Origin of the sequence: Pseudomonas sp. CFSAN084952, from assembly GCF_009648855.1 — a bacterium.
GTDB lineage: Bacteria > Pseudomonadota > Gammaproteobacteria > Pseudomonadales > Pseudomonadaceae > Aquipseudomonas > Aquipseudomonas paracarnis.
This window is the reverse complement of the sequence record NZ_CP045767.1, coordinates 4513576-5423233: the sequence shown is the minus strand read 5'-3', so window position 1 is coordinate 5423233 and position 909658 is coordinate 4513576. Positions and strand designations below refer to the sequence as shown.

Here is a 909658-nt window from a genome sequence, read left to right as displayed (position 1 = left end):
GCGTGATGCAGCCCATCGTGGTGCGCCCCATTGGCGGTGGCCGCTTTGAGATTATCGCCGGGGAGCGCCGCTGGCGTGCCAGCCAGCAGGCCGGCAAGGAGACTATCCCGGCGATGGTGCGCGACGTGCCGGATGAAACCGCGATCGCCATGGCGCTGATCGAGAATATTCAGCGTGAAGACCTCAACCCGATCGAAGAAGCGATTGCGTTGCAGCGTTTGCAGCAGGAATTCCAGCTCACCCAGCAACAAGTGGCCGAGGCAGTGGGCAAGTCCCGCGTCACCGTGTCCAACTTGTTGCGTTTGATCGCGCTGCCGGAAGTGATCAAGACCATGTTGTCCCACGGCGACCTGGAAATGGGCCATGCCCGTGCGTTGCTCGGTTTGCCGGAAAATCAACAGGTTGAAGGGGCGCGACACGTTGTCGCACGAGGCCTGACCGTACGTCAGACTGAAGCGCTGGTGCGCCAATGGCTCAGCGGCAAACCTGCACCGGTGGAAACCGCCAAACCTGATCCGGATATCGCGCGACTCGAGCAGCGCCTGGCCGAGCGCCTGGGCTCTGCGGTGCAAATTCGTCACGGCAAGAAGGGCAAAGGGCAATTGGTCATCGGATATAACTCCCTTGACGAGCTTCAAGGCGTCCTTGCCCACATCCGCTGAAACATTTGCTTATGTAGCGCGTGATCGGAAATCACTACCCGACAGTTGAATAGGGGCTGAACCGCCCCTATACTCTGCGCGCATTTTGTCGGCACAAATTATGCCAAGTTATTGATTTCCGGCAGCCGACCATTGAGGAGCAAGAGTGATGGAAACCCGCACGCCAAACACGTTGCCGTTCCATCGCTTGGCTGTTTTTCCGGTTCTACTGGCTCAATTTGTCATTTTGCTGATCGCCGCATTGGCGCTCTGGTATTGGCATGGAGTCGTAGCCGGGTATTCAGGACTCTGCGGAGGCCTGATAGCCTTGCTGCCCAATATGTATTTTGCTCACAGGGCCTTTCGGTTTTCCGGCGCCCGAGCAGCCCAGGCTATCGTCCGGTCTTTTTATGCCGGCGAAGCAGGGAAACTGATTTTGACGGCAGTGCTGTTTGCACTGACCTTTGCAGGTGTGAAGCCATTGGCGCCGCTGGCTGTATTCGGCGTCTTCGTGTTGACCCAACTGGTCAGCTGGTTCGCTCCCCTGCTAATGAAAACAAGACTTTCGAAACCTTAGGGCGTTTGAGGCAACCATGGCAGAAACAACCGCTTCGGGCTATATCCAGCACCACTTGCAGAACCTGACCTTCGGTCAGCTTCCTAATGGCGGCTGGGGCTTTGCCCACACCGCAGCAGAAGCCAAAGAAATGGGTTTCTGGGCTTTCCACCTGGATACTCTGGGTTGGTCGGTCGCATTGGGTCTGATCTTCGTCCTGATTTTCCGCATGGCGGCAAAGAAGGCGACTTCGGGTCAGCCAGGTGCTTTGCAGAACTTCGTTGAAGTATTGGTCGAATTCGTCGATGGCAGCGTGAAAGACAGCTTCCATGGCCGTAGCCCGGTGATTGCACCGCTGGCACTGACCATCTTCGTCTGGGTGTTCCTGATGAACGCCGTCGACCTGATCCCGGTGGACTGGATTCCTCAGTTGGCCATGGCGATCTCCGGCGATCCGCACATTCCATTCCGCGCCGTATCCACCACTGACCCGAACGCCACACTGGGCATGGCTCTGTCGGTATTCGCGCTGATCATTTTCTACAGCATCAAGGTCAAGGGCATCGGCGGCTTCATCGGCGAACTGACCCTGCACCCGTTCGGCAGCAAGAACATCTTCGTTCAAGCCCTGCTGATCCCGGTGAACTTCCTGCTGGAATTCGTCACCCTGGTCGCCAAGCCGATTTCCCTGGCTCTGCGACTGTTCGGCAACATGTATGCCGGCGAGCTGGTGTTCATTCTGATCGCTGTGATGTTCGGCAGCGGCCTGCTCTGGCTTAGCGGCCTGGGCGTAGTTCTGCAGTGGGCGTGGGCTGTGTTCCACATCCTGATCATTACCCTGCAGGCCTTCATCTTCATGATGCTGACCATCGTCTACCTGTCGATGGCGCACGAAGAGAACCATTAAGACCAGTCTCGACTAGTCTGATGTCCTTCCCGGTCAAACGGGAAGGTGGCCCAACAGGGCTATGAAACGATTTGTTTTACCGCTTTAAAATCTAAAAAACCTAAACCATACGACGTAAAAGTCGGGAGGAAAGATGGAAACTGTAGTTGGTCTAACCGCTATCGCTGTTGCACTGTTGATCGGCCTGGGCGCCCTGGGTACTGCCATTGGTTTCGGCCTGCTGGGCGGCAAATTCCTGGAAGGCGCAGCGCGTCAGCCAGAAATGGTCCCAATGCTGCAAGTTAAAATGTTCATCGTCGCCGGCCTGCTCGACGCCGTGACCATGATCGGCGTTGGTATCGCACTGTTCTTCACCTTCGCGAACCCCTTCGTTGGTCAACTCGCTGGCTAATCACTCGAATTTTCGAGTGATTGGGGTGATGGACAACGAATGAGCGAGGTGTTGGCGTGAACATTAATGCAACCCTGATTGGCCAATCCGTTGCGTTCTTCATTTTTGTAGTGTTTTGCATGAAGTTCGTGTGGCCTCCGGTCATCGCGGCTTTGCACGAACGTCAGAAGAAGATCGCGGATGGTTTGGACGCTGCCAGCCGTGCAGCTCGCGACCTGGAGTTGGCCCACGAGAAAGTGGGTCAGCAACTGCGCGAAGCTAAAGCACAGGCAGCCGAGATCATTGAGCAAGCCAAGAAACGCGGTAACCAGATCGTCGAAGAGGCTGTTGAAAAAGCCCGCGTCGAAGCTGACCGTGTGAAGGCTTCGGCTCATGCCGAGATCGAACAGGAACTGAACGGTGTCAAAGACGCGCTGCGTGCCCAACTGGGTGCTCTGGCCGTTGGCGGTGCTGAGAAGATCCTCGGTGCCACAATCGATCAAAACGCGCACGCGGAGCTGGTTAACAAACTGGCTGCTGAAATTTAAGCGAGGGCGATCATGGCAGAACTGACCACGTTGGCCCGACCTTACGCTAAGGCAGCCTTCGAGCACGCCCAGGCCCACCAGCAGCTGGCCTCTTGGTCAGCCATGCTCGGCCTGGCTGCAGCAGTGTCGCAAGACGACACCATGCAGCGCGTGCTCAAGGCCCCGCGCCTGACGAGCGCAGACAAGGCCGCCACTTTTATTGAAGTGTGCGGCGACAAGTTTGATGTGAAGGTGCAGAACTTCATCCACGTCATTGCCGAAAACGACCGTCTCCCGCTATTGCCGGAGATCGCCGCTCTGTTCGACCTGTACAAGGCCGAAGCAGAGAAATCGGTAGACGTTGAAGTGACCAGTGCTTTCGCATTGAACCAAGAACAGCAAGACAAACTCGCCAAGGTTCTCAGTGCACGACTCAATCGGGAAGTGCGCCTGCAAGCTTCGGAGGACGCATCGCTTATTGGTGGTGTTGTTATCCGTGCCGGCGACCTGGTTATCGATGGCTCGATTCGCGGCAAAATCGCGAAACTTGCCGAAGCATTGAAATCTTGAGTTTGAAGGGGCAGCAGAGCAATGCAGCAACTCAATCCTTCCGAAATAAGTGAAATTATCAAGGGCCGCATCGACAAGCTCGATGTGACCTCCCAAGCCCGTAACGAAGGCACTGTCGTCAGCGTATCTGACGGCATCGTGCGGATTCACGGTCTGGCCGACGTCATGTACGGCGAGATGATCGAGTTTCCGGGCGGCGTCTACGGTATGGCCCTCAACCTGGAGCAAGACTCCGTAGGTGCCGTTGTATTGGGCGCGTACACCAGTCTGGCTGAAGGCATGAGCGCCAAGTGCACAGGCCGCATCCTGGAAGTTCCGGTTGGTAAGGAACTGCTGGGTCGCGTAGTCGACGCACTGGGTAACCCTGTTGACGGTAAAGGTCCACTGGGCAACACCGAGACCGACGCGGTCGAGAAAGTTGCTCCAGGCGTGATCTGGCGTAAGTCGGTAGACCAGCCTGTACAGACTGGCTACAAGGCTGTCGATGCCATGATCCCGGTCGGCCGTGGCCAGCGTGAGCTGATCATCGGTGACCGTCAGATCGGTAAAACCGCTCTGGCCATCGACGCGATCATCAACCAGAAAGACAGCGGCATTTTCTGCGTCTACGTAGCCATCGGTCAGAAGCAATCGACCATCGCCAACGTAGTTCGCAAGCTGGAAGAAAACGGCGCCCTGGCCAACACGATCATCGTGGCTGCCAGTGCTTCGGAATCTCCTGCGCTGCAATTCCTGGCACCGTACTCCGGTTGCACCATGGGTGAATTCTTCCGCGACCGCGGTGAAGACGCGCTGATCGTTTATGACGATCTGTCCAAGCAAGCAGTGGCTTACCGCCAGATTTCCCTGCTGCTGCGCCGTCCACCAGGCCGTGAAGCCTACCCAGGCGACGTGTTCTATCTCCACTCCCGTCTGCTGGAGCGCGCATCCCGCGTTTCCGAAGAGTACGTAGAGAAGTTCACCAACGGCGCAGTGACCGGCAAAACCGGTTCCCTGACCGCACTGCCGATCATCGAAACCCAGGCTGGCGACGTTTCCGCGTTCGTTCCGACCAACGTGATTTCCATCACCGACGGTCAGATCTTCCTGGAATCGGCCATGTTCAACTCGGGCATCCGCCCTGCAGTGAACGCCGGTGTTTCGGTATCCCGTGTGGGTGGTGCCGCTCAGACCAAGATCATCAAGAAGCTCTCCGGTGGTATCCGTACCGCTCTGGCTCAGTACCGTGAACTGGCGGCATTCGCCCAGTTCGCTTCTGACCTGGACGAAGCGACCCGTAAGCAACTTGAGCATGGTCAGCGCGTTACCGAGCTGATGAAGCAGAAGCAATACGCCCCAATGTCGATCGCTGACATGGCGTTGTCGCTGTATGCCGCTGAGCGTGGGTTCCTGACCGACGTTGAAATCGCCAAGGTCGGCAGCTTTGAACAAGCGCTGATTGCTTACTTCAACCGCGATCACGCCGAATTGATGGCGAAGATCAACGTGAAGGGTGACTTCAATGACGATATCGACGCTGGCATGAAAGCCGGTATCGAGAAGTTCAAGGCCACCCAAACCTGGTAAGCCGCAGCGGGAGCCGCAAGGCTTCCGCTTGCTAACCTGATAGGTGTTACATGGCAGGCGCAAAAGAGATTCGCAGTAAGATTGCGAGCATCAAAAGCACGCAAAAAATTACCAGCGCCATGGAAAAAGTGGCGGTCAGCAAAATGCGCAAGGCACAAATGCGCATGGCTGCTAGCCGTCCTTATGCGGAGCGTATCCGCCAGGTAATTGGGCATCTGGCCAACGCCAACCCGGAATACCGCCACCCGTTCATGATCGAGCGCGCCGTCAAGCGTGCAGGTTATGTGGTAGTGAGCAGTGACCGTGGTTTGTGCGGTGGTCTGAATACCAACCTGTTCAAGGCCCTGGTCAAGGACATGGCGGTAAACCGCGAAAACGGCGTCGAGATCGATCTGTGTGTTGTTGGTAGCAAGGGTGCGGCCTTTTTCCGCAACTTCGGCGGTAACGTCGTTGCAGCTATCAGCCACCTGGGTGAAGAGCCGTCGATCAATGATTTGATCGGCAGTGTGAAGGTGATGCTGGATGCGTACCTGGAAGGCCGGATTGACCGCCTGTCCGTGGTATCCAACAAGTTCATCAACACCATGACCCAGCAGCCAACCGTGGAGCAATTGATTCCACTGGTGGCAACCCCGGATCAGGAACTCAAGCACCACTGGGACTACCTCTACGAACCAGACGCCAAAGAGCTGCTTGACGGCTTGATGGTGCGCTACGTGGAGTCGCAGGTGTACCAGGCGGTGGTCGAGAACAACGCAGCTGAACAAGCGGCGCGGATGATCGCGATGAAAAACGCTACCGATAACGCCGGTGATCTGATCAGCGATTTGCAGCTGATCTACAACAAGGCGCGTCAGGCTGCGATCACCCAAGAGATCTCGGAAATCGTCGGCGGCGCTGCCGCGGTTTAACGGTTCAAATATTCAGAGGATCCAGCTATGAGTAGCGGACGTATCGTTCAAATCATCGGCGCCGTTATCGACGTGGAATTTCCACGCGACAGCGTACCGAGCATCTACAACGCGCTGAAAGTACAAGGCGCGGAAACTACCCTGGAAGTTCAGCAGCAGCTGGGCGACGGCGTAGTTCGTACCATTGCGATGGGTTCCACCGAAGGCTTGAAGCGCGGTCTGGACGTTGTCGACACTGGCGCTGCCATCTCCGTACCGGTCGGTAAAGCGACCCTGGGCCGGATCATGGACGTACTGGGCAACCCGATCGACGAAGCTGGCCCGATTGCCACCGAAGAGCGCTGGGGCATTCACCGCGCAGCACCTTCGTTCGCAGAACAAGCGGGCGGCAACGACCTGCTGGAAACCGGCATCAAGGTTATCGACCTGGTTTGCCCGTTCGCCAAAGGCGGTAAAGTCGGTCTGTTCGGTGGTGCCGGTGTAGGCAAGACCGTAAACATGATGGAACTGATCCGTAACATCGCCATCGAGCACAGCGGTTATTCCGTGTTCGCAGGTGTGGGTGAGCGTACTCGTGAGGGTAACGACTTCTACCACGAGATGAAGGACTCCAACGTTCTGGACAAAGTGGCACTGGTTTACGGTCAGATGAACGAGCCGCCGGGAAACCGTCTGCGCGTAGCCCTGACTGGCCTGACCATGGCCGAGAAATTCCGTGACGAAGGTAACGACGTTCTGCTGTTCGTCGACAACATCTACCGTTACACCCTGGCCGGTACTGAAGTATCCGCACTGCTGGGCCGTATGCCTTCTGCAGTAGGTTACCAGCCGACCCTGGCTGAAGAGATGGGCGTTCTGCAAGAACGTATCACTTCGACCAAGGAAGGTTCGATCACTTCGATCCAAGCGGTATACGTACCTGCGGATGACTTGACCGACCCGTCGCCAGCTACCACCTTCGCCCACTTGGACGCCACCGTCGTTCTGTCCCGTGACATCGCTTCCCTGGGTATCTACCCAGCGGTCGATCCACTCGACTCGACTTCGCGCCAGCTGGACCCGAACGTGATCGGCCAGGAGCACTACGACACCGCTCGCGGCGTTCAGTACGTGCTGCAGCGTTACAAAGAACTGAAGGACATCATTGCGATCCTGGGTATGGACGAGCTGTCGGAAGCCGACAAGCAGTTGGTAAACCGTGCTCGTAAGATCCAGCGTTTCTTGTCGCAGCCGTTCTTCGTGGCTGAAGTCTTCACCGGTGCTTCGGGTAAATACGTTTCCCTGAAAGACACCATTGCTGGCTTCAAAGGCATCCTCAACGGTGACTACGACCACCTGCCAGAACAAGCGTTCTACATGGTCGGCGGCATCGAAGAAGCGATCGAGAAAGCCAAGAAACTGTAATCCTGGCGCCCGGAAACGGGCGCTCATCAGGTTGAGGCAATCAGATGGCTATGACAGTCCATTGCGATATCGTCAGCGCGGAAGGGGAAATTTTCTCCGGTCTGGTCGAGTTTGTAACAGCGCACGGCGACTTGGGTGATCTTGGTATCGCCATGGGTCACGCCCCGCTGATCACAAGCTTGAAGCCAGGTCCGATCACTCTGACCAAGCAAGGCGGGGAACGTGAGGTGTTTTACATCTCCGGTGGTTTCCTTGAGGTTCAGCCGAACATGGTCAAGGTACTTGCCGACACCGTGCAACGTGCTGGCGACCTGGATGAAGCCTCCGCTCAGGAAGCCGTCAAGGCTGCCGAGAAGGCGCTGAACGAAAAAGGCGCAGACTTCGACTACAGCGCTGCTGCAGTCCGTCTGGCCGAGGCCGCAGCCCAGCTGCGTACTCTCCAGCAGATCCGCAAGAAGTAAGCGGCCACGCCGTTTTGCTTGATGCGTGATTGATTAAAAAGGGTAGCCTCGGCTACCCTTTTTCTTTTTTGCAAAACACTTCTTTGGTCTGAACCCGGACCGCCCAGGATTGGTAGCCATTCATGTCTCTTGAAATCGTCATTCTCGCCGCAGGCCAGGGCACTCGTATGCGTTCGGCCCTGCCCAAGGTGCTGCACCCGGTCGCGGGCAATTCCATGCTGGGTCATGTTATCCACAGCGCCCGGCAACTGGACCCACAACGTATTCATGTGGTGATTGGCCACGGTGCCGATGTGGTCCGTGAGCGTCTGGCCGCGGACGACCTGAATTTCGTATTGCAAGACAAGCAACTGGGCACCGGCCACGCGACCGCGCAGGCTGTGCCTTTCATCACCGCGGACACGGTATTGATCCTCTACGGCGATGTACCGCTGATTGAAGTGGAAACCTTACAACGCCTGCTCAAGCACGTGGTGCCTGGCCAGATGGGCCTGCTCACCGTTGAGCTGGATGACCCTACGGGCTACGGCCGCATTGTGCGCAACGCCGACGGCAAGGTCGCCGCGATCGTCGAGCACAAAGATGCCAGCGAAGCCCAGCGCGCGATTACTGAAGGCAACACCGGCATTCTCGCGGTGCCTGCCAACAAGCTCGCCGATTGGATGAGCCGCCTGTCCAACAACAACGCCCAGGGCGAGTATTACCTCACCGACGTCATCGAGATGGCCGTCAGCGATGGCCTGCTGGTCGCCACCGAGCAGCCCCACCATCCGATGGAAGTGCAGGGCGCCAACGACCGCAAACAACTGGCAGAGCTGGAACGTCACTATCAACTGCGCGAAGGCCTGCGCCTGATGGCCCAGGGTGTGACCCTGCGAGACCCGGCGCGTTTCGATGTACGTGGCGAAGTCACGGTGGGCCGCGACATCCTGATCGATATCAATGTGATCCTCGAAGGCCGCGTGATCATTGAAGACGGTGTGGTGATCGGCCCGAACTGCGTGATCAAGGACAGCACCTTGCGCAAAGGCGTGGTGGTCAAGGCCAACAGCCATATCGACGGTGCGGTGATGGGCGAGGGCAGCGATGCCGGGCCGTTTGCGCGCTTGCGTCCGGGTAGCGAGCTGGGGGCCAAGGCCCATGTGGGGAACTTTGTCGAACTGAAAAACGCTCACCTGGGCGAAGGCGCCAAAGTCGGCCACCTGACTTACCTGGGCGATGCCGTCATCGGCGCCCGCACCAACATCGGCGCCGGCACCATCACCTGCAACTATGACGGTGCCAACAAGTACCAGACCACCATTGGTGAAGACGTGTTCATCGGCTCCAATAACTCGCTGGTTGCTCCGGTGACCATCGGCGATGGTTCCAACACCGCAGCGGGCTCGACCATCAACCAGGATGTGGATAAGTCCCAACTGGCGGTTGCCCGGGCTCGCCAACGCAACATCGACGGCTGGAAACGCCCGGTCAAAATCAAGAAGAGCTGAGTTATCCACAACTCCATACGTTGAGATTCACTCCTGTGGGAGCTGGCTTGCCTGCGATAGCGGTCTGACATTCATCATGATGTCGCCTGACACGCCGCTATCGCAGGCAAGCCAGCTCCCACAGTTGTTTAGTGGCATGTCCGAAAGCTCTACAAAAATGCCTTCCGCCTCTTGACGATCTTTCACCAATAGGTTTTGATTGCCTTCGTTATCTTTCGAAACGAAACTTATCACTACCATGTCGAAACGAAACACCCCCCAACGACGCCACAATATCCTGACCTTGCTCAACGAACAGGGCGAAGTCAGCGTGGACGAATTGGCCAAACATTTCGAAACTTCGGAAGTGACCATCCGCAAGGACCTTGCTGCCCTCGAAAGTAACGGCTTGCTCCTGCGTCGCTACGGCGGTGCAATCACTATGCCCCAAGAGCTGGTGGGTGACGCTGCCCAGCCCATCTCGGTCTACAAGCGCGCCATCGCCCGTGCGGCCGTGAAGCGTTTGCGTGAACATGCGCGCATCATCATCGACAGCGGCAGCACCACCGCCGCGATGATCCCCGAACTGGGCCATCAGCCGGGCCTGGTGGTGATGACCAACTCCCTGAACGTGGCCCGCGCCTTGAGCGAACTGGAACACGAACCGGTGCTGTTGATGACCGGGGGCACCTGGGACCCGCATTCGGATTCGTTCCAGGGCCAGGTCGCCGAGCAGGTCCTGCGTTCTTACGACTTTGACCAGCTGTTCATCGGTGCCGATGGCATCGATTTACAGCGCGGCACCACCACCTTCAACGAACTGCTGGGCTTGAGCCGCGTCATGGCCGAGGTCGCCCGTGAAGTGGTGGTGATGGTCGAATCCGACAAGATCGGCCGCAAGATTCCCAACCTGGAACTGCCCTGGAGCAGCGTCCATACCCTTATTACCGATGATCGCCTGCCGCTCGAGGCCCGCGACCAGATCCAAGCCCGCGGCATTACGCTGATATGCGCGGCAGTCATCTAGGAGAAGCACCATGTGTGGAATTGTTGGCGCAGTCGCCGAACGTAACGTTACTGCCATCCTGATCGAAGGCCTCAAGCGCCTCGAATACCGCGGCTACGATAGCGCCGGTGTGGCCGTCTTCACTAACGCCGGCAAGCTGGAGCGCATGCGCCGCCCGGGCAAGGTCAGCGAGTTGGACCAGGCCCTGGCCGGTGAGCCGCTGGTAGGTCGCTTAGGGATCGCCCACACCCGTTGGGCCACCCACGGTGCTCCGTGCGAGCGTAACGCTCACCCGCACTTCTCGGGCGACCTGGCGGTGGTGCACAACGGCATCATCGAAAACCATGAAGTGCTGCGTGAACAACTCAAGGGCCTGGGCTACGTCTTCACCTCGGACACTGACACCGAAGTGATCGCCCACCTGCTCAACCACAAGCTCAAGGACCACAGCGACCTGACCACCGCCCTCAAGGCCACGGTCAAAGAGCTGCACGGCGCCTACGGCCTGGCCGTGATCAGCGCGAGCCAGCCTGACCGCGTCGTGGCCGCCCGCAGCGGTAGCCCATTGGTAATTGGCCTGGGCCTGGGTGAGAACTTCCTTGCGTCCGACCAACTGGCCCTGCGCCAAGTGACCGACCGCTTCATGTACCTGGAAGAAGGCGACATTGCCGACATCCGCCGTGAAAGCGTGCAGATCTGGGACGTGAACGGTCAGTCCGTGGAACGTGAAGCCGTGCAATACCGCGACGGTGCCGAAGCCGCCGACAAGGGCGAGTTCCGCCACTTCATGCTCAAGGAAATCCACGAGCAGCCGTCCGTGGTACAGCGCACCCTGGAAGGTCGCCTGAGCCAGAACCAAGTGTTGGTGAATGCTTTCGGCCCGCAAGCCGCTGAACTGTTCGCCAAAGTGCGCAATGTGCAGATCGTCGCCTGCGGCACCAGCTACCACGCCGGTATGGTGGCGCGTTACTGGTTGGAAGAACTGGCCGGCATCCCATGCCAGGTCGAAGTCGCCAGCGAGTTCCGCTATCGCAAGGTGGTGGTGCAGCCCGACACCCTGTTCGTGACCATTTCCCAGTCCGGCGAAACCGCCGACACCCTGGCCGCCCTGCGCAACGCCAAGGAACTGGGCTTCCTCGGCAGCCTGGCGATCTGCAACGTCAGCATCAGCTCCCTGGTGCGTGAATCCGACCTGACCCTGCTGACCCAGGCCGGTCGTGAAATCGGTGTCGCCTCCACCAAGGCTTTCACCACCCAACTGGTGGGCCTGTTGCTGCTGACCCTGTCACTGGGCCAAGTACGCGGCACCCTCGCCGACGGTGTCGAAGCCACTCTGGTGGAAGAACTGCGCCGCCTGCCGACCCGCCTGGGCGAAGCCTTGGCCATGGACGGCACCGTGGAAAAAGTCGCCGAGCTGTTCGCCGACAAGAACCACACCCTGTTCCTCGGCCGTGGTGCGCAGTACCCGGTTGCGATGGAAGGCTCGCTGAAACTCAAGGAAATCTCGTACATCCACGCCGAAGCCTACCCGGCCGGCGAGCTGAAGCACGGCCCGTTGGCCCTGGTGGATGACGACATGCCAGTGGTCACCGTGGCGCCGAACAACGAACTGCTGGAGAAGCTCAAGTCCAACCTGCAGGAAGTACGCGCCCGTGGCGGCCAACTGATCGTCTTCGCTGACGAGAAGGCGGGAATGACCAATGGTGAAGGCACGCATGTAATCAACATGCCGCACATCCACGACACCCTGTCGCCGATCCTCTACACCATCCCGCTGCAGTTGCTGTCGTACTACGTCGCGGTGCTCAAGGGCACCGACGTTGACCAGCCGCGTAACCTGGCGAAGTCGGTGACGGTGGAGTAAGCCTTACTGGCGTACCCAAAAGGGGCTGTTTTCAACAGCCCCTTTTTTGTGTTTTGAATTCGCTCAATTCAAGGATGCGTATTGATGCAAAACCCTCCTGCTACCGTCCACGCACGTTTGCACAATCGCCGGTTCGTGGTCGCCAACAACGCCCAAGGGTTGTCCGGTACCGGCACCGTGTTTCATTACGAAGTCGAAGGCGGGGTGATTTCGAGCACTTACCAAGGTGGCCGAATTCGCCTGGGAACGCAGGTCGGGCGGGTGACCGGCCCAGATACTATCGAGCTGCTTTATCAGTGCGTCACCCTGGACGGGGAGCTGCTCGCAGGGTGGTCACGAGGCACGGTAGGTGTTGATCACGCCGGGCGCACTACCCTGAGTTTCGTTTGGGGCTGGCTATCGGGTGCGACCGGAGGCGGAGAGTCTAGCTATATCGAGATCACTGGCTAGAGGTATTGAAAGCACCATAAAACCTACAGGTAGGCGCATATCCCCTGTGGGAGCTGGCTTGCCTGCGAGGGCTGCGTGTCAGTCGCTGCATCTGTTACTGCACCACCGCCTTCGCAGGCAAGCCAGCTCCCACATTTGATCTCCATCGGGTTTGAGAAAGGGGTGGGTTAGGTCCACCAGTAGCGCACGAGATGAAAGAAGATCGGCGCCGCAAAGCACACCGAATCCAGCCGATCCAGCATCCCGCCGTGCCCTTCGATCATGTGGCCCCAGTCTTTCACCCCGCGGTCACGCTTGATCGCCGACATCACAATCCCTCCCGCAAACCCCAGCAGGTTGATCAGCAGCGCGATCAGGAATGATTGCCAGGGATTGAACGGTGTGGTCCACCACAGCGCTGCGCCGATCAGCGACGACAACAGGATCCCGCCGACAAAACCTTCCACGGTTTTCGACGGTGACAGGTTGGGCGCGATCTTGTGTTTGCCGAACAGCTTGCCGCACACGTACTGCAGCACGTCCGACAGTTGCACCACGATCACCAGATAGGCGATCAGCAGCAGGTTACGGCCTTCGTAACCCGGTATGTCCAATGTCAGCAGCGCCGGGACGAAAGACACGCAGAACACGGCGATCATCAACCCCCATTGCACCTTCGATGCCCGTTCCAGAAAGTGCGTACTGTCGCCGCCCAGGGAGGCGAGGATCGGCAGCAGCAGGAACACGTACACCGGGATGAAGATCGAGAACAGCCCATACCAGTCGGCGTAGATCAGCAGGTATTGCAGCGGCAGGGCCAGGTAAAACGCGGCCACCAGGGCCGGGTAGTCGCTGCGCCGGGTCGGGGTGAGGGTGAGAAATTCGCGCAGGGCGTAGAACGACACCGCGTAGAACAGCAGGATCACCGCGCCGGTGCCGAGCCAGAAGGCGATGCCGATGACCACCACCATCACCCACCAGGCGTTGATGCGGGCGTTGAGGTTGTCGATCACTGCATTCGGGCTGCCACGGGTGCGCAGCTTGAGGATCAGGCCGATCAGCGAGGCGATGACCAGGATCGCGCCGATGCCGCCAAATAACATCAGGGTTTGGCTATCCATCTCAGGAATGCTCCGGGGCAAGGGCGAGCAGGGCGTCGCGAGTGCGGGCGAGGAAGGCGGCTTTGTCTTCGCCTTCTTCCAATTGCAGGGGGGCACCGAAGCTGGTGGTGCATAACAACGGCAATGGCAATACGCGACCCTTGGGCATGACCCGGTTCAGGTTGGCTATCCACACAGGGACCAACTCGGCCTGTGGGTAACTCTTTGCCAAGTGGTACAAGCCGCTTTTGAACGGCAGCAAGCCATCCTCGAGATTGCGCGTGCCTTCGGGAAAGATGATCAACGAATCGCCGCCTTCCAGGGCCGCGAGCATGGGCATCAGTGGGTTATCCACAGGCTCTTTGCGCTCGCGGTCGATCAGCACGCCATTGAATACGCGGTTGATGATGTAGCGGCGCAACGCGCTCTTGTTCCAGTAATCGCTGCCGGCCACCGGGCGTGTGAACTTGCGCAGGTTCTGCGGCAGTGACGCCCACACCAGCACGAAGTCACCGTGGCTGCTGTGGTTGGCGAAATAGATGCGCTGCACCGGCACTGGCGCACACCCCAGCCACAGGCTGCGAGCGCCGGTGACGGTGCGGGCCATGGAGGTAATCAGCGTGGCGACCACGGGTTCGAACATGAGGATTCCTTATCCGGCAAAAGGCAGCCAAGGGCTGGCAAGGATGACGCCCAGGGTCAGCAGCGCTTGCGCGCCCAGTAGCCAGGCTTGTTTACGCAACAGTTTGAGAGCGCCGCGCCGGCGTTCGCTCCATGGCCGACCGGCTCGCTTGGGCAATTGCAGGCCAAGGGTTTGCAAGGCTTGGTCAAGGTCTGGCGTGCGGGTAACGTCGCGGGCCAGCAAGGCGAACAGATCGGCGTCAAAGGCCACCCGTAGCGCCCAGTATTTTTGCAGCAGGCCCAGCACGATCATCCACAGGGCCAGCAGCAGGCAGGTCGTCGAAATACTGGCCAACAACAGTTGGGCAAGGCCGAACAGTACGCCGAGCAACGTCAGGCCTGTGGATAACTGATCCAGGGAACGGCCACGACGTAGCAGGCTGGCGACTACCTGGAGTTCCATATCAGCGGGCATAATGCAAACCCTCCAACGCTTTACGGTGTGCGGGGTGCAGGACCACAGTGGCCCGTGCTGTACGAATAATAGCCAGTGCTTGGTCAACCGTTGCGGCGCGCCCGGTGGTCAGCAGCCAGGCGGCGACGGCAGTCGCGCTACGGGAATAACCGAGGGCGCAGCACACCAGCAAGGGGCCACTCATTCGCAGACGTTCAATGGCGTGCGCGGCCTTCAGGCATTCGTCGGCTGTCGGGGTGATCAGGTCCAGTACCGGCACGCAGGCATAAGCACGGCCCTGTGGATTAATCGGCAGTTCGGCACACAGATCGACAATGGCTTTGAACGGGCCTTGCTCAGAGGTTGTAGGAACACGCCCCAGCCAGACGTTATCCACAATCAGATCCGGCTGTGGATGTTTGCGTGTCCACAGCCGCGAATTGGTCCACGCCCCTGCCAAGTAAGGCGCATACAGCCAGCGAGCGGCAGGCGTCAGGCGGCCATTTGTACGTTTTTGAAAGCCCGGCGCGCCGATCACCAGGTAGTTGGCGCTGATCAAGCCGAGGGAAACCGCTGGCCACAGCAACCACAGCCAGCCGCCGCGAAGTAACAAACCCAGCGTCAGCAGTACTATCGCACCCAGCCCATAGCGAACAGCCAGGCGCCAGCGTTGGGTATCGCGCGTTAACCGGGCACTCAACAATGGGCTCGGGTGTTCCACCGGCCATAACCACACGCACAACCACCCCGCGAGGGCGCCTGTGGGTAAGTCGATAAAGTGATGTTGATAAGTAGTCAGCACCGAGATGCCGATCAGCGCAAACCAGCCATGCACCACCCAGCGCCAAATCCCCTGGGTGTGCCGCTGATACATGACCCACAGGATCACCAGCAGCGCGATATGCAGTGAAGGCGCCTGGTTGAACGGTTTGTCGAAACCGGCCAGCACGGCGAACAGCCAGCCGAACACACCGTCCAGTTCCGGTCGCTCGAAGGTGAAGCGCAATGGCCAGATCAGGAAGCAACTCACGGCAATCACCTGCGCACTCAGCAGGCGCAGTGCATGTTGTTTCAACTCATGCCGTGTATTGGGCAGCAGCAGGGAGAAGCCGTAGAGCAGGTCGATGGACCAGTAGGGCACGATGGTCCAGGCCCAGAACGGCATGTGTGTTTCCCAGCCGAACACCAGGGTGCCGACGTCGCTGCGCTGGCTGGTGACCCAGGTGGCAAAGCCATAGGTGCTGAAAAACAGCGGCGCCAACAGCAGCAGCCAGAGCACCGCAGGTTTCAATAAACCGGGCTCGCGCATGTTCAGATCTTCTGTGCCAGGGACACGGTGAAAATGCCCCACTCATCCACGCGCTGGGTGATCTTGCGAAAGCCCGCCGCTTCGACGAGTTGGTCCATTTCCGCCTGGCTGCGCCGGCGCATCACCCAGGCCTGGCCCTGACGGTGGCTGGTGAGCGCACGGGCAATCAGCTCCAACTGCGGGTGCCACGGCTGCCCGGTGTAGACCAGGTAACCACCTGGCTCCACGGCTTCGGCCAAGCCCGCCAGCGAGCCGCCGACCATGGCGTTATCGGCGAACAATTCGTACAGGCCGGATACCACGGCCAGCGTCGGCTTAGGGGCCAGGGCAGCCAGGTCAGCGCGGTCGAACGCATCGCCTTTGACGAACTGGGCGATGTCCCCCAGGCCCTTCTCGCGAATCAGCGCGCCACCGTCGCGCACGTTGATGTCGCTGTAGTCGCGCAGCAGGATCGATTCCGGCAGCGGCGATACGCCTTGCAAGGCTTCCAGGATGTAGCGGCCGTGGCCGGCGGCGATGTCGACAATGCGCACTTCGCGTTGGTCATCACGCAGCTTGGCCATGGCCAGGCGCAGCAGTTCCTCGACATTAAGCTTGCGCTGGCGAATACCGCGCCAGCCGATGGAATTGAGGTAGTTGGTATCGATCATCCGCCCCAGCCCGCCCTTGCCGGTAGGCTTATTGCGATACACGTAGTCCAGGGTGCTGCCGGAATCGAAGCCGGTGTCGAAGCCCAGCTTCACCCCATCCGACAGGTTCTTGCCCAGGCCCATGCTGGCGCGGGTCATGCGCCAGTACAGGTCGCGCAGTGAATTGCGTGGCAACGGCGCGGCGAGGGATTCGGATTCGGCGCACGTGGCGCCAAGTTTGTCTGCATCCAGTAAAGAAGCGCGGTCCAGCGGGTGGGCGAAGTTCTGCAAGATAAAGCGCTTGGCGCTGGTCACAGCCACGATGCGATCACGTTCGCCGAGGGTGTCGTGAAAAAAGCCGGGGAGGATATGCAGCTCTTTTTTAAGGCTGCCGAGGCGGTCGAAGAACTGCTGCTGGGGTTTACGGTGCACCACAAAGTCGGAGCCCGAAATAAGCAGTTGGGTGGGCACCTGGATCGCCTGGGCATCGGCTACAACCCGGTCGGCGGCTTCGTACAGGCCCAGCAGCACATTCACCGAGATGGCCTTGGTGATCAAGGGGTCGCTGTCGTAGGACGCCACCCGTTCCGGATCATGGCTGAGGAACTTGGCCTTGACGTAGCTGTTGACGAAAAAGTTGCCGCGAAACTTGCGCATCAGTGCCAGGCCCGGGCGGGCGAGGGGCACATACAGCTTGACCTTGAAGGCTGGCGAGGCGAGCACCAGGGCGCGGATTTTTGGCGCGTAATCATGAACCCAGGTGGCCGCAATCACCGCGCCGACGCTTTGGGCGATGACGGCGATGTCTTCCTCTTCGATGCTGTAGGTGGCATTGATGTGATCACAGAACGTCTGCACGTCGCGGGCGCTGGTGGCAAAGCTGGGGCTGTCGCCGCGCTCGCCTGGGGATTGGCCGTGGCCACGGGCGTCCCAGGCGAAGAAGTCGAATTCAGGCAGGCCCAGTTCATCCACCAGGTGGGCAATACGCCCCGAATGCTCATGGCCGCGATGGAACAACAGGATCGCCTTGCGCGGCCCGGCGCCTGCCGTGGCCGGCCAGTGCCGGTAGAAAAGCTCGACGCCATCATGGGTACTGAAGGTGTGCTCTTGCTGTTCGCGCATCGCAAAATCCTTATGCAGAAGGGAGAGATTGTTGTTCTTTGAGGCCCTGACGCACCCGGTTGACCAAGGTATAGGCGAGCAGGGCGGCCACCAGCCACATCACCGCCTCGACCCAACCGGCGCCGAGCCAGCCCAGCGCCACGCCAGTGGCCAACACACCGAGTACGAACGCCCGATCACTCTTGCCCATGGGCCCGTCATAACGGCGCGACGCGCCCACCATCGGCCCCAGCACCCCGGCGTATTCGCTGAATACCGCCAGCAGCGTCACCAGCAGCACCGGCGCCAGGCTCACATCGGGGATCAATGCAAAGGGCAGGATCAGCGCGCTATCGGCGATCACGTCGCACAATTCATTGAGGTAAGCACCGAGGCGCGACTGTTGGCCGAATTCCCGGGCCAGCATGCCATCGATGGCATTGAGCGCCATGCGCACAATCATCCACAGCGGGATCAGCGCAAACAGCCAGAGGTGTCGGGCAAAGCCCGCGATCAACAGCCCCACCAGCAGGGAAACAACCCCGGCCAGCACGGTGATCTGGTTGGCGGTGGTGCCGTTGTCATAAAGGCGCTGCACGAGAGGCCGCAGCAGGTTTTGAAAACGCGGTTTGAGTTGGTAGATGGAAATCATGGGGGTGGCGCTTCCTTGTCCGTGAACCCGCGAAAAACTGTTTTGGAGTGTGCCGACTAATCGCAGCCGACACCAGTGATGGCTCGTGTTTATAGGGGGTTAGTCACAATCAGAAGAACACCATCAGAACAAATGTGGGAGGGGGCTTGCCCCCGATTGCGGTGTACCAGTAACTAATCAGTCGTTGACACACTGCTATCGGGGGCAAGCCCCCTCCCACATGGGATTCAGGGTGAATTCAAAAGCGAACAAAAATTTCACGCTTCGTGTTATATCGTAACGAATTGTGTACAAGTGGGCGTTGAGCAGATGCAAGTGGATCTAGAGGCTGACGGGGCTTCGGTTGAAGGCCTCGCGCGTTTTCAGCAGGGGCTGTTCCACGCCCGTCGATTGCGCCAAGCCGGTATCGGCCTGACAACCCTGGCCCTCAGTGGTTGGATATTGGCGCTGTTCGTAGCGTTGTTTGCCCCGCTGTCGATCTGGCCGGTGGTATTGATCAACTGCGCGTCGGCCTTACTGCTGCTGGTGGCCGGTTTGCAGTCGGCCTGGTGGGTGGCCGATTGGCGTGCCCAGGTGCTGGAAGCGCCGAGCGGTGAAGCGGTCGAACAATCCATCGAGACCACACCCTGGCATAAGGGCCTGATCAACCGGTTCGGCAACGGCCTGTTGGCGCAGATTGGCGCGCCGGTGCTGTGGTTGGGCGGCTGGTCGCTGTTGGCGCTGGTCAGCATCCTGCAGTTCTGGAACCTGGGCTTGCCCGCTGCCGCCATCGGGCAGTCGGCAAGTATTGGCGCAGCGCTCGCTTTGGCCCTGGCGTTTGGCCTGTTGGTATTCGAACGCCGTTTGGCCCAGGAAACCGCTGCCCAATGGCCGGAAGCCTCACAGTTGGCGCAGTTGAGCCGGATGGCAATTATTTGCCTGGTGCTCAGCGCGATCTGCCTGCTGTTTGCCAATGCGGAGTCGGTCTGGCCGTTGCGCCTGGCCACTCTCATCGGGCTGTTGCCAGCGTTGGTAGCGTTGGAGTTCCTGCTCAGGGGCGTGCTGTCGCTGTTCAGCCCGCGTCAGCCGCGCCTTGAGCCGCGCTTGATGGCGCAGAGTTTCATTGCCGGCCTGCTGCGTTGGCCGCCTCAGCCCTTGCTGGCGTTGCAGCATGAGTTGCACAACCGCTTTGGCATCGACCTGCGCCAGATCTGGGCCTTTACCTACATGCGCCGGGCGTTTTTCCCGGTGTTGCTGGTGGTGCTGGCGGTAGGTTGGGCGCTGACCGGTCTGCATGAAGTGCCCCTGCAAGGCCGTGGGATTTACGAGCGTTTTGGTAAACCGGTCGAGGTGTTCGGCCCCGGCCTGCATGCCGGTTTGCCGTGGCCGTTGGGCCGCGTGCTGAACGTGGAAAACGGCGTGGTGCATGAGCTGGCGACCAGCGTCAGTGACGCCGCCACACCGCAGCTGGCCGCCGCCGAAGGCCCGGCGCCGTTGATCGCCAACCGCCTGTGGGACGCCAGCCATGTGAATGACAAATCCCAGGTCATTGCCAGCAGCAGTGGCGACAAGCAGGGCTTCCAGATCGTCAACATGGACGTGCGCTTTGTCTACCGTATCGGCCTCACCGATCAGGCCGCGCTTGCCGCCACCTACAACAGCGCGGATATCCCGACCCTGATCCGCAGCACCGCCAGCCGCATCCTGGTGCACGATTTTGCCTCGCGCACCCTGGATGAATTGCTCGGGGAAGAGCGCACCAGCCTCGCGGACGAGATTGGTCGTAGCGTGCAAGCCGACCTGCAAACCCTCGACAGCGGAGTGGAAATCCTCGCCACGGTGGTCGAGGCGATCCACCCGCCGGCCGGTGCCGCCAATGCTTATCACGGTGTGCAGGCCGCGCAGATCGGCGCCCAGGCGCTGATCGCCCGTGAACGCGGTGCAGCCAGCGAACAGACCAACCAGGCGCTGCTTCAAGCCAGTACCGCCCGCGATCAGGCCCAGGCCAGTGCCCGCGAAGTGAATGCCGGCGCCCAAGCAGCGAACCTGCGCTTTGCCGCCGAACAAAAGGCCTACGCCGCTGCGGGCCAAGCCTTCGTGCTGGAACAGTACCTGGGCCAACTGAGCCAGGGCCTGGCCCAGGCCAAGCTGCTTATTCTGGATCATCGTTTGGGTGCCGACAGTGCGCCGACGATCGATCTGCGTTCTTTTACCTTGCCCGCCGACCCGTCGGCGCCGCGCAAAGCCGTTCAATAAGGAGTCTGTCTGTTGAGCGTTCATTCCCACGATCATGATCACGGTCATCACCACCATCACGGCCACCACCATCACCATCACGGCGATGAGCAGGCGGCCGGGCCTTTTCCCTGGCGTCGCATGGCGTGGGCGGTGTTGCTGGTGCTGTTTGCCGTGGCAGCGGCAAGCCTGGTGCAAGTGCGTTCCGGTGAGGCCACGGTGATTACCCGCTTCGGCAACCCGGCGCGCGTGCTGCTGGAGCCGGGCCTGGGCTGGCGCTGGCCGGCACCGTTCGAAGCGGCGATCCCGGTGGACCTGCGTCTGCGCACCACCTCCAGCGGCCTGCAGGATGTGGGCACCCGCGATGGCTTGCGGATTATTGTGCAGGCCTATGTGGCGTGGCAGGTGCAGGGCGATGCCGACAACGTGCAGCGCTTTATGCGTGCGGTGCAGAACCAGCCGGATGAGGCGGCGCGGCAGATTCGTACCTTTGTCGGCTCGGCGCTAGAAACCACGGCGGCCAGTTTTGACCTGTCCAGCTTGATCAACACCGACGCCAGCCAAGTGCGCATCGCCGATTTTGAAGCGCAGTTGCGCCAGCAGATTGATCAACAATTGCTCACCACCTATGGTGTGCGCGTGGCGCAGGTCGGTATCGAGCGTTTGACGTTGCCATCGGTGACCCTCACCGCCACGGTTGACCGCATGCGCGCCGAGCGTGAAACCATCGCCACCGAACGCACCGCCGTGGGTAAGCGCGAAGCGGCGCAGATCCGCTCCGCTGCCGAGCGAGATGCGCGCATCATGCAGGCCGATGCCACCGTGAAAGCCGCCGATATCGAAGCGCAGTCGCGGGTTGAAGCCGCGCAGATTTATGGCCGCGCCTACGCTGGCAATCCGCAGCTGTACAACCTGCTGCGTTCGCTGGATACCTTGGGCACGGTGGTCACGCCGGGGACCAAGATCATCCTGCGCACCGACGCCGCGCCGTTCCGCGCCCTGGTGGATGGGCCGAAGGACCTGCAGCCATGAGCGAGCCTGAAAGCCCGGACAGCCCGTGGATCCAGGCCGGGCGCCTGACGTTCCTGGCACTGTACGCGGTCACCGTATTGGCGGCGTTGGCCTGGGCCTTTTCCAATGTGCGCCAGATCGACCCGCAGAATCGCGCCGTGGTCTTGCACTTCGGCGCCCTTGATCGCATTCAGAACGCCGGGTTGTTGCTGGCCTGGCCGCAACCTTTTGAGCAAGTCATCCTGCTGCCAGCGGCCGACCGGGTGATCGAACGCCGGGTGGAAAACCTGCTGCGTTCCGACGCGGCGTTGCAGGCCGATCGCGTGGCCAGTTTCGCCACGCCGTTAAGCGATGCCCTGGCCGGTTCCGGCTACCTGCTGACCGGTGATGCCGGGGTGGTGCAACTGGACGTGCGGGTGTTCTACAAGGTGACCGAGCCCTACGCCTTTGTGTTGCAGGGCGACCACGTGCTGCCTGCCCTGGACAGACTGGTGACACGCAGCGCCGTGGCCCTCACCGCTGCGCGGGATCTGGACACCATCCTGGTAGCCCGCCCGGAACTGATCGGCAGCGACAATGGCGCCGCCGAACGGCGTGAGCGGCTGCGCGGCGACCTGGTGCAAGGCATCAACAAACGCCTGGCGGAGTTGGCGGCCAGCGGCTTGGGGCTGGGTATCGAAGCCACCCGCGTCGATGTGCAGTCGAGCCTGCCTGGGCCTGCGGTGAATGCGTTCAACGCGGTACTGACCGCCAGCCAGCAAGCCGATAAAGCCGTGGCCAACGCCCGCACTGAAGCGGAAAAACTCACCCAGACCGCCAACCAGGAAGCTGATCGCCAGGTGCAAGTCGCCCATGCCCAGGCCAGTGAGCGCTTGGCCAATGCCCAGGCGCAGACCGCTACCGTTGCCAGCCTGGCCCAGGTCAAAGATCCCGGTTTGCTGTTGCGCCTGTACCGTGAACGCTTGCCGAAGATTCTCGGCCAGGCCGGTTCAGTGACCACCGTCGATCCCAAAGACGACTCCCGCTTGATCATCCAGGGAGCCGAACAATGAGCGCACCCATGCTGACCTCTGCCGAACAGCGCAGCGCTGCCCGGCAATTGACCTTGGCGATGCTCGCCCTGGGCTTGCTCGTGCTGGGCCTGGTGTGGCGCTGGCTCGCGCCCGACCAGAGCGGCGTCAGCCAGTTGCTGCTGGGCGTGGCATCCCTGCTGGTGGCGGTGCCGGTGATGCGTTCGGCCTGGTACAGCCTGCGCTTTCCGAGCCTGCACGGCATCACCGATCAATTGATCGCCCTGGCCATGCTCGGCGCCTGGGCCACCGGTGATCTGCTCACCGCCGCGTTGCTGCCGATCATCATGATCTTCGGCCATGTGCTGGAAGAGCGCAGCGTGATTGGCTCCCAGGAAGCGATCCATGCCCTGGGCAAACTCACCCGCAGCCATGCACGCCTGGTGCAGGCGGACGGCAGCATCACCGAAGTGGATAACGGCACCTTGAACACCGGCGATATCGTCGAAGTGCGTGCCGGTGACCGCGTGCCGGCCGATGGCGTGGTGTTGTCCGGCCAGGCGAGCCTGGACACGGCGCCGATCACCGGCGAGTCGGTGCCGTTGGAAGCCAGCGTGGGCGTGCAGGTGTTTGGTGGGGCGATCAACCTCGATGGCCTGCTGCGCCTTGAGGTCACGCGCACCGGTAACGAATCGACGTTGGGCAAAGTTATTGCGCTGATGCAGAACGCCGAGCGGTCCAAGCCACCGATCACCCGGCTGCTGGAGCGTTATGCCGGCAGCTACATGGTGCTTGTGTTGCTGCTGGCGGCCGTCACCTGGTTTGTCACCAATGACGCCCAGGCGATGCTCGCGGTACTCGTGGCTGCGTGCCCCTGTGCCTTGGTGCTGTCGGCACCGGCCACGGCGATTGCCGGGATTGCCGTGGCGGCGCGCCATGGCATCCTGATTCGCAGCTCGGCGTTCCTCGAAGAACTGGCCGACCTGACATCACTGGTGGTCGACAAGACCGGCACCCTGACCTTTGGCACCCTGCGCTTGCAGTCCATCGAGACTACCGCGCCGGATCGCCAAAAGCTGCTGAACCTGGCGGCCAGCCTTGGTTCGGCAAGCAGTCACCCGGTCAGCCGAGCGTTGGCGGGGTTGGCGAGCCAGGAGCAGATGCGGGTGCTTAGCGACATCCGCGAGCGTCAGGGCCTGGGCGTGGTCGCCCAGACCGAGCAGGGCGAAGCGGCGCTAGGGCGGCCGGAGTTATTTGAACAGTTGGGCATCGTCACCACCGCCGTGCCCGCCCATGATGGCCCGATTGCCGGGCTGGCGTTGAACGGCGAGTTCCTCGCCTGGCTGCTGTTGGCCGACAGCGTCAAACCCGAAGCGCGCCAGGCCCTGCAAGAGCTGCGTGACTTGGGCCTGGGCCGCCAACTGCTGCTGACCGGCGACCGCCAAAGCGTGGCCGACAGCCTGGCGCTGGACGTGGGCATCAGTGATGTCGAAGCCCAAGCGCTGCCGGAAGACAAGCTCAACCGCGTGCTGGGCGAAATCAGCAGTGGCTTCCGGCCAATGGTGGTGGGCGATGGCATCAACGACTCCCTGGCGCTCAAGGCCGGCGTGGTCGGCGTGGCCATGGGCGCGGGCGGTGCCGACATCGCCCTGGCCTCGGCGGACGTGGTGCTGATCGGCAGCGACTTGCGCCGCTTGGGCACCTGTGTGCGCTTGAGTCGCCAGTGCCGGCAGACGTTGCAGGTCAATGTGATCATTGGCTTGGGCTGGACACTGGCCATCGTGGTGTTCGCCGCATTTGGCTGGCTGGGGGCGGCGGGCGCGATGATCGCGGCGGTGCTGCATAACCTCAGCACCTTGTTGGTATTGGGGAACGCCGGGCGTTTACTGCGCTTCCAGGAGCCGCTGTTGAAGCTCGACGAATAATTTCAGAAATATTTGCACACGGCTGTAACGCCGACAGGGGGCCTCACTCTAGTGCTGTGTCGAGACTGAACAATCCGTTCAGATCGGCTCCACTACTGATCATGAGGAATACAACAATGAGCATTAAATCCGCTGCTGCTGGTGCCGCCCTCGCAATGGCCGCTGCTTCTCTGTTCGCGGGTGTGGCCACCCAGGTACAAGCGGCAGACGCCACCGTTCACTGCTACGGCGTGACCTCCTGCAAAGGTATGAACGACTGCAAAACCAAGGACCACGCGTGCAAGGGCCAGGGCGAGTGTAAAGGGATGGGCTTCAAGGCCATGACCAAATCGGCCTGCGACGCCGCTGGCGGTACAGTCGGCGAGTAACCGGCCAACGAATGCAACCGCGGCGGCTGCCTGCCACCGCTGCGGACACTTTGCCCTGGAGTGAGTCATGTCCGCGTCCCTTCCAAGTCTGGGTTACGGCCTGGGTTTACGCAGTGAGTACTACCACCAGATCCTTGAACAGTCGCCGGCCGTGGATTGGTTCGAAGTGATCTCCGAGAATTACCTGGTGCAGGGCGGCAAGGCCTTGTACTACCTGGATGCGATAGCCGAGCGTTACCCCTTGGTGATGCACGGTGTGTCGTTGTCCATCGGCGGGCCACATGCCCTCGATATGGATTACCTGAATCACATCAAACAGCTCGCAGAGCGCATTCAGCCGGCATGGATTTCCGATCACCTGTGCTGGAGCCGCGGCAGCGCGCACCAGTTACATGATTTGTTACCCCTGCCTTACACCGAAGAAAGCCTTTACCACGTGGCCGGCCGTGTACGTCAGGTGCAGGACGTGTTGCAGCGCCCGCTGGTACTGGAAAATGTCTCCAGCTACGTGCGTTCCAAGGCGGATGAATTCACCGAGTGGGAGTTCCTCAACGCCTTGGCCCACCTGAGCGGATGCCAGTTGCTGCTGGACGTCAACAATGTCTACGTCAGCGCACGTAACCATGGTTTTGATGCCTGGACCTTCATTCGCAACCTGCCACCCGAAAGCATTCGCCAGCTGCATTTGGCAGGGCATATGGACTATGGCGACTATGTGGTCGATACCCATGACCATCCAGTGTGCGACCCGGTGTGGGCGCTGTATCAGCAGACTCTCGAACATCTGGGCCCCGTGTCGACGTTACTGGAACGCGATGACCATTTTCCACCCTTCGAAGAATTACTCACCGAGTTGAACAAAGCCCGTGAGTTGGGTGCCAGCGCCTTGGCCCGGAGAGCGTTATGCGCCTGATCGACTGGCAGTTGGCGTTTGAACAGCATCTATTATCCGAAGCGCCCCCGGCCAACAGTGGCTTTGCCGCTACCTTGCTGGGAGGGCCGACGTTGGATGTGGACACCGGCCTGGCGATTTACCACAACGCCTACCTGTCGCGTCTGCAAGAGGTACTGCGCCATGATTTCGGTGCCATCTGGTATTGGCTGGGAGATGAGCAGTTTTGCTCGCTGACCGAGGCCTACATCCGCCGTTATCCCTCGGCCCATTACAGCGTGCGCTGGTTGGGCGAGCGCTTTGCGATGTTTATCGTTGAGCATTTCATGGCTGCGCAAAGTGCGCCTTTGGCTGAGTTGGCACGTCTGGAGTGGGCGTTCACCTTGGCGTTTGACGCCGCCGAAGGGGAGCCGCTAACCTTGAATGGCATGGCGCATCTGGCGCCTGAAGACTGGCCCACCTTACAGGTTGCGCTGGCGCCTTCGGTGCAGCAGTTGCTTTGCCGTTTCAACACGGTGGCGATCTGGCGAGCCAGCAAGGATGAGTCGGATTTCCCCGGCAGCCAGGCGCTGGAGCCGGCGCAGATCTGCCTGGTGTGGCGCAACCAGAACCGCTGCCACTACCGCAGCCTGGAAGCCGCTGAAGCCTGTGCGCTGTCGGGCATGGTGACCATGGGCTGGAATTTTTCAGAACTGTGTACTGAGCTGACGGTCACTTATTCAGAGGGGGCGTCGCTGCAAGCGGCCACTTGGCTGAAACAGTGGGTCCAGGAAGGTTTGCTCGAGCGCCGAGCGCCATAGAAGGGGAGCTATTCATTCGATAGCTTCCTACTTTGTTTGGCATGGTCTACCCTCACAGCAGACGTCTGAAACAAGGGGGGACTACTCATGCTCGCGCAACTTCCACCGGCCTTACAGAATCTTCAGCTACCGCTGCGTCTTCGACTCTGGGACGGCCATGAATTCAACTTGGGCCCTGAGCCCAGTGTCACCATCGTGGTCAAGGACCCCACGGTTGTATCCAGGCTGACCCATCCAACACTCGACTCACTGGGCGAAGCCTTCGTCGAGGGCAAGCTGGAGCTGGAAGGCTCCATCACCGAAGTGATCAGGGTATGTGACGAGTTGAGTCACGCTTTGGTCGATGACGACGAGGAGAGTCGTCCGGTGCGCTCGATTCACGATAAGGCCACCGACGCGGCGGCCATTTCCTACCATTACGACCTGTCCAACGAGTTCTACCAGCTATGGCTGGACCAGGACATGGCCTACTCCTGCGGTTATTTCGAAACCGGCAGCGAGTCGATCGATCAGGCCCAACAAGACAAATTCCGCCACCTGTGCCGCAAGTTGCGGCTGCAGCCGGGTGAGTATCTGCTCGATGTGGGCTGCGGCTGGGGCGGGCTGGCGCGTTATGCCGCACGTGAGTTCGGGGTCAAGGTGTTCGGCATCACCTTGAGCAAGGAACAACTGGCGCTGGCCAAGGAGCGGGTGAAAGCCGAAGGCCTGGAAGACCAGGTCGACCTGCAATTACTCGACTACCGCGACCTGCCCCAGGACGGTCGTTTCGACAAAGTCGTGAGCGTGGGCATGTTCGAACACGTCGGCCACGCCAACCTGGCGCAATACTGCCGGACCCTGTTCGGCGCAGTGCGTGAAGGCGGCCTGGTGATGAACCATGGCATCACCGCCAAGCACACCGATGGCCGCCCCGTAGGCCGTGGAGCCGGCGAGTTTATCGAGCGCTACGTGTTCCCTAATGGTGAACTGCCGCACCTGGCCATGATGACCGCCGAGATCAGCGAAGCAGGGCTGGAAGTGGTCGATGTCGAAAGCCTGCGTATGCATTACGCCCGCACATTGGACCATTGGAGCGAACGCCTGGAAGACAACCTGGAAGCAGCGGCGAAGATGGTGCCAGAGCAGGCGCTACGCATCTGGCGGCTGTACCTGGCCGGTTGCGCTTATGCATTTGCCCGTGGCTGGATCAACCTGCACCAGATACTGGCAGTGAAACCCCATGCTGATGGCGGGCATGAACTGCCGTGGACGCGGGAAGATCTCTACCGTTGACCACCAGGCACTGAAGCTCAAAACTGTGGGAGCTGGCTTGCCTGCGATAGCGTTGTATCAGGACCGGATGAGTCGACTGAAACACCGCTATCGCAGGCAAGCCAGCTCCCACATTGGTTTTGTATTGGCGGTTAGAGGATGGGTGAGATCAGGCGTGCAATGCGCATCCCCAGTTGTTGCAGGCGACGGGTCTCGCGGCTTTCTTCCTGGCTGACTTCATGGGCCAGGGCAAAGTCATCCAGCAACATTTGTTCAACCTGGCTGGCGAAGGCTTCATCCACCGTCAGCAGCATCACTTCAAAATTCAGCCGGAACGAACGGTTGTCCATGTTGGCGCTGCCAATGGCGCTGATTTCGCTGTCTACCAACACCACCTTCTGATGCAAAAAGCCCGGTGTGTAGCGAAACACTCGCACGCCTGCTCGCACCGCTTCGTTGGCGTACAGGCTGGATGCGGCATATACGATGCGGTGGTCGGGCCGTGACGGCAGCAGCAGGCGCACATCGACTCCGCGCAATACCGCCAGGCGCAGGGCGGCAAACACCGCCTCGTCGGGGATGAAATAGGGGCTGGTGATCCACACCCGCTTGGTCGCGGCATGGATGGCCTCGACGAAAAACAGCGAGCAGGTTTCATAAGGGTCCGCTGGCCCACTGGCAAGCAACTGGCAGAGCACGCCGTCTTCCGGGTAGGCGTCCGGCAGGATCAGCGGCGGCAGTTCCCGTGCGGCCCAGAACCAGTCCTCGGCAAACGACTCCTGCAGGCATGCCACCACTGGGCCTGCGACCTGCACATGGGTATCGCGCCATGGCGCCAGCGGCGGTTTTTTACCCAGGTATTCATCGCCTACGTTATGCCCGCCGACAAAACCGGTGATGCCGTCCACCACGACGATCTTGCGATGGTTACGGAAGTTGACCTGGAAGCGATTGAGCCAGCCACTGCGGGTGGCGAATGCCTTGACCTGCACGCCAGCGTCACGCAGCGCTTGCACATAACGATGGGGCAGGGCGTGACTGCCGATGCGGTCGTACAGCACATAAATGGCCACGCCCTGAGCGGCTTTTTCCCTCAACAGGGCCTGCAATTGACGGCCCAGTTCGTCATCGTGAATGATGAAAAACTGGAACAGCACGGCGGTCTTTGCGTTACGGATAGCCTCGAAGATCGCGCCGAACGTGGCATCGCCATTGATCAACAGGCGCACTTCGTTGTTGGCCAGGCACGGCATGCGGCCCAGCTTGGGCATGGCGCGCAAGGAGGCATAGGCGCTGGAATTGCGCGCCGCGAGCGCTTCCTCCACCCAGGGGCGCCAGTTCAATTCGGTAATGGCCGTGTGCATTTCCTGGTTGGCCTGGCGACGGGCCTGGATGTACGCGTCGAACGTGCTGCGGCCGAAAATCAGGTAGGGGATCAGCGTCAGGTAGGGCATGAACATCAGTGACAACGCCCAGGCGATCGAGCCTTGTGCGGTGCGCACGGTCAGTACTGCGTGGATCGCGGCGAGCGTTCCGAGAAAGTGCAGCGTGGCAATGACGTAGGCGAGCAGGTGCGGGCCAAAGAAATCCATGAACGACGTAACTCCAGGCAGTCCAGTGCGTAACAGACCATGAACGGCTGTGAATGTCGCTATTTTATTTGCCATGCAACACTGGCTGCTTTGCGACGTCTAACGCCCACAATTACCCAGGAGTTACCCGATGAATGCTCGTCTGCTTGGTTTGGCCATGGTTGTTGGTTTGTCGCTGCCTGTGGCGGCACAGGCGCAGATGCTGGCGCCGGGCTTGTGGGAATTGACCACCAGCAATATGAAAGTCGATAACCAGGACCTGCCGGACTTGTCGCTGATCCTCGGTCAACTCAAGCAACAGATGACCCCTGAACAGCGCGCCATGCTCGAAAAACAAGGCATTAACATGGCCGGTAAAGGCGTACAGGTGTGCCTGACCCCGGCCCAGGTGGCCTCCGATTCGATCCCCCTGACCGACCCTCAATCGGGCTGCAAACAGGAAGTCACCGACAAGAGCGGCAACCAGTGGAAGTTCCGCTTCAGTTGCCCGAAAGCCCAGGGCACTGGGGTGGCAACGTTTCAGAGCCAGAAAGAATTCACCACCAGCGTCAACGGTACCTTCAATGCCACCGGGATCCAGCAGAAGGGTAGCCTGGACAGCCACGCTCAGTGGCTGGGCAACGATTGCGGTTCGGTCAAACCCCGCGCTTAACGCCCGAACTGCAGGGGCAAGCCCTGGCAACTGTTGACCACCTGGCCGTTGTGCCAGGCCAGGTGGCCGCTGACCAGTGTGGTACTCACGCTGTGGCGAAAGCTGCGTTCTGCAAAGGGTGTCCAGCCGCAGCGGGCGAGAATAGGCTGGCTGTTGACCGGCTTGCCGGCAGGCTCCGGTTTGATCAGTACCAGGTCGGCCCAGTAGCCTTCGCGCACGTAGCCGCGATCAGCGATGGCAAACAGGTCGGCCACGCGGTGGCTGGTCTTGGCTACCAGAGTGGTCAAGGGCAAATGCCCGTCGGCCACCAACTCCAGTAACGCCGGCAGGGCATGCTGCACCAGAGGCAAGCCCGAGGGTGCTTGCCGATAGCCCAACTGTTTTTGCGCCCAGGTATGCGGCGCATGGTCGGTGCCAATCACATCCAGACGATCACTCAATAATGCCAGGCGCAGCGCGTCGCGGTCGGTGCGGGTCTTGATCGCCGGGTTGCATTTGATCTGGTGGCCGAGGTGGTGGTAATCGCGGTCATCGAACAGCAGGTGGTGCAGGCAGACCTCGGCGGTGATGTGCTTGTCGGCCAGGGGCTTGTCTTCGAACAACGCCAGTTCCCGCGCGGTGGTCAGGTGCAACACATGCAGGCGCGTGCCATGGCGTTTGGCCAATTCCACGGCAAACGATGACGAGCGATAACAGGCCTCGGCATCGCGGATCAGCGGGTGGGCGACTGCGGGAATATGCTCGCCGAAGCGTTCGCGCAGGCGTTGCTCGTTGGCCAGGATGCTGGGCGTGTGTTCGCAGTGAGCGAGCAGGATGGTCGGCACCTCGGCAAACAGGCGCTCCAGAACGCGTGGGTCGTCCACCAGCATATTGCCGGTGGATGCGCCCATGAACACTTTGACCCCAGCCACTTCACGAGGAGCGAGGGCCGCGACGGTGTCGAGGTTGTCGTTGCTCACGCCAAAATGAAAGCCGTAGTTGGCCACTGAATGCAGTGCGGCACGGCGCTTTTTATCGGCCAGGGCTTCCAGGTTCAAGGTGGCCGGGTGAGTGTTGGGCATGTCCATGAAGCTGGTGATACCACCGGCCACCGCCGCGCGGGATTCGCTGTAGAAGCTGCCTTTTTCCGGCGCACCGGGTTCGCGAAAGTGCACCTGGTCGTCGATCATGCCTGGCAGCAGCCACTGGCCGTTGGCATCGATTTCCACCGGTTCGTTATCGCCTTGAATGCTGGCGGCAATCTTCTCGATACGACCATTGGCGATCAGTACGTCGGCGTCGAATACCTGGCCCTCGTTGACCAGGCGGGCGTTGCGGATCAGCAGGCGGCTCATGGTTCAGAACTCGTTTTGCAGGGCTTTGTAGCCGCGCACCAGGTCGACGTTAGTGCGTGCCACGTCTTCGGAAAACTCCGAGGCGCTGACACTCACCGGTGGGAATTGCGACAAGTCGGTGTAGGGGCCGATACGCGTGGTGGAGGGCACGTAGAAAGCGGCGGGCAGGTCGCGGCCGTCGACCACCGAGTTGTGGCGCACCACGCACCCATCGCCGACGGCGCAATTGAACAGCACACTGTTGAAGCCAATAAACACGCGGTCGCCCACCGTGCAGGGGCCGTGGACGATGGAGCGGTGAGCGATGGAGGTGAATTCGCCGATGGTCACTGCTGCGCCGGATTTGGAGTGGATGACCACGCCGTCCTGGATGTTGGAGTTGGCGCCGATGGTGATCGGGTCCATGGCGCCGCTGGCATCCACTTCGTCGGCGCGGATCACGGCGTAAGGGCCGACGAACACGTTCTCACCGATGATGACTTTGCCGCAGATGATCGCGGTCTTGTCGACGTAGGCCGATTCGGCAATCACCGGCAGGTCGCCGGAAGGATTTTTGCGGATCATGGCTGGCTCAGTGCGGCGCACAGGGTGTTGAGGTTGTATTCGAACAGCCCGATAAAGGTGCTGGCCGGGCCTTCTGCAGCGAGAGCGTCGGAGTAAAGCGTGCCGCCGATCTGTGCGCCGCTTTCGTCAGCGATCTGCTTGAGCAGGCGTGAGTCCTTGATGTTTTCCATGAACACGGCTTTGACCTTGTCCTTGCGAATCTGAGTGATCAGCGCGGCAACTTCAGCGGCCGAAGGGTCACGTTCGGTGGACAAACCCTGGGGCGCGAGGAACTGGATGCCATAGGCTTGGCCCAGGTAACCGAAAGCGTCGTGGGAAGTGACGATGCGGCGGTTACCCGGTGGCAGGGCGCCGAACTTGGCCTTGGCCTCGTCCAGCAGGCTATGGATTTGCTTGAGGTAGGCCTGGCTGTTGCGCAGGTAGGCGGTCTTGTTGGCCGGGTCGGCGGCCACCAGGGCCTTGGTGATGTTGCTCACATAGATCTCGGCATTGGCTAGGTTGTGCCAGGCGTGCGGGTCGGGAATGGTTTCGCCATCCTCGTCCATGGTGTGGGAAATCACGCCTTTGCTGGCGGTGACCACCGTTGCTTTGGTTTCGGTGCTGGTAACCAGGCGGTCCAGCCACGGCTCGAAACCCAGGCCGTTCTTGATGATGACCTTGGCCTTGAGCAATGCCTTGGCGTCATCCGGCGTGGGTTCATAGGTATGGGCGTCGGCGTCCGGGCCGACCATGTTGCTGATCTGGATATGCTCGCCACCGATCTGGTGGGTGATGTCATTGAGAATACTGAAGCTGGTGACTACTTGGAGTTTGTCGGCGGCGTGAGCCATCGAAACCGGCAGCAGCAGACTGAACAGCACGAGTAGAGCGCGCATCGGAACACCTCATTGGGATGTGAGCAAAGGCGGGCGGCGCAACAAACCGTGCACCGGACCGAACACCACGGACAACAAATACCCAGCGCCCGCCACCAGCACGATGGCCGGGCCGCTGGGCAGTGAGTAGTAGAACGACAGCAGCAGACCCAACCACACCGACAGGCAGCCCAGCAGCGCCGATACCGCAATCAGCACCGGCAGGCGTCGGCTCCAGAAGCGTGAGGCGATGGCCGGCAACATCATCAAGCCAACCACCATCAGCGCACCGATGGCCTGGAAACCAATCACCAGGTTCAGCACCACCAGGGTCAGGAACACGCCATGGGCGAGGGGGCCGAGGCGGCTGACGGTTTGCAGGAACAGCGGGTCGAGGGTGTCCAGCAACAGCGGTCTGTAGATCAGCGCCATGGCGATCAGGCTGAAACCCGAGACCCAGAGCATGCCGGTCAGGGTGGTTTGATCCACGGCCAGGGCGGAGCCGAACAGCAGGTGCAGCAGGTCCAGGCGCTTGCCGGCAAGGCCCAGGATCAGCACCCCCGCGGCCAAAGAGATGGGGTAGATGGCGGCGAGGCTGGCGTCTTCGCGCAGCCCGGTGCGGCGGGTGATCCACGCGGCCAGGCCGGCCATGCTCAGGCCTGCACCCAGGCCACCGAGGGTCAGCGCGGGCAGGCTCAGGCCGGCGAACCAGAAACCCAGGGCGGCACCGGGCAGGATGCCGTGGGCCACCGCATCACCGATCAGGCTCATGCGCCGCAGGATCAGAAACACTCCTAGCGGCGCGGTGCTGCAAGCCAGTACCAAACCGCCGAGGAGTGCGCGGCGCATAAAGACGAACTCATGAAACGGCATCCATAAGTGGGCAGTGAAGTGCATTCAGGCCACCTGCATCTGCGGTTGCGGGCGGATCAGCTCTTTGCTGGGGCCGAATACGCAGCCGGTGTTTTTGATCTGCAGTACGTGCTGGGTGTGGTGACGCACGGAGGCCAGGTCATGGCAGACGATCACCAGGGTGCGGCCTTCGTTGTGCCAAGCGTGGATGTGTTTCCAGCACAGCGCCTGACCGTCCTCATCGAGGGCTGCGTGAGGTTCGTCGAGCAGCAGGACGGGTGCGTCGGCCAGGCTCATGCGTGCCAGCAGGGCGCGCTGCAATTCGCCTCCGGACAATGCCATCAACGGTCGGTGTTCCAAGCCAGTCAGGCACCAGTCTTCGAGTACCGCTTGCAGGCGTTGGCTGCGTTGTTGCGGGGTGTGTTGGATGCCCCAGAAACCGGCAGCGACCAGTTCTTGCAGGCTGATGGGGAACTGGCGGTCCAAGTGTTGCTGCTGGGGCAAGAAGGCCAGGCCGCCACGGCGTGGAACATCCACAATGACCTTTCCCGCCAGCGGTTTTTGCAGGCCGGCAATGACCTTGAGCAGGCTGCTTTTGCCTGTGCCATTGGCGCCGATGATGCCGGTGAGGCTGCCTTTTTCCAGGGTCAAATCCAGTGCCGGGGTGAGCGGTTGCCCGGGGGCACCCCAGCGCAAAGAGTTACAGGTGATCATGCAAAGTCTCTCGTCCAGCGGCTTTCAGCCACGGCATCGTGCGCGTGCAGGCTTTCGGCGTGGATCACTTTGAGGTGGAAGGCTTTGATGGCATCCGAGCGTTTCAAGGCGAGGTTCAGGCGGCGAGCGGCGTCTTCGCAGAACATCAGGTTCTGCCCGTTGGCCAGGGCGAAGGCTTGTTCGTCTGCGCGTTTCACCGCGGTTTGTACGGCGGTGCCGAGCGCGGCTTCGGCAGCGTTGATCAAGCCGACTATCGGCAGGTCAGTACCTTGCAACTGGACGTGCAACTGCGCGCTGCTGCGCTGGCTATGGGGTGTGGCGACGATGCCGTCGGCAGTGCCGAGCCAGGCCAGCACCGCTTCATGCTGTAACGGCGTATTGGCGAAATCATCCACAAATTGCTGCTGAATCAACTGCCTGGCGAGGGCGGCGGAGCAAGGGCAGGTTGAGGAATAAGTAACGTCAATTTTTAGTTCCACGTGGAACATCTGGTTTTCCAGGCGCGCTTCGATGCTCACGGGGTAGGTTTTCCAGCCGGCTAATGGGCTGACCAGGGCAGGGCGTTTAAGCAGCAGCTGGGTGTGGATGCGCAGGTAAGCGTTCTTAGATAAACCTTCATGTGTGTCGAGAAAACGCTGCAGTACATTACGCAGCAGTGCAGATGTCAGCGGCTGTTGATCGAGCATTTCCAGAGCCAGGTACAGGCGTGACATATGAATGCCACGGGCCGTGCCGTCGTCCAGGCTTACGCCCGCATCAGCGGTGGCGGTCAGGTGTTGACCGTCAATCAGGATTGGCAAGGCGATGCCGCGCATCCCCACCCAGTCGAGTGGCAAGGCTTGGCGTGAAGCCTGCGCGGCGATATCCGGCAGAGTCAGCGCATTCATAAGCAGGTCCATCGTTGGAAATAATTCGACATGTTATAGTATAACAATACGAGCCACGATGAATTTTCTGCACCTGCCTTTGTTCAGTCACGTCGAGTAGGGATGCTCCTTTATCTGCGGTATATGCCATGCACCGACGTCAGCTCCTCAACCTGCTGCTGGTCAGCCCCTTGTTTGCCTTGCCTTTGGGGGCTCACGCCACGCAGATTCGCAATGCACGCCTGTGGCGCTCAGACGACAAGCTGCGCCTGGTGTTCGACCTCAGCGGCCCGGTGCAATACAAGACCTTTTCCCTGACCTCACCCGACCGATTGATCATCGACTTGAGTGGCGCCGGGCTCAGCGGCGACTTTTCCCAATTGGCGTTGAAGAACAGTGGGATTACCTCGATCCGTTCCGGGCATTTCGGCCAGAGCGACACGCGCATCGTGCTGGACCTGGTCGAGCCCATGCAGCTCAACAGTTTCGTGTTGCCGCCGCAGGAGGGACAAGGCCATCGCCTGGTGCTGGACTTGACCAACGCGACCCGTGCGCCCCGTCAAATCGCCGCTGAGCCAGCACCCTTGGTGGCGCCGGTAGACAAGGCGCATCCCAAGCGCGACATCATCGTGGTGGTCGACCCCGGCCATGGCGGCAAAGACCCCGGCGCCATCGGCTCCAAGGGCCAGCGCGAAAAAGATGTGGTGCTGTCCATCGCCCAGTTACTGGCTAAACGCTTGAAACGCGAAAAGGGTTTTGACGTGAAACTGGTGCGCAACGACGACTTCTTCGTGCCGCTGCGCAAGCGCGTGGACATTGCCCGTCAGCACAAGGCCGATATGTTTATTTCGGTACATGCCGACGCCGCGCCACGGCTGACCGCGTCGGGCGCCTCGGTGTATGCGTTGTCTGAAGGCGGCGCCACCTCGGCCACAGCGCGTTTCATGGCCCAGCGCGAAAATGGCGCCGACTTGCTGGGCGCCACCACCTTGCTCAATCTGAAGGACAAGGACCCGATGCTGGCCGGAGTGATTCTCGACATGTCGATGAACGCGACCATCGCCTCCAGCTTGCAACTGGGCAGCTCGGTATTGGGCAGCCTGCAAAGCATCACCAGCCTGCATCAGAAACGGGTGGAGCAGGCGGGGTTCGCCGTGCTCAAGTCACCGGATGTCCCTTCGATCCTGGTGGAGACGGGATTCATTTCCAACCCTCGGGATGCCCAGCGGCTGGTGACGGCGCGCCATCAACAGGCGGTGGCGGATGGCCTTTTCGAAGGACTCAAGCGTTACTTCCAGAAGAACCCACCCATGAACAGCTACATGGCCTGGGTGCAGGCGCAGAAAAACAGCCAGGCCTAACAGCCGGTCATTCGGCTGCAGGTGAACTTGGCGCTGGCGCCCCCAGAGCTGGAAAACCGATTGATGGTGGTCCAGCCTACGCGCCGCGTGTAGCCAACCCACGCCTCGCCATCCGATGCCAACCCGGTAAAAAACGTCAGTTGCCCATAACGGCTGTTGGTCTGCGCCCAATAGCGTTTGCCGATCACTTCGAAACCGCGCAAGTAGGTGGTGCTGCCGACGGTTGCCACGCTATAGGCATTGCCCAACGGGTCTACACACGCCAGCAGGTTTGCGCTGCGTGTGCACTTGGCCAACAGGCTGGGTGCCTGGGCGCAGGCAGGCCCGGCGGCTGCCAATAGCAGGGCGCACAGCAGGTATCTCATCGGGTTTCTCAGCGTAAGAAGGTGACCCAGCATTGCGCCCTTCGTCGCGGCGAGCAAGAGGGATTGGCTTATTTGTATTGTTATACTATAACATAAAAGTACAGCCCGACCCGCGAACCCCTTCCCATGACCGAACACGATCTTTTGGCCCAACCAGCGGCCGACTACATGAATGAGGCCCAGCAGCGCTTCTTCCGCGAATTGTTGCTGGCTCAGCGTGATGACCTGCAAGCCCGTATCGATGCTGAGTTCCAGGCACTGCGCGAGCAGGAAACCAACAGCGACCTGGCGGATATCGGCAGTGCCGAAGAGCAACGCCAATGGCAATTGCGCCTGCTCGAGCGCGAAAAGAAGCTGTTGGACAAGATCGACGATGCCCTGGAATTGCTGGCCCGTGGCGAATACGGCTGGTGCCGTGAAACCGGCGAACCCATCGGCCTGCAACGCCTGCTGCTGCGCCCCACCGCCACCTTGTGTATCGAAGCCAAAGAACGTGAAGAGCTGCGCGAACGCCATAAACGGGCAGTTTGACCGGCCAACCTTGATGAGGAATACCTGATGCCCAATCGTCTCCCTGTGACCGTGTTGTCCGGCTTTCTCGGCGCCGGTAAAAGCACGTTGCTCAATTATGTCCTACGCAACCGCGACAACCTGCGGGTGGCGGTGATCGTCAACGACATGAGCGAAATCAACATCGACGGCAGCGAGGTACAGCGCGACGTCACGCTCAATCGTTCGGAAGAAAAACTGGTGGAGATGAGCAATGGCTGCATTTGCTGCACCTTGCGTGAAGACTTGCTTGAAGAGGTTGGAAAACTCGCCAAAGAAGGTCGTTTCGATTACCTGCTGATCGAATCCACCGGTATTTCCGAACCTTTGCCCGTGGCCGAAACCTTCACGTTTCGCGATGAAAACGAGCAAAGCCTGGCTGACATTGCACGCCTGGACACCATGGTCACTGTGGTCGACGGTATGAATTTCCTGCTCGACTACCAGGCTGCAGAAAGCCTGGCTTCACGGGGCGAAACCCTCGGTGAGGAGGATGAACGTTCCATCACCGACCTGTTGATCGAACAGATCGAATTCGCCGACGTCATCCTGATCAGCAAGATCGACCTGATCAGCAGCCGCGAGCGCGAAGAACTGATGGCCATCCTCGAGCGCCTCAACGCCCAGGCGGAAATCATCCCGATGGTCATGGGCGAAGTGCCGCTGAACAAGATCCTCAACACTGGCCGTTTCGACTTCGAACGCGCCGCCCAGGCCCCGGGCTGGTTGCAGGAATTGCGCGGTGAGCATGTGCCGGAAACCGAAGAATACGGCATAGCGTCCACGGCTTACCGTGCGCGCCGGCCTTTCCATCCACAGCGGTTTTTCGACTTTATCGACCGCCCCTGGGTCAACGGCAAGCTGTTGCGCTCCAAGGGTTTCTTCTGGTTGGCGAGCAAACATCAGGATGCGGGCAGTTGGTCCCAGGCGGGCGGGCTGATGCGTCATGGGTTTGCCGGGCGTTGGTGGCGGTTTGTGCCGAAAAGCCAGTGGCCTCAGGACGAAGAAAGCGTGGCGGCGATCATGACTAACTGGCAGTTGAGCACGGGTGACTGCCGTCAGGAACTGGTGTTTATCGGGCAAAACATCGATTTTGTCCAGATGCGTACCGAGTTGGACGCCTGCTTGCTCAACGATGAAGAAATGGCCCTGGGCGTCGAAGGTTGGCGCCAGTTGCCCGACCCGTTTGGCCCTTGGTATGAGCAGGTCGCCTGATGCTGGCCCCGGTCATTCCCCTGCGCCCCGTCATCCGCCAGACACATGGGGAAACGCCGCTGGCGCTGTCCGATATCCTCAATGACGGCGTCAACCTGGCCATCTGGCAGCGCCAACTGCCCCTGCATATCGCTGAGTTTGGCGCTTTGCTGGTGGCGCTCAATGAACCGTTGGCCGAGTCCTTGGTGGTCGAGTTGGTTAACGAAGACTGCGTGCCGAACTTGCAAGGTTTGGCGTCCAGTTGTCGCGATCTTGAAGGCTACGATGGGTTTATCGCCGATGTGTCGTGGCTGGTCAGTGCATTCGCCTGTCTGCTGGGCGCCAAGCGCATCGGCGTGCGTTTACGGCTGTTGGACAAGGCCATGTGCCCGCGCTTTCACGTCGATCACGTGCCGGTTCGGCTGATCACCACCTACGCCGGTATCGGTAGCCAATGGTTGCGTGAAGGCGTCATGGACCGGCGCACATTGGGCCAGGCGGATGCCGAGCCCACTGAGCGCATCGAGCAGATCCACTGCGGTGAAGTGGCGCTGCTCAAAGGCACCAAATGGCACGGCAATGAAGGGCACGGCCTGATCCATCGTTCGCCGGCGCTCAAGGCCGATGAGCGACGGTTGATCCTGACGCTGGATTGGCTGGCATAACCGCGTAGGATCAAACGCTCTACACGGCCTGAACCATGCCTCTTATGCTGCAGAACATTCCTACCCATGTGATTGCCGGGCCCTTGGGCGCCGGCAAGACCAGCCTGATCAAGCACCTGCTTGCCCAGCGCCCGGCCAACGAGCGCTGGGCGGTGCTGATCAACGAGTTCGGCCAGATCGGCCTGGATGCAGCCTTACTCACCCAAGACGATGACGGTATCGCCCTGGGCGAGGTGGCAGGCGGCTGTTTGTGTTGTGTGAACGGCGCACCGTTCCAGGTAGGGCTGGGCCGCTTGTTGCGTAAGGCTAAGCCGGACCGGCTGTTTATTGAACCCTCAGGCCTGGGCCATCCGGCGCAATTGCTCAAGCAACTGCGGCAGGCGCCATGGCAAGACGTGCTGGCCGTGCAGCCTTGCGTGCTGGTACTCGATGCCCAGGCATTGGCGGCGGGCAGGCCGTTGCCCCAGGCACAACAGGAGGCGTTGACCAGTGCCGGCCTGCTGGTGCTGAACAAGGACGAGACGCTGACTGCTACGCAACGTCAGGCGATCGAAGCGCAATTACCCGATTGCGCGCGCCATTGGACATGCCAGGCGCAATTGCCACTCGACCGGTTGCCCGGTTTGAAAGCACAGGCCCAAAGCGCTGTGGATAACTTTGCGGTGCCTGAAGCAGTGGGGCAAATGCCGGCGATCTGGAGCGACCCTGGGCTGCCGATCTGTTTGAGCCAGAGCCAGGAGGGCGGCTGGAGCATTGGCTGGCGCTGGCACCCAAGCCAGCGATTCGATGTCAGCCGTCTGCATCAGTGGCTATCGAGTATCGACTGGCGCCGTGCCAAATTGGTTATCCACAGCGTTGACGGCTGGGTGTCCGCCAACGCTGTGGATGACAGCCCACTGCACTGGCAACCCAGCGCTTGGCGGCGCGATTCACGTGTTGAGTTGATCTTCAGCGCACCACAGGACGTGGCCGCATTGCAAAGCGCCCTGGCAGCCTGCCGTTACTGATGTTTCTTGCTGGCGTGGTCCTGGCGCCACTGGCTCAATTCGATGATCTCGGCGCTGGGCAGCGGCTCCTTGGTTTCGAACGGGTAGGGCGCCAGTTCGATCTGCGCGCTGTGGGCGCCGAATTGGGTGATGACCCCGGCATGCCGGGTTTCGCCGGTCACCGTAAACTCGAAATTATAGATGCGCGCCAGGCGTCGGCGGCCATTGGCATCCTTGACGAAACCGATGCGTTTGAGCGCCACGGCACCGTCGAGCAGCTCGATATCGAGCTTGGCGCAATGCTGCTTGACCCGCGCCAACGCCCGTTCACGCAAGCCGTGGTTGTGCCAAACCCAGGCGGCGCCGGTGGCCAGCAGCATCAAGACGAAGATGTTTCCCAGGGTCAGCATTCCATGAACTCCAACAAAGTGAGCGCAGCTTAACTGTGTCGCCGGTCTGTCGTACAGGCTGCGTTTAGTCGCATACTGCTCGGCCAGAAATTCAACGGTTTTACGGAAATCTCCCGCATGAAACGTACACCTCACCTGCTTGCGATCCAGTCTCATGTGGTCTTCGGCCACGCCGGAAACAGCGCCGCCGTGTTCCCCATGCAGCGGGTCGGGGTGAATGTCTGGCCGCTCAACACGGTGCAGTTTTCCAACCACACACAGTATGGACAGTGGGCGGGCGAAGTGTTGGCGCCGCTGCAAATTCCTGCGCTGGTGGAGGGTATTGCCGCGATTGGCGAGCTGGGCAACTGTGATGCGGTGCTGTCCGGGTACCTGGGCAGTGCAGACCAGGGCCGTGCCATCCTCAGCGGTGTGGCACGCATCAAGGCGATCAACCCCAAGGCGCTGTACCTGTGCGACCCGGTGATGGGCCACCCGGAAAAGGGTTGCATCGTGCCGCAGGAGGTCAGCGATTTCCTCTTGGATGAGGCTGCCGCCATGGCGGACTTCCTGTGCCCCAACCAACTGGAGCTGGACAGTTTTGCCGGGCGCAAGCCGCAATCGCTGTTCGATTGCCTGGCGATGGCCAAGGCCTTGCTGGCGCGCGGGCCCAAGGCTGTGTTGGTCAAGCACCTGGATTACCCAGGCAAACTGCCAGAAGGGTTTGAAATGCTGTTGGTGACGGCCGACGGCAGTTGGCACTTGCGTCGGCCCCTGCTGGCGTTTCCGCGTCAGCCAGTGGGCGTGGGCGACCTGACGTCCGGGCTGTTCCTGGCGCGGGTACTGTTGGGGGATAGCCTGGTGGCCGCTTTTGAGTTCACCGCTGCGGCCGTGCATGAAGTGCTGCTGGAAACCCAGGCCTGCGCCAGTTATGAGCTGGAACTGGTGCGGGCCCAGGACCGTATTGCCCACCCTCGTGTGCGCTTCGAAGCCACACCGATCAGCCTGTAAGCACACAAAACCCAATGTGGGAGCGGGCTTGCCCGCGATGGCGGTATCTCAGTCAAAGCGATGTCGACTGAACCACTGCTATCGCGGGCAAGCCCGCTCCCACATTTTTTTGAGTTGATTCGCCGCTTGGAGTTTACGGCGCGTCGGCTTTGATTTCCCGGTAGCGCTTTTCCAGTTCCTGGCGAATCTGCCGACGTTGCTGAGCCTGCACAAAGCGGCGCTTGTCCTCGCTGTTCTGCGGCTGCAAGGGCGGTACGGCGGCAGGTTTGCGCTGGTCGTCCACGGCCACCATGGTGAAGAAGCAGCTGTTGGTATGGCGCACCGAGCGTTCGCGGATATTCTCGGTCACCACCTTGATGCCCACTTCCATCGACGTATTGCCGGTGTAGTTGACTGACGCCAGGAAGGTCACCAGCTCACCGACATGAATCGGCTCGCGAAAAATCACCTGGTCCACCGACAGCGTGACCACATAACGACCGGCATAACGGCTGGCGCAGGCGTAGGCCACTTCGTCGAGGTACTTGAGCAGCGTGCCGCCGTGCACATTGCCAGAGAAGTTGGCCATGTCAGGGGTCATCAGTACCGTCATCGACAGCTGGGCGTTTCCGGGTTCCATAGCACACTCACGGGTTGTAGGCATTGGTTGGGGGGAGGCACCTCTGCGGGTACTCAAAGTCTTTGCAGCGCCATCCCTAACGGGACGCCGTCAGGCGGCTTGCCGTCACGCGCGCAGCGATCTGTTTCCATATATTGCACCGGCTTTCCAGCAGAAGTCGCGGTGTTACCCTTCAAAAGCCCTTCTCAGGGCTTTTCTTACGATCAAGGCAGACTTTTCCGACCCTTCAAAGGCGCGGCCGGAAGTGGGAAAAGCGCCGGCGCCCTCAAGGAGCCCCTCGCCATGCACGCCATCAGCTTTATCCAGGACTTGGCCGTGATCATGCTGGTGGCAGGGGTGGTCACTATCCTGTTTCACCGCTTCAAGCAGCCGGTGGTGCTGGGCTACATCGTTGCCGGCTTCATTATCGGCCCCCACACCCCGCCGTTTGGCCTGATCCACGATGAAGACACGATCAAGACCCTGGCGGAGCTGGGGGTCATCTTCCTGATGTTCTGCCTGGGCCTGGAATTCAGCCTGCGCAAGCTATTCAAGGTAGGGGCCACAGCGTTTATCGCGGCGTTCCTGGAAATCGTGTTGATGATCTGGATCGGCTACGAGATCGGCCGCTGGTTCGACTGGAGCACTATGGACTCGCTGTTCCTCGGCGCGATCCTGGCAATCTCCTCGACCACCATTATCGTCAAGGCCCTCAACGACCTGAAGATGAAAGACCAGCGGTTCGCCCAGCTGATTTTCGGCGTGCTGATTGTGGAGGACATCCTGGGTATCGGCATCATTGCGTTGCTGTCGAGCATTGCGGTGAGTGGCACGGTCAGCTCCGGCGAGGTGTTCTCCACGGTCGGCAAGCTCTCGCTGTTCATGATTGTCGCCCTGGTGATTGGGATTTTGCTGGTGCCGCGCCTGCTGGCTTATGTGGCCAAGTTTGAAAGCAACGAGATGCTGCTGATCACTGTATTGGGGCTGTGCTTCGGTTTCTGCCTGTTGGTGGTGAAGTTGGAATACAGCATGGTGCTCGGAGCCTTTTTGATCGGCGCAATCATGGCTGAATCCCGCCAGTTGATTAAGATCGAGGGTCTGATCGAGCCCGTTCGCGACATGTTCAGCGCAATTTTCTTCGTGGCGATTGGCTTGATGATCGACCCGCAGATTCTGCTGCAATACGCCTGGCCCATTGCGGTGATCACCGTGGCCGTGGTGCTGGGCAAGATGCTGTCGTGCGGGCTGGGCGCGTTTATCGCCGGCAACGATGGTCGCACCTCGCTGCGGGTTGGTATGGGGCTGTCACAAATTGGCGAGTTTTCTTTCATCATCGCGGCGCTGGGGATGACCCTGCAGGTCACCAGCGACTTTCTGTATCCCGTGGCGGTGGCCGTTTCGGCGATCACCACACTGCTGACGCCCTACCTGATTCGCGGGGCCGACCCGCTATCATTGAAGATCGCCGCACTGATGCCCACGCGAATGAGCCGAGTGTTCGGCATGTATGGAGAATGGTTGCGCAGCATTCAGCCCCAGGGCGAGGGGGCGATGTTGGCCGCGATGATCCGCAAGATCATCCTGCAAGTCGGGGTAAACCTGGCATTGGTGATCGCAATCTTCTTTGCCGGCAGCTTTTTCGCAGGGCGCATCGGTGGGTATCTGGAAGGCTGGGTCAGCGATCAAAGCTGGCAGAAGGCGTTGATCTGGGGCGGGGCGCTGCTAGTGTCGTTGCCGTTTCTGATTGCGGCGTATCGCAAGCTCAAGGCGCTGTCGATGCTGCTGGCGGAGATGAGCGTGAAGCCAGAGATGGCCGGGCGTCATACCCAGCGTGTGCGAAGGGTGATTGCGGAGCTGATCCCCCTCTTGTCGCTGCTGGTGATCTTCCTGCTATTGGCAGCCTTGTCGGCCAGTATTCTGCCGACCAACAAGTTGCTGGTGTTGATTGCCGTGGTCACGGCGGCGGTGGCTGCAGTGCTCTGGCGCTGGTTTATCCGTGTGCATACGCGGATGCAGGTTGCGTTGCTGGAGACGCTGGACAACCACAAGGATACGGAACACTGACTGGCGTTGGCGGGGGCTGCTTTGCAGCCCAGCGGGAGCAAGCTCCCTCGCCACAAAAGCTATCAAGTATCAGCTTTCCAGCCAGACGTCCCGTGCCCAGTGCCACACCGATTCCCAGGTTTCTTCGGTGACCAATTCTTCTTCGGCGGACCACAACACCACGGTGCCGTCTTCTTCGACGCAGTAGTAGTCGTCGCCGTCCTGGCAGATCGGGATCAGGCTGCGATCAACACCGGCATCCCAGGCGTTGGCCGCGACGTCCGGCAGGTAAGTGTGGGACTGCGGGTCGGTGACGGTCACTGGCTCCAGGCTGCCATAGACTACGTCGCTGACGGTCAGCAAGAATTCACGGAAGACAAAGGGGATGTCGATAAACAGTTGTTCCTCGATTTCCACCAGCAGGTCTTCGTCAGGTAGCTCCAAAGGAACCGGGACCGGTTCGTTGGCTTCACGCAGTTGTTCGATGATTTCTTCCACGGCCGGGATCCTCTTGCTAGATGGCGCGGTTTATAGGGGCGTTTTATACAGTAGCTCGCTATAAGTGCAACCGTGAAATAGAAAACCCCGGACATGTCCGGGGTTTTTGTTACCGCTTGCTCAAACGCGCAGGTATTAGCCGTTCTGGCGGATACCGGCGACCAGCCATGGCTGGTCGTCGCCCTGGGCGCGTTCCATGTTCCAGCTTTCGCTGAACACTTCGCCCTGGTCGAAACGCGAGGACTTCGACACACCGCTGAAGGTCAGGGTGGCAATGGTCTTGTCGGCACGATCGTCCACGCCATCGAGCTGTACGCGCAGGTCGTCGATGTAGGTCGACTGGAAGGCGTCACCGATCTCGGCACGTTCGCGCTTGAGGAACTCCAGCAGTTGCGGGGTCACGAACTCGGAGATCTTGTCCATTTCGTTGGCGTCCCAATGCTGTTGCAGGGACTGGAAGTGGCTGCGGGCCGCTTCGACGAAACGCTCTTCGTTGAACCAGGCCGGTGCGTTGATCACCGGACGGGCGGCAGGGGCTGCCGAACCACCGAAGATCGAACCCATGGCAGGCTTCTGTTCGAACGCTTCACGCTGCATCGGCGCGCCGGCTGGAGCCAGGTGCTCCTGCTGCTTGCGGCGACGGGCGGCGATAAAGCGGAAGACCAAAAAGGCGATGACGCCCATGATCAGGATGTCGAAGATCTGCATGCCCTGGAAGCCGTCGCCCATGAACATGGACGCGAGCAGGCCACCGGCGGCGATGCCGGCCAGTGGGCCCAGCCAGCGCGAAGCACCGCCGGCCTTGGCAGCAGCGCCAGCGGCACCGGCTGCGCCTGCAGTAGCCGCAGCACCGCCCGCACCGGCGGATGGAGCCATTTGGCTGGTCTGGTGAGTCGGTGCCGCGCCCGAGCTTTTGCCGCCACCGAAGCGTTTGGCGTTGGCGTCGAGGCTCATCGTCAGGCCGATGCACAACGCCATGGCGATGCTAAGAAAACGTTTCATATAGGGAATTCCCATTTGTGGATTGCACGCGCGCCATGTTGCACAGGTGTCGTGGCAGTGGCTAGCGGCATAATGTTTCGGGCTTTTGCGTAAGACCAAATCCGAAGGGTCTGTAGGACTAATTACAGATATTGGCCCGCACGCCTCTAAAACAAGGGAGGGCCAATAATCTTCATGTTACGCAGTGTTTCATGATGGTGGGCTTATTGTGGCCAGCTCAGACCGCTTCGAGCTTGGCGTAACCCATCATCAGCCACTTGCTGCCCTCGGCGAAGTTCACCTGCACCCGGGCCTGGGCGCCGGCGCCTTCGAAGTTGAGGATCACGCCTTCGCCGAAGATCGCATGCTTGACCTGCTGGCCCAGGCTGAACGGGGTTTCCGGTATTTCGGAACCGGCAAACATGCTGCTGGAGTTCTGTTGCTGGCCACCGCCGAACGGGCGGCTGACGCTGTTGGACAAGCGCACTTCCTGGATCAGCCCCTTGGGCACCTCACGTACGAAGCGCGACACCTTATTGTAGGTTTCGCTACCGTACAGGCGTCGGGTCTCGGCGTAGGTCATCACCAGGTTCTGCATCGCCCGGGTAATGCCCACGTAGGCCAGGCGGCGTTCTTCTTCAAGGCGGCCGGGTTCTTCCAGGCTCATCTTGTGAGGGAACAGGCCTTCTTCCATGCCCACCAGGAACACGTAAGGGAATTCCAGGCCTTTGGCGCTGTGCAAGGTCATCAGCTGGATGCTGTCTTCATGCTCGTCGGCCTGGGTATCGCCGGCTTCCAGCGAGGCGTGGCCCAGGAAGGCGGCGAGCGGCGTCAGCTCTTCGTCGTCCTCGGTGTTTTCGAACGCACGAGCAGCGCTGACCAGTTCCTCAAGGTTTTCTACCCGGGCCTGGCCTTTCTCGCCCTTTTCCGCTTCGTGATAGGCGATCAGCCCGGACTGCTCGATCACGGTCTGAGTCATCAGGTGCAGTGGCATCTCTGCGCACTTGGCGGCCAGGTTCTCGATCAGCTCGACAAACACCCCCAACGCCCCGGCAGCACGGCCAGTCAGGCCTTTGTTGGCGATCAGCAAGCGCATGGCTTCCCACATCGACACATCGGCATGGCGCGCATGGTCGCGGATCGCTTCAACGGTTTTCTCGCCAATGCCACGCGCCGGGATATTGATCACCCGCTCCAGCGCCGCATCGTTACCACGGCCCTCAAGCAAACGCAGGTAGGCCATGGCGTTCTTGATTTCGGCACGTTCGAAGAAGCGCTGGCCGCCATAGATGCGGTAGGGGATGCGCTCGCGCAGCAACGCTTCTTCCAGCACCCGCGATTGGGCGTTGGAACGGTACAGAATCGCGATATCGCTACGGGCCAGGCCGGTTTTCAGTGCGCTTTCGATGGTTTCCACCACATAGCGCGCTTCATCGTGCTCATTGAACGCCGCGTACAGGTTGATCGCTTCGCCTTCCCCGCCGTCGGTCCACAACTCTTTGCCCAGGCGCCCGGTGTTGTTGGCGATCAAGGCGTTGGCCGCCTTGAGGATCCCGGCGGTGGAGCGGTAATTCTGCTCCAGGCGGATGGTCACCGCGTCCGGGAAGTCTTCGGAATACTGGTAGATGTTCTCGATTTTCGCGCCGCGCCAGCCGTAGATCGACTGGTCGTCATCGCCCACCACCATCAGGCTGTCGCCGCCCTTGGCCAGCAGGCGCAACCAGGCGTACTGCACGGCGTTGGTGTCCTGGAACTCGTCCACCAGGATATGGCGGAAGCGTTTCTGGTAATGGGCCAGCAAACCGGGGTTGTCGCGCCACAGGTCGAGGGCACGCAGCAGCAGTTCGGAGAAGTCGATGACGCCGGCGCGCACGCAGGCCGCTTCATAGGCCTCATAAATGCTGCGCATGGTGGCCAGGAACAGGTCGCCGCTGGCCTGGATATGTTGCGGGCGCAGGCCCTCGTCTTTCTGGCCGTTGATAAACCACTGCGCCTGACGCGCCGGCCAGCGTTGTTCGTCCAGGCCCAGTTCGCGGATCACACGCTTGACCAGGCGTTGCTGGTCGTCGCTGTCGAGAATCTGGAAGGTCTGGCTCAGCCCCGCTTCCTGCCAATGCGCCCGCAACAGGCGGTGTGCCAGGCCGTGGAAAGTGCCTACCCACATGCCGGCCGGGCTGATGCCCATCAACTGCTCGATGCGATGACGCATCTCGGCAGCGGCCTTGTTGGTGAAGGTCACCGACAGGATGGAATGCGGGGACGCGTTTTCGACCTGGATCAACCAGGCGATACGGTGCACCAGCACTCGGGTTTTACCGGAGCCAGCACCGGCCAGGACCAACTGACGGCCAACGGGGGCCGCTACGGCCTGGCGTTGGGCATCGTTGAGGGAGTTCAGCAAAAGAGAGAGATCATCGCGCATCGACGCATTCTATGGGCCTTGGGGGGCCTGGGCAAATCCCAATGCCGGATGGTCGATGCAAAACGCCTGCAGGCTAGCGACGCGGCGAACATTCTGACGGGGGTGATGACCGGTTGGTCATCGGCCGCAACCCGTGCCGTGTCTTGCTCAAGCGGTCTGGACCAAAGGTTTGCGGCCAATCGCAGCAGGTTTTTTATGACTTGTAGCAGTTTGGCCCAGGCGCTTGCTTGTGTATGCTCCGTCGACGTTTCGGGCTCACCATTATAAGAACACCGCCTATGACCCTTAGCACCGACCTGTTTGGCCCCTCGCCGGCCCCAGCACAGGTCATCCGTAAACACTATGCAACCCAAATCGCGGTTGAGCGCACGCGCCTGCTCTATCAGGGCTCGTTGCTGCCGACGCTGCTGATGCTGGTCAACGGCCTGGTCTGCGCCTGGTTGCTGTGGAACCCCAATCAATACCTGCTGGACAGCGTCTGGCTGCTCTGGCTGCTGGCCCTGGTGGCGATGCGCGTGATTCAAGTAGCGGCCTTTGACTCGGCCATGCCCAGCCGGCAGGCCCAGCCCGTGTGGCGCCGTATGTTCATGCTCGGCTCGGCGGTCAGTGGCCTGACCCTCTCGGCTGCGGCCATTGCCCTGGTGCCCACGGACAGTTTCATGCATCAAGCCTGGGTGTTTGGCCTGATCGGCGCCGCCACCTTGTCGGCCAGCGTTGCCTATGCCGTGAGCTTTTGGGCCTACCTGTCGTTTGCCTTGCCGTGCCTGGTGCCGGCCATCGTCTACCTGTTCTGGAATGGCACACCGCAGCAACAAGGCTGGGGCGTGCTCGGGCTGATCCTGCTGGCGTCCCTGAGCCTGGTGGCGTGGCAGGTCAACCGCCTGATCCAGCGCGGGTTGTTGCGCCGTTTCCAGAACCAGGCCCTGATCGAGCATTTACAGCAGGCGCAGCAACGCAGTGAGCAGTTGAACCAAGACCTGGTGCGCGAAGTCGAGCAGCGCCGCGAGGTGGAGCAGAACTTGCGTGAAGCCCAAGTCGGCTTGCAAGACCGTGTGGCGCAACGCAGCCAGCAATTGGATGCTGCCAGCCTCGCCTTGAGTAAAAGCGAAGCGCGCCTGGCCATGGCCCTGCAAGCCAGTGAACTGGGCCTGTGGGACTGGAACCTGCAAACCGACGAGGTCCACCACACGCAACTCAAGGAGTTGTTTGGCCTGGAGCCCGAATACGTCACGGCGATGCTCAGCCACCTCAAACCGCGCTTGCACCCCGACGATCTGCCACTGCTCAAGCACGCGCTGGTAGAGCACCTCAAGGGTCGCAGCGAGGACTATCAGGTGGAATACCGGATACGTCATGGCGATGGGCATTGGGTGTGGATCGAAGACCGCGGGCGCGCCGTGGAGCGCACGCCCAGTGGCCGCGTTATCCGTATGCTGGGCACGCGTCGCGATATCAGTGCCAGCAAGGCCGTAGAAGAGCAGCAACGCCTGGCTTCGACGGTGTTCGAGGCGGCCAGCGAAGGCATTGTGATCCTCGACCCGAACTACGCGCTGATCGCCGTGAACCAGGCGTTCAGCCGCGTCACCGGCTTTGACATCGACGACATGCTTGGCCGCAACGTCGTGGAACTGCCCTGCAGTCGCGATGCGCGGCGCCACTTCCCGCTGATCCGCCAGGCATTGCTCAGCCATGGCACCTGGCAGGGCGAATTGGTGGAGACGCGCAAGAACGGCGAACTGTACCCGCAGTGGCTACAACTGAACGTGGTGCGCGATGTGCGGGGAAACGTCAGTCATATCGTAGGCTTCTTCGCCGATCTGTCCGCCCGGCGCGAGTCGGAGGAGCGCATGCGCTACCTCACCCACTACGACGAGTTGACGGGCCTGGCCAACCGTTCGCTGTTTCGCGAACGGCTGCGCGAGGCTCACCAGCGCGTGCGCCAAGGCGGTCGCAGCCTTGCGCTGCTGCATATCAACCTCGACCGCTTCAAATTGCTTAATGACAGCCTGGGCCATGAAGTGGCCGACCAACTGCTGCAGAAAATGGCGCGACGCTTGATCAACGCGCTGCCGGAGGCCGACACCATTGCGCGCCTGTCCGGTGATGAATTCGCCGTGTTGTTTGACGCCTATGGCAACCTATCGAGCCTGGCGCGGGTGGCGACCCGGCTGCTGGCGAAATTGCGCGTGCCGGTGAATGTGGAGGGGCATGAACTGGTGGTCAGCGCCTCGATGGGCGTCAGCCTGTTGCCGGATAACGCACGGGAAATTTCTGCACTGGTCAGCCAGGCGAATATGGCGATGCAGCACGCCAAGCATTTGGGCGGGAATAATTTCCAGTTCTTCACCGACAGCCTGCAAGCCAGCACCCTGGAGCGTTTGCAGCTGGAAAACCACCTGCGCAAAGCCATCGACGAGCGTCAGCTCACGGTGTTTTACCAACCCAAGCTGTGCCTGGCGACGGGAAAGCTGAAGGCTGCCGAGGCGTTGGTCCGCTGGGAGCATCCGCAGTGGGGCATGGTGCCGCCGAGCGACTTTATCGGTTTGGCGGAAGAAACCGGCTTGATCGTGCCGTTGGGCGAGTTTGTGCTGCGCCAGGCCTGCTGGCAGGCCTGCGAATGGCAGCGTCAGGGGCTGGCGCCGATTCGCGTGTCGGTCAACTTGTCGGTGCATCAGCTGCGCCAGGGCAAGCTGGTCAGCCTGGTACGCCAAGTGCTGGAAGAAACCGCACTGGACCCGCAATACCTGGAGCTGGAACTGACCGAAAGCCAGTTGCTCGACAGCGTTGAACACATCATCGCCACCTTCCAGCAACTGCGTGACCTGGGGGTGAAGCTGGCCATCGACGACTTTGGCACCGGTTACTCATCCCTCAGCTACCTCAAACGCATCCCGGTGGACTACGTAAAGATCGACCAGGCCTTTATTCGCGGGCTTGGTCAGGGACGCGAAGATGCGGCGATCACCCGTGCGATCATCGCCATGGCTCACGGGTTGGCGCTCAAGGTAGTGGCCGAAGGCGTGGAGGATCAGCAGCAGCTGGATTTCCTGCGCGGCGAGCAGTGTGACGAGGTACAGGGTTACCTGATCAGCCCGCCCATGCGGGCCGAGGGGCTGGCAGATTTGTTACGTAAAAATGCAGATTTTTCTTAGCGCAGCGTAGGCCGCCTTTATGGCTACATAGCGCCTGCCCGCTGAATCAGGGGGGAGTAGGGCGATTTAGTGATGCATCACACGGGCAAAACGACAATTCTTGTAGTATAACTACAAGCTTGCTACATCCCTGGCGCCTGCCAATAACAAGAGTCCTGCCCTTTGAACCTGTTGCAACATATCGCCCAGTCGCGCCACCTGTTACGCAAATCGGAACTCAAGGTTGCCGATCATGTGCTGCTTGACCCTGCGGCCGTGATGCACAGTTCCATGGCCGACCTGGCCCACAGCGTGGGCATCAGTGAGCCGACCATCGTGCGCTTCTGTCGCGCCATTGGGTGCTCCGGGTTTCAGGATCTGAAACTCAAGCTGGCGCAAAGCCTGGCTGCTGGTGCGAGCTTCGGCCAGTTTGCAATCCATGAAGACGACTCCGTCGCCGACTACAGCCTGAAAATCTTTGACACCACCTTGCACACCTTGATGGAAGTGCGCGAGAAGCTCGACCCGGTGGAGCTGCAAAAGGCCGTGACCGCGATGTCCCAGGCCCAGCGCGTCGAGTTCTACGGCTTCGGTGCGTCCGGCGCGGTGGCGGCCGATGCCCAGCACAAGTTCTTCCGCCTGCTGCTGACCGCCGCGGCCTACAGCGACCCGCACATGCAGGCGATGTCGGCGGTGACCTTGAAGCCCACAGACGTGGCCATCTGCATTTCCCAATCAGGTCGTTCCAAAGACCTGCTGATCACCGCCAACCTGGTGCGTGAGAGCGGTGCGTCGTTGATCACCCTGTGCCCAAGCCAGACGCCATTGGCGGAGCTCTCCACGGTGAACCTGGCGATCGACGTGCATGAAGACACCGAAATCTACACGCCGCTGACCTCGCGCATTGCCCACCTGGTGGTCATCGACGTGTTGGCGATGGGCGTGGCCATGGCCCGTGGCCCGAGCCTGGTCAACCACCTCAAGAGCGTGAAGCGCAGTTTGCGCAGCCTTCGCCTCTCGCCAAAATCCGTCAAAGCCCTCGACGACTGAGGGTCTGTGGGAGCTGGCTTGCCTGCGATAGCGGTCTGCCAGTTACCCTCTTCATTGCCTGATACACCGCCATCGCAGGCAAGCCAGCTCCCACATGGATTTGCGCCAGCTTCGCAAGATTCATCATCCTGTAACCCCCGCGCCGCCAAACCGTCATCCCCCGCGCCCATCCTGTACTCCCCGTACTCGCATTGGGAGACTCCAAATGACCCGGCCCTACGAAGACAGCAACAGCACCGTCAAGACCCGTCGTCAGCAGGAAGACCAGCGCCGCATGGCGTTCCGTCGCGCCATCGAAGACCGTTGCGAGGAGCGCCAGTTGCTCCAGAGCATCAGTGACTACCCGGAACTGCATTGGCAGGCACCCGTGGCTGCCCAGCGAAACGCTCAGCCAACGCGCTGATCTGCACCCGTTCGCTGCGAATAAAGCCCAGGAACGCATGGGCCACCGGTGACAGGCGTTTAGCCTTGGCCTGCACCAGGCACCAACTGCGGTACAGCGGCAGTTCTTCCACCGGCAGCTCCTTGAGCCCGCCGGTGGCCAGCTCCAGGTTCAAGGCGTGGCGCGTCAGCAGGGCCACGCCCAACCCTGCCGCCACACACTCACGCTGCGCCTCCGCCGAGGCCACCTCTACCGTTTGGGTGAAGTGCACGCGTTTTTCCTTGAAGTATTCTTCGCAGGCCAGCCGCGTGCCAGAGCCCGGTTCGCGGATGAGCAGGGTATAAGGCTCCAGGTCTTGCAGGCGCAGCGGCCCTTGCAGGCTCAAGGGATGATCCGGCAATGCCACGGCCACAATCGGGTTGTTGAGAAACGGCAGGAACTCCAGGCCCATGTCCTGGGGCACCATGGACATGATCACCAGGTCATCACGGTTGTCCGAGAGCCGGCGGATTACCTGGGCACGGTTGACCACCGTGAGCTGCAATTGCACTTCCGGATGCTGGCGCTTGAAGGCGGCGAACAGGTGCGGCACGAAATACTTGGCGCTGGACTCCACCGCCAGTTTCAGTTGGCCTTGCAGTGAACCCTGCATGTCCGACAGCTGCATATCGAGGTTTTCCAGGCGCCCGAAAATATCGCGGCTGGCCCGTTGCAAGGCTTCGGCGGCCTCGGTCATGTAGAGTTTTTTGCCGACATAGTCGAACAGCGGCTGGCCGACCAGTTCTTCCAGCTGGCGAATTTGCAGGCTGACCGCCGGTTGGGTGAGTGACATTTCCTCGGCGGCACGGCTGTAGGAACGCAAATCACACACTTCATTGAAGATCTGCAATTGACGCAATGTCATACGCATCAATGACTTACGCATTTTATAAGCCCTTGGCTCTTCGGTCGTTCGGCCAACTATAAGTCTTTACTTATACACAACCCAATAATTATTGATTTTTGTTAATTCTCCTGTGCGCATAGTGTGTGTCTCGCGACTGTCATGAAACATTTGGTCACGCGCCGACCCGCCTCAAGCGGGTCGAAGAACGCAGCAATCGGCTCAAGGGAATTTCCAAGTGATAAAAAAGATCCTGATCGCCAACCGTGGTGAAATTGCCGTACGAATCGTGCGTGCCTGCGCCGAGATGGGCATTCGCTCGGTCGCGGTTTATTCGGACGCCGACCGCCACGCGTTGCACGTCAAGCGTGCCGACGAAGCCCACAGCATCGGTGCCGAGCCACTGGCCGGTTACCTGAACCCGCGCAAGCTGGTGAACCTGGCGGTGGAAACCGGCTGCGATGCGCTACACCCCGGCTACGGCTTCCTGTCGGAAAACGCCGAATTGGCAGATATCTGTGCCGAGCGCGGCATCAAGTTCATCGGCCCGTCGGCAGAAGTGATTCGCCGCATGGGCGACAAGACCGAAGCGCGCCGCAGCATGATCAAGGCCGGTGTGCCAGTCACGCCGGGCACCGAAGGCAACGTTGCCGACATCCATGAAGCCCTCACCGAAGGCGACCGTATCGGTTACCCGGTGATGCTCAAGGCCACCTCCGGTGGTGGCGGCCGTGGCATTCGTCGTTGCAACAGTCGCGAAGAACTCGAGCAAGCCTTCCCCCGCGTGATTTCCGAAGCCACCAAGGCCTTCGGTTCGGCGGAAGTGTTCCTGGAAAAATGCATCGTCAATCCCAAGCACATCGAGGCGCAGATCCTCGGTGACAGCTTTGGCAACGTGGTGCACCTGTTCGAGCGTGATTGCTCGATCCAGCGTCGCAACCAGAAGCTGATCGAAATTGCCCCCAGCCCACAGCTGACCCCCGAACAGCGCGCCTACATCGGCGACCTGTCGGTGCGCGCGGCCAAGGCTGTGGGCTACGAGAACGCCGGTACCGTGGAGTTCCTGCTCGCCGAGGGCGAGGTGTACTTCATGGAGATGAACACGCGGGTGCAGGTGGAACACACCATCACCGAAGAAATCACCGGCATCGATATCGTTCGCGAGCAAATCCGCATCGCCTCCGGCCTGCCGTTGTCGGTCAAGCAGGAAGACATCCAGCACCGGGGTTTCGCGTTGCAGTTTCGTATCAACGCCGAAGACCCGAAGAACAACTTCCTCCCAAGCTTCGGCAAGATCACCCGTTACTACGCCCCCGGCGGTCCCGGCGTGCGGACTGACACGGCGATCTACACCGGTTACACCATCCCGCCGTTCTACGACTCCATGTGCCTGAAACTGGTGGTGTGGGCGTTGACCTGGGAAGAAGCCATGGACCGCGGCCTGCGTGCCCTGGACGACATGCGCCTGCAAGGCGTGAAGACGACCGCCGCCTACTACCAGGAAATCTTGCGCAACCCGGAATTCCGTAGCGGCCAGTTCAATACAAGCTTTGTGGAAAGCCACCCTGAGCTGACCAACTACTCGATCAAGCGCAAACCCGAAGAGCTGGCCCTGGCCATCGCCGCCGCCATCGCCGCCCACGCAGGCCTGTGAGGAATATAACAATGAGCAAGAAGATCTTCGTAACCGACACCATCCTGCGCGACGCCCACCAATCGTTGCTGGCCACCCGCATGCGCACCGACGACATGCTGCCGATCTGCGACAAGCTCGACAAAGTCGGCTACTGGTCCCTGGAAGTCTGGGGCGGCGCAACCTTCGACGCCTGTGTGCGCTTCCTCAAGGAAGACCCGTGGGAGCGCCTGCGCCAACTGCGCGCCGCACTGCCCAACACGCGCCTGCAAATGCTGCTGCGCGGCCAGAACCTGCTGGGCTACCGCCATTACAGCGACGACGTGGTCAAGGCCTTCGTGGCCAAGGCGGCGGTCAACGGTATCGACGTGTTCCGCATTTTCGATGCGATGAACGATGTGCGTAACCTGCGCGTGGCCATTGAAGCGGTCAAGGCCGCTGGCAAACATGCACAAGGCACCATCGCCTACACCACCAGCCCAGTGCATACCGTGGAAGCGTTCGTGGCCCAGGCCAAGCAATTGGAAGCCATGGGCTGCGACTCCATCGCGATCAAGGACATGGCTGGCCTGCTCACGCCCTACGCCACTGGCGAACTCGTCAAGGCACTCAAAGCCGAACAGAACCTGCCGATCTTCATCCACTCCCACGACACCGCCGGCCTGGCCGCGATGTGCCAACTCAAGGCCATCGAAAACGGTGCCGACCATATCGACACGGCCATCTCCAGCTTTGCCTGGGGCACCAGCCATCCGGGCACCGAATCGATGGTAGCGGCCCTTAAAGGCAGCGAGTTCGACACCGGCCTCGACCTGGAACTGCTGCAAGAGATCGGCCTGTACTTCTACGCCGTGCGCAAGAAGTACCACCAGTTCGAGAGCGAATTCACCGCCGTCGACACCCGTGTGCAAGTCAACCAGGTGCCGGGCGGGATGATCTCCAACCTGGCCAACCAGCTCAAAGAGCAGGGCGCTCTTAACCGCATGAGTGAAGTGTTGGCCGAGATTCCACGAGTGCGTGAAGACCTTGGCTTCCCGCCGCTGGTAACGCCGACCTCGCAGATCGTCGGTACCCAGGCGTTCTTCAACGTGCTGGCCGGTGAGCGCTACAAGACCATCACCAACGAAGTGAAGCTCTATCTGCAAGGCGGTTACGGCAAGGCGCCTGGCACGGTGAACGAAAAACTGCGCCGCCAGGCCATCGGCAGCGAAGACGTGATCGACGTGCGCCCGGCGGATTTGCTCAAGCCGGAAATGACCAAGCTGCGCGGTGAAATCGGCGCATTGGCCAAGTCCGAAGAAGACGTGCTGACCTACGCCATGTTCCCGGACATCGGGCGCAAGTTCCTCGAAGAGCGCGACGCCGGCACCTTGGCTCCTGAAGTGCTGTTGCCGATCCCTGAAGCGGGCGGCGTGGCCCGTGCTGGCGGCGAAGGCGTACCGACCGAATTCGTTATCGACGTGCACGGCGAAAGCTACCGCGTGGATATCACCGGTGTCGGCGTGAAGGCCGAAGGCAAGCGTCACTTCTACCTGTCCATCGACGGCATGCCGGAAGAAGTGGTGTTCGAACCGCTCAACGAGTTTGTCAGCAGCGGCGGCAGCAAGCGCAAGCATGCCACCGAACCGGGCCATGTCAGCACGGCGATGCCGGGCAATATCGTCGATGTGCTGGTCAAGGTCGGCGACGTGGTCAAGGCCGGCCAGGCCGTGCTGATTACCGAAGCCATGAAGATGGAAACCGAAGTGCAGGCAGCGATTGCCGGCAAGGTGAGCGCTGTACATGTGGCCAAGGGCGACCGGGTGAATCCTGGCGAAATCCTGATTGAGATCGAAGGCTGATCACAGCCTTCGAGACTGACGTTTAATCCTCGGGGGGGGCAGGTGCTCCCCTTTTTTTTCGCCTGAAATTCAGGCGTTCCCGGGCTTAGAAGCTCATTTTCCACTGGCCCATCAGGCCTTGGTCGTGGCCATGGTTGCCGGCTTGGCTGGTATAGGTCAGGCCGACGCTGTGTTGGGTGGACAAGGCAAGGTCCAGGCCTGCTTGCAAGTCAAAGCTATCGCGGTCCAGGGCGGTGCCAGTGATGGTGTAACCGTCGATCAGGCCTGGCGCATAGCGCGAGGTTTGGCGGACCTGGCTATTGACGTCGCCATACAGGTGCTTCCAGCTCGTACTTAGGTGAGGCGTGAGGCTCATGTTGTTGTCGAAGCGATACAGCGTTGCCAGGCGCAGGCCAAAGGTGCTGTTCAAGTTTCGCTGGGTTTGTGGGCCGACGTTCAATGCGGTTACGCCGCCGCTCTCTTTGAAACGGTCGCGCTGATAGCGTTGGTAGCCGAGGCCGACGAAGGGTTCGACAGTGGAATCACCGCTGCCCAATTGATAGCCGAGTTCGGAGAACAGTGTCTGGCTGCTGGCGTTGTATTTGCTTTTGAGCGAGTCGTGGTAATTGAGCAGGCTGACGCTGCGTTTGTTCTGCCCGGCATGGTTGCTGTAGATCGCCCCCAGGCGCAGGGCGAAGGGGCCGTCCTGGCGCACGGCGTAGCCGCCCAAGTGCCAGCTGTCCAGGTTGGCGGCATAACGCGGGGCATCGAAGTGGCTGGAGGTCTTGGCGCCCATGACACCCACCCGCCAGGCATGGTCGAGCGCCCAGTCGGCGCCCAGCAACAGGCCTTGGGTATCGTGCTTCAAGCCGGCGCTGCCGTGTTGTGCGTCTAGGCTGCCGCCGTTGCCCAGGCCTTGCACCCAGAAGTGGCCGTCGTCGTCAGTAGGCAGTGTGCGCAGGGTGGCGAGCAATTGGCGGCTCAGGTGCTGGGTGGTGGCCTGGGTTGCGGTGGCCAGGTTGGCGTTTTGGCTGGCGGCCAGTTGCTCAAGGGCTGCGCCGATCCCTCCGGGTTGCTTGCTCAATTGCTCAAGTGATTTTTGCAGCTCCTTGAGGTCTTCCGAGTCCAACTCGCCGGAGGCCACCAGTTGAATCACTGCCGGCTCCAGCACCTTGGCGACCTGCAGGCCGTTGTGCGAAGTGGCCTGCTGGGTGAGGAATCCGTCGAAGGGCGGTGGAATGGGCGGCGCTTCGAACTTGGGTATAAACGCCCCGCTATAGTCGGTGGCGTCGTAGGGATGGTTCTCATAGGGCTTGTATTCGATATCGCCTCGCGCGTGGGCGGGCTGAAAACTCGCGGCCACTGCCAGGCCGATGACGATTGCGGTTCTTTGAAGTGTAAAGGGCATGAATTCCCAACCTCTGATGAATGAGGCCGGGAATTTAGGCGAGGTGCGGGGGGATAACTGTCAGGCTATCGACCACCGTTTTGCGGGAGTTGTCTCTAGTACGGTGCGATTAAAAACTCATCTGCCATTGGCCGGTCAGCGCATGGTTGCGGCTGTTGCTACCCACTTCGCCGGTATAGCCCAGGCCCAGGCGATGACGGACGGATAAGCCGACGTCCAGGCCCGCTTCGAGCAACAGGCTGTCCCGATCCAGCGCACTGCCTTGCACATTGAAGACGGTGCCACCGGCCAGGAAAGCCTGGCGTGTGGTGCTGTCGACATCGCCATAGGTGTGCTTCCAGCCAACGCTGGCACGAGGTGTGAGGCTGACGCCGTTGTCCAGCTGGCTCAGGTGCGCCAGGCGAAGGCCGAAGGTGCTGCTGAAGTTGTCCTGGGTCTGGCCCTCGACATGCAACGCAGCGGCGCCGCCTTTTTCGTTATAGCCGTCGCGTTGGTAGCGCTGGTAGCCGAGGTTGGCGAACGGTTCTGCGCTCAAGCGGCCACTACCCATGGCGTAGCCCAGTTCAGCGAAAGCCTGCTGGCTGTTGGCGTCATAGTCGCCCTTGGGGCGGTCGTTAAAACCGTTGAAGGCCACCGTGCGTTTACTGTCGCCCTGATGCCCGCTGTAGGCCGCACCCAGGCGCAAGGCCAGTGGGCCGCTCTGGCGCAGGGCATAGACGCCGGCGTGCCAGCTGTCGACGCTGCCGTCCACACCGGTGGTGTCCAGGTCGGTCTTGGAGTAACCGCCCAGCACACCCAGGCGCCAGTCACTATCCAGCGCCCAATCGGCGCCGAGCACTGTACCTTTGGTGCGTTGGGTCAAGCCGTTACTGCCGTGCTCGCCATCGAGCTTGCCGTAGCTGCCGATGCCTTGCAGCCACAGGCGGCCGCGCGCGTTCGGGTCATTGAGGTTGCGCACCTCGGCGGGCACGCCGGTGGCGGCCAGTACCGGCGTATCTTGGTCATTGAGCCCCACCAGCAGTCCCGCACCGCCACCCACCTGGTGCATGGCGGCGAGCATGCTGTGGCCCACTTGCGCACTGGCATTGAGGGTGGCGCTGGTGAGGTTGGCGGTGCTACTGCCCGCCAGTTGCTCGATGGCTGCCCCGGCTGTGGCGCTGGTGGTATTGAGCAGGGCGTTGTACAGCGGGTTGTTCGTGCCCAGGCCTGCCAGGCTGTTGGCGGCGCTGGCGCCATTGCCGGTGCTGGCGAATTGGTTGAAGGCGATGTCGTTACGGGTGTATGTAAGGCCGACCTGAGTGGCGCTGTAATCCAGGGTTGGGGTCAGGAAGGCGTAGTCGCTGGTGACCTTGCCAAACGTGCCATTGATGCTGCCGGCTTGCAGCACGCTGTAATGGCTTTGCCAGGGGTAGGTGCCTTCGCCGGGGTTGACCGCCAGGGTCGCGCCATTGAGGTAAGCGGTGCCGCCGACCTTGATCGGCGCGCTGCTGCCGTCGGCGTTGACGCCATAGGCCAGGATCGAGCCGCTGCCCATGCGCAAGTCGCGGTTGATGGTGGCGGTGCCCAACGCGGTGTTGGTCTGCAGGGTGCCGTTCACCACCAGGCTGCCCACCGAGCCGCCGCCGGCATACACACCGCCTGTGTCGACCGTCACGTTACCGGTAATCCCGCCTTGGTTGACCAGCTTGGCACCGGTGGAAATCTTGCCGCCGTCGCTGAAATCACCCTGGCCGGTCAACGTCCAGGTACCTTGCTTGACCTCCAGCCATTCAAGGTTGCGGCTGTCGCCAAAATTGCCCCCTGCGACGTCGTCCAGGGTCAGTCGGTCGTAACCGCTACCGCCGTCCACCGAGCCGATAAAGCGGCTGCCGTTGCGCAAGATCAGTTGGTCATCGCCGCCGCCCAAATCCAGGGCCAGGCCATTACTGCCGCTGATCGTGCCGCTATTGATAACCGTGTCGGCGTAGTTGCCGACGAACTTCACGCCAAAGCCATCCAAGCCTTGAATCGTGCCGTGGTTCTCCAGGGTGGTGGCCGCGAGCCCCGGCCCGTCGCTCCCGTCGTCCACCAGGATGGCATTGTTGGCACCACTGACCAACGCGCCTTTGGCGTTGTAGAGAGAGCCACCGCCCAGGGCGATCCCTTCGCTGCCGTTGGCAAAGCCGTTCTTGTCGACACCCCCGGCGCCGACACCCTGGATGACGCCGTAGTTTTCGATATGGGCGATCTTGTCGATGTCCACGCCGTCACCGTCGCCATCCGGTTGCAGCCCGGAGAACGCGCCGGTGATGGTGCCGTGGTTGATCACAGTGCCGTCGCCATCGGAACCAAAGCCCGAGCCGTTGCGGCCGATCACCGTGCCGTAGTTGGTCAGCGTGGCGCCCTCGTCCGTGGTGATGCCATGGCGGCCACCGGAAATCAGGCCATAGTTGGTCACCGTCACGCCGCTGGCGGAGTCGATGTCCACGCCATCGAACTTGTCATCGCGGGAGAAGGTGTTGCCGGTGGAGATCTCACCGTAGTTAGTGATAGAGGCGTTGGCGCCAGTCTTCATGCCGTCGCTGGCCTCCCCGCGAATCAAGCCACCGGCACGGTTGATGATCGTGGTGGTGACGTTGCTGCTGCGCAGCGCATCCAGGTCCAGCCCTTGGCCGGTGGCCGAGCGAAGGGTGCCGCTGTTGTCGATCAGCACGCTGCCGCTGACAACGTTACTGTTGATGCGCAACGCATCATTGGCACCTTGAATCACCCCACCGGCAAGGTTGTAAATGCTGTACCTGCGCTCCCCGCTGACGTTCCCCGAACTGTCGATACCCCGACCGCCACTGGAGACCAGCTTGCCCGCGTTAGTCACCACCACCCCCGCACCGCGGGTGCCGTCCTTGAGCGTCACCGCCACCCCGGAGGTTGTAATGCTGCCAGGCGCCGACGTGGTCAACGTATCACTGCCACCCAGGGTTTGCCCCTGTGTCGTAGGCGTGTCGATCTGCAGGGTCTTGGCTGCGGCTGCTTCAATGAAACCGCCGCTGGCCAACAGGGTGATGGCGAGCGCGAGGCGTTGTGGACACGGGGGCATGCTGGGCGACCTTGTTATGGCAAGCGAGTCGACTGGTATAGCGCAAGGTCGTTGCAGAAATGTGTCGCAGTGATGACGGTCAAGTCGTATGCATTAAATTGCATATCTCCAGGTCTTTCCCCTCCATATCTGCATTTTAATGCATATATAAAGACACTCTATGAGTGAAAAATGCACTATATTGCATGTATTGCTCTCATCACTGCTTAGCAGGTGCACTAAATTGCAGAAAGACACCGCTTACTCTTTGACGCTGCAAATTTTCACCGCCGGGCACTGGCATGATGCTATGCGGCTTGAATTTCCTGAACCGCAACGGGGTTTTGTCGGGCCCTGCAGGTTTCATTACCGCCAGGATTATCTGGCCGATCACCTCGAAGAGATCCAGCAGCCTTTTTGCTACGCGGCCAGTGCCCGGTTCCCGCTGGATTGGGACGTTACGGTGCTCAAGTCAGCCCCCGCTTTTTTGCACGATATCGCGCCAGCCGGCGCGGCCAAGCGCTTTTTGATGCAGCGTCTTGGTCGTGAGAAACCCCAGGCCATCGATGACGACTTGTTCTTGCTGGGGCGCAGTACGCCGGCGCCGATTGGCAACATGCGGATCAAGGAGTCCATCCAAGCCCTGGGCGGTGAAACCCCGATGGGGTTTGCACGACATGAGGTCGTCAGTCGCGATAGCCGTTTCCTGGAATATGCCTATGAACAAGGTGCTGCCATCGGCGGTGCTACCGGAGCAGGGGGCGAGGCACCGAAATTGTTGATGACCCAAGGCGTAGATGGCTTGCTGTATCCAGACGCGATCCTGAATGACGCTGACGTCGCTCAGCACTGGTTCATCAAGTTCGCGCGCAACCAGGCTACGCAGACTGATCAAGATATCCTGCGAAGTGAGTACCACTATTACCGGGCGCTTGAGTCTCTTGGCATCGAAACGGTCGCCACCCAAGGGCTGGCGCTGGAAGAGGCGACAAAACCCAGCCTGTGGATGCATCGTTTTGATCGCAGGCTGGGTGAGGGCGGTGTTGAACGGCTGGCCGTCGAGTCGATCTATTCCTTGGCCGGTGTGACCACCCCTGGCAGCTACATGGATCATCTGGAGGTGGTGAGGCTGTTGGTCGATCAATGGCGAGCAGTGGGACAAGAGGACCACGTCGCAGATCTGGTCGCAGAGTACCTGCGCCGGGATTTGCTGAATAAAGTGCTGGGTAATTCGGATAACCACGGCCGCAATACATCGATCATCCGCGAGCCCAAGGCGCTGCGCCTGGCCCCCATTTATGATTTGGCACCCATGGTAATGGACGCTGAAGCCGTCACTCGAACCACCAAATGGCCCAAACCCTTGGAAATCGCCGGGGATATCAATTGGCGAGCGGTATGCGAGGCTCTGGCCGACCTCGTCGACCCCGAGCAAAGCTTTGAACGCCTGCGACAAACAGCCGAGCACCTGCGTGCATTACCGGATCTTCTGGTGGCCAGTGGCGTGCCCGCTGTGACCTTGAATCACCCAAGCATCCCATTAGGGAAACTGGACCTGCGTCTCAGGCAGTGGGGGTTGAGATGACGATTAGCATGGATGCTCGTGCGTTGTTGATCGACAGCGTCGAACAAGGCTTGGCCGGTGGCTCGCTCGAGCTGGGCTCCGCCGTACGCCGCCTGCGCATCGAAGTGACCGGCCTGCACCAAAGCCAGTTCGCCAGAATGTGCAAAATTTCGGTGCGTACCCTGGTGCATATCGAACATGGCGATGGCAACCCAACCCTGAAATCGCTGAATGCCGTGTTTCGGCCCTTCGGTTTGCAGATGGGCGTGGTCAAGGTGCGGCGCAACAGGCCCTGACCGTCAACCGCGCCGCACGTAGCCCTTGCCGAAATGCCGCTCCATCCGCGCCTGGATCAATTCGAGCCCCAGGGACATCACCCAATAAATGATCGCCGCCGTCGTGAGCATCTCGATATAGCGGTAGCTCGAGCGGCCATAGGACTGTGCCAGAAACATCACTTCCCACACGCCCATCACCGAGATCAGCGACGAATCCTTGAGCATCGAGATGAACTGGTTGGTGGCCGGCGGGATGATGGTGCGCATGGCCTGGGGCAGGGTCACGTGCCAGAAGATCGCCCTGTCGCGCATGCCCAGGGCCAGCGCAGCCTCGCGTTGGCCGTGGGGCACGCCGAGGATGCCGGCCCGGAAAATCTCGCTCAGGTAGGCGCCGTAATTCAGTGACAACGCGATGATCCCGGCGACGATGGCGCCTGGCACCAGCCCCAATTGCGGCAGGCCCAGGTAGATCAACAGGATCTGGATCAGCAGCGGCGTGCCGCGAAAGAACGAGGCGTAGAAACTGGCGATGCCGAACGCCACGGCACTTTTGGACAGGCGCCCCAACGCGGTGATAAAGCCCAGCACCGACGACGCGACAATGGCGCACAGGCACAAAAACAGCGTCAGCGCCGCACCTTGCAGGAAGCCGTTGGGCGCAAGGTGCAGGCCGACCAGGTTGGGCAGCTTGTCGAGGATGATCGAGAACTTCAGGTCAAAGCTCAGGAAAAAACTCGCAAACAGGGCGAACAGCGCCGCCCAGGTCAGGTAAAGCCGTAGGCGAAAACTCATCGGCTTATATCGGCGCCGATCCATTTTTGCGACAGCGCGCTCAAGGTGCCGTCCTGCTTGAGCTGGGCGAAGACCTCACGCACTTTGCTGTCCCACTGCGGGTCGCCTTTCTCGATGGCCACCGAGTTGGGCTCCGAGTACAGCGGCGCACCGGCGAGCTTGAAACGCTTGTCCTGGGTCAGGCGCGGCTGCGCGGTGACCAGGTTGGTGAGGATCGCATCCAGGCGCACGCCAGCGCCCAGGCCCAGATCCTGGAACGCCACGTTGTCGGTGTCGTACGGGGCGATCTGCACCTCCTCGAACGGGTACTGCAACTGCGTGTCTTCGGCGCCTTCGATCACCAGGTTCTTGTTCAGGTAGCTTTCGTAGCTCGAGGCGCTGGTGAGGCCGACTTTTTTGCCGGTCAGGTCCCGGGCGTCGTGGATGCGGTCGTCCTTGGCATTGACCACGATCACGGCGGGCGAAGCGTAGTACTCCACCGGGAAGTCGAACACCTCGGCGCGTGCCTTGCTTGGGGTCATGGAACAGATGCAGATGTCGTAGCGCCCGCTCCAGCGGCCGGCGGCGATCACGTCCCAGGACGGAGTTTCCAGGCGCAACTTCACGCCCAGTTTTTGCGCCACGGCCTTGGCCACGTCCACGTCGAAACCGTCGAGCTGGTTCTGGTCATTGAGAAATGAAAACGGTGGATAGCTTTCCATCAGCACGCCGACCAGCTCTTTCTTCTGCTCGACACGATCCAGCGTGGCACCGCCAAAGGCTTGGGTTGAAGCAGCCAACATCGTCAGGCCCAGGGCCAACAGCGGTCTGAATTTCAAAATCGAACACCTGAATAAAAAAGAGGTTGTTATTAACCGAACGGTACGCATTAAATAGTTATAAGAACGACTCTCATAGTGAGTTATTTTCATAAGCATATGAGTAAAAAGCATATGGGCGCAGTAAGCACAGTAATTCTCGATGGTGGCATGGGCCGTGAACTGCAACGCCGTGGGGCGCCGTTCCGTCAGCCGGAATGGTCGGCACTGGCCTTGAGCGAAGCGCCGCAAGCGGTGGAGGCGGTGCACGCGGCCTACATCGACAGCGGCGCCAATGTGATCACCAGCAACAGTTACGCGGTGGTGCCGTTCCATATCGGCGAAGCGCGGTTCGCCCAAGAAGGGCAGGCGCTCGCCGCCCTGGCCGGTGAGTTGGCGCGACGGGCGGTGCAGGCCTCCGGTAAAGCCGTGCAGGTAGCCGGCTCACTGCCGCCACTATTTGGCTCTTATCGCCCAGATCTGTTCCAGGCCGAGCGCGTCAGTGAGTTGCTCACCCCCTTGGTGAACGGCCTGGCCCCGCATGTCGATCTGTGGCTGGCGGAAACCCAGAGCTCAATCGCTGAAGCACGGGCGATCCATGCCGGGCTGCCTAAGGATGGCAAGCCGTTCTGGCTGTCGTTTACCTTGAAAGACGAAGACACCGACGAGGTGCCGCGCCTGCGCTCCGGCGAACCGGTGGCGGACGCAGCCGAGGCGGCGGCGCAACTGGGGGTGCAGGTATTGCTGTTCAACTGCAGCCAGCCGGAAGTGATCGGCGCGGCGATTGACGCTGCCCGCCAGACCTTCGACCGTTTGGGTGTAGCGATTCAGATCGGCGCCTACGCCAACGCTTTCCCGCCGCAACCCAAGGAAGCCACGGCCAACGATGGCCTGGACCCGTTGCGCGATGACCTCGACCCACCCGGCTACTTGCAATGGGCGGCCGATTGGCAAGCGCGCGGCGCTAGCCATCTGGGTGGATGCTGCGGCATCGGACCGGAGCATATTGCGGTGCTGGCGCAGCGCCTGACCGACTGATTCACCGCTAGTCAAACCTGTGGGAGCTGGCTTGCCTGCGATGGCATCAACTGGTTTTGCCTGATACACCGAGGTGTCTGTATCGCAGGCAAGCCAGCTCCCACACATGTGAGTATTAACCCCGACACTCTGTGAGTGTCTTCAACTGGCCCGACCCACTCTGGTTCGCCTGCGACAACCACGCCTCAAACCCGGCACCGACCTTCGGCCATTCCGAATCCAGGATCGAATACCACGCCGTATCGCGGTTCTGCCCTTTGACCACCATGTGCTGGCGGAACACCCCTTCAAAACTGAACCCCAAGCGCTCGGCTGCGTACTTGGACCGCGCGTTGCCGTTGTTGCACTTCCACTCCAGCCGACGGTAGCCCTGCTCGAACGCATATTTGGCCAGCAGGTACACCGCTTCGGTGCTTTTCGGCGAGCGCTGCATCGGTGCGCCGAAGGTGACGTGGCCGATTTCGATACGGCCTTGCGCCGGGACGATGGACATCAGGCTGAGGATGCCCTTAACCTGGCCCGTTGCGCGGTCGATCACGCTGAAAAAGTACGGGTCGCTGTGGGCGGCGTGGTTGTTCAACCAGGCGTCGAAGGCACTGCGCTCGGTGAACGGGCCGTAGGGCAAGTAATCCCACAGCTTCGGGTCGGCCCCTGGGCCTTCAAGGGCTTGCCACAGTTGATCGGCATGGCGCGCCGGGTCGAGCTTTTCCAGGTGGATAAAACGCCCTTCAAGCAGTTGCGCAGTCGGCGCCGGGACGCCTTTCCAATCAGCGAGGGAAGTGATCATGCTGTGCTCCTTAAAGACCTTTGCGAAATTGGATGAAGCCTGGGCGTTCGGCGATGCGCTCGTAGAGTTGGATCGCGGTGGCGTTGGTCTCGTGGGTCAACCAGTGCACTTTGCAGCAGCCATCGGCCTTGGCGGTGGCGTAGACGAATTCGATCAGCTTGCGACCTACGCCCGTGCCACGTTGGGTCGGGTCCACCAGCAAATCCTGCAGGTAGCAGGAGTTCTCGATGCTCCAGTTGGAGCGATGGTAGATGAAGTTGACCATGCCCACCGCCTTGCCGTCCTGCCAGGCCAGTGCCGAATGGGTCGGCTCGCGGGGGTCGATCAGGCGTTGCCAGGTGCTTTGGCTGACGGCGTCCGGCAGTTCGGTGTTGTAGAACGCCAAGTAGGCCTGCCACAGCGGCAGCCAGGCGGCTTGGTCGGCGGCTGTAACCTGGCGAATGTCGATCAAGCTCATTCTGAAACTCCTTGGGGAATAAAGCGGGCGAGGGTCTGGTCACGTACATCGGCACTGGCGGCCAGGCCGTCACGCACACCGGCCATGTCGGCGGCGCTGCGGTTCTGGCTGAGCTTGCGTTTGCCCACCAGGCGCTTGATCGGCAGGGCAAAGCCGACGATGGCCTTGAGCATGCCGTCAATGTAGTCCGCCGGTGCGTCGCTGACACGCCAGGGTTGGGCGCGGCCGCTTTCATGGCGGTCGGTGAGGGCGGTGACCACCTTGAGCAAGCGCTCGGCGTCGCTGAATACCGCAGGCGTGCCATAGGCGTGCACGGCGATGTAGTTCCAGGTCGGGACCACTTTGCCGTGCTCGGCCTTGGCGGGGTAAAACGCCGGGCTGATATAGGCGTCGGCACCGGCGAAGATCACCAGCGCTTCACCGCCATTTTGCAGCTCGCGCCATTGCGGGTTGGCTTTGGCCAAGTGACCGTACAGCGTGCCATTGGGCCCTTCATCGGGGTTGAGCAGCAAGGGCAAGTGGCTGGCTTGCAGGCCGTTTTCACCCACGGTTACCAACTGCGCCAGACGGGTGTGCTGGATCAGTTGCTGGATTTCGGGCAAGTCATTGAGAGCAAAGGCGCGGGGTGTGTACATGGAGATTTTCCTTGGCGAATGCCTGCATCCTAGGCAGGCTATTGGTTCGTTGTAAGAGCCATCTAGCGCTATTTTTATAGGTCCAATATGCCGCCTGTTTCGCCACCGTTGTCCTTCAACCCCGCCGGTATCGAGCTGGACCGCCGCCAGGGCCTCACGCGCCAGCTGTATGAGGCCCTGCGCCAGCGGGTATTGGATGGGCGATTGGTCAGTGGCACGCGGCTGCCCGCTACCCGTGATCTGGCGGCGGCCTTGTCGATTTCCCGCAACAGCGTGGTGCGCGCCTACGATCAGCTGTACGCGGAGGGGTTTATCGAAAGCCGGGTCGGTGATGGCACCTATGTTGCCCAATTGCCGATGGCCGAAAAACTATCCACAAAAGTATCCACAGGGTTGTCAACAGGCTTATCCCCAGGCTTATCCACAAAATGGGCGAATTTGCCCGAGGATTTAGATGACGAAGTTATCCACAGCGCCGGTTTGGCACGGGTAAAAGACCATCATCTGCCTCAGCCGCCGTTGGGACCGCCCCGGGCATTTCGCGTGGGCGTACCCGCCTTCGATCTGTTCCCGTTTGAGGTATGGGCCAAGCTGAATGGGGCGTTCTGGCGCAAACCCGACCTGGAACAGCTGTGCTATGGCGACCCGGCCGGTGACGGTCGCCTGCGCGGTTTGATCGCCGCGTACCTGCGCAGCTCGCGCGGCATGCAATGCACGGCTGAACAAATTGTGATCACCAGCGGCGCACAGCAGGCCATTAGCCTTTGTGCACAGTTGCTGGTGGAGCCTGGGGATGGCGTGGCGGTGGAAAACCCTGGCTATCGCGCGGCCGGCCATGCATTCGCTTTGGCCGGCGGGCGACTGCATGGCGTGCCGGTCGACGGCGAGGGCATGGATTGCCAGGTGCTCAGTACCCTCAATGATTGCCGCGTGGCGTATGTCACGCCTTCCCATCAGTACCCGCTGGGCGTGGTGATGAGCCTGGCTCGGCGCCTGGAATTGCTGGCCTGGGCCGAACGTTCAGGCGGTTGGATCGTGGAAGACGATTACGACGGCGAGTACCGCTACAGCGGCGCGCCGCTGTCACCGTTGGCCGCGCTGGATCGCAGTGGCCGCGTGCTGTATGTGGGCACCTTCGGCAAGGTGGCGTTCCCGGCGTTGCGCCTGGGTTATCTGGTGTTGCCACCGGGCCTGGTGCAAGCCTTCACCCGGCGCCGCGCCGTGGACGTGCGTCACTCCGAAGTCAGCACCCAGGCGGTGATGGCCGAGTTCATGGCGGCGGGGCACTTCCAGCGCCACATTCGTCGGATGCGTCGCGCCGCGCTCAGCCGGCGCAATGCGTTGTTGGCCGGATGGCCCACCGGGTTGCCCGGGGTCGGCGCGTTGCCAAATGCCGCGGCGGGTTTGCACATCACGGTGCGGGTGGACAGCCTGGCCCGGGAGCAGGCGTTGCTCGCTCAGGCCCGTGCAGTGGATGTCGAGATCAATGGTTTGAGCAGCTATTGGCTGGCTGGCACACGCCCGCCACCGGACCAGCATGCTGGCCTGGTGATGGGGTTTGCCGCCGTGCCGGAGGCGGCCATTGCGCAGGCGCTGGCGCGTTTGCGTCAAGCGTGGAAGGCGTAGCCGATCAGTTCTTGAAGAACAGCGACTTGGCCAGTTGCTCACCGATACTGCGGCGGTGGATTTCTATGATGTCCCAGTCACTGGGCCCGGTACGTTGGTGGGCGCCGCCGAGCCGATGTTGTTCGCGGGTCTTGAGATGATCCTTGGTGAAATTCTCCAATGCAGCGTTCTTGGTTTCATAGTGAAAGTGCGCGTACCACAGCGCCGTGCCATTCTCGTTATCGCGAATCTCGTACTCGTCCAGAAAGTCCTTTCTGGGCCCCTTGAGGGCACGCCGAGTGATGACCTTGACGATGGTGATCAGCCCCTGGCTGTGCAGCCAGTTCACCCGTTCCGCGGTTGGGGGCTGGCGCTTGATCATGTCGATGTAGGTTTCTTTGCCCTGCCGATAGAAACGTTGTGCCGCGTCTTTGAGATGACGATTGGTCACAGCAGCGGAGGTATGTTCGCTTTCTGTGAGATTGCGCTGGGTCAGCGCTTCTTCGATGTTCTTTGACGCGTCTTCCAGCGTCTTCGCATAGTCATCGAACATATCTTGAATGTCTTGCGGAGCATGCCAGGGCTTTGTTGAGAAACCCTTGTATTTGCGAATTTCGGCGTGTTCGCCCTCCAATAGCGTTTGCCCAGCGTTGATGCTGGTGTCCAGGTCCACCGAAACAGGCACGGGTGGGTGCAGCGCAGTTTTGTGCCGTGTGACCCACACCCCTGGCGACTTTTCATGGAATGTGGCGATCACCTTGCCGGTCATGCCGGCCCTGACGTCTACCAGGGAACTGTCGGTTTCACGCGGTTCACCCATTACCAAGCCGTGATGGCGTGTTTTGATTACTTTGCGCCGCGGGCGGGGCTCGGTCTTCGAGCTGCCGGGCTTGGGCTCCAGGGCTTTCTTCGTTCGCAGCAATTGCGCCAGGTCGTGCACGGCCCTTTGGCTGAACTCGCCAATCTGTTGGCGGAAACTTTCCAGGCGGCTTTTGTGCAAGTGTTGTGGGTAATCGGCGTGAAGATCGAGCAGGCGCTGGTCGGCACTGGAAAATTGCTCTACCAGGCTGTTGAGTACATCGATGCGCTCATCCAGCGATGCGCCATTACCGCGTTCCACAATCTCATTGAAACTCTCGACGTTCAGTTCGGCGCTATCGACGATCTGGCCCATCCGCTCGCGCAGCGTGGCGGGGATCTGGCGTTGCTCTTCATCGATACACAAGTAGCGGCCCAGGATGATCTCCAGGGATTTGAGTTCAGTGAGGGTCAGCTGTGGCAACTCCCCGATGGTTTTACGAATGACGGCTGCACCCTCATCTCCCAATGCTCTGAGATCGTTGAAACGGTCGTTGATGAACTGCAGGCGCTTGATGATTGCCTGGTTCAGGGTGGACAGGTCTTGGGCGCTGCGAGCCTGGTTTTTATAGTCGATGTCCACCTCGGCGTCGAGGATTGGGGACGACGACTTCAGGGCCTCCCTATAACTCACCACTTGTTGCTCCAAAGCGATCTGAGTCAGTTGCAATTGCTGTTTCACGTAACCGCTCATAGTGCTCTGGTAGGTGGGCACCGTGTCGATGATGCTCAAGGACTTCAGTTGGCTGATCGCTTCGTCATACGCCGCCAGCCGGCTGTCGACTTTACCGATGAACGTTGTACGTCGCAGGTCCGTGGACGGGCCAGGGGCAGCGTCCAGCGCAGGCTTTGCCTCAAGCACGTCCAGCTGTTGGCGGGCGGCGACCGCGTCGAAGGCGTTGAGTTGAGTCATAAGTGCCGCAATGCGCGCCGGCTGATCGATCTTGACCGCACGCCGCCGGTTTCGAAGACCGCCGCCGCGTAGCCGCAAACGGACATCGACAAACCATTGCCCCGCGAGGTTGCCGATCAGCGGTGGGCCGGTACGCGAAGGTTCCTTCGGGTCGATGATGACGACGCTGTCGTTGTCATCCACCGTGACCTCGAACCAACGCTCGCTGACCGGTGCGTACCACTTATCTGCAAGCGGATAGAGATTGAGATGGTGACCGGGGTTTTTATTTTGTTCACCGAGTTTTTCGGGCTTGGCGACCTTGAAGCTGTCGAGCGTCTTGGCCAGTCCGAGGCGGCTGTGACTGAGGGCTCCGCGAGTGTGCACGGGGCCTTGATGCTTGGCTGAAAGTTGGCTGTCGGAAATAGTGGCCTGTTGGACTGAAGTAAATGTCTTCTCGGTAACGGACGGCCTGCCTACCGTTTCAATCGTCGTTTTCGTGGGTTCAGTGCCGACCCTGGGGGAAGCGGATCGCTTGGACGCTCGAGGGTGGCGCAGGGCGATGTGCAGCGTTAGGGCCATGCCGAGGTTGAGGAAGACATCCACCAACGCTGTCCAGGAGGCGGGCTGGTCACTCTTGTTCACGGCCTCCTCAGCGGCCTGCAGGTCGTCCATGATTTGCCAGACCCAAGCGGCGATGCCAAGGGTGCGGCCCAGGAAGGGCAGGGCGGCGTTGAAAATTTGCCAGCCGGCCTGTCGAAAGGTCGCCCAGCGTTTCTGTACGTTGGACACCGACTGGCGTGTCGCCAACTCGACCATGGCATTGGCGTTGGCCTTGAACAGCGTGGCAAAAATGTCATTGCCCATTTCTTCATCGCTCAACGTCACCGGGCCACTCATGTACAGCACGGTGAGCGGTTCGACCAGTGCGCGCACCACGGTCCAGGGCGAAGGAAGGGTGTCGGGGAAAACGTATTGGGCGTAGTTGAATCTTTGCGGTTCAGGTAGCCAGGCCAACACCGACTCGCGCAAGGAGCGCTCATGTTTGATGGCATAGAGCAGGTTTTGCCGCGACGCAAATTGCATCAGGGCCGGCTCCAGCAATGGCCGATAGAGTACGCAGGGACCGTTGCCGGAATGCTTCGGGCCAATCACGAACATATTGGTGACCACGTCTTGCTCAGGCCCGGGGCGCAGACTGGGCACGAAGGCCAGGCGGCGGATGACAATGGGGTGCCCGTCGACACGGCGCGCATGTTCATCGGGATGCATGACGGCGGCGACGTAGCGATAACCCAGCTCATCGAAGCCGCCCTGGCTGCGGATTTTCATCTGCAGGGCCAGCAACGGCAGTTGAATCTGCAGGTGGCGGATGTAGAGCTGTTGGCGGTGACTCGACTGGGTGGTGTCATCGAGCAGTTGCTGTTTGACCAGCGCGGGGTAGCGCTGACCGATGTCGATGTCCTCGATCACGTCTTTCAGGTAGCTGTAGGTCAGCCATGCGGGCACGTCACCGCCCCTACCGTTGTAGTGCACTGTCACGTTGCCGGTGGGCAGGCCGGTGAGGTTTTCCAAGGCCAGGTCGATCAGGCTGCGTCGTGTGGTGTCCACGGCTCCGGGGACGATAAACGTGCCCCACAGCACTGGGCTCTCGATAACGATTTCGATGTTATCCAGGTTCAGGCGCGCCCCCGCTTGGGGGGAGCGGATAAGGTTTTGCAGCTGTGTCCGGGCGTAGTCACGAATGGCTGGAATGCCGTCCTGAAACGTTTCGCCGTGATAATGGCTGTGCAGTTGGGCCAGGTTGATCATATAGCGGCCGTAGGCGGCGATATCGGAGTCCGTTGCCGAAGCCAGCCAGTCTGGAAGTTGTCGGTGAATATCGCGGATATTCGACAGCTGGTGATCGCTCATTTCTTCGATACTGGGCACGATGCGGGCAACCGTGGTCGCGGGCACCTTTGCTTCGGCCAGGTTACCCAGGCCGGATTCGCCATAACTGCCTATGGCGTAGATTTGCAACGAGATCAGATTGCAGGCCAGCGTATCGAAGAAGTTGCCGTCGGGTTCATACAAGCGCCATTGCAAGGTGGCGTCGCTGGCGGGCGCACTCATTCGCGCAGGCAGCGCGGCACCCAATTGTGCCAGTGACTCGAACGTTTCATACCCGCTCACCAACGAGTGCGTCAGGATCATCGGGCGATTGGCGTGCTCGCCCACCAATACGGTGATATCCAGGAAGCTGGCATGGGTGGACCGGCCGGCTTCAAGAATGTCCACGTCGACCAGGTACGCGTGGGTCTTGTAAGGGTCTTTCAGCGAGCGTCTGGCCAGGTCGGGTTCCTGGAAAAATGCACGTGCCATCGCGCTTTCGTGCTCACTCAGGCCTTGCTCTTCGGTGATGTTCCACACCTTCCTCAGTGTGCTGGATAAGGATTGCCAGCGCGGACCGGTGGTGCCATTGGACGCGTTCCAGAAGTCCAGTTGCTGTTCCTGGAATGCAGTGAACAGCAGGTCGGATAGCTCGTTGATCAGGCGTGCGATGGCATCGATTTTCACTGCCAGATGCACAGGAATCAGAGCGTACGGCTGCAAGGTGAGGAAATGTTGGCCGTCGATATAGGTCACTCTCTCGCTGGACAGTGCCTGGCGGGCCAGCACTGAGGTGAGCGATTCGACAGTGGCCGGCGCACGCACGACGTCGTTGCCGACCACCACCCATTGAGGGCTGACGACCATGGCCAGGTCGGGTTCGATATCCAGCGTGGGATATAGCGCCTTGATAGCTGAGCGCAATGCCGTTGCGGCCACTTCGCGGATAGTGGGGCCACTGGTTAACTGGGTCAGCAGTTCATAGGTGGTAGGTGGACGGTGATTGTTGACAGTGTCATTGGGCATGCGCAGCTCCTTTGCATTCAATGGCCCGTACGGGCTTTAAGGAACGCGCAAGGTAGCGAGCGACGTTACCGCAGGGGTGGTAGATACGTCGCGCTGCGGCTGGCTGCGGTCATGAGTCGAGGGCGCGAACGCCCCCGCCTCAGGGGGAGTCATTTCACCGTGAAAAACAACCGCCGGGCCTGGTCTAGATTGATGTCACTGAGATACACCGCGGTTTTCTGCTTCTCGCCAAGGCCGTTGAGGGTGTCGGACTCCGCGCCACGGGCGTGCTCCTGCGGGGTTTTCAGGCGCGCGCGCAGGAATGCCTTGGCGGGCACCCAGTCGGTTGAGTAATGAAAGTGGGCATACCACAGCACGCTATGGTCTTCGCGGTTGTGGATGGTGTACTCGTCCAGATAGTCCTTCTCCGGGCCTTTGAGCCGTCGCCGCGTGACGGTTTTCTTGATGACGACCTCTTGGTTTCTCAGCAGCCATTCCAGAGCATGCACGGTGGGTGGATGCTTTTTGAACAACAACGACTTGTAGCGTGAAGCCTCCTTGTAGAGGGCTTGGGCCGCCTCGTTGAGCTTTCTGTCCACAAGCGCAGCCGAGTCCTTGTGGCTCTCGGTTGCGTTGCCTTGGGTGAGGGCCTCTTTAATATTCGAAGACGCCTGTTCCAGCGCCAATGCGTGCTGGTGAAACAACGTTTCTATGCCGATGGCCGTGCGCTCCGGCTTGGCCGCTTGTTCGGCGGTCCGCTGCTTGAAAGTCTCCAGTGCGTCCAACAGGTCCTGTGCCTGTTTGATGCGGGTGGCAACGTCCACGACAACACTGGGTTGTGTTTCGGCGGGCGTTACGCGCTGTACCCAGACGCCTGCGGGCTTTTCGTGGAAGGTCGCCATGATGTCCTGAGTCAGTGGAGATCTGATATCTACCAGACCGGTTTCCTCGCCTGTTGCTGACAGGCGTGGGTCACCGACCAGCACACCGTTGTAACGCGTATAAATGACTTTTTTCCTGGCTTTAGGCGGGGTCGGCGGCGGAGTTGGCCGGTTTCTGATGGCGTCCCGGTCACTGTGCAGCAGCTCCAGGTGGCCAACGGTTTCGTTGTAGAAGCTGCGGATTTTTTCACGCAGGCGCGTAAGGGGGGTGGTCAGTGCAACGTTGGTAAATTCCGCTGGAAAGTCCTGCAGGCGTTCATCAAGGACATTGAACTGTTCGACCAGGCTGCCCACGGTTTCGATGCGTTCGTCCAGACGCGACTCGCTGCGTTCGAACAGGGTTTCACGCAAGGTCTGAATCGACAGATTGGCGCTGTCGACAATACGGTCGATGGCGTTCCAGGCATCCGGAGCCGTGGTCATGCTGTTTTCGTCCACGCACAGATTGCGCGCCAGGGTCACTTGCAGGAACCTGAGGTCGCGGGCCGTGTAAATCGGCAAGCTTTTGCGGTGTTGGCAGATAGCCTTGAAGCCGGATCGCCCCATCGTTCTAAGTTGAGCGAACCGCGACTCTGTGTAGTTCAGGCGTGCGATCATGTCCTGGCTCATCTCGGTCAAGGTTTGGGCGTCCTCGATATGACGCTCCTCGGGATGGCTGGCCTGGCGCTCAATCTGGTCCAGCACGGTTTTAAGCTTCGGTGTGAACGTGACTTGAGCTTCGCGTATACCGGTTTCCGTCAGGTCCAACTGGGCGCCGACGTAGCGCACGACTTGCTCTTGATAATTCGCAGTCGGGGCAAACACATTCAAGATCTTGAGTTGTTGCAGCGCCGTTTCGTAGTTATTTCGCTGGGCCTCGAGCTTTTGCAGGTAGATCTCACGGCGGGCATCGGCCGAAGTGCTGGCCTGGGGGTCCTCCATCTCAGCGCGGGCCGCCTGTATCTCCAATTGCGTGGCGCTCTTGTCTCGCTCAAATTCTGACAATCGCCGCTGGGCTTCCACTGCCTTGACGTCCGCTTCGGATTTGGACCTTTGCTGTTGTTTTTTCGGGCCGCCGCCGCGCAGACGCAGACGCGTGTCGATGAACCATTGGCCCTGGGCGTTGTGAATCAACGTCGGGCCTGTGCGCTCCGGTTGCTTGGGGTCGATGATGACCACTGTTTCATCGTCATCGGTGTTCACCTCAAACCAGCGCTCCCCCACGGGGGCGTAGTAGCGCTGTGCATGCCGGAATAGGTGCTGGTGCTGGCCTGCCGCGCTTTCAGCGGGGCCCAGGCCGTCGGGCTTATTGATTTTGAAGCTGTCGAGCAGGGTGGCAAGTTCGCCAGGGGCGCGCTTGATTGCGCCACTGATGTGCAAGTGAGGTGAATGTTTGGACGCCAACGCCTGGGTCAGGGACGGCTGTTGTTTGACGGTGACGTCCGTGGCGCTTGTCGGCTGCGGCAGGGTTGGCTGGGCCTTGCGTGGGTAGCCTGGACGGTGGCTGCGGCTGGCGACATGCAGGGTGATGGCCATGCCAAGGTTGAGCAGGACATCGGTGAGCGCCGACCACTCGGCTTGCTGCTCACCGTGCTCCTGGGCCTCGATAAAGTTTTGCAGTTGATCGACCACCTGCCAGATCCACACCGCCGTGCCCACGGTACGACCGAGAAAGGGCAGCACGGCGTTGAATATCAGCCAGCCGGCTTGCTTGAACGTGGCCCAACGGTTTTCGGCATTGGAAACCGATTGCCGATCCGACAGTTCGATCAAGGCATTGGCGTTGGCTTTGAACAGAGTGGAAAATCGGTCGCCGTTAAGCACTTGTTCACCTAGCGCCATGGGGCCGCTCATGGTCCATAGTTTGTCAGGCTCGATCAGGTAATCGGCCACCTGCCAAGGCGTAGGTAGTGCGCCGGGGAATACGTAATTGGCGTAGTCGTTACGCACCGCATCCGGTAGCCAGGCCAGTACCGACTCGCGCAGGGTGCTCGATTGCGAAATCCCATAGATCAGATTGGTCGGAGTCGGGAACTGCATCAGGGGCGGTGTGAACATCGGTCGATACAACAGGCATGGGCCGGCCGTCATGTCCTCGGGGCCGATCACGTACATGTTGGCAACGGTGTCCAATGTCGCTTCCGCGCGCCGCAGGGGCCGAAACGCCAATGGCCTGAGCACAATGGTTTGCCCGTCAACCTGGCGGTCAGTGGCCTCGTCTTGTAACACCGCCGCCACATAGCGGTAGCCTCGCTCGTCAATGCCTTCTTGCTGGCGAATCTTGGCTTGCAAGGCCTGCATAGGCAGTTGGATACGCAGGTGCTGGCTATAGAGGGTTTTACGGCGTAATGACTCCTGCGGGTCGTCCAGCAGTTTTTGTTTGATCAACGCGGGATAGGCACTGCCGATATCGGCATCGGTGACCAAGTCTACAAAATAGCCAGAGGTCATCCATCCAGGCAGGCTGAACCCCTTATCGATCTCGACAGATCGATTGCCGGTCGGCAGCGCAATCAGGTTTTGCAAGGCCAGTTCTACCACGCTCAAAGAGGTGGTTTCGAACTGACCCGGCACCACGAAGGTGCCCCAGATGACCGGGCTTTTCACCTTCAGGCGGATTTTATCCAAGGGAACGTTGGCGCTGGCAGGATGATCCTTGATCATTTGCGCCTTGATCACCTTCAACGCGTAAGCCTCGATGGAGGGAACGTCGTCGAGGTAAGAGCGGCCGGCGTTCTGGTTGTGCAGGGCGGCGAGGTCCTTCAAGTGCCGGGCAAAGAAGTTCTGGTCGGCGACGGACGCCTTCGTCAGCCAGTCGGGCAACTGGTTCTGATACCAGGCAAGCCCTGGGCCCTTTTCAGGGGCAAGCGGGGCGATGGCTGGCGGCGTGCCGAGGACGACATCGGCGTTATGGGTCTGGCGCAGGTCCGAGAAGTCGATTGCACCCACGGCCTCGACCAGCACGGACACCATTGCGCAGGCCTGATGATCAAAAAAGTCGCCATCAGGCTCGAACAGCCGCCAATGAATTTCCTGGTTCGAAGCAGAGGCTGGCAGGTGCAACGACAATGAATTGCCCAGGTGCTCCAGCGAAGGAAATTTTTCATAGCCCTTGAGCAGTGAATACATGAGGATCGAACGCTGCCCTTCATGTTCGCCGAGCAGTACCGCGATCACCACTTCATTCTGGTGCGTCACGTGGTCAGCGTCGACGCGGTCGATATCGATCAGGCAGGCCTTGAGGTTGTAAGGGTCTTTGCCCTTCCTGTCGGCTTTATCGGGGTGGGTGAACAGGGTGCGCGCCATGGCGCACTCGGTGGCGCTCCAGTCGTCTGCGGTCTCGACATTCCAGACTGCCCGCAACATGCTCGACAACTCGTGCCAATGGGGGCCGCTGCCGTTGGTTTGATTCCAGTAGGCGACCAACTGTTGCTGGAAGGCCCGCAGCATGACAGGAGCCAGCAGGTTGAGGGTTTTGGCGATTTCACAGATACGCACGGGCAAGTGAACCGTCGGCTCGACGATCGGTTGCTGGGTGAGAAAGTGTTCGCCCTCGATGTACAGGGTCGGCACTGACAGAACTGCCTGTTGAGCGAGGATGTCGCTGAGTGCCTGATATTCCGTGGGCCCCGCGACAATCTCGTCGTCAATCAGTCGCCAGGTCGGCGTGCCGACCATGGCGATGTCCGGGTTGATATCCAGCGTCGGGTACTGTTCCCGAAGTGACTGGCGCAACAGAGCCGATGCGGTCTCCCTGAATGAAGGGCCGACATAGAGTTGGGTGAACAGCGCTGAGCGCTCATCCAGCCGTTTGGCGTTCGTGTGGTTATTTGCAGCGGGTGAGGTCATAGAGTGGCTTCCCTGTCTGACCGGTTGATGGAGATAGCCCGAGGTATAGGTTCGGAATTTCCATGCTAGGGCTCGGCCAGACAGGTAGGCGGTGCTTACATAGGCCTGCTGTTAAATGCACGTACGCCAGTACAGCGCTTCACCTCCCGGACTTAATCTTGGTCCAGGCCCTTGTCCTGGCGCGTTCGGCTTTGCTGTCCAGGGGTTTGAGGGTGTAGAGCGTGGTCATGGCCGTGTCGGTCGGGTACAGGTTGGGGTTGTTGCGTATGGCCGGGTCGACCCGCTCGGTAGCGTCCTTGTTCGGGTTGGGATAACCGACAAAATCGCTGACCGGTGCGATGACGTCGGGTTGCAACAAATAGTTGATGAAGGTGTAGGCGTCGCCCGGATTTTTAGCGCCCTTGGGAATGGCGAGCATGTCGAACCAGATCGGCGCGCCTTCCTTGGGCAAGCGCATGTCCACGGTCACGCCATTCTTGGCTTCCTTGGCGCGGTTGGCGGCTTGGGAAAAACTGCCGGAGTAGCCCACCGCCACGCAGATATCGCCATTGGCGATGTCCGCCATGTATTTGGAAGAGTGAAAGTAGGTGATGTACGGGCGGATCTTCATCAACAGCGCTTCGGCCTTGTCGTAGTCCTTGGGGTTGCTGCTGTTGGGGTCTAGGCCCAGGTGCTGCAACGCCAGGGGCAGGATCTCCGAGGGCGAGTCCAGCAGCGCGACGCCGCATTGCTTGAGCTTGCTGATGTTCTCTTCTTTGAAGATCAGGTCCCAGCTGTCCACGGGGGCGTTGTCGCCCAGGGCCGCCTTGACCTTGGCTGGGTTGAAGCCGATCAGGATGGTGCCGTACATGTAGGGCACGGCGTATTGATTGCCGGGGTCGTTGGCCTCGATCAGCTTCATCAGCTTGGGATCGAGGTGGTTCCAGTTGGGCAGTTGGCTGCGGTCCAGGGGCTGGAACACGCCGGCTTCGATCTGTTTGGCCAGGAACACGTTGGAGGGTACCACCACGTCATAGCCGGAGTTGCCGGTGAGCAGTTTGGCTTCCAGGGCTTCGTTGGTGTCGAAGATGTCGTACACCAGCTTGATCGACGGGTGCTGGGCCTTGAAGTCTTCCAGCGCCTTGGGCGTGATGTAGTCGAACCAGTTGTAGACCTTCAGGGTTTTTTCTTCGGCCTGGGCTGCGCCGCTGACAACCACGGCGCACAGGGCGAGCGACTTGAGTATGTTCATTGGGCTGCTTCCTCGAAACCTTCCAGCACGTTGACGGCGTTGATGCCGATTTCCTCCACCGCGTAGCCGCCTTCCATCACGAACAGCGTGGGCTTGCCCAGACGGGCAATGCGCGCGCCCATGGCCAGGTAGTCCGGGCTGTCGAGCTTGAACTGCGAGATAGGGTCGTCCTTGAACGTGTCCACGCCCAGGGACACCACGATGATATCGGCGGCGTAGCGCTCGATCTCGGCGCAGGCCTGTTCCAGCGCCGCGCTCCAGGCCTGCCAGCCGGACCCGGCCGGCAACGGATAGTTGAAGTTGAAACCAACGCCGGCGCCCTCGCCATGCTCATCGGCGTAGCCAAGGAAGAACGGAAATTCTGCCTCCGGATGGCCGTGAATCGAGGTGAACAGCACGTCGCTGCGCGCATAAAAAATCGACTGCGTGCCGTTACCGTGGTGGTAGTCCACGTCGAGGATCGCGACCTTTTTGCAGCCTTGATCAAGGAATGCCTGGGCTGCGATGGCCGCGTTGTTGAGGTAGCAATAACCTCCCATCAAATCGCTGGCGGCGTGATGCCCCGGCGGGCGGCAAAGGGCGAAGGCACTGTGGGCGCCTTGGGCGATGGCGGCCTGCGCGGTAAGGGCCACTTGCGCCGCGCTGTAGGCCGCTTGCCAGGTGCCGGCGGTGATCGGCGCGCCACCATCGAAACTGTAATAGCCCAATTGGCCGTGCAGGCTGGTGGGAAGCACACGGCGCAACGTACGAGCGGGCCAGGTGTAGGGCAACAGGTCGCCGTCCTGGCCATACTCGGTCCAGCGTTGCCAGGCGCCTTTGAAGAAGTCGAGATAGTCGCGGCTGTGAATACGTTGCAGCGGCGCCAGGCCGAAGTCCTGAGGGGCCTGCACGGGGCCCAGTTCACGGTCCTTGACCCGTTGCAGCACGTGATCGGCACGCGAGGGCATTTCGAAGCAGGGCATCAGTTGCCCGTCCATCAGTTCACAGCGGCCATGGTGCAGGTGGTGATCGTCCGAGTAGATCGTCAGCATTTGTTGTTCTCCGCAGGCTGTATTCGTGAGTGCAGTCTTGCGGCGCACGCGCTTTATGAGAACGACAGGAGCGGCCAAAAGGAGATAAATATGGCCAAAGTGTGTGTCCGCAATTCGCCCCTTATTGGCGCGTCATGCTCGAAATTGGCTCGGCGTGACGCCGCTCCAGCGCACGAACGCATGCCTGAAGCTCGCCGTTTCGCTGAACCCCAGCGTCTCGGCAATCCGGTGGATTGGCCACAGGTCGTTAGCCAACAACTGTTTGGCGCGTTCGAAGCGCAGCTCATCGAGCAGTTCCTGATAGCTGCAACCCAGGTTGTGCAGGTGCCGGCGCAGGGTGCGCGCCGAACAGTTCATCTGCTGGGCCAGGCCATCGAGCCCAGGTGCGGCGTGCAATTGTGCAGCCAGCAACTGGCGGATTCGCCCCAGCCAGGCCTCGCGCCCGGTGAATTCGGTGTTCTGTTTGCGACAACGTTCGACCATGGCCTGGTGGGTGACCGCGTCGGCCAGGGGCAAAGGTTGGGCGAGCCAGCGTTTATCAAAGGCGAACGCGTTGGCTATAGCCTGAAACTGGAGCGGGCAGTCGAAGCTCTCGGCGTAGCGGGCCTGATAATCCGGCGCCTCGTGCTCGAACCGAGCGCCCAACAACGGCAGGGGATGGCCGAGCAGGTCGTCGCAAATGACCTTCAGTGATCCCAGGCACAGCTCGACATTGAAGGCAGTCAGTGCCGGGTTTTCGCGGTAGTCGCCGGCCGTGAACCAGATGCGTTCGCCGTCTTCGTCCAGGCTCAGTTCAAAGAGTGTTCCCAACAGCGCCGGATACCGCAGGGCCAGGCGCAAAGCGTCACCGAAAGTGGCACTGGTGAGCAGGGCATAGCCCAGTAGGCCGTACGAGGAAACATGCATACGCCGCCCAACGATCAAGCCGATATCACGCTGATGGGCCACGGCATTGGCGCACACTTGCATCTCCTGATGTGTGGCGATACGCGTGTCGGCGCGGCTCAAATCCGCCGCACAGATGCCGCTGCCGGCCAGCAATGCTTCATGGGGCAAGCCTTCGGCCTCGAAGGTACGCAGCACCAGGGACACGGCATTGAGGGTGGTGAGGTGGGAATGCAGCATGGGAACTTCCAGCCAGGGGATGGCTGGAAGTGGAGCAAGTTACATGCCGGTCAGCTCAGCTCGCCGCACAGGTCCAATTCCACCAGGCGGCGGATTTCTTCGCTGTCCAGCCCCGCGCCGATCAAGGCGTTGAGCTTGCCGAAGGCCGCTTCTCGGGTCATGCCGCCGCCGGACAGTACACCCACGCCGCGCAGGCGGCTGCCGGCTTCGTAGACATCCAGTTCCACGCCGCCTTCATGGCATTGGGTGATTGCAACCACTACCACCTCTTGATCCTGCGCACGTTGCAGGCTGGCGAGGAAGGCCGGATTGTCACTTGGCCCGGTGCCGCTGCCGAAGCATTCGAGTACCAATGCCTGGATGCCGCTGTCGATCAATGCATCCAGTTGCGCGGCAGCAATGCCCGGAACGAGCGGCAGGACGCCAACGTTGGCCGGGGCCTTGTCGTTGCGGTAGGCCAGCGCGGCGGGAAGCCTGTCTGCCAGGGCGACACCGCCGTTGCGCTGCAGTGCGGCAAACGGGTTGCGCCCAAAACTGCGAATCTTCGCGCAGCGAGTCGGCGCCATCAGCGCGCCGTGGAAGTACAGGTGCACACCCGGCTTCAGGCCTTCGCCCAAGGCCGTCAACGCACCGCTGACGTTTTCCCAGGCATCGCTGTCGGGCACACCGGCCGGCAGCATCGAACCGGTGAACACCACCGGCGCCGGGAGGCCCAGCAGCTGGAAGCTCATGGCCGCTGCGCTGTAGGCCAGGGTGTCGGTGCCGTGCAGGATCAGTACGGCATCGCAGCCGGCGTCTACCGCCTCGACCACGGCGCTGCGCAGGCGTTGCCAGTAGGCGGGGTTCATGTTGGCGCTGTCGATCAGTGGTGACATTTCCCGGAAGCGCCACGCGGGCAGGTCTGCGTCGGCAAACTGTTCTCGCATACGCACTTCAAAACCAGACGCGGGCGCCAGGCCATTGGCGCTGGCCTGCATGCCGATGGTGCCGCCGGTGTAGAGCACCATGACGTTGTTAGCTGATTGCATCGAAAATCTCCTGAACGAAAAACGCCGCCGGGCCCAGAGCATGCCCAAGGCCGGGCGGCGTGTCATCTAGCCGTGATTAACGTTGCGCTTGAGCGCTCAGTTCAGCTGCCGGAGCCGCCTCGGTTTTCACCGGGTTGGCTGGCCATGCCTTGCGGTCCAGGTCCAGGTCGGGGAACTGGCTGGAGTCGAACACCGGGGTCTTGATGCCCGCTGCGCGCTGGTTGTCGTAGTCATTGAGGATGCGCATGGCAATCTTGAACAGGAACGCCAGGGCAAACAGGTTGACGAACGCGAGCATGGTCATGGTGATGTCGGCGAAGGCGAACACGGTGCTCAGGTTCTCGATCGAGCCCCAGAAAATCAGCACCAGCACCAAGGCGCGATAGCCCATCAGCACCTTGCGGTTATTGCCGACCAGAAAGCGCAGGTTGCTCTCGCCCAGGTAGTAGTTGTACATGATCGAGGTGAACACGAACAACGCCAGGGCCACCGAGATGAACATGCGGCCCCAGTCACCCACCACCGCCGCCAGGGAGTTCTGGGTCAGGGCAATGCCGTCGCCTTCAAAGCCTGGGGTGTAGAAACCCGACAGCAGGATCAGCAACGCTGTACAGGTGCAGATCACGAAGGTGTCGAGGAACACGCTGAACGCTTGCACCACGCCTTGGGCGATAGGGTGTTCTACCGACGCCACTGCCGCCACGTTAGGCGCACTGCCCAAGCCTGCTTCGTTGGCGAACACGCCGCGTTTTACACCCATGATGATCGCGCTGCCCACCAGGCCACCGAAGGCTTGGTCGAGGCCGAACGCGCTCTTGACGATGGTCGCGAGCATGGCCGGTACGTGGTCGAATTGCAGCACGATCACGTACAGGGTCACGGCGATGTACACCAGAGTCTTGACCGGTACCAGCAGGTCGGCAATCGAGGCAATACGCTTGATCCCGCCAATGAACACCAGGCCCAGCAACACCGCCAGCGCCAGGCCGGTGTAGGTGGTGTCGAGGCCAAACGCGTTATTCAACGAGTGTGTTACAGCGTGGGCTTGCAGGCCATTGAAGGCAAAGCCGAAGGTCACCAGCAGCAGGAACGCCATGACCATCCCCAGCCAGCGTTTCTGCAGGCCGTGCTGGATGTAATACGCCGGGCCGCCACGGTAGGTGCCTTCAGCGTCGGTGCGCTTGTACAACTGGCCGAGGGAGCACTCGATAAAGCTCGAAGACATGCCCACCAGCGCGGTGACCCACATCCAGAACACGGCACCCGGGCCACCCAACGTCACGGCAATGCCGACTCCGGCGATGTTACCGGCACCCACTCGGCCGGCCAGGCTGAGCATCAGCGCCTGGAACGAGCTGAGTTGGCCGGCGCTGCTCTTGAGGCTGTCTTTAAACACCGAGAACATGTGGAAAAAGTGACGCAACTGCACGAAACGCGAGCGGATCGTGAAATAACCGCCGAGCCCGACTATGAGCACGATCAGTACTTTCCCTGAGAGGAAGTCGTTGATGACTTCGAGCATGGAGTGTTCCTCGCTGATTTTTCTAATGGCAAACGCAGGACGGTCCGACGCATCGCTCGGCACCAGGCAGTGCACGACGCTCGATCCCCATCCTTTTGCGGGTGTTGTTATTCATGCGCTTTCGCGTGGTTCCCGGGCCTCGTTACCGACAGCCGCAGACGCGAAGAGGGGCGGCACTATACCTAGGCGAGCGTGATCCGTCTGCACGGGGCGATTAAAGGTTTCAGCGCGGTCGCGCAAGGCGAGGAAGGTTTGCGGTGCGATATTAGATTTTTTATGGGCGTCATGGAGCAACCTCAAGGCAAAAAAAAGGGCCTGAAGAACGAGCCTTCAGGCCCTCAAAAGGTGAGAGGTGTCTAGTCCCTCAACCTGGTGAGCGGTGCAACAAACGCTTAGGCCTTCAGCGGGACCAAACGTGGGGCAATCATGTTTTCCGGGCGCAGGATGTCGTCGAGCATGGCGTCGTCGAGCAAGCCTTCTTCACGCACCAGTTCCAGCACGCCGCGCCCGCTTTCCAGAGCGATACGCGCAATGCGGGTGGCGTTTTCATAGCCGATGTACGGGTTCAGCGCGGTGACCAGGCCGATGGAATGCTCCACCAGTTCGCGGCAGCGCGCTTCGTTGGCGGTGATGCCGACGATGCAGTGCTCGCGCAGCATGTCCATGGCGCGTTGCAGCAGGCGGATCGAGTCGAAGATCTTGAAGGCGATCAGCGGCTCCATCACGTTCAACTGCAGTTGGCCGCCTTCGGCTGCCATGGTCAGGGCCAGGTCGTTACCGATGACCTGGAACGCTACCTGGTTGACCGCTTCCGGGATTACCGGGTTGACCTTGCCGGGCATGATCGAGCTGCCTGGCTGGCGAGCCGGCAGGTTGATCTCGTTGATGCCGGTGCGTGGGCCGCTGGACAGCAGGCGCAAGTCGTTGCAGATCTTCGACAGCTTCACGGCGGTACGCTTGAGCATGCCGGAGAACAGTACAAAGGCGCCCATGTCGGAGGTGGCTTCGATCAAGTCGGCCGCCGGTACCAGCGGCTGGCCGCTGATGGTGGCCAGGCGTTGTACGGCCAGGGCCTGGTAGCGTGGGTCGGCGTTGATGCCGGTACCGATGGCGGTGCCGCCCAGGTTCACTTCGGTCAGCAGCTCCGGTGCCAGGGTTTTCAGGCGGGCCAGGTCTTCACCCAAAGTAGTGGCGAAGGCGCGGAATTCCTGGCCGAGGGTCATCGGCACGGCGTCTTGCAACTGGGTGCGGCCCATTTTCAGCACATGGCTGAACTCGGCGCCTTTGGCGGCGAACGCCTGGATCAGGCTGTCGAGGCTGGCCAGCAGCGCGTCATGGCCCAACAGCAGACCCAGGCGGATCGCGGTCGGGTAGGCGTCGTTGGTCGACTGCGCCATGTTCACGTCGTTGTTGGGGTGCAGGTACTGGTATTCGCCTTTCTGGTGACCCATGGCCTCCAGCGCGATGTTGGCGATGACTTCGTTGGCATTCATGTTGGTTGAAGTGCCGGCGCCGCCTTGAATCATGTCCACCACGAACTCTTCGTGGAAATCGCCGCGGATCAGACGCGCACAGGCTTCGCTGATGGCAGCGTGCTTGGCTTCGCTGAGCTGGCCCAACTCGCGGTTGGCGTCAGCGGCCGCTTGCTTGACCATTGCCAGACCGACCACCAATTTCGGGTAATGCGAAATCGGAACGCCCGAGAGGCGGAAGTTATTCACCGCTCGCAGGGTCTGGATGCCGTAATACGCTTGAGCCGGTACTTCGAGTACGCCAAGCAGGTCTTTTTCGGTACGGAATGATGCAGCAGAGGACATGACGGAAATCATCTCAATATGGACCCGGAACTGGCCGGAACGCTGCGAATGCTAGGCTTGTAGAACTTTTTGGGCCAATGCTGTTAAACACTGGCCTATGCACAAACGGCATAATGTGGATGTGACCCGGTTATCTTGGCGGGCGTGTGTGCCAAAATGGTGCATTCCGTGGGAGGCAGTGATGAACCTTGAGAGCAAGTGGTTGGAAGACTTCAGCGCCCTGGCGGCGACGCGTAGTTTTTCCCAGGCGGCTGAGCGGCGCTTTGTCACCCAGCCGGCGTTCAGTCGGCGTATCCGCAGCCTGGAAGCCGCGTTGGGGCTGACGTTGGTCAACCGTTCACGCACGCCGGTGGAACTGACAGCGGCCGGGCAGTTGTTTCTGGTGACGGCGCGCACCGTGGTCGAACAGCTCGGTGAAGTACTGCGCCATTTGCATCACCTGGAAGGCGGGCAGGGCGAAGTCATGCAAGTGGCGGCCGCCCACTCCCTGGCCTTGGGGTTCTTCCCGCGCTGGATCGCGCAGTTGCGCAACGAGGGCTTGAATATCGCCACGCGGCTGGTGGCCACCAACGTCGGCGACGCCGTGCACGCCCTGCGCGAAGGCGGTTGCGACCTGATGCTGGCGTTCTACGACCCGGACGCGGCGATGCAAATGGACGCCGAGATTTTCCCGTCGCTGCACCTGGGCAACACCGAAATGCTCCCGGTGTGCGCCGCCGATGCCGAGGGCAAGCCGCTGTTCGACCTGGAGGGCGAGGGCAGCGTGCCGCTGCTGGCCTACAGCGCCGGCGCGTTCCTTGGCCGCTCGGTGAATTTGCTGCTGCGCCAGAGGGCTCTGCGCTTTACCACCATCTATGAAACCGCCATGGCCGACAGCCTCAAGAGCATGGCGCTCGAAGGCTTGGGAATCGCCTGGGTACCGCAGTTGAGCGTACGTGCAGAGTTGGCGCGCGGCGAACTGGTGGTGTGTGGCGGGCCGCAATGGCACGTGCCGCTGGAGATTCGTCTGTATCGCTGCGCGTTGGTGCGCAAGGCGAATGTGCGGTTGTTGTGGAGGAAGCTTGAAGGTGGGGCGGCGCAAAGCGCTTGAGCCCAGCGCAGAACACATGTGGGAGCTGGCTTGCCTGCGATAGCGGTGTGTCAGCCAACCTATTTTGCGCTGATCCACTGCTATCGCAGGCAAGCCAGCTCCCACAGGATTTCGTGGTGTTTTCGCTGACTCTTAAGTCAATAAAACCGCCACTTTGCGCCGCTAGACAGATGGTCATCCCAGGGGCTGTTTATCTGGATTATTACGGTATACTGCGCGGCCTTCGGCCGGTCCAACCGGCCTTAATTCGTACACCAAGCCACGCCGGTCTCCCGCGTGGCTTGTTGTTTTTTGACGCGCCTGCGGGCGCCCAGAGAGAAGAGGCACGACGATGAGTGCATTGGTTGGCGTGATCATGGGCTCCAAGTCCGATTGGTCCACCCTTAGCCACACCGCCGATATGCTGGAAAAACTCGGCATTCCGTACGAAGTGAAGGTGGTCTCCGCCCACCGCACCCCGGATTTGCTGTTCCAGTATGCCGATGAAGCAGAATCCCGTGGCATCGAGGTGATCATCGCCGGTGCCGGCGGCGCGGCGCACTTGCCTGGCATGTGCGCGGCCAAGACTCACCTGCCCGTGCTGGGTGTGCCGGTGCAGTCGTCGATGCTCTCGGGCGTGGATTCGCTGTTGTCCATCGTGCAGATGCCGGCTGGCATTCCGGTGGCAACCCTGGCGATCGGCAAGGCCGGCGCGATCAACGCAGCCTTGCTGTCCGCCAGCATCCTGGGCGCCAAGCACCCGCAGTTTCATGCGGTGCTGAAAAAATTCCGTGCTGAGCAGACAGACAGCGTGCTGGACAATCCAGACCCACGCATCGCCTGAGGTTGTTATTGATGAAAATCGGTGTAATCGGTGGCGGCCAACTGGGCCGCATGCTGGCTTTGGCGGGTACGCCGCTGGGGATGAACTTCGCTTTCCTGGACCCGGCGCCGGACGCCTGCGCTGCGGCCCTGGGTGAACACCTGCGCGCTGACTACAGCGACCCGGACCACCTGCGCCAACTGGCCGATGAAGTCGACCTGGTGACCTTCGAATTCGAAAGCGTCCCGGCCGAAACCGTGGCCTTCCTGTCGCAGTTCGTGCCGGTGTACCCGAGCGCCGAAGCCTTGCGCATCGCTCGCGACCGCTGGTTCGAAAAGAGCATGTTCAAGGACCTGGGCATTCCGACGCCGGCCTTCGCCGACATCCAGTCCCAGGCGGACCTGGACGCCGCGGTCGCCAGCATCGGCCTGCCGGCGGTGTTGAAAACCCGCACCCTGGGTTACGACGGCAAGGGTCAGAAAGTCCTGCGTACCGCGGCCGATGTGGTCGGCACTTTTGCCGAGCTGGGCAGCGTTGCCTGCCTGCTGGAAGGCTTCGTGCCGTTCACTGGCGAAGTCTCGCTGATTGCCGTACGCGCCCGTGATGGCGAAACCCGCTTTTACCCGTTGGTGCACAACACTCACGTCAACGGCATCCTGAAAGTGTCGGTAGCCAGCACTGACCACCCGCTCCAGGCCCTGGCCGAAGACTATTCCAGCCGTGTGCTCAAGCAGCTGGATTATGTCGGCGTGATGGCGTTCGAGTTCTTTGAAGTCGACGGTGGCCTCAAGGCCAATGAAATCGCCCCGCGCGTTCACAACTCCGGACACTGGACCACTGAAGGCGCCGAGTGCAGCCAGTTCGAAAACCACCTGCGGGCGGTGGCGGGCTTGCCGTTGGGCTCCACGGCCAAGGTCGGCGAGAGCGCCATGCTCAACTTCATCGGCTCTGTACCGCCGGTGGAGCGTGTGATGGCGATCGACGATTGCCACGTGCATCACTACGGCAAGGCCTTCAAGGCCGGGCGCAAGGTCGGCCACGCCAACCTGCGCTGCAAGGATCGTGCGACGTTGCAAGCGCAGATTCTCAAGGTTGAAGCGCTGATCGCCGAACAATAAGCCTGGCCACGGCGGGAACCATTGGGGTTCTGCGTCTCTCTGATTGCAGGATGCCAAAGCCTGACTAGGCTTTGGCATGACTTATACCAATCAGAGGGAAATGCCATGGGTATCATCGGAACCATCTTTATCGGCTTGATCGTCGGCCTTCTGGCGCGCTTCCTCAAGCCTGGCGACGACAGCATGGGCTGGATCATGACCATCCTGCTGGGTATCGCCGGTTCCCTGGCCGCGACCTACGGCGGTCAGGCCCTGGGGATCTACCAGGCAGGCCAGGGCGCAGGTTTCATCGGCGCGCTGGTGGGTGCCATCGTGTTGCTGGTGATCTACGGCCTGATCAAAAAGAAGTAATCAGCCGACAAAGTCCTCTGCGCTGCGCAGGCGCAGAGGGCTAGAATGCTCGGCACTTGTATTTGCCGAGCCTCTCCATGCGCCGTCTTCTGTTAATGCTTCTTCTGCTGGGCTCTGGCCTGGCGCACGCTGGCGAACTGCCGGAAACCGACTGGCTGGACCTGATGCCGCTGTCGGATCAGAAAGCTCTCGAAGCCATGCCCGAGATCGACCATAACTCTCCCGAAGCTCAAGGCACGTTCACCGAAAAGGGTGGCTTGAAGCAGAGCAAGGGCCTGCCTGCGGTGATGTATTCCACCAAGACCGTCGCAGCCATGAACGGCAAGAATATCCGCATTGGCGGCTATCCGGTGCCGCTTGAAACGGACGCCAAGGGCCGCAGCACATTGTTCTTCCTGGTGCCTTACCCGGGCGCCTGCATACACGTGCCGCCACCGCCGCCTAATCAACTGGTGCTGGTGCGCTATCCCAAGGGGCTGAAGCTGGATGATATCTACACGCCGCTGTGGGTCACGGGCACGTTGAAGGTGGAGAAGGTCAATAACGACTTGGCGGATGCCGCGTATGCGCTGGAGGCCGGGAAGGTTCGGGTGGTGCAGGAGTCTGATCTCTAAAGCCCAAAGCATAACCCCTGTGGGAGCTGGCTTGCCTGCGATAGCCGCGCCTCGGTGTTCCTGACACATCGAGTTGTCTGCATCGCAGGCAAGCCAGCTCCCACATTGGGTTGGGTTTACAAGGCCTGGGCCGTGATGCTCACGCCCAAGGTGTGGCTTTCCCCGGGCGCCAGGTTCACCACATCGTCCAGCACGTTGGCCGTCTCGATGCACAACATACCCTGCCAGCCGTCATCGGCCATATCGTCGAAAGCTTTGGCGCGTTCAGTCCAGGGGTTCCAGACCACGGTGGATTTCGAGCCTTCGCTGGTGAGCTGGATACGGCGCTGCCAATCGCTATCGACGATATTCAGCTGTGCCGGCGTATTCAGGTAAATGCGGTCTGTTTCGGCGCTGAAGTGCAGCAGCCCGGCTTGCTGTTTCTCGGCCCACCCGTCGGCGGTATCGATGTAAGCCACGCCATCCAGGCCCTCGACCTGCACCCTGCGCACATCGCTCACGGCGAAGTAGGTGTGCAATGCCTGGCTGAGGGTCACGATGTCGGCGCCGCGGTTGTGGCTGGTCAGGCGGATGTGCAGTTGGTCATCCAACAGCAGGCTCAGCGTCAGGTCTACCTGATGGGGCCAGCCTGGAAAGCCGCCAGCCGGCACCGGCAATACCAGGTCCACTCGCAGCGTCTGGCCGTCGAGTTCGGTGGTGGCCAATTCCCAGCGGGCGGTGCGCACAAAACCGTGGGCGCCGGCAGGCTGATTACTCTGGCGCATGGCTTTGACACTTTGCGGGTTGCGGTCGAACACCCCGAACCACGGCCAGCACACCGGTACGCCAGTACGAATGCCTTTGCCCTGCTTGAACACGGCCTCAGGGTTCGGCCAGATCAGCGGCTGTTCGCCCTCGCGCTGGTAACTGAAGATATGCGCACCCTGTTGGGCCACCATCAACTCGGCGCCGTTGTGGCGGATGCGCCAGCAGTCCAGCTCGTCGATTTTTACCGTCTCAACGTGGGGCGTAGGCATGACAAAGCTCTCTTAGTGGCAGGCAATGGGGCAATTGACCGTTAAAACCCGGCGAGGTTTAACGCGCCCGTGACGGTACCGAGCGCGTGCGGCCGCTGCCATCGATGGCGACGAACACAAATACGGCTTCGGTCACCTTGCGCCATTCGCTGGACAACGGATCGTCGCTCCACACTTCGACCATCATCTGGATCGAGCTGCGGCCGATTTCCAGGGCCTGGGTATAGAAGGAAAGCTGCGCGCCCACGGCTACCGGCACCAGGAACGCCATGCGATCAATGGCCACGGTGGCCACGCGCCCACCGGCGACCTTGCTGGCCATTGCCGTGCCGGCCAGGTCCATCTGCGCGACCAGCCAGCCGCCGAAGATATCGCCAAAACCGTTGGTTTCACGCGGAAGCGCGGTGATTTGCAGGGCGAGGTCGCCTTGCGGGATAGGATCTTCTTGTTCGAGTTCGATCATGCCGAGGGTGCCTCTGACCCGTGACGCTTCATGGGTATTTCAAGTGGATAGCCGTCTTCTCAGAAAAACGTTTCAGCACCAACATACACCGCTCGATGCGTTTCTCGTAAGGCGAACTAAAGGGAAACTCTGCCAAATCGGCTGGATGGTATCCAACAGCGTTTTGGCACAGCAGCCCCTCAAGACAGCGGGTCTGGCGCTTGCACCGGCGAGTATATCGAGACCCTGGCGCCACGACGACCTTCCGACGCTCATTTGGTCGGTAAATAGACGCTGTATTGGGGCTTTTGCGCGCAACTGTGCTCCTGGCGCTGTGCTTTTTCAGGCGATTTGCTATCTTGCCAAACCCGCCGCAAGTCACGGGCGTGCAGTCCTTTACGATGATTACTATAAGAGAAGCCTTGCCATGTCCTCCGTGCCTGCAAGCAGTGCGCAACCCTCGCGCCCGCTGACCCGCAACGACTACAAAACCCTGTCGCTGTCTGCCTTGGGCGGGGCGCTGGAGTTCTACGACTTCATCATCTTTGTGTTTTTCGCCACCGTGGTCGGGAAACTGTTCTTCCCCGTCGACATGCCCGAATGGCTGCGCATGATGCAGACCTTCGGCATCTTCGCCGCCGGCTACCTGGCCCGCCCCTTGGGCGGCATCATCATGGCGCACTTTGGTGACCTGCTGGGCCGCAAGAAAATGTTCACCCTGAGCATCTTCATGATGGCCGTGCCCACCCTGATCATGGGCTTGCTTCCGACCTACGCGCAGATCGGCCTGTGGGCGCCGGTCCTGTTGCTGCTGATGCGCATCATCCAGGGCGCGGCGATTGGCGGAGAAGTACCGGGCGCCTGGGTGTTTGTCTCCGAGCACGTGCCGCCGCGCCACATCGGCTACGCCTGCGGCACCCTGACCAGCGGCCTCACCGCCGGTATTCTGCTGGGCTCGTTGGTGGCTACCGCCATCAATAGCGCCTATACACCGGAACAGGTCTCTGATTACGCCTGGCGGATTCCTTTCCTGCTCGGCGGCGTATTCGGCCTGCTGTCGGTGTATCTGCGTCGTTGGTTGCATGAAACCCCGATCTTCGCCGAGATGCAGCAACGCAAGAGCCTGGCCGCTGAACTGCCCTTGCGCGCCGTATTGCGCGATCACCGTGGCGCCATTGTGCTGTCGATGCTGTTGACCTGGCTGCTGTCGGCCGGCGTGGTGGTAGTCATCCTGATGACCCCGACCGTGTTGCAAACTATCTATCACTTCAGCCCCACGGTGGCACTGCAGGCCAACAGCCTGGCCATCGTGACCTTGAGCCTGGGTTGCATCGCCGCAGGCGCGCTGGCCGACCGTTTTGGCGCCGGTCGCGTGCTGGTCACCGGTTGCGCACTGTTGCTGGCGACCTCCTGGACGCTGTATCACAGCCTGATGGCCCACCCGGACTGGCTGTTCCCGTTGTATGCCCTGACCGGCCTGTTTGTCGGCACCATCGGCGTGGTGCCCTACGTGATGGTCAAAGCCTTCCCGCCGGTGGTGCGCTTCAGCGGTCTGTCGTTCTCCTACAACGTTGCTTATGCCGTGTTCGGCGGGTTGACGCCCTTGGCGGTGTCGCTGCTGATGAAGGAGAGCCCGATGGGCCCGGCTTACTATGTGGCCGTCCTGTGTGTAATGGGGATGCTGGTGGGCGGGTATCTGTGGAAACGCGGTCGCTGAAGCCTGCACATTCAGATAGTGGCCTTTCATCTAATTGTCATATTTCAGACATAGAGTGTTCACACGGCCTGCCGATACTTGGCCCCGATCCAATTATCCCTATCTGCTAGGAGCAAGGCATGAAACTGAAACGTTTGATGGCGGCAATGACTTTTGTCGCTGCTGGCGTTGCGACCGCCAACGCGGTGGCCGCTGGTGTTGATCCGGCAATCCCGGCTTACGTCAAGACCACTGGTGTGTCGGGCAACCTGTCCAGCGTCGGTTCCGATACCCTGGCTAACCTGATGACCCTGTGGGCCGAGGGTTACAAAAAGGAATACCCGAACGTCAACATCCAGATTCAAGCTGCCGGCTCTGCCACTGCGCCACCTGCGTTGACTGAAGGCACCTCCAACCTGGGCCCGATGAGCCGCAAGATGAAGGACACCGAACTGGCTGCCTTCGAGCAGAAGTACGGCTACAAGCCAACGGCAATCCCGGTTGCGGTGGATGCTCTGGCGGTATTTGTGCACAAGGACAACCCGATCCAGCACCTGACCATGGAACAGGTCGATGCGATCTTCTCCTCGACGCGTCTGTGCGGCGCCAAAGCCGATGTGAAAACCTGGGGTGACCTGGGCGTGACCGGCGACCTGGCCAACAAGCCAGTGCAACTGTTCGGGCGTAACTCGGTATCCGGCACCTACGGCTACTTCAAGGAAGAAGCCCTGTGCAAAGGTGACTACAAGCCAAACGTGAACGAACAACCGGGCTCGGCTTCGGTCGTGCAGTCGATCAGCTCCTCGCTGAACGGCATCGGTTACTCGGGTATCGGCTACAAGACCGCCAGCGTGAAGACCGTGCCACTGGCCAAGAAAGGCAGCACTGACTACATCGAAGACTCCGAAGAGAACGCCCTGAACGGCAAGTATCCGCTGTCGCGTTTCCTCTACGTGTATGTCAACAAAGCCCCGAACAAGCCACTGGCACCGCTGGAAGCTGAGTTCGTGAAACTGGTGCTGTCCAAGCAGGGCCAGGAAGTGGTGGTCAAAGACGGCTACATCCCGCTGCCAGCCAAAGTCGCCGCCAAGGCCCTGGCTGACCTGGGTCTGAAAGAAGGCAACTAAGCCTGCGATACCTGATGTAGACGCATGCTTTTCTGTGGGAGCGGGCTTGCCCGCGATGCTGGCGACGCGGTTTAGCGTTGAAACCGTGTTGATGCCATCGCGGGCAAGCCTGCTCCCACATAAGCAGTCTGCATCCCTAATTTTTTATCCGCTGCCAGCCCTGCTTCGCGGCGGATTTGTTGCGTCACTGCACTGTCATCTTTCTGTCATACAGGATCGCTAGGGTGTGCGCATGAATGATCTGGCCAATTCCACCATGACGACGACTTCCCCTCCCAAGCGCATTGATTTCAATACGCCTGAGCTGCAACGCAAGCGCCGCATCCGCGCGCTCAAGGATCGCTTCACCCGTTGGTATGTGCTGGTCGGCGGCCTCGCCGTGCTGGCCGCCATTACCCTGATCTTCTTCTTCCTCGCCTATGTGGTTGCGCCATTGTTCCAGGGCGCCTCGTTGACCAAGGAAGACGCGTTGACGCCCGCTTGGATGCAGGACGCCGGCAAGCCGTTGATGATCTCCCTCGAAGAACAGAACCAGGTCGCCATGCGGGTTTCCGACAAGGGCCAGGCGCTGTTCTTTGCCGTGGACACCGGTGCCGAGCTCAAGCGTGTCGACCTGCCGATTCCGGCCGGTACCAGTGTTGCTTCCATTGGTGAAGATCAGCCGGGCAGCCCGCTGGTGATTCTCGGCTTGTCCAATGGCCAGTCTTTGGTGTTCCGCCACACCTATAAGGTGTCGTACCCCGACGGCAAGAAAACCATCACCCCAGCGATCGAGTACCCCTACGGCGAAACGCCGATCGTGCTGGATGACGCCGGTCGCCCGCTGGAGCACGTCGCGCTCAACGCCACCGACACCTCCCTGGTGGTGGCAGGTTCCGCCGGTTCGCACTTGAACGTGCTGACCCTGAGCCGCGAAGAAAACATGATGACCGGTGAGGTCACCAGCGAGCAGAAGCGTGTCGAGCTGCCGCAGATGACCGAGCCGGTGAAGGCGATCTTCATCGACCCACGCCAGCAGTGGCTGTACGTGATCAACGGCCGTGCCCTGGCCGACGTGTTCAGCCTGCGCGACAAGAGCCTCAACGGGCGCTACAAGCTGCTGGAAGACGCCGACACGGAAATCACCGCCAGCACCCAGTTGGTCGGCGGCATCTCGCTGATCCTGGGTAACTCCAAAGGCGGCCTGGCCCAGTGGTTCATGGCCCGTGACCCGGATGGCGAGCAACGCCTGAAGCAGATCCGCACCTTCCAGATGGGCACTGCACCCATCGTCGAAATCAGCGCTGAAGAGCGCCGCAAAGGCTTCACCGCCCTGGATGCTGCTGGCCAGTTCGGCGTGTTCCACAGCACCGCTCATCGCACCTTGCTGGTGGACCCGGTGGTCGACGGTCAGGGTCTGTTCGGCATGTCGCCACGGGCCAACCGTGTGATCGTCGAGGCGGGTGGCAAGCTGCAACCGTTGTTGCTCGACAACCCGCACCCGGAAGTGTCGTGGAGCGCGTTGTGGAGCAAGGTCTGGTACGAGAACTACGACGAGCCTAAATACGTCTGGCAATCCACGGCCGCCAACACCGATTTTGAACCCAAGATGAGCCTGGCCCCGCTGACCTTCGGCACCTTGAAGGCCGCGTTCTACGCCATGTTGCTGGCGGCGCCACTGGCGGTTGCTGCAGCGATCTACACCGCTTACTTCATGGCGCCGAGCCTGCGCCGCAAGGTCAAGCCGGTGATCGAACTGATGGAAGCCATGCCGACGGTGATCCTCGGATTCTTCGCCGGCCTGTTCCTGGCGCCGTATGTGGAAGGGCATCTGCCGGGCATTTTCAGCCTGTTGATGCTGTTGCCGATTGGCATCCTGGTCGCCGGCTTTGTCTTCAGCCGCTTGCCTGAGTCGATCCGCCTGCGCGTTCCCGATGGCTGGGAAAGCGCGATCCTGATTCCGGTGATCCTGTTCGTGGGTTGGCTCTCGCTGTACATGAGCCCGTACCTGGAAACCTGGTTTTTCGGCGGTGACATGCGCATGTGGATCTCCCACGATCTGGGCATTACCTACGACCAGCGCAACGCGTTGGTGGTCGGCCTGGCCATGGGTTTTGCCGTGATCCCGAACATCTACTCCATCGCCGAGGACGCCGTGTTCAGCGTGCCACGCGGCCTGACCCTGGGGTCCCTGGCACTGGGCGCCACGCCGTGGCAGACCATGACCCGCGTGGTCATCCTCACCGCCAGCCCGGGCATCTTCTCGGCGCTGATGATCGGCATGGGCCGCGCCGTGGGCGAGACCATGATCGTACTGATGGCCACCGGTAACACCCCGGTGATGGAGATGAACCTGTTCGAGGGCCTGCGCACCCTGGCGGCCAACGTTGCGGTGGAGATGCCCGAGTCGGAAGTGGGCGGCAGTCATTACCGCGTGCTGTTCCTCTCGGCGCTGGTGCTGCTGTTGTTCACCTTCATCATGAACACCCTCGCCGAGCTGATTCGTCAGCGTCTGCGCAAGAAATACTCGTCGCTTTAAGAAAGGTAGAAGTCTGTGAAACAGAACTCCCTGAATGGATGGTTCAAGAGCGGCGCCCCCGGCGTCTGGATCAGCGGTGGCGCGGTGTCCATCGCGGTCATCATGACCATTGGTTTGCTGGCTGTGATTGCGGTGCGGGGCCTGGGCCATTTCTGGCCGGCCGACCTGATCCAGGCCAACTACAACGTGCCAGGCCAGGCCAACCACATCGTCATCGGCGAAGTGGTCCAGAAAGAAGAAGTGCCGCGTGAGCGTCTGAAAAGCGCGGGCCTGCCAGTGCCGGACCAAGGCCCGGAATTCATGACCCGTGAGCTGATCAAGGTCGGCAACCGCGATTTGAACGGCAACGACTTCACCTGGATCGTCGGCGAATGGTTGAAGGACCAGACCAAACCGACCAACCTGATGGCCATTGAGCGCCGTGAATGGGGCAATTTCTACGGCACCCTGGTCAACGTCAAGCAGGACGGCAAGGTGATTGCCGAAGGCGAGGCCGCGTGGCCGGAGCTGCAAGCTCGCGTGGACCGCGTGAACAAGCTGGCCGCTCAGCTCAAGAGCCTGGAAAAAACCGATATTGGCGCGATCAACGCCGGGTTGGAGCGCATCCGCCTGCACGGTCGCAAACTGGAACTGGAAGGCAAGCTCGACGCTGCCGCCCAGGCCGACATGGACGCCGACCGCGCCGAGCTGAATGCGCGCTACCAGGACATCGAAGCGCGCCTGGCCGACCTGCATGCCCAATTCAACCGCGACGCCCTGACGGCGCGTGACGGCAACGGCAAGGAAGTGGAAATCGGCATCGGCAAAGTGGTGCACGCCTACCAGCCGAACGCCATGGGCACGATGACCAAGATCGGTTTCTACTTCAGCAAGGTCTGGGAATTCCTCAGCGATGACCCACGGGAAGCCAACACCGAAGGCGGGATCTTCCCGGCCATCTTCGGCACCGTGATGATGACCCTGATCATGGCAATGATCGTGACCCCGTTTGGCGTACTGGCCGCGGTGTACCTGCGTGAATACGCCAAGCAGAACACCTTGACGCGCATCATCCGCATCGCCGTGAACAACCTGGCCGGTGTACCGGCGATCGTCTACGGCGTGTTCGGCCTTGGCTTCTTCGTGTATGTATTGGGGGGCTCGGTCGATCGTCTGTTCTTCGCTGAAGCGCTGCCTGCGCCGACCTTCGGTACGCCGGGGCTGCTCTGGGCTTCGCTGACCCTGGCGCTGCTGGCGGTGCCGGTGGTGATCGTGGCCACCGAAGAGGGCCTGGCGCGGATCCCTCGAACCGTGCGTGAAGGCTCCTTGGCACTGGGCGCGACCAAGGCGGAAACGCTGTGGAAGATCGTGCTGCCGATGGCCAGCCCGGCCATGATGACCGGCATGATCCTCGCCGTGGCCCGCGCCGCCGGTGAAGTGGCGCCGCTGATGCTGGTGGGTGTGGTGAAACTGGCGCCGTCGCTGCCGCTGGACGGCAACTACCCGTACCTGCACCTGGATCAGAAGATCATGCACCTGGGCTTCCATATTTATGACGTCGGCTTCCAGAGCCCCAACGTCGAAGCGGCACGGCCTCTGGTGTACGCCACCGCCTTGCTGCTGGTGCTGGTGATCGCCACGCTCAACCTGTCGGCAGTGTGGATTCGTAACCACCTGCGCGAAAAATACAAAGCGCTGGACAGCTAATGCGATCCACTGTGGGAGCTGGCTTGCCTGCGATGCAGACGACGCGGTGTATCAGTAAGACCGCAGTGATGCCATCGCAGGCAAGCCAGCTCCCACAGACACAGAATTTGAGTAAGCCGCCCCGGCGGTTCAACGAATGAATTGGTAGCACAGGGAGCATCCCATGCAACACGAAACCCAATCCCACGGCATCAACATGTCTGCCCTGGGTCGCGACAAGCAGAGCCTGAGCCTGGCCCAGGAAACCGTGGCCATCGAAGTACCGGGCCTGAGTCTGTACTACGGTGACAAGCAGGCGCTGTTCGACGTCAGCATGAACATCCCAAAACAGCGTGTGACCGCCTTTATCGGCCCGTCGGGCTGCGGCAAGTCGACGTTGTTGCGTACCTTCAACCGCATGAATGACCTGGTGGACGGTTGCCGTGTGGAAGGCGCGATCAACCTCTACGGCACCAATATCTACCGCAAGGGCGAGGACGTGGCCGAGCTGCGTCGCCGCGTGGGCATGGTGTTCCAGAAGCCCAACCCGTTCCCCAAGACCATCTACGAAAACGTGGTCTACGGCCTGCGTATCCAGGGTATCAACAAGAAACGCATCCTCGATGAAGCCGTTGAGTGGGCGCTCAAGGGCGCGGCATTGTGGGACGAGGTCAAGGACCGCCTGCACGAATCGGCACTCGGCTTGTCCGGCGGCCAGCAGCAGCGTCTGGTGATCGCCCGTACCATCGCCGTAGAGCCGGAAGTGCTGCTGCTCGACGAACCGTGCTCGGCCCTCGACCCGATCTCCACCCTGAAAGTCGAAGAGCTGATCTACGAGCTCAAGTCCAAGTTCACCATCGTCATCGTGACCCACAACATGCAACAGGCGGCGCGGGTTTCCGACTACACCGCGTTTATGTACATGGGCAAGCTGGTGGAGTTCGGCGACACCGACACCCTGTTCACCAATCCGGCGAAGAAGCAGACCGAAGACTACATCACCGGTCGCTACGGCTAGGAAGCTGTGGTTCTGATTGCACTGACGCTGCGGTTTTCCGCACCTTACCGGACGCTCCAAGGACGCCAACATGATTAGCAAAGAAGGCCTTACCCACCACATCTCCGCGCAGTTCAATGCCGAGCTTGAGGAAGTGCGCAGCCACCTCCTGGCGATGGGCGGGCTGGTGGAGAAGCAAGTCAATGATGCGGTCACCGCGCTGATCGAGGCCGACTCGGGCCTGGCCCAGCAGGTGCGTGAGATTGACGAGCAGATCAACCAGATGGAACGCAATATCGACGAGGAGTGCCTGCGCATTCTTGCCCGCCGCCAGCCAGCGGCCTCGGACCTGCGTTTGATCATCAGCATTTCCAAGTCGGTGATCGACCTGGAACGCATCGGTGATGAAGCCACCAAGATTGCCCGCCGCGCCATCCAGCTGTGCGAAGAGGGTGAAGCACCCCGTGGCTACGTGGAAGTGCGCCATATCGGCGACCAGGTACGCAACATGGTGCGTGATGCCCTCGACGCCTTCGCCCGCTTTGACGCCGAACTGGCGTTGTCGGTGGCCCAGTACGACAAGATCATCGACCGCGAATACAAGACCGCGCTGCGCGAGTTGGCCACTTACATGATGGAAGACCCGCGCTCGATCTCGCGGGTCTTGAACATTATCTGGGTGCTGCGCTCCCTGGAGCGTATCGGCGACCACGCGCGCAATATCTCGGAATTGGTGATTTATCTGGTGCGCGGCACCGATGTGCGGCACATGGGCCTCAAGCGCATGAAAGCCGAAGTTGAAGGGACTGCTGATCTAATCCCTAATGTTTCGGGCGAATCTGACGATAAGTAAGGTTGCCCGAGAAATTAACGCCCGGCCTCTGGCCGGGCGTTTTCGTTTGTGGCATCTGAATTTTTTGCACAGCAGGCGCCATAAAGTCCTTCTGTGACCCGCGAGTTTTGGCAAAATGCCATCAGTCAGGCGTTTTGCAGACGTTTTTATAGGATGAAGGGTCGATGAGTAAAGTCAGTGTGTTGGTGGTGGATGACGCCTCGTTTATTCGCGACCTGGTGAAGAAGTGCCTGCGCAATTACTTCCCCGGAATCAAGATCGAAGATGCGGTGAACGGCAAAAAGGCGCAATCCATCCTGATGCGCGAAACCTTCGACCTGGTGCTGTGTGACTGGGAAATGCCGGAAATGTCCGGTATTGAGCTGTTGACCTGGTGCCGCGAGCAAGCGCACCTGAAGGCCATGCCGTTCGTGATGGTGACCAGCCGTGGCGACAAGGAAAACGTGGTGCAGGCCATCCAGGCCGGCGTTTCCGGCTACGTCAGCAAGCCGTTCACCAACGAGCAGTTGCTGAACAAGGTCAAGCAAGCCCTGCACAAGATCGGTCGCCTCGATGCGCTGATTGCCAGCGCGCCGACCAAGATGAACTCAGCCTTTGGCAACGACTCCCTGAGCGCCCTGACCGGCGGCAAACCCGAAGCGGTCAAGCCGGCCCCGGTGGCGGCGCCCAGCAAAGGTTTGCTCAATACACCGCCAGTCAAGGCCCCCGCCGCAGCGGCGCCGGCTGGCAGTCGCGGTCAGGGCCAGTTGCGCCTCGCAAGCGGCACCCAGCAATGCGTGATCAAGGCCCTGAGCATCAAGGAAGCGTTGCTGGTGGTAAAGCGTGGCGAGGTCCTGCCTCAGGTGCTGGAAAGCGCCGTGCTCGACCTTGAGCAGGGCGACAACGCCGAAGTCGCACGGCTCAACGGCTACCTGCACGCCATCGTCGCCTACGAGCCCAAGCCCGACAGCGACTGGTTGCAGCTGACCTTCCGCTTTATCGACCAGGATGCGCAGAAGCTGGACTACATTTCCCGCCTGATCGCCCGTGGCACGGCGCAGAAGCATTTCGTGCCGGGTGCGTGACCCTTCAAGGCGACGCTTAGTCCATGTGGGAGCGGGCTTGCCCGCGATAGCAATCTCTCAGTCAACGATGCGCTGGCTGACCCACCGCTATCGCGGGCAAGCCCGCTCCCACACACAGCACTGCGCTTGCAGTCAGTCCAGCAGCAAGACCTTGGCCAATACGATCTTCGGCCCTTTCATCTTCTTGATGATGATCCGCAAGCCTTCAACTTCCAGCACTTCTTCTTCTTCCGGCACGCGCTTGAGCGTGTCGTAGATCAGGCCGGCCAGGGTTTCGGCTTCGATGTGGTCCAGGTCGACGCCCAGCAGGCGTTCCACCTTGAACAACGGCGTGTCCCCACGCACCAGCAGTTTGCCGGGCTGGTAGGCGAGGATGCCGCGCTCGGCCTTGCGGTGTTCGTCCTGGATATCGCCCACCAGCACTTCCAGCACGTCTTCCATGGTCAGGTAACCGATAATCTTGCCGTCGGCCTCTTCCACCAGGGCGAAGTGCGCGCCGCCTTTGCGGAACTGCTCCAGCAGTTGCGACAACGGCATATGTCGCGATACGCGTTCCAATGGACGGGTCAATTCGGCCAGGTTGAACGATTCGGGGATATGGTCCAGGGCCGCCAGTTCCAGCAGCAAATCCTTGATGTGCAGCAAGCCGACGAACTCGTTGCGCACCGCGTCATACACTGGGTAGCGGCTGAATTTATGGCGACGGAACAGCGCGAGGATTTCCTTGAGCGGGGCGTTGAAGTCCAGGGTCACCAGGTCTTCCCGGGAGTTGGCCCAGTCCACTACTTCCAGCTCGCCCATTTCCACGGCGGAGGCCAGTACGCGCATGCCTTGGTCGCTGGGGTCCTGGCCGCGGCTGGAGTGCAGGATCAGCTTGAGTTCTTCGCGGCTGTAATGGTGCTCATGGTGGGGGCCAGGCTCGCCTTGGCCCGCGATACGCAGGATCGCGTTGGCACTGGCGTTGAGCAGGTAGATAGCCGGGTACATCGCCCAGTAGAACAGGTACAGCGGCACGGCCGTCCATAGCGACAGCAGCTCGGGTTTGCGAATCGCCCAGGATTTGGGCGCCAGTTCACCGACCACGATGTGCAGGTAGGAAATCACGAAGAAGGCGGCAAAGAACGACACGCCCTTGATCACTTCCGGCGACTGCACGCCGACCGCGCCCAGCATCGGCTCGAGGATGTGCGCAAAGGCCGGTTCACCGACCCAGCCCAGGCCCAGGGACGCCAGGGTGATACCCAGCTGGCAAGCCGACAGGTAGGCGTCGAGCTGGCTGTGCACAGTACGCAGGATCTGCCCGCGCCAGCCGTTCTTATGGGCGATGGCCTCGACGCGGGTGGCGCGCAGTTTGACCATGGCAAATTCCGCCGCAACGAAGAAACCGTTGAGCAGTACCAGGATCAGTGCAAAAAGAATCATGCCGAAATCGGCGAAGAGTGTAGCGAGGGTGATGCCAGGGGAAGGGTCCATGATGGGGTTTTGCAGGTTCCGTGTGTTCAATAAGGGTGACAGGTAGGCCTGAAAGGCAGGCGCAAGTCGGCCAATGTAGCGGCTGACGGGGCGCTTGCCTAGTGCCCGCTGCCGGGCGGGGCTGCAAAGTCGTGTCGCAGAACCCGTGTGGGAGCTGGCTTGCCTGCGATGGCGGTCTGCCTGCTACCGATAATTTGGCTGACCCGCCGCCATCGCAGGCAAGCCAGCTCCCACAGTGGGCCGTGCTCACTTCCACTTAATCATCGGCCTCGACCGCTCGCGAACGGTTTACCTGCGCCGGCGGAAAATGGCAGGTAAAGGTACTGCCATGCCCCAGCACGCTGCTGATTTCCAGGCGGGCCCGATGGCGCAGCAGCACATGCTTGACGATGGCCAGGCCCAGCCCGGTGCCGCCGGTATTGGAGTTACGGCTGGAATCGACACGGTAGAAGCGCTCGGTCAGGCGCGGCAGGTGCTTGGCGTCGATACCGATACCCGAGTCCTGCACACTCAGGTGTGCGCCATGCTCGTCGGCCCACCAGCGAATGCGGATATTGCCCTTGTCCTGGGTGTACTTCACCGCGTTGAACACCAGGTTGGAGAAGGCGCTGCGTAGTTCGCCTTCACTGCCCTTGAGCAATACGGTTGGGTCGGCCTCCAGCGTGATCTGCTGCCCGCGTTCGCCTGAGAGCGCCTGGGCATCGTTCTTGATCGTCTGCAACAGGCTCTGCACCGCCACGGGGTGGTTATCCGAGGGGTAGTCCGTGGCTTCAAGCTTGGCCAGCAACAGCAGGTCGTTGAGCAGGGTTTGCATGCGTGAGCCTTGTTGCTGCATCTGCTGCAGGGCGCGGCTCCAGCGCGGGTTGATCTCATCGACATTGTCCAGCAACGTCTCCAGGTAGCCGCAGATCACCGTCAAGGGCGTGCGCAACTCGTGGGAGACGTTGGCGACGAAGTCCTTGCGCATCTGTTCCAGCTGGTGGATACGGGTCACGTCACGTACCAGCATCAAGTGTTCGTTGTTGCCGTAGCGGGTCAGGTACAGCTGGATGCGCACGCGGTCGTTGGTGGGCGAGGGGATTTCCAGGGCTTCTTCGTAGTTGTCCTGCTCGAAGTACTCCTTGAAGCGCGGGTGGCGTACCAGGTTGGTTACCGGCTGGCCGCTGTCCTGAGGGGTCTTGAGGCCCAGCAGGGTCTCGGCGGCGCGGTTCCACCATTCGAGGTTGCCGTCGCTGTCGAGCATGATCACCGCGTCCTTGAGTGCGGCGGTGGACTCCTGCACCCGGTCGATCACCGCTTGCAGGCGCCCGCGTACCCGTTGGTCGCGGCGTTGCAGGTGGTAGATGCTGTCGAACACCTCGCCCCACAGGCCGTAGCCATCGGGCGGTGCTTCGTCGGGTTTGTGCTGGCGCAGCCATTCATGCAGGCGCAGCAATTGTTTGAGGGTCCAGCCCAGGTACAACGCGATGCCGGCGGCCAGGCTCCAGCCGTAATAGCCACTGATCAGCCCGACCAGCAGGCAGGCAGTGATCAACAGAAGCATGTGGCGGATCAGGGTGCCGTGCCAGTTCTGGTTCACTTAAACATGCGTCCTTGTCAGCTGTTAAGGGAGGAAGGGACTGGCTCAGCCTTTGGTAGAAAACCGATAGCCGGTGCCGCGCACGGTTTGTACCAGATTCTCGTACGCATCGCCCAAGGCTTTGCGCAGGCGGCGGATATGCACATCCACAGTGCGCTCTTCCACATAGACGTTGCCGCCCCATACCTGGTCGAGCAGTTGGCCACGGGTGTAGGCACGCTCCTGGTGGGTCATGAAGAACTGCAGCAGGCGGTATTCGGTCGGTCCCATCTCGGCAGGCTTGCCGTCGATGGTCACGCGGTGGCTGATCGGGTCCAGGATCAAGCCGTCGACTTCGATAGGCGCTTCGCCATCGGTCGGGCCGGCGCGGCGCAGCACGGCTTTGAGGCGCGCCACCAGTTCCCGTGGAGAGAACGGCTTGGTGATGTAGTCATCGGCGCCGACTTCCAGGCCCTGGATCTTGTTGTCCTCTTCGCCCTTGGCGGTGAGCATGATGATCGGGATATCCCCGGTCAGCTCGTCACGCTTGAGACGGCGGGCCAACTCGATGCCTGAGGTGCCGGGCAGCATCCAGTCGAGCAGGATCAGGTCCGGCTTGCGGTCGACGATAATGGCGTGGGCCTGCTGGGAGTTCTCCGCCTCCAGGCAGTCATAGCCGGCCATTTCCAACGCGACGGCGATCATTTCGCGAATGGGCGCTTCGTCGTCAACGATCAGAATGCTCCTGCCAACCATGCTCAATCCTCTTGTCATTTAACTGTCTTGCGCCGCATTAGATAACGGAATTATTGCAGTCGTGTGACAGTAATTTAGTCGCTTGGGCAATTAACGGCACTCTGGACTACCCTTTGGGTCCGAATCCTGACAACCACAAAGGAAGGTTCCGATGACTTACAGCACTGTTTCCTGGAAAGCCCTGCTGGTATCTGCGGTGTTGACGCTGCCAGGCCTGGCGTTTGCGGCAGAGCCGGCGATGACCCAAGACGGGATGTTAGTGGATCACAAGGGGATGACGCTCTATACCTTCGACAAGGACGCTGATGGCAAATCAGTGTGCAAGGACCAGTGCGCGACCAACTGGCCACCGCTGAAGGCAGAGTCCACTGACACCAAGACCGGCGATTGGACGGTGATCACCCGCGACGACCAGACCAGCCAGTGGGCCTACAAAGGCAAGCCTGTCTACACCTACAAGGACGACAAGAAAGCCGGTGACAAGACCGGTGATGGCAAGGGTAGCGTTTGGCACATCATCAAGCCTTAAGTCTGCGGCGCTGCTGAATCCATCGGAGGCAAGCCCCTCCCCATTTTTTGATCTGCGAATACAGTCAAAATGTGGGAGCTGGCTTGCCTGCGATGGCGTCCCAACAGCCACCACAGAATCCTCAGCGAACCGCGTAATCCACCACGATCCCGACAAAAATCGCCAACCCCGCCCAGTGATTATGCAAGAACGCCTTGAAGCACTTCATGCGGTCCCTGTCCCGTGTGTACCAGAACTCCCAGACAAAACAGCCCGCTGCCGCCAGCAACCCCAGGTGGAACCACCCGCCCAACTCGAACCGCGCGCCGGCCAGCAACAGGCATGCCAGCGCCAGGCCTTGCAGGGTGAGGATGATCACGCGGTCAGCGTCACCGAACAGAATGGCGGTGGATTTCACCCCGATCTTCAAGTCGTCATCGCGGTCGGTCATGGCGTAATAGGTGTCGTAGCCCACCGTCCACAACAGGTTGGCGATGTACAGCAGCCACGCGGTGGCAGGCAAATGGCCGGTCTCGGCGGTAAACGCCATCGGCATGCCCCAGGAAAACGCTGCGCCCAGCACCACTTGGGGGTAATAGGTGTAGCGCTTCATGAACGGGTAGCTCGCCGCCAGAGCCAGGCCGCCCAGGGAGAGCAGGATGGTGCTGGCGTTGGTCAGCAGCACCAGCAGGAAACTGATGCCCATCAGCACGGCAAAAAACACCAGCGCTTCTTTCGAACTGATCTTGCCGCTCACCAGCGGGCGTTGCTCGGTGCGTTTCACATGGCCATCGACCTTGCGGTCGGCCCAGTCGTTGATCACGCAGCCGCCGGCCCGGGTGAGCACCACGCCCAGCACGAAAATCACGATATTGATCAGCGACGGCGAACCCTTGCCGGCGATCCACAGGGCCCACAGCGTCGGCCACAGCAGCAGGTAGATGCCGATGGGCTTGTCCATGCGCGTCAACTGAATGAAATCCCAGGCCCTGGGGTTCAGGCGGTTCAAGGACTTGAGCAGACGTTGGTACATCAGCAGTTCTCCGGATGATCGTGCAACGCGCGCCAGAAACCTGGCAAAAAGACTTCCGCCACCAGCACGCTCAGCGCTCCGCGGTCGAAGCGCGAGCGGCGCGCCCACAGATTATCGGCCTGGTTCGCTGTCGGCAGCCAGGCACGAGGGTAGTGACACACTTCGATGGCCTGGCGGGTAAAGGCGCGGTCGCAGAACAGCAACTCGCCCAGCGAACGGCTGCCCAGCTCGTCCATGTGCAGGCCATCGCCCTGCAAAGCACTGCGGGCCGCCACGCTGCGGGCGAACACCCAAGGCAGGCCGTGCCCGCGCAAATACACCTCGCGTACCCAGCCGATACTGGCCGGCGGCAGGTCCAGGGCGGCGCATTCATCATCGCGCAACGGTTGCCAGCCTTCGAACAGCGGCGTCACGCTGAAAGCCTCGTTGGACAGCCACGTCAGCCGTCGCGTCAGCGAGCCTTCGTCAAATAGCCAGTTGAGGGTCAAGGGCGTGGGCAAGGGGCTCAGAAGGCTCTGGGTCAGCCATTGGCAAGCATCGGGAAGGGCGATTGAGTGCGGCACGGTGAGTCAGTATTGGCAGCAAAAGAGGCGGCGAGCTTACCATGGCACCCTGAACTTTTGCCGCGCCAAACCGGCCGTTTGCGTCGAACGTGCTTGCATCTGCCGGCCCCGATCAGTACAAAACGCCCTGAGCCGCGCGGCAACGCTGGATCCATCGACCGCCGGCCAACACGCCTGAACCTGAGGAAGCACGTAATGAAGAAGTGGCAATGTATCGTCTGTGGCCTTATTTACAACGAAGCGGACGGCTGGCCGGATGACGGTATTGCACCAGGCACTCTGTGGCAGGACGTCCCGGAAGACTGGCTGTGCCCGGACTGCGGCGTGGGTAAGTCGGACTTCGAAATGATCGAAATCGCGTAATCCCGAATTTAAGAAACGTACTACAAGGAGAAAGGAATGAACGCACCTGTCGTGATCATCGGCACAGGATTGGCCGGTTACAACGTCGCCCGGGAGTTTCGCAAGCTCGACAGCGAGACCCCATTGCTGCTGATCACTGCCGATGACGGACGCTCCTACTCCAAGCCCATGCTCTCCACCGGCTTTGGCAAGAACAAGGAAGCCGATGGCCTGAGCATGGCCGAACCCGGCGCCATGGCCGAGCAGCTCAAGGCCCAGGTGCGCACCCATACGCGTATCAGCGGCATCGACCCAGGCCACAAGCGTCTGTGGATCGGCGAGGAAGCGGTGACCTATCGCGACCTGGTCCTGGCCTGGGGCGCAGAAACCGTGCGCGTACCGGTCGAAGGCGATGCGGCTGATTTGATTTTCCCGATCAACGACCTGGAAGACTACGCACGCTTTCGTGCCGCTGCTGCTGGCAAACGGCGCGTGCTGCTGCTCGGCGCCGGCCTGATCGGCTGCGAATTTGCCAACGACCTGATCCTGGGCGGCTATGAAATCGACCTGGTCGCGCCCTGTGAGCAAGTCATGCCGACCCTGCTGCACCCGGCGGCGGCCGCCGCGGTGCAAGCCGGGCTCGAAGGCATCGGCGCGCGCTTTCACCTGGGCCCGGTGCTCAATCGCCTGCAACGCGCCGCTGATGGCCTTGAAGCGCACCTCTCGGACGGCGAAGTGATCCACTGTGACCTGGTGGTGTCCGCCATCGGCCTGCGCCCACGCGTAGACCTGGCCGCAGCCGCTGGCCTGCAAATCAACCGCGGAATCATGGTGGACCGTCACCTCAAGACCTCCCACGCTAATATCTACGCCTTGGGCGACTGCGCCGAGGTCGATGGCCTGAACCTGTTGTACGTGATGCCGCTGATGAGCTGCGCTCGCGCCCTGGCACAAACCTTGGCTGGCAATGCCACGGCGGTGAGCTATGGGCCGATGCCCATCACCGTGAAAACCCCGGTCTGCCCGCTGGTGGTATCACCTGCGCCACGAGGCACCGAAGGCGTCTGGAGCGTCGAAGGGCAGGGTGCCGACATCAAGGCCCTGTGCCGCGATGCCAGCGGCCGTCTGCTGGGTTATGCACTGACCGGCAGCGCTGTCATGGAAAAACTGGCGCTGAACAAAGAACTTCCGCCGTTACTGGCGTAAATACCACCCGTTCTGTCGCAAACATCACGTTCATACCCGTAGAAAGGCCGCCGCGAGACTGGCGCGGCGCCCGAGGGCGTGCCATCCTCACTCCCGTCTGCCGCAGAGTAGAGCCTGCGGCGCCTTGGCGCTGCTCCACCAGAGAGCAGCACGGACATAACAACAAAAAACCGTCAAAGAGGCTTCACATATGCGTAAACCAGATCTCGCAGCCGCCATCGCTGAAAAAGCCGATCTCACCAAAGAACAGGCCAACCGCGTCCTCAATGCCGTCCTCGAAGAAATCACCGGCGCCCTGCACCGCAAGGACAGCGTCACCCTGGTCGGCTTCGGCACTTTCCTGCAACGCCACCGCGGCGCCCGCACCGGCAAAAACCCGCAAACCGGTGAGCCAGTGAAAATCAAGGCGAGCAACACGGTAGCGTTCAAGCCGGGCAAGTCGCTCAAAGACAGCGTCAACCCGTAAGTTAAGCGGTACCGTCTCGAAGGGAGGCGGGGCGGTAAAGAAAATGGGCACGCCGACTGGGTCGGGTGCCCATTTTTATTGTGCGAGAGAAGCATTTTTGCCACCACAACAGACGTTGCCTCTTGCGTAGATATAAGTGAGTACAGTAGCCATTGATCGAATCGATGTTATAGAGTTTCTATATTGACTCAGTGTGGAACTACATCCAAACGACAGGACACATATAGCGCGAGACTGCAGGGAGCGCTCTCTAAACTCATTTAGAGGTGTATATATGAAAGTTCTTGATCTGCCTTTTGTTCCACCTGTCCAATTACCCCACGAGAAAAAAGTAGAAGCGAAGGCTCCGTCGGCGTCGGGTGCTGCCGGAGCAGCCACCGCTAACGTTGAGGGCGTTTCGAGTGGCGCGGACGAGCAGGTATTTAAATGCATAGCAGCGACCCCGGAGGAGATCGCTGCTAAAAAAAGGCAAATGGGTGCTGCGATTGCTAATAATTTGGGACCCGATCAATTAGACCTTCCTGCCCCCGAAGATCTTAAATTCAAACCTGGCGCTCCAGGCAAACCTCACACTCCAGGCAAACCTAGAACTGGCGGAACTAATGGTGGATCTTCCCCTGCCGTGTCCACACCTAAGCCAACTGTGAAGCCTAAGCCAACGGTAACGCCTAAGCCAACTGTGAAGCCTAAGCCAATCACACCTACTCCAACAAAACCAACGGCTGTGCCGAACACTCCGAGTGGTGTAGTGAGCACCGCGCAAAACATTGTGAGTCAGCCACAGAACTTGCCGCCGGCCCCTCCATCAGTAGCGGCCAGTGTGCGTAATGCTTTTATAACGGCCAGTGCAAACAACATAATCAGCAGCCCCTTCACTGTCGGCCAGCAATTCACGTCTAACTACTTCCAGAATAAATTTACAGCGCAAAGTCAGATGCCAGGAGCGCCAGTACAGAATGCAGATGGCACGATTGGAACCGTAGACCCTTCCGCGACGAAAGAGCAAAAAATGGAGGCTCGCCTCACCGGTGCTGAAATAAAAAATGAGGCAACGGCCAACCTGTTTATTTTTCTCAACTTAGGAGCAGAAGCAAATGCGGTGCAGCCGAGCGATCAAGCGCCTAAGGACACAGATGGGCGCCTGAAGAACCTTGAGGCGTCGATGGATGCAATCGAAGAGCAAATGCCGGAGCTCGCTAAACGTTTCAAACTTCTTTACGAACCGTACGAAGCGGCCGAATCATCAGTGGCGCCGACTGAAGAATCTCGTATGGACAATATTGAAAAACGTCAGGAACACATAAATGAAATGATCAATTTATTGAAGATTGTTCAGAATCAGAGATCGCAGAAAACACCAGGCGTGTAAGGGAGATATAGTGTTTATTTAACAAGTGGGGCAGGCAATGCGACGAGCGTTATTGGCTTAAATAACGTTGTCTCTTTTTATGGGCAAGAGCACCAATGAAGGTGACAGGTTTATCTGACTTTTGTGTCGACTTTGATCTGAGTGATCTGCCCATTTTTAGCGTCCTGTCATTAATTTTGGCTCCGATCATCAGAACTTTTAATTCAGGATTGCCCCTCTGTTTTTAAGTGCCCTGAAGAAACTCGATAAATTGTTTGGTGAATTCCGGCCCTTCGTACTCTTCAAGATTCTTGATATTGAAGAGTGCGCCTCGTTGCGTTGTGAGCTTTTGCAGACGGCGTTTCAATAACTTATTGATCGGGTTTTCTGGCTCAGAGATAATCAATGCGAGCGCTTTGCGGGCGCGAACAGACACGTCTTTGAAAAAAATGTGCTGGGGATCTGCAGGAGGAATGATCTGCTCAAGATCACAGTCTGTAAACGTTACCCAATCCAGTTTGCACAATTCAAAATCAACAAGAAGGGGGGTGTTGGGCGGTTCGGATATGAAACTTACCTCTTGTAATTTTCCCGAAAACTTGAGGTTTTTTATTTTGCTGGCATTGAACGAGTTGTCAATGATCTTGCACTGGGTAAATATGCAGTTGCTGAATTCGCAATCTTTCAAAGACGCTTCTCGAAAGTTGCACTTTATGAAAGTGCAGTTCTCGAATTTGCTGTTGCTGAAGCCTGAAGCCTGAAAGTCAACCGTCTTGAAGTGACAATGGGCTAATAAGGTCTTATTGAAAAATCTTGAACCGGAAAAATCACTTTTCTCAAAGCTGCAGCTTTCCAATATACACTGATCGAAAATCGGATCGGAGAGCTTCGCATCTTTTAATTTACAATCGATAACACGTTCTTTTTCAAAACGCGTTTTTTTAGGTAACACAAGCCCGTCTTGCTGTATGCCTGACAGTACGAATGATGGCATTTTGTCATTCACCATAATATTCCTTCATAACCATTGCCCCAGTCCCCATAACGCCGCTGATGCGTGCCTCTTTTCCAATCAGCCTTAGTCGTGAGGTCCCACCAGGTTTTAGTTTTAGTTTCATACACATCGGGAAGACGCTGCCCTGATTTCGATACCTCCAGGTGTCCCAATGATGGATCATTTTTTACTCTGGTTTTGAAGTTTGCATCAATTCTCTGCCCTACATACCTGCGATAGCGAGAACGTGCTTGTCCGAGATCGCCTCTATCATAGGCTCGTTTCACCGCTGCTCTTTGCCTCGGGGTCAATGACCTTTGGGGGTTACTGTAGACAGCCTTCTTCGCTGCATTGGCATGCGCTTGAAGCTTAGCAGTGGTTGAGCCGCACGGTGCCCATCCCAACGGATCGATCCATCCCGAGGGGTTAGGAGAATACTGATAAAGGTTAAAACCTCCTGCTAGCCCGACAGGGTCCGGCGTTGTAAAACGCCCCACGTCGGGATCATAAAACCGGAATGTATTAAAATGCAGCCCCGTCTCCCGATCCAGATACTGCCCTTGGAATCGTAGATTTTGCTCTTCAATGTAATGTGGCTCCCGCACCTCTTCCAAGGTATTGCCCCACACCTGATAAGTCGCACGCCAGGTAATTTGCCCATCGGCCTCGGTCAGTCGCTCCGGCAGTCCGTTAAGATCATTGTGGTAGTAGCGGGTTTTTTGCAGTGGGCCGATGCCGTCAATCCTGGCCAGGGGCACGTAGCTTTCACCTTCGTATAGATACAGACTGGTCTGGCTGTGTTTGAACTCCTGCAACAGACGTAAACCATCCCAGGTGAAGCTCGTCTGGCCCAACGGGCGGCCATTGTAATCATGTTCGGTTTTTTCGATCCGCCGCCCTAGGGGGTCATAGGTCATCCTGACCACGTGGCCGCTCTCATTTCGCACTTCAACCAGCCGGCTTTCCGCATCGTAGGCAAAGCGCTGCAAGCCACGAGCAGAGCTGCGTTTTTCGATCATTCTTCCTAAAGCATCATAGGCATACCGTATGTCTTGATAGACGAGCAGGCGATTATGTCGTATGAGACCACCTTGATTTGGGCGGTCCAGCAGATTGGCCGCAGCGTCATAGGCGTATGTTTCGGTCCGGCCAACTTGGTGGCTTAAAAGGATTCGGTCGGTGCTGTCGTAACCCAGATGTTCTTGATGATCATGTTGGTGGTTTATACGACGTCGCCCGATCAGGTTGTCACTGGGGTCGAAGCTATAGTCCGTCTCGACCAGGGGAGGCAACTGCCAAGGCTGGTCAATGCTGCGACGCTGTCGTGAGCGAACCCTGCCACTTCGGTCGTATGCGGTACTCGTTTTGAGTTGGCCCTGGGTACGCTGTACTTCGCGATGCAAGCGATCACGCTCAAAGTCGCTGATGACTTTTCCATCGATGTTCAACTGATGCAGGTGGCCGCTACCGTAGTACAGCCTGTTCAACCATCGACCGTCGGGCAAGCCGGTTTGAACCAGGTTTCCCAGCTCGTCGTAACGATGCTGCACAGACCCTGCCGAGCTTTGCTCCTCAAGCAGTTGCCCCAGCGCGTCATAGCTGAAACCGAGTAGCTGCTGGCGGCCATCAAGGGCGGTGAAGGTGACACCGACCAACTGGTCGTTCAGGTCGTGTTCATAGACCGTGGTGCCGTCCGCGGTGGTTTTACTGACCAGGCGGCCAACAGGATCGCGCTGAAACTGGTGCGACAACGGCGCTACCGGCTCGCCCTCTGTTCCCGGTAGATAGTCCACGGCAACAATATCGTCCAGTGAATCGTAGGTGTAGCAGCGTCGGCTTTGATCCAGATCCTGCTGCTGCACCATGCGGTCGGCTGCGTCCCACTCAAAGCGATAGCTCTCGCCATTCTCGTTGGTCAGCTTGCGGAGTCGTCCGTAGGCATCATGATCGAACATCACCGAACGGTTATGCGCATCCCGGCGTTGTTTGACCAAGCCACGAACGTCATAGTCATAGCGTGTGGTGCTGCCGGCAGGGTCAACGTGGGCAGTCAGATAACCATTTGCGCTGCGCTGGAACAGTTCGACGCGGCCATCTGGAAGCTGGCATTCCAGTAGTAGCCCCTGAGGACCGTACCGATAGCGCACCGATTCACCCTCGGCATTGGTCTGCACCACCAAATTGCCGAAGGCGTCGTACTGATAGCGAGTGGGATAACCCGAGCAGTCCACTTCTTCGACCAGTTGGCTCCATTCGTTCCAATGCAATGTTCTGGTTTTTTCGGTCGCATCGATGATGCGTACCGGCTGGCCGAAACCGTCATAGACATAGCGCGTACGGTTGCCCAGGGGGTTGATTTCCTCGATGCAGTTACCACGCTGGTCGTAGCGATAATGCCAGCTGTGGCCCGCAGTATCGGTTTCCACCTCGGGCAATGCCCAATGCGCCAGCCACTGCGTGCTGCTGGTTCTGGACAGTGGATCGATGACGGCGCTCAGGTTGCCGCACGCGTCATAGTTGAAACGCCACTGGCCGTTTTGCGGGTCAATCGCACCGAGCAGTTGGCGATCTTCGCTCCATTCAAACTGCCACGTATGGCCGAGGTTATCGATGTAGCGAGTGATCTGGAACTGCGGATTCCAATGCCGAGTGCTGACGCGCCTCAACCCGTCGGTGACGCGCGTAATGCCCGCATCCAAGTCGTAGTCGAAGGTGTATTCATCACCCGCATCTGTCCAGTGCCGACTGACGCGCCATTCCGAGCCGTCTGGGCCAGGTACTTGAGCCCATTGGTAGAAGCAGCGCATGCCACTCGGCAATCGGTGCACGGTCATGCGCCTGCCGCTGTCGTAGGCAAAGCTGCGAAGGGTCGTGCCCTGGGCGTCCAAGACTTCGGCAAGATCGCCGTTGCTGTCATAGCGATAGCTGACGAGCACGTCGCAGCGCCCATCGAAATGGTCTTGGCGCAGGTAACGGCGTTCGATATGGCTTACACGCCCAGGATGCTCTGCGGTGTAGCTTAGGTCGACGTGCATCAAGTCATGGGTGTCGCGCAGGCGGCACAGCCGTCCTTGGGCATCGTAATCAAGGAAGATCCGCCCTTCATTGCGATCACCTAGCAGTTGCAGACGCATTCGAGAGTGGTTCTGCGGGTCGAGTTCGAACAGCCGATACAGGCCGTCGGTACTCTCGATCAAGACCGCTGCGTCACCACTGCGCCTGACCGCAAGACCTTCGACTGGGTCGAATGCTCCGCCGGACGCAGGGATGTAACCGATCTCCAAGCGCCTTCCCTGTTCATCGATATAAAACAAGTTTTCGTCTTTATCGATCTCGACCGATACCTCATAGGCAACGCTCCAGCCCGCCCCAAAGAGACCGTCGGTCCGTGCGTCGAGGCTGCTGTAGAAACGCTGCCAATCGATGGGAAACAGCCCAGGAAGCACGAAATCCAGTTCATCCTCATCACCTAGAATCTTAGCGCCGGTCGCACTGTGCACGGGGTTGGGGGAGCCGTTCATGGCGCTCTTGAGCGCAGAGGTTATTTTGCTGGTGCCATAGGAGACTCCAGCCCCTACCACCACACTGCCGAACAGGCAGGGCAGTTTGCTCCAAAAGCACTTCACATTGCCGCGTAGCATCATCAAGGCAGTAATCGCCAGCCCCACCCCCGGCGTTTTCCCGCTACGAATCTCCTGCACCACAATGGTCTCACCACCAATGCGCACATCCGGCGAAATCAGGCCCTCAGCCGTCCCAATCTTGGCGTCACAGGTACTGCGATCACCGCTGCGTGCCGCAGGCTGCCCGTTGATGAACACCGAGCTGGAACCTTCGGCAATAAACTGCAGGGGCATGGGCGGATGCTTGTTGCACGCCACGGTGTCCAGCGGGCACGGCTCGGTGCCGGGGGCGGGCGAGGCGACGGTCGGGCGCCACATCTGCGAGAAAAACTCCCCGGCCATATCCAGGAAGCTCGGCGCTGCCGGCTCGCTGGGCGCGACCGGTACAGCCGTCATCTTGCCTGCGGCGCGGGCGGCCTTTTTGCCATTGATGAACACGTTGTGCGAACCGCTGGTGATGAAGGCATCGATCACCGGCGGGAACACCCAGTTGGCGGCGGACTCGCACCAACTGGATATCTTCAAGTCCGCCCCCGTGAGGCCAGCGGTAATACCGACGACCGCGCCCACCACCAACACCAGGGCTACACCGCCGGTGGCGATGGTTGCACCCGTCGCGAGGAACACCGCCCCGGCAACGGCCAGGCAGCCCACGGTGGTGAGCGCCGCATAGGCGGCCACTTCCAGCACGCCGCCGAGAATATCGGCCATCACCGAGGTGTGCAGCAGTGCGTCGCCTTCGCGGGCCGCCCAAAGATCCTCACTCATTGCTCAGACTCGACTCAGGGCGTGGCGAGGAAGTGGAGTGTGTTTTTCAGCGTTGCCCAGTGTGCCGCTTCGGCAGGGCCCAGGGGCTGGGTCTTGACGTAGCTCAGGGCAATCAGATTGCGGGTGCCAGGTATCTGCATCGCCAGCTGATACTGGTAAATGTTGTCGCTGCCTTTGTTGAAGTGGTTCTGCACTTCAAACGCATCGATGTCCTGCGCTGGGCCGACCTTGACCGCTTGTGCAGGGCTATAGCGCAGATCTTTGACCTGCTGCTCGAGTTTTTTCAGCTGGCCTTCAAAATTGCTTTGCAGGCTTTCGCCGTCCGCCAACGGGCTGCGGCTCACCACCAGGGTGGTGCCCAGCTTGGCGAACTTGAGGATATTGATGGAGGTGTCCTGTACCTCGGCGTCGGGAAGGGTGAATTGGGCTTCGTTGATCAGGTAGTTCATGGTGACAAAATCTCGTTATTGACCAGCACCGGGCTTACCGGGGAATTTTGACTCGACGGCGGACTTGATCGTGCTTTGCACGCCCTGGGCACCCGGCGAAGTGCCTTTGTCGCTGCCCAGGTTGATGTCCAGCTTGCCCTTCGTCTGGATCTTGCTGCTGCCGGTGGAAAACAGGTTGAACGAGCCACAGGTCAGGTTGATGTCGCCGCCAGCCTTGAGCTCAATCACGCTGTCGCCGCACACCAGGCGAAGACTCTCGCCGGCCTCGATGGTGTAACTCGTGGCGGCGCTGTCGGACTTGGCACCGCCCACGATCACCGTGTCGTTATTGCGCACAACCCGCAGGCGGTTACTGCCAATGGTCACCGTCTCGTTATGCCCAATACTCTTGTTGCGGTCATGCCCCACCGAGTGGCTTTCATCCACCTCCACCACGATGTCCTGGTTACGCTCGGCATGGATATACAACTGCTCCAAGCCCTTCTTGTCCTCCATGCGGATTTCATTGAAGTTGGCCGGCGTGCCGCCTTTGCTGGAGCGACTTTTCATGCCGCTCTGGGTGGCGTTCTCCGGCAAGTCGTAGGGCACCGTCTGCTCAGCGTTGTAGACCCGCCCGGTGATGATCGGTCGGTCGGGGTCGCCTTCGAGGAAGCTGACGATCACCTCTTGGCCGATGCGCGGAATCTGCATCGAGCCCCAGTTCTTGCCGGCCCAGGATTGCGACACACGAATCCAGCACGAGCTGTTCTCGTTGGATTGGTCGTGGCGGTCCCAGTAGAAATGCACCTTCACGCGGCCGTACTGGTCGGTCCAGATCTCCTCGCCCTTGGGGCCTACCACCAAGGCGGTCTGCGGGCCTTTGACGATGGGGCGGTGAGTATTGGCCAGCGGGCGGAAACTCTGTTGGGCGTCGATGCAGGTCAGGCTGCTTTCAAACTGCGCCGAGCCTGAACCGCCACCGCTTTCCAGGCTTTCTTGCACGATGAAGTAGCGGCAACCGACGATCAGGTACTCGCGGTTCTGGTCCTGGCGACTGAAACCGGTGAGGCTGAACAGATGGCCCGAGCCCAGCCCGCGCGCATTGCCGCTGAACTCAATCTGTTCATGCAGGGTTTGCAGGGCCTCGATGCGGGTGCGCGCATAGTGTTCGCCGTCGGCGCTTTGCACGTAGGTACCGGGGTAGTCGTACAGCGGGTAGTCGCCGGCGGTGTGCGGGCGCGGCATGGCCGAGCGCACGTCGATGCTCGCGCTGGGGCGCTGGAAGTCGTAGTCGTTGAGCTCCAGCGAGCCCGGCTGCACCTCCTGCGCCAGGTGCCAATTGTGCATATGGTCGCGCTCGCGCTGCTGCTCGTCCTTGGGGTAGTAGGGGATCGACGCGTAGCCGGGCACGCTGGTGTGGGCGCCATAGGCGTCGGCCAGCACCAGCACATGGCGGTCCTGTTCATGGCGGAAGAAGTAGTAGATGCCTTCCTGTTCCATCAGTCGGCTGACGAAATCGAAGCTGGTCTCGCGGTACTGCACGCAGTACTCCCACTCGCGATACGGCCGGCTGAGGGCGTCTTCAAAGTCGGAAAAACCCAGGTCACGGAACACCTGCTTGATGATCTGCGGGATGCTCAGGTTCTGGAAAATCCGGCAGTCGGAGGTCCGGCTGAGCAACCACAGCCAAGGGCGCAGGGTGACTTGGTAACTGGCGAACTGGCCTTTGTCGATGTTCTGGCTGCACCGGGCAACGATCCCGTGGAAATGCCGCTCGCCGCCGTCCGCCAGTTGCAGGCCGACGCTCATCGGTTTACCCAGCAATTGGTTCAGGTCGATGTTGGCGTCCAGGGACGTCAGTTGCAGCTCATAGTTGAACAGCCGGCCCAACTCTTCACCGCCGCCCATTTCGTTGAGCAGCAGCACATCCGGCCCGAGGGGGCTGTTGATCTTGGCCAGGCGTGAGGCTTGGTTGAATAGCATCGGTAGTCCCGTAAATACCGTCATCACTGACGGAACCGGATCAACTGTGGGAGCTGGCTTGCCTGCGATAGCGGTGGATCAGTCAACATCAATGCTGAATGTCAGACCGCTATCGCAGGCAAGCCAGCTCCCACACTGACCGTATTCCAACAATAGTTATTCGGTGTCGCTGAAGTCGTAGTGCAGTTCATTATCCCGACTACTGATCCGCACCCCCGCCAGTGCCTTGCCTTCCAACATGCGCGTGAGGAACTCGCGGCTCATGTCCGGCAGCAGGCTGTTGGTCAGGATGGTGTCGATCATGCGCCCGCCGCTTTCGGTCTCGGTGCAGCGCGAGACGATCAGGTCGACCACTGCGTCGTCATACTCGAACGCGACTTTGTGGGTGTTCTCCACACGCTTCTTGATGCGGTTCAGTTGCAGGCGCGTGATCGCTTTGAGCATCTCATCGCTCAGCGGGTAGTACGGGATGGTCACCAGGCGGCCGAGCAAGGCCGGCGGGAAAATCTCCAGCAGTGGCTGGCGCAGGGCCTTGGCGATTTCCTCGGGCTCGGGGATGTTCGCCGGGTCTTTGCACACCTGGGATATCAGCTCTGTCCCGGCATTGGTGGTCAGCAGGATCAAGGTGTTCTTGAAGTCGATCACCCGGCCCTCGCCGTCCTCCATCACGCCCTTGTCGAACACCTGGAAGAAGATCTCATGCACGTCCGGGTGAGCTTTCTCCACCTCATCGAGCAGCACCACGCTGTAGGGTTTGCGCCGTACCGCTTCGGTCAGCACACCGCCTTCGCCGTAGCCGATATAGCCCGGTGGCGCGCCCTTGAGGGTGGACACGGTGTGGGCTTCCTGGAACTCGCTCATGTTGATGGTGATGACGTTCTGCTCACCGCCATACATGGCTTCGGCCAGGGCCAGGGCGGTTTCGGTCTTGCCCACACCCGAGGTGCCGGCCAGCATGAACACGCCAATCGGCTTGCTCGGGTTGTCGAGGCCGGCGCGGGAGGTCTGGATGCGCTTGGCGATCATCTGCAGGGCATGGTCCTGGCCGATGATGCGTTTCTTCAAGTGTTGGTCGAGGTTGAGCACAGTCTCCAGCTCATTGCGCGCCATGCGGCCCACCGGGATGCCGGTCCAGTCGGCGACCACCGAGGCCACGGCCTGATAATCCACGGTCGGCAGGATCAACGGGGTTTCGCCTTGCAGGGCGGTGAGGCGCTGTTGCAGGTCGATCAGTTGCAGGCGCAACTCATCGCTGCCGCTGTCTACTACACCGGCCTTTTCGCGCAAGGTGGCACGGGTGGCGAGCAGCTCATCCACCAGGGCTTTCTCTTCGGCCCAACGGTTTTCCAGGGTCGCCAGGCGCTCGCGCTCGCTGCTCAACAAGGCTTCGCTGTTGCTTTGGCGCGTACCAATGGCAATGCCGATGGCCTGTTCGCGGGCGATGATTTGCAGCTCGGTTTCCAGGGCCTCGATACGGCGACGGCTGTCGTCCACTTCCGCGGGTACCGCGTGCAGGCTGATGGCGACGCGGGCGCAGGCGGTGTCGAGCAGGCTCACGGATTTGTCCGGCAACTGGCGCGCCGGAATGTAGCGGTGGGAGAGCTTCACTGAGGCTTCCAGAGCTTCGTCGAGGATCTGCACCTGATGGTGTTTTTCCATGGTGGAAGCCACGCCGCGCATCATCAGCAGGGCCTTGTCTTCCGACGGTTCGGCAACCTGCACCACTTGGAAGCGGCGGGTCAGGGCCGGGTCTTTCTCGATGTGCTTTTTGTACTCGGCCCAGGTGGTGGCAGCCACGGTACGCAAGGTGCCACGGGCCAGGGCAGGCTTGAGCAGGTTGGCTGCGTCACCGGTGCCGGCAGCGCCACCGGCACCCACCAGGGTATGGGCTTCGTCGATAAACAGGATGATCGGCTTGGGCGAGGCCTGCACGTCTTCGATGACCTGGCGCAGGCGCTGTTCGAACTCGCCTTTCATGCTGGCGCCGGCTTGCAGCAAGCCCACGTCGAGGCTGCGCAGCTCCACGTCTTTCAAGGCGGGCGGCACGTCACCGGCGACGATGCGCAGGGCGAAACCTTCGACCACGGCGGTCTTGCCCACCCCGGCTTCACCGGTGAGGATCGGGTTGTTCTGGCGCCGACGCATGAGGATGTCCACCAGTTGGCGAATCTCCTCGTCACGGCCCACGATGGGGTCGAGCTTGCCGCTGCGGGCCTGTTCGGTCAGGTCCACAGTGAAACGCTTGAGCGCTTCCTGCTTGCCCATCGCGCTGGGCGCCATGGCACCGCTGGCCTCGCCTGGCACACCGGCATTGAAACCGTCGCTGGCGCTCAAGGCATTTTCCGGCGAGTCACCGACGTATTCGTCAAAGCGCTCGCTCAAGGCCTCGGCCTTGATCTTGTCGAACTCGCCGGACAGGCCCAGCAGCGCATGGCGCAGGCTCGGTGTCTTCAAGATGCCCAGCACCAGATAACCGGTGCGAACCTGGCTTTCACCGAACATCAGGCTGCCATACACCCAGCCGCGTTCCACGGCTTCTTCCACATGGGAGGACAGGTCGGTGATCGACGTCGAGCCACGCGGCAGGCGATCCAGGGCTTCGGTGAGGTCGCGGGCCAGGCGCGCCGGCTCCACGTTGAACTGACGGATGATGCGGTGCAGGTCCGAGTCCTGCAGTTGCAGCAACTGGTGAAACCAGTGGGCCAGTTCCACATACGGATTGCCCCGTAATTTGCAGAACACGGTGGCGGCTTCGATGGCTTTGTAGGCCACGCTGTTGAGTTTGCCGAACAGTGCGGCGCGACTGATTTCACCCATGCTCTGGATTCCTTGAGGTGGTGGCGTGGTCGGCGTAATGCCGGGCCAGGATTAGGTCGTTGGCGTCATGCGCAGGTTGGCCGAGCCAGGTGTTGAAGCCCAGGCGGAACTGGCCGTTGAGTTGCAGCGCCGGTACTTCGGGTTGTTGCAAAACCAGGTTCAAGTCCCAGTCCAATTCATGGCCCAGGTACTCGGCCACCCACGCCACCAGCTCGTTGAACGGCTGTTGGCCGGGCAGCATGCCCATGTAGTTATCCAGCGTGAGCGGGCCCAGGCGGATGCGGAATTTGTGCTGGCGGTCCCATACGTGGCTGCCCAGGCAGAAGTCCACGCCCAACTGGTTGGCGCTGACCCCCACGCGGCTGCGTTCGGGCAGTTCCAGCCATTGGCCGACGTATTCCTCGATCTCTACCGGCAGGCCGAAGTACTCGCTGAGGATCGCTTTCAAGCCATCCGGGTAACGGGTTTGCGCCGACAGATGGCCGCTGTAATGCAGCTTCGCGGTATCGGGGATCAGCCCTTGATTGAGCAGGCTCGGCATCCCGCGGCCACTCAGGGCGGCGAGGCGGGCGGACCAGTAGTCATCGTCCGGGCGGTCATGGCTGACCGTTGGCCGCGCCTCGGCCCAGGCCCGATAGAACAGGGTCAGCAGGCGATGGTGGAATACATCCAGGAACTGCTTGCTGGTGCTGTCGGCGTTATTGCGTTGGCGCTCGCGTACGTACTCGGTGATGTGCAGCGGCAGCGGCCCGTTGGGGCCGCCGAGGCCGAAAAAGAACTGCTCCAACCGCGCCGGCTTGCCGTCGCCACCGGGGTCGACCGAGGCGAGGGTGGCGGGTGCGAAGGTGCAATCGGCCTGCTGCCCCAGGCGCAGCGGATCATCGGCCAGGCGCAGGGAATGGCCCAGGCGTGGCAGCTCGGGCGTTTCGCACTCGATGCGCCGCAATGCCTGGAAGAAGTCATATTCCCAGGGCTCCTGGTGCATCGCGTCCAGGGTTCTCACAGGGTCGGACGCCGTCCGGGCTTGGCTTTCCATCGCATGATCTCGCCGCGTTCGGTGGTACGGATCACCGTCTCGGTAAAGCTGTTGATCGACACGTAGCGTGCCAGGAAGCGCTCCAGCACTGCACCGAGCAGGAACACGCCGGTGCCGCGAAACGCGTTTTCGTCGAACTCCAAGGTGATTTCCAGGCCGCGGCCAAACACAATCGGGCCAGGCATCGGCAGGCGTCGGGTCACCGCCTTGCTGCTGACTTCGCGCAGGCCTTCGATCTGCAATTGCAGGGCGGCGTCATTGCTGTCGCCGTACAGGCGCAGCAGTTCGCGCAAGGCGCCGGCGCCCTGGCCCTGTTCGCTCAAGGAGAGGTAGTTGAGCGACAACTGGCTGATCAGGCGCCAGGCCTTGGCGTCATGTGCGTGGCTGGCACGTGGGCGGCTTGGCCCGGCGACGCATCGCACGGCCAGTACCGGCGCGCTGTCGGCCAGGGTGAAGTCGGTCTTGCCGTTGCCCACGCTCATGAACAGCGGCAGGTCCCGGTTGGTGCACAGCGCCGTCACGCCCAGTTGGCGCAGGTCATGGCGATACGGCGCCTGGCGGCTGTCCACCAGGCTGACGAAGGTTTCACTGCCCACATAAGTGGAGCGTGGGCCATTGCGGCGTTGGTCGCTGGACAGCACCCGTGGCTCGCGGCGCACGCTGTAATACGCCTGGTCGCGGCCATAGCGCGACGGATCGCGCACTGCGTAGAACGGCAAGAACGGCTGCTCCGGTCCGGTGCCATGGCCGGTAATGCCGCTCAAGGAGTGAATCTCGAAATCCATCGGCCGCGTACGGTCGGCGATCACATGGTGTTCATTGACCCGGTCGGACAAGTGGATGCGGTCCACGCGCTTGGGGAACAGGTTGATGGCGGGCGTGCAGAACGGCAAGAACTGCGCCGCGCCGACACTGCCTTCCAGGCTCGGTTCGTGGCGGTCGAACAACACGATCAGTTCCAGCTCCTGGCCGTCACACCGCTTGACCGCGCGTCTCAACTCGGCGAACTCAACGAACAGGAAGCGATGGGGCAGGGCGAAGTACTCCTGCAACAGGCGATAGCCCTGGAACGCCCGCGCCACCACCGGCATGGCCGCATCGGCATCATCGAACCCCCGCGAGCGCAACGCGCCCTGGGGCAGGCGCTCGACCCAATCGCCACCGGGCTGGCGCGCAAACACCGCGCAGGCATTGCCCAGCAGTTGTTCGTAGAGGCGAAACGGTTGTTCATCAGCGCCGCTCAGGTACAGCGGCAAGGTATCCAGGTCGAGGCTGTTGAACGGCAGCTCGGCACCGGTGCGCAGGGTCAGGCGCAGGCCGGCCTTGGCTTTCGGTTCGCTGGCGGCCAGGCGTCCGAGCACGGCGGCGGGGTTGCCGAAATATTCGGCGTTGCTGATCTGCAACGGCCACAGCGTCACCGGGTGCGCGGTGCGGTACTCGCAGCAGGTCTGGGTTTCACGGCCCAGGGCGGCACGCAGCACCGTGTCCCGGGGCAGCGGGAAACCGCCGGCCAGGGAGCCTTCATCGGGGTCGGTCTGCAATTGCACTACGGTCATCGACGGCGTCGGTGCCAAGTAGTGCGGGTAGGCGATTTCCAGCAAGTTGTGGGTGAAGGTCGGGTACTCGGCGTCGAGCTTGAGCTGCACGCGGGCCGTGAGATAGGCGAAGCCTTCAAGCAAACGTTCGACGTACGGGTCGGCGCAGTCCATGCCGGACAGGGTCAGCCGACTGGCGATCTTCGGGTATTCCTTGGCGAACTCGGCGGCGCTTTCGCGCACGTGGTGCAATTCCTGGTTGTACAGCTCCAGCAGGCGCGGGTTCATGGGCGTCTCCGCTGGTCGGCATTGAGCACGCGCACATGGCCGGACTCCAGGTCCACGTCGGTCTGCAACAGCAAACGTAACGGCACCGGCTGTGCCCACAGGTCGCCTTCAATCTCGAAACTCAGGGCGTTGTGATTCATCTCGCCATGGCCCATGCGCGCCTTGACCCGCAATGTGTGGCGCAAAATACGCGGCTCGAAAGTGGCGATGGCCTGGTAAATCAAGGCTTCCAGGGCTTTGATATCGACGCTCGACGCGCTGTTGCCCGCCAGTGCTGGCAGGCCGTAATTGACCACCGAAGTGCCGGCCGGGGTGTGCAGCGTGGCATCGGTATCGAGTAACGAGGTGGTGTTAAGCAACCACGCCAGGTCACGCAGCACCGAGGCCTTCAATTGGGTCAGGGACAGCACGCGTTTGTCGGCGCTTTCCTTGGGGTTGGTCGGGTCGTCGTCGGTCAACCGGTCCAGCAGGGACGGTTGCAGACGGTCGCGGGAAGCGATTTCAGTTACCACCAAAGCAGCTCCACGGACGGGTTGCGAGAGGGACACAATGGCCGTGGCACCGGGCCACGGCCACAAGGGCTATCAGCGTTTGGTGTTGGAGCGAATGTTCCAGCCAAACTTGATGGCGCCGCCGTCTTTGGTGCCGTCGGCTTTCTGCGGCTGGTAGTCGACCATCACTTGGGCGAAGTTCAGGGTGACGTTTTCGGTCAGGCGATCATCGCTGCCCGAACCGCCGGTGCTCAAGGAGGTGACCAGCACTTCTTCCAGGTTGATCACCATGTACTCGACCTGGCTCTCGCCACCGGCCTTGCGCACGGTCAGCTTGACCTTGTCGATGTGCTTGCCGCTGGCGCAGTGCATCATCAGGTTGGGCGAAGCCTTGTCGACGTACTTGGTCAGCGACAGGTCCTGGATATTCACCTTGCCCGCGCCACCGCCACCGCCGACGTGCATGTTGCCGGACTGGGACATGCCCCAGCTCCAGTTCAACACATCGATTTCGTCCTTGTGGGCCTTGTCCATGGACTCGCCCTTGATGTCGCCGATCTTGATGAAAATATCAACAGCCATGTTTTCTCCCTGTGTGGCCCATGCCACTTGATTGGGTGATCGTTCCCACGCTCTGCGTGGTAACGCATCCTGTGACGCTACGCGTCACCGGGACGCAGAGCGTCCCGGGCGGCATTCCCACGCGGAGCGTGGGAACGAGCTAGCTCAATCGTTACTTATGCGCTTTTTGCCGAAGGCAGTTTCGATACCAGGCGCAACGACACCGTCAGCCCTTCAAGCTGATAGTGCGGGCGCAGGTAGAACTTGGAGTTGTAATACCCCGGGTTGCCTTCGACTTCTTCCACGATCACTTCGGCCGCCGCCAACGGGTGCTGGGCCTTGGTGGTTTCGGTGGAGTGCGCCGGGTCGCCGTCGACGTAGTTGAGGATCCAGTCCTGCAACCAGCGCTGCATTTCGTCCTTCTCTTTGAAGGAGCCGACCTTGTCGCGCACGATGCATTTCAAGTAGTGGGCGAAACGGCAGGTGGCGAACAGGTACGGCAGGCGTGCGGCCAGGTTGGCGTTGGCGGTGGCGTCCGGGTCGTCGTATTCGGCAGGCTTTTGCAGCGACTGGGCGCCAATGAACGCGGCGAAGTCGGTATTTTTCTTGTGCAGCAGCGGCATGAAACCGTTCTTCGCCAGTTCCGCTTCACGGCGGTCACTGATGGCGATTTCGGTCGGGCACTTCATGTCCACGCCACCGTCATCGGTAGGGAACGTGTGGGCCGGCAGGTTTTCCACTTCACCACCAGACTCGATGCCGCGGATGCGCGAGCACCAGCCGTAGTGCTTGAACGAACGGTTGATGTTCACTGCCATGGCGTAGGCGGCGTTCGCCCAGGTGTACTTGGAGCTGTCGGCGCCGTCGGTGTTTTCTTCGAAGGCGAAGGCTTCTACCGGGTCGGTCTTGGCGCCGTACGGCAGGCGTGCCAGGAAGCGCGGCATGGTCAGGCCGATGTAGCGCGAATCTTCCGATTCACGCAGCGAGCGCCAGCCGGCGTATTCCGGGGTGGTGAAGATCTTGGTCAGGTCGCGTGGGTTCGACAGTTCCTGCCACGAACCCATGCCCATCACGGTCGGCGAGGCCGCAGCGATGAAAGGCGAGTGCATGGCGGCGCAGACTTTTGACAGCTCGCCCAGCAGTTCCACGTCGGGCGGCGACTGGTCGAAGTAGTAGTCACCCACCAGGCAGCCGTAAGGTTCGCCACCGAACTGGCCGTATTCTTCTTCGTACATCTTCTTGAAGATCGGGCTCTGGTCCCACGCGGTGCCCTTGAATTTCTTCAGGGTCTTGTGCAGGTCTGGCTTGGAGATGTTGAGCACGCGAATCTTCAGTTGCTCATCGCTCTCGGTGTTATTGACCAGGTAATGCAGGCCACGCCAGGCGCTTTCCAGTTGTTGGAAATCCTGGTGGTGGATGATCTGGTTGACCTGGGCGGTGAGCTTGGCGTCGATGGCGGCGATGATCGATTCGATCGACTTGATCGCGTCGTTGGACACCAGGTCGGTTTGCGCCAGGGCCTGTTCAGCCAGGGTGCGCACCGCGGTTTCAACGGCTTCGCGGGCACGCTCGGTCTTGGGTTTGAATTCTTGCAGCAGCAGGTTCGCGAACTCGCTGGCTTCTTCGGTGGTACCCAGGATCTGGCTGCCTTCGCGGGCGGTATTGTCCGTCATGATTACTGCTCCCCTGCAGGCTTGGGCGCGCTGGCAAGTGCCTGAAGCAATGCCGGGTCCTTGATCGCCTTCATGATGATTTCTTCAGCGCCAGTCTTGCCGTCCATGTAGGTCAGCAGGTTGGCCAATTGGGTGCGGGCTTCGAGCAGCTGATTCAGGGAGTCGACCTTGCGGGCCACGGCGGCCGGGCTGAAGTCGTCCATGCTTTCGAAGGTGATGTCCAGGCTCAGGTTGCCTTCGCCTGTCAGCTCATTGGGTACGTGGAACGCGACGCGTGGCTGCATGGCCTTGAGGCGTGAGTCGAAGTTGTCGACGTCCACCTCAAGGAACTTGCGGTCGGCCACGGGGGCCAGCGGCTCGGCAGGCTTGCCGGCGAGGTCGGCCATCACGCCCATCACGAAGGGCAGCTGGACCTTTTTCTCGGCGCCGTAAAGCTCGACGTCGTACTCGATCTGCACTCGAGGCGCACGGTTGCGCGCGATGAATTTCTGAGAACTTTGCTTCGCCACGTTGCTGCTCCTGGTCGCTTGAGCGACGGTGTTGTTACTGCACGGTCCGGCGGCTTACTCGCTTTCGGGGCCGCGCAGGTTTTCAAATTGGGACATGCCATCGGGAATCAGATTGCGCACGATGGCCGCAAAGTCGGCATGTACCAGATTCTTGGCTCGGTTCAACAGCACCGGCAGCGGGCTCGAAGGCTCGTGGCGGGTGTAGTACGCAAGGATCTTGTCGAGGCTGCGCAGCACATCGTCGCGGGTGGCGATGTCGCCAGAAGGGCGAGGAGCTGCGGGCGCGGCGGCGTTATCGACCGAGGGGGCATTGTCTTCACTGACGGCCTCGGGATCGCTGCTGCTGTCGGTGCCTGGCACCGCTTGGTTGAGTAGTTGCAGGGCCTGTTTGAGCGGCTGCTTCAAGGCGCTGAGGTCCACGCCCTGGGCGGAACCGACTTGGTCATTGACCTGTTGCTCAATGGCCTCGCACGCCGCACGCGCCGCGCTCAAGGCGTCACGGGTGGCTTGCAGTTGTTCGGGGTCGCTGTCCAGGAACGCGGCGTTGAGTTGCTGGTTGCCCAACTGCTCATCGGCAAAACTCTGCAGGCCGCTGGCGTTGAGCGCTGCGCGCAGGGTCACGGGCCCGAAGGTGCGCGAGCGCGTCAGGATGCTTTCGCGCAGCAGACGAATATTGGTCTCGCAGGTCAGGCCGGTAAGGGCGTTGATGCGCACGGTGGGGTCGTTGTCATCGTCGGCATCCAGGCGCGGGTGCAGATCGGCCCAGTATTGGCGCAGCAAGGCGTCGATCAGCGTGAGGACTTCGGCCAGCCCGGCCACACCCTGGAGGGCGAGGGTGCTTTGCAGCAGAAAGTGGGTGATGCGCAGGTCTTTGCTGCGCTGCAACAGGTCGAGGCTTTGCTGCTGGATGCTGCGCCACTCGGGCGGCTCAGCGGGCAGGATCGAGTCGCCCATGCTGCGTTCGGGTTGGCCCTTGGCATCACGTTCCAATTGCAGAAATTGCGCGTCATATTCCATGTCCTCGCCACAGGGCGACGTCGCGGAAACGGCGGTGAGCAGCAACGGCACATCCACTGAATTCGATCTCCTTATCGGCCCGCTGGGTGGCGGGCAACGCATGCATTAGTTGCGTAATGAACTTTGCATGTTTTCCTGGTCATATACTCAGCGTGCCACTACTGCGCCATCACTGATGTTCAAGAAGTTGTGCATTTTTGGTGTAGTACTTATGGCTTGTCAAGGTAAGCTATTCGCCCTCTGTGACAGATGTGCGGTGTTTAACAACCTGCGCGACTGGCGAGTCGAAAGGCGCGCCCAGAGCGGTTTTTTGTCATGGAAGCCAGTTAAGATCAGCGATCATGCTGGTAAAAGCAGATTTTGGCGGTCGTTTGTACGACAGGACGGGACTCTCCAGGGCGGTGCTGCCTCCTGGGTAGACTGCGCGCGATGTATCAGCAAGGAGGCAAGATGTCGCTGTGTTTGACTATCACTAGTTATCACAAGATCACACCTGGGCAATGCCCCGAAAAGTCCATGGATCAGGGCGTGATGGCTATTGGCCGCAGTTCTGACAATGACTGGGTATTGCCCGACCCTGAGCGTCTCGTCTCTTCGCAACATTGCGTTATTCAATACAAAGATGGCCGTTATTATTTGACCGATAACAGCACCAATGGTGTGGAGTTGGTCAAGGCGGGTATTCGTATGCGTCGGGGTAACAGCGAGCCGTTGCAAGATGGCGAGTTGATCCGCATCGGCGATTACGAAATCCAGGCGCGTATCGACTTCAACGTGCAGGCCATCGACAGCCAGCCATTTGCCGGCGACTCACCCAATAGCTTTGAAGCGCTGATGGGCGCCGTGGCGAGCCAACCTGCGCCCACGCCGATGATCGCGCCGCAGTTCCAGGGCGCCTCGGCCATGGAAACTTTGCCAGACCTGTTCGACTTCCTCAGCCCCACCGCCGTGCCGCCGCCCACCGTGGCGGACCATGTGCCGTCCGAGCAACACGATTTTCGCCCCCCGGCCCCAGTGGCCGTACCGGCGCCCGAAAAGCCATTGGTGCAAGGCTCGGTGATTCCCGAAGACTGGGACCTGTTCGGCGACGCGCCCGCGCCCGTGGTCAATGCTGCGCCCGCCCCAGACTCGATCATCCCGCCGCCACCTGTGGTCGAGCCTGTTGCGCTCCCCGTGGCCAATGCCGAGCCACAACCGGACCTCCTGCAAGCCTTTCTGCGCGGTGCGGGCCTGGACCAGTTGCGCCTGGACAAAGCCGACGCTTGCGCGCAGATGGAAAGCATCGGCCGCAGCTACCGGCTGATGGTCGAGGGCCTGATCGACGTACTGCGCGCCCGTGCCAGCCTCAAGGGCGAGTTTCGCATGCAGCAGACGATGATCCGCCCCGCCGAAAACAACCCGTTGAAATTCGCCCCGAATGCCGATGAAGCGTTACTGCTGTTGCTGCGTCATGGCAACCAGGCGTTTATGGCGCCGGACCTCGCCGTACGTGACAGTTTCGACGACCTGCGCGCCCACCAGTTGGCCGTGATGGCTGGCGTGGAAGCGGCGATCAAACACCTGCTCACGCGCTTTGAACCGGCGCAATTGGAGGAGCGCATGGGCAAACCCGGCGGCCTCTCGAGTCTGTTCAACGGTTCGCGCCAGGCCCAGTACTGGCAGCAGTTCACCGAGCTCTACAGCAACATTTCCCGCGAGGCCCAGGACGATTTCCAGGACCTGTTCGGTCGCGAATTCAGCCGGGCCTACGAAGAACACAGTGCACGACAGCGACGCTGAAAACGCCTCGCACCAATGGATAAAACGGATAGCTAAATACGTCATTGAGGACGCAGGATGATTCCCAGGTTTTTACTCGCAGCCGCCACCGCGCTGCTGCTGACGGCGTGTGCCAACGACACTGCCAAACCCCAGGCGGCTGCCGCGGCCGAAGCTGACACGGCCGCCGTTGAGCTGCATTTTCATGCGATTGCCGGGCTTAACCCCGGTGCCAACGGCCAGGCCGCGCCAGTGCGGGTGCGCATTTTCGAATTGAAAAACGCCGCGACCTTTTCACGCTCCGATTACTTCGCCCTGGCGGACCGTGCGCAATCGACCCTCGGCCTCGACCTGCTGGACCAGGACGAAGTGATGGTGCAGCCCGGCCAACAACTGAGCCTGCAGCGCGATCTCGACCCGTCCACGCGCCAGATCGGCTTGCTGGTGGGCTACCGCGAGTTGGACCGTGCGCAATGGCGCACGGTCATCAACGTGCCGCCGCGCCAATACAGCGAATACCAGATCAGCCTCGACGTGCATGCCGTGCGCGCCGACGTCGTGGCTTCCCCATCCAGCCCAGCCCAATAACAAGCAATCGGAGCCCCCATGTCCTGGAACAATCGCGTGGTCTGGTCGGAAGGCATGTTCATCGGAACGCAGCACTTCCAGCAGCATGACCGTTACCTGGAAAACCTGATCGATGCCCGCAGCCGTCCGTTGTCAGCGGGTGCCTGGGGGTTCTCCGAACTGCTGATCGACCAGGGCCTGCTGGCCCAGGGCAAGCTGGCGATTGTGTCGGCCCGCGGCCTGCTGCCCGATGGCACGCCGTTCAATATTCCCCAGGACGACCTGGCGCCGAGCCCGTTGAACATCGACGACAACCTGCGCGACGGCCTGGTGTACCTGGCCCTGCCGCTCAAGCGCGCCGGCGCCCGTGACACGGTGGACGAGGGTGAAGCCCTGGAAGCGGCGCGCTACGTGAGCCAGGTGCGTGAAGTGCGCGACGACAACGCCCCGTTCGAAAACCGTGCACCGGTGGCGGTGGGGTCGCGGGCATTGCGCCTGCTGACGGCGCAGGACGGCATCAGCGACTACGCCGCCATCGGCCTGGTACGCATCAAGGAAAAGCGTGCCGACCGTGCGTTGGTGCTCGATGACACTTACGTCCCGCCCGTGCTGGACGTGGCCGCAAGCAAGCCGCTGACGGCCTTTCGCAGCGAACTGCTGGGCCTGTTGCACCAGCGTGGCGAAGCCCTGGCCGGCCGCGTGGTGGCCTCGGGTGCCGGGGGTGCCTCTGAGATCGCCGACTTCATGCTGTTGCAACTGGTCAACCGCGCCCAGCCGCTGATCCAGCACTTCAGCCAGTTGAGCCCGTTGCACCCGGAGCGCTTCTTCAGCGAACTGGTCAGCCTGGCCGGTGAGTTTTCCACCTTCTCAACCTCCAGCCGTCGCCCCCAGGAATACCCGCAGTACCAGCACGACGACCTGGCCCTGAGCTTCATGCCGGTGATGGCGGCCCTGCGTGAAGCGCTGTCGATGCTCATCGACAGCAAGGCCACGCCGATCCCCATTGTGGAGAAAGCCTACGGCATCCATGTGGCGATGTTGGCCGACAAGACCCTGCTCGACAACGCCAGTTTCATCCTCGTGGTACGCGCCGATGTGCCCGGCGAAACCCTGCGTGCGCGTTTCGGCCAGCAGAGCAAGGTCGGCTCGGTGGAGCACATCCGCGACATGGTCAACCTGCAACTTCCGGGCATCGGCCTGCTGCCGTTGCCGGTGGCGCCACGCCAGTTGCCTTACCACGCTGGCAGCACCTACTACGAGCTGGACCGTGGCAGCGAGCACTGGCAGCAGCTGAATAATTCCGGCGGTTTCGCCTTCCATATCGCCGGGCAGTTCCCGGGCTTGAACCTGGCCTTCTGGGCGATCCGAGGATAATTGGCGATGCATCCCAATGATGATGACCGCACCCAGTTCATGCCGCGCCCGGGTGGCCGAGAACCTGCACCCGCGCGTGCCGAACCTGCGCCGCTGTCGATGCCGGCTGCGCCGATCCTCACCGGCAAGAGCCAGGGCCTCAACCCGCTGGAAAGTGCCGCCGGCCCATTGCTGGCGTTGTTGACGCGGTTGCGCAACACCATCGCCCATCCCGCGCCGGCCAGCCTGCGTGCGCAGTTGCTGGCGTACCTGCGCCAGTTCGAAGAACGCGCCGAAGCCGCCGGTGTGGCACGCAATGAAGTGCTGTTGGCCCGTTACGCGCTGTGCACTGCCTTGGATGAAGCGGTGCTGAGCACGCCGTGGGGCAGCACCAGTGACTGGGGTAAGCAGAGCCTGCTGATCACCGTGCACAACGAAGCCTGGGGTGGCGAAAAGGTTTTCCAGTTGCTTGACCACTGTCTGCAAAGCCCACGGGAACGCCTGTACCTGCTGGAGCTGTTGTACCTGTGCATGTGCCTGGGTTTTGAAGGGCGTTACCGCGTGATGACCGACGGGCGCAGCCAGTTGGAAGCCTTGCGTGAACGCACCGCCGCAGCGATACGCAGCGCCCGTGGCGAGCACGAGCGTGAGCTGTCGCCGCACTGGCGCGGTGTAACCGTGGCCCGTGATCGCCTGGCGCAATTCATGCCGCCATGGATTGCCGTGGCGATTGGCTTGGCGCTGCTGTTGGCGTTGCTGTTCGGCCTGCGCCTGAAGCTGGCCTCGGACGCCGAGCCGGTGTTCAAGAATATTCATGCCCTGGGCGAGATCCCGGTGCAGGCCATCGACCGTCCGGTGGCGCAGCCCAAAGTGATTGAGCGCCCGCGCCTGGCCGGGTTCCTGGCCGACGACATCAAGGCCGGCCGCGTGGCGGTGGAAGACAAGGTCGACCGCTCTGTCGTGACCATTCGTGGCGATGAGCTGTTCGCCTCGGCCAGCTCCAGCATCGTCGATGACTACCAGCCGCTGATGCTGCGCATCGCTGACGCCATTCGCAAGGTCAAGGGCCAGGTGCGTGTCACCGGGCACAGCGACAACCGCCCGATTGCCACGTTGCGTTTCCCGTCCAACTGGGCGTTGTCCGAAGCCCGGGCCAAGTCGGTGCTGGCGATTCTCGCGGCCAAGACCGGCCAGGCCGAACGCTTCAGCGCCGAAGGCCGCAGCGACACCGAGCCGTTGGCCACCAACAGTACTGCCGAAGGCCGTGCCCGCAATCGTCGGGTTGAAATCACCGTATTGGCGGAGGGCGTCGAGTGATGGCGTTTTTCAGTTTCATGATTCGCTGGGTGATCCCCGTGCTGGGCCTGATTGCCCTGAGCCTGATCATCTGGTTTGTTGGCCCGCTGCTGGACGTGCTGGTGCCCGAAGGGCGCCGTTGGGCGCTGATCGTGCTGGTGTTTGCGCTGTGGGTGGCCTACCGCGTGTTCCGCATCATCCAGGCCCGTCGCCAGGCCGCCGAAGTGATGCGCAGCCTGGCCGCAGAAACCCCGGTCGACCCCAACAGCGTTGCGACCGCCGAAGAGCTGTCCACGCTGCGCCAGCGCATGGACGAAGCCCTGGCACTGCTGAAAAAGGCCAAGCTGGGCGGCGATGAGCGCCGCAACCTCTACGAGTTGCCGTGGTATGTGATCATCGGCCCGCCGGGCTCGGGCAAGACGACCGCGCTGGTCAATTCCGGGCTGCATTTCCCACTGGCGGCGCAATTGGGCGCCGGTGCGGTGCGGGGCGTGGGGGGGACGCGCAACTGCGACTGGTGGTTTACCGACCAGGCCGTATTGCTCGACACCGCTGGCCGCTATACCACCCAGGACAGCAACTCCACGGTGGACAAAGCCGCCTGGCTGGGCTTTCTCGACTTGCTGAAAAAGCAGCGTGCGCGCCGGCCTATCGACGGTGCCTTTATCGCCATCAGCCTCTCGGATCTGCTGCTGGGCACCGACGCCGAGCGCGCAGCCCATGCTGCCGCGATTCGCCTGCGCATCCAGGAGCTGTATACGCAACTGGGCGTGCGTTTCCCCATCTACCTGATGCTCACCAAGCTCGACCTGGTGCCGGGCTTCATGGAGTTCTTCGACAACCTGAGCAAGGAAGAGCGCGCCCAGGTGTGGGGCATGACCTTTGCCCTGGACGACGGCAAAAACAGCGACAGCCCGCTGGCGCACCTGCAAAGCGAATTCGCCGGCCTGGAGCAGCGCCTCAACGAACGCCTGGTCGAGCGCTTGCAACAGGAACGCGACCCGGCACGACGCGACCTGATCTACGGCTTCCCGCAGCAGTTCGGCGCGTTGAAAGATTGCCTGCAAAGCTTCCTCGAAGGCGTGTTCAAACCCAACGCCTTTGAAGAGCGCGTGTTGCTGCGTGGCGTGTACTTCACCAGCGGCACCCAGGAAGGCAGCCCGATTGACCGCCTGATCGGTGCCATGGCCCAGAGCATGAACCTGGACCGCCAGCACCTGGCGCGCCAGAGCGGCACCGGGCGCAGTTACTTCATCGAAAAACTGTTCACCGCCGTGGCCTTTGCCGAGCGCGGCCTGGTGGGGGTGAACCCGAAAGTCGAGCGGCGCCGCAAGTGGATCGCCCGTGGCGTACTGGCGGCCACCGTCGCGCTGGTGGTGGTGGTCAGCGGCCTGTGGTGGGTGAGCTATCGCGCCAACCAGGCATATATCGCCCAGGTCGATCAGAAGGTCGCGCCCCTGGGCCAGACCGTACAGAACCTGAGCCCGGCACAGCGGGAAGTGCTCGCCGTGCTGCCGTTGCTCAATGCGGTGAAGAACCTGGCGGGGGATTCGCCGAGCTGGTCCGAAGGGCTGGGGCTGTACCAGGGCGATATGCTCGAAGCCGAGTCCGCCAGCGTGTACCGCAAACTGTTGATCGCCGTGTTCGCGCCACGCCTGGTGACGCGTATCGAAGAGCAACTGCACGGCGGCGGTAACTCGGACTTTCTCTACGAGGGCCTCAAGGCTTACCTGATGCTCGCCGACACCGAGCATTACGACCCGGACTTCATCAAGGCCTGGATCGCTCTGGACTGGGACCGCAACCTGCCCCGCGACCTGCCGGCCGACCAGCGTCAGGCCCTGGCCGGGCACTTGCAGGCGCTGTTCGAACGCCACCCGCCGAGCGCACGCTTGGACCCACGGCTAATCGACGATTTGCGTCGGCAGTTGCAGCAATTGCCGGTAGCCCAGCGCGTGTACGACCGCGTCAAGCGCCAGAAACTGCCCGAAGGTATCCCGGACTTTCGACTCAACGAAGCCGCCGGTCGCGATGCCGCGCTAGTGTTCAGCCGCAAGAGCGGCAAGCCGTTGGGTGAGCCGTTGAGTGGTTTCTTTACCGCCAAAGGCTATCGCCAGGCGTTCTTGCTCAGCAGCTTGAACCAGACCGGCACCCTGGCCGAAGAGCAATGGGTGCTGGGCCATGAACAGGCCGACCAGCAGAACGTGGTGAGCCTGGCCGCCGACGTGCGCCGCTTGTACTTCCAGGATTACCAGCGCCAGTGGGACGCGTTGCTCGCCGACATCGACTTTGTGCCGATCACCAGCGTGGCCCAGGCCGCCGATGTGCTGCGGGTGATTTCCGGTCCCACCTCGCCGCTGAAAAAGCTGCTGGTGGCGGTTGCCAGGGAAACCGACCTGCAAGCCGAAGAACGCCAACTGGCCGCCAAAGGCGTGCCGGTGGAAGGCGGCGTGGACAAGCTCAAGGAACGCCTCGGCAGTTTGCTGGGCGAGGCGCAACCGACGGCGAATGCACCGGCACCGGCGGATGATCCCGTGACCGCGCACTTTGCCGAACTCAACAGCATCGTCAGCAAAAACGAAGGTGAACCGGCGGCCATCGACGGCCTGCTGTCGGACATGAATGCACTGTATGTGCAGGTCAGTGCCATGGTCGGTGCCAGCGGCGATGCCTTGCTCGGTGAGGCCAAGAACCAGGCGGCGGCTGCGGCCACGCGGGTCAGCCTGAACGCCGAGCGTCAGCCGCCGCTGGTGCAGGGCATGGTCAAGTCGGTGGTCAATTCCACCACCAACAGCATGATGGGCGGGGTGCGTAACCAGCTGAACGCGGCCTGGGTCAGTGAGGTGGTCAACGTGTATCGCCAGTCGTTGGCCGGGCGTTACCCGATGTCGCCGGGCAGTGCGCGGGACGCCACCCTGGATGACTTCGGCCAGTTCTTCGGCGTGGGCGGGGTGATGGACAACTACTTCCGCAAATACCTGCAGCCCTATGTGGACACATCGGCACAGACCTGGCGCTGGCAACCTGGGGCGGCGCAGAAGCTGGGGATTGCTCCTGGCGTGCTGCAAACCTTCCAGCGTGCGGCGTCGATTCGGGACGCGTTCTTCCGCTCCGGTGGCACCCAACCCATCGTGCGTTTCGAACTCAAGCCGGTGTCGATGGACCCTACCATCACTCAGTTTCTGCTTGACCTGGACGGCCAGCAATTGAGCTACGACCACGGCCCGAGCCGGCCGGTGGCGATGCAATGGCCGAACCCGGGCAGCATTGGCGTGGTGCGTATTTCCATCATGCCCCCGTCGGCCAGTGGTCGCTCCGGCATCACTCTGGACGGCCCGTGGGCCTGGTTCCGTCTGCTGGAGCAATCAGACCTCACCGCAGGCAACTCGCCGGATCGTTTCAACCTGCGCCTGCGAGTCGATGGCGCGAGCATCGCCTACGAGTTGCGCGCCAACAGTGCCTTCAACCCGTTCAAGAGCCGCGTGCTCAGTGGCTTCAGCCTGCCGGAGCGGCTATGACGGCCCTGGGTTTCTACGGCAAGTTGGCCAGCCGCGGCGACTTTGTCAGCCGCGCCTTGCCGCAGAGCTTTATCGGCCCGTGGGACAGCTGGCTGGCTGCGGGTTTGCTCGCCAGCCAGAACAGCCTCGGCGCTGACTGGCTGAATGCGTACCTGGTCAGCCCGTTGTGGCGCTTTGTGCTGGCCCCGGGCGTGTGCGGGCCGGACGCGGCGGCGGGCGTGGTGATGCCGAGCATTGACCGGGTCGGGCGTTACTTTCCGCTGGCGGTGGTGACCTTGCTGGATCACGACACCAACCCGGCGTCGCTGGTGGGCGGTTCGGACGCCTGGTTCGAGCAGGCTGAAACCTTGTTGCTCAGCACCCTCGACAGCGGCGCGACCTTCGAAAGCTTCAACGCCGGGCTCGACGAGTTGGGTGTGCCGGCCAGCGAGCCGCGGGCGGTGGACAGCCGTTTCGCCGGCCTGCAAAGGGTGGCAGCCACCGTGCCGCACCAGCGTATGACCGCACTGGCCGAACAGGCGTGCGAGGGCGCAAGCCTGTGGTGGGGGCGAGGCTCGCAGCGTATCTCCCCCGGTTTATTACGGTGCCAGGGCCTGCCTGCCGCCAGCGATTTTGCGCAGTTTTTGCTCGGACAAGAAGGTGTGGTGTAGATGGGCGTGACGTACGAATCCGCGAGCAAAAGCCATGTGGGCATGGTTCGCCAAGTCAACGAAGATGCCTTTCTGGATCTGCCGGAAAACCGCCTGTGGGTGGTGGCCGATGGCATGGGCGGGCACGCGGCGGGCGACTATGTCAGCAGCTTGATCGTCGACAGCCTGCGCCATGTGCCGCTGGGCCGCTCTCTGGATGAATACTCGGCGGCGCTGCGCAATGACCTGCTGCGCATCAACGCGGCCGTGCGCGAAGAAACCGCCAACCGTGGCGTGACCATGATGGGCAGCACCGTGGTGGTGTTTGCCGCGCGCGGCTTGCGCGGGGTGTGCCTGTGGGCCGGCGACAGCCGCCTGTACCGCTTGCGCGACGGCGTGCTGGAAAGCATTTCCCGCGACCACAGCTACGTGCAAGACCTGCAAGACAGCGGCCTGCTCAGCGAAGCCGACGCCCGCACCCACCCGCGCTCCAATATCGTCACCCGCGCCATTGGCGTTGAGGCCCAGTTGGACGTCGCCTCGGTGGACCTGTTGATCGCTCCCGGCGACAGCTATTTGCTGTGCAGCGATGGCCTCAACAAAACCGTCGAAGACCACGAAATCCGCGAGGTGCTCAGCCATGACGCACCGGATGAAATCGTGCGCAGCCTGGTGCACTTGGGCCTAAATCGCGGCGCACCGGACAACATCACCACCCTCGTCGTGAAGGTCTCGTCATGAACATCGTCATCCCAGGTTATGACATCGAAGGCGAGATTGGCGAAGGCGCCATGGCCAGCGTGTACCTGGCGACCCAGCGCTCGTTGGAGCGCAAGGTGGCGTTGAAGGTGATGGCGGCGGCGCTGGCGGCCGACCCGAGTTTCTGCGAACGCTTCCTGCGCGAGGGCAAGACCCTGGCGCGCTTGTCGCACCCGCACACGGTGACCATCCATGACATCGGCAACGTCGGTGAGCTGTATTACATGGCCATGGAATACCTGCCCAACGGCACGCTCAAGGAGCGCATCGCTGCTGGGCTGACCCCGGAGCAGGGCGTGACGCTGATCCGCCAGATTGCCTCGGCCCTGGGCTATGCCCATGCCCAAGGGCTGGTGCACCGCGACGTCAAGCCGGCGAACATTCTGTTTCGCGCCGATGGCACGGCAGTGTTGTCGGACTTCGGGATTGCCAAGTCGCTGGACGATCGCACCCAGTTCACCCAGGCCGGGTTTGCCGTGGGCACGCCGAGCTACATGAGCCCGGAGCAGGCGCGGGGCCAGGAGATCGATGGCCGCGCCGACCTCTACGCGCTGGGCGTGGTGCTGTATGAAATCCTCGTCGGCAAGCTGCCTTATAACGGCACCGATGCGCTTTCCACGGCGCTGGCGCACCTGACCGAACCGTTGCCGGAATTGCCTGTGCACCATGGGCGCTATCAGGGCGTGCTGCGCAAGTTGTTGGCCAAGGACCCGGCGGAACGTTATCCGGATGCGGCAGCGTTGTTGTTGGCGCTGGATCAACTGCCGGCTGATGAATCGGATGCCACGCTGGTGCGGCCGCTGCCGATTCCATTGAGCTTTGATCTGGCGGGTATGACCCCTGTCACCATCGACATTCCGACGGATAAACCGCAGCCGCAGCCAATAGTGCGTCAGCCGGTGGTGACGCCGACGCAGCACAATGCCCCGTCCGAGCAGCGCCGTGGGCCGGTATTGGCTTTGGCCGCCGTGGCAGTCGCCGTCGCGTTGGCCATTGGTGGCGCCAGCTACTGGTGGTTGAGCGGCGGCGATGAACCGGCCAAGCCGCCAGCCGCCGTGGTGCCCAAGGTGACGCCGCCCGTGGCTGTCGCTGAAGTGGATGGCGGTCAGCGCCCGTTGCTGATGGCAGGCAAGAAAACCTTGTTCCAGCGTGTACTCAGCAAACCCGGCGCCCAGCTTTCAGCGGACGCCGGGAGTACGCCGGGTAAAGCGCTGCCGGCGTTTTCCGTGCTCTACGTGTACCAGCGCAAAGAGGTCGATGGCAGCCAGTGGGTACGCGTCGGCGCGGCCACTGATGGTCGCAGCGACGGTTGGCTGCCAGCCTCCCAGGTCAGCGACTGGAAACAAAGCCTGGTGCTCAAGTTCACCGAGCGCTCCGGCCGGGCTCCCGTGATGTTCCTGCGCCAGCCCGGTGAGGTGGAAAAACTGCTGGCCGACCCTGCCGCAGCGAAAAGCGCCTTGGCCAAGGCGCAGAACAACCGTGAAGACAACCAGCAAGTCCTGGCCCTGGAACCCACCGCCAGCGCGGTGCCGCAGAACCAGTTCTACCTGTTGCCGATCTTCGATTCCAAGGAGAGCTTCGACGACAACGGCCAGCCGGTGCAGTTGCTCAACGTGGCCTCCATCGACCCAGGCAGCCGCGCCGCTGCCAGACCCGCCAGCCCGACGCTCAGCGCCAATGCCGACGCGTTCCGCACGGCGGTGGTGCTGGTGGTGGACACCACCGTGTCGATGCAGCCCTACATCGACCAGATTCGCGACGTGGTGCACGAGCTGCAAACCCGCATTGCTGAGCGTGGCGAGTTGGACAGCGTCAGCTTCGGCATGGTCGGCTTTCGCAGCAGCATCCAGAAAACGCCGGGCCTTGAGTATGTCGCCAAGACCCTGATCAGCCTCGACCAAGGCCGCGACCCGCAGCGCTTTCTGGATATGGCGCGCCAGGTCAAAGCGTCGACGGTGTCCAGCCACTCGTTCAACGAAGATGCGTTTGCCGGGGTGATGCAGGCAGTGGACGGCATGGATTGGTCCGGCTACGGCGGGCGCATCATCCTGCTGGTCTCCGATGCCGGCGCGCTGCGCAAGAACGACCCGTTCGCCGCCACCCAGATGAACGAAGCGGAAGTGCGCCAGGCGGCGCTGGGCAAGCAGATCAAGATCTACGCGCTGCACCTGCGCACCGATGCCGGCAAGAAAACCCATGCCGGCGCCGAGAGCCAGTATCGCGTCCTCACCGCCGACGCCAACCCGCAGATCGGCGACCTGTACACGCCGGTGCCAGGGGGCGATGTGCGCAAGCTGGGTGAGCGCGTCGATGAGATCGGCACGGTGTTCGCCAACCTGGTGCATCAGGTGCGCAGCAACACGCCGCAGCCCGTGCCGTTGCTCAGTGCCGCGCCGAGCCTGGCGGACAAGTCCGCCGCCGTCGGCTATGCCATGCACATGGACTTTCTCGGGCGCAAGACCGCGAGCCAGGCACCGCAATTGGTCAGCGCCTGGACCGCTGATCGTGACCTGACCAACCCGGCGCTGCCAGCGTTCCAGGTGTGCGTGATGTTGACCAAGCTGCAACTCAACGACCTGCAACAATCGTTGAAGTTGATCGTGGATGCGGCGCGCAAGACCCAAAGCTCGCCCAAGGATTTCTTCCAGGAAATCGCCAGCGCCTCGGCCTATATGAGCCGCGACCCGCAGGCCCTGCGCAAGGGCGGCAACCTGGCTGACGGTGGCCTGCTCGGTGAATACCTGGAGGGCCTGCCGTACCGCAGCAAGTCGCTGAACATGACCCAGGACCTGTGGTTGTCATTGAGCGTGGCCGAGCAGGAAGACTTTATCGACGAGCTGGATTCGAAAATCCGTCTGTATGAAACCTTCCATAACGACGTGGCCAACTGGGTCCGTTTCGGCGACGCCGAACCGGGCGATGCGTTGTATCGCGTGCCGCTGTCGACGCTGCCGTAATGTTGAACCTGAGCGCGGTGCACAAGAGCCGGGGCGTCGGTAGCCAGCGCTACAGCCTGGTGATCCCTGCGTTGCAGCTGGGCGCGGGTGAACAACTGGCAATTGTCGGCCCCAGTGGTTGCGGCAAGAGCACCTTGCTCGACCTGCTGGCGCTGGTGTTGGCGCCGGATCAGGTGGGGCAGTTTGCATTCAACCAACACGACGTCGGCGCGCTGTGGCGTGCCGACCGGCAATCGGCGCTGGCCGCGTTACGCAGCCAGCACTTGGGCTATGTGCCGCAGACCGGGGGGTTGCTGGGGTTTCTGGACGTGCGCGGCAATATCGCGCTGTCGCGCCAACTGCTGGGCTTGCAGGACGACGGCCGCGTGGCGCGCCTGGCTGAGCAGTTGCAGATCAGCGATCAGTTGGCCAAGCGCCCGGCGGCGTTGTCGGTGGGCCAACGCCAGCGGGTCAGCTGTGCACGGGCCCTGGCCCATGGGCCGCAACTGGTGCTGGCTGATGAGCCGACGGCGTCCCTGGACCCGCTCAACGCCGAACGCGTGATGCAGGCGCTGCTGGCCCAGGCCCGCGAACACCGTACGGCCTGTGTGATCGCCACCCATGATGAACCGCTGGCCCGCGCCAGTGGCTTGCAGGTGCGGCGTATCAGTTGCCAGCGCGATCCAGACGGCGGTATCACCGCAACCCTCGGGGAGGCGTGCTGATGCGCATCGGCCTGGTTGCTTCGCTTGCGTGGCAGGACTACCGCAACGATGGGTGGTTGTCGGCCTGTGCGGTGTTGGCATTGGTGGCGGTTATCGCGCCATTGCTGGTGTTATTCGGGCTGAAATTTGGACTGGTTAGCAGTTTGACCGAACGCTTGGAGACCGACCCCGCCAGCCGTGAAATCATCCCATTGGGCGGTGGTCGATTCAGCGCGGCGTTTATCGCGCAACTGGGTGAGCGCAGCGAGGTGGCGTTTGCTGTGCCGCGCACACGGCAAATTGCCGCCACGGCGCAGGTGGGCACCCTGACCCTGGAAATGCTGCCGACTGCCGCAGGCGACCCGTTGTTGGCAGGCTTGCCGATGCCCCACGGCCTGGACCAGATCGTGCTCAGCCATACCGCCGCCGAAAAGCTCGCGGCAAGGCCCGGTGACTGGCTGGAAACCAGCTTTGCGCGGCAAGTGGCGGGGCGCGTCGAGGCCCAGCGCACGCGGTTGCAGGTGCTGGCGGTGTTGCCGCTGGAGGCCTTCGTTCGCGAGGGCCTGTTTGCCGATCTGGCGTTGTTGGAGGCAGCGGAAGATTATCGCGATGGCCGTGCGGTGCCGGCGTTGGGTTGGGCCGGTGAAGCGGCGAGCGTGAGCGAACAGCGTATCTACCCGGCGTTTCGCCTGTACGCGCGCAGCCTCAGTGATGTGGAACCGTTGCGGGTGTATTTCGCCGGGCAGAACCTGTTGGTTTCAACCCAGGCGCACACCATCGCTCAAGTGCAATCGTTGAGCCGCAACCTGTCGATTGTGTTCTGGATCATCGCCGGGTTGGCGCTGGCCGGGGCGTTTGCGGCTATTTTCGCGGGCACCCTGGCGGCGGTAGCGCGTAAGCACCGTGAACTCTCGGTGTTGCGCCTGCTGGGGTTTTCCACCGCCGCCTTGTTGCTGTTTGTGCTGCTGCAAGCGCTATACAGCGCGGGTTTTGCCGCTGTGCTCAGCGTTGGGCTGTATGGCCTGGCTGAGGCGGCGTTGAACAAGCTTTTTGTGCAGGTGCCGGGCGAGTACGCCAGCCACCTGTTGGCGCGCCATTATGGCCTGGCCCTGGTGGCGGTGCTCGGTGTCAGTGCCGTGGCGGCCGCCTGTGGTGGTTGGCGGGTGGCACGTATCCAGGCTTCTGAAGGAATCAGAGATGTATAAATTACTGGGCGCCTGCGTGGCGCTGAGCCTGGCCTCGCTGGCCTGGGCCGATGAGGCAAGTGACAAGCTCGACAACCCCAAGCCGTTGCCGGACGACGTGAGCCTGCCGCTGCCCTGCGAAGGTAACATGGTATTCCGCTACGCCTACATTCTGGCCCAGGGCACCCTGGATGACCGTGAAATCAACCTGGGCTACCCCTTTGCCGAAGGCGAGGCGGGTTATCAGCAGTCGTTTATTTCCGGCTACCGGCGCGACTTCATCAACGGCCAGTTCACCCTCAAGGACTTGCCCAAGGACTGGAGCAAGGTCATCGCGCCGCAGATGCCGAAGACCGACGCCAAGACCCCGCTCAAGCCCATGCTGTACTTTATCGGCAAATACGAAGTGACTGCTCGCCAGTACGCCCAGGTGATGGCCCAGGCGCAATCCCTGGCCAGCGGAGAACCGGCTCCCGCATGTGAGGCGCCCAGCGGCATGGCCGGGCGTTTGCCCAAGGTGAAACTGTCGCGCTTTGAAGCCGAGCGTTTCTCGGCGGTGTACAGCGCCTGGCTGATGAAATACCACCGCGAACTGCTGCCGGTAAGCGGGCGCGGTGCGTCGGCCGAAGACGGCGGCCTGGGTTTTGTGCGCCTGCCCACCGAAGTGGAGTGGGAGTACGCCGCACGCGGCGGCCAGGCGGTGAGCCGCCAGGACCTCGAAGGCCGTCTGTATCCACGGCGCGCCGAGGGCAGTGAAAGCGATGGTCCGCTGGCCGATTACGCGGTGTTCAACCAAGTGGCCGGCGGCACCGGCCAGGCGGCGCGGTTGATGCCCATCGGTACCAAGTTGCCCAACCCCATTGGCATGTTCGACGTGATCGGCAACGCCGCGGAAATGGTCCAGGAATCCTTCCAGCTGGTACACGCTGGCCGCCGCCAGGGCACCTACGGCGGCTTTGTGGTCAAGGGCGGCAACTACCTGGAAGGCGAGGGCACGTTGTTCACCGGCATGCGCCGCGAATACCCGTTGTTTGCCGCTGATGGCACCGAGCAAAGCAACGAGACCACCGGCTTTCGCGTGGCGATTGGCGCGTTGTCGGCGCCGCGCTCGCGCTACAAGGAATTGTTTGCCCAATGGCAGAAGGAAGGCCGCCTGGCCGCGCTGACCGATGCCATCGACGACGCCCAGGACCCGACCAAGCGCCTGGACAGCATCATCGCCGCCAGTGTCGATCCCAAGCTTCAAGCCGAGCTGGGCCTGGTCAACGAAGAGCTCAAGCGCAACGTGTCGCTGATCGCCCAGCAACGCGAAGAAGCCGCGGGCAATTTGATCCAGTCGGCGGCGTTGGTGGCCGAGACCATCAGCAACTACAACATCCGCCTGGCCAACCTGCACAAGAGTCGCCAGCAGGCGGTGGACAGCAAGGACGAGGCCAGCGCGCAGCTGTTTGACATGGCCATTACCAATGGACGCAGCGCGTTGGACGGCGCGGTGGCGATTTACATCGACAACCTGGCCACCGGCACGCGCTACACCGATGCGGTGATCCAGGCGCAGTTTCAACGGATCAAGGAAGAGTTGGATCGCAAGCCAGTGCTCGGCAAGAGCCTGGTGACGCGCGCGACACTGTTCGTTCGCCATGTCGGCAACTACCGCAAGCAACAGCGGGCCGACCCGGCAACGATCTTGAAGGAATTGCTCGCAGCGAGCGGTCAGCGGTCTTGATCGTTGGCTGTCTAGCGAGCTTGGAAGGGACTCAGGCGGCGGTGGGCCGTGCTGGGCAAGTCAAACTTAACAGAGATCACATCTATGCTTTTTTCCCGTAAGGCGGTTTCCAAGCGTCACCTGCTGCTGATCGCAGCTGGTTTCAGTACCGTGTTGACTGGTTGCGCTACGTCGCCTGCGTCCAAGGTGGCGTCGAGCACCAAGGTCGAGTACTACCCCAACTGCTACGAGCCGGTGCAGCACCTGCGCGCCACCGATTCGGACATGACCAAGTCGGTCGTCACCGGTGCCGCGATCGGCGCGGCCGGCGGTGCCCTGCTGGGCGCGCTGACCGGCGACAAGGACAGCCGTGGCCGCAATGCCGCGATCGGTGCCGCAGGCGGCGCCCTGGCTGGCGGTGCGGCGGGTTACTACACCGAGCGCCAGAAACAGATCACCGATGACAACCAGCGCATCGCGTCCTACTCCACCGACTTCAACAAAAGCGCCTCGGACATCGACCGCAGCACCGCCTATGCCAAGGCCTCGCAGCAGTGCTACCAGAGCGCATTCACCAAGCTGGTGGCTGATCGCAAGGCCAAGACCGTCAACGACACCGAAGGCCGCAAGCGCCTGGCGGAAATCGTCGCGGGTCTGAAGGAATCCAATGACCTGATCGTGACGGTCAACGGCAAGGCCAGCGAAGACCTGAACAACTACACCCAGGCGTACGAGAAAGACCTGCAACAGGTCGGCGTACAGCGCAGCGATGTGGTGACCGTGGCCACCGCCGATACCACGCCAGTGGTCGCTCCGGCCAAGGGCAAGAAAGCCGTCAAGCCAGCCAAGAAGCCGGTGCTGCCGACAGTGCCGAAAGAAGCGGTAACCACCGAACGTAGCATCCAGACCGTGCAGGCCAAGCAAGCTGAAAGCAAGCAGGTCGCCAGTGCGGGCAAGACCCAGATCGAAGCAACCTGCCGCAATCCAAACCTGGCCGATTGGGCGCCAGTGCCATGTCCTAACGTTTAAGTACTTGTTGCTATAAGCGTTAAACGCCAACCGATCTGCGCCTAAAGCGCGAGATCGGTGGCGTTCTTTTTGCAAATCGTTACACTGCTGCGGCCACTCCAATAAATACACCGAGGCCGTGTGCATGAAATTTCGTCTTCTCCTGTGGGTGCTGGGCCTGATGATGGGCAAAGCCAGCCGCACCAACCCCGCCTTCCAGCAGCAACTGGGTGACAAAGACCTGGCCTTCCAGCTGCAGACCCTCGACGGCAAGGTTGCCCGTCACTTCATCGTCAAAGACCAGCGCATCACCAGCCGCGCAGGTGTCCACCCGGCGCCGGCCTTCGCCATTGCCTTCAAGGATGCCGCCTACGGCTTCGCCACGATGCAGGCGAAGAACAAGCAACTGGCGTTCATGACGGGGATTCAGGACAAGTCGATCCAGATCAAGGGCAACCCGGCACTGGTGATCTGGTTCCAGGGGCTGACCAAGTATTTGAAGCCGAAGAAAAAGAAGTAGGCGGTCAGGTAGACCGAGTTGAATTCATCGCAGGCAAGCCAGCTCCCACAGTTGACCGTATTTCAACGTTGGAACGCGGTCACTGTGGGAGCTGGCTTGCCTGCGATAGTGGTGTAACAGGCGCCAGATTTACCCCTGGCTGAACTGCGAAGCCAATTCGCGCAACAGCACTTCGGCATCCAGCACTTTACCCACCACGTCCTCGGCCTTCTCGCGGCTCAAGCCCAGGCGCTCAAGCAGTGCGTCCGGAATGGATTCATCCGGCCCGGAGCCAATCCCCCGGCTGCGCAACAGGCGCACCGCCAGGCACACCAGGTTCGGATACTCGGCGTATTGCCCGTCGTACGTCGGGTCGTGCTGGAAGCGCAGGGCGGTGCACAATTCGTCCGGCATGTCCCAATAGCGCATCAGCCAGGCGCCGATCTGTTCGCGGCTGATGCCCAGCAAGTGTTGCTCGACGTAGCTGTGGCACAGGTGCGGGTTGACCTCCAGGTGCCGGCAGATCAGCGAGAAGTGGGGCGGAAACACGTGGGCCAGCAGCAGATAGCCGAAGTTGTGCAGCAAACCTGCCAGGTAGGTCAGGCCGGCTTCCGGGCGCTGGGCGCGGGGCATGGCACGGGTCAGGCCTTCAATCACGGCGGCGGTGTAGATCGACTGGTGCCAGTACGGCGTGGACAGGTGCGGGCGGTCCTTGGGCAGGCTCAGGGTTTTGCCCAGGGCCAGGCCCAGCGCCAGGTTGATCACAAGATCAAAGCCCAGCACGCGCACGATGGCGTCTTCGACTGAGCGGATCTTGCCCGGCGAAGCGTAGTAGGGCGACGCGGCCCAGCTTACGACCTGGGCGGCGAGGGCCGGGTCGGTTTCCACCACGCCGGTGATGTCGTCGATGGTGGCATTGGGATCGACGCGCAGCTTGATGATCTTCTGCGCGGTGTCGGCCAGCGGTGGAATCTCGATGGTCGCTTCCAGGCGCTGCTGAATACGACGCGCGGTGAAGGCTTGCATCGCCTGGGTGATTTCCTCACGGTCATCATTGGGGCGGTCGAGATTCGGGCGGATGTTGCTCAAGGGTTCCCCGAACTGCGCGGCGCTGGCCTTGGTGAGCAGGCTCTTGAAGGCGTCGCTGGGGATTTCCAGCAACAGCCCGGCTTCGCCCGAATGCACCAGCAGGCTCGGCTCATTGAGCAAGCGGCCTTCGTACAGGCATGGCGAACTGGTCAGGGGCGGCAAACCCGGCAGCAGGCTCAGGTCATGCTTGCCCAGCATGCGCTCGACACGCTCGGGGGCGACGGCCGTGAGGCGGCGACCGGTGAGTTCGGCGAGGCGGTTGAGGTCCAGCAACTGGCTTTGGGGGAACAGCACCATGAGCGCGCCAACCGCATCTTCAAGCAACACCGCCTGGACCTTTTGTGCAGGGTTCAGGCCAGGCTGTTCGATGACTTCCGTGTAGGGGATGGCGAGCTTTGCGAGCAGCGCCCGAATGACCGGCGGGGCGGTCAGTGGGGCTGTGGCGAGGGCAACTTCTGACATGGCCTGATCCAATTTCTTACATTCATTGGAGTATAACCAGCTTGATACGGGTGTTGGTCGGATAAGTGCGTCAGGCGTCACACTTGGCCGTATTGCTGGCCGTGCCGCAGCCAGCGGTTGAGCAAGGGGCTGACGTGATCGGGCCAACGTTCGAGCAATGCTTGCGCAGCATCGCGCACGGCGGGCAGCAGGTCGGCATCGCGCATCAGGTCGGCGACCTTGAATTGCAGCAGGCCGGTCTGGCGCGTGCCGAGCATTTCACCGGGGCCGCGCAGTTCGAGGTCTTTTTCGGCGATAACAAAACCGTCGTTGGTTTCGCGCATGATGCCCAGTCGCTGGCGACCGATCTGCGACAGTGGCGGGTGATAGAGCAGCACGCAGTGGCTGGCGGCACTGCCCCGGCCAACCCGCCCGCGTAGCTGGTGCAGCTGCGCCAGGCCCAGGCGTTCGGGGTTTTCGATGATCATCAGGCTGGCGTTGGGGACGTCCACGCCCACTTCAATCACGGTGGTAGCCACCAGCAATTGCAGGTTGCCGGCCTTGAACTCGGCCATTACCGCGGCTTTTTCCGCCGGTTTCATACGGCCATGGATCAACCCCACCTTGAGCTCACCCAAGGCACTGGTGAGGTCTTCATAAGTGGTTTCGGCGGCCTGGCAGGTCAGTTCTTCGGACTCCTCGATCAGGGTACACACCCAGTACGCCTGGCGGCCTTCGGCGCAGGCACCGCGCACGCGCTCGATCACTTCGACACGTCGGGTGTCGGTGACCAGCACGGTGTTGACCGGCGTACGCCCTGGCGGCAGTTCGTCGAGGATCGAGGTGTCGAGGTCGGCGTAGGCGCTCATGGCCAGGGTGCGTGGGATCGGCGTGGCGGTCATGATCAACTGGTGCGGGTTCATGCGCCCGCCCACGCCTTTCTGGCGCAGGGCCAGGCGCTGTTGCACGCCAAATCGGTGCTGTTCGTCGATGATCACTAGCGCAAGGTTCTTGAACTGTACTTCGTCCTGGAACAGCGCATGGGTGCCCACCACCATCGGTGCGCCGGCGGCGATCTGCTCCAGGGCGGCCACGCGGTTTTTGCCTTTGAGCTTGCCAGCCAGCCACGCCACCTCCAGGCCCAGCGGTTCGAGCCAGCGCTTGAAGGTGATGAAGTGTTGTTCGGCGAGGATTTCCGTCGGTGCCATCAGCGCCACTTGATAGCCAGCTTCCAGGGCTTGCAGGGCGGCGAGGGCAGCGACCACGGTCTTGCCGGCGCCTACGTCACCCTGGATCAACCGCAGCATCGGTTCTTGCTGGCTGAGGTCGTAGGCGATTTCATTGCCCACGCGCTGTTGCGCGCCGGTCGGCGCAAAGCCGAGGTTGGCCAGGTATTGCGCAGGCAGCCGCGTGGCCTTGGGCATCGCCGGGGCGCGCAGGGAACGCATGCTTTCGCGCAGGCGTTGCTGGGACAGCTGGTGCGTGAGCAGTTCTTCAAAGGCCAGGCGATGCTGGGCCCAGTGATGACCGAGGGCGAGTTCGTCCACATCGGCATCGGCGGGCGGGTGATGCAAATACCGGATCGCATCGGCCAGGGGCGCCAGCTGATAGTCGCGGGCCAGCTCCAGGGGCAGCCAATCGGGCAGGCTTTGCGGGCCGAGCATGGTCAGGGTCTGCATGCACAACTGGCGCAGGCGTTGCTGGGTCAGGCCCTCGGTCAGCGGGTAGATCGGCGTGAGCGTGGTGTCCACCGGCGGCGGCTCATCGCCGGTAATGGCGCGGTATTCCGGGTGGTAGATTTCCAGGCCCGATGCGCCTGGGCGTGCCTCGCCATAGCAGCGCACGCGGGTGCCACGCTTGAGCCCTTCCTTCTGCGCGTTGCTGAAGTGGTAGAAGCGCAAGCTCAAGCCGCCAGTGCCGTCCTGCAGGCGCACCACCAGGCTGCGGCGCTTGCCCATCACCACGTCGGCGCCACTGACGGTGCCTTCGATCACCGCGTCTTGCCCAGGGCGCAAATGGCCGATGGGCACCACGCGGGTGCGGTCCTGGTAGCGCAGGGGCAGGTGGAACAGCACGTCCTGAAGGTTCTCCAGGCCGACCTTGGCCAGCTTCTCGGCCATGGCCTCACCGACACCCTTGAGTGCCGTCACCGACACCTGCGACAGCTCAGTCATACCGTGGCTTAGCTCGCAACGGGCGGCTTGGCCACCGAACACAGACGGATCGAGTCCGCGAGGATCTCAATCGCTTTGGGGCGCGGGAAGCTGGCGCGCCAGGCAATCGCCACGGTACGGAAAGGCACCGGCGGCGTGAGTGGGCGAACTTCGATCACGCCCTGGGCGTAGTGATGGCTGTCTACCGCAGACAGCGGCAGGATCGAAATGCCCAGGCCGGAAGCGACCATATGGCGAATGGTTTCCAGGGAGCTGGATTCCACCGTGGTGTGCTTGGCGCCGTCGTTGCCCTTGGTCAGGGTCGGGCAGGCTTCCAGCACCTGGTCACGGAAGCAGTGGCCTTCACCGAGCAGCAGCAGGCTCTTGTCGTTGAGCAGGCCGGCGTCGATGGTGTCCTTCTTGGTCCACGGGTGAGAGGCTGGCATCAGCACATAGAACGGCTCGTCGTAGAGCGGCAGGGTCAGCACGTCCGCTTCGTTGAAGGGCAGGGCGATGATGATCGCGTCCAGCTCGCCGTTGCGCAGTTTGTCGCGCAGCACGTGGGTGAAGTTTTCTTCGATATACAGCGGCATCTGCGGCGCGACGCGATGCAGTTGCGGGATCAGGTGCGGGAACAGGTAGGGGCCGACCGTATAGATCGCGCCGACCTTGAGCGGCGCGGTCAGCTGGTTCTTGCCGGCCTGGGCCAATTCGCGAATGCTTTGCGCCTGTTCCAGGACCTTCTGCGCCTGGGCAACGATGCCTTCGCCCACCGGGGTGAGGCGAACGGCGCTCTTGCTGCGCTCGAAAATCAGCACACCGAGTTCGTCTTCAAGCTTTTTCACACCCACCGACAGCGTCGGCTGGCTGACGTGGCAACGCTCGGCTGCATGGCCGAAGTGCTGTTCTTGGGCGAGGGTCACGATGTAGCGTAATTCTGTGAGAGTCATAGCGGGCGTCCATGAGGTTGCGGGCCAAGCATACCGGCTGCAATCGATAGACGCACGTTATCAGAACTTTGCTGGGGATTGAGTGGGGAGTGTCGGAATTTTGCTGAGGTAATAAAGCGAATGTGGGAGGGCACCAGTCCCTCCCACAGTGCTCTGTCAGCGGCGACGCTTGTCGATGTTGTAGACGAACGGCGCGACCAGTTCGACGCTGCCGTTTTTCAACAGGTCTGCCGGTGGCTTGGGTAGCGGCTGAGCCTTGCGGATCATCTCAAGCGTTGCACGGTCCAGGTCGGCGTTGCCGGAGCGGCCTTCCAGTTCGTAGGACAGCACATTGCCTTCGCCATCGACCACGAAGCGCAAGCGGTTCATACCTTCCTTGCCACTGCGTTGGGCGCCGGGCGGGTACTTCTTGTACTTCTGCAGGTGCGCCAGCAACGTGCTTTGCCAGGATGCCTGGGCGGCCAGCTGCTGTGCCGACGGGCCCGGTGTAGGCTGGGCGGACTTCTGCGCAGGTGCGTTGCTCGGCGGCGTTTCGCTCGGTGGCTCCTCGGAAGGTTTCTCCTTGGGCGGCTCGGGCTTCTTCTCCACCGGCTTTGGCGGTTGTGGCTTAGGCTTGGGCTTGACCGGCTTGGGCACCTGGATCGTTGGCTTGGGCGCCTCGGCCAGCTTCGGCAGGGGCAGCTCTTCGACCGGTGGTGGCGGCGGCGCAACGACCTTGGGCGGTGCTGGAGGCGGCGGTGGCGCTGGCAGCGGCGCCAGGTCGATGACCATGGCGGCAGGTGGCAGCTGGATCGCCTGCGGCGCGGACCATTGGAGCGCGATGATGATCGCGACGGCATGCACGCCCAGCACGACGGCGAGGCTGGTGCCATAACGCGTCAGTTTGTGGCGCGTCGTGATCATTTCTTGGCTGCCGTCTCAAGTCCGACCAGGCCTACCTTGAGGTAGCCGGCTGCCCGCAGGGCATCCATCACGCTCATCAGGTCGCCATAGTCCACGCCTTTGTCGGCCTGGAAGAAGATCGTCGTGTCTTTCTTGCCTTGGGTCTTGGCATCCAGCACCGGCCCCAGGGTTTCAGCCTTGACCTCTTCTTCGCCCAGGAACAGGCGTTGGTCCGCCTTGACGCTGAGGAATATCGGTTTCTCTGGCCGCGGCGCCGGCTTGGCGCTGGACGCGGGCAGGTCCACTTTGATGTCCACGGTCGCCAGCGGTGCCGCCACCATGAAGATGATCAGCAGCACCAGCATCACGTCGATAAACGGCGTGACGTTGATTTCGTGGTTCTCGACGAGTTCGTCGTCGCCTTGATTCAAATGCAGGCCCATGGCCGATTACCCCACTTTCACCATGTGCGGTTGCGAGCTGCGCTCGGTAGGCAGGTGATCGAGGTCACGGCTGACCAGCAACAGGACTTCAGCCGATGCATCCGATACCTGAGCCTTGTAGCCGGCAATCGAACGGGCGAAGACGTTGTAGATCACCACCGCAGGAATCGCGGCAACCAGGCCCAGGGCGGTAGCCAGCAGGGCTTCGGCGATGCCGGGGGCAACGACGGCGAGGTTGGTGGTCTGGGTTTTGGCGATGCCGATGAAGCTGTTCATGATGCCCCACACGGTACCGAACAGGCCGACGAAGGGTGCGGTGGAACCGATGGTAGCGAGTACGCCGGTGCCGCTGCTCATGTTACGGCCGCAGGCGGCAACCAGGCGCTCCAGGCGGAAGCTGACGCGCTCCTTGATGCCTTCTTTTTCGCGAGTGTTGGCCGACAGGCGCATTTCTTCCAGTGCGTCGTGCACCAGCAGGTTAGCCAGGGTGCCCTTCTTGGTCGCGGTTTCGCTCGCTTCCTTGAGGGTGGTGGCTTTTTTCAGGTGGACGATTTCAGCGCGCAGACGACGCTTGGCGCCCAACAGCTCGAAGCCTTTGGCAATCCAGATGGTCCAGGTGATGATCGAGGCAATGGCCAGGCCGATCATTACGGCTTTCACCACCACGTCAGCATTCTGGTACATGCCCCATGGCGACAAGTCGTGGGCCATGCCCAGGGTGTTGTCTTCCTCAAGCACCACGCCGGTTTCGTCGGCAGGTGCGGCGGCGCCGGCGGCCTGGGCCGGGTCGGTGGCCACTGGCGCGACGGCAGGCGTTGCCGCAGTAGCGGCATTTTGCTCGGCAGCGGCCGGAGCGGCGGGGGCAGTGGCGTCAGCGAATGCGGCGGTCGGTGCCAGCAATACGCTGAACAGCATCGCAGCAATCGCACGCCAGGCGCGGGAGGGGCTGTGAAGCTTGGTTGGCGAAGCGGGGTTTGTATGACGTGTCATGCTGGCCGGACCTGAGAGAAAAAATGGGTGATCGTCCTTCCAGACCATTTCGGGTCGAGGACAAATGGGCGGTTATTATTGCAAGTAATTCTTGTTAACTAAAGTGGCACTGTTACTTTATTTCGCTTTTTACTGGCCGTTGATCCACTCGCGCGGCTAATCTGCGCCTTTGAGAATGGAGTTTTGTGATGTCTGTGCCTTCTGTTGTGATTGCCGGTTGCGGTGATGTGGGTAGTCGGCTGGCTAGCCAATTGCTGGCCTCGGAATGGGAGGTTCACGGCCTGCGCCGCGATATTTCGCGCCTGCCCGACGGGGTGATCGGCATCGCCGGCGACCTGTTCAAAAAGGACTGCCCTGACACCTGGCCCATCGGCGGGGTGGATTACCTGGTGTACTGCGCCGCTGCCACTGACCACGACGAAGCCGGCTATCGCGCCGCCTACGTGCAAGGGTTGCTGCATGTGCTGGAGTGGCTGGAAGACTACGGCCAGACGCCCAAGCATTTGCTGTTTGTCTCCAGCAGCAGTGTGTATGGGCAGCAAAACGGCGAGTGGGTCGACGAAACGTCCGAGACGCAAGCGAAGGGCTATTCCGGGCAGGTGATGCTGGAGGCTGAACAGGTGGCGCTCAACAGCGGTATTCCAGCGACCATCGTGCGACTGACCGGGATTTACGGCCCGGGTCGTGAATGGCTGCTCACTCAGGTTCGCCAAGGCTATCGCGTAGCGGTTGACCCGCCGTTGTATGGCAATCGTATCCACGCCGATGACGCCGCGGGCCTGCTCGCCTTTTTGCTGCGGCATGTGGAAAAGGGCGGTTCGCTGGACAAGGTCTACATCGGCGTTGACGATGCGCCGGCACCACTGGCCGAGGTGGTGGCCTGGTTGCGCGAGTATCTGGGTGTGACCGAGTGGGCTGAAGATGCAAGTGTGCGCCGTGCTGGCAGCAAACAATGCAGTAATGCGCGTATCAAGGCGCTTGGCTGGATGCCGACATACCCGACTTACCGGGAAGGCTATGCGGCGATTCTGAAAGGCTGAAGCGCGCAAAAAATGTGGGAGCTGGCTTGCCTGCGATAGCGGTATATCAATCACATCTTTGTTGGATGTAATACCGTCATCGCAGGCAAGCCAGCTCCCACATTTGGATTTGGGTGAGGCTTTTATTACTTTTCAAGCAACCATTGGCGAGGGCCTGGCGTAAACGAAGGCACTTCATCGGCCTGTGCGGTATTGATCGCCTGGAAGATCTCCAGTTGCTCACCCTTGCGCGCGAAGATCCAAGGGTTGCCCTGGCCGTTCAGTTGCAGCCAGATGCTGTCATAGCCGCCGCTCATGGAGGCGCAATCGCCTGCCAGGCAGAGTGAATAACGATCAACCCCCGGTAGGCCGGCGACCTTGCCGTCTGCCTGGAACTGCACCGTGGCGCCGCTGCCGGTGCCGTCGCTGATCTTCCAGTCGCCGCCCATATAGGCCGCGTACAGCGCGCGTTCGAAATTGGCGCCCAGTGGCGCGCCTTCTGGGGCCGGGTCTTTGGCGCGGGCAAACAGCTGCTCGGGCTCGTTGTCGTTGGCCACTTGCAGCAGTTGCTTGCCTTTGCGCTTGAGTTCAGTGGCAGAGCTGCCATAGAAATCCACGTTCCATGCGCCGGGCTCTTCACCCGACAACTTGCCTTCCGCCACTTCAAAACCGTTGTAGTAGCGGGCCTGCAAGGCCTTGGTGTTGACCTCCCACTCAAGGTTGGGGCCATAAGACTGCAGGGCTTCACGCAAAGGGCCGCCCTTGGCTGCCGCGTCGATGGCGGCCTGGTTGATCCAGGTACCGCTTACATCCAGGTCGGCGGGGTTACTGGCACAGCCACCGAGCAACAGGGCGAGCAACGAAGAGGCTACAAGCGCTTTGCGCATTACGAAATCCTTCTGAAACGAAGTCGGCGCAGCCTTTTGGGGCTGCGCCGGGTGTTTTACTCGATGACCAGAATGGCGTCCATCTCAACCTGTGCACCCTTTGGCAGGGCGGCCACGCCGATGGCGGCGCGGGCTGGGTAAGGTTGTTCGAAGTACTTGCCCATGATCTCGTTGACCTTGGCGAAGTGGCTGAGGTCGGTGAGGAAGATGTTCAGCTTGACGATGTCCTTGAACGAACCACCGGCAGCTTCAGCCACGGACTTGAGGTTTTCAAAGACCTGTACGGTCTGGGCTTCGAAGCCTTCAACCAGTTCCATGGTCTTTGGGTCCAGCGGGATCTGGCCGGACATGTAGACGGTGTTGCCCGCCTTGATCGCCTGGGAATAAGTGCCGATGGCGGCTGGAGCTTTATCGCTGGTGATAACTGTCTTGGTCATGAATGACTCCTTGTAATGGATCGGTTATGCACGCATGCGGGTGATGCGGATCACACCGGTCAAGGCGCGCAACTTTTTGATCACGCGGGCCAGGTGCACACGGTCGTGCACGCTGACCACCAGTTGGACCACGCTGATGCGACCATCGCGTTCGTCCATGCTGATTTTCTCGATATTGCCGTCGGCGGCGTTGACGCTGCTGGCCAGCAGGGCGATGAGGCCGCGCTGGTGTTCCAGCTCAACCCGCAGCTCGACGTTGAATTCGCCGGTGACATCCTTGGCCCACGAGAGCTGGATGCATTTTTCCGGGTTGTGGCGGATTTCGGTGATGTTGCGGCAGTTGTCCAGGTGCACCACCATGCCTTTGCCGGCGGACAAGTGGCCGACAATCGGGTCACCCGGGATCGGCGTGCAACATTTGGCGTAGCTGAGCACCAGGCCCTCGGTGCCGCGAATTGCCAGCGGGCCTTCAGGGCTCGGCAACTGTTCACCTTCGCCCAGCAGGCGGCGCGCAACCACGTAGGCCATGCGGTTGCCCAGGCCGATATCTTCCAACAGGTCTTCGATGGTTTCCTGGCGGTACTCATGGAGCATCGCTTGCACGCGCTCTTGCGGGATCTTGTCCAGGGCGCTGTCGAAGCCGTTGAGCACTTTGTTCAGCAGGCGTTCGCCCAGGCTGATGGATTCGGAGCGGCGCTGCAATTTCAGCGCGTGGCGAATATGCGTACGCGCCTTGCCGGTGACCACAAAGTTGAGCCAGGCCGGGTTGGGGCGAGCGCCCGGTGCGCTGACGATCTCCACCGTGGAACCGCTTTGCAGTGGTTCGGACAGCGGGGCCAGGCGCCGGTTGATGCGACAGGCGATGCAGCTGTTGCCGACATCGGTGTGCACTGCGTAGGCAAAATCGACCGCCGTGGAGCCTTTGGGCAGCTCCATGATCCGGCCTTTGGGCGTGAACACGTAGACCTCGTCCGGGAACAGGTCGATCTTCACGCTTTCGATAAATTCCAGGGAGTTGCCGGCACGTTGCTGCATTTCCAGCACGCCCTTGACCCATTGGCGCGCACGGGCATGGGTGCCTTTGGGCTGCTCGTCGCCGCTGGACTTGTACAGCCAGTGGGCGGCGATGCCGTTGTTGGCCATCTCTTCCATTTCGCGGGTGCGGATCTGGATCTCGATCGGCACGCCGTGCATGCCAAACAGGGTGGTATGCAGCGACTGGTAGCCGTTGGCCTTGGGAATTGCGATGTAGTCCTTGAAGCGGCCTGGCAGGGGTTTGTACAAATTATGTACAGCGCCCAGCACGCGGTAGCAGGTATCGACCTTGTCGACGATGATCCGGAACGCGTACACGTCCATGATCTCGTTGAAGGCCCGGCGCTTGCCGCGCATCTTCTTGTAGATGCCATAAATGTGCTTTTGCCGACCGCTGACCTCGCCCTCGATCTCGTCGATCGCCAGGCAATGGCTCAGGGACTCTTCGATCTTGTTGACGATTTCCTTGCGATTGCCCCGTGCGCGCTTGACCGCCTGGTAGATGCGCGCCGAACGCATGGGGTGCATGGCTTTAAAGCCGAGGTCTTCGAATTCGATACGAATGGCGTGCATGCCCAGCCGGTTGGCGATGGGCGCATAGATTTCCAGGGTTTCCTTGGCGATGCGTCGGCGCTTTTCGCCGGACAGCACTTCCAGCGTGCGCATGTTGTGCAGCCGGTCGGCCAGCTTGACCAGGATCACCCGAATGTCTCGGGCCATGGCCATGGCCATCTTCTGGAAGTTTTCCGCCTGGGCTTCGGCCTTGGTCTCGAAGTTCATCTGGGTCAGCTTGCTGACCCCATCGACCAGTTCGGCCACGGTTTCGCCAAATTGCGCACTGAGCGCTTCCTTGGCAATGCCGGTGTCTTCGATCACGTCATGCAGCATCGCGGCCATCAGGCTCTGATGGTCCATGTGCATGTCGGCAAGAATATTGGCCACCGCAAGAGGATGGGTGACATACGCCTCGCCACTACGTCGGCGTTGGCCGTCGTGGGCTTGTTCGGCGTAGAAATACGCTCGGCGAACCAGGTTGACCTGGTCTGCGCCGAGGTAGGCCGATAAGCGATCGGCGAGGGCGTCTATGCTCGGCAAAGTGTGAACTCCTGCCGATGGCTGTGACCCCGCGCCGTGCTACGTCGACCAGGCATAGGCTTAGACGTCCTCGTTGGACTCGCCTTCGAACGCTGCAAACAGCGGTTCGTCTTCAACGATTTCGGCGTTGGCGATGAACTCGTAGCTCATCAGGCCTTCAGCGATTTCACGCAGGGCTACAACGGTAGGCTTGTCGTTTTCCCACTGGACCAGGGGCTCTTTGCCGCCAGTGGCCAGTTGACGGGCACGCTTGGTAGAGAGCATGACCAGCTCAAAGCGGTTATCCACGTGTTCTAGGCAGTCTTCAACGGTTACGCGGGCCATGGTATTCCTCGGAGCGAATGCAAGATGCGCGCTGCCCGGTTGGGCGAGCGGACTGAGCAGTTTAAAAAATCACCAGCGTTTAGGGAAGCGCTGATTTTTGGCAGGCCTTCGCAAAACCGCTACAAGTGCCAATGTAAGGCCCTTGCAGCTGTTTTGGGAAGAGCCAATCAGCCGAGCAATTCGGCGAGTAATTTGCCGAAACGTTGCTGTTGGCGCTTTTGCTGCAGTTGGTTGGCGCGGAAAATCGCCTTCAAATCGTCCAATGCGTGGGTAAAGTCGTCATTGATGATCAGGTAGTCGTAGTCGACGTAGTGGCTCATTTCGCTGACGGCCTCACGCATGCGACCTTCGATGATCTCGTCGCTGTCCTGGCCACGGTTGGTCAGACGCTGGTGCAGGGCTTGGAGCGAGGGCGGCAGGATGAAGATGGAGCGCGCCTTGGGCATCAGCTGGCGCACTTGCTCGGCGCCCTGCCAGTCGATCTCCAGAATCAGGTCGTGGCCTTCGTCCAGGGTCTGTTGCAGGTGGCTCTGCGAGGTGCCGTAGAGGTTGCCGAACACTTCGGCGCGCTCCAGGAAGTCACCGTGTTCGATCATCTTGACGAACTCGGTACGCTCGACGAAGTGATAGTGCACGCCGTCCACTTCGCCCGGGCGCATGGCGCGGGTCGTGTGCGAGACCGAAATGCGGATCTGCTCGTCAGCGTCGGTCAAGGCCTTGACCAGGCTGCTCTTGCCCGCGCCCGAAGGGGCGGAAATGATGTAAAGGGTGCCGGTGCTGTGGGTCATGGAGGGTGCCTTACTCAATATTCTGTACTTGTTCGCGCATTTGCTCGATCAACACTTTGAGGTTGACCGCCGCCGTGGTGCTGCGCGGGTCGAACGCCTTGGAGCCCAGTGTATTGGCTTCGCGGTTGAGTTCCTGCATCAGGAAGTCCAGGCGCCGACCGGCGGCACCGCCCGACTTGAGTACGCGGCGCACTTCAAGGATATGGGTACTCAGGCGGTCGAGTTCTTCGGCCACGTCGCTCTTCTGTGCGAGCAGGACCATTTCCTGTTCCAGGCGCGTCGGGTCGAGGTCGGCCTTCATGTCGGTGAAGCGGTCGAGGACCTTCTGGCGCTGGGTGGCGAGCATCTGCGGTACCAGTTCACGCAGGGTCACTACGTCGGCTTCGATCGACGTCAGCCGCTCGCTGATCAGGCGCGCCAGTTCGGTGCCTTCGCGCTCACGGCCGGCCTTGAGTTCCTTCAGGCCCTGGTTGAACAGGGCGAGGGCTTCGGCATTCAGGGCCTGTGGGTCAGCCGCGTCGGCCACCAGCACGCCGGGCCAGGCCAATACTTCCAGAGGGTTCAATGCGGCCGGCTGCTTGATCAGGCCGGCGATGGTTTCGGCAGCGGCCACCAGTTGGGCGGCGCGGTCGCGGTCGACCTGCAGCGGCTTGCCGGTGGTTTCTTCGGTAAAGCGCAGGGTGCATTCCAGCTTGCCACGGGAAATGCCCTGGCGCAGCGCTTCACGCACGGCGCCTTCGAGGTCGCGGAACGACTCTGGCAGGCGCAGGTGCGGCTCCAGGTAACGGCTGTTGACCGAGCGCAGTTCCCAGCTGAGGGTGCCTTGGGTCCCGGCTTTTTCGACACGGGCGAAGGCGGTCATGCTGTGCACCATGGAGGTACCTCGCGTTGGATAAATAGAAATTGGCCAGGCCGACCTGTAGGAGCGAGCTTGCTCGCGAAGAACGCAAGGCGCCGCGCTGAATCAGGAAGCCCCCGTAATTGTTGGCGTTTTTCGCGAGCAAGCTCGCTCCTACAGTCTGGAGGCGCAGGATTGTAGCGCAGTGGGAGGTAGGCGCCCAAACCCGGGCATTGGTAACCGGATTTTTTAGAAGTGCCCCGAACCGGCTTGCGGCTCTATAATGCTCGGCAGTTTTTCGTCCTCAGTACAGGTATCCCCTATGAAACGTCCAAGTGGTCGCGCTGCCGATCAGCTCCGCTCGATCCGCATCACCCGCAACTACACCAAACACGCCGAGGGATCCGTACTGGTCGAGTTTGGCGATACCAAGGTCATCTGCACTGTCAGCGTCGAAAACGGCGTGCCGCGCTTCCTCAAGGGCCAGGGCCAGGGTTGGTTGACCGCTGAATACGGCATGCTGCCGCGCGCGACTGGCGAGCGTAACCAGCGTGAAGCCAGCCGTGGCAAGCAAGGCGGGCGTACCCTGGAAATCCAGCGCTTGATCGGCCGTTCCCTGCGTGCTGCCCTGGATATGTCCAAGCTGGGTGACGTGACTCTCTACGTCGACTGCGACGTGATCCAGGCAGATGGCGGCACCCGCACGGCGTCCATCACCGGCGCCATGGTGGCCCTGGTCGACGCACTGAAAGTGATCAAGAAGCGTGGCGGCCTGAAAGCGGGTGACCCGCTCAAGCAGATGATCGCTGCTGTGTCGGTTGGCATGTACCAGGGCGAGCCTGTGTTGGACCTGGACTACCTGGAAGACTCGGCCGCCGAGACCGACCTCAACGTGGTCATGACCAGCACCGGTGGTTTCATCGAAGTGCAGGGCACTGCCGAAGGCGCGCCATTCCAGCCGGCTGAGCTGAACGCCATGCTGGCCTTGGCCCAGAAAGGCATGACCGAAATCTTTGAATTGCAGAACGCCGCGCTGGCTGACTGAGCCGGCCCCAAGGAGAAGCGCCATGAATGACAGCCAGTTGCCGGTCCCGGCCCCGTCCAAGGAAGTACGCCAGTGGGCAATGTTGTGTCATTTTGCGGCATTCCTGGGGTTGGTATTCCCCTTCGGCAGCTTGCTGGGGCCGTTGATCCTGTGGCAATTCAAGAAGGACATGGACCCGCTCATCGATGACCAGGGCAAGGAGGCGCTGAATTTCCAGATCACCGTGGCGATCGCCTGGCTGGTGTGCCTCTTGTTGGGCTTCGTGGTTGTTGGCTTCTTGCTGATGACCGTGCTGGTGATCGGGGCGTTGATACTGACGATCATCGCCGGTATCAAGGCCAACAAAGGCATTGCCTATCGCTATCCGTGGACCTGGCGCCTGGTCAAGTAACCGAACGGCCACAAAAAAACCGACATCAGTGTCGGTTTTTTTGTGCCTGGAAAACGACCTCAGATGGTCAATGTCCAGTCGTAGTCCACGATCAGCGGCGCGTGCTGCGAGAAGCGCGGCTGGCGCGGCAGGCGTGCACTGCGTACGAACCGGCGCAGGCCTGGGGTCAGCAGCTGGTAGTCGAAACGCCAGCCCAGGTTGAGCATCTCAGCCTGTTCGTTATCTGGCCACCAGCTGTACTGGTCGCCTTCGCGGCTGACTTCGCGCAGGGCATCGACATAGCCCATGTTGCCGACAATCTCGTCCATCCAGGCGCGTTCCGGCGCCAGGAAGCCTGGGGATTGCTGGCTGTCGCGCCAGTTCTTGATATCCAGCTTCTGTTGCGCCACGTACAGCGAGCCACAATAAATGTACTCGCGACGTTTACGTCGCTGTTTATCCAAGTAACGGGCGAAATCGTCCATTAGCTTGAATTTCTGGTTCAAGTCTTCATCGCCGTTCTGCCCGGAAGGAAGCAGCAAGGTCGCGATGCTGACCTTGTCGAAATCGGCTTGCAGGTAACGCCCGTAGCGGTCGGCTGTCTCGAAGCCGAGGCCGCTGATGACCGCCTTGGGTTGCAACCGCGAGTACAAAGCCACGCCACCTTGGGTGGGCACTTCGGCATCGCAGGCATAAAGGAAGTAGCCATCCAGTTGGAAGGCTGGGTCGTCCAGTTCAAAGGCGGAGGCACGGGTGTCCTGCAGGCAGATGACGTCGGCATTCTGTGCTTGCAGCCAACTGAGCAAACCACGCTCGACTGCAGCCTGAATACCATTAACGTTCACACTGATGATCCGCATAAATGGCCCCAAAAATCGCGTGCGTGTATGATACACGCCGTCCACCCAATTAGCTAAATCCGTGGTATCTGAGGCTTTTTTCATGCAGGCGTATCAGCGCGATTTCATTCGTTTTGCCATCGATCGCGGCGTTTTACGCTTCGGTGAGTTCACCCTCAAGTCCGGGCGCACCAGCCCGTACTTCTTCAATGCGGGCCTGTTCAACTCAGGTTCGGCCCTGGCTCAGCTGGGCCGTTTCTATGCGGCAGCCATCGTTGAGAGCGGTATTTCCTTCGACGTACTCTTTGGCCCGGCCTACAAGGGTATTCCCCTGGCAGCGGCGACGGCGGTAGCGCTGGCGGAGCATCACGGGCAGGACTTGCCGTGGTGTTTCAACCGTAAGGAAGCCAAGGCCCATGGTGAAGGTGGCAGCCTGGTCGGCGCGCCATTGACCGGCGAGGTGCTGATCATCGATGACGTGATCACCGCGGGTACTGCTATCCGTGAAGTGATGCAGATCATCGCTTCCCAGGACGGCGCCAAGGCTGCCGGTGTACTGATCGCCTTGAACCGTCAGGAACGCGGCAACGGTGAGTTGTCGGCGATCCAGGAAGTGGAGCGTGACTTCGGCATTCCGGTGGTGAGCATCGTGTCGTTGAACCAGGTGTTGCAGTTCCTGGAAGATGACCCGCAGCTCAAGCAGCATTTGCCGGCGGTGCGTGCCTACCGCGAGCAGTTCGGCGTCTGACACTGAATCCTGTGGGAGCGGGCTTGCCCGCGATAGCGGTGTGTCAGGCGGTGCATTTTAGAATGTACTGCCGTCATCGCAGGCAAGCCAGCGCCCACATTTGAACTGTGTACAAACAAAAAGCCCCGCTCAATTCGATTGAGCGGGGCTTTTTGCTTTGCAGCGGTTAAGGACGCTTGCGGTTACTGATCAGCGTGCCCACACCAGTATCGGTGAAGATTTCCAGCAGGATTGCATTTGGCACGCGGCCATCCAGGATCAGCGAGCTGCCGACGCCGCCCTGCACCGCTTCCAGTGCGCAACGGATCTTCGGCAACATGCCGCCGTAGATGGTGCCGTCGGCGATCAGGTCGTCTACCTGCTGGGTAGTCAAGCCGGTCAGTACCTTGCCTTCCTTGTCCATCAAGCCGGCGATGTTGGTCAGCAGCATCAGCTTTTCAGCCTTCAGTGCTTCCGCCACCTTACCGGCTACCAGATCGGCGTTGATGTTATAGGACTCGCCATTAGCACCCACGCCGATCGGCGCAATTACCGGGATGAAGTCGCCCTTGACCAGCAGGTTGAGCAAATCGGTGTTGATGCCGATGACTTCGCCCACCTGGCCGATGTCGATGATTTCCGGCTGGGTCATCTCCGGCGTCTTGCGGGTCACGGTCAGTTTCTTGGCGCGGATCAGTTCCGCATCCTTGCCGGTCAGGCCGATGGCGCTGCCGCCGTGGCGGTTGATCAGGTTGACGATGTCTTTGTTGACCTGGCCGCCGAGGACCATTTCCACCACGTCCATGGTTTGCGCGTCAGTGACGCGCATGCCATCGATGAAGTGACTCTCGATGGACAACCGCTTGAGCAGGTCGCCGATTTGCGGGCCGCCGCCGTGGACGACCACGGGGTTGATCCCTACGGCCTTCATCAGCACGATGTCGCGCGCAAAGCCGGTTTTCAGCTCATCGCTTTCCATGGCATTGCCGCCGTACTTGATCACCAGCGTCTTGCCGACGTAGCGTCGAATATAAGGCAACGCTTCGGACAGGACCTTGGCGGTGTTGGCAGCGGCTTCGCGTTCGAGGGTCATTCAGGGCTCCGGGCAAAAAATCAGAACGGTAATTGGAGATCAGGGGCAACACGTTTCAACTGGGCGTGGAACACGTCCTTGATGCGCTGCAACTCAGCCTCGGTATCCGCCTCGAAACGCAGGACCAGCACCGGTGTGGTGTTGGACGCGCGAACCAGGCCCCAGCCTTTGGCGTAATCGACTCGCACACCATCAATGGTGGTCAGGTTGGCGCCTTCACCCCATTGCGCATCGTGCAATGCGTCAATGATGCTGAATTTGCTCTCCTCGGTCACATGGATATTGATTTCTGGCGTAGAAATATCATTCGGGAAGGTCTGAAACAGCTCTTCGGCCGTGGATTTCTCCTTGCTGAGGATCTCCAGCAGGCGAGCGGCGCTGTAAATACCATCATCAAACCCGAACCAGCGCTCCTTGAAGAACACGTGGCCGCTCATTTCACCGGCCAACAGCGCGCCGGTTTCCTTCATTTTCTTTTTGATCAACGAGTGACCGGTCTTCCACATTAGCGGGCGACCGCCGTACTCCTTGATCAATGGCGTCAGGCGACGCGTGCATTTCACGTCGAAGATGATCTCGGCGTTGGCATTGCGCGCAACCACGTCGCGGGCAAACAGCATCAACAGGCGGTCCGGGAACACGATCTCGCCGGTTTCGGTCACCACGCCCACACGGTCCCCGTCGCCATCGAAGGCCAGGCCGACGTCGGCGCCCACTTCCTTGACCTTGGCGATCAGGTCCACCAGGTTTTCCGGCTTGCCTGGGTCTGGGTGATGGTTGGGGAAGTTGCCGTCCACTTCGCAGAACAGTGGGATCACTTCGCAGTTCAGGGCTTCGAGCAATTGCGGGGCAATCACACCCGCTGCGCCGTTGCCGCAGTCCACCACGACTTTCAAGCGGCGGGCGAGCTTGACGTCACGGGTGATTTCATCGGAGTAGCGTTGCAGGATGTCAACCTTGGTGATGGTCCCTGTGCCGCGGGTCAGGTCGTTGGTCTTCAGGCGGGTGTGCAGGGCCTGGATCTGCTCATTGGCCAGGGTGTCGCCAGCGATGACGATCTTGAAGCCGTTGTAGTCCGACGGGTTGTGGCTGCCGGTAAGCATGACCCCGGATTTGCCCGCCAGTACGTTGGCGGCGTAGTACAGCGCGGGGGTTGGCACCAGACCGACGTCGCTGACGTGGCAGCCGCTGTCAGCCAGGCCCTGGATCAGTTGCTCGACCAGCTCCGGGCCAGACAAGCGGCCGTCACGGCCTACCGAAACGTTGGGTTCGCCTTGGGCCAGACTCTGGGAGCCGATGGCGCGGCCGATCCAGTAGGCGGTTTCGGCGGTCAGGGTCTTGGGGACCACACCACGGATGTCATAGGCGCGAAAAATGCTGTCGGGAAAGGTCGGGGCTACGCGGGCTGCGGTACTCATCGCGGGGGAAACTCCATCTGAAAGGGGGCAAGGCGGGCCTGATGTGGCTGGCCGGCAGGCTCAAACTGAAGGGTATGACGGCGTTTTCGGCAGAGAGTTCGTGGTGTAAAAATGCCATCGGCGCTTCGGCGCTAGCATTATTTTTACGTAGTCCTTTGATTTCATTAGAGAAATCTCGATGATTATTTCCGCGCATTCTTCATCCTGAAAAGCCGGGCGGTGGCGCGTGGCCGGACGATTGCATCCGGCCACGTTCAGCTTAGTCAGTGACTGCCGGAATGCCCAAAACCGCCTGCGCCGCGTTGGGTTTCATCGAATTCCTGCACCAATTCAAAATGCGCCTGCACCACCGGCACCAATACCAGTTGGGCGATGCGCTCGCCGACGGCGATGTTGAAAGCAGTCTGGCCACGGTTCCAGCACGACACCATCAACTCGCCCTGGTAGTCGGAGTCGATCAGGCCGACCAAGTTGCCGAGCACGATGCCATGTTTGTGACCCAGGCCGGAGCGCGGCAGGATCAGCGCCGCCAAGCCAGGATCGCCGACATAGATCGACAGGCCAGTGGGAATCAGGATGGTTTGGCCCGGCTCAAGGACGGTGTCCTCCTTGAGCATGGCGCGCAGGTCCAGGCCGGCGGAACCCGGCGTGGCGTAGGCCGGCAGAGGGAATTCGTTGCCGAGGCGTGGGTCGAGAATCTTGGCTTGCAAAGCGTGCATGGACATTAAACCTGGTTCAGCCGTTGGGCGATAAAAGAGATCAGTTGGCGGGCAATCTTGCCCTTGCTGGTCTGGGCGAAAAGGGTGGCGTGCAGTTCGCGGTCGATCACGCTGCACGCATTTTCCTCGCTGTTGAAGCCGATGCTCGGGTTGGCGACATCATTGGCAACGATCAGGTCGAGGTTTTTGTCTTTCAGTTTGCGTGCGGCGTAGTCCAGTAGGTGCTCGGTCTCGGCAGCGAAGCCGACGCTGAACGGACGGTCTGGACGGGTTGCGATGGTGGCCAGGATGTCCGGGTTACGCACCATTTGCAGGAGCAGGCCGTCGCCGCTCGTAGGGTCTTTCTTGAGCTTCTGCGGGGCCACGACCTCCGGGCGGTAATCCGCAACCGCTGCCGAGGCGATAAACAGGTCGCAGGGAATGGCGGCTTCGCAGGCCGCCAACATGTCCCGGGCGCTGACTACGTCGATCCGCGTGACGCGATCAGGGGTGGGCAGATGCACGGGACCTGTGATCAGTGTGACCCGTGCGCCTGCCTCGACCGCGGCTTCTGCCAACGCGAAGCCCATTTTTCCTGAGCTATGGTTGGTGATGTAGCGGACCGGGTCGATGTTTTCCTGGGTTGGGCCGGCGGTGATCAGCACGTGCTTGCCGGTCAGGGCCAGATGCTGGAAGCACTCGGCGGCGCACTGCGCCAGGTCCGTGGCTTCGAGCATGCGGCCCAGGCCGACGTCGCCGCAGGCCTGGCTGCCGGACGCCGGGCCGAACACCTTGAGGCCGCGGGTTTGCAGGAGTTGGGTATTGGCCTGGGTGGCCGGATCGCGCCACATGGCCTGGTTCATGGCCGGAGCGATAGCGACGGTGGCGTCGGTGGCCAATACCAGGGTGGTGAGCAGGTCATCGGCAATGCCCTGGGCCAGGCGGGCGATCAGGTCGGCAGTGGCCGGGGCTATCAGCACCAGGTCGGCCCATTTGGCCAGTTCGATATGGCCCATGGCGGCTTCTGCGGCCGGGTCCAGCAGGTCGAGGTGAACCGGGTGGCCGGACAGGGCTTGCATGGTCAGCGGGGTGATGAACTCACTGCCACCACGGGTCATGACCACGCGCACTTCGGCGCCCTGGTCCAGGAGCCTGCGAACCAACTCTGCGCTCTTGTAGGCGGCAATGCCGCCGCCGACGCCGAGAACGATGCGTTTCCGATACAGACGCTGCATTGGTTTGCCTTTCCAGTTCAGTGATGCCAGTTCAGTGACGCCTGCGATGACCCCTCCCCAGGTGAAATCGCCGGCAAAAAAGAGGGCCCTACGATAACACAGCGCCCGCCGGGCAACAGCGGAGCAGATACAGGGAGGTGGGATGAGTATTCGTGATTGGCCCGTGGCGGAGCGTCCGCGGGAGAAATTATTGGAAGGCGGCGCAGCGAGCCTGTCCGATGCCGAGCTGTTGGCGATTTTCCTGCGTACGGGGGTTGCCGGCCGAAGTGCGGTGGATCTGGCGCGCCATCTGTTGGCGCAATTCGGTGGCCTGCGCCCGTTACTGGAGGCCAGCCAGACGTTGTTCAGCCAGCATTTGGGGCTGGGGCCGGCGAAGTTCGCCCAACTGCAGGCGGTGCTGGAAATGTCCCGGCGCCACTTGGCTGAGCGCTTGCGGGCTGACTCGGTGCTGGAGAGCCCGTTGGCCGTGCGCGAATACCTCAAGGCGCTGCTGCGCCATGAGCCCCATGAGATATTCGGTTGCCTGTTTCTGGACTCCAAGCATCGGGTGCTGGGGTTCGAGGTCATTTCCCAGGGCACCATCGACGCTGCGATTGTCTATCCGCGACAAGTGGTCAAGCGCGCCTTGGCGTACAACGCGGCGGCGTTGATCCTGTGCCACAACCACCCGTCGGGGAGCGCGGAGCCCAGCGCGGCTGATCGAAAATTGACCAAGCTGCTGCAAAAGGCGCTGGACGTGGTGGATGTGCGGGTGCTGGACCATATCATCGTGGGCGATGGCGACCCGCTGTCGATGGCTGAATACGGTTGGCTGTAACGGTCCTGCCTCTGTAGGAGCGAGCAAGTTCGCTCCTACAGGTGGGAGTGTGCCTTAGGGCTTGAGGCTGACTTTCGAATAGTCCTGGCGCCCGAACGGGCTTACCTGGTACCCCTGGATGTTCTTGCGGGTCAAGGCAAACGCCGTCGGATGCGCCAGTGGCAGCCACAGCGCCTGTTGCTGGATCTGCGCCTGGGCCTGCTGATACAGCTTGCTGCGCACACCTTGCTCACTGGTGGTTTTGCCCGCGCTGATCAACTTATCCAGGGTGGGGTCGCAATAGCGGGCAAAGTTGGTGCCGGACTTCACCGCTGCGCAGGAGAACTGCGGCGTCAGGAAGTTATCCGGGTCGCCGTTGTCGCCGGCCCAGCCCATGAACAGCAAGTCGTGCTCGCCGGCCTTGGCGCGGCGGATCAACTCGCCCCATTCGATCACGCGAATCTCGGCCTGGATGCCAACCTTGGCCAGGTCGGCCTGCAACAGTTGGGCGCCGAGGTTCGGGTTGGGGTTCAGCAGGCTGCCCGTAGGGCGGGTCCATATTGTGGTCTTGAAGCCGTCCTTGAGCCCGGCGCGGCCCAGCAGCGCCTTGGCTTTGGCGAGGTCCTGCGGGTAGCCTGGCAACTCCTTGGCATAGCTCCAGGTGTTCGGCGGGTAGACACCGTTGGCTGCTTCGGCGGTGCCTTCGAACACGGCCTTGAGGTAGCTGCCCTTATCAAAGGCCAGGTTGATCGCCTGGCGCACTTCGGGCTTGTCCAGCGGTGGGTGCTGGCTGTTGATGGCGACGAACGCGGTCATGAAGGCGGCGGTTTTTTCCACCTTCAGCGCCGAGTCTTTTTCGGCCTCGCCCACATCCAGGGGCTTGGGTGACAGGGCGATCTGGCATTCATCGCGGTGCAGCTTCTGCAGGCGTACGTTGGCGTCCGGGGTGATGGCGAAAATCAGGTTATCCACCGCCGGTTTGCCGGCGAAGTAGTCCGGGTTGGCCTTGTAACGCACCACGGCATCTTTCTGGAAACGCACGAACACAAACGGGCCGGTGCCGATTGGCTGGCTGTTGAGCTTCTCGGGTGTGCCGGCCTTGAGCAATTTATCGGCATATTCAGCCGGATAGATCGAGGCAAAGCCCATGCTCAGTGCTGGTAAGAAGGTGGAATCGGCATGGTCGAGGGTGAAGCGCACGGTCAGTGGGTCAAGGGCGTCGATTTTCTTGACCAGTTTGGGCAATTGCAGGGATTGGGCGTGAGGAAAGCCGCTCTGGGCGATCTTGTGCCACGGGTTGGCCGGGTCGAGCATGCGCTCGAAGCTGAAGCGCACGTCTTCGGCGGTCAAGGTGCGGCTTGGGCTGAAATAACTGGTGCGATGGAATTTCACATCGGGGTGCAGTTTGAAGGTGTACGTCAGCCCATCGGGCGACACTTCCCAGCTGTCTGCAAGGCTCGGTACCAACTTGCCACTGGCCGCGTCGAATTCCACTAAACGGTTCATCAGCACGTCGGCCGAGGCGTTGGTGGTGGTCAGTGAGTTGTACTGCACCACATCGAAGCCTTCGGGGCTGGCCTCGGTGCATACGCTCAAGTTGGTGGCCGCAACGGCCATCGGCGCAATAAAGAGAGGGGCAAGCAATAGCGGTAGGGCAGCGAGGCGCATATTCGGTTTCCTGTGCAGATCGAAGGCCCATCTGCGAGTGCAGTCTGGAAAAAGCCTACCGTAGAGGTCTGATTGATAAATGACTAGCCCATTTTTGCCTGTGCTTTTGGCCAAAATGCTGTTTTGATGGCGCCTCAGCGTGTTTCGCCGTGCACTTCCCTGTGACCGCAGGCGTTGTAAATCATTCTGTGCGACGAGCGGTCGGCTGTTACAGCGGCCCCTCCTGGCAGCGGTTCAGGCACTTGTGGCCAAGATTTACGCTGCTAAAAGTACACAGGTTGTTGTTGCACTGGGGTCTTTCTGGTATAAAGCAGCGCTCTTTTCTAGGGGCCCGGTTCCTTCACTGTAGGTGTAGCCGGTAAGACCCTAAAGAAACGCGGCGCCTGGCGCCAAATGACTGAGAGATTAAGCGGCCAACCCATGCCGGGTTGGGCATGTGGTTTTAGAGGGCTGAGGCATGTCGAGAGTCTGTCAAGTTACCGGTAAGGGTCCGGTGACTGGGAATAACATTTCCCACGCAAATAACAAAACCCGTCGTCGTTTCCTGCCGAACCTGCAGCATCACCGCTTCTGGGTTGAAGAAGAGAAACGTTTCGTGCGTCTGCGCGTATCTGCTAAAGGCATGCGTATTATCGACAAGCGTGGCATCACTGTCGTGCTGGCCGAAATCCGCGCCGCTGGCAAGATCTAAGGAGCTCTATCATGCGTGAATTGATTCGAATGATCTCTAGCGCCGGTACTGGTCACTTCTACACTACCGACAAGAACAAGCGTACTACCCCGGACAAGCTCGAAAAGAAAATGTTCGACCCGCGCGTTCGCAAGCACGTGATCTACAAAGAAGGCAAAATCAAGTAATTGATTTTCCTCCTTGTGAAAAAAAGCCCGTATCTCACGATGCGGGCTTTTTTTTGCCTGATCGTTCCCACGCTCTGCGTGGGAATGCCGTCTCGGACGCTTAGCGTCCCGTTGTCGATCAATCAATGATCAGGCTTTCTCTTCAAACACCACGTAGATCTTGCGGCACGCTTCCAGCACTTCCCAGGTACCGCTGAAACCGGCAGGGATCACAAAGCGATCGCCGGCCCGCAGGGTCTTGGCATTCCCCTCGGCATCACGCAACACCGACACGCCTTGCACGATCTCGCAGTACTCATGCTCGGTGTAGTTGACCTTCCACTGGCCCACTTCACCTTCCCAGACGCCGGCGTTCATCTGGCCGCATGGGCTGTTGTAGTGGTTGTAGAGTGTCTGCTCGGGATCGCCCTTGAGGATTTTCTCGGCGGCAGGGCGGTAGCGTTCGGGGGCGGTGTTGGCTTGGCTGAAATCGACGATGTCCTGGATGCTCATGTGCATTTCCCGTCTGGCCTGCGGTTGGAGAGTCCAAAGTCTATGTTTATTAAAATGAACATCGCAAGGGCGTTTGCCGCCGTTATGTCAAATATATTGAAACATCCCCAGCCGCTGGTTTAGGGTGGCAGCTGCCTTGAGCCGAACAGCAGGCTGGTCGGGCAAGCATTCGTGATGGCGCCGGGATAAACCTCCCAGGCCCTTGTATTCAATAAGAGGAGGACACTCGCATGACCACCCTGACCCGTGCCGACTGGGAACAACGCGCCAAGGCTCTGAAGATCGAAGGCCGCGCCTATATCAATGGCGAATACACCGCCGCCGTTTCCGGTGACACCTTCGAATGCATCAGCCCGGTGGATGGGCGCTTGCTGGCCACTGTCGCCAGCTGTGATGCCAGCGATGCCCAGCGCGCCGTGGAAAATGCGCGTGCCACTTTCAATTCCGGCGTGTGGTCGCGCCTGGCACCGGCCAAGCGCAAGTCCGTCATGATCCGTTTCGCCGCGCTGCTCAAGGCTAACGCCGAAGAACTGGCGCTGCTTGAAACCCTGGATATGGGCAAGCCCATCAGCGATTCCCTGAACATCGACGTCCCCGGCGCGGCGCAAGCCCTGAGCTGGAGCGGCGAGGCGATCGACAAGATCTACGACGAAGTCGCCGCCACGCCCCACGATCAACTGGGCCTGGTGACCCGCGAGCCCGTCGGTGTTGTTGGCGCCATCGTGCCGTGGAACTTCCCGTTGATGATGGCGTGCTGGAAACTCGGCCCGGCGCTGTCCACCGGCAACTCTGTCATCCTGAAGCCGTCCGAAAAGTCCCCGCTCACCGCCATCCGCATCGCCGCGTTGGCCGTTGAGGCTGGTATTCCAAAAGGCGTGTTCAACGTGCTGCCTGGCTATGGCCACACCGTGGGTAACGCCCTGGCGGTGCACATGGACGTCGATACCCTGGTGTTCACGGGCTCCACCAAGATCGCCAAGCAACTGTTGATCCGCTCCGGCGAGTCGAACATGAAGCGTGTATGGCTGGAAGCCGGTGGCAAGAGCCCGAACATCGTGTTTGCCGACGCGCCGAACCTGCAAGCGGCGGCCGAATCCGCCGCCAGCGCCATTGCCTTCAACCAGGGCGAAGTCTGCACTGCCGGCTCGCGCCTGCTGGTCGAGCGTTCGATCAAAGACACCTTCCTGCCGCTGGTGATCGAGGCCCTCAAGGGCTGGAAACCCGGCAATCCACTGGACCCAGCCACCACTGTGGGTGCGTTGGTGGATACGCAGCAGATGAACACCGTGCTTTCGTACATTGAAGCCGGCCACGCCGACGGCGCCAAGCTGGTCGCGGGTGGCAAGCGCACCCTGGAAGAGTCCGGCGGCACCTACGTCGAGCCGACGATTTTCGACGGCGTGACCAATGCCATGAAGATCGCCCAGGAAGAGATCTTTGGCCCGGTCCTGTCGGTGATCACTTTCGACAGCGCCGAAGAAGCCATCGCCATCGCCAACGACACCCAATACGGCCTGGCTGCGGCGGTGTGGACGGCGGATATCTCCAAGGCACACCTGACGGCCAAGGCTCTGCGCGCCGGCAGCGTGTGGGTTAACCAGTACGACGGCGGCGACATGACCGCACCGTTCGGTGGTTTCAAGCAGTCGGGTAATGGCCGCGACAAGTCGCTGCATGCATTCGACAAGTACACCGAGCTGAAGGCGACCTGGATCAAGCTCTAAGCAACACTGCTGATCCCCTGTAGGAGCGAGCCTGTGTGGGAACTGGCTTGCCTGCGATAGCATCACTGAGGTGTGGCTGACACACCGAGGCGTCTGTATCGCAGGCAAGCCAGCTCCCACATAAGCTCGCTCCTACAGTTCGTTTTGCGAAGCAGAATTATCCACAGGAGCGTGGCAATGCGTTGGGCGACATATTTCGCCGTGCTGGCCTCGGTACTCAGCGTTGGCCTGGCCCTGGGTGTCAGCATGCCGTTGGTATCCCTGCGTCTTGAAGGTTGGGGTTATGGCAGTTTCGCCATTGGCGTGATGGCGGCGATGCCGGCATTCGGCGTCCTGCTGGGCGCCAAGGTCTCCAGCCGCATGGCGTCCTGGCTCGGCACTGCCAACCTGATGCGCCTGTGCCTGTGGGCCGGTGCGGTGTCCATCGGCTTGCTGGCGATCCTGCCCAGCTACCCGGTGTGGCTGGTGCTCAGGCTGATGATCGGGGTGATCCTGACCATCGTATTCATCCTTGGCGAAAGCTGGATCAACCAACTGGTGGTCGAGCAGTGGCGTGGCCGGCTGGTGGCGCTCTACGGCTGCAGCTATGCCTTGAGCCAGCTGTCGGGGCCGTTGCTGCTGGGCCTGATAGGCACCGATCATGACTATGGCTTCTGGGTCGGCGCAGGCCTTTTAGTGGTGGCGCCGTTACTGTTGCTAGGACGTACCGGGGCGCCGACAGCGGATTCGTTCAGCATGACGTTTGGCGACCTGTGGCGCTTTTGCCTTGGCCTGCCGGCGATTGCCTGGGCTGTGGCGTTGTTCGCTGCCTTCGAAGCGATGATTCTGACGTTGTTGCCGGTGTACTGCCTGCAACAGGGTTTTACCGCTGAGATCGCCTTGGCGATGGTCAGCACGGTGGTGGTGGGCGATGCGTTGCTGCAATTGCCCATTGGCGCGCTGGCCGACTACCTGCCGCGACGCACTCTGTTTCTGGCCTGTGCACTGCTGTTGCTGGCGTCGAGCCTGGCGGTGCCGTTATTGATGCACACCTTGCTGATCTGGCCGGTGTGGGTGCTGTTCGGCGCCAGTGCCGGCGGTTTGTTTACCTTGTCGCTGATTTTGATTGGCGAGCGCTACCGCGACGATGCGTTGGTGCGTGCCAACGCTCACGTGGCGCAGCTGTGGGGCATTGGCTGCCTGATCGGGCCGCTGGTGGCAGGAGCGGGCAGCCAGTGGATCAGCGGGCATGCGCTGCCGCTGTTGATGGCTGCCGGGGCGCTGGGGTTGGTGGTGCTGTTGCTGCGCCAGGGGGCTTTCGGCGCTACGCAGCCGGCCTGACCTTTAAACGCGGCCAATGTGGGAGCTGGCTTGCCTGCGATGACGGTTTGTCAGCCAGCTGATTTGTTGTCTGGCACACCGCTATCGCGGGCAAGCCCGGCTCCCACAGGTGATCCGCAGGGGTTTTAGAGCATGCGTTCCAGGCCAACACTGGTGGCGAACCAGGCGTTGAACCGCCGCCACCAACTGCCCGGTTCGCAAGTCAGAGTGTGCATCTGGCCGTTGTCTTCTGTCACCCACACCACTTGGCCGTCCTGCAGTTTGGCCTCATAGCTCAACGCTGGCGCCATACCTTCCAGCGCCAGGTTGCGCACGTGTTCGGCCAGTTCGGGGCTGTCCACCAGTACGCCGACTTCGGTGTTCCACAGCACTGAGCGCGGGTCGAAATTGAATGAGCCGATAAACGACTTTTCTCGATCGAAAATCATCGCCTTGCTGTGCAGGCTGGAGTCCGAGCCGCGCCAGCTGCCATGCCGAAACAGGTGCGGGCCGCTGCTTGCGCTGGGATCGCCCGGCTGCCGGCGCAGCTCATAGAGCTTCACCCCGTGCTCCAGCAGTGCCTTGCGATACGGCGCATAACCGCCGTGCACGGCCGGTACGTCGGTGGCTTCGAGGGCGTTGGTCAGCAGGCGCACCGAAACACCCGCATCGGCACGCCCTGTGAGGTAGACCAGCCCAGGTTGGCCCGGTACGAAGTAAGCCGAAATCATGATCAGCTCATGGCTGACCCCCGCCAGCTCTGGCGCCAGCTGGGTGGTCAGCAACAGTCGCGGGTCGGGGTCGGCCTTGGCCAGTACCTTGCTCGGTGCGTCCCACAGCGCCTGGTTCCAGGCCCAGATCAACTCGCGGCGCCAGATGTCCATGCGGGGCTGGGTCTGGTAAGTGCGCAGGCGGTTATACAGCGCGTGGTTCTGCTGACGGGACTGAGCCAGGGAGGCTTCAAGGCGCCCGCGGGCGACGGCGAGGTCGACCTTGGAGGGTTTGTTCGAGACGAAGTCATCGATAGGCTTGCTCAGGGCGCTGTTCCAGTACTGGTCGAAGCTGTGACCCAATTGCTCGGCTACCGGCCCGACGCTGAGCATGTCGATGTCGGTGAAATTCAGGTTGGGTTCGGCGTCGAAATACTCGTCGCCCAGGTTGCGCCCGCCAACGATGGCCACGCTGTTATCGGCCAGCCACAGCTTGTTATGCATGCGCCGGTGTTGCAGCGACAGGTTGAATACACGGCCCATGGCGCGTGTAACGCCGGTGCTGCGCCCCAGGTGCAGCGGGTTGAACAGGCGTATCTGCACCTTGGGATGGGCGGCGAGGGTGGCGATGATCTGGTCGAGGCCATCGCTGGTGGTGTCGTCCAGTAGAATGCGTACGCGCACCCCGCGGTCGGCGGCCTTGAGCAGTTCGTCCACAAGCATGCGTGTGCTGATGCCGTCGTGCACGATGTAGTACTGCAAGTCGAGGCTGGTCTGGGCGTTGCGGATCAACTCGGCGCGGGCCATGAAGGCTTCACTGCTGTTGGGCAGCAAACGAAAGCCCGAGCGCCCTTGGTAGGGGGCGGCCTGGGCCTGGATCGAGCGACCGAACGAGGAGTCCTTCGCCGGCAGGGCATCGCTGGGGATGCGCGGGGTGTCGACCGTGGCGCAGCCGCCCAGGGCCAGGGCGGCCAGCAGGCAAAACGGTAAAAGCCGTCGAATCATCAAGGAAACTGCTTCCAGGTCAGGGCGGTTGTGGCATATGACGGCAATTGCTCGGGAAAGGTCAGTCCGCCGTCTCTTCCAGCATCTTGCCAGCGGCAGCACCTACCTTGCGCACGGCCTCTTCAATCTGCGCTGTTGGCTTGGCAGCGTAGTTCATGCGCAAGCAGTTACGGTACTTGCCGGAAGCGGAGAAGATACTGCCTACCGCCACCTGTACGCCTTGTTCCACCAGCACGCGGTTGAGCTTCAAGGTGTCGAAGCCCTCCGGCAGCTCGATCCATAACATAAAGCTGCCCTGGGGCCGGCTGGCACGCGTACCAGCGGGAAAATAACGGCTGACCCAATCCAGCATCAAGTCGCGATTACGTTGGTATTGGGTGCGCATCCTGCGTAAATGCGGCTCGAAATGACCGCCTTTGAGGAATTCTGCAATGGCAATCTGCGGCTGTGTAGCCGTAGAACCGGTGCTGATGTATTTCATGTGCAGCACCCGTTCCAGATAGCGTCCCGGTGCGACCCAGCCAATGCGCAGACCGGGCGCCAGGGTTTTGGAGAACGAGCTGCACAGCAGCACACGCCCGTCTTCATCGAAGGATTTGATGGTGCGCGGGCGTGGGTAGCTGTAGGCCAGCTCGCCATACACATCGTCTTCGATAATCGCCACGTCAAAGCGCTGGGCCAGGGTCAGCAAGGCGCGTTTGCGCGCTTCCGGCATGATGTAGCCCAAGGGGTTGTTGCAGTTTGGGGTGAGCTGGATGACTTTGATCGGCCACTGCTCCAGCGCCAGCTCCAGGGCCTCCAGGCTGATGCCGGTGAGCGGGTCGGTGGGGATTTCCAGGGCTTTCATGCCCAGGCCCTTGAGGGTCTGCATGGCACCGTGGAAGCTGGGCGAATCCACCGCGACGATATCGCCGGGCTCACAAATGGCGTGAATGCTGGCGGAGAGGGCTTCGTGGCAACCGGTGGTGATCACGATGTCTTCGGCGCTCAGTTGGCAACCGGAGTCCAATGAAAGCCGGGCGATTTGCTCACGCAGTTCCATACAGCCGAGGATATTGTCGTAATACAGCCCCGGCAGGTCTTGGCGCCGGCTGACACGGGCGAGGCTACGCAGCAGCGGCTTCAAGGTGGGCGACAATACATCCGGCATGCCCCGACCCATCTGTATGACGTCTTTGCGCGGCACCGCACGAATCAGTTCCAGCACCAGGTCCCACTGGGAGATTTCCACTGGGCGTTGGGCCGGGCGGCCAATCTCGGGCAGTGCCGGCAGTTCACGGCCCACCGGAACAAAATAGCCCGACTTGGGCTTGGGCATCGCCAGGCCGTTGTCTTCGAGCAACCGATACGCCTGCTGCACGGTGCTCAGGCTCACCCCATGTTCCACACTCAAGGCCCGCACCGAGGGCAGTCGATCGCCCGGACGATAGAAGCCCTGCTCAATGCGGGTGCCGAGCAATTCGGCGAGGTTGACGTAAAGAGTCATGGTGGTCGCTCCCGAGGGACCAGTACAGATAGAGGGAAAATACAGGATTCAGCCACGCATAGGGAGTATCTGTATGGATCTAATAAAAGTTGGCTGAATCTGTAATGGTTCTGGCCGCCCGCGCATGCTGGTCACTCAAGGCAACAGGCCAATGAGGGGCAGTCAAATGAGCGGCATGAGCGATGTACGGCTGGCGTTACGCAGTCAGGAACTGGAAGCGGGGCAGGAGCAGGCGCTCACTGCCCCGGCGCCTGGCCGCTGGCATCTGTTCTGGCGCCGTCGCCATACGCGCAAGGCCCTGCTGGACCTGAGCCGCGAGCAGTTACGCGACATCGGGCTGACCGCCGAGCAGGCGCGCCGTGAGGGTTTGAAACCCTTCTGGCGCGATTGATCAGAGCAGTTCTTTGAGGCGGTGCCAGAGCATCCCCAGGGCCAGCAACGGCGAACGCAGGTGTTTGCCGCCGGGGAAGGTGATGTGTGGCACCTGAGCGAATAGATCGAAGCGCCCCTGTTGCTGGCCGCTGATGGCCTCGGCCAGCAGCTTGCCCGCCAGGTGCGTGGCGTTGAGGCCATGGCCGGCATAGGCCTGGGCGTAATACACGTTGGGTTGATCGGCCAGGCAGCCAATCTGCGGCAGGCGGTTGGCGCCGATGCCGATCATGCCGCCCCATTGGTAGTCGATTTTCACGTCTGCCAATTGGGGGAATACCTGCAGCATCTTCGGCCGCATGTAGGCGCCGATGTCCTTGGGGTCTCGACCGGAGTAGTGGCAGGCGCCGCCGAACAACAGGCGACGGTCGGCGGACAGGCGGAAGTAATCCACCGTCACGCGCTGGTCACACACGGCCATGTTCTGCGGTAACAGGCTGGTGGCTTGCGCCTCGCTCAAGGGCTCGGTGGCAATGATGTAGCTGCCGGCGGGCAACACCTTGCCGCTCAGTTGCGGGTTGAGCCCGTTCAGGTAGGCGTTGCAGGCCAGTACCAGGGTCTTGGCGCGCACAGTGCCTTGGGCGGTGTGCACCTTGACCTCAGGGCCATAGTCGATACGGGTCACTTGGGATTGCTCGTACAGCGCCACGCCCAACTGCTGGGCAACGGCAGCCTCACCCAGTGCCAGGTTCAGCGGGTGCAGATGGCCGGAACCCATATCGATCATGCCGCCTACATAGCGATCAGAGCCGATTACGGTGCCCATCTCGCTGGCTTGCAACAGGCGCACTTCGTGGCGGTAACCCAGGCTGCGCAGCTCTTCGGCATCCTCGGCCAGGCCCTGCAGGTCGCGGGGTTTATTGGCCAGGTCGCAGTAGCCCCAAGTCAGGTCACAGGGGATCTGGAAGCGCTCCACACGCTCGCGCACGATCTCCACGGCTTCCAGGCCCATCAGCTTCATCTGGCGCACGCCGTCGCTGCCGATCACCTGGGTGAACTGATCCAGCCCGTGGCCGACACCGCGAATCAACTGGCCGCCATTGCGCCCGCTGGCGCCCCAACCGATTTTGCGCGCCTCCAGCAACACCACGCGAAAGCCGCGCTCGGCCAATTCCAAGGCGGTGTTGAGCCCGGAGAACCCCCCGCCGATCACACAGACATCGGCGTTTACCTCACCGGTCAGCGTCGGGTAATCCGGTTGCGGCACGCTGCTGGCGGCGTAGTAGGAAGCGGTGTGCCGGGCGCTGGCGGTCATGGGGAACCTCCCTGTCTGGAAAATTTGACGCAGGATACAGTGGTCGCACGACGCTGTCTGCGCGGGGCGTTTTGCGTCAGAATCCACGTCTATTCGCCGTTCGGTATGGGTTTCGATGAGTTGCAACAGTCAGAAAATCAGCGCGCTGCGTCGCCAGATTCCTTCGTTCGAGTGCGTTCCCGGTTGCCACGACTGCTGTGGGCCGGTGACCACCTCGCCCGAGGAAATGTCGCGCCTGCCGCGCAAGACCGCTGCCGAGCAAGAGGCGGCGATGGACGAGCTGAACTGCGTGCACCTGGGGCCCAAGGGTTGCACGGTGTATGACGAGCGGCCGCTGATCTGTCGCCTGTTCGGCACCACCAAGACCTTGCCGTGCCCTAATGGCCGCCGGCCAGTGGAGCTGATTCATCCGCGGGTGGAGAAGCAGATTCATGAGTACATGGCGAGTACCCGGCAGGTGTTGGTCTAGCGGATGTACTCGGTTAAAACCAAGGGAGCAGGCACGCCAGCTCCCACATTTGACCGTGTTGTGTCAGTGGGTCAGTCAGGGATCGGCAGGTTCAGGCTTTCTTTCACCTCTTCCATCACGATATAGCTCTTGGATTCGCGTACATGGGGGAGTTTGAGCAGGATATCGCCCAGCAATTTGCGGTACGAAGCCATCTCCGAGATTCGCGCTTTCACCAGGTAGTCGAAATCACCCGACACTAGATGGCACTCCAGCACGTGAGGCAGTTTCAGCACGGCTCGGCGAAATTCTTCAAAGGTGTCACCCGACTTGTAATCCAGGCTGATCTCGACAAATACCAGCAAACTGCCCTTCAAATGCTGGGGATTGAGCCGTGCGTTGTAGCCCATGATGATCCCTTCGCGCTCCAGGCGCCGCACGCGCTCGGTGCAGGGCGTGGTGGACAGCCCGACCTTTTCCCCCAGCTCCGTGAACGAGATGCGCCCGTCGGTTTGCAGGATGCGCAGGATATTGCGGTCGATCTTGTCCAGCTCCCGTTTGGTCTGGGTGTTGGTACGCATAGGGGATACGCCTCTGTCAAAAGGGTTTTTGCCAAGAATTGTCGCCAAATATAGGCATTTATATAGTGAAATGCACTGTCGATTGTTTTTTACACTGCGCTCATCATTGCTCGAATAACACACGTCAGCGGCCAAGCCCGCGATGAGGATATAAAAATGCGCGTTCTGGTCTTGGGTAGCGGCGTCATTGGGGTGACCAGTGCCTATTATTTGGCGCGGGCCGGCTTTGATGTCGTGGTGGTTGATCGTCAGCCTGCCGCTGCCATGGAAACCAGTTTCGCCAACGCCGGCCAGGTCTCCCCTGGGTATGCTTCGCCCTGGGCCGCGCCGGGTGTGCCACTCAAGGCGATCAAGTGGCTGTTGCAACGCCACGCGCCGTTGGCAATCAAGGCCACTGCTGATATCGACCAATACCTGTGGATGGCGCAGATGCTGCGCAACTGCACGGCCAGCCGCTACGCGGTGAACAAGGAACGCATGGTGCGCCTGTCCGAGTACAGCCGCGACTGCCTCGACGAATTGCGCGCCGAGACCGGCATTGCCTACGAAGGGCGCAGCCTCGGGACTACCCAACTGTTCCGCACCCAGGCCCAACTCGATGGTGCCGCCAAGGACATCGCCGTGCTGAAAGAGTCCGGCGTGCCATTCGAATTGCTCGACCGCGCCGGCATTGCCCGGGTTGAACCGGCTCTGGGCAGCGTCACCGATATCCTCGCTGGTGCCTTGCGCCTGCCCAACGACCAGACGGGCGATTGCCAGATATTCACCACGCGCCTGGTCGACATGTGCAAACAATTGGGCGTGGAATTCCGCTTCGAACAAGACATCCAGCGCCTGGACTACGCAGGCGACCGCATCAATGGTGTGCTGATCGACGGCAAGCTGGAAACCGCCGACCGCTATGTACTGGCCCTCGGCAGTTACTCGCCCAAGTTACTCAAGCCATTGGGCATCAAGGCGCCCGTGTACCCGCTCAAGGGCTACTCGCTGACCGTGCCGATCACTAACCCGGCAATGGCGCCGACCTCGACCATTCTCGATGAAACCTACAAAGTCGCGATCACCCGTTTCGACAACCGTATTCGCGTCGGTGGCATGGCTGAAATAGCCGGTTTTGACCTGTCGCTGAACCCGCGGCGACGTGAAACCCTGGAGATGATCGTCAACGACCTTTATCCTCAGGGCGGCGATCTGGCCCAAGCCAGTTTCTGGACCGGCCTGCGCCCGACCACCCCAGACGGCACGCCGATTGTGGGTGCCACGCCGTTCAAGAACCTGTTCCTGAATACAGGCCACGGTACCCTCGGTTGGACCATGGCCTGTGGTTCGGGTCGCTTGCTGGCCGACCTGATGGCGAAGAAAACGCCGCAGATCAGCGCCGCAGGCCTCGATATTTCCCGTTATGGCAACCACCAGGAGTCCGCACAACATGTCAATCCAGCGCCAGCTCACCAATGAGCGCATGAGCCAGATCGTTGTCCACAGCGGTACCGTGTACCTGGCAGGGCAGGTAGGCGACGACATGAGCGCCGGGATTGAACAGCAAACCCGTGAAACCCTGGTCAATATCGAGCGCTTGCTGGACTTGGCCGGTACTGACAAGTCCAGGTTGCTGTCGGTGACGATCTACCTGAAAGACATCGACGCCGACTTCGCCGGCATGAACGCGGTGTGGGACAAGTGGCTGCCCAAAGGCGTCGCCCCGGCCCGCGCCACTGTGCAAGCCAAGCTGTGCGAACCCGAGATTCTGGTAGAGCTGTCAGTCGTGGCTGCGCTGCCTTAACAATGATCCCTCTCCCGGTGCCGGCGTTGTTGGTCTGCACCGGTTTTTTTATTGACTTTGCTGCCTAGAAGCCTGCCGACATGCGTCCAGCCCGTGCCCTGATCGATCTCCAAGCCCTGCGCCATAACTACCAATTGGCCCGAGAAGTCACCGGGGCCAAGGCCCTTGCCGTGATCAAGGCGGATGCCTACGGTCATGGCGCGGTGCCCGTGGCCCAGGCACTGGAGGCGCAAGCCGACGGGTTTGCCGTGGCGTGCATCGAGGAAGCGCTGGAACTGCGCGCCGCCGGCATTCGTGCGCCGGTGTTGCTGCTTGAAGGTTTTTTCGAAGCCGACGAGTTGCCGCTGATCATCGAGCAGGATTTGTGGTGCGTGGTGCATTCGTTGTGGCAGTTGGAAGCCATCGAGCAAGCTCGTTTGAGCAAGCCGCTGACAGTGTGGCTGAAGCTGGACTCGGGCATGCACCGTGTGGGCCTGCACCCCAAGGATTACCAGGAAGCGTATCAGCGCCTGCTGGCGAGTGGCAAAGTGGCGAAAATCGTGCTGATGAGTCATTTTGCCCGCGCCGATGAGCTCGATTGCGTCAGCAGCAACGAACAAGTAACGGTGTTTGAGGCGGCGCGCCAGGGGCTGGCGGCTGAGGTCAGCCTGCGCAACTCACCGTCTGTATTGGGCTGGCCGAGCGTGTCCAGCGACTGGGTGCGCCCCGGTATCATGCTTTACGGCGCAACGCCCTTTGGCGAAGACCAGGCCATTGCGGCGCGCTTGCAGCCGGTGATGACCCTGGAGTCCAAAGTGATCTGCGTACGCGAATTGCCGGCCGGTGAGCCGGTGGGCTATGGCGCCAGGTTCGTCACGTCCAAGCCGATGCGCATCGGCGTGGTTGCCATGGGCTATGCCGACGGTTACCCGCGCCATGCGCCTACCGGCACACCGGTGCTGGTCGCTGGCCAGCGCAGCCGGCTGCTGGGGCGCGTGTCCATGGACATGCTGTGTGTCGACCTCACCGACTTGCCCCAGGCGGGCCTTGGTTCCACCGTAGAGCTGTGGGGCAAGCACATCCTCGCCAGCGATGTGGCCGTGGCCGCCGAGACCATCCCTTATCAGATTTTCTGCAATCTGCGCCGAGTGCCAAGGCTCTATAGCGGCGCTTAGCCGCCGGCAACGAACCGAGCACGCCGGGATTTAGGCCCAAGTGTTGTAAATACTGAACGCTGTCGCCATGATAACGCTCAATTACAACAAAGCCTGAATCCTAGGAGGCTCCTGCATTGGACGTCGGCGAACGACTGCAATCCATCCGTAAACTCAAAGGTCTTTCCCAGCGTGAGCTCGCCAAGCGTGCGGGCGTCACCAACAGCACCATTTCGATGATCGAGAAAAACAGCGTCAGCCCCTCGATCAGCTCCCTGCGCAAGGTGCTGGGCGGTATCCCCATGTCCATGGTCGAGTTCTTTTCCGAAGAAGTCCTCCAGGAAATACCGACGCAGATCGTCTATAAAGCCAATGAGCTGATCGACATCTCTGACGGTGCCGTCACCATGAAACTGGTGGGCCGGGCGCGCCCAAGCCGGGCCATCGCATTTCTCAATGAAATCTACCCTCCGGGTGCCGACACGGGCGAAGAAATGCTCACTCATGAAGGCGAAGAAACCGGAATTCTGGTGGAAGGGCGCCTGGAATTGGTGGTCGGCCTTGAAACTTTTGTGCTCGAAGCGGGCGATAGCTACTACTTTGAAAGCACCAGGCCTCATCGTTTTCGCAATCCGTTCGACGTGCCGGCGCGACTAATCAGCGCAGCCACACCCGCGAACTTTTAAGAATAGAGGCGCCCTGCCAGCGTTGCAGAGGTTCCCGCAGCTGTACACCGTGAGGCCGAATCTCCCTTTATTTAATAGGGTTGTTTCGGCCAGGCGGGCTAACCGTTATACTTTCGCCGCCTGCGAAACCGTGGCCGCAGGCGTGAATAGCCACCATTGAGGGTGAACGCGTGAACCTAATTATGAAAATGCTGGCTGCACCAGCAACCGTACTGGCCCTATGGGCTGTCAGCGCTCAAGCTGCGACCAATGATGACATTGCCAAGCGCCTGGAGCCTGTGGGCCAGGTTTGCGTCCAGGGCCAGGAATGCAAGGGCATGGAAGTTGCCGTGGCAGCCGGCGGCGGCGGCGCGAAAACCCCCGATGATATCATCGCCAAGCACTGTAACGCGTGCCACGGCAGCGGCCTTTTGGGTGCGCCAAAGATTGGCGACACCGCCGCATGGAAAGAACGCGCCGACCATCAAGGTGGCCTCGATGGCATCCTGGCAAAGGCCATCACCGGTATCAACGCCATGCCGCCCAAAGGCACCTGCGCTGATTGCTCGGACGACGACCTCAAAGGTGCGATCAAGAAGATGTCCGGGCTGTAATCGGTCGATCTTCGTCAAAAATGCCGCTTACGAGCGGCTTTTTTGTGCCCGCGATTTGGTATTCAGGCTGTTCATTGCAGCAAAGACCCGGCAAGCTCGGTCCAACCCCTAATTCATGGAATGTTCGGGAGCAGTCGGATGGTGCAGTTGTGTTCAATCGAGCAAGCAGTTGACGACGTACTGGAGCGCCTGCCGGCGCATATCCACATGGGCATGCCGCTGGGGCTGGGCAAGCCCAACCTGTTCGTCAACGCGCTGTACCGGCGTATCGCAAAGTTGCCCGAACGGGCGCTGACGCTTTATACCGCGCTGAGCCTGGGTCGGCCTACGCAGGGTGATGGTCTTCAAAAGCGCTTTCTCGAACCCTTCATCGAACGGGTGTTTGGCGACTACCCCGAACTGGATTTCCTCGCGGACCTGCACAGGGGCAGCCTGCCGAAGAATATCCGTGTGCAGCAATTCTTCATGCAGCCCGGTAGCCTGCTCCACAGCGCCGCGGCGCAGCAGGATTACGTCAGCAGCAACTACAGCCATGCGGCCCGCGACATCAATGCCGCCGGCCTGAACCTGGTGGCGCAATTGGTTGCCAGTAGCAGCGAGCATCCCGACCGCCTGAGCCTGAGCTGCAACCCGGATATCACTCTCGACCTGCTGCCCATGATCGCCAAGCGCCGCGCGGCCGGGGAGACCATCCTGGTCGTCGGCCAGGTCCATAGCGATTTGCCCTACATGCCTGGCGATGCCGAGTTGGGCATGGATGAGTTCGACTACCTGCTGGATGAAAAAGACAGCACCACGTTGTTCTCCACCCCGAATATGCCGGTGGGCTTTCAGGATCATTTTATCGGCCTGCATGCCAGCACCCTGGTGCGTGATGGCGGTACGTTGCAGATTGGCATCGGCTCCATGGGCGATGCCCTGACGGCTGCCCTGCTGGCGCGCCAGGCCGACAACGAAGCCTATCGCCTGTTGCTCACCGACTTGGATGTGTACCAGTGGGCACCGTTGATCAGCCGCGAAGGCGGCGTTGAGCCGTTTGCCCGTGGCCTTTACGGTTGCAGCGAGATGTTCGTCAACGGCCTGCTGGTATTGGCCGATGCCGGGATCGTGCGGCGCAAGGTCTACCCGGATGTGGCGACCCAGATGCAGGCCAACGCGGGCACCCTGGACGACGCGGCGCAACCTGATGGCGTGTCGATTCATGGCGGTTTCTTCCTGGGACCGCGCAGTTTTTACCAGCGCCTGCAGGAAATGACCCATGCCAAGCGCCAGGCATTCAACATGACCCGCATCAGCTACATCAACGAGCTGTACGGGCAGGAAGAACTCAAGCGCCTGCAGCGCCTGGATGCTCGGTTTATCAACAGCGCCATCATGGTCACCTTGCTCGGTGCTGGCGTGGCTGATCAGTTGGAAGACGGTCGCGTGCTCAGTGGTGTGGGCGGGCAATACAATTTCGTGGCCCAGGGGCATGCGCTGGAAGGTGCACGCTCAATCCTGATTTTGCGCAGCTGGCGTGAGTCGGCGGGTGAGGTCAGTTCCAATATTGTCTGGGAGTACGGCCACTGCACCATTCCCCGGCACCTGCGGGATATCGTCATTACCGAATACGGTATTGCCGACTTGCGCGGTCAGACGGATGCCAAGGTGATCGAAGCGTTGCTGAACATCACTGACTCAAGGTTCCAGCACGACTTGATTGAGCAGGCGCAAAAGGCCGGCAAACTGCCCAAGGATTTCCAGTTGGATCCGCGTTTTGCCGACAACACGCCAGAGCGGCTTCAGGCGATTCAGGCCAGGCATCGTCGCCTGTTCCCGGAATACCCCCTGGGCAGCGACTTCACGAATGAAGAGCGGGATTTGTTACGAGCGCTGAACTGGCTCAAGAGCAAATTCAAGCTCACGGAAATTCTGGAGTTGGGCAAGGCGGCACTCGACGCGCCGGAGCCGGAGGCGTTTCCCGAGCATTTGCAGCGCATGCGCTTGGATAAGCCGGAGGGCATCAAGGAAGACCTGTATCAACGCTTGCTGCTGGCCGGACTGCAGGCCACCGCCCACTGACAGCGCAACGCAAAAGCTAATGTGGGAGCTGCTTGCCTGCGATGTGGGCCTGTCAGTCGACATCTCTGTCGACTGACACACCGCTATCGCAGGCAAGCCAGCTCCCACACAGTGATTACTCGATAAAGGTCACGACACCACCGGCCAGCGACTTCACCCGCGCCAGCGACTCAACCCGATAACCCTGTGCATCCAGTTCTGCACGCCCACCCTGGAACGACTTCTCGATCACGATGCCCAAACCGGCGACGGTCGCGCCGGCCTGCTTGATGATCGAGATCAGCGCCTGGGACGCCTTGCCGTTGGCCAAAAAGTCATCGATCACCAGCACGCGGTCGCTGCTGGTCAGGTGGCGCGGGGAGATCGCCACGGTGCTTTCGGTTTTCTTGGTGAAGGAATACACCGTGGCCGACAGCAGGTTTTCCGTGAGGGTCAACGACTGCTGCTTGCGGGCGAAGATCACCGGCACACCCAGGTTCAGCCCGGTCATGATCGCCGGGGCAATGCCCGACGCTTCGATGGTGACGATCTTGGTGATGCCCGAATCCTTGAACAGTGCGGCGAACTCGTCGCCGATCAGTTTCATCAGTGCCGGGTCGATCTGGTGGTTCAGAAAGGCGTCAACCTTGAGGACCTGATCGGAAAGCACGATGCCTTCTTCGCGAATTTTCTTGTGCAGTGCTTCCACGGAAAGCTTCCTCTAATGGCGCGTTGTGCGCCGAAAGTAGATTAAAAAGTAGTCGATTCTAGCGCTTTAACATCGCGCGTATGTCCGCCAAGGCGGTGTTGCCGCGAACGGCCTTCACCTCGGTGGGCGTGTCGTCATTGCCTTCCCAGGCCAGATCGTCCGGCGGCAGTTCATCCAGGAACCGGCTGGGGGCACAATCGATGATTTCACCGTATTGCTTGCGCTTGGCGGCAAAGGTGAAGGCCAGGGTCTGACGTGCTCGGGTAATGCCCACGTAGGCCAGGCGGCGTTCTTCCTCGATGGTGTCGGCTTCGATGCTGGAGCGGTGCGGGAGGATTTCCTCTTCCATGCCCATGATGAACACGTAGGGAAATTCCAGGCCCTTGGAGGCATGCAAGGTCATCATCTGCACGCCTTCGGCACCGTCTTCCTCTTCTTGCTGGCGCTCGAGCATGTCGCGCAACACCAGCTTGCCGATGGCGTCCTCGACGGTCATCTCGCCGTCTTCGTCTTTTTCCAGGGTGTTCTTCAGCGCTTCAATCAGGAACCAGACGTTGCCCATGCGGTAATCCGCGGCCTTGTCGCTGGAACTGTTGGTGCGCAGCCAGTTTTCATAGTCGATGTCCATGACCATGCTGCGCAAGGCGCTGATCGGGTCTTCGCCGGCGCACTGCTCGCGCACCTTGTCCATGAAACGCTTGAAGCGCGACAGGCGATCGGTGAAGCGCGTATCCAGGTGTTCGCCCAGGCCTATTTCGTCGGTGGCGGCATACATGGAAATCTTGCGTTCGGTGGCGTAGTTACCGAGCTTTTCCAGGGTGGTGGAGCCGATTTCCCGGCGTGGCACGTTGATCACGCGCAGGAAGGCGTTGTCGTCGTCCGGGTTCACGATCAGCCGGAAGTAGGCCATCAGGTCTTTGACTTCCTGGCGTCCGAAAAAGCTGTTGCCGCCCGACAGGCGATACGGCACCTGGTGATGCTGCAATTTCAGCTCGATCAGCTTGGCCTGGTAGTTGCCGCGATACAGGATCGCAAAGTCGCTGTAGGGCCGGTCGGTGCGCAAGTGCAGGCTGAGGATTTCCACGGCCACGCGCTCGGCTTCGGCGTCTTCGTTGCGGCAGCGGATCACACGGATCTCGTCGCCATGGCCCATCTCGCTCCACAGTTGTTTTTCAAACTCGTGGGGGTTGTTGGAGATCAGCACGTTGGCGCAGCGCAGGATGCGGCTGGTGGAGCGGTAGTTCTGCTCCAGCATCACCACTTTCAAGGAGGGGTAGTCTTCCTTGAGCAGCATCAGGTTTTCCGGGCGGGCGCCGCGCCAAGCGTAGATCGACTGGTCGTCGTCGCCCACTACGGTGAACTGGTTGCGCGTACCGATCAGCAACTTCACCAGCAGGTATTGGCTGGCGTTGGTGTCCTGATATTCGTCCACCAGCAGGTAGCGCACCTTGTTTTGCCACTTCTCCAGGATGTCCTTGTGCTCTTGGAACAGCTTGACCGGCAGCAGGATCAGGTCGTCGAAGTCCACCGCGTTGAACGCCTTGAGCGTACGCTGATAGTGGGTGTAGACGATGGCGGCGGTCTGCTCCTTGGGGTTGCGTGCGGCCTCCAGGGCTTCGGCGGGCAGGATCAGGTCGTTTTTCCACGAGCCGATCATGTTCTTGATTTCGTCTACGCCGTCGTCGCCCGCGTATTCCTTCTGCATGATGTCGGTCATCAGGGCCTTGACGTCGGTCTCGTCGAAGATCGAGAAGCCGGGCTTGTAGCCCAGTCGCACATGCTCCTTGCGGATGATGTTCAGGCCCAGGTTGTGGAAGGTGCACACGGTGAGGCCGCGGCCTTCGCCGCCTTTGAGCAGGGTGCCGACCCGCTCTTTCATTTCCCGTGCCGCCTTGTTGGTGAAGGTCATGGCGACGATGTACTGGGCGCGGATGCCGCAGTTCTGGATCAAGTGCGCGATCTTGCGCGTGATCACGCTGGTCTTGCCGGAGCCTGCACCGGCGAGCACCAATAGAGGGCCGCCGACGTAGTTCACGGCTTCTTGCTGCCGGGGATTGAGTCGGGACATACGGAATTTTAGGGGTCGTTGTTCAAAAGGGCGGGCATTTTAACAGGCTGGAAAGATTCTGCTGCCATAGAACGACGGTGTGACGTACCACTCGATCTAAATTTGCCGGTTTTGCTACTTTGCCGCAGGATGTGGAGGAATATCCGAGACGATTATTTACAGTCTGCGTATTTGATAACACCTATCATTTGTCATCCTTTGTCATTGTCAGGCCGCACGTCATAATGGCACCGCTAATGAAATTTTGCAGAGTCTAGGGAGTTAGCGTGTCTACGCCTGTCGAACCCTTGCGTTTGCTGCTGCTGGCCGATGAGCCTGAGTGGGCAGCGTTGTTGCGCGAGTGCCTGGCGCCGATGGGCGAAGGGGCTGTGCTGATCAGTGCGCCCAACTGGGACTCGGTAAGCCGCCTGTTCGATGACGACCAGGGTGCTGTGTTATTGACCACGCCCAGCCTGCAGCCAGGCCCTGGCCGGTGCAGCCTGCCGTGTGTATTGCTGCTGGAGCAGGAGCCACTGGTGTCGCCGCTGGGTGTCAGCGATTGGTTGGTGTTGGATGCATTGGACGCCGACACATTGCGCCGCTGCCTGCGCCATGTGCGCGAGCGCGGCGTGCTGGAGAATACCTTGCAGCGCCTGGCCGAGCAGGACCCGCTCACCGGTATTGCCAACCGTCAGGGCTTCCAGACCTTGCTCGCTGCACGCTTGGCGGACAATGACGGCCGTGGCCTGGCCCTCGGTCATCTGGACCTGGACAATTTTCGTCATGCCAACGATGCTCTCGGCCATCAGGCGGGCGACCGGTTGATCCTGCAAGTGGTGTCGCGGCTCAAGAGCCAGCTCGAAGCCGGGGACCAACTGGCGCGCCTGGGCAGCGATGAGTTTGCCTTGTTGATCGATACCCGCCGGGCACCTCAGCGCGCCGAGTGGATGGCTGAGCGCATCACCGAAGTGATGGCCGAGCCCTACTGGGTGGATGGTGAAAGCCTGTTGATCGGTTGCAGCCTGGGTATGGCCCATGCTCGAGCCCGCGCTGGCGCCGACCCTTTGATGTGGCACGCCCATATCGCCATGCAGCAGGCCAAAAGTACCCAGGGCTGCACCTTCCATATCTTCAATGAGCGCATCAACCGCAACGCCCGCAGCCTGGCCGACCTGGAAAGTGAACTGCGCCGGGCTTTGCGTCGCGATGAGTTGGAGCTGCATTACCAGCCGCGCCTGGACCTGGACGACGGTCATATCGTTGGCCTCGAAGCCCTGGTGCGCTGGCGTCACGGCGAGCGCGGCTTGTTGCCGCCCAGCGAGTTCGTGCCGCTGGCCGAACAGAGTGGCTTGATCGTGCCATTGGGCTACTGGGTCATCTCCCGAGCCCTGCGCGACATGCAAGACCTGCGTGAACGCGGCCTGCCGCCGCTGCACATGGCGGTCAACCTGTCGTTTCGCCAGTTCCAGGACAGTCAGTTGCTGTCTACCCTCAGCCGCCTGATTGCCGAGCGCGGCGTGGAAGCGCAATGGCTGGAGTTCGAATTGACCGAAACCGCCGTGATGCGCCGCAGCGACCTGGTCAAGCAGACCATGGACGCCCTTGGCCGGCTGGGTGTGCGGTTTTCCCTGGATGACTTCGGCACCGGTTTTTCGTCGTTTGTGCACCTCAACAGCCTGCCGATTGCCTTGTTGAAGATCGACAAGAGCTTTGTCGGCGGCATGGAAGAGCGCGAAGAAAACCGCAAGCTGGTGCACGCCATGATCAACCTGGCCCACAACCTCAACCTGGAAGTGGTCGCCGAAGGCGTGGAAACCCCTGAGCAACTTGAACTTTTGCGCTTGTTTGGGTGCGATCAGGTCCAGGGTTACCTGATCAGCAAGCCGTTGCCGTTGCCGGAGCTGGTGGAATATCTGCTGTTTGGTCAAAGCCAGCAGGCGCTGTTGGGCTAAGCCTTCAAAGTGGTTCAAATGTGGGAGCAGGCAAGCCAGCTCCCACATGGACCGCGTGCACTCGCTAGTCAGGCAGTGCCGCTTGGAAACCAACAGGAGCATCTGGCTCCTGCCGAATCATCCGCTTCATCTTCGCCTCAAACGCCCAGGTCAGGCTCACCGCCGCACACGCCAGGCCCAGTGCCAGGCCCCACCAGACGCCGGTGGGCCCCCAGCCCAGGGTGAACGCCATCAACCAGGCCGACGGTGCGCCAATCAGCCAATAACAACCCAGCCCCACCAGGAAGGTGGTCTTGGCGTCCTTCAAACCCCGGATACAACCCATGGCGATGGTCTGCACACCGTCGAATAATTCGAACCAGGCGGCGACGGCCAGCAGGCTCACCGCCAGGACGATGACGTCATGGAACGCCGGGTCGTCATGGTCGAGGAACAGCCCGATCAGTGGGTCGGAAAACAGCCACAGCACTGCTGCGAATCCCAACATCACCATGGCCCCGAATCCTATGCCGACTCGCCCGGCCAGGCGTGCCATCAGCAACTGCCCGGCGCCGTAATGCTGGCCGATGCGCATGGTCACCGCGTAGGACATCCCCGCCGGCACCATGAAGGCCACCGAGACAATCTGCAGGGCGATCTGGTGCGCCGCCAACTGCGTGCTGCCCATGGTGCCCATGCACAACGCCGCAAAGGCAAACAACCCGACCTCTACCGCATAGGTGCCGCCAATCGGCAGGCCCAGGCGCCACAGCTCGCGCAGGTAATGGGTATTCAGGCGCAGCAGGCCGGTGCCCAGCGGGTAAGCGGCGTAGGCCCGGTTGCTGCGGATGTACCACATCAATGCCAGCGCCATGCCGTTGGCGACGATGGCAGTCACCAGGCCGATGCCCATCAGGCCCAGTTTCGGCAGGCCGAACATGCCTTCGATCAAGGCATGGTTGAGCAGGTAGTTGACCACGGTGCCGCACAGGCTGATCACCATCACCGGAGTGGCCTTGCCGATGGCGCTGGTAAAGCCGCGCAGAGCCATGAAGCTCAGGTAGCCGGGCAGGGCAAAGGGCAGGATCGTCAGAAATTGCCCGGCTGCTTGCACGTTGGTTTCGGTCTGGCCAAACATCAGCAGTACCGGCTTCAAGTTCCATAACAGCAACGCCGCCGCCAGCGCCATCAACCACGCCAGCCACAGCCCGGCCTGGGTCAGGCGGGTGGCGCCGTCGATATCGCCCGCGCCATGGCGAATGGCGACCAGGGTGCCCACGGCTGCGATCACGCCGATGCAGAAGATCGCCACGAACGAATAGCTCGCCGCGCCCAGGCCGCCGCCTGCCAAGGCCTCGGGGCTCAGGCGCGCCATCATCAGGGTGTCGGTCAGCACCATCAGCATGTGCGCCAACTGTGAGGCAATCAACGGCCCCGACAGCCGCAGAATGGCCCAGAGTTCGGTACGTGCCGGATGTTGCATGATCATCACACTCGAATAATCAGGAAGGTGGGGAAGGGTTGATTCTCGGCGCATTCAGCGCATTGCACAAAAGGATAAAAGCGATCGTTGGCATGATTAAAACTCATGCTTGAGCGATTCTGGTAGGGTTTCCAGAATGCGCAGTCGGAGCTTTCAGAATGTCCCGTCGTCTTCCTCCTCTTTATGCCTTGCGGGCATTTGAAGCCGCCTCCCGGCACCACTCCTTTACCCGCGCGGCTGAGGAGTTGTCGATTACCCAAAGTGCGATCAGCCGGCATATCCGTACGCTCGAAGATTATTTCGCCTGCCGATTGTTCCAGCGCAGCGGTCGCACATTGCAGCTCACGGAAGCGGCGCGGTTGTTGCTGCCTGGCGTACGGGAAGGCTTCGCTGCCCTGGAGCGTGCTTGCCATACCTTGAATGCCGAAGATGACATCCTGCGTATGAAGGCGCCGTCCACCTTGACCATGCGCTGGCTGCTGGCGCGGTTGAGTCGCTTCCGCGCATTGCAGCCAGGCAATGAGGTACAGCTCACCAGTGCGTGGATGAGCATCGATGAAGTGGACTTTAACCAAGAGCCGTTCGACTGTGCAGTGTTGCTCAGCAACGGGCACTTTCCGGCGGACTGGGAGGCCAGTTATCTGTTTGCGGAAATGCTGATCCCGGTGGGAGCGCCGAATCTGTTGGACGACGGTCCCTGGGACGTGACGCGGCTGGCAACCGCCGAACTGCTGCACCCGACCCCGGACCGCCGCGACTGGCGTTACTGGCTGCAGCGCATGGGGTTGTCATCTCACGTTTCACTCAAGGGTGGGCAGGTGTTCGACACGCTCGAGCTGGGGATGATCGCTGCCGCCCGTGGCTATGGCGTCTCCATGGGTGACTTGCTGATGGTGGCCGAAGACGTGGCGCAGGGACGCTTGAGCCTGCCGTGGCCCACGGCGGTCGCCAGTGGGGAAAGCTACTACCTGGTGTGGCCGAAAACTCGCCCGGGCGGGGAGCGTTTGCGACGGCTGGCGGAATTTCTTCAGGGCGAAGTCAAGGCGATGGAATTGCCCCAGGTTGAACGCCTCGATTGAGTAGGGCCGGACCGGGTGTGCAATCGTTTGCGGGATACCCCTGTGATTCGCTCAAGTATTGCCAAATGCCGCCGAAGAAGGAGGTTGGAACCATCGTGCATCAACGTTTCCCACTAGATAATTTGCCGAGCAGCGCTATGAGATCAGGATGATCCTGGCCTCGGCCAGGAGCTGTCATGTCTCAACCTCGTGCCCGGATTGCCTCCCAGTTAGGCCTTGCACTCGCCGTGATTCTCGCTGTCGTCATCAGCGGCAGTACGGTCTTTGCCTTGCGTACCCTCGACTCCGCCAACCTCGCCACCCGCGAGGAACACCTGGCCAGCGAGGCGCGTCTGCTCGCCGACCAACTCAACACCTTCCACAGCACCTTGCGCGAAAGCACCCAGCGTTTGAGCGGGCTGTTTGAAAAGCGCTTCGGCGCCGGCTTGAGTGTACGTGCGGACCAGCCCGTGGCCGTGGCCGGCGTGCAGACGCCAAGCCTCTACCTGGGCAACGAGGTATTGAATAACAACTTCGAAGAGGTGGATGAGTTCAAGCAGATGTCCGGCGGCGTGGCCACGGTATTCGTGCGCAGCGGCGACGACTTTATCCGCGTCAGCACCTCCCTGACCAAGCAGGATGGCAATCGCGCCATTGGCACCGTGCTCGACCGTCAGGGCGCGGCCTACCAGCGCGTTGTGGGCGGCCAGACCTACATCGGCCGTGCCGTGTTGTTCGACCGCTCCTACATGACCCAATACAGCCCCGTGCGTGACAGCAGTGGCCAGGTCATCGCCGTGCTGTTCATCGGTTTCGATTACACCGATGCTCAGAACGCCCAGTTTGAAAACCTCAAGCGCTTCCGTATCGGTCAGACCGGCTCCCTCGCGCTGCTCGATGAGCAAAAGCACTGGCTGGTGCCGCCGGCTGGCGTGCAAGCGCCGGATCAGGCGATTGCCGTGATGCTCGACCTGGCGAAAAAGCCGGGCGCAGGCCGTTTCTGGAGCGACAAGAACGAAGATTTCTATAGCGTATCGGTGCCGTTCGAAGGCGGCCCTTGGGCGGTGGTAGCGAGCATGCCCAAGGCTGAGATTCGCGCAGTGACCTGGGAAGTCGGCATCCGCCTGGTGATCGGCAGTGTGTTGGCGATGTTGCTGGCAGTGGGCGCCACGGTGTGGCTGTTGCGCAGCAAGCTGGCGCCATTGAGCGAGCTGGTGCGCCAGGCCCAGGCGCTGGGCGCGGGCGATTTGAGTGCGCGCCTCAACGTTTCCAGCCATGACGAAATCGGCCAGTTGGCGCGCAGTTTCAACCAGATGGGTGAAGCGCTGTCGACCATGGTGTCGCATATCCGTACCGCGGCCGAACAGGTCAACAGCCGCGCACAGGCGTTGTCGGGCTTGTCCGGTGGAGCCTATGAAGGTATGGAGCAGCAGTCCGGTGAGATCACCAGCATGGCCGGCGCGGTGGAAGAGTTCAGTGCCACCTCGCTGAACATTGCCGACAACATGGGCAACACCGAGCGCCTGGCCCAAGAGAATGCCCAGCAAACTCGTATCGGCCGCACCTCGATGCAAGAAGCGTCATCGTCCCTGGAACATATCGCCACTGCGCTGAACAGCACCGCTGCAGTGATCAACACCCTGGGCCAGCGTTCCCAGGAAATCGGCGGGATCGTCGGCGTGATTACCGCCATCGCCGAACAGACCAACCTGCTGGCGCTCAACGCCGCCATCGAAGCCGCCCGCGCCGGTGAGCAAGGCCGTGGTTTTGCCGTGGTCGCCGACGAAGTGCGCAATTTGGCTTCGCGTACCCGCCAGGCCACCGATGAAATCTCCGGCATGATCCAGAGCATCCAGCAGGAAACTGGCAACGCCATCAGCACCATGGAACACGGCAATGCGCTGATGCAGGAAGGCTTGTCGCGCAACGCCGACGTGGCCTCGGCCCTGGCGCGTATCGACGAGCAAAGCCGCTCGGCCGGTCAGCAGTTCGCGGCGATCACCACCGCCACCCAGGAACAGAGCAGTACCGCGACCTTGCTCAGCAGCAACCTGCAGAGCATTGCGCTGGCCAACAGCGAGCAGCGTGAAGTGGTGTCCAACCTGGCGGTTACCGCCAAGGAGCTGGAGACCTTGGCGGCAGGTTTGCGACATGAGGTGGATCGGTTTCGCTGAAGCACCGCCAAACAAATTGTGGGAGGCTCAGCTGAGAGATGCTGGGCGGTATTGCAGGGCCTCCTTCAGATGATCACGGGTGATGGCGTCCATCTGGTCCAGGTCCGCCAAGGTGCGCGCCACCTTCAGCAGCCGATGGGCCGCCCGCAGTGACAGTGTCAGTCGCTCGCAGGCGGTCTCTAGCCAACCCTCGTCGACCTTTGGCAGCTTGCAGTGCTGGCGCAGCCCCGGCAGGTCCAGAAAAGCATTGGCACACCCCTGGCGTTGCTGTTGACGCTCGCGTGCTTCGGCTACCCGCACCGAGGCATCGGCCGTTGTATCGCCCGCCGGTTGAGTGGGGCTCAGCGCAGTGGCCTCCCGCGCGACGGTCAGGTGCAAATCAATCCGGTCCAGCAAAGGGCCGGATAGCTTGTTGCGATAACGCTGGATCTGCTCCGGCGTACACCGGCAACGCCCGCTGGGTTCGCCCATGTAGCCGCAGGGGCAGGGATTCATCGCCGCGACCAGTTGAAAGCGAGCCGGGAAGCTCACCCGGTCTCGGGCTCGGGAGATCACGATATGCCCCGACTCCAATGGTTCGCGCAGGACCTCCAGTACCTTGCGATCGAACTCTGGCAGCTCATCCAGGAATAACACCCCGTGATGGGCCAGGGTGATTTCCCCCGGTTGTGGCTTCGAGCCGCCCCCCACCAGCGCCGGCCCGGATGCCGAGTGGTGCGGCTGGCGAAACGGGCGGTTTGGCCAATGGCTCAGCGGTGCCAGGCTGACCACGGATTGGATCGCGGCCACTTCCAGTGCTTCCTGCTCGCTCAACGGCGGCAGCAAGCCCGGTAGCCGGCTGGCCAATAACGTCTTGCCGGTGCCCGGTGGCCCGCTGAAAAGCAGGTTATGCGCGCCCGCCGCCGCGATCAGCAATGCTCGCTTGGCCGCGAGTTGGCCCTGCACTTCACGCAGGTCTGGGTAAGGCTTGTTCACGTACAGCAAGCCGTCGGACCTGTAGGGCTCAATCGGCACATGCCCATTCAGGTGCGCCACCACTTGCAGCAAGTGATCCACCGCAATCACCTTCAACCCCGACGCCAGGCACGCCTCCTCGGCATTGGCGCGCGGCACTATCACGGTGCGCCCGGCCTTGCGCGCTGCCAGCGCGGCAGGCAGTACCCCTTTCACCGCGCGCACCTCGCCGGACAACGCCAACTCCCCAAGGCATTCCACGTCATCGAGCATCAAGGCCGGCACTTGCACACTGGCCGCCAGGATGCCGAGGGCAATCGCCAGATCAAAACGCCCGCCGTCCTTGGGCAGGTCGGCGGGCGCGAGGTTGAGCGTGATGCGCCGGGCCGGATATTGCAGCGCCGAGTTGAGGATGGCACTGCGCACGCGGTCCTTGCTTTCCTTCACTGCGGTTTCGGGCAAACCCACCAAGGTGAGAGACGGCAGGCCATTGGCCATATGCACTTCGACAGTGACGGCTGGGGCTTCCACACCGACCTGTGCGCGGCTGTGGACAATGGCGAGGGACATGCTCGTTCCTTGAATGGGAGGGCCGCTTCCTGCGGTTTTTTCAAGGGTAGACGAGGTGGGATGGAGCGGGGCGGGGGAGGTTTTACAGAACGTATCCGGGCGGCAACGCAAAACAAGTGTGGGAGCAGGCAAGCCAGCTCCCACAACAATTGCGTTCACTCAGCAGAAGGTGGCGTCAACCGGGCTTCAAGTTCAGCCACCTTCGCCTCCAGGCTCTCCAGCCGCGCACGTGTGCGGGCCAGCACCACCATCTGGCTGTCAAACTCTTCTCGGCTGACCAGGTCGAGCTTGCTGAAACCACTCTGTAGCAAAGCCTTGAACTGGCTTTCGATTTCATTGCGGGGCAGTGGGGTGTCGCCGCTGAACAGGCGAGAGGCGTGGCCGCTCAGGGCGTCTAGGAAGTCTTTGGGCGCGAGCATTGGACATATTCCGGAAAACAGTTGGCCGGCAGTGTATCACGCAGCGTCTATAGTCATTTCCAGGCCCCTTTGCGCACGGTTTTCGCGCATTGGGGCGGGCGGCCTCGCACTGTTTTGATGCGCATTGCGGCCGCGCAGGCGCCCCGTAGGTGGGCACAAGCGGGTAAAGGATTGATTTCGGTGGTTTTTACGGAGCTGGCAAGGTTTCTGCTTAGACGATCATGACCCATGCACTGATGCAGTCGCTGTGACGAATGCAGTGCGCCGACGGATCCGGGGTACAGGGCTCGTCACCAGTGGTTCGCTGGCGTCGCGACGGCAAATGCCGAGGCGACGATGCGTTACAAAGCCAGGCACTGCGCTTAGACTTGAGACGGGTTTGTTTTCCTGGGGCAAGTCCACCAAATTCGGGAGAGAGTTTTCATGAAGCTAGTCACTGCCATCATCAAGCCGTTCAAGTTGGACGATGTTCGCGAGTCACTGTCCGAGATCGGCGTGCAGGGCATTACCGTTACTGAGGTCAAGGGCTTCGGTCGGCAGAAGGGTCATACCGAGCTGTATCGCGGCGCGGAATACGTGGTCGATTTCCTGCCGAAGGTGAAGATCGATGTCGCCATTGACGACAAGGATCTTGACCGGGTTATCGAGGCGATAACCAAGGCGGCCAACACCGGCAAGATCGGTGACGGCAAGATCTTCGTGGTCAATCTGGAACAGGCTATTCGCATCCGTACCGGCGAAACCGATACCGACGCAATCTAAGCCGCCAAACCCCAACGCCCCAGGAGAAAACAATATGACTCTGCGTAAATTCGCAGGGCTCGGAGCCCTGCTGTCCATCGTAATGCCAAGCCTGGCCATGGCGGCAGATGAAGTGGCTGCTCCAGTCCTCAATTCCGGCGACACCGCCTGGATGCTTACCGCCACCGCGCTGGTGCTGTTCATGACCATCCCTGGCCTGGCGCTGTTCTACGGCGGCATGGTCCGCTCCAAAAACATTCTGTCGGTGATGATGCAGTGTTTCGCCATCACTGGCCTGATCAGCATCCTCTGGGTCGTCTACGGCTACAGCATCGCGTTCGATACCACCGGTATGGAACAAGGCGTGGTCAACTTCAATTCCTTCTTCGGCGGCATGGGCAAGGCGTTCCTGGCGGGTGTCACCCCGGCCAGCATCACCGGGCCGGCGGCGCTGTTTCCGGAAGCCGTGTTCATCACCTTCCAGATGACCTTTGCCATCATTACCCCGGCGCTGATCGTCGGTGCTTTCGCTGAGCGTATGAAGTTCTCCGCAATGCTGATCTTCATGGCTATCTGGTTCACCCTGGTCTACGCGCCGATTGCGCACATGGTCTGGAGCGGCAACGGCGGCCTGATGTGGGACTGGGGCGTGCTGGACTTCGCTGGCGGCACCGTTGTGCACATCAACGCGGGTGTGGCTGGCCTGGTGGCGTGCATCGTGCTCGGCAAGCGCAAAGGCTTCCCGACCACCCCGATGGCACCGCATAACCTGGGCTATACCCTGGTGGGCGCGGCCATGCTGTGGATCGGCTGGTTTGGCTTCAACGCCGGTTCCGCCGCGGCGGCCAACGGCACCGCGGGCATGGCGATGCTGGTAACTCAAATCGCTACAGCAGCCGCGGCCCTGGGCTGGATGTTTGCCGAGTGGATCACCCACGGCAAGCCCAGCGCACTGGGTATCGCCTCGGGCGTGGTCGCCGGCCTCGTCGCCGTGACGCCTGCGGCGGGCACCGTGGGCCCGATGGGCGCCCTGGTGATTGGCCTGGTCGCCGGTGTGGTGTGCTTCTTCTGTGCTACCAGCCTCAAGCGCAAGCTGGGTTATGACGACTCCCTGGACGCTTTCGGCGTGCACGGTATCGGCGGCATCGTCGGTGCGATCCTTACCGGTGTGTTCGCTGCCCCGGCGCTGGGCGGCTTCGGCACCGTGACCGACATCGCAGCCCAAGTCTGGATCCAGTGCAAAGGCGTGGGCTTCACCGTGATCTACACGGCGATCGTGACCTACGTCATCCTCAAGGTGCTCGACATGGTCATGGGCCTGCGTGTCACCGAGGAAGAAGAGGCGGTTGGCCTCGACCTGGCGCAACATAACGAGCGCGGCTACAACTTGTAACCAGGCGAAAAAAACATGCCCGGCTTGCCGGGCATTTTTTTGCCTGGCGTTTGTCTGTGGCTAAAGGCGCATGGGTTTTTTATCGACTTTGTGATGGGATCCACACAGCACTTTTAAGGGTGCAAATGTCTTACAGGCATGAAGGCGTATTCGGCACTTTGTTTTTTCCCAGAGCGCGCTAGAATGCGCGCCGATGGGCGGAGAACTGTATGTGGCAACAGACCCTGATTACCCTGCGGGCCAAGCCCCGGGGCTTTCACTTGGTAACGGACGAGTTGCTTGCCGGCTTGCCTGAATTGAAGGCGTGCCGTGTGGGCCTGTTGCATTTGTGGCTGCAGCACACCTCGGCCTCGTTGACCGTCAACGAGAATGCCGACCCGGCGGTTCGCCGTGACTTCGAGCGTTTTTTCAACCTGCTGGTGCCACAAGGTCGCGCAGGGTTTGAACATAACGACGAAGGTCCGGATGATCTGCCGGCGCACTTCAAGGCCAGTCTGCTGGGCTGCCAGCTGAGTTTGCCGGTCAAGGCCGGCCGCTTGGCGATAGGGACCTGGCAAGGTGTTTATCTGGGCGAGCACCGTGATCATGGCGGTGCTCGTAAAGTCCTCGCCACCTTGCACGGTGAAGGGGCATAAGCCACTGGTGATTCAGTGGATGTTGATTTTTTTCCGGCAACCTCGACAGAGGGTGAAGCTGGGCTATAACTAATCTGCTTTTCGCAAGTCATGAGGTAGAACATGAGCGACGATGATCTGGAACAAGACGACCTCGAAGTAGGTGATGAAGACGACACCGAAGACGGTCTTGAAGTTGCGGCCGAAGACGTTGCTGAGGACGTCGATGACAGTGTTGGCGATGACGCGGCTCCCAAAGCCAAAGGCAAAGCCAAGGCGGCTGTGTCGGTAGACGAGTTGCCGAGCGTTGAAGCCAAGAACAAAGAGCGCGATGCCCTGGCCCGTGCGATGGAAGAATTCCTCGCTAAAGGCGGCAAAGTGCAGGAAGTCGAGGCCAACGTGGTGGCTGATCCACCGAAGAAGCCGGATAACAAGTACGGAAGCCGACCTATCTGAGGTCTGCCTCCTGCTTGTAAGAAAAAGCCCGCCGTCGCTGCGGGCTTTTTCATGCCTGGAGCAATTTACCGGTTTGCTGCAATACCCTGTGGGAGCAGCCAAGCCAGCTCCCACATTGGGGCCAGTGTTAGCTCCAGCGACTCAGCAGTGGCGGTAACTCCGTCAGGCTGCGAATCTGCGCATCCGGGCGCTTGTCACCCTCCCAGGCCTTGCCCGTGGGGTTGAACCACACTGCCCGCAGTCCCGCCTGCTGCGCGCCGGCGATGTCATCCCCAGGATGATCGCCCACATGCACTGCCGCGCTGGCGTCCACACCGCCACGTTGCAGTGCTTCATGAAACAGCCGTGCGTCCGGCTTGGCGATGCCGATATCTTCAGCGCGCAGGGCAAAGTGAAAGTAGTCCGCCAGGCCCACACGCTGCACATCGGCATTGCCATTGGTGATCACGCCGAGCAGGAAGTGCTGGCGCAGCGCCTTGAGCATCGGCTCGGCTTCCGGAAACACGGTGAGTTGGTGGCGTGCGTGGATGAACGCTTCGAAGCAGACATCCGCCATCTCTGTGGCCTCAGGTTGGGGATAACCGGCCTCCTCGAACGCATGCATCAACACGCGGTGGCGCAGCAGGCTGATACGGTGTTTGAGTTCGGGATGACGCTGCAGCACCTGCTGGCGCAGGCTGGCAAAATGCTCAAGGGGCAGGTCGCCGACCTTGGACGCGTGGGTCGCCAGCCATTCACGCATCGACGCTTCGGCGCTGATGATGACAGGTACGTTGTCCCAGAGGGTGTCGTCCAGGTCGAAGGTGATCAGCTTGATACTCATGAGTCGCCGCCCTTGATGCGTTTGGCCCGTGGATGGGCGCTGTCGTACACCGTTGCCAGGTGCTGGAAGTCGAGGTGGGTGTAGATTTGCGTGGTCTTGATATCCGAGTGCCCGAGCAGCTCCTGCACGGCGCGCAGGTCCTGGGAGGATTCGAGCAGGTGGCTGGCAAAGGAATGACGCAACATGTGCGGGTGCAGATTCTGCCCCAGCTCGCGCTCGCCGGCAGCCTTGACCCGCAGTTGAATCGCCCGCGGCCCCAGGCGCCGGCCTTGCTGGCTGACAAACACGGCATCGTCTGTCGGGTTGGTCAGAAGGCGTAGCGGCAGCCATAGCTGCAAGGCTTCGCGGGCTTTCCTGCCCACGGGCAGTACGCGCGTCTTGCTGCCTTTGCCGAGCACTTGCACCAGGCCATCGGCGAGGTCCAACTGGTCGAGGTTCAGGCCCGTCAGCTCCGACAGGCGCAGGCCCGAGGAATAGAACAGCTCGAGGATTGCCTGGTCGCGATGGGCCAGGAAGTCATCCTCGACGGCACCGTCGAGCAATTGCAGGGCTCGGTCTGTGTCCAGGGTCTTGGGCAGGCGCCGTTCGCCTTTGGGCGGTGACAGGCCATTGGCCGGGTCGTGGTCGCACAGCCCTTCGCGATTGAGGTAGTGATAGAGGCCGCGCACCGCCGACAGCAGGCGAGACAGGCTGCGGGAGGATTGGCCCTGTTGGTGCAACCGGGCGATCAGGCTGCGCAGGGCCTGGATATCCAGGGCCTTCCAGCTGCTGACGTGCTGCTTTTCGCAATAGGCCAGGACCTTGTTCAAGTCCCGCCGATAAGCTTCCAGCGTGTGGGACGACACCTGGCGCTCATTGCGCAGGTGAGCGCAGTAAGCGTCCAGTTGCCGCTCCATGATCAGCGCACCGCGCGCAGGGTGGTGGTGTGGCGTGGCAGGACGCGGCCCAGCACTTCGGCGATATAGGTCAGGAACAACGTGCCCACCGAGCTTTTGTAGTGCGCCGGGTCGCGGCTGGCGATGGCCAGTACCCCGTGCAAGCCTTGATGGCTGAGGGCGATGACAGCCGTAGAGCCGATCTGCTTGCGCTGTTCGGCGCCAAACAGGAAGTCCAGCTCATGCTCGCGCAAGGTGCCGCTGACGGTCTTGCCTTCGGACAGCAGGCCGCCGATGGCCGTCTGCGCTTCGCCACCTGTGACCCAGCGGCCCACCGGCATCGGGTTGTCGCTGAACAGGATCAGGCTGACGAAGGGCACCTGGAAATCCTCACGCAGGCTGTCTTCCACGGCGATCACCGTTTCTTCCAGGCTGGTGGCATCCATCAGGGTCAGAATCAGGCGGCGGGTCTTGTCGAACAAGCGGTCGTTGTCGCGGGCCACGTCCATCAGATGCGAGAGCCGGTGGCGCATTTCAATATTACGCTCGCGCAGGATCTTCATCTGCCGCTCCACCAGCGATACGGTATCGCCGCGCTGGTGAGGGATGCGCAGGGCCGGCAGCAGTTCTTCGTGCTCGACGAAGAAGTCCGGGTTAGCCTCAAGGTACGCCGCGACAGCAGCGGCCTCCAGGCTTTCACTCGGGGTAGCGTGTGCGGGTACTTGAGGCTTATCGGTCATTAGCTTGGCTCACTCATAGACGGACCTGTCCTTCGTATACGCGCGAGGCCGGCCCGGTCATCATCACCGGGTGGCCAGGGCCTGCCCATTCGATGGACAAACGTCCGCCGGGCAGGTCGATCAACAGCGGCGAATCCATCCACCCCTGGCTGATCGCAGCCACGGCAGCGGCGCAAGCACCGGTGCCGCAAGCCTGGGTTTCGCCGACGCCGCGTTCCCATACGCGCAATTGCGCACGGTTGCGGTCGATCACCTGCAGGAAGCCCACATTGGCCCTTGCCGGAAAGCGCGGATGATGTTCGATCTTCGGCCCCAGTTCGTGCACGGGGGCGTTATTGATGTCGGTGACCCGCAGCACTGCATGAGGGTTGCCCATGGACACGGCGGCGATGTCGACGGTCTTGCCGTCTACATCCAGTGCATAACTGGTGGCCTGCTCGCTGGCCTGGAACGGAATATCCGCCGGCACCAGGCGTGGGGCGCCCATGTTGACGCTGATCTGGCCATCGTTGCGGATGTCCAGTTCGATCACGCCGCCTTTGGTTTCGACGCGAATCTGGCGTTTGGCAGTCAGGCGTTTGTCGAGCACAAAGCGCGCAAAGCAGCGCGCGCCGTTGCCGCACTGTTCCACTTCGGAACCGTCGGAGTTGAAGATCCGGTAGCGGAAATCCACCTCCGGGTTGCTCGGCGCCTCGACCAGCAGCAACTGGTCGAAACCGATGCCGGTGTGGCGATCACCCCACTGTTTGGCGTGCTTGGGCAGGATGTGCGCGTGCTGGCTGACCAGGTCGAGGACCATGAAATCATTACCCAGCCCGTGCATCTTGGTAAAACGCAGCAGCATGGCTTACTCCGGCAGCAGGCTTTCGCCAGCATACAACTCGGCTACCGTCTCGCGGCGACGCACTTCAAATGCTTGATCACCGTCCACCAGCACCTCGGCGGTACGCCCGCGGGTGTTGTAGTTGGAACTCATGACAAACCCGTAGGCACCGGCCGAATGCACGGCCAGCAGATCACCTTCCTCAAGCGCCAACTCACGATCCTTGGCGAGGAAGTCGCCGGTCTCGCAGATGGGCCCGACGATGTCATAGGCGCGGGCTTCGCTTGTGCGCGGCGTCACGGCGGTGACATCCATCCAGGCCTGGTACAGCGCCGGGCGGATCAGGTCGTTCATCGCCGCATCGACGATGGCGAAATCCTTGTGTTCGGTATGCTTGAGGTACTCGACCTGGGTCAGCAACACGCCAGCGTTGGCGACGATGTAGCGGCCCGGCTCGAACATCAGCGTCAGGTCGCGGCCTTCGATGCGTTCGCGCACGGCCTGGATATAGTCGGCAATCAGTGGCGGCTCTTCATCGCGATAACGCACGCCCACGCCACCACCGAGGTCGATGTGGTGCAGGTAGATGCCGCACTCGCCGAGGCGGTCGATCAAGGCCAGCAGGCGGTCGAGGGCATCCAGGAACGGTGGCAGGGTGGTCAGTTGCGAGCCGATATGGCAGTCGACGCCCAGCACTTCCAGGTTCGGCAGTTGGGCTGCGCGGATGTACACGTCCTCGGCGTCGGCGATGGCAATGCCGAACTTGTTCTCTTTGAGACCGGTGGAGATGTACGGGTGGGTGCCGGCGTCGACATCCGGGTTGACGCGCAGGGAGATCGGCGCGCGAACGCCCATTTCGGCGGCAACGACTTGCAGGCGCTCCAGTTCGTCGGTGGATTCGACGTTGAAGCAATGCACGCCGACTTCCAGGGCGCGGCGCATGTCTTCGCGGCTCTTGCCGACGCCGGAGAAGACGATTTTGTCCGCCTGGCCACCGGCGGCCAGTACGCGTTCCAGCTCGCCACGGGACACGATGTCAAAACCAGCGCCAAGACGCGCCAGGACATTGAGTACACCCAGGTTGGAGTTGGCCTTGACTGCGTAGCACACCAGGTGCGGCACGCCGTCGAGGGCGTCGGTGAACGAGCGGTATTGGGCTTCGATATGCGCACGCGAGTACACATAGGTCGGGGTGCCGAAGCGCTGGGCAATCGCGGACAAGGCCACGCCTTCCGCGAACAGCTCGCCGTCCCGGTAGTTAAAAGCGTCCATAAGTTTCCCTTAACTTAGTAGGTGTCGTGCTTATGGGCTTTTGACGGCTTTTGCGACGATTGCGCCTGTTCGTTTGGATCTTTGCTGTCATCCGGCAGGTACAACGGGCCTTTCTGGCCACAGGCACTAACGAGGCAAGCGACCGCGACGAGCGCAGCAAGGGAAGAGATCAGGCGCTTCATGGCGAAATCCTTGAATATGCATTAATTGCGCCCGAGTATACCGACCACCCGCCAGCTTGCCTATGCGCCGCAACACCCGTCCGGCGGGGGTTTGCCGAGACAGTAGGGAAGCAGGCTACGATGCCTGGGGATATTTCGTACCGTCATCCGTGATCAAATCAGTATCCTTTGCAATCGGCGAGGCTCGCCCGTATCGTGCGGCGCTTGAGCAAAACCAGACACTTTTGAGGTTGCCACAATGAGTTTGACCGAAGCCCGTTTTCACGACCTGGTGGATGCCACCCAGGAGAAGCTGGAAGATATTTTCGACGACAGCGACCTGGATGTGGATCTGGAAAACTCGGCCGGTGTGCTGACCGTCAAGTTCGAGACTGGCCCGCAATTGATCTTCAGTCGCCAGGAGCCTCTGCGTCAGCTGTGGCTGGCGGCGCGCTCCGGTGGCGTTCACTTCGACTACGATGAAGAAAGCGGCAAATGGCAGTGCGACAAGAGTGAAGAGTTGCTGGGTGAGATGCTCACCCGACTGGTCCAGGAATACACCGGCGTCGAGCTGGATTTCGACGAGGTCTGATGGTGAGTGAGCCTGCAACCGTACGCCCGCCCAAGCCGCTGTTTAGCAATGTCAGCCCGGCAGTGCCGTCACCTTGTATCAGTTTGTGTCGCCTGGACGAGCAGAAAGTCTGCCTGGGCTGCTTCCGCCACGTGGAAGACATCCGGGAATGGCGCTCTGCCGACGATGCGCGGCGCCGGGTGATCTGCGCCGAGGCTGAACAGCGCAAGGCGAGCGCCTGACGGCGTCTTGTTTATTTGTGTCGCTGTGGTAGTGTCCGGATACACCTCCATTCATCGAGGTCCGTGAGAACCCCGCCTTTTCCTGGCGGGGTTTTGCTTTTTTGTGCAGAAAAAAGGAGTCTGCCTGAATCATGACCACCGCACCGTCCATCATTCTTACCCGTCTTGACGTGCAGCGTCTGGAGCAACTGATCGACCGCTTGGGCGACGAGTTTCCCGGCGCCCGAGCGTTGCAAGCCGAACTCGACCGCGCCGAAGACGTGGTTGGTCACGATGAAGTGCCTGCGGGTGTCGTGACCATGAACTCCAGCGTGCATTGCCGTGAGCAAAGCAGCGGCAAGGACTATCACCTGACGCTGGTCTACCCCAAGCACGCGAACGCCGACGAAGGCAAGATTTCGATCATGGCACCCGTGGGCAGCGCATTGCTCGGCCTGCAAGTGGGCCAGCACATCGACTGGCCGGCGCCAGGCGGCAAGACCTTGAAGCTGGAATTGCTCAGCGTCGAAGGCCAGCCCAAAGATGGTGGCGCCTTCCCGCTCTAAACCTGATTCAAGGCCGCATTGAGTGACTGTTCCAGTTCGGCTTTATAGCGCAGGTACAGATTGCTTGGGCTTTGCACATCACCGAGCAGTCCCGACAGATCCAGATCAGTGATATAGCAGCGGTAACGCTCGGTTTCCCGACGTTGCCCGACGATCTCCCGGGCGACCACCGTAAACAGCTGGTCGCCAAATTCCAGTTCGGAAAACTCCCGCTGATTGCAGTACAGGGTGATCCCTACGTGGCCTGGCGTGCCTTTGCCGATAATGGCCTGCACGTCATAAAACGCCTTGTTGGCCGGGTCTTGCGGGGCCGGCCTTGGCTCAACGCCCCGCGCACGGCCGCTGCCCGATGGCAACAGTTGGTAATACAGGATCTGTATCTCGCCCGCGGGTTGCTGGGTGTCCAGGGACGATAGTGCTTCGCGGCGATACAGGATCGATTGCAAAAAGCGCTGCAACGGCGCCAACAGGCTTTGCTCATCATGAAATGGCAAGCGCTGTTGCCAGAGCGCGTTGAATTCGTCGAGCACGTAGACGTCGGCGAAGCCTTCATTGACGCGGTAGAACACCTGCACACACTCGGCTTGGCCCATGGGCAGCAGCAGCGCCAGGTCGTGGTCTTCCAAGGCCATGGCGTCCAGGTGCCACGGGCTATAGCTGACCAGCTCCTCGCTGAGGTAGGCGATCAGCGCGTCCTGGGTCGGCAGTGACACATGGGTGGCCTGGCCCGGTACCAGTTCCATGACGTGATAATGCTGCTGCACCTGGAGCAGGTAGCGATGATTGCCCTGGCCGAGCAGCAGATGCTGCGCGGTGTCGAATACCTCTTCCACCCGCTGGGCAATGAACTGTGCCCGGTTGTGGCAAAAACAACGCACTCGCAGGCGTGGCAGATGGTTCGAGGGCAGTTGGTTGAGGTAGTCGCGCAGGCAGTCGAGCAGGGCGTGGGGGCCGTCATAGCGGCTGACCATCACTTCGTTCCAGCTGTTGAGCGTGACCTGGTCCAGGGTCAGCACCAGATTGTCGCGCACGCCGGCATAGCTCAGGGAGTCGGTGCGCTCTGTGGTCATCAGGATATTCAGGTCGCGATGATGTTTGAGCGGGTCAACCCCAACGTTGATCAACAGCAGCACCTCTTCCGGCACTGCCGGGCGCAGCAAGCGGCTCTCATCGACACTGGACAGGGGCAGGGCGATGGTCTGTTGCAGGCTGCCCAATAGGTTGAACAGCTCGAACTCGGTCATGTCGCTGGTGCCGGGGTGCAGCGCCAGGCGGGTGCTGCTGTCGATCACGCCGTTGCGATGGCACCAGGTGAGCATTTCCAGCAGGTCGCGGCTGCGTTTGATCGGGGCGAAGTGTTCCCACTCCAGAGCGGTAAGGTTGCCGTTATACAGGCCCCAATGGTGCTGGCCCGGCTCCTTGCGGTTGGGCGACTGCACCAGGGTCAAAGTGTCTTCGGCCAGGTCCGGGGCGATGCCGGGGTTGATGAACTCGACCTTGCCGGCCTTGCGCTCGAACGCCGCATACAAGCGGCGGCCCAGTACATTGAGTTCGCGTTTATTGACCGCGCTGGCGGTGTGTTCGCTGCGGGTGAACTGGGTGAGGAAGCGGTAGCTGTAGTTCAACTCATTGACCAGAGCACGGCGCTCGGAGGCGACCTGGCGCACTTTCCATTGGCTGCGGCTGTCCAGCAGGGCCAGTTGGCGCGTGTCCCAGCCCCACTCATGCGCCAGGCGTTCCAGCAGCTGCCGTTGCCAACCGGCGGTGCGCTGGCCGGCGCTGAGCTTGCGGTTGACCTTCAGGTACAGGCTGCGGCGCACCAGTTCCAGGCGCTCCAGCTCGTTGCGGGCCTTGAGGTATTCCTCGATGCGGCGGTAGACCATGATGTACGGGTCCAGCTCATCCAGGTCTACCTGATGGCTGAACACCGCCTGTTTGAAGCGCAGGCTCAGGCATTGCACCTTCGGGTGTTCGCTGGCGTAGACCTCGGTCAGCAGCAGCTTGAGCACCGATTTATAGGGCGACTCGATGCCCTTGAACAGTTGCCACAGCCCGGCGCCAATAAACTCCCCCGGAGGAATATGAGCCAGATGGCCGAGGTCGAGGGTTTCATCGACGCGGATAAAACGCTTGGACACCAGGGCGTGAGTAAATTCGGCGTAGCGGTTTTCTTCGTAGACCGGCACCAGCCACCAGATGGGCGTGCGCCCGGCCAGCCAGATCGCGGTGCGATAGAACTCATCCAGCAGCAGGTAGTGCTGGGTGGTGCCGCAGTCGTCGGAACTCAGTGGAGTATCGCGATCACCCAACACAAAGCGCGTCGGGTCGATCAGGAAGAAATGCGCCTCGGCACCCATGCTCAAGGCCCAGGTTTCCAGCAGTTGGCACTTTTTGCGCAGCTCGGCCAGCTCGGTCTCGCTCAGGTCGGGAGCGTGGCATACCCACACGTCCATATCGCTTTGATCGGCCTGCGCCAGCGTGCCAAGGCTGCCCATCAGGAACAAACCGTGGATCGGCGTAGGCGGGTTGCCATGGCGCGGTTTATAGGAGAACGAGCGGGTCAGGCGTTGGGCATCGGCCAAGGCCTGGGCGTCCGGTTCGAAATTCGACAGGCCAGCCGGTGTGTTACTGGAGACATAGCCCGGCAACAGCGGATGATTGACGTGGAAAAACAGCGGCAACAAAGCCAGCACGCTTTGCTGGCGTGGCGTCAGCCCCTCGACGGCCCGGGCCATGCGGCCTTGATTGAGGGTCATGAAACGCGCGCGCAGTTGGGTCAGCACCTTACGGTCGATGCCTTCGTCCAGATCGGGGCGGATTTCATGGGTGCGGGTCATGTCGAACTCGGTGGCTCGCAGCCCGACGCGGGCGGCCATGCAGGAGTTTACAGACAGTAGCGTAGGAGTTTTAGAGGGAAGTGGCTTTTTGGCGTCAGAATTTCGTATGCCGCGCAGCAACACCCGCGGAATCCGCAGGCGGCGGACTCCATGGGCGGTATCAAGTATCAGGCGGCTTCTTTGGTGTTGGCAGTGGTCAGGATGGTCAGCAGGGTTTGGGCTTGCTCGGCAGCGTCCCGGCCAAGGCTCGTCAGGTAGCCCCCGTCCGGTTGGTCAATCAGCCCTTTGGCATGGAGGCGCTTGGCAGCGGCGATGGCAGTAGGGGCGGCAGTCTGATGGACTTTCAAGCCTTCCTTGGTGCTGTCCAAGGGGAAGAGTACAAGGATTTCCAGTTCGGCAACCAACTCAGGGGTATACGACATAAGGACTCCAGACTTTCTAAAATTTATTAGAGGCTAGCAGGCCATAAGGTGAACGCACTTTGCCGAACTGTCCAGCGTGTTGCTGCGTGCCGGGGTTATTCCTTTTCCGGCGGCAGCTCGGGCAGTGCCCGCAGTGCCGTTTCATACCACTCGGTATTGAAGGCGCGGTCATCTTCGAGCATGGCGTCGATCTCGAACGCCAGCACGTGAGCCATCAGATTCAGGATATCTTCGCGCTCGTAACCCACCAGGGTCAGTTTGTTGAACGTAGCCTTGGCCGCTGGCGGGTTATCGCTCTCGATCTGGTTCTCGATGGCTTCGATCAGCGTGGTCTCGGTGAATTCTTCTTCGTCGTTGTCGATATCGGTCGGCTCGCTCATGGCAGGCTCCTCAAGGAAAGGGCGTCAGTCTACCCCCATTCAGGTGGGTGATGCTGCTGGTCAGGGTGCCCTCGAGGATCTATAACTCTTGCAGCCAACCCCCACACCCGGCCTGGAGGCTTTGCGATGCTCAAGCTTTACGGATTTTCGGTCAGCAACTACTACAACATGGTCAAGCTGGCGCTATTGGAGAAAGGACTGCCCTTCGAAGAGGTGCCTTTTTATGCTGGGCAAACTCCCGAAGCCTTGGCGGTAAGCCCCCGCGGCAAAGTGCCGGTGCTGGGTGTGAAGCAGGGGTTCATCAACGAAACCAGCGTCATTCTCGAATACCTCGAACAGACCCAGGAAGGTCCGGCGCTGTTGCCCGCCGACCCGTTTGCGCGGGCTCAGGTGCTGGCGCTGTGCCGTGAGATCGAGCTGTACATCGAACTGCCTGCGCGGGCGTGTTTCGCCGAGGCTTTTTTCGGCATGGCGGTGCCGGAGGCGATCAAGGAGAAGTCCAGGGCCGAGCTGCTGCTTGGAGTAGGTACCTTAGGCCGGCACGGGAAGTTCGCGCCTTATGTGGCGGGGGAGAGCTTCACCCTTGCGGACCTGTATTTCATGTACAGCCTGAACCTGGCCTGCGGTGTGGGCGAGAAGCTGTTTGGGCTGGACCTGCTGGAGCCGTTGCCGAAGGCGAAAGCCTTGTTGGCGCGCCTGAATGGGATGCCCAATGCGCAGAAGGTAGAGGCGGACAGGCAGGCGGCGATGCCGGCATTCATGGCGATGATTGCGGCCAAGAAATAACCAATGTGGGAGGGGGCTTGCTCCCGAAGGCGGTGGGTCAGCTAAGATTTTCTTGTCTGATACACCGTCTTCGGGAGCAAGCCCCCTCCCACAATTTTAGCGGCTGGCGAGCAATTGCTGGCCGCGCGCGACCGCCGCCTTGACCTGTGCCGGCGCAGTGCCGCCCACATGATTACGGGCATTCACCGAGCCTTCCAGGGTCAGCACGGCAAACACATCCTGCTCGATCTGGTCGCTGAACTGGCGCAGTTCTTCCAGGCTCATTTCCGCCAAGTCCTTGCCGGTGTCCACACCGTACTTCACGGCGTGGCCGACAATTTCGTGGCAGTCACGGAACGGCAGGCCCCGGCGCACCAGGTAGTCCGCCAGGTCGGTCGCGGTAGAGAACCCGCGCAGGGCCGCTTCACGCATGATCGTATGCTTGGGCTTGATCGCCGGAATCATGTCGGCAAAGGCACGCAACGAGTCGCGCAGGGTATCGGCGGCGTCGAAGAGCGGTTCCTTGTCTTCCTGGTTGTCCTTGTTGTAGGCCAATGGTTGGCCTTTCATCAGGGTCAGCAGGCCCATCAGTGCACCAAATACACGGCCGCTCTTGCCACGCACCAACTCTGGCACGTCGGGGTTTTTCTTTTGCGGCATGATCGAGCTGCCGGTGCAGAAGCGGTCCGGCAGGTCTATGAACTGGAATTGCGCGCTGGTCCATAGCACCAGCTCTTCGGAGAAGCGCGACAGATGCATCATCGCGATGCTGGCGGCGGCGCAGAATTCGATGGCGAAGTCCCGGTCCGACACGCCGTCCAGGGAGTTGCCGCCCACGGCGTCAAAGCCCAGCAACTGTGCGGTGTACTCACGGTCAATCGGGTAAGTGGTGCCGGCCAGTGCAGCGCTGCCCAGCGGCATGCGGTTGGCACGCTTGCGGCAATCGACCAGGCGCTCGTAGTCGCGGCTGAGCATTTCGAACCAGGCCAGCAGGTGGTGGCCGAAGGTCACAGGCTGTGCGGTCTGCAGGTGAGTGAAGCCGGGCATGATGGTGTCCGATTCACGCTCGGCCTGCTCCAGCAAACCTTTTTGCAGGCGGGTGATTTCGCCCAGGATCAGGTCGATCTCATCGCGCAGCCACAGGCGGATATCGGTGGCGACCTGATCGTTACGGCTGCGACCGGTGTGCAATTTTTTGCCGGTCACGCCGATGCGATCGGTCAGGCGTGCCTCGATGTTCATGTGCACGTCTTCCAGGTCGACGCGCCAGTCGAACGTCCCTGCCTCGATCTCACCGCGGATGGTGGTCAGGCCGTCGATGATGCTGTCACGCTCGGCGTCGGTCAGCACGCCGACCTTGGCCAGCATCGTGGCGTGGGCGATGGAGCCCATGATGTCGTGGCGGTACAGGCGTTGATCGAAGGTGACGGAGGCGGTGAAGCGCGCGACGAAGGCGTCGACGGGTTCACTGAAGCGGCCGCCCCAGGACTGGTTGGTCTTGTCGGTGCTCATGGATTCGCTCGTGATCTGCTTAAAAGAGGCATGAAGGTGTGCCGGCGATCATAACAGGGTTGCCCGTGGAGGCGGTGCTGCGGGTGATCGGCAATTTTATTTGTGTAAGAGATGGCTAAGTGCCTTGCCGCCGACCGCATCCGGGACGAGACTGGGGGCAGGTACTTATTGAAACGATATTTGACGATTGAGCAATGTCGCCTCAGTGAGCGTCTACAGTTGGACTGATAGTGTGTGAATGCACCAAAGTCGGGTGATGCGGTCATAACCAGACTATCCATTAAACAGGGGGGTATTCGGATTGTTTATCAGTGAACCCTACGACGATGCCCGAAGGCAGCGGGTCTTGGGCGCTATTGAACAGGTCCGGGTAAATTTGGGTGCCATTCTCAGGGCACTTTTTGCCGCTCGCGCTAGTCTTAGCGTGGATCGCTGTGACGTCAGTCACCGCACCTGTCTACGCTATCCTTGTGCGAGACTCACGCAGGAATCCAGCGCAATATGAATGTCCTGATCGTTGATGACGAACCCCAAGCCCGCGAGCGACTGAGCCGTCTGGTCAGTGAACTCGAGGGTTATACAGTCCTTGAACCGAGCGCCACCAGCGGCGAAGAGGCGTTGACGCTGATCGACAGCCACAAGCCGGATGTAGTGCTGCTCGATATCCGCATGCCGGGCTTTGATGGCCTGCAGGTCGCCGCCCGCTTGAGCGAACGCGAATCGCCGCCCGCCGTGGTGTTGTGTGCGGCGCAGGATGAGTTTTCTGCACAAGCGCTGGAAGACAGCGGTGTCAGTTTTCTCGTCAAGCCGGCCACTGCCGAAGCCTTGCTCAAAGCCTTGAAAAAAGCCGAGCGTCCCAGCCGCGCCCAACTGGCTGCCTTGACGCAACCGGCTGCGCAAAGTGGTAACGGGCCACGCAGCCATATCAGCGCACGTACCCGCAAGGGCATCGAGCTGATCCCACTCGGCCAGGTGGTTTACTTTATTGCCGATCACAAATACGTGACCTTGCGCCACGAGACCGGTGAAGTGTTGCTTGATGAACCGCTCAAGGCGCTTGAAGACGAGTTTGGCGAGCGTTTCGTGCGCATTCATCGCAACGCGCTGGTCGCCCGTGAACGCATCGAGCGCCTGCAGCGCACGCCCCTGGGGCACTTTCAGCTATTCCTGAAGGGGCTCAATGGCGATGCGTTGATCGTCAGCCGACGCCATGTCGCTGGCGTGCGCAAGATGATGCAGCAGCTTTAGCCCAAGGGTTGCGGCGCGGTCTGCATTCCTTATCCCGGTGCGACGTGGCCAGGGAGGCCCCGCACTTGCTGATTCAAATCAAAGCGTATTTGCCTGAGCTGTTATTATCCGCCGTATCTATTCAGTACGGATTGATCCATGTCCTCTCGCGAAATCCGCATCGCCACCCGTAAAAGCGCCTTGGCCTTGTGGCAGGCCGAATACGTCAAAGCACGCCTTGAACAGGCCCATCCCGGCCTCAAGGTCTCCCTGGTGCCCATGGTCAGTCGCGGCGACAAGCTGCTGGACTCGCCATTGTCGAAAATCGGCGGCAAGGGCCTGTTCGTCAAGGAGTTGGAAACTGCGCTGCTGGACAACGAAGCCGACATCGCCGTGCATTCGATGAAAGACGTGCCCATGGACTTCCCTGAAGGCCTGGGCCTTTTTTGTATCTGCGAGCGCGAAGACCCGCGCGACGCCTTCGTTTCCAACACCTTCGCGTCCCTGGACGAATTGCCGCTGGGCAGTATCGTTGGCACCTCCAGCCTGCGTCGCCAGGCCCAGTTGCTGACGCGGCGTCCCGACCTGCAGATCCGCTTTTTGCGTGGCAACGTCAACACGCGCCTGGCCAAGCTCGACGCCGGCGAATACGACGCGATCATCCTCGCCGCTGCCGGCTTGATCCGCCTGGGCTTTGAAGACCGCATCACCTCGGCCATCAGCGTCGAAGACAGCCTGCCCGCTGGCGGGCAGGGCGCAGTCGGAATCGAATGCCGCACCGCCGACAGCGAAATTCATGCGCTGCTAAAACCTCTCGATCACGCAGACACCGAAGTGCGCGTCACCGCCGAGCGTGCCTTGAACAAACACCTCAACGGTGGCTGCCAGGTGCCCATCGCCTGCTATGCCGTACTCGAGGGTGAGAACCTGTGGCTGCGTGGCCTGGTTGGTGATCCGGACGGCGGTAACCTGCTGACCGCCGAGGTACGTGGGCCGCAACGTGATGCCACGGCCTTGGGGATTCAGGTCGCCGAAGCGTTGCTGGAAAAAGGCGCGGGTACCATTTTGCAAAAAGTCTATGGCGAGGCCGGCCCGCAGTGACCGACTGGCGAGTGCTGCTGACGCGGCCTGCCGAGGAGTCGACGGCCCTGGCGGCGTTATTAGCCCAGAGCGGTATTCACAGCAACTGCCTGCCTTTGCTGGAGACTGAAGCCTTGCCGGTGACCGCAGAGCAACACGCGGTGTTCGGCGCGCTGCCGCGCTATCGCGCCGTCATCGTGGTGAGCAAGCCGGCTGCGCGCCTGGCGTTGCTGCGGTTGGGGGGCAGTGTGCCGCCAATGCCCTGGTTCAGTGTCGGCGCGGCCACGGCCCAGATATTGGCCGATCATGGCCTCAACGTTCACTTTCCCGCCACGGGCGATGACAGCGAGGCCTTGCTTGAACTGCCCGCCTTGCGCGAGGCTATTGCAGCGCCGGGTGCCCGGGTGTTGATCCTGCGCGGCGAGGGCGGGCGTGAGTTGCTGGCAGAGCGTTTACGCGAGCAAGGTGCTAGTGTCGATTACCTGGAATTGTATCGGCGTTTTCTTCCGGTGTATGAGAAGGGCGCGTTGATGCAACGCATCCAGTTGGAACGCTTGAACGGCCTGGTGGTCAGCAGTGGGCAGGGTTTTTTACACCTGCACGCGTTAGCCGGCCCCGATTGGCCAGAGGTGGCACAGCTGCCGTTGTTCGTGCCCAGCCCGCGTGTATATGAAATGGCGCGGGCCGCGGGTGCAGAAAAAGTTGTGGATTGTCGCGGCGCGAGTGCCGCGGCTTTGTTAGTGGCGTTAGGGAGCTATCCCGTTCCCACTCTCTGATACGCAAAGGACGGATACGTGAGCGAAACAGCCTTGCCTAAAGATGAAGCTCAGCCCGCGCTTGATGCGCCGGTCGAGACACCGGTCAGCGCGCCACGCCGTGGCAATGGCCTGGCAGTCGTCGCCTTGCTGTTGGGCGCTGCGGGCGTAGCCGCCGGCGGCTGGGGGATCTGGCAGGTCCGTGCCCTGCAAGCCAGCAGCCAGCACCAACTGGGCCAGGTGCAGACCCTGGATGACCAGTCCCAGAGCCTCAAGCAAGGCCAGCAACAGCTGGCCGCCCGCCTGGCGCAGTTGCCGGGTGCGGATGAGCTGGAAGAGCGTCGCCGCCTGGTCACTCAGTTGCAGGGTGATCAGCAGCGTCTCAACCAGCGTCTGGAAACCGTGTTGGGTGCCAGCCGCAAGGACTGGCGCCTGGCAGAGGCCGAGCATCTGATCCGTCTGGCCAGCTTGCGTTTGTCCGCCTTGCAAGACATCAACAGCGCCCAGTCGCTGGTGCAGGGGGCCGACGAAATTCTTCGCGAGCAAAGCGACCCAGGGGCTTTCGCTGCACGGGAGCAATTGGCCAAGAGCCTGGCCGCGCTGCGCAGCACCGAGCAACCGGACCGTACCGGCCTGTACCTGCAATTGGCTGCCTTGCGTGACCAGGTGGTGCAACTGGCGGCGATTGCCCCGGAGTATCAGCTCACGGAGCCTGCTTCCCAGGGGCGTCCCACCAGCGATACGCAGAACCAGTTGAGCCAGTGGTGGGAGCAGATCTCCCGTTATTTCCGCATCGACTTCAACCCGGATGACAACATCCGTCCCTTGTTGGCAGGCCAAGGCCTGAACCAAGTGCGGCTGGCCTTGAGCCTGGCGCTGGAGCAAGCCCAATGGGCTGCGCTTAACGGCGAGGCGGCGGTGTACAGCCGCTCGTTGGGAGAAGCGCGCAGCGTATTGCAGGACAACTTCAACCAGGACAACCCGCAGAGCAAGGCGATGCTGGCGCGTATTGCCGAGCTTGAGCCCAAGGCGGTGTCGGTGGTCACGCCTGACCTGGCTGCGAGCCTGGCTGCTGTGCAGGCGTACCTTGAACGCCGTCATCAGTCTGCCGACGAAGCCAAGGCTTCGGCTGGCAAACCGGCGACCCAGGAGTAGAGCTGATGAAGCGTTTCTATGTGATCCTGGTGCTCGCGATTGCGCTCGCGCTGGCCCTGGGTGTGGGCATTTCGAAACACACCGGCTACGTGTTGATTACTTATCCTCACCTGCTGCATTACGAATCAAGCCTGTGGGCGACATTGGTGGCGGTGTTCGCCATTGGCCTGGCGATTTACCTGATCCGCGTGTTATGGAGCCTGGTCAGCACATCCGGTGGCGTGGTCAACCCCTGGTCACGACGCAACCGCAGCCGTCGTGTGCAGATCGCTATCGAGCAAGGCCAGATGGACCTCGCCGAGGGCCGCTGGGCCAGCGCCGAACGCCACCTGCACCGCGCCGCCGAAGCAGAGCGCCAACCCCTGCTGTATTACATCGGTGCCGCCCGTGCGGCCAATGAACAGGGCCGTTATGAGGAATCCGACGGCTTGCTGGAGCGTGCGTTGGAACGCCAGCCCCAGGCCGAACTGGCCATTGCACTGAGCCATGCGCAGTTGCAGATGGACCGTGGCGATACGGAAGGCGCACTGGTCACTCTTCAGGCGATGCATGAGCGTCATCCGCATAACGCGCAAGTACTGCGACAGTTGCAACGTCTGCATCAGCAGCGCGGCGATTGGTCGTCTGTGATTCGCCTGCTGCCTGAGCTGCGCAAGGACAAAGTCTTGCCCGCCAATGAGCTGGCCGAGCTGGAGCGTCGCGCCTGGGGCGAGAATCTGAGCCTGGCGGCCCAGCGTGAAGAGCAAGGCGAAGCCGGGTTGCAGTCCTTGGAACGCGCATGGGAGCAACTGACCGCTGCCCAGCGCCAACAGCCACAACTGGTTTTGGCGTATGCCGACCAACTGCGTCGATTGGGCGCGGATGCCAAGGCCGAAGAAGTGCTGCGTGGCGCCCTTAAACGCGGTTATGACAGTCACCTGATCCGGTTGTATGGCCTGCTGCGCGGCAGTGATCCTGCGCGGCAACTGAAGTTTGCCGAAGGCTGGCTCAAGGACCATCCAGGCGATGCCAGCCTGCTGCTGACGCTGGGTCGTCTGTGCCTGCAAAACAGTCTGTGGGGCAAGGCTCGGGATTATCTGGAAAGCAGCCTGCAAGTACAGCGCAATCCCGAAGCCTGCGCCGAATTGGCTCGCCTGCTGGCCCAATTGGGCGATACCGAGCGCAGCAACCAGCTGTTTCAGGAGGGCTTGGGGTTGCTCGACAATCGCCTGCTGTCCTCGCCGCTGCCAGTGCCTGCGCGAGTTTGAAGTAGGAAAGGGTGGATGGGTTGGCTAGGACCGATCTGACACCCAACCCTTCAAACCCTGCAACCCCTCGGCTTAACTGGCTTTGTTACTAATTCCTACTTGTCTTGGCTGATTTTCCTCGGGCCCGTGGCGGGATGTCCTTATGTTTTCGAGGAAAAGTCCGCTCTAGGGCGTATTGAAAGGGGTCGGGCCTTTCCTCTACCGTAGCGACCTATCTCTTGCAGTGCGGATAAACAATGTCTCTGGCCCCTTTACGCTCTTTGTTTTTCCTGGCGTTCATGGCGGGTGCGCTGACGTTGGGCGCGTCTTACTACCTTCAATACGGTGCGCTGCTACGACCTTGTTTTCTATGCCAGGTACAACGCCTGTTCCTCGCCTCTTTTGCCTTGATCAACCTGATTGCCGCGCTTCACAAACCTGGGCGTTCCGGCCTTTGTCTTTATGGGTTGGCGAGCATGGGCTGTGCGTTGCTGGGCGCCATCACCGCAGGCCGGCAAGTCCTGTTGCAGAACAGGCCGGCAAGCCAGGTGGGGGATTGCTGGCCCAGCCTGCAGGACATGCTTGAAAACCTGTCTGTCTGGCAGGCAATGCGCTCGGTGTTCAATGGCACGGTCGATTGCGTTGAAATCAACTGGACGCTGTTTGACTTGAGCCTGCCTGAGTGGAGCCTGCTGTTTTTTGTGGCGATGCTGATCCTGGGGTTCATGCAGGTGTCACGGCTGTTGTTCGGCAGGCATTTGCGCCTCGCAACACATTGAAAACGAGACTCAGGTTGTAGGAGCGGATTAAACACTTGTATGAACATTCTCTCCTGCGTACCTTGAAGCCATAGTCATGCGGGCATAATCTGGCCCGCACGCGTTATCCAAACCGCTTGTCAGACGCGGCCTTGTCCGTCTGCTGCTTCATCCTTGAAGTGTTGCGCAGGTACAGAGCTGCGGCGCCCCAATAGGGAAGAGAGATCATCATGTTGGAAAGTTGTCAGAATGCTCAGGAACGCTGGGGTGGGGTGCACAAGCTGATCGACAGCTGGTTGAAGGCACGTCACGAACTGGTTCGGGCCTTTGATGCTCTCGGCGCCAAGCCCGAAGCGTTGGGCGAGAATCGCAAGCCGTTGCAGGAGTTCTGTGAGGTGTTGGTGGACTACGTGTCTGCCGGCCATTTCGGCGTCTACGAGCAACTGACCAAGGAGGCCGAAGCCTTCGATGATCAGCGTGGCCTGGAGTTGGCTGAGACGCTTTATCCGCGCATCGATGTGATCACTGAAAAGCTGCTGGCGTTCACCGACCTGTGTGATGCCGGGAAATGTGTCGCGGAAAAATTCAAAGAGTTGGGGGCGCTGTTGCATGAGCGTTTCGAGCTGGAAGATTGCTTGATCGAAGTGCTGCACAACGCTCATAAGGAAGAACCCGCCACCCAGGCTTGAACCTGGTGGCGAGGTAAGAAAAACGGTGCGCATGTCGCACCGTTTTTTTTTATGGGTCAGTGGCGAGTGCCGAGTAGTTCGATCTCGAACACCAGCGGCGTATAGGGGGGGATCAACTCACCTGCGCCGTCTGCGCCATAGGCCTGGGCTGAAGGAATCACCAGACGCCATTTCGCACCCACCGGCATCTGCTGTAATGCACTGCTCCAACCGCTGATCACGCTGTTGAGGCGAAACCATTGCGGTTGCGTACTTTTGTCGAAGACAGTTCCATCAGGCAGTCGGCCCACGTATTTAACCTGCACTTCATCGCTGGCCAACGGCTTGTTGCCAGTGCCGGGTGTCAGCTCGGTGAGCAGGATCCCATCGGCCAACTGACGAACGCCGGCTGCGGCTTTTTCCCTTGAGAGAAATTGCTGCTCGGCAGCGAGTGCTTTTTCGCTTTGAGGTCGTTGGGCGTCGGCGGCGTTCTGCGTTTCGTGCTGCGCGAGGATCTGTTCGATGCGCGCGTTATCCAGCGCCAGTGGCTTGCCTTGGTAGGCTTGCTTGAGTCCGTCGAGCAGGGCCTGTATCTGCAGGTCGGGGACTTCCTGGCGCAACCGTTCGCCAAGGCTTGCGCCCAGGCTATAGGCAAGATCGTGCGGGGTTGCGGCGGTGGTGTTTGACGAGGGTTGCTCGCTTGCATCGGCCACGCAGATCGCCAAGCCGAACACTAGAAAAAGGTAACGCGACATGGGCATTCTCCCGGCGAAAGTGCGACGGATTATGCCAGTGCGAGTGCGTAAAAAGTGGCGCGGTTTTCCGTTATATCGATAAGAATTTTCGCACGCTGCAACGCAACGCAAAGGATACTGTCAACATGCCCTAGCGGCGGTAAGAGCAGAGGGCTAGTATGAGCCGCACCCACGTCAGCCAGGAGGTAAACCATGTCGGCCAAACAGAAGCCTGTAAATACCCCGTTGCACTTGCTCCAACAACTTTCGGGCAGCCTGCTCGAACATCTGGAAAGCGCGTGCTCCCAAGCCTTGGCTGATGCAGAAAAGCTGCTCGCCAAACTGGAAAAGCAACGCGGTAAAGCGCAAGAAAAGCTGCACAAATCCCGCACCAAACTGCAAGACGCCGCCACTGCCGGCAAGTCCAAGGCACAAGCCAAAGCCAAAGGCGCGGTCAAAGAACTTGAAGAGCTGCTGGATGCTCTCAAGGATCGCCAAGCCGAAACCCGCAGCTACATTTCCCAACTCAAAAAAGACGCTCAAGAAAGCCTGAAACTGGCCCAAGGTGTTGGCCGTGTGAAGGAAGCCGTAGCTAAAGCACTGGGTGCTCGTACGCCTGCAAAAGTAGCCGCCAAGCCAACTGCTAAAACTGCTGCTGCCAAACCAGCTGCCAAACCAGCTGCCAAGCCAGCCGCTAAAACCGCTGCTGCCAAACCAGTCGCGAAGCCAGCTGCTAAAACTGCTGTCGCCAAACCAGCTGCCAAGCCAGTCGCTAAAACCGCTGCTGCCAAACCAGCCGCGAAGCCAACTGCTAGAACTGCTGCTGCCAAACCAGCTGCCAAGCCAGTCGCTAAAACCGCTGCTGCCAAACCAGCCGCGAAGCCAGCTGCTAAAACTGCTGCTGCCAAACCAGCTGCCAAGCCAGTCGCTAAAACCGCTGCTGCCAAACCAGCCGCGAAGCCAGCTGCTAAAACTGCTGCTGCCAAACCAGCTGCCAAGCCAGTCGCTAAAACCGCTGCTGCCAAACCAGCCGCGAAGCCAGCTGCTAAAACTGCTGCTGCCAAACCAGCTGCCAAGCCAGTCGCTAAAACCGCTGCTGCCAAACCAGCCGCGAAGCCAGCTGCTAAAACTGCTGCTGCCAAACCAGCTGCCAAGCCAGTCGCTAAAACCGCTGCTGCCAAACCAGCCGCGAAGCCAGCCGCTAAAACCGCTGCTGTCAAACCGGCTGCCAAGCCAGCCGCTAAACCTGCGGCTGCTAAACCAGCCGTGAAGCCAGCCGCCAAGCCAGCGCCCGCAAAGCCAGCCGCTCCAGCAGCACCCACTGCCACCCCGGCAGCAGCCACCGCTCCAACTGCATCGGCCAGCAGCACCCCTGCACCGGTAGCGCCAAGCACCACCCCAACCAGCGCTTCCTAAGTGTTGGTGGCCATGACGCGCAATTGCAGCAGCGCGTCGTGGTCAAGGTTGGCGGCTTCGGTCGCCAGGCCTTCAAGCCAGTCTTGCTGATCCACCACCTCATTGATCGGCCATGTCTGCGCCAGCGCTTCCAAGCGCGCCAGCAACGTTCTTTCGGCCTCCAGCTCCAGTGTCTTGATCTGCTCGCGTAGCGATGCCAATTGCGCATCCTGCTGGGCCAAGGCTCGCCATTGCACGCGCACTTGTCGTAGCGGTTCGACTACCTGCACCCGCCACGGATGAGCCATCTGTTGCAGTGCCTGAACGCGTTCGGGCTTGTACGCCACACCTCGTTGCTCCAGCCAAGCACCACACAACAACAGGCACACGTCTGCCCCTTGCTCCTGCAAGCGCAGGCACGCGGCCTCCACGCCTGGGCGGGCATAGGTCGAAAGGGCAAAGCTCCACAGGTCAGCGCACATATTCACACCCAAGCCAGCGGCCAACGAAGCTGGTAGACTCCGCCGCCATTATGATCCGACTTCAAAGCCTAACATTACAGCGTGGCCCGCAACGTCTTCTTGAAGACGCCGAGCTGACCCTGCACGCCGGTCACAAAGCCGGCCTGATCGGTGCCAACGGCGCCGGCAAATCCACGTTGTTCGCCCTGTTGCTGGGGGAGCTGACCCCGGATTCCGGGGACTGCCTGCTGCCTGCCGACTGGCGCATTGCCCATATGCGCCAGGAGATCGACACCCTGGACCGTATCGCCATCGACTACGTGCTCGATGGCGACCTGCGCCTGCGCCAGGTGCAACACGACCTGGCTGAGGCCGAAAAAGCCCAGGACGGTGCCGCCCAGGCGCGCCTGCACTCGGAGCTGGACAGCGCCGACGGCTACACGGCCGACGCTCGCGCTCGCAAGATGCTCGCTGGCCTTGGGTTTACCAACGAACAGATGGACCGCCCGGTCGCCGATTTCTCCGGTGGCTGGCGCATGCGCCTGAACCTGGCTCAAGCGCTGATGTGCCCCTCTGACCTGCTGCTGCTCGACGAACCGACCAACCACTTGGACCTCGATGCGATCCTGTGGCTGGAAGATTTCCTCAAGAGTTACCAGGGCACCTTGCTGCTGATCTCCCACGACCGGGATTTCCTCGACGCCGTGGTCGATAACATCGCCCATGTCGAACAGAAGAAAATCACCCTTTACCGTGGCGGCTATACCGCGTTCGAACGCGCCCGCGCCGAACGCCTGGCCCAGCAGCAACAGGCCTTTGAAAAGCAACAGGCGCAACGTGCGCACATGGAAAGTTACATCGCAAGGTTCAAGGCCCAGGCTACCAAGGCCCGCCAGGCCCAGAGCCGGATCAAGGCCCTGGAACGCATGGAAGAGCTGTCGGCGGCCCACGTCGATTCGCCGTTCGACTTTGTCTTCCGTGAGTCGGTGAAGATCTCCAGCCCGCTGTTGGACCTCTCGGACGCTCGCCTTGGCTATGGCGACAAAACCATCCTGGAGAAGGTCAAGCTGCAGCTCACGCCGGGCGCACGCATCGGTTTGCTCGGCCCGAACGGCGCAGGCAAGTCGACACTGATCAAGAACCTTTCGGGTGAGCTTGAGCCGCTGGCCGGTCGCCTCACTCGTGGCGAGAACACGGTGGTGGGTTACTTCGCCCAGCATCAACTGGACTCGCTGGACGCCAAGGCAAGCCCGTTGTTGCACCTGCAACGCCTGGCGCCGACCGAGCGCGAGCAGACCCTGCGCGACTTCCTTGGCGGTTTCGACTTCCGTGGCGCGCGCATTGACGAACCTGTGCTGAATTTTTCCGGTGGCGAAAAAGCCCGACTGGCCCTGGCCCTGATCGCGTGGGATCGCCCGAACCTGTTGCTGCTCGACGAGCCGACCAACCACTTGGACCTGGAAATGCGCCTGGCGCTGACCATGGCCCTGCAGGAGTTCAGCGGTGCGGTATTGGTGGTGTCTCACGACCGTCACCTGCTCAAGAGCACCACCGACAACTTCCTGCTGGTGGCCGACGGTAAGGTCGAAGAGTTCGATGGCGACCTGGACGACTACGCGCGCTGGCTGACGGAGTACCGCCTGCGCAATGCGCCGGCCAGCAACACGCCGGTCAACCCGGACAAGACCGACAAGAAAGCCCAGCGCCAGGCCGCCGCCGCGCTGCGCCAGCAGTTGGCGCCGCACAAGCGTGAGGCCGACAAGCTGGAAGCCGAACTGGGCAAGGTGCATGAGCGCCTGGCCAAGATCGAAGCCAGCCTGGGCGACAGCGCCGTGTACGAGGCGGCGCGCAAGGACGAGCTGCGTGACCTGCTGGCCGAACAGGCCAAGCTCAAGGTGCGCGAGGGGCAGTTGGAGGAAACCTGGATGGAGGCCCTCGAATTGCTCGAAACCCTGCAAGCGGAGCTGGAGGCGCTGTCCTGATGGAGGCGTTGCAATTACCGGTACCGGTGCAATGGATCGAACCCATCTGGATCGGCGTGCAAATCCTGCTGATCCTGCTGGCTGGCTACCTGGCTCAGCGCTTCGTCGCAAAAGGCCTTACGCGCCTGGGTGAGCGCTACCCGTTCCCGCCGCAATTGCTGATGCCCCTACGGGGCGGCTTGCGCTGGCTGATCATGGGCAGTGCGCTGATCTTTGTGCTGGGCCGCCTGGGTGTGTCTGCCACGGTGTTGTGGACGGCCCTGTCAGGCTTTGTCGCAGTGGCGGCCGTGGCGTTCTTCGCCATGTGGTCGGTGCTGTCCAACCTGCTGTGCGCGATCCTGATCTTCACGGTCGGGCCGTTTCGCCTCGGTGATATCGTCGAGTTGGTGGACACCGTCGACAAACCGGGCGTGAAGGGCCGGGTCGTGGCGATCAACTTGCTCTACACCACGCTGATCGAAGTCGAGGAAGCCGGGACCAACAGCGCGATGGTGCAGGTGCCCAATAGTCTGTTCTTCCAGCGTTCGGTACGCCGTTGGCCCGGCTCTGGCACTAATATCCTGTAGGCGCGAGCAAGCTCGCTCCTACAGAAATCTATAGCCAGCCTTTGGTCGCTGGAGTTAGCTTAAGGCACAACCGCTAACTCCCTTACGAGGTGTGCAATGGCTCTCGATACATGGCTGGCCTTTTTCCTGGCCAGTTGGATCATCTCCCTTTCTCCTGGCGCCGGTGCCATCGCCTCGATGTCCAGCGGCCTGCAATACGGTTTTGTGCGTGGCTACTGGAACGCCATCGGTCTGCAACTGGGCCTGGCGATGCAGATTGCGGTGGTCGCCGGTGGTTTGGGTGCCATTCTGGCGGCCTCGTCTACTGCGTTCTATGCGATCAAATGGTTTGGCGTGGCCTACCTCGTGTATCTGGCCATCAAACAATGGCGTGCCCTGCCCATGGACATGACCGATGACGCCGCCGTGCGCCCGATCGGCAAACCGATGGCGATGATGTTCCGCGGCTTCCTGGTTAACGCCAGCAATCCCAAGGCGCTGGTGTTTATGCTGGCGGTGCTGCCGCAGTTCGTGAACCCGCAGGCGCCGTTGTTGATCCAGTACCTGATCCTCGGTGCCGCTATGATCAGCGTCGATATGATCGTAATGGCGGGCTACACAGGGTTGGCGTCGAAAGTCTTGCGCCTGTTGCGTACGCCCAAACAACAGAAACGCGTAAACCGCACCTTTGCTGGCTTGTTTGTCGGCGCTGCCGGTTTCCTGGCGAGCCTGCATCGCGCCACGGCCTGACCAAGCGACTGGCTCAAAAATGTGGGAGCGGGCTTGCTCGCGAATACGGTATCAGTCAAAGAAAATAGTGACTGAAGCACCGCGTTCGCGAGCAAGCCCGCTCCCACATTGGTTTTAGGGTGATATGAAATAACACCTTGAGTCGAATCCATTAAAGCTCAACAATAGTGTTACTTCGTATTTCCACTTGAGATTCATTCATGACCGCCCCTTTCCGCTTTCTCGCCTGGCTGCTGTTGCCGGCGTTGCTGTCGTGCAGCTTCAATCTGTTGGCCGCGACCGCCGAGGGCGCGCCGCAAGCCCTGCATTTGCTGGACTACATTGGCGCCGACTACCCACCCACGGTGGAGGCGGGCAAGGTGGTGGATGACTCGGAATACCGTGAACAAGTGGAATTTCTCGGGGTGTTGCAGGGGCTGGTGGCGGATTTGCCAGACAAACCCGAGCGCGCCGAGCTGATAAAGGGCGTTGATGAACTGCTGGCCGCGGTCACTGCCCACCAGGATGGCGCAAGCGTTGCCCGCCAGGCCCGCCAATTGGGTGCCAAGCTGGCCGTGGCGTATGAAGTCAGCCAGGCCCCGGCCATCACGCCGGACCCGACGCGCGGCGCGCCGCTCTACGCCCAGCATTGTTCGGTGTGCCACGGCACAGCAGGTGCCGGCGATGGCCCCGCAGGCATGGGCATGACGCCACCACCCGCTAACCTGCGCGATGCCACGCGCCTGGATCGCCTGAGCCTCTACGCGATCTACAACACCCTCGGCCTGGGCGTGGAGGGCACCGACATGCCGTCGTTCGCTGACCAATTGGACGACCGCCAGCGCTGGGACCTGGCAACCTATATCGCCGGCTTCACGGCCGACCCGGCCGCCGCCAAAGGCGAGCAGACATTCAACCTTGCCGACCTGGCCCGCCAGACCCCCAATGAAGTGCTCGCCGCTGACGGCCCTGGCGCTGCCGCGACATTCCGCGCTCAACGTGCCCAACCGCCGCAGGTTCAGCGTGGCCCCGCGCAGTTGCTCGACTACACCGCCGCCACCCTGGACAAGAGCCTCGCGGCCTTCCGCAACGGCGACCATGAGCAGGCTTACGATCTATCCGTCGCGGCCTATCTGGAAGGCTTCGAACTGGTGGAAAGCTCCCTGGATAACGTCGATGCCAATGTGCGCAAAGACACCGAGAAGGCCCTGATGGCCTATCGGCAATCGTTGCAGGACGGCTTGCCTATCGAGCAGGTGCAGCAGCGCTTGGACTTGGCCAAAGGCAAACTCACTGAATCGGCCGGTTTGCTGGGCGGCGATGGCCTGAGCTGGTCGTTGAGCTATATCTCCGGCTTGCTGATCCTGCTGCGCGAAGGCCTGGAAGCGATTCTGGTGCTGGCAGCGATCCTCGCCTTTCTGCGTAACACCGGCCAGCAATCGGCGGTGCGCAGCGTCAACGTCGGCTGGGGCCTGGCGCTGTTGGCAGGCTTGGGTACCTGGGCTTTGGCGGCCTATGTCATTGACGTCAGCGGTGCCCAGCGTGAGTTGCTTGAAGGCTGCACGGCGTTGTTCGCCAGTGTGATGGTGCTGTGGCTCGGCGTGTGGATGCACGACCGGCGTCACGCGGCAGCCTGGCAGGACTACATCAAGAGCAGCCTGGTGGGCGGCGGTGGGCGTTTCGGTTTTGCCGTGCTGGCGTTCTTCTCGGTGTACCGCGAACTGTTCGAAGTCATCCTGTTCTACGAAACCCTGTGGCTGCAAGCCGGCCCTGCCGGGCACAACGCGGTGCTGGCCGGTGGTGCCACGGCGTTGGTGCTGCTGGTGGGCCTGGCCTGGGTGATCCTGCGCGGTTCGGCGAAGTTGCCCCTGGCGCTGTTCTTCGGCATCAACGCCGCGCTGCTGTGTGCGCTGTCGGTGGTGTTTGCCGGGCACGGTGTGAAAGCCTTGCAGGAAGCAGGCATCTTCGGCACGCGGCCGGTGGCGTTCTTTGACTTCGACTGGCTGGGCATCCACGCCGATGCGTACTCGTTGGGGGCGCAGGCCGTGGCGATCCTGGCGATTGTGGTGTTGTATGGCCGTAGCCGCCTGACCGAAAAGCGCCGGGTGGCGGCGTAGCATGCGCGTGTGGATCGACGCCGACGCCTGCCCTCGGGCGGCCAAGGACCAAGTAGTGAAGTTCGCCCTCAAGCGCCAGTTTGAGGTAGTGCTGGTGGCAGGGCAAAGCCAGATCAAGCCTAGCTTTGCCTGTGTGAAGCTGATCGTGGTGCCCAGCGGGCCGGATGCCGCCGATGATTACCTGGTGGAGCACGCCGTGCCCGGCGAACTGGTGATTTGCAGCGACGTGCCCTTGGCCGACCGCTTGGTGAAGAAGGGCGTGACGGCCCTTGACCCGCGTGGCAAGGAATTCAGCCCAGCGAACATGAGCGAGCGGTTGGCGGTGCGTAACCTGTTTACCGACCTGCGCGAGCAAGGCCAGATGGGCGGCGGCCCACCGCCCCACAGCGAAAAGGACAAGCAGGCGTTTGCCAATTCGCTGGACCGAATCCTTACCCGCTTGATGAAACCACTGTAGGAGCGAGCAAGCTCGCTCCTACAGAAAGAGGGCGTCAGTCGTTCTCGTGAGTCAACTCCAACACCCGATCCACCAGCTTGTTGATGCCTGACGCCACCTCGCTGATGTTCTTGCCCAGCATGTAGGCCGGCGTACTCACCAGCTTGCGCGCCTGGTCTTCGACGATGTCCTCCACGGTGCATTCGAGGTGGGTGGCGCCCATCTTGTCCAGGGCTGCGGCGGTGCTGGCATCGTTGCCGATGGTGCAGGTCACGCCAGGGCCGTAGATCTTGGCGGCCAGGGCCGGCGAAATGCAGATCAACCCCACCGGCTTGCCCGCTTCGGCAAAGGCTTCAGCCAGTGCCAGCACCTGAGGGTTGATGCTGCAACCGGCGCCTTCCACGGCAAAGTTCGACAGGTTCTTGGCCGCACCAAACCCGCCCGGCACGATCAGCGCGTCAAAGTCTGCGGCGTTGGCTTGGCCTATATCCTTCACGGCGCCGCGGGCGATACGCGCGGATTCCACCAGCACGTTGCGCGACTCGGGCATTTCTTCGCCCGTGAGGTGGTTGATCACGTGCAACTGCGCAACGTCGGGTGCAAAGCATTCCACTTGAGCGCCGCGCTGGTCCAGGCGCAGCAGGGTGATCACGCTTTCATGGATCTCTGCGCCGTCGTACACGCCACAGCCGGAAAGGATCACTGCAATCTTTTTGCTCATGGGCATTTCTCCTGATTCATGGCGTTAAATGTCTACTAATTTGTAACCTGTTGCCAATGGGATCTCACGTCGCTGCACCTAATCTTGATGTAACAAAAATAGACCGGACTAGCCCATGGACTTCGTGCCTTACGCAGTACCGTTTTTTATCGCCCTGATTGTGGTGGAGTTGCTGGCCGACCGTTGGCGCGGCGCGCGCAACTACCGAGTGGCGGATGCCATCAACAGCCTCAGCACCGGTGTGCTGTCCACCACCACCGGCTTGCTCACCAAGGGTGTGGGCCTGCTGACCTACGCCTTCGCCCTCAAGCACCTGGCGTTGTTCGAGCTGCCGACCCAGAGCGCCTGGACCTGGGTATTCGCCTTTGTATTTTATGATTTCTGCTACTACTGGCTGCATCGCATGGGGCATGAACGCAACATCCTGTGGGCCGCGCATTCGGTGCATCACCAGAGCGAGGACTACAACCTCAGCACTGCCTTGCGCCAGACCAGCACCGGTTTCCTGCTGAGTTGGATCTTCTACTTGCCCCTGGCGGTGGTTGGTGTGCCGCTGGTGGTGTTTATCAGCGTAGCGTCGCTCAACCTGCTGTATCAATTCTGGGTCCATACACGCCATGTTCCCAAGCTCGGCTGGGTCGAATGGTTTTTCGTCACACCGTCCAATCATCGGGCCCACCATGCACAGAACGCTCTCTACATGGATCGCAACTACGGCGGGGTGTTCATTATTTGGGACCGGCTGTTCGGCACCTTCCAAGAGGAAGACGATAACGAACCGGTGATTTTCGGCGTAACCACACCCCTGGCCAGTTGGAATCCGCTGTGGGCCAACCTGCAGTTTTATGCGCAGCTCTGGAGCGACGCCAGGCGTACTGAGCGTTGGTGGGACAAGCTGCGCATCTGGTTCATGCGCACCGGTTGGCGGCCGGCGGACGTCAAGGCCAAGTACCCGATGGCCAAGCCGGACCTGAGCCAGTTCCGCAAATTCGAGGTGCCACTGGACATGCGCCAACAGGTCTACATCGCCTTGCAGTTTGCGGCTTATGTGGGGTTTGGCAGCTATCTGATGAATGTGGGTGAGGGCTCGCCCACCTCGGCGCTGGTCCTCGGTTGGGGCGCAATGGCACTGGGATTGTTTACCCTGGGGGTTGCGCTGGAGAATCGCCCATGGGCACTGAAGGCCGAGCTGGCGCGCCTGGTGCTGAATGTTCCCTTGGTATGGCTGGCGCCGCTGGCAGGGTTGTGGCCCGCCAGCAACCTGGGCTGGCTGGGCCTGGCGAGCTACAGCCTGCTCAGCCTCATCGGCCTCTACTGTTGCAGAAGCCGGCTTACTCGGTGGGTGTCTTAGGCGTTTCGATCGGGGCTGGCTCGTTAGCCAGCCGAGCCTTGGCCTCGGCACAGGCTTGGCGGGCGATGCGGGCATTCTTGAAGCGACGGCGCAGCCACAGGCCAAAGCCCAGCACCAGCAAGGCGCCCAGTACCCACAGCTCGTATTTCTTGACGCTGCCGAGCATCCCTTCCAGCACCGCGCCAAAGTGGTAGGCCGCCGCCCCCAGTGCCGCGGCCCAGATCGCCGCGCCAATACCGTTGAGGACCAGGTAGCGCAACGGTGGATAGCCGGACAGGCCAATCGCCACGGGCATCACCGTGCGCAAGCCGTAGACGAAGCGGAAACTCAATACCCAGATATCCGGATGCTTGCGGATATGTTCCAGCGCCTTGTCGCCCATCAATTGCCAGCGCGGCTTGCGCGCCAGCAACTTGCGGCCGTGCTTGCGCCCCATGTAGTACCAGAGCTGGTCGCCGGCGTAGCTGCCAAAAAAGGCAACGACCACCACCAGGTTGATATCCATGTAGCCACGGAACGCCAGGAAGCCTGCGAGTACAAGGATGGTCTCGCCTTCGAAGAACGTGCCGAGAAAGAGGGCAAAGTAGCCGAAGTCATGCAGAAATTGTTGAAGCATGGTCTAGGGTGCTGGCGAAATGAACGCGCAGCCTACGCCTTCACGAAGATTCATGAAAGTATCGAGATGTGTCACGAAGTGAACAATTCCTATGCAAATGACGAATGGGACTACAGGTCGCGTCGATAAGCACAACTGTCATTCATTCGTCATAATGGCCGCTTATAACTGCAACGCTCGCCCGTAAACACGGGCTCAGGAGTCTGTCGTGAGCTTTACCCCTGCCAATCGCCTGTTCCCTGCCACCCGTCTGCGTCGCAATCGTCGTGATGATTTTTCTCGTCGCCTGGTACGTGAAAATGTACTGACCACGAATGATCTGATCCTGCCGGTTTTCGTGCTCGACGGCGAAAATCGCCGGGAAGCGGTGGCGTCGATGCCGGGTGTGGAGCGTCTGACCATTGATTTGTTGCTTGAAGAAGCGGCGAATTGGGTCGAGTTGGGCATTCCGGCGCTGGCGCTGTTTCCGGTGACCCCGGCGGAACTCAAGTCCCTGGACGCCGCTGAAGCCTGGAACCCCGACGGGATTGCCCAGCGCGCCACCCGTGCCTTGCGCGAGCGCTTCCCGGAGCTTGGGGTGATCACTGACGTGGCCCTGGACCCGTTCACCACCCACGGCCAGGATGGCATTCTTGACGAAGACGGTTATGTGCAGAACGACATCACCGTCGATGCACTGGTCAAGCAGGCGTTATCACACGCGGCTGCGGGCGCCCAGGTGGTTGCACCGTCGGACATGATGGACGGGCGCATCCAGGCGATTCGCGAAGCCCTTGAGCTGGCCGGTCACGTCAATGTGCGGATCATGGCCTACTCGGCCAAATACGCCAGCGCCTACTACGGCCCATTCCGCGATGCGGTAGGCTCGGCGCTGAACCTGGGCAAGGCCAACAAGGCCTCGTATCAGATGGACCCGGCCAACAGCCAGGAAGCCCTGCACGAGGTGGCTGCCGACCTGGCCGAAGGCGCCGATATGGTGATGGTTAAGCCGGGGATGCCCTACCTTGACATTCTTTACCGGGTCAAAGAGGAATTCAAAGTGCCGACCTTTGTCTATCAGGTCAGCGGTGAATACGCCATGCACATGGCGGCCATCCAGAATGGTTGGTTGAGTGAAGGGGTGATCCTCGAATCCCTGACTGCCTTTAAACGTGCCGGCGCTGATGGCATTCTGACCTACTTCGCCGCCCGCGCCGCCCAATTGCTTAGAGAGCAACAATAGCCCTCACAGGAACACTCGATGAATACCGAAGGACTCTCAGAAGTTGCCGTAAAAGACGCTCACCCGGTGGTTGAACAAGTCGCCCAGACCCCGCCGGAGCTGGAGCCCGCACCGCCTGCGGTGGTGGCCGAAGCGCCTGCGCCGGCGCCGGTGGCCGTGGTCACCAACCTGGATGACAGCAGCCTGTACATCCACCGCGAGTTGTCACAACTGCAATTCAACATCCGCGTGCTTGAGCAGGCGCTGGATGAGTCCTACCCCTTGCTGGAGCGGCTGAAATTCCTGCTGATCTTCTCCAGTAACCTGGACGAGTTCTTCGAGATCCGTGTTGCCGGCCTCAAGAAGCAGATCACCTTTGCCCGTGAACAAGCCGGTGCCGATGGCCTGCAACCGCACCAGGCCCTGGCGCGTATCAGTGAGCTGGTGCACGGCCATGTAGACCGCCAGTATGCGATCCTCAACGACATCCTGCTGCCGGAGCTGGAAAAGCACCAAGTCCGCTTCATTCGTCGTCGTCACTGGACCGCCAAGATCAAGACCTGGGTGCGCCGTTACTTCCGGGACGAGATTTCGCCGATCATCACGCCTATCGGCCTCGACCCGACGCACCCGTTCCCCTTGCTGGTGAACAAGAGCCTCAACTTCATCGTCGAACTCGAAGGTATCGACGCTTTCGGCCGCGATTCGGGCCTGGCGATCATCCCGGCGCCGCGTCTGTTGCCTCGGATCATCAAGGTACCGGAAGAGGTAGGGGGCGCTGGCGACAACTATGTATTCCTGTCATCGATGATTCACGCGCACGCCGACGACCTGTTCCAGGGCATGAAGGTCAAGGGCTGCTACCAGTTCCGCCTGACCCGTAACGCCGACCTGGCGCTGGACTCCGAAGACGTTGAAGACCTGGCACGTGCCCTGCGCGGCGAACTGTTCTCACGGCGCTATGGCGATGCGGTGCGCCTGGAAGTGGCGGACACCTGCCCGAAACATCTGTCGGACTACCTGCTCAAGCAGTTCAACTTGGCAGAATCGGAGCTGTACCAGGTCAACGGCCCTGTGAACCTCACGCGCCTGTTCAGCATTACCGGCCTGGACAGCCACCCGGAGCTGCAATACAAGCCGTTCACGCCGCAGATCCCGAAACTTTTGCAAAACAGCGAGAACATCTTCAGCGTGGTGAGCAAGCAGGACATCCTGCTGCTGCACCCTTTCGAGTCGTTCACCCCGGTGGTCGACCTGCTGCGCCAGGCTGCCAAGGACCCGCACGTCCTGGCCGTGCGCCAGACCCTGTACCGCAGCGGCGCGAACTCGGAAATCGTCGATGCGCTGGTGGATGCGGCGCGTAATGGCAAAGAAGTCACTGCGGTGATCGAGTTGCGTGCGCGTTTCGACGAAGAGTCCAACCTGCAACTGGCCAGCCGTCTGCAAGCGGCCGGTGCGGTGGTGATCTACGGCGTGGTCGGCTTCAAGACCCACGCCAAGATGATGCTGATCCTGCGCCGTGAAGCCGGTGAGATCGTGCGCTACGCCCACTTGGGTACCGGTAACTATCACGCCGGCAACGCCAAGCTCTACACCGACTACAGCTTGCTGACGTCCGACGACGCGCTGTGCGAAGACGTCGGCAAGTTGTTCAGCCAGTTGATCGGCATGGGCAAGACCCTACGCATGAAGAAGCTGTTGCACGCGCCGTTCACGCTCAAGAAGGGCATGCTCGACATGATTGCCCGCGAGACCCAGTTTGCCCTCGATGGCAAGCCGGCGCACATCATCGCCAAGTTCAACTCGCTGACCGATCCGAAGATCATCCGTGCTCTGTACAAGGCCAGCCAGTCCGGTGTGCGCATCGACCTGGTGGTACGTGGCATGTGCTGCCTGCGCCCCGGCATTGTGGGCGTGTCGCATAACATCCATGTGCGCTCGATCATCGGCCGCTTCCTGGAGCACACCCGCGTGTTCTACTTCCTTAACGGCGGCGAAGAACAGATGTTCCTCTCCAGTGCCGACTGGATGGAGCGCAACCTCGACAAGCGCGTGGAGACCTGCTTCCCGGTGGAAGGCAAGAAGCTGATCATGCGGGTCAAGAAGGAGCTGGAAAGCTACCTCACCGACAACACCCACAGCTGGAGCCTGCAGTCGGATGGTCGCTACGTGCGTAACACCCCGACCGGCAACCAGAACCCGCGCAGCGCGCAGGCGACATTATTGGAGAAGTTGGGTAGCCCGATTCTGACGGTGAACTAGCCCAGGCATACGCAACTCCATGTGGGAGCGGGCTTGCTCGCGAATGCGGTGTGTCAGTCAATGCATCTGGTGACTGATCCACTGCATTCGCGGGCAAGCCCGCTCCCACATTTGTTTTGCAGTGGGCTTTAGCGCAGGTTCAGGCTGAACCCCACCCGTGTCAGCCATTCCGCTTCCTGGGCGAAGTCCGCCTGGGTCAGCTGATTTTCATCCAGCCAGCCTTTGGGGAACATCACTTCCAGGCTATCGCCATCGGCGTGCAGTTTGACCTGGGGCATTTCCTGGGTGCCGCGGATGTGGTGGAACAGGATCGCAAAGCGCAGCAGCGCGCACAGGCGGATCAGCTTGATGCCGTCTTTACCGAATTCGGCAAACTTGTCCTTGGGAATATTACGGCGATGGCCGCGTACCAGCAGCGCGAGCATCTGTTGGTCTTCCCGGGAGAAACCGGCCAGGTCCGAGTGTTCGATCAGGTAGGCGCCGTGCTTGTGATAATGGTAGTGGGCGATGTCCAGGCCGACTTCATGCACCTTGGCTGCCCAGCCGAGTAACTCGCGCCAGACGCCGTCTTCCAGGTCCCAGTCCTCGGCCACCTGGTCGAACGCGTGCAGGGCTTTGCGCTCCACGCGTGCGGCTTGTTCCAGGTCAACGTGATAACGCTCCATCAGCGAGCTGAGGGTGCGCTCGCGCACGTCTTCGTGGTGGTGCCGGCCCAGCAGGTCGTAGAGCACGCCTTCGCGCAGGGCGCCGTCACAGTGGTCCATGCGTTGCAGTTCGAGGGCGTCGAAGATGGCTTCGAGAATTGCCAGGCCCGCAGGGAAAATCGCACGGCGGTCGGGCTTGATGCCATCGAAGTCGATTTTCTCTGCATCCCCCAGCTTGAACAACTTGCGCTTGAGCCACGCCAAGCCCTCGGCGTTCACCTCGCCGGTGCCATGGCCACCGGCTTTCAAGGCCAGGCCGATGGCACGGATGGTGCCGGACGAGCCGATGGCTTCATCCCAGGTCAGTCGGTGCAAGGCGTGTTCGATGCTCATGATTTCCAGACGCGCTGCGGTGTAGGCCTGGGCATAGCGCGCCGGAGTGATCTTGCCATCCTTGAAATAACGCTGGGTGAAACTCACGCATCCCATCTGCAGGCTTTCACGCAGCAGCGGTTCGAAACGCTGGCCGATGATGAACTCGGTGCTACCGCCGCCAATGTCCGCCACCAGGCGTTTGCCGGGCGTATCGGCCAGTGTGTGTGACACGCCGAGGTAGATCAGGCGAGCCTCTTCACGGCCCGAGATGACCTCCACCGGATGCCCGAGGATTTCCTCGGCGCGATGGATGAACTCGTTGCGGTTGCGGGCCTCGCGCAAGGCATTGGTGCCAACGATACGCACTGCGCCTGGGGGCATGCCGTTGATCAGTTGCGCAAAACGCTTGAGGCAATCGAGGCCGCGCTGCATGGATTCTTCATTGAGCTTGCGCTCGTCGTCGATCCCGGCGGCCAGTTGCACTTTTTCGCCGAGCCGCTCAAGGATGCGGATCTCACCGTTCTGGGCCTTGGCCACGACCATATGAAAGCTGTTGGAGCCCAGGTCGATGGCGGCGATCAAGGACAGATTCTTGGCTTGGGATTGCGGCATGGTTTGAGGATCTCGGTCGATAACCTTGCCATCGTGCCACGATCGACCGCTGACGCCAACGCGTTGTGCTTCGGTAATTGGACCGATGCTGTCTGTAGGGAAATCTCTGGGAAGTGTAGGGCAGCTTCGCAAGCTTTAAACGAATAGGTAATCCGATACCGTGAGGCGTTTTAACTGTATGTCGTCGTAAGTTGTGTATGACATTGCTTACAGTGATCGGGGCTGTAGATCATGCGATTTCAGTCAGAGGACTACTTTGCTGATCGATTAAAACCGTTGCCTAATTTAATACGGCCCACAGCAAATACCGTGTTGTCTGATTTTTTTGCCAGGCACCAAGGCGCCAGACTGTCATTCGGCAATTCTGCCTGGGTGTTATTTATTTATAGTTTTGTGTTACGGAAGATAAAGCGTTGAGCGACGGAGTCGCTAAAACCAAAATAAAGAACGCCTGTTAATTCCTAATGACAGGACGAGCATGAAAAAAATTATTGGATTAACCGTCGGTATGGTGTGCCTGGCTGCAACCCTCAATGCCCAGGCAACCACCAGTGCGCAGTTGGTCGTCAGGGGCACCATTACACCTGCTGCCTGCAACCTCAGCCTGGCGGGCAGTGGCATCATCGACTACGGCACGATTCGCTCGGGCGAATTGTCCCAAACAGCGTTTAACCCGCGCGAAGAGAGGACCACTTCGCTGGTGATCAATTGCGGCACCACGCCTGCCAGGTTCGGGCTCACGTTTACCGACCTGCAAGCGGGCAGCAAGGTGACGGGCATCCTCGGCGCGGGCTTCACCGAAGCACAGAACTATGGTTTGGGTATGGTAGGCGCCCGGCGTACCGGTGGCTATTCGGTGACTCTCAAGGACCTCAGGTCCTCCGGCACAACGCTGTTTCCGATCATGCGCAGCGGCCTGGGGGCCTGGTACAACAGCGATGGCAAAGTGGCCCAGTCGCCGAGCCAGTACTCTTGGCGTAATGGCACGACGATTACCCCTGCCGCTATCAGCCAATTGACCGGTACGCTCGCGGTGAAAGCGGTAATCAACAAGGCTCGGGATCTGGATTTAAGCCGCGACATTTCCATTGATGGGCGCGCCACGCTTGTATTGAGTTACATCTAAATAACTGAAAGCAGCCGATCAAGAAACTAACCCTTTCTTATTGGCTGTTTTTCTATGGCTGCGCGATTGCCAATCGTCAATGGCATGAGTTGAGGGGAATACTGAGTGCGTGGTTTTTTAATAAGTTGTGTATGGCTGTGGCATCTTTTTTTTAGTGCTGTTGCCACCGCCGACGGTATGTTGCCGGAAACAACAGTGGTGGTGCTTTATGAAGAGGACGGCGAAGCCACCCTGAGTATCAAGAACACCGATGCGGGGCCCGCGCTGCTGCATTCCGTAGTTGAGAATGTGCCTGAAGACCTGGAGCCGCTACTGATTGTCACACCGCCAGTTACCCGTGTGGAGGCAGGCGACACCCAGCTGGTGCGTTTTATCAGCACCCTGAAACAGCCGCTCAAGACCCAGCGGCTCAAGCGCGTGTCGTTTGAGGGCATCCCCCAGGCGCGGGCTGCGGGTGGTGCGACCATTGGCATCACCCTGCGGCAGAATTTGCCGCTTATCCTGCACCCCCAAGGCCTGCCGCGACACCATACGCCGTGGGAATTGTTGACCTGGAAGCGCGTCGGGGACCGGCTCAGCGTCCACAACGACAGCGCCTATGTGGTGCGCCTGGCGCCAGATGTGCAGCTGCTGCCACAAGGCACACTGGCGACATTGCCGCGCACTTACATCTTGCCGGGTGAGGCATTGGTGGCGAAGGGCGAAGGTACTCTGGGCAATGTGGCTCAAGTAGAGATCCAGCCCGCCACGGTCTACGGGTTTTCGGTAGACAGCTACCGAGCGCCGGTCATCACCGATGAAGGTTGATCGGTTCATGAGGCTTCCTTCGAGGCGCGACATTGCCGGTACTGCCTGGCCCGGTCGATCCACGTTATCCATCGGCTTTGCGGCGCTCTGGAGTCTGCCTGGTATGGCGACCGCGCTGGAACTCGGGGAAGGGTTTGACCTGGCGGCCCTCACAACCCACGGCATAGACCCCAAGGTTGCCGATTACTTTCGCAGTGCGGCGCGCTTTCGCGAAGGTGTCCAGGTGGTGGGGTTGCGGGTCAATGGCAACCCGCTTGGGCGGGTGGATGCCCGGTTTGGTTCGCAGGGTGAGTTGTGTTTCACCCCAGGTTTACTTGAGAAGGCCGGGCTGGTTAAACCCGGCACAATCCTGCAGCCCGGCGCCAGGCCCGACCAGGCCTGCCATGACTTTCTCGGCACATTCCCGGCGACGATGGTGCGGCTGCGCCCCGGTAACGACGAAGTGGTACTGGTGGTGCCGACACAGGCCTTGCGCGAATCCCAGTGGGAAAGCGGGAATTTTTCCCACGGTGGCGCGGCAGCGTTGTTCAACTATGACGTGCTGGGTTACGACAGCCATTTGCGCAGTGGGCCCAGCCGGTTCGTGTCGGCTTATACAGAGGCGGGCTTCAACCTCGACGACTGGATTGTCCGCAGCCGTCAGTTCTATGTGTCTGACAACGGCCAGACCCGTACCGAACACTTGCACGCTTATGCCCAGCGGGATATCGCCGGGTTGCAGTCGACGTTCCAGGCAGGCCAGATCTCCAGCAATAACCCGTTGTTTGGCGGGATCCAACTGTCGGGCGTGCAGTTCTCCCCCGATGGGCAGGCCAGAACACCCGCAGGCGGCAATAACGCAGTGGCCGAGGGGTTGGCCCAAAGCCAATCGCGGGTTGAAATACGCCAGTCCGGTGTGTTGGTCCACAGTACGTTGGTGCCTGAAGGACCGTTCCGGCTGACGGGCTTGCCCCTGCTTAACACCACCAGCGACCTTGAGGTCAGTGTAATTGACGTGCGGGGTGCCAAGCGCAGTTTCGTGGTGCCGGCGGCATCGTTCGCGGGGGCTACCCCGGCGGCGCCTGGATACTATTTGTCGGTGGGCGAGTTGCGCAGAACGGCGGGTGAGGAAGGGCCTTCACCGGTGATCGCCATGGGCAGTGGTACCTGGGGGCTGGGGAGCCACTCGTCTGCGGGTTTTGGCTTGTTGAGTACCGATGACTATTGGGCGGCAGGGGGCACCCTGAGCAGCGTGTTTTTCCAGCGGGTTTCTGTCAACGCACGCCATAACCTGTCCCGGGACAGCCAGAAAGCCGTGTCCGGCTCACGCAGCAGCCTGTCACTGAGCAGCCCGGTCGGGGCCAATATCGACGTCAACCTCAGCGCCACTACCCAGACGCGTGGTTACCGTGAAGTCACTGAAGTGGGCCAGTCGCTCAGGGCCGATGATCTCGATTCCCACTTTAAAAACCAGTACACCGCGGGCGTGAGCTGGGCCGACCCCACGCTGGGCGTATTTTCTTTGAATTACACCCGCAGCGCTCAATTTGGCGGGCAAACCAGCGAGCATGTGTTTGCCTCATGGAACAAGTCGTTTGGCCATGCCGATGTGGCGCTGATCGCTGATTCACAGGTAGGTGGTTCACGGGCTGGCCGTGACGCCACCTATACAGGCAGCCGGCGTGATCGTGCCGTGGATAACGATGTGTCCCTGCGGTTGCAGGTCAGCGTGCCGCTGGGCGGCGATCGCCGTGTGAGCAGCTACACCAGCCGCCGTGGGGAGCAATTTACCGCGGGCACTGCACTGAGCGAGCGGGTCAACGAGTATGTGAACTACGAAGTGGGAGTTGAGCGTGACATGCGGGCCAGGGAGCAATCGTTGCGTGGGCAAGTGGACTTGTTGCCACGCTATACGCGAGTGGGCCTGGGCGTTAGCCGTGACCCGCTGGGCACCAGCTACACCGGCCAATGGCAGGGTGGTGCGGTGGCTCACGAAGGCGGGCTGACCTTTTCGCCCTACAGCGTGCAGGACACGTTCGGCATCGTCTCGGTCGGCGATATCGGCTCGGCGAAAGTCGAGACGCCACAAGGCCCGGTATGGACCGACTTCAGCGGCCAGGCGGTAATCGCCGGCTTGCCGGCCTACACCAACAGCCGCGTCCAGGTGCAGACCCCTTCCTTGCCCAAACGGGTGGACCTGAAAAACGGCACCCAGGTCCTTGCGGCAGGCCGAGGCTCGTTCAATAACGTGGATTTTGACGTGGTGAAAGTACGCCGGATGCTGGTAACCGCCAACGATCAGCACGGCCGACCATTGCCTCAGGGCGCCTCGGTCTTGGGCAAGGGCAATCGCTTCATCACCAGTGTGGTGGGCGAGGGCATGATTTTCCTCAACGACGTCTCCGAGTCGCAAAGCCTGAAAGTTTCATTGCCGGACTCTTCCACTTGCCTGTTGCACATCGACCCCGAGGCCAAGCCTGACAATGACAAATTCTATGAAGCGGTATCGGCGGTGTGCCAGGGTGGTTAAGCGTGCAAGCCTGCCCTTGGCCCTGTTATGCATGTTGCTGGCGGCACTTGATGCGCAAGCTGAAAACTGTCGGCTATCGCTGAGCCAGTCGCGCATCGACTATGGGCCGATATACCGGGATGCAGTGGTTGAAAATGCCGCTGTGGTGCTGGCTACCCGCACGTTCAGCATGACCGTGCTCTGCGCGGAGCCGGCGGCAATGGCCCTGCGTTTTGTCGCAGCGCCTGCCGATGGGCAAGGGTTTCGGTTTGGTCGTGAGGGGCGTTTGCGCTTGCGTCTCAAGCATGCCCAGGTCGACGGGCGAGCAGTCGGCTGGTCGTCTGCTCAAGCACCTGATGAGTCGGCCAGCGGCCAGTTGTTACCCGGCCAGGCCTTGATTGCGCGAGTCTCAGGTGTGCCGGTGACAGGGCGCAGGCTCACCGCCCAGGTCGATATCGACACCGAACTGCCCTTCGACGCGTTGATGGTACGCACGCAGGCCCACCTTGAAGGGCAGGGCCGTTTCGAACTGGTTAGCCCGGCTGTTCCACCGAGCCAATGAAGTTAGCCAGCTCGGCCGTTTTCGGGTTGGCGAACAGTACCTTCGGGTCACCGGTTTCATGTACCTTGCCCTGGTGCATGAACACGAGCTTGTCGCCGACCTCACGGGCAAAACGCATTTCGTGAGTCACCATGATCAGGGTCATGCCGTCCTGAGCCAGTTGGCGCACCACGCTCAGCACTTCATTGACCAGTTCGGGGTCCAGGGCTGAAGTGATCTCGTCGCACAGCAGCACCTTGGGCGACATGGCCAGGGCGCGGGCAATGGCGACGCGCTGTTGCTGGCCGCCGGACAGGCGATCGGGAAAGGCGTCGAATTTTTCGCCCAGCCCGACCCGGTCCAGCATCTGCCTGGCCAGTTGGGCGGCCTTGGCCTTGGGCACTTTCTGCACCACTTGCGGCGCCAGCATCACGTTCTCGCCCACGGTCAGGTGCGGGAACAGATTGAATTGCTGGAACACCATGCCGACCTTCTGCCGCAGGCTGCGCAGGTCGGCGCGGGCGGCGTCGAGGTATTCGCCATCGACTTCGATTACACCGTCGTTGATCGACTCCAGGCCATTGAGGGTGCGCAGCAAGGTGGACTTGCCCGAGCCGCTGCGGCCGATGATCGCGACCACCTGGCCTTCGTCCACCGTCAAGTCGATGCCCTTGAGTACGTGGTGATCGCCGTAATACTTATGCAGGGCAGAAATTCTAAGCAGAGGCATGCAGTCTCCTTTCCAGGTAGCGCGCACTGAGGGACAAGGGGTAACAGAGCAAAAAGTAACCGAGGGCCACCAGGCCGTAGACCATGAAGGGTTCAAAGGTGGCGTTGGCGAGCATGCCGCCCGTCTTGGTCAGTTCGGTGAAGCCGATGATCGAGGTCACGGCGGTGCCTTTGACCACCTGCACCGAAAAGCCCACCGTCGGCGCGACAGCAATGCGCAGCGCCTGGGGCAGGATCACATAGCGCAGTTGTTCAAGCGGGTTGAGGGCCAGGCTGGCCGAGGCTTCCCATTGGCCGTGGGCAATGGAATCGACGCAACCGCGCCATATTTCAGCCAGGTAGGCACTGGTAAACAGGGTCAAGGCAATTGCCGCTGCCAGCCAGGGCGATATGTCCACGCCAAGCAGGGCAACGCCGAAAAACACCAGGAACAGCTGCATCAGCAGTGGCGTGCCCTGGAACAGTTCGATATAGGTGCGGGCCATATTGCGTGGGAACGCTTTGCGGCTGATGCGCAGGGTCATCACCAATAAGCCGATCAGGCCGCCGCCCACAAACGCCACCAATGACAGCAACAGCGTCCATTGCAGGCCGGTCAGCAGGTTGCGCACAATGTCCCAGAACGAAAAATCACTCATCGGCTGTTCCTCATGACAAACCGTCGGCCGATCCAGTTGAGCAATTGGCGAATCATCAGCGCCATGCACAGGTACACCAGGGTGGTCAGGGCATAGGTTTCAAAGGCACGGAAATTACGCGACTGGATAAAGTTGGCGGCAAAGCTCAATTCTTCAGTCGCAATCTGCGAACACACCGCCGAACCGAGCATCACGATGATGATCTGGCTGCTCAGGGCGGGCCACACCTTGCCCAGGGCCGGCAGCAGCACCACATGGCGAAACGCTTCAAAGCGCGTCATTGCCAGTGCCGCGGCCGCCTCCAGTTGCCCCCGTGGGATGGCCTGGATGCCGGCACGGATGATCTCGGTGGAGTAGGCCCCCAGGTTGATCACCATCGCCAGCACGGCGGCTTGCCACTCGGTAATTTTCAACCCGAGGGATGGCAGGCCGAAGAAGATGAAGAATAGTTGCACCAGGAACGGCGTGTTGCGGATCAACTCGACATACACACCAAAGACCCACGCAAACGGTTGGATCTTCCACGCCCGTACCACGGCGCCGACAGTGCCCAGGGCCACGCCGAGGATGGCGCCAATGGCCGTCAGCTCAAGGGTGAACAGCGCGCCACGCAGGAGCAGGTCGGTATTGGCCAGCACCGGCACAAAGTCGAATTGATAGGCCATCTTTGAGCTCCGCGTCAGAGGTCGGCAGGCAGCGGTTCTTTGAGCCACTGCATCGCGTTTTTCCCAAGGCTGCCGTCAGCCTTGGCTGCCACCAGGATCTGGTTGACCTTTTCCAGCAGCGCCGGCTCGTTCTTGTTCACGCCTACGTACACCGGCGAATCCTTGAGTTTCACCTTCAGTGCCGGTACGCGCTTGGGGTTGCGTTCGCTGATGGCCACCATGACCACGTTGCCACTGGCGATCAGGTCGACCTGGCCGGCCAGGTAGGCGGCGATGGTGGAGTTGTTGTCTTCAAAACGCTTGATCGTGGCTTCCTTGGGCGCTACCGCGGTCAGCTCGATGTCTTCGATGGCGCCACGGGTCACGCTGATGGTCTTGCCCTTGAGGTCGTCGAGGCTGGCGATGGCGGCATCAGGCGGCCCAAACACGGCAAGGTAGAACGGCGCGTAGGCGTTGGAGAAGTCGATGACCTTTGCGCGCTCGGGGTTTTTGCCCAGGCTGGAAATAACCAGGTCGACTTTGCCAGTGGTGAGGAACGGTATGCGGTTGGTGCTGTTGACCGGTGTCAGTTCCAGCTTGACCTTGAGTTGGTCGGCCAGCAGCTTGGCGGTGTCGATGTCCAGGCCCCGGGGTTGCATGTCAGGGCCGACCGAACCAAACGGCGGGAAGTCCTGGGGGACGGCAACCTTCAGGGTGCCACGGGCGACGATGTCATCCAGACCACTCGCCTGGGCGGGTGCCTGGCTCAGCATCAGGCTGGCAAACAGGGCAGTGAGCAGGGCGCTGTAGCGCTTGGTCATGGCAACTCTCCGAAAAAGGCGAAGGAATTTTCTGAGTTTGCCCAGTGCACAGCCCATGCCAGCACCGTTCGGATCGTCTGCAAGGCTGATTTTTGTTGAGGTGCAGTGGTCTTACTGGTCTGAACAGTGGTCAGGTTTCCCGCACCCTTTTCGAGCGTTTGCAAAAAGCCGCGAGCGCCTTTGGGGCGTGGCTTGCAGCCAGCTATGAATAGTTTTACAACGGGTCACACACGCTATCGGGAACCCTGAGCTTTTTATGAATTCCATTGCCCAAGCCGTACCGGAAGCGGCCTTGCAGGCCATCCGCAAACTGATCAAGGAGCAAGGCTTTGGGCCGGGCGACGCGCTGCCATCCCAGCGCGACCTGGCCCTGCAATTGGGGGTGAGCCGGGCGTCGTTGCGTGAGGCGCTGTCGTCCCTCAGCGCTTTGGGCGTGGTCAACGTGCAGCCGGGCAAGGGCGTGTTCGTGCAGGACGTGCAAGAGGCACCGGGGTTCGCCTGGCCCTTCGCGGCGCAGGCCACGCCGCCGGATATCTTCCAGCTGCGCTACGCCTTGGAGGGGTTTGCGGCGGGGTTGGCAGCAGTGACACTGACCCTCGATGCACTGGACAGCCTGCAAGACAACGTCCAAGCCATGCGCAAAGTGCTCAAGGCGGGCGACTTCGAAGCGGCCGCCCGCCTGGACTTCGAATTTCATCAGCGTATTCTGCTGGCCAGCGGTAACCAGGCCATGGTGAGCATCCTCAGCGCCAGCGCCGAGGTGTTTCTGGAAAGTCAGAAGCTACCGTTCATCCGGCCGGAACGGGCCATGGAAACCTGGCAGGAACATCGCAGAATCCTGCGCGCCCTGGCCCGCCGCAACAGTACGGCGGCGCAGAAAACCATGCAGGAACATATACGTAATGCAGCGTTGCGCACGGGCATTGCGTTCATGACGCCCGCCACGCCGTGACAGAGTCATACCCACGCTCATTCAACCTCATAGCAAGACTCAATCAGACGCGGCTTCCTGAACAGGGGAAGGGCGGCTATGATGGGCAACGTTTTTTTTGCTTACAATCCGGAGACATCCATGAGCAGCGATCTTATCAAGCACGTCACCGACGCGACCTTTGAAGCCGAAGTCCTCAAGGCTGACGGCCCGGTGCTGGTTGACTACTGGGCTGAATGGTGCGGCCCTTGCAAAATGATCGCTCCGGTCCTGGACGACATTGCAACCACCTACGCAGGCAAGCTGACCATTGCCAAGCTGAACATCGACGAGAACCAGGACACCCCGGCCAAGCATGGCGTGCGTGGTATCCCGACCCTGATGCTGTTCAAGAACGGCAATGTCGAAGCGACTAAAGTGGGTGCTCTGTCGAAGTCCCAGTTGCAAGCTTTCCTCGACGCGAGCCTCTAAGCGTCGTCAAAAAAGCCCCGCAAATTGCGGGGCTTTTTCGTAAAACAGGGCTAGACGCTCCGAAATCCAGGTGGTACATTCGGCCCCGCAGTGGTTTCTCCACTGCCCCCTGCAAGCCGTCGCCGACGCATTCCTTTTCGATTAGTACGCGATCCTGTCGCCTTCTCTGCGGCGCGGCCTCATTAAGCCAAAAGCTTAATTTCCCCCCTCCATAAATGATTACGTCATTCCTATATGAATCTGACTGAACTCAAGCAAAAGCCGATTACCGACCTGCTCCAACTGGCCGAAGAAATGGGCATAGAAAATATGGCCCGTTCGCGCAAGCAGGACGTGATTTTCTCCCTGCTCAAGAAGCACGCGAAAAGCGGCGAGGAAATCTCCGGTGATGGCGTGCTGGAGATTCTCCAGGACGGCTTCGGCTTCCTCCGCTCTGCAGATGCGTCCTATCTCGCCGGCCCAGATGATATCTACGTCTCGCCGAGCCAGATCCGTCGCTTCAACTTGCGCACCGGTGACACCATCGTTGGCAAGATCCGTCCTCCGAAGGAAGGCGAGCGTTACTTCGCCCTGCTCAAGGTCGACACGATCAACTTCGATCGCCCCGAGAACGCGAAAAACAAGATTCTCTTCGAGAACCTGACGCCGCTGTTCCCGACCGTGCGCATGAAGATGGAAGCCGGTAACGGCTCCACCGAAGACTTGACCGGTCGTGTGATTGACCTCTGCGCTCCAATCGGCAAAGGCCAGCGTGGCCTGATCGTCGCACCGCCGAAAGCCGGTAAAACGATCATGCTGCAGAACATTGCAGCGAACATCGCACGTAACAACCCTGAAGTTCACCTGATCGTACTGTTGATCGATGAGCGTCCGGAAGAAGTGACCGAGATGCAGCGCACCGTGCGCGGCGAAGTGGTTGCCTCGACGTTCGATGAGCCGCCAACCCGCCACGTGCAGGTTGCCGAAATGGTGATCGAGAAGGCCAAGCGCCTGGTCGAACACAAGAAAGACGTGGTGATCCTGCTCGACTCCATCACCCGTCTGGCCCGCGCCTATAACACCGTGATCCCGAGCTCCGGCAAGGTGCTGACCGGTGGTGTCGATGCCCACGCCCTGGAAAAACCAAAGCGTTTCTTCGGCGCTGCGCGCAACATCGAAGAAGGCGGCTCGCTGACCATTATCGCCACCGCGCTGGTTGAAACCGGCTCGAAGATGGACGAAGTGATCTACGAAGAGTTCAAGGGTACCGGCAACATGGAACTGCCTTTGGACCGTCGCATCGCTGAAAAGCGTGTGTTCCCTGCGATCAACATCAACCGCTCCGGCACCCGCCGCGAAGAGCTGCTGACCGCAGACGACGAACTGCAGCGTATGTGGATCCTGCGCAAGCTGCTGCACCCGATGGACGAAGTCGCTGCCATCGAGTTTCTGATCGACAAGCTGAAAACCACCAAGACCAACGACGAGTTCTTCCTGTCGATGAAACGCAAGTAATACAGCGTTTCAGGTCCAAAAAAATGGCGCCCTTAATGGGGCGCCATTTTTTTTGCGTCGAGATTCTGCGATTTTTGTGGCATAAGTATCCGTTAAGTAACAAAAATTGACGCGTGACTTCGCTCATCCCTTTCGTCGCAGACTGACCACATTCTTATGACCACCCTTGCTTACCGCAGAGACATCGATGGCCTGCGTGCCATCGCTGTCCTTGCAGTCGTGTTGTTCCACTTTGGTGTCCCTGGCATTACTGGCGGTTTTGTTGGCGTTGACGTCTTCTTCGTCATCTCAGGTTTCCTGATCACGTCAATTATCTGGCGTGAGCGTCAAGCTGGACGCTTCAGCTTCATCGACTTCTGGGCTCGTAGAGCCCGGCGTATCTTGCCTGCGCTGTTTGTGATGATCGCCGCGACACTGGCAGTGGGTTGGTTTCTGTTGGCGCCCAAGGACTATGAAGAGTTAGGGCGGTCTGCGCACTATCAGGTGACCTTTACGTCGAACCTGTTGTTCTCGCGCCAGCATGGCTACTTTGATGCCTCATCCGACATCAAGCCCTTGCTGCATACCTGGTCGCTCGCAGTAGAAGAGCAGTTCTATATTTTCTTCCCATTGCTGTTGACCTTGCTTTCCAGCCGTTTGAAGCACTGGCGCCTGGCATTGTTCGCGGTGCTGCTGGCGTCGTTTGGCATGAGCGTCTGGGCGGTTCAGCATGAGCCACAGAAAGCTTTCTTCCTGTTGCATCTGCGGGCCTGGGAGCTACTGGCCGGTGCGATGCTGGCGGTGCAGCCCAAGCGTGAGTGGCGCGCGTCGCGGGCCTTGGCGCAAGGGATCAGCCTGGCTTCCCTGGCATTGATCCTCATCGCTGTGCTGGGCTACGACGCGAAAACGCCGTTCCCAGGCGCGACTGCGTTGTTGCCTGTGCTGGGTGTGGTCGGGTTGATCTGGGCCAACGGCCAGCAACAGACTTGGGTCGCTCGCCTGTTGGGCACGCGGATCATGGTGGGTATCGGGCTGATCTCTTATTCCTGGTACCTCTGGCACTGGCCGGTATTCGTGTACGCCAACTACGCCGCGGTGGATGGCTTGAGCGCGCTGGAACTGGGGGGGCTGATGCTGCTTTCGCTGGTGCTGGGCTATCTGTCCTGGCGCTTCGTGGAAACGCCGTTCCGGGAAAAACGTTTGCTGGCTTCGCGTAAGGCGATTCTGGCGTCAGCCATGGTCGGCATTCTGGGGCTGGGCTTCACTGGCCTTGCGATACGCGAAGCTGACGGCGTGCCTTCGCGCTTGTCCGAACAGGCGTTGCGTTTTGCCCAGGCCAAGAAGTGGAGCCCTGACCTGCTGGCGTGCATGGCCGACAAAGATACGCCCGATGAACGCTTGTTCTGCCATTTCGGCCCGAAAGACCAATCGGTTTCGGCGTTGGTATGGGGTGACAGTCACGCTACCGCGCTGATACCGGCACTCAAAGAGGGCGCTGATCGTCACGATATCAGCCTGGTCGAAGCCAGTTTTGCCGGCTGTATTCCCCTCGATGGCCTGGAAAATATTGCCCGCTGCGCGCATTTCAACCGGCGCGTCGAGAAGGCCATGGCCGAGCAGACGTTCAGCGATGTGGTGTTGGCCGCCCGCTGGAGCCTGTATGTGTATGGGCAAATGTCCGGTGACAAGGAGCATGCACTCAAAGATCCTGGCACCGGCCAGTATGTGCGTGCCGTCGCCGAACAACGCTTTGCCCAGGGCCTGCGCGAGCGCATTCGGGACTTGCGCGCTGCCGGCCACAAGGTCTGGTTGGTCAAGGAAGTGCCGCTGCAGGAAATCATCGTGCCTTACCGTCTCAGCCGCCTGGCCATGATGAACCGGCCCGTGGACGGTGAAGGGCTCGCCGTGGCCGAGCATGTGAAGCGCCAGGCCTTTATCACGCAATTGTTTGATGAATTGGCGGCTGCCGACAGCGGTGTCGCGGTGCTGGACCCCGCGCCATTACTGTGCGGCGCCGATGGGTTGTGCCGGGTCGAACTCAATGGCCGCGCGTTGTATACCGACGATAACCATCTTTCGGACGTCGGCGCGCGACACATCGAAGCCTTCCTGGAACCGTTGTTCAGTTCGTTGCAATCACGTGGATTGACGGCCAATTAAGCTGCCAGCCGCCCTCAGAGCAGGTAGGATGTACGCCTATTTTACGGGTGGCATGGTTAATGAAATTCAAGGATCTTCGGGATTTCGTGCAGCAACTTGAGCAGCGCGGAGAGTTGAAACGTATCCAGATGCCGATTTCTCCGGTGCTGGAAATGACTGAGATTTGCGACCGCACCTTGCGCAACAAGGGCCCGGCGCTGTTGTTCGAAAACCCGACCGGCTTTGATATCCCGGTGCTGGGCAACCTGTTCGGTACTCCCGAGCGCGTGGCCTTTGGCATGGGCGCCGAGTCTGTCAGCGAACTGCGCGAGATCGGCAAGCTGCTGGCCTTTCTCAAGGAGCCCGAGCCGCCCAAGGGCTTGAAGGACGCCTGGTCCAAACTGCCGATCTTCCGCAAGATCATCGCCATGGCCCCCAAGGTGGTCAAGGACGCGGTCTGCCAGGAAGTGGTCATTGAAGGCGATGATGTCGACCTGGCCATGCTCCCGGTGCAAACCTGCTGGCCCGGCGACGTCGGCCCGTTGATCACCTGGGGCCTGACTGTCACCAAGGGCCCGAACAAGGATCGCCAGAACCTCGGTATCTACCGTCAGCAAGTCATTGGCCGTAACAAAGTGATCATGCGCTGGCTCAGCCACCGTGGCGGCGCCCTCGACTTTCGTGAGTGGTGCGAGAAGCATCCCGGCAAGCCGTTCCCGGTGTCCGTGGCCCTGGGTGCCGACCCGGCGACCATTCTCGGTGCCGTCACTCCCGTACCTGACAGCCTCTCCGAGTACGCCTTCGCCGGCTTGTTGCGCGGTAATCGCACGGAGCTGGTGAAGTGCCGCGGTAACGACCTGCAAGTGCCGGCTACCGCCGAAATCATCCTTGAAGGCGTGATTCACCCAGGTGAAATGGCCGATGAAGGCCCGTACGGCGACCACACCGGTTACTACAACGAAGTCGACAGCTTCCCGGTGTTCACCGTCGAGCGCATCACCCATCGGGTCAAGCCGATCTACCACAGTACCTACACAGGCCGTCCGCCCGATGAGCCGGCCATCCTCGGTGTGGCGCTCAACGAAGTGTTCGTGCCGATCCTGCAAAAGCAATTCCCTGAGATCACCGACTTCTACCTGCCGCCCGAGGGCTGTTCGTATCGCATGGCCATCGTCACCATGAAGAAGTCGTATCCGGGGCATGCCAAGCGGGTAATGCTCGGTGTGTGGTCGTTTTTGCGACAGTTCATGTATACCAAGTTCGTTATCGTCACCGACGACGACATCAATGCCCGGGACTGGAACGACGTGATCTGGGCCATCACCACGCGCATGGATCCCAAGCGCGACACGGTGATGATCGACAACACGCCTATCGACTACCTCGACTTCGCGTCGCCGGTATCGGGCCTTGGCTCAAAGATGGGCCTGGATGCCACGCACAAATGGCCGGGCGAAACCACGCGTGAGTGGGGCCGGGTGATCGTCAAGGATGAAGCCGTCACGGCGCGGGTCGATGCGATCTGGAAAGAATTGGGAATAGATTGATGCGTGTAACCCTGCAACCTTCCGGTGCTGTGCTGGAACTGGCCCCTGGCGAGCGAATCCTCGAAGGTGCCCGTCGCCTGGGCTATGAGTGCCCTCAGGCCTGTCGCAATGGCGTGTGCCATGTCTGCGCGGCGTTGCTGGTGGAGGGCCGGGTACGCCAAGCCGGGGAAGTGCGCGATCATGGTGAGTTCTACACCTGCATCGCCGAGCCCCTGGAAGACTGCATTGTGTTGTGGGATGGCGTACTGGCGCCAGGAGAGTTGCCGTTGCGCAAATTGTCATGCCAATTGATCGAGTGCGTGGAAGTCGGCGGCGATGTCTGGCGTGTGCGCCTGCGCGCCCCGGCCGGTAAGGCGGTGCGTTACCACGCCGGGCAATACTTGATGCTCGAACGGGAGAACGGCGAAAAGTCGGCGTTTTCTCTGGCTTCTGCGCCCCATGCCGGGCGTGAGTTGGAGCTGCATGTGCTGGTGCGCGAAGACAGTGCGCGCAACCTGATCGAACAATTGCAGCGCAACCAGATGGCTCGTGTGGAACTGCCGTTCGGTGACACCCACCTGGCCGAGTTGCCGGACGGGCCGCTGGTGCTGATGGCCGCCGGTACCGGTATGGCGCAGATGCACAGCCTGATCGAGCACTGCCGCGCTTCGGGCTTCAAGCACCCGGTGCACCTGTATTGGGGCGTACGGCGCCCGGAAGATTTCTACCAGATCGAGCACTGGGATCAGTGGCTGCAATTGCCCAATCTGTTCCTGCACAAAGTGGTCAGCGACCTGTGTGGCTGGGAAGGGCGCTGCGGTTTGCTGCATGAGGTAGTGTGCGAAGACATTGCCGACCTCAATAGCGTGCACGTCTACGCCAGCGGTTCGCCGGCGATGATCTACGGCACCTTGGACGCACTGGTCAACGCCGGCATGGATGCGCACCGGATGCGCGCCGATGTCTTCGCCTATGCCCCACGGCCCTAAGACCTTGCGCTGCAAAATGTGGGAGCTGGCTTGCCTGCGATAGCGGTGGGTCAGCGCCTCATTTGCCGCCTGGCACACCGCTATCGCAGGCAAGCCAGCTCCCACCCAGGACCGTGCTGTGTCAGAAGCGCACGCCAGTCGTCACCATTGCTGCGTTGAACCCGAGCAGCACCAGCTCCGCCGCCACCGGCCCGTAATGCGTTCCCACCGATGGAATGATCACCGGCGCCACACCGAATCGGTTCAACGGGATCTTGTCGCGGTACTCGCCGCGATAGCCCTGGATCAGCCCGCCGGTCAACTTCGCATACACCGGATAGTCGGCCATGTCATAGCGCTTGCCCGCATAGGCGTAGTACGAGCGTTGGCGGAACGAGTTGCGAAAGGTCACCCCGCCATACACCAGGCCCGACGCCTCATTGCGCTCCAGGCCGATCAAGTCCTGCTTGTTGTTGTGTTGCGGGTCGGGTGCAAAGTGCCGGGTGTAGATGCTGGTCTGGGCGTACCAGAAGCCTTTGTCGTCAGTGACCGTTGGCGTTTCGCTAGCCAGTGCTGTGGTGGCCTGGGCAAGCAATAGCAGGCCAGGCAATCGGAATTTTTTCATGGGCGACCTCGGTAGTCGATTTGATGAGCGGCTAAGTGGGTCGTTATAGGCGCGTCAGTTTGACGGCTTGGCACCCGCCCAGGCTGAACCGGGGCTGAAAGTACCGGGATTAGCCGCGTGGATCCTGACGAATGGGCGAGTGTGCTTATGCTTTTTCTTATTCTTTTAAGGTATTTATTCTGGTTGATGAATATCTTTAAGCTATATCGCAACGGACTACCGACTTCATCGACCATAACCAGATACTGACCGCCACCGCCCGCCAGCCGGATCGATCGTACGAACTTCGCGCATTGCAGTTCTATTTTTGATTCAAAGGGGAGCGGTATGGGCAGCGACAGGAAACACGCGCTATACACGGCGATTTTGTCGGCAAATTTGCTGACCGTTGTGGGATTCAATCCAGTTCTGGCAGACGAAACATCTGCGGTTGATGCACCTAAACTCGACACCGTGATCGTCACCGGCACCCGCGCCCAAGAGCGCACCGCCAGTGCATCGCTGTCGCCAATCGACGTTATCTCCGGTGAAACCCTGCGCAGCACCGGCTCCGATGAGCTGGGTGCCGTATTAGCGCGCCTGATTCCGTCGATCAACTTCCCCCGACCAGGCCTGGTGGACGGCGCCGAACTCGTGCGTCCGGCGCAGTTGCGCGGCTTGTCGCCGGACCAGGTATTGGTACTGGTCAACGGCAAGCGTCGCCATACCAGTGCCTTCGTCAATCTGGGCGGTGCGGTTGGGCGCGGTTCGGCTCCGGCAGACTTGAATGCCATCCCGCTGTCGGCGGTGGACCATATCGAGGTGCTGCGCGACGGCGCTTCTGCCCGTTACGGCTCCGATGCGATCGCCGGGGTGATCAACGTGATCCTCAAGCACGCCGACCATGGCGGCTCGGTTTCCAGCAAGTTTGGCGAGTACAAAAAGGGTGACGGCATCCAGCGTAATGTCAGCGGTAATACGGGCCTGGCATTGGGCGACAATGGCTTTATCAACCTGTCTGCCGAAGGCGCCGACAACGATTACACCAACCGCGCCGGCAACGACTACCGCCCCGGCAGCATCGGCTCTACTACTTACGGCCAGCGTGTGTTCCGCCAAGGTGAGCCGGCCACCAATGAAGGCAAATTCCAGTTCAACTCGGAGTATGCCTTCAACGATGCCGCCGAGTTCTACACCTTCGGTGGCTACAGCAAGCGGCGCGGTGAAACGGCAGCCTTCTACCGGGCAAGCAACGCGTCCAACAACATCAAGGCGCTCAACCCCAACGGCTACCTGCCACTGATCAAAGGCAACCTGGAAGACACCTCGCTGGTAGTGGGCTTGCGCGGCCTGCTGGCCTACGACTGGCATTACGACTTGTCGGCCAACTACGGCAAGAACCAGTACGAATTGGGGACTGAAACCATCAACACCTCACTGGGCCTCGCGACGCCGCGTAAATTCAATAACGGCACACTGAGCAACGATCAGAAGCAAGTCAGCCTGGACCTGTCCCGTGAATTCGATGTGGGCTTTCTGCCGTATCCGGTCTCTGTGGCGTTCGGCGGTGAGTACCTGCATCAGGGCTATGAAATCGAGGCGGGCGAGCCCGCGTCCTATTACCAGACCGGCAGCTCCGGCCTGGGTGGTTTCCGCGATGCCGATGCCGGTACCAGCACGCGGCATAACTGGGCGCAGTATCTGGACCTGGAAACCAACTTCACCGAAAAGCTCAGCGCCTCGGCTGCCGTGCGCCATGAGGATTACAGTGACTTTGGTTCCAACGTCAGCGGCTCGCTGTCGGCCCGCTACGACTTCACCCCCCAGGTGGCCGTGCGCGGCAGCATCTCCAACGGTTTCCGTGCGCCGTCCCTGGCCCAGCAGAATTTTGCCTACACCTCATCGCAGTTGATCGGTAGCACCATCCAGGAAGCCGGCACTTTCCCGGCCAACAGTCAGGTCGCGCGCCTGCTGGGTGCCGAAGACCTCAAGGCCGAAAAGTCGCGCAACTACAGCCTCGGCCTGGTGCTCGAGCCGGCCGATGACCTGACCGTCACGCTCGATGTGTACCGCATCGACATCCGCGACCGCATCAGCCTGTCGTCCAACCTCAATCTCAACCCGGCCACGGTGGCCTACCTGCAAGCCAATGGCGTCGGCAATATCAACTACACCACGGCCCGTTACTTCACCAACGCCACGGACACCAGCACCGATGGCGTCGATCTGGTAGCCAACTATCGCTACCAGCTCGATAACGGCATTCGCTGGAACAGTACCGTGGGCTACAACTACAACCACACCAAAGTCACCGACGTGAAAGCCAACCCCGCGATTCTCGACAGCCTGGGGGCCAACCTGGTGCGGGTGGACCGCCGCGAGCGTATCGGTTTGCTGGGCGATACCACGCCCCAGCACAAGCTGAGCCTGGGCAATGACTTCACCTTCGGTAATTGGGCGCTGCACACTAACCTGGTGCGCTATGGTGAGTTCACCAGTTATCAGACGGACAAGGTCAACGATCAGACCTTCAAGGCCGCCTGGGTGCTGGACCTGTCAGCGGATTACAAGTTGAAGAACTGGACCTTCACCCTGGGTGGCGACAACGTCACCGATAAGTACCCGGAGAAGGTTAACGCCTTCGCCAGCAGCGGCGGCAACCTCGCCTACAGCACTTTTTCGCCGTACGGTTACAGCGGCGCGTTCTATTACGGTAAAGTCGCTTACAACTGGTAACACACAGGAGGCGCACCGCTTTTCGCCATGACCGCCATTGAAACCGATCTTCTGCAATTGGCTTACCCTCCGCGGCTCGATCTGGGGCCGCAACTCACTCACGAACAATTGATGAGCTCGATGCAAGCCACCATGGCTCGGCACAAGGGTGGGCCGGTGTGGCTGTTTGCGTATGGTTCGCTGATCTGGCGCCCTGAATGCTCGTCGACCGAGCGGGTGCGTGCACGGGTTCACGGTTATCACCGTGGCTTGTATTTGTGGTCACACGAGCATCGCGGTACGCCGGAGCTGCCGGGGCTGGTGTTTGGGTTGGATCGCGGTGGTTCCTGCAGCGGGTTTGCCTACCGCTTGCCGGAGGACCAGTTGGAGGCCTCGCTTTACGCCCTGTGGCAGCGTGAGATGCCTTACCCCTCGTACCGGCCGCACTGGCTCAGTTGCCGATTGGAAGATGGCAGCACCGTGCAGGCGTTGGGGTTTGTGTTGGAGCGGCATTTGCCCAGCTATGCCGGCAACTTGCCCGATATCGTGCTTAATCATGTACTGCAAAGCGCTTGCGGGCGTTACGGTACGACTCGCGATTATGTCGAGCAGACCGTGAACGCCCTGCGTAGCCACGCCATGCCAGATAAAAACCTGGAGGCGCGGCTCAAGCGTTGTGCCAAGGATTGCCTGGGCGGTTAACGCGCCGAGCTGACACTGTTGGTGTGCCACAGCGTAGGGATCAGGAACGCGATCGCCAGTACGCAGGCGCTGATCAGCAGTACAAAGCCGCCGTCCCAGCCGAAATGGTCAACCGTATAGCCCATGGCGGCACTTGCCGCTACCGAACCGCCCAGGTAACCGAACAAGCCGGTGAAGCCCGCTGCGGTACCGGCGGCCTTCTTCGGAGCCAGTTCCAGTGCCTGCAGGCCGATCAGCATCACCGGGCCGTAGATCAGGAAGCCGATGGAGAACAGCGCAATCATGTCGATCATCGGGTTGCCCGGCGGGTTGAGCCAGTAAACCAGGGTTGCCACTGTCACCAGGGCCATGAACACGATGCCGGTCAGGCCGCGGTTGCCACGGAAGATCTTGTCCGACATCCAGCCGCATAGCAGCGTACCCGGGATACCTGCCCACTCGTAGAAGAAGTACGCCCAGGACGACTTATCGACCGTGAAGTGCTTGGCTTCTTTCAAGTAGGTCGGCGCCCAGTCCAGTACGCCGTAACGCAACAGATAGACGAACACGTTGGCGAAGGCGATGTACCAGAGCATTTTGTTGCGCAGCACGTACTTGACGAAGATTTCCTTGGCGCTGAATTCGTCTTCGTGGCTGGCGTCGTAACCTTCCGGATAGTCGTTCTTGTACTGCTCGATAGGCGGCAGGCCCACCGATTGCGGGGTGTCGCGCATGGTGATGAAGGCAAACGCCGCCACCGCCAGGGCCACGGTGGCCGGCACGTAGAACGCCGCATGCCAGTCGTTGAACCACGCCATGCCGAGCAGGAACAGCGGGCCGATCAAGCCACCCCCGACGTTATGCGCCACGTTCCACACGGACACCACGCCGCCGCGTTCTTTCTGCGACCACCAGTGCACCATGGTCCGCCCACTTGGCGGCCAGCCCATGCCCTGGGCCCAGCCGTTGATGAACAGCAAAATGAACATCATGGTCACGCTGGAGGTTGCCCAAGGCGCGAAACCGAAAATGAACATCACCCCCGCCGAAACCAGCAGGCCGAAGGGCAGGAAGTAACGTGGGTTGGAGCGGTCGGACACCAGGCCCATCAGGAACTTGGACAAGCCGTAGGCAATCGCGATCGCCGACATCGCCAGGCCCAGTTCACCGCGGGTGTAACCCTCGTCGATCAGGTAGGGCATGGCCAGGGAGAAGTTTTTACGCAGCAGGTAGTAGCCGGCGTAACCAAAGAAAATACCCGCGAAGATCTGCCAGCGCAGCCGTCGGTAGGTACTGTCTATTTTTTCTTCAGGCAGGGGCGCCTGGTGTGCGGCAGGACGAAAGAAAGCAAACATTCAAGAGCTCCAAATTTCTTGTTTTGACTGCGGATGCGAATGTTACAGTTTCGTTACCGAAAATAGCATCGCCTCTTATCCGCAAACACAGGAAACGAGAGCAATTGCATGTTCTTTTACGAACATGTCGCCTATAGATAAGTGATGGTCGTGGTTAGGTCCTAAGACCGCGAAGTAACTACTGTGGGAGCTGGCTTGCCTGCGATGACGGTCTTTCAGCTTCATCTGTAGCAGCTGACCCACCGCTATCGCAGGCAAGCCAGCTCCCACATGGATTGCATTTCAGGTGTGTTATCGGGTTTGGACAACTATTTTACCCACTGCCTTGCGCTGTCCCAGATCATTGATCGCCTGGGCGGCCTGTTCCAGCGGATACACCTGCGACACCAACGGCTTGAGCTTGCCCTCGCCATACCAGGTGAACAGCTGCTGGAAATTCGCTGCATTGTCCTGCGGTTGGCGCTGGGCAAACGAACCCCAGAACACCCCGACCACCGCTGCGCCCTTGAGCAACGCCAGGTTCACCGGCAGTTCAGGAATACGCCCGCTGGCGAAACCCACCACCAACAGGCGCCCATTCCAGGCGATCGAACGAATGGCCTGGTCAAACAGGTCACCCCCCACCGGGTCGTAAATCACGTCAGCGCCATTGCCATCGGTCAGGCGCTTGACCTCATCCTTGAGGCTGGCTTCGCTGTAGTTGATCAGCTCATCGGCGCCGGCCGCCTTGGCCACTGCGAGCTTGTCGGCGCTGCTGGCGGCGGCAATCACCCGGGCGCCCATGGCCTTGCCGATCTCCACGGCGGCCAGGCCCACGCCGCCGGACGCGCCAAGCACCAGCAGGGTCTCGCCAGGTTGCAGGTTGGCGCGTTGTTTCAGCGCATGCATGGAGGTGCCGTAGGTCATGCTGAAGGCGGCGGCGGTGTTGAAATCCATGCTCGGCGGGATCGGCAGCACGTTATAGCCGGGCACCGCGACCTGCTCGGCAAAGCTGCCCCAGCCGGTCAGCGCCATCACACGGTCACCGACTTTCAGATGGCTGACTTTCTCACCCACTTCACTGACCACGCCTGCCGCTTCACCACCGGGTGAGAACGGAAAGGGCGGCTTGAACTGGTATTTGCCTTCGATGATCAGCGTGTCCGGGAAATTCACCCCGGCCGCGTGCACGTCCAACAGGATTTCGTTCTTCTTGATCGCGGGGCCGGCGATCTCTTCCAGCACCAGGGTTTCGGCGGGGCCGAAGGCTTTGCACAGCACAGCTTTCATCGGACTATTCCTTTTGGCGTCGTGGCCGATAAGTGTAGGAGGGTACGCCCGTGGGTCAACGAGCATGCCCGCGCCTGATAAGCCCCCATAAGCTTGTGCTCAGCCTTGCTAGCGTTATGCTACCCGGCAACCGAATTCGAGGAATGAACTGTGAAAGCGTGGATCCTGTTGATGCTGGCCCTGACCTTGCCGATGGCAGCCCAGGCCGAAGAGGCCAAAGAGGGCGAGGCGCCGAAGGTCAGCTATATCAGCCTGAGCCCGCCGTTCGTGGGCAATTACGGCCTGGATGGCACCGCCAAGCTCAAGGTCTACAAAGCCGACATTGCACTGCGCGTGACGGGTGATGAGGCGGCGAAGTTGGTCAAGGCCAACGACCCGTTGATTCGCAACCAACTGGTGGCGCTGTTTACCCAGCAGACCAACGAGACCATGAGCAGTGTGGAAGGCAAGGAAAAGCTGCGTCAGGAAGCGTTGAAGCAAACGCAGCAGGTGATGAATGATGAAACCGGCAAGCCAGTGGTAGAAGACCTGCTGTTCAACAACCTGATCATCCAGTAAGTCGCTGCGCGACTATCGCGGGCAAGCCCGCTCCCAGAGGGGTTCGCATTTCCAGTGTGGGAGCGGGCTTGCCCGCGAAGAGGCCCTGACAGGCACCGCAAGAAGCCAGTTTCAATTAAAGCAACTGGAGGACCGCTGCCCACTGCTCCGGTGTGACCGCCATGACCGAAAGCCGACTGCCCTTTTGCACCAGCGGCATTTCAGCCAGTGCAGTTTGCTGTTTTAGATAGCCGAGCCCCAGCACCTTGGAGAAGGTTTGCACATGTGCGACATCGATCGCGCTCCACGGGTTTTTCTCCGGGGTGGCCTTGGCGTCGAAATAGTGGCTTTCTGGTTCCAGCGCAGTGGGGTCCGGATAGGCGGCCCGGATGATTTTGCCGATGCCGGCAATCCCTGGCTCCGGGCAACTGGAGTGATAGAAAAAAAACTCGTCGCCCACGGCCATGGCGCGCAAAAAGTTGCGCGCCTGATAGTTGCGTACCCCGTCCCAGCGCGCTTCGCCGAGCTTTTCCAGGCCGTTGATGGAGAGTTCGTCGGGCTCGGATTTCATCAGCCAGTAGGCCATGGTTGGGCTCCTGAAAAAGGCATTGGGTAAGTTGTCGGGCAATTGCATGACAAACCGACAGTCGGTTGGCGTCAAGGTTTGCGTGTTGGTTCACGTTACCGCAGAATGCGCGCTTTTAAGCTTGACGCAGCTGCAACGGACTACTTTGGAACGTTGTTGTCATCGTGTACGAGGTGCCTGAAAGGGGGGCAATCGATGCAACGTAAGCCGGATTTACTATGGATTTTGGTTATTTTGTTTGGTCTGGGCGTCGTGACCACCGGTTATGCCCAGAGCCTGTGGTCGAACAAGACCGATGCACCGGTTGAACTGGCTCAGCAGCAGCCACAACCGTTCAAGCGTTAACTCAAGCATTCACCAAGGCGCCGCTGTTTCCAGCGGCGTTTGTGCGACATACCACTGCTTATCAGTCACCGTCCCCGCCAACGGCACATCCCAGCTTGCCTGCGCCAGGCGTTCGACTTTCTGGCATTCATGGGCCAGCCCCAGCAGCGTTGGCTTGCGCCAGCTCTGGCGGCGGGCAAGATAGGCCAGGCTGCGATCGTAGAACCCGCCGCCCATGCCCAGGCGCCCACCCACATCATCGAACCCCACCAACGGCAACAATACCAGGTCCAGCGCCCAGACTTGGCGCTGGTGATGGGCATTGACCCGTGGCTCAAGGATGCGAAAGCGGTTGGGCAACAACCTATCCCCAGGGCGTACGCGCTGGAACACCATCTTGGTGCGCGGCCAGGCGCTGAGCACCGGCAGGTAAGTGGCTTTGCCGCGACGCTGGGCCGCACGCAGCAGCAGGCGCGGATCGATTTCACCGTCCGTGGGCAGATATAAAGAGATATGTTTGGCCCGGCGAAACAGCGGGTGCTGTGCCAGTTGCCGGTACAGACCCTGAGCGGCCTGGCGCTGCTCGCTTGGCGTGAGCGCGCGGCGGGCCTTGCGCAACATGCGTCGAAGTTGCGGACGGGAAAGCGGCGCAGGTTCGGTCATGATTTTTCGGCTCATAAAACAATGCCAGTCCGGGGACTGGCATTGAGTTTGGGAATTCAGGCTCCCCGACAGAGCCGCTGTCGACTTAGCCCTTGAACCCGAAAGTTCAAGGTGGAAGAAGCAGTAGGCTTTAAGGCTTTCCGTCTAGCGGACATGCACACCAGCCCAACGTGCAACTTCCAGGGTAGTGCGAATCGGCTCAGGGACATCGCCGACTGGCAAACACGCCAGGGAGTGGGGCGAGTATACCTTAAACCTGCTCGGCAATCAGCCCTTGGGTGTGTCTGAATCGGTGGAAAGCACCAGATCCACGCGATCGAGCAGGTCACGCACCTGCTCGCGCGTCGAGCCGCTGGCCTGTACGTCAGGGCGCTCCTGCTTATGCAGCAGGTCATGGGTGATATTCAGCGCGGCCATCACGGCGATGCGGTCGGCGCCGATCACTTTGCCGCTGCTGCGGATTTCGCGCATCTTGCCGTCCAGGTAGCGGGCAGCGCTCACCAGGTTGCTGCGTTCTTCCTGGGGGCAGATGATCGAATATTCTTTGTCGAGGATCTGCACGGTAACGCTATTGCTTGAACTCATGAGTCTTGCTCCAGGGCCTTCAGGCGCGAAATCATCGATTCGACCTTACGCCGGGCGATTTCGTTTTTTTCAATGAGGTGAGCGCGTTCCTCGCGCCAGGTCTTTTCCTGAGCTAATAGGAGTCCGTTTTGACTCTTAAGTTGCTCGACCCGATCAATTAGCAGTTCGAGTCTGGCCATCAGCGCTTGCAGGTCGGTGTCTTCCATTGGGTTCCACTGGATTTGTCTGATGAATGGCAACTGCAGGATAAACGATCTGACGCCCTCGATAGTCTTGGTGCGTCTGCCGGTGCTAGGATACAGCGCTCCATTCTAGACATTGCGCCGTCTGGCGCCTAGCTCACCATGCCCATTCAGAACTCCCCGTACGATGCTTTTTCCAAACTGCTGAGCGCCAGCGGCCATCCATGCTCGCCTGCTGAACTGCACGGCGTGCTGTTGGGCCGCAGTTGCACCGGTGTCGGCTTTGATGCCGACAACTGGCTGGCCGATGTGGCCGAGCTGCTGGAAACCGAACCCACCGACAATGTGCGCAACGCATTGATCGGCCTGCAAGAAATGGTCAAGGGCGAACTGACCGGTGATGACGTCACCGTGGTCCTGCTGCTGCCCACCGACGACGCCCCGCTGGCCGATCGCGCTGCCGCGCTGGGCCAATGGTGCCAGGGTTTCCTCCACGGTTTCGGCGTGAATGCCGGCGGCCTGGAGCTGAGCACCGACGCCAAGGAAGTGCTGCAGGACCTGGCGGCCATCTCCCAGGTGCAAGATGCCCTGGAAGAATCCGAAGACGGCGAAGGCGACTACATGGAAGTCATGGAGTACCTGCGCGTCGCGCCGCTGCTGCTGTTCACCGAGACCCGCAAGTCCGCTGAGCCCGCTGCTCCCAAGCCGTCGTTGCACTGAGAAAGGACACCCATCTGCCCATGATCCATATCCCCAAAGCGGAATACACCCGGCGCCGCAAAGCGCTCATGGCGCAGATGGAACCCAACAGCATCGCGATCCTGCCGGCCGCCGCCGTGGCCATCCGCAACCGCGATGTCGAGCATGTTTACCGCCAGGACAGCGATTTTCAGTACCTGAGCGGTTTCCCCGAGCCCGAAGCGGTGATCGTGCTGATGCCCGGTCGCCAGCACGGCGAGTACGTGCTGTTCTGCCGCGAGCGCAATGCCGAGCGCGAATTGTGGGACGGCCTGCGTGCGGGCACCGAGGGCGCGATTCGCGACTTTGGCGCGGATGACGCCTTCCCCATTACCGATATCGACGACATCCTGCCCGGCCTGATCGAAGGTCGCGACCGCGTGTACTCGGCCATGGGCAGCAATGCCGAGTTCGACCGGCACGTGATGGAGTGGATCAACGTGATCCGTTCCAAAGCACACCTGGGCGCCCAGCCGCCGAACGAATTCGTTGCCCTGGATCATTTGCTCCACGATATGCGCCTGTATAAATCGGCGGCAGAAGTGAAGGTGATGCGCGAGGCGGCGCGAATTTCCTGTGCGGCCCATGTGCGGGCGATGCAGGCCAGTCGTGCCGGCCTGCATGAGTTCAGCCTGGAAGCCGAGCTGGATTACGAGTTTCGCAAAGGCGGCGCGAAGATGCCGGCCTATGGCTCCATCGTCGCTGCTGGGCGCAACAGCTGCATCCTGCATTACCAGCAGAATGACGCGGTGCTCAAGGACGGCGACCTGGTGCTGATCGACGCCGGGTGTGAGATCGATTGCTACGCCAGCGATATCACCCGTACCTGGCCGGTCAACGGCAAGTTTTCGCCCGAGCAAAAGGCGATCTACGAGATTGTGCTGGCCTCCCAGGAAGCCGCCTTCAAGCAGATCGCGCCGAACAAACATTGGAACCAGGCCCACGAGGCGACCGTGCAGGTCATCACCGCCGGCCTGGTGAAGCTGGGGTTGTTGCAAGGTGACGTTGACGAACTGATCGCCAGCGAAGCCTACCGCGCCTTCTACATGCACCGTGCCGGCCACTGGCTGGGCATGGATGTGCATGATGTGGGCGAGTACAAAGTGGGCGGTGAATGGCGCGTGCTGGAAGTGGGCATGGCCTTGACCGTGGAGCCGGGCATCTATATTTCCCCGGACAACCAGACAGTGGCAAAGAAATGGCGTGGCATTGGCGTGCGCATCGAGGACGACGTGGTAGTGACCAAGCAAGGCTGTGAAATCCTGACCGGCGGCGTGCCCAAGACCGTTGCCGAGATCGAAGCGTTGATGGCGGCTGCCCGATGAGCCGGGTCAACCTGGCGATTGTCGGCGGCGGCCTGGTGGGGGCCAGCCTGGCCCTGGCATTGCAAGCCGGGGCCAAGGCGCGGGGTTGGAAGATCGTGCTGATCGAACCCTTTGCACCGGGCGACAGCTACCAGCCGAGCTACGATGCGCGCTCTTCCGCGCTGTCGTTTGGCGCGCGCCAGATTTACCAGCGTCTGGGCCTGTGGCAGGCCATTTTCCGACGGGCGGAGCCGATCAAGCAGATCCATGTATCGGACCGTGGGCGCTTCTCCACCGCGCGTTTGTCCGCGATGGAGGAGGGCGTGCCAGCCCTGGGTTATGTGGTGGAAAACGCCTGGCTCGGCCAATGCCTGTGGCAAGGCTTGGACAAGGACGTAGTGAGCTGGCGTTGCCCGGCAGAAGTCACGCGCATGGAGCCTCTGCCCGATGGCTATCGCCTGACCCTCAACGATGAAACCGTGCTGGAATGCGACCTTGCGGTACTGGCCGATGGCGGCCGTTCCGGCTTGCGTGAGCAGCTGGGCATCGGCGTGAAAACCCGGCCCTACAACCAGAGCGCGCTGATCGCCAACATCACGCCGAGCGAAGCGCACAATGGCGAGGCGTTCGAGCGCTTTACCGATGAAGGCCCCATGGCCTTGCTGCCGCTGCCGGACAACCGTTGCGCGCTGGTCTGGACCCGCATCGGCATGGACGCCCAGCGCTTGGCCAGCCTCGACGAGCGTAGCTTCCTGAGCGAACTTCAGGGTGTGTTCGGGTATCGCCTGGGCACCCTCAAGCAAGTGGGCGCCCGCCACCTGTACCCGTTGACCCTGGTGGAAGCCGAAGAGCAAGTGCGTTCGCACCTGGTGGTCCTCGGCAATGCCGCCCACAGCCTGCACCCGATTGCCGGGCAGGGGTTCAACCTGTCCCTGCGCGATGCCAATGCCTTGGCCGAAGCCCTGTTGGCCGGGCCTGCTGTGCCGGGTGACCTGGCGACCTTGCAAGGCTATCGCGAGCGCCAGCGCCTGGACCAGCAACTCACCGTAGGCTTCTCCGACCAGGTCACGCGCCTGTTTGGCAGTGCCCAACCGTTGATGGCGCTGGGCCGCAATATGGGCTTGCTTGGCCTCGACCTGTTACCACCGGCCAAACGCTGGTTCGCCCGTCAGGCCATGGGCCTGGGTACGCGTTCCGATGCGTAAGTGGCTAACCCAACGCGTGGGCAAGGCGCGGCTGTTGCGCTGGTTCCTCACCCTGTACCCGCCGTACCTCGGCGCCGGGGTGCGGGTGCAGGCATTGAGTGCCGATTTCCGACATGCCAAGGTGCGCATGGGCCTGGGTTGGTACAACCGCAATTACGTCGGTACGCAATTTGGCGGCAGCCTGTATTCGATGGTCGATCCGTTCTACATGTTGCTGTTGATCGAGAACCTGGGCCGCGACTACATCGTGTGGGACAAGGCTGCGAGTATCGACTTCATCTCGCCGGGCAAAGGCCCGGTGTATGCCGAATTCTCCATCGACGACGCTTTGCTCGATCAGATCCGGCGCCAGACTGAAGGTGGCGAGAAATATCTGCCCCACCTCAAAGTCGAGATTCATGACGGCTCCGGCACTCTGGTGGCGCGGGTCGACAAAACCCTTTATGTGCGGCGCAAGCCGCCAGCGAGACAGGCTTGAATATGGACATGCGCGCAGATGTGCTGATTGTCGGGGCCGGAATGGTCGGAAGCGCCCTGGCGCTGGCGTTGCAGGGCAGTGGCTTGCAAGTACTGCTGCTCGACGGCAGCCCGTTGAGCGTCAAGCCATTTGACCCGGCTGCGGCGTTTGAACCGCGGGTGAGCGCGTTGTCGGCGGCCAGCCAGCGCATTCTTGAGCGCCTGGGCGTGTGGGACGGTATCGTAGAGCGGCGTGCAAGCCCCTATGGCGAAATGCAGGTATGGGACGGCAGCGGCACCGGGCAGATCCACTTCTCGGCGGCCAGTGTGCATGCCGAGGTGCTTGGGCATATCGTCGAGAACCGCGTGGTGCAGGATGCCTTGCTCGATCGCCTGCATGACTGCGACCTCGGCCTGCTGGCCAGTGCGCGCCTGGAACAGATGCGCCGCTCCGGCGATGACTGGTTACTGACCCTGGCCGACGGCCGCAAGCTGCGCGCGCCGCTGGTGGTGGCCGCCGACGGTGCCAACTCCGCCGTACGCCGCCTGACCGGTACACCTACCCGTGAATGGGATTACCTGCATAACGCCATCGTCACCAGCGTGCGCAGCAGTCAGCCGCACCAGCGCACCGCGTGGCAACGCTTCACCGACACCGGTCCGCTGGCGTTCCTGCCGCTGGTGCGTGATGGGCAGGAAGACTGGTGTTCGATAGTCTGGTCGACCACGCCCGCCGAATCCGAGCGCTTGATGGCGCTGGATGACGAAGGCTTCTGCCGTGAGCTGGAGCGTGCTTTCGAGGGGCGCCTGGGCACCGTGCTCAGTGCTGACCCGCGTGTGTGCGTACCGTTGCGCCAGCGCCATGCCAAACGCTATGTGGCCGAAGGCCTGGCACTGATCGGCGACGCCGCTCACGTCATCCACCCGTTGGCGGGGCAGGGCGTCAACCTGGGTTTGCTCGATGCAGCCGTGCTGGCCGAAGTGCTGTTGGCGGCGACCGAGCGCGGCGAGCGCCTGGCCGATGTGAAAGTGCTGAGCCGTTACGAGCGGCGCCGCATGCCCCACAACCTGGCGCTGATGGCGGCGATGGAAGGCTTTGAGCGCTTGTTCCAGGCCGATCAACTGCCGCTGCGCTGGTTGCGCAACGCGGGTTTGAAAATCGTCGACCAGATGCCCGAAGCCAAAGCCGTGTTTGTGCGCCAGGCACTCGGATTGACTGGCGATCTCCCCGAACTCGCCAAACCCTGAACTGACAATACAACCCTCTGTGGGAGCCGGGCTTGCCCGCGATGAGGCCGTCAGCTCCGGCGCATATTCTGGCTGTGCAACATCTGGTAACGCCTCCACCAAGCGTTACCAAATGTGAGTCCTTATCATTTGCCCTCCATTTGCAAATGAGAGACCGCACCCATGTTGGCACCCAAGCGCCTCCTGACTGCCCTGGCACTCACCCTGATCGGCAGCACCACCGTGCAGGCGGCCGACGAAGTCGTGGTCTACTCCTCGCGTATCGACGAACTGATCAAGCCTGTGTTCGACGCCTACACCAAAAAGACCGGCGTACAGGTCAAGTTCATCACCGACAAGGAAGCCCCGTTGATGCAGCGCATCAAGGCCGAGGGCGAGAACGCCACCGCCGACCTGCTGCTCACCGTTGACGCCGGCAACCTCTGGCAGGCAGAGCAGATGGGCATCCTGCAACCGTTCACCTCTCCTGTGATTGACAACAACATTCCTCTGCAATACCGCTCATCGGCCCACGCCTGGACCGGTTTGAGCCTGCGGGCGCGAACGATCGCCTATTCCACCGACCGGGTAAAACCGGGCGACCTGACCACCTACGAAGCCCTGGCCGACAAGCAGTGGGAAGGCCGCCTGTGCCTGCGCACGGCGAAAAAAGTTTACAACCAGTCGCTGACCGCCACGTTGATCGAGACCCATGGCGCGGCCAAGACCGAAGAAATCATCAAGGGTTGGGTGAATAACCTCTCCACCGACGTGTTCTCCGATGACATCGCCGTGCTGGAGGCCATCAACGCCGGGCAGTGCGAGGTGGGTATCGTCAACACCTATTACTACGGTCGCCTGCACAAGCAGAAGCCAGACCTGGCAGTGAAGTTGTTCTGGCCGAACCAGGGCGACCGCGGCGTGCATGTGAACCTCTCCGGCATCGGCCTGACCCAGCACGCACCACACCCGGAAGCGGCCAAGGCGCTGGTGGAGTGGATGACCACGCCTGAGGCGCAGAAGATCTTCGCCGACGTCAACCAGGAGTTCCCGGCCAACCCGGCGGTACCGCCATCGGCGGAAGTGGCGACCTGGGGCAAGTTCGTGGCCGATACCTTGCCAGTGGAAGTGGCAGGCAAGCGCCAGGCCGAAGCGATTCGCCTGATGGATCGCGCTGGCTGGAACTGAAGCTGCGCCGCTCGACTGTGGGAGCTGGCTTGCCCGCGATTGCATCACGTCGGTATCACTGATACACCGGGGTGCTTGTATCGCAGGCAAGCCAGCTCCCACATTGGTTAGTGGCCGCTTCAACATCTTTATTTTTCTGAGAGCTTTTCCTTGGCCCACCCCGCCCAACGTCGCTGGTACCTGCCGGTTTTCAGCGTCGCCGCCCTGGTGCTGTTGCCGCTGAGCGTGCTGCTGCTGTCCTGGCAAAGCATCGACCCGCAGATCTGGTCGCACCTCTGGGACACTCAGATGCCCCGCTTGCTGGGCAACACCTTGACCCTGGTGCTCGGTGTCGGCCTGGGCGTGACGCTGCTGGGCGTCAGCCTGGCCTGGCTGACCAGCCTGTGCGAGTTCCCCGGGCGGCGCTGGCTCGACTGGGCACTGATGTTGCCCTTTGCAATCCCTGCCTATGTGCTGGCCTTCGTGTTTGTGGGCCTGCTGGATTTCGCCGGCCCGGTGCAAACCCTGCTGCGCGAGTGGTTCGGCACCGGGTTGCGCTTGCCGCGGGTACGCTCTACCAGCGGCGTGGTCATCGTGTTGGTGCTGGTGTTCTATCCCTATGTCTACCTGCTGGCGCGCAGCGCGTTCCTGGCTCAGGGCAAAGGCTTGATGGAAGCGGCGCGGGTGCTGGGGCAATCGCCATGGCAAGCGTTCTGGCGTGTGGCATTGCCAATGGCGCGGCCAGCGATTGGTGCTGGTGTGGCCTTGGCGTTGATGGAGACACTCGCGGATTTTGGCGCGGTCTCGGTGTTCAATTTCGACACCTTCACCACCGCTATCTATAAAACCTGGTACGGCTTTTTCAGCCTGTCCAGTGCCGCGCAACTGGCGAGTCTGTTGCTGCTGGTAGTGATGTTGGTGCTGTATGGCGAGCGACGTGCGCGGGGGGCCAGTCGACCGAGCAATGAGCGCCCGCGGGGCAAGGCGTTGTACCACTTGCGCGGGTTCAAAGCCGTGGCGGCCAGCGTGTGGTGCAGCCTGGTCTTCGCCTGTGCGTTCGTGATTCCGATGCTGCAACTGGTGGCGTGGTTCTGGCAGCGTGGCCGCTTCGACCTGGATGAACGTTACACCGGGCTGATCGTGCATACCCTCTACCTGGGCGGTATCGCAGCCCTGATCACCGTCAGCGTCGCGCTGATACTGGCCTTTGCCAACCGTCTGGCGCCCACCCGGGCGATTCGCTCCGGTATCAACCTGGCCAATGTCGGCTATGCCTTGCCAGGCTCGGTGCTGGCGGTGTCGATCATGCTGGCGTTCAGCTATCTGGACCGCGAGCTGGTGGTGCCGCTCTCCGGCTGGCTGGGCGGGGCGGGCAAGCCTTTGCTGCTGGGCAGCCTGTCGGCACTGGTGCTGGCGTACCTGGTGCGGTTCCTGGCGGTGGCCTACGGGCCGCTGGAAAACAGCCTGGCGCGAATCCGACCGTCTTTGCCCGAAGCGGCACGCAGCCTTGGGGTGAGCGGCCCACGACTGTTTTGCAAAGTGTATCTGCCGTTATTGCTGCCGGGCACGTTGAGCGCAGCGCTGCTGGTGTTCGTGGATGTGCTCAAGGAAATGCCGGCCACCTTGCTGATGCGCCCGTTTGGCTGGGACACCCTGGCGGTCCGCATCTTTGAAATGACCAGTGAAGGCGAATGGGCACGGGCGTCTTTGCCGGCGCTGACCCTTGTGCTGGTCGGCTTGTTGCCGGTCATCGGGCTGATTCGTCGCTCGGCTCGGCAAATCGGTTAGGTGCCAGTCCTACGGCTTGAGGCTACAATGCGCGGCATTCGGTGCGCTCCGTCTTTCGGATCGACCTGCTGTATGTGGCTGCGGGCCTTGTAGTACAAGGTGTTCGGCGCGCGTGGCAGCTCTGCGCGCCTTCGCCAAGCCCGGAAGGAGAAACCCATGGGACAGCGTACGCCTCTGTATGACCTGCATCTCGCCCTCGGCGCGAAAATGGTCGATTTTGGCGGTTGGGATATGCCTTTGCATTACGGCTCGCAAGTTGAAGAACACCACCAGGTGCGACGCGACTGCGGGGTCTTCGATGTATCTCATATGACCGTGATCGATGTCACCGGCCCCCAGGCCAAGGAATGGCTCCAGTACCTGCTGGCTAATGATGTCGACCGACTGCACGGCTGTGGCCGTGCGTTATACAGCGCCATGCTCAACGAGCAGGGCGGGGTGGTGGACGACATGATCGTCTACCGCACCGAAACCGGTTACCGCCTGGTGGTCAACGCCGCCACGCGCGATCAGGACATGGCCTGGATGCAGGCGCAACTGGGCAGCTACTCAGTGCAACTGCATGAGCGCTCCGAGTTGGCCATGCTCGCCATCCAAGGCCCCCACGCCCGGCAGAAAATCGCCGAACTGGTGACCCAGTCCCGTGGCATCCTGATCCATCAGCTCAAACCGTTCGAAGGCCGGGCCGATGGCGACTGGTATATCGCCCGCACCGGCTATACCGGCGAAGACGGCCTCGAAATCGTGCTGCCGGCCGATCAGGCACCGGGCTTTTTCAACGACCTGGTGGGCGCTGGCATTTCCCCCATCGGCCTCGGTGCGCGCGATACCTTGCGCCTGGAGGCCGGCATGAACCTGTATGGCCAGGATATTCACCAGGCCGTCTCGCCGCTGGCGGCCAACATGGCCTGGAGCATCGCCTGGGAACCTGTCGAGCGTAACTTCATTGGCCGCGCTGCGCTGGAAGCAGAAAAAGCAGCCGGCGTGCAGTTCAAACTGGTCGGGCTCGTCCTTGAAGAGCGTGGTGTGCTGCGTGCTCACCAAGTGGTTCGTATCGCCAATGTTGGCGAAGGAGAGATCACCAGTGGTAGTTTCTCGCCTACGCTAAGCAAATCCATTGCGCTGGCGCGTGTGCCGACGGCGACTGCCGACCGGGCCGAAGTGGAAATCCGCGGCAAGTGGTATCCGGTTCGAGTGGTCAAGCCGACCTTCGTGCGTCATGGCAAAACCCTGATCTAACCAATTCCGGCAGGCCAATGGCCGCTGACATTTCATCTTGAGGACACAGACTATGAGCAATATCCCTGCCGACCTGCGTTTTGCCGAAAGTCACGAATGGGCCCGTCTGGAAGCTGACGGCACCGTGACCGTCGGGATCTCCGACCATGCACAGGAAGCTTTGGGTGATGTGGTGTTTGTTGAACTGACCGAAGTGGGCAAGGTGTTTGCCGCTCAAGACCAGGCGGGCGTGGTGGAGTCGGTCAAGGCCGCTTCGGATATCTACTCGCCGATTGCGGGCGAAGTGCTTGCCGTCAACGAAGAATTGGGTGGCAGTCCTGAGCTGTTGAACTCTGACCCGTACGGCGCCTGGATCTTCAAGCTCAAGCCAAGCGACAAGGCCGAGCTGGACAAACTGCTGGATGCCGCCGGCTACAAAGCCGTCATCGGCGAATAAACGCAACAGCTGCAACAGCACACCTCAATGTGGGAGCTGGCTCGCCTGCGATTGGATCACCTGGGTATCACCGATACACCGAGGTGCCAGCATCGCAGGCAAGCCAGCTCCCACAGTTGATTTGTTGTGATCAGTCTTTTTTCAGTACGGCTTTAACCGCCGCTACAGCCCGCTCCACATCCGCCTCCGTCATCGCCGTGAACATCGGCAACGACACGATCAAACGCCCAACACGTTCGGCCACCGGGAACATGCCTTCCTTGAAACCCTGTGCCCGATAGAGGCTCAGCAGGTGGATCGGCGGGTAGTGATAGCCGATACCCACGCCGTGGGCCTGCATCTGCTCCATGAACGTCGCACGGGCTGGCAGGCCATCCTGGCGCTCCGGCAATACCAGTTGGAACAGGTGCCAGTTGCTGTTTTCGAAGTCGGCCGGCGGCAGTTGCGCGCCGTATTGGGCTTCGAAATTGCTGCCGAAGCATTTGAAGTAGTGCCGTGCCAGGTTCTGACGATGGGCGGTGATTTTCTCGATGTGCGCAAATTGCCCCAGGCCGATGGCGGCGGCAATGTCGGTCATGTTGAACTTGCCACCCAGCACATCCACATCCAGGCCATCGAAGCCGCTGCGGGTGACGCCTTGCAGGCGGTACTTCTCTGCCAGACGGGCCTCCTCGGCATTGTTCAACACCAGGCAGCCGCCTTCGGACGACGTAATGTTCTTGTTCGCCTGGAAGCTGAAGGACACGAAGTCGCCAGTTGCGCCGATGCGTTCTCCATCCCAGCTGGACCCCAGGGCCTGGGCAGCATCTTCGACAATGCGCAGGTTGTACTTGTTGGCCAGCGCGTAGAGCATCGGCATATCCAGGGGCAAGCCGGCCAGGTACACCGGGATGATCGCCTTGGTGCGCGGAGTAATGGCGGCTTCCACCTGGGCCAGGTCGATATTGCGCGTCACCGGGTCGATGTCGGCGAAGACGGGAGTGGCGCCCACTTCGAGAATCACGTTGGCCGTGGCAACCCAGGAGATTGGCGTGGTGATGACTTCATCCCCAGGCCCGATCCCGGCGATGCGCAAGGCGATCTCCATGGTGCAGGTGCCCGAGTTGAAGGTGCGCACCGGACGTCCGCCAAAATAGTCTGACAACTGTGCTTCGAACGCCTGCACCTTTGGCCCGCTGGTGATCCAGCCGGAACGCAGAACATCGCCGACCGCCGCGATGGTGGCTTCATCAATGGTCGGTTTGGAAAACGGCAGGAAGGGCTGTTGGCTCATGACGAAGAAGGCATCCGTTTCAGGTAGGCAATGAAAAATAGACGTGTCAGTAGGGCATGGTTGCACGCTGAGACTGAATATAGCCTGTCATCCATGAACGATTCGTCATGCAGCAGGCAAAAAAATGCCGCTTGAAAAAGCGGCATTTTTTATGAGGGCAGTTGTTACTCGGTTACAGCATTCTTCGCCAGGATGGCGTTAGCCAGTTCCATGTCGGTGGCTTGGAGGCCAGGGTTGTCGGCGCGGACCTTCTGCATGGCCGCTTCCAGGTACGGGCCGCGAATGCCGCCGTCGCTGGCGACGAAGCTGCCTGCGTCGTCCTGGGCGGCGACCACCAGCTTGTGGTCCTTGAACGTCAGGTAAGTCGAGCCAGTGGTGGCGCCCGACGAGATGACATTACGCCAGAAGCTATCGGCCATGGCTGAGCCGACAGGTAGGGAAAGCACAGCGAGGGTTGCGACAGCATATTTGAGACGCATGATGGGTGACTCCGGTGGGTTATCTGTACGTTTTGATTGTAGTTAACCCGATCCAGTTCCATCACTGACTAAACAGTTTCAACCTTTAAAATCACCCCATCCTGCCCAACCACGCGGACTTGAGCGCCCACGGGGGCGTCTGCACCGGTGACCATCCACACGCCATCGCCGACTTTGACCTTGCCGCGGCCATCCACTATGGCTTGATGCACCACGAAAGTGCGCCCGACCAACTCTGAACCGCGCTCGTTCAACCCCGGTTGATCGCTGGCCTTGGCACTGCTGCGTTGGCGTTTCCACCAGTACACGGCGGTCAGTATCGACAACACCGCAAACAGCAGCAGTTGCCATTCCAGCCCCAGCGGCGGGAACAGGAACTTGATCACGCCCACGGCTGCGGCGGCGATGCCCATCCAGAGCAGGTAGCCTCCGGCACCGAACACCTCGAGAATCAACAGCACGGTGCCTAGGGCTAACCAGTCCCAAAACGACAAATGCAGCAAAAAGTCCCACATGGTGTTGGCCTCAGCCTTTCTGGTTGCCGAAGGTTGCCTTGACGATTTCGCCGATACCGCCCACGGCGCCAATCACCTGGCTGGCTTCCAGCGGCATCAGGATGACCTTGCTGTTGTTGGCCGAGGCGAGTTTGCCCAGGGCGTCGATGTATTTTTGCGCGACGAAGTAGTTCACCGCTTGCACGTTGCCCGACGCAATGGCTTCGGACACCACTTGTGTCGCCCGCGCTTCGGCTTCGGCCTGGCGCTCGCGGGCCTCGGATTCCAGGAACGCTGCCTGGCGGCTGCCTTCGGCTTCAAGGATTTGCGCCTGCTTTTTGCCTTCCGCTGTCAGGATCGCCGACGCCCGCAGGCCTTCGGCTTCGAGGATCTGTGCACGCTTGATCCGTTCGGCTTTCATTTGGCCGGACATGGCGGCCATCAGGTCGGCAGGCGGGCTGATATCCTTGATCTCGATACGAGTGATCTTGATGCCCCATGGCGCAGTGGCTTCATCCACGGTGCGCAGGAGTTTTTCGTTGATGCCGTCGCGCTGGCTCAGCATGGCGTCCAGTTCCATGGAGCCGAGTACGGTACGGATATTGGTCTGCAGCAGGTTGCGGATAGCATGTTCGAGGTTGTTGACCTCATAGGCGGCCTGGGCGGTGTTGACCACCTGGAAGAAGCACACGGCATCGATCTGCACGGTGGCATTGTCGGCGGTGATGACTTCTTGAGGCGGGATATCCAGCACGCTTTCCATCACGTTGATCTTGCGACCGATGCGGTCCATGACCGGGATGATGATATTCAGGCCGGGCTTGAGGGTGTTGGTGTAGCGGCCGAAACGCTCGACGGTCCATTGGTAGCCCTGGGGCACCACTTTGAACCCCATGAACAGGATGGCGATGGCCAAGCCCACGAAAAGAAGCAGTACGGTTCCGATCTGCATAGCGATTCCCTATCTGAAGGTGTCAGTGAATGACATTAGGCCGATTGTAACGGTCTGGTCACGGATAAGGACGGTTTCATGGCCCAACAAACAAAGGATTTGTTTCTGAATCCCCTGGCGTGACCCGCAACACCTCCGTCATCGTGGTCAGCCCGGCCTTCACTTTCTCGATGCCGGCCATGCGCAGGCTGCTCATGCCCTGCGCCAGTGCCCCACGGCGCAGGGCTTGTACGTCCGCGCCTGGAGTGACCAGCGCCTGGAGTGCCGAGTCCATGAGCATGATTTCATACAGTCCGGCCCGGCCTCGATAACCGCTGTCACGGCAGTGTGCACAGCCGACAGCTTCGTAGCCGCCATCGTCCTCCAGGCCCGCGGGGTGCTTGCAGTGGCTGCACAGAAGCCGCACCAGGCGCTGCGCCATCACACCTATGAGCGTGGCTTTGATCAAATAGTGAGCAATGCCCAGTTCCTGCAGACGGCTGATGGCACTGGGTGCATCGTTGGTGTGCAGGGTCGAGAGCACCAGGTGCCCGGTCAGCGCGGCCTGGATAGCCATCTCTGCGGTTTCCTGGTCGCGGATTTCGCCGATCATGATGATGTCCGGGTCTTGGCGCAGCAGGGCGCGGATGCCGCTGGCGAAGGTGAGGTCGATGTTGTGCTGGACCTGCATCTGGTTGAAGGCCGGCTCGACCATTTCAATCGGGTCTTCCACCGTGCACAGGTTGACCTCGCGGGTCGCCAGTTGCCTGAGGGTGGTGTAGAGGGTGCTGGTCTTGCCTGAGCCGGTCGGGCCTGTGACGAGGATGATGCCGTGGGTGCGTCGCGTCATGGCGTGCCAGCGTTGCTGGTCGGCGCTGGACAAACCCAACTGGTCGAAATCCTTGAGCAGCACCTGTGGGTCGAAAATTCGCATCACCAGTTTTTCGCCGAATGCCGTGGGGAGGGTGGAAAGCCGCAATTCCACTTCGACACCCGCAGGGTTCCTGGTCTTGACGCGGCCATCCTGGGGCTTGCGTTTTTCGGCCACGTTCATTCGCCCCAGGCTTTTCAGGCGGCTGACCACGGCCATGGTGACCTGCGGGGGAAATTGATAGACGTCATGCAGCAGCCCATCAATGCGAAAGCGCACCCGACCCTGGTCGCGGCAGGGCTCGATATGGATGTCGCTGGCTCGTTGGCCAAAGGCGTATTGCAGCAGCCAGTCGACGATGTTGACGATATGCGCGTCGTTGGCGTCCGGCTCCTTGTCGCTGGCGCCGAGGCTGAGCAAGTCGACATTGCCAGGCGCCGTCATTTTTTGATCCGCACCGCTGACGGACTTGGCCAAGCGGTAAAACTCGTTGATACAGCGCTGAATATCCTGAGGGTTGGCAACCACGCGCTTGATCGTGCGTTTGAGTACCTGGGACAGCCCGGCTTCCCAAGTGGTGATATGGGGTTGGGCACTGGCGACCGTCACGCTGTGGGCATCCACCGCGACTGCAAGAATGCCGTGGCGCTGAGCAAAGGCGTGGGACATCAAGGGCACCACGGCCGCCACATCAATCTTCAATGGGTCGATGCGCAGGTAAGGCTGGCCGACCTGCCGGGCCAGCCATTGAATCAAGGTCTCCAGACAAGGGCCCTGGGCTGCGATGCATTCCAAGGGATGCTGGCTGCCGGACGCTGGCGCTACCTTTTGCGCCGCCTGCGCCGTGATCAACCCTTGCTCGACCAGCGCCGGCAACAATTGCTGCAGTTCCAAGAGATGATCGTGAGCGGCGACGGGCATGCAGGTTTTCCTGGGGCGTGGGGGTAATCCCAGGCTAGCCAGCCGCTGAAGATCCTGCTGGCGCTTGTATTGCCGGTTTTTACTGCGCCATCGCCGGCAGCGCTTGAGGCCGCTCGGAATCAGCGGACCACAGTTCCAGGGTGCAGACGCTGATCAGGTTTTGAATCTTTTCACCGATCACCTGGGCGCGGTGCCAGCTCAGGCCGGTCATCACGATATCGATGCTCAGCAGGTCGGCTTCCCGGTTCATGCTGACCTGGGTGGGCGTGAGCAATTGCAGCGCGAAGTAGTTCAGCACCCGGCACAGCACGTCCGGTTCAGCCTCGGCGACGATGCGATAGTGCGCCTGGCAGTGGCTGCTATTGGCGGCCCACGCATCGACGCGGGTGGCGGGGTAGGCGGTTTCGACGGCATGCATGCTGACTCTCCAGTTTAGACTGGAGAAATTTTTACATTCGCCTGGGGAGATTTCTTATCTAAAATAAGCCTGTTTCGCGATAAATCGACCAGAACAATTCAAGATAAGCCTATTCATGGGTACTTTTATGCACAGTGAGTTGGACGCCTACGACCGCCGCATCCTGGCCTTGCTGCAAGAGGATGCCTCGCTCTCCAGTGCACAGATTGCCGAGCAGGTCGGCCTTTCGCAGTCGCCATGCTGGCGGCGTATTCAGCGGCTCAAGGAGGAGGGCGTGATCCGCGGCCAGGTCACCCTGCTGGACCGCAAGAAAATCGGGCTCAACACGCAGATTTTCGCCGAGGTCAAACTCAACGCCCACGGTCGCTCCAATTTCACTGAGTTCACCGAGGCGATTCGCGGTTTTCCGGAAGTGTTGGAGTGCTACGTGCTGATGGGGGCGGTGGATTTTCTGCTGCGTATCGTCACCTCGGATATCGAGGCGTACGAGCGGTTTTTCTTCGAGAAGTTGTCGATGGTGCCGGGGATCCAGGAGGTCAACTCGATTGTGGCGCTGTCGGAGATCAAGTCCACCACCAGCCTGCCAGTCTTGCGCTGACAGGGAGGGCCTCATCGCGGGCAGCCCGCTTCCACAGGAAATGTGGGAGCGGGCTTGCCCGCGATAGCGGTATTACAGGCGCAGAAGGGTCTTCCAGGCACGATTCTGATACACCGCAATCGCCTGATGCATACGCGCATCCAGGGATTCATCGGTAATCGGCTGGTTGGCCAGGTGCGCCAGCTTGTTCAGTTCGCCGTACAAACGGTCCAGCTCAGGAATGTCCACCACATGGCGCGCATGGTGCAGCCAGGCCTGGATGCGTTCGATACGCGGCAGTTGCTCGGCCAGATCTTCCGGCTGTTGCTGGTAGCGCTGCAGTTGCAGGGCGACGGCGTCGTCAGCCAACAGGCGTGGCAGCCAGTTGGTGATTTGCGCAGCGCCCTGGCGGTTGCCACGCACATTACGCTCGGCCGTCCAGGTGCGGGCCAGCAGCCAGCGCGAGAGGTTGAGTGAGAACAGGCCCCAGCGCACGTCTTGCAGCTCTTCGATGAACTGCTCGGGCGCGGCTTTGCGAATGTCTTCATCGTCGTCACCGGCCTGGACCAGCGGGCGCCAGTCTTCCAGCAACGCATCCAGGGCGCTGCGCAGTTCGCTGGTGGATTGGCGCGGCGCGGCCTGACCGAGGCTGCCGATCAGGGCGCGCAACTCGCCGAGGTTCTCGACCCAGTCCTGCAGCAGGCGCCAGTGGCCATTGAAGCGGTATTGCTCAGCCAGGCGCTGGCTGCTGCCCAGCAGGTGCCACAGGATTGCGGCGAAGGCGTCGTCCAATGGCATTTCGGCGTGGATCTGTGGCGCCGGCAGGCTCAGGGAGTAGCTGCTGGCGTCATACAGGCGATAGCCGCGTTCGGCCTTGCTGATGTCGCACGGCATCAGGGCCAGGGTTGCGGCCAGCTCGGCGGCCAGTTCCAGCAGGGCCGCCGGTTCGCCTTCGCGCAGTTCCAGTTCCAGCTCGCAGATTTCTTCTTTCTGCTTGCCGACCACCACATGGCCCAGGTCCAGGGCGGCTTCGATCACCACCTTGGCCTTGCCACGGCCCCAGGCGATCTCGGCGCGTTCACGCACGAAGTCGGTGGTGAAGATCGGCTTGAGGGTCTTTTTGTCCAGCTCGGCCAGTTGCTCGGGCCAGCACTCGCCATCGAGTTTCTTCACGTCGAGCTTGGCTTTGGGCAGGTCCCAGTTGTATTCGTTGCGTTCCGACAGGCCGGCGACGCTTTGGCCGCGGGTCTTGAGGGTCTGGATGATGTCGTCACCGTCCTTGCGCAGGCGCAGGGCAACCTTGGCCTGGGCCAGGTCACGCTCGGGGGTGTCGAAGTACTGGTTCATCAACTCACGGCGTTCCCAGCCACTTTTGTTGCGTTTTTTCAGTAACGGGTGCTCACGCAGCGCGGCGAGTGTTTCGCGGCTGACGCGTAGCTTGATTTCGGTTTCTTTCTGCATGGCCGGAAAATCCAGGATCGGGAGCGCAGCCGGGGAAAAGTGTGGCTGCCAAGGTCGTGCAGTGTACAGGACTGAGCCCGGCAACGTGCCGCAACGGTTTATTGTGTTGCGCAGATGCCTCTATAGTGAGGTTCATCCGGGAAGTTGGGAGACCGCGCATGCCGTTACCGTCCATGAAAGAGCAGTTCGCCGCCTTGATCGCCGCGCCGTCGGTGAGCTGCACCCAGGCGTCTCTCGACCAGAGCAATCGCCCGGTGATCGACCTGCTCGCCGCTTGGCTGGGCGACCTGGGCTTTGCCATCGATATCCAACCAGTCAGCCCCGGCAAGTTCAACCTGTTGGCCAGTTTCGGCAGCGGCCCCGGTGGCTTGGTGTTGGCGGGGCATAGCGATACCGTGCCGTATGACGCGGCGCTGTGGAAGACCGACCCGCTCAAGCTGACGGAAGTCGATGGTCGCTGGGTAGGGCTGGGCAGTTGTGACATGAAGGGGTTCTTCGCACTGGTTATCGACGCGGTGTTGCCGCTGCTGGACCAACCCTTCAAGCAACCGCTGTTGATCCTGGCCACCTGTGATGAGGAAAGCTCTATGTCCGGTGCCCGTGCGCTGGCCGAGGCGGGGCGCCCATTAGGTCGTGCAGCTGTGATCGGCGAGCCGACCGGGCTCAAGCCTATCCGCTTGCACAAAGGCGTGATGATGGAGCGCATCGACATCCTCGGGCGCAGCGGCCACTCGTCGGACCCCAGCCTGGGCCACAGTGCCCTGGAAGCCATGCATGACGCCATCGGCGAACTGCGCGGCCTGCGCCTGGCGTGGCAGCGCGAGTACCGTAACGCGCAATTCAGCGTGCCGCAGCCGACGATGAACTTCGGCTGCATTCACGGCGGCGACAACCCCAACCGCATCTGCGGCCAATGCTCCCTGGAGTTCGACCTGCGCCCCCTGCCGGGCATGGACCCCGAGGTGCTGCGCGCCGCGATTCGCCAGAAGCTCGAACCCGTGGCCGAGCGGCATAAGGTCAAGATCGATTATGCGCCGTTGTTCCCCGAAGTCCCCCCCTTTGAGCAGCCCGAAGACGCCGAGTTGGTGCGGGTGGCGGAACGTTTGACCGGTCATCGTGCCGAAGCAGTAGCGTTCGGCACCGAAGCGCCTTATCTTCAGCGCCTCGGTTGCGAAACCCTGGTGCTCGGGCCTGGCGACATTGCCTGCGCTCACCAGCCGGGCGAATACCTTGAAATGTCACGCTTGACGCCTACAGTGCGTCTATTGCGGGAACTGATCGAACACTACTGCCTGAAACCTGCATAAATTTGCCCTTGCCCATTCGTACATAAGGAGAGTGAGCGTGTCGCCAAGCCTGTTCCGACGATAACCATCAGCCGCTGTGCGCTTTCACGATTGATCCTTTATTTGGCTGCTTTTTATTACAGGCCCAGGTGTTATGCCCGAATACGTCAATTGGCTTCGTCACGCTTCGCCCTACATCAACGCCCACCGCGACTGCACCTTTGTGGTCATGCTGCCCGGCGATGGTGTGGACCACCCCAACTTCGGCAATATCGTCCACGACCTGGTGCTGCTTCACAGCCTGGGTGTGCGCCTGGTGCTGGTGCATGGCTCGCGCCCGCAAATCGAAACCCGCCTTCAAGCACGCGGCCTTACCCCGGCTTACCACGAAGGCTTGCGCATCACCGATGCTGCGACGCTGGAGTGTGTGATCGACGCGGTGGGCCATCTGCGTATTGCCATCGAGGCGCGCTTGTCCATGGACATGGCGTCCTCGCCGATGCAGGGCTCGCGCCTGCGCGTGGCCAGCGGCAACCTGGTCACCGCACGGCCAATCGGCGTGCTTGAAGGCGTGGACTACCACCACACCGGCGAAGTGCGCCGGGTCGACCGCAAGGGCATCAACCGCCTGTTGGATGAGCGCTCTATCGTGCTGCTGTCGCCGTTGGGGTATTCGCCCACCGGCGAGATCTTCAACCTGGCCTGCGAAGACGTCGCCACCCGCGCCGCCATCGATCTGGGCGCCGACAAATTGCTGCTGTTCGGCGCCGATCCCGGTCTGATCGATGAGAACGGCCGCCTGGTGCGTGAATTGCGCCCACAACAAGTACCCGCGCACCTGCAACGCCTGGGCAGCAACTATCAAGCCGAACTGCTCGATGCCGCTGCCGAAGCCTGCCGGGGTGGAGTAGGGCGCAGCCATATCGTCAGCTACGCCGAAGATGGCGCCTTGCTTACCGAACTGTTCACCCGCGATGGTGGCGGTACGCTGGTGGCCCAGGAACAATTCGAACTGGTGCGCGAAGCGGCGATTGAAGACGTCGGCGGCTTGCTGGACCTGATCAGCCCGCTGGAAGAGCAGGGCATTCTGGTGCGCCGTTCGCGGGAAGTGCTGGAGCGGGAGATCGAACAGTTCAGCGTGGTCGAGCGCGAAGGCATGATCATCGCCTGCGCGGCGCTGTATCAGATCGCGGATTCGGATGCGGGGGAGTTGGCGTGCCTGGCAGTGAACCCGGAGTACCGCCACGGCGCGCGAGGCGATGTGTTGCTCGAACGCATCCAGACCCGGGCACGCGCCCAGGGCTTGAAAACCCTCTTTGTACTCACCACCCGTACGGCCCACTGGTTCCGCGAACGCGGTTTTGTGCCGAGCAGCGTGGACCGCCTGCCGTCGGCGCGGGCGTCGCTGTACAACTATCAGCGCAACTCGAAGATTTTCGAGAAGGCCCTGTAAAAGAATACTGCTCTGTGTGGGAGCTGGCTTGCCTGCGATAGCGGCGCCTCGGTTTAACTGCAGGACCGAGTTGCTGGTATCGCGGGCAAGCCAGCTCCCACCAAAGACTGTATTTATTGTGGGATGAATTTGTCGGTCACATAGGCCGAATAATCCGGCAGCACCGTCTCTACCTTCCCCTGTTCCTTCAGGAACTTCGCCGTTTCCTCAATCGCCTTCGCCGTGCCGCCCTTGAGCAGCGCAGCGGTTTGCTGTGCCTGCGCATCCGGAAACGTCGTACCGGCCAACAGTTCCGGAATGTCGTCGGCATTTGAACCTGTCAATTTGGCGATTTTCTGCACTGGCTCGGAATCCACCGTCCAGCTGTCTTTGTGGGCGGCATAGTCGGCAAAGGCATCCAGGGTAACTTTGGCGAACTTGGCCACTACCTCAGGATGTTTTTGCGCAAAATCCTTGCGCGCCACCCACACCTCAAACGTCGGTGCGCCCCATTGGCCCACCTGCGCCGCGTCTGTCAGGGTTTTTCCGGTCTTGCGGATTTCGCCCAGGGCCGGTGACCACACAAAAGCCCCATCAATATCGCCACGCTTCCAGGCGGCGGCGATTTCGGCCGGTTGCAGGTTCACCACTTTGACTTGTTTGGTGTCCAGCCCCCAGTGTTTCAGCGCGCCGAGCAGGCTGTAATGGGAGGTGGAGACGAAGGGCGTGGCGATGGTTTTACCAATCAAGTCCTGGGGGTTGTCGATGCCACTGCCGTTGCGCACCACCAGGGCTTCAGAAGCGTTGATCTGTGCCGATACGATAAACGCCACAATCGGCAGGTTGCGCGAGGCCGCCGCCGCGAGCGGGCTGGAGCCGAGATTGCCGATTTGTACATCACCGGAAGCGATGGCCGTGACTACCTCTGGCCCGCTGTTGAAGCGGCGCCAGGCGATTTTTTCGCCGATGGCTTTTTCGTACAGGCCGTCGGCCTGGGGAACCTTGCTGGGATCGATGCCGGTCTGGTAGCCCACCGTCAGGTCGGCGGCGTTGACACCAAAAGAAAGTAATAGCGATACAAAAACTGTAACAAATTGACGGGAGGATGTGCGTTTGGCCATGATGGCGTCGCCTTTTTGATCGTGAGTGACGTATGCAACCGTACGGCAACACTAATCGATCTAAAAAAGCACCAGTAAATACCCTTTAGGAATTAGCTTATGGAGCGGCGCGTCTATCCTGACCGACCAGCTTCATGGAAAGTCTTATTCCTGGATCGTATGAAAAAGAATGAAATAATTCTTTTTGGGTGTATGAAAAACTCATTACCCTGCAGGGACCAAATCAACTGCGATTAGACGAAGGTAGTAGACACACAAGGTTACGATTGACTTGGTGGTCACTATCTGGCGCTAATCGCGCATCTGTGGATCGAGGGCGTCAGACCCGAGACCAAAGAAATACAAAAATTAGAAATGAGAGGAGCGGTACATGAAGAAGTCCACCTTGGCTGTGGCTGTAACGTTGGGCGCAATCGCCCAGCAAGCAGGCGCTGCCGGTTTCATCGAAGACAGCAAGGCCACACTGGGCCTGCGTAACTTCTACATCAACACCGATAACCGCGAAGGCACGGCCAACCCGAACAAGAAGATCCGCCTGACCATCACCTACCCGGCCAGTACCGGGCGTAACTTCCATGAAATCCTGCGGGTGATCGACTCGCTGCAACTGACCGACAACCACAAGGTGGCGACGCCGGCCAACTGGCAGGATGGGGATGAAGTGGTGATCGTGCCGTCACTCAAGGACGAGGAAGAGATCAAGAAACGCTTTCCCAAGGGCTATCGCGCGGTGAAGCCGTACCTGCGTCTTACCCCACAACCCAATCGTTAAGGCTGATATCGCCATCGCGGGCAAACCCGGCTCCCACAGTTGACCGCATTCCCCTGTGGGAGCCGGGCTTGCCCGCGATGGCGGCCTCATGAACAGCACAGGCTTCAAGTTGCAAACCGTCTCACACAGCAGGGGTTTTCAGGCCGTTTCGACGGCCTTTTTTTTCGCCTGGCGATTGGTTAAACGCTTATGTATTTATGGAATAAACAAATGAATAAATAAGATTTATAGATATATAAATCTGCTGATAAGGTCTATCCCATCTTGGCGCCATCGCCGCACAGCGAACCGCCGACACTTGCTCAAGGAATCTCCTGCATGCTGGTCGTAACACTTGGAGGCAGTCCCAGCCAGCGTTCCCGCTCTGGGGTCTTGCTGGATAAAACCCGTCAGTGGCTGCAACAGCAGGGCGTGGAAGTGGTGAGTTACCAGGTACGGGACTTCCCGGCTGAAGACTTGCTGCACGCACGCTTCGACAGCCCCAAGGTCATCGACCTGCTGCAACAAGTCGCCAACGCTGACGGGCTGGTGATCGCCACGCCGGTGTACAAGGCGTCGTTTTCCGGGGCGTTGAAAACCGTATTGGACCTGCTGCCGGAGCGTGCGCTGGCCCATAAGGTGGTGCTGCCGATGGCGACCGGCGGCAGCATCGCCCACATGCTGGCGGTGGACTACGCCCTGAAGCCGGTGCTGTCGGCCCTCAAGGCGCAGGAATTGCTCCACGGTATTTTTGCCGAAGACAGCCAGATCGCCTATGGCGAAGGCAGTGTTCAGGCGCAACTGGTGCCGGTACTTGAACAGCGTCTGCACGAAGCCCTGGAGCAGCTCTACAGCGCCATGGCGCGACGGCCAAAACCTTTGGACCCTGACGTATTGAATGAACGTTTGTTGAGTGCTCGCTGGAGCATCTGAGCCTCACCCCGAAAAGCTGGAAACCCTCACCTTACTCAGCCGACAACGGCCAAGCAGGTGCAGCCAAAACCCTAATCGCACAGTTGGAGAGAGCGCCATGCGCACTGTCATCTTGCGTCGTGGTCTGGTCGCACTCTTTGCTGCGGCTGTGTCCTTCGGCGCCATCGTTCAAGCCCAAGCCGCCGAGACCTTGCGGATCGGTTATCAGAAGTACGGCACCCTGGTGCTGCTCAAGGCCAAGGGCACCCTGGAAAAACGCCTGGCCGACCAAGGCGTGCAGGTGCAGTGGACCGAGTTCCCCGGTGGCCCGCAATTGCTCGAGGGCCTGAACGTCGGCTCCATCGACTTCGGCGTTACCGGCGAAACCCCACCGGTGTTTGCCCAGGCGGCTGGCGCCGATCTGCTCTACGTCGCCTACGAACCACCCGCGCCTACCAGCGAAGCGATCCTGGTGCCCAAGGACTCGCCGATCAAATCGGTGGCCGAGCTCAAGGGTAAAAAGGTCGTGCTCAACAAAGGCTCCAACGTGCACTACCTGCTGGTGCGTGCCCTGGAAGATGCCGGCCTCAACTACACCGACGTAAAGACCGTGTTCCTGCCCCCCGCCGATGCCCGTGCCGCATTCGAGCGTGGCAGCGTGGACGCCTGGGTAATCTGGGACCCGTACCAGGCCGCCGCCGAGAAGCAACTGCAAGCGCGCACCCTGCGAGACGGCACCGCAATTGCCGACAACCATCAGTTTTACCTGGCCACCAAATCCTACGCCGAACAGCACCCGCAAGTGATCAAGGCGTTGGTGGAAGAGGTGCGTGCGGTAGGCGAATGGTCCAAGGCCAACCCGCAGGAAGTGACTGAGCAGGTCGCCCCACTGCTCGGCCTGCCGGCAGATATCACCCTCACATCGGTGAAACGCCAGGGCTACGGCGCGCTGTTCCTGACCCCGGAAGTGGTCGCCGCCCAGCAGAAAATCGCAGACACCTTCTACCAACTCAAATTGATCCCCAAGCCCTTGAGCATCAAGGACGTGATCTGGACGCCACCCGCCGCGGTTGCCAAAGCGCCGTAATCCGACTTCATTCAGGAGACAACTCCATGAGCCTCAATATTTTCTGGTTCCTGCCCACCCACGGCGACGGTCATTACCTTGGCACCGCCGAAGGCGCCCGCGCTGTCGACCACGGTTACCTGCAACAAGTGGCCCAGGCTGCCGACCGCCTGGGTTTCGGCGGGGTGTTGATCCCTACGGGCCGCTCTTGCGAAGACTCGTGGTTGGTGGCCGCCTCGCTGATCCCCGTGACCCAGCGCTTGAAATTCCTGGTTGCCCTGCGCCCTGGGATCATCTCCCCGACCGTGGCCGCGCGTCAGGCCGCGACCCTGGATCGCCTGTCTGGTGGCCGTGCGCTGTTCAACCTGGTCACCGGTGGCGATCCGGAAGAACTGGCTGGCGACGGATTGTTCTTGAGCCATGAAGAGCGCTACCAGGCGTCGGTGGAATTCACCCGCATCTGGCGCCGTGTGCTGGAAGGCGAGACCGTGGACTACGACGGCGAGCACATCAGCGTCAAAGGCGCCAAATTGCTCTACCCACCGATCCAGCAGCCACGCCCGCCGCTGTATTTCGGCGGTTCCTCCGAGGCCGCCCAGGACTTGGCGGCCGAACAGGTGGAGATGGTGCTGACCTGGGGCGAGCCGCCGGCAGCCGTTGCGGAAAAGATCGCGCAGGTACGCGCCAAGGCTGCAAAACTGGGACGCACGGTGCGCTTTGGCATTCGCTTGCATGTGATCGTGCGCGAAACCAACGACGAAGCCTGGAAAGCCGCCGACAAACTGATCTCCCACCTGGACGACGAGACCATCGCCCGCGCCCAGGCGTCCTTGGCGCGCTTCGATTCGGTGGGCCAGCAACGCATGGCAGCCTTGCACGGCGGTAGCCGTGACAACCTGGAAGTCAGCCCCAACCTGTGGGCCGGCGTCGGCCTGGTACGTGGCGGCGCAGGGACGGCGCTGGTGGGCGATGGCCCCACGGTTGCGGCACGGGTCAAGGAGTACGCGGACCTGGGTATCGATACCTTTATCTTCTCCGGTTATCCACACCTGGAAGAGTCGTATCGGGTCGCCGAGCTGTTGTTCCCGCACCTGGATATCGAACGTCCCGAGCTGCCAAAAAGCGCCGGCTACGTCAGTCCGTTTGGCGAGATGGTGGCCAACGACATCCTTCCCAAAGCTGCGTCACAGAGCTGAGGCGCCGTTATGGACTTAGAAAAAATCAGCCATCGCGTGGCGCCCTGGGTGCTGCCGATCTTATTGCTGGCGGTGTGGCAGTTGTCGGTGTCGGCGGGTTGGTTGTCGACGCGCATTCTGCCAGCGCCGAGTGCAGTGATCGAAGCCGGGGTGAACCTGGTGGTCAGCGGCGAAATCTGGACGCACCTGGCCATCAGCGGCTGGCGCGCCGGCCTGGGCTTTGTGATCGGAGGCAGCATCGGTCTGGCCCTGGGCTTTATCACCGGCTTGTCGAAGTGGGGCGAGCGCTTGCTCGACAGCTCCGTGCAGATGATCCGCAACGTGCCGCACCTGGCGCTGATTCCGCTGGTGATCCTGTGGTTCGGCATTGATGAGACCGCGAAAATTTTCCTGGTGGCCCTGGGGACCTTGTTCCCGATCTACCTGAACACTTACCACGGCATCCGCAATGTCGACCCGGCATTGGTGGAGATGTCGCGCAGCTATGGCTTGTCCGGTTTCAGCCTGTTCTGGCAAGTGATTTTGCCGGGCGCGCTGCCGTCGATCCTGGTGGGGGTGCGCTTCGCCCTGGGCTTCATGTGGCTGACGCTGATCGTGGCGGAAACCATTTCGGCAAGTTCCGGCATCGGTTATCTGGCGATGAATGCCCGTGAATTCCTGCAAACCGACGTGGTGGTACTGGCCATCGTCATGTACGCCATCCTCGGCAAACTGGCCGACCTGGCAGCCCGTGGGCTGGAACGTGTGTGGCTGCGCTGGCACCCGGCGTATCAAGTCAAAGGAGGTGCAGCATGACGGCCCAACAACCTCCGCGTCTGTTGAAGGGTATCCCACTGGCGGTGCGCAAATTGCGCAAGGCCTTTGGTACCCGCGAAGTGCTCAAAGAGATCGACCTGCATATTCCTGCGGGGCAGTTCGTGGCCGTGGTCGGCCGCAGCGGTTGCGGCAAAAGTACCTTGCTGCGCCTGTTGGCAGGGCTGGACAAAGCCAGTGGCGGCGAGCTGCTGGCCGGCTCCGCGCCACTGCACGAAGCGATTGAAGATACACGGTTGATGTTCCAGGAAGCGCGTTTGCTGCCCTGGAAAAAGATCATCGATAACGTCGGCCTGGGCCTCAAGGGCGACTGGCGGCCCAAAGCGCTGGATGCGCTGGAAGCGGTTGGCCTGGCCGAGCGCGCCAATGAATGGCCGGCGGCGTTGTCCGGTGGCCAGAAACAGCGCGTGGCACTCGCCCGGGCGTTGATCCACCAGCCGCGCCTGTTGCTGCTCGATGAGCCGCTGGGCGCACTGGATGCCCTGACCCGCATCGAGATGCAGCAACTGATCGAAAACCTGTGGCGCAAGCACGGTTTCACGGTGTTGCTGGTGACCCACGACGTCAGCGAAGCCGTGGCGATTGCCGACCGCGTGATTCTGATTGAAAACGGCGAAATCGGCCTCGACCTGAACATCGACTTGCCACGCCCACGGGCCCGTGGCTCACACCGCTTGGCCGCGCTGGAAGCCGAAGTGCTCAACCGCGTGCTGTCGCTACCCGGTTCCCCACCGGAACCCGAACCTGTTTCACCGCTGCCGACGCAATTGCGTTGGGCTCAATAACTCACACAGGAAAAACACCATGACTATTAAAGCCATCAACGTGCGTAACCAGTTCAAAGGCACCATCAAGGAAATCGTGGTTGGCGACGTGCTGTCGGAAATTGACGTGCAGACCGCGTCCGGCATTGTCACCTCGGTGATCACCACCCGTTCGGTCAAGGAGTTGGAGCTGGTGATCGGCAGTGAAGTGATTGCCTTTGTGAAATCCACTGAGGTGTCGATTGCCAAGTTGTGATAACGCCACTGATCGTTCCCACGCTCTGCGTGGGAATGCCGCCTGGGGCGCTCCGCGTCCCGCTGTGCCAAAGGTGACGCAGAGCGCCACGGGATATATTCCCACGCAGAGCGTGGGAACGATCAGCGCTTGGGCAGATAGGCCGGCAAATAAAGCCCCACATACGCGTCAAACACCCGCATCCCTTCCTCCGCCATGCGCGGCGTAATCAGCCCATGCTGATGCACCGACCGCGCGTACACGCGGTCGCTCAACTCCAATGCCAGGGCAAACACGTCCACATCGCTCGGTAGCGTTGGCACTTCAAAGTGGCGATTGAACACCGCCAGCATCAAGTCGCCCAATTCCAGATCATGCTGGCGGTCGGCCTGGGTCACTTCGGCCAACCCGTGTTGAGCGAGGATCAACTGGCGCGCCGCGGCATCGTTGCTGTAGATGCTGAGCATGCGTTGTTCAACGATGTAGGACAGGTCGCGCCAATGCTTGAGCGATTCATGCTCGATGGGCGCCTGGATGGCGGCGCGAAAGGCTGCGTGAACGTCAGCGGTCAACGCCTCCAGCAACGCCGGCACACTGGCGAAAAAGTGGTACACCGATGACGGTGGTATCTGTGCTCGTTCGGCCACGCTGTAGATCGACAAACTGGCCACACCTCCGGCGGCCAGCAAGGTGCGGGCGGCTTCAAGGATCGCATCGATCCGGGCCTGGCTGCGGGCGCGGGGTTTGCGAGGGGCGGCGGGGCGGGTGGTCATGGATGTCTCCTACAAGGCAGCGGGCATTGTATGAGCAGGAAGGTGTGTTGTCTGCCAGGCCGCTATCGCAGCGATGCGGCGACCCGACAAGCCAGCTCCCACAATGGAACGCATTTGAAGGTTGGAACGCGATCAAATGTGGGAGCTGGCTTGCCTGCGATGAGGCGAACCCGGTTTCCAAAATAAACCCATAAAAAAACGCCACTGACCAAAATCAGCGGCGTTCTTTTATTGCAGCAACCGCTTACACGGTATGCAGGTACCAGTTGTACTCAAGGTCGGAGATGGAGTGTTCAAACTCCTCCAGCTCACTTTCCTTACAGGCGACGAAGATATCGATGTATTTAGGATCGATGTACTTGGCCATTACCTCGCTGTCGTCCAACTCACGCAGGGCATCGCGCAGGTTATTCGGCAGGCTCTGCTCGTTCTGCTCGTAGCTGTTGCCTTCCACCGGAGCGTTCGGCTCGATCTTGTTGGTCAGGCCGTGGTGCACGCCCGCCAATACCGAGGCCATCAGCAGGTAAGGGTTGGCATCGGCGCCAGCCACACGGTGTTCGATACGCACGGCATCGGACGAGCCAGTGGGTACGCGAATCGCCACGGTGCGGTTATCCAGGCCCCAGCACGGCGAGTTCGGCACGTAGAACTGTGCGCCGAAACGACGGTAGGAGTTGACGTTGGGGCACAGGAACGCCATCTGGGCGGGCAGGGTCTCCAGCACACCGCCGATCGCGTGACGCAATGCGGCGTTCTGCTCGGGATCCTCGCTGGCAAAGATGTTCTTGCCGTCCTTGTCCAGAATTGAGATGTGTACGTGCAAACCGTTGCCTGCCTGGCCTGGGTAAGGCTTGGCCATGAAGGTGGTGTCCATCTCATGGTCGTAGGCGATGTTCTTGATCAGGCGCTTGAGCAGTACCGCGTAATCACAGGCCTTGATCGGGTCGGCAACGTGGTGCAGGTTCACTTCGAACTGCGCCGGGGCACTTTCCTTGACGATGGCGTCCGCCGGGATGCCTTGCTCCTTGGCACCTTCCAGAATGTCCTGGAGGCAGTCGACGTATTCGTCGAGGTCGTCGATCAGGTAGACCTGTGTCGAGTGCGGGCGTTTGCCGGAGATCGGTGAGCGGGGCGGTTGTGGCCGGCCGTTCACGTTCTCCTGGTCGATCAGGTAGAACTCAAGCTCGAAGGCGGCGCAGATGGTCAGACCGAGGTCGTCAAACTTGGTAACAACTTGGCGGAGCACTTCGCGCGGATCGGCGAAGAAAGGTTCACCTTCAAGTTCGTGCATGGTCATCAGCAGTTGCGCGGTAGGGCGCTTTTGCCAGGGTTCATTGCACAGGGTGTCGGGGATTGGATAACAGATTCGGTCAGCATCACCGATGTCCAGGCCCAGGCCGGTGCTTTCCACCGTAGAGCCGTTGATATCCAGGGCAAATAAAGAGGCAGGCAGGTTAATGCCCTTCTCGTAAACCTTGTGGAGGCTGGTGCGTTCGATGCGCTTACCGCGCACCACACCATTCATATCCGCAATTAGAAGGTCTACGTACAGAACCTCAGGATGATCCTTAAGGAACGCGTTCGCTTCGTTAAGCTGAACGGCACGCGGGGGTACCGACATGATGCAACACCTTTGTTGTTAAAAATATCAATCATTGATCTTTTCTGGTTTCAGTCAACCCGAACGGCCTGCCGAAGTCAAGCGAGGCATTTTTTGCCCTAAAAAAGCGCCATGGAGCCTTTTTTGCGGGGTTTTGGGGCGGTTTTTTGGGTTTTAGGGGCTTGGGACCTGCAGGCTTGAGCGGGCCGTGTAGGATTTTTTACGGGGGTGTTGTGTAAAAAAATGAACAAGGCTAAGCTCGATTCAAACCCATAACAGCAATAATACCGGGGTGCTTCATGTTTCACCTGCCGCCAATCGGCGTCTGCGCCTGCTCCAGCCAGGCTTTGTCCGCAGCTCGTTCGCCCCGTGTGAATGCCCAGGCACCGGCCAATATTCTTGACGGCCCGGCCGATCTCCTTTTTGCCATCTCCGACGCCACTGAGCGACCCTCATCCGCCGTGCCGATCATAATTGCGCACAACTTTGGCCTGAGGAATGCAACCTGCGGGCAAATGGCAGGTAAGCTCCTACCCTGAATGAAAAAACGACGCGGATGCTGCGTCAACCAACGCCTGGCCTTTAATGGATGCCAGGAAACCCAGCCCAGAGGCATTTATGAGTAACAACCTCGACCAGCTCACCGATTGGTTGAAAGACCACAAGATCACAGAAGTCGAATGCATGATTGGCGACCTTACCGGCATTACCCGGGGCAAGATCTCGCCGACCAACAAGTTCATTGCCGAAAAAGGCATGCGCCTGCCCGAGAGCGTTCTGTTGCAGACCGTGACCGGCGATTATGTCGAAGACGACATCTATTACGAATTGCTCGACCCGGCCGACATCGACATGATCTGCCGCCCCGACCAGAACGCGGTATTCCTGGTGCCCTGGGCCATCGAACCGACCGCCCAGGTGATCCACGACACCTACGACAAGCAAGGCAACCCGATCGAGCTGTCGCCGCGCAACGTGCTCAAGAAAGTCCTCAAGCTCTACTCCGACCGCGGCTGGCAGCCCATCGTGGCGCCGGAGATGGAGTTCTACCTGACCAAGCGCTGCGAAGACCCGGACTTCCCGCTGCAACCGCCGATTGGCCGCTCCGGCCGCCCGGAAACCGGTCGCCAGTCCTTTTCTATAGAAGCAGCCAACGAATTCGACCCGCTGTTTGAAGACGTCTACGACTGGTGCGAACTGCAGGAGCTGGACCTCGACACCCTGATTCACGAGGACGGCACCGCGCAGATGGAAATCAACTTCCGTCACGGCGATGCCCTGTCCCTGGCCGACCAGATCCTGGTGTTCAAGCGCACCATGCGTGAAGCCGCGCTCAAGCACGACGTGGCCGCCACCTTCATGGCCAAGCCCATGACCGGCGAGCCCGGCAGCGCGATGCACCTGCACCAGAGCATCATCGACATTGCCACCGGCAAGAACGTCTTCTCCAATGAAGACGGGACCATGAGCCAGCTGTTCCTCAACCACATCGGCGGCCTGCAGAAGTTCATCCCTGAATTGCTGCCTTTATTCGCCCCCAACGTGAACTCGTTCCGCCGCTTCCTGCCCGATACCTCGGCGCCGGTGAACGTGGAATGGGGCGAAGAAAACCGCACCGTCGGCCTGCGCGTACCGGATGCCGGCCCGCAGAACCGCCGCGTGGAAAACCGCCTGCCGGGCGCCGACGCCAACCCGTACCTGGCGATTGCCGCCAGCCTGTTGTGCGGCTACATCGGCATGGTCGAAGGCCATAACCCGAGCGCGCCGGTGGTGGGCCGTGGTTATGAGCGGCGCAACCTGCGCCTGCCGTTGACCATCGAAGACGCTCTGGAACGCATGGAAAACAGCAAGACCATCGAGAAATACCTGGGGCAAAAATTCATCACGGGCTACGTCGCGGTCAAGCGGGCCGAGCATGAAAACTTCAAGCGCGTGATCAGTTCGTGGGAGCGGGAATTCCTGCTCTTCGCCGTCTGATGCGCCGGGCGCGCCTTTTAAATGGCGCGCCTTCACTGAAAAGTCTAGGAGATTGGTATGTCCAGCAACAACCCGCAAACCCGTGAATGGCAAGCCTTGAGCAATGATCACCACCTGGCGCCGTTCAGCGACTTCAAGCAATTGAAAGAGAAAGGCCCAAGGATCATCACCAAAGCCCACGGTGTTTACCTGTGGGACAGCGAAGGCAACAAGATCCTCGACGGCATGGCCGGCCTGTGGTGCGTGGCGATCGGTTACGGTCGCGATGAACTGGCCGATGCCGCCGCCAAGCAGATGAAAGAACTGCCGTACTACAACCTGTTCTTCCAGACCGCACACCCACCGGTATTGGAGTTGGCCAAGGTCATTTCCGATGTCGCGCCGGCCGGCATGAACCATGTGTTCTTCACCGGCTCTGGCTCCGAAGGCAACGACACCATGTTGCGCATGGTCCGCCACTACTGGGCGATCAAGGGCCAGCCCAACAAGAAAACCATCATTGCCCGCAAGAATGGCTACCACGGCTCTACCGTGGCCGGCGCCAGCCTGGGCGGCATGACCTATATGCACGAGCAGGGCGATTTGCCGATCCCGGGCATTACCCACATCGCGCAGCCCTACTGGTTTGGCGAAGGCGGCGACATGAGCCCCGAGGAATTCGGTGTGTGGGCCGCAAACCAGTTGGAAGAGAAAATCCTGGAGCTGGGCGTGGACAACGTCGGCGCCTTTATTGCCGAGCCGATCCAGGGCGCCGGTGGCGTGATCGTGCCGCCTGCCACGTACTGGCCGCGCATCAAGGAAATCCTCGCCAAGTACGACATCCTGTTTGTCGCCGACGAAGTAATCTGCGGCTTCGGCCGTACCGGTGAGTGGTTCGGTAGCGATTTCTACGACCTCAAGCCGCACATGATGACCATCGCCAAGGGCCTGACCTCGGGCTACGTGCCCATGGGCGGCCTGATCGTGCGTGACGAAGTGGTGGCGGTGCTCAACGAAGGGGGCGATTTCAACCACGGCTTTACCTACTCCGGCCACCCGGTGGCCGCGGCCGTGGCGCTGGAAAACATCCGCATCCTGCGCGATGAAAAAATCGTTAACCGTGTGCACGACGAAACGGCACCGTATTTGCAGAAACGTCTGAGGGAACTGGGCGATCATCCGCTGGTGGGTGAAGTACGCGGCGTCGGTATGCTCGGTGCGATCGAGCTGGTGCAGGACAAGGCGACGCGCAAGCGTCACGAAGGCAAAGGCGCCGGCATGATCTGCCGAACCTTCTGCTTTGAAAATGGCCTGATCATGCGCGCCGTGGGCGACACTATGATCATTTCGCCGCCACTGGTCATCAGCAAGGCTGAAATCGACGAGCTGGTCACCAAGGCCCGCCATTGCCTGGACCTGACTTTGGCTGCCTTGCAGGGCTAAGTGCTAGGCTCAGTGCGCGGTGCACTGGGCAGTTAAAAAGGCAGGGGCTTTGGTTGAAAGCCAGCCCCTGAACTTGCCAGACTGTCGCCCTGTTTTGTTGCCCTTCGGTTGGGCCGTAAAACATACAACGCTTGTGGCCCAAAAAAGAAAAAATTGGAGCATCACCAAATGAAGGCATTAGGTTTGAAGAACGCTGGCAAGACTCTCCTCGCCTTGTCCCTGATGGGCGCAATGGCGGGCGCGGCCCAGGCAGACAATAAAGTGCTGCACGTTTACAACTGGTCCGACTACATTGCACCGGACACCATCGCCAACTTTGAAAAAGAGTCGGGCATCAAAGTGGTGTACGACGTTTTTGACAGCAACGAAACCCTGGAAGCCAAGTTGCTGGCAGGCAAGTCCGGCTACGACATCGTCGTGCCGTCGAACAGCTTCCTCGCCAAGCAGATCAAGGCCGGTGTCTACCAGGAGCTGGACAAGTCCAAGCTGTCCAACTACGGCAACCTGAACAAATCCCTGCTCAAGGCTGTATCGGTCAGCGACCCGGACAACAAGCACGCCTTCCCGTACATGTGGGGCTCGATGGGCATCGGCTACAACCCGGAGAAGGTCAAGGCCGCACTGGGCGTGGACAAGATCGACTCGTGGGACGTACTGATGAAGCCGGAAAACATCGCCAAGCTGAAAAGCTGCGGCGTGAGCTTCCTCGATTCGCCAACCGAAATGCTGCCGGTAGCGCTTCATTACCTGGGCCTGCCGACCGACACGACGAAGAAGGCTGATCTGAAACAGGCCGAAGACCTGTTCATGAAAATCCGTCCTTCGATCGGCTACTTCCACTCATCCAAGTACATCTCCGACCTGGCCAACGGCAACATCTGCGTGGCTGTGGGCTACTCGGGTGACATCGAACAGGCCAAAACCCGTGCGGCTGAAGCCGGTGGCAAGGTCAAGATCGCCTATGACATTCCCAAGGAAGGTGCTGGCAGCTTCTTCGACATGGTCGCCATTCCCAAGGATGCCGAAAACGTCGAGGCTGCCTACGCATTCATGAACTACCTGCTCAAGCCAGACGTCATGGCCGCGATCACCAACAGTGTGCGTTTCCCGAACGGTAACGAGAAAGCCACTGCCCTGGTCGATAAAGACATCACCAGCGACCCGGGTATTTATCCGTCGGCCGAAGTGCAATCCAAGCTCTACGCCATTGCCGACATGCCAGCGGCAACTCAGCGTGAAATGACCCGTAGCTGGACAAAGATCAAGTCCGGTAAATAACGCCAGAAACCTGTAGGAGCGAGCTTGTGTGGGAGCGGGCTTGCTCGCGAATGCGGAGCGTCAGCCAGCATATGTATCAACTGATACGCCACTTTCGCGAGCAAGCCCGCTCCCACACAAAACAGCTCTCAGAAATTAAATGACAGAAAGTTTTGCCGGATCGGTTTATCGACGGTAAGTTGCGCGCCGGTTTTGTTGCCGGGCAACAACTTCAAGGCCCCAACTATTCAAGAGGACCTCCACTTGCCAATTTCTTTATTTCGCAAAGCCATGCTGGTGGGTGCAGGTATCACGCTGGCTGCCAGCGTACAGGCCGCACCGACGGTGCATATTTATAACTGGTCGGACTACATCGGCCCCGACACCCTGGCCAACTTCGAAAAGGCCAGTGGTATCAAGCCTGTGTATGACGTGTTTGACTCCAACGAAACCCTGGAAGGCAAGTTGCTCGCCGGGCGCACCGGCTACGACGTGGTGGTGCCGTCCAACCATTTCCTGGGCAAGCAGATCAAGGCCGGGGCATTCCAGAAGCTCGACAAGTCACTGCTGACAAACTACGCCAACCTCGACCCGGTGCTGCTCAAGCGCCTGGAAAAGAACGACCCGGGCAATCAGTATGCGGTGCCGTACCTGTGGGGCACCAATGGCATTGGCTACAACGTCGACAAGGTCAAGGAAGTGCTGGGGGTCGACAAGATCGACTCCTGGGCCGTGTTGTTCGAACCGGAAAACATGAAGAAATTGGCCACTTGCGGCGTGTCGTTCATGGACTCGGCCGATGAAATGCTGCCCGCAGTACTCAACTACATGGGCCTGGACCCCAACAGCACCAACCCGGCCGACTACAAGAAGGCCGAGGAAAAACTGCTGAAAGTGCGGCCCTACGTGACCTACTTCCATTCCTCCAAATACATTTCGGACCTGGCCAACGGCAACATCTGCGTGGCGGCCGGTTTCTCCGGCGATGTGTTCCAGGCCAAGGCCCGCGCGGCGGAGGCGGGCAAAGGCGTGAACATCGCCTACACGATTCCCAAAGAAGGCGGCAACCTGTGGTTCGACGTGCTGGCGATTCCCAAGGATGCCAGCAACGTCAAGGAAGCCCATGCCTTCATCAACTATTTGCTGCAGCCTGAGGTGATCGCTCAGGTCAGCGATCAAGTCGGTTACGCCAACCCTAACCCAGGGGCGGACAAACTGATGGAGCAATCGATACGCACCGACGCAGCGGTTTACCCACCGCAGGCGGTTCTCGAGCGGACATTCGTCAACTTTGAGCTACCCCCGAAAGTGCAGCGTTTAATGACCCGTAGCTGGACCAAGGTCAAGACGGGCAAGTAAGGCTAAAACTATCCAAGGCTGGCCCGCATTGGGCCGGCTGCACAGTTTTTTTTGGGAGTTTCGTAAATGGCAGTTGCCTCCGGCGCCTATAAGAAAGCCCTCGAGGGCGACCAGACACCGAAAAAGGTGTTGGTCAAAATCGACCGGGTCACGAAGAAGTTCGACGAGACGATTGCCGTGGACGATGTGTCCCTGGAAATCAAGAAAGGCGAGATCTTCGCCTTGCTCGGCGGTTCGGGTTCGGGCAAATCCACCTTGCTGCGCATGCTTGCAGGTTTCGAGCGCCCAACCGAAGGTCGCATCTACCTCGACGGTGTGGACATCACCGACATGCCGCCCTACGAGCGGCCGATCAACATGATGTTCCAGTCCTACGCCTTGTTCCCGCACATGACCGTGGCGCAGAACATCGCCTTCGGCTTGCAACAGGACAAGATCCCCAAGGCTGAAGTCGACGCACGCGTGGCCGAGATGCTCAAGCTGGTACAGATGAGCCAATATGCCAAGCGCAAGCCGCACCAACTGTCCGGCGGTCAACGCCAGCGCGTGGCACTGGCCCGCTCCCTGGCCAAGCGCCCGAAACTGCTGCTGCTCGATGAGCCGATGGGCGCCCTGGACAAGAAGCTGCGCTCGCAGATGCAACTGGAGTTGGTGGAAATCATCGAGCGCGTCGGCGTGACCTGCGTGATGGTGACCCACGACCAGGAAGAGGCCATGACCATGGCCGAACGCATCGCGATCATGCACCTGGGCTGGATCGCCCAGATCGGCAGCCCCATCGATATCTACGAAACGCCCACCAGCCGCCTGGTGTGCGAGTTCATTGGCAACGTCAACATTTTCGACACCCAAGTGGTGGACGACGCTGAAGGCCACGCGGTGCTCAAGTGCCCGGACCTGGACCGCGACATCTACGTGGGCTACGGCATCGCCACCTCGGTGGAAGACAAGTCGGTGACCTACGCGATTCGCCCGGAAAAGCTGCTGGTGACCACTGAAATGCCAACCTGCGAGCACAACTGGTCCAGCGGCAAGGTGCACGACATCGCCTACCTGGGCGGCCACTCGGTGTTCTACGTGGAGCTGCCGAGCGGCAAGCTGGTGCAGTCTTTCGTCGCCAACGCCGAACGCCGTGGCCAGCGCCCAACCTGGGGTGACCAGGTGTACGTGTGGTGGGAAGACGACAGCGGCGTGGTACTTCGCTCATGAACATGAAGAAATTCAAGCGGCGCTTGGATCGCATTGTGCCCAATGGCAAGCAGGTGGTCATCGGGATTCCTTTCCTCTGGCTGTTCCTGTTTTTCGCACTGCCGTTTTTCATCGTGCTGAAAATCAGCTTTGCCGAAGCCGATGTGGCGATCCCGCCCTATACCGAGATCTATACCTACGTTGAGCAAAAGCTGGAGGTGGTGCTGAACCTGGCCAACTACAGCTTGCTGGCGGGCGACGAGTTGTACATCGCCGCCTACCTGGGCTCGCTGAAGATGGCGTTTTTCAGCACGCTGCTGTGCCTGCTGATCGGCTACCCGATGGCCTACGCCATTGCCACCGCGCGCAAAGAGATGCAGACCGTGCTGGTGCTGCTGATCATGATGCCCACCTGGACCGCGATCCTGATCCGGGTGTATGCGTGGATGGGCATCCTCAGCAACAACGGCCTGCTCAATGGCTTCCTGATGTCCATGGGCTTGATCAACGAGCCGCTGCAGATCCTCAACACCAACATCGCGGTGTACATCGGCGTGGTCTATTCGTACCTGCCGTTCATGATCCTGCCCCTGTACGCCAACCTGGTGAAGCACGACCAGAGCCTGCTGGAAGCTGCTTCGGACCTCGGTTCGAGTACCTTCAACAGCTTCTGGAAAATCACCGTGCCGCTGTCCAAGAACGGCATCATCGCCGGTTGCATGCTGGTGTTTATCCCGGTGGTGGGCGAGTTCGTGATTCCTGAACTGCTCGGCGGCCCGGAAACCCTGATGATCGGTAAGGTGTTGTGGCAAGAGTTCTTCAACAACCGTGACTGGCCGGTGGCGTCTGCCCTGGCGGTGGTGATGCTGGCGATCCTGATCGTGCCGATCATCCTGTTCAACCGCAGCCAAGCCAAAGAGCTGGAGGGCAAGATATGAAGCGCTTTCGTTTCTCCAGCTTCATGCTGGTCGCAGGCCTGTTGTTCATCTACCTGCCAATGTTGATCCTGGTGATCTACTCGTTCAACGAATCCAAGCTGGTGACAGTGTGGGGCGGTTGGTCGATCAAGTGGTACGTGGGCCTGTTGGACAACACCCAGTTGATGGGCTCGGTGGCCCGCTCCCTGGAAATTGCCTGCTACACGGCGGTGGCGGCGGTGGCGTTGGGTACCCTGGCGGCCTTCGTGCTGACGCGCATCAGCCAGTTCAAGGGGCGCACGCTGTTCGGTGGCCTGGTGACGGCACCGTTGGTGATGCCCGAAGTGATCACCGGTCTGTCGCTGTTGCTGCTATTCGTGGCCATGGCGCAGATGATCGGCTGGCCCCAGGAACGTGGCATCGTCACCATCTGGATCGCCCACACCACCTTCTGTGCGGCGTATGTGGCGGTGGTGGTGTCGGCGCGCTTGCGTGAGCTGGACCTGTCGATCGAAGAGGCGGCGATGGACTTGGGCGCACGGCCGTGGAAGGTGTTCTTCCTGATCACCATCCCGATGATCGCGCCATCGCTGGCAGCGGGCGGCATGATGTCGTTCGCGCTATCGCTGGACGACCTGGTACTGGCCAGCTTCGTGTCGGGCCCTGGTTCCACCACCTTGCCGATGGAAGTGTTCTCGGCGGTGCGTCTGGGGGTTAAACCCGAGATCAACGCCGTGGCGAGCCTGATTCTGTTGGCGGTGTCGCTGGTGACCTTCCTGGTGTGGTTCTTCAGCCGTCGGGCCGAAGAGCATCGCAAGAAGGCTATTCAGCAAGCGATTGAAGAAGCCGCAGCGGATGGCTGGCAGCAGCCGGACAAGCGCCGGGCGCCAGCGCCGGTCTGACTGCCGGAGCAGGGTGAAAATGTGGGAGCTGGCTTGCCTGCGATGGCGGTGTATCAGTCACTTATAAGGTGCTGACTCACCGTCATCGCAGGCAAGCCAGCTCCCACAGTAGTTTTGCGGTGCTTATAACATCGGGTTTCAGTCAGCCCACGGCGACGTGCGGATCACCTGCACAAAATTCATCGGCGTGAACCCCGGCTCCTGGTCCATCAGCACGTCGGTCTTAACATTGCCAAACGTGGTCTGCGGGCGATGGCGCAAGCCGTCGGCGAACGCGCAGATGATGCACTCCTTGAACCCTTCACCCCGTGGATGTGCATGCACCACCGCTTCGCGCTGCGCGCTGCTGAACGCGGCGTAGTCCATGCCCAGCACATCCATCTCCACACCAGCGGTCACCAGCGCTACGGTGGGACGCAAGTGTTTCGGCACGCCCGGCGTGGTGTGCAGTGCGATGGACAACCACACTTGTTCGATATCGTCATCGCTCAACCCATAGGGCTTGAGAAATGCGGCGGCGGCGTTGGCGCCGTCCACTTCGAAGCGCTCGTCGTCACTGCGGTGGCCTTCCACCAGCCCCAGGTCATGGAACATCGCGCCGACGTAGAGCAATTCTGGGTCGTAGGCCAATTGCTTGCGCTCACCGCTCAAGGCGCCGAACAGGAAGACTCGGCGCGAATGGTGGTAGAGCAGGTCCGATTCGACGTCGCGGATGTATTCGGTGGTGGCCCTGGCCAAGGTGCTGTCAGGGATCTGGATACCGGCTATGGTGGTGCTCATGGTGGATCTCCTCTGGAAAGATTCCAGTCTGGTCCCATGACCCTGAAGCGGCTATCGCCACAGGGAGGCGATCCCGGCCAATGTGCCGCCACATCGTGCCAAGCATGTAGGCGATCCCCTGTGGGAGCTGGCTTGCCTGCGATAGCATCACCTCGGTGTACCTGAGGTACCGAGTCGTCTGCATCGCAGGCAAGCCAGCTCCCACAAGGGGGTCGCGTTTATCCAGTTGGAAAAAGGTGTTTGTGACCATGGGCAAAACCGTCGCCATCCTGATCTTCCCCGGTGTCCAGTCGCTGGACGTGACCGGGCCGATGGATGTGTTCTGCGAGGCCAACCGCTTCCTGGCGCCCGAGGATCACTATCGGCTGGAAGTACTCGGCTTTGGCCACGGCGCCATGGCGGCCTCCAACGGTTTGTCACTGCAGGCGCACAAGCACTACAGCGAAGCCCGGCAACCCTATGACCTGTTGCTGGTCGCCGGCGGCCCGCAGTTACCCTTCGAGGATTTCGGCTTCGAGTTTGACGCTTGGCTGCGCGCGGCCGCCGCGAAGGCGCAGCGCTTCGGCTCGATCTGCAATGGCGCCTTCATGCTGGCCCGCGCAGGTCTGCTGGACGGCAAGACCGTCACGACCCATTGGAACGATGCCGCCAGCCTGGCGCGCCTGTGCCCCTCGGCCCAGGTCGAAGCCGACCGTCTCTATGTGCAGGACGGCAAGCTCTACACCTCCGCCGGGGTCACGGCAGGTATCGACCTGTCGTTGTACTTGCTGGCCCAGGATCACGGCCCGGAAGTGGCCCTGAGCGTGGCCAAGCGCCTGGTGGTGTTCACCCAGCGCTCGGGCGGGCAATCGCAGTTCAGCCCGTTCCTCACGCCCCATGCCGAAACCACCTCGGCGGTGGCGCTGGTGCAGCTGTACGTGCTGGCCAACCTGACGGGAGACTTGACCATTGCCGACCTGGCCAAGGCGGCCAATATGAGTGCGCGCAATTTCTCCCGGGTGTTTGCCCGTGAAGCGCGGATTACGCCAGCGGAATTTGTCGAGAGGGCGCGCGTGGATGCAGCGCGGGTGATGCTTGAAAGCAGCCACGCACCGCTTAAGACCGTGGCCTATCAATGCGGCTTTCGCGACGCCCAGCACATGCGCAGTGTGTTCAACCGCCGGCTGGGCGTCACGCCGCAACAGTTCAGGCTTAACTTTGCAGCGCCGGTTTGAGCGTGCGTGATCGTTCCCACGCTCTGCCTGGTAACGCCTCTTGGGACGCTCTGCGTCCCGATTCTAAGGGCGGACGCGGAGCGTCCATGGCTGCATTCCCACGCGGAGCGTGGGAACGATCATCGGGCGGGCAGCAGTTTCAAGGTGCCGCGGGTATTGGCCGTCACTTCCTCCTCACTGAAATGCGCCTGCTCATACCTGCCCTCGATATAGCTCTGCGCCTGGTCGCCATAGTGCGTATCAAAGGGCACACCGCTTTGCCCCACCGGGTTGATGGTGAGGGCGTGGGCCGGGTCGGCGAAGTCGATCAGGCGTCGTGTCGACGGGCCGTAGGTTACCGGCCACGGTGCTGGGCCAATCGGAGAGGTCTGGTTGTTCGGAACCTCATGGCTGCCCGGTGCCGGGAACGGGCCGACGTTGAAGATTTTATCCAGCGGTTTTTGCAGGCCCAGCGGGTGGCCGTGGGTCAGGGTGTGCGCCTTGCCCCACTGCCACTGTGCCGGGTCATCGCCGAACGCAGCCTTGAGATGGGCCAGGCTGTTGTCCCAGGCGAGCTTGACGGTATCGGCCCGATTGCCGTTCCACCAGGGTGAGTCTGCCGACGCGGCCAGGCGTGGCAAGGCGGCGTCGATCACGCGGGTGCCGAGCAGGGTCTTGAACAAGGCATCGCCGAGTTTGGGGTGAAAGGTTGCGTCGCTGAGGTTGAAGAGCAACTGGTTGAACAGCGTGGCATTGGTGGAGTCCAGTGGGTAGTCACCCTTCCAGTTGGCAAGCTGTTCCACCAGTTTGAGTTGCGCCGGGTCCTTGACCACCTCGCGCAGCACCGGCAACAGCGGCGCCAGCAGGCGTGGGCCGTAGGCGGTGGTGGTGCCCAGTTGCAGGGCCTGGCTGTTGGTCACATCCCACTTCACGCTTGTGTCGCTCAACTGCGCGTTCAACTGCTGGCCGCGGTCAGCCAGGTTGTAATAGCCGGGAATCGGCATGCCGGTGGGCGATGCCGGCTGGGCATTGGCGGACACCACATAGCCGCGCGGCGGATTTTCTTCCTGGGGGTTGGCACTGAAGGGGTAGAAACCCAGCTTGTCGGCCTGGGTAGTACTGCCGTCGAGGATGAACGCAGGGTTAACGCCGGCCGGGCGGATCGGCAACTGCGCCGCTGCCCACCAACCGATATCGCCCTTGGCATTGGCCCACACGATGTTCAGGCCCGGTGCCGAGACCTTGGCGGCTGCGGCACGTGCCTTGGCCAGGGTGTCGGCACGGTTGAGCTGGTAGAAACCATCCAGGATCGGGTTTTCACTGTCGAGGAACGCCCACCACATGGCAATCGGTGTGCTGCCGGCGTTCTCACCGAGCACGTCGTTGATGATCGGGCCGTGGGGCGAGCGGCGCAGGGTGAGGGTCAACGGCGCCTGGCCCTTGACCTGGATCTGCTGCTCGCTGCTGCTCATGTCCACCCATTGGCCGTGATACCAGACCTGGTTGGGGTTGTCCGGGTTGACCTTCTCGGCGACCAGGTCGAGGTCGTCGTTCTGGAACATGGTCAGGCTCCAGCCGAAGTCCAGGTTGTGCCCCAGAAACGCCACCGGTACCAGCGCGTTGTGGTAACCGTACAACTCGAAGCCTGGCGCCGACAGCTGCGCTTCGTACCACACCGAAGGCACCGAGAAGCGGATATGAGGGTCACCCGCCAGCAATGGTTTGCCGCTTTGGGTATGGCTGCCGCTGACGGCCCAGGCATTGCTGCCTTCGAACTGCGGCAGGCCGTTGTCGGCCAGGGCCTGTTCGCCCAGGGCGGCGATGGCGCCAAGGGTCTGCCAATCGCTGGCGGCCAGGTTGAGAGCGCCCTTGGGTTGCCAGTCGAGATCGAAGACGTTCAAGTAGGCGCTGCCCAGTCGGTCGCGCACATAGGTCAGTACCGGCTCGGTGCGAAAGGCTGCGGCAAAGCTGTAGGCCATGTACCCGGCGACGCTGATGCTGTCTTCGGCGGTAAACGGGCGCTTGGCGATGCCCAGCATATCGAACTCCATGGGGCTGGCGTGGCTGTCCTGATACTGGTTGATCCCGTCCAGGTAGGCTTGCAGGGCCTTGGACGAGGCCGAGTCAGGGTCCATGTGCTCCACATAGCTCAAGGCACGCTCGCGAATGCGCAGGCTGCGAAACAGTTTGTCGGTCTCCAGCAGCTTGGGCCCCAGTACCTCGGCCAGTTCGCCACGGGCCAGGCGCCGCATGATCTCCATCTGGAACAACCGGTCCTGGGCATGCACATAGCCCAGGGCGCGGTACAGATCGGCCTCATTCTCGGCGCGGATATGCGGTACGCCACGGTCGTCGTAGCGCACCGTGACCGAACCTTGCAGGTGCGCCAGCGTCACCGTGCCCTGGCGCGTGGGTTGTTTGCTGTAGACGTACCAACCGGCGCCCAGGGCGACCAGCACAATCAGCACCGCAAAAACCTGCAGGACGCGCTTCATGAACATTCCTTACCAAAGTGGACGGGCTACAGATCCTTAGGCCACGAACAATAGCAGCCTACCGCGAGGGTGTGAGTGGCATTCACTTCGCGTCCGGTTCCAAGCGCCTTGAGGATCGGCTCGATAAAGCTGTTGCTGGCGTTGCACGTCAGGCCTTCGCTGTAGGGGCCGAAATACGCCAGCTTGCCGGTGCGATCCCAAATGCCCACGGCCGGGCTGGCGGGGATCTGGTCCGCGCCGGGCAGGGCATCGAGGACTTTCATGTGGCGCAGGTTCTCGGGCAACTGGCCGTGGCTGCCGGGTTTTTGCAGGGCATAGAACTCCACCCCTTGGGGCGCGTACTGCTCGATCAACTCGCCCAGGTGCTGCTGGTTACCGACATTGCACGGGCAGGCCGGGTCCCAGAAGTGCACCAGGCGAATCGGGCCCGGGCCACTGAGGACGGCGGGCAGTTGCAGCGCATCGCCGGAAAATACCGCTGTGTGTTCGCTGAAGGCACGCAGGTAGCGGCCTTGGAACCAGTCATAGGCCGCCCACAGCACCCCGGCGCAGATAACCAGGATCAGGCTGGCGAACAGGGCGTTACGGTAGGGCGGTCGCATTGGATGTATCCTCGCAGGTCGCGTAGCTTGCCATGCTTGTCCTGACAGATGAATATCGCAGCTCGATATTCATCTTCACCGCAAGTCTGGAAGCCTTTATGCCCGTCACCTTTGACCCTGATCATCTGCGCGAAAGCTTGCGCCCCCTGGTGGATGCGCAGCCGCTGTCAGCCGAGGCGAGGGTTTACCAGCGTTTCTACGGGCTCGACCTGGCCGCACGCCAGGTGCCGGCGGTGAGCCGCCTGGGGCGCTTGCAGGTGGATGGGTTCGAGGTGGTGGCCCAGGTCTGGTGGCCGCCAGCGCCGGTCGCGACCATGTTCCTGTTCCACGGTTTCTACGATCACATGGGGCTGTATCGCCATGTGGTGGATTGGGCCTTGGACCAGGGCTTCGTGGTGATCGCCTGCGACCTGCCGGGCCATGGCTTGTCCAGCGGCGTGCGCGCCAGCATCGATGACTTTGCGGTGTACCAGAGCGTGGTGCAGGCCTTGTTCGTCGAGGCCAAGGCGCTGCAATTGCCGCAACCCTGGCACCTGTTCGGGCAAAGCACCGGCGGCGCCATCGTGGTGGACCATCTGCTCCACCACGGCGCCCAGAGTCCGGCCCAGGGCAAGACTTTCCTGCTGTCGCCTTTGGTGCGGCCGCGTGCCTGGGGTTGGTCCCAGGTCAGCTATTACCTGCTGCGCCCGTTCGTCAAAGGCATCGCCCGGCGTTTCAGCGATAACTCCAACGACCCTGCGTTCAAGCCGTTCCTGGAAGCCGACCCGCTACAGCCTCGCCAGCTGCCTACCGCCTGGGTGGGGTCGCTGGCGCGCTGGATCAAACGCATCGAAGCCGCACCACGCAGCCCCCGGCGCCCGGTGATCGTGCAGGGTGAGGAAGATATGACGGTGGACTGGCAGCACAATTTGCAGGTGTTGCGAGGTAAGTTCGACCGGCCTGAGGTGTTGATGCTCAAGCGGGGTCGGCATCACTTGGCCAATGAAATTCCGCAGATTCGCGAAGCATATTTTAACTTCCTCACGGATCACCTGAAATAACGCGGTTCAAATGTGGGAGCTGGCTTGCCTGCGATAGCGTGTCACTGACAGATCGCAATCGCAGGCCAGCTCCCACAGGGTTTACTGCGTCAGGCTTGAGGTGCTTTGGCCGACAGCCAGCCCTGCGCGAATGGCCGCCAGGGCAGCCTGGTAATACGCCTTACCCTCCGGCGACTCGGCAAAGGTGGCGAACTCTTCCAGCTCAGGGTCGGACAAATCCCGATAGACATACAGCAAGGTATTGTTCAAATCCTTGTCGATCTGCTGCATCAACCGCTCGCGCTGGCCATTCAACATTCCTTGCGCCTGGCTACCGCCGAGCAGGCCGGGGATCATCTGGCTCAAGCTGTCGGCCGCCACGCCTGCAATCGCCAGGCTGACCTCGGCACCGGCCTCGCGGGCGGGCAGGGCCTGGGCCAGGTGGCCGATGATCAGGCTGCGGGTGGCATCGGCTTCGAGTTTGGGCAGACCCTGTGCGTTTTTCGCCAGTTGATCGCGGCGCGTGGCCAGCAACTCAGCGGCGACGATCTTGCGGCCCAGGGGCGACTGGAAAAACGCCAGGGCAGGTTTCGGGTCGGGCAAGTGCTTGCGCAGTTGCGCCTCGGCACGCTGGTCCATGGCCTGGGCGGCAAAGCGTTTATTGCTGTTGTCCACCAGCGCCTGGTACACCACCGGCGGCAGGCTATTGCGGTAGCGCTGCTGGGCGGCACTGAGGGCGTCATTGAAGTGCGCACGTTGTTCGGCCCAGCCGGCGACCTTGTACAACTGGTCATGGCCGTCTGCCCAGGCGGGCAAAACGCAGAACATCAACACAGAAAAAAACAAACGACGCATAAGGACTCCTGTCAGTCGGCCACTATTGTCCGTGTCGGGCGTAGGATTTGTCGAGAAGTCCTATCGGTCACCTGACTAAAGTGCATTCAGACGCTCAACGGCGCTGTCGGATTTTCAGGCGTATGGATACTATGCGCGCCATGCAAATACCCCTCGATCACCCGCTGCTGCAACGCATCGTCGACGACTTGGCCGAAAAAGGCTGGTCGCAGCAAAATGGCTTCCTGCCCCAGGCTCTGACCCTGGAGCTGGCGGCTGAGTGCCGTAAACGTGCGGCGCAGGGTGAGCTGGCGCCCGCAGCGGTAGGGCGTGGGCCGGCCCAGGAGATTCGCGAAGGCATTCGCGGTGACCATATCCAGTGGTTGGAGGAGGGGGACGCGCCTATCTGCGACACCTACATGGGCGTGATGGACGGCCTGCGCCTGGCGATGAATCGCAGCCTGTTCCTGGGCCTGGAAGATTTCGAAAGCCACTTCGCGATGTACCCGCCGGGCGCGTTTTACCTCAAGCATGTAGACCGTTTTCGCGACGATGACCGGCGCATGGTCTCGGCGGTGATCTACTTGAACGACGCCTGGCTGCCCGAGCATGGCGGCCAACTGCGCATGTACCTCAAGGGCAGTGTCGAATACGACGTGGTGCCCACCGGGGGCTGCCTGGTGGTATTCCTGTCGGGCGAAGTGCCTCACGAAGTCCTGCCCGCTACGCGCGAACGCCTGTCCTTGACGGGCTGGTTTCGCCGGCGGGGCAACGAGCCGTTTTAAACATGGAAAAGATTCTTGTCAGCCGCTGCCTGCTCGGGCACAAGGTGCGCTATGACGGCGGGGCCAGCGGCCCATTCGACCCACTGGCAGCGTGGCAAGCTGAAGGCCGCGTGGTTGCCATCTGCCCGGAAGTGGCGGGGGGCTTGCCCACACCGCGCCCGCCGGCCGAAATCCCAGGCGGGCAGGGGATCGACGTGTGGGAAGGCCGCGCCCAGGTGCTGACGGCCGAGGGCGAAGACTTCACCAGCGCCTTTCTCGACGGTGCCCGCCAAGCCTTGGCGCTGGTGCAACGCCATCACATCCGCATCGCCATTCTCAAGGCCAACAGCCCATCCTGCGGCAATCTGTTGACCTATGACGGCACCTTCAGCGGGGTGAAGGTCAGTGGCGAAGGCGTCACGGCGGCGCTGCTCAAGCGCCATGGTGTGCAGGTGTTCAGCGAGTTGGAGTTGCCACAGGCGGCAATTGCCCTCACGCAGCTTTAAGAAGTTTAAACAGATCAAGTGTGGGAGCTGGCTTGCCTGCGATAGCGGTGTATCAGCACCTTATGTGTAACTGACAGACCGCTATCGCAGGCAAGCCAGCTCCCACATTTTATTGCACCTTGAGCCATTTCTGCGCCAGCGCCTTCAACCGGCCATCGTCCTTAACCCGCTTCAACGCCCCGTTCAAACTGGTCTTGAACGCCGGGTTGCCCTTCTGGAACGGGATCGCCAATGCCGGCTTCTGGTGGTAAGGCTCACTGAAATCGAAACGATCCTCAAGCTCGGCAGTCATAGCCATATGGTTAATGGCCACGTCGTACTTGCCGGTTTCCACACCGGACAGCAGGTCCGCGTTATCGGTGGTAATAAACGAGGAGCGCACCTCCATCTCCTTGGCCAGCAGTTCACCCAGCTCCACTTCAAAGCCGGCGAGTTTGTCGCCCTCTTTGAAATTGTACGGCGGGGTGTTGGCTTCCAGGGCGATGCGCAGTTCACCGCGATCGTTGACGTCGTCAATCAGTTCGGCATGAGCCAAGGGGCTCAGAAGAGGAAGCAACAGCAACAGGCCAGGCGAAAAGCGCATGGTCACTCCTAAAGAATTCGTACAGGCGAGGCGCCGTTCAGCAACGTTTTGTTATGGTGTCGGGTGCCTTGGACCGCAATTTATCGCGAAGTTGTCATAACCCTACAGATTTCACCGAAAAACTGGAGAAGCGAATGAAAGCCCTTTTGTCCCGTGCAACGATTGCCAGCCTTTTGCTGGGTACCTCGATGTTGGCCAGTGCCGCAGACCTTCCTCGTACACCTGCGCCTGAAGGTGCCGAAGTGTTCATCGTCTCGCCGAAAGATGGCGCCACCGTTGATAAAACCTTCACCGTCAAATTCGGCGTCAAGAAGCTGGACCTGGAACCGATCGACAAACAAGTGCCTAACGCCGGGCACCACCACCTGTTGGTAGACCAGAAGGTGGAGTCGCTCAACGCCAATGAGGCGATCCCGGCCACGCCTACTTCGATTCACTTCGGCAAGGCGCAGACCGAAACCGAGCTGACCCTGACGCCAGGCAAGCACACCCTGCAACTGGTGGCCGGCGACAACGTGCATCGCCAGTTCGAACCCACAGTCGCCTCGAAAGTGATCACCATTAACGTCAAATAAGCGTTATTCGGGCAAAAAAATGGGAGACCCCTGCGGGTCTCCCATTTTTTATCCAGCGCTTGAAGCCTTAGAACAACACGCGGCTACGAATAGTGCCGTTGATGTGCTGCAGCTTCTCTTGCGCCAGGTCCGAGTACTCGGCGTCGACGTCGATCACCACGTAGCCGACCTTCTCGTTGGTCTGCAGGAACTGACCGGAGATGTTGATGCCGTTTTCCGCGAAGACCTTGTTGATCTCCATCATCACGCCAGGGATGTTCTGGTGGATGTGCAGCAGACGGTGCTTGCCCGGGTGAGCCGGCAGGGCCACTTCCGGGAAGTTGACCGACGATACCGAGGTACCGTTGTCGCTGTACTTGACCAGTTTTTCCGAGACTTCCAGGCCGATGTTGGCTTGGGCTTCAGCGGTGGAGCCGCCGATGTGCGGGGTCAGGATCACGTTGTCCAGGCCACGCAGCGGGCTTTCGAAGATGTCATCGTTGGAGCGCGGCTCCACCGGGAACACGTCGATGGCAGCGCCGATCAGGTGCTTGTCCTTGATCGCGTCGGCCAGGGCATCCAGCTCGACCACGGTGCCGCGAGCGGCGTTGATCAGGATCCCGCCTTTCTTGATCGCGCGGATTTCCTTCTCACCGATCATCCACTGGGTCTCGGCCGTTTCCGGAACGTGCAGGGTGACGATGTCGGACATGCCCAGCAGCTCGGTCAGGCTGGCCACTTGGGTGGCGTTGCCCAATGGCAGCTTGGTCAGGGTGTCGTAGAAGAACACCTGCATGCCCAGGCCTTCAGCCAACACCGACAGTTGCGTGCCGATCGAGCCGTAGCCGACGATACCCAGCTTCTTGCCGCGGATTTCGAAGGAGTTGGCCGCGCTCTTGATCCAGCCGCCACGGTGGCAGGAAGCGTTCTTCTCAGGGATACCGCGCAGCAGCAGGATGGCCTCGGCCAGCACCAGCTCCGCCACGGAACGGGTGTTGGAGTACGGTGCGTTGAACACCGCGATGCCGCGCTCGCGCGCTGCATTGAGGTCGACCTGGTTGGTGCCGATGCAGAAACAGCCGACAGCCACGAGTTTCTTGGCGTGGTCGAAGATCTCTTCGGTCAGCTGAGTGCGGGAGCGAATGCCGATAAAGTGCGCGTCGGCGATCTTTTCCTTGAGCTGGGCTTCCGGCAGAGAACTGGTGATGTACTCAATGCTGGTGTACCCGGCGGCTTTCAGAACGTCGACAGCCGATGGGTGGACGCCTTCCAGAAGAAGGAACTTGATCTTGCTCTTATCGAGAGAAGTCTTGCTCATCTGCGTAAACCTGTATCCCGGAGAAAATTGGCAGGGAGTCGAGCAGCGCAAGCTGACCCGGACGGCAGGAAAGCCGTCACCGCAGAAACGCCCTTTGGGTCTGTCCTGCGGGGGCGGTATGCTAGCATACGCACCCCGCTAAACACCTATTCCTGCGACGTGAAGCGTTCTCAGGATGACCATGAATTGTTCGAGAGTTCTGTCGATGACCCATCCTGCCCTGATTGATGAGCTAAAGACCCTGGTTGAGCCCGGCAAAGTGCTGACCGACGCCGACTCCCTGGAGGCTTACGGCAAGGATTGGACCAAGCACTTCGCTCCCGCACCTAGCGCCATCGTGTTCCCCAAGACCACCGAGCAGGTACAGGCCATCGTGCGGTGGGCCAATGAGCACAAGGTGGCGCTGGTGCCCTCGGGCGGGCGCACCGGTCTGTCGGCTGCTGCCGTTGCCGCCAATGGCGAAGTGGTGGTGTCGTTCGACTATATGAACCAGATCCTCGACGTGAACCTCACCGACCGCACCGCCGTGTGCCAGCCGGGTGTGGTGACCAAGCAACTGCAGAACGTCGCTGAAGAAAACGGCCTGTATTATCCGGTGGACTTCGCCTCGTCCGGTTCCAGCCAGATTGGCGGCAATATCGGCACCAATGCCGGCGGGATCAAAGTAATTCGCTACGGTATGACCCGCAACTGGGTGGCCGGCGTGAAGGTCGTCACCGGCAAAGGCGATGTGCTGGAGCTGAACCGCGACCTGATCAAAAACGCCACCGGCTACGACATGCGCCAGCTGTTTATCGGCGCCGAAGGCACCCTGGGCTTTGTGGTCGAAGCCACCATGCGCCTGGACCGTGCGCCAAAGAACCTCACGGCAATGGTGCTCGGCACGACTGATTTCGACTCGATCATGCCGGTGCTGCACGCCTTCCAGAGCAAACTGGACCTGACCGCCTTCGAATTCTTCTCGGACAAAGCCCTGGCCAAAGTCCTTGGTCGTGGCGACGTGCCGGCGCCGTTCGAAACCGAGTGCCCGTTCTACGCCCTGCTGGAATTCGAAGCCACCACCGAAGAAGTCGCCAACCACGCCCTGGAAACGTTCGAACATTGCGTGGAGCAGGGCTGGGTGCTGGATGGCGTGATGAGCCAGAGCGAAACCCAGCTGCACAACCTGTGGAAACTGCGCGAGTACATCTCCGAAACCATTTCCCACTGGACGCCGTACAAGAACGACATCTCGGTGACCGTGTCGAAAGTGCCAGCGTTCCTGAGCGAAATTGACGCGATCGTCGGTGAACACTACCCGGACTTCGAAATCGTCTGGTTCGGCCATATCGGTGACGGCAACCTGCACCTGAACATCCTCAAGCCGGAAAACCTGAGCAAGGATGAGTTTTTCGCCAAGTGCGCCACCGTTAACAAGTGGGTATTCGAGACCGTCGCCAAGTACAACGGCTCGATCTCCGCCGAACACGGCGTGGGCATGACCAAGCGCGATTACCTGACCTACAGCCGTTCACCGGTTGAAATCGAATACATGAAGGCCGTCAAAGCCGTGTTCGACCCTAACGGGATCATGAACCCCGGCAAGATCTTCGCTGTTTAACCGCACCTGAAGGAGTCGTTCCATGAGCTACCAGCACAAGTATGTCGACGGCACCAACATCCACTTCCCGGTGGGTAAAGTGGTGTGCATCGGGCGTAACTACGCCGAACACGCCAAGGAACTGGACAACCCGGTACCCACCGAGCCGCTGCTGTTCATCAAGCCGGGCAGCTGCGTGGTGCCGTTGGAAGGTGGCTTTGCCATTCCGACCGAGCGTGGTTCGGTGCACTACGAAGCGGAAATCGCCGTATTGATCGGCAAGCCTTTGTCCGCCAAGCCGAGCCGGGAAGAAGTGCTGGACGCCATCTCCGGCTTCGCTCCGGCCCTGGACCTGACCCTGCGCGACAAACAGGCCGAGCTCAAAGCCAAGGGCTTGCCGTGGGAAATCGCCAAGTCTTTCGATGGCGCGGCGGTGATTGCCCCCTTCGTGGTCAGCAGTACCTTTGCGGACGTGACCGATATCGGCATTCGCCTGAGCATCAACGGCGAATTGCGCCAGGACGGCAACAGCGCGCAGATGCTTAACCCGATTGTGCCGATGATTCAGTACATGGCGGGTTGCTTCTCCCTCCAAGCGGGCGACGTGATCCTGACCGGCACCCCGGCGGGCGTTGGCCCGTTGAATGTGGGGGATGAAGTGGTGTTGGAGCTGGCGGGTGTCAATCGCTTCGAAAGCGTTGTGCGCTAAATCACTGCCAAACTGCGATCAAACTGTGGGAGCGGGCTTGCCCGCGATGGCGGTGTGACAGTCACTGAATAGTTGACTGAACGCCCTTAATCGCGGGCAAGCCCGCTCCCACAGTTGTTTGTGTACATCTGCAGGATCCAGCGTTTTGCATTTTTTTCACACACTATCCGGATAATTCCCTGCTCTTGCGCGCGGGTCCTTGAATCCTGTGCTATCCCCTACAGCTGACTTTCCGGAAAAGCGCTCAATGGTCGTGCCTCTGCCCACTTCGAAAACCTCGCTTCGCTCTCGCTTGTCCATGCGCTGGTATTCCTGGGTATTTTTGGCTGGTGCCATTTTGTATGGCATCGCCTGGGCCATGCACTGGGATGATCGCGGCCTGCTGTGGGTGCTGGAGCGTTTCGAGAGTTCGGCCGAGCGCCGGGAAAGTGTGTGGCTGCCGGACTATCACGCGGTGATCGACGCCAAGTTGCTGCCCGGTATGGAGAAGGACGAGGCATCAGACCTGTCCTATAACCCGCAGACCAAAACCCTGTTTTCAGTGATGGGCAAGAATCCCTTCCTGGTCGAACTGAGCCTGCAAGGCGATGTGTTGCGCAAAATGCCGCTCAACGGTTGGAACAATCCGGAAGGCGTGGCAGTGATGGAAAACGGCTTGATGGCGGTGGTCGATGAACGCGATCACAGCCTGACCGTGGTCAAGGTCGACGCCGGCACTACGGCGCTGAACAAGGCCGATTTCCCCAGTTATGACCTGGGCCCGTCCAAAGATCAGAACAAAGCCTTTGAGGCCGTTACCTGGGACAAGCGCAACCAGCAGTTGGTGCTGGGCGAAGAACGTCCCCCGGCCCTGTTCACCTGGAAAAGCGATGGCAATACGCTGACCGGCGACAAGCAAAAACTGGCCAGCACCGAACTGGATGTGCGCAACCTGTCGGCCCTGTCCATCGACCCACGTACCGGACATTTGCTGGTGCTGTCGGCCGATTCCCACCTGCTGCTGGAACTGGATGAAACGGGCGAGCAAGTCAGCTTCATGACCTTGCTTGGCGGCTTCAATGGCCTGAAAGACACGATCCCCCGTGCCGAAGGCGTGACCATGGACGAGAGCGGCAACCTGTACATGGTCAGTGAGCCAAACCTGTTCTATCGCTTTGAAAAGCAGAAATAACTGACGAATTACGTCAGAGTTTTCTTTATAAACGGCATTCGCCAGGCAGTCCGGTGCGTTTAAGTTTAAATTCAGGTGACCTTGATATCTATTCGCCAGTTTTTTCTCTGAGCCCGCCCCGATGCGTCGACTTGCCCGCCCTAAACCTGCTGTTTTTATCCTGCTGTTGCTCGCCCTGGTCACTGCCGGGCTGGTGGCACAGCAGTTCCGTCTGTTCGAACGCGCCTGGTTCAACTGGCAGGTGTGGTACCAGCCTGCGGATGAGCGCGCCATTGGCCTGGCGGATTATCGCGTCACCCTCGAAGGCCAGGTGATCGAAGGGCTCGACGACGATGTCTCGGCCCTGACCTACGACCCCGTGCGCAAAAGCCTGTTTACTGTCACCAATAAAAACGCCGAACTGGTCGAGTTGTCGCTGGAGGGCAAGATCCTGCGGCGCATTCCGCTGGTGGGCTTTGGCGATGCCGAAGCGGTGGAATTTATCAGCGACAACATCTACGTCATCAGCGATGAGCGCCAGCAGCGCTTGATCAAAGTGCATGTGGACGATGATACCAAGTTCCTCGACGCCGCCGATGCGGAGCAAATGACCCTGGGCGTGCACGTCGGCGGCAACAAGGGCTTTGAAGGGTTGGCCTACGACTCGGTGGGCAAGCGCTTGTTCGTGGCCAAGGAACGCGACCCCATGCTGATCTACGAGGTGCACGGGTTTCCCCATTTCAAGCCGGAAAAAACCTATTCGGTACATGTGATCAACAACCCCAAGCGCGATGCCGGCCTGTTTGTGCGCGACCTGTCGAGCCTGCAATACGACGAGCGCAGTGGCCATCTGTTGGCGCTGTCGGATGAGTCGTTCCTGGTCTTGGAGCTGGATATTGATGGTCGCCCTCTAAGCAGTCTGTCGTTGCTTAAAGGGCGCCATGGCCTGAGCAAGCGCGTGCCCCAGGCCGAAGGGATCGCCATGGATGACGACGGCACGCTGTACATGGTCAGCGAGCCCAACCTGTTTTACGTGTTCAAGAAACCCTGATCAGAACATCCATTGCACACCCAGCGAATAACCGGTCTGGCTGCCTTCAGCATGCCCGAGGCGGCCATTGACCTCGGCAAACACGCCCAACTGTGGGGTGATCGCCAGTTGGCTGCCCAGTTGTGCGCGAGCGAAGCTCTTATCCACTGAGCCCAGCCTGGCGGTGCGGGCCTGGCCATCGGCGCGTGCGGTGAGTTGCAGGTCGTCCAGGCGGCCGTCGGCCAATTCCTTGACCCAGGCGATGTCGCCGTAGGGCATCAGGTTCAGGCCATAGGGCAGGGCAACAGCGCCGCGCACGCGCCAGCCGAGGCTGGCTTCCAGGGAGTCGAAAGACTGCTCTTCGTACTCCAGGGCCGTGCGCAGGTTCTGCTTTTCGTGGAACTTGTCGATGCGGTAATGGCTGTAGTCCAGGCCGGCGAACGGCCCGCTCTTGATCGCGCCAAAGTCAAAGTCATAGCCACCCAGCACCCGTGCGCCCAACGCCAGGGCATCGGTATCGCCCGTCAGTTGCTGGTTGAGCAGGATCGGCCCGCCATTGGCCTGGATGACCAGGTTGCGCTTGGAGTCGAAGCGCGTGTGGCCCACGCTCAGGTCACCGGCCAGCCAGCGTGGCCCGCCATCGTTGAGCAGTGCATAGACGGCTGCCTGCCAGGTGTCGCTGTCGAGCTTGCCGCGATGCTCCAGTTTGTCGCGCCCATTGAGGTAGCTGAGGCTGGCGCCGATATTCAGGCTTGAAGTCAGTTGGTAGTCGCCGAGGGCATGCAGGCCCACGCGCCGGGCTTCGGGGTTGGGGGCCGTGTCGAAGCCGCTGTCCGGGTTGTATTCGCCATCCACGCCGATCTCGCCATCGAAGCTGCCGACCCCGCGGCTGGCCGCTTGCAGGGTCAGCCAACGGCGATCATGCAGGCGCACCAGGGCCTGATGCTGGCGCTGCAGGTTGTCTTGCATATTGCGCGCAACGGCACCGCCAGAAGCGGTCGAGGCCATCAGGTCGGCGTTGGTCAGTTCCAGCACCAGGCGGCTGAGCAGGCGTGAATAGTCGCGCAGGCGCTGGTCGATGCGCGCCTGGCCGAATGCATCGGTCAGCACGGCTTTGTTGTCTTCGTTCGGGTCGTGCCAGGTCGAGCCGCCGGGGATTTTCGGGTTGTCGGTCTGGGTGTAGCCGTCCAGGTCGCCCAGTTCCCAGTTGGTGGCCTCTATATAAAGGATCGGGATATTCAGCGGTTCAAACGCTTCACCATCGCTGCAGCAGCCGGTGCCCTTCGGGTACTGCGGGTCCAGGCCGGGGTTGCTGAATAAGGGGATGTTCAATTCCCTGGCGATCTGGAAGGTGTGCTCGCGCAAGGAGGCCAAGGCCGGGTTGGCGGTGCTGTTCTGGCCGGCGTGGGCGTACATCATGTCGCCGGTGATCAGGCTGTCGAGGTTGATCATCGCGAGCATGTTGGCGCGCTGGCTGGTGTTGAGTGAGTCGACAAAGGCACGGGAGCCGCGCAGGCCTTCTTCTTCGGCGCCGAAGCCCACTACCTGCAGGCCATTTTCCAGTGACAGGCCGCTGAGGTTCTTCGCCACCTCGGTCAGCACGCTGGCGCCGGAACCGTTGTCATCCAGGCCTTGCAGGGTCGGGCGGCCGAAGTACGTATCGAAATGCGCGCCAATCACTACGTACTGGGGCTTGGTACCAGCGGCAGAGGCCACCACGTTTTGCGAAGCCCGGCTGCCGTTGTTCCAGGTGAAGTCCTGGCGGCTGATGCTATAGGCCGTGCCCATCTGGCTCTGCATCCAGTCGGCTGCCCCGGCAAAATTTGCCGTGCCGCGATATCGGCCAGGGTAGTCGTTGATCAGTTTTTCCAGGGTGGTGTTGGCGTGCTGGCCGTAATCGTAGGCCTGGGTAGGCGTGGACAGCAGGGCACCGGCAACGCTGATGGCGAGGGCTAGGGGCTTTATCACAAGGTCTTCCTTGAGGTGATGGGAATGTGCAAGCCCAGACCCTTTGCACAATGCGCGCCTCATTCCATGGGCGGCTGCGAATTGGCGCATTGTTAAACGCGTGGGTCGCGTGGCTGTAATTTGTAACGGATTGGATACCAGGCGGGGCAGGGGGTGCCGTGACAGAGCGCACGGTTTTGGCGAGGAGTGCTGCGAAAAGTAGCGTTTTTGTTACATCGCTCTAGAGTCGAGCGCAAACACATGTGGGAGCTGGCTTGCCTGCGATGGCATCGCCTCGGTATTCATTGATACACCGAGTCGTCTGCATCGCGGGCAAGCCCGGCTCCCACAGGGTCAGGCCTTGAGGGTTTTCACGCCTTCCGGGGTACCCAGCAGCAATACATCCGCCGGGCGCGCCGCGAACAGGCCGTTGGTGACCACACCCACAATGGCGTTGATCTGCGTCTCAAGCTCCACCGGGTTGGTGATCTGCATATTGAACACGTCGAGGATGATGTTGCCGTTGTCGGTCAACACACCTTCGCGGTACACCGGGTCGCCGCCCAGTTTCACCAGCTCGCGGGCCACATGGCTGCGGGCCATGGGGATGACTTCCACCGGCAGTGGGAACGTGCCCAGCACGGGTACCAGTTTGCTCGCGTCGGCGATGCAAATGAAGGTCTTGGCCACGGCCGCGACAATCTTCTCGCGGGTCAGGGCCGCGCCGCCGCCTTTGATCAGGTTCAGGTGCTCGTCGCTTTCATCGGCGCCGTCGACGTAGAACTCCAGGTCGCTCACGGTGTTGAGCTCGTACACCGGAATGCCATGGCCCTTGAGACGGGCGGCGGTGGCTTCGGAACTGGCCACGGCGCCGTCGAACGCGCCCTTGTGCTGGGCCAGTGCGTCGATGAAGCAGTTGGCGGTGGAACCGGTGCCGACACCGACGATGCTCTTGTCGTCGAGCTTAGGAAGGATTAAATCGACAGCGGCCTGGGCCACTGCCTGTTTGAGTTGATCCTGGGTCATGCGGGCTCCGGAACGGGCGGGGAATTAACGAGGGCGGCGAGTATAACCCAACAAAACCTCGGGATTCGTGTGGTCGCCCGGCCAAACGCTGGGTTAGACTCCTTGGCCCTGCCCAACCCGTGAAGTAGATGCCTGCCGATGCTTGAACACTACGTCAAAAAAATCCTCACCTCGCGTGTTTACGACATCGCCGTGGAAACCCCCTTGCAGACTGCCCGCCAGCTCTCCGAGCGGCTGGGTAACAAGATTTGGCTCAAGCGCGAAGACTTGCAGCCGGTGTTCTCGTTCAAGATTCGCGGCGCCTACAACAAGCTGACCCAGCTCAGTGCCGAAGAACGTGCACGCGGCGTCGTCACCGCGTCGGCCGGCAACCATGCCCAGGGCCTGGCCCTGGCGGCCAAGGTGCTGGGGGTCAAGGCCACCATCGTGATGCCCAAGACCACCCCGGAGATCAAGGTCGAAGGCGTGCGCTCCCGTGGCGGCAAAGTGGTGCTGCACGGTGATTCCTTCCCGGAAGCCCTGGCCTACTCGCTCAAGCTGGTCGACGAAAAAGGCTACGTGTACATCCACCCCTACGATGATCCGCACACCATTGCCGGGCAGGGCACCGTGGCGATGGAAATCCTGCGCCAGCACCCCGGGCCTCTGGACGCGATTTTCGTACCGGTGGGCGGCGGCGGTCTGATCGCCGGGATTGCGGCGTACGTGAAATACCTGCGCCCGGAGATCAAGATCATCGGCGTGGAGCCGGACGATTCCAACTGCCTGCAAGCCGCCATGGCGGCGGGCGAGCGCGTGGTATTGCCGACCGTCGGCCTCTTTGCCGACGGCGTGGCAGTGGCGCAGATCGGCCAGCACACCTTCGACATCTGCAAGGACTATGTGGATGAAGTGATCACCGTCAGCACCGATGAAATCTGTGCGGCGATCAAGGACATCTACGACGACACTCGCTCCATCACCGAGCCGGCCGGCGCGCTGGGCGTGGCCGGGATCAAAAAATACGTCGAGACCCGCGGTGTCAGCGGCCAGACCTTTGTCGCCATCGACTCGGGCGCCAACGTCAACTTCGACCGTTTGCGCCATGTGGCCGAGCGCGCCGAACTGGGTGAAGGCCGTGAGGCTATCATCGCCGTGACCATCCCCGAGCGGCCGGGCAGCTTCAAGGCCTTCTGCGAAGCGGTGGGCAAGCGCCAGATCACCGAATTCAATTACCGCTACCACTCCGGCAGCGAAGCGCACATTTTCGTCGGCGTGCAGACCCACCCGGAGAACGACCCGCGCAGCGCGTTGGTGGCCAGCCTGACCAGCCAGGGTTTCCCGGTGCTGGACCTCACCGAGAACGAACTGGCCAAGTTGCACATTCGCCATATGGTCGGTGGGCATGCGGCCAAAGTCAGCGACGAGTTGGTGTTTCGCTTCGAATTCCCGGAGCGGCCGGGGGCGTTGTTCAACTTCCTCAACAAACTCGGCGGGCGCTGGAATATCTCGATGTTCCACTACCGCAACCACGGCGCGGCTGACGGCCGAGTGGTGGCGGGCTTGCAAGTGCCGGCGGACGAGCGCCATCTGGTGCCTGCCGCGCTGGCGCAAATCGGTTACCCGTACTGGGATGAAAGCGAAAACCCGGCTTACCAGCTGTTCCTCGGTTGAGCGACTACGCTGACTGAGCGGCCTATAAGGAATAGAGACCATGGAAACGCTGACCACCCTCAAGGTGATCCACATCACCGCCACCGTATTGCTGCTGCTCAGCGGCCTGGGCCTGGCGGTATTGGCGTGGCGTAAACGCAGCGCCGGCCCGGCCGCGACCGTGCAGCGCCCCTGGGCATTTGTATGGCTGCTGATGGGGATTTGCCTGGTGAGCATGCCCTTCACCGGCTGGTGGCTGGTGCACCTGCTCGGCTGGCCATTGGGGCAAACCTGGATCTTGGGCTCCAGCATCCTCTACACCGTGGCGGCGCTGGCCTGGTTCTGGCTGGTGGCGCGGCTCAATCGGCTGCGCAAGGGCGAGGGCGGGAGCCTGAATTTCACCCTGGTGCTGGCGGTGGTCAGCCTGGTGGGGTTTGTGGCGATTGCAGGGCTGATGGGCGCCAAGCCGGTTTAAAGCGTTAGACCGCGTCGCGTTCATCGCAGGCAAGCCAGCTCCCACAGGGGAATGCATTCCAAATGTGGGAGCTGGCTTGCCTGCGATAGCGTCATCAGCTGCGCAGCGTAATCACCGGCCAACCACGCTTTTCAGCCTCGGCGCGCAAATTCTGATCCGGATCCACTGCCACCGGGTGCGTCACCTGCTCTAGCAACGGCAAATCATTCATCGAATCGCTGTAGAAGTAGCTGTCTTCCAGGCTATGCCCGGTTTCTTCCAACCAGCGGTTCAAACGCGTCACCTTGCCCTCGCGAAAGCACGGCACATCGGTACTGCGCCCGGTATAGCGGCCATCCACCATTTCGCACTCGGTGGCGATCAGGGTCTCGACGCCCAGGCGTTCGGCAATCGGCGCGGTGACGAAGCGGTTGGTGGCGGTGATGATCACCAGCTTGTCACCGGCGGCGCGGTGCCTGGCCAGCAGTTCAACGGCCTTGGGGAGCATGATGGGCTCGATGCAGTCGCGCATGTAGTCGTTGTGCCACGCGTCCAGCTGGGCCATCTCGGTGCGGCCGAGGATTTCCAGGCAGAAGTTCAAGTAGGCGGCGTTATCCAGCCGCCCGGCCAGGTAGTCCTGGTAGAACTCGTCGTTGCGGGCCTTGTAGGCTACCGCGTCGAGAATCCCGCGTTCACACAGGTAATCGCCCCAGGCGTGATCGCTGTCACCGCCCAGAAGGGTATTGTCCAAGTCGAATAAAGCCAGGCGCATTGCAGTTACTCGCTGAAAAGTCTGTAAAAAGGCGTCCAGAATACGGTCTTTTCACAAGAGTGCACATAAGGTAAGAAGCCTCGTTGCCGCTGGAACAACCTTTGTGGAACAATGCGGCGACATGCGTTTGCGAGGTTGTTGCCGTGATCGACCCCGATGGTTTCCGTCCTAATGTCGGCATTATTCTGACGAATGATGCCGGACAGGTGCTATGGGCTCGCCGAATCAACCAAGATGCCTGGCAGTTTCCTCAAGGTGGAATCAACCCCGACGAAACCCCTGAAGACGCCTTGTACCGTGAGTTGAACGAAGAAGTCGGCCTTGAGCGCGAAGATGTACAAATTCTGGCCTGTACCCGTGGCTGGTTGCGCTATCGTTTGCCGCAACGCCTGGTGCGTACCCACAGCCAACCGCTGTGCATCGGCCAGAAGCAGAAATGGTTTCTTTTGCGCCTGATCTCCAACGAGCAGCGGGTGCGGATGGATTTGACCGGTAAACCGGAGTTCGATGGCTGGCGCTGGGTCAGCTATTGGTATCCGTTGGGCCAGGTGGTGACATTCAAGCGCGAGGTTTATCGTCGCGCTCTCAAAGAGCTTGCCCCGCGCCTTTTAGCGCGCGACTGACGACGGAGTTCGACCCCGAGCCATGCTCAATACGCTGCGCAAGATCGTCCAGGAAGTTAACTCCGCCAAGGATCTCAAGGCGGCGTTGGGGATTATTGTGTTGCGCGTCAAGGAAGCCATGGGCAGCCAGGTCTGCTCGGTTTACCTGCTGGACCCCGAGACCAACCGTTTTGTGCTGATGGCCACGGAGGGCTTGAACAAGCGCTCCATCGGCAAGGTCAGCATGGCGCCCAATGAAGGTCTGGTGGGCCTGGTGGGGACGCGTGAAGAACCCCTGAACCTCGAGAACGCGGCCGATCACCCGCGTTATCGCTACTTTGCCGAAACCGGCGAAGAGCGCTACGCCTCGTTCCTTGGTGCGCCGATCATTCACCACCGCCGCGTTGTCGGCGTGTTGGTTATCCAGCAAAAAGAGCGTCGCCAGTTCGACGAAGGCGAAGAGGCCTTCCTGGTGACCATGAGCGCGCAACTGGCCGGGGTTATCGCCCACGCCGAAGCGACCGGCTCGATTCGCGGCCTGGGGCGCCAGGGCAAGGGTATCCAGGAAGCCAAGTTCGTCGGCGTACCGGGTTCGCCAGGCGCTGCGGTGGGTACCGCGGTGGTCATGCTGCCGCCAGCCGACCTCGATGTGGTGCCGGACAAGACCGTCAGTGACATCGACGCCGAAATCAAACTGTTCAAGACCGCCCTCGAAGGCGTGCGCGCCGACATGCGCAACCTGTCGACCAAGCTGGCCACCCAGCTGCGCCCCGAAGAGCGTGCGCTGTTCGACGTGTACCAGATGATGCTCGACGACGCGTCCCTGGGTAACGAAGTCAAGACCGTGATCAAGACCGGCCAGTGGGCCCAGGGCGCGTTACGCCAGGTGGTCACCGATCACGTCAACCGTTTCGAAATGATGGACGACGCCTACCTGCGCGAGCGCGCATCGGATGTGCGCGACCTGGGGCGACGTCTGTTGGCGTACCTGCAGGAAGACCGCAGCACCAACATGGTCTTCCCCGATAACACCATCCTGGTCAGTGAAGAGTTGACCGCCACCCAGCTTGGCGAAGTGCCTGAAGGCAAGCTGGTGGGCTTGGTTTCGGTATTGGGTTCGGGTAACTCCCACGTGGCGATCCTGGCCCGGGCCATGGGTATCCCGACGGTGATGGGCCTGGTGGACCTGCCGTACTCCAAGGTCGATGGCATCGACATGATCGTCGATGGGCATCGTGGCGAGGTGTTCACCAACCCCAGCGACGTGCTGCGCAAGCAATACGCCGAGGTGGTGGAAGAAGAGAAGCAACTGGCCCAGGGCCTGGATTCGTTGCGCGAGCTGCCGTGTGTGACCCCCGATGGCCACCGGGTACCGCTGCTGGTCAACACTGGCCTGCTGGCGGATGTAGCCCGTGCGCAACAGCGCGGCGCCGAAGGGGTGGGTCTGTACCGCACCGAAGTGCCGTTCATGATCAACCAGCGTTTCCCGAGCGAGAAGGAGCAGCTGGCGATTTATCGCGAGCAATTGCAAGCCTTCCACCCGTTACCGGTGACGATGCGCAGCCTGGATATTGGCGGCGATAAGTCACTGTCCTATTTCCCTATCAAGGAAGACAACCCCTTCCTTGGCTGGCGCGGTATTCGCGTTACCCTCGACCATCCCGAAATCTTCCTCGTCCAGACCCGCGCCATGCTCAAGGCCAGCGAGGGCTTGAACAACCTGCGCATCCTGCTGCCGATGATCTCCGGCACTCATGAACTGGAAGAAGCCCTGCACCTGATCCACCGTGCCTGGGGCGAAGTGCGCGACGAAGGCGCCGATGTGCCGATGCCGCCGATTGGCGTGATGATCGAAATCCCTGCGGCGGTGTACCAGGCCAAGGAACTGGCGCGGCAGGTGGACTTCCTGTCGGTAGGCTCCAACGACCTGACCCAGTACCTGCTGGCCGTGGACCGTAACAACCCACGGGTGGCCGACCTCTACGACTACCTGCACCCGGCGGTGCTGCAAGCGCTGCAACACGTGGTGCGCGACGCCCATGCCGAAGGCAAGCCGGTGAGTATCTGCGGCGAAATGGCCGGCGACCCGGCGGCGGCGGTGCTGTTGATGGCGATGGGCTTTGACAGCCTGTCGATGAACGCCACCAACTTGCCGAAAGTGAAGTGGATGCTGCGCCAGGTGGAATTGAGCAGGGCCAAGGATTTGCTCGCCGAGTTGATGACCATCGACAACCCGCAAGTTATCCACAGCTCGCTGCAATTGGCGCTGAAAAACCTGGGGTTGACCCGGATGATCAACCCGGCCTCGGCCAAAACCCTGTAGGAGCGAGCTTCTAGCAGATCGTTCCCGCACTCTGCGTGGGAAGGCAGCCCTGGACGCTCCGCGTCGGCTTTTAGAGCGTGACGCAGAGCGTCACAAGAGGCGTTCCCACGCAGAGCGTGGGAACGATCAAAGACCGAGGCGCCTTCATCGCAGGCAAGCCAGCTCCCACCTGTGGAATGCATTCCCCTGTGGGAGCTGGCTTGCCTGCGATAGCGGTGGTCCAAGCAGCGCTAAAACATCAGGTCCACCTCACCCAGCCGCCCCCCGTGCGGGCCAAAGCTGCGCTCCAGCATCCGCCGCGTCCCATCAGCATTCACGATCAGCGCTGTGCTCGCCCGTGTCCCATAACTGGGGCTGGCGATAAACACGCTCGACAGCAGGCTTTCGGTCGCCAGGCCTATGCCGGTGTCCGGCAGCTCAGCAAACGGCGCGGTCTGCGGGTCGCTGAGAATCCCCAGCAGTGCCTCAGGCTCGGGGTTCTCCAGCACGGCGCTGAACGCTGCTTTGGCCTTCACTAGCTTCGGCCAGGGCGTATCCAGCCCGGCATTGGCTAATCCATACACGTCAGCCTTCAGCAACGTCGGCTCGGTGTCATTGGCGTTGTAGTGCCACAGCTCATCCCGCGTGCCCACCAGCAGGTTGAACCCGGCATATTCAATCGAGCGGCCGTTCACATCGGCCAAATAATCGTCGATCGGCAGCGAACCGCTGAGAAACCGCGCAACCAGTTCGCCGCGAGACTTGCGTGCCGGTGGCTGGTGCGGGTCGCGGATGTTGGTCAAGGCGGCAAAGCGCCCATCCGCGTTCACCCCCAGCCAGGTGCCCCCGGCCTCCTGATCGCGACCGGCATAGACCTGGGGCGCATCCGCCCACTGGGCCAGCGGCAGGCTGGGGCGGGCGTAGAACTCATCGCGGTTGGCCGCGACGATCAGTGGCTGGGCATGGCCCGGTCGCCAGGCGAAAACAATCAGGCACATCGGGTGACCCCTTTTGTGTTTTTGCCACTCTACCCACAGACGCGCCGGTGTTCCATCGTCTCGAAGTTGGGCCGTGCACCTCTGATCCGTTAACATGCCGGGCTATTTGGCGTGTATGTGAACTTCTTAATTTGATCTCGCCGCTGTAACGCAGGCTTAATCGCACATCGGCATGGTCCGGTGCGTCATGACTAAATGTTTTAACGAGGAGTCGCAATGCTGCCTTACCCGCAGATCGACCCGGTGGCCCTGGCCATCGGTCCGCTGAAAATCCATTGGTACGGGTTGATGTACCTGATCGGCATCGGCGGCGCCTGGCTGTTGGCTTCCCGGCGCCTGAACCGTTTCGACCCGACCTGGACCAAGGAGAAGCTCTCCGACATGGTGTTCTGGATGTCGATGGGGGTGATCGTCGGCGGGCGCCTGGGGTATGTGCTGTTCTACGACCTGTCTGCGTATCTCGCCAACCCGACCCTGATCTTCGAAGTGTGGAAGGGCGGCATGGCGTTCCACGGCGGGTTTATCGGCGTGATGATCGCCGCCTGGTGGTTTGGCCGGCGCAATGGCAAGTCGTTCTTCCAGCTGATGGACTTCGTCGCCCCCTTCGTGCCGATCGGCCTGGGTGCTGGGCGCATTGGTAACTTTATCAACGCCGAGCTGTGGGGCAAGCCGACCGACGTGCCGTGGGCGATGGTGTTCCCGCCGTTCAGCGACCCGGCGCAACTGCCGCGCCACCCGTCGCAGCTGTACCAGTTCGCATTGGAAGGTGTGGCGCTGTTCCTTATTCTCTATATCTTCTCGCGCAAGCCACGCCCAACCATGGCCGTGTCGGGCATGTTCGCGCTGTTCTACGGGATTTTCCGCTTTATCGTCGAATTCGTACGGGTACCGGATGCGCAGTTGGGCTACCTGGCATGGGGCTGGCTGACCATGGGTCAGGTGCTTAGCTTGCCAATGATCCTGGCGGGCCTGGGCATGCTGTGGTGGGCGTACAATCGCCCGCAGCCGCTGAAGAACGCCGCGCTTTAAATTCGAATGCCAAGACCAGGAGGTCTTGGCTTCAACGATACGGGTAAAAACATGAAGCAATATCTCGAACTGCTGCAGGACGTCGTGACCAATGGCCTGACCAAGGGCGACCGCACGGGCACCGGCACCAAGGCTGTGTTTGCGCGTCAGTATCGGCATAACCTGGCCGACGGCTTCCCGCTGCTGACCACCAAGAAGCTGCACTTCAAAAGCATCGCCAACGAACTGATCTGGATGTTGAGCGGCAACACCAACATCAAGTGGCTCAACGAAAATGGCGTGAAGATCTGGGATGAGTGGGCCACCGAAGACGGCGACCTGGGCCCGGTCTACGGCGAGCAGTGGACCGCCTGGCCGACCAAGGACGGCGGCACGATCAACCAGATCGACTACATGGTGCACACGCTCAAGACCAACCCCAACAGCCGCCGCATCCTGTTCCACGGCTGGAACGTCGAATACCTGCCGGACGAAACCCAGAGCCCGCAGGAAAACGCGCGTAACGGCAAGCAAGCCCTGCCGCCGTGCCATTTGCTGTACCAGGCGTTCGTGCATGACGGCCATCTGTCGATGCAGCTGTATATCCGCAGCTCCGACGTATTCCTGGGGCTGCCGTACAACACTGCCGCGCTGGCGTTGCTGACCCACATGCTGGCCCAGCAGTGCGACCTGATCCCCCACGAGATCATCGTCACCACGGGCGACACCCACGCCTACAGCAACCACTTGGAACAGATCCAGACCCAGTTGGCGCGTACGCCGAAAAAACTGCCGGAACTGGTGATCAAGCGTAAGCCTGCGTCGATCTACGACTACAAGTTCGAAGATTTTGAGATTGTGGGCTACGACGCCGACCCAAGCATCAAGGCCGACGTAGCTATCTAAAGCCTTACTCGGTGAAAAACTGTGGGAGCTGGCTTGCCTGCGATAGCGCAGTGTCAGGCGACATCAATGTCGCGGGCCCGCCGCTATCGCAGGCAAGCCAGCTCCCACAGGGGTTTGGTGTTCGCTTGAGTTAATGGCCGTGGCTTCTGCCCACATGCGAAGGCTCGGCCTCGCTGGCCGCAATCCCGCCGCTGACTTCCAACTGCTGCAAGATCCCGCACTGGTTCCCACCGCCGCAACGTTGGCGCAGGTCCAGCAGTTGTTCCTGCAAGGCCAACAACCCGTCGATCCGCGCTTTCACATGGTGGATATGCTCGTCGATCAAGGCATTCACGCTTTCGCATTGGTCCTGGGGGCTGTCGCGCAGACCCAGCAGGCTGCGGATTTCTTCGAGGGTCATGTCCAGGCTGCGGCAGTTGCGAATAAAGGTCAGCCGCTCGGTGTGCGCCTGGGTGTACACGCGGTAGTTGCCGTCGGTGCGTGCCGGGGGCGGCAGCAGGTTTTCCTTCTCGTAATAACGGATGGTTTCCACCGGGCAATCGGTGAGTTTGGCCAGTTCGCCGATCTTCATCGCAGCAATCTCCAAATGGGCGCTTGACCCTATAGTGGCTACAGGGTCTTTACTTGGCAACAGGCACCTTTACGGACGCGACCTGATGAGCCACTCCATTCATACCCCGCACAAGCACGACCACAAGCACGACCACAAGCATGATCACGATCACGATCACGGTCATGACCACGGCCATGATCACAAACATGACCATGGGCCCGCCAAACTCACGCCTGTGGATAACCACGGCCATTCCGGCTCCTGCTGTTCCGGCGCTGCCGGGCCTGCCATCGTGACCCTGAGCGAGGCGCCCACCGCCGGCTCGCGCCTGAGCACCTTCCGTATCGAGGCCATGGACTGCCCTACCGAGCAGACGCTGATCCAGAACAAGCTGGGCAAGCTCGCTGGCGTGCAGCAACTGGAATTCAACCTGATCAACCGCATCCTCGGCGTCACCCATGACCTGCCGAACACCGCGCCGATCATTGAGGCAATCAAGTCCATCGGCATGCAGGCCGACCCTATCGAAGAAGGCAGCCCTGCCGCCGCGCCGCCCGCCAAGAAACATTGGTGGCCGCTGGCGGTGTCGGGCGTGGGTGCCCTGGGGGCCGAGGTGCTGCACTTCACTGGTGTGGCGCCCACCTGGGTAATCGCGCTGGTGGCGTTGGTGTCGATTCTCAGCGGCGGCCTTACCACCTACAAGAAGGGCTGGATTGCCCTGAAGAACTTCAACCTCAATATCAATGCCTTGATGAGCATCGCGGTGACGGGCGCGATCCTGATTGGCCAGTGGCCCGAAGCGGCGATGGTGATGTTCCTGTTCACCGTGGCCGAGTTGATCGAGGCCAAGTCCCTGGACCGTGCGCGCAACGCCATCAGCGGCCTGATGCAGATGACTCCGGAACAGGCCACGGTGCGCCAGGCTGACGGTTCCTGGCTGGAACAGGAGGTAAAAAGCATTGATCTTGGGGCGATTGTGCGGGTAAAGCCTGGCGAGCGCATCGGGCTCGACGGGGAAGTCACGGCCGGCCAGTCCACCATCGACCAGGCACCGATCACCGGGGAAAGCCTGCCGATAGAAAAAACCGTGGGCGATAAAGTGTTTGCCGGCACCATCAACCAGGCCGGCGCCCTGGAGTACAAGGTCACCGCCGCGGCCAACAACTCCACGCTGGCGCGGATCATTCACGCCGTGGAACAGGCCCAAGGGGCACGGGCGCCAACCCAGCGCTTTGTTGACAGTTTCTCCAAGGTCTACACCCCGGCTGTCTTCCTGTTTGCCCTCGGTGTGGCGGTGATTCCGCCGCTGTTCATGGCGGGCGTGTGGTTTGACTGGATCTACCGCGCCCTCGTGCTGCTGGTGGTGGCCTGCCCTTGTGCCTTGGTAATCTCCACCCCGGTGACCATTGTCAGCGGCCTGGCGGCAGCGGCGCGCAAAGGCATCCTGATCAAGGGCGGCGTGTACCTGGAGGGCGGCTACAAGCTCGACTACCTGGCCCTCGACAAGACCGGCACCATCACCCACGGCAAACCGGTGCAAACCGACTACCTGCCGCTGTTCCCGAACATCGAAGACAGCGCGCCGGCCCTGGCGGCCAGCTTGGCATCGCGCTCCGATCACCCGGTGTCCCTGGCGATTGCCAACGCAGCTGTGGATAAAAACCTGTCGACTCACGCTGTGGATAACTTCGAAGCCCTGGCCGGGCGCGGTGTGCGGGGTGATATCAACGGCCAGACCTATCACCTGGGTAACCACCGCCTGGTGGAAGACCTGGGCTTGTGCTCAGAGGCGTTGGAAGAGAAACTCTTCGCCCTGGAAAAACAAGGCAAGTCCGTGGTGTTGCTGTTGGACAAGTCTGGCCCGCTGGCGCTGTTTGCCGTGGCCGACACGGTCAAGGAGAGCAGCCGCGAAGCTATTCAGCAGTTGCACGACTTGGGCATCAAGACCCTGATGCTCACCGGCGACAACACCCACACTGCCAAGGCCATTGCGGCCCAGGTGGGTATCGACCAGGCCCAGGGCGACCTGTTGCCCACCGACAAACTGCAAGCCATCGAAACCCTCTACGGCCAGGGCCGTCGGGTGGGCATGGTCGGTGACGGTATCAACGACGCCCCGGCCCTGGCCCGTGCCGAGATCGGCTTCGCCATGGCGGCGGCGGGCACCGACACCGCTATCGAGACCGCCGACGTGGCGCTGATGGACGATGATTTGCGCAAGATTCCGGCTTTCATTCGGTTGTCGCGGCAAACGTCGAGTATCCTCAAGCAGAACATCGCCCTGGCGCTGGTGATCAAGGCGATCTTCCTGGCCGTCACGTTCATGGGCATGGCGACCATGTGGATGGCGGTCTTCGCCGACATGGGCGTGAGCCTGCTGGTGGTGTTCAATGGCCTGCGCCTGGTGCGCAAATAGCGGATGAGAGGGTGGTGTGCTGAGTGCTGAGTTAAAGGCGTTTTTCATGGTCGCCCGCCTGGGCAGCATTACCCAGGCGGCGAAGAAACTCGGCTTGAGCCAGCCCACGGTGACCACCCAGATTCGCAACCTCGAAGGCCACTACGGCGTCGAGTTGTTCTACCGTGGCGGCCGCCGCCTCACCGTCAGCGACGAGGGCGCGCGGCTGTTGCCGATGGTCAAGGCGCTGTTGCAGCAGGAAGCGGATATCGAGTTTTTCCTGCGCAACAACGGCCAGGTCCAGGGTGCGCTGAGAATTGCAGCAACGGCGCCGTATTACATCCTCGATCTGGTCAAAGCCTTTCGCGAGCGCCTGCCCCAGGTGGACGTGTCGGTGGAAATCGGCAATTCCCAACAGGTGCTTGAGGCGTTGGACGATTACCGCGTCGATGTCGCGGCCTCATCGCAATTGCTGGAAGATGCCCGTCTGATCCGCCGCGTGCTGGGCACGGACCCGCTGGTGCTGGCGGTGCACCGCAATCACCCGTTGGCCAAGCTCGATCACGTACCGTTGAGCGCGCTTATCGGGCACACGTTGCTGATGCGTGAAGCGGGCTCCACCACCCGCCGGCTGACGGAAGAGATGTTGAAGAACGCCGGCGTGGGGTACGGGCCGTTGCTGGAGATTGGCAGCCGTGAGTCGATTCGCGAGGCGGTGCTGCGCAACATCGGCATCAGCATCATCGCCCGCCAGGAAGTGCCCCATGACCCGCAGTTGCGCGTGCTGACCATCGAGAATGCACCGCAGATTCCGGAGTATCTGTATTGCCTCAAGGAGCGCAAAGGTGCGCGCCTGCCGGCGGCTTTCCTTGGCCTGGCCCAGGAAATGTCACCCCTCTGATCGTTCCCACGCTCCGCGTGGGAACGCCGCCCAGGACGCTCCGCGTCCGTGACGCGGAGCGTCACTAGAGACATTCCCACGCAGAGCGTGGGAACGATCATGAGTCCTACACAAATCCACCAATACCACTATCACCCCGTTTTGCCTTCCTGCCACACCAGCTACGCATTCCCTCCCTAGCATGGCCTTCATCCGTTCGATGAGGTGCCACCATGCACACAGCCCTGACCCAACCCGGCGCACCGATGAAAGTGCGCGCAATCCAGAAACGCTTTGGCGCCTTCACCGCGCTGGACAACGTCTCCCTGGACGTCGCCGCCGGCGAGCTGGTGTGCCTGCTGGGCCCGTCCGGCTGTGGCAAGACCACGCTGCTGCGCTGCATCGCCGGCCTGGAGCGCCAGGACAGCGGTGAGCTTTACCTGGGCGAGCGGGACGTGTCCCTGCTGCCACCCCAGGCGCGGGACTACGGCATCCTGTTCCAGTCCTATGCGTTGTTTCCCAACCTCAGCGTTGAAGCGAACATCGGCTACGGCCTTACGGGCAGCGGCCGCGATGAAGTGCGCAAGCGGGTCGCGCAGATGCTTGAGCTGGTGGGCCTGGTGGGCAGCGAAAAGAAGTACCCCGGCCAACTCTCCGGCGGCCAGCAACAGCGCGTCGCCCTGGCCCGCGCACTGGCGCCGGCGCCGTCGTTATTGCTGTTGGATGAGCCGATGTCGGCCCTCGATGCCCGCGTGCGCGAGCACCTGTGCACCGAACTGCGCCAACTGCAGCGGCGCCTGGGCATCACCACCTTGATGGTGACCCACAACCAGGACGAAGCCATGTTGATGGCCGACCGCATTGCCGTGATGAACAACGGTAAGGTCGAGCAGTACGCCACGCCCCAGGAAATCTACGACCGCCCGGCCACGCCGTTCGTGGCGGAGTTTGTCGGCCAGGGCAACTGGTTGCCGTTCAGCCGTAACAGCGCCAGCCATGCCCAGGTGGGTGGGTTGAACATGCGCCTGGCTGAGGACGCGGGTGTCGCCCAATCGGGCCGCTTGTTCTGCCGCCCGGAAGCGATCTGCGTCAACCCACCGGTGCATGAAGAAAACCTGTTCCCGGCCAAGGTTCGCGAGATCACCTTCCTCGGCAACCGCTGCCGCATGAGCTTTGAGCTGGAGCAGTTGCCAGGCCATCCGTTGCTGGCTGAACTGGCGCCGGAAGCCATGCCGCGCCTGGGTGCACAGGATATCTGGGTGGCGTTGCCGCCGCGCAGCCTGCAGGTGTTTGCCTGAGATGGGGGCGGTGATGACATTGCCGGTACCGCGCCAGGTGTCCCGCGCCGAGTGGGGCGACCGCCTCTTCGTGGTCGGCGGCAAGTGGCTCTGGCTGGGCCTGTTAGTGGTGGCGGTGCTGTTGCCGCTGTTGGCGATCTTCTGGCGCGGCTTCAGCAGCGAAGCCGGGCAGGGCGGTGGCCTGGTAGCCGCTCGCGAACTGCTGAGCAGCGCCAACTTCCACTGGTTGCTGGGCAATAGCCTGAAAGTTTCCCTCAGCGTGGCGGCCATCGTCGTGCCGCTGGCCTACTTGTTTGCCTATGCCCTGCAACGCACGCTGATCCCCGGCAAGTCCATCTGGCGTGGCCTGTCCTTGCTGCCATTGATGGCGCCGTCGATGCTGCCGGGCATTGCCCTGGTCTATTTGTTCGGCAACCAGGGCCTCCTGCGCGGCTTGTTCTCGGAGAATATCTATGGGTTCTGGGGCATTGTGCTCGGTGAGGTGATTTACACCTTTCCCCATGCCTTGATGATTTTGCTGTCGGCGTTGTCCCTGGCGGATGCGCGTTTGTTCGACGCCGCTTCGAGCATGGGCGCCAGCCCGGCCCGGGCGTTTCGCAGCATTACCTGGCCGGCCACGCGCCAGGCGGTGTTCGCCGCGTTTTGCCTGGTGTTCACCCTGACCATCACCGACTTCGGGGTACCGGTGGTGGTGGGCGGTGATTACCAGGTGCTGGCGCTGGAGGCCTACAAGGCGGTGGTGGGCCAGCAACAGTTCGGACGCGGCGCGTTGATCGGCATGGTGTTGCTGCTGCCGGCGCTGTTCAGCTTTGGCGTGGATGCCTGGTTGCGTCGTCGGCATGGCGACGCGATGAGCGGCCGCGCCCAGGTGTTCCAGCCGGCGCCATCGCGGCTGCGCGACGGGTGCTACCTGGCCATCGTGCTGCTGATCTGCGCGGCGTTGCTGCTGGTGTTCGGCATGGCGGTGTATTCCTCGCTAGTGAAATTCTGGCCGTACAACCTGTCGCTGTCGCTCAAGCACTACCAGTTTGAAGACACCGCCGGAGGCGGCTGGCTGGCCTATCGCAACAGCCTGACCATGGCGCTGTGCACCGCGTTGATCGGCAGCGTGCTGATTTTCACCGGCGCCTACCTGATGGAAAAGACCAAGGGCCAGAAGAACCTCAACCTGGCGCTGCGCATGCTCAGCTTCGTGCCGATGGCCGTGCCGGGCCTGGTCCTGGGGCTGGGCTACGTGTTCTTCTTCAACCTCAACGGCAACCCGCTGCATGTGTTGTACGGCAGCATGGCGTTGCTGGTGGTGTGCACCATTGCGCACTACCTGACCACCGCGCAGATGACTGCGACCACCGCCTTGCGCCAGTTGGACGCCGAGTTCGAAGCTGCCGCGTTGTCCCTCAAGGCACCGTTGTACCGCCATTATCTGCGCGTCACGGTGCCGATCTGTCTGCCGGCGCTGCTGGACATCCTGCGCTACCTGTTTGTCTCGGCGATGACCACCGTGTCCGCCGCGATTTTCCTCTACAGCCCCGACACCATCCTCGCCGCCGTCGCCGTGCTGAACATGGACGACGCCGGCAATGTGGGCGGTGCGGCGGCCATGTCGACCCTGATCTTGTTCACTTCGGCCAGCGTCTCGCTGCTGCTGGCGTGGGCTTCACGTGGCGCGCTGCGCCGCTCCCAAGCCTGGCGCCAGCGCGCACCTGGCCAATAAACATCCCTGAAGGAGGTGCTCCATGTTCAAGCCCCTGGCGCTGGTCGCTGCAGTCCTCACGGCATTCAGTCTGAATGCCTTCGCCAAGACCGAGTTGACCGTGTACACGGCCCTTGAAGCCGAACAATTGAAGACCTACAAAAAAGCTTTCGAACAGGCCAACCCCGACGTCGAGATCAAGTGGGTGCGCGACTCCACCGGCATCATCACCGCCAAACTGCTGGCCGAGAAAGACCGCCCCCAGGCTGACGTAGTGTGGGGCCTGGCCGCCTCCAGCCTGGCGATCCTTGATCAGCAAGGCATGCTCGACAACTACGCGCCCAAGGACCTGGACAAGATCGGCAAGCATTACCGCGACGCCGCCAACCCTCCGGCCTGGGTGGGCATGGACGTGTGGGCCGCCACCCTCTGCTTCAACACCGTCGAAGCCGAGAAGCAGGGCCTCACCAAACCGGTGAGCTGGCAGGACCTGACCAAGCCCGAATACAAGGGCAAGATCGTGATGCCTAACCCGGCGTCTTCAGGCACCGGCTTCCTGGATGTCAGCGCCTGGCTCCAGACCTTCGGCGAGAAGCAAGGCTGGCAGTACATGGACGACTTGCACCAGAACATCGGCCAGTACGTTCACTCCGGCTCCAAGCCGTGCAAGCTGGCGGCGTCCGGTGAGTTTCCGATTGGTATTTCCTTCGAATACCCGGCGGTTCAGCTCAAGCGCCAGGGCGCGCCGCTGGACATCATCCTGCCCAAGGAAGGCCTGGGCTGGGACATCGAAGCCACCGCCGTGATCAAAGGCACGGCCCATGCCGAGGCGGCGAAAAAACTCGCTGACTTCTCCGCCAGCACCGCGGCGATGGATCTGTACAAGGACAACTTCGCCGTGCTCGCGCAACCGGGAATCGCCAAGCCACAGACCGAATTGCCGGCCGACTATGAGCAACGGTTGATCAAGAACGACTTTGTCTGGGCTTCCAAGAACCGTGACAGCATCTTGGCCGAATGGCGTAAGCGTTATGACGGCAAGTCGGAAAAACAGTAACCGATCGTTCCCACGCTCCGCGTGGTAACGCCGCTCTGGACGCTCCGCGTCCGCTTTTAAAGGTCGTGACGCGGAGCGTCACCGGATGAATTCCCACGCGGAGCGCGGGAACCAGAGGACAGTATGAGTAGTGATCTGTTAGTCGTCGGCGCCGGCATCCTCGGTCTCTCCCACGCCTATGCCGCCGCCAGGCGCGGCCTCAAGGTCAAGGTGTTCGAGCGAAGCGCCACGCCATTGGGCGCCTCAGTGCGCAACTTCGGCCAGGCGCTGGTCACCGGTCAACCACCAGGGCCAATGCTCGACCTGGCGCGGGAAAGCCGCGAAATATGGGGCCAGTGGGCGCAAGCGGCGGGCCTGGCGCTCAAACGCAATGGCTCGTACCTGTTCGCCCGCACCGAAGCCGAAGAGCATCTGCTCGAAGCCTTCTGCGCCGGGCGCGCGCGGGAGCACGGCTACAACGTCGAGCTGCTGCAGGGCGCTGTCATGAACGACCTGTACGCCGGCCAGTTCCGCCATCACCGCGCCGCACTGCATGGCAAGGACGACCAGCAACTGTATTCCCGCGAGGCCATCCCGGCGCTGATCCATTACCTGAGCCAGGCGCTTAACGTGGAATTTCACTTCTCTACCCTGGTGCGCGAGGTTGAACCGGGCCAGTTGCACAGCACGGCAGGCCGCTTTCGCGGCGAGCAGATCATTGTTTGCTCCGGCCACGACTATCAAACCCTGCTGGCCGACGCCATCGCCGCGCTCAACCCGCAAACCTGTCGCCTGCAAATGCTGCGCGCCCGGCCAGTGCTCAACCTGAACCTGCAACATGCCTTGCTCACCGGCTTGAGCTGCGTGCACTACGGCGCCTTTGCCGACCTGCCGGAAGCGGCCGCCGTGCAGGCGCAGATCTTGCGCGAAACGCCGTACCTGCACGAGCACGGCATTCACCTGTTGATCAGCCCTACGCCCCATGGCGAGTTGATCATCGGTGACTCCCACCATTACGACAGCGATCCGTCGCCCTTCAACGCCGAGCAGGTGGATGACTGGCTGATCGAACTGGCGCAACAGACCCTGGGTTGCAAGGTCCAAGTGGTGGAGCGCTGGCAGGGCGTCTACGGTTCGCGCGGGCCTGGGCCGTTTTCGTTTGTGCAGGCGGCACCTGGCGTCAGCGCTGCCTTGATGCACACCGGCGTAGGGATGAGCGTGGGGCCGGCGATGGCCGAGCGTAATATCAGCACACTGTGGGGCGCGACGCGATGAGCCCGGAACAGGCGATTGCCCAAGTGTTTGGCTTGTACGAGCAACATGGCACGGCTGACTACATCGGCGAGCCGGTGTCGCAAATCGAGCACATGTCCCAGGCCGCGCAATTGGCCATGGCCGAAGGTTTTGACGACGAGGTGGTGCTGGCGGCGTTTTTCCACGACATCGGCCATCTCTGCGGCCAGGGCGGCGCGAACATGGGCGGTTATGGCGTGGTCAGCCACGAGCGGCTGGGCGCCGATTACCTGCGCCGAGCAGGCTTCAGCGAACGCCTGGCCAGGCTGGTGGAATACCACGTCCAAGCCAAGCGTTACCTGACCTTCAGCCAACCGGACTATTTCGCCCGCTTGAGCGAAGCCAGCCGTCGCACTCTGGCTTACCAAGGCGGCGTCATGAGCGCAGAAGAGGCTCGGACCTTTGAGCAAGACCCGTTGTATGCCGTGAGCTTGCGTATGCGCCACTGGGACGAGCAGGCCAAGCAAATGCAGGTGCCGGTGCTGGACCTTGAGGTGCTTAAGGCCAAGGCCCGGCAGGTGCTGATGACTGCTTAGGTCTCGTCGAGGCGCATGGCAAGGGCTTCGACCTGTTCTTGACGCTCGGCCTGGCTTAGTTTGGCGTGGGGATTGAGGGACGACCATTGCGGATAGGCGCGGGCCTTGTTCAAGGCGTCGGGCAGTTTGCCCTCGCGCCAGGTTTTGTCCTGGGGTGTGTCGACCTTGATGCTGTGCATTGCCGCATGGCCGCGCAGGTTCAGGGCCTTGAGCAACTGGCGCTGGCGCAGGGCGAGCAGGCGCAGCACGCTGTCATCGACGGTGAGTTCGCGTTGACCCTTGATCTTGCCCATCAGGCGGCTGCCGTAGCTGCGCGCGGTTTGCAGCGCACCGCCGGCAATCGCGCCCGCCAGGGCAGCAGCGCCCAGCGTCAGGCCGCCGACCAGGAGGTCCACGCCCGCACCGGCGGCTGCGCCGGCGGCGATCCCCCCACCCACCCGCACGCCCAGTTGCTTGAGGGTTTCGGGGTTGAACAGGTCGTCGCCCCAGCGCCCATCCAGTAGCGGCAGGTCGCTGGCCGCCGCGTCCTGTGGGCGAAAGCCGTACAGCTTGAGCAGGGCATCAACACACTTTTGTTCCCGTTGGCGCACCGCTTTGCGCAGATCGCCGATGGCTTGCTGCTCATCTTCGGTGAGGACACTGCGACGGCAGGCCGCGCAGTCGATCAACAGTTCGGCGATCAAGCGGGCGGCGCTTTGCTGGCGGGCCTGGCGCTGGGCTTCTTGATCGAGGATCAGGCGTTCCAACTGCGGCCGTGAGTTTTCCAGCAGCAGGGCCAGGCTTTCATACAGCCGGCGTTCGCCGTCTTCGGGCGGTGCCACGCTGTCGAAACGCACCAGCGCATGCAGGCCGAGGCGGGCCAGGGCTTCGCGCCAGTCCGGTTCACGGTGGTCGCTGCTGCTGACAAAGTTGAGCACCGGCAACAACGGCTTGCCGCAACTGGCCAGCACTTGCAGTTCGTCGCGGTACTTGGCCAGCACCGGCTCGCGAGCGTCGATCACGTACAGGCCGGCATCGGAGGCCAGCAACTGGCGCAGCACCTTGGCTTCCTGTTCGAAACGCTGGCGCGCCTCGCTGCCTTCCAGGAAACGCGCCAGCCGCGCAGGGCCATCCAGGCGTTCGCCGGGGCGGTCGAGGCGCTCCAGGTAATCGAGCAGGGCGATGGCGTCTTCCAGGCCGGGAGTGTCGTACAGCTCCAGCAAAGCTTCGCCATCTACCGATAGGCGTGCACCTTCCACGTGCCGCGTGGTGCTGGGGCGATGGGACACTTCGCCAAAGCCGACATCGCGGGTGAGGGTGCGCAACAATGAGGTTTTGCCCACGTTGGTATGGCCGACCACGGCGAGTTTCAGCGGTTTAGTCATGACCTGTCTCCAGCCAAGTGAGCGGCGCGCAATCGGCAAACGACACTTCAAGCTGTCGCAACGCGGCATGCCAGTCGCCCAGGCGCTCGGCGTCCAGCGCCTGGCCCGGTGGTGCCTGCAGCAGCCATACGCGGGTGTCGGTGGCGCTGCGTGCCAGCTCGGCGATCAGCGCCAGGCTGCCACGGTCGGGCGAGCGGCGCGGGTCACAGGCGATGGCCAGGCGCGCGGGTGGGAAACGGCTGAGTTGCTCCAGCAGTTTGTGGCGTGATTCGCGGCTGTCGAGGATGCCGGCGTTCTTGACGTTGGCAGGCAGTTTAGGGGGCCAAGGGTGTTGGTCGTCGAGTTCGATGGCGACCAGCAAGGCGCCATCACTCTGCAGCTCACTTGCGCCGCCGCTGATCGGGTGCAGGTGTTCGGGCGCCACATCGTTGACCCCCAGGCGCTCGCTGCTGGGCATCAGGCGTTCGCGCAGTTGGGCGTAGCCGGGCAGGTTGAGGTCCAGGCGCAACGCTGCGCGCCCGCGTTTCCATCGCCACAGGCACAGCAAGGCAAGGATCAACCGCGGCAGCAGGCCGTAGACCAGCAACACGCCCACCAGCCAGGCCGCCCAGGCCTGGCGGGCGCTTTCGATATTCAGCGCGGAGTCGCCGCTGGCGCGGATCATCTCCACGGTGGGCACATTGAAACCGAGCAGCGCCGGGAGTGTGCCAAGGGCCTGGGTCACGGCGACAAAGGTATCGGCGCCGAGAATGGTGGTTTCCCACACAAACCCGTAGCGGCGGGTGGCGAGCAGGGTCAGCAGGATCACCAGGGCGCTGAGCAAGGCCAGCAACCACAAGCTGTTGACCAGCACACCCACCGCCCAGCGATTGAGTTTTTGCCGTTGCAGCAACAGCAACAATGCTGGGGCCAGTTGCGCGGCCTTGGCGTCACGCGCCAGTTTCTCGCTGAGCCACAACCACAGCCGGCCAAGGCTGGCGCTGTGTTCACCGGCAAACAGCAGGCCCAGGGCCCAACTGATCAGCAAGATCAGGTTCAGGCCGAGCAGGCTGCCCAAGGCCCAGAACACATTCACCGGGGCCAGGCCATTGCCCAGCGCGGCGAACGCCAAACCGGCGCCACTGATGACGGCGACCACCGCCAGTAACACCAGGGCCAGGCGTGCGCCTTGCAGCCAGCGGCTGAGCGCGGCGGCCAAACCATCGCGCTCGGCCAGGTGCAGCGCACGCTGCTGGATGCGCGAGGGCAGGTCGCCCCCGGCGGTGCGGGCCAGGCGGTTGGCTTCCAGGTCTTCCAGGGGGCCGGCGTGTTCTTCGCGCAGGCGCACGGTTTCTGTCAGCCAAAGTCTGTGCAGCGGGTTCAGTGCAGTCACGCGCCGTCCTGTCGAGTTGATGAGGTTGGAGCATAACCGCTGGCTCGCCGCTCTGGTATTCTCGTCGCCATGAAAAAAACACTCCCTTTAAGCCTGATCGCAGCCCTCGGTGAAAACCGTGTGATCGGCGTCGACAACAGCATGCCCTGGCATTTGCCGGGGGATTTCAAATATTTCAAGGCCACCACGCTCGGCAAGCCGATCATCATGGGGCGCAAGACCTGGGACTCCCTGGGCCGACCGCTGCCGGGGCGCTTGAACCTGGTGGTCAGCCGTCAGACCGATCTTGTGCTGGAAGGTGCGCAAGTGTTTCCGTCACTGGACGCAGCGGTAGAGCGGGCTGAGGAGTGGGCCAAGGCGCAAGGCGTGGACGAGCTGATGCTGATCGGCGGCGCGCAGTTGTATGCGCAGGGGCTGGAACAGGCCGATCGCTTGTACCTGACCCGCGTGGCGCTGAGCCCGGAAGGGGATGCGTGGTTTCCAGAGTTTGATATGAACCAGTGGAAGCTGGTGTCGAATGTCGAGAATCCGGCTGAAGGTGATAAGCCGGCCTACAACTTCGAAGTGTGGGAAAAAGCCTAAAAGCATCGCAGGCAAGCCAGCGCCCACAGTTTGATGTGTGAATACATTCAAATGTGGGAGCTGGCTTGCCTGCTATAGCGGTCTATCAGACCTGCGCTAACTCGGCATGCTCATCGGCATCCAGCAAGGCCTTATCCGTCTGCCCCATGATCTGGCTGGTAATCGCCCCCGCCGTCATCGAACCATTGACGTTCAACGCCGTGCGGCCCATGTCGATCAGCGGTTCCACGGAAATCAACAGCGCCACCAGTGACACCGGCAAGCCCATGGCGGGCAGCACGATCAGCGCGGCAAAGGTCGCACCGCCGCCTACGCCGGCAACGCCCGCCGAACTCAAGGTCACAATCGCCACCAGGGTTGCGATCCACAGCGGGTCCAGCGGGTTGATGCCCACGGTCGGCGCGACCATCACCGCCAACATCGCAGGGTAAAGACCGGCGCAGCCGTTCTGGCCGATGGTCGCGCCAAACGAGGCGGCGAAACCGGCGATGGATTGCGGAATGCCCAGGCGACGGGTCTGCGCTTCAATGCTCAGCGGGATGCTTGCAGCGCTGGAGCGGCTGGTAAAGGCAAAGGTCAGTACCGGCCACACCTTGCGGAAGAAGCGCAGCGGGTTGATCCCGGCCAGGGACAGCAGCAGGCCGTGCACCACGAACATCAGGCCCAGGGCCAGGTACGACACCACCACGAAACTGCCCAGCTTGATGATGTCTTGCAGGTTGGAACCGGCGACCACTTTGGTCATCAGCGCCAGCACGCCGTAGGGGGTCAGCTTCATCACCAGGCGCACCAGGCGCATCACCCAGGCTTGCAGGGTGTCGATGGCGTTAAGGACTTTCTGGCCTTTTTCCACGTCGTCCTTGAGCAGTTGCAGCGCGGCAACTCCAAGGAATGCGGCGAAAATCACCACGCTGATGATCGACGTCGGCTTGGCCCGGGCCAGGTCGGCGAACGGGTTGGCCGGCACGAACGACAGCAGCAACTGCGGGATATTCAGGTCGGCAACCTTGCCAGCGTAATCACTCTGGATCACTTGCAGGCGCGCCATTTCCTGGGTGCCGGCCACCAGGCCTTCGGCGGTGAGGCCGAACAGGTTGGTCAGGCCGATGCCGATCAGCGCCGCGATGGCCGTGGTGAACAGCAGCGTGCCGATGGTCAGGAAGCTGATCTTGCCCAGGGACGAGGCGTTGTGCAGGCGCGCCACGGCACTGAGGATCGAGGCGAACACCAGCGGGATCACGATCATTTGCAGCAGCTGCACATAGCCGTTGCCGACCAGGTCAAACCAGCCGATGGAGGCTTTGAGCACCGGGTTGCCGTCGCCATAGATCGTGTGCAACGCCGCGCCGAACAGCACGCCCAGCACCAGGGCGAACAGCACCTTCTTGGCCAGGCTCCAGTTAGTACGGCGAGTTTGTGCCAGGCCCAGCAACAGGGCCACGAACACCAATAAATTGAGAATCAGGGGCAGATTCATTGAAGCTCCGTTGAGAAGGCAGCCAATCGCGTGAGCCTGCGATTGCGAACCGGGAAGCCTAACAGCTTGAAATATATTGATTTAATACCAATATGGAATGGCGACTGTCGTTTTTGGAATAAGCGTTTGACGCCCAGGCGTATGCCCTTGGCGCAATCGCGACGTCAGCGGTCGCGCTCGGGCGATAACTGTCATACGGATTTGTTAGCGTCGATGTCTTTCACTTGAGGGAGACAACGCCTATGAAGCTCGCGCCGAAACTATTGGTATCCGCCGCCTTTTGCCTCGGGCTCGCCAGCCAGGCGTTTGCCGCCACCGAGTTGAAACACTGGCCGGCACCTGCCGCCAAACAACTCAACGAAATGATCGCCGCCAATGCCAACAAGGGTAACTACGCGGTGTTCGACATGGACAACACCAGCTACCGCTATGACCTTGAAGAGTCGCTGCTGCCGTTCATGGAAAACAAGGGCCTGATCACCCGCGAAACCATGGACCCTTCGCTCAAGCTTATCCCCTTCAAAGACACCGCCGACCATAAGGAAAGTCTGTTCAGCTACTACTATCGCCTGTGCGAAGTCGACGACATGGTCTGCTACCCGTGGGTTGCGCAGATTTTTTCCGGCTTCACCCTCAAGGAACTCAAAGTGCAGGTCGACGAACTGATGGCCTCCGGCAAGCCCGTGCCGGTCAGCTATTTCGAAGGCGACGTGGTGAAAAAATCCGAGGTACAGCCGCCGAAAGTCTTCACCGGCCAGGCCGAGCTGTACAACAAACTGATGGAAAACGGCATCGAGGTCTATGTGATGACCGCCGCGTCCGAGGAACTGGTGCGCATGGTCGCGGCTGATCCGAAGTACGGCTACAACGTCAAACCCGAGAACGTCATCGGCGTGACCACGATGCTCAAGGACCGCAAGACCGGCGAGCTGACCACCGCACGCAAACAGATCACTGCCGGCAAGTATGACGAGAATAGCAACCTCGGCCTGGAACTGACTCCCTACCTGTGGACCCCGGCGACCTGGATGGCCGGTAAGCACGCGGCGATCCTCACCTACATCGACGAATGGAAAAAACCAGTGATTGTCGGCGGTGACACACCGACCAGCGATGGCTACATGCTGTTCCACGATGTGGACGTGGCCAAGGGCGGCATCCACCTGTGGATCAACCGCAAAGACAAGTACATGACCCAACTCAACGGCATGATCGCCAAGCACGCGGCGGCGCAAGCCAAGGAAGGGCTGCCGGTGACGGCGGACAAGAACTGGGTGATCGTGAAACCGGAGGAGATTCAGTAAAGAGCCTTAAGTCGAAGTGCAGTCACTGTGGGAGCTGGCTTGCCTGCGATGCAGACACCTCGGTACTTCATGTACTCCGAGGTGATGCAATCGCAGGCAAGCCAGCTCCCGCATTTGATCTCCAATGTCTTGGGGTTTTTCTGCAGACAAAAAAAGCCCCGCACCTGGCGGGGCTTTTTTATGCGCGGGGCTTACAGGCCGTCGAGCATGGCTTTGTTGCGCACCGCACCCTTGTCGGCGCTGGTGGCCAACAACGCGTAGGCCTTCAACGCGGTGGTGACTTTGCGCGGGCGCTTCTCCACCGGCTTCCAGCCTTTCTTGTCCTGCTCAACCCGGCGTGCTGCCAGTTCTTCATCGCTGATCAACAGGTTGATCGAGCGGTTCGGAATGTCGATCAGCACCTTGTCGCCATCCTGCACCAGGCCAATCGCGCCACCGGCAGCGGCTTCCGGGGAAGCGTGGCCGATGGACAGGCCCGACGTGCCGCCGGAGAAACGGCCGTCGGTCAGCAGGGCGCAGGCTTTGCCCAGGCCTTTGGATTTCAGATAGGACGTGGGGTAAAGCATCTCCTGCATACCCGGGCCGCCTTTAGGGCCTTCGTAGCGGATGATCACGATGTCGCCTTCCTTGACTTCGTCCGCGAGGATGCCGCGTACCGAGCTGTCCTGGCTTTCGTAGATCTTGGCGCGGCCTTCGAAAACGTGGATGGATTCATCCACACCTGCCGTTTTCACCACACAGCCGTCGAGGGCGATGTTGCCGTACAGCACGGCCAGGCCGCCTTCTTGCGAGTAGGCGTGCTCGACACTTCGGATGCAGCCGTTTTCACGGTCGTCGTCCAGGGTGTCCCAGCGGGTCGACTGGCTGAACGCGGTCTGGGTGGGGATACCGGCCGGGCCGGCCTTGAAGAAGGTGTGCACGGCTTCGTCGTCAGTCTGGGTGATGTCCCATTTGGCGATGCCTTCGGCGATGGACTTGCTGTGCACGGTTGGCAGGTCGGTGTGCAGCAGGCCGCCACGGGCCAGGGAGCCGAGGATCGAGAAGATCCCGCCGGCGCGGTGCACGTCTTCCATGTGGTACTTCTGGATGTTCGGCGCGACCTTGCACAGCTGTGGCACGTGACGGGACAGGCGGTCGATGTCGCGCAGGTCAAAGTCGATCTCGGCTTCCTGGGCGGCAGCCAGCAAATGCAGAATGGTGTTGGTGGAACCGCCCATGGCGATGTCCAGGGTCATGGCGTTTTCGAACGCCTTGAAGTTGGCGATATTGCGCGGCAACACCGACTCATCGTTCTCGCCGTAGTAGCGCTTGCACAGCTCGACGATGGTACGGCCGGCCTGCAGGAACAACTGCTCGCGGTCGCTGTGAGTGGCCAATGTGGAACCGTTGCCCGGCAAGGCGAGGCCCAGGGCTTCCACCAGGCAGTTCATCGAGTTGGCGGTGAACATGCCGGAGCACGAACCGCAGGTCGGGCAGGCGCTGCGCTCGTATTCGGCGACCTTCTCGTCAGAAGCGCTGGAATCGGCGGCGATTACCATGGCGTCGACGAGGTCGAGGCCGTGGGAGGCGAGTTTGGTCTTGCCGGCTTCCATCGGCCCGCCGGAGACGAAGATCACCGGGATGTTCAGGCGCAAGGCAGCCATCAACATGCCGGGGGTGATCTTGTCGCAGTTGGAGATGCACACAATGGCGTCGGCGCAGTGGGCGTTGACCATGTACTCCACGGAGTCAGCGATGATCTCGCGGCTCGGCAGGGAATACAGCATGCCGTCATGGCCCATGGCGATGCCGTCGTCCACGGCGATGGTGTTGAATTCTTTAGCCACGCCACCGGCGCGTTCGATCTCGCGGGCGACCAGTTGGCCCAGGTCCTTGAGATGGACATGGCCCGGCACGAACTGGGTGAACGAGTTGGCAATCGCGATGATCGGCTTCTTGAAGTCGTCATCTTTCATCCCCGTGGCACGCCACAGTGCGCGCGCGCCGGCCATGTTGCGGCCGTGGGTGGATGTTTTCGAGCGGTAATCAGGCATTGGAGCACTCCGGGCGGCTAATCAAGTACTAAAGGGGAGTGAGCTTCTAATTGACGACTGGAACACTCAGAAAATGGCCGTGTGTCCGGAAGTTGCCACTCGCGTCGCGGGATCGCCGCGTGCTTGGGCCTCGAGCTCATAAACCCGCCGGGGATGACTGGCGATGAATAGGGCCGATTCTACACCGCTGGCGGCTGGAGGGAATGGGCGCAACCTTGAAGTTAGCCGCTACAGGACGTGCGGGTGCCGCCGTGCCCATGAGTTCAACGCAAGGGCGGCAAGGCTCAGGATCAGAAAACACAAGCCAAGCGCAGTACTCAACTGGTGGGTAAAGGTGCTGATAAACGCACTGATACAGCCGCCAGCAATGAACAGCACTGCCGCAACGGCGGAAGCTGCGGCTCCCGCATTGTCTGGAAACAGGCTCATGGCCTTGGAGTTGGAAATGGGCCGGGTGATGGTGGTGCCCGCCGTGCAGAGCAGCATGGGCACCAACACTGTCGGGGTTGATAAGCCGAACAGGTAGGCCAACAGCAGCATGACCACGCCAGAGATAGCGATCAGAACCAACCCGACTGCCATCTGGGTAGCCGCCGCCAGCCGTTTGTGCAGGACGCCGGCACAGAGGCCTCCCACTACGTAGGCGGCGCCGTAGAGAAGCAAGGTCAATGAGTACTCATGGGGTGACAGCTTTAACTGGTCCATGAAAATGAGCGGTGACACAACGATGAATGAGAAATGACAGGCGAAGGTGATCGCGGAGATCGTGGCGTAGCTGGCGAAATGTCTGTTGGCGAAAACCTTGGCGTAGGCCCTGAAAATACCCCGCTCGCTTGGCGCGGTTGGAGGGAAGCCGCCATGCAGTAATCGGTGAGCCATAATCCACGTTGCAGCACAGAGGGCGATAAACGCGTAGAAGCTGGCTTTCCATCCCCAGTGCAATTGCAGCCATGCGCCCAGCACTGGGGAAATCGAGATGAAAATGCCTCCGGCCATGGCCATTGCTATGCGCAACCGCTCCTGTTCCCTGCCGAAAAAAAGGTCCTGCACCAGCGCTTGGGACAGTATGAAACCACCGCAGCCTATGGCCTGAATGACTCGAAAGAACAGGAATTGGGGCGTGTTTCTGGCGGCCAGACACCCGACTGCACCCAGGATGGCTACTACCATACTGGCCAGGAGTAGCTTCTTGCGACCGATTCTGTCGGACAGCGGGCCGATCAGCAGCATTGAGCAGGAAAATCCAATGGCGAACAGGCTGACGGATCGAGCGATATGGGTGGTCGAGGTATGGAAGTGTTCAGCCAGGGCGGGAAAGGAGGGCAGTACGACGTCAAGGGGGAAGACGCCCAGCAAAGTCATGGTCATCAGCCAGAAAACCAAGAGCGGTTTTTCAGCCTGTGTAATTGCCTTCGACATGCGCGAGCCTCGGTTCCATGAGAGGGGCGAGGATCGAGTCTGCGCTACGGAAAGTCAAAGCCTGGGGCAGTACGACATTTCCTAAAAGCCTGTAGGAACCCGCAAGTCCCTACAGGGGAACAGCATCAGCTATTGGGTAGCAACCGGCAGGTAATGCTCTTGATGTAGCGCGTCTCGACAATCGCCGGGTGCACCGGGTGGTCCGGGCCTTGGCCGCCGCGTTCGAGCATCTGGATGTTGCGGTCCAGATGGCGGGCGCTGGTGAGCAGGATGTTTTGCAGGTCGTCTTCCGGCAGGTGCATGGAGCACGAGGCGCTGACGAGGATGCCGTCTTTGCTGAGCAGGCGCATGGCTTGCTCGTTGAGGCGGCGGTAGGCGCCTTCGCCGTTTTTCATGTCTTTTTTGCGCTTGATGAAGGCCGGTGGGTCGGCGACGATCACGTCGAAGCGCTCTTCGCTGGCTTTCAGTTCTTTCAACGCCTCAAAGACGTCGCCTTCGATGCAGGTCATCTTCTCGGCAAAGCCGTTCAGCGCGGCGTTGCGCTCTACGCCGTCGAGGGCGAAGGCCGAAGCGTCGACGCAGAACACTTCACTGGCGCCAAAGGCTGCAGCTTGCACGCCCCAGCCGCCGATGTAGCTGTACAGGTCCAGTACACGCTTGCCCTTGGCATACGGGGCCAGGCGGGCGCGGTTCATGCGGTGGTCGTAGAACCAGCCGGTTTTCTGGCCCTGGATCACCGGGGCTTCGAACTTGACGCCGTTCTCTTCCAGCGCCACCCACTCCGGCACCAGGCCGAATACGGTTTCGACGTAGCGGTTGAGGCCTTCGGCGTCGCGCGCGGCGGAGTCGTTCTTGAACAGGATGCCGCTGGGCTTGAGCACTTGGGTCAGCGCGGCGATCACATCTTCTTTATGCGCTTCCATGGTCGCCGAGGCGATCTGTACCACCAGGATGTCGCCGAAACGGTCGACCACCAGGCCCGGCAGCAGGTCGGAATCACCGTAGACCAGGCGGTAGAACGGCTTGTCGAACAGGCGGTCACGCAGGGACAGCGCGACGTTGAGGCGGTGCACCAGCAGCGACTTGTCCAGCGGCAACTTGATGTCGCGCGACAGCAGGCGGGCGCAGATCAGGTTGTTCGGGCTCATGGCCACGATGCCCAGGGTCTTGCCGCCGGCCGCTTCCAGGATAGCCTGGTCGCCTGCCTGGAAGCCGTGGAGTGGGGTGGCGGCCACGTCGATTTCGTTGCTGTAGACCCACAGGTGGCCGTTGCGCAAACGACGATCGGCGTTGGCTTTGAGACGCAGGCTTGGCAGGGACATGACGTCGCTCCGGAAAAAAGAGCGGGAGTATACCCTTTGCGCACTCTTTCATGTGGGAGCTGGCTTGCCTGCGATGCGGGCGGCGCGGTGTATCAGACGTACGGTGGTGATGCTATCGCAGGCAAGCCAGCTCCCACATTCGATCGGGTTTCACTTGGGTTTTTGGGTGTCGGCCACATCGGCATAAGGGGTAGAATTCGCGCCTAGCCCAGAGTGTGTACTTATGTCCCAAGAGCTTTCCCCCGAGCAGATCCAACAGGCCCTGCAAGGCATCAGCGTGCCGCCTCAACCGCAAATCATGGTGGATTTGCAGATGGAGCAGTACATGCCCGATCCGGACCTGGAAGTGATTGCGCGGCTGATCTCCCAGGACCCGGGCTTGTCCGGTGCACTGCTCAAGATCGTCAATTCGCCGTATTACGGCCTGAGCAACAAAATCGCTTCGATCCAGCGTGCGGTGAACCTGCTGGGCAGCCGTTCGATCATCAATTTGATCAACGCGCAGTCGATCAAGGGTGAGATGTGCGACGACACCATCGTCACCCTCAACCGCTTCTGGGACACCGCCCAGGATGTGGCCATGACCTGCCTCACCCTGGCCAAGCGCACCGGTTCCCAGGCCGTGGACGAAGCCTATGCCTTGGGCCTGTTCCATGATTGTGGCGTGCCGCTGATGCTCAAGCGCTTCCCCAATTACATGGCGGTGCTGGAAGATGCATACGCCAATGCCGCCCCGGATTGCCGCGTGGTCGACACCGAAAACAAAGCGTTCCACACCAACCATGCGGTAGTCGGCTACTACACCGCCAAGTCCTGGCGCCTGCCGGAGCATGTCACCGACGCCATCGCCAATCACCATAACGCCCTGGCGATTTTCAGCGATGAGACGTCGCGCAACCCACAGCTCAAGAACCTGCTGGCCATTTTGAAGATGGCCGAGCATATCTGTTCGTCCTATCGCGTACTGGGCAATCAGCCAGTGGATCATGAGTGGAACGCCATCGGCCATCTGGTGCTGGATTACGTGGGCCTGTCGGACTACGACTTCGAGAGCCTGAAGTTGTCGATCCGCGAACTGGGCGCGCACTGACCCGTCATTCAAGAGGTACATATGCCCGAGTTACCAGAAGTCGAAACCACCCGACGCGGCATTGCCCCGCATCTGGAAGGCCAGCGCGTCAGCCGCGTGGTGGTGCGTGAGCGGCGCCTGCGCTGGCCGATTCCGGAAGACCTGGATGTGCGCCTGTCAGGGCAGCGCATCGTGCTGGTGGAGCGCCGGGCCAAATACCTGTTGATCAATGCCGAAGTGGGCACCTTGATCAGCCACCTGGGCATGTCGGGCAACTTGCGCCTGGTGGAAGTCGGCATGCCCGCGGCCAAGCATGAGCACGTGGATATCGAGCTGGAATCGGGCATGGCCCTGCGCTACACCGACCCGCGGCGCTTCGGTGCGATGCTCTGGAGCCACGACCCGCACAACCATGAGCTGCTGATGCGGCTGGGGCCGGAGCCGTTGACCGACCTGTTTGATGGCGAGCGCTTGTTCCAGCTGTCTCGCGGTAAGTCCATGGCGGTGAAGCCGTTCATCATGGACAACGCGGTGGTGGTGGGCGTGGGCAATATCTATGCGACCGAGGCGCTGTTTGCAGCTGGGATTGACCCACGCCGCGCCGCCGGGGGTATTTCACGCGGGCGTTATCTGAAGCTGGCGATTGAAATCAAGCGGGTGCTGGCTGCTGCCATCGAGCGGGGCGGCACCACGTTGCGGGACTTTATCGGCGGCGATGGGCAGCCGGGGTATTTCCAGCAGGAACTGTTCGTGTATGGCCGGGGCGGCGAGGCATGCAAGGTCTGCGGCACTGAGCTGCGCAATGTGGTGCTGGGGCAGCGGGCGAGTGTGTTTTGCCCCAGGTGTCAGAGCTGATTGCTGGGTGAAGGCTGATATTGCTATCGCAGGCAAGCCAGCTCCCACATTTGAATGTATTCATATATCCAAGTGTGGGAGCTGGCTTGCCTGCGATGAGGCCCTTACGGGCAATGAAGAGGCTTAGGCCTTACCGGTAATCTTGCGGTACTTCTCCATCAACTGCTCTTCCGTCTCAGGGTGTGCCTCGTCCAGCGGAATGCAATCCACCGGGCATACCTGCTGGCACTGCGGTTCGTCGTAGTGACCGACGCACTGGGTGCACAGGTTAGGGTCGATCACGTAGATCTCTTCGCCCTGGGAAATGGCGGCGTTCGGGCACTCGGGTTCGCAGACGTCGCAGTTGATGCAATCGTCGGTGATGATCAGGGACATGGAAACTCCTGCCAGGGCACTCTGCCAAGGCATCTGAAAACTAATGCGCGCAATTGTGCCGCATTGGCGCCCGCAGTGCGAGCAGGCACCGACCGAGCAGCCTTACTTCTTGAAGCGCAGCGTCAGCGCATCGGCCACCGCTGGATGCACGAACTTGGTGATATCTCCGCCCAAAGCGGCGATTTCACGAACCAACGTCGAGGAAATGAACGAATAACGCTCCGACGGCGTCAGGAACAGGCTTTCCACGTCCGGCGCCAATTGGCGGTTCATGTTGGCCAGCTGGAATTCGTATTCGAAGTCCGACACCGCACGCAGGCCACGCAGGAACACATTGGCGTTCTGCTCCTTGGCGAAATGCGCCAGCAATGTCGAAAAGCCCACTACTTCCACATTCGGCAGGTGCTTGGTGACCTCTTGCGCCAGCTCCACACGTTGTTCCAGGGGAAACAGCGGGTTTTTCTTGGGGCTGGCCGCGACCGCGATGATCACATGGTCGAACAGGCGAGAGGCGCGTTCGACCAGATCGCCATGGCCTTTGGTAATCGGGTCGAAGGTACCTGGGTACAACACTCGGTTCATCGCGTCGTCCTGGCGGAGTCCGTTGGGGAACCGGATGGTATCGCAGCATTACCGGTGGGCCAAGTCGACTTATGTAGATAGATACCGTGAATACCCTGTCTTTTCATGCCGTTTTCAGACGTTCGGCCAATGCGCTCGCCAGTTGCGCGGTCAGTCCGTACACCGACAATTGCGGGTTGGCGCCAATGCTGGTGGGGAACAGCGAGCCATCGTGGATCGACAGGTTGCGCAACTGATGATGGCGACCCAGGCTGTCGGCAACGGCATTTTTTGGGTCTTCACCCATGGCGCAACCGCCCATCACGTGGGCGCTGCCCAGGGTGGTGCGATGCAGTTCCAGGTTCAGACCGTCGATCACGCTGCGGGCTTCGGCCAAGTTGTTCACAAAGCGCGCGTCGTGATGCAGGGGCTTGACCGATTTGGCCCCCGCCGCGAACTGAATCTCGGCCATGCTGTGGAAGGCCCGGCGCAGGCCGTCCCAGGCGTAGGGCGAGACCTGATAGTCGAGCACTGGGGTGCCGTCACCGCGTAACTCCACCGTGCCGCCTGGGCTGTCGGGGTGAAAGCCGTCGCGCAGCAGGGCGAGCATGGCGTGTGTGTGGGGTAATTGGTTCATGTCCAGGGCGTTCTGGTTGCCATAGCCACCAAACAGGGTGCTCGCCAGGCCTGGATGCAGGGGCGGTGCTTCCAGTTTGTAGGACATTTTTCCGGTAGTGCCGTCCTGCCATTGGAAATGGTCGGAGTAGATGGATTGCGGCGCACCGTAGAAGGGGTTGATCACCTCGTCGAACAGCCCGGCGGAGAAGTTGACCAGGTGCAGGAAGGTGCGCTTGCCCAGCCGCGAGTGTGGGTCGGGCGCGTCGGAGCGCATCAGCAGGGCCGGGCTGTTGATGCCGCCGCCCGCCAGCACATAGTGCTTGGCTTTCACGCTGATCTTGCGCCCGGTGGGCGCTACGCAGCGTTCGTCCATGGCCACGCATTCGAGGCTGCTGATGGTGTCGCCGCTGTATTTCAGCCGTTCGGCGCGGGCCAGGTAAAGCAGTTCGCCACCTTTTTCCAGAGTGGACGGGATGGTGGTCACCAGCATTGACTGCTTGGCGTTGACCGGGCAGCCCATGCCGCAATACCCCAGGTTGAAGCAACCGCGCACATTGCGCGGGATCACATGCCAGCTGTAGCCGAGCTTTTCGCAGCCTTTGCGGATCACATCGTTGTTGGCATTCGGCGGCAGCGCCCACGGCGCGATGCCCAGGCGCTGCTCCATTTTTTCGAACCAGGGCGCCATTTCGGCGCTGCTGTGGCCTTTGACCGCATATTCGCTGGCCCAATGCGCGAGGGTAGCGTCAGGGGTGCGAAAGCTGGAGGTCCAGTTGATCAAGGTGGTACCGCCCACAGCCCGGCCCTGCAGGATGGTGATAGCGCCGTCCTTACTCATCCGCCCGATGCCTTCCTGGTAAAGGCTGGCGTAGGCTTCGTCTTCCAGCAGTTTGAAATCACTACTGGTCTTGAGCGGGCCTTCTTCGATCAGCAACACTTTGTAGCCGGCGGCGCTGAGGATTTCAGCCGTGGTACCGCCCCCGGCGCCGCTGCCGATGATGGCGACATCCGCTTCCAGGGTCAGGTCGTTATCCAGGGCGGCGCCATTGTGGGTTTTCCAGCCACGGGCCAGGCCGTCGCGGAACAGATCGGGTACGGGCATAGGTGTGCTCTCTTATTCTTGTAGGAAGATGCAATCTTGGGGGATGGCCCAGGCTAGATCTTGGGCGGGCCGGGGTAGCCGCAATGGGCCCAGGACTCGGGCCGGAAGTACCAGGCCATGATCACTAGCTTGAGCAACGAGCCCTGGCCCATGCGCAAAAGGTTCAGGTAACTGTTTTCCCAGCGGTGCAGGAAATTGCGGATCTGTTCGCTGCTGGCGTTTTCCCAACTGCCCCAGATACCGGTCAGCGGGCCGCGGGTAATGCCCATGCCCAGTACGTCGAATAATTGCTGGGTGAGCTTGAACATCTCGGGGGACAAGTGCTGCAGGCTGTAATCGAGCTTTTTCAGGGTGCCCTCAATACCGGCAAGCACTTGTTCGGCACTGGCCGCGCCTTCCAGCAGCACCGGGATTACCGCCCGCAAGAATGGCAAGTCGCTGGTGCGCAACATCGCAAAGCCGCTGGCCGGCGTACTGCTGGAGCAACCGCTGAGGCTGGCGCCCAACCCGGCGGTGGCGAGGAAGGCGCTGGCACACAGGCCGATTTTCAAGACGCCGCGCCGTGACAGCGCGGGTGAATCAGTCAGGCTGGGGTTCATTGTTTTTATAGTCCCGAAGGTGGCGGTTATCAGCGGATAAACAGCTTCTGGATCAGCTTCTGGATCGACTTGCCATAAGGCGGGTAGATCAACTTCGCTGCGTTCAGGCGCTGTTTGACCAGCACACCCTTGGCCTTGCTGAACGTCAGGAAACCTTCGTGACCGTGGTAATGGCCCATGCCTGACGGGCCGATGCCACCGAACGGCATATCGTCCTGAGCGACGTGCAGCAAGGTATCGTTCAGGCACACGCCACCGGAGTGGGTTTCGTGGAGCACCCGCGCTTGTTCGCCTTTGTTGTAGCCGAAGTAATACAAGGCCAGTGGGCGAGGTCGCTGGTTGATGTAGGCAAAGGCTTGGTCAAGGCCGCGATACGGCACGATGGGCAGGAGCGGGCCGAAGATTTCGTCCTGCATCACGGTCATGTCGTCGCTGACATTCAACAGCAGGCTGTGGACCATTCGCCGCGCCTGGCCCTGCTCGTACAGCGGGATCAAGGTGGCGCCTTTGTCGGTGGCGTCCTTGGCGTAGGCATTGAGCCGGGCCAGTTGGCGTTCGTTGATGATGGCGGTGTAGTCCGGGTTGTCGACCAGCGTCGGATAAAACCCGCGCACGGCTTTGGAATAGGCCTCGACAAAGCCTTCCACGCGATCTTCGGGTACTAGCACATAATCTGGCGCCACGCAGGTTTGCCCGGCGTTCAAGGTTTTGCCGAAGGCGATGCGTTCGGCGGCGTCCTTGAGTGGCACATCGGCCGAGACAATGGCTGGCGATTTGCCGCCTAGCTCCAGAGTCACCGGCGTGAGGTTTTCGGCCGCCGCACGCATCACGTGCTTGCCTATGCTGGTAGCGCCGGTGAACAGCAGGTGATCGAAGCGCAACTTGGAAAACGCCATGCCCACGTCAGCTTCGCCCAGCACGACGCACACCAGGTCCTCGGGGAAGATCTTGGCCAGCAACGCCTTGAGCAGCTCACCGGTGGCCGGCGTGGACTCGCTGAGCTTGAGCATCACTCGGTTACCGGCCGCCAATGCCCCAACCAGCGGGCCGATGGCCAGGTAAAGCGGGTAGTTCCACGGCACGATGACGCCGACGACGCCCAGTGGCTGGTAAATGACTTTGGCTGAGGCGGGCTGGAAGGCAATGCCTACAGCGCGGCGGGAAGGTTTCATCCAGCCCTTGAGGTGTTTGCTCGCGTAGTGAATGCCATGCAGGCTAGGCATCAATTCGGCAAACAGGGTTTCGTCGGCGCTGCGATGGCTGAAATCCTGGCTGATCGCATAGATCAGCGCCTGGCGTTCGTCGCTCAGCAGATCCCGCAAAGCCTTGAGCCATTGCTGGCGCTGCCCGGCCGGCGGCATCGGGTTGGCGACGAAGGCGCGGCGTTGGGCGTTGAACAGGTTCTGGAGCTGATCCAGCGCCTGGGAATCTTGCAGGTAGGCAACGTTGGCAGACATGGCGCGGCACCGATTGTTATTGGTCTGCCTGGATTTTTAGAGTCATTGCTCTAAATTGTCAAATAACATTGCAGTAACATCCAGATTTATCCTGGCCGGGTTAGGCCGTAAGATGCCCCATCCCGTGTATAGAAGCTGATCCCCTATGGCACCACGAGTAAAGACCAGCGAGCGCATTGTGCAAACCAGCCTGGAGCTTTTTAACCAGCAGGGCGAGCGCAGTGTCAGTACCAACCACATTGCCGCCCACATGGAAATTTCCCCGGGCAACTTGTACTACCACTTCCCTAACAAGCAGGCGATCATCGCCGTGCTGTTCCGCGAATATGAAGCGCTGGTAGACAGTTTCCTGCGCCCACCACAGGGACGCACGATGGTGGTGGAGGATAAACGCTTTTATCTGCAAGCCGTATTGGCCGGCATGTGGCGTTATCGCTTCCTGCACCGCGACCTCGAACACCTGCTGGAGAGCGACCCGGAACTGGCGACTGGCTACCGGCGGTTTTCCCAGCGTTGCCTGATCCAGGGCGGCGCGATCTACCAAGGCTTTGTCGATGCCGGCATTCTCAATATGGACCCGGTGCAAACCGAAGCCCTGACCCTGAATGCGTGGATCATCCTTACCTCGTGGGTGCGTTTTTTGTGTACCACCAATGAAAAATCCACCCACCTGAGCGCCGAGGCGATCAAGCGCGGGGTGTACCAGGTGCTGGTGCTGGAGGCGGGGTTCGTTACGCCACAGGCTAAAGAGGCGGTGGATGCCTTGTTCAAAGAGTTTTACGTGCCGTTGAATCAGGCACTGGAAGAAGTGAAGTAAGACCTTTCCCCTTTGTATGCACAGGAGTCAGTCATGCCGCTTGCCCAACTGATCAGCCCCCCGCAATTGGCCGAGCGCCAACAGTCGAGCGGGTGGGTGATCCTGGATTGCCGCTTTGCCCTGGAAGACCCGGACTACGGCTTGTGCAGTTACGCCGAAGGGCATATCGAGGGCGCGCAATACGCCGACCTTGAGCGCCACCTGAGCGGCCCGGTGACCAAGGGCGTGACCGGTCGTCATCCTTTGCCGGCGGCGGACACGTTCGCCAGGCAACTGCGGGCCTGGGGCATCAGTGCCGACACCGATGTGGTGCTGTATGACGACGGCCCCGGTGCCTACGCCGCCCGTGCCTGGTGGCTGCTGGCCTGGCTGGGCAAGCGTGATGGCGTGTTTATTCTGGATGGTGGCCTCAAGGCCTGGCATGCCGCCGGTTTCCCCTTGAGCCTGGACGCGCCTGTGGTTGCGCCAGGTATCTTCGACGGTACGCCGGATAATCGTCTGTTGCTGGATGCCGAACACCTGCAAAAACGCCTGGGCCAACCTGGCCTGACCTTGATCGACGCCCGCGCCCAGCCGCGCTTTCGTGGCGAAGTGGAGCCCATCGATCCGATTGCCGGGCATATCCCTGGTGCGCAATGTGCGGCGTTCAGTGAAAACCTGGGCAGTGATGGTCGTTTCTTGCCGGCTGATCAGCTCAAGCAACGCTTTGCCGCGCAGTTGCAAGGGCGCCCGGCTCAGGAGCTGGTGGCGTATTGCGGGTCTGGGGTGACGGCGTGCCATAACCTGTTTGCGTTGAGCCTGGCGGGGTACCCGTTGGGCAAGTTGTATGCGGGGTCGTGGAGTGAGTGGATTACCGATCCAGCCCGGGAAATTGCGCAGGGCGATTAAACGATAGGTGTGAGCACTTCATCAAAGTGTGGGAGCTGGCTTGCCTGCGATAGCAGAGTGTCAGCCACCTCAACGTTGGCTGGCCCACCGCTATCGCAGGCAAGCCAGCTCCCACACTATTGACCGTATTGGGTCTGGAGCCATTGCGGGATCCGGCGCTCCAAATAGTAACCAGGACGCTTCAGCGAACCCTCCACAAACCCCACATGCCCGCCCTTGGCCAGCAACTCGAACTCGGTGCAGGCCGACAGCTCACTGGCGTCAGGCAAGCTGTGCGCAAACACAAACGGATCATCAGCCGCCTGGATAATCAGCGTCGGCGTGCGGATACCGCCCAGGTAATAGCGACTGGAGGCGCGGCGATAGTAATCCTCGGCACTCAAGAAACCATGCAGCGGCGCGGTTACCCGCCCGTCGAAGTCCCAGAATGTGCGCATCTTTTCCAGGGAACCAAGGGCCTCCAGGGTTTTGAGCCCATCCTCACGACCGTCCTGCAGGAACTGGCGTTGCTTGACGCGGATGTACGCCAGCATCTCGCGCATGAAGTGCTTCTGATACACCCGCGAGAACCCCAGGCCGATGCGATCGGCGCATTGATCCAGGCGAAACGGCACCGATACCGCCGCCGCGCCCTGCAGACCCGAGGCCTTGCCGGTTTCCCCCAGATGCTTGAGCAACACATTGCCACCCAGGGAATAACCCACCGCATACAAGGGCGCCAACGGCCGCTTGGCGCGCAGATGAGCAATCGCCGCCGCCAGGTCTTCGCTGGCGCCGGAGTGATAACTGCGAGCCAGCAGGTTGGGCTCGCCCGAGCAGCCGCGCCAGTTCAACGCGGCACTGGCCCAGCCTTGGGCCGCGAGGACTTTTTGCAGGCCGGCCACATAGGGTGAATTGGACGAACCGGTCAGCCCATGCAGCACCAGCACCAAGGGCGCTTGCACGTCATGGGGGCCATGCCAGTCGAGATCGAGGAAGTCGCCATCCTCCAGCCACAGGCGCTCACGCTGACGCTCGATGTGGGTGGTCGGCCGCCACAGCGGCCCCCACAGTGTCTGCAAGTGGGGGTTGCCGAGGCCGAAGGCGGGTTTGAATAAATCGGAAGAGGGGGTCATGAAACTCTCGGTAGCCAGTGAGCTCGCCGTGGCAAGCTCCCCAGCCACAGGTTAAGCGGCGTTTTCGACCAAACGATGCCACAACGCGTAATACACCCGCCCGGACTTCTGCTCCCGGTGCAGGCGCCAGCCACTTGGCAGGCCGAGCGTGGAGGGCGCGGTCTCGCTCTCAGTGTAGATCCAGGCATCCGGTGCCAGCCACTGGCGTTCTTCCAGCAGAGTGCAGACGGCCGGTAGCAGGTTCTGGTTGAACGGTGGGTCGAGGAACACTACATCGTATTCAGTCGCCGCCTGGGTTTCCAGGTAGCGCAGCGCGTCGGCCGTCTGCACCTGGCCGGTGGTGCAACGCAGCGTGCCCAGGTGCTCCTTGAGGCTGGACACCGCCACATTGCTGGCGTCCAGCGCCTGGCCCTGGGCCGCGCCACGGGACAGCGCCTCCAGGAACAGCGCGCCGCTGCCGGCGAACGGGTCCAGCACTTTGGCCCCGCCTATGTACGGCGCGAGCCAGTTGAACAGGGTTTCACGCACGCGATCAGGCGTCGGGCGCAGGCCCACAACGTCGGGGAAGCTCAGCTTGCGGCTGCCCCATTCACCGCCAATGATGCGCAGTTGGCCCACACCGTTATGCACGTTGTGGACAGGTTTTTTCGGGCGAGATGAACTGGCCATTAATGCTCCGGAACCCCGAGCGGCTGCTCGGCAGGTTTATCAGTGGGGGGCGGTAGTGGCTTTTGCGCAATCGTCGGGCCGGCGGTCACGATGACCATCTTGTCGGCGCTCAAGTGTTTGTTCATTGCAGCCTTGACCTGATCGACGGTCAGGGCCTGGGATTGTTTCATGAAATCTTCCAGATAGCTCAGCGGCAGGTTGTAGAAACCCATGGCACCCAACTGCCCGACGATATCGGCGTTGCTGGCGGTGGACAGCGGGAAGCTGCCGGCCAGCTCGCGCTTGGCGTCATCCAGTTCCTTTTGCGTCGGGCCGGTCTTGAGGTAGTCAGCCAATACGTCCTCCACCAGGCGCAAGGTGCCACCGCTCATTTCGGCGCGGGTCTGCAGGTTGATCATGAACGGGCCGCGCACCTGCATCGGTGAGAAACCGGAATACACGCCGTAGGTCAGGCCGCGCTTTTCACGCACTTCGCTCATCAAGCGAGTGCCGAAGCCACCGCCGCCGAGGATCTGGTTACCCAGGGACAAGGCTGCGTAATCCGGGTCGGCACGGTCGATGCCCAACTGCGCAAACAGCAGGTGGGTTTGCTTGGACGGGAACTCGATACGGCTCAGGCCGGCTTTTGGCTCGGTCGGCTGGGCGATCTTGGCCATCGCCGGCCCCTTGGGCAGCGAGGCGGAGACCTTGGCCGTCATGGCTTCGGCTTCGGCGCGGGTCAGGTCGCCCACTACTGCAATTACCGCGTTACCCGCCGCATAGGCCTTGGCGTGGAACGCCTGCAACTGCGCCAGGGTAATCTTCGGCACGCTCTTGGGGGTGCCTTCGCTCGGGTGCGCGTAAGGGTGGTCGCCGTACAGGCGCTTGAACAGCTCGATGCTCGCCAGTTTGCCGGGGTTCTGCTTCTGGTACTCGAAACCGGCCAGGATCTGGTTCTTGATGCGTGCCAGCGAGTCTGCCGGGAATGTCGGCTGGCCGATCACCTGGTTGAACAGTGACAGGGCGGCGTCGCGCTTGGCGCTGTCGCTCAGGCTGCGCAGGGTCACCAGCGCCATGTCGCGGTAGGCGCCGTTGCCAAAGTCGGCCCCCAGGCCTTCGAACCCGCTGGCGATCTGGCTGACATCCTTGCCCGGCACGCCTTCGTTGAGCATGGCGTTGGTCATCAGTGCCAGGCCTGGCACGTCGCCATCCTGGCTGCTGCCGGCGGCGAACAGCAGGCGCATGTCGAACATCGGCAGTTCATGGGCTTCGACGAACAGCACCTTGGCGCCTTCGGTGGTGGTCCAGGTTTGTACGTCGAGCTTGCGGTTGGTCGGTGCCTTGCCATCCAGTTCCGCCAGGGATTGCAGGGTGCTGGCCGTTTGAGCCTTGTCCAGGGCCTGGCTGGCGACCGACTCGCTGGGGCGCAAGAAGTAAACGGCGCTGGCCGCCATCAGGGTGACGGCGATCAGGCCGGGCAGGATCAGGCGGCTGTTTTTGCGATCACTCATGAGCGGTCTCCTCAGGCAAAACATGGGCGACGCTCAGACGTTCGCGGGTGAAATAAGTGCGTGCGGCCTTCTGGATGTCTTCCGGGGTCACGCTTTGCAGGTCGGCAAGCTCGGTGTCCATGAGTTTCCAGGACAGGCCGACCGTTTCCAGGGAGCCGATGGCCGTGGCCTGGCTGGTGATGGAATCACGCTGGTACACCAGGCCGGCAATCACCTGGGCACGGATGCGCTCCAGTTCTTCGGCGGTCGGCGGCTTGGCCTTCAACTCATCGAGCAGGCGCCACAGGCCGGCTTCGGCCTGGGCCACGGTTTTCTTCTTCTGCTGGTTCGGCGTGGCCGAGAGGGTAAACAGGCTGTCGCCACGGGTGTAGGCGTCGTAGTTGGTGGAAGCCGCGGACACCAGTTCCTCACCGCGTTCCAGTTGCTCGGAGATCCGTGCACTGTAGCCGCCGTCCAGCAGGGCCGAGATCAGGCGCAGGGCCTGCACCGAACGTTTGTCTTCAGCGGTGGCCAGGCCGGGCACGTTGAAGCCCAGGATCACACTCGGAAGTTGGGTCTGCACGTGCAGGGTCAGCAGGCGCTCGCCGGGCTCGGCCAGTTCCATCGGGATTTTTGCCGGCGGCACGTCACGCTTGGGGATCGGGCCGAAGTAACGTTGGGCGAGGTTTTTCACCTCGTCCGGGGTCACGTCGCCGACCACCACCAGAGTGGCGTTGTTCGGCACGTACCAGGATTGGTACCAGTGGCGCAGTTCCTCGACCTTCATGCGGTCCAGGTCGGCCATCCAGCCAATGGTCGGCGTGTGGTAGCCACTGGCCGGGAACGCCATGGCCTTGAAGCGCTCGAACGCCTTGGACATGGGGTTATCGTCGGTGCGCAGGCGGCGTTCTTCTTTGATTACCTCGATTTCACGGCTGAACTCGTCGGCCGGCAGGCGCAGGCTGGCCATGCGGTCGGCTTCCAGCTCAAAGGCTACGCCCAGGCGGTCACGGGCCAATACCTGGTAATACGCGGTGTAGTCGTCGCTGGTGAACGCATTTTCTTCGGCGCCCAGGTCGCGCAGGATCAGCGAGGCTTCGCCGGGGCCGACCTTGGCGCTGCCCTTGAACATCATGTGTTCCAGGGCGTGGGACAAACCGGTCTGGCCCGGGGTTTCGTAGCTTGAGCCAACCTTGTACCAGACCTGGGAAACCACCACCGGCGCGCGATGATCTTCGCGCACGACCACTTTAAGGCCGTTATCGAGGGTGAATTCATGGGTGGGTTGTGGATCGGCAGCCAAAGCTGAGAGAGGCAGACAAACTGTGCTGAACAGCAGGCCTGCGGCGCGGCGGGCTAGAGCATTCATTCGTTTTTAAACCTGTTGGGCTGCCCGCTTGGTCTTAGCGTCGGCGGGCGAGGAGGTGCTAGGATACTGGTCCGACTTAAGGACGGCCACTGCGGCTGTCTTGTGAAGGCCCTATTTAGGCCTTACAAAATGTTGCGCATGAACGAGCTGGCTAAAAAACAGTCTGTTACGCATCGAATTTTATTTACCGGCGCACCCTGTGGCGCGTCGCTACCTTGAGATAGCCGTCTCCATGTTTGGTTCCAACGACGACAAGAAGACCCCAGCTGCGGCTGGCGAGAAGAAAGGCCTGTTCGGATGGCTGCGCAAAAAGCCGCAGGAACCCGTCGTCGAACAGCCGCAGGTTCACGCTGAACCGACCCCTGAACCCGTAATAGAAGCCGAACCGGTTGCCGAGACGCCAGTTCCGGTGGTGTTACCGATGGCTGAGCCGGTGTTGCAGCCGGTCGTCGAGGCCGAGCCGGAACCTGAGCCTGAGCCTGAGCACAAGCCCTGGTTAGAGCTGCCCGTGGCCGAAGAACCCGTGGCATTGGTTGAGGATGTTCAGGCCGAGCACGTCGTGCCGCCGATTCCTGCAGTGGTTGAGCCGGCGCCGGTAGAGGTTGTGGCTGAAATACCGCCCGTCGTTGAAGTGTCCGCACCGGTTGTCGCTGCACCTGCCGCTATCGAGCCAGAGCCTGTCGTCGCCACCACCGAAACCAGCAAAACCGGATTCTTTGCACGCCTCAAGCAGGGCCTGAGCAAGACCAGCGCCAGTATTGGCGAAGGCATGGCCAGCCTGTTCCTGGGCAAGAAAGTCATTGATGACGAGTTGCTCGAAGACATCGAGACCCGCCTGCTCACCGCCGACGTGGGCGTCGAAGCCACCGCCGTGATCATCCAGAGCCTGACGCAGAAGGTCGCGCGCAAGCAGTTGACCGACGCCGATGCGCTGTACAAATCCCTGCAGGCTGAGCTGGCCGCCATGCTCAAACCGGTTGAAGCGCCGCTGGTGATCACGCCGAAAAAGCCGTTCGTCATCCTCGTTGTAGGGGTTAATGGCGCTGGCAAGACCACCACCATCGGCAAGCTGGCCAAGAAGCTGCAAGGTGAAGGCAAGAAAGTCATGCTCGCCGCCGGTGACACCTTCCGTGCCGCCGCCGTCGAGCAGTTGCAGGTGTGGGGCGAGCGCAACAAGATCCCGGTGATCGCCCAGCACACCGGCGCCGACTCGGCTTCGGTGATCTTCGATGCCGTGCAGGCCGCCAAGGCCCGTAACATTGACGTGCTGATCGCCGACACCGCCGGTCGCCTGCACACCAAAGACAACTTGATGGAAGAGCTGAAGAAAGTGCGCCGCGTGATCGGCAAGCTCGACGCCGATGCACCCCATGAAGTCCTGCTGGTGCTCGACGCCGGTACTGGCCAGAACGCCATCAGCCAGGCCAAGCAATTCAACCAGACGGTGCAGCTGACCGGCCTGGCATTGACTAAGCTCGACGGCACGGCCAAGGGCGGTGTGATTTTCGCCCTGGCCAAACAGTTCGGGTTGCCGATTCGTTATATCGGCGTCGGTGAAGGCATCGACGACCTGCGCACCTTTGAAGCCGAACCCTTTGTACAGGCACTGTTTGCCGAGCGGGAGCGTTCATGATTCGATTCGAACAGGTCGGTAAACGCTATGCCAACGGGCATGTGGGCTTGCATGAGCTGAGCTTTCGAGTGCGTCGCGGCGAATTCTTGTTTGTCACCGGCCATTCGGGCGCAGGCAAAAGTACGCTGTTGCGCCTGCTGCTGGCCATGGAACGCCCGACTACCGGCAAGTTGCTGCTGGCGGGCCAGGACCTGGCCACTATCAGCAATGCGCAAATTCCATTCCTGCGCCGCCAGATCGGCGTGGTGTTCCAGAACCACCAGTTGCTGTTCGACCGTACGGTGTTCAACAACGTGGCCCTGCCGTTGCAGATCCTCGGGCTGTCCAAGGCCGAGATCGTCAAACGCGTGGACTCGGCCCTGGAACGCGTGGCCTTGTCGGACAAGACCGACCTCTTCCCCGGCGACCTGTCCACCGGCCAGCAACAGCGTGTCGGTATCGCCCGCGCCATCGTCCATCGCCCGGCTTTGCTGCTGGCGGACGAGCCCACCGGTAACCTCGACCCGCGCCTGGCGGCCGAGATTATGGGGGTGTTCGAAGACATCAACCGCCTGGGCACCAGCGTCTTGATCGCCAGCCACGACCTGGCCCTGATTGCCCGCATGCGCCATCGCATGCTCACCCTGCAACGCGGCCGCCTGATCGGCGATGGGGAGGCTGGCGTATGAGTGCTACACGCAGCCCTAAAGTATCCGAACGGGTGGCTCCGAAGCCGGCCGACCCGCAACCGAAAAAGAAAAAACACGACGAAGACGACGGCCCGGACTTCGGCACCCTGGTGCACGCCTGGATCGAAAGCCACCGCGCCAGCCTGCTGGACAGCCTGCGTCGCCTGGGCAAGCAGCCGATCGGCAGCTTTTTCACCTGCCTGGTCATGGCCGTGGCCTTGAGCCTGCCGATGGGCTTGTCGCTGTTGCTTAATAACGTGGAGCGCCTGGGCGGTTCCTGGCAGCGGGCGGCGCAGATTTCGCTGTACCTGAACCTGGACACCAGCAGCAAGGAGGGCGAAGCGCTGCGTGACGACATCAAGAACATCCCGGGGGTAGCCGAGGCCGAGTACATCAGCCGCGACCAGGCTCTCGAAGAGTTCCAGCAGCAATCGGGCCTGGGCGAGGCGCTCAAGGAGCTGCCGCAGAACCCGCTGCCGGGCGTGGTGCTGGTAACGCCGAACGAGGTCGACAAGCCGGCGCTGGAAGCCCTGCGACAAAAACTCGCAGGGATGCCGAAGGTGCAACAGGCCCAACTTGATCTAGTCTGGGTAGAGCGCCTGGCCGCGATCCTCAAGCTGGGCGACCGCTTTGTGTTCGGCCTGACGGTGTTATTAGTGTCTGCATTACTTTTGGTGATAGGTAATACCATTCGTCTTCATATTGAAAACCGTCGCACCGAGATAGAAGTGATTAAACTGGTGGGCGGCACAGACAGCTATGTGCGTCGGCCTTTCCTGTACATGGGCGCGCTGTATGGCCTGGGTGCGGGGGTCTTGTCCTGGGGCGTACTGGCGTTTGGCCTGGATTGGTTGAACGACGCGGTTGTCGGCCTGGCGGGGCTCTACGGCAGTGATTTCGCGTTGGCCGGTGTGCCGGTAGCCGATGGTCTGAGTCTCTTGCTTGGCGCGGTGTTGTTGGGGTATATCGGTGCGTGGATTGCGGTGGCACGGCATTTACGTGAGCTGGCGCCGAAGTAGTTAATGCCAGATTAATGTGGTTTCGTTTGTATTGACCGTATCAGCGGTTTAGGGAACTTGTCCTACGGTTCCCAGGTCAATTTTCGCAGTGCTGAACTGCACGAGTTATGTGAGTCGGAGGTTTTTTCGTATGACCACTTCTTTGCAACCTGCTTATGCCTTGGTCCCGGGTGCGAACCTGGAAGCCTATGTGCACACGGTCAACAGCATTCCATTGCTGACGCCCGAGCAGGAGCGTGAACTGGCCGAGAGTCTCTACTATGAGCAGGATTTGGGGGCGGCTCGGCAGATGGTGCTCGCCCACCTGCGTTTTGTCGTACATATCGCCCGTAGCTATAGCGGTTACGGTCTGGCCCAGGCCGACCTGATTCAGGAAGGCAACGTAGGCCTGATGAAGGCTGTGAAGCGCTTCAACCCTGAAATGGGCGTGCGCCTGGTGTCGTTTGCCGTGCACTGGATCAAGGCGGAAATCCACGAGTTCATCCTGCGCAACTGGCGCATCGTGAAAGTGGCCACCACCAAGGCCCAGCGCAAGCTGTTCTTCAACCTGCGCAGCCAGAAAAAACGCCTGGCGTGGCTGAACAACGAAGAAGTCCACCGCGTGGCCGAAAGCCTCGGTGTGGAGCCCCGTGAAGTGCGCGAGATGGAAAGCCGCCTGACCGGCCATGACATGGCCTTCGACCCAGCCGCCGAAGCGGATGACGACAGCGCCTTCCAATCGCCGGCCAACTATCTGGAAGACCACCGGTACGATCCGGCGCGTCAACTGGAGGACGCCGACTGGAGCGACAACTCCAACCACAACCTGCACGAAGCGCTGGAAGTGCTGGACGACCGCAGCCGTGACATTCTCTACCAGCGTTGGCTGGCAGAAGAAAAAGCCACGCTGCACGACCTGGCGCAGAAGTACAACGTGTCGGCAGAGCGGATTCGTCAGCTTGAGAAAAGCGCGATGAACAAGCTGAAGTTGTCGATCGCCGCTTAAAACGCAGCGAACAAAAAATGCCCCGGTCGAAAGATCGGGGCATTTTTGTATGTGTTCGAAAAGTCTCAAGTACAACTCGGTTTAATGTGGGAGCTGGCTTGCCTGCGATGAGGCCGTGTCAGATGAAGCATGGGTTACTGACCCACCGCTATCGCAGGCAAGCCAGCTCCCACAGGTCTCGTATTGTGTCAGTCGGACCAGGGTGCCTTTCGAGAGTTGTTCAGCTCCACCAGGTAACCCTCCCCACCCAACTGGCTCATCTGCTGGCGAATCCACGCCGCTCGCCGTGCCACATAGGCGGTCGGATGACTGGCACTCCACACCCGTGGATTGGGCAACACCGCCGCCAGGTAACTGGCCTGCTGCCGCGAAAGCCCCTTGGCACTTACGCCAAAATGGTGCCGCGCCGCCGCCTCTGCGCCAAACACACCTTCATCCCATTCCACGCTGTTGAGGTACACCTCAAGAATCCGCTGCTTGGGCCATAACACTTCGATCAAACCGGTAAACCACGCCTCCAGGCCTTTGCGCAAATAGCTGCGCCCGGCCCACAGGAACAGGTTTTTCGACACCTGTTGGCTCAAGGTGCTGGCACCGCGAATCGAGCCGCCGCGTTCGTTGTGCAGAATCGCCGCCTGGATCGCGCCGAAATCAAAACCCCAATGTTGCGGGAAGCGCTGGTCTTCACCGGCCATCACCGCCACTTTAAGGTCGTCGGAGATTTCATCCCACGGCACCCAGCTGCGTTGCAGGTCGATAGGCTCACCGTCAACCCAGGACTCGACCTTGCGCTCCACCATCAGCGCAGTGAACGGTGGCGGCACCACACGAAACAGCAGCACCAGCAACACACTGCCGATGGCAAACCATTTCACGACGTTGAGAAAGCGTTTGAAGAGGACACGCAGCATAGAGATGGCTTGGCCGAACCCGTTGAGCGGGCCATTATACAGACCCTGCCCGATGAGTCTGACTGGAGTTCCCCATGCTGCGTAGCTTTCTGATGCTGGCTGCCTTTTTCGGCTTTACCGGCGTTGCGCTGGGCGCTTTCGCCGCCCACGGCCTGAAAAACCGCCTGAGCGCCGACTACCTGGCGATCTTCCATACCGGCGTGACCTACCAGTTGGTGCATGCCCTGGCACTGTTCGGCGTGGCCTTGCTGGCGGCGCATATTCCGGGCCGGTTGGTCACCTGGGCGGGTATTTCGTTTACCGTCGGTATCCTGCTGTTCTCGGGCAGCCTGTATGTGCTGACGATGACCGGCATCAGTAAACTGGGGATCATCACGCCGTTTGGCGGGCTGGCGTTCCTGCTCGGCTGGTTCTTCCTGGGCCTGGCGGCGTGGCGTTTGCAGCTTTGACCGCTTGACGCTTGGAGCTGACCTTCAGGTTCCAATCGCGCTAGAATGCGGGCCCCTAAAAACGATGGCGGCCCGTGGCATGCGCATTCAGTTGAACGGCGAACCCTTTGAACTGCCCGACGGCGAAACCGTTGCGGCCCTGCTGACCCGTCTGGACCTGACCGGGCGTCGCGTCGCAGTGGAGCTCAACCTGGATATCGTCCCGCGTAGCCAGCACGCCGAGACTGTGCTCACCGAAGGTGACCAGATCGAAGTGGTCCACGCCATCGGCGGCGGCTAGCCCGCCACGGCCGCAACGCATTCTGCAGAACCTCATCCAACCAGAGGATTTCCCATGAGCATCGTTCGTAGCGACAAGCCTTTCGTCCTGGCCGGTCGTACCTACCAGTCCCGTCTGCTGGTCGGCACCGGCAAGTACCGCGACATGGAAGAAACCCGCCTGGCCATCGAAGCCTCGGGTGCCGAGATCGTCACCTTCGCCGTACGCCGCACCAACCTCGGCCAGATCGAGGGCGAGCCGAACTTGCTCGAAGTGCTGTCGCCGGAGCGCTACACCTTTTTGCCAAACACTGCTGGCTGCTACGACGCCATCGAAGCCGTGCGCACCTGCCGCCTGGCCCGTGAGCTGCTCGACGGCCACAACCTGGTGAAGCTGGAAGTGCTGGCCGACCAGAAAACCCTGTTCCCCAATGTGATCGAAACCCTCAAGGCCGCCGAGACCTTGGTCAAGGAAGGCTTCGACGTGATGGTCTACACCAGCGATGACCCGATCATCGCCCGTCAGTTGGCAGAAATCGGCTGCATCGCGGTGATGCCGCTGGCTGGTCTGATCGGTTCCGGCCTGGGCATCTGCAATCCGTATAACCTGCAGATCATCCTCGAAGAAGCCAAGATCCCGGTATTGGTGGATGCGGGTGTGGGCACTGCCTCCGATGCGACCATCGCCATGGAACTGGGCTGCGACGCGGTGCTGATGAACTCGGCCATTGCCCATGCCCAGCAACCAATCATGATGGCCCAAGCCATGAACCACGCCATCGTCGCGGGCCGCCTGGCCTACCTCGCCGGGCGCATGCCGAAAAAACTCTATGCCAGCGCCTCTTCGCCGCTGGATGGTCTGATCAAGTAAGAGCTATTGATGACTGAATCAAACGAAACGCCGAACACCGTGGAAGAGGGCGACGAGTCCAAGCACCGCCGCATCAAGAGTTTTGTGATGCGCGCCGGCCGCATGACCGAAGGCCAGCAAAAGGGCCTGGAACAGGGCACGCCGCTGTTCGTACTGCCCCTGGCCGATGCGCCGGTGGACTATGACCAAGTGTTCGGCCGTTCGGCCCCGCGCTCCCTGGAAATCGGTTTCGGCATGGGCCATTCCCTGCTGGAAATGGCCGCAGCCGCGCCGGAGCAGGATTTCATCGGTGTGGAAGTGCACCGCCCAGGCGTCGGCGCACTGCTCAACGGTGTGCTGACCCAAGGCCTGAAAAACCTGCGGGTCTACGACTGCGACGCGATTGAAGTGCTCAACCGCTGCATCGCCGACAACAGCCTCGACCGCCTGATGCTGTTCTTCCCCGACCCATGGCACAAGGCTCGTCACCACAAGCGCCGTATCGTCCAGGCGTCTTTCGCAGAGCTGGTGCGCAGCAAGCTGAAAGTGGGCGGCATCCTGCACATGGCCACCGACTGGGAACCGTACGCGGAATACATGCTGGAAGTGATGAACGTCGCACCTGGCTACCGCAACCTGGCCGAAGACGGCAAATGCGTGCCACGCCCGGCCGAGCGGCCGATCACCAAGTTCGAACGCCGTGGCGAGCGGTTGGGGCATGGGGTGTGGGATTTGAAGTTCGAGAAGCTGGCTTAAACAGTCATCCGCTTGAAACGCAATCAAATGTGGGAGCTGGCTTGCCTGCGATAACATCACCTCGGTATCACTGATACACCTAGGTGTCTGTATCGCAGGCAAGCCAGCTCCCACATGTGTTTTGTAGTGCCTGCTGGGTCAGCGGCGGTCTGCTACCACGCCAATCAACACCAGCACCACGATCAACACCGGCGCCAGGCTGTAGTTATTGAACTGGCTCAATCCCCGCACAATCCACGGCGTAGCGTAGATCAACGCCGCACCACTGCCGATCAGGCACAGCAGGGCCATCAAGGGTACGCGTAAGGCGCCGGCGATGCTGCCCAGGCGTGCTTCGACCCAGCCCTTGATGTCGGCGCCGAACAGCACCAGCAAACAGCCCACAAGGGCCAACGAGATTTCCGACAGGTTGCTACGGCTCCAGCGGGATACGGTGGCGAGCAGGTCGAGTACCAGATCCATTCGATTTCCTTAAGAGCTATCAGCTCAAAAACTTCTGCAACAGGTCATTGAGAAAGAGTTGCCCGCGGTCGGTGGCCGCCAGGCGTGACGGTTCGACCTGCATTAATCCACTTTGTTCTGCGTCGCGGCGGCCTTCATCGAGGCTTGCCAGGTCAAGGCCGGTGCGCTCGGCGTAGAGCTTGGCATCAACCCCTTCGGTGAGGCGCAGCGCGTTCATCAGGAACTCGAACGGCAGTTCATCGTTGGTCAGTTCTTTCGCGCCGGCCTGGAAGCTTTTGGCCGGGTTGAGGTAGTCCTTCGGTGCACGGGTTTTCCAGGTGCGGATGATGCGCCCGTCCGGGTGGCTGAGCTTGCCGTGGGCGCCGGCGCCTATGCCGATAAAGTCGCCAAAGCTCCAGTAATTGAGGTTATGCCGCGCCGGCCGCCCCGGTTGGGCGTAGGCCGAGACTTCATATTGTGCGTAACCGTGTTCGGCGAGCAGTGCCTGGCCGGCTTCCTGGATATCCCACAGCGTGTCGTCTTCCGGCAGCGCGGGTGGCTGGTTCCAGAACACGGTATTGGGTTCCAGGGTCAGTTGGTACCAGGACAGGTGCGTGGGCTTGAGTGCAATGGCCTGGCGCAGGTCGCCCAAGGCGTCCTCCAGGGACTGGTTGGGCAAGCCGTGCATCAAATCCAGGTTGAAATTATCGAACCCAGCCTGACGCGCCATACCGGCTGCGCGCACGGCTTCATCGCCATTGTGGATGCGGCCCAGAGCTTCAAGCTTCTCTTGCTGGAAGCTCTGGATGCCGATGGACAGGCGATTGATCCCCAGCTTGCGGTACGCCACGAACTTCTCTTGTTCGAACGTCCCGGGGTTGGCTTCCAGGGTGATCTCGATATCGTCGGTAAACGGGATACGCGTTTGAACGCCCTTGAGCAGGCGGCCCAGTGCAGCAGCGCTGAACAGGCTGGGCGTGCCGCCGCCAAAGAAGATCGAACTCAGTTTACGGCCATACACGGCGTGCAGGTCTTGGTCCAGGTCGGCCAGCAGGGCGTCCACGTACTCTTCTTCCGGCAGCACTTTGCTGGCGGTGTGGGAGTTGAAGTCGCAATACGGGCATTTGCGCACGCACCACGGGATATGGATGTACAGCGCCAGGGGCGGCAGATGGGGCAGGGCCGCCCGTGGTGTTTGCGCGCCACCGTGGATCAGCGGCTGCGCAGAGGTGTTCTGGGTCATTTCAAGCCCAGGCGCTGGCGCAGCAACGCCATGGCGCGGGCGCGGTGGCTGATCTGGTTCTTGTCGGCCGGGCTCAGTTCGGCGCTGGAGACATTGCGCTCCGGCACCCAGAACAGCGGGTCATAGCCAAACCCATGCTCACCGCTGGCGGCTTGCAGGATGCGCCCTTGCCACAGGCCTTCACACAGAATCGGCAACGGGTCATCGGCATGCCGCACCAGGGCCAGCACGCAGACGAACTGCGCACCACGCTCGGCCTCCGGCACGTCCTTGAGGGCGTCGAGCAGCTTGGCGTTGTTGGCTGCGTCGCCCTTGCCGTCGGCGTAACGGGCGGAGTAGATGCCAGGGGCGCCGCCGAGGAAGTCCACGGCCAGGCCCGAATCATCCGCTAGGGCCGGCAGGCCAGAGATACGCGCAGCATTGCGGGCCTTGAGGATGGCATTCTCGACGAACGACAGGCCGGTCTCTTCCGGTTCGACCTGGCTGAACTCGCCAATCGAACGCAGGTGCACAGACTCACCGAGCATGGCTTGCAGTTCTTTGAGTTTGCCGGCGTTGTGGCTGGCGAGTACGAGTTGGGTAAGGTTCATCATTCGGCCGGGAACAGTTCTTGGTTGAATTGGAAACCGTGGGCCTTGCCGCCGGTTTCAACGTTGATGGTAAACGTCTTGTATTCCCGCTGGGTCACCGAGTAGGGCGCGAGGTAGCTGATGCCGCTTTTCTCTTCGATCTGCTTGAACGTCAGGATCTCGCTCTTGCCGCCCAAATCCTTGACCGTGCCAGTGACTTGCGCGGCCACCGGGCTTACGCCCTTGATCACGGTCACGTTGATCAACCCCTTCTCCTTGCTGCGCACCACACCGACTTTTTGGGCGGTCTCAGCGGGCAGGAAGCTTGAAGTGAAGGTGTTGTAATGAACGGTGATATCGCCGAAGTCTTTTTTGCGATTAGCGTCGATAGCGTCGGCGGCCATGGCGCTGGCGCCCAGGCATGCGGTCAATAGAAAAATAGCCAAACGACTCATGAACGTCCCTCTTGAAGATGATTAGACGGCAACTTTGTGGTCGGTCAGGCCAGGGCTGCTGACCCGGTAGATACCAATTTCGCCCAACAGGTTGGGCCATAGCTTACTCGCCCAGCCGTGGCGGTGCTGTTGATCGACGGCAAGGCGGTTGATCACCTTGGCTTCACGCTCGCCACACAGGGCTTCGAAGTCTTCGAAGGTGCAGAAGTGGATGTTCGGCGTGTTGTACCAGGTGTACGGCAGGAAGTCGGAGACCGGCATGCGCCCCTTGGTGGCCAGGTACCAGCGGCAGCGCCAGTGGCCAAAGTTGGGAAAGGTGATGATGCATTGGCGGCCCACGCGCAGCATTTCGTCGAGGATGCGGTCCGGGTAGTGCACCGCTTGCAGGGCTTGGGTCATCACCACGATATCGAAGCTGTTGCTGGCAAAGTTGCCCAGGCCCTTGTCCAGGTCCTGCTCGATCACGTTGATGCCCTTGGCCACGCACTGGGCGATGTTATCCGGGTCGTTTTCCAGGCCGTAGCCGGTGACTTGCTTGTGGTCACGCAGCCAGCTCAGCAATTCGCCATCGCCGCAGCCCAGGTCGAGCACGCGGCTGCCGGCGGGGATCCAGTCTTGGATGATTTCCAGGTCGGCTCTCATGGCGTTCTCACAGTGCGATTCGGTTCATGTAGTTGCTAAAGGCCTGCAGGTAACGCGGGATCGGAATCAGGAAGGCGTCGTGGCCTTGCGGTGCATCGATCTCCAGGTAGCAGACGTCTTTCTTGGCGGCCATCAGGGCATCCACCAGCTCACGGGAGCGTGCCGGCGAAAAGCGCCAGTCGGTGGTGAACGACATCACGCAGAACTGGGCCGTGGCGTGCTCGAAGGTTTTTGCCAGGTCGTCATCGTGGTTGGCGGCCGGGTCGAAGTAGTCCAGAGCCTTGGTCATCAGTAGGTAGGTGTTGGCGTCAAAGCGCCCCGAGAATTCCTCGCCCTGATAACGCAGGTAGCTTTCCACCTGGAACTCGACGCTGTGGAAGTCGTAGTTGAGCTTCTCGCTCTTTAGGCCACGGCCGAATTTCTCGCCCATGGAATCGTCGGACAGGTAAGTGATGTGGCCGACCATCCGCGCCAGCATCAAGCCGCGCTTGGGGATCACGCCCGCTTCCTGGAACGAACCGCCGTGGAACTCGGGGTCGGTGAGGATCGCCTGGCGCGCCACTTCGTTGAAGGCGATGTTCTGCGCCGACAACTTGGGCGCCGAGGCGATGGCCAGGCAATGACGCACGCGGTCTGGGTAAGTGATGGTCCATTGCAGGGCCTGCATGCCGCCCAGGCTGCCACCAATCACGGCGGCCCACTGGCTGATGCCCAGCAGGTCGGCGAGGCGTGCCTGGCTGTGCACCCAGTCCTCTACCGTCAGCACTGGGAAGTCGGCGCCGAACGGTTTGCCGGTTTCCGGGTTGAGGCTGCTGGGGCCGGTGGAGCCGTTGCAGCCGCCGAGGTTGTTCAGGCTGACCACAAAGAACTTATTGGTGTCGATGGGCTTGCCGGGGCCGATGCAACTGTCCCACCAGCCGGGCTTGCGGTCGTCAACGCTATGGAAGCCGGCGGCGTGATGATGGCCGGATAAGGCATGGCAGATCAGCACGGCATTGCTCGCCGTGGCGTTCAGTTGGCCATAGGTTTCGTAGATCAGGTCGTAGGCTGGCAACGAACGGCCGCAGGCCAGGGCCAGGGGTTCGCTGAAATGCGCCACTTGTGGCACGACCAGTCCAACAGAATCGGGGGGGAAGGCAGCTGGCATCGACCCTGCTCTCGTTTAAATGAGGCGTAAGTCTAAAGAGCGGGGACCCTAGCGGCAAGCAATGGTCGGGGGTTAGCGTGATCGTTCCCACGCTCTGCGTGGGAATGCCTCTTGGGACGCTCTGCGTCCTGCCCTGGTGACGCGGAGCGTCACGGGCTGCATTCCCACGCAGAGCGTGGGAATGATCAGCACAAGCCATGCTATCGCAGACAAGCCAGCTCCCACACAAGCCAACTCCCATAGGGGCTACGGCATTCAGATCAGGCCAAACAACTCTTTTGGCATGTAAGCAAAGTAGGCCAGGCGCGGAATCACCCAGCTTTGCAGCAACTGAATCACGATAAACGCGAAGATCGGCGAGATATCCAGGCCACCCAGGTTCGGAATCAGGCGACGGAAGGGTGCCAGCACGGGCTCGGTGATCTGAGCCACCAATTCGGCACCTGGGCTACGGCTGCCCGGTGCGACCCAGGAGAGGATCACGCTGATGATCATCGACCAGAAAATGATCTTCAGGAACAGCGAGAAAATCCCGATCAGGCCCCATGGCAACAGCAGGACGGTGAAGGCCTGGTAGCCATTGAGCATCAGGATCACCACGAACAGCAGGATTTGCAGCAGCAACGCCAGCACCAGCGACGACATGTCCAGGCCGAACAGGCTCGGGATCACTCGGCGCAGCGGCTTGAGCAGTGGTTGGGTGGCCTTCACCACGAACTGGCACAGCGGGTTGTAGAAGTTTGCACGCACCAGTTGCAGGATAAAGCGCATCAGCACGATCAGCAGGTACAAGCTGCCCAGGGTCTGGATGATGAAAATGGCAGCGTCATTGATTCCGAGCATGTTTGATTACCTTGGTAAGGGACGACTATTTGCCCAGTTGCTCAGCCATCTCGGCTGAACGATGTGCGGCGGCACCCAGTGCTGTTTCCACCAGGGCTTCAAAGCCCCCGGCCTGGAACGACTCGATAGCCGCTTGTGTGGTGCCACCGGGCGAGGTGACGCGACGGCGCAGTTCGGCGGCATCCACCTCGCTGCCGACCGCCATTTTCGCGGCGCCCAGGGCGGTTTGCTCCGCCAGTTGCTCGGCCACGTCGTGGGGCAGGCCCAGCTTGACACCGGCGGCGGTCATGGCCTCGATCAGCAGGAAGAAGTAGGCCGGGCCACTACCGGAAACGGCGGTAACCGCATCCAGTTGCTGTTCCTGCTCCAGCCACACGGCGATGCCCACCGCAGACAGCAGTTCCTGGGCCTGGTCACGTTGCTGCGCGGTGACTTCGCCGGTGGCATACAAACCGCTGACGCCCTGGCGCAGCAGCGCCGGGGTGTTGGGCATGCAGCGCACGATGGGCTGGGCGCCGAGCCAGTTGGTCATGCTGGCGCAGGTGATGCCAGCGGCAATCGACACCACCAATTGGTGAGGTTGCAGACTCGGGCGCAGGCTCTCGCACACAGCCTTCATGGCCTGGGGCTTGACCGCCAGCACGATCACATCGACGCCGTGGATGGCCTCGGCATTATCAGCGAAGGTCTGGATGCCGTGTTCGGCGCTGACGCGCTCGCGGGTCTCGGCGCCCGGGTCGCTGGCGCGGATCTGCTCGGCGTCCAGGCCCTTGGCCCGCAGGCCACCGATCAGGCTGGCCGCCATGTTACCGGCGCCGATAAAGGCAATACGCGTGTTGCTCATGACAGGTCCTTATTTTCGAGGGATGTCAGCCATTTCACGGCTGGCCGTAGTCGCGGGCGCCAAACAGCGCGGTACCGATCCGCACCCAGGTGGCGCCTTGGGCAATGGCCGACTCAAGGTCGTGGCTCATGCCCATGGAAAGTGTGTCCAGCGCCAGGTTCAAGCTGGCTTGCAGGTCGCGCACCGTGGCAAACGCCGCATCCTGCTCTGCCCGATCTTCAGTCGGCTCGGGAATCGCCATCAAGCCCCGCAGCTTCAAGCGCGGCAGGGCGCTGATCGCCGTGGCCAGGGCCGGCAGGTCGGCGGGTGTGCAGCCGGACTTGCTGGCTTCGCCACTGACATTGACCTGAATGCAGATATTGAGCGGCGGCAGGTCGGCCGGGCGTTGTTCGGACAGGCGTTGTGCGATTTTCAGGCGGTCCACGGAATGCACCCAAGCGAAGTGCTCGGCGATAGCGCGAGTCTTGTTCGATTGAATGGGGCCGATGAAGTGCCAACTCAAGGGCAGGTCGGTTAAATCCGCCTGTTTGCCCAGGGCTTCCTGCAGGTAGTTTTCGCCAAAGTCGCGCAGCCCGGCGGCATAGGCTTCGCGCACTGCCTGCGCGGGTTTGGTCTTGCTCACGGCCAGCAGGTGGATGCTGCTTGCGTCACGTTGCACGGCGTCGGCTGCGGCGCGGATGCGCTGGCTAACCAGGCCGATGTTGTCTGCTATCGTCGACATTCAAGATGCGCCCGTGGATATGGAGTCCGCGGCATTCTACTGGAAATGGAAAGCCCTATGGATATCACGCAATTGCTGACGGCCAGCGTAAGCCGAGGCGCCTCAGACCTGCATCTGTCAGCTGGCCTGGCACCGATGCTGCGCATTGATGGCGAGGTTTGGCCGCTGGATGGGCCAGCGCTGAACGCTACCCAAGTGGTCGACTTATTGAGCCCGTTGCTGAATAAACATCAACAAAAGGATTTCGAAACATCTCTTGAAACGGATTTTGCCTTCGAATTGCCAGGCGTCGCCCGGTTCCGGGCGAACGTGTTCCGCCAGGATCGCGGCGTGGGTGCAGTGTTCCGGGCTATTGCGACTGAGGTCCAGAGCCTGGAGGCGCTGGGATTGGGCGAGGTGTTCCAGCGTATCGCCCGCCTTCCTCGCGGCCTGGTGCTCGTGACCGGGCCCACCGGCTCGGGCAAGTCCACGACCCTGGCGGCGATGATCGACGACCTCAACCGGCATCGACGCCAGCATATCCTCACGCTGGAAGACCCCATCGAGTTTATCCACAGGCCGAAACTGGCGCTGGTCAACCAGCGCCAGGTGCATCGTGACACCCACAGTTTCTCGGTGGCCCTGCGTTCAGCCCTGCGAGAAGACCCGGATGTGATCCTGGTGGGTGAATTGCGCGATCTGGAAACCATCCGCCTTGCGCTGACGGCGGCAGAGACCGGGCACCTGGTGTTCGGCACTCTGCACACCTCGTCGGCGGCAAAGACGATAGACCGGCTGGTGGACGTCTTCCCGGCCGGGGAAAAGGCCATGGTCCGCTCGATGCTGTCGGAGTCGTTGCAGGCGGTGGTCTCTCAGGTGTTGGTGAAGAAGGTGGGCGGTGGGCGTGTGGCCGCCCATGAAATCATGCTGGGTACGCCGGCGATTCGTAACTTGATCCGTGAGGACAAGGTGGCGCAGATGGTTTCGGCAATTCAGACCGGTGGGGCGTTGGGGATGAAGACCCTGGATATGAGTTTGAAGGCGTTGGTGGGCGCGGGCCTGGTCAGTCGGGAAGAGGCGCGGGAGAAGGCGAGGGTGCCGGCAGATATCTAAAACGCACAGATACACAATGTGGGAGCTGGCTTGCCTGCGATAGCGGACTGTCAGGCACTCTGTCTGCCAACTGACACACCGTCATCGCAGGCAAGCCAGCTCCCACATTTGATTGCATTTCAAAGGGGGAGCTTCAGTGGTGCCTGGCTTAGCGCTGCACGATCCGCAGGTTGCTGTTCTGCTCTTTAGGCAGTACCCGCTTGGCAATCACGTAGTTCTTGTCCCAGAACGGCTTTTTCAGCGTGTCGATGCTCACCGACTTGCCACGGCGCGGTGCGTGAATAAAGCGGTCATTGCCCAGGTAGATGGCAACGTGGTTCACCTGGCGGCTCTTCAACTTGAAGAACAACAGATCGCCCGGCTTCAGGTCTTTGCGGTCAACCTTCAACCCATGGCCGGCCGCCATGGCGTTGGAGGTGCGTGGCAGGTCCACCGCTTTTACATCGTTAAATGCATATTTCACCAGCCCGCTGCAGTCGAACCCTTTACTTGGGCTGCTGCCGCCCCAACGATAAGGTGTACCGAGCACGTTGACGGCACGGCTCAAGACGTTGCTGCTTTGCTTGGTGTTCACGGCCAGCTGGGTGGAAAGCACTTTGCCGTGGGCCTTGCTCAGTTGAGTCGGGCGGCTGACGGTCGGCTTTGCCGCTTTGGCAGTGCTGGGCGTGCTATGGACTTTAGGGGTGAAACCGTTAACGTTCGGAAGTCGTTGCTCACGATTGGTGGCGTGGGCGGCCAGTGGCATTAATAGGCAAATGGTTAGCCATGTCTTGAAAAATGGTCGCATTAGGCGTGGCTCTTATGGGTTTGCGCGCAACTTTATAACAGCTTTTTGTGCTGTTCTCAGGCCGTTTGTCGACTGAACCTTGGGGTCAAATTCAGGAAAAACGCGACGATTCGCCGCAATTGTCCTACACAAGGCAGGCGGTACAAGGCTTTGAGGGCAGGAAGATACCATTTACCGTACGTCGGGCGCCCGTAAAAAAGTCACAAAGAAAATGAAAAAATTTATCTATCGACGCAAAAGAGGTCCTTCATGAACACCTATCAACAGGTTGGTCAGCAGCACGACACCCACAGTAAGGCGATTGGTTACCTACTGTGGATTTTCGGTTTTACCGGGGCTCATCGCTTCTATTACGGCAAGCCGGTGACCGGTACGATCTGGTTTTTCACCTTCGGCTTGCTGGGTATTGGCTGGCTGATCGACTTGTTCCTGATCCCGGCCATGGACCGTGAAGCCGACCTGCGTTTTACCGCTGGGCCCATTGAATACAACGTGGCCTGGATTCTGTTGGCGTTCCTGGGGGTGTTTGGTGTGCACCGTATGTATCAGGGCAAATGGATCACCGGCCTGATCTACCTGCTGACCGGCGGTTTGTTCCTGATCGGGGTGCTCTATGACTTCTGGACGCTGAACACGCAGATCTCGATCCGCAATGCCGAGCGCAACAGCGGGCGCTGAGCACTGATCGTTCCCACGCAGAGCGTGGGAACGAGCTTGCGCGTCAAGCCTGGTAGCTGATCCGCCCATCCATCAAGGTGTACCGCACCGTCGCTGGCAGGCTGTGGCCGATGAACGGGCAGTTTTCGCCCTTGGACAACCAACGCTCACCAGCCACCGTCGAGCTTGCCAGGTCGAACAGCACCAGGTCCGCCGGTGAACCCACCGCCAACTGGCCCGCTGGCAAGCGCAGGGCCTCGGCCGGGCCGGCGCTCAGGCGCGACAGTAGTGTCGGCAAGTCCAGCAAGCCGTCTTCTACAAGCGTCATCGCCAGTGGCAACAACAACTCCACGCTGCTGATGCCCGGCTCGGTCGCGCCAAACGGTGCCAGCTTGGCGTCTCGCTCGTGAGGTTGGTGATGGCTGGAAATCGCCGACACCACACCCGACTTCACCGCCGCACGCAAACCGTCACGGTCTGCCTTCGTGCGCAGCGGGGGCTGTACGTGGTAAAGGCTGGAGAAGTCGATCAGCGCCTCATCCGTCAGGATCAGCTGGTACAGGGCGACATCCGCAGTTACCCGCAAGCCACGGGCCTGGGCCTGGGCGATCAGAGCCACGCCCCGGGCGCTGGTCAACTGGCTGAAATGCGCACGCACGCCGCTTTGTTCCACCAGCAACAGGTCACGGGCGAGGGCCACGGTTTCTGCGGTTTCCGGAATGCCCGGCAGGCCGAGGAAGCTCGCCACTGCGCCTTCATGGGCCAGGCCGCCTTCGGCCAGGTCGCGGTCTTGGGAATGGAAGATCACCGTCAAGTCGAACGTGGCCGCGTATTCCAGGGCGCGGCACAAGGTGCGCGTGCTGCGAAAGCTTTCCAGGCCATTGCCGAAGGCCACGCAACCGGCGTCACGCAGGGCGATCAATTCGGCGAGTTGTTCGCCATCCAGGCCCTTGCTCAAGGCGCCAATGGGAAACACTTTGCAATTGCCGGCTTCGCGGGCGCGGTCGAGGATCAGCTCGGTCACAGCAGAAGTGTCCAGTACCGGCTTGGTATTGGGCGGGCAACACAGGCTGGTCACGCCACCGGCTGCCGCGGCCTGGGTTTCGCTGGCGATGTTGCCTTTGCGACTGTAGCCCGGTTCACGCAGGGCGACATTCAAGTCCACCAGCCCAGGTGCGGCCACCAGGCCCTTGGCGTCAATGCTCTGGCCGGCGTTGAAGCCGGCGGGGGCGGCGCCGATGGCGACGATCTTGCCGGCGTCCAGGTGTAGATCGGTAACTTGGTCCAGGCCGCTGGCCGGGTCGATGACTCGGGCGCCGAGAATGCTGAGCTTCACTGGGCCTGCTCCTGCTCGAATTGACGTTGCGCGGTTTGTCCGCTCATGGCCATGGACAGCACGGCCATGCGCACGGCGATGCCGTAGGTCACTTGGTTGAGAATCACCGATTGTGGGCCGTCGGCCACCGCCGACTCAATTTCCACGCCGCGGTTGATTGGCCCCGGGTGCATCACGATGGCATCCGGCTTGGCCTTGGCCAGGCGTGCGGTGGTCAGGCCGAACAGGCGGTAGAACTCACCTTCGCTGGGCAACAAGCCCCCGGCCATGCGCTCGCGTTGCAGGCGCAGCATGATCACCACGTCCACATCCTTGAGGCCTTCGGCCATGTCGGTGTAGACCTTCACGCCATACTGTTCGATGCCGATGGGCAATAGGGTCTTGGGCGCGATCACGCGGATATCCGGGCAACCCAGGGCCTTGAGAGCCAGCATGTTCGAACGTGCCACCCGCGAATGCAGGATGTCGCCGACGATGGCTACCGAGAGGTTTTCAAAGCTGCCCTTGTGCCGACGAATGGTGAGCATGTCGAGCATGCCCTGGGTCGGGTGCGCGTGACGGCCGTCGCCGCCATTGATGATCGCCACGTTCGGGCACACATGCTCGGCGATGAAATGCGCAGCGCCGGAGTCGCCGTGGCGTACCACGAACATGTCGGCGGCCATGGCTTCCAGGTTGCGCAAGGTATCGAGCAGGGTTTCGCCCTTGCTCGCCGACGAGGTGGACACGTTCAGCGTGATCACATCGGCCGACAGCCGCTGGGCCGCCAGTTCAAAGGTGGTGCGGGTGCGGGTGGAGTTTTCGAAGAACACGTTGCAGATGGTTTTGCCGCGCAACAGCGGGACTTTCTTCACTGCCCGGCCACCGACTTCCAGGAACGAGTCGGCGGTGTCGAGGATTTCGGTGAGCAGTTCGCGGGGCAAACCGTCGAGGGACAAGAAGTGTTGCAACTGGCCCTGAGCATTGAGCTGCAGCGGGCGCTTGGCATCTAGAGGCGTCATCGCGGGGACTCTTTACAAGGCGGTTTAAAGGGCAAGGTCTTGCAGTTCGAGTTCGAGCGGCGTAGGACCGGACAATTTTACCCGCTGCTGGGGTGCAAGCGACAGGGTTGCACCCACGACGTCCGGGCTGATCGGCAGTTCGCCAGCATCCAGGTCCAGCAGGCACACCAGGGTCACGCTGGCAGGGCGGCCATAGTCGAACAATTCGTTCATGGCGGCGCGGATGGTGCGGCCGCTCATCAGCACGTCGTCGATCAATACCAGGTGCTGGCCTTCGATCTCGAAGGGCAGGGCCGATGGGCGCACTTGTGGATGCAGGCCGTTCTGGCTGAAGTCGTCGCGGTAGAAGGACACGTCCAGGGTGCCCAGAGGCGAATCGCTGCCCAGTGCTTCCAGCAATGCCTGGGCTACCCACACGCCACCGGTGCGTATGCCGATAAAACGCGGTTCGCTGATGGCACGGTGTTCCAGGTGCGCCTTGAGGCGTATCGCCATCTGGCTGATCAGTTCGGCAGGGTTCGGCAAGCTCATGGTGGCTCCTTATCAAGTGTGTAGGAGCGAGCTTGCTCGCGAAAAACTCATGGGCACCGCGTTCATCCAGTCTTCTCGCGGTATCGTTAACGTTCTTCGCGGGCAAGCCCGCTCCCACAGGATCGCGGCGGGTCAGGATTCAAATAAAGCGGTGTTTTCATCCAGCCAGCCCTGCAACAGCAAGGCCGCGGCGATGGCGTCTACCGGGTTGTCGCGGTAACTGCCCTTTTGCCCGCCACGGTCGCGGCGCTCCCCCTTGGCTTCGAAGGTGGTGAGGCGTTCGTCGTGGGTATAGAAGGGCAGGTTGTAGCGGCCATTGAGGCGGCGCGCGAACTTCTCGGCGCGCAGGCACATGTCACTGGGGGTGCCATCCATGTTCAGGGGCAGGCCGACCACCACTGCGTCAGGCTTCCACTCTTTAATCAGGGCTTCGACCTGGTTCCAGTCCGGCACGCCGTTCTGGGCCTTGAGGGTGCACAGTTCGCGGGCCTGGCCGGTGATGACCTGGCCAACCGCTACGCCGATCTGTTTGGTGCCGTAGTCAAAACCGAGGATCAGACGCAAGGCCATCAGGCGTGCCCCGCCTGGCTGGTCAGCAGGCTGAGGTTGACCCGCAGCTTGGCTGCTGCCGCTTCCAGGCGCAATTCGCTGGCGGTGTTGAACAAAATATCAGCGTCGAACGGGCAGGTCAGCCAGGCATTGCTGGCCAGTTCGGCCTCCAGTTGCCCGGCTTCCCAACCGGCGTAGCCCAGGGTGATCACACTCTGCTCGGGGCCGATGCCGTCGGCGATGGCGAACAGCACATCCTGGGATGTGGACAGTGACACCCCATCAAGGTCTACCGTGGCCTGGAACGTCGGCCCGGTGGGGTGCAGTACAAAACCGCGATCGGTCTGCACCGGCCCGCCGAAGTAGATCGGTACGCCCTGGCAGCGCGCTGGCGGGTCGATTTCCGGGCGCAGTTGCTCAAGGATATCGGCCAGGTTCAGCTCCTGCGGGCGGTTGACCACCAACCCCATGGCACCATTGGCCGTGTGCTCGACGATGTAGGTCAAGGTCTGCGCAAAGTTCGGGTCGGCCATATGGGGCATGGCGATCAGGAATTGGTGCTTGAGGTAAGTCGGGCTGACGTTTTTCATGTCCGCTAGTGTGGCGTTGGAGGGACGAACTGACAAGTGCGGGCGCGAGCCTGGTCGCTGATCGTTCCCATGCTTTGCGTCGGAATGCATCCCGGGGCGCTCCGCGTCCCAAGAGCAGACGCAGAGCGTCCATGGCGGCATTCCCACGCGGAGCGTGGGAACGATCTGTGCGATCAGTTGCTGGACAACCGGTCGCCCTTGGCGAACCGCCAGGTGCGGATGATTTCCAGGCGGTCCACGTCGTTCAAGTCGCCGCTGAACGGCGCAAAGGGCGCGGCCAGGCGCACGATGCGTTGCGCGGCCTGGTCCAGCAGCGGCTGGCCGGAGGACTCCAGCACCTGCACTTCATACAGCGAGCCGTCACGGTTGATCGACACCAGCAAGCGCAAGTTGCCATAAATCTGCTGGCGCCGTGCCTCGTCCGGGTAGTTGAGGTTGCCGATGCGTTCGACCTTCTTGCGCCACTCGTCCTTATACCAGGCGCCTTTGTCGCGCATGGTCGAGGCCGCGTTCAGGCGGTAGATGCGCGGGCGCTTGGCATACAGCTGTTGTTCATGGGCCAGTTCGGCTTCGAGGCTGGAAATTTCGTCGGACAGCGTCGAACTGTCGAACGTCGGCGCAGGTTTCACTGGCTCGGGCTTGGGTTCGGTCTTGGCCTTTTCGCGCTGGGTCGGGGCTTTTTGCGGCTTGGGCGCGACGGTGGCTACCGCAGCCTTGGGCGTGGCCTGCTTGACCTCGGGCTTTGGCGCCGGCGGTGGGGTGACCTTCTTGACCTGGTTGTCGTGGAAGGGCGCCACTTCGGTGGTCTTGGGCACGGCTTTCTTGTCGAGGGTGCCGCTGCCTTGCTGGTTTTCCTGGGCGAGAAAGTCAGCCTTTTCGGGCTTCTTTTCGCTCTTGAACGTAGCAAGTGTGATTTCCAGGGTCTTGGTGATCTGCTTGGGTTCCACCAGGGTGAACCCCACGCCCAGGAGCAGGGCGAGGTGAATCAGCGCAGCGAGAAACAGGGTAAAACCGAGACGATCAGCCGGGCGCACGCCGCTATGGGTGAATTCGGGGGGCAGATCGGACGGGAGTGTCATGACAAGAAAACCAACATCGCGCGTTTCACAGGTGGCGCATGATAACGCAATGTTGGTATGTGTCCGGCTGTTCTATGTCACTTGGCTTTTAGCTTGCGCTCAATGGCGGCCATCAGCATTTCGCCGATGTTCGTACCAAATGCATTGTCGATCTCGCGAATACAGGTCGGGCTGGTGACGTTGATTTCAGTGAGGTTCTCACCAATTACGTCCAGTCCGACAAACAGCAGGCCTTTTTCCCGCAGGGTCGGACCGACTTGAGCGGCGATCCAGCGGTCCTTGTCCGACAACGGCCGCGCTTCACCGCGACCACCGGCGGCCAGGTTGCCACGGGTCTCGCCGGCTGCCGGGATGCGCGCCAGGCAGTAATCCACCGGCTCGCCGTCGATCATCAGGATGCGCTTGTCACCGTCCTTGATCGCCGGCAGGTAGGCCTGGCCCATGATCTGCTGGGTGCCCAGGGCGGTCAGGGTTTCGAGGATCACCGACAGGTTCGGGTCGCCGGCGCGGTGACGGAAGATCGAGGTGCCGCCCATGCCGTCCAGCGGCTTGAGGATCACGTCGCCATGCTTGGCGGCGAATTCACGCAGTACATCGGCGCGGCGGCTGACCACGGTCGGTGGTGTGCACTGCGGGAACAGGGTGGCGAACAGCTTTTCATTGCAGTCACGCAGGCTTTGCGGCTTGTTGACGATCAACACGCCGGCCCGTTCGGCTTGCTCCAGCAGGTAGGTGGAGTACACAAATTCCATGTCGAACGGCGGATCCTTGCGCATCAGGATCACGTCGAGGTCGCTAAGGGGGCTGTCGATTTCGTCAGAAAGCTCGAACCACTTCTCGGGGTTGGCGAACACCTGCAGCGGGCGCATGCGTGCGCGGGCCTCGCCTTCACCCTGGTAAAGGTCGCGCTGCTCCATATAGAACAAGGTCCAGCCGCGGGCCTGGGCGGCCAGGAGCATGGCCAGCGAACTGTCCTTTTTATAGGAAATGCTGGCGATAGGGTCCATGACAATGCCGACGCGAACGCTCATGGGGGATTTCCTCTAGCAAATTGGGGCGCATAAAAGTGGCGTCAGAGTGGCGCTGCGGCTGTTGTGGGTCAAGGAAAAACCACTGGGTGGGTGCCTCGATAGATTGCGCTTGGAGACTGTGCTAAAAAGGCTGGCACGGCGCAGCAGCCCTTGAATTCCAAGGCTTGCGGCGTTCATCCTGTGCAACATCAGGCAGTACACACCGAAAACCGATTCGCTGTGGCGATGGTAGAGCAGATATGGAACAGCATTCCAACGCCTTGAAGGTGATGGTGATCGACGATTCGAAAACGATCCGCCGCACCGCCGAGACGCTGTTGAAGAACATGGGGTGCGAGGTCATCACGGCGATCGACGGTTTCGACGCCCTGGCTCGTATTGTCGATCATCACCCGCACATTATCTTTGTCGACATCATGATGCCGCGCCTGGATGGCTACCAGACCTGCGCCCTGGTGAAGAACAACCCGGCGTTCAAGTCGATCCCGGTGATCATGCTGTCCTCCAAGGACGGCCTGTTCGACAAGGCCAAGGGGCGCATCGTGGGTGTCGATCAATTTTTGACCAAGCCTTTCAGCAAGGAAGAACTGCTGGGGGCGATCAAGGCCTATGTGCCTGGGTTCGCCGCAGTAGAACAAGCACACTGACGCCGCCTCACGAGGGCCGGCGCCGACCAATGTAGCGGGGAAAACCATGGCACGTGTTCTGATCGTCGACGATTCGCCGACTGAAATGTACAAACTCACCGGCATGCTGGAAAAGCATGGCCACCAGGTGCTCAAGGCCGAAAACGGCGCGGACGGCGTGGCCCTGGCCCGCCAGGAAAAGCCCGACGCGGTGCTGATGGATATCGTGATGCCCGGCCTCAACGGCTTCCAGGCCACGCGCCAGTTGTCCAAGGAGCCAGAAACCAACGGTATCCCGATTATCATCATCACCACCAAGGACCAGGAAACCGACAAGATCTGGGGCGCACGCCAGGGCGCCAAGGATTACCTGACCAAGCCTGTGGATGAAGAGACCCTGATTGCCACCCTGAACAAGGTGCTGGCCGGCTAAGGCTTGCGATCATGACCGAGTCGCAAACCGCCTTTGAGCTGTTGCTGGACATCGACCGCCGCTGCCGCTTGCTGGCCGCGGACCTGCCGTCCCAGGAAACGCGCCTGCAACGCTGGAGCGGCATCGCTTTCCGCGTAGGGCCAAACGCCTACGTGGCGCCCATGGGCGAAGTCGCCGAGGTGTTGCATGAGCCGCGCTGCACCTTGATGCCGGGGGTCAAACCCTGGGTCAAGGGCGTGGCCAACCTGCGCGGGCGCTTGCTGCCGGTGATGGACCTGGGCGGTTTCCTGGGCCTTGAGTTGTCCAGGGCGCGCAAGCAACGGCGGGTGCTGGTGGTGGAGTTCAACGACCTGTTTGTCGGGCTGCTGGTAGACGAGGTGGTAGGCATGCAGCATTTCCCATTGGACGCCTGGGTGGCGAGCACCGCCTCGAGCGCCCCGTTTATCCAGGGCCAGTTCGACGGCGAGCCGCAATGGCAAGTCTTCAGCCCCTTCGCCCTGGCCCAGGCCCCTGGCTTCATGGATGTTGCCGCATGAGTACCGCTACCGCGCCCAAACCCCAGGCCGCTTCGCGCAGCCGTTCGCAGATCATCGTGCTGTTTATCGCCTTGATCGTGTTCATCATGTTGCTGTTCGCCAACTTCGCGTACCTCAACACCCAGTCCACCTACGATAAACAGTACATCGGCCACGCCGGTGAGCTGCGCGTGCTGTCCCAGCGCATTGCCAAGAACGCCACCGAGGCCGCTGCCGGGAAAGCGGCGGCGTTCAAGCTGCTGGGCGATGCGCGCAACGATTTTGCCCAGCGCTGGGGTTACCTGAAAAAAGGTGACCCGCAAACTGGCTTGCCGGCGGCGCCCAGTGCGGTGCGCGCCGAAATGCGGGCGGTGCAGACCGACTGGGAGGCGCTGCTCAAAAACACCGACGCCATCCTGGCCAGCGAGCAGACCGTATTGTCGTTGCACCAGGTGGCGGCGACCCTGGCCGAAACCGTGCCGCAACTGCAGATCGAGTCGGAAAAGGTCGTGGATATCCTGCTGCAACGCGGCGCCCCGGCCAGCCAAGTTGCCTTGGCCCAACGCCAGTCGCTGCTGGCCGAACGTATCCTGGGGGCGGTCAACACGGTGCTGGCGGGGGATGAAACCGCCGTGCAGGCCGCCGATGCCTTTGGCCGCGATGCCAACCGTTTTGGCGTGGTGCTCAATGGCATGCTCAACGGCAACCCGGGCCTGCGTATCACCCAGGTCGAAGACCCGGACGCCCGTGCGCGGCTGGCGGACATCGCCGAGCTGTTCGAATTTGTCTCCGGCTCCGTGGATGAAATTCTCGAGACCTCGCCACAGTTGTTCCAGGTGCGCGCCTCGGCGAGCAATATTTTCAACCTGTCGCAAACCTTGCTCGATGAAGCCTCGCACCTGGCCACGGGTTTTGAAAACCTCGCCAGCGGGCGCAGCTTCGACACCATCGGTGGTTACGTGCTGGGCTTGCTGGCGCTGGCCTCGATCATCCTGATCGGCCTGGTCATGGTGCGCGAGACCAACCGCCAACTGCATGAAACCGCGCAGAAGAACGAGCGCAACCAGAACGCGATCATGCGCCTGCTGGATGAAATCGAAGACCTGGCCGACGGCGACCTTACCGTCACCGCCTCGGTCACCGAAGACTTCACTGGCACCATCGCAGACTCCATCAACTATTCCGTGGACCAACTGCGCGACCTGGTCGCCACCATCAACCTCACTGCCGGGCAGGTCGCCGGTGCGGTGCAGGACACCCAGGCCACCGCCATGCACCTGGCCCAGGCATCGGAGCATCAGGCCCAGCAGATTGCCGAAGCGTCCACGGCGATCAACCAGATGGCGCAGTCCATTGACCAGGTATCGGCCAACGCGGCCGAATCCTCGGCGGTAGCTGAACGTTCGGTAGAGATCGCCAACAAAGGCAACGAGGTGGTGCACAACACCATCCACGGCATGGACAACATTCGCGAGCAGATCCAGGACACGGCCAAGCGCATCAAGCGTTTGGGCGAGTCGTCCCAGGAAATTGGCGACATCATCAGCCTGATCGACGATATCGCCGACCAGACCAATATCCTCGCCCTCAATGCCGCGATCCAGGCCAGCATGGCCGGTGACGCCGGGCGCGGTTTTGCGGTGGTGGCCGATGAAGTGCAACGGTTGGCCGAACGCTCCTCGGCGGCCACCCGGCAGATCGAAACCCTGGTGCGCACCATCCAGGCCGACACCAACGAAGCGGTGATCTCCATGGAACAGACCACCACGGAAGTGGTGCGCGGCGCGCGCCTGGCCCAGGACGCCGGGGTGGCGCTGGAAGAGATCGAAGGCGTGTCCAAAACCCTGGCGGCGCTGATCCAGAGTATTTCCAACGCGGCGCAGCAACAGACCTCATCGGCGGGGCAGATTTCCCTGACCATGAACGTGATCCAGCAGATCACCACCCAGACGTCGTCGGGTTCCACCGCCACCGCCGAAAGCATTGGTAACCTGGCGAAGATGGCCAGCCAGTTGCGCAGGTCAGTATCGGGTTTCACCTTGCCGCCGCCCAAGCAGGTCGATGATTGAAATACGACCTGAAGAACACCACAGTCCAACTGTGGGAGCTGGCTTGCCTGCGATAGCGGTCTGTCAGATACAGATATAGTGCTGACCCACCGCTATCGCAGGCAAGCCAGCTCCCACATCGGATCTCCATTGTTTGTGAGATACCAGCAACTCATGAATTCTAAGCGGAGCAGTTATGGTTGATCGGCACGACTACGTGGCCCTCGAATGGGTCAAGGGCGATATTGCCGAAACCCTGAAACAGGCCCGGTCGGCGCTGGACGCGTACGTTGAAACCCTTGACGACGACGCCCTCAACCAATGCCTGGCCGGTATCCACCAGGTGCATGGCGCGCTGCAAATGGTCGAGTTCTACGGCGCGGCGCTGCTGGCCGAAGAGATCGAAGAACTGGCCCTTGCGCTCCAGGCCGGGCACGTCGGCCAGCGCGATGAAAGTATCCGCCTGCTGCAACAAGCCCTCGGCCAATTGCCGCTGTACCTCGACCGCGTGCACAGTGCCCGCCGCGACCTGCCACTGGTGGTGCTGCCGCTGCTCAACGACCTGCGCAGCGCCCGTGGTGAAAGCCTGCTATCGGAAACCAGCCTGTTCAGCCCGCAACTGCTGTCGATCGAGCCGTTGCCTGAGCAAGCCCTGGCCCAACGGGCCACGCCGGATCTGCATGAGCAGTTGCGCCAGTGGCGCCACCTGCTGCAACAAGCCCTCGCCGGGTTGCTGCGTGAAGACCACGGCCCCAGCAACCTGGAAGACATGGCGCGGGTGTTCGCACGCCTTGAAGCGCTGTGCCAGGGTGCGCCGCTGCTGCCGTTGTGGCAGGTCACCTCGGCGCTGGTCGAAGGCATGCTCACCGGCGTGGTCGCCAACAGCCCGGCGCTGCGCAGCCTGCTCAAGGCCAGCGACAAGCAACTCAAGCGCTTGCTGGTTCAAGGCATCAATGGCATCAACCAGCCGGCGCCGGACGACTTGCTCAAGAGCCTGCTGTTCTACGTCGCCAAAGTCACCCGGCCGACGCCGCGCATGCAAAGCCTGAAGGAACGCTACGGCTTGGACGAAGCCTTGCCCGACAGCGCCGTGGTCGACGCTGAACGTGCACGGCTGGCCGGGCCGGATCGCAATGCCATGGGCTCGGTGCTCGGCGCGTTGTGTGAGGAGCTGGTGCGGGTCAAGGAGCGCCTGGATCTGTTCGTGCGCAGTGATCGCCAGCACACCCAGGACCTCGACCCCTTGCTGGCGCCGCTGCGGCAGATCGCCGATACCCTTGCGGTACTGGGTTTCGGCCAGCCGCGCAAAGTGATCATCGACCAACTCGCTGTGGTGTTGAGCCTGGTCCAGGGGCAGCGCGAACCCAATGACGCGGTGTTGATGGATGTGGCCGGTGCGTTGCTGTATGTCGAAGCGACGTTGGCCGGGATGATCAGCACTGTCGAACCGCAAAGCCGTGAAGACAGCCGCTTGCCCACCACCGACCTGACCCAGATCCATCAGTTGGTGATTCGTGAGTCGTGCCAGTGCCTGCGCCAAGCCAAGGAACTGGTGATCGACTGCATTGAGGCTGATTGGGATCGTCAGCGCCTGGAGTCCTTGCCCGAGCTGCTGAGCCAGGTACGTGGTGCCCTGGCGATGATTCCCTTGCCGCGTGCGGCGAGCCTGATGCGCGGTTGCACCGACTACGTCGATGAGCAGTTGATGGTCAATGAAGCCGCCCCTTCGGCGACACAACTGGCGCATTTTGCCGAGGTGGTCAGTAGCCTGGAGTACTACCTCGAACGCATGCTTCAAGACCCTGACGCGGCAGGGGAAAAAGTGCTGGAGTTGGCCACCCAGGGCTTGAATGCATTGGGCTACCTGCCGGTGGAAAAACCCTGGCGCCAGGCCCTGGTCGCGCCCGAGGGGGCACTGTCCTCCGAGGCCGTATCAAACCAATCCCAATTCGATGCCTTGGCCAGCCCTGCATCACGTCTCAACCCTCCGGCCTTGCAGCGTCCAGGCAGCCTGTTGCCGCCGCCGGCCGGCGAGGAACCGATTGACGATGAATTGCGCGAAGTCTTCCTTGAAGAAACCGATGAAGTCCTCGACGTGCTGCATCGCTACCTGCCCGACAGCGCGGACAAAGCCGCCCAGGGCGAAATGCGCCGGGCTTTCCATACTCTCAAGGGCAGCGGCCGCATGGTGCGCGCCCTGGTGCTGGCCGAGCTGGCCTGGGCCGTGGAGAACCTGCTCAATCGCGTGCTGGAACGCAGCTTAGTCCTTGGCCCTGAGGTGCAGCAGGTGTTGGATGAGACCGTGGCCCTGCTGCCGGAGCTGATCGCCGATTTTGCCAGCGACGATCAACGCCAGCGCGATGAAGCCGACGCCTTGGCCGCCCGTGCCCATGCCCTGGCCAGTGGCGCTGCAACGTCGACCACCGAGCCCCATGACCCAATGCTGCTGGAGATCTTCCGCAACGAAGCCCAGGGCCATCTGGACAGCCTCGGCCACTTCCTGCAACAGGCCGCCGAGCAGGTGCCGCTGCAGGTCAGCGATGAACTGCAACGCGCCTTGCACACCCTCAAGGGCAGCGCCTACATGGCCGGCGTGTTGCCCATCGCCGAGCTGGCGCGCCCGCTGGATCACCTCACCCGTGAGTACAAGGCCCACCGCCTGCCGCTGGACAAGGACGAAGTGGCGTTGTTGCTTGAGGCACAGGGGCTGTTCCAGCGCGGGGTGCGTGACCTGGACAACAATCCCCTGGCACCGATCCACGGTGCGGCCAGCGTGATCAGCCGCACCCAACACCTGCTGGAGCATCAACTTGCCGCCTTGCTCGACGCGCCCACGACCGGCCTGCGCGTCAAGCGTGACCCGCACTTGATCACCAACTTCCTGGCCCAGGGCATGGACATCCTGCTCGACGCCGAAAGCCTGCTGCGCCGCTGGCAGCATCACCCCGGCGACCGTCAGGAGCTCACGGCATTGCTGGACGAGCTGACTACGTTGGGCGAGGGCGCTCACCTTGCCGACCTGCACCCTATCGACGCGTTGTGCGAGGCCTTGCTCGACCTGTATGGCGCGGTAGAAGAAAGCAGCCTGGCGGTCAGCGCCCGGTTCTTCCACGAGGCCGAACAGGCCCACGACGCGCTGATCAACATGCTCGACCAGTTGGCCGCCGGCCAGGAAGTCAGCCCCGCGCCCGCACGGCTGCAGGCGTTGCGCGAGTTGCTGGACGAAGCCTTGGACCCGTCCGCCACGGGCCTGATCAAAAGCGACGGCAGCCGCGCCCTGAGTATCTCCGAGTTGGGCGCGGCTACTGCGCAGTTGGATCACGCCACCGCGATGGACGACGAGATTGTCGAGATCTTTCTTGAAGAGGCCGTAGACATCCTCGACAGCGCCGGGCAGTCGCTCAAGCGCTGGTTGCTGGAACCCGAAAACGCCGCGCCCTTGTCCTCGTTGCAGCGGGACCTGCACACCCTCAAGGGCGGCGCACGCATGGCCGAAATCGACCCGGTGGGCGACTTGGCCCATGAGCTCGAATGCGTTTATGAGGGGCTGGTGGATCGCCGCTACAGTTATTCCGTGGAGCTGTCCCAGGCACTGATGGCCAGCCACGAACGCTTGGCCCAACAGTTGGACGAACTGCAACAGCAGCAACCCTTGAGTGACGGCGTCGAGCTGGTCGAAAGGTTGCGGGAGTTGCGCCAGGCCAGCAGCCCGGCAGCGCCGGCTGCGGTGGCAGCCGCCTCGGGTGCCGACCCGGAATTGCTGGATATCTTCCTCGAAGAAGCCACCGATATCCTCGACAGCTCAGGCAGCGCGTTAGTGCGCTGGCAGGGCGAGCCGGGCAATCGCCAAGAAGTGGAAACCCTGCTGCGGGACCTGCACACCCTCAAGGGCGGTGCGCGTATGGTCGAGATCGGGCCAATCGGCGATCTGGCCCATGAGCTGGAATTTCTTTACGAAGGGCTGTCCGCCGGTTTGCTCGCGCCGACCCCTGAGTTGTTCGCACTGCTGCAAGGCTGCCATGACCGCCTGGCGCAGATGATCGACGCCGTGGCCGAGGGTCTGCCGGTGGGTTCGGTGGATAAACTCATCGAGCGCATCAAGAGCCTGGTGCACCCCAGTGATGAGCCGGTCACACCGGTGGCGCTGCCGGCTGGCAAGGCCGAAGTGGTCGCCGATCCGGCTGCCGACATGGTGAAAATCTCTGCCGACTTGCTCGATGACCTGGTCAACCTCGCCGGCGAAACCTCGATCTTCCGTGGGCGGATCGAGCAGCAAGTCAAGGATGCGCGCATTGCCTTGAGTGAGATGGAAACCACCATCGAGCGCATGCGCGACCAGCTGCGCCGGCTCGACAGCGAAACCCAGGGCCGCCTCCTGAGCCGCCAGCAAGCCGAGGCCGAACGCCTGGGCTACGAAGAATTCGATCCGCTGGAAATGGACCGCCATTCGCAGCTGCAACAGCTGGCCCGTGCGCTGTCCGAATCTGCCTCCGACCTGCTCGACCTCAAGGACACCCTTGAGCGCCGCAACCAGGATGCCCACAACCTGCTGCAGCAACAGGCGCGTATCAACACCGAGTTGCAGGAAGGCCTGATGCGCACGCGCATGGTGCCTTTCGAGCGCATGTTGCCACGCCTCAAGCGCATCGTGCGGCAAGTGGCGGGCGAGTTGGGCAAGGACGTGGAGTTTATCGTCGGCAATGCCGAAGGCGAGATGGACCGCAATGTGCTGGAGCGCATGGCGGCACCCTTGGAGCATATGCTGCGCAACGCCGTCGACCACGGCCTGGAGTCGCGCGAAGTGCGGCTGGCGGCGGGCAAACCGGAGAAGGGCCGCATCACCCTGGACCTGACCCACGAAGGCGGCGACATCGTCTTCGACATGCGCGACGACGGCGCCGGCGTGCCCCTCGAAGCGGTGCGACGCAAGGCGATCAAGCGCGGCCTGCTCGCGCCCCATCAAGAGATCAGCGACCGTGACGTGTTGCAGTTCATCCTGCAGCCGGGCTTTTCCACCGCCGAAAAAATCACCCAGATTTCCGGGCGCGGCGTGGGCATGGACGTGGTGCATGAAGAAGTGCGCCAGCTCGGCGGCTCCATGGTGATCGACTCGACGCCGGGCATGGGCGTGCATTTTCGCATTCGCCTGCCGTTTACCGTGTCGGTCAATCGTGCGCTGATGGTGCACTGCGCGGACGACCAATACGCGATCCCCCTCAACACCATCGAAGGCCTGGTGCGCGTGCTGCCCCACGAGTTGGCGGGGCACTACCAGCAAGACCCGGCGCACTATGAATATGGCGGCCAGCGCTACGAGTTGTTCTACCTCGGCGACCTGCTGCACACCGCCAGCCGCCCGAAACTGCTGGGCCAGTACCAGCCTGTGCCGGTGCTGCTGGTGCATTGCAATGAACGCCGCGTGGCGGTGCACGTGGATGCCATGGCCGGTACCCGCGAGATCGTGGTCAAGGGCTTGGGGCCGCAATTCTCCGGGGTGCAGGGCGTGACCGGCGCGACCATCCTGGGCGACGGCCATGTGGTGCTGATCATCGACCTGCTGGCGCACATCCGCGCTCGGCAACCGGCCTTGCCGGCCCAGGCAGTGGATGCGCCGCTGGTCCTCAACGACCCACTGAAAAAACGCCCGCTGCTGGTGCTGGTGGTGGACGACTCGGTCACCGTGCGCAAAGTCACCAGCCGCCTGCTGGAGCGCAACGGCATGAACGTGCTCACCGCCAAGGACGGTATCGACGCCCTCGCCATCCTGGAAGAACACACCCCGGACCTGATGCTGCTCGACATCGAAATGCCGCGCATGGACGGCTTCGAAGTGGCCATTCAGATACGCAACGACCCACGCCTGATGCGCTTGCCGATCATCATGATCACCTCACGCACCGGCCAGAAACACCGCGACCGCGCCATGGCCATTGGCGTCAACGACTACCTCGGCAAGCCGTACCAAGAGTCGGTGCTGCTGGAGAGCATCGCCTATTGGAGCAAGTCCCATGCTTGAACACCGCACCAGCCAACTCACCGGCCTGCTACTGCCCCTGGCCGACCGCCACCTGGTGTTGCCCAACGTTGCCGTCGCCGAACTGATCGACTTTCAGCGCGGCGAACCGGCCAGTGACGCGCCGCCGTGGTACCTGCGGCAGGTCACGTGGCGTGATCGACAGATTCCGCTGATCAGCTTTGAAGCGGCCTGCGGCGAAGCCAGCATGACGGGCGAACGCTCGCGCATCGTGGTGTTGAATGCACTGGGCGGGCGGCCGACCTTGAAGTTCATTGCTCTGGTGATCCAGGGTATTCCCCGCTCGTACAAGCTCGACAGCGAATTGAGCTACGTGGACGTCCCCCTGTGCCCGCTGGAACTGGCGGCGGTGCAAGTGGGCGAGCAGGTGGCGAAGGTGCCGGACTTGATGGGGCTTGAAGCGCTGCTGGTAGAGTCCGGCCTGGCCTGATCCTGAGTCCTATGAAGATCCACTGTGGGAGCTGGCTTGCCTGCGAAAGCGGTGTTTCAGTCACTGCATTAAACACTGACCCACCGCCATCGCAGGCAAGCCAGCTCCCACACTGAGCTGCGCTCATCTCCAGGTCTCAATCAATCCGCGCAAACCGTTCAATCACTGGCTGCTCCCGATGCTCGGCCTGCCATAAGTCGTAGGCACTTTGCATCGACAACCATAACTGGGCAGTACTCACGCCGGCCCGTTCCAACCGAACGGCAAGGTCCGGGCTGACCGGGGCGTGGCCATGCAGGATCCTTGAAAAAGTCTCACGGGCGAAACCAAGGCGTCGCGCCATCTCGGTAATGGTGATACCCAAGGCTGGGATAACGTCCTCAAGTAAAATTTCACCTGGGTGAGGTGGGTTGTGCATCGGCATGTTGGTGCGTCCTTCGACTATGGGCATTCAACCGCGAAGGCTAGAAGGACCAGTTCCAAGCAACAACCCCAAAACGCTGTATGAAACTTCCTGCATGCCCTTCGACATAAAAGGCTTCGGATTTTTCCTGCAAGATTTTGGGCCGTGCATGAACTAGTGGTGAGAGGTCCGCACGCCTAGTCTTCGTCCCGTCATCGCAAAAAACGCTGACACGGACGTGCAGGTCCGGTTACATGTCGGCGCACCAACGCCCATAGCCATTCAACGGGCGTTTTTTATGCCTGCTGTACTCGTTATGGCGGCTGTGCGTGGGAGATTCTTCGGAGTCTGCCGGGGTCCGATATGCCCGGTCTTGCACACCTGCGTACAGCTGCCACCTTCATTCGCGTGCAAGCGGAGAGAGGGCAGCCGCCATCACATATCGGAGTTGTAAATCATGGTCAAACCTACGCCCAATCCACCCCTTTTCACCGTAAACCCCCACCCAGACAACGAAACCCTGCTGGTCAATGCCAGCGAAACCCTGTCCTCGCTCAATGCGCTCACCTGCGATCTGGCCTTCGACCTGGACACTTCCCAGCGCGCCATCATGCTGGGGATCCAGCAAATGGCCGAGTTGGGGCAGTTGCTGATCGATAGCGCATTGGAGCAAGTCAGCCCGTCCCCAGCTTCTTGAAACGGCCCCAATCAGGGACCGCTATCTAACCAACACCACCGACCCATGTGGGAGCTGGCTTGCCTGCGATAGCGGCCTGTCAGTCAACATCCCAGTAGCTGACCTACAGCTATCGCAGGCAAGCCAGCTCCCACAGTTTGATCTTCGTTACTCCAGGCGTAACGGTTCGTCCTCCAGCTTGATTGATGCCTTTGCGCTTCACTCCTAAGGTTAGCCCCACGACAGCAACCCCCCGTGGAGCGACCATGACAACAACCATCACCCCCGACTCGCGCTGGACGCGGCGGCGCGACGAGAAGCAGCGGCGGCTCGGGCTAGTCAAACAGTATGCAGACGGGGCGGTGTTGCCCAGTGACAAGATCGTCGAGGCCCTTGAAGCCCTGATCCTCCCCGGCGACCGCGTGGTGCTGGAGGGCAACAACCAGAAGCAGGCCGATTTTCTCTCGCGCTCCCTGGCCAAGGCCGACCCGGCCAAGCTCCACGATTTGCACATGATCATGCCCAGTGTCGGGCGTTCCGAGCACTTGGACCTGTTTGAAAAGGGCATCGCTCGCAAGCTCGATTTCTCCTTCGCCGGCACCCAATCCCTGCGCATCAGCCAGTTGCTGGAAGACGGCCTGCTGGAAATCGGCGCGATCCACACCTACATCGAACTTTACGCCCGGCTGGTGGTGGACCTGATCCCCAACGTGGTGCTTTCTGCCGGCTTCATGGCTGACCGCGCCGGCAATATCTACACCGGCGCCAGCACCGAAGACACCCCGGCGCTGATCGAACCCGCTGCCTTCAGCGATGGCATCGTCATCGTGCAGGTCAACCAGTTGGTGGACGACGTTACCGACTTGCCTCGCGTCGACATTCCCGCCAGTTGGGTGGATTTCGTGGTGGTGGCCGACAAGCCGTTCTACATCGAGCCGCTGTTCACCCGCGACCCGCGCCATATCAAGCCGGTGCATGTGTTGATGGCGATGATGGCGATCCGTGGCATCTACGAAAAACACAATGTGCAGTCGCTCAACCATGGCATCGGCTTCAACACTGCTGCCATCGAATTGATCCTGCCCACCTACGGCGAATCCCTGGGTCTGAAAGGCAAGATCTGTCGCAACTGGACACTCAACCCGCACCCCACATTGATCCCGGCGATTGAAAGCGGTTGGGTGGAGAGTGTGCATTGCTTCGGCACCGAACTGGGCATGGAAAACTACATTGCCGCACGCCCGGATGTGTTCTTCACCGGCCGCGATGGCTCCATGCGCTCCAACCGCATGTTCTGCCAACTCGCCGGCCAATACGCCGTGGACCTGTTTATCGGCGCCACCCTGCAAGTCGATGGCGACGGGCATTCCAGCACCGTGACCCGTGGCCGCCTCGCCGGTTTCGGTGGCGCGCCGAACATGGGCCACGACCCACGGGGCCGCCGTCATGGCACACCGGCCTGGCTGGATATGCGCCACGACGATGCGCCTGAGGCCTTGCTTGAACGCGGCAAAAAACTCGTGGTGCAAATGGTCGAGACCTTCCAGGAAGGCGGCAAACCGACCTTTGTCGACACCTTGGACGCAGTGGAAGTGGCCCGCAAAAGCGGCATGCCCCTGGCGCCCATCATGATCTACGGCGACGACGTCACCCACTTGCTCACCGAAGAAGGCATCGCCTACCTGTACAAGGCGCGCTCCCTGGAAGAACGCCAGGCAATGATCGCCGCCGTCGCCGGGGTGACCGCCATCGGTATGCGCCACAACCCCAAGGACACTGCGCGTATGCGCCGCGAAGGCTTGATTGCCTTGCCCGAAGACTTGGGTATTCGCCGCACCGACGCCACCCGCGAGTTGTTGGCCGCCAAGAGCGTGGCCGACCTGGTGGACTGGTCTGGTGGCCTCTACAACCCGCCCGCCAAATTCAGGAGCTGGTAAATGCGCGCGCTCAAACAGCATGAACTGAGCCTGGCCGATCGCCTGGCGGATATGGCCGTGGATGCGCTGATCGACGAAGCGGATTTGTCGCCCAAACCCGCTCTGGTGGACCGGCGCGGCAACGGCGCCCACAGCGATTTGCACCTGGGGCTGATGCACGCCTCGGCGCTGTCGCTGTGGCCGATGTTCAAGGAAATGGCCGAGGCCGCGCTCGACATCGGCGAAGTCGGCCTGCCCCTGCGCGAGGCGCTCGGGCGTATTGGCCGGGAAGGCGAGCAGGCCATGCTCGCCACCACCCAGGGCGTGAACACCCATCGCGGTGCGATCTGGGCGCTGGGGTTGCTCACCGCTGCGGTGGCCTTGGAACCGCGTGCCATAACCCTGACCGCCGCCAAGCTGGCCCTGCTCAACGACCGCTTCGCCCCGCAGCCCATGAGCCATGGGGCCCAGGTTGCGCAGCGCTACGGCGCACGCGGTGCCCGTGAAGAAGCCCAGCTCGGCTTCCCTTCGGTGATTCAACGCGGCCTGCCGCAACTGCACAAGAGCCGCCGCGAAAACGCCGGTGAGCAGAACGCCCGCCTGGATGCTTTGCTGGCGATCATGACGGACCTGGCAGACACCTGCGTGCTTTACCGCGCCGGTACCGAAGGCCTGGCCACCATGCAACAGGGCGCCCAAGCCGTGCTCGACGCCGGTGGCAGTGCAACCCTGGCCGGACGCCGCCAACTGCATGAGCTGGACCTGCAACTGCTGGCCTTGAATGCCTCCCCCGGCGGCGCCGCCGACCTGTTGGCCGCCTGCCTGTTTATCGACCGCCTCGACGGAGCGTTGTGATGGAAACCTTATCCTTTGAATTCCCCGCCGGGCAGCCCCCCAAAGGCCGTGCGCTGGTGGGTTGCGTCGGCTCGGGCGACCTGGAAGTGCTGCTGGAGCCGGGCACGCCCGGCACCTTGACCATCCAGGTGCAAACCTCGGTCAATGGCGCGCAGCAACGCTGGCAGCACCTGTTCGAACGCATCTTCCAGGAGCAGACGCCGCCGGCCCTGAACATTGATATCCACGACTTCGGTGCCACGCCCGGTGTGGTGCGCTTGCGCCTGGAGCAAGGTTTCGAGGAGATCGGCCATGACTGACCTACTCGCTAAACACAGCTTTGTGGAACTCGGTGCCCGCCAGCGCGCCAAGGCGCTGTTGGATGCAGGCACCTTCCGCGAGTTGATCGACCCGTTCCAGCGGGTCATGTCGCCGTGGCTCAGCCGCCAAGGCGTGGTGTCCCAGGCCGATGACGGTGTGGTGATCGCCAAGGGCAGCATCGGCGCCAAGCCTGTAGTGATTGCCGCGATCGAAGGCAATTTCCAGGGCGGCAGCCTGGGTGAAGTTGGCGGCGCAAAAATCGCGGGCGCCTTGGAGCTGGCCGCCGAAGACAACCGCAACGGCATCCCCACCTGCGCCGTGTTGCTGTTGGAAACCGGTGGGGTGCGCTTGCAGGAAGCCAACCTGGGCCTGGCCGCCATTGCCGACATTCACGCGGCGATTGTCGACCTGCGCCAGTATCAGCCAGTGATCGGCGTGGTGGCCGGCAGTGTCGGTTGCTTTGGGGGCATGTCCATTGCGGCTGGCTTGTGCAGCTACCTGGTGGTCACTCGCGAAGCACGCCTGGGCTTGAATGGCCCCCAGGTGATTGAGCAGGAGGCTGGCCTGGAGGAATACGACTCCCGTGACCGCCCCTTTATCTGGAGCCTTACCGGTGGCGAGCAACGCTTCAACAGCGGCTTGGCCGACCGTTATGTGGCGGACGATGTGGCGCAGATCCAGCAGACCGTCAGCACACTGTTGCAGCAAGGTATACCCGCACAACCGCGCAGCCGGCGCGCTGATTTTTACCTGGCGCGCCTGGCCGAACTGGACGCGAGCGCGCAAATCGAGCCGGCGACTGTTCGCGCGCTGTATGAGGGAGAACGCTCATGAGGGGCTTGCAGTGGTTCAACGCGTTGAGCGCCAACGCAACGCCGGTGGAAGGTTTGCCGGGCTCATTGAAAGTGGCGGATGGAGTATTGGGTGAACAGGCGGTGCGCTATATCGCCGTGGTTCCCGACCCGCACAACCGCTTCCCCCGCGCCCGCAATGGCGAAGTCGGCCTGCTGGAAGGCTGGGGCTTGGCCAAGGCGGTGGACGAAGCCATCGCCCGGGGTGACAAGCGTCCTATCATCGCTATCGTCGACGTACCCAGCCAAGCCTATGGCCGTCGCGAAGAGGCCCTGGGCATTCATCAGGCCCTGGCCGCCGCGGCTGACAGCTACGCACGCGCTCGGCTTGCCGGCCACCCGGTGATCGCCCTGCTGGTGGGCAAGGCCATGTCGGGCGCGTTCCTCGCCCACGGCTACCAGGCCAATCGCCTGATTGCCCTGCGCGACCCCGGCGTGATGGTGCATGCCATGGGCAAAGCCTCGGCCGCCCGGGTGACCTTGCGCAGCGTCGAAGAATTGGAAACCCTGGCCGCCAGCGTGCCGCCGATGGCCTATGACATCGACAGCTATGCCAGCCTGGGATTGCTGTGGGAGACGTTGTCAGTCACCCAGATTGAACAACCCACGGCGGATGACGTGGCGCGGGTCAGCGATTGCCTGGTGCAGGCAGTCAAGGATATCGGCAGTACCGACTTGAGTTCACGCCTCGGCGCGACCAACCGGGCTGCCTCCAGCCACGTGCGCCAGCTGTTGCGGGAGCAATGGTGAACGCCCACGACTTGCTCTGGGGCATGACCCTGGCGCATCTGCCTGCCGATGCCCCGGTCTGGGTGCGGGAGGCGATCCGTGCCGGGCATCCGGTGGTGGTGCGGCGTGCCATCGCCGAGCCGGACCATGTGGCGGTCGGTGTGCGTGGGCGTTTGCGTGAGCAGCGTTTTGCCGCCCGGATGCCCGTGGCGGCGGTGCATCGGCGGGTGGTACCGCAAGCCTTGCGCGAGGTGCTCTCACCACGGGATTTACCGGCGCTGCGGGCCCTCGATCAACTGCGGCCGGTGCTGGCGCAGCAAGACTGGGGCGTCAGCGGCAGTGCCGGGTTTGAATTGGCCAGTGGCATTGAAGCGCTGCATGCCAACAGTGACCTGGATTTGATTCTGTGCACGCCCAATCCTTTAGGTCGTAGCGAGGCGCAAGCGTTGTTGGCGATCCTGGACACCGCGCCCTGCGCCGTCGACCTGCAACTGCAAACCCCGTTCGGCGCCGTCGCCTTGCGCGAATGGGCCGGGCCCTCACGCCGTGTACTGCTCAAGACCGTCAGCGGTGCGCACCTTGTGCTCGACCCTTGGCAGACCGTGGCATGAGCAGCCTTCTGGTGTTTCCGGGGCAGGGCGCCCAACGCAGCGGCATGCTCCAGGGGCTGCCGGCCGACATTCTGCAAGAGGCCAGTGATGCCCTGGGTGAAGAAGTTCGTCTGCTCGACTCGGCGCAGGCGCTGGAATCGACGCGGGCTGTGCAACTGTGCCTGTTGATCGCCGGCGTGGCCCATGCCCGGCAATTGGCGTGCACGCCGGATTACGTGGCGGGCCTGTCCATCGGCGCCTACCCGGCTGCGGTGATCGCCGGCTCCCTGGGTTTTGCTGATGCGATAAAACTGGTCAGCCTGCGGGGCGGACTGATGCAGCAGGCTTATCCACAGGGCTATGGCATGACGGCGCTGATCGGCCCTGATCTCTCCAGTGTCGAAGCGCTGCTGGCGGATATCCACAACGCGCAAACGCCGGTGTACCTGGCCAATATCAATGCCGATAACCAGACCGTCATCGCCGGCAGCAACGAGGGGATGAAGCGGGTTGCCGAGCGCATCAAAGGCAACGGCATCGCCAAGCGCCTGGCGGTCAGCGTGCCGTCTCACTGCCCGTTGCTGGAGCAACCCGCCCAGGCACTGTTCCAAGCCTTCGTCCCACTCAAGGCGCCGCGCATCACTTACCTGAGCAGCACCCGCGCGCGACCTATCCACAACCCCGAACAACTGCGTGACGACCTGGCCTTCAATATGTGCCGCGTTGTCGATTGGCGCGGCACGGTGCAGAGCGCCTACGAGCGCGGTGTGCGACTGCAAATCGAACTGCCTCCGGGCGCGGTGCTCACCGGTCTGTCACGCCGTGTTTTTGAACAAGGCACGGTGATCGCCTGCGAAGGCGCCCGCCTGGACACCTTGCAGGCCCTGCTGCAAGAGGAGGAGCGCCGCCACCGATAACGCAGTACCCGAGGCTTTCGAAGCACAAAAACAACAATTTCGAACGAGCACTTTGAGGACAACAACCATGATTATCTACGGTGTGGCTTTTTTGGCGTTCTGCACGTTGGCAGGGCTGTTGGTGGGTGAACTGCTGGGCAAGCTGTTGGGTATCCCGGCCAACGTCGGCGGGGTGGGTATTGCCATGCTGCTGTTGATCGGCCTGGGCAGCTACCTGAGCAAACGCGGCCTGTTTACCGGCAAGTCAGAGCAAGGCGTGAGTTTCTGGGCGGCGGTGTATATCCCGATTGTGGTGGCGATGGCTGCCCAGCAAAACGTGTATGGCGCCATCAGCGGTGGGCCTATGGCGATTCTGGCCGGGACCCTCGCCGTGGTGCTCGGCTTTGCCCTGGTGCCCGTGCTGGTGCGTATCGGTAACCGCGAGCCGGTTGCTCCTGTTCCCACCAAAGACGCCGGGTGATCGCCATGTACGAATCGATGATGAAAGTGATCACCGGCTACGGCTTGATCAGTGGTTTCGCCGTGATCGGCCTGACCATGTGGGTGTCTTATTGGATCTCCGATACCTTCACCAAGGGGCGCCTGCATGGTTCGGCCATTGCCATTCTGCTGGGGTTGGCGCTGTCGTATGTGGGCGGTGCGTTTACCGGTGGTTCCAAGGGTGTGGTGGATATTCCGCTGTTGTCGGGCATCGGCCTGCTCGGTGGTGCGATGTTGCGGGACTTTGCCATTGTCGCCACGGCGTTTGGTGTGAGTGTCGATGAGCTCAAACGCGCCGGCTACGTGGGTGTACTGGCGCTGTTTGTCGGCGTGGGCTCGTCGTTCGTTGCCGGGGTCGGGGTGGCGATGGCGTTCGGGTACACCGATGCGGTGAGCCTCACCACCATCGGTGCCGGGGCCGTGACCTATATCGTCGGCCCGGTGACCGGTGCGGCGATTGGGGCCAGCTCCGAGGTGATGGCGCTGTCCATTGCCGCGGGGTTGATCAAGGCCATTCTGGTGATGGTGATGACGCCGTTCGTAGCGCCGCTGATCGGGCTGAACAACCCACGCAGTGCGGTGATCTTCGGTGGCTTGATGGGCACCTCCAGCGGTGTGGCGGGCGGCCTGGCGGCGACTGATCCGAAGCTGGTGCCTTATGGGTGTTTGACGGCGGCGTTCTATACGGCGCTGGGGTGTTTGTTGGGGCCGTCGTTGTTGTTTTTGCTGATGCGTGGGTTGGTGGGCTGACGGGGGATGATTGTTCCCACGCTCCGCGTGGGAACGCCTCTTGTGACGCTCTGCGTCACGGTCAAAAAGCGGACGCGGAGCGTCCTAAGCTGCGCTCCCACGCAGAGCGTGGGAGCAATCGTCCTCAGCTTTGGCGATTGGCATACATCCGACACTCCGCCAATAACGCCAGCAGGTTCGGATCGCGCTCCTTGGCTTTCAAAAACACCACACCGATCTGCTGCTGCAACCGATACCTGGGTTGCAGCGGTATCAGCTTCACGCGGTTCTCATACACCGCTGCAATTCGCCCCGGCAGCAGTGCATAACCCACCCCCGAGCTGACCATGCTCAGCAAGGTGAAGATATCGTTCACCTGCATCGCAACCTTCGGCTCGAACCCGGCCTGATGGAACACCCGGTTGCCGTCCTGATGCGTGGCGAAGCCCTGCGTGAGGGTGATGAAGGTGGCATCGCGCACGTCGGCCAGGTCGATTTCCTGATCTCGGTCCAGGGGCGAATCGGCCGGGGTGGCGAGGAAGATGTCATCGCTGAACAGCGCGATTTGCTCGCAGTCGGGGTCGTGGGCGTGTTCGTCGAGGGAGATGAGGATCGCGTCCACCTCCATGTTCTTGAGCTTGTAGAGCAGGTCGAAGTTGGAGCCCAGGATCAGGTCGATATTGAGTTCGCTGCGCCTGATTTTCAGACCCATGATCAACTGCGGCACGGTCTTGACCGTCAGCGAATACAGCGAGCCGAGCTTGAAGCGTTCGGCCGAGAACCCGGCGGCTTCGCGGGTCAGGCGCACGCTGTCGACCACATCAGCCACCAGTTTTTGCGCACGCTCTTCGAGCACGTAGGCGCTTTCCAGCGGGGTGAGGTTGCGCCCCTCGTGTTTGAACAGCGGGCAGCGCAGGGCACTTTCCAGGGAGTGAATGGCGCGGTGCACGCTGACATTGCTGGTTTGCAACTCGGCGGCCGCGCGGGCCAGGTTGCCGGTGCGCATGAACGCCAGGAAAATCTCCAGCTTCTTGAGAGTGAATTCTTCGTCGATCAGCATGGCCTTGGGCTCTTGTTCGATTGCGCTCGATTGTGCCTGCAAACGCGGCCCTCGTCGCTGGAACGTCACACGCCGCTTGCACTCTGATACGCAAGGCTGGAGGCTTGCCGACAGTCGTCAACGGTGAGGGGAGGTCAACGATAGATGTATCACGGGGAACGGTTCAACGCCTGGAGCCATTTGCTCGGTGCAGTCGCGGCGTGTATTGGCGCCGTATGGATGTTGGTAGTGGCAAGCCTGGACGGCAGTCCCTGGAAAATCGTCAGCGTGGCGATTTACGGTTTTACCCTGATGGTGCTGTACAGCGCGTCGACGGTGTACCACAGCGTGCGGGGGCGGCGAAAAGAGATCATGCAGAAGGTCGATCACTTCTCGATCTACCTGTTGATCGCCGGCAGCTACACACCGTTCTGCCTGGTAAGCCTGCGCGGGCTGTGGGGCTGGACGCTGTTCGGGATCGTGTGGGGGCTGGCGGTGATTGGCATCCTGCAAGAGATCAAGCCGCGCTCGGAGGCGCGGATTCTGTCCATCGTGATCTACGCGGTAATGGGCTGGATCGTGCTGGTGGCGGTCAAGCCGCTGATCGCGGCGCTGGGCACGGCAGGGTTTATCTGGTTGGCCGCGGGTGGGGTGTTGTACACCGTGGGCATCATCTTTTTTGCCTTGGAAGATCGCCTGCGTCATTCCCATGGCATCTGGCATTTGTTTGTGATTGGCGGCAGCCTCCTGCATTTTGTGGCGATCATGCTTTACGTGCTGTGAATGCTGGTGGCTGCTCTTTAAAGGCGCTCGAGCAACTCACGGGCACGATTGCCGAAAATCTGCAGCAGCTTGGCCAGCATATGCGGCGGTGGCTCATCGCCGCGGGTCAGGGCGTAGAGGGTGATCGGCAGGGGGGGCGTGAGGGTGCGGATACAGGTGTTTGCCGTCGATGCGCCGAGGGCGGTAAAGGGGTCGATCACCGTCAAGCCGGCACCGGACTCCACCATCGCCCGGGCCAGGGAATAGGTTTGCACCGAGATGGTCACCCGTGGCGGTGGATCAACGTTCTCCAGGTAGCTGTCCAGCTTGGTCGCCAGCGGATCGGCACTGGAGAGCCCGATCAATGGCGCGCCCGCCAGTTCGCTCAGTGGCAATGGCCGGTTGATTTCAGCCGCCGACCAATAGCCCTTGGACGCCAATGCAACCAGCACGCCATTGGCCAACACCTGTGTGGTCAACCCGGGATGGCCGGAAAAGTTGAGGGTCAGCGCCAGGTCGATTTCGCGCATTAACAGCTTCTGGACCAGCTCACGGCTATGGTCGCTGGACAGCTCGCAAGCCATGTCGGGGTATTCGCGCTTCCATTCCAGAATCGCTGGAGGCAGCAGCGACAGGGCCAGCGCGGGTATCGCACCAATGCGTACGCTTTGCCCTGGGGCGCGGCGCAGGCTCTTGGCCAGGCGCCGTACACCTTGCAAGCTCTCGGTGACTTTCTCGACTTCGCGTTCCAGCGCCAGGGCTTCCGGCGTGGGTTGCAATTTGCCGCGTACACGCAGAAACAGCGCAAAGCCCAGCTGCAATTCGGCGTGCTGCAACACTTTGGTCACCGCCGGTTGCGAGACGTGCAGCAACTGCGCGGCGGCACTGATCGAGCCAGTCTGGCGAATGGCCTGGAAGATTTCGATATGACGCAAGCGCATGGCAGGTCCATAACCTTTGTTTATAGGTGACCCATCTTTATTCATTGTCGGTGGCCTGTCACCTGCGCCTACGCTTGGCCTTCAGTTAATCAACGGTCGGGGGCTGGGATGGCGAGGCAGGTTTGCATCATCGGTGGTGGGGTCATCGGCCTGGCCAGTGCTTACGCACTGGTGCGGGCAGGCCACGAGGTCACGGTGATAGACGCCCGTGACACCCTGGGGAGCGAAACCAGTTTCGCCAACGGTGGGCAGCTGTCCTATCGCTATGTTGCACCGCTGGCCGACGCGGGCGTGCCGCTGCAGGCGATGGGGTGGCTGTTGCGTGGGGACTCTCCGCTCAAGCTGCGCCCTCGCCTCGACCCCCGGCAATGGCGCTGGATGGCTGCATTCGTCGGCGCATGCCGGGGCTCGGTGAACAAGCGCAACGCTGCCCACTTGCTGCGGCTGGCGAGCCTGAGCCAAGGCACCTTGCAGCAATGGCGTGTCGACGATCGGCTGGACGGCTTCGACTGGCGGTGCAACGGCAAGCTGGTGACCTTCCGTAATGCCGGGACCTTTGAGCGTGCGCGCGCCAACGTCACAGACATCCTGCAGCAGCAGGTACTGTCGATGGCCGACTGCCAGCGCCTGGAACCTTCCTTGGCGGCGCGGGATTTTGTCGGAGGCATCTATACGCCCAGTGAAGAAGTTGCGGACTGTCATGCCTTTTGCCAACGCCTGGCCGCCAGGTTGGAAGCGTCCGGGCGTTGCACATTTTTGCTGGGGCGCAAGGTTACCGGGGTTCGTCACGCCGACGGTGCGGTGCAGGCCATCGAGTTGGGCCATGAAGTGATGCCGGTCGATCAACTGGTATTGGCTGCCGGGCATCGCAGTGCCGAGCTGGCATTGCCGCGCTTGTCGCTGGCGCTGTATCCGCTCAAGGGCTACAGCCTGAGCGTGCCGATCGGCGAGCAGCACAAAGCACCGAACGTAAGCATCACCGACTACGACCGCAAGATCGTCTATGCACGCATAGGTGAGCAACTGCGGATCGCGGCCATGGTGGATATTGTCGGCTTTGATGCGCGTCTTGAGCCCAAGCGCCTGGCGTTGATAAAGCGTCAGGCGCTGGAAACGTTTCCTTTGGCCGGTGACTACGCCCAGGCGGTCGAATGGGCCGGTATGCGCCCGGCAACACCGACGGGCGTGCCATTGATCGGTGCCAGCGCCTACCGCAACCTGTGGCTGAACCTGGGGCATGGCGCACTGGGCTTCACCCTGGCCTGCGGCAGCGGCCAACTGCTGGCCGAGCTGATCGACCAGCGCCCCCCTTCCATTGATATGCAGGGCCTGACGCCCCGCGCCGCTTGAGGATGCAGCCATGACCATTACCCGAATCAATAGCAACGAACGACTCAGCGGCGCCGTGACGTTCAAGGACCTGGTGTTCCTTTCGGGCCAGGTACCGGGCGACGGCCTGGATGTGGCTACTCAGACCCGGCAAGTGCTGGCCAGGATCGACGCGCTGTTGGCCGAGGCGGGCAGCGATAAGGATCACTTACTCAACGCCACGATTTACCTGAAGGACATCGGTGCCGGTTTTGCACCGATGAATGATGTCTGGTCCGCATGGCTCTCGCCAGGCATGGCGCCCACGCGCACTACCTTGCAAGCAGAGCTGGCGCGGCCGAGTGTGCTGGTGGAAATCAGCGTGATTGCAGTACGTAAATAACCTCAAAGACCAACGGAGAATAACAATGAAAAAGATCCTGTTGACCGGCTGCACCCTGGGCTTTTTGTGGGGCGCGCAGGCGCATGCAACCGAAGCGCCGCTGGCGGGCACTTTGAGCAAGATCGCCAGCGCCAAGTCCATCACCCTGGGTTACCGCGATGCGTCGGTGCCGTTTTCCTACGTGGGGGATAGCAGTGGTAAACCGATGGGCTACTCGGTGGACCTGGCAAACAAGATTGTCGAGCGTATCCAGCAGAAAACCTCAGTGGGCGACCTCAAGGTGAAATACAACCTGGTGACGTCCCAAACCCGCATCCCTCTGGTGCAGAACGGCACTGTCGATCTGGAATGCGGCTCAACCGGCGTGACGGCTGAACGGCAGAAGCAAGTGGCGTTCTCCTACGGGTTTATCTACGTAAAAGGCCAGTTGCTGACGGCCAAGGACAGCGGGATCAAAGGCTTTGCCGACCTAGCGGGCAAAAATGTGGTGACCACTGCCGGCACCACCAATGAGCGCTTCCTCAAAAGTTATAACGCTGAACACAAAGCCAATATGTTCGTGATCAGCGCCAAGGACCATGGCGAAGCGTTCAAGATGCTCGAGACTGGCCGGGCCGTAGCGTTCTATATGGACGACGCGTTGCTCTACGGCGAGCGTGCCAAGGCCAAGGACCCGCATCACTGGGTGGTGGTCGGCGAGGAGCAGTCGCGGGAGATCTACAGCTGCATGGTGCGCAAGGATGACCCGCAGTTTCTCGCGGTGGTCAACGAAACCCTGGGCGAGCTGTACCGCTCGGGAGAGATCAACGGGATTTACCAGCGCTGGTTCGAGCAGCCGATTCCGCCCAAGGGCTTGAACCTGGAGTTCCCGATGACCAGCGAGTTGAAAGCGATCATCGCCAAGCCGGTGAGTGACCCAGTGGAGTAAGCCTTGGGTAACCCGATAAAACTGTAGGAGCTGGCTTGCCTGCGATAGCGGTCTGTCAGTTGTAAGTTAACTGCCTGAAACACCGCTATCGCAGGCAAGCCAGCTCCCACAGTTGATTGGGTTTACAGGGGGAGGTTAGAAGTCGCCCCAGAGTTGTTGGGCGACGGAGAGTGCGACGACGGGGGCGGTCTCGGTACGCAACACCCGCGGGCCGAGGCGAGCGGCGTGGTAGCCGGCGTCTTGGGCGGTCGCGACTTCATTATCGGTGAGCCCCCCTTCGGGACCGATCAAGAACGCCAGGCTCGATGGCTTGGCGTGGCTGATCATCGGCTCTGCCACCGGGTGCAGCACCAGCTTCAAGTCCGCCTCGGTTTGCTTGAGCCAGTCTGCCAGCAAGAGCGGAGGGTGAATCACCGGCACCGTTGAGCGCCCACATTGCTCGCACGCGCTGATTGCCACCTGGCGCCAGTGCAGCAAGCGCTTGTCGGCGCGTTCGTCCTTGAGGCGTACCTCGCAGCGGTCGCTGAAGATCGTTGTGATCGCGTTGACGCCCAATTCAGTGGCCTTCTGGATCGCCCAGTCCATGCGCTCGCCCCGGGACAGGCCCTGGCCGAGGTGAATATGCAGGGGCGATTCGGCTTGGCCGGCAAAGCTATCGGTGAGTTGCACGGTGACGCGTTTTTTACCGACTTCCAGCAAGGTGCCACTAAACTCCTGGCCAGAGCCGTCGAACAGTTGCACGGCATCGCCTTCACCCATGCGCAACACACGGCTGATGTAATGCGCCTGGGCTTCGGGCAGTTCGTGATCGCCGAGGCTCAGCGGGGTGTCGGTGAAAAAGCGGGACAGTCTCATTTCTGTTCTCTGAAGAAGTTTATGTAGGCGCAGCGGCGCGCCTGGAATGCCTTCGCGAGCAAGCTCGCTCCTACAAGGATTTAGGCAATCAACCCGGATCACGGAAGCCTGGATGGAAATCTTTCGGCACCGCCACACTGACCTTGCTGTTGGTGGCGATATCGATCCCCTCGCTGGCCACCTCGGCCAGAAAGTCGATCTGCTCGGGGGTAATTACATAAGGCGGCAGGAAATACACCACGCTGCCCAACGGCCGCAGCAGCGCACCGCGCTCCAGCGCGTGCTCGAAGACCTTCAGGCCACGGCGCTCCTGCCACGGGTAGGCGGCCTTGGTGGCTTTGTCCTGCACCATCTCGATGGCCAGCACCATGCCGGTCTGGCGCACTTCCGACACGTGAGGATGGTCCACCAGGTGCGCGGTGGCGGTGGCCATACGCTGGGCCAGGGCCTTGTTGTTCTCGATGACGTTGTCTTCTTCAAAGATATCCAGCGTTGCCAACGCCGCCGCACAGGCCAGCGGGTTGCCGGTGTAGCTGTGGGAGTGCAGGAAGGCGCGCAGTGTGGGGTAGTCATCGTAGAACGCGCTGTAGACGTCTTCCGTGGTAACCACCGCGGCCAGCGGCAGGTAACCGCCGGTAAGGGCCTTGGACAAGCACAGGAAGTCCGGGCGGATGCCGGCTTGTTCACAGGCAAACATACTGCCGGTGCGGCCGAAGCCCACGGCGATTTCGTCGTGGATCAGGTGCACGCCGTAGCGGTCGCAGGCTTCGCGCAGCAGCTTGAGGTACACCGGGTGGTACATGCGCATGCCACCGGCGCCCTGGATCAGCGGTTCGACAATGACGGCGGCAACGGTGTCGTGATGTTCGGCCAGGGTCTGTTCCATCGCCAGGAACATGGTGCGCGAGTGTTCTTCCCAGCTCATGCCTTCGGGGCGCAGGTAGCAGTCCGGGCTCGGCACCTTGATAGTGTCGAGCAGCAGCGCCTTGTAGGTCTCGGTAAACAACGGCACGTCGCCCACCGACATCGCGGCGATGGTTTCGCCGTGGTAGCTGTTGGTGAGGGTGACGAAGCGCTTTTTGTTCGGCTGGCCGCGGTTGAGCCAGTAGTGGAAGCTCATCTTCAGCGCCACTTCGATGCAGGACGAACCGTTATCGGCGTAGAAGCAGCGGGTCAGCCCTTCGGGCGTCATCGCGACCAGGCGTTCGGACAGCTCGATCACCGGTTGATGGCTGAAACCGGCGAGGATCACGTGCTCCAGCTGATCGACCTGATCCTTGATACGCTGGTTGATCCGTGGGTTGGCGTGGCCGAATACGTTGACCCACCAGGAACTGACGGCATCGAGGTAGCGCTTGCCTTCGAAGTCTTCCAGCCATACGCCTTCACCGCGCTTGATGGGCACCAGCGGCAGTTGCTGGTGGTCTTTCATCTGGGTGCAGGGATGCCACAGCACCGCGAGGTCGCGTTGCATCCACTGGTTGTTCAAGCCCATCGGTGATCTCCTCGAAGCGGTCCTGCGGCGGGCACAGGCGAAACAATCGCGCAAGCCTATGCAATGGTGGCTCGGGTCACAAGCCATTGTGGGGAAATTCGGAGTAAATGCAGGACGGTCTGTCACGTTTCCCAGGGATAGTCTTAATCCCTTGTTAATTTATGATGCCTAGCCTCTTTATCGTATTTCTCGATATTTCAAAGCAAAATTTTCCGCTTTAATTCGATAGGTAAAGCGCTAGTCTTGGGCACAGTTCTTACGGGATTAAGTACATGCAGCTACGTAATTCGCCGGCCCGCTATGGTTGGGTCAGCATGGTTCTGCACTGGGGCGTAGCCCTGGTGGTGTTCGGTTTATTTGCCCTGGGCTTGTGGATGGTCGGTCTCGATTACTACAGCGCCTGGCGCAAAGATGCGCCCGACTTGCACAAGAGCATTGGCATCACGCTGTTCGCCATTATGCTGGTGCGGATCGTCTGGCGCCTGGTCAGCCCGCCGCCCCCACCGCTGGCCACCTATAGCCGCATGACGCGGATCGGCGCCGCGTTTGGGCACGCGTTCCTTTATGTCGGGCTGTTTGCCGTGATGATTGCCGGTTACCTGATTTCCACCGCAGACGGTGTCGGTATCCCGGTGTTTGGCCTGTTTGAAATTCCTGCCGTGGTTTCCGGTCTACCGGATCAGGCAGATACCGCGGGTTGGGTGCACCTGTACCTGGCCTGGGTGTTGGTGGTCTTCGCCGGCTTGCACGGCGTGGCGGCACTGAAACACCATTTTATCGATCGTGATGCGACCCTTGCGCGAATGCTGGGACGCAAAGCCTGATGTTCAACCTCGACTCACAAGGAATAGAAAGCATGTTGAAAAAAACACTCGCTGCGCTGGCAATCGGTTCTGCCCTGCTGTCCGCAGGTTCGGCGATGGCCGCTGACTACGTAATCGACAAGGAAGGCCAGCACGCCTTCGTCGACTTCAAAATCAGCCACCTGGGCTACAGCTACATCACCGGTACCTTCAAGGACCTGGATGGCAAGTTCAGCTTTGACGCCGCCAAGCCCGAAGACGCCAAGATTGAAGTCAACGTGCGTACTGCCAGCGTGTTCTCCAACCACGCCGAGCGCGACAAGCACGTTAACAGCAAGGACTTCCTGGAGTCGGGCAAATTCCCTGATGCCAAGTTCGTTTCCACCAGCGTCAAGCCAACTGGCAAAAATGCTGATGGCAAGCTGACTGCTGATGTGACCGGGGACCTGACCTTCCACGGCGTGACCAAGCCGATCCTGGTCAAAGCCACGTTCCTGGGCGAAGGCAAGGATCCATGGGGCGGCTACCGTGCCGGCTTCGAAGGCACCACCAACATCAGCCGCAAGGAATTCAACAAGGACGGCATGGACGTAGGTCCACAGTCTGACAACGTGCAGTTGTACATCACGTTTGAAGGTGTGAAAGCGAAGTAATGCTTCGTATGTAGGAGCGAGCTTGCTCGCGAAGGCCGCAAGGACACCGCGTTAAACCAGGATGCCCGCGTTATCGTTGACGACCTTCGCGAGCTAGCTCCTACAGGCAAAAAAAAACCCGTATCTCACGATACGGGTTTTTTTTATGCTTCGCGGTTGCGAGTCAGCAGCGCTGGTTTCTCACCACGAGGGCGGCCTGGCAGTTGATCCAACTGCTCAGGTGTCGGGAAGCGATCCGCTTTCGACTCCTTGTGGATGATCTTCGGCGCCGGGCCACCCCGTGGGTTTTGTACTGCAGGCTCGGACGAGCGAGGCTGATCGTCACGGGCAGGGCGGCGGTTGTTGCTGCGTGAATCTTCGCGACGGGCCTGGCCGTCACGCGGTGCGCCATTACGCGGGCCGCTGCGCTTGGCAGGCGGGGTGCCAGTGGTGCCGCCGCTGCTGTTGCGCGGGGCGTTCTGGCGACCGCCCTGTGGCTGGCCGCTACGTGGAGCGCCTGCGCCCTGGGCAGGAGCCCCTGGACGACGGCCACGGCCCTGGGCCGGTTTGGCCTGGGGCACGTAGTCGACGCGGTTACCGAAGTTATCGATATCGTCGTCAAGGAACTCGTCCGGGGCGCGGTCGGCCGCGGCGCGTGGTGGCTGGCTCGGCTGGCGCTGTTCGCGGGCCGGGGTGCCTTCACGGGGCTTCTGCTCACGAGCCGGGCGTTCGCCACGGCTGCTGCTCGCGGTTTTTTCCTTGCCCTTGTCCTTGCCTTTGTCGCGACGACCACCGCCACCACCGCCGCCGTTCGGGCCATCGCCCTTCGGACCACGTGGGTTGCGAGGGTTGCGCACGTCTGGACGCTCGCGCGCTTCTGGCTTCTCGGCCTCCACGGCGCTGGCATCAAAGCCCATCAGGTCGCCATCGGCGATTTTCTGCTTGGTCATGCGTTCGATGCTTTTCAGCAGCTTTTCTTCATCCGGCGCGACCAACGAAATGGCCTCGCCCGAACGACCGGCACGGCCGGTACGGCCGATACGGTGCACATAGTCTTCATCGACGTTTGGCAGCTCGAAGTTGACCACGTGTGGCAACTGGTCGATATCCAGGCCGCGTGCGGCGATATCGGTGGCCACCAGGATACGCACGCTGCCGGCCTTGAAGTCGGCCAGGGCTTTGGTGCGTGCGTTCTGGCTCTTGTTGCCGTGGATGGCGACGGCGGTGAGGCCGTGCTTGTCCAGGTACTCGGCCAGGCGGTTGGCGCCGTGCTTGGTACGGGTGAACACCAGCACCTGTTCCCACGCGCCGTGGGTGATCAGGTGCGCCAGCAGCGAGCGCTTGTGGCTGGCGGCCAGGCGGAACACGCGTTGCTCGATACGCTCGACCGTGGTGTTCGGCGGCGTGACTTCGATGCGTTCCGGGTTATGCAGCAGCTTGCCGGCCAGGGCGGTGATGTCCTGGGAGAACGTTGCCGAGAACAGCAGGTTCTGCCGTTTGGCCGGTAGGCGGGCGAGGACTTTTTTCACGTCATGGACAAAGCCCATGTCGAGCATGCGGTCGGCTTCGTCCAGCACGAGGATTTCCACGTGGGACAAATCGACGCTGCCTTGGCCGCACAGGTCGAGCAAGCGACCCGGGCAGGCTACGAGCACGTCGACACCACGGGACATGGCCTGAACCTGTGGGTTCATGCCGACGCCGCCGAAGATGCAGGCGCTGACGAACTTCAAGTCGCGGGCATACAGCTTGAAGCTGTCGTGCACTTGGGCTGCGAGTTCGCGGGTTGGGGTCAGGACCAGTACGCGCGGTTGGCGCGGGCCGTGACGTTGGGATTTGTCCGGGTGACCGTTGGGAAACAACCGCTCCAGGATCGGGAGGGCGAAACCGCCGGTTTTACCAGTACCTGTCTGAGCCGCAACCATCAGGTCGCGACCTTGCAACACGGCGGGAATGGCCCGCTGTTGCACCGGAGTAGGCTCGGTATAGCCCGCTGCCTCGATGGCGCGGACTAAAGCCTCGGAGAGACCGAGGGAAGCAAAGGACATGAGTAATCCTGTTTTAGTTAGGGCTTGGCCCAAAGGGATAATCTTGCCGGGCGTGAATGGCGCTTAGGGGAGCGCAACCCCGTCCGGTCCTGCTGTGTCTGGCGGGCACTCCATCGGCTCGCGCGGGCTGCAAAGCTGCGCAGTAGCTGGGTTGGGTGCCGTTTTCAAGACCCGAGCGGCCGGGCGTAAGCCTGGCGGAAAGGCCGCAGTATAACAGAGCAATCACCGCGCGCTGCTTTCCTGCTGCTCAACGGCGTGTTCGGGGGCTGGTATGGGGGCTGTTTGCTCGTGCATCCGCCCATATTTGGCGCTCAATGTGGCATAGGCGGGCTCTTGCTTGAAGCGCTTGAGCTCGGCGGCAAAGCGTTGCACCAGCAGGTCCATGCCTGCGCCACGGCGTACCGCAAGAAATTGCTGCTGGCGGCTGACCACCACCGATGCCTGGCTGACTTTACCTTCCAGGCCCAGGGCCTTGAGCACGTGGTGCCCCACGCGCCGGTCAGTCACCACCATATCGACGCGCCCCAGCATGAGTTTGCCAAAGTTGGCTTCATGGCTGGGGGCGGGTTCGCGCTGGAAGGTGTTGGCCTCACTGAACGCGTCGCCATAAAGGTAACCAGGTGAAACGCCAACCGTCAGGCCGCGCAGGTCGTCGAGCGTGGCGGCGGGGTGAGGGCGTTCGTTGGCATAGAACAAAACGAATTCGACTTCCGACAACGGCTCGCTGGGATAGAGCAGCAACGCGTCGCGCTCCTGGCTGTGAAAGATATCCAGCGCGCCGTCGGCGTGGCCCTGGTCGAGCATCGCCAGGCAGCGCTTCCAGGGCAGGAACTGCCATTGCACCTCCACCCCCAGGCGCTGGAACACGATCACTGTGGTTTCATAATCCAGGCCGGCCATGGTGCCGTTGTCTTCGTAGACATAGGGCGCCCAGGGTTCGGTGACAATGCGCAGTTTCTCGCCATGAGCGGCTAGGCTCAGGCAAGAAAAAAACACAGCGGTCAACAGCTTGAAGAGGACGGGCATAGCCTGAGGTTACGACGCTCCCCGAAGAAAGAGAAGCTCTGGCACGCGCATTGGCGGGCGGTCTTACTTCGCGGGAGCGTTCAGCAGGTGTTCGTGGATCGCGGCGCGGCGCTCGCCCAGAATCAGGCGCACCAGTGGGTTGGCAAACCAGTGTTCCAACTGGTGTGCATCAAGCGGGCGCTTCTGGCGTTCTTCCTGGTTTTGTCGGGCCTTGTCCCACCAGACCGGACCGCAGGCCTGGTCGAACTCGTTTTCGTGTTCGTAGCAGCCGTAAAGGATTTCGCGGATGAATTGTTGCTGGTGCTTGGGCAGCAGCAGGGTGATCAGCTTGTACATCAAGCGTTGCAAACGCGGCGGGCGCGGCAGGTGCGAGGAGACCTGACGCGTATCGGCCAGGGCCTGCGCACTGGTGGGGGCGCTCGCGTGCTTGGCGATCCACGCCTTGACCTTGGCCCGGAACAGCTGTTTGCGGCTCCAGTAATGGTGGATCAGGTCCGGGCACTCGCGCACCTTTACGGTACGGTAGGCGGCGATCGACAGGCAGAACTCTTCCAGGGTGTAGGCGCCTTGGGCATGGGGGAACAGTTCATCCATCAACTCGATGGAGCGGTCGAGGATGTGCGCATCCTGTTGGGTCAGGCCCATGACGCCGGAGTTGAGGGTCATCATGTCATCGTCGGCCACGCCCATGTCCAGCAGGCGCTGACGCAGGGCGGTGTAGAGGATGCTTTCGTGGTTGTCGCCGTACTTGGTGTAAAAGGCGTTGCACAGCAGGGTGCCGGGCTCTACGCGTTCGAACAGGGCCATGGGCGAATGATGGAAGAAGGTGTCAGTGTCGATCAGCAGCGCCACGGGGGATTCTTGCAGGACTTGGCGCAGCACCACGTGCTTGGTGCGAAAGTGATAACCGTGGGGCTCGCTCCAGCGTTTGCGGGTGGCTTCGTCCAGTGGGCGCACGCGCACCGGCAGCAAGCGATAGGGCTCGGGGTTGTCGCTGAATACCTGGATGTCGATGTTCGCATCCGGTGTGTCCTGCAGGAACGCCAGTGCGCTGGCGATGCTGAATACCGCTTCCTGATGGTAGGTGTCGGCGCCGAAGACCAGGTAAACCAGTTGCGGGCGGGACGTCGGGGGCACTGTATTCATGGACTGCGGGGTTCCGTGGGTAACGTAAAACGACAAAGGCCCTCGTCAGAACGAGGGCCTTGGTACAACCGGTCAAGCGTTAACGTGGCAGCTTGAGGTTGTTCCAGATGGCAAGGCTGGGTTCAGCCTGGTTCAGGGTATAGAAATGCAACCCTGGCGCACCACCTTGCAACAATTGCTCACACATCTCGGTGATAACCTGCTCGCCGAACGCCTGGATGCTTTTGACGTCATCGCCATAGGCTTCCAGTTGCTTGCGCACCCAGCGTGGGATCTCGGCGCCGCAGGCGTCGGAGAAGCGCGCCAACTTGCTGTAATTGGTGATCGGCATGATGCCCGGCACGATTGGGATGTTCACGCCCATCGCCCGTACTCGCTCGACAAAGTAGAAGTAGCTGTCGGCGTTGAAGAAATACTGGGTGATTGCGCTGTCGGCACCGGCATTGGCCTTGCGCACGAAATTCTGCAAATCGTCTTCGAAATTGCGCGCCTGGGGGTGCATCTCCGGGTAAGCGGCTACTTCGACATGGAAGTGATCGCCACTTTCTTCGCGGATGAAGCTCACCAGGTCGTTGGCGTAGCGCAGCTCACCGCTGGCCATGCCCATACCCGATGGCAGGTCGCCACGCAGGGCAACGATGCGCTTGATGCCGGCGGCTTTGTATTGGGTCAGCAGGCTACGCAGGTCGGCCTTGCTGTCGCCCACGCAGGACAGATGCGGAGCGGCGGGAACTTTGACTTCACTTTCCAGCTGCAACACGGTGTTGATCGTGCGATCACGGGTCGAACCGCCAGCGCCGTAGGTGCAGGAGAAGAAGTCAGGGTTGAAGCTGGCCAACTGCTTGGCAGTGGCCATCAGTTTTTCATGTCCAGCATCGGTCTTGGTCGGGAAGAACTCGAAGCTGTAGCGACGGTCTTGGGACATGGTAATACCCTTGGAAACTCGAAAGCCTGGAAGGCATACGCAATCGATGCGGGTGCCTGGCTTTCTGTGGGAGCTGGCTTGCCTGCGATAGCATCAGCTCGGTGTTACTGGAACACCGAGGCGTCTGCATCGCGGGCAAGCCCGGCTCCCACAGAAGAGCCGGCGCCAGCAAGGCCGATCAGTAGCGGTAAGCGTGCGGCTTGAACGGACCTTCAACCGTCACGCCGATGTAGTCGGCCTGGGTCTTGGTCAGTTGAGTCACGACGCCGCCGAAGCCGCGGACCATTTCCAGGGCCACTTCTTCGTCGAGTTTCTTGGGCAGTACTTCCACGGTCAGGCGCTCGGCTTTCTGGGCGGGCGACAGGTCGGCGTACTTCTGTTCGAACAGGAAGATCTGCGCCAGCACCTGGTTGGCGAACGAGCCATCCATGATGCGGCTTGGGTGACCAGTGGCGTTGCCCAGGTTCACCAGGCGGCCTTCGGCCAGCAGGATCAGGTAGTCGTCGTTCTGTGGGTCGAAATCACCAGCGCCGGTACGGTGAACCTTGTGTACCTGCGGCTTCACTTCTTCCCATGCCCAGTTCTTACGCATGAAAGCTGTGTCGATTTCATTGTCGAAGTGGCCGATGTTGCAGACAACGGCGCGCTTCTTCAGGGCCTTGAGCATGTTCGCATCGCACACATTCACGTTACCGGTGGTGGTGACGATCAGGTCGATCTTGCCCAGCAGGGCTGCGTCGATGCAGGCGGAGGTGCCGTCGTTCTGGCCGTTGATGAACGGCGAAACCACTTCGAAACCGTCCATGCAGGCTTGCATGGCGCAGATCGGGTCAACTTCGGAGACCTTGACGATCATGCCTTCCTGACGCAGGGACTGGGACGAACCCTTGCCCACGTCACCGTAGCCGATCACCAGGGCTTGCTTGCCCGACAGCAGGTGGTCGGTGCCGCGCTTGATCGCATCGTTCAGGCTGTGACGGCAGCCGTACTTGTTGTCGTTCTTGCTCTTGGTCACCGAGTCGTTGACGTTGATGGCCGGGATTTTCAGCTCGCCCTTGGCCAGCATGTCCAGCAGGCGGTGTACGCCGGTGGTGGTCTCTTCGGTCACGCCGTGGACACGGTCGAGGATCTGCGGGTATTTCTTGTGCAGCAACTCGGTGAGGTCGCCGCCGTCGTCCAGGATCATGTTGGCATCCCAAGGCGCGCCATCTTTGAGGATGGTTTGCTCCAGGCACCACTCGTACTCTTCTTCAGTCTCGCCTTTCCAGGCGAATACCGGGATACCGGCAGCAGCGATAGCGGCAGCGGCCTGGTCCTGAGTCGAGAAGATGTTGCACGACGACCAACGCACTTCGGCACCCAGGGCAACCAGGGTTTCGATCAGCACGGCAGTCTGGATGGTCATGTGGATGCAGCCGAGAATCTTGGCGCCCTTGAGCGGCTGCTCAGCGGCGTACTTGCGACGCAGGCCCATCAGGGCCGGCATTTCGGATTCGGCGATAAAGGTTTCGCGACGGCCCCAGGCAGCGAGGGACATATCGGCGACTTTGTAGTCATTGAAATCAGCAGGCGTCATTACAGCGCTCATAGAGAGCCTCCATTCGTAGTGTGCGAATGGGCGCCGTTGTGCGTTTAGTATCAGGCCAAGGCAACCAGGCCGGACAACGCCCCATCCGAGCCTGACAGGTTTAACCTGCTGCAGCGCCCCTCGGACAGGTGGCGGGAGAACGGTATCAATCGAAGATGACCGTTTTGAAACGGAGGCGATTATAGCCGTGTATGTGGCACTTCCCAAGCCTTTCTGTCGGTGGCAATGAAGATCGCGCATGGGGTTGATAGGCAATGGCTCATAGAGCTTGGGCCTGGGCTCTGCCATTATGTTGCCCATCATTTCGCAAGACGCTTTGGAGTGACCATGAACTTCCACACCCGCAAATGGGTAAAACCCGAAGACCTCAACCCCAACGGCACTCTGTTCGGCGGTAGCTTGCTGCGCTGGATCGACGAAGAAGCGGCCATCTACGCGATTGTCCAGCTCGGCAACCAGCGCGTGGTCACCAAGTACATCTCGGAAATCAACTTTGTCAGCGCTTCACGCCAGGGCGACATCATCGAACTGGGCATCACTGCCACCGAGTTCGGCCGCACCTCCATCACCCTGACCTGTGAAGTGCGCAACAAGATCACGCGCAAAAGCATCCTGACCGTGGAAAAAATGGTCTTCGTCAACCTGGGCGAAGACGGTTTGCCGGCGCCCCACGGCCGTACCGAAATCAAGTACGTGAAGGACCAGTTCAAGGACGACAGTCTTCCCGAGTAACAACCCCGCGGCCTGATTTGCTTTACCAAATCATTCCGCGTGGATCTATCTGAGGCTCTCTCATCACTCAGGCCTACATCCTGTAGAGAGAGCCTTGTGTATGAAAGTCTCCAGTTCTGTTGTAGAGAATCACCCCCCATCGCCGCAAATAAGCGACCAGGGCGCCAAGGTGCCCTTGGTCAAAGGTGTGGGCGAGCGCAACCTGAGTATTTATCGTCACAGCGATGGGCGTGTGGAGGTGGTGGTGTCACCGCCGCCGCCCGCTCACCTGGTGCTCAGTGGTGGTGGCGCCAAGGGCATCGCCTTTCCAGGCATGGTGCAAGCGCTTGAAGAGGCCGACAAACTCAAAGGCGTAAAAGTGGTTTCCGGCTCATCTGCCGGTGCGATTTGCGCAGCACTGCTCGCCAGCGGCATGGATGCCAAGGCCTTTACGCAACTGTCGAATAACCTAGACCTGCCCCGCTTGCTCAACAGCAAAGACCCTGTCACGGCTTGGTTGCAGGAAGCCAGTTCCGAGCTCGGCAAGCTCGTCAGAAGTCTGCCCGGGCCGGTTGGAAATATCTCTCAACTGCTGCTGACGTTGCTGCCGCGCCTACAAACCGAGGGGCAGCCGCTGGAGGACTTGATCCGCAACGAATCGCGTCAATCGATTCTCGCCCATATCGCCGGTATGCCCCCAGCCAACCGCCCCCCGGAAGTTGCAGCAATTGCCGAACGGCTCAGCGCTGGTGGTGGGGCGACTTTTCGCGACTTGGAAGTGTTGAGCCGGCATATTCCGGCGATCAAGCAACTGAACATCACCGGCACGGGCATGTTCGATGGCCGCCCGCAGTTGGTGGTGTTCAATGCCAACCTGACACCGGATATGGATATCGGCCGCGCCGCGCTTATTTCGGGCGCCCTGCCTGGGCTGTTCAAGAGCCCCACCGAGCAGGGTCACGGGTTCCAGGCGGCGTCGCAGGTCACGGCGTTTCAGGACGGCGGGTTGCTGCTCAATACCCCTGCGCCAGGTGTCATCGAGCGCTCGTTCCCGGAAAGCCCCCTGGGCAAGGACGAAGCGCTGATCGTCAAGTTCGAGTCTGACAAGGCATCAACGCCGCCCAGGAGCGGTGGTTTTTTCAGCTTTCTGGCCGACACGTTCACCGGCACGCCACACACCGCCGCTGAAAGCTACCAGAATGACCGGCTCCAGGCGTTCTCGGAACAAACGGTCACGTTGCCGCTGAACTCGGACAAAGGCGACTTTCGCGGCCTGCTCGGTGGTACCGTCAACTTCACCATGACCCCCGAGCAGAAACAGCATTTGCAGGCCCAGGCTCGCCAGACGGTGTCAGGGCATCTGCAACAGCGTGAGCTGGAGCGTGAGCGCCATGAGTTCCCCTCGCTGAACGATGCCGTGATGGCGATGGATGATCAAATGCTCGCCAGCGTGCAAGTTGACCTGCAAAACGATGCGGCCGGCGCCGAGGCGTTGCGCTTTCGCAAAGACGCGCAGCAAGCGTTACAGGCGTTGGACACTGCGATTGCCGAGGCGAATCAAACCAGCACGTCGCTGGTGATCACGCCGAAATTAGCCTCGGCGCTGCGCAATCTGGATGCGCTCGCCCGTAGACCCGAGGATATCGAGTGGCTGGGCAAGCGCCTGAATGCGCCAGGCCAGCGTAATTTCCAGCAACTGCTGCAGGTGGGCACCAAGCAGGCGTCGAACAATGGCTCAGGCCTGTCCAAAGTGTTGACCAGCGCCGTCGCGGAAATGCAAAAACGCGATATCGGCGTGAAGGCAGAGAATTTTATCCGCGAAGTCACTTACCCCTCGCTATACCGTCCTGGCCAACCGGCTGCCAACGTTGAGTTATTGCAACGTGCGGTGCGGGATTTGGGCGAGGCGACGACGCCAGCGGAGTTCAACCGTGTGCTTGATGGCATCGTCAAACATTACCGAGCGCGCAATAAACCCTGGAGTAAACCCTTCAGCTCTACCACCGTGGAGCAGGCCAAGGCCTGGCGTATTCCGGTTTAGTTGCGGTGCCACTGAACAGCCATCGTCGCGGCGTGTCGTAGCTACAGGCACCCCTTGGACTCAGGTACATCATGGCCACTCAAGCAGACGGCAAGACCCCCAACCTGTCGCAGGAAGAGCAGCAAAACGTTGACGAGAACCAGCCGCTTCGCGCGGCTGTATTACACGAAATTATCCGCACCCAGGGCGATCAGGAGCTAGAGCGCAGTGTGGCAGCGTTGTGGTGGTCGGCGCTGGCCGCTGGCCTGACCATGGGCTTGTCGCTAATGGGCATGGGCCTGCTCAATTCACGCCTGCCGGACGGTGATGAATTCAAGGTCATTGCCAGCTTTGGCTATTGCGCAGGCTTTCTCGCGGTGATTCTTGCTCGTCAGCAGTTGTTTACCGAAAACACCCTGACCGCCGTGCTGCCGGTGATGAGCAAACCGACTCTGGCCAACGCCGGGCGCTTGTTACGGCTGTGGACGGTGGTGCTGGTGGGCAACCTGTGCGGCACCTTGCTGGTGGCCTACGTGATGCTGCACCTACCGATCTTCGATACCAAGACCGACCTGGCCTTCCTCGAGATCGGGCGCAAGGTCATGGAGAACGACCCCGCGCAGATGTTCGCCAAGGGCATCGTCTCCGGTTGGATGATCGCCACCATGGTCTGGATGATTCCGTCGATGGAGAGTGCCAAGCTGTGGATTATCATCCTGATCACCTACTTCATGGCACTGGGCGACTTCACCCATATCGTCGTCGGTTCAGCGGAAGTGTCCTACCTGGTGTTTGCCGGCGAGTTGCCGTGGAAGGATTTCTGGCTGGTCTTCGCCGGGCCGACCCTGGCCGGCAACATCATCGGGGGTAGCTTCATCTTTGCGTTGATCAGCCATGCGCAGGTTCGCAGCGAGGCGTCCATGCCTGCTGTTGCTCAATCTCACACACAGGCGAAGCCCCGTCAGGATAAGGGCAAAGTCTGACAGTACCCTGGCTGACGCGTCAGGCCTTGAAGGGCACGCTGGGAGGTTCGCAGGCCAGCGTGCTGTCGGGTGCCTTGAGCTGACCTTCCCAGCGAGCAATTACCAGCGGGGCCAATGCGTTGCCCAGTACATTCAGGGCTGTGACGGGCATATCCATCAGCCGATAGATGCCCGCGATGATTGCCACACCCTCCACGGGAAGCCCGGCCGCGGTCAACGTCGCGGTCAGGATGATAAACATGAAGCCTGGCACGCCCGCCGCGCCCTTTGATGTCAGCACCATGATCAAGACCAGCATGCCTTGATCCGCCAGGCTCAAGTCGATGCCATACGCTTGGGCGATGAACAGCGTGCCGAGTGCGGCAAACAGCGATGCACCATCCAGATTGAACGAGTACCCCAGTGGGATCACCATGCTGGTAATGGGCCGTGGCGCGCCATAGCGCTCCATCTTCTCGATCAGTTGAGGCATGACCGTCGCCGAGGCGGCACTGCTGAAGGCCAGCAGCAGTTCACTGCGTATTTCCCGCACCAGGTGAAAAAAGCCGACGCCGGCCAAGCGTGCCACTGCACCCAATACACACAGGGCAAATAAGAGCACCGCGACATAGGTCGTGCCGATCAGTTTGGCCAGCGGCAACAACGCACTGAGGCCAAAGCTGGCGACGGTGACCGCGATCAGGCCGAAAATACCTATAGGCGAGTAATGCATGACCAGATGGGTGACTTTGAACATGGTGTCGGAGACGCCTTGCATCACATTGATCAAGGGCGCTTTGCGCTCCTCGGGCAACAACGATAAGGCACAACCGAACAGGATCGCGAAGAACAGCACCGACAGCAGTTTGCCCTGTGACATGGCCAGGACGATGTTATCCGGCACGATCGCCAGCAGTACCTGGCCCAGGTTCTGTGGGGTGCCACTGGAGGCCAGTCCCGTCGCCGGTGCCTGCAGCGTGCTGCCGAATTCGGCGCCCGAGCCGGGCTGCACCACATTGCCAACCAACAGCCCGAAGACGATGGCAATGCTGGTGATGGTGAAGAAGTACACGAAGGTCTTCAGGCCGACGCGACCCAGGGCAGACGGGTTGCCCATGCCGGCGATGCCGACGGTCATGCAGGCAAATACCAGGGGAACGACGATCATCTTCATCAGCTTGATAAACAGGTCGCCAGCCGGTTGCAGCAGATTGTCGATGAACCAGGTTTTTTGCTCGGGGAATTGATTGAGCAGGAGGCCGACGATTATCCCGGCAGCCAGGCCGATCATGATGCGAGTGATAAGACTGGTGGGTTTTCTAGTGGTCATGGGGGTGTCCCTTATTGTTGTGATTGTCAGGGATTTACTGGGCGAACAACCCTTCGAAGTGCTTGAACCCTTTCACTTCGATGGGGTTGCCGCTGGGGTCGAGAAAAAACATCGTGCGCTGCTCGCCAGGTTCGCCGGCAAAGCGGGTCACGGGTGGAATCTCGAAGCGCGTGCCCAGGCGGGTGAGGCGCTCGGCAAGCGTCAGCCACTCATCAAGTGGTAACACCACGCCCAGGTGTGGCATCAGTACCTGGTGCTCACCGACCAGGCCGGTGCGTGTGGTTGGGAAGGGCGTACCGAGGTGCAGTGAAAGTTGATTGCCGAAAAAGTCGAAGTCGATCCAGGTCTCGCTGCACCGGCCCTCGGTGCAACCCAAAACATCTCGATAAAAAATGCGCGCCTCGTCTAAGTCATAAACATGGTATGCAGCGTGAAAGGGTCTGTTCATGGCTGGTTCTCCAGATGGGGAACTGTCAGGTTAAACAGGCGATGCCGCCAGGGTAAAACGGGTTTGCCTTGGTCTGAGCGAAAGGAAAACTTATGGATGTTCGATTCCTGAGGAGCCTGGTCGCTGTCATTGAAACCGGGTCGATAGCCGCCGCTGCGCGCCGTGAAAATCGTAGTGCCGCGGCGATCAGCCTGCGGGTCAAGGCGCTTGAGCGCACGCTGGGTTGTACGCTGCTCACGCGCACGGCACATGCCGCTTGGCCTTCGGATCAATGCTTGCTGCTCTTGCCCAGAATCCAGGCAGTTATTGAACAGGCGCGCCAGCTGCAGGAGCATCTGAGCCAGGACGAGTTATCGGGGGAAATTAAAATCGGGGCCATTTCCACGGCGCTGACCGGCGTCTTGCCGGGGGTGATCGAGCGTCTGACAATGTCAGCACCCAAGCTGAGGCTGAAGATCACACCCGGCGACTCCAGAAGCCTTTATGAGAAGTTACTCAACCAGGAGTTGGATGCGGCGATACTGGTACGGCCGCCGTTTCAACCGCCCAAAGCCTTGTCGATGGCCTTGCTGCGTGCCGAACCCTTGATTCTGGTTGCGCCCGCCCAGTGGGGTGCGCAGGCGCTGGCTGCCTTGTTACGTGAACGCCCATTCATCCGCTATGACGCACGCTCCTGGGGCGGTCAGATTGCCCAGCGCTTTCTGGATGAACAGTCCTTCGACCCAGAGGTGCTATGTGAGCTGGATGCGCTGGAAACTATCCTGATGCTGGTCGCCCAAGGGATGGGGGTTTCGCTGGTGCCGCAGTGGGCGGGCATGCCCTCCAACGGCATCAGTGTGTTATCGGCCGGCAACCCGCAGTGCTATGCGCGCGAGCTGGTAGTCATGTACGGCTCGACACCGCGCCGTCCACTGGCGATGCGGCACCTACTTGAAGTGTTGCGCGGCGCGGTTACTGCGGCCCAGTAACGCGGCTGACAACGCGACCGATCGTCAACCCCTGCAACAGGATCGAAGACAGCACCACGATATAGGTGATGCTCAGCAACAAGTCACGTTCAGGGCCCAGGGGCAGGGCCAGGGCCAATGCCACCGAGACGCCGCCGCGCAGGCCGCCCCAGGTGAGGATGCGGATAGTGCCGCGTGGTACCGAGCGCCAACGGCGCAGCAACAGGATCGCCGGGGCCACGGTCAGCAGGCGCGAGAGCAGGATCGCCACCGCCAGCAGGCTGGCCGCGAACACGTGCAGCCAGTTGAATGGCAATAGCAGCAGCTCCATGCCGATCAGTGCAAACAGCAGCGCGTTGAGCATGTCATCGAGCAATTCCCAGAAACCGTCCAGGTAGCGACGCGTCATGTCGTTCATCGCCAGCTTGCGTCCCAGGTTACCGATGATCAGCCCCGCGACCACCATGGCAATCGGTGCGGACACATGCAGCTCCGAAGCCATGGCCGAGCCGCCGATCACCAGGGCGAGGGTCAGCATGACTTCGATCTGGTGCTGTTCGATGCTCTTGATCATCAGGTACACGAGGTAGCCGATCAGCCCGCCAAACAGCACGCCGCCAATGGCTTCGTGGGCAAACAGCATGGCCGTGGCGCCCACGGTGGGTGTTTCACCCAACTGCGCGATGCCCAGCAGCACGGTAAACACCACCACGGCGGTGCCGTCATTGAACAGCGACTCGCCGACGATGGTGGTTTTCAGCGGTTTGGAGGCATTGGCGGTCCGCAGCACGCCGAGCACCGCAATGGGGTCGGTGGGGGAAATCAGCGCGCCGAACAGCAAGCAGTAAAGGAAGCTCACGTGCCAGCCAAACAGGGCGAAGATGTAGTACGCCAGACTGCCGATCACCACGGTGGCGATCAACACGCCAAAGGTTGCCAGCAGGCCGATGGGCCAGCGGTAGCTGCGCAAGTCGTTCAAGTTGACGTGCAAGGCGCCGGCGAACAGCAGGAACGACAGCATCCAGTTCATCAGCAAATCGCCGAAGTCGATCTGGCCGATCAGCTGTTGGACGCGTTCCTCTAAGCCTGGGTAGCCGAGCACGCTCAGGCCTTGCAGGATCAGCGAGAACAGCAGTGCGGTGACCATCACGCCGATGGTGGGCGGCAGGCCGATAAAACGGAAGTTCACATAAGTGAGCAGGGTGGTGAGGCAGATGAAAGCGGCGACAAGTTCAAGCATCCGGGGTCCTTGGAGCAGGGAAATATAGGCGCACGGGGTGCGTCGAATCGGGGTTTAGTATAAACAGGTGCTGTTACATGACGTATCAATTAAGGAGGTTCTGGTGGTAGCGACAGCCCTGGTGCTGGTAGCGGCGCTGTTGCATGCGACGTGGAACACCTTGATCAAGTTCAGTGGCGAGCGCCTTTTAGTCATCGCTTGCATGGACAGTGTGGCGCTGCTGTTCGTGGTATTGGCGGTGGGGTTCGTGTCTTTGCCGCCGCTGGAACTCTGGCCGTGGCTCGTTGCCTCGGCGCTGTTTGAATTGCTCTATCGCTATTTGTTGATCCAGGCCTATCGGGTGGGTGACTTGGGCCTGGTATATCCGTTGATGCGCGGTTTGTCGCCGCTGGTGGTGCTGGTGCTGACCCTGGTGTTTGCCGGCGAAGTGCTGAGTAACCAGCAAATCCTGGGGATTCTGCTGATCCCGTTCGGTATGGTGTGCCTGTTGTGGCAGGGCGGCGGCGGTGACCGGTTGCCCTGGTCGATGCTACCCGTGGTGTTGCTGATCGGCCTGTGCATTGGCTGTTACACCTTTTTGGACGGGCAGGCGTTGCGGCGCTGGTCGCACCCGCTGGATTACCTGGTGTGGTTGACGCTGATCAGCGCCTGGCCGTTTCCGCTGCTGGCGCTGGTGCGCAAGCGTGCAGCCTTCAGCCTGTTCTGGCGCACCCAGTGGCGGTTGGGGTTGAGCGTGGGGTTATGCGTGTTGTTGAGCTACGCTTTGGTACTTTGGGCCATGCAGTTGGGCTCGATTGCCGAAGCCGCCGCGCTGCGCGAAGTCAGTGTGATTCTGGTGGTGCTGTTCGGTATGCGTTACTTGAAAGAACCTTTTGGCCGTCCACGGCTCATAGCCTGTGGGTTGGTGTTGATTGGCATGTTGGTGATGAAACTCTAACCGTCGGATAAAACTAAAAGGAATCGGTGATGACAGTCGCTTTATGGTGTGTATTGATCGCAATCTTTCTGCCGTACATCTGCACCGGTGTGGCCAAGTTCAGTACAGGCAAGTTCGGGCCACGGGATAACCACGACCCGCGTGCCTTCCTCGAGAGCCTGGAAGGCGTCGCCAAGCGTGCTCATAGCGCGCAACTCAACAGTTTCGAAGTGACCCCGGCGTTTGCCGCCGCCGTCATCATTGCGCACCTGGCCGGCAACGCCGAACTGGTGACGATCAACGTGCTGGCAGTGCTGTTTATCACCAGCCGCCTGCTGTACATCATTTGCTACCTGGCGGACTGGGCGATCTTGCGTTCGCTGGTGTGGGCCGTGGGTATGGCGTTGATTGCGAGTTTCTTCTTCGTCTCGATCTGAGGGATGACGCCGTCGCTATGCGGGAGGGAGCAAGCCCTGCTGTTGATCAATTAAATGTGGGAGCTGGCTTGCCTGCGAAAGCGGTCGTGCCGTAACAGATGCAGTGACTGACACGCCGCCTTCGCGGGCAAGCCCGCTCCCACAGGGGATTTGCGATAACTGGCTGGGATCAGGGCAAGCCCCCACCCACATTGACTATCAGAGGTTGTCAGGTGCCGGCAGGCGCATCCGGCACCTGTGGCAACGCCACGCCTTTGGGCCACAGCATCCAGATCTGCCCTTGCTGTTTCATGTTCCCCGCCAACTCGCCTGCGGCATTGCCTGTGCCCCAGAACAGATCTGCGCGCACTTCTCCGGTGATTGCGCCGCCGGTGTCCTGCGCGGCGACCGGGCGTGCCAGTGGCGTGCCGTCCGGCTTGGTGGTCGACAACCACAACAGGCTGCCCAGCGGAATCACCTTGCGATCCACCGCCACGCTGTAGCCGGCGGTCAATGGCACGTTCAGCGAACCGCGCGGGCCTTCGTTACTGTCGGGGCGGGCGCTGAAGAATACGTAGCTGGGGTTGCTCGCCAACAGTTCTGGAATGCGCTGCGGGTGGGCCTTGGCCCAGGCGCTGATGGCGGCCATGGTCACGTCTTCTTTTTTCAGTTCGCCTTGTTCCACCAGCCAACGGCCTATGGGGCGGTACGGGTAGCCGTTCTGGTCGCCGTAACCCACACGCAGTTGGCGCCCACCGGCCAGTTGAATACGCCCCGAGCCCTGGATCTGCAGAAATTGCAGGTCCATCGGGTCGGTCAGCCAGGCGATCGGCTTGGCGGTGGAGCCTTGGCTGTTGAGGGTGCTGGCGTCGTCATACGGCTTGAGCACACGACCTTCCAGGCGCCCGCGCAGACGCTTGCCCTTGAGTTCCGGGTAGATGCTGTCGAGGTTGACGATGATCAGGTCGTCCGGCACGCCGTATACCGGCACGTGGGCGGTGGCGGTCTTGGTCAGGCTGCCGGGGTAGACCGGCTCGTAATAACCTGTGATCAAGCCGTTTGGCGTGTTGTCCGCCGAACGCAGGCCGAAGACATCCAGGTGTTCCTTGAGAAAGCCACGAACCGCCACGGCATCGCCCGGAACGCTGGTCGCTGCCGCGCAGGTCGGGCCCCAGATCGGGTCGGCCTTGAGGCGCTGGCAGGCGCTGCGCCAGGATTCGAAGCCGGCGAGCAAGTCGCTGTCGGAAACGCTCGGCAAGGCTTCCCACGGTGCGCTCACGTAGGTGGCAACGGCGTGAGGTTTGGTGGGTTCCTGGGCAGCTTCTTTGCCGGCGTCTTTACCGGCATCGCAGCCGGCCAGTAGCGCGAACATTGGCAGAGCCCACGCCAGGCGCCGGCCCCAGGGTTTGAAGGTGACATTCATGCAAGCAATTCCTGAAACGATTGCCCGTGCTTCACTGCATTCGGGCAACCCTTATTATTAATAGGGCTATTGGTCTTTGCGGGCGGTGCGAGGATACTGGCCGCCGTTTCCCGTGACCTTGAAGCCATGATGATGTTAAAAAAATTGACCGTTGTATTGCTGGCCTGCCTGGTAGTGTCTGCCTGTGGCGGTGTTGATCCCAATTCCCCCCTGGGCCAGCGCAAGGCGATCTTCAAGCAGATGCTCAAGACTGGTGAAGACCTGGGCGGGATGCTGCGCGGGCGTATCCCATTTGACGGCGCCAAGTTCGCCGAGGGTGCGGTCAAACTGGATGCGTTGTCCCATGAGCCGTGGAAGCATTTCCCGAGCGTGCGCGAAGAAGACCACACCAGTGCCAAAGATGATGTGTGGCAAAAACAGGCGCAGTTCCAACAATTGGCCCGCGATCTTGAGGCGGCCACCGGTGAATTGGTGATCGCCAGCCAAGTGCAGCCCTACAAGGCCAGCAGCCTGCAACCTGCGGTGCAAAAAGTTGAAGATGCCTGCAGCGCCTGCCATAAACAGTTCCGCGATCATTGACCGGTTTTACTGATCAAGTTCTTCCACCGCGTCTTGCAGCTCTTTGCGCGAGTCGGCCAGCTTCTCCTTACGTTTGTTGATCTTGTCCGGGTCGCCTTTTTTCATAGCCTTGTCGAGGTCGGCCTGACGGCGGCTGACTTCGTGCTTGGCGTCGAGCACCTTGTTTTCACGTTCTTTCTTCAAGCCGGCATCGGTGCAGTGGGTAGTGACTTCGTCCAAGGCTTTTTCCAGACCGGCCTGCTGGGCGCGGTTACCGTGGGCCTTGGCCTGTTCGATCTGGCTGCTGATGGCCTGGCGCTTGGCGGCGCAGCCGGTGAGGGGTTGTACGTCTTCGGCGGCCAACAGTGGCGTGGCCATGAAGCTTGCGACGGTCAGCAAGGCAAAGGGGGCGAGAAATTTCATATAAAGCTCCAAGTTCGCAATCAGGTGGCCGGGGGTGTTCAAAACCCATCTATCCCGGCTACGCGTAATGTTTCAGCCAAGGCTTGTACCTGCGGGTCGCGAAAAAAAGCGCTGAGTTGCGCCGCGCGTCCCGGGCCAATGCCGTCTGAGGCCAGCCAGGCTTGGGGGTCTTTGGCGACCAGCGTCTGCCAGTTACCTTCCAGGTTGTTGCGCGCCGCTGGCGGTATGCCCAAGGCGCGGAGCCATTGTAAAAAAGGGCGTTGCCGGGCGCTTTGAATACTGTCGAGCACCCGCGCACGGGTCCGCTCGCCTAAGCCCTCAATGGTAGCAAGCTCGGCCGCATCCAGGGTCAACCAATCGAGAAAGCCTGCGATTAGACCGGCCTGAATCAATACGTTCCAGGTTTCACGGCCCATATGGGGTAAGGCCAGGCCGTGTTTGCCGCTCAGCCAGGTGAGGCGGGCGAGCAACTGATCTTCGCAGCCGGGGTCCAGTTGCCAGCAGCTCAAAGCGTGGAAGTCTTGAGGGTCGGGTACCTGCAGGTCCACGCGCGTCTCGTTGCGCAGGATCACCTCGTCCAGTCGCGGTATCACCTGGCCCGCCAGGCTGATCGACACATGATCGCCGGGGCGGATATCCAGGGCTTGCCAGCGTTTCAGGGAGCTGGCACTGACCCGGCTGATCTGCCGATCATCCAGCCGCACGGGTTCCAGTTCGAGGATTGGAGTAATGCGCCCGGTGCGCCCCACCCTGAACTGGACATTGCGTACCAGGGCCAGGGCCTTGATGGCAGGGTACTTCCAGGCAACCGACCAATACGGCGCACTGGCTTGCCAGCGCTCGGCGGGCGCTCGCGCAGCCTGGTGCAGCACCACGCCATCGCTGGCGAAAGGCAATGCCGCGTTGTACCAGTGCGTGCGCCAATGCGCAGCTTCGCTAATGGAAGCGACGGGTTGGCTGTACTGCTGGCTGTCGCTAAACCCCCAGCGCGCCAGGGTGGCCAGGCGTTCGGTGAAGTCCTTCGGGCCGTCGGGCCATGCCCAGACGAACAGGCCGATCCCTGCCGCCTCGGCGTCGCTCAACTGGCGACGGTTCATCAGGCCAGCCACTTTACTGCGTGCATTGAGCCCGCCCTTGAGCGCTTGCACATGGTGATTGAGGCGCCAATAGAGTTCGCCTTGCAGCACCACGTCAACGGCGTCGGGCAACTGTTGGACAATGCCGGGGATCTTGGCGGCGGAGGCTGACCAGTCGTGCCCCAGCAGGCCGTCGCCCCGACTGATGAGCTGGTGCAAGCGGCCTTGGCGATACACCAGGGTCACCGCGACGCCATCGACCTTGGGTTGGACCCATACATCCCGGCGTGTGCTAAGCCAGTCACTGACGGCAGGCTCGCCCGGCAGCTTTTGCAGGCCGGTGTGCGCGACCGGGTGACGTAGGGTGCCGCGCGCACTGGCTAGCGGGTTATCAGCCTTGGGGGGCTGCTGGCGGGCGCATTCTTGCCAATGCGCGAGGCGCTTGCGGGCCTGGTCGTAAAGTTCATCGCTGATCAGGGATTGGCCCTGCCGATGGTAGCTGTCGTCCCACTGCTGGATTTGCCTGGACAGGGTTTCCAACTGCAAGTGAACGTTATCCGGACAGGCTTCGGCCCAGGCCCAGGCTGGCAGGGCGCTTATGAGAGCAGCCAGTAATACGTGCATCATGAGCATCCTTGCTCGAAAAGGGCGCCCAGCCTAAGTGATCCACGCGCCCACAAAAAAGCCCCGACCGAGCGGGGCTTTTTACCGGGTATTTCTGTTTACTTGAACAGGCCGCCCAAGGCCTTCACAGCGTCGTTGTTTTCAGCCTTGGCCTGCTGTTTTTGCTGCTTGGCGTCGACTTTTGCCTGGCTGTCGGCGAGTTTGTTGCAAGCTTTGTTGACCTGCTCCAGCGCAGCCTCATATGCCCGCACTTTCAACAGATCGTTCTTGGCATTGGCCGCGTCGATCTTGGCTTGCAGGTCTTTGGGTTGCTGCTGGCAGTCGCCGGCGTTGCCGCCACCGAGCTGGGCACTCAGGGCGCCGCTCAGCGCGTTCAGGTCAGCGGCCTGGGCCGACAGGGTGAACAGGCTGAGCAGAAGGGCGGCAGGGGCGAGCGTGGAAATGCGCATGAAAACCTCAATGTTCGATTGCCTGCGCGCTTATCCATCCCGGGCGGGCGCAGTGCAATATCCAAATAAGGTGAAGGGCCCGAGAGGGCGCGGATTCTAGTGGGCCATCATTTTGCCTGCAAGCCTTGGATCCAAAAAAGCCCGAAGAGGCCCTGCAGGCAACAAAAAGCCCCGCCAGGCAGACCTGGCGGGGCTCTATTTACCGCGAACGATTACAGGCCGGCGGCGGTACGCAGGTCGTTGGCGCGGTCGGTTTTTTCCCAGGTGAAGGTACTGAAGGTGTCATCACCCACAGTCTTCTGCGCCGGGGTGCGGCCGAAGTGGCCGTAGGCTGCGGTTTCCTGGTACATCGGGTGCAGCAGGTCGAGCATGGTGGTGATCGCGTAAGGGCGCAGGTCGAAGATCTCACGCACCAGCTTGACGATCTTGTCATCGCTGATCTTGCCGGTGCCGAAGGTGTTCAGCGAGATCGACGTAGGCTGGGCGACGCCAATGGCGTAGGAAACCTGGATTTCGCAGCGCTCGGCCAGGCCGGCAGCCACGATGTTCTTGGCCACATAACGACCGGCGTAAGCCGCAGAACGGTCAACCTTGGACGGGTCCTTGCCGGAGAACGCGCCACCGCCGTGACGGGCCATGCCGCCGTAGCTGTCGACGATGATCTTGCGGCCGGTCAGGCCGCAGTCGCCCACGGGGCCACCGATGATGAACTGGCCGGTCGGGTTGATGTGGAACTGGGTGTCCTTGGTCAGCAGTTCGGCAGGCAACACGTGCTTGACGATCAGCTCCATCACGCCTTCACGCAGGTCGGCGTAGGACACGTCCGGGTTGTGCTGGGTCGACAGTACGACGGCGTCGATGCCCACGACTTTGCCGCCTTCGTAGCGGCAGGTCACCTGGGACTTGGCGTCAGGGCGCAGCCATGGCAGTACGCCGGATTTACGCGCCTCGGCCTGGCGTTGTACCAGCTGGTGCGAGAAGGTGATCGGCGCGGGCATCAGTACGTCGGTTTCGTTGCTGGCGTAGCCGAACATCAGGCCCTGGTCGCCGGCGCCCTGGTCTTCAGGCTTGGCCCGGTCAACGCCCTGGTTGATGTCCGGGGACTGCTTGCCGATGATGTTCATCACACCGCAGGTTGCGCCGTCAAAGCCGACGTCGGAGCTGTTGTAGCCAATGTCGGTGATCACGTCACGCACGATCTGCTCCAGGTCGACCCAGGCAGTGGTGGTAACTTCGCCGGCGATGATCGCCACGCCCGTTTTCACCAGCGTCTCGCACGCCACACGGGCGAACTTGTCTTCAGCGATGATAGCGTCCAGCACCGCATCAGAAATCTGGTCGGCGATTTTGTCCGGATGCCCTTCAGACACGGACTCGGAGGTGAAAAGGGAGTATTCGCTCATCTCGATGTTTTCCTGATATTTACCGATGGTGAGTGTCGCCAGCCGGTCGCTGAAAATGGCGGACCTGAATCTGGAAACCATTACGTAAACCTACATAGAGGCTTTCCCCGGGAACGAGTCCCGCAGCGGTGGCCCAACGGGCCAGATCGTCCTGTTCAAAACCCAGCCAGAGATCACCGCAGGCCTCCTTGGCCCAATTCTGGTTGTGGCTGCATAAATCCGTAACCAGCAGGCTACCGCCGGGGTGCAGCAACCCGGCCATTTGCTTGAGAGCTTCTGCCGGGGCGGCGAAATGGTGCAAGACCATGTTCAGCACCACGCAATCGGCTCGCAGGCCGGTGTCACTCAGGGCGTCGGCCAACTGCAGGCGCACATTGCCCAAGGCTTCGCGCTCACAGAGTTGGCGCGCCAGTTCAAGCATCGCCGGGCTGTTATCCAGCGCGGTCACCTGCTCGAAGCGGCGCGCCAGTTCGGGCAGGAAACCGCCGTCGCCAGGGCCGACTTCCAAGGCCGTGGCCTCTTCACTGAAGCTCAGCTTGTCCAGCAGCGCCAGTACGCTTTCGCGGTACTGGGCCAAGCCGGCGATCAGATCCTGCTGGGCGCGAAACTTGTCGGCCACCCGTGAGAAAAAATCCTGGCTGGCGGCGGCGCGTTGTCCGTGCACCTGGCCGATGCGCGATTGCACATCGCCGGGCAGGCACAAGTTATCCACTTCGTCGAGCAGGGCAGCGTGCAATTTGCCGCCAAGCAGTTCGGTATGGGGCAGGGCACGCCGGTAGAAAATCGCATTGCCTTCGCGACGGGTAGCCACCAGGTCGGCCTGGGCCAGCACCTTCAAATGGTGGCTCATGCCGGACTGGCCGATGGCGAAGATCTGCGCCAGCTCCAGTACCCCGAAAGAATCGTTGGCCAGTGCACGCAGTACGTTCAAGCGCAACGGATCGCCAGCGGCCTTGCACAAGGCAGCCAGTTCATCGCCGTCATCAGGACGCAGGGAGGGCACGGGTAGGTTCATAAGGCCAGCAGTCTAGTGACGGGTGTAGATCCCCGCAAGGCCAATATCAAAAAGTTTTGATATTGATCGATAAGTGGCGGTTATAAGCCGTCGCTATAACCTTTAGACGAACCGGTTAAAGGTTTCTGCAAGGGATTGGTGCCCAAAGCACAGGAAAAACGCCCACAAGTAACTATCTGTCATTGCCCGCAGGCGGTGGCTGAGGGAAAATGCCGGTCCTTTTTTCCGTTTCTTTATAAGCAAACTCCAGGAGATCAGCGATGCCCAGCCGTCGTGAGCGTGCCAACGCCATTCGTGCCCTCAGCATGGATGCCGTGCAAAAAGCCAACAGCGGCCATCCCGGTGCCCCGATGGGCATGGCGGATATCGCCGAGGTACTTTGGCGTGACTACCTGAAACACAACCCGAGCAACCCGTCGTTCGCCGACCGTGACCGCTTTGTGCTGTCCAACGGCCACGGCTCGATGCTGATTTATTCGCTGCTGCACCTGACCGGCTACGACGTCACCATTGACGACCTCAAGAGCTTCCGTCAGCTGCACAGCCGTACCCCGGGCCACCCGGAGTTCGGCTACACCCCAGGCGTGGAAACCACCACCGGTCCCCTGGGCCAAGGCCTGGCCAATGCGGTTGGTTTCGCCCTGGCGGAAAAAGTCCTGGGCGCGCAGTTCAACCGCCCTGGCCACGACATCGTTGACCACCACACCTACGTATTCCTGGGTGATGGCTGCATGATGGAAGGCATTTCCCACGAAGTCGCCTCCCTGGCCGGCACCCTGGGCCTGGGCAAGCTGATCGCCTTCTACGATGACAACGGCATCTCCATCGACGGCGAAGTCGAAGGCTGGTTCACTGACGACACGCCTAAGCGTTTCGAAGCCTACAACTGGCAGGTGATCCGCAATGTCGACGGCCACGATCCGGAAGAGATCAAGACCGCCATCGACACCGCTCGCAAGAGCGCGCAGCCAACCCTGATCTGCTGCAAGACCACCATCGGTTTCGGCTCGCCGAACAAACAGGGTAAAGAAGACTGCCACGGCGCCCCACTGGGTGACGCGGAAATCGCCCTGACCCGCGAAGCACTGAAGTGGAACCACGGCCCGTTCGAAATCCCGGCCGATATCTACGCCGAATGGGATGCCAAGGAAAAAGGCCTGGCGGCTGAATCCGAGTGGGACCAGCGTTTCGCTGCGTACTCCGCCGAATTCCCGGAATTGGCCAACGAGCTGGTACGCCGCCTGGCCGGTGACCTGCCTGCCGACTTCTCGGAAAAGGCCTCGGCCTACATCGCTGAAGTCGCGGCCAAGGGCGAGACCATCGCCAGCCGTAAAGCCAGCCAGAACACCCTGAACGCCTTTGGCCCGTTGCTGCCTGAGTTCCTCGGCGGTTCGGCTGACCTGGCCGGTTCCAACTTGACCCTGTGGAAGGGGTGCAAAGGTGTCTCTGCCGAAGACGCCAGCGGCAACTACATGTACTACGGCGTGCGCGAGTTCGGCATGAGCGCCATCATGAACGGCGTGTCCCTGCACGGTGGCCTGGTGCCTTACGGCGCGACCTTCCTGATGTTCATGGAATACGCACGTAACGCCGTACGTATGGCGGCGCTGATGAAGAAGCGCGTGATCCACGTCTACACCCACGACTCCATCGGCCTGGGCGAAGACGGCCCGACGCACCAGCCGGTCGAGCAACTGACCAGCCTGCGTACCACGCCGAACCTCGATTGCTGGCGCCCAGCCGACGCGGTGGAATCCGCTGTGGCCTGGAAGCACGCCATCGAGCGCAAGGACGGCCCTTCGGCGCTGATCTTCTCGCGTCAGAACCTGCAACACCAGGTGCGTACCGACGCGCAGATCGCCGACATCAGCCGTGGCGGTTATGTGCTCAAGGACTGCATCGGCGAGCCGGAGCTGATCCTGATCTCCACCGGTTCCGAAGTGGGCCTGACCGTTCAGGCGTACGACAAGCTGACCGAGCAAGGCCGCAACGTGCGCGTTGTGTCCATGCCCTGCACCAGCGTGTTCGAAGCCCAGGACGCCGGTTACAAGCAATCGGTATTGCCGTTGCAGGTCAGTGCGCGTATCGCCATCGAAGCGGCTCACGCTGACTACTGGTACAAATACGTGGGCCTGGAAGGCCGCGTGATCGGCATGACCACCTACGGTGAGTCGGCACCGGCGCCAGCCTTGTTCGAAGAGTTCGGTTTCACCCTGGAAAACATCCTGGGTCAGGCTGAAGAGTTGCTGGAAGACTAAGTCAGTCTGCGTTGTCTGTACTGGCGCCATCGCGGGCAAGCCCGCTCCCACATTTGGATCGCGGTCCACTGTGGGAGCGGGCTTGCCCGCGATGGCGCCAGTACATTCATCACTGAACTAACCTTGATCGAGAACCCCATGCCCCAACCGCGTCCCTACAAAGTTGCACTCAACGGCTACGGCCGCATTGGTCGTTGCGTCTTGCGTGCTCTGTTCGAGCGAGGGGCGGCGGCCGGGTTTGAAATTGTCGCGATCAATGATCTGGCCGACATGGCCAGCATCGAATACCTGACACGCTTTGACTCCACCCACGGCCGTTTCCCTGGCGAAGTGCGGGTTGAAGGCGATTGTCTGCATATCAATGGCAACTGCGTGCAAGTGTTGCGCAGTGCCACCCCCGAAGGCATCGACTGGAAAGCACTGGGCGTCGACCTGGTGCTGGAATGCTCCGGTGTTTATCACACCCGTGCCGATGGCCAGCGTTTTCTCGACGCCGGCGCACCGCGTGTGCTGTTTTCCCAGCCGATGGCCAGCGAGGCGGATGTCGACGCCACCATCGTCTACGGCATCAACCAGGACTGCCTGACCGGCGATGAGCTGCTGGTGTCCAACGCGTCGTGTACCACCAACTGCAGCGTGCCGTTGCTGCGCCTGCTGGATCAGGCGATCGGCCTGGATTACGTGTCGATCACCACGATTCACTCGGCGATGAACGACCAGCCGGTCATCGACGCCTATCACCACGAAGACCTGCGGCGCACGCGTTCGGCGTTCCAGTCAGTGATTCCGGTGTCCACCGGCCTGGCGCGTGGCATCGAGCGACTGCTGCCGGAACTTGCCGGGCGAATCCAGGCCAAAGCCGTACGGGTGCCGACGGTGAATGTGTCTTGCCTGGATATCACCATGCAAACCGTCAGTGACACTGACGCGGCCGAAGTCAACCGGATCCTGCGCGACGCCGCCACCAGCGGCCCGCTCAAAGGTCTGTTGGCCTACACCGAGCTGCCCCACGCCAGTTGCGATTTCAACCATGACCCGCATTCGGCGATTGTCGATGCCAGCCAGACCCGCGTTTCCGGCCCCAGGCTTGTGAACATTCTGGCCTGGTTCGACAACGAATGGGGCTTTGCCAACCGCATGCTGGATGTTGCCGAACACTATCTGCACATCGCTTCTAAACAACCTCAACAGTAATTCAGGAACTGCGACCCATGACCGTGTTGAAGATGACCGACCTCGATCTGCAAGGTAAGCGCGTACTGATCCGCGAAGACCTCAACGTCCCCGTCAAGGACGGTGTTGTCACCAGCGATGCGCGAATCCTGGCCTCGCTGCCGACCATCAAGCTGGCCCTGGAAAAAGGCGCGGCCGTGATGGTCTGCTCCCACCTGGGTCGCCCGACCGAAGGTGAGTTCTCTGCCGAAAACAGCCTCAAGCCGGTCGCCGAGTACCTGAGCAAGGCCCTGGGCCGTGACGTGCCATTGGTCGCAGACTACCTGGGCGGCGTGGACGTGAAAGCCGGCGATATCGTGCTGTTCGAAAACGTGCGCTTCAACAAGGGCGAGAAAAAGAACAGCGACGAACTGGCCCAGCAATACGCCGCCCTGTGCGACGTGTTTGTGATGGACGCGTTCGGCACCGCCCACCGCGCCGAAGGTTCGACCCACGGCGTGGCCAAGTTCGCCAAGGTCGCCGCGGCGGGCCCGTTGTTGGCTGCCGAGCTGGATGCGCTGGGCAAGGCCCTGGGCGCTCCGGCCCAACCGATGGCGGCCATTGTTGCCGGCTCCAAGGTATCCACCAAGCTGGACGTGCTCAACAGCCTGAGCCAGATCTGCAACCAACTGATCGTCGGCGGCGGCATTGCCAACACCTTCCTGGCTGCTGCCGGCCACCCGGTGGGCAAGTCCCTGTACGAGCCAGACCTGCTCGACACCGCCCGCGCCATCGCCGCCAAGGTCAGCGTGCCGTTGCCGGTGGACGTGGTGGTTGCCAAGGAATTCGCGGAAAGCGCCGCGGCGACCGTCAAGCTTATCGCTGACGTGGCCGACGACGACATGATCCTGGACATCGGCCCGCAAACGGCAGCCAACTTCGCCGAGCTGCTCAAGGCATCCCAGACTATCCTGTGGAATGGCCCGGTGGGCGTATTCGAGTTCGACCAATTCGGCAACGGCACCAAAGTGCTGGCTAAAGCGATCGCTGAAAGCTCGGCGTTCTCCATCGCTGGCGGTGGCGATACTCTGGCGGCAATCGATAAATATGGTGTGGCTGATCAGATCTCCTACATTTCTACCGGTGGTGGCGCTTTCCTCGAGTTCGTCGAGGGCAAGGTGTTGCCAGCCGTGGAAGTGCTGGAAACCCGAGCCAAAGGTTAAGGCTCGCGTGATCAGGAAAAGGAGCGTTCCCATGATCAAGTCGTTGGCACTGGTGATCGCAGCGGGCCTGTTGGCCGGCTGCGGCAGCACACCCAGCGCGGCGCCCGAGGCGGATAATGCCAAGGCACCGTTGAGAAAAAGCTGTTACCAGGCTGACTGGCAAGCCGAGACCATGCCGGTGATCAACAAGCGCATCGGCAACGAACGGCTGGAGAAATACGACTCCGCGCCCAACGGTCAGGAACAGGGTTGCCCATGACGGGTCTGATCCACTAACCGACAGCAACGGCGGCCCATAGGCCTCCCTGCGAGGATTGGCAATGAAAGGCGTTTTCGCCCTGGCAGCTCTGGCCCTGTTGGCCGGCTGCAGCAGCATGAACCTGTTCAACAAGGCAGAGCCAGCCGACAAATGGACCACCTGGACCTGCGACAGCAAGGCCGAGGTCAACTGGCGCTTTGCCAACCAGGCCCGTTCCGAAGTGGATGTACGCCTCGGCGGTTCGGACCAGGTTTATCGGCTCAAGCAAGAGGTAGCCGCCTCCGGCGTGCTGTATAGCGACGGCCAGTTGGCGTTTCACACCAAAGGTGAGGAAGGCCTGGTGTACTGGGTGGCGACGGATGATTTGATTGGGCGCGGCTGCAAAGCCAACTGAACCCAACAGCAATAACGATTCAGCAGCACAAGGCTCAACCCCTTGATCTGCAATAACTTGAATAGCAGCCGCCGCTACGGCAGGCTTGCACGATTAACGACCCTCGACCGGGAGAGACAACACAATGGCACTTATCAGCATGCGTCAAATGCTGGACCACGCAGCCGAGTTCGGCTACGGCGTCCCAGCCTTTAACGTCAACAACCTTGAGCAGATGCGCGCCATCATGGAAGCCGCTGACAAGACCGACTCCCCAGTGATCGTCCAGGCTTCGGCCGGTGCGCGCAAATACGCTGGCGCCCCGTTCCTGCGTCACCTGATCCTCGCTGCCATCGAAGAATTCCCGCACATCCCGGTGTGCATGCACCAGGACCACGGTACCAGCCCTGACGTGTGCCAGCGCTCGATCCAACTGGGCTTCAGCTCGGTGATGATGGACGGCTCCCTCGGTGAAGACGGCAAAACCCCAACCGACTACGAGTACAACGTACGCGTCACCCAACAAACCGTGGCCATGGCCCACGCCTGCGGCGTTTCGGTTGAAGGCGAGCTGGGCTGCCTGGGTTCGCTTGAAACCGGCATGGCCGGCGAAGAAGACGGCATCGGCGCCGAAGGCGTGCTGGATCACAGCCAGATGCTGACCGACCCGGAAGAAGCGGCCGACTTCGTCAAGAAGACCCAGGTCGACGCCCTCGCCATCGCCATCGGCACCAGCCACGGCGCCTACAAGTTCACCAAGCCGCCTACCGGCGACGTGCTGGCCATCGACCGCATCAAGGAAATCCACAAGCGCATCCCCAACACCCACCTGGTGATGCACGGTTCTTCCTCGGTACCGCAAGAGTGGCTGGCGATCATCAACCAGTATGGCGGCGACATCAAAGAAACCTACGGCGTACCGGTTGAAGAAATCGTTGAAGGCATCAAGTACGGCGTGCGCAAGGTCAACATCGACACCGACCTGCGCCTGGCCTCCACCGGTGCGATGCGTCGCCTGATGGCCACCAACCCGAGCGAGTTCGACCCGCGTAAATTCTTCGGCGCCACTGTGACGGCGATGCGTGATGTGTGTATTGCACGTTATGAAGCGTTTGGTACGGCGGGTAATGCTTCGAAGATCAAGCCGATCTCACTGGAAGCGATGTACCAGCGGTATTTGAAAGGTGAGTTGAACGCTAAGGTGAACTGAGCCTCAAGTGTTAATAAAAAGCCCGCAGCGATGCGGGCTTTTTTATGGACACCATTTAATCAACTTGCAGATGAAGCGCCGAAACCACGGTGTTCAATGACCCGAAACACATCACTCACGTCCTGCACCAGAATGCGGGCGGTATTGGCCATATTGTTCAGGTCGCGCTCGGCAAAGTCCGGCAGGCTGGAGCAGGCCATCAGGTTCAGGTGTTCCAGAGCGGCGTTGAGACGTTCGCGCAGGCAGGCGTGGAGTTCGAGCAGTGGGGCTTCACTGTCGATCAGCAGCACGGGGTAGTCGGTGGCGGTTTCTGTGCAGGGGCTAAAGCGGCGGGGTGGAAGCTGTTGGGTCATGGCAAATATTCCTCGTATCTGAAAAGGACTACCGCCATTCGCTGCGAAACGAAGTGGGTGGTAGCTGTGTGCAGGTTCGCAGACCGAGGATACGAGGAACCCGGCAGACCCGAAGGTCTCCCACACACAGCCACCATTAAACAGACGACGGGCGCCGAAGCGCTCATCGTTGTATTCATGATGCTTGGTTACACACGTATCGTTAGGGCTGCGAAACCCTATCGCCGATCAATGCCAGCGACGGGGCGAACTATAAGCGGCGATGTGGCTGGCCGCAACGGTGCTGTAGGACTCACACCGGACCTTGAAGCCGATGCACGGTCAATGTGGGAGCCGGGCTTGCCCGCGATGGCGGTGTGTCAGGCGCCTAGGATAGTGGCTGATGTGCCGCCATCGCGGGCAAGCCCGGCTCCCACAGGGGGCGGCGGTGTGTTTAAAACTTTGGATTTATCTGGGAAAAATCCGGTGTCTCACGGGACGATTCACTCATGATCAATATCCAACTTCGCAAACGTCACCCGCGCGCCCTCATTGGTGTCGCCCGAATTGTCCTGCACGTACACCCCCGCCTTGAAGTACAACGGCTTGTCACCCCAGGCCGCGCCTATGCGTTCATTCCACTCACTGTCGGCGGCATACACGCTCAGCAGCCCGGCTTTGTTGAGGTTGATCACGTAGGTGAAGCTCTTCTGCAGTGGCACATTGGAGGCGACGATGATCACCTGGCTTTCGGCTTCGTCCGGGCGCATGCGCACTTTGGCGACGATGTTGCCGGTCTGGGTTTTCTCCTTGAATTGGTACTCCAGCTTGATCAACGGTTTCTGGCTGTCGTAGGCGTGGATCTGGCCGATCACGATCTTGCCGGAGGAGGGCACCTGGTTGACGGTGAGGGTGGCGCGCAGGAAGTTGTCGGCTTCGGGGTAGGTCCAGTTACGCAGGCGGCCGTCGGCGTAGGTTTCACGCAATTCGCTGCGTGGGTAGATGGCGTTTTCGGTGCGCGAGCCCGTCACAGGCGTCCAGAACTGCACATCGCTGCCTTCGGCCTGGAAGTATTGATCGTTGAAGCCGCTCATCAGCCTTGGCGTTTCAATGGTCGTGGGTGGGGAGCCGACCGGGATGCTCAGGTTCCAGGTGGAAAGGTCGATCATGGTGTTGGCCTTTTTACAGAGGGTGTAGGCATTGGCCCAAAGGGCCTTCCAGGTTCTTTATAGGCGGTGCGGGTGAGATTGTTAAACAATTGCTGGCAATTTATTGGCGTCAGAGGAATGCCAAAAAGCCATGTTGCCCGTGAACCGCGGGCTACAGGGCCTTACCGTTAGTCGGCTTCCTAGTCTTTGGCACAATGAGGGCACCCACGTCACTTCTGCTTTTTTGGCCGCGCGGCTAGAGTGAGCCCTCAGTGTTTATCCGGCCTTGGTAGCAAAAGTGACCGGTGCAGCTCCCTAAGGAAGAGACGTAGCATGGATGGCGCTCCGCAACACGACGATGCAATTTCGGTTCTGTTGGTGGTCGATGACTACCCGGAAAACCTCGTCAGCATGCGTGCGCTGTTGCAGCGTGACGACTGGCGGGTGATCACTGCTGCGTCTGGCCTGGAAGCCTTGGAGTTACTGCTGGCCCATGACGTCGACTTGGTGCTGCTGGACGTGCGCATGCCGGGCATGGACGGCTTTGAGGTCGCGCGCCTGATGCGGGGCAGCCAGCGCACGCGCATGACGCCGATTATCTTTCTGACCGCCACCGCCCATTCGCCCGACGCGGTGCTTGAAGGCTACGCCAGTGGGGCGATCGACTATCTGTTCAAGCCCTTTGACCCGCACATCCTCAAGCCCAAGGTGCAGGCGTTGCTCGAGCACCAGCGCAATCGCCGTGCCTTGCAGCGCCTGAGCCATGACCTGGAGTTGGCCCGCGCTTTTAATGCCTCCGTGCTGGATAACGCCGCCGAGGGCATTTTAGTGGTGAGCGAAAACAGTGTGATCGAGTACGCCAACCCGGCCATTTCCCGGCTGTTGAATGCGACGATGGCTGAGTTGCAGGGCGAGAGTTTCCTCAGTTTCCTGCAAAAGCCCCATGTGCCAGCCTGGTTGGGCTTCCCCATGTACGAGGCGTATCGCCGGGGCGAGACGTGGCGCCAACACGACGCCATTTTGCGTACCGGTCGGGGCCAGCAGGTGCCGGTAGCGTTGTCCTGCGCGCCCTTGCCTGTGGAGCAGAAGGCGATGGTGGTGACGGTGCTGGACATGTCCGAAGTACGGCATCTGCACCAGCAACTGGAGTTCCAGGCCGTGACCGACCCGTTGACCGGGCTGCTGAACCGGCGCGGTTTCCATCAGGCGATGGAGAATACGTTGCTGCGCAGCGAACGGAGCGAGCAGGCGCTGGTATTGCTGTACCTGGACCTGGATGGCTTCAAGCGGGTCAACGATACGTTGGGCCATGACGCCGGGGATCGCGTGCTGCGTTGGGTTTCGGAGCAAATGCAGGCGTGCCTGCGTTCCTACGACATTCTGGGGCGCATGGGCGGGGATGAGTTCACCGCGTTGCTGGAGCTGGAGTTTCCCGAACAGGCGGCGAAGATCGCGGAAAAGCTCATCGAGCGGGTTTCTGTGTGCCAGCAGGTCGATGGGCTGGAGGTGATGCTTGGGGTCAGTATCGGCATCGCGACCTTCCCGGATTGCGGCTCGGACTTGAGCGGCCTGCTGCGGGCGGCGGATATTGCCATGTACGAAGCCAAGCGCGCCGGCCGTCAGCAGTATCGTTACTACGACCAGGAAATGAACGGCCGCGCCCGCTCGCGGTTGATGCTGGAAGACAGTGTGCGTACCGCCATTGCCAACAAGGACTTCACCTTGGTGTACCAGCCTCAGGTTTGCCTGGAAGACGGGCGTTTGCGCGGCGTCGAAGCGCTGTTGCGTTGGCAGCATCCCAGCGTCGGCGATGTGCCGCCGGGCCTGTTCTTGCCGCTGCTGGAAGAGGCGCGGTTGATCAACCAGTTGAGTGCCTGGATCTACCAGCAAGTCGCTGCCCAGCGCCAGGCCTGGCAAGCCACCTTCGACCCCGAACTGGTGTTGAGCGTGAGCCTGAGCAGCAGCCAGTTCAACATGCCCAACCTGGCCAACCAACTGCAGCAGATGCTGGAACGGCATGGGTTAGAGGGGCGGCAACTGGAGGTGGAAATCGGCGAGGACTGCTTGATGAGTAATCTTGCCGAGTCTACCAAGCAACTCCAGTTACTACGCCGGATCGGGGTGCGGATTGCCCTGGACGACTTTGGCTGCGGCCAGTGCTCCCTGGCCCATTTGCGCGACCTGGCATTCGATACCCTCAAGCTTGACCCTCAATTAGTGGCGCGCCTGCCTGGCTCGGCGCGGGATGCGGCGATGGCGCGCAGCATCATCCAACTGTGTGAGCATTTTGGTGTGCTGGTGATCGCCGAAGGCGTGGAGACCCTTGAGCAAACACAGTGGCTAAAGGCCAATGGCTGCGCGTATATCCAGGGGCCGTGGGCGGCGCTGCCGTTGATGGCTGAGGACGTTGCGGGCTGGTCGTACCCTCGCGCGCTTTGAATTCGCTACACTGGCGCCCGTCCCAATTGCGTTGCAGAGCCCATGACCGCGTTGAAATACCTCCAGGCCTATCCCGCTGCGCTCCAGGAGCAAGTGCGCCAACTGATCGCCAAGGACCAGTTGGGGGCTTACCTGGAACAGCGCTACCCCGAACGCCATGGGGTGCAGAGCGACAAGGCCCTGTACGCCTATGCCCTGGCCTTGAAGCAGGAGCACCTGCGTAACGCGCCGTCTATCGACAAGGTGCTGTTCGACAACCGCCTGGACCTGACCCATCGTGCCTTGGGTTTGCACACCACGATTTCCCGGGTGCAGGGCGGTAATCTCAAATCCAAGAAAGAGATTCGCATCGCGTCGCTGTTCAAGGAGGCGGCCCCGGAGTTTCTGCGCATGATCGTGGTACACGAGTTGGCTCACTTCAAGGAGTCGGACCACAACAAGGCGTTCTATAAACTCTGTCAATACATGATGCCGGGCTACCATCAGGTGGAATTTGACCTGCGTGTGTACCTCACCTGGCGCGATTTGCAGGGCAAGCCCTAACCCCAAGGCGACTGACCATGGATGTGAGCAAGACCAAAAGCAGCTTCTACCGCCGCCTGTACGTGGCGTACTTGATCGACAGCCAACTGGCCAGCAGCGTCCCGGCGCTGACCGAGGCCACCGGCATGCCTCGGCGTACCGCCCAGGACACCATTGCGGCGTTGGCCGACCTGGATATTGTGTGTGAGTTCGAGCAGGAGGACGGTGCGCGTCACCATGCCGGGCGCTATCGGATTCAGGACTGGGGGGCGATTGATCGGGGGTGGATCGAGGCTAATCTGGCGTCGATCAAGCAGGTGTTGGGCTATCCCTGAAGGTCGGCTTTGGCAGGACTGACGCTATCGCGGGCAAGCCCGGCTCCCACAGTTGAATGCGTTCCAATGTGGGAGCTGGCTTGCCTGCGATGGCGCGCTCAGAGGCGCCGCATACCAATATGTGGAATATCATCTTCCAGGTATTCCTCACCCGCCACCACAAACCCATACCGCCCGTAATACCCCTGCAAGTGCGCCTGGGCCGAGAGAAAAATCGGCGTTTGCGGCCAGATATCCTCAATACGCTCAAGCGCCTCTTCCAGCATTTGATGCCCCAGCCCGGTGCCCCGTGCCGCTGGCGAAACGATGACGCGGCCAATCACCACATCGCCGCCCTGGGTCTCCGGGTCCAGCAGCCGCAGGTAAGCCACCAGCTCGTTATCATTCCAGGCCATCAGGTGGTGGGTGTCCCCCGCCAGGTCCTGCCCGTCGATGTCCTGATACGCGCATTTCTGCTCGACGACGAATACCTCGCTGCGCAAGCGCAGGACGGCATACAGCTGGTCCTTGCCCAAGTCGTCGTGATGTTTGCAAACCCAATCAACCGTCATGATGTGTGCTCTTATAAAGACGTGCCTGGATAGTAAGCGTGACGGGCGCCGCTGTCTAAAATTGACAAATGTGTGAATGGCGTCAATTTGCCATCATTCAGTGCGTGCGCCGTTGGCTTCTTTGTGTAATCTGCAATGCAAGCTTATTGATGAGCTACTGTTATCAGGCCACCGCCTGCCCGCCAAGGACTTTGAGCATGCCGCGATTGACTCGTGCCGTTGCTTTGATCGCAGTGCTGCTACTGGCCCAACCAGTGCTGGCACAGCGTCTGCGTCTGGTGGCGGATGGCTGGCCGCCATTCACCGATGCCACCTTGATCAATGGCGGCTTGGCCACGGATATCGTCAGCACGGCCCTGGCCCGTGCGGGGTACGCGAGTGATTTTGAACAGGTGCCTTGGGCTCGTGCGCTCAAGGGCGTGGGCGATGGGCGCTACGATGTGCTGATCAACGCCTGGTACGACGAGGCCCGCACGCAGTTTGGCCAATTTTCTGCTGAGTACCTGCTTAACCGTGTGCGCTTTCTCAAGCGCAGCGACGATGACATCGTTTATCAGAACCTGGCCCGACTGCACGACGAGACCATCGCCGTGGTACGCGGTTACGCTTACTCGGCTGCGTTCGATCAAGACACCCAGCTACAGAAAGTACCGGTGCACAACTTCGCCATGGCGGTGCGCATGCTCGCGGCGCGGCGTGTGCGGTTGACGCTGGAAGACGAATACGTAGCGCGCTATTACCTGGCTCGGGAGTCGCCGCGGGTGCGCAATGCCGTGGCGTTTGTGGGCAAGCCGTTGAGCGAGAACAGCCTGCATATTCTGGTCAGTTTGAAGAACCCCGAGCATGCGCAAATCGTTGCCAGCTTTGATCGGGAGATTGCCAGGATGAAGGCTGATGGCAGTTATGCGCGCTTGATGAAGGCGCATGGGATGTAGCGTGCTTGCGGGCCTCATCGCGGGCCAGCCCGGCTCCCACATTTTGCCCGCCTTCTTATATTGGAACTCGGTCAAATGTGGGAGCTGGCTTGCCTGCGATAGCGGTCTAAGCCGCGCCGGTCTCCTTGATCAGATGCGCCGCCAACGTACGCAACGGCCCCAACTGCCGGCAAATCAACGCCAACTGCGTCTGCACCAACCGCTGCGCCTCATCGATCTCATCGGGCATTTGCTCCAGCTCGGCCGCCAACCCTTCCTCGGCATCACTCTGGATCGCAATCGGCTGTTTATTGGCCAGGCCGGTGGCGATCTCATCGATGCTCGTCGCCAGGCTGTTGCCCGCGCCTTCGATCAAGTGCTCGCGTACGTCGGTCGGTAGCTGAGTATCGCGGTGTGCACCCAATCCGGATAAGTAGCTGAGCAAGGTGTGAGACAGCACCAGGAAGCGGAAGCCCACGTCGGCTTCCTTACGGAAGTGCCCCGGCTCCATCAGCATATTCGCCAGGGTGGTGGACAACGCGGCATCGGCGTTGTGGGCGTTGCGGCGGGCCAGGCGGTAAGCCAAGTCGTCACTCTTGCCGGCGGCGTATTGCTGCATGATCTGGCGCAGGTAGATGCTGTTGCAGGTCAGGGTATTGGCCAGCACTTTGTTCAAGCGTCGGCCTTGCCAGTCCGGCAGGAACAGGAACACCGCCAGGCCCGCGATCAGGCTGCCGAGCAAGGTATCGAACAGGCGCGGCAGGAACAGCCCGTAGCCATCGCCCACCTGGTTGAAGCAGAACAGCACCATCAGGGTGATCGCCGCCGTCGCCAGTGTGTAGCGGGTGGTGCGGTTGATAAAGAACACCAGGCCCGCGGCGATAGCGAACATCGACTGCACCACCGGGTTGGGGAACAGATCAAACAGCGCCCAGGCCACGGTGAGGCCGATGGCGGTGCCGATAATCCGCTGGCCGAGTTTGCGCCGGGTGGCGCCGTAGCTCGGTTGGCACACGAACAGGGTGGTGAGGATGATCCAGTAACCCTGAGACGCGTGAATGGCGTGTAGGGTGGCGTAGCCGACGGTCAACGCCAGGGACAGGCGCAGGGCGTGGCGAAACAGCAGCGAGGTGGGCGTCAGTTGGGTGCGCAGGCGCGTCCACATTTCCTTGAGGTTGCGCGGGGCGCGGTCCAGCAGGTTACTGTCGGTGGCGTCCGCCAGGGCATCGGGGTTGCTGGCGTCGCCCAGCAGGCGGTCGAGGGTGGACAGGTTGGCCGCCAAGGCTCGAAGTGAACGCAGCAGGCCACGCCAGGCTGGGTTGCTCTGGATGCGCAGGTGCTCCAGGGACGCGTTGAGGTCGCCCAGGGCTTGGGCAAAGCTGTCGTCATAGATGAACGGTTGGCGCAGTTGGATCGACTCAGCCAGGGTCTGGCAGGCCTTGCCTTGCTGGCGCAGCAAGCGCTGGCAGCGAAACAGCACATCGCTATGGAAGAAGGCTTCAGTGAGGGCGTTGTAGGGGTAGTGGGAGGAACTGGCGCGCTCGTGGATGTCCTGGGCCAGGAAGTACAGTTTCAGGTAGCGGCTGACCTTCGAGCCCGGCCGGCCATTGCCGACGCGGTGCAGGATGATTTCCTTTGCGGCATTCAGTGCAGCCACTACTCGGCCATTTTGCTGGGCCAATTCCAGGCGTCGCGCTTCCACATCCAGCTGCCGGATCGGTTCGAACAACGATGACTTGAGCTTGAGGTAACGCCCCAGCTCGCGGAACAACCGCGCCAGGCTCTGCTGCACCGGCTGGTTGGAAAACAGCGCCTGCCACAGCACGGACAGCACGCCGTACCAGGCGGCACCGGCGACCAGCAGCAGCGGCTCATGCCAGAAATCCGTGACGGCGCCGCCGCGCTGGTCCACGCCGATCATGGTGTAGACCGACAGAATCAAGGTGGCCGAGGCAATCGCGCCATAGCGTTCGCCCAGTGCGCCGAGCATGGTCAGGCCGAAACTGGCCACGGCCAGGGCGACGGCAAATATCCAGGGGTAGGGGAACAGCAGTTCTACCGACAGCGCGGCGATGCTGAAACACACCAGTGTCACCGCCAGCGCATTGAGACGGCCTTGCCAGCTGTCATCGGTCTCGGCCAGGGCGCTGGCGATAATCCCCAGGAACAGCGGGATCAGCAGCGTCATTTCATCCTGGTACCAACACAATGCCATGCTGCCGGTGAGGGCGATGAACACCCGTACGCTGTAGCTGAATTTATCCAGCGCCCACAGGCGCCGCATGGACTGCTTGAACGAGGTCGATGACATGAAGTCTGGAGTCTTCCGGGACGTTGTCGCTAAATTGAGCCAGTAATGACGCCACGGCAAGCGTGGCGATCACATCGGACAGCAAAATTTTCAGGATCACTGCAAAACCAATGTGGGAGCTGGCTTGCCTGCGATAACGATGTGGGATTCACTGCCGCTATCGCAGGCAAGCCAGCTCCCACAGGGGGATTGCATCTCAAGGTGCACATCAGGCGTATTGCGCGGCCGCGTAACCCGAGGCCCAGGCCCACTGGAAATTGAACCCGCCCAGGTGGCCGGTCACATCCAGCACTTCGCCGATAAAGTACAGGCCGGGGCTTTTCAGCGATTCCATGGTCTTGGACGACACTTCCCGCGTATCCACCCCGCCCAATGTCACCTCGGCAGTGCGATAACCCTCGGTGCCGGCCGGTACCAGTTGCCAGCTCCCCAGCTTTTGCGCGATATCGGCCATTTCAGCGTGGGTGTACTGCTTCATCGGCTTGGATTCGAACCAGCTTTGGGCCAGCAGGTTGGCCATCTTCTTGGTGAAGATCTCGCCCAGCAGGGTTTTCAACTCACTGTTGGGGTGTTCGGCCTGTTGCTGTTGCAGCCAGGCATGGGCGTCGTGGTCGGGCAGCAGGTTGATTTCCACCGTGTCGCCGGGGTGCCAATACGAGGAAATCTGCAAGATCGCCGGCCCGCTCAGGCCGCGATGGGTGAACAGGATGTTCTCGCGAAAACTCTGGCCGTTGCAGCTCACCAGGCAGTCGACCGAGGTGCCGGACAACTCGCCGCACAACTCCTTGAGCTGGTCGGTGATGGTGAACGGCACGAGCCCGGCGCGGGTCGGCAGCAGTTCATGGCCGAATTGCCTGGCCACTTGGTAACCGAAACCGGTGGCGCCCAGCGTCGGGATCGACAAACCGCCCGTGGCGATCACCAGGGATTCACAGCGCAGTTCACCCAGGGTGGTTTGCAGTTGATAGCCGCTTTCGAGCTTGGCGATTGCCTCGATGGAGGTGTCCAGGTGCAGGCTCACGCCGGTCTGGATGCACTCGTCGAGCAGCATGCCGAGGATGTCGCTGGACTTGTTGTCGCAGAACAGCTGGCCGAGTTTCTTCTCGTGGTACGGCACGCCGTGCTTGGCCACCAGCCCGATAAAATCCCACTGTGTATAACGGGCCAGGGCCGATTTGCAGAAGTGCGCGTTGTGCGAGAGGAAGTTGGCCGGCTCGGTGTACATGTTGGTGAAGTTGCAGCGGCCGCCACCGGACATCAGGATTTTCTTGCCGGCCTTGTTGGCGTGGTCGATCAACATCACCTTGCGCCCACGCCCGGCGGCGGTCAGCGCGCACATCAAGCCTGCGGCGCCGGCGCCAATGATCACAACTTCGGTCGAGCGCACAGCCATGTCCTCACAAAACTATTGATTTGAAATGCCATCAACCCTGTGGGAGCTGGCTTGCCTGCGATAGCGGTAGTGGATTCACCGTCGCTATCGCAGGCAAGCCAGCTCCCACATTCATTCGGTTCCTGTAATGGGAACTCGGTGTTATTACAAAATGCGCACGCGCAGCGAACGGCCTTTGATCTTGCCGTCATTCAAACGCTGCAACGCCTGCTTGGCGATGCCGCGTTCCACGGCCACGAAGGCCTGGAAATCAAAGATAGCGATCTTGCCGACCTGGGCACCCGGAATGCCGGCTTCACCGGTCAATGCGCCGAGGATGTCGCCTGGGCGAACCTTGTCCTTACGCCCGGCAGCGATGCACAGGGTGCTCATCTGCGGCAACAGCGGGCCACCGCTTTGCGGCTTGAGGTTGTCCAGTTGGTCCCAGTTCAGCGGCGACTTCTGCAGTTGCTCAATGGCCTGGGCGCGGTGGGCTTCGGACGGCGCCACCAGGCTGATGGCGATGCCGGTCTCACCGGCACGGCCGGTACGGCCTACACGGTGGATGTGAATTTCCGAGTCGCGGGCCAGTTCGACGTTGATCACCATGTCCAGGGCGTCGATGTCCAGGCCTCGAGCGGCGACGTCGGTGGCCACCAGCACCGAGGTGCTGCGGTTGGCAAACATCGCCAGTACCTGATCACGGTCGCGCTGTTCCAGGTCACCATGCAGGCCAACAGCAGAAATGCCCTTGGACGTCAGGTGGTCGACGGTTTCCTGCACTTGCTGCTTGGTAAAGCAGAACGCCACGCAGGAGGCCGGGCGGAAGTGCGCCAGCACCTTGGTCACGGCGTCCATGCGCTCTTCCGGGGAGATCTCGTAGAAGCGTTGTTCGATCTGGTCGTCGGAGTGGAACGCTTCGGCTTTCACTTGCTGAGGCGCACGCATGAACTTGGAGGCCAGTTGCTTGATGCTCACCGGGTAGGTGGCCGAGAACAGCAGGGTCTGGCGGCGCGGTGGGGTCTTGCTGATGATGTCTTCGATGGCGTCGTAGAAGCCCATGTCGAGCATGCGGTCGGCTTCGTCGAGAATCAGGGTGTTCAAGCCGTCCAGCACCAGAGAACCTTTACGCAGGTGCTGCTGGATGCGTCCCGGGGTGCCGACGATAACGTGGGCGCCATGCTCCAGGGAGGCGATCTGCGGGCCGAGGGACACGCCGCCGCACAGGGTCAGTACCTTGATGTTGTCTTCGGCACGGGCCAGGCGGCGGATTTCCTTGGCGACCTGGTCGGCCAGCTCACGGGTCGGGCACATCACCAGCGCCTGGCAACCGAAGTAGCGCGGGTTGATCGGGTTCAGCAGGCCGATGCCGAATGCGGCAGTCTTGCCGCTGCCGGTCTTGGCCTGGGCAATGAGGTCCAGCCCTTTGAGGATCACCGGCAAGCTTTGCGCCTGGATCTGCGTCATCTCGACGTAACCCAGCGAGTCGAGGTTAGCCAGCATGGCGGCGGACAGGGGCAAAGTATTAAAAGCGGTGGCGATGGTAGTCACGGGACTGGCTCTGCAAAACAAAATGTCGCGCAGTGTACCAGTCTCGTGGGATTTTCCTCGCAAGTTCTCGACGAGACGCCCGTTAGTGCTCGATATCGTGCTCGCGGCTGACCACCCGTTTGCCGTCTTTAGGCGACAGTTGCAGGAAGATCGCCGCCGCCAGCATCGCCATGATGCCCACGGTGAGGAAGGTCAGCTGGAACGCGCCGAGGACACTTTCCACACCGTCATTGCCGGCCTCGGCAGTAAACCCGCCAAGCAACGCGCCGGCACAGGCCACGCCGAGGCTGAGGGACAGCTGCGCCACCACCGACAGCAAGCTGTTGCCGCTGCTGGCCTGGGCGTCGTCGAGGTCGATCAGGGTGACGGTGTTCATCGCGGTAAATTGCAGGGAGTTGATGGCCCCCAGTACCGCCAGCATGGCCAACAGCAGCGGGTAGGGCGTTTGTTCGCTGACCAGGCCCATGCTCGCCAGCATCAGGCCCAGGGCCAGGGTGTTGCCGGTCAGGACGATGCGGTAGCCGAGGCGCTCGATAAGCGGGCGCGCGATGGATTTGGCGAACATTGCCGCCGCCGCCAGCGGCAGCATGCTCATGCCGGCTTCTGACGGCGAATAGCCCAGCGCCACTTGTAACAGCAGCGGCACCAGGAACGGCAGTGCGCCGCTGCCCAGGCGCGCAAACAGGTTGCCGAGGATCCCCACGGCAAAGGTGCGCGTCTTGAACAGCACCGGCGAGAACAGCGGGTTGTCGATGTGCCCGGCGCGCAGCCAGTACGCCGCCAGGCAGGCAAGCCCGCCGAACAACAGCAACATCACCCGCAGGTGCGGCAGGTGCAGTTCGCCCAGGCCCTCCATGGCGATGGTGATCAGTACCATCGCCGCGCCGAACAGCAGAAAGCCCAGGCCGTCGAAGCGCGTGCGCTCGCTGCCGCGCAGGTCGGGGATGAATTTCCACACGGCATAGCAGCCGATCATGCCCACCGGCAGGTTGATCAGGAAGATCCAGTGCCAGGTCAGGTATTGCACCATCCAGCCGCCCATCGTCGGGCCAAGCAAGGGGCCGAGCAGGCCGGGAATGGTGATGAAGCCCATGATCCGCACCAGCTCGGAGCGCGGATAAGCCCGCAGCACCACCAGCCGCCCGACCGGCAGCATCAGCGCGCCGCCCAGGCCCTGGACCACCCGTGCCCCCACCAGCATGCTCAAGCTACTGGACAGCGCACACAGCAACGACCCGATGCTGAACAGCATGATCGCGCCAAAGAAAATCTTCTTGGTGCCAAAGCGGTCGGCGATCCAGCCCGAGGCGGGAATCAGCAAGGCCACGGTGAGCATGTAGGCGATCACCACCCCTTGCATGCGCAGCGGGTTTTCCGCGAGGTCCTGGGCCATCGCCGGCAGCGCGGTGTTGAGAATCGTCCCGTCCAGCGACTGCATGAAGAAGGCAATCGCTACCACCCAGGGGAGCCAGCGGGCGGTCTTGGCATCGAGAGGGGCACGATTCGGCATGGGATCCCTTTTTATTAGCAGGCTATGTGTTGGTGATTATGCGCCATCCGTCGCCCCTTTTCCCACTGGCGGTTCGTCTATAGCTGACAAGCTCGCATGCTCGCCCACCAGGAAGTCCAGCAAGGCCCGATGCACTGCCAGCGCGGCTTCGCGGGACTCCAGGTCCAGCAGATGGCCGGTGTGTTCGGCCACCGCAAAGCTGCTGCGGCCTACATAGTGTTTGAACAGCTGGGCCTCGTCGGCCGGGGTGTATTCGTCCAGCGCGCCGTTGAGAAAGTGCACCGGTGTTTCAATCTGCTTGAGCGCCGGCAAGTAGTTGCCATCGCCCAAGCCCAGCACCTGATGAATATGAAAGCGCGCCTGGCGGTACTCGGTGGTGGCCATGGTCGACAGGTGCCGATGGTTATTGCGTTTGAGGCGCGGCGACAGGTATTTGCCCACCGTTTCGTTGAGCAGATGGCCGACCGCCGACTTGTCATCGGCCTCGATCAGCACACGCACACGCTCGACATACTCCAGCATCGCCTGGTTGAGGTTGGGCGCCAGGGCCATCACCACCGAGCTTTCGATGGAGGGCGGGTTATGCGCCAGGGTCAACAGCGTGGAGATGCCGCCCCAGGAGGCCGAGACTAGATGGTTGACCTCAAAGCGATCCACCAAGGCACGCAGGATTTGCACCTCGTCGTCCTTGGTGACCAGGTCGAGTTCGGTGTTGTGCTCGCGTGACAAGCCAGAGAAGGGCAAGTCGAACAGCAGCACATTGAAGTGCTCGGCCAGGCATTTGCTGGTGCGGGCAAAGGAGCGTGTGGTGGACAACGCGCCATTGACCATCAGTACGGTTTTTCTATGCGGGTCGTTACCCAGTTGCTCCACGTGAACGTTGTATTGCTTGAACAGTTTTTCTATGACGAAACTTCCATGGTTCATCTCAAGACTCCAGCTTGCCCAGTCCAGGCAAGGTCATGCATCACGTGCAGGCACGTGGGCGGGTGGCAAGATTTATAAGGTCAGGGTCAAACGCTTGATCAAGGCTCCCGGCAATAGATTGGAGGCAGTATTACGCTGGCTGTAGGTACTGGGCGACAGCAGCAGTTCTCGATCAGTGGTCAACGCTTCAAGCTGTGAGCCAAGCAGGCTGTAAACACTGTCATCAAAGCGCATGGTGCTGACCGGTGCCTTGATTTCGCCATTCTCCACCCAGAAGGTCGCAAAGCGCGTCATGCCGGTCAGGCGCGCTGCCGGCAGGTCGGAGTAGTTCAGGTACCAGAGGTTGCTGATATACAGCCCTGTGCCCAACTGCTTGAGAATATCGGCCTGGGCCAGGTTGCCTGCGGCCATTTGCAAGGCGCTGGGCGACTCGTCGCTGCTGGCGCCGTTGGTGCTCAAGCCGTATTCGGCGGCGCTGCGAGAGTTGATCAACTGGCCCTCGGCCTTGCCTGCGTTGATCAGGGTGACATCCTTGCGCGGGTAGCCTTCAGTGGAAAACGCCTGGCTCAGGGAGCCGCTGATCTGCTCATCCACCGTCACCAGCGGGCTCAGTGACTGATCACCCGCGTACAGGCGTTGCAACGAACTGCCTTTGCTCGCGATGGCCTGGGCCGAAAAACCACCCCAGGTGATGATGCTGATGATTTCTTCCAGCGCTGCCGGCGCCAGGTAGGCGCGGTATTGGCCGGGTGCCAGGGTGTGGAGCGGGCGACCGAGAAACGCCAGTTGCTCACGGGCCTGTTGGAAACGGGCGGCGAATTCGGCGCTGTTCCAGGTGTGCCCGGCGTAGCTGGCTTTTACCGCTTCGCCATTGGCGTGGAACAGGCTGAAGTCGAAATTGAAGCTGTTAGCCCGGTGCCAGCCGAACGCCCCCGATGAGCTGGCGAAACCGCGGCTGATCGGGCCGGCGGCGTAGAAGCCAACCAGGTCCACGCCATCGGCGGCCCGGCTGATATCGTCCAGCACTTGTGCCAGTTCCGGCAGCGGGCGCAGCTGTTCGTTATGGTTGTGCCAGGCGTCGGGGTTCAGCAGCAGGTACGGGTCAGGCGGCAACAGCGGCAAGGTTTCGCGCAGTTGTTGCAGGCCGTCGGCCAGGCGCTGGCGATCCAGCTGCGCCTCGCCGGACAGGGTGATACCCAGGTCGGCGTGGCGCCCATCGTTGATCAGCTTGAGGTTCAGGCTGGCCTGCTGTACCTGGCCGGCCTGGCGTACCTGCGCGTGGTTGAAGCGCACGAACTCGGACGCCTCATCCGCGTAGCCGAGGTGAAAGTGTTCTTGATCGGTGACCGCCTGCTTGAGCCAGTCCACCAGTGCCTTGAAATGGTTCATCAGGCATCCCCCCCAAATACATCCACATTGCTGAATACACAGGCCGGCGACGCATGGCCGACACGGATCACCTGGTTGGGTTCGCCCTTGCCGCAGTTCGGCGTGCCCAAGACCTTGAAGGTGCTGGCGTCGCCCACCGCGCTGAGCTTGCGCCAGAACTGCGCAGAAATCGCCCGGTAGTTGGGGTTCTTCACCACGCCCTTGAGCTCGCCGTTTTCGATCAGCTGGCCCCACTCGCAGCCGAACTGGAACTTGTTGCGCGCATCGTCGATGGACCACGAACGGTTGGTCGACATCAGGATGCCGCTCTCAATGCCGCCCACCAATTGCGCGAGGCTTTTATCCCCAGGCTCGATATTCAGGTTGGCCATGCGGTCGATGGGTGCACGGTTCCAGCCGCAAGCGCGGCTGTTGGCGACGCCTGGCAGGTTGGCGCGAAATTGCGATAAGGCCCCGCCCAAGGGCTTGAGCAGCAGGCCTTCGCGAATCAGAAATTGCTTGCTGGCAGGCGTGCCGTCGTCGTCATGAGCGTAGCTGGCAAGCTGTTCGGGGATGTCCGGGTCGAAGGTGACGTTGAGCAGCGGCGAGCCATATTGCAGGTGGCCGAAATCGCTGGCTTTCACAAAACTGGTGCCGGCGTAATTGCGCTCGTCACCGAGGATGCGATCCAGCTCCAGCGGATGGCCGATGGACTCGTGGATCTGCAGGATCATCTGGTCGGGCATCAGCAGCAGGTCACGCGGGCCGTGGGGCGTATTCGGTGCGAGCAGCAATTGCACGGCTTCGTCGGCCACCTTGCGGGCGGCGCCCACCAGGCCAAAACGCTGGATCACCCCGGCACTGCCTTGCTGGCCGAAGTTGGTACCGCCTAGGGTACGGGTCTGGCTGTCGTTGCCGTCGAAGGCGGTCACACTCAGGCCCGGAAAGACAAAGCGCTGGGCCTGACGCAATTGGGCGCCGGCGCTGTTGAGATAGATCTGTTCAACCCGCGTGGTTCCCAGGCTGACTTCCCAGCTCACCAGGCGCTCATCCTTGGGCACGGCGGCGGACTCATCGCCGAGCAATTGGTAGCAGTCGCTCAGGGACGGGAAGGGCTGGTCGAGGTCGGGCGACAGGTAGTCGGCGACGTCGCTGGACACCGGTTGCTGGTGCAGGTCGAGCAGGGCGTGGGGCTTGATAAGCCTGGCTTGTTGTTCAGCGCGCTCAAGGGCGGCCTGCAGACCGGCAAGGGAAATATCGTTGGTCGCGGCGTAGGCTTCCACGCCGTTGAGACGCACGGTGAGCATGGCGCCTTCATCATGGCCCAGGTGAGGCGGCTCGGCGACGTTCTTGCGTACCGACAGGTACTGGCCGGATTCGCGCACGTAGCGCAGGGAGAAAAATTCGGCGGTGGTGCGCAGGGCACCGAAGTGTTTCTTGAGCGTGGCGTGGTGTTCGAACATGGGGCCTTCCTTGTGGGCGGCTCGGCGCGGGCAGGCGAACAGAGTAGGCCTGGGCGAGGAGCTGATCAAGGAAAGTGTCGGCGGGTAATTTTGCGGTGTCTGGTCGGGCCTCATCGCGGGCAAGCCCGGCTCCCACAGTTGACCGAGTTGTTCAGGCGAACTCGGTCAACTGTGGGAGCTGGCTTGCCTGCGATGCAGGCGCCGCGGTGCTGGAGTTACTGCGCCAACGGCCCCACTTCACGCAACGGCTTGCCACGCACCGGCGCATCGCCTGCCACGTAGTAATCCGCAGTGCTGCGCGGCAGCGGCTTGCGGCCACGGATCTTGTCGGCGATTTTCTCGGCGATCATGATCGTCGGCGCGTTCAGGTTGCCGGTGGTGATGATCGGCATGATCGAGGCATCGACCACCCGCAAGCCCTGCATACCATGTACGCGGCCTTCGCCATCGACTACGGCCATCTCGTCGGTGCCCATCTTGCACGAGCAGGACGGGTGGAACGCGGTCTCGGCGTGCTCGCGGATGAACTTGTCCAACTGCTCATCGGTTTGCACTTCGATACCCGGGCTGATTTCGCGGCCACGGTACGGGTCCAGTGCCGGCTGCTGCATGATTTCACGGGTCAGGCGGATGCCGTCGCGGAACTCCTGCCAGTCCTGCTCGGTGGCCATGTAGTTGAAGAGGATGCTCGGGTAGTCCCGTGGGTTCTTCGACTTCAGCTGGATACGGCCACGGCTTGGCGAACGCATGGAGCCCATGTGCGCCTGGAAACCGTGCTCTTTCACACCGTTGCTGCCGTTGTAGTTAATCGCCACCGGCAGGAAGTGGTACTGGATGTTCGGCCACTCGAACTCTTCGCGGGTACGAATGAAACCGCCCGCTTCGAACTGGTTGCTGGCGCCGATGCCGGTGCCGTTGAACAGCCATTCGGCACCAATTGCCGGCTGGTTGTACCAGAGCAGCGACGGGTACAGCGACACTGGCTGGGTGCACGCGTATTGCAGGTACAGCTCAAGGTGGTCCTGCAGGTTTTCACCCACGCCCGGCAGGTCGTGGACCACCGGGATATCGAGGCTTTCCAGCAGTTTGGCCGGGCCGACACCGGAGCGTTGCAGCAGTTGCGGCGAAGCGATTGCGCCGCTGCACACCAGCACTTCTTTGCGCGCACGGGCTTCAACACGCTCTTCGGCGGCGCCGATCAGGTAACGCACACCGACCGCACGCTTGCCTTCGAACAACACTTTGTCGGTGAGGGCATGGGTGACGATGGTCAGGGTCGAACGCTTTTTAGCCGTGTCCAGGTAACCGCGTGCGGTGCTGGCGCGACGGCCGTTCGGCGTAACGGTACGGTCCATCGGGCCGAAGCCTTCTTGCTGGTAGCCGTTCAAATCTTCGGTACGTGGGTAACCGGCCTGTACGCCGGCTTCAACCATGGCGTGGAACAGCGGGTTGTTGCCCGCTTTCGGCGTGGTCACGCTGACCGGGCCGTCACCACCGTGCCAATCGTTGGGGCCGATGTCGCGGGTTTCGGCTTTGCGGAAATACGGCAGGCAGTCCAGGTAGGTCCAGTCTTCCAGGCCCGGCAGCTTCGACCAGTTGTCGTAGTCCATGGCGTTGCCGCGGATGTAGCACATGCCGTTGATCAGGGAAGAGCCACCCAGGCCCTTGCCGCGCCCGCATTCCATCCGGCGGCCGTCCATGTGTGGCTCTGGATCGGTTTCGTAGGCCCAGTTGTAGCGGCGGCCTTGCAGCGGGAAGGCCAGGGCGGCTGGCATCTGGGTGCGGAAGTCGAGGCGGTAGTCGGGGCCACCGGCTTCCAGCAGCAAAACGGTGACGCCTTCGTCTTCGGTCAGACGGGTCGCCAGGGTGTTACCGGCAGAGCCGGCACCCACAATGATGTAATCGTATTCTTGGGACATGAATGTACCCTCTTTGAAGTGTGGTCAGGTCTGGCGAGTGCTTAGCACTCGATCGCAGGCAAACCAGCTCCCACATTTGATCGGGTTCACACAGAACAAATGTGGGAGCCGGGCTTGCCCGCGATGGCCTCACGGGCAATACAAGGCTCGGGTGTTAGAACACCGAGGCGTAATCGCCCAATTCAACCTGTACCGATTTGATGCGGGTGAAGTTGTTCAGCGAGCTGATGCCGTTCTCACGGCCCACGCCCGACTGCTTGTAGCCGCCAACCGGCATCTTCGCGTCGGACTCGCCCCAGGCGTTGATCCAGCAGATACCGGCTTCCAGTTGATGAATCACGCGGTGGGCGCGGTTCAGGTCCTTGGTGACCAGGCCAGCGGCCAGGCCGAAGTCGGTGTCGTTGGCGCGGCGGATCACTTCTTCTTCGGTTTCGTAGGTGAGGATGCTCATCACCGGGCCGAAGATTTCTTCACGCACGATCACCATGTCATCGGTGCAGTCGGTGAACACGGTCGGAGCCACGAAGGCGCCTTTGGCGAAGTCACCCTCGGTCAGGCGGTCGCCGCCGCACAGCAGACGGGCGCCTTGCTCTTTGCCTTTGGCGATGTAGCCCAGCACGCTTTCCATGTGGGCGAAGCTGACCAGCGGGCCGAAGTTGGTGTTTTCGTCTTCCGGGTTGCCGATGCGAATACGCGCCACACGCTCAACGATCTTGGCTTCGAACGCGGCTTGCAGGTGCTTGGGCACGAACACGCGGGTGCCGTTGGTGCAGACCTGACCGGAGCTGTAGAAGTTGGCCATCATGGCGGTGTCGGCGGCGCGGTCGAGGTCGGCATCGTCGAAAATGATCAGCGGGGACTTGCCGCCCAGCTCCATGGTCACGTCCTTGAGCGAGGAACTCGACGCGCTGGCCATGACTTTCTTGCCGGTGTCGGTGCCGCCGGTGAAGGAGACTTTTTCGATGCGTGGGTGCTCGGTCAGCCAGGTGCCGACTTCACGGCCGCTGCCGGTCAGTACGTTGAACACGCCCGCTGGAACGCCAGCCTCGGTGTAGATCTCGGCCAGTTTCAGAGTGGTCAGCGAGGTGACTTCGCTTGGCTTGAAGATCATCGCGTTACCGGCGGCCAGGGCCGGTGCGGATTTCCACAGGGCGATCTGGATCGGGTAGTTCCACGCGCCAATACCGGCAACCACGCCCAGTGGCTCGCGGCGGGTGTAGACAAACGAGGTATCGCGCAGTGGGATCTGCTCACCTTCGATGGCAGGTACCAGGCCGGCGTAGTATTCCAGCACGTCAGCGCCAGTGACGATGTCGACGTACTTGGTTTCGGAGAAGGCTTTACCGGTGTCCAGGGTTTCCAGGGCAGCCAGTTCATCGTTGCGCTCGCGCAGGATGTCCACGGCACGACGCAGGATGCGCGAACGCTCCATGGCGGTCATGGCGGCCCAGATTTTCTGGCCTTTTTCAGCGCTGACCACGGCACGTTCAACGTCATCTTTGGTGGCGCGTTGCACTTGGGCGAGAACTTCACCGTTAGCCGGGTTGATGGCTTCGAAGGTGGCATCGCTGCCAGCGTCGCTGTAGCCGCCGTCAATGTAGAGTTTTTGCAGGTCGAAACGGGCCATAAAGTCCTCGCAAGTGCATAAGTGGTTGGCGTTACCCGCCGAACAGTGGGCCATGGGGGTGTGGCAACACTGAGCGGCGGACGTTCAGGGGTTGAGCGGTTATGTGTGCTCTAACTCACCTGCTTGGCCAATTGGAAATCCATGTATTCGTAAGCGATCCGTTGCGCCTGCTCCGTGTCGAAAGCGTCTCCCGACAGGGCGCCGCGCAACCACAAACCGTCGATCAGGGCCGCCAGGCCTCGGGCTGCTTTGCGTGCGTGCGGCAGCGGCAGCACTCGGCGGAACTGGCAGCACAGGTTGGAATACAGACGTTGATCGTTGATCCGCTGCAACCTGTGCAATGACGGGTGGTGCATGCTGGTGGCCCAGAAGGCCAGCCAGGTTTTCATTGCCGGGCCATTGACCTGGCTGGCGTCGAAGTTGCCTTCGATGATCACCTGAAGGTGCGCCCGTGGGCTGTCATCCTTCAAGGCACGCCTGCGTTCTTGCACGTTCTCGATCAGCGCATTCATCAGGTAGCGCATCGTCGCTGCGATCAGGCCGTTCTTGTCCTGAAAGTAGTGGCTGATGATGCCGTTCGAGACGCCGGCCAGACGGGCGATCAGCGCAATGCTGGCATCTCCCATCCCGACCCGATCGATGGCCGTCAACGTGGCTTCGATCAACTGCTGGCGGCGTATGGGTTGCATACCGACCTTGGGCATGTAGCACCTCTCCTTAGGCCTGCCGATGGGCGATCCACGTCCGTCGGCTTGAGGGCCAGTCTATTTTGTTTTGATTGAACGTTCAATCAACAAAGAATAAGATCTGCGACAAATGGTCGCTGCCTACAGATGTTTCCTACCTGCGAGCTGCAACCTTCGACACCTGCAAAAACCCTTGAAACAGGCCACTTCAGAGCCTGATCACCGCTTAGGCGGGCTCAAGAATTTTGGGGTGTCTTTATAACACCCGTCCGTCGACTGCCGAAAAATCGATGTCCCGGGATAACCGTTGCCTTGTGTTTCTCTCTCGCACTGCCTGGAGCATCTGCGCCATGAGTTCTGCCTCTCTTATAAAGACCCCACCGGAAAAGGTCCGGGTCAACGGTTGGGTGTTCTACACCTCCACCGCGCTGATTTTGTTGTTGACCGCCATTCTGATCGTCGCCCCGCAGGAGGCCGGGCGCCTGCTCGGTGTCGCACAGGCCTGGCTGTCGAAAAGCTTTGGCTGGTACTACATGGTGGTCATCGCCGCCTACCTGGTGTTTGTGGTCGGCCTGGCGTTTTCGTCCTATGGGAAACTTAAGCTGGGTGCGAAGGACGATACCCCAGACTTCAGCTATGGCGCCTGGGCCGGCATGTTGTTCTCGTCCGGTATCGGCATCTCGCTGTTGTATTTCGGTGCGTCCGAGCCGTTGGACCACTACTTCAACCCGCCCGAAGGCGCTGCCGCCAGCAATGGCGCGGCACGCCAGGCGCTGCAACTGACCTTCCTGCACTGGGGCCTGCACGGCTGGGCGATCTATGCGCTGGTCGGCCTGGCCGTGGCGTACTTTGCGTACCGTCACAACCAACCGCTGGCACTGCGTTCGGCGCTGTACCCGCTGGTGGGCGAGCGTTGGGTGAAGGGCGCGGCCGGCCACGCGGTAGACGGTTTCGGCATGTTCGTGACCCTGCTGGGCCTGGTGACCAACCTGGGGATCGGCTCGATGCAGGTGTCGTCGGGGCTGGAAAACCTGTTCGGCATGGAGCACAGCAATACCAACCTGCTGATCGTGATCATCGTGATGAGCACCGTGGCGACCATTGCCGCCGTGTCGGGTGTGGAAAACGGTATTCGCCGCCTGTCCAACCTCAACATCGTGCTGTTCAGCGGTTTGCTGATCTTCGTGCTGTTGTTCGGCCCTACCTTGCACCTGCTCAATGGCCTGGTGCAGAACACCGGTGATTACCTCAACGGTATCGTGCTGAAAACCTTCGACCTGTATGTGTACGAAGGCGACGGTGCCAAGACCGAACGCTGGATGGGTCTGTGGACTCTGTTCTACTGGGCCTGGTGGATTTCCTGGGCGCCATTTGTGGGCATGTTCATCGCGCGTATTTCCCGTGGTCGTACCGTGCGCGAACTGGTGGCTGGCGTATTGCTGATCCCGCTGGGCTTTACCCTGGCGTGGCTGTCGATCTTCGGCAACTCGGCCCTGGACCTGGTGTTGAACCATGGGGCGGTGGAGTTGGGCAAGACGGCGCTGGAACAACCGTCCATGGCCATCTACCAACTGCTTGAGCATTACCCGGCGTCGAAAGTGGTGATCGGCGTGTCGATCTTCGTGGGCTTTGTGCTGTTCCTGACCCCGGCGGATTCCGGCGCGGTGATGATGGCCAACCTGTCCTGCAAGGGCGGCAACGTGGATGAAGATGCGCCGCACTGGTTGCGTATCTTCTGGTCGGCGGTGATCACCCTGGTGACCATCGGTCTGCTGTTTGCCGGTAACTTCGAAGCCATGCAAACCATGGTGGTGCTGGCGGGGCTGCCGTTCTCGGTGGTGCTGGTGTTCTTTATGTTCGGTTTGCACAAGGCCATGCGCCAGGACGTGGCCATCGAACAGGAGCAGGCGCAATTGGCTGAACGCGGGCGTCGTGGTTTCAGCGAGCGCTTGAGCGCCCTGGACCTGCAACCGAGCCAGGCCACCGTGCAGCGCTTTATGGACAAGCACGTAACGCCGGCGTTGGAAGAGGCCGCGAGTGCGTTGCGTGATCAGGGCCTGGAAGTGCAGACCCTGCTGGGCAAATCCAAACGCTGCATCGGCGTGCGGATCGAGATGGACGAGGGTAACCCGTTTGTCTACGAAGTGAGCCTGGATGGCTACTCGGCGGCGCCGGCTGACCTGCCTGAAGAAGAGCGCACCCGTTACTACCGTGCCGAGGTGTACCTGCACAACGGGCCGCAGGAGTATGACCTGATGGGCTTCACCCAGGAACAGATCACCCGGGATGTGCTCGATCAGTTTGAAAGCCATCGGCAGCTCCTTGGCCGGGTCTATAGCTGATAGTTGAGCTGGCGGCGCCCTTACTGGCGCCGCTGTTGCAAGCATTGAATGCGGTCGAATGGGGGAGCTGGCTTGCCTGCGATAGCAAGGGTGAATCCAGCATAGCTATCGCAGGCAAGCCAGCTCCCACATTGACCGCATTCCTTCAGTTGGGGCCTTAGCCCAAGTTCTTGCCTAAGAGGGCATGGTAGAGCTCACTGTCCCCCAGTATCCCCACCACCTTGTTGTTGTCGTGCAGCACCAGCTTGTTGCCTGTCTGGTAGCGAATCTGCAGTGCATCGCGCATACCGATGTTCGAGTCCACCAGCGTCGGTACGCGGCCCAAGCCTTCCACGGCCTGCCCTGGCGCCCAGTTTTGCAGGTTCATCGCCACGCCATTCTGGCGTGCGCCCTGGATGGTGTTGCCTTCGGCCAGGTCCAGCCAGGAGTCGCCACCCGGATCAAGACACACCGAACCGTTCACGCGCTTGCAGTTGTCCAGCGTGCGCATCAGGCTACGTCCGCACAGCACGTTCAGCGGGTTGGTATGCGCAACGAAGGTGCGCACATAGTCGTCTGCCGGGTTCAGTACGATTTCTTCCGGCACGCTGTACTGGATGATCTTGCCGTCTTTCATGATCGCGATACGGCTGCCCAGTTTCAGCGCTTCATCCAGGTCGTGGCTGACGAACACGATGGTCTTGCTCAACTTGCGTTGCAGTTCCAGCAGTTCATCTTGCAAGCCTTGGCGGATCAGCGGGTCGAGGGCCGAGAAGGGTTCGTCCATCAGCAGGATATCGGCGTCCATCGCCAGGGCGCGGGCCAGGCCGACGCGCTGCTGCATGCCGCCGGACAACTCGTCGGGCTTCTTGTTGCGCCATTGGCTCAGGCCCACCAGTTCGAGTTTCTCGTCCACCAGCGTGCGCCGTTCTTTCTCCGGTCGGCCCTGCATTTCCAGGCCGAAGCTGATGTTCTCGCGCACCGTCAACCAAGGCATCAGGGCGAACTTCTGGAACACCATGGCGATGCGTTTGGTGCGCATCATTTTCAGCTCGGCGGGGGTGCAGGAGGCGATGTCGATCTGACGCCCTTCATGCTCCACAAACAGCTGGCCACGGCTGACGGTATTGAGGCCGTTGATGCAGCGCAGCAAACTGGATTTGCCTGAGCCCGAGAGGCCCATCAGCACACAGATCTCGCCTTTCTCGATATCCAGGCTGGCGTTCTCGACGCCGACGATCTGCCCGGTCTTCTTCAGAATTTCGTTACGGCTCATGCCCTGGTCCAGCAGCTTGAGCGCTTCGCGTGGGTCTTTGGAAAAGATCACGTCGACTTTGTCGAATCGGATAATGCTCATGCATCACCCCCTACTTTAGCGTCGGGTTGTTTGCAGATACGGTCGAGCATGATGGCGAGCAACACAATGGCCAGGCCCGCTTCAAAGCCCAGGGCAATATCGGCGGTGTTGAGTGCGTTGACCACCGGCTTGCCGAGGCCGTCGGCGCCTACCAGGGCCGCGATCACCACCATCGACAACGACAGCATGATGCATTGGGTAATGCCGGCGGCGATGCTCGGCATGGCGTGGGGCAGTTCAATGCGCGAGAGCAACTGGCGGCGCGAGCAGCCAAAGGCCTTGCCGGCGTCCATCAATTCTTGCGGGACGTCGCGGATACCCAGGTAGGTCAGGCGGATCGGCGCGGCAATCGCGAACACCACCGTGGAAATCAACCCAGGCACCACACCCAGCCCGAAGAGGGTCAGGGTAGGGATGAGGTAGACGAAGGTCGGCACGGTCTGCATCAGATCGAGTACCGGCCGCATCATGGTGTAGAACATTGGTTTATGCGCGGCAACAATGCCCAGCGGCACACCGATGACCACGCAGACCAGGGTGGCGAACAGCACCTGTGCGAGGGTTTCCATGGTTTCCTGCCAGTACCCCAGGTTGAGGATCAGCAGGAAGGAGGCGATGACAAAAACAGTCAGTCCCCATTTACGTTGAATAAAGTGAGCCAGCAGCGCAATCAGACCGATCAATGCCAGTGGATTGAACCAGGTCAGCGCAAACGTCACGCCGTGGATCATCGTTTCCAGTGTCGATGCGATTGCGTCGAAGTAGTTGGCACCGTGTTGGGTCAACCAGTCGACGAAGGCAGCGATGTACTGGCCTAGTGGGATTTTCTGTTCAGTCAGCATGGTAGTGAATGTCCACATGCGAAGGGGAAAACATCCCAGGCCAGCGCACCGGCCTGGGGTCAGCGGGTGCTATTTGGCGAGGTAAGCTTTAACGGCATCGAGCCCTGGTTTGCCATCAACGGTGGTGACACCGGCGAGCCAGGTGTCGAGCACTTGCGGGTTCTTCTGCAACCAGGCCTTGGCGGCAGCGTCGGCCTTCATCTTGTCGTCCAGGACGTTCCCCATCAGGGTGCTTTCCATGTCGAGGGTGAACACCAGGTTTTTCAGCAACTGGCCGACGTTGCTGCATTCCTGGGTGTAGCCTTTGCGGGTGTTGGTGTAGATGGTGGCCTGGCCGTAATTGGGGCCGAACGAGTCGTCACCACCGGTCAAGTACTTCATCTTGAAGCGGGTGTTCATCGGGTGCGGTTCCCAGCCGAGGAACACGATGGCCTGGTTGCGCTTGGAAGCGCGTTCAACCTGGGAGAGCATGCCGGCTTCGCTGGATTCGACCACCTTGAAGCCGGCGGTTTTCAGGCCGAAGGCATCTTTGTCGATCAGTGTCTGGATGGTGCGGTTGCCATCGTTGCCCGGCTCGATGCCGTAGATCTTGCCGCCCAGCTCATCCTTGAATTTGGCGATGTCGGCGAAGTCTTTCAGGCCCTTCTCATACAGCGCCTCTGGGACCGCCAGGGTGTACTTGGCGTTCTCCAGGTTGGCGCGCACGGTTTCCACGGTGCCGGCATCACGGTACTGCTTGATGTCGTTTTCCATGGTCGGCATCCAGTTGCCGAGGAAAATGTCCATGTTCTTGCCGTCGGCCAGGGACTTGTAAGTCACAGGTACCGAAATCATCGTGGTGCGCGGCTTGTAGCCCAGGCCCTTGAGGATCTCGCTGGTGGTCGCGGTGGTGACGGTGATGTCGGTCCAGCCGACATCGGAGAAGTTGACGGTCTTGCACTGTTCCGGTTCTGCGGCGTATGCCACGACTGGCAGACTCAGCATGGCGGCCAACAACAACGAGGGTGAACCTTTCATGTGGGTAGACTCCTGTGTCTTTTCTGGCGGCATTCGCCGCGCTTTATAAGTGTTGCGGTTGGAGCGTGCGACAACAGCTCTGGCGCGGTGCCTTGCAAACGAGTCGAGACTGATCATGTACCAGTGAAAATCTGACGCCTACAGGGGGCGTCGTATCCAGTACAGGGAGGGTCGCATCCAGTACCGATGACGTCGCTTACAGGTTTTTCCTAAGGTAAAACTGCTGTTTTTACCCGTCTGCACCGCAAAAAACGGCCAAAACTGGCGTTCGCACGCGAGCGCCGCTGGTGAGCATGAGTGCGTCGGTGTGAGACGCCGTGATGACGAATAAAAGCTTGATGATGCCGCCATCTGGGCGATCTGAGCGTAGCACCTCGTTCAAGCCCGGCCCGTGCTTATCGAGGAGTTTCACGTTAATGGCTATCAGCGTTTTCGACCTGTTCAAGATCGGCATCGGGCCTTCGAGTTCGCACACCGTGGGGCCCATGCGCGCCGCGGCGTTGTTCGTTCAAGGGTTGCGTGAGCGTGGGTGGCTGGAACAGGTGCAGCGTGTCGAAGTGCAACTGTACGGCTCGCTGTCGGCCACCGGCATCGGCCACGGCAGCGACACCGCCACCATCATGGGCCTGATGGGCGAATGGCCAGACGCAATCGACCCCACGCAAATCGGCGCCCGCATTCACACCCTGCGCGAAACCGACACGCTGCTGCTGGACGGGCGTTTGCCGGTGCCCTTTGTGTGGGCGCGGGACATGCGCTTGCTCGACGAAAACCTGCCGTTCCATCCCAACGCCATGACCCTGGTGGTGTTTGGCGAAAACGGCGAGCTGCACCGCGACACCTATTACTCGGTGGGTGGCGGTTTCGTGGTGGATGAAGCCCAGGCCCAAAGCGGTGTGGCGGACATGGACCGTACCGAGCTGCCCTATGATTTTTCCAGTGCCGTGGAGCTGTTGCAGCTGTGCAAGACCCACAACCTGCGCGTTGCCGAACTGATGCTGGCGAATGAAAAAACCTGGCGCAGCGAAGAAGAAATCCGCAGCGGCCTGATGAAACTCTGGCGCGCCATGCAAGATTGCGTGGAGCAGGGCCTCAAGCACGAAGGTATCCTGCCCGGCGGCTTGAACGTGCGCCGTCGCGCTGCCAAGTTACACCGCAGCTTGCAGGAGCTGAACAAGCCCAATGTGATCGGCTCGACCTTGAGCGCCATGGAATGGGTCAACCTGTTCGCCCTGGCGGTCAACGAAGAAAACGCCGCCGGTGGGCGCATGGTCACGGCGCCCACCAACGGCGCGGCGGGAATCATCCCGGCGGTGCTGCACTACTTTATGAAGTTCAGCGAAGAAGTCACCGAAGCCAACGTGGTCGACTACCTGCTGGGCGCGGCGGCGGTGGGCATCCTGTGTAAAAAGAACGCCTCGATTTCCGGTGCCGAAGTCGGTTGCCAGGGCGAGGTCGGTTCCGCGTGCGCCATGGCAGCAGCCGGGTTGGCTGAAATCCTCGGCGCCACGCCGGAGCAACTGTGCAACGCCGCCGAAATCGGCCTGGAACATAACCTCGGCCTGACCTGCGACCCGGTGGGCGGCCTGGTGCAAGTGCCGTGTATCGAGCGCAATGCAATTGCGGCGGTGAAGGCGATCAATGCGGCGCAAATGGCGTTGCGGGGCGATGGCCAGCACTTCATCTCGTTGGACCGGGTGATCCGCACCATGCGTGATACCGGGGCCGATATGCATGACAAGTACAAAGAGACATCACGAGGTGGGTTGGCGGTGAGTGCGGTTGAATGTTGAGTCAGTGACATGATCGTTCCCACGCTCCGCGTGGGAATGCAGCCCCGGACGCTCCGCCCATGGGTGACGCAGAGCGTCACAGGATGCATGCCCACGCAGAGCGTGGGAACGAGCCGTAGTGCTGACACAATTGCTCACAAAGTGAACACCCTCAGCCAAAATCGCCACCTTTTAGCGCGTCGCAAATAGATAAGTAGCTTCCGAACGAATTCCTCCACGATCACACGCCTGATGTGCTTTGGGTGACAGACTTCTCCTACGCCCGCAAAGCGCCTTCCCACAAGTGCTACCGATCTGCTCACACCCCTTGAACCTCGCCCGTTATGCGTCATATCCCGCACTTCACGCGTGGGCTCATATAGACGCATAAACAGGTCGTTTTCAGGAGTTCTTGAATAGCCATTCAATTTTAGGCATGGCATTTGCTCTATCAATTTCAAAGCCTCGCCTTTCCAGGGCGAGTGCAATAACAAGAGCCTCGCCTGAGGCCACCACCCGCTTTGTGTGATGTGAGGAGATACCGCGATGACGTCGACCAACTCCGGGGCCCAACCCCAGAACCGTGCGCCTCAATCCATCGGCTTTTTGCTGCTGGACAATTTCACGCTGATTTCCCTGGCGTCAGCCGTGGAGCCACTGCGCATGGCCAACCAGCTGTCCGGCCGCGAGCTGTATCGCTGGACAACCCTGAGTGTCGACGGCAACCAGGTGTGGGCCAGTGATGGCCTGCAAATCACACCCGATGCCTCCATGCACAAAGCCCCCGTCCTGGACACGGTCATCGTGTGCGGCGGCGTCGGTATCCAGCGCACCGTCACCCGTGAACATGTGTCGTGGCTGCAAAGCCAGGCACGCCAGTCTCGTCGCCTTGGCGCGGTGTGCACCGGCAGCTGGGCCCTGGCCTGCGCCGGCTTGCTCGATGGCTTTGATTGCAGCGTGCACTGGGAATGCCTGGCGTCGATGCAGGAAGCCTTCCCGCGGGTGGCCATGAGCACGCGTCTGTTCACCCTCGATCGCAACCGCTTCACCAGCTCCGGTGGCACCGCGCCCCTGGACATGATGTTGCACCTGATCAGCCGCGACCACGGCCGTGAATTGTCGGCCGCCATCTCCGAGATGTTCGTGTACGAACGCATCCGCAACGAACAGGATCACCAGCGTGTGCCGCTCAAGCACATGCTTGGCACCAACCAGCCGAAGCTGCAGGAAATCGTCGCGCTGATGGAAGCCAACCTCGAAGAGCCGATCGACCTGGACGAACTGGCGGTGTATGTCGCCGTGTCGCGCCGGCAGTTGGAGCGGCTGTTCCAGAAATACCTGCACTGCTCGCCGTCGCGTTATTACCTCAAGCTGCGCCTGATTCGTGCACGGCAGCTGCTCAAGCAGACCCCCATGTCGATCATCGAAGTCGCGTCGGTGTGCGGGTTTGTGTCCACGCCGCACTTTTCCAAGTGCTACCGCGAATACTTCGGCATTCCGCCACGGGATGAACGCGTAGGCTCCAACACCACCCAGCAAGTGGCGATGATGCCGATTCCGCCGGCACTGGTGTTGTCACCGTTGTCGGGGCCGATGTCGGCGTTGAGCCAGGCGCGCAATGAGTCGACCTTTGCCAGTGTAAGGCTCTAAACCGAGCCGTCTGCATCGCAGGCAAGCCAGCTCCCACCTTGGAATGCGTTCCCCTGTGGGAGCTGGCTTGCCTGCGATGGCGGAGTTTCAGGCGCCAGAGTTCTGTTTGAACTGCATCAGCGCCGGCAGCAACTGTTTGTCGATCGCCTGCCTCACCGCCGGCAAAATCGTCGCGCTGCCGCTGTACATCTGTTCCACCATGCCCTTGAGCGCCTTGGCCCGCGCTTCGCTCAACCCGCGCACCGCACATTCGCAGGCCTGCTCGGCGGTAGCGCCGCTGGACACGTCAAAACCCAGGGAGCGCAGTTGGCTCAGCAGGTCATCCTGGTCAATCAAATCCGCGTGCATCATGACGGTCATCCTGGTGTAGGGAGCGGGAATGACTTGGATTCTGGTAGGCCCCAGGACTGGCGGCAAGGGCAGAATCCACCGATGGCTCGGATGGCTATGAACAGGTCGTTTTCGAGGTGCTTGACCCGGCCCGTAACGGGCACACTGAACCCAGGCACGCAGCTTGAAGGTTTGGTCACCCTCGAAATGCACGGCTCACACAAAGCACTCTGCCCCGATCCCGTCACGGCTGGATCGGGGCTTTTTTTTGCGCGGGCAGCCCGATCACCCGGCCGAGTAGGGCTGGCCGGGGTAGATCGGCGTGTGCCTGGCTGAGAGCGATGAGTTTTTCCAGGGTCGCGCCGGCAAACGGCGCCGACTGCGGCCCGGCCAGATCGACATGCAGCAGCATCTGTTCGTTACCCGCCAACTCGCGCTCTTCGCCCACAAGGTGCAGGCTGTGATAGAGGTGCAGGCGCTTGGCGTCGTGGGCGATCAGTTGGGTATGCACCTCAACCTCGGCGCCGAGCTTTACCTCATGCAGATAGTTCAGGTGCAACTCTAGGGTGAACAGCGAGTGGCCGCTGGCTTCGCGGTTTTCGCTGTCCAGCCCCAGGGTGTCCATCAGCGCATCGGTGGCGTAGCTGAAGATCAGCAGGTAGAACGCGTCACGCAGATGGCCGTTGTAGTCAACCCAGTCGGGCAGGATTTTGGTGGTGTAGGTGGTCAGTGCGGGCATGGCATGAATCCAATTTGGTATGCGGTCAAATGTGGGAGCTGGCTTGCCTGCGATAGCAAGGGTGAGGCCACCGCCATCGCAGGCAAGCCAGCTCCCACAGGGTTATTCGGCGAAGCTCATGCCGTGCTTGGCCTTGGTTGTTTTTACGGCTTCCAGCACCGCCAGCAGGCAGTCATCACGATAGCGCTCCAGCGCCGAGATGCTGCGGTTACCCAACTGCTCAGCGGTGCCATCGACCACATCATCAATCAGCTTTTCAGTCAATTCAGGCGCCGGTAGATAAGTCCACGGCAACTGCAACGCCGGGCCGAACTGGGCCATGAAGTGGCGCATGCCAGCATCGCCGCCCGCCAGCGTGTAAGTGAGGAAGGTGCCCATGAACGACCAGCGCAACCCGGCACCAAAACGAATGGCATCGTCGATTTCGCCGGTGGTCGCCACCCCGTCATTGACCAGGTGCAGCGCCTCTCGCCACAGCGCTTCCAGCAGGCGGTCAGCAATAAACCCAGGCACTTCCTTGCGTACATGCAGCGGGCGCATGCCGAGGGATTCATACACGCTGATTGCTGCCTGGATCGCCTCTGGCGCGGTGTTTTTACCGCCCACTACCTCTACCAACGGCAACAGGTAGACCGGGTTAAAGGGGTGTCCGACTACGCAGCGTTCCGGGTGGGTAGAGCCCTCATAGAACTCGCTGGGCAACAGCCCGGAGGTGCTCGAACCAATCAAGGCATTCGGCTTGGCCGCGGCGCTGATCTGGCTGTGCAATTGCAGCTTCAACTCCAGGCGTTCGGGAGCGCTTTCCTGGATGAAGTCGGCGTCTTTTACGCAGTCTTCGATGGTAGCGACAAAGCGCAGGCGGTCCTGGGAGGCGCCGGGCGCCAGGCCCTGTTGTTCAAGGGCGCCCCAGGCGTTGGCGACGCGTTTACGCAAGGCCGCCTCGGCACCGGGGGCGGGGTCCCAGGCCACTACATCCAGGCCATGGGCAAGAGCACGGGATACCCAGCCGCTGCCGATGACACCGCTGCCCAACGCAGCAAAGGTTTTGATTTCGGTGATAAAGCGCATGGCGACATTCCTGAAAAGTTTGGTAATTCCTTGTGGGAGCCGGGCTTGCTCCCACAGGGTTGTGTGGTGTCTGTGTTAGCCGCGTGGGGTCAGGCCCATCTTGATGCGGCCTTCGGCTGGGGTCAGGACCCGTGCGCCCAACCGGCTGAGAATTTCACTGGCGCGTTCCACCAGTTGGCCATTGGTGGCGAGCACGCCCTTGTCCAGCCACAGGTTATCCTCCAGGCCCACCCGTACGTTGCCCCCCAACAGCACGGCTTGCGCGGCCATTGGCATTTGCATGCGACCAATCCCGAACCCTGCCCACACCGCGTCGGCGGGCAGGTTGTCGACCATGGCTTTCATGGTGGTGGTGTCGGCCGGTGCGCCCCAGGGAATGCCCAGGCACAGTTGGAACAGCGGGTTATCCAGCAGTCCTTCCTTGATCATCTGCTTGGCGAACCACAGGTGGCCGGTATCGAAAATTTCCAGCTCAGCCTTTACGCCCAATTCCTGGATACGTCTGGCGCCAGCCCGCAGTTGCGCCGGGGTGGACACGTAAATGGTGTCGCCATCGCCGAAGTTCAGCGTGCCGCAGTCCAGCGTGCAGATTTCCGGCAGCAGTTCTGCAACATGGGCCAGGCGGGTCAGCGGGCCCACCAGGTCGGTATTGGGCCCGAACTCCATGGGATTCTCGCCGCCACCGATCTCCAGGTCGCCACCCATGCCGGCGGTGAGGTTGACGATGATGTCGATGTCGGCCTCGCGGATGCGCTCCATCACTTCGCGGTACAGCGCGACGTCGCGACTGAACTTGCCGGTCTCGGGGTCGCGTACGTGGCAATGCACGACCGTGGCGCCGGCCTTGGCGGCCTCCACGGCAGCGGCGGCGATTTGTTTGGGTGTGACCGGCACGTGGGGGCTTCTGGCGGTCGTGTCGCCAGCACCGGTGAGTGCGCAGGTGATGATGACGTCGTGGTTCATGATGCGGTTCCTTACAGGCGGGTGATTTCAAGGCGCAGGGCGCCGTGTCGCGGCCTGGAGCGGCTGCGACACGGTGGTCCAAATAGGGTTATTTGCGGGTCAGTTGCAGGTTGGCAGCAGCCGGCTTGCCGTCGAAGGTGGTCACACCCTCCAGCCAGCGCGCCTGGTCTTGTGGGTGATCCTTGAGCCACTGCTTGGCGGACTCGATGGCGTCCTTGTGATCCAGCAGCGGTTGCATCATGCGGCTCTCGTCGGCGGCGGTGAACGTCAGGTTGGTCAGCAACTTATGCACGTTGGGGCACTGCTCGGCGTAGGCCGGCGCGGTCACGGTCCATACGGTGGCCATGCCTTCGTTCGGGCCCAGGGCATCTTCGCTGCCGGTGAGGTAAGTCATCGCCACATTCACGTTCATCGGGTGCGGCGCCCAACCAAAGAACACCACGGCTTCCTTGCGGCGCACGGCACGGTCCACGGCCGCCAACATGCCGGCTTCGCTGGACTCCACCAACTGGAACTTGCCCAGGCCGAACTGGTTCTTGGCGATCATCGCCTTGATCTGCGTATTGGCGCCCGAGCCCGGCTCGATGCCATAAATCTTGCCGCCCAGCTCTTTCTCGAACTTGGCGATGTCGGCAAAGGTTTTCAGGCCCTTGTCCGCCAGGTAGGTGGGTACTGCCAGGGTGGCGCGGGCGTCTTGCAGGCTGGGTTTTTCGAGGACCTTGACTTGCTTGGCGTCGACGAACGGTGTGATGGTCTGGGTCATCAGCGGGTTCCAGTAGCCAAGGAACAGATCCAGGCGCTGATCACGTATACCGGCAAAGATGATTTGCTGGGACGCGCTGGTTTGTTTGGTTTTGTAGCCCAGGCCGTCGAGCAGTACTTGAGCCATGGCGCTGGTGGCGATGACGTCAGTCCAGTTCACCACGCCCATGCGCACGTTCTGGCAAGAAGCGGCGTCCGCCGCCATGACGGTGTTACTCAAGATGGCGCTGGCGCTGAGTGCGAGTGCGCAGCGGCTGATCAGTCGGTTCATGGGTGGAGCCCTCGGCAGGTCGTTATTGTGGGTGCCGGCGTCTTTGTGCGCCGTGGGATCACGTTACGCAGCTTGGCGCCCCGCAAAGCGCACGGCGGCGACCCGCTCTTGCACTGCAGCGACCTGTGCTCTTGAATGGCCGGTTGAACTGGCGTATCACAGTGACCACGCTGCCCGTCCGACGAGAGCGCCACCATGTTCCAGGATGTCTATTTCTTGCTGATGCCGGGTTTCTCGGCCCTCGGTTTTATCTCCGCGCTGGAACCGTTGCGCGTGGCCAATCGCTTTCGCGGCGAGCTGTACCGCTGGCACATCTTGAGTGCCGATGGCGGCGCGGTACTGGCGAGCAACGGCATGTCGGTCAACGCCGATGCCGCGCTGGAACCGTTGAAAAAAGGCGCGACTTTACTGGTGGTGGCTGGCTTCGAACCCCTGCAGTTCGCCACGCCCGCCCTGGAGCATTGGCTGCGCCGCCTCGACCATGAGAGTGTGACTCTTGGTGCCATCGACACCGGCGCCTGCGTGTTGGCCGAAGCGGGCCTGCTTGACGGCCACCGCCTGACCTTGCACTGGGAAGCCATCGACGCCTTCAAGGAAGCCTATCCGCACCTGAGCGTGACCCAGGAACTGTTCGAAATCGACCGGCGCCGCATCACCTGCGCCGGCGGGACCGCGTCCATCGACTTGATGCTCGATCTCATCGCCCAGGCCCACGGCCCGGAGCTGGCGATCCAGGTTTCCGAGCAATTCGTACTTGGCCGCATCCGCCCCCGCAAGGACCACCAGCGCATGCAGATCGCCACGCGCTACGGCATCAATAACAAGAAACTGGTGCAGGTGATCGGCGAAATGGAACAGCACACCGAACCGCCCCTGAGCACCTTGGCCCTGGCCGAAACGATCAAGGTCACCCGACGCCAACTGGAGCGGCTGTTTCGCCTGCACCTGAATGACACCCCCAGTAATTTCTACCTGGGCCTGCGCCTGGAAAAAGCCCGAAAACTGCTGCGCCAGAGCGACATGAGCGTGCTGGAAGTGAGTATTGCGTGCGGGTTTGAGTCACCGTCGTATTTCACCAGGAGCTATCGTGCAAGGTTTGCCAAATGCCCGCGGGAGGATCGGCGACGGGAGGTGGTTTGACGGACAATTATAGTCAATTATACTCTTGGCTATAATTTATAGTCATTTCCATAATTGAGTATAAAACCATGTCCAAGCACAGCGGCTTTGTGTTTCGCCGCCCCACCCTGGCAAGCAGTATTGCCGATGGCCTGGTGGGGGCCGGTATTCAGGATTTCACCTCCGGCCTGTTTCTCGCGGCGCCCCGACGCACGGGCAAAAGCACTTTTCTGCGCGAAGACCTGATTCCGGAATGTCAGCTGCGGGGCTGGCTGGCGGTGTATGTCGACCTGTGGGCCGACAAGGAAAAAGACCCCGCCGAGCTGATTGCGAGTGCCATTGCGGGGGCATTGGTGCCGTTTGAAAAGGGCATTCGCAAACTGGCAAAGAACATTGGCATCGAGAAACTAAGCTTTCTGCGTACGCTTTCCTGGGACTTTACCAAGCCACAATTGCCTGTCGGTGCGACGCTGACCCAAGCGTTGGAATTGCTCCACAGGGCTGCAGAAAAACCCGTTGTACTGGTGATTGACGAAGCACAGCACGCAATAACCACCGAGTCAGGTATCAATGCGATGTTCGCGTTGAAGGCTGCCCGGGATCAGCTCAACCAAGGCCGTGACGAGGAGGGCAGCGGTTTGCGCCTGGTGTTTACCGGATCCAATCGCGACAAACTCGCCCATTTGGTACTGGGTAAAAGCCAGCCATTCTTCGGTTCCAGCATCACGCCGTTTCCGCTGCTGGGCAAAGCGTTCACCCAGGCCTACACCGTGCACCTCAACGCGCACCTGGCCCAGAACAACCAATTCAACGCGGCTGATATTGATGAGGCGTTTGAGCGGGTAGGTCGGCGTCCCGAGATGTTGCGCACGATCATCGGTGAAGTCGCATTGGAGTTGGGCGAGGCGAGCAATCTTGGCCAACTGCTGCACAGTCGCGCAGAACTGCTGCGCGCGGGTGTATGGACCGAGTTCGAAAGCGCCTGGAACGCCCTGACCATCCCGCAGCGCGCCGTGCTGGAGGTGATGGTGGAGCGTTCTCAAAACAACGAACCCTTCGCGCCATTCACCGATAGCACCCTCACGGCGGTCAGCAAGGCGCTGGAAAAGATGGGTAGCGACGTGGTACCGGGTACCCAGACCATCCAGGCCTGCATCGATGCCCTGCGCGACAAGGAACTGGTGTGGAAGTCGAGCCGAGGCGGCTATGCCCTGGAGGACAACACCTTCGGTGATTGGCTGCAACACAAGAGCCTTACACCGCGCTAAAAGGCCGGCTTCTAAAGAGAGCGGAGGTGGTTTATTTCTTTACCAGGGCCGAGCATGCCGCCTTGTAGGCTTCATGCTGGTACTTGTTAAGCGTCGCTGGCAGATCAAAGGTGTGCTTTTTGTTCTGCGCATTGATGGTCTGCGGCGACAACAGCGTCACTTCCACCCCCTCCAGCAGTTGAAGCACCCCTTCAATCTTGAACGTCGTTGGGCCACCGGCGAATTCACCTTTTTTGCTGCGCTTCTTGATGGCGATGCGAGTGATGGCGTTGTCCTGCACAAACGCTTTCACCTGAGCGGCGAAGGCTTTGACGTTGGCCGCTTCATCGTCATCGTCGAGGGCGATTTTCTTGGTCGCCAGGGCGACGTGGGTCAGCGCCTGGTTGTCCAGGGCGGCGAGGGCGATGATGGCTTCGCTGCCTTTGATTTCGATGCCGCAAATAATCATGGCGTTGCCTTGAGCAGGAAAAGAGGGCACGGATGGTAACAGGCTCGGTTCGTTCGAGAGGAGCTGACCATCCGTCGGAGATAGTGCTGATACTGTCAGATCTGACAGTAGATCTTGATGGGTTCCCCAACTAGATTCGCAGCAGGGGCCGGCACGCGGTCCCATGTTTTTGCGACGAGGGGGGCGGGCAATGAATATTCGCAAGGAAATTCGAAAACTGAGCGGGCCTGAACGGCTAGCGTTTACCAATACGCTGTTGGCCCTTAAGGGTAATGGCGGATACGACAAGTATGTGCATTGGCATCACGCAGTGATGGTACCTACCGTTCACCCTGATGAACCCCAAGATCCCGACTATCGTAATGGCGCCCACTTGGGGCCGGCTTTTTTACCCTGGCATCGTGAAATGTTGTTGCAGTTGGAAGCCGACCTTCAGGCCATCACGCCCGGTATCACGCTGCCTTACTGGGATTGGACATTGGACGCGGCAGACCCGACGAATTCGCCGGTGTGGGAGCAAAGCCTGCTGGGGGTGACGGTGACGCTGCCGATGAATTCAGGGTACAGGATGGACCCTTCGCGTACCGATACGGCAATTGGCCGGTGCCTGCCTATCCGGAAGATGGGCTGCCGGGGGCGGGGTTGAAGCGCCAGTTCTCACGTTTGGTCAACTCGCTGCCGACGGCCGCGGACTTGCAGATGGCAATGAATGAAGAGCTGTATGACGAGCCGAACTACACGTCGAGTCCGTTCAATAGAGGCTTTAGAAACCGACTCGAAGGCTGGATCACTCAGAAGGGCGATCCGCAAGTCACCACCCCTGGTTCTCAATTGCACAACCGCGTCCATTTATGGATTGGCGGCAACATGCTGGCGATGACCTCGCCCGAAGATCCAGTATTTTTTCTGCATCATTGTTTCATCGACAAAATCTGGGCCGACTGGCAGGCGCAAATGATGCTGGATAAGCCCGCACTGGCGCCTCATTACTGCCCGATGCAGGATGGCCCCACCGGGCATAATTACGATGATGTGATCAAGCCCTGGACTCGTCGTATCCGTGAGGTGATGGATATCACCGCGCTGGGGTATGCCTACGAGCCAGCCTCACCCTTGACCAAAAGGCCGTTCAAGTCACCTTTCATGGCTTGAGCGTGGCGCAGCCCTTTGCGCGGCCTGGTCGCGTGAAGGGTGTTTACTCCTGCCCAATCGACTCCAAAAACTCCGACCGCTCATCACTCATCCGCGCCAGGCAGTCGTTGTGCGCAATCGCATAGGCCTTGGTGCCGGTCACTGCCGGGAAGGTGTCCACCGCACAATCGGCATCCCGCAGTTTTTCCCACTTTTGCTGCGCGTCCTTCAGACGGGCGGTAATGTCCGCCAGTTTGGTCTTGTCGCTGCCGTAGGTCGAACCCATGCGCTCCAGCAACCCCTGATAGTTATCCTTGAGCAATTGCTCGGCGGTGGTTTTGTTATAGGTGGCGCATTCTAGGGTTTGCTGGTCGTTCTCGATGCCGTCGCACGGCGTGCTGTCGGTGTCTTCGGCCGCGTGGGCGGTGGTTGCGATGAGTGCCAAAGCCAGGAAAATCGATTTCATTGCGCCGTCTCATATCACGTGATGCGCAATTCTGGCTCAAGCGTAAGACAAAGAACAGCCGACCGTGGGGCCTGTCTTCGCAGGCTTTGTCGCGGATTGACGCTTTCGGCAATTCCCCTGTCGTTTTTGCACCCGGCTCCGTCGGTCCCTGGGCATATGCTGGCCCCAAAGCGCCGGCAGACGATTCGGCGCATGAATCGCCAATAAGGGGACGCCTGATGAGCCCAGCCGAGTTGCACGCCGACAGCATCGTTATCGACGGTCTGATTATTGCCAAGTGGAACCGCGACCTGTTCGAAGACATGCGCAAAGGTGGCCTCACCGCCGCCAACTGCACGGTGTCGGTGTGGGAAGGCTTCCAGGCCACGATCAATAACATTGTCGCCAGCCAGACCCTGATCCGTGAGAACAGCGACCTGGTGATCCCGGTGAAAACCACCGCCGACATCCGTCGCGCCAAGGAGCAGGGCAAGACCGGCATCATCTTCGGCTTCCAGAATGCCCATGCCTTTGAGGACCAGCTCGGCTATGTCGAGATCTTCAAGCAGCTCGGCGTGGGGGTGGTGCAGATGTGCTACAACACCCAGAACCTGGTGGGCACCGGCTGCTACGAGCGTGATGGCGGCCTGTCGGGTTTCGGTCGCGAGATCGTCGCCGAGATGAACCGCGTCGGCATCATGTGCGACCTGTCACACGTGGGCTCCAAGACCAGCGAAGAGGTCATCCTCGAATCGAAAAAGCCGGTGTGCTACTCCCACTGCCTACCGTCCGGGCTTAAAGAGCACCCGCGCAACAAGTCTGATGAAGAGCTGAAGTTCATCGCCGACCACGGTGGGTTTGTCGGCGTGACCATGTTTGCGCCGTTCCTGGCCAAGGGCATCGACTCGACCATCGACGACTACGCCGAAGCCATCGAATACACCATGAACATCGTCGGCGAAGACGCGATCGGCATCGGCACCGACTTCACCCAGGGCCATGGCCAGGATTTCTTCGAAATGCTCACCCATGACAAGGGTTACGCCCGCCGCCTGACCAGCTTCGGCAAGATCATCAATCCGCTTGGCATCCGCACCGTGGGTGAGTTCCCCAACCTCACCGAGACCCTGCTCAAGCGCGGCCACAGCGAGCGCGTGGTGCGCAAGATCATGGGCGAGAACTGGGTCAACGTGCTCAAGGACGTCTGGGGCGAATAAGCCACTGCTCGCTTAATCCTTCACCCGCCGCCATCCGCGTGGCGGGCATCAAAACGAATTTTCTGGAGTTAAGTTTCCATGGCCAAGATCGCCCCGCAATTGCCAATTGAAGTCGACAGCGAAACCGGTGTCTGGACCTCCGACGCCCTGCCGATGCTGTATGTGCCGCGTCATTTCTTCGTGAACAACCACATGGGTATCGAAGAAGTACTGGGCGCTGATGCCTACGCCGAGATCCTCTACAAGGCCGGCTACAAATCCGCCTGGCACTGGTGTGAAAAAGAAGCTGAATGCCACGGCCTGGAAGGCGTCGCGGTGTTCGAGCACTACATGAAGCGCCTGTCGCAACGCGGCTGGGGCCTGTTCAAGATCCAGGACATCGACCTGGATAAAGGCACCGCTAGCGTCAAGCTGGAACACTCGGCGTTCGTCTACGTGTACGGCAAGGTCGGCCGCAAGGTGGACTACATGTTCACCGGCTGGTTTGCCGGCGCCATGGACCAGATCCTTCAAGCGCGTGGCAGCAAGATTCGCACTGTCGCCGAACAAGTCTACGGAGGCTCCGAAGAGGGCCACGATGATGGTTTGTTCACCGTCAAACCGTTGTAAGCCGAGGACCGTGCCATGGCTTTCGAAGCAATGTTCCAGCCGATCCAGATCGGCAAACTGACCATCCGCAACCGGGTGCTCAGCACTGCGCATGCCGAGGTGTATGCCACCGACGGCGGCATGACCACCGACCGCTATGTGAAGTACTACGAAGAGAAAGCCAAGGGCGGTATTGGCCTGGCGATCTGCGGTGGCTCCTCCGTGGTGGCCATCGACAGCCCGCAGGAATGGTGGGCGTCGGTGAACCTGTCCACCGACCGCATCATCCCGCACTTCCAGAATCTGGCCGATGCCATGCACAAGCATGGCGCCAAGATCATGATCCAGATTACCCACATGGGCCGGCGTTCGCGTTGGGACGGCTTCAACTGGCCGACCCTGATGTCGCCGTCCGGCGTGCGTGAGCCGGTGCACCGTGCCACCTGCAAGACCATCGAGCCGGAAGAAATCTGGCGTGTGATTGGCAACTACGCCCAGGCTGCGCGTCGGGCCAAGGCCGGTGGCCTGGACGGGGTGGAGTTGTCGGCTGTGCACCAGCACATGATCGACCAGTTCTGGAGCCCGCGGGTCAACAAGCGTACCGACGAATGGGGCGGCAGCTTCGAGGGCCGCATGAAGTTCGGCCTGGAAGTGTTGAAGGCCGTGCGTGCCGAAGTGGGGGATGACTTCTGCGTGGGCATGCGCCTGTGCGGTGACGAGTTCCACCCGGACGGCTTGTCCCACGAGGACATGAAGCAAATCGCCAAGTACTACGATGACACCGGCATGCTCGATTTCATCGGCGTGGTGGGCTCGGGTTGCGATACCCACAACACCCTGGCCAACGTCATCCCGAACATGAGCTACCCGCCGGAACCGTTCCTGCACCTGGCGGCCGGCATCAAGGAAGTGGTCAAGGTTCCGGTGCTGCACGCGCAGAACATCAAGGACCCGAACCAGGCCACGCGTATTCTGGAGGGCGGCTATGTGGACATGGTCGGCATGACCCGTGCGCACATCGCCGACCCGCACCTGATCGCCAAGATCAAGATGGGCCAGATCGACCAGATCAAGCAGTGCGTGGGCGCCAACTACTGCATCGACCGCCAGTACCAGGGCCTGGATGTGCTGTGCATCCAGAACGCTGCGACCTCCCGTGAATACATGGGCGTGCCGCACATCATCGAGAAGTCCACCGGGCCCAAGCGCAAGGTGGTTGTGGTGGGGGCCGGCCCGGCCGGGATGGAAGCCGCGCGCGTGGCGGCTGAACGTGGCCACGACGTGACGCTGTTCGAGAAAAAGGAGTTTATCGGCGGGCAAATCACCACGGCATCGAAAGCGCCGCAACGTGACCAGATCGCCGGTATCACTCGTTGGTATCAACTGGAGCTGGCGCGTTTGAAAGTCGACCTGCGCCTGGGTGTTGCAGCCGATGCCGAGACCATCCTGGACGTGCGTCCGGACGTGGTGGTGCTGGCGGTGGGCGGGCACCCGTTCATCGAGCAGAACGAACACTGGGGCGCCGCCGAAGGCTTGGTAGTGAGCAGTTGGGACGTGCTCGACGGCAAGGTGCTGCCTGGCAAGAACGTGCTGGTGTACGACACCATCTGTGAATTCACCGGGATGTCGGTGGCCGACTTCCTGGCCGACAAAGGCAGCCAGGTGGAGATCGTCACCGACGACATCAAGCCAGGCGTGGCAATCGGCGGTACGTCGTTCCCCACGTACTACCGCAGCATGTACCCCAAGGAAGTGATCATGACCGGCGACATGATGCTGGAAAAGGTCTACCGCGAGGGCGACAAGCTGGTGGCCGTGCTGGAAAACGAATACACCGGCGCCAAAGAGGAGCGGGTGGTGGACCAGGTGGTGGTGGAGAACGGCGTGCGTCCGGACGAGGCCATTTACTACGGGCTCAAGGAAGGTTCGCGCAACAAGGGCCAGATCGACGTTGAAGCGCTGTTTGCGATCAAGCCGCAGCCATGCCTGAGCGAGGCGGGCGAGGGGTACTTGCTGTTCCGCATTGGTGACTGTGTGGCCCAGCGCAACACCCACGCCGCCATCTATGACGCCCTGCGCTTGTGCAAGGATTTCTGACGCACCTGATCGTTCCCACGCTCTGCGTGGGAATGCCGCCCTGGACGCTCCGCGTCTGCTTTTAAGGTCGTGACGCAGAGCGTCACAGGATGCATGCCCACGCAGAGCGTGGGAACGATCTTAGTGGGAGCTTCACCATGCTGAATACCCTTCTTCCCATCCTGCTTTTTGCCGCCCTGGGCCTCGCCGTCCTCGGCGCCTTGCGCCGGGTGAACATGTGGCGCCGTGGCCGCTCGTCCAAAGTCGACCTGCTGGGCGGCCTTTTGGCCATGCCCAAGCGCTACATGGTCGACCTGCACCACGTGGTCGCCCGTGACAAATACATCGCCAACACCCACGTAGCCACGGCGCTCGGCTTTGTGCTGTCGGCGCTGCTGGCGATCCTGGTGCACGGCTTCGGCCTGCAGAGCCGCATTCTTGGCTATGCGCTGCTGCTGGCATCGACATTGATGTTTGTCGGCGCGATCTTCATGTACCTGCGCCGCCGCAATCCGCCTGCCCGCTTGTCCAAAGGCCCGTGGATGCGCCTGCCGAAAAGCCTGATGGCGTTCTCGGTGAGCTTCTTCCTGGTGACCTTGCCGGTGGCCGGGATTCTGCCCGCCGATTTCGGCGGCTGGCTGCTCGCGGCTTTGCTGAGCGTGGGCGTGCTGTGGGGCGTGTCCGAAATGTTCTTCGGCATGACTTGGGGCGGGCCGATGAAACACGCCTTCGCCGGTGCCCTGCATCTGGCCTGGCACCGTCGCGCCGAGCGCTTTGGCGGTGGCCGCTCCACCGGTCTGAAGCCGCTGGACCTCAGTGATAAAACCGCGCCGCTGGGCGTAGAAAAACCCAAGGACTTCACCTGGAACCAACTGCTCGGCTTCGACGCCTGCGTGCAGTGCGGCAAGTGCGAAGCAGCATGCCCGGCGTTTGCCGCCGGCCAGCCACTGAACCCGAAAAAGCTGATCCAGGACATGGTGGTCGGCTTGGCCGGTGGCACCGATGCCAAGTTCGCCGGCAGCCCGTACCCCGGCAAACCGGTGGGCGAACACGGCGGCAACCCGCACCAGCCGATCGTCAACGGCCTGGTGGACGCCGAGACCCTGTGGTCGTGCACCACCTGTCGCGCTTGCGTGGAAGAGTGCCCGATGATGATCGAGCACGTAGACGCCATCGTCGACATGCGTCGCCACCTCACCCTGGAGAAAGGCGCCACGCCGAACAAGGGCGCCGAAGTCCTGGAAAACCTGATCGCTACCGACAACCCCGGCGGTTTCGCACCCGGTGGTCGTCTGAACTGGGCGGCAGACCTGAACTTGCCGTTGCTCAGCGACAAAGGCAGTTGCGATGTGCTGTTCTGGGTCGGCGATGGCGCCTTCGATATGCGTAACCAACGTACCCTGCGCGCCTTCGTCAAAGTGCTCAAGGCCGCCAAGGTCGACTTCGCCGTGCTTGGCCTGGAAGAACGCGACAGCGGTGACGTGGCGCGGCGCCTCGGCGATGAGGCGACATTCCAGCTGCTGGCCACGCGCAATATTCAGACCCTGGCCAAGTACAGCTTCAAGCGCATCGTCACCTGCGACCCGCATAGTTTCCATGTGCTGAAAAACGAATACGGTGCCTTCAACGGCAACTACCGGGTGCAGCACCACAGCACCTTCATGGCCGAGCTGATTGGCGAGGGCGCGCTGAACCTGGGCCAGCACAAAGGCAACAGCGTGACCTACCACGACCCCTGCTACCTGGGCCGCTACAACGGTGAATACGAGGCGCCGCGCCAAGTGCTGCGGGCGTTGGGTATCGAGGTCAAGGAAATGCAACGCTCGGGCTTCCGTTCACGCTGTTGCGGTGGCGGTGGCGGCGCGCCGATCACAGATATCCCCGGCAAGCAACGTATCCCCGATATGCGCATGGACGACATCCGCGAGACCGGTGCCGAACTGGTGGCCGTGGGTTGCCCGCAATGCACCGCGATGCTTGAAGGCGTGGTCGAACCGCGCCCGTTGATCAAAGACATCGCCGAACTGGTAGCCGACGCGTTGCTTGAAGACGCCGCGCCGGCCAAAGTCCCCCTCAAGCGTGAACCTGCGGAGGTGCACTGATGAGCGATATTATCCGCCGCGACCCCCGGGCCGAATGGATCGCCCGTAACCGCCTGCACCCGTTGCACGCGGCGATGCAGCCGGTGCAACACAGCTGGATGGGGCCCAACGGTATCATTCGCAAAAACGTGCATGGTGTCGGTTTTATCGGGCCCAACGGCATCAAGCGCATCGACCGCAGCGGTGCCCAGCAGGGCGGCGCGGCCAAGCGCAGCGCGGCAGTGCAAGTGCAATTGCCGCTGCATCAGGTGCCGACCCCGGCGTTCTATATCAACGTGGTGCCGGACATGGTTGGTGGCCGTCTGAGCAGCCACGACCGTGACCTGCTTGGCCTGGCGCGCCAGTTGGCTGGCAGTGACGGCGCGGTATTGGCGGTGGTATTCGGTGAACACAAGGAAAGCGCCTTTGCCACGGCCGGCGTCGACCGTCTGCTGGTGCTGGAGGGGCATGAGTTCGAGGGTTATGCACCGGAGCAACGGGTGCAGGGCCTGCGCGCTGTGGATAACCAATTCAGCCCGCGCCACTGGTTGCTGCCAGATAGCCGCAGCGGTGGTGGCGAACTGGGGCGACGCTTTGCCGCCAGCCTCAAGGAACGCCCGGCGACGCGGGTGTGGCAGATCAAGGGCGAGGAGTGCATCGGCCGTGCCGGTGCCGGCCAGGAAGACCTGGCGCGACCGTTGCCCCGTCTGATCCTCGCCGCCGCCGAATGTGCCGATCCGGTCAGCGAAACCCGCCACGAAGTCTTGCCCGTGGAGTTATCCACAGGCCTGGCGCGCAGTTTGCCGCGTATCGAAGATCTCGGCGCGGTGGCGGTCGACCCGGCAGCGATTCCGATGGCCGAGGCAGAGTTCATTTTCTCCGGTGGCAACGGCGTAAAGGACTGGGCGCTATTCCACCAGACCGCCGCGGCCCTGGGCGCCACCGAAGGCGCCTCGCGGGTGGCAGTGGACGATGGCTTCATGGCGCGCGATCGCCAGGTCGGCGCCAGCGGCACCTGGGTCACTGCGCGGGTGTACGTGGCCGTCGGGATTTCCGGGGCGATCCAGCACCTGCAAGGCATCGGTGCCTGCGACAAGGTGGTGGCGATCAACCTCGACCCAGGGTGCGACATGATCAAGCGTGCCGACCTGTCGGTGATCGGCGAAAGCGCCGCGATACTGCACGCCTTGATCGCGGCGGTCGAGACCTACCGCAACGGCGCCAAGCGCGATGCAGCCTGAGGATATGACCATGACCAACACTGTATTCAGCCTGGTGTCCATCGGCGCTCACCCCACCTCCGGGCGTCCACGCCGTGCCGAGCAGGACGCGCGCGCGGTAGAGTTGGGGCTGCAACTGGCTGGGGATAAGTTGCAGGTGCTGCACGCGGGTGATGTCAGCGAGCCGACCCTGCGCAGCTACCTGGGCATGGGCCTGCCGCAACTGCAGGTACTCGAACAGCCGGCGGGCGCCGATGCGTTGCCGGTGCTCAGCGAGTATCTGCGCGACGCGGGCGCCCAAGTGGTACTGACCGGAAGCCAGGCAGAAACCGGCGAAGGTTCGGGGATGCTGCCGTTCCTGTTGGCCGAACAACTGGGCTGGCCGCTGATTGTGGGGCTGGCGCAGGTGGAGTCCATCGACGCCGGCGTAGCCCTGGTGCTGCAGGCGCTGCCTCGCGGCCAGCGGCGGCGCTTGAAGGTGCGCCTGCCGTTTCTTGCCACTGTGGATAACGCCGCGCCCAAGCCACGCCAAAGCGCCTACGGCCCGGCGCAACGGGGTGAACTGGCCGCCCATGACGTTGAGATTGAACACGACGAGTTATTCACAGGCGCACTGTTGCAACCGGCCAAGCCACGGCCAAAGCGCCTCAAGGTGATCAAGGCCAAGAGTGGTGCCGACCGTATGAAGGCCGCAACGGCCAAGGCCAGTGGCGGCGGTGGGCAGGTGCTCAAGGGCGTGAGCGCTGAAGAGGGCGCGCAAGCGATTCTCAAGCTTCTGGTAGAAGAGGGCGTCGTACGCTGAACCCTGACCACCACCAAACCTTGTGGGAGCTGGCTTGCCTGCGATATCGGTGGGTCAGCAACCCATGCATCCGTTGACGTATTGCAATCGCGGGCAAGCCCGCTTCCACATTTTCCTGCTTTATCTTGGGCTTACCCACAATGCCTGTTGATCCGCCTGTGGATAACCTGTTCGCGGGTGTCCACAAGCCCGGCATATCAAGCTCTGCAGCCCTCTGTACGAAAAACAACCAACCTAACTTGCGGTTTTTGCTCGGGTTTTCATCAGCTTGAGGCCTCGACTTGCCCCCAAAGTCTGTTGGCGCTTTTGTGGATAAGATGTTCGCTATCCGCTACAGGCCATATAAAACGTGGCTTTCACGAGGCTGGTTGAAAATTGATCAAATCCTAAATTTTTGCCTTTTAAACTGCTTGATATCCCCGATTTATGAGGGTTTCAAAGGCTTTTCCACAACCCGGACAAAGTTGCCCCCAAAGTCTGTTGGTGCATCTGTGGATAAGGTGTTCGCTTACCGCTGCAAGCCACGCCAAACAAGGCTCTTGGAGGTTTGATCAATAAATGATCAGCTTGAGCTGAAACCCGGAAGTTTGAATAAGTCACGGATTTTCTTGATTTAATTTTCGTCCACGACGCAATTGCCCACAATTGCTGTGGGTGGCTTTGTGGATAAGTTGTTGGGTAAAGGCTGGAGGGCAGGGTGGTAAAGGGCTGTATCAGAGCTGATCGAATTTTGAACAGCTAATCTGTCCAAATGTAAGAGCTGGCTTGCCTGCGATAGCGGTCTATCAGCCAATACAGACTTTGACAGACACCATGCCATCGCGGGCAAGCCCACTCCCAAACAAGCGTTATTCGTGAGCAGCTACGCCTTTGAGATAAGGCGCCGGCGCCGCACCCAGGTTGCTCAGCATGCGCTCGCTGTACCAATCCACAAAATTAACCACGCCAAATTCATAGGTCTTGGAGTACGGGCCGGGTTGGTAAGCGGTGGAGTTGATCCCGCGCTGGTTCTCTTCGGCCAGGCGGCGGTCCTGGTCGTTGGTGGCGTCCCACACTTGGCGCATGCGTTCCACGTCGTAGTCCACGCCTTCCACGGCGTCCTTGTGCACGATCCACTTGGTGGTAACCATGGTTTCCTGGGCGCTGATGGGCCACACGGTGAACACAATGATGTGGTCGCCCATGCAGTGGTTCCAGGAGTGCGGCAGGTGCAGGATGCGCATCGAGCCCAGGTCCGGGTTCTTGATGCGGCCCATGAGCTTGGCACAACCTTGTTTGCCATCCAGGGTCATCGACACGGTGCCCTTGAGTAGCGGCATGCGCACAATCCGGTTACGCAGGCCGAAGCTGGCGTGGGCGTAAGGGATCTTCTCGGCATCCCAGGCGGCGGCGGAGGCGGCTACGTGGTCCTTGAACGCCTGGTCGGCACGTGGGTCGGTAACGTCGTCCCATTCCAGCAGGGTTTTCAGCAGTTCCGGGTGCGAGGCGTTGCAGTGGTAGCACTCGCGGTTGTTTTCCAGCACCAGCTTCCAGTTGGCTTTTTCGAACAAGGTGGTCTGGATCGCCACCTTGGTGTTCTCCATGTCGTAGGGCTCCATGTAATGGCTGAGCGTCGACAGGAAGTCATCGATGGCCGGCGGGTTTTTGGCCAGGCTGATAAAGATATAGCCGCCAGCGGTCTTCACGTTCACCGGCTTCAAACCGTACTGCTTCATGTCGAAATCGGCGCCCATCTCGGTGCCGGCGAACAGCAGGCGGCCGTCCAGCTCGTAGGTCCACTGGTGGTAGTGGCAAACCAGCTTGGCGACCTTGCCCTTTTCGCTGGTGCACAAGCGCGAACCACGGTGGCGGCACACGTTGTGAAACGCATGCACCACGCCATCGGCACCCCGGATCACGATGATTGGGTTCTTGCCCACTTGCAGGGTCAGGTAGTTGCCCTTGGTAGGAATTTCGCAGGTCATGCCGGCGATCAACCACTCTTTCTGGAAGATCTCCTGCATGTCGATATCGAACAGCCGCTCATCAGAGTAGAACGGCTGCGGCAGCGAAAAAGTGCGCTCGCGCTCTTGCAGCATTTGCGCGGTGGCCTTGCGTGCGGGTTCCAGCGGATCGCCCAAGCTTAAGGTTGCGGTGACGTCCATCGTGTGTGTCCTCATGGCCATTCTGTGTGGCCGGCGAATAGTGGCTACGGTTGGTGCTGTGCAAGGCGTAAAGAACGCGTCTTTGTTGGGAGCGAGTGTGGGCCCGGCGTAACGTCGAACCTTATCCATGGGCGACATGGCCCAATCTGATCCCGACGCGCAAGCCCCTGTCTTTGGGGGCTGGTCGCCGTAAGTATGTGAATGTCGCAGATAGGTAAATGGGTGGTTCTCGCGTTACGCAGAATCGCCACCATAAGGCCGACGTCGGCGGTGGAGAACAACATGTCCAATAATTTCCTGAATCCGGTAACCACCCAGACCTGGGCCAATGGTCGGCACATCGTCCGCTGCGTCAAAGTCATCCAGGAAACCTGGGATGTGCGCACCTTCTGTTTTATGGCCGATCAGCCGATCCTGTTCTTTTTCAAGCCGGGGCAATTCGTCACCCTGGAGCTGGAAATCGAAGGCCAGCCGATCATGCGTTCGTACACCATTTCCAGCTCACCGTCGGTGCCTTACAGCTTCTCGGTGACCATCAAGCGCGTACCGGGCGGCCGGGTTTCCAATTGGCTGCACGACACTTTGCACGAAGGCCAGGAGTTGGCGGTGCACGGCCCGGTCGGGCTGTTCAATGCCATCGACTTCCCAAGCCCGAAAGTGCTGTACCTCAGCGGCGGCGTTGGGATCACGCCGGTCATGTCCATGGCGCGCTGGTTTTACGACACCAACGCGAACGTCGACATGACGTTTATCCACAGCGCCCGCTCGCCCAAGGACATCATCTATCACCGCGAGCTGGAGCACATGGCGTCGCGGATCGACAACTTCAGCCTGCACCTGATTTGCGAAAAACACGGCCTGGGCGAACCCTGGGCCGGGTATCGCGGCTATCTGAACCACAAGATGCTGGAGCTGATGGTGCCGGACTTCCTGGAGCGCGAAGTGTTCTGCTGCGGCCCTACGCCGTACATGAACGCGGTGAAGCGTTTGCTGGAAGTTGCCGGTTTCGACATGACCCGTTATCACGAGGAATCGTTTGGCGCGACGCCGCCCGAAGCCCGTGCCGATGCGGTGGAGCAGGCCGAGCAAGCGGCGGATGCGCCGGAGATCGATCTGGCAGACCTGCATCAAGTGGAATTTATCGCGTCCGGCAAAAGCATTCGCGTGGCACCGGGGGAAACGGTGCATGCCGCAGCGGCCAAGCTCGGCCTGCTGATCCCCAAGGCCTGCGGCATGGGCATCTGCGGTACGTGCAAGGTGATGAAACTGGGCGGCGAAGTGGAGATGGAGCACAACGGCGGGATTACCGAAGAAGACGAGGCTGAAGGCTACATCCTGTCGTGCTGCAGTGTGCCGAAGGGTGATGTACGCATCGAATTCTGATCTGCTCGTTCCCAACGCTCTGCGTGGTAACGCCGCCCAGGACGCTCCGCGTCCGGCCGCATTGAGGGTGTGACGCGGAGCGTCACGGGCTGCATTCCCACGCGGAGCGCGGGAACGATCTTCCCGGCAGCAGGCACATGCTCGTTCCCACGCTCTGCGTGGTAACGCCGTCCGGACGCTCCGCGTCCGGCCGCATTGAGGGTGTGACGCGGAGCGTCAAGGGCTGCATTCCCACGCGGAGCGCGGGAACGATCTTCCCGGCAGCAGGCACATGCTCGTTCCCACGCTCTGCGTGGTAACGCCACCTGGGACGCTCCGCGTCCCGCCGCAGTTGAGGGGTGACGCGGAGCGTCACGGGCTGCATTCCCACGCGGAGCGCGGGAACGATCTTCCCGGCAGCAGGCACATGCTCGTTCCCACGCTCTGCGTGGTAACGCCACCTGGGACGCTCCGCGTCCCGCCGCAGTTGAGGGGTGACGCGGAGCGTCACGGGCTGCATTCCCACGCGGAGCGCGGGAGCGATCTTTCCGGCAGCAGGCACATGCTCGTTCCCACGCTCTGCGTGGTAACGCCGGCCAGGACGCTCCGCGTCCGGCCGCATTGAGGGTGTGACGCGGAGCGTCACGGGCTGCATTCCCACGCGGAGCGCGGGAACGATCTTTCCGGCAGCAGGCACATGCTCGTTCCCACGCTCTGCGTGGTAACGCCACCTGGGACGCTCCGCGTCCCGTCGTAAGGGAAGGGGCGCGCGGATCTTCAGAGCCAAGGTTGGATGTCGATCAGGCCTGGCATACCTGCATAGTTGCGCGCGCTGGAGTAACGCCAGTGTTCAGCCAGGTCCACATAGCCCCGCTTTATGGGGTTGTGATGGATGTAATCAAGCTTCTGGCGCATGACTGCCTCGCTGTAAACCAACTCCGCATGTGAACCTTCCTGCCACAGTTGATAAACACGATCTGTCTTATGTGCACGCTTGCAGAAACGCAGGCGCTGCAATACCCGCTCCGCGCCTTTGCTTTGCAGGTCGTCAATGATGGTTCGGGCGGTGAAGGATTTGAATTGGCTGACGCACTTTCCCAGATCTGGCGCTTGAGCAATAAAGTGCAAGTGATTTTCCAGGATGACGTAACCAAACAAGTTTAAAGCGTGGTTGCTTTGTTGATATCGCCAGCAATCCAGAAGATGGTCCACCAGGTAGTTGCAGGTGAAGAGGGGGAGCCATTCCATGACAGTGCAGGTGAGGAAGTGGGGTTTTTCGGGTTCGGTGATGACATAGCGGCTTCTGCCCACGTGTTCATCCTTGATTTCGGGTGGACGCGGAGCGTCCGAGGAGGCATTCCCACGCGGAGCGCGGGAACGATCATGATTCAGCGTCGCGTCGCAGGCCATGAATCTGCGACGCGGCGCTTAGGCGTTAACAGTTATTGGGCATAGATATGAACAACGAAGTGCTGGCCTGAGTTTGTCAATTCGTAGGCTTTGTCGTAGATGGTCAACGTCCTTGAGGGCTCCTGAATGGTGTCCCCGATCTTGGCGTGTTTCCTGAACTCGTCCCAGTCTATGACCGTGGTGCTAGTGCCGCCGCCGCTTTGCAGTGTGTTGCCATTACTTTGATATTCCATGATAAAACTCTCCATTGATGTGCCTTTGCGGCCGATTATTCGGCTGGCGATGAAACCCGAAAGGCGGCAGTTATCGCTGCGTTTTCCTTGCGGGTAACAAGAGGCTAGACAATGAAAGCGAGCTACGTAGCGGTCGGAAATATCAAAAAACAGTCTCGGCAATCGGCCAGTACCAACTGGCCGAATTCGTACGTTAAGCGTTCATTACTTCCCGAATATCGGCAGCCAATTCCCTCACACGCTCTTCCTCGGTATCCCACGCACACATGAAGCGCGCACCGCCTTTGCCGATGAAGGTGTAGAAGCGCCAGCCCTTGGCGGTCAGCGCTGCAATCGCGGGTTCCGAGAGTTGCAGGAACACGCCGTTGGCCTGTACCGGGAACATCAATTCCACGCCGGGAATATCCGACACCAGGCTGCTGAGCAATTGCGCGCAATGGTTGGCGTGGCGTGCATGCTTGAGCCACGCGTCATTTTCCAGCAGGCCCACCCATGGCGCAGAAAGGAAGCGCATTTTCGACGCCAACTGACCGGCCTGTTTGCAGCGGTAGTCAAAGTCTTCAGCCAGTTTGTGATTGAAGAACAGGATGGCTTCACCTACCGCCATGCCGTTTTTGGTACCACCAAAGCACAGCACGTCGACGCCGGCTTTCCAGGTCAGGTCGGCCGGTGAGCAGCCCAGGAATGCACAGGCATTGGCGAAGCGTGCGCCGTCCATGTGCAGGTTCAGTCCCAGTTCCTTGCAGGTGGCGCTGATGGCGCGGATTTCTTCCGGGGTGTACACGCTGCCGACTTCGGTGGCCTGGGTCAGGGTCACGACGCGCGGCTTGGGATAATGGATATCCTGGCGCTTGAGGGCGATTTCGCGGATCGACTCCGGGGTCAGCTTGCCGTTCTCGGTACGGGCAACCAGCAGTTTGGAGCCGTTGGAGAAAAACTCCGGCGCGCCGCATTCGTCGGTTTCGACGTGGGCGGTTTCCGAGCAAATCACGCTATGGTAGCTCTGGCACAACGAGGACAGCGCCAGGGAGTTGGCAGCCGTACCGTTGAAGGCGAAGAACACCTCGCAGTCGGTCTCGAACAGATTGCGGAAACCGTCGGCGGCGCGGTGGGTCCATTCATCATCGCCGTAGGCGCGTTGATGGCCCTGGTTGGCTTGTTCCATGGCGGCCCAGGCTTCCGGGCAGATGCCGGAATAGTTGTCGCTGGCAAATTGTTGGCTCTTGTCGGTCATGGCCCGTTCCTGTGGTCGATGTTGGTGCGCACTTTACCCAAGATTGCCGGGGGCACGCACGCACTGTAAATGCAAAGTCGTTGGGGAATTATGCACGGTACTCACACCTTGCCTGTCGGACCTGTCCGAGATGGCGCTTTGGATCTGCTCAAGTGGCTGGCGCTGTTGAGTATGGTGCTCGATCATCTGCGCTATGTGGGGCTGAGCCTGGATGGGCTATACGTGCCGGGGCGTCTGGCGTTTCCATGGTTTTGCCTGGCGATTGCGGCCAATGTGCATCGTGTCCGTTACGTCCCAGTGACCGGCCATTGGCGCTACCTGGGTTGGTTGCTGTTGTTCAGCGTGATCAGCGAAGTGCCGTATCGGCTATTTATCGAGGACGCCGATACGTTGAATGTGCTGCCGACTTTGGTGTTAGGTTTGCTGGTTGCCCGAGGTTGGCAGCAAAAGGCGCTTTTTGATCGAGGATTAGCGCTGTTAGCGCTCAGTATCGCGGGGGCGTTTGCGACACATTTGATGTTCGGTTTTTTCGGTGTGTTGCTGCCTGTGGCGATGTTGCTGGTGTTCAGTCGCCCTTGGTATTTCAGTGTGCTTCCAGGCTTGGTTTGTGTTGCCGCCAACCAATGGCAGATTTTGCTGAATAGCGGCACACCGGTGGCGCTGTTGGGGTTGGCAACATGCCTGATTGCGCCATGGGTGGGTTTGGTCTTGTTGCGACATGCCAAAAATGTCTCGCCACCAGCGATGCGGCGTTGGGCCTATGCCTTATATCCACTGCATTTCTTGCTGCTGCTACTCATCCGCCAGATCATCGCCTAACCCCTGTGGGAGCTGGCTTGCCTGCGATGCACACACCTTGGTCTGCCAGTTGCACCGCAGCGATGCCATCGCAGGCAAGCCAGCTCGCACACAAGCGTTTGCACATTCTTCAGTCCATGTCGTAAACGCACCTTTGCGTGGCGTGCGCAGGCATTTGGCCCGCACGCGCCAGCCCTACCATCGCATCAAAGGGCCCTGCGAGGGCCTCAACAATACGAAAGGCTGGGAGAGACGCGATGTTCAGCAAACAAGACCAGATCCAGGGATATGACGACGCACTGCTGGCGGCGATGAATGCCGAGGAGCAGCGCCAGGAAGATCATATCGAGCTGATCGCGTCGGAGAACTACACCAGCAAGCGCGTGATGGAAGCTCAAGGCAGTGGCCTTACCAACAAATACGCCGAAGGCTACCCGGGCAAGCGCTACTACGGCGGCTGCGAACATGTGGACAAGGTCGAAGCCCTGGCCATCGAACGCGCCAAGCAGCTGTTCGGCGCCGATTACGCCAACGTGCAACCGCACTCCGGTTCCTCCGCCAACAGCGCCGTGTACCTGGCGCTGATCAATGCCGGCGACACCATCCTGGGCATGAGCCTGGCCCACGGCGGTCACCTGACCCACGGCGCCAAAGTGTCGTCCTCGGGCAAGCTGTACAACGCGGTGCAATACGGCATCAATACCGACACGGGCCTGATCGACTACGACGAAGTCGAGCGCCTGGCGGTCGAACACAAGCCGAAGATGGTCGTGGCAGGGTTCTCGGCCTACTCCAAGACCCTGGATTTCCCACGCTTCCGTCAGATCGCCGACAAGGTTGGCGCGCTGCTGTTCGTCGACATGGCCCACGTCGCCGGCCTGGTTGCCGCTGGCCTGTACCCGAACCCGCTGCCTTACGCCGACGTGGTCACCACCACCACCCACAAAACCCTGCGCGGTCCACGGGGCGGCCTGATCCTGGCCAAGGCCAACGAAGAAATCGAAAAGAAACTCAACGCTGCGGTATTCCCCGGCGCCCAGGGCGGCCCGCTGATGCACGTGATCGCCGGCAAGGCCGTGTGCTTCAAGGAAGCGCTCGAGCCCGGCTTCAAGGCGTACCAGCAGCAAGTGATCGATAACGCTCAGGCCATGGCCGAAGTGTTCATCAAGCGTGGCTACGATGTGGTCTCCGGCGGCACCGACAACCACCTGTTCCTGGTCAGCCTGATCCGCCAAGGCCTCACCGGCAAAGAGGCGGATGCCGCTCTGGGTCGCGCCCACATCACCGTCAACAAAAATGCGGTGCCCAATGACCCGCAGTCGCCGTTCGTGACCTCGGGCCTGCGCATCGGCACCCCGGCGGTGACCACCCGTGGCTTCAAAGTGCCGCAATGCATCGAGCTGGCCGGCTGGATCTGCGACATCCTCGACAACCTCGGCGACGCCGATGTCGAGGCCAACGTGGCCAAGCACGTGTCTGCCCTGTGCGCTGATTTCCCGGTTTATCGCTGAGCGCGGTTTTGGAGTAATGACTATGCAACGCTACTCAGGCTTCGGCCTCTTCAAGCACTCCCTCAGCCATCACGAAAACTGGCAGAAGATGTGGCGCACGCCGACCCCTAAAAAGGTCTACGACGTGGTCATCGTCGGCGGCGGCGGGCATGGTCTGGCGACCGCTTACTACCTGGCCAAGGAACACGGCATCACCAACGTGGCGGTGGTCGAGAAAGGCTGGCTGGGCGGCGGTAACACCGCGCGCAACACCACCATCGTGCGTTCCAACTACCTGTGGGACGAGTCGGCGCACCTGTACGAACACGCCATGAAACTCTGGGAAGGTTTGTCCCAGGACCTGAACTACAACGTGATGTTCTCCCAGCGTGGCGTGTACAACCTGTGCCACACCCTGCAGGACATCCGTGATTCCGAGCGCCGCGTAAGTGCCAACCGCCTCAACGGTGTGGACGGCGAGCTGCTGAATGCCCAGCAAGTGGCCGACGAGATTCCGTACCTGGATTGCTCGAAGAACACCCGCTACCCGGTGCTCGGCGCCACCGTGCAACGTCGCGGCGGCGTGGCCCGTCACGATGCCGTGGCCTGGGGCTTTGCCCGTGCTGCCGATGCCTTGGGCGTGGACCTGATCCAGCAGACCGAAGTGATCGGGTTCCGCAAGGAAAACGGCGTGTGCATCGGCGTGGAAACCAACAAGGGCTTTATCGGCGCCAAGCGTGTCGGTGTGGTGACTGCCGGTAATTCCGGGCACATGGCTTCGCTGGCGGGCTTCCGCCTGCCGATCGAATCCCACCCGCTGCAAGCCCTGGTGTCGGAGCCGATCAAGCCGATTATCGACAGCGTGATCATGTCCAACGCCGTGCACGGTTACATCAGCCAATCCGACAAGGGCGACCTGGTGATCGGCGCCGGTATCGACGGCTACAACGGTTACGGCCAGCGCGGTTCGTACCCGGTGATCGAGCACACCATCCAGGCCATCGTCGAGATGTTCCCGGTGCTGTCACGGGTGCGCATGAACCGCCAGTGGGGCGGCATCGTCGACACCACGCCGGATGCCTGCCCGATCATCTCCAAAACCCCGGTACCGAACATGTTCTTCAACTGCGGTTGGGGTACGGGCGGCTTCAAGGCCACCCCAGGCTCAGGCAACGTGTTTGCCGCCAGCCTGGCCAAGGGTGAAATGCACCCACTGGCCGCACCTTTTTCCATCGACCGTTTCCACAACGGTGCGTTGATCGACGAACACGGCGCTGCGGCCGTCGCCCACTAACAGGAGAAATTCCCTATGTTGCATATCTTCTGTCCTCACTGTGGCGAACTGCGCTCCGAAGAGGAATTCCACGCGTCCGGCCAAGCGCATATCCCGCGCCCGCTGGACCCGAATGCCTGCACCGACGAGCAGTGGGGCGACTACATGTTCTTCCGCGATAACCCGCGTGGGCTGCACCACGAACTGTGGATCCATGCCGCCGGTTGCCGCCAGTATTTCAACGCCACCCGCGACACTGTGACCTACGAAATTCTTGAAACCTACAAGATCGGTGAGAAGCCTCAGTTCACCGCCAAGGCCTCTGGAGAGAAGGTATGAGCCAGATCAATCGCCTGTCCAACGGTGGCCGCATCGACCGTAATAAAGTCCTGACGTTTACGTTCAACGGTCAGAGCTACAAGGGCTTTGAAGGCGACACCCTGGCCGCAGCCCTGCTGGCCAACGGTGTCGACATCATTGGCCGCAGCTTCAAATATTCGCGCCCACGGGGCATCTTTGCCGCGGGCGCCGAAGAGCCGAACGCGGTGCTGCAGATCGGCGCCACCGAAGCCACGCAGATCCCCAACGTGCGCGCCACCCAACAGGCGCTGTACCAGGGCTTGGTTGCTACCAGCACCAACGGCTGGCCGAGCGTGAACAACGACATGATGGGGATTCTCGGCAAGGTCGGCGGCAAGCTGATGCCGCCGGGTTTCTACTACAAAACCTTCATGTACCCGCAATCGTTCTGGATGACCTACGAGAAGTACATCCGCAAGGCGGCGGGCCTTGGTCGCTCGCCTACCGAGAACGACCCGGACACCTACGACAACTTCAACCGTCATTGCGACGTGCTGGTCGTGGGCGCAGGCCCTGCGGGCCTTGCGGCTGCGCTGGCCGCTGCGCGCAGCGGTGCTCGGGTGATCATCGCCGACGAGCAGGAAGAGTTCGGTGGTTCGCTGCTCGATTCCCGCGAAAGCCTCGACGGCAAGCCCGCCACTGAATGGGTTGCCGGCGTCATTGCCGAATTGAAAGCCCTGCCGGACGTGGTGCTGCTGCCCCGCGCCACCGTCAACGGTTACCACGACCATAACTTCCTGACCATTCACGAGCGTCTCACCGACCATCTCGGTGACCGTGCGCCGATTGGCGTGGTGCGTCAGCGTATTCACCGCGTACGCGCCAAGCGTGTGGTGCTGGCCACCGGTGCGTGCGAGCGTCCGCTGGTGTACGGCAACAACGATGTGCCGGGCAATATGCTCGCGGGTGCGGTGTCTACCTACGTGCGTCGCTACGGCGTGGCACCGGGTAAAAAGCTGCTGCTGTCGACCAACAACGATCATGCCTACCGCGTTGCGCTGGATTGGTTCGATGCGGGCCTCACCGTTGTCGCGGTGGCCGATGCGCGCCACAACCCACGCGGGGCTCTGGTTGAAGAAGCTCGCGCCAAAGGCATTCGCATCCTCACCGGCAGCGCCGTGATCGAGGCCCGTGGTAGTAAGCACGTGACCGGTGCCCGTGTGGCAGCCATCGACGTCAAGGCGCACAAAGTCACCAGCCCCGGCGAGTGGCTGGACTGCGACCTGGTCGCCAGCTCCGGCGGTTACAGCCCGGTGGTGCACCTGGCCTCGCACCTGGGCGGCAAGCCGACCTGGCGTGAAGATATTCTCGGGTTTGTACCCGGTGAAGCACCGCAAAAACGCGTGTGCGTGGGCGGCATCAACGGTGTCTACGGCCTTGGCGATTCCCTCGCCGATGGCTTTGAAGGCGGCGTGCGTGCGGCCAGCGAAGCCGGTTTTGCCCCGGTTGAAGGTACGCTGCCAAAAGCCTTGAGCCGTCTTGAAGAACCCACCCTGGCGCTGTTCCAGGTGCCCCACGAAAAAGCTACCGCACGGGCGCCAAAGCAATTTGTCGACCTGCAAAACGACGTGACCGCCGCCGCCATCGAACTGGCCACCCGCGAAGGTTTCGAGTCGGTGGAACACGTCAAACGCTACACCGCGCTGGGCTTCGGCACCGACCAGGGCAAGCTGGGTAACGTCAACGGCCTGGCCATCGCGGCCCGTTCGTTGAACGTGACTATCCCGCAGATGGGCACCACCATGTTCCGTCCCAACTACACGCCGGTGACGTTCGGCGCCGTAGCGGGCCGTCACTGTGGGCATATCTTCGAGCCGGTACGCTACACCGCCCTGCAGGCCTGGCACGTGAAGAACGGCGCCGAGTTTGAGGACGTCGGCCAGTGGAAACGCCCATGGTATTTCCCACGCAACGGTGAAGACCTGCACGCCGCGGTGAAGCGCGAATGCCTGGCGGTGCGTGACAGCGTCGGCCTGCTGGACGCGTCCACCCTCGGCAAGATTGACATTCAGGGCCCGGATGCCCGCGAGTTCCTCAACCGTATCTACACCAACGCCTGGACCAAGCTCGACGTGGGCAAGGCGCGCTACGGCCTGATGTGCAAGGAAGACGGCATGGTCTTCGACGACGGCGTCACTGCCTGTCTGGCCGACAACCACTTCCTGATGACCACCACCACCGGCGGCGCCGCCCGCGTGCTGCAGTGGCTGGAAATCTACCAGCAGACCGAATGGCCGGACCTCAAGGTGTACTTCACCTCGGTCACCGACCATTGGGCAACCATGACCCTGTCGGGCCCCAACAGCCGCAAGCTGCTCAGTGAAGTCACCGACATCGACCTGGACAAGGACGGCTTCCCGTTCATGACCTGGAAGGAAGGCCTGGTGGGTGGCGTGCCGGCACGGGTGTTCCGTATCTCGTTTACCGGTGAGTTGTCGTATGAGGTCAACGTGCAGGCCGACTACGCCATGGGCGTGCTGGAAAAAATCGTCGAGGCCGGCAAACAGTACAACCTGACCCCGTACGGCACCGAGACCATGCACGTACTGCGCGCCGAGAAGGGCTTCATCATCGTCGGGCAAGACACCGACGGCTCGATGACCCCGGACGACCTGAACATGGGCTGGTGCGTTGGCCGGACCAAGCCGTTCTCGTGGATCGGCTGGCGCGGGATGAACCGTGAAGACTGCGTGCGTGAAGAGCGCAAGCAGTTGGTGGGGCTCAAGCCGATCGACCCGAACGTGTGGCTGCCGGAAGGCGCGCAGTTGGTGTTCGATCCGAAGCAGACGATTCCGATGAAGATGGTGGGTCACGTTACCTCAAGTTATGCGCATAACTCCCTGGGCTATTCGTTTGCCATGGGTGTGGTGAAGGGCGGCTTGAAGCGCATCGGTGAGCGAGTGTTCTCGCCGCAAGCGGATGGCAGCGTGATCGAAGCCGAGATTGTGTCTTCGGTGTTCTTTGACCCCAAAGGTGATCGGCAGAACGTCTGACACCTGATCGTTCCCACGCTCTGCGTGGGAATGCATTCCGGGGCGCTCTGCGCCCCAAGGGCGGACGCAGAGCGTCCATGGCGGCATTCCCACGCAGAGCGTGGGAACGATCAACAGAATTCAGAACAGGTGCTTTATGACAGCAGCCAATGTTTACCAACAACGCCCCACCACCGGCGCCAAGGCCGAGTCGTCGCTGCACCATGCCGACCTCGCCAGCCTGGTCGGCAAGGGCCGCAAGAATGCCGGCGTGACCGTGCGTGAAAAGAAACTCCTCGGCCACCTGACTATCCGTGGCGATGGCCACGACGCCGCCTTCGCCGCTGGCGTACACAAGGCCGTCGGCATTGAACTGCCCGGCCCGTTGAGTGTGGTCTTCAAAGGTGAAACCAGCCTTCAGTGGCTCGGCCCGGACGAGTGGCTGTTGATCGTGCCGAGCGGTGAAGAATTCGCCGCCGAACAGAACCTGCGTGCCGCCCTGGGCGACCTGCATATTCAGATCGTCAACGTCAGCGGCGGCCAGCAGATTCTTGAACTGAGCGGCCCTAACGTGCGCGATGTGCTGATGAAGTCCACCAGCTACGACGTACACCCCAACAACTTTCCGGTTGGCAAAGCCGTGGGTACGGTGTTCGCCAAGTCGCAACTGGTGATCCGTCATACGGCTGAAGACACCTGGGAACTGCTGATCCGCCGCAGCTTCTCGGATTACTGGTGGTTGTGGTTGCAGGATGCCTCGGCTGAGTTCGGCCTGAGCGTTGTCGCATGATGATCATTCCCACGCTCCGCGTGGGAATGCATACCGGGACGCCCCGCGTCCCAAAAGCGGACGCAGAGCGTCCATGGCGGCATTCCCACGCAAAGCGTGGGAACGATCAGCCTGAGGAGTGACCCATGAGCCGCGCACCCGATACATGGATTTTGACCGCCGACTGCCCCAGCGTGCTCGGCACGGTGGACGCGGTCACCCGCTACCTGTTCGAGCAGGGCTGCTACGTCACCGAGCACCATTCGTTCGATGACCGCCTTTCTGGCCGGTTTTTCATTCGTGTGGAGTTCCGCCAGCCCGACGGTTTCGACGAGCAAGCCTTTCGCGCAGGTCTGGCGACCCGTGGTGAAGCGTTTGGCATGATCTTCGAACTGACGGCGCCGAACTACCGGCCCAAAGTGGTGATCATGGTCTCCAAGGCCGATCACTGCCTGAACGACCTGCTGTACCGCCAGCGCATCGGCCAATTGTCGATGGACGTGGTCGCGGTGGTGTCCAACCACCCTGATCTCAAACCGTTGGCCGACTGGCATCAGATTCCCTACTACCATTTCCCACTGGACCCCAACGATAAACCGTCCCAGGAACGTCAGGTGTGGCAGGTGATTGAAGACACCGGCGCCGAATTGGTCATCCTTGCGCGCTACATGCAAGTGCTGTCACCAGAGCTGTGCCGCAAGCTGGACGGCAAGGCCATCAACATTCACCACTCGTTGCTGCCGGGCTTCAAGGGCGCCAAGCCCTATCACCAGGCGTACAACAAGGGCGTGAAATTGGTGGGCGCAACGGCGCATTACATCAACAACGATCTGGATGAAGGGCCGATCATCGCCCAAGGCGTGGAGGTGGTAGATCACAGCCACTATCCCGAAGATTTGATTGCCAAGGGGCGGGATATCGAAGGGCTCACATTGGCGCGGGCGGTGGGGTATCACATCGAGCGGCGGGTGTTCCTGAATGCCAATCGCACCGTCGTTCTCTAGATCGCTGTCGCAGGCAAGCCAGCTCCCACATTCCTGGATGTGTGAACCCGATCCACGGTGGGAGCTGGCTTGCCTGCGATGAGGCCCTTACAAGCAACACAAGAAACAGCATCTGTACCCGAGCACTTAACGCGCTGCCCCAAGGGCAACGCAGTTCCATAAAAACAACAGCGAGGTGAAAGCATGTCTGGTAATCGTGGTGTCGTGTATCTCGGCAACGGCAAGGTCGAAGTACAGAAAATCGACTATCCCAAAATGCAGGACCCGCGCGGCAGGAAGATTGAGCACGGCGTCATCCTGCGCGTGGTCTCCACCAACATCTGCGGCTCCGACCAACACATGGTGCGCGGCCGCACCACGGCCCAGACCGGCCTGGTGCTGGGGCATGAAATCACCGGTGAAGTGATCGAGAAGGGCAGCGACGTAGAGAACCTGAAAATCGGTGACTTGGTCTCCGTGCCGTTCAACGTTGCTTGCGGGCGCTGCCGCTCGTGCAAGGAACAACACACCGGCGTGTGCCTGACCGTCAACCCGGCCCGTGCCGGTGGTGCCTATGGCTACGTCGACATGGGCGACTGGACCGGTGGCCAGGCCGAGTACGTGCTGGTGCCGTACGCCGACTTCAACCTGCTGAAACTGCCGGATCGCGACAAGGCCATGGAGAAAATCCGTGACCTGACCTGCCTCTCCGACATCCTGCCCACCGGCTACCACGGCGCTGTTACTGCCGGCGTCGGCCCAGGCAGCACTGTCTATATCGCCGGTGCCGGCCCGGTGGGTCTGGCGGCTGCCGCCTCCGCTCGCTTGCTGGGTGCAGCGGTGGTGATCATCGGCGACGTCAACTCGATCCGTCTGGCCCACGCCAAGGCCCAGGGTTTTGAAGTGGTCGACCTGTCCACTGACACCCCGCTGCACGAACAGATCGCCGCGTTGCTCGGCGAGCCGGAGGTGGACTGCGCCGTAGACTGCGTGGGCTTTGAAGCACGCGGCCACGGCCACGACGGCGTCAAGGCCGAAGCCCCGGCCACGGTGCTCAACTCGCTGATGGGCGTGGTGCGCGTGGCGGGCAAGATCGGTATCCCAGGTCTGTACGTGACTGAAGATCCAGGTGCGGTCGATGCCGCCGCGAAAATGGGCAGCCTGAGCATCCGCTTTGGTCTGGGCTGGGCCAAATCCCACAGCTTCCATACCGGGCAGACGCCCGTGATGAAGTACAATCGTCAACTGATGCAGGCGATCATGTGGGACCGTATCAACATCGCCGAAATCGTCGGTGTGCAGGTGATCAGCCTGGATGATGCGCCACGCGGGTATGGCGAGTTCGATGCGGGTGTGCCGAAGAAGTTTGTGATTGATCCGCACAAGTTGTTCAGCGCTGCATAAGCATTGGCCAAATGAAAAGGGCGACCCATGGGTCGCCCTTATTCGTTGCCTGGAGCCAATTTTCAACGCACTGATGAGCCAATGTGGGAGCGGACTTGCCCGCGATAGCGGCTAATCAGTCGACATCTATGTCGCTGACCCACCGCAATCGCGGGCAAGCCCGCTCCCACAGTTTGAAACGAGTGTGCGGCCCGATCAGCGAGTGGCCAATGCACCCTGGTAGACGGTCGGGCCTGTTGGCTGCTTGCTCACCGAACCACCCTTGGTTTCCGAGCTCACCATCAATTCCACCGGCTTGCTGATGGTTTCCTGTTGGCGTGGGTTCAGGCCGATGATGCCTTTGCCATCCTCCGGCAACAGTCCAAGGGACACCGGTGTGCCGTCTTTGGGAATCGCCCAGAGTTCAAGGCTCTGGTCCGGTGCTGGTGCCGTGGAGGCAATCGGTTCTACTTCCAGGTAGTCCTTGTGGGCCATGATCTGTGCGGCCGGCTGTTGGGTCGTGGTCACCAATGTCGCCGCGGATTTGACGCTGTCCTGGGTGTAGAGCGCGCCGCCGATACCGGCAACCACCACCACGCAGGCGCCGATGAACAGGCGAGGGCGGCTCCAGAACGCAGGCTTGTGCTCAATCACTGGGGGTTGGATCGCAGTCATAAGTCTCTTCTCGACAAATTCTATAGTCAGTTCATGGACCCGCTTATCCTCGATGGGTTCCTGAGGGGCTCCGGAACAACCGACGGGTTACCCAGTCCAACGCCTGCTTTTACCCCTATACCCAGAGGTTGTTTCGATGAAGATTTCACGCGGTTTTGCCCTGTCCTGCCTGTTGACCGTGGCCGCTGGCCCGGTGTTCGCAGCAGGTTTCAGCCTTGGCGATGCAGCCAACGCCATTTCCGGCATGCAGGGTGGCAACAACAAGGCTGCCGCCGCCGCGCCCACCTCGGAGACGGCCGACCTGCTGACGGCCTTGACCTCGCAACTGAACATCACCCCCGAGCAAGCGGTGGGCGGCACGGGCGCCATGCTGGGCCTGGCCAAGAACAAACTCAGCGGCAACGACTTCTCGCAGTTGAGCAGCACTGTGCCGGGTCTCGACAAGTTGTCAGGTAATAACGCATTGGGCAGCCTCGGTGCCCTGAGCGGGATGCTCGGCCAAACCGGCGGCAGCAAGACCAGCGGCTTGGACGGCCTATTGGGCAATGTGAAAAGCACCAATGACTTGAACACCGCCTTCAGCGCCTTGGGCATGGACAGCGGCATGATCGGCCAGTTTGCCCCGGTAATCCTGAAATACCTCGGCGGCGAGGGCGCCAGCAGCTCCGTATTGGGCAAATTGGCTCAAGCCTGGGGAACCGGTAGCTAGTTACCTGCGCAAAGGTCGTTTTTATAACGAGCAAGACTGAAATGTCATACCGGTAAATATCACAAGGTTGTAGGGAACCGTAAGAAGCAAGACACCACAATAAAGGTACCTTCCAAGGTCTCGTTTACGACGATCTTGGAAGGTTTCATTAATGACCTATGAGTGGTGGCGTTTTGAATATCAACGGGACACAAACTCCAGACATCAAAAACTATTTCAGTCCGCCTCCTCTTTCACGCAGTGGCGCTGATGATCAAGCGTTGCGCTCGCGCCTGGAAGAGATGGGGATTCACTCTGACAGCTACACAGCATCGGCGAGTCGCTTCAAAAAAAATGACGAAGATCTGTCGCCTGGGCTTCGTTCTATTGTGCTGGGTGGAATTGATAATGCTTGGTCAGCGACAGCTCTGTTCAACGGCCTTGCCCGAAAGCACGCTTTCCGCTGTCTATAGTCAGGTTTCGTAGCATCTTGCGGGGCCAAGCGGTCATCGTTGCTCCCCACTGTTTTCCAGCAGTTCGTGAATTCGACGGTCCTTTTCCCTCCAGAGCTGGTTGACCCAGTTCTGGAGGGTCTGGCGAAACGCCGGATCGTTCTCGTAATCCCCTTGCCACAACGCCGGGTCCAGCTCGCGGGTGCGGATATCCACGATCACCTTCGGCACCGCGCCGCTGATCAGGTCCCAGAACCCTGGAATCTTTTGTTGTGGGTAGGCCACGGTCACGTCGAGTACCGCGTCCAGCTGTTCACCCATTGCTGCCAGCACAAACGCTACGCCGCCTGCCTTGGGCTTGAGTAGTCGAGTAAAGGGTGAACTTTGCTGCGCACGCTTGGCCTCGCTGAACCGCGTGCCTTCCAGGTAATTGACCACCGTCACCGGCTGACGCTTGAACAGCTCGCAGGCCTCTTTGGTGATTTTCAGATCCTGCCCCGCCAGCTCCGGGTGCTTGGCCAGGAATGCCTTGGTGTAGCGCTTCATGAACGGGTAATCCAGCGCCCACCAGGCCAGGCCGAGGAAGGGCACCCAGATCAGTTCTTTTTTCAGGAAGAACTTGAAGAACGGCGTGCGCCGGTTCAATGCCTGGATCAGCGCGGGAATATCGACCCAGGATTGGTGGTTGCTGATCACCAGGTAAGAGGTATCGCCGCGCAGGTCTTCGCCACCGCGAATATCCCATTGGGTGGGGATGCACGCGGCGAAGATCAGCTTGTCGATCTCGGCCCAGGTTTCGGCGATCCACATCACCGCCCATGAGGCATAGTCACGCGAGCGCCCTGGCGCCACCAGCTTGAGCAGGGCGAAGACCATCAAGGGGCCGATCAGGATCAGCGTGTTGACTAACAGCAGCAGTGTAACCAGACAGCCGGTGAGCAGGCGGCGCATAAGCAACTCTTGGAATTCTGTGGGCGGGCCATGATAAGCAAGGTGAGTCTAGAGGCCAAATCGCAAAATGCCGCACGAATGTTTCACACTGTGCGCGATATGCTCGCTCAGCCAACTAAGTGCCGTGTTTGCGGTCTAGACTCCGCCCACTTCTTTCGAGGAAATCCTGCCGTGAAATTACTCCTTGCTGCGTTCGCTCTGGTTGCCGTCCCTGTCATGGCGGCCGAGCCCACGCTCTACGGTCGCTACGAATACATCCAGTTGCCGGAGATCGGCCAGACGTTCAAGGCCAAGATGGACACCGGCGCGCTGACCGCCTCGCTGTCGGCGCGCGACATCGAAACCTTTCAGCGCGACGGCGATGACTGGGTGCGCTTCCGCCTCGGCGGTGAAGACGCGGGTAACAAGGTCTATGAGCACAAGGTGTCGCGCATCAGCAAGATCAAGAGCCGCGCCGACGAAGACGATGACAAGGACGAAGCCAGCGTGGCCAAGCGCCCGGTGATCGATCTGGAGATGTGCCTGGGCGACGTCAAGCGCACCGTCGAGGTCAACCTCACCGACCGCAGCAGCTTCAACTACCCGCTGCTGATCGGCGCCAAGGCCCTGCGTGAATTTGGCGCTGCGGTAAACCCGGCACGTCGCTACACTGCCGACAAACCGGACTGCTGATCGAACCCATGCCGCACATCCTGATTGTCGAAGACGAAGCGGCGATAGCCGACACGCTGATCTTTGCCCTGCAAGGCGAGGGCTTCACCACCACCTGGCTGACGCTCGGCCAGGCGGCGCTGGAGCATCAGCGCCAGACCCCGGCTGACCTGATCATTCTCGACATCGGCCTGCCGGACATCACCGGCTTTGAAACCTGCAAGCAATTGCGCCGCTTCAGTGAAGTGCCGGTGATGTTCCTCAGTGCGCGGGATGCGGAGATCGACCGGGTGGTGGGGTTGGAGATCGGTGCCGACGATTATGTGGTCAAGCCTTTCAGCCCGCGGGAAGTGGCGGCGCGGGTCAGGGCGATACTCAAGCGGGTCGGCCCGGGTGTGGCGCCAACCCTGTTCCAAGTGGATCTGGAACGCATGCAGATTCTCTATCGTGGCCAACCCTTGAGCCTCACGCGTCATGAGTTCCGCCTGCTGCAAAGTCTGCTGGACCAACCCGAGCGCGTGTTCAGCCGCGAACAACTGCTGGATGCGGTGGGCGTACCCTTTGATGCCGGTTATGAGCGCAATATCGATAGCCATATCAAGAGCCTGCGCAGCAAGCTCAGGAGTGTGGCGGCGGATGCCGAGCCGATCCAGACCCATCGCGGCCTCGGCTACAGCTACAGCCCGAGCCACAGCTGATGCGCCTTGGGCTGCGGATTTTCCTGGTGTATGCGCTGTTTATCGGCCTGACCGGCTACTTCGTGCTCAACACCGTGATGAAGGAAATCCGCCCCGGCGTGCGCCAATCCACCGAAGAAACATTGGTGGACACCGCCAACCTGCTGGCTGAAATCCTGCGTGCAGACGTTAAAAACGGCACCCTCGGCCAGAGCCATTGGCCCGAATTGCTCAAGGCTTATGGCAGTCGCCAGCCGGGAGCGACGATCTGGGGCCTGCCGAAAAACCAGGTCAACCATCGCATCTACGTGACCGACGCCAAGGGCAGGGTATTGCTCGACTCCAGCGGTGAAGCGGTGGGCCAGGACTATTCGAAATGGAACGACGTGTACCTGACCCTGCGTGGCGAATACGGTGCGCGCTCCACCCGCAGCGATGCAGACGACCCCACCTCATCGGTGATGCACGTGGGGGCGCCGATTCGCGATAACGGCCAGATCATCGGCGTGGTCACGGTGGCCAAGCCCAACAGCTCGTTGCAACCCTACGTGGATCGCACCGAGCGGCGCCTGCTGTGGTACGGCGCCGGGCTGGTCACCCTCGGGCTGCTGCTGGGCGCGCTATTGTCGTGGTGGCTGACGGCGGCCCTCAGACGCCTTACCGCCTATGCCGAAGCCGTGAGCGAGGGCCGCCGCGCCGAGTTGCCGCATTATCGCGGCGGCGAGCTCAAGCAGTTATCCAGCGCCGTGGAACACATGCGCACGCAGCTGGAAGGCAAGGCTTACGTAGAGCGCTACGTGCATACGCTGACCCATGAATTGAAGAGCCCGCTGGCGGCGATTCGGGGTGCGGCGGAGCTGTTGCAGGGCGACATGAGCCGTGAGCAGCAGCAGCGGTTTGTCGGCAATATCGACAGCGAAAGTGCGCGCCTGCAACAGCTGATCGAGCGCCTGTTGAACCTGGCCCAGGTGGAACAGCGCCAAGGTCTGGAAGAGCAGTCGAGCATTTCTTTGGCAGCCCTGGTTGAGGATGTGTTGAAGGCTCAATGTGCGCGGGTCGAAGGCGCCGGCTTGCACGTCGAGCAGGCCATCGCCGCCGATGTGCGGGTATTTGGCGAACCTTTCCTGCTGCGCCAGGCCCTGGGCAACCTGCTCGACAACGCTCTGGATTTCACCCCACCCGGCGGCACGCTGAGGTTCAGCGCGCTGGTGCGGCATCACGAGGTGCAGGTCAGCCTGTTCAACCAGGCGCAGGCGATTCCCGACTACGCCTTGCCGCGCCTGAGCGAGCGTTTCTACTCGCTGCCGCGCCCGGCCAGCGGGCGCAAAAGTACGGGCCTGGGGCTCAACTTTGTCGAGGAGGTGATGAAGCTGCACGGCGGTACGTTGCAGATCGGCAACGTACCGGGCGGCGTGCAAGCGGTACTGCATCTCCACACAGTCTCCACATTGCCCACATAAATTCCCCATACCGACTGGGCAGACTCTCCCCATCAAAACAGGGAGAGACCCATGAACCGCAACCTGCTTTTCAAATTGGGCGCGATTGCGCTGCTGATCCTGCTGTTGCTGATTCCATTGTTGATGATCAACGGCATCATCAGCGACCGTCAGCAACTGCGCGACGGCGTACTGATGGACATTGCCCGCAGCTCAAGCTTTGCCCAGCGCCTCACCGGGCCGGTGATGGTGGTGCCGTTTCGCAAGACGGTGCGCGAGTGGAAGCTCAATGAGAAGCTCAACAAGCGCTACGAAGAAACCCGTGAAGAACGCGGCCGTCTGTATTTCCTGCCGGACCGTTTTGAGCTCGACGGCAAAGTGCAAACCGAACTGCGTGCGCGGGGCATTTACCAGGCGCGGCTGTTCCATGCCGACAACCGTATCAGCGGGCGTTTCGAGTTGCCGGCGCAGTTGGGGATCACCGAAGACTTTGCCGACTACCGCTTTGAGCCGGCGTTTCTGGCGGTGGGGATCAGCGATATTCGTGGTATTGAAAACGCGTTGAAGCTGGAACTGGGCGATCAGCGCCTGGAGTTCTCGCCGGGTTCGCAAGTGGACTGGCTGGGTGAGGGCGTGCATGTGACGTTGCCTGCGCAAGACGGCAAGAAAGCGGCCGTGCTGGACTTCGCCTTCGACCTGCGCCTGCAAGGCACCGAACAACTGCAAGTGGTGCCCGTGGGCAAGACCAGCCAGGTATCACTGGCGTCCAACTGGCCGCACCCGAGTTTTATCGGCAACTTCCTGCCGGCTCAGCGTGAAGTTACCGACCAAGGCTTCAGCGCCAACTGGCAGACGTCCTTCTTCTCCACCAACCTGGAACAAGCCCTGCAGAACTGCCTGGACGGGCAAGGCTGTGAGGACTTCAGCAACCGCAGCTTTGGTGTGAACTTCATCGACCCGGTAGACCAGTACCTCAAGAGCGACCGGGCGATCAAATACGCGCTGTTGTTTATCGCGCTGACCTTCGCTGGTTTCTTTCTGTTCGAAGTGCTCAAGAGTCTGGCGGTGCACCCGATTCAGTACGCCTTGGTGGGCGTGGCGCTGGCGTTCTTCTATCTGTTGCTGTTGTCGTTGTCCGAGCATCTGGGCTTTGCCCTGGCCTATCTGATATCGGCCAGCGCCTGTGTGGTGTTGATCGGCTTCTACGTGTGCCATGTGCTGCGCAGCGTCGCCCACGGCCTGGGGTTTTCGGCAGGGTTGGCGGCGTTGTATGGCTTGCTGTACGGCTTGCTCAGTGCCGAGGATTACGCACTGTTGATGGGCTCGCTGCTGCTGTTTGGCCTGCTGGGTACGGTGATGGTGCTGACGCGCAAACTGGATTGGTATGGGGTGGGCAAGCGTAAGGTGGGGGAAGTGCAATGATCGGGCTGCGCGAAGATCAGCGGATGAAAGCGAGGATGGTCAACTTCCTCAATCACACCGCCTCTCACTGTAGGAGCGAGCTTGTGGTGGCGAGCAAGCTTGCTTGCGCTGGGGTGCGAAGCGCCCCTGATAAAGCCGGCTCCAGCTGCGCTGTCGAGCGGGAGCAAGCTCCCTCGCCACAACAAGCTCGCTCCTACAGGGGGCTGGTCAAACCGGGGGTTGGGTCTGCTGAATCGAAGCCCGCTGGCTGACTTCGGCGTACCAGGCGGCGAGCTTGGGAGTGTCCGAGCGCCACTGAATATCCGGGTGGCGAAAGTCGATATAGCCCAGGGCACAGGCCACGCTGATGGCGGCGACGTCGAAGTGGCTGGCCAGTTCGGCAATGGCGTCCCGCTCCAGCTCGGCGAGGGCGCGGCGGATCTTGTTGCGCTGTTCATCCAGCCAGGGAGCCCAGTGTTTTTCTGGCGGGCGCATGGCGGTCTCGTAACGTAGCAGCACGGCGGCATCCATGATGCCGTCAGCCATCGAGGCCAGGGTCAGGCGCCGCCAGCGGGCCGAGCCGTCGCGGGGGATCAGCGGGTTGCCGACATGCTGGTGGTCGAGGTAATCGAGAATCACCCGGCTGTCGTGCAATACCGAGCCGTCGGCCAGGCGCAGGGCCGGGATCTTGCCCACGGGGTTGCCTTGCAGCACTTCGGCATCCGGGTTGACCGGAGTGGGCAGGCACGCGTGCAGGGCCACACGATCCTGCTGGCCGGTCTCGATCAGCAGCACGCGCACTTTACGCACGAAGGGCGAAGCGGGGTTGTGGAACAAGGTCATGCTGGGGGCGGACATGGGCATTCCTCGAGGTGAAGTGTGGCTAGCCTAGAGGGTTGTGCGGTGCCTGGCGAGGGGCTGCGTTGTTTTTGCGGGCCTCATCGCAGGCAAGCCAGCTCCCACATTGGACTGTGTTCACAGGTCAAAATGTGGGAGCTGGCCTGCCTGCGATAGCGACCTCAGGCGCGCCGCTTAACCAACCCCCATACCCCCATCATTGCCGGTATCCCGAGCCCGATCCAACTCAACGAATCCCACCACCCATCGCCCAGCAACGCCGCAAACAACCCGGCAGCACTGAGCAGGCCGATCCCCAGCGGTATGGCAAAGACCTTCCAGACATTCGACTGCCGCGGCTTCATACCTTGGCCGCCTTGCGCCGTACGATCCATAAGTAAATGCCGCTCACCAGCACGATGATGGTCAACACATCCAGCACCGCCCACAGGACCTTCATTGGCATGCCGCCGTAATCACCGAAATGCAGGGGTTGGGACATGCCCATGGCGTCCATGTACCAAGGCCGTTCGGCGATGGCGGTGACGGCCAGGGTGCTGGCGTCGATCAGCACCGGGGTCAGCAAATGGGAGGTCAGGTGGGTGCTGCCCTTCATGAACACGGCGTAGTGATGTTCGCTGGAAAAACGCGTGCCGGGGAAGGCGATAAAGTCTGGCTCCATACCCGGAGCGGCCTTGGCGGCAATGCTCAACAACTCGGTGGCGGGCGCGCGTTGGGTCAGCGGCGGGGCGTTCTTGTAAGGTTCGATCATGGCGCTGAGGCTGTCCTGGCGCCAGGCGGCGATGATCAGGTCGGCGCAGGCGCTGATCACGCCGGTTACCCCCACCACCAACGCCCAGGTCAAAGTGACCACGCCGATCAGGTTGTGCAGGTCGAGCCAGCGCAGGCGAGTGGACTTGTCCTGGCGCACGGTGGCGAACTTCAAGCGGCGCATGAACGGCAGGTACAACACCGTGCCCGAGATAATCGCCAGCACAAACAGAAGGCCCATGAACGCCAGCAACAACTTGCCCGGCAACCCGGCAAACATATCCACATGCAGGCGCAGCAGGAACAGGGTCAGCCCGCCATTGGCTGCGGGGGTTTCCACTGCTTGGCCAGTGCGGGCGTCGAGCATGAAGGTGTGCGACGAATTCGGCTCGGTACCGGCTGTGGCGGCCATGATCGCGATCACACCGTTCTTGTCGTCTTCGTCCCAGGCAAGGTACTGCATGGCGTCGCCGGGGCGATGGGCCTGGGCTTTAGCCACAAGCTGCTCAAGGTTGAGCCGGGGCGTATCGGCGGGCATCTGCGCCAGTTCGGGCTCATTGCCCAGCAGGTGGTCGATCTCGTGGTGAAACACCAACGGCAGGCCGGTGAGGGCGAGCAGCAGCAGGAATACGGTGCAGATCAGGCTGGTCCAGGTGTGGATGAAGGACCAGCGGCGGATGGTTTTGCTTTTCATTGTCGAGCCTTCAGATGCACCAAAGCCGCCCTTTGGGCGGCCTGGTGGTTAACTCAGCTGATTACCACTGGTAGGTGGCGCTGGCGACGACGCTGCGTTGGTCGCCGAAGTAGCAATAGGAGCCATCACAGGTGGAAATGTAGTCCTTGTTGAACAGGTTGGTCGCGTTCACTTTCACCGACGCGCCCTTGAGGCTGTTGTCCAGGCGGCCGAGGTCATAGTGCAGCGCGCCGTCGAAGACGGTGTAGGCGTTGGCCTTGCCGGCCCAGGTATTGGCCTGGTCGCCGTAGGTGTTGCCGGTGTAGCGGGCGCCGAAGCCGATACCGAAACCGTCGAGCGCGCCGGTGTGCCAGGTGTAGTCGGTCCACAAGGACGCTTGTTGGTTAGGCATCAGTTGCAGGCGGTTGCCTTTGAACTCGCCTTTTTGCACTTCGGATTTGGCCAACGTGTAGGCAGCGATCACTTTGAGGTTTTCGGTCACGTCAGATACGGCTTCCAGCTCCAGGCCTTTGACTTTCACTACGCCGGTCTGGTCGGTGACAGAAACACCACCGGACTGGAAGCTGCTGACCAGAACGTTCTTCTGGGTCAGGTCATACAGCGCGGCACTGAGTAGCGTGTTCGAACCCGGCGGTTGGTACTTGATCCCCAATTCCCACTGCTTGCCTTCGGTGGGCTTATAGGATTCTGTAGGAGAGGCGCTGGCGTTGCTCGCCGGCTGGAAAGATTCGGCGTAGGAGATATACGGTACGAAGCCCGAGTCGAACACATAGCTCAGTGCCGCGTTACCGCTGAAATTCTTGCTGCGGTCAGTATTGGTCGCGTCGTTTTTGTTGAGGTACGTAGTGCCTTGGTGCACCCAGTCTTCACGGCCACCCAGGGTCAAGCGCCAGTTATCAAGAGCCATCTGGTCTTGGACGTAGAGGCCGGTCTGGACGGTTTTCTGATTGTAGTCGTAGAAAGCGCCGGAGCGTGCGGGGCGTTCAACTGGCGTGGTGTTGACCGGGTTGAAGATGTTGACTCGTCCGGCCTGCCCGTAAATCGACAGGTACGAGGTATCGGTACGCTGGTGGTCAAGCCCGAGTAGAAGGGTGTGGGTGACGTCGCCGGTGGAGAAGTCGGCCTGAAAGTTGTTATCTACCGCCAATTGTCCGATGTTCTCGTCCACGTTGGTCGAAGAACGGTCCATATTGCCTTCGGCGTCGACCGGTGCCCAGGCAAAGGCGCCCACGGTCAATTGTTGGAACGACAATTCTGATTTGGTGTAACGCAGATTCTGTTTGAACTGCCAGGTATCGTTGAAGCGGTGCTCGAATGCGTAGCCGAGTGCGTAATAGGTACGGTCGTAGAACTCGTAGTCCGGATCGCCCAGGTTTTTATGATGCGAAACGTCACCCAGTGGCGACTTGATCTTGGTGCCGACTATCGGCAGGAACTGGCTGGTCGCCCCGGTATCGTCGCGGGTGAACTGCGACAGCAAGGTCAACTTGGTATCGGTGTCGATATTCCAGGTCAAGCTCGGTGCGATGTTGTACCGCTTGTTGTCGATGTGATCGACCTGGGTACCGGCATCGCGCACCACGCCGCCAACGCTGTAGAGAAACTGGCCCTCATCATCGATCTTGCCAGTGCTTTCGAAATTGATCTGGCGGTGGTTGTCACTGCCGTATTGCACCTGGATAGCACTGCTCTGTTCGGCGCTGGGACGGCGGCTGACCATGTCCAGCAAGCCACCAGGTGGAGTTTGACCATAAACCGATGAAGCCGGACCGCGCAGCAGGGCGAGGCGGTCGAGGTTCCAGGTTTCGGCTTTTGGGTTGGCGTACACGCCACGGGGCAGTGGCAGGCCATCGAGGAATTGCGTCGGCTCGAAGCCGCGTACGCGCATCCAGTCGTAACGGGTGTCGCTGCCGTAGCTGGCAGACACAATACCGGGCATGTATTTGACCGCATCGTCGAGGTTCTGCACGTTACGGTCCTGCATTTGCTCGCGGGTGGCTACCGAGATCGAGCGTGGTGCCTCGACCAGCGCAGTATCGGTTTTGGTGCCGGCGGCGGTGCGCTTTGCAACATATCCCTCCACCGGCCCCCAAGCGCTTTCATAGCTGCCTTGGCCGGTGATGTTGGTGGTCGGCAAGGCAACGACGCCCTCCGGGACCGGCATCAGGGTGTAAGTGCCCGCACTGCTCTGCTCCAACTGCAACCCCGTCCCCCGCAAGGCTTCCCGCAACGCGCCCTGCGCATCGAACTGGCCTTTGACCGGTGCCGAGGTCTTGCCGGCGGCGAGTGCGGGGTTGAGGGTCAGCGCCAGGCCGGCCTGGCTGGCGATCTGGTTCAGGGTGGTGGCCAGGGGCGCAGCGGGCAGGTTATAGGCGCGCACGCTGGAGGCTTGTTCGGCGGCGATCAGCGGGGTGCTGGCGAGCGGGGCGCTGAGGGCGATCGCCATGGCTAACAGGCTGGGGCGCAACAAGGTGTCTAGCGTGCGGGACATAAGGGCGGCTCCTGAATGGAAATATTTCTCAATTGCCTAGGTGCCGAGCGAGAATCGAAAAGTGATAGGGGTGAGTGAAAATATTTTTCGCAGGTGTGCTTGAGGGCCTCATCGCAGGCAAGCCAGCTCCCACAGTTGAAGGTGTTCGCAATTCGAAATGTGGGAGCTGGCTTGCCTGCGATAGCAATCGCCCAGGCGCTGCAGGACCTAAGGCTTACCCTTGACGGTCACCCACCACGTCGTGTGCTGCTCGATCTGCACCGGCAAAGTCGGCAACAGCGCATTCAATGCCAACGTGGTGTCATGCAGCGGGAAACTGCCGGTGATGCGCAGGTCGGCCACGTTGTTATCCACCCCCAGGTAGCCGGTGCGATAGCGCGCCAACTCCTCGATCACATCCCCCAGCCGAGCGTTGTCCACTACCAGCATGCCGCGCGTCCAGGCATCGGTGGCCGGGGTGACGGCCAGCAACGGGCCAAGGCCGTCGCTGCGCATCAGCACCTGCTGGCCCGCCTTGAACACCTGTTCGTGGTGCAACGCCTCGGGCTGGGCGGCCACGGCTGACTGCAGCACACTCAGGCGCGTAGCGTCGTCTTCGCGCTTGACGATAAACCGAGTACCCAGCGCCCGCAGGCTGCCGTCGCGGGTTTGCACGTAGAAAGGGCGTGAATCGTCGTGGCCGGTTTCGACGAGAATTTCGCCTGCCTGCAACACGATCAAGCGGCGTGTTTCGTCGAAGCGCACATCAATGGCGCTGTGGGTGTTGAGGTTGATCCGCGTGCCATCCGCCAGCTTCAGCGTGCGCTGTTCACCGGTGGCCGTGCGCTGGTCGGCCAGCCAATAGTGAATAGGTACGTAACGCTCACCGGCAAACAGCGCTAGGCCGCACACCAGCACGATACTGGCCAGGCCCCGGCCCAGTTTGCGCACGCGCTGGCGAATGCCGTGGCGCGACTGCAGCAGCGCCGCCCGAGCCGGGCCCGAGGCCACGCTGAAACGCTGGTCGAGCATGCCCAACTGGCGCCAGGCGCGAGCGTGTTCCTCATCACTGGCCAGCCACTTGCTGAACTCTTCCTGTTCCACCGCGCTGCCGTCGCCCGAGTCGAGGGACAGCTGCCAGGCAATCGCGGCATCCAGCACGCGCGACGACACCGGTTTGGAGCCGATCGCGGTCACGACGGCTCGCCATACAGTGCGATGTAGCACTGGCGAATGCCCTGGGCCAGGTATTGGCGCACGCGGGGCACCGACACGCCCAGGCGCTGGGCGATTTCGGCATGGCCCAGGCCGTCGAGGCGGTTATAGAGGAACGCGGCGCGGGCCTTGCTCGACAGTTTGCCGAGCAGGCGGTCGATGGCCTTGAGGTCTTCGAGGATCAGTTGCTGGGCTTCCGGCGAAGGCTGTTCGCTTTCCGGGATCAGCATCAATTCGGTGAGGTAGGCCTGTTCCAGGGCCGCACGTCGGAAATAGTCGAACAGCAAACCCTTGGCGATGGCCACCAGGAACGCCCGCGGTTCGCGGGGCTCGCGCAACTCGTCACGACCCAGCAGGCGCATGAAGGTGTCCTGGCTCAGGTCTTCGGCGCGGCTTGGGCACCCCACGTTACGTCGCAGCCACGCCAACAGCCAGCCACGGTGGTCGCGATACAACGCACCAACAAGCTCACTGCGTGGGGTCTGGACCGACGACAAGGCATCACCGAATAAACAAGAGGTTTAAACTAACGAGAATTATTCGCGATTGTCGCAGAGGCGTGGGGTGGGCGCAATTGGCGTCTGTCGGGTGATCGTTCCCACGCTCGGCGTGGGAATGCATCCCGCGATGCTCCGCGTCGGGCGCGAAGCGTTAAAGGGAAGGGGACTGTTTGCGCCGTTTCCATTGGGCCAAACGCTCTTGCAGCGTCTGGGGCGTGTCTATCTGTTGCTGCCGCGCACGGCTGAACAGGATCAGCATCAGCTCTGCCGTCGCCAGTGCATCGGCGCTGGCATGGTGGCGTTCGCCAGCCTGTAGCCTGAAGTGGTTGAGCCAATCATCCAGCCCGGCCTCGCGGATATGCGCCTCAGGGCACAACAGCGGAGCCAGGTCTGCCACATCCAGGAATGGATGGGCCAGGCGATACCCCAGGCTGTCCTTGAGCGCCCGGCACAGCATGTGTTGATCAAACGGCGCATGAAAAGCCAGCAGAGGGCTGTCGCCCACGAACGCCATGAAATCCAGCAACGCCTCGGCCGGGTCGCTGCCGGCGGCAATTGCACTGGGCCCCAACCCGTGGATCAGCACACTGGGGCTGAGCTTGGTGTCGGTGCGCTGCAGGGTACGTTCGAACAGTTGGGAAAAATCCACCGCACCGTCTTCGATGACCACGGCGCCGATGGACAGCACCTGGTCGCGGTGAAGGTTCAGGCCGCTGGTTTCCAGGTCCACCACTACCCAGCGCTGGCTGCGCAATGGGCCGTTGCCCAGTTCGGCGGGCTTGGGTAAATGCTCCAGGCGCTGCTGTTGCGCAGCGTTGAGCCCGGGCTTTTTCGCGCGCAGCCAGCCAAACAAACTCATAGCTGATACCGCAAGCTCAGGCTGCTTTGCAGGCGTTGGGCCTGGCGCAGGGACTCACGCAGGATGCGCCGGTCCAGGTGGTTGAGGCTGTCGGGGTCGACGCGGTTGGAATAGGGCAGGTTCTCGCGGGTCTGCAATTGGTGCTGCTGCATGCGGGTCTGCTGGATAAAGTGGTAGGCCTCTTCATAGGCGGCGCCATCCAGGGGTTCGATCACGGCCTTGTCCACCAACTGGCGCAGGCGTTCCAGGGTGTTGTTGGCGTGGATGCCATTGGCCAGGGCCAAAAGGCGCGCGCCATCTACAAAAGGCGTAAGGCCCTGCACCTTGAGGTCGAGGGTGGCCTTTTCGCCATTTTTGCGGGTCAGCACGAACTCGCGAAAACGCCCTACCGGCGGGCGTCGCAATAGTGCATTTTCGGCCAGCATCCGTTGGAACAAGCGGTTATCCGCCACCTGATCGAGAATGCCCTGGCGCAGTTGCTCGCAACCGCGCTCTTCGCCCCACACCACGCGCAAGTCAAAATAGATGCTTGAGCCCAGCAGGTTTTCCGGCGTCGCCTCACGAATGAACGCGCCGAAGCGCCGCGCCCACTCCACGCGGGACAAGCACAGCTCGGGGTTGCCGGCCATGATATTGCCCTTGCACAGGCTGAAGCCGCACAGCGCCAGGCTTTGGTTGATGTGCTGCGCCAGCGGTAGCAAGCGCTCACGCCTTTCGGCGGCTTCGACGGCGTCCTTGGCCTCGAACAGGATGCCGTTGTCCTGGTCGGTGTACAGCGTTTGTTCGCGGCGGCCTTCACTGCCAAAACACAGCCAACTGAAGGGCACGCCGGGGTCGCCTTTTTCCGCGAGGGTCAGCTCGATCACCCGGCACACGGTGTGGTCGTTGAGCAGCGTAATGATGTGGGTGATCTGGGTGGATGAGGCGCCATGGGCGAGCATGCGCTCCACCAACTGGCCGATTTCACCGCGAATCGCCACCAGGTTTTCCACCCGGGGCGCGTTGCGGATGGTGCGGGCCAGGTGCACCAGGTCCACACGCTGCAAGGAAAACAAGTCACGCTCGGAGACCACGCCACACAGGCGCTGGTCTTGCACCAGGCACACATGGGCGATATGCCGCTCGGTCATGGCGATGGCTGCGTCGAAAGCGCTGTGCTCCGGGCTCAAGTAAAACGGCGCCTGGGTCATGTGCCCGGCAATGCTCTGGCTGAAGTCGCTGGTGCCATCGGCGACCACCTGGCGCAGATCGCGCAGGGTGAAGATGCCCAGGGGCGCTTTGTGTTCGTTGACGATCACAATGCTGCCGACTTGCTGTTCGTGCATCAAGGTCACCGCTTCGCGCAACGCTGTGTGCGGGCTGCAGGTGACCGGGTGGCGCATGGCCAATTCACCCAGGCGGGTATTCAAGGAATATTGGGTGCCGAGGGTTTCCACGGCTTTTTGCTGTACCTGCTGGTTGACCTGGTCGAGCAGGCTGCTGACCCCGCGCAAGGCGAAATCACGAAACGGGCTGGACAGGGCGAACAGCTTGATAAAGGCCGGTTTGTTCAATTGCAGGCAAAAGGTGTCTTCAGCGGCTTTGTGTTCTGTACGGGTCGCGCGCTCACCCAGCAAGGCGGCGAGGGGGAAGCATTCGCCGGTGGCGATTTCAAAGGTGGTGTCTGCCGAGTCTGGCCGCTCACCCACGACCCGCCCCTGCTTGACGATATAAAAGTGCTCGACCGGGCCGCCCGACGGTTTGAGGATGCTGTCGCCGGGGCCGTAGAAACGCAGTTGGCACTGTTCCACCAGGAAGGCCAGGTGCGCCTGTTCCATCTGGTTGAACGGCGGGAAGCGTTGCAGGAATTGCAGGGTGCCGTGGATGTTCTGCAACACCGCGGTTTTACCCGCCTGTGCGAATGCATCAGCTTTACTCATAACAGTGACCGCAGTGTTTTTGTCGTTATCGTGCTGCATGGTCGACTCCTGCGCAGTGGGTGCCCATTGGACGTAAGTCTAGGTCGAGGAATACCGCGCAAAACTAGGGAAAAACCTTACATGACAATCGTCCAAAACCCGTAGAAAGCCCACTAGGCAAACTTTCCGACGAAGTGCACATTGTTCGCCCTTCCGCAGATGTCTGACGAGTGTGCTGGGAGATTGATGAGAACTGCTGAGAAACGTATGTCCGACCACGATATTTTGAGTGATGCCGAGCGCGAGGCGCTGAGCGCCGTGATGCTGGAGCCCGATTTACCCCCCCAACGCGTTTTGATCGTGGACGACGACAAGGACGCGCGTGAATTGCTGGCGGAAATCCTTGGGCTCGATGGTATTCGCTGCATGACTGCCGAAAGTGGCGAGGCTGCGTGGGATTTGTTGAAGACGAGCAGTTCCATCGGTTTGCTGATCACCGACCTGCGCATGGCGCCCAGCAATGGCCTGGAATTGATCCGCCAGGTGCGTGAGTCCACCCGTGCGGCGTTGCCGATCATCATCATGTCTGGAGACGCGGAAGCGCCGGATGTGATTGATGCGATGCATTTGAGCGTGGTGGATTTCTTGCTCAAGCCGATTGATAGCGTGAAGTTGGCGAAGTTGGTAAAGCGGGAGTTGGGGATGGTGCCCTGAGTGTGGGGTGACTGGCCTGGCCTCTTCGCGGGTAAGCCCGGCTCCCACATTTGAAATGCATCCCCCTGTGGGGGCTGGCTTGCCTGCGATTCAGGCAACGCGGTCTAACTGACACACCTGATAAAAAAGCCCCGATCTTTCGATCAGGGCTTTTTTCCATTACAGGCCGTTCTTGGCCTTGAACTCCCGACGCCTGCGATGCAACACCGGCTCGGTATAGCCATTGGGCTGCTTGGTCCCTTCAATCACCAACTCCACCGCTGCCTGGAACGCGATGTTGCTGTCGAAGTCCGGAGCCAGTGGGCGGTACAACGCATCCCCGGCATTCTGGCGGTCCACCACCGGCGCCATGCGCTTGAGGCTGTCCATCACTTGAGCTTCGTTGACGATGCCGTGGCGCAGCCAGTTGGCGATGTGCTGGCTGGAAATGCGCAGGGTGGCGCGGTCTTCCATCAGGCCGACATCGTTGATGTCCGGCACCTTGGAGCAGCCCACACCCTGGTCGATCCAACGCACCACATAGCCGAGGATGCCCTGGGCGTTGTTGTCCAGTTCGTTGCGGATCTCTTCTTCGGACCAATCGGTGTTGCTGGCCAGAGGAATGGTGAGGATATCGTCCACCGAAGCGCGCTCGCGCTTGGCCAGTTCGGCCTGGCGGGCAAACACATCAACCTTGTGGTAGTGCAACGCATGCAGGGCCGCAGCGGTCGGCGACGGTACCCAGGCGGTGTTGGCACCGGCCAACGGATGGGCGATTTTCTGCTCAAGCATCAAAGCCATCAGGTCGGGCATGGCCCACATGCCTTTACCGATCTGTGCACGCCCTTGCAGGCCGGTGCTCAGGCCGATATCGACGTTCCAGTTCTCATAGGCGCCGATCCATTTTTCCGCCTTCATGGCCGCCTTGCGCACCATCGCGCCGGCTTCCATGGAGGTGTGGATTTCATCACCAGTGCGGTCGAGGAAACCGGTGTTGATAAACACCACGCGCTCGCTGGCCGCCTTGATGCAGGCCTTGAGGTTGACCGTGGTGCGGCGCTCCTCATCCATGATCCCGACCTTGAGGGTATTGCGCGCCAGGTTCAGCACCTCTTCGATGCGACCGAACAGTTCGTTGGTGAACGCGGCTTCTTCCGGGCCGTGCATCTTCGGTTTCACGATGTACACAGAACCGGTACGGCTGTTCTTGCGGGTGTTGTTGCCGTTGAGGCTGTGGATCGCCGCCAGGCTGGTGATCAGGCCGTCGAGGATGCCTTCGGGTACTTCGTTGCCATCTTTATCGAGGATCGCGTCGATGGTCATCAAGTGGCCAACGTTGCGCACGAACAACAGCGAACGGCCGTGCAGGGTCACGTCGCTGCCATCCACGCCGGTGTAGACGCGGTCAGGGTTCATGGTGCGGGTGAAGGTCTGGCCGCCCTTGGCCACTTCTTCGGCCAGGTCGCCCTTCATCAGGCCGAGCCAGTTGCGGTAGATCACCACTTTGTCATCGGCGTCGACGGCGGCCACAGAGTCTTCGCAGTCCATGATGGTGGTCAGCGCGGCTTCCATCAGCACGTCTTTGACGCCTGCGGCGTCGGTTTGGCCGACTGGGGTGCTGGCGTCGATCTGGATTTCGAAGTGCAGGCCATTGTGCTTGAGCAGGATCGCAATCGGCTCGGCCGCAGGGCCCTGGAAACCGATCAACTGGGCATCGTCACGCAGGCCGCTGTTGCTGCCGCCTTTGAGGCTGACGATCAGCTTGCCGTCGACGATTTTGTAGCCGGTGGAATCGACATGGCTGCCGGCGCTGAGCGGTGCGGCCTCGTCGAGGAAAGCGCGGGCGAAGGCAATGACCTTGTCGCCACGCACTTTGTTATAGCCCTTGCCCTTCTCGGCGCCGTTGGCTTCGCTGATGGCGTCGGTGCCATAGAGCGCGTCGTACAGCGAGCCCCAGCGCGCATTCGAGGCATTGAGGGCGAAGCGGGCGTTCATCACCGGCACGACCAGCTGTGGGCCGGCCATGCGTGCGATCTCATCATCGACGTTTTGGGTCGAGGCCTCAAAGTCTGCGGCTTCTGGCAACAGGTAGCCGATGTCTTGCAGGAAGGCTTTGTAGGCCACCGGGTCATGGGCCTGGCCGGCGTGGGTCTGGTGCCAGGTATCGATCCGCGCCTGGAAGTCGTCGCGTTTGGCGAGTAGGGCTTTGTTCTTCGGGGCCAGGTCATGGATGACCTTGTCGGCACCGGCCCAGAACTGGTCGGCAGTGATGCCGGTACCGGGAATGGCTTCGTTGTTCACGAAGTCGAACAGGACTTTGGCGACCTGCAGGCCACCGACTTGAACGTGTTCAGTCATTGCTTGCCTCACTCTGCGGAGCTTATGCGCTTTATCAGATTTTCATTATGTAGTGCACGGTTGGGCATACTACATGATGACTTGCGGTTGTGAAAATTAGACTAAATACGTCGTTTAGCGACCCACTTTGGTCGTACGGTCACAGCGGAGAACCAGATGTTCTCAAAAAACTATTGGATTGTTCCAGATAAATATAAAAATGGTACACGATTTGTCTGGGGGAGCTGGTTTGCCTGCTATGGACGTTAACGATCACGCGTCCCTTCTGGATAAACGCGGCATGTCTATAATCGAGGATCAACCAACCGAGGGACTGCGCCATGGACCATCTTGTACTCACTATTATCGCCGCCGACAAACCCGGCCTGGTTGAACGCATCGCGCAGAACATTGCCAGTCATGGTGGTAACTGGCTGGAAAGCCGCATGGCGCACATGGCCGGGCAGTTTGCCGGGATCCTGCGGGTGAGCGTGCCGAGCGAGCAGCGCCAGGCATTGGTGGGGGCATTGGAGGATTTATCCACCCATGGCATTCGCGTGTTGGTGGGTGAGGGCAGCAGCGGCCAGGCATCGGCGTCCAAGCCGATCCTGATGACCCTGGTGGGCAATGACCGCTCGGGCATCGTGCGTGAGATCACCGCGCTGCTGAGCCAGCAGGGCGTCAACCTGGAACGCCTGAGCACCGATGTGCGCCCGGCGCCCATGAGCGGTGATCCGCTGTTCAACGCCGAGGCGTTGTTGCAAGTGCCGGCCACGCTATCGCTGGAAACCCTGCAAGAGGCTTTGGAAACCTTGGCCGATGACTTGATGGTGGAGTTGCGTCAGGAGGAATAACGATCCACAAGGTTATGCAGGGAAATCTTGCATGGGCCTGTGGATAACCTGTAGAGACCCGACGCCAGGCCATGCCCGCCGGCCTTCTGCGCAAGTTGAGCAAAAAACGAGCAGTTTCAAGGGCTTGTGCACAAATGGCGGGGATCAGGCTGTGGATAACCTTTGGGTCGAACGCTGCAAGCCACGAAAGCCGTGGCTTGCAGAGGTTTGTACGTTATTTGATCAGCGTTTACGCACGGTCAGCCAGGCATCCAGGCTGTACACCACCAACCCGGCCCAGATAAAGGCGAAGGCGACCAAGGTGCTCGGCGCCAGGTGTTCACCGAACAACAGCACGGCTTCGAGCAACACCAGCGTCGGCGCCACATACTGCAAAAAGCCCAGGGCGGTGTAGGGCAAGTGCCGTGCAGCGGCGTTGAAGCACACCAGGGGAATCAGCGTCACCGGGCCTGCGGCCACCAGCCACCAGGCCTCGGAGGTGCTCCAGAACGCCAGTTGCGCGCTGTGGGCGGTCGGGTTGAACAGCAACCAGGCGACGGCAATGGGTACCAGCATCCAGGTTTCCACCACCAGGCCTGGCAGCGCCTTGACCGGCGCCTGCTTGCGGATCAAACCGTAGAAGCCGAACGTCAGCGCCAGCGCCAGCGACACCCACGGCAGGCTACCGACTTGCCACACCTGCTGCGCCACACCTATCGCTGCCAACCCCACCGCTACCCATTGCAAACGGCGCAAGCGCTCGCCGAGGATCAGCATGCCCAGCAGCACATTCACCAGCGGGTTGATGTAGTAACCCAGGCTCGCTTCAAGCATGCGCCCGGTGTTCACCGACCACACATAGGTCAGCCAGTTAGCGGCGATCAACGAACCGCTGAGGGCCAGGATCGCCAGGCGCTTGGGGTTGTCGCGCAGTTCGCGAAACCAGCCGGGATGTTTCCACACCATCAGCAACAGCCCACCGAACAGGGCCGACCACAACACGCGGTGCACGATGATCTCGGCGGCGGGCACGCTGGCGATGGCTTTGAAGTAGAGCGGGAACAGACCCCAGATGACATAGGCGCTCAGGCCCAGGATATACCCCTTGCGGGGGTTGGCGGCTTGCATTGCAGAATCCTTGCTCAGGCAGCTAACAAAGCGCAATTGTAAGGATATTTGTCAGACAACGCTCGTTCCCACGCTCTGCGTGGTAACGCCGCCTTGGACGCTCTGCGTCTGCTCTTAAATCGTGACGCGGAGCGTCACAGGATGCGCGCCCACGCAGAGCGTGGGGGCGAGCATGGACAGCCAGCTCCCACAGGAGGCAGGGCCAGGTCAGAAGAGCTTCAGCGGTTCTTCATTGAGCGCCGACAGTTGCTCGCGCAACGCCAGCACCTGGTCACCCCAATACCGTTCGCTGCCAAACCACGGAAAGCTATGGGGAAACGCCGGGTCGTCCCAGCGTCGTGCGAGCCAGGCACTGTAGTGCATCAGGCGCAGGGCGCGCAGCGGCTCGATCAGCGCCAGTTCGCGTGGGTCGAAGTCGTGGAATTCCTGGTAGCCATCCATCAGCTCCGAGAGCTGGCCGAGGCATTCCTGGCGGTCGCCAGCCAGCATCATCCACAGGTCTTGCACCGCCGGGCCCATGCGGCAGTCATCCAGGTCGACGATATGGAACATCTCGTCGCGGCACATCATGTTGCCGGGGTGGCAGTCACCGTGCATACGGATGTTCTTGTGCGGTGTGGCCTTGTAAACCTCTTCCACACGCTTGAGCAAGTCGCGGGCCACGGACTCGTAGGCCGGCAACAGGCTTTTGGGAATGAAGTTGCCTTCAAGCAAGGTGGTGAGGGAGTCGTGACCGAAATTCTTCACCCCCAGGGCTTCGCGGTGTTCGAACGGGCGGGTGGAGCCCACCGCGTGCAAACGCCCCAGCAGTTGCCCGAGCCGGTAAAGCTGATCGAGGTTGCCTGGCTCCGGCGCGCGGCCGCCACGGCGGGGGAACAGGGTGAAGCGGAAACCTGCATGTTCGAACAGGCTCTCGCCGTTGTGGACCAAGGGGGCGACCACCGGTACATCGCACTCGGCCAGTTCGAAGGTGAAGCGGTGTTCTTCCAGGATCGCCTCGTTGGTCCAGCGCTGGGGGCGATAGAACTTGGCGATCAGCGGTTCGGCGTCTTCGATGCCCACTTGGTACACGCGGTTTTCGTAGCTGTTGAGCGCCAGAACCCGCGCGTCGCTGAGGAAACCGATGCTTTCGACGGCGTCGAGCACCAGGTCTGGGGTGAGTGTTTCAAACGGGTGGGCCATGCGAACTCCTGCGCGCAGCAGGGCGCCGCGTCCGGCCGGGTATGGTAACAGCATAGATAGCCGGTGGCTGTGCGGACGCCTTCGCAGGCAAGCCAGCTCCCACACTGGCATGTATTTACACATCGAAATGTGGGTGCTGGCTTGCCTGCGATAGCGGTCTATCAGGCGCCTACGATCCCGCCATCATCCCGCCGAATCGCCATCACCGAAGACCGGGGTTTGCCATTGGGCAGGTGTTCCGGCCAGGTCGAACCACCGGTTTCCCCTGGGTGCTGAATGCCCACGAACAAGGTTTTCTGGTCCGGCGAAAAGCTGATCCCCGTCACTTCACACGCCACCGGCCCCACCATGAAGCGACGGATTTCACCCGTGCTCGGGTCGGCGCACAGCATCTGGTTATTGCCCATGCCCGCAAAGTCGCCGGCGTTGCTGTAGTCGCCATCGGTCAGGATCCACAGGCGCCCGGCTTTGTCGAAGCCCAGGCCGTCGGGGCTGTTGAACATGTTTTGCGGGTTGATGTTGGACGAGCCGCCCTTGGGGTTACCGGCATGCACGCCGGGGTTGCCGGCCACCACGAACAGGTCCCAGGTGAAGTCCGTGGCACCGTGGTTATCGGCGTCGGCTTTCCAGCGCAGGATCTGGCCGTAGACGTTTTTCTCCCGTGGGTTGGGGCCGCCCGCCGGCTGGCCCTCTTCGCCGCGCTTGGCGTTGTTGGTCAGGGTGCAATAGACCTGGCCATCGGTAGGGCTGACCACGATCCATTCCGGGCGGTCCATGCGTGTGGCTTTCACCACGCTGGCGGCCAGGCGCGCATGAATCAGCACCTCGGCCTGGTTAGCGAAACCGCTGCTGGCGTCAATGCCGTTTTTGCCATGGGTGAGTTCGACCCACTGGCCTTTGCCCTTGGGATGGTCGGCGTTGCCGTCGCCCGCGTCGAAGATCGCCACGTACAAGGTGCCGTGGTCGAGCAGGTCTTTGTTGGCCTTCGGGTTGTTGTGGTTGATCTGATCGCGGCTGATGAACTTGTAGATGAATTCACCGCGTTCATCGTCGCCCATGTACACCACGGCGCGGCCGTCACGGGTTTCGGCGAGGGCCGCGTTCTCGTGCTTGAAGCGGCCCAAGGCCGTGCGTTTTACCGGGGTGGATTGCGGATCGAACGGGTCGATTTCCACCACCCAACCATGGCGATTGAGTTCGTTGGGGTTCTTGGCCATATCAAAGCGCGGGTCGTGCTGATGCCAGTTGATGTCCTTGCTGGCGGCCACCACGCCGTAGCGCTTCTGCCCTGCGTCGAAGGTTTGCTGCGGGTTGCTGCTGCCGAAGCAGTCGGTGAAGTTTTCTTCGCAGGTCAGGTAGGTGCCCCACGGCGTCTTGCCGTTGGCGCAGTTCTGGAACGTGCCGAGGACTTTTTTGCCGCTCTTGTCGGCGGTGGTTTTCAGCCAGTCATGGCCGGCGGCAGGGCCACTCAAACGGATCGGCGAATTGCCGTGGATGCGCCGGTTGTAGCGTGAATCCTGGACGAATTGCCAGGTGTCGCCCTTGCGGCGTACTTCGATCACCGACACGCCTTCGCTGGCCAGGGCCTTGCGCACGTCTTCGGCCGATTGTGGCGCGCCGCCGTGGGCGTAGAGGTAGCGATAGTTGGTGTATTCGTTGTTGATCGCCATCAGCGCGCGGTTGTCGTCACCGGGGAATGGAAACAGGCTCATGCCGTCGTTGTTGTCGCCGAACTGTTGTTCCTGAGCCTTGGCGGTGCCATGGCCGGACGGGTCGAAAGCCGGGGCGTTCTTGTGCAGGGGCTGGCCCCAACTGATCAACACCGAAGCACTGTAGCCCGGTGGCAGGGTGATGGTGTCGCTGGTGGCGGCGGCGATGCTGGTGAACCCCAGCAACGGGCTGGCGGTAGCGGCATTCACGGCCAGGGCGCTGCGGCTCAGCAGGTTGCCGCCGAGGAACATCGCGGCGCCGCACAGGGCGCCTGCGCCGATAAAGCGACGGCGGGTCAGGCCCACCATCTGTTCAAGGTCGGTGGCTTGGTTTTCTTCTAATAGGCTCATCACAGGCTCCTTAAGGTTTTTGCAGACACCTTAAGCAGCGCTTGTGACCGAATTGTTGCAGCTTGAAGACGCGCGCTCGTTACACCGGGGTGCCAAGCAATACATGGCTGGGTGCAAACTGCACGCGGATCGGCTGGCCTTGCGCTGCATCAATGGCCTTGAGCGCGACGGGCGGCGCCAGCGCGCACAACACTTGGCCGTTGGGCAGGGCAATACGCACCTCGCTGGGGCCGTCTTCGGCGGCGAGAATGGTCTCGATCACCCCGCTCAGGCAATTGTGTCCAAGTGTTTCAGCTTGCCCGTCCACCAGTAATTCAAGCCACCCGGCCTTGATCAGGGCCACTACTTCCACGCCGGTCTGCAGTTCCAGGCGCAGGGTGCTGTCGTGGGTGATCTGTGCGTCGAGGTGCAGGCCGCCGGCCAATTGCAGGCGGATCATGTCGTTGTGGCCATGGCTCTCTATGGTACTGACCTGGCCGTGCAATTGGTTGCGCGCGCTGGTGCGCAGCATCAAGCGGCCCAGCAGGTTGAAGTCGCTGGCCGCTTCGTCCGAGCCAAGGATCTCGGCCTGAAGCAGTTGCAGGCGCTGATAAAGGCGCAGGACCCGTTCCCCTTCCTGCGTCAGTTTGGCGCCGCCACCGCCCTTGCCACCGACGCTGCGTTGCACCAGCGGTTTTTGCGCCAGGTTGTTCAGCTCATCAATGGCGTCCCAGGCGGCCTTGTAACTCAACCCGGCACTCTTGGCCGCACGGGTGATGGAGCCCTGCTCGGCGATATGCCCCAGCAAGGCAATACGCTGGGGGCGGCGGATGATGTGTTGGCTGAGAGGGCTGGGCACAGACATGGCAGATACGCTTGGGTGAGATGCGCCGACGTTGCCGCGCTGGCGCAGGGGAGTCAAGTCAGCTGCCGGGTTTGGGCGTACGGGCCAGGCAATACACGTCCACCTGGCGCGCGCCGGCGTTTATCAACAAGCGCGCCAGGCTGTGGGCGGTGGCGCCGGTGGTGAGGACGTCGTCTACCAGCGCCAGATGTTGCCCGGCAACCTGAATGCCGGGGGCCAGTGCGAAGGCGTTGAGCAGGTTGCGTTTGCGGGTCTTGGCATCGAGGTCTTGCTGCGCCACGGTTTCATGGGGGCGTAATAGCGCGTATTCATCAAAGGGAATGTCAAGGGCGTGACTGAGCCAGCGGGCCAGCATCAACGCTTGATTGAAGCCGCGTTCGCGCAGGCGTTTACGCGCCATGGGCACGGGCAGCAGGCAGTCGGGGCGCTCCAGTTCGGCGTTATCGAAGCGATGCTGCAAATGCTGCCCCAGCAGGCGCGCCAACAGATGCCCCAGCGGCCAACGCGCCTGATGCTTGAAGCGGCTGATCAGGGTGTCCACTGGAAAGCTATAGGTCCATGGCGCGATCACTTGGTGAAAGGCCGGAGGCTGTTTTTGGCACTGGCCGCAGATCAACCCATCCATGGGCAAGGGCAGTGCGCAGCGCTCGCATTGTTCCATCAGCCATGGCAATTCTGTTTCGCAGGCGTTGCACACGTCCTCGGCCGAGTCGGTGCACTCATCGCAAATCAAACAGGTCTGTATGCTTTTTAACCAGATGTAAGCTTGGTGTTTGTGCTCAGGTTGACAGTGCATGAATCTTCCTTAAATATGCCGAGCATCCGTGTCGTGCCTGTGGATATTGCCGTTCCCACAGCGCTTGCCAAAGCATAATCAAGGAATCGCCCATGAGCGCCAGCACCTCTGCCACCCTGCGTCACGATTGGTCTTTAGCTGAAGTCAAAGCCCTGTTCGTGCAGCCCTTCAACGACCTGTTGTTCCAGGCGCAGACCGTGCACCGCGCGCATTTCGACGCCAACCGCGTGCAGGTCTCGACCCTGCTGTCGATCAAGACCGGCGCCTGCCCGGAAGATTGCAAATATTGTCCGCAGTCGGGCCACTACAACACTGGCCTGGAAAAAGAGAAGTTGATGGAGGTGCAGAAGGTCCTCGAGGAGGCCGCTCGTGCCAAGGCCATCGGTTCGACGCGTTTCTGCATGGGTGCGGCATGGAAACATCCGTCGGCCAAAGACATGCCCTACGTGCTGGAAATGGTCAAAGGCGTGAAGGCCATGGGCCTGGAAACCTGCATGACCCTCGGTCGCCTCGACCAGGACCAGACCGAAGCCCTGGCCCAGGCCGGCCTGGACTACTACAACCACAACCTCGACACCTCGCCGGAGTTCTACGGCTCGATCATCACCACCCGCACCTACAGCGAGCGCCTGCAAACCCTGGCCTATGTGCGTGATTCGGGGATGAAGATCTGCTCGGGCGGTATCCTCGGCATGGGCGAGTCCCTCGACGACCGTGCCAACTTGCTGATCCAACTGGCCAACCTGCCGGAGCATCCGGAGTCGGTGCCGATCAACATGCTGGTGAAGGTAGCGGGCACGCCGTTGGAAAACGCCGATGACATCGACCCCTTCGATTTCATCCGTATGCTGGCGGTGGCGCGCATCCTGATGCCGCAGTCCCACGTGCGCCTGTCGGCCGGCCGCGAAGCCATGAACGAGCAGATGCAGGCCCTGGCGTTTTTTGCCGGCGCCAACTCGATCTTCTACGGCGACAAACTGCTGACCACCGCTAACCCCCAGGCTGACAAGGACATGCAACTCTTCGCACGCCTGGGCATCCTGCCCGAAGCCCGTGAAGAGCATGCCGATGAAGTGCACCAGGCGGCGATCGAGCAGGCGTTGGTGGAGCAAAAGAGCAGCGAGCAGTTCTACAACGCTGTGGTGTAACCACCTTTGGAATGCATTCCAGCTCCTCCAGTGGATTGAGTTGAACCTGTTAAATCGAGGCCAGCATGTCTTTCGATCTCGCCGCGCGCCTCGCTGTTCGCCGTGCCGACCATCTTTACCGCCAGCGCCCCTTGCTGCAGAGCCCCCAAGGCCCGCATGTGGTGGTGGACGGGCAACCGTTGTTGGCCTTCTGCAATAACGATTACCTGGGCCTTGCCAATCACCCGCAAGTGATCGAAGCCTGGCGCGCCGGTGCGTCCCGCTGGGGCGTGGGCGGTGGCGCTTCGCATTTGGTGGTGGGCCACGCCACCCCGCACCATGAGCTGGAAGAAGCTCTGGCTGACTTGACCGGTCGCCCGCGTGCCTTGCTGTTCACCACCGGCTACATGGCCAACCTTGGCGCGGTCACGGCGCTGGTGGGGCAGGGCGATACGGTATTGGAAGACCGGCTTAACCACGCGTCCTTGCTGGATGCTGGTTTGCTGTCCGGTGCGCGTTTCAACCGCTACCTGCATAACGACGCAGGCAGCCTGGCCAAGCGCCTGGAGAAAGCCACCGGCAATACCTTGGTGGTCACCGACGGTGTGTTCAGCATGGATGGCGACCTCGCCGACCTGCCCGCGCTGGCCCGTGAAACCCGGGCCAAAGGTGCCTGGCTGATGGTGGATGACGCCCATGGCTTCGGCCCGCTGGGCGCCAATGGCGGCGGTATCGTCGAGCATTTCGGCTTGAGCCAGGACGACGTGCCCGTGCTGGTTGGCACCTTGGGCAAAGCGTTCGGCACCGCCGGGGCCTTCGTGGCCGGCAGTGAGGACTTGATCGAGAGCCTGATCCAATTCGCCCGCCCGTATATCTACACCACCAGCCAACCACCGGCACTGGCCTGCGCCACCCTCAAAAGCCTGGAACTGCTGCGCAGCGAACATTGGCGACGCGAGCACCTCAACGCGTTGATCCGCCAGTTCCGTCATGGCGCCGAGCAGATCGGCCTGGGCTTGATGGACAGCTTTACGCCGATCCAACCGATCCTGATTGGCGACAGCGCCCGGGCACTGCGCCTGTCGCAGATGCTGCGCGAGCGTGGCTTGATGGTGACAGCCATTCGCCCACCGACCGTGCCCGCCGGCAGTGCCCGTCTACGGGTGACATTGACGGCGGCCCACAGCGAGGCGCAGGTGCAGCTATTGTTAGATGGGTTGCAAGCGTGTTTTCGCTTGTTAGACGCCTCGGAGCCCGGCCATGCGTAATCGACTGATATTGCTACCGGGCTGGGGCCTGGGTGTGTCCCCGCTGGAGCCGTTGGCCGCTGCGCTGCACGGCCTGAACGAGCATTTGCAGGTACAGATCGAACCCTTGCCGGCGCTGCAAGCCAGCGAACTCGGTGAATGGCTCGATGAACTCGATGCGACGCTGCCGGACAATGCCTGGCTCGGGGGCTGGTCGCTGGGCGGCATGCTCGCGTCCGAGTTGGCGGCGCGCCGTGGCGAGCGGTGCTGCGGCTTGCTGACCCTGGCGAGCAACCCGTGTTTCGTCGCCCATGACGGCTGGCCCCATGGGATGCCTGCTGAAACCTTCGATGCATTTCTGGCCGGCTGCCACGCCGACTCCCAGGTCACGCTCAAGCGTTTTGGCCTGTTGTGCGCCAAGGGTGCTGAAGACCCGCGCGGCTTGTCGCGGTTGTTGGTCAGCGGTGCGCCGAATACCTCCCCCAGCGTCTTGATGCCCGGCCTGGAGATGCTGGCCCAACTGGATACGCGGGCGGCCTTGCAGGCTTTTCGCGGGCCGCAGTTGCACCTGTTTGCCGGCCTGGACGGGTTGGTGCCTGCCGAAGCCGCCAGTGATCTGCTGGCCTTGCTCCCCGATGTAGAAATCGGCCTGATTGAACAGGCCGGTCACGCGTTTCTTCTGGAAGACCCTCACGGAGTAGCCGGGGCTATCCAGGCTTTTTTGCATGAGTGTGTCGATGACTGACCTATCCCACCCGCCCTTGCCTGGGGGCTTGCCGGACAAGCGCCAGGTCGCAGCCTCGTTCTCCCGTGCGGCGGCCAGTTACGACAGCGTGGCCGAGTTGCAGCGTGCGGTCGGGCATGAACTGCTCAGCCGCTTGCCGCACGGCCTGGTGCCCCGGCGTTGGCTGGACATGGGCTGTGGCACGGGTTACTTCAGCCGCGTATTGGGCAAGCGTTTGCCCGGCAGCCAAGGTGTGGCGTTGGACATTGCCGAGGGCATGCTCAACCACGCGCGTCCGCTGGGCGGCGCCGCGCACTTTATAGCCGGTGATGCAGAACGCTTGCCGCTTGCAGCTGACAGCGTTGAGCTGCTCTTCTCCAGCCTCGCGGTACAGTGGTGTGCCCATTTTGATGCGGTGCTCAGCGAAGCCCGGCGCGTGCTGCGACCAGGTGGCGTGCTGGCCTTTGCCAGCCTGTGCGTAGGCACCCTGGATGAGTTGCGCGAGAGTTGGCGGGCGGCGGATGGCCTGGTCCACGTCAATCGCTTCCGCACCTTCGAGGCTTATCAGCAACTGTGTGCGGCCAGTGGTTTGCGCGTGATCAGCCTGGAGCGAAAGCCCCATGTGTTGCATTACCCGGATGTGCGCAGCCTGACCCATGAACTCAAGGCACTGGGCGCCCATAACCTCAACCCAGGCCGCCCGGGAGGGTTGACGGGCCGTGCGCGGATTGTCGCGCTGGTAGAGGCCTACGAGCAGTTCCGCCAGGCCCAGGGCCTGCCCGCCACGTACCAGGTGGTGTATGCCGTACTGGAGAAACCGTTATGAGCGCCGCTTACTTCATCACCGGTACAGACACCGATGTTGGCAAGACCACCATCGCCGCCGGCCTGTTGCATGCGGCCAGGCTTTGCGGCAAAAGCACGGCCGCCGGAAAGCCGGTGGCGTCGGGCTGCCAACTGACGGCCCAGGGTCTGCGCAATGCCGATGCGTTGGCGTTGCTAGCCGAGTGTTCCGTGCCGCTCAGTTATGCCGAGGTCAACCCGGTGGCCTTCGAGCCAGCTATCGCGCCGCATCTGGCAGCGCGCGAGGCGGGCGTCGGGCTCACGGTGCAATCGCTGCTCAAGCCGATGCAGCAGATCCTGGCACGGGGCGCGGACTTCACCTTGATCGAAGGGGCAGGCGGTTGGCGCGTGCCCTTGGCCGACCAGGCCAACCTGTCGGACCTGGCCATGGCGCTCAAGCTGCCGGTGATCTTGGTGGTAGGCGTGCGCCTTGGGTGCATCAGCCACGCGTTGCTCACCGCCGAAGCCATCGCACGGGATGGCTTGCCGCTGGCGGGCTGGGTGGCAAATATCATCGACCCCAAGACCTCTCGTCTGGAAGAAAACCTCGCCACCCTGGCTGAGCGCCTGCCCGCGCCTTGCCTGGGGCGAGTGCCTAAACTCAAGCATGCCGGGGCTGCCGCGGTGGCCGAGTACTTGGAGCTGGACCTGCTTGACTGATTTTGGCTATCGCTAAGGCAATATGCCATTAGTGTTTTTGACGGGCCTTTTGCCAGGATGTCTGGTTCAATCGGGCTTCACGATTCTCTAAAGGCAGGCTTACGCCATGGACATCTCTGGAAGCAGCGCGTTTTATTCGGGCCTGAGCACTATTCAGACCGGGCAGAACCGCGTCGACCAGGCGGCCGGCAAGATTGCCAGCGCCGCGACCACCCAGCCTTCGGCCGCGCAAAGCGACCGTCTGCAAGCCAATGACCGCGCCCAAGCGTCCAACTCGGCGAGCAACATGGTGGAAATGGCCCAGGGTAAGTTTCAAGTCGAGCTGGGGGCGAAAGTCGCCAAGGCTTCGGACGAAATGCTCGGTACCTTGATCGATACCTACGCTTAACTTCTCTATCGCTTGCCCGCTCCTCTCTGTGGGAGCTGGCTTGCCTGCGAGAGCATCAACGCGTACTGCCTGATACACCCTGGCGTCTGCATCGCAGGCAAGCCAGCTCCCACAGTCGTTCCGCGACATTCTGCTTTCTTTAAATCATGAGGCATCCCGCCGCAGGCCTTGTCGTGCCTGGCTGACCTGCGTCAAGACAAACGGCATCTGGCCGACGCTTGACAACCCTGGGTGGTAAACGTATGTTTCAAACACCTGTTTGACCGCCATAACAAATCCACGCGGTTGTTCATCCCAGTTACATCAGCAGAGGTTTATCGCTATGCCTGACTACAAGGCCCCCTTGCGTGATATTCGCTTCGTTCGTGACGAACTGCTCGGTTATGAAGCGCACTATCAGAGCCTGCCGGCTTGCCAGGACGCTACCCCGGACATGGTCGACGCCATCCTCGAAGAAGGCGCCAAGTTCTGTGAGCAAGTACTGGCACCGTTGAACCGCGTGGGCGACATCGAAGGGTGTACCTGGAGTGAGTCAGGCGTTAAGACCCCTGCGGGTTTCAAAGAGGCCTACAAACAATTCGTCGAAGGCGGCTGGCCAAGCCTGGCCCACGACGTGGAGCACGGTGGCCAAGGCCTGCCGGAATCCCTGGGCCTGGCTGTGAGTGAAATGGTCGGCGAGGCCAACTGGTCGTGGGGCATGTACCCTGGCCTGTCCCATGGCGCGATGAATACCATTTCCGAGCACGGCACTCCCGAGCAGCAAGACGCTTACCTGACCAAGCTGGTGTCGGGCGAATGGACCGGCACCATGTGCCTGACCGAGCCACACTGCGGCACCGACCTGGGCATGCTGCGCACCAAGGCCGAGCCTCAGGCTGACGGTTCCTACAAAGTCTCCGGTACCAAGATCTTCATCTCGGCCGGTGAACACGACATGGCCGACAACATCGTCCACATCGTACTGGCCCGCCTGCCGGATGCACCGGCTGGCACCAAAGGCATCTCGCTGTTTATCGTGCCCAAGTTCCTGCCCAACGCCGATGGCTCGGTGGGCGAGCGCAACGCGGTCACCTGTGGCTCCCTGGAACACAAGATGGGCATCCACGGCAACGCCACCTGCGTGATGAACTTCGACGCGGCCACCGGTTTCCTGATCGGCCCGGCGAACAAAGGCCTGAACTGCATGTTCACCTTTATGAACACCGCTCGGCTGGGCACCGCGCTGCAAGGCCTGGCTCACGCCGAGATCGGCTTCCAGGGCGGCTTGAAATATGCGCGTGATCGCCTGCAAATGCGCTCCCTGACCGGCCCGAAAGCGCCAGATAAAGCCGCTGACCCGATCATCGTGCACCCTGACGTACGCCGCATGCTGCTGACCATGAAGGCCTTCGCCGAAGGTAACCGTGCGATGGTGTACTTCACTGCCAAGCAAGTGGACATCGTCAAGTACGGTACCGACGACGAAGCCAAGAAACAGGCGGATGCCCTGCTGGCCTTCATGACTCCGATCGCCAAGGCGTTCATGACCGAAGTCGGTTTTGAATCGGCCAACCATGGCGTGCAGATCTACGGTGGCCACGGCTTTATCGCTGAGTGGGGCATGGAGCAGAACGTTCGCGACAGCCGCATTTCGATGCTGTACGAGGGCACCACCGGTATCCAGGCGCTGGACTTGCTCGGCCGTAAAGTGCTGATGACCCAAGGCGAAGCGCTCAAGGGTTTCACCAAGATCGTGCACAAGTTCTGCCAGGCCAACGAAGGTAACGACGCGGTTAAAGAATTCGTTGCACCGCTGGCGGCACTGAATAAAGAGTGGGGCGAGTTGACCATGAAGGTCGGCATGGCCGCGATGAAAGACCGTGAAGAAGTCGGTGCTGCTTCGGTGGACTACCTGATGTACTCCGGCTACGCGTGCCTGGCGTACTTCTGGGCCGACATGGCACGCCTGGCCGCCGAGAAACTGGCCGCTGGCACCAGCGAAGAGGCGTTCTACACCGCCAAGTTGCAGACTGCGCGCTTCTACTTCCAGCGCATCCTGCCGCGTACCCGCACCCACGTGGCAACCATGCTGTCGGGCGCCAACAACCTGATGGACATGAAAGAAGAAGACTTCGGCCTGGCTTACTAAGCCTTACCGGGTTCTTCTGAAAACCGCCGCCTCCTTCGGGACGCGGCGGTTTTTTTGTACGTGTGTAGGCGCGAGTCTAAAAAACCACAGCAATGCACTCAGGGATTTCGATGAGCTGCCGTTACAGTGATGGCAATGTGATACATGCCCGGTCGGTTGTGCTTAACTGACCGCCTAGAAACACAGTGCCATTATTTGTTTGCGGGTCGGAGCTTTACCCTTGTCACGCGTGTCCGCTGTACGTTTCAGCCATTTCCTACCGTCGCTGCTGCTGTTGCTGGCCGGGCTCTCGGCTGCGTACGTCAAGGACCTCAGCGTCTTCTTCACCTCGCTGTTTAACGTGCTGCCCACCCTGGTTCTGCTGCTCGGTGGCGCTTACTGCGCGGTGTATCGACGCCAACGTGAACTGTTCCTGATGGTCACGGTGTACGTCGCCTATTTCCTGCTGGACACCCAGACCGACTTCTACCGGGACAATGGTCGCGTGCGTGAAGACGCTGCGGTGGTGTTCCACCTGTGTTGCCTGCTGTTGCCCTTGCTGTTCAGCATTTATGCGCTGTGGCAGGAAAAAACCCATCTGTTTCGTGACTTCGTCGCCCGCTGCGCGGTGCTGCTGGCGGTGGGCAGTGTGGCTCTGGCCCTGGAACAAAGCTTCCCCCAAGCCTTGCTGGGCTGGCTAGCGGAGATTCGCTGGCCGATGCTGCATGGCGCCTGGATGAGCCTGATCCAACTCTCGTACCCAATGTTCCTGATCGGCTTTCTCACCCTGGCCGCTCAATACTGGTACCAGCCGCGCCCGCTGCACGCCGCACAACTGGTGGGGCTGCTGGGCATGTTCTGGATGTTGCCGCAAACTTTCATCCTGCCGTTCACCCTCAACATCATGTGCAGCCAAGTGATGCTGATGATCGCTGCGGGCGTGGCGCACGAGGCGTATCAAATGGCGTTCCGTGATGAACTCACCGGCTTGCCGGGGCGCCGTGCCCTCAACGAGCGCATGCAGCGGCTAGGTCGCAACTATGTGCTGGCGATGAGCGACGTCGATCACTTCAAGCGTTTCAATGACACCCACGGCCACGACGTGGGCGACCAGGTGCTGCGCCTGGTGGCGAGCAAGTTGTCCAAGGTCAATGGAGGCGGGCGGGCCTACCGTTACGGCGGTGAAGAGTTTGCCGTGGTGTTTGCCGGCAAGACCCTGGATGAGTGCATGCCGCACCTGGAGGAGATCCGCGAGATCATCGCCAGCTACGACATCAAGTTGCGCAACCCGGACCGCCCCCAGGACGATCATCAAGGCCGCCAGCGCCGTGCGGGCAGCGGCGCGTCCAGCGTGTCGGTGACGGTAAGCATCGGCGTGGCCGAGCGCCAGGCCGAGCAACGCAGCCCCGACGAGGTACTCAAATCCGCCGACCAGGCGCTTTACACCGCCAAGGGCGCGGGGCGTAACTGTGTGGTCGCAGCCGGGCAAACCCGCCGTGGCGCGGTGCGCATGGAGAGCGCTGCCGGTTGAGTAATGGCGCTGTATTCAGCAGCGCTACAGTGATTGTCCACGGCCATGGCCGGCAGTAGGTTAACCCTATCTGCTGCCGGAGACATTGCCATGCCTGAGTACAAAGCTCCCCTGCGCGACATGCGCTTTCTGATCGACAACGTGTTCGATTTCCACGGCCACTACGCGGCCCTGGGCGCCACGGATGCCAGCCCGGACATGGTCAGTGCGATCCTCGAAGAAGGCGCCAAATTCTGCGAAAACGTACTCGCGCCGCTCAATCGCAGCGGCGATGAAGAGGGCTGCCATTTCGATAATGGCGTGGTGACCACGCCCAAAGGCTTCAAGCAAGCCTTTGCCCAGTATGTGGAAGGCGGCTGGCACGGCGTGGCGGCAGACCCAGCCTACGGTGGCCAGGGCCTGCCCCATTCCCTGGGCCTGGTGCTGAGCGAGATGATCGGTTCCAGCAACACCTCCTGGGGCATGTACCCTGGCCTGACCCACGGTGCCATGTCCGCCATCCACGCCCACGGCACCGACGAACAGAAAGCCACTTACCTGAGCAAACTCACCGCCGGCGAATGGACCGGTACCATGTGCCTGACCGAAGCCCACTGCGGCACCGACCTGGGCTTGATCAAGACCCGCGCCGTACCGCAGGCAGACGGCAGTTACGCGGTCACCGGCAGCAAGATCTTCATCTCGGCCGGCGAGCACGACATGAGCGCCAATATCATCCACCTGGTGCTGGCCAAACTGCCGGATGCGCCGGCGGGCACCAAGGGCATTTCGTTGTTTATCGTGCCCAAGTTCCATGCCGACTCCGGCGAGCGCAATGCGGTGCACTGCGGCTCCATCGAACACAAGATGGGCATCAAGGCCTCGGCCACCTGCGTGTTGAACTTCGATGGCGCCAAAGGCTATTTGATTGGCGAGGCGAACAAGGGCCTCAACTGCATGTTCACCATGATGAACCACGCACGCCTGGGCACCGGCATGCAGGGCCTGTGCAACGGCGAGGCGAGCTTCCAGGGCGCGATCAAATATGCCAACGACCGCCTGCAAATGCGTTCGCTCACCGGCGCCAAGGCTCCGGAGAAAGCTGCCGACCCGATCATCGTGCACGCCGATGTACGCCGCATGCTGCTGACCATGAAAGCATTCAACGAGGGCAACCGCGCGTTGACCTATTTCACCGCGCAACTGCTCGATACCGCGCACCTGGGCCGCGACGCTGGCCAACGCCAGGAAGCCGAGGACCTGTTAGCCTTCCTCACGCCGATCTGTAAAGCCTTCATGACCGAAACCGGCCTGGAGGTGACCAACCACGGCATGCAGGTATTCGGTGGCCATGGCTATATTCGAGAGTGGGGCATGGAGCAACTGGCCCGTGACGCACGGATTGCGCCGATCTATGAAGGCACCAACGGCATCCAGGCCCTCGACCTGCTTGGGCGCAAGGTCCTGGGCAGCCAGGGCAAGTTGCTGCGTGGGTTTACCAAGATTGTGCATAAGTTCTGCGCGGTCAATGCCGAGCATGCGCAACTCAAGGCCCATGTGGCGCAACTCAATGAACTGAACCAGCAATGGGGCGAACTGACCCTGAAGGTCGGCACGGCAGCGATGAAAAACCCTGACGAAGTGGGCGCGGCGGCCATGGATTACCTGATGTACAGCGGTTACATCATCCTCGCCTACCTGTGGTTGCGTATGGCGATCGCGGCGCACGGCCACGACGACCAAGAGTTTGCCCAGGCGAAGCTTGCGACCTGCGACTTTTATTTCAAGCGCTTGTTGCCGCGTACGGCCATGCACCGTGCTGCGGTAGAGGCAGGGAGCGAATGCCTGATGAAATTACCAGCGCAGGCCTTCGCACTGTAGAGGTCACTGATTGCTCGGGGCAAAATGTGGGAGCGGGCTTGCCCGCGAATGCGCTGATCCAGTCAAAGATGTACCGACTCTGGCACGCCGCATTCGCGACCAAGGCCGCTCCCACAATGAGTTTATGTGACTTATAAATACTTAGAGGTCACGAACTGACCCTATGTGTCTGAAAAGTTGTTCGGGTACACTCGACGTCTGTAAAACCGATCCTATCGAATTACTTTTCACGTTCTCACGAGGTTTGCCATGGCTGATTACAAAGCGCCGTTGCGTGATATGCGCTTCGTCCTCAACGAAGTGTTTGAGGTCGCTGATACTTGGGCCCAGTTACCGGCATTGGCAGACAGCGTTGACGCCGAAACCGTCGAGGCGATTTTGGAAGAGGCGGGCAAGGTCACCGCCAAATCCATTGCCCCGCTCAGCCGCGGCGGCGATGAGCAAGGCTGCTACTGGGCGGACGGCGCCGTGACGACTCCCGACGGTTTTCCCCAGGCCTACAGCACCTACGCCGAAGGCGGCTGGGTAGGCGTGGGCGGCGACCCGACCTACGGCGGCATGGGCATGCCCAAGGCGGTGTCGGCGCAGGTTGAAGAGATGATCAACTCGTCGAGCCTGGCTTTCGGCCTGTACCCGATGTTGACCTCCGGTGCCTGTGTATCGATCAACACCCACGCCAGTGAAGAACTCAAGGCCACCTACCTGCCGAAGATGTATTCCGGTGAGTGGGCCGGTTCCATGTGCCTGACGGAAGCCCATGCCGGTACCGACCTGGGGATGATCCGCACCAAGGCCGAGCCTCAGGCGGACGGCTCCTACAAGGTCAGCGGCACCAAGATCTTCATCACCGGTGGCGAGCACGACCTCACCGAAAATATCATCCACCTGGTGCTGGCCAAACTGCCGGACGCACCGGCCGGGCCCAAGGGCATCTCGCTGTTTCTGGTGCCGAAGTTCCTGGTAAATGCCGATGGCAGCCTGGGCGCGCGTAACCCGGTAAATTGCGGCTCCATTGAACACAAGATGGGCATCCAGGCCTCCGCTACCTGTGTGATGAACTTCGACGAAGCCGTGGGTTACCTGGTCGGTGAGCCCAACCGTGGCTTGGCGGCGATGTTCACCATGATGAACTATGAGCGCCTGGGCGTCGGTATCCAGGGCTTGGCTTCTGGTGAGCGGTCCTATCAGAACGCGATTGAATATGCCCGCGACCGTCTGCAGAGCCGTTCCCCGCTAGGCGCGCAGGCCAAGGACAAGCCGGCAGACCCGATCATCGTGCATCCGGATGTCCGTCGCATGTTGCTGACCATGAAGGCGGCGAACGAAGGCGGCCGGGCGTTCTCCACTTACGTGGCGACGCAGTTGGACATCGCCAAGTTCAGCGACGACGCGCAGGCGCGCGAGCGTGCCGATAACCTGGTAGCGTTGCTGACCCCAGTTGCCAAGGCGTTCCTCACCGACCTGGGCCTGGAAACCACCGTACTCGGCCAGCAGGTGTTTGGTGGCCACGGTTACATCCGCGAGTGGGGCCAGGAGCAATTGGTGCGTGACGTGCGCATCACTCAGATCTACGAAGGCACCAACGGCATTCAGGCCCTGGATCTGATGGGCCGCAAGATCGTTGGCAGCGGCGGTGCGTTCTATACCTTGTTCGCTGATGAGATCCGCCAGTTCATCGCCGCATCGGGCCCTGAGTTGGCCGAATTCACCAAACCGCTAAGTGCGGCAGTGGATAACCTGGATGAGTTGACGGCCTGGGTGCTGGACCGCGCCAAGAGCAATGCCAATGAAATCGGTGCGGCCTCGGTGGAATACCTGCATGCGTTCGGCTACATGGCCTATGCCTATATGTGGGCGCGCATGGCCAAGGCGGCGTGGGGCAAAGAAGGCGAAGAGGATTTCTACGCCAGCAAACTGGGAACTGCGCGTTTCTACTTTGCCCGACTGTTGCCGCGTATCCACTCGTTGAGTGCATCGGTAAAAGCCGGCAGCGAATCACTGTTCCTGATGGATGAAGCCCTGTTTTAAGGGCGAGGAGGGCGTGTAAGCATTCTCTTACATGACGTGCTGCTAATCGTCCTCTATCGCCACATTGGATCCACGGCTAATCTACTTCACATGGACGTCGCGCAGGAAGCGCAAAGCAACAACACGGACACGTAGGATTCTGCCAGGACGGCGGAGTGAAATGGATGTCAGGGAAACAGTCTGCAAAGCCCCGCTTCGGCGGGGTTTTCTTTTGCCCGCGAAAAAGTCAGGCGGTTGCCGATGGGGCATTCATCACGTCTTCCAGCAGGGTGCGCAGCAACGCCACCGTCGCCTGCTGGCGTTGCACATCGCGGCATACCAATCCTACTTTCAGCGGTACCCTGGGCTCGCTCAAGGGTTTCCACAGCAGCGCCTTGCTGTTGTGTTCATCCTGGGACCGCCCAGGCAGCACGGTCGCCAAACGGGTGTGAGGCAGGCTGTCGAGAATGCCCACCATGGTATTGAGTTCCGCCTGCACTTGCGGACGCCGCCCGAGGTTGGACAGTTGGCCTTGCCAGATCTGCCGAACCTGAAACTCTTCCCCCAGCAGCAACATCGGTAATTCGGCGGCTTGTTTGAGCGAGACTTTCTTGAACTCGCGCAACGGATGATCTTCGGGTATCACCACCTTCAGCTCGTCTTCATACAGCAACACGCCGTGCAGGCCCGGCTGACGGGGTGGCAGATAGCTGATGCCGATATCGAGTGAGCCATTGAGCAACCGCCGCTCAATCTCAAGCCCGGTCAGCTCGTAGATCTGCACCACCAGATGGGGCTGGGCCTTGCGCACGCGCTCAAGCATCTGCGGTACCAGGCTGGTGTGCACGGTTTGCAGCACGCCGATGGCCAGGGTGCGCATGGCCTGGCCCTTGAAGTTGCGCAGTGCCTCCACGGCTTGCTGCATCCCATCAATGAGCGGCAACGCGTGGTTGTATAAAGTGTGCGCCGCCAGCGTTGGCAGCAGACGCTTGCTGCTACGTTCGAACAGACTTACATCAAGGTTCTGTTCCAATTGGCGAACCTGTTGCGACAACGCTGGCTGGGAGATCGACAGACGCTCCGCGGCACGGCCTACATGGCCTTCCTCATACACCGCGACGAAATAACGCAGTTGCTTGAAATCCATAAGGTTTGCTTATCGAAAAAGCTGGAAAATCGAAATGGCCGCTGGCCCCCGAGGCGCCTAGTCTAGCGCCTATTCGCAGGGCTTACAGGGCCGGATCGGACAATGAACAGCGTTTTTGTTGATAGCGTTTACATAGGCAACGCAAAAAATCTGAAGGCCTTATTGGCAGGCGGCATCGACCAAGGTCAGGTTGCCAACGGAGGTGAAGTGTGAACTTGTTCCGTCGCTTCGCGCCGAGTCTGGATGACCTGCTTGTGCATGCCCCGCGTGCAGAGGTTTCCAGCCAGTGCCTGATGCCCACTGTGGCGCGCCCGCCCCAGGTGTTTGTGCAGGGGCAGGGCTCCTGGCTTTCGGACGCTGACGACCGCGCCTATCTGGATTTCAGTCAAGGCGGCGGCGCCAACAGCCTGGGCCACAGTCCTCAGGCCGTGCGCGACGCCATTGCCGAACAGATGCATACCGTGATCAACCCTGGCCTGGGTTTGCACAACCGCGCGCAACTGGACCTCGTCGACCGTCTGTGCCACCACACCGGCAGTGATCAGGCCTATTTGCTCAACACGGGTGCCGAAGCCTGTGAAGCGGCCATCAAGTTGGCACGCAAGTGGGGCCAGCTGCATCGTGGCGGCGCTTACCACATCCTCACGGTAAGCAATGGCTGCCACGGCCGGAGCCTTGGGGCGATGTCGGCGTCGGCCATGGCCTGCGAAAACCGGTTCGAACCGCAGCTGCCAGGTTTCAGCCAGGTGCCGTTTAACGATCTGCCGGCCCTGCATGCAGCGGTCGATGCGCAGACCGTCGCCATCATGCTGGAGCCGATACAAAGCGGCGGCGGTGTCGTCCCTGCGACAGAACATTACCTCAAAGGCGTCGAACGCCTGTGTCGTGAGCTCGGGATCCTGCTGATCTTCGACGAAGTGCAAACCGGTATCGGCCGCTGCGGCAGCCTGCTCGCCGAACAGCAATACGGCGTGCGCGCCGACATCATTGCCCTGGGCAAAGGCTTGGGCGGCGGTGTGCCCTTGGCGGCGCTGGTGGCGCGTGGTAATGCCTGTTGCTTCGAACCGGGCGAGCTGGACGGTACACATCACGGCAATGCACTGATGGCATCTGCGGGTATCGCCGTACTCGACGCTCTATTGGAGAACGGCTTTCTCGAGCACCTACGTGAATCTGGCTTGTACCTGGCAGAAGGCCTTGCCCGGCTTGCCTACCGTTACGACCATGGGCCCTTGCGCGGCAACGGGCTGCTTTGGGGCCTGACACTGTCGGACGATTGCGCCGCAGCAGTGGTCAAGGCCGCGCTGCACGAAGGCCTGATTCTCACCTCCTCACAACCTGACTGCCTGCGCTTTACCCCTGCGCTGAATATCAGCAAAACCCACATCGACGAAATGCTGCTGCGGCTTGCCCGCGCCTTTTCTCGGGTGCGCACCGCTCAAGTGCAATGCCGCAAGGGCATCGCCGTTTGACCCCAGTTTCCTGAACCGTCTCGCGGCATACGCGGCGCCTCCAGCCTGATTCTTTTGGCTGGGGGCGTTTTTTTTGTCTGGGTAATTTCTGGTGTGAAAACGTTGATTGAGCCTCCCTGGGAACAGTGGTTTCTTAGCGGACGTCGGCAAGGACCGCCGATGGGGCACAGCGTGCTCGACTTTTAATCTATACCACTGGGTGGTATGTTTTTGTGAAGGGACCTCCATGAAGCTCAGGTTGTTTAAAACACGGCGATTTGCCGAGGCGGCCAACAAAGCCTGGATCTGCGATTCGGAGTTGAGGGAGGCGTTTGGCGAAATGCTGAGGGGGCAGGCAGATAATCTGGGCGGTGGTGTCTGGAAAAAACGCCTCAACCAAAATCGACATCGTTCAATCATATTGGCCAAGGGTAGGCACTATTGGGTTTATCAGTTGCTGTTCGCCAAGAAGGATCAAGGCAACATTACGTAGAGCGAACTTGTTTGGTTTCGATCACTGGCCAAAACTTATGAAAGGTTAAACGAAGCACAGATTCAGCAAATGCTGGATCTCAAGGAGTTTGTGGAGATACATCATGACCAAGAAGTATAAAAGCGAGGCGTTTGAGTCCATTCACCAGTCAGCCAAGGCACTTCATGCTGTCGGCGCCATCAGCAAAACCACTCTGCGAGAATATGATGAGGCGTGCTTATCCATGCCAGACCAAATACCTGCCGAACAGATCAAGCAACTACGTGAAAGCAGCCATGTCAGCCAACCTGTGTTCGCCCGCTACCTGAACACCAGCGCGTCCACCGTCAAAAAATGGGAGTCGGGAGAGAAACGGCCTAGCGGCATGGCGCTCAAATTATTGAGCATCGTGCAAAAGCATGGCCTGCAGATTCTGGCCTGAGATGGCCCAATGCCAGAATCCACTGAACCCTCACGAACCGCCAAGGTCGATTAGCTACACGGCTCACACGAGCCGATTTTCTGGAGCTGACCCATGGACATCATTCGTATCATCATCGCCATTCTGCTGCCGCCATTGGGTGTGTTCCTACAAGTAGGTTTCGGCGGTGCCTTCTGGCTGAATATCCTGCTGACCCTGTGCGGTTACTTCCCGGGCATCATCCACGCGGTGTACATCATCGCCAAGCGTTGAGGCGCTCAGCCTTTTGCAATGAGCCTTGAGTTGCGCTCATTGCGAAAGGCCAGTTGCTCGATGGTCTGGGTGGCCTGTTCGGCTTCTTCCCGCGCCTGAAGGATGATGCCGTGCTGCTCGGATTTGCTGCATACCGGGTCGGCGTTGCTGGCGTCACCGGTGAGCATGAAGGCCTGGCAACGGCAGCCGCCGAAATCCTTTTCTTTTTCGTCGCATGATCGGCACGGCTCGGGCATCCAGTCGTAGCCACGAAAGCGATTGAAGCCAAACGAGTCGTACCAGATGTGCTGCATGCTGTGGTCGCGCACATTGGGAAACTGCACGGGCATTTGCCTTGCGCCGTGACAAGGCAGGGCGGTGCCGTCGGGTGTGACTGTCAGGAAGATGCTGCCCCAGCCGTTCATGCACGCTTTGGGGCGCTCCTCGTAATAATCCGGTGTCACGAAGATCAGCTTGCACGGGTGGCCTTCGGCTTCCAGCTTGGCGCGGTACTCATTGGTGATGCGTTCGGCGCGCACCAACTGCTCGCGTGTGGGCAGCAAACCCACGCGATTGAGCTGTGCCCAGCCGTAGAACTGGCAAGTGGCGAGCTCGACGAAATCTGCTTCCAGCGCAATGCACAGCTCGATGATGCGGTCGATCTTGTCGATATTGTGCCGATGGGTGACGAAGTTCAGCACCATCGGGTAGCCGTGGGCTTTCACGGCTCGGGCCATTTCCAGTTTTTGCGCGAAGGCTTTTTTGGAGCCGGCCAGCAGGTTGTTCACCTGTTCGTCACTGGCCTGGAAGCTGATCTGGATATGGTCCAGGCCGGCTTTCTTGAAGTCGCTGATTTTTTGTTCGGTGAGGCCGATGCCAGAGGTGATCAGGTTGGTGTAGAAACCCAGCTTGCGAGCCTCGCCGATCAGTTCGGCCAAGTCCTGGCGCACCAGCGGCTCACCGCCGGAAAACCCCAGCTGCGCAGCACCCATTTCACGGGCTTCGCGAAATACCTTGATCCATTGTTCGGTGCTCAACTCCTTGCCCTGCTCGGCGAAATCCAGCGGGTTGGAGCAATACGGGCACTGCAACGGGCAGCGATAGGTCAGCTCGGCCAGCAGCCACAGCGGTAGGCCGATGGCTGGCTTTTCAGGCAAGGGTGATCCAGTGCTCAGCACGGGCGACCTCCATGAATTGCTCGATGTCGTCACCCAGCTCCGGTACGCCGGGGAACTGCTTGTCCAGCTCGGCAATGATGGCCGCCACGTCGCGCTCGCCGTCGATCAGGCCGCCGATCAATGCGGCGCTGTCGTTGAGCTTGATCATGCCTTCGGGGTAGAGCAACACGTGGCCTTTCTGTGCAGGCTCGTACTGGTAGCGATAGCCCTGGCGCCAGGTCGGTTTTTTGCTGCGATCAAAGCTCATAGGGTAATCCCTTTATGCCATACCCGCTGTTCGGTCACGCTGTGATACGGCGGGCGTTTGAGTTCGTAGGCCATGCTCATGGCGTCCAGCATGCTCCAGAGGATGTCCAGTTTGAACTGGAGAATGTCCAGCATGCGCTCCTGCCCCTCGCGGGTGGTGTAGTGCTGCAGGGTGATCGCCAAGCCGTGTTCCACATCGCGCCGGGCCTGGCCCAGGCGGGTGCGGAAGTACTCGTAACCGGCCGGGTCGATCCACGGGTAGTGCTGCGGCCAACTGTCGAGGCGCGACTGGTGGATTTGCGGCGCGAACAGCTCGGTCAGCGAGCTGCTGGCGGCTTCCTGCCAGCTGGCGCGGCGGGCGAAGTTGACATAGGCGTCCACGGCGAAGCGTACGCCGGGCAGCACCAACTCTTGGGAACGCAGTTGGTCGGGGTCCAGGCCCACAGCCTGGCCCAGGCGCAGCCAGGCTTCGATACCGCCGTCTTCACCGGGCGCGCCGTCGTGGTCGAGCAGGCGCTGGATCCATTCGCGACGGATTTCACGGTCTGGGCAGTTGGCCAGGATCGCCGCGTCTTTCAGCGGGATATTCACTTGATAGTAGAAGCGATTGGCGACCCAGCCCTGGATCTGCTCACGGCTGGCGCGGCCTTCGTACATCGCCACATGGTAGGGGTGATGGATATGGTAGAAGGCGCCCTTGGCGCGCAGGGCGGCTTCGAACTCAGCCTTGCTCAACGGTGTGTCGGTCATTTCGATCGCTCCTACAATTCAATGCTCATGCCGTCGTAAGCCACTTCGACATTGCGCCGCACCAGCTCCGCTCGCTCGGGGGAGTCTTCATCGAGGATCGGGTTGGTGTTGTTGATGTGGATAAGCACTTTGCGCTGTTTGGGCAGTTGCTCGAGCACTTCAAGCATGCCGCCGGGGCCGTTCTGTGCCAGGTGGCCCATCTCACGCCCGGTGCGGGTGCCGACGCCACGGCGCTGCATTTCATCGTCGTCCCACATCGTGCCGTCCACCAGCAGGCAGTCACTGCCGGCCATGATGTCCAGCAGCGGTGCGTCGACCTTGCCCAGGCCCGGGGCGTAGAACAATTTGCCGCCGGTGCGCAGGTCTTCGACGATCAGGCCAATGTTGTCACCGGGGTGCGGGTCGAAACGGTGCGGCGAATAGGGCGGTGCGGCGCTGCGCAACGGCAGCGGGGTGAAGCGCAGGTTGGGGCAGGCCGGGATGGTGAAGCTGGCGTCCAACTCGATGCGGTTCCAGGCCAGGCCACCGTTCCAGTGGGTCAGCATGGTGAACAACGGGAAACCGGTGCTCAGGTCTTCGTGGACCATGTCGGTGCACCACACCTGGTGCGGGCAGCCTTCGCGCAGGCTCAGCAGGCCAGTGGTGTGGTCGATCTGGCTGTCCATCAGGATGATTGCGCTGATGCCGGTATCGCGCAAGGCGCGGCCCGGTTGCATGGGCGCAAAGCCCTGGAGTTGCGCGCGGATATCCGGCGAGGCATTGCAGAGCACCCAATTCACGCCATCGTCGGAGATCGCGATGGACGACTGGGTACGCGCGTGGGCCCGCAGGCTGCCATCGCGAAAACCTGCGCAGTTCACGCAGTTGCAGTTCCACTGAGGGAAGCCACCGCCGGCGGCGGAACCTAGAATCTGGACAAACATGATCGCTCCATCAAGCACAGCTCAAAACAAAAACGCCCCGGGCGAACCGAGGCGTTGTATCACTCAGCCAATCAACGGCTGGCGAAGTACATGGTGACTTCGAAACCAATACGCAGATCAGTGTAAGCAGGTTTGGACCAGGTCATATTCTTACTCCTATCAAGGGATGGGACGTTCACTACCAAGTAATACATATAGTCCACCTCCTGTTGGAGATGTTCAGATATTGCTGCGCAATGTTACGCAATTTTATTCAAGTTAGCGCTGTCTCGGTGGAGAAAGCCTGTTGCAGGGTTGGCAATGATCACGGCGCTGCTTGCCAGTCGTCGCTGATACGCGGCCCGTTGGCCACGCATTGCCAGCCGCCTGCGGCGTCATTGAGTTGTTGCGCGGCGCGCTGCACATCCTCGCGTGTGCACGCTTGGATCAACTGTTGAAGCTGATCCAGATAACCCGACGAATGACCTGCCAGGTGCGCATGCCACAGCAAGTCGGCAGCTTCGTTGATGGGCAGCGTCTGGGCCGCGAACTGCTGTGCGAGGGCCTGGTTACCCAAGTCGGGGCTGCGTTCGATCAACGACGGCAGTTGCCCCAGGAAGGCCTGCAACTGTTGGACGATGCCGTCCAGGGAGGCGCTCGGCGATTGCACCCCAAACAGCAGGCCGGTTTGGCCGTTGATCTGTCGGATGCCGCTGAACACGGCGTAGCCGATTTGCAGTTCGACTCTCAAACGCTGGTAGAACGGCCCCTGGAGCACGTGCCCGAGCAACCGCCAGTGGGCTTCATCGGCGAGGGATTGAGTCGGCGTTGGGCAAAATAGCAGTAGCGCTGCTTCGCTGGATTCGGTGCTGACTGCGTGCCAGCGCTTTCGTCCGTCAAGGGACTGAGGTGTAGAAGGCACGCTTGCCGGTTGCCCAGGCAGCCGGACCGCTGCGGCTTTGATCGCGGCTTCACAGGCGGGTGGCAGGCCTGCGCCCAGCGCCTGCCAGCGCGCGGTAGCCCATGATGCTGTCGTCTCCTGAGGCTGGGGCTGAACACCCGCGCAGCAAGCGGGCAACGCCTTGAGCAGTTCCCGGATGGCGATCATCGGCACGGGAGCGGTCGGTGGCAAAGGTTCATCTGAGTCACTCAGACACCGCGCCAACGCTTCGAGCACCGCCGGCATGGGCTCGTGGAGGCCGTGCATCTTCACCTGCCAATCCGTGGCGCAGGTTTCGCAAGACAACTCGACGCCGGCCTGGCGTGCCTGCTCGCGCAATGGCCGCAACAGACTTTCCAGCCCGCTGGGTACCGCCGAGTCAAACCGCCAGTGCAGGTACAGCGCGCCTTCGCCAGTGTCATCCGCCAACGCCTGGCTGAAGGTCAACGCTGACAGCTCCCGTCGGCCCCGTGAGCGATCCTGGGCAAAGGTGCGCAAGCCACGGTGGGCGCTGGTTTGGCCACGAATCAGGCCAGCGCGTTCTTCCTTGGCGGGCGCACGAAGCAAGGGGTTATTGGGCGGCAGTTGCCAAGGGTGCCGGGAGGCGGGCAGGTGCAGTGAATCGAGTATGGCCTTGAGGGCTACGACGCCTTGTTCCGACAGGTCTTGGGCATCGTTGCGCGCCAACGCCAGGGCGCCTTGGACCTGTTGCTGGCGAGCATTGAGCAAGGCGAACTCTTCGCGTAACGCTGTCCAGTCGCTGTGTGCGAAGAAACCCAGCCAGTCGTGCAGCAACTCTTCAATCTGCGTAGCCGGTTCGCGTTCGCTGGCGAGGGTGAAGTCTATATCCAGCACGGCTTGATCCGCGAATTGGTACAGCACGGACGCCTGCAGCGCGGTGGCCAGTCGTCGCGCTTGCAGTTCAGCGAGCAACCCGCCGGGGGCCGAGGCGTTGAGCCAGGTGCAGAGAAACGCCAGCGCTTCCCGTGGCGCGTTACACGTAATGACCTGATGCAGGTGTTGGCCGGCGACGTGCTGATAACGGCGCGCCGGGCCATGCATCAAGGCCGGTGGAGCGGCCTGCGGGTGCAATGGGCCGGGCGTCAGTTGGTCACTGAACTGCTGGGCCAAGGCCTGCAGGTCGGCCAGCGATTGTGGACCGGCGAGGCTCAGGGTCATCTGCCCGCTTTGATAAAAGCGTGCGTGGAACCCTCGCAAGGCGTGCTGAAACTCGTCGCTTTCCACCGGCAGGCTGTCGTGGTTGCCGGCATGAAAACCTCGTAGAGGATGATCCGCCGCCAAGCCTTGCAGCAGCGCCACTTGCTGTTGGGCCTTGGCATCCTGGGACCAGGCGATGAACTCCGCCTCCAGCACTTCGCGTTCACGTTGTTGATCGTCGAGGGCCAGGCGCGGGTGAGCCAGCATATCCGCCAAACGCGCCAGCCCGTCTGCAAAAGCCGGCACCGGCAGTTCAAAGAAGAACTCGGTGGTGCGCTCACGGGTGCTGGCGTTGACCTGCCCACCGTGGCGCTGCACGTAGGCCATCAGCCCTTCGCCGACTGGGAAACGTTCGGTACCGAGAAACAACAAGTGCTCAAGAAAATGCGCCAGGCCAGGCCAGGCCAATGGCACGTCATGGCTGCCGGCAGCCACGTGTAAAACGGCGGCGCAGCGCTTCAAGCGTGGCGCATGGCGCAGGCAAACCCGCAGGCCATTAGCGAGAGTCAGGTGAAGGGGATGAGGGTGAACCGGCGCAGGCATGGGCACTTCCGAGGCGTGGGAAGTGCCTATGCTAGCAAACCCAATGGGTCAGGGCTTGTGCAGTGCGCCGTAGAGTTCGGCGCGACGGTCTTGCAGGTAGTGGTTGGCGGCGCGGGCGTCGACAATAGATTGGCGATCCAGGGTGCCGACGATCAAGGCTTCATCCAGGCCGGCCTGGGCAATTCGCTGGCCGTCCGGCGCGGCAATGCTGCTTTGCCCGCAGTAGTGAATCTCGCCTTCGTGCCCGCAATAGTTGGCATAGGCCACGAAGCATTGGTTTTCAAAGGCTCGCGCCCGCACGGTGACGTCGGCAACGAAGTCGAACGGCACCATATTAGCGGTGGGCACCAGAATCAGTTCGGCACCGGCGAGGGCCAGGCGCCGGGTGTTTTCCGGAAACTCCAGGTCGTAGCAAATCAGCATGCCCACCTTCCACCCGTTCAATTCCACCACCGGGAAATCATCGGGGCCGGCGCTGAACATTGAGTGGTCAAGATCGCCAAACAAGTGGGTCTTGCGGTAGTTGCACAGGCGCTTGCCCTGGGCGTCGATCAACTGCACGGCGTTGTAGACCTGGCCGTCTTCGGCCCGCTCCGGGTAGCCATACAGGATCGCCAGCCCGGCACTTTGCGCCAGTTCGGCAATCGCCTGCGCCGATGGCCCATCCTGTGCCTCTGCCAGTGCGCCAACGGCTTCGGCGCCAATGTTATAGCCGCTGAGAAACATCTCTGGCAGCACCAGCACATCGGCGCCGTGTGCCTCATGGGCCAGTTGATGCAGGCGCTGCAGGTTAGCGGCCACATTCAGCGGCAGCGGCGGGCATTGGTACAGGGCGACACGCATGCTCAACTCCTTATTCTGCCAGGGCGATTGGCCCTATTTCATCGAACACGTCGCCTGGGCCTGGGTTCTCCGGGTGGGTGCTGCCACCGAAGTGATTCATGATGCCCCATACCGCGTTGAGCGAGGTTTGTACCGCGCCTTCGACCCAGGCGGGCGTCCACGATACATCATCACCCGCGATGAAGATCCCGCGTTGTTCGGCGGGCATATCCTTCTGCATGAAGTGCGCATACATCCGCTGGTTATAGCGATAGTGACCGGGCAAGGCGCCTTTGAAGGCCCCGAGGAAATGCGGATCGGCCTCCCAGGACACGGTGATCGGGTCGCCGATGATGCGCGCCTTGATATCAACGTTGGGGTAGATCTTCTTCAGCGCATCGAGGGCCAGTTTCACCCGCTTGTCGATAGGCTGGGGCAGCATCTTCAGTGCGTCGCTCATCCACGAGTAGGACAGGCAGATCACCCCCGGCTTGTCGTCACCGTTATCGAACAGGTAGGTGCCCCGGGTCAGGCGGTCGGTGAGGGTCATGCTCATCAGGTCGCGGCCGGTTTGCGGGTCTTTGTCTTTCCAGAATGGGCGATCAACCATCACGAAGGTTTTCGATGACTGCATGTAGCGAGTGCGATCCAGGGCCATCCACATTTTTTGTGAGAACAGGGTTTCGTCGCATTCGATCTGTGTGGTCAGCAGCCAACTTTGGCAGGTGGTCAGCACCGCCGCGTATTCGCGCGTGTCGCCATAGTTGTCGGTAACAGCAAAGCGGCCATCGGCGGCGTGGGCAATGCGCTTCACGCCGGCCCGTGGTGCGCCTCTATGCAACGAGCTCAGGCTGGTGCCGGCCGGCCAATGGGCGCAGCGCTCTGGCACATGGCGCCAGATGCCCATGGGCACTTGTGCCACGCCACCGACGATCAGGTGTTGATGATCATCGCAGTTGGTCATTACCACACGGAAGATTTCCAGCATGGAGTTGGGAAAGTCAGAGTCCCAACCGCCGGTGCCGAAACCGACCTGGCCAAACACCTCGCGGTGGTGGAAGGACAATTTGGCGAAGGCTTTGGAGGTGGCGACGAAGTCGTAGAAGGTACGGTCATCCCACAGCGGCACGAGCTTGTTCCACAGTTCCTTGAGCCGTGGCACGTCGCGGTCGCGGATTGCCTGCTGGATATCGCCGAACTGCGAACCGGCCTCCAGGGCGTCGGCCCAGGCATCGGCGACTTCCTGGAACAGTGCCGGTAAATCGGAGAGTTTTTGCGCATAGTGAGTCTGGCCTTCCAGATCGATCACGGTGCTGCCGGACGCCGGTGTCAGCGGGTTGGGAAAGGGCTTGGTCTCCAGTCCAAGTTTGTCCACGTAATGGTAGAACGCCGTGGACGATACCGGGAACCGCATGCCGCCCAACTCGGCGATGATGCCTTCGGCGCCTTCAAAGGCCTGCGAGCGCAAGCGGCCACCCATCTTCGAGGCTTCATACACAACGGGCTTGAGCCCGAGTTTCATCAGCTCGTAGGCCGCAACCAGGCCCGCGATCCCGGCGCCGACGATCGCCACTTCGGCGCCATGATTGGCCGCAGGAATACTGCCCAGCCCGGCGGGGTGTTCGATCCAGTCATCAAAGGCAAACGGGAAGTCCGGGCCGAAAATGGTGATGGGTTTCTTACCGTCGCCCGGGTGGCGATTGGGCTTGCTGAGGGTGCTGGACGGAATGCTCATGGCTGACCTTACTGACGGCTCGGCGGGAGGAGGGCCCGTTGAGTATAGGAAAAGATGGCAGCCAGTTTAGGGAGCGTTGCGCTCGTTAATAAGACGCAATGTGTCGTCGGATTGTACTGGTTTTAGTCAATATGACGAAGGTAGTGATCAGATTGGTTGTCCGCGATCCAATTTGTTACTGAGGATGATCGAGGTGGTGGTTTTTTCCACGCCGTCGACACTGCCGATCTGGTCCAGCAATTGGTCCAGTTGCTCTGGCGAATCGGTGCGCAGCCAAGCCACGTAATCGAACTCTCCACTTACCGCGCACAACTGCTGCACTTGCGCCATGGCGCTCAGCCTGCGCAACACCTCTTTGCCCGAACGGGGTTGCACGGTAATGCCCACATAAGCATGCAACCCCCCATCCGCAACGCGCTGGCCCAGGCGCACGCCGTAACCGGTGATGACCTGGGTTTTCTCCAGGCGGGCCAGACGCGACGTGACGGTGGTGCGCGCGATGCCCAACTGCCTGGCGAGCATGGCCACGCTTTCACGGGCGTTGAGCTGCAGGGCGGCGATCAGTTGGCGGTCGATTTCGTCTAGGGCGGGCAAGGGGGGGGGCTCCAGTGCGGGGGCAATGAGCAAGCATGGTACAGGCTTGGCCTGGCTGAAAGAACCGTGATGCCAGATACGCAAAAGCCGCGCAATGCGCGGCTTTTTTTGTGTGGTGGGCCCAGTAGGACTCGAACCTACGACCAAGGGATTATGAGTCCCCTGCTCTAACCAACTGAGCTATAGGCCCTCAGTAGGTCGCGGATTATAGCGATGGTTTGTTCACTGTGCCATCCGAAAAATCCTTGTGCCGTGTACGAAGGAAGCTGGCGGCAAAAAGCTCCGGCGGGAGGGGCAGGCTGACGATGTAGCCTTGCATCTGTTCACACCCCTCGCTTGCGAGGAATGCTTGTTGCGCCGGAGTCTCCACGCCTTCGGCGATGATGGTGAATTGCATGCTGTGGCCGAGGGCGATGATGGCGCGCACGATGGCTGCATCGTGAGGGTCGTCGGGCAAGCCGCGCACGAAGGATTGGTCGATTTTGAGGAAGTCCAGGGGCAGGCGTTTGAGGTAGCTGAGGGACGAGTAGCCGGTGCCGAAATCATCGATCGCCAATTGGACGCCCAGGCGCTTGAGTTGGTGCAACACCGCGAGCGCTTCTTCGGCTTGGCTCATGATGAAGTTTTCGGTGATTTCCAGTTGCAGGCAGCCGGGTTCGAGGCGGTAATCGTGCAGCAGTTGTTCGATGCGTGATAGCAGGTTGGGGTGACGCAGTTGCGCGCCTGCGAGGTTGACGGACAGGGGGCCGAAATCCTCGAAAGCCGCTTGCCAGGCGTGCAGTTGCCGGCAGGCCTGTTCCAGTACCCAGTCGCCGATTTGCAGGATCATGCCGTTCTCTTCGGCCAAGGCGATAAAGTGTTCGGGCGGGACGTCGCCCAGAGTCGGGTGGTGCCAGCGGATCAAGGCTTCGGCGCCGATCAGTTGTTGGGTGACCAGGTTGCGCTTGGGTTGGTAATACAGGCTCAATTCTTCACGTTCGATGGCGCGGCGCAGTTCGTGCTCCAGCGCTACGCGTTCATTGGCTTGGGCAGTCAGGTCGCGGGTATAGCGCTCGACCCGGTTACGCCCCTTGGCCTTGGAGCGATACATTGCGGCGTCGGCATTTTTGACCAGGGTGGCGACGTCGGTACCGTCTTGCGGATACAGGCTGGTGCCGATACTGGCGCTGATAAAGAACTCATGCTCGCCGGCTTGGAATGGCGGGGTAAAACAGTCGAGCAGTTTGTTCGCCAAGTGCTGGGCGTCGCTGGCCTGTTGCAAGCCGGGCAACAGGATGATGAATTCGTCGCCGCCCAAGCGAGCAACGGTGTCCACGTCCCGCAACTGCTCCTTGAGGCGTACGGCGATGTCTTTGAGCAGCAGGTCGCCGACCGGGTGGCCGAGGCTGTCGTTGATGTGTTTGAAGCGATCAAGGTCGAGAAACAACACCGCGCCCTGTTTACCACTTTCTTGCTGGCCGTTGAGGGCGGCCTGCAGCCGGTTTTCAAACAGGGTGCGGTTGGGCAGGCCGGTCAATGGGTCGTGGTGGGCCTGATAATCCAGGCGTGCCTGGGCCAGCTTGAGGCTGGAGATGTCGGCGAACACGGCAACGAAGTGGGTGACCAATTGCTCGCGGTTACGCACGGCGCTGATGGTCAGCCAGCTCGGATACACCTCGCCGTTCTTTCGGCGGTTGGAGATCTCTCCTTGCCAATGACCGTGGGCCGTCAACTGGTGCCACATCGCCGCATAGAACGCGCTGTCATGCAGGCCGGAGGCGAGCAGGCGCGGGGTATGGCCAAGGGCTTCAACCTCGCTGTAGCCGGTTATCTCAGTGAAGGCGCGGTTGACGGCGCTGATGTTCTGCCGTGTGTCGGTGATCAAGACGCCTTCGGCGGTGCTTTCGAACACCGTGGCGGCCTGCTGCAGTTTTTCCTGCATCAACTGGCGTTCGGTGATGTCCCGGGCGATGGTCAGCATGCAATCTTCGTCGCCAATCGGCAGTGGGCGGCTGGACACTTCGCACAGGCGAATCTGGCCGTCGGCACGACGGATATGACAGATGAAATCGCGCACAAAGCCGTCGCGCTGCATCAACTCCAGCATGTGCTTGCGTTCGTTGAGGTCGACCCAGATGCCTAGGTCCAGGGTTGATTGGTCAAGTGAGGAGGCGCTGGTGAAACCGGTCAGGTGGCTGAAACCTTCGTTCACTTCAATCAGCAGGCCATCCCTTTGGCGACTCAGTAGTAAACCGTCAGGGGAAGCATGGAATGCCTTGGCGAATTTCTCTTCGGAGGTTTGCAGCTGCTGTTGGGTTTCCTTGAGCTCGGTGATATCGCGCACCACCACCACCAGGGCTTCAGTGGTATCGAGTTGGAACGGCTCAGCTGAGATCAGCCCGGTAAATGCCTGACCATTGCTGCGCAGAAAGGACATTTCCAGGTTACGGATACTGGTGGTCTGTACCCGCTGCAGCAAATCCGGACCGACGCCCTGAATGCCCCATATATTCAGATCTGAGGCGGTTTTGCCTACCACCTCGTCGGCGCGTAGCCCAATCTGGTCCTCGAATGCCTTGTTGACCTCCAGCAGGCAGCCATCAGACAACTGGGCAATCACCAGGATGTCTGGGCACTGCTGAAACACCGAGGCAAATTTCTGCTCGGACAGTTGCAGGGCTTCCTCGGTGCGCTTGGCTTCGCTGATGTCGATCATCAGGCCGCGCAGCACTGGCTCGTGGCCGTGTTCGATCAGGCTGACAATGTCACGTACCCACAGGCAGCGGCCATCAGCGGTGATGACCCGGTAATCAATGCTGTGATCACGGTTAGCGCGAGTTTCCCGATAGCAATAGGCCTCGGCGCGGGTCAGGTCGGCGGGGTGGATGATGTTGCGCCAGAAGCCTGGAATCAGCCAATGGGCGCGGGGATAACCGAGCAGGTCTTCGGCATGGGGCGACACGTAGCTGTAGGTGAAATCGCTGATGCTTGCTTCCCAGGCGATGGCGGACAAGCTCTCCACCAAGCCGCGATAGTGGTACTCGCTGCTTCGCAGTTCTTGTTCAAGGGCGACCCGGCGAGAAATTTCCGAACTGAGCCGGCGATTGATCCGAATAACGATGGCCAGCACCGTACTCAATAGCAGCACCGCTGGCAGGCCGTACGTGAGCAAGTCAGCCCAGAAGGTGCGGTGATCGGCGAAGCTGCCGACCCAATGTTGCTGGATTGCATCCGTTTCGGCTGAGCTGAGGTCGGCGAGGACTTTGTCCAGGATGCCCACCAGGATTTTTTCATTCCGCGGGACACCCATCGCCAGTTGGTAGCGGTAGGGCGTTTCGCCGCTGACGTATAAACCGTCGAGCTTGAGTTGGCGCAGGCTCCAGACGCTGGAGGCGAGGTCGCCGACCACGGCATCCACTTCATCGGTGGCCAGGGCTTGCAGCGTCGAACTGACGTTGGGCAGGGCGACCAGATTCAGGTCCGGATGGTGGGTGCGGAGCAATTCATGGGGCGCGTAGTTTTCCACCACGGCAATTTTAAGCCCGTACAGATCCTTGAGGCTGCGTGGTTTCGCGCCGCCTTCATGGGCCAGGATGACGATGGGAAAGTCGAGATAGGGGCGTGTGAACGCCAGGAAGTTTTGGCGTTCGGGGGTGGACATGATGCCAGGCAGCAGGTCGAGCTGATTATTGCGGGCTTGTTCAAGCACCGCGGTCCAGTTAACCGGTTCGATCAGTTTGATACGCACACCCAGGCGGTCCTGGAGCAGGCGTACGTAATCGGCTGCCAAGCCCTGATATCGGCCATTTTCATCGCGATATTCAAAAGGTGGCCAAGACGCATCCACGCCTAGGCGCAGCTCCTGATGGTCCGCCAACCAGCTACGCTCATCATCCGTAAGAGTCAACGCGCCAGCCGTTGCGGTCCAGGTCAGCAGCGACAGCAGTATCACGGTCGGCAATCTGGGCATAACGGTCTCGTTATGGCACGGGGAATGTCTCGAGTGTAGACGGGCATTGCGAGGGCGGGGTGGTGCGGGGCAGTTAATCTGTGCAAAGCAATCGGTAGAAAGCAAAACCCCCGGCCTGGGCCGGGGGTTCTGGTATTACTCGTCGAGGAAGGAGCGCAGATGCTCGCTTCGCGTCGGGTGGCGCAACTTGCGCAGCGCCTTGGCTTCGATCTGACGGATCCGCTCACGGGTCACGTCAAACTGCTTACCGACTTCCTCAAGGGTGTGGTCGGTATTCATGTCGATGCCGAAACGCATGCGCAGTACCTTGGCTTCACGGGCAGTGAGGCCGGACAGTACGTCGCGAGTCGCTTCTTTCAAGCTCTCAACAGTGGCGACATCGATTGGCGACTGCATGGTCGAGTCTTCGATGAAGTCACCCAGATGGGAGTCTTCGTCATCACCAATCGGCGTTTCCATGGAGATCGGCTCTTTAGCGATCTTCAATACCTTGCGGATTTTATCCTCAGGCATTTCCATGCGTTCGCCCAGCTCTTCCGGGGTCGGTTCGCGACCCATTTCCTGCAACATCTGCCGGGAAATGCGGTTGAGCTTGTTGATGGTCTCGATCATGTGCACCGGAATACGGATGGTGCGGGCCTGGTCGGCGATCGAGCGAGTGATCGCCTGACGGATCCACCAGGTGGCATAAGTCGAGAACTTGTAGCCGCGACGGTATTCGAACTTGTCCACCGCCTTCATCAAGCCGATGTTGCCTTCCTGGATCAGATCAAGGAATTGCAGGCCACGGTTGGTGTACTTCTTGGCGATGGAGATCACCAGACGCAAGTTCGCTTCAACCATCTCTTTCTTCGCGCGGCGGGCCTTGGCCTCACCGATCGACATACGACGGTTGATGTCTTTGATTTCTGCAATGGTCAGGCCGGTTTCGGTCTCAAGCGCGGTCAGCTTCTGCTGGCAACGGATGATATCGGGCTGCAGGCGACCGATGGCTTCGGCGTATTTCGCCTTGCCCTTGGCCAGTGCGTCGCTCCAGCTTTCGTCAACTTCGTTGCCCGGGAACTGGCGCAGGAAATCGGTACGCGGCATGCGCGCATCACGCACACAGAGCTGCATGATCGCACGCTCTTGTGCACGCAGACGCTCAAGGGCGCTGCGAACACGCTCAACCAGGCCTTCGAATTGCTTGGGCACCAGCTTGATCGGCATGAACAGCTCAGCCAGGGCCACCAGCTCGGCAATCGCCTGCTTGTTGCCACGACCGTGCTTCTTCAGGGCCTTGCGGGTGATTTCCATTTGATCGGAAACCGCACCGAAGCGCTGGGCAGCGATGACCGGGTCTGGACCGCTTTCGGCTTCTTCTTCGTCGTCGCTGCTTTCAGCTTCGTCGTCGTCGGAGTCGTCGTCCGCTTTTGCGGCTTTCGCATCAACAGGCGGCGGTACTTCGGCGGCAGGCGGCGCAATGCCGTCGTCCGGGTCGATATAACCGCTCAGGACGTCAGACAGGCGGCCACCTTCGGTGGTGACGCGAGTGTACTCGGAGAGAATGTGGTCAACCGTGCCAGGGAAGTGCGCAATGGCGCCCATCACTTCACGGATGCCCTCTTCGATACGCTTGGCGATTTCGATCTCGCCTTCGCGTGTCAGCAGCTCGACGGTACCCATTTCGCGCATATACATGCGCACCGGGTCTGTCGTGCGACCGATATCGGTCTCCACCGCAGCCAACGCGGCGGCAGCTTCTTCAGCGGCGGCTTCGTCGGTATCGGCGTCGGCCAGCATAAGGGAATCCTTATCTGGCGCAGTTTCGAATACGTTGATCCCCATGTCGTTAATCATGCGGATGATGTCTTCCACCTGCTCAGGATCTGAAATATCCTCAGGCAGGTGGTCGTTGACCTCCGCGTAAGTCAGGTAACCCTGCTCACGACCAAGAAGTATCAACTCTTTGATACGAGACTGCTGTTGCGCTTTTCCGGACATAACACCCTATCCACTGAAGGTCTTGGCGGGCAAAAAACAAGCCGAGGATTATACCCGAGCTATGACCTCACACGCCAGCTGAGGTCGGGTTTGATGCGTAAACATTCTGTTTTAAGAGGTCGCGCATCTGTTTTGCTATCTGAATTTGCTCTTCAGCCGATAATCCCGGCTGCCTTGCTCTCTTGATAAGTTCGTCGAGGGTCTGAGTGTGTTGACCCGCGGATAACCTATTAATGGTGTCTAAAAACTGTTGTTCAAGGTTGTCGCCGTCAATTAGCCACTCCTTTTCCGCCAGTGCCCGCAATAAACGGCCCTGTTCCGTGCCATGCCAGCGAGCCATCAACTGGATTGAGTTTAGCTTAGGGTTTTTCTGCACGGCTTCGATCAGTGCAATAAGCACCTGAGCATAGGTATTGCTCTCGTTGGCAAAGTGGTCGGCACTTTCAACCTTGCCGGCCAATTGCGGGTGGTGAATCAGTGTGCGCAGTGCAATCAGTGTGGGGGCTTCCACCGCTACGGGCGTGCGTGGCGCGTAGGCTTCATCGCGATCATCGCGATCACCGCGCTTGCCGTTTTTGCTCCACGGCTTTTTATCCCACTTCTTGCCACCTGCGCCGGGCTTCTTTGGCGTCCACTCCTGCTGGGGCGCGAAGGCCTCCTGAGGTTGGTGAAAGTCAGCGTAGTCCGGCATGGCGTCGTAATCCATGCCGGGGTCGTAGGCTGGCGGCGCCTCTTGCGGGGCGCTGTGCACCAGCTGGCTGACGGCTTCACCGCTCAAACCGGTGATCTCCAGCAGGCGCTGGCGCATCAGTGTGCGCAAATTGGCGCCGGGGACTTTGTCGATCAGCGGCGCCGCAAGGGTTGCCATATGGGCCTTGCCCTCCAGGGAGCGCGGGTCGGCTTCTTCGGTCAGTTGCTGGAAAAAATAATCCGCCAGCGGCTGTGCATGTTGATTGATGCGTGCACGGAACGCATCGGTACCTTCCGAGCGCACCAGCGTGTCCGGGTCTTCGCCTTCGGGCAGGAACAGGAAGCGTGCGCGACGCCCATCCTGCAGGCTCGACAGCGTGGCTTCGAGCGCGCGCCAGGCGGCGTTGCGGCCAGCCTGGTCGCCGTCGAAGCAAAACAGCACGCTGGGCACGACACGGAACAGGCGCTTCAGATGTTCTTCGCTGGTGGCGGTGCCGAGGGTCGCGACCGCGTTGCGCAGGCCTTGTTGGGCCAGGGCGATCACGTCCATATAACCCTCAACCACGATGATTTCGTCGAGGTTGCGGTTGTTCTTGCGCGCTTCGAACAGGCCGTAGAGTTCCTGGCCTTTGTGAAACACCGGGGTCTCCGGGGAGTTCAGGTACTTGGGTTTGTCATCACCAAGCACGCGGCCGCCAAAGGCGATGATGCGGCCACGGCTGTCGCGGATCGGGAACATCACGCGGTCGCGGAAGCGGTCATAGCGCTTGCCGGTCTCGGCGTTTTCCACCAGCAGGCCGGCGTCGATCATGGCCTTTTGCTGGAGGGTGTCGTTGCTAAGGTGTTTATACAGATTGTCCCAGCCCGGCGGAGCGAAGCCGAGACCGAAGTCCCGAGCGATTTCGCCGGTGAGGCCACGGCCTTTGAGGTAGTCGACAGCGGCCTTGCGCTGCGGATGGCTCTTGAGTGCCTGGCGGTAAAAATCGGCGGCAGCGGTAAGCAGCGGGTACAGCGGCGAATCGGTGGGTTGCCGGGGTTTGTGCGGGCGGCCACTTTCTTCGCGGGGCACTTCCATTCCTGCGGCTTTAGCCAAGTCCTCGACAGCCTGGGGGAAGTCCAGGTTGTCGTGGTCCATCAGGAAACCCAGGGCATTCCCGCCCGCCCCGCAACCGAAGCAGTAATAGAACTGCTTGTCGGGGCTGACGCTGAAGGATGGGGTTTTTTCTTTATGGAACGGGCAGCAGGCGGTGTAGTTTTTGCCGGCTTTTTTCAGCTGTACGCGTGAGCTGACAACATCGACGATGTCGGTGCGGTTCAGAAGGTCGTCAATAAAGCTCTGGGGAATCAGCCCGGCCATGGCGTTCTCGTCATCACTGCGTGTAAATGAGGACCCGTGAGGTGTTCAAGCGCACGTATAGGGGGCTCGATCATCATCGTCTGCATGGGTCATCAGGAAGTGTATCTGCCGAATATTCACTGAGGGTAGTTTCTGATCAGTCTTCGGCATGGAAATGTTGCCCGGGCGTCCGGTCTTGGCCAATGGCAGCCTCGGAAACGCATCGATGGGCACAGCCGACACGGTTGATCGTCTGTTTGAAGAATAGGTGTGCTCGTCAGTAGCCTTGTTAGGCTCGTCAGAAGAGACGTGCACCGCTGGCAAAAGAGCCAGCCCTGACGTGTGAAGCAGTGTCTCGGTCGCGTGTGCGGCGTCGACGGTGAAGCATCAAGCGATATCCGCAAATGCCAACAGCCCGGCTGAGGGCCGGGCTTGGCAGAAGCTTGCTACGAACGTCTGTGTATTAGTACAGACGAACGGCGCGGCGCTGTTCGCGCTGAACTTTCTTAGCGTGACGCTTAACAGCGGCTGCTGCTTTGCGCTTACGCTCAGAAGTTGGCTTCTCATAAAATTCGCGGCTACGAACTTCAGCCAGAACACCGGCTTTTTCGCAGGAGCGCTTGAAACGACGCAGAGCTACGTCGAAGGGTTCGTTCTCTTTTACTTTGACGGCTGGCATCCAGAGCTACCTTCTTTCATTACCGGGAATCAACGTTCTCGTCGCAAAAAATTCGCGGCTGAGGTCGTCGGTTTTTAAGGGTTGCGGATGTTAACCCCTCATTGCCCGGAATGCAAAGCCTCTGATCGAAAACCGCTAGTCGGGAGGGGGAGTGGCGACTATTATGCGCGCCTTCGAATTCAGCCTCTACAAGGCGCAAACCCATGCTAGTACTGGGACTTGAAACCTCCTGCGACGAAACCGGAGTCGCACTATACGACAGTGAACGCGGGCTTTTGGCCGATGCACTGTTCAGTCAGATCGACCTGCATCGCGCCTATGGCGGCGTGGTGCCGGAGCTTGCCAGCCGCGATCACGTCAAGCGCATGCTGCCATTGATCCGCCAGGTGCTGGATGAGGCCGGTTGTGTGGCAACCGAGATCGATGCCATTGCCTATACGGCAGGGCCCGGATTGGTCGGAGCCCTGCTGGTTGGGGCCTCTTGCGCCCAGGCGCTGGCCTTTGCCTGGGGTATTCCTGCTCTTGGTGTGCACCATATGGAAGGCCACTTATTGGCGCCCATGCTGGAAAAAACACCGCCGGAGTTCCCGTTCGTCGCTTTGTTGGTTTCGGGCGGGCATACGCAGCTGGTTCAGGTGGATGGGATCGGTCAATACACACTGTTGGGCGAGTCGCTGGACGATGCCGCCGGTGAAGCGTTCGACAAAACCGCGAAGATGATGGGGCTTAATTATCCGGGGGGGCCGGAAATCGCCCGTCTTGCCGAGAACGGCGTTGCCGGTCGCTACACCTTCCCGCGGCCGATGTGTGATCGTCCTGGCTTGATGTTCAGTTTCAGCGGTTTGAAAACCTCTGCCTTGAACACCTGGCAGCAGAGCGTCAGCGCCGGGGACGACGGCCAGCAAGCCCGTTGCGACATCGCGCTGGCGTTCCAGCAGGCTGTGGTGGAGACTTTGACCATCAAGTGCAAGCGCGCCCTGAAACAGGCGGGCATGAAGCGGCTGGTGATCGCAGGCGGCGTCAGCGCCAACAAGGCGTTGCGCAGTTCCCTGGAAAAAATGCTCGGCGACATGAATGGCAACGTGTTTTACGCACGCCCTGAGTTCTGCACTGACAACGGCGCGATGATTGCCTACGCCGGTTGCCAGCGCTTGCAGGCCGGGCAGCACGAAAGCCTGGCGATCAGCGTGCAGGCGCGCTGGCCGATGGAGCAATTGCCGCCGTTGTAAGGTTCAAGGGCACCGGGTCCAGGCGGGGTATTTAAAAATGCCGTTCGCGCCCGGCAAACAGGTCGCGTAGATTGCCGCGGTGGCGCCAGACGATCAGCAGTGTCAGCACGCTCATCGGTAGCAGCGCTTCTGGTTCCTGCCAGGCCAGCAGCGGCAGGGTCAGCGGCGTGGCAATCAGCGCGGCCAGCGAGCTGGTGCGGGTCAGGTAGAACGTCAGCAGCCAGGCGAGCATGGCCAGTAACGCCGCAGGGGGGTAAATGCCCAGCAGCATGCCGGCCGCCGTGGCGACGCCCTTGCCGCCGCGAAAGCGGAAGTACAACGGGAACAGGTGGCCCAGGACGGCACACAGGCCCACCCAGGCTTGCTGTTGCAAGCTAAGGCCGACGAGGCTGGCGATGAGCACGGGCAGCAGGCCCTTGCAGACGTCGCCCAGCAAGGTCAGGACGGCGAGTTTCTTGCCGGCCAGGCGCAACATATTGGTGGCGCCGGCATTGCCTGAGCCACTCATTCGCGGATCGGGATTTCCCGTCAAGCGGCTGAGCAAAATGGCGAAGGACAGCGAGCCGAGCAGGTAGGCGAAAATCGCCAGTGACCAAAACATGCTAACTATTCCGGGCGAGGACGCCCTGATTCTAACGGGGCATCGCGCCCTTGTCGTGCTGCGGAGAAAAGTGCTTGGACAGAGTGTTTATCGAAGGCCTGGAAGTCGACACCGTGATCGGGGCTTACGACTGGGAGCGCGGAATCCGGCAATGCCTGCGCCTGGACCTGAGCTTCGCCTGGGATAATCGCCCAGCTGCGGCAGGTGACGACCTGACCCTGGCACTGGATTACGCCAGGGTGTCTGCGCGTATCCAGGCCTTTGCCGAGCATTCCCAGTACCAACTGGTGGAAACCTTTGCCGAGCGTCTGGCCGAAGTGCTGATGAGTGAGTTCCAGATTCCCTGGCTGCACCTCAAGTTGACCAAGCCCGGCGCGGTACCGGCTGCCAAGGGCGTGGGCGTGGAGATCGAGCGCGGATGTCGTTGACTCAGGTTTACCTCGGGCTTGGCAGCAATATCGACCGCGAGGCTCGTCTATGCGCCGGCTTGGATGCGTTGGCGGGCTTCTTGACGGATATGCGCTGTTCGGCGGTGTTCGAAAGCCAGCCGGTGGGGATCAAAAGTGGGCCGTTTTTCAATCTGGTGGTGTCGGCTTATACCGACCTGCCGTTGATGGAACTCGATCGCCGGTTGAAATCCATCGAGGCCGACAACGGCCGCTACGCGCCCGACCGCAAAGGCCTGCCGCTGGATATCGATGTGTTGTTGTATGGCGATTGGGTGGGCAATTTCGATGGCTTGATCTTGCCGCGAGCCGAAATTCTGAAAAACGCCTTTGTGTTGTGGCCGCTGTCGATGATGGCGCCGGAGCGTCTGCACCCGGAGGCGGGCAAGACAATGGCCGAGTTGTGGCGAGACGCGCAAATTGATCAGGTATTGGCGCCTGTGGCGTTCGAGTGGCAGGGTCAGCCACTCACGCCACAAGCTCTTTTGTAGGAGCCGAGCGTGCTCGCGAAAAACCTGAGGGCGCTGCGTCATCGTTGAGGTTCTTCGCGAGCAAGCTCGCTCCTACAAGGGCTTTTGCTGTTCTTTGTAGGCTTTAAGCGCCTTGAGCCGTTCGCGCTTGAGCGCCTCGCCCAGTTCGGGGCCTTTGAAACCCTTTTCTAGCAGCGGCGCGACCGGCACTTCGCGTGCCACCTTTGCCGCTCCGCGCAAATAATCGGCCTGTGGATAACTGCGTTGCTCAAAACCCTCGCGGCCACGAGCGTCCATTTCGCAGGCCGCCACGAACTCTTCAAAGCGTTGCGGCCGACGGTACACGTCGAAGCTTTGCAGCAACTCCAGCAATGTCGAGGCCTTGAGTTCAAGCGCGCGATGCCCGTGAGTATGATATTGCCCCACCAGCAAGGCCAACTCCTGGCAATCCCTCGGCACCTTGAAACGCTCGTTCACCGCTTTGATCAGCTTCAAGCCGCGATGTTCGTGGGCAATGTGCTGCGGCAATTTATCCACAGGCGTCAGGCCTTTGCCCAGGTCGTGCAGCAGGCAGGCCCAGCGCACGCTCAGCGGTTGCTTGTGCAGGGCTGCTTGCTGCAGCACGCTCAAGGTATGCACGCCGGTGTCTATTTCCGGGTGGTGAGCTGCGGGCTGCGGCACGCCGAACAGCGCATCCACCTCCGGCATCAAGGTTTTCAGTGCGTCGCAGTCACGCAGTACTTGGATAAATACCTGGGGTTGATCTTCCATCAGCGCCCGTGAGATTTCCTTCCAACTGCGCTCGGGGGTAAGGGCCTCCAACTCGCCGGACTCACTGAGTTGGCGCATTAATTCGAGGGTCTCAGGGGCGACTGTGAAGCCGAGAGGCGCATAGCGCGCGGCGAAACGCGCAACGCGTAGTACGCGGAGGGGATCTTCGGCGAACGCGGGAGAAACATGCCGTAAAAGACGCGCTTCAAGATCGCGTTGTCCCTGATAAGGATCAGTCAGGTTACCCTCGTCATCCTCCGCCATGGCATTGATGGTCAGGTCACGCCGGATCAGGTCTTCTTCCAGCGTAACGTCGGGGCTCGCATGGAATATAAAGCCACCGTAACCCCGGCCATTCTTGCGTTCGGTGCGAGCGAGGGCGTATTCGTCACCGTTTTTCGGATCGAGAAACACCGGAAAATCGGCGCCCACCGGTTTATAACCCTTGGCGAGCATCTCTTCAGCCGTCGCGCCAACGACGACGCGGTCTATATCGGTGACCTCGATGCCCAGAAGGCGATCACGCACGGCGCCGCCGACTTTGTAGATTTTCATGAAAAAGCCTCCATTAGCGGCACAGGATAACGCCTGAGCCTGGCCAATGGAGGCTTTGCTGTTTCAGAGATGCACGACGGCCATGTCCAGGCGGCCATAGTCGTTGTCGTTATGATCGCTGCGCGGTGGTACATGGTGGGTCTTCATCACTTGGTCGCCCTGCAGGGTTTCCAAATGAATATCAAAACCCCAGAGCCGATGCAGGTGCTTGAGCACTTCCTCAGTGGATTCGCCCAAGGGTTTGCGGTCGTGTTGCTGGTGACGCAGGGTCAGCGAACGGTCGCCACGCACATCAATGCTGTAGATCTGAACGTTAGGCTCGCGGTTACCCAGGTTGTATTGCGCGGCCAGGGTTTCGCGAATGATGCGGTAGCCGGGTTCGTCGTGGATGGCAGGCACCACCAGGTCATCCTTGAGGTCGTCGTCCAGGATGCTGAACAACTTGAGGTCGCGGATCACCTGAGGCGACAGGTACTGCAGGATAAAACTCTCATCCTTGAAGCTGCTCATGGCGAACTTGATGGTCGATAGCCAGTCGCTGCCGGCGATTTCCGGGAACCAGCGGCGGTCTTCCTCCGTGGGGTGCTCGCACATGCGGCGGATATCGCGGTACATGGCAAAACCCAGTGCATAGGGGTTGATGCCGTTGTAGTACGGGCTGTCGAAGCCTGGCTGGAAGACCACGCTCGTATGGGACGTGAGGAACTCCATCATGAAGCCGTCAGTGACCAGGCCTTCGTCGTACAGGTCGTTCATCAGGGTGTAATGCCAGAAGGTTGCCCAGCCTTCGTTCATTACTTGGGTTTGGCGCTGGGGATAAAAATATTGCGCGATCTTGCGCACGATACGCACGATTTCGCGCTGCCAGGGCTCCAGCAGCGGTGCGTGCTTTTCGAGGAAATACAGGATGTTTTCCTGCGGTTCGGCGGGGAAGCGGGCATTGTCCTTGTCGCTGTTCTTGTCGGCGCGCTTGGGGATGGTGCGCCACAGGTCGTTGATCTGTTTCTGCAGGTGCTCCTCGCGCTCCTTCTGGCGCAGGCGTTCCTCTTCGGCGGAAATAGGATAGGGACGCTTATAGCGATCGACCCCATAATTCATCAGCGCGTGGCAGGAGTCCAACAGGTCTTCCACCGCATCGATACCGTGGCGCTCCTCGCACTGCATGATGTATTGCTTGGCGAACACCAGGTAATCAATGATCGAACTGGCATCGGTCCAGGTGCGAAACAGGTAGTTGCCCTTGAAGAAACTGTTATGCCCATAGCAGGCATGGGCCACTACCAGCGCCTGCATGCAGATGGTGTTTTCTTCCATCAGGTACGCGATGCACGGGTCGGAGTTGATCACGATCTCGTAGGCCAGGCCCATCTGGCCGCGTGTGTAGGACTTCTCGGTACTGAGAAAGTGTTTCCCGTAGGACCAATGGTGATAGCCCAGGGGCATGCCCACCGAGGCATAGGCATCCATCATCTGTTCAGCGGTGATGACTTCTATCTGATTGGGATAGGTGTCCAAGGCATAACCCGCCGCGATACGGCTGATTTCCCGGTCATAGGCCTGGATCAGTTCGAAGGTCCACTCGGAACCGGTGGAAATGGGTTGGCGCTTGTTCTCTTTTTTGGCGGTCATGTCACTAACCTGCGCTGGAAGAGTTCACGGAAGACCGGGTAGATATCGCCGGCCGAGACCAGTTGCTGCTGGGCGAACGTGTCGGCAAAGGCTTCGCCGATGCGCTCGTATTCGAACCACAGGGCCTGGTGCTCACGGGGGGTAATTTCGACGTAAGTGTAGTACTGCACGAACGGCATGATCTGGTTGATCAAAATGTCCCGGCAGATCGGCGAGTCGTCGTTCCAGTTGTCGCCGTCAGAGGCTTGGGCGGCGTAGATGTTCCACTCGTTGGCGGGGTAGCGCTCGGCCATGATCTCCTGCATCAGCTTCAGTGCGCTGGAAACAATGGTGCCGCCAGTTTCCCGCGAGTAGAAAAACTCCTCTTCGTCCACCTCTCGCGCGCTGGTGTGATGGCGGATGAACACTACGTCAATCTTGTCGTAGTTCCGTTTCAGGAACAGGTACAGCAGGATGAAGAAGCGCTTGGCGATGTCCTTGGTGGCCTGGGTCATGGAGCCGGAAACGTCCATCAGGCAGAACATCACCGCCTTGGAGCTGGGGTTGGGTTGCTTGACCAGCAGGTTGTATTTCAAGTCAAAGGTATCGAGGAACGGCACGCGGTGGATGCGCGCGCTGAGTTTTTCGATTTCCGCCTCGATTTCCTGGATATCGCCGAAGTTATCCGGTTCTTCGCGCTTCAAGCGTGCCAACTCTTCCTTGGCCTGCTTGAGTTTGGCGCGGCTGCTGCCGGAGAGGGCGATACGCCGTGCGTGGGCTGAACGCAGGGTGCGGATGATGTTGATGCGCGACGGGTTGCCCTCGTTGCTGATCCCTGCACGTACGGTCTTGAAGGTATCGGTGCCGGTCAGGTTGCGTTTGACTAGGTTGGGCAGTTCGAGGTCTTCGAACATGAATTCGAGGAATTCTTCCTGAGTGATCTGGAATACGAATTCATCCATGCCTTCGCCAGAGTTGCCGGCTTTGCCCGGGCCTTTGCCGCCGCCACCGCCTTGTGGGCGCTGGATATGTTCGCCAGTGGTGAATTCCTTGTTACCCGGGTGCACCACGGTCTGTTTGCCGCCGCGGCCATGGTGAAGTACCGGTTCGTCGATGTCCCGTCCGGGAATGCTGATTTGTTCGCCATGCTCCATGTCGGTGATGGAACGGCGGCTGACGGCCTCTTCTACCGCCTTTTTGATGTGGTCACGGTAACGCCGCAGGAAACGCTGGCGGTTTACCGTGCTCTTGTTCTTGCCATTGAGGCGTCGGTCGATCACATAGCTCATGGGGAGCCCTCCGGGCAGCTTCACGTTACAAGCTTCAAGCCGCGGGCTGGAAGCTTAGAGACAAGCGGTCAACTGCCAGGCCGGATGCCTGGCAGTGCGCGCTTGCCGCTGCCTTACTGCGATTTGCGAACCCGCAGGTACCACTCGGAGAGCAGTCGTACCTGTTTGTCGGTGTAGCCTCGCTCGACCATGCGTGTGACGAAGTCGTTGTGTTTTTGCTGATCCTCCTTGCTGGCCTTGGCGTTGAAGCTGATGACGGGCAGCAGGTCCTCGGTGTTGGAGAACATTTTCTTCTCGATGACCACCCGCAGCTTCTCGTAGCTGAGCCAAGTGGGGTTCTTGCCGTTGTTGTTGGCACGGGCGCGCAGTACGAAATTGACGATTTCGTTGCGGAAGTCCTTCGGATTGCTGATGCCGGCGGGTTTCTCGATTTTTTCCAATTCTTCGTTGAGGGCCACGCGATTGAGGATTTCGCCGGTTTCCGGGTCGCGGTATTCCTGATCCTGGATCCAGAAATCGGCGTACAGGACGTAGCGGTCGAAAATGTTCTGGCCGTATTCGCTGTAGGACTCCAGGTAAGCGGTCTGGATTTCCTTGCCGATGAACTCGATGTAGCGCGGCGCCAGGTATTCCTTGAGGAAGCGCAGGTAGCGCTCACGAGTTTCGGCCTGGAATTGCTCCTGTTCAATCTGTTGTTCCAGCACATAGAGCAAGTGCACCGGGTTGGCGGCAATCTCGTGGGGATCGAAGTTGAAGACCTTGGACAAGATCTTGAACGCAAAGCGCGTCGACAGACCGTTCATGCCCTCGTCCACACCGGCTGTATCACGGTATTCCTGGATCGACTTAGCCTTGGGATCGGTGTCCTTGAGGTTTTCGCCGTCGTAGACGCGCATCTTCGAATAGATATTGGAGTTCTCCGGCTCCTTGAGGCGCGACAGTACGGTGAACTGGGCAAGCATTTTCAGGGTGTCGGGGGCGCAATGGGCCTTGGCCAGGGAGCTGTTGAACAGCAGTTTGTCGTAAATCTTGATTTCGTCACTGACCCGCAGGCAGTACGGCACCTTGACGATATAGATCCGGTCGATGAAGGCTTCGTTGTTCTTGTTATTGCGGAAGGTATGCCATTCCGATTCGTTGGAGTGAGCCAGCAGGATCCCGGTAAATGGAATCGCCCCCAGGCCTTCGGTACTGTTGTAGTTACCTTCCTGGGTAGCGGTGAGCAGTGGGTGCAGCACCTTGATCGGTGCCTTGAACATCTCCACGAACTCCATCAGGCCCTGGTTGGCCCGGCACAATGCGCCCGAATAGCTGTAGGCATCGGCATCGTTCTGCGGAAACTCTTCCAGTTTTCGGATATCGACCTTGCCCACCAGTGCCGAAATGTCCTGATTGTTTTCATCGCCGGGTTCGGTCTTGGCCACGCCGATCTGGTTGAGGATCGACGGGTAGAGTTTCACCACCCGGAACTGGCTGATGTCACCGCCGAACTCGGCCAGGCGCTTGGTGGCCCAGGGCGACATGATGGTGTTGAGGTAGCGCCGCGGGATACCGAAGTCTTCCTCGAGGATCGCGCCATCTTCCGTGGCGTTGAACAGGCCCAAGGGGGACTCGAAGACGGGCGAGCCCTTGATCGCATAGAAGGGCACCTTCTCGATCAATTGCTTGAGCTTTTCCGCCAGGGACGATTTGCCGCCGCCGACCGGGCCGAGCAAATAGAGGATCTGCTTCTTCTCTTCCAGGCCTTGGGCGGCATGGCGGAAGTAGGAAACGATCTGGTCGATGCATTCTTCCATCCCATGGAAGTCTTCAAAGGCCGGATAGCGGCGGATCACCTTGTTGGAAAATATCCGCGACAGGCGCGAATTATTGGCGGTTTCCACCAGTTCTGGCTCGCCAATCGCCAATAGCAAGCGTTCGGCGGCAGAAGCGTAGGTGCTGCGGTCCTGTTTGCACAGCTCGAGATACTCCTGAAGCGTGAGTTCTTCCTGCTGTGTGGACGCGAAGCGTTGTTGGAAGTGGCTAAAGATACTCATGACGTCGTCACCTCGCTCGATACGTGGAGCCGACGCCGGATCAATCAGTCGATGCTGGCAGTCATTGACGCACGCCAATGGCTGTTTTCCCCCCAGAACACCCTGAAACGCTACCGATGACCCGTACGCCGGTGTACCGGCTCTCCCCTGATTCGGATGGCCTGCGCTTAAGGATAGTTCGGAATCCGGGAGGTCAAGGCGCGATGCGCAATTAGTTTAGCCGCGCCGTTCGTCAGAAACGGCGCAAGCCCAAGCGTCACGCGGGGTAGCGGGGTGTGAAAAAAATTATTGCGAATCGCCCGAAGAAATTTCCGCGGGATAGGTCGTACGCCACAGCTCAAACCCGCCGTCCAGGCTGTAGACGTCAGAGAAACCCTGGCTGATCAGATACGCGGCTGCACTCTGGCTGGAATTGCCGTGGTAGCAGGCGACGATCAGCGGTGCATCGAGGTCGGCGGCGCGGATGAAGTCGGCGATGTTGACGTTGTCCAAGTGCTGGGCGCCGGTGATGTGAGCGGCGGCATAAGTAGGCTGGTCGCGGATGTCGACGACTACGGCACCTTGCTCGCGCAGGGTCTGTGCTTCTTGGGGAGGGATACGTTTGAATTCGGTCATGGCGGGCTCCTATTGCTTGGCGGTGGCCGGCAGGGTAATGGAAAGGGGCGATTCGCACTGGCAGTCGAGGCGCTTGCCCGTGTCGATGTTCATCAGGGTCATGGCACCGCCCCACACGCAACCGGTGTCGAGGGCGAACACGCCGGGTTCATCGCACTTGCCTTCCAGCGCGGCCCAGTGGCCAAAGATGATCTTTGTGTCTCGGGTCTTGCGTTCCTTGTAGGCGAACCAGGGCTTGTAGCCGGGCAGGGCGGTGTCGGCGCCTTCCTTGCTCTTGAGGTCCAGTTTGCCTTCGGCCGTGCAGAAGCGCATCCGCGTGAAGTAGTTGGTGATGACTCGCAGGCGGGCCACGCCGGTGAGGTCGTTGTCCCACTTCACTGGGTCGTTGCCGTACATGCCGTCGAGGTAAGCGGTGTACAGGTTGTCATCAGCCAATGCACTTTCAACTTCGGCGGCGCACTTGAGGGCTTTTTTCAGCGTCCACTGCGGCGGGATACCGGCATGCACCAAGGCCATGTTGCGATCCTCGTCGTAGTGCATGAGTTTTTGCCGGCGCAGCCAGTCGAGCAGTTGAGCGCGGTCTGGGGCTTCGAGAATTTCCCGCAGGGTGTCGCCTTTTTTGAGGCGCTCGATATTGTTGCCGGCCGCAAGCAGATGCAGGTCATGGTTGCCCAGCACGCATACCAAGGAATCACGCAGGCTATAGAGGTAGCGCAGGGTTTCCAGGGACTGTGGGCCCCGGTTAACCAAGTCTCCCACCAACCACAAGCGATCATTTGCCGGGTCGAAGGCTACGCGCTCCAGCAGGCGCTTGAGAGGGTCCAGGCAACCTTGCAGGTCGCCGACCGCGTACGTCGCCATCAGTGCAGGGCTCCTGGCACAGCCAGGCGGAAGGGCTTGATGATTGCATCGAACAGTTGGCCGTCGGTGGCCTTCATTTGATACGAGCCTTGCATGGTGCCGACCTTGGAGGTCATTACCGTGCCGCTGCTATAAGTGTGGCTGGCGCCGCTGTCGATCAACGGTTGCTGGCCGACAACGCCTGCCCCGCGCACTTCCTCGACCTGGCCGTCGCCATCGGTGATGACCCAGTGGCGCGACAGCAGCTTGGCCGGCACCAGCCCGTTGTTCTTCACTGTAATGGTGTAGGCAAAGGCGAAGCGGTTATGTTCGGGTTGCGACTGGTCCGCCAGGAAGCGGGTGACGACGCTGACGTCTATCTGATAGCGAGGATCGGACATGCAAGAGGCCTTAAAAGCGAAGGACAGCAGATGCGGGTCAGTCTAGGCCAAGAGGTGGGCACTAGGCCAGACATGCTGTCTGGGCTCTTGAACTTGATGAAACGACTCTATCAACGTAACGCGGTTAAACCTGTGGGAGCGGGCTTGCTCGCGAATGCGGTGCGTCAGTCAACTGATCTATAACTGATCCACCGCATTCGCGAGCAAGCCCGCTCCCACATTGGAGGGTGTTGAACCCTATTGCGCTGTTGGCGCTGGCTGGATGGCAAGCTGGTCAGCCAGGCGCACGAACGCGGCCAGGTCCAGTTGCTCGGGGCGCAGGCCGCCGTCGACGCCGGCGGCTTCGATTTCAGCATTGCTCAGCAGGGCTTTGAGTGTGTTACGCAAGGTCTTGCGGCGTTGGTTGAACGCTTCGCGTACCACACGTTCCAGCAGTTTGTGATCCTTGGCCGGGTGCGGCAGTACGGCATGCGGCACCAGGCGCACGATGGCTGAATCGACCTTCGGTGGCGGGTTGAACGCGCCCGGGCCGACGTTGAACAGGTGCTCTACGCGGCAGTGATACTGGACCATGATCGACAAGCGGCCCCAGTCACCACCGCCAGGGCCTGCGGCCAGGCGCTCCACCACTTCCTTTTGCAGCATGAAGTGCATGTCGCGGATGATCCCGGCGTTGTTCAGCAGGTGAAAAATCAGCGGCGTGGAGATGTTGTACGGCAGGTTACCCACCACCCGCAGGCTGTTGGGCGCAGCGCCAAGGCTGTTGAAGTCGAACTTCAGCGCGTCGCCCTGGTGCAGGTTGAAGTTGGTTTTGCCGGCGAACTGCTGGTTGAGGATCGGGATCAGGTCCTTGTCCAGTTCCACGACGTCCAGTTGCCCGCCGCTGGCCAGCAGGCCCTGGGTCAGCGCGCCCTGGCCTGGGCCGATTTCCAGCAGGCGGTCTTCTGGCTTGGCATGGATGGAGCGCAGGATGCGATCGATTACGCCAGCGTCATGCAGGAAGTTCTGCCCGAAGCGCTTGCGCGCCCGGTGTTGGTAATGCTCAGTCATATACGGGTCTCGGCCATCTGATAGGCGGTTTCCAGGGCCACGTGCAGGCTGCCGGTATCGATCTTGCCGCTGCCTGCGAGGTCCAGGGCGGTGCCATGGTCGACGGAAGTGCGGATGATCGGCAGGCCCAGTGTCACGTTGACTGCGGCGCCGAAGCCTTTGTATTTCAGCACGGGCAGCCCCTGGTCGTGGTACATCGCCAGCACTGCGTCGCAGTGCTCCAGATATTTGGGGGTGAACAGAGTGTCTGCAGGCAATGGGCCGCGTAGGTCCATGCCTTCTTGGCGCAGGCGCTCTAATGTCGGTTCAATGATGTCGATTTCTTCATGGCCCAAGTGGCCGCCTTCACCGGCGTGGGGGTTAAGCCCACAGACCAGGATACGCGGCTGGGCAATGCCGAATTTGTGTTGCAGGTCGCTGTGCAGGATGCGCGTGACACGCTCCACACGCTCGGCAGTGATGGCATCGGCGATTTCACGCAGCGGCAAGTGGGTGGTCACCAGCGCCACACGCAGGCCGCGGGTGGCGAGCATCATCACCACTTGAGCGGTATGGGTCAGTTCCGCGAGGAATTCGGTATGGCCGGAAAAGGCGATACCGGATTCGTTGATCACACCTTTGTGCACCGGTGCGGTAATCATGCCGGCGAAGTCGCCGTCGATGCAGCCTTGGCCCGCACGGGTCAACGTCTCCAGCACAAATGCCGCGTTGGCCGTATTCAACTGCCCTGCAACCACTTTGGCTTGCAGCGGGGTGTCCCACACATACAGGCTGCCGGCGGGGGCCGGCAGGTCGGGCCAGTTGCCCGGCGCCACGTCCAGCAGGTTGACGGCCACACCCAGTTGCGCGGCCCGCTCAAGGAGCAGGTCGCGGCTGGTAATGGCAATCAGGGGGTGTGGCTGGGGTTGCGAGGCGAGCAGCAGGCACAGGTCTGGACCAATGCCGGCTGGCTCGCCGGGTGTCACCGCGAAACGCTGGGGTTTCACTGGGGTGCCTGGTCGGTGCCTGTTTGCTCGGCGCCTGGCAGCTTGTTCTCTACATACGCTTCGTCACGGATCTGACGCAGCCAGGTTTGCAGCTCTTCGTCGTATTTGCGGTTACGCAGTACGCTCAGGGCTTGCTGCTCGCGGGCCTGGGTGGTGTTGTCCGTGGCGCGACGGCCAAGCACTTCCAGCACATGCCAGCCGTACTGAGTCTTGAACGGCTTGGACAATACGCCTTGCGGTGTCTCGGCCATAACCTGCTGGAACTCAGGCACCAGAGCTTTCGGGTCGATCCAGTTCAGGTCGCCGCCGTTAAGGGCAGAACCTGGGTCTTCCGAGAAGCTTTTAGCCAGGGTGGCGAAGTCTTCACCGCTTTCAATGCGGTCGTAGATCTTCTGGGCCAGTTCCTTGGTTTGTGCCTCAGTGCGGATTTCGCTCGGTTTGACCAGGATGTGACGAACATGGACTTCGTCTTTCAGCGAAGTCTCGCCACCGCGACGTTCCAGCAGCTTCAGGATGATGAAGCCACCCGGGGTGCGGGCTGGCTGGGTAATGCCACCGACTTCCATGGCGCTCAATTCGCGATCAAACGGAGGTGGCAATTGAGCGGCTTTACGCCAGCCCATGTCACCGCCTTCGAGGGCGTTGTCGCTGCCGGACTGAGCAATGGCCATCTGGGCAAAATCTGCACCCGCTTTCAGGCGCTCATAGATCGCCTGGGTTTTAGCGGCGGCGGCATTAAGCTGCTCAGAGTTGGCTCCGTCCGGGGTTGGGATCAGGATATTGGCCAAGTGCAACTCTTCGGAGAGCTGCATCTTGCCCAGGTCCGAGGCCAGGAAGTTCTTCACTTCCTGCTCGGACACCTGAACCCGCTCGGCCACACGGCGCTGGCGCACACGGCTGATGATCATTTCGCGCTTGATCTGGTCACGGGCGTCCTCGTAGGACAAACCATCGCGAGCCAGGGCGGCGCGGAACTGATCAATGCTCATGTTGTTACGCTGGGCGATGGTGCCAACGGCCTGGTTCAATTCTTCGTCTGAAATACGGATGCCAGAACGGTCGCCAATCTGCAATTGCAGGTTCTCGACGATCAGACGCTCCAGCACCTGGGGTTCCAGGACGCTGCTCGGTGGCACACCACCGCCACGCTTGGCGATGGTTTGCTGAACTTCCTTGACCCGTTGGTCCAGCTGGCTCTGCATGATCACGTCGTTGTCGACGATGGCCGCTACTTTATCCAGCTGTTGAACTGCGGCGTGTGCCGAAACAGTACCCAGGAACAGCGCGCCCAGCACTAGCGGGCGCAAACACTCAGAAAGCTTTGTCTTCACGTTCACGATAACCTTCAATGCCTTTGTCGAGGAAGCTCTCTACCTTGGCGCCGGTCAGGCCGCCGAGTCCTTTAAGGACGATCTGGAAGAAGAGCCCGTGGTCACCCTTTTCGTTCTGAGGGGCGATCTGCGTGTATTCGTCGTTGGAAACCCAGTAACGGTTGATGACGCGCAGTTTCCAGCAGCAGTTGTCGTACTCGAAACCACCAAAGGCTTCCAGGGTACGGTTGCGAGCATAGTCATACTGCCAGCGCGTGATCAGGTTCCACTGGGGAATGATCGGCCACATCATCGAGAAGTCGTGTTGTTGGATTTTGTAGTAATCCTTCACGAAGCCAGGCTTGCCTTCTTCGCCGAAGTCACCACCGAATTGCCATTTGCCGGTCAGCTGGTTGTAGACGATCTGATCGTTGCGATAGCGATAGCCGAGGTTGACCACCTTGTTCGGGTTATCTTCCGGCTGGTAGTGGAACATGGCGCTGCCCGAACGAGGGGTGTGGCTTTCAGTGTCCCAGTTATAGTCGGCCGTGGCACGCCAGTCACGGTTGAAGCGGAACTCATACTCAAGAGCTACCGGGGATACATCACTCTGGGCGTCGGCGCGGTCTGCTGCCAATACGCCCGGCAGTTGAACTTCACGATCTTTGAAGTACAAGGCCTGGCCGATGGCAACACGCTGGCGTTCGAAGCCGTTTTCTTCAATCCAGCGGCTGGTTAAGCCCAGGGACAGTTTGTTTTCATCGCCTATCCGGTCATTACCAACGAAGCGGTTGTCACGGAAGAGCGATGCGTAGCTGAACGAGTATTCACCGGAGTCGAAAACCGGGATATCGCTCTGGTCTTTATTGGGAACATAAAGGTAGAACGCGCGCGGTTCGAGGGTCTGACGATAGTCTTTGCCGAACCAGTTGGTATTGCGATCGAAGAACAGACCACTGTCGATGCTGGCAATTGGCACTGCACGATCTTGCGAGCTTTTGAATACACCGCCGGCGTATGGAGCTGCACCAGGCACCGTGGCAGCTAGCTGCCCGTCGACAATGTCTTTCTTGCCTTTACTGTCCAGGTCAAGGTCATACTTGGTGTAGACGTATTTGAGCCTTGGCGTAATAAAGCCGTAGCTTGACGTCATCGGGTACTCGATCGCAGGCGCTATGTTCAAGCGCGTACCGTTTGCGCGGGTCAGGCCGTTGACGTAGTTATCCAGGCGTCGCTCACCAATGGAACCATCGGGATTGAAGGGCCCGCCATCTTCGTTAACCACATTGCCGCTTCTGAGGTTGCGGTCAAATCTTACGGCTTCTGTCTCATAGGAAAGATTGACGCCCCCCGGATGGTACGGCAGCAAGCCATTAAAGGTGATTTGCGGGAGTCGATCATACGGCGTGATTTGTGAAATCGTGGCCAATTGCATCGCCTGGACATTCAGGCGAGCCTGATAAGAATCCCCGCGATAGGTCAAAGCACCTTGTTGGTTCAGGAAGTCCTGGCTCTGAACGCCTTCCTGATAGGACTTCAAATCCTGGAAATAGAACGGATCACTGATCTTGGTGTAATCAACCAAGGTCGTCAGACGCGAATCCAACCCACCCTTATGCTGCCAATTGAGCATATAGCGGGTTTTTTCGTAATCAGTCTGCTTCTTGCGCTCGTCATTATCGTCGTTGAGGTACGCCCCACCAAACTGCCCTTCACTCGACTTGGTCAGATAGCGGAACTCGCCCTCCATCAACATGCCGCGCTTGGTCATGTACTGCGGGTACAACGTGGCATCGTAGTTCGGCGCCAGGTTGAAGTAGTACGGTGTTACCAGCGTAAAGCCAGTTTCCCCACCGGTGCTGAAGCTCGGCGGCAGGAAGCCGGATTGGCGACGGTCGTCGATCGGGAAGTAGATGTACGGGGTGTACAGGATCGGGATGTTCTTGACCCGCAACGTCGCGTTGGTCGCCGTACCGAAACCGGTGGCCGGGTTCAACGTGATGTTGTTGCCCTTGAGCTGCCAGGCGTTGCTGTCCGGCTCGCAGGTGGTGTACGTACCGTCCTTGAGACGGATGATCGCATTCTCTGCACGCTTGGCGTACAGCGCGTTACCGCGGATACGTGACTTGTGCATCACGTATTCGGCGTTATCGATCTGGGCGGCGCCGGTGTCGAGCTGGACTTGAGCGTGGTCACCCACGATCAGGGCGCCGTTGTCGCGCAGGCGCACCTTGCCATTCAGTTCGCCACGGTTCTCCGCCTGGTACAGGCTGGCTTCGTCCGATTCCAGCTGCATGCTGCCCTGGCGCATGACCACGTCACCGGCCAGGGTAGCGACCTGCTGCTCCTGCTCGTAACGAGAAGCCTTGGCGCCGATGAAGGTCGGCGCATCGCTCTTGTTCGTCTTGTCGTTCATGCCAGGACGAGTCGGCTCGATGTACGCGCCGCCGCAGTAAGGGCCGGTTTCGGCCAACTGTGCTGCGGTCAGCTTGTCGCGAGGTACCCAGTCCAGGTGGCTGTAGTCGGCGCTGCGCGAGCGCAGGCCACGGCCCTTGGCTTCGGTGACCAGCATGGTCTTGGGCTCGGCGTCGACGCTGCCGCCAGCTTTGCCTTGCGGCGTGCTGTTGGCCGAGCTGACGGCAGCACCGTCATGCACCGGGCGCGGTGGCAATGGGGCGGCGGCCGTCTTCGGCGCACAATCCCAGGCACCCGAAGCAGAGACTGAGCAGTCATACTGTTCCGCGGCGACCACGAATGAGGTGGCGAAAGGTTGCAAGGCCAGCAGACTGCCGGTTACCAGCAACGGAAATTTTCTACGAAACGCGGGGGATTTCAATGCCATCTTATTAGTCCGGGCTTCCTGCGTGCCATCTGCCCGCGGTTTGGGCCGCACGCCTCTCGATGGTCTGAAAAAGATGCGTGATAATAAAGCATGCCCCGCTTGACGGCTAGCGCCGTCGGAGACCCTTGTAATGCCCGAGCACGATCTACGTTTACAACAGCTGGAAGTCTGGCTGGATGAGCAGTTGCCGATTCTTTTCAACGCTCAGGACTGGGGCCCCGTGCCCCCGGCCACATTGACCGCGGCCAGCAGCGACGCGAGTTTCAGGCGTTACTTCCGATGGGAGGGCGGTGCCCATACGTTCGTCGTCATGGACGCGCCACCCCCCCAGGAAAACTGCAAACCTTTCGTCGATATTGCGCATTTGCTCGCGAAATCGGGAATAAATGTGCCAAAAATTTATGCAGAAGATTTGCCCCGTGGCTTTCTTTTGCTCAATGACCTAGGCACAAAGACCTATCTGGACGTGATTGACGGTGAAAATGCCGACCAATTATTTGCCGATGCCATCGACGCGCTGCTGGCTTTCCAGCAATTGCCGATGGATGCACCGTTGCCCAGCTATGACGTGGCTTTATTGCGTCGCGAGCTGGAGCTGTTCCCGGAATGGTATGTGCGCCGTCACTTGGGCATCGACCTCGACCCTGAGCAACAAGCCCTCTGGCAACGTGCCAGCCAGCAGTTGATCGACAGCGCCCTGGCCCAGCCCAAGGTGCTGGTGCACCGCGACTACATGCCGCGCAACCTGATGATCAGTGAGCCAAGCCCTGGCGTGCTGGATTTCCAGGACGCGGTCTACGGCCCGGTGACCTATGACATCACCTGCCTGTTCAAGGACGCCTTCCTCAGTTGGCCCCAGGCCCGCGTGCGCGAATGGCAGCGTGGCTATTGGCAGCGTGCCGGACAGTTGGGGATTCCAGTACAGGACGACTTTGAGGAGTTCCTGCGTGCCAGCGACCTGATGGGCGTGCAGCGTCACCTCAAGGTTATCGGCATCTTTTCGCGTATCTGCCACCGCGACGGCAAACCACGCTACCTGGCCGACGTGCCGCGTTTCTTTGCTTATATAGAAGCGGTGCTGGCCGACCGACCCGAGTTGAGTGACCTGGGCGAGTTACTCGCCAGCCTGCGCGAACCTGCCGAGGCCAGCGTATGAAGGCGATGATCCTGGCGGCGGGCAAGGGCGAGCGCATGCGTCCGCTCACCCTGCATACGCCCAAGCCGCTGGTGCAAGCCGGCGGCAAGCGGCTGATCGAGTATCACCTTGAAGCCTTGGCGAAGGCCGGCTTTACCGAGATCGTGATCAACCACGCCTGGCTCGGCGAGCAGATCGAAAGCTACCTGGGCGACGGTGCCCAGTTCGGTCTGCGCATCCGCTACTCCCCGGAGGGTGAACCGCTGGAAACGGGGGGCGGGATATTCCAGGCGTTGCCGCTGCTGGGCGACGAACCGTTTCTGGTGGTCAATGGCGATATATGGACCGACTACGATTTCATCCACCTCAAGCAGCCGATCCGGGGCCTGGCGCACTTGGTGATGGTCGACAACCCAGCACACCACCCGTCGGGCGGGGATTTCTACCTGGATCACGGTGTGCTTCATGATGCCGCGCCCGGTGCCGATAACCTGACCTTCAGTGGCATTTCAGTGCTCGACCCTAAATTGTTCGCGGGTTGCAGCGCCGGTGCCTTCAAGCTGGCCCCGCTGTTGCGCGAGGCCATGGCCAAAGGTTTGGTAACGGGGGAGCACATGGCAGGACGCTGGGTGGATGTAGGGACGCTGGAGCGATTGGCGCAGGTCGAAACCTTGCTGACAGCGGGGCAGTAGGATGTTGTGGCCAGGGACGCTGATCGGCGCCGGGGCTGGCTTTGCCATTGCCAGTATCCCGGGGGCTCTGTTGGGGGCATTGCTGGGGCAGGCGCTGGATCGCCGTCTGCAACTGCACAGTTGGGCGCAGTTGCGTGAACGCCTGGGTGGGCGCCCGGCTTTGCGCAACGATGAACTGCTGTTTGTGCTGCTGGGACGCCTGGCCAAGAGTAATGGCCGGGTTGTCGATGGGCATATCCAGCAAGCGCGCCAGGAGATGCGCGCACTGGACATGAGTGAGCCGGCCCAGCGCCGCGCGATCAGCGCCTTCAACCGTGGCAAGTCCGGCAGCGACCGGGTTCGCCGTTACCTGCGGGTGCTCAAGACGCAGCCCCATGCGGCGGAAGGCGTGCTGCGCGCCTGTTGGCGCATGGCGTGGGCGGACGGTCGAGCGGATGCTGCCGAGCGCGACCTGATCGACCAGTGGGGCAAGTGGTTGGGCTGGACGCCACAGCAGCTTCAGGCATTGGCGACCGATTACGCGCCGGAGCGCAAGCCATTGGCCAATCGTGGCGGTGCCTATCAGGAGGCGTTGCGTATCCTGGGGGTGACGGCAACCACTGAGCCTTCGGTGATCAAGCGCGCCTACCGCCGCCTGCTCAGCCGTCACCATCCGGACAAGATCGCCGGCACGGGTGCCAGCCCCGCGCAAGTGCGGGAGGCGACCGAACGAACCCGAGAGTTGCATAACGCCTATGCGCTGATTCGCGAGCGGCGGGATTTTCGTTGAGATTATCGCCACTCAACGCCATGTGGGAGGGGGCTTGCCCCTGCCACATCGTTGTGCGACATGGTCGACTATGTGATCAGTCTGCGCTGCCCTTCGGGCTCAGCCACCCGCGAACCCTGCGGTACAACTGCTCTTGCTCCGCCGCGCTATTGCCGGGTAACGCCGTGAGCGACACCTGCTTATAGCTGTCATTCTTCGAGCGCTTGGCCGCCTGGAGTCGCTCCAGGGCGTTCTTGCGATCCTGGGCGCCCTCTTGATAGAACACGTCCGCCGTGGGTACCTTCAAGGCCGGCGCCAGTTGCTGCAGGTCCGGTTGGCGAGCCGCAGGCGTCTTGCCGGCCACCATCACCAACCTCTGCACCTGGGAGGGTTGTTTCTCGCTGAGGTAGCGTGCCGCCCACCAGGCCCCGGTGCCATGGCCGAGCAACACCACACTGCGGGCGCTTTGGGTCTGGGCGAAGGCGACGGCGGCGTCGATACGGTCGAAGATGCGCTTGGCGTCGGTCTTGTCCTGCTCATCCGCCCCCGGCACCACAGCCGGGTCAGTGCCTTCGGCCTCGGCACTGGCGGCCTGTTCGACCGGCTTGGCAGCGGTGCTGCCTTCCTTGCTGCTGGTATCGACCGCCGCTTTCGGCGGTTCGATGAGCCGTGGCGGCAGGGTGTCCACACTGACGTCAGGCAATGACAGGCTGAGGGTGCCCCAGGCGGCGTCCGGTAACTTGCGCCGCAGAGGCGCGATGGCCTGCGGCCAGTCCGCGTTCTCCCCGGCACCTGGTATGAGAATCACCACACCCTCGGCTTCGGCGCTGTTGGCGGGTTTCCATAGCGCCAGGAACGAATCGCTACCAGCTTGCAATTGCTGTTGCTCCTGCTGCGGCACCTGCCGTTCGAGCGCACTGGCTTCTTGCTGGCTACGCTCGGGCAAGGCCTGGCGTTCAGCCGGTTTTTCGACGGCAGGCGAGGGTGCATCCTCGGCCTGAACAGGCAAGACGCTGGTAAACAGCAGTGACAGGCACAATGCTGGCAGTGCCGAACGGTGAAGAAAAAGCATCGTTGATTCCCGGCCAGAAGTGATTCCAGCAGCCTAATGGGTTGGTCGGTATTTGTCAGGGGTATGAGGCGCGGTTCTCGCTATCGACAGGCTATCGGCGGTTTGTTAGCTGTCTTGATGGTCGCCGCGCGGCCATTCAACCAATGAATGGCAGACAACACGCCAGGGGCAGCTATTCTTGTGCCAGCCCATCATTCATAAGAGGCCGCGCACATGAGTACTTCCTCATTCAAGATCGCCCACAAACTGCTGACCGGTGCAGGTGCCATCGAACAACTGGCTGCCGAACTCACGCGCCTGGATGTGGATAACCCACTGATCGTCACTGACGCCGCGCTGGTCCAGTCCGGTACCGTGGCGCTGGCCTTGGAGCATCTGGGTGATCGAGCCTACGAAATCTTCGACCGCGTGCTGCCCGATCCGGAAATTGCCATCGTCGAAGACTGCATGCGTGCGTACCGCGAAGGGGGGCATGACGGCCTGATCGGTGTGGGCGGCGGCAGTGCCATCGACATCGCCAAGAGCGTGGCGGCCTATGCCGGTTATCACGGCGCGCTGGCGGACTTGTTTGGCGTCGATCAGGTGCCGCGCAAAGGCCCGCCGTTGATCGCCATCCCCACCACGGCCGGTACCGGCTCGGAGGTGACCAATGTGGCGATACTGTCCGACAAGGCTGCACAGCTGAAAAAAGGCATCGTCAGCGATTACTTGCTGCCGGATGTCGCGCTGATCAGCCCGCAAATGACCTTGACCTGCCCGCGAGGTGTCACGGCCGCCAGTGGCGTGGACGCCTTGGTGCATGCCATCGAGTCCTACCTGTCGCTGCATGCCTCGCCGATTACCGACGCCCTGGCCATCGGTGCGATCAGATTGATTGCCAGCGCGTTGCCCAAGGCTTACGCCAACCCGGCCAACCTGCAGGCCCGTGACGACATGGCCACCGCCAGCCTGATGGCCGGCATGGCCTTTGGCAACGCGGGCGTCGGTGCCGTGCATGCGCTGGCGTACCCGTTGGGTGGGCGCTTCAATATTGCCCATGGCGTCAGTAATGCGCTGTTGCTGCCGTATGTCATGCACTGGAACAAATTGGCCTGCGTCGAGCGTATGCAGGACATTGCCCAGGCCATGGGCGTCAATATCGCCGGGCTGAGTGTGAATGACGCTGCCGACCAGGCTGTAGAGGCGATGACGCGGTTATGTGCGGCAGTGGAGATCCCGTCCGGCCTGCGCAGTTTCGGCGTGCCCGAGGACGCCATCCCGGCCATGGCCAGCGAAGCTGCAGGCATTGAACGCTTGATGCGTAACAACCCGCGCAAGCTCAGCGCCGCCGATATCGAAAAAATCTACCGGGCAGCTTACTAACCGTTGAGATAGGTCACGGTGCGCGCAGCAAAGCATGAGGTATACAATGCGCGCCATCGTGATTTAGCTCAAAAAAGGTGCGTCATGCAGCCCTTCGTCATTGCTCCATCGATTCTCTCTGCCGACTTCGCCCGCCTGGGTGAGGAAGTGGACAAGGTGTTGGCCGCCGGTGCCGACTTCGTGCACTTCGATGTCATGGACAACCACTACGTACCCAACCTGACCATCGGCCCGATGGTGTGCGCCGCGTTGCGCAAGTACGGCATCACCGCGCCGATTGATGCGCACCTGATGGTCAGTCCGGTAGACCGTATCGTCGGTGACTTCATCGAGGCGGGTGCGACTTACATCACCTTCCACCCGGAAGCTACATTGCACGTTGACCGCACCTTGCAACTGATCCGCGAAGGCGGCTGCAAGGCGGGCCTGGTATTCAACCCGGCCACTCCGCTGAGCGTGCTTGAGTACGTGATGGACAAGGTCGACATGGTCTTGCTGATGAGCGTCAACCCAGGCTTCGGCGGGCAGAAGTTCATCCCTGGCACCTTGAACAAGCTGCGTGAGGCCCGTGCGCTGATCGATGCATCGGGGCGTGACATTCGCCTGGAGATTGACGGCGGCGTTAACGTCAACAATATCCGTGAGATCGCCGCAGCGGGTGCCGATACCTTCGTGGCCGGCTCGGCGATTTTCAATGCCCCGGACTACCAGGCCGTCATTGACAAGATGCGTGCCGAACTGGCGCTGGCGCGTCCATGAGCGGTTTTGAGCAGTTGTTCCCCGGCAAATTGCCACGGCTGGTGATGTTCGATCTGGACGGTACCTTGATCGACTCGGTGCCCGACCTGGCGGCCGCGGTGGACCAGATGCTGCTCAAGCTGGGGCGCAAACCGGCAGGCATCGAGTCAGTGCGCAAGTGGGTCGGCAATGGCGCGCCGATGTTGGTGCGCCGGGCCCTGGCCAACGACATCGATGCCACGGGTGTGGATGAGGTAGAGGCAGAGCATGCCTTGGAACTGTTCAATGCCGCTTATGAAAGCAGCCACGAACTGACCGTGGTTTACCCCGGTGTTCGCGACACCCTCAAGTGGTTGAGCAAGCAGGGCGTGGAAATGGCCCTGATCACCAACAAGCCGGAGCGCTTCGTTGCGCCGTTGTTGGACCAGATGAAAATCGGGCGCTATTTCCGCTGGATTATCGGCGGCGATACTTTGCCGCAGAAAAAACCAGACCCTGCGGCCCTGTTTTTCGTAATGAAAATGGCCAATATTCCGGCGTCTCAGTCGCTGTTTGTCGGCGATTCGCGCAGTGATGTGTTGGCGGCTAAAGCGGCGGGCGTGCAGTGCGTGGCCTTGAGTTATGGTTACAACCATGGCCGGCCGATTGCGGAGGAGTCCCCCGCTCTGGTCATTGATGACCTGCGACTGCTAATCCCCGGTTGCTTGGGCGCGGGCGCTGAGATAACGTTGCCCGACATTGATTCGTCCCCTTCTGGAAATTCCATCGTGGTGGTCACTCGCAAACTCTGGATGAAAGTCATCAAGGCCTTGGCCCGCTGGCGTTGGCGCGCCTGACTGATCCAGGCCGCGTGTGCGGCACGTTTGCCTACCTGACTTGACCCTCACACCACGAGGCACCTCATGACCCGCGAAGAATTCCTGCGTTTGGCCGCTGCCGGCTACAACCGTATCCCCATGGCTTGCGAAACCCTGGCCGACTTCGATACGCCGCTGTCGATCTACCTGAAGCTGGCCGATGAGCCCAACTCTTACCTGCTTGAGTCGGTACAAGGCGGCGAGAAGTGGGGCCGTTACTCGATCATTGGCCTGCCATGCCGCACGGTGCTGCGGGTGCACGACCATCATGTGAGCATCACCCATGACGGCGTGGAGATCGAAAGCCATGACGTAGAAGACCCGCTGGCCTTTGTCGAAACCTTCAAGGCGCGCTACAACGTGCCGACCATTGCTGGCCTGCCGCGCTTCAATGGCGGCCTGGTGGGGTACTTCGGCTATGACTGCGTGCGCTATGTGGAAAAACGCCTGGGCAAATGCCCGAACCCGGACCCGCTGGGGGTGCCGGACATTTTGCTGATGGTGTCCGACGCGGTGGTGGTGTTCGACAACCTCGCCGGCAAGATGCATGCGATTGTCCTCGCCGACCCCGCCCAGGCTGATGCCTTCGAACAAGGCCAGGCCAACCTGGAAGCGTTGCTGGAAAAACTTCGCCAGCCGATCACCCCGCGTCGCGGCCTGGACCTCAGCCGCCCCCCGGCGGCCGACCCGGTGTTCCGCTCCAGCTTTACCCAGGATGACTACGAGCGCGCCGTCGATACCATCAAGGAATACATCCTTGCCGGTGACTGCATGCAAGTGGTGCCGTCGCAACGCATGTCCATCGACTTCAAGGCGGCGCCGATTGACCTATACCGCGCACTGCGTTGCTTCAACCCGACGCCGTATATGTACTTCTTCAACTTCGGCGACTTCCACGTCGTGGGCAGTTCGCCGGAAGTGCTGGTGCGGGTTGAAGACAACCTGATCACCGTGCGCCCGATTGCCGGCACGCGCCCCCGTGGGGCGACCGAAGAAGCCGACGTGGCGCTGGAAGAAGACCTGCTCAGCGACGAAAAGGAAATTGCCGAACACCTGATGCTGATCGACCTGGGGCGCAACGACACCGGGCGTGTCTCGGAAATCGGCTCGGTGAAACTGACCGAGAAGATGGTTATCGAGCGGTATTCCAATGTGATGCATATCGTGTCCAACGTCACCGGCGAGCTGAAGGCCGGGCTGACGGCGATGGACGCCCTGCGAGCGATTTTGCCGGCGGGCACATTGTCGGGGGCGCCGAAGATCCGTGCGATGGAAATTATCGACGAACTGGAGCCGGTCAAGCGCGGTGTCTATGGCGGCGCCGTCGGGTATTTCGCCTGGAACGGCAATATGGATACCGCCATTGCGATCCGCACGGCGGTGATCAAGAACGGCGAGCTGCATGTGCAAGCTGGTGGCGGGATTGTGGCAGACTCGGTGCCGGCCCTTGAATGGGAAGAAACCCTCAACAAGCGTCGGGCGATGTTCCGTGCCGTGGCATTGGCAGAGCAAACTCCACAAGACTAAAGCTGGAATAAAAAATGTGGGAGCGGGCTTGCTCGCGACGACGGTGTGTCACTTGAGATATTCAGTGACTGATCCACCGCCATCGCAGGCAAGCCAGCTCCCACATTTATTTTGCGCAGTATTTAGAAATCCAGACTGAGTCCGACATTGATGCCTTGCTGGGTCAAGTTGTCATCCTTTCTCACGTTATACGCCGCCCGCAACGCCAGGTCCTGAGTCAGCTTGTGGCTGACACCCAGGCTCAAGCGGTCAGAATTACTGCGAGGCGTATACCCGTCGAGCTTGAAGTCGATCCCCTGCACGCTGTTGAGCGAAATGTTCACCTTCTGGGTGTCATTTTCAAACTCATGCTCGTGGGCCACTTCGCCAAAAACCTGGGTTTGCGGCGTGATGCGGTAGCTGCCTTGCAGGCCGACGCCCAGGCGTTTGGAGTCGCGTTGTTGATCGTCAAAGGTCAGGGCGGTGGAGCGGCTGCTTTTCTCCGAGTAACCATTGACTTCAACCCGCGCGTAATCGGCGCTGATGAACGGCGAGAGGTGCCAGTCGCTGCCCGGCGCGGCGATGTCATACCCCACGCGGCCGCTCAGGGCCCAGAGCCAGCCATCGGTGTCACCTTTCTCCGAGCCTTCGCTGATACCCAGGGCAAACTTGCGTTTGAGGCTGTCGAAGTCCAGCTTGCCGCCGGTCAATGCGGCATCGGCCCACCAGTGGTTCTGCTGATACTGAGCGAATGCCGTGCCCATATAGCTGTTGAGCTTGTAGTCTGAATCATTGGCGCCGGCTTCGAGTGTCTGCCGATACAGGCCGGCGGCAACGCCCACGCGCCAGTTTTCATCGAGCCGATAGCTGCCACCGATATTCAGGTTATAGCCGCTGCCGTCGCCACTGGCCGAGCTGCTCTGATCATCGAAATCCAGGCGTTGGCCGCCGCCGGCCACTATGGCGCGCCATTGGCCGACGGCTTGCCAGCTGCCGTTGTCTGCTTGCCATTGGTTACGCAACTCGTCCTGGTGGGCGCGCAATGTGCCTTGGGCCATTTCCGGCAGCAAGGTCAGTTCCCACGGCGCGGCGAGTAGCGAATAGGCGTAGTCGGCAATCAAGCGTTGCCCGGCCACAGTAGGGTGGACCGAGTCGTTGTAGATCAGCTTGGTTGGGTCCGGGTTGGTGCCGCCGATGCCATAGGTTGGGTTGGCGGTGCAACTGTTACCGCTGAAGCAGGTGCCCGTCAGGTTCTGCTCGGTGGCTAGGCCGAAGCGCGCTGGATCGGCGAAGGCCTCGTTCAACAGCAGCGGGATGTTCAGCGGGATAACCTGCGCATCCACTTGTGACAGACGCTGTACCAGGGACTGGTTGAAAATAGTGCTCAGGGCCGAAGTCGCTGCTTGCTGTGGGGTGCCGTTGATGGCCGGCGTCAGGCCCAGGTCGGGTAGCATCCACACCATAATGTAACGCGCGCCGGCTTGTTGCAGGGCCTGGGCGCTGTCCGCCAGCCTGCCGCCGGCGGCGACCGCTTGAGCGGGGCTGAGTACCCGGCCTTGCAGGAAGTCATTGCCGCCACCGGAAAGGAAGTAAAGTGCGTTCGGGTCGGCTCTCCCACCATTAGCCGGCAGATAGCCCTGCCGACTGCGCAACACAGTGCCGCCCCCGGGGTTGCCTGGGGGAATCGCAGCATTGGAGACTGAGGTAATGGACTCGAGGATATTGTCGGTACGGTAGCCACCCACTGCCCAGTTGTTGCCGTCTGGCAAACCCTGGGCTGCGCGAACCGGTGAGGTGGAAGCATTCAGGTCGTTGGGAGCGACGCCCAGTTTCGTGCCCAGCAGGGTCGATGAGACCAGGCCGTATTCACCCTGGAAGGTCGGCCCGGTTCGGTTGGTAAAGCGCAATGTGGCGCCGGCCGAACCGTCGGGAAACTGGCCTGCATCCGCCAGGCTGTCGCCGAAAACCACCATGGTTGAATAAGGTGACGGGGCTGCGAACGCCTGGGCGCAGGCCAATGACAGGAGGCAGCCGGCAAGGGGCGCGAAAAACGCTGGTCTGAGCATGCAAGATTCCATTGGGTTGTTTTTATGTCGGAAGTGAAACACTAGCAAAATTTCTGGCATTTTCTGTAGGGAAATCCGGAATCCACCTACGTTGCGTCCCCGTATTTGCGGCTCCATATTGCACCGCTGGCGAGCCTACGTTACTGTGCCTGAACGTATGAATGAGACCCTCCCCGTGTTGATCATCAGCAAACTCTTGATGCGAGTAGTCAAGGCACACGCCCGTTGGCGTTGGCGCGCCTGACATTTTTCTCTGCCGGCCTGGCCGGACCTGTACCGATTTGCCTTCTTCACCCGTTGTCTGACGCCCCTTGCCAACTCACCCTGGCAACCGGAACGTGCGTCTGGCAGCGGGTCACACGCTTGGAAGGCGGTCATTTGAAATCAGTGAATTCAAGAGGTTTGAACCCACATGTTGCTGATGATTGATAACTACGACTCCTTTACCTACAACGTTGTGCAGTACCTGGGCGAACTGGGTGCCGAGGTCAAGGTGGTGCGCAACGATGAACTTACCGTTGCTGAAATCGCTGCGCTGAACCCCGAGCGCATCGTGGTTTCGCCTGGCCCGTGCACGCCGACCGAGGCGGGCATCTCTCTGGAAGCTATCCAGTATTTCGCCGGCAAGCTGCCGATCCTGGGCGTCTGCCTGGGCCATCAGTCCATCGGCCAGGCGTTTGGCGGTGATGTGGTGCGCGCGCGCGAGGTCATGCACGGCAAGACCAGCCCGGTGTTCCATCGGGATTTGGGTGTATTCCATGGCTTGAACCTGCCGGTGACCGTGACCCGTTACCACTCTCTGGTGGTCAAGCGTGAAACCTTGCCCGAATGCCTGGAACTGACCGCCTGGACCCAATTGGAAGACGGCTCGGTCGACGAGATCATGGGCCTGCGCCACAAGACACTGAACGTCGAAGGGGTGCAATTTCACCCTGAATCAATCCTGACCGAGCAGGGCTACGAGCTGTTCGCCAACTTTCTCAAGCAGAGCGGCGGCACGCGCTAAGGACTTTTCATGGATATCAAGACTGCCCTGAGCCGTATCGTCGGCCATCTGGACCTGAGCACCGCGGAAATGAGCGATGTGATGCGCGAGATCATGACCGGTCAATGCACCGATGCTCAGATCGGCGCTTTTATGATGGCGATGCGCATGAAGAGCGAAAGCATCGACGAAATCGTCGGTGCGGTGTCGGTGATGCGTGAGCTGGCGGATAAGGTCGAACTCAAGACCCTCGACGGCGTCGTCGATGTAGTGGGCACCGGCGGTGACGGTGCGAATATTTTCAACGTGTCGACCGCCTCATCCTTCGTGGTGGCCGCCGCTGGTTGCACCGTCGCCAAGCACGGGAACCGCGCGGTGTCTGGCAAGAGCGGCAGTGCCGACTTGCTGGAAGCGGCCGGTATTTACCTGAACCTCACGCCGGTGCAAGTAGCGCGCTGCATTGACAGCGTTGGTATCGGCTTCATGTTTGCCCAGTCCCATCACGGCGCGATGAAGCACGCTGCCGGCCCGCGCAAGGACCTTGGCCTGCGTACCCTGTTCAACATGCTCGGCCCGCTTACGAATCCGGCCGGTGTGAAGCATCAGGTGGTGGGCGTGTTCAGCCAGGCGCTGTGCCGGCCGCTGGCCGAAGTATTACAACGCTTGGGCAGCAAGCATGTGCTGGTGGTGCACTCCAAGGATGGCCTCGACGAATTCAGCCTGGCGGCGCCGACCTTCGTGGCGGAGCTGAAGAACGACGAGGTCACCGAATATTGGGTCGAGCCCGAAGACCTGGGTATGAAAAGCCAGAGCTTGCACGGCCTGGCGGTGGAAAGCCCGGCCGCTTCACTGGAGCTGATTCGTGACGCCTTGGGGCGTCGCAAGACCGAAAACGGTCAGAAAGCTGCGGAAATGATTGTGCTCAATGCTGGCGCAGCCCTTTACGCCGCCGACCATGCCTATAGTCTCAAGGAAGGTGTCGCCTTGGCCCACGATGCGCTGCACACCGGCCTGGCTCGTGAGAAGCTCGAAGAGCTGGGAGCATTCACCGCCGTATTCAAGATGGAGAATGAAGGATGAGTGTGCCAACTGTTCTGGAAAAGATCCTGGCCCGTAAGGCTGAAGAAGTGGCCGAGCGCCGCGCCCGCGTGGGCCTGGCCGAGTTGGAAGCCCAGGCGAAAAGCGCCGAGGCACCACGCGGCTTTGCCAATGCCTTGATCGCCCAGGCCAAGCTCAAGCAGCCGGCCGTGATCGCCGAGGTTAAGAAAGCCTCGCCGAGCAAGGGGGTGATTCGCGAGAACTTTGTACCCGCCGAGATCGCCGCCAGTTATGAGAAGGGTGGGGCGACTTGCCTGTCCGTACTGACGGATATCGACTACTTCCAAGGTTCAGACCTGTTTCTGCAACAGGCGCGCGCCGCGTGCAAGTTGCCGGTGATCCGCAAGGATTTCATGGTGGACCCGTACCAGATCGTTGAAGCCCGAGCCTTGGGTGCCGACTGCGTGTTGCTGATTGTCTCCGCATTGGATGACGTGAAGATGGCCGAGCTGGCGGCCGTGGCCAAAAGCGTCGGCCTGGACGTGCTGGTCGAAGTACACGACGGCGACGAGCTGGAGCGCGCATTGAAGACCCTCGATACTCCGCTGGTGGGCGTCAACAACCGTAACCTGCATACCTTCGACGTCAGCCTCGAAACCACCCTCGACCTGCTGCCGCGTATCCCGCGCGATCGTCTGGTGATTACCGAGAGTGGCATCGTCAACCGCGCCGATGTGGAACTGATGGAAATCAGTGGCGTGTACTCGTTCCTGGTGGGCGAGACGTTTATGCGCGCAGAGAACCCGGGGGCGGAGCTGCAGCGCTTGTTCTTCCCGGAGCGCGGTACGACGATCAGCGGTTCGACACTAGACTGATTTGAAATACGCTCGGAACTGTAGGAGCTGGCTTGCCTGCGATAGCGGCGGGTCAGCCAACCTCTGTGTAGCTGACACACCGCTATCGCAGGCAAGCCAGCTCCCACATTGGTTTTGTGTTTATTCAGGTAGGTAGGTGTTCGATGCTCCAGCCCGTGATCATGACTGTCGAAGCAGGCCTTGCCGCCGAGCAAGACCTATTGGCAGCCGTTTGCGCGGGTGAGCAGGCATTCGGATTGCTGTTCTGGCAGCCCAGTGACCAAGCACTGGTCATGCCGCGCCGTTTGAGCCGGCTGCCGGCATTCGCGATGGCGAGCCAGGTTTCGGCCGATGCGGGTTGGCCGGTATTGCTGCGTGAAACCGGTGGTGAGCCGGTGCCGCAGTCCGGCGCCACGGTCAATATCGCCCTGGTCTATGCCCCACCGCGCAGTGAAAGCGACCAGGGGCGCATCGAAACCGGCTATCAGCGCTTGTGCCAACCGATTTGTGATCTGTTGATCGAGTTGGGTGGCGATGCGTCCGTCGGCGAAATTGACGGTGCCTTTTGCGACGGCCGTTACAACGTCAACCTCAATGGCCGCAAAATGGTGGGCACTGCCCAGCGTTGGCGACAAAGCGGTGGCCGCCCGGTCGGGTTGGTGCACGGGGCGATGTTGCTGGAGAATGATCGTGAGCAATTGATTGCGGCGGTCAACCGCTTCAATCAAGCCTGCGGTTTGGAGCAGCGGGTTCGCGCCGATAGCCATATCGCACTGCACGAAGCGTTTACGGCGCCGGATGCGATCCGTCGGCTCGACACGTTGTACCGTCAGATGCTGGCTGGCTTCCTGCCGGTTTAACGGGTACCGAACACCACCATCGTCTTGCCTTTGACGTGCACCAAGTTGCGTTCTTCCAAGTCCTTAAGCACGCGGCCGACCATTTCTCGTGAACACCCGACAATACGTCCGATCTCCTGGCGCGTGACTTTGATCTGCATGCCGTCGGGATGGGTCATGGCATCGGGTTGCTTGCATAGGTCCAACAGGCAGCGAGCGACGCGGCCGGTGACATCAAAGAACGCCAGGTCGCCGACTTTGCGGGTGGTGTCGCGCAGGCGCTGGGCGATCTGACCGCTCAGGGCGTACAAGATGTCCGGATCATGCTGGGCCAATTCGCGAAATTTTGCATAGCTGATTTCGGCCACTTCGCACTCAACTTTGGCTCGTACCCAAGCACTGCGTTCCTGCTCTTTGCCTGCTTGTTCAAACAAACCCAGCTCCCCGAAGAAGTCTCCGGCGTTGAGATAGGCAATGATCATCTCACGGCCATCCTCATCCTCGATCAGGATGGTGACTGAGCCCTTGATGATGAAAAACAGGGTTTCTGAGCGCTCGCCGGCGCAGATGATGTTGTGCTTGGCCGGATGACGTCGGCGCTGGCAATGCAGCAACAGCTTGTCGAGGTTCTTGATCTTGGGTGTGGGAGTAAGAGCAACCATGGTTGTATCCCGAAAAGACTGCGCGGTGTAGTTGGCGTTGTTTTTATCCAGCGGCATCTCATTGATATACGCTGTACAAGTCATGGCAATGCGCCATTCATTTGGCGCCAGCTTACCAGACACCTTCTGTCGCGATTAGCCAATTTAGCGGCAAACGCTGTCATTTATCGAATTTATGCAGAGCGCTGTTGTTTCAAGGCCCTGTGCTAAGCTGGCGACCCTTTTTTAGCAGTGGAGTCTGGGCGATGAAGGCACGCATCCAATGGGCGGGCGAAGCCATGTTCCTCGGTGAGTCGGGCAGCGGCCATGTGGTGGTCATGGACGGTCCGCCGGAAGCCGGCGGTCGTAACCTGGGTGTACGCCCCATGGAAATGTTGCTGCTGGGTGTGGGCGGTTGCAGCAATTTTGACGTGGTCAGCATCTTGAAGAAGTCCCGCCAGGCCGTAGAAAGCTGCGAAGCCTTCCTGGAAGCTGAACGCGCCACTGAAGACCCCAAGGTTTTTACCAAGATCCATATGCATTTCGTGGTCAAGGGCCGGGCGCTGAAAGAAGCCCAGGTCAAGCGTGCCATCGAGCTGTCGGCAGAGAAGTACTGCTCAGCATCGATCATGCTGGGGGCTGCGGGCGTGGTCATTACCCACGACTACGAAATCATCGAGCTGGGTTGATTGCAGCAGGCAAAAGAAAGGGCGCTTCGGGCGCCCTTTTTTCGGTTCAGATTCGATAAGTGCTTTTGGTCATGACCTTGGCCAACAGGCTCATGCCGAACCGTACCGGGGCTGGAAAGCGGAAGCCGCCCGCGTCCAGCGCGCTTTCTGCATGGTGCTCTTCGTCAATGCGCATCTGCTCAAGAATGGCCCGTGACTTTTCGTCTTCGGCCGGCAGTTGCTCCAGGTGTTCATCCAGGTGCTTGCACACCTGATGTTCTGTCGCGGCCACAAACCCCAGGCTGACTTTGTCACTGATCAGCCCGGCAGCCGCGCCGATACCAAACGACAAGCCATAAAACAGTGGGTTGAGCACGCTGGGATGGCTGCCCAACTGGCGGATGCGTTGTTCGCACCAGGCCAGGTGGTCGATCTCTTCCTCGGCCGCATGCTCCATCGCCACGCGCACTTGCGGCAACTTGGCGGTCAGCGCCTGGCCCTGGTACAGCGCCTGGGCACAGACTTCACCGGTATGGTTGATGCGCATCAGGCCTGCGACGTGACGGGTGTCGGTCTCGCTCAACTGTACATCCGGCTGCACGATGGCGGGCGATGGGCGGTAGGGCTGGCCACTGAACGGCAGCAGGGTGCGCATGGCCATGTCGGCTTGCAGCAACAGACGGTCAATCGGCGAGTAGTGACGTTGGGTAGTCATGCTGACCTCCGGGAAGAATCTCGGCGGCCAGTTTACCGCAAGAGAGCGTCCAGCGTTTGTGCTGAGTCAATTTGCCCTTGTGCACTCAGCCCGGTGGCCAGTTCATCTGGCGCTGACCCAGCACGTGCATATGGATGTGGTAAACGGTTTGCCCGCCGTCTTCATTGCAATTCATCACCACACGAAAGCCTTTTTCGCAGCCTTGTTCCACGGCCAGGCGTTGGGCGGTGAACAGGATATGGCCGGCCAGCGCCTTATCGTCCTCGGTCAGGTCGTTGAGGGTACGAATGGGTTTTTTCGGGATAACCAGGAAGTGCACTGGTGCCTGGGGGGCGATATCGTGAAAAGCCAGGACTTGGTCATCTTCATAGATGATCTTCGCCGGTATTTCCCTGTTGATGATCTTGGTGAACAGAGTATCCACAGCTGTATCTCCATCGTGAAAAGTGAGGTAAGTGTACGTAGGCCGTCAGCGCGGGCAATAGGCCTTGTTGATGGCACCGGCAATTTTGCGGGTCAGCCAGCGGGGGCTCAGGCGTGGGCTGAACGTCAGCCAACGATTGCGGCGCCCGGGAATGATGATGGCCTTGTTCTTTTCCAGCGCCCGCACGGTGTAGAGCGCGACTTCTTCCGGGCTCATCAGTTGCTGGCTGCGGTCGAGTTTCGCCGTATCCATCTGCGCGGTGCCGAAGAATGCGGTGCGCGTAGGGCCAGGGCACAGCACTGAAACCTTGATGCCGCAGGTCTTCAATTCCTCGCGCAACCCTTCGGAGAAGTGCAGCACGTAGGCTTTGCTGGCGTAGTAGCTGCTCATCCACGGCCCAGGCTGGAAGGCCGCGACCGAAGCCACATTGAGGATTTGCCCGCCGCCATGCAGGGCCATGGCATTGCCCAGTGCGTGGCACATGCGGGTCAAGGCCAGGATGTTGACTTCGATGAGGTCCTGCTCGGTCATCCAGTCCTGGGCCAGGAACGGCCCGCTGGTGCCGATGCCGGCGCAGTTGACCAACAGGTCGATCTGTCGCTCACCCTCTTCGAGCTCCAGCAAAAAGCCGGACAAGCGCAGCGGCTCGCCCAAATCACAGGCGCGAAACAGTACCTCGACGCCGAAGCGTTGGGTCAATTCCAATGCAATGCTTTCCAACTGATCACGCTGGCGGGCCACCAGAATCAAGCTACGGCCACGCCGTGCCAAGGCTTCGGCCAATGCCAGGCCGATGCCACTGGAGGCGCCGGTGATCAGAGCGTAACGGGTCATGCCTTTCTCCATCGCAACGCCGCCGGCCCATGACAGTGCGTCACAGGCGGCGGGCGTTTCTTCACTGTTCTGGAGAGTCTACAGGTTCGGCTGCATCGTCAGCACTTTGCGCTGCGGCTTCGTCAACGATAGCGCTTTGATCGGCGTCTGCATCGGAGGTGATGGAGCTGCTTTCGTAGCTGCTGTCCATGTTGGCTTCAAGCTGGTCCAGGTAGCCGTTCATGCCCAGGGTGACGACGATGATGAGCATCAAGGGAATGAACGCCAGCCACAGCGAGGCCAGGATTTTCACCGCAGTGGAGTTGCGTGGTGGTGGCGCGCCGTATTGGTTGGCGCCCGTGTTGCCTGGCAATACCAGCAACAGCAGCGGGAAAACACTGTTAACCAGCGGAACCAGGTTGAGCAGGTACAGCCAGCCAGACCAGCCCAGGTCATGCAGGCGCTGCACGCCGATTTGCACGCTCACCACTACCAGTGCCACAAACAGCGCGAAACCCAGCAGTGAGCCAATAATGATGGCGATGGTTGGCGAGGCTGTCGCCACCGCGAAGCCCACCGTACTGATGATGCCCGCTGCCACCAACATCGCGACGGTCAGTGCCAGCGTCCAGGCCAGGTAGCGCAGGCGCCCGATGCGCCCGTGGATGGTGAAGACCTTGAGGGTTGCGAACTCCGGCAGGTCGTCGCCAACGGCAGCGCGTGGGGGAGCATAAGGTGAGGCGGCGGCGCGGTCAGCGGTTGACGAGCTTGTTTCGTGGGTTTCTGCCAGGCTGAATGCCACAGGTTGTTCGGCCTCGATGCGAGCGTCGACCCCGGCGTTGTGCAGTGCCGTGAGGTAAGTTTGCGCGTCGGGGTGGGACAGGTCGCGCTTGAGCGCGACGGGGCGGCCGGTGAAGAGCTTTTCGATCGCTTCAACATCGCTTTTGAATAACTCGGCGAGGTTCAGCTTGGCGGTGGTGCTTTCGACACCTGGGCGCAAGGCTCCGTCAAACACAATCTTGAAACGGCTGTCGCTCATGCGGGCATCCTTGTCACTTAATCAGGGAGAGTATGCAGGCCTGTCCAATCGGCAGGCCTGCCAGTGGGTCAGCGTGGCCAGCGCAGTTGCGCGGCGTGCTCGCGTGCTTTGCGGTATTCGGCATCCAGGCGGGCAACGAGGTCATCCACACTGGGTACATCATTGATCTCACCGACGCCTTGGCCAGCAGACCATACAGTTTTCCACGCTTTGGCCTCATCGCTCAATGGCTTGAGCTTGGAACCGAAGTTGACTTCACCTTTGCCTTGAAGCGCAGCGAGGTCAAACCCGGCATTTTCCAGGCTCTGGCGCATGAAGCTGGCAGGTACGCCGGAGACCGCTGGAGTGTGCACGATGTCGGCGGCGCGCGATGTGAGCAGCATCTCCTTATACGCATCCGGTGCCTGGCTTTCGGTGGTGCCGATAAAGCGCGTGCCGAAATATGCCAGGTCTGCCCCCAGCACCTGGGCGGCGAGGATTTCGTGCCCATGGTTAAGGCAGCCCGCCAGCAGTAGGGTTTTGTCGAAGAACTGGCGAATTTCGGCAATCAGTGAAAAGGGGCTCCAGGTGCCAGCGTGGCCACCCGCACCAGCGGCGACGGCAATGAGGCCATCAACACCCGCTTCAGCGGCTTTCTCGGCATGGCGCCGGGTAGTGACGTCATGAAATACCAGGCCGCCGTAGCTATGAACCGCGTCCACCAACTCCTTTACCGCACCGAGACTGGTGATGACGATGGGCACCTTGTGCTCGACGCAGATCGCCAGGTCTGCCTCCAGGCGCGGGTTGCTGTTGTGCACGATCAGGTTCACGGCATAGGGCGCAGGGTTGTCCAACTGAGCCAGGCCCGCTTCGATTTCTTCCAGCCAGGCCTTGAAGCCACTGCTTTCGCGTTGGTTGAGCGCCGGGAAACTCCCAACTACCCCGTTGCGACAGCAGGCCAGGACCAGTTGCGGATTAGAGATCAGAAACATCGGCGCGGCCACCACGGGCAGGCGCAGACGTTGTTCCAGCAGAGCGGGCAGCGACATTGGAGGTTCCCCGAGTAATTGACGTTAGAACGGTTTGACCACGACCAAAATTACGATAGCCAGCAATATCAGAACCGGGACTTCATTGAACCAGCGATAAAAGACATGGCTGCGGGTGTTTTCGCCACGGGCGAAGCGCTTTACCTGTGCGCCGCACATGTGATGGTAGCCAATCAGCAGGACGACCAGGGTCAACTTGGCGTGGATCCAGGCGCCCGACTGGAAAATGCCGGGGTTGAGGGCCAGCATCCAGATGCCGAAGACCAGTGTGGCAACCATCGCAGGGCCCATGATGCCCCGGTACAACTTGCGCTCCATGATGCTGAAGCGTTCCTTGCTGACGGTGTCTTCGCTTTGGGCGTGGTAGACGAACAGGCGCGGCAGGTAGAACAGCCCGGCAAACCAGCAAACGATGCTGACGATATGGAAGGCTTTGACCCATAGATAGAGCATTTTAGTTATTCCCAGGTTCACGGTAGCGAAGATAGTAGTGGCTCATGCGCCCGTACGTCACGTTGACGGTTGTCGCAGGACGATACGGCCCCTATTATCGACGGCTTTCCAGTGGGTTCGTTGAGGGCAGGTTTATGGTCAAGGTCGGTATCGTCGGCGGCACGGGTTACACCGGTGTCGAATTGCTGCGTCTGTTGGCTCAGCATCCGCAAGCTGAGGTGGTGGTCATCACTTCCCGATCCGAAGCCGGGCTGGCCGTGGCCGATATGTACCCGAACCTGCGAGGCCACTATGACGGTCTGGCGTTCAGTGTGCCGGACACCAAGACTCTGGGTGCCTGCGACGTGGTGTTCTTCGCCACGCCTCACGGTGTCGCCCATGCTCTGGCCGGTGAGTTGCTGGCGGCCGGTACCAAGGTTATCGACTTGTCGGCAGACTTCCGCCTGCAAGATGCCGACGAGTGGGCCAAGTGGTACGGCCAGCCCCATGGTGCGCCGCAGCTGTTGGAAGAGGCGGTTTACGGCCTGCCGGAAGTCAATCGCGAGCAGATCAAGCAAGCACGCCTGATTGCGGTGCCGGGTTGCTATCCGACGGCGACGCAATTGGGCTTCCTGCCATTGCTGGAAGCTGGCCTGGCGGATGCGTCGCGGCTGATCGCCGACTGTAAGTCGGGCGTCAGTGGTGCGGGCCGTGGCGCAGCGGTCGGTTCTCTATACTCCGAAACGTCGGAAAGCATGAAAGCCTATGCGGTAAAAGGTCATCGTCACTTGCCGGAAATTCGCCAGGGCCTGCGCCGCGCTGCCGGCCAGGATGTGGGTCTGACCTTCGTGCCGCACCTGACGCCGATGATCCGCGGGATTCACTCCACGCTGTATGCGACTGTCACTGATCGCTCGGTAGACCTGCAGGCGTTGTTTGAAAAACGTTATGCCAATGAGCCGTTCGTCGATGTGATGCCGGCCGGCAGCCATCCGGAAACGCGCAGCGTGCGTGGTGCCAATGTGTGCCGTATTGCGGTGCATCGTCCGCAGGATGGCGACCTGGTGGTGGTGTTGTCGGTGATCGACAATTTGGTCAAGGGCGCTTCGGGCCAGGCGGTGCAGAACATGAATATCCTGTTCGGCCTGGACGAGAAGTTGGGCCTGTCCCACGCGGGGATGTTGCCTTAGCGCGGGATCACCGTTGCGCAAAAGGCCCTTTGATCGGGCCTTTTGCATTTTTAATGGTCGCTGGGCGGATTGATATACCGTAACAATAGTTGACCGCTTTTCTAGGAGAAGCGGATAATACCCGCCATTACGCATATGGCGGCGCTACGCCGGGAGATTATCAGCATGAGCGTTGAGTCCTTCACCCCCACGTCTTTGCAATTCACCCACGGTGCTGCGCACAAGGTGAAGAGCCTGGTCGATGAAGAGGGTAATGATCGCTTGAAGCTGCGCGTATTCGTTACGGGCGGCGGTTGTTCAGGGTTTCAGTACGGTTTTACCTTCGATGAAGATGTGGCCGATGACGACACTATCGTTGAGCGCGAGGGTGTAAGCCTGGTCGTGGATCCGATGAGCTTCCAATACCTGGCAGGTGCCGAGGTGGATTATCAGGAAGGTCTGGAAGGCTCGCGTTTCGTGATCAAGAACCCTAATGCCACCACGACATGTGGTTGCGGGTCTTCGTTCTCGATCTGATCGGTAGCAGATACAAAAACGCCGCTTGGCTTTTACGGGCCAAGCGGCGTTTTGCTGTCTGGGATTCAGGCGGGGTAGATCGCGCCAAGCACTCGAAGCCCACGTGCGCCAGTGACGCTGGGACGATTGGCGGCAATGCCTTCAAGGCAGCAATGGGCCAGCCAGGCGAAGGCCATTGCCTCTACCCAGTCAGGGTCTACGCCATAGGCCGCTGTAGTGCTGACATGGGTGGAAGGCAGCAACGTTCTCAGCCTGCCCATCAGTGCCCCGTTATGGGCGCCGCCGCCGCAGATCAGCAAGGTTGTTGTGTCAGTCTGGGCGCTTTGCAGGGACTCGACGATGGTCAGGGCCGTCAGCTCCAGCAGGGTGGCCTGTACGTCTTGGGGTTCAAAGGTGGGCAAACGGCCAAGGTGCTGCTGCAGCCAGGCCAGGTTGAACACCTCTCGGCCCGTGCTTTTCGGGCCTTTGGTCATGAAGAACGGATCGCTGAGCAGCGTATTGAGCAGCTGGGGCTGGACCTTGCCGCTGGCCGCCCATTGCCCGTCCCGATCAAAGTGTTCTCCGCGCTGCAGGTGAATCCAGGCATCGAGCAGCACGTTCCCCGGGCCGCAGTCGAAACCGGCGACAGGCTTGCCCGTCTCGATCAGGCTGAGGTTGCTGAACCCGCCGACATTCAATACCGCGCGATTGCCCGTCTGCTCGCCGAACAAGGCTTCATGAAAGGCTGGAACCAAAGGAGCGCCTTGGCCGCCGGCAGCGACATCGCGGCTGCGGAAGTCGCTGACGACAGTGATGCCTGTCAGTTCGGTGAGTAGGGCAGGGTTGCCGATCTGAACGGTGAAGCCTCGGGCGGGTTCATGGCGAATCGTCTGGCCATGACTACCAATCGCCCGAATGTCCTGAGGCTTGAGGTTTTGTTGCTCCAGCAAGGCGATGATCCCTTGTGCAGCGAGCGTCACCCATTGCTGCTGGGCAATTGCCGAACGGGCGATTTCATCCGGGCCGCTGGCGCATAGGCTCAGCAGTTCTGTGCGCAAGGCGTCGGGCATTGGGATATAGCGAGTGGCGATCAGATTGATCGCCGCGCCTTGTTCGATAAGGGCGATATCCAGGCCGTCGAGGCTGGTCCCGGACATCACACCGATATAGAGCGGCATACCTTAACGCTTCGCCGAAGCCAGCAAGGTGGAGCGCTCTTGATCCATCCGTGCCATCAGCGGCTGGCTCTGCTGCATGAAGCGCGCGCGTTCGGCCTTGGCAATCGGGTCAGCCATTGGGAGCTTCTGGCCCAGTGGGTCGACGTGTACGCCGTTGACCTGGAACTCATAGTGCAAGTGCGGGCCGGTGGAGAGGCCGGTGGTACCGATGTAACCGATCACTTGGCCCTGTTTCACGTTGCCGCCAGTCTTGACGCCCTTGGCAAAACCTTGCATGTGGCCGTACAGCGTGCGGTACGTGTTGCCGTGCTGGATGATCACCGTATTGCCGTAACCACCACGACGCCCCGCCAACAAGACCTTGCCGTCGCCTGCCGCTTTGATTGGCGTGCCACGCGGCGCGGCATAGTCGACACCCTTGTGCGCGCGAATTTTGTTCAGAATTGGATGCTTGCGGCCCATGGAGAAACGCGAGCTAATACGGGCAAAGTCAACGGGGGTACGGATGAAGGCCTTGCGCATGCTGTTGCCATCAGCTGTGTAGTAGCTGCTGTTGCCCTGTTTGTTGGTGTAGCGCACGGCGGTGTAGGTTTTGCCACGGTTGGTGAAGCGTGCAGACAGAATGTTGCCAGTGCCGACCACTTTTCCGTTGGCTACTTTCTGCTCGTAGATCACGTCGAATTCGTCGCCTTGACGGATGTCCTGAGCGAAGTCGATGTCGTAGCCAAATACGCTGGCCATGTCCATGGTCATGCTATGCGAGAGGCCCGCACGCGCGGCCGATTGCGACAGGGAGCTGTTGATCACGCCGTGTACGTAGGCGGAACGCATGACGGGTTTGGTGGTGATTCGGTTGAATGCGAAGCCTTTGGCGCCTTTGCTCAGGCTGATACTTTCCAGGTCACTGATGCTGGTGTGCAGGTTGTTCAACTGGCCGTCTGGCGTCAGCTCAAATTCAAGCTTCTGGCCACGTTTGAGCTGAGTGAATTGCTTGGCTTGCTTATCGCTGGCGAGCACTTCATTTACAGCGGCGGCAGGCAACCCAACCTTTTCGAACAGGGTAGATAGTGTATCGCCTTTGCCCACGATGACTTCGCGATGCTGGGGATTCTTGGCTGCGGCTGCTGCAGGTGCTTCCTGGGCGGCTTGCTGGGTGTCTTCGGGAGTGCTTTCGATCTGTGCGAAAGGTGACTCAGTTGCAGTGTTTGTGGCTTGTTGAGCGTCGGAAGCGTCTTGATCTTGTGTCAGTTGTTCAACTGGGCTTTCCAGATCGAGGCTCAGGGATGTTCGTTTGGCTTCAACGTCACTGGAAGGGAATACCAACAGTGCCAGGCTGAGAAGGGCGGCGATACCACTTGCGGCGAGCAGGTGGGTCTTCGGGTAAAGCGGCGGCGCTTTAGACGGTTCAGTGGTCATAAGTAATTTTGACTTTGAAGATGAAATGGAAAAGATGAATGACATGATGAAGATGAAATAACTGTATAAAATATAACCAAATCATCTGTGGCGCAAGCTCGCGAACGCTGGGCTTGCTGAACGGTGTCCGTGCGCAGGGCAAAACTTGTAATTAGTCCCTGATCTTGTATGGTTGGTTCCCTTTTGAATCTGAGCCTTGCGGGTCTGTTATGAAGTCGGTTGAAGAGCAGCTAGCGCTGATAAAACGTGGTGCGGAAGAACTGTTGGTCGAGGCCGAGCTGATCGAAAAGCTCAAGCGTGGCCAACCCCTGCGTATCAAGGCTGGCTTTGATCCGACCGCGCCGGATCTGCACCTGGGTCATACCGTGCTTATTAATAAGCTGCGTCAGTTCCAGGAGTTGGGCCATCAGGTCATCTTCCTTATAGGTGACTTCACCGGGATGATCGGTGATCCAAGCGGCAAGAGCGCTACGCGCCCGCCGCTGACTCGCGAACAGGTGCTCGATAATGCCGAGACCTATAAGACCCAGGTATTCAAGATTCTTGACCCGGCCAAGACCGAGGTGGCGTTCAACTCCACCTGGATGGACAAAATGGGGCCGGCAGATTTCATTCGCCTGACGTCCCAGTACACTGTGGCGCGCATGCTCGAGCGCGATGACTTCGACAAGCGCTACTCGACCAATCAGCCAATCGCCATTCATGAGTTCCTTTACCCGCTGGTTCAAGGGTACGACTCGGTGGCGCTGCGTGCGGATGTCGAGCTGGGTGGCACCGATCAGAAGTTCAACCTGCTGATGGGGCGTGAATTGCAGCGCGCCTATGGTCAGGAGGCTCAGTGCATTCTGACCATGCCATTGCTGGAGGGCTTGGATGGCGTCAAGAAGATGTCCAAGTCCCTGGGTAACTATGTCGGTATCCAGGAAGCGCCGGGTGTGATGTACGGCAAGCTAGTATCTATTCCGGATGCGCTGATGTGGCGCTACTTCGAGCTGTTGAGCTTCCGCTCGATGGACGAGATCAATGGGCTGCGTGCGGATGTCGAGGCGGGCGCTAATCCTCGCGATGTGAAGATTAAGCTGGCTGAAGAAATCGTTGCGCGTTTCCATGGTGAGGAGGCTGCGGCCAGCGCTCACCGTGCGGCAGGTAATCGCATGAAAGATGGCGAGCTGCCTGACGATCTGCCCGAGATTGAGCTGACTGCTGCCGAGGCGATGCCGATTGCCGCTGTGCTTAATAAAGCTGGCCTAGTGAAGAATTCAGCGGTCGCGCGTGATCTTTTGGGGTCCGGCGGTGTGCGTATAGATGGTGAGGTGGTTGATCGCACCTTTATATACGAGCTGGGCGCCACTCACGTTTGCCAGGCGGGCAAGAAGGCATTTGCGCGAATTACGCTCAAATCCGAATAAGTCTGAAATAGGTGTTGACGGCGAATTATATCTGTCTATAATTCGCCCCACTTCCGGCGCAGTCGAAACGGAAAACTCCTTGGTAAACAATGAGTTACGCAGTTCTCGACAGCAAGTTGCTTCAGTTCATCGAAGCCAAAAGGAAGTTGAAAAAGAGGTGTTGACAGCAGCGTGTAACGCTGTAGAATTCGCCTCCCGCTTACGAGAGATCGCAAGCGCAAGTGGTTGAAGTTGTTGAAGAAATCTTCGAAAACTTCTGAAAATAACCACTTGACAGCAAGTGAGGCTGCTGTAGAATGCGCGCCTCGGTTGAGGCGAAAGATCTTAACCAACCGCTCTTTAACAACTGAATCAAGCAATTCGTGTGGGTGCTTGTGGAGTCAGACTGATAGTCAACAAGATTATCAGCATCACAAGTTACTCCGCGAGAAATCAAAGATGTAACCAACGATTGCTGAGCCAAGTTTAGGGTTTCTTAAAAACCCAAAGATGTTTGAACTGAAGAGTTTGATCATGGCTCAGATTGAACGCTGGCGGCAGGCCTAACACATGCAAGTCGAGCGGTAGAGAGAAGCTTGCTTCTCTTGAGAGCGGCGGACGGGTGAGTAATGCCTAGGAATCTGCCTGGTAGTGGGGGATAACGTTCGGAAACGGACGCTAATACCGCATACGTCCTACGGGAGAAAGCAGGGGACCTTCGGGCCTTGCGCTATCAGATGAGCCTAGGTCGGATTAGCTAGTTGGTGAGGTAATGGCTCACCAAGGCGACGATCCGTAACTGGTCTGAGAGGATGATCAGTCACACTGGAACTGAGACACGGTCCAGACTCCTACGGGAGGCAGCAGTGGGGAATATTGGACAATGGGCGAAAGCCTGATCCAGCCATGCCGCGTGTGTGAAGAAGGTCTTCGGATTGTAAAGCACTTTAAGTTGGGAGGAAGGGTTGTAGATTAATACTCTGCAATTTTGACGTTACCGACAGAATAAGCACCGGCTAACTCTGTGCCAGCAGCCGCGGTAATACAGAGGGTGCAAGCGTTAATCGGAATTACTGGGCGTAAAGCGCGCGTAGGTGGTTTGTTAAGTTGGATGTGAAATCCCCGGGCTCAACCTGGGAACTGCATTCAAAACTGACTGACTAGAGTATGGTAGAGGGTGGTGGAATTTCCTGTGTAGCGGTGAAATGCGTAGATATAGGAAGGAACACCAGTGGCGAAGGCGACCACCTGGACTAATACTGACACTGAGGTGCGAAAGCGTGGGGAGCAAACAGGATTAGATACCCTGGTAGTCCACGCCGTAAACGATGTCAACTAGCCGTTGGAAGCCTTGAGCTTTTAGTGGCGCAGCTAACGCATTAAGTTGACCGCCTGGGGAGTACGGCCGCAAGGTTAAAACTCAAATGAATTGACGGGGGCCCGCACAAGCGGTGGAGCATGTGGTTTAATTCGAAGCAACGCGAAGAACCTTACCAGGCCTTGACATCCAATGAACTTTCTAGAGATAGATTGGTGCCTTCGGGAACATTGAGACAGGTGCTGCATGGCTGTCGTCAGCTCGTGTCGTGAGATGTTGGGTTAAGTCCCGTAACGAGCGCAACCCTTGTCCTTAGTTACCAGCACGTTATGGTGGGCACTCTAAGGAGACTGCCGGTGACAAACCGGAGGAAGGTGGGGATGACGTCAAGTCATCATGGCCCTTACGGCCTGGGCTACACACGTGCTACAATGGTCGGTACAGAGGGTTGCCAAGCCGCGAGGTGGAGCTAATCCCATAAAACCGATCGTAGTCCGGATCGCAGTCTGCAACTCGACTGCGTGAAGTCGGAATCGCTAGTAATCGCGAATCAGAATGTCGCGGTGAATACGTTCCCGGGCCTTGTACACACCGCCCGTCACACCATGGGAGTGGGTTGCACCAGAAGTAGCTAGTCTAACCTTCGGGAGGACGGTTACCACGGTGTGATTCATGACTGGGGTGAAGTCGTAACAAGGTAGCCGTAGGGGAACCTGCGGCTGGATCACCTCCTTAATCGACGACATCAGCTGCTCCATAAGTTCCCACACGAATTGCTTGATTCATTGAAGAAGACGATAGAAGCAGCTTTAAGCTCCAAGCTGATAGCTCTTAGCTAATCAGTTACGCGCTCGAAATTGGGTCTGTAGCTCAGTTGGTTAGAGCGCACCCCTGATAAGGGTGAGGTCGGCAGTTCGAATCTGCCCAGACCCACCAATTTTGTTATGGGGCCATAGCTCAGCTGGGAGAGCGCCTGCCTTGCACGCAGGAGGTCAACGGTTCGATCCCGTTTGGCTCCACCATTAACTGCTTCTGCTGTTAGAGTTTAGAAATGAATATTCTGAAGCGAATATTGATTTCTAGTCTTTGATTGGATCGTTCTTTAAAAATTTGGGTATGTGATAGAAAGATAGACTGAACGTTACTTTCACTGGTAACGGATCAGGCTAAGGTAAAATTTGTGAGTTCTCTTAATTGAGAAATTCGAATTTTCGGCGAATGTCGTCTTCACAGTATAACCAGATTGCTTGGGGTTATATGGTCAAGTGAAGAAGCGCATACGGTGGATGCCTTGGCAGTCAGAGGCGATGAAAGACGTGGTAGCCTGCGAAAAGCTTCGGGGAGTCGGCAAACAGACTTTGATCCGGAGATGTCTGAATGGGGGAACCCAGCCATCATAAGATGGTTATCTTGTACTGAATACATAGGTGCAAGAGGCGAACCAGGGGAACTGAAACATCTAAGTACCCTGAGGAAAAGAAATCAACCGAGATTCCCTTAGTAGTGGCGAGCGAACGGGGACTAGCCCTTAAGTGGCTTTGAGATTAGCGGAACGCTCTGGAAAGTGCGGCCATAGTGGGTGATAGCCCTGTACGCGAAAATCTCTTAGTCATGAAATCGAGTAGGACGGAGCACGAGAAACTTTGTCTGAATATGGGGGGACCATCCTCCAAGGCTAAATACTACTGACTGACCGATAGTGAACTAGTACCGTGAGGGAAAGGCGAAAAGAACCCCGGAGAGGGGAGTGAAATAGATCCTGAAACCGTATGCGTACAAGCAGTGGGAGCCCACTTTGTTGGGTGACTGCGTACCTTTTGTATAATGGGTCAGCGACTTATTTTCAGTGGCGAGCTTAACCGAATAGGGGAGGCGTAGCGAAAGCGAGTCTTAATAGGGCGTCTAGTCGCTGGGAATAGACCCGAAACCGGGCGATCTATCCATGGGCAGGTTGAAGGTTGGGTAACACTAACTGGAGGACCGAACCGACTACCGTTGAAAAGTTAGCGGATGACCTGTGGATCGGAGTGAAAGGCTAATCAAGCTCGGAGATAGCTGGTTCTCCTCGAAAGCTATTTAGGTAGCGCCTCATGTATCACTGTAGGGGGTAGAGCACTGTTTCGGCTAGGGGGTCATCCCGACTTACCAAACCGATGCAAACTCCGAATACCTACAAGTGCCGAGCATGGGAGACACACGGCGGGTGCTAACGTCCGTCGTGAAAAGGGAAACAACCCAGACCGTCAGCTAAGGTCCCAAAGTTATGGTTAAGTGGGAAACGATGTGGGAAGGCTTAGACAGCTAGGAGGTTGGCTTAGAAGCAGCCACCCTTTAAAGAAAGCGTAATAGCTCACTAGTCGAGTCGGCCTGCGCGGAAGATGTAACGGGGCTCAAACCATACACCGAAGCTACGGGTATCACGTAAGTGATGCGGTAGAGGAGCGTTCTGTAAGCCTGTGAAGGTGAGTTGAGAAGCTTGCTGGAGGTATCAGAAGTGCGAATGCTGACATGAGTAACGATAATGGGTGTGAAAAACACCCACGCCGAAAGACCAAGGTTTCCTGCGCAACGTTAATCGACGCAGGGTTAGTCGGTCCCTAAGGCGAGGCTGAAAAGCGTAGTCGATGGAAAACAGGTTAATATTCCTGTACTTCTGGTTATTGCGATGGAGGGACGGAGAAGGCTAGGCCAGCTTGGCGTTGGTTGTCCAAGTTTAAGGTGGTAGGCTGGAATCTTAGGTAAATCCGGGATTCTAAGGCCGAGAGCTGATGACGAGTTACCTTTTAGGTAACGAAGTGGTTGATGCCATGCTTCCAAGAAAAGCTTCTAAGCTTCAGGTAACCAGGAACCGTACCCCAAACCGACACAGGTGGTTGGGTAGAGAATACCAAGGCGCTTGAGAGAACTCGGGTGAAGGAACTAGGCAAAATGGCACCGTAACTTCGGGAGAAGGTGCGCCGGTGAGGGTGAAGGACTTGCTCCGTAAGCTCATGCCGGTCGAAGATACCAGGCCGCTGCGACTGTTTATTAAAAACACAGCACTCTGCAAACACGAAAGTGGACGTATAGGGTGTGACGCCTGCCCGGTGCCGGAAGGTTAATTGATGGGGTTAGCTAACGCGAAGCTCTTGATCGAAGCCCCGGTAAACGGCGGCCGTAACTATAACGGTCCTAAGGTAGCGAAATTCCTTGTCGGGTAAGTTCCGACCTGCACGAATGGCGTAACGATGGCGGCGCTGTCTCCACCCGAGACTCAGTGAAATTGAAATCGCTGTGAAGATGCAGTGTATCCGCGGCTAGACGGAAAGACCCCGTGAACCTTTACTATAGCTTTGCACTGGACTTTGAATTTGCTTGTGTAGGATAGGTGGGAGGCTTTGAAGCGTGGACGCCAGTCTGCGTGGAGCCATCCTTGAAATACCACCCTGGCAACTTTGAGGTTCTAACTCAGGTCCGTTATCCGGATCGAGGACAGTGTATGGTGGGTAGTTTGACTGGGGCGGTCTCCTCCTAAAGAGTAACGGAGGAGTACGAAGGTGCGCTCAGACCGGTCGGAAATCGGTCGTAGAGTATAAAGGCAAAAGCGCGCTTGACTGCGAGACAGACACGTCGAGCAGGTACGAAAGTAGGTCTTAGTGATCCGGTGGTTCTGTATGGAAGGGCCATCGCTCAACGGATAAAAGGTACTCCGGGGATAACAGGCTGATACCGCCCAAGAGTTCATATCGACGGCGGTGTTTGGCACCTCGATGTCGGCTCATCACATCCTGGGGCTGAAGCCGGTCCCAAGGGTATGGCTGTTCGCCATTTAAAGTGGTACGCGAGCTGGGTTTAGAACGTCGTGAGACAGTTCGGTCCCTATCTGCCGTGGACGTTTGAGATTTGAGAGGGGCTGCTCCTAGTACGAGAGGACCGGAGTGGACGAACCTCTGGTGTTCCGGTTGTCACGCCAGTGGCATTGCCGGGTAGCTATGTTCGGAATAGATAACCGCTGAAAGCATCTAAGCGGGAAACTAGCCTCAAGATGAGATCTCACTGGAACCTTGAGTTCCCTGAAGGGCCGTCGAAGACTACGACGTTGATAGGTTGGGTGTGTAAGCGCTGTGAGGCGTTGAGCTAACCAATACTAATTGCCCGTGAGGCTTGACCATATAACACCCAAGCAATTTGCGAACTCGAGAGAGACCAGATTGCGGTGTGTGAAGACGCAATGAACCGAAAGTTCGACGCTCACAAACACCACGATCTATCACATACCCAATTTGCTGAAGCGAGACCAACTGGTCACGACTCAGTACCCGAATTTCTTGACGACCATAGAGCATTGGAACCACCTGATCCCATCCCGAACTCAGCAGTGAAACGATGCATCGCCGATGGTAGTGTGGGGTTTCCCCATGTGAGAGTAGGTCATCGTCAAGATTAAATTCCGAAACCCCAATTGCGAAAGCAGTTGGGGTTTTGTTTTGGACGCTCGAAAATCTTGTGGGGCGTCGATCAATACTGATATCCACCCTTTCTATGCAATGACCCTGCGCATGGCTATCATGCGTGCCTCATTCTGAGGCGATATGTGCATGCTGACGTTGTTGAAACTTCTGAAAGATGGTCAGTTCCATTCTGGAGAAGCGCTTGGCGCCGCCCTGGGCGTTAGTCGCAGTGCCGTGTGGAAGCAGCTTCAGCATCTTGAGGCAGAATTGAATCTTCCTATCCATAAGGTTCGGGGTCGTGGGTATAGATTGGCTGCGCCATTGGTATTTTTGAATGCGCAGGAGGTTTCTCGGGAGGCGACTTCCCTATCTTGGCCCGTTCATATTTTCGATTCCATTGACTCCACTAATGCCGAGGCTTTACGTCTTGTCGATGCGGGTAGTGCGGCACCTTTTGTTGTGCTAGCGGAGCAGCAGACGGCTGGTAGGGGGCGCAGAGGCCGTAAATGGGTCAGCCCATTTGCGCAAAACGTTTACTACAGCCTTGTATTGCGTATTGAGGGTGGTCTGCGGCAACTGGAAGGGTTGAGTCTGGTGGTAGGACTGGCAGTCCTGCAGGCTCTGCGTGAGTCGGGTGTGCAGGGCGCGGCTTTGAAGTGGCCAAACGACGTCTTGGTTGGGCACAAGAAAATCTCAGGCATCTTGCTTGAGCTGGTGGGAGATCCCGCGGATATCTGTCACGTTGTGCTAGGGATAGGTATCAATGTGAATATGCAGAGGGCAGCTGATGTTGATCAGCAGTGGACCTCGATGCAGCTTGAGACGGGCTTTTCAGTTGATCGCAATCACCTGGTGGCGCGACTGGGTTTGCAACTCCAAGCCTACCTAGATCGACACAAGGCTGCGGGTTTTGCAGGGTTGCAAGACGAATGGGAGCAGCATCACGCGTGGCAGGGGAAGTCCGTGTCGCTTATCGCGGGCGTCAATCAGATTGATGGGGTTGTGCTGGGCGTGGATCGTCAGGGCGCCTTGCGTTTGGATGTCGGTGGCGTTGAGAAAATATACAGCGGTGGTGAGTTAAGCCTGAGGTTGCGTGATGATTCTTGAGCTCGACTGTGGAAATAGCTTTATCAAATGGCGTGTTCTTGAGTTGAGTGAGGCAACTGTTCGCGCGGAAGGTATCGCAGGTTCAGATATCGCGCTGATCGATAGTTTGGTGGCTTTGCCTGGTCTATTGCTCACGCGTTGTCGGTTAGTGAGTGTTCGCGCGCTTGAGGAGACCGATAAGCTGATAGCTGCCTTGGTAGCGGCATTTGGCGTTGCTGTTTCCTGTGCAACCTCTGCTCAAGAAATGGGCGGAGTGCGCAACGGCTACGAAGACTTCCAGCGCCTGGGGATGGATCGATGGCTGGCCATGCTAGGCGCGTTCAAGTTGGCGTCAGGTGCATGCCTGGTACTCGACTTTGGTACAGCGGCGACAGCAGATTTTATTGGTCCGGACGGTGGGCACCTGGGTGGGTTTATTTGCCCGGGTATGCCGCTTATGCGTAATCAACTGCGAACCCATACCCGCAAGATACGCTATGACGACGCGGCCGCTGAGCGGGCTGTGGAACGTCTCTCTCCTGGTCGTACGACCGTAGAGGCCGTCGAGCGTGGGTGTACGCTCATGCTTAGAGGGTTTGTGCTGACCCAGCTCGAGTTGGCGCGAGGCTATTGGGGGGAGGATTTCACAGTCTTCCTCACTGGCGGCGATGCTGACCTGGTGAGGGATGCTGCGCCTCAAGCTCGGCTGGTCCCGGATCTGGTGTTTGTTGGTTTGGCAATGGCGTGTCCTTTGTCTTGAGGTGATTATGCGCTGGCTGTTTTTACTTTTACTGGTCCTCAATGTTTTCTATTACGTCTGGCATCAGCAAGAGGCGCCATTGCGGGCCAAGGATGTCACGCCCTTGAGTCTCCATCGGGGGGCACAACAAGATATTCGCCTCCTGAGTGAGTCGGCAGATGCGGTGGCGCGGCGTGATCGAGCGAGGCCGGCAGAGGCGCAGAATACCTGCTTGTACATCGGTGGGTTCACTGATCGACGCCAAGCCTCCTCTCTCGAGCAGAGGCTCACCAGCCTGGATATCAAGGTCAAGGTACAGTTGCTGAATGCGCCGGACGCCTCGGGTTATTGGTTGCGTGTAGCCCCTGAGAGCCGTCGCCTGGCTGACGATCTGCCCTTTGAAAGCCTTGCTAATGAATTCAATGAGTTAAAACATAAAATAATGCTGTGTGAAGGCATTGCAACTCTCGAATAGTTTGCATAGAATGGCGCCCGCTTCGCAGTGAAGACCTTTAAGGGCTACAGTGCAAAGCGACCGTCAATGCAGCTAACCTCATAATTTAAATGAGAAAATGCTTGACAGAAGGTCGGCGTGATGTAAAATGCCGGCTCGCTTAGGAGGGGTTCCCGAGCGGCCAAAGGGATCAGACTGTAAATCTGACGTCTACGACTTCGAAGGTTCGAATCCTTCCCCCTCCACCATTTTTAGCGTGAGCTGCAAGCTCCGCGGGTATAGTTTAGTGGTAGAACCTCAGCCTTCCAAGCTGATGATGCGGGTTCGATTCCCGCTACCCGCTCCAAGTTTGCAGGTTGTGCAAGGTGTTTCGCTCTTGTAGCTCAGTTGGTAGAGCACACCCTTGGTAAGGGTGAGGTCAGCGGTTCAAATCCGCTCAAGAGCTCCATATGACAAGGCAGATATGAAAATATCTGCCTTTGTTTTAACAGCTGCCTCGGCTTGAATGTTGTTCGATGTTTCAGGTCTTGTGGGGTTGGTTGTTGTAAAGTCTTTTTCAGGCCTGCATAATGGTCGGCCTGATTTTGTTTTAGGTCAGTAGCTCAATTGGCAGAGCGACGGTCTCCAAAACCGTAGGTTGGGGGTTCGATTCCCTCCTGACCTGCCAGATTCACGTGGTGTGTCTGGCTTTCTTTTCACAGGATCTTCATAGATGACTCCTAAGGCTGAAGCTCAAAGCTCTCGTTTCGATCTGGTAAAGTGGCTCGCTGTAGTCGCCTTGGTGGTCGTAGGCGTTGTTGGCAATCAGTACTATTCTGCTTCGCCGATCCTGTACCGTGTACTCGCTTTGCTTGCCCTCGCTGCTGTAGCCGCCTTTGTAGGCCTGCAGACTGCCAAAGGCAAGTCGTTCGCGGTACTGGTTAAGGAAGCTCGCACCGAAATCCGTAAAGTCGTTTGGCCGACTCGCCAAGAAACCACTCAGACCACATTGATTGTCGTGGCTGTTGTTCTGGTTATGGCGTTGCTGTTGTGGGGGCTTGATTCCCTGCTCGGCTGGCTTGTTTCCTTGATTGTTGGCTAAGGGTGTCCCGTGGCTAAGCGTTGGTACGTTGTGCATGCTTACTCGGGTTACGAGAAGCATGTTATGCGCTCTTTGCTGGAGCGCGTAAAGCTGGCAGGCATGGAAGATGGCTTCGGCGAAATTCTGGTTCCCACTGAAGAAGTGGTTGAAATGCGGAATGGGCAGAAGCGCAAAAGCGAACGCAAGTTCTTCCCTGGCTACGTGCTGGTACAAATGGACATGAACGAAGGTACTTGGCACTTGGTCAAGGATACCCCTCGCGTCATGGGCTTCATTGGCGGTACTGCCGACAAGCCTGCTCCGATCACCGACAAAGAGGCGGAAGCAATTCTGCGTCGTGTTGCTGATGGTAGCGACAAGCCCAAGCCGAAGACATTGTTCGAGCCGGGTGAGGTTGTTCGCGTTACAGACGGTCCGTTCGCTGATTTTAACGGTACGGTCGAAGAAGTTAACTACGAAAAGAGCCGGATCCAAGTGGCAGTGCTCATTTTCGGTCGCTCTACCCCGGTAGAGTTGGAGTTCAGCCAGGTCGAAAAGGTCTAGCTGGGCAAGCATCCCAACCCCGCAGCCTAGGCTGTGGGGTTTTGTCGTCACTGGGATAAACGCGCAAGTAACCGGGGAGCCTTTCGAGGCGTTTGAACCCGTAATTGGAGTGCCTCATGGCCAAGAAGATTACCGCTTACATCAAGCTGCAAGTGAAGGCCGCTCAGGCCAACCCTAGCCCACCCGTCGGTCCAGCTCTGGGTCAGCACGGCGTGAACATCATGGAATTCTGCAAGGCCTTCAACGCCCGTACTCAGGGTCTTGAGCCAGGTCTGCCGACTCCAGTGATCATCACTGTATACAGCGACCGTAGCTTCACCTTCGAAACCAAGTCGACCCCGGCTTCGGTTTTGCTGAAGAAAGCTGCCGGTCTGACCAGCGGTTCCGCTCGTCCTAACACCGTTAAGGTTGGCACCGTAACCCGTGCTCAGCTGGAAGAAATCGCGAAAACCAAAAACGCGGATCTGACTGCAGCTGATATGGATGCAGCCGTGCGTACCATCGCCGGTTCTGCTCGTAGCATGGGCCTTAACGTGGAGGGTGTGTAATGGCTAAGCTGACCAAGCGCCAAAAGGCTATCGCCGGCAAGATCGAAGCAGGCAAGTCCTACAACTTCGTAGACGCTGCTGCCCTGCTGACCGAGCTGTCGACTGTCAAGTTCAGCGAGTCTGTTGACGTTGCTGTGAACCTGGGTGTTGACCCACGTAAATCCGACCAGGTCGTTCGTAGCGCTACTGTGCTGCCACACGGCACTGGCAAGACTGTACGTGTTGCTGTCTTCACCCAAGGCCCAGCTGCTGAAGCTGCTCTGGCCGCTGGTGCTGATCGCGTTGGCATGGACGACCTGGCTGCCGAAATGAAAGGCGGCGACCTGAACTATGACGTCGTTATTGCTTCCCCGGATGCAATGCGTGTTGTAGGTCAGTTGGGTCAGATCCTCGGTCCACGTGGCCTGATGCCTAACCCTAAAGTCGGCACCGTAACTCCAGACGTAGCTACCGCGGTTAAAAACGCCAAGGCTGGTCAGGTTCGTTATCGCACCGACAAAAACGGCATCATTCACACCTCCGTTGGCAAAGTCGGCTTCGATGCCGTCAAGCTGAAGGAAAACGTTGAAGCCCTGATCGCTGATCTGAAGCGTATCAAGCCTGCTTCCTCGAAAGGTATCTACGTCAAGCGCGTTACCCTGAGCACCACTATGGGCCCAGGTCTGGTCATCGACCAAGGCTCGCTGGACGTATAAGACACAAGTTGGCGCAAGCGATTGCGCCAATTGAAAGATTGGGGTCCCTGCCTGGCGGGGGCTATCCAAGACCGTAGGCGACGCAAGTCTTAAACCAACAAGCCTACGCAGATGGTGCTCCCGGTTCCTTACCGAATCAGACACCAAAACGACATCCGGCCTCGGCCAGATGAAACGGTAACAAGCAGGAGTTAAACCCGTGGCAATTAATCTCGAAGACAAGAAGGCCATCGTCGCTGAAGTCAACGAGGCTGCCAAAGCTGCTCTGTCCGCTGTCGTGGCTGATGCCCGTGGTGTGACAGTAGGCGCTATGACCGGACTCCGTAAAGAGGCTCGTGAAGCTGGCGTATACGTACGTGTTGTACGTAACACCCTGCTCAAGCGCGCCGTTGCTGACACTGAATACAGTGTTCTCAACGACGTGTTCACTGGCCCGACTCTGATCGCATTCTCCAAGGATCATCCGGGCGCTGCTGCCCGTTTGTTCAAAGAGTTCGCCAAGAGTCAGGATAAGTTCGAGATCAAGGCAGCTGCGTTCGAGGGCAAGTTCCTCGCAGCTAACCAAATCGACGTACTGGCAACACTGCCGACCCGCGACGAAGCCATTTCGCAGCTGATGAGCGTGATTCAAGGCGCTACCAGCAAGCTGGCTCGTACTCTGGCTGCAGTTCGCGAGCAAAAAGAAGCTGCCGCAGCCTAAGGCTGAGCAACCTCTCTCGCGTATTTTTGTTTATTTCGATGGCCGCGTAGGCCGTCCCCCAATTCAGGAAATACAGCAATGTCTATCTCCCAAGACGATATCCTCAACGCCGTAGCTGAAATGTCGGTTCTGCAGGTTGTTGAGCTGATCAAAGCTTTCGAAGAAAAATTCGGCGTTTCCGCTGCCGCTGCTTCCGCCGGTCCAGCTGCTGCTGCTGCCGTTGTTGAAGAGCAAACCGAATTCAACGTCATGCTGACCGAAGCTGGCGAGAAGAAAGTAAACGTGATCAAGGCAGTACGTGAACTGACCGGTCTGGGCCTGAAAGAAGCCAAGGCTGTAGTTGACGGCGCTCCTGCCATGGTTCTGGAAGCTGTTACTAAAGACGCAGCTGACAAAGCCAAAGCTACTCTGGAAGAAGCAGGCGCTAAAGTCGAGCTGAAGTAAGCATCGACCTTGCGTCTCCAGCCCAAGCGTTAAGCTGAAGGCTGATGGCTGGTGGCTCTTGCCACCGGCCTTTTTCCGTTCTTGGCTGTCGACTCGGTCGCCGCCATTAACGCGCTGTAGCCACCCGAAGCGGTGGTGCAAACCATGGGGTTTGCAAGATTTTCTGGCTGCTCCCGTCGGAGGGGCCAAACAAGCAGGTGACCAAGCTGGGGAACGCTGATGGCTTACTCATATACTGAGAAAAAACGTATCCGCAAGGACTTTAGCAAGTTGCCGGACGTCATGGATGTCCCGTACCTTCTGGCTATCCAGCTGGATTCGTATCGTGAATTCTTGCAGGCGGGAGCGACCAAAGATCAGTTCCGCGACGTGGGCCTGCATGCGGCCTTCAAATCCGTTTTCCCGATCATCAGCTACTCCGGCAATGCTGCGCTGGAGTACGTCGGTTATCGCCTGGGCGAACCGGCATTTGATGTCAAAGAATGCGTGTTGCGTGGCGTTACGTACGCCGTACCTTTGCGGGTAAAAGTCCGTCTGATCATTTTCGACAAAGAATCGTCGAACAAAGCGATCAAGGACATCAAAGAGCAAGAAGTCTACATGGGCGAAATCCCACTGATGACTGAAAACGGTACCTTCGTAATCAACGGTACCGAGCGTGTAATCGTTTCCCAGCTGCACCGTTCCCCGGGCGTGTTCTTCGACCACGACCGCGGCAAGACGCACAGCTCCGGCAAACTCCTGTACTCCGCGCGGATCATTCCGTACCGCGGTTCGTGGTTGGACTTCGAGTTCGACCCGAAAGACTGCGTGTTCGTGCGTATCGACCGTCGTCGCAAGCTGCCGGCCTCGGTATTGCTGCGCGCGCTCGGTTACACCACTGAGCAAGTGCTGGATGCTTTCTATACCACCAACGTATTCAGCCTGAAGGATGAAACCCTCAAGCTGGAGCTGATCGCTTCGCGTCTGCGTGGTGAAATTGCTGTACTGGACATCCAGGACGAAAAAGGCAAGGTCATCGTTGAGGCTGGCCGTCGTATCACTGCGCGCCACATCAACCAGATCGAAAAAGCCGGTATCAAAGAGCTGGAAGTGCCACTGGACTACGTCCTGGGTCGCACTACCGCCAAGGTCATCGTTCACCCGGCTACAGGCGAAATCCTGGCTGAGTGCAACACCGAGCTGAACACCGAGATCCTGGCCAAGATCGCCAAGGCCCAGGTTGTTCGCATCGAGACCCTGTACACCAACGATATCGACTGCGGTCCGTTCATCTCCGACACACTGAAGATCGACTCCACCAGCAACCAATTGGAAGCGCTGGTCGAGATCTATCGCATGATGCGTCCTGGTGAGCCACCAACCAAAGACGCTGCCGAAACCCTGTTCAACAACCTGTTCTTCAGCCCTGAGCGCTATGACCTGTCTGCGGTCGGCCGGATGAAGTTCAACCGTCGTATCGGTCGTACCGAGATCGAAGGTTCGGGCGTGCTGTGCAAGGAAGACATCGTTGCGGTACTGAAGACCCTGGTCGACATCCGTAACGGCAAAGGCATCGTCGATGACATCGACCACTTGGGTAACCGTCGTGTTCGCTGCGTAGGCGAAATGGCCGAGAACCAGTTCCGTGTTGGCCTGGTGCGTGTTGAGCGTGCGGTCAAAGAACGTCTGTCGATGGCTGAAAGCGAAGGCCTGATGCCGCAAGACCTGATCAACGCCAAGCCAGTGGCTGCGGCGGTGAAAGAGTTCTTCGGTTCCAGCCAGCTTTCGCAGTTCATGGACCAGAACAACCCGCTCTCCGAGATCACCCACAAGCGCCGTGTTTCTGCACTGGGCCCGGGCGGTCTGACCCGTGAGCGTGCAGGCTTTGAAGTTCGTGACGTACACCCGACGCACTACGGTCGTGTTTGCCCGATCGAAACGCCGGAAGGTCCGAACATCGGTCTGATCAACTCCCTGGCCGCTTATGCGCGCACCAACCAGTACGGCTTCCTCGAAAGCCCGTACCGTGTGGTGAAAGACGCTCTGGTCACCGACGAGATCGTGTTCCTGTCCGCCATCGAAGAAGCTGATCACGTGATCGCTCAGGCTTCGGCCACGATGAACGACAAGAAAGTCCTGATCGACGAGCTGGTAGCTGTTCGTCACTTGAACGAGTTCACCGTCAAGGCGCCGGAAGACGTCACCTTGATGGACGTTTCTCCGAAGCAGGTAGTGTCGGTTGCAGCGTCGCTGATCCCGTTCCTGGAACACGATGACGCCAACCGTGCGTTGATGGGTTCCAACATGCAGCGTCAAGCTGTACCGACCCTGCGTGCTGACAAGCCGCTGGTAGGTACCGGCATGGAGCGCAACGTAGCCCGTGACTCCGGCGTTTGCGTCGTGGCTCGTCGTGGCGGCGTGATCGACTCCGTTGATGCCAGCCGTATCGTGGTTCGTGTTGCCGATGACGAAGTAGAAACTGGCGAAGCCGGTGTCGACATCTACAACCTGACCAAATACACCCGCTCGAACCAGAACACCTGCATCAACCAGCGTCCGCTGGTGAGCAAGGGTGATCGCGTTCAGCGTAGCGACATCATGGCCGACGGCCCGTCCACCGACATGGGTGAGCTGGCTCTGGGTCAGAACATGCGCATCGCGTTCATGGCATGGAACGGCTTCAACTTCGAAGACTCCATCTGCCTGTCCGAGCGTGTGGTTCAAGAAGACCGCTTCACCACGATCCACATCCAGGAACTGACCTGTGTGGCACGTGATACCAAGCTTGGGCCAGAGGAAATCACTGCAGACATCCCGAACGTGGGTGAAGCTGCACTGAACAAGCTGGACGAAGCCGGTATCGTTTACGTAGGTGCTGAAGTTGGCGCTGGCGACATCCTGGTCGGTAAGGTCACTCCGAAAGGCGAGACCCAACTGACGCCGGAAGAGAAGCTGCTGCGTGCCATCTTCGGTGAAAAAGCCAGCGACGTTAAAGACACTTCCCTGCGTGTACCTACCGGTACCAAGGGTACTGTCATCGACGTACAGGTCTTCACCCGTGACGGCGTTGAGCGTGATGCTCGTGCACTGTCCATCGAGAAGACCCAGCTCGACGAGATCCGCAAGGACCTGAACGAAGAGTTCCGTATCGTTGAAGGCGCGACCTTCGAACGTCTGCGTTCCGCTCTGGTAGGCCACAAGGCTGAAGGCGGCGCAGGTCTGAAGAAAGGTCAGGACATCACCGACGAAATTCTCGACGGTCTTGAGCACGGCCAGTGGTTCAAACTGCGCATGGCTGAAGACGCTCTGAACGAGCAGCTCGAGAAGGCCCAGGCCTATATCGTTGATCGCCGCCGTCTGCTGGACGACAAGTTCGAAGACAAGAAGCGCAAACTGCAGCAGGGCGATGACCTGGCTCCAGGCGTGCTGAAAATCGTCAAGGTTTACCTGGCAATCCGTCGCCGCATCCAACCGGGCGACAAGATGGCCGGTCGTCACGGTAACAAAGGTGTGGTCTCCGTGATCATGCCGGTTGAAGACATGCCGCACGATGCCAATGGCACCCCGGTCGACGTCGTCCTTAACCCGTTGGGCGTACCTTCGCGTATGAACGTTGGTCAGATCCTTGAAACCCACCTGGGCCTCGCGGCCAAAGGTCTGGGCGAGAAGATCAACCGTATGATCGAAGAGCAGCGCAAGGTCGCAGACCTGCGCAAGTTCCTGCACGAGATCTACAACGAGATCGGCGGTCGCAACGAAGAGCTGGACACCTTCTCCGACCAGGAAATCCTGGATCTGGCGAAGAACCTGCGCGGCGGCGTTCCAATGGCTACCCCGGTGTTCGACGGTGCCAAGGAAAGCGAAATCAAGGCCATGCTGAAACTGGCAGACCTGCCGGAAAGCGGCCAGATGCAGCTGTTCGACGGCCGTACCGGCAACAAGTTTGAGCGCCCGGTTACTGTTGGCTACATGTACATGCTGAAGCTGAACCACTTGGTAGACGACAAGATGCACGCTCGTTCTACCGGTTCGTACAGCCTGGTTACCCAGCAGCCGCTGGGTGGTAAGGCTCAGTTCGGTGGTCAGCGTTTCGGGGAGATGGAGGTCTGGGCACTGGAAGCATACGGTGCTGCATACACTCTGCAAGAAATGCTCACAGTGAAGTCGGACGATGTGAACGGTCGTACCAAGATGTACAAAAACATCGTGGACGGCGATCACCGTATGGAGCCGGGCATGCCCGAGTCCTTCAACGTGTTGATCAAAGAAATTCGTTCCCTCGGCATCGATATCGATCTGGAAACCGAATAACACGTGACGCGAATCGAGAGCGTGGCCGTTTGGCCCGCTCTCTGCTCCGCCAGGAGGAAAGGCCTTGAAAGACCTACTGAATTTGCTGAAAAACCAGGGTCAAGTCGAAGAGTTCGACGCCATCCGTATTGGATTGGCATCGCCTGAGATGATCCGTTCGTGGTCGTTCGGTGAAGTTAAAAAGCCGGAAACCATCAACTACCGTACGTTCAAACCTGAGCGTGACGGCCTGTTCTGCGCCAAGATCTTTGGCCCGGTAAAGGATTACGAGTGCCTGTGCGGTAAGTACAAGCGCTTGAAGCACCGTGGTGTGATCTGCGAGAAGTGCGGCGTTGAAGTTGCGCTGGCCAAGGTTCGTCGTGAGCGCATGGCGCACATCGAACTGGCTTCGCCGGTTGCCCACATCTGGTTCCTGAAATCGCTGCCGTCCCGTATCGGCTTGCTGATGGACATGACCCTGCGTGATATCGAACGTGTTCTCTACTTCGAGAGCTATGTCGTTATCGATCCAGGCATGACCACCCTTGAAAAGGGTCAGCTGCTGAACGACGAGCAGTACTTCGAAGCGCTGGAAGAGTTCGGTGACGATTTCGATGCCCGCATGGGTGCCGAAGCTGTCCGCGAGCTGCTGCACGCTATCGACCTGGAACACGAGATTGGTCGTCTGCGCGAAGAAATTCCGCAAACCAACTCCGAAACCAAGATCAAGAAACTGTCCAAGCGTCTGAAGTTGATGGAAGCCTTCCAGGGTTCCGGCAACTTGCCAGAGTGGATGGTGCTGACCGTTCTGCCGGTTCTGCCGCCAGACCTGCGTCCGCTGGTGCCGTTGGACGGTGGTCGTTTCGCGACGTCCGACCTCAACGACCTGTACCGCCGCGTGATCAACCGTAACAACCGCTTGAAGCGCCTGCTTGATCTGTCCGCTCCGGACATCATCGTGCGCAACGAAAAGCGTATGTTGCAGGAAGCTGTGGATGCCTTGCTCGACAACGGTCGTCGTGGTCGCGCTATCACCGGTTCCAACAAGCGCCCTCTGAAATCCCTGGCTGACATGATCAAGGGTAAGCAAGGTCGTTTCCGTCAGAACTTGCTCGGTAAGCGTGTTGACTACTCCGGTCGTTCGGTAATTACCGTAGGCCCGACCCTGCGTCTGCACCAGTGCGGTCTGCCCAAGAAGATGGCACTTGAGCTGTTCAAGCCATTCATCTTCGGCAAGCTGGAAATGCGTGGTCTGGCGACCACCATCAAAGCGGCCAAGAAAATGGTCGAGCGCGAACTGCCCGAAGTTTGGGACGTTCTCGCCGAAGTGATTCGCGAACACCCGGTTCTCCTCAACCGTGCACCGACCCTTCACCGTCTGGGTATCCAGGCGTTTGAACCAGTACTGATCGAAGGTAAGGCTATCCAGCTGCATCCTCTGGTCTGTGCCGCGTACAACGCCGACTTCGACGGCGACCAAATGGCCGTGCACGTACCGCTGACACTGGAAGCCCAGTTGGAAGCGCGTGCGTTGATGATGTCGACCAACAACATTCTGTCGCCAGCCAACGGTGAGCCAATCATCGTTCCGTCGCAGGACGTTGTATTGGGTCTGTACTACATGACTCGTGAAGCGATCAACGCCAAAGGCGAAGGTCGTGTGTTTGCTGACCTGCAGGAAGTTGACCGTGTGTTCCGTGCCGGCGAAGCCGCACTGCACGCCAAGGTCAAGGTGCGGATCCACGAAACCGTCAACGACCGTGACGGCGGCAGCGTGAGCAACACCCGTATCGTCGACACCACTGTCGGCCGTGCGCTGTTGTACCAGGTTGTTCCAAAAGGTCTGTCGTACGACGTCGTCAACCTGCCGATGAAGAAAAAGGCGATCTCCAAGCTGATCAACCAGTGCTACCGCGTGGTTGGTTTGAAAGAGACCGTTATCTTCGCTGACCAGTTGATGTACACAGGTTTCGCTTACTCGACTATCTCCGGCGTTTCCATCGGCGTTAACGACTTCGTTATCCCGGATGAAAAAGCCCGCATCATCAGTGCTGCCACTGACGAAGTGAAAGAGATCGAGAGCCAGTACGCCTCCGGCCTGGTAACCCAGGGCGAGAAGTACAACAAAGTGATCGACCTTTGGTCCAAGGCCAACGACGAAGTGTCCAAGGCGATGATGGCCAACCTCTCGAAAGAGAAAGTCATCGACCGTCACGGCGACGAAGTTGACCAGGAGTCCTTCAACTCGATGTACATGATGGCCGACTCGGGCGCACGGGGTTCTGCTGCGCAGATCCGTCAGCTCGCCGGTATGCGTGGCCTGATGGCCAAGCCGGACGGTTCCATCATCGAAACGCCGATCACTGCGAACTTCCGTGAAGGTTTGAGCGTACTCCAGTACTTCATCTCTACTCACGGTGCTCGTAAGGGTCTTGCGGATACCGCGTTGAAAACCGCTAACTCCGGTTACCTGACTCGTCGTCTGGTAGACGTTGCACAAGATCTGGTTGTAACCGAGATCGATTGCGGCACCGAGCACGGCCTGCTGATGACTCCGCACATTGAAGGCGGTGACGTTGTAGAGCCGCTGGGTGAGCGCGTATTGGGTCGTGTTATTGCCCGTGACGTATTCAAGCCAGGCACCGAGGAAGTTATCGTTCCTGCCGGTACCCTGGTGGATGAGAAGTGGGTCGAGTTCATCGAACTCAACAGCATCGACGAAGTGATCGTTCGCTCGCCGATCAGCTGCGAAACCCGCTACGGCATCTGCGCCAAGTGCTACGGCCGTGACTTGGCTCGTGGTCACCAGGTGAACATCGGTGAAGCGGTCGGCGTTATCGCTGCCCAGTCCATCGGTGAGCCGGGTACCCAGCTGACCATGCGTACGTTCCACATCGGTGGTGCGGCAAGCCGGACCTCCGCAGCCGACAGTGTTCAGGTTAAGAATGGCGGTACCGTCCGTCTGCACAACCTCAAGCACGTTGAGCGAGTGGATGGCCACTTGGTTGCTGTGTCCCGTTCCGGTGAGCTGGCAATCGCTGATGACTACGGTCGTGAGCGTGAGCGTTACAAGCTGCCGTACGGTGCTGTGATTTCGGTTAAAGAAGGTGACAAGGTCGACGCTGGCGCAATCGTGGCCAAGTGGGATCCGCACACTCACCCAATCGTTACCGAAATGAAAGGTACCGTGACCTACGTGGGCATGGAAGAAGGCATCACGATCAAGCGTCAGACTGACGAATTGACCGGTATGACCAACATTGAAGTACTCGACGCCAAAGATCGTCCAGCTGCCGGCAAAGACATCCGTCCTGCCGTGAAGATGGTCGACGACAACGGCAAGGACCTGTTGCTGCCAGGCACTGACGTAATCGCTCAGTACTTCCTGCCAGCCAACGCCCTGGTCGGTGTAGCGGATGGTGCGAAGATCGCGATCGGTGATGTTATCGCGCGTATCCCGCAAGAAACTTCGAAGACCCGTGACATCACCGGTGGTCTGCCGCGTGTTGCCGACTTGTTCGAAGCTCGTCGTCCGAAAGAAGCGTCGATTCTGGCTGAAGTCAGCGGCACCATCGCGTTCGGTAAAGAGACCAAGGGCAAGCGCCGTCTGGTCATTACCCCGAACGACGGTAGCGATCCGTATGAAGAGCTGATTCCGAAGTGGCGTCACCTGAACGTGTTCGAAGGCGAACAGGTAAACCGCGGCGAAGTTATCTCCGACGGCCCGAGCGATCCACACGATATCCTGCGTCTGCTGGGTGTGAGTGCGCTGGCCAAGTACATCGTTAACGAGATCCAGGACGTTTACCGTCTGCAAGGCGTGAAGATCAACGACAAGCACATCGAGACCATCCTGCGTCAGATGCTGCGTAAAGTTGAAATCGCTGAATCCGGCGATTCCAGTTTCATCAAGGGCGACCAGATGGAACTGACTCACGTACTGGTAGAAAACGAGCGCCTGGCGAACGAAGAGAAATTTGTCTCCAAGTTCACTCGCGTGTTGCTGGGTATCACTAAGGCGTCGTTGTCCACTGAGTCGTTCATCTCGGCGGCCTCCTTCCAGGAGACCACTCGCGTACTGACGGAAGCAGCGGTAACCGGCAAGCGCGATTACCTGCGCGGCCTGAAAGAAAACGTAGTCGTGGGTCGTCTGATCCCGGCAGGTACCGGTTTGGCTTATCACAGCGAGCGTAAGCGTCGCCGTGATGCTGACAAGCCGCTGCGCGTAAGCGCCAGTGAAGTGGAAGCTGCACTGACCGAAGCGCTGAACTCAAGCGGTAACTGAGTTCTGCGATAGATGAGTCTGGGCCCTGGCACTCCCGTTCGTCGGATCGAGGCATTTTTGCCCCGGTTCGACGCGAGGGGAGGTCGGGGCCTTGCCTTGACTGGGGACAAGATCCTCTTTAGACTCTTGTACCCCTAAATTTGGCGGGAATTCGTTCCTGCCATTTTGCTTTTCTTGCAAGACAATAGCGTCGCAAGACAACAGTGGAGCTAGTAGATGGCAACTATCAACCAGCTGGTACGTCAGCCGCGTAAGCGTATCGTCGAGAAATCCGACGTACCTGCGCTGCAGAACTGCCCGCAACGTCGTGGCGTATGCACCCGTGTGTATACCACCACGCCGAAAAAACCTAACTCGGCACTGCGTAAAGTATGCCGTGTGCGTCTGACCAACGGTTTCGAGGTTTCCTCGTACATCGGCGGTGAAGGCCACAACCTGCAAGAGCACAGCGTGGTACTGATCCGCGGCGGTCGTGTAAAAGACTTGCCAGGTGTTCGTTATCACACCGTACGCGGTTCCTTGGATACTTCCGGCGTTAAAGGTCGTAACCAGGGTCGTTCGAAGTACGGTACCAAGAAGCCTAAGTAGTAGCGGCTTTTTGTAAACCTGAATCATCTTATTTTCTGAGTCGATAAGAGTAAGGTCGGAGGCGTCCCGAAAGGGCACCGATTCCGAGCGAACCTGAAGACCGTTTGAGGGCTTATCCATGCCAAGAAGACGCGTAGCAGCCAAGCGCGAAGTGCTTGACGATCCAAAATACGGAAGCCAAATCCTGGCCAAGTTCATGAACCACGTAATGGAAAGCGGCAAGAAAGCCGTTGCCGAGCGTATCGTTTATGGCGCGCTGGAAAAGGTTAAAGAACGCAAGAACAGCGACCCCCTGGAAATCTTCGAGAAAGCTCTCGACGCCATCGCTCCGCTGGTCGAAGTGAAGTCGCGCCGTGTAGGCGGTGCTACTTACCAGGTTCCGGTTGAAGTTCGCCCGTCCCGTCGTAACGCTCTGGCAATGCGCTGGTTGGTAGACTTCGCCCGTAAGCGCGGCGAGAAGTCTATGGCTCTGCGTTTGGCCGGCGAACTGTTGGACGCTGCTGAAGGTAAAGGTGCTGCTGTTAAGAAGCGTGAAGACGTGCACCGTATGGCTGAAGCCAACAAAGCTTTCTCGCACTACCGCTTCTAATTTTAGCTTCACTAATTTTGCGAGGGCTTTATGGCTCGTACTACTCCGATTAGCCGCTACCGTAACATCGGTATCGTCGCTCACGTGGATGCTGGTAAAACCACCACCACCGAGCGCGTACTGTTTTACACCGGCAAAAGTCACAAAATGGGCGAGGTGCATGACGGCGCCGCGACCACAGACTGGATGGTTCAGGAGCAGGAGCGTGGTATTACCATTACTTCTGCTGCTATTACCGCCTTCTGGAAGGGTTCCGAGAAGCAGTACAAAGATGAGCATCGCTTCAACGTAATCGATACCCCGGGCCACGTAGACTTCACCATTGAAGTTGAACGTTCCCTGCGCGTACTCGACGGCGCTGTCGTTGTGTTCTGCGGCACCTCGGGTGTTGAGCCTCAGTCGGAAACCGTATGGCGTCAAGCCAACAAGTACGGTGTTCCACGTCTTGTTTATGTAAACAAGATGGACCGTGCTGGTGCCAACTTCCTGCGCGTGATCGGTCAGATCAAGCAGCGTCTGGGTCACACTCCGGTGCCTATCCAGTTGGCTATCGGTTCCGAAGACAACTTCCAGGGTCAGATCGATCTGATCAACATGGAAGCTGTTTACTGGAATGATTCCGACAAAGGTATGGTTCCTGTTCGTAAGCCTATCCCTGAAGAACTTCAGGAACTGGCTGACGAGTGGCGCAACAACATGGTTGAGGCTGCTGCCGAAGCCAGCGAAGAGCTGATGAACAAGTACCTCGAAGGTGAAGAACTCACCAACGTGGAAATCAAGGCCGCTCTGCGTCAGCGTACTATCGCTGGTGAGATCGTCTTGGCTGTTTGCGGTTCCTCGTTCAAGAACAAGGGTGTTCCCCTGGTTCTCGACGCCGTTATCGACTACCTGCCTGCTCCAACCGACATTCCTGCTATCAAGGGTTCCAACCCTGATAACGAGGAAGAAGAAATGGAGCGTCATGCTGACGACAACGAGCCGTTCTCGGCTCTGGCGTTCAAGATCGCTACTGACCCATTCGTGGGTACTTTGACCTTCGTCCGCGTTTACTCGGGCGTGTTGGCCTCCGGCGACGGCGTGATCAACTCGGTTAAAGGCAAGAAAGAGCGCGTGGGTCGTATGGTGCAAATGCACGCAAACGCCCGTGAAGAGATCAAGGAAGTGCGCGCTGGTGACATCGCGGCCCTGATCGGCATGAAGGACGTCACCACTGGTGAAACTTTGTGCGACGCTGCCAAGCCAATCATCCTGGTTCGCATGGACTTCCCGGAGCCGGTTATCTCGGTTGCCGTAGAGCCTAAAACCAAGGATGACCAGGAAAAAATGGGTATCGCTCTGGGCAAGCTTGCTCAGGAAGATCCATCTTTCCGCGTCAAAACTGATGAAGAGACTGGTCAAACGATCATCTCTGGCATGGGCGAACTGCACCTGGACATCCTGGTTGACCGGATGCGCCGTGAGTTCAACGTCGAAGCCAACATCGGTAAGCCTCAGGTTTCCTATCGTGAGCGCATCACGAAGAACTGCGAAATCGAAGGCAAGTTCGTTCGTCAATCCGGCGGTCGTGGTCAGTTCGGTCACTGCTGGATCCGTTTTGCTCCTGCTGACGAAGGTCAGGAAGGTCTGCAATTCGTGAACGAAGTAGTAGGTGGTGTTGTTCCTAAGGAATACATCCCTGCTATCCAGAAGGGTATCGAAGAGCAGATGAAGAACGGTGTTGTTGCCGGCTATCCGCTGATCGGCCTGAAAGCAACCGTTTTTGACGGTTCTTACCACGACGTCGACTCCAACGAGATGGCGTTTAAGGTGGCTGCTTCCATGGCAACCAAGCAACTGGCCCAGAAGGGCGGTGGTGAGTTGCTTGAGCCAATCATGGCGGTAGAAGTTGTTACACCTGAAGACTATATGGGTGATGTCATGGGCGACCTTAACCGTCGTCGCGGCATGATCTTGGGTATGGAAGACACGGTTTCCGGCAAAGTGATTCGCGCCGAGGTTCCGTTGGGTGAGATGTTCGGTTATGCGACCGACGTTCGCTCCATGTCCCAGGGTCGCGCAAGCTACTCTATGGAATTCAAAAAATACAACACAGCTCCGGCGCACATCGCTGAAACTGTATCCAAAAAACAAGGCTGATTCAGTCCTTTAGGCAAGGAGTTAATTGTCGTGGCTAAAGAAAAATTTGATCGTTCCCTACCGCACGTAAACGTTGGCACCATCGGCCACGTTGACCACGGTAAAACCACTCTGACCGCTGCTCTGACTCGCGTCTGCTCCGAAGTTTTCGGTTCGGCTCGTGTTGACTTCGACAAGATCGACAGCGCACCAGAAGAAAAAGCTCGTGGTATCACCATCAACACCGCGCACGTTGAGTACAACTCGACTATTCGTCACTACGCTCACGTTGACTGCCCAGGTCACGCTGACTATGTGAAGAACATGATCACTGGTGCTGCCCAGATGGACGGCGCGATCCTGGTTTGCTCGGCCGCTGATGGTCCGATGCCACAAACCCGTGAGCACATCCTGCTGTCCCGCCAGGTTGGCGTTCCGTACATCGTGGTTTTCCTGAACAAGGCTGACCTGGTAGACGACGCTGAGCTGCTGGAACTGGTTGAGATGGAAGTGCGCGATCTGCTGAGCACTTACGACTTCCCAGGTGACGACACTCCGATCATCATCGGTTCTGCTCGTATGGCTCTGGAAGGCAATGACGAAAACGAAATGGGCACCACTGCCGTTCGTAAACTGGTTGAAACTCTGGACAGCTACATCCCAGAACCAGTTCGTCTGACCGACAAGCCGTTCCTGATGCCAATCGAAGACGTATTCTCGATCTCTGGTCGCGGTACTGTTGTGACTGGTCGTATCGAGCGCGGTATCGTTCGCGTTCAGGATCCACTGGAAATCGTTGGTCTGCGTGACACTACTGTCACCACCTGCACCGGTGTTGAAATGTTCCGCAAACTGCTCGACGAAGGTCGTGCTGGCGAGAACTGCGGCGTTCTGCTGCGTGGTACCAAGCGTGACGACGTTGAGCGTGGCCAGGTTCTGGTTAAGCCAGGTTCGGTCAAGCCGCACACCAAGTTCACCGCAGAAGTTTACGTTCTGAGCAAAGAAGAAGGCGGCCGTCATACTCCGTTCTTCAAAGGCTACCGTCCACAGTTCTACTTCCGTACTACTGACGTGACCGGTAACTGCGAATTGCCAGAAGGCGTTGAAATGGTAATGCCGGGTGACAACATTCAAATGACTGTTACCCTGATCAAAACCATCGCAATGGAAGACGGTCTGCGCTTCGCAATCCGTGAAGGCGGCCGTACCGTTGGTGCTGGCGTTGTAGCTAAAATCATCGAGTAATCTCTCTTTCGAGTGAGCTTTGATGTTTTGAGAAGGCCCCCGCTTAGCGGGGGCCTTTTTTATTGGGTTGACACCTATCTAGGGCGTCTATAGAATTGCGCCTCCTTTTAACGGGCGTATTGCGCCCGGTGGGAATAGCAGCCGGAGTCTGAAATCCAATGCAAAATCAGCAAATCCGTATCAGGTTGAAGGCTTTTGACCATCGCCTGATCGACCAATCCACCCAGGAAATCGTGGAAACCGCGAAACGTACTGGTGCTCAAGTGCGTGGTCCAATTCCACTGCCTACCCGTAAAGAGCGGTTCACCGTTCTGGTCTCCCCGCACGTCAACAAAGACGCGCGTGACCAGTACGAGATCCGTACTCATAAGCGCGTACTGGACATCGTCCAGCCAACGGATAAAACCGTTGATGCACTTATGAAGCTCGATCTGGCGGCCGGTGTGGAAGTACAGATCAGCCTCGGCTAAGACTTGGGTCTTAGTCGTGTAACGCTCTGAAATGGGCGGCCATAGCGGGTGAAAGCCCCGTACACTCATGAGGTTTACAACATGACTATTGGTGTAGTCGGTCGTAAATGCGGTATGACCCGTATTTTCACCGAAGAAGGTGTCTCCATTCCGGTCACGGTCATTGAGATCGAACCGAATCGCGTCACCCAGTTCAAAACTGAAGAAACCGATGGCTATCGTGCAGTGCAAGTCACTGTCGGCGAGCGTCGTGCTTCGCGCGTGACTGCTGCTCAAGCAGGTCACTTCGCTAAAGCAAACGTTGTAGCTGGTCGTACTGTTATGGAGTTCCGTCTTGAAGACGGCGACTACCAGGCTGGCGATCTGATCAACGCTGAAATCTTCGCCGCTGGTCAACTGGTTGATGTAACCGGTCAGTCCAAGGGTAAAGGCTTCCAGGGTACGATCAAGCGTTGGAATTTCCGTGGTCAAGACAACACTCACGGTAACTCCGTTTCCCACCGCGTCCCGGGCTCTATTGGCCAGTGCCAGACTCCTGGTCGTGTATTCAAGGGCAAAAAAATGTCCGGTCATATGGGCGCTGAGCGCGTGACCGTGCAGTCCCTCGAAGTAGTGCGCGTCGACGCTGAACGCAATCTGTTGTTGGTCAAGGGTGCTGTTCCTGGCGCTACTGGCGGCAACCTGGTTGTACGTCCAGCGGCCAAGGCTCGCGGTTAAGGGGAAGCTGACATGCAATTAAATGTAAATGACGCTCAAGCGATCGAAGTTTCCGAACTGACATTTGGCGGCGAATTCAACGAGACGCTCGTTCACCAAGCAGTCGTGGCCTACATGGCCGGCGGCCGTCAAGGTAGCAAGCAGCAAAAGACCCGTTCCGACGTACGTGGTGGCGGTAAGCGCCCTTGGCGTCAGAAAGGCACTGGCCGTGCTCGTGCCGGTACTATCCGTAGCCCAATCTGGCGTGGCGGCGGTACCACTTTCGCAGCTCGTCCACAGGATCACTCTCAGAAGCTCAACAAGAAGATGTACCGCGCAGCTCTGCGCTCCATCCTTGCTGAACTCGTGCGTACTGATCGTCTGGTCGTGGTTCAGGACTTCGCTGTTGAAAGTCCAAAAACCAAAGATCTGCTGGGCAAACTGAACAACATGAGCCTGACCGATGTTTTGATCGTGTCTGAAGCTGTTGATCAGAACCTGTACCTGGCTGCTCGCAACCTGCCACACGTTGATGTACGTGACGTGCAAGGTTCCGATCCAGTTAGTCTGATCGCATACGACAAGGTGTTGATCACCGTGTCGGCCGTGAAGAAATTCGAGGAGCTGCTGGGATGAACCAGGAACGCGTATTTAAAGTTCTGCTTGGCCCGCACGTTTCCGAAAAGGCTACGGTTCTGGCTGACAAGAAAGGCCAGTTCGTTTTCAAGGTTGCAACTGACGCAACCAAGCTGGAAATCAAGAAGGCCGTCGAAAGCCTGTTCAGCGTGAAAGTAGAGCGTGTTACTACCCTGAATGTTCTGGGTAAGAGCAAGCGCACTGCTCGCGGTCTGGGCAAGCGTAATGACTGGAAGAAGGCAGTTATCTCCCTTCAGCCAGGCCAAGATCTCGATTTCAGCAGCAGTGCTGAGTAAGGAAGGGGTGCATCATGGCAATCGTTAAATGCAAACCGACTTCCCCTGGCCGCCGTTTTGTGGTCAAGGTGGTCAACCAGGAGCTGCATAAAGGCGCTCCTCACGCACCGCTGCTCGAGAAAAAATCGAAGTCTGGTGGTCGTAACAACAATGGTCGCATTACCACTCGTCACATCGGTGGTGGCCATAAGCAGCATTATCGTCTGGTCGATTTCCGTCGCAACGACAAAGATGGCATCGCTGCCACTGTCGAGCGTATTGAATACGATCCAAACCGTACTGCTCACATCGCTCTGCTGCTGTACGCAGATGGCGAGCGTCGCTACATCATCGCCCCTAAAGGCGTAAGTGCTGGCGACCAGCTGATCGCAGGTGCTTTGGCACCGATCAAGCCGGGCAATGCTCTGCAACTGCGTAACATTCCAGTTGGTAGCACCGTACACGGCATCGAATTGAAGCCAGGTAAAGGCGCGCAAATCGCTCGTTCCGCTGGTGCTTCGGCTCAGCTGATCGCTCGTGAAGGTGTCTACGTGACCCTGCGTCTGCGTTCTGGTGAGATGCGTAAAGTACTGGCTGAATGCCGTGCGACCCTGGGCGAAGTCTCGAACTCCGAGCACAGCCTGCGTTCGTTGGGTAAAGCTGGTGCCAAACGCTGGCGTGGCGTTCGCCCAACCGTTCGTGGTGTTGCCATGAACCCGGTTGACCACCCACACGGTGGTGGTGAAGGTCGTACCTCTGGTGGTCGTCATCCGGTATCGCCATGGGGCTTCCCGACTAAGGGCGCGAAGACTCGTGGTAATAAGCGTACCGACAAAATGATCGTCCGTCGTCGCAAGTAAATAGAGGGATACGACAGTGCCACGTTCTCTGAAAAAAGGTCCTTTTATTGATCTTCACCTACTGAAGAAGATCGAAGTGGCGGCGGAAAAGAACGATCGCAAACCAGTTAAGACCTGGTCGCGTCGTTCGATGATCCTGCCACAAATGGTCGGTCTGACCATCGCAGTACACAACGGTCGTCAACACGTCCCAGTTCTCGTTAACGAAGACATGGTCGGCCACAAACTGGGCGAGTTTGCCGGTACCCGCACTTATCGTGGGCACGTGGCAGACAAGAAAGCCAAGCGTTAAGGGGTTAGGAAATGGAAGTAGCCGCTAAGTTGTCGGGCGCTCGAATCTCCGCCCAGAAAGCCCGCTTGGTCGCCGACCAGATCCGCGGGAAGAAGGTGGGCGAAGCGCTCAACCTGTTGGCTTTCAGCAGTAAGAAAGCCGCCGAGATCATGAAGAAAGTGCTGGAGTCGGCCGTAGCCAACGCCGAGCATAACGAAGGCGCAGACGTTGATGACCTGAAGGTCAGCACCGTTTTCGTCAACGAAGGGCGTTCGCTGAAGCGCATCATGCCACGTGCCAAAGGCCGTGCTGATCGCATCGTCAAGCGGTCTTGCCATATCACTGTCAAGGTTGCTGACAAGTAACGGAGTCGAAGAGATGGGTCAGAAAGTACATCCCATTGGCATTCGCCTGGGAATCGTCAAGGAGCACACCTCCGTCTGGTACGCAGACGGTCGGACTTATGCGGACTACTTGTTCGCTGATCTGAAGGTGCGTGAGTATCTCCAAGACAAACTAAAAAGCGCGTCCGTAAGCCGTATCGATATCCATCGTCCGGCCCAAACTGCACGTATCACCATCCACACCGCTCGTCCAGGTATCGTTATCGGGAAGAAAGGTGAAGATGTTGAGAAACTGCGTCAGGACCTGACCAAGCAAATGGGTGTGCCTGTGCACATCAATATCGAAGAGATCCGCAAGCCGGAGCTCGACGGTATGCTGGTTGCGCAGAGCGTAGCTCAGCAGCTGGAGCGTCGCGTAATGTTCCGTCGCGCTATGAAGCGCGCCGTACAGAACGCCATGCGCATTGGTGCCAAAGGCATCAAAATCCAAGTGAGCGGTCGTCTCGGCGGTGCTGAAATCGCACGTACTGAATGGTATCGCGAAGGTCGTGTGCCACTGCACACCCTGCGTGCCGACATCGACTATGCCAACTACGAAGCTCACACCACTTACGGTGTGATCGGTGTAAAGGTTTGGATCTTCAAAGGCGAAGTAATTGGTGGTCGCCAAGAAGAACTGAAACCACAAGCACCAGCGCCTCGTAAAAAAGCTGCTAAGTAAGGGGTACGCCAAATGTTGCAACCTAAGCGTACGAAGTTCCGCAAGCAGATGACAGGCCACAACCGTGGTCTGGCTCAGCGCGGTAGCAAAGTCAGCTTCGGCGAGTTCGCGCTGAAGTCTGTAGCTCGTGGTCGTCTCACCGCTCGTCAGATCGAGTCAGCGCGTCGTGCTCTGACCCGTCACGTAAAACGTGGCGGCAAGATCTGGATCCGTGTATTCCCGGACAAGCCGATCTCCAAAAAGCCTCTCGAGGTTCGGATGGGTAAAGGTAAGGGTAACGTGGAATACTGGGTAGCCCAGATTCAGCCAGGCAAAGTCCTGTATGAAATCGAGGGTGTTTCTGAAGAGCTGGCGCGTGAGGCTTTCGCCCTGGCTGCTGCAAAGCTGCCGCTCGCCACCTCCTTTGTTAAACGGACGGTGATGTGATGAAAGCGAATGAACTTCGTGAAAAATCCGCACAGCAGCTGAACGAGCAACTGCTCGGCCTGCTGCGCGACCAGTTCAATCTGCGTATGCAGAAAGCAACTGGCCAGTTGGGGCAGTCTCATCTGCTCTCGCAAGTTAAGCGTGACATCGCTCGCGTGAAGACTGTGCTCAACCAGCAGGCAGGTAAGTGATCATGGCTGAAGCCGAAAAGACTGTCCGTACGCTGACTGGCCGTGTTGTCAGCGACAAGATGGACAAAACCATCACCGTTTTGATCGAGCGTCGCGTTAAGCACCCGATCTACGGTAAATATGTTAAGCGTTCGACTAAGCTGCACGCGCACGACGAAACCAATCAGTGCCACATCGGCGACAAAGTCACTATTCGTGAAACTCGTCCGATGGCCAAGACCAAGTCTTGGGCACTGGTTGATGTTCTCGAACGCGCTGTGGAAGTCTAAGGACTAGGGGTCGGAGAAATTATATGATTCAGACTCAATCCATGCTCGATGTGGCCGATAACAGCGGCGCTCGCCGTGTTATGTGCATCAAGGTGCTGGGTGGCTCCCATCGTCGTTACGCTGGTATCGGTGACATCATCAAAGTTACCGTGAAGGAAGCAATTCCTCGCGGTAAGGTGAAAAAAGGCCAAGTGATGACTGCTGTTGTAGTCCGCACTCGTCACGGCGTACGTCGTGCTGATGGCTCCATTATCCGCTTTGATGGCAACGCTGCTGTTCTTCTGAACAACAAGCAAGAGCCGATCGGCACCCGTATCTTTGGGCCAGTGACCCGTGAACTTCGTACTGAGAAGTTCATGAAAATCGTCTCGCTCGCCCCAGAAGTGCTGTAAGGAGATCCGACATGCAAAAGATTCGTCGTGACGACGAGATCATCGTGATCGCCGGCAAAGACAAAGGTAAGCGCGGTAAGGTGCTTAAGGTTCTCGCCAATAACCGTCTGGTTATCGGTGGTCTGAACCTGGTCAAGCGTCATACCAAGCCTAACCCGATGTCGGGCGTGCAGGGCGGTATCGTCGAGAAAGAAGCTCCGCTGGACGCTTCTAACGTCGCCATCTTCAACGGCGAAACCAACAAGGCTGACCGCGTTGGTTTCAAAGTAGAAGACGGTAAGAAAATTCGTGTCTTCAAGTCGACCCAAAAAGCGGTTGATGCTTGAACACTGCTAGGTAGATTAGACCATGGCACGACTACAAGAGATTTACCGGAAGGAAATCGCCCCTAAGCTTAAGGAAGAACTTAAGCTCGGGAACGTGATGGAAGTTCCGCGCGTCACCAAAATCACCCTGAACATGGGTCTGGGCGAAGCGATCGGCGACAAAAAAGTCATCGAGCACGCTGTTGCTGACCTGGAAAAGATCACCGGTCAAAAAGTCGTTGTGACTTACGCTCGGAAATCCATCGCTGGCTTTAAAGTCCGTGAAGGTTGGCCGATCGGCGTCAAAGTGACTCTGCGCCGTGAGCGTATGTACGAATTCCTGGATCGTCTGCTGTCGATCTCCCTGCCTCGGGTCCGCGACTTCCGCGGCCTGAATGCCAAGTCCTTCGATGGTCGTGGTAACTACAGCATGGGCGTGAAAGAGCAGATCATCTTCCCGGAAATCGACTACGACAAGATCGATGCTCTCCGCGGTCTGGACATCACCCTGACCACCACTGCCAAGAACGATGATGAAGGCCGCGCTCTGCTGCGTGCGTTCAAATTCCCGTTCCGCAACTGATTGGAGTAGGACCATGGCCAAGATGAGCATGAAAAACCGCGAGCTGAAGCGTCAGCTCACGGTTGCCAAGTACGCCAAGAAGCGTGCAGCACTGAAAGCAATCATCGTTGATCTGAACGCAAGTCCAGAAGCGCGTTGGGAAGCTACAGTTGCTCTGCAGAAGCAGCCACGTGACGCAAGCGCTTCGCGCATGCGTAACCGCTGCCGCCTGACCGGTCGTCCACACGGCGTTTACCGCAAGTTCGGCCTCGGCCGTAACAAACTGCGTGAAGCGGCAATGCGTGGTGACGTACCAGGTCTGGTTAAAGCCAGCTGGTAAGTACTTTCAACGTCCAGGTGGTCGGAATCGCAAGATACTGACCGCCGGTGACCTTGAATCTGGATCAAGCCCCTTTTGGGGCTTGTTTCATTTCTGGAGTATGTCTAAAATACGCGGCTCGCCTGAGCCCGTGTTTTTTGTGCTCGGAGATTCTCGGCGACATATGTAGCCGCAAGGCTAATTTTTTTGTATTAGGAGCGTCTAGCCCATGAGTATGCAGGACCCGTTAGCGGACATGCTAACTCGTATCCGTAATGCCCAGATGGCTGAAAAGTCCGTCGTAAGCATGCCATCTTCCAAGTTGAAGGTAGCTGTTGCCAAAGTCCTGAAAGACGAAGGCTACATTGCGGGTTATCAGATCAGCAGCGAAATCAAACCACTGCTGTCCATCGAGCTGAAGTACTTCGAAGGCCGTTCGGTCATCGAGGAAGTGAAGCGCGTTAGCCGTCCAGGCCTGCGTCAGTACAAGTCCGCTGAAGATCTGCCGAAAGTTCGTGGCGGTCTGGGCGTGTCTATCGTCTCCACCAACAAAGGTGTGATGACGGATCGTGCTGCGCGCGCTGCCGGTGTCGGCGGCGAAGTTCTTTGCACTGTGTTCTAAGGGGGGATAAGCATGTCTCGCGTCGCTAAGAACCCCGTTAAGCTGCCAGCCGGTGTCGAAGTCAAATTCGCAGGCCAACAGCTTTCGGTGAAGGGTGCCAAGGGTACTCTTGAACTGAACATCCATTCGTCCGTTGAGATCGTTGAAGAAGCTGGTGAGCTGCGTTTCGCTGCTCGCAATGGCGATCAACAAACTCGCGCAATGGCCGGTACCACGCGTGCGTTGGTAAACAACATGGTCCAAGGCGTAAGCCAAGGCTTCGAGCGTAAGCTCCAGCTGGTCGGTGTTGGTTACAAAGCGCAAGCAAAAGGCACGGTTTTGAACCTTGCCCTTGGCTTCTCGCACCCAGTGGATTACGAACTGCCAGCGGGCATCACTGCTGAGACTCCTAGCCAGACCGATATCCTGATCAAGGGCATCGACAAGCAGCTGGTAGGTCAAGTGGCCGCTGAGATCCGCGACTTCCGTCCACCAGAGCCGTACAAAGGCAAAGGTGTGCGCTACGCGGACGAAGTCGTCCGTCGTAAAGAAGCCAAGAAGAAGTAGGGCATAGCAAATGACCGACAAAAAAGTTACTCGACTGCGTCGCGCTCGCAAAGCACGCCTGAAAATGCACGAACTCGAAGTCGTGCGTCTCTGCGTGTTCCGCTCGTCGCAGCACATCTACGCCCAGGTCATCTCGGCCGACGGCAACAAAGTCCTGGCAAGCGCCTCGACTTTGGATAAAGAACTGCGTGATGGTGCCACTGGCAACATCGACGCGGCCACAAAGGTTGGCCAGCTGGTCGCTACGCGTGCTAAGGCCGCTGGCGTCTCGCAAGTGGCTTTCGACCGCTCTGGCTTCAAGTACCACGGCCGCGTGAAAGCGCTGGCTGATGCTGCTCGTGAAGCTGGGCTGGAGTTCTAAGTTATGTCAAATAACGACCAAAAGCGCGACGAAGGCTACATTGAGAAGCTGGTTCAAGTTAACCGCGTAGCCAAAACCGTTAAAGGCGGCCGTATCTTCACTTTCACCGCGTTGACCGTGGTGGGTGATGGTAAAGGGCGTGTTGGCTTCGGCCGTGGCAAGTCACGTGAAGTGCCTGCCGCGATCCAGAAGGCAATGGAAGCTGCTCGTCGCAACATGATCCAAGTTGATCTGAACGGCACCACTCTGCAGTACGCAATGAAGTCCGCTCACGGCGCTTCGAAGGTGTACATGCAGCCTGCTTCTGAAGGTACCGGTATCATCGCTGGCGGCGCTATGCGTGCTGTCCTCGAAGTTGCTGGCGTTCAGAACGTTCTGGCCAAGTGCTATGGCTCGACTAACCCGGTAAACGTGGTTCACGCCACTTTCAAGGGTCTGAAGGCTATGCAATCTCCTGAGTCCATCGCTGCCAAGCGTGGTCTGACTGTCAAGGAGATCTTCTGATCATGGCTACCGTTAAAGTAACGCTGATCAAAAGCATGACCGGCCGCATCCCTAACCACAAATTGTGCGTTAAAGGTTTGGGTCTGCGTCGCATCGGTCACACTGTAGAAGTCCAGGATACTCCCGAGAATCGCGGGATGATCAACAAGGCTTACTACATGCTGCGTGTAGAGGGTTAATCGATGAAACTCAATGATCTGAGTCCAGCGCCGGGTTCCCGTCGCGAAAAGCATCGTCCGGGCCGTGGTATCGGTAGTGGTTTGGGTAAGACCGGTGGCCGTGGCCACAAGGGTCAAACCTCCCGCTCCGGTGGCACCATTGCTCCAGGCTTTGAAGGCGGTCAACAGCCGCTGCATCGTCGCCTGCCTAAGTTCGGTTTCGTATCCCTGAAAGCCATGGATCGCGCAGAAGTGCGTCTGTCCGAGCTGGCTAAAGTGGAAGGCGACATCGTTACTGTGCAGACCCTGAAAGATGCCAACGTGATCAACGTCAACGTACAGCGTGTGAAAATCATGCTGTCCGGTGAAGTGACTCGCGCTGTCACTATCGGCAAGGGAATCGGCGCCACCAAAGGTGCGCGTTCGGCTATCGAAGCAGCTGGCGGCAAGTTCGAGGAATAAATGGCTAAGCAAGGTGCTCTCTCAGCGCTCGGCAAAGGCGGTATGTCTGAACTTTGGGCTCGTCTGCGTTTTCTGTTCCTGGCGATTATCGTCTACCGAATAGGCGCACACATCCCGGTTCCAGGTATCAACCCGGACCGACTCGCAGACCTGTTTCGACAGAATGAGGGGACCATTCTTAGCTTGTTCAACATGTTTTCCGGCGGCGCGCTGGAGCGGATGAGCATCTTTGCACTGGGGATCATGCCGTACATTTCGGCATCGATCATCATGCAACTGATGACAGCCGTCAGCCCGCAGCTGGAGCAGTTGAAGAAGGAAGGTGAGGCTGGCCGTCGCAAGATTAGCCAGTACACCCGCTACGGCACTGTCGTCCTCGCCCTGGTTCAGGCTATCGGCATGTCCGTTGGCCTGGCGGGGCAGGGCGTTGCGTTCACTGGTGACTTTGGCTTCCATTTCGTCGCGGTATCCACGTTTGTGGCTGGTGCGATGTTCATGATGTGGCTGGGTGAGCAGATTACTGAGCGTGGTGTTGGCAACGGTATCTCGATGTTGATTTTCGCAGGTATCGTCGCCGGTCTTCCGAGAGCAATCGGGCAGTCTTTCGAGTCTGCGCGTCAGGGTGATATCAATATCTTCGCCTTGGTTGCCATCGGTTTGCTGGCAGTAGCGATTATCGGTTTTGTGGTGTTCATTGAGCGTGGCCAGCGTCGTATTGCTGTTCACTACGCCAAGCGTCAGCAGGGCCGTAAGGTCTTCGCTGCGCAGACCAGCCACTTGCCGCTGAAAGTGAATATGGCCGGTGTTATTCCGGCAATTTTCGCGAGCAGCATCTTGCTGTTTCCGGCTTCGTTGGGTACCTGGTTTGGTCAGTCTGAAAATATGGGCTGGCTGCAGGACCTCTCTCAGTCGATCGCTCCTGGTCAGCCGTTGAATATTCTGCTGTTTAGTGCAGGGATTATTTTCTTCTGCTTCTTCTATACGGCGTTGATGTTCAATCCGAAAGACGTAGCGGAAAACCTGAAGAAGTCCGGTGCCTTTATTCCGGGCATCCGTCCAGGTGAGCAGTCGGCACGCTACATTGATGGCGTTCTGACTCGTTTGACCCTGTTCGGTGCTCTATATATGACGGCCGTGTGCTTGTTGCCCCAGTTCCTGGTGGTTGCAGCAAACGTTCCGTTCTACCTTGGCGGGACCTCGTTGCTGATCGTGGTCGTGGTTGTGATGGACTTCATGTCCCAAGTACAATCGCACCTCGTTTCGCACCAGTACGAATCCCTGATGAAGAAAGCCAACCTGAAGGGCTACGGCAGCGGCATGTTGCGCTGAGTACCCCATAAGGTTCGAGGAGTTGGTGATGAAAGTTCGTGCATCGGTGAAAAAGCTGTGCCGTAACTGCAAGATTATTCGCCGCGAAGGTGTTGTTCGAGTAATTTGCAGCGCGGAACCGCGTCACAAACAGCGCCAAGGCTGAGTGTGATCCGCTTGAAGCCCGGCAGCTAGTGCGCTGCCGGGTTGATTATTTGTTATTACAGCGATATTATCTCGCGCCCTATTTCTTGGCTTCCGGGGCGTAGGTAGCTGTCAATTGGAGTCCCACTGAATGGCCCGTATTGCAGGCGTTAACATTCCAGATAACAAGCACACTGTTATCTCGCTGACCTACATCTATGGTGTTGGTCGCACTACTGCGCAGAAAATTTGCGCAGTTGCTGGGGTAAACCCAGCCGCTAAGATCAAGGATCTGAGCGACGAGCAGATTGAACAGCTGCGTGGCGAAGTGGCGAAGTTCACCACTGAAGGTGACCTGCGTCGCGAAATCAACATGAAAATCAAGCGTTTGATGGACCTCGGTTGCTATCGCGGTCTGCGTCATCGTCGTGGTCTTCCAGTACGCGGTCAGCGTACCAAGACTAACGCGCGTACCCGTAAAGGTCCGCGTAAGCCGATCCGCAAGTAATCGCCCCAGCGAATCGACAGGAAAATTATCATGGCAAAACCTGCTGCTCGTCCTCGTAAAAAAGTTAAAAAGACAGTGGTTGATGGCATCGCCCACATCCATGCATCTTTTAACAACACAATCGTGACCATCACCGACCGTCAAGGTAACGCGCTTTCTTGGGCTACCTCCGGTGGTTCGGGTTTCCGCGGTTCCCGCAAGTCCACCCCGTTTGCTGCTCAAGTAGCTGCTGAACGTGCTGGTCAAGCTGCGCTGGAATACGGCCTGAAAAACCTCGACGTTAACGTCAAGGGTCCAGGTCCAGGTCGTGAGTCTGCTGTCCGTGCTTTGAACGGCTGTGGCTATAAGATCGCCAGCATCACCGACGTGACGCCAATCCCGCACAACGGGTGCCGTCCGCCGAAGAAGCGCCGCGTGTAATCCAGGAGATTGTAAAGAATGGCTCGTTACATTGGTCCAAAATGCAAACTCGCTCGTCGCGAAGGCACCGATCTCTTCCTGAAGAGCGGCGTGCGCGCGATCGAATCGAAGTGCAACATTGAAGCAGCACCTGGTATCCACGGCCAACGCCGCGGTCGCCAGTCCGACTACGGCACCCAACTGCGTGAAAAGCAGAAGGTCCGTCGTATCTACGGCGTTCTCGAGCGTCAGTTCAGCGGCTACTACAAAGAAGCTGCTGGCAAGAAAGGTGCAACCGGTGAAAACCTGCTGCAACTGCTCGAATGCCGTCTGGACAACGTTGTATACCGTATGGGCTTCGGTTCGACTCGTGCCGAATCCCGTCAGCTGGTATCGCACAAGTCGATCAGCGTTAACGGTCAGACCGTAAACGTTCCGTCCTACCAGGTTCGTGCTGGTGACGTGGTCGCAGTTCGCGAGAAAGCAAAAAACCAACTTCGCATTGTCCAAGCTCTCGATCTGTGTGCCCAACGTGGCCGCGTAGAATGGGTAGAAGTAGACACTGAGAAGAAGTCGGGCGTTTTCAAGAACGTTCCTGCTCGCAGTGATCTGTCCGCCGACATCAACGAAAGCCTGATTGTCGAGCTCTACTCCAAGTAAGGGCTAGAAAATAGGTGCATCCATGCAGATTTCGGTAAATGAGTTCCTGACACCCCGCCACATTGATGTGCAGGTTGTCAGTCCAACCCGCGCCAAAATTACTCTCGAGCCTCTCGAGCGTGGTTTTGGCCACACCCTGGGCAACGCGCTGCGCCGCATCCTGTTGTCCTCAATGCCCGGCTGTGCAGTAGTCGAGGCCGAGATTGACGGTGTGCTCCACGAGTACAGCGCCATCGAAGGTGTACAGGAAGACGTAATTGAAATCCTGTTGAACCTTAAAGGTCTGGCTATCAAGCTGCACGGCCGTGACGAAGTTACGCTGACCTTGTCGAAGAAGGGTTCGGGGGTGGTTACCGCTGCCGATATTCAGCTGGATCATGATGTCGAGATCGTTAACCCCGATCACGTAATCGCTAACCTGGCGTCTAACGGCGCCCTGAACATGAAGCTCACTGTAGCTCGTGGTCGTGGTTATGAACCGGCCGACTCGCGTCAGAGCGATGAAGACGAAAGCCGCAGCATTGGTCGCTTGCAGCTTGACTCTTCGTTCAGCCCGGTTCGCCGTATCGCATACGTGGTGGAAAACGCCCGTGTCGAGCAGCGTACTAACCTGGACAAGCTGGTTATTGATCTGGAAACCAACGGTACCCTGGATCCTGAAGAGGCTATCCGCCGCGCTGCAACCATTCTGCAACAGCAGTTGGCTGCGTTCGTCGACCTCAAAGGTGACAGCGAACCAGTGGTAATCGAGCAGGAAGACGAGATCGATCCGATCCTGCTTCGCCCGGTTGACGATCTGGAACTGACTGTACGTTCGGCTAACTGCCTTAAGGCGGAAAACATTTACTACATCGGTGACCTGATCCAGCGCACCGAAGTAGAACTGTTGAAGACTCCGAACCTGGGCAAGAAATCCTTGACTGAAATCAAGGACGTTCTGGCCTCCCGCGGTCTGTCCCTCGGCATGCGCCTCGACAACTGGCCGCCTGCAAGTCTTAAGAAGGACGACAAGGCGACTGCCTGATCGTCGTAATCACCGAACGTGAGTTTGGTAAGGAATGAACCATGCGTCATCGTAAAAGTGGTCGTCACCTGAGCCGTACCAGCTCGCACCGCAAGGCCATGTTCCAAAACATGGCGGTGTCGCTGTTCGAGCACGAGCTGATCAAAACTACACTGCCGAAAGCTAAAGAACTGCGTCGCGTTGCTGAGCCGCTGATCACTTTGGCCAAGACAGACAGCCTGGCTAACCGCCGTCTGGCTTTCGACCGTACTCGTTCGAAAGCTATCGTTGGTAAGCTCTTCAACGACCTGGGCAAGCGTTACGCTACCCGTGAGGGTGGCTACCTGCGCATCCTCAAGTGCGGTTTCCGCGCTGGCGACAACGCGCCTATGGCGTACGTCGAGTTGGTTGATCGTGCTACTGCCGGCGAAGCTGTAAGCGCCGAGTAAGACGACAAGCTGCAACAAAAAACCGGGCCTAGTGCCCGGTTTTTTGTGCGCGTAACAAAAGCGCAACTTATACAAGCTTCCATAGGCCGGGCGCTGCACTATAGCGAACGGAGTGTTGTTAGTTATTCTCTATCGATGCCTGCAATTTAATGAATTTGTAGGCGTGGTGTTGATGATCAATACTCCCTCCAAGCCGATTAGCCGGCAGTTCCAAGTCCGACCTGAGGAAGATTGAGCATGAGCCAGAATAAAGTCCTTACCACCGCCAGCGGTGCTCCCGTTGCGGATAACCAGAACTCCCGTTCCGCGGGCCCTCGTGGTCCGTTGTTACTCGACGATTTCCACCTGATCGAGAAGCTCGCTCACTTCAACCGTGAAAACATCCCTGAGCGTCGCGTGCACGCCAAAGGATCGGGCGCCTACGGTACGTTCACAGTCACCCGTGACATCACCCAATACACCAGCGCCAAGCTGTTCGAATCTGTTGGCAAGCAAACGCCGACATTCCTGCGATTCTCCACTGTAGGCGGTGAGCGCGGTTCTGCTGACACTGAACGTGATCCACGTGGCTTTGCCCTGAAGTTCTATACCGAAGAGGGTAACTGGGACATCGTGGGTAACAACACTCCCGTGTTCTTTATTCGTGATCCGCTGAAATTCCCGGATTTTATCCACACCCAGAAACGCCTGCCGCAGAGCAACCTGAAAAGCGCGCAGATGATGTGGGACTTCTGGTCGCACTCACCAGAGGCGCTGCATCAGGTCACCATTCTGTTTTCGGACCGTGGCATCCCGGACGGCTATCGCCACATGCATGGTTTCGGCAGCCACACTTACAGTCTGATCAATGCCCAGGGTGAGCGTCATTGGGTGAAGTGGCACTACAAGACTAAGCAAGGCATCAAGAACCTGGCGCCGGCCGAGGCCGCCCGCTTGGCGGGAACCGATCCTGATTACGCCCAGCGTGATCTGTTTGGTGCAATCGAGCGCGGTGACTTCCCCAAGTGGCGCGTGTGCATCCAGATCATGACCGAGGCACAGGCGAACGCCCATTACGAGAACCCGTTTGACGTGACCAAGACCTGGTCGCAAAAAGAATTCCCGTTGATTGAAGTGGGTGAGCTGGAGCTCAATCGTAATCCGCAGAACTACTTCGCCGAAGTCGAGCAGGCCGCATTTGGCCCAAGCAACATGGTCCCAGGCGTTGGCCTGTCGCCGGACCGTATGCTGCAAGGTCGGGTTTTTGCCTACGCCGATGCGCACCGCTACCGTGTGGGCACCAACCACCAGCAACTGCCGGTGAACGCACCACGTAGCCCGGTTAACAGCTACCAGCGTGACGGCTCCATGGCTTTCGGTAGTAACGGCGGTGCGGCTCCGAACTACGAGCCAAACAGCTATGCCGATGCGCCCAAGCAAGCCCCGCAGTATGCAGAGCCAGCATTGACCCTGAGCGGCGCGGCTGATCGCTACGATCATCGCGAAGATACGGACTACTACAGCCACGCCGGTGCGCTGTTCCGTCTGATGAATGATGAGCAGAAAGCCCTGCTCACCAATAACATCGCCGGTGCTATGGGTGGCGTTTCCAGCGATGTGGTCCAGCGTCAACTGCAGCACTTCTATAAGGCCGACCCGGCTTATGGAGAAGCAATCGCAAAGGCACTGGGTGTATCGCTTAACTGACTCTAAACGATAAGCAGAACCGCCCTCATTTGGGCGGTTTTTGCGTTATTTCAGCTACTTTTCTCCGGAAATCTTCACTTTTCTGCCGTTTGTCCCGTGACCTTCAAGTCAGCATGGTTCAAACTACAGTCTTTCAAGCAGGGAGATGTAGGGCGATGCAAGGTCACCCCGACGTAATCGATTACCTCAACACGTTGCTGACGGGCGAACTGGCAGCTCGTGACCAATATTTCATCCATTCGCGTATGTACGAAGACTGGGGCTTTACCGAGCTCTACGAGCGTATCAACCACGAAATGGAAGAAGAGGCACAGCACGCTGATGCCCTGATGCGCCGCATTCTGATGCTCGAAGGCACGCCGCGTATGCGTCCTGATGATCTGGACGTGGGTACCACAGTGCCTGACATGCTCGCTGCCGATCTTCGCCTTGAGTACAAGGTCCGTGCTGCACTCTGTAAGGGCATCGAGCTTTGTGAGCAGCACAACGACTATGTCACCCGGGAAATACTGCGGGTGCAGTTGAATGACACCGAAGAAGATCACACCTACTGGCTGGAAAAGCAGTTGGGCCTGATCAAGCTGATCGGCCTGGAGAATTACCTGCAATCGCAGTTCTGATTCCCGGCTATAAAAAAGCCCCTGTCACCGCAAAGTGGCAGGGGCTTTTTATTGGACGATGAAAAGATCAGGCCCGATCGCGTTCCAGCAATGGTTTCAGGTAGTAACCGGTGTGCGACTGCGGCATTTCGGAAACCTGCTCTGGCGTGCCCACTGCGATGATCTGGCCACCCTTCGAACCACCTTCCGGCCCCAGGTCTACCAACCAGTCGGCCGTCTTGATCACATCAAGGTTGTGCTCAATCACCACCACGGTATTGCCGTGGTCCCGCAAGCGGTGAAGTACGTCCAGCAACTGCTGGATATCCGCGAAGTGCAGGCCAGTGGTCGGCTCATCGAGGATGTACAAGGTTTTGCCGGTATCACGCTTGGACAGCTCGCGAGACAGCTTGACCCGCTGCGCTTCACCACCCGACAGCGTGGTCGCTGATTGCCCCAGCTTGATGTACGACAGGCCTACATCCATCAGCGTCTGCAGCTTGCGCGCCAACGCCGGCACCGCGTCGAAGAACTCGCGAGCTTCCTCGATTGTCATCTCCAGAGTTTCATGGATGCTCTTGCCCTTGTACTTGATCTCCAGGGTCTCGCGGTTGTAGCGCTTGCTCTTGCACACATCGCACGGCACGTAGATGTCGGGCAGGAAGTGCATCTCCACCTTGATCAGGCCGTCGCCCTGGCAGGCTTCGCAGCGCCCACCCTTGACGTTGAACGAGAACCGGCCCGGCCCATAACCTCGTGAACGCGACTCGGGTACGCCAGCGAACAGCTCGCGGATAGGCGTAAACAGCCCGGTGTAGGTGGCTGGGTTGGAACGCGGTGTGCGTCCAATCGGGCTCTGGTCGATGTCGACGACCTTGTCCAGATGCTCCAGGCCTTTGATGCTGTCGTGGGCCGCAGCTTCCAGAGTGGTCGCGCCGTTCAGGGCGGTGGCACTCAGTGGGAACAAGGTGTTGTTGATCAGCGTCGACTTGCCCGAACCGGAAACACCGGTCACGCAGGTCAGCAGGCCCAGCGGAATCTCCAGGTCGACATTGCGCAGGTTGTTCCCGCGCGCGCCCTTGAGGTGCAGAGCCATCTTTTTGTTGCGCGGCGTACGCTTGGCGGGCACTTCGATCTTCACCCGGCCAGACAGGTACTTGCCGGTCAACGAGTCCGGATGTGCCATCACTTCGGCAGGCGTGCCCTCGGCAACGATATGGCCACCATGCACACCCGCGCCCGGGCCGATATCGACCACGTAGTCCGCCAGGCGGATAGCGTCTTCATCATGCTCGACCACGATCACGGTATTGCCGATATCGCGCAGGTGTTTCAGCGTGCCCAGCAGGCGGTCGTTATCCCGTTGGTGCAAGCCAATCGACGGCTCATCGAGGATATACAGCACGCCCACAAGGCCCGCGCCAATCTGGCTGGCCAGGCGGATTCGCTGTGCTTCACCGCCCGACAAGGTATCGGCGCTACGGTCCAGCGACAGGTAGTCCAGGCCAACGTTGACCAGGAACTGCAGACGCTCGCGAATTTCCTTGAGGATCTTGTCGGCAATTTCCCCGCGTCGCCCGGTGAGCTTGAGTACGCCAAAGTATTCACACGCATCGCCGATCGGCAGGTTGGTCACTGCTGGCAGGGTCTTCTCGCCCACCCACACGTGACGTGCCTCACGGCGCAGGCGGGTGCCACGGCAATCCGGGCAAGGCTGAGTACTGAGGAATTTTGCCAGTTCTTCACGCACGCTTGCCGATTCGGTCTCGCGGTAGCGACGCTCCAGGTTCGGCACGATGCCTTCGAACGGGTGCGAGCGCTTGACGATGTCGCCACGGTCGTTCAGGTACTTGAAGTCGACATTCTGCGAACCGCTGCCATGCAGAATGACCTTCTGCTGGTCTGCCGGCAGCTGGTTGAACGGCACTTCCAGGCTGAACTTGTAGTGCGAGGCCAATGACCCGAGCATCTGGAAATAGTAGACGTTACGCCTGTCCCATCCGCGTATCGCCCCCTCGGCCAGGGTCAGGTCACCATTGACCAGGCGCTTGATATCGAAAAACTGCTTCACACCCAGGCCGTCGCAAGTCGGGCAGGCGCCGGCCGGGTTGTTGAAGGAAAACAGCTTGGGTTCCAGCTCACTGATGGCATGGCCACAGATGGGGCACGCAAAGCGCGCGGAGAAGATGATCTCTTCGCCCGGCTCGTCGTCCATCGGCGCTACGAGGGCAATGCCATCGGCCAGCTTCAGCGCGGTTTCGAACGATTCCGCCAAACGCTGCTGCAAGTCGGCGCGCACCTTGAATCGGTCGACCACCACGTCAATGGAGTGCTTTTTCTGCTTGTCCAGCTTCGGCGCTTCGTCCAGCTCATAGAGCTTGCCGTTGATGCGCGCCCGCACGAAGCCCTGGGCACGCAGTTCTTCGAAGACCGACAGGTGTTCACCCTTGCGCTCGCGAATGACGGGCGCCAGCAGCATCAGCTTGGCGCCCTCTGGCTGGGCCAGTACCAGGTCGACCATCTGGCTGACGGTCTGGGCTTCCAGGGGAATATCGTGGTCCGGGCAGCGCGGAATGCCCACGCGCGCATACAGCAGGCGCAGATAGTCGTAGATTTCGGTAATGGTACCCACGGTGGAGCGCGGGTTGTGGGACGTGGATTTCTGCTCGATGGAAATAGCCGGCGACAGGCCTTCAATGGTGTCGACATCGGGCTTTTCCATCATCGACAGGAACTGCCGGGCGTAGGCCGACAGGGATTCCACATAGCGACGCTGACCTTCGGCATACAGCGTGTCGAACGCCAGGGACGATTTGCCGGAGCCGGACAAGCCGGTGATGACGATCAGTTTGTCCCGGGGCAGGGTCAGGTCGATGTTCTTCAGGTTGTGGGTTCTAGCCCCACGAATCAGGATCTTGTCCAAGATGGCCTCGCACGGCGGGCGTAAATGATGGCGGAGTATACGGCTAAAGACTGGATGAATATACACTGTCAAAACGCCGCTTGCAGCCTTACATGAAAGCTGCGCGGCAAAGCGCCGCATATACCCTCTCAATCGATGGGACTGGTAGAATCGCCGCCGGTTCACACGAGGTTTTTCCATGCACGATCCCCACAGCGAACGCATGAGTAGCGGCGAGACCCGAGCGGCAAGCGGTCTGGCCCTGGTGTTCGCTTTCCGTATGCTGGGCATGTTTATGGTGTTGCCGGTGCTGGCCACCTATGGGATGGATCTCGCAGGGGCGACCCCCGCCTTGATCGGCCTGGCGATTGGTGCCTATGGCCTGACCCAGGCGATTTTCCAGATCCCGTTCGGGATTATTTCCGACCGCATTGGCCGTCGCCCGGTGATCTATCTCGGGCTGATCGTATTCGCCCTTGGCAGTGTGCTAGCGGCCCAGTCCGATTCGATCTGGGGCGTGATCGCCGGGCGCATCCTGCAGGGCGCCGGTGCGATTTCCGCCGCCGTGATGGCGCTGCTGTCGGACCTGACCCGCGAACAACACCGCACCAAGGCCATGGCGATGATCGGCATGACCATCGGCCTGTCGTTTGCCGTGGCAATGGTGGTCGGCCCCTTACTCACGCGCGCGTTCGGCTTGCATGGGCTATTCCTGGCCACGGGCGGCATGGCGTTGTTCGGCATCCTGATCGTGGCTTTTATGGTGCCGCGCTCCACCGGCACCCTGCAGCATCGTGAATCGGGCGTCGCACGCAAGGCGTTGCTGCCGACGCTCAAGCACCCGGACCTGCTGCGCCTGGATTTAGGTATCTTCGTATTACACGCCATGCTGATGTGCAGCTTCGTCGCCTTGCCCCTGGCCCTGGTGGAAAAAGCCGGCCTGCCCAAGGAACAGCACTGGTGGGTCTACCTCACTGCGCTGTTGATTTCGTTCTTCGCCATGATCCCGTTCATCATCTATGGCGAGAAGAAACGCAAAATGAAACGAGTTTTACTCGGCGCCGTCGCGACATTGATGCTCACTGAACTATTCTTCTGGCAGTTCGGCGACAGCCTGCGAGCATTGGTGATTGGTACGGTGGTGTTTTTCACCGCCTTCAACCTGCTCGAAGCGTCGTTGCCGTCACTGATCAGTAAAGTTTCACCGGCAGGCGGTAAGGGCACGGCCATGGGGGTGTATTCCACCAGCCAGTTCCTGGGTTCTGCGTTGGGCGGCATCATGGGCGGCTGGATGTTCCAGCATGGCGGTTTGTCGGTTGTGTTCCTCGGATGCGCCGGGCTGGCTGCACTTTGGCTGGTCTTTGCTGTTACCATGCGCGAACCTCCCTACGTCACCAGTCTGCGTTTGCCGCTATCGCCCGAGGCGATCCGCGAAGGCGGCCTGGTAGAGCGCCTGAAGGCTGTCGTAGGGGTAACGGATGCAGTCGTGGTCGCTGAAGAGGCGGCCATTTACATCAAATTGGACACCGAATTATTGGATCGCGCGACGCTCGAGCAACTGGTCAACCCAGTGCCGACAGCGCGCCCAGCCTAGGAGAACGTTATGGCCCGTGGGGTTAACAAAGTCATATTGGTCGGTACTTGCGGCCAGGATCCCGAAGTTCGCTACTTGCCTAACGGTAACGCCGTGACCAACCTGAGCCTGGCGACCAGCGAACAGTGGACCGACAAGCAGACCGGCCAGAAGGTCGAGAAGACCGAATGGCACCGCGTGTCGATGTTCGGCAAGGTCGCAGAGATCGCCGGTGAATACCTGCGCAAAGGTTCGCAGGTCTACATCGAAGGCAAACTGCAAACCCGTGAGTGGGAAAAAGACGGCATCAAGCGTTACACCACCGAAATCGTGGTCGACATGCAAGGCACCATGCAACTGCTGGGCGGCCGTCCACAGGGCGACCAACAGGGCCAGGGCGGCATGTCCAACTCGGCACCGCGCCCACAGCAGTCGCGTCCGCAGCCAAGCCAGCAGCCACAGCGTGAGTCGCGCCCAGCACCACAGCAGGCTGCTCCGCAACCGGCTCAGGATTTCGACAGCTTTGATGACGATATCCCGTTCTAAGGTCCAAGACCGACCCTGAACAAACAAAACCCCCGATAGCGAAAGCATCGGGGTTTTTTTATGGGCGATGAACAGGCGTCGGTGCACGCGCTGCCTTTTTGCAGGCAGCACACCAACCCCAGCATTTGTTCTCATGGCTCACAAGATTTAGGCTGTCGCCACCTCTAAGAAAGAAGGAAGGCTGTGATGACCTGGTCCGCCAAGCAGTACACGATGTTCGAACAGCAGCGCACTCGCCCTGTCCGTGACCTGATTGCGGCAATTCCCAACGCCGACGTGGGCACCGCAGTCGACCTGGGGTGCGGGCCGGGAAACTCCACCGAAGTGCTGGCCGAGCGTTTCCCCCAAGCGCACGTCACTGGCATGGACAGCTCCGATGACATGTTGGTAGACGCCCGCAAGCGCCTGCCCAGGTTGAACTTCGAGCTGGCAGATATCGGCGCCTGGCATCCTGCGCAACGCTTGGATGTGATTCTGGCCAATGCCTCGCTGCAATGGCTGCCCGACCACGCCACGCTCTACCCGCACTTGGTCCACCAACTGAACCCAGGCGGTACGCTGGCGGTGCAAACCCCGGACAACCTTGACGAGCCCGCCCATCGCCTGGCCCGTGAAGTTGCGGCCGATGGCCCGTGGTCGGCGAAGATAGGGGCGGTCAAACACAATGAGCGGCACACCGCCAGTTACTACTACGAACTGTTGAGCAAGTATTGCAGTACCGTGGATGTATGGCGCACCACCTATCACCACCCGTTGGCGGACCACACGGCGGTGGTGGAGTGGTTCAAGGCTTCGGCATTGCGGCCTTTTCTTGCGCCGTTGACCGACGATGAAAAAGCCGCCTTCCTGCAGCAATACCAGGCGCGAATTACCCAGGCTTATCCCGCCCTGGCCGATGGCACGGTGTTGTTGCCCTTTCCGCGCCTGTTCATCATCGCCACACGCTAAAGCGATCGGCCTGATTGGCGGTCACGCGGCCGCTGCTTGGGCCTTCAAATATTCCTCTGCCGACACCACACCCGCATAGCCAAAGGCCAGGGAGGCCATGTACGCCCCGTGCACCTGCGCCGCCGGAATCACCTGCCCGTTGAATTCCTGGTCGCGGGTCGCGCAGGCATCATGGATCACCGTAACCTTGTAGCCCAGGTCCGCCGCCGCCCGTACCACGGCGTCAATGCACATATGGCTCATGCTGCCTACCACCACCACGTCGGTGATGCTGCGCTGTTCCAGCAGTTCGCGCAGGTTGGTTTGGCGAAACGCATTCACGAAGTGTTTGAGCACCACCGGTTCCTCGCCCTCGTTGAGCACCTTGGCATGCAAGTGCGCGCCTTCGGAGCCCGGTGTGAAGAACGGTGCGTCGTCGCCAGCGAACTCATGCCGTACATGAATCACCGCATCGCCTGCTTGTCGAAACGCCTGGAGCACCTGCGCCGCCTTGTCCGCTGCGGCTTCCACGCCGTCGAGCGGCCACTTGCCCTGGGGGAAGTAGTCGTTCTGGATATCGATTAGGATGAGCGCCTGCTTGGCCATGTGTGTTGCCTCGTGATGGGTTGATGGGCCTAGTATCTTAGCTGGCGATCACGCCGAGAATTGGCCGCACCGACAATAACAGGGGGAAAACTGACAATGGCCGCGCAACGCAGCACTGTCGAGCTGGGTGTGTTGATCTACCAGGGCGCGCAACTCGCCGCAGTCCACGGGCTGACCGACCTGTTCGGGGTCGCTAACCGCATCGCCGCCGAGCATGAATCTGCGCAATTACCGCTGCTGCGGGTCAGCCACTGGCAGGTAGATGCCCACGGCACGCCCGCGCGCACGTTCGACAGCCACCCAGGCCCCGACCAACCGATGATGGCCGTGTTGGTGCCGCCCTCGATTGCAGAGTTCACCGAAGACCAGGCGCCGCCGGCGCTGCTGGAATGGCTGCGCCTGCAACATGCGGGCGGCACCGTGCTGGGCGGCGTGTGCATCGGCTCGATCATGCTGGCGCGCAGCGGCCTGTTGGATGGCCGCAGCGCCACCACCCACTGGTCCTCCGCGAAGTCTTTTGCGGCCAGTTACCCGGCGGTGCGCCTGGAAGCGGATAAACCCATTGTCGATGACGGCGACCTGATCACTTCCGCGGGGCTGATGGCCTGGTCCGAACTGGGCCTGCGCCTGGTCGACCGGCTGATGGGCCCGAGCGTGGCGGCCGATACGGCGCGTTTTCTGGTGATCGAACACAGCGCCAGCGCCAGCCAATGTGGTAGTAACTTTGCGCCGCTTCTCAGGCACGGTGATGGTGCGGTCCTCAAGGTCCAGCATTGGCTGCAAGCCAGTGGCGCGGTGGACGTGTCCGTGGCAGCGATGGCGCAGGAGGCGAACCTGGAAGAGCGCACCTTTCTGCGGCGCTTTCGCAGCGCCACCGGATTGAAACCCACCGAGTACTGCCAACACCTGCGGGTCGGCAAGGCGCGGCAGATGCTGGAGTTCACCAACGGCACCATCGATCACATTGCCTGGACCGTGGGCTATCAAGACCCCGGTACCTTTCGTACCATTTTCAAGAAAATCACCGGCCTGTCCCCCAGCGATTACCGCAACCGCTTTGGGGTTTGAATCGTGCAGAACGCCGCAGGGTTCGCCCCGGGTCGTGCAGAATAAAACAGGCTAACGGCCATCACTTTTTGCGCAACTGATTGATTTAACAACTATCCGCTCAATCACAGCGTTGGCCTGATCCATGCAACCTCATTGCTACACAAAGGTTGATGGAAAAGGGGACCGCATGACCCCCATAAGTCGCAAGAAGTTGGTGGTCGCCCACTCCATGCGAGAGGGGGCGCCCCTGCATGAAATCGAAACCAACCGCGCCCTCGCACGCTGGCTGGCGCAGATCCTGGGGCTCAAGTTCGGTGGCAGTTACGACCCGGCCCTGCATGCGGGTCGGGAATTGTATCTGCTGCCCACGCAAACCCTGGTCGGGCCAGCCCAAGCGCGCCAGCTCAATATCAAGGGGCCTGGCGATCTGTGGGGCGGCTATGTCGATCACGCTTTTATCTGCACCAAGGCCATCACGCATGGCCTGTTGAGTCCCGACGCCAAGGCGCCCGAAGGCTGGTCGCCGTCATTCTGCGAGCGTGTGCGTGACGTGGTGTTGGACGGCGTGAGTGTGTTCGCCCTTGAGGACGCGCGGCCTGCCGCGACCCGCTTGCTCTACAGCGGCCCGATTCGTCTGAAACCCGTGAACGCCTGTGCAGGGCGCGGGCAGGAAGTTATCCACAGCCTGGATGAGTTCGACGCCATAGTGGCGCGCCCGGAAGCGGCCCGAATGTTCAATGAAGGCGTGGTGCTGGAACAAGACCTGCACGCGGTGGTCACCCACAGTGTGGGCCAGAGTTTTATTGGCGATCACCTCATTAGCTACTGCGGCGAACAGCACCTGACCCAAGACGGGCAGGGGGAAGAGGTCTACGGCGGTTCCGATCTGCTGGTCGTCCCCGGTGATTATGCTGCCCTGCTCAAACTGGATCTGCGTGAAGACGTGCGTGAGGCCATCGAACAGGCGCTGGTTTTCGACCGTGCTGCGGACGAAGCCTACCCAAGCTTCTTCGCCTCGCGCCGCAACTACGACATCGCCCAAGGCCTGGACAGCACAGGCCAGCGCCGCAGTGGTGTGCTCGAACAATCCTGGCGCATGGGCGGGGCCAGCAGCGCGGAAGTCGCGGCGTTGCAGAGTTTTATCAACCATCCGGGCCTTAAAGCCATCCGTGTGTCCTCGATAGAAACCTATGTAGACCAGGCGCTGCCGGCGGATGCCATCGAGGTATACCGAGGCCCGGCCGAAAACAGCGACTTTCTACTCAAGTATGTGACGGTCAAGACTTATGACGGCTAGAAGCGAGAGCATCACCATCGATATAGACGACGAACAGATGAGCGGGACATTCCTCAGTCCCAAGTCCAAAGTGCCCGGCGTGTTGTTCGTGCACGGCTGGGGCGGCAGCCAGGAGCGCGACCTGGAGCGGGCCAAAGGTATCGCAGGCCTTGGATGTGTATGCCTGACCTTCGATCTGCGTGGCCATGCTGGCACCGGCATCCCTTTGTCGCGCGTCACCCGCGAAGACAACCTGCGCGACCTGTTGGCCGCCTACGATCGCCTGCTGTCCCACCCGGCTATCGACACCTCGGCTGTGGCAGTGGTGGGCACCAGTTATGGCGGGTACCTCGCGGCGATCCTCACCTCATTGCGCCCGGTACGTTGGCTGGCGCTGCGAGTGCCGGCGCTGTACCGCGATCAGGAATGGCTCAAGCCCAAGCGCGACTTGGATAAAGCCGACCTGATGGATTACCGCGGCACCCTCGTGCACGCCGAAACCAACCGTGCCCTGCATGCCTGCGCGCAATTTACCGGCGATGTGCTGATTGTCGAATCGGAAACCGACGACCATGTGCCCCACGCCACCATCATGAGTTACCGCGCGGCGTGCCAGCAAACCCACTCCCTGACCCACCGCATCATCGACGGCGCCGACCATTCCTTGAGCGACCCGGTGTCGCAACAGGCCTACACCTCGATCTTGGTGGACTGGATTACCGAGATGGTGGTAGGGGAGCGGTTGAGCATCATTCAGGCTCGATAGTCGTTGCCCTTATGATCGCTTTCGCGGACAAGCCCGGCTCCCACCTGGGAATGCATTCCCCTGTGGGAGCCGGGCTTGCCCGCGAAAGCGATTCCACCGTCACCACCGTCTCATCAGGCAGTTTTCTTAACCCGCAACGCCTTGGCCTTGGCCTCCACCCCCAAATACATCACCAGTGCAATCAACAACGGGCAGATAAAATAAATCGCCCGGTACGCGATCAGCCCGGCCAGCAAACTCCCCCGCGACGCCTCGTGCTGCAACAGCGCAATGAACACCGCCTCCAAAACCCCCAAGCCGGCGGGAATATGGGTGACCACCCCGGCAATTGCGCTGATCAACAGCACCCCCAGCACCAGTGGGTAATCCAGTTTGGCGGGCAACAAGGCAAATATCACCGCCGCCATCAACGACCAGTTCAACGCACCCAGGGCCAGTTGCAAACAGGCCATGCGCAGCGACGGCAAGTTGATCTCGATACCGCGGATCGACCACGCGCGCTTTTTCGAAAACCGGCACGCCGCCAGGTAGCCCAGGCTCGCGAGCACCAATAACCCCCCGACCCCTTGCAAGGCGCCGCTGCTGAGCTTCCAGCCCGGCGGCAGGGTCACCAACCCGCTGCTGAACACCACCCCGGCCAACGCCATATAGCCGAACCAATTGGTGGCTAGGCTCAGGCCGAGGATCTTGGCGATATTGCTGGTGCTCACGCCCAGGCGTGAATACAGCCGATACCGCATGGCGATGCCGCCGACCCAGGCACTGAGGTTGAGGTTGAACGCGTAGCTGATGAAACCCACCGGCAATATCTGCTTCCAACGCAACGGCTGGCGAATGTAGGTGCGGCCGATCAAGTCGAAGCAGGCATAGACGATAAAACTGCACAGCGTCAGCGCGCCGGCGATGAACAATGTGCGCAGCTTGAACTCGCTCAGGGTCTGGAACACTTCGCTCCAGTCGATGCGCCGGGCCAGCAGGGTAAACAACACGATCAGCAGCACGAAGAACGCGATCGTCAGCGGTTTCTTCCAGCGCTTGAACCCAGAGGCTTGCGCTTGGGGGCGGGCTTCAGACGTCATGGGGCGTGGCCTCAAAAGGTTTCAAGCGCGGTTTGTGGGCCGGTAACCAACTGGCCAGTACCGGGAAATGGCGCATCACATGAAACACCAGGAAACCCACGGTCAAGCGCCAGAGCCACAGGCGCGGCTTGCGCTTTTCCGGCATGGTCTGGCAATGATTTCGGGCGAGGGCTTCCAGGCGTTCGTAGAGCTGCTGATTGAAAGCCCGGTCGCGAATCAGCACATTGGCTTCCAGGTTTAATGCCAGGCTCAGTGGGTCCAGGTTGCTGGAGCCGACGGTGCTCCATTCGTCATCCACCAGCGCCACCTTGCCGTGCAGCGGGCGTTGGCAGTATTCGTGAATCACCACGCCATCCTTGAGCAAGTAGTCATAGAGCATGCGCGCGGCCAGTTTCGCCAACAGCACGTCGGGCTGGCCCTGCATGATCAACTGCACCTGCACGCCACGGCGCGCCGCGTTGCGGATCTCGCGAAGCAGGCGATAGCCGGGGAAGAAATACGCGTTGGCGATCACCACGCGCCGCCGAGCCTGGCTCAAGGCGTGGATATACGCGTCTTCGATATCGTCACGATGCTGAATGTTATCGCGATAAATCAGGCGCACCAGGCCGTCGCCTGGCTCGCTCGTCCAGGGCGAAGGCCGTTGCTGGCGCCGTCGCCAACCGCGACGGCTGCGCACTTGGCGGCCACTTTGGGCGAGGGCGAAATGGTGCAGGTCGGCCACAGCCGGGCCGATCACCTGTACTGAGTAATCCTGCTTGGCTTCGGGGCCGAAATCCGCCAAGTGGTCAGCAGAAAAATTGATCCCGCCGATAAACGCCACGCGGGCATCCACCACGACAATCTTGCGGTGCAGGCGGCGAAACCAGTTAGTGCGTATGCCGAAGGTCTTGGGCGCCGGGTCGAACATCTGCACCATCACCCCGGCTTCGGCCAACTCCCGCAGGAAGCCCGGGCTCAGCTCGCCGCAACCAAAACCGTCGAGGCTGACCACCACCTTTACCCCACGCTTGGCCGCCTCGATGAGGATGCTGTGCAGCTCAAAGCCGACCTTGTCTTCAAAGAGGATGAAGGTCTCCAGCAGGATCTCGCGCTCTGCCGCCCGCAAAGCCTCGAACACAGCGGGAAAGTACGCCTCGCCGTTCTCCAGCAACGCCACCTGGTTGCCGCTCTGCCAGCCGTAATCCAGATCCCGCGCTTTGCTGTCATCTGGCGGTTGGTCTGTGGCGATATGGTCTACCGCGACGTTCATAGCTCAACCTCCACCGACAGCGGCACATGGTCTGAGAGATGGGACCAAGGGCGAGTGGTGAGTACGCGCGGGTTGTGCACCGTCAAGTTACGCACATAAATGCGGTCCAGCGGCAGCAACGGCAGGCGTGCCGGGAAGGTGCGCGCCGGTTTGCCAAGGGTGTGCATGAACACTTCCTGCAAACCGCTTTCGCTCAGGTCGGCTTTTTGCCGCCAGTCGTTGAAATCGCCAGCGACCACCAACGGCGCATCGGCCGGAATCTCGCTGATACGTTGTTCCAGCAACCGCAATTGTTGTTGGCGATGCACCTCGCGCAAGCCCAGGTGGATGCAGATCGCGTGCACCTGCTGGCCGCTGCCCGGCAGGCGCAACACGCAATGCAGCAGGCCGCGGTTTTCATGGCCGCTTTGCGAAATGTCGAGGTTGTCGTAGCGGATGATCTGGAATTTCGACAGCAGTGCATTGCCATGGTCGCCATGGGGGTACACCGCATTGCGCCCATAGGCAAACTGCGGCCAGATGCTGTCGGCCAGGAACTCATACTGCGGCATTTTTGGCCAGTCGCTGTAGCGCTGGGGATGGCGTTCGTGAGTGCCATGGATCTCCTGCAAGAACACCATGTCGGCGCCCACGCTGCGCACCGCTTCACGCAGTTCGGGCAAGATGAAGCGGCGATTCAATGCGGTGAAACCCTTGTGGATATTGACCGTCAGCACCGTGAAACGGGTGATGGCGGTGGTCGGCGGGGTGGGGATCAGCTCTGGATGCGTCATGGCAATACTCCTGGTTCCGGCAGTCGGCCAGGCTCGGTGAGCAGGTGTTCGTCCAGTCCGAAGCGTTGCAGCAATTGGCGTGCATCGAAGGGGGCGCGAACTTTGATGTCGTTGTCGAAAAAACAGAACACATCGCGCTGTTTACGCCTGCGGGGTGTGTGGTGCGGGTCGACCAGGTGTGCATCGGCAGGCTGCTTGCCCTGGGCCCAGCGTTCGATGCGGTCACCCCAGCGCTGGAGCGCTTCGGCGCTATAACCGCTGGCATATAGCTGCTTATCGCCGTGCAAGCGCAGGTACATGAAGTTGGCGGTCACGTCTTCCATGTACGGCCACTTGCCTGCGGTGTCCGCGACCACCAGGGCCACTCCGTGTTTATCCAGCATCTGGATGAACTCCGGTACGGCAAAACTCTTGTTGCGAATCTCCACGGCATGGCGCAAAGGTTTCTTGGCATAGGCCTTCATGCTCGCCTTGCCGTTCAGGCGTGGCTCATGCTGGCGGGCGAGGGCGGCCGCCTGTTGGGTATCGGTGGGTAATTGGGCCAGGAAGGTTTCGAACAGCGTGGCGTCAAATTTGAAGCTGGGCGGAAACTGCCAGAGGATGGGGCCGAGTTTTTCTTTGAGTTCGAGCACCCCGGAAGCGAAGAAATTCGCCATCGGCTTGTGCACGTCCCGCAGGCGCAGGATATGCGTGATGAAACGGGGCGCCTTGACACTGAACAGGAAACCTTCGGGCGTATCGGCATACCACTCGGCGTAGCGCTTGGGGGTTTGCAACGCATAGAACGAGCCGTTGATTTCGATGCTGTTGACGGCGCGTGACGCAAACTGCAACTCGCGTTTCTGGGTCAGCCCTTCGGGGTAAAAGTCCCCGCGCCAGGGCGTGTAGCGCCAGCCGGAAATGCCGATGTGAATCGCCGCCATGTGTGCTCCCGTGGATGGTGGGTGAGGTGACCTCCGTTATGGGATGACTGCGCTGTTTGGCTGAAAGTTTCCACATTCCTACAGGCGGTACAGGGGGTGAAATGTGGGAGGGGCATTGCAAACGCAGGGAACGATAAGGGCCCAAGCTCGTCAGTTCCTTACAGACCCTGCTGAAGGAGCTTGCTGTTTTGCTGAATCCAAAGACTGCATTACTGCTCGTCGCGCTGCTGCTCTGCGGCAATGGCGCCCTGCAAGCCGCGGCAACGGCGCCCGCTGCCGAAACGCCGGCCAAGCCGGAACTGCTGGTAGAAGGCGGGCTGCTCGGGGCCATCAGTTCAAGCATCGACGACGTGCAGAACAAGCTCGACCTCGACCAGAACCTCATCGACGCCTGGCGCCTGCGTGCTGATCGCGCCGCGGACGAAGTAGGGCGCCTGGTAGACCAGACAGCCGCACGCTCGCCGTGGAGCGTGGCGGGCGATTTCCTGCTGTTGTCTGGGGTGTGGGTCGGTGCCTTTGCGGTCTTGACGATACTTGGGCGCCTGGTTGTGCAACGCTCGAGCCGCCGCCCATTCCTCGCGCGGCGCCAACGGCTGCAAGGCTTGCTGGGCTATGTAGTTCCCTACACGATTCCAGCGCTGATCTGCCTGCCGCTGACCCTTTATGTCAGTCACTTTTTACCCACGTCTGTCGGCCGAGCCCTGGCACTGTGTTTTGCCTACGCCACCAGCAGTGGCATCTTTTCCACCTCGCTGTTGCTGTGCGTCATTGTCATGTTCAACGTCGGCCACAAGCGGCCTGCCGTGCAGATCATTCGTGACTATTGCCCCAAGCCTCTATTCCTGATCGGCTTTCTCGCGGCCCTCAGCGATGCACTGACCAGCCCGCAAATCGCTCGTCAGTTGGGCGGCAATATCACCAGCAGCATTGCCGTGTTTACCGGCCTGTTTGCCGCGGTCATCTTTGGCGTACTGGTGGTACGCCTGCGGCGGCCGGTGGCCCATTTGATCCGCAACCGGCCGTTGGCCCAGCGTCTCAAACATCCAGCATTGCAACAGTCGCTGCGGGTGTTTTCCGGGCTCTGGTACTGGCCGATTCTGTTGATGGTGCTGGTGTCGGCGGTCAACCTGATCGGTGCCGGTGACGACAACCAAGAGGCCCTGCGCTGCGCGCTGCTCACCACCTTGTTACTGATCGGCACGGTGTTTCTCAGCACCGTGCTGCAACACCTGTTCAAGTCCCGCAGCCAGGTATCGATCCAACGCAGCAGCGCCTACAAGGAACGCTTCCTGAGTTTGCTGCACGCGATTTTGCGTATCGTCATGGCCATCGCGTTTATCGAGATACTCGGGCGTATCTGGGGCGTTTCGCTGTTCGAATTCGCCCAGCGCAACTCGGTGGGCCGGGCCATCAGTGATTCCCTCAGCAGTATCGGCCTGATCCTGTTGGTGACATGGCTGTTCTGGGTGGTGCTCGACACCGCGATTCAGGAAGCCCTCAAACCACCGGTGAATAAACGCTCCAGTCGCCAGCCCAGCACCCGGGTCAAAACCATCCTGCCGCTGCTGCGCAATGCAGTGAAGATCATCCTGGTGGTGATCTGCGCGATTACCACCATGGCCAACCTGGGCATCAATGTCGCGCCTTTGCTGGCGGGCGCCGGGGTGGTGGGACTGGCGATCGGTTTCGGTTCCCAGCAATTGGTGCAGGACGTGATTACTGGCCTGTTCATCATTATCGAAGACACCCTGTCCATCGGCGATTGGGTGGTGCTCGACTCTGGTCACGCCGGCACCGTGGAGGGCCTGACCATCCGCACCCTGCGCCTGCGTGACGGCAAGGGGTTTGTGCATTCGGTGCCGTTCGGGCAGATCAAGGCGGTCACCAACCAGTCGCGTCAATTCGCCTACGCGTTCTTCTCGGTGCAGTTCACCTACGACACTGACGTAGACAAGGCCGTGGAGCTGATCCGCGAGGCCGGCCAGTCGATCCGCGACGATGTGTTCCTCAAGTACAACCTGCAAGGGCCGTTGGAGGTGTTCGGGGTGGACAAGATGGACCTCAATGGCGTGGTGCTCACCGCGCAGTTCCGCACGGTTTCGGGTGGCCAATACGCAGTCAGCCGGGCGTTTAATCAGCGCTTGAAAAAGCTTGTGGATAACTGTGATGAGGTGCATTTTGCGCAAACTTATCCACAGCAGGTGTTGTTGCCTAAGCGTGTGGCGCAGGAGCATGAGCAGGATGCGGTGGTGTTGACGGAGCAGCCCAGGTCTCAATCATGAGGCCCTCAAGGTCAGCGCCTGATCAACTTCTCCTGCACCGCCTGCTGATCCACCTCCAACAAAACCTGCTGCTTGCCCCCTACCATCACCGCCGCCGGCACCCCATCACGGTACACAACCCGGTTACCGCTTACCGCTGGCACCTTGGCTCCCGGCAACAGCGTGCCGACAAGATTCAACGGATCCGCCCCACACACCGCGATTAAACTCCCGTCATGGGGCCGTCGCCGCACCTCGCGCAGCAACGGTATCGCCTCCGGCAATGCAAACTGCTCTCCCGCCAACCCACTGACAAACCGCCCGCCACGGATCTCGCCTCGCGCCTCCAACCGATGGAAAGTGCGCAGCAACTCGCGCCAATTCGGTAACCAATCCGCCTCGCGCTCCAGCAGCCGCCAGAACACCACGCCATAGCGGCGCAGCAGGGTCATCGCCACATGCTCCAAGGTCTCGGCCGTATGCGCGCCGGCGGCGGTCGCCGCGCGGCGAACCAAGGCCCAACGCCCGGCGTCGTCCATACCGCCGACAAACGCCCCGCGCCCACGTCGACTGCTGCGCGCCTGGCGTTTGCTGGCGGGGGTGGTCAAGGCGCGCAGGCCGGCGAAGCTGTCAGCATTCACCAAGCCGGCGCCTACCAATTCCTGCAAGGCTGTCTCCAGCTCGCTGCGCAGCAAATGGGCCTCGTGTACCAGTTCATCGAAAAACAGCGCGCCATGTTCGCGCAGGGCCAGATGGACCTTCTGCGTCTTGGGCGACAAGGTGGTGCTGTCGGTAGGCTCGGTCAGCCCGCTCCACAACGCTACCTGGCTACGGGGGAGCAAAACCACCGGGGTGCTGCGCAACGCCGTGGCGCCGGCCTTGTTGCTCAGGCGCGTCCAGACCAGCTTGCCGCTGCGGCACAGGTCATCGAGCCAGGTCGATGAGTAATCCTTGATGCGGGCGCTGAGCAGGTCTGTGTCCCAGGCTGACGTGGCGGCGGCATAGCCTTCGAACTGGCCGACGATTTGCGGCAACACGGCGCTGCCCTGGCCGCGGGTGCTGTCGGAGAGGTGTTGCCAATCGAACAGAAAGCGCATGAAATCCTGCAATGCCACCGGCTCGATTTCCCGGCGCAGGCGCTTGACCGTGTAGCGATGAATGCGCGCCAGCAAATGACGTTCGCACCATTGTTCTTCACCCACGCCGGGGCTGAAGTGACCGCGCAGCACGTAGCCTTCTTGTTCCAGGCGTGCCAGGGCCTGGGTAAGCGCCACCACCGGTAATGCCAGGGGCGCTGCGATCTCGACCAGGGTCAGTGGGCCGAAACCACTGAGGCGCGCACGCAGCACTTCCACCAGCGCGTCATCAAAGGACCAGGGCTCATCGAACCCCGGCAGCAACGGCAGATCGTTGGGATACAGCGCCTGCAAACAATTCAAGCGCTCTACGGCGACCCACATTCCGTTGGGCAACTGATAGGCCCGCCCGGCCTTGCGCAGTGCCTGCAACCATTGGGCCCATTGCGGCGTAACTTCGCCCGCTGCGATGCACGCCAGGCTCATCAACGCTTCATGCATTTCATCCAGGCCATTGGGCGCCGGCCAGGCTTCTTCGCGTACACCGGCGATGGCGTCGGCATCCAGGGCGCCCAAGTCGTCAGTGCTCTGCGGGTCGCTCCAGCGGCGGTTGAGCACGGCCTGGGTGCGGCGCTCTTCCAGGGGGGCGTCGTCGAGGAAGGTATAGGGTTTAGCGCTGAGGATTTCTGCGGCCATGGGCGAGGGCGCGGGCAGGTCGCGGCTGATCAACCGCACGTCGCCGCGTTCCATGCGCCGCAGCAGCGCCAGCCAGGCGTCGCTGTCCATGGCCTCGTGCAGGCAGTCGTCGAGGGTTTGCTCCACCAGCGGGTGGTGGGGGATTTCGCGTTCGCCGGCGAGGTTTTCCAGGCAGGCGAGTTGGTCGGGAAATACGCTGGCGATCAGGTCTTCGCTCTTCATACGCTGGATCTGCGGCGCCACCTTGCGCCCGCCGGTATAACGCGGCAGCGCCAGGGCCACGCCGGCATTCCAGCGCCAGCGCACACCGAACAGTGGCGCATCCAGCACGGCCTGGATCAAAATGTGCTCGGCACTGTTGCTGTTGAGGTAACGCCACACCTCATCCAGCGCGAAGCTGTGGCTGGTGGACAACGACAGCACGATGGCATTTTCACTGGCCGCCGCTTGCAGCTCGAAATTGAAGGTACGGCAAAAGCGCTTGCGCAAGGCCAGGCCCCAGGCGCGGTTGATGCGGCTGCCAAACGGCGTGTGGATGATCAGTTGGGTGCCGCCGGACGCATCGAAAAACCGTTCCATGATCAATGTGTCCTGGGACGGCAAGGCGCTCAGGGCCTGGCGCGACCGGGCGAGGTAATCCAACAATTGGTCGGCGCTGGCGACATTGAGGCCCAGGGTGCCGGTAAGCCAGTCGAGGGCCGGTTGCAGGTCGCCGGGCGTGGCGCCGAGCAAGCTGTCCAATTGCCCCTGCAAGCGGGCCACGGCCACCGATAACTCGTTGCTGCGCCCGGGGGCTTCACCCAACCAGAACGGAATGGTCGGGGGTTGGCCCTGGGCATCTTCGACCCGCACCTTGCCGGCTTCGACCCGTAGGATGCGATAGGAGGTATTGCCGAGCTGGAAGATATCCCCGGCGATGCTTTCCACCGCAAAGTCTTCGTTGACGCTGCCGATATTCAGGCTTTGCGGCTCCAGCAACACGCTGTAGTCGGCATTGTCGGGGATCGTGCCGCCGCTGGTTACCGCCGTGAGCCTGGCGCCACGGCGGCCGCGCAGGGTGTGGGCCACGGCGTCGCGGTGCAGGTAGGCGCTGCGCATGCCCTGGCGGCCGTTGTAGCCCTCGCTGAGCATCTGCAAAAGGGCCTGGTAGTGGCGTTCATCCAGTTCGGCGTAAGGCGCGGCGCGGTGGATAAGCGCCAGCAGCGCCTGTTCCGGCCATTCCTGGGCGCTGACCTCGGCGATGATCTGCTGGGCCAGTACATCGAGCGGTGCCACCGGAATATGCAAGGTATCCAGCTCGCCACGGCGCACGCAGTCGAGCAGCGCGGCGCACTCGATCAGGTCGTCGCGGGTGGTGGCAAACAGGCGCCCCTTGGGCGTGCCGCCGACCTGGTGCCCGGAACGGCCGACCCGTTGCAGGAAGCCGTTGATGGAACCGGGTGAGCCGATCTGGCACACCAGGTCCACTTCGCCGATATCAATCCCCAGCTCCAGGGACGCCGTGGCGATCAACACTTGCAGTTCGCCGGCCTTGAGGCGCTGTTCGGCGTCCAGGCGCATCTCCTTGGCCAGACTGCCGTGGTGAGCGGCCACGGCGGTCTTGCCCAGGCGCTCGCTCAAGTGCCGGGCCAGGCGTTCGGCCAGGCGCCGGGTGTTGACGAATACCAGGGTGGTGCGGTGTTCACGGGCCAATTGCGCGAGGCGATCGTAGACCAACTCCCACACGTCGTTGGCCATCACCGCCGAGAGCGGCACCGGCGGCACTTCGATCGCCAGGTCACGGGGGCGGGCGTGGCCGATATCCACAATGGCGCAATCACGTTCGGTGCCGACTAAAAAGCGTGCGACGGCTTCGATGGGTTTTTGCGTGGCCGACAAGCCGATACGGGTCAATGGCTCGGCACACAGCCCTTGCAGGCGCTCCAGGCTCAAGGCCAAGTGGCTGCCGCGCTTGCCAGCGGCGATGGCGTGGATCTCATCGACGATCACCGTACGTGTGCTGGCGAGCATGTGCCGGCCGGAATCCGAGCCGAGCAGCACGTAGAGCGATTCAGGAGTGGTTACCAGGATATGCGGTGCGCGTTTGCGCATCTGGGCGCGGTCTTTTTGCGGGGTGTCGCCGGTGCGCACAGCGGTGCGGATTACCAGCGGCGGCAGCCCCCGCTTCTCTAGATGTTCGGTAATGCCGGCCAGCGGATTTTGCAGGTTGATCTGGATATCGTTGGATAGCGCCTTGAGCGGCGACACATACACCACCAGGGTTTGGTCCGGCAGTTCGCCGCCGTTGGCCAGGCCTTGGTGCACCAGGTCGTCTAGCACTGCCAGGAAGGCCGTCAGCGTCTTGCCGGAGCCGGTGGGCGCGGCGATCAGCGTCGAGCGGCGCTGGCGGATCAACGGCCACGCCTGGGCCTGGGCGTTGGTCACCGAAGGAAAGGTACTACGGAACCAAGTGCTGACGGCGGGGTGAAAGCCGTGCAAACCCTTGTCCGTTGATTCGGGAAGGTTCATTCACCCTATATGCAACCGGCGGGGCCAAGTTGCAACCCCGCACTTTATCCGTGACGGTTGCGCTACAAACCCGCAAAATGCAACGATTCTGGCAACTACCTACGGCAAGGCGCACATGCTTGTCGTTAATAACCATCGTTCCAAACAGACCGGGCCTGCTCAATCTATGCGAATGCGCCTTATGTTACTGGGCGGCGGGAATGCCCTCGGGCAGGCGCTGATTCGCCTCGGTGCGGAGGAAGACATCGGTTTCCTCGCCCCCAAACCGCCCCAAGACGGCTGGGATGCCGCAAGCCTCACCCAATTGCTCGACGACACCCGTCCCGATGCGTTGATCAACCTCGCCTACTATTTCGACTGGTTCCAGGCCGAAGCCGTAAGCGAAACCCGCCTGGCCGGCCAGGAATTCGCCATCGAGCGCCTGGCCGAACTGTGCCAGCACCACAGCATCACCCTGCTGCAACCGTCCAGCTATCGTGTGTTCGATGGCTCCCGCGCCACGGCCTACAGCGAGAAAGACGAGCCGGTGCCCCTGGGCCTGCGCGGCCAGGCGTTGTGGCGTATCGAACAAAGCGTGCGCGCTACGTGCCCGCAGCATGTGCTGCTGCGGTTTGGCTGGCTGCTCGATGACAGCGTCGACGGCACCCTCGGGCGTTTCCTGGCCCGGGCCGAGAAACCCGATGAGTTACTGATGGCGGACGACCGGCGCGGCAATCCGACGCCGGTGGACGATGCGGCGCGGGTGATCATCTCGGTGCTCAAGCAACTCGATTGCGCCGCGCCGCTGTGGGGCACTTACCATTACGCCGGCCACGAGGCGACTACCCCGCTGGCGCTGGGGCAGGCGATTCTGACTGAAGCGCGCAACTTCCATCCGTTGGCCATCGAGTCCCCCACCGCCCAGGCCCACGCGGCGCGGCCGGACGCGGCAGAAGAACCGCAGCACGCGGTGTTGGCCTGCAAGAAAATCCTGCATACCTTCGGCATCAAGCCCAGGGCATGGCGGGCAGGGTTGCCGGCGTTACTGGATCGCTTCTACCGCCATAGCTGACACCCCAAAACCAAAAGTGGGAGGGGACTTATGTGGGAGCTGGCTTGCCTGCGATAGCATCACCTGGGTATCACTGATACACCGTGGTGTCTGCATCGCGGGCAAGCCCGGCTCCCACATAAGCCCCCTCCCACTTGGGTTATGCGGTGTGGCGTAAACGGGACTTAGAACTTGTAGCCGATACCCACCATGTAAACCATCGGGTCTACATCCACATTGACCTTGGCCCGAGTGCCTTGGCCCAGCGCGTTGTTATCCACAGTCGCCTTGGTGCTGATGTCGATATAGCGCGCCTGGGCGTTGATCATCCACTTGTCGTTGATCATGTAGTCGGCGCCGATCTGTGCAGCCCAACCCCAGGAGTTCTCGGCCTTGAAGTTGCTGAAGCCGGCCTGTTCGGCGCGGCTGCCCACGTGCTCGTCGTAGATCCAGGTGTAGTTGATACCGGCGCCCACATACGGCTGGAACGCGGACTTGTGGTCCAGCGGGTAGTACACGACGCTCAAGGTCGGCGGCAGGTGTTTCAGCGTGCCGAGCTTGCCGTTGGCGGCGCCGAGGGCGGTGTTCTTGATCTTCACGTCATGCTCGAACGGCGTGGCCGCAAGCAATTCGATGCCGACGTGGTCGGTGATCATGTAGGCGAAGTTCAAGCCCAATTGGGTGTCGCTGCTCATGGTCGCCTTGCCGCCCAGGTTGGTACCGGCCAATGGGCCCTGGTCAACCTTGACGCTGCTGCTGTCGGCCTTCGGGTTCACGGTAATTGCACCGGCGCGAACCAGAATGTCGCCCGCCTGGTGAGCGTGGGCGACGGGGGCGACGAGGGCGAGCGCGAAGAGGGACGCGCCGAGCAGAGACTTGTTCATGGGAGCTCCAAAGGACGTTTAAAAGTTGTACGTCCAATGGTAAAGATCGTTCCGTTCGGTCTTTTGACTCAGCTCAATGAAAGGGTGATCAGTCACTTTCGGCACTGATCAAAACCTGTGGGAGCTTCAGTGTGTTGCTGGTGGGGGTTATTCCTCCAGCTCGTACATATAAATCTTCTGGGCATCCATCTGGTAACCGGCATCGGCCAATTCGCTGGACGATGGCTTGACCTGCATCGCGCCTTCGATCCAGTACGGCTGATACAGCTCATCGAGCTTCACCCCCACCTCGCTTTTCACATGCACGATCTGGTTCGACGGCGGTGGCGGCACATGGATACAGGCGCCGAAATACGGCACCAGCAGAAACTCCGTGGTGCGGCCTTCTTCGCTGACTTCCAGCGGCACGATATACCCCGGCAAGCGAATGTGCTGGCCGTCCAGGCTCTGCACCACCGGCGCGTTGGGCAGGTCCTGCTTGGCTGCGGGCGCGGCCTCGACGGACAAGGCATCGGCCATGTTCGACAGGTCGTGCAGCGGCTTCATATTGGGCACTTCCGGCGGCGCATCCGGCGGGATCATCTCCTGCCAGGACAAATCCTTGGGCTGTTCATCCGCCCACACCGGAACGGCCGTCAGCAGCAACAGGGCAAACAGGGCACGACGCATCGAAGCCTTCCTCATAAACGGATGGACAGGCCATCGGCCAAAGATTGTCGATAGGCGCGCCACGCGGGCACGCTGCCCATCAACAGGGCGGCTGCCAGGATACCGGCGAGCAACGTCCATTCATATTCGCTCGGCCACGACATCGGCAGGTCCAGGCCGTAGTTGGCCTGCAAATAACCCCGTGATGCGGCTATGCACAGGTACAGCAACCCCAGGCCCGCCAACACGCCAGACAAGGCCAGGGCGAAGGCTTCGAAGATCAGCAGCGTTGCGATGTGCCAAGGCCGCGCACCCACCGACCGCAGGATCGCCATCTCGCGGCGACGCTCGTTAAGGCTGGTGAGGATCGCCGTGAGCATGCCGATCAAACCGGTCAGCACCACAAACAGCGAAATCACGAACAAGGCTTTTTCGGCGGTGCCCATCATGCTCCACAGCTCTTGCAACGCCACGCCTGGCAGGATCGCCAGCATTGGCTCGCCACGGAATTCATTGATCTCTCTTTGCAAGGCAAAGGTGGAAATCTTGTTGTTCAGGCCGAGCATGAACGCGGTAATGGCTTGCGGCGTCAGGTCCATATTGCGGGCCTGGTCGGCACTGATGCGGCCTTTGCCCTGGGCCGGCACGCCGTTGTGCCAGTCGATATGAATCGCTTCCATGCCGCCGAGGCTGATATGCAGCGTGCGGTCCACCGGCGTGCCGGTGCGCTTGAGAATGCCGACCACTGTGAACGGTTTGTCGTCATGCTTGACCAGGCTGACCACCGCCACGCCGTGGGCCAGCACCAGCTTGTCACCGAGCTTGTAATGCAGTGCGTCGGCCACTTCGGCGCCGAGCACCACTTCGAATGGGTCGGTGGCGAAGGCGCGGCCGTTGGCCAGCGCGAGGTTTTGCTTTCGCCCGTACTGGTAGTGCTCGAAATAGGATTCGTTGGTGCCCATCACCCGGTAGCCGCGATGGGAGTCGCCGAGGGAAATGGGAATCGCCCATTTCACTTGAGGGCTGGCGGCGAAGTGCTCGTAGCTGTCCCAACGGATGTTGTTGGTAGCGTTGCCGATGCGGAACACCGAGTACAGCAGCAGGTTGACCGAGCCGGAGCGGGCACCGACGATCAGGTCGGTACCGCTGATGGTGCTGGCGAAACTGTTGCGCGCCTCGACGCGCACACGCTCCACCGCGAGCAGCAAGCAGACGGAAAGCGCGATGGCAAACGCAGTGAGGATCGCGGTGAAGCGGCGGTTAGCCAGACTGGCCATGGCTAGACGGAACAGATACATCTCAAACCTCTGCGGGCATGGCGGCGCGATTGAGTTCGGCCAGCGACAGGTTGCGGTCGAACAGCGGCGCCAGGCTCTGGTCATGGCTGACAAACAACAGGCTGGCGCCCGCTTCGCGGCATTCTGCGAACAGCAACTGCAGGAAGGCTTCGCGGGCGTCGTAGTCCAGGGCCGAGGTGGGTTCGTCGGCAATCACCAGTTCTGGCTGGCCGATCAGCGCTCGGGCAGCGGCCACCCGTTGTTGCTGGCCAATGGACAGCGAATCGGCGCGGCGTTCCAGCAGGCTCGGGTCCTTCAAACCCAGGTGCGCTAGCAAGGCCGCGGCGGCCTGGTCGACACTGCCGTGGCGCTGTTTGGCCCGTTGCGCGCGCAGCTTGGAAAAGTGGCAAGGCAGCTCGACGTTTTCGCGTACTGACAGAAACGGCAGCAAGTTGAACTGCTGGAAGATATAACCGGTGTGGTCCACACGGAAACGGTCACGAGCGCCGGCCGAGAGTTCGGTCAACTCCTGGCCGAGCAGGCGGATGCTGCCTTGGCTGGGTTTCTGCACGCCTCCCAACAGCCCGAGCAAAGTGGTCTTGCCACTGCCGCTCGGGCCCTTGAGGAACAGGGTTTCGCCGGGTTCCAGGCGGAACGCGGGGATGTCCAGCAACCGCGGGTGCCCGGGCCAGTTGAAGCCCAGGTCGGACAGTTCGATTAACGCTTGAGTCATGGGAAGTCAGTGTCGCCTGGTAGTCGAAAATGGCGCCGATCCACTGTGGGAGCTGGCTTGCCTGCGATGGCATCGCTACGGTGTGCCTGCTGCACCGCATCGCCTGTATCGCAGGCAAGCCAGCTCCCACAGGGACTGTGCTTTCAAGTCAGAACTTCAGGGTGGCGGCGGTGGCCGTCGCGTCAACACCTTGCTGACCGCTCGGGCCGATCAGTTGTACCTGAATTTTCTGGGTGGCGGGGAAGGTCTTGAACACTTGGCTCAAGTCCAGGTTGCCCAGGGCCGTCGGCGTGGCGCAGGTGAACTGGTAATGGGCGTGGATTTCACTGTGGTCGTGATCATGCTTGTGGGCGGCGGCGCCTTTGCCGTCGGTGGCGTGGTCATCGTCGTCATGCCCGGCTTCTGGTTTGTCACCGAACAACGGGCTGTTGAGTTCCTGGCTGCTGACCACGCAACCTGCGGCCTTGGGCAGGTTGAACAGTGCCGATGGATTTTCCAGTTGCTTGCGCACGGCGGCGACCTTGGCTTTGTCGGCGGCGCTGGTCGCTACATGTTCGAAACCCACCAGGTTCATGGCCGGGCTGTCCAGTTCCAGCTCCAGGGCCTGGCCGTCCAGTACGGCATTCAGGCGCCCGACGCCATGTTCATGGGCGCCGAGGCTGCCGTGCTCGTGGTCATGGTCTTCATGGGCATGAGCGACAGCCAGTGGCAGCAGGGCAAACGGCAAAGCAAGCAGCAAACGGCGCATGAGAGGGCTCCAGGATGAAAGTTTTGTTATGTGATCTTATAACAATTGATCCGAGAGTTTGACCGCCCGCTTGGTGTTGCGCAAGCTGCATGGGAGCATGCCCGTCAGAAAAATGCAGGAGTAAGGACGATGTTGCGAATTCGTGGAACCATCGGCGACCTGCCGGTGGACTTGACCCTGGAGCTGGACGACGGCGATTGGGCGCGATTGGGTGCCCAACTGCAGGCCACCCCAACGCCCAGCGCGCCCACTGCGGCTCCGGTCAAACAGAACGAGGACCTGTGGCAGAACGCCCAGGATTTGCTGCGCAAGGCCGGACAACTCAATGGTCTGGAATTGCTCGATCAACTCGAAGGCTTGGCTGGCGATGCCGGGGCGGGCAAGCGCCTGCTGGTGCGCCTGCGCCACAGCGCCAAGGTGAAGGTGAGCAGCGGCGGGGATACGCCGCTGTACAGTTGGATCGGTGATTAATACAACGCGGCAAACAACTTGCGGCGGTACACCGTGACCAGCGGGTGATCATTGCCCAGCAATTCGAACACTTGCAGCAAGGTCTTGTGGGGCAGGCCTTCGCTGTAGCTGCGATTGCGGATAAACAACTTGAGCAAACCTTCCAGCGCCGCGTCGTATTGCTGGCGCGCCAGTTGCTGGATCGCCAACTGATAGGCCGCTTCGTCATCCTGCGGGTTTTGCGCCAGGCGGCTTTTCAGCTCGGCAGCGTCCGGCAAATCCGCCGCCTGGCGCAGGAAGGTGATTTGCGCCTTGGCCCCGGCCAGGGCGGCCTTATGGTCGTCGCTCTTGACCGCGTCGAGCACGGCCTGGGCTTCACCCAGCTCACCGCGCTCGGCCAGGCAGCGTGCATAGAGGATCAGGGCGGCGGCGTTGGTATTGTCCTCGCCCAACAATTGCACCAGCAACGCTTCGGCCTCGCTGATGCGCCCTTCGCTGAACAGCGCCTGAGCCTGCTCCAACGGGTCCGCCGCAGCCGGCGGTGGCATTTGCACATGGGGCTCCAGCATCGCCCGCACGGCCGACTCCGGCTGTGCGCCGGCAAAGCCGTCCACCGGTTGGCCATCCTTGAACAGCACCACCGTCGGCAGGCTTTGAATGCCAAAACGCGCCACGATGTCCTGTTCGGCTTCGCAGTCGATCTTGGCGAGCAGCAACTCACCCTGATAACTCTCGGCAATCTTCGCCAGCATTGGCATCAGTGCTTTGCAGGGTGCGCACCACTCGGCCCAGAAATCGACCAATACGGGCTTTTCGAAGGAGTTCTGGATAACGGCCTGATCGAAGTTGGCGGTGGTGACGTCGAAGATGTACGGCGTGGGCTCACTCATGGGGCGTCTCGAATAAAGCGGGAATGGGGGCAACTATAAGGGCTGGCGAGGTTGGCTGAAAGCATCGTGGTAGCTCCCACCTTGAAATGCATTCCCCTGTGGGAGCCGGCTTGCCCGCGATGGCCTCAAGCACGCCGCGAATGGTACAGGCTCACCTTGCGAAACTCCCACGGCTCGGCCAGGTCTGGCAGGGTCAAGGCCTCGAGGATCTCCAGCCGCTGGTAATCCGGATGCTGGAAATCCCGTACCCGCGAATCCGCCACCAGCGCTTCGCGGCCACGGGTGAGGAACTGATCCAGCAACGGCAGGTTGGCGCGGTCATAGAGCACGTCGGCCACCAGAATCAGGTCGAAGCGGTCGGCTTCGGCAAAAAAGTCTGCCGAATAACTCAGCGCCACCTGGTTGAGTTCGGCATTCGCACGGCAAGCGGCCAAGGCCAGTGGGTCCAGGTCGCAGGCCACCACCTCCAGGGCGCCAGCCTTGACGGCGGCGATCCCGGCTACGCCCGAACCTGCGCCGAAATCCAGCACGCGTTTGCCGGCGACCCACTCAGGATGCGCTGCCAGGTAACGCGCCAACGCCAGGCCGCTGGCCCAGCAAAAACTCCAGTAGGGCGGCTCATGCAGGATACGCCGGGTTTCTTCCTGGCTGAAGGCACGGTCCATGTTGTCGGCGTCCAGCAACCACAACGACAACGCGGTACCCGGCAAGGGGCAGGGCACCAATTGCGCATCGCCAATCAACGCGCTCAAGGCGTGTTGCAGGCCCAGCGGTGGCGTCATGGCGCCTTGACGAGTTGCAGGGGGCCGGTGCTCTGGGTGATCGCCTGGGTGACGCGCACGGCAGGCAGATGCAGGATCAGCTGGCCGGACTGGCTGGCGCGGCCGCGCAATTCCACGCGGGCACCGGCCGGGAAGGCTTCAGGGTTGAAGCGCAGGCGGAAGGCCAAGGGCTTGCCGTTGCCGCTCAGTACGCTGCTGGCGAGCAGTTGCTGCGGGCGCGAACGGTCGTCGATCACCAAGAGCGCCATCTCGACTTCGGCACCGGCGGGCACGTTGGTCAGGCTGCCGCTGATTTCGCGCTGATAGGCGGGCAGGGGGCCGAGGTCTTCAATGCCCGGGACTTTTTTCTCTTGCGCCGGTGTTGGTTGAGGCGCGGCCGGCTTGGGGGCTTCGCTGCTGCAGGCGACCAGAAAACTGAACAGGCTGAGTAGAACGAGTGGTCGTAACTGCATGTACGGCTCCAGAAAGGACAAAATCCGTGGCTTAAAAATATGAAACATATAAGCCTGCCTATATACCGTAAAGGCTATGGCTTGTCTTGCCACAGGGATGCGCTACCATGGCCCTCCCATTTTTTGTTGCCTGCCAACCATGCACTGTCCCTTCTGCGGTGCCAACGACACCAAGGTCATCGACTCGCGTCTGGTCGCCGAGGGCGACCAAGTGCGTCGCCGGCGCGAATGCCTGGCCTGTGGTGAACGTTTCACCACCTTCGAAACCGCCGAACTGGTGTTGCCGCGTCTGATCAAGTCCGACGGCAGCCGCCAGCCTTTCGACGAAGAAAAACTGCGCGCCGGTATGCAGCGCGCCCTGGAAAAGCGCCCGGTGAGTGTCGAGCGCCTGGAAGCGGCGCTGGTGCATATCAAGCACAAGCTGCGGGCGACCGGCGAGCGCGAGGTCAAGAGCCTGGTGGTCGGTGAGCTGGTGATGGGCGAGCTGCAAAAGCTCGACGAAGTCGCCTATATCCGTTTCGCTTCGGTGTATCGACGCTTCCAGGACCTCAATGAATTCCGCGAAGAGATCGACCGCCTGGCCCGTGAGCCCTCCAAACAATGACATCTGAACAGGCTGTGCTCGACGCCCACTACATGGCCCGTGCCCTCGAATTGGCGCGCAAGGGCCTGTACACCACCCACCCCAACCCGCGGGTTGGCTGCGTGATCGTGCGTGACGGGCAGATTGTCGGCGAAGGCTGGCATGAGCGCACCGGCGAGCCCCATGCCGAGCCCAATGCCCTGCGCGCCGCTGGCGACAAGGCCCGTGGCGCGACGGTGTACGTGACCCTTGAACCGTGCAGCCATCATGGCCGTACGCCGCCCTGTGCCGATGCGCTGGTGACCGCCGGCGTCGCGCGGGTGGTGGCCGGCATGCAGGACCCGAACCCCGAAGTGGCTGGCCGAGGCATGCAACGCCTGGCCCAAGCCGGTATCGAGGTGCGTAGCGGTGTGCTGGAAACCGAAGCGCGGGCGCTTAACCCCGGCTTCCTCAAGCGCATGGAGCACGGTCTGCCGTTTGTGCGGGTCAAGCTGGCGATGAGCCTGGACGGCCGCACGGCGATGGCCAGCGGCGAAAGCCAATGGATCACCGGCCCCGCCGCCCGTGCTGCGGTGCAACGCTTGCGTGCCGAGGCCAGTGTGGTGTTGACCGGTGCCGACACGGTACTGGCCGACGGTGCCCGCTTGACCGTACGCGCCGCCGAACTGGGCCTGGACGACGCAACCACCGCCCTGGCCATGTCGCGCCCGCCGTTGCGCGTGCTGATCGATGGCCGCCTGCGGGTGCCGCTCAACGCACCGTTCTTCAAGGCCGGCCCGGCATTGGTCATCACCTGCGTGACTCCGGAAAACCAGTTCCCCCGCGGCCCTGAGTGCCTTGTGGTTCCAGGTGTGGAGGGCCAGGTTGACCTGCGCTCGGCATTGGTCGCCCTGGCTGCCCGTGGCGTCAACGATGTGTTGGTGGAAGCCGGCCCAAGCCTGGCCGGCGCGTTTGCCCAACAAGGCCTGGTGGATGAATACGTGATATTCATCGCCGGCAAGTTCCTCGGCTCCGCTGCCCGCCCGTTGCTGGACTGGCCGCTTGATAAGTTGGCCGATGCTCCCCAACTCAAGATCACCGAAATGCGCGCTGTGGGCGACGACTGGCGAGTCACTGCCATCCCCGTCCCAGCAGTGAGCGTATAATTCCCGGCCTGCGCTTGAGCGTCAGCCCCCTCGTTTTCAGGAGAACGAAATGTTCACCGGCATTATCGAATCCATCGGCAGCATCCGTGCAATGACCCCCAAAGGCGGGGATGTCCGCCTGCTGGTTGAAACCGGCAAGCTGGACCTCGGCGACGTCAAGCTGGGCGACAGCATCGCCGTCAGCGGCGTGTGCCTGACCGTCATCGAGCTGCCGGGCAACGGCTTTGCTGCCGATGTCAGCCGGGAAACCCTGGACTGCACCGCGATGAACGATCTTGCGGCCGGCAGCCCGGTCAACCTGGAAAAAGCCCTGACGCCCACCACGCGCCTGGGCGGTCACCTGGTCAGCGGCCACGTCGACGGTGTCGGCGAAGTGGTAGCCCGCAGCGAAAACGCCCGCGCGGTGGAATTCCGCATCCGCGCGCCCAAAGAGCTGGCCAAGTACATCGCCCACAAAGGCTCGATCACCGTCGACGGCACCAGCCTGACCGTGAACGCCGTGAATGGCGCCGAATTTGAACTGACCATCATTCCCCACACCCTCAGCGAAACCATCATGGCCTCGTACCAGCCGGGTCGCCGGGTGAACCTGGAAGTGGACTTGCTTGCCCGTTACCTGGAGCGCCTGTTGCTGGGCGAAAAGGCCGCAGAGCCTGCATCAGGCAACATCACCGAAAGTTTTCTGGCCGCTAACGGCTACCTGAAATCCTGACCAAGGGGGTGCCGCGTGGCGCTCAATAGCATCGAAGAACTGGTTGAAGACATCCGCCAAGGCAAGATGGTCATCCTCATGGATGACGAAGATCGCGAGAACGAAGGCGATATCATCATGGCCGCCGAAGCGTGCAAGCCCGAGCACATCAACTTCATGGCCAAGCACGCCCGTGGGCTGATCTGCATGCCCATGAGCCGCGAACGCTGCGAATTGCTCAAGCTGCCGTTGATGGCGCCGCGCAATGGCTCGGGTTTCGGCACCAAGTTCACCGTATCCATTGAAGCCACCACGGGCGTCACCACCGGCATTTCCGCCGCTGACCGCGCCCGCACCGTGCAAGCCGCCGCCGCGAAAGACGCCAAGGCCGAAGATATCGTGAGCCCCGGCCACATCTTCCCGCTGATGGCCCAACCGGGCGGTACCCTGGCCCGTGCCGGCCACACCGAAGCCGCCTGCGACCTGGCGCGCATGGCCGGTTTCGAGCCAAGCGGGGTGATCTGCGAAGTGATGAACGACGATGGCACCATGGCCCGTCGTACTGAACTCGAAGCCTTTGCCGCCGAGCACAACCTCAAGATCGGCACCATCGCCGACCTGATTCACTACCGCATGATCCACGAACGTACCGTTCAGCGGATTGCCGAGCAGCCCCTGGACAGCGAACTGGGCCAATTCAATTTGGTGACCTACCGTGATTCAGTGGAAGGCGACGTGCACATGGCCCTGACCCTGGGCAACATTTGCGCCGAAGAACCGACCCTGGTACGCGTCCATAACATGGACCCACTGCGTGACCTGTTGATGGTCAAGCAGCCCGGTCGCTGGAGCCTGCGGGCCGCCATGGCTGCGGTTTCCGAGGCTGGCAGCGGTGTGGTGCTGTTGCTCGGCCACCCGCTGGACGGTGATGTATTGCTGGCGCATATCCGCGAAACCGCTGACGCCGTGCCGGTGAAAAAACCGACCACCTACAGCATCGTCGGTGCCGGTTCGCAGATCCTGCGCGACCTGGGTGTGCGCAAAATGCGCCTGATGAGCGCACCGATGAAATTTAATGCGATATCCGGATTCGACCTGGAAGTTGTAGAATACGTGCCCTCCGAATAAAGGCCGGCGATTTTTGCCCCTTGTTCGCGGTTAAATCATCACTGAGGGACGCACTTTTCGCGTCCCGGCTCTTTAAGAGATTTGTCGAATGACCCTGAAGACCATCGAAGGTACCTTCATCGCCCCCAAAGGCCGCTATGCCCTGGTGGTTGGCCGCTTCAACAGCTTCGTGGTTGAGAGCCTGGTAAGCGGTGCGGTTGACGCCCTGGTTCGCCACGGTGTGAGCGAGAGCGATATCACCCTTATCCGCGCGCCTGGCGCCTTCGAAATTCCACTGGTTGCGCAAAAAGTTGCTCAGCAGGGTGAATACGCGGCGATCATCGCCCTGGGCGCGGTCATTCGTGGCGGCACCCCGCACTTCGAATACGTGGCCGGCGAATGCACCAAGGGCCTGGCCCAGGTGTCCATGGAATTCGGCGTGCCAGTCGCTTTCGGCGTACTGACCGTTGATTCCATCGAGCAAGCCATCGAGCGTTCCGGCACCAAAGCCGGTAACAAAGGCGCTGAAGCTGCCTTGTCCGCCCTGGAAATGGTCAGCCTGCTGTCGCAGTTGGAGGCCAAGTGATTTCCGACGAAAGCGATCAGTTCAACCCTCAGGACCCGCGTCCTGCCGATGCCGGCAAACCGTCCAAGAGCGAGAAGCGCCGCAAGGCGCGTCAACTCGCGACCCAGGCGCTGTACCAGCGTCACCTGGCGGGCGCTTCGCTGAACGAAATCGAGGCACAGTTTCGCGTCGATAACGATTTCACCTTCGCCGACCAGAGCTACTTCCACGACATCCTGCACGGCGTGCACGCCAACCTGACCGAGATCGACACAGCCCTGGCGCCATGCCTGGACCTGACCATCGAAGAGCTCGACCCGGTTGAGCTGTGCGTGATGCGCCTGTCTACCTGGGAGTTGCTCAAGCGCGTTGACGTGCCGTACCGCGTCGTGATCAACGAAGGCATCGAGCTGGCGAAAGTCTACGGTTCGACCGACGGCCACAAGTTCGTCAACGGCGTGCTCGACAAGCTGGCCCCGCGCCTGCGTGAAGCCGAAGTGAAGGAACACAAGCGCTAATCTGCGCTTGATTCCTCAATGGGTGAGTTTGAGCTGATCCGCACATACTTCGCCGCCGCGCCCTGTGCGCAAGGTGGCGAAGGCATTGCCCTGGGGATCGGCGACGACTGCGCCTTGCTGGCGCTTCCCGCCGGGGAGCAACTGGCAGTCTCCACCGATACGCTGGTGGCTGGCGTGCATTTTGCCGACCCCTGTGACCCGTTCCTGCTCGGCCAGCGCTCGCTGGCCGTGGCGGTGAGCGACCTGGCCGCCATGGGCGCCCACCCCCTCGCCTTTACCCTTGCCCTGACCACGCCGAGCGTCGAAGCCGATTGGCTGCAACGCTATGCCCAAGGTTTGAATGCCATGGCGCAAAACTGCGGCGTGGGCCTGGTGGGCGGCGATACCACCCGTGGGCCGCTGAGCCTGACCCTGACCGTGTTCGGCCGCGTGCCGGCTGGCCAGGCCTTGACGCGCAGCGGTGCACAGCCGGGCGACCTGCTGTGTGTCGGCGGCGAGTTAGGCAATGCCGCTGGCGCGTTGCCGCTGGTATTGGGGCAACGCACGGCTGACGCAGCAATCGCCGAGCCGCTGCTGGCGCATTACTGGTCGCCGCAACCGCAGTTGGCCCTGGGGCTTGCGCTGCGGGGCAAGGCGACAGCGGCGATGGATATCTCCGATGGGCTGTTGGCCGACTGTGGGCATATCGCCAAGGCGTCAGCGGTGCGCCTGGTGGTTGAGCGCCACCGGTTGCCGTTGTCCGAGGCCTTGCTGGCGTTTGTTGGTGAAGACCAGGCTCACGTGGCGGCGTTGAGTGGGGGCGACGACTATGTGCTGGCGTTCACCTTGCCACCGTCCGAGTTAGCGCCGTTGCAGGCGGATGGCTGGCCGGTGCATGTGGTCGGCCGGGTCGAAGCGGGGCAGGGCGTAACGCTGCTCGACGTCCACGGCCAAGACATCACCCCGGCTGTGCGCGGCTACCAGCATTTTCGCCAGACGCCCTAAGCCGGCGGTCTGCGCTACCCTTTATACGATTATCCCAAGTAAGAGGCCGTGACTATGGCTGCATGCCGCTGGCTGCTGATCGTGCTGTGTACCTTCGCTTCCCTGGCCCAGGCGGACACTCCCATGCCCGGCAAAATCGTGCTGGCCAGTGAGGAGTGGAACGACTACACCAACAAAGATGGCAGCGGCCTGGCCTGGGACCTGTTGCGCCAAGTCTTTGAACCGGCTGGCATCACCGTGCACATCCGCAGCGTACCCTATACCCGCTCGGTCGGTCTGGCCCAGCGTGGTGAGGTGGATGGTTGTGTCGGCACCTATCGCGATGAGGCCAGCGGTGTGTTGTACCCCCGCAGGAACTTCGACGCCGATCATGTCTACGCCCTCGGGTTGGCCACTGCGCCGACACCGACCCTGGCGACCTTGGGCAACTATCGCCTGGCCTGGGTGCGCGGCTATAAATACGAGGAATACCTGCCCACCGTGCGCCGCTTCAACCAGATCGAGCGGCGCAGCGGCATTCTGCCAATGCTGCAACACGGCCGTGCCGATTTTTATATCGACGCCCTCACCGAAGCCAAATACGTGCTCAGCCAGGCGCAAGACCCGGCGCTGTTCAAACTCACCCATATTGCTGAACTGCCGCTCTACGTAGGCTTTGCCGACACCGCGCGCGGCAGGGCATCGATGGCCATGTATGACCAGCGTTTGGGCATCCTGGTCCAGACCGGTGAGCTGAAAGCGATTTTCGAACGCTGGAAACAGCCGTATCCGTTCTGACGCCCATAGAACTGACTCAAAGGCCAATCGAACCTATTGATCTTTATCAGCGATAATTCAGCTTAAGCGTCTGTAGGAACGTGCTGTTACAATGCCCGCCTCTGTGAAATCTGAAATCAGGAGCACACGGTGCCCGTCGTTTTCGTCGCCGCTTCCAAGCTGCCTACCCCTTTTGCCACGTTCACCATGAACGGCTTTCTTGAAGAAGCCACCGGGCGCGAGCACGTTGTGCTCAGCCTCGGCGACATCACGGATGGCGCGCCGGTGCTGGGGCGTGTGCATTCCGAGTGCCTGACCGGCGATGCGCTGTTCAGCCAGCGCTGTGACTGCGGCTCGCAACTGGAGGCTGCACTGCAAGCCATCGCCCGTGAAGGCCGTGGCGTGTTGCTGTACTTGCGTCAGGAAGGCCGCGGCATTGGCCTGTTGAACAAGATCCGCGCCTACGAACTGCAAGACGGCGGCGCCGACACCGTCGAGGCCAACGAGCGCCTGGGCTTTGCTGCCGACCAGCGCGACTACGCCATCTGCCTGCCGATGCTCGAGCACCTGGGGGTCAAATCCCTGCGCCTGATGACCAACAACCCCCGCAAGGTCAAAGCCTTGACCGAGATGGGCATCACCGTGGCCGAGCGCGTGCCGCTGCACACCGGGCACAACCCGCACAACAAGCTCTACCTGGCCACCAAAGCCAGCAAGCTCGATCACATGATGGGCAACGAGCACCAGGGCGAGGTCGACCGCGCGTGACCCGTGGCCAGGTGAAACGGCGACTGTCCTTCAACTGGTGGCAGTACCTGGCCCTGGCATTGCTGCCGTTGTTCGTGATCAACCTGCTGTTTGGCCGGGCTGAATCCTTGTTGCCCGTCTTGGCCATGCCGTTCTTCATCGCCGGCGTGGCCTCGATGTTTCTCAGCCTGCGTTATTTTCACGCCTACAAACACGCGCTGATCGCCACCTCCAAAGCCCTTGATACTGCTCAAGAGCCGGCAGCCTGGATCACCCTGGCGGCGCGTCGGCGCACGGCGTTGCTGGTTGCAGCGTTACCGGCCTGGATTGGCGCGCTGGCGGTGTTCGTCGGCCTGGAGGCGGTGCCGCTGTTTCTGTTGGCGCTGTCGACGCTGGTGTTGTTCTATCTCTATCGCATACCGCGTCAGTTGGGATGAAGCGCTATTGGCTGGCGCTGCTGCTGATATTCAGTGCCCAGGGCTGGCCGGTCGAGCGGGTTGTCAGCCTGGCGCCGTCGCTGTCTGAAATCGTGCTTGAACTGGGCGCCGAGGACTTGCTGGTCGGCGTGCTTGATGGTGGTGACCGCCCGGCGGCGTTGGCGAAGGTGCCCTCGGTCGGGCACTACGGCCAGTTGGACATGGAGCGCCTGCTCAGCCTCAAGCCCGACCTGATCCTGCTCTGGCCTGGCAGCGTCGGCCCGGCCCAGCGCGAGCAGCTCCAACGATTGAATATCCCGGTGTACGTCGCCGAACCCCACAGCCTTGAACAACTGACCGCGCAGGTGCAGGCCATTGCCGAGCAATTGGGCCGCGCCGAGGCCGGGCACCAGCGCGCGGCACAATTGCGCCAGCGCTTGGCCGAGTTGCGCCAGCGCTACCAGCGGGCCGAGCCGCTGCGAGTGTTCTACCAAGTGTGGAACCAGCCGCTGTACACCGTGGGCGGTGGGCAGATCATCAGCGATGCCCTCAGCGTGTGCGGGGCGCGCAATGTGTTCGGTGACCTGAAGTTGCCGGCGCCGCAGGTGAATATCGAATCGGTGCTGGCGCGAGACCCCGAGGTGATCCTGGTGGGGGATCAGGCTCAGAGGGAGGCCTGGACGGCATGGCCGGCGATGGCGGCTCGGGTGCGGTTAGTGCCGGACAAGGGCCTTGAGCGGCCCAGCGGGCAGATGTTGGAGGCGGTGGGGCGGTTGTGCCAGGTGATTGCGCCGAACCTGTGACAACGCTATCGCAGGCAAGCCAGCTCCCACAGGGGAATGCATTTCAATTGTGGGAGCTGGCTTGCCTGCGATGACGCCGGATCAGGCTACTTAGAGCTCAGGTGTCCACGTCACCCCGAACATCCACACCCGACCTTCTTCACGATAATTCTGGTTTTCCCCGAGGTAGCTGTACTTCGCCCGTGCATAAGACTTGTCCAGCGCGTTATCCACCTTCAGCGACAACGACACCTCCCGGTTCAACGCCCAACTACTGCGCAGCCCCAACAAGGCATAACCGCCCAGACGGTTGCGGTTGGCTTCATCGTCGTAGCTGCTGCTGATCGCTTGCCAGCTGGCGCCGAGACCGAGTTGATCAAATTGCCGGTCCAGATCCAGGTTCACCGTTCGCCGTGCGCGACGTGCCAGGGTGTGGCCGCTGTCACGGTCACGCGGGTCGATAAGCGACAGGCCCAGGTTGCCCTGCCAGCCAAACAGTTCTTGCTTGAGCGCCGCTTCAAAGCCGTTGATCCGCGCCGACGCCACGTTTTGCGGCTTGCCGGCGTCAAGGATGATCGCGTCGCTCAGGTCGGTGCGATACAGCGAGGCTTCCAGGCGTGTGCTGTCGGTCAGTTGGCTGCGCCATTGCAGCTCGTAGCTCTTTGATGTCTCGGGCTGCAGGTTGGGGTTGCTGTACTGCGTGTCGGGGTAATAGAGGTCGTTGAAGGTTGGCGCACGAAAGCCTTCGCTGTAGCTCAAGAGCAAGTCATTGTCGGGGTTGACCGGCAAGGTCAGGGTGCCGCTCCAACTGTTCTGGCCGCCGAACTGCTGGTTCTGGTCACGGCGCAGGCCCAGCTCGGTGGAAAACCATTGGCTTTGGAAGCGGTGCTGCACGAAGGCCGCCCGGTTCCAGCGGCTGTTCTCGGTAAAGGTGGTGGAACCGTGGAAACGGTCTTCATACCAGTCGCCACCGACGATCAGGCTGTTTTGCTCATCCAGGGTCAGGTCGTTCTGCCAATTGACCGAGTCGCGGTAGGTGTTGAATGCGCTGTAATCATCGCTGAGGGTATCGCGCTTGGTGTCGCGGTTTTCACTGTGGCCCAGCTCCAGGCGCGACTGCCAGCTGTCATTGAGCTTGGCATCGACATAGCCGCTGGTGCTGCTCACGGTATAGTCGGTGTAGGGTTTCTGGCCCAGGCTTTGCCCGGTGGCGCCGTCGTAGCGGCCATAACTGTTGTCGTACTCCGACTTGCCACGGTTATCCAGCAGATTGAAGCCCACCTCCAGCTCATCACTGAACGAGTGGCTGAGGTTCAGGCTGATGGACTGGTTGCGGTAGGCATCATGGTCGCCGTCACTGGGGAACGACGCGTGGCTCGCGTTGATGCCGGCGGTTTCATCCAGGCTCGCGCCCAGGTTGAAGCGCGTGTGTTCATCGCCGCCCGACAGGCCCAAGCTGCGCTCCCAGGTCTGGTTGCTGCCAAAGCCAAGTTTCAGGCGCGGCTGCAAGCCTTGCTCGGCATTGCGCCGGGTGAACACCTGAATCACCCCGCCAATCGCATCGCTGCCGTAAATCACCGAACGTGAACCGCGCAGCACTTCCACCCGTTCAATCTGATCGACGTTGAGGTATTGCAAGCCGCTGTCGCCGGAGGTGGTGTTGGCGATGCGTTGGCCGTCCACCAGCACCAGGCTCTGCGCCGACTTGGTGCCGCGAATGAAAATCCCCGGCAAACTGCCACGCCCACCGGTCGGCGCAACTTGCACGCCCGGCACGCGGCTGAGCAGGTCGGTGACGCTGGTGGGTTGCAGGCGGTCGATGTCGGCGCGGGTGAAGACGGTGTTGGCGGCGCTGCTGTCATTACGCGCCTGGACTTGGCGGTTGGCGCTGATGACCACGTCGGAGAGCTTCAGGGCCTGGTCGCGGGTGTCGGCGAGCAGGTCGGCGCAGGGAAGCAGTAGCAGGGCAAGGCACAGGCGTTTCATGGGCTGTCCATAGCATTCGAAGGTCATGCAAAACCACTGTGGGAGCTGGCTTGCCTGCGATAGCGGTGTATCTGACACATTGTTAGCGAATGTGCCGCCGTCATCGCAGGCAAGCCAGCTCCCACAGTTGGGGCTGATTACAGATTCAGTAGCGCCAGGCGCTCGCGCACGGACGCCTCGATACCCGCTTCATCCAGCCCGCATTCAGCCAGCATCTGCGCCGGCTTGGCGTGTTCGACGTATACATCTGGCAAGCCCAGGTGCAGCACCGACTTGAGGATGTTCTCCCGCGCCAGGAACTCACTGACCGCCGCACCGGCGCCGCCCATGATGGCGTTCTCTTCGACGGTCACCAGCAGCTCATGGCTGGCGGCAATTTCGCGTACCAACGCTTCATCCAGTGGCTTGACGAACCGCATGTCGACCACGGTGGCGTCGATCTTCTCGGCGACTTTCAAGGCTTCAGCCAGTTGCACGCCAAACACCAGGAACGCAGTTTTGCTGCCTTGGCGACGCACGATGCCTTTACCGATTTCGATCGGCTCCAGGTCTTTTTCGATCACGGCGTTCGGGCCGGTGCCGCGCGGGTACCGCACAGCGGCCGGGCCGTTGTACAGGTGGCCGGTGCTGAGCATCTTGCGCAGTTCGTTCTCGTCGCTCGGGGTCATCACCAGCATGCCGGGGATGCAGCGCAGGTACGACAGGTCGAAGCTGCCCGCATGGGTCGGGCCGTCCTCGCCCACCAGGCCGGCACGGTCGATGGCGAACAGCACGTCGAGGTTCTGCACCGCCACATCGTGAACCAGTTGGTCATAACCGCGTTGCAGGAAGGTGGAGTAGATCGCCACCACCGGCTTGGCGCCTTCGCAGGCCATGCCGGCCGCGAAGGTCACGGCGTGTTGCTCGGCAATCGCCACGTCGAAGTAACGCAGCGGGAAACGCTCGCTGAACGCCACCAGGTCGGAGCCTTCCTTCATCGCCGGGGTAACACCCACCAGACGCGGGTCGGCGGCGGCCATGTCGCATAGCCATTCGCCAAACACCCCTGAATACTTCGGCCCGCTGGCCTTTTTCGGCGCGGCGGCGGGAGCGTCCAGGGGTTCGAGCTTAGTGATCGCGTGGTAACCAATCGGGTCGACTTCCGCCGGAGCGAAACCTTTGCCTTTCTTGGTGACGATATGCAGGAACTGCGGGCCCTTGAGGTCGCGCATGTTGCGCAACGTCGCGATCAGGGTCGGCAGGTCGTGGCCGTCGATAGGGCCGATGTAGTTCCAGCCCAGCTCTTCGAACAGGGTGCCGGGTACCAGCATGCCCTTGGCATATTCTTCGGTGCGGCGCGCAATTTCCCATGCGCCAGGCAGACGCGACAGCACTTTCTTGCTGCCTTCGCGCATGCTGGCGTAGGTACGGCTGGAGAGGATCTTCGCCAGATAATTGGACAGGCCACCCACGTTGCGCGAAATCGACATGTCGTTGTCGTTTAGGATCACCAACATGTTGGCGTCCACTTCCGGCGCATGGTTCAGCGCTTCGAAGGCCATGCCGGCGGTCAGCGCGCCATCACCAATCACCGCAATCGCCTTGCGCTCACTGCCTTGCAGGCGGGCGGCAATCGCCATGCCCAGTGCTGCACTGATGGACGTGCTGGAGTGGCCGACGCCAAAGGTGTCGTACTCGCTCTCGGCACGGCGTGGGAAGGCGGCCAGGCCGTCCTTCTGGCGCAGGCTGGCCATGCGCTCGCGACGGCCGGTGAGGATTTTATGCGGATACGCCTGGTGGCCCACGTCCCACACCAGCCGGTCGTCCGGGGTGTCGAACACGTAATGCAAGGCGATGGTCAGCTCGATCACGCCCAGCCCGGCGCCAAAATGCCCACCGGTCTGGCCGACCGTGTAGAGCAATTCCAGGCGCAGCTCATCGGCCAGGGTTTCCAGCTCGGCTTCACCCAGTCGACGCAGGCCGTCCGGCGTGGCAGCACGGTCGAGCAGGGGCGTAGACGGGCGTTTGCGGGGAATCTCTTGAAACGTCGTGGGCATCAGGCGAATCGTTATAGGTATAGAAGAGGCGGCAGTTTACCTCAAGCCGTGCAAACTGCCCACGCAGAGGGCCGAACTTGGCCGATATGCGGCGCAAATGGCCGCGGCTGTCAGTGGCGACGTTCGACGATATACCGCGCCAGGTCACGCAGTGGCTCGGCCGCCGCGTCGAAAGGTCGCAGGGCATCCAGAGCCTGGTCACGCAGCTCGATGGCATAGGCCTTGGCGGCTTGCAGCCCCAGCAAGGCAGGATAAGTCGGCTTGTCACGTGCGATATCGGCGCCCTGGCGTTTACCGAGGGTGGCGGTATCGCTTTCCACGTCGAGGATATCGTCCTGTACCTGGAAGGCCAGGCCGACAGCGCGAGAATAGGTCTGCAGCGCCGCTAATTGCTCGGCGTCGGCACGGCCACTGGCCAGGGCGCCCAGTTGCACGGCGGCCTCAATCAGCGCACCGGTCTTGTGGCGATGCATGTGTTCGAGGGCTTTTTGATCGAGCTTGAGGCTGACCGAGCCCATGTCGATGGCCTGCCCGCCGACCATTCCAGCCGGGCCCGCTGCATGGGCCAGGGCGGTGACCATGCGCAAGCGGATCTCGGCGTTGACGCTGCTTAGCGTCGGGTCCAGCAATGCGCTGAACGCCAGGCTCTGCAAGCCATCTCCGGCCAGAATTGCATAGGCCTCATCGAAGGCTTTGTGGGTGGTGGGCTGGCCGCGACGCAAGTCATCGTCGTCCATTGCCGGCAAGTCGTCATGCACCAGGGAATAGGCGTGGATCAACTCGACCGCACAGGCCGCACCATTCGCCTCGGCTGCCGGCGCCCCGAGAGCTTCGCAGGCGGCATAGGCCAGCAACGGGCGCACACGCTTGCCGCCATTCATCACGCTGTAGCGCATGGCCTCATAGAGGCGCGTCATTTCCGGGCTTGGCGCAACAAACAGGGGCTCCAGCGCGGCATTCACCCGGGCTTGGCTACTGGCTTGGTATGCGCTGATCATTCCGGCTGTTCCGCATCGAAAGGCTCTTCGGCCAACTCCCCGTCACGCTCCAGCAACACCTGGACCTTCTGCTCCGCCTGCGCCAACGCGCTCTGACAGTCGCGGGTCAGGCCGATGCCTTGCTCAAACGCTGTCAACGAGTCTTCCAGCGACAACTCGCCGTTCTCCAGACGCTCGACCAGGGCTTGCAGGTCGGCGAGGGATTGTTCGAAATCGAGTGCAACTTTTTTGCGGGCCATGGCGGCAATTCCGGTAGACGGTAAACCGGCGCGACACTAGCAGACATGGGGGATTGGGGCAAATGAGTGGCGCACACACGGTGATGTGAGCCGATTGATGGGTTTATTCGGCTCACCCCATGAGTCGATTAGCGACCTTATTCGGCTCACCGAGTCTCAGCCTGCCTTCGTGGCGACCCAGCACTCCCCCTGCGCCGCTTTCAATTGGGCCTCGAAGACCAATAAACCCTGATGCATATTCTGCAATGCCACAATTTGCATGGCTAACGCTTGCTTCTTATTGGCGATGGCTTGGTCAGCCTTGTCCCAGGGAAGCGCATCACCCTCGTACCCCTGCAAAATCTCCTGTAATTCCTTGAGCTTGAACCCCAGCTGTTGCGCGCACTTTATAAACATCAGCCGCTCGACACTCTGCTCGGTATAAACGCGATAACCGCCCCGACGCGCAGGCGCTGGCATCAGCCCGATTGCCTCATAGTGACGAATCGCCTTGATGGTCGTGCCGGACAACTGCGCGGCTTTGCCGATGTACATGAAAACTCCCTTTTTCAAATAGTGCGCCGGCCTGTTTCAGCCACTTGGCCCGCTGCGTCAGCGAAGAGCCCAGCACCGGCCCCAACAGCAGCGTCTTGCTCGTCGCGATGCCGCACAGCGCCAGCATGGTGCGCCGCATTTGGTGGATGGCCGGCATGCGATAAACCCAGCGGTAATACCACGGCGGCGTGTCGAGGGTCACTAACAAGTGCGCGGTTCGGCCCTTTAGCAGCTTGTCTGGGAATGCCTTGCCTGCGCGGTACTTGAAGGCAAAGCCGGGGAGGAAAACGCGGTCGATAAAGCCCTTCATCAGTGCCGGGATACCGCCCCACCAGACAGGGAAAACCCAGGCCAGATGCTCGGCCCAAAGGATGTCGGCTTGGGCGCTGAGCAAGTCAGGTTCCAGCGCTTGAACCTGGGTGTAAGCATGATGAAGGATGGGGTCGAACCTGAGATCACCCAGGCGCAGGACGCGGACTTCGTGACCGGCCGTTTTAGCAGCGTGGATATGAGTGTGCGCGAGGGCGGAACAAAAGCTATCGGCGGACGGGTGGCCGAGAATGACCAGAATGCGCTGACTCATGGTGATAAGTTCTGAGAAAAGGGCATTCAGGGTAGGGGGTGCCGTATAGGGGAGAGTCAAGTGCCAGCAGGACCTTTCTGTGAGGTACGCAGGACCCTTCCTGAACTGTCTCGAATGCTTGTGACGGTACTGTCGGCTGGCTAGCCTGCCGAAAACACCAGAGTAAAAAAGGCATGAGCGAAACTTCTATCGGGTTGATCGCGCCTCCTGAGGGCTGCGGCGATTGGCTGACAGACCTCAAGGGCCGTATCCATCAGGCGCAACAGCGCGCATCAATTGCCGTTAATCGTGAGCTGGTGCTGCTCTACTGGCAGCTCGGTCACGATATTTTGGCGCGTCAGCACGCTCAAGGTTGGGGTAGTAAAGTGATCGACCGCCTTGCGCAAGATCTGCGGGCGGCCTTTCCTGACATCAAGGGTTTTTCGCCGCGCAATCTGAAATACATGCGTGCTTTTGCCGAGGCGTGGCCGGATTCGGAATTTGTGCAACAGGCTGCTGCACAATTGCCTTGGGGCCACAACGTGGTGCTGCTCGATAAGCTTCCCGGCCCCGAAACTCGTCGTTGGTACATCATCCAGGCCTTAAAACATACTGGTCGCGCAACACACTGGTGATGCACATTGAAAATCGCCTGCTGGAGCGCAGTGGCAAGGCCGTCAGCAACTTCGAAAGCCATCTGCCCAAAGCGCAATCCGACCTGGCGCGCGAATCCCTCAAAGACCCGTACCGCTTTGATTTCCTCAGCCTGGGTCAGAATGCACAAGAGCGCGAAATCGAAAACGCCCTGATCAAGCATGTCACTGGCTTCTTGTTGGAGTTGGGCGCAGGTTTTGCCTTCGTTGGCCGGCAAGTGTTGCTGAATGTAGGCGGCGATGAGTTCTTCATCGACCTGTTGTTCTATCACCTGAAGCTGCGTTGCTATGTGGTGATCGAACTCAAGGCAGGCAAGTTCAAGCCCGAGCATCTGGGCAAATTGAGCTTCTATCTTGCGGCGGTGGATGCCGAGATAAAGCACCCACAGGATGGCCCGACTATCGGCCTCTTGTTGTGCAAGGGTAAAAATGAAGTGGTGGCTGAATACGCACTGCGCGATAACAACCGGCCTATTGGTGTGGCGCAATATCAATTGATGGAGTCTTTGCCAGCCGAACTGCAATCGAGCTTGCCTAGCATCGAGCAAATCGAGCGAGAGTTGGCGGGGTAGGCTGGGTCTTTTCGGTGGGTGGAAAATGTAAGGAAAAATCTCACGCGTGAGCTATTGAGTACCTTGCGGATTGCCTGTAGATTTTCTCACGCGTGAGTTTTTCACAGCGAGGTCAGTACCATGAACAGCAGCTCTCCATCGAGCCAATCAACTGGGCCCGATACCGATTCAACAAGCCTCAAGGGAGAGCGCTTGAAGCCGTCCGCAAAAAAGCCGTCGAGCTTTTACATGAAGCAGATGCGTGCGGGGCTGGCGGCGGCCGGTTATGTGAAACACGAGACTTGGGTGCTTCCCGAAAACCGAAGCCTGCTCAAGCAAATGGAGAAACAGCTACGCCAACCGATCCTGGCTGGCTCATTCATGTCGGAGAATTTCATGAGCGCAGGTACTAACTGGAATATCGATCGTCTTTACAGTGCTCTTCAGGCGCTGGATGACGTGACGTCCAATGACATTACGCTTTCTCTCGTCCAAGGCTCCGAGTCCAGTATCAAGCTGGAGATGAACGACTTTGGTGGCTTGCCGATTTACATCGCGGTGGTGGGCGAGCAAATCATCGTGGATACCGTCCTGGTCGACGCCGAGTCCATCAACGACGTGCCGGCCTTCAATGACGCCGTGCTGCGCAGCCGGGAGATGTTCCCGTTGTCGTCGATCGGTATCGAGTCCATGCCGAACGGGCAGGTGGTTTACAACATGTTCGGTGCGCTCAGCTCCGACTCCAGCCTGACCAACATCGTGACCGAGGTGAAAACCCTGGTTGATAACGTGCAGCGCGCCAGCGAAGCCTTCGAACGTTTCTTCATTTAATTATTCGGGAAAACCCAATGACTCAGTCCATCTGGAGCAAATTGTTCACCGCGTTGCGTGGCGGTGCCAGCGAAGTCGGCGAATCGATCGTCGACCAACAGGCCCTGCGCATCCTTGACCAGGAAATTCGCGATGCAGACAGCGCCTTGGCCAACGCCAAGCGTGAGCTGGTGAGCATCATGGCCAAGCACAAACTGGCGGCTGATCGTGTTGGCGAGTACGACGCCAAGATCAAAGACCTGGAATCCAAGGCGATGGCCGCTATCCAGGCCAACCGTGAAGACCTCGCCCTGGAAGTGGCCGAAGCCATTTCGACCCTGACCAACGAGCGGGACGTTGAGCAAAAGCAGACCACCGAGTTCGGTGGGTACGCTGAGAGCATGCGCAAAGACATCACCAAGGCCGAAAGCCGCATCAAAAGCCTGCGCCAGCAAGTGGACATGGCCAAGGCTCGCGACAGCGTGCAAAAGGCCCAGGTCAGTGCCTCCATTGCCAGCGGCGGTGCCAACGGCAAGCTGGAAACCGCCGTCGGTACGCTCAATCGCTTGCAGGCCAAACAGCAACAACGCGCCGCTGAGCTGCAAGCCCAGGATGAGCTGGCTGAAGCGTCGACGGGGACAGACCTGGAACGCAAACTGCGCGATGCCGGCATCACGCCGAACGAAGGCAGTGCCAATGCGATTCTGGAGCGTCTGAAGCAAAAGTCGGCTGAGTAATCAACGTAGGTCAGTTAAGCCTGCAACTCTGTGGGGAGGGAGCTTGCTCCCGCTGGGCTGCGCAGCAGTCCTGTTTTTGGGGCCGCTTCGCGCCCCAGCGGGAGCAAGCTCCCTCGCCACAGTCGCAGTGCTCTTCTTTTGTATGTTGAGGTCAGGATGAACGCCTTGAAGGGTTTCAAGACAATCGCAGGCCTGGCCCTCTTCATGGTCGCGCTGCAACTGCTCAATGTGGTGACCGGTTACAGCCTCATGGCATTCGGGCTAATCCCGAGAACGATGCAGGGTCTGTTCGGCATCCTCACATCACCGTTTTTGCACGCCTCCTTCGCCCACCTGAGCGCCAACCTGATTGCCTTTGTGATCCTGGGTTCTCTGGTCATCATCGAAGGGGTCAACCGGTTCATCGCCGTCAGTGCCATCGTCATTCTGCTGGGCGGCTTGTTGGTCTGGCTGTTCGGTTTTTCAGGCGTACACGTCGGCGCCAGCGGCTGGGTGTTCGGGCTATGGGCCTATCTGCTGTCTCGCGCCTGGTTTCACAGAAGCTGGGGCAACCTGCTAACAGCCGCTGTTGTGGCTTTGCTGTATGGCGGACTGGTCGTGGGCTTCCTTCCGCGGCAGGGCGTTTCCTTCGAAGGGCATCTGTTTGGTGCGCTCGCCGGATTTATTGCAGCCAAGGTACTTCTATCCACGCCGCGCAGCGGGTTTAATGCCGGGTGAACGCACTTGAGCATCCAGACGCCGAGGCGATGCTGTCGTCAGGATTCAAGTACCCAGGGAGCCAGGGGCTAAATGTCGATTTTCCTACTGTTACGCATGTACGCCTCGTCCCTCTTTCATCGCTTCGGTTGGGCAGGCCTGATCGTTGCCTTGGGTGTCCACCTGAGCACCGCTTACCTGGGCCTGGTGTTGCTGGGCGAACAACACCTCACCGCTGCCGCCACGTTTATCTACTTCTATCTCACCACCACACTCACCGTCGGCTATGGCGACCTCGCACCGCAGACGTCTGCTGGGCGAATTTTCGTGGCGGCCTGGGTCATGCTCGGGGGCATTGCGCTGCTCACGGCAGCCATCGGCAAAACCACCAGCAGTGTTATCGATGCATGGAGAAAAGGCATGAAGGGCAAAGGTGATTTCACCGGCAAGGTCGGCCATACCGTGCTGATCGGCTGGGAGGGCGCGTCCAGCGAGCGGGTGATTGAGTTGTTGCTGCAAGACGAAACCTCGAACGACAACCTGATCGTGATCTGCGATTGCAGCCTTGAAGAAAACCCGATGCCGGGCAAAGCAGCGTTCATCCGCGGCGAAAGCCTGTCTTCCACCGCACTGTTGCTGCGTGCCGGTGTGCCCGGTGCCGAGCGTGTGCTGGTGCGGACCCCGTCTGATGACCTGACGCTGGCCACCGTGCTGGCGGTGAATCAACTGAGCCCCGTCGGGCATGTGGTCGCCCACTTCAACGAAAGTGAAATCGCTGCACTGGCCAGCTCCTACGCCCCGCGCCTGGAATGCACGTCCAGCATGGCGATCGAAATGCTGGTGCGCGCCTCTCAGGATCCGGGCTCGTCGGTGGTCATCAATGAGTTGCTGTGCGTGGGGCAGGGCGCCACCCAGTACCTGATGAAATTGCCCGACGCCTTTGAGGCAACGTTCGGCGAGCTGTACACGCAGATGAAGGAGCGCCACAACGCCACCCTCATTGGCTATCGCGCCAAAGGTGTTCAGCAGCCGTCGATCAACCCGCCCAGTGCCACAGCGGTCAAAGGCGGCGAACTCTTCTACATCGCTTCCACTCGCCTTAAGGAAATCTTTCATGGGATGGCTTAAACAGTTGATGGGGCTTGAGGCCCCAAAAGCCACTACCGACTCGAGCCGAACCGCCAGCCCAAGCCTGCCCGCCACCGGCCCTTTAGGCCTGGCGCCGGGCAAGGGCGTGATGTTTGACACGACTCTGAAATTGCTGCTCGATGAAAAAACCAACGTGGTGATCCCCGGCTCCCAGGAAATCTGGAGCAACGGCACCATCGACCTCGGCCAGTCCACCTGGCTGTCGCGCTATTACATGAACGACGAAGATTATTGGTTGCAGGTGCACACCACCGGCCAGATAGCGGGCCAGGTCGAGTCAGTGATTCTGTTCAACTACCTGAGTTACGTCACCATCAGCAGTGAAGCGGAACTGAGCAGGCTCGCGGGCCCACAAAGCCTGATCGGTCTGCCGACCTACACCCACGACGGCGTCGAGTTCTTCCGGGAGTGGGGCAGCGAAGATGGCCAGACCGAATTGGTGGCGATGAGCGAACAGGTCATCAGCCCAGAAGCCACCTACAGCGTCGAGCACCGTTCGATGCTATACGCCCGCGACACCGGCTTGACCGACCGCCGAGAGTTCCTGCTGTTCTCTGTCGAAGAAGATGCCGAAGGCACCATCAGCCTGAGCACATCCCTAGGCATTTCGCTGTACACCACCGACCTGACTACGCTCTAAAAAAAGGAAGCCGTCCATGCTAGAAGCACTCTCCATCTCCCTCAACAAAGCTGCGGTGCTCGGCTTTGTCCTCTACATCCTGGGGGCTGCGGTACTGTTCGCGCTGTTCCAGTTCATCTACACCCGCATCACCCCGCACAAGGAGTTCGAACTGATCCGTGCGGGCAACACCTCCGCAGCGGTCGCCCTGGGCGGTGCCATCGTCGGTTTCGCCATTCCGGCCAGCAATGTGATTGCCTACTCGATCAACGTTCTCGACTTCATCGTCTGGGCCGTGATCGCCGCCGTCGTCCAACTGCTGGCGTTCCTGCTGACCAGCCTGGTGCTCAAAGGCACGTCCGAGCGCATCAAGAAGGGCGAACTGGCGGCCGGTATCTACGTGGCCGCGGTGGCCATCAGCGTCGGCATGCTGAATGCCGCGTGCATGACGCCCACCTCGAACTGATTGCCCACGGAGCTCCCGATGAAACGAAGCAAGTACGTCCAGCTGTCGCTGGCAGCGTCGGTCGCCATGGCGATATCCGGCTGTGGCCCAACGGAAAAAACCTACGACCTGCAAAAGAAGTACAACTTCCAATCGGTACAGCAATGCGCCGATGAAAAACTTCCGGTAGACGTCTGCTCGGACGCCTACATGACGGCCATGGCCGAGCATCGCCGCATTGCGCCGGTGTATGACAGCCAGGCCGATTGCGACGCCGACTTTGTCGCTGACTGGTGCCAGCAAGACTCCACCGGCAAATTCATCCCGCGCTTGGGCGGTTTCGAACTGACCGCCGAAGGCCAGGTGACCCAATCCCAAGTCGACGCTGCCAATGCGCAAGCGGCCAACGCTCAGGCCAGCGGCGGCTCAGGCTTCTCCACCAGCAGCCTGCTGACCGGCTTGCTGATCGGCAACATGCTGAGCAACAACCGCAACAGCTACCGTTCGGAACCGGTGTACCGCTATCGCGATGATCGCGGCAACTACGGTAACTCGACGCTCAACCAACGCGTGTCCAATGGCGCGACCTTTGGCCGTTCCAACCAGGCCCGGTACGGCAGCAGCAATTACACCAGCACGCTGCGCTCTTCACCTAAGTCGAGCTCGGTTTCATCGGCCACCTCCCGCGGCGGCTTCGGCAGCAAAGCCAGCGCACGCAGCGGCTGGGGCGGCGGGTCGAGCAGCTAAGGAAACCGGCCATGAAGAAGATCCAATGCGCAGAGCGTCATGACTGGAAACACACCGCCGAGAGCCTCGGCTTCCTGTTCCATACCATCGACGGCGAACCCTACTGGGACGAAAGCGCGTACTACCAGTTCACGCTCAAGCAAATCGAGCGCGACCTCGAAGACCCGACCACCGAGCTCCATGACATGTGCATGGACCTCGTCGCCCGCGTGGTCCACAGCGAAGAACTGCTTGAACGCCTGAGCATCCCCGCGCCTTTCTACGACATGATCCGAACCTCATGGCTCGAAGGCCACCCGCACCTTTACGGGCGCATGGACTTCTCCTACAACGGCAGCGGGCCCGCCAAGTTGCTGGAGCTCAACTACGACACCCCCACCAGCCTCTACGAAGCAGCCGCGTTTCAGTGGGGCTGGCTGGAACAATGCATCGAACGCGGCCTGCTGCCCAAGCACGCCGACCAGTTCAATAGCATCGACACCAAACTGCACCAGGCCTTCGCGCAACTGCAGGTCAACCAGCCGTTCTACTTCGCCTCGATGAAAGACTCGATCGAAGACAAAGGCACCACCGACTACCTGCGCCTGGTCGCTGAAAAGGTCGGCATCGAATCGCGCCACATCGACATCGAAGACATCGGCCTGAACAGCGAAGGCCGCTTCGTCGACCTTGAAGATCGCTGGATTCCCCACCTGTTCAAACTGCACGCCTGGGAGTTCATCTTCCACGAACCCTTTGGTGCCGCGATTGCCCAGAGCGACACACAGTTCTTCGAGCCCGCGTGGAAATCCATTATTTCCAACAAAGGCATCCTGCCGCTGCTGTGGGAATTCAACAAAGGCCACCCCAACCTGCTCGCGTCCCACCTGGACACCGACCCAGGCAAAGCCGTGCCAAAAGGCTGGGTGCGCAAGCCGTTCTTCTCCCGTGAAGGCGCCAACATCGAACTGCAAACCGCCGAAGGCCTGACCGTAAAAGAAGACGGCCCCTACACGGATGCGCCCTTCATCCTTCAAGAGTTCGCACCGCTGCCAAAATTTGGTGACAGCTACACGCTGATCGGCTCTTGGGTCATTGGCGACCAGGCGGCGGGGATTGGGGTGCGAGAGGACAATAGCTTGATCACCAAGGACTCAAGCCGGTTTCTGCCGCACTTGATCCTGGATTAGGGAAGTTGATCGTTCCCACGCTCCGCGTGGTAATGCATCCAGTGACGCTCCGCGTCACCCACACGCCTCTCAATCTACGCCCATAAAAAAGCCTGTCTTTTCAGGCAGGCTCAATACGGAGCATGGCAGTCTTAGCTCTGGCGAGCAGACAGGGCCGAGTAGCTGTTCATCAAATTGCGGTAGTTAGGAATCCGCTGGGACAACAAATTCCCCAGCCCTTCGATATCGTTGCGCCAGTCGCGGTGCAACTCACACGCCACCGAGAACCAGTTCATCAACTGCGCACCGGCCTGCGTCATCCGGCTCCACGCCGCTTGCTGCACGGTGGTATTGAACGTGCCCGATGCATCCGTCACCACAAACACCTCAAAACCTTCTGCCAGCGCCGACAAGGTCGGGAACGCCACACACACATCCGTCACCACACCGGCAATGATGATCTGCTTACGCCCGGTGGCCTTGATTGCCTTGACGAAATCCTCGTTGTCCCAGGCGTTGATCTGACCAGGGCGAGCGATATACGGCGCGTCCGGGAACATCTCCTTCAACTCCGGCACCAGCGGGCCGTTAGGGCCTTGCTCGAAACTGGTGGTGAGGATGGTCGGCAAGTTAAAGAACTTGGCCAGGTCAGCCAGGGCCAGCACGTTGTTCTTGAACTCGTTGGGGGAGAAGTCCTGCACCAGGGAGATCAGGCCGGTCTGGTGATCGACCAGCAGAACAATGGCGTCGTCTTTGTTCAAGCGGTTGTAGGTTGCAGTGCTCATGGTTGAATCCTTTTTTGTTTAGGTTGGTTGGGCGTTGCGTTCAACATGGGCACAGATTAATGGGTAGGTGACGAGGGATAAATCGGGTGGAAGGAGTCTTACTGTCAACTTAAAGTGGACAATAGTTGGCACCCGATTTCAGGCCTCCGGGTCGCTGTGCAGACCAGGAGTGAATTGCCTGATTTTGAGTAGCTAGCAGGTCCGATCCCTTTCCTTTGCAGGACGTTTCCGAGAGAATCCCAACCGCTTGCGCCAGTGGAATTGGGTGACTAGGCTGCTGACCGTCACTGCTAATTCAGTGATCGGGTTTAGTCGCCCGGATTCGATTGGCGCATATGCAACTCATGAGTCAGGCACCTCATCGCCTGCATCTTATGGTGGCTGTGCGCAGGGCACCTTCGGGTGCGCCGGGTTCCAATCGACCGGTCGACTAACCTGCGTACAGCTGCCACCTTTCGTTTAGTCGCGTAATTGGCAGCTTCAAATTATCGATTGGAGTTTTGCTATGGATAACGTTGTTTCGGATTCGCCGTCGTCAGGCGCAACCAACCCATTTACGGTCAATGAAGAACTGAGCTTCGAGGATGCCTGGGTGCAGGTGGCTGAGCTGCTGCATTGTGCGCTGGCTACGTCGCAGGTGATCGGCGAGTCAGTGGCTGCGCCACAGAGGGCGGTGATGCATTTGGTGGAGATGGCGAAGATGGTGGCGGATAGGGCTGTGGAGTGTTTGCAGCCTAGGTGATATGACGTCGCCTGTTCGGTTTTGATCGTCCAGGCGACTTATTCACGATTTCCTTAATTTCGGCTCAGAAATAGGGCTTGAATTCGTTGCTGTCGCGAATCAGCAACTGCATCAGCTTTGGATGAATGAACAGTTTTTCCTTTCCGACCTGAACCTCTTGCAGAACATCAATGGAGACCAGCTCTTTGAGGTAGCGAGAAGCAGCCTGGCGCTGAGCGATCTGCTTGTCGACGACGTTGCTAATACGGCAATAGGGCTGCTCAAAAATCACGTCCACCAATTCGCGTGAGTAGGTTTTCGGCAAACGTTCGCGAACAAATTGGCTGGTGTGCTCGGACAGGCTGCGAATGGCGGCAATTTTTGCACTGGTCCAGCGAGCGGTTTCTTCCACGGCAGTAAGCATGTACAGCAGCCAGGGCTCCCAGGCCTGTTCGCGTGTGACATCAAGCAGTAGTCGATAGTAATCGGCTCTATGCGCAATGATGAAATGACTAAGGTAAAGAATCGGTAGATTCAACAGACCTTCCTGGATCAGATACAGGGTGTTTAGCACGCGCCCGGTACGACCGTTGCCGTCTGTGAATGGATGAATAGCCTCGAACTGATAGTGTCCGACAGCCATGCGAACCAGCGGGTCGAGGTCTGTCTCGTTGTGTAGAAAACGTTCCCAGTTGGTGAGCAAGTCGCGTAAGCGATCTTCGCCCTCTGGTGGGGTATAGATGATTTCTCCGGTCCGATCATTGGCTAGCTGGACGCCTGGCACTCGACGGATGTCCATGTCTACACCCTTGAGCGTTCGACAGATCTCTACTGCTGTGCCGGTAGAGAGTGGACGTTCAGCCAGAGACTGGAAACCGTTATGTAGAGCCTTGCGGTACCGGAGGGCTTCTTTGGTCGCGGGATCTGCATGATTGGCGCAATCCTGGGCATGCTGAAAGAGTAAATCTGTAGTAGTGACAATACTTTCGATCTCGGAGCTGTCCTTGGCTTCCAGCAGCGGGATCGTATTGATCAGCATCGTCTGGTTAGGAATCAGCTCGGCTGCTTGTTTCAATTCGGCCAAGGCTGCTCGAGCTTCGATGCAGCGTTTGAGGACTGCTCGGGTTTCCAGTTCTGCCTTTGGCGGCAAGGGTGGAAGCTGGTTATAGGGTCTATCCGCCTGCCAAGGCCGTTGGGGGTTAGTCATGGGCGCACGCTCACTAGGACGTCCAGTTAAAGGTAAGGCCGCTTTTATAAGCGCCCTTGTCATGTCGCTAGTGTAAGCCTGCGTGCATAACGTGTCGTTATTTTTGTATTTTTGCGACATGTTTCATCCTCGCGTCGCTGTTGGCGACATGTTGGATATCGATCAGGTCGCTGACTATTTGGGTGAAGCAATGAAGAAGGGGTAATACACCTAGATTGCGTCGAGTCATTTTGATATTGCTGGAGCCCACTGGCCTTTGAATGGCTGCCTATTGCACCAGAGACATGTTCAGGGGGGGCAGAGTGGATCTTTAAGGCTACGTGATTGATGTTTAAGGGGGGGGATTAAAAAGCCGGCTTGTGGCCGGCTTCTCGGGGACTGCCTCAGCTTGTTTTTGACAAACCTCACCAGCCTTCAAATCGCTCAGCCCACATTGCGTCGGGCTGAATAGTAGGGCATCCGCGGGAACTCCTCCGCTTCGCCAGCAGGGAGTCAGCTAGAAGCGACCCCTGCCAAATGTGCGGCGCATGATACTCACATTCACTTCAGTTGCCCACCTCCGGTTCCGATTTAGAGCCTTCCCAGCCCAGCAGGTGTTCATCCAGTGGCACCGGTGGGCGGCGGTTGTTGAGGGTGGACCACCAGAATACCCAGCCGACGATCTTGAAGCTTTGCTCGAAGCGTTCCTCGTGGTTGAGGTATTCGTCCGGGTGTTCGCTGGCGTTGTGGCTGCGCAGGCGCAGGCCGCCGCCAGGGCGGTTGTAAAGGTATTTGATGCGCAGCATGCCGTCGTGTTCGACGGCGTAGATTTCACCGTCGATGATTTGGGTACGGCCTCGGTCGATGGCGAGGGTGGCGCCTTGTTGGATGATGTCGATCATGCTGTTGTCGACCATGTAGGCGCCTATCGCGCGGTCGGGGTTTACGTTGAGTGTTTCCAGGCTGTGCAGGGAGACGCGGATGCGTTCGGTTGAGGTGAAGGTGGGGTGGAGGGGGATCTCCACGTCGGTTTTTTCCGGGCGGCAGGCGGGGCCTGTGAGGTATTTGCCTGTGTCTTCGCGGGCGGTTGCAATCCTTGCGGTGGGGCCTTCCAACAGGTAGTTGGCGGGCGGGTGTTTGGGGCCTTTGCCGTCGCTTAACCAGCGACTTGAGACGCACAGCAACTCTGCGATCTCGTTGAGTCGGCCCATGGGGACCCCGCGTTTGAACCAGTTGTTCACGTGCTGAGGCGTGACGCCGCGGTTCTTGGCGAAGTCGGAGGCGGAAAGATGAACTTCCCGTAATAGCGCTTTTAAACGATCACCTGATGTATTCATAAACGCAGAGTTTACTGGCCGGAAAGTCTAATCAAATAAACCATGCGTTGATTTGCGGTTGTAGGATTTGGCTTAGTTGTGGCCGGATCTTTCAGGTGTGCAACTTAGTTAAACGCTGCAAATAAACATTGAACTTGATGTTTAATTCGGCCCATAAAAAAGCCCCGAATTAACGGGGCTTTTTAATTGCCGTGGCAATGAGGCGCGGGTATCAGCCTTTGTAGGCGGCAACCGACTTCATGATCTCGGCGCGGGCGGCGTCTGCGTTGCCCCAACCGTCGATCTTCACCCACTTGCCTTTTTCGAGGTCTTTGTAGTTCTCGAAGAAGTGCTTGATCTGTTCCAGCAACAGTGGCGGCAGGTCGGTGTATTCCTTCACGTCCACGTACAGCTGGGACAGCTTGTCGTGTGGCACTGCGATTACTTTGGCATCGCCGCCGCCGTCGTCGGTCATGTTCAGGATGCCGACTGGGCGTGCGCGGATAACCGAGCCTGGGGTGACCGGGTAAGGGGTCACGACCAGCACGTCGAGGGGGTCACCGTCGTCAGCCAGGGTGTTAGGGATAAAACCGTAGTTGGCCGGGTAGAACATCGGGGTGGCCATGAAACGGTCAACGAACAGGCAGTCGCTGTCTTTGTCGATTTCGTATTTGATCGGCGCGTGGTTGGCCGGAATTTCGATGGCGACGTAGATGTCGTTCGGCAGGTCTTTGCCAGCCGGAATCTTGCTGTAGCTCATTGGGCGTTGCCCCCGTTAGTTGGCCATATGACATGGCCGGATTGGCCTAAAAGTGGCGGCGATTATAGGCATATTCTGACGCCGATGCCATGCGCCAAGCGTCGTACGGTCATTCGCCCTGTGGCGCGTAGCGCTTGCAGTTGAGTCAGGCGGGCCAGGGGATCCTGGCGATAAAAGCGGCTGAGTTGGGCGTACACCTGTGGATAACTGTTGACCAGTAAATCCGGGGCGCTGAAGAAATACTCGCTGGTGACGGCAAAGAACTCCGCCGGGTTTTCCGCAGCGTAAGGGTCTATCTCGGTCTCGGCGTCCGGGTTGGCGTCCAACTGGCGATTGAGGTCATCGAAGGCGCCTTGCATGACGCTGGCCCAATCCTGCACGCGCATGTCGTGGTGCAGCGGCGGCAGGCCGTTGGCGTCGCCGTTGAGCATGTCCAGCTTGTGCGCTAGTTCGTGGATGACCAGGTTGTAGCCTTCCCATTGGCCGCTGGCGAGCACGCCGGGCCAGGCGAGGATCACCGGGCCCTGTTGCCAAGCTTCGCCGCTGTGTTCGCCGTCCCACTCGTGTTCGACGCCGCTGGCATCGCGATGGCGTTGTGGGCTGAGGAAGTCGTCGGGGTACAGCACGATCTCATGAAAGCCTTGGTACCAGTCGAGGTCGCCCAGGTTCATCAGCGGCAGTTGCGCCTGGGCGGCGAGCAGCAGGCGTTGTTCCTGGTGCAGTTCGACGCCAGGCAGGGCGGTGAGGTGTTTTTCGCTGAGGAACACCACGCAGGCTTCGCGTAGCCACTGATCTTGCTCCGGCGTGATGCCGTCGAGGAAGGTCAGGTGGTGGCGCACCCGTTGCCAGATGTCATCGGCAATCGGGTGCTTGGCCAGCAGGCGCCGGCGACGCCAGGCGCTGAAGGACCACACGGGCAATCAGTGCGGGTTGGCTTCGGAGGACGTGCGGCCAAAGCGGCTGCGCACTACGCCAATAATCATCGGCACCAGGGACAGCAGAATGATGAACACCACCAGCAGCGACAGGTTCTTCTTGATAAAAGGCACGTTGCCGAAGAAGTAACCCAAGGTCACCAGGCCGCCGACCCACAGGATGGTGCCCAGTACGCTGAAGCCGAAGAAGCGTGGATACGGCATCTTGGCCACGCCCGCGACGAACGGCGCGAAGGTACGCAGGATCGGCAGGAAGCGCGCCAGCGTCACGGTCTTGCCGCCGTGCTTGTCGTAGAAGTCGTGGGTCTTTTGCAGGTAGTCGCGGCGGAAGATCTTGGAGTTCGGGTTGCTGAACAAGCGCTCGCCCGCCGTTCGTCCGATCACATAGTTGGTGCTGTCGCCGAGGATGGCCGCCAGCATCAGCAGGCCGGCCAGCAGGACTGGGTCCATACCGCCGCCGGCCGCTACGGCACCGGCAATGAACAGCAAGGAGTCGCCCGGCAGGAAGGGCATGACCACCAGGCCGGTTTCGCAAAAAATCACCAGGAACAGAATGGCGTAGATCCACGGACCGTAGTTGGTTACCAGCATATCGAGGTAAACGTCGAGATGCAGGATAAGGTCAAGCGGGTTGAAATCCATGGATGGCACCTGTGTGAATGGCCCGGCTCAGCGGGCTTGTGCGGAAGCTCAGGCAATAAGGCTACAAGTAATTGTCGCGGTTCTTACAACCCTGAAAGGTCGGCATTATACGGATTGAGAGGTGAAAAGCGTGTGGCTTTTGTAGCGGGGAGTGTCGCGAAATTGTGAAGGGGTTGGGCTTCAAGCCAGTCGCCGGACCCAATGTGGGAGCTGGCTTGTCTGCGATAGCGGTGGGTCAGTATGAGAAGTGCTCGCTGACACTTCGCCATCGCAGGCAAGCCAGCTCCCACAAGGATATTGCGGTGTTTGGCTTACCGGTTTTCAGTCTTCGTTGATCGGCAACACGTAGTTTTTGAATTCGGTGTCTTCGCGAAACCCAATCGACTCATAGGTCTTCTGCGCCACGTCGTTATCGCTGCTGGTCGATACCCGCAACCGTACCGCGTGGGTGTCCTTGGCCATTTTCTTGGCCGTGCGCATCAGGTTGTCGGCCACCAGTTGCCGGCGCGCATCCTCGGCCACATAGATGTCGTTGAGGATCCATACCCGCTTGAGAGACAGTGAGGAAAAGCTCGGATAGAGCTGGCAAAACCCCAGCAGCCGCTTGTCATCATCGTCGGCCAGGGCCAGGTAGATCACCGACTCCTTGCGCCGCAGGCGCTTTTCCAAAAAGGCCCGTGACGAGTCCGGGAACGGCAGGGCCCCGTAGAACTCGCGGTATTTGACGAACAACGGGGTCAACAGGTCCAGGTGTTCCAGGGTCGCTTGAGTAATCCGCATGCCAGGCCTCAACTTCCAAATGGGGTATGACCACACGAGCGGCCGTGACTCGATGCTGCCTAATGACGCCAAAAAGCGCAATCTTGCCGCTATCGGTCATCGGGCGGGCTGAGCAGGAAATTGCCCTTCATCAGGTCCGGGTCGTCCGATTCGAGGGTCTGAACCTGTGCCTCATCCTTGAGATTAACCCCCGACAACTGCCGGCGATACGCCTCGCGCATCAAGTACAGCAGGCGATGGGCCGCCATGCCATAACTCAGGCCTTCCAGCCGCACGTTGGAGATGCAGTTGCGATAGGCATCGGTGAGGCCGACCTTGGGGTTGTAGGTGAAATACAGGCCCAGGCTGTCCGGCGAGCTGAGCCCCGGTCGTTCGCCGATCAGGATCACCACCATCTTGGCGCCCAGTAGCTGCCCGATTTCATCGGCTACCGCCACGCGGCCTTGCTCTACCAGGATCACCGGTGACAAGGACCAGCCTTCGGCGTGGGTCTGTTCTTCCAGGCGCGCCAGAAACGGCGCTGTGTGTTTATGCACCGCCAATGCCGACAGGCCATCGGCTACTACGATGGCCAAGTCCACCCCGCCGGGCTGGGCCGAAGCGTAGTCGCGCAATGTTTGCGCCGACTCATCGCTCAAGCGTCGCCCCAGGTCCGGGCGTTGCAGGTACATGTGCCGGTCTGTGGCGGCGCTGTGCAGCAACAGGCTGTCTCGGCCACGTTCGGCCAATTGGCGGCTGAGGCCGGTGTGATCGAACGGCAAATGCACCGCGTCCCGCGCCTGGGCGTGGGCAAACTGGAAGTCCAGTTGGGCGCTGGTGGGAAGGCTGGTGCCGGTGCGGCCCAGGGCAATACGCGCCGGGGTGAGGCGGCGCAGTTCCAGCCACGGGTTGTCAGGCAATTCTGGTTGCACGGTCGGCTCCTTCATCCCAATTGCGCCAAGGCGTGACGAAAGGCCGGTGGCAAGCTATTGCCAAAATGCACCTTGCCATCAGCCTGCGTGAAGATGCCCATTTTCGCCAGCCACTGCTCGAACTCCGGCGCCGGTTTTAAACCCAATGTTTGCCGGGCGTACAGGGCGTCGTGAAACGAGGTGGTCTGGTAGTTGAGCATGATGTCGTCGGAGCCGGGGATGCCCATGATGAAGTTGATGCCGGCCACGCCGAGCAGGGTCAGCAGGGTGTCCATGTCGTCCTGGTCGGCTTCGGCGTGGTTGGTGTAGCAGATGTCGCAACCCATGGGCACGCCGAGCAGTTTGCCGCAGAAGTGGTCTTCCAGGCCGGCGCGGATAATCTGCTTGCCGTTGTAGAGGTACTCCGGGCCGATAAAACCGACCACCGTGTTCACCAGAAACGGCTTGAAGTGCCGGGCCACGGCATAGGCACGGGTTTCACAGGTTTGCTGATCGACGCCAAAGTGCGCATTGGCCGACAAAGCGCTGCCCTGGCCGGTTTCGAAGTACATCAGATTCTGGCCCAGGGTGCCGCGCTTGAGGCTTAAGCCCGCGTCATAACCTTCCTGCAGCACGTTCAGGTTGATCCCGAAACTGGCATTGGCCGCTTCGGTACCGGCAATCGACTGAAACACCAGGTCCAGCGGTACGCCGCGGTTGATCGCTTCGATGGAGGTGGTGACGTGGGTCAGCACACAGGCCTGGGTGGGGATGTCGTAGCGCTGAATGATCGCGTCGAGCATTTCAAGCATGGCGCAGATCGAGGCGATGCTGTCGGTGGCCGGGTTAATGCCGATCATGGCGTCGCCGTTGCCGTACAGCAGGCCGTCGAGGATGCTCGCCGCGATGCCGGCCGGTTCATCGGTGGGGTGGTTGGGCTGCAAGCGCGTGGACAAGCGCCCGCGCAGGCCCAGGGTGCCGCGAAACTGGGTGACCACGCGGATCTTCTGCGCCACCAGCACCAGGTCTTGCACGCGCATGATCTTGGACACGGCCGCGGCCATTTCCGGTGTCAGCCCTGGCGCCAATGCGCGTAGGGCCTGTTCATCGGCCGCATCGCTGAGCAGCCAGTCGCGCAGGCCGCCGACAGTGAGGTGGCTGACCGCTGCAAACGCCTGTTTATCGTGGGTGTCGATGATCAGCCGGGTGACTTCATCGCTTTCATAAGGAATCAATGCTTCCTGCAGGAAGTGCTTGAGCGGGATATTTGCCAGCGCCATCTGCGCCGCCACACGTTCGCCGTCATTCTGCGCGGCGACACCGGCGAGGAAGTCCCCGGAGCGTGCCGGGCTGGCCTTGGCCATCACGTCCTTGAGGCTGTCGAAGCGGTAGGTTTGAGCACCCACCGCGTGGGAAAAGCTTGCCATACAGTGTCTCCTTGGTGACGCGCGCCTGCTGTGGGCAAGGCGCCGCGTCGAGGTTTTCGGCAGTTAGTGCAGGGCGGCCTCTGCGGCCTGGATCGCCGCGAATTCCTCTTCCGGCGTGCCTGCTACCAAGTGATGCCGGCTGTAGAAAGCAAAGTAAGCAATTAATACTCCATAGATGATCGCCGCGCCAATCACCACGCGCGGGTCCACCAGAAAGCCCGCCACCACGGCCACGCAAGCCAGCACCAGTGCCACGCCTGAGGTGAAGATGCCACCGGGTGTGCGGTATGGCCGCTCCATTTTAGGGCGACGGATGCGCAGGGTGATGTGGGCGGCCATCATCAACACGTAGGAAATCGTGGCGCCAAACACCGCCACCAGGATCAGCAAGTCACCCTGGCCGGTCAGCGACAGGCCAAAGCCGATAATCCCGGGGATCACCAGCGCCAATACTGGCGCCTTGCTCTTGTTGGTCTCGGACAATTTGCGCGGCAGGTAACCGGCACGGGACAAGGCAAAGATCTGCCGCGAATAGGCGTAGATGATCGAGAAAAAGCTCGCGATCAAACCGGCCAGGCCGACCAGGTTGACGAAGCTCCCCATCCAGGTGGAACCGCCGTAGGACAACGCCAAGGCTTCAACCAGCGGGTTGCCGGATTTGATCAGCGCATAAGTGCCCGCACCGCCCGGCGCGATCACCAGGATCAACAGGGCAAAACTGGTCAGCACCACAATCGCGCCGATCAGCCCGCGCGGCAGGTCGCGCTTGGGGTTCTTGGTTTCTTCAGCGGCCAGCGGCACGCCTTCCACCGCCAGGAAAAACCAGATGGCATAAGGGATCGCGGCCCACACGCCGACGTAGCCGAACGGCAGGAAGCTGCTGGCGCCCTTGGCCTCGGTCACGGGTATATCCAGCAGGTTGGCGACGTTGAAGTGCGGCACCATCGACACCAGGAACACGCCCAGGGCAATCGCGGCGACGGCGGTGATCACGAACATCAGCTTCAAGGCTTCGCCCACACCAAAGATGTGGATGCCGATAAAGATGATGTAGAACGCCAGGTAGATCATCCAGCCGCCAATGCCGAACAACGACTCGCAATAGGCGCCGATAAACACGGCGATGGCGGCGGGCGCGATGGCGTATTCGATAAGGATGGCAGTACCGGTGAGGAACCCGCCCCAGGGGCCGAAGGCGCTGCGGGCAAAACCATAGCCACCGCCAGCAGTGGGGATCATGGACGACAACTCGGCCAGGGAAAAGCACATGCACAGGTACATGGTGGCCATCAGCAAGGTGGCGAGGAACATGCCACCCCAGCCGCCCTGGGCCAGGCCGAAGTTCCAGCCGGCGTAATCGCCGGAAATAACATAAGCGACGCCAAGGCCAACCAGTAGTACCCAGCCGGCGGCGCCTTTTTTCAGTTCGCGTTGTTGAAAATAATCGGTACCGACTTTTTCGAAGTCGACAGAAGAACCAGTGGGTTCGCTAGGCATGGGAAGTACCTTCCATTCTTATTGTTTTTGACTCGGCGTCTGTGTGCCGAACGAGGTAGCAATTGCGTGTGATATCAAATGTGGGAGCTGGCTTGCCTGCGATAGCGGCCTGTCTGCTACCCCTTATTTGGCTGATACATCGTTATCGCAGGCAAGCCAGCTCCCACACTTGATTGCATTTCAAGTTGGGAACTGGTTGCTTGCTATAAGGCTGAGTTAGAAAAAGCCCAACGGATTAATGTCGTAGCTCACCAGCAAGTTCTTGGTCTGCTGGTAGTGATCCAACATCATCTTGTGGGTTTCACGGCCCACGCCAGACTTCTTGTAACCGCCAAACGCGGCATGCGCCGGGTACAGGTGGTAGCAGTTGGTCCACACGCGGCCAGCCTTGATCGCCCGGCCCATGCGGTAGGCGCGGTTGATATCGCGGGTCCACAGGCCAGCGCCCAGGCCGAACTCGGTGTCGTTGGCAATCGCCAGGGCTTCGGCTTCATCCTTGAAAGTGGTGATGCTCACCACCGGGCCGAAGATTTCTTCCTGGAATACGCGCATGTCGTTGGTGCCCTTGAGCAGGGTCGGCTGGATGTAATAACCGGTGGCCAGGTCGCCGGTGAGCTTCTCCACCTTGCCGCCCGTGAGCAATTGCGCGCCTTCGCCCTTGGCGATTTCCAGGTAAGACAGGATCTTGTCGAACTGCTGCTCGGACGCTTGGGCGCCGACCATGGTGTCGGTATCCAGCGGGTCGCCACGCTTGATCGACTCGACCTTTTTCATCACCACTTTCATGAAGTCGTCGTAGATCGACTCTTCCACCAGAGCACGGGAAGGGCAGGTGCACACTTCGCCCTGGTTGAAGAACGCCAGCACCAGGCCTTCGGCGGCTTTTTCGATAAATGCAGGTTCCGCTTTCATGATGTCGGCGAAGAAGATGTTCGGCGACTTGCCGCCCAACTCCACCGTAGACGGAATGATGTTCTCGGCCGCCGCATGCATGATGTGCGAGCCCACAGGCGTTGAGCCGGTGAAGGCGATCTTGGCGATGCGCTTGCTGGTGGCAAGGGCTTCGCCGGCTTCCTTGCCGAAACCGTGCACCACGTTCAGCACGCCCGGTGGCAGCAGGTCGCCGATCAGCTCCATCAGCACGCTGATGCCCAGCGGCGTTTGCTCGGCGGGCTTGAGCACCACGCAGTTACCGGCGGCCAGGGCTGGGGCGAGTTTCCAGGCGGCCATCAGCAGCGGGAAGTTCCACGGGATGATCTGGCCGACCACGCCCAGCGGCTCGTGGAAGTGGTAGGCGGCGGTGAGTTCATTGATTTCGGCGCTGCTGCCTTCCTGGGCGCGGATGCAGCCGGCGAAGTAGCGGAAGTGGTCGGCAGCCAGGGGGATGTCGGCGTTAAGGGTTTCACGCACGGCCTTGCCGTTGTCCCAGGTTTCGGTGATGGCCAGCAGTTCGAGGTTTTGCTCGATGCGGTCGGCGATTTTCAGCAGCACCAGCGAACGGTCCTGGGCCGAGGTTTTGCCCCAGGCGTCCGCAGCGGCGTGGGCGGCGTCCAGCGCCTTGTCGATGTCTTTGGCGGTGGAACGCGGGAAGTCGGCTATCGGCTTGCCGTTGACCGGCGAGGTGTTGGAGAAATAGTTGCCATCGACTGGCGCCACGAATTCGCCGCCGATGTAGTTGCCGTATTTGGCCTTGAACGAAACGATGGCGCCTTCAGTACCGGGGTGTGCATAACGCATGGTGAGCATCTCCTGCTTTTATGTTTATTGGAGTACAGCGCGGCAAGCGCGTTATAAAGCGTAGAGCAAAGGTTGGGCCACTGCTGTGCGGGCCAGCAAAATCAATGGGTTGGGCTTTTTCGCAAGGCGGTGCCGTGACAGGTGTGGTACAGGCGTGGTGACAGTTTGTGCCATAAGCGGTACAGCCTGTGACCGGTGGGTCGGGCCGGGATTGCAAAGGCCCAATGGCTGGGGGATGCTGGGCGTTCTCACGCAGGGAGAATAATAAGAACATGCATAACGATCATTTCAGCCGCCATGCCCAGCAAGTCCTGACCGTCACCCGTGGCCAAGAGCTTTCCCAGGGGCCGGGCAGCGACCCGTCCATCGCCCGCTCCTGGCTGCGCTGCGTGGAGGACTACCACCTCGACCCGGCGCTGACCATCGCGCCTACCGTGCTTGAACACGGGCGCCTGCTGGAAAGTCGCGAACGCCTGCGCCAGGTGCTGCACATCGCCGGCAGCGAGATGAATAGCCTGCACCAGCAACTTTCCGGTGCCGGCCATGCGGTGCTGCTCACCGATGCGCGCGGGGTGATCCTCAACTGTGTCACCGCGCCGTCGGAGCGCAAGATTTTCGAGCGCGCCGGTTTATGGTTGGGCGCTGACTGGAGCGAAGCCTGCGAAGGCACTAACGGCATAGGCACCTGCCTGGTAGAGCGGCAGTCGTTGACGATCCACCGTGACGAGCATTTTCGCGGCCGTCATACCGGGCTGACCTGTTCGGCCAGCCCGGTGTTCGATCCTCATGGTGAATTGCTGGCGGTGCTGGATGTGTCCTCGGCCCGCGAAGCCGTGTCGCGCCAAAGCCAGTTCCACACCATGGCGCTGGTGAACCTGTCGGCCAAGATGATCGAAAGTTGCTACTTCCTGCGCCACTTCGAACACCACTGGCTGTTGCGTTTTCACCTGCAGGCCGAGTCGGTCGGGTTATTCAGCGAAGGCTTGCTGGCGTTTGATGGCGAAGGGCACATTTGTGCGGTCAACCAGAGCGCCCTGAACCTGTTGGGGCAGTTGCGCGGCGGCTTGGTGGGCCAGCCGGTGGAAGCGTTTTTCGACTGCTCCCTGGATCAGTTGCTGGGGCGGGCCAGCGCAAATGCCACGGCCAGTTGGCCGCTGCGCACCCGCGATGGTCGGCCTTTATTCGCAGCGCTGCGAGGCCAGCCGCGCAGTGCGCCGGCCCCTATCATCAAGCCACAGGCGTCACGCCCATTGGGTATCTGCCTGGGCGACCCGGCGTTGCAAAATGAGCTGCGCAAGGCCTCGCGAGTGTTCGAGCGCGATGTGCCCTTGCTGATCAACGGCGAAACCGGCTGCGGTAAAGAAGCCTTCGCCAAGGCCGTGCATCAGGGCAGCCAGCGGGGCGACAAGGCCTTTATCGCGCTGAACTGTGCGGCGATTCCAGAAAACCTGATCGAGAGCGAACTGTTTGGCTATCGCGCCGGCAGTTTCACCGGCGCCCTTAAAGAAGGCATGCGCGGCAAGCTGCAACAGGCCGATGGTGGCACGCTGTTTCTCGACGAAATCGGCGACATGCCCCTGGCGTTACAAACCCGCCTGTTAAGGGTGCTGGAGGATCGCCTGGTGGTGCCTATCGGCGGCGAACCCCAAGCCGTGAACGTGCGCATCATCAGCGCCACGCACCGCAATTTGCTGGAACGGGTGGCCGATGGCAGCTTTCGTGAAGACCTGTATTACCGCTTGAACGGCTTGGAAGTCGCCCTCCCGCCGTTGCGCGAGCGCAGTGACAAGTCGCAACTGTTGGATTTCCTCTTGGCGCAGGAAGCAGGCACCGAGCAGGTGATGCTCGACGAGTCGACGCGCCAGGCCTTGTTGGCATTCCACTGGCCCGGCAACCTGCGGCAGATGCGTACTGTGTTGCGCACGGTGGTGGCACTCTGTGAGGGCGGGCGAGTCGGTCTTGAAGACTTGCCGGCGCTGATTCGCCAGGCGCGGCCGCAAGGGGCAAGGGCGGATGCGCCGTACGCTTTGCCACTGGAGAGCGCCGAGCGCCAGGCATTACTCGATGCGTTGGCGCAGCAGCGCTGGCATATGAGCCATGTGGCGGAACAGTTGGGCGTCAGTCGCAATACGCTGTATCGCAAGTTACGCAAACATGGTATTTCACGGGGCGCCATGCATTAGGGCGCGCGACAGTTGTCGGAATAACTCCGTTATTGCGGACGACTCGTTTTTGTCCCACGTCATTTAAGGTTTTTTATCGCTCTACCCGTTCACGTCGTCCCGGAACGTGGCACGTTGTTTTAAGCACTGATGGAATAAGGGCAGAGCATTAATTGCCCTTAAACACCGCTGTTTGAAACTTCTAGGGTGACAACACATGAATATTACAAGTCCAATAACGACTCCTGTGCCACAACTCCCTGTTCAACTTGATGTTACGCCCACCTCCCCACCGCAACACTCGATAACGGGCTGGGGCGAACCGATGGACCCCCCTCAGCCTGACCATGACACGCCGCCTTCTGCTCAGGAGGCCGACCAAGCGCCGAAGGTACGCAACAAGCGTGGAATCTCCTTCTTCGGACGGCGGTTCCCATTTGGAGGCGCAACCCGGCCCACGGCGCCCGTGTCTCCCACGCCATCGATCAAGGTGCCGTCGCCTGCGTCCGTGTCCCCCGGTCCATCGACCAGGGTGCCGCCCGCCCCGGTCAATCCCACTGCCACCAGGCTGCAGAACGCACTGGGTGGAAATAACCCTGGTACCAGCTCGACCGCAGCCAGTTCAAGCCAGTCGGCCTTGGATAAACTCAAGGGCGTAGTGACCAGGGGGCCTCAAACGCCCACCAGTGGCGGGGTTGTCTCCGTAAAGCCGGTGGAACCGCCCAAGATCAGTGTGGCCGATGTCACCCAGCGGCTTTTGGATGCCGACAGGCTGGTCAAGGCAGGGGTTATTTCCACCTCACCTTCAACCGGCAAGACGATCAAGGACGCGTTCATCAACGCGGGCGTCAATGGCATCGTCAGCGCGCCGATCAATGTGGGCGCATACGCCGGGTCCGTGGCCGCGGGAGAGGCGATCAAGGGCCAGTATGTACCGTCGCCATTGCCGCCGCCGCATTTGCCTGGTACTGCAAAGCCCGATCCCGCGTCTACACCGCAAGTAGCCGCGCCAACCACATCGGATACGCCAACGCCTTCGGCCACGCGCCATCTGGACCGGGTAGAAAAAGTGGTGCTGGAATTTGCCAATGTCATCATCACGCTGGCGTCGGGAAATACTGAAGACCGGCTTGCCATGGGCGACGCCTGGCCCAAGGAGCGGGGGGCACGCTTGGATAACCTTGAGCAGTTACTGAGCATTTCGGAAACCCATATGAAGCAAGTGGCCGAGGATAACGGCATTATTTTCAAACCTCACCTCGAACCAGAAACCGCCCCAGGCACGGGGGGCCGCTTAGGCGTGATAGAGCGCCGTTATCGCGCCTTGGAAAAGGCGGCTGACCGGATCATTACCCTGAAAGACGCGGAAGCCAAAAAAACCGAGGCCTCCGTTTAAGGCAGCCTTTTTGCCCGCCGGATCCTACCGGCGGGCGTTTCGCGCTCAGCTAAAGCGTGCGAACTTTCCCACCCTACGCTAACCTGCCTCGATGTTTACGAGGTCGACTATGCACATTCATATTCTGGGTATCTGCGGTACGTTCATGGGTTCGATGGCGGTTCTGGCCAAGGAGCTGGGCCATCATGTAACTGGCTCCGATGCCAATGTTTATCCCCCCATGAGCACGCAGCTACAGGCGCAAGGGATTGAGCTGACCCAAGGTTACGACCCCGCGCAATTCGACCCGGTGCCGGACCTGGTCGTGATCGGCAACGCCATGTCGCGCGGCAATCCGGCGGTGGAATACGTACTGAACAAAGGCTTGCCTTACGTCTCCGGCCCCCAGTGGCTGGCCGACCATGTGCTGCAAGGCCGTTGGGTCCTGGCAGTGGCAGGCACTCATGGCAAGACCACCACCAGCAGCATGCTCGCCTGGGTGCTGGAGCATGCGGGCATGAGCCCGGGGTTCCTGATTGGCGGCGTGCCGCAGAACTTCTCGGTATCGGCGCGCCTGGGTGAGACACCGTTTTTTGTGATCGAGGCCGATGAGTACGACAGCGCCTTTTTCGACAAGCGCTCCAAGTTCGTCCATTACCGCCCACGCACAGCGATCCTGAATAACCTTGAGTTCGATCACGCGGATATCTTCCCCGATCTGCCGGCGATTGAGCGGCAGTTCCACCACTTGGTGCGCACTATTCCAAGTGAGGGCCTTGTCATTCATCCCACCACCGAGCCTGCGTTGCAGCGTGTGATCGACATGGGCTGCTGGACCCCGGTGCAAACCACCGGCGCGGGCGGGCAGTGGCAGGCGAGGTTGCTCAGCGAAGACGGTTCGCGGTTTGAAGTGCTGTTCGAAGGCCATGCCCAAGGCATCGTCGATTGGGGCATGACCGGCCAACACAACGTGGCCAACGCTTTGGTGAGCCTGGCTGCCGCTCGGCATGTTGGCGTGGTACCAGCCATGGGCATTGCCGCCTTGAGCGCGTTCAAGAGTGTGAAGCGGCGCATGGAGAAAGTCGCTGAAGTAAATGGAATTACCATCTACGACGACTTTGCCCACCACCCGACCGCAATTGCCACCACGCTGGATGGCCTGCGCAAGCGCGTCGGCGATGCGCAGATCATTGCCATCGTCGAGCCGCGCTCCAACTCCATGAAGCTGGGTGCGCACCGTGATGGCCTGCCCGAAAGCGTCAACGATGCCGACCAGGTGGTGTGGTATGCACCGGCCAACCTTGGCTGGGATTTGCCCGCGATTGCTGCGCTATGCACCGTGCCCTCCACAGTCTGCGATTCGTTGGAAGGCATCATTGAGCATGTGAAGTCCTTGGCCCAAGCCGGCACCCACGTGGTGGTCATGAGCAACGGCGGCTTCGGCGGCCTGCACGGCAAGCTGGCCGAGGCACTGAAATGAGCGGGCCGGAACGCATTACCCTGGCGATGACCGGCGCATCCGGTGCGCCCTATGGCCTGCGCCTGCTCGATTGCCTGGTACGTGAAGACCGTGAGGTGCATTTTCTGATCTCCAAGGCGGCGCAATTGGTGCTGGCGACTGAGACCGATGTCGCGCTGCCTTCCAAGGTGCAGATGATGCAGGCATTCCTCACCGAGTACACCGGCGCAGCGGCGGGGCAGATCAAGGTCTACGGCAAAGAAGACTGGATGTCGCCGGTGGCTTCAGGCTCCGGTGCGCCAGCGGCGATGGTGGTGGTGCCGTGTTCCACCGGCACCTTGTCGGCGATTGCCACGGGCGCCTGCAACAACCTGATCGAACGGGCGGCGGACGTGACCTTAAAGGAGCGCCGCCAATTGATCCTGGTGCCGCGCGAAGCGCCGTATTCGAGCATTCACCTGGAGCACATGCTCAAGTTGTCGAACATGGGCGTGACCATCCTGCCCGCGTCGCCAGGCTTCTATCACCAGCCACAGACCATCGATGACCTGGTGGACTTTGTGGTGGCGCGCATTCTCAACCTGTTGAACATTCCCCAGGACATGCTGCCACGTTGGGGTGAGCACCACCTGGGCGGCGATGAATAAAGCACTGCTGCTCTTGATGGCGCTGCAACTCACCGGCTGTGCCACCGCGCGCACGCTGGATGCCGCGCAACCGGGCGCCCCGGTGGTGTATGCCGGCACGCGCCTGGATCTGTACGCGATCAATGGCGGCTGCTGCGCCAAGTACCGCTTTGGTGCCGAGGCCCCGAGCTCTCCCCATCTCGACCTGCCGGCCAGTGCGTTGCTCGATACCTTGTTGTTGCCACTGTCGGTGCTGACGGTGCTGGGGGTTGGCTTCAACGCCACGGGCGGGCTGTAAGATAAGGGCTACCTGGGTGGATCGTTCCCACGCTCCGCGTGGGAATGCAGTCGGGGACGCTCCGCGTCCCAAGCATGACGCAGAGCGTCATAACCGGCGTTCCCACGCAGAGCGTGGGAACGATCAGTACCAGCCCGGCATCATCACTTGCCGAGTTTGCGCAACTCGTCCGATTCCACCACCCGCACGCCATCCTGTTCTTCCAGCGCCAGGCGCCACATGGCGCGGGCCAGTTCGCAGACTTCAATACCGTGGTACTTGCCCGGGATAAGCCGTGACAGCGGGCCGGCCAACTGTTCGGCCAGGCGCGGTTCCAGTCGCTCACCCAGCAGCAGCGAGGGACGTACGATGGTCAACTGCGGCCAGTCTTGCGCTCGGAGCGCCAGTTCCATTTCCCCTTTGACCCGGTTGTAGAACACCGAGGATTTCGGGTCGGCGCCAATCGCACTGATCACGATCAGATGCCGCGCGCCCAGTTCCCGTGCGCGTTTGGCGAAGGCCACTACCATGTCCAGGTCGACCGCACGGAACGCCGCTTCCGAGCCGGCCTTTTTAATCGTGGTGCCCAGGCAGCAGAAGGCAATATCCACGCGGCCGCTCAGTTGCGGCAGGAACACCGCCGGGTCGCCTACCGGGTTTTCCAGGCGTGGATGTTCAGCCAATGGTTTGCGGCTGGGTGCCAGCACGCGGGTCACGGTAGGTTCGTTGAGCAGGCGGTCGAGCAGGTGTTCGCCAGTGAGGCCGGAGGCCCCGGCCAGCAAGATATGCTGCGGTGTCAGGTACATGGTGTTTCCCCCTTGTTACACGTTACAGCTTAGTTGCCTTTGGCTTCCTTGCTATTCATTGAGACGCTTTCGAGCGCCTTTCGTGCCTGCTGTTTACGTAATAATTGCCAATGGGCGATCACGCCCTTAGGCGCCCAGATCTGCGGTTCGGAGGCTTCGAAATTGTCCGCCTGTTCGCGTTCGGCCACGTGCAGTTGTGCCAGTTTGAAGGCGTGTTGCAAATCATCCGTTTGGTTGAAAGCCTGTGCGAAAAGCGCATCACCGAAGTAGGTGAAGTCTGCTTCTTCCGAGCAGCCGAACGACACGCGGTCCGCGCGGGAGGCGGTCATGATCAGGGTGCGCTCATCTTTGAGCGCCGGTATGAAGCCGCCGGAATAACATGCGGAGATCACGATGACCTTGTCGCGGTTTTTCAGCGGTGCGAGCACGGCGGCCAGCTCGTCGGCGGGCAGGTCGGCCAGTTCCATGCGCGGTTGGTCGAGCACCAGCTCATGCTCATGGGTGCCATGGCTGGTCAGGTAAATGAACACCAGGTCTTCCGGCCCGGTCCGTTCGGCCAGGGTTTGTACCGAGCGGCGCAGGCTTTCGCGGGTGGCCAGGGGGCGGTCGGCGATATGGTCGCGGTGGTTGACCAGGCGCACTTGCCCGCGCGCGCCGAAGCGGGTGGCGAGCAGGTTGCTGACGTAATCGGCTTCGCGCAGGAACACGCTTTGTTTGCCGTCACCGGCCAGCACCAGGGTGTACAGCTCCACCGCCGGGGTGGACGCGGGCACGGTCGCCAGGGCGTCATCAAGCAAGCGGCCTTGGGCCAGTATGCCGGTCTCCAGTGGGTCGGGCAGCAGCTTGCCCTCGGCGTCGCGTACGCGCAGGCCATTGACCCAGGTGCCGGACTGCACGGTGCCGTCGGTGAGGACCAGAGTGCCACGGCCTTGATAGTTGTCACTGTCAAAGCCACCGATATAGAAACTGCCATCGGTGAGGTTCAGACGCCCTTCGCCGGTAAAGCGCCAGTCACTGAACTGGCCGACGTAGTGGCTGCCATCAACCCCGATCAGTTCGCCTTTGCCGGTCAGCGCGCCCTCCTTGAACTGGCCGATCCATACATCGCCGTCGGCGTTCTCGTAGCGGCCTTTACCGTTGAGCTGGTTCTGCTTGAATTGGCCGACATAGATATCGCCCTCGGCGCTATTAAAGGTGCCATTGCCTTCCAGTTGGCCATCGACAAAGCGGCCGCTGAACTGGTTGCCGCTGTCGTCATTGCGCTGGCCTTCGCCATTGGGCTTGCCGTGGGCGAACTGGCCCTGATACTGGCTGCCGTCGGCCAGTTCCAGGCGGCCGAGGCCTGAATACTGGTCGTCCTGGAATTCGCCGCGATAGGTCATCTGCCCCTCTTTGAGGGTGCCTTCGCCGTTGCGTCGACCATTCTTGAAGCCGCCCACGTAGCTACTGCCCGACGTGGTCAGGCTGCCCTGGCCATCAAACAGGCCCTGTTTGAATTCGCCTTTATAGACTTCGCCATTGCTGCCATGCCATTCGCCCTGGCCGTGCCACTGGCCTTTGTCGAACTGGCCGGCGTACCAACTGCCATTGGGGTAGTCCACACGGCCTTGGCCTTGCAGCAAACCGTTGACCACATCGCCACGGTAGCGGCCGCCATCGGGCAGGCGCGCATCGGGCGGCAACAGCGATTCGCCGTCTCCGCAAGCGGTGAGCAACAGGGCAAGGGCAAGGGGAGCGAGTGGGCGCATAGCGGGATCCGGATAATTGAGCGCCGAGTATGCCGTAGCCGGGGTGCCGAACCTAGTGGTCTATGCGCAGGATCTACCACCTGTAGGAGCGGGCTTGCCCGCGAAAAACTCACAGGCACCGCATTTATTCAGCAAGCTCGCTCCTACAGAGGAAGGTGTGGTGATTATACGAAGCAGAGTGACAGCGACTCGGCAATGTAGGCCGGCTTCTCCTGGCCTTCGATTTCCAGGGTGGCCGTCGCCTTGAACAGCCATTGGCCCGGCTTTTTCTCGGTGACGTCAGTGAGGGTGACGTTCAGGCGCACCTTGGAGTTCACCTTCACCGGCTGGATAAAGCGCACGCTGTCCAGGCCGTAGTTGACGGCCATTTTCAAGCCTTCGGGCATGATCAGGATGTCTTCCATCAACTTGGGCATCAGCGACAGCGACAGGAACCCATGGGCAATGGTGCTGCCGAACGGGGTTTGCGCCGCCTTGATCGGGTCGACGTGGATGAACTGATGATCGCCGGTGGCTTCCGCGAAGAGGTTGATACGCGCCTGGTCGATGATGAGCCATTCGGAACGTCCCAGTTCCTTGCCGACGTAATCTTTGAGCTGCGCTACGGGTACATAGGGCATTGCGTCTCTCCTTGGTTCATCACTTATGTGCCCGTTGATAAGGGGCGTTTTTTTTGGTTGCAGAGAACCACTGTAGATCATCACGGGCAATCAGCCCGGTCAACCCAACATGCTTTTGGCGAATGCCGGAGCATAGGGCGGGCGTGCGTATAATGCGCGCGGGATTTGAGGGGGAGAGAGCGGGATGCTGTTACGTGGCCTGACCTGGCTGGTGCTGTTTCAACTGATCGGCACCGCGATCAATCATTTGCTGGTGCCGGTGCTGCCTGGGCCAATCATCGGCTTGTTGCTGATGCTGGGCTTTCTGGTCTGGCGCGGTGAAGTCGGCGAGCCCCTGAGCCTGGCGGCCGGCAGCCTGTTGCGTTACCTGCCGCTGCTGCTGGTGCCGCCGGCCGTGGGGGTAATGGTGTACGCCAAGGACATTGTGGCGGATTTTTGGGCCATCGTCGGGGCGTTGGTGCTGTCGCTGGTGGTTGCCATGGGCTTTGTCGGCGTGCTGATGCAGCAGATGGTCAAGCGCAAGGAGAAGGACCAATGATCCTCGACTGGCAGGGCGCCTGGACGGCGGTCATTCATCACCCGTTGTTCGGTATCGGTATCACCCTGGGCGCCTATCAGCTGGTGCTGGCGGGGTTCGAGAAAACCCGCTGGATCTTCCTGCAGCCGGTGCTGGTGTCGATGTTGCTGGTGATCGGCGTGCTGCTCACCTGCGGGCTGAGCTACGCCGAATACCGCGAGAGCACCGAGATCATGGGCATCCTGCTGGGGCCTGCGACCGTGGCCCTGGCGGTGCCGCTTTATCTGAACCTGCGACGGATTCGCCAATTGTTCTGGCCGATTTTTACTACGCTGGTGGTAGGCGGGGTATTGGCCACTGGTCTTTGTGTGGCGTTGGGGTGGTGGTTCGGGGCTGAACACCGGGTGCTGATGACCATGGCGCCCAAGTCGGTGACCTCGCCGATTGCCATGCTGGTGGCCGAGCAGATCGGCGGCGTAGCGGCCTTGGCGGCGGTGTTTGTGTTGATCACTGGGGTGGTCGGCGCGATGATCGGCCCAGCGCTCTTGTCACGGCTGGGAGTGCGCAGCCCCGAAGCGCGCGGCATGGCTTTGGGCATGACCGCCCACGCCGTCGGCACTTCGGTGGCCCTGCAGGAAAGCGAAGAATGCGGCGCCTTCGCGGCGCTGGCCATGAGTTTGATGGGCGTGGCCACGGCGGTGTTCCTACCGTTGGCGGTGTCGGTCATTGTTTAACCCAGGTTTAAGGAAACCGTTATGAGTCTGGCGCTATTCCCCCTCAACACTGTGCTGTTCCCGGGCTGCATCCTCGACTTGCAGATATTTGAGGCGCGCTACCTGGACATGATCGGCCGCTGCATGAAAAAGGGCGAAGGCTTTGGTGTGGTGTGCATCCTGGATGGCTCAGAGGTGGGCGCGGCCCCTGACGGCTATGCGCTTGTCGGTTGTGAAGCGCTGATTCGTGACTTCAAGCAGCAGGATAACGGCCTGCTGGGCATTCGCGTCGAAGGTGGCCGTCGATTCCGCGTGCGTGAGGCCGACGTGCAGAAAGACCAATTGCTGGTGGCCCAAGTGCAATGGTTGCAAGAGTTGCCGGACCCGCCGCTGGGCGAAGAGGACGCCGACTTGCTGGCGTTGCTTGAGGCCCTGGCCGAGCACCCGATGGTGGCCTCGCTGGACATGGGCGGCCACGCCGAAGGCCAGCAAGCCCTGGGCAATCAATTGGCCTATCTGTTGCCGTTTACCGAAGCCGACAAGATCGACTTGCTGCAACTGGACGACCCACAGCAACGGCTGGATGCGATCCAGATGTTGCTCGATGAACTGCAGGGCGAGCTGTTCACCTGAGGTTCGGATTTGCCTGACAGCGCTTTCAGACTTTGCTCGGTCGTCTCCACGGTGTCGCCTGCACTATTTTCCGATCACACAACAATGATCGGAGAGAACCATGATTCGGCTGACACCCTCGGAACAAGTGGCGTGGGACGCTTATTTTGTCAGCGTGACCACGCAATTACTCCAGCAGCAAGCCACGCGGGGCGCGGAGTACATTGCCGAGCGCGCCGCCGAAGTGGCTGATGAGATGTTACTGGAGCGCCGCGAACGTTGCGTTGAACGGCGCAGCGCCTCCGTGGACTGGATCGGCCCGGCCAAGGGTCAGTAGGCGTACCTGAGCAGGGCGTGGGGCGTGCCGGTAAAGGCGATAAAACCGAGCACGGCCACCACGGCGGGCAGCAGCAGCCACCAGGCTTTTTGCGACATGGCTGGCAATGGGCTGCGGTACTGGATGGCCGTCAGGCTGAACGCACACACGGTCATCGCCAGCAAGGTGCCGGCCAGGATGTCCGTCGGCCAGTGGGCGCCCAGGTACACCCGTGACAAGGCAATGAACGCCGCCGGAATGCAGCCCAGCAGCATCCAGGTCAGGCGCAGCCGCGTGGGTTGACCGCGACCGGCCAATACCGCGAGCGCCAGGAAGAAGGCAAAGGCACCGGAGGCATGGCCGCTGGGCATGCTGAAGCTGGTCAGCGGGTCGGTGAGGATTTCCGGGCGGCCCCGGGCGAAAAACAGCTTGGTGCCGGTGTTGATCACTGCCGCGCCAGCGAGGGTGGCGCCGACAAACACCGCGTGGCGCCACTGCCGTGCCAACAGCAACAGGCCAGTGAACACCGCGCTGGCGAAAAACATCTTCTTGAACTCGCCCAGTTGGGTGACCCGTACCATCACTTCGTCCAGCCACGGGCTGCGATGTTCCTGCACCAGTGCGCTCAGGCCCTGGTCGAAGTTGTTGAGATGGGGGTAGCCGATAAACAACGCGATCAACAACACCAGGCTGGCGCAACCGATCCACAAGGTGGCGCGCCGATGCCCGCGCCAACTGCTGTTCAAACTCAGCCCCAGCAGCACCGCCAGGCACGCCGCGATAATCGCCGCTTCCGGCCAGAAGCCTTCCGGCAACGGCAGGCGGAACGCGGCGCCGGCAGCCCAGCCCGGCAGCAGATAGGCCACGGTCCAACCCGCTGCGGCAATGATGCTCACAACGGCAAAGCGCGGGAAGGGCATGTCGCACATGCCGGCGACCATGGGCAGCATGGGACGCAATGGGCCGATGAAACGCCCGACCAACAGGCTGGCGATTCCGTACTTGTGGAAGTAGGTTTCTGCGCCGTTCATCCATTCAGGATGCTGGCGCAGGCCGGGCAGGCGCCGGATGTTCTGATGGAAATGGCGGCCCAGGTAATAGGAAACGCCGTCGCCCAATAAACCGCCGAGGAAGCCCAGCAGTAGGGTTTCACTCAAAGGCAGCGCACCGCTGCCAGCCAACGCGGCGATTGCGAACAGCAATACCGTGCCCGGCACGATCAACCCGGCAATCGCCAGGCACTCCACACACGCGACGATAAACACCGCGGCTGCCAGCCATTGTGGGTTGAGGGTCAACCAGCCGGTGATGCTATCGAGCCATTGGCCCATACAATCCACTCCATGCATACAAAACAGAATTTGAGGCGGTGAAATTCAACTGTGGGAGCTGGCTTGCCTGCGATGGCTGCGGCATGGCCAGCATTGAAGTTGCCTGGCCCACTGCTATCGCAGGCAAGCCAGCTCCCACATGGGATGTGTCGCGCGTTAAATCAAAAAATAATCCCGGCCTTCGACCTGCCCCCGACGCATCGGGTTCCGCGTGCAATAAGGCGCATAGCCAGCATCGACGAAGCGGTACATCAAGTGTTCATCGCGCCCACTGGGGATGCCCAGGCGTGTGGTCTGGATAATCTGCGTGGGCACCTGGCCCACGTCTTCGACATACAGCAGTTCCTGATCGAAGCGCTTGGCGTCCCACATCGGCACTTTCAGGCCCAGGGCCTTGCACAGCAGCGTCTGGCCCGCACAGAGTTTCTGCGAGGGGCGTGGGCTGCCATCGGGGTTGGGGTTGTTCAACAGCATCTGCGCCAGGCTCGCCGCGCCGGAAATGTCGTCGACCCAGGGATAGGCCGATTTGATCAGCACGGCATTGCCCGGGCCGTGAGCGCTGAAGTTCAACGAATCACCGCCACGGGCGTAGTACATGTAGATATGGCCACCATCCAGAAACAAAGCCTTACGCTTTTCTGTGTAGCCGAGTGAGGCGTGGCTGCCTTTTTCGGCCACGTAATAGGCTTCGGTTTCAATAATTCGCGCCGAAAGCCAGAGATCGCCCACACGATGACGAATGACTTTTCCGAGTAATTCGCGCGCAAGCAGTTGGGCATCGCGGTCGAAGAAGCTATCGGGCAGGGGGCTGGCGGGAAGTTGGGGCGAAAAATCGGGCATGGCGGTCAAGGGTTGATACGGCTAAATGTGACCGAATCATAACAACTCTCAGCTTAATTACGCCTGAACCTGGGGTTTTTACAGTTCATTTCGACCATCCGCCCCTCACCGCTGTCAGTCGGGCGGCGTCACAGCTATAATCTGCCGCTTTCCTCTTTGCCAAGACTCCCTGACCATGACTGAGTCCGTTCTTGACTACATGACCCGCCTGGGTCGCGCTGCCCGGCAGGCCTCGCGGTTGATCGCCCGTGCGAGCACCGCGCAGAAGAACCGTGCGCTGCTGGCGGCTGCGGATGCTCTGGATGCTTCGCGCTCCGAGCTGACCGCCGCCAACGAACTGGACCTGGCCAATGGGCGCGCCAATGGCCTGGAGCCAGCCCTTTTGGACCGCCTGGCGCTGACCCCGGCACGTATTGACGACATGATCGAAGGCCTGCGTCAGGTGGCCAAGCTGCCTGACCCCATCGGTGAAATTCGCGACATGCGTTACCTGCCGTCCGGCATCCAGGTGGGCAAGATGCGCGTGCCCCTGGGCGTGATCGGCATTATCTATGAGTCGCGCCCGAACGTGACCATCGACGCCGCGAGCCTGTGCCTCAAGTCAGGCAACGCTACCATCCTGCGTGGCGGTTCCGAGGCGATCAACTCCAACCGCGCCATCGCCGCCTGCATCCAGCAGGGCTTGGCCGTGGCCGAGTTGCCAGCCGAAGTGGTGCAAGTGGTGGAAACCACCGACCGTGCCGCCGTGGGCGCGCTGATTACCATGCCGGAATTCGTCGACGTGATTGTGCCTCGTGGTGGCAAGAGCCTGATCGAGCGCGTCAGCCGCGATGCCAAGGTGCCAGTTATCAAGCACCTGGACGGCGTCTGCCATGTGTTCATCGACATCGCCGCCGATCTCGACAAGGCGATCCGCATTGCCGACAACGCCAAGACTCACCGCTACGCGCCGTGCAACACTATGGAAACCCTGCTGGTGCACGTCGGCATTGCCGAGCGCGTGCTGCCGCCGCTGGCCTCCATCTACCGTGACAAGTCGGTAGAACTGCGCGGTTGCGAGCGCACCCGTGCGCTGCTGGGCGCGGACGTCATCGAGGCGACCGAGCAGGATTGGTACACCGAGTACACGGCCCCGATCCTGTCGATCCGCATCGTCGACGACCTGGATCAGGCCATCGAACACATCAATACCTATGGCTCCAAGCACACCGACGCCATCGTTTCCGAGCATTTCAGCGATGCCCGGCGTTTCCTCAACGAAGTGGATTCCGCTTCGGTGATGGTCAACGCCTCGACGCGTTTTGCCGACGGCTTCGAGTACGGCCTGGGGGCGGAGATCGGTATTTCCACCGACAAGCTCCACGCACGCGGCCCGGTGGGCCTCGAAGGGCTGACCAGCGAGAAGTACGTGGTGTTTGGCGACGGTCATGTGCGCACTTGATGACTAAACGCATCGGGCTGCTCGGCGGTACTTTCGACCCCGTGCACATCGGCCATTTGCGCAGTGCCCTGGAAGTTGCGGATGCCCTTGCGCTGGATGAGCTGCGCCTGCTGCCCAATTTTCGGCCGCCCCATCGCGACACGCCGCAGGTGGCCGCAGAACAACGCCTGGAAATGGTGCGTGTTGCCGTAGAAGGTATATCGCCGCTGGTGGTGGACGATCGCGAACTCAAGCGCGATAAACCGTCCTACACTATCGACACCCTGGAGCTGATGCGCGCCGAATTGGCCGCAGATGACCCACTGTTTCTGCTTTTGGGCTGGGACGCATTTTGCGGCCTGCCCTCTTGGCACCGCTGGGAGGAACTCCTCCAGCATTGCCACATCCTGGTTTTGCAACGCCCGGATGCCGACAGCGAACCGCCGGATGCCTTGCGCAACCTGCTGGCCGCGCGGTCGGTAAGTGACCCCTTGGCCCTGACCGGGCCGAACGGGAATATTGCATTCGTCTGGCAGACCCCGCTTGCGGTGTCCGCCACCCAGATCCGTCAACTGCTGGCCAGCGGGAAGTCGGTACGTTTCCTGGTGCCTGACGCGGTCCTGGCCTACATCGATGCGCACGGGCTTTACCGTGCGTCGAACTGAAAAGGCGCGCTTGAACGCACGAACCGTGCAGCAAGCGCCCGAACATACGAGCAAAACGAGTTTTATATGACGAACAAAGACGTAAGCAAAGTTAAGCGCAAAGGCACCTTCAAAAGCGCGCCGCTGCCGGTTGAAGCCCATGTTGGCCCGGAACTGGCTGGCGAAGAGCTGGTGAAAGTCGCCGTGGCTGCCCTGGAAGACGTTAAAGCCCAGGACATCCAGGTGCTGGACGTGCGCGACAAGCAGAGCATCACCGACTTCATGATCATCGCCACCGGTACCTCCAACCGCCAGATCGGCGCGATGCTGGACAAGGTTCGCGAAGCCGTCAAAGCCCAGGGCGTCAAGCCACTGGGTGAAGAAGGCAAGGGCGACAGCGACTGGGTGCTGCTGGACATGGACGATGTGATCGTTCACATGATGACCTCCAACGCTCGCCAGTTCTACGACCTGGAGCGTCTGTGGAAAGGCGCCGAGCAGAGCCGTGCTGCCGATGGCAAGCACCACAGCCCGGAAGTGGGCCACGCGCACTTCGACAAGCTCAACAAAGACCAGGAATAAGGAACGGCTGTGCGCCTGCGTCTGATCGCTGTCGGTTCACGCATGCCCAAGTGGGTGGAAGAAGGCTGGCACGAATATGCCAAGCGTCTGCCCGCTGAGCTGTCGCTTGAGCTGGTGGAAATACCGCTCAATACCCGGGGCAAGAACGCCGACGTGGCGCGCTTTATCCGTCAGGAAGGCGAAGCCATGCTGGCCAAGGTCGGCCCCAATGAGCGCATCGTCACCCTTGAAGTGCACGGCAAGCCCTGGAGCACCGAGCAACTGGCGGTGGAGCTGGATCGCTGGCGCCTGGATTCGCGCACGGTCAATTTCATGGTCGGCGGCCCGGAAGGGCTGGCGCCAGAAGTCTGTGCGCGGGCCGATCAGCGCTGGTCGCTGTCGGCGCTGACGTTGCCGCACCCGTTGGTAAGGATTCTGATCGGTGAACAGCTGTATCGCGCCTGGACAGTCCTGTCCGGGCACCCTTACCACAAATAGTCTGCGCCGCCCCCGATGACCCAGCCGATCCGCATCAAGGACCACGAGAAAGACGCACGTCTGGTACGCGCGCGGGTGGTGTTCGGTGCTGTCTTGGTGGTGGTGCTGATGTGCGTGCTGATTGCGCGGCTGTATTTCCTCCAGGTGATCCAGTACGACTATCACTCCACGCTGTCGGAAAACAACCGGGTGCATGTGCAGCCGATTCCCCCGACCCGTGGGCTGATTTTCGACCGCAATGGCGTAGTGGTTGCCGATAACCGGCCCAGCTTCAGCCTGAGCATGACCCGTGAACGCTCCGGCGATTGGAAGCAGGTCCTCGATGTCATCGTCGAGGTGCTGCAACTGACGCCGGAAGACCGGGCCGTCTTCGAGAAGCGCATGCGGCAGGGGCGCCGGCCGTTCGAGCCGGTGCCTATTCTGTTCGAGCTGACCGAAGAGCAGATCGCCCGGATTGCGGTGAACCAGTTCCGCCTGCCGGGTGTGGAAGTGGTGGCGCAGTTGGTGCGGCATTACCCGCAAGGGCCGCACTTTGCCCACTCCGTTGGCTACATGGGGCGGATCAACGAGAAAGAGCTGAAAACCCTCGACCCGATCAACTACAGCGGCACCCACCATATCGGCAAAACCGGCATCGAGCGTTTCTACGAGGCCGAGTTGCATGGCCAGGTAGGTAACGAGGAAGTCGAGACCAATGCGCGTGGCCGCGTATTGCGCGTGCTCAAGCGCACCGATCCGGTACCGGGCAAGGACATTGTCCTGAGCCTGGACATCAAGTTGCAGGAAGCTGCCGAGATGGCCTTGGGCGGTCGGCGAGGTGCCGTAGTGGCGCTGGACCCGAAGACTGGCGAAGTGCTGGCGATGGTCAGCCAGCCCAGCTTCGACCCCAACCCGTTTGTGACGGGCATCAGCTTCAAGGCCTACGCCGAGCTGCGTGACTCCATCGACCGGCCACTGTTCAACCGTGTGTTGCGCGGCCTGTACCCCCCGGGCTCGACCATCAAGCCGGCGGTGGCGATTGCCGGCCTGGATGCTGGTGTGGTCACGGCCTCAAGCCGGGTGTACGACCCTGGCTACTACATGCTGCCCAACTACGACCACAAGTACCGTAACTGGAACCGCTCCGGTGACGGCTATGTCGATTTGGACACCGCGATTATGCGCTCCAACGACACCTATTTTTACGACCTGGCCCACAAGCTGGGGATTGATCGGCTATCTGCCTACATGGGCAAGTTCGGCCTCGGTCAGAAAGTCTCCTTGGACATGTTCGAAGAATCCCCTGGCCTGATGCCATCGCGGGAGTGGAAGCGTGCGACCCGCCGCCAGGCGTGGTTCCCTGGCGAAACCCTGATCCTGGGTATCGGCCAGGGCTATATGCAAGCCACTCCGCTGCAACTGGCCCAGGCCACGGCGCTGGTGGCGAACAAAGGCGTGTGGAACCGACCGCACCTGGCCAGGACCATCGAAGGCGAAAAGCCGGTGGACGACAACCCGATTCCGGACATCGTGCTGCGTGACCCGTCCGACTGGACCAAGGTCAACCACGGCATGCAGCAGGTGATGCACGGCGCTCGCGGCACCGCGCGCAAGGCGGCGGTCGGCGCGCAGTACCGCATTGCCGGCAAGAGTGGTACGGCCCAGGTGGTCGCAATCAAGCAGGGCGAAAAGTATGACCGCTCCAAGGTGCAGGAGCGTCACCGCGACCACGCCTTGTTTGTCGGCTTTGCGCCGGCGGAAGACCCGAAAATCGTGGTGGCAGTGATGGTCGAGAACGGCGAGTCCGGCTCCGGCGTCGCGGCCCCAGTGGTACGCCAGGTGATGGACGCCTGGCTGCTGGCCGACGATGGCCGGCTCAAGCCCGAGTATGGCGGCCCCCCTTCAAGCCCCGAGGTTACGGCCCGTGAAGAGTAATTTTGACCGCATTCTCTCCAGCGAAGATGTGATGCGTCGCCGTGCGACGTTGCTGCAACGCATGCACATTGATGGCCCCTTGCTGATCCTGCTGCTGACCCTGGCGGCCGGCAGCCTTTTTGTACTGTATTCGGCCAGCGGCAAGAACTGGGACTTGCTGATCAAGCAGGCGTCCTCGTTTGGCCTGGGCCTGCTGTCGATGGTGGTGATCGCCCAGTTGGAGCCGCGCTTCATGGCACGCTGGGTGCCCTTGGGCTATGTCGCCGGCGTGTTGCTGCTGGTGGTGGTGGACGTCATGGGCCACAACGCCATGGGGGCCACACGCTGGATCAACATCCCGGGGGTGATTCGCTTCCAGCCGTCGGAATTCATGAAGATCCTGATGCCGGCCACTATTGCCTGGTACCTGTCCAAGCGTACCTTGCCGCCGCAGCTCAAGCACGTGGCGATCAGCCTGATCCTGATTGGCGTGCCCTTTGTGCTGATCGTGCGCCAGCCGGACCTTGGCACCTCGTTGCTGATCCTCGCCGGTGGCGCGTTCGTACTGTTCATGGGCGGATTGCGCTGGCGCTGGATCCTCAGCGTGCTGGCCGCCGCCGTGCCCGTGGCGGTGGCCATGTGGTTCTTCTTTATGCACGACTACCAGAAGCAACGGATCCTGACGTTCCTCGACCCGGAGAGCGACCCGCTGGGCACCGGCTGGAACATCATCCAATCCAAGGCGGCCATCGGTTCCGGCGGGGTATTTGGCAAGGGGTGGTTGCTGGGCACCCAGTCTCACCTGGACTTCTTGCCCGAGAGCCATACCGACTTCATCATCGCGGTGATGGGCGAAGAGTTCGGCCTGGTGGGCATTTGCGCATTGTTGCTGATCTATCTGCTGTTGATTGGTCGCGGCCTAGTGATCACGGCCCAGGCGCAGACGCTGTTCGGCAAATTGCTCGCCGGCAGCCTGACCATGACTTTTTTTGTTTACGTTTTCGTCAACATCGGTATGGTCAGTGGCCTGCTGCCGGTGGTTGGGGTGCCGTTGCCATTCATTAGCTACGGCGGAACTTCGCTGGTGACATTGCTGTCAGCGTTTGGGGTTTTGATGTCGATTCATACGCATCGCAAGTGGATCGCACAGGTTTGAATAAGGTGAAGATGTCAATGCAAGTAATGCGCGGCTGGGCGACTCGGCATGCGACCTGGATGGGCCTGATCGGGCTGCTGGGGGCAACGCAAGAGGCGCATGCCGGTGACTACGATGGCTCTCCCCAGGTTGCCGAATTTGTCGGTGAGCTGACCCGCGACTACGGTTTTGCCGGTGAGCAACTGATGGGCGTGTTCCGCGAAGCCCAGAAAAAGCAGGCGATCCTCGACGCCATTTCCCGGCCCGCCGAACGCGTCAAGCAGTGGAAGGACTATCGCCCGATGTTCCTCACTGATGCACGCATCGCCCGCGGCGTGGATTTCTGGCGCCAGCACGAGGCGGTACTGGCCCGCGCCGAGCAAGAATACGGCGTGCCGGCGCAGGTGATCGTCTCGATCATCGGCATCGAAACCTTTTACGGGCGCAATACCGGCAGCTACCGGGTGATCGACGCCTTGTCGACCCTGGGCTTCGATTACCCGCCCCGCGCCGAATTCTTCCGCAAGGAACTGCGCGAATTCCTGTTGCTGGCCCGCGAAGAGCAGGTCGACCCGCTGAGCCTCAAGGGCTCCTACGCCGGGGCGATGGGCTTGCCGCAGTTCATGCCGAGCAGCTTTCGGGCCTACGCGGTGGATTTCGACGGTGACGGGCACATCAATATCTGGAGCAACCCCGACGATGCCATCGGCAGCGTGGCCAGCTACTTCAAGCGCCACGGCTGGGTGGGCGGCGAGCCGGTGGTTATCCGCGCCGATGTCGCGGGCGAGCGCGCCGACGAGGGCCTGACCCAAGGTATCGAACCGGTCAAGACCGTCGGGGAGTTGCGAGCGCTGGGCTGGTCGAGTCAGAATGCGCCACGCGACGACATGCCGGTGACGGCATTCCGCCTGGAAGGCGCAAATGGCCCTGAATACTGGATGGGCCTGAAGAATTTCTACGCAATCACGCGTTATAACCGCAGTGTGATGTACGCCATGGCCGTGCATCAGCTGTCAGATGAGCTGGTTCAAGCACGGGGCAACAAGTAATGCGGGTATCGCCGTTCAAAAAACCGCTCAAGCTGGTGGCGTTCGCCGCGTTGTCCTTGTTGGTAGCCAGTTGCTCCACCACGCCTAACCGTGCGCCGGCCAAGAAGGCCGGCGGCGCGGTCGTGCGTGCCCAGCCGGGCCTGGACATCAACCGCGCGCACAAAGACGGCGCGCCGTGGTGGGATGTGGATGTGTCGAAAATCCCGGACGCCACGCCGACCCTGCACACCGGCCCGTACAAGGCCAACCCCTATACCGTGCTGGGCAAGAATTACTTCCCGCTGCAGGAATCCAAGACTTACGTGCAGTCGGGCACCGCGTCCTGGTACGGCACCAAGTTCCATGGCCAGAACACCGCCAACGGCGAAGTGTATGACCTGTATGGCATGAGCGCGGCCCACAAGACCCTGCCGCTGCCCAGCTATGTTCGCGTCACCAACCTGGACAACAACCGCACGGTGATCCTGCGGGTCAATGACCGCGGGCCGTTCTATTCGGACCGGATCATCGACCTGTCCTACGCCGCCGCCAAGAAGCTTGGCTACGCCGAAACCGGCACCGCCCGGGTGAAAGTCGAAGGCATCGACCCGGCGCAGTACTGGGCCCAGCGCGGCAAGCCGGCGCCGTTGATGCTCAACGAACCGGCTACCCCGCAACCGCAAGTGACGGCCTCGACCGGCAAGATCGAGCAGTGGACGCCGCCGCCGGCGCAACATGCTCCGGATACCGTCGTCGTCCCTCACGCGGCACCGGGCGCCTCGATGGCGGGCGGGCAATACCTGCAGGTCGGCGCTTTCGCCAACCCGGATGCGGCAGAACTGTTAAGGTCCAAGCTCAGCGGTATGGTCAGCGCGCCAGTCTTCATCAGCTCCATCGTGCGTAACCAGCAAACGTTGCACCGTGTGCGCATGGGCCCGATCGGCTCGCCGAGCGAAGTGGCGCAAGTGCAGAACAGCGTACGCCTGGCCAACCTTGGGCAACCTAGCGTGGTCACCGCAGAATAAGTAACGCATTGATGGCTCGGGGGCGTCTGCGTGCCCGAGCCCTGGTTGTTGGCTCGTTGAACAATAAAAACCCAGGGGCAAGGGGTGAGCGGGCAACCGAACACGTGACAGTCTGGAAGCGGGCTGTCTGAATAGTTTTGCCCGCGAGGGCAAGTTTCCATAAGCAATTTCGAGAGACGGATGAACATCACCACCTTAGCCAAACGCACGTGCCTGCTTATCTCGCTGATCATCACCCCGGCCGCCTGGGCGGTTGAAATGGTGCCGGCCTCCCCGCAACTGGCTGCCAAGTCGTGGGTCCTCATGGACGCCGCCAGTGGCAACGTGCTGGTCGAAAACGGCGGTGATGTACGCCTGCCGCCTGCCAGCCTGACCAAGCTGATGACCGCCTACATCGCGACCCTGGAAATCCGTCGCGGCCAGATCGGCGAAAACGACCCGGTTACTGTCAGCGAAAACGCCTGGCGTACCGGTGGTTCGCGGATGTTCATCAAGGTGGGTTCGCAAGTCACCGTGAGCGACCTGCTGCACGGCATCATCATCCAGTCCGGTAACGACGCCAGCGTCGCCCTGGCCGAGCACATCGCCGGCAGCGAAGACGCCTTCGCCGACATGATGAACAAAACCGCCGGTGAGTTGGGCATGACCAACAGCCACTTCATGAACCCGACCGGCCTGCCGAACCCGGAGCACTACTCGTCGGCTCATGACATGGCGATCCTGGCGCGCGCCATCATCCGCGTTGACCCGGTGCACTACGCGATCTACTCCCAGAAGGAATTCTTCTGGAACAACATCAAGCAGCCTAACCGCAACCTGTTGCTGTGGCGCGACAAGACCGTCGATGGCCTGAAGACCGGCCACACCGACGAAGCCGGCTACTGCATGGTGTCGTCCGCCGTACGTGATGGCCAGCGCCTGATCGCCGTGGTATTCGGCACCAACAGCGAGCAGGCCCGTGCGGCCGAGACGCAAAAACTGCTGACTTACGGCTTCCGCTTCTTCGAAACCCAGACCTTCTATCAGAAGGGTGCTGAGCTGGCGACCGCGCCGGTGTGGAAGGGCGCGACTTCGCAAGTCAAGGCCGGCCTGGCCGACGACCTGACCCTGACCATGCCTAAAGGCCAGCTCAAAAAGCTCGCCGCCAGCATGACCCTGAACCCGCAATTGGTTGCGCCAATCGCCAAGGGTGATGTGATCGGTAAGGTTGAAGTCAAGCTGGACGACAAGGTGGTGCACAGCGCCGACCTGATCGCACTGGACGCTGTCGAGGAAGGTGGTATCTTCCGCCGCGTATGGGATAGCATCCGTCTATTCTTCTACGGCTTGTTCAACTGATTGTGTGCACCTGCAAAGCCCCGCGTTGATCCAACGCGGGGCTTTGCCCGTCGCCACGGCTTAGCGCTTACGAGGCTGTTCTGCCATGACCGATAAAGAAGTAAAAGCGCCAAAAATTGAATTCCCTGTGACGGATTATCCTATCAAGGTAATCAGCGACACCGGTGTGGGCCGCAAGGACACGATTCTTGAGATCGTGCGTAAACATGCGACGATCAACGATAACCGGGTGGATGAGCGCTCCAGCACCACCGGTAAGTACACGACTATCCAGTTGCACATCGTTGCGACTGGTCAAGACCAGCTCTACGACATCAACAGCGAACTGCGGGCCACCGGCTTCGTGCACATGGTGCTGTGATGTCGCACGTTCTGGGCTTTCGCGAGCTCGGCCAGATGGCCTACGAGCCGGTCTGGCATGCCATGCAGCGCTTTACCAATGAGCGCGGCACCTCGGCCCCGGATGAAATCTGGCTGGTGGAACACCCGCCGGTCTTCACCCAGGGTCAGGCCGGCAAGGCCGAGCACTTGCTGCTTCCGGGTGATATTCCGGTGGTGCAGGTCGACCGAGGGGGGCAAGTGACTTACCATGGGCCCGGTCAACTGGTGGCTTACCTGCTACTGGACGTGCGCAAGCTGGGGTTTGGCGTGCGCGACCTGGTCAGCCGCATGGAAACGTGCCTGATCGAGCTATTGGCCAGTTACGGCGTGACCGCCGTGGCCAAGCCCGATGCACCGGGTGTGTACGTGGATGGCGCGAAAATCGCCTCCCTGGGGCTGCGCATTCGCCACGGTTGTTCCTTTCATGGCCTGGCCTTGAATGTGGACATGGACCTGGCGCCGTTCCGGCGCATCAACCCGTGCGGTTACGCCGGGCTTGCGATGACCCAGTTGAGTGAGCATGCAACATCCATAGAATTTGCCGAGGTAAGTGCCCGGCTGCGCGCGCAGCTCGTCAAACACCTCGACTATGCAGAGCAGACGACCCTGACGGGCGGAATCGATTGATATGACTACTGATGTTGTGCAAACCATGATCCCGACGCTGGACATCACTGAGCGTCCAGCCCCGGCCCCGCGTGCCAAGGTGGAAGCCGGCGTCAAGCTGCGCGGCGCCGAGAAGGTTGCACGCATCCCGGTCAAGATCATCCCGACCACCGAACTGCCGAAGAAACCTGACTGGATTCGCGTGCGCATCCCGGTTTCGCCGGAAGTGGACCGTATCAAGTCGCTGCTGCGCAAACACAAGTTGCATAGCGTATGCGAAGAAGCCTCCTGCCCGAACCTGGGCGAGTGCTTCTCTGGCGGCACCGCCACGTTCATGATCATGGGTGACATCTGCACCCGTCGTTGCCCGTTCTGCGACGTCGGCCACGGCCGTCCGAAGCCGTTGGACGTCAACGAGCCAGAAAGCCTGGCCATCGCCATCGCCGACCTGAAGCTCAAGTATGTGGTGATCACCTCGGTAGACCGCGACGACCTACGTGACGGTGGTGCCCAGCATTTTGCCGACTGCATCCGCGAGATCCGCAAGCTGTCGCCGAACGTGATGCTCGAAACCCTGGTGCCGGACTACCGTGGCCGTATGGACGTCGCCCTGGACATCACCGCTGCGGAGCCGCCGGATGTGTTCAACCACAACCTGGAAACCGTGCCGCGCCTGTACAAGGCGGCGCGCCCGGGTTCGGACTACCAGTGGTCACTGACCCTGCTGCAGAAATTCAAGCAGATGATGCCGCACATCCCGACCAAGTCCGGCTTGATGCTGGGCCTGGGTGAAACCGACGAAGAAGTCATCGAAGTCATGAAGCGCATGCGCGAACACGACATCGACATGCTGACCCTGGGCCAGTACCTGCAACCGTCCCGCAGCCACTTGCCGGTGCAGCGCTTCGTGCACCCGGACACCTTCGCCTGGTTCGCCGAGGAAGGCTACAAGATGGGCTTCAAGAACGTGGCCTCGGGCCCGTTGGTGCGGTCTTCGTACCACGCCGACGAGCAGGCCAAGCTGGTCAAGGCGAGCCTGGTTTCGTAAGCCGCCCCCAGAATCAATGTGAAATGCTGGCTTGTGTGGGAGCTGGCTTGCCTGCGATAGCATCACCTCGGTGTCACTGATACACCGAGGCGCTTGCATCGCAGGCAAGCCAGCTCCCACATTTCGTTCTGCGTCATATAGGGAGAACCATGGATGACCGCCGCCGTACCTGCACTGCGCCCCGAAGGCACCTTCGGCCTGATCGCCCCCGCCGGCCCCGCCGCGCTGGATGTTGAAAAAGCCGGGCAATGGATGCGTGCCCGTGGCTACCAATTGCACATTTTCCCCGGGGTGTACGAGCACGACGGCTACCTGGCCGGTAGCGATGAAGTGCGCGTGCGTGATTTGCATGCCGCCTTCGCCAACCCCGATATCGATGCCATCCTTTGCCTGCGTGGCGGTTACGGCACGCCCCGTTTGCTCGACGCCCTAGACTTCGACCTGCTGCGCGCCAACCCGAAGCCGTTCGTGGGCTACAGCGATATCACCGCCTTGCATCTGGCCATCAACCGCTATGCGGGCTTTGTGACGTTCCATGGCCCGATGCTCAACGCCGACCTGCTCGGCGGCAAACAGCCACCCACCGAATCCTCCTTGTTCAGCCTGCTGCGTGGCCAGCGGGGCGCCGGCAGTGTGCTGCCGCACCCGATGGCCTACCCGTTGACCACAATCGAGCCAGGTGTGGCCTGTGGGCGCTTGCTGGGGGGTAACTTGTCGATGATCGCCGCGGTCATGGGCACGCCTTACGAAATAGACGCTGACGGCATCATCCTGTTTATCGAAGACGTCAACGAACCGCTCTATCGCATTGACCGTCTGCTGACCCACCTGCGCCTGGCTGGCAAGCTGGCCCAGGTCGCCGGTGTGCTGGTAGGGGATGTGGCTGGTGTGGATAGCGGGGCGTTGGCACGTCTGCTGAAGCAGTCCTTTGAGCCGCTGTGCATTCCAGTGCTGGCAGGCTGGCGCAGTGGGCATTGCGACCCGAACCTGACATTGCCGATGGGCGCCTTGGTGCGCCTGGATGCGGGGGAGCAGCGTGTGGTGTTGGAGCAGGATGTAGTGTTCAAGGCCTGATCGTTCCCACGCTCTGCGTGGGAATTCCTTCAGTGACGCTCTGCGTCACCCTCTTCAGCCGCGGACGCGGAGCGTCCAAGGCAGCGCTCCCACGCAGAGCGTGGGAGCGATCACTTCAGCGGTTCTGCAGCGACTCCAGCAACTTCACCGTCGGATACCCATCCGCCGGCCAGCCCAACGCCTGCTGTGCAGCCCGAATCGCCTTGCGCGTGTTGGCGCCAATAATCCCGTCGGCATTACCCGCGTCATAGCCTTTGGCGCTGAGCGCCGTCTGCAGGTCTATGCGTTGCGAACGGCTCAGTGGCAGCTCATCCTTTGGCCAACTGCCCCGAATCACACCGCCACCGCCAAACCGCTCCGACAGCAAGCCAACCGCCAGTGCATAGGACGACGAATTGTTGTACTTGAGGATCGCGCGGAAGTTATCCAGCACCAGGAACGCCGGGCCACGGTAGCCGGCCGGCAGCAGCAGGGCGGCGGACAGCTGGTCGACATTGGCCGGCAGGCTCACGCCAGGCGGCAGTTGGATGCCCAGTTGCAGCCATTGCGCCACGGTCTTGCGCACGCCGCCATCGGCCAGGCTGTAGTCGAAGCCCGACGGCAGCGGCTGTACTTCAACGCCCCACGGCTGGCCTTTCTGCCAACCGGAGCTTTGCAGGTAATGCGCGGTGGAGGCGAGGGCGTCGGACGGGCTGTTCCAGATATCGCGGCGACCGTCACCGTCGAAGTCCACGGCATGGGTGTTGTAGGTGGTCGGGATGAACTGGGTCTGGCCCATCGCCCCGGCCCAGGAACCTTTCATCTGGTCGGCCTGAATATCGCCATGCTGGATGATCTGCAGCGCGGCCAGCAACTGCGCTTGCGCAAAGGCCGGACGACGTCCTTCATAGGCGAGGGTGGCCAAGGAGCGGATCACCGAGTTATTGCCCTGGAAAGCGCCGAAGTTGCTCTCCATGCCCCACACCGAGACCAGCGCCTGGCGGTCGACGCCATAGCGTTGCTCGATGCTTTGCAGAATATCGGCGTACTTGACCAGCAGTGCCTGGCCATTGCGCACGCGCACCGGCGACAGTGCTCCGTCGAGGTATTCCCACACTGGGCGGGAAAATTCCGGTTGGCTGCGGTCGGCGCGAATCACCGCCATATCAGGGGTGACGCCGGCAAAAGCGTTATCGAACACGGCCGCAGTGATCCCGGCCTGCAGCGCTTGCGCACGGAAGCCAGCTTGCCATTCGGCAAAGGTCTGGGTCGGCTGGATATCGAGATTGTCCACCGCCAACGGGGCCACCACGGCAGGCGCGATAGCCGGGGCCGTCTGGAGCTTGGGCAGGGGTTGAGCGTCCGCAGCGGTAGGTTTTTCGGCGCAGGCGACAAGCAGAATGAGGCTGGAGGCAGCGATCAATTGGCGCAGGTGCCAATGACGAGAAAGACGAGAGGGCATGCACAGGTCCAGGGGTTACAAATCAGGTACAGACCTTATCATGCCAGAGGGGCGCTTGCCTTCAGGCAGCCAGAAAGTAAGAAGCCTCCCAGCTGTTAGACTGGAAGGCTTCGCGGCGGTAGCTGCCTTTGCCTTTGCCGGCGCGTTCCTGGCGGCTGCGGAACAAGGGCTGGGCGATGATGGATTTGGCCTTGTTGGGGCCATGCTTGGATGGCTTTTTGCTCATGGTGGATTCTCTCGCTTGAGGGTGGAATGCAGCGGTGCAAATCATCTGCCGAAGTGGGCCGGCTGTAAAGCCCGTCGATAGGTGGGAAATGTTGCAAATAAGCAGTGGGCAGAGTCAATGTGGGAGCTGGCTTGCCTGCGATGGCGGTGGGTCAGTTGGCACAAAGGGCACTGATACACCGCCATCGCAGGCAAGCCAGCTCCCACAGGGTTTTGTGCTGTTGTACAGAAGGGTTTATTCGGCAGGCAACGCCAGGCGCTGGCCAGCCATCAACAGCGACAAGCGGCTCAGGCTCATCCACGGCGAGCCGGCCGCCTGGCCTTTGATCTGTGCGTCGATGCGCTGCGCTTCCAGTAACAGTTGCGCCCAGCGTTGCGCCGAGTGCCGTTGCAGGGCTTTGCTCATCAGGGGTTTGCGTTTGTCCCACACCGGCGGCCTGGCCTGGCTGAAGCATTTGTCCAGCGGTGTGCCTTGGCTGTATTGCAGGGCAATGTTCGCCAGCACCCGCAGCTCACGGGCCAGTGCCCACAGAATCACCGGCGGTTCCACTCCTTCGCCACGCAGGCCTTCGAGCATGCGCAGGGCGTGGGCGGGCTCGCCGTTGAGGATGGCGTCCACCAGGCCGAACACATCAAAGCGTGCGCTATCGGCCACTGCGCCTTGCACGGTTTCGACGGTGATCTGCCCGTCTTCAGCCATCAACTTGAGCTTTTCGATCTCCTGGGCGGCGGCAAGCAGGTTGCCCTCGACCCGAGCGGCGATCAGTTCCACGGCATCCTGTGTCGCCGCCAGCCCTGATTGCGACAGGCGCTGACGAATCCACTGCGGCAACTGGTTGCTGTCCACCGGCCAGATCTGGATGAACTGAGTCTGTGGACCTTCAACCAGGGCCTTGCCCCACTTGGTTTTCTGCGCGCTGCCGTCAAGCTTGGGCAGGCTGACCAGCAGCACGGTGTCTTCGGCGGGGCGCGAGCAGTATTCCATCAGGGCCGCCGCGCCTTTATCGCCCGGCTTGCCCGAGGGCAGGCGCAGTTCCAGCAGGCGTTTTTCGGCAAACAACGACATGCTCGCGCCAGCTTGCAGCAGCGTGCCCCAGTCGAAACTGGCGTCAGCACTGAATACCTGGCGTTCATCGAAACCTTGCTGGCGTGCGGCGGTGCGGATAGCGTCGGCCGCTTCCTGGCACAATAGCGGGTCGTCGCCGCTGACGATGTACACAGGCGCAAGGCCACCTTGCAGGTGTTTGGCGAGTTGGGCGGGGGCAAGTTTCATAGGCAGGGCGAACGGGGCGCCAGGGGCGCCCCGTTTGGCTTACTCGACAGGGACTTCAACAGGCGACTGTTTCGGCGTGTTGTCTTCATATTCCTGCGCGGCTTTCAGGGCGTCGGCGTCAGCCTTGGCCTTGTTGTCGGCCACTTGCTGCAGCTCAGCCAGTTTTTCCGGAGTGAGCATTTGCAGGCGAGTCATCATGCGCTGGATCAGCTCACGACGCATTTCCTTGCGCACCTGGATGGTCTCGGAGTCCGAACCCACCAGGTTGTTGCCATCGTGGCTCACCACTTTCTGCACCTGGATCTTGTCACCCATCAACGGCAACTGATCACGGCCTTGTATTTCGAACATCAGCGCAGTGTTCAACTCGACGTCGGACGCACGGCCAGCACTCGCGTAGCTGATATTGCGCTGGGTTTCTCGCTCATCCGTCAGGATCAGTTTGTAGGTCGCGCCGTTGTACACGTGCACACCGCTGTTTTCCAGGGTCTGGCGCAGCTGGGTGACGGTTTCGCCGTAGGCGTTGCGGGCGCTGACGTCGAGTTCCTTGAGCGACAGCTCATTGGTGCCGGTACCGCGCAGCTGGAAGCCGCAAGCGCTCAACAGCACGGCAAGGCCCATAACCAGCAGATTGCGTTTGATCATTTTGTTGCTCCCCTTGAAACCAGGTGGGCCTTCTCGGGCCCTAAAGGTTTAGTTCGGCGTGGGGCCCAAGCCCCGCGCCTGATCCGATTTAGCTGGCGACGATATTGACCAGTTTGCCAGGCACCACGATCACCTTGCGGATGGTCAGGCCTTCGGTAAAGCGCAGCACGTTCTCATTGATACGTGCAGCTGCTTCAACCTCTTCACGGCTGGCGCTGGCCGGCATGTCGATCTGGCCACGCAGTTTACCGTTAACCTGGATGACCAGTTGCAGCGTGTCCTGTACCAGGGCGCTGTCATCCTGCACCGGCCAGGCGGCATCGATGACGGCACCGCTGTGGCCCAGACGGCTCCACAGTTCATGGCTGATATGCGGCGTGATCGGCGCGAGCAACAGGGTAACTGTTTCCAGGCCTTCCTGGATCAGCGCACGATCTTGTTCGGTCGCCTGCGAGGCTTTTTCCAGCACGTTCATCAGCGTCATCACCTGGGCGATGGCGGTGTTGAACTTGTGGTTCTGCCCGACGTCCTGGCTGGCCTGGCGGATAGCCAGGTGGATGCTGCGGCGCACGGCTTTCTGCTCGTCGTTCAAGGCGCCGATGTCCAGCTTGCCCGGCAGGCCCTGGCTGACATGGGCGTGGGCCAGGCGCCAGACGCGCTTGAGGAAACGGTGCGAACCTTCAACGCCAGAGTCGGACCATTCGGCGCTCATGTCAGGCGGCGAGGCAAACATCATGAACAGGCGGCAGGTGTCGGCGCCGAACTGATCGATCATCGACTGTGGGTCGACGCCGTTGTTCTTGGACTTGGCCATCTTCTCGGTGCCACCGATTTCCACCGGCAGGCCGTCGGCCTTCAATTTGGCGCTGATGACCTTGGCCTTGCTGTCACGCTCAAGCTCGACATCCGCCGGGTTGAACCAGGTGTAGGCGCCATTGGCTTCGCGACGATAGTAAGTGTCGGCGATCACCATGCCCTGGGTCAGCAGGTTCTTGAACGGCTCATCGGAGCTCACCAGGCCTTCGTCACGCATCAGCTTATGGAAGAAGCGCGCATACAGCAGGTGGAGGATGGCGTGTTCGATGCCACCGATGTACTGATCCACCGGCAACCAATGGTCGGCTGCGGATTTCTCCACCAGGCCACCTTCATAATGCGGCGAGGCATAACGAGCGTAGTACCACGAGGACTCCACGAAGGTGTCCATGGTGTCGGTTTCACGCTTGGCCGGTGCGCCGCACTTAGGGCAGCTGCACTCGTAGAACTCAGGCATGCGTGCCAACGGCGAGCCAGCGCCATCCGGCACCACGTCTTCTGGCAACACGACCGGCAGTTGGTCTTCCGGTACCGGCACGTCACCGCAGGTTTGGCAGTGGATGATCGGGATCGGGCAGCCCCAGTAGCGCTGGCGGCTGATGCCCCAGTCGCGCAGGCGGAACTGGGTGCGCGAGGCACCGAGGTTTTTCTGGATCAGGGCCACTTCCATGGCATCGAAGGCGCCCTGGAAGTCCAGGCCGTCGAATTCGCCGGAGTTGATCAGCGTGCCGTGCTCGCCGTAGGCGTCTTGCCACGGAGCGGGGTTGGTGTCGCCCGAGCTGGTGCGCACGACCGACTTGATCGGCAGGCTGTACTTGGTAGCGAATTCGAAATCGCGCTCGTCGTGGGCCGGCACGGCCATGACGGCGCCATCGCCGTAGTGCATCAATACGTAGTTGGCGACCCAAACCGGCAGTTTCTCGCCGGTCAGCGGGTGCTCGACGAACAGGCCGGTTGGCAGGCCTTTTTTCTCCTGGGTGGCGACGTCGGCTTCGGCCACGCTGCCGCCTTTGCATTCAGCGATGAACGCCTGCAGCTCAGGGTTGTTCTGTGCGGCCTGGGTGGCCAGCGGGTGTTCGGCGGCCACGGCGACGTAGGTCGCGCCCATCAGGGTGTCTGGGCGGGTGGTGAAGACCTTGAGTGCGCCCGCTTCGCCGATGGAGTCGACGTTGTATGGGAACTGCACTTCCATGCCCTTGGATTTGCCGATCCAGTTGCGCTGCATGGTCTTGACCTGTTCAGGCCAGCCCGGCAGATCGTCGAGGCTCGACAACAGTTCATCCGCGTAGGCGGTGATCTTGAAGTAGTACATCGGGATTTCGCGCTTTTCGATCAGCGCGCCGGAACGCCAGCCGCGACCGTCGATAACCTGTTCGTTGGCCAGTACGGTCTGGTCGATCGGGTCCCAGTTCACGGTGCCGCTTTTTTTGTAGATCACACCTTTTTCGAACAGGCGAGTGAACAGCCATTGTTCCCAACGGTAGTAATCCGGCTTGCAGGTGGTGACCTCGCGGGACCAGTCCACCGCCAGGCCCAGGCTGCGCAGCTGGGTCTTCATGTAGGCGATGTTTTCGTAGGTCCACTTGGCGGGCGCCACGTTGTTTTTCATCGCGGCGTTTTCTGCCGGCATGCCGAAGGCGTCCCAACCCATAGGTTGCAACACGTTCTTGCCGAGCATGCGCTGGTAGCGCGAAATCACGTCGCCGATGGTGTAGTTGCGCACGTGCCCCATGTGTAGCTTGCCGCTGGGGTAAGGGAACATCGATAGGCAGTAGTAAGTCTCCTTGCCTGGCTGTTCACTGACTTCAAAGGACTTTTGCTCGTCCCAGAAGGTTTGGGCGGCATTTTCTATTTCACGGGGCTGATATTGTTCGTGCATGGCTACTTTTGAACTGGATAGGGGTGGCCTAATCCTCTTCGGTGCACTGTCCGGGTTGTTCGACACCAAGAAGCGGCGCGTCCGTGCCCAAACCCTGCGGGAAGTGGAGTTACAGGAAGCGCCGTAGCATACATGACCCCACTCTATCGAGGGAAACCCTGATTGCGCGGCAAGGGCCGTCTGTCGCGGCACCGGGCAGGCGCAGCCACGGGGGCTACGCTGTTTAGTGGGGAGCAAGTATTTCTTCAATGAGGTGAGGGGATGGTTGAATCGCAGCGAACTTTAACGAAACCGCAGTTGTATGAAGGATTGATCGACCGTTTGGGTCGGGCATTGGATGCCGCAAGAACCGCAGGCCGATTGCGTGATGAGCGGCCTCTGGAGCTGGAGTTGCGAGGCTTGAGCCAGGCGGAGCTTGAATTGATCAAGAACTATCTGGCGTTGAATCACGACCGCGCCTCCCATGGGCAGGCTTCCCCGCCCGCTCATTCGGCCAAGGTCATCTGGCTCAAAGACCTGGCGACCGGCCGCGGGCCAGAGAACTTCCGGTCCGTGCGGTGCAAGTGAGCCACGCGTTATCCGTTAGCGTTATCAAAATGTTGTCGGTAAGGATTGTTGCAAAACCCCGATGCATCTAGGCTGCGGGCATCTTTGGAGATGCCCGATGCCTTTTCGTTATTTCATTAAACAACTGTTGTTGCCTCCCGGTATTTTTCTGCTGTTGCTGGCGTGTGCCTGGTGGTTTCGCCGCAGCCGTCCACGCCTGGCGGGCTTGTGCTTTGCCCTCGGGCTGGGCGGGATGTGGTTGATCAGCCTGCCAGTGATGGTGCAGTGGGGCGCCCGTGTCCTGGAGACAGAACCACCTTTGGCCCGGGAAGACTGGGCCACCTTGGCCCAGCGTGCCGACGCGATTGTGGTGCTGGGCTCGGGGCGCGAGCGTGGAGATATTGCGTGGGGCAGCGACCAACCCACCGGTATTGGCCTGGAACGTGAGCGTTTTGCCGCGCGGCTGGCCAAGGCATCCGGTTTGCCAGTGCTGACCAGCGGTGGCTTGCACTACGGCACGCCGCCCAGTGAGGCCGAGCTGATGGCCGTGTCGATGCAGGATGACTTCGGTGTCACCGTACGCTGGAAAGAAGAGCGAAGCCGCACTACCTGGGAAAACGCCCAGATGAGCGCCGAGATACTCTTGCCTCAAGGCATCAAGCGTGTGGTAGTGGTGACCCAGGCCTGGCACATGCCGCGTTCGGTGTGGAGTTTTGAAAAGGCCGGCTTCACCGTGGTGCCGGGGCCGGTGGGCTTTTTGGGTGTGGACCATGGCCGACCGCTGGGTGGCTGGATGCCGGAGGTCAAGGCGGTGTGGCAAAGCGGGCAGTTGATCAATGAAGCGGTGGGGCAGGTGGGGTATCGGTTGTTTTACCGGTAGGCGCAACACAGGAGATCAAAATGTGGGAGCTGGCTTGCCTGCGATGGCGGTGGGTCAGTGAGCACTCAGGGCACTGATCCACCGCCATCGCAGGCAAGCCAGCTCCCACAGGTCAGAGCGTTTTGGACATTCGTGCAGCCAGCAGAGCCCAGCCAAACAATGCCAGGCACACAATGATCAACGGCCACGAACGCCATTGCAGGTACGGCGTGAGGTTATGCATCGGCACCACCTCTCCATAGAGAATGCCACGTTCGAACTGCGGGATCTGCGCGGTGATCTGCCCAAACGGATTGATCAGCCCGGTCACGCCGTTGTTGGTGGCGCGGATCATCCAGCGGCCAGCTTCCAGGGCACGCATCTGCGCCATTTGCAGGTGCTGCAGCGGGCCGATGGAGCGGCCAAACCAGGTGTCGTTGCTGATGGTCAGCAGCAGGTCGCTCTGGGCCGACAAGCCGGCGGCGAATTCGGGGTACACCACTTCATAGCAAATGAACGGCGCAATCTGATAACCCTTGGCCTGTAGCATGGCCTGGTCAGAAGGGCCGCGGGCGAAGTCGGACATGGGCAGGTCGAAAAAGGCGATCAGCCCGCGCAACATGTCCTGCAACGGCACGTACTCGCCAAACGGCACCAGTTTCTGCTTGAGGTAGGTGCCGTCACCTTCACCCACCACGGTGATGCCGTTGAAATAGCGCTTCTGGTGGTGCACTTCCTGGCGAATCGGTACCCCGGTGATCAACGCACTGTCCCGGTCGGCGGCAAACTTGCCCATCATGCCCAGGTAGCCCTCGACGGACTCCTTGAGCACCGGCACGGCGGTTTCCGGCCAGACCAGCAGGTCGACGCGCTTGGAGCTCAGGCTCATGTCGCGGTACAGCGCCAACTGTGCATTGAGCTGGTCGGGGTCCCACTTCATGCTTTGCTCGACGTTGCCCTGAATCGCGGCCACGCTCAGCGGCGCGCCAGACGGCGACGTCCAGGCGTGATGCTTGAGCGCCAGGCCAATGGCCCAAGGTGCAACCAGCAATAACAGGCCCGCGCCGATGAAGGCATTGCGCTTGCTGGCCAGCAGACGCGGCAGGTTGCACAGCAATGCGGCGGTGAGTGCGAGGGCGAAGGAAATCAGCCACATCCCACCCAATGGCGCGAGGCCGGTCAAAGGCCCATCGAGTTGACTGTAACCGGAGTACAACCACGGGAAACCGGTAAGGAACCAGCCACGAAAGGCTTCCTGGCCGACCCACAACGCGGCGAACGTCAATGCATCCGCCAGTGGTGCTTCGTTACGGCGCAACCAGCGTGCCCATAACCAGGCGGGCAGGGCAAAGAACCAGGCGATGGCGGCGGTGAACAGCAGCATCAGGAACCCCGCCAGCAGCACCGAAGCGCCGCCGAAGTGGTGGATGCTGTAGTAGATCCAACTGGTGCCGGCGCCAAACAGGCCGAAGCCGAAACACCAGCCACGGGCCAGGGCTTGGCGGGGTGTCAGCTCCCGCAGGCCGATATAGAACAGGCCGACCGCTACCAGCGCCAACGGCCAGATATCGAACGGCGCCAGCGCCAGGGTTGTGATGGCGCCGGCCACCACGGCCAGCAAGTTACCGGGCCAGCCGGGTGCGATCATACGGCGCATGTCAGTCCTTAGCGGGCGATAGGTGTCAAACGGATCAGATGGATACGACGGCTATCGGCATTGAGGATGCGGAAGCGATACGCACCGATCTCGGTGGTTTCATTACGCTTGGGCAAATGCCCGAACGCACTCATCACCAGGCCGCCGACGGTGTCGAACTCATCGTCCGAGAACTCGCTGTCGAAAAACTCGTTGAAGTTCTCGATCGGCGTCAGCGCCTTGATCAGGAAATCACCGCTGGGCAGCGGCTTGATGTAGCTGTCTTCTTCGACGTCGTGCTCGTCTTCGATGTCGCCGACGATCTGCTCCAGCACGTCTTCGATGGTGACCAGGCCGGCCACGCCGCCGTATTCGTCAATCACAATGGCCATGTGATTGTGGTTGGCGCGGAACTCGCGCAGCAGCACATTCAGGCGCTTGGACTCGGGCACGAAGGTGGCCGGGCGCAGCAGGTCCTTGATGTTGAAGCTGTCGCCGTTCTCCTTGAGGATCAACGGCAGCAAGTCCTTGGCCAGCAGGACGCCCATGACGTCGTCATGGCTTTCACCGATCACCGGGTAGCGCGAATGCGCCGAGTCGATCACGGCCGGGAGGAATTCCCGTGGGGTCTGGGTCGCCTTGATGCTGATCATCTGCGAGCGCGGGACCATGATGTCGCGTACTTGCAGGTCAGCCACCTGGATGGCGCCCTCGACGATGGCCAGCGCTTCGCTGTCCAGCAATTTGTTCTGGTGGGCATCGCGCAGCAGCTCCAAGAGCTCCTGGCGGTTCTTCGGCTCGTGGGCAAAAGCCTGGGTCAGTTTACCCAGCCATGACTTCTGCCCGTTGCTCGATCGGTCTTCGCTCATAGCGATTACTCTAAATCCTTTGATATGACAGTTGAGTGTTGATCAGTTTTCGTCGTCTGCGTACGGGTCGCGGTGACCCAGCTCTGCAAGCAACGTTCGTTCCAGCGCTTCCATTTCCTCGGCTTCGTCATCGTCTATGTGGTCGTAACCCAAGAGATGCAAGCAGCCGTGGATGACTAGATGGGCCCAATGGGCCTCAAGTTCCTTGCCTTGTTCGGCCGCTTCGCGCTCGACCACCGCGACGCAGATCACCAGGTCGCCCAGCAGCGGAATATCCAGCAATTCGTCGGGCACGTCGGCGGGGAAGGACAGCACGTTGGTCGCGTAGTCTTTCTGGCGCCAGGTGTGGTTCAGCTCACGGCCTTCGGCCTCGTCCACCAGACGAATGGTCAGTTCCGAGTCGGCGGTGCGCTGGCGCAAGGCCAGTTCACACCATTGGCGGAACTGGGCTTCGCTGGGGGCGGGCGCGTCGGTGGCCAGCTGCAGGTCTAGCTCAACCATCGTGGCGAGCGTCCTTGGCGGGCGCGTCGTCGCGGTGTTCGAAACGCTCATAGGCCTCGACAATGCGCTGCACCAGCGGGTGGCGTACCACGTCCTTGGGCATGAAATGCGTGAAGCTGATACCCGGCACGTCCTTGAGCACCTCGATCACCTGGCCCAGGCCCGACTTGGTGCCCTTGGGCAGGTCGACCTGGGTGATGTCGCCCGTGATCACGGCAGTGGAGCCGAAACCGATACGGGTGAGGAACATCTTCATCTGCTCAACGGTGGTGTTCTGGCTTTCGTCGAGGATGATGAAGCTGTTGTTCAAAGTGCGGCCACGCATGTAGGCCAGTGGTGCGATCTCGATCACCTGGCGCTCGATCAGCTTGGCCACGTATTCAAAGCCGAGCATCTCGTACAGCGCGTCGTAGAGCGGGCGCAGGTACGGGTCGATCTTCTGGGCCAGGTCGCCGGGCAGGAAACCGAGCTTTTCGCCGGCCTCGACCGCTGGGCGCACCAGCAGGATGCGCCGCACTTGCTCGCGCTCCAGGGCATCGACAGCGCAGGCCACCGCCAGGTAGGTCTTGCCGGTACCGGCCGGGCCGATGCCGAAGTTGATGTCGTTGCCGAGGATTTCCTTGACGTACTTCTGCTGATTCAAGCCGCGGGGGCGAATCATGCCTTTTTTGGTACGCAAGGCCACGCTGGCTTCGGCCACCGGGTTATTGGCCAGGTCTTCCACAGCCGATTCCTGCAGGTACAGGTGCACGGTCTCCGGCGACAGCTCGCTACCCTTGGTTTCGCGGTAGAGGCGGCGCAACAGGTTTTCTGCAGACGTGGTGTGTTGAGGTTCACCAATGAGCTCGAACTGATTGCCGCGGTTGCGGATCTCGATGCTCAGGCGTTGTTCGATCAGGCGCAGGTGCTCGTCGAACTGTCCGCACAGGTTGGCGAAACGGCGAGCCTCAAACGGCTCGAGGATAAAGCGATGGGGTTCTGCTATGGGTGCGTTCAAGGTTGCTTTTAGCCGCCCTTTGGCTGATGAGGTGAGAGAGAGAATAACGCCAGGCGCCGGTGTGCGAAAGCACTTAAATAGCTTGGCCCCACTCTCGATAACCCTGAAGAACCCCTGTGGGAGCTGGCTTGCCTGCGATAGCGGTGGGTCAGTTGGCACATAGGGCACTGATACATCGCTATCGCAGGCAAGCCAGCTTCCACATTTTGATCTTCATCCGGTCAGCGAGATCAGTTGATCAACGAGCCACGCAACGAGTGTGGCTGCGCCGCATCAATGTGCACATCGGCAAACTGGCCGATCAGCGTGGGATTGTCGCAGCGGAAGTTGACGATTCGGTTGTTCTCGGTACGCCCCTGCAATTCACCCGGGTCTTTCTTCGAATAATCGGTGACCAGAATGCGCTGGATCGAACCGACCATTTGTCGGCTGATTTCAAAGCCCTGCTGATTGAGGCGATGTTGCAGCGCGTTCAAGCGCTCTTTTTTCAACGCTTCCGGGGTTTCATCCAGCAGGTCGGCAGCCGGGGTGCCCGGGCGCTGGCTGTAGACGAACGAGTAGGAGAAGTCGAAACCGACGTCCTCGATCAGCTTCATGGTCTGCTGGAAGTCTTTCTCGGTTTCGCCCGGGAAGCCGACGATAAAGTCCGAACTGATGCAGATGCCCGGCACGGCAGCGCGCAGTTTGCGCAATTTGGATTTGTATTCCAGCGCGGTGTGGTTGCGCTTCATCGCCGACAAAATGCGGTCCGAACCCGATTGCACCGGCAAGTGCAGGTGTTTGACCAGCTCTGGCACTTCGGCGTGGGCCTGGATCAGGCTGTCGGAGAACTCCAGCGGGTGCGAGGTGGTGTAGCGGATACGCTCGATGCCATCGACAGCGGCGACCACGCGGATCAATTCCGCCAGGTCGGCCAGGCGGCCATCATCGGTCTGGCCACGGTAGCCGTTGACGTTCTGGCCCAGCAGGGTCACTTCGCGCACGCCGTTTTCAGCCAGGTGGATGATTTCCGATAGCACATCGTCAAACGGCCGGCTGACTTCTTCGCCGCGGGTGTAAGGCACCACGCAGAAGGTGCAGTACTTGCTGCAGCCTTCCATCACCGACACATAGGCGCTCGGCCCATCGATGCGCGGTTCGGGCAGATGATCAAATTTTTCGATTTCGGGGAACGACACGTCAACCTGCGGCAGCTTGGTGATGCGTGCGGCGTCGATCATCTCGGGCAAGCGGTGCAGGGTTTGCGGGCCGAACACCACATCGACATAGGGCGCGCGGTCGCGGATCGCAGCGCCTTCCTGGCTGGCCACGCACCCGCCGACGGCGATCACCATGTCCGGGTTGGCCAGTTTCAATTCGCGCCAGCGGCCCAGCTGCGAATACACACGGTCCTGGGCCCGCTCGCGGATCGAGCAGGTATTGAGCAGGATCACGTCGGCATCTTCGGCGCGGGCAGTGACTTCCAGGGCCTGGTGTTCGCCCAGCAAGTCGACCATGCGCGAGCTGTCGTACTCGTTCATCTGGCAACCGTGGGTTTCGATGTAAAGCTTCTTGGCCATGGGAATCGTCAACTGGTGGTAAAGAACCGCGCATTATAGGGGGCATGCCCATTGGTTCCTAGCGCTGTGCATCGGGTGCCATGCTATAGTTCGCGCCCTCTTTTATATCCCCATGTGTTGTTCGCCCACCATGACCAAACGTGAAGCTCCAATCTATAAGGTGATTTTCCTCAACCAGGGCCAGGTGTTCGAAATGTACGCCAAGCAGATCTATCAAAGTGATCTGTGGGGCTTCCTGGAGGTGGAAGAGTTCGTCTTTGGCGAGCGCACCCAGTTGGTGGTCGATCCGGGCGAAGAAAAGCTCAAGGCCCAGTTCGAAGGGGTAGTGCGCAGCTTTGTGCCCATGCATTCGATTGTGCGCATCGATGAAGTCGAGCGCTTGGGGACGCCGAAGATCAGTGAAGCTCGGGGCATGAGCAATGTGATGCCGTTTCCGATGCCGATGCCTGAGAAGTGATCTGCAATTAATTTGTAGGGCGTTTCCGAAACTGCCTCTCAATGGATAGACATTTTGTTTGAAAGATAGCAAATTTTGTTTATTCAGAGAGGGCATCATGAATCTACCAATAATAAGAAAACCTCGAAGTTTCCCCCGTTCGACTGCGTTTAATCACGCCACTCATTAGCGCCAAGTTCCATCACGCCTTCATTAACGAACTGACCTGTTCGGGAGTAGCCCTGTGCGCGATCCTCGCTATGACATTCTGTTTGAACCGGTGCAAATAGGCCCGGTGCGTACCCGCAATCGCTTTTATCAAGTTCCGCACTGTAATGGCATGGGCCACGTGCACCCCTCGGCGATGGCGCGCATGCGCGCAGTGAAAGCCGAGGGCGGCTGGGGCGTGGTGTGCACGGAAGAATGCGAAATCAGCCCGCTGAGCGAGTTCTCACCTTATATAGAAGCGCGTCTTTGGGATGAACGCGATATTCCTGCACTGGCGCGCATGTGTGAGGGGGTACACCGTCACGGGGCGTTGGCCGGGGTAGAGCTGGCATTCAATGGTTACTCGGCGCCCAACCGCTACAGTCGCGAAATTCCCTGGGCGCCTTCCAATACCCCGGTGCGCAGTTACGACCCGGTGCAGGCTCGGGCCATGAGCCATGCCGATATCCGGCAATTGCGCGCCCTGCATCGAGCCGCCGCATTGCGCGCCCGGGAGGCGGGTTTCGACATCATCTATGTGTACGCCGGCCACGACCTGAGCGTGCCGTTCCATTTCCTCACGCCACGCAATAACCGGCGTACCGACGAATACGGCGGTACGTTGAAAAACCGTGTGCGCCTGTTGCGCGAGTTGATTGAAGACACTCGCGACGCAGTCGGTGATCGGTGTGCCGTAGCGGTCCGCCTGGCGGTGGATGAGCAAATGGCCGACGGCCTCAGCCGCGAGGGCGAAGGTGCCGAAATCTTCTCGATGCTGGCGGACCTGCCGGACTTGTGGGACGTCAATGTCGCCGATTGGTCCAATGACAGCGTGACGGCGCGCTTTGCCGGGGAGGGTTACCAAGAGGCCTTCCTGCTGGGGCTCAAGGCGCTGACCAGCAAGCCCGTGGTGGGCGTCGGCCGCTTCACTTCGCCGGACACCATGGTGTCTTTGGTTCGCCGTGGCGTACTGGACCTGATCGGGGCGGCCCGCCCTTCGATTGCCGATCCGTTCTTGCCCAAGAAGATTGAAGAGGGGCGCGCCGAGGAAATTCGCGAATGCATCGGCTGCAATGTATGTGTCAGTGGCGACCACACCAGCACGCCCCTGCGCTGTACACAGAACCCGACCATGGGCGAGGAGTGGCGGCGTGGCTGGCACCCCGAGTCGGTCAACCGTACGCAGCAACCCGGCCGGGCGCTGGTGGTCGGCGCCGGGCCATCCGGGCTTGAGTGTGCACGGATCCTAGGTGCGCGAGGGATGGAAGTGGCCCTGGTCGACAGCCTGCGCACCCTAGGCGGGCGTGTAGCGTTGGAAGCCCGGCTGCCGGGGCTGGCGAGTTGGGCACGGGTGATTGACTATCGACTGGATGCGTTGAGCCGCATGCCGTCAGTCGAGATCTATCGGGAAAGCCCCTTGCAGGCCCAGGATGTGCTGGATTTCGCCGCCGAGCATGTGTTCATCGCTACGGGTTCCCATTGGCGGCGGGATGGCTTGGGACGCGCCTTGCGCTCCCCCTTAACGGGCCTGGAGAGCCTGCCCGTGCTGACGCCTGATGACCTGATGGCGGGGGTGTTGCCCACTTCGCCGGTGCTGCTGTTCGATGACGATCACTATTACATGGGCAGCGTGCTGGCCGAACACCTGGTGGCGCGGGGTGTGGAGGTGATATTCGTCACCCCTGCGGCGGACGTGGCGGCCTGGACCCATAACACTCTCGAGCAGCACCGCATTCAGCGTCGTCTGATGCAGTTGAATGTCACGATCATACCGTCCCATACGCTGGTCAGCGTTAAGCCAGAGGGTGTGGTAGCGGGTTGCATCTACACCGAACGTACGCGGTTGATCCCAGCTGCAGCCTTGCTGCTGGTCACTTCCCGGGAGCCTGAGCAGGCGCTGTATCAGGCCTTGAACAACTCACCCGAACAGTTACAGGCGGCAGGCATCCGAACGCTGACGCTGATCGGCGACTGTGTGGCGCCGGGCACCATTGCGGCGGCGGTGTATTCAGGTCATCGCATCGCACGTGAGTTCGATGCGCCCGAAGGCTCGCTGATAGTGCGGCGGGAAATTCCATTTATCGAGGTGTAGTCAGTCCGACTGTTCAATCAATAACGAGGAATACAATAATGAAAAAAATACTCCTGATGTTATTCACCACACTCCTTATTAATTCATCGTTGTTTGCCAGCGATTATAAAGTGATCCGTTTCGCTGCCGATCCCAACTATGCGCCCTTTGCTTATAAAGACAGTACGGGCACTTTGACCGGTTTTGAAATAGATATTGGCAATGCAATTTGTGCACATTTGAATGTTCGCTGCCAATGGGTCGAGAGTGACTTTGACGGCATGATTCCCAGCCTCAACGCCGGCAAGATCGACGCCATCCTTGCTTCAATGACCATCACTGCCGCTCGGCAAAAGGTCATCGACTTTTCCTCGGAGGTGTTTTCCAGTCCCACCGCCATGGTGATGCGCCCTGGCACTGAGCTTTCCACAGGCATGGCCGTCGGCTATTTGCAGGGCAGTACTCAAGAAGTGTATGCCCGGCAAGTGCTCGCCGGGCAGGGTATGAAGGTGGTGGCTTATGCCGATCAGGAGCAAGTGTACGCGGACCTGCTGACAGGGCGTTTGCAGGCATCGCTGCAGGATGCTCAGCAAGCACAGAGCGGATTTTTACGTTCACCCCAAGGCGTCGGGTTCGTGCTGGGCCCGTTGATTGACAGCGAGTTGATGCCGTCCAAAAGCGGCATTGGCATTGCCAAGGGCAACCACACGTTGAAAGCGCTGTTGGATAAGGGGCTGGCTGCCCTGCACGCCGATGGCACCTACGCTCGCCTGCAAGAGCAGTACTTCCCCGGAGTGAACATGTTCAGCGGCCAATAACCGCCCTCAACGGCCAGCGAGGACACAATCATGCTACCTGCCTTCACTCAATTCGCCGCGTCCCTGGGCGGTTTTTTGCCGATGTTACTGCACGGGGTCTGGGTCACCCTGCAACTGGCACTGTTGTCATTGCTGCTGGGGCTGATCCTGGGCCTGCTGGGGGCAGGCGCCAAGCTGTCCAGGGTCAGGGCATGGCGCCTGTGCGCGCAGGTGTATACCACCTTGATTCGCGGGGTTCCGGACCTGTTGTTGATGCTGTTGATTTTCTACGGGTTGCAGACAGGCCTGAGTCGTCTGACCAGCGAATTGGGCTGGGCCTACATCGATGTCGACCCTTTCAGCGCCGGCGTGATCACTCTGGGGTTTATCTACGGCGCCTATTTCACCGAAACCTTTCGCGGCGCTTTGCTGGCTGTGCCCCGGGGCCAGTTCCAGGCTGCCAAAGCCCTTGGCCTGACCTTCAGGCAGAGTTTTGTGCATGTGATATTCCCGCAAATGATGCGGTTTGCCCTGCCGGGGCTGGGCAATAACTGGATGGTCTTGCTCAAGGCCACGGCGTTGGTGTCGATCATCGGCTTGGCAGACTTGGTGAAAGTGGCGCAGATGGCGGGCAAGAGCAGTCAGCAATTACTGGCTTTTCTGCTGCTGGCGGCGCTGGTTTACCTGTTGCTCAGCAGTGTTTCAAACGCGGCGTTGCGCTGGCTGGAGCGTCGGTATGGTGACGGTGTGCAGGAATCATCATCATGATCGAGCTTATCCAGGAGTATTGGCGGCCGTTTATCTATTCTGACGGCCAACAAATCACCGGCCTGGCCATGACCTTGTGGCTGACTAGCGCCTCTTCGTGCCTGGGCCTGCTGTTGGCGTTGCCACTGTCCATTGCCAGGACGTCCAGCCGACGCTGGCTGCGTTGGCCGGTGCAAAGCTTTACCTACGTGTTTCGCGGCACACCGCTGTATATCCAGTTGCTGATCTTCTACACCGGCATCTACAGCATTGGCGCCGTTCGCGAGCAACCGTTGCTGGATGCTTTTTTTCGCGAAGCGCTCAATTGCACCCTTCTGGCGTTTGCCCTCAATACCGCGGCCTACACCACGGAAATACTCGCGGGCGCGATCCGGGCGATGCCGCGCGGTGAAATCGAGGCTGCACGGTCGTTGGGTTTCGACGGTTGGAAGCTGTACGTGCACTTGATCATGCCCTCGGCCCTGCGCCGGTCGTTGCCCTACTACAGCAATGAAGTGATCTTCATGTTGCATTCCACCACCCTGGCGTTCACGGCAACGGTGCCGGATATCCTGAAAGTCGCACGGGATGCCAACGCTGCAACCTTCCTCACCTTCCAATCCTTTGGCCTGGCCGCGGCGCTCTACTTGTGCATTACGTTCGCGTTGATCTGCCTGTTCCGTCTGGCAGAACGACGCTGGCTGAGCTTTCTTGATTCGAATCGATAGGAGGCGATATGCAGACTTGCAGACATGAACTGTTGACGGCTGTGCCAGGTACCACGCGGCATATTCATAGTTTTCATTACGGCCCAGCCGATGCGCCGAGCAAGGTTTACATCCAGGCGTCCCTGCACGCCGATGAGTTGCCGGGGATGTTGGTGTTGTGGCATCTCAAACAACGGCTGGCAGATCTGGAGGCCAAAGGTGCGCTGCGTTGGCAGGTGGTGCTGGTGCCGGTGGCCAATCCGCTGGGGTTGGAGCAGGTGCTGATGGACGTGCCGCAGGGGCGCTTCGATAACGACAGTCGAGAGAACTTCAATCGCTTCTTCGTCGACGTCAGCCAGCAGGTCGGGGATCAGGTTCAGGATGTTCTGACTGATGATCCTGCGCATAACCTGCACCTGATCCGCGCGACCTTGCGGCAAACCCTTGTCAGCCAGGTGCCGGCGACCCAGCTGCATTCCCTGCGCCTGGCCCTGCAAACGCTGGCCTGTGACGCCGACAGAGTGCTGGACCTGCATTGTGATTTCGAGGCGGTGCAGCACCTGTACCTGGCACCGGACGCCTGGCCCCAGGTGGAACCGCTGGCGCGGTACCTGGGCGCCCGCGCCTGCTTTATGAGCCCGGACGCGGGCGGGCATTCGTTCGACGATTGCTACACCTTGTTCTGGGCACGGATGCAGGCGCGTTTTCCTGGGGTCTTTGCGGCGCCGGGTTTTGCCGTGACCGTGGAGTTGCGCGGCGTGGCTGATGTGAGCCACGGGCTGGCGCGACAGGATTGTCAGGCGTTGATCAACTATCTGACTTTGCAGGGAGGCGTTGAGGGGCAAGCGCCTCCACTACCGGCGTTATTGAGTCCGCCAACACCCTTGGCGGGGGTCGAGCCGGTGGTGAGTGCGGTGGGAGGCTTGATTGTGTTTTGCGCGCAGGTGGGGGATTACCTGGAAGCAGGACAAATCGTGGCGCACGTCATCGATCCGATTACAGACCGTGTGACCGAGGTAGCGTGTGAGCGTGCAGGGCTTTTGTATGTACGATCAATACGCCGAATGGCAAGCGCCGGTATGGCGATTGCCCACGTCGCAGGGGTCACGGCGTATCGACAGGGCTACCTGTTATCGCCGTGATCAAGGCAGGGGAGAGAAAGGCGAACGCCCATCGGCGCTCTGCAACTCCTGAAGGTAGTTGCGGAAAATCTGCCCCAGCACCTGGGTCGCCACTTCCAGTTCATCGCGCTGCATGTGCTCGGCGACTTCGTCGGCGGTGTCCAGTGCGTCTTCGGCGCCATTGACCGCGGCCATTTTCAGCACGATGTACGCCTGAATGTTGTTGGCCGGCACGCCTTCGCCTTTGAAGAACATGTTGCCCAACTGGTATTGCGCCTGGGCGTGGCCCTGCAACGAGGCTTTCTCGAAGTAGCTCAACGCTTTGTTGAGGTCAACGGCCGGGTTCTTGCTGTCGTGGTAGTACTCGCCCAACTCGTATTGCGCCTGCGCATCCCCGTCCTCGGCCTGTTTCTGGCACGCGCTCAGGGCTTCGGCCTGGCTCTCTGGCTGGGTATTGAGGGTGCAACGACCCATCGCTGGAATTAACAACGAGTTGCCGCCGGCCTGGGCATGTGCCAGTAGCGGTTGAAGGAGCAACAGGCAGCCCAGAACCAGGGTGCGGCCGGTGCGTTTCATGGGAATCGACTTACCTCTGACGGGGCGCGCGGACCCTCGAGGGAGTCCAATAAGCGCGCATTATGAAATAAGCAGGCCTCTGCTTACAAAGTCTTTACTCGTTTTTCTGCTGCTTGGGCAAGTTATCTGCCGGATTGCAGTGCAATTCTCGAAAAAACCAGGAATTCTCTGTAAGCAAAGTAGCAAATCTGACGCTGCCAGGGGCAACGTCAGAGGTTGCCGTCACTTATTTCAGGGCCGCGAAGGCGCGCTCGGCAGCATCCAGGGTCAATTTCAGTTCGGCTTCGCCATGGGCAATCGAGGTGAAGCCGGCTTCAAAGGCGCTCGGTGCCAGGTACACGCCGCCTTCGAGCATCAGGTGGAAGAAGCGCTTGAACAGCTCGGCATCGCTGCCCATCACGTCATCGAAGGTGACGATATCGTCGGCGCCGCTGAAGTACAGGCCGAACATGCCACCGGCCTGGGTGGTCACAAACGGGATGCCGGCGGCGTCGGCGCGTTGTTGCAGGCCGTCGAGAAGGCGCGTGGTGTAGTCGGTCAGCTCGGCGTGGAAGCCCGGGCGGCTGATCAGGCGCAGGGTGGTCAGGCCGGCGGCCATGGCCAGCGGGTTACCCGACAAGGTGCCTGCCTGGTATACCGGGCCGAGCGGGGCGATGTGTTGCATGATCTCGCGCTTGCCGCCGAAGCAGCCTACCGGCATGCCGCCGCCGATGATCTTGCCGAAGGTGCTCAGGTCTGGCGTAACGCCGTAGTAAGCCTGGGCGCCACCGAGGGCGACCCGGAAACCGGTCATCACTTCGTCAAAAATCAGCACCACGCCATGCTTGTCGCACTGCTCGCGCAAGCCCTCAAGAAAACCCGGGGCCGGTGGAACGCAGTTCATGTTGCCGGCAACCGGCTCGACGATGATGCAGGCAACGTCCTGGCCGACTTCGCTGAGCATCTGCTCGACGGCTGCGATGTCGTTGAACGGCAAGGTCAGGGTGTGCTTGGCGAATGCCGCAGGTACGCCAGCGGAATTGGGGACGCCCTGGGTCAGCGCGCCGGAGCCGGCTTTCACCAGCAGGCTGTCGGAGTGGCCGTGGTAGCAGCCTTCGAACTTGATGATGTTGTCGCGGCCGGTGAAACCACGGGCCAGGCGGATCGCGCTCATGGTGGCTTCGGTGCCGGAGCTGACCATGCGCACCATTTCCATCGACGGCACGATCGAGCAGACCAGGTCGGCCATCTCGGTTTCCATCGCGGTCGGGGCGCCGTAGGACAAGCCGTGTTGCAGTTGCTGGCGCACCGCCTCCAGCACATCCGGATGGCTGTGGCCGAGGATCATCGGGCCCCAGGAGCCGACGTAGTCGACATAGCGCTTGTCGTCTTCATCGGTGACGTAGGCGCCTTCGGCATGCTTGAAGAACAACGGCGTGCCGCCCACGCTCTTGAACGCACGCACGGGGGAGTTCACACCGCCGGGGATGTGTTTCTGGGCGTTGGCAAACAGGGTTTCGGAACGGGACATGATCGGGCTCTCTAAACTGAAGATTTAAGAAGGTCGTTGAATGCACGGGCGCGGCGGGTGACTTCCTGGGTGCTGTCGGCACCGAACAGGCCATGGACCACGGCGAGCAGGTCAGCCCCGTGGGCCACCAGCGGCTCGGCGTTTTCCAGGGTGACGCCGCCAATTACGCAGATCGGCAGGTGCAGGCGCTTGCGGGCCTGGGCCAGCATGTCAACGGTGGCGGCGGGTGCGCCGGGTTTGGTCGTGGAATTGAAGAAGCGGCCGAAGGCGACGTAGCTGGCGCCTTCTTTGGCGGCCTGTTCGGCCAGTTCGATCTGGCTGTGGCAGGTGGCGCCGATGATCGCCTTGGCGCCGAGCAGTGCCCGGGCCGAGGTCAGCGGGCCGTCGGTCTGGCCCAGATGTACGCCGACGCCCAGTCGCGCGGCCAGTTCGGCATCGTCGTTGATGATCAATTGAGTCTTGTAGCGCGAGCACAGTTCATAGAGCTTTTCGGCTTCACGCAGGCGCCGTGCCTCGTCGCTGCTTTTGTCGCGGTACTGCAACAGGGTGACGCCACCGTCCAGCGCCGCCTCGACGTAGGCGAGGAATTTGCCGGCCAACAGTTGGCTGTCGGTAATGGCGTAAAGGCCGCGTAGTTTCATCGGGCAAACCCCTTGCTGACGAGCGATAAGTTACGAGCAGAAATCCAGCGGCAATCGACGCGGCACGAACTGGCCCTGGCCGAGTTGTTCGGCATCACGCAGGGTACGCCACGTGTAGTTGAGAGCCGTTTGCACGGCGCTGGCCAAACCTTCGCCTTGGGCAATGCGCCCGGCCAGCGCACTGGCCAAGGTGCAACCCGAGCCGTGATAACTGCCGGGCAAGCGCTGGCAGGTAAAGGTCTGGCGCGTGCCGTCGCGGCTGTACAGGCGGTTGTGCACTTCGTGCTCGTCGCCATGGCCACCGGTGATCAGCAGGTGCTTGATGTACGGCAACAGCTTCTCGGCGCAGTCGTCGGCGCTGCCGTCGGGCAGTTCCGCGAGGATGCGCGCTTCGGGCAGGTTGGGGGTGGCGATCAATGACAAGGGCAGCAGCCGCTCGCGCATTGCATAACCGACCTCGTCCTTGCCCAGGCTACCGCCGCCGCCGGCGCGCAGCACCGGGTCGCAGACCACCGGCAAATGCCGGTGCGCCTGCAGCAGTTCGACCACGGTGTCGACCATCGCGGTGGAGCCGAGCATGCCCAGCTTGACTGCCGCAACTTCAGAGTCGCCGAGCACGGCATTGGCCTGGGCCAGTACCCACTCACGGTCAAGCACGCGGAAATCACTGACATTGACAGTATTTTGCACGGTCAACGCGGTGACGGCCGGGGCCGCGTGGCAACCCTGGGCGAGCAGGGCTTCGATATCTGCCTGCAGGCCGGCGCCACCACTGGGGTCGTGGCCGGAGAGACAGAGGACAACGGGGCGAGAGCTGTAGATATTCATGGTGCGCGAGCTTACCACCAAACGCTTTTTGCGTGGCTGCCTGGCGATGGCAGGAGTTTGCCGCTGCGGCGCGATTTGCCGTGGCTGAGCGCTGCACTGAGATGAGCTGAAAGCATTGCCCTAGAGCTGTCCTAAAAAAAGTTCCCGCGGTGGCTAATGGCTTTTACTGGCTATGCTAAAGTGCATCCAAACAACTTACTGTATCGCCGGTGTACGTCTTCTCAAAAGGAATGGGGGGCTTTTGACACAACCGGACCAGGCTACGCTGGGGCTCTATGCGCTATTTGCTGATTTTTTTATTGTGCGGGCTGCCGATGCTCGCCAGCGCCGTCGAGTTCGACCAGGACACGCGAAGCCTCCCGTTGGGCCGGGTCATGCAAGTGCTCGAAGACCCAACCGATGCCCTCACCATCGCCGATGTCAGTTCCCCCGCCTATGCCGCGCAATTCAAGACCCACGACAAAGACACGCTCAATGCCGGCTATTCACGCTCGGTGTTCTGGCTGAAGGTCAACCTGCACTACACCGCCAAAGATCCCCGGGCACCACGCACCTGGTTTCTGGAACTGGCCTACCCGCCGCTCAATCGCCTGGACCTTTACCAGGACGACGGCACTGGTCACTTCCGCCTCACCACCCGCACCGGCAGCGCGTTGCCGTTTTCCAGCCGTGAGGTGAGCCAGAGCAACTACCTGTTCAAGCTCAGCTTCTTGCCCGACCAGCAACAAACCGTCTACCTGCGCTTGCAAAGCCAAGGCTCGATCCAGGCACCGCTGACATTATGGGCCGGCACCGCCTACATGGAGGAGCAGCCGCTGCGCTTGTACGTGCTCGGCGCCATCTACGGTGTGTTGCTGGGCATGCTGATCTACAACCTGTTCATCTACCTGAGCGTGCGCGACACCAGCTACCTGTATTACATCCTCTATATCGCCTCGTTCGGCTTGTATCAGCTGTCGGTCAATGGCGTCGCGGTGGAGTACTTCTGGCCGAACAACCCGTGGTGGGCGAATGCGGCGGTGCCCTTCCTGATCGGCTCGGCGGCCTTGTTCGGCAGCCTGTTCGCGCGCAGTTTCCTGCACACCGCGCAGCACAGCCGCTGGCTCAACCGTATCCTGCTGGCGCTCGCGGCCTGTGGAGGGTTGGTGATGGCACTGGCGTTGTTGACCAGTTACGCCGTGGCCCTGCGCCTGGCCACTGCGCTGGCGCTGGTGTTTACCGTGACCATCTTCGTGGCGGCCATCAAGGCCTGGTATTGCGGGCAGCGCATGGCGCGTTATTTCATCATCGCCTGGTCGGCTTTCCTGCTCGGCGGGGTGGTCAACACCCTGATGGTGCTGGGTTACCTGCCTAACGTGTTCCTGACCATGTACGCCAGCCAGCTCGGCTCAGCCATTGAAGTGGCGCTGTTGTCCCTGGCCCTGGCCGACCGCATCAACGGCATGCGCGAACAGCAGGCGCAGATTCTCCTCGATGCCAGCCAGAAGCTGGAAGCGCTCAACCAGCAACTGGCCCGCAGTAATCGCCTCAAAGACGAATTTCTCGCCACCCTGACCCACGAATTGCGCACGCCGATGAACGGTGTGATCGGCTCGCTGGAGCTGATGCAAACCGTGTCATTGGACGATGACCTGACGCAGTACCAGCAAACCGCCGCCGGCTCGGCGCGGGACATGATGCGCATGGTCAACGGCATCCTCACCCTCACCGAATTGCAGGCCGGTCGCCTGGTGGCCCAGCCACAAGTGTTCAGCCTGCGCGGCACGCTCGATACCTTGCGCCAGCAATTCACCGGCAGCGCCCAGAGCAAAGGCCTGGCGTTCTCCATTGATGTGGCCGATGAGGTGCCGGACCGGCTGATCGGCGACGCCGACAAACTGCTCCAGTGCCTGGATTGCCTGCTCGATAACGCTTTCAAATTCACCCACGTCGGCGCGGTGCGCTTGCGAGTGGTGGGCGTGCCCCAAGGGGATGGCGCCTTGCACCTGAGCTTTATCGTCACCGACACCGGTATCGGCTTCGCCTTTCTCGATGAGGCCACGCTGTATCAGCGTTTCTTTCAGTTGGACGGCTCGATGACGCGTGAATACGGCGGCCTGGGCATTGGCCTGGCGATCTGCCGGCAGTTGATCGAACTGCTGGGCGGGCGCCTGACCCATCATTCTGAGCCCCGTAAAGGCAGTCGCTTCCAGTTGGAAGTGGACGTCAGCGCCGTGCCGCAGCAGGTGACGCCCGCCACGCAAACCCTGCCTGCACAGCGTGCGCCTCAGGAGTGCACGGTGCTGTTGGTGGACGACAACAGCGTGGGCCAACTGGCGGTGCGTGGCATGTTGCTCAAGCTCGGTTACCGGGTCAAAACCGTGGACAGCGGCCCGGCGGCACTCGCTGCATTGCAAGGGCATAGCTTCGACGCCGTGCTGCTGGATGTGCCAGAGGGTGGCTTTTCGTTGTGCTGTCAGATTCGCGCATTGCCTGGCTGCGGTGAATTGCCGGTGATCGCCCTGAGCTCTTCGCCCAATGGGCCGGAGCGTGAGCGCTGCCATGGCATTGGCATGACGGATCGGCTGGCCAAGCCGGTGCGTTTCGATGCTTTGCAGGCGGCACTTGAACGTAGCGTGCTGTGCGCGGATGAGGGTGAAAGCGCCGAACATTCGGCGCGTATGCCACTTTTTTAAGGTCTTGCACGGTGCTTAACTGAATTCCGGGCCACTGTTCATGCGGCCTTTTTTCCAGGAGGCCCGTCATGAACCTGCATCAGTTTGCCGAAACCCACGACGTCACCAACCAGCCACCGTCCCTGGACGGCACCAACCTGTATCGCATCGACTTGCCTTTGCAGGAATGGTCACGCCGCTTTGGCGCCGGCTGGGCCCAAGCGCGCATTGATGCCTACGGCGCGCTGGCGGGTGGGCCGTTGATGGCAGCCGGCTTCCTGGCCAACCAGAACAAACCGGTGTTCAGCAGCCATGACCGTTATGGCCATCGCATTGACCTGGTTGAGTTTCACCCGGCTTATCACGAGCTGATGCGCACCGCCGTCGAGCATGGCCTGCCGTCGTTGCCGTGGGCCCATCCCCAGGCGGGCGCCCATGTGGCGCGTGCGGCGATGACCTACCTGCACAGCCAGGCCGAAGCCGGCAGCGGCTGCCCGCTGACCATGACCTTCGCCTGCGTCCCGGCCCTGCGCCTGCAACCGGAGCTGGCGGACCTCTGGCTGCCTAAAGTCCTCAGTACCCAATACGACCCCCGCAATGTCGGCATCGCCCACAAGGCCGGCGCTACTATCGGCATGGCCATGACCGAGAAGCAGGGCGGCACCGACGTGCGCGCCAACACCACCCGCGCTTACCCCGTGGGCGCGAGTGGCCCTGGCCAAGCCTACGAGTTGGTGGGGCATAAGTGGTTCTGCTCGGCACCGATGTGCGATGGCTTTCTGACCCTGGCCCAGACCGACAAGGGCCTGACCTGTTTCCTGCTGCCCCGGCACCGCCCGGATGACACGCGCAACGAGTTCTACATCCAGCGCTTGAAGAACAAACTCGGCAACTGCTCCAACGCCTCCAGCGAAGTGGAATTTCGCGGCGCCCTGGCGTGGATGGTCGGTGAAGAAGGCCGCGGCGTTCCAACCATCATCGAAATGGTTGCCATGACCCGCTTCGATTGCATGGTCGGCTCCAGCGCCTTGATGCGTCAGGCGCTGACCCAGGCCAGCCATCACTGCGCTCATCGGCAGGTGGGTGGCCGCGTGCTCAGCGAGCAGCCGCTGATGCAGAACGTGCTGGCCGACCTGGCCCTGGAAAGCGAAGCGGCCCTGGCCTTGAGCCTGCGCATGGGGCGCGCCCTGGATCATCTTGATGATGAACATGAAGCCAAGTTCGCCCGGCTGGTCACGGCCGTGGGCAAGTACTGGATCTGCAAACGCGCGCCCGCGATGATCAACGAAGCCGCCGAATGCATGGGCGGCGCCGGGTATGTGGAGGACAGCATCCTGCCGCGCCTTTACCGCGAGGCACCGGTGAATTCGACGTGGGAAGGTTCCGGCAATGTGCAGTGCCTGGACGTATTGCGTGCCCTGTCCAAAGAGCCGGGGGTACTGGAGGCGTTGTTTGTGGAGCTGGGCGATGGCCACGGCGACAAGCAGTTGGCGCGGCATATCGAGCAGTTGAAGGCGGCATTCATGGACACCCAGGACATCCAGTATCGGGCGCGGCAACTGACCGAGGACATCGCCCTGGCGTTACAGGCCAAGTTGTTGCTGGAGGCGGGTAATGCGGCGGTGAGTGATGGGTTTATCGCCAGCCGGTTGGGTGAGTCGTCGGGGCGGGTATATGGCACCTTGCCGCGTGGCGTCGACGTGGAAGCAATTGTCGCCCGCTCAACCCCGCAATCGCTCTGAATAAACACAATCCAAATGTGGGAGCTGGCTTGCCTGCGATAGCGGTGGTCCAGCCAGCAATTATGTAGCTGATAGACCGCTATCGCAGGCAAGCCAGCTCCCACCTATCAACGCATTCCACTTCTGGTGTTTCGGTGAGGCCTGGATACAGGCAAGATAAAGGCCTGCAAGTCAGAACACAGGATGCTTACCGTGACCGAAGCTTTTGTTGTCGTTAAAACCGCCGAAGAAGCCGTGGACCGGCTGGCGGCGCTGCATGAGCGTGCCACTGGCGCGCTCAACCAGGCGCTCAAGCAATACCTCAAGGACCGCGTCGAGCCCGACGCCGAGCAGCGCGCATTGTTTCGCTACCCGGAACTGCGCTTGACCTACCACTGCCACGGTGAAGTCCCCCAAACCACTCGGGCGTATGCCAAGGTGCAACTGCCGGGGACCTACAGCGTCACCGTGACCCACCCGGCCGCGTTCCGTAAGTACCTGCTGGAGCAACTGGTGCCGCTGATGCACGACTTCACCGTCACGGTGGAAGTAGGCGTCAGCCAGCAGAACATTCCATATCCGTACGTGGTGGAGCAGGGCGATGAACTGGCCGGCTCCGGCGTCACCGCCGCGACCCTGGCCCGTGTATTCCCCAGTACCGACTTGTCCGCCGCCACCGACGGCATTGCCGATGGCCTGTACGACTGGGAAAACACCGACCCGCTGCCCCTGGCCCTGTTCGATGCCGCCCGTGTGGATTTTTCCCTGCGCCGCCTGGTGCATTACACCGGCAGCGACTGGCGCCATGTACAGCCGTGGATCCTGCTGACCAACTACCACCGCTACGTGGACCAGTTCATCCTGCATGGCCTGGAGCAACTGCGCAGTGACCCGCGTTTTATCCGCATGGTGCTGCCGGGCAACGTGGTCATCGACAAGAGCATGGACCACGGCGAAGCCTCGGCCATTGCCGCCGGCGTGGTCTGGCACCGCTACCAGATGCCGGCGTATCACCTGCAGGCCACTGACGGCCACGGCGTGACCCTGGTGAACATCGGCGTGGGCCCGTCCAACGCCAAGAACATCACCGACCACCTGGCCGTATTGCGCCCGCATTGCTGGCTGATGATCGGCCACTGCGGCGGCTTGCGCCAATCCCAAACCATCGGCGACTACGTACTGGCCCACGCCTATATGCGCCGCGACGGGATTCTGGACCGTGTAGTACCGCCGAACATCCCGATCCCGGCCCTGGCCGAAGTGCAGCTGGCGCTTCAGCAAGCGGCGGCGAAAGTCACCGGCGAAAAAGGCGAAGAGCTGAAAAAACGCCTGCGCACCGGTACCGTGCTGACCTACGACGACCGTAACTGGGAACTGCGCTGGGCCCAGGAGCGGCCGCTGATCAACCTGTCTCGCGCCGTGGCCGTGGACATGGAAAGCGGCACCATCGCCGCCCAAGGTTACCGTTTGCGCGTGCCTTACGGCACCTTGTTATGCGTATCCGACAAGCCGCTGCACAGCGAGATCAAGCTGCCGGGTTCGGCCAACGCGTTCTACGAGCGTGCGGTCAGCCAGCATTTGAAGATCGGCATCGAGGCGGTCGACCTGTTGCGCACCGAACTCAACTCGTTGCACTCGCGCAAACTGCGCAGCTTCGACGAACCGCCGTTCCGCTAAGCGGTTGGGATGGTCATTTGGCGGTCAGGCCACTAGCATTGTCGGTCCTGACCGTTAGATGTTCCTTTGCCATGTCCCGTCCTACCCGTCCCGATTCGCGCCGCCCAGGCGTGAAACCTTCGCAGCCTGTTCGACGTGTCGCCAAGGCGCCACCGGCCGAGCCGAAGCTGATCCTGTTCAACAAACCGTTCGATGTGCTGACCCAGTTCAGCGACGAAGGCGGGCGCGCGACGCTCAAGGATTTTATCGATATTCCCGGTATTTACCCGGCGGGGCGCCTGGACCGTGACAGCGAAGGCTTGCTGCTGTTGACCAACGATGGCCAGCTTCAGTCGCGCATCGCCGATCCCAAGCACAAATTGGCGAAAACCTACTGGGTGCAAGTGGAAGGTGAGCCGACTGAAGAACAGCTGCAACGTCTGCGCGATGGGGTCGAGCTGAACGATGGCATGACCTTGCCTGCCGAGGCTCGGCAACTGGATGAACCGGCGTTATGGCCGCGCAACCCGCCGGTACGCTTTCGCAAAAGCGTGCCGACGCATTGGCTGGAGTTGGTGATACGTGAAGGGCGCAACCGTCAGGTACGGCGCATGACCGCAGCAGTGGGCCTGCCGACGCTGCGCCTGGTGCGCGTGCGCATTGGCGACTGGTCTATCGACGGCCTGGATCAAGGCCAATGGAAGGCAGTGCCGGCGCGCTTATAAGGCGCCGGATTCAATCAGGCCGATCACCACGCTCTTGATGATGAACGCTGCCACACCAAGGCCCAACACGAAAAACAGGATGAACGAACCAAAGCGCCCGGCCTTGGATTTCTTCGCCAGGTCCCAGACGATGAAGCCCATGAAAATGATCAGGATAGTGACCAGGCCGGTCATCATCCATTCTTCAAACAGGGCGGGGTCGATGTTGTTCATGGGACTCTTCCGACAAGACAAGCGAGCAGTATACGGCAGCGTCACAAACGCAACATTGACCTGAGTCCTACACCATCGAACTGTGGGAGCTGGCTTGCCTGCGATAGCGGTCTGTCAGGTACCGTGATGCAAACTGGCCCGCCGCCATCGCAGGCAAGCCAGCTCCCACCGTTGTTCTCAGGTGCGCAGGTGGGTCAGGGGCAGTTCGGTGCTATTGAGCACTTGGTTCAGCACAAAGCTGGAACGCACGCTGGTCACCCCTTCGATCCGGGTCAGATGCCCCAGCAGCAATTTTTGATAGTGATCCATGTCCGGCACTACCACCTTCAACTGGTAGTCCGCATCCATCCCGGTCACGAGGCTGCACTCCAGCACTTGCGGCAGGGTGCGGATGGCGGCCTCGAAATTCTCGAAGCGTTCCGGCGTGTGACGGTCCATGCCGATCAATACATAAGCGGTGAGGCTCAGGCCGAGCATCTTGCGGTCGAGCAGGGCGACCTGGCGGGCGATGTAGCCGTCGTCCTCCAATTGCTTGACCCGGCGTGAGCAGGGCGAAGGCGACAGGCCGATGCGTTCGGCCAGCTCCTGGTTGGAGATCCTCGCGTCGCGCTGCAATTCCGCCAGAATACTCAGGTCGTATCGGTCAAGCTTGCTCATTGGGTTGGCCTTTGTCGTAACTATTGCGGTTAATTATCCATGAAGGGTTAAAAATTGCGCAAGCACTGTTTATTGACGCAATCTTCGCAATCCTCTGCCCGCCCGGCACGCCTATGATTACCAACAGAATCACCGCCTGGACAACAGTCCACAGCAACGCGCCCAATCAGGCCCGTTGCGGCCGCCGCCCCAGCAGGGTTGAGCCGGCCTCCAGGCTGCACACTGTCCACAAGACGGCGTGAGGTGAGCCAACGTCAAAAGCGTTGAGCCAGGACGAAATTCTCAAGGGGTGGCCGACGGGTCACCCCTTTTTCTTTGTGCGCGTTTTGCCTTCAGAAAATAGTTCTCGTGACTGATAAACTGTCTCAGAACCGGGCGAGGCTTTTCCAGTCTCATGATCAAGCCCCAATCCGCAGTGAGGAAAAGCATGAAGCGCATCTGGCGTATGGCAGGTGTTGGTTTGCTGGTGGTCAGCGTCGGCTCCCAGGCGATGGCCGACGAACGCGATAACTCACCGGGCCAGGGGCAACGGCCTGAGCACAATCAGCCACGCCCACAAAACCCGCAGGGTGATCGTGGCGGCCAGCACGAGGGTGGCCAATGGCAGGGTCGGCCTCAAGGTCATGAGCCGGGGCGACCAGCACTGCAACCGCAACCCTCCAATAACCTGCCGATCCAGGGCCGGCCCGATACCGTGCGCCAGACCCAGGAGCCGCGCCAGGGTTATTACCGTGATATTCCCAGACGCCCCGATGACAACCGGCATTGGGAGGCCGGCGGCCCCGGTTCGCGTCCGGGTAACGATCGCCCCGGTGATAACCGCTGGCCAGGCCGCCCCGATGGGCATGGCAATGGCTGGGGCCCGGGCCCGCAACATCGCCCTGGTTATGTCATCGACCGTTTTCCCGACCGCAATTACCGCGTGCCTTACCGTGGCCAGGACTACTTTTTCTCCGGTGGCTACTGGTATCGCCCCCAAGGCCCGCGCTACGTGGTGGTGACGCCGCCCTACGGCATCCGCGTGCATTACCTGCCGGACTACGCACGTGAAGTGTGGGTAGGCGGCTCGCTGTTGTTCCTCGCCGCAGGCGCCTATTACGCCTACGAGCAAAGCACCCAACAATACGTGGTGGTACAACCTCCGACGCAGGTGCCATCACCTCCGCCGACGCCTCAAGGCAACGGTTATGACGTGGTGGCTTACCCGGCCAACGGCCAGTCGCCAGCACAGGTACAGCAGGACGGCTACGACTGTTATCGCTGGGCGGTGCAACAAAGTGGCTTCGACCCGCGCACCGTCACCTACGCCCCGGACCCTGCGGTGGTGCAAACCTACCGCCAGGCCCAGGGCAACTGCCTGGGCAGTCGGGGGTATCAGGTGCAGTACTAGGCCTTGTTACCGGTGACCACTTCCCGTGGGTCGGCGTGCACCAGCACTTCGGCTTTCGGGTATTCCCGGTGAATGGCATCGGCGGCCTGGTCGCTGATGCCATGGGCCACCGACAGCGTCAATTCCCCCGGCAACTCCAGGTGCAACTGCACAAACCAGTGGTTGCCGGAAACCCGCGTACGCAAGTCGTGGGCACCCAGTACGCCGGGCACGCCACGGGCCAGCTCCAGCATGTGCTGGCTGACATCCGGCGGTAGCTCTTCATCCATCAACACCGCAAAGCTTTCCCGGGCGATCTGGATCGCGCTCCACAGAATGTAAGCGGCGATTCCCAGGCCGAACCAGGCGTCGACCTGATGAAAGCCAAAGCCTGCCAACACCAGCGCAATCAGGATGCTGCCATTGAGCAGCAAGTCTGAGCGGTAATGCAGCGAGTCGGCACGCACCGCGTTGGAGCCGGTCTCGCGCACCACGTGGTGTTGCAGCATCAGCAGGGCCATGGTCAGCCCCAGCGACAAGATAATCACGCCGATACTCAGCCACGGTGCGCCGACCGGCTCCGGATGCTTGAGCCGTTCATAGGCCTGGAGCGCAATCAGTACCGCACTGCCGGCGATAAACAAGGCTTGCGCCATACCCGCCAGCGACTCTGCCTTGCCATGCCCATAACGATGATCGTCATCGGCGGGGCGCAGGGCGTAATGCACCGCCAGCAAGTTCAGCAGCGAGGTCACGCCGTCGAGCAGCGAGTCGGTCAACCCGGCGAGCATGCTCACCGAGCCGCTGAGCCACCAGGCGATGGCCTTGGTCACAATCAACACACAGGCCACGCCCACCGAGGCGCGGGTGGCCAGGCGCAAGAGCCTTGCGTGTTCGGGGCTGCTGGTCATGAGCTGTCCTTACGCGGCAGGCTGCAGGCCCAGGGCCGCCAGTTGCTGCACGCTGCCCCTGAACTGGATCAGGCGTGGGTCGTCCAGCGGCAAGGTGCGGCCGGTTTCTTTCTGGATGATGCTTTGCAGCTTGGCGTTATCGACCTTGCCGTCAGCGCCGATGGCTTCGTGCAGTTTCTCGGGGGCGACCTGGGCGGTCTTGCCCGGTTCGAAGTAAATGGCGCCCGTGGCGAAGTCGACACCGAAGGCGATCAGGCCGGGGATCACATAAAACAACAGGCCGAGGGCATCGAGTACCGCGATGGTCGGGTCGATCTTGCCATCGATCTGGCCACGACGGTCGGGGTAGAAAATCGACCCGCAGGCGGTAAGTTGGCTCAGCAGGGTAACGGCGAGGACACCGCCGATGACACGGGAAGCGATACGCATGAAAAAGTCTCCTGAACATATTTAAGGGTGACTATAAGCCAGATCGGCCAGGCGCCGATGAACCAATGTGGGAGCTGGCTTGCCTGCGATTGCGACGGTTCAGGAAATACAGCGGCAACTGTCACACCGCTATCGCAGGCAAGCCAGCTCCCACCTTCGACTGCATTCACAGCCCAAAGCGTGGGTGTTTTTAAGACCCGCATCGGCACTCGGCAGTTCGCCGTTATACTCGCCGCTCTGCTTTGGAGCCAGTATGAATTCGTTGCCGATCGATGATGTTTTACCCGCCCTGCGTGACGCCTTGGCGCATCGCCATGAAGCCGTGCTGGAAGCGCCCCCCGGCGCCGGTAAAACCACCCGCGTGCCGTTGGCCTTGTTGCATGAGCCGTGGCTCGCCGGGCAAACCATCCTGATGCTCGAACCCCGGCGCCTGGCTGCCCGTGCTGCTGCCGAGCGGCTGGCCAGTGAACTGGGTGAAAAGGTCGGTGAGACCGTGGGCTACCGCATTCGGCTGGACAGCAAAGTCGGCCCCAATACGCGTATCGAGGTGGTCACCGAAGGTATCCTCACCCGCCGCCTGCAGGACGACCCGGCGCTGGACGGCGTGGGCTTGTTGATCTTCGACGAATTCCACGAGCGCAGCCTCGACGCCGACCTGGCGCTGGCCCTGAGCCTTAACGGTCGCGAGCTGTTTCGCGACGAGCAGCCGCTGAAGATCCTGCTGATGTCGGCCACCCTCGAAGGGGAGCGCCTGGCGGGCTTGCTGGATGACGCGCCGATCCTGCGCAGTGAAGGGCGCATGTTCCCGGTGCAGATGCGCTGGGGCCGGCCGTACCAGGCCGGGGAGTTTATCGAGCCGCGCGTGGTGCAAACTATCCTCGAAGCCCTGCATGACGAGCCCGGCAGTGTGCTGGTATTTCTGCCGGGGCAGGCGGAGATTCGCCGGGTCAACCAGCAACTGACTGAGGCCTTGGGTGATCGCCCTGATGTACTGTTATGCCCGTTGCACGGTGAGCTGGACCTCAACGCCCAGCGCGCCGCCATCGACCCGGCGCCGGCCGGCAAGCGCAAAGTGGTGCTGGCCACCAACATCGCCGAGACCAGCCTGACCATCAACGGCGTACGCGTGGTGATCGACGCCGGGCTGGCGCGGGTGCCGCGTTTCGACCCCGGCAGCGGCATGACCCGCCTCGACACCCAGCGCATCTCCCGCGCCAGCGCCACCCAACGCGCCGGCCGGGCAGGTCGGTTGGAGCCGGGGGTGTGTTACCGATTGTGGTCCGAAGACCAGCACGACGGTCTGGCCGCTTATGGCAGCGCGGAAATCCTCGCCGCTGACCTGGCAGGGCTGGCCTTGCAACTGGCCCGTTGGGGTGTGAAGCCCAACCAGTTGGTGTGGCTGGACGTACCACCGACTGCCGCGTATGCCCAGGCCCAAGATCTGTTGCAACGCCTCGGTGCATTGGACGAAGAAAACCTCACTGCCCATGGCCAGAAGATGGCCGAGTTGCCGGCTCACCCGCGTATCGCCCATCTGTTATTACGTGGCCAGGACCTGGGCCTCGCCGCCACCGCCTGCGACGTGGCAGCCTTGTTGGGCGAACGCGACATCTTGCGCGGCGGCGGTGCCGATTTGCACAGCCGCCTGGCGCTGATGTCCGGAGAAGAACGTGCGCGCGGCACCCAGGGCGGCGTTCAGCGTGCCAAGCAACTGGCCCGGCAATACCGGGGCTACCTGCGCGGCAAGGCGGCCCAGCCGGTGGACAACCCCGACCACCCACGCTGGCTCGGCGCCTTACTGGCACTGGCCTACCCGGACCGCGTCGCCCAGCAGCGCCGCCCCGGTGGCGCTGAATACCGCCTGGCCAATGGCCGAGCGGCGCTGTTTGCCGAAGCCGACAGCCTGATGAAACAACCCTGGCTGGTGATCGCCGACCTGGGCAGTCGCCAGGGCCAGCGCGAAGAACGCATCTACCTGGCGGCGGATTTTGACCCGGCGCTGTTCGACACGGTACTGGCCGAGCAAGTGCGCAACGTCGACCAACTCGACTGGGACGAGCGCGAAGGCGTGTTGCGCGCCGAGCGCCAGCGCAAAGTCGGTGAACTGGTGCTCAGCCGTGAACCGCTGACCGGCCTCGACGAGTCCGCCCGCAGCCAGGCGCTGGTCAACCTGGTGCGCCGCAAAGGCCTGGAGTTGCTGCCCTGGACTCCGGAACTGCGCCAATGGCAAGCCCGTGTGATGCTGCTGCGCCAATTGGATGCCGGCAACACCAGCGAGTGGCCCGACCTCAGCGACAAAGCCCTGCTCGCCAGCCTCGAACACTGGCTGATGCCTTACCTGGGCAAGGTCTCGCGCCTCAGCCACTTCGCCCACCTGGATATCTCCAGCTACCTGCACAACCTGCTGCCCTGGCCCTTGCCCCAACGCCTGGAAGAGCTGGCGCCGCAGCATGTGAAAGTGCCGTCGGGGTCATCGGTACGCCTGGACTACAGCGAACAGCCGCCGATTCTGGCGGTGCGCTTGCAGGAACTGTTCGGGTTGGCAGACACCCCGCGCATTGCCGGTGGGCGCCTGGCCGTGAAGCTGCACCTGCTGTCCCCGGCGCGGCGACCGGTGCAGGTCACGCAGGACCTGGCGAACTTTTGGCGCAGTACCTATGCCGAGGTGAAGAAGGATTTGAAAGGGCGCTACCCCAAGCATTACTGGCCGGATGACCCGTTGGTGGCCGAAGCGACGGCCCGGATCAAGCCGCGTAAGTAGGCGCGATGCAGTTCAAATGTGGGAGCTGGCTTGCCTGCGATCGCATCGCTGCGGTGTCACTGAAAGACCGCATCGGCGGCATCGCAGGCAAGCCAGCTCCCACAAAAGATTAAGGATGTGGGTTATTGCGCGGCAGGCAGCAGGAAGCGGGCGATAACCGGGAGATGGTTGGAAATGCGCAATGTGTCCTCCTGCCTCACCTTCGCCTCCACCCGCTTGATGCGCGGGCTGTAGAACAGATAATCCAAGGTGCGATCCGGCCCGTCCAGGCTCGGGTCATTGGGGAAGTGCGTCAGCCATTTTTCTCGATCAATCCCGCTGGACTCGCTGTTACGTGGGATCATCGGGTACTTGTCCCACAGCAGGTGCAACTCGCTGTCCGGCGCATACTGCCCACGCTTAGCCGCGTCCAGGCGCAGGTATTGGCCCAGTGGCAGCAGATTGAAATCCCCGCCGATCAACCAGGGCGTGCCCCGGCCTTCGAACTTGTCCAGCAGCTTGGCCGTGGCTTGCACTTGTTGTTGCGCTGCCGAGCGGCCAGGTGCGCCGCCGTCCAGGCGTGTATTGAGCACCGCCAGTTGGCCGCCATCGCTCAAGGGCAGGTAAGTCAGTAGCAACGCAGGTTTAGGTTGGAACTGCCGGCTGATGAAGTTGGTTTCGGCGGCCGGCAGTTGCAGGCGTTCGGCGTGTTCGATCTGGTAGCGGCTGAGCGTAGCGAGCTTGCGCCCGACACTGCCGAAGATATGCAGGCTGGGCACAAAGTCGGCCTTCCAGTCGAACGCCTGGGCGCTGCATGGGTAGAGGTCTACCAGACGCTCCTGCAACAGCGCAAGCTGGTCCTGATAATGGGAAGGCTTGGCGCCTTCGTCGACTTCCTGCAACAGCAGGATGTCGGGTTGTTCGTCGCGAATCACCCGCGCCACTTCGTCGAGGCTGAAGGCCATGTCTTCGACGGTGGGGCGATCGTCCGGGCCGCTACCGTCCGGGGTGTCGTACCAGAACACGTAGTTCTTGCCGGCCAGGTATTGCACATTCCAGGTCATGACCTTGAGCGCCTGCCCCGGCAACAGTGTCGGCGCACGGGGTGCCACGCAGCTGACGGGCAGGGTCTCTTTGTCGGCAGGGCGCCAGGTCAGGCTGTAGATCAGCGCGGCCAGCAGGCCGGTGATGATTAACAGGCTCAACAGGGTGATGCGCAATAAACGGGTCATCGGCTCGGCTTATATGCGTGTCAGAAGAGCCACGGAGCATATCACCGCACGTCGGCGTCGCCACCGATCAGCATGAATAAACGGAACAGCACCACGCTGGTGAACAGTTGCAGGAAGCTGTGGGCGCTGTCCATCAGCAGCCCCAGCAACGGCGCCGGTTCAGGGTACGCCGCCACGCTGGCGCCCTTGAGCAGCCACAACGGCGTCATCACGCACAGCAGGCACACCAGGATGCGCCAGAAATGCCCGCGGGTCAGGCGAAAGCTCTCCTTCATCGCCGCCAACGCCGGCATACCGCGCAGCACCAGCAGGTATTCGGCAAACGCCAGCACCACCATCAGCCACAAGCCCGGCAGGAAATACAGCGACAGCCCCAGCAGAATCAGCAAGGTGCTCATGGCTGTCAGCAGGGCAAAACGCGGCCACAGGCTCAAGGCCATGGCCCACACGTCCTTGGTGCGCGGCGACTCGCCCCGGGTGCGGGCATCGAGAAACAGGATCAGGGCGCCGGTGTACAGCGGGTACACCAACAAACCCACGACCACGCTGTAGCCGGGAAACGCATCCGGGCCCAGCGTGTGGTCCAGCACCTGTTGCAACAAGGCTTCGAGGATCACCAATGGCAGGCACAGCTGGACGATGGCGCCCAGGTTGCGCTGGGTAAAGCGGAAGGAGTCGCGCAAAACGTCTAACGGATTCATCAGGGTCATCACAGGCCTGGAAGCAGAGGGCCACACTTTAACCGATCAGGGTCCAAGGGGCGCAAACGTAAACCTTGAGTAAAGACCATTGAAACAACTCGTAACATCCCCATAACTGGAAAGCCCCCAGCCTGATCACAGGCGGGACCGGAATTTTTTATCGGCAATCTAACGAGGTCGCCATGAACAGCGAAGAGCAAACCCTGATCGATGGACTGTTTTCACGGTTGCAGCAAGCCGAAACGGACTCAGCCCCCCGCGACGCCCAGGCCGAAGCGCGGATCAAGGAGCATATGGCTCGCCAACCCGCCGTCGGCTATTACATGACCCAGTCGATTCTGGTGCAGGAACATGCGCTGCAGAGCCTCGACGCGCAAAACAATCAACAGGCCCAGCAGATCCAGCAATTGCAGGACGAGCTGCAACGGGCCAAGGCCACGCAACCGGCGCCGGCCAGCGGTGGTGGGTTCCTGTCGAGCATCTTTGGCGGCGGCTCCCGTGAGCCACAGCCTGCGCCGAGCAACACAGGTGGCGGCTGGCGTGAGCCGGCGCGACCCGCTTTTGGTCAGCCAGCGCCGCAGCAGAACTACCAACCGCCGCAAGCACCGGCCGCCGCGCCAGCCGGCAGCGGCTTCCTCGGTGGCGCCATGAAAACCGCCGCCGGCGTGGCCGGTGGAGTGTTGCTGGCCGAAGGCATCAGCAGCCTGTTCCATCACAACCAGCAGCCGCAGGTGGTGGAAGAAATCATCGAACAACCGGCACCGGCCAGTGACCAGGGCAACTGGGGCAACGATGACCAGAAGTTTGCCGGCAATGACAGCTGGGGCAGCAACTCTGATAACTTCGCCGACAGCGATTATTCCGACGATTCCTCATCCTTTGGCGACGACGATTCCTTCGTCTGACACACCACGCCGGGGCGCTGCGGCGCTCCGGTCTGATTTTTTCCCGGAAACGCTCCCTTGGCTGGCATACTGGCGCCCTTTCCGGGCGCTGGCGCCTGGCTGTCCATGAGGAAGTGCGGTGAAAAAAATTGCAGTGTTCGCCGATGTGCAAAACCTCTACTACACCGTGCGCCAGGCCTATGGTTGCCACTTCAACTACGCCGCCCTGTGGGCTGACATCAGCGCGCGCGGGCAGATTGTCGAGGCGTACGCCTACGCCATCGACCGCGGCGACAGCAAGCAGCAGCAGTTCCAGCAGATCCTGCGCAACCTGGGCTTTACGGTAAAACTCAAGCCGTACATCCAGCGCAGCGACGGCTCGGCCAAGGGCGACTGGGACGTGGGCATCACGCTGGACATCATGGACGCCGCCGACCATGTCGACGAAGTCGTGCTGGCCTCAGGTGACGGTGATTTCGACATGCTGCTCGAGCGCATTATCCACAAGCATGGCGTGCGGGCCGTGGCCTACGGCGTGCCGGGGCTGACGGCCAACTCATTGATACGCGCCGCCAGCCACTATGTGCCGATCGAAGGCGCGTTGTTGCTCAAATAGATCGTAGAACGGAGTTGGAACAGGTTTGGAACGTATAGCGGTCATCGACTTTGAAACCACCGGCATCACCCCCAGCAGCCACTGCCGGGCCACGGAGATTGGCGTGGTCATCCTTGAGCGCGGGCAAATCGTGGACCGCTACCAGAGCCTGATGAATGCTGGCGTGCGCATACCGGCGTTTATCGAACAGCTCACCGGCATCAGCAACGCCATGCTGCGCAGCGCGCCACCGGCTGAGCGGGTGATGAACGAGGTCAATGAGTTCGTCGGCACCACGCCCTTGATGGCGCACAACGCCGCGTTCGACCAGAAGTTCTGGGACTTTGAGCTGGGCCTGATCCGCCGCACCCGTCTGCAGAAATTTGCCTGCTCCCTGCTGCTGGCTCGCCGCCTGATGCCGGCGGCGCCCAACCACAAGCTCGGCACCCTCAACACCTACGCCAAACTGCCCCACACCGGCCAGGCTCACCGGGCGCTGGCGGATGCGGAAATGGCCGCCAACCTCACCGCGCACCTGGCCCGGGAACTGCGCCAGACTCACGGCCTGCGGGAGCTGTCCCATGACCTGTTGTGCACCTTGCAGAAAGTGCCGGCGGCGAAGATCAATGAGCACCTGAAGAAACATCGCGGGTTTTAAGGCCTGGCGCTGATCGTCCCCACGCTCCGCGTGGGCATGCATCTGGTGACGCTCCGCGTCACGACTTTAAGAGCGGACGCAGAGCGTCCAGGGCGGCATTCCCACGCAGAGCGTGGGAACGATCAGCAAGTCGCTAAATAAGTTGACTGACACACCGCCTTCGCGAGCAAAACATCGCGGGTTCTGATCCAGCCACCCCTCTCAAGAACACTGAAGTTCCAATGTGGGAGCTGGCTTGCCTGCGATAGCGGTGTATCAGCCAGCCATTTATTGCCTGACCCTCCGCTATCGCGGGCAAGCCCGCTCCCACAGGGGGTTATGCGTCGACTATCGAGGCTGTGCGCACTCCAGCGCCTGGTCCACCACCCCCTTCGCCATCTCCACCAAATGCATCACCGCCCGCTGCGGCGCCTTCATCACCTCACCCGACGCATTCGCTGTCTCCACCGCGCAGTGCAACAACTCCGCCGCATGGGCCAGGGCGTCTTCGAAGCTCAGGTTGTCATTGAGGATAAATATCGGCGCATCCGGGGCGGATGCCTTGAGGTAGTAGTCGATGGCACGACGGTGGAGCAGGGCGTCTTCGCTGAGGAAGTCGGTTTTGGGCTGGGGTGGATCGGGGGTGACTTTTTTGACCATGGTGAAACTCCTTGCTGGAAGAAGTCGACACCGTTCGCTTGCACGCGAATTAGGGTGGCAACTGTGCGTAGGTGTGCAAGACCGGGGCAAGGATCCAAACCCAGCAGGCCCGAAGGCCTCCCACGCACAGCCGCCATAACAGGCATATTGGCTGTAGGTTTATTTATGATCTTGCTTGCCATCGGACTTGCACGTCCGGTCACCGAACATTCGATGACAGAGCGAGACTAGCTACCGAATCCGACGGAAACAAGGCCGTGGGATTCTCTCGGAAACGTCCCGCAAATGAAAGGGATCGGTCTTGCTGGCCACTGAAACACGGAGGTTTTGAGGTCTCTTTCACCTGAGCGCTGAATGGTCGGTAGGCCAAATCCGGCTATGACCTAGGACCTTTCTGGTTTTCCTCTTTACTCCTCTATCGCGTCTTACTGCGACCTACCATCCCGTCTGTCACTCATGCACAGGGATTACAGTCATGCAGGAAAGCGATCTTCATACAGCGATTATGCGAAGCAAGTTGGAACTTGAATCAAATGGCATTGATCTGGGCTCCAGTTCAAGCATGGCGTTTCATGTGGGCAACACGATGACAAGCTGCCCGGCAGTCATGGTGTTGCCGAGTTCGCCAGGTTGGAGTCATGGCCCTCATTACCAGTTACTCAAGCCGATTCACGCTGACCCCGCTGTGCCGGATACGACGTTTGATGAACTCTGGAAATGTACACAGCAACACTACGGCCTCACGGCAGCCACCGTGATCACTGGCGCGGCGGGCATACCGATAAGCAAAATTGCGGTGGGTGCTTGGGTTCACGTCGGCTCCAGCAAAACCACGAACCTGGCTAGCCTGATCGGCATGCGCTTTTTCCCTCGTACATTGATCAGGCAACCCACCATGGCCAGAATGGCAAAGGCAACGTTTGGCACGGTTCGGGTATTTGGCATCATCGGGCGAGGCATACCCTTCGTTGCTGCCGGGCTTGCAGTCTTTGACCTAGTCAGTATTGGTAAGTGTGCCTATGAGGCGAGAAATGGAAGGTAGCCTGACCAGAGCCGACATCAGCGAAAAAGTGATCCAGCTATTCGTCGATATCATCGGCTTTATCGACCGAAGCGATGTGACGGAGCAAACCGATTTCATCCATGACTTCGACATCATTGATGACGATCTGACGTGCTTTGTCATGCAGATCAAGTGGCAGTTCAAGTTGCAAGCGACGCAGGAGGATTGGGATCACATCACGACCATCGAGCAGATAGTCGATCTGATCGTCCAGCGCAGATCGAGCCCTTTGTAGGAGCGAGCTTGCTCGCGAAGAACGCCAACGGACGCTGGCGTCCTGAATGCACGCGGCGCCCTCGGGTTTTTCGCGAGCAAGCTCGCTCCTACAGGGGGCGCGGCGGGCAACCGGTGAGGCCACTGGCGCCATCGCAGGCAAGCCAGCTCCCACAGTTGACCGCGTCGCTTGGGCAGATCAGCCAGCATTTTTCCCATTGGCTTCCAATTGCCCCAACGGCACCCGCCGCTCTATGGCGCTGGACAAAATAATCGAGGTCTTGCTGAAGCCGAACTTCGCTACCCGATTAATCAGGTTTTCCAGCTCGGGCATCGAGCCCACCGCCGCTTGCATGATCACGCACGGGTCGCCGGTGACCCGGTGGCATTCGGTCAGTTCGGGTATTTCCGCCAGGGCGTCGTAAACCTTTTGGCTGCCATGGTTGGTCAGTCGCAGTTCAATCACGCATTGAATCGGCAAACCCACTTTGGATAAATCCACCTTGGCCTGGTACCCGGTGATCACGCCGCTGGCCTCAAGCTTGGCCACGCGTTCGGCCACGGCGGGTGCGGAGAGGTTCACGGTGCGCGCCAGTTGCGCGTAGGAAGCACGGCCATCTTCAAGCAGGGCGCTGAGGAGCATGCGGTCGTATTTGTCCATGATAAGGCTCCGGTTGCGCATGGCTTTCGAAAGCACGGTTTATAGCCTTGATAACCATGGTTTGAGAAGTGTATTGGCGTTTTAAACAGGTTTTGTAACTTAAGTTTATCCACCTTCGTTTCTAGAATAAGTCTCCCATTTCCTGCCATAGAGCCGCCCAATGCCTGGCCCACGTCGCTTTCCCTTACCGTTGATCGCCGCCTTTTTTGCGTTGTATGTGATCTGGGGTTCCACCTATCTGGTGATCCGCATTGGCGTGGAGTACTGGCCGCCGCTGTTGCTGGCGGGGATTCGGTTTTGCACGGCGGGTGCGTTGATGTACGGCTTTCTCAGGTGGCGCGGGGTGCCAGCGCCGACCTGGCCGCAGTGGAAGGCGGCCGGGATGATCGGCATTTTGCTGCTCACCGTGGGCAATGGTGGCGTGAGTGTGGCCGAACATATGGGCGTGTCGTCCGGCGTGGCCGCGCTGGCGGTGGCGACGGTGCCGCTGTTTACCTTGCTGTGTGGGTTTTTCTGGGGGGCGCGTAATACACGGTTGGAATGGGCCGGGGTGCTGCTGGGGATCATCGGCATTGCCATGCTCAACATGGGCAGTACCTTGCAGTCGAGCCCACTGGGCGCGGTGTTGCTGTTGATGGCGGCGGCGTCCTGGGCCTTCGGCTCGGTGTGGAGCCGGCATTTGCCGCTGCCCCAAGGCGCCATGGCCAGTGCCGCGGAAATGCTCGTGGCTGGCGTGGCGCTGCTGCTGGTCAGCGCGTTGTCTGGCGAGCACCTGCAGGCCATGCCGCCGCTGGAGGGCTGGCTGGCCCTGGCGTACCTCACGGTGTTCGGCTCGATCATCGCCTTCAACGCTTATATGTACCTGCTCAAGCACGTACGCCCGGCGGCGGCGACCAGCTACGCCTATGTGAATCCGGCCGTGGCCGTGTTACTGGGGATTGTGTTTGTCGGTGAGAGCATCGGCCTGGAAGAAGCCCTGGCAATGCTGGTGATCATCAGCGCGGTGTTGCTGATCAGCCTGCCCCAATGGCGCAAGCCCAAACCCGAAATAAGGTAAACTGCCGCGCATTACGCCCTTGCGCTGAATTTTTCCTACGGTAACTACATGACTTTCGCCACCCTTGGCCTGATCGAACCCTTGCTGCGCGCCCTTGAGACGCTTGGCTACCAGACCCCGACGCCGGTGCAGGCCCAAGCCATTCCGGCAGTGCTGGCCGGTCGCGACCTGATGGCCGCAGCCCAGACCGGCACCGGCAAGACTGCAGGTTTCGCCTTGCCGCTGCTGCAACTGCTGACCCTGGAAGGGCCGAAAGTCGCCGCCAACTCGGCGCGTGCGCTGATCCTGTGCCCCACTCGCGAGCTGGCTGAGCAGGTTCACGCCAGCGTTGCCGAGTACGCCCAGCACCTGCCGCTGACCACTTACGCGGTGTACGGCGGCGTGAGTATCAACCCGCAGATGATGAAGCTGCGCAAGGGTGTGGATATTTTGGTCGCCACCCCTGGCCGCCTGATCGACCTGTTCCGCCAGAACGCGCTGAAGCTCAACCAGCTGCAAACCCTGGTGCTGGATGAAGCCGACCGTATGCTCGACCTGGGCTTCTCCGAAGAGCTTGCCAACATTTATCGCATGCTGCCGAAAAAGCGCCAGACCCTGCTGTTCTCCGCGACCTTCTCCGATGACATCCGCCTGCTCGCCGGGCAAATGCTCAACGACCCGCTGAGCATCGAAGTCAGCCCCCGCAACGTTGCCGCCAACACCGTCAAGCAGTGGGTTGTGCCGGTGGACAAGAAGCGCAAGCCGGAGCTGTTTGTGCACCTGATGCGCAAAGGCCGTTGGAAGCAAGTGCTGGTGTTCGCCAAGACCCGCAACGGCGTAGACGCCCTGGTGGACAAGTTGCAGGGCCTGGGCATCAACGCCGACGGCATTCATGGCGACAAACCCCAAGCCACCCGCCAACGCGCACTGGACCGCTTCAAGACCAGCGACGTGCAGATCCTGGTGGCCACCGACGTAGCGGCCCGTGGCCTGGATATCGAAGACCTGCCGCTGGTGGTCAACTTCGACCTGCCCATCGTGGCCGAAGACTACATCCACCGTATCGGCCGTACCGGGCGTGCGGGCAACACCGGTGAGGCGATTTCCCTGGTGTGTGCCGACGAGGTGAACATGCTCTCGGCGATCGAAATGCTGACCCGTCAGACCCTCACCCGCAAGATGGAACCGGATTTCGAGCCGGAGCACCGCGTGCCGGACACCGATGCCAGCGGGCAGGTGGTCAAGAAGCCGAAAAAGCCGAAGAAGCCTAAAACGTCCGGCGGTGGCGGCAAGCGCAACCTGGGCAAGTGGGTGGACAGTGGGGAAGTGGCGCCGGCCGAGCCTTCGATCAAGCCGGTGCGCAAGGTGCCGGTGTTTAACACTGGGCCGCGTAAGAAGAAGTGATTGATCGTTCCCACGCTCCGCGTGGGAACGCATCCTGTGACGCTCTGCGTCACGAACCTAAAGCGGGACGCAGAGCGTCCCTGGCGGCATCCCCACGCAGAGCGTGGGAACGATCAGCGTTGGAGCCACTCCAACATCCCCAGCCCAGCCGTCCGGCCACTGGCAAAACAGCCGGTCAGCAAATACCCACCGGTCGGCGCCTCCCAATCCAGCATTTCCCCCGCACAAAACACGCCAGGCAATGGCTTGAGCATCAACCGCTCATCCAGCGCTTCAAACGGCACACCACCGGCCGTGCTGATCGCCTCATCCATCGGCCGCGTCCTCACCAGCGTCAGCGGCAGCGCCTTGATATCCACCGCCAATTGCGCCGGATCGGTGAAGTGTTCAGCGGGCGTCAACTCGCGTAACAACGCCGCTTTCACCCCATCCAACCCCAACTGACTGTGCAAGTGCTTGCTCATCGACCGCGAGCCACGGGGCTTGGCCAATGCGGCCTGCACCTTGTCCAGCGGCTTGCTGGGCAGCAAATCGATATGTACCGTGGCCGCTCCGTCGCGGTTGATCGCTTTGCGAATCGGCGCCGACAAGGCGTAAATCAAACTGCCTTCAATGCCGGTGGCAGTGATCACGCATTCGCCCAACCGAGGCTTGTCATCCCCCAGGCCAATGGCGACGTTTTTCAACGGTGCGCCCGCGAATTTGCTGACCATCAACGCGCTCCATGCCGACACTTCAAACCCGCAGTTGCTCGGTTGCAGTCGCACATAGGGCAGGCCTTTGCCTTCAAACAGGTTGAGCCATGCACCGTCGGAGCCCAATCGCGACCAGCTGCCGCCGCCCAGGGCCAGCAGCACAGCGTCGCTGTGGACAACTTTTTCGCCGTCCGGGCTGTGGATAAGTAAATCGCCCTCAGCATTCCAACCCGTCCACCGATGCCGGGTGTGGATAACCACACCTTGCTCCCGCAGACGCTTGAGCCAGGCGCGCAGCAGTGGCGCGGCTTTCATATCGGTAGGAAATACGCGGCCGGAGGTGCCGACAAAGGTCTGGATACCCAGGCCATGGATCCATTCGCACAACGCCTCGGCGCCAAAGCTGCGCAGCAGCGGCGCCATGTGCGGCGCGCGTTCAGCGTAGCGCGACAGGAACGCCGGGTACGCCTCGGAGTGGGTGATGTTCATGCCGCCCACGCCGGCCAGCAGGAACTTGCGCCCCACTGAAGGCATGCCGTCGTACAGATCCACGCGCACGCCCGCCTGGCTCAAGACTTCGGCGGCCATCAGCCCGGCGGGGCCGCCGCCGATAATGGAGACGTGGTGGGCAGAAGTCTGAGGCATGGGCAGGGCTACGGTGATGTGAATAGGCCGAGCATTCTACCCGACCATGACGCCGCTGCCTGATCAAAAAACGTACACTTTCCTACAGGCCATGCGGTCAAACGCTTGTAGCCGCTTACGCTCAAGTTATCCACAGGCCGTTCCACAGGCATTGTGGGTAACGCTCACACTTCAATGACAGCCTGATGACGTCCACACCCGCTGCGCGCTGTGGTGCAGGATGCCGTGGCGGCGGGCGAGGGCGGGGCGGTCCTTGCTGTAACCGCCGCCGATCACGCCCATCACCGGTATGTCGCGGCCCAGGCAGTGGCGCATCACGCTTTCATCACGGGCGGCGACGCCTGCATCTGTCAGCTTGAGGTAACCAAGGGCGTCGTCCTTGTGCACATCCACGCCGGCGTCGTACAGCACCAGATCCGGCTGGTAGAGCGGCAGCAGGTAGTTGAGCGCGTCATCCACCACCTTGAGGTAGTCGGCATCGCCCATGCCCATGGGCAGCGGGATGTCCCAGTCGCTCTGGGCCTTGCGTGCCGGGAAGTTCTTTTCGCAGTGCAGCGACACGGTGATGGCGTCCGGCGTGTCGTGCAGGATGCGTGCGGTGCCGTCACCCTGGTGTACGTCGCAATCGAAGATCAGCACGCGATTGACCCGGCCGTTGGCCAACAGGTAATGGCTGATCACCGCCAGGTCATTAAAAATGCAGAAACCCGCCGGATAATCGTAATGGGCATGGTGGGTGCCGCCCGCCAAATGGCAGGCCAGGCCATGTTCCAGGGCTTGTTCGGCCGCCAGTATCGAGCCGCCCACCGCGCGCACCGTGCGCCGGGCCAGGGCTTCGCTCCACGGCAGGCCGAGGCGGCGTTGGTCTTCGCGGGACAGTTCGCCGCTCATGTAGCGTTCGATATATCCAGGTTCATGGGCCAGGGCCAAAATGTCTGCCGGGCACAGCGGCGGGCGCAGCAATTGGCTGTCTTCGGTCAGGCCGCTGTCCACCAGGTGGTCACGCAACAGGCGAAACTTGTCCATGGGGAACCGGTGGTCCGCCGGGAACTCAGGGCTGTAGTCTTCGTGGTAGATCAATGGCAAGGGCATGGGATTTTCTGACGGGAACCTGCGACGGATCTTAACAGCGCTGTACACTCACGCACATGGCAAGGCAGGGGGGACCCATGGAGCCGATACTGGAATTGGAAAGTGCACGCTTGGTGCTGCGCCAATGGCGCGACAGCGACCTGCCGGACTTTGCGCGCATGTGCGCCGACCCGCAGGTGATGCGCTACTTTCCGGCTCAATTGAGCCACTTGGAAAGCGCCGCGCTTATCGGCCGGATTCGCGGGCATTTTGCTGAATATGGCTTTGGTTTTTGGGCCTTGCAGCGCAAGGACACGGGCGAATTTATCGGCCTGACCGGGCTTGCGAATGTCAGCTTTGAAGCCGGCTTTACCCCGGCGGTGGAAATCGGCTGGCGCCTGGCCCGCGAACATTGGGGCCTGGGTTATGCCAGTGAGGCCGCCTGGACAGCGTTGCGCTGTGGTTTTGACCGCTTGCAACTGGACGAAATCCTGGCCTTCACCACCGAGAGCAATCTGCCCTCACAAAAAGTCATGCAGGCCATCGGTATGCATTACGATCCGCAGGCAGATTTTGAACACCCGAAAGTCGCAGCCGGTGACCCGCTGCGACCGCATGTTTTGTACCGCATCACCCGCGCCCAATGGTTGGACACGCTGCACGGATAAGCAGCCCGGAATGCCCTATTGATTGTAGGAGTTGCTCTATGAGCCAAGTATTGGAAGATCTGGTGGACTTGCTGACCCTGGAGCCGATCGAGGAGAACCTCTTTCGCGGCCGCAGCCAGGACCTGGGCTTTCGCCAGCTGTTCGGCGGCCAAGTGCTCGGCCAGTCACTGTCGGCGGCCAGCCAGACCGTAGAAGAAGCGCGGCATGTACATTCCCTGCACGGTTATTTCCTGCGCCCTGGCGATGCCGCGTTGCCGGTGGTGTATTCGGTGGACCGCGTGCGCGATGGTGGCAGTTTCAGCACGCGTCGTGTCACCGCGATTCAAAAGGGCAATCCGATCTTCACCTGCACGACCTCGTTCCAGTACGACGAACAAGGCTTCGAGCACCAGACCACCATGCCGGTGGTAGTGGGCCCGGAAAACCTGCCGTCGGAACTGGAGCTGACCCAGCAACGTGCGCACCTGATCCCCGAGCACATGCGCGACAAGCTGCTGTGCCCCAAGCCCATCGAAGTGCGCCCGGTCACCGAAAAAGACCCGTTCAACCCGCAGCCGTCCGACCCGGTCAAGTACGTGTGGTTTCGTGCCGACGGTGCCTTGGCGGACACACCGGCGTTGCATAAATACCTGCTGGCCTATGCCTCGGACTTTGGCCTGCTGACCACCTCGCTGCTGCCCCATGGCAAGACCGTGTGGCAGAAAGACATGCAGGTCGCCAGCCTCGATCACGCGCTGTGGTTCCACGCCGACCTGCGTGCCGATGACTGGTTGTTGTACGCCATGGACAGCCCGTGGGCTGGCAACTCCAGGGGGTTCTCCCGGGGCAGCGTGTACAACCGCGCCGGGCAACTGGTGGCGTCGGTGACCCAGGAAGGTTTGATCCGCCATCGCAAGGATTGGGCATGAGCCTCGGCGACGTTAGGCACTGGGTGTTCGACATGGACGGCACCCTCACGGTGGCCGTGCATGATTTTGCCGCTATCCGCGTGGCGCTGGACATTCCACCTGAAGACGACATCCTCACGCACCTGGCGGCCTTGCCTGCGCCGGTTGCAGCGGCCAAGCACGCCTGGTTGCTGGAGCATGAGCGCGAGCTGGCCCTGGGTTCGGTGGCGGCGCAGGGCGCGGTGGAGCTGGTACAGGAATTGGCCGGGCGCGGTTACCGCCTGGGGATCCTGACCCGCAATGCGCGGGAGCTGGCCCATATCACCCTGGAGGCGATAGGCCTGGCGGACTGCTTTGCGATTGAGGATGTGCTGGGGCGCGATGATGCGCCGCACAAGCCGGATCCCGGTGGGTTGCTGAAACTGGCGGCGGCTTGGGACGTAGCACCCCGCGACATGGTGATGGTCGGGGATTACCGCTTTGACCTGGATTGTGGTCGGGCAGCGGGCACCAAGACGGTGTTGGTGAACTTGCCGGAGAACCCTTGGCCGGAATTGGCGGATTGGCATGCCGAGGATTGTGCGGCGCTGCGCCGAATGATCTAAGCCGGGCGACAGAGAGCAAATGTTGGAGCTGGCTTGCCTGCGATAGCGGTGGGTCAGCTGACACTTTATCAACTGACAGTCCGTCATCGCAGGCAAGCCAGCTCCCACATTTTGATTAGGTTCCTTCAGGTGCTAATGGGCGAACAGCACCTTTTCTCCTTCTGGCGAGGTAAACATTTTGTCCCCGTCATGTCCCACCCCCGGCACTTCTACCAGCCGGTGGCCCAACTGCGGATGCCGCTGCTTGAGGTAGTCAAAGTAGTTGTGGCCACGAAGCAGTCGATACGCACCCTGGGTTTCGGCTTCGCAGCTTTTATCCAATGCCGGGTGGTTGGGGTCGGTGTCCTGCTGGCCCAACAGGTAAGTGATGTCGCGTGAGACGTAGTCTTGTTCCAGCTGCTGGGCACCTCGGCCCCCCACGTAATCCGGCAGGTTTTGCATGCCGTACTTCCAGTCGTTGAAGCCTGGGCAATTGGCGATGTCGAACGTCACCGGGCGTTGCGGGCTGAAGTACGCATAGGACGACGGGTTAGCCACCACATACCGCAGGCGGATGCCCTCGGAATTCAGCAACGGGTGGTCGTGGCCGGTGAGGGCGAAGCGCTGCACCACTTGGCCGCCACCGGAATGCCCGGCGACCACGATTTCTTTCAACGCCGGGAACAGTTTGTGGTTGCCCAAGTGCTTGATGATCTGGTCCAGAGCGCCATAAGAGCTGATCTGCCCTGGGCCGGTGGACGCTTCGCCGGCCATCCAGTCGTTACCCGTCCAACGCACCACCTCGTGGCCCAGGTGATTGCGCTTCACGTCGGCTTGATTGAGAAACTGCGGCGCGATCACCAGCGTAGTACCGCCCACCCCGGCATGCTCGGCGGCGTCGATGCCGCTTTGCAGGTAGGTTTGTGCATTGCGCAGGCGGCCATGCACGATGATCAACGCGCGTGTGACCTTGGGCAGTGGTTCGCGCCAATCCTGGCTCAGGCCCAGGCTGAGGTCGCCGGCCTCCAGATGAAAGCGATCGGGGCTGACCACCTTGACGCCGTGTTCGGCTGCGAAGGTGCAACAGGACACGAGCACACCCAGCAGTAACCCCCATCGTTTGATCATTTAGAGACTCTTGGCCGCGAAGGTATCGCATTGAGTGATCTGGCCCTGGGCGAAGCCGGTCTTGAACCAGCGCACGCGCTGGGCCGAGGTGCCGTGGGTGAACGAGTCTGGTACCACGCGCCCCTGGCCTTGTTGCTGCAAGCGGTCATCGCCGATGGCATTGGCTGCGTTCAGGGCTTCTTCGATATCGCCGGGTTCCAGCCAGTTCAGACGTTTTTGCGCATGGTTGGCCCACACGCCGGCAAAGCAGTCGGCTTGCAGCTCCTGGCGAACCAGCAGGCCACCGTCGCCTTCCATCTGCCGGCCCTGTTGGCGCGCCGCCTGGATCTTGGACGAGATGCCCAGTAACGTTTGTACGTGGTGCCCGATTTCGTGGGCGATCACGTAGGCCTGGGCGAAATCACCGGCGGCCTGGAAGCGTTGCGACATTTCCCGGAAGAAATCCAGGTCCAAGTACACCTGCTGGTCAGCCGGGCAGTAGAACGGGCCGCTGGCCGAGGTGGCGCCACCACAGGCTGAGTTCACCCGGCCACGGAACAGGATCAGTTTCGGGTTCTTATAGGCCAGCCCATTTTCCTGGAACACTTGGCCCCAGGTGTCTTCGGTATCGCCCAGCACAGCGCGCACAAAGTCGGCTTGCTCATCGTTGGCTGGCGGCGCTTGACGCGGCTGGGTACTGACCGATGGCGCCTGTTCCATCTGGCCGGTCAATTGACCAAGAATCTGCATCGGGTCCTGGCCGGTCAGCCAGCCAATGCCAACGATCAGCACGATGGCCGTGAGGCTCAGGCCCTTGCCGCCGCCGAAGCGCATACCGCCACCGCCGCCACCACTGTCGTTACGGGCATCCACCACGTTGTCGCTGCGTCGGCCTTTTTTCCATAGCATGGGAGCAATCCTCTGTGTGCAAACCGTGATTGATTATGGTCGGTATTAACGGCAATAGCCTTCGCCAGTGGCGACGATCAGGCAGTCTTTTTTATCTGCCAGCCATTTCAAGCCGGTGGCGGCGCCGTCGCCAGCGCGCAACAACTGCGGGCCGTCGGGGCGGATGAAGGCGATGCCATCTTCGGTGGCCTCACCTTTGAAGGTGCCGGCGTCATCGGCGTCGAGGCCGTATTGCATGGTCAGCAGGTAGTGGCCACGGCCAATGCTGTCGTCCTTGGCGATGGTCAGGTGCAAGCCTTCGACACCGACCCACTTGCCTACCCATTTATCGGTCGGCGGAGTCTCGGGCACCAGGGTCGCTTGCACGGAAGCCGGCGCGGGCTTGGGGGCTTCTTTCGGGGTTTTATCGCAGGCGGCGAGCAGGGCGAGGGCAGACAGGGCAAAGAGGATTTTTTTCATAGCGGCAAGGCCTTGGTTAAATAGTGTGCAACGCCGGGGCGAGCGTGCAGCGTTGGACTCGGATCCATCGATTTAGTGCGCTGTTCGCCCGTTGTTTGGTTATGCTCTTGGGGCAGACTCCGGCCCGGCTGCTAGATTACCGGGTTGAGCGCGACTTGGTTCAGTGCTCAGCGTCCCGCTCGCCACACAAGAGAATTCAATGACTGTCAGTACCCCGCTCTCCGGCGTCAACCATCCGTTCAAAGGCATCCTGCTGATTGTGCTGGCGACGTTCCTGTTCTCCAGTCACGACGCCTTGTCCAAATACCTGGCCGGGTTCTACCCGATCGTGATGGTGGTGTGGGCGCGGTACATGGTGCACACCTTGCTGATGGCCGGGATCTTTCTGCCGCAATCGGGCCTGCGCGTGTTGCGCAGCAAGCGGCCGGGCATGCAGGTGGTGCGGGCGTTATGCCTGTTGGGCACCAGCCTGTTCTTCACCACAGCGCTGCATTACATCCCGTTGGCCGAAGCCACTGCGGTGAACTTCCTGGCGCCGATCCTGGTGACGGCGCTGTCGGTGCCGTTGCTCGGTGAGCACGTGACCCGAGGCCAGTGGCTAGCGGTGATCTGCGGGTTTATCGGCGTGGTGATCATTATCCACCCCGGCGGCGAGCTGTTTACCCCGGCGGTGTTGCTGCCGCTGTGTTCGGCGCTGTTCTTCTGCTTCTACCAGTTGCTCACGCGCATCCTCAGCCAATACGACAGCCCGACCACCAGCAACTTCTTCGCCGGCCTGTGCAACACCTTGGTGATGAGTGCAATGGTGCCGTTCTTCTGGCAAGTGCCGACGCTGTGGCACGCGGTGATGATGCTGGCGCTGGGCACCTGCGGGATGACCGCGCACCTGATGCTCACCCAGGCGTTCCGCTTCGCGGCGCCGGCCTTGCTGGCGCCGTTTGGCTATTGCCAGATCGTGTTTGCGGGGTTGTTGGGCTGGCTGGTGTTCAGCCATACCCCCGATATGACCACGGTGGTGGGTATCGGGGTGATCTGCATGAGCGGGTTGGCCGCTGCCTGGCAGCAGCGGCGCAGGTAGATCAAACGTCTACGGTAGGGATCTTGCGCGGCGCCATGAAGTACATCCACACCAGTGCGATGAAGTACATCGCCGGGATCAGGGTGAACAACACCGTGTAGTTGTTGTTGGTCACCGTGAGGATATGGCCGACGATCTGGGTCATGAACATGCCGCCGATGGCCGCGCACATGCCGCCGAAACCGAACACCGTGCTCATCATGTGCTTGGGCGTGTAGTCCATCACCAGGCTCCAGATGTTGGCGGTCCAGGCCTGGTGCGCGCCGATGGCCAGAGAGATGGCAAACACCGCGACCCACAGCTGGCTGGAGCCGGCCGCCATGATGACGCCGACGATGCAGCAGGCGAACAGCAGCATCGACAACAGCCGCGCCTTGATCGAGTTCATCCCACGGCCAATCAGGAATGACGACAGGATCCCGCCCCCGACGCTGCCAAAGTCGGCGGTGAGGTAAATGATGATCAGCGGAATGCCCATCTGGGTCACGTTGATGCCCAGGTTGTATTGCTGATTCAAGAACGGCGGCAGCCAATACAGGTAGAACCAGAACACCGGCGCGGTCAGCGAGTAGGCGAGGGCGAAGGCCCAGGTGCCACGCATGCGCAGGATGCGGCTGAACGGCACGCGGGGTTGTTCCGGTTCGACTTCCTGTTGCACGTAGTCCAATTCGGATTGTTTAACCGTGGGGTGCTCTTCCGGGTTGTAGTACTTCAAGCCCCAGAGCACCAGCCAGATACCGCCCAGTGCCGACATGCACAGGAACGCTGCCTGCCAGCCCCACACGTGCAGGATCAACGGCAGCAGCATGGGCGTCATCATCGCGCCGACGTTGGTGCCGGCGTTGAAGATGCCGGTGGCCACTGCCCGTTCACCCGCCGGGAACCACAAGCGTGTGGTCTTGACGCAGGCCGGGTAGTTGGCGGCTTCGGTCAGCCCGAGGATAAACCGGCAGACCATAAAGCCGACCGCCGAGGTGGCCAGGCCATGGGCGCCGGTGGCCAGGCTCCACAGCAGCACGGCGCAGAAGAACACGCGCTTGACGCCGACCCGGTCAATCAGGCGGCCTTGCAGCACAAAGCCGATGGCGTAGCCGACCTGGAACCAGAAGTTGATGTTGGCGTAGTCCATCGCCGTCCAGCTCATTTCCTTGGCGAGGATCGGTTGCATCACGCCCAGGGCGGCGCGGTCGATGTAGTTCAAGGTGGTGGCAAAGAACACCAGGGCCAGCATGCCCCAGCGCGTTTTACCCACGGCCAGGGCACCGCGGATCTTGTCGCCGATGCCGGCGTGCGGGTTGCCCGGGCGCGCGGCCAGGGCTGAATTTTGCAGAGGCATGAGGTTTGTACCCGTTTTTTGAAATTCTTATGGTGTGTTCTGGGTCTTTGTTACGTGAGCGAATTACCCGGTCGATGGTGCGCAGTGGTTAAAAAGTCGTCAATTCGCCAAAGGGGCTTAGTGTTCGATAATCGCACCAAAAACTAACCGGTTCGTACATTTTAATTGCTGCCTGTAGGCTGGGGGCGAATAATTTGCCACAAACAACAATTGCCGGGAGTCTTCCATGCAACGTTCTATCGCCACTGTGTCCTTGAGCGGCACCCTGCCGGAAAAACTCGAAGCCATCGCCGCCGCCGGGTTTGATGGGGTGGAGATCTTTGAGAACGACTTGTTGTATTACGACGGCAGCCCTCGGGAAGTTAGGCAGATGTGTGCCGACCTCGGCATCGCCATCACCCTGTTCCAGCCGTTTCGCGACTTCGAAGGCTGCCGCCGTGATCGCCTGGCGCGCAACCTGGAGCGCGCCGAACGCAAATTCGATCTGATGCAAGAGCTAGGCACCGACCTGGTGCTGGTGTGCAGTAACGCCTCGGCCGACAGCGTGGGTGACGAACGCATTCTGCTCGATGACCTGAGCCTGCTGGCCGAACACGCGGCCAAGCGCGGCCTGCGCATCGGCTATGAAGCGTTGGCCTGGGGCAAGCATGTGAACACCTGGCAGCAGGTATGGAACCTGGTGCGCCAGGTCGATCACCCAAGCCTGGGCGTGTTGCTCGACAGCTTCCACACCTTGTCGCTCAAGGGCGACCCGAGTGGCATCGCCCAGATCCCCGGCGACAAGATTTTCTTTGTGCAAATGGCCGACGCGCCGATCCTGGCCATGGATGTGCTGGAGTGGAGCCGGCATTTCCGTTGCTTCCCCGGCCAGGGCGAATTTGACCTGGCGGGCTTTCTCGCGCCGATCATCCAAAGTGGCTACACCGGGCCGTTGTCCCTGGAAATTTTCAACGATGGCTTCCGCGCCGCGCCCACTCGTGCGAATGCGGCAGATGGCTTGCGCTCGTTGCTGTACCTCGAGGAAAAAACCCGCCAGCGCCTGGCGCAAGAGGCACCCGCTGCGCCAGTGGACATCCTGTTTGAAACCCCGGCGGCCAGCGAGTACGACGGGATCGAATTCCTCGAATTTGCCGTGGATGAAAGCCTTGGCGCCAAACTGAGCAATTGGCTGGAACGCCTGGGGTTTGCCAAGGCCGGCCAGCATCGCTCGAAGAATGTGAGCCTGTTGCGCCAGGGCGATATCAATCTGATCCTCAACTGCGAACCCTATTCCTTCGCCCACAACTTTTTCGAGGCCCACGGCCCGTCGCTGTGCGCCACGGCAATTCGGGTCAAGGACAGTGCCAAGGCCCTGGAGCGGGCGGTGGCCTACAAGGGCCAGCCTTATCGCGGCCTGGTCGGCCCCAACGAACTGGAATTGGCCGCCGTGCGTGCACCGGATGGCAGCCTGATTTACCTGGTCGACCCCAGCGAAGGCGGGCTGTACGACACCGATTTCAACCTGCAGGCGGCCACACCCGCCAGCGGCGGCTTGTTGCGCATCGACCACATGGCCATGGCCTTGCCGGCCGACAGCCTCGACAGTTGGGTATTGTTTTATAAGAGCCTGCTGGATTTTGAAGCCGACGATGAAGTGGTGCTGCCCGACCCTTACGGCCTGGTGAAAAGCCGTGCGTTGCGCAGCCGTTGCAGCTCGATCCGTCTGCCGCTGAACATCTCCGAAAACCGCAACACCGCGATTTCCCACGCGCTCTCCAGCTATCGCGGTTCGGGCGTGCACCACATTGCCTTCGATTGCGCGGATATTTTCGCCGAGGTACGCCGGGCCAAAGAGGCCGGTGTGCCGTTGCTGGATATCCCGCTCAACTATTACGACGACCTGGCGGCGCGCTTTGATTTTGACGATGAGTTCCTCAGTGAGTTGGCGTATTACAACGTGCTGTACGACCGCGACGCCCAGGGCGGTGAGTTGTTTCATGTGTACACCGAGGCGTTCGAGGGGCGGTTTTTCTTCGAGATCATCCAGCGCAAGAATGGCTATGCCGGCTACGGCGCTGCCAACGTGGCGGTGCGTCTGGCGGCGATGGCCAAGTCGCGCAGTGGGGCGGTACGCCAGGCTCGGCTATAACCGCAAGGCAGGTGCTTCCTTCGGGGAGCGCCGCGGCCCATAATCAGCGCCTGCACAACAATGGCCGTGAGCGCACCATGACCTCGAGTCCCGATCTCCCCGCGGTAGCTGACGCACCGCGCAAGAGTCGCAAGAACAATCCGGAAAAGACCCGGGAGAATATTCTCCAGGAAGCCATTGTCGAGTTTGTTCAACAGGGCCTGGCCGGCGCTCGCGTAGACGCCATCGCCGAGCGCATTCACACCTCCAAGCGCATGATCTATTACTACTTCGGCAGCAAGGAGCAGCTATACGTCGAGGTGCTGGAGAAGCTCTACGGTGATATCCGCAACACCGAAACGCGCATGAACCTCACCGCCCTGGAGCCGCGTGAGGCGATTCGCCGGCTGGTGGAATTCACCTTTGATCACCACGACCAGAACGTGGATTTCGTGCGCATCGTCAGCATCGAAAACATCCACAACGCCGAGTACGTCAAACGCACCGAGACCATCAAGGCGATGAACAGCAAAATCCTGGAAGGGTTGGGGGAGACCCTGCGCCGCGGGGCTGAGTTGGGGCTGTTTCGCGAAGGGCTGGAGCCGCTGGATGTGCACTTGCTGATCAACTCGTTCAGTTTCTACCGGGTGTCCAACCGGCACACCTTCAGCGAGATTTTCCAGATCGAACTGTCGGATGAGGCGATCAAGCAGCGCCATCGGGAAATGATTTGCGAGTCGGTGTTGCGCTACCTGCAAGCCTGAGAACTGATCGTTCCCACGCAGAGCGTGGGAACGATCATGATGGGTTTGCATCCCTAGATATTCATGCTCTGGAAGTGCGCCAGCATCCTGCCTGCATCCGCCACTTCGCCGCTGAACAACTCAAATGCCTTCACCGCCTGAAACACCGCCATATTGCCGCCATCCAGGGTACGGCAACCCAAGGCGCGCGCGTCGCGCAGCAGTTGGGTTTCCAGCGGGAAGTACACAATTTCCGCCACCCACAATTCAGCCCGCAACAACGTCGCAGGCACAGGCGTGCCGGGCAGCTTGGCCATGCCCATCGGCGTAGTGTTCACCAGGCCATCGGCCTCGGCCATGTCGCTTTCCAGGTGGCTGCCGACCTGAGCGCGACCGACGCCGAACTGCTGGGCAAGGTTATCCACAAGGTTCTGGGCGCGAGTGCGGTCGACATCGAAGATGCTCAAGTACTCCACGCCTTCTGCCAACAGTGCATGGGCCACTGCCGCGCCCGCACCACCGGCGCCCATCTGCACCACGCGTTGGCGCGGCACGTTGTGCAAGTTGCGCCGAAAGCCTTCGGCGAACCCCAGGCAGTCGGTGTTATGACCGATGCGTTTGCCGCCCTTGAACACCACGGTGTTGACCGCACCAATACCCCTGGCCTCATCGGAGAGCTCATCGAGCAACGGCAGAATCGCCTGCTTGCACGGGTAGGTAATGTTCAGCCCGGTGAAGTGCATCAACTCAGCGGCCCGTAGTAATTCCGGCAGGGCTTTGAGGTCCAGGTGCAGCGGCTCCAGGTCGATCAGGCGATACAGGTAGCGCAAGCCTTGGGCGTCGCCTTCCTGCTCATGCAGTGCCGGTGTGCGTGAGGCCTGGATGCCGGCGCCGATCAGGCCAGCGAGAATGCGTGGTTTCATTACGTGCGTCCCTTCAGCGTCAGGCTGAAATGTTCCAGGGCCAGGTGGTAGCCATGGCTGCCAAACCCGGCCAGCACGGCCTGGGCGATCGGTGACACAAACGAGTGATGACGAAAGGCTTCACGGGCATGCACGTTGGATAAATGCACTTCGATCACTGGCACTTCACTGGCCACCAGGGCATCGCGGATCGCGATCGAAGTGTGAGTCCAGGCCGCCGGGTTGATCACAATACCCGCGCAGCGGTTGCGGGCGCCGTGGATCCAGTCAAGCAATTCGCCCTCGTGGTTGGTCTGGCGAAACTCGATCTTCAGCCCGAGCTTGTCGGCGCTGCGACCACACAGGGCGGCAATGTCGGCCAGGGTTTCATGGCCATAAGTGGCAGGCTCGCGGGTGCCGAGCAGGTTGAGATTGGGGCCGTTGAGCACCAGCACGATGGGCGGCATAGAGGCTTCTCCACAGTTCTTATTGGTTGTGGAGTCAAAATGTACTGGTTGGTTAATTTGGTCAATGGATGGCTGCGGATCTGTTCGGTGATCGAACGTTTAATCAGTGCAATTGCTGGATTACCGGCTGATGGGCATTCGGTTGAAGTATTGCGCGAGGTTGCTGAACGAGGCGGACTTTCGAGCGTTGGCCGGGTAGTTCCAGTTGTTGGCATCCCTGGTTACAACCCGGCATTCGCCGGGTTTTTTGTGCTTACTAATCTGTGAAACAGCTTCGGGAATAGGAGCCGGTTGTCGGGTGGCAGAGGGAAATTGTTACCTGACGGAAAATAACCTAACGGATGGGTTACGATGAGAGTAGGTGCTTACAAAGGCTATGTCATTTCGGTGTTTATCAGGGATGAGCATTGCCCGCCCCATGTGCATGTCAGGGGCAAGGGATGGGATGCGCGATTTCGTTTCAGTTTCCTGGATGGGGAAGTTGAGTTGTGGGATGTAGAGCCTGAACGGAGGCGGCCACCCACAGCACTTCTGAAGGAGATACGCGTGGCGATCATGCAGCGGCACTACTTGGCGCGGGCACGCAGGATCTGGTGGGAAAAACTGCAGACGGTTTGCCTGGAGAATCATTCCTGGAATTGGGACGCTGGTGAGTTGGTTCCAGGATTGGTCATTCGACACGGCGTCTATGTCATCGCCAGCGCCAGGCACGATGTCGTAGCGCAACGGACTATTTTGAATCTGGTAAGAGCGCCAGATTGCGTGGGGATTAATTTATGAAACTCATAAAAGCCAAAGTCACACCTTATGTACCTCTCACTGAAGCCGACGTTGACAAGGCAATCGCCCGAGGACGCAGGTTGAAACGCCTGTACGCCAACGCCAGTAACGTACGTTATGAAAACGATTGCCTCTCCATTGGCTTCAGCGATGGCAGCCGCGTGGTGTTGCCGGTGGCTGGCCTGCCGGAGTTCGAAGGGTTTTCAGAGAAGGATTTCCAGCAGTTGGAAGTGACTTTCGGAGGCAAGGCGATTAGCTGTGAAGCGCAGGACCTGGATGTTTCGATCACAGGGTTGATCGCTACAAGCCAGCCGCTGATGGACCTGGCAACCAGCCTGGTGGCATCGCGCAATGGTCGCAAAAGCAGCGCGGCCAAGACCGCAGCGGCCCGGGCCAATGGCAAGAAGGGGGGGCGGCCACGCAAGGAAGTACCGCAGCCCCCAGAGAAAACAGACACTTGAATAACCAACAGGGGAACTGTAGGAGCGAGCAAGCTCGCTGCTACAACCCGCAGATTTATCGGCGGGTCAGCAACACACCCGACTCCATATGGTGCGTCCACGGGAACTGGTCAAACATTGCACACTGGGTGATCCGGTGCGTGTCGTGCAGTTGCGCGATGTTCGCCGCCAGCGTCTCCGGGTTGCAGGAGATGTACAGGATGTTGTCGAAGCGCCGGGTCAGCTCGCAGGTGTCCGGGTCCATGCCAGCGCGGGGCGGGTCGACGAAGACGCTACCGAATTCGTAGCTTTTCAGGTCGATGCCGTGCAGGCGGCGGAACGGGCGCACGTCATTCAGGGCTTGGGTGAGTTCTTCGGCGGAGAGGCGCACCAGGGTGACGTTATCCACGCCATTTTCATCCAGGTTGCTCAGGGCCGCATTCACCGAGGTCTTGCTGATCTCGGTGGCCAGCACCTTGCGCACGCGGGTCGCCAGCGGCAGGGTGAAGTTGCCGTTGCCGCAATACAGCTCCAGCAAATCGTCCGGGCGATCGCCCAGCGCTTCGTAGGCCCAGTTGAGCATCTTCTGGTTCACCGTGCCGTTGGGCTGGGTGAACGCGCCTTCGGGTTGGCGGTAGCTGAAGGTGCGCCCACCGACGTCGAGTTTCTCCACCACGTAGTCATGGCCGATCACATCGCGCTTGCCCTTGGAGCGGCCGATGATGCTCACATTCAGCTCAGCGGCCAATGTGTTTGCGGCGGTGTGCCAATGTTCGTCCAGCGGGCGGTGATAACACAGGGTGATCATCGCGTCGCCGGCCAGGGTGGTGAGGAACTCCACCTGGAACAGCTTGTGGCTCAGGGCGGCGCTGGCTTGCCAGGCGGCCTTGAGTTGCGGCATCAACTGGTTGATGCGCTGGCTGGCGATGGGGAACTCTTCGATGAGGATCGGCGTGCGCTTGTCCTCCTGGGAGAACATCGCGTAGTGGCGCTCGCCGCCTTCGCGCCACAGGCGGAACTCCGCGCGCAGGCGGAAGTGCTGCAGCGGCGAGTCGAAGACCTGCGGCTCGGGCGCGTCGAACGGTGCCAGCAGGTCACGCAGGCGCGTGACCTTGTCTTGGAGTTGAGCGGTGTAGCTTGCGGCGTCGAAAGTCATGCGTTGAACCAACCCAGCTTGATCACAAACAGGATCGACAGGATCACCAGTGCCGGGTTCAGCTCACGGTAGCGGCCCGAAAGCAGCTTGATGGCGGTCCAGGCGATGAAACCGAAGGCGATGCCGTTGGCGATGGAGTAAGTGAAGGGCATCGCCAGGGCGGTGATCACCACCGGCGCTGCCACCGTAATGTCGTCCCAGTCGATTTCGGCCAGGCCTTGGCTCATCAGCACCGCCACAAACAGCAAGGCTGGCGCGGTGGCATAGGCCGGTACGCTGGCGGCCAATGGCGAGAAGAACAGCGCCAGCAAAAACAGGATCGCGACCACGATGGCGGTCAAGCCGGTACGGCCACCGGCGCTCACGCCTGCGGCCGATTCGATGTAGCTGGTGGTGGTCGAGGTACCCAGCAGGGAACCGGCCATGGCAGCGGTACTGTCGGCGATCAGTGCACGGCCCATTTTCGGCATATGGCCGTCCTTGCCCATCAGGCCGGCGCGCTTGGCGACGCCGATCAGGGTGCCGGAGTTGTCGAACAGGTCAACGAACAGGAAGGCGAAGATCACGCTGACCAGGCCGATGTCCAGCGCGCCCTTGATATCCAACTGCAGGAAGGTCGGCGCCAGGGACGGCGGTACTGAGGTCACACCGATGAACGGCGTGAAGCCCAGGACGATGGAGGCGACGGTCACCGCCAGGATGCCGATCAGCACCGCGCCGCGTACGGCCAGGGCTTCCAGCGCGACGATCAGCACGAAACCCAGGGTCGCCAGGATCGGCGCCGGTTGTTTCAGGTCGCCCAGGCCCACCATGGTGGCCGGGTTGCTCACTACGATACCGGCGTTATGCAGGGCGATCAGCGCCAGGAACAGGCCGATGCCGGCGGCAATCGCCGAGCGCAGCGGCAGGGGGATGGCGTTGATGATCCACTCACGAATGCGGAAGATCGACAGCAAGAAAAACAGCACCGCCGAAATGAATACCGCGCCCAGCGCCACCTGCCAGGTGTGGCCCATGTGCAGGACCACGGTGTAGGTGAAGAAGGCGTTGAGGCCCATGCCCGGTGCCAGGGCAATCGGGTAGTTGGCGATCAGGCCCATCACGGTCGAACCGATGGCCGCCGCCAGGCAGGTGGCGACAAACACCGCGCCCTTGTCCATGCCGGTCTCGCCGAGGATGCTCGGGTTCACGAACAGGATGTAGGCCATGGCCAGGAAGGTGGTGATCCCCGCGAGAATCTCGGTGCGCACATTGGTGTTGTGGGCTTTGAGTTGAAACAGCTTTTCCAGCATGCCGGCTCCCTGTGACGCTAGTGTGCGTCGTGATTTGTTGACCTCTAAGTCAAAGCACAAACTGCGCCAAACGCTTGTGGTTTCAGAGAGGATCGGAAAAAGCGGCGCATCATACCAGCAGCCGAGGCTGTGTGGCGCATGGGCTTGAGGCATACTGCGCCGACGTTCAACAGCCGGTCATCGACAGCATGAAAAAAGCCAACCCGTGGAGTCTAGCTCTGATCGCCAGTATCGGCCTGTGGCTGGGCGCAGCACCGGCGTGGGGCGCGACTGCACCGGCCTTGAGCGAGGTGCGGGTGTTCAAGGTGGAATCGGCCGACTGCAGCGAAGCGATCCCGGAGCGGGTCAACACCACCCAGATGTGCGAGCACCGCGGGCCCACCCAGGTCTCGGTGATGGAAGTCGGCCTGGGCAACAGCCCCATGGGCCGCTTTAACGGCGCAGAGTTGAATGGGCAACGCACAGCGGTGTGCCAGGTCGGCAACATCAGTGAGGCGTGCAACGGCGTGGGCACCTTGATGGGCTACATCTATGTGTTCGACCTGAACGTCCAGGCCCAGGGCTGGTTCGAATTCACCAATACCTCGATCAACCCACCGCAAAACGCCCTGAAAGCCCAGCTCAATATCCGCTGATCAATCATCTTGAACGCTCAAAACACCCGGAAGTCGTACCCCTAAGACGGCGATTTTCCTGAACGCCGCGGATGTACACCAACCCGTGAGGTGTTTATGAGCGCGACCCCCCATGGCGCGGCGGCCCAGCCGTTCGTTGCCCACCCGATACGCCTGACACTCAACGGCCAGGCTCGCCAACTGACCGTGTTGCCCTGGACCACCTTGCTGGACTTGCTGCGTGAGCAGTTGGACCTGGTGGGCAGCAAAAAAGGCTGCGACCACGGCCAGTGCGGCGCCTGCACCGTGTTGCGTGACGGTAAACGCGTGAATGCCTGCCTGACCCTGGCCGTGATGTGCGACGGCGCCGAATTGACCACCATCGAAGGCCTGGCTGACGGCGACCAACTGCACCCCATGCAACAGGCCTTTATCCAGCACGACGCGTTCCAGTGCGGCTATTGCACCCCCGGCCAGATCTGTTCTGCCGTGGGCCTGGCCAATGAAGGCCGCGCCCACGACCGTGCGCAGATACAGGAATTGATGAGCGGCAACCTGTGCCGCTGCGGCGCCTACAACAACATCCGCGATGCCATCGAAGACGCGCTGCCGGCATGCCGTCGCCAGGGAGGTGAATCATGAACCCCTTCCACTACAGCAGGCCGACCGATGTGCAGCAGGCCGTTCAGATGAGCAGCGCCGCCTCGCGCTTTATCGCCGGTGGCACCAACCTGCTGGACTTGATGAAGGAAAACATCAGCCATCCCGAGCACCTGATCGACATCACCGGCTTGCCGCTGCATGACATTCAAGAAACTGCCGAGGGCGGCCTGCGCATTGGTGCGTTGGTGAGCAACGCCGACCTGGCCTGGCACCCGCTCATTGAGCAGCGTTACCCGTTGCTGTCCCAGGCCATCCTCGCCGGGGCGTCGCCGCAGTTACGTAACATGGCCAGTACCGGCGGCAACCTGTTACAGCGCACCCGTTGCTATTACTTTTACGACGCCGCGGTGCCGTGCAACAAGCGCCAGCCCGGCAGCGGCTGCCCGGCGCGCAACGGTTTGAACCGTATCCATGCGATCCTCGGCGCCAGTGAACAGTGCGTGGCCACCCATCCTTCGGACATGTGCGTGGCCCTGGCGGCGCTTGCGGCGCGGGTGCATGTAGAAGGACGCGGCGGCGCGCGGGTGATCGAGTTCGCCGACTTCCATCGCTTGCCAGGCGATGCGCCGCAACGTGACAACCAGTTGGCCGACGATGAGCTGATCACCGCGATTGAACTGCCCGCCGATCACTTGGCCCGCCACAGCCACTACCTGAAGATCCGCGACCGTGCCTCCTATGCCTTCGCCTTGGTTTCGGTGGCTGCCGCCTTGGAGCTGGACGGTGATGAAATCATCGACGCCCGCCTGGCCCTCGGCGGTGTGGCGCATAAACCCTGGCGTGACCGCGCAGTGGAAGCCTTGCTGATCGGCCGCACGGTCAGCCGCGAAACCTTCAGCGCCGCCGCCGACGCCCTGCTGCAAGACGCCGAACCGTTGGAACACAACGGCTTCAAGGTCAAGCTGGCGCGACGCGCAATCATTCGTGCCCTGAGCGACGCCGCCGTCGCAGGAGAACAGCCATGAGCGCCATCGGTAAACCCCTGGACCGTGTCGACGGTCTGCTCAAGGTCACCGGCCAAGCACGCTACGCCGGTGAATTTCCCGAGGACGGCCTGCTGCATGGCAGCGTGGTGTCGAGCACTATCGCCAAAGGCCGGGTGCTGCGCATCGATGCGTCCAAGGCGTTGGCGTTGCCGGGTGTGGTGGACGTGATCCATCACCTCAATCGGCCGAAAATCGCCAGCTATGATGAGGCGTTCGCCGATGCCGATGCGGCCGATGGCTCGCCTTTTCGCCCGCTGTATAACGACCGCGTACTCTACAGTGGCCAGCCCCTGGCCTTGGTGATTGCCGATAACCTCGAACTGGCGCGGCACGCCGGCTCGCTGGTGCAGATCGACTACGCGCCTGAAGCCTTCGAAACCGACCTGCTCACCCAGCAAGCGGCGGCGCACCCGTCGCCCCAGACCCCACCCAAACCGCGCGGCAACTTCGAGGCTGAATGGGCCGGTGCCGCAATCAGTCTGGACTTGCACTACAGCACGCCCATCGAGCACCACAACCCGATGGAGCCCCACGCCAGCACCGTGCTGTATCAGCCCGACGGCACCCTGCATATTCACGACAAAACCCAGGGCCCGCAGAACTGCCAGGCCTATGTGCAAAAAGTCTTCGGCCTGGATAAGAACCAGGTGCGCATCTTCGCTGCCTTTGTCGGGGGCGCCTTCGGTTCGGGCTTGCGCCCGCAATACCAATTGCCGCTCGCGGTGATGGCGGCCATGGCGCTCAAGCGTTCGGTGCGGGTCACCCTGACGCGCCAGCAGATGTTCACCTTCGGCTATCGTCCGCGCACCTTGCAGCGTTTGCAGATGGGCGCCGCCGCCAATGGTCGCTTGCTGGCGCTGGGGCATACCGCGATTGGCCAGACCTCGCGCTTTGAGGATTTCAGCGAGCACGTGGTGGAGTGGAGCGGCATGCTCTATCACTGCGACAACGTGCAACTGACCTACAAGCTGGTGCCGCTGGACGTCTTTACTCCGCTGGATATGCGTGCTCCCGGTGCAGCACTTGGCGTGCTTGGCTTGGAGTGCGCCATGGACGAACTGGCCTGCGCCTTGGCCATCGATCCGGTGCAATTGCGCCTGATCAACTACGCCGAACGCAACCAGAACGAAGACAAACCCTGGTCGAGCAAGGCCCTGCGCGAGTGCTACAGCGAAGGCGCCGAACGTTTCGGCTGGAGCCAGCGCAACCCGGAACCGCGCAGCATGCGTGACGGCCGCCAACTGATCGGCTGGGGCATGGCCGGTGGGGTGTGGGAAGCCATGCAGATGAAAGCCAGCGCCAAGGCCCGCATCGATAGCAACGGCAAACTCACCGTGAGCAGTGCCACCACGGACATCGGCACGGGCACCTACACAGTGATGACCCAGATTGCCTCTCAAACCAGTGGCGTGGCGATGGCCGATATCAGCTTTCTGCTGGGGGATTCGTCATTGCCCACGGCGCCGTTGCAGGGCGGTTCGTTTACCGTGTCTTCCGTCGGCACCGCCGTGCAGCAAGCGTGCGAAGCGCTCAATGCCAAGTTGCTGGAGATCGCCCGGCAGACTTACCCGGTATTTAAGGATGCCGATTCCATTCGGTTTGAAGACGGCCAGCTACAGAGCGGTGACGTGAGTGTGTCGTTGGCGCAACTGGTCAAGGACAGCGGTGAAGAAGCCTTGCAGGTACAGGTCGACAGCGAGCCCGACAAGAAGCGCGAGAGCTATGCCAGCGCTACCCACTCGGCGGTGTTCGTCGAAGTGCGCGTCGATGAAGACCTGGGCACCATCAAGGTCAGCCGTGTGGTCAGCGCGGTAGCCGCCGGGCGCGTGGTCAACCCGAAGATGGCCCGCAGCCAGATCCTCGGCGGCGTGGTATGGGGCATTGGCATGGCGCTGCATGAAGAGACTCAGGTCGACCACCAATTGGGACGCTACATGAACCACAGCCTGGCCGAATACCACATCCCGGTTAACGCCGATATCGGCGAGATTGACGTGCTGTTTGTCGAAGAACACGACGAGGTGGTCAATGCGCTGGGTTCCAAGGGCGTAGGGGAGATCGGTATCGTCGGCGTGGCGGCGGCGGTGGCGAATGCGATTCACCATGCCACCGGCAAGCGGGTGCGGGAGTTTCCTGTAACGCTGGATAAGGTGCTCTGACACAGCCCCTTAAGGGGTTGCACATTTTCAACGCTCTGCGAGGTCAATATAGATCTGCGTTTTGTCTCGGGATTGAACGACAGAGGTTGAGACATTCGCAGGCGCGTTGTCCACAGTAACCCCTGTTGCGCCTGTCAGTGTATCGAGGCCTTGAACATCTTTATACTTAAACACATGGTAGCTGCCGACCCGTGCAATCCATTTTGTTCGGGGGGCGGCAGCTTGATCTTGCTCGATCACGTTGGCCGCATAATAGTTCATGTTTTTAATACGCCTGGCGATGGGCTCCACCGAGGGCACGTCAATTGCTTTAACTCGAATGCCATATTTTCGCATCGTCAGAAGAAGATTTTTATTGGTGTAGGGCTCATGGGCGACATGCGCGCGGTCAATTAACCTCAACCGTTCCCTCAATGCTTGAGAAAACTCACCCGTCTCGAAAAACCTATCAAGGTCTGGCTGCAAAGAGTGTTCAAAGCCCTCTGAATACAGCAGGCTCACATTATTGGCTTTGAATGTAGGCGCTTCATCCATAAGCACTCGCAACACCGCCGATTGCGTATGGTCTTCGCCAAAAATCATACCGGGTGATTTTTGGAGTACGGAATTGATGACTTCTTTGGGCGGTGTGTTGGATGGCAGGTCCGAATGAATGGGCATCGTTTTCGGTTTTGCTTTTTTTAGGTAGTGATCTGCATCTTGCTTCAGCCGTTTATCTACTTTCCCGGACGCTTCTGATGAAGAGGCTTCCCCCTCGCGGGGATAGTCGTAAGCGCCGGGATCAAATGGCTGCGTTCGAGAGCTTCCTGATTGCCAAGGGAATTTTATCCCCCCAGGCCCATTGATCGGCGTCCACTCTCCCTGCGCAGTGGCCTGCACGGTCATCACAGGTTTTTTGGTCAATGGGTCAATGATCTGGGCATAACCATCACTGAGCTTAAACCGGCCGTCGATCTCATGTACTTGGCTGTTTCCTGCGTCATCGGTTATTCGGATCATCCATCGGTCTTCGCCGTTGGGCCCCTTGATTTGATAGATGCCTTTGGCGTTTGGGGTAACGCCTGAGATCAGTTGCTCACCCTCTGGTACCACATGGCTGCTGATGTCCTTCCATTGAGATGGACGTAGACGATTGACTGTCGATTCGCCGGCCCCTACAGGGGGGGCGGTATCTGGCGGGTAGTGGGGGGGCGAAGGTGCCTCGCCGGGTTTTACCGTAGGCGCCTTGAGTTCGTTAACGGCACCTTCCCCCGCTTTGCCAGCCTTTACGATACGCGGTATCGCCACAGTTGCGGCATTGAACACGCCGAATATGATTCGTTGGTTGCCAGTCGGTTTGCCATGTATTTTGTCATCGATACCAATACCCGTATTGGTGGCTCCGCTGGCCAGATAGAACGCATCCAATGCCAGTCCCACTTCAGGCATCGCGAAAGCCAGTGGAGTCAGGAACATCGCTACTTTTGTAGCCTTTTCAAAACCAGAGAGAATATTTTTCTTGGTGACGTCGCTGTCACTGGTGATATCCACGGCAGCATCTGCATAAGATCGGTCTTTCTGACGCTTTGTGAGTTCATCGAAGGGCGAATGGCTGGGTTCTGCCTTAATGTAGTTTTGTGGGTCCCAGTAACCGCTGAACGCCCGATGGTCATAGGACAATAACCCTCCCGGGGTCTCGCGCTTTTCAGGCCAGGTACCGAGCCCGGTCAGCGTCTCTTCTGTGCCTGCTTGCGCATAGCCGTTAGGTTTATCTTTGAGGGGGAAGTGCGCGACCATCGCTTCGCGCTTCACGGGATCGGCCATCTGCTTGGCGAACCATGCCTTCATTTCAGCCTGGCTGTTGAAGGTGTGAATGGGGGAAGAGTTTCCGGGTATGTACAAAAGCGTCAGGGGTGGGAGCTTGTTGCCGTTGGCATCGTATCTGACCTTTTTGTCCGTGATGTACATAAGATCGGTAGATTGAAAGTTTCCGACTTTCAGCATCCCCATTTCGATGTTGGGATCTTTTGGAGGTTTTTTTTGCAGGTCTTCAAGTTTGATGTCCGGCCAGGCGGTCTCTTCGCCTGACAAACCGAGGGCCCGCATGACCAAGTCGTGGGCGTCCTTAGTGAGGCTGTGCTCTTGATGCTGGGTTTTGGCGGCCTTGATCAGAGACGCTTTGGAGAGTAACGGATAGTTTTTCTCGTTCTGGTTCCAGAACTCATTCAGGAATTGATCGTAAGGCTTTTTATAGTCCGCCTTCCAAATCATTTTCCTGAACTCATCGGGAGTGAGCGCACTCTGGTTTCCTGCGTTGTAAACCAGTGCAGGTTCTTCGGCGGACTCTCGGTAAATGCCTTGAAAGGTATGGGTAGTGTCAGCCTTTTCAGTGTAGGGGTTGAACCGGCTGAAGCTCAAGATGCCAGGTGTATGCGTTTTTAATTCAGGCTTAACGATGACCTCAGGGCCGCCTGGGTAGAAAGCGACTGGGTAACCATTACCCTTTGGTACGTCCTGATCGTTGGTAATGAGTGCCTCGGTCAATGAGATGCGCTTGATGATTTTCGCGGGATAAGGTCTTTCACCCTGGGTGTTGTAGTCGTACGTCACTATGTAGGTGTTATCGGGATCTATATCCCACTTTTCTTTTTCGGCAGGGGTCTTGGCTTTGGCCGCCATCTCGGCAAATTTGTTCTTCAGGTAAATCGAGGCTTCTTGTTGAACGCTTTTGAAGTCGTCACTTATCTTTTGTGTGACTGGGTCGACGCTGGTGTTTGGGCCAAGGTCGACGGTCGCGGGGGCTTTCTGCCCCACCCCGACGCTTTTGCCCGGATCAGGGTTAACAGTGATTTGAGTATATCCATTGCCTGAGTCTGGGTCTGGCACGGTCTCCTTCACTAGTTCCTGTTTTTGAGGTGGACTGGAATCGATTGAGCGTTTCTGGCGCTGACCAACATTTGCCGAAGCAGGCTCGGGCAGTGCGGGGTAGGTGTTAGGGCGAGGGGAGCCGACTAGCATGAAAAACCTCAGGTTTTATGACTGAACTAGGTAGCCCCTGAGTGGTGATGCTGTAGGTAAAGTTCCATTGGCTGTGTAGCTCTTTGCAACCTTTGGGATCGGCTTGGTTCCTACTTATCCTCCCCGGTAAACGTGCAATGGTCAAAACGTTCTCAAGTACTCTTTTCTTCGACCGGTACGTGCATACGATCACGGTTGGCCAGCGTCGGGAACAGCTTGATCCACACCCCGGTCACCACCAAAGTGCCAACCCCGCCCATCACCACCGCAGGCACGGTGCCAAACCAATGGGCGGTAATCCCGGATTCGAATTCGCCCAATTGATTGGACGCACCGATAAACAGGCCATTGACCGCACTCACCCTCCCGCGCATTTCATCTGGCGTTTCCAACTGCACGAACGACGCACGGATCACCATGCTGATCATGTCTGCCGCGCCCAGTACCACCAGCACCGCCAGTGAAAACCAGAACGAAGTCGACAGGCCGAAGGCAATGGTTGCCACCCCGAACACGCCGACGGCGGTGAACATTACGCGGCCCACCTGGCGGTCTACCGAGAACCGCGCCAGCCACAATGACATCAGCAATGCCCCCACGGCCGGGGCCGACCGCAGCAGGCCCAGGCCCCAAGCGCCGGTCAGCAGGATGTCCTTGGCGAACACCGGCAACAGCGCGGTGGCGCCGCCCAGCAGCACGGCAAACAGGTCCAGGGAGATGGCGCCGAGAATGTCCGGGCGGCTGCGGATAAAGCGAATACCGGCCAGCAGCGAGTCCATCGTGGCCTTGGCTTTGTTCAGTGGGGTCTGGCGTGCGGGCAGGTTCAGGGTCAGCACGCAGGCGATCAGGTACAGCGCCACGGTGGGGCCGTACACCCACACGCTGCCAAACGCGTAAAGCAAACCGCCCACGGCCGGTGCGACGATGGTTGCCAGTTGCTGGGCCGATTGCGAGGCGGCCACGGCGCGGGGGAACAGCGCGCTGGGCACGATGCTCGGCAACAGCGCCTGGGTGGTAGGCATTTCAAACGAACGTGCGGCGCCCAGCAGGAAGGCGAGGATAAAGATCATCTCGCGGGTCACGTTGCCGGTCAGGCCGCCGATGGCCAGGGACAAGGCAATGAGTGCCTGTAACGTCTGGCAGATAGCGGCGACCCGGCGCCGTTCATAGCGGTCAGCCACGTGACCGGTGTGCAGCATGAACAGTACGCGCGGTATGAATTCCACCAGGCCGACCAGGCCCAGGTCCAGGACGTTGCCGGTCAGTTGGTAGAGGTTCCAGCCAATCGCCACGGTGAGCATCTGGAAGCCGCTGGCCGTAAAGATCCGCGCCAGCCAGAACGCGATGAAAGGGCGGTGGTGACGTAACAACAACGCAGGTTCACTGGGCATCGGGAATCAGGTCGGCAACGGGAGAATGGCGAGATTAGCATCAAGCTGTAACAAATAGTTGCAAGAACTGAGCTGAGGCAAGCTGTCACGCGGCAAAAGACCACACAGTCCTACGGCAAAAATGGGACTACTCTTTCAACGATGCTTGATCCAGATCAAAACCTGCCCCGGGATTGTTCTGGTGGCCGAAAGGCCAGATTCCCCACGCGATGGGTAATAAAAGAAACGAATTGAAATTCGCCACACTCCATATCCGTGGGGGCAGTGGGTGCAGGCTCCCAGCCAGCAGCCGGTATTACCTGACAGAGGAAGACTTATGTTCGGTTTGGAGGCGCTAGATCTCGCCCGAATTCAATTCGCGTTCACCATCTCATTCCACATCCTGTTCCCGGCGATCACCATCGGCCTGGCCAGTTACCTTGCGGTGCTGGAGGGCTTGTGGCTCAAGACCCACAACGACACCTACCGTGACCTCTATCATTTCTGGTCGAAGATCTTTGCCGTCAACTTCGGCATGGGTGTGGTATCGGGCCTGGTCATGGCCTACCAGTTCGGCACCAACTGGAGCCGCTTCTCAGACTTCGCCGGTGCCGTCACCGGGCCGTTGCTGACGTACGAAGTGCTCACGGCCTTCTTCCTCGAGGCCGGTTTCCTGGGGGTGATGTTGTTTGGCTGGAACAAGGTGGGGCGCAAGCTGCACTTCTTCGCCACCGTGATGGTGGCCGTGGGTACGTTGATCTCCACGTTCTGGATTCTCGCCTCCAACAGCTGGATGCAGACGCCTCAGGGCTTTGAAATCATCGATGGCCGCGTGATACCGACCGACTGGTTGGCGGTGATCTTCAACCCCTCGTTCCCCTACCGCCTGATGCACATGGCCACAGCGGCGTTCGTGGCCACGGCCTTCTTCGTCGGCTCGTCGGCGGCCTGGCATCTACTGCGCGGCAAGGACAACCCGGCGATCCGCAAAATGCTCTCGATGGCGATGTGGATGGCCTTGATCGTTGCGCCCATCCAGGCGGTGATCGGCGACTTCCACGGCCTCAATACCCTCAAGCATCAGCCGGCCAAGATCGCCGCGATTGAAGGCCACTGGGAAAATATCGGCAACGAACCCACGCCGCTGATCCTGTTCGGCTGGCCGGACATGAAAGCCGAGAAAACCAAATACGCGGTCGAGATTCCGTACCTGGGTAGCCTGATCCTGACTCACTCCCTGGACAAGCAGGTGCCGGCGCTCAAGGAGTTCCCGCCTGAAGACCGCCCCAACTCCACCGTTGTGTTCTGGTCGTTCCGGGTCATGGTCGGCCTGGGGTTCCTGATGATCTTCACCGGTCTGTTCAGCCTGTGGCTGCGCCGGGGCGACAAGATGTACACGTCCAAACCGTTCCTGTACCTGGCGTTGTGGATGGGCCCGTCTGGCCTGATTGCGATTCTTGCCGGCTGGTTCACCACCGAAATCGGTCGCCAGCCCTGGGTGGTCTACGGGTTGATGCGCACGGCGGATGCCTCCTCCGGGCATAGCCTGACGCAGATGACCATTACCCTGGTGTTGTTCGTGGTGGTGTACTTCGCGCTGTTCGGTGCGGGCCTGGGCTACATGATGCGCCTGGTACGCAAAGGCCCCGTGACCCACGACAGCACCGAGCCAGCCCACGGTGGCCCTGGCCAGAAACGCACCCCGGCGCGTCCGTTGTCTGCTGCCGACGATGGCAGTGATAACGACCACGACCACATCCAGCACAAGGGGAATTGAGATGGGTATTGATCTTCCGCTGATCTGGGCCGTGATCATCATCTTCGGCATCATGATGTACGTGGTCATGGACGGCTTCGACCTGGGGATCGGCATTCTTTTTCCGTTTATCCCGGGCAAAGTCGACCGTGACGTGATGATGAACACCGTGGCGCCCGTATGGGACGGCAACGAAACCTGGCTGGTACTCGGCGGCGCGGCGTTGTTCGGCGCGTTCCCGCTGGCCTATTCGGTGGTGCTGTCGGCGCTGTACCTGCCGCTGATCTTGATGCTGATCGGGCTGATCTTCCGCGGCGTGGCCTTTGAGTTCCGCTTCAAGGCCAAGGACCACAAGCGTCACCTGTGGGACAAGGCGTTTATTGGCGGCTCGCTGGCGGCGACTTTCTTCCAGGGGGTGGCGTTGGGCGCCTTTATCGACGGTATTCCGGTGGTGGATCGCCAGTTCGCCGGCGGCTCACTGGACTGGCTCACACCCTTCACGATGTTCTGCGGCGTGGCGCTGATCGTGGCGTATGCCTTGCTCGGCTGCACCTGGCTGATCATGAAGACCGAAGGCAAGTTGCAGGAGCAGATGCACAACCTGGCGCGGCCATTGGCCTTCGTGGTGTTGGCGGTGATCGGCATCGTCAGCATCTGGACGCCGCTGACCCACCCGGAAATCGCGTCGCGCTGGTTCACCTTGCCGAACCTGTTCTGGTTCCTGCCGGTGCCGATCCTGGTGATGGTTACCATGTACGGGCTGATCCGCGCCGTGGCACGTAATGCGCACTACACGCCGTTCCTGTTGACGCTGGTGCTGATTTTCCTCGGCTACAGTGGCCTGGGGATCAGCCTGTGGCCGAACATCATCCCGCCGTCCGTGTCGATCTGGGATGCCGCCGCGCCGCCGCAAAGCCAGGGCTTCATGCTGGTGGGCACGTTGTTCATCATCCCGTTCATCCTGGGCTACACCTTCTGGAGCTACTACGTGTTCCGCGGCAAGGTCACCCACGAAGACGGCTATCACTAGGAGGGTTGAAACATGTCCAAACCTTCGTTGCACGAAATTGAACAGGCCGAGAAGCAGCCATTGTGGCGGCGCCTGGGGTGGCTGGCGATGATCTGGACCGGCAGCGTGCTGGCCCTGTTTGTGGTGGCCAGCCTGATGCGCATGTTCATGAATGCGGCAGGCCTGAGCACGCACTGATACTCCTACGAAAAAGCCCTGCTTTTCTTGATCGAAAAGCAGGGCTTTTTTATTTACGCGCCTTGAGGATCACGAACTTGGGCGTGGCCGCTACTTGCTCGACACCACGGAACAGCCGCGCCAGCTTGCTGTGGTAGCCCAGGTGACGATTCCCGACGATGTACAAGGCGCCACCGACCACCAGTGCTTCGCGTGCCTGCTGGAACATACGCCAGGCGAGGAAGTCACCGACCACTTGTTGTTGGTGGAACGGCGGGTTGCACAGCACCACGTCCAGCGATTGCGCCTCCTGGCCGGCCAGGCCATCGTCGGCACGTACGCTGACGTCCCGTTCACCCAAGGCGGCTTGCCAGTTTTCGGCGGCCGATTGCACTGCCATATACGACTCATCCACCAAGGTGTAGTGCGCGTCGGGGTTTTGCAGGGCGCTGGCAATCGCCAGTACGCCGTTGCCGCAGCCCAGGTCCGCCACGCGGGCGCTGCCCAGGCTTTTTGGCAGATGCGGCAGGAAGGCACGGGTGCCGATGTCCAGGCCTTCGCGGCAAAACACGTTGGCGTGGTTACACAACTCGATGACCGGCGCATCCAGGGTATAGCGGGTCGGGTAGGGCGAGACCGCGGCAGGGCGCTGCTCGACGCTGGCGATCAGCAACCGTGCCTTTTTGACCGCCAATGAGGCGTGCATGGGCCCGATGTAACGCTCCAGCAATTCACCTGCGGCCCGGGGCAAATGCTTGACCATCGCACCTGCGATCACCTCGGCGCCGGGCGCCAGTTGCCCTTGCAGGCGGATCAGTTGTTCTTCCAGCAACGCCAGGGTTTTCGGCACGCGGATCAACACGCGATCGAACGGCCCGGTCGCGAGCTGGCTAGCCGGTATGAAGGGCACGGCATCGAAGGGCTTGCCGTTGCGCACCAGGTTTTTTTCCAGGCCCTGGGCGGCTAGGAACGAATCGCCGCTGGAGGTTACCTGTACCTGGCCCTGAAGGCTGGCCGCCAGGGCGCCGAAGCTGTCATTGAGGATCAGCACGCGGGTGGCGGCAGTGGGCTGTTGCGCGGCGAGGTGGCTGAGCAGGTATTCGTCGGCGGCATCGAAGGCTTGCAGCGGATCATTGTGTTGCTCTGGCTGACGAATCAGGTCGAGCTGGGCGAAAGGGCTGTCAAGCAGGGGCATGGCGGGGCAAGGCTCTGGGTAATCGACGGACCGTCTGAGTGAACGGCGGGGGCCACGCGAAGCGCACCCTCAACACTCAGAATTGGCCGTAAATATTACGTTTTTTTCAACGCGATGACATGCGGTGTTTTGCGTGGGCTAAAACAGCCCGGCTTTAGCGGCACGCAGCACCGCCTGGATCTTGTTATGCACGCCCAGCTTCTTGAAGGTACTGCTGATATGAAAGCCCACGGTGCGCTCGGACAGGCAAAGAATCGCGGCAATCTCGGAGGCGGTCTTGCCCATCGCGGACCACTTGAGTATTTCTGTTTCCCGGGCAGTCAATTTGCTGGGCGCTTTGATCTCGGGTGCGTTGGCGTACTTGCGCGCGACCACCGCATGCATCACATGGCAAAGCCACAACACCTGGGCGGTTTTTTCGTAGAGCTCTGCAGGGGTGACCTTGCCCTTGCTGCGAACCAGGGTCAGCATGCTGAACACCCCCTGGAAATCATGCACGGGTTGGGTCCAGCCGAAATGCACTCCGCATGCCTGGGCCAACTCCCACAGCTGGGGGGCGTCAGCAAAGGTTTTTTGCTCCCAGAGAATGGGCAGTACCGAAGTTTTACAGTGGGTTACAACGGGGTCTACATCGAAGAAGTGTGCTTTTTTATAAATACTGAGCCATTCATTTGGATAGTTATTGAATAAAATTGGTTTTGTATGGGGGCATTGTGATTGGGTGCTCATGGTAAAGGAGCAATATTCGAAGCCTAGTTCATAGGTGTGGTTTATCACCATCTCAAACACACTGGTGATTTCACTCTCGCCGTCCAGCTTGGGTAGCCGGGTATTATGCCAATTGACCATCGGTGACTCTCCATAGGTGTCTGTGTAACCTGGGTACGTCCTGATCTCCCAATGCAACTCGAAAAGAAGTGTAGGGTAAGTCCTACAATTGAGTTTAAAAAAAATTTTATCTACAGGGCTCGTTTAGTTCGCCGGTTTTGTACAAGACTCGAAGTTTTGTATAGGAGCGCTTGGCAGGGGCTTTTTTTTCAATGTTTTGAAGGTGGTGTCAAAATGATGTCGCTGTAAGTGCCGTTGCTTCTAGTGAGGTATTCGGGGCACGTTAATAGCCAAATAGTTAGTTCCGGAGTGGAGTGCATGGTTGACCCCGTGATGGGCAAAAAACGTGCAGCCCAGCTGAGTGTGCTTTGAGCGATTGCAAAGCCAGTACCAATCATCGGTGTTTGCGCGGTCTGTTTTGAGGGACACTAAAGGCCTGTGCAAAACGGAGCCCCCCATGACGGCCAGTGCTGAGAAATTTACCCGCCAGACCCTGCTCGATGTGCAATCGCTGACCCCCAGCCTGTTCACCCTGCGCACCACCCGCGATGCCGGTTTTCGTTTTACCGCCGGCCAGTTCGTGCGCCTGGGCGTTACCAAGGCGGATGGCAGCACCGTCTGGCGTGCCTATTCCATCGTGTCTTCGCCGTTTGATGAGCATCTGGATTTCTTTTCCATCGTGGTCCCCGGTGGTGAGTTCACCAGTGAACTGAGCCGCCTGAAGGTGGGCGATACCTTGCTGGTCGAGCGCCAGGCCACCGGGTTTCTGACCCTCAACCGCTTTGTCGACGGGCGTGACTTGTGGTTGCTGGGAACCGGAACGGGCGTCGCGCCGTTCCTGTCGATCCTGCAGGACTTCGAAGTCTGGGAAAAATTCGAGCGCATCATCCTGGTGTACAGCGCCCGGGAAGCCAAGGAACTGGCCTACCAGTCGCTGATCGACACGCTGGGTGAGCGCGAGTACTTGGCCGAGTACGCCCACAAGCTCACCTACATTCCCATCGTCACCCGCGAGCATCATCCGGGCGCGTTGAATGGGCGTATTACGGCCTTGATCGAAAATGGCGAATTGGAGCGGGCTGCCGGCGTGGGGCTGACGGCACAGGATTCGCGTGTACTGATTTGCGGCAACCCGCAGATGGTCGATGACACGCGCCAGTTGCTCAAGCAGCGGGACATGCAACTGAGCCTGAGCCGACGACCTGGCCAGGTGGCGGTAGAAAATTATTGGTAGAAAAAAGGCGCCTTGCGAGGCGCCTTTTTTGCATCCGCAGGTTAAAGCGGCTTGTTGTTCTGTGCCTTGAGCAGATCGCGGATCTCGCCCAGCAGCACTTCTTCCTTGCTTGGCGTCGGCGGCAGGCTTGGGGCCACGGCTTCTTCACGTTTCAGACGGTTGATCGCCTTCACACCCATGAAGATTGCAAACGCGACGATTATAAAGTCGATGATGCTCTGGATGAACTTGCCGTAAGCCAGCACAACAGCGGGTACATCACCCTGTGCTGCCTTGAGCGTGACGGCCAGATCGGCAAAGTCCACGCCACCGATCAGCAGGCCGATGGGAGGCATTATCACGTCGCCTACAAATGAGGAAACAATCTTGCCGAAGGCAGCACCGATGATGATACCGACGGCCATGTCGACCACATTACCTTTGACCGCGAAGGCCTTGAACTCACTGATCACGCCCATAGGTTATTCCTTGTTACAGTTGAGGAGGGTGGAGGTCAGTGTAATTCAGTCGAACAGCGCTTGCTCGAAACAACTGTTAACACTGTCGGTTTTTATCGACACATCAAATCGCAAATAGTTTGCAAAGTGCCATCAATCGCGCGCGAATTAGCCGCTATTTCAGCGGGTTACCAGATTTTTTTCTTAATCGGGTCTGTGGTGTTTTTCTATTTATCTTCTGACTCGCAGGTCACTAGCCTCTGGCAAGCACAACTGAATGTGCATTAAAAAAACCAGAGGAAACCTCGATGAATACTCCAATCAGCCGCAGGCCCGTGTCGGCGCGCCACGCGCTGGCACTGGTGACCGCCAGCCTGCTTTCCCTCTCTGTGCAAGCCGCCAACCTGACCCGCGATAACGGGGCCAACGTCGGTGATAACCAGAACTCCCAGACCGCCGGCGCCAATGGCCCGGTGTTGCTGCAGGATGTGCAACTGATCCAGAAGCTGCAGCGCTTCGACCGCGAACGCATCCCGGAGCGCGTGGTGCACGCGCGCGGCACGGGCGCCCATGGCACCTTCACCGTGACCGACAACCTCAGCGACCTGACCAAGGCCAAGGTGTTCGCCGCCGGTGAAACCACGCCGGTGTTCGTGCGCTTCTCGGCGGTGGTGCATGGCAACCACTCCCCGGAAACCCTGCGGGACCCACGGGGCTTCGCCACCAAATTCTATACCGCCGAAGGTAACTGGGACCTGGTCGGTAATAACTTCCCCACGTTCTTTATTCGCGATGCCATCAAGTTCCCGGACATGGTCCATGCCTTTAAACCGGACCCGCGCACTAACCTGGACGATGACTCGCGCCGTTTCGACTTCTTCTCCCATGTTCCAGAGTCCACTCGTACACTGACCGAGTTGTACTCGGACTCCGGCACCCCCGCCAGTTACCGCGAAATGGACGGCAATGGCGTACATGCCTACAAGTTGATTAACACTAAAGGTGAAGTGCACTACGTCAAGTTTCATTGGAAGAGCCTGCAGGGCATCAAGAACCTTGATCCCAAGCAAGTTACCGAAGTACAAGGGCGTGACTACAGCCATATGACCAATGATCTGGTCACGCACATCAACAAAGGCGACTTCCCTAAGTGGGACCTGTATGTGCAGGTGCTCAAGCCTGAAGACCTGGCCAAGTTTGATTTCGACCCACTGGATGCCACCAAGATCTGGCCGAATGTGCCCGAGCGCAAAGTCGGGCAAATGGTGCTGAACCGCAACCCGGCCAATGTGTTCCAGGAAACCGAGCAAGTCGCGATGGCCCCGGCCAACCTGGTACCGGGTATCGAGCCGTCGGAAGACCGCTTGCTGCAGGGGCGGGTGTTCTCCTACGCCGATACGCAGATGTACCGCCTGGGCGCGAACGCCCTGCAGTTGCCGATCAACGCTCCACGGGTCACCGTCAACAACGGCAACCAGGATGGCGCGATGAACTTTGGCAAGACCACCACCGGTGTGAATTACCAGCCAAGCCGCCTGTTGCCGCGCGAAGAGCCTCAAGCCGCACGCTACAGCCAGGCGCCGCTGTCGGGCAGCACCCAGCAGGCCAAGATCCAGCGTGAGCAGAACTTCAAGCAGGCCGGTGACCTGTACCGTTCCTACACCAAGAAAGAGCGCGAAGACCTGATCAACAACTTCGGCGGCTCATTGGCCACCACCGATGACGAGAGCAAGCACATCATCCTGTCGTTCCTCTACAAGGCCGATCCCGAGTACGGCACTGGCGTGGCCAAGGTCGCCAAGGGCGACCTGGCTCGCGTAAAGGCGCTGGCGGAAAAACTGACTGACTGATTCGTTGGTTATGGTCGGCGCCTTCACGGGCGTCGACCTTTGGCAGGAGAACACCCTATGCGCATCACTATCGGTTTACTGATGGCCATGCTGGCCTTCGCTGCCCATGCCGAGTCCCCCGACCCGGTGGCGCTCAAGGCACAGTTGCAGGACTACTATTTCGACGCCGCCCGTCGTGGCGACCTCGACATGCTCAACACCTTCATAGAGTCCGGCTACGGCCTCAATGCCCAGGATGACAAGGGCTACACCGCATTGATCCTGGCTGCTTATCACGGCCAGGGCCCGTATGTGGAGCGTCTGCTCGATGCCGGCGCCGACGCCTGCGTGCAGGATAAACGCGGTAACACAGCGTTGATGGGCGCCATCTTCAAAGGTGAGCTGAAAATCGCCCAGCGCCTGTTGGCCACCGACTGCAACCCCGACCAACGCAACGGCGCAGGGCAGACCGCCGCCATGTACGCCGGGTTGTTCAAGCGCGTCGAGTTGCTGGGCGCGCTGCAAGCCAAAGGCGCCGACCTGAACGCCGAAGACCCCGTCGGTAACAGCGCTTCACGTTTGGCTAATGGCGAAATCCGGACCCCAGCGTCGCGCTGAGCTATCATCGCGGTTTTTCGGTTGGAGGTTCTCATATGGCAAAGGCCAAGCGCATGTACGGCTGCACAGAGTGCGGCGCGACCTTTCCCAAATGGGCGGGCCAGTGCTCCGAATGCGGCGCGTGGAACACCCTGACTGAAACCATGATCGAGAGCGGCGGTGCCGCGGCCCCCACCGGCCGTGCCGGCTGGACCGGGCAACAGGCGCAGATCAAGACCCTGGCCGAAGTCAGCGTCGAAGAAATCCCGCGCTTTTCCACCGCCTCCGGCGAATTGGACCGGGTGCTGGGCGGTGGCCTGGTGGACGGCTCGGTGGTATTGATTGGCGGTGACCCGGGCATCGGCAAGTCCACGATCCTGCTGCAAACCCTGTGCAGCATCGCCAGCCGCATGCCTGCGCTGTATGTCACCGGCGAAGAGTCCCAGCAGCAAGTGGCCATGCGCGCCCGGCGCCTGGGCTTGCCCCAGGACCAACTGCGGGTCATGACCGAAACCTGCATCGAAAGCATCATCGCCACGGCGCGCATCGAAAAGCCCAAGGTCATGGTTATCGACTCGATCCAGACGATTTTCACTGAACAACTGCAATCGGCACCCGGCGGTGTGTCCCAGGTGCGCGAAAGCGCGGCGCTGTTGGTGCGTTACGCCAAGCAGAGCGGCACGGCGATCTTCCTGGTCGGCCACGTGACCAAGGAAGGCGCACTGGCCGGGCCACGGGTGTTGGAACACATGGTCGACACCGTGTTGTATTTCGAAGGGGAATCCGACGGTCGCCTGCGCTTGCTGCGAGCGGTGAAGAACCGTTTTGGCGCCGTCAACGAACTGGGGGTGTTCGCCATGACCGACCGGGGGCTGAAAGAAGTCTCGAACCCCTCGGCGATTTTTCTCACCCGCGCTCAGGAAGAAGTCCCAGGCAGTGTGGTGATGGCCACCTGGGAAGGCACCCGGCCGATGCTGGTGGAAGTCCAGGCGCTGGTGGATGACAGCCATTTGGCCAACCCACGGCGGGTCACACTGGGCCTGGACCAGAACCGCCTGGCGATGCTGCTGGCGGTGCTGCACCGGCATGGCGGCATTCCGACCCACGACCAGGATGTGTTCCTCAACGTGGTGGGCGGGGTCAAGGTGTTGGAGACCGCGTCCGACCTGGCGTTGATGGCGGCGGTGATGTCCAGCCTGCGTAATCGGCCGTTGCCCCATGACTTGCTGGTGTTTGGGGAGGTGGGGTTGTCGGGCGAAGTGCGCCCGGTGCCGAGTGGGCAGGAGCGGTTGAAGGAAGCGGCCAAGCATGGCTTCAAACGGGCGATTGTGCCCAAGGGCAATGCGCCGAAGGAGGCGCCGCCGGGGTTGCAGATTATTGCAGTGACGCGGCTGGAGCAGGCGTTGGATGCCCTGTTCGAATAATCCGCAACACTGCTGAACACCTGTGGGAGCTGGCTTGCCTGCGATAGCGGCGGGTCAGCTTACCCATCCTTGTCTGATACACCGCCATCGCAGGCAAGCCAGCTCCCACCCTTGATTCATGTTGGCGGCTAGAGCTCCAGCAGGGCGCCCAACTCGCGCTCCAGTTCTTGCTCATCACCCAGGTTCAACTCAACGAACCTACGCAAATGGCTGATCGAGTCCAGATCAATGTGCTTGCACACAAAGCCCAATTGGCCCTGATCTTCATGGGTCAGCCGCGCTTGCATCTTTATATGCGTCTTCTGTTCCAGGCGTATGTCGACGTCAAAGGGCAGCGCTTTATTCCCCTTCCAGTCGTCAGGCCGTTCCACCAGCAATCCCTTGAGTGACAGATCCACCAGTTTCACCGGCCATTCGCTGCCGTTTTGCCGAAGTTCGGCCGTGGCATCAAAGGCGATTCGGCGAAAACGGCGACGTTCAGACGCATGTTCGGTCATGGTATAGCCCTCTGTGAATGGGAGGAGTGTAGCCCGGGGCCATCAAGGGGCGTTTATTTCGGCTTTTTTTAACGGTTGAAGGCTCTAGACCAACGTAGGGGGCTGGTCTTTAAGGCCAGTAGCGCTAAACTCGGGCTGGCTGTCCTTTCTGTCCACCCTGGCTGGAATATAAAAATGAAAAATAATAATAGCCTGCTACGCCACTTACCCTGGCTGGTGCTGGCAATTGTAGGCGCGTGCGCCCTGGGCGTAGTGGCCTTGCGCCGCGGCGAGGCGATCAACGCCTTGTGGATTGTGGTCGCTGCGGTGGCCATCTACCTGGTTGCGTACCGTTACTACAGTCTGTTCATCGCCAACAACGTGATGCAACTCGATCCCCGGCGGGCAACCCCTGCGGTGGTCAACAACGATGGTCTGGACTATGTGCCGACCAACAAACACATTCTTTTCGGTCACCACTTTGCGGCGATTGCCGGTGCAGGCCCGTTGGTCGGCCCGGTGCTGGCGGCGCAAATGGGCTATCTGCCCGGTACCCTGTGGCTGATTGCCGGGGTGGTGCTGGCCGGTGCGGTGCAAGACTTCATGGTCCTGTTCCTGTCCACCCGTCGCAACGGCCGTTCCCTGGGGGATATGGTGCGCGAAGAGATGGGCCGTATTCCCGGGACCATCGCGCTGTTCGGCTGCTTCCTGATCATGATCATCATCCTCGCGGTGCTGGCGCTGATCGTGGTCAAAGCCCTGGCCGAGAGCCCATGGGGCATCTTCACGGTGATGGCGACCATCCCGATCGCGATGTTCATGGGCATCTACATGCGCTACATCCGCCCGGGCCGCATCGGTGAAATCTCGATCATCGGCGTGCTGTTGTTGCTCGGTTCGATCTGGCTGGGCGGGCAGATTGCCGCTGATCCGGTGTGGGCCAAGGCGTTCACCTTCACCGGTATCCAGATCACCTGGATGCTGATCGGCTACGGTTTCGTGGCCGCTGTGCTGCCGGTGTGGCTGATTCTGGCGCCCCGCGACTACCTGTCGACGTTCCTGAAAATCGGCACCATCATCGCCCTGGCGATTGGCATCCTGATCACCATGCCTGATCTGAAAATGCCGGCTCTCACCCAGTTCATCGACGGCACCGGCCCGGTGTGGAAGGGCGGCCTGTTCCCGTTCCTGTTCATCACCATTGCCTGTGGCGCGGTCTCGGGTTTCCATGCGCTGATCTCCTCGGGCACCACGCCCAAGTTGCTCGCCAGTGAGAGCCATGCCCGTTACATCGGTTACGGCGGCATGCTGATGGAGTCGTTCGTGGCCATCATGGCGATGGTTGCCGCCTCGGTGATTGAGCCCGGCGTGTACTTCGCCATGAACAGCCCGGCTGCCATTGTCGGCACCGACGTGGTCACCGTGGCGCAAACCGTCAGCAGTTGGGGCTTTGCCATTACGCCTGAGGCGCTGTCGGCCGTTGCCCACGATATCGGTGAAACCACCATCCTGGCACGTGCCGGCGGCGCGCCGACTCTGGCGGTAGGTATCGCGCAGATCCTGCACAGCGTGCTGCCGGGTGAAAACACCATGGCGTTCTGGTACCACTTTGCGATCTTGTTCGAAGCGCTGTTCATCCTCACGGCGGTGGACGCCGGTACCCGTGCCGGCCGCTTCATGCTGCAGGACCTGCTGGGTTCGTTCGTGCCTGCGCTCAAACGCACCGAGTCCTGGACCGCCAACCTGATTGCCACGGCCGGTTGCGTGGCCATGTGGGGCTACTTGCTGTACCAAGGCGTGATCGACCCGCTGGGTGGCATCAATACCTTGTGGCCGCTGTTCGGTATCTCCAACCAGATGCTGGCCGGTATCGCGCTGATGCTGGCGACCGTTGTGCTGATCAAAATGAAGCGTCAGCGCTACATCTGGGTGACCATGTTGCCGGCTGTCTGGCTGCTGATCTGCACCACCACGGCAGGCTTCATCAAGCTGTTCGACGCCAACCCGGCGATCGGCTTCCTGTCGCTGGCCAAGAAATACAGCGATGCCCTGGCTAACGGCCAGATCCTCGCCCCGGCCAAGAGCATCGACCAGATGCAGCACGTGATCTGGAACGCTTACACCAACGCAACGCTGACGGCGCTGTTCCTGTTCGTGGTGTTCAGCATCCTGTTCTATGCGCTCAAAGTCGGCGTCGCTGCCTGGGGTAACAAAGAACGTACGGATAAAGAAGCCCCGTTCCAGGCTGTACCGGACGCGTAAACGAGGATTGCAAGCATGTTCAATGACATCAGTCGCCTCGGTAAATACCTCGGTCAGGCCGCCCGCCTGATGGTCGGCATGCCCGACTACGACACCTACGTCGAGCATATGCAAACCAAACACCCGGACAAGCCGGTGATGGACTACAAGGCGTTCTTCCGGGAACGCCAGGAAGCCCGTTACGGCGGCAAGGGTGGGCCCAAGTGCTGCTGACCCGGTAACGCGGGCCAATGCAATATCCCTGTGGGAGCAGGGCTTTCTGTGGGAGCTGGCTTGCCTGCGATAGCATCACCTCGGTCTGACGCAAGCACCGAGTTGTCTGCATCGCAGGCAAGCCAGCTCCCACAGGGGCCTTTGCTCCCACATTTGTTTCTGTTTTTCTTCAAGGAGAATCTCTTGTCCTCTCCCATCCCCGTCACCATCCTCAGTGGCTTTCTCGGCGCCGGCAAGACCACCTTGCTGCGCCACCTGCTCAAAGCCGAGCACGGCTTGAAAATCGCCGTGATCGAAAACGAATTCAGTGACGCCGGTATCGACACCCAACTGCTGGGCGACGAGCCGGTGCAAGTGATGACCCTGTCCAACGGCTGCGTGTGCTGCACCATCCACACCGACCTGACCAAAGCCCTGTACCTGCTGCTGGAACGCCTGGACAGCGGCGAGATCGCCTTCGACCGGCTGGTGATCGAATGCACCGGCCTGGCCGACCCGGCGCCGGTGGCCCAGACGTTCTTCATCGACGAAGAACTGCGCGAGCGTTATATCCTCGACGGCATCATCACCTTGGTGGATGCGGCCCACGCCGAGCATCACCTGACCCAGACCATCGCCCAGGCCCAGATCGGCTTTGCCGACCGCTTGCTGGTGAGCAAACGCGACTTGGTAGACGACGCCAGCTTCGACGCCCTCAGCCAGCGCCTCACCCGCATCAACCGCCGTGCGCCGATTCGCGTAGTGGACCACGGCAAGATTGATTTGGCCGAGCTGCTGGACGTACGCGGCTTCAACCTCAATGCCGGCATGAGCCTGCGCCCGGTGAGTGCAGCGCCTTCGGTGGACCGTATTTCCAGCCTGGTGCTACGCACCGACCAGCCGCTGGATATCGACCGTCTCAGCGAGTTCATGAACGAGCTGCTGGAAGACCATGGCAAGCAACTGCTGCGTTACAAAGGCGTGTTGAACATTGCCGGGGAGGATCGACGCATGGTGTTCCAGGGCGTGCTGAAGCTGTATGGCTTCGACTGGGATACCGAATGGGCCGAGGGCGAGGCGCGGGAGAGTGTGATCGTGTTTATTGCCGATGAGCTGCCCGAAGACAAGATTCGCCAAGGCTTTGAGCGGGTCTACCAATAAACCCGGCTTGAAATGCACGCCAATGTGGGAGCTGGCTTGCCTGCGATAGCGGTGGGTCAATCACTGATGGGCTGACTGCACAACCGCCATCGCAGGCAAGCCAGCTCCCACACTTGACCCTGTTTCAAATTGAAATCGGCATAAAAAAGCCCGGCTCATGAGCCGGGCTTCTTATTCACGCAACTGCCATCAAGCGCCGTATACCGGCAGCTTCTTGCAGATGGCCTTGACCTTCTCACGTACCGCGTCGATCACGGCTTCGTTGTTCAGGTCGGCCAGGATGTCGCAGATCCAGCCCGCCAGTTCCTTGCACTCGGCTTCCTTGAAGCCACGGGTGGTCACTGCCGGGGTGCCGAAGCGCAGGCCGGAGGTGACGAACGGCGAACGTGGGTCGTTCGGCACGGAGTTCTTGTTCACGGTGATGAAGGCTTTGCCCAGGGCAGCATCAGCATCTTTACCGGAAATGTCCTGCTTGATCAGCGACAGCAGGAACAGATGGTTTTCAGTACCGCCGGACACCACGTCAAAGCCGCGCTCGATGAACACGCTGGCCATGGTCTTGGCGTTCTTGACCACTTGTTGCTGGTAGGTCTTGAACTCAGGCTGCAGTGCTTCCTTGAAGCAGATCGCCTTGGCCGCGATCACGTGCTCCAGCGGGCCGCCTTGGGCGCCCGGGAAAACGGCGGAGTTGAGCTTCTTCTCGATCTCGGCGTTGGCACGCGCCAGGATCAGGCCGCCACGTGGACCGCGCAGGGTCTTGTGGGTCGTGGTGGTGACCACGTCAGCGTAAGGCACTGGGTTGGGGTAAACGCCCGCAGCCACCAGACCGGCCACGTGGGCCATGTCGACGAACAGGTAGGCACCGACCTTGTCGGCGATTTCACGGAAGCGTGGGAAGTCCAGGATCTGCGAGTAGGCAGAGAAACCGGCCACGATCATTTTTGGCTTGTGCTCAACCGCCAGACGCTCGACTTCGTCGTAGTCGATCAGGCCGTTGGCATCGATACCGTACTGAACGGCGTTGTACAGCTTGCCGGAGGACGAAACCGTGGCGCCGTGGGTCAGGTGACCGCCGTGGGCCAGGCTCATGCCCAGGATGGTGTCGCCGCCTTGCAGCAGGGCCAGGTACACGGCGCTGTTGGCTTGGGAACCGGCGTGTGGTTGGACGTTGGCGTAATCGGCGCCGAACAGCTCTTTTGCACGGTCGATGGCCAACTGCTCAACCACGTCGACGTACTCGCAACCACCGTAGTAGCGCTTGCCTGGGTAGCCTTCGGCGTACTTGTTGGTCAGAACCGAACCTTGAGCCTCCATCACCGCAGGGCTGGTGTAGTTTTCCGAAGCGATCAGCTCAATGTGCTCTTCCTGGCGCACGGCTTCTTGCTCCATGGCGGCGAAGAGATCGGCGTCGTACTTGGCAATAGTCAAATCACGGCTGAACATGGCGGTCCTCAAGGATCGGGGGCAGAAAAGGAGGGCATTCTAACCCAATGGGTTTTAGATGGCATATGAAAGGACATCATGTCGCGGACAAGTGGTTTTCACTCAGCCCCTGATCGTTCCCACGCTCTGCGTGGGAATGCATCCCGTGGCGCTCTGCGTCACATTTAAAAGCGGACGCAGAGCGTCCAGAATTGCGTTCCCACGCGGAGCGTGGGAACGAACAGGGACGGCACTTTCAGTCAAACATGAACAGCGCATCATTACTGAACTGCACCTCAAACCGATTCGCCGGCATTGGCCGCCCGAACAGGTAACCCTGCACCTCATCACAGCCATGCTCACGCAGGAAGTCCAACTGCTCATGGGTTTCCACCCCTTCGGCAATCACCGCCAGGTTCAGGCTGTGGGCCATGGCAATGATCGCCCGGGCAATCTGTGCGTCCTGCTCACCCGAGGGCAGGCCGTCGACGAAGGTGCGGTCGATCTTCAGCACATCGATGGGGAATTGCTTGAGGTAGTTGAGCGACGAATAACCGGTGCCGAAGTCATCCACCGCGATGCTCAGGCCCAGGTTTTTCAGGCTGGCGAGGATCTGCAGGGCTTCGTTGACTTCACGCATCAGGATACTTTCGGTCAGTTCCAGCTCCAGGCACGCCGGTGGCAGGCCGGTGTCCTTGAGGATGGTGGCGATGCGCGTGCCCAACTGGCCGTCGGAGAACTGCCGCGCCGAGATGTTCACTGAGACTTTCGGCACGCGCACCTTGTTCTGGTGCCAGGTCTTGAGCTGGCGGCAGGCTTCGCCGATCACCCAGTCGCCCACATCCACCACCAGTCCGAGCTCTTCCAGCACTGGGATAAAGTCCCCGGGCGGTACCAGGCCACGGCGCGGGTGGCGCCAGCGCAGCAGGGCTTCGGCGCCGGTCAGGCGTTTGCCGTCGCCGCTGAATTGCGGCTGGTAATAGAGCACGAATTCGTTCTGGTCCAAGGCGTGGCGCAGGTCGCTTTCCAGTTCCAGGCGCTCCAGGGCGCTGGCGTTCATGTCGGCCTGGTAGAACTGGAAGTTGTTCTTGCCGCGCTCTTTAGCGTGATACATCGCCGTGTCGGCGTTTTTCATCAATTGGCTCAGCTCGTTGCCGTCTTGCGGGCTCAGGGCGATGCCGATGCTGGCGGTCACGAAGAATTCGCGGCCCTCCAGCACAAAAGGTTTGACCAGGCTGGCGAGGATCTGCTCGGCCACATGAATGGCGCGGTTCAGTGCCATGTCACGGCTGACCCGTGGTTGCAGGAGCAAGGTGAATTCGTCGCCGCCCATGCGCGCCACGGTGTCGTCCTCGGCCACGCAGCCGAGCAGGCGCGTGGCCATTTCCTTGAGCATGCGGTCGCCGGCCGCGTGGCCGAGGGAGTCGTTGATCGGCTTGAAACGGTCAAGGTCGAGGAACATCAGCACCACCCACGACTTCTGCCGTTCGGCGGACTGCAACGCGGTGTGCAGGCGGTCCTGGAACAGCGTGCGGTTGGGCAGGTGGGTCAGGGCGTCATAGTAGGCCAGGCGGTGGATGCGCTGCTCACTGGCCTTGCGCTCGCTGATATCGCTGAAGAAACACACGTAACTGGCGAGGTCGCCTTCGTCGTCGAACACCGCGGTAATGCCCACCCAGGCCGGGTAATGCTCGCCATTGAGACGCTTGAGCCACACCTCGCCTTCCCAGGTGCTGTGCTGGTGCAATTGCTTGAGCACATAACGCAGATGGGCTTCCTGCTGCTCATCGACGGTGAGCATATTGGGCAACTGGTCGAGCACATCGCTCACCGCATAGCCGCTGACCCGGCTGAACGCCTCGTTGGCTTGCACGATATAACCGGCCGGGTCGGTGATCAGGATCGCCGAGGTGGAATGCTCGAATACCGTGGCCGCCATGCGCAGGTCTTTTTCGGCGCGGCGTTGCTGGCTGATATCGCGGCCCACGCCGAGGATGCCTTCAAACGCGCCATGTTCATCCCACACCAGCACCAGGCGCAGTTCTATCGGCACCTTGCGCCCGTCGGCGCGCAGGCAGTCGAACAGAAACAGTTGGGTCTGCAGTTCATCGCGCAAGGTGTTCAAGGCGTCGGGGTTGCCGAGGGCGCGGCTGACCTGTTCCATCAGGCTATAGATGCCGGTCAACTGCTGAGGGTTGGCAACGATCGACTGCCAGCCGTTCTTGAACACCCAGTCCACGTCATAGCCCAGGACGGTGTTGACCGAGGGGCTGATGTAGTTGAGGGCCAGTTGGCTGTCGGTGGAGCAGATCACGTCGCTGATGCTTTCGGCCAGCATCCGGTAGCGCTGTTCACTGTCGCGCAGCGATTCACTGGCCTCGATCTGGTCGGTAATGTCCTTGGCCACGCCGATGATCCGGGTGACCACCGTAGACGTATCGCGGGCCAGGGCCTGTTCGCGGATATCGAAGCGGCGCCACTGGTTATTGCGGTGACGAAAGCGCAGTTGGCAGTGCAATTGGGTCGTATAGCCGACCTGGCGTTGTTGTTGGCGCGCGTCATGGTAGTGCTCGGCGTCTTCGGGGTGCAGCAGGATTTCCCAGAAGTACTCACCCATTTGCTGCAACTCGGCTTTGTTGTAGCCCAGGGTGTGACCCAAATGATGGTTGCTGAAAATCATGCGCTGGCTGATCACGTCTTGCACATACAGGTGATCGGGCACGGTGCGCACCACATCCGACCAGAAGCTTTCACGCTCCACCAGCGACAACTCGATCAGCTTGCGGCTGGTGATGTCGCTGATGCTGAGAATCACGGCCTTGACGTCATCCTGCTGCTCGGGCAAACGCATCACCAGCCACAGGTACTGTTCGTTGCCGGCCACGTCGTTGAGCTGGATTTCCAGCTCCAGCTGTTTTTGCCGGGTCAGTACGGCTTCCAGCACCTGATAGCCGATGGACGTGGCATTGCGCGGGCAGTCATCGATCAGGCGTTCCCACGCCTGCTCGCAGGACGCGACGTTGAGCAGGCGCACGGCCATCTGGTTGACCTCGGTGACGCGCAACTCCTTGAGCAGTTGCTTGCGCTCCGTGGGGTTGGCCTGCAACCAGGCGTGCAACTGCTCACGGCTTTGCACCTGGGTCTTGTTGCAAAACGCCTTGAGCCCCGACAGGTCCAACACGCACAACGCGACGCCGGTGCCTTCGAAGATGTCCTGGTAGCGTCGCCGGCCTTCGTTCACCTGGCGTTGGCGGCGGCGCATGTTGAGCAGCACGATCACCGGGATCAGCGAGAACGCCAGGCCCAGCAGGCACTTGCCGATAAAGGCGGGCAGTAGTTGTTCCAACACCGCGCTGCGGTCAAACATGCCGCGCAGTTGCCAATCGCTTTTGCTCAACGGCGTGACCAGCACGCTGCGGTTCAATTCATCCGGTGTCAGGGCGCCGGACCACTGCGCCGGCATGCCGCTGTCACGGCTGACCACACGATGGTTCAGGCTGTTCTCGATTGCCCACATCGGGCGCTGGCCCTGGACATCCTGGCGTGTGAGGTTGGCCAGATAATTGGGCGCCAGGCGCAAGGCCCAGTACACCTTGGAGCCACCGCTGGGTTGGTGCAGCAACAGATAGATGACCGTGCCGTCATTATCATTGCTCAGGTAGTAGGACTGGGCGTGACTGCGCTTGACCAGGTCTTCGAGCAGGGCACTGTCTTGGCTGCCTTCGGCAGTGTCGCTGATCAGTGCGCCGCTGGGGGCGAGCAGGGCGAAGCTGCGCAGGTCCGGTAATGAGCGCTGCAGCGTGCGCATCAGGGCCTGCTGCTGTTCGGCATTGCGCGGCGGCTCGACAATCGGCAACAGGTTCAGGGCGATCTGTGCGCTCAGGGCCATGTTCTGGCTGATCTGCTCGGCCAGGTCGGCGCTGTAGTCGATGGTGTATTGCTGTTGGTTTTTCTGGTTTTGCTGCAATTGGTCCAGCAGTTGCCAGAACAACAGGGCGAGCAACAGCAGGACAAGCGTCGCCAACGCGCCTTTCAAGGTGCCGTGCAGGGGCGCTCCCGGCGCAATATGAGCGGCGCGCAAGGGCGTGGGCGGCGTGACGTTGGACAAACTGTGATCCTGCGGTTTGGCTGGACTGGCGCGCGACGTGCACTATAAGCCGGACGCCCGAAGGGCGGCTAGCATGCCTTGAGTTGTGGCAAAGTGCCAGTCCTGCCTGGCTGGACTGCCCCAGCGCATTCAGGTAGCTTTGCCGGTTACGCGGGGGCGTTCCAGCCCCAGACATTCAGGCTTTTTTTGCTCGCTGGCATTGATGATAGTCAAAGGCCCGCGCGGCGCATGGCCTGGCACGGGCTTCGTCCGCTTAATTCATCAGTCACTGACGCTAGGTTCACCATGGCTCAATACGTCTTCACCATGCATCGGCTGGGAAAAGTTGTTCCGCCGAAGCGGGAAATCCTGAAAAACATTTCGCTGTCCTTCTTCCCAGGCGCCAAGATCGGCGTGCTCGGCCTCAACGGTTCGGGTAAGTCCACCCTGCTGAAAATCATGGCGGGCGTCGACACCGAGTTCGAAGGCGAAGCCCGTCCGATGCCGGACCTGAACATCGGTTACCTGCCGCAAGAGCCGATCCTGGACCCGACCAAGACCGTGCGCGAAGTGGTCGAAGAAGCCGTCAGCGTGATCAAGGACGCCCAGGCCCGCCTCGATGAGGTGTACGCCGCCTACGCCGAACCGGATGCCGACTTCGACAAGCTGGCTGCCGAACAGGCCAAGCTCGAAGCGATCCTGCAGGCGGGCGATGGCCACAACCTGGAGCGCCAACTGGAAGTCGCCGCCGATGCGCTGCGCCTGCCAGCCTGGGACGCCAAGGTCGAGCACCTGTCCGGTGGTGAGAAGCGTCGTGTGGCCCTGTGCCGCCTGCTGCTGTCGGCCCCTGACATGCTGCTGCTCGACGAACCGACCAACCACCTGGACGCCGATTCCGTCGCCTGGCTGGAGCACTTCCTGCACGATTTCCCGGGCACCGTGGTTGCGATCACGCACGACCGTTACTTCCTGGACAACGTCGCCGGCTGGATCCTCGAACTCGACCGCGGCGCCGGTATCCCTTACGAGGGCAACTACTCCGGTTGGCTGGAAGCCAAGTCCGACCGTCTGGCCGCCGAATCCAAGCAGCAATCGGCCCACGAAAAAGCCATGAAGGAAGAACTGGAGTGGGTGCGCAAAGGCGCCAAGGCCCGCCAGTCCAAATCCAAGGCCCGTCTGCAACGCTTTGAAGAAATGCAGTCGCAGGAATTCCAGAAGCGCAGCGAAACCAACGAGATCTACATCCCGGCCGGTCCGCGCCTGGGTGACAAGGTCATCGAGTTCAAGAACGTGACCAAAGGCTATGGCGACCGCGTGCTGATCGACAACCTGTCGTTCGCCATGCCAAAAGGCGCGATCGTCGGCGTTATCGGCGGTAACGGTGCGGGTAAATCCACACTGTTCCGCATGCTGATGGGCAAGGAAACCCCGGACTCCGGCAGCATCGAGATCGGTGACACCGTGCAACTGGCCTGTGTGGACCAGAGCCGCGACGACCTCGACGGCAGCAAGACTGTGTTCCAGCAGATCTCTGACGGTTCCGACCAGATCCGTATCGGCAACTATGAAATCCCGTCGCGCACCTACGTCGGCCGTTTCAACTTCAAGGGCGGCGACCAGCAGAAGTTCGTCAAGGACCTGTCCGGTGGTGAGCGCGGTCGCTTGCACCTGGCCCTGACCCTGAAAGAGGGCGGCAACGTGTTGCTGCTCGACGAACCGTCCAACGACCTCGACGTTGAAACCCTGCGTTCCCTGGAAGAAGCCCTGTTGGACTTCCCGGGCGCCGCCATTGTGATCTCTCACGATCGGTGGTTCCTTGACCGCGTCGCGACCCACATCCTGGCGTACGAAGATGACTCCCAGGCGGTGTTCTTCGAAGGCAACTACACCGAGTACGAAGCCGACCGCAAGAAGCGCTTGGGTGAGGCCGCTGCCCAGCCGCACCGTGTGCGTCACAAAAAGCTGGCCTGATGCTGCAATAGCCGCAACAGCCTGTTGAAAAAATACCCCTCACGCAGGGGTATTTTTTTGCCCGCGTTATGCCGGAAGCGTCGTGGGCGCCAGCGTTGGGCGGCTGCGCAGCAATTCTTCGACCACCCCCATAAACGCCTCGACCAACAATGAGCGTGACGGTGAGCGCGTGAGTATCAGCAGGTGTACCCAGGCTTCGGGGTCTGCCAAGGGGCGGTAGACCACGCCTTCCCTGGCCAGGGTGCGGGTGCACTGGGGCACGAGCGAGACACCTTGGCCTGCCGCCACCAGGGCGATGATCGAGGTGATCTGGCGCCCAGCAGGGCCCGGGCGCAGCGCCAGGCCGCGGCGTTGATACAGGTGCTCGATGGAGCCGTTGAGGCCCGAACCGTAATCGCTGGGGAACAGAATCAACGGGTACTCACTGAGCTGGGCGAGGGTGACTTCGCTCTGCTCCGCCAGCGGGTTGTCGCTGCAAAGAGCCGCCACCAGCGGTTCTTGCCCCAACGACAAAGCCTCGACGCCGGTTTGCCCAGCCTCCGGCAGCAGGCGGCTCATGCCGACGTCGATGCGCCCGTCCAGCACGTGCGTGTGCAGGCTGCCGGAAGCGCTCTCCACCAGGGTCAGTTGCACATCGGGAAAACGCTGGGCGAAGGCTTGCAGGGTTTGGCTGAAGAGTTCCGACAACGCGATCGAGCTGGCATAGCCTACGACCAGTTGGCCAGTCGAGCCGGCAGCCAGCTTGGCGGCGATGTCTTGTGCAAGCCTGGCGTGCTCCAGCGCTGCGCGGGCATACGGCAAAAAGTGCTGGCCTTGGGCGGTCAGTGTGACCGTGCGACTGGTGCGGTCGAACAGGCGAAAGCCAAGCTCGGTTTCCAGGGCCGAAATCTGCCGCGTCAGGGGCGGCTGGGCAAGGTGCAGGCGCTGGGCTGCGCGGCCGAAGTGCAGCTCTTCGGCGACCGTCAGGAAGTACCGTAACTTGCGTAGATCAAGCATTCTGTTTCCTGGGTATTGATCGGTCCGAATTCGGTATTGGTGTTCCCTGCGCTGGGTATTCTATAAACATCCTCGACTATAAGACGAGAGGCCACATGAACCCGCGCATGCATCACGCCCGCTTCGCCGTGTTCCTGTGTGGCTGTGCGGCGTTTCTGAATCTTTATGCGACACAGAGCATCCTGCCTGCGTTTGCCGAAAGCTTCCAGGTGAGTGCCCGACAGGCAGGGTGGAGCATCACGGTGACCACGTTGGCCGTGGCGTTGACCGCGCCGTTTGTCGGGCGCCTGACCGGCCGTTTCGAGCAGCGCACGGTGATTGCCGTGGCTGCATTGCTGCTGGCGCTACCGACGCTGCTGACGGCCTATGTGGACAGTTTTGCCGAGCTGCTGGTGTGGCGTTTTGTCGAAGGGATGTTGATTCCCGTGGTGTTCGCCACCAGCGTGGCCTACATCGGCGATCGCTGGCGCGCGGCCAGCGTTACCGAGATCACCAGTTTGTACGTCGCGGGGACGGTGCTCGGTGGGTTTGCCGGGCGCTTTGTCTCGGGTGTCATGACCCAATATGTGGGCTGGCGCGAAGCCTTCGAACTGTTGGCGGTGATCAGCCTGCTGGTCGGCCTGCTGATTGTGTGGCTGTTGCCGGCCAATCCGGTGGCGCGGCCCGGCGTTGCGGCCGTGGGCATGCACGGGGTGCGCCGGCTCCTGCGCAAACCCTTGCTGGCGGCCTATGGCGTCGGTTTCTGCGTGCTGTTCTCCCAAGTCGCAACCTTTACCTATGCCGGGCTGTATCTCAGCCAGGCCCCGTTCAATCTGGGCGCCGCAGCCTTGGGCACTTTGTATGCGGTGTTCCTGCTGGCGTTGGTGGTCATTCCTGTTGCGGGGCGCTTGAGCAAATCGCGACCACAATCGCAGTTACTGACCGGCGCTGTGGCGCTCGGCATCTGTGGCTCGGCGCTGACATTGTTGCCGTCCCTGTGGCTGATCGTGCTGGGGCTGGCCCTGAGCTCCACCGGCGTATTCCTGGCACAGGCATCCGCCAATGCGTATATCGCCACCACGGCGGGCCCGGACAAGTCCGGCGCCGTGGGGCTGTACCTGACCGGTTATTACCTGGGCGGCAGCGCCGGCGCCGTGGCCCCGGCCATGCTCTGGAATCAATGGGGCTGGCCGGGCTGCGTGGCGTTGGTCGCAGGTTTTCAGCTGTTGTCGCTGGCGATTGCCCTGCTGGGCTGGAAACCGGTAAAGCCCCAGGCCCTGATCGCCGGACAGCGCGGCAAACCAGCCTGATTTTTCATCCAATAAAGGACTATGAGAGGTGAACATGACTAACACCGTGATCAAGCGCAGCCAGTTGTTGAAGCTCATCGAACCGGTATTGAACGACATGCCGGCCGGTGCCTTGCGCCACGCGCTGTTCGAAGCCTTCTGGGCTCAGGAAGACGCGCTGGTGGATATCGAAGACGCTTTTGCGCGACTCACCTCGCGTCGGCATTCGCCGGCGGTACTGCGCAAGTTCTTCGCCAGTTGGTCCAAGACCAATAATTCGGCAGCCAGTGTGTCCGGCCTGGCCAACCGCATTACCTTGCTGGCGCGCTCCGATGAAGGCTCCGCCGCCGCCGCGCAGTTGTACCGCGCCTGCGGCAGCCTGCAACGCATCACCGATGAAGATCTGGGCGCGTTGGGCAACACCTTGCACGCAGACCTGTTCTACACCATGGCCACCGCGCTGTGCGGCGATGACCAATGGATATTGAAGGACAATTGCCTGCCCTCGGCACAGGCGTTCAAGGACTGGACCGACACCCGCCGCCTGCGTGATCGCGACCTGCTGCAGGGGTTGCTGACCACGTTGATCCACGAGGTGTACACCCATGGCGAAGTGGAATTCATCCACCCGTTGTACTCGCAGTGGTTCGTGCGGGACATGGGCGTGCCGCCGGAGAAATCCCGTGCGACGGTGGCCTGGGTCACGGTGCACACCGGCGGTACTGAGAGCAACCATTTCGCCCATGCGGTGGCGGCGGTGAATGAGTTCACCACTGCCATGCAGATTGAAGTGGACCCCGCCACGGCACGCGACATTTTCGCCCAATACCTGCAGCGTAAAGCCAGTGTGATGAGCGACTGTGCGCAGTTGCTGGGTTAACCCGGCGTTTTGCCTGAGAGCCTCTGACCCAGATGAACACCCTGAAGCAGACCGCAACGCCATCGTTGTCGCCGCCTGACCCGGTCAGCGTGCGTCGCCGCGCTCTGGTGGCCGGCTGCGGCGCGCATGCCGTGCACGACGGGCTGACCGATGTGATTTATGTGCTGTTGCCGATCTGGCAAGCGCAGTTCGGCCTCAGCTACGCCCAGATCGGCCTGTTGCGCGGTGCCTATGCGGGCATGATGGCCGGTTTTCAGTTACTGGCCAGCCGGGCTGCCGCGCGCTGGGGGCGTGAACGCTTGCTGGTAGGTGGCACGGCGTTGGCGGGCCTGGCCTACCTGCTGGCCGGCCAGGCCGGTGGGCTGGGCGTGTTGTTATTGGCGCTGCTGCTGGGCGGGCTCGGCGCGAGTACGCAGCACCCGCTGGCCTCGTCGTTGATCACCGATACGCACGAGGCCGGCGGGGGCGTCAAACAAGCGCTGTCGCAGTACAACTTCAGCGGCGATATCGGCAAGACCCTGATCCCGGGGCTGATCGGCCTGTTGCTGGCGGTCATCAGTTGGCGCGCCAGTGTCACCCTGCTGGGTGTACTCGGGCTGCTGGCGGCAGGCCTGTTGTGGTGGCTGATCCCGGCACGCACCGAGGCGACGGCGGCGCCGCTGAAAGCCACCCGTACGGGCGGCGGCGCCGGCTCTGCGAGCGGCCTGCGTGCGCTGATCGTGACCGGCACGCTGGACAGCGCCGTGCGCATGGGTTTCCTCACGTTTCTGCCGTTTTTGCTCAAGGCCAAGGGCGCCGGGCCTGCGGGCATCGGCCTGGCGCTGACGATGCTGTTCGTGGGGGGCGCCTTCGGCAAATTGTTGTGCGGTTACCTCGGTGCGCGCATCGGCATGATGAAAACGGTATGGGCCACGGAGTTCACCACGGCCGTGTTGATCGTCATGGCGGTGTACTTGCCCTACGCCGGCTTGATGGTGATGTTGCCGCTGCTGGGGCTGGCGCTGAACGGCACGTCGTCGGTGCTGTACGGCGCAGTCCCGGACCTGGCAGGGCCGGGCAGGCGCGACCAGGCGTTCGCCGTGTTCTACACCGGCACCATCGGTGGCGGCGCCTTGGCGCCGGTGCTGTTCGGCAGCCTTGGGGATGCCACCGGTGTGCCCATGGCCGTCCTGTTGCTGGCCGCCACCCTGTTGCTGACCTTGCCGCTGTCCTGGCGGGTTCAGCAAGGGCTGGAGGCCCAAGCCCGGTAGGGCGAACGAACGTTCCAACGTGTTCTGGCAGGTATAACAATGAATAACAGTGAACCGTCTGCCGTGTCATTGCCGTTGTCCCAGCGTGCGCAACGTCTTAGCGCACCCGGCACATCCAGCATGCGCAGTAAAGCCAATGCCTTGAAAGAAGCCGGCGTCAACGTGGTCAACTTTGCCGCGGGCGAATTGTCCTTCGATGCCTGCCCGGTGATGAAAGCCGCCGCGGCCGATGCGCTCGCCACTGCCCGCAACCGCTACACGCCGCCCATCGGCCTGCCCCAGCTTCGCCACGCGCTGGCGCAGCAGGTCACTCAGCGCTGCGGGGTGAATTACGCCGCCGATGAAATAGCGGTGACCGCTGGTGCCAAGCAGGCGCTGTACAACGCCGCGATGGTGCTGCTCAATCCGGGGGATGAAGTCATCGTCGCGGTGCCGTACTGGGAAACCTTCCCCACCCAGATCCAACTGGCCGGTGGCGTTCCCGTCTATGTCGACACGGCTGCGGATGACTATCGCCTCACCTGCGCAGCGGTCCAGAAGGCCCTGACCCCGCGCACCCGGATGATTGTGATCAACACCCCGAACAATCCGACGGGCACGGTTTATCAGCGCGAAGAACTGCTGGGTATTGCCCGGCTCGCCTTCGCACACAGGCTTTGGGTGGTGTTCGACGAGTGTTACCGCAAACTGGTGCGCGCGCCCCATGAACATCACAACATCGTGTCGCTGTTTGCGCCGCTCAAACATCAGACGGTACTGGTCGATTCGTTTTCCAAGAGCCACGCGGTCACCGGCTGGCGGGTAGGGTATGCGTGCGCGCCCGCCCCAGTCATCGCCGCCATGCACAACCTGCAAGGGCATACGACGTCCAACCCCAGCAGCCTGTCCCAATATGCCGCGCTCGGCAGCCTGATGGCGGACGCGCCGCACTTTACCCGCCAGGTCAATGCCTTCCTCGACCAGCAATTGCTCGTGGCCTGCACCTGCCTGGGGCATGTCGACGGCATTCGGTGCGCCCCGCCGGAAGGGGCGTTCTATCTGTTTATCGATGTGTCCCGCAAGTTGGGGGGCCGCTACCTGGGCACCGTTATTCGTGACGTCGACCACTTGGCCGATCTGTTATTGACCGAGGCCCATATCGCGGTAGTGCCCGGCTCTGGCTGTGGCGACGAAAACAGCATCCGCATCTCCTACGCCGTTGAGCGTGAAGCGCTGATTGAGGGCCTCACACGCTTTAGTCGTTTCATGTCAGAAATCGTTGCGCATTAACCCCACCTTAAAAGGATATGAGCCGTGGAAAATCTGAGCCGCCAATTGATCGGGTACGTGAACCAGGCGCTGGTGGATGTCGAGGACGGACATCTGGTCCAGGCCCTGCTCAGCGGTTTCAACAGTCAAACCGCCGCGCTGGACACGTACTGCGAGACCTATGTCGACATGACCTCCAGTAATTGGAGCGAGTCGTCACTGTGTACGTTCTTCTGTGGCTGGCGTAGCCCGGACGGCGCCGCCCATGCCGTCTCGAGCGTCATCGTGCGCATCCTCCAGGAGTCGGCATCGTTGACGGATGACGCCCGGTTGAAAATGCTCGAAGCGGCGGCCCATTGTGGGGAGATCATTGTCGAGGACATCGGGCTGGGTGAAATGCATGGGCATCCGCACCATTCCAAGCTGTATTACCGCATGGCTTCGGCCATCTGCGGCTCCGATGATTGGCGCCTGCAAGACAAATTCCTCAACCCGATTACCAAAGAGTTCTCCGGTTGGGTGGGGGAAAAACGCCCATTGGCGCCGCAACTCATCGAAGCGCTGGAAATGATGGCCATGACGGAGTTGTTCAATACCGGCGAATACAACCTGATGACCCCGCTATGGAAGCAGTGGTTGCGCGATGTACGGGGCTACAGCGCCGGTGAGGCCAGCCGCGTCGCAAGTTTTCTCAGCGTGCATTGCGGCAGCGTGGAAGCACGCCACTTCAAGCATGCCGCTGAGGCGTTGCGGCTGTATGCCAGCGCCACCGGGCAGGCCGTGGATTACGCGCGTATCGCGCGGCTCTCCAGGGAGTACGTGGCCAGGGCCTGCGAACATCTGCAAAAGATGGCGTCGGTGCTCAAGTGCGAACAGCCCGCCTGGGATTGAGGCTGTCCGATAACCCTTGTTGTGCCGCTGATAAGGAGCCTGAACCCTATGATGGATACCGAAGCGCGCCGACGCCCTCTGTCGGCGCTATTGGATAGCAACCGTTGCCTGCGTGTACTCGAAGCCCATAGCCCGATATCGGCGTTGCTCGCGCAGCGCGCCAGGCTGGAAATCAGCCCAGGGCATACGGTGGGGTACGACGCCATCTGGTCGAGTTCGCTGACCGACTCGACCCAGCGCGGGTTACCCGACATCGAAATTCTTTCGCCCAGTAACCGATTGCCGGGGATTCGCGAAATCTTCGATGTGTGCTCGCTGCCGCTGATATTCGATGCCGATACCGGCGGCAAGGCCGAACATTTCGCGATTCATATCAAGATGCTGGAGCGCGCGGGCGTCTCGGCGGTGGTGATCGAAGACAAATGCGGCCTGAAGAAGAATTCACTCTTGGGCATCGAGGTCGACCAGGCGCAGGAGTCCATCGAGGCCTTTTGCGCCAAGCTCCAGGCCGGCTGTGCGAGTCGCACCGGCTCAGGGCTGATGATGATTGCCCGGTGTGAAAGCTTGATCCTGGATCGCGGCATGGAAGAGGCGATGGCGCGGTGCCTGGCGTATGTGGAGGCGGGGGCGGATGGCATCATGATCCACAGCCGCAAGCAGGATGGCCTGGAAATCCTGGAATTCGCCCGGCAGTTTCGCCTGCAGCGGCCCAGGGTACCGCTGATTTGTGTGCCGACCAGCTATGTTCACCTGAAGTTCGAGGTGCTGGAGCGAGCAGGTTTCAACGCGGTGATTTATGCCAATCACATGTTGCGCAGTGCCTACCTGGCCATGCGCGATACCGCCGTCGGCATACTCGCCAATGGCAGGACGCTGGAGCTGGAGCCACGTTGCTTGGGCATCGACGAGATACTCGACCTGGTGCCCGGTACGCGCTAGAGACATGCGCGGGTCTGTGGGCAAATGCTGTGCGGGCTTGCTCGCGAAAGCGGTGGGTCAGTCGCTGCATCTGTAACTGCACCGCCGCTATCGCAGGCAAGCCAGCTCCCACATGACCGGTGTACTCGATCCAATGTGGGAGCTGGCTTGCCTGCGATAACGGCCTACCTGTTGGTGCAAAACTCAGAGTGAAATCCCCATTTAAGGGCAAAAGAAGGCAGTTATTTATACTTATTGCACCATTTGATTTCACAAAGGCGACATTTTGCCCTGTCGCGGTGCGAAACGAATTGATAAAGTCCGGCTCAATCTCTGTTTAACAACAATCAATTTGCCGAGACTGTTCATGACCGAATCCGTCGATTCCTTCCTTGCCCGCCTCAAGAAACGCGACCCGGACCAACCGGAATTCCACCAGGCTGTAGAAGAAGTCCTACGCAGCCTGTGGCCCTTTCTTGAAGCCAATCCGCACTATCTGACCTCGGGCATCCTAGAGCGCATCTGCGAGCCGGAACGCGCGATCACGTTCCGGGTGTCGTGGGTGGATGACCACGGCAAGGTCCAGGTCAATCGCGGTTTCCGTATCCAGATGAACAGCGCCATTGGGCCCTACAAGGGTGGCTTGCGCTTCCACCCTTCGGTCAACCTGGGTGTGCTGAAATTCCTCGCCTTCGAACAGACCTTCAAGAACTCCCTGACCTCGCTGCCCATGGGCGGCGGCAAAGGCGGCTCGGACTTCGACCCCAAGGGCAAGAGCGACGCCGAAGTGATGCGCTTCTGCCAGGCGTTCATGAGCGAGCTGTACCGCCACATCGGTGCGGACGTGGACGTACCGGCCGGCGATATCGGCGTGGGCGCACGGGAAATCGGCTTCCTGTTCGGCCAGTACAAACGCCTGAGCAATCAATTCACCTCAGTGCTGACCGGCAAGGGCATGACCTATGGCGGTAGCCTGATCCGCCCGGAAGCCACCGGTTTCGGCTGTGTGTATTTCGCCGAGGAAATGCTCAAGCGCCAAGGCCAGCGCGTCGAAGGCAAGCGTGTGGCCGTGTCCGGCTCCGGTAACGTGGCGCAGTACGCGGCGCGCAAGGTCATGGACCTGGGCGGCAAGGTGATTTCCCTGTCGGACTCCGAAGGCACCCTGTACGCCGAAAGCGGCTTGACCGAAGAACAATGGTCGGCCCTGCTGGAGCTGAAAAACGTACAGCGCGGGCGTATCAGTGAACTGGCCACACGTTTCGGCCTGGAGTTCCGCAAAGGCCAGGCGCCGTGGGAACTGGCCTGCGATATCGCGCTGCCTTGCGCTACCCAGAACGAACTTGATGCCGAAGCAGCGCGCACCTTGCTGCGCAACGGCTGCCTCTGCGTGGCCGAAGGCGCGAACATGCCGACCACGTTGGAGGCTGTGGATATCTTCATCGACGCGGGCATCCTGTTTGCGCCGGGCAAGGCGTCCAACGCAGGGGGCGTGGCGGTGAGCGGCCTGGAAATGTCGCAGAACGCCATGCGCCTGCTTTGGACCGCCGGGGAGGTGGACAGCAAGCTGCACAACATCATGCAGTCGATCCACCATGCCTGTGTGCATTACGGTGAAGAAAACGGCCGTATCAACTACGTCAAGGGCGCCAACATCGCAGGCTTCGTGAAAGTGGCTGACGCGATGCTGGCCCAAGGCATCGTTTAAATCTCGGGTTCGACGCGTAACACTTCGATCAACTGATCGCCGACGGGGCGCTGCCACAGCACCTCGTCGCCCACCTGGGCGCCCAACAAAGCACGGCCCAGGGGCGAGCCCCAGTTGATCAAGCCGGCGTTGGCATCGGCCTGGTCTTCACCGACCAACTGGATGCGCTGCTGTTCGTCCTGCTCGTTGGCGAACGTGACCCAACTGCCGATCTGCACCTTGTCGGTGGACGTGGCCGGCGCGACTACCTGGGCGCTCTGCACTCGTTGGTTGAAGTAGCGCAGGTCCCGCTCAAGATCCGCCTGGCGCTGTTTATCGGCCTGCTCACCCTTGGCGGCTTCGTCGCTGTGCTCCCCTTGCAACTGCGCCACCTTGGCCTGCAATTGCGCCAACCCTTGCGCGGTCAGGCGGTTAGGTTGCGCGCTGACTTGGCGCTCCACCGGCTGATCAGCCTGGGCCGCCGCGTTATCTTCATTTACAAAAGCTCGGCTCATGGCGTTCTCCTTCCTATGGAAGTTGGGCCACGTTCGCGGGCTGATCGTTCCCACGCTCCGCGTGGGAATGCATCCTGTGACGCTCCGCGTCACGACCTCGCGAGCGGACGCGTAGCGTCCAGGGCGGCATTCCCACGCGGAGCGTGGGAACGATCAGCGTGAGCGATAGGCTTTGGCGGCGTCACGATCTTTTTCCTGCTGCCAATCGCGCTCGCGGTCGTCCCTGCGGTTTTCCTCGTAATCGCGCAGTTCCTGGCTCTCGCGCATGGCCTTGCACTGACGAAACCCATCTTCCCAACCTTCAGCGTATGGCCGGTCTTTGAGGTAGCGTGGCACATTCTTGCGAAACGCCCCGGTAATCACCCCAGCGGCCTGGCGACCGCTGCTGCAACCGTCATCAAAACCATCGGCGAAGGCGGGTGGATAACCTTTGGCCAGCAATTCCTGATGGGTTGACTGGCAACCCGACAACCCCACCACCGCGCACAGCATGACCGCATACCGCCACATGGCGTACTCCCTGGCCGTTTTACGGCTGATAAGGGAAGTCTAGAAGGGGATTTGTTGGGGCGGTGTGAAAGGCAGGTCAGAAAGTTGTGGGCCGAGTATAAAACCTGTGGGAGCTGGCTTGCCTGCGATGGCGGTGCGTCAGTCACTTGAACCTTGGCTGATATACCGTATATCGCGAGCAAGCCCGCACTCATTAATCAGTAGTGGTACCACTTCACCTCAAGCATCACTTCATTTACCGGTGTGGACAGGTGGCTGTACTCACGCTGGGCACTCAGGCGCAGGCCCAGGTTGCGCGACAGTTCCCACTGCTGGTTGAGGCTGATGCTGCGCCGCACTTCGCCGTTGGTGAAGAAATCGCCCTTGGCTTCCAGGCTCAGGTTGCCCAACGGGTTTTTCCACAGCACGCCGGTGTTGAACCCGGCGGCCGGGGAGATGGCTTCGCTGAAGTCGTTGTTGTGCTCCACGCGCACGGTGCCGAGGGCGAAGCCGAGCATGTCGTCGGAGAGTTGCCAGGTGCCGCCCGCGCCGCCGTTGACGTGGGCGACCAGGGTTTCGTCGTCGTGTTTGCCCGGCACCCGCTCCAGGCCGCCGGTAACTTGCCACGACCAAGGTTGCAGCAGCGCATTGCGTGGCGTCAGCGAGCGAATGGTGGCCAGGTCCAGTTGCTGGAGCTGCCAGTGATTGCCCTCGTACTGGCGCAATTTCATTTGCAGGATTTCGATCTGCGCGCCCAGGGGGAAGCCTTCGGCGTTGTCGTTGAGGTCGTGGTAGGCCATGCGCAGGCCGTATTCGCCGAAGGCTTTGTCGCCACGGGTGCCGATGCCGGCTTGCCAGGTGCGCGACTCGTGGCCGTTTTCCGGCAGGCCAGGCGGGGTGATCTTCAGGTCTGGCGCCGGGTTCTGGTTGATCGCGCGCAGCAGTTCGAAGCTGCGCTGGGAGCGTGTCGCGTCGCGCTCCAGGCCATTGGCGCGGTAGCGGCCCAGGCGGTAAGCAGCATCCACGATCAGTGCCTGGCGCTCGCGGGGCAGTGCTTTGAATGCCGGTTCCTGCAGTTGCTTTTGGTCGTCGCTGATTTTCAGCACCCACTGTTGCTCATCGCTATCGAGTGGCTTGGCGCGTTCCAGCAGTTCACGTTCACGGGAGGGGCGATAGTCGATCTTTTCCACCAGCCCTGCGTCTTTTACCGCTTTGACCGTGTCGGTAGGGATCGCGGTGAGTGGGAATTGCTCAGTCAAACGCAGGCCAGGGCGGGCCACTTGCAGCAGTTCGAGCAGGCGGTAGGAGCAGTTTTCGTCGAAGAAGAAGTAATCGAACTGGATCTGCTTGAGCTCCCACACGTGCTCGACCATACGCTTGGTCTCGACCTCGGTGAGGTTCAGGCGGTATTCCCACAAATCGCGGTTTTCGAGGCTGCGGTATTCCGAGAGTTTCTCCTGATAGGGCACCAGGGCGAACAGGCCCGGATAACCGCCCATCAAGCCCTTCCAGGCATAGAGGATGCTGTTGTCGGAGCCTTCGATATAGGCGCCGAAGTTGATCGCATAGCTGAGCAGCGCGGTGTTGTTGCTTTGCACGTCGGCCTGGTCGATGCGCAGCAGGGTGTGGCCGAACATCGACGACGGGCTGTTGAGGTAGGCCGCCGGGAAGATCATCACCGCACTATGGGGCGCGACATCCTTGAACCACTGGGTGAACTCTTTGCACTCCAGGGCGGGCAGGTCGTTCAGTTGCAACTGGGCCTTGAGCCAGCGGGTGCGTGCGGGGTAGACGCATTGGGCGTGCTTTTCACCCAGGCTGGCCGGTGCATACAGCGCATCAACGGTGGCCTTGAGTTCGGCGTCCGGATGGTGCGCGCCATCGGGAGCGATGAAGAATTTCTTGTCGCTGACATAGCTGCGCCAGCCACTGATCTTGCCGGCTTCGTAGTGCCCCAGCGACAGCCAGAACGGATCATTGGCCAGTTGCTGCAAACGTTGATCGTCGAGGTGCGGTGCCGCATGCAGCGGGGCGCAGGCGAAGAGAGCCAGGCAAGCGAGGCGTTTGAGCATGGGGGCTACTTAAGTCGGACGGAAAAAAAGACCCAAGGTGGGCGGGTCGAAAAAATAAAACCCGCGCCTCGAAAGGCGCGGGCAGGTCGAGCTTAAGCCTGGGTTGCGTATTTCGCCAGACGGGCATCGCTTTTCAGTACAGCAATGGTGTTGTTGTGCACGTCGTCAGCGGTCACGTCAGCCTTGCTGAAGATCTGCTGGAAGTGCTCGTGGGTCACGGCCGCGAAGTGATCGCGATCTTCCGGCGCAACACCCAGTACCACCGCGTAGGTGGTCAGCGCTTCGCCGTTGCCTTTGGCCATGTCTTCGGACAGCTCGTTCATCATGCCATTCATGGCAATCCAGGACTTGCCGCCGTAGGTCAGGGCGCTGTTGGTGCTGCAACCGTTGGTGCCCGAGGTCATGCCGAAGGTGGCGTTACCCGAAGTACCGTTGGTGGTGGAGGCGAGGAAGTGGGCCGGAGTACCGCGCTGGCCTTCGAACAACATGTTGCCCCAACCGCAGTTCGGGCCACCTGGTGCTTCTGCCATTGCATTGAGGGAGACGACGGTGAAGAGAGTACCAAGAAGGATCCGTTTCATAGCTTTGTTCTCTTTGTGTGCAAACCAATGGACAAGGGTTCAGGTGCTCAACGCACCCTAGGGGCCAGTTATTAGTCCAACCCGCGCAGTTTGGAGTTTAGGCACGTTCCCAGGGTTCCGTGTTTTTTTATAAACATTCAGTGGCGGGTGATTTTTTTGCAGGACGCGTGCGGTGGCTATGCTTTCCCGAAAGCGCGCCTTGCCAGAGCGCTCAACCGGGAGCCAGAATGCCCCATCTGCCCCGCCTGATGTAAGGAAGCCCGATGCCTGATCCTGTTGCTGCCAGCTTGCGTCTAGCGCCCGAAGCGCTGACTCGCCCTTTCTCCGCTGAACAGTTCAGCTTCTCGACCACCAATGATTTGGAGCCCTTTCGCGGTGTGCTTGGCCAGGAACGTGCGGTTGAAGCCTTGCAGTTCGGCGTGGCCATGCCACGCCCCGGTTACAACGTGTTTGTCATGGGCGAGCCGGGCACCGGCCGCTTTTCGTTCGTCAAACGCTACCTGAAAGCCGAAGGCAAGCGCCTGCAAACCCCGGCGGACTGGGTTTATGTGAATAATTTCGATGAGCCCCGCGAGCCCCGCGCCCTGGAATTGCCAGGTGGCGCCGCCGCGGCGTTTATTGCCGATATCAACGGCCTGGTCGATAACCTGGTCGCCACCTTCCCGGCGGTGTTCGAGCACCCGACTTATCAACAGCGTAAAAGCGCCATCGACCGGGCGTTCAACCAGCGCTACGACAAAGCGCTGGACGTGATCGAGCGCCTGGCCCTGGAAAAAGACGTGGCGCTGTACCGCGACAGCTCCAACATCGCCTTCACGCCGATGCTCGACGGCAAGGCGCTGGACGAAGCCGAGTTTTCGCAACTGCCGGAAGCCGATCGCGAGCGCTTCCACACCGATATCTCCGAGCTGGAAGAGCGCCTCAACGAAGAGCTGGCCAGCCTGCCGCAGTGGAAGCGTGAGTCCAACAACCAGCTGCGCCAGTTCAACGAAGAAACCATCACCCTGGCCCTGCAGCCTTTGCTGGCGCCGTTGTCAGAAAAATACGCAGAAAATGCCGGCGTCTGTGGCTACCTGCAGGCCATGCAGGTGTACCTGCTCAAAACCGTGGTGGAGCAATTGGTGGACGACGCCAAGACCGACGCCCAGGCGCGCAAGCTGCTCGAAGAGCAGTACTGCCCGAGCCTGGTGGTGGGCCACTCGGTCAACGGCGGCGCGCCGGTGGTGTTTGAACCGCACCCGACCTACGACAACCTGTTCGGCCGTATCGAATACAGCACCGACCAGGGCGCGCTCTACACCACCTATCGCCAGTTGCGTCCAGGTGCGTTGCACCGCGCCAACGGCGGTTTCCTGATTCTGGAAGCCGAAAAAATGCTCAGCGAACCCTTTGTGTGGGATGCGCTCAAGCGTTCCCTGCAATCGCGCAAGCTGAAGATGGAATCGCCCCTGGGCGAACTCGGCCGCCTGGCCACCGTGACCCTCAACCCGCAGATGATTCCCTTGCAGGTCAAGGTGATCATCATCGGCTCGCGCCAGTTGTATTACGCCTTGCAGGACGCCGACCCGGACTTCCAGGAGATGTTCCGCGTATTGGTGGACTTCGACGAAGACATCCCCATGGTCGACGAGAGCCTGGAGCAGTTCGCCCAGTTGCTCAAAACCCGTACTTCGGAAGAAGGCATGGCGCCGCTGACTTCGGACGCGGTGGCGCGCCTGGCGACCTACAGCGCACGCCTGGCCGAACATCAGGGGCGCTTGTCGGCGCGTATTGGTGATTTGTTCCAGCTGGTGAGCGAGGCGGACTTTATTCGCCACCTGGCCGGCGACGAAATGACCGATGCCGGGCATATCGAGCGCGCCCTCAAGGCCAAGGCCACGCGCACCGGCCGCGTGTCGGCGCGGATCCTCGACGACATGCTCGCCGGCGTCATCCTGATCGACACCGCCGGCGCCGCTGTGGGCAAGTGCAACGGCTTGACGGTACTGGAGGTCGGCGACTCGGCATTCGGCGTGCCGGCGCGGATTTCCGCCACGGTGTACCCAGGTGGTAGCGGTATTGTCGACATCGAGCGCGAAGTTAACCTCGGCCAGCCGATTCACTCCAAGGGCGTGATGATCCTCACCGGTTACCTGGGCAGCCGCTATGCCCAGGAATTCCCGTTGGCCATCTCCGCCAGTATTGCCCTGGAGCAGTCCTACGGGTATGTGGACGGCGACAGTGCGTCCCTGGGCGAGGCATGCACCTTGATCTCGGCCTTGTCGAAGACGCCGCTCAAGCAATGTTTTGCCATTACCGGCTCGATCAACCAGTTTGGTGAAGTGCAGGCGGTGGGCGGGGTCAACGAGAAGATCGAAGGCTTCTTCCGCCTCTGCGAAGCCCGTGGGTTGACTGGTGAGCAGGGGGCGATCATCCCTCAGGCCAACGTCGCCACGCTGATGCTCGACGAGAAGGTGTTGCAGGCCGTGCGTGCCGGGCAATTTCATATCTATGCGGTGCGCCAGGCAGATGAGGCCTTGAGCCTGCTGGTGGGCGAGGATGCCGGTGAGCCGGACGCCGAGGGGCAGTTCCCGGAAGGCACCGTGAATGCGCGGGTGGTGGAGCGCTTGCGCGCGATTGCCGAGATGATCAGTGAGGAAGATTTGAAGGAGGCGGAAAAGGAGCTGGCGCAGCAGGCGTTGGCCGAAGCCAAGCCGACCTGATTGCTGTCATCACTCGGTCAAGGTGGGAGCTGGCTTGCCTGCGATAGCGGTGTATCAGCCAACTGGGAGGTTGGCTATGAGTCTGTCATCGCAGGCAAGCCAGCTCCCACAGTGGTCCGTGGTGTTTCGGGGCGCGTTTAGCGTGCCACAAAATTGACTCCATTCTCGGGGACCAACGCCCGTTGGTCCCTACAACCTTGGTTTGTCGTGTTTTTCTTCTATTCTCAGAATCAGGGATATCCACAGGAGTCGCAGGATAGAAACAGCCTCGCCGTGCGCTGGGGCTGAACACCGATCTACCGAGGGGCGCCGCCATGTCGCGCAACCTTTGCCTTACTCGCCAGTGCCTGGGCCTGGTCACCCGTATCGAATGCTCCATTCGCCCTCTCGCCGGGGATAACGGGATGTGGACGCTGTTGTTTGCCGCCGGCATGTCGGGCGAGCAGCCTTCCACCGTCAAATCCCAGGGCCCGTTCCATGGGCCCTTCGTGGCAGAACGCATGCTGGGCACCATCGTTGATAGCCTGACCTTGCACGGCTACGAGCAAATGGACGAGCCGCAGATCTGGTGCCTGCACCTGCAGGCTCATCTGCGCCAACTCAATGGCGGCCAGGAGCGGCTAGCCCTCTGAGGATCGTTCCCACGCTCCGCGTGGTAACGCCGCCCCGGACGCTCCGCGTCCACCCAGGGCTATTTGCTCTCAGGCTTGTCCAGCTTGACCTCAAAGCCGTACTGCACGGTGCTGAGGTCGGTGCGCTGGTAACTTTCCAGCGTGGTCGGCTGGCCGTAGAAGTAATGCACGTCAAACATCGCCGTGCCGTATTCCTCGGCGCGGTGGCTGACGCCGAGGATCTCCTTGAGGTAATTGCCGCTGGCATCCTTGGCGTAGAAGCGCCAGCTGTCGGCGGGGAAGTCCTTCTGGTCGACGATCAGCGCGTTGTCCTTGAGCGACAGGCCCTTGGGCAGCTTGGCGGCGTCAATCGTGGCCTTCTCGATGGTGGCCAAAAACAACGGTACCGAGCCCACCACAAACGCCGGTGTTTCCGGGAACAGGTTGAGGTCGTAGGTGAGCGTGCCGCTGACGGCGTTCAGCTCGAAAGCCTCGGTCGGCAGCTCGATAGGCTCGCCGCGCTCGCCCTTGTCGTCGGCGGTGAAGAAGGTGATAGGCGCGTCACTGTTGTTGCGCTCGGCACCGACCAGGTCGTCATTGAAGGTGAACGGGTGGTCGAACACGATTTTTGCGGCACTGGCGTCTTCGGTCGATTGGCTGATGGTGACGCTGTTTTTCAGTTGGTCCTCCGTCATCGAGGCATCCTTGAGCCAACTGGCGGCGCCGTCGTCATACACCGTGACCGGCATTGGCAGGGGCTGTACGGTCTTTTGCAGGCTGTTCCTGTCAAAGCGCATCACCGGCAGGTCCAGGTCTTTACGGGTGAGCGTGGCCTTGGAGAAATCCAGCACATTCACCTGCAGGTTATCGATCAGCCCGTTGAAATACACCTTGGCGTAATGGCTGGTCTGCTGGCGCTCGAAGGCTTTTTGCGCGTCGGTGAGCTGTTTATCGAAGGCATCGGACCACGCGGTCTGTTTTTGCATCTCGGCCAGTTGTTTTTCATAGAACGCCACTTGCGCGGCACTCTCGTTGATCGAGCCTGAGCGGGTCAGAAACTGCCCGGTGCTGTCCCGTGCCTGCACCAGCAGCGGGTTGGGTGACGCATCGCCGACTTCGGCGGCCAGGGGCTGGCTGTTGGTCAGTTCGATCTCGGCGTAGTTCTTTTCCAGCGTCAGCAGGTTGAGGGTGATGTTGCCGTCGGTGCGTTTATGGCCCACGTCTTGTTTGGTCAGGTCGAACGTCAGCACCTTGCCCGGGGTGATCACCTCCACCGCGCCCTTGAGGCTGATGGGTTGTGGCTGGCTCTTGTTTTCCGTCTCGATCCCTTCAATAAACGGGTAGGTCACCGTCAGGTCGTCGGGGTTGGTCAGGTTGGAGCTGCTGGGGCTCAGTTGGATGCCGGGGTCGGTTTCTGACCATTCCGGCTGGAAGGGAATGACTTTATTGTTGCTCAGGGTGACCGACTGCCATTCCAGACCATGGGGGAAGGGGAACTGGTCCGGCGCATTGAAGTTGAACGGGAAGACCGGCTGCAAATCCGTCAGGTAGTCGGAGTGCGAGGTTTTGCGCAGGACGAACAGGCCATTGATGTAGGTGTCCACCAGTGCTTGGGGCGTAGGGTAATGCTTGAGCAGGGCCAGGCTGTCTTCGCCGTATTCGGCTTCGATGGGCTTGCTGGCGAGCTTGGCGCGCGCACGTTCCAGCAACAGCAGCGAGCCGCCAAGGTCGGCGATGGCATCGCGCAGCTTGGGGTCCTGAATACTGTCCAGGGACTGTTCGAACTTCGTGGTTTTCTCTTCGAGGGTCGCCTGCTTCTGCTCTTCTTTGGGGGAGCAGCCGCTGGCCATCAGCAACGCCGCGCACAGGCCGAGAGCGGCCAAAGGGGATCGCACATCCATCATCTGAGTTTTCCTGTCCGACATCATCGAGCCGAGTGAATGGCCTCGACACTAGCAGAAAAATTCTCTTACAGATGCCACTTGGGTCAGTTTTCTCGCGGTGACAGGGGCTAGGTGGCGGCTGGTATACTCGGCGCCATTTTTAGCCAAGCTGTGTGAGATTCAATGGAACGCTTTATCGAAAATACAATGTACGCCTCGCGTTGGCTGCTGGCGCCGATCTACCTGGGCCTGTCCCTGGGCTTGCTGGTCCTGGCGCTGAAATTCTTCCAGGAAATCATTCACGTGATTCCCAACATCTTCACCATGTTGGAAGCCGAAGTGATCCTGCTGCTGCTGTCGTTGATCGACATGGCCCTGGTCGGCGGCTTGCTGGTGATGGTGATGATTTCCGGCTACGAGAACTTCGTCTCGCAGCTGGATATCGACGAAAACAAGGAAAAGCTCAACTGGCTGGGCACCATGGACTCTTCGTCGCTGAAGATGAAAGTGGCGGCCTCCATCGTGGCGATTTCCTCCATCCACCTGCTGCGCATCTTCATGGACGCCAAGAACGTCGATCCACAGCACCTGATGTGGTACGTGATCATCCACATGACGTTCGTGGTCTCAGCGTTTGCCATGGGCTACCTGGACAAACTCACCAAGCACTGATGCTCCGCGCCGGCCTTATTGCTCCACGAAGTAATAAGGCTGGCGGTTGACCGCCATTTGCTTGATCACCGTAACCGGCGCTTTCAGCCGGTCGGTGTGGTCCGTCAACGCAACGTTGCCGGGCTTGGCGCTGAGGAAGGTACGCAGTTCGGCTTCGGTGTTCAGGATTGGCAAGTAGGCCTGTAGGTAGAACACGCTGGCGCCGTCGATGCGCTCGTTGGGTTGGTACATCGCCACCGTCCTGCCTTCGTCTTGCAGGGTCTGGATCTGGCTGATCACGGGTACGAATGAATGGCGCACATCGGCTTTGGGTGCAAACCAGAACGCTGCGCTCAGGTAGCAGGCGATGGCCAGGCTGAAAACCCCGCCGATGATCTGCCGGTGATAGCGGTACAGCCCCGGCTTATGGTCTTTGGCCCACTCCAGCAGCACCCGCGCATATTCGGCAGCCAGTACAGCCGCGGCTGGCGTCAGCGCCATCAAATACACGGTGCGTTTACTGGAAGCCAGGGTCAGCAGGGTGAACTGCGCCACCAGCCACACACTGAAAAACAGGCGGTAGCGGTTGCGTACCAGGCTTTTGCGGAAGTGCCACAGGCCCAGGTACACCAGGATGTTCCAGGGCAGGAAGGCCTCGGGCAGTTTCGCGAGGTAATAGTAGAAAGGTTCGTAATGCCCGGCCTCGACGAACGAACCACTGAAGCGCCCGACGCTATTGGTCCATAACACCTCACCCACCGCCTGCATCCCACCGCGCTGAAACAGAAACCCCAGCCAGATCAGCAGCGGCACCAACGCCAACAGCGTGAACAGCGCCGGCTTGAGCCAATCGCCCAGCCGCAGGCGTTTATCCATCAGGCTGGTGCTGAACAGGTACACGAAAATCACAGTGCCCGGCATCGCCAGGCCCAACACACCCTTGCTCAACGTAGCGATGACCATCCCGGCGGTAAACAACGCCCAGGCCCAGGTACTCGAACCTTCGCGCTCGGGCCGTACCGCCTGGTAAAACCCCAGCAGGGCCGCGGTGACACCGAGGCTGAGCAACGAATCCTCACCCACACCCCGCACATTGCCCCAATAACTGGCCATGGTCGCCAGGATCAGCGCAGCGCTGAACGCCAGCGTCTGCGGCCGCCCAAATCGCCGCAGCATCCCGTACAACAGCATCACACTGAACAACCCGGCAAACGCTGAGGCCAGGCGCACCGCCCCGGTGCTAGCGCCAAACAAACGAATCGCCCCGGCATCCAGCCATAGGCTCAGGGGCGGTTTTTCCAAGAAGGGTTCACGAAACAGGCGCGGCACCACCCAGTCATTGTCCAGGTGCATCGCCATGGCGATCCCGGACACCCTGGCTTCGGTAGAGCCTTGCAACTCGTGGTTGCCGAGGGCGAAAAAGAACAACAGAGCAGCAAGCAAGAGCAGCAGGGGAGCGGGGCGCGTCATGGAGTCTGGCTACCGAGGCATGAGACCGATCGGGCGACCGGTCATGGGTAGTCAGGGAGTATACGAGCGCGATTCTTAACCTTTGGTGAACGGCCGCGGGGTTTTTCTCCGGCGCGTCAAGGCAGTTTCAAGCTGGGCACTGCCGCTTTGCCTTGTGCGGTCAGCACCGGCTCCAACTGCTCCCAGGTGAAGGCCAAGTCGTTGTCGCAACCGTCACCATTGGCCGGTGTCGAGAGTTGCAGGCCCTGGGTGTTGAAGCTGAGGTGAAAGTTGGAATAATCGGTGATCGCCGGGCAGCCCTCGTCGGTGGTGGTTTGCTTGGCCAGCCAAGTGCTGAAGGCGGCCGGCAGCTTCAAATGGCCGGAATAGGCGTCATGCCATTGCTGATGGCCGCCGAGCCAAGTCCATGGGTCCACACTCTCGCCGGTTTGCAGGTTCCAGGAGTGCAGGCCCCAACTGATGCCCATGGCGCCTTGGCCCGCGGCCCAGCGGTAGAACCGCACGGTGAGAAATTGCGATGACCAATAGGCAGGCTCAACCTCGATCTCACTGGTATAGACCGAACCGTTTCGACCCAGGTATTCACGCCGTTCATAAAAATAGTCGGTTAGATCTTCGTCATTGACGGCCAACGCGGCGAGTTGCTGGTTGATCTTCTGCACCGCCGGGCCATCGCCCTCCAGCTTGAGCGTGACGCGGGGGCCTTGGGTCTTGAGCTGGTAGGTGTGGTTGTGGAAAGTCTTCTTCTCAGTCTTGATCGGCAGCGGCGCGGCTTCCATGGGCGCGTTATAGGCATCGCTACCGCAGCCGTCCGTGCCAATGCGGCGCAGGGTCAGTGGCAGCGGCGTGCCGCCATCGGTTTTGCTCCAAGCACCAGAAAGAGTATCGCCCTGAGGTTTTTGCAGGGCCCAGAAACCGGTGTTTCCTTCCTCCACCCAAGGCGCGTTGTCGTTGGCCTGGGTCAGTTGAATCGGGGTACGGATGCGCTGGTAGTAATAACTGCCATGCTCACCATCGGCGCCGTTGAAACAGACGGTGATAGCGGATTTGCCCAAGGTGCCTTGCCAAACCCCGGCCAACTCGGCGGCGGTGGTGAGTAAGGGCATGACGGTGAGGGCGATGACGGCGAAGGGCTTGAGCACGGGTATCTGACTTCCGGTTGTCTGATAAAGGCCGTCAGGGTAATGGGAAGTGTGAGGGGATGCCAGCGGGCGAGATGAGGTGAGGCAGCTCGCCCGTTTGCGTGTTTTAGGGTTGTGGCGTCTGGGTAGTGAATGGTTGGGTGTTCAAGACTCGTTCTACCAGTAGCTCACCCAGAACGATCAATTGTTGGGCGGCCAGCAACTTGTGGCGGTGCGCGCCTTCAAGTTCGAAAGCCAGGTCGGTGGTCATGGCGTTGAGGGAAGCGAGGGTTTCGCTGGCTTGGATTAGCAGGGTTTCGGGGTGGATGTTTTCGGCGAGGGTGAAGAGGGTGGTTGGGGGATTGGGGGTGATTTTTTTCATGATGAAGCTCCCACACTGTTTAAGGAGCTGCCTCCCCCCTGCTGTCAAACAGGGTTGGGTGGCAGCTGTACGCGGGTTGACAGACCGGAAGTGTAGGAACCCGGCGCACCCGAAGATGCCCCACGCACAGCCGCCATGAACGGAGCGGAATGCGCAAGCATGCCGCCTTATCACGGGGTGTGAAAGGTTACACTTTTCGGCCTGTCAAAGCCGGACGCTGATCATCAGCGACGCGAAGAAGTTAGCGTTGTGAAGGGGGCTGCGCCAGTTCACCAACAGCGCGGCAACTTGCGGGAAAATTCCGAAGCTCGGCCCTGTTGGCGTCCCCCGTCGTCAGGCTCTGTTAAAAGCTCCAGTCCTCAGCCTGAACCAACTGGCAGAACGGCCCGTTGAGCGTGGCATTGTGATGAGCCACGACGGCCTCGGCTTTCATCAAGGGCGTGTCAGAACAGGTATGACCGTCGGCGATAAGCACCGCATCGAAGCCAAGATCACGCGCGGCACGGCAGGTGCTGTCGACGCAGTACTGCGTTTTCATCCCGGTAACTACCACGCCGGTGGCGCCGCTGGAGCGCAGATGGTCAGCTAGGTCAGTCATTGCAAAAGCGTTAGGACGACGCTTTTCGAACACCACTTCCCCACCCAGCAACTTCAGTTCCTCTGCAATCAGCGTAAGCGGGCTGCCCGATTCGATTGGCGAGCCTGCGGGCCCGATATGACGCGCGAGAAAAATCGGCGCGCCTGCGCTGCGGGCCTTGTCCATCAGGGTGTTGAGCGTTTCCAACAGCTCGTCGCAGCGCCAGGGTTTTTCCGGGCCGTGGACGAGTCCGACTTGGATATCGAGTATCAACAGGGCGTACATGGGTGCATCTCCTTGCGTGTGAACCAGCGACACAAGGGCATAAAAAAAAGGCCCTTTCCATCGCTGGCGGGCCTTTGAAGTGTTCGTTGGTTATTGGCTCACGACACCTCGCACGCTCCGCTTGATGCGGTCGTGGTGGTGGTTGTCGAGGTCAGGCAATAGGCAGTCATGGGGTGACACTAGCATTGTGGTTGATGGAATGCCAGGTACAAAAAAGACGTCTTTGGACGTCTTTTTTGTTGATTCCGGGGGAAGCTGAAAAGCTTTCTCACCTTATTAATTTATATAAAGAATAAGAATCTTAAAAAGTTGAGCTGGAATCTTTTGTAAGAAGTTTCCTCATTTTTGGTAGGCTTTTGCCATCAGTCGAGAGGAAATGGAATGCCCGCAGTCATCGTTGAAAACGACACATCGCAATGGCAAGACGAGACCGGTGCTGTCTATCACTTCCCCAAGCGGTACCAAGCCTGGCTCGCTGAAGGAACCGAAGTGATCTATTACAAAGGACGCATCCAGTACAAAACCTTTGCTTCTGCCCGCCTCAGCGCCGATCCACATTATTTTGGTATGGCACGCATCGGCAAGGTCTACGCAGACCCGAGGAGTGATAAGGGGGACCTTTTTGCTTTGATCGAAAACTTCACTCCGTTTGAAGGCGCTATCCCCTCGAAAATTAACGGAGCGTACCTGGAGACGATCCCCGCTACTCGCGTGAGCAACTATTGGCGTGACGGAGTTCGGTCCATTTCCCAACTGGATTACGATGCAATCCTAAGTCATGCGAAGCTCCTGTCTTCCCAGGCTGACCAGGGCACACCAAATATCGAAGGCGATCCATTGACCTTTGAATCGGCCAATGAAGGCAGCAAATCAAGTTACTTTGGAACCCGTTACGAACGCCGGAAAGATCTAAGGGTGAAAGCCATTGCTATCCACGGGCTTGACTGCAAGGCATGTGGCTTTGATTTTGAAAAGGCGTACGGCGAGCACGCGAAGGGGTTCATTCACGTTCACCATATAGTGCCGATTTCGGACTTTGGTGGTGAGAAAGCCGTGAATCCTGAGACTGACCTCGTTACGTTGTGCGCCAACTGTCACGCCGTGGTCCATCGCAAGCGGGAGATGACGCTGAGCGTTGATGAACTGAGAGGTATGTTGCGCGGGCGATGGGTAATCGAGCCTTAGTTTTCTACTGTGTTCAGCCTACGGTTGTGAGGCTGAACCCTGGATAGTGACATCCTACCGGCGGGCCCATTAGCCGTTACTGTACCCGGCAAGTTGGCTCTCAAGGTATTACGCGGTCTCCTGATCGGAGCAGTATAGGTAGCAGCCTTTCATCCCCCTGGAAAATGGGACTGGAACTGGAAGAAGGAGACGAGGTTTTTTTCCGTATTTACTGGCCTTCAGTCAAAAAGAAGACGTGCATAGCCATCTTTTTTCGTTCATTGGTGGGCCGGGGTAAGTTGAATCGGATTTCTAGGTATTTGATTTAATTTATTAATGTGAGTTTTTACATTTCTTTGGAATACCGATTGGAATACCGCTAGAAGTTGGAATGAGCAATATGCTTCGTTTCCGTATCTTGCATAGGACGGCCAAAAGGATCATCTGTTTACTCGAAACCGGGCAAGCTGAGCATGCCGCCCTTGGTGCGCTTGCCAAAGCCAGTTGGCATCAGGATTTTGTGTTTTTTCATCTCTGCGAGTACCGCCAACCATTGGGTTTTGCCAAAGCGCAGCTTGGTGTCGTTCCAGCTATGCATGACTTCGCCCACGATGGCTTCATCGGAAACCGGGCGGCCTTCGAGGATAAAGTCATTCCAGGCGGCGTAGAGGGTTACGGTCATTTCGCAGCGATCCGTATCCCAGTCCCGCATCATTTCAATAACTTGCTCAATGGTGGCTCGCTCAGTGACCGACCAGGTGCTGTTGTACGCCTGGCGATGTTGCCCTGCCTGGGGGAGTGGGCGGTAGGCATGGCCAACAGTTTCGCGCTCGATGCGCTCATACCACTGGTTATTTTGTAACTCCGCTTCGGCCTGGTTCATCAGTTGGCGATCATGGGGGCCGGCCACGTTGCGTAAGTAACTGCCCTGAATCGTAGCGAGCCTGGCTGCATGCTCGGCCAGGTAAATCACCTTCTGCAGTTTGCGCTGGCCAAAGGTGCGCTGGGCGTGAAGCCTGTGAGTGGCTTCGGCGGCGAGCAGGGTGCGAGCGGCTTTTTGATCCGGGGCAACGGGAGCCTGCTGGTCATCTTCGGCGAGGGCTTGCTCGACCAGGGTGCTGGCTAGCTGTTCGTTGAGCTGACGGGCCTGAGTTAGGCTGGTTTTTAGTTGGTCGCAGAGGGCCATTAGCTGATCGACTTTGGCAACGATGCGGTGTTGTTCGGCGATTGGAGGAATTGGGACTGGTATTTCTTTGAGACGAGAGGACTTGATACCAGTAGCTGTCATTCCAGTGGCTGCATCTGAAAGCTGAGCCTGAAAGCCAGAGGACATCATTGCCAACTTCAAGAACGGGCCAGTGCCCAGCTCATGAAGTTGAAAACAAATCACGCGCTGAGCCAGTGCAAACCGCTCGGCAATATCAATTATTGCCACGTTACCCATTGGGGCTTCAGTTGTGAAAAGCATGTCTCCAACCCGAGGAAAGCCTCTTGTCATCCAAGACAGGTAATCCGTATCGGCAATGAACTCTTGAGGCTCTCTGCTGATAAATGCTGGGCGCACATTTTTGGCAGTAATGAGCGGTACGCCAGATGACGTTTTTGTAGGTGTTCTGCCCCGGTAGTCAATGAATCGAGCAAGGTTACCAAGCCGGCAGGACGCCCAACCGGCATGCAACGTGAAGTAGTGTTCGGTCTTTGGGACATCTTCTCTTGCTGTCGTCCGAAGACCCTCTTCGGAGATGAGACGCTCTTTTTCTTCGGCAATGCGTTTGAGTAGCTCACTGGCCGGCTCATCGCGGGGATCTTGCGGCACTAGTTTGCCCATCACGGCCAGTTGCAGCAGAGTTTGTTTCAGGGCTTCGATGCTGGGGGCGGTGGTGAACAGGGTGTGGAAGTGTTCGGCCAGGCGTTGCCAGTTGGTGGCAAATTCGTTGGCGTCGCTGGCTTGGCTCAGGCTATCGAGAAGCGCTTGCACCAGTCGTGCATGGGCGCTTTCGGCATCGGCTTGCTGAGTTTCTAGGTGGTCGCACAATGCCATCAGCTCATCGACTTTGGCGACGATGCGGTGTTGTTCGGCAAGAGGGGGGATCGGAAACAAATATTGCTGAATACTCTTGATTCCGACGTTTGCTTGAGTTGTCCTATTTTCAGCAGCTTTTGCTTGTTTGCGAATGCAGCCAGACATGGAAACATAGAACTGGTAAATCGGATCAATGAATCCATGCGCAACCTTGATTACTGCACATGAGTAGGAGACGAGAAAGTCGCGTTCAACGTCCACAAGAATGTTTTCGCCGATTGTTCCATACCGCGGATAGATCAGGTCTCCTCGCTCTGCCTTGATCTTTGCCGATAGACGTTCAAAGTCCTCAACTGATACGCGTTTGGCACCATCGAAATTAATTACATTACCGGGATAAAAGTCACGCGGGGAAACAAAGGGTACTCCTTCGGATGTAGTATTCGGCATCTTGTGGTCTATATCGCCAATCTTTAAGGCTATCGTGTCCCAAAATTCCCAGGTCCACCCAACTGGAAGTGCAAAAGGCTTTTCACTTTCTGAAACATCAGCTAACGCCTTCTGCTTTTTTAGCTTTCCCTCCGCCACCAACTGCGTCTTTTCCGCCGCAATGCGCTTGAGCAACTCACTGGCTGGTTCATCACTGGCATCATGAGGTACTAACTTCCCGCGCACAGCCAACTCCAGAATCAACTCACGCAGTTTCTGGATGCCATTAGGCGCCCCCGTCAATAGCGGAAGATTATCAGTCAGCAGAGCGGTCATGCCTGGCGCTCCAGAGCTTCTGCCAACACCGTCCTGAGCTGGTCGCGCAGGTCGCTGATTTCACCTTGCAGCGTGGCGTAGTTGCGCAGCAGCTCGTCCGGGTCATGGCTGATCTGCTCGCCGATATGCGGATTTTTGCAGTCCAGGTTCCAGTTGCGCGCCTGCAGTTTTTCGATGCTCACCGGCCAGGCGAATTCGTTCTCCACCCGTGCGGCAAAGCCATCGGCTTCGTGGCCCCACCAGGCTTCCTCTACGGCGAATTCTTCGATGCGCATGGGGCGCGTCTTGGAGTAGTTCTTAACGCCGGCCGGGTATTGGTGTTCGTAGAACCACACCTGTTTGGTGGGTGTGCCTTTGGTGAAAAACAGCAAGTTGGTCTTGATGCCGGTGTAGGGGTTGAACACGCCGTTGGGCAGGCGAACGATGGTGTGCAGGTTGCACTCGGTGAGCAGCTTTTCCTTGATGCGGCTTTTGATGCCTTCGCCAAACAGAAAGCCATCGGGCAGTACCACTGCGGCGCGGCCACCGTCTTTGAGTAACTGCATGATCAGCACCAAAAACAGGTCGGCGGTTTCGCGAGTGCGGAAGGCAGCAGGGAAGTTGGTTTCGATGCCATCTTCTTCCATGCCGCCGAACGGCGGGTTGGCAACGATGCAGTGCACGCGCTCACTCGGCCCCCAGCTGATCAGCGGTTTGCTCAGGGTGTTGTCGTGGCGAATCTGGTTGGGCACCTCGATGCCGTGCAGGATCATGTTAGTGGTGGCCAGCAGGTGCGGTAGCGGCTTTTTCTCCACGCCAAAAATGCTGGCCTGCAGCGTGCGTTCGTCTTCGGCGGTTTTTACATAGCGGCTGCGTTTGTGTTCGATGGCGCAGGTCAGAAAGCCACCAGTGCCGCAGGCCGGGTCCATAACCTTTTCGTCCAACTTCGGATCGGCCATGCGCACCATAAATTCGGTGACTGGGCGCGGGGTGTAAAACTCGCCAGCGTTACCCGCGTTCTGTAGGTCTCGCAGCAGTTGCTCATAGAGATTGCCGAACTCATGGCGCTCCTGAGCCTTGTTGAAGTCCACCCCTTCCTGAATCTTGTTGATTACCTGGCGCAGCAGTTGCCCGGACTTCATGTAGTTGTACGCATCTTCAAACACGCTGCGCACCACAAAGGCTGACGGAGTGTTGCTGTACTCGTGCAGGTTCTGCAACTGGGGGAATAGGTTGTTGTCGATAAACTCCTTCAGCGCATCACCGGTCATGCCTTCCGGATCGGCAGCCCAGGTACGCCAGCGGCAACTATCGGGAATGGGCGAGCGGTAGTTGTCGTCCATCAGTTCCCATTCCAGCTCGCGGTCATCGAAGATCTTCAGGAACAGCAGCCATACCAATTGGCCGATGCGCTGGGCGTCACCGTCTACGCCAACGTCTTTGCGCATGATGTCTTGGATGGACTTGATGGTGGAGCTAATGGACATGAAGTTCTCTCAACGCGTACCGCAAGGGGGGCAAATTCTACCGGATAGCGCGAATGACTGCTTTGGCATGTCGTCGGCGCTTAGCCCTTAGCTTGCGTAAAGTTCGTCTTCCAGCTCGTGGATAGCCTTGTTGTAGCCAGCCTTGCCGCCAAAGGCTTTGACTAGCTCGATGGGTGCGCCGAACTGGCTGAAAGGGTCAAGCTGCAGGATTTTAATGTCCTCGATATGCTCGATGCCGGTATCGGCGTATTTATCCAGCAACGCCTCCAGCACCTGGCGTGCTGCGCCAGAATACTTGGCGAAATAGTTGCGCTTTTTCACCTGCTCGGCTCGCTCGCGGCGTGATAGGGCAGGCTGATCGAAGGCGACGTGGCAGATCAGGTCGAACGGATCGAGCGGTTTGCCCTGTTTCTTTTCCACCTCTTCGGCCAAGGCTTCCCACATCACACCTTGGAGGGCCATTTCCTCGATGATGACTTTCTTTTGCTCGGCATCACTCCAGCGCCGGAGGAAGTCATCCAGCGAGGCGAACTGCTTTTGCACGCAGCTGCGGGTGTAGTCGTGCAGTGATTCGGTGATCAGTCGGCCATCAGGGCCGTAATACTGCACACGCTCGGCGATGACATAAATCGGGACGTTGTCGATGACGTACTTGATGCGTTTTTTGCCTTCATCCTCGCCGGTGAATTCCAGGTCATCGCCCTCGTTATCGTTGCCTGCGCTGATGCCATCTTCATCGGCTAGTGGGTCATCCGGCGGTACGGGGGAGTCATCGCCTTCTGGGGCGTAGATCACCACTGGGTCGCCGTCGAAGGCCGGGTCGGCAAACAGCTCGGTGGCCTTTTTGAAGTCCATGATGGTGAACCAGTACTTGCCGTAGTCCTCGTTGATGCGAGTGCCGCGACCGATGATTTGCTTGAACTCGGTCATCGATTTGATGTGCTGGTCGAGCACAATCAGCTTGCAGGTCTGAGCATCGACGCCAGTGGTCATCAGCTTGCTGGTGGTGGCAATCACCGGGTAGCGCTCTTCCGGGTTGATGAAGTTATCCAGTTCGGCTTTGCCTTCCTGGTCATCGCCGGTGATGCGCATGACATATTTGCGATTCTCGGCCACGCGCTCAGGGTTGAGGTTGACCAGGGCTTGGCGCATGCGCTCGGCGTGGTTGATGTCGTCGCAGAAGACGATGGTTTTTTGAAATGGATCGGTGGCCTTGAGGAGTTCGGTGACTTTCTGCGCCACAAGTTGGGTGCGCGCCTCTATAACCAGGGTGCGGTCCATGTCCTTGAGGTTGTAGATGCGGTCTTCGATCAGCTCGCCATTCTTATCGAGCATGCCTTTGGGTGGCCGCCAGCCTTGCAGGTCTTTATCGAAGTCGATACGCACCACTTTGTAGGGGGCGAGGAAGCCGTCTTCGATGCCTTGCTTCAAGGTGTAGCTGTAAATCGGTTCACCGAAGTAGGTGATGCTGGATACCTCTTTGGTCTCCTTCGGTGTGGCGGTAAGGCCGACATGGGTGGCGCTGGAGAAGTAGTCGAGGATTTCACGCCAGGCTGAATCCTCGGCGGCGCTGCCACGGTGGCATTCGTCGATCACGATCAGGTCGAAGAAGTCGCGGGAGAACTGCTTGTAGATGTTCATCTCTTCATCAGTGCCGGTGACGGCCTGATAGAGCGACAGGTAGATTTCGTAGGAGGTATCGATCTGGCGTTTGGCGATTTTGGTCATCGCCTGGCCGAAGGGCTTGAAGTCATTGTTCTTGGTCTGGTCGACCAGGATGTTGCGGTCGGCCAGAAACAGGATGCGTTTCTTCTGTTTCGATTTCCACAGCCGCCAGATGATTTGGAAGGCTGTGTAGGTCTTGCCGGTGCCCGTAGCCATCACCAGCAGGATACGGTCTTGATTGCGCGCCACAGCCTCGACGGTGCGGTTGATGGCATTCATCTGGTAATAGCGTGGCATGCGCCCGGAGCCGTCGTCGTAGTAGGGCGCTTCGATCTTGTGTTGGGCTGTTGCATCCAGCCCCTTCCACTGACAGTAGCGGTGCCAAAGTTCGGCAGGGCTGGGGAATTGATCAAGGGTAAGTTCGGTTTCTACCTGGCTGCCTGTGCCACTGCGGTCATGAAACAGAAAACCATCGCCATTGCTGGAGAACACAAACGGTACGTCCAGCGCCTCTGCATAGCCGAGAGCTTGCTGCATCCCGGAGCCAACGGAGTGCTTGTTGTCCTTCGCCTCGATTACAGCGATAGGCAGGTTGGCCTGGTGGTAGAGGATGAAGTCTGCACGGCGTGCTTCGCCACGGCTGTGAAGTTTGCCCCGGACGATAATGCGGCCTTTGGTAAAGCTGACTTCCTCGCGCACCTGCTTGTGCATGTCCCATCCAGCTTGCTGAACGGCTGGGGCGATGTACTTGCTGCAGATGTCCCGCTCGGAAAGTGATTTCTTGTCCATGGCTGGCTATGTCCCTATGGCGTGCCGTGGACTTTACCAGATCGGGCTGGAGGCATGCTGCCAGTATTGGCACGCTGGGCTGACACGCCGCGTAGTACGCCCGCAAAGAGTACGTTTCTAATCTTTAGGTGCGTCGGTTTGCTCCGTCCGCGTAATTGCCGCGCGCAGAAACGGTGCCTTTCAGGTATATGGGAATTGACGTAGACGATGCCCTTGAGATGGCCGAGCAGGCCGATATTTGGCTTGGATAAGCAACGGTTGAGGCCAGGTCGTCGCTATCCGCCCCATACCGGCGTCTATTTAACAGGCGGTGAAGGCAGGCACTCAGGAGTTGGCTACAAGTCTGGCTCAGCGTGTGGCCTGTCTTATGAGCTAGCACCGGTATGCCGTCCATCACTAAACATTGGGGTATGAACGAATGCGCTGGGAGCTAGTGTTTCAGCCATAAGCAAACATCTTCAATAGGGATATTGTTAAGGAAAAGAGTGACTACCTCGAATTTTTTGCGCTTAGCATATGCACATATTGGAAACCCGCTTGCTCCCAATCTCGCCAGTCTGGTGTCGTGTTAGGACGCCAGGGAACATCGATTATTTCAACTAGCTCTTTTGTATCTTGTTCGTAAAACCCTGCCTGAACGCCTTCGGGAAGTTCTACAGCTAGCGGATAGGTATTTTTGTACGCGCTATGATCAAGCTTCCATCCGGGTTCTATCTGTTCCAAAATTTCGGTCAGCCGATTTTTCTGAACTTCGGCAATTTTCTCGATGAGTTCATCAAATGTGCAGACAAGAGGTTCTCCCTCTGAAAAATCGGAGAATCGCGCACTAGGCCGGTCCCCCACACTCTTGTCCAGCTCGCGGCCAGTCCGGATATAGAAATTTAGTGCTCCCAAATCGAGCACGTCACCTCTCAGTTTTGCTTCACTCTCAAGTACTGCCAAAATATAAATCTGTGCCGGAAAGCCATAAGTCCAGCAGTTTGCATCTTTCAGAGGGTTCCAATAAGTTGTCTTACTTATACTCCAGGTTTTGGGCGCTCTAGTGGTTTTAAATTCACACGTTGTGCCCCAAGTTAGCTGAAGGTCAAACACATCACCGTGAGGTTGGCTCTCATAGTGCTCGCGAATGCTTTTTTCGAGATCACCTTTGCGCGGATGCCAGGTGGTTAAGGTTCGCACCGTTTCGCCAACGATTTGATCAATGTTTTCAATGAAGTGTTGAACTAGGATGTACTCGATCAATACTCCACGCAGCATAGGCACAGACATGTTCGAAAAAGCCCAACCCCAAAAGCCGGAAGCTTTGTAGGGGGTTGAGAGATCGCCGAGTGAAAACTTAGTTGCCTCACTGATTAGAGGGTTTTTCAAAAGAAATTCCTTAGATATAGTTTGTTGTATAGGTAAAAAATTGTTTTAAGAAAAATCCCATGCGGCGCCATGTGAGAACTCTGTAGTGATTTTTGTGCTAAGTTCTCTTAAAATTCACAAGTTGCACATGTTGAGGCCAGAAGCAGTATCATTATTAACTTGTTGTGGAAGATTTTTCACTACTGTTGGCACTATATTTGGAGTGCCTCACTGACTGCCGAGGGAGTCAGTGAGGCACTCCCAAGAAGCAGAAAGGCAGTGAATCACCAGCGCCGTGCGCAGGCCTAGACTCTGAAACTAACGCGATCAACTTACTCAGAATTCGCATGGATATGTCCAACTGCACGCACCATTCGAGATTGCGGTAAGTTATTATCCCAATGCCTGGACAGAGTTTGCCAAACGTTTTTCCTGTCCAAATTGGGTGGTGTAAAACCGCTGCTCTATGCCATAGATGAGCATTTTTAGATCGTTGTCCGTCGAAATGTCAAACATTCCAGAGTCTTTGTTAAATTTCAAGTTCTCGCCGCAATAGCCATCAATATAGGAGAGCATACCCTCTTTGTCTTGTTCGGGTAACGCTGCCAACGTAGCCATAGCCAGTGCAATTCGTTTCCGGTTTGGCTTTGATACTTTGTCGGCATCAAATTCATTGCGGAGGGTAATAAAAGGCTCGTCGAGGAATTGCTTAACCTCTTCTTGGGTTGCCTCTTTATAAAGCTCATCGATGCCCGGAAAAATACTGGAAATTGTCGCCAGATTTTTGAAAATTAGCACGTCAAGTGCGGAAAAATATACCGCATCCGGTTGAGAATTGATTACCAACCTCAGTCGATCATCTTCAACCTCCGCCACCTCACCAAAGACAAAGGTCTTTCGGCGCAGAAACAGAGAAGGCGTGACTTTCTGAAAGTAGAAATCAGCGCCCTGAAGCGCACAGATGTGAGAAATATCCGGAAATTTATCCTTAGGTAGGTCGTCGTAGTCTTTTGCATCGAAGTCCGATGTGAGAATTTCAGAGCAGTAGGCTTGCTCTGAAAACTGTTCGACCTTAAACCAGCACTCCTCGTCCAAATTATGATCGGGGTTGTAAGGAATGCACGCGGCGAGATCAATCTCCAATTTTGGGAATAGTGTGTAATCGGAAATCAACTTGAATATTGGCTTTTTGCGCAGTTTTTTTACTTTTACTAGTACATGGTCCATATGTTCACTCTCGCTCAATAAATGTGTAGTTATTTATTCTGAAGGCTTTGGCAATGGCGATATCACTGGGAACCTTGTATCTCTCGCGGCTAATGAGGAATATGGAGGCCCTGGATGTCGTGGTTATATTGTAGAACTCATATCCATACAGCAAAAATAAGGGATTGAAATATAATGCCTGTGACCTGAACGTAAAAATGAACAGGACCCCATATACAAAGAATAGTGTTTCCCAGTTGCTCACGCTGAGCGCTACGAAGAAGTACCCCAAGTAGCTGGGTAAAAAGCTATTGTTCGCGTGCTCGATACTATCCACCTGCCCTTGCTTGAACTCGTCCTTTCCTAACAAAGAACTGAGGCGAAGGCTCACTCCAGTGAGGAGGATCGGAACCAAAAGGTATAAAGCATAGGACACAGCATTCGGAGTTTTGTCTAACCAGGGAAGGCCAGGAAAGAAATGTGCCAGAGTAAGACCTTTTTGAACGAGATAAATGATGACCAGAAGCGATGTAGCATTGAAGGTCAGCAATATCCTGAATATAAAGTTAAGATCAAATCGTAACCTGTCCATAGGTTCCTTAGCGTAAAGGTTAGGCATTCAAATATCAGCACTGTAGATCGGAACGATAGCAAATTGCCATATTTTCGTCTAGCGTATGCTTGTTTCGTCAGGTTGATCTCGTGCTGGGCGAGCTAGCCTTGCTGGGATTCGTGAAGCCGCCGCATCCGGACCAACAAGTTTCGATGCTTGAGGCTGCAATTGACGTTTGAAAATTTGCTTTCCCCGCTAAACCCTCCGATTCAGCGATCTTTGATCGCGCCGATCGGAGGGTTCACTCGCTTTTTCTCGAAGCCACCTCGTTCCGCCGTCTCATTTGGATATCTGATTGGCGCCACGCCTTCTTTTGCCCTTCAGTAATTATCACGATCTCTATCGGGCGCAGCGCCGTTGCAGTGTCAAAGCGGATCTTTTTCGTGGAGGCATGAATGTAGGTGTGGCGACAGCGGCGACGCCGGCGACAACCCACGTAGAACGTGGCCTGGAACGTGGCGACAGAAGTGGCGACAGTCGCCACTTTCTAAGCGCATTAGCCGTGACGCTTGACCGCCTTTTCGAGTGGGTATAAAAATTGGCGCACGGATCGCTGTCGTTGACAGCACCTGCCCAGGTAGCCAGAACCTTTAAGGCTACGCCACTTGCGTGGTGGTTCTCCCACAGTGCGATTAGCGTCCGGCGGCTCGCACGGTCACTCCCCAAGAGTGATGGATGCCTACTCGACCAATCTGTCCACTGCGGCAGACGATGGACCTTTCTCGCTGCACTGCAGCAACCTCACCTCTCGGCACACTTCGCTGCGCCAATCCGCGCCCGTCTCTTTCTTCTGGAAAGAGACGGGCGCTCGTACCGCTGCTGCAAGCCACGTCGTACAGGGCATTGCCGCAACTCTCCTCGTGACAATCGACCTGACAAATCCGATTCGTCGCCATCCGCAACAACACAGGCACCGGTGCCGCAGCCAATGGAAAGGCTGCATCTGACTGACAGTCAGGCATGTCCCAGGTGTCCATGTCGTTGCCTTCTCCTACTCCGGATCTCCAGGTGCCGAACTCGTCAGTCGGCACAGCCTCTACCCGCCCGCATCTTCGGATGCGACTAAGGAGGCCAGATTCATGGGGTTATGCCCTCGCTCCCGGTTGTAAGGAGCCGTTTGTTCCGCGTCAGTGAGCACCTCACAGGCCGCAGGGGCCTTGATCCCTGATAACACTCAACAACCCGTGGCGGGACTACGTGAGGACAACCAGCAATGAACGAGGAGAGGGCCATGCAGCAGTTAGATCCGAAGCTTGAACTACCACAGCCACCTCGACCGTTGATTGAGTCGAATCCCCTAGCCCAGCCTTATCCGGTGCAGGCACTGGGTGGGGTTCTTGGGCCTGCGGTGGAACGCATGGCCGAGGTCATCGGCGTGCCCCAGGCATTGGCTGCACAATCGGTGTTGGCTGCCTCGGCGCTGGCTACCCAAGGTCATGCCGGCTTACAGCTCGACGGGAGAAATTATCCCCTCTCGCTGTACCTGATCACGGTGGCAGCTTCGGGGGATCGTAAAACGGCGGCAGACCGATCTGCATTGCTGCCAGCACGCCAATGGGAGCGTGAGCAGTGGCAGCGCTACCGCGAACAGCTTGCCCGGTACCGCGCCGCACAGCGCCAGATGCAGCGTATCAACCCTGCCGATCCCGACTCCGCGAACGGTGTACCGCTCGAAGCGGAGCCCTCTGCACCGAGGCTGATTACCACGGACCCAACTATTGAAGCGCTGATCAAAGGGCTCTGCCATGACCTGCCGAGCATGGGGTTGTTCTGCGATGAAGGGGGACAATTCCTCGGCAGCAGCACCATGAGTCGAGATAACCGTTTGAAAGCAGTTACGACCTTGTCGTCGCTCTGGGACGGCAGTCCGATAGATCGCGCGCGGTCTATGGCGGGTGAAAGCTTGCGAGCTTACGATCGACGCTTAAGCCTGCACCTGATGCTGCAACCGTATCTAGCCATGCAGTTACTCAGTGACCCATTGCTGCAGGGGCAAGGCATTCTCGGTCGCTGCCTCATCACCTGGCCCACCAGCCTGGCCGGGCAACGCAGTTACCAGTCTGTCGACTTGTCCAAAGACCCCGCACTAAAGCGATATCACCACCGTCTTTCGGCCCTGTTTCATCAGCCTTGGTCACTTTCCGCTGACGGTGCCTTGCGGCTATCACCGATGACACTGAGTCCGTTAGCCCGCCGTCGCTGGATTGATTTGCATGATGCTATCGAAGCTCAGCTGGGGGAGTTTGGCGAGCTGGCCAGCGTACGGCCCAGCGGATCAAAGGCCGCCGATAACCTGCTGCGCGTCGCCGGCATTCTTGCAGTTGTGGAGGAGAGCAGCGTCGTGGAGGTCGACCATATCCAACGTGCCTCCGCTCTAGTCGGCTACTACCTCACCGAGATCCAGCGCCTGACTGAGCATGAGCCAGTGTGTCGGGTAAAGGAAGAGGCGGACCGGTTGCTGCGATGGCTCCAGGTCAAAGATTGGAAGCGTTTCAGTATTCGTGAATTGAATCGCAACGGTCCCCGCTTTGCCCGTAAGAGCAGTCGTTATACCGCCAAGCTGTTGGTCGAATTGATTGATCATCAGTGGCTCATCACTGACGGCCACACCTTCGAGGTGCGCCATGTTCAACATTGATGAAGCGCTGCGCAACCATCTGGCTCAGCGCCAAAAGGAGCCGAAAGCGCGATTTGTCGCCGCTACTGTCGCCACTTTGTCGCCACGTTCAAAGCCATACAGGACAAGGGTTGTCGCCGCTGTCGCCGGTGTCGCCACTACCCACAAAACTATTGCCTCGACGGCAGCCATCATCCAATGGTTGGAAGAGCAGGGCGCGCAACTCTACGTCGCCAACAACACGCTTTGTTTCCGTCCAACTGATTGGGCTCAGTTCGCGATTTTAAGTGCGCACTGGCGAGCCCTTTTCCATGATCTCGCGGCAGTCGATCAGGAGCAGAAAAATGGCTCGGGTCGGTAGACGAGCGGGGCGCAATTTCGGCTTCGGTCGCCAGCTTAGCTATGCTGGGCCGCAAGCACTGAAAGATCTGTTTGGCGACGGCCATTTTGCTACCGTCAAAGCCCATAGCGATCGGTGGCAGGCCTTCGTGCGTTGGTGTCGATCCGAAGGAGGGCCGAGGCTCAATGACGCGCGTCAGATCGACCGCGAGATCCTCATGCGGTACGCCGCCTATATGAGGCAGCAAGTTGACCAGGGCAACGTCGGCATCGCCACCGCGCAGAACCGACTGTCCAGCGTGAACCGAACGATGGCTGCGCTGCGCGGTGATCAGTACGTCAAAATCCCCAGTCCGAGCAAGGCGCTGGGCTTGCAGCGCTCAAGCGTGCGTAATGAGGCCCCACAAGGCCAAGACCGTGTGAAGGTCAGGCTGATTGCGCAAGCGCTGTCAGAGCGACAACAACCGAGGGTAAGTGCCATCGTGCTCCTCGCCCGAGAGACCGGCATGCGCTTGCGTGAGGCTATTTTGGCGGACCTGCCCCGGCTCCAGCGTGAGGCTCGGCAACTGGGCAAGATCAATATCCAGGACGGCACCAAAGGCGGTCGATCAGGCGCATCGGCACCGCGTTGGATTGCGGTCACGGATCAAGTCCGTGGCGCCCTCGACTGGGCCAGCGAGGCCTCACCCCAGGGCAGTCGGAATCTGTTAACACCTGATGAAAGCTACAAAGATTTCTTACAGTCAATCGTACGACCGGCGCGTGACATCATGCATGAGCATGGATTGAAAGGCTTTCATGAACTGCGGGCGGCTTACGCCTGTGAGCGCTATGAACAACTGACCGGCTTCTCCGCGCCCATCAATGGCGGTCGTGGTCAACAAGAGGATCGAGCACTCGATCAGCTTGCACGTCAGCAGATCAGTCACGAGTTGGGGCATAACCGCATCGACGTGTTGAGTGCCTACATCGGAGGTCGTCGATGAAGTCCGAGTTCGATATGGCGTTGTTTCTGAGCCCCGTGCTCAAAGGTGCGCATGCCACGCGGCAGCGGCATATCAGGCAGGCAGAAAGGATGCACGAGGCGATTCGTGAGCGCTGGAGTTGTGCGACCCCTTGGTCCTGGAAGGAAAAGCACACCAGATGGTTTTTAGAGCACTACCTGCGTTGCTCAGCACCAGCGACCATTTATTACTATGAGTTAACAGCAGGGCTGATCCGCCGCAGAAAGGCGCAACTCGTGGTTGTCTGATAGATCTTTAAGCGTGAGCCCCTAAGTATGGGAATGCGGAGCCTTCCCATACTTAGGGGCTTGGCCGAAGAAGCGCAGGCATGCGGCTGATTTAGCGACAGTCCCCACTTCAGTCGCCCTGCTGCACGGCACGAATTGTCGCCTGCTCAGCGTATCGGCACGACGTTACGGTCCCTGGTTTGATTGATGGCGGATGCCGACAGGCTGCCGGTGGCTGCCTTCTGGATATGATCACTCCACCAGGCCATCATCGGACGCCGGCGTTCGATGTAATCCGCCCGGTTGTAGGCGCTTCGAACTTCGTCTTTATCGACATGCGCCAGCGCGACTTCGATTAGCTCCGGATCCCATCCATGCTCATTCAGAATTGTGCTGGCCATGGAGCGCATGCCGTGGCTGACTAAGCGGTCCTGAAAGCCCATTCGTTTTAATGCCATGTTGGCTGTCTGGCTATTCGCGTGGGTGCGCGGATTTCTATCTGACGGGAACACATATTCCCTATGGCCGCTATGGGGCTTAAGCGTCTCCAATAACGAGAGTGCATGTTCGGTCAGCGGGATTGTGTGCGGACGACGCTTTTTCATTCGCTCCGGAGGGATGGTCCAGATGCGTTTTTCGAAGTCGATGTCTGCCCATCGGGTAGTCGCCGCTTCGGCAGGGCGGGTCATAGTGTGTAGCTGCCATTCGATCAGGCAGCGGGTCGTCCGCTTAATGCTGGCGTTCGCGATTTCCATCATGAGCTCCGGAAGCTCATCTGGTGGTAGCGCTGCCATGTTCTCTTTCTTAGGTTTCTTGAACACCGCTCGAATGCCGCTGAGAGGGTTGGCAAAGATCATTCCGGAATTGACCCCGTAAGTCATGATCTCGTTAAGGCGCTGGCTCACTCGCTTAACTGTCTCGAGGCTGCCTTTGGCCTCAATCGGACGAAGGAGCTTGATGACCATTGGGGCGCTGACTTCGGAGAGAGGCGTTGATTTCATGCTCGGAAAAACATGCAGTGTGAGGGACCGCCAAATGTCTTCGGCATACGCCGGCGTGACGGAATCCTTCTTCAGCTCGAACCAGGCGGTGGCCACGTTCTCGAAGGTGTGTTCCGTTTCCGCTCGTTTGGCTTCCTGTAGCTCATTACGCTGAGCTTTTGGATCGATGCCCTGTGCAAGCAGCTCTCTGGCCTCAACGGTTTTCTTCCTCGCTTGCGCGAGAGAAACCTCGGGATAAGAGCCGAGTGCCATGTTGATTCGATTTTTGGTGACGGGGTGCCGGTAGTTGAAATTCCACTGCATCGAGCGATTGACCCTGACTCGCAGTTGGAGCCCGTCGCCATCCGTGAGGACGTAATCCTTGTCTTTCGGTTTGACCGCCTTGAGCTGGCGGTCGGAGAGGCGGGTGGTTTGAGCGCACATGAGAAGTACTCCATGACACCTTTTGGTATTCCCAAGATTAGCGCCGGGTAGCCGGGAATACCATTGGGAATACCAAACTGCCTGGAACTCACAAAGCCTGGAAAGCCTCCCGTGGCCCTGAAACCCCCGTATTTACTGGATTTCAGGCACAAAAAAAGACGTCCGTGGACGTCTTTAGATGATGAAGTGGTGGAGCCGGGGGGATTTGAACCCCCGTCCGCCAGTACTCCGCTGTCGGTACTACATGCGTAGCCGTTTCTATTAAGTTAACCCTCAGCGACCCGAAGGGCAGGGTGCTTTGGGCGAGTTGTGTAAGTTTTAGCCGCTTCGTCCACAACGTACTGCACGGCGATTCTGTTCTATATGACAATCACTTTGGGTTTACAGACATCCCCTGGTGATTGCTGGACCCGAAGGTACCAGAAGCTCAGGGCTAAGGCTGCTTACGCAGCGAGAGCGAATTCCTGGCCGTAGTTTTCGTCATTGGCAACTATAAGAAGTTGCAACAGTGGATTTACGAGTTCTGTTACCAACTCGGCATGCACCTAAAGTTTCGCGACCGGCGTCGAATCCTAAACGGCCCCGTGCTTGTAACTCGTTGTTTCTTAGTGAGTGACAAGCCTGTGCAGTGTACGCCAAAACGTCAGCGAAGGCCAACCCGAAGGTTGGCCCTCTCGCTTACTGGCCGCCTTTCTCGCTGTTCTGCAGGTCTTGCAGGGCCTTGGAGGTAATTTCGATGCACTTCTTCTCGTCACCTGCGGCGTGGGCAGCCTTGGCCTGGGAGACGGCGGTGTCTATTTCGCCACTTTTACCGCTGGTGTCGGTGGCGAGCAGGGCTTTGCCGTTGTTGATTTTGTCCAGGTTGATCTGGCACAGGTCTTTGTCACTGGCGGCGAAAGCGGGGGAGGCGAGCATCGCAGCGGTCATGAACAAGCCAGCAAGAGCGGAACGCTTCATAGGGTGTCTCCTTGCGCAAAAGGGCTCGACGCTGCTGGCGTGCAACCGCTGCCAGCGACATCACTGATGGGCCTCGTTTGTCGAGGCCTATGCAGATGACTGCGCCGGTGCGCCAGGGTTCGGTTTTTTTGCCGGGTCAGTGGGCGCGGGCGCGGGTGACGCGGTCTACCAGGTAGACCAGGCCGTGGTAGTCGATGCCGCCATGCTGGCTCAGGCCGATCTCGCAGGTGCGGCTGGTGGAGATGCCTTCGCTGCAAGATTGTACGGCGTCCTTGAGTGAGCGCAGGGCGTGGGCGTTGAGTTCCGGGGTGGTGAAGCCTTTGTCGCCGGCAAAGCCGCAGCAGTGAATGCCTTCGGGGATCACCACGGTTTTTGCGCAGCGTCGCGCCAGTTCGATCAGTGCCTGGCTCTCGCCCAGATGCTGGGTGCTGCAGGTGACGTGCACGGCGATGGGCGCTTCCTGGGGGGTGAAGTCGAGGCGGTCCATCAGGTGGGTGCGGATAAAGCGCACGGGGTCGTAGAGGTCCAGGCGCGTTTCTCCCAATTCTTGCACCAGGCGCAGGGTGCAGGGGCTGGTGTCGCAGTAGATCGGGTCGAGGCCGCCGCGGCTGGCGTGGAGCAGGGCGCCGATCAGTTCCTGGCGCTTGTGTTCGGCCTGCTCGGCGTAGCCTTTGGACGCGAAGGGTTGGCCGCAGCAGAGGCTGTCCTGGTTGCCGGGGAAGACTACCTGGTAGCCGGCTTTTTCCAGCAACTGGCGGGTTTTGTCGTACAGCGACATCTGCTCTTTATCACCGGCTGCCGGGCCCATGGCGCGGGAGACACAGGCGGCCAGGTAAACCACGCGCGGGCGCGTGTCCGTCACCGCGGGGCTGAAGCGGATGGCTTTTTCGGGCTGTGGCATGGCGTTGGTCCACTGCGGAATTTGCCCTTTGGACAGCTTGGTCAGTGTGCTCGAGAGCTTGGCCAGTCGTGGAGCCCCCAGCAGCATGCGCGCACCGTTGGCGACGTGCAGGGTGAAGCGCGCACCTTGCAGCGCGGTGGCGAAATGGCTGGCGAGCCAGTCGGCGGTTTTCGTACGGTGGGCGTCGCGGCTGCGCAGCTTTTTCACCAGGTCGCCGGTATTGATGCCTACAGGGCAACGTTGCGCGCATAAGCCGGTGGCGGCGCAGGTGTCTATGCCCTGGTAGTGGTAGGCCGCTTCCAGTTCGGAGGTGTCCACGCCTGCGCGTTTTTTCGCCTGGATATCGCGCCAGATCACGATGCGCTGGCGCGGGCTCAGGGTCAGGCCTTTTGAAGGGCACACCGGTTCGCAGAACCCGCATTCGATGCACTTATCCACAAGCTCATCGGCGGCGGGCAGGGGCTTGAGGTGTTTGAGGTGGATTTGCGGGTCTTCGCTGAGCACCACATCGGGGTTGAGGATGCCGTTAGGGTCGAGCAGGCGCTTGAGTTGCCACATCAGTTGATAGGCGTCGCTGCCCCATTCCAGTTCAACGAACGGCGCCATATTGCGGCCGGTGCCGTGTTCAGCCTTCAGCGAGCCACCGAACTCCACGGCCACCAGTTGCGCGACGTCGTCCATGAACGCTTGATAGCGTGCGACTTCTTCGCTGCTGTTGAAGCCTTGAGTGAACACAAAGTGCAGATTGCCTTCCAGGGCATGTCCGAAAAGGATGGCTTCGTCGTAGTGATGTTTGTCGAACAGTGCGATCAAGCGGTTCACGCCAATCGCCAGTTGTTCGACCGGGAAGGTCACGTCTTCGATGATCACGGTGGTGCCGGTTTTGCGTACGGCGCCTACGGCGGGGAAGGTGTCTTTGCGGATCGCCCACAGGCGGGCGTTTTCCAATGGGTCTTCGGTGAAGTCGACTTGTTTCTCCACGGGAAACGCCGCCAGGGACGCCATGATGCGCGTCAGTTGTTCGTGCAGCAGTGATGACGAAGCGGCGCGGGATTCGATCAGCAGTGCGCAGGCGTTTTCCGATAGGTGCTGTACGAAAGCAGGCATGCCCGGTTTGTCCTGCACCGAACGCATGCTGCGTCGGTCCAGCAGTTCAACGGCGGAGACCGGCTGGGTTTTCAGCACGGTGACGGCGTTGCAGCAGGTTTCGACATCCGGGAAGACGATCAGCGCCGAGGCTTTGTTGGGGTGATCGATCACGGTGTCGTAGGTGACCGCACTGATAAACCCCAGGGTGCCCTCGGAGCCGACCAGCAGGTGGCTGAGGATATCCAGCGGGTCATCGAAATCCACCAGGGCGTTGAGTGACAGGCCGGTGGTATTTTTCAGGCGGTATTTGTGGCGGATCTTTGCCGCCAGCTCAGTATTTGCCCGTGTCTGGCGACCTAGTAGGGCCAGGCTTTCAAGCAGTGCGCTATGTGACTGGCGGAAGGCTTGCACGCTGGCGGCATCTTCGGTGTCCAGGCGGCTGCCATCGGCCAGTACCAGGCGGATGCCCGCCAGGGTGTGGTAGGTGTTTTGCGCCGTGCCGCAGCACATGCCACTGGCGTTGTTGGCGACGATACCGCCGATTTTGCAAGCATTGATGGACGCTGGGTCCGGCCCGATCTTGCGCCCGAACGGTGCGAGCCAGGCGTTGGCCTGGGCGCCGATCACGCCCGGCTGCAGGCGGATCTGGGTGCCTTGCCCGCGAATTTCGCGGTGGTTCCAGTTATCACCCAACACGATCAGCACCGAGTCGCTGATGGCCTGGCCCGAGAGGCTGGTGCCTGCGGCACGGAAGGTCACCGGCACGCGGTCGCGCTGGGCCAGTTGCAGCAGGGTTACCACTTCGTCTTCTGACTCCACACGGATCACCAGCTGTGGGATCAGTCGGTAGAAGCTGGCGTCGGTGCCGAAGGCGAGGGTGGAAAGTGGATCGTCGAAGCGGCGATCTTGCGGGATCAGTTGTGCGACGTCGCTCAGGAAAGCAGCAGGCAGGCTCATCGGTCCTCCAGAAATAGCAGACGCCGGAAGGGTGCCCCGGCGTCGATTCTTACCCTATTACGTGCAGGTCTCAGTGCACCAGCATACCGGTGAACCAGTACGCCTGCGCCAAGGTGATCAGCCCGACGATGGTGGCAAAAAACAGGCTGTGCTTGAGGGTAAAGCGGAACAGGTCGGATTCCTTGCCCACCAGGCCGGTGGCGGCGCAGGCCACGGCGATCGATTGCGGCGAGATCATTTTGCCGGTCACGCCACCGCTGGTGTTCGCGGCTACCAGCAGGGTGTCGTTGACGCCGATCTGGTGCGCGGTAGTGGCTTGCAGTGAGCTGAACAGGGCGTTGGATGAGGTATCGGAGCCTGTCAGGAAAACTCCCAACCAGCCAAGGAATGGCGAGAAGAACGGGAAGGCTGCACCGGTGCCCGCCAGAACCAGCGCCATGGTCGAGGACATGCCGGAGTAGTTGGTGACGAAGGCGAATGCCAGCACCATGCCGATGGACAGGATCGGCCAGCGCAGCTCAAAGAAGGTTTCTTTTAAAGTGGTAAGACCAGTTTTGACGTCGATTTTCAACACCAGCATGGAGACCAGTGCCGAGAAGAAGATTGCAGTGCCGGTGGCAGATATCGGGTCCAGCTTGAAGACGGCCGGGATGGCGGTGGGGTTGGTCACGATGGGCGCGACTTTAACCACCAGTTGATCCAGGTGCGGGATCGCGAAATTGAACACCCAGCCGTACATCGAGCCGCCCGCGGCGAACAGGGCCTTGAAGGGTTTGAGGGTCCAGATGGTGACCAGTACGGTGAGGATCAGGAACGGCGACCACGCCTTGAAAATTTGCCCCAGGCTGTAGGGCGAAACCACGGTGTTGCGTGGCAAGCCGAAGCCGCCGGCGCTGGAAGTGACCGCTACGCTGGAGGAGGCGCCGGCAATTTGTGCGCCTGCGGTGCGCTTGGGCTGCCAGACTTTCAGGAACAGCGTCAGGGCAATCAGGCTGGCGAGTGCCGAGGTGATGTCCGGCAGCTCTGGGCCAATGAAGTTGGAGGTGAAATATTGGGTGACGGCAAAGCTCAAGCCCGCCACCAAGGCTGCCGGCCAGGTTTCGCGAACGCCGCGCAGGCCGTCCATCATGAACACCAGCCAGAACGGCACGAACAACGACAGCAGCGGCAGTTGGCGGCCGGTCATGGCGCCAATCTTGAACGCATCAATACCGGTGACCTGGCCTGCGACAATGATCGGAATGCCCAATGCGCCGAAAGCCACGGGCGCGGTATTGGCAATCAGGCATAAGCCGGCGGCGTACAGCGGGTTGAAACCCAGGCCTACCAGCAGCGCGGCGGTGATCGCCACGGGCGCGCCAAAACCGGCCGCACCTTCCAGGAAGGCGCCAAAGCAAAAGCCGATCAACAACACCTGCAAGCGCTGGTCGTCGGTGATCGACAAAACGGAGCTGCGGATGATTTCGAACTGGCCGCTCTTGACCGTCAATTTGTACAGGAATACAGCCGCGACGATGATCCAGGCGATGGGCCACAGGCCGTAGGCAAAACCATAACCGGCCGCAGCCAGTGCCATGTCTACGGGCATCTGGAAGGCGAAAATGGCGACCAGGATCGACAGGGCCAGGGTGATGCTGCCGGCTACATGGCCTTTGAGGCGGAACACGGCCAGCGCCAGGAAGAAGAATACGATAGGAATGACGGCGGCCAGTGCGGACAGGCCGAGGCTGCCGAGTGGGCTGTAAAGCTGTTGCCAGGTTTGCATATGGGGTGGCCCCTGATTGTTGTTGTTTGGTGAGCTTGGGTAATTGGTAATACCAATTTACAATCGCTGTGGGCTAGATTAAGAGCCAGGGCAGGGGTGTGTCAATTTGCCGCCTGCGAAACTTTGGTCGTAGGTCGGTAGGCGGGGTGTTCTGATCGGCGAAATTGAAGGCGTTCTGATAGGTGCTGCCGGCACGTCGATAGGCCAGAATAGGGGCCCCGGCGAGTGGTCGGGATGGTGGAGAGTGAGTTATGGGGTTTGATCAGGTGCGTCAGCGCCGTTTGTCTGACGATATTGTCGAGCAGCTTGAGGGGATGATTCTCGAGGGCACGCTGAAGTCGGGCGAGCGCTTGCCGGCCGAGCGCGCGTTAGCCGAGCGCTTTGGTGTGTCGCGCCCGTCGTTGCGTGAGGCGATTCAGAAACTGGCGGCCAAGGGGTTGTTGGTCAGTCGTCAGGGCGGTGGCAACTATGTGGTGGACTCCCTGGGTTCGACCTTCAGCGATCCGCTGTTGCACTTGTTGGAAAGCAATCCCGAAGCGCAGCGCGATCTGCTGGAGTTTCGCCAGACCCTTGAGGCTTCGTGTGCTTATTACGCGGCGTTACGCGCCACGGAGGTTGACCGTGAACGGCTGACCGCAGCGTTTGAGGCGTTGCAGGATTGCTATGCGCGCGCCGACGAAGTGAGCCGAGTGGAGGAGGGTGCTGCGGATGCAAGGTTTCACTTGGCGATTGCCGAAGCCAGTCATAACGCCGTGTTGCTGCACACCATTCGCGGGCTGTTCGACCTGCTCAAGCGTAACGTGGTGACGAATATTGGTGGCATGTACCAGCAGCGTACTGAGACCCGCGACATGCTGATCAATCAGCATCGGGACTTGTACCTGGCCATCATCGAGGGGCGGGCCGAGCAGGCGCGCGAAGTCTCGACACGGCATCTGCTGTATGTGCAGGAGGTGTTGGAGGAGGTGCGTCAGGAGGTTCAACGCGTGGCTCGGGCGGAGCGGCGCAAAGGGATGTAGCCCGCGTGGGCTACACCGTCACAAGGATTACTCTTCCTTGCCTTTGTTGCGCACGGCGCGATGCAGCTCGCGATTGGAATCGCGCTCGCGTTCGGTGTCGCGCTTGTCGTATTCCTTCTTGCCCTTGCCCAATGCGATCTCGCATTTGACCAGGTGCTTGCTCCAGTACCAGGACAAGCAGACACACGCGTAGCCTTTTTGCTGCACGGCTGCGGCGAGTTTTTCGAGCTCGCGGGCATTGAGCAACAACTTGCGCGTACGCACCGGGTCGGCAATCACGTGGGTGCTCGCGGTGGTCAGCGGAGTGATATGACTGCCAAGCAGCCATGCCTCGCCATCCTTGAGCAGCACATAACTGTCGACCAGCTGCAGTTTGCTGGCACGCAGACTTTTTACTTCCCAGCCGGCCAGGACCAGACCAGCCTCGAACCGATGTTCGATGAAGTAATCGTGTCGCGCTTTTTTATTTTGCGCGATGGTCCCTGTGGGGTGTTTCTTTTGTTTAGCCATAGGGGCGGCATTATAGGGAGTTGCGAGCGTGTCGGCTACGGTCAACCTGTGTGCTTGAGCGAGTTGGACGAATCCCGGACAATGCGGGCAGTTCTTTGGTTTTTTTCTCTCGCGGATTGGGCTGTTCTTTCGCGATGTTTGCCTTAAGCAGTGGAAGTAACGCTCACATGACGACGCATATTCAACGTTCGGCCCTGTTGCCCTACCCGGCGCAGGCGCTCTATGACCTGGTCAACGACGTGGCGCGTTACCCGGAGTTTCTGCCTTGGTGCTCGACGGCCGAGGTTCTGGAGAGCAGTGACGAGCACATGGTTGCCAGCGTGGGGGTGGCCAAAGGCGGCCTCAGCCAGCATTTTGTGACGCGTAATGTGCTGGTGCCGGGTCAGTCCATCGAAATGAACCTGCAGGAAGGGCCGTTCACCCAACTGCACGGTGTGTGGGTGTTCAAGGCGCTGACGGACAAGGCCTGCAAGATCAGCCTGGATCTTTCGTTTGATTATGCCGGGCCGATTGTTCGTGCGACGTTGGGGCCTTTGTTCAATCAGGCAGCCAATACCCTGGTGGACGCGTTCTGTCAGCGCGCCAAGCAACTGCATGGTTGAGATTGAGGTGGTGTTCGCCGCTGAGGATCGCCAGGTGTTGCTGGGGGTAAAGGTGGCTGAAGGCACTAGTTTGCGCGAGGCGGTGCGGGCGTCGGGAATAGCGGCGCATTTTCCTGACGTTGATCTGGCTGATTGCCCGCTGGGTATATTTGGCAAGGTTGTCGTGGATGCCGGGGCGCGTTGCGTGCAAGCGGGCGACCGTATTGAGATCTACCGGCCTTTGCTGGCCGACCCTAAAGAGGTGCGCAGGTTGCGCGCGGCCAAGGCGGCATTGGCCAGGCAAACGAATTCTTGAGCTTGCCAAATGGCAGCCTAGCTATCTGGAGCGCCGCGATCCAACTGTGGGAGCTGGCTTGCCTGCGATGACGCCCTGATAGCCGGCGCATATCTACCTGATACCCGCGATCCAAATGTGGAAGGGGCGGTCCCGATAACGGGTATGTTCTCGATCTGATCCAGGATCCTGGTTGACTGTCAGATCGCTTTCGCAGGCAAGCCAGCTCCCACAGGTTCAGCGTCGCACCAAGGTTATGTAGAGATGCCTATGTAAATGGCAGGCAACAAAAAGCCCGGCATGCCGGGCTTTTTATCGAGCGCAAAATTATTGCGGGCTGGTGTCCAGAGGCTCAGGCGTCGGGACGGGCACGGTTTCCACGTTGTCGATGTCTTTCTGGATGGTGTCCAGCAACGAACCAGGCTTGGCCGGTACCTCGGATTTTGGTTTTTCAGCTTCCTGCGCAGGTGCGGTCACGTTGGTGCCGCTGTCCTTGCCCAGCAAGGCTTCATCGCGGCTTACGCCGGGCATGAAGTCGCCGGACAGGCTCACGAGCTGGTCATTGCCATTGAAGATGACACTGACGCGCTCCTGCTGGCGTTCACCGCCACCAGGCTGCAGGCTGTAGAGATAATCCCAGCGATCGGCATGGAAAGTGTCGGTCAGCAGGGGATTACCCATGATAAACCGTACTTGCCGTCGGGTCATTCCCGGGCGTAACTGGTCTATCATGTCCTGCGTGACGACATTGCCCTGCTGGATGTCGATTTTGTAAACCCCGGGGAATGAACAACCGGCGAGTGCGAGCAGTCCCACAAAGGTGAAACTGGTTAGCAAGAGCTTGGTGTTTTGCATCGGTGGGCGACTTCCACTATCTTGGCTGGGACAACGTAAACGCCGATCATACCCGTATTAAGAGAAGCTGCGAAGCAGCATCCGCGAGAAAGCTAACCATGGTTGAAAATAGCGAACTACGCAAAGCCGGTCTCAAAGTGACTCTGCCACGAGTCAAGATTCTACAAATGCTCGATTCTGCTGAGCAGCGTCACATGAGTGCCGAAGATGTTTACAAGGCGCTGATGGAGTCTAACGAGGACGTCGGCCTGGCCACGGTCTACCGTGTACTGACCCAGTTTGAAGCCGCAGGGCTGGTGGTTCGTCATAATTTCGACGGCGGTCATGCGGTGTTTGAATTGGCTGACGGTGGTCACCATGACCACATGGTTGATCTGGATACCAATGAGGTTATCGAGTTCACCAGCCCTGAAATCGAAGCGCTGCAGCACAAGATTGCTGAAGAGCATGGGTTCGATTTGGTCGACCATAATCTCGTGTTGTACATCCGTAAGAAAAAGTAAAAATCGACGCAGTTTTGCTTTGCGAAACGATTGAAGGCGACCCTCGGGTCGCCTTCGTGCTTTCTATAGAGTGGAAAATATCGCTTCAGGCCTTCGCGGCCACCACCATTTTTTTCGCGTGAGCCAAGGACTCCTTGGTCAAGTCGATACCGCCGAGCATCCGCGCCACTTCCTCCACCCGTTCCGACTTGTTCAGCTTGGAGACGGCGGTGTGTGTCGCGTCACTGCCGCGCACCTTATGCACAAACAGGTGCTGATGCCCTTGGGCTGCCACTTGCGGCAAGTGGGTCACCGTAAGCACCTGGCCGCGATCCCCCAGGCGACGCAGCAATTGGCCAACAATTTCTGCGGTCGGCCCGCCAATGCCCACATCCACTTCATCGAATACCAGGGTGGGTACCCGTGAGGTCTGGGCGGTAATCACTTGGATCGCCAGGCTGATCCGCGAGAGTTCGCCGCCGGAGGCCACTTTGGCCAGGGCCTTGAGCGGTTGGCCGGGGTTGGCACTCACCAGCAGTTCGACGTGCTCCAGCCCATGGGGCTGCAATTCTTGACTGGCGTTGGGATGCAGCTCGATGGTGAAGCGCCCGCCTGGCATGCCCAGGCGTTGGATTTCCAGCTCAACGGCGCTTGCCAGGCTAGTAGCTGCCTGCTGGCGCAGAGCGCTCAGCTCCCGGGCTTTTTCCTGATAATGACGGGCAAACGAAGCGAGCTCTTCGCCCAGTCGTTCGATGGATTCGTCGTTCGCGTTGAGTGTTTCGATTTCATCCAGCAGTTTCTGCTGCATGGTTGCGACTTCTGTCGGCTGGATTCGATGCTTGCGAGCCAGTGTATAAATAGTGTCCAGGCGTTCTTCTATTTCCTGCAGGCGAGCTGGGTCGGCGTCGAAATGGTCCAGGAAACGATTGAGTTCGCCCACGGCCTCTTCAACCTGGATCTGCGCGCTGGTCAACAGGGTGGTCGCTTCGCTCAGTGAGCCGGAAGCATTGTTCACGCTGGACAGGCGGTTGAGGCTGGCGGTCAGTGCATTAAGGACATTGCCGGAGTCGCTCTCACTACATTGCTCGACGACCTGGCGGCAGATACCCAGCAGGGTCTCGGCGTTGGTCAGGTTCTTGTGTTCCTGCTCAAGTTGCTCCAGCTCTGTCTCACCCAGGCCCAGACTCTCGAGCTCTTCCAGTTGATAGCTGAGCAACTGGTGGCGGGCGCGTTGTTCGTCGCCGGAGTTGGAGAGGCGTTCCAGTTCCTGGCGTGTCTGGCGCCAGCGTTGGGCGGCCAGTTGAACTTGCCGGGAAAGATCGGTGGCGCCGGCGTACTCATCGAGCAGGCGACGGTGGGTATCGGTTTTCAACAGGGATTGGTGTTCGTGCTGACTGTGGATATCGATCAGCAATTCGCCCAGGGCTTTCAAGTCGCCCAGAGGGCAAGGCGTGCCGTTGATATAGCCGCGCGAGCGCCCCTCGGCGGTGATCACCCGGCGCAGAATGCAGGGGCCTTCATTATTAAGGTCGCGCTCGGCCAGCCATGCCTCGGCTTCGGGGATGTCCGCCAGGTCGAAGGTGGCCAGGATGTCGGCCTTGTCGGAGCCAGGGCGTACCACGCCACTGTCGGCGCGGTCGCCAAGCGTCAGGCCGAGGGCGTCGAGCATGATCGACTTGCCGGCGCCGGTTTCGCCTGTGATTACGCTCATCCCGCGATCCAGTTCAAGATCCAGATGTTCAACGATGGCGTAGTTATGTACAGACAGGTGCACGAGCATGACGGCCGCTCCCAGGCTTTAGGTCTGGTTATTTATACAGTGTTTTGTTCAGGCCTGACAATCCTGGCACTTAGCTCGATTTGCTTGAGTCGTTAATTTTTTTAGCGCGATGTGGAATGAGCGTGAAGGAAATGATCCAGGTCAATCGAAAGACTTTTGGTAACGCCTGCGCCCTTGAACCTGAAAATTGTGGCCCCATATACCGGAGCAGAAGCGCGAGTTGAGTTCGCGCATGATTTTGAAAGGAGAAATCTATGGCTGACGAACAGACGCAGGATACGCAAACTCCAGACGCCAATTCGGCTGCCGGTGATGAACTGGCGACTCGTGTGCAGGTGCTCGAAGAGCAATTGGCCGCTGCGCAGGATCAATCGTTGCGTGTTGCCGCCGATCTGCAGAACGTCCGCCGCCGTGCCGAGCAGGATGTAGAGAAGGCTCACAAGTTCGCGCTGGAAAAATTCGCCGGTGACCTGCTGCCGATCATCGACAGCCTGGAGCGTGGTCTTGAGTTGTCCAACCCGGACGATGAAAACATCCGCCCAATGCGCGAAGGCATCGAGCTGACCCTGAAAATGTTCCAGGACACCCTGAAGCGTTATCAGTTGGAAGCTATCGATCCGCAAGCCGGCGAGCCGTTCAATGCTGAACATCACCAAGCCATGGCCATGCAAGAAAGCCATGACCTGGAACCTAATAGCGTGATCAAGGTGTTCCAGAAGGGTTACCAGCTCAACGGTCGCCTGATGCGTCCGGCAATGGTGGTGGTGAGCAAGGCTCCTGCACCCGTTGCACCTTCTATTGATGAGCAGGCTTGAAATTCGCCGCAAGGCCCCCATTTATAAGTCAAGCGTTTAAGTGCTACCGCAGTTAGCCAAAACTGCTGCGGCAACCAAATTCAAGTTTCGGGAGAGTAAATCATGGGCAAAATTATCGGTATCGACCTGGGGACCACCAACTCCTGCGTCTCCGTGCTGGAAAACGGCGTTGCAAAAGTTATTGAAAACGCCGAAGGCGCACGTACCACTCCGTCGATCATCGCTTACGCCAACGACGGTGAAATCCTCGTCGGTCAATCGGCCAAGCGTCAGGCGGTGACCAACCCGCACAACACCCTGTACGCGGTAAAGCGTCTGATTGGTCGTAAGTTCGACGAAGAAGTCGTACAGAAAGACATCAAGATGGTGCCTTACAAAATCGCCAAGGCCGACAACGGTGACGCCTGGGTTGAAGTGAACGGCCAGAAAATGTCGCCGCCGCAAATCTCGGCTGAAATCTTGAAAAAGATGAAGAAGACCGCCGAAGACTACCTCGGTGAAGCAGTGACTGAAGCGGTGATCACCGTTCCGGCCTACTTCAACGACAGCCAGCGCCAGGCTACCAAAGACGCCGGCCGCATCGCGGGCCTGGATGTAAAACGTATCATCAACGAACCAACCGCAGCCGCGCTGGCTTACGGTATGGACAAGGCCAAGGGCGACCACACCGTGATCGTTTACGACCTGGGTGGCGGTACGTTCGACGTCTCCGTGATCGAGATCGCAGAAGTTGACGGCGAGCACCAGTTCGAAGTGTTGGCCACCAACGGTGACACCTTCCTGGGTGGTGAAGACTTTGACATTCGTCTGATCGACTACCTCGTTGACGAATTCAAGAAAGAAAGCGGCATGAACCTCAAGGGTGACCCGCTGGCCATGCAGCGCCTGAAAGAAGCCGCTGAAAAAGCCAAGATCGAGCTGTCTTCCGCTCAGTCGACTGACGTGAACCTGCCGTACATCACTGCAGACGCTACCGGTCCTAAGCACTTGAACGTGAAGATCTCGCGTTCCAAGCTCGAAGCATTGGTTGAAGACCTGGTTCAGCGCACCATCGAACCTTGCCGCATCGCGCTGAAAGACTCCGGTATCGACGTTGGCTCGATCAACGACGTGATCCTGGTGGGCGGTCAGACCCGTATGCCACTGGTTCAGAAGCTGGTCACCGAGTTCTTCGGCAAAGAAGCCCGTAAAGACGTGAACCCGGACGAAGCCGTTGCCATGGGTGCTGCCATCCAGGGTGCGGTACTGGCCGGTGATGTGAAAGACGTGCTGCTGCTGGACGTAAGCCCGCTGACCCTGGGTATCGAAACCATGGGTGGCGTGATGACTGCGCTGATCGAGAAAAACACCACGATTCCTACCAAGAAATCTCAGGTGTTCTCGACTGCCGATGACAACCAGGGCGCCGTGACTATCCACGTGCTGCAGGGCGAGCGTAAGCAAGCCGCACAGAACAAGTCCCTGGGCAAGTTCGACCTGGCTGAGATTCCACCAGCACCACGTGGCGTGCCACAAATCGAAGTGACCTTCGACATCGACGCCAACGGCATCCTGCACGTCGGCGCGAAAGACAAGGCCACCGGCAAAGAGCAGAAGATCACCATCAAGGCCAACTCCGGCCTGTCTGATGAAGAAATTCAACAGATGATCCGTGATGCTGAAACCAATGCTGAAGCCGACAAGAAGTTCGAAGAGTTGGCAGGCGCCCGTAACCAGGGTGACGCGCTGGTTCACTCGACGCGCAAAATGATCGCTGATGCTGGCGACAAAGTGACAGACGAAGAGAAAACCGCAATCGAAGCGGCAGTGGTTGCGCTGGAAGCCGCCATTAAAGGCGACGACAAGGCTGCCATCGAAGCCAAGGTTGAGGAGCTGTCGAAAGTCTCCGCGCCAGTTGCTCAGAAAATGTACGCCGAGCAAGGCCAGCCGGCTGACGGCGCTGCGCAACAAGCAGAGCCTGAAGCCAAGCACGACGATGTTGTCGATGCTGAGTTCGAAGAAGTTAAAGACAACAAGTAAGTTGTCGCCCGGTTGACCGCGCACAAGCGGTGACTGGTAGGATGTCGCCGCGCGGGAGCTTGCTCCCGCGTTGGCGTGTCTGGGGTATGCGAATTTTTACAGCATGCGACAACGCTCGGATGCTGGCGGTGTGAACGGGAATGCTCCTGCTTTCCGAATGACAGTCACCGCGTTTTTGGCCGGCTCCCTGGCTGAAAACAGTAATGACCAGGATCGTTGAATTGACGTGAGTTGGGTCCGGGCCTGTATTGGGGCTCAACGAGTTTGGCAGGGTTCAGGAGGGCCAGGTCGAACGTCCTTAAGAGTGCAAAGACTTATGGCAAAGCGTGACTATTACGAAGTATTGGGTGTGGAGCGTGGCGCCAGCGAGGCGGAGCTGAAAAAAGCCTACCGTCGCCTGGCGATGAAGCACCACCCGGACCGTAATCCGGATAACAAAGAATCCGAAGAGATGTTCAAAGAGGCCAACGAGGCCTACGAATGCCTGTGTGATCCCAATAAGCGTGCGGCCTACGACCAGTATGGCCATGCTGGCGTCGACCCGAGCATGGGCGGCGGCGGTGCCGGTTTTGGTGGCCAGAACTTCTCCGATATTTTCGGCGACGTATTCAGCGACTTCTTCGGTGGCGGCCGTGGCGGTCAGCGTGGCGGCCCTCAGCGCGGCAGCGACCTGCGTTACACCCTGGAGCTGAACCTGGAAGAAGCCGTGCGCGGCACCAGTGTCAATATCCGTGTGCCGACGCTGGTCAACTGCAAGCCGTGCGACGGCTCGGGTGCGAAGAAAGGCTCCTCGCCGATCACGTGCCCGACCTGCGGCGGTATCGGGCAGGTACGCATGCAGCAGGGCTTCTTCTCGGTGCAGCAAACCTGCCCGCGTTGCCATGGCCAGGGCAAGATCATTTCCGATCCGTGCGACTCCTGCCACGGCGAAGGCCGCGTCGAAGAGTACAAGACGCTGTCGGTGAAAGTGCCGGCGGGTGTGGATACCGGTGATCGTATTCGACTGTCGGGCGAAGGCGAGGCGGGTGCCCAGGGTGGCCCTGCGGGCGACCTGTACGTGGTGATCAATGTGCGCGAGCACTCGATCTTCCAGCGTGACGGCAAGCACTTGTTCTGCGAAGTGCCGATCAGCTTTGTTGATGCGGCCCTGGGTGGCGAGCTGGAGATTCCGACGCTGGATGGTCGGGTCAAGCTCAAGATTCCCGAGGGGACTCAAACCGGCAAGCAGTTCCGCATTCGTGGCAAAGGCGTTGCGCCCGTGCGCGGTGGCGGTGCTGGCGACCTGATGTGCCGTGTGGCGGTGGAAACCCCGGTGAACCTGAATCGTCGTCAGCGTGAACTGCTGGAAGAGTTCCGCAGCTCGCTGGAAGGCGATGACTCCCACTCGCCGAAGACTACGGGCTTCTTCGACGGTGTAAAACGCTTCTTCGGCGACCTGTAAGGATCTGAATATGCGACGTATAGCCGTAATGGGCGCTGCCGGGCGCATGGGCAAGACGCTGGTCGAGGCGGTGCAGCAACGCTCGCCGGCCTCCGGGCTGACGGCGGCGATTGTTCGCCCAGGCAGTACGTTGATCGGCGCGGACGCAGGTGAGTTGGCCTCATTGGGCCGCATCGGTGTTTCGTTGTCTGGCAACCTTGAGCAGGTGGCTGACGAGTTCGACGTGCTGATCGACTTCACCCTGCCGGAAGTGATGCTGAAAAATCTGGCCTTCTGCCGTAAGGCGGGCAAGGCTATGGTGATCGGTACCACCGGTTTGAGCGCCGAGCAGAAACAGTTGCTGGTGGAGGCGGGCAAGGATATTCCGATCGTCTTCGCTGCCAATTTCAGCGTGGGCGTAAACCTGTCGCTGAAATTGCTGGACCTGGCGGCGCGCGTGCTGGGTGATGAGGCTGATATCGAGATTATCGAGACTCATCACCGTCACAAGATCGACGCCCCGTCGGGCACTGCGTTGCGCATGGGTGAAGCTATTGCCGATGCGCTGGGCCGCGATTTGTCGAAAGTGGCGGTATACGGGCGTGAAGGCCACACAGGGGAGCGCGCACGCGACACCATCGGTTTTGCAACCGTGCGCGGTGGTGATGTGGTTGGCGATCACACCGTGCTGTTCGCCACCGAAGGCGAGCGCCTGGAGATCACGCACAAAGCCTCCAGCCGCATGACTTTCGCCAAGGGCGCGGTGCGTGCTGCGCTTTGGTTGGACGGCCGCGAGCCGGGCCTGTACGACATGCGTGACGTGCTGGATTTGCACTAACCAGTAGCTAAAACGGGGGCTCAGGATTATCCTGTGGCCCCGTTTTTACCCGCTAGGCGACGTCCTGTCGCATTCCCCTGCCTTTAAGGCTCATTAGCGGTGGACCAAAAAAGCCTTTTTCTGTAAGCTACAGCTTTAGTGTGTCCACTAAAAGCGCGCAGAATAATTCAGTGAAGAAGCGGGGTGACGTGTCCATACGTCACTCCGCTTTTTTACAACCTGCGATCGCCCTTTCAGGCTTTATTTACGGGAGGTCTTCTTGACTAAGCCAGCCATACTCGCCCTTGCTGATGGCAGCATTTTTCGCGGCGAAGCCATTGGAGCCGACGGTCAGACCGTTGGAGAGGTGGTGTTTAACACTGCCATGACCGGCTATCAGGAAATCCTTACCGATCCTTCCTACGCCCAACAGATCGTTACCCTGACCTATCCGCACATCGGCAACACCGGCACTACGCCGGAAGATGTCGAGTCTGATCGTGTCTGGTCGGCGGGCCTGGTGATTCGTGACCTGCCACTGGTTGCGAGCAACTGGCGTAACACGATGTCGCTGTCCGATTACCTGAAAGCCAACAACGTTGTGGCGATCGCCGGTATCGATACGCGCCGCCTCACGCGCATCCTGCGTGAAAAAGGCTCGCAGAACGGCTGCATCATGGTCGGTGACAATATCTCCGAAGAGGCGGCGATTGCCGCGGCGCAAGGTTTCCCTGGCCTGAAGGGCATGGACCTGGCGAAAGTCGTCAGCGTCAAAGAGAAGTACGAGTGGCGTTCCACCGTATGGGAACTGAAGACTGACAGCCACGCGACTATCGAGGCTGCCGATCTGCCTTACCACGTGGTCGCCTATGACTATGGCGTCAAGTACAACATCCTGCGCATGCTGGTCGAGCGCGGTTGCCGTGTGACCGTGGTGCCCGCGCAAACCCCCGCCAGCGATGTGCTCGCGATGCAGCCGGACGGTGTGTTCCTGTCCAACGGCCCGGGTGACCCTGAGCCATGCGACTACGCTATCCAGGCCATCAAGGACGTACTGGAGACCGAGATTCCGGTGTTCGGCATCTGCCTTGGTCACCAGTTGCTGGCTTTGGCCTCCGGCGCCAAGACCCTGAAAATGGGCCACGGCCACCACGGTGCCAACCACCCGGTACAAGACCTGGACACCGGCGTTGTGATGATCACCAGCCAGAACCACGGTTTTGCGGTGGATGAAGCCTCCCTGCCGAGCAACGTGCGCGCCATTCACAAGTCGCTGTTCGACGGCTCCCTGCAAGGCATCGAGCGCACCGACAAGAGCGCGTTCAGCTTCCAGGGCCACCCTGAAGCCAGCCCGGGCCCGAACGACGTAGCGCCGCTGTTCGACCGTTTCATCAATGAGATGGCCAAGCGACGCTGACTGAGTGGCCTGCGGGCGGCCCCGGATTGCGGTGGCCCCCGCAGGCTCTTCAAAGATTGTTCAAGACGGCTTGCCGACTGACCTGCGGATTTGAGTGACAAACCCATGCCAAAACGTACAGACATAAAAAGCATCCTGATTCTTGGCGCTGGCCCGATCGTGATCGGCCAGGCCTGCGAATTCGACTACTCCGGCGCCCAGGCCTGTAAAGCCCTGCGCGAGGAGGGCTACCGCGTCATCCTGGTGAACTCCAACCCGGCCACCATCATGACCGACCCGGCCATGGCCGACGCCACCTACATCGAGCCGATCAAGTGGCAGACCGTTGCCAAGATCATCGAAAAAGAGCGTCCGGACGCGCTGCTGCCAACCATGGGTGGCCAGACCGCTCTGAACTGCGCCTTGGACCTGGAGCGCGAAGGCGTCCTGGAAAAGTTCGGCGTAGAGATGATCGGTGCCAATGCCGACACCATCGACAAGGCTGAAGACCGTTCGCGTTTCGACAAGGCCATGAAGTCCATCGGCCTGGCGTGCCCGCGTTCCGGTATCGCCCACAGCATGGAAGAGGCCAATGCGGTCCTCGAGACCCTGGGCTTCCCGTGCATCATCCGTCCGTCCTTCACCATGGGCGGCACCGGCGGTGGTATTGCTTACAACCGTGAAGAGTTCGAAGAAATCTGCGCTCGTGGCCTGGACCTGTCGCCGACCAAAGAGCTGCTGATCGACGAATCGCTGATCGGCTGGAAAGAATATGAGATGGAGGTTGTCCGCGATAAGAAGGACAACTGCATCATCGTCTGCTCCATCGAAAACTTCGACCCGATGGGCGTGCACACCGGTGACTCGATCACCGTGGCGCCAGCACAGACCCTGACCGACAAGGAATACCAGATCCTGCGTAACGCCTCCTTGGCGGTATTGCGCGAGATCGGCGTTGAAACCGGCGGTTCCAACGTCCAGTTCGGCATCTGCCCGGACACCGGCCGCATGGTCGTGATCGAGATGAACCCACGTGTATCGCGTTCTTCGGCGCTGGCCTCGAAAGCGACCGGTTTCCCGATTGCGCGTATCGCTGCCAAGCTGGCTATCGGCTACACCTTGGACGAGCTGCAAAACGAAATCACCGGCGGCGCTATGCCGGCGTCTTTCGAACCGTCTATCGACTACGTCGTGACCAAGCTGCCGCGCTTTGCCTTCGAGAAATTCGCCAAGGCGGATGCGCGCCTGACCACCCAGATGAAGTCGGTCGGTGAAGTCATGGCCATCGGCCGCACGTTCCAGGAATCCCTGCAGAAAGCGCTGCGCGGCCTGGAAGTCGGTGTTTGCGGCCTGGACGAGAAGCTCGACCTGAGCAACCCGGAAAGCATGAGCATCCTCAAGCGCGAGCTGACCGTGCCGGGCGCCGAGCGTATCTGGTACGTGGCTGACGCCTTCCGTGCCGGCCTGAGCGTCGAAGATATCTTCGGCATGAACATGATCGACCCGTGGTTCCTGGTGCAGATCGAAGATCTGATCAAGGAAGAAGAGAAGGTCAAGACGCTGGGTCTGTCGTCTATCGATCGCGACCTGATGTTCCGCCTCAAGCGCAAAGGCTTCTCCGACCAGCGTCTGGCCAAGCTGCTGGGTGTGACCGAGAAGAACCTGCGTACTCATCGCCACAAGCTGGATATCTTCCCGGTCTACAAGCGCGTTGACACCTGCGCCGCAGAGTTCGCCACCGACACGGCCTACATGTACTCCACCTATGAGGAAGAGTGCGAAGCCGCGCCGACGGGCCGCGACAAGATCATCATCCTGGGTGGCGGTCCGAACCGTATCGGCCAGGGCATCGAGTTCGACTACTGCTGCGTACACGCCGCCCTCGCCCTGCGCGAAGATGGGTACGAGACCATCATGGTCAACTGCAACCCGGAAACGGTTTCCACTGACTACGACACGTCCGACCGCCTGTACTTCGAGCCGGTAACGCTGGAAGACGTATTGGAAATCTGCCGCGTCGAGAAGCCTAAAGGCGTGATCGTCCAGTACGGCGGCCAGACCCCGCTGAAGCTGGCGCGTGCCCTCGAAGCCGCTGGCGTGCCGATCATCGGTACCAGCCCGGATGCAATCGACCGTGCCGAAGACCGTGAGCGTTTCCAGCAGATGGTTGAGCGCCTGAACCTGCGTCAGCCGCCGAACGCCACCGTGCGCAGCGAAGACGAAGCCATTCGCGCGGCCAGCAAGATCGGCTACCCGCTGGTGGTGCGTCCGTCCTACGTACTGGGCGGCCGGGCGATGGAAATCGTCTACGAAGAAGAAGAACTCAAGCGCTACCTGCGTGATGCGGTGAAAGTCTCCAACGACAGCCCGGTGCTGCTGGACCACTTCCTCAACTGCGCCATCGAAATGGACGTGGACGCGGTCTGCGACGGTACTGACGTCGTGATCGGCGCCATCATGCAGCACATCGAACAAGCCGGCGTTCACTCCGGTGACTCCGCGTGCTCCCTGCCGCCGTACTCGCTGCCGGCGCACATCCAGGACGAGATGCGCGAACAGGTCAAGAAGATGGCCCTGGAACTGGGTGTGGTCGGCCTGATGAACGTACAGTTGGCGCTGCAAGGCGAAGACATCTACGTCATCGAAGTCAACCCGCGTGCCTCGCGTACCGTACCGTTCGTGTCCAAGTGCATCGGTGTGTCCCTGGCCATGATCGCTGCGCGTGTGATGGCTGGTAAGACCCTGAAGGAAATCGGCTTTACCAAGGAAATCATTCCGAACTTCTACAGTGTGAAAGAGGCGGTGTTCCCGTTCGCCAAATTCCCTGGTGTGGACCCGATCCTGGGCCCAGAGATGAAGTCCACCGGTGAAGTGATGGGTGTGGGCGATACCTTCGGTGAAGCATTCGCCAAGGCCCAGATGGGTGCCAGTGAAGTGCTGCCGACCGGCGGTACTGCGTTTATCAGCGTACGTGATGATGACAAACCACTGGTTGCAGGGGTCGCCCGCGATCTGATCAACTTGGGCTTTGAAGTCGTGGCTACCGCCGGGACCGCCAAGCTGATCGAAGCTGCCGGCCTGAAAGTACGTCGCGTGAACAAGGTGACGGAAGGCCGTCCGCATGTGGTCGACATGATCAAGAATGACGAAGTCACTCTGATCATCAACACCACCGAAGGTCGCCAGTCGATCGCGGACTCCTATTCCATTCGTCGTAATGCCTTGCAGCACAAGATTTACTGCACCACTACCATTGCTGCTGGCGAAGCTATCTGTGAAGCGCTGAAGTTCGGTCCGGAAAAGACCGTGCGTCGCTTGCAGGATCTACACGCAGGATTGAAGGCATGAGCATAACCAAATACCCGATGACCGTTCAGGGCGCGCGCGCCCTGGAAGAGGAGCACGCCCATCTGACCAAGGTCGTACGTCCAAAGCTGAGCCAGGACATCGGTACGGCCCGCGAGCTGGGTGACTTGAAGGAAAACGCCGAATACCACGCTGCTCGCGAGCAGCAGGGTATGGTCGAGGCGCGGATTCGTGACATCGAAGGCCGTATGCAGAATGCGGTGATCATCGATGTCACCACCATCCCGCATACCGGCAAGGTAATTTTCGGCACGACCGTGGAAATCGCCAACGTCGAGACCGACGAAAGCGTGACTTACCAGATCGTGGGTGAGGATGAGGCTGACTTCAAGCAAGGCAAGATCTCTGTCGGCTCGCCGATTGCTCGCGCCTTGATTGCCAAGGAAGAAGGCGACGTGGTTGCCGTGAAAACGCCGAGCGGCGTCATTGAGTACGAGATTGTCGAAGTTCGTCACATCTGAAAGACGGCGCCCGCTGCGTGCGGGCGCCATGCTTTGGCAGCTCTCTCAGATGCTTTGGGTGGGCGGCCTATGGCTGTTACATATTGGTGTATTGCCGGTGTTGGGCCTGATTGGCCTGGCGCCGCTGCTGATCGATGAGATCGACGGATTGCTGAGTGCGCTGCTGGTGGGTTTTGCGGCGACGTGCGTGATGCTTCAGGTGTTGGTGCTGATCAAGGCCGAAGGCCTGAAGAGTTTGTGGCGGGATATCCGCGGGCAACTGCTGTTGATGGCGCTGTATGCATGCGCAATGTTTTGCGTGGTGCATGTGTGGCTGCCGCAAGCGTTGCGCTGGCAGTTATTCAGCTATCTTGTGCTAGGGTTCTCTGGCCTGGTGCTGGTTATGCAACCTGCGCCGGGATGGAGTGGCGGGGCGCGCGAAGCACGCCCTTGACCCTTTTCATCATTTGAAGCGATGAACGTTCGACAGTTGCTTGTTGACGCTGAAGTTCTTGCGATACAGCAGCGCCATCTTGCCGATGACCTGAACCAGGTCCGCTTTGCCGACCTTGCACAGTTCTGCAACGGCGGCCAGGCGCGCTTCGCGATCAAGGATGTTGACCTTGATCTTGATCAGTTCGTGATCGTTCAGTGCGCGCTCGAATTCGGCTAGCACACCCTCAGTCAAACCGTTGTCTGCCACAATCAGAACTGGTTTCAGATGGTGGCCAATGGATTTGTACTGTTTCTTCTGCTCTTGAGTGAGCGGCATAATCTGACCCCTGCGTCTGATCTTGTAAAAAGCGGCGGCCAGTTTACCCGAGCGAGTCCGGGACCGCCCAGTTAATCACGACCCGTTTTATTTTTTCGAGGTGGCCCGTGGCCCGTTCCAAAACCAGCCTTAAGTGGCTACAAGAACATTTCAATGATCCTTACGTCAAAAAGGCGCAAAAGGACGGCTACCGTTCCCGGGCCAGCTACAAGTTGCTGGAGATCCAGGACAAGGACAAATTGATTCGTCCAGGCATGAGCGTTATCGATCTCGGCGCGGCCCCCGGTGGCTGGTCCCAGGTGACCAGTCGTCTGATTGGTGGGCAAGGTCGATTGATCGCTTCGGACATCCTCGAGATGGACAGCATCCCGGACGTGACCTTTGTTCACGGCGATTTCACCGAGGACAAGGTATTGGCCGAGATCCTGGAGGCTGTGGGAAATTCGCAGGTAGACCTTGTGATTTCCGACATGGCCCCCAATATGAGTGGATTACCGGCTGTTGATATGCCGCGTGCCATGTTCCTGTGTGAACTGGCGCTGGATCTGGCAGGTCGGGTGTTGCGTCCGGGTGGCGATTTCCTGGTGAAGGTCTTCCAGGGCGAAGGTTTCGACGAGTACCACAAGAACATTCGCAAGTTGTTCGACAAGGTACAGACACGCAAGCCGGACTCATCCCGTGACCGGTCCAGGGAGCAGTATCTGCTGTGCCGTGGCTTCCGCGGTGTCGAAGGCGCTGCGAGCGAAGAGCGTTTTTGAGAAAATCGAGGAGGGCGATAGGTTTTTTTATATCGCTTTCGTCACGAAGCTTTACGAATATTGCGTAGTCAAAGTTTCACAAAGGGTTACAGACGGCGCCTGCCAGAGTTGTAGGTAATGTAGTAAGTTAGGCCGGTGAATATCATGCGAAGCGCGCGCCAGTAGCGGAGCTTGCTTCAGAGGGTAGTTAATTGAACGATATGGCAAAGAATCTGATCCTGTGGTTGATCATCGCGGCTGTCCTGGTGACGGTGATGAACAACTTCTCCAGCCCTAACGAGCCGCAGACCCTCAACTATTCCGACTTCATCCAGCAAGTTAAGGATGGCAAGGTCGAGCGCGTAGCGGTTGATGGCTACGTGATTACCGGTAAGCGCAACGATGGCGACAGCTTCAAGACCATTCGTCCTGCCATTCAGGACAACGGTCTCATCGGTGACCTGGTGGATAACAAGGTCGTTGTGGAAGGCAAGCAGCCTGAACAGCAAAGCATCTGGACCCAGCTCCTGGTTGCCAGCTTCCCGATCCTGGTGATTATCGCCGTGTTCATGTTCTTCATGCGCCAGATGCAAGGCGGTGCGGGAGGCAAGGGCGGGCCGATGAGCTTCGGCAAAAGCAAGGCGCGCCTGCTCTCCGAAGACCAGGTGAAGACCACCCTGGCTGACGTCGCAGGTTGCGACGAAGCCAAGGAAGAAGTCGGTGAGTTGGTCGAGTTCCTGCGTGATCCGGGCAAGTTCCAGCGCCTGGGTGGCCGTATTCCTCGCGGTGTGCTGATGGTGGGGCCTCCGGGTACCGGTAAAACCTTGCTGGCCAAGGCGATTGCCGGCGAAGCCAAGGTGCCTTTCTTCACGATTTCCGGTTCTGACTTCGTCGAGATGTTTGTCGGCGTCGGCGCCAGCCGTGTTCGCGATATGTTCGAGCAGGCCAAGAAGCACGCGCCATGCATCATCTTCATCGACGAAATCGATGCCGTCGGTCGCCATCGTGGCGCGGGCATGGGTGGTGGTCACGATGAGCGTGAGCAGACCCTCAACCAGTTGCTGGTAGAGATGGATGGTTTCGAGATGAATGACGGCATTATCGTCATCGCCGCAACCAACCGTCCCGACGTTCTCGACCCTGCGTTGCTGCGTCCGGGCCGTTTCGACCGTCAGGTTGTGGTCGGCCTGCCGGACATTCGTGGTCGTGAGCAGATCCTGAAAGTACACATGCGCAAGGTGCCAATGGGTGACGACGTGGCTCCGGCTGTGATCGCCCGTGGTACTCCCGGTTTCTCCGGTGCTGATCTGGCGAACCTGGTCAACGAGGCTTCGCTGTTCGCTGCCCGTACTGGCAAGCGCATCGTTGAGATGAAAGAGTTCGAATTGGCGAAAGACAAGATCATGATGGGCGCCGAGCGCAAATCCATGGTCATGTCCGAGAAAGAGAAGCAGAACACCGCTTATCACGAGGCAGGTCACGCCATTGTAGGTCGCGTTGTGCCTGAGCATGACCCCGTCTACAAAGTGTCGATCATTCCTCGTGGTCGGGCACTGGGTGTGACCATGTTCCTGCCGGAAGAAGATCGCTACAGCCTCTCCAAGCGTGCGCTGATCAGCCAGATCTGCTCGCTGTATGGTGGCCGTATTGCTGAAGAAATGACCCTTGGCTTCGACGGTGTGACCACTGGCGCCTCCAACGACATCATGCGTGCCAGCCAGATTGCGCGAAACATGGTGACCAAGTGGGGCTTGTCGGAAAAACTCGGCCCATTGATGTACGCCGAAGAAGAAGGCGAAGTGTTCCTGGGCCGTGGCGGCGGTGGGCAAAGCGCCAGCTTCTCGGGTGAGACAGCCAAGCTGATCGACTCCGAGGTTCGCAGCATCATTGACCAGTGCTACGGCACTGCCAAGCAGATCCTCACTGACAACCGTGACAAGCTGGACGCCATGGCTGATGCGTTGATGAAGTACGAAACCATCGATGCCGACCAGATCGACGACATCATGTCGGGCCGCACGCCGCGTGAGCCGCGCGACTGGGAAGGTGGTTCGGGTACTTCGGGCACTCCGCCTGTGGTGCAGAATGAGCGCCCTGAAACGCCTATCGGCGGCCCGGCAGCTGATCACTAAGGTTTGAAATGACTTCTGCTTTGTCCTCTACCCGGTTGCCTTGCGGCAACCGGGTTCTTGATTTGGCCCGGACGCATGTCATGGGCATCCTCAATGTAACCCCTGACTCCTTTTCCGATGGTGGCCGCTTCAGTCAGTTGGACGCCGCGTTGCGCCATGCCGAGGCGATGGTGGCTGCCGGTGCGACGCTGATTGATGTGGGTGGGGAATCGACCCGCCCCGGCGCCCGCGTTGTTTCTCCATTGGAGGAGCTGGAGCGGGTGGCGCCGGTAGTTGAGCGTATTGCCCGTGAGCTGGATGTCATCATCTCGGTAGACACCTCCACCCCGGCAGTGATGCGCGAAACCGCGCGGCTGGGAGCTGGGTTGATCAACGACGTGCGCTCGCTTCAGCGCGACGGCGCCCTTGATGCGGCCGCTGCAACCGGCTTGCCTGTCTGCCTCATGCATATGCTGGGTGAGCCCGGCAACATGCAGGACAATCCGCATTACGACGACCTGGTTGGCGAGGTGGGTGGGTTTCTTGCTGAGAGGGTTGCCCAGTGTGTGGCTGTGGGTATTGCGCCCGAACAGATCATCCTCGATCCGGGGTTTGGCTTTGCCAAGACCCTGCAGCACAATCTAAGCCTGTTCAAACACATGGAAGCGCTGCACGCCCTTGGTCGCCCGCTGTTGGTCGGCGTTTCGCGCAAGAGCATGATAGGGCTCGCCTTGAATCGCCCCGTCGGCGAACGCCTGTATGGCGGCCTGGCGCTTGCGGCACTAGCCGTGACCAAGGGCGCACGTATTTTGCGTGTGCATGATGTCGCCGAAACGGTCGATGTGGTGCGCATGCTCGCTGCTGTAGAATCAGCCGAATAAGAATGATGGAGTACTTATGACTAAAAAATATTTTGGCACCGACGGCATTCGTGGTCGGGTCGGCGAATTCCCGATCACCCCTGATTTCATGCTCAAGCTGGGTTGGGCGGCAGGCATGGCGTTCCGCAGCATGGGCGCGTGTCGCATCCTGGTGGGCAAGGACACCCGTATTTCGGGCTACATGTTTGAGTCTGCGCTGGAGGCCGGATTGTCCGCCGCCGGGGCCGATGTGATGTTGTTGGGGCCTATGCCCACGCCGGCAATCGCTTACCTGACGCGTACCTTCCACGCTGAAGCCGGTATTGTGATCAGCGCCTCCCACAATCCTCATGATGACAACGGCATCAAGTTTTTCTCGGGGCAGGGCACCAAGTTGCCTGACGAGATCGAGTTGATGATCGAAGAGCTGCTGGATGCGCCGATGACGGTGGTCGAGTCCAGCAAGCTGGGCAAGGTGTCGCGCATTAACGACGCGTCAGGCCGCTATATCGAATTCTGTAAAAGCAGCGTCCCGAGCAGCACCAATTTTGCAGGCTTGAAGATTGTTGTCGATTGCGCCCATGGGGCGACCTACAAGGTGGCGCCGAGCGTCTTCAAGGAACTGGGTGCACAGGTTACCGTGCTGTCGGCTCAGCCCAACGGCTTGAACATCAACGACAACTGCGGTTCCACCCACATGGAGCAGCTGCAGGCTGCTGTGCTGGCTGAGCATGCGGACCTGGGCATCGCTTTTGATGGCGATGGCGACCGCGTGCTGATGGTGGATCACACTGGCACGATCGTGGATGGTGATGACCTGTTGTTCATCATTGCCCGTGACCTGCATGAGCGTAACAAGCTGCAAGGTGGCGTGGTCGGCACTCTGATGAGTAATCTCGGGCTGGAATTGGCGTTGGCAGAACTGGGGATTCCCTTTATTCGCGCCAATGTCGGTGACCGCTACGTGATCGCCGAACTGCTGGAGCGTAACTGGTTGGTCGGCGGCGAGAACTCCGGGCACGTGGTCTGCTTCCAGCACACCACCACGGGTGACGCGATCATCGCCGCGCTACAGGTGCTGTTGGCCCTGCGTCGCCGCGAGGAGAGCCTGGCCCAGGCGCGTCAAGCCCTGCGCAAGTGCCCGCAAGTGCTGCTCAATGTGCGTTTTGCCGGTGGCGAAAACCCCATCGAGCACCCTGCTGTCAAAGAGGCTTGCGAGCGCGTGACCCAGGCAATGGCGGGGCGCGGGCGTGTGTTGCTGCGCAAGTCCGGCACAGAGCCGCTGGTGCGTGTGATGGTCGAAGGCGAGGACGAAACACAGGTTCGCGGCCATGCCGAAGACCTGGCAAAACTGGTAACTGAAGTTTGCGCCTGAATTCGGCTTGCCAGTGATGATGTGGTTGGGTAACATCTGCGCCCACTTTGACCGACGGGGTACAGCATGCGTCGCACTATGGTAGCTGGTAACTGGAAGATGCACGGTACCCGCGCCAGTGTCGCTGAGCTGATCAACGGCCTTCGTCACTTGGCCTTGCCTAGCGGTGTTGACGTCGCGGTGTTCCCGCCTTGCTTGCATATCAACCAAGTGGTTGATGGCTTGAAGGGCAAGTCGATTCAGGTCGGCGCGCAGAACTCTGCGGTAGAGCCGATGCAAGGTGCGTTGACCGGCGAGATTTCGCCGAGTCAGCTGGTTGATGCGGGTTGTTCCTATGTGCTTGTCGGGCACTCCGAGCGTCGCCAGATGATGGGCGAGCGGGATGGGACGCTCAACCGCAAGTTCGCCGCAGCACAGGCTTGTGGCTTGATTCCGGTGTTGTGCATAGGGGAGACCCTTGAGCAGCGCGAATCGGGCAAGACTCTTGAAGTTGTCTCGCGTCAGCTGGGCAGCATCATCGAGGAGCTGGGTGTTGGTGCATTTGCAAAGGCAGTTATTGCTTACGAGCCGGTCTGGGCCATTGGCACCGGGCTGACTGCTACACCGCAACAGGCGCAGGATGTGCACGCAGCCATCCGCGCGCAGTTGGTGGCAGAGAATTCTGAAGTTGCACAAGGTGTGCGGCTTCTATACGGCGGCAGCGTGAAGGCGGCCAATGCGGTCGAACTGTTCGGCATGCCGGATATCGATGGGGGGCTCATTGGTGGAGCTTCCCTGAATGCAGATGAGTTCGGTGCGATCTGTCGCGCCGCGGGAAACTGAAAAAATGCTGGAAACAGTCGTAGTCGTTTTTCATCTGTTGGCTGCCCTGAGCGTAGTTGCTCTGGTTTTGTTGCAACAGGGTAAAGGTGCGGATGCTGGTGCGTCTTTCGGTGCAGGTGCTTCAAATACTGTGTTCGGAAGCCAAGGTTCCTCTACCTTTCTTAGTAAGTTTACTGCTATACTTGCCGCAGGTTTCTTCATAACCAGCTTAGGGTTAGGTTACTTTGCTAAAGAGAAAGCTCATGTGCTGACTCAAGTAGGTTTGCCAAACCCAGCAGCGTTGGAAGTTCCAAAAGCAAAACCGGCTTCTGATGATGTCCCGGTGCTTCAAGAGCAAAAGTCGGCTACTCCAGCGACTGACGTGCCTCCAGCTCAAGAGCAGAAGTAAGAAGGGTTGTAAACGCTGTATTGCCGAGGTGGTGGAATTGGTAGACACGCAACCTTGAGGTGGTTGTGCCCATAGGGTGTAGGGGTTCGAGTCCCCTTCTCGGTACCAATTATCAGGAGAGCCCGCTGTTGCGGGCTTTCTTGTAGGTGGAAGGTTACATTGACCCTGTAAGGGATCGGTCGTATACTTCCGCCCCAGCTTTGTCGCGGGGTGGAGCAGTCTGGTAGCTCGTCGGGCTCATAACCCGAAGGTCGTCGGTTCAAATCCGGCCCCCGCAACCAGTTTTAGCGGAGCCCCTTTTAAGGGGCTTTTTGTTAGCTGGACACTTTCAACGCCGCTGTTCGACGGCGTTTCAAGGATGGGCGTTTCGCCCATTTTTTTATTTTGCACAGCATGCACATACATGCACGAGGGGGTTCAGGTGTCGAGCAAGCTAGAAGAGTTGCAGGCCTTGTTGGCCCCGGTGGTCGTGGCCCTAGGCTATGAATGCTGGGGTATTGAGTTTTCGGCTCAAGGTCGCCACTCAATGTTGCGCGTTTATATCGATAAAGAGGGCGGTGTGCTGGTGGACGATTGTGCCATTGTCAGCCGTCAGATCAGCGGTGTGCTGGATGTTGAAGATCCAATCTCCGTTGAATACACCCTTGAAGTTTCCTCGCCAGGCATGGAACGCCCACTGTTCACTATCGAGCAGTTTGCTAAATATGCCGGTGAACAAGTGAAGATCAAGCTGCGCTCCCCCTTTGAAGGGCGACGCAACTTTCAGGGCCTTCTGCGCGGTGTAGAAGAGCAGGATGTCGTGGTGCAGGTAGAAGACCACGAGTTCCTGTTGCCGATCGATATGATCGACAAGGCCAACATTATTCCCAGTTTTGACTGAGACGCGGATCCCGCGGATCCAATGGCTTGCGAAAGGCGAGGCGTACGATGAGCAAAGAAGTACTGCTGGTTGTTGAGTCGGTATCCAATGAAAAGGGTGTACCGGCAAGCGTGATTTTTGAAGCGTTGGAGCTGGCCCTGGCCACTGCTACCAAGAAACGTTTTGAAGACGAAGTAGATCTGCGTGTGGAAATCAACCGCCACACCGGTGCCTATGAGACTTTCCGTCGCTGGACGGTGGTCGAAGAGGACGATCTTGATGATCCGGCCATCGAAACCTGGCCAAGCAAGGTTGCGCAAACGCATCCGGGCGCTCAGGTTGGCGATGTTGTCGAAGAAAAGATCGAGTCGATCGAATTCGGCCGTATTGCTGCACAGACCGCCAAGCAGGTCATTGTGCAGAAGGTTCGCGAAGCCGAGCGCGCTCAAGTCGTTGACGCCTATCGCGAACGCCTGGGTGAAATCATCTCTGGCACCGTGAAAAAAGTTACCCGCGACAACGTGATCGTCGACCTGGGCAACAACGCCGAAGCGTTGCTGGCCCGCGAAGACATCATCTCTCGCGAAACCTTCCGTGTCGGCGTGCGTCTGCGTGCGCTGCTCAAGGAAATCCGCACCGAGAACCGCGGCCCGCAGTTGATCCTGTCGCGTACCGCGCCGGAAATGCTGATCGAGCTGTTCCGTATCGAAGTGCCGGAAATCGCCGAAGGCCTGATCGAAGTGATGGCTGCGTCCCGTGACCCGGGTTCGCGTGCCAAGATCGCGGTCCGCTCCAAGGACAAACGCATCGACCCGCAAGGCGCTTGCATCGGTATGCGCGGTTCGCGCGTCCAGGCAGTGTCGGGAGAATTGGGCGGTGAGCGTGTGGACATCGTCCTGTGGGACGATAACCCGGCGCAGTTCGTGATCAACGCCATGTCGCCAGCTGAAGTGGCGGCAATTATCGTTGACGAAGATGCCCACGCAATGGACATCGCCGTTGGCGCAGACAATCTGGCTCAGGCCATTGGTCGTGGTGGTCAGAACGTGCGTCTGGCCAGCCAACTGACCGGCTGGACCCTGAACGTGATGACCGAATCGGACATCCAGGCTAAGCAGCAAGCTGAAACCGGTGACATCCTGCGCAACTTCATCGAAGAGTTGGAAGTCGATGAAGAACTGGCACAGGTGCTGGTAGATGAAGGCTTCACCAGCCTGGAAGAGATTGCCTACGTACCGTTGGAAGAAATGCTCAACATCGACGGCTTTGACGAGGATATCGTCAACGAGCTCCGCGCTCGGGCCAAGGATCGTTTGTTGACTAAAGCCATCGCTACTGAGGAAAAGCTGGCAGACGCCCATCCGGCCGAAGACCTGCTCTCGCTTGAGGGTATGGACAAGGATTTGGCGATGGAACTGGCGGTGCGCGGCGTAATTACCCGCGAAGACCTGGCCGAGCAGTCTATTGACGATCTGCTCGACATCGACGGCATTGACGAAGATCGTGCCGGCAAGTTGATCATGGCCGCCCGAGCCCATTGGTTCGAGTAATTAGGCGCGGCCTGAGGAGAGAAGTGCATGACGCAAGTCACGGTGAAACAACTGGCCGATGAGGTCAAAACACCGGTAGAGCGCCTGTTGCAGCAGATGCGTGAGGCAGGTCTGCCGCACACCGCCGCCGATGAAGGTGTGAGCGATAGTGAGAAGCAGTCTTTGCTGACTCACTTGAAGAGCAGCCACAAGGCGAAAGTGGAAGAACCGCGCAAGATTACATTGCAGCGCAAAACCACCAGCACCCTGCGGGTTGCAGGTAGCAAGAGCATCAGCGTTGAAGTACGCAAGAAGAAAGTCTTCGTACAGCGCAGCCCGGAAGAAATCGAAGCCGAGCGCAAACGCGAGCTGGAAGAACGTCGCGCAGTAGAAAATGCTGCACGTCAGAAGGCTGAAGAAGAAGCCAAGCGTCGCGCCGAAGAAGAAGCGCGTCGCCAGCCTGCTGCTGCGCAACCTGCTGCCACTGACGCGGTCGCCGCCCCTGTTGAAGCTGTGCGTGAGGCTGCCCCGGCTGCCGCCGCACCTGCTCCTGCAGCAGACGCCCGCAAGCGCGACGAGCCTCGTCGTCCGGACAAACCACGTGCTGACGACAACAATCGTCGCGGTGGTGGTGGCGATGGCGAGCGTAAAAACGCTCCGCACCGCGCCTCGGTCAAAGAGAAAGCGCCTGCGCCACGCGTTGCCCCACGTACCACCGACGAAGAAAGCGATGGCTTCCGTCGTGGTGGTCGCGGCAAGGCCAAGCTGAAGAAGCGCAACGCCCACGGTTTCCAGAGCCCAACCGGCCCTGTCGTGCGTGAAGTGAAGATCGGCGAGACCATCACTGTGGGCGATCTGGCCCAGCAGATGTCGGTCAAGGCTGCTGAAATCATCAAGTTCATGTTCAAGCTGGGCACTCCGGCCACCATCAACCAGGTACTGGACCAGGAAACTGCCCAGTTGGTTGCTGAAGAGCTGGGCCACAAGGTGACCCTGGTCAGCGACACCGCCCTGGAAGATTCCCTGGCTGAGTCCCTGAAGTTTGAAGGTGAAGCGGTTTCCCGTGCGCCGGTCGTGACCGTAATGGGCCACGTTGACCACGGTAAGACTTCCCTGCTCGACTACATCCGTCGTGCCAAGGTTGCCGCAGGCGAAGCCGGTGGTATTACCCAGCACATCGGTGCATACCACGTTGAAACCGAACGCGGCATGGTCACCTTCCTCGACACCCCAGGTCACGCCGCGTTTACCGCAATGCGTGCCCGTGGTGCCAAGGCGACCGACATCGTGATCCTGGTGGTTGCAGCGGACGACGGCGTAATGCCGCAGACCATTGAAGCTGTCCAGCACGCCAAGGCTGCCGGTGTTCCTCTGGTCGTTGCCGTGAACAAAATCGACAAGCCGGGCGCCGATCTCGATCGCATCCGTAGCGAACTGTCGGTTCACGGCGTGACGTCCGAGGAATGGGGTGGCGAGACGCCATTCGTATCGGTCTCGGCGAAAATGGGTACCGGCGTTGACGAACTGCTCGAAGCGGTCCTGTTGCAAGCCGAAGTCCTGGAACTGACCGCTACTCCATCGGCTCCTGGCCGTGGCGTCGTGGTGGAGTCCCGTCTCGACAAGGGCCGTGGCCCGGTTGCCACCGTGCTGGTCCAAGACGGTACCCTGCGCCAAGGCGACATGGTACTGGTCGGTTCGAACTACGGCCGTGTACGTGCCATGCTCGACGAGAACGGCAAGCCAATCAAGGAAGCAGGTCCTGCTATCCCAGTCGAGATTCTCGGCCTGGACGGTACGCCGGACGCTGGCGACGAGATGAGCGTAGTGGCTGATGAGAAGAAAGCCCGTGAAGTGGCTCTGTTCCGTCAAGGCAAGTTCCGCGAGGTCAAGCTGGCCCGTGCTCACGCCGGCAAGCTGGAAAACATCTTCGAGAACATGGGCCAGGAAGAGAAGAAGACGCTTAACATCGTCCTCAAATCCGACGTCCGCGGTTCCCTCGAAGCGTTGAACGGCGCCTTGAACGGCCTGGGTAACGACGAAGTGCAAGTGCGCGTTGTCGGTGGCGGTGTCGGTGGTATCACCGAATCCGACGCCAACCTGGCACTGGCTTCCAACGCTGTACTGTTCGGCTTCAACGTGCGTGCCGATGCTGGCGCTCGCAAGATCGTCGAGCAGGAAGGCCTGGACATGCGTTACTACAACGTCATCTACGACATCATCGAAGACGTCAAGAAGGCCCTTACCGGCATGCTTGGCAGTGACGTCCGGGAGAACATCCTGGGTATCGCCGAGGTGCGTGACGTGTTCCGCTCGCCGAAATTCGGCGCGATCGCCGGCTGTATGGTGGTTGAAGGCACTGTGTACCGTAACCGTCCAATCCGTGTACTGCGTGAAGACATCGTTATCTTCGAAGGCGAGCTGGAATCCCTGCGCCGCTTCAAGGATGACGCTGCCGAAGTACGTGCCGGCATGGAATGCGGTATCGGCGTCAAGAGCTACAACGACGTCAAGGTTGGCGACAAGATCGAAGTCTTCGAGAAGGTTCAGGTTGCTCGCAGCCTCTAACTCGCGCACTTCAGGAGCCGCGCAGCGTGTGGGCATGCAGATGCCCCGTGTAGCGTCAGGACTCTAAACGCAACGCCCGGTCTGGCTTTTGTCAGGCCGGGCGTTTGCCGCTTTCAGACCCCACGGGTTTCACCGTGTGGCAGTAACAGGTAACAAGACATGGCAAAAGAATACAGCCGTACCCAGCGTATCGGCGATCAGATGCAGCGTGAGCTGGCCCAACTGATCCGCCGCGAAGTCAAAGACCCACGCGTTGGCCTAGTCACCATTACCGCTGTTGAAGTGAGCCGTGACGTGGGTCACGCCAAGATCTTCATCACCGTGATGGGGCAGGACAACAGCGAAGAAATCGCGCAAAGCATCAAGGTGCTCAACTCCGCCGCAGGTTTCCTGCGGATGCAGTTGGCCCGTGAAATGAAGCTGCGCAGCGTTCCGCAGTTGCACTTCCACTACGACGAAAGCGTCGTGCGTGGCGCGCACCTGTCGGCCCTGATCGAACGCGCCGTGGCTGAAGACAGCCAGCATCCGTCCACACCTGAAGACGCCAAGGAGTAAGCGGTGGCTCAGGTCAAACGTATCCGTCGCAACGTCAGTGGCATCATTCTGCTCGACAAACCCATTGGCTTTACCTCCAATGCCGCGTTGCAGAAGGTTCGCTGGCTGCTCAACGCCGAGAAGGCCGGGCATACCGGCAGCCTTGATCCATTGGCCACCGGTGTATTGCCGTTGTGCTTTGGCGAGGCCACCAAGTTTTCGCAATACCTGCTTGATTCCGACAAGGGTTATGAAACCCTGATGCAACTGGGCAAGACCACCACCACGGCGGATGCCGAAGGTGATGTTTTGCAGGTTCGCGACGTGACCGTTGGTCGTGCGGATATCGAAGCTGCCTTACCCGCTTTTCGTGGGCAAATCAGTCAGATACCGCCGATGTACTCGGCACTCAAGCGCGATGGCCAGCCACTTTACAAGCTGGCACGTGCGGGCGAAGTAGTGGAGCGCGAACCGCGTTCTGTTACTATTGCGCGCTTGGAATTGCTCGCTTGTGAAGGCGACACTGCCCGTTTGGCCGTGGACTGCAGCAAAGGCACCTATATCCGTACCCTGGTGGAGGATATTGGTGAGCAACTTGGCTGTGGCGCATACGTTGCCGAACTGCGACGTACACAAGCCGGACCTTTCACCTTGGCCCAGACGGTCACGCTGGAAGAGCTTGAGGCAGTGCACGCCGAAGGCGGCAACGAAGCGGTTGATCGCTTCCTTATGCCATCGGACAGCGGTTTGCTCGATTGGCCATTGCTGCACTTTTCGGAGCACAGCGCGTTCTACTGGCTCAACGGCCAGCCGGTACGCGCCCCGGATGCCCCGAAGTTCGGCATGGTGCGAGTACAGGATCATAACGGTCGCTTTATCGGTATCGGTGAAGTGAGCGAAGACGGGCGCATCGCGCCGCGTCGGCTGATTCGGTCAGAATGACCGAACGAGTGTGGCTGTTAACAGGCATGGTCAACACTCATTTTTAGATACAGGGATTTGTCCCTGGCCTGTTGAGACTGCCCTTTGGGTGGTTTCCTGAAAAAAGGATTGCCTCATGGCTCTCGACGTTCAAGAAAAAGCACAAATCGTAGCTGACTATCAGCAAGCTGTTGGTGACACTGGTTCGCCAGAAGTGCAAGTTGCACTGCTGACCCACAACATCAACAAACTGCAAGGTCACTTCAAGGCCAACGGTAAAGACCACCACTCCCGTCGTGGTCTGATCCGCATGGTAAACCAGCGCCGTAAGCTGCTGGACTACCTGAAAGGCAAGGATCTGGGTCGTTATCAGACTCTGATCGGTCGCCTGGGTCTGCGTCGCTAATAAGCGATTGCGCTAGAGGTTGGTTGTCTGCCGCGTGTCATCGGGATTCCCGTTGGCCCGTGGTAGGCTCCCAGCCTCAAGTTTTATCTGGATACACGTTTTACCCTGGACGAGCGTCGGGCCGATTCCCGGCATTGCCCAAGAATTTCGCAAGAAGACAAGTTCCCCCAAGAGCCACAAAGAAGGTAGGACACCGTGAACCCGGTTATCAAAAAATTCCAGTTCGGTCAGTCGACCGTTACCCTCGAGACAGGCCGTATCGCCCGTCAAGCCTCCGGCGCAGTGCTGGTTACCGTTGACGACGACGTGACCGTATTGGTGACCGTTGTTGGCGCCAAGACCGCTGACCCGAGCAAGGGCTTCTTCCCTCTGTCCGTTCACTACCAGGAAAAGACTTACGCTGCCGGTAAGATCCCTGGCGGTTTCTTCAAGCGCGAAGGCCGTCCTTCCGAGAAAGAAACCCTGACTTCCCGACTGATCGACCGTCCGATCCGTCCGCTGTTCCCAGAAGGCTTCATGAACGAAGTGCAGGTTGTCTGCACCGTCGTTTCCACCAGCAAGAAGACCGATCCGGACATCGCTGCGATGATCGGTACCTCGGCTGCCCTGGCCATCTCCGGTATTCCTTTCGATGGCCCGATCGGCGCTGCCCGCGTTGCGTTCCACGAAAGCACCGGCTACCTGCTGAACCCGACTTACGAGCAACAGAAAGCCTCGAGCCTGGACATGGTCGTTGCCGGTACGTCCGAAGCCGTATTGATGGTTGAATCGGAAGCCAAAGAGCTGACCGAAGACCAGATGCTGGGTGCCGTACTGTTTGCTCACGACGAGTTCCAGGTTGTGATCAACGCGGTTAAAGAACTGACTGCCGAAGCTGCCAAGCCGACCTGGACCTGGGCTGCTGCCCCGGAAGCCACCGAACTGCTGGGCGCTATCCGCTCCGAATTCGGCGCTGCCATCTCCGACGCCTACACCATCACCGTCAAGGCCGACCGCTACGCTCGCCTGGGTGAGCTGAAGGACCAGGTCGTCGCCAAGCTGTCCGGCGAAGAAGGCCAGCCTTCCTCCAGCGAAGTCAAAGCTGCTTTCGGTGAGATCGAATACCGCACCGTTCGCGAAAACATCGTTAACGGCAAGCCACGTATCGACGGTCGCGACACCCGCACCGTGCGTCCGCTGAACATCGAAGTCGGCGTACTGCCGAAGACTCACGGTTCGGCGCTGTTCACCCGTGGCGAAACCCAGGCCCTGGTCGTTGCGACCCTGGGTACTGCCCGCGACGCACAACTGCTGGACACCCTGGAAGGCGAGAAAAAAGACCCCTTCATGCTGCACTACAACTTCCCTCCGTTCTCGGTGGGCGAGTGTGGTCGTATGGGCGGCGCGGGTCGTCGTGAAATCGGTCACGGCCGTCTGGCTCGTCGTTCGGTTCAGGCCATGCTGCCTGCCGCTGACGTGTTCCCGTACACCATCCGTGTTGTATCGGAAATCACCGAGTCCAACGGTTCCAGCTCCATGGCTTCGGTCTGCGGTGCTTCCCTGGCGCTGATGGACGCCGGTGTGCCAATGAAGGCACCGGTTGCCGGTATCGCCATGGGCCTGGTTAAAGAAGGCGAGAAGTTCGCCATCCTGACCGACATCCTGGGTGACGAAGACCACCTGGGCGACATGGACTTCAAAGTAGCCGGTACCGCCAAAGGTGTGACCGCGCTGCAGATGGACATCAAGATCAAGGGCATCACCGAAGAGATCATGGAAATCGCCCTGGGCCAAGCCCTGGAAGCGCGCCTGAACATCCTCGGCCAGATGAACCAGATCATTGGTCAGTCCCGCACCGAGCTGTCGGAAAATGCTCCGACCATGATCGCGATGAAAATCGACACCGACAAAATCCGTGATGTTATCGGTAAAGGCGGCGCGACCATCCGTGCGATCTGTGAAGAGACCAAGGCTTCGATCGACATCGAAGACGACGGTTCGATCAAGATCTTCGGCGAAACCAAGGAAGCGGCTGAAGCAGCACGCCAGCGCGTACTGGGTATCACTGCTGAGGCCGAGATCGGCAAGATCTACGTCGGCAAGGTTGAGCGCATCGTCGACTTCGGCGCGTTCGTCAACATCCTCCCGGGCAAAGACGGTCTGGTTCACATCTCCATGCTGAGCGATGCTCGCGTTGAGAAAGTGACCGACATTCTGAAAGAAGGCCAGGAAGTGGAAGTGCTGGTACTGGACGTGGACAACCGCGGCCGTATCAAGCTGTCCATCAAGGACGTAGCAGCAGCCAAGGCTTCGGGCGTTTAATCACCCGCAGGCTTCACGCTGAAAAAAGGACTCCTCGGAGTCCTTTTTTTATGGGCGCGAGAAAATGAAGCAGAATCAGCTGTTTAGCGCCGCCCAAAAGCCGCAACTTGCATGCAGGCACGATGAGCTTCATGCAAGTTGCACGATTTCGAAAATTTATGCTTTTCATAAGTCATTGTTTAATAAGGGATTTAATCTGTTCAGCGAGTTGGCACACTGTCTGCAATATCCCTGGTAGCGCTGCAGCATGAAGGTTTACGCCTGCAGACTTTTAATAAAACAGGAGTTACTCGTATGAAGAAGTTCGCTCTCGCTACTGCTACCGCTCTGACCCTGGCCATGGGTGCTAACGTAGCCTTTGCTCAGACTTCCCAAGCCCCTATGACTTTGGCGGCCGGTGAAGCGACCAAGGCTAAGGAAAGCGTTTCGGATACTTGGATCACCACTAAAGTCAAAGCTGACCTGCTGACCGAAAAAGGCATTCCAGGTTCGGACATCAAGGTTGAGACCAACAAAGGTGTGGTTTCCCTGTCCTCCGACGTAGCAGTCTCGGATTCGCAGAAAGCTACTGCTGTAGCCATCACCAAGAAAATCAAAGGTGTGACTGCGGTTTCTGCTGACGGCCTGCTGGCTGGCGGTGCTACCAAAGCTGACGGCATCGACAAAACCAAAGGCGCTGCCCACGACGCTAAAGAGACCACCAGCGATACCTGGATCACTACCAAAGTGAAGGCTGACCTGGTCACTGAAAAAGGCATTCCTGGCACCGACATCAAGGTTGAAACCAACAAAGGTGTTGTATCCCTGTCGTCGCCTACCGCTGTGACCGCTTCGCAGAAAGAAACGGCTGTAGCGATCACCAAGAAGATCAAAGGCGTTAAAGCTGTCTCGGCCGATGGCCTGAAAGCAGAGTAACGTTGACGTTTCGTCTGGACTGAATAGCGGCGGCTTAGGGTGAGTTAGATATCCACCTGACGCACCTCTGGAGTTCATGCGACCGACCACACGGATGTGGTCATTACAGGCCCCGGCACTTGTGTCGGGGCCTGTTCTATTTCAGGCTGAAACAGAATGATCAGGTCAAAAAATGTGGGAGCTGGCTTGCCTGCGATGCTGGCACCTCGGTCATTCAGTTGCACCGAGGTGATGCTATCGCAGGCAAGCCAGCTCCCACATTAGGATGGGTGGTGCTTAGAAGTTACTCAGCATCCAGGTGCATTGGAGTGATCACCCGGCCATCTTTCTCGGCCTGCCCCAGCTGCGCATCGATGAAGTACACGCGGTCATCTTCCAACTGGCCCTTGTCTACCAGGTAATCCTTGATCGTGCTGGCTCGGTCCTGCCCCAACTGGCGCAGTAGCACGTCACTGCCACTCCAGAACTTGATCACACCGTCCTTGAGCTTCGCCGAGCGCTCATCGCTGCCCAGGTCTTTCCATTCGGCCGGGGGTTGCTGTTTGAGGCGGGTGCGGTAGATGCCTTCCAGCAATGGTGCTTTTTCCTTCTCTGGCACTTCAAGCAGGGAGGCTTGGGCCGGGACCTTGTCGCCACGGCGCTGGAGGATCTTGTAGTAGTTATATTGGTATTCACGCTCCAGTCGCTGTGCGGCCAGGAACGGCCCGTCGCTGCTGGCAGCGGCGGTGCCTTCAATTTCCAGGCGCAGGGCTGGGCGCTCTTTCAGCGCCTTGGCCAGGGTGTTCAGAGCGCCTTCGGCGTCTTTGTTCAGCTCACTGGAGCCTGCGGCGAACGACACATTGCCCAGGTCTTCAGAGCCACCACCGGTGACCAGCCCGCCAATGAACTTGAAGGGCGCGGTTGCCGCGCGTACCACGAGGTTGCGCAGGGTCTGCCACACAATCGGCATCACGCTGAATTGCGGGTTGTTCAGGTCGCCGCTTACTGGCAGTTCGATGGAGATCTTGCCGTCGGAGTCCTTGAGCAGGGCGACAGCCAGGCGAATCGGTAAGTCCACGGCATCGGAGCTGTCGACTTTTTCACCCAACTGCAGTTGCTCGACCACCACTTTGTTTTCAGCCTTCAACTGGCCTTTGGTGATCACGTAGTGCAGATCGAGATTCAGGCGGCCCTTGCGGATGCGGAAGCCTGCGAATTTACCTGAGTAAGGTGTCAGGTTGGTCAGCTCGACACGCTTGAAGCTGGTGGCGATGTCCAGCGCGGCCATCGGGTCAAACGGGTTCACGCTGCCTTTGATCGTCACTGGTGCGTATCGGTCCACCTTGCCCTTGATGTCGACGCTGGCCGGTTTGGCCTGGCGACTGTCGATGGTGCCAATCTGGCCGTTGAGCTGTTGAATCGCGGTGGCAAAGTTGGGCGTGAGGCTAAAGTCAGCAAAGTTGGCCGAACCGTCGTTGATCGCGATCTGCCCGATATGAATGCCCAGGGGTTTGTCGTTACTGGCGGCAGGTTTGGCGGCCGACTTGCTGCCACTGTCGGCCGGCTGCGGAATCAGCAGGTCGTCGATGTTGGTGGTGCGATCTTCGTTGATCATGAAGCGCGCATACGGCTGCAACAGGTTGACCTTGTCGATCGACAGGCTTTGGCCGTGCTGGTAGTTCACGCCCTCTAGCACCAGGCGCTGCCACTTGAGGAAGTCGCGGGTCTTCAGGGTGTCCAGGGTATGCAACTGGTCAACCTGGGCGCGGCCGGTGACCTGGAGGGCCAGTGGCTCGGTGCTTTTGAGGTTTACGTCCAGGTTGCTGCCGAGCATGCCGCTGCGCAATTCCAGGCGAATAAACGGGCTGATATAGGCCTGGGCGACCCGCAGGTCGATGTCCTGGGTGTTCACTTTCAGCTTGGCACTGACCGGGTTGAGGTTAACTTCGCCGGTTGCCTGGATCTTGCCTTGCTTGCCCAGGCCGGTGTCGACCTTCAAGGCGAAGGGGCTCTGGTTGAGGCTGTCGAAGTTCTGTACGTCGACATTCAACGGGCCCAGTTCCAGCGCGACCGCAGGTTTAGCCTGGCGGTCGGCCAGGTGCACCTGATAGTTACGCAGTTGCACATCCTTGAGCAGCACTTGCCACGGTTTGCTCGGGGCCGCCGGTTGCGCCGACGGCGCGTCGGCAGTGGTTGGTTCCGGTGCCTTGGCCGGTTTGCTCGGTTGGCTGGCGAACAGCTTCTGCCAGTCCAATTGACCATCGGCCTCACGGGCGGCCCAGGTTTCCAGCTTGTTGCTGCGGATCTTGCCGATAATGACCTGCTGCTTGGCCAGGTCTACCGTGGTTTCGCTGACGTCCAGGCGTTCCAGGCGTGCCAGTGGCCGGCCATCGGGGGCCTTTATAGCAAAGGGGGCGATGCTGGCGGCGGTGTTGGTCAGGTTCAGCTCGGTTTCTTTGGCCAGGCTGAATTTGTAGTCAGTGCTGAAGTTGAGCACCCCGTCTTCCAGCACCAGTGGCAGGGCGTCACGTACATACGGCCACCAGGCTTTCATTTTGCCGTCGGTCACCTTCAAGGTGCCTTCGGAGGTGATCGGTACCAGGCTGAAGTTGCCTTTCCAGTCGATTTGCCCACCTTCGGGGCCGGCGGCGACCAGGGTCATGTCGGCATTGTCGTCGGGCAAAGTGCTAAGGTTTTTCAGCTCGAAGTCGAGTTCGTCGTAGAGGAATTCGATGGGCTCGCTGGGGCGCAGGTCCTGGAAATGCAGGTTACCACCGGCCAGCTTGATGCTGTCGATACGCAGTGGGAACGGCTTGGCATCAGGATCGGCCGGGGTTGGCTCGCTCGGCGGCAGTTTGAACAACTGCGCCAGGTTCAGTTGGCCGGACTTGTCGAACAGCAGTTCGGTCTTGGGCTTGTCCAGTTGCACATCAGCCAGGTGCAGGGCGCGGGTCCAGAGGCTGTCGATCTGCAGGTTGGCGTAGAGGCGTTCGAAACCTACTTGCTCTTTGCCTGGCTCACCGATCTTCAGGCCCCACAGCGTCAGTTCCAGGCTGAAGGGGTTGAGCTCGATGCGCTCGATTCGCGACGGCACCGTGGCGTAATTGGCCAACTGTTGGTTGGCAATGCGAAGGGCGATGCCGGGTAATATCAGAAAGCCCAGCAAGCTGTACAAAGCAAGGGCGGTCAACAAGGCGCCTACGGCGCGGATCAATCCTTTGGGCATGGGTGAACGCCATCTATGTCGAACGAGAGTGCCTTGGAGTATGGCACGGGAATTCGGTTCCGAAGAACCGTGGGCGCTGGGAAACTTCCTACAAATGCAGGATCAGGGTCTTCAACGGGGGCTGTTGATCCCTGGAAGGAAAGTCGGCCCCAGGTGTCATCACTTGCCACTCGCGTACCGGGCGCCCGGCTTTTTCCGCGCAGCGCAGCACCTGCTCACGCCAGTCCTCCATGCTGACTTTTGCCAGGTTGTTGCAGCAAATCAGTACGCCATTGTCGGCGGTGGCCAGCAGTGCGGGTTTGAGCAGGCTTTGATAGTCGCGCAACAAATCGACGGTGCCGAAAGCGCTCTTGGCCCAGGCGGGAGGATCGAGCAGTACCAGGTCGTACTGGCGTTGCTCCAGGCGTGGATAGCTCGGCAGCTTCTGCCCGCGCCGCTGGGTGATCGGCAGGCCCGCCAGTTGGCGAATCGCCGGGAAGTAATCGGACTGCACAAATTCCATGCTCGGCAACTGCGGGTTGAGCTGGCCGTTTTCACGTCCCACCGCCAGGTTGCCCTCGGCAAAATCCAGG

Annotated in this window: 836 protein-coding genes, 9 tRNA genes, 3 rRNA genes, 2 other RNA genes, 5 pseudogenes and 1 riboswitch (2 of these 856 running past the window's edge); of the genes and pseudogenes, 487 read left to right on the top strand and 368 right to left on the bottom strand. The window is 60.4% G+C overall.

The features are described from left to right. The 14 genes from GH769_RS24765 to GH769_RS24700 all read left to right on the top strand — a co-directional run. Positions 1 to 662, top strand: the 3' portion of a protein-coding gene (locus tag GH769_RS24765; protein ID WP_003195890.1) for a ParB/RepB/Spo0J family partition protein. The gene continues 211 nt to the left of window position 1, outside the view; the window shows 662 of its 873 coding nt (coding positions 212–873); its start codon lies off the left edge, out of view; the stop codon is at positions 660 to 662. 148 nt (positions 663 to 810) lie between these two features. After that, positions 811 to 1218, top strand: a complete 408-nt coding sequence (locus GH769_RS24760; RefSeq protein WP_010565865.1) for a F0F1 ATP synthase subunit I — start codon at positions 811 to 813, stop codon at positions 1216 to 1218. 16 nt (positions 1219 to 1234) lie between these two features. Then, positions 1235 to 2104 (top strand): F0F1 ATP synthase subunit A, encoded by an 870-nt coding sequence (atpB, locus tag GH769_RS24755; protein WP_014720589.1) that lies wholly within the window; start codon positions 1235 to 1237, stop codon positions 2102 to 2104. 133 nt (positions 2105 to 2237) lie between these two features. After that, the gene (gene atpE, locus GH769_RS24750) at positions 2238 to 2495 is read left to right on the top strand and encodes a F0F1 ATP synthase subunit C (protein ID WP_002555987.1); all 258 of its coding nucleotides are present in this window, start codon (positions 2238 to 2240) and stop codon (positions 2493 to 2495) included. Between the two features lie 56 nt (positions 2496 to 2551). Continuing rightward, the gene (locus tag GH769_RS24745; protein ID WP_003195835.1) at positions 2552 to 3022 is read left to right on the top strand and encodes a F0F1 ATP synthase subunit B; all 471 of its coding nucleotides are present in this window, start codon (positions 2552 to 2554) and stop codon (positions 3020 to 3022) included. Between the two features lie 12 nt (positions 3023 to 3034). Continuing rightward, on the top strand, positions 3035 to 3571 hold the full coding sequence (locus GH769_RS24740) for a F0F1 ATP synthase subunit delta (RefSeq protein WP_003195833.1): 537 nt from the start codon (positions 3035 to 3037) through the stop codon (positions 3569 to 3571). Positions 3572 to 3592: 21 nt separating this feature from the next. After that, positions 3593 to 5137 (top strand): F0F1 ATP synthase subunit alpha, encoded by a 1545-nt coding sequence (atpA, locus tag GH769_RS24735; RefSeq protein ID WP_003195831.1) that lies wholly within the window; start codon positions 3593 to 3595, stop codon positions 5135 to 5137. Between the two features lie 50 nt (positions 5138 to 5187). Continuing rightward, positions 5188 to 6048 carry a F0F1 ATP synthase subunit gamma gene (gene atpG / locus GH769_RS24730; RefSeq protein WP_005792602.1) on the top strand — a complete coding sequence of 287 codons (861 nt, stop codon included), beginning with the start codon at positions 5188 to 5190 and terminating at the stop codon, positions 6046 to 6048. A gap of 27 nt (positions 6049 to 6075) precedes the next feature. Further along, a complete protein-coding gene (gene atpD / locus GH769_RS24725; RefSeq protein WP_003195827.1) occupies positions 6076 to 7452 on the top strand; it encodes a F0F1 ATP synthase subunit beta in 1377 nt (458 codons plus the stop codon). 44 nt (positions 7453 to 7496) lie between these two features. Beyond that, positions 7497 to 7913: a F0F1 ATP synthase subunit epsilon gene (locus GH769_RS24720; protein WP_003195825.1), complete on the top strand. Its 417-nt coding sequence runs from the start codon at positions 7497 to 7499 to the stop codon at positions 7911 to 7913. A gap of 122 nt (positions 7914 to 8035) precedes the next feature. Next, positions 8036 to 9403 carry a bifunctional UDP-N-acetylglucosamine diphosphorylase/glucosamine-1-phosphate N-acetyltransferase GlmU gene (glmU, locus tag GH769_RS24715; RefSeq protein WP_014720587.1) on the top strand — a complete coding sequence of 456 codons (1368 nt, stop codon included), beginning with the start codon at positions 8036 to 8038 and terminating at the stop codon, positions 9401 to 9403. Positions 9404 to 9641: 238 nt separating this feature from the next. After that, positions 9642 to 10409 (top strand): DeoR/GlpR family DNA-binding transcription regulator, encoded by a 768-nt coding sequence (locus GH769_RS24710; RefSeq protein ID WP_032901516.1) that lies wholly within the window; start codon positions 9642 to 9644, stop codon positions 10407 to 10409. Between the two features lie 10 nt (positions 10410 to 10419). Beyond that, entirely contained in the window at positions 10420 to 12252 is a 1833-nt protein-coding gene (glmS, locus tag GH769_RS24705; RefSeq protein ID WP_014720585.1) for a glutamine--fructose-6-phosphate transaminase (isomerizing), read from the top strand. Between the two features lie 84 nt (positions 12253 to 12336). Beyond that, on the top strand, positions 12337 to 12702 hold the full coding sequence (locus tag GH769_RS24700; protein ID WP_014720584.1) for a hypothetical protein: 366 nt from the start codon (positions 12337 to 12339) through the stop codon (positions 12700 to 12702). A 167-nt stretch (positions 12703 to 12869) separates the two neighbouring features. Here GH769_RS24700 and GH769_RS24695 read toward each other — a convergent pair whose 3' ends face one another. From GH769_RS24695 to GH769_RS24670, 6 genes are read right to left on the bottom strand one after another with little or no spacing between them, the layout of a single operon-like run. Next, positions 12870 to 13802: a phosphatidate cytidylyltransferase gene (locus GH769_RS24695; protein WP_014720583.1), complete on the bottom strand. Its 933-nt coding sequence runs from the start codon at positions 13800 to 13802 to the stop codon at positions 12870 to 12872. A gap of 1 nt (position 13803) precedes the next feature. Further along, positions 13804 to 14424 (bottom strand): 1-acyl-sn-glycerol-3-phosphate acyltransferase, encoded by a 621-nt coding sequence (locus GH769_RS24690; protein ID WP_032901856.1) that lies wholly within the window; start codon positions 14422 to 14424, stop codon positions 13804 to 13806. Between the two features lie 9 nt (positions 14425 to 14433). Continuing rightward, the gene (locus GH769_RS24685; protein ID WP_014720581.1) at positions 14434 to 14877 is read right to left on the bottom strand and encodes a hypothetical protein; all 444 of its coding nucleotides are present in this window, start codon (positions 14875 to 14877) and stop codon (positions 14434 to 14436) included. Next, the gene (locus GH769_RS24680; RefSeq protein ID WP_032901857.1) at positions 14867 to 16165 is read right to left on the bottom strand and encodes a phosphatase PAP2/dual specificity phosphatase family protein; all 1299 of its coding nucleotides are present in this window, start codon (positions 16163 to 16165) and stop codon (positions 14867 to 14869) included. The genes GH769_RS24685 and GH769_RS24680 overlap by 11 nt, the downstream gene beginning before the upstream one ends. Before the next feature lie 2 nt (positions 16166 to 16167). Then, entirely contained in the window at positions 16168 to 17916 is a 1749-nt protein-coding gene (locus GH769_RS24675) for a bifunctional alpha/beta hydrolase/class I SAM-dependent methyltransferase (RefSeq protein ID WP_020302038.1), read from the bottom strand. A gap of 10 nt (positions 17917 to 17926) precedes the next feature. After that, positions 17927 to 18547: a CDP-alcohol phosphatidyltransferase family protein gene (locus tag GH769_RS24670; protein ID WP_032901858.1), complete on the bottom strand. Its 621-nt coding sequence runs from the start codon at positions 18545 to 18547 to the stop codon at positions 17927 to 17929. Between the two features lie 309 nt (positions 18548 to 18856). On the opposite strand from GH769_RS24670, the gene hflK (GH769_RS24665) reads away from it, so the two are divergent. From hflK (GH769_RS24665) to cfaB, 8 genes are all read left to right on the top strand, one after another. Then, positions 18857 to 20782: a protease modulator HflK gene (hflK, locus tag GH769_RS24665; RefSeq protein ID WP_020302039.1), complete on the top strand. Its 1926-nt coding sequence runs from the start codon at positions 18857 to 18859 to the stop codon at positions 20780 to 20782. A 12-nt stretch (positions 20783 to 20794) separates the two neighbouring features. Continuing rightward, the gene (gene hflC / locus GH769_RS24660; protein ID WP_032901859.1) at positions 20795 to 21793 is read left to right on the top strand and encodes a protease modulator HflC; all 999 of its coding nucleotides are present in this window, start codon (positions 20795 to 20797) and stop codon (positions 21791 to 21793) included. Continuing rightward, positions 21790 to 22824: a protease modulator HflK gene (gene hflK / locus GH769_RS24655; protein WP_014720575.1), complete on the top strand. Its 1035-nt coding sequence runs from the start codon at positions 21790 to 21792 to the stop codon at positions 22822 to 22824. Before hflC ends, hflK (GH769_RS24655) begins: the two co-directional genes overlap by 4 nt. After that, positions 22821 to 24707, top strand: coding sequence for a cation-translocating P-type ATPase (locus GH769_RS24650; protein ID WP_032901860.1), 1887 nt, complete (start codon positions 22821 to 22823; stop codon positions 24705 to 24707). Before hflK (GH769_RS24655) ends, GH769_RS24650 begins: the two co-directional genes overlap by 4 nt. A gap of 116 nt (positions 24708 to 24823) precedes the next feature. Further along, a complete protein-coding gene (locus GH769_RS24645) occupies positions 24824 to 25075 on the top strand; it encodes a hypothetical protein (protein ID WP_020302041.1) in 252 nt (83 codons plus the stop codon). Between the two features lie 67 nt (positions 25076 to 25142). Next, complete coding sequence (locus GH769_RS24640) at positions 25143 to 25988, top strand: DUF692 domain-containing protein (RefSeq protein ID WP_014720573.1); 846 nt, start codon at positions 25143 to 25145, stop codon at positions 25986 to 25988. Further along, on the top strand, positions 25979 to 26767 hold the full coding sequence (locus tag GH769_RS24635) for a DNA-binding domain-containing protein (protein WP_032901861.1): 789 nt from the start codon (positions 25979 to 25981) through the stop codon (positions 26765 to 26767). Before GH769_RS24640 ends, GH769_RS24635 begins: the two co-directional genes overlap by 10 nt. Positions 26768 to 26854: 87 nt before the next feature. Then, complete coding sequence (gene cfaB, locus GH769_RS24630) at positions 26855 to 28039, top strand: C17 cyclopropane fatty acid synthase CfaB (protein WP_014720571.1); 1185 nt, start codon at positions 26855 to 26857, stop codon at positions 28037 to 28039. Positions 28040 to 28170: 131 nt separating this feature from the next. On the opposite strand, the gene cls is transcribed toward cfaB, so the two are convergent. Continuing rightward, complete coding sequence (gene cls, locus GH769_RS24625) at positions 28171 to 29610, bottom strand: cardiolipin synthase (RefSeq protein WP_014720570.1); 1440 nt, start codon at positions 29608 to 29610, stop codon at positions 28171 to 28173. 130 nt (positions 29611 to 29740) lie between these two features. Between cls and GH769_RS24620 the strand changes: the two genes are divergently transcribed. Next, entirely contained in the window at positions 29741 to 30262 is a 522-nt protein-coding gene (locus tag GH769_RS24620; protein ID WP_014720569.1) for a DUF3617 domain-containing protein, read from the top strand. On the opposite strand, the gene GH769_RS24615 is transcribed toward GH769_RS24620, so the two are convergent. From GH769_RS24615 to folE2, 6 genes are read right to left on the bottom strand one after another with little or no spacing between them, the layout of a single operon-like run. Then, positions 30259 to 31596 carry a dihydroorotase gene (locus tag GH769_RS24615; protein WP_032901862.1) on the bottom strand — a complete coding sequence of 446 codons (1338 nt, stop codon included), beginning with the start codon at positions 31594 to 31596 and terminating at the stop codon, positions 30259 to 30261. The genes GH769_RS24620 and GH769_RS24615 overlap by 4 nt on opposite strands. Positions 31597 to 31599: 3 nt before the next feature. After that, entirely contained in the window at positions 31600 to 32160 is a 561-nt protein-coding gene (locus tag GH769_RS24610; RefSeq protein WP_014720567.1) for a DapH/DapD/GlmU-related protein, read from the bottom strand. After that, complete coding sequence (locus tag GH769_RS24605; protein ID WP_032901863.1) at positions 32157 to 33035, bottom strand: metal ABC transporter substrate-binding protein; 879 nt, start codon at positions 33033 to 33035, stop codon at positions 32157 to 32159. The genes GH769_RS24610 and GH769_RS24605 overlap by 4 nt, the downstream gene beginning before the upstream one ends. Before the next feature lie 9 nt (positions 33036 to 33044). Then, positions 33045 to 33911 carry a metal ABC transporter permease gene (locus GH769_RS24600; protein ID WP_014720565.1) on the bottom strand — a complete coding sequence of 289 codons (867 nt, stop codon included), beginning with the start codon at positions 33909 to 33911 and terminating at the stop codon, positions 33045 to 33047. Continuing rightward, on the bottom strand, positions 33912 to 34580 hold the full coding sequence (locus tag GH769_RS24595) for a metal ABC transporter ATP-binding protein (RefSeq protein ID WP_014720564.1): 669 nt from the start codon (positions 34578 to 34580) through the stop codon (positions 33912 to 33914). Further along, a complete protein-coding gene (gene folE2 / locus GH769_RS24590) occupies positions 34577 to 35467 on the bottom strand; it encodes a GTP cyclohydrolase FolE2 (protein WP_020302044.1) in 891 nt (296 codons plus the stop codon). The genes GH769_RS24595 and folE2 overlap by 4 nt, the downstream gene beginning before the upstream one ends. Before the next feature lie 128 nt (positions 35468 to 35595). Here folE2 and GH769_RS24585 point away from each other — a divergent pair, with 128 nt between their 5' ends. Further along, complete coding sequence (locus GH769_RS24585; protein WP_032901864.1) at positions 35596 to 36807, top strand: N-acetylmuramoyl-L-alanine amidase; 1212 nt, start codon at positions 35596 to 35598, stop codon at positions 36805 to 36807. Here GH769_RS24585 and GH769_RS24580 read toward each other — a convergent pair. Next, on the bottom strand, positions 36804 to 37172 hold the full coding sequence (locus GH769_RS24580; protein WP_019818159.1) for a hypothetical protein: 369 nt from the start codon (positions 37170 to 37172) through the stop codon (positions 36804 to 36806). The two genes, GH769_RS24585 and GH769_RS24580, sit on opposite strands and share 4 nt — an antisense overlap. A 126-nt stretch (positions 37173 to 37298) precedes the next feature. Between GH769_RS24580 and dksA the strand changes: the two genes are divergently transcribed. The 4 genes from dksA to GH769_RS24560 are packed head-to-tail and all read left to right on the top strand — an operon-like array spanning position 37299 to position 40587. After that, positions 37299 to 37703, top strand: coding sequence for an RNA polymerase-binding protein DksA (gene dksA / locus GH769_RS24575; protein WP_003195761.1), 405 nt, complete (start codon positions 37299 to 37301; stop codon positions 37701 to 37703). 27 nt (positions 37704 to 37730) lie between these two features. Then, positions 37731 to 38936, top strand: a complete 1206-nt coding sequence (gene zigA / locus GH769_RS24570) for a zinc metallochaperone GTPase ZigA (protein WP_019818158.1) — start codon at positions 37731 to 37733, stop codon at positions 38934 to 38936. Beyond that, entirely contained in the window at positions 38936 to 39580 is a 645-nt protein-coding gene (locus GH769_RS24565; RefSeq protein ID WP_032901865.1) for a DUF1826 domain-containing protein, read from the top strand. Before zigA ends, GH769_RS24565 begins: the two co-directional genes overlap by 1 nt. A gap of 44 nt (positions 39581 to 39624) precedes the next feature. Then, positions 39625 to 40587: a GTP-binding protein gene (locus tag GH769_RS24560; RefSeq protein WP_020302047.1), complete on the top strand. Its 963-nt coding sequence runs from the start codon at positions 39625 to 39627 to the stop codon at positions 40585 to 40587. Here GH769_RS24560 and GH769_RS24555 read toward each other — a convergent pair. Then, on the bottom strand, positions 40581 to 40976 hold the full coding sequence (locus tag GH769_RS24555; RefSeq protein ID WP_003195752.1) for a DUF3301 domain-containing protein: 396 nt from the start codon (positions 40974 to 40976) through the stop codon (positions 40581 to 40583). The genes GH769_RS24560 and GH769_RS24555 overlap by 7 nt on opposite strands. A gap of 117 nt (positions 40977 to 41093) precedes the next feature. On the opposite strand from GH769_RS24555, the gene pdxY reads away from it, so the two are divergent. Beyond that, positions 41094 to 41966 (top strand): pyridoxal kinase PdxY, encoded by an 873-nt coding sequence (gene pdxY, locus GH769_RS24550; protein ID WP_014720557.1) that lies wholly within the window; start codon positions 41094 to 41096, stop codon positions 41964 to 41966. Between the two features lie 133 nt (positions 41967 to 42099). Here the strand turns inward: pdxY and GH769_RS24545 are convergent, their stop codons facing one another. Next, positions 42100 to 42585, bottom strand: a complete 486-nt coding sequence (locus GH769_RS24545) for an acyl-CoA thioesterase (RefSeq protein WP_003195747.1) — start codon at positions 42583 to 42585, stop codon at positions 42100 to 42102. Positions 42586 to 42867: 282 nt separating this feature from the next. Between GH769_RS24545 and GH769_RS24540 the strand changes: the two genes are divergently transcribed. Continuing rightward, positions 42868 to 44628: a cation:proton antiporter gene (locus GH769_RS24540; protein WP_014720556.1), complete on the top strand. Its 1761-nt coding sequence runs from the start codon at positions 42868 to 42870 to the stop codon at positions 44626 to 44628. Positions 44629 to 44697: 69 nt separating this feature from the next. Here the strand turns inward: GH769_RS24540 and GH769_RS24535 are convergent, their stop codons facing one another. The 3 genes from GH769_RS24535 to uvrD form a co-directional block, all read right to left on the bottom strand. Then, complete coding sequence (locus GH769_RS24535) at positions 44698 to 45105, bottom strand: SMI1/KNR4 family protein (RefSeq protein ID WP_014720555.1); 408 nt, start codon at positions 45103 to 45105, stop codon at positions 44698 to 44700. 135 nt (positions 45106 to 45240) lie between these two features. Next, complete coding sequence (locus GH769_RS24530) at positions 45241 to 46107, bottom strand: Tim44 domain-containing protein (RefSeq protein WP_003195740.1); 867 nt, start codon at positions 46105 to 46107, stop codon at positions 45241 to 45243. Positions 46108 to 46324: 217 nt separating this feature from the next. Further along, complete coding sequence (gene uvrD, locus GH769_RS24525; protein WP_014720554.1) at positions 46325 to 48508, bottom strand: DNA helicase II; 2184 nt, start codon at positions 48506 to 48508, stop codon at positions 46325 to 46327. Positions 48509 to 48786: 278 nt separating this feature from the next. Between uvrD and GH769_RS24520 the strand changes: the two genes are divergently transcribed. The 3 genes from GH769_RS24520 (at position 48787) to GH769_RS24510 (ending at position 53092) form a co-directional block, all read left to right on the top strand. After that, a complete protein-coding gene (locus GH769_RS24520; protein WP_014720553.1) occupies positions 48787 to 51660 on the top strand; it encodes a bifunctional diguanylate cyclase/phosphodiesterase in 2874 nt (957 codons plus the stop codon). Positions 51661 to 51822: 162 nt separating this feature from the next. Continuing rightward, the gene (gene hexR / locus GH769_RS24515) at positions 51823 to 52689 is read left to right on the top strand and encodes a transcriptional regulator HexR (RefSeq protein WP_003177007.1); all 867 of its coding nucleotides are present in this window, start codon (positions 51823 to 51825) and stop codon (positions 52687 to 52689) included. A 205-nt stretch (positions 52690 to 52894) separates the two neighbouring features. After that, positions 52895 to 53092, top strand: a complete 198-nt coding sequence (locus GH769_RS24510) for a PA3496 family putative envelope integrity protein (RefSeq protein WP_020302818.1) — start codon at positions 52895 to 52897, stop codon at positions 53090 to 53092. On the opposite strand, the gene GH769_RS24505 is transcribed toward GH769_RS24510, so the two are convergent. Beyond that, on the bottom strand, positions 53022 to 53996 hold the full coding sequence (locus GH769_RS24505) for a LysR family transcriptional regulator (RefSeq protein ID WP_014720552.1): 975 nt from the start codon (positions 53994 to 53996) through the stop codon (positions 53022 to 53024). The genes GH769_RS24510 and GH769_RS24505 overlap by 71 nt on opposite strands. 196 nt (positions 53997 to 54192) lie before the next feature. On the opposite strand from GH769_RS24505, the gene GH769_RS24500 reads away from it, so the two are divergent. Together GH769_RS24500 and oadA are read left to right on the top strand one after the other, a co-directional pair. Continuing rightward, positions 54193 to 55608, top strand: a complete 1416-nt coding sequence (locus GH769_RS24500) for an acetyl-CoA carboxylase biotin carboxylase subunit (RefSeq protein ID WP_003195732.1) — start codon at positions 54193 to 54195, stop codon at positions 55606 to 55608. An 11-nt stretch (positions 55609 to 55619) separates the two neighbouring features. Then, positions 55620 to 57428 (top strand): sodium-extruding oxaloacetate decarboxylase subunit alpha, encoded by a 1809-nt coding sequence (oadA, locus tag GH769_RS24495; RefSeq protein WP_003195730.1) that lies wholly within the window; start codon positions 55620 to 55622, stop codon positions 57426 to 57428. An 85-nt stretch (positions 57429 to 57513) separates the two neighbouring features. Here the strand turns inward: oadA and GH769_RS24490 are convergent, their stop codons facing one another. After that, positions 57514 to 58815, bottom strand: coding sequence for an autotransporter domain-containing protein (locus tag GH769_RS24490; RefSeq protein WP_032901867.1), 1302 nt, complete (start codon positions 58813 to 58815; stop codon positions 57514 to 57516). Positions 58816 to 58924: 109 nt separating this feature from the next. After that, positions 58925 to 61891 carry an autotransporter domain-containing protein gene (locus GH769_RS24485; protein ID WP_020302820.1) on the bottom strand — a complete coding sequence of 989 codons (2967 nt, stop codon included), beginning with the start codon at positions 61889 to 61891 and terminating at the stop codon, positions 58925 to 58927. Positions 61892 to 62114: 223 nt separating this feature from the next. On the opposite strand from GH769_RS24485, the gene GH769_RS24480 reads away from it, so the two are divergent. Both GH769_RS24480 and GH769_RS24475 read left to right on the top strand, forming a co-directional pair. Beyond that, positions 62115 to 63455 carry a type II toxin-antitoxin system HipA family toxin gene (locus GH769_RS24480; protein ID WP_020302821.1) on the top strand — a complete coding sequence of 447 codons (1341 nt, stop codon included), beginning with the start codon at positions 62115 to 62117 and terminating at the stop codon, positions 63453 to 63455. After that, on the top strand, positions 63452 to 63730 hold the full coding sequence (locus GH769_RS24475; RefSeq protein ID WP_014720548.1) for a helix-turn-helix domain-containing protein: 279 nt from the start codon (positions 63452 to 63454) through the stop codon (positions 63728 to 63730). The genes GH769_RS24480 and GH769_RS24475 overlap by 4 nt, the downstream gene beginning before the upstream one ends. Before the next feature lie 3 nt (positions 63731 to 63733). On the opposite strand, the gene GH769_RS24470 is transcribed toward GH769_RS24475, so the two are convergent. Both GH769_RS24470 and GH769_RS24465 read right to left on the bottom strand, forming a co-directional pair. Further along, positions 63734 to 64504 (bottom strand): amino acid ABC transporter permease, encoded by a 771-nt coding sequence (locus GH769_RS24470; protein WP_014720547.1) that lies wholly within the window; start codon positions 64502 to 64504, stop codon positions 63734 to 63736. Next, positions 64501 to 65322, bottom strand: a complete 822-nt coding sequence (locus GH769_RS24465; protein ID WP_020302822.1) for an ABC transporter substrate-binding protein — start codon at positions 65320 to 65322, stop codon at positions 64501 to 64503. The genes GH769_RS24470 and GH769_RS24465 overlap by 4 nt, the downstream gene beginning before the upstream one ends. A 114-nt stretch (positions 65323 to 65436) precedes the next feature. Between GH769_RS24465 and GH769_RS24460 the strand changes: the two genes are divergently transcribed. Continuing rightward, positions 65437 to 66339: a homocysteine S-methyltransferase family protein gene (locus GH769_RS24460; RefSeq protein WP_014720545.1), complete on the top strand. Its 903-nt coding sequence runs from the start codon at positions 65437 to 65439 to the stop codon at positions 66337 to 66339. Positions 66340 to 66454: 115 nt separating this feature from the next. Here the strand turns inward: GH769_RS24460 and GH769_RS24455 are convergent, their stop codons facing one another. The 3 genes from GH769_RS24455 to GH769_RS24445 are packed head-to-tail and all read right to left on the bottom strand — an operon-like array spanning position 66455 to position 68218. Continuing rightward, positions 66455 to 67126: a GNAT family N-acetyltransferase gene (locus GH769_RS24455; RefSeq protein WP_153649899.1), complete on the bottom strand. Its 672-nt coding sequence runs from the start codon at positions 67124 to 67126 to the stop codon at positions 66455 to 66457. A 10-nt stretch (positions 67127 to 67136) separates the two neighbouring features. Then, positions 67137 to 67583 (bottom strand): GNAT family N-acetyltransferase, encoded by a 447-nt coding sequence (locus tag GH769_RS24450; protein ID WP_014720543.1) that lies wholly within the window; start codon positions 67581 to 67583, stop codon positions 67137 to 67139. Next, a complete protein-coding gene (locus GH769_RS24445) occupies positions 67580 to 68218 on the bottom strand; it encodes an FMN-binding negative transcriptional regulator (RefSeq protein WP_032901869.1) in 639 nt (212 codons plus the stop codon). Before GH769_RS24445 ends, GH769_RS24450 begins: the two co-directional genes overlap by 4 nt. A gap of 87 nt (positions 68219 to 68305) precedes the next feature. On the opposite strand from GH769_RS24445, the gene GH769_RS24440 reads away from it, so the two are divergent. Further along, the gene (locus tag GH769_RS24440; RefSeq protein WP_019818147.1) at positions 68306 to 69844 is read left to right on the top strand and encodes a PLP-dependent aminotransferase family protein; all 1539 of its coding nucleotides are present in this window, start codon (positions 68306 to 68308) and stop codon (positions 69842 to 69844) included. A gap of 4 nt (positions 69845 to 69848) precedes the next feature. Here GH769_RS24440 and GH769_RS24435 read toward each other — a convergent pair whose 3' ends face one another. The 8 genes from GH769_RS24435 to aspA form a co-directional block, all read right to left on the bottom strand. Further along, entirely contained in the window at positions 69849 to 74471 is a 4623-nt protein-coding gene (locus GH769_RS24435; RefSeq protein ID WP_032901871.1) for a dermonecrotic toxin domain-containing protein, read from the bottom strand. A gap of 149 nt (positions 74472 to 74620) precedes the next feature. Beyond that, complete coding sequence (locus GH769_RS24430) at positions 74621 to 79219, bottom strand: dermonecrotic toxin domain-containing protein (RefSeq protein ID WP_032901872.1); 4599 nt, start codon at positions 79217 to 79219, stop codon at positions 74621 to 74623. A gap of 139 nt (positions 79220 to 79358) precedes the next feature. Then, on the bottom strand, positions 79359 to 80450 hold the full coding sequence (locus tag GH769_RS24425; RefSeq protein WP_019818144.1) for a polyamine ABC transporter substrate-binding protein: 1092 nt from the start codon (positions 80448 to 80450) through the stop codon (positions 79359 to 79361). Next, positions 80447 to 81481, bottom strand: a complete 1035-nt coding sequence (locus GH769_RS24420; RefSeq protein WP_020302826.1) for a histone deacetylase family protein — start codon at positions 81479 to 81481, stop codon at positions 80447 to 80449. Before GH769_RS24420 ends, GH769_RS24425 begins: the two co-directional genes overlap by 4 nt. Positions 81482 to 81613: 132 nt before the next feature. After that, positions 81614 to 82606 carry an AraC family transcriptional regulator gene (locus GH769_RS24415; RefSeq protein ID WP_014720537.1) on the bottom strand — a complete coding sequence of 331 codons (993 nt, stop codon included), beginning with the start codon at positions 82604 to 82606 and terminating at the stop codon, positions 81614 to 81616. Positions 82607 to 82656: 50 nt separating this feature from the next. Beyond that, positions 82657 to 83634, bottom strand: coding sequence for an asparaginase (locus GH769_RS24410; RefSeq protein WP_032901873.1), 978 nt, complete (start codon positions 83632 to 83634; stop codon positions 82657 to 82659). 76 nt (positions 83635 to 83710) lie between these two features. Beyond that, positions 83711 to 85156 carry a sodium:alanine symporter family protein gene (locus tag GH769_RS24405; RefSeq protein ID WP_019818140.1) on the bottom strand — a complete coding sequence of 482 codons (1446 nt, stop codon included), beginning with the start codon at positions 85154 to 85156 and terminating at the stop codon, positions 83711 to 83713. A gap of 392 nt (positions 85157 to 85548) precedes the next feature. Next, a complete protein-coding gene (gene aspA / locus GH769_RS24400; RefSeq protein WP_003195657.1) occupies positions 85549 to 86973 on the bottom strand; it encodes an aspartate ammonia-lyase in 1425 nt (474 codons plus the stop codon). Positions 86974 to 87154: 181 nt separating this feature from the next. Between aspA and GH769_RS24395 the strand changes: the two genes are divergently transcribed. From GH769_RS24395 to GH769_RS24375, 5 genes are all read left to right on the top strand, one after another. Further along, positions 87155 to 88063 (top strand): LysR substrate-binding domain-containing protein, encoded by a 909-nt coding sequence (locus tag GH769_RS24395; RefSeq protein ID WP_019818139.1) that lies wholly within the window; start codon positions 87155 to 87157, stop codon positions 88061 to 88063. A 331-nt stretch (positions 88064 to 88394) separates the two neighbouring features. Beyond that, positions 88395 to 88886 (top strand): 5-(carboxyamino)imidazole ribonucleotide mutase, encoded by a 492-nt coding sequence (gene purE / locus GH769_RS24390; protein WP_003195648.1) that lies wholly within the window; start codon positions 88395 to 88397, stop codon positions 88884 to 88886. An 11-nt stretch (positions 88887 to 88897) separates the two neighbouring features. Beyond that, a complete protein-coding gene (locus tag GH769_RS24385; RefSeq protein WP_020302828.1) occupies positions 88898 to 89983 on the top strand; it encodes a 5-(carboxyamino)imidazole ribonucleotide synthase in 1086 nt (361 codons plus the stop codon). A gap of 105 nt (positions 89984 to 90088) precedes the next feature. Continuing rightward, positions 90089 to 90334, top strand: a complete 246-nt coding sequence (locus GH769_RS24380) for a GlsB/YeaQ/YmgE family stress response membrane protein (protein ID WP_005792540.1) — start codon at positions 90089 to 90091, stop codon at positions 90332 to 90334. 77 nt (positions 90335 to 90411) lie between these two features. After that, entirely contained in the window at positions 90412 to 90948 is a 537-nt protein-coding gene (locus GH769_RS24375) for a DUF3299 domain-containing protein (RefSeq protein ID WP_050585631.1), read from the top strand. A 116-nt stretch (positions 90949 to 91064) separates the two neighbouring features. Here the strand turns inward: GH769_RS24375 and GH769_RS24370 are convergent, their stop codons facing one another. Together GH769_RS24370 and GH769_RS24365 are read right to left on the bottom strand one after the other, a co-directional pair. Further along, on the bottom strand, positions 91065 to 91964 hold the full coding sequence (locus GH769_RS24370) for a D-hexose-6-phosphate mutarotase (protein ID WP_032901876.1): 900 nt from the start codon (positions 91962 to 91964) through the stop codon (positions 91065 to 91067). Positions 91965 to 92022: 58 nt separating this feature from the next. Continuing rightward, positions 92023 to 92427: an acyl-CoA thioesterase gene (locus GH769_RS24365; protein ID WP_003176975.1), complete on the bottom strand. Its 405-nt coding sequence runs from the start codon at positions 92425 to 92427 to the stop codon at positions 92023 to 92025. Between the two features lie 406 nt (positions 92428 to 92833). Here GH769_RS24365 and GH769_RS24360 point away from each other — a divergent pair, with 406 nt between their 5' ends. From GH769_RS24360 to GH769_RS24330, 7 genes are all read left to right on the top strand, one after another. Then, entirely contained in the window at positions 92834 to 94123 is a 1290-nt protein-coding gene (locus GH769_RS24360) for an MFS transporter (RefSeq protein WP_014720517.1), read from the top strand. A gap of 119 nt (positions 94124 to 94242) precedes the next feature. Beyond that, positions 94243 to 95229: a phosphate ABC transporter substrate-binding protein PstS gene (locus GH769_RS24355; protein WP_003195633.1), complete on the top strand. Its 987-nt coding sequence runs from the start codon at positions 94243 to 94245 to the stop codon at positions 95227 to 95229. A gap of 484 nt (positions 95230 to 95713) precedes the next feature. Continuing rightward, complete coding sequence (locus tag GH769_RS24350; RefSeq protein WP_172832677.1) at positions 95714 to 97747, top strand: ABC transporter permease subunit; 2034 nt, start codon at positions 95714 to 95716, stop codon at positions 97745 to 97747. A 15-nt stretch (positions 97748 to 97762) separates the two neighbouring features. After that, positions 97763 to 99433: a phosphate ABC transporter permease PstA gene (pstA, locus tag GH769_RS24345; protein WP_020302831.1), complete on the top strand. Its 1671-nt coding sequence runs from the start codon at positions 97763 to 97765 to the stop codon at positions 99431 to 99433. A 163-nt stretch (positions 99434 to 99596) separates the two neighbouring features. After that, on the top strand, positions 99597 to 100430 hold the full coding sequence (gene pstB, locus GH769_RS24340; RefSeq protein WP_003195626.1) for a phosphate ABC transporter ATP-binding protein PstB: 834 nt from the start codon (positions 99597 to 99599) through the stop codon (positions 100428 to 100430). A 70-nt stretch (positions 100431 to 100500) separates the two neighbouring features. Beyond that, entirely contained in the window at positions 100501 to 101262 is a 762-nt protein-coding gene (gene phoU, locus GH769_RS24335; RefSeq protein ID WP_003195624.1) for a phosphate signaling complex protein PhoU, read from the top strand. Between the two features lie 164 nt (positions 101263 to 101426). Further along, entirely contained in the window at positions 101427 to 102326 is a 900-nt protein-coding gene (locus tag GH769_RS24330) for a response regulator (RefSeq protein WP_014720514.1), read from the top strand. Positions 102327 to 102458: 132 nt separating this feature from the next. Here GH769_RS24330 and GH769_RS24325 read toward each other — a convergent pair whose 3' ends face one another. The 3 genes from GH769_RS24325 to phoB form a co-directional block, all read right to left on the bottom strand. After that, positions 102459 to 103799, bottom strand: a complete 1341-nt coding sequence (locus GH769_RS24325) for a hemolysin family protein (RefSeq protein WP_003195620.1) — start codon at positions 103797 to 103799, stop codon at positions 102459 to 102461. Between the two features lie 256 nt (positions 103800 to 104055). After that, a complete protein-coding gene (gene phoR, locus GH769_RS24320; RefSeq protein ID WP_178123077.1) occupies positions 104056 to 105342 on the bottom strand; it encodes a phosphate regulon sensor histidine kinase PhoR in 1287 nt (428 codons plus the stop codon). 81 nt (positions 105343 to 105423) lie between these two features. Then, positions 105424 to 106113, bottom strand: coding sequence for a phosphate regulon transcriptional regulator PhoB (gene phoB, locus GH769_RS24315; RefSeq protein WP_003195617.1), 690 nt, complete (start codon positions 106111 to 106113; stop codon positions 105424 to 105426). A 151-nt stretch (positions 106114 to 106264) separates the two neighbouring features. Here phoB and GH769_RS24310 point away from each other — a divergent pair, with 151 nt between their 5' ends. Next, on the top strand, positions 106265 to 106642 hold the full coding sequence (locus GH769_RS24310) for a hypothetical protein (protein ID WP_014720512.1): 378 nt from the start codon (positions 106265 to 106267) through the stop codon (positions 106640 to 106642). 121 nt (positions 106643 to 106763) lie between these two features. Here GH769_RS24310 and ubiA read toward each other — a convergent pair whose 3' ends face one another. Beyond that, positions 106764 to 107654, bottom strand: a complete 891-nt coding sequence (ubiA, locus tag GH769_RS24305) for a 4-hydroxybenzoate octaprenyltransferase (RefSeq protein ID WP_014720511.1) — start codon at positions 107652 to 107654, stop codon at positions 106764 to 106766. Next, a complete protein-coding gene (locus tag GH769_RS24300) occupies positions 107654 to 108217 on the bottom strand; it encodes a chorismate lyase (protein WP_032901877.1) in 564 nt (187 codons plus the stop codon). The genes ubiA and GH769_RS24300 overlap by 1 nt, the downstream gene beginning before the upstream one ends. 195 nt (positions 108218 to 108412) lie before the next feature. On the opposite strand from GH769_RS24300, the gene GH769_RS24295 reads away from it, so the two are divergent. From GH769_RS24295 to GH769_RS24280, 4 genes are all read left to right on the top strand, one after another. Next, positions 108413 to 108580, top strand: a complete 168-nt coding sequence (locus tag GH769_RS24295) for a rubredoxin (RefSeq protein WP_014720509.1) — start codon at positions 108413 to 108415, stop codon at positions 108578 to 108580. 36 nt (positions 108581 to 108616) lie between these two features. Then, positions 108617 to 109765 carry an NAD(P)/FAD-dependent oxidoreductase gene (locus tag GH769_RS24290; RefSeq protein ID WP_019818134.1) on the top strand — a complete coding sequence of 383 codons (1149 nt, stop codon included), beginning with the start codon at positions 108617 to 108619 and terminating at the stop codon, positions 109763 to 109765. Between the two features lie 190 nt (positions 109766 to 109955). After that, the gene (locus tag GH769_RS24285) at positions 109956 to 110231 is read left to right on the top strand and encodes an HU family DNA-binding protein (protein ID WP_003195589.1); all 276 of its coding nucleotides are present in this window, start codon (positions 109956 to 109958) and stop codon (positions 110229 to 110231) included. A gap of 274 nt (positions 110232 to 110505) precedes the next feature. Beyond that, entirely contained in the window at positions 110506 to 111600 is a 1095-nt protein-coding gene (locus GH769_RS24280; protein WP_081036796.1) for a type III secretion effector protein, read from the top strand. 223 nt (positions 111601 to 111823) lie between these two features. On the opposite strand, the gene GH769_RS24275 is transcribed toward GH769_RS24280, so the two are convergent. The 12 genes from GH769_RS24275 to tssA all read right to left on the bottom strand — a co-directional run bounded on the left by GH769_RS24275 (position 111824) and on the right by tssA (position 129359). Next, positions 111824 to 112585 (bottom strand): pentapeptide repeat-containing protein, encoded by a 762-nt coding sequence (locus GH769_RS24275; protein WP_169855613.1) that lies wholly within the window; start codon positions 112583 to 112585, stop codon positions 111824 to 111826. Next, positions 112582 to 116964, bottom strand: coding sequence for an RHS repeat-associated core domain-containing protein (locus GH769_RS24270; RefSeq protein WP_032901880.1), 4383 nt, complete (start codon positions 116962 to 116964; stop codon positions 112582 to 112584). The genes GH769_RS24275 and GH769_RS24270 overlap by 4 nt, the downstream gene beginning before the upstream one ends. 14 nt (positions 116965 to 116978) lie before the next feature. Further along, a complete protein-coding gene (locus GH769_RS24265) occupies positions 116979 to 117413 on the bottom strand; it encodes a DcrB-related protein (RefSeq protein WP_014720504.1) in 435 nt (144 codons plus the stop codon). 15 nt (positions 117414 to 117428) lie between these two features. Continuing rightward, positions 117429 to 119375, bottom strand: coding sequence for a type VI secretion system Vgr family protein (locus GH769_RS24260; RefSeq protein ID WP_032901881.1), 1947 nt, complete (start codon positions 119373 to 119375; stop codon positions 117429 to 117431). A gap of 156 nt (positions 119376 to 119531) precedes the next feature. Then, positions 119532 to 122192 (bottom strand): type VI secretion system ATPase TssH, encoded by a 2661-nt coding sequence (gene tssH, locus GH769_RS24255; protein WP_032901883.1) that lies wholly within the window; start codon positions 122190 to 122192, stop codon positions 119532 to 119534. Continuing rightward, entirely contained in the window at positions 122185 to 123228 is a 1044-nt protein-coding gene (tssG, locus tag GH769_RS24250; RefSeq protein ID WP_032901885.1) for a type VI secretion system baseplate subunit TssG, read from the bottom strand. The genes tssH and tssG overlap by 8 nt, the downstream gene beginning before the upstream one ends. Next, the gene (gene tssF / locus GH769_RS24245; RefSeq protein ID WP_032901886.1) at positions 123192 to 125051 is read right to left on the bottom strand and encodes a type VI secretion system baseplate subunit TssF; all 1860 of its coding nucleotides are present in this window, start codon (positions 125049 to 125051) and stop codon (positions 123192 to 123194) included. Before tssF ends, tssG begins: the two co-directional genes overlap by 37 nt. Then, positions 125048 to 125563: a type VI secretion system baseplate subunit TssE gene (tssE, locus tag GH769_RS24240; RefSeq protein WP_003195563.1), complete on the bottom strand. Its 516-nt coding sequence runs from the start codon at positions 125561 to 125563 to the stop codon at positions 125048 to 125050. The genes tssF and tssE overlap by 4 nt, the downstream gene beginning before the upstream one ends. Before the next feature lie 72 nt (positions 125564 to 125635). Further along, the gene (locus GH769_RS24235; RefSeq protein WP_003195562.1) at positions 125636 to 126124 is read right to left on the bottom strand and encodes a type VI secretion system tube protein Hcp; all 489 of its coding nucleotides are present in this window, start codon (positions 126122 to 126124) and stop codon (positions 125636 to 125638) included. Positions 126125 to 126279: 155 nt separating this feature from the next. Next, a complete protein-coding gene (tssC, locus tag GH769_RS24230; protein ID WP_003195559.1) occupies positions 126280 to 127776 on the bottom strand; it encodes a type VI secretion system contractile sheath large subunit in 1497 nt (498 codons plus the stop codon). Between the two features lie 2 nt (positions 127777 to 127778). Beyond that, the gene (gene tssB, locus GH769_RS24225) at positions 127779 to 128285 is read right to left on the bottom strand and encodes a type VI secretion system contractile sheath small subunit (protein ID WP_003195557.1); all 507 of its coding nucleotides are present in this window, start codon (positions 128283 to 128285) and stop codon (positions 127779 to 127781) included. A gap of 54 nt (positions 128286 to 128339) precedes the next feature. Next, complete coding sequence (gene tssA / locus GH769_RS24220) at positions 128340 to 129359, bottom strand: type VI secretion system protein TssA (protein ID WP_019818129.1); 1020 nt, start codon at positions 129357 to 129359, stop codon at positions 128340 to 128342. A gap of 393 nt (positions 129360 to 129752) precedes the next feature. Between tssA and tagH the strand changes: the two genes are divergently transcribed. The 13 genes from tagH to GH769_RS24155 all read left to right on the top strand — a co-directional run bounded on the left by tagH (position 129753) and on the right by GH769_RS24155 (position 147239). Further along, a complete protein-coding gene (tagH, locus tag GH769_RS24215; protein ID WP_032901887.1) occupies positions 129753 to 131081 on the top strand; it encodes a type VI secretion system-associated FHA domain protein TagH in 1329 nt (442 codons plus the stop codon). Between the two features lie 57 nt (positions 131082 to 131138). Continuing rightward, complete coding sequence (tssJ, locus tag GH769_RS24210) at positions 131139 to 131648, top strand: type VI secretion system lipoprotein TssJ (RefSeq protein ID WP_032901888.1); 510 nt, start codon at positions 131139 to 131141, stop codon at positions 131646 to 131648. Positions 131649 to 131666: 18 nt separating this feature from the next. Next, positions 131667 to 133001, top strand: a complete 1335-nt coding sequence (gene tssK / locus GH769_RS24205) for a type VI secretion system baseplate subunit TssK (RefSeq protein ID WP_032901889.1) — start codon at positions 131667 to 131669, stop codon at positions 132999 to 133001. 6 nt (positions 133002 to 133007) lie between these two features. Then, on the top strand, positions 133008 to 134297 hold the full coding sequence (locus GH769_RS24200) for a DotU family type VI secretion system protein (protein WP_014720496.1): 1290 nt from the start codon (positions 133008 to 133010) through the stop codon (positions 134295 to 134297). Further along, entirely contained in the window at positions 134294 to 137794 is a 3501-nt protein-coding gene (gene tssM / locus GH769_RS24195) for a type VI secretion system membrane subunit TssM (protein ID WP_032901890.1), read from the top strand. The genes GH769_RS24200 and tssM overlap by 4 nt, the downstream gene beginning before the upstream one ends. Further along, the gene (gene tagF, locus GH769_RS24190) at positions 137791 to 138444 is read left to right on the top strand and encodes a type VI secretion system-associated protein TagF (protein ID WP_014720494.1); all 654 of its coding nucleotides are present in this window, start codon (positions 137791 to 137793) and stop codon (positions 138442 to 138444) included. The genes tssM and tagF overlap by 4 nt, the downstream gene beginning before the upstream one ends. Next, positions 138445 to 139164, top strand: coding sequence for a PP2C family serine/threonine-protein phosphatase (locus GH769_RS24185; protein ID WP_003195541.1), 720 nt, complete (start codon positions 138445 to 138447; stop codon positions 139162 to 139164). After that, the gene (locus GH769_RS24180; protein ID WP_019818124.1) at positions 139161 to 142139 is read left to right on the top strand and encodes a serine/threonine-protein kinase; all 2979 of its coding nucleotides are present in this window, start codon (positions 139161 to 139163) and stop codon (positions 142137 to 142139) included. The genes GH769_RS24185 and GH769_RS24180 overlap by 4 nt, the downstream gene beginning before the upstream one ends. Continuing rightward, positions 142139 to 142843 (top strand): ABC transporter ATP-binding protein, encoded by a 705-nt coding sequence (locus GH769_RS24175; RefSeq protein ID WP_014720492.1) that lies wholly within the window; start codon positions 142139 to 142141, stop codon positions 142841 to 142843. The genes GH769_RS24180 and GH769_RS24175 overlap by 1 nt, the downstream gene beginning before the upstream one ends. After that, positions 142843 to 144027 carry an FtsX-like permease family protein gene (locus GH769_RS24170; RefSeq protein ID WP_020302846.1) on the top strand — a complete coding sequence of 395 codons (1185 nt, stop codon included), beginning with the start codon at positions 142843 to 142845 and terminating at the stop codon, positions 144025 to 144027. Before GH769_RS24175 ends, GH769_RS24170 begins: the two co-directional genes overlap by 1 nt. Beyond that, complete coding sequence (locus tag GH769_RS24165) at positions 144020 to 145732, top strand: SUMF1/EgtB/PvdO family nonheme iron enzyme (RefSeq protein ID WP_014720490.1); 1713 nt, start codon at positions 144020 to 144022, stop codon at positions 145730 to 145732. Before GH769_RS24170 ends, GH769_RS24165 begins: the two co-directional genes overlap by 8 nt. Positions 145733 to 145816: 84 nt before the next feature. Next, on the top strand, positions 145817 to 146740 hold the full coding sequence (gene tagQ, locus GH769_RS24160; RefSeq protein WP_003195532.1) for a type VI secretion system-associated lipoprotein TagQ: 924 nt from the start codon (positions 145817 to 145819) through the stop codon (positions 146738 to 146740). Between the two features lie 124 nt (positions 146741 to 146864). Beyond that, a complete protein-coding gene (locus GH769_RS24155) occupies positions 146865 to 147239 on the top strand; it encodes a hypothetical protein (RefSeq protein WP_032901891.1) in 375 nt (124 codons plus the stop codon). Between the two features lie 129 nt (positions 147240 to 147368). On the opposite strand, the gene GH769_RS24150 is transcribed toward GH769_RS24155, so the two are convergent. The 6 genes from GH769_RS24150 to exbB form a co-directional block, all read right to left on the bottom strand. Further along, a complete protein-coding gene (locus tag GH769_RS24150; RefSeq protein WP_014720489.1) occupies positions 147369 to 148769 on the bottom strand; it encodes an aminoacyl-tRNA deacylase and HDOD domain-containing protein in 1401 nt (466 codons plus the stop codon). 77 nt (positions 148770 to 148846) lie between these two features. Further along, a complete protein-coding gene (gene recG / locus GH769_RS24145; RefSeq protein ID WP_003195525.1) occupies positions 148847 to 150922 on the bottom strand; it encodes an ATP-dependent DNA helicase RecG in 2076 nt (691 codons plus the stop codon). Positions 150923 to 150930: 8 nt separating this feature from the next. Next, positions 150931 to 151851: a hydrogen peroxide-inducible genes activator gene (locus tag GH769_RS24140; RefSeq protein WP_003195523.1), complete on the bottom strand. Its 921-nt coding sequence runs from the start codon at positions 151849 to 151851 to the stop codon at positions 150931 to 150933. A 156-nt stretch (positions 151852 to 152007) separates the two neighbouring features. Continuing rightward, positions 152008 to 152754 (bottom strand): energy transducer TonB, encoded by a 747-nt coding sequence (locus GH769_RS24135; RefSeq protein WP_003195521.1) that lies wholly within the window; start codon positions 152752 to 152754, stop codon positions 152008 to 152010. Then, positions 152751 to 153176: a TonB system transport protein ExbD gene (exbD, locus tag GH769_RS24130; RefSeq protein WP_003195519.1), complete on the bottom strand. Its 426-nt coding sequence runs from the start codon at positions 153174 to 153176 to the stop codon at positions 152751 to 152753. The genes GH769_RS24135 and exbD overlap by 4 nt, the downstream gene beginning before the upstream one ends. Positions 153177 to 153182: 6 nt before the next feature. Next, a complete protein-coding gene (gene exbB, locus GH769_RS24125) occupies positions 153183 to 154166 on the bottom strand; it encodes a tonB-system energizer ExbB (protein ID WP_032873316.1) in 984 nt (327 codons plus the stop codon). Positions 154167 to 154354: 188 nt separating this feature from the next. Here exbB and GH769_RS24120 point away from each other — a divergent pair, with 188 nt between their 5' ends. Next, complete coding sequence (locus tag GH769_RS24120; RefSeq protein ID WP_014720486.1) at positions 154355 to 155206, top strand: SDR family oxidoreductase; 852 nt, start codon at positions 154355 to 154357, stop codon at positions 155204 to 155206. 125 nt (positions 155207 to 155331) lie between these two features. Here GH769_RS24120 and GH769_RS24115 read toward each other — a convergent pair whose 3' ends face one another. The 6 genes from GH769_RS24115 to GH769_RS24090 form a co-directional block, all read right to left on the bottom strand. Further along, entirely contained in the window at positions 155332 to 156072 is a 741-nt protein-coding gene (locus GH769_RS24115; RefSeq protein WP_014720485.1) for a hypothetical protein, read from the bottom strand. 56 nt (positions 156073 to 156128) lie between these two features. Then, the gene (locus tag GH769_RS24110) at positions 156129 to 156509 is read right to left on the bottom strand and encodes a RidA family protein (protein ID WP_003176922.1); all 381 of its coding nucleotides are present in this window, start codon (positions 156507 to 156509) and stop codon (positions 156129 to 156131) included. Between the two features lie 24 nt (positions 156510 to 156533). After that, positions 156534 to 158639 carry a bifunctional GTP diphosphokinase/guanosine-3',5'-bis pyrophosphate 3'-pyrophosphohydrolase gene (spoT, locus tag GH769_RS24105; RefSeq protein ID WP_003195510.1) on the bottom strand — a complete coding sequence of 702 codons (2106 nt, stop codon included), beginning with the start codon at positions 158637 to 158639 and terminating at the stop codon, positions 156534 to 156536. 60 nt (positions 158640 to 158699) lie between these two features. Further along, on the bottom strand, positions 158700 to 158963 hold the full coding sequence (gene rpoZ / locus GH769_RS24100) for a DNA-directed RNA polymerase subunit omega (protein ID WP_003195508.1): 264 nt from the start codon (positions 158961 to 158963) through the stop codon (positions 158700 to 158702). Between the two features lie 167 nt (positions 158964 to 159130). Beyond that, positions 159131 to 159751 (bottom strand): guanylate kinase, encoded by a 621-nt coding sequence (gene gmk / locus GH769_RS24095; protein ID WP_019818119.1) that lies wholly within the window; start codon positions 159749 to 159751, stop codon positions 159131 to 159133. A gap of 10 nt (positions 159752 to 159761) precedes the next feature. After that, the gene (locus GH769_RS24090; protein ID WP_014720484.1) at positions 159762 to 160625 is read right to left on the bottom strand and encodes a YicC/YloC family endoribonuclease; all 864 of its coding nucleotides are present in this window, start codon (positions 160623 to 160625) and stop codon (positions 159762 to 159764) included. A 286-nt stretch (positions 160626 to 160911) separates the two neighbouring features. Here GH769_RS24090 and rph point away from each other — a divergent pair, with 286 nt between their 5' ends. Both rph and GH769_RS24080 read left to right on the top strand, forming a co-directional pair. After that, positions 160912 to 161634: a ribonuclease PH gene (gene rph, locus GH769_RS24085; protein ID WP_003195497.1), complete on the top strand. Its 723-nt coding sequence runs from the start codon at positions 160912 to 160914 to the stop codon at positions 161632 to 161634. Between the two features lie 22 nt (positions 161635 to 161656). After that, positions 161657 to 162025: a DUF4870 domain-containing protein gene (locus GH769_RS24080; RefSeq protein WP_003195495.1), complete on the top strand. Its 369-nt coding sequence runs from the start codon at positions 161657 to 161659 to the stop codon at positions 162023 to 162025. A 59-nt stretch (positions 162026 to 162084) separates the two neighbouring features. Here the strand turns inward: GH769_RS24080 and GH769_RS24075 are convergent, their stop codons facing one another. Then, entirely contained in the window at positions 162085 to 162864 is a 780-nt protein-coding gene (locus GH769_RS24075; RefSeq protein WP_003195493.1) for an exodeoxyribonuclease III, read from the bottom strand. Between the two features lie 82 nt (positions 162865 to 162946). Between GH769_RS24075 and pyrE the strand changes: the two genes are divergently transcribed. Then, positions 162947 to 163591, top strand: a complete 645-nt coding sequence (gene pyrE / locus GH769_RS24070) for an orotate phosphoribosyltransferase (protein ID WP_014720483.1) — start codon at positions 162947 to 162949, stop codon at positions 163589 to 163591. A gap of 166 nt (positions 163592 to 163757) precedes the next feature. Here the strand turns inward: pyrE and argB are convergent, their stop codons facing one another. From argB to coaBC, 4 genes and pseudogenes are all read right to left on the bottom strand, one after another. Next, complete coding sequence (gene argB / locus GH769_RS24065) at positions 163758 to 164663, bottom strand: acetylglutamate kinase (RefSeq protein WP_003213275.1); 906 nt, start codon at positions 164661 to 164663, stop codon at positions 163758 to 163760. 20 nt (positions 164664 to 164683) lie between these two features. Further along, positions 164684 to 166090: pseudogene (locus GH769_RS24060) on the bottom strand (phosphomannomutase/phosphoglucomutase); the annotation flags it as partial. 254 nt (positions 166091 to 166344) lie between these two features. Then, positions 166345 to 166800 (bottom strand): dUTP diphosphatase, encoded by a 456-nt coding sequence (gene dut, locus GH769_RS24055; protein ID WP_014720481.1) that lies wholly within the window; start codon positions 166798 to 166800, stop codon positions 166345 to 166347. Positions 166801 to 166805: 5 nt separating this feature from the next. After that, a complete protein-coding gene (gene coaBC / locus GH769_RS24050; protein WP_003195481.1) occupies positions 166806 to 168014 on the bottom strand; it encodes a bifunctional phosphopantothenoylcysteine decarboxylase/phosphopantothenate--cysteine ligase CoaBC in 1209 nt (402 codons plus the stop codon). 142 nt (positions 168015 to 168156) lie between these two features. Between coaBC and radC the strand changes: the two genes are divergently transcribed. Then, the gene (gene radC, locus GH769_RS24045) at positions 168157 to 168831 is read left to right on the top strand and encodes a DNA repair protein RadC (protein ID WP_014720480.1); all 675 of its coding nucleotides are present in this window, start codon (positions 168157 to 168159) and stop codon (positions 168829 to 168831) included. Positions 168832 to 168885: 54 nt separating this feature from the next. Here radC and GH769_RS24040 read toward each other — a convergent pair whose 3' ends face one another. Then, positions 168886 to 170478: an ABC transporter substrate-binding protein gene (locus tag GH769_RS24040; RefSeq protein ID WP_032901892.1), complete on the bottom strand. Its 1593-nt coding sequence runs from the start codon at positions 170476 to 170478 to the stop codon at positions 168886 to 168888. A gap of 457 nt (positions 170479 to 170935) precedes the next feature. Here GH769_RS24040 and rpmB point away from each other — a divergent pair, with 457 nt between their 5' ends. Together rpmB and rpmG are read left to right on the top strand one after the other, a co-directional pair. Further along, entirely contained in the window at positions 170936 to 171169 is a 234-nt protein-coding gene (rpmB, locus tag GH769_RS24035) for a 50S ribosomal protein L28 (RefSeq protein ID WP_003176907.1), read from the top strand. 11 nt (positions 171170 to 171180) lie between these two features. Then, complete coding sequence (gene rpmG / locus GH769_RS24030) at positions 171181 to 171336, top strand: 50S ribosomal protein L33 (RefSeq protein WP_003176906.1); 156 nt, start codon at positions 171181 to 171183, stop codon at positions 171334 to 171336. Between the two features lie 129 nt (positions 171337 to 171465). Here rpmG and GH769_RS24025 read toward each other — a convergent pair whose 3' ends face one another. Further along, positions 171466 to 171828 carry a cupin domain-containing protein gene (locus GH769_RS24025; RefSeq protein ID WP_014720478.1) on the bottom strand — a complete coding sequence of 121 codons (363 nt, stop codon included), beginning with the start codon at positions 171826 to 171828 and terminating at the stop codon, positions 171466 to 171468. Between the two features lie 230 nt (positions 171829 to 172058). On the opposite strand from GH769_RS24025, the gene GH769_RS24020 reads away from it, so the two are divergent. Both GH769_RS24020 and GH769_RS24015 read left to right on the top strand, forming a co-directional pair. Continuing rightward, on the top strand, positions 172059 to 173552 hold the full coding sequence (locus GH769_RS24020) for an aldehyde dehydrogenase (RefSeq protein WP_003195472.1): 1494 nt from the start codon (positions 172059 to 172061) through the stop codon (positions 173550 to 173552). A gap of 177 nt (positions 173553 to 173729) precedes the next feature. Next, complete coding sequence (locus tag GH769_RS24015; protein ID WP_014720477.1) at positions 173730 to 174872, top strand: MFS transporter; 1143 nt, start codon at positions 173730 to 173732, stop codon at positions 174870 to 174872. Between the two features lie 125 nt (positions 174873 to 174997). Here the strand turns inward: GH769_RS24015 and GH769_RS24010 are convergent, their stop codons facing one another. Both GH769_RS24010 and GH769_RS24005 read right to left on the bottom strand, forming a co-directional pair. Continuing rightward, complete coding sequence (locus tag GH769_RS24010; RefSeq protein ID WP_032901893.1) at positions 174998 to 176566, bottom strand: phospholipase D family protein; 1569 nt, start codon at positions 176564 to 176566, stop codon at positions 174998 to 175000. Positions 176567 to 176627: 61 nt separating this feature from the next. Continuing rightward, the gene (locus GH769_RS24005; protein ID WP_003195467.1) at positions 176628 to 178052 is read right to left on the bottom strand and encodes a PLP-dependent aminotransferase family protein; all 1425 of its coding nucleotides are present in this window, start codon (positions 178050 to 178052) and stop codon (positions 176628 to 176630) included. Between the two features lie 166 nt (positions 178053 to 178218). On the opposite strand from GH769_RS24005, the gene GH769_RS24000 reads away from it, so the two are divergent. After that, entirely contained in the window at positions 178219 to 178443 is a 225-nt protein-coding gene (locus tag GH769_RS24000; RefSeq protein ID WP_032901894.1) for a DUF1127 domain-containing protein, read from the top strand. Here GH769_RS24000 and GH769_RS23995 read toward each other — a convergent pair whose 3' ends face one another. Beyond that, positions 178444 to 179736, bottom strand: coding sequence for an FAD-binding oxidoreductase (locus GH769_RS23995; protein ID WP_032901895.1), 1293 nt, complete (start codon positions 179734 to 179736; stop codon positions 178444 to 178446). Positions 179737 to 179851: 115 nt separating this feature from the next. Here GH769_RS23995 and GH769_RS23990 point away from each other — a divergent pair, with 115 nt between their 5' ends. Next, positions 179852 to 180205 (top strand): YkgJ family cysteine cluster protein, encoded by a 354-nt coding sequence (locus GH769_RS23990; RefSeq protein ID WP_003195461.1) that lies wholly within the window; start codon positions 179852 to 179854, stop codon positions 180203 to 180205. Between the two features lie 71 nt (positions 180206 to 180276). Here the strand turns inward: GH769_RS23990 and GH769_RS23985 are convergent, their stop codons facing one another. Next, the gene (locus tag GH769_RS23985) at positions 180277 to 180765 is read right to left on the bottom strand and encodes an Lrp/AsnC ligand binding domain-containing protein (RefSeq protein ID WP_003176896.1); all 489 of its coding nucleotides are present in this window, start codon (positions 180763 to 180765) and stop codon (positions 180277 to 180279) included. Positions 180766 to 180921: 156 nt separating this feature from the next. Between GH769_RS23985 and dadA the strand changes: the two genes are divergently transcribed. The 6 genes from dadA to GH769_RS23955 all read left to right on the top strand — a co-directional run bounded on the left by dadA (position 180922) and on the right by GH769_RS23955 (position 187021). Further along, positions 180922 to 182223 carry a D-amino acid dehydrogenase gene (gene dadA, locus GH769_RS23980; protein WP_014720473.1) on the top strand — a complete coding sequence of 434 codons (1302 nt, stop codon included), beginning with the start codon at positions 180922 to 180924 and terminating at the stop codon, positions 182221 to 182223. Continuing rightward, a complete protein-coding gene (locus GH769_RS23975) occupies positions 182195 to 182548 on the top strand; it encodes a RidA family protein (protein ID WP_014720472.1) in 354 nt (117 codons plus the stop codon). Before dadA ends, GH769_RS23975 begins: the two co-directional genes overlap by 29 nt. A gap of 80 nt (positions 182549 to 182628) precedes the next feature. Further along, positions 182629 to 183702: an alanine racemase gene (gene alr, locus GH769_RS23970; RefSeq protein WP_014720471.1), complete on the top strand. Its 1074-nt coding sequence runs from the start codon at positions 182629 to 182631 to the stop codon at positions 183700 to 183702. A gap of 116 nt (positions 183703 to 183818) precedes the next feature. After that, positions 183819 to 184367: a cupin domain-containing protein gene (locus GH769_RS23965; RefSeq protein WP_014720470.1), complete on the top strand. Its 549-nt coding sequence runs from the start codon at positions 183819 to 183821 to the stop codon at positions 184365 to 184367. Between the two features lie 182 nt (positions 184368 to 184549). Then, positions 184550 to 184960, top strand: a complete 411-nt coding sequence (locus GH769_RS23960) for a cytochrome c5 family protein (RefSeq protein ID WP_019819811.1) — start codon at positions 184550 to 184552, stop codon at positions 184958 to 184960. A gap of 138 nt (positions 184961 to 185098) precedes the next feature. Beyond that, complete coding sequence (locus GH769_RS23955) at positions 185099 to 187021, top strand: acetyl-CoA hydrolase/transferase C-terminal domain-containing protein (RefSeq protein WP_014720468.1); 1923 nt, start codon at positions 185099 to 185101, stop codon at positions 187019 to 187021. Between the two features lie 115 nt (positions 187022 to 187136). Here GH769_RS23955 and GH769_RS23950 read toward each other — a convergent pair whose 3' ends face one another. Both GH769_RS23950 and rep read right to left on the bottom strand, forming a co-directional pair. After that, positions 187137 to 187709 carry a xanthine phosphoribosyltransferase gene (locus GH769_RS23950; protein WP_003195447.1) on the bottom strand — a complete coding sequence of 191 codons (573 nt, stop codon included), beginning with the start codon at positions 187707 to 187709 and terminating at the stop codon, positions 187137 to 187139. Between the two features lie 58 nt (positions 187710 to 187767). After that, positions 187768 to 189777, bottom strand: coding sequence for a DNA helicase Rep (gene rep, locus GH769_RS23945; RefSeq protein ID WP_005792464.1), 2010 nt, complete (start codon positions 189775 to 189777; stop codon positions 187768 to 187770). A 266-nt stretch (positions 189778 to 190043) separates the two neighbouring features. Here rep and GH769_RS23940 point away from each other — a divergent pair, with 266 nt between their 5' ends. After that, entirely contained in the window at positions 190044 to 191708 is a 1665-nt protein-coding gene (locus tag GH769_RS23940; RefSeq protein WP_014720467.1) for a bifunctional diguanylate cyclase/phosphodiesterase, read from the top strand. A 64-nt stretch (positions 191709 to 191772) separates the two neighbouring features. On the opposite strand, the gene GH769_RS23935 is transcribed toward GH769_RS23940, so the two are convergent. Next, a complete protein-coding gene (locus GH769_RS23935; protein WP_019819813.1) occupies positions 191773 to 193176 on the bottom strand; it encodes a NorM family multidrug efflux MATE transporter in 1404 nt (467 codons plus the stop codon). A 152-nt stretch (positions 193177 to 193328) separates the two neighbouring features. Here GH769_RS23935 and GH769_RS23930 point away from each other — a divergent pair, with 152 nt between their 5' ends. Further along, the gene (locus GH769_RS23930; RefSeq protein ID WP_014720465.1) at positions 193329 to 194249 is read left to right on the top strand and encodes a LysR substrate-binding domain-containing protein; all 921 of its coding nucleotides are present in this window, start codon (positions 193329 to 193331) and stop codon (positions 194247 to 194249) included. Between the two features lie 176 nt (positions 194250 to 194425). Next, entirely contained in the window at positions 194426 to 196402 is a 1977-nt protein-coding gene (locus tag GH769_RS23925; RefSeq protein ID WP_014720464.1) for a methyl-accepting chemotaxis protein, read from the top strand. Between the two features lie 27 nt (positions 196403 to 196429). On the opposite strand, the gene GH769_RS23920 is transcribed toward GH769_RS23925, so the two are convergent. Further along, on the bottom strand, positions 196430 to 197926 hold the full coding sequence (locus tag GH769_RS23920; RefSeq protein ID WP_019819814.1) for a YifB family Mg chelatase-like AAA ATPase: 1497 nt from the start codon (positions 197924 to 197926) through the stop codon (positions 196430 to 196432). A 155-nt stretch (positions 197927 to 198081) separates the two neighbouring features. After that, positions 198082 to 198345: an accessory factor UbiK family protein gene (locus GH769_RS23915; protein ID WP_003195432.1), complete on the bottom strand. Its 264-nt coding sequence runs from the start codon at positions 198343 to 198345 to the stop codon at positions 198082 to 198084. Between the two features lie 423 nt (positions 198346 to 198768). On the opposite strand from GH769_RS23915, the gene glnK reads away from it, so the two are divergent. The 4 genes from glnK to sutA all read left to right on the top strand — a co-directional run bounded on the left by glnK (position 198769) and on the right by sutA (position 201549). Then, complete coding sequence (gene glnK, locus GH769_RS23910; RefSeq protein WP_002555808.1) at positions 198769 to 199107, top strand: P-II family nitrogen regulator; 339 nt, start codon at positions 198769 to 198771, stop codon at positions 199105 to 199107. A 34-nt stretch (positions 199108 to 199141) separates the two neighbouring features. Next, complete coding sequence (locus GH769_RS23905) at positions 199142 to 200479, top strand: ammonium transporter (protein ID WP_020302863.1); 1338 nt, start codon at positions 199142 to 199144, stop codon at positions 200477 to 200479. Positions 200480 to 200688: 209 nt separating this feature from the next. Next, positions 200689 to 201114: a secondary thiamine-phosphate synthase enzyme YjbQ gene (locus tag GH769_RS23900; protein ID WP_003195429.1), complete on the top strand. Its 426-nt coding sequence runs from the start codon at positions 200689 to 200691 to the stop codon at positions 201112 to 201114. A 102-nt stretch (positions 201115 to 201216) separates the two neighbouring features. Beyond that, entirely contained in the window at positions 201217 to 201549 is a 333-nt protein-coding gene (gene sutA, locus GH769_RS23895) for a transcriptional regulator SutA (protein WP_014720461.1), read from the top strand. Positions 201550 to 201676: 127 nt separating this feature from the next. On the opposite strand, the gene GH769_RS23890 is transcribed toward sutA, so the two are convergent. The 6 genes from GH769_RS23890 to GH769_RS23865 are packed head-to-tail and all read right to left on the bottom strand — an operon-like array spanning position 201677 to position 206264. Further along, the gene (locus GH769_RS23890) at positions 201677 to 202372 is read right to left on the bottom strand and encodes an HAD family hydrolase (RefSeq protein ID WP_014720460.1); all 696 of its coding nucleotides are present in this window, start codon (positions 202370 to 202372) and stop codon (positions 201677 to 201679) included. Next, positions 202369 to 203268, bottom strand: coding sequence for a tyrosine recombinase XerC (xerC, locus tag GH769_RS23885; protein WP_032901896.1), 900 nt, complete (start codon positions 203266 to 203268; stop codon positions 202369 to 202371). The genes GH769_RS23890 and xerC overlap by 4 nt, the downstream gene beginning before the upstream one ends. 2 nt (positions 203269 to 203270) lie before the next feature. Beyond that, entirely contained in the window at positions 203271 to 203987 is a 717-nt protein-coding gene (locus GH769_RS23880; RefSeq protein WP_014720458.1) for a DUF484 family protein, read from the bottom strand. A 13-nt stretch (positions 203988 to 204000) separates the two neighbouring features. After that, positions 204001 to 204831, bottom strand: a complete 831-nt coding sequence (gene dapF, locus GH769_RS23875; protein WP_014720457.1) for a diaminopimelate epimerase — start codon at positions 204829 to 204831, stop codon at positions 204001 to 204003. Positions 204832 to 204834: 3 nt separating this feature from the next. After that, entirely contained in the window at positions 204835 to 206082 is a 1248-nt protein-coding gene (gene lysA / locus GH769_RS23870; RefSeq protein WP_003195418.1) for a diaminopimelate decarboxylase, read from the bottom strand. Positions 206083 to 206096: 14 nt separating this feature from the next. Further along, positions 206097 to 206264, bottom strand: coding sequence for a lipoprotein (locus GH769_RS23865; protein ID WP_003195417.1), 168 nt, complete (start codon positions 206262 to 206264; stop codon positions 206097 to 206099). 238 nt (positions 206265 to 206502) lie between these two features. On the opposite strand from GH769_RS23865, the gene cyaY reads away from it, so the two are divergent. From cyaY to rnk, 3 genes are all read left to right on the top strand, one after another. Next, positions 206503 to 206835 carry an iron donor protein CyaY gene (gene cyaY / locus GH769_RS23860; RefSeq protein WP_014720455.1) on the top strand — a complete coding sequence of 111 codons (333 nt, stop codon included), beginning with the start codon at positions 206503 to 206505 and terminating at the stop codon, positions 206833 to 206835. Positions 206836 to 206837: 2 nt separating this feature from the next. Then, positions 206838 to 207056 (top strand): DUF1289 domain-containing protein, encoded by a 219-nt coding sequence (locus GH769_RS23855; RefSeq protein WP_032873896.1) that lies wholly within the window; start codon positions 206838 to 206840, stop codon positions 207054 to 207056. A 131-nt stretch (positions 207057 to 207187) separates the two neighbouring features. Then, positions 207188 to 207601, top strand: a complete 414-nt coding sequence (gene rnk / locus GH769_RS23850; protein WP_014720453.1) for a nucleoside diphosphate kinase regulator — start codon at positions 207188 to 207190, stop codon at positions 207599 to 207601. Here the strand turns inward: rnk and GH769_RS23845 are convergent. The 3 genes from GH769_RS23845 to GH769_RS23835 form a co-directional block, all read right to left on the bottom strand. Next, the gene (locus GH769_RS23845) at positions 207598 to 210438 is read right to left on the bottom strand and encodes a class I adenylate cyclase (protein WP_032901903.1); all 2841 of its coding nucleotides are present in this window, start codon (positions 210436 to 210438) and stop codon (positions 207598 to 207600) included. The genes rnk and GH769_RS23845 overlap by 4 nt on opposite strands. 167 nt (positions 210439 to 210605) lie before the next feature. After that, entirely contained in the window at positions 210606 to 210860 is a 255-nt protein-coding gene (locus tag GH769_RS23840; protein WP_014720451.1) for a TIGR02647 family protein, read from the bottom strand. Positions 210861 to 210955: 95 nt separating this feature from the next. Further along, a complete protein-coding gene (locus GH769_RS23835; RefSeq protein ID WP_014720450.1) occupies positions 210956 to 211240 on the bottom strand; it encodes a hypothetical protein in 285 nt (94 codons plus the stop codon). A gap of 126 nt (positions 211241 to 211366) precedes the next feature. Between GH769_RS23835 and GH769_RS23830 the strand changes: the two genes are divergently transcribed. Continuing rightward, positions 211367 to 212026, top strand: a complete 660-nt coding sequence (locus tag GH769_RS23830) for a glutathione S-transferase family protein (RefSeq protein ID WP_014720449.1) — start codon at positions 211367 to 211369, stop codon at positions 212024 to 212026. Positions 212027 to 212122: 96 nt separating this feature from the next. On the opposite strand, the gene argH is transcribed toward GH769_RS23830, so the two are convergent. Beyond that, a complete protein-coding gene (argH, locus tag GH769_RS23825; RefSeq protein WP_032901897.1) occupies positions 212123 to 213517 on the bottom strand; it encodes an argininosuccinate lyase in 1395 nt (464 codons plus the stop codon). Positions 213518 to 214018: 501 nt separating this feature from the next. On the opposite strand from argH, the gene GH769_RS23820 reads away from it, so the two are divergent. The 7 genes from GH769_RS23820 to GH769_RS23795 all read left to right on the top strand — a co-directional run bounded on the left by GH769_RS23820 (position 214019) and on the right by GH769_RS23795 (position 220407). Continuing rightward, entirely contained in the window at positions 214019 to 214765 is a 747-nt protein-coding gene (locus tag GH769_RS23820) for a LytTR family DNA-binding domain-containing protein (protein WP_003195394.1), read from the top strand. Positions 214766 to 214903: 138 nt separating this feature from the next. Continuing rightward, positions 214904 to 215845 carry a hydroxymethylbilane synthase gene (gene hemC / locus GH769_RS23815; protein ID WP_019819816.1) on the top strand — a complete coding sequence of 314 codons (942 nt, stop codon included), beginning with the start codon at positions 214904 to 214906 and terminating at the stop codon, positions 215843 to 215845. Beyond that, positions 215842 to 216600: a uroporphyrinogen-III synthase gene (locus tag GH769_RS29230; protein WP_014720446.1), complete on the top strand. Its 759-nt coding sequence runs from the start codon at positions 215842 to 215844 to the stop codon at positions 216598 to 216600. The genes hemC and GH769_RS29230 overlap by 4 nt, the downstream gene beginning before the upstream one ends. Positions 216601 to 216618: 18 nt before the next feature. Then, positions 216619 to 217734 carry a uroporphyrinogen-III C-methyltransferase gene (locus GH769_RS29225; protein WP_014720445.1) on the top strand — a complete coding sequence of 372 codons (1116 nt, stop codon included), beginning with the start codon at positions 216619 to 216621 and terminating at the stop codon, positions 217732 to 217734. A 5-nt stretch (positions 217735 to 217739) separates the two neighbouring features. Next, positions 217740 to 218981 carry a heme biosynthesis protein HemY gene (locus GH769_RS23805; RefSeq protein WP_032901898.1) on the top strand — a complete coding sequence of 414 codons (1242 nt, stop codon included), beginning with the start codon at positions 217740 to 217742 and terminating at the stop codon, positions 218979 to 218981. Between the two features lie 236 nt (positions 218982 to 219217). After that, a complete protein-coding gene (locus GH769_RS23800) occupies positions 219218 to 219739 on the top strand; it encodes a disulfide bond formation protein B (RefSeq protein ID WP_032901899.1) in 522 nt (173 codons plus the stop codon). 209 nt (positions 219740 to 219948) lie between these two features. Beyond that, a complete protein-coding gene (locus tag GH769_RS23795) occupies positions 219949 to 220407 on the top strand; it encodes an Rsd/AlgQ family anti-sigma factor (RefSeq protein ID WP_014720442.1) in 459 nt (152 codons plus the stop codon). A 56-nt stretch (positions 220408 to 220463) separates the two neighbouring features. Here GH769_RS23795 and GH769_RS23790 read toward each other — a convergent pair whose 3' ends face one another. Further along, positions 220464 to 221141 carry an FKBP-type peptidyl-prolyl cis-trans isomerase gene (locus GH769_RS23790; RefSeq protein ID WP_032901900.1) on the bottom strand — a complete coding sequence of 226 codons (678 nt, stop codon included), beginning with the start codon at positions 221139 to 221141 and terminating at the stop codon, positions 220464 to 220466. 192 nt (positions 221142 to 221333) lie between these two features. Here GH769_RS23790 and GH769_RS23785 point away from each other — a divergent pair, with 192 nt between their 5' ends. Continuing rightward, positions 221334 to 222536 (top strand): AlgP family protein, encoded by a 1203-nt coding sequence (locus GH769_RS23785; protein WP_153649898.1) that lies wholly within the window; start codon positions 221334 to 221336, stop codon positions 222534 to 222536. On the opposite strand, the gene GH769_RS23780 is transcribed toward GH769_RS23785, so the two are convergent. Further along, entirely contained in the window at positions 222533 to 222997 is a 465-nt protein-coding gene (locus GH769_RS23780; protein ID WP_019819821.1) for a TIGR02444 family protein, read from the bottom strand. The genes GH769_RS23785 and GH769_RS23780 overlap by 4 nt on opposite strands. 50 nt (positions 222998 to 223047) lie before the next feature. Here GH769_RS23780 and abc-f point away from each other — a divergent pair, with 50 nt between their 5' ends. From abc-f to GH769_RS23755, 5 genes are all read left to right on the top strand, one after another. Further along, a complete protein-coding gene (abc-f, locus tag GH769_RS23775) occupies positions 223048 to 224958 on the top strand; it encodes a ribosomal protection-like ABC-F family protein (RefSeq protein ID WP_014720438.1) in 1911 nt (636 codons plus the stop codon). Then, the gene (locus tag GH769_RS23770) at positions 224958 to 225524 is read left to right on the top strand and encodes a mechanosensitive ion channel family protein (protein ID WP_003195372.1); all 567 of its coding nucleotides are present in this window, start codon (positions 224958 to 224960) and stop codon (positions 225522 to 225524) included. The genes abc-f and GH769_RS23770 overlap by 1 nt, the downstream gene beginning before the upstream one ends. A gap of 96 nt (positions 225525 to 225620) precedes the next feature. Further along, entirely contained in the window at positions 225621 to 226253 is a 633-nt protein-coding gene (locus GH769_RS23765) for a LysE family transporter (RefSeq protein WP_153649897.1), read from the top strand. Between the two features lie 200 nt (positions 226254 to 226453). Then, positions 226454 to 228349 (top strand): FTR1 family protein, encoded by a 1896-nt coding sequence (locus GH769_RS23760; protein WP_014720437.1) that lies wholly within the window; start codon positions 226454 to 226456, stop codon positions 228347 to 228349. Position 228350: 1 nt separating this feature from the next. Next, a complete protein-coding gene (locus GH769_RS23755) occupies positions 228351 to 228806 on the top strand; it encodes a YaiI/YqxD family protein (RefSeq protein WP_032902238.1) in 456 nt (151 codons plus the stop codon). 34 nt (positions 228807 to 228840) lie between these two features. Here GH769_RS23755 and elbB read toward each other — a convergent pair whose 3' ends face one another. Continuing rightward, positions 228841 to 229506 (bottom strand): isoprenoid biosynthesis glyoxalase ElbB, encoded by a 666-nt coding sequence (gene elbB / locus GH769_RS23750; RefSeq protein ID WP_032902239.1) that lies wholly within the window; start codon positions 229504 to 229506, stop codon positions 228841 to 228843. 115 nt (positions 229507 to 229621) lie between these two features. On the opposite strand from elbB, the gene GH769_RS23745 reads away from it, so the two are divergent. Beyond that, a complete protein-coding gene (locus GH769_RS23745) occupies positions 229622 to 230857 on the top strand; it encodes a sterol desaturase family protein (protein WP_020301805.1) in 1236 nt (411 codons plus the stop codon). Here GH769_RS23745 and GH769_RS23740 read toward each other — a convergent pair. Then, positions 230838 to 231473, bottom strand: coding sequence for a DedA family protein (locus GH769_RS23740; protein WP_014720433.1), 636 nt, complete (start codon positions 231471 to 231473; stop codon positions 230838 to 230840). The genes GH769_RS23745 and GH769_RS23740 overlap by 20 nt on opposite strands. A 208-nt stretch (positions 231474 to 231681) precedes the next feature. Here GH769_RS23740 and hemB point away from each other — a divergent pair, with 208 nt between their 5' ends. Together hemB and ppk1 are read left to right on the top strand one after the other, a co-directional pair. Continuing rightward, positions 231682 to 232695, top strand: a complete 1014-nt coding sequence (hemB, locus tag GH769_RS23735; protein WP_019819828.1) for a porphobilinogen synthase — start codon at positions 231682 to 231684, stop codon at positions 232693 to 232695. Between the two features lie 18 nt (positions 232696 to 232713). Continuing rightward, on the top strand, positions 232714 to 234936 hold the full coding sequence (gene ppk1 / locus GH769_RS23730) for a polyphosphate kinase 1 (protein ID WP_014720431.1): 2223 nt from the start codon (positions 232714 to 232716) through the stop codon (positions 234934 to 234936). A 128-nt stretch (positions 234937 to 235064) separates the two neighbouring features. On the opposite strand, the gene ppx is transcribed toward ppk1, so the two are convergent. After that, positions 235065 to 236567: an exopolyphosphatase gene (ppx, locus tag GH769_RS23725; RefSeq protein WP_003195352.1), complete on the bottom strand. Its 1503-nt coding sequence runs from the start codon at positions 236565 to 236567 to the stop codon at positions 235065 to 235067. Between the two features lie 478 nt (positions 236568 to 237045). On the opposite strand from ppx, the gene GH769_RS23720 reads away from it, so the two are divergent. The 4 genes from GH769_RS23720 (at position 237046) to GH769_RS23705 (ending at position 241550) form a co-directional block, all read left to right on the top strand. Beyond that, entirely contained in the window at positions 237046 to 237693 is a 648-nt protein-coding gene (locus tag GH769_RS23720; protein WP_014720430.1) for a DUF1120 domain-containing protein, read from the top strand. Positions 237694 to 237813: 120 nt separating this feature from the next. Further along, positions 237814 to 238500, top strand: a complete 687-nt coding sequence (locus tag GH769_RS23715; protein ID WP_093114399.1) for a fimbria/pilus chaperone family protein — start codon at positions 237814 to 237816, stop codon at positions 238498 to 238500. A 7-nt stretch (positions 238501 to 238507) separates the two neighbouring features. Further along, positions 238508 to 241009, top strand: a complete 2502-nt coding sequence (locus tag GH769_RS23710) for a fimbria/pilus outer membrane usher protein (protein WP_177480900.1) — start codon at positions 238508 to 238510, stop codon at positions 241007 to 241009. After that, positions 240975 to 241550 carry a hypothetical protein gene (locus GH769_RS23705; protein ID WP_108538234.1) on the top strand — a complete coding sequence of 192 codons (576 nt, stop codon included), beginning with the start codon at positions 240975 to 240977 and terminating at the stop codon, positions 241548 to 241550. Before GH769_RS23710 ends, GH769_RS23705 begins: the two co-directional genes overlap by 35 nt. Here the strand turns inward: GH769_RS23705 and GH769_RS23700 are convergent. Genes GH769_RS23700 through GH769_RS23685 form a run of 4 tightly spaced genes read right to left on the bottom strand, consistent with a single transcriptional unit; the run spans position 241522 to position 244361 of the window. Continuing rightward, complete coding sequence (locus tag GH769_RS23700) at positions 241522 to 242259, bottom strand: amino acid ABC transporter ATP-binding protein (protein WP_032902243.1); 738 nt, start codon at positions 242257 to 242259, stop codon at positions 241522 to 241524. The two genes, GH769_RS23705 and GH769_RS23700, sit on opposite strands and share 29 nt — an antisense overlap. Next, positions 242246 to 242896 carry an amino acid ABC transporter permease gene (locus GH769_RS23695; protein WP_032894590.1) on the bottom strand — a complete coding sequence of 217 codons (651 nt, stop codon included), beginning with the start codon at positions 242894 to 242896 and terminating at the stop codon, positions 242246 to 242248. The genes GH769_RS23700 and GH769_RS23695 overlap by 14 nt, the downstream gene beginning before the upstream one ends. After that, entirely contained in the window at positions 242893 to 243561 is a 669-nt protein-coding gene (locus tag GH769_RS23690; RefSeq protein WP_014720424.1) for an amino acid ABC transporter permease, read from the bottom strand. The genes GH769_RS23695 and GH769_RS23690 overlap by 4 nt, the downstream gene beginning before the upstream one ends. A 14-nt stretch (positions 243562 to 243575) precedes the next feature. Beyond that, positions 243576 to 244361, bottom strand: coding sequence for a transporter substrate-binding domain-containing protein (locus GH769_RS23685; protein ID WP_014720423.1), 786 nt, complete (start codon positions 244359 to 244361; stop codon positions 243576 to 243578). A 256-nt stretch (positions 244362 to 244617) separates the two neighbouring features. Here GH769_RS23685 and GH769_RS23680 point away from each other — a divergent pair, with 256 nt between their 5' ends. The 6 genes from GH769_RS23680 to GH769_RS23655 all read left to right on the top strand — a co-directional run bounded on the left by GH769_RS23680 (position 244618) and on the right by GH769_RS23655 (position 251890). Continuing rightward, positions 244618 to 245313 carry a FadR/GntR family transcriptional regulator gene (locus tag GH769_RS23680; RefSeq protein ID WP_014720422.1) on the top strand — a complete coding sequence of 232 codons (696 nt, stop codon included), beginning with the start codon at positions 244618 to 244620 and terminating at the stop codon, positions 245311 to 245313. Between the two features lie 120 nt (positions 245314 to 245433). Beyond that, entirely contained in the window at positions 245434 to 245763 is a 330-nt protein-coding gene (gene trxA / locus GH769_RS23675; protein ID WP_014720421.1) for a thioredoxin TrxA, read from the top strand. Between the two features lie 234 nt (positions 245764 to 245997). After that, positions 245998 to 247257 carry a transcription termination factor Rho gene (gene rho, locus GH769_RS23670; protein WP_003176825.1) on the top strand — a complete coding sequence of 420 codons (1260 nt, stop codon included), beginning with the start codon at positions 245998 to 246000 and terminating at the stop codon, positions 247255 to 247257. 156 nt (positions 247258 to 247413) lie between these two features. After that, positions 247414 to 249396: an acyltransferase family protein gene (locus tag GH769_RS23665; RefSeq protein ID WP_020301811.1), complete on the top strand. Its 1983-nt coding sequence runs from the start codon at positions 247414 to 247416 to the stop codon at positions 249394 to 249396. 59 nt (positions 249397 to 249455) lie between these two features. Further along, positions 249456 to 250922, top strand: coding sequence for a 4-hydroxy-3-polyprenylbenzoate decarboxylase (ubiD, locus tag GH769_RS23660; protein WP_003195329.1), 1467 nt, complete (start codon positions 249456 to 249458; stop codon positions 250920 to 250922). Beyond that, positions 250922 to 251890: a CDP-6-deoxy-delta-3,4-glucoseen reductase gene (locus GH769_RS23655; protein ID WP_014720419.1), complete on the top strand. Its 969-nt coding sequence runs from the start codon at positions 250922 to 250924 to the stop codon at positions 251888 to 251890. The genes ubiD and GH769_RS23655 overlap by 1 nt, the downstream gene beginning before the upstream one ends. Positions 251891 to 252011: 121 nt before the next feature. On the opposite strand, the gene GH769_RS23650 is transcribed toward GH769_RS23655, so the two are convergent. After that, positions 252012 to 252494 carry a hypothetical protein gene (locus GH769_RS23650; protein ID WP_014720418.1) on the bottom strand — a complete coding sequence of 161 codons (483 nt, stop codon included), beginning with the start codon at positions 252492 to 252494 and terminating at the stop codon, positions 252012 to 252014. 327 nt (positions 252495 to 252821) lie between these two features. Here GH769_RS23650 and GH769_RS23645 point away from each other — a divergent pair, with 327 nt between their 5' ends. After that, positions 252822 to 255209, top strand: coding sequence for a TonB-dependent siderophore receptor (locus GH769_RS23645; protein ID WP_032902245.1), 2388 nt, complete (start codon positions 252822 to 252824; stop codon positions 255207 to 255209). Between the two features lie 27 nt (positions 255210 to 255236). Then, positions 255237 to 255890, top strand: coding sequence for a gamma-glutamylcyclotransferase (locus GH769_RS23640; protein ID WP_014720416.1), 654 nt, complete (start codon positions 255237 to 255239; stop codon positions 255888 to 255890). Here the strand turns inward: GH769_RS23640 and glpT are convergent. Then, entirely contained in the window at positions 255887 to 257224 is a 1338-nt protein-coding gene (gene glpT / locus GH769_RS23635; protein WP_014720415.1) for a glycerol-3-phosphate transporter, read from the bottom strand. The genes GH769_RS23640 and glpT overlap by 4 nt on opposite strands. A gap of 291 nt (positions 257225 to 257515) precedes the next feature. Further along, complete coding sequence (locus GH769_RS23630) at positions 257516 to 258493, bottom strand: NADPH:quinone oxidoreductase family protein (RefSeq protein WP_014720414.1); 978 nt, start codon at positions 258491 to 258493, stop codon at positions 257516 to 257518. Between the two features lie 150 nt (positions 258494 to 258643). On the opposite strand from GH769_RS23630, the gene GH769_RS23625 reads away from it, so the two are divergent. Further along, positions 258644 to 259051, top strand: coding sequence for a flagellar basal body-associated protein FliL (locus tag GH769_RS23625; protein WP_014720413.1), 408 nt, complete (start codon positions 258644 to 258646; stop codon positions 259049 to 259051). Between the two features lie 115 nt (positions 259052 to 259166). Here the strand turns inward: GH769_RS23625 and GH769_RS23620 are convergent, their stop codons facing one another. After that, positions 259167 to 259616, bottom strand: a complete 450-nt coding sequence (locus tag GH769_RS23620) for an EVE domain-containing protein (RefSeq protein ID WP_014720412.1) — start codon at positions 259614 to 259616, stop codon at positions 259167 to 259169. A gap of 195 nt (positions 259617 to 259811) precedes the next feature. On the opposite strand from GH769_RS23620, the gene GH769_RS28885 reads away from it, so the two are divergent. After that, positions 259812 to 259961, top strand: coding sequence for a hypothetical protein (locus GH769_RS28885; RefSeq protein WP_010207387.1), 150 nt, complete (start codon positions 259812 to 259814; stop codon positions 259959 to 259961). Positions 259962 to 259970: 9 nt separating this feature from the next. On the opposite strand, the gene GH769_RS23615 is transcribed toward GH769_RS28885, so the two are convergent. From GH769_RS23615 to GH769_RS23600, 4 genes are all read right to left on the bottom strand, one after another. Continuing rightward, on the bottom strand, positions 259971 to 260603 hold the full coding sequence (locus tag GH769_RS23615) for a 5-formyltetrahydrofolate cyclo-ligase (protein ID WP_014720411.1): 633 nt from the start codon (positions 260601 to 260603) through the stop codon (positions 259971 to 259973). A gap of 58 nt (positions 260604 to 260661) precedes the next feature. Continuing rightward, a non-coding RNA gene (gene ssrS / locus GH769_RS23610) (6S RNA) lies at positions 260662 to 260840 on the bottom strand. Between the two features lie 30 nt (positions 260841 to 260870). Next, the gene (locus tag GH769_RS23605) at positions 260871 to 261188 is read right to left on the bottom strand and encodes a cell division protein ZapA (protein ID WP_014720410.1); all 318 of its coding nucleotides are present in this window, start codon (positions 261186 to 261188) and stop codon (positions 260871 to 260873) included. After that, positions 261185 to 261394, bottom strand: coding sequence for a TIGR02449 family protein (locus GH769_RS23600; RefSeq protein WP_003177365.1), 210 nt, complete (start codon positions 261392 to 261394; stop codon positions 261185 to 261187). Before GH769_RS23600 ends, GH769_RS23605 begins: the two co-directional genes overlap by 4 nt. Positions 261395 to 261532: 138 nt before the next feature. On the opposite strand from GH769_RS23600, the gene GH769_RS23595 reads away from it, so the two are divergent. The 9 genes from GH769_RS23595 to gcvH all read left to right on the top strand — a co-directional run bounded on the left by GH769_RS23595 (position 261533) and on the right by gcvH (position 270930). Further along, positions 261533 to 262090: a YecA family protein gene (locus GH769_RS23595; protein WP_014720409.1), complete on the top strand. Its 558-nt coding sequence runs from the start codon at positions 261533 to 261535 to the stop codon at positions 262088 to 262090. 20 nt (positions 262091 to 262110) lie between these two features. Then, positions 262111 to 263433 (top strand): Xaa-Pro aminopeptidase, encoded by a 1323-nt coding sequence (gene pepP, locus GH769_RS23590; RefSeq protein WP_014720408.1) that lies wholly within the window; start codon positions 262111 to 262113, stop codon positions 263431 to 263433. Next, complete coding sequence (ubiH, locus tag GH769_RS23585; RefSeq protein WP_020301816.1) at positions 263430 to 264617, top strand: 2-octaprenyl-6-methoxyphenyl hydroxylase; 1188 nt, start codon at positions 263430 to 263432, stop codon at positions 264615 to 264617. The genes pepP and ubiH overlap by 4 nt, the downstream gene beginning before the upstream one ends. Further along, on the top strand, positions 264610 to 265095 hold the full coding sequence (locus tag GH769_RS23580) for a DUF4442 domain-containing protein (RefSeq protein ID WP_019817788.1): 486 nt from the start codon (positions 264610 to 264612) through the stop codon (positions 265093 to 265095). The genes ubiH and GH769_RS23580 overlap by 8 nt, the downstream gene beginning before the upstream one ends. An 8-nt stretch (positions 265096 to 265103) precedes the next feature. Continuing rightward, the gene (locus GH769_RS23575) at positions 265104 to 266321 is read left to right on the top strand and encodes a 2-octaprenyl-3-methyl-6-methoxy-1,4-benzoquinol hydroxylase (protein WP_019817787.1); all 1218 of its coding nucleotides are present in this window, start codon (positions 265104 to 265106) and stop codon (positions 266319 to 266321) included. 162 nt (positions 266322 to 266483) lie between these two features. Continuing rightward, entirely contained in the window at positions 266484 to 267488 is a 1005-nt protein-coding gene (locus tag GH769_RS23570; protein ID WP_032902249.1) for an extracellular solute-binding protein, read from the top strand. A 150-nt stretch (positions 267489 to 267638) separates the two neighbouring features. Then, the gene (locus GH769_RS23565) at positions 267639 to 269255 is read left to right on the top strand and encodes an iron ABC transporter permease (protein ID WP_032902251.1); all 1617 of its coding nucleotides are present in this window, start codon (positions 267639 to 267641) and stop codon (positions 269253 to 269255) included. A 156-nt stretch (positions 269256 to 269411) separates the two neighbouring features. Beyond that, positions 269412 to 270494, top strand: coding sequence for a glycine cleavage system aminomethyltransferase GcvT (gene gcvT, locus GH769_RS23560; protein WP_003195295.1), 1083 nt, complete (start codon positions 269412 to 269414; stop codon positions 270492 to 270494). 52 nt (positions 270495 to 270546) lie between these two features. Continuing rightward, the gene (gcvH, locus tag GH769_RS23555) at positions 270547 to 270930 is read left to right on the top strand and encodes a glycine cleavage system protein GcvH (RefSeq protein WP_014720402.1); all 384 of its coding nucleotides are present in this window, start codon (positions 270547 to 270549) and stop codon (positions 270928 to 270930) included. A 130-nt stretch (positions 270931 to 271060) separates the two neighbouring features. Here the strand turns inward: gcvH and GH769_RS23550 are convergent, their stop codons facing one another. The 6 genes from GH769_RS23550 to GH769_RS23525 form a co-directional block, all read right to left on the bottom strand. Then, on the bottom strand, positions 271061 to 272203 hold the full coding sequence (locus GH769_RS23550) for a DegT/DnrJ/EryC1/StrS aminotransferase family protein (RefSeq protein ID WP_014720401.1): 1143 nt from the start codon (positions 272201 to 272203) through the stop codon (positions 271061 to 271063). A 164-nt stretch (positions 272204 to 272367) separates the two neighbouring features. Continuing rightward, on the bottom strand, positions 272368 to 272682 hold the full coding sequence (locus GH769_RS23545) for a DUF2388 domain-containing protein (RefSeq protein ID WP_003176799.1): 315 nt from the start codon (positions 272680 to 272682) through the stop codon (positions 272368 to 272370). A gap of 68 nt (positions 272683 to 272750) precedes the next feature. Further along, positions 272751 to 273197, bottom strand: a complete 447-nt coding sequence (locus GH769_RS23540) for an NfeD family protein (RefSeq protein WP_014720400.1) — start codon at positions 273195 to 273197, stop codon at positions 272751 to 272753. Positions 273198 to 273207: 10 nt separating this feature from the next. Beyond that, complete coding sequence (locus GH769_RS23535) at positions 273208 to 274128, bottom strand: SPFH domain-containing protein (protein ID WP_003195285.1); 921 nt, start codon at positions 274126 to 274128, stop codon at positions 273208 to 273210. A gap of 76 nt (positions 274129 to 274204) precedes the next feature. Further along, positions 274205 to 275899 (bottom strand): GspE/PulE family protein, encoded by a 1695-nt coding sequence (locus GH769_RS23530; RefSeq protein ID WP_032902252.1) that lies wholly within the window; start codon positions 275897 to 275899, stop codon positions 274205 to 274207. A 79-nt stretch (positions 275900 to 275978) separates the two neighbouring features. After that, entirely contained in the window at positions 275979 to 276317 is a 339-nt protein-coding gene (locus GH769_RS23525) for a hypothetical protein (protein WP_032902253.1), read from the bottom strand. 127 nt (positions 276318 to 276444) lie between these two features. On the opposite strand from GH769_RS23525, the gene GH769_RS23520 reads away from it, so the two are divergent. Beyond that, the gene (locus GH769_RS23520) at positions 276445 to 276915 is read left to right on the top strand and encodes an Lrp/AsnC family transcriptional regulator (protein WP_003195279.1); all 471 of its coding nucleotides are present in this window, start codon (positions 276445 to 276447) and stop codon (positions 276913 to 276915) included. Positions 276916 to 276987: 72 nt separating this feature from the next. Here the strand turns inward: GH769_RS23520 and GH769_RS23515 are convergent, their stop codons facing one another. Further along, a complete protein-coding gene (locus tag GH769_RS23515; protein WP_020301821.1) occupies positions 276988 to 278355 on the bottom strand; it encodes an inorganic triphosphatase in 1368 nt (455 codons plus the stop codon). A 158-nt stretch (positions 278356 to 278513) separates the two neighbouring features. On the opposite strand from GH769_RS23515, the gene argE reads away from it, so the two are divergent. Both argE and argA read left to right on the top strand, forming a co-directional pair. Beyond that, positions 278514 to 279662 carry an acetylornithine deacetylase gene (argE, locus tag GH769_RS23510; RefSeq protein ID WP_014720396.1) on the top strand — a complete coding sequence of 383 codons (1149 nt, stop codon included), beginning with the start codon at positions 278514 to 278516 and terminating at the stop codon, positions 279660 to 279662. 133 nt (positions 279663 to 279795) lie between these two features. Beyond that, the gene (gene argA, locus GH769_RS23505; protein ID WP_014720395.1) at positions 279796 to 281094 is read left to right on the top strand and encodes an amino-acid N-acetyltransferase; all 1299 of its coding nucleotides are present in this window, start codon (positions 279796 to 279798) and stop codon (positions 281092 to 281094) included. A 113-nt stretch (positions 281095 to 281207) separates the two neighbouring features. Here the strand turns inward: argA and tauA are convergent, their stop codons facing one another. Further along, the gene (gene tauA, locus GH769_RS23500; RefSeq protein ID WP_019817785.1) at positions 281208 to 282194 is read right to left on the bottom strand and encodes a taurine ABC transporter substrate-binding protein; all 987 of its coding nucleotides are present in this window, start codon (positions 282192 to 282194) and stop codon (positions 281208 to 281210) included. Between the two features lie 370 nt (positions 282195 to 282564). On the opposite strand from tauA, the pseudogene GH769_RS29220 reads away from it, so the two are divergent. The 8 genes and pseudogenes from GH769_RS29220 to GH769_RS23465 form a co-directional block, all read left to right on the top strand. After that, positions 282565 to 282723 (top strand): annotated as a pseudogene (locus GH769_RS29220) (OprD family outer membrane porin); the annotation flags it as partial. After that, a pseudogene (locus GH769_RS29215) lies at positions 282712 to 282966 on the top strand (peroxidase); the annotation flags it as partial. The pseudogenes GH769_RS29220 and GH769_RS29215, both read left to right, overlap by 12 nt. A gap of 318 nt (positions 282967 to 283284) precedes the next feature. Beyond that, complete coding sequence (gene ssuE, locus GH769_RS23490) at positions 283285 to 283878, top strand: NADPH-dependent FMN reductase (protein ID WP_014720392.1); 594 nt, start codon at positions 283285 to 283287, stop codon at positions 283876 to 283878. A 97-nt stretch (positions 283879 to 283975) separates the two neighbouring features. Next, positions 283976 to 284944 carry a sulfonate ABC transporter substrate-binding protein gene (locus GH769_RS23485; RefSeq protein ID WP_020301825.1) on the top strand — a complete coding sequence of 323 codons (969 nt, stop codon included), beginning with the start codon at positions 283976 to 283978 and terminating at the stop codon, positions 284942 to 284944. Positions 284945 to 284970: 26 nt separating this feature from the next. Next, positions 284971 to 286119, top strand: a complete 1149-nt coding sequence (gene ssuD / locus GH769_RS23480) for an FMNH2-dependent alkanesulfonate monooxygenase (protein WP_003195260.1) — start codon at positions 284971 to 284973, stop codon at positions 286117 to 286119. A gap of 9 nt (positions 286120 to 286128) precedes the next feature. Continuing rightward, positions 286129 to 286914, top strand: coding sequence for an aliphatic sulfonate ABC transporter permease SsuC (ssuC, locus tag GH769_RS23475; RefSeq protein ID WP_003195258.1), 786 nt, complete (start codon positions 286129 to 286131; stop codon positions 286912 to 286914). After that, the gene (gene ssuB, locus GH769_RS23470) at positions 286911 to 287717 is read left to right on the top strand and encodes an aliphatic sulfonates ABC transporter ATP-binding protein (RefSeq protein ID WP_032902254.1); all 807 of its coding nucleotides are present in this window, start codon (positions 286911 to 286913) and stop codon (positions 287715 to 287717) included. The genes ssuC and ssuB overlap by 4 nt, the downstream gene beginning before the upstream one ends. Positions 287718 to 287736: 19 nt before the next feature. After that, positions 287737 to 287952 carry a molybdopterin-binding protein gene (locus tag GH769_RS23465; protein ID WP_003176783.1) on the top strand — a complete coding sequence of 72 codons (216 nt, stop codon included), beginning with the start codon at positions 287737 to 287739 and terminating at the stop codon, positions 287950 to 287952. 122 nt (positions 287953 to 288074) lie between these two features. Here the strand turns inward: GH769_RS23465 and GH769_RS23460 are convergent, their stop codons facing one another. Continuing rightward, complete coding sequence (locus GH769_RS23460) at positions 288075 to 288704, bottom strand: TetR/AcrR family transcriptional regulator (RefSeq protein ID WP_032902255.1); 630 nt, start codon at positions 288702 to 288704, stop codon at positions 288075 to 288077. Positions 288705 to 288948: 244 nt separating this feature from the next. Next, on the bottom strand, positions 288949 to 290325 hold the full coding sequence (locus GH769_RS23455; RefSeq protein WP_003195252.1) for a glutamine synthetase family protein: 1377 nt from the start codon (positions 290323 to 290325) through the stop codon (positions 288949 to 288951). A 597-nt stretch (positions 290326 to 290922) separates the two neighbouring features. Between GH769_RS23455 and GH769_RS23450 the strand changes: the two genes are divergently transcribed. The 7 genes from GH769_RS23450 to GH769_RS23420 all read left to right on the top strand — a co-directional run bounded on the left by GH769_RS23450 (position 290923) and on the right by GH769_RS23420 (position 299326). Next, positions 290923 to 292281 (top strand): glutamine synthetase family protein, encoded by a 1359-nt coding sequence (locus GH769_RS23450; RefSeq protein WP_003195249.1) that lies wholly within the window; start codon positions 290923 to 290925, stop codon positions 292279 to 292281. A 57-nt stretch (positions 292282 to 292338) separates the two neighbouring features. Continuing rightward, entirely contained in the window at positions 292339 to 293703 is a 1365-nt protein-coding gene (locus tag GH769_RS23445) for an aspartate aminotransferase family protein (RefSeq protein ID WP_014720386.1), read from the top strand. Between the two features lie 183 nt (positions 293704 to 293886). Further along, entirely contained in the window at positions 293887 to 294981 is a 1095-nt protein-coding gene (locus tag GH769_RS23440) for a polyamine ABC transporter substrate-binding protein (protein WP_019817783.1), read from the top strand. 243 nt (positions 294982 to 295224) lie between these two features. Beyond that, entirely contained in the window at positions 295225 to 296319 is a 1095-nt protein-coding gene (locus tag GH769_RS23435) for a polyamine ABC transporter substrate-binding protein (RefSeq protein WP_014720384.1), read from the top strand. Positions 296320 to 296385: 66 nt separating this feature from the next. Beyond that, positions 296386 to 297528 (top strand): ABC transporter ATP-binding protein, encoded by a 1143-nt coding sequence (locus GH769_RS23430; protein ID WP_003195240.1) that lies wholly within the window; start codon positions 296386 to 296388, stop codon positions 297526 to 297528. Next, positions 297525 to 298445 (top strand): ABC transporter permease subunit, encoded by a 921-nt coding sequence (locus GH769_RS23425; RefSeq protein ID WP_003195238.1) that lies wholly within the window; start codon positions 297525 to 297527, stop codon positions 298443 to 298445. The genes GH769_RS23430 and GH769_RS23425 overlap by 4 nt, the downstream gene beginning before the upstream one ends. After that, positions 298442 to 299326 (top strand): ABC transporter permease subunit, encoded by an 885-nt coding sequence (locus GH769_RS23420; protein WP_003195236.1) that lies wholly within the window; start codon positions 298442 to 298444, stop codon positions 299324 to 299326. Before GH769_RS23425 ends, GH769_RS23420 begins: the two co-directional genes overlap by 4 nt. Positions 299327 to 299464: 138 nt before the next feature. Here the strand turns inward: GH769_RS23420 and GH769_RS23415 are convergent, their stop codons facing one another. Then, positions 299465 to 300106: an HD domain-containing protein gene (locus GH769_RS23415; RefSeq protein ID WP_032902256.1), complete on the bottom strand. Its 642-nt coding sequence runs from the start codon at positions 300104 to 300106 to the stop codon at positions 299465 to 299467. Positions 300107 to 300354: 248 nt separating this feature from the next. Between GH769_RS23415 and GH769_RS23410 the strand changes: the two genes are divergently transcribed. Next, positions 300355 to 301320, top strand: coding sequence for a GlxA family transcriptional regulator (locus GH769_RS23410; protein WP_014720381.1), 966 nt, complete (start codon positions 300355 to 300357; stop codon positions 301318 to 301320). Between the two features lie 119 nt (positions 301321 to 301439). Here the strand turns inward: GH769_RS23410 and GH769_RS23405 are convergent, their stop codons facing one another. Both GH769_RS23405 and GH769_RS23400 read right to left on the bottom strand, forming a co-directional pair. Next, positions 301440 to 303794: a penicillin acylase family protein gene (locus tag GH769_RS23405; RefSeq protein ID WP_032902257.1), complete on the bottom strand. Its 2355-nt coding sequence runs from the start codon at positions 303792 to 303794 to the stop codon at positions 301440 to 301442. A 26-nt stretch (positions 303795 to 303820) separates the two neighbouring features. Continuing rightward, positions 303821 to 304396 carry a DUF6436 domain-containing protein gene (locus tag GH769_RS23400; RefSeq protein WP_019817779.1) on the bottom strand — a complete coding sequence of 192 codons (576 nt, stop codon included), beginning with the start codon at positions 304394 to 304396 and terminating at the stop codon, positions 303821 to 303823. 98 nt (positions 304397 to 304494) lie between these two features. On the opposite strand from GH769_RS23400, the gene GH769_RS23395 reads away from it, so the two are divergent. Beyond that, a complete protein-coding gene (locus tag GH769_RS23395) occupies positions 304495 to 305436 on the top strand; it encodes an alpha/beta hydrolase (protein ID WP_014720378.1) in 942 nt (313 codons plus the stop codon). An 81-nt stretch (positions 305437 to 305517) separates the two neighbouring features. On the opposite strand, the gene GH769_RS23390 is transcribed toward GH769_RS23395, so the two are convergent. Then, on the bottom strand, positions 305518 to 306270 hold the full coding sequence (locus GH769_RS23390; protein ID WP_014720377.1) for a DUF2059 domain-containing protein: 753 nt from the start codon (positions 306268 to 306270) through the stop codon (positions 305518 to 305520). A gap of 131 nt (positions 306271 to 306401) precedes the next feature. Here GH769_RS23390 and GH769_RS23385 point away from each other — a divergent pair, with 131 nt between their 5' ends. Beyond that, complete coding sequence (locus GH769_RS23385; protein WP_014720376.1) at positions 306402 to 307034, top strand: 2OG-Fe(II) oxygenase; 633 nt, start codon at positions 306402 to 306404, stop codon at positions 307032 to 307034. Between the two features lie 2 nt (positions 307035 to 307036). Continuing rightward, the gene (locus tag GH769_RS23380; protein WP_032902258.1) at positions 307037 to 307519 is read left to right on the top strand and encodes a DUF523 domain-containing protein; all 483 of its coding nucleotides are present in this window, start codon (positions 307037 to 307039) and stop codon (positions 307517 to 307519) included. 109 nt (positions 307520 to 307628) lie between these two features. Here the strand turns inward: GH769_RS23380 and GH769_RS23375 are convergent, their stop codons facing one another. Further along, entirely contained in the window at positions 307629 to 308102 is a 474-nt protein-coding gene (locus GH769_RS23375) for a transporter substrate-binding domain-containing protein (protein ID WP_032902259.1), read from the bottom strand. A 134-nt stretch (positions 308103 to 308236) separates the two neighbouring features. Here GH769_RS23375 and GH769_RS23370 point away from each other — a divergent pair, with 134 nt between their 5' ends. Continuing rightward, a complete protein-coding gene (locus GH769_RS23370; RefSeq protein WP_014720373.1) occupies positions 308237 to 308677 on the top strand; it encodes a DUF4399 domain-containing protein in 441 nt (146 codons plus the stop codon). 67 nt (positions 308678 to 308744) lie between these two features. Here GH769_RS23370 and serA read toward each other — a convergent pair whose 3' ends face one another. Then, positions 308745 to 309974 carry a phosphoglycerate dehydrogenase gene (serA, locus tag GH769_RS23365; RefSeq protein ID WP_003195214.1) on the bottom strand — a complete coding sequence of 410 codons (1230 nt, stop codon included), beginning with the start codon at positions 309972 to 309974 and terminating at the stop codon, positions 308745 to 308747. 205 nt (positions 309975 to 310179) lie between these two features. Here serA and GH769_RS23360 point away from each other — a divergent pair, with 205 nt between their 5' ends. From GH769_RS23360 to GH769_RS23345, 4 genes are all read left to right on the top strand, one after another. Then, complete coding sequence (locus GH769_RS23360) at positions 310180 to 311574, top strand: FAD-binding oxidoreductase (RefSeq protein WP_032902260.1); 1395 nt, start codon at positions 310180 to 310182, stop codon at positions 311572 to 311574. A gap of 22 nt (positions 311575 to 311596) precedes the next feature. Further along, positions 311597 to 312262, top strand: a complete 666-nt coding sequence (locus GH769_RS23355; RefSeq protein ID WP_014720371.1) for a fumarylacetoacetate hydrolase family protein — start codon at positions 311597 to 311599, stop codon at positions 312260 to 312262. A 247-nt stretch (positions 312263 to 312509) separates the two neighbouring features. Further along, positions 312510 to 313433: an SdiA-regulated domain-containing protein gene (locus tag GH769_RS23350; RefSeq protein ID WP_014720370.1), complete on the top strand. Its 924-nt coding sequence runs from the start codon at positions 312510 to 312512 to the stop codon at positions 313431 to 313433. Positions 313434 to 313554: 121 nt separating this feature from the next. After that, positions 313555 to 314463: an SdiA-regulated domain-containing protein gene (locus GH769_RS23345; protein ID WP_014720369.1), complete on the top strand. Its 909-nt coding sequence runs from the start codon at positions 313555 to 313557 to the stop codon at positions 314461 to 314463. Here GH769_RS23345 and GH769_RS23340 read toward each other — a convergent pair whose 3' ends face one another. Together GH769_RS23340 and rpiA are read right to left on the bottom strand one after the other, a co-directional pair. Then, the gene (locus GH769_RS23340; RefSeq protein ID WP_032902261.1) at positions 314464 to 316410 is read right to left on the bottom strand and encodes an autotransporter domain-containing protein; all 1947 of its coding nucleotides are present in this window, start codon (positions 316408 to 316410) and stop codon (positions 314464 to 314466) included. A 333-nt stretch (positions 316411 to 316743) separates the two neighbouring features. After that, a complete protein-coding gene (gene rpiA, locus GH769_RS23335) occupies positions 316744 to 317415 on the bottom strand; it encodes a ribose-5-phosphate isomerase RpiA (RefSeq protein ID WP_003195201.1) in 672 nt (223 codons plus the stop codon). A gap of 138 nt (positions 317416 to 317553) precedes the next feature. Between rpiA and ilvA the strand changes: the two genes are divergently transcribed. Both ilvA and GH769_RS23325 read left to right on the top strand, forming a co-directional pair. Continuing rightward, positions 317554 to 319068 carry a threonine ammonia-lyase, biosynthetic gene (gene ilvA, locus GH769_RS23330; RefSeq protein WP_020301835.1) on the top strand — a complete coding sequence of 505 codons (1515 nt, stop codon included), beginning with the start codon at positions 317554 to 317556 and terminating at the stop codon, positions 319066 to 319068. Positions 319069 to 319108: 40 nt separating this feature from the next. Next, complete coding sequence (locus GH769_RS23325) at positions 319109 to 319522, top strand: DUF2269 family protein (protein WP_014720366.1); 414 nt, start codon at positions 319109 to 319111, stop codon at positions 319520 to 319522. A 94-nt stretch (positions 319523 to 319616) separates the two neighbouring features. Here the strand turns inward: GH769_RS23325 and GH769_RS23320 are convergent, their stop codons facing one another. Continuing rightward, positions 319617 to 320273 (bottom strand): HAD family phosphatase, encoded by a 657-nt coding sequence (locus tag GH769_RS23320; RefSeq protein WP_020301836.1) that lies wholly within the window; start codon positions 320271 to 320273, stop codon positions 319617 to 319619. Positions 320274 to 320416: 143 nt separating this feature from the next. Between GH769_RS23320 and GH769_RS23315 the strand changes: the two genes are divergently transcribed. Continuing rightward, positions 320417 to 320896 (top strand): RNA pyrophosphohydrolase, encoded by a 480-nt coding sequence (locus GH769_RS23315; protein ID WP_003176750.1) that lies wholly within the window; start codon positions 320417 to 320419, stop codon positions 320894 to 320896. 22 nt (positions 320897 to 320918) lie between these two features. Then, positions 320919 to 323198, top strand: coding sequence for a phosphoenolpyruvate--protein phosphotransferase (ptsP, locus tag GH769_RS23310; RefSeq protein ID WP_014720364.1), 2280 nt, complete (start codon positions 320919 to 320921; stop codon positions 323196 to 323198). Positions 323199 to 323428: 230 nt separating this feature from the next. On the opposite strand, the gene GH769_RS23305 is transcribed toward ptsP, so the two are convergent. After that, a complete protein-coding gene (locus GH769_RS23305) occupies positions 323429 to 324175 on the bottom strand; it encodes an NRDE family protein (protein WP_032902262.1) in 747 nt (248 codons plus the stop codon). Positions 324176 to 324391: 216 nt separating this feature from the next. Between GH769_RS23305 and lgt the strand changes: the two genes are divergently transcribed. After that, a complete protein-coding gene (gene lgt, locus GH769_RS23300) occupies positions 324392 to 325204 on the top strand; it encodes a prolipoprotein diacylglyceryl transferase (protein WP_003195189.1) in 813 nt (270 codons plus the stop codon). Positions 325205 to 325255: 51 nt separating this feature from the next. Further along, complete coding sequence (locus GH769_RS23295) at positions 325256 to 326089, top strand: thymidylate synthase (protein ID WP_032902263.1); 834 nt, start codon at positions 325256 to 325258, stop codon at positions 326087 to 326089. Between the two features lie 130 nt (positions 326090 to 326219). Here the strand turns inward: GH769_RS23295 and cadR are convergent, their stop codons facing one another. Next, positions 326220 to 326660 carry a Cd(II)/Pb(II)-responsive transcriptional regulator gene (gene cadR, locus GH769_RS23290; protein ID WP_003195185.1) on the bottom strand — a complete coding sequence of 147 codons (441 nt, stop codon included), beginning with the start codon at positions 326658 to 326660 and terminating at the stop codon, positions 326220 to 326222. An 85-nt stretch (positions 326661 to 326745) separates the two neighbouring features. Here cadR and GH769_RS23285 point away from each other — a divergent pair, with 85 nt between their 5' ends. From GH769_RS23285 to GH769_RS23255, 7 genes are all read left to right on the top strand, one after another. Next, positions 326746 to 329058, top strand: a complete 2313-nt coding sequence (locus GH769_RS23285) for a heavy metal translocating P-type ATPase (protein WP_081036807.1) — start codon at positions 326746 to 326748, stop codon at positions 329056 to 329058. A 16-nt stretch (positions 329059 to 329074) separates the two neighbouring features. After that, positions 329075 to 329938, top strand: coding sequence for a LysR family transcriptional regulator (locus tag GH769_RS23280; protein WP_014720360.1), 864 nt, complete (start codon positions 329075 to 329077; stop codon positions 329936 to 329938). A gap of 212 nt (positions 329939 to 330150) precedes the next feature. After that, positions 330151 to 331215, top strand: a complete 1065-nt coding sequence (locus tag GH769_RS23275; RefSeq protein ID WP_003195180.1) for a putative 2-aminoethylphosphonate ABC transporter ATP-binding protein — start codon at positions 330151 to 330153, stop codon at positions 331213 to 331215. Position 331216: 1 nt separating this feature from the next. After that, entirely contained in the window at positions 331217 to 332929 is a 1713-nt protein-coding gene (locus tag GH769_RS23270) for a putative 2-aminoethylphosphonate ABC transporter permease subunit (protein ID WP_032902266.1), read from the top strand. 22 nt (positions 332930 to 332951) lie between these two features. Continuing rightward, on the top strand, positions 332952 to 333965 hold the full coding sequence (locus GH769_RS23265) for a putative 2-aminoethylphosphonate ABC transporter substrate-binding protein (RefSeq protein ID WP_020301842.1): 1014 nt from the start codon (positions 332952 to 332954) through the stop codon (positions 333963 to 333965). A gap of 123 nt (positions 333966 to 334088) precedes the next feature. Further along, positions 334089 to 335219 (top strand): TIGR03364 family FAD-dependent oxidoreductase, encoded by a 1131-nt coding sequence (locus tag GH769_RS23260; RefSeq protein ID WP_032902267.1) that lies wholly within the window; start codon positions 334089 to 334091, stop codon positions 335217 to 335219. After that, positions 335216 to 335773 (top strand): phosphonate degradation HD-domain oxygenase, encoded by a 558-nt coding sequence (locus GH769_RS23255; protein ID WP_032902268.1) that lies wholly within the window; start codon positions 335216 to 335218, stop codon positions 335771 to 335773. The genes GH769_RS23260 and GH769_RS23255 overlap by 4 nt, the downstream gene beginning before the upstream one ends. On the opposite strand, the gene GH769_RS23250 is transcribed toward GH769_RS23255, so the two are convergent. Both GH769_RS23250 and GH769_RS23245 read right to left on the bottom strand, forming a co-directional pair. Further along, positions 335770 to 337137: a DUF3482 domain-containing protein gene (locus GH769_RS23250; RefSeq protein WP_019817769.1), complete on the bottom strand. Its 1368-nt coding sequence runs from the start codon at positions 337135 to 337137 to the stop codon at positions 335770 to 335772. The two genes, GH769_RS23255 and GH769_RS23250, sit on opposite strands and share 4 nt — an antisense overlap. Next, positions 337130 to 338509, bottom strand: coding sequence for a DUF2868 domain-containing protein (locus GH769_RS23245; RefSeq protein ID WP_032902269.1), 1380 nt, complete (start codon positions 338507 to 338509; stop codon positions 337130 to 337132). Before GH769_RS23245 ends, GH769_RS23250 begins: the two co-directional genes overlap by 8 nt. A gap of 69 nt (positions 338510 to 338578) precedes the next feature. On the opposite strand from GH769_RS23245, the gene GH769_RS23240 reads away from it, so the two are divergent. Then, entirely contained in the window at positions 338579 to 339091 is a 513-nt protein-coding gene (locus GH769_RS23240) for a dihydrofolate reductase (protein ID WP_019817767.1), read from the top strand. Between the two features lie 85 nt (positions 339092 to 339176). Here GH769_RS23240 and GH769_RS23235 read toward each other — a convergent pair whose 3' ends face one another. Next, positions 339177 to 340568: an L-cystine transporter gene (locus GH769_RS23235; RefSeq protein ID WP_014720352.1), complete on the bottom strand. Its 1392-nt coding sequence runs from the start codon at positions 340566 to 340568 to the stop codon at positions 339177 to 339179. Positions 340569 to 340810: 242 nt separating this feature from the next. Here GH769_RS23235 and GH769_RS23230 point away from each other — a divergent pair, with 242 nt between their 5' ends. Next, entirely contained in the window at positions 340811 to 341872 is a 1062-nt protein-coding gene (locus GH769_RS23230; RefSeq protein WP_032902270.1) for a hypothetical protein, read from the top strand. Positions 341873 to 342063: 191 nt separating this feature from the next. On the opposite strand, the gene ilvD is transcribed toward GH769_RS23230, so the two are convergent. The 3 genes from ilvD to GH769_RS23215 all read right to left on the bottom strand — a co-directional run bounded on the left by ilvD (position 342064) and on the right by GH769_RS23215 (position 346646). Further along, positions 342064 to 343905: a dihydroxy-acid dehydratase gene (gene ilvD, locus GH769_RS23225; protein ID WP_003195159.1), complete on the bottom strand. Its 1842-nt coding sequence runs from the start codon at positions 343903 to 343905 to the stop codon at positions 342064 to 342066. A 228-nt stretch (positions 343906 to 344133) separates the two neighbouring features. Beyond that, a complete protein-coding gene (locus GH769_RS23220; RefSeq protein WP_032902271.1) occupies positions 344134 to 345324 on the bottom strand; it encodes an MFS transporter in 1191 nt (396 codons plus the stop codon). Positions 345325 to 345449: 125 nt separating this feature from the next. Then, positions 345450 to 346646, bottom strand: a complete 1197-nt coding sequence (locus GH769_RS23215; protein WP_005792302.1) for a class I SAM-dependent rRNA methyltransferase — start codon at positions 346644 to 346646, stop codon at positions 345450 to 345452. A 277-nt stretch (positions 346647 to 346923) separates the two neighbouring features. On the opposite strand from GH769_RS23215, the gene GH769_RS23210 reads away from it, so the two are divergent. Both GH769_RS23210 and mutM read left to right on the top strand, forming a co-directional pair. After that, a complete protein-coding gene (locus tag GH769_RS23210; protein ID WP_177324614.1) occupies positions 346924 to 347736 on the top strand; it encodes an HDOD domain-containing protein in 813 nt (270 codons plus the stop codon). Between the two features lie 21 nt (positions 347737 to 347757). Next, on the top strand, positions 347758 to 348570 hold the full coding sequence (gene mutM / locus GH769_RS23205; RefSeq protein WP_014720348.1) for a bifunctional DNA-formamidopyrimidine glycosylase/DNA-(apurinic or apyrimidinic site) lyase: 813 nt from the start codon (positions 347758 to 347760) through the stop codon (positions 348568 to 348570). Between the two features lie 123 nt (positions 348571 to 348693). Here mutM and GH769_RS23200 read toward each other — a convergent pair whose 3' ends face one another. From GH769_RS23200 to GH769_RS23180, 5 genes are all read right to left on the bottom strand, one after another. Continuing rightward, entirely contained in the window at positions 348694 to 348945 is a 252-nt protein-coding gene (locus GH769_RS23200; protein WP_003195146.1) for a YfhL family 4Fe-4S dicluster ferredoxin, read from the bottom strand. A 102-nt stretch (positions 348946 to 349047) separates the two neighbouring features. Beyond that, positions 349048 to 349527 (bottom strand): pantetheine-phosphate adenylyltransferase, encoded by a 480-nt coding sequence (gene coaD / locus GH769_RS23195; protein ID WP_003195136.1) that lies wholly within the window; start codon positions 349525 to 349527, stop codon positions 349048 to 349050. Between the two features lie 103 nt (positions 349528 to 349630). Continuing rightward, positions 349631 to 351226 (bottom strand): GMC family oxidoreductase, encoded by a 1596-nt coding sequence (locus tag GH769_RS23190; protein ID WP_014720347.1) that lies wholly within the window; start codon positions 351224 to 351226, stop codon positions 349631 to 349633. A 53-nt stretch (positions 351227 to 351279) separates the two neighbouring features. Next, complete coding sequence (locus GH769_RS23185) at positions 351280 to 351825, bottom strand: hypothetical protein (protein WP_020301931.1); 546 nt, start codon at positions 351823 to 351825, stop codon at positions 351280 to 351282. A 29-nt stretch (positions 351826 to 351854) separates the two neighbouring features. Further along, the gene (locus GH769_RS23180; protein WP_019817763.1) at positions 351855 to 353282 is read right to left on the bottom strand and encodes a coniferyl aldehyde dehydrogenase; all 1428 of its coding nucleotides are present in this window, start codon (positions 353280 to 353282) and stop codon (positions 351855 to 351857) included. Positions 353283 to 353427: 145 nt separating this feature from the next. On the opposite strand from GH769_RS23180, the gene GH769_RS23175 reads away from it, so the two are divergent. Together GH769_RS23175 and GH769_RS23170 are read left to right on the top strand one after the other, a co-directional pair. Beyond that, entirely contained in the window at positions 353428 to 354099 is a 672-nt protein-coding gene (locus GH769_RS23175) for a TetR/AcrR family transcriptional regulator (protein ID WP_005792294.1), read from the top strand. A gap of 33 nt (positions 354100 to 354132) precedes the next feature. Beyond that, positions 354133 to 354987, top strand: coding sequence for a sulfurtransferase (locus GH769_RS23170; protein ID WP_032902272.1), 855 nt, complete (start codon positions 354133 to 354135; stop codon positions 354985 to 354987). A gap of 116 nt (positions 354988 to 355103) precedes the next feature. On the opposite strand, the gene GH769_RS23165 is transcribed toward GH769_RS23170, so the two are convergent. From GH769_RS23165 to GH769_RS23150, 4 genes are read right to left on the bottom strand one after another with little or no spacing between them, the layout of a single operon-like run. After that, positions 355104 to 356102 carry a hydrolase gene (locus GH769_RS23165; RefSeq protein WP_014720343.1) on the bottom strand — a complete coding sequence of 333 codons (999 nt, stop codon included), beginning with the start codon at positions 356100 to 356102 and terminating at the stop codon, positions 355104 to 355106. Between the two features lie 51 nt (positions 356103 to 356153). Continuing rightward, positions 356154 to 356771: a 16S rRNA (guanine(966)-N(2))-methyltransferase RsmD gene (gene rsmD / locus GH769_RS23160; RefSeq protein WP_014720342.1), complete on the bottom strand. Its 618-nt coding sequence runs from the start codon at positions 356769 to 356771 to the stop codon at positions 356154 to 356156. Continuing rightward, positions 356771 to 358261 carry a pitrilysin family protein gene (locus tag GH769_RS23155; RefSeq protein ID WP_032902273.1) on the bottom strand — a complete coding sequence of 497 codons (1491 nt, stop codon included), beginning with the start codon at positions 358259 to 358261 and terminating at the stop codon, positions 356771 to 356773. Before GH769_RS23155 ends, rsmD begins: the two co-directional genes overlap by 1 nt. Further along, positions 358254 to 359609 (bottom strand): pitrilysin family protein, encoded by a 1356-nt coding sequence (locus GH769_RS23150; RefSeq protein ID WP_014720340.1) that lies wholly within the window; start codon positions 359607 to 359609, stop codon positions 358254 to 358256. Before GH769_RS23150 ends, GH769_RS23155 begins: the two co-directional genes overlap by 8 nt. A 232-nt stretch (positions 359610 to 359841) precedes the next feature. On the opposite strand from GH769_RS23150, the gene ftsY reads away from it, so the two are divergent. The 4 genes from ftsY (at position 359842) to rpoH (ending at position 363914) form a co-directional block, all read left to right on the top strand. Continuing rightward, positions 359842 to 361242: a signal recognition particle-docking protein FtsY gene (gene ftsY, locus GH769_RS23145; protein ID WP_032902274.1), complete on the top strand. Its 1401-nt coding sequence runs from the start codon at positions 359842 to 359844 to the stop codon at positions 361240 to 361242. Then, on the top strand, positions 361239 to 361910 hold the full coding sequence (gene ftsE / locus GH769_RS23140; protein WP_003195112.1) for a cell division ATP-binding protein FtsE: 672 nt from the start codon (positions 361239 to 361241) through the stop codon (positions 361908 to 361910). Before ftsY ends, ftsE begins: the two co-directional genes overlap by 4 nt. Further along, a complete protein-coding gene (gene ftsX / locus GH769_RS23135) occupies positions 361907 to 362929 on the top strand; it encodes a permease-like cell division protein FtsX (protein ID WP_014720338.1) in 1023 nt (340 codons plus the stop codon). The genes ftsE and ftsX overlap by 4 nt, the downstream gene beginning before the upstream one ends. Before the next feature lie 130 nt (positions 362930 to 363059). Then, the gene (gene rpoH / locus GH769_RS23130) at positions 363060 to 363914 is read left to right on the top strand and encodes an RNA polymerase sigma factor RpoH (protein WP_003176698.1); all 855 of its coding nucleotides are present in this window, start codon (positions 363060 to 363062) and stop codon (positions 363912 to 363914) included. A 188-nt stretch (positions 363915 to 364102) separates the two neighbouring features. Here the strand turns inward: rpoH and mtgA are convergent, their stop codons facing one another. Continuing rightward, positions 364103 to 364825 carry a monofunctional biosynthetic peptidoglycan transglycosylase gene (mtgA, locus tag GH769_RS23125; RefSeq protein WP_014720337.1) on the bottom strand — a complete coding sequence of 241 codons (723 nt, stop codon included), beginning with the start codon at positions 364823 to 364825 and terminating at the stop codon, positions 364103 to 364105. Between the two features lie 74 nt (positions 364826 to 364899). On the opposite strand from mtgA, the gene GH769_RS23120 reads away from it, so the two are divergent. From GH769_RS23120 to trmB, 4 genes are all read left to right on the top strand, one after another. After that, positions 364900 to 365274: a DUF423 domain-containing protein gene (locus GH769_RS23120; protein ID WP_014720336.1), complete on the top strand. Its 375-nt coding sequence runs from the start codon at positions 364900 to 364902 to the stop codon at positions 365272 to 365274. Positions 365275 to 365353: 79 nt separating this feature from the next. Beyond that, the gene (gene thiS, locus GH769_RS23115) at positions 365354 to 365554 is read left to right on the top strand and encodes a sulfur carrier protein ThiS (protein WP_019817757.1); all 201 of its coding nucleotides are present in this window, start codon (positions 365354 to 365356) and stop codon (positions 365552 to 365554) included. 54 nt (positions 365555 to 365608) lie between these two features. After that, entirely contained in the window at positions 365609 to 366403 is a 795-nt protein-coding gene (locus tag GH769_RS23110; RefSeq protein WP_014720334.1) for a thiazole synthase, read from the top strand. Between the two features lie 9 nt (positions 366404 to 366412). Continuing rightward, positions 366413 to 367138, top strand: a complete 726-nt coding sequence (trmB, locus tag GH769_RS23105; protein WP_003195101.1) for a tRNA (guanosine(46)-N7)-methyltransferase TrmB — start codon at positions 366413 to 366415, stop codon at positions 367136 to 367138. 138 nt (positions 367139 to 367276) lie between these two features. On the opposite strand, the gene GH769_RS23100 is transcribed toward trmB, so the two are convergent. From GH769_RS23100 to GH769_RS23060, 9 genes are all read right to left on the bottom strand, one after another. After that, positions 367277 to 367600: a DUF3392 domain-containing protein gene (locus tag GH769_RS23100; RefSeq protein WP_003195099.1), complete on the bottom strand. Its 324-nt coding sequence runs from the start codon at positions 367598 to 367600 to the stop codon at positions 367277 to 367279. A 19-nt stretch (positions 367601 to 367619) separates the two neighbouring features. Then, positions 367620 to 368822 carry a radical SAM family heme chaperone HemW gene (gene hemW, locus GH769_RS23095; protein ID WP_032902275.1) on the bottom strand — a complete coding sequence of 401 codons (1203 nt, stop codon included), beginning with the start codon at positions 368820 to 368822 and terminating at the stop codon, positions 367620 to 367622. Then, on the bottom strand, positions 368819 to 369415 hold the full coding sequence (gene rdgB, locus GH769_RS23090; RefSeq protein ID WP_032902276.1) for an RdgB/HAM1 family non-canonical purine NTP pyrophosphatase: 597 nt from the start codon (positions 369413 to 369415) through the stop codon (positions 368819 to 368821). The genes hemW and rdgB overlap by 4 nt, the downstream gene beginning before the upstream one ends. Continuing rightward, on the bottom strand, positions 369412 to 369846 hold the full coding sequence (locus tag GH769_RS23085) for a DUF4426 domain-containing protein (RefSeq protein WP_014720331.1): 435 nt from the start codon (positions 369844 to 369846) through the stop codon (positions 369412 to 369414). Before GH769_RS23085 ends, rdgB begins: the two co-directional genes overlap by 4 nt. Positions 369847 to 369867: 21 nt before the next feature. Then, entirely contained in the window at positions 369868 to 370488 is a 621-nt protein-coding gene (metW, locus tag GH769_RS23080; protein ID WP_003195091.1) for a methionine biosynthesis protein MetW, read from the bottom strand. 7 nt (positions 370489 to 370495) lie between these two features. Beyond that, complete coding sequence (locus GH769_RS23075) at positions 370496 to 371635, bottom strand: homoserine O-acetyltransferase (protein WP_020301923.1); 1140 nt, start codon at positions 371633 to 371635, stop codon at positions 370496 to 370498. 255 nt (positions 371636 to 371890) lie between these two features. Then, positions 371891 to 372478, bottom strand: coding sequence for a YggT family protein (locus tag GH769_RS23070; protein WP_003195087.1), 588 nt, complete (start codon positions 372476 to 372478; stop codon positions 371891 to 371893). A 25-nt stretch (positions 372479 to 372503) separates the two neighbouring features. Beyond that, a complete protein-coding gene (proC, locus tag GH769_RS23065) occupies positions 372504 to 373322 on the bottom strand; it encodes a pyrroline-5-carboxylate reductase (RefSeq protein WP_032902278.1) in 819 nt (272 codons plus the stop codon). Positions 373323 to 373356: 34 nt separating this feature from the next. After that, on the bottom strand, positions 373357 to 374043 hold the full coding sequence (locus tag GH769_RS23060) for a YggS family pyridoxal phosphate-dependent enzyme (protein WP_014720328.1): 687 nt from the start codon (positions 374041 to 374043) through the stop codon (positions 373357 to 373359). Between the two features lie 57 nt (positions 374044 to 374100). Here GH769_RS23060 and GH769_RS23055 point away from each other — a divergent pair, with 57 nt between their 5' ends. Then, positions 374101 to 375135 (top strand): type IV pilus twitching motility protein PilT, encoded by a 1035-nt coding sequence (locus GH769_RS23055; protein ID WP_032902279.1) that lies wholly within the window; start codon positions 374101 to 374103, stop codon positions 375133 to 375135. A gap of 148 nt (positions 375136 to 375283) precedes the next feature. Here the strand turns inward: GH769_RS23055 and GH769_RS23050 are convergent, their stop codons facing one another. Beyond that, the gene (locus tag GH769_RS23050; RefSeq protein WP_003195078.1) at positions 375284 to 375922 is read right to left on the bottom strand and encodes a C40 family peptidase; all 639 of its coding nucleotides are present in this window, start codon (positions 375920 to 375922) and stop codon (positions 375284 to 375286) included. Positions 375923 to 376171: 249 nt separating this feature from the next. Between GH769_RS23050 and GH769_RS23045 the strand changes: the two genes are divergently transcribed. Then, positions 376172 to 376600 (top strand): TM2 domain-containing protein, encoded by a 429-nt coding sequence (locus tag GH769_RS23045; RefSeq protein WP_020301920.1) that lies wholly within the window; start codon positions 376172 to 376174, stop codon positions 376598 to 376600. 43 nt (positions 376601 to 376643) lie between these two features. On the opposite strand, the gene GH769_RS23040 is transcribed toward GH769_RS23045, so the two are convergent. The 7 genes from GH769_RS23040 to gshB form a co-directional block, all read right to left on the bottom strand. Then, entirely contained in the window at positions 376644 to 377915 is a 1272-nt protein-coding gene (locus GH769_RS23040) for a dihydroorotase (RefSeq protein WP_014720326.1), read from the bottom strand. Further along, complete coding sequence (locus GH769_RS23035; protein WP_014720325.1) at positions 377912 to 378916, bottom strand: aspartate carbamoyltransferase catalytic subunit; 1005 nt, start codon at positions 378914 to 378916, stop codon at positions 377912 to 377914. The genes GH769_RS23040 and GH769_RS23035 overlap by 4 nt, the downstream gene beginning before the upstream one ends. A 24-nt stretch (positions 378917 to 378940) precedes the next feature. Further along, complete coding sequence (pyrR, locus tag GH769_RS23030; protein WP_019817751.1) at positions 378941 to 379447, bottom strand: bifunctional pyr operon transcriptional regulator/uracil phosphoribosyltransferase PyrR; 507 nt, start codon at positions 379445 to 379447, stop codon at positions 378941 to 378943. A 132-nt stretch (positions 379448 to 379579) separates the two neighbouring features. After that, positions 379580 to 380017, bottom strand: a complete 438-nt coding sequence (gene ruvX, locus GH769_RS23025) for a Holliday junction resolvase RuvX (RefSeq protein ID WP_003195067.1) — start codon at positions 380015 to 380017, stop codon at positions 379580 to 379582. Then, the gene (locus GH769_RS23020) at positions 380017 to 380586 is read right to left on the bottom strand and encodes a YqgE/AlgH family protein (RefSeq protein ID WP_019817750.1); all 570 of its coding nucleotides are present in this window, start codon (positions 380584 to 380586) and stop codon (positions 380017 to 380019) included. The genes ruvX and GH769_RS23020 overlap by 1 nt, the downstream gene beginning before the upstream one ends. Positions 380587 to 380759: 173 nt before the next feature. Next, entirely contained in the window at positions 380760 to 381665 is a 906-nt protein-coding gene (locus tag GH769_RS23015; protein ID WP_014720322.1) for an energy transducer TonB, read from the bottom strand. A gap of 77 nt (positions 381666 to 381742) precedes the next feature. Further along, complete coding sequence (gene gshB / locus GH769_RS23010; protein ID WP_020301918.1) at positions 381743 to 382696, bottom strand: glutathione synthase; 954 nt, start codon at positions 382694 to 382696, stop codon at positions 381743 to 381745. 239 nt (positions 382697 to 382935) lie between these two features. Between gshB and pilG the strand changes: the two genes are divergently transcribed. From pilG to GH769_RS22980, 6 genes are all read left to right on the top strand, one after another. Continuing rightward, positions 382936 to 383343 carry a twitching motility response regulator PilG gene (pilG, locus tag GH769_RS23005; RefSeq protein WP_014720321.1) on the top strand — a complete coding sequence of 136 codons (408 nt, stop codon included), beginning with the start codon at positions 382936 to 382938 and terminating at the stop codon, positions 383341 to 383343. A 46-nt stretch (positions 383344 to 383389) separates the two neighbouring features. Further along, positions 383390 to 383755 carry a twitching motility response regulator PilH gene (pilH, locus tag GH769_RS23000; protein ID WP_014720320.1) on the top strand — a complete coding sequence of 122 codons (366 nt, stop codon included), beginning with the start codon at positions 383390 to 383392 and terminating at the stop codon, positions 383753 to 383755. Positions 383756 to 383766: 11 nt separating this feature from the next. Beyond that, positions 383767 to 384291: a chemotaxis protein CheW gene (locus GH769_RS22995; RefSeq protein WP_020301917.1), complete on the top strand. Its 525-nt coding sequence runs from the start codon at positions 383767 to 383769 to the stop codon at positions 384289 to 384291. Further along, a complete protein-coding gene (locus GH769_RS22990) occupies positions 384288 to 386339 on the top strand; it encodes a methyl-accepting chemotaxis protein (protein ID WP_020301916.1) in 2052 nt (683 codons plus the stop codon). The genes GH769_RS22995 and GH769_RS22990 overlap by 4 nt, the downstream gene beginning before the upstream one ends. A gap of 175 nt (positions 386340 to 386514) precedes the next feature. After that, positions 386515 to 392334: an Hpt domain-containing protein gene (locus GH769_RS22985; protein WP_032902281.1), complete on the top strand. Its 5820-nt coding sequence runs from the start codon at positions 386515 to 386517 to the stop codon at positions 392332 to 392334. Further along, positions 392327 to 392782 carry a chemotaxis protein CheW gene (locus GH769_RS22980; protein WP_003195048.1) on the top strand — a complete coding sequence of 152 codons (456 nt, stop codon included), beginning with the start codon at positions 392327 to 392329 and terminating at the stop codon, positions 392780 to 392782. The genes GH769_RS22985 and GH769_RS22980 overlap by 8 nt, the downstream gene beginning before the upstream one ends. 136 nt (positions 392783 to 392918) lie before the next feature. Here GH769_RS22980 and GH769_RS22975 read toward each other — a convergent pair whose 3' ends face one another. Further along, positions 392919 to 393206: a HigA family addiction module antitoxin gene (locus GH769_RS22975; protein ID WP_032902283.1), complete on the bottom strand. Its 288-nt coding sequence runs from the start codon at positions 393204 to 393206 to the stop codon at positions 392919 to 392921. Positions 393207 to 393642: 436 nt separating this feature from the next. Here GH769_RS22975 and GH769_RS22970 point away from each other — a divergent pair, with 436 nt between their 5' ends. From GH769_RS22970 to madM, 10 genes are all read left to right on the top strand, one after another. Continuing rightward, a complete protein-coding gene (locus GH769_RS22970) occupies positions 393643 to 393882 on the top strand; it encodes a DUF6124 family protein (RefSeq protein WP_032902285.1) in 240 nt (79 codons plus the stop codon). Positions 393883 to 394127: 245 nt separating this feature from the next. Next, a complete protein-coding gene (gene mdcA, locus GH769_RS22965; protein WP_019817746.1) occupies positions 394128 to 395798 on the top strand; it encodes a malonate decarboxylase subunit alpha in 1671 nt (556 codons plus the stop codon). After that, positions 395799 to 396632: a triphosphoribosyl-dephospho-CoA synthase gene (locus tag GH769_RS22960; RefSeq protein ID WP_032902286.1), complete on the top strand. Its 834-nt coding sequence runs from the start codon at positions 395799 to 395801 to the stop codon at positions 396630 to 396632. Next, positions 396632 to 396931 (top strand): malonate decarboxylase subunit delta, encoded by a 300-nt coding sequence (locus tag GH769_RS22955; protein WP_014720312.1) that lies wholly within the window; start codon positions 396632 to 396634, stop codon positions 396929 to 396931. The genes GH769_RS22960 and GH769_RS22955 overlap by 1 nt, the downstream gene beginning before the upstream one ends. Next, positions 396924 to 397766: a biotin-independent malonate decarboxylase subunit beta gene (locus GH769_RS22950; RefSeq protein ID WP_032902288.1), complete on the top strand. Its 843-nt coding sequence runs from the start codon at positions 396924 to 396926 to the stop codon at positions 397764 to 397766. The genes GH769_RS22955 and GH769_RS22950 overlap by 8 nt, the downstream gene beginning before the upstream one ends. Beyond that, positions 397763 to 398533: a biotin-independent malonate decarboxylase subunit gamma gene (gene mdcE / locus GH769_RS22945; RefSeq protein WP_032902290.1), complete on the top strand. Its 771-nt coding sequence runs from the start codon at positions 397763 to 397765 to the stop codon at positions 398531 to 398533. The genes GH769_RS22950 and mdcE overlap by 4 nt, the downstream gene beginning before the upstream one ends. Further along, positions 398527 to 399123: a malonate decarboxylase holo-ACP synthase gene (locus GH769_RS22940; protein WP_019817743.1), complete on the top strand. Its 597-nt coding sequence runs from the start codon at positions 398527 to 398529 to the stop codon at positions 399121 to 399123. Before mdcE ends, GH769_RS22940 begins: the two co-directional genes overlap by 7 nt. Continuing rightward, positions 399120 to 400019 carry a malonate decarboxylase subunit epsilon gene (gene mdcH / locus GH769_RS22935; RefSeq protein ID WP_020301909.1) on the top strand — a complete coding sequence of 300 codons (900 nt, stop codon included), beginning with the start codon at positions 399120 to 399122 and terminating at the stop codon, positions 400017 to 400019. Before GH769_RS22940 ends, mdcH begins: the two co-directional genes overlap by 4 nt. Positions 400020 to 400086: 67 nt before the next feature. Then, on the top strand, positions 400087 to 400479 hold the full coding sequence (gene madL, locus GH769_RS22930; protein ID WP_020301908.1) for a malonate transporter subunit MadL: 393 nt from the start codon (positions 400087 to 400089) through the stop codon (positions 400477 to 400479). A gap of 5 nt (positions 400480 to 400484) precedes the next feature. Next, the gene (gene madM, locus GH769_RS22925) at positions 400485 to 401249 is read left to right on the top strand and encodes a malonate transporter subunit MadM (RefSeq protein WP_003195023.1); all 765 of its coding nucleotides are present in this window, start codon (positions 400485 to 400487) and stop codon (positions 401247 to 401249) included. A 124-nt stretch (positions 401250 to 401373) separates the two neighbouring features. On the opposite strand, the gene GH769_RS22920 is transcribed toward madM, so the two are convergent. Then, on the bottom strand, positions 401374 to 402288 hold the full coding sequence (locus GH769_RS22920; RefSeq protein ID WP_014720307.1) for a LysR substrate-binding domain-containing protein: 915 nt from the start codon (positions 402286 to 402288) through the stop codon (positions 401374 to 401376). 144 nt (positions 402289 to 402432) lie between these two features. Between GH769_RS22920 and GH769_RS22915 the strand changes: the two genes are divergently transcribed. Continuing rightward, entirely contained in the window at positions 402433 to 403050 is a 618-nt protein-coding gene (locus GH769_RS22915) for a hemolysin III family protein (RefSeq protein ID WP_032902291.1), read from the top strand. Between the two features lie 17 nt (positions 403051 to 403067). Here GH769_RS22915 and GH769_RS22910 read toward each other — a convergent pair whose 3' ends face one another. Beyond that, entirely contained in the window at positions 403068 to 403970 is a 903-nt protein-coding gene (locus tag GH769_RS22910; RefSeq protein ID WP_020301904.1) for a LysR family transcriptional regulator, read from the bottom strand. Between the two features lie 108 nt (positions 403971 to 404078). Between GH769_RS22910 and GH769_RS22905 the strand changes: the two genes are divergently transcribed. The 3 genes from GH769_RS22905 to GH769_RS22895 are packed head-to-tail and all read left to right on the top strand — an operon-like array spanning position 404079 to position 406609. Beyond that, positions 404079 to 405320, top strand: a complete 1242-nt coding sequence (locus tag GH769_RS22905) for a D-amino acid dehydrogenase (protein ID WP_014720304.1) — start codon at positions 404079 to 404081, stop codon at positions 405318 to 405320. Positions 405321 to 405330: 10 nt separating this feature from the next. Next, on the top strand, positions 405331 to 405681 hold the full coding sequence (locus GH769_RS22900; RefSeq protein WP_014720303.1) for a RidA family protein: 351 nt from the start codon (positions 405331 to 405333) through the stop codon (positions 405679 to 405681). Positions 405682 to 405706: 25 nt separating this feature from the next. Further along, positions 405707 to 406609, top strand: a complete 903-nt coding sequence (locus GH769_RS22895) for a transporter substrate-binding domain-containing protein (protein ID WP_019817737.1) — start codon at positions 405707 to 405709, stop codon at positions 406607 to 406609. A 135-nt stretch (positions 406610 to 406744) separates the two neighbouring features. On the opposite strand, the gene GH769_RS22890 is transcribed toward GH769_RS22895, so the two are convergent. Then, positions 406745 to 407464: a 16S rRNA (uracil(1498)-N(3))-methyltransferase gene (locus GH769_RS22890; protein WP_032902292.1), complete on the bottom strand. Its 720-nt coding sequence runs from the start codon at positions 407462 to 407464 to the stop codon at positions 406745 to 406747. Positions 407465 to 407552: 88 nt separating this feature from the next. Further along, complete coding sequence (locus GH769_RS22885) at positions 407553 to 408959, bottom strand: adenosylmethionine--8-amino-7-oxononanoate transaminase (RefSeq protein ID WP_032902293.1); 1407 nt, start codon at positions 408957 to 408959, stop codon at positions 407553 to 407555. Between the two features lie 272 nt (positions 408960 to 409231). On the opposite strand from GH769_RS22885, the gene GH769_RS22880 reads away from it, so the two are divergent. Next, the gene (locus tag GH769_RS22880; protein ID WP_019817734.1) at positions 409232 to 409783 is read left to right on the top strand and encodes a cytochrome b; all 552 of its coding nucleotides are present in this window, start codon (positions 409232 to 409234) and stop codon (positions 409781 to 409783) included. Between the two features lie 32 nt (positions 409784 to 409815). Further along, on the top strand, positions 409816 to 410415 hold the full coding sequence (locus tag GH769_RS22875) for a YceI family protein (protein ID WP_014720298.1): 600 nt from the start codon (positions 409816 to 409818) through the stop codon (positions 410413 to 410415). Positions 410416 to 410558: 143 nt separating this feature from the next. Here the strand turns inward: GH769_RS22875 and GH769_RS22870 are convergent, their stop codons facing one another. The 5 genes from GH769_RS22870 to ahcY form a co-directional block, all read right to left on the bottom strand. Next, on the bottom strand, positions 410559 to 412442 hold the full coding sequence (locus GH769_RS22870; protein WP_014720297.1) for a DEAD/DEAH box helicase: 1884 nt from the start codon (positions 412440 to 412442) through the stop codon (positions 410559 to 410561). 222 nt (positions 412443 to 412664) lie between these two features. After that, a complete protein-coding gene (locus GH769_RS22865) occupies positions 412665 to 413468 on the bottom strand; it encodes an ABC transporter substrate-binding protein (RefSeq protein ID WP_014720296.1) in 804 nt (267 codons plus the stop codon). Between the two features lie 63 nt (positions 413469 to 413531). Then, positions 413532 to 414614, bottom strand: coding sequence for a hypothetical protein (locus GH769_RS22860; protein ID WP_019817436.1), 1083 nt, complete (start codon positions 414612 to 414614; stop codon positions 413532 to 413534). Between the two features lie 79 nt (positions 414615 to 414693). After that, a complete protein-coding gene (gene metF, locus GH769_RS22855; RefSeq protein WP_014720294.1) occupies positions 414694 to 415539 on the bottom strand; it encodes a methylenetetrahydrofolate reductase [NAD(P)H] in 846 nt (281 codons plus the stop codon). A 178-nt stretch (positions 415540 to 415717) separates the two neighbouring features. Next, positions 415718 to 417127 (bottom strand): adenosylhomocysteinase, encoded by a 1410-nt coding sequence (gene ahcY / locus GH769_RS22850; RefSeq protein ID WP_003194990.1) that lies wholly within the window; start codon positions 417125 to 417127, stop codon positions 415718 to 415720. A 21-nt stretch (positions 417128 to 417148) separates the two neighbouring features. Further along, positions 417149 to 417255, bottom strand: a riboswitch (S-adenosyl-L-homocysteine riboswitch). 199 nt (positions 417256 to 417454) lie between these two features. Between ahcY and GH769_RS22845 the strand changes: the two genes are divergently transcribed. The 3 genes from GH769_RS22845 (at position 417455) to GH769_RS22835 (ending at position 420841) form a co-directional block, all read left to right on the top strand. Continuing rightward, positions 417455 to 417859 (top strand): acyl-CoA thioesterase, encoded by a 405-nt coding sequence (locus tag GH769_RS22845; RefSeq protein WP_003194988.1) that lies wholly within the window; start codon positions 417455 to 417457, stop codon positions 417857 to 417859. Between the two features lie 100 nt (positions 417860 to 417959). Further along, complete coding sequence (locus GH769_RS22840) at positions 417960 to 419879, top strand: patatin-like phospholipase family protein (protein WP_032902294.1); 1920 nt, start codon at positions 417960 to 417962, stop codon at positions 419877 to 419879. Between the two features lie 71 nt (positions 419880 to 419950). Beyond that, entirely contained in the window at positions 419951 to 420841 is an 891-nt protein-coding gene (locus GH769_RS22835; RefSeq protein WP_153649896.1) for a formate/nitrite transporter family protein, read from the top strand. A 19-nt stretch (positions 420842 to 420860) separates the two neighbouring features. Here GH769_RS22835 and GH769_RS22830 read toward each other — a convergent pair whose 3' ends face one another. Further along, positions 420861 to 422150, bottom strand: a complete 1290-nt coding sequence (locus GH769_RS22830) for a cation:dicarboxylate symporter family transporter (protein WP_236598433.1) — start codon at positions 422148 to 422150, stop codon at positions 420861 to 420863. A gap of 34 nt (positions 422151 to 422184) precedes the next feature. Next, positions 422185 to 422598: a VOC family protein gene (locus GH769_RS22825; protein ID WP_019817440.1), complete on the bottom strand. Its 414-nt coding sequence runs from the start codon at positions 422596 to 422598 to the stop codon at positions 422185 to 422187. A 92-nt stretch (positions 422599 to 422690) separates the two neighbouring features. Here GH769_RS22825 and GH769_RS22820 point away from each other — a divergent pair, with 92 nt between their 5' ends. Beyond that, positions 422691 to 423566, top strand: coding sequence for a LysR substrate-binding domain-containing protein (locus tag GH769_RS22820; RefSeq protein WP_032902295.1), 876 nt, complete (start codon positions 422691 to 422693; stop codon positions 423564 to 423566). Here GH769_RS22820 and GH769_RS22815 read toward each other — a convergent pair. Continuing rightward, positions 423550 to 424785, bottom strand: coding sequence for a sodium:proton antiporter (locus GH769_RS22815; RefSeq protein WP_014720288.1), 1236 nt, complete (start codon positions 424783 to 424785; stop codon positions 423550 to 423552). The two genes, GH769_RS22820 and GH769_RS22815, sit on opposite strands and share 17 nt — an antisense overlap. Positions 424786 to 424888: 103 nt before the next feature. Between GH769_RS22815 and GH769_RS22810 the strand changes: the two genes are divergently transcribed. Together GH769_RS22810 and GH769_RS22805 are read left to right on the top strand one after the other, a co-directional pair. Next, the gene (locus GH769_RS22810; RefSeq protein ID WP_019817441.1) at positions 424889 to 425722 is read left to right on the top strand and encodes an EamA family transporter; all 834 of its coding nucleotides are present in this window, start codon (positions 424889 to 424891) and stop codon (positions 425720 to 425722) included. A 29-nt stretch (positions 425723 to 425751) separates the two neighbouring features. Then, positions 425752 to 426138 (top strand): MAPEG family protein, encoded by a 387-nt coding sequence (locus tag GH769_RS22805; RefSeq protein WP_014720286.1) that lies wholly within the window; start codon positions 425752 to 425754, stop codon positions 426136 to 426138. Between the two features lie 208 nt (positions 426139 to 426346). On the opposite strand, the gene GH769_RS22800 is transcribed toward GH769_RS22805, so the two are convergent. Then, entirely contained in the window at positions 426347 to 427540 is a 1194-nt protein-coding gene (locus GH769_RS22800; protein WP_020301867.1) for a murein transglycosylase A, read from the bottom strand. Positions 427541 to 427669: 129 nt separating this feature from the next. On the opposite strand from GH769_RS22800, the gene GH769_RS22795 reads away from it, so the two are divergent. Beyond that, positions 427670 to 428119, top strand: coding sequence for a cytochrome c (locus GH769_RS22795; RefSeq protein WP_032902296.1), 450 nt, complete (start codon positions 427670 to 427672; stop codon positions 428117 to 428119). 6 nt (positions 428120 to 428125) lie between these two features. On the opposite strand, the gene GH769_RS22790 is transcribed toward GH769_RS22795, so the two are convergent. From GH769_RS22790 to GH769_RS22770, 5 genes are all read right to left on the bottom strand, one after another. Next, positions 428126 to 428521, bottom strand: a complete 396-nt coding sequence (locus tag GH769_RS22790) for a DUF1090 domain-containing protein (protein ID WP_014720283.1) — start codon at positions 428519 to 428521, stop codon at positions 428126 to 428128. Between the two features lie 38 nt (positions 428522 to 428559). Next, complete coding sequence (gene ligB / locus GH769_RS22785) at positions 428560 to 430224, bottom strand: NAD-dependent DNA ligase LigB (protein ID WP_165835043.1); 1665 nt, start codon at positions 430222 to 430224, stop codon at positions 428560 to 428562. Between the two features lie 95 nt (positions 430225 to 430319). Continuing rightward, the gene (locus tag GH769_RS22780; protein WP_014720281.1) at positions 430320 to 430670 is read right to left on the bottom strand and encodes a DUF1090 family protein; all 351 of its coding nucleotides are present in this window, start codon (positions 430668 to 430670) and stop codon (positions 430320 to 430322) included. 212 nt (positions 430671 to 430882) lie between these two features. Continuing rightward, positions 430883 to 432073, bottom strand: coding sequence for a methionine adenosyltransferase (gene metK / locus GH769_RS22775; RefSeq protein WP_003194964.1), 1191 nt, complete (start codon positions 432071 to 432073; stop codon positions 430883 to 430885). 19 nt (positions 432074 to 432092) lie between these two features. Further along, entirely contained in the window at positions 432093 to 433088 is a 996-nt protein-coding gene (locus tag GH769_RS22770; RefSeq protein ID WP_003194962.1) for a metalloregulator ArsR/SmtB family transcription factor, read from the bottom strand. Between the two features lie 260 nt (positions 433089 to 433348). Here GH769_RS22770 and tkt point away from each other — a divergent pair, with 260 nt between their 5' ends. From tkt to fba, 6 genes are all read left to right on the top strand, one after another. Beyond that, positions 433349 to 435346, top strand: coding sequence for a transketolase (tkt, locus tag GH769_RS22765; RefSeq protein WP_019817446.1), 1998 nt, complete (start codon positions 433349 to 433351; stop codon positions 435344 to 435346). A gap of 138 nt (positions 435347 to 435484) precedes the next feature. After that, positions 435485 to 436540 carry an erythrose-4-phosphate dehydrogenase gene (epd, locus tag GH769_RS22760; RefSeq protein WP_003194958.1) on the top strand — a complete coding sequence of 352 codons (1056 nt, stop codon included), beginning with the start codon at positions 435485 to 435487 and terminating at the stop codon, positions 436538 to 436540. Between the two features lie 17 nt (positions 436541 to 436557). Further along, positions 436558 to 437721: a phosphoglycerate kinase gene (locus tag GH769_RS22755; protein WP_003194956.1), complete on the top strand. Its 1164-nt coding sequence runs from the start codon at positions 436558 to 436560 to the stop codon at positions 437719 to 437721. A gap of 31 nt (positions 437722 to 437752) precedes the next feature. After that, on the top strand, positions 437753 to 437980 hold the full coding sequence (locus tag GH769_RS22750) for a hypothetical protein (RefSeq protein WP_003194953.1): 228 nt from the start codon (positions 437753 to 437755) through the stop codon (positions 437978 to 437980). 61 nt (positions 437981 to 438041) lie between these two features. Next, positions 438042 to 438374, top strand: coding sequence for an MliC family protein (locus tag GH769_RS22745; RefSeq protein ID WP_014720277.1), 333 nt, complete (start codon positions 438042 to 438044; stop codon positions 438372 to 438374). A 124-nt stretch (positions 438375 to 438498) separates the two neighbouring features. After that, positions 438499 to 439563: a class II fructose-bisphosphate aldolase gene (gene fba, locus GH769_RS22740; protein WP_003177554.1), complete on the top strand. Its 1065-nt coding sequence runs from the start codon at positions 438499 to 438501 to the stop codon at positions 439561 to 439563. Positions 439564 to 439622: 59 nt separating this feature from the next. On the opposite strand, the gene GH769_RS22735 is transcribed toward fba, so the two are convergent. After that, positions 439623 to 439916: a hypothetical protein gene (locus tag GH769_RS22735; RefSeq protein ID WP_020301872.1), complete on the bottom strand. Its 294-nt coding sequence runs from the start codon at positions 439914 to 439916 to the stop codon at positions 439623 to 439625. Positions 439917 to 440398: 482 nt separating this feature from the next. Further along, positions 440399 to 441064 (bottom strand): polysaccharide lyase family 7 protein, encoded by a 666-nt coding sequence (locus GH769_RS22730; protein WP_014720275.1) that lies wholly within the window; start codon positions 441062 to 441064, stop codon positions 440399 to 440401. Positions 441065 to 441376: 312 nt separating this feature from the next. On the opposite strand from GH769_RS22730, the gene GH769_RS22725 reads away from it, so the two are divergent. The 3 genes from GH769_RS22725 to GH769_RS22715 are packed head-to-tail and all read left to right on the top strand — an operon-like array spanning position 441377 to position 444339. Further along, on the top strand, positions 441377 to 443482 hold the full coding sequence (locus GH769_RS22725) for a bifunctional diguanylate cyclase/phosphodiesterase (RefSeq protein ID WP_032902298.1): 2106 nt from the start codon (positions 441377 to 441379) through the stop codon (positions 443480 to 443482). Between the two features lie 42 nt (positions 443483 to 443524). Next, positions 443525 to 444025 carry a M48 family metallopeptidase gene (locus GH769_RS22720; protein WP_014720273.1) on the top strand — a complete coding sequence of 167 codons (501 nt, stop codon included), beginning with the start codon at positions 443525 to 443527 and terminating at the stop codon, positions 444023 to 444025. A gap of 17 nt (positions 444026 to 444042) precedes the next feature. Further along, on the top strand, positions 444043 to 444339 hold the full coding sequence (locus GH769_RS22715) for a helix-turn-helix domain-containing protein (protein ID WP_020302129.1): 297 nt from the start codon (positions 444043 to 444045) through the stop codon (positions 444337 to 444339). 98 nt (positions 444340 to 444437) lie between these two features. Here GH769_RS22715 and GH769_RS22710 read toward each other — a convergent pair whose 3' ends face one another. After that, on the bottom strand, positions 444438 to 444890 hold the full coding sequence (locus tag GH769_RS22710) for a GNAT family N-acetyltransferase (protein WP_014720271.1): 453 nt from the start codon (positions 444888 to 444890) through the stop codon (positions 444438 to 444440). 197 nt (positions 444891 to 445087) lie between these two features. Between GH769_RS22710 and GH769_RS22705 the strand changes: the two genes are divergently transcribed. Beyond that, positions 445088 to 445825: an ABC transporter substrate-binding protein gene (locus GH769_RS22705; RefSeq protein WP_014720270.1), complete on the top strand. Its 738-nt coding sequence runs from the start codon at positions 445088 to 445090 to the stop codon at positions 445823 to 445825. A gap of 106 nt (positions 445826 to 445931) precedes the next feature. On the opposite strand, the gene yccS is transcribed toward GH769_RS22705, so the two are convergent. The 10 genes from yccS to betI all read right to left on the bottom strand — a co-directional run bounded on the left by yccS (position 445932) and on the right by betI (position 460556). Continuing rightward, positions 445932 to 448115, bottom strand: coding sequence for a YccS family putative transporter (gene yccS / locus GH769_RS22700; RefSeq protein WP_019817463.1), 2184 nt, complete (start codon positions 448113 to 448115; stop codon positions 445932 to 445934). Positions 448116 to 448323: 208 nt separating this feature from the next. After that, positions 448324 to 449502, bottom strand: coding sequence for an NAD(P)/FAD-dependent oxidoreductase (locus GH769_RS22695; protein ID WP_014720268.1), 1179 nt, complete (start codon positions 449500 to 449502; stop codon positions 448324 to 448326). Between the two features lie 150 nt (positions 449503 to 449652). Continuing rightward, positions 449653 to 450990, bottom strand: a complete 1338-nt coding sequence (gene dbpA, locus GH769_RS22690; protein WP_229999345.1) for an ATP-dependent RNA helicase DbpA — start codon at positions 450988 to 450990, stop codon at positions 449653 to 449655. 130 nt (positions 450991 to 451120) lie between these two features. Further along, positions 451121 to 452548: a multidrug transporter subunit MdtD gene (gene mdtD, locus GH769_RS22685; protein WP_020302131.1), complete on the bottom strand. Its 1428-nt coding sequence runs from the start codon at positions 452546 to 452548 to the stop codon at positions 451121 to 451123. A gap of 36 nt (positions 452549 to 452584) precedes the next feature. Next, complete coding sequence (locus GH769_RS22680; RefSeq protein ID WP_020302132.1) at positions 452585 to 453475, bottom strand: alpha/beta fold hydrolase; 891 nt, start codon at positions 453473 to 453475, stop codon at positions 452585 to 452587. A 72-nt stretch (positions 453476 to 453547) separates the two neighbouring features. Next, a complete protein-coding gene (locus GH769_RS22675) occupies positions 453548 to 454864 on the bottom strand; it encodes a TldD/PmbA family protein (RefSeq protein ID WP_032902299.1) in 1317 nt (438 codons plus the stop codon). Next, positions 454864 to 456306 carry a TldD/PmbA family protein gene (locus tag GH769_RS22670; RefSeq protein WP_032902300.1) on the bottom strand — a complete coding sequence of 481 codons (1443 nt, stop codon included), beginning with the start codon at positions 456304 to 456306 and terminating at the stop codon, positions 454864 to 454866. The genes GH769_RS22675 and GH769_RS22670 overlap by 1 nt, the downstream gene beginning before the upstream one ends. 215 nt (positions 456307 to 456521) lie before the next feature. Continuing rightward, entirely contained in the window at positions 456522 to 458225 is a 1704-nt protein-coding gene (betA, locus tag GH769_RS22665; protein ID WP_014720262.1) for a choline dehydrogenase, read from the bottom strand. Between the two features lie 154 nt (positions 458226 to 458379). Then, positions 458380 to 459852, bottom strand: a complete 1473-nt coding sequence (gene betB, locus GH769_RS22660; protein ID WP_014720261.1) for a betaine-aldehyde dehydrogenase — start codon at positions 459850 to 459852, stop codon at positions 458380 to 458382. Between the two features lie 110 nt (positions 459853 to 459962). After that, the gene (gene betI / locus GH769_RS22655; protein WP_003194919.1) at positions 459963 to 460556 is read right to left on the bottom strand and encodes a transcriptional regulator BetI; all 594 of its coding nucleotides are present in this window, start codon (positions 460554 to 460556) and stop codon (positions 459963 to 459965) included. Positions 460557 to 460945: 389 nt separating this feature from the next. Between betI and GH769_RS22650 the strand changes: the two genes are divergently transcribed. Continuing rightward, the gene (locus GH769_RS22650; protein ID WP_224796996.1) at positions 460946 to 462880 is read left to right on the top strand and encodes a BCCT family transporter; all 1935 of its coding nucleotides are present in this window, start codon (positions 460946 to 460948) and stop codon (positions 462878 to 462880) included. 157 nt (positions 462881 to 463037) lie between these two features. Here the strand turns inward: GH769_RS22650 and choV are convergent, their stop codons facing one another. The 3 genes from choV to GH769_RS22635 all read right to left on the bottom strand — a co-directional run bounded on the left by choV (position 463038) and on the right by GH769_RS22635 (position 466075). Then, a complete protein-coding gene (gene choV / locus GH769_RS22645; protein WP_014720259.1) occupies positions 463038 to 464216 on the bottom strand; it encodes a choline ABC transporter ATP-binding protein in 1179 nt (392 codons plus the stop codon). Beyond that, complete coding sequence (gene choW / locus GH769_RS22640; RefSeq protein WP_003194913.1) at positions 464213 to 465058, bottom strand: choline ABC transporter permease subunit; 846 nt, start codon at positions 465056 to 465058, stop codon at positions 464213 to 464215. The genes choV and choW overlap by 4 nt, the downstream gene beginning before the upstream one ends. 69 nt (positions 465059 to 465127) lie before the next feature. Further along, positions 465128 to 466075, bottom strand: coding sequence for a choline ABC transporter substrate-binding protein (locus GH769_RS22635; protein ID WP_019817457.1), 948 nt, complete (start codon positions 466073 to 466075; stop codon positions 465128 to 465130). A 416-nt stretch (positions 466076 to 466491) separates the two neighbouring features. Here GH769_RS22635 and GH769_RS22630 point away from each other — a divergent pair, with 416 nt between their 5' ends. Together GH769_RS22630 and GH769_RS22625 are read left to right on the top strand one after the other, a co-directional pair. After that, on the top strand, positions 466492 to 467868 hold the full coding sequence (locus GH769_RS22630) for an L-serine ammonia-lyase (protein WP_014720257.1): 1377 nt from the start codon (positions 466492 to 466494) through the stop codon (positions 467866 to 467868). 525 nt (positions 467869 to 468393) lie between these two features. Next, complete coding sequence (locus GH769_RS22625; protein ID WP_003194907.1) at positions 468394 to 469497, top strand: GlxA family transcriptional regulator; 1104 nt, start codon at positions 468394 to 468396, stop codon at positions 469495 to 469497. Positions 469498 to 469584: 87 nt separating this feature from the next. Here the strand turns inward: GH769_RS22625 and GH769_RS22620 are convergent, their stop codons facing one another. The 5 genes from GH769_RS22620 to GH769_RS22600 all read right to left on the bottom strand — a co-directional run bounded on the left by GH769_RS22620 (position 469585) and on the right by GH769_RS22600 (position 473630). Continuing rightward, positions 469585 to 469848, bottom strand: coding sequence for a hypothetical protein (locus GH769_RS22620; RefSeq protein WP_014720256.1), 264 nt, complete (start codon positions 469846 to 469848; stop codon positions 469585 to 469587). Between the two features lie 223 nt (positions 469849 to 470071). Then, positions 470072 to 470566, bottom strand: a complete 495-nt coding sequence (locus tag GH769_RS22615) for a thioesterase family protein (protein WP_014720255.1) — start codon at positions 470564 to 470566, stop codon at positions 470072 to 470074. 102 nt (positions 470567 to 470668) lie between these two features. Beyond that, a complete protein-coding gene (locus GH769_RS22610; protein ID WP_014720254.1) occupies positions 470669 to 471634 on the bottom strand; it encodes an L-carnitine dehydrogenase in 966 nt (321 codons plus the stop codon). Positions 471635 to 471709: 75 nt separating this feature from the next. After that, positions 471710 to 472597, bottom strand: a complete 888-nt coding sequence (locus tag GH769_RS22605) for a 3-keto-5-aminohexanoate cleavage protein (RefSeq protein WP_032902302.1) — start codon at positions 472595 to 472597, stop codon at positions 471710 to 471712. Positions 472598 to 472685: 88 nt separating this feature from the next. Continuing rightward, positions 472686 to 473630 carry a choline ABC transporter substrate-binding protein gene (locus GH769_RS22600; RefSeq protein WP_032902304.1) on the bottom strand — a complete coding sequence of 315 codons (945 nt, stop codon included), beginning with the start codon at positions 473628 to 473630 and terminating at the stop codon, positions 472686 to 472688. A 195-nt stretch (positions 473631 to 473825) separates the two neighbouring features. On the opposite strand from GH769_RS22600, the gene GH769_RS22595 reads away from it, so the two are divergent. Continuing rightward, positions 473826 to 474770, top strand: a complete 945-nt coding sequence (locus tag GH769_RS22595) for a GlxA family transcriptional regulator (RefSeq protein WP_032902306.1) — start codon at positions 473826 to 473828, stop codon at positions 474768 to 474770. A gap of 68 nt (positions 474771 to 474838) precedes the next feature. Next, positions 474839 to 476017 carry an ATP-binding protein gene (locus tag GH769_RS22590; protein ID WP_014720250.1) on the top strand — a complete coding sequence of 393 codons (1179 nt, stop codon included), beginning with the start codon at positions 474839 to 474841 and terminating at the stop codon, positions 476015 to 476017. Between the two features lie 31 nt (positions 476018 to 476048). Here the strand turns inward: GH769_RS22590 and GH769_RS22585 are convergent, their stop codons facing one another. Further along, on the bottom strand, positions 476049 to 476465 hold the full coding sequence (locus GH769_RS22585) for a DUF3010 family protein (RefSeq protein ID WP_014720249.1): 417 nt from the start codon (positions 476463 to 476465) through the stop codon (positions 476049 to 476051). Between the two features lie 190 nt (positions 476466 to 476655). On the opposite strand from GH769_RS22585, the gene GH769_RS29210 reads away from it, so the two are divergent. Next, positions 476656 to 477111, top strand: coding sequence for a tyrosinase family protein (locus GH769_RS29210; RefSeq protein ID WP_256670161.1), 456 nt, complete (start codon positions 476656 to 476658; stop codon positions 477109 to 477111). Continuing rightward, complete coding sequence (locus GH769_RS29205) at positions 477069 to 477617, top strand: tyrosinase family protein (protein WP_240048537.1); 549 nt, start codon at positions 477069 to 477071, stop codon at positions 477615 to 477617. Before GH769_RS29210 ends, GH769_RS29205 begins: the two co-directional genes overlap by 43 nt. 43 nt (positions 477618 to 477660) lie before the next feature. Here the strand turns inward: GH769_RS29205 and GH769_RS22575 are convergent, their stop codons facing one another. Then, positions 477661 to 478062 carry a lysozyme inhibitor LprI family protein gene (locus tag GH769_RS22575; protein WP_014720247.1) on the bottom strand — a complete coding sequence of 134 codons (402 nt, stop codon included), beginning with the start codon at positions 478060 to 478062 and terminating at the stop codon, positions 477661 to 477663. 218 nt (positions 478063 to 478280) lie between these two features. Between GH769_RS22575 and GH769_RS22570 the strand changes: the two genes are divergently transcribed. The 6 genes from GH769_RS22570 (at position 478281) to GH769_RS22545 (ending at position 486025) form a co-directional block, all read left to right on the top strand. Next, positions 478281 to 479258 (top strand): dipeptidase, encoded by a 978-nt coding sequence (locus tag GH769_RS22570; protein WP_032879065.1) that lies wholly within the window; start codon positions 478281 to 478283, stop codon positions 479256 to 479258. Between the two features lie 78 nt (positions 479259 to 479336). Beyond that, a complete protein-coding gene (locus tag GH769_RS22565; protein WP_008033249.1) occupies positions 479337 to 479867 on the top strand; it encodes a DUF5943 domain-containing protein in 531 nt (176 codons plus the stop codon). A 15-nt stretch (positions 479868 to 479882) separates the two neighbouring features. Beyond that, positions 479883 to 481943, top strand: a complete 2061-nt coding sequence (gene dgcA, locus GH769_RS22560; RefSeq protein WP_003194876.1) for a dimethylglycine demethylation protein DgcA — start codon at positions 479883 to 479885, stop codon at positions 481941 to 481943. Between the two features lie 137 nt (positions 481944 to 482080). Further along, positions 482081 to 484024: a dimethylglycine demethylation protein DgcB gene (gene dgcB, locus GH769_RS22555; RefSeq protein WP_019817451.1), complete on the top strand. Its 1944-nt coding sequence runs from the start codon at positions 482081 to 482083 to the stop codon at positions 484022 to 484024. Further along, positions 484024 to 485244, top strand: coding sequence for an electron transfer flavoprotein subunit alpha/FixB family protein (locus GH769_RS22550; protein WP_014720242.1), 1221 nt, complete (start codon positions 484024 to 484026; stop codon positions 485242 to 485244). Before dgcB ends, GH769_RS22550 begins: the two co-directional genes overlap by 1 nt. 4 nt (positions 485245 to 485248) lie before the next feature. Continuing rightward, the gene (locus GH769_RS22545; RefSeq protein WP_165835065.1) at positions 485249 to 486025 is read left to right on the top strand and encodes an electron transfer flavoprotein subunit beta; all 777 of its coding nucleotides are present in this window, start codon (positions 485249 to 485251) and stop codon (positions 486023 to 486025) included. Positions 486026 to 486873: 848 nt separating this feature from the next. Here the strand turns inward: GH769_RS22545 and gbcA are convergent. Further along, on the bottom strand, positions 486874 to 488169 hold the full coding sequence (gene gbcA, locus GH769_RS22540; protein ID WP_032902310.1) for a glycine-betaine demethylase subunit GbcA: 1296 nt from the start codon (positions 488167 to 488169) through the stop codon (positions 486874 to 486876). Between the two features lie 282 nt (positions 488170 to 488451). Here gbcA and gbcB point away from each other — a divergent pair, with 282 nt between their 5' ends. Then, positions 488452 to 489552, top strand: a complete 1101-nt coding sequence (gene gbcB / locus GH769_RS22535; RefSeq protein WP_014720237.1) for a glycine-betaine demethylase subunit GbcB — start codon at positions 488452 to 488454, stop codon at positions 489550 to 489552. A 756-nt stretch (positions 489553 to 490308) separates the two neighbouring features. Here the strand turns inward: gbcB and GH769_RS22530 are convergent. The 3 genes from GH769_RS22530 to GH769_RS22520 all read right to left on the bottom strand — a co-directional run bounded on the left by GH769_RS22530 (position 490309) and on the right by GH769_RS22520 (position 492408). Continuing rightward, a complete protein-coding gene (locus GH769_RS22530) occupies positions 490309 to 490842 on the bottom strand; it encodes a hypothetical protein (RefSeq protein WP_020302143.1) in 534 nt (177 codons plus the stop codon). Positions 490843 to 490973: 131 nt separating this feature from the next. Then, a complete protein-coding gene (locus GH769_RS22525; RefSeq protein WP_014720236.1) occupies positions 490974 to 491174 on the bottom strand; it encodes a hypothetical protein in 201 nt (66 codons plus the stop codon). Positions 491175 to 491367: 193 nt separating this feature from the next. Continuing rightward, positions 491368 to 492408 (bottom strand): low specificity L-threonine aldolase, encoded by a 1041-nt coding sequence (locus GH769_RS22520; protein WP_014720235.1) that lies wholly within the window; start codon positions 492406 to 492408, stop codon positions 491368 to 491370. A 90-nt stretch (positions 492409 to 492498) separates the two neighbouring features. On the opposite strand from GH769_RS22520, the gene GH769_RS22515 reads away from it, so the two are divergent. From GH769_RS22515 to fdhA, 8 genes are all read left to right on the top strand, one after another. After that, a complete protein-coding gene (locus GH769_RS22515) occupies positions 492499 to 493227 on the top strand; it encodes a TraX family protein (RefSeq protein ID WP_014720234.1) in 729 nt (242 codons plus the stop codon). 236 nt (positions 493228 to 493463) lie between these two features. Beyond that, on the top strand, positions 493464 to 494717 hold the full coding sequence (gene glyA, locus GH769_RS22510; protein ID WP_017738444.1) for a serine hydroxymethyltransferase: 1254 nt from the start codon (positions 493464 to 493466) through the stop codon (positions 494715 to 494717). Positions 494718 to 494739: 22 nt separating this feature from the next. Beyond that, positions 494740 to 495990: a sarcosine oxidase subunit beta gene (locus tag GH769_RS22505; RefSeq protein ID WP_003176546.1), complete on the top strand. Its 1251-nt coding sequence runs from the start codon at positions 494740 to 494742 to the stop codon at positions 495988 to 495990. Between the two features lie 15 nt (positions 495991 to 496005). Then, positions 496006 to 496308: a sarcosine oxidase subunit delta gene (locus GH769_RS22500; RefSeq protein ID WP_003194855.1), complete on the top strand. Its 303-nt coding sequence runs from the start codon at positions 496006 to 496008 to the stop codon at positions 496306 to 496308. Then, complete coding sequence (locus GH769_RS22495; RefSeq protein WP_019817431.1) at positions 496305 to 499322, top strand: sarcosine oxidase subunit alpha; 3018 nt, start codon at positions 496305 to 496307, stop codon at positions 499320 to 499322. The genes GH769_RS22500 and GH769_RS22495 overlap by 4 nt, the downstream gene beginning before the upstream one ends. 136 nt (positions 499323 to 499458) lie before the next feature. Beyond that, positions 499459 to 500091: a sarcosine oxidase subunit gamma gene (locus GH769_RS22490; RefSeq protein WP_014720232.1), complete on the top strand. Its 633-nt coding sequence runs from the start codon at positions 499459 to 499461 to the stop codon at positions 500089 to 500091. Positions 500092 to 500216: 125 nt separating this feature from the next. Next, positions 500217 to 501074 (top strand): formyltetrahydrofolate deformylase, encoded by an 858-nt coding sequence (purU, locus tag GH769_RS22485; protein ID WP_014720231.1) that lies wholly within the window; start codon positions 500217 to 500219, stop codon positions 501072 to 501074. Between the two features lie 183 nt (positions 501075 to 501257). Then, positions 501258 to 502457, top strand: coding sequence for a formaldehyde dehydrogenase, glutathione-independent (fdhA, locus tag GH769_RS22480; protein ID WP_014720230.1), 1200 nt, complete (start codon positions 501258 to 501260; stop codon positions 502455 to 502457). 195 nt (positions 502458 to 502652) lie between these two features. Here fdhA and GH769_RS22475 read toward each other — a convergent pair whose 3' ends face one another. Then, positions 502653 to 503111 carry an anti-sigma factor domain-containing protein gene (locus GH769_RS22475; RefSeq protein ID WP_019817428.1) on the bottom strand — a complete coding sequence of 153 codons (459 nt, stop codon included), beginning with the start codon at positions 503109 to 503111 and terminating at the stop codon, positions 502653 to 502655. Between the two features lie 136 nt (positions 503112 to 503247). On the opposite strand from GH769_RS22475, the gene GH769_RS22470 reads away from it, so the two are divergent. Next, on the top strand, positions 503248 to 503820 hold the full coding sequence (locus GH769_RS22470) for a DUF2780 domain-containing protein (RefSeq protein WP_020302147.1): 573 nt from the start codon (positions 503248 to 503250) through the stop codon (positions 503818 to 503820). Between the two features lie 173 nt (positions 503821 to 503993). Then, positions 503994 to 504272, top strand: a complete 279-nt coding sequence (locus GH769_RS22465) for a hypothetical protein (protein WP_130175537.1) — start codon at positions 503994 to 503996, stop codon at positions 504270 to 504272. A gap of 33 nt (positions 504273 to 504305) precedes the next feature. On the opposite strand, the gene GH769_RS22460 is transcribed toward GH769_RS22465, so the two are convergent. Beyond that, positions 504306 to 505202: an acyltransferase gene (locus GH769_RS22460; RefSeq protein WP_014720227.1), complete on the bottom strand. Its 897-nt coding sequence runs from the start codon at positions 505200 to 505202 to the stop codon at positions 504306 to 504308. 171 nt (positions 505203 to 505373) lie between these two features. On the opposite strand from GH769_RS22460, the gene GH769_RS22455 reads away from it, so the two are divergent. The 4 genes from GH769_RS22455 to creD are packed head-to-tail and all read left to right on the top strand — an operon-like array spanning position 505374 to position 509391. Beyond that, complete coding sequence (locus GH769_RS22455; protein WP_014720226.1) at positions 505374 to 505874, top strand: ATP-dependent zinc protease; 501 nt, start codon at positions 505374 to 505376, stop codon at positions 505872 to 505874. 8 nt (positions 505875 to 505882) lie between these two features. Then, positions 505883 to 506551 (top strand): two-component system response regulator CreB, encoded by a 669-nt coding sequence (gene creB / locus GH769_RS22450; RefSeq protein WP_019817425.1) that lies wholly within the window; start codon positions 505883 to 505885, stop codon positions 506549 to 506551. Next, positions 506551 to 507990 carry a two-component system sensor histidine kinase CreC gene (gene creC / locus GH769_RS22445; RefSeq protein WP_032902312.1) on the top strand — a complete coding sequence of 480 codons (1440 nt, stop codon included), beginning with the start codon at positions 506551 to 506553 and terminating at the stop codon, positions 507988 to 507990. The genes creB and creC overlap by 1 nt, the downstream gene beginning before the upstream one ends. Positions 507991 to 508041: 51 nt before the next feature. Beyond that, positions 508042 to 509391: a cell envelope integrity protein CreD gene (creD, locus tag GH769_RS22440; RefSeq protein WP_032902314.1), complete on the top strand. Its 1350-nt coding sequence runs from the start codon at positions 508042 to 508044 to the stop codon at positions 509389 to 509391. Between the two features lie 207 nt (positions 509392 to 509598). On the opposite strand, the gene GH769_RS22435 is transcribed toward creD, so the two are convergent. From GH769_RS22435 to GH769_RS22400, 8 genes are all read right to left on the bottom strand, one after another. Continuing rightward, positions 509599 to 510228, bottom strand: a complete 630-nt coding sequence (locus GH769_RS22435) for a glutathione S-transferase (RefSeq protein ID WP_032902315.1) — start codon at positions 510226 to 510228, stop codon at positions 509599 to 509601. A gap of 161 nt (positions 510229 to 510389) precedes the next feature. Continuing rightward, positions 510390 to 510572, bottom strand: a complete 183-nt coding sequence (locus GH769_RS22430; RefSeq protein WP_014720221.1) for a hypothetical protein — start codon at positions 510570 to 510572, stop codon at positions 510390 to 510392. After that, entirely contained in the window at positions 510569 to 511672 is a 1104-nt protein-coding gene (locus tag GH769_RS22425; RefSeq protein ID WP_032902316.1) for a PepSY domain-containing protein, read from the bottom strand. Before GH769_RS22425 ends, GH769_RS22430 begins: the two co-directional genes overlap by 4 nt. Before the next feature lie 61 nt (positions 511673 to 511733). Continuing rightward, on the bottom strand, positions 511734 to 514163 hold the full coding sequence (locus tag GH769_RS22420) for a TonB-dependent siderophore receptor (RefSeq protein WP_014720219.1): 2430 nt from the start codon (positions 514161 to 514163) through the stop codon (positions 511734 to 511736). 207 nt (positions 514164 to 514370) lie between these two features. Beyond that, positions 514371 to 515339 carry a FecR domain-containing protein gene (locus GH769_RS22415; RefSeq protein ID WP_019817420.1) on the bottom strand — a complete coding sequence of 323 codons (969 nt, stop codon included), beginning with the start codon at positions 515337 to 515339 and terminating at the stop codon, positions 514371 to 514373. Beyond that, positions 515336 to 515854: an RNA polymerase sigma factor gene (locus GH769_RS22410; protein ID WP_019817419.1), complete on the bottom strand. Its 519-nt coding sequence runs from the start codon at positions 515852 to 515854 to the stop codon at positions 515336 to 515338. The genes GH769_RS22415 and GH769_RS22410 overlap by 4 nt, the downstream gene beginning before the upstream one ends. 154 nt (positions 515855 to 516008) lie before the next feature. Then, a complete protein-coding gene (locus GH769_RS22405; protein ID WP_014720216.1) occupies positions 516009 to 516716 on the bottom strand; it encodes a PolC-type DNA polymerase III in 708 nt (235 codons plus the stop codon). Beyond that, the gene (locus tag GH769_RS22400; RefSeq protein WP_032902344.1) at positions 516713 to 518635 is read right to left on the bottom strand and encodes a putative nucleotidyltransferase substrate binding domain-containing protein; all 1923 of its coding nucleotides are present in this window, start codon (positions 518633 to 518635) and stop codon (positions 516713 to 516715) included. The genes GH769_RS22405 and GH769_RS22400 overlap by 4 nt, the downstream gene beginning before the upstream one ends. 246 nt (positions 518636 to 518881) lie before the next feature. Between GH769_RS22400 and GH769_RS22395 the strand changes: the two genes are divergently transcribed. Further along, a complete protein-coding gene (locus GH769_RS22395) occupies positions 518882 to 519328 on the top strand; it encodes a response regulator (protein ID WP_019817416.1) in 447 nt (148 codons plus the stop codon). A 159-nt stretch (positions 519329 to 519487) separates the two neighbouring features. Here the strand turns inward: GH769_RS22395 and GH769_RS22390 are convergent, their stop codons facing one another. Continuing rightward, complete coding sequence (locus tag GH769_RS22390) at positions 519488 to 521665, bottom strand: malate synthase G (RefSeq protein WP_019817415.1); 2178 nt, start codon at positions 521663 to 521665, stop codon at positions 519488 to 519490. Positions 521666 to 521985: 320 nt separating this feature from the next. On the opposite strand from GH769_RS22390, the gene GH769_RS22385 reads away from it, so the two are divergent. Further along, positions 521986 to 522498 carry a glycine cleavage system protein R gene (locus GH769_RS22385; RefSeq protein ID WP_003194815.1) on the top strand — a complete coding sequence of 171 codons (513 nt, stop codon included), beginning with the start codon at positions 521986 to 521988 and terminating at the stop codon, positions 522496 to 522498. A gap of 222 nt (positions 522499 to 522720) precedes the next feature. On the opposite strand, the gene rarD is transcribed toward GH769_RS22385, so the two are convergent. The 5 genes from rarD to GH769_RS22360 form a co-directional block, all read right to left on the bottom strand. Beyond that, positions 522721 to 523605, bottom strand: coding sequence for an EamA family transporter RarD (gene rarD / locus GH769_RS22380; RefSeq protein ID WP_032902317.1), 885 nt, complete (start codon positions 523603 to 523605; stop codon positions 522721 to 522723). 207 nt (positions 523606 to 523812) lie between these two features. Then, positions 523813 to 524787 (bottom strand): serine/threonine protein kinase, encoded by a 975-nt coding sequence (locus GH769_RS22375; RefSeq protein ID WP_003194811.1) that lies wholly within the window; start codon positions 524785 to 524787, stop codon positions 523813 to 523815. A gap of 161 nt (positions 524788 to 524948) precedes the next feature. Then, positions 524949 to 526847: a PhoX family phosphatase gene (locus tag GH769_RS22370; protein ID WP_020302158.1), complete on the bottom strand. Its 1899-nt coding sequence runs from the start codon at positions 526845 to 526847 to the stop codon at positions 524949 to 524951. Positions 526848 to 526926: 79 nt separating this feature from the next. Beyond that, positions 526927 to 527691 carry a TOBE domain-containing protein gene (locus GH769_RS22365; protein WP_032902318.1) on the bottom strand — a complete coding sequence of 255 codons (765 nt, stop codon included), beginning with the start codon at positions 527689 to 527691 and terminating at the stop codon, positions 526927 to 526929. Positions 527692 to 527749: 58 nt separating this feature from the next. Beyond that, positions 527750 to 528487 carry a ComF family protein gene (locus tag GH769_RS22360; protein ID WP_153649895.1) on the bottom strand — a complete coding sequence of 246 codons (738 nt, stop codon included), beginning with the start codon at positions 528485 to 528487 and terminating at the stop codon, positions 527750 to 527752. 92 nt (positions 528488 to 528579) lie between these two features. Between GH769_RS22360 and bioB the strand changes: the two genes are divergently transcribed. The 10 genes from bioB (at position 528580) to GH769_RS22310 (ending at position 541002) form a co-directional block, all read left to right on the top strand. Next, entirely contained in the window at positions 528580 to 529635 is a 1056-nt protein-coding gene (bioB, locus tag GH769_RS22355; RefSeq protein ID WP_014720209.1) for a biotin synthase BioB, read from the top strand. 65 nt (positions 529636 to 529700) lie between these two features. Continuing rightward, positions 529701 to 530882 (top strand): 8-amino-7-oxononanoate synthase, encoded by a 1182-nt coding sequence (bioF, locus tag GH769_RS22350; RefSeq protein ID WP_014720208.1) that lies wholly within the window; start codon positions 529701 to 529703, stop codon positions 530880 to 530882. Beyond that, positions 530875 to 531606, top strand: a complete 732-nt coding sequence (locus GH769_RS22345; protein WP_032902319.1) for an alpha/beta fold hydrolase — start codon at positions 530875 to 530877, stop codon at positions 531604 to 531606. The genes bioF and GH769_RS22345 overlap by 8 nt, the downstream gene beginning before the upstream one ends. After that, a complete protein-coding gene (bioC, locus tag GH769_RS22340) occupies positions 531599 to 532411 on the top strand; it encodes a malonyl-ACP O-methyltransferase BioC (RefSeq protein ID WP_032902320.1) in 813 nt (270 codons plus the stop codon). Before GH769_RS22345 ends, bioC begins: the two co-directional genes overlap by 8 nt. Continuing rightward, on the top strand, positions 532408 to 533088 hold the full coding sequence (gene bioD / locus GH769_RS22335; protein ID WP_014720205.1) for a dethiobiotin synthase: 681 nt from the start codon (positions 532408 to 532410) through the stop codon (positions 533086 to 533088). Before bioC ends, bioD begins: the two co-directional genes overlap by 4 nt. Before the next feature lie 106 nt (positions 533089 to 533194). Next, positions 533195 to 533476, top strand: coding sequence for a hypothetical protein (locus tag GH769_RS22330; RefSeq protein ID WP_020302162.1), 282 nt, complete (start codon positions 533195 to 533197; stop codon positions 533474 to 533476). A gap of 322 nt (positions 533477 to 533798) precedes the next feature. After that, entirely contained in the window at positions 533799 to 535604 is a 1806-nt protein-coding gene (locus GH769_RS22325) for a phenylacyl-CoA dehydrogenase (protein ID WP_014720204.1), read from the top strand. A 220-nt stretch (positions 535605 to 535824) separates the two neighbouring features. After that, complete coding sequence (locus tag GH769_RS22320) at positions 535825 to 537114, top strand: diguanylate cyclase (protein WP_014720203.1); 1290 nt, start codon at positions 535825 to 535827, stop codon at positions 537112 to 537114. A gap of 90 nt (positions 537115 to 537204) precedes the next feature. Next, complete coding sequence (locus GH769_RS22315; RefSeq protein ID WP_032902321.1) at positions 537205 to 538974, top strand: acyl-CoA dehydrogenase C-terminal domain-containing protein; 1770 nt, start codon at positions 537205 to 537207, stop codon at positions 538972 to 538974. A gap of 249 nt (positions 538975 to 539223) precedes the next feature. Then, on the top strand, positions 539224 to 541002 hold the full coding sequence (locus tag GH769_RS22310; RefSeq protein ID WP_153649894.1) for an acyl-CoA dehydrogenase C-terminal domain-containing protein: 1779 nt from the start codon (positions 539224 to 539226) through the stop codon (positions 541000 to 541002). Between the two features lie 226 nt (positions 541003 to 541228). Here GH769_RS22310 and GH769_RS22305 read toward each other — a convergent pair whose 3' ends face one another. After that, a complete protein-coding gene (locus GH769_RS22305) occupies positions 541229 to 542128 on the bottom strand; it encodes a LysR family transcriptional regulator (protein WP_032902322.1) in 900 nt (299 codons plus the stop codon). A 209-nt stretch (positions 542129 to 542337) separates the two neighbouring features. Here GH769_RS22305 and GH769_RS22300 point away from each other — a divergent pair, with 209 nt between their 5' ends. The 4 genes and pseudogenes from GH769_RS22300 to GH769_RS22285 all read left to right on the top strand — a co-directional run bounded on the left by GH769_RS22300 (position 542338) and on the right by GH769_RS22285 (position 544745). Further along, on the top strand, positions 542338 to 543600 hold the full coding sequence (locus GH769_RS22300) for an aspartate aminotransferase family protein (RefSeq protein ID WP_032902323.1): 1263 nt from the start codon (positions 542338 to 542340) through the stop codon (positions 543598 to 543600). Between the two features lie 226 nt (positions 543601 to 543826). Then, a pseudogene (locus tag GH769_RS22295) lies at positions 543827 to 544192 on the top strand (type II toxin-antitoxin system RelE/ParE family toxin). Further along, a complete protein-coding gene (locus GH769_RS22290) occupies positions 544176 to 544493 on the top strand; it encodes a DNA-binding transcriptional regulator (protein ID WP_014720197.1) in 318 nt (105 codons plus the stop codon). Before GH769_RS22295 ends, GH769_RS22290 begins: the two are co-directional and overlap by 17 nt. A gap of 93 nt (positions 544494 to 544586) precedes the next feature. Beyond that, a complete protein-coding gene (locus GH769_RS22285; RefSeq protein WP_003194776.1) occupies positions 544587 to 544745 on the top strand; it encodes a YqaE/Pmp3 family membrane protein in 159 nt (52 codons plus the stop codon). Positions 544746 to 544750: 5 nt separating this feature from the next. Here GH769_RS22285 and pqqE read toward each other — a convergent pair whose 3' ends face one another. The 14 genes from pqqE to rpsU form a co-directional block, all read right to left on the bottom strand. Further along, on the bottom strand, positions 544751 to 545881 hold the full coding sequence (gene pqqE, locus GH769_RS22280; RefSeq protein ID WP_019817403.1) for a pyrroloquinoline quinone biosynthesis protein PqqE: 1131 nt from the start codon (positions 545879 to 545881) through the stop codon (positions 544751 to 544753). Beyond that, positions 545874 to 546149 carry a pyrroloquinoline quinone biosynthesis peptide chaperone PqqD gene (pqqD, locus tag GH769_RS22275; RefSeq protein WP_003194772.1) on the bottom strand — a complete coding sequence of 92 codons (276 nt, stop codon included), beginning with the start codon at positions 546147 to 546149 and terminating at the stop codon, positions 545874 to 545876. The genes pqqE and pqqD overlap by 8 nt, the downstream gene beginning before the upstream one ends. Then, positions 546146 to 546898, bottom strand: coding sequence for a pyrroloquinoline-quinone synthase PqqC (gene pqqC, locus GH769_RS22270; protein ID WP_019817401.1), 753 nt, complete (start codon positions 546896 to 546898; stop codon positions 546146 to 546148). Before pqqC ends, pqqD begins: the two co-directional genes overlap by 4 nt. An 11-nt stretch (positions 546899 to 546909) precedes the next feature. Next, entirely contained in the window at positions 546910 to 547821 is a 912-nt protein-coding gene (gene pqqB / locus GH769_RS22265; RefSeq protein WP_014720194.1) for a pyrroloquinoline quinone biosynthesis protein PqqB, read from the bottom strand. 71 nt (positions 547822 to 547892) lie between these two features. Beyond that, complete coding sequence (pqqA, locus tag GH769_RS22260) at positions 547893 to 547967, bottom strand: pyrroloquinoline quinone precursor peptide PqqA (protein WP_003194766.1); 75 nt, start codon at positions 547965 to 547967, stop codon at positions 547893 to 547895. A gap of 158 nt (positions 547968 to 548125) precedes the next feature. Next, entirely contained in the window at positions 548126 to 550501 is a 2376-nt protein-coding gene (gene pqqF, locus GH769_RS22255) for a pyrroloquinoline quinone biosynthesis protein PqqF (protein ID WP_153649893.1), read from the bottom strand. A 48-nt stretch (positions 550502 to 550549) separates the two neighbouring features. Further along, positions 550550 to 551344 carry a carbon-nitrogen hydrolase family protein gene (locus tag GH769_RS22250; RefSeq protein WP_020302169.1) on the bottom strand — a complete coding sequence of 265 codons (795 nt, stop codon included), beginning with the start codon at positions 551342 to 551344 and terminating at the stop codon, positions 550550 to 550552. A 10-nt stretch (positions 551345 to 551354) separates the two neighbouring features. Continuing rightward, entirely contained in the window at positions 551355 to 553058 is a 1704-nt protein-coding gene (locus GH769_RS22245; RefSeq protein ID WP_014720191.1) for an NAD(P)/FAD-dependent oxidoreductase, read from the bottom strand. A gap of 147 nt (positions 553059 to 553205) precedes the next feature. Continuing rightward, positions 553206 to 553652 carry an Lrp/AsnC family transcriptional regulator gene (locus GH769_RS22240; RefSeq protein WP_032902324.1) on the bottom strand — a complete coding sequence of 149 codons (447 nt, stop codon included), beginning with the start codon at positions 553650 to 553652 and terminating at the stop codon, positions 553206 to 553208. 113 nt (positions 553653 to 553765) lie between these two features. Next, positions 553766 to 553842: transfer RNA gene (locus GH769_RS22235), tRNA-Ile, on the bottom strand. A 15-nt stretch (positions 553843 to 553857) separates the two neighbouring features. Further along, positions 553858 to 557601 carry a bifunctional diguanylate cyclase/phosphodiesterase gene (locus GH769_RS22230; protein ID WP_032902338.1) on the bottom strand — a complete coding sequence of 1248 codons (3744 nt, stop codon included), beginning with the start codon at positions 557599 to 557601 and terminating at the stop codon, positions 553858 to 553860. 135 nt (positions 557602 to 557736) lie between these two features. Continuing rightward, complete coding sequence (gene rpoD, locus GH769_RS22225) at positions 557737 to 559584, bottom strand: RNA polymerase sigma factor RpoD (RefSeq protein WP_020302171.1); 1848 nt, start codon at positions 559582 to 559584, stop codon at positions 557737 to 557739. 67 nt (positions 559585 to 559651) lie between these two features. Then, positions 559652 to 561631, bottom strand: coding sequence for a DNA primase (dnaG, locus tag GH769_RS22220; RefSeq protein ID WP_108538135.1), 1980 nt, complete (start codon positions 561629 to 561631; stop codon positions 559652 to 559654). Between the two features lie 442 nt (positions 561632 to 562073). Next, positions 562074 to 562289 carry a 30S ribosomal protein S21 gene (gene rpsU / locus GH769_RS22215; RefSeq protein WP_002551877.1) on the bottom strand — a complete coding sequence of 72 codons (216 nt, stop codon included), beginning with the start codon at positions 562287 to 562289 and terminating at the stop codon, positions 562074 to 562076. A 203-nt stretch (positions 562290 to 562492) separates the two neighbouring features. On the opposite strand from rpsU, the gene tsaD reads away from it, so the two are divergent. Continuing rightward, positions 562493 to 563518, top strand: a complete 1026-nt coding sequence (gene tsaD / locus GH769_RS22210; protein ID WP_003194748.1) for a tRNA (adenosine(37)-N6)-threonylcarbamoyltransferase complex transferase subunit TsaD — start codon at positions 562493 to 562495, stop codon at positions 563516 to 563518. A gap of 31 nt (positions 563519 to 563549) precedes the next feature. Here the strand turns inward: tsaD and plsY are convergent, their stop codons facing one another. Then, positions 563550 to 564119: a glycerol-3-phosphate 1-O-acyltransferase PlsY gene (plsY, locus tag GH769_RS22205; protein ID WP_014720187.1), complete on the bottom strand. Its 570-nt coding sequence runs from the start codon at positions 564117 to 564119 to the stop codon at positions 563550 to 563552. Positions 564120 to 564193: 74 nt separating this feature from the next. On the opposite strand from plsY, the gene folB reads away from it, so the two are divergent. Further along, positions 564194 to 564547 (top strand): dihydroneopterin aldolase, encoded by a 354-nt coding sequence (folB, locus tag GH769_RS22200; RefSeq protein ID WP_014720186.1) that lies wholly within the window; start codon positions 564194 to 564196, stop codon positions 564545 to 564547. Beyond that, positions 564538 to 565056 carry a 2-amino-4-hydroxy-6-hydroxymethyldihydropteridine diphosphokinase gene (folK, locus tag GH769_RS22195; protein ID WP_014720185.1) on the top strand — a complete coding sequence of 173 codons (519 nt, stop codon included), beginning with the start codon at positions 564538 to 564540 and terminating at the stop codon, positions 565054 to 565056. Before folB ends, folK begins: the two co-directional genes overlap by 10 nt. Before the next feature lie 72 nt (positions 565057 to 565128). Here folK and GH769_RS22190 read toward each other — a convergent pair whose 3' ends face one another. The 11 genes from GH769_RS22190 to GH769_RS22140 form a co-directional block, all read right to left on the bottom strand. Beyond that, positions 565129 to 566361 carry a multifunctional CCA addition/repair protein gene (locus tag GH769_RS22190; RefSeq protein ID WP_020302174.1) on the bottom strand — a complete coding sequence of 411 codons (1233 nt, stop codon included), beginning with the start codon at positions 566359 to 566361 and terminating at the stop codon, positions 565129 to 565131. A 63-nt stretch (positions 566362 to 566424) separates the two neighbouring features. Next, entirely contained in the window at positions 566425 to 567990 is a 1566-nt protein-coding gene (locus GH769_RS22185) for a SpoVR family protein (protein WP_003194736.1), read from the bottom strand. Further along, on the bottom strand, positions 567987 to 569258 hold the full coding sequence (locus tag GH769_RS22180; protein ID WP_003194735.1) for a YeaH/YhbH family protein: 1272 nt from the start codon (positions 569256 to 569258) through the stop codon (positions 567987 to 567989). Before GH769_RS22180 ends, GH769_RS22185 begins: the two co-directional genes overlap by 4 nt. 113 nt (positions 569259 to 569371) lie before the next feature. Then, positions 569372 to 571294: a PrkA family serine protein kinase gene (locus tag GH769_RS22175; RefSeq protein ID WP_003194732.1), complete on the bottom strand. Its 1923-nt coding sequence runs from the start codon at positions 571292 to 571294 to the stop codon at positions 569372 to 569374. Between the two features lie 285 nt (positions 571295 to 571579). Beyond that, positions 571580 to 571909, bottom strand: a complete 330-nt coding sequence (gene glpE, locus GH769_RS22170) for a thiosulfate sulfurtransferase GlpE (protein ID WP_014720183.1) — start codon at positions 571907 to 571909, stop codon at positions 571580 to 571582. A gap of 9 nt (positions 571910 to 571918) precedes the next feature. Beyond that, a complete protein-coding gene (locus GH769_RS22165; protein WP_032903905.1) occupies positions 571919 to 572770 on the bottom strand; it encodes a symmetrical bis(5'-nucleosyl)-tetraphosphatase in 852 nt (283 codons plus the stop codon). Continuing rightward, positions 572770 to 573150 (bottom strand): Co2+/Mg2+ efflux protein ApaG, encoded by a 381-nt coding sequence (apaG, locus tag GH769_RS22160; protein WP_003194726.1) that lies wholly within the window; start codon positions 573148 to 573150, stop codon positions 572770 to 572772. Before apaG ends, GH769_RS22165 begins: the two co-directional genes overlap by 1 nt. Before the next feature lie 237 nt (positions 573151 to 573387). Then, a complete protein-coding gene (rsmA, locus tag GH769_RS22155; protein ID WP_020302176.1) occupies positions 573388 to 574200 on the bottom strand; it encodes a 16S rRNA (adenine(1518)-N(6)/adenine(1519)-N(6))-dimethyltransferase RsmA in 813 nt (270 codons plus the stop codon). Then, complete coding sequence (pdxA, locus tag GH769_RS22150; protein WP_003194722.1) at positions 574197 to 575186, bottom strand: 4-hydroxythreonine-4-phosphate dehydrogenase PdxA; 990 nt, start codon at positions 575184 to 575186, stop codon at positions 574197 to 574199. The genes rsmA and pdxA overlap by 4 nt, the downstream gene beginning before the upstream one ends. After that, a complete protein-coding gene (locus tag GH769_RS22145) occupies positions 575183 to 576517 on the bottom strand; it encodes a peptidylprolyl isomerase (protein WP_137271085.1) in 1335 nt (444 codons plus the stop codon). Before GH769_RS22145 ends, pdxA begins: the two co-directional genes overlap by 4 nt. Next, positions 576498 to 579338, bottom strand: coding sequence for an LPS-assembly protein LptD (locus GH769_RS22140; RefSeq protein WP_020302177.1), 2841 nt, complete (start codon positions 579336 to 579338; stop codon positions 576498 to 576500). The genes GH769_RS22145 and GH769_RS22140 overlap by 20 nt, the downstream gene beginning before the upstream one ends. A gap of 130 nt (positions 579339 to 579468) precedes the next feature. Between GH769_RS22140 and GH769_RS22135 the strand changes: the two genes are divergently transcribed. Genes GH769_RS22135 through GH769_RS22125 form a run of 3 tightly spaced genes read left to right on the top strand, consistent with a single transcriptional unit; the run spans position 579469 to position 581934 of the window. After that, positions 579469 to 580494, top strand: coding sequence for an aminoglycoside phosphotransferase family protein (locus GH769_RS22135; RefSeq protein ID WP_014720177.1), 1026 nt, complete (start codon positions 579469 to 579471; stop codon positions 580492 to 580494). Next, on the top strand, positions 580491 to 581165 hold the full coding sequence (murU, locus tag GH769_RS22130; protein WP_020302178.1) for an N-acetylmuramate alpha-1-phosphate uridylyltransferase MurU: 675 nt from the start codon (positions 580491 to 580493) through the stop codon (positions 581163 to 581165). The genes GH769_RS22135 and murU overlap by 4 nt, the downstream gene beginning before the upstream one ends. Before the next feature lies 1 nt (position 581166). Beyond that, on the top strand, positions 581167 to 581934 hold the full coding sequence (locus GH769_RS22125; RefSeq protein WP_014720175.1) for a TerB family tellurite resistance protein: 768 nt from the start codon (positions 581167 to 581169) through the stop codon (positions 581932 to 581934). Between the two features lie 76 nt (positions 581935 to 582010). Here GH769_RS22125 and GH769_RS22120 read toward each other — a convergent pair whose 3' ends face one another. Further along, positions 582011 to 582985 (bottom strand): alpha/beta hydrolase family protein, encoded by a 975-nt coding sequence (locus GH769_RS22120; RefSeq protein ID WP_020302179.1) that lies wholly within the window; start codon positions 582983 to 582985, stop codon positions 582011 to 582013. Positions 582986 to 583198: 213 nt separating this feature from the next. On the opposite strand from GH769_RS22120, the gene GH769_RS22115 reads away from it, so the two are divergent. The 4 genes from GH769_RS22115 to trpE all read left to right on the top strand — a co-directional run bounded on the left by GH769_RS22115 (position 583199) and on the right by trpE (position 587469). Then, positions 583199 to 584347, top strand: a complete 1149-nt coding sequence (locus GH769_RS22115) for an iron-containing alcohol dehydrogenase (protein WP_014720173.1) — start codon at positions 583199 to 583201, stop codon at positions 584345 to 584347. An 84-nt stretch (positions 584348 to 584431) separates the two neighbouring features. Continuing rightward, entirely contained in the window at positions 584432 to 585106 is a 675-nt protein-coding gene (gene rpe, locus GH769_RS22110) for a ribulose-phosphate 3-epimerase (RefSeq protein WP_003194703.1), read from the top strand. Continuing rightward, a complete protein-coding gene (locus GH769_RS22105; RefSeq protein ID WP_014720172.1) occupies positions 585103 to 585921 on the top strand; it encodes a phosphoglycolate phosphatase in 819 nt (272 codons plus the stop codon). Before rpe ends, GH769_RS22105 begins: the two co-directional genes overlap by 4 nt. Positions 585922 to 585987: 66 nt before the next feature. Then, positions 585988 to 587469 carry an anthranilate synthase component I gene (gene trpE, locus GH769_RS22100; RefSeq protein WP_020302182.1) on the top strand — a complete coding sequence of 494 codons (1482 nt, stop codon included), beginning with the start codon at positions 585988 to 585990 and terminating at the stop codon, positions 587467 to 587469. Positions 587470 to 587591: 122 nt separating this feature from the next. Here the strand turns inward: trpE and estP are convergent, their stop codons facing one another. Beyond that, positions 587592 to 589514 carry an esterase EstP gene (gene estP / locus GH769_RS22095; RefSeq protein WP_032903903.1) on the bottom strand — a complete coding sequence of 641 codons (1923 nt, stop codon included), beginning with the start codon at positions 589512 to 589514 and terminating at the stop codon, positions 587592 to 587594. A gap of 412 nt (positions 589515 to 589926) precedes the next feature. Between estP and GH769_RS22090 the strand changes: the two genes are divergently transcribed. The 4 genes from GH769_RS22090 (at position 589927) to GH769_RS22075 (ending at position 593251) form a co-directional block, all read left to right on the top strand. Beyond that, positions 589927 to 590520: an aminodeoxychorismate/anthranilate synthase component II gene (locus GH769_RS22090; RefSeq protein WP_014720169.1), complete on the top strand. Its 594-nt coding sequence runs from the start codon at positions 589927 to 589929 to the stop codon at positions 590518 to 590520. Between the two features lie 9 nt (positions 590521 to 590529). Further along, complete coding sequence (gene trpD, locus GH769_RS22085) at positions 590530 to 591579, top strand: anthranilate phosphoribosyltransferase (RefSeq protein WP_003194694.1); 1050 nt, start codon at positions 590530 to 590532, stop codon at positions 591577 to 591579. Then, positions 591576 to 592412 carry an indole-3-glycerol phosphate synthase TrpC gene (gene trpC / locus GH769_RS22080; protein WP_032903902.1) on the top strand — a complete coding sequence of 279 codons (837 nt, stop codon included), beginning with the start codon at positions 591576 to 591578 and terminating at the stop codon, positions 592410 to 592412. The genes trpD and trpC overlap by 4 nt, the downstream gene beginning before the upstream one ends. 143 nt (positions 592413 to 592555) lie before the next feature. Further along, a complete protein-coding gene (locus GH769_RS22075; protein ID WP_032903900.1) occupies positions 592556 to 593251 on the top strand; it encodes a lipoate--protein ligase family protein in 696 nt (231 codons plus the stop codon). Here the strand turns inward: GH769_RS22075 and crp are convergent. Beyond that, positions 593248 to 593892, bottom strand: coding sequence for a cAMP-activated global transcriptional regulator CRP (gene crp / locus GH769_RS22070; RefSeq protein ID WP_014720166.1), 645 nt, complete (start codon positions 593890 to 593892; stop codon positions 593248 to 593250). The two genes, GH769_RS22075 and crp, sit on opposite strands and share 4 nt — an antisense overlap. Before the next feature lie 245 nt (positions 593893 to 594137). On the opposite strand from crp, the gene GH769_RS22065 reads away from it, so the two are divergent. Continuing rightward, a complete protein-coding gene (locus tag GH769_RS22065; RefSeq protein WP_003194686.1) occupies positions 594138 to 594560 on the top strand; it encodes an OsmC family protein in 423 nt (140 codons plus the stop codon). 46 nt (positions 594561 to 594606) lie between these two features. Here the strand turns inward: GH769_RS22065 and coq7 are convergent, their stop codons facing one another. From coq7 to hemJ, 6 genes are all read right to left on the bottom strand, one after another. Next, positions 594607 to 595254, bottom strand: a complete 648-nt coding sequence (coq7, locus tag GH769_RS22060; protein WP_014720165.1) for a 2-polyprenyl-3-methyl-6-methoxy-1,4-benzoquinone monooxygenase — start codon at positions 595252 to 595254, stop codon at positions 594607 to 594609. Positions 595255 to 595339: 85 nt separating this feature from the next. After that, positions 595340 to 595678: a histidine triad nucleotide-binding protein gene (locus tag GH769_RS22055; RefSeq protein ID WP_003194682.1), complete on the bottom strand. Its 339-nt coding sequence runs from the start codon at positions 595676 to 595678 to the stop codon at positions 595340 to 595342. A gap of 45 nt (positions 595679 to 595723) precedes the next feature. After that, entirely contained in the window at positions 595724 to 596512 is a 789-nt protein-coding gene (locus GH769_RS22050; RefSeq protein WP_003194680.1) for an SDR family oxidoreductase, read from the bottom strand. Between the two features lie 61 nt (positions 596513 to 596573). After that, a complete protein-coding gene (locus tag GH769_RS22045) occupies positions 596574 to 597530 on the bottom strand; it encodes a DUF805 domain-containing protein (RefSeq protein WP_032903899.1) in 957 nt (318 codons plus the stop codon). A gap of 68 nt (positions 597531 to 597598) precedes the next feature. Continuing rightward, complete coding sequence (locus tag GH769_RS22040) at positions 597599 to 598561, bottom strand: nitronate monooxygenase family protein (RefSeq protein WP_014720163.1); 963 nt, start codon at positions 598559 to 598561, stop codon at positions 597599 to 597601. 24 nt (positions 598562 to 598585) lie between these two features. Beyond that, positions 598586 to 599014, bottom strand: coding sequence for a protoporphyrinogen oxidase HemJ (gene hemJ / locus GH769_RS22035; RefSeq protein WP_003194674.1), 429 nt, complete (start codon positions 599012 to 599014; stop codon positions 598586 to 598588). 134 nt (positions 599015 to 599148) lie between these two features. Between hemJ and argC the strand changes: the two genes are divergently transcribed. Beyond that, positions 599149 to 600183, top strand: coding sequence for an N-acetyl-gamma-glutamyl-phosphate reductase (gene argC / locus GH769_RS22030; RefSeq protein WP_014720162.1), 1035 nt, complete (start codon positions 599149 to 599151; stop codon positions 600181 to 600183). 165 nt (positions 600184 to 600348) lie between these two features. Next, on the top strand, positions 600349 to 600699 hold the full coding sequence (gene erpA, locus GH769_RS22025; protein WP_014720161.1) for an iron-sulfur cluster insertion protein ErpA: 351 nt from the start codon (positions 600349 to 600351) through the stop codon (positions 600697 to 600699). 65 nt (positions 600700 to 600764) lie between these two features. Here the strand turns inward: erpA and GH769_RS22020 are convergent, their stop codons facing one another. Beyond that, a complete protein-coding gene (locus tag GH769_RS22020; RefSeq protein ID WP_032903897.1) occupies positions 600765 to 601856 on the bottom strand; it encodes an anhydro-N-acetylmuramic acid kinase in 1092 nt (363 codons plus the stop codon). A 3-nt stretch (positions 601857 to 601859) separates the two neighbouring features. After that, positions 601860 to 603272 (bottom strand): peptidoglycan DD-metalloendopeptidase family protein, encoded by a 1413-nt coding sequence (locus GH769_RS22015; RefSeq protein ID WP_014720159.1) that lies wholly within the window; start codon positions 603270 to 603272, stop codon positions 601860 to 601862. A gap of 209 nt (positions 603273 to 603481) precedes the next feature. Between GH769_RS22015 and tyrS the strand changes: the two genes are divergently transcribed. The 55 genes from tyrS (at position 603482) to bfr (ending at position 645959) form a co-directional block, all read left to right on the top strand. Further along, complete coding sequence (gene tyrS / locus GH769_RS22010; RefSeq protein WP_014720158.1) at positions 603482 to 604681, top strand: tyrosine--tRNA ligase; 1200 nt, start codon at positions 603482 to 603484, stop codon at positions 604679 to 604681. A gap of 495 nt (positions 604682 to 605176) precedes the next feature. Then, positions 605177 to 606713 (top strand): 16S ribosomal RNA (locus tag GH769_RS22005). A gap of 124 nt (positions 606714 to 606837) precedes the next feature. Further along, positions 606838 to 606914, top strand: a tRNA-Ile gene (locus tag GH769_RS22000). Positions 606915 to 606924: 10 nt separating this feature from the next. Further along, positions 606925 to 607000: transfer RNA gene (locus GH769_RS21995), tRNA-Ala, on the top strand. Positions 607001 to 607237: 237 nt separating this feature from the next. Then, a 23S ribosomal RNA gene (locus GH769_RS21990) occupies positions 607238 to 610129 on the top strand. Positions 610130 to 610284: 155 nt separating this feature from the next. Continuing rightward, positions 610285 to 610400: ribosomal RNA gene (rrf, locus tag GH769_RS21985) — 5S ribosomal RNA — on the top strand. The 16S, 23S and 5S rRNA genes sit together here with 2 tRNA genes alongside, the layout of an rRNA operon. 155 nt (positions 610401 to 610555) lie before the next feature. Continuing rightward, positions 610556 to 611515, top strand: coding sequence for a bifunctional biotin--[acetyl-CoA-carboxylase] ligase/biotin operon repressor BirA (gene birA / locus GH769_RS21980; RefSeq protein WP_014720157.1), 960 nt, complete (start codon positions 610556 to 610558; stop codon positions 611513 to 611515). After that, positions 611505 to 612254 carry a pantothenate kinase gene (locus GH769_RS21975; RefSeq protein WP_014720156.1) on the top strand — a complete coding sequence of 250 codons (750 nt, stop codon included), beginning with the start codon at positions 611505 to 611507 and terminating at the stop codon, positions 612252 to 612254. The genes birA and GH769_RS21975 overlap by 11 nt, the downstream gene beginning before the upstream one ends. A gap of 7 nt (positions 612255 to 612261) precedes the next feature. After that, positions 612262 to 612708 (top strand): hypothetical protein, encoded by a 447-nt coding sequence (locus tag GH769_RS21970; protein WP_014720155.1) that lies wholly within the window; start codon positions 612262 to 612264, stop codon positions 612706 to 612708. Positions 612709 to 612850: 142 nt separating this feature from the next. Then, positions 612851 to 612935 (top strand) — tRNA-Tyr (locus GH769_RS21965). A 24-nt stretch (positions 612936 to 612959) separates the two neighbouring features. Next, positions 612960 to 613033: transfer RNA gene (locus GH769_RS21960), tRNA-Gly, on the top strand. A gap of 26 nt (positions 613034 to 613059) precedes the next feature. Further along, a tRNA-Thr gene (locus GH769_RS21955) sits at positions 613060 to 613135 on the top strand. A 143-nt stretch (positions 613136 to 613278) separates the two neighbouring features. Beyond that, positions 613279 to 613354, top strand: a tRNA-Trp gene (locus tag GH769_RS21950). Between the two features lie 45 nt (positions 613355 to 613399). After that, entirely contained in the window at positions 613400 to 613768 is a 369-nt protein-coding gene (gene secE, locus GH769_RS21945) for a preprotein translocase subunit SecE (RefSeq protein WP_003194658.1), read from the top strand. Between the two features lie 9 nt (positions 613769 to 613777). Next, positions 613778 to 614311, top strand: coding sequence for a transcription termination/antitermination protein NusG (nusG, locus tag GH769_RS21940; RefSeq protein WP_003176436.1), 534 nt, complete (start codon positions 613778 to 613780; stop codon positions 614309 to 614311). Positions 614312 to 614427: 116 nt separating this feature from the next. Beyond that, positions 614428 to 614859 (top strand): 50S ribosomal protein L11, encoded by a 432-nt coding sequence (rplK, locus tag GH769_RS21935; protein WP_003176435.1) that lies wholly within the window; start codon positions 614428 to 614430, stop codon positions 614857 to 614859. Beyond that, positions 614859 to 615554 (top strand): 50S ribosomal protein L1, encoded by a 696-nt coding sequence (gene rplA / locus GH769_RS21930; protein ID WP_003176434.1) that lies wholly within the window; start codon positions 614859 to 614861, stop codon positions 615552 to 615554. The genes rplK and rplA overlap by 1 nt, the downstream gene beginning before the upstream one ends. Before the next feature lie 199 nt (positions 615555 to 615753). Then, positions 615754 to 616254 (top strand): 50S ribosomal protein L10, encoded by a 501-nt coding sequence (gene rplJ, locus GH769_RS21925; RefSeq protein WP_003232405.1) that lies wholly within the window; start codon positions 615754 to 615756, stop codon positions 616252 to 616254. A gap of 78 nt (positions 616255 to 616332) precedes the next feature. After that, positions 616333 to 616698: a 50S ribosomal protein L7/L12 gene (gene rplL / locus GH769_RS21920; RefSeq protein WP_020302454.1), complete on the top strand. Its 366-nt coding sequence runs from the start codon at positions 616333 to 616335 to the stop codon at positions 616696 to 616698. 219 nt (positions 616699 to 616917) lie between these two features. Then, on the top strand, positions 616918 to 620991 hold the full coding sequence (gene rpoB / locus GH769_RS21915; RefSeq protein WP_019819139.1) for a DNA-directed RNA polymerase subunit beta: 4074 nt from the start codon (positions 616918 to 616920) through the stop codon (positions 620989 to 620991). A gap of 64 nt (positions 620992 to 621055) precedes the next feature. Continuing rightward, positions 621056 to 625255 (top strand): DNA-directed RNA polymerase subunit beta', encoded by a 4200-nt coding sequence (gene rpoC / locus GH769_RS21910; RefSeq protein ID WP_003194653.1) that lies wholly within the window; start codon positions 621056 to 621058, stop codon positions 625253 to 625255. 216 nt (positions 625256 to 625471) lie between these two features. Further along, positions 625472 to 625843: a 30S ribosomal protein S12 gene (gene rpsL, locus GH769_RS21905; RefSeq protein WP_002555494.1), complete on the top strand. Its 372-nt coding sequence runs from the start codon at positions 625472 to 625474 to the stop codon at positions 625841 to 625843. Between the two features lie 118 nt (positions 625844 to 625961). Continuing rightward, a complete protein-coding gene (gene rpsG / locus GH769_RS21900; RefSeq protein WP_002555493.1) occupies positions 625962 to 626432 on the top strand; it encodes a 30S ribosomal protein S7 in 471 nt (156 codons plus the stop codon). Positions 626433 to 626462: 30 nt separating this feature from the next. Beyond that, positions 626463 to 628568 (top strand): elongation factor G, encoded by a 2106-nt coding sequence (fusA, locus tag GH769_RS21895; protein ID WP_003194651.1) that lies wholly within the window; start codon positions 626463 to 626465, stop codon positions 628566 to 628568. Positions 628569 to 628598: 30 nt separating this feature from the next. Then, entirely contained in the window at positions 628599 to 629792 is a 1194-nt protein-coding gene (tuf, locus tag GH769_RS21890; RefSeq protein WP_005791980.1) for an elongation factor Tu, read from the top strand. A gap of 158 nt (positions 629793 to 629950) precedes the next feature. Beyond that, a complete protein-coding gene (gene rpsJ, locus GH769_RS21885; protein ID WP_003186070.1) occupies positions 629951 to 630262 on the top strand; it encodes a 30S ribosomal protein S10 in 312 nt (103 codons plus the stop codon). Between the two features lie 81 nt (positions 630263 to 630343). Further along, a complete protein-coding gene (gene rplC, locus GH769_RS21880) occupies positions 630344 to 630979 on the top strand; it encodes a 50S ribosomal protein L3 (RefSeq protein WP_032904130.1) in 636 nt (211 codons plus the stop codon). A gap of 12 nt (positions 630980 to 630991) precedes the next feature. Beyond that, entirely contained in the window at positions 630992 to 631594 is a 603-nt protein-coding gene (rplD, locus tag GH769_RS21875) for a 50S ribosomal protein L4 (RefSeq protein ID WP_003176424.1), read from the top strand. Continuing rightward, a complete protein-coding gene (gene rplW / locus GH769_RS21870) occupies positions 631591 to 631890 on the top strand; it encodes a 50S ribosomal protein L23 (RefSeq protein WP_002555488.1) in 300 nt (99 codons plus the stop codon). Before rplD ends, rplW begins: the two co-directional genes overlap by 4 nt. Positions 631891 to 631904: 14 nt before the next feature. Then, positions 631905 to 632729 (top strand): 50S ribosomal protein L2, encoded by an 825-nt coding sequence (rplB, locus tag GH769_RS21865; RefSeq protein ID WP_003186055.1) that lies wholly within the window; start codon positions 631905 to 631907, stop codon positions 632727 to 632729. 16 nt (positions 632730 to 632745) lie between these two features. Further along, positions 632746 to 633021: a 30S ribosomal protein S19 gene (gene rpsS / locus GH769_RS21860; protein WP_002555486.1), complete on the top strand. Its 276-nt coding sequence runs from the start codon at positions 632746 to 632748 to the stop codon at positions 633019 to 633021. Positions 633022 to 633032: 11 nt separating this feature from the next. Next, on the top strand, positions 633033 to 633365 hold the full coding sequence (gene rplV / locus GH769_RS21855) for a 50S ribosomal protein L22 (RefSeq protein WP_003103908.1): 333 nt from the start codon (positions 633033 to 633035) through the stop codon (positions 633363 to 633365). 13 nt (positions 633366 to 633378) lie between these two features. Continuing rightward, on the top strand, positions 633379 to 634065 hold the full coding sequence (rpsC, locus tag GH769_RS21850; RefSeq protein ID WP_003176422.1) for a 30S ribosomal protein S3: 687 nt from the start codon (positions 633379 to 633381) through the stop codon (positions 634063 to 634065). 12 nt (positions 634066 to 634077) lie between these two features. Next, complete coding sequence (gene rplP / locus GH769_RS21845) at positions 634078 to 634491, top strand: 50S ribosomal protein L16 (RefSeq protein WP_003176421.1); 414 nt, start codon at positions 634078 to 634080, stop codon at positions 634489 to 634491. Next, the gene (gene rpmC / locus GH769_RS21840) at positions 634491 to 634682 is read left to right on the top strand and encodes a 50S ribosomal protein L29 (protein WP_002555481.1); all 192 of its coding nucleotides are present in this window, start codon (positions 634491 to 634493) and stop codon (positions 634680 to 634682) included. The genes rplP and rpmC overlap by 1 nt, the downstream gene beginning before the upstream one ends. Before the next feature lie 2 nt (positions 634683 to 634684). Then, the gene (gene rpsQ / locus GH769_RS21835; RefSeq protein WP_003194644.1) at positions 634685 to 634951 is read left to right on the top strand and encodes a 30S ribosomal protein S17; all 267 of its coding nucleotides are present in this window, start codon (positions 634685 to 634687) and stop codon (positions 634949 to 634951) included. Between the two features lie 23 nt (positions 634952 to 634974). Next, complete coding sequence (rplN, locus tag GH769_RS21830; RefSeq protein ID WP_002555479.1) at positions 634975 to 635343, top strand: 50S ribosomal protein L14; 369 nt, start codon at positions 634975 to 634977, stop codon at positions 635341 to 635343. A gap of 11 nt (positions 635344 to 635354) precedes the next feature. Then, positions 635355 to 635669, top strand: a complete 315-nt coding sequence (rplX, locus tag GH769_RS21825) for a 50S ribosomal protein L24 (protein ID WP_003176416.1) — start codon at positions 635355 to 635357, stop codon at positions 635667 to 635669. Between the two features lie 22 nt (positions 635670 to 635691). Further along, positions 635692 to 636231 carry a 50S ribosomal protein L5 gene (rplE, locus tag GH769_RS21820; RefSeq protein WP_003194642.1) on the top strand — a complete coding sequence of 180 codons (540 nt, stop codon included), beginning with the start codon at positions 635692 to 635694 and terminating at the stop codon, positions 636229 to 636231. 13 nt (positions 636232 to 636244) lie between these two features. After that, positions 636245 to 636550, top strand: a complete 306-nt coding sequence (rpsN, locus tag GH769_RS21815; RefSeq protein WP_003176414.1) for a 30S ribosomal protein S14 — start codon at positions 636245 to 636247, stop codon at positions 636548 to 636550. A 208-nt stretch (positions 636551 to 636758) separates the two neighbouring features. Further along, positions 636759 to 637151 (top strand): 30S ribosomal protein S8, encoded by a 393-nt coding sequence (gene rpsH / locus GH769_RS21810; protein WP_003176413.1) that lies wholly within the window; start codon positions 636759 to 636761, stop codon positions 637149 to 637151. Positions 637152 to 637163: 12 nt separating this feature from the next. Beyond that, positions 637164 to 637697: a 50S ribosomal protein L6 gene (gene rplF, locus GH769_RS21805; protein WP_003194640.1), complete on the top strand. Its 534-nt coding sequence runs from the start codon at positions 637164 to 637166 to the stop codon at positions 637695 to 637697. 10 nt (positions 637698 to 637707) lie between these two features. Then, a complete protein-coding gene (gene rplR, locus GH769_RS21800; RefSeq protein ID WP_003186037.1) occupies positions 637708 to 638058 on the top strand; it encodes a 50S ribosomal protein L18 in 351 nt (116 codons plus the stop codon). A gap of 3 nt (positions 638059 to 638061) precedes the next feature. Then, complete coding sequence (rpsE, locus tag GH769_RS21795; RefSeq protein WP_003176409.1) at positions 638062 to 638562, top strand: 30S ribosomal protein S5; 501 nt, start codon at positions 638062 to 638064, stop codon at positions 638560 to 638562. 2 nt (positions 638563 to 638564) lie between these two features. Beyond that, complete coding sequence (gene rpmD / locus GH769_RS21790) at positions 638565 to 638741, top strand: 50S ribosomal protein L30 (protein ID WP_003176408.1); 177 nt, start codon at positions 638565 to 638567, stop codon at positions 638739 to 638741. 3 nt (positions 638742 to 638744) lie between these two features. Next, complete coding sequence (gene rplO, locus GH769_RS21785) at positions 638745 to 639182, top strand: 50S ribosomal protein L15 (protein WP_003176407.1); 438 nt, start codon at positions 638745 to 638747, stop codon at positions 639180 to 639182. Continuing rightward, entirely contained in the window at positions 639183 to 640511 is a 1329-nt protein-coding gene (gene secY / locus GH769_RS21780; RefSeq protein WP_003194637.1) for a preprotein translocase subunit SecY, read from the top strand. 28 nt (positions 640512 to 640539) lie between these two features. Further along, positions 640540 to 640656 (top strand): 50S ribosomal protein L36, encoded by a 117-nt coding sequence (gene rpmJ, locus GH769_RS21775; protein ID WP_002555468.1) that lies wholly within the window; start codon positions 640540 to 640542, stop codon positions 640654 to 640656. 129 nt (positions 640657 to 640785) lie between these two features. After that, positions 640786 to 641142: a 30S ribosomal protein S13 gene (gene rpsM, locus GH769_RS21770; RefSeq protein ID WP_003194635.1), complete on the top strand. Its 357-nt coding sequence runs from the start codon at positions 640786 to 640788 to the stop codon at positions 641140 to 641142. Positions 641143 to 641172: 30 nt separating this feature from the next. Beyond that, on the top strand, positions 641173 to 641562 hold the full coding sequence (rpsK, locus tag GH769_RS21765; RefSeq protein WP_002555466.1) for a 30S ribosomal protein S11: 390 nt from the start codon (positions 641173 to 641175) through the stop codon (positions 641560 to 641562). A gap of 18 nt (positions 641563 to 641580) precedes the next feature. After that, positions 641581 to 642201 (top strand): 30S ribosomal protein S4, encoded by a 621-nt coding sequence (gene rpsD / locus GH769_RS21760; RefSeq protein ID WP_003176404.1) that lies wholly within the window; start codon positions 641581 to 641583, stop codon positions 642199 to 642201. Between the two features lie 22 nt (positions 642202 to 642223). Further along, positions 642224 to 643225 carry a DNA-directed RNA polymerase subunit alpha gene (gene rpoA, locus GH769_RS21755; RefSeq protein WP_003176403.1) on the top strand — a complete coding sequence of 334 codons (1002 nt, stop codon included), beginning with the start codon at positions 642224 to 642226 and terminating at the stop codon, positions 643223 to 643225. Between the two features lie 41 nt (positions 643226 to 643266). After that, positions 643267 to 643653, top strand: a complete 387-nt coding sequence (gene rplQ, locus GH769_RS21750) for a 50S ribosomal protein L17 (RefSeq protein WP_003176402.1) — start codon at positions 643267 to 643269, stop codon at positions 643651 to 643653. A 237-nt stretch (positions 643654 to 643890) separates the two neighbouring features. Then, a complete protein-coding gene (locus tag GH769_RS21745; RefSeq protein ID WP_014720152.1) occupies positions 643891 to 645339 on the top strand; it encodes a catalase in 1449 nt (482 codons plus the stop codon). 155 nt (positions 645340 to 645494) lie between these two features. After that, positions 645495 to 645959, top strand: a complete 465-nt coding sequence (gene bfr / locus GH769_RS21740) for a bacterioferritin (RefSeq protein WP_003176400.1) — start codon at positions 645495 to 645497, stop codon at positions 645957 to 645959. Positions 645960 to 646026: 67 nt separating this feature from the next. Here the strand turns inward: bfr and uvrA are convergent, their stop codons facing one another. After that, positions 646027 to 648861 (bottom strand): excinuclease ABC subunit UvrA, encoded by a 2835-nt coding sequence (gene uvrA / locus GH769_RS21735; RefSeq protein ID WP_014720150.1) that lies wholly within the window; start codon positions 648859 to 648861, stop codon positions 646027 to 646029. Between the two features lie 178 nt (positions 648862 to 649039). Between uvrA and GH769_RS21730 the strand changes: the two genes are divergently transcribed. From GH769_RS21730 to tam, 3 genes are all read left to right on the top strand, one after another. Then, positions 649040 to 650434: an MFS transporter gene (locus tag GH769_RS21730; protein ID WP_032904131.1), complete on the top strand. Its 1395-nt coding sequence runs from the start codon at positions 649040 to 649042 to the stop codon at positions 650432 to 650434. Positions 650435 to 650443: 9 nt separating this feature from the next. After that, the gene (locus GH769_RS21725) at positions 650444 to 650959 is read left to right on the top strand and encodes a single-stranded DNA-binding protein (RefSeq protein WP_020302451.1); all 516 of its coding nucleotides are present in this window, start codon (positions 650444 to 650446) and stop codon (positions 650957 to 650959) included. A 186-nt stretch (positions 650960 to 651145) separates the two neighbouring features. Next, positions 651146 to 651907 carry a trans-aconitate 2-methyltransferase gene (gene tam, locus GH769_RS21720; RefSeq protein WP_032904132.1) on the top strand — a complete coding sequence of 254 codons (762 nt, stop codon included), beginning with the start codon at positions 651146 to 651148 and terminating at the stop codon, positions 651905 to 651907. A 21-nt stretch (positions 651908 to 651928) separates the two neighbouring features. Here the strand turns inward: tam and GH769_RS21715 are convergent, their stop codons facing one another. After that, the gene (locus tag GH769_RS21715) at positions 651929 to 652492 is read right to left on the bottom strand and encodes a cysteine hydrolase family protein (protein ID WP_014720147.1); all 564 of its coding nucleotides are present in this window, start codon (positions 652490 to 652492) and stop codon (positions 651929 to 651931) included. 96 nt (positions 652493 to 652588) lie between these two features. Here GH769_RS21715 and GH769_RS21710 point away from each other — a divergent pair, with 96 nt between their 5' ends. From GH769_RS21710 to GH769_RS21700, 3 genes are all read left to right on the top strand, one after another. Continuing rightward, on the top strand, positions 652589 to 653560 hold the full coding sequence (locus tag GH769_RS21710) for a GlxA family transcriptional regulator (RefSeq protein WP_032904133.1): 972 nt from the start codon (positions 652589 to 652591) through the stop codon (positions 653558 to 653560). 169 nt (positions 653561 to 653729) lie between these two features. Beyond that, the gene (locus tag GH769_RS21705; RefSeq protein ID WP_032904134.1) at positions 653730 to 654839 is read left to right on the top strand and encodes a DUF3182 family protein; all 1110 of its coding nucleotides are present in this window, start codon (positions 653730 to 653732) and stop codon (positions 654837 to 654839) included. Beyond that, positions 654829 to 655584: a S9 family peptidase gene (locus GH769_RS21700; protein ID WP_019818878.1), complete on the top strand. Its 756-nt coding sequence runs from the start codon at positions 654829 to 654831 to the stop codon at positions 655582 to 655584. The genes GH769_RS21705 and GH769_RS21700 overlap by 11 nt, the downstream gene beginning before the upstream one ends. Positions 655585 to 655697: 113 nt before the next feature. On the opposite strand, the gene GH769_RS21695 is transcribed toward GH769_RS21700, so the two are convergent. From GH769_RS21695 to GH769_RS21680, 4 genes are read right to left on the bottom strand one after another with little or no spacing between them, the layout of a single operon-like run. Continuing rightward, positions 655698 to 656663 (bottom strand): lysylphosphatidylglycerol synthase domain-containing protein, encoded by a 966-nt coding sequence (locus GH769_RS21695; protein ID WP_014720143.1) that lies wholly within the window; start codon positions 656661 to 656663, stop codon positions 655698 to 655700. Then, entirely contained in the window at positions 656653 to 657915 is a 1263-nt protein-coding gene (gene clsB, locus GH769_RS21690) for a cardiolipin synthase ClsB (protein ID WP_032904135.1), read from the bottom strand. Before clsB ends, GH769_RS21695 begins: the two co-directional genes overlap by 11 nt. After that, a complete protein-coding gene (locus tag GH769_RS21685) occupies positions 657912 to 658688 on the bottom strand; it encodes an endonuclease/exonuclease/phosphatase family protein (protein WP_014720141.1) in 777 nt (258 codons plus the stop codon). The genes clsB and GH769_RS21685 overlap by 4 nt, the downstream gene beginning before the upstream one ends. After that, positions 658685 to 659611: a DUF72 domain-containing protein gene (locus tag GH769_RS21680; protein ID WP_032904136.1), complete on the bottom strand. Its 927-nt coding sequence runs from the start codon at positions 659609 to 659611 to the stop codon at positions 658685 to 658687. Before GH769_RS21680 ends, GH769_RS21685 begins: the two co-directional genes overlap by 4 nt. Before the next feature lie 188 nt (positions 659612 to 659799). On the opposite strand from GH769_RS21680, the gene GH769_RS21675 reads away from it, so the two are divergent. Beyond that, a complete protein-coding gene (locus GH769_RS21675) occupies positions 659800 to 661893 on the top strand; it encodes a mechanosensitive ion channel family protein (RefSeq protein ID WP_032904137.1) in 2094 nt (697 codons plus the stop codon). Positions 661894 to 661904: 11 nt separating this feature from the next. Here the strand turns inward: GH769_RS21675 and GH769_RS21670 are convergent, their stop codons facing one another. Continuing rightward, a complete protein-coding gene (locus GH769_RS21670; RefSeq protein ID WP_032904138.1) occupies positions 661905 to 666152 on the bottom strand; it encodes a DEAD/DEAH box helicase in 4248 nt (1415 codons plus the stop codon). Between the two features lie 166 nt (positions 666153 to 666318). On the opposite strand from GH769_RS21670, the gene GH769_RS21665 reads away from it, so the two are divergent. Beyond that, positions 666319 to 667203 carry a sugar nucleotide-binding protein gene (locus GH769_RS21665; protein ID WP_072435451.1) on the top strand — a complete coding sequence of 295 codons (885 nt, stop codon included), beginning with the start codon at positions 666319 to 666321 and terminating at the stop codon, positions 667201 to 667203. A 164-nt stretch (positions 667204 to 667367) separates the two neighbouring features. Here the strand turns inward: GH769_RS21665 and GH769_RS21660 are convergent, their stop codons facing one another. The 5 genes from GH769_RS21660 to GH769_RS21640 form a co-directional block, all read right to left on the bottom strand. Then, positions 667368 to 668066: an OmpW family protein gene (locus GH769_RS21660; protein WP_014720136.1), complete on the bottom strand. Its 699-nt coding sequence runs from the start codon at positions 668064 to 668066 to the stop codon at positions 667368 to 667370. A gap of 147 nt (positions 668067 to 668213) precedes the next feature. Then, the gene (locus GH769_RS21655; RefSeq protein WP_020302441.1) at positions 668214 to 668735 is read right to left on the bottom strand and encodes a DUF3299 domain-containing protein; all 522 of its coding nucleotides are present in this window, start codon (positions 668733 to 668735) and stop codon (positions 668214 to 668216) included. A gap of 11 nt (positions 668736 to 668746) precedes the next feature. Next, entirely contained in the window at positions 668747 to 670012 is a 1266-nt protein-coding gene (locus tag GH769_RS21650) for an ABC transporter permease (RefSeq protein WP_020302440.1), read from the bottom strand. A 1-nt stretch (position 670013) separates the two neighbouring features. Further along, positions 670014 to 670724 (bottom strand): ABC transporter ATP-binding protein, encoded by a 711-nt coding sequence (locus GH769_RS21645; protein ID WP_014720133.1) that lies wholly within the window; start codon positions 670722 to 670724, stop codon positions 670014 to 670016. 148 nt (positions 670725 to 670872) lie between these two features. Further along, positions 670873 to 671472, bottom strand: a complete 600-nt coding sequence (locus GH769_RS21640) for a DUF2796 domain-containing protein (RefSeq protein ID WP_032904139.1) — start codon at positions 671470 to 671472, stop codon at positions 670873 to 670875. A gap of 129 nt (positions 671473 to 671601) precedes the next feature. Here GH769_RS21640 and GH769_RS21635 point away from each other — a divergent pair, with 129 nt between their 5' ends. Further along, the gene (locus GH769_RS21635) at positions 671602 to 671943 is read left to right on the top strand and encodes a hypothetical protein (protein ID WP_003194591.1); all 342 of its coding nucleotides are present in this window, start codon (positions 671602 to 671604) and stop codon (positions 671941 to 671943) included. On the opposite strand, the gene trxA (GH769_RS21630) is transcribed toward GH769_RS21635, so the two are convergent. The 3 genes from trxA (GH769_RS21630) to GH769_RS21620 form a co-directional block, all read right to left on the bottom strand. After that, complete coding sequence (gene trxA / locus GH769_RS21630; protein WP_019818859.1) at positions 671940 to 672812, bottom strand: thioredoxin; 873 nt, start codon at positions 672810 to 672812, stop codon at positions 671940 to 671942. The two genes, GH769_RS21635 and trxA (GH769_RS21630), sit on opposite strands and share 4 nt — an antisense overlap. Before the next feature lie 125 nt (positions 672813 to 672937). Continuing rightward, on the bottom strand, positions 672938 to 673594 hold the full coding sequence (locus GH769_RS21625; RefSeq protein WP_014720130.1) for a methyltransferase: 657 nt from the start codon (positions 673592 to 673594) through the stop codon (positions 672938 to 672940). Beyond that, positions 673591 to 674046, bottom strand: coding sequence for a YbaY family lipoprotein (locus GH769_RS21620; RefSeq protein WP_003194586.1), 456 nt, complete (start codon positions 674044 to 674046; stop codon positions 673591 to 673593). Before GH769_RS21620 ends, GH769_RS21625 begins: the two co-directional genes overlap by 4 nt. Positions 674047 to 674185: 139 nt before the next feature. On the opposite strand from GH769_RS21620, the gene nrdR reads away from it, so the two are divergent. The 11 genes from nrdR to GH769_RS21565 all read left to right on the top strand — a co-directional run bounded on the left by nrdR (position 674186) and on the right by GH769_RS21565 (position 682361). After that, a complete protein-coding gene (gene nrdR / locus GH769_RS21615; protein ID WP_019818855.1) occupies positions 674186 to 674650 on the top strand; it encodes a transcriptional regulator NrdR in 465 nt (154 codons plus the stop codon). Beyond that, positions 674647 to 675774 (top strand): bifunctional diaminohydroxyphosphoribosylaminopyrimidine deaminase/5-amino-6-(5-phosphoribosylamino)uracil reductase RibD, encoded by a 1128-nt coding sequence (gene ribD / locus GH769_RS21610; RefSeq protein ID WP_019818853.1) that lies wholly within the window; start codon positions 674647 to 674649, stop codon positions 675772 to 675774. Before nrdR ends, ribD begins: the two co-directional genes overlap by 4 nt. A gap of 49 nt (positions 675775 to 675823) precedes the next feature. Then, positions 675824 to 676486: a riboflavin synthase gene (locus GH769_RS21605; RefSeq protein ID WP_014720128.1), complete on the top strand. Its 663-nt coding sequence runs from the start codon at positions 675824 to 675826 to the stop codon at positions 676484 to 676486. A gap of 15 nt (positions 676487 to 676501) precedes the next feature. After that, entirely contained in the window at positions 676502 to 677593 is a 1092-nt protein-coding gene (gene ribBA / locus GH769_RS21600; RefSeq protein WP_003194579.1) for a bifunctional 3,4-dihydroxy-2-butanone-4-phosphate synthase/GTP cyclohydrolase II, read from the top strand. An 88-nt stretch (positions 677594 to 677681) separates the two neighbouring features. Next, positions 677682 to 678158, top strand: coding sequence for a 6,7-dimethyl-8-ribityllumazine synthase (gene ribE / locus GH769_RS21595; RefSeq protein WP_003194576.1), 477 nt, complete (start codon positions 677682 to 677684; stop codon positions 678156 to 678158). Then, a complete protein-coding gene (gene nusB / locus GH769_RS21590) occupies positions 678155 to 678655 on the top strand; it encodes a transcription antitermination factor NusB (RefSeq protein ID WP_014720126.1) in 501 nt (166 codons plus the stop codon). Before ribE ends, nusB begins: the two co-directional genes overlap by 4 nt. An 18-nt stretch (positions 678656 to 678673) precedes the next feature. Beyond that, positions 678674 to 679639, top strand: coding sequence for a thiamine-phosphate kinase (gene thiL, locus GH769_RS21585; RefSeq protein ID WP_032904140.1), 966 nt, complete (start codon positions 678674 to 678676; stop codon positions 679637 to 679639). Positions 679640 to 679693: 54 nt separating this feature from the next. After that, positions 679694 to 680416: an ABC transporter substrate-binding protein gene (locus GH769_RS21580; protein ID WP_032904141.1), complete on the top strand. Its 723-nt coding sequence runs from the start codon at positions 679694 to 679696 to the stop codon at positions 680414 to 680416. Positions 680417 to 680545: 129 nt separating this feature from the next. Then, positions 680546 to 681163, top strand: a complete 618-nt coding sequence (ribA, locus tag GH769_RS21575; protein WP_005791841.1) for a GTP cyclohydrolase II — start codon at positions 680546 to 680548, stop codon at positions 681161 to 681163. After that, positions 681160 to 681579 (top strand): hypothetical protein, encoded by a 420-nt coding sequence (locus tag GH769_RS21570; RefSeq protein WP_014720123.1) that lies wholly within the window; start codon positions 681160 to 681162, stop codon positions 681577 to 681579. Before ribA ends, GH769_RS21570 begins: the two co-directional genes overlap by 4 nt. Continuing rightward, complete coding sequence (locus GH769_RS21565; RefSeq protein ID WP_032904142.1) at positions 681576 to 682361, top strand: cobalamin-binding protein; 786 nt, start codon at positions 681576 to 681578, stop codon at positions 682359 to 682361. The genes GH769_RS21570 and GH769_RS21565 overlap by 4 nt, the downstream gene beginning before the upstream one ends. Before the next feature lie 90 nt (positions 682362 to 682451). Here the strand turns inward: GH769_RS21565 and GH769_RS21560 are convergent, their stop codons facing one another. From GH769_RS21560 to GH769_RS21535, 6 genes are all read right to left on the bottom strand, one after another. Continuing rightward, the gene (locus tag GH769_RS21560; RefSeq protein ID WP_032904143.1) at positions 682452 to 684326 is read right to left on the bottom strand and encodes a TonB-dependent receptor domain-containing protein; all 1875 of its coding nucleotides are present in this window, start codon (positions 684324 to 684326) and stop codon (positions 682452 to 682454) included. Between the two features lie 137 nt (positions 684327 to 684463). Continuing rightward, positions 684464 to 686362: a 1-deoxy-D-xylulose-5-phosphate synthase gene (gene dxs, locus GH769_RS21555; protein WP_014720120.1), complete on the bottom strand. Its 1899-nt coding sequence runs from the start codon at positions 686360 to 686362 to the stop codon at positions 684464 to 684466. A gap of 110 nt (positions 686363 to 686472) precedes the next feature. After that, complete coding sequence (gene ispA, locus GH769_RS21550; protein ID WP_014720119.1) at positions 686473 to 687360, bottom strand: (2E,6E)-farnesyl diphosphate synthase; 888 nt, start codon at positions 687358 to 687360, stop codon at positions 686473 to 686475. Then, positions 687357 to 687599, bottom strand: coding sequence for an exodeoxyribonuclease VII small subunit (locus tag GH769_RS21545; RefSeq protein ID WP_003194556.1), 243 nt, complete (start codon positions 687597 to 687599; stop codon positions 687357 to 687359). Before GH769_RS21545 ends, ispA begins: the two co-directional genes overlap by 4 nt. Before the next feature lie 156 nt (positions 687600 to 687755). Further along, positions 687756 to 688133, bottom strand: coding sequence for a MerR family transcriptional regulator (locus tag GH769_RS21540; protein WP_034133857.1), 378 nt, complete (start codon positions 688131 to 688133; stop codon positions 687756 to 687758). Beyond that, entirely contained in the window at positions 688072 to 688716 is a 645-nt protein-coding gene (locus GH769_RS21535) for an NAD(P)H-dependent oxidoreductase (RefSeq protein WP_032904144.1), read from the bottom strand. The genes GH769_RS21540 and GH769_RS21535 overlap by 62 nt, the downstream gene beginning before the upstream one ends. 173 nt (positions 688717 to 688889) lie before the next feature. On the opposite strand from GH769_RS21535, the pseudogene GH769_RS21530 reads away from it, so the two are divergent. The 9 genes and pseudogenes from GH769_RS21530 to GH769_RS21490 all read left to right on the top strand — a co-directional run bounded on the left by GH769_RS21530 (position 688890) and on the right by GH769_RS21490 (position 696271). After that, a pseudogene (locus GH769_RS21530) lies at positions 688890 to 689920 on the top strand (YhcG family protein). Positions 689921 to 690148: 228 nt separating this feature from the next. Further along, positions 690149 to 690730, top strand: a complete 582-nt coding sequence (locus GH769_RS21525; protein WP_019818839.1) for a YjfI family protein — start codon at positions 690149 to 690151, stop codon at positions 690728 to 690730. Positions 690731 to 690747: 17 nt separating this feature from the next. After that, a complete protein-coding gene (locus GH769_RS21520) occupies positions 690748 to 691446 on the top strand; it encodes a PspA/IM30 family protein (RefSeq protein WP_014720114.1) in 699 nt (232 codons plus the stop codon). 156 nt (positions 691447 to 691602) lie between these two features. Beyond that, positions 691603 to 692163 carry a rhomboid family intramembrane serine protease gene (locus tag GH769_RS21515; protein ID WP_019818836.1) on the top strand — a complete coding sequence of 187 codons (561 nt, stop codon included), beginning with the start codon at positions 691603 to 691605 and terminating at the stop codon, positions 692161 to 692163. Between the two features lie 72 nt (positions 692164 to 692235). Next, entirely contained in the window at positions 692236 to 693270 is a 1035-nt protein-coding gene (locus tag GH769_RS21510) for an ion channel (RefSeq protein ID WP_019818834.1), read from the top strand. Continuing rightward, positions 693257 to 693931, top strand: coding sequence for a DUF2491 family protein (locus GH769_RS21505; protein ID WP_020302431.1), 675 nt, complete (start codon positions 693257 to 693259; stop codon positions 693929 to 693931). The genes GH769_RS21510 and GH769_RS21505 overlap by 14 nt, the downstream gene beginning before the upstream one ends. A 16-nt stretch (positions 693932 to 693947) precedes the next feature. Beyond that, complete coding sequence (locus tag GH769_RS21500) at positions 693948 to 694376, top strand: DUF350 domain-containing protein (RefSeq protein WP_003194539.1); 429 nt, start codon at positions 693948 to 693950, stop codon at positions 694374 to 694376. An 18-nt stretch (positions 694377 to 694394) separates the two neighbouring features. Continuing rightward, positions 694395 to 695102 carry a DUF1190 domain-containing protein gene (locus tag GH769_RS21495; RefSeq protein ID WP_014720111.1) on the top strand — a complete coding sequence of 236 codons (708 nt, stop codon included), beginning with the start codon at positions 694395 to 694397 and terminating at the stop codon, positions 695100 to 695102. An 11-nt stretch (positions 695103 to 695113) separates the two neighbouring features. Next, on the top strand, positions 695114 to 696271 hold the full coding sequence (locus GH769_RS21490; protein ID WP_014720110.1) for a glutathionylspermidine synthase family protein: 1158 nt from the start codon (positions 695114 to 695116) through the stop codon (positions 696269 to 696271). A gap of 131 nt (positions 696272 to 696402) precedes the next feature. Here GH769_RS21490 and ycaC read toward each other — a convergent pair whose 3' ends face one another. Further along, positions 696403 to 697035, bottom strand: coding sequence for an isochorismate family cysteine hydrolase YcaC (gene ycaC / locus GH769_RS21485; RefSeq protein WP_014720109.1), 633 nt, complete (start codon positions 697033 to 697035; stop codon positions 696403 to 696405). Between the two features lie 505 nt (positions 697036 to 697540). On the opposite strand from ycaC, the gene GH769_RS21480 reads away from it, so the two are divergent. Then, positions 697541 to 697777 carry a hypothetical protein gene (locus GH769_RS21480; protein ID WP_003194531.1) on the top strand — a complete coding sequence of 79 codons (237 nt, stop codon included), beginning with the start codon at positions 697541 to 697543 and terminating at the stop codon, positions 697775 to 697777. A 64-nt stretch (positions 697778 to 697841) separates the two neighbouring features. Here GH769_RS21480 and fic read toward each other — a convergent pair whose 3' ends face one another. From fic to GH769_RS21430, 10 genes are all read right to left on the bottom strand, one after another. Further along, positions 697842 to 698963 carry a protein adenylyltransferase Fic gene (gene fic, locus GH769_RS21475; protein WP_032904192.1) on the bottom strand — a complete coding sequence of 374 codons (1122 nt, stop codon included), beginning with the start codon at positions 698961 to 698963 and terminating at the stop codon, positions 697842 to 697844. 545 nt (positions 698964 to 699508) lie between these two features. Further along, positions 699509 to 700279 (bottom strand): S24 family peptidase, encoded by a 771-nt coding sequence (locus tag GH769_RS21470; protein WP_014720107.1) that lies wholly within the window; start codon positions 700277 to 700279, stop codon positions 699509 to 699511. A 211-nt stretch (positions 700280 to 700490) separates the two neighbouring features. Continuing rightward, complete coding sequence (gene ppa / locus GH769_RS21465; protein WP_003176323.1) at positions 700491 to 701018, bottom strand: inorganic diphosphatase; 528 nt, start codon at positions 701016 to 701018, stop codon at positions 700491 to 700493. 62 nt (positions 701019 to 701080) lie between these two features. Next, positions 701081 to 701932, bottom strand: coding sequence for a zinc-dependent peptidase (locus tag GH769_RS21460; RefSeq protein WP_239688391.1), 852 nt, complete (start codon positions 701930 to 701932; stop codon positions 701081 to 701083). Between the two features lie 6 nt (positions 701933 to 701938). Further along, on the bottom strand, positions 701939 to 702595 hold the full coding sequence (locus GH769_RS21455; RefSeq protein WP_003194521.1) for a DedA family protein: 657 nt from the start codon (positions 702593 to 702595) through the stop codon (positions 701939 to 701941). Between the two features lie 321 nt (positions 702596 to 702916). Continuing rightward, positions 702917 to 703375: an N-acetyltransferase gene (locus GH769_RS21450; protein ID WP_014720105.1), complete on the bottom strand. Its 459-nt coding sequence runs from the start codon at positions 703373 to 703375 to the stop codon at positions 702917 to 702919. 89 nt (positions 703376 to 703464) lie between these two features. After that, the gene (gene eutC / locus GH769_RS21445; RefSeq protein WP_032904145.1) at positions 703465 to 704301 is read right to left on the bottom strand and encodes an ethanolamine ammonia-lyase subunit EutC; all 837 of its coding nucleotides are present in this window, start codon (positions 704299 to 704301) and stop codon (positions 703465 to 703467) included. Continuing rightward, positions 704298 to 705692, bottom strand: coding sequence for an ethanolamine ammonia-lyase subunit EutB (locus GH769_RS21440; protein WP_014720103.1), 1395 nt, complete (start codon positions 705690 to 705692; stop codon positions 704298 to 704300). The genes eutC and GH769_RS21440 overlap by 4 nt, the downstream gene beginning before the upstream one ends. Before the next feature lie 63 nt (positions 705693 to 705755). Then, a complete protein-coding gene (eat, locus tag GH769_RS21435; protein ID WP_003194515.1) occupies positions 705756 to 707189 on the bottom strand; it encodes an ethanolamine permease in 1434 nt (477 codons plus the stop codon). 216 nt (positions 707190 to 707405) lie between these two features. Next, complete coding sequence (locus GH769_RS21430) at positions 707406 to 708926, bottom strand: aldehyde dehydrogenase family protein (protein ID WP_005791797.1); 1521 nt, start codon at positions 708924 to 708926, stop codon at positions 707406 to 707408. A gap of 272 nt (positions 708927 to 709198) precedes the next feature. Between GH769_RS21430 and GH769_RS21425 the strand changes: the two genes are divergently transcribed. Beyond that, positions 709199 to 711109, top strand: coding sequence for a sigma-54-dependent Fis family transcriptional regulator (locus GH769_RS21425; protein WP_014720101.1), 1911 nt, complete (start codon positions 709199 to 709201; stop codon positions 711107 to 711109). A 345-nt stretch (positions 711110 to 711454) separates the two neighbouring features. Here GH769_RS21425 and GH769_RS29200 read toward each other — a convergent pair whose 3' ends face one another. Further along, a complete protein-coding gene (locus tag GH769_RS29200; protein ID WP_177480889.1) occupies positions 711455 to 711739 on the bottom strand; it encodes a hypothetical protein in 285 nt (94 codons plus the stop codon). Between GH769_RS29200 and GH769_RS29195 the strand changes: the two genes are divergently transcribed. The 4 genes from GH769_RS29195 (at position 711726) to GH769_RS21400 (ending at position 714846) form a co-directional block, all read left to right on the top strand. Next, a complete protein-coding gene (locus GH769_RS29195; protein WP_224796998.1) occupies positions 711726 to 712484 on the top strand; it encodes a hypothetical protein in 759 nt (252 codons plus the stop codon). The genes GH769_RS29200 and GH769_RS29195 overlap by 14 nt on opposite strands. Positions 712485 to 712593: 109 nt before the next feature. Next, positions 712594 to 713943 carry a UDP-N-acetylmuramate:L-alanyl-gamma-D-glutamyl-meso-diaminopimelate ligase gene (gene mpl / locus GH769_RS21410; RefSeq protein WP_014720099.1) on the top strand — a complete coding sequence of 450 codons (1350 nt, stop codon included), beginning with the start codon at positions 712594 to 712596 and terminating at the stop codon, positions 713941 to 713943. Further along, entirely contained in the window at positions 713940 to 714569 is a 630-nt protein-coding gene (gene ubiX / locus GH769_RS21405) for a flavin prenyltransferase UbiX (protein ID WP_032895136.1), read from the top strand. Before mpl ends, ubiX begins: the two co-directional genes overlap by 4 nt. Further along, positions 714562 to 714846, top strand: a complete 285-nt coding sequence (locus tag GH769_RS21400) for a YceK/YidQ family lipoprotein (protein WP_032904194.1) — start codon at positions 714562 to 714564, stop codon at positions 714844 to 714846. Before ubiX ends, GH769_RS21400 begins: the two co-directional genes overlap by 8 nt. A gap of 143 nt (positions 714847 to 714989) precedes the next feature. On the opposite strand, the gene GH769_RS21395 is transcribed toward GH769_RS21400, so the two are convergent. From GH769_RS21395 to GH769_RS21385, 3 genes are all read right to left on the bottom strand, one after another. After that, positions 714990 to 715631 carry an oxidoreductase gene (locus GH769_RS21395; RefSeq protein ID WP_014720096.1) on the bottom strand — a complete coding sequence of 214 codons (642 nt, stop codon included), beginning with the start codon at positions 715629 to 715631 and terminating at the stop codon, positions 714990 to 714992. 29 nt (positions 715632 to 715660) lie between these two features. Beyond that, the gene (locus tag GH769_RS21390) at positions 715661 to 717379 is read right to left on the bottom strand and encodes a C13 family peptidase (RefSeq protein ID WP_019818759.1); all 1719 of its coding nucleotides are present in this window, start codon (positions 717377 to 717379) and stop codon (positions 715661 to 715663) included. 164 nt (positions 717380 to 717543) lie between these two features. Further along, positions 717544 to 717999: a MaoC family dehydratase gene (locus GH769_RS21385; RefSeq protein WP_019818757.1), complete on the bottom strand. Its 456-nt coding sequence runs from the start codon at positions 717997 to 717999 to the stop codon at positions 717544 to 717546. Between the two features lie 184 nt (positions 718000 to 718183). Here GH769_RS21385 and GH769_RS21380 point away from each other — a divergent pair, with 184 nt between their 5' ends. The 4 genes from GH769_RS21380 to GH769_RS21365 all read left to right on the top strand — a co-directional run bounded on the left by GH769_RS21380 (position 718184) and on the right by GH769_RS21365 (position 720178). Beyond that, the gene (locus GH769_RS21380; protein WP_014720093.1) at positions 718184 to 718537 is read left to right on the top strand and encodes a CidA/LrgA family protein; all 354 of its coding nucleotides are present in this window, start codon (positions 718184 to 718186) and stop codon (positions 718535 to 718537) included. Beyond that, positions 718534 to 719250: an LrgB family protein gene (locus GH769_RS21375; protein WP_014720092.1), complete on the top strand. Its 717-nt coding sequence runs from the start codon at positions 718534 to 718536 to the stop codon at positions 719248 to 719250. The genes GH769_RS21380 and GH769_RS21375 overlap by 4 nt, the downstream gene beginning before the upstream one ends. A 21-nt stretch (positions 719251 to 719271) precedes the next feature. Next, entirely contained in the window at positions 719272 to 719862 is a 591-nt protein-coding gene (locus tag GH769_RS21370; RefSeq protein WP_014720091.1) for an LON peptidase substrate-binding domain-containing protein, read from the top strand. 100 nt (positions 719863 to 719962) lie between these two features. Beyond that, positions 719963 to 720178: a hypothetical protein gene (locus GH769_RS21365; protein ID WP_019818751.1), complete on the top strand. Its 216-nt coding sequence runs from the start codon at positions 719963 to 719965 to the stop codon at positions 720176 to 720178. Here the strand turns inward: GH769_RS21365 and GH769_RS21360 are convergent. Further along, a complete protein-coding gene (locus GH769_RS21360) occupies positions 720172 to 721488 on the bottom strand; it encodes a bifunctional DedA family/phosphatase PAP2 family protein (protein WP_020301972.1) in 1317 nt (438 codons plus the stop codon). The two genes, GH769_RS21365 and GH769_RS21360, sit on opposite strands and share 7 nt — an antisense overlap. Before the next feature lie 156 nt (positions 721489 to 721644). Beyond that, positions 721645 to 722328, bottom strand: coding sequence for a DNA-3-methyladenine glycosylase (locus GH769_RS21355; protein WP_003194484.1), 684 nt, complete (start codon positions 722326 to 722328; stop codon positions 721645 to 721647). 175 nt (positions 722329 to 722503) lie between these two features. On the opposite strand from GH769_RS21355, the gene GH769_RS21350 reads away from it, so the two are divergent. The 13 genes from GH769_RS21350 to GH769_RS21290 all read left to right on the top strand — a co-directional run bounded on the left by GH769_RS21350 (position 722504) and on the right by GH769_RS21290 (position 734979). Then, positions 722504 to 723769, top strand: coding sequence for a glutamate-5-semialdehyde dehydrogenase (locus tag GH769_RS21350; RefSeq protein ID WP_020301956.1), 1266 nt, complete (start codon positions 722504 to 722506; stop codon positions 723767 to 723769). Next, positions 723769 to 724413, top strand: coding sequence for a nicotinate-nucleotide adenylyltransferase (nadD, locus tag GH769_RS21345; protein ID WP_003194480.1), 645 nt, complete (start codon positions 723769 to 723771; stop codon positions 724411 to 724413). Before GH769_RS21350 ends, nadD begins: the two co-directional genes overlap by 1 nt. 66 nt (positions 724414 to 724479) lie before the next feature. Then, entirely contained in the window at positions 724480 to 724974 is a 495-nt protein-coding gene (rsfS, locus tag GH769_RS21340; RefSeq protein ID WP_003176298.1) for a ribosome silencing factor, read from the top strand. Positions 724975 to 724983: 9 nt separating this feature from the next. Then, the gene (gene rlmH, locus GH769_RS21335) at positions 724984 to 725451 is read left to right on the top strand and encodes a 23S rRNA (pseudouridine(1915)-N(3))-methyltransferase RlmH (protein ID WP_003176297.1); all 468 of its coding nucleotides are present in this window, start codon (positions 724984 to 724986) and stop codon (positions 725449 to 725451) included. A 15-nt stretch (positions 725452 to 725466) separates the two neighbouring features. After that, positions 725467 to 727365 (top strand): penicillin-binding protein 2, encoded by a 1899-nt coding sequence (mrdA, locus tag GH769_RS21330; protein WP_014720086.1) that lies wholly within the window; start codon positions 725467 to 725469, stop codon positions 727363 to 727365. A gap of 31 nt (positions 727366 to 727396) precedes the next feature. Continuing rightward, the gene (gene rodA, locus GH769_RS21325) at positions 727397 to 728500 is read left to right on the top strand and encodes a rod shape-determining protein RodA (protein WP_044268991.1); all 1104 of its coding nucleotides are present in this window, start codon (positions 727397 to 727399) and stop codon (positions 728498 to 728500) included. Positions 728501 to 728517: 17 nt separating this feature from the next. Continuing rightward, positions 728518 to 729528: a lytic murein transglycosylase B gene (gene mltB / locus GH769_RS21320; protein ID WP_032904146.1), complete on the top strand. Its 1011-nt coding sequence runs from the start codon at positions 728518 to 728520 to the stop codon at positions 729526 to 729528. Then, the gene (locus GH769_RS21315) at positions 729528 to 730532 is read left to right on the top strand and encodes a septal ring lytic transglycosylase RlpA family protein (RefSeq protein WP_014720084.1); all 1005 of its coding nucleotides are present in this window, start codon (positions 729528 to 729530) and stop codon (positions 730530 to 730532) included. Before mltB ends, GH769_RS21315 begins: the two co-directional genes overlap by 1 nt. Before the next feature lie 180 nt (positions 730533 to 730712). Further along, positions 730713 to 731870 (top strand): D-alanyl-D-alanine carboxypeptidase family protein, encoded by a 1158-nt coding sequence (locus GH769_RS21310; protein ID WP_003194468.1) that lies wholly within the window; start codon positions 730713 to 730715, stop codon positions 731868 to 731870. Positions 731871 to 731955: 85 nt separating this feature from the next. Then, positions 731956 to 732231, top strand: coding sequence for a DUF493 domain-containing protein (locus tag GH769_RS21305; protein ID WP_003194466.1), 276 nt, complete (start codon positions 731956 to 731958; stop codon positions 732229 to 732231). Continuing rightward, positions 732231 to 732878: a lipoyl(octanoyl) transferase LipB gene (lipB, locus tag GH769_RS21300; RefSeq protein WP_020301954.1), complete on the top strand. Its 648-nt coding sequence runs from the start codon at positions 732231 to 732233 to the stop codon at positions 732876 to 732878. Before GH769_RS21305 ends, lipB begins: the two co-directional genes overlap by 1 nt. A gap of 25 nt (positions 732879 to 732903) precedes the next feature. Beyond that, positions 732904 to 733905: a lipoyl synthase gene (gene lipA, locus GH769_RS21295; RefSeq protein WP_161793230.1), complete on the top strand. Its 1002-nt coding sequence runs from the start codon at positions 732904 to 732906 to the stop codon at positions 733903 to 733905. A gap of 153 nt (positions 733906 to 734058) precedes the next feature. Then, positions 734059 to 734979: an LD-carboxypeptidase gene (locus tag GH769_RS21290; RefSeq protein WP_032904147.1), complete on the top strand. Its 921-nt coding sequence runs from the start codon at positions 734059 to 734061 to the stop codon at positions 734977 to 734979. Between the two features lie 115 nt (positions 734980 to 735094). Here GH769_RS21290 and GH769_RS21285 read toward each other — a convergent pair whose 3' ends face one another. The 5 genes from GH769_RS21285 to leuS form a co-directional block, all read right to left on the bottom strand. Continuing rightward, positions 735095 to 736420 carry a lytic murein transglycosylase gene (locus GH769_RS21285; protein ID WP_003194458.1) on the bottom strand — a complete coding sequence of 442 codons (1326 nt, stop codon included), beginning with the start codon at positions 736418 to 736420 and terminating at the stop codon, positions 735095 to 735097. Positions 736421 to 736481: 61 nt separating this feature from the next. Next, positions 736482 to 736646, bottom strand: a complete 165-nt coding sequence (gene arfA, locus GH769_RS21280; protein WP_003176285.1) for an alternative ribosome rescue factor ArfA — start codon at positions 736644 to 736646, stop codon at positions 736482 to 736484. A 234-nt stretch (positions 736647 to 736880) separates the two neighbouring features. Beyond that, positions 736881 to 737918 carry a DNA polymerase III subunit delta gene (gene holA / locus GH769_RS21275; RefSeq protein ID WP_003194456.1) on the bottom strand — a complete coding sequence of 346 codons (1038 nt, stop codon included), beginning with the start codon at positions 737916 to 737918 and terminating at the stop codon, positions 736881 to 736883. Between the two features lie 39 nt (positions 737919 to 737957). Next, complete coding sequence (gene lptE / locus GH769_RS21270) at positions 737958 to 738563, bottom strand: LPS assembly lipoprotein LptE (protein ID WP_014720078.1); 606 nt, start codon at positions 738561 to 738563, stop codon at positions 737958 to 737960. Between the two features lie 88 nt (positions 738564 to 738651). Further along, positions 738652 to 741258 (bottom strand): leucine--tRNA ligase, encoded by a 2607-nt coding sequence (leuS, locus tag GH769_RS21265; protein WP_032904148.1) that lies wholly within the window; start codon positions 741256 to 741258, stop codon positions 738652 to 738654. Positions 741259 to 741519: 261 nt separating this feature from the next. On the opposite strand from leuS, the gene GH769_RS21260 reads away from it, so the two are divergent. Together GH769_RS21260 and GH769_RS21255 are read left to right on the top strand one after the other, a co-directional pair. After that, a complete protein-coding gene (locus GH769_RS21260; protein WP_020301951.1) occupies positions 741520 to 741825 on the top strand; it encodes a hypothetical protein in 306 nt (101 codons plus the stop codon). Between the two features lie 97 nt (positions 741826 to 741922). Continuing rightward, positions 741923 to 742684, top strand: a complete 762-nt coding sequence (locus tag GH769_RS21255) for a YdcF family protein (RefSeq protein WP_020301950.1) — start codon at positions 741923 to 741925, stop codon at positions 742682 to 742684. A 112-nt stretch (positions 742685 to 742796) separates the two neighbouring features. Here GH769_RS21255 and lnt read toward each other — a convergent pair whose 3' ends face one another. The 5 genes from lnt to miaB all read right to left on the bottom strand — a co-directional run bounded on the left by lnt (position 742797) and on the right by miaB (position 748225). Then, positions 742797 to 744320: an apolipoprotein N-acyltransferase gene (lnt, locus tag GH769_RS21250; RefSeq protein ID WP_014720074.1), complete on the bottom strand. Its 1524-nt coding sequence runs from the start codon at positions 744318 to 744320 to the stop codon at positions 742797 to 742799. Positions 744321 to 744328: 8 nt separating this feature from the next. Further along, a complete protein-coding gene (locus tag GH769_RS21245; RefSeq protein ID WP_003194444.1) occupies positions 744329 to 745168 on the bottom strand; it encodes an HlyC/CorC family transporter in 840 nt (279 codons plus the stop codon). 42 nt (positions 745169 to 745210) lie between these two features. After that, positions 745211 to 745669, bottom strand: coding sequence for an rRNA maturation RNase YbeY (gene ybeY, locus GH769_RS21240; RefSeq protein WP_014720073.1), 459 nt, complete (start codon positions 745667 to 745669; stop codon positions 745211 to 745213). Beyond that, positions 745662 to 746666, bottom strand: a complete 1005-nt coding sequence (locus GH769_RS21235; RefSeq protein WP_014720072.1) for a PhoH family protein — start codon at positions 746664 to 746666, stop codon at positions 745662 to 745664. The genes ybeY and GH769_RS21235 overlap by 8 nt, the downstream gene beginning before the upstream one ends. A 230-nt stretch (positions 746667 to 746896) precedes the next feature. Further along, positions 746897 to 748225: a tRNA (N6-isopentenyl adenosine(37)-C2)-methylthiotransferase MiaB gene (miaB, locus tag GH769_RS21230; protein WP_014720071.1), complete on the bottom strand. Its 1329-nt coding sequence runs from the start codon at positions 748223 to 748225 to the stop codon at positions 746897 to 746899. A 130-nt stretch (positions 748226 to 748355) separates the two neighbouring features. Between miaB and GH769_RS21225 the strand changes: the two genes are divergently transcribed. The 6 genes from GH769_RS21225 (at position 748356) to GH769_RS21200 (ending at position 754332) form a co-directional block, all read left to right on the top strand. Then, positions 748356 to 748682 (top strand): DUF1820 family protein, encoded by a 327-nt coding sequence (locus GH769_RS21225; protein ID WP_003215457.1) that lies wholly within the window; start codon positions 748356 to 748358, stop codon positions 748680 to 748682. 223 nt (positions 748683 to 748905) lie between these two features. Continuing rightward, on the top strand, positions 748906 to 750960 hold the full coding sequence (locus GH769_RS21220) for an NAD(P)-binding protein (RefSeq protein ID WP_032904149.1): 2055 nt from the start codon (positions 748906 to 748908) through the stop codon (positions 750958 to 750960). Positions 750961 to 750998: 38 nt separating this feature from the next. Further along, positions 750999 to 751757: a transporter substrate-binding domain-containing protein gene (locus tag GH769_RS21215; RefSeq protein WP_019818062.1), complete on the top strand. Its 759-nt coding sequence runs from the start codon at positions 750999 to 751001 to the stop codon at positions 751755 to 751757. Between the two features lie 30 nt (positions 751758 to 751787). After that, the gene (locus GH769_RS21210) at positions 751788 to 752504 is read left to right on the top strand and encodes an ABC transporter permease (RefSeq protein WP_014720068.1); all 717 of its coding nucleotides are present in this window, start codon (positions 751788 to 751790) and stop codon (positions 752502 to 752504) included. Further along, a complete protein-coding gene (locus tag GH769_RS21205; protein ID WP_014720067.1) occupies positions 752501 to 753211 on the top strand; it encodes an ABC transporter permease in 711 nt (236 codons plus the stop codon). The genes GH769_RS21210 and GH769_RS21205 overlap by 4 nt, the downstream gene beginning before the upstream one ends. Before the next feature lie 8 nt (positions 753212 to 753219). After that, entirely contained in the window at positions 753220 to 754332 is a 1113-nt protein-coding gene (locus tag GH769_RS21200; RefSeq protein ID WP_020301981.1) for a succinylglutamate desuccinylase/aspartoacylase family protein, read from the top strand. Here the strand turns inward: GH769_RS21200 and GH769_RS21195 are convergent, their stop codons facing one another. The 4 genes from GH769_RS21195 to GH769_RS21180 all read right to left on the bottom strand — a co-directional run bounded on the left by GH769_RS21195 (position 754333) and on the right by GH769_RS21180 (position 757866). Continuing rightward, positions 754333 to 754887 (bottom strand): tetratricopeptide repeat protein, encoded by a 555-nt coding sequence (locus tag GH769_RS21195; protein WP_014720065.1) that lies wholly within the window; start codon positions 754885 to 754887, stop codon positions 754333 to 754335. A gap of 226 nt (positions 754888 to 755113) precedes the next feature. Then, positions 755114 to 756397 carry a glutamate-1-semialdehyde 2,1-aminomutase gene (hemL, locus tag GH769_RS21190; protein ID WP_019818059.1) on the bottom strand — a complete coding sequence of 428 codons (1284 nt, stop codon included), beginning with the start codon at positions 756395 to 756397 and terminating at the stop codon, positions 755114 to 755116. Between the two features lie 11 nt (positions 756398 to 756408). Next, positions 756409 to 757038, bottom strand: a complete 630-nt coding sequence (gene thiE / locus GH769_RS21185) for a thiamine phosphate synthase (protein ID WP_014720063.1) — start codon at positions 757036 to 757038, stop codon at positions 756409 to 756411. Positions 757039 to 757068: 30 nt separating this feature from the next. Continuing rightward, complete coding sequence (locus GH769_RS21180; protein ID WP_153649891.1) at positions 757069 to 757866, bottom strand: hydroxymethylpyrimidine/phosphomethylpyrimidine kinase; 798 nt, start codon at positions 757864 to 757866, stop codon at positions 757069 to 757071. A gap of 275 nt (positions 757867 to 758141) precedes the next feature. On the opposite strand from GH769_RS21180, the gene GH769_RS21175 reads away from it, so the two are divergent. The 4 genes from GH769_RS21175 (at position 758142) to GH769_RS21160 (ending at position 764622) form a co-directional block, all read left to right on the top strand. After that, positions 758142 to 760541 (top strand): hybrid sensor histidine kinase/response regulator, encoded by a 2400-nt coding sequence (locus tag GH769_RS21175; RefSeq protein WP_032904150.1) that lies wholly within the window; start codon positions 758142 to 758144, stop codon positions 760539 to 760541. A 68-nt stretch (positions 760542 to 760609) separates the two neighbouring features. Further along, complete coding sequence (locus GH769_RS21170) at positions 760610 to 762262, top strand: acyl-CoA dehydrogenase family protein (RefSeq protein ID WP_014720060.1); 1653 nt, start codon at positions 760610 to 760612, stop codon at positions 762260 to 762262. A gap of 183 nt (positions 762263 to 762445) precedes the next feature. Beyond that, positions 762446 to 763918, top strand: a complete 1473-nt coding sequence (gene amn / locus GH769_RS21165) for an AMP nucleosidase (protein ID WP_161981173.1) — start codon at positions 762446 to 762448, stop codon at positions 763916 to 763918. A gap of 71 nt (positions 763919 to 763989) precedes the next feature. Further along, positions 763990 to 764622, top strand: coding sequence for a pseudouridine synthase (locus GH769_RS21160; protein ID WP_019818056.1), 633 nt, complete (start codon positions 763990 to 763992; stop codon positions 764620 to 764622). Here the strand turns inward: GH769_RS21160 and GH769_RS21155 are convergent. Next, positions 764617 to 764826 carry a DUF2788 domain-containing protein gene (locus tag GH769_RS21155; protein WP_025999909.1) on the bottom strand — a complete coding sequence of 70 codons (210 nt, stop codon included), beginning with the start codon at positions 764824 to 764826 and terminating at the stop codon, positions 764617 to 764619. The two genes, GH769_RS21160 and GH769_RS21155, sit on opposite strands and share 6 nt — an antisense overlap. Before the next feature lie 186 nt (positions 764827 to 765012). Then, positions 765013 to 765492 carry an Lrp/AsnC family transcriptional regulator gene (locus tag GH769_RS21150; RefSeq protein ID WP_003194418.1) on the bottom strand — a complete coding sequence of 160 codons (480 nt, stop codon included), beginning with the start codon at positions 765490 to 765492 and terminating at the stop codon, positions 765013 to 765015. Between the two features lie 427 nt (positions 765493 to 765919). Here GH769_RS21150 and GH769_RS21145 point away from each other — a divergent pair, with 427 nt between their 5' ends. Further along, positions 765920 to 766882 carry a DUF6515 family protein gene (locus GH769_RS21145; RefSeq protein ID WP_032904151.1) on the top strand — a complete coding sequence of 321 codons (963 nt, stop codon included), beginning with the start codon at positions 765920 to 765922 and terminating at the stop codon, positions 766880 to 766882. On the opposite strand, the gene GH769_RS21140 is transcribed toward GH769_RS21145, so the two are convergent. Next, positions 766879 to 767772 carry a cation diffusion facilitator family transporter gene (locus GH769_RS21140; RefSeq protein ID WP_032904152.1) on the bottom strand — a complete coding sequence of 298 codons (894 nt, stop codon included), beginning with the start codon at positions 767770 to 767772 and terminating at the stop codon, positions 766879 to 766881. The two genes, GH769_RS21145 and GH769_RS21140, sit on opposite strands and share 4 nt — an antisense overlap. Positions 767773 to 767781: 9 nt before the next feature. Beyond that, entirely contained in the window at positions 767782 to 768201 is a 420-nt protein-coding gene (locus GH769_RS21135) for a hypothetical protein (protein WP_019818055.1), read from the bottom strand. 253 nt (positions 768202 to 768454) lie between these two features. Here GH769_RS21135 and hrpB point away from each other — a divergent pair, with 253 nt between their 5' ends. Continuing rightward, positions 768455 to 770962 (top strand): ATP-dependent helicase HrpB, encoded by a 2508-nt coding sequence (hrpB, locus tag GH769_RS21130; RefSeq protein WP_032904153.1) that lies wholly within the window; start codon positions 768455 to 768457, stop codon positions 770960 to 770962. Between the two features lie 122 nt (positions 770963 to 771084). Here hrpB and GH769_RS21125 read toward each other — a convergent pair whose 3' ends face one another. Together GH769_RS21125 and GH769_RS21120 are read right to left on the bottom strand one after the other, a co-directional pair. After that, positions 771085 to 772173, bottom strand: coding sequence for an endonuclease/exonuclease/phosphatase family protein (locus GH769_RS21125; RefSeq protein ID WP_019818052.1), 1089 nt, complete (start codon positions 772171 to 772173; stop codon positions 771085 to 771087). A 41-nt stretch (positions 772174 to 772214) separates the two neighbouring features. Beyond that, positions 772215 to 772874, bottom strand: coding sequence for a YciC family protein (locus GH769_RS21120; protein ID WP_032904195.1), 660 nt, complete (start codon positions 772872 to 772874; stop codon positions 772215 to 772217). A gap of 182 nt (positions 772875 to 773056) precedes the next feature. Here GH769_RS21120 and GH769_RS21115 point away from each other — a divergent pair, with 182 nt between their 5' ends. The 3 genes from GH769_RS21115 (at position 773057) to GH769_RS21105 (ending at position 775011) form a co-directional block, all read left to right on the top strand. Continuing rightward, the gene (locus GH769_RS21115) at positions 773057 to 773779 is read left to right on the top strand and encodes a DUF2076 domain-containing protein (protein WP_153649890.1); all 723 of its coding nucleotides are present in this window, start codon (positions 773057 to 773059) and stop codon (positions 773777 to 773779) included. A 118-nt stretch (positions 773780 to 773897) separates the two neighbouring features. Further along, positions 773898 to 774374, top strand: a complete 477-nt coding sequence (locus GH769_RS21110) for an NYN domain-containing protein (protein ID WP_003194396.1) — start codon at positions 773898 to 773900, stop codon at positions 774372 to 774374. Between the two features lie 25 nt (positions 774375 to 774399). Further along, on the top strand, positions 774400 to 775011 hold the full coding sequence (locus tag GH769_RS21105) for a PolC-type DNA polymerase III (protein WP_014720051.1): 612 nt from the start codon (positions 774400 to 774402) through the stop codon (positions 775009 to 775011). A 327-nt stretch (positions 775012 to 775338) separates the two neighbouring features. Here GH769_RS21105 and GH769_RS21100 read toward each other — a convergent pair whose 3' ends face one another. Beyond that, the gene (locus tag GH769_RS21100) at positions 775339 to 775650 is read right to left on the bottom strand and encodes a DUF6124 family protein (RefSeq protein ID WP_014720050.1); all 312 of its coding nucleotides are present in this window, start codon (positions 775648 to 775650) and stop codon (positions 775339 to 775341) included. A 475-nt stretch (positions 775651 to 776125) separates the two neighbouring features. Here GH769_RS21100 and GH769_RS21095 point away from each other — a divergent pair, with 475 nt between their 5' ends. Together GH769_RS21095 and GH769_RS21090 are read left to right on the top strand one after the other, a co-directional pair. Beyond that, complete coding sequence (locus tag GH769_RS21095) at positions 776126 to 776692, top strand: hypothetical protein (protein WP_032873225.1); 567 nt, start codon at positions 776126 to 776128, stop codon at positions 776690 to 776692. Then, positions 776682 to 776948 (top strand): acyl carrier protein, encoded by a 267-nt coding sequence (locus GH769_RS21090; RefSeq protein WP_019818047.1) that lies wholly within the window; start codon positions 776682 to 776684, stop codon positions 776946 to 776948. Before GH769_RS21095 ends, GH769_RS21090 begins: the two co-directional genes overlap by 11 nt. A 177-nt stretch (positions 776949 to 777125) precedes the next feature. Here the strand turns inward: GH769_RS21090 and GH769_RS21085 are convergent, their stop codons facing one another. Beyond that, positions 777126 to 777587: an Lrp/AsnC family transcriptional regulator gene (locus GH769_RS21085; RefSeq protein WP_014720049.1), complete on the bottom strand. Its 462-nt coding sequence runs from the start codon at positions 777585 to 777587 to the stop codon at positions 777126 to 777128. A 160-nt stretch (positions 777588 to 777747) separates the two neighbouring features. On the opposite strand from GH769_RS21085, the gene yedA reads away from it, so the two are divergent. Together yedA and GH769_RS21075 are read left to right on the top strand one after the other, a co-directional pair. Then, a complete protein-coding gene (gene yedA / locus GH769_RS21080; RefSeq protein WP_014720048.1) occupies positions 777748 to 778644 on the top strand; it encodes a drug/metabolite exporter YedA in 897 nt (298 codons plus the stop codon). A gap of 48 nt (positions 778645 to 778692) precedes the next feature. Continuing rightward, positions 778693 to 780027 carry a DEAD/DEAH box helicase gene (locus GH769_RS21075; protein WP_032904155.1) on the top strand — a complete coding sequence of 445 codons (1335 nt, stop codon included), beginning with the start codon at positions 778693 to 778695 and terminating at the stop codon, positions 780025 to 780027. Between the two features lie 113 nt (positions 780028 to 780140). Here GH769_RS21075 and GH769_RS21070 read toward each other — a convergent pair whose 3' ends face one another. Next, positions 780141 to 781367 (bottom strand): TIGR03862 family flavoprotein, encoded by a 1227-nt coding sequence (locus GH769_RS21070; RefSeq protein ID WP_032904156.1) that lies wholly within the window; start codon positions 781365 to 781367, stop codon positions 780141 to 780143. A gap of 171 nt (positions 781368 to 781538) precedes the next feature. After that, positions 781539 to 782459: a histone deacetylase gene (locus GH769_RS21065; protein ID WP_032904157.1), complete on the bottom strand. Its 921-nt coding sequence runs from the start codon at positions 782457 to 782459 to the stop codon at positions 781539 to 781541. Positions 782460 to 782536: 77 nt separating this feature from the next. Here GH769_RS21065 and GH769_RS21060 point away from each other — a divergent pair, with 77 nt between their 5' ends. Genes GH769_RS21060 through GH769_RS21050 form a run of 3 tightly spaced genes read left to right on the top strand, consistent with a single transcriptional unit; the run spans position 782537 to position 784598 of the window. Further along, the gene (locus GH769_RS21060) at positions 782537 to 783106 is read left to right on the top strand and encodes a GNAT family N-acetyltransferase (protein WP_014720044.1); all 570 of its coding nucleotides are present in this window, start codon (positions 782537 to 782539) and stop codon (positions 783104 to 783106) included. A 38-nt stretch (positions 783107 to 783144) separates the two neighbouring features. Continuing rightward, positions 783145 to 784014, top strand: a complete 870-nt coding sequence (gene tesB, locus GH769_RS21055) for an acyl-CoA thioesterase II (RefSeq protein WP_014720043.1) — start codon at positions 783145 to 783147, stop codon at positions 784012 to 784014. Next, positions 784011 to 784598, top strand: coding sequence for an HAD family hydrolase (locus GH769_RS21050; RefSeq protein WP_014720042.1), 588 nt, complete (start codon positions 784011 to 784013; stop codon positions 784596 to 784598). Before tesB ends, GH769_RS21050 begins: the two co-directional genes overlap by 4 nt. Before the next feature lie 132 nt (positions 784599 to 784730). On the opposite strand, the gene GH769_RS21045 is transcribed toward GH769_RS21050, so the two are convergent. Genes GH769_RS21045 through GH769_RS21035 form a run of 3 tightly spaced genes read right to left on the bottom strand, consistent with a single transcriptional unit; the run spans position 784731 to position 787052 of the window. Further along, positions 784731 to 785705 carry a lipoprotein gene (locus GH769_RS21045; protein WP_032904158.1) on the bottom strand — a complete coding sequence of 325 codons (975 nt, stop codon included), beginning with the start codon at positions 785703 to 785705 and terminating at the stop codon, positions 784731 to 784733. Beyond that, positions 785706 to 786593, bottom strand: a complete 888-nt coding sequence (locus tag GH769_RS21040; protein ID WP_014720040.1) for a neutral zinc metallopeptidase — start codon at positions 786591 to 786593, stop codon at positions 785706 to 785708. Between the two features lie 45 nt (positions 786594 to 786638). Then, a complete protein-coding gene (locus GH769_RS21035; RefSeq protein ID WP_014720039.1) occupies positions 786639 to 787052 on the bottom strand; it encodes a lipoprotein in 414 nt (137 codons plus the stop codon). A 199-nt stretch (positions 787053 to 787251) separates the two neighbouring features. Here GH769_RS21035 and GH769_RS21030 point away from each other — a divergent pair, with 199 nt between their 5' ends. Then, the gene (locus GH769_RS21030; protein WP_003194370.1) at positions 787252 to 788130 is read left to right on the top strand and encodes a DMT family transporter; all 879 of its coding nucleotides are present in this window, start codon (positions 787252 to 787254) and stop codon (positions 788128 to 788130) included. A 1-nt stretch (position 788131) separates the two neighbouring features. Here the strand turns inward: GH769_RS21030 and GH769_RS21025 are convergent, their stop codons facing one another. Further along, entirely contained in the window at positions 788132 to 789466 is a 1335-nt protein-coding gene (locus tag GH769_RS21025) for an MFS transporter (RefSeq protein WP_032904159.1), read from the bottom strand. Positions 789467 to 789692: 226 nt separating this feature from the next. Here GH769_RS21025 and quiC point away from each other — a divergent pair, with 226 nt between their 5' ends. Together quiC and GH769_RS21015 are read left to right on the top strand one after the other, a co-directional pair. Further along, entirely contained in the window at positions 789693 to 791594 is a 1902-nt protein-coding gene (gene quiC, locus GH769_RS21020) for a 3-dehydroshikimate dehydratase QuiC (RefSeq protein WP_032904160.1), read from the top strand. A 77-nt stretch (positions 791595 to 791671) separates the two neighbouring features. After that, the gene (locus GH769_RS21015; RefSeq protein ID WP_014720036.1) at positions 791672 to 792337 is read left to right on the top strand and encodes a TetR/AcrR family transcriptional regulator; all 666 of its coding nucleotides are present in this window, start codon (positions 791672 to 791674) and stop codon (positions 792335 to 792337) included. Between the two features lie 53 nt (positions 792338 to 792390). Here GH769_RS21015 and GH769_RS21010 read toward each other — a convergent pair whose 3' ends face one another. Both GH769_RS21010 and aroQ read right to left on the bottom strand, forming a co-directional pair. Then, on the bottom strand, positions 792391 to 793239 hold the full coding sequence (locus GH769_RS21010) for a shikimate dehydrogenase (protein WP_032904161.1): 849 nt from the start codon (positions 793237 to 793239) through the stop codon (positions 792391 to 792393). Next, entirely contained in the window at positions 793239 to 793685 is a 447-nt protein-coding gene (gene aroQ, locus GH769_RS21005) for a type II 3-dehydroquinate dehydratase (RefSeq protein WP_032904162.1), read from the bottom strand. Before aroQ ends, GH769_RS21010 begins: the two co-directional genes overlap by 1 nt. Before the next feature lie 39 nt (positions 793686 to 793724). On the opposite strand from aroQ, the gene GH769_RS21000 reads away from it, so the two are divergent. The 3 genes from GH769_RS21000 (at position 793725) to GH769_RS20990 (ending at position 794926) form a co-directional block, all read left to right on the top strand. Then, a complete protein-coding gene (locus GH769_RS21000; protein WP_133244219.1) occupies positions 793725 to 793952 on the top strand; it encodes a hypothetical protein in 228 nt (75 codons plus the stop codon). A gap of 84 nt (positions 793953 to 794036) precedes the next feature. Next, positions 794037 to 794465 carry a DUF4160 domain-containing protein gene (locus tag GH769_RS20995; protein ID WP_019818036.1) on the top strand — a complete coding sequence of 143 codons (429 nt, stop codon included), beginning with the start codon at positions 794037 to 794039 and terminating at the stop codon, positions 794463 to 794465. Next, positions 794462 to 794926, top strand: coding sequence for a DUF2442 domain-containing protein (locus tag GH769_RS20990; RefSeq protein WP_032904163.1), 465 nt, complete (start codon positions 794462 to 794464; stop codon positions 794924 to 794926). The genes GH769_RS20995 and GH769_RS20990 overlap by 4 nt, the downstream gene beginning before the upstream one ends. A 55-nt stretch (positions 794927 to 794981) precedes the next feature. Here the strand turns inward: GH769_RS20990 and trmA are convergent, their stop codons facing one another. Together trmA and GH769_RS20980 are read right to left on the bottom strand one after the other, a co-directional pair. Next, on the bottom strand, positions 794982 to 796061 hold the full coding sequence (gene trmA / locus GH769_RS20985) for a tRNA (uridine(54)-C5)-methyltransferase TrmA (protein ID WP_032904164.1): 1080 nt from the start codon (positions 796059 to 796061) through the stop codon (positions 794982 to 794984). Then, positions 796058 to 797353: an NCS2 family permease gene (locus GH769_RS20980; protein WP_003194342.1), complete on the bottom strand. Its 1296-nt coding sequence runs from the start codon at positions 797351 to 797353 to the stop codon at positions 796058 to 796060. The genes trmA and GH769_RS20980 overlap by 4 nt, the downstream gene beginning before the upstream one ends. Before the next feature lie 188 nt (positions 797354 to 797541). On the opposite strand from GH769_RS20980, the gene GH769_RS20975 reads away from it, so the two are divergent. The 4 genes from GH769_RS20975 to GH769_RS20960 all read left to right on the top strand — a co-directional run bounded on the left by GH769_RS20975 (position 797542) and on the right by GH769_RS20960 (position 801775). Next, positions 797542 to 797988, top strand: coding sequence for a DUF4879 domain-containing protein (locus GH769_RS20975; RefSeq protein ID WP_032904196.1), 447 nt, complete (start codon positions 797542 to 797544; stop codon positions 797986 to 797988). Positions 797989 to 798084: 96 nt separating this feature from the next. Beyond that, positions 798085 to 798609 (top strand): (2Fe-2S)-binding protein, encoded by a 525-nt coding sequence (locus tag GH769_RS20970; protein ID WP_014720030.1) that lies wholly within the window; start codon positions 798085 to 798087, stop codon positions 798607 to 798609. After that, a complete protein-coding gene (locus GH769_RS20965) occupies positions 798606 to 799595 on the top strand; it encodes a xanthine dehydrogenase family protein subunit M (protein WP_020301733.1) in 990 nt (329 codons plus the stop codon). Before GH769_RS20970 ends, GH769_RS20965 begins: the two co-directional genes overlap by 4 nt. Beyond that, positions 799592 to 801775, top strand: coding sequence for a xanthine dehydrogenase family protein molybdopterin-binding subunit (locus GH769_RS20960; RefSeq protein WP_032904165.1), 2184 nt, complete (start codon positions 799592 to 799594; stop codon positions 801773 to 801775). The genes GH769_RS20965 and GH769_RS20960 overlap by 4 nt, the downstream gene beginning before the upstream one ends. A 27-nt stretch (positions 801776 to 801802) precedes the next feature. Here the strand turns inward: GH769_RS20960 and GH769_RS20955 are convergent, their stop codons facing one another. Beyond that, positions 801803 to 804772 carry a membrane-targeted effector domain-containing toxin gene (locus GH769_RS20955; protein WP_063613469.1) on the bottom strand — a complete coding sequence of 990 codons (2970 nt, stop codon included), beginning with the start codon at positions 804770 to 804772 and terminating at the stop codon, positions 801803 to 801805. A gap of 152 nt (positions 804773 to 804924) precedes the next feature. After that, positions 804925 to 806163 (bottom strand): MFS transporter, encoded by a 1239-nt coding sequence (locus GH769_RS20950; protein WP_032904166.1) that lies wholly within the window; start codon positions 806161 to 806163, stop codon positions 804925 to 804927. A 316-nt stretch (positions 806164 to 806479) separates the two neighbouring features. On the opposite strand from GH769_RS20950, the gene GH769_RS20945 reads away from it, so the two are divergent. From GH769_RS20945 to GH769_RS20935, 3 genes are read left to right on the top strand one after another with little or no spacing between them, the layout of a single operon-like run. Further along, positions 806480 to 807919 carry a cytochrome ubiquinol oxidase subunit I gene (locus GH769_RS20945; protein WP_014720025.1) on the top strand — a complete coding sequence of 480 codons (1440 nt, stop codon included), beginning with the start codon at positions 806480 to 806482 and terminating at the stop codon, positions 807917 to 807919. Between the two features lies 1 nt (position 807920). Then, on the top strand, positions 807921 to 808928 hold the full coding sequence (gene cydB / locus GH769_RS20940) for a cytochrome d ubiquinol oxidase subunit II (protein ID WP_032904167.1): 1008 nt from the start codon (positions 807921 to 807923) through the stop codon (positions 808926 to 808928). Between the two features lie 12 nt (positions 808929 to 808940). Further along, positions 808941 to 809105 carry a DUF2474 domain-containing protein gene (locus GH769_RS20935; protein ID WP_003194328.1) on the top strand — a complete coding sequence of 55 codons (165 nt, stop codon included), beginning with the start codon at positions 808941 to 808943 and terminating at the stop codon, positions 809103 to 809105. A 49-nt stretch (positions 809106 to 809154) separates the two neighbouring features. Here GH769_RS20935 and GH769_RS20930 read toward each other — a convergent pair whose 3' ends face one another. After that, positions 809155 to 810279, bottom strand: a complete 1125-nt coding sequence (locus GH769_RS20930) for a class I SAM-dependent methyltransferase (RefSeq protein ID WP_032904168.1) — start codon at positions 810277 to 810279, stop codon at positions 809155 to 809157. Positions 810280 to 810417: 138 nt separating this feature from the next. Beyond that, a complete protein-coding gene (locus GH769_RS20925; protein WP_020301751.1) occupies positions 810418 to 811128 on the bottom strand; it encodes a LuxR family transcriptional regulator in 711 nt (236 codons plus the stop codon). Positions 811129 to 811564: 436 nt separating this feature from the next. Between GH769_RS20925 and GH769_RS20920 the strand changes: the two genes are divergently transcribed. Then, a complete protein-coding gene (locus tag GH769_RS20920; RefSeq protein WP_032904169.1) occupies positions 811565 to 812341 on the top strand; it encodes a ferredoxin--NADP reductase in 777 nt (258 codons plus the stop codon). A 41-nt stretch (positions 812342 to 812382) separates the two neighbouring features. On the opposite strand, the gene mscL is transcribed toward GH769_RS20920, so the two are convergent. After that, the gene (mscL, locus tag GH769_RS20915) at positions 812383 to 812799 is read right to left on the bottom strand and encodes a large-conductance mechanosensitive channel protein MscL (protein ID WP_014720019.1); all 417 of its coding nucleotides are present in this window, start codon (positions 812797 to 812799) and stop codon (positions 812383 to 812385) included. Positions 812800 to 813086: 287 nt separating this feature from the next. On the opposite strand from mscL, the gene katB reads away from it, so the two are divergent. Genes katB through radA form a run of 3 tightly spaced genes read left to right on the top strand, consistent with a single transcriptional unit; the run spans position 813087 to position 816628 of the window. After that, positions 813087 to 814628: a catalase KatB gene (gene katB, locus GH769_RS20910; RefSeq protein ID WP_020301753.1), complete on the top strand. Its 1542-nt coding sequence runs from the start codon at positions 813087 to 813089 to the stop codon at positions 814626 to 814628. A gap of 57 nt (positions 814629 to 814685) precedes the next feature. Beyond that, complete coding sequence (locus GH769_RS20905) at positions 814686 to 815225, top strand: ankyrin repeat domain-containing protein (protein ID WP_014720017.1); 540 nt, start codon at positions 814686 to 814688, stop codon at positions 815223 to 815225. 35 nt (positions 815226 to 815260) lie between these two features. Then, positions 815261 to 816628: a DNA repair protein RadA gene (gene radA, locus GH769_RS20900; protein WP_003194313.1), complete on the top strand. Its 1368-nt coding sequence runs from the start codon at positions 815261 to 815263 to the stop codon at positions 816626 to 816628. 128 nt (positions 816629 to 816756) lie between these two features. Here radA and GH769_RS20895 read toward each other — a convergent pair whose 3' ends face one another. Next, positions 816757 to 817125, bottom strand: coding sequence for a PilZ domain-containing protein (locus tag GH769_RS20895; RefSeq protein ID WP_020301754.1), 369 nt, complete (start codon positions 817123 to 817125; stop codon positions 816757 to 816759). 174 nt (positions 817126 to 817299) lie between these two features. Between GH769_RS20895 and GH769_RS20890 the strand changes: the two genes are divergently transcribed. The 3 genes from GH769_RS20890 to yjiA all read left to right on the top strand — a co-directional run bounded on the left by GH769_RS20890 (position 817300) and on the right by yjiA (position 820719). Then, entirely contained in the window at positions 817300 to 819366 is a 2067-nt protein-coding gene (locus GH769_RS20890; protein ID WP_014720014.1) for a carbon starvation CstA family protein, read from the top strand. A gap of 15 nt (positions 819367 to 819381) precedes the next feature. After that, a complete protein-coding gene (locus tag GH769_RS20885) occupies positions 819382 to 819579 on the top strand; it encodes a YbdD/YjiX family protein (RefSeq protein WP_003194308.1) in 198 nt (65 codons plus the stop codon). 183 nt (positions 819580 to 819762) lie between these two features. After that, positions 819763 to 820719 carry a GTPase gene (gene yjiA, locus GH769_RS20880; protein WP_014720013.1) on the top strand — a complete coding sequence of 319 codons (957 nt, stop codon included), beginning with the start codon at positions 819763 to 819765 and terminating at the stop codon, positions 820717 to 820719. Between the two features lie 189 nt (positions 820720 to 820908). Here the strand turns inward: yjiA and glyA (GH769_RS20875) are convergent, their stop codons facing one another. Beyond that, positions 820909 to 822162 (bottom strand): serine hydroxymethyltransferase, encoded by a 1254-nt coding sequence (gene glyA, locus GH769_RS20875; RefSeq protein ID WP_003194304.1) that lies wholly within the window; start codon positions 822160 to 822162, stop codon positions 820909 to 820911. Between the two features lie 235 nt (positions 822163 to 822397). Then, the gene (locus GH769_RS20870; RefSeq protein ID WP_014720012.1) at positions 822398 to 826249 is read right to left on the bottom strand and encodes a bifunctional diguanylate cyclase/phosphodiesterase; all 3852 of its coding nucleotides are present in this window, start codon (positions 826247 to 826249) and stop codon (positions 822398 to 822400) included. A 285-nt stretch (positions 826250 to 826534) separates the two neighbouring features. On the opposite strand from GH769_RS20870, the gene ettA reads away from it, so the two are divergent. Next, positions 826535 to 828199, top strand: coding sequence for an energy-dependent translational throttle protein EttA (ettA, locus tag GH769_RS20865; RefSeq protein WP_014720011.1), 1665 nt, complete (start codon positions 826535 to 826537; stop codon positions 828197 to 828199). 66 nt (positions 828200 to 828265) lie between these two features. Here ettA and GH769_RS20860 read toward each other — a convergent pair whose 3' ends face one another. Next, positions 828266 to 829195: a LysR family transcriptional regulator gene (locus GH769_RS20860; RefSeq protein ID WP_019818018.1), complete on the bottom strand. Its 930-nt coding sequence runs from the start codon at positions 829193 to 829195 to the stop codon at positions 828266 to 828268. 95 nt (positions 829196 to 829290) lie between these two features. Here GH769_RS20860 and GH769_RS20855 point away from each other — a divergent pair, with 95 nt between their 5' ends. The 7 genes from GH769_RS20855 (at position 829291) to gdhA (ending at position 837355) form a co-directional block, all read left to right on the top strand. Continuing rightward, positions 829291 to 830484: an MFS transporter gene (locus GH769_RS20855; protein WP_032904170.1), complete on the top strand. Its 1194-nt coding sequence runs from the start codon at positions 829291 to 829293 to the stop codon at positions 830482 to 830484. 34 nt (positions 830485 to 830518) lie between these two features. After that, a complete protein-coding gene (locus tag GH769_RS20850) occupies positions 830519 to 831343 on the top strand; it encodes a hypothetical protein (protein WP_019818016.1) in 825 nt (274 codons plus the stop codon). Between the two features lie 32 nt (positions 831344 to 831375). Continuing rightward, positions 831376 to 832593: an MFS transporter gene (locus tag GH769_RS20845; protein ID WP_108538265.1), complete on the top strand. Its 1218-nt coding sequence runs from the start codon at positions 831376 to 831378 to the stop codon at positions 832591 to 832593. Between the two features lie 39 nt (positions 832594 to 832632). Further along, a complete protein-coding gene (locus GH769_RS20840; protein ID WP_032904172.1) occupies positions 832633 to 833862 on the top strand; it encodes a pyridoxal phosphate-dependent aminotransferase in 1230 nt (409 codons plus the stop codon). 24 nt (positions 833863 to 833886) lie between these two features. Further along, on the top strand, positions 833887 to 834732 hold the full coding sequence (locus GH769_RS20835; RefSeq protein WP_014720005.1) for a hypothetical protein: 846 nt from the start codon (positions 833887 to 833889) through the stop codon (positions 834730 to 834732). Between the two features lie 48 nt (positions 834733 to 834780). Further along, on the top strand, positions 834781 to 835671 hold the full coding sequence (aepX, locus tag GH769_RS20830; RefSeq protein ID WP_032904173.1) for a phosphoenolpyruvate mutase: 891 nt from the start codon (positions 834781 to 834783) through the stop codon (positions 835669 to 835671). A 346-nt stretch (positions 835672 to 836017) separates the two neighbouring features. Continuing rightward, entirely contained in the window at positions 836018 to 837355 is a 1338-nt protein-coding gene (gene gdhA, locus GH769_RS20825; protein ID WP_032904174.1) for an NADP-specific glutamate dehydrogenase, read from the top strand. On the opposite strand, the gene GH769_RS20820 is transcribed toward gdhA, so the two are convergent. The 4 genes from GH769_RS20820 to GH769_RS20805 all read right to left on the bottom strand — a co-directional run bounded on the left by GH769_RS20820 (position 837352) and on the right by GH769_RS20805 (position 840991). Further along, positions 837352 to 837849 (bottom strand): GreA/GreB family elongation factor, encoded by a 498-nt coding sequence (locus GH769_RS20820; protein ID WP_014720002.1) that lies wholly within the window; start codon positions 837847 to 837849, stop codon positions 837352 to 837354. The genes gdhA and GH769_RS20820 overlap by 4 nt on opposite strands. Before the next feature lie 153 nt (positions 837850 to 838002). Continuing rightward, entirely contained in the window at positions 838003 to 838359 is a 357-nt protein-coding gene (locus GH769_RS20815; RefSeq protein WP_019818009.1) for a hypothetical protein, read from the bottom strand. A gap of 197 nt (positions 838360 to 838556) precedes the next feature. Continuing rightward, positions 838557 to 840410: a DUF4105 domain-containing protein gene (locus tag GH769_RS20810; RefSeq protein ID WP_044483463.1), complete on the bottom strand. Its 1854-nt coding sequence runs from the start codon at positions 840408 to 840410 to the stop codon at positions 838557 to 838559. Between the two features lie 92 nt (positions 840411 to 840502). After that, positions 840503 to 840991, bottom strand: coding sequence for a DUF3015 domain-containing protein (locus GH769_RS20805; RefSeq protein WP_003194274.1), 489 nt, complete (start codon positions 840989 to 840991; stop codon positions 840503 to 840505). A gap of 263 nt (positions 840992 to 841254) precedes the next feature. On the opposite strand from GH769_RS20805, the gene GH769_RS20800 reads away from it, so the two are divergent. Continuing rightward, the gene (locus GH769_RS20800) at positions 841255 to 843693 is read left to right on the top strand and encodes a Lon protease family protein (protein ID WP_014719999.1); all 2439 of its coding nucleotides are present in this window, start codon (positions 841255 to 841257) and stop codon (positions 843691 to 843693) included. A 314-nt stretch (positions 843694 to 844007) separates the two neighbouring features. Then, a complete protein-coding gene (locus tag GH769_RS20795; protein ID WP_003194269.1) occupies positions 844008 to 844325 on the top strand; it encodes a hypothetical protein in 318 nt (105 codons plus the stop codon). Positions 844326 to 844384: 59 nt separating this feature from the next. On the opposite strand, the gene GH769_RS20790 is transcribed toward GH769_RS20795, so the two are convergent. Further along, positions 844385 to 846208: a hypothetical protein gene (locus GH769_RS20790; protein ID WP_081036858.1), complete on the bottom strand. Its 1824-nt coding sequence runs from the start codon at positions 846206 to 846208 to the stop codon at positions 844385 to 844387. A 162-nt stretch (positions 846209 to 846370) separates the two neighbouring features. On the opposite strand from GH769_RS20790, the gene GH769_RS20785 reads away from it, so the two are divergent. After that, on the top strand, positions 846371 to 846859 hold the full coding sequence (locus tag GH769_RS20785; protein ID WP_014719996.1) for a TIGR00645 family protein: 489 nt from the start codon (positions 846371 to 846373) through the stop codon (positions 846857 to 846859). A gap of 15 nt (positions 846860 to 846874) precedes the next feature. On the opposite strand, the gene GH769_RS20780 is transcribed toward GH769_RS20785, so the two are convergent. From GH769_RS20780 to GH769_RS20765, 4 genes are all read right to left on the bottom strand, one after another. After that, on the bottom strand, positions 846875 to 848308 hold the full coding sequence (locus GH769_RS20780; protein WP_032904176.1) for a glycosyltransferase family 39 protein: 1434 nt from the start codon (positions 848306 to 848308) through the stop codon (positions 846875 to 846877). A gap of 116 nt (positions 848309 to 848424) precedes the next feature. Then, on the bottom strand, positions 848425 to 849450 hold the full coding sequence (locus GH769_RS20775) for a hypothetical protein (RefSeq protein WP_032904177.1): 1026 nt from the start codon (positions 849448 to 849450) through the stop codon (positions 848425 to 848427). A 106-nt stretch (positions 849451 to 849556) separates the two neighbouring features. Continuing rightward, the gene (locus tag GH769_RS20770; protein ID WP_014719993.1) at positions 849557 to 849811 is read right to left on the bottom strand and encodes a DUF6124 family protein; all 255 of its coding nucleotides are present in this window, start codon (positions 849809 to 849811) and stop codon (positions 849557 to 849559) included. A gap of 343 nt (positions 849812 to 850154) precedes the next feature. Then, the gene (locus GH769_RS20765; protein ID WP_032904178.1) at positions 850155 to 850673 is read right to left on the bottom strand and encodes a cysteine hydrolase family protein; all 519 of its coding nucleotides are present in this window, start codon (positions 850671 to 850673) and stop codon (positions 850155 to 850157) included. Between the two features lie 381 nt (positions 850674 to 851054). On the opposite strand from GH769_RS20765, the gene GH769_RS20760 reads away from it, so the two are divergent. Further along, complete coding sequence (locus GH769_RS20760) at positions 851055 to 851858, top strand: HNH endonuclease (protein WP_032904179.1); 804 nt, start codon at positions 851055 to 851057, stop codon at positions 851856 to 851858. Positions 851859 to 852285: 427 nt separating this feature from the next. On the opposite strand, the gene GH769_RS20755 is transcribed toward GH769_RS20760, so the two are convergent. From GH769_RS20755 to GH769_RS20730, 6 genes are all read right to left on the bottom strand, one after another. Then, positions 852286 to 854625 carry a restriction endonuclease subunit S gene (locus GH769_RS20755; protein WP_153649889.1) on the bottom strand — a complete coding sequence of 780 codons (2340 nt, stop codon included), beginning with the start codon at positions 854623 to 854625 and terminating at the stop codon, positions 852286 to 852288. After that, positions 854622 to 856091, bottom strand: a complete 1470-nt coding sequence (locus GH769_RS20750) for a class I SAM-dependent DNA methyltransferase (protein ID WP_153649888.1) — start codon at positions 856089 to 856091, stop codon at positions 854622 to 854624. Before GH769_RS20750 ends, GH769_RS20755 begins: the two co-directional genes overlap by 4 nt. Before the next feature lie 87 nt (positions 856092 to 856178). After that, a complete protein-coding gene (gene hsdR, locus GH769_RS20745; RefSeq protein ID WP_153649887.1) occupies positions 856179 to 858545 on the bottom strand; it encodes an EcoAI/FtnUII family type I restriction enzme subunit R in 2367 nt (788 codons plus the stop codon). A gap of 489 nt (positions 858546 to 859034) precedes the next feature. Then, positions 859035 to 859913: a hypothetical protein gene (locus GH769_RS20740; RefSeq protein ID WP_153649886.1), complete on the bottom strand. Its 879-nt coding sequence runs from the start codon at positions 859911 to 859913 to the stop codon at positions 859035 to 859037. A 372-nt stretch (positions 859914 to 860285) separates the two neighbouring features. After that, positions 860286 to 861119, bottom strand: a complete 834-nt coding sequence (locus GH769_RS20735; protein ID WP_153649885.1) for an ATP F0F1 synthase synthase — start codon at positions 861117 to 861119, stop codon at positions 860286 to 860288. Positions 861120 to 861123: 4 nt separating this feature from the next. Beyond that, positions 861124 to 861717 (bottom strand): hypothetical protein, encoded by a 594-nt coding sequence (locus GH769_RS20730; RefSeq protein ID WP_256670126.1) that lies wholly within the window; start codon positions 861715 to 861717, stop codon positions 861124 to 861126. 1225 nt (positions 861718 to 862942) lie between these two features. Here GH769_RS20730 and GH769_RS20725 point away from each other — a divergent pair. The 4 genes from GH769_RS20725 to GH769_RS20710 are packed head-to-tail and all read left to right on the top strand — an operon-like array spanning position 862943 to position 865919. Continuing rightward, positions 862943 to 864349: a YfjI family protein gene (locus GH769_RS20725; protein ID WP_153649884.1), complete on the top strand. Its 1407-nt coding sequence runs from the start codon at positions 862943 to 862945 to the stop codon at positions 864347 to 864349. Further along, positions 864336 to 864689 carry a hypothetical protein gene (locus GH769_RS20720; RefSeq protein ID WP_153649883.1) on the top strand — a complete coding sequence of 118 codons (354 nt, stop codon included), beginning with the start codon at positions 864336 to 864338 and terminating at the stop codon, positions 864687 to 864689. Before GH769_RS20725 ends, GH769_RS20720 begins: the two co-directional genes overlap by 14 nt. Further along, entirely contained in the window at positions 864673 to 865653 is a 981-nt protein-coding gene (locus tag GH769_RS20715) for an integrase domain-containing protein (RefSeq protein WP_153649882.1), read from the top strand. The genes GH769_RS20720 and GH769_RS20715 overlap by 17 nt, the downstream gene beginning before the upstream one ends. Then, on the top strand, positions 865650 to 865919 hold the full coding sequence (locus GH769_RS20710) for a hypothetical protein (protein WP_093202012.1): 270 nt from the start codon (positions 865650 to 865652) through the stop codon (positions 865917 to 865919). The genes GH769_RS20715 and GH769_RS20710 overlap by 4 nt, the downstream gene beginning before the upstream one ends. A 146-nt stretch (positions 865920 to 866065) precedes the next feature. Here the strand turns inward: GH769_RS20710 and GH769_RS20705 are convergent, their stop codons facing one another. From GH769_RS20705 to GH769_RS20685, 5 genes are all read right to left on the bottom strand, one after another. Next, on the bottom strand, positions 866066 to 867322 hold the full coding sequence (locus GH769_RS20705) for an integrase domain-containing protein (protein WP_153649881.1): 1257 nt from the start codon (positions 867320 to 867322) through the stop codon (positions 866066 to 866068). A 187-nt stretch (positions 867323 to 867509) separates the two neighbouring features. Next, positions 867510 to 867906, bottom strand: a transfer-messenger RNA (tmRNA) gene (gene ssrA, locus GH769_RS20700). Between the two features lie 94 nt (positions 867907 to 868000). Further along, positions 868001 to 868279 carry a hypothetical protein gene (locus GH769_RS20695; protein WP_003194233.1) on the bottom strand — a complete coding sequence of 93 codons (279 nt, stop codon included), beginning with the start codon at positions 868277 to 868279 and terminating at the stop codon, positions 868001 to 868003. A 136-nt stretch (positions 868280 to 868415) separates the two neighbouring features. Beyond that, positions 868416 to 871226 carry an FAD-binding and (Fe-S)-binding domain-containing protein gene (locus GH769_RS20690; protein WP_032902694.1) on the bottom strand — a complete coding sequence of 937 codons (2811 nt, stop codon included), beginning with the start codon at positions 871224 to 871226 and terminating at the stop codon, positions 868416 to 868418. A gap of 70 nt (positions 871227 to 871296) precedes the next feature. Continuing rightward, entirely contained in the window at positions 871297 to 872991 is a 1695-nt protein-coding gene (locus GH769_RS20685) for a lactate permease LctP family transporter (protein ID WP_014719964.1), read from the bottom strand. 251 nt (positions 872992 to 873242) lie between these two features. Between GH769_RS20685 and GH769_RS20680 the strand changes: the two genes are divergently transcribed. After that, positions 873243 to 874010: an FCD domain-containing protein gene (locus GH769_RS20680; RefSeq protein ID WP_014719963.1), complete on the top strand. Its 768-nt coding sequence runs from the start codon at positions 873243 to 873245 to the stop codon at positions 874008 to 874010. Between the two features lie 27 nt (positions 874011 to 874037). Here GH769_RS20680 and smpB read toward each other — a convergent pair whose 3' ends face one another. Continuing rightward, positions 874038 to 874520, bottom strand: a complete 483-nt coding sequence (smpB, locus tag GH769_RS20675; protein ID WP_014719962.1) for an SsrA-binding protein SmpB — start codon at positions 874518 to 874520, stop codon at positions 874038 to 874040. 167 nt (positions 874521 to 874687) lie between these two features. Here smpB and GH769_RS20670 point away from each other — a divergent pair, with 167 nt between their 5' ends. After that, entirely contained in the window at positions 874688 to 875122 is a 435-nt protein-coding gene (locus tag GH769_RS20670; RefSeq protein ID WP_003194226.1) for a type II toxin-antitoxin system RatA family toxin, read from the top strand. Next, entirely contained in the window at positions 875115 to 875417 is a 303-nt protein-coding gene (locus tag GH769_RS20665; RefSeq protein ID WP_014719961.1) for an RnfH family protein, read from the top strand. Before GH769_RS20670 ends, GH769_RS20665 begins: the two co-directional genes overlap by 8 nt. Positions 875418 to 875723: 306 nt before the next feature. On the opposite strand, the gene GH769_RS20660 is transcribed toward GH769_RS20665, so the two are convergent. Next, the gene (locus GH769_RS20660; RefSeq protein WP_019817954.1) at positions 875724 to 876251 is read right to left on the bottom strand and encodes an outer membrane protein assembly factor BamE; all 528 of its coding nucleotides are present in this window, start codon (positions 876249 to 876251) and stop codon (positions 875724 to 875726) included. Positions 876252 to 876349: 98 nt separating this feature from the next. On the opposite strand from GH769_RS20660, the gene fur reads away from it, so the two are divergent. Next, positions 876350 to 876754 (top strand): ferric iron uptake transcriptional regulator, encoded by a 405-nt coding sequence (fur, locus tag GH769_RS20655; protein ID WP_003194220.1) that lies wholly within the window; start codon positions 876350 to 876352, stop codon positions 876752 to 876754. An 85-nt stretch (positions 876755 to 876839) separates the two neighbouring features. Here the strand turns inward: fur and recN are convergent, their stop codons facing one another. Beyond that, the gene (recN, locus tag GH769_RS20650; RefSeq protein ID WP_003194217.1) at positions 876840 to 878513 is read right to left on the bottom strand and encodes a DNA repair protein RecN; all 1674 of its coding nucleotides are present in this window, start codon (positions 878511 to 878513) and stop codon (positions 876840 to 876842) included. 254 nt (positions 878514 to 878767) lie between these two features. Between recN and grpE the strand changes: the two genes are divergently transcribed. From grpE to GH769_RS20610, 8 genes are all read left to right on the top strand, one after another. Next, positions 878768 to 879328: a nucleotide exchange factor GrpE gene (gene grpE / locus GH769_RS20645; RefSeq protein ID WP_003194215.1), complete on the top strand. Its 561-nt coding sequence runs from the start codon at positions 878768 to 878770 to the stop codon at positions 879326 to 879328. Between the two features lie 102 nt (positions 879329 to 879430). Further along, positions 879431 to 881347: a molecular chaperone DnaK gene (gene dnaK / locus GH769_RS20640; RefSeq protein WP_014719959.1), complete on the top strand. Its 1917-nt coding sequence runs from the start codon at positions 879431 to 879433 to the stop codon at positions 881345 to 881347. A gap of 316 nt (positions 881348 to 881663) precedes the next feature. Beyond that, a complete protein-coding gene (gene dnaJ, locus GH769_RS20635; protein WP_032902692.1) occupies positions 881664 to 882788 on the top strand; it encodes a molecular chaperone DnaJ in 1125 nt (374 codons plus the stop codon). A gap of 10 nt (positions 882789 to 882798) precedes the next feature. Beyond that, positions 882799 to 883605, top strand: a complete 807-nt coding sequence (dapB, locus tag GH769_RS20630; RefSeq protein ID WP_014719957.1) for a 4-hydroxy-tetrahydrodipicolinate reductase — start codon at positions 882799 to 882801, stop codon at positions 883603 to 883605. 259 nt (positions 883606 to 883864) lie between these two features. Beyond that, on the top strand, positions 883865 to 885001 hold the full coding sequence (gene carA, locus GH769_RS20625; RefSeq protein WP_032902690.1) for a glutamine-hydrolyzing carbamoyl-phosphate synthase small subunit: 1137 nt from the start codon (positions 883865 to 883867) through the stop codon (positions 884999 to 885001). A gap of 105 nt (positions 885002 to 885106) precedes the next feature. Then, on the top strand, positions 885107 to 888328 hold the full coding sequence (carB, locus tag GH769_RS20620) for a carbamoyl-phosphate synthase large subunit (RefSeq protein WP_003194205.1): 3222 nt from the start codon (positions 885107 to 885109) through the stop codon (positions 888326 to 888328). A 2-nt stretch (positions 888329 to 888330) separates the two neighbouring features. Beyond that, complete coding sequence (gene greA, locus GH769_RS20615) at positions 888331 to 888807, top strand: transcription elongation factor GreA (RefSeq protein WP_032873232.1); 477 nt, start codon at positions 888331 to 888333, stop codon at positions 888805 to 888807. A gap of 28 nt (positions 888808 to 888835) precedes the next feature. Next, entirely contained in the window at positions 888836 to 889240 is a 405-nt protein-coding gene (locus tag GH769_RS20610) for a hypothetical protein (protein WP_032902688.1), read from the top strand. 9 nt (positions 889241 to 889249) lie between these two features. Here GH769_RS20610 and GH769_RS20605 read toward each other — a convergent pair whose 3' ends face one another. Then, the gene (locus GH769_RS20605; RefSeq protein WP_003176146.1) at positions 889250 to 889558 is read right to left on the bottom strand and encodes a YhbY family RNA-binding protein; all 309 of its coding nucleotides are present in this window, start codon (positions 889556 to 889558) and stop codon (positions 889250 to 889252) included. A 107-nt stretch (positions 889559 to 889665) separates the two neighbouring features. Here GH769_RS20605 and rlmE point away from each other — a divergent pair, with 107 nt between their 5' ends. From rlmE to GH769_RS20525, 16 genes are all read left to right on the top strand, one after another. Next, positions 889666 to 890316: a 23S rRNA (uridine(2552)-2'-O)-methyltransferase RlmE gene (gene rlmE / locus GH769_RS20600; RefSeq protein ID WP_014719954.1), complete on the top strand. Its 651-nt coding sequence runs from the start codon at positions 889666 to 889668 to the stop codon at positions 890314 to 890316. A 200-nt stretch (positions 890317 to 890516) separates the two neighbouring features. Next, positions 890517 to 892427 carry an ATP-dependent zinc metalloprotease FtsH gene (gene ftsH / locus GH769_RS20595; RefSeq protein WP_019817951.1) on the top strand — a complete coding sequence of 637 codons (1911 nt, stop codon included), beginning with the start codon at positions 890517 to 890519 and terminating at the stop codon, positions 892425 to 892427. Positions 892428 to 892435: 8 nt separating this feature from the next. Beyond that, on the top strand, positions 892436 to 893287 hold the full coding sequence (gene folP / locus GH769_RS20590; protein ID WP_014719952.1) for a dihydropteroate synthase: 852 nt from the start codon (positions 892436 to 892438) through the stop codon (positions 893285 to 893287). Between the two features lie 16 nt (positions 893288 to 893303). Beyond that, on the top strand, positions 893304 to 894641 hold the full coding sequence (gene glmM, locus GH769_RS20585) for a phosphoglucosamine mutase (RefSeq protein ID WP_003194195.1): 1338 nt from the start codon (positions 893304 to 893306) through the stop codon (positions 894639 to 894641). Positions 894642 to 894707: 66 nt separating this feature from the next. Then, entirely contained in the window at positions 894708 to 895463 is a 756-nt protein-coding gene (tpiA, locus tag GH769_RS20580) for a triose-phosphate isomerase (protein WP_032902686.1), read from the top strand. A gap of 4 nt (positions 895464 to 895467) precedes the next feature. Further along, positions 895468 to 895851 (top strand): preprotein translocase subunit SecG, encoded by a 384-nt coding sequence (gene secG, locus GH769_RS20575; RefSeq protein WP_081036822.1) that lies wholly within the window; start codon positions 895468 to 895470, stop codon positions 895849 to 895851. Between the two features lie 22 nt (positions 895852 to 895873). Further along, positions 895874 to 895959 (top strand) — tRNA-Leu (locus GH769_RS20570). A gap of 96 nt (positions 895960 to 896055) precedes the next feature. Next, positions 896056 to 896132: transfer RNA gene (locus tag GH769_RS20565), tRNA-Met, on the top strand. A gap of 140 nt (positions 896133 to 896272) precedes the next feature. Further along, on the top strand, positions 896273 to 896731 hold the full coding sequence (gene rimP / locus GH769_RS20560; RefSeq protein ID WP_032873230.1) for a ribosome maturation factor RimP: 459 nt from the start codon (positions 896273 to 896275) through the stop codon (positions 896729 to 896731). Between the two features lie 47 nt (positions 896732 to 896778). Further along, positions 896779 to 898260, top strand: coding sequence for a transcription termination factor NusA (nusA, locus tag GH769_RS20555; RefSeq protein WP_003194187.1), 1482 nt, complete (start codon positions 896779 to 896781; stop codon positions 898258 to 898260). A 27-nt stretch (positions 898261 to 898287) separates the two neighbouring features. Beyond that, positions 898288 to 900804 carry a translation initiation factor IF-2 gene (infB, locus tag GH769_RS20550; RefSeq protein ID WP_003194185.1) on the top strand — a complete coding sequence of 839 codons (2517 nt, stop codon included), beginning with the start codon at positions 898288 to 898290 and terminating at the stop codon, positions 900802 to 900804. Positions 900805 to 900963: 159 nt separating this feature from the next. Further along, complete coding sequence (gene rbfA / locus GH769_RS20545; protein ID WP_003176137.1) at positions 900964 to 901359, top strand: 30S ribosome-binding factor RbfA; 396 nt, start codon at positions 900964 to 900966, stop codon at positions 901357 to 901359. A gap of 3 nt (positions 901360 to 901362) precedes the next feature. Beyond that, complete coding sequence (gene truB / locus GH769_RS20540; RefSeq protein ID WP_003176136.1) at positions 901363 to 902280, top strand: tRNA pseudouridine(55) synthase TruB; 918 nt, start codon at positions 901363 to 901365, stop codon at positions 902278 to 902280. A 115-nt stretch (positions 902281 to 902395) separates the two neighbouring features. Then, on the top strand, positions 902396 to 902665 hold the full coding sequence (gene rpsO, locus GH769_RS20535; RefSeq protein WP_003177875.1) for a 30S ribosomal protein S15: 270 nt from the start codon (positions 902396 to 902398) through the stop codon (positions 902663 to 902665). 195 nt (positions 902666 to 902860) lie between these two features. Then, complete coding sequence (pnp, locus tag GH769_RS20530; RefSeq protein ID WP_032902685.1) at positions 902861 to 904966, top strand: polyribonucleotide nucleotidyltransferase; 2106 nt, start codon at positions 902861 to 902863, stop codon at positions 904964 to 904966. 294 nt (positions 904967 to 905260) lie between these two features. Continuing rightward, the gene (locus GH769_RS20525; protein WP_014719949.1) at positions 905261 to 905881 is read left to right on the top strand and encodes a BON domain-containing protein; all 621 of its coding nucleotides are present in this window, start codon (positions 905261 to 905263) and stop codon (positions 905879 to 905881) included. 283 nt (positions 905882 to 906164) lie between these two features. On the opposite strand, the gene GH769_RS20520 is transcribed toward GH769_RS20525, so the two are convergent. Both GH769_RS20520 and GH769_RS20515 read right to left on the bottom strand, forming a co-directional pair. After that, positions 906165 to 909086, bottom strand: coding sequence for a DUF748 domain-containing protein (locus GH769_RS20520; protein WP_032902684.1), 2922 nt, complete (start codon positions 909084 to 909086; stop codon positions 906165 to 906167). An 88-nt stretch (positions 909087 to 909174) separates the two neighbouring features. After that, positions 909175 to 909658, bottom strand: the 3' portion of a protein-coding gene (locus GH769_RS20515; RefSeq protein ID WP_014719947.1) for a class I SAM-dependent rRNA methyltransferase. The gene runs 533 nt beyond the window's last position; only the last 484 of its 1017 coding nucleotides appear in the window; the start codon falls outside the window, past its right edge — the gene reads right to left on this strand; it ends in the stop codon at positions 909175 to 909177.

Excerpts from the sequence above, each read along its gene's own strand:
- GH769_RS22625 (WP_003194907.1), top strand. The coding sequence starts at position 468,394 with ATGACGTCGACCAACTCCGGGGCCCAACCCCAGAACCGTGCGCCTCAA.
- GH769_RS22900 (WP_014720303.1), top strand. The coding sequence starts at position 405,331 with ATGACCATTACCCGAATCAATAGCAACGAACGACTCAGCGGCGCCGTG.
- pqqD (WP_003194772.1), bottom strand. The coding sequence starts at position 546,149 with ATGAGCTTTGATCGCAGCAAAAAACCGACCTGGCGCCAGGGCTATCGC.
- GH769_RS23185 (WP_020301931.1), bottom strand. The coding sequence starts at position 351,825 with ATGAACCCCAGCCTGACTGATTCACCCGCGCTGTCACGGCGCGGCGTC.
- ppk1 (WP_014720431.1), top strand. The coding sequence starts at position 232,714 with ATGAATACCGAAGGACTCTCAGAAGTTGCCGTAAAAGACGCTCACCCG.
- cls (WP_014720570.1), bottom strand. The coding sequence starts at position 29,610 with ATGGATTTCTTTGGCCCGCACCTGCTCGCCTACGTCATTGCCACGCTG.
- GH769_RS21215 (WP_019818062.1), top strand. The coding sequence starts at position 750,999 with ATGAAAAAAATACTCCTGATGTTATTCACCACACTCCTTATTAATTCA.
- GH769_RS23575 (WP_019817787.1), top strand. The coding sequence starts at position 265,104 with ATGCGCGCAGATGTGCTGATTGTCGGGGCCGGAATGGTCGGAAGCGCC.
- arfA (WP_003176285.1), bottom strand. The coding sequence starts at position 736,646 with ATGAGCAAAAAGCCATCCAAGCATGGCCCCAACAAGGCCAAATCCATC.
- ftsX (WP_014720338.1), top strand. The coding sequence starts at position 361,907 with ATGAGTGCTACACGCAGCCCTAAAGTATCCGAACGGGTGGCTCCGAAG.
- rpmG (WP_003176906.1), top strand. The coding sequence starts at position 171,181 with ATGCGTGAATTGATTCGAATGATCTCTAGCGCCGGTACTGGTCACTTC.
- GH769_RS21125 (WP_019818052.1), bottom strand. The coding sequence starts at position 772,173 with ATGACCCGTTTATTGCGCATCACCCTGTTGAGCCTGTTAATCATCACC.
- GH769_RS21635 (WP_003194591.1), top strand. The coding sequence starts at position 671,602 with ATGTTGCGAATTCGTGGAACCATCGGCGACCTGCCGGTGGACTTGACC.
- rplN (WP_002555479.1), top strand. The coding sequence starts at position 634,975 with ATGATTCAGACTCAATCCATGCTCGATGTGGCCGATAACAGCGGCGCT.
- lnt (WP_014720074.1), bottom strand. The coding sequence starts at position 744,320 with ATGCGCCGTATGATCGCACCCGGCTGGCCCGGTAACTTGCTGGCCGTG.
- thiE (WP_014720063.1), bottom strand. The coding sequence starts at position 757,038 with ATGAAACTACGCGGCCTTTACGCCATTACCGACAGCCAACTGTTGGCC.
- GH769_RS22020 (WP_032903897.1), bottom strand. The coding sequence starts at position 601,856 with ATGCCGCTCTATATCGGTGTGATGTCCGGGACCAGCCTCGACGGCCTG.
- GH769_RS22470 (WP_020302147.1), top strand. The coding sequence starts at position 503,248 with ATGAAGATTTCACGCGGTTTTGCCCTGTCCTGCCTGTTGACCGTGGCC.
- GH769_RS22860 (WP_019817436.1), bottom strand. The coding sequence starts at position 414,614 with ATGAATACAGTGCCCCCGACGTCCCGCCCGCAACTGGTTTACCTGGTC.
- GH769_RS22600 (WP_032902304.1), bottom strand. The coding sequence starts at position 473,630 with ATGAACCGACTGATCAGCCGCTGCGCACTCGCACTCAGCGCCAGCGCC.
- GH769_RS23400 (WP_019817779.1), bottom strand. The coding sequence starts at position 304,396 with ATGCGACCGCCCTACCGTAACGCCCTGTTCGCCAGCCTGATCCTGGTT.
- GH769_RS24455 (WP_153649899.1), bottom strand. The coding sequence starts at position 67,126 with ATGATCACTTCCCTCGCTGATTGGAAAGGCGTCCCGGCGCCGACTGCG.
- GH769_RS23395 (WP_014720378.1), top strand. The coding sequence starts at position 304,495 with ATGCCCGTCACCTTTGACCCTGATCATCTGCGCGAAAGCTTGCGCCCC.
- GH769_RS23215 (WP_005792302.1), bottom strand. The coding sequence starts at position 346,646 with ATGTCCCTGCCAAGCCTGCGTCTCAAAGCCAACGCCGATCGTCGTTTG.
- GH769_RS21365 (WP_019818751.1), top strand. The coding sequence starts at position 719,963 with ATGATTCGGCTGACACCCTCGGAACAAGTGGCGTGGGACGCTTATTTT.
- GH769_RS21580 (WP_032904141.1), top strand. The coding sequence starts at position 679,694 with ATGGCTGCATGCCGCTGGCTGCTGATCGTGCTGTGTACCTTCGCTTCC.
- GH769_RS24185 (WP_003195541.1), top strand. The coding sequence starts at position 138,445 with ATGGGCGTGACGTACGAATCCGCGAGCAAAAGCCATGTGGGCATGGTT.
- dnaJ (WP_032902692.1), top strand. The coding sequence starts at position 881,664 with ATGGCAAAGCGTGACTATTACGAAGTATTGGGTGTGGAGCGTGGCGCC.
- GH769_RS20935 (WP_003194328.1), top strand. The coding sequence starts at position 808,941 with ATGTCCAAACCTTCGTTGCACGAAATTGAACAGGCCGAGAAGCAGCCA.
- mpl (WP_014720099.1), top strand. The coding sequence starts at position 712,594 with ATGCACATTCATATTCTGGGTATCTGCGGTACGTTCATGGGTTCGATG.
- GH769_RS22845 (WP_003194988.1), top strand. The coding sequence starts at position 417,455 with ATGAACTTCCACACCCGCAAATGGGTAAAACCCGAAGACCTCAACCCC.
- GH769_RS24510 (WP_020302818.1), top strand. The coding sequence starts at position 52,895 with ATGACCCGGCCCTACGAAGACAGCAACAGCACCGTCAAGACCCGTCGT.
- tagQ (WP_003195532.1), top strand. The coding sequence starts at position 145,817 with ATGCTTTTTTCCCGTAAGGCGGTTTCCAAGCGTCACCTGCTGCTGATC.
- GH769_RS23390 (WP_014720377.1), bottom strand. The coding sequence starts at position 306,270 with ATGCGTCGTTTGTTTTTTTCTGTGTTGATGTTCTGCGTTTTGCCCGCC.
- ppa (WP_003176323.1), bottom strand. The coding sequence starts at position 701,018 with ATGAGCTACAGCAAGATTCCGGCTGGCAAAGACCTGCCGAACGACATC.
- GH769_RS22065 (WP_003194686.1), top strand. The coding sequence starts at position 594,138 with ATGAAGGCACGCATCCAATGGGCGGGCGAAGCCATGTTCCTCGGTGAG.
- ptsP (WP_014720364.1), top strand. The coding sequence starts at position 320,919 with ATGCTCAATACGCTGCGCAAGATCGTCCAGGAAGTTAACTCCGCCAAG.
- GH769_RS23865 (WP_003195417.1), bottom strand. The coding sequence starts at position 206,264 with ATGAAGCGCCTGATCTCTTCCCTTGCTGCGCTCGTCGCGGTCGCTTGC.
- GH769_RS24200 (WP_014720496.1), top strand. The coding sequence starts at position 133,008 with ATGCATCCCAATGATGATGACCGCACCCAGTTCATGCCGCGCCCGGGT.
- GH769_RS22720 (WP_014720273.1), top strand. The coding sequence starts at position 443,525 with ATGACCGCGTTGAAATACCTCCAGGCCTATCCCGCTGCGCTCCAGGAG.
- GH769_RS22050 (WP_003194680.1), bottom strand. The coding sequence starts at position 596,512 with ATGACCCGTTACGCTCTGATCACCGGCGCCTCCAGTGGCATCGGCCTG.
- GH769_RS24605 (WP_032901863.1), bottom strand. The coding sequence starts at position 33,035 with ATGCGCGCTCTACTCGTGCTGTTCAGTCTGCTGCTGCCGGTTTCGATG.
- GH769_RS21480 (WP_003194531.1), top strand. The coding sequence starts at position 697,541 with ATGGATAACGTTGTTTCGGATTCGCCGTCGTCAGGCGCAACCAACCCA.
- GH769_RS21540 (WP_034133857.1), bottom strand. The coding sequence starts at position 688,133 with ATGTACATCGGCAAAGCCGCGCAGTTGTCCGGCACGACCATCAAGGCG.
- GH769_RS20790 (WP_081036858.1), bottom strand. The coding sequence starts at position 846,208 with ATGATGGATGTGCGATCCCCTTTGGCCGCTCTCGGCCTGTGCGCGGCG.
- GH769_RS22915 (WP_032902291.1), top strand. The coding sequence starts at position 402,433 with ATGTATCACGGGGAACGGTTCAACGCCTGGAGCCATTTGCTCGGTGCA.
- GH769_RS23355 (WP_014720371.1), top strand. The coding sequence starts at position 311,597 with ATGAGCTACCAGCACAAGTATGTCGACGGCACCAACATCCACTTCCCG.
- GH769_RS23975 (WP_014720472.1), top strand. The coding sequence starts at position 182,195 with ATGTCAATCCAGCGCCAGCTCACCAATGAGCGCATGAGCCAGATCGTT.
- gbcA (WP_032902310.1), bottom strand. The coding sequence starts at position 488,169 with ATGGACGTCACCGCAACCTTAAGCTTGGGCGATCCGCTGGAACCCGCA.
- GH769_RS23845 (WP_032901903.1), bottom strand. The coding sequence starts at position 210,438 with ATGACCCGCACCCATGAAATCCGCCCCGATCTGGACGAAGGCATCGAC.
- mrdA (WP_014720086.1), top strand. The coding sequence starts at position 725,467 with ATGACCCAGCCGATCCGCATCAAGGACCACGAGAAAGACGCACGTCTG.
- abc-f (WP_014720438.1), top strand. The coding sequence starts at position 223,048 with ATGATCCGACTTCAAAGCCTAACATTACAGCGTGGCCCGCAACGTCTT.
- GH769_RS20795 (WP_003194269.1), top strand. The coding sequence starts at position 844,008 with ATGTCGCGCAACCTTTGCCTTACTCGCCAGTGCCTGGGCCTGGTCACC.
- GH769_RS24135 (WP_003195521.1), bottom strand. The coding sequence starts at position 152,754 with ATGATCACGACGCGCCACAAACTGACGCGTTATGGCACCAGCCTCGCC.
- GH769_RS24595 (WP_014720564.1), bottom strand. The coding sequence starts at position 34,580 with ATGATCACCTGTAACTCTTTGCGCTGGGGTGCCCCCGGGCAACCGCTC.
- GH769_RS24585 (WP_032901864.1), top strand. The coding sequence starts at position 35,596 with ATGCACCGACGTCAGCTCCTCAACCTGCTGCTGGTCAGCCCCTTGTTT.
- mutM (WP_014720348.1), top strand. The coding sequence starts at position 347,758 with ATGCCCGAGTTACCAGAAGTCGAAACCACCCGACGCGGCATTGCCCCG.
- rpsJ (WP_003186070.1), top strand. The coding sequence starts at position 629,951 with ATGCAAAATCAGCAAATCCGTATCAGGTTGAAGGCTTTTGACCATCGC.
- GH769_RS23370 (WP_014720373.1), top strand. The coding sequence starts at position 308,237 with ATGAAAGCCCTTTTGTCCCGTGCAACGATTGCCAGCCTTTTGCTGGGT.
- ubiH (WP_020301816.1), top strand. The coding sequence starts at position 263,430 with ATGAGCCGGGTCAACCTGGCGATTGTCGGCGGCGGCCTGGTGGGGGCC.
- GH769_RS21605 (WP_014720128.1), top strand. The coding sequence starts at position 675,824 with ATGTTCACCGGCATTATCGAATCCATCGGCAGCATCCGTGCAATGACC.
- GH769_RS22780 (WP_014720281.1), bottom strand. The coding sequence starts at position 430,670 with ATGCGCATTTCCACGCTCGCCCCTGCCGCCCTTCTGCTCAGCCTGTTC.
- GH769_RS23350 (WP_014720370.1), top strand. The coding sequence starts at position 312,510 with ATGGTCGTGCCTCTGCCCACTTCGAAAACCTCGCTTCGCTCTCGCTTG.
- GH769_RS23915 (WP_003195432.1), bottom strand. The coding sequence starts at position 198,345 with ATGCTCGCGCCCAAAGACTTCCTAGACGCCCTGAGCGGCCACGCCTCT.
- pyrR (WP_019817751.1), bottom strand. The coding sequence starts at position 379,447 with ATGAGCTTGCCGAACCCTGCCGAACTGATCAGCCAGATGGCGATACGC.
- GH769_RS24680 (WP_032901857.1), bottom strand. The coding sequence starts at position 16,165 with ATGCGCGAGCCCGGTTTATTGAAACCTGCGGTGCTCTGGCTGCTGCTG.
- GH769_RS23405 (WP_032902257.1), bottom strand. The coding sequence starts at position 303,794 with ATGAAGCGCGTCCTGCAGGTTTTTGCGGTGCTGATTGTGCTGGTCGCC.
- GH769_RS24740 (WP_003195833.1), top strand. The coding sequence starts at position 3,035 with ATGGCAGAACTGACCACGTTGGCCCGACCTTACGCTAAGGCAGCCTTC.
- GH769_RS24370 (WP_032901876.1), bottom strand. The coding sequence starts at position 91,964 with ATGCCTACGCCCCACGTTGAGACGGTAAAAATCGACGAGCTGGACTGC.
- GH769_RS22910 (WP_020301904.1), bottom strand. The coding sequence starts at position 403,970 with ATGCGCTTGCGTCATATCGAAATCTTCCAGGCCATTCGCCAGACTGGC.
- alr (WP_014720471.1), top strand. The coding sequence starts at position 182,629 with ATGCGTCCAGCCCGTGCCCTGATCGATCTCCAAGCCCTGCGCCATAAC.
- GH769_RS23570 (WP_032902249.1), top strand. The coding sequence starts at position 266,484 with ATGTTGGCACCCAAGCGCCTCCTGACTGCCCTGGCACTCACCCTGATC.
- GH769_RS23795 (WP_014720442.1), top strand. The coding sequence starts at position 219,949 with ATGTTGGAAAGTTGTCAGAATGCTCAGGAACGCTGGGGTGGGGTGCAC.
- miaB (WP_014720071.1), bottom strand. The coding sequence starts at position 748,225 with ATGGCCAAGAAGCTTTACATCGAAACCCACGGTTGCCAGATGAACGAG.
- GH769_RS20990 (WP_032904163.1), top strand. The coding sequence starts at position 794,462 with ATGAAACTCATAAAAGCCAAAGTCACACCTTATGTACCTCTCACTGAA.
- GH769_RS22140 (WP_020302177.1), bottom strand. The coding sequence starts at position 579,338 with ATGGCATTGAAATCCCCCGCGTTTCGTAGAAAATTTCCGTTGCTGGTA.
- GH769_RS23605 (WP_014720410.1), bottom strand. The coding sequence starts at position 261,188 with ATGAGTTCAAGCAATAGCGTTACCGTGCAGATCCTCGACAAAGAATAT.
- GH769_RS22305 (WP_032902322.1), bottom strand. The coding sequence starts at position 542,128 with ATGGATTTCAAGCAACTGCGTTATTTCGTCGCGGTGTATGAGGAAGGC.
- GH769_RS20905 (WP_014720017.1), top strand. The coding sequence starts at position 814,686 with ATGCGCATCACTATCGGTTTACTGATGGCCATGCTGGCCTTCGCTGCC.
- GH769_RS23165 (WP_014720343.1), bottom strand. The coding sequence starts at position 356,102 with ATGACCCCCTCTTCCGATTTATTCAAACCCGCCTTCGGCCTCGGCAAC.
- ispA (WP_014720119.1), bottom strand. The coding sequence starts at position 687,360 with ATGATCAGCGCATACCAAGCCAGTAGCCAAGCCCGGGTGAATGCCGCG.
- bioF (WP_014720208.1), top strand. The coding sequence starts at position 529,701 with ATGTCTTTCGATCTCGCCGCGCGCCTCGCTGTTCGCCGTGCCGACCAT.
- GH769_RS21060 (WP_014720044.1), top strand. The coding sequence starts at position 782,537 with ATGGAGCCGATACTGGAATTGGAAAGTGCACGCTTGGTGCTGCGCCAA.
- GH769_RS21725 (WP_020302451.1), top strand. The coding sequence starts at position 650,444 with ATGGCCCGTGGGGTTAACAAAGTCATATTGGTCGGTACTTGCGGCCAG.
- GH769_RS21045 (WP_032904158.1), bottom strand. The coding sequence starts at position 785,705 with ATGATCAAACGATGGGGGTTACTGCTGGGTGTGCTCGTGTCCTGTTGC.
- ribE (WP_003194576.1), top strand. The coding sequence starts at position 677,682 with ATGACCCTGAAGACCATCGAAGGTACCTTCATCGCCCCCAAAGGCCGC.
- GH769_RS24405 (WP_019818140.1), bottom strand. The coding sequence starts at position 85,156 with ATGCTCGAAGTCATCAACGACTTCCTCTCAGGGAAAGTACTGATCGTG.
- GH769_RS21030 (WP_003194370.1), top strand. The coding sequence starts at position 787,252 with ATGACTGTCAGTACCCCGCTCTCCGGCGTCAACCATCCGTTCAAAGGC.
- GH769_RS23285 (WP_081036807.1), top strand. The coding sequence starts at position 326,746 with ATGAGCCACTCCATTCATACCCCGCACAAGCACGACCACAAGCACGAC.
- pilG (WP_014720321.1), top strand. The coding sequence starts at position 382,936 with ATGGAACAGCATTCCAACGCCTTGAAGGTGATGGTGATCGACGATTCG.
- tauA (WP_019817785.1), bottom strand. The coding sequence starts at position 282,194 with ATGGCCAAACGCACATCCTCCCGTCAATTTGTTACAGTTTTTGTATCG.
- GH769_RS23190 (WP_014720347.1), bottom strand. The coding sequence starts at position 351,226 with ATGCCCGTACCCGATCTGTTCCGCGACGGCCTGGCCCGTGGCTGGAAA.
- hrpB (WP_032904153.1), top strand. The coding sequence starts at position 768,455 with ATGAATTCGTTGCCGATCGATGATGTTTTACCCGCCCTGCGTGACGCC.
- rpmJ (WP_002555468.1), top strand. The coding sequence starts at position 640,540 with ATGAAAGTTCGTGCATCGGTGAAAAAGCTGTGCCGTAACTGCAAGATT.
- GH769_RS20885 (WP_003194308.1), top strand. The coding sequence starts at position 819,382 with ATGTTCAATGACATCAGTCGCCTCGGTAAATACCTCGGTCAGGCCGCC.
- tssH (WP_032901883.1), bottom strand. The coding sequence starts at position 122,192 with ATGGGTGAAATCAGTCGCGCCGCACTGTTCGGCAAACTCAACAGCGTG.
- trpD (WP_003194694.1), top strand. The coding sequence starts at position 590,530 with ATGGATATCAAGACTGCCCTGAGCCGTATCGTCGGCCATCTGGACCTG.
- GH769_RS23455 (WP_003195252.1), bottom strand. The coding sequence starts at position 290,325 with ATGTCGGTACCCCCGCGTGCCGTTCAGCTTAACGAAGCGAACGCGTTC.
- GH769_RS22920 (WP_014720307.1), bottom strand. The coding sequence starts at position 402,288 with ATGCTGATCGACGAAGAATTCACTCTCAAGAAGCTGGAGATTTTCCTG.
- secE (WP_003194658.1), top strand. The coding sequence starts at position 613,400 with ATGACTCCTAAGGCTGAAGCTCAAAGCTCTCGTTTCGATCTGGTAAAG.
- ruvX (WP_003195067.1), bottom strand. The coding sequence starts at position 380,017 with ATGGCCTTGCGTCTGATCCTCGGTTTTGACTACGGCACCAAACAGATC.
- GH769_RS20695 (WP_003194233.1), bottom strand. The coding sequence starts at position 868,279 with ATGAAGCGTTCCGCTCTTGCTGGCTTGTTCATGACCGCTGCGATGCTC.
- GH769_RS22565 (WP_008033249.1), top strand. The coding sequence starts at position 479,337 with ATGGCCAAGATCGCCCCGCAATTGCCAATTGAAGTCGACAGCGAAACC.
- GH769_RS22605 (WP_032902302.1), bottom strand. The coding sequence starts at position 472,597 with ATGAACCACGACGTCATCATCACCTGCGCACTCACCGGTGCTGGCGAC.
- rplE (WP_003194642.1), top strand. The coding sequence starts at position 635,692 with ATGGCACGACTACAAGAGATTTACCGGAAGGAAATCGCCCCTAAGCTT.
- GH769_RS21180 (WP_153649891.1), bottom strand. The coding sequence starts at position 757,866 with ATGAATATCTACAGCTCTCGCCCCGTTGTCCTCTGTCTCTCCGGCCAC.
- GH769_RS20755 (WP_153649889.1), bottom strand. The coding sequence starts at position 854,625 with ATGACCGCTCTGCTGACTGATAATCTTCCGCTATTGACGGGGGCGCCT.
- GH769_RS22315 (WP_032902321.1), top strand. The coding sequence starts at position 537,205 with ATGCCTGAGTACAAAGCTCCCCTGCGCGACATGCGCTTTCTGATCGAC.
- GH769_RS23880 (WP_014720458.1), bottom strand. The coding sequence starts at position 203,987 with ATGACCGATAAGCCTCAAGTACCCGCACACGCTACCCCGAGTGAAAGC.
- GH769_RS24395 (WP_019818139.1), top strand. The coding sequence starts at position 87,155 with ATGAACCTTGAGAGCAAGTGGTTGGAAGACTTCAGCGCCCTGGCGGCG.
- GH769_RS20815 (WP_019818009.1), bottom strand. The coding sequence starts at position 838,359 with ATGTGGCGGTATGCGGTCATGCTGTGCGCGGTGGTGGGGTTGTCGGGT.
- GH769_RS23445 (WP_014720386.1), top strand. The coding sequence starts at position 292,339 with ATGTCCAGCAACAACCCGCAAACCCGTGAATGGCAAGCCTTGAGCAAT.
- GH769_RS22955 (WP_014720312.1), top strand. The coding sequence starts at position 396,632 with ATGGAAACCTTATCCTTTGAATTCCCCGCCGGGCAGCCCCCCAAAGGC.
- GH769_RS23180 (WP_019817763.1), bottom strand. The coding sequence starts at position 353,282 with ATGTCTGCCAACGTTGCCTACCTGCAAGATTCCCAGGCGCTGGATCAG.
- GH769_RS24020 (WP_003195472.1), top strand. The coding sequence starts at position 172,059 with ATGACCACCCTGACCCGTGCCGACTGGGAACAACGCGCCAAGGCTCTG.
- GH769_RS20945 (WP_014720025.1), top strand. The coding sequence starts at position 806,480 with ATGTTCGGTTTGGAGGCGCTAGATCTCGCCCGAATTCAATTCGCGTTC.
- GH769_RS24490 (WP_032901867.1), bottom strand. The coding sequence starts at position 58,815 with ATGCCCTTTACACTTCAAAGAACCGCAATCGTCATCGGCCTGGCAGTG.
- dgcA (WP_003194876.1), top strand. The coding sequence starts at position 479,883 with ATGGCTTTCGAAGCAATGTTCCAGCCGATCCAGATCGGCAAACTGACC.
- GH769_RS23780 (WP_019819821.1), bottom strand. The coding sequence starts at position 222,997 with ATGTGCGCTGACCTGTGGAGCTTTGCCCTTTCGACCTATGCCCGCCCA.
- GH769_RS22330 (WP_020302162.1), top strand. The coding sequence starts at position 533,195 with ATGGACATCTCTGGAAGCAGCGCGTTTTATTCGGGCCTGAGCACTATT.
- GH769_RS21255 (WP_020301950.1), top strand. The coding sequence starts at position 741,923 with ATGCCTTTTCGTTATTTCATTAAACAACTGTTGTTGCCTCCCGGTATT.
- madL (WP_020301908.1), top strand. The coding sequence starts at position 400,087 with ATGATTATCTACGGTGTGGCTTTTTTGGCGTTCTGCACGTTGGCAGGG.
- GH769_RS24120 (WP_014720486.1), top strand. The coding sequence starts at position 154,355 with ATGTCTGTGCCTTCTGTTGTGATTGCCGGTTGCGGTGATGTGGGTAGT.
- GH769_RS22820 (WP_032902295.1), top strand. The coding sequence starts at position 422,691 with ATGGATGTTCGATTCCTGAGGAGCCTGGTCGCTGTCATTGAAACCGGG.
- GH769_RS24690 (WP_032901856.1), bottom strand. The coding sequence starts at position 14,424 with ATGTTCGAACCCGTGGTCGCCACGCTGATTACCTCCATGGCCCGCACC.
- GH769_RS22180 (WP_003194735.1), bottom strand. The coding sequence starts at position 569,258 with ATGAGCTATGTGATCGACCGACGCCTCAATGGCAAGAACAAGAGCACG.
- GH769_RS22385 (WP_003194815.1), top strand. The coding sequence starts at position 521,986 with ATGGACCATCTTGTACTCACTATTATCGCCGCCGACAAACCCGGCCTG.
- GH769_RS22880 (WP_019817734.1), top strand. The coding sequence starts at position 409,232 with ATGCAGCTACGTAATTCGCCGGCCCGCTATGGTTGGGTCAGCATGGTT.
- GH769_RS23720 (WP_014720430.1), top strand. The coding sequence starts at position 237,046 with ATGAAAAAAATTATTGGATTAACCGTCGGTATGGTGTGCCTGGCTGCA.
- bioC (WP_032902320.1), top strand. The coding sequence starts at position 531,599 with ATGACTGACCTATCCCACCCGCCCTTGCCTGGGGGCTTGCCGGACAAG.
- GH769_RS24415 (WP_014720537.1), bottom strand. The coding sequence starts at position 82,606 with ATGCTGCATTCCCACCTCACCACCCTCAATGCCGTGTCCCTGGTGCTG.
- GH769_RS24025 (WP_014720478.1), bottom strand. The coding sequence starts at position 171,828 with ATGAGCATCCAGGACATCGTCGATTTCAGCCAAGCCAACACCGCCCCC.
- GH769_RS20665 (WP_014719961.1), top strand. The coding sequence starts at position 875,115 with ATGGTTGAGATTGAGGTGGTGTTCGCCGCTGAGGATCGCCAGGTGTTG.
- rpsD (WP_003176404.1), top strand. The coding sequence starts at position 641,581 with ATGGCTCGTTACATTGGTCCAAAATGCAAACTCGCTCGTCGCGAAGGC.
- GH769_RS22595 (WP_032902306.1), top strand. The coding sequence starts at position 473,826 with ATGTTCCAGGATGTCTATTTCTTGCTGATGCCGGGTTTCTCGGCCCTC.
- GH769_RS22460 (WP_014720227.1), bottom strand. The coding sequence starts at position 505,202 with ATGCGCCGCCTGCTCACCGGCTGTCTGGTTACACTGCTGCTGTTAGTC.
- GH769_RS22885 (WP_032902293.1), bottom strand. The coding sequence starts at position 408,959 with ATGGGCTTGAACAACCAGTGGATGCAACGCGACCTCGCGGTGCTGTGG.
- fur (WP_003194220.1), top strand. The coding sequence starts at position 876,350 with ATGGTTGAAAATAGCGAACTACGCAAAGCCGGTCTCAAAGTGACTCTG.
- dksA (WP_003195761.1), top strand. The coding sequence starts at position 37,299 with ATGACCGAACACGATCTTTTGGCCCAACCAGCGGCCGACTACATGAAT.
- ligB (WP_165835043.1), bottom strand. The coding sequence starts at position 430,224 with ATGATGCACGTATTACTGGCTGCTCTCATAAGCGCCCTGCCAGCCTGG.
- rplO (WP_003176407.1), top strand. The coding sequence starts at position 638,745 with ATGAAACTCAATGATCTGAGTCCAGCGCCGGGTTCCCGTCGCGAAAAG.
- GH769_RS23275 (WP_003195180.1), top strand. The coding sequence starts at position 330,151 with ATGCACACAGCCCTGACCCAACCCGGCGCACCGATGAAAGTGCGCGCA.
- carB (WP_003194205.1), top strand. The coding sequence starts at position 885,107 with ATGCCAAAACGTACAGACATAAAAAGCATCCTGATTCTTGGCGCTGGC.
- GH769_RS22745 (WP_014720277.1), top strand. The coding sequence starts at position 438,042 with ATGAAAGGCGTTTTCGCCCTGGCAGCTCTGGCCCTGTTGGCCGGCTGC.
- GH769_RS23820 (WP_003195394.1), top strand. The coding sequence starts at position 214,019 with ATGAATGTCCTGATCGTTGATGACGAACCCCAAGCCCGCGAGCGACTG.
- rpsO (WP_003177875.1), top strand. The coding sequence starts at position 902,396 with ATGGCTCTCGACGTTCAAGAAAAAGCACAAATCGTAGCTGACTATCAG.
- GH769_RS22895 (WP_019817737.1), top strand. The coding sequence starts at position 405,707 with ATGAAAAAGATCCTGTTGACCGGCTGCACCCTGGGCTTTTTGTGGGGC.
- GH769_RS22400 (WP_032902344.1), bottom strand. The coding sequence starts at position 518,635 with ATGAGTAAAGCTGATGCATTCGCACAGGCGGGTAAAACCGCGGTGTTG.
- GH769_RS20960 (WP_032904165.1), top strand. The coding sequence starts at position 799,592 with ATGAGCGCCATCGGTAAACCCCTGGACCGTGTCGACGGTCTGCTCAAG.
- GH769_RS24385 (WP_020302828.1), top strand. The coding sequence starts at position 88,898 with ATGAAAATCGGTGTAATCGGTGGCGGCCAACTGGGCCGCATGCTGGCT.
- GH769_RS23925 (WP_014720464.1), top strand. The coding sequence starts at position 194,426 with ATGTCTCAACCTCGTGCCCGGATTGCCTCCCAGTTAGGCCTTGCACTC.
- GH769_RS20765 (WP_032904178.1), bottom strand. The coding sequence starts at position 850,673 with ATGTACGCCCTGTTGATACTCGATATCCAAGTCGGACTCGTCCACGGC.
- argC (WP_014720162.1), top strand. The coding sequence starts at position 599,149 with ATGGTCAAGGTCGGTATCGTCGGCGGCACGGGTTACACCGGTGTCGAA.
- exbB (WP_032873316.1), bottom strand. The coding sequence starts at position 154,166 with ATGACACGTCATACAAACCCCGCTTCGCCAACCAAGCTTCACAGCCCC.
- rpiA (WP_003195201.1), bottom strand. The coding sequence starts at position 317,415 with ATGACCCAGGATCAACTCAAACAGGCAGTGGCCCAGGCCGCTGTCGAT.
- GH769_RS24350 (WP_172832677.1), top strand. The coding sequence starts at position 95,714 with ATGCAGGACGCCGGCAAGCCGTTGATGATCTCCCTCGAAGAACAGAAC.
- GH769_RS20710 (WP_093202012.1), top strand. The coding sequence starts at position 865,650 with ATGAAGTCCGAGTTCGATATGGCGTTGTTTCTGAGCCCCGTGCTCAAA.
- nrdR (WP_019818855.1), top strand. The coding sequence starts at position 674,186 with ATGCACTGTCCCTTCTGCGGTGCCAACGACACCAAGGTCATCGACTCG.
- rbfA (WP_003176137.1), top strand. The coding sequence starts at position 900,964 with ATGGCAAAAGAATACAGCCGTACCCAGCGTATCGGCGATCAGATGCAG.
- GH769_RS20715 (WP_153649882.1), top strand. The coding sequence starts at position 864,673 with ATGGCTCGGGTCGGTAGACGAGCGGGGCGCAATTTCGGCTTCGGTCGC.
- GH769_RS24080 (WP_003195495.1), top strand. The coding sequence starts at position 161,657 with ATGAATGACAGCCAGTTGCCGGTCCCGGCCCCGTCCAAGGAAGTACGC.
- elbB (WP_032902239.1), bottom strand. The coding sequence starts at position 229,506 with ATGAGCAAAAAGATTGCAGTGATCCTTTCCGGCTGTGGCGTGTACGAC.
- GH769_RS23990 (WP_003195461.1), top strand. The coding sequence starts at position 179,852 with ATGAGTTGCAACAGTCAGAAAATCAGCGCGCTGCGTCGCCAGATTCCT.
- estP (WP_032903903.1), bottom strand. The coding sequence starts at position 589,514 with ATGCTCAGACCAGCGTTTTTCGCGCCCCTTGCCGGCTGCCTCCTGTCA.
- ftsE (WP_003195112.1), top strand. The coding sequence starts at position 361,239 with ATGATTCGATTCGAACAGGTCGGTAAACGCTATGCCAACGGGCATGTG.
- GH769_RS23450 (WP_003195249.1), top strand. The coding sequence starts at position 290,923 with ATGAGTAACAACCTCGACCAGCTCACCGATTGGTTGAAAGACCACAAG.
- lipA (WP_161793230.1), top strand. The coding sequence starts at position 732,904 with ATGATCCCGACGCTGGACATCACTGAGCGTCCAGCCCCGGCCCCGCGT.
- GH769_RS21665 (WP_072435451.1), top strand. The coding sequence starts at position 666,319 with ATGCGAATGCGCCTTATGTTACTGGGCGGCGGGAATGCCCTCGGGCAG.
- ilvD (WP_003195159.1), bottom strand. The coding sequence starts at position 343,905 with ATGCCTGATTACCGCTCGAAAACATCCACCCACGGCCGCAACATGGCC.
- GH769_RS22825 (WP_019817440.1), bottom strand. The coding sequence starts at position 422,598 with ATGAACAGACCCTTTCACGCTGCATACCATGTTTATGACTTAGACGAG.
- GH769_RS22395 (WP_019817416.1), top strand. The coding sequence starts at position 518,882 with ATGTCCGACCACGATATTTTGAGTGATGCCGAGCGCGAGGCGCTGAGC.
- GH769_RS23255 (WP_032902268.1), top strand. The coding sequence starts at position 335,216 with ATGAGCCCGGAACAGGCGATTGCCCAAGTGTTTGGCTTGTACGAGCAA.
- GH769_RS22090 (WP_014720169.1), top strand. The coding sequence starts at position 589,927 with ATGTTGCTGATGATTGATAACTACGACTCCTTTACCTACAACGTTGTG.
- rpsU (WP_002551877.1), bottom strand. The coding sequence starts at position 562,289 with ATGCCAGCCGTCAAAGTAAAAGAGAACGAACCCTTCGACGTAGCTCTG.
- betA (WP_014720262.1), bottom strand. The coding sequence starts at position 458,225 with ATGTCCCAAGAATACGATTACATCATTGTGGGTGCCGGCTCTGCCGGT.
- glmU (WP_014720587.1), top strand. The coding sequence starts at position 8,036 with ATGTCTCTTGAAATCGTCATTCTCGCCGCAGGCCAGGGCACTCGTATG.
- rsmD (WP_014720342.1), bottom strand. The coding sequence starts at position 356,771 with ATGGCCAGTTCATCTCGCCCGAAAAAACCTGTCCACAACGTGCATAAC.
- pqqC (WP_019817401.1), bottom strand. The coding sequence starts at position 546,898 with ATGACCGACACACCGTTGAGCAAGGCTGAGTTCGAAGCCGCCCTGCGC.
- GH769_RS23015 (WP_014720322.1), bottom strand. The coding sequence starts at position 381,665 with ATGACACTCCCGTCCGATCTGCCCCCCGAATTCACCCATAGCGGCGTG.
- GH769_RS21100 (WP_014720050.1), bottom strand. The coding sequence starts at position 775,650 with ATGGTCAAAAAAGTCACCCCCGATCCACCCCAGCCCAAAACCGACTTC.
- zigA (WP_019818158.1), top strand. The coding sequence starts at position 37,731 with ATGCCCAATCGTCTCCCTGTGACCGTGTTGTCCGGCTTTCTCGGCGCC.
- GH769_RS21565 (WP_032904142.1), top strand. The coding sequence starts at position 681,576 with ATGAAGCGCTATTGGCTGGCGCTGCTGCTGATATTCAGTGCCCAGGGC.
- murU (WP_020302178.1), top strand. The coding sequence starts at position 580,491 with ATGAAGGCGATGATCCTGGCGGCGGGCAAGGGCGAGCGCATGCGTCCG.
- GH769_RS22405 (WP_014720216.1), bottom strand. The coding sequence starts at position 516,716 with ATGAGTTTGTTTGGCTGGCTGCGCGCGAAAAAGCCCGGGCTCAACGCT.
- GH769_RS20845 (WP_108538265.1), top strand. The coding sequence starts at position 831,376 with ATGAACACCCTGAAGCAGACCGCAACGCCATCGTTGTCGCCGCCTGAC.
- GH769_RS23035 (WP_014720325.1), bottom strand. The coding sequence starts at position 378,916 with ATGACGCCTCTAGATGCCAAGCGCCCGCTGCAGCTCAATGCTCAGGGC.
- ribD (WP_019818853.1), top strand. The coding sequence starts at position 674,647 with ATGACATCTGAACAGGCTGTGCTCGACGCCCACTACATGGCCCGTGCC.
- GH769_RS23890 (WP_014720460.1), bottom strand. The coding sequence starts at position 202,372 with ATGAGTATCAAGCTGATCACCTTCGACCTGGACGACACCCTCTGGGAC.
- GH769_RS22430 (WP_014720221.1), bottom strand. The coding sequence starts at position 510,572 with ATGAAGCCGCGGCAGTCGAATGTCTGGAAGGTCTTTGCCATACCGCTG.
- GH769_RS23230 (WP_032902270.1), top strand. The coding sequence starts at position 340,811 with ATGAAGCTCGCGCCGAAACTATTGGTATCCGCCGCCTTTTGCCTCGGG.
- GH769_RS24600 (WP_014720565.1), bottom strand. The coding sequence starts at position 33,911 with ATGCACTTCACTGCCCACTTATGGATGCCGTTTCATGAGTTCGTCTTT.
- GH769_RS22525 (WP_014720236.1), bottom strand. The coding sequence starts at position 491,174 with ATGGAATATCAAAGTAATGGCAACACACTGCAAAGCGGCGGCGGCACT.
- ahcY (WP_003194990.1), bottom strand. The coding sequence starts at position 417,127 with ATGAGCGCTGTAATGACGCCTGCTGATTTCAATGACTACAAAGTCGCC.
- GH769_RS21385 (WP_019818757.1), bottom strand. The coding sequence starts at position 717,999 with ATGCCCTATGTACCCGTAGCGCAGCTCAAAGATTACGTCGGCAAGGAA.
- GH769_RS24695 (WP_014720583.1), bottom strand. The coding sequence starts at position 13,802 with ATGGATAGCCAAACCCTGATGTTATTTGGCGGCATCGGCGCGATCCTG.
- GH769_RS22575 (WP_014720247.1), bottom strand. The coding sequence starts at position 478,062 with ATGAAATCGATTTTCCTGGCTTTGGCACTCATCGCAACCACCGCCCAC.
- GH769_RS24565 (WP_032901865.1), top strand. The coding sequence starts at position 38,936 with ATGCTGGCCCCGGTCATTCCCCTGCGCCCCGTCATCCGCCAGACACAT.
- GH769_RS21260 (WP_020301951.1), top strand. The coding sequence starts at position 741,520 with ATGGTTGAATCGCAGCGAACTTTAACGAAACCGCAGTTGTATGAAGGA.
- GH769_RS21370 (WP_014720091.1), top strand. The coding sequence starts at position 719,272 with ATGAGTCTGGCGCTATTCCCCCTCAACACTGTGCTGTTCCCGGGCTGC.
- GH769_RS23740 (WP_014720433.1), bottom strand. The coding sequence starts at position 231,473 with ATGCTTCAACAATTTCTGCATGACTTCGGCTACTTTGCCCTCTTTCTC.
- mtgA (WP_014720337.1), bottom strand. The coding sequence starts at position 364,825 with ATGCTGCGTGTCCTCTTCAAACGCTTTCTCAACGTCGTGAAATGGTTT.
- hflK (WP_014720575.1), top strand. The coding sequence starts at position 21,790 with ATGAGCGAGCCTGAAAGCCCGGACAGCCCGTGGATCCAGGCCGGGCGC.
- GH769_RS23270 (WP_032902266.1), top strand. The coding sequence starts at position 331,217 with ATGGGGGCGGTGATGACATTGCCGGTACCGCGCCAGGTGTCCCGCGCC.
- GH769_RS21315 (WP_014720084.1), top strand. The coding sequence starts at position 729,528 with ATGCGGGTATCGCCGTTCAAAAAACCGCTCAAGCTGGTGGCGTTCGCC.
- GH769_RS22670 (WP_032902300.1), bottom strand. The coding sequence starts at position 456,306 with ATGTTCGAACACCACGCCACGCTCAAGAAACACTTCGGTGCCCTGCGC.
- GH769_RS20735 (WP_153649885.1), bottom strand. The coding sequence starts at position 861,119 with ATGGACCATGTACTAGTAAAAGTAAAAAAACTGCGCAAAAAGCCAATA.
- GH769_RS23630 (WP_014720414.1), bottom strand. The coding sequence starts at position 258,493 with ATGAAAGCTGTGCTGTGCAAAGCCTTCGGCCCCGCCGAAACCCTGGTG.
- GH769_RS22230 (WP_032902338.1), bottom strand. The coding sequence starts at position 557,601 with ATGCCCAGATTGCCGACCGTGATACTGCTGTCGCTGCTGACCTGGACC.
- GH769_RS20930 (WP_032904168.1), bottom strand. The coding sequence starts at position 810,279 with ATGCCCCTGCTTGACAGCCCTTTCGCCCAGCTCGACCTGATTCGTCAG.
- GH769_RS21670 (WP_032904138.1), bottom strand. The coding sequence starts at position 666,152 with ATGAACCTTCCCGAATCAACGGACAAGGGTTTGCACGGCTTTCACCCC.
- glmM (WP_003194195.1), top strand. The coding sequence starts at position 893,304 with ATGACTAAAAAATATTTTGGCACCGACGGCATTCGTGGTCGGGTCGGC.
- creC (WP_032902312.1), top strand. The coding sequence starts at position 506,551 with ATGCGCCTTGGGCTGCGGATTTTCCTGGTGTATGCGCTGTTTATCGGC.
- argA (WP_014720395.1), top strand. The coding sequence starts at position 279,796 with ATGCCCGAATACGTCAATTGGCTTCGTCACGCTTCGCCCTACATCAAC.
- betB (WP_014720261.1), bottom strand. The coding sequence starts at position 459,852 with ATGGCCCGTTTCGACCTGCAAAAACTCTACATTGACGGCGGCTACAGC.
- GH769_RS22870 (WP_014720297.1), bottom strand. The coding sequence starts at position 412,442 with ATGTCCTTTGCTTCCCTCGGTCTCTCCGAGGCTTTAGTCCGCGCCATC.
- GH769_RS23905 (WP_020302863.1), top strand. The coding sequence starts at position 199,142 with ATGACTCTGCGTAAATTCGCAGGGCTCGGAGCCCTGCTGTCCATCGTA.
- GH769_RS22165 (WP_032903905.1), bottom strand. The coding sequence starts at position 572,770 with ATGGCGACGTACGCGGTCGGCGACCTGCAAGGTTGCCTGGACCCTCTC.
- tkt (WP_019817446.1), top strand. The coding sequence starts at position 433,349 with ATGCCCAGCCGTCGTGAGCGTGCCAACGCCATTCGTGCCCTCAGCATG.
- GH769_RS24520 (WP_014720553.1), top strand. The coding sequence starts at position 48,787 with ATGACCCTTAGCACCGACCTGTTTGGCCCCTCGCCGGCCCCAGCACAG.
- atpA (WP_003195831.1), top strand. The coding sequence starts at position 3,593 with ATGCAGCAACTCAATCCTTCCGAAATAAGTGAAATTATCAAGGGCCGC.
- GH769_RS21510 (WP_019818834.1), top strand. The coding sequence starts at position 692,236 with ATGTCGATTTTCCTACTGTTACGCATGTACGCCTCGTCCCTCTTTCAT.
- rpsC (WP_003176422.1), top strand. The coding sequence starts at position 633,379 with ATGGGTCAGAAAGTACATCCCATTGGCATTCGCCTGGGAATCGTCAAG.
- GH769_RS20670 (WP_003194226.1), top strand. The coding sequence starts at position 874,688 with ATGACGACGCATATTCAACGTTCGGCCCTGTTGCCCTACCCGGCGCAG.
- GH769_RS24005 (WP_003195467.1), bottom strand. The coding sequence starts at position 178,052 with ATGACTCTTTACGTCAACCTCGCCGAATTGCTCGGCACCCGCATTGAG.
- leuS (WP_032904148.1), bottom strand. The coding sequence starts at position 741,258 with ATGCACGAACAATATCAGCCCCGTGAAATAGAAAATGCCGCCCAAACC.
- sutA (WP_014720461.1), top strand. The coding sequence starts at position 201,217 with ATGAGCGACGATGATCTGGAACAAGACGACCTCGAAGTAGGTGATGAA.
- pqqB (WP_014720194.1), bottom strand. The coding sequence starts at position 547,821 with ATGTTTGTCCAGATTCTAGGTTCCGCCGCCGGCGGTGGCTTCCCTCAG.
- dapB (WP_014719957.1), top strand. The coding sequence starts at position 882,799 with ATGCGACGTATAGCCGTAATGGGCGCTGCCGGGCGCATGGGCAAGACG.
- rsmA (WP_020302176.1), bottom strand. The coding sequence starts at position 574,200 with ATGACTGAGCATTACCAACACCGGGCGCGCAAGCGCTTCGGGCAGAAC.
- GH769_RS23680 (WP_014720422.1), top strand. The coding sequence starts at position 244,618 with ATGAATTCCATTGCCCAAGCCGTACCGGAAGCGGCCTTGCAGGCCATC.
- GH769_RS21715 (WP_014720147.1), bottom strand. The coding sequence starts at position 652,492 with ATGGCCAAGCAGGCGCTCATCCTAATCGATATCCAGAACGACTACTTC.
- GH769_RS20950 (WP_032904166.1), bottom strand. The coding sequence starts at position 806,163 with ATGCCCAGTGAACCTGCGTTGTTGTTACGTCACCACCGCCCTTTCATC.
- GH769_RS23535 (WP_003195285.1), bottom strand. The coding sequence starts at position 274,128 with ATGCAGATCGGAACCGTACTGCTTCTTTTCGTGGGCTTGGCCATCGCC.
- GH769_RS23835 (WP_014720450.1), bottom strand. The coding sequence starts at position 211,240 with ATGAGCGAGCCGACCGATATCGACAACGACGAAGAAGAATTCACCGAG.
- GH769_RS23700 (WP_032902243.1), bottom strand. The coding sequence starts at position 242,259 with ATGCCTCTGCTTAGAATTTCTGCCCTGCATAAGTATTACGGCGATCAC.
- lipB (WP_020301954.1), top strand. The coding sequence starts at position 732,231 with ATGTCGCACGTTCTGGGCTTTCGCGAGCTCGGCCAGATGGCCTACGAG.
- GH769_RS24475 (WP_014720548.1), top strand. The coding sequence starts at position 63,452 with ATGACGATTAGCATGGATGCTCGTGCGTTGTTGATCGACAGCGTCGAA.
- GH769_RS22045 (WP_032903899.1), bottom strand. The coding sequence starts at position 597,530 with ATGAGCGACAGCCGTTTCAAGATTGTGTTTGACGGAGCCTTGCGCCCA.
- GH769_RS22245 (WP_014720191.1), bottom strand. The coding sequence starts at position 553,058 with ATGAGCATTCCGTCCAGCACCCTCAGCAAGCCCAATCGCCACCCGGGC.
- dgcB (WP_019817451.1), top strand. The coding sequence starts at position 482,081 with ATGCTGAATACCCTTCTTCCCATCCTGCTTTTTGCCGCCCTGGGCCTC.
- GH769_RS24110 (WP_003176922.1), bottom strand. The coding sequence starts at position 156,509 with ATGACCAAGACAGTTATCACCAGCGATAAAGCTCCAGCCGCCATCGGC.
- atpG (WP_005792602.1), top strand. The coding sequence starts at position 5,188 with ATGGCAGGCGCAAAAGAGATTCGCAGTAAGATTGCGAGCATCAAAAGC.
- recN (WP_003194217.1), bottom strand. The coding sequence starts at position 878,513 with ATGCTCGTGCACCTGTCTGTACATAACTACGCCATCGTTGAACATCTG.
- GH769_RS23760 (WP_014720437.1), top strand. The coding sequence starts at position 226,454 with ATGACCGCCCCTTTCCGCTTTCTCGCCTGGCTGCTGTTGCCGGCGTTG.
- GH769_RS24375 (WP_050585631.1), top strand. The coding sequence starts at position 90,412 with ATGCGCCGTCTTCTGTTAATGCTTCTTCTGCTGGGCTCTGGCCTGGCG.
- choV (WP_014720259.1), bottom strand. The coding sequence starts at position 464,216 with ATGAGCATTATCCGATTCGACAAAGTCGACGTGATCTTTTCCAAAGAC.
- GH769_RS24425 (WP_019818144.1), bottom strand. The coding sequence starts at position 80,450 with ATGAACATACTCAAGTCGCTCGCCCTGTGCGCCGTGGTTGTCAGCGGC.
- GH769_RS24380 (WP_005792540.1), top strand. The coding sequence starts at position 90,089 with ATGGGTATCATCGGAACCATCTTTATCGGCTTGATCGTCGGCCTTCTG.
- thiL (WP_032904140.1), top strand. The coding sequence starts at position 678,674 with ATGGGTGAGTTTGAGCTGATCCGCACATACTTCGCCGCCGCGCCCTGT.
- folE2 (WP_020302044.1), bottom strand. The coding sequence starts at position 35,467 with ATGAATGCGCTGACTCTGCCGGATATCGCCGCGCAGGCTTCACGCCAA.
- yccS (WP_019817463.1), bottom strand. The coding sequence starts at position 448,115 with ATGTCATCGACCTCGTTCAAGCAGTCCATGCGGCGCCTGTGGGCGCTG.
- GH769_RS20820 (WP_014720002.1), bottom strand. The coding sequence starts at position 837,849 with ATGAGCCGAGCTTTTGTAAATGAAGATAACGCGGCGGCCCAGGCTGAT.
- GH769_RS20610 (WP_032902688.1), top strand. The coding sequence starts at position 888,836 with ATGCTTTGGCAGCTCTCTCAGATGCTTTGGGTGGGCGGCCTATGGCTG.
- cyaY (WP_014720455.1), top strand. The coding sequence starts at position 206,503 with ATGAGTTTGACCGAAGCCCGTTTTCACGACCTGGTGGATGCCACCCAG.
- creB (WP_019817425.1), top strand. The coding sequence starts at position 505,883 with ATGCCGCACATCCTGATTGTCGAAGACGAAGCGGCGATAGCCGACACG.
- bfr (WP_003176400.1), top strand. The coding sequence starts at position 645,495 with ATGCAAGGTCACCCCGACGTAATCGATTACCTCAACACGTTGCTGACG.
- GH769_RS22975 (WP_032902283.1), bottom strand. The coding sequence starts at position 393,206 with ATGCCGATGCACAACCCACCTCACCCAGGTGAAATTTTACTTGAGGAC.
- lgt (WP_003195189.1), top strand. The coding sequence starts at position 324,392 with ATGCTGCCTTACCCGCAGATCGACCCGGTGGCCCTGGCCATCGGTCCG.
- rplW (WP_002555488.1), top strand. The coding sequence starts at position 631,591 with ATGAACCAGGAACGCGTATTTAAAGTTCTGCTTGGCCCGCACGTTTCC.
- GH769_RS24560 (WP_020302047.1), top strand. The coding sequence starts at position 39,625 with ATGCTGCAGAACATTCCTACCCATGTGATTGCCGGGCCCTTGGGCGCC.
- GH769_RS21015 (WP_014720036.1), top strand. The coding sequence starts at position 791,672 with ATGACCTCGAGTCCCGATCTCCCCGCGGTAGCTGACGCACCGCGCAAG.
- GH769_RS23385 (WP_014720376.1), top strand. The coding sequence starts at position 306,402 with ATGCGCGCCATGCAAATACCCCTCGATCACCCGCTGCTGCAACGCATC.
- uvrD (WP_014720554.1), bottom strand. The coding sequence starts at position 48,508 with ATGCGCGATGATCTCTCTCTTTTGCTGAACTCCCTCAACGATGCCCAA.
- GH769_RS24260 (WP_032901881.1), bottom strand. The coding sequence starts at position 119,375 with ATGCTATTCAACCAAGCCTCACGCCTGGCCAAGATCAACAGCCCCCTC.
- GH769_RS24235 (WP_003195562.1), bottom strand. The coding sequence starts at position 126,124 with ATGGCTGTTGATATTTTCATCAAGATCGGCGACATCAAGGGCGAGTCC.
- rplR (WP_003186037.1), top strand. The coding sequence starts at position 637,708 with ATGACCGACAAAAAAGTTACTCGACTGCGTCGCGCTCGCAAAGCACGC.
- GH769_RS24000 (WP_032901894.1), top strand. The coding sequence starts at position 178,219 with ATGAGCGGCATGAGCGATGTACGGCTGGCGTTACGCAGTCAGGAACTG.
- GH769_RS20680 (WP_014719963.1), top strand. The coding sequence starts at position 873,243 with ATGGGGTTTGATCAGGTGCGTCAGCGCCGTTTGTCTGACGATATTGTC.
- GH769_RS22995 (WP_020301917.1), top strand. The coding sequence starts at position 383,767 with ATGACCGAGTCGCAAACCGCCTTTGAGCTGTTGCTGGACATCGACCGC.
- secG (WP_081036822.1), top strand. The coding sequence starts at position 895,468 with ATGCTGGAAACAGTCGTAGTCGTTTTTCATCTGTTGGCTGCCCTGAGC.
- metF (WP_014720294.1), bottom strand. The coding sequence starts at position 415,539 with ATGTCCCAAGACCGTCGCTACAGCTTCGAGTTCTTCCCGACCAAGACC.
- glnK (WP_002555808.1), top strand. The coding sequence starts at position 198,769 with ATGAAGCTAGTCACTGCCATCATCAAGCCGTTCAAGTTGGACGATGTT.
- trpE (WP_020302182.1), top strand. The coding sequence starts at position 585,988 with ATGACCCGCGAAGAATTCCTGCGTTTGGCCGCTGCCGGCTACAACCGT.
- GH769_RS21975 (WP_014720156.1), top strand. The coding sequence starts at position 611,505 with ATGATTCTTGAGCTCGACTGTGGAAATAGCTTTATCAAATGGCGTGTT.
- GH769_RS22370 (WP_020302158.1), bottom strand. The coding sequence starts at position 526,847 with ATGAGCCTATTAGAAGAAAACCAAGCCACCGACCTTGAACAGATGGTG.
- GH769_RS21160 (WP_019818056.1), top strand. The coding sequence starts at position 763,990 with ATGTCCCGTCCTACCCGTCCCGATTCGCGCCGCCCAGGCGTGAAACCT.
- GH769_RS24155 (WP_032901891.1), top strand. The coding sequence starts at position 146,865 with ATGAAATTTCGTCTTCTCCTGTGGGTGCTGGGCCTGATGATGGGCAAA.
- GH769_RS21700 (WP_019818878.1), top strand. The coding sequence starts at position 654,829 with ATGACGGCTAGAAGCGAGAGCATCACCATCGATATAGACGACGAACAG.
- GH769_RS23325 (WP_014720366.1), top strand. The coding sequence starts at position 319,109 with ATGGAAACGCTGACCACCCTCAAGGTGATCCACATCACCGCCACCGTA.
- GH769_RS22715 (WP_020302129.1), top strand. The coding sequence starts at position 444,043 with ATGGATGTGAGCAAGACCAAAAGCAGCTTCTACCGCCGCCTGTACGTG.
- GH769_RS22105 (WP_014720172.1), top strand. The coding sequence starts at position 585,103 with ATGAGCGGTTTTGAGCAGTTGTTCCCCGGCAAATTGCCACGGCTGGTG.
- GH769_RS22705 (WP_014720270.1), top strand. The coding sequence starts at position 445,088 with ATGCCGCGATTGACTCGTGCCGTTGCTTTGATCGCAGTGCTGCTACTG.
- atpE (WP_002555987.1), top strand. The coding sequence starts at position 2,238 with ATGGAAACTGTAGTTGGTCTAACCGCTATCGCTGTTGCACTGTTGATC.
- GH769_RS21400 (WP_032904194.1), top strand. The coding sequence starts at position 714,562 with ATGAATAAAGCACTGCTGCTCTTGATGGCGCTGCAACTCACCGGCTGT.
- GH769_RS23175 (WP_005792294.1), top strand. The coding sequence starts at position 353,428 with ATGGCACCACGAGTAAAGACCAGCGAGCGCATTGTGCAAACCAGCCTG.
- GH769_RS22800 (WP_020301867.1), bottom strand. The coding sequence starts at position 427,540 with ATGAATGTCACCTTCAAACCCTGGGGCCGGCGCCTGGCGTGGGCTCTG.
- GH769_RS21395 (WP_014720096.1), bottom strand. The coding sequence starts at position 715,631 with ATGTACCTGACACCGCAGCATATCTTGCTGGCCGGGGCCTCCGGCCTC.
- mdcE (WP_032902290.1), top strand. The coding sequence starts at position 397,763 with ATGAGGGGCTTGCAGTGGTTCAACGCGTTGAGCGCCAACGCAACGCCG.
- GH769_RS23995 (WP_032901895.1), bottom strand. The coding sequence starts at position 179,736 with ATGACCGCCAGCGCCCGGCACACCGCTTCCTACTACGCCGCCAGCAGC.
- GH769_RS22755 (WP_003194956.1), top strand. The coding sequence starts at position 436,558 with ATGACCGTGTTGAAGATGACCGACCTCGATCTGCAAGGTAAGCGCGTA.
- rdgB (WP_032902276.1), bottom strand. The coding sequence starts at position 369,415 with ATGATGAACCTTACCCAACTCGTACTCGCCAGCCACAACGCCGGCAAA.
- GH769_RS24165 (WP_014720490.1), top strand. The coding sequence starts at position 144,020 with ATGTATAAATTACTGGGCGCCTGCGTGGCGCTGAGCCTGGCCTCGCTG.
- epd (WP_003194958.1), top strand. The coding sequence starts at position 435,485 with ATGCCCCAACCGCGTCCCTACAAAGTTGCACTCAACGGCTACGGCCGC.
- GH769_RS22890 (WP_032902292.1), bottom strand. The coding sequence starts at position 407,464 with ATGAGACTGTCCCGCTTTTTCACCGACACCCCGCTGAGCCTCGGCGAT.
- GH769_RS21660 (WP_014720136.1), bottom strand. The coding sequence starts at position 668,066 with ATGAACAAGTCTCTGCTCGGCGCGTCCCTCTTCGCGCTCGCCCTCGTC.
- GH769_RS22135 (WP_014720177.1), top strand. The coding sequence starts at position 579,469 with ATGCCCGAGCACGATCTACGTTTACAACAGCTGGAAGTCTGGCTGGAT.
- gmk (WP_019818119.1), bottom strand. The coding sequence starts at position 159,751 with ATGACCCACAGCACCGGCACCCTTTACATCATTTCCGCCCCTTCGGGC.
- purE (WP_003195648.1), top strand. The coding sequence starts at position 88,395 with ATGAGTGCATTGGTTGGCGTGATCATGGGCTCCAAGTCCGATTGGTCC.
- GH769_RS22750 (WP_003194953.1), top strand. The coding sequence starts at position 437,753 with ATGATCAAGTCGTTGGCACTGGTGATCGCAGCGGGCCTGTTGGCCGGC.
- hsdR (WP_153649887.1), bottom strand. The coding sequence starts at position 858,545 with ATGGACAAGAAATCACTTTCCGAGCGGGACATCTGCAGCAAGTACATC.
- dxs (WP_014720120.1), bottom strand. The coding sequence starts at position 686,362 with ATGCCCACGACGTTTCAAGAGATTCCCCGCAAACGCCCGTCTACGCCC.
- GH769_RS23240 (WP_019817767.1), top strand. The coding sequence starts at position 338,579 with ATGAAAAAAACACTCCCTTTAAGCCTGATCGCAGCCCTCGGTGAAAAC.
- grpE (WP_003194215.1), top strand. The coding sequence starts at position 878,768 with ATGGCTGACGAACAGACGCAGGATACGCAAACTCCAGACGCCAATTCG.
- GH769_RS23935 (WP_019819813.1), bottom strand. The coding sequence starts at position 193,176 with ATGATCATGCAACATCCGGCACGTACCGAACTCTGGGCCATTCTGCGG.
- madM (WP_003195023.1), top strand. The coding sequence starts at position 400,485 with ATGTACGAATCGATGATGAAAGTGATCACCGGCTACGGCTTGATCAGT.
- GH769_RS24645 (WP_020302041.1), top strand. The coding sequence starts at position 24,824 with ATGAGCATTAAATCCGCTGCTGCTGGTGCCGCCCTCGCAATGGCCGCT.
- trxA (WP_014720421.1), top strand. The coding sequence starts at position 245,434 with ATGAGCAGCGATCTTATCAAGCACGTCACCGACGCGACCTTTGAAGCC.
- GH769_RS23045 (WP_020301920.1), top strand. The coding sequence starts at position 376,172 with ATGAACACCTATCAACAGGTTGGTCAGCAGCACGACACCCACAGTAAG.
- GH769_RS23520 (WP_003195279.1), top strand. The coding sequence starts at position 276,445 with ATGCACAGTGAGTTGGACGCCTACGACCGCCGCATCCTGGCCTTGCTG.
- GH769_RS20525 (WP_014719949.1), top strand. The coding sequence starts at position 905,261 with ATGAAGAAGTTCGCTCTCGCTACTGCTACCGCTCTGACCCTGGCCATG.
- cadR (WP_003195185.1), bottom strand. The coding sequence starts at position 326,660 with ATGAAGATCGGCGAACTGGCCAAACTCACCGATTGCCCGGTGGAAACC.
- GH769_RS24280 (WP_081036796.1), top strand. The coding sequence starts at position 110,506 with ATGAAAGTTCTTGATCTGCCTTTTGTTCCACCTGTCCAATTACCCCAC.
- GH769_RS21535 (WP_032904144.1), bottom strand. The coding sequence starts at position 688,716 with ATGAGTCAGCGCATTCTGGTCATTCTCGGCCACCCGTCCGCCGATAGC.
- GH769_RS22840 (WP_032902294.1), top strand. The coding sequence starts at position 417,960 with ATGAAAGTCTCCAGTTCTGTTGTAGAGAATCACCCCCCATCGCCGCAA.
- GH769_RS21205 (WP_014720067.1), top strand. The coding sequence starts at position 752,501 with ATGATCGAGCTTATCCAGGAGTATTGGCGGCCGTTTATCTATTCTGAC.
- ubiD (WP_003195329.1), top strand. The coding sequence starts at position 249,456 with ATGAAATTCAAGGATCTTCGGGATTTCGTGCAGCAACTTGAGCAGCGC.
- pdxY (WP_014720557.1), top strand. The coding sequence starts at position 41,094 with ATGAAACGTACACCTCACCTGCTTGCGATCCAGTCTCATGTGGTCTTC.
- rplA (WP_003176434.1), top strand. The coding sequence starts at position 614,859 with ATGGCTAAGCTGACCAAGCGCCAAAAGGCTATCGCCGGCAAGATCGAA.
- GH769_RS20800 (WP_014719999.1), top strand. The coding sequence starts at position 841,255 with ATGCCTGATCCTGTTGCTGCCAGCTTGCGTCTAGCGCCCGAAGCGCTG.
- GH769_RS24700 (WP_014720584.1), top strand. The coding sequence starts at position 12,337 with ATGCAAAACCCTCCTGCTACCGTCCACGCACGTTTGCACAATCGCCGG.
- GH769_RS21170 (WP_014720060.1), top strand. The coding sequence starts at position 760,610 with ATGAACCTGCATCAGTTTGCCGAAACCCACGACGTCACCAACCAGCCA.
- GH769_RS22500 (WP_003194855.1), top strand. The coding sequence starts at position 496,006 with ATGTTGCATATCTTCTGTCCTCACTGTGGCGAACTGCGCTCCGAAGAG.
- GH769_RS21430 (WP_005791797.1), bottom strand. The coding sequence starts at position 708,926 with ATGCGTTATGCACACCCCGGTACTGAAGGCGCCATCGTTTCGTTCAAG.
- GH769_RS21350 (WP_020301956.1), top strand. The coding sequence starts at position 722,504 with ATGACTGAGTCCGTTCTTGACTACATGACCCGCCTGGGTCGCGCTGCC.
- GH769_RS21390 (WP_019818759.1), bottom strand. The coding sequence starts at position 717,379 with ATGCGCCCACTCGCTCCCCTTGCCCTTGCCCTGTTGCTCACCGCTTGC.
- nadD (WP_003194480.1), top strand. The coding sequence starts at position 723,769 with ATGACTAAACGCATCGGGCTGCTCGGCGGTACTTTCGACCCCGTGCAC.
- rpsQ (WP_003194644.1), top strand. The coding sequence starts at position 634,685 with ATGGCTGAAGCCGAAAAGACTGTCCGTACGCTGACTGGCCGTGTTGTC.
- GH769_RS24310 (WP_014720512.1), top strand. The coding sequence starts at position 106,265 with ATGACTTACAGCACTGTTTCCTGGAAAGCCCTGCTGGTATCTGCGGTG.
- GH769_RS24285 (WP_003195589.1), top strand. The coding sequence starts at position 109,956 with ATGCGTAAACCAGATCTCGCAGCCGCCATCGCTGAAAAAGCCGATCTC.
- GH769_RS23785 (WP_153649898.1), top strand. The coding sequence starts at position 221,334 with ATGTCGGCCAAACAGAAGCCTGTAAATACCCCGTTGCACTTGCTCCAA.
- GH769_RS23235 (WP_014720352.1), bottom strand. The coding sequence starts at position 340,568 with ATGAATCTGCCCCTGATTCTCAATTTATTGGTGTTCGTGGCCCTGTTG.
- cfaB (WP_014720571.1), top strand. The coding sequence starts at position 26,855 with ATGCTCGCGCAACTTCCACCGGCCTTACAGAATCTTCAGCTACCGCTG.
- rpe (WP_003194703.1), top strand. The coding sequence starts at position 584,432 with ATGCAGCCCTTCGTCATTGCTCCATCGATTCTCTCTGCCGACTTCGCC.
- GH769_RS24265 (WP_014720504.1), bottom strand. The coding sequence starts at position 117,413 with ATGAACTACCTGATCAACGAAGCCCAATTCACCCTTCCCGACGCCGAG.
- glyA (WP_017738444.1), top strand. The coding sequence starts at position 493,464 with ATGTTCAGCAAACAAGACCAGATCCAGGGATATGACGACGCACTGCTG.
- GH769_RS23655 (WP_014720419.1), top strand. The coding sequence starts at position 250,922 with ATGCGTGTAACCCTGCAACCTTCCGGTGCTGTGCTGGAACTGGCCCCT.
- dnaG (WP_108538135.1), bottom strand. The coding sequence starts at position 561,631 with ATGGCCGGGCTGATTCCCCAGAGCTTTATTGACGACCTTCTGAACCGC.
- rpsE (WP_003176409.1), top strand. The coding sequence starts at position 638,062 with ATGTCAAATAACGACCAAAAGCGCGACGAAGGCTACATTGAGAAGCTG.
- trmB (WP_003195101.1), top strand. The coding sequence starts at position 366,413 with ATGACTGAATCAAACGAAACGCCGAACACCGTGGAAGAGGGCGACGAG.
- GH769_RS20520 (WP_032902684.1), bottom strand. The coding sequence starts at position 909,086 with ATGCCCAAAGGATTGATCCGCGCCGTAGGCGCCTTGTTGACCGCCCTT.
- GH769_RS24115 (WP_014720485.1), bottom strand. The coding sequence starts at position 156,072 with ATGCGCAAAGCGCTTGTAGCCTCTTCGTTGCTCGCCCTGTTGCTCGGT.
- rpsH (WP_003176413.1), top strand. The coding sequence starts at position 636,759 with ATGAGTATGCAGGACCCGTTAGCGGACATGCTAACTCGTATCCGTAAT.
- GH769_RS24540 (WP_014720556.1), top strand. The coding sequence starts at position 42,868 with ATGCACGCCATCAGCTTTATCCAGGACTTGGCCGTGATCATGCTGGTG.
- nusA (WP_003194187.1), top strand. The coding sequence starts at position 896,779 with ATGAGCAAAGAAGTACTGCTGGTTGTTGAGTCGGTATCCAATGAAAAG.
- GH769_RS24435 (WP_032901871.1), bottom strand. The coding sequence starts at position 74,471 with ATGCCCAATGACACTGTCAACAATCACCGTCCACCTACCACCTATGAA.
- GH769_RS22620 (WP_014720256.1), bottom strand. The coding sequence starts at position 469,848 with ATGATGCACGCGGATTTGATTGACCAGGATGACCTGCTGAGCCAACTG.
- GH769_RS21525 (WP_019818839.1), top strand. The coding sequence starts at position 690,149 with ATGAAGCAGATGCGTGCGGGGCTGGCGGCGGCCGGTTATGTGAAACAC.
- GH769_RS23155 (WP_032902273.1), bottom strand. The coding sequence starts at position 358,261 with ATGAGTGATCGCAAAAACAGCCGCCTGATCCTGCCCGGCCTGATCGCC.
- GH769_RS23545 (WP_003176799.1), bottom strand. The coding sequence starts at position 272,682 with ATGCGTCTCAAATATGCTGTCGCAACCCTCGCTGTGCTTTCCCTACCT.
- GH769_RS23755 (WP_032902238.1), top strand. The coding sequence starts at position 228,351 with ATGCGCGTGTGGATCGACGCCGACGCCTGCCCTCGGGCGGCCAAGGAC.
- metW (WP_003195091.1), bottom strand. The coding sequence starts at position 370,488 with ATGAGAGCCGACCTGGAAATCATCCAAGACTGGATCCCCGCCGGCAGC.
- GH769_RS24325 (WP_003195620.1), bottom strand. The coding sequence starts at position 103,799 with ATGGACCCTTCCCCTGGCATCACCCTCGCTACACTCTTCGCCGATTTC.
- infB (WP_003194185.1), top strand. The coding sequence starts at position 898,288 with ATGACGCAAGTCACGGTGAAACAACTGGCCGATGAGGTCAAAACACCG.
- GH769_RS23120 (WP_014720336.1), top strand. The coding sequence starts at position 364,900 with ATGCTGCGTAGCTTTCTGATGCTGGCTGCCTTTTTCGGCTTTACCGGC.
- GH769_RS21175 (WP_032904150.1), top strand. The coding sequence starts at position 758,142 with ATGCGCTATTTGCTGATTTTTTTATTGTGCGGGCTGCCGATGCTCGCC.
- GH769_RS21135 (WP_019818055.1), bottom strand. The coding sequence starts at position 768,201 with ATGCGTATCGCTTCCCGTGTCATCGGCGGTGTCCTCGCCGTTACCCTG.
- gbcB (WP_014720237.1), top strand. The coding sequence starts at position 488,452 with ATGTCCAATAATTTCCTGAATCCGGTAACCACCCAGACCTGGGCCAAT.
- GH769_RS23710 (WP_177480900.1), top strand. The coding sequence starts at position 238,508 with ATGAGGCTTCCTTCGAGGCGCGACATTGCCGGTACTGCCTGGCCCGGT.
- GH769_RS22505 (WP_003176546.1), top strand. The coding sequence starts at position 494,740 with ATGCAACGCTACTCAGGCTTCGGCCTCTTCAAGCACTCCCTCAGCCAT.
- phoB (WP_003195617.1), bottom strand. The coding sequence starts at position 106,113 with ATGGTTGGCAGGAGCATTCTGATCGTTGACGACGAAGCGCCCATTCGC.
- GH769_RS20725 (WP_153649884.1), top strand. The coding sequence starts at position 862,943 with ATGCAGCAGTTAGATCCGAAGCTTGAACTACCACAGCCACCTCGACCG.
- serA (WP_003195214.1), bottom strand. The coding sequence starts at position 309,974 with ATGAGCAAGACTTCTCTCGATAAGAGCAAGATCAAGTTCCTTCTTCTG.
- GH769_RS23640 (WP_014720416.1), top strand. The coding sequence starts at position 255,237 with ATGACCGCCATTGAAACCGATCTTCTGCAATTGGCTTACCCTCCGCGG.
- GH769_RS24485 (WP_020302820.1), bottom strand. The coding sequence starts at position 61,891 with ATGCCCCCGTGTCCACAACGCCTCGCGCTCGCCATCACCCTGTTGGCC.
- GH769_RS20860 (WP_019818018.1), bottom strand. The coding sequence starts at position 829,195 with ATGCTTGATCTACGCAAGTTACGGTACTTCCTGACGGTCGCCGAAGAG.
- GH769_RS23100 (WP_003195099.1), bottom strand. The coding sequence starts at position 367,600 with ATGGATCTGGTACTCGACCTGCTCGCCACCGTATCCCGCTGGAGCCGT.
- GH769_RS21545 (WP_003194556.1), bottom strand. The coding sequence starts at position 687,599 with ATGGCCCGCAAAAAAGTTGCACTCGATTTCGAACAATCCCTCGCCGAC.
- GH769_RS21620 (WP_003194586.1), bottom strand. The coding sequence starts at position 674,046 with ATGCAGTTACGACCACTCGTTCTACTCAGCCTGTTCAGTTTTCTGGTC.
- GH769_RS21705 (WP_032904134.1), top strand. The coding sequence starts at position 653,730 with ATGACCCCCATAAGTCGCAAGAAGTTGGTGGTCGCCCACTCCATGCGA.
- GH769_RS24710 (WP_032901516.1), top strand. The coding sequence starts at position 9,642 with ATGTCGAAACGAAACACCCCCCAACGACGCCACAATATCCTGACCTTG.
- holA (WP_003194456.1), bottom strand. The coding sequence starts at position 737,918 with ATGAAACTTGCCCCCGCCCAACTCGCCAAACACCTGCAAGGTGGCCTT.
- hemW (WP_032902275.1), bottom strand. The coding sequence starts at position 368,822 with ATGACCCAGAACACCTCTGCGCAGCCGCTGATCCACGGTGGCGCGCAA.
- GH769_RS24650 (WP_032901860.1), top strand. The coding sequence starts at position 22,821 with ATGAGCGCACCCATGCTGACCTCTGCCGAACAGCGCAGCGCTGCCCGG.
- aepX (WP_032904173.1), top strand. The coding sequence starts at position 834,781 with ATGATGGATACCGAAGCGCGCCGACGCCCTCTGTCGGCGCTATTGGAT.
- GH769_RS24635 (WP_032901861.1), top strand. The coding sequence starts at position 25,979 with ATGCGCCTGATCGACTGGCAGTTGGCGTTTGAACAGCATCTATTATCC.
- GH769_RS24410 (WP_032901873.1), bottom strand. The coding sequence starts at position 83,634 with ATGCAATCAGCTAACAACGTCATGGTGCTCTACACCGGCGGCACCATC.
- rho (WP_003176825.1), top strand. The coding sequence starts at position 245,998 with ATGAATCTGACTGAACTCAAGCAAAAGCCGATTACCGACCTGCTCCAA.
- dut (WP_014720481.1), bottom strand. The coding sequence starts at position 166,800 with ATGCACGCTTTGCAAGCCAAGATTCTCGACCCACGCCTCGGCAACGAA.
- GH769_RS20720 (WP_153649883.1), top strand. The coding sequence starts at position 864,336 with ATGTTCAACATTGATGAAGCGCTGCGCAACCATCTGGCTCAGCGCCAA.
- GH769_RS22835 (WP_153649896.1), top strand. The coding sequence starts at position 419,951 with ATGGCCACTCAAGCAGACGGCAAGACCCCCAACCTGTCGCAGGAAGAG.
- GH769_RS21360 (WP_020301972.1), bottom strand. The coding sequence starts at position 721,488 with ATGGGCCAATGGCTCGATAGCATCACCGGCTGGTTGACCCTCAACCCA.
- rep (WP_005792464.1), bottom strand. The coding sequence starts at position 189,777 with ATGTCCCGACTCAATCCCCGGCAGCAAGAAGCCGTGAACTACGTCGGC.
- bioD (WP_014720205.1), top strand. The coding sequence starts at position 532,408 with ATGAGCGCCGCTTACTTCATCACCGGTACAGACACCGATGTTGGCAAG.
- GH769_RS23690 (WP_014720424.1), bottom strand. The coding sequence starts at position 243,561 with ATGGCCTATCAATTCGACTTTGTGCCGGTGCTGGCCAATACCGACCTG.
- GH769_RS23600 (WP_003177365.1), bottom strand. The coding sequence starts at position 261,394 with ATGGAAGACACCGACCTGCAAGCGCTGATGGCCAGACTCGAACTGCTA.
- GH769_RS20995 (WP_019818036.1), top strand. The coding sequence starts at position 794,037 with ATGAGAGTAGGTGCTTACAAAGGCTATGTCATTTCGGTGTTTATCAGG.
- GH769_RS21560 (WP_032904143.1), bottom strand. The coding sequence starts at position 684,326 with ATGAAACGCCTGTGCCTTGCCCTGCTACTGCTTCCCTGCGCCGACCTG.
- erpA (WP_014720161.1), top strand. The coding sequence starts at position 600,349 with ATGAGCGTTGAGTCCTTCACCCCCACGTCTTTGCAATTCACCCACGGT.
- argH (WP_032901897.1), bottom strand. The coding sequence starts at position 213,517 with ATGAGCACCGACAAGACCAACCAGTCCTGGGGCGGCCGCTTCAGTGAA.
- GH769_RS23305 (WP_032902262.1), bottom strand. The coding sequence starts at position 324,175 with ATGTGCCTGATTGTTTTCGCCTGGCGACCGGGCCATGCCCAGCCACTG.
- GH769_RS20780 (WP_032904176.1), bottom strand. The coding sequence starts at position 848,308 with ATGACGCGCCCCGCTCCCCTGCTGCTCTTGCTTGCTGCTCTGTTGTTC.
- apaG (WP_003194726.1), bottom strand. The coding sequence starts at position 573,150 with ATGTCCGATCCTCGCTATCAGATAGACGTCAGCGTCGTCACCCGCTTC.
- xerC (WP_032901896.1), bottom strand. The coding sequence starts at position 203,268 with ATGGAGCGGCAACTGGACGCTTACTGCGCTCACCTGCGCAATGAGCGC.
- GH769_RS23220 (WP_032902271.1), bottom strand. The coding sequence starts at position 345,324 with ATGTCGAAGGCAATTACACAGGCTGAAAAACCGCTCTTGGTTTTCTGG.
- GH769_RS22570 (WP_032879065.1), top strand. The coding sequence starts at position 478,281 with ATGAGCCCAGCCGAGTTGCACGCCGACAGCATCGTTATCGACGGTCTG.
- GH769_RS23800 (WP_032901899.1), top strand. The coding sequence starts at position 219,218 with ATGTCTCTGGCCCCTTTACGCTCTTTGTTTTTCCTGGCGTTCATGGCG.
- GH769_RS24450 (WP_014720543.1), bottom strand. The coding sequence starts at position 67,583 with ATGAGCTTGATCGACATTCGCCAGGTTACAGCCGCCGACCAAGCCGCC.
- gdhA (WP_032904174.1), top strand. The coding sequence starts at position 836,018 with ATGACCGAATCCGTCGATTCCTTCCTTGCCCGCCTCAAGAAACGCGAC.
- gcvH (WP_014720402.1), top strand. The coding sequence starts at position 270,547 with ATGAGCAATATCCCTGCCGACCTGCGTTTTGCCGAAAGTCACGAATGG.
- rpoA (WP_003176403.1), top strand. The coding sequence starts at position 642,224 with ATGCAGATTTCGGTAAATGAGTTCCTGACACCCCGCCACATTGATGTG.
- GH769_RS24270 (WP_032901880.1), bottom strand. The coding sequence starts at position 116,964 with ATGAGTGAGGATCTTTGGGCGGCCCGCGAAGGCGACGCACTGCTGCAC.
- GH769_RS23930 (WP_014720465.1), top strand. The coding sequence starts at position 193,329 with ATGTCCCGTCGTCTTCCTCCTCTTTATGCCTTGCGGGCATTTGAAGCC.
- bioB (WP_014720209.1), top strand. The coding sequence starts at position 528,580 with ATGAGCGCCAGCACCTCTGCCACCCTGCGTCACGATTGGTCTTTAGCT.
- GH769_RS23770 (WP_003195372.1), top strand. The coding sequence starts at position 224,958 with ATGGAGGCGTTGCAATTACCGGTACCGGTGCAATGGATCGAACCCATC.
- GH769_RS23745 (WP_020301805.1), top strand. The coding sequence starts at position 229,622 with ATGGACTTCGTGCCTTACGCAGTACCGTTTTTTATCGCCCTGATTGTG.
- GH769_RS23620 (WP_014720412.1), bottom strand. The coding sequence starts at position 259,616 with ATGGCCTACTGGCTGATGAAATCCGAGCCCGACGAACTCTCCATCAAC.
- folP (WP_014719952.1), top strand. The coding sequence starts at position 892,436 with ATGACTTCTGCTTTGTCCTCTACCCGGTTGCCTTGCGGCAACCGGGTT.
- GH769_RS21285 (WP_003194458.1), bottom strand. The coding sequence starts at position 736,420 with ATGCCCTCTCGTCTTTCTCGTCATTGGCACCTGCGCCAATTGATCGCT.
- GH769_RS22185 (WP_003194736.1), bottom strand. The coding sequence starts at position 567,990 with ATGACCGCCAAAAAAGAGAACAAGCGCCAACCCATTTCCACCGGTTCC.
- GH769_RS29210 (WP_256670161.1), top strand. The coding sequence starts at position 476,656 with ATGAATATTCGCAAGGAAATTCGAAAACTGAGCGGGCCTGAACGGCTA.
- rpmD (WP_003176408.1), top strand. The coding sequence starts at position 638,565 with ATGGCTACCGTTAAAGTAACGCTGATCAAAAGCATGACCGGCCGCATC.
- GH769_RS24545 (WP_003195747.1), bottom strand. The coding sequence starts at position 42,585 with ATGGAACCCGGAAACGCCCAGCTGTCGATGACGGTACTGATGACCCCT.
- GH769_RS22710 (WP_014720271.1), bottom strand. The coding sequence starts at position 444,890 with ATGACGGTTGATTGGGTTTGCAAACATCACGACGACTTGGGCAAGGAC.
- GH769_RS20925 (WP_020301751.1), bottom strand. The coding sequence starts at position 811,128 with ATGGTCAATTGGCATAATACCCGGCTACCCAAGCTGGACGGCGAGAGT.
- ubiX (WP_032895136.1), top strand. The coding sequence starts at position 713,940 with ATGAGCGGGCCGGAACGCATTACCCTGGCGATGACCGGCGCATCCGGT.
- GH769_RS23530 (WP_032902252.1), bottom strand. The coding sequence starts at position 275,899 with ATGCCCGTCGCCGCTCACGATCATCTCTTGGAACTGCAGCAATTGTTG.
- GH769_RS23420 (WP_003195236.1), top strand. The coding sequence starts at position 298,442 with ATGAAGCGCTTTCGTTTCTCCAGCTTCATGCTGGTCGCAGGCCTGTTG.
- GH769_RS24460 (WP_014720545.1), top strand. The coding sequence starts at position 65,437 with ATGGGCGCAGTAAGCACAGTAATTCTCGATGGTGGCATGGGCCGTGAA.
- exbD (WP_003195519.1), bottom strand. The coding sequence starts at position 153,176 with ATGGGCCTGCATTTGAATCAAGGCGACGACGAACTCGTCGAGAACCAC.
- fba (WP_003177554.1), top strand. The coding sequence starts at position 438,499 with ATGGCACTTATCAGCATGCGTCAAATGCTGGACCACGCAGCCGAGTTC.
- GH769_RS22365 (WP_032902318.1), bottom strand. The coding sequence starts at position 527,691 with ATGTCTGTGCCCAGCCCTCTCAGCCAACACATCATCCGCCGCCCCCAG.
- GH769_RS21495 (WP_014720111.1), top strand. The coding sequence starts at position 694,395 with ATGAAACGAAGCAAGTACGTCCAGCTGTCGCTGGCAGCGTCGGTCGCC.
- folK (WP_014720185.1), top strand. The coding sequence starts at position 564,538 with ATGTCGTTGACTCAGGTTTACCTCGGGCTTGGCAGCAATATCGACCGC.
- coq7 (WP_014720165.1), bottom strand. The coding sequence starts at position 595,254 with ATGACTACCCAACGTCACTACTCGCCGATTGACCGTCTGTTGCTGCAA.
- aroQ (WP_032904162.1), bottom strand. The coding sequence starts at position 793,685 with ATGCCGCCCATCGTGCTGGTGCTCAACGGCCCCAATCTCAACCTGCTC.
- tesB (WP_014720043.1), top strand. The coding sequence starts at position 783,145 with ATGAGCCAAGTATTGGAAGATCTGGTGGACTTGCTGACCCTGGAGCCG.
- GH769_RS24675 (WP_020302038.1), bottom strand. The coding sequence starts at position 17,916 with ATGCGCGAACAGCAAGAGCACACCTTCAGTACCCATGATGGCGTCGAG.
- GH769_RS21680 (WP_032904136.1), bottom strand. The coding sequence starts at position 659,611 with ATGGCGGCGATTCACATCGGCATTTCCGGCTGGCGCTACACGCCCTGG.
- ybeY (WP_014720073.1), bottom strand. The coding sequence starts at position 745,669 with ATGGTTGAGCTAGACCTGCAGCTGGCCACCGACGCGCCCGCCCCCAGC.
- GH769_RS22435 (WP_032902315.1), bottom strand. The coding sequence starts at position 510,228 with ATGTCCGCCCCCAGCATGACCTTGTTCCACAACCCCGCTTCGCCCTTC.
- radC (WP_014720480.1), top strand. The coding sequence starts at position 168,157 with ATGAGTATTCGTGATTGGCCCGTGGCGGAGCGTCCGCGGGAGAAATTA.
- tssC (WP_003195559.1), bottom strand. The coding sequence starts at position 127,776 with ATGACGGACAATACCGCCCGCGAAGGCAGCCAGATCCTGGGTACCACC.
- rpsN (WP_003176414.1), top strand. The coding sequence starts at position 636,245 with ATGGCCAAGATGAGCATGAAAAACCGCGAGCTGAAGCGTCAGCTCACG.
- fdhA (WP_014720230.1), top strand. The coding sequence starts at position 501,258 with ATGTCTGGTAATCGTGGTGTCGTGTATCTCGGCAACGGCAAGGTCGAA.
- GH769_RS21025 (WP_032904159.1), bottom strand. The coding sequence starts at position 789,466 with ATGCCTCTGCAAAATTCAGCCCTGGCCGCGCGCCCGGGCAACCCGCAC.
- tpiA (WP_032902686.1), top strand. The coding sequence starts at position 894,708 with ATGCGTCGCACTATGGTAGCTGGTAACTGGAAGATGCACGGTACCCGC.
- GH769_RS23705 (WP_108538234.1), top strand. The coding sequence starts at position 240,975 with ATGAAGCGGTATCGGCGGTGTGCCAGGGTGGTTAAGCGTGCAAGCCTG.
- GH769_RS21650 (WP_020302440.1), bottom strand. The coding sequence starts at position 670,012 with ATGTATCTGTTCCGTCTAGCCATGGCCAGTCTGGCTAACCGCCGCTTC.
- eat (WP_003194515.1), bottom strand. The coding sequence starts at position 707,189 with ATGCCTAGCGAACCCACTGGTTCTTCTGTCGACTTCGAAAAAGTCGGT.
- GH769_RS22950 (WP_032902288.1), top strand. The coding sequence starts at position 396,924 with ATGACTGACCTACTCGCTAAACACAGCTTTGTGGAACTCGGTGCCCGC.
- GH769_RS21970 (WP_014720155.1), top strand. The coding sequence starts at position 612,262 with ATGCGCTGGCTGTTTTTACTTTTACTGGTCCTCAATGTTTTCTATTAC.
- GH769_RS21310 (WP_003194468.1), top strand. The coding sequence starts at position 730,713 with ATGAACATCACCACCTTAGCCAAACGCACGTGCCTGCTTATCTCGCTG.
- purU (WP_014720231.1), top strand. The coding sequence starts at position 500,217 with ATGAGCCGCGCACCCGATACATGGATTTTGACCGCCGACTGCCCCAGC.
- GH769_RS24445 (WP_032901869.1), bottom strand. The coding sequence starts at position 68,218 with ATGTACACACCCCGCGCCTTTGCTCTCAATGACTTGCCCGAAATCCAG.
- coaD (WP_003195136.1), bottom strand. The coding sequence starts at position 349,527 with ATGAACCGAGTGTTGTACCCAGGTACCTTCGACCCGATTACCAAAGGC.
- GH769_RS22815 (WP_014720288.1), bottom strand. The coding sequence starts at position 424,785 with ATGCTTGAACTTGTCGCCGCTTTCATCTGCCTCACCACCCTGCTCACT.
- GH769_RS22630 (WP_014720257.1), top strand. The coding sequence starts at position 466,492 with ATGGCTATCAGCGTTTTCGACCTGTTCAAGATCGGCATCGGGCCTTCG.
- GH769_RS22115 (WP_014720173.1), top strand. The coding sequence starts at position 583,199 with ATGAGTACTTCCTCATTCAAGATCGCCCACAAACTGCTGACCGGTGCA.
- GH769_RS21695 (WP_014720143.1), bottom strand. The coding sequence starts at position 656,663 with ATGACGTCTGAAGCCCGCCCCCAAGCGCAAGCCTCTGGGTTCAAGCGC.
- GH769_RS24530 (WP_003195740.1), bottom strand. The coding sequence starts at position 46,107 with ATGAAACGTTTTCTTAGCATCGCCATGGCGTTGTGCATCGGCCTGACG.
- GH769_RS20685 (WP_014719964.1), bottom strand. The coding sequence starts at position 872,991 with ATGCAAACCTGGCAACAGCTTTACAGCCCACTCGGCAGCCTCGGCCTG.
- GH769_RS22905 (WP_014720304.1), top strand. The coding sequence starts at position 404,079 with ATGGCGAGGCAGGTTTGCATCATCGGTGGTGGGGTCATCGGCCTGGCC.
- GH769_RS22360 (WP_153649895.1), bottom strand. The coding sequence starts at position 528,487 with ATGCACTGTCAACCTGAGCACAAACACCAAGCTTACATCTGGTTAAAA.
- GH769_RS21625 (WP_014720130.1), bottom strand. The coding sequence starts at position 673,594 with ATGACGCCACCGCTGGGCCTGCAACACGCCTTGAGCGCGTTGATTGGC.
- GH769_RS21455 (WP_003194521.1), bottom strand. The coding sequence starts at position 702,595 with ATGGATTTCAACCCGCTTGACCTTATCCTGCATCTCGACGTTTACCTC.
- ettA (WP_014720011.1), top strand. The coding sequence starts at position 826,535 with ATGGCTCAATACGTCTTCACCATGCATCGGCTGGGAAAAGTTGTTCCG.
- pstB (WP_003195626.1), top strand. The coding sequence starts at position 99,597 with ATGCAACACGAAACCCAATCCCACGGCATCAACATGTCTGCCCTGGGT.
- fusA (WP_003194651.1), top strand. The coding sequence starts at position 626,463 with ATGGCTCGTACTACTCCGATTAGCCGCTACCGTAACATCGGTATCGTC.
- GH769_RS21225 (WP_003215457.1), top strand. The coding sequence starts at position 748,356 with ATGACCAAACGTGAAGCTCCAATCTATAAGGTGATTTTCCTCAACCAG.
- rpoZ (WP_003195508.1), bottom strand. The coding sequence starts at position 158,963 with ATGGCCCGCGTAACCGTTGAAGACTGCCTAGAACACGTGGATAACCGC.
- GH769_RS22590 (WP_014720250.1), top strand. The coding sequence starts at position 474,839 with ATGTCCAAGCACAGCGGCTTTGTGTTTCGCCGCCCCACCCTGGCAAGC.
- GH769_RS21040 (WP_014720040.1), bottom strand. The coding sequence starts at position 786,593 with ATGCTATGGAAAAAAGGCCGACGCAGCGACAACGTGGTGGATGCCCGT.
- GH769_RS24685 (WP_014720581.1), bottom strand. The coding sequence starts at position 14,877 with ATGCCCGCTGATATGGAACTCCAGGTAGTCGCCAGCCTGCTACGTCGT.
- GH769_RS23790 (WP_032901900.1), bottom strand. The coding sequence starts at position 221,141 with ATGTCGCGTTACCTTTTTCTAGTGTTCGGCTTGGCGATCTGCGTGGCC.
- GH769_RS23665 (WP_020301811.1), top strand. The coding sequence starts at position 247,414 with ATGACCACCCTTGCTTACCGCAGAGACATCGATGGCCTGCGTGCCATC.
- atpB (WP_014720589.1), top strand. The coding sequence starts at position 1,235 with ATGGCAGAAACAACCGCTTCGGGCTATATCCAGCACCACTTGCAGAAC.
- clsB (WP_032904135.1), bottom strand. The coding sequence starts at position 657,915 with ATGAACGTCGCGGTAGACCATATCGCCACAGACCAACCGCCAGATGAC.
- oadA (WP_003195730.1), top strand. The coding sequence starts at position 55,620 with ATGAGCAAGAAGATCTTCGTAACCGACACCATCCTGCGCGACGCCCAC.
- GH769_RS21290 (WP_032904147.1), top strand. The coding sequence starts at position 734,059 with ATGACCGCCGCCGTACCTGCACTGCGCCCCGAAGGCACCTTCGGCCTG.
- GH769_RS21200 (WP_020301981.1), top strand. The coding sequence starts at position 753,220 with ATGCAGACTTGCAGACATGAACTGTTGACGGCTGTGCCAGGTACCACG.
- GH769_RS21380 (WP_014720093.1), top strand. The coding sequence starts at position 718,184 with ATGCTGTTACGTGGCCTGACCTGGCTGGTGCTGTTTCAACTGATCGGC.
- GH769_RS24075 (WP_003195493.1), bottom strand. The coding sequence starts at position 162,864 with ATGCGGATCATCAGTGTGAACGTTAATGGTATTCAGGCTGCAGTCGAG.
- GH769_RS23055 (WP_032902279.1), top strand. The coding sequence starts at position 374,101 with ATGGATATCACGCAATTGCTGACGGCCAGCGTAAGCCGAGGCGCCTCA.
- GH769_RS23595 (WP_014720409.1), top strand. The coding sequence starts at position 261,533 with ATGCCCATTCAGAACTCCCCGTACGATGCTTTTTCCAAACTGCTGAGC.
- GH769_RS24430 (WP_032901872.1), bottom strand. The coding sequence starts at position 79,219 with ATGACCTCACCCGCTGCAAATAACCACACGAACGCCAAACGGCTGGAT.
- GH769_RS22520 (WP_014720235.1), bottom strand. The coding sequence starts at position 492,408 with ATGACCGACAAGAGCCAACAATTTGCCAGCGACAACTATTCCGGCATC.
- GH769_RS22420 (WP_014720219.1), bottom strand. The coding sequence starts at position 514,163 with ATGTCCCGCACGCTAGACACCTTGTTGCGCCCCAGCCTGTTAGCCATG.
- rplB (WP_003186055.1), top strand. The coding sequence starts at position 631,905 with ATGGCAATCGTTAAATGCAAACCGACTTCCCCTGGCCGCCGTTTTGTG.
- rnk (WP_014720453.1), top strand. The coding sequence starts at position 207,188 with ATGACCACCGCACCGTCCATCATTCTTACCCGTCTTGACGTGCAGCGT.
- GH769_RS23840 (WP_014720451.1), bottom strand. The coding sequence starts at position 210,860 with ATGTCGTATACCCCTGAGTTGGTTGCCGAACTGGAAATCCTTGTACTC.
- GH769_RS24610 (WP_014720567.1), bottom strand. The coding sequence starts at position 32,160 with ATGATCCGCAAAAATCCTTCCGGCGACCTGCCGGTGATTGCCGAATCG.
- secY (WP_003194637.1), top strand. The coding sequence starts at position 639,183 with ATGGCTAAGCAAGGTGCTCTCTCAGCGCTCGGCAAAGGCGGTATGTCT.
- rplP (WP_003176421.1), top strand. The coding sequence starts at position 634,078 with ATGTTGCAACCTAAGCGTACGAAGTTCCGCAAGCAGATGACAGGCCAC.
- GH769_RS21035 (WP_014720039.1), bottom strand. The coding sequence starts at position 787,052 with ATGAAAAAAATCCTCTTTGCCCTGTCTGCCCTCGCCCTGCTCGCCGCC.
- hemC (WP_019819816.1), top strand. The coding sequence starts at position 214,904 with ATGTCCTCTCGCGAAATCCGCATCGCCACCCGTAAAAGCGCCTTGGCC.
- GH769_RS21050 (WP_014720042.1), top strand. The coding sequence starts at position 784,011 with ATGAGCCTCGGCGACGTTAGGCACTGGGTGTTCGACATGGACGGCACC.
- GH769_RS21195 (WP_014720065.1), bottom strand. The coding sequence starts at position 754,887 with ATGAAACGCACCGGCCGCACCCTGGTTCTGGGCTGCCTGTTGCTCCTT.
- GH769_RS21730 (WP_032904131.1), top strand. The coding sequence starts at position 649,040 with ATGCACGATCCCCACAGCGAACGCATGAGTAGCGGCGAGACCCGAGCG.
- GH769_RS21245 (WP_003194444.1), bottom strand. The coding sequence starts at position 745,168 with ATGAGCGAAGACCGATCGAGCAACGGGCAGAAGTCATGGCTGGGTAAA.
- GH769_RS22345 (WP_032902319.1), top strand. The coding sequence starts at position 530,875 with ATGCGTAATCGACTGATATTGCTACCGGGCTGGGGCCTGGGTGTGTCC.
- GH769_RS21140 (WP_032904152.1), bottom strand. The coding sequence starts at position 767,772 with ATGACCAGCAGCCCCGAACACGCAAGGCTCTTGCGCCTGGCCACCCGC.
- GH769_RS28885 (WP_010207387.1), top strand. The coding sequence starts at position 259,812 with ATGCAACGTAAGCCGGATTTACTATGGATTTTGGTTATTTTGTTTGGT.
- amn (WP_161981173.1), top strand. The coding sequence starts at position 762,446 with ATGCTTACCGTGACCGAAGCTTTTGTTGTCGTTAAAACCGCCGAAGAA.
- GH769_RS21150 (WP_003194418.1), bottom strand. The coding sequence starts at position 765,492 with ATGAGCAAGCTTGACCGATACGACCTGAGTATTCTGGCGGAATTGCAG.
- GH769_RS21075 (WP_032904155.1), top strand. The coding sequence starts at position 778,693 with ATGACTTTCGCCACCCTTGGCCTGATCGAACCCTTGCTGCGCGCCCTT.
- GH769_RS21640 (WP_032904139.1), bottom strand. The coding sequence starts at position 671,472 with ATGCGCCGTTTGCTGCTTGCTTTGCCGTTTGCCCTGCTGCCACTGGCT.
- GH769_RS23170 (WP_032902272.1), top strand. The coding sequence starts at position 354,133 with ATGCCGCTTGCCCAACTGATCAGCCCCCCGCAATTGGCCGAGCGCCAA.
- GH769_RS22495 (WP_019817431.1), top strand. The coding sequence starts at position 496,305 with ATGAGCCAGATCAATCGCCTGTCCAACGGTGGCCGCATCGACCGTAAT.
- GH769_RS23085 (WP_014720331.1), bottom strand. The coding sequence starts at position 369,846 with ATGAGTCGTTTGGCTATTTTTCTATTGACCGCATGCCTGGGCGCCAGC.
- yedA (WP_014720048.1), top strand. The coding sequence starts at position 777,748 with ATGCCTGGCCCACGTCGCTTTCCCTTACCGTTGATCGCCGCCTTTTTT.
- ilvA (WP_020301835.1), top strand. The coding sequence starts at position 317,554 with ATGCTTGAACACTACGTCAAAAAAATCCTCACCTCGCGTGTTTACGAC.
- GH769_RS24015 (WP_014720477.1), top strand. The coding sequence starts at position 173,730 with ATGCGTTGGGCGACATATTTCGCCGTGCTGGCCTCGGTACTCAGCGTT.
- ftsY (WP_032902274.1), top strand. The coding sequence starts at position 359,842 with ATGTTTGGTTCCAACGACGACAAGAAGACCCCAGCTGCGGCTGGCGAG.
- dnaK (WP_014719959.1), top strand. The coding sequence starts at position 879,431 with ATGGGCAAAATTATCGGTATCGACCTGGGGACCACCAACTCCTGCGTC.
- GH769_RS23580 (WP_019817788.1), top strand. The coding sequence starts at position 264,610 with ATGCGTAAGTGGCTAACCCAACGCGTGGGCAAGGCGCGGCTGTTGCGC.
- GH769_RS23920 (WP_019819814.1), bottom strand. The coding sequence starts at position 197,926 with ATGTCCCTCGCCATTGTCCACAGCCGCGCACAGGTCGGTGTGGAAGCC.
- GH769_RS22545 (WP_165835065.1), top strand. The coding sequence starts at position 485,249 with ATGACCATGACCAACACTGTATTCAGCCTGGTGTCCATCGGCGCTCAC.
- GH769_RS20855 (WP_032904170.1), top strand. The coding sequence starts at position 829,291 with ATGAACCCGCGCATGCATCACGCCCGCTTCGCCGTGTTCCTGTGTGGC.
- GH769_RS23900 (WP_003195429.1), top strand. The coding sequence starts at position 200,689 with ATGTGGCAACAGACCCTGATTACCCTGCGGGCCAAGCCCCGGGGCTTT.
- GH769_RS23200 (WP_003195146.1), bottom strand. The coding sequence starts at position 348,945 with ATGTCCCTGATCATCACCGACGATTGCATCAACTGCGACGTCTGCGAA.
- GH769_RS20895 (WP_020301754.1), bottom strand. The coding sequence starts at position 817,125 with ATGACCGAACATGCGTCTGAACGTCGCCGTTTTCGCCGAATCGCCTTT.
- rplL (WP_020302454.1), top strand. The coding sequence starts at position 616,333 with ATGTCTATCTCCCAAGACGATATCCTCAACGCCGTAGCTGAAATGTCG.
- GH769_RS21490 (WP_014720110.1), top strand. The coding sequence starts at position 695,114 with ATGAAGAAGATCCAATGCGCAGAGCGTCATGACTGGAAACACACCGCC.
- GH769_RS22730 (WP_014720275.1), bottom strand. The coding sequence starts at position 441,064 with ATGATCGACCTTTCCACCTGGAACCTGAGCATCCCGGTCGGCTCCCCA.
- trxA (WP_019818859.1), bottom strand. The coding sequence starts at position 672,812 with ATGAGTGAGCCCACGCCGTACATCTTCGACGTCACCACCGCCAACTTC.
- GH769_RS23415 (WP_032902256.1), bottom strand. The coding sequence starts at position 300,106 with ATGAGCACCACCATAGCCGGTATCCAGATCCCTGACAGCACCTTGGCC.
- GH769_RS23985 (WP_003176896.1), bottom strand. The coding sequence starts at position 180,765 with ATGCGTACCAACACCCAGACCAAACGGGAGCTGGACAAGATCGACCGC.
- rplV (WP_003103908.1), top strand. The coding sequence starts at position 633,033 with ATGGAAGTAGCCGCTAAGTTGTCGGGCGCTCGAATCTCCGCCCAGAAA.
- GH769_RS22075 (WP_032903900.1), top strand. The coding sequence starts at position 592,556 with ATGCTCCAGCCCGTGATCATGACTGTCGAAGCAGGCCTTGCCGCCGAG.
- ycaC (WP_014720109.1), bottom strand. The coding sequence starts at position 697,035 with ATGAGCACTGCAACCTACAACCGCTTGAACAAAGACGACGCCATTGTT.
- betI (WP_003194919.1), bottom strand. The coding sequence starts at position 460,556 with ATGCCCAAGGTCGGTATGCAACCCATACGCCGCCAGCAGTTGATCGAA.
- GH769_RS21065 (WP_032904157.1), bottom strand. The coding sequence starts at position 782,459 with ATGCCCTTGCCATTGATCTACCACGAAGACTACAGCCCTGAGTTCCCG.
- GH769_RS20840 (WP_032904172.1), top strand. The coding sequence starts at position 832,633 with ATGAATAACAGTGAACCGTCTGCCGTGTCATTGCCGTTGTCCCAGCGT.
- GH769_RS24555 (WP_003195752.1), bottom strand. The coding sequence starts at position 40,976 with ATGCTGACCCTGGGAAACATCTTCGTCTTGATGCTGCTGGCCACCGGC.
- rph (WP_003195497.1), top strand. The coding sequence starts at position 160,912 with ATGAAACGTCCAAGTGGTCGCGCTGCCGATCAGCTCCGCTCGATCCGC.
- ppx (WP_003195352.1), bottom strand. The coding sequence starts at position 236,567 with ATGCCGCAATCCCAAGCCAAGAATCTGTCCTTGATCGCCGCCATCGAC.
- pyrE (WP_014720483.1), top strand. The coding sequence starts at position 162,947 with ATGCAGGCGTATCAGCGCGATTTCATTCGTTTTGCCATCGATCGCGGC.
- rpoD (WP_020302171.1), bottom strand. The coding sequence starts at position 559,584 with ATGTCCGGAAAAGCGCAACAGCAGTCTCGTATCAAAGAGTTGATACTT.
- GH769_RS24180 (WP_019818124.1), top strand. The coding sequence starts at position 139,161 with ATGAACATCGTCATCCCAGGTTATGACATCGAAGGCGAGATTGGCGAA.
- GH769_RS20890 (WP_014720014.1), top strand. The coding sequence starts at position 817,300 with ATGAAAAATAATAATAGCCTGCTACGCCACTTACCCTGGCTGGTGCTG.
- GH769_RS23345 (WP_014720369.1), top strand. The coding sequence starts at position 313,555 with ATGCGTCGACTTGCCCGCCCTAAACCTGCTGTTTTTATCCTGCTGTTG.
- GH769_RS22475 (WP_019817428.1), bottom strand. The coding sequence starts at position 503,111 with ATGACTGCGATCCAACCCCCAGTGATTGAGCACAAGCCTGCGTTCTGG.
- lysA (WP_003195418.1), bottom strand. The coding sequence starts at position 206,082 with ATGGACGCTTTTAACTACCGGGACGGCGAGCTGTTCGCGGAAGGCGTG.
- GH769_RS22830 (WP_236598433.1), bottom strand. The coding sequence starts at position 422,150 with ATGACCACTAGAAAACCCACCAGTCTTATCACTCGCATCATGATCGGC.
- GH769_RS23525 (WP_032902253.1), bottom strand. The coding sequence starts at position 276,317 with ATGCATGCCGTCGAAACCGCCTACCCCGCCACCCGCGTCGATGCGTGG.
- mdtD (WP_020302131.1), bottom strand. The coding sequence starts at position 452,548 with ATGCCGAATCGTGCCCCTCTCGATGCCAAGACCGCCCGCTGGCTCCCC.
- GH769_RS20955 (WP_063613469.1), bottom strand. The coding sequence starts at position 804,772 with ATGCTAGTCGGCTCCCCTCGCCCTAACACCTACCCCGCACTGCCCGAG.
- GH769_RS20730 (WP_256670126.1), bottom strand. The coding sequence starts at position 861,717 with ATGCCTAACCTTTACGCTAAGGAACCTATGGACAGGTTACGATTTGAT.
- GH769_RS20810 (WP_044483463.1), bottom strand. The coding sequence starts at position 840,410 with ATGCTCAAACGCCTCGCTTGCCTGGCTCTCTTCGCCTGCGCCCCGCTG.
- rplQ (WP_003176402.1), top strand. The coding sequence starts at position 643,267 with ATGCGTCATCGTAAAAGTGGTCGTCACCTGAGCCGTACCAGCTCGCAC.
- GH769_RS21450 (WP_014720105.1), bottom strand. The coding sequence starts at position 703,375 with ATGCGGATTACTCAAGCGACCCTGGAACACCTGGACCTGTTGACCCCG.
- GH769_RS24290 (WP_019818134.1), top strand. The coding sequence starts at position 108,617 with ATGAACGCACCTGTCGTGATCATCGGCACAGGATTGGCCGGTTACAAC.
- GH769_RS22175 (WP_003194732.1), bottom strand. The coding sequence starts at position 571,294 with ATGAGTATCTTTAGCCACTTCCAACAACGCTTCGCGTCCACACAGCAG.
- mltB (WP_032904146.1), top strand. The coding sequence starts at position 728,518 with ATGCAAGTAATGCGCGGCTGGGCGACTCGGCATGCGACCTGGATGGGC.
- GH769_RS23830 (WP_014720449.1), top strand. The coding sequence starts at position 211,367 with ATGCTCAAGCTTTACGGATTTTCGGTCAGCAACTACTACAACATGGTC.
- GH769_RS23485 (WP_020301825.1), top strand. The coding sequence starts at position 283,976 with ATGCGCACTGTCATCTTGCGTCGTGGTCTGGTCGCACTCTTTGCTGCG.
- GH769_RS20605 (WP_003176146.1), bottom strand. The coding sequence starts at position 889,558 with ATGCCGCTCACTCAAGAGCAGAAGAAACAGTACAAATCCATTGGCCAC.
- plsY (WP_014720187.1), bottom strand. The coding sequence starts at position 564,119 with ATGTTTTGGTCACTGGCGATTTTCGCCTACCTGCTCGGCTCGCTGTCC.
- rpsK (WP_002555466.1), top strand. The coding sequence starts at position 641,173 with ATGGCAAAACCTGCTGCTCGTCCTCGTAAAAAAGTTAAAAAGACAGTG.
- GH769_RS21090 (WP_019818047.1), top strand. The coding sequence starts at position 776,682 with ATGGAAGGTAGCCTGACCAGAGCCGACATCAGCGAAAAAGTGATCCAG.
- GH769_RS23260 (WP_032902267.1), top strand. The coding sequence starts at position 334,089 with ATGAGTAGTGATCTGTTAGTCGTCGGCGCCGGCATCCTCGGTCTCTCC.
- gcvT (WP_003195295.1), top strand. The coding sequence starts at position 269,412 with ATGGGACAGCGTACGCCTCTGTATGACCTGCATCTCGCCCTCGGCGCG.
- quiC (WP_032904160.1), top strand. The coding sequence starts at position 789,693 with ATGCAACGTTCTATCGCCACTGTGTCCTTGAGCGGCACCCTGCCGGAA.
- GH769_RS24670 (WP_032901858.1), bottom strand. The coding sequence starts at position 18,547 with ATGATTTCCATCTACCAACTCAAACCGCGTTTTCAAAACCTGCTGCGG.
- GH769_RS24170 (WP_020302846.1), top strand. The coding sequence starts at position 142,843 with ATGCGCATCGGCCTGGTTGCTTCGCTTGCGTGGCAGGACTACCGCAAC.
- GH769_RS23250 (WP_019817769.1), bottom strand. The coding sequence starts at position 337,137 with ATGACTAAACCGCTGAAACTCGCCGTGGTCGGCCATACCAACGTGGGC.
- GH769_RS23150 (WP_014720340.1), bottom strand. The coding sequence starts at position 359,609 with ATGAATGCTCTAGCCCGCCGCGCCGCAGGCCTGCTGTTCAGCACAGTT.
- GH769_RS23360 (WP_032902260.1), top strand. The coding sequence starts at position 310,180 with ATGACCCATCCTGCCCTGATTGATGAGCTAAAGACCCTGGTTGAGCCC.
- GH769_RS23955 (WP_014720468.1), top strand. The coding sequence starts at position 185,099 with ATGGTGCAGTTGTGTTCAATCGAGCAAGCAGTTGACGACGTACTGGAG.
- GH769_RS20785 (WP_014719996.1), top strand. The coding sequence starts at position 846,371 with ATGGAACGCTTTATCGAAAATACAATGTACGCCTCGCGTTGGCTGCTG.
- GH769_RS23695 (WP_032894590.1), bottom strand. The coding sequence starts at position 242,896 with ATGAGTGATTTTTCGTTCTGGGACATTGTGCGCAACCTGCTGACCGGC.
- GH769_RS20750 (WP_153649888.1), bottom strand. The coding sequence starts at position 856,091 with ATGTCCATTAGCTCCACCATCAAGTCCATCCAAGACATCATGCGCAAA.
- aspA (WP_003195657.1), bottom strand. The coding sequence starts at position 86,973 with ATGTCCTCTGCTGCATCATTCCGTACCGAAAAAGACCTGCTTGGCGTA.
- trmA (WP_032904164.1), bottom strand. The coding sequence starts at position 796,061 with ATGACTTTCGACGCCGCAAGCTACACCGCTCAACTCCAAGACAAGGTC.
- rpmB (WP_003176907.1), top strand. The coding sequence starts at position 170,936 with ATGTCGAGAGTCTGTCAAGTTACCGGTAAGGGTCCGGTGACTGGGAAT.
- dbpA (WP_229999345.1), bottom strand. The coding sequence starts at position 450,990 with ATGCTGGCTAACCTCGACTCGCTGGGTTACGTCGAGATGACGCAGATC.
- glyA (WP_003194304.1), bottom strand. The coding sequence starts at position 822,162 with ATGTTCAGCCGTGATTTGACTATTGCCAAGTACGACGCCGATCTCTTC.
- pepP (WP_014720408.1), top strand. The coding sequence starts at position 262,111 with ATGATCCATATCCCCAAAGCGGAATACACCCGGCGCCGCAAAGCGCTC.
- GH769_RS21355 (WP_003194484.1), bottom strand. The coding sequence starts at position 722,328 with ATGCCCGATTTTTCGCCCCAACTTCCCGCCAGCCCCCTGCCCGATAGC.
- GH769_RS21305 (WP_003194466.1), top strand. The coding sequence starts at position 731,956 with ATGACCGATAAAGAAGTAAAAGCGCCAAAAATTGAATTCCCTGTGACG.
- GH769_RS24090 (WP_014720484.1), bottom strand. The coding sequence starts at position 160,625 with ATGGTGCACAGCATGACCGCCTTCGCCCGTGTCGAAAAAGCCGGGACC.
- GH769_RS23615 (WP_014720411.1), bottom strand. The coding sequence starts at position 260,603 with ATGACCGAACCTGCGCCGCTTTCCCGTCCGCAACTTCGACGCATGTTG.
- GH769_RS22680 (WP_020302132.1), bottom strand. The coding sequence starts at position 453,475 with ATGAACCATGGAAGTTTCGTCATAGAAAAACTGTTCAAGCAATACAAC.
- pilH (WP_014720320.1), top strand. The coding sequence starts at position 383,390 with ATGGCACGTGTTCTGATCGTCGACGATTCGCCGACTGAAATGTACAAA.
- GH769_RS23960 (WP_019819811.1), top strand. The coding sequence starts at position 184,550 with ATGAAAATGCTGGCTGCACCAGCAACCGTACTGGCCCTATGGGCTGTC.
- GH769_RS22015 (WP_014720159.1), bottom strand. The coding sequence starts at position 603,272 with ATGACCACTGAACCGTCTAAAGCGCCGCCGCTTTACCCGAAGACCCAC.
- dadA (WP_014720473.1), top strand. The coding sequence starts at position 180,922 with ATGCGCGTTCTGGTCTTGGGTAGCGGCGTCATTGGGGTGACCAGTGCC.
- ssuD (WP_003195260.1), top strand. The coding sequence starts at position 284,971 with ATGAGCCTCAATATTTTCTGGTTCCTGCCCACCCACGGCGACGGTCAT.
- GH769_RS23320 (WP_020301836.1), bottom strand. The coding sequence starts at position 320,273 with ATGCGCCTGGCTTTATTCGACTTGGACAATACCCTTCTGGGCGGTGAC.
- rplC (WP_032904130.1), top strand. The coding sequence starts at position 630,344 with ATGACTATTGGTGTAGTCGGTCGTAAATGCGGTATGACCCGTATTTTC.
- GH769_RS23110 (WP_014720334.1), top strand. The coding sequence starts at position 365,609 with ATGAGCATCGTTCGTAGCGACAAGCCTTTCGTCCTGGCCGGTCGTACC.
- rsfS (WP_003176298.1), top strand. The coding sequence starts at position 724,480 with ATGACGAACAAAGACGTAAGCAAAGTTAAGCGCAAAGGCACCTTCAAA.
- GH769_RS22770 (WP_003194962.1), bottom strand. The coding sequence starts at position 433,088 with ATGAACCTACCCGTGCCCTCCCTGCGTCCTGATGACGGCGATGAACTG.
- GH769_RS21710 (WP_032904133.1), top strand. The coding sequence starts at position 652,589 with ATGGCCGCGCAACGCAGCACTGTCGAGCTGGGTGTGTTGATCTACCAG.
- tssG (WP_032901885.1), bottom strand. The coding sequence starts at position 123,228 with ATGGAAAGCCAAGCCCGGACGGCGTCCGACCCTGTGAGAACCCTGGAC.
- GH769_RS21520 (WP_014720114.1), top strand. The coding sequence starts at position 690,748 with ATGACTCAGTCCATCTGGAGCAAATTGTTCACCGCGTTGCGTGGCGGT.
- GH769_RS24615 (WP_032901862.1), bottom strand. The coding sequence starts at position 31,596 with ATGAGCCGCCTGCTGATCCGCAACGCCCGCCTGGTCAACGAGGGCCAG.
- GH769_RS22040 (WP_014720163.1), bottom strand. The coding sequence starts at position 598,561 with ATGTCGCTGCCCGCTCTGCTGGAACAACGTCTGCGCCTGCCCGTGGTG.
- GH769_RS23685 (WP_014720423.1), bottom strand. The coding sequence starts at position 244,361 with ATGACCAAGCGCTACAGCGCCCTGCTCACTGCCCTGTTTGCCAGCCTG.
- GH769_RS21645 (WP_014720133.1), bottom strand. The coding sequence starts at position 670,724 with ATGACTCAAGCGTTAATCGAACTGTCCGACCTGGGCTTCAACTGGCCC.
- GH769_RS23265 (WP_020301842.1), top strand. The coding sequence starts at position 332,952 with ATGTTCAAGCCCCTGGCGCTGGTCGCTGCAGTCCTCACGGCATTCAGT.
- GH769_RS21145 (WP_032904151.1), top strand. The coding sequence starts at position 765,920 with ATGAAGCGCATCTGGCGTATGGCAGGTGTTGGTTTGCTGGTGGTCAGC.
- GH769_RS20805 (WP_003194274.1), bottom strand. The coding sequence starts at position 840,991 with ATGAAACGGATCCTTCTTGGTACTCTCTTCACCGTCGTCTCCCTCAAT.
- tsaD (WP_003194748.1), top strand. The coding sequence starts at position 562,493 with ATGCTAGTACTGGGACTTGAAACCTCCTGCGACGAAACCGGAGTCGCA.
- tssJ (WP_032901888.1), top strand. The coding sequence starts at position 131,139 with ATGATTCCCAGGTTTTTACTCGCAGCCGCCACCGCGCTGCTGCTGACG.
- GH769_RS22325 (WP_014720204.1), top strand. The coding sequence starts at position 533,799 with ATGCCTGACTACAAGGCCCCCTTGCGTGATATTCGCTTCGTTCGTGAC.
- hemJ (WP_003194674.1), bottom strand. The coding sequence starts at position 599,014 with ATGCTCTATCTATGGGTCAAAGCCTTCCATATCGTCAGCATCGTTTGC.
- argE (WP_014720396.1), top strand. The coding sequence starts at position 278,514 with ATGCCGTTACCGTCCATGAAAGAGCAGTTCGCCGCCTTGATCGCCGCG.
- GH769_RS22875 (WP_014720298.1), top strand. The coding sequence starts at position 409,816 with ATGTTGAAAAAAACACTCGCTGCGCTGGCAATCGGTTCTGCCCTGCTG.
- trpC (WP_032903902.1), top strand. The coding sequence starts at position 591,576 with ATGAGTGTGCCAACTGTTCTGGAAAAGATCCTGGCCCGTAAGGCTGAA.
- GH769_RS22805 (WP_014720286.1), top strand. The coding sequence starts at position 425,752 with ATGACAGTCGCTTTATGGTGTGTATTGATCGCAATCTTTCTGCCGTAC.
- rarD (WP_032902317.1), bottom strand. The coding sequence starts at position 523,605 with ATGCAAGCCGCCAACCCCCGCAAGGGGTATATCCTGGGCCTGAGCGCC.
- GH769_RS22980 (WP_003195048.1), top strand. The coding sequence starts at position 392,327 with ATGCTTGAACACCGCACCAGCCAACTCACCGGCCTGCTACTGCCCCTG.
- GH769_RS23645 (WP_032902245.1), top strand. The coding sequence starts at position 252,822 with ATGGGCAGCGACAGGAAACACGCGCTATACACGGCGATTTTGTCGGCA.
- GH769_RS22790 (WP_014720283.1), bottom strand. The coding sequence starts at position 428,521 with ATGAAATTTCTCGCCCCCTTTGCCTTGCTGACCGTCGCAAGCTTCATG.
- GH769_RS22125 (WP_014720175.1), top strand. The coding sequence starts at position 581,167 with ATGTTGTGGCCAGGGACGCTGATCGGCGCCGGGGCTGGCTTTGCCATT.
- GH769_RS24640 (WP_014720573.1), top strand. The coding sequence starts at position 25,143 with ATGTCCGCGTCCCTTCCAAGTCTGGGTTACGGCCTGGGTTTACGCAGT.
- GH769_RS22615 (WP_014720255.1), bottom strand. The coding sequence starts at position 470,566 with ATGCCCGCACTGACCACCTACACCACCAAAATCCTGCCCGACTGGGTT.
- GH769_RS23465 (WP_003176783.1), top strand. The coding sequence starts at position 287,737 with ATGACTATTAAAGCCATCAACGTGCGTAACCAGTTCAAAGGCACCATC.
- GH769_RS20690 (WP_032902694.1), bottom strand. The coding sequence starts at position 871,226 with ATGAGCCTGCCTGCTGCTTTCCTGAGCGACGTCGCACAACTGATCCCG.
- katB (WP_020301753.1), top strand. The coding sequence starts at position 813,087 with ATGAATACTCCAATCAGCCGCAGGCCCGTGTCGGCGCGCCACGCGCTG.
- ftsH (WP_019817951.1), top strand. The coding sequence starts at position 890,517 with ATGGCAAAGAATCTGATCCTGTGGTTGATCATCGCGGCTGTCCTGGTG.
- GH769_RS22865 (WP_014720296.1), bottom strand. The coding sequence starts at position 413,468 with ATGCCCGTCCTCTTCAAGCTGTTGACCGCTGTGTTTTTTTCTTGCCTG.
- GH769_RS23650 (WP_014720418.1), bottom strand. The coding sequence starts at position 252,494 with ATGAAAAAATTCCGATTGCCTGGCCTGCTATTGCTTGCCCAGGCCACC.
- GH769_RS21745 (WP_014720152.1), top strand. The coding sequence starts at position 643,891 with ATGAGCCAGAATAAAGTCCTTACCACCGCCAGCGGTGCTCCCGTTGCG.
- GH769_RS24295 (WP_014720509.1), top strand. The coding sequence starts at position 108,413 with ATGAAGAAGTGGCAATGTATCGTCTGTGGCCTTATTTACAACGAAGCG.
- GH769_RS24140 (WP_003195523.1), bottom strand. The coding sequence starts at position 151,851 with ATGACTCTCACAGAATTACGCTACATCGTGACCCTCGCCCAAGAACAG.
- GH769_RS24580 (WP_019818159.1), bottom strand. The coding sequence starts at position 37,172 with ATGAGATACCTGCTGTGCGCCCTGCTATTGGCAGCCGCCGGGCCTGCC.
- rodA (WP_044268991.1), top strand. The coding sequence starts at position 727,397 with ATGCGTCGCCGTGCGACGTTGCTGCAACGCATGCACATTGATGGCCCC.
- crp (WP_014720166.1), bottom strand. The coding sequence starts at position 593,892 with ATGGTTGCTCTTACTCCCACACCCAAGATCAAGAACCTCGACAAGCTG.
- GH769_RS24760 (WP_010565865.1), top strand. The coding sequence starts at position 811 with ATGGAAACCCGCACGCCAAACACGTTGCCGTTCCATCGCTTGGCTGTT.
- rplD (WP_003176424.1), top strand. The coding sequence starts at position 630,992 with ATGCAATTAAATGTAAATGACGCTCAAGCGATCGAAGTTTCCGAACTG.
- gshB (WP_020301918.1), bottom strand. The coding sequence starts at position 382,696 with ATGAGCGTTCGCGTCGGCATTGTCATGGACCCTATCGCCAGCATTTCC.
- GH769_RS21000 (WP_133244219.1), top strand. The coding sequence starts at position 793,725 with ATGTACTGGTTGGTTAATTTGGTCAATGGATGGCTGCGGATCTGTTCG.
- GH769_RS22990 (WP_020301916.1), top strand. The coding sequence starts at position 384,288 with ATGAGTACCGCTACCGCGCCCAAACCCCAGGCCGCTTCGCGCAGCCGT.
- GH769_RS22635 (WP_019817457.1), bottom strand. The coding sequence starts at position 466,075 with ATGAAAGGTTCACCCTCGTTGTTGTTGGCCGCCATGCTGAGTCTGCCA.
- GH769_RS21515 (WP_019818836.1), top strand. The coding sequence starts at position 691,603 with ATGAACGCCTTGAAGGGTTTCAAGACAATCGCAGGCCTGGCCCTCTTC.
- GH769_RS21470 (WP_014720107.1), bottom strand. The coding sequence starts at position 700,279 with ATGAATACATCAGGTGATCGTTTAAAAGCGCTATTACGGGAAGTTCAT.
- GH769_RS22285 (WP_003194776.1), top strand. The coding sequence starts at position 544,587 with ATGGACATCATTCGTATCATCATCGCCATTCTGCTGCCGCCATTGGGT.
- GH769_RS22490 (WP_014720232.1), top strand. The coding sequence starts at position 499,459 with ATGACAGCAGCCAATGTTTACCAACAACGCCCCACCACCGGCGCCAAG.
- recG (WP_003195525.1), bottom strand. The coding sequence starts at position 150,922 with ATGACTGAGCTGTCGCAGGTGTCGGTGACGGCACTCAAGGGTGTCGGT.
- GH769_RS22725 (WP_032902298.1), top strand. The coding sequence starts at position 441,377 with ATGGATGGCGCTCCGCAACACGACGATGCAATTTCGGTTCTGTTGGTG.
- GH769_RS23540 (WP_014720400.1), bottom strand. The coding sequence starts at position 273,197 with ATGTGGGACTTTTTGCTGCATTTGTCGTTTTGGGACTGGTTAGCCCTA.
- GH769_RS23295 (WP_032902263.1), top strand. The coding sequence starts at position 325,256 with ATGAAGCAATATCTCGAACTGCTGCAGGACGTCGTGACCAATGGCCTG.
- hflK (WP_020302039.1), top strand. The coding sequence starts at position 18,857 with ATGCAAGTGGATCTAGAGGCTGACGGGGCTTCGGTTGAAGGCCTCGCG.
- GH769_RS23020 (WP_019817750.1), bottom strand. The coding sequence starts at position 380,586 with ATGAAAAACGTCAGCCCGACTTACCTCAAGCACCAATTCCTGATCGCC.
- GH769_RS23430 (WP_003195240.1), top strand. The coding sequence starts at position 296,386 with ATGGCAGTTGCCTCCGGCGCCTATAAGAAAGCCCTCGAGGGCGACCAG.
- GH769_RS23060 (WP_014720328.1), bottom strand. The coding sequence starts at position 374,043 with ATGTCGACGATAGCAGACAACATCGGCCTGGTTAGCCAGCGCATCCGC.
- creD (WP_032902314.1), top strand. The coding sequence starts at position 508,042 with ATGAACCGCAACCTGCTTTTCAAATTGGGCGCGATTGCGCTGCTGATC.
- phoU (WP_003195624.1), top strand. The coding sequence starts at position 100,501 with ATGATTAGCAAAGAAGGCCTTACCCACCACATCTCCGCGCAGTTCAAT.
- GH769_RS21375 (WP_014720092.1), top strand. The coding sequence starts at position 718,534 with ATGATCCTCGACTGGCAGGGCGCCTGGACGGCGGTCATTCATCACCCG.
- GH769_RS23375 (WP_032902259.1), bottom strand. The coding sequence starts at position 308,102 with ATGCGCTTTTCGCCTGGCCTGTTGCTGTTGCTTCCTCTTCTGAGCCCC.
- GH769_RS24330 (WP_014720514.1), top strand. The coding sequence starts at position 101,427 with ATGAGTAAAGTCAGTGTGTTGGTGGTGGATGACGCCTCGTTTATTCGC.
- GH769_RS23050 (WP_003195078.1), bottom strand. The coding sequence starts at position 375,922 with ATGCGACCATTTTTCAAGACATGGCTAACCATTTGCCTATTAATGCCA.
- tyrS (WP_014720158.1), top strand. The coding sequence starts at position 603,482 with ATGAAGTCGGTTGAAGAGCAGCTAGCGCTGATAAAACGTGGTGCGGAA.
- GH769_RS23550 (WP_014720401.1), bottom strand. The coding sequence starts at position 272,203 with ATGAGCCAACAGCCCTTCCTGCCGTTTTCCAAACCGACCATTGATGAA.
- smpB (WP_014719962.1), bottom strand. The coding sequence starts at position 874,520 with ATGGCTAAACAAAAGAAACACCCCACAGGGACCATCGCGCAAAATAAA.
- GH769_RS24150 (WP_014720489.1), bottom strand. The coding sequence starts at position 148,769 with ATGTCAGAAGTTGCCCTCGCCACAGCCCCACTGACCGCCCCGCCGGTC.
- ssuC (WP_003195258.1), top strand. The coding sequence starts at position 286,129 with ATGGACTTAGAAAAAATCAGCCATCGCGTGGCGCCCTGGGTGCTGCCG.
- GH769_RS24470 (WP_014720547.1), bottom strand. The coding sequence starts at position 64,504 with ATGAGTTTTCGCCTACGGCTTTACCTGACCTGGGCGGCGCTGTTCGCC.
- glpT (WP_014720415.1), bottom strand. The coding sequence starts at position 257,224 with ATGTTTGCTTTCTTTCGTCCTGCCGCACACCAGGCGCCCCTGCCTGAA.
- GH769_RS23410 (WP_014720381.1), top strand. The coding sequence starts at position 300,355 with ATGGGCAAAACCGTCGCCATCCTGATCTTCCCCGGTGTCCAGTCGCTG.
- ssuE (WP_014720392.1), top strand. The coding sequence starts at position 283,285 with ATGCTGGTCGTAACACTTGGAGGCAGTCCCAGCCAGCGTTCCCGCTCT.
- tagH (WP_032901887.1), top strand. The coding sequence starts at position 129,753 with ATGTCGCTGTGTTTGACTATCACTAGTTATCACAAGATCACACCTGGG.
- metK (WP_003194964.1), bottom strand. The coding sequence starts at position 432,073 with ATGAGCGAATACTCCCTTTTCACCTCCGAGTCCGTGTCTGAAGGGCAT.
- GH769_RS20920 (WP_032904169.1), top strand. The coding sequence starts at position 811,565 with ATGACGGCCAGTGCTGAGAAATTTACCCGCCAGACCCTGCTCGATGTG.
- GH769_RS21010 (WP_032904161.1), bottom strand. The coding sequence starts at position 793,239 with ATGAAACCACGCATTCTCGCTGGCCTGATCGGCGCCGGCATCCAGGCC.
- tssF (WP_032901886.1), bottom strand. The coding sequence starts at position 125,051 with ATGAACCCGCGCCTGCTGGAGCTGTACAACCAGGAATTGCACCACGTG.
- atpD (WP_003195827.1), top strand. The coding sequence starts at position 6,076 with ATGAGTAGCGGACGTATCGTTCAAATCATCGGCGCCGTTATCGACGTG.
- GH769_RS22550 (WP_014720242.1), top strand. The coding sequence starts at position 484,024 with ATGAGCGATATTATCCGCCGCGACCCCCGGGCCGAATGGATCGCCCGT.
- thiS (WP_019817757.1), top strand. The coding sequence starts at position 365,354 with ATGCGCATTCAGTTGAACGGCGAACCCTTTGAACTGCCCGACGGCGAA.
- GH769_RS23460 (WP_032902255.1), bottom strand. The coding sequence starts at position 288,704 with ATGACCACCCGCCCCGCCGCCCCTCGCAAACCCCGCGCCCGCAGCCAG.
- mdcA (WP_019817746.1), top strand. The coding sequence starts at position 394,128 with ATGACAACAACCATCACCCCCGACTCGCGCTGGACGCGGCGGCGCGAC.
- GH769_RS24040 (WP_032901892.1), bottom strand. The coding sequence starts at position 170,478 with ATGCGCCTCGCTGCCCTACCGCTATTGCTTGCCCCTCTCTTTATTGCG.
- GH769_RS22735 (WP_020301872.1), bottom strand. The coding sequence starts at position 439,916 with ATGACCCAACAGCTTCCACCCCGCCGCTTTAGCCCCTGCACAGAAACC.
- GH769_RS22985 (WP_032902281.1), top strand. The coding sequence starts at position 386,515 with ATGGTTGATCGGCACGACTACGTGGCCCTCGAATGGGTCAAGGGCGAT.
- GH769_RS22940 (WP_019817743.1), top strand. The coding sequence starts at position 398,527 with ATGGTGAACGCCCACGACTTGCTCTGGGGCATGACCCTGGCGCATCTG.
- glpE (WP_014720183.1), bottom strand. The coding sequence starts at position 571,909 with ATGACCGAATTCAAACGTATCCCTCCCCAAGAAGCACAGACCCTGCGC.
- lptE (WP_014720078.1), bottom strand. The coding sequence starts at position 738,563 with ATGATCAAACGCAATCTGCTGGTTATGGGCCTTGCCGTGCTGTTGAGC.
- eutC (WP_032904145.1), bottom strand. The coding sequence starts at position 704,301 with ATGAAGGAGCCGACCGTGCAACCAGAATTGCCTGACAACCCGTGGCTG.
- GH769_RS24505 (WP_014720552.1), bottom strand. The coding sequence starts at position 53,996 with ATGCGTAAGTCATTGATGCGTATGACATTGCGTCAATTGCAGATCTTC.
- hemL (WP_019818059.1), bottom strand. The coding sequence starts at position 756,397 with ATGTCCCGTTCCGAAACCCTGTTTGCCAACGCCCAGAAACACATCCCC.
- GH769_RS21505 (WP_020302431.1), top strand. The coding sequence starts at position 693,257 with ATGGGATGGCTTAAACAGTTGATGGGGCTTGAGGCCCCAAAAGCCACT.
- GH769_RS24010 (WP_032901893.1), bottom strand. The coding sequence starts at position 176,566 with ATGATTCGACGGCTTTTACCGTTTTGCCTGCTGGCCGCCCTGGCCCTG.
- GH769_RS21085 (WP_014720049.1), bottom strand. The coding sequence starts at position 777,587 with ATGGACAAATACGACCGCATGCTCCTCAGCGCCCTGCTTGAAGATGGC.
- GH769_RS24420 (WP_020302826.1), bottom strand. The coding sequence starts at position 81,481 with ATGCTGACGATCTACTCGGACGATCACCACCTGCACCATGGCCGCTGT.
- GH769_RS23075 (WP_020301923.1), bottom strand. The coding sequence starts at position 371,635 with ATGCCAGCTGCCTTCCCCCCCGATTCTGTTGGACTGGTCGTGCCACAA.
- GH769_RS24440 (WP_019818147.1), top strand. The coding sequence starts at position 68,306 with ATGCCGCCTGTTTCGCCACCGTTGTCCTTCAACCCCGCCGGTATCGAG.
- GH769_RS20760 (WP_032904179.1), top strand. The coding sequence starts at position 851,055 with ATGCCCGCAGTCATCGTTGAAAACGACACATCGCAATGGCAAGACGAG.
- rpoH (WP_003176698.1), top strand. The coding sequence starts at position 363,060 with ATGACCACTTCTTTGCAACCTGCTTATGCCTTGGTCCCGGGTGCGAAC.
- GH769_RS20965 (WP_020301733.1), top strand. The coding sequence starts at position 798,606 with ATGAACCCCTTCCACTACAGCAGGCCGACCGATGTGCAGCAGGCCGTT.
- GH769_RS22795 (WP_032902296.1), top strand. The coding sequence starts at position 427,670 with ATGATGTTAAAAAAATTGACCGTTGTATTGCTGGCCTGCCTGGTAGTG.
- GH769_RS21655 (WP_020302441.1), bottom strand. The coding sequence starts at position 668,735 with ATGCGTCGTGCCCTGTTTGCCCTGTTGCTGCTGACGGCCGTTCCGGTG.
- rpsM (WP_003194635.1), top strand. The coding sequence starts at position 640,786 with ATGGCCCGTATTGCAGGCGTTAACATTCCAGATAACAAGCACACTGTT.
- GH769_RS21210 (WP_014720068.1), top strand. The coding sequence starts at position 751,788 with ATGCTACCTGCCTTCACTCAATTCGCCGCGTCCCTGGGCGGTTTTTTG.
- tam (WP_032904132.1), top strand. The coding sequence starts at position 651,146 with ATGACCTGGTCCGCCAAGCAGTACACGATGTTCGAACAGCAGCGCACT.
- ubiA (WP_014720511.1), bottom strand. The coding sequence starts at position 107,654 with ATGTACCAACGTCTGCTCAAGTCCTTGAACCGCCTGAACCCCAGGGCC.
- rpmC (WP_002555481.1), top strand. The coding sequence starts at position 634,491 with ATGAAAGCGAATGAACTTCGTGAAAAATCCGCACAGCAGCTGAACGAG.
- phoR (WP_178123077.1), bottom strand. The coding sequence starts at position 105,342 with ATGCTTCTGTTGATCACTGCCTGCCTGCTGGTCGGGCTGATCAGTGGC.
- GH769_RS20970 (WP_014720030.1), top strand. The coding sequence starts at position 798,085 with ATGAGCGCGACCCCCCATGGCGCGGCGGCCCAGCCGTTCGTTGCCCAC.
- GH769_RS23805 (WP_032901898.1), top strand. The coding sequence starts at position 217,740 with ATGAAGCGTTTCTATGTGATCCTGGTGCTCGCGATTGCGCTCGCGCTG.
- GH769_RS20660 (WP_019817954.1), bottom strand. The coding sequence starts at position 876,251 with ATGCAAAACACCAAGCTCTTGCTAACCAGTTTCACCTTTGTGGGACTG.
- GH769_RS24355 (WP_003195633.1), top strand. The coding sequence starts at position 94,243 with ATGAAACTGAAACGTTTGATGGCGGCAATGACTTTTGTCGCTGCTGGC.
- GH769_RS23380 (WP_032902258.1), top strand. The coding sequence starts at position 307,037 with ATGGAAAAGATTCTTGTCAGCCGCTGCCTGCTCGGGCACAAGGTGCGC.
- GH769_RS20850 (WP_019818016.1), top strand. The coding sequence starts at position 830,519 with ATGACTAACACCGTGATCAAGCGCAGCCAGTTGTTGAAGCTCATCGAA.
- GH769_RS22970 (WP_032902285.1), top strand. The coding sequence starts at position 393,643 with ATGGTCAAACCTACGCCCAATCCACCCCTTTTCACCGTAAACCCCCAC.
- birA (WP_014720157.1), top strand. The coding sequence starts at position 610,556 with ATGCTGACGTTGTTGAAACTTCTGAAAGATGGTCAGTTCCATTCTGGA.
- ssuB (WP_032902254.1), top strand. The coding sequence starts at position 286,911 with ATGACGGCCCAACAACCTCCGCGTCTGTTGAAGGGTATCCCACTGGCG.
- GH769_RS22375 (WP_003194811.1), bottom strand. The coding sequence starts at position 524,787 with ATGGCCCACCCGTTTGAAACACTCACCCCAGACCTGGTGCTCGACGCC.
- dapF (WP_014720457.1), bottom strand. The coding sequence starts at position 204,831 with ATGCTGCTGCGTTTTACCAAGATGCACGGGCTGGGTAATGATTTCATG.
- rplX (WP_003176416.1), top strand. The coding sequence starts at position 635,355 with ATGCAAAAGATTCGTCGTGACGACGAGATCATCGTGATCGCCGGCAAA.
- rpsL (WP_002555494.1), top strand. The coding sequence starts at position 625,472 with ATGGCAACTATCAACCAGCTGGTACGTCAGCCGCGTAAGCGTATCGTC.
- GH769_RS21685 (WP_014720141.1), bottom strand. The coding sequence starts at position 658,688 with ATGACGCATCCAGAGCTGATCCCCACCCCGCCGACCACCGCCATCACC.
- GH769_RS22250 (WP_020302169.1), bottom strand. The coding sequence starts at position 551,344 with ATGCGTGTCGCCCTGTACCAATGCCCGCCGCTGCCGCTGAATGTGGCC.
- GH769_RS23765 (WP_153649897.1), top strand. The coding sequence starts at position 225,621 with ATGGCTCTCGATACATGGCTGGCCTTTTTCCTGGCCAGTTGGATCATC.
- mscL (WP_014720019.1), bottom strand. The coding sequence starts at position 812,799 with ATGGGCGTGATCAGTGAGTTCAAGGCCTTCGCGGTCAAAGGTAATGTG.
- GH769_RS21500 (WP_003194539.1), top strand. The coding sequence starts at position 693,948 with ATGCTAGAAGCACTCTCCATCTCCCTCAACAAAGCTGCGGTGCTCGGC.
- GH769_RS21070 (WP_032904156.1), bottom strand. The coding sequence starts at position 781,367 with ATGCCTCAGACTTCTGCCCACCACGTCTCCATTATCGGCGGCGGCCCC.
- GH769_RS21115 (WP_153649890.1), top strand. The coding sequence starts at position 773,057 with ATGAACAGCGAAGAGCAAACCCTGATCGATGGACTGTTTTCACGGTTG.
- rplK (WP_003176435.1), top strand. The coding sequence starts at position 614,428 with ATGGCCAAGAAGATTACCGCTTACATCAAGCTGCAAGTGAAGGCCGCT.
- rplF (WP_003194640.1), top strand. The coding sequence starts at position 637,164 with ATGTCTCGCGTCGCTAAGAACCCCGTTAAGCTGCCAGCCGGTGTCGAA.
- GH769_RS22610 (WP_014720254.1), bottom strand. The coding sequence starts at position 471,634 with ATGCGCTTTATCACCGAAATCAAAACCTTTGCTGCGTTGGGCAGCGGT.
- GH769_RS22515 (WP_014720234.1), top strand. The coding sequence starts at position 492,499 with ATGCACGGTACTCACACCTTGCCTGTCGGACCTGTCCGAGATGGCGCT.
- GH769_RS23515 (WP_020301821.1), bottom strand. The coding sequence starts at position 278,355 with ATGCAGAAAGAAACCGAAATCAAGCTACGCGTCAGCCGCGAAACACTC.
- argB (WP_003213275.1), bottom strand. The coding sequence starts at position 164,663 with ATGACCCTCGAACGCGAAGCCGCTGCCAACACCGCCAAGGTCCTGTCC.
- GH769_RS24360 (WP_014720517.1), top strand. The coding sequence starts at position 92,834 with ATGTCCTCCGTGCCTGCAAGCAGTGCGCAACCCTCGCGCCCGCTGACC.
- cydB (WP_032904167.1), top strand. The coding sequence starts at position 807,921 with ATGGGTATTGATCTTCCGCTGATCTGGGCCGTGATCATCATCTTCGGC.
- GH769_RS21120 (WP_032904195.1), bottom strand. The coding sequence starts at position 772,874 with ATGAATCCGTTAGACGTTTTGCGCGACTCCTTCCGCTTTACCCAGCGC.
- choW (WP_003194913.1), bottom strand. The coding sequence starts at position 465,058 with ATGCTGACTGAACAGAAAATCCCACTAGGCCAGTACATCGCTGCCTTC.
- GH769_RS22390 (WP_019817415.1), bottom strand. The coding sequence starts at position 521,665 with ATGACTGAACACGTTCAAGTCGGTGGCCTGCAGGTCGCCAAAGTCCTG.
- coaBC (WP_003195481.1), bottom strand. The coding sequence starts at position 168,014 with ATGCAGCGTCTGTATCGGAAACGCATCGTTCTCGGCGTCGGCGGCGGC.
- GH769_RS24720 (WP_003195825.1), top strand. The coding sequence starts at position 7,497 with ATGGCTATGACAGTCCATTGCGATATCGTCAGCGCGGAAGGGGAAATT.
- GH769_RS20705 (WP_153649881.1), bottom strand. The coding sequence starts at position 867,322 with ATGTGCGCTCAAACCACCCGCCTCTCCGACCGCCAGCTCAAGGCGGTC.
- GH769_RS22310 (WP_153649894.1), top strand. The coding sequence starts at position 539,224 with ATGGCTGATTACAAAGCGCCGTTGCGTGATATGCGCTTCGTCCTCAAC.
- GH769_RS20975 (WP_032904196.1), top strand. The coding sequence starts at position 797,542 with ATGAAAAAAGCCAACCCGTGGAGTCTAGCTCTGATCGCCAGTATCGGC.
- GH769_RS22585 (WP_014720249.1), bottom strand. The coding sequence starts at position 476,465 with ATGATTATTTGCGGCATCGAAATCAAAGGCAGCGAAGCCATCATCGCC.
- GH769_RS22960 (WP_032902286.1), top strand. The coding sequence starts at position 395,799 with ATGCGCGCGCTCAAACAGCATGAACTGAGCCTGGCCGATCGCCTGGCG.
- tssK (WP_032901889.1), top strand. The coding sequence starts at position 131,667 with ATGTCCTGGAACAATCGCGTGGTCTGGTCGGAAGGCATGTTCATCGGA.
- rpsG (WP_002555493.1), top strand. The coding sequence starts at position 625,962 with ATGCCAAGAAGACGCGTAGCAGCCAAGCGCGAAGTGCTTGACGATCCA.
- rpoB (WP_019819139.1), top strand. The coding sequence starts at position 616,918 with ATGGCTTACTCATATACTGAGAAAAAACGTATCCGCAAGGACTTTAGC.
- GH769_RS21095 (WP_032873225.1), top strand. The coding sequence starts at position 776,126 with ATGCAGGAAAGCGATCTTCATACAGCGATTATGCGAAGCAAGTTGGAA.
- GH769_RS22120 (WP_020302179.1), bottom strand. The coding sequence starts at position 582,985 with ATGCTTTTTCTTCACCGTTCGGCACTGCCAGCATTGTGCCTGTCACTG.
- tagF (WP_014720494.1), top strand. The coding sequence starts at position 137,791 with ATGACGGCCCTGGGTTTCTACGGCAAGTTGGCCAGCCGCGGCGACTTT.
- fic (WP_032904192.1), bottom strand. The coding sequence starts at position 698,963 with ATGACTAACCCCCAACGGCCTTGGCAGGCGGATAGACCCTATAACCAG.
- proC (WP_032902278.1), bottom strand. The coding sequence starts at position 373,322 with ATGAGCAACACGCGTATTGCCTTTATCGGCGCCGGTAACATGGCGGCC.
- GH769_RS22425 (WP_032902316.1), bottom strand. The coding sequence starts at position 511,672 with ATGAAAAGCAAAACCATCCGCCGCTGGTCCTTCATCCACACCTGGACC.
- GH769_RS20980 (WP_003194342.1), bottom strand. The coding sequence starts at position 797,353 with ATGCTGGAAAAGCTGTTTCAACTCAAAGCCCACAACACCAATGTGCGC.
- pqqF (WP_153649893.1), bottom strand. The coding sequence starts at position 550,501 with ATGCCTGCGCCGGTTCACCCTCATCCCCTTCACCTGACTCTCGCTAAT.
- radA (WP_003194313.1), top strand. The coding sequence starts at position 815,261 with ATGGCAAAGGCCAAGCGCATGTACGGCTGCACAGAGTGCGGCGCGACC.
- GH769_RS24620 (WP_014720569.1), top strand. The coding sequence starts at position 29,741 with ATGAATGCTCGTCTGCTTGGTTTGGCCATGGTTGTTGGTTTGTCGCTG.
- GH769_RS22290 (WP_014720197.1), top strand. The coding sequence starts at position 544,176 with ATGACCAAGAAGTATAAAAGCGAGGCGTTTGAGTCCATTCACCAGTCA.
- mdcH (WP_020301909.1), top strand. The coding sequence starts at position 399,120 with ATGAGCAGCCTTCTGGTGTTTCCGGGGCAGGGCGCCCAACGCAGCGGC.
- glmS (WP_014720585.1), top strand. The coding sequence starts at position 10,420 with ATGTGTGGAATTGTTGGCGCAGTCGCCGAACGTAACGTTACTGCCATC.
- GH769_RS21440 (WP_014720103.1), bottom strand. The coding sequence starts at position 705,692 with ATGGCAAGCTTTTCCCACGCGGTGGGTGCTCAAACCTACCGCTTCGAC.
- GH769_RS21425 (WP_014720101.1), top strand. The coding sequence starts at position 709,199 with ATGCATAACGATCATTTCAGCCGCCATGCCCAGCAAGTCCTGACCGTC.
- GH769_RS22190 (WP_020302174.1), bottom strand. The coding sequence starts at position 566,361 with ATGAAAATCTACAAAGTCGGCGGCGCCGTGCGTGATCGCCTTCTGGGC.
- GH769_RS24175 (WP_014720492.1), top strand. The coding sequence starts at position 142,139 with ATGTTGAACCTGAGCGCGGTGCACAAGAGCCGGGGCGTCGGTAGCCAG.
- GH769_RS24365 (WP_003176975.1), bottom strand. The coding sequence starts at position 92,427 with ATGATCGAACTCGAACAAGAAGATCCTATCCCGCAAGGCGACCTCGCC.
- GH769_RS23425 (WP_003195238.1), top strand. The coding sequence starts at position 297,525 with ATGAACATGAAGAAATTCAAGCGGCGCTTGGATCGCATTGTGCCCAAT.
- GH769_RS20770 (WP_014719993.1), bottom strand. The coding sequence starts at position 849,811 with ATGAAAAAAATCACCCCCAATCCCCCAACCACCCTCTTCACCCTCGCC.
- GH769_RS22675 (WP_032902299.1), bottom strand. The coding sequence starts at position 454,864 with ATGAACCATTTCAAGGCACTGGTGGACTGGCTCAAGCAGGCGGTCACC.
- GH769_RS23070 (WP_003195087.1), bottom strand. The coding sequence starts at position 372,478 with ATGCTCGGAATCAATGACGCTGCCATTTTCATCATCCAGACCCTGGGC.